The organism is Nonomuraea dietziae (assembly GCF_014195505.1).
GTDB lineage: Bacteria > Actinomycetota > Actinomycetes > Streptosporangiales > Streptosporangiaceae > Nonomuraea > Nonomuraea roseola.
The window spans coordinates 8,199,621-8,951,867 of sequence record NZ_JACIBV010000001.1; the positions used below are offsets into that span (position 1 = coordinate 8,199,621).

The window sequence follows — 752,247 nt, forward strand, 5'->3', positions numbered from 1 at the left end:
CGCCCGCCGCCTTGGCCATCTGGGCCGCCTCCAGTGTCTGCTGCGGGGTCTCCACCGCGCACGGCCCCGCGATCAGCGTCACGGTGTCGGGACCGATCGGCACCCCGCCGACGTGCACCGTCGAGCGATCGGGGTGGTTCTCCCTGCTCACAAGCTTGTAGGGGGCGGTTATGCGCATGACATCGCGCACCCCGCCCATCCCGCGCAGATTGACGGCGCTGAGCTGGGTCACATCGCCCACCAGCCCGACGATCGTGCGCTGCACGCCACGGCTGACGAACGCCTCCACCCCTGCCGCCTGCACGAGGCCGACGACCGCCTCGATGTCGCCCTGCGTCGCCTCGGGGCCCATCACGATGACCATGTTCTCTCCTTGAAAATGACGAAGGCCCCGGGTCCAGTGGACCCGGGGCCTTCGATTCGCCTGTGTGTGCTAGCGCATCACCAGATGGCGAACGGTCCGACCGGGTCCGTCGCCATACCAAAACAGGAACGTGATGCGCATAGTGCGCCAATAGTAGCGCATGCCTGAGGCGCGGCAACCGGGCACCGGGTCCCGGCCGCCGTGGTGGTGATGGGAGGATGGTCATGAACACCGTCGGCGAGGGAGTGATCGTGGAGGAGTCGCGCCTGCCCCCAGGCCAGTACGTTCCACGCGGCCGACCCGTCATCCACTACGGCAGGGTTCCGCGCTTCAAACAGGACACCTGGGACTTCCGCGTCTTCGGCGCGACGGCCTCGGGTGAGGAGCACCGCTTCACCTGGCCCGACTTCGGCGGCCTGCCGAGGACGTCGGTCATCGCCGACTTCCACTGCGTCACGAAGTTCTCCCTCATGGGGAACGAGTGGGCGGGGGTGAGCGCGCAGGCCCTCATGGCCGCGGCCCCGCCCGCGGACGGGGTCGGCCACGTGATGATCTGGGCCGAGTACGGCTACAGCGCCAACATCAGGATGTCTGACTTCTCGGCCCCCGAGACCCTGTTCGCCACGGACCTGGACGAGAAGCCCCTCTCGCCCGAGCGCGGCTTCCCGCTGCGCATCGTGGTCCCGCACCTGTACGCGTGGAAGAGCGTCAAGTGGGTGCGCGCGGTGGAGTACCTGGTGGAGGACAGGCGGGGCTTCTGGGAGGAGCGCGGCTACCACAACGTGGCCGATCCGTGGAGGGAACAGCGCTACTCCTACCAGGAGGAGCCAGGCGAGGGGCCACCTTAGCGTTCTCGCCCGGACACGGTGCGTCATTGGCTACCGTTGCGCGCATGTCGACCACCGCCTGCGTGGTGCTGGCCGCTCTGGCGTTCGCCGCGGGGTTCGTCCTGGCCAGACGGCGTCCCGCGCTACCCGAGGGTGGCTGGAAGGACGAGGCCACCTTCACGACCCTGCACATCGCGGCGATGGCGGCGCCGTCGCTGCGCGCGGGGCTGACCAAGGAGTCGGCGCGCAGGGCCGTACGGCATCTGCGCGCCCTGCTCGGCACCTCGGCGCTGGCGATCACCTCCACCGACGCGGCGCTGGCGTGGGACGGCGCCTGCACCGACGAGGTGCTGACGCACGCGCGCGCCGCCCTGGCCTCCGGCCGCCCGCACGTGTTCGCCGGTGAGCCGTACGGCGCGGTGGTGGTGCCGCTAACCGTCGAGGGCACGGTGGTCGGCGCGCTGGCCGCCTACGACGAGGAGCTGAGCGCCGCGCTGGTGCGCACGGTCACCGAGGTGGCCAGATGGGTGTCGGGGCAGCTGGAGCTGGCCGAGCTCGACTCCTCGAGGAAGCGGGCCATGGAGGCGGAGATGCGGGCGCTGCGCGCGCAGATCTCGCCGCACTTCGTCTACAACGCGCTCACCACGATCGCCTCGTTCGTCAGGACCGACCCCGACAGGGCGCGCGAGCTGATCCTCGACTTCGCCGACTTCTCCCGCTACGCGCTGCGCAAGGCCCGCGACTTCACCACCCTGGCCGACGAGCTCACCTGTGTCGACCGCTACCTGCTGCTCGAGCGGGCCCCGCTTCGGCGACAGGCTGCGCTTCAGCGTGCAGGTCGCGCCGGAGGTGCTGCCGGTGCCCGTGCCGTTCCTGTGCCTGCAGCCGCTGGTGGAGAACGCCATCAAGCACGGCATGCGCGGCCACGACGGCAAGGGCGAGGTCAGGGTGGTGGTCCGCGACGCCGGCCCCGAGGCGCACATCTCGGTCGAGGACGACGGCATGGGCATGGAGCCCGAGCGCGCGCGCCAGGTGCTCGACGACGACCCGCGCAACCAGGGCAACGGCATCGGGCTGGCCAACGTGGACGTCAGGATGCGCCAGATCTACGGCGAGGCCTACGGGCTGGTGGTCGAGACGGCGGTGGGCGCGGGCACCAAGGTGCGGCTGCGGGTTCCGAAGGCCCGCCATAGCTCTTTGTAGTCAAATCTTTACTGTCTGCTGGCGTGTCGCTTGTGACCTGGGGCGTCATGAGGCAGCGTGGGGGGATGCTACGCGTTCTGGCTGTCGACGACGAGGTGCCCGCCTTGGAGGAGCTGGCCTACCTGCTCCGCCAGGACACCAGGGTCGAGCACGTGGCGACCGCCTCCGACGGCGTCTCGGCCCTGCAGGACATGGTCCAGATGATCGGCGCGGGAGAGCGCCTCGACGGCGTCTTCCTCGACATCCGCATGCCAGGTCTCGACGGTCTCGACCTGGCCAGGCTGATCGGCGGCTTCCCCAGCCCGCCGAAGCTGGTGTTCGTGACCGCGCACGACGACTGCGCGGTGCAGGCCTTCGACCTCCAGGCGGTCGACTACCTTCTCAAGCCGGTGCGCGCCGAACGGCTGGCCGAGGCGGTGCGCAGGCTCAGCGCCGTGACCACGCCGACGGGTGAGCAGGGCCCCGACGACGTCATCCCGGTGGAGCTGGGCGGGGTCACCAGGTTCGTGCCGCAGCAGGCGGTCTGGTTCGCCGAGGCCAAGGGCGACTACGTCCGCCTGCACACCGTCGACGGCAGCTACCTCGTGCGCATGTCGCTGGCCGCGCTGGAGCGGCGCTGGTCGAGCGCGGGCTTCATCCGCGTGCACCGCAGCACGCTGGTCTCGGCCCGCCACGTCAGCGAGCTGCGCTTCGACGGCGGCAGGGTGCTGCTCACCGTCGGCACCGAGACGCTGCCGGTCAGCCGCCGCCACACCAGACAGGTAAGGGAGCAGCTGGTGCGCCAGTTCAAGGCGTTCGCGTGAACGGCAGGCGGGTGGTCGTGACCAGGAGGCCCGTCGCCGTCCACCGGGCGGCCAGGGCGTTGGGCCTCGACGTCGACGACGACGCCGACGACGCGGACGAGACCCGCAGGCTCATGGCCAGGCAGGCCAGGATCGCGCTGTCCACGGTCGCGATGGTGGTGGCCCTGCTCGTGGGGCTGCCGCTGCTGACCGCCCCCGGCGACTGGCTGTGGGTGACGCTGGCGCTCCAGCCGGTGTGGGTGGCGCTGGCCGTGATCCAGCTGAGACGGGCGGAACGCGCGGAACGCCGGCCGTGAACGCCACCGTCGGCGCGTCCGCCGCGGGCATCGCCTTCGTGATCATCCTCGCCGTGACGGTCGGCACGGTCAGGCCCCGCCGGTACGTCACGGTGGCCGAGTTCTACGTGGCGGCCAGGGCGGTGCGGCCGTGGTGGAACGGCGCGGCGATCAGCTCGGAGTTCACCTCGGCCGCGGCCTGCCTGGGCCTGGCGGGGCTGATCGCCACGCACGGTGCGCCGATGCTGTGGTATCCGGTGGGATCGGCCGCCGGGTATGTCGTGATCCTGGCGCTCGTGGTGGCGCCGCTGCGCCGCTCGGGCACCTACACGCTGCCCGACTTCGCGCAGTGGAGGCTCGGCTCGGCCGCCCTGCGGCGCTACGCGACCTGCCACGTCCTGGCGATCGGGCTGCTCTACCTCGTCTCGCAGTTGCACGCGGCGGGGGTGGTGCTCCACCTGCTCACCGGGCTGCCGCCGTGGACCGGCTGGCTGACCGTGTCGCTCGTCTCCGTGGTGGTCGCCCTCGCCGGCGGCATGTGCAGCGTGACGAGCGTGCAGGCGGTGCAGTACTGGCTCAAGCTCATCGTCTTCGCCGGGGTCGGGCTCGTGCTGTGGTACGCGTGGCGGTACGGGGCCGTCGGCGGGCCGCCGGAGGTGGCGGGGGCCGCCGCGCCCGCCGCGGGCGCCAGCCTCGCGGGAGCGGGCGACCCGTCGCTGCCCGGCGTGCTGACCGTGCTGCTGGCGTGCGCGCTCGGCACGATGGGGCTGCCGCACATCGTCGTGCGTGTCTACACCAACCCCGACGGGCGCAGCGCGCGCCACTCGATCGTGGCCAGCCAGGTCCTGCTCGGCCTGTTCTTCCTACTGCCGCCGCTGTACGGGATCCTGGGCCGCGTGCACGTGCCCGGCGCGCACGAGGACCAGGTCGTGCTCCTGCTGCCGGGAAAGATGCTGCCGGGCCCGGCAGGCGACGTGCTGACGGGGCTGCTGGCCGCCGGGGCCTTCGCCGCCTTCCTCGCGACCTCCTGCGGGGTGCTGGCGGCCGTCGGAGGCGCGGTGTCGGCCTGCGTGACGCGGCCGAGCGTGGCGTCCTTCAGGATCGCCCTGGCGGCGACGGCGGGGGCGGCGCTGACGCTGACCTCGCTCACCACGGCGGGCAGCTCCGTGCTGCTGGTGCTGCTCGGGTTCAGCCTGTCGGCGGCCACCTTCTGCCCGCTGCTGCTGCTCGGCATCTGGTGGCGCCGGCTCACCTCGGCGGGCGTCGCGGCCGGCTTCGCCGTGGGAGGCGGCCTGACGGTCGCGCTCGTCGCGGGCGATCTGGTGGGCGTGAAAGTAGGGGTCGTGTCGCAGTATCCCGCCCCGTTCGCCGTCCCGCTCTCCTTCGCGGTGATGGTGGTGATTTCTCTGCTCACGCCAGGTCGGGTGCCCTTGGAGGTGGATCGGATGATGGCCATGATGCACCTGCCCGACGATCTCGCGAGCCCCTCGGAAGACCGCTCGTCGCCCGTGGACGACCGCTCATAGTTTGAACACGCTCCGTATAGCGATGACTACTGACCGTTCGGCGAGCTGTTCGTCAACGGGGTTTCACGTCCAAGATCGCAACCGTAGTGTTTCCGCATCGGAGAGCCACTCCGTCGCATCGGGGGGGACGAGCCGCCAGGCTCACAGGCCTGATGCGCGGATCCTCCGGTGACCATCTGGTCACCGAACGGTGGTCGGGCCCTTTACCGGGGGGTAGGGCCCGCCCACCGACGACGTGAAGGGGCGCCCGCTGTGGCCGCGAGCTGGACCGCGATCCGGCCCTACGGGGGCGGCCGGATCGCGCGAGCGGCGCCCCTTTGCGTCTCCTGTCACGGGATGCGTCTACGTCGTGGCCAACAGGGCGGCCGACAGCCGGGGCGGCCGCCACCGGGCCGCCGCCAGGCCCTCTGACCGGTAGCGGCGGCTCAGCTGTCGCGCAGCTTCTTCAGCAGCTCGATGTCGGCCCTGTTCTGCTCGGCCTTGCCGGGGGTCTCGATGCAGATCGGCACGCCCGCCACGGCCGGGTGCCGCATCAGCTCACCGAACGGCTGCGCCCCGATGTGACCCGCGCCGATGTTCTCGTGCCTGTCCTTCTTGGACCCGCACACGTCCTTGGAGTCGTTGGCGTGCACGAGCTTCAGCCGCCCGGGGGCGATGGCGTGCAGCGCGTCGAAGGTCTCGCGCACCCCGTCGGGCGAGGCGAGGTCGTGGCCGGCGGCGAAGGCGTGGCAGGTGTCGAGGCAGACGCCGGCCTTGGGGTGCCAGTCGAGGGCGGCCAGGTAGGGCTCGAGGTCCTGGACGGTGGCGCACAGCATCGCGCCCTGCCCCGCCATCGGCTCGAGCAGCAGGTCGGGGCCGTCGTCGGGGATCTCCTCCAACAGGGGGAGCAGATGCTCGTGCAACTGGCGGAGGGCGTCGTCGCGGGACTGGCTGACGGCGGAGCCGGTGTGGACGACCACGCCCTTGCTGCCGGTGGCCACTCCGCGCAGCAGCGTGTGGCGCGTGATGGCGATCGAGTTGGCGAGCGTCTCGGGGTTGGGCGAGCCGAAGTTCACCAGGTAGGGCGTGTGGATGAAGGAGACGACGCCCGACTCGGCGAGCTTGGCGTCCTCTTCGGGCCTGCCCGCGGCCAGTGCCCAGCCCCTGGGGTTGGTGACGAAGACCTGCGCCATCTCGGCGCCGATCTCGGCCATGTACTTCAGGCCGCCCGTCGCCAGGCCGCCGGTGACGGAGACGTGTCCGCCGATGAGAGAGGTAGGGCTCATGATGCCGCCAGTGTAGGCCGATGGACCGACAGTCCGCGCCGGATGCCCCCGGGGTGGGGCCTTCCGGCGCGGGAGGGCCGTTCACCAGGGAGTTCGGCGCCTCACTTCCACGGGATCTCCGGCGAGCGGTAGAAGGTCACCGAGCGCGCGCTCCATCGAGGACCGTGGGCGGCGAGCCTGGCCCTGTAGCCCTCCCACGAGCGGGCGGCGGCGGGCGACCAGCCGATCTCGGCGATACCGGGCAGGCGCGGATAGGCCATGAACTCCAGCGCGTCCGAGGTCGCCAGCGTCTCCGTCCACAGCGGGGCCTCGACGCCGAGGATGTCCTGCTCGCCGACGCCCTCGACGACGGTGGCCGGGTCCCACTCGTAGCTGTCGCTGACCTCGACCAGGCCGGCCCAGTCCAGGCCGTACTCGGTGGAGTCGGTGTACTTCATGTCGAGGTAGGCGTGGTCGGCGGGCGACATGACGAGCTTGGCCCCGCGCGCCACGGCGGCGCGGGCGCGGTCGGGCTCGCGGGGGTTCCAGTGCTGGGCGACCGAGCCTGAGGTGATCTCCGCCCAGCCCATGAGCCGCTTGCCATGGGTGTCGACGATCTGCTGGGCGCGGGCGACGAACTTCTCGTAGTCCTCTGGGTCGGTGCTGTGCGCCTCGTCCCCGCCCAGGTTGAGGTACGGCCCGGGCGTGAGCGCGGCCACCTCCCGCACCACGTCGTCGAGGAAGCGGTAGGTGACCTCCTTGTCCACGCACAGGGAGCTGAACCCCACCTCGGTCCCCTCGTACGGCTCGCGCGCCACCCCGTCGCAGTTCAGCTCGGCGTAGGCGGCGAGCGCGGCGTTGGTGTGGCCAGGGGTGTCGATCTCGGGCACCACGGTGACGAAGCGCTCGGCGGCGTAGCGGACGATCTCGCGGTAGTCGTCCTGGGTGTAGGAGTCGTCGCCCGCCAGCTCGGGCCAGCTCCTGATCTCGATGCGCCAGCCCTGGTCGTCGGTCAGGTGCAGGTGCAGCACGTTGACCTTGTAGGAGGCGGCCAGGTCGATGTAGCGCTTGACCTGCTCGACGGTGAAGAAGTGGCGCGCCACGTCGAGCATCACGCCACGGTAGGAGAAGCGCGGCCTGTCCTCGATGCTCACCCCGCCGATGGTCCACGGGCCCGGCTGCGGCGCGGGGCTCTCGATCGCGGCGGGCAGGAGCTGGCGCAGCGTCTGCACCCCGCGGAAGACGCCTTCGGCGGTGCCCGCCGCCAGCCGTACGCCGCCGGGGGTGACGTCGAGGGTGTAGCCCTCGCGGCCGAGCTCCTGGTCGCCGGAGACCTCCAGGGTGATCTCCGCGGGCTCGCGCACGACGGGCAGCGCGTAGCCGGTGGAGCGGCGCAGCAGCCTGGCCAGTTCCTCGGCCACCGGCGCGCCCTCGGCCGAGCGCACGCCGATCCTGGCGTCCGAGGCCAGGGTGAAGGAGCCCTCCGTCACGCGCAGCGAGGCGGGAACAGGCACCAGGGCGGGGCCGTCCGAATCGGGGGAGGAGGGGGCGCACGAGGTGGCGAGGGCGGAGGCCGTCATGAGCGCGGCAAGGCGGCGGTGCGGCAACGGACGCTCCCAATAGTAAGGTTTCTTTACATATATCACAGGCCCCTCAGCCCAGGCGCAGCGCCAGGAAGAAGTCCACCCTGTCCTCCAGCCGCGACAGGTCCCTGCCCGTGAGGTCCTGGATGCGCTGGATGCGGTAGCGCAGGGTGTTGACGTGGACGTGGAGCAGCTCCGAGCACTTCGTCCACGACCCCGAACACTGCAGGAAGGCCTCCAGGGTGCGGACCAGGTCGGCCTTGTGCACCTGGTCGTAGGAGCGCAGCGGGTCGAGCAGGCGCACCTTGAAGACGTGCCGCACGTCGTCGGGCACCGAGGCCAGCAGCAGCACGTGCGTGGCCAGCTCCTCGTGGCCGACCACCGCGCCCTGGCCCGGCCTGCCCTCGGCCAGGCGCCTGGCGAAGCGCGCCTCCTCGACCGCGCCGCGCAGCCCCTCGACGGGCGCCGCGCCGCTGACGCCGACGGTCAGGCGGGTGTCGGTGAGCGCGGGGGACAGGTGCTGGACGGCGGCGCGCACCCGGGCGGTCAGGTCGCTGTCGTCGGCGGGCACCAGGGCGATCGCCTCGTCGTCGACGACCCCCACGGCGGGGGCGGCCGGCCCCTGCAGGAGCTCCTTGATGACGCTGCGCAGCTCGGCGGGGCGCAGGGCGCCGTGGGCCGCGGCGGCGAGCGCGACGTAGCCGGGCGCTCCCGCCAGGCCCGTGACCTCCAGCCTGGGCAGGATGTCGCTGGCCTTGCCCTCGGTGACGACCAGGCGGACGAGCTCCTGGGCGATGCGCCCCTCGGGGCTGAGCCTGTCGTCGAGCCGTACGCGCTCGACCGCGGCCACGGCCGCGAGCTCGCCCGCCAGCGCGCGCCGCTCCTCCGGCCAGTCGGAGTAGCGGCCCTCGAAGGCGACGAACCAGTCGGCCACCCTGGAGGTGGTCTGCTCGTCCACGGGGAAGACCGAGTAGCCCGCACGCGTGCACGGCAGCCGCCTGGCGGTCAGGAAGGTCGTGGCCAGGGCGGTGGCCGTGCCGGGGTCGAGCGGGCTGGAGCCCGACACCAGGCGGCCCGAGGGCGTGAGCACCCAGCAGCGCATGCCGAGGTCGCGTCCGATCATCTCCAGCACAGGATCGAGCCCCGCGCCCGCGACGAGCTGGCGGTGCCGGTCGAGCACGGCGGTCACGTCGGAGGCGCGAGCCGTCGACAGGTGCCGCACGATGTGCTCGGTGACCTCGGCGAACGACAGCTCGGGCGGCACGTGGAACAGCGGCACCCGGTGCCTGCGGCAGGCCTCGACCAGGTCGGGCGGCAGGTCGCCGCTGCGCGCCTCGCAGGCGCCGAGCCCCGACACCCCCGCCCTGGCCAGCGCTCTGACGAAGGTCTCGCTGTCGTCGGCCGAGCGCCGCCAGATCAGCCCGGTCAGGACGAGCTCGCCGCCGGTGAGGTAGCGGCCGGGATCGAGCAGGTCGGTGGTGACGACCCACCGGACCGTCCGCTCGAGCTCGTCGTGCCCGGTGACGACCGACAGCCCCAGCTCCGGCATGCCCGCCAACGCGTTGAGTCGCATGCACTCGGAGGGTAACCGAAGTGCGAACAGCCCGAGCATTGGAGGTTGACACGAAAAGACCTGGCCAACCCCCCTCCCACTTCGGAGTTCTTGCTGCTGGACCGGGGACATCAGCGCTGTGTGTACTCATGACATGGTGAACCTCAACGCCCTCAGCCCCGAAGAGGCGGAGAAGGAGCTGCTGGCCTGTTGCGCCTCCCGCGCCTTCGCCCGCGAGGTGGCGGCGGGCAGGCCGTACGCGGGGCAGGCCGAGCTGGGCGCGGCGGCCGAGGCCGCGGTGCGCGCCCTGGCCTGGCCCGACGTCGAGGAGGCGCTGGCCGCCCACCCGAGGATCGGGGAGCGCGCCGCGGGCGCAGGACGCGAGTCGGAGTGGAGCAGGCAGGAGCAGTCGGGCGTGGAGGACCACGTGCGCGCGGAGCTGGCCGAGGGCAACCGCGTCTACGAGCAGCGCTTCGGCCACGTCTACCTGATCTGCGCCACCGGGCTGTCGGGCGAGGAGATGCTCGCCCGGCTGAAGGAGCGCCTGGACCACGACGAGGCCACCGAGCGCGCGGTGGTGCGCGACGAACTGGCCAAGATCACGAAACTGAGGCTGGCGAGGATATGAGCTTCTCGACGCACGTGCTGGACGCGGTCACCGGCAGGCCCGCCGCGGGAGTCGCGGTACGGCTTGAGCACGAGGGACAGGTCGTGGCGCAGGGCCGTACCGACGACGACGGCAGGATCAAGGGCTGGAACCCGGGCGCGGGCGTGCACAGAGTGGTCTTCGACACCGGCGCCTACCTGGAGCAGACCTTCTATCCCGAGGTCGTCATCACCTTCACCGTCGCCGACCCGGCCGAGCACTACCACGTTCCCCTGCTGCTCAGCCCGTTCGCCTACTCCACCTACAGAGGGAGCTAGATGTCAGTCATCCTCGGACCCAACCGCTACGGCAAGGCGGAGACGAGACTCGTCCGCGTCGTGCGGGACGGCGGGGTCCACCACCTCAAGGACATCAACGTCAGCAGCTCCCTGTCGGGCGAGATGGCGGCGGTCCACCTCACGGGGAGCAACGCCGCCGTGCTGCCGACCGACACCCAGAAGAACACCGCCTACGCCTTCGCGCGCAAGCACGGCGTCGACCAGATCGAGGACTTCGCGCTCCTGCTGGCCAGGCACTTCGTGCGGTCCCAGCCCACGATCCACCACGCGAGGGTGGAGATCGACGAGTACGGCTGGGAGCGCATCGGCGGCGGGCACTCCTTCGTGCGCGGTGGCAGGGAGGTGCGCACCTGCGTGGTCCACCACGACCGCGACGGGCGGACCAGCGTGGTCTCGGGCCTGAAGGACCTGGTCGTGCTCAACTCCACCGACTCGGAGTTCCACGGCTACATCGTCGACGAGTACACGACGCTCAGGCCCACCACCGACCGCATCCTGGCCACGGCCGTGACCGCCCACTGGAGGCACGCCTCGCCGGAGGCCGACTTCGGCAAGTCGTACGCCGAGGTGCGCCAGAGCCTGCTCGACGCCTTCGCGGGCACCTACAGCCTGTCGCTGCAGCAGACGCTCTACGCCATGGGCACACGGGTGCTGGAGAGCAGGCCCGAGGTGTGCGAGGTTCGCATGCGGATGCCGAACAAGCACCACTTCCTGGTGGATCTGGAACCGTTCGGCCTGGACAACGACAACGAGGTCTTCTACGCCGCCGACCGGCCCTACGGCCTGATCGAGGGCAGTGTGCTGCGCGAGGACGCGCCCGACGCGGCGTTCGCTTGGGAGTGACGATGGACTTTCTTCGGCCCACGACGTGGGAGGAGGCGCTGGCCGCCAAGGCGGACCAGCCCGAGGCGGTGCCCATCCAGGGCGGCACCGACGTGATGGTGGAGATCAACTTCGACGTACGCAGGCCCGTCGCGCTGCTCGACCTCAACCAGGTGCGCGAGCTTCACGACGTGGAACTGGTCGACGGGGTGCAGCGGGTCGGGGCGGGCGTGCCGTACGTGCGGGTCATCGAGGAGCTCGGCGGCGCGCTGCCCGGCCTCGCCCAGGCGTCGAGGACGGTCGGCTCGCCGCAGATCCGCAACCGCGCCTCGGTGGGCGGCAACCTCGGCGCGGCCTCGCCCGCAGGCGACAGCCACCCGCCGCTGCTGGCCGGTGACGCGGTCATCGAGGTGGAGTCGCGGGACAGGGGCGTGCGGCTGATCCCCGCCGCCGACTTCTACCTGGGCGTGAAGCGCAGCGCGCTGGAGCCCGACGAGCTGATCAGGGCCTTCCGCATGAAGCCCGCCGAGGGCCCGCAGTACTTCTCCAAGGTCGGCACCCGCAACGCGATGGTGATCGCCGTGTGCTCGTTCGCGGTCGCGCTGCATCCGTCCGAGCGCAGGGTCGGCACAGGGATCGGCTCCGCCGCCCCCACGCCGCGCAGGGCGCTGGAGGCCGAGGCGTTCATGGCCGCCGAGCTCGACTGGGACGCGCGGCTCGACCCCGCGGTTCTGAAACGGTTCGGGGAGCTGTGCGCGCAGGCGGCCTCGCCGATCGACGACGTGCGCGGCACGGCCGACTACCGCAGGCACGCGCTCGCGGTCATGGCCCGCAGGACCCTGACCTGGGCCTGGAACGACTACAGGAAGGCGAGGGCCGCGTGATGCGGGTCAACTTCACCGTCAACGGCAGGAGCGAGGCCGTCGACGACGTGTGGGAGGGCGAGAGCCTGCTGTACGTGCTGCGCGAGCGGGTGGGCCTGCCGGGCTCGAAGAACGCCTGCGAGCAGGGCGAGTGCGGCTCCTGCACGGTCTACCTGGACGGCACGCCGGTCTGCTCGTGCCTGGTGGCGGCGGGCCAGGTCGAGGGACGCGAGGTCCGCACGGTCGAGGGACTGGCCGACGGCGAGCGGCTCGACCCCGTGCAGGAGGCCTTCGTCGAGGCGGGCGCCGTGCAGTGCGGGTTCTGCACGCCCGGTCTGATCGTGCAGGCGCACGACCTCATCCAGCGCAACGAGCACCCCTCCGACGTGGAGATCCGTGAGGCGCTTGCGGGCAACCTGTGCCGGTGCACCGGTTACGAGAAGATCCTCGACGCCGTACGGCTGGCGGCCACCCGCAAGGCGGCCCTGAAGTGATCATCGAGAACGTCCACATCGCTCCGGTCGTGGGCCCCGAGATCGACTCCGGATACATCCGGATCGAAGGGGACCGGATCGTCTCGCTGGGAGCGGGGCCCGCGCCCGAGGGCGGCGGCGACAGGATCGACGGCACCGGCTGCCTGGCCACGCCAGGACTGGTCAACACCCACCACCACCTCTACCAGTGGGCCTCCCAGGGCCTGGCCCAGGACGCCACGCTGTTCGAGTGGCTGGTGTCGCTCTACGAGGTGTGGGCGGCGATGGACGCCGAGGTGGTGCACGGCGCGGCCTCGGCAGGGCTCGGCTGGCTGGCCCTGTCGGGCTGCACGACCTCCTCCGACCACCACTACGTCTTCCCGAAGGGCCGCGGCGACCTGTTCGCCGCCGAGATCGAGGCGGCCCGCGAGATCGGCCTCAGGTTCCACCCCGCGCGCGGGTCGATGGACAGGGGCGAGTCGCAGGGCGGGCTGCCGCCTGACGTGGTGGTAGAGCCGCTGGAGGAGATCCTCACCGCCACCCACGAGGCCATCCGCGCCTACCACGACCCCTCCTTCTCCTCCAAGCTGCGCGTCGCGGTCGCGCCGTGCTCGCCGTTCTCGGTGAGCGCCGAGCTCATGACCGAGGCCGCCGCGCTGGCCAGGGCGGAGAACGTGCGCCTGCACACCCACCTGGCCGAGACTCTGGACGAGAACGAGCACTGCGTCGAGCAGTTCGGCATGCGGCCCGTCGACTACATGGAGAAGCTCGGCTGGCTAGGGCCCGACGTGTGGTTCGCGCACGCCGTGCACCTGAGCGACGGCGACATCGCGAAGTTCGCGGCCACCGGCACGGGCTCGGCGCACTGCCCCTCCTCCAACGGGCGGCTGGGCGCCGGCATCGCCAGGGTGTCGGAGATGCTGGAGCGCGGCGCCAACGTCGGGCTCGGCGTCGACGGCAACGCCTCCTCCGAGCTCACCACGATGGCCGGCGAGATGCGGCAGGCGCTGCTGTTCCAGCGCGCCCGCTACGGCCCCACCGCGCTCACCGCCAGGCAGGCGCTGGAGATCGCCACGCTCGGCGGGGCGCGCAACCTCGGCAGGCAGGAGGAGCTCGGCTCGATCGAGCCGGGCAAGCTGGCCGACCTCGCGTTGTGGCGGGTGGACGGAGCCTTCGGCTCGGCCGTCGCCGACCCGGTGTGCCAGCTGGTGTTCGGCACCAGGCAGCCGCCGCTGGCCAGGCTGCTGGTCGGCGGCGAGACGGTCGTCGAGGACGACGAGCTGCGCACGGTGTCGCAGGACGCCGTGGGCAGGGCGGGCGCGCGCGCCCGCGACCGTCTGCTGCGCAGGGCGGCGGACCGGGGATTCAGCGCGGCGAAGGAGGTTCACTCATGAGGGGGACACCCGAGGTCATCACGGCGCCAGGAGTCGGAGGGGTGGGCGACAGCCCGCCGCGGCCCGACGGCACCCTGAAGGTGACGGGGGAGTTCGCCTACGCCTCCGACCTGTGGATCGACGGCATGCTGTGGGGCGCCACGCTGCGCAGCCCACACCCCAGGGCGCGCATCGTCTCCATCGACACCACCGAGGCGCTCGCCCAGCCGGGCGTGCACGCCGTCCTGACCCACGAGGACGTGCCAGGACGCAGGCACTACGGGCTCGACCACACATGGGATCAGCCGGTGCTGGCCATCGGCGAGGTCCGCCACCAGGGCGAGCCGATCGCGCTGGTCGCCGCCGACCACCCGGAGACGGCCCGCAGGGCGCTGGCGAGGATCGCGATCGAGTGGGAGGTGCTCGAGCCCCTGACCGACGCCCGCCGCGCCGCCTTCGACCCCTCCTACCCGCAGGTGCAGGAGCGGCCGAATCCGGCCAGGCACCAGCCCGTCCGCGTGGGGGACGTCGAGGCGGCCAGGCGGCTGGCCGAGGTCGTGGTCAGCGGCACCTTCGAGGTCGGCATCCAGGACCAGGCCTTCCTCGGCCCGGAGTCGGGGTTGGCCGTACCGGCCGAGGACGGCGGCGTGGACCTCTACGTCGCCACCCAGTGGATGCACAACGACCTCAAGCAGATCGGTCCCTGCCTCGGGCTGACCGAGGAGAAGATCAGGATGACGCTGTCGGGCGTCGGCGGCGCCTTCGGCGGGCGCGAGGACCTGTCGATGCAGATCCACGCGGCGATGCTGGCCATGCGCACGGGCAGGCCGGTCAAGATGGTCTACGACCGGCGCGAGTCGTTCTTCGGCCACGTGCACAGGCACCCCGCCGAGATGCGCTACGAGTACGGCGCGCTGAGCACCGGCGAGATCCTCTACGCCGACGTCGAGATCCTGCTCGACGGCGGCGCCTACACCTCCGCGACGCTCAACGTGGTCGGCAACGCCGCCTCGCTCGGCGTCGGACCCTACGAGATCCCCAACGTCAGCATCGACGCCTACGGCGTCTACACCAACAACCCGCCGTGCGGCGCGATGCGCGGCTTCGGCGCGGTGCAGGCGTGCTTCGCCTACGAGTCGATGATGGACAAGCTGGCCGCCGCCTGCGGGATCGACCCGGTGGAGATCCGCCAGATCAACGCCGCCTCCCAGGGCACCAGGCTCGCGACGGGCCAGGTGCTGTGGGCCCCGCTGCCGATGGCCGAGATGCTGGAGCAGGCCCGCACGCTGCCGCTTCCCGCCCCACTCGACGCCACCGACATCAGGAACCTGCCCGGTGGCGCGTCGCAGACCACGCACGGCGAGGGCGTCAGGCGAGGTGTCGGCTACGGCGTGGGGCTGAAGAACATCTGCTTCTCCGAGGGGTACGACGACTACTCCACCGCCAGGGTCAGCCTGGAGGTCATCGGGGGAGAGGCCACCGCGCTGGTCCACACCGCGGCGGCCGAGGTCGGCCAGGGGCTGGTGACCGTCGAGGCCCAGATCGCTCGCACCGAGCTGGGCATCGAGCGCGTGGTCATCCACCCCGCCGACAACCAGGTGGGAGACGCGGGGTCGAGCTCGGCCTCCCGTCAGACGTACATGACGGGAGGCGCGGTCAAGGCGGCCTGCGAGGCCGTCAGGGAGCGGCTGTTCGAGCGCCTCGACCACGACGACCTCGCGCTCGCCGGCGGCAAGATCGTCTCTGCCTCCGCGGGCGTGATCGCCTCGATCGAGGAGGTCCTCGGCGACGACGTCATCGAGGAGACGAGGGAGTACCACCACGAGCCGACCACCGGCATGGACAAGGAGAGCGGGCAGGGCGACTCGCACACCCAGCTCGCCCTGTGCGTCCACCGTGCGGTCGTGGACGTGGACGTCGAGCTCGGCCTGGTGAAGGTCGTCGAGCTCGCGGCGGTGCAGGACGTCGGGCGGATCATCAACAGGCTCTCGCTGGAGGGCCAGATCCACGGCGGCAGCGCGCAGGGGCTTGGCCTGGCGGTGATGGAGGAGATCGTGGTGCGCGACGGCGTGGTGCGCAACCCGTCGTTCACCGACTACCTCATCCCCACCATCCAGGACATGCCGCCGATGCGGCTGGAGATCCTCGAGAACGCCGACCCGCGCGCGCCGTACGGGCTGCGCGGGGCGGGAGAGCCACCCACGCTCTCCTCCACGCCCGCGATCGTCGCGGCCATCCGCGACGCCACGGGCCTGGCACTGACCAGGGTGCCGGTACGGCCGGAGCACATCACCGGCCGGTAAGGGACGAGCACACACCCCCCGCGACGGGTCCGTCATGCCCCGCCGCAGGTCGATCACGCCCTGAGGAGGGCCCGACCATGACCCAGCTGAAGCCCAGACCCACCACCGGCGACCTCTTCGACATCGCGGGAAGGGGGAGCACGGTGGGCAGGGAGGTGCGCGGCGGCATCACGACCTTCGTCGCGGTCGCCTACATCATCCTGCTCATCCCGATCATCCTGAGCGGCGCCAAGGACGTCACGGGCGCCCAGTTGAGCATCCCGCAGCTCACCACCGCCGTGACCCTGTCGGCGGCGCTGACCACGATCCTGATGGGCCTGGTGGGCAACGCGCCCTTCGCGCTCGCCTCCGGCCTCGGGGTCGCGCCCGTCGTCGCCTTCCAGGCCGCGCCCTACATGACCTGGGCGCAGGCCATGGGCCTGGTCGTGCTGGAGGGCGTGGTCATCGTGATCTTCGCCCTGACCGGCATCAGGCAGCTCATCATGGACGCCATCCCGACACCGATCAAACACGCCATCGGGGTCGGGATCGGCATGTTCATCGCGCTGATCGGCCTGGTGGACGCCGGGTTCGTCGGCAAGGGCGCGGGCACGCCCGTGACCCTCGGCGTCGGCGGGCACCTGGCGGGCTGGCCGATCGTGGTGTTCTGCGCCGGGCTGCTGCTCACCTTCGCGCTGTTCGTCAGGAAGGTGCCAGGGGCGCTGCTCATCGGCATCGTCGCGGCGACCGTCCTGGCCGTCGTGGTCAACGCGATGGTGCCGGGCCTGAAGTGGGGCGTCGTGACCCCCGAGCTGCCCTCGCAGATCATCGCCACGCCCGACTTCGGGCTGCTGTTCGACGTGGACCTGTTCGGCGGCTTCGCCTCGGCGGGCTTCCTCACCGCGACCGTGGTGCTGTTCACGCTGGTGCTGTCCGGCTTCTTCGACGCGATGGGCACCATCCTCGGCGTCGGCGAGGAGGCGGGCATGACCGACCCCGACGGACGCATCCAGGGCATCGGCAGGATCCTGACCATCGACGGCCTCGGCGCGGTCATCGGCGGCGGCGCGGGGGCCTCGGCGAACACCGTCGTCGTCGAGTCGGCCGCGGGGGTGGGGGAGGGCGCTCGCACCGGCCTCGCCAGCCTGGTCACCGGAGGACTGTTCGCCGCCGCGATGTTCCTCACCCCGCTGGCGGCCGTCGTGCCCGCACAGGCGGCCGCGCCCGCGCTGGTGCTGGTGGGCGCGCTGATGATGACCGCGGTCCGCAAGATCGAATGGGACTCGCTCGACCTGGCGATCCCGGCCTTCCTGACCATCTCGCTGATGCCGTTCACCTACTCCATCACCAACGGCGTGGGGGCCGGCATCATCGCCTACACGGTGATCAAGGCGGCCAGGGGCCGGCTCGAGGAGATCCACTGGCTGCTCTGGGTCATCAGCGCGATCTTCGTCGGGTACTTCGGCATCGGCTTCATCGAGGGCCTGGTCGGCTGATGTTCGACCTTCTGGAGGAGGTGAGCGCCTGGGCCGCCGAGGGCAGGCGGTTCGCCGTCGCCTCCGTCATCTCGACCACCGGCAGCGCCCCCCGCCAGGCGGGCGCGGCGCTGGCCGTGTCGGCCGAAGGAGAGGCCGTCGGCAGCGTGTCGGGCGGCTGCGTCGAGGGCGCGGTCTACGAGCTGTGCATGGAGGTCATCAAGACCGGCGTGCCCGCGCGCCGCACCTTCGGCTACAGCGACGACGACGCGTTCGCCGTGGGCCTCACCTGCGGCGGCGTCATCGAGGTGCTGGTCTGGCCCGGCCCGGGTCTCCTCCGGTCCGTACGGCCCGGCGAGCCCGTGGCCCTCGCCAGGGGGCTCGGGCCCTCGGCGGGCGCCGTCCTCGTGTGGCCCGACCGGCACGAGGGCGGCATGGGGGACGACGCGCTCGACGCGGTCGTGGTGGCGGAGACCAGGGCGATGCTCGAATCGGGGACGACGGGGCTGCGGGAGCTGTGCGGCGTCGAGGTGTTCGTCGAGTCGCACGCCCCCGCACCGCGTATGCTCGTCTTCGGCGCCGTCGACTTCGCGGCGGCGCTCACCAGGGCGGGCCGCCTGCTCGGCTACCACGTCACCGTGTGCGACGCCCGCCCGGTCTTCGCCACCCGCCGGCGCTTCCCCGACGCCCACGAGGTGGTCGTGGACTGGCCGCACCGCTACCTCTCACGCGTCGAGGTGGACTCCCGCACGGTCGTGGCGGTCCTCACCCACGACGCCAAGTTCGACGTGCCGCTGCTGGAGGTGGCGCTGCGGACCGGCGCGGGCTACGTGGGGGCGATGGGCTCCCGCCGTACGCACGAGGACAGGACGCGGCGGCTGCGGGAGGCGGGGCTCACCGAGGAGGAGCTGAGCAGGCTCCGCTCGCCCATCGGGCTGGACCTGGGAGCCCGCACGCCCGAGGAGACCGCCGTGTCGATCGTCGCGGAGGTCATCGCCTCCCGGCGGGGGGCCGGCGGGCTGCCGCTGTCGGAGACGCGCGGCCCCATCCACCACGAGATCCACCACGAGATCCACCCCGAGATCCACCCCGAGATCCACCACGAGATCCACCACGAGGCGGTGGGTCGCTAGCGGAGTGAGCGTTCCAGCGGGGTGCGGAAGCGGGGGGTCACCGTCACGCCGTCCAGCCACGCCGTGAGCCAGGCGGCCTCGCGCTCCACCGCCGCGACCGCGTCGGCACCCACGTCCTCCAGCAGCCGCCACACCACCTCGCCGTCGGCGCGCTGTCCCCAGCCGCCCACTACCGCGCCGTTCCACCAGACCGTGGGGCCGACGTTGCCCGACCTGTCGAACAGCTCGGCCCTGTGCGCCTGCGGGAGGTACCAGTCGCGCTGCTGCCAGCCCATCGGCGTCGGGTCGAGCGCGGGCAGCAGCGCCGCCCACGGCTCGGCGGGCTCGGCGGGCTCGACGTCGGAGGGCAGCACGTAGCCGGGCGCGCTCTCCTCCAGCTCGACCGTCACCGCCTTCACCGCCCGCAGGGCCCTGCGGACCTCGCCGAGGGTCCAGCCCGTCCACCACTTCAGGTCGGCCTCGGTGCCGGGGCCGTAGGCGGCCAGCCACCTGCGCACCAGCTCGGCCTGCGCCTCGCCCGCCGTCAGCACCGGCATCGCGGGCGCCGGCGCCCACCGGTGCTGCCCGCTGACCCACGAGCCGGACGGGCGGCCCTGCCTGACGATCAGCCCCTCGGCCGCCATGACGAACAGCAGCCTGGTGCTCACGCCCTGCTTGACCTCGTGGGCGGTGCCCGGCGCGTAGACGATCTGCCTGCGCAGGTCGGGGACCACCTCGCCGAGCCGCGTCGCGGTGAGCTCGCCGTGCTCGCGCAGCGCGGCCAGCACCTCACCCTCGACCCTGGAGATCCACCGCTCGTCGAAGCCCCCGCCGTCCATGAAGTGCTGGGTGAGCCGCTTGCGCTCGCGCACCGCGATGGCCAGCGCGCTGGAATGGTGGATGACGGGGGCCAGCTCGCGCGGCACCACGAAGATCGTGCGGCGCATCGCCGTCATCCTGACGAGGGTCCTGTCCTCGTACAGCGCCTTCTCGACAGGCTCGGGCCCCGGCGTGCCGGTGCGCGCGCCCGCCGACAGGAACACCGTGGCGGGGTCGGTGCCGTGCAGCGCGACGACCGACTCGACGGCCTCCTCGACGCTGCCCGCGCGGACGGCGAGCGCCTGGCGCAGGCCGAGCCTGGCCCGCCGCTCGGCCGTGGTGACCAGGCGGGACCCGCTCATCGGCGACCGCCTTCGGGTCGCGGTGTCATGGGGCGCGGGGGAAGAGGGGACCGGCTCACAGGGTGAGGCTAACCGCTCCCACCGACGGAAATCACTTTGGACCAACCCACAACCGTTCGCTCCGGCCGGGTCGGCAGCTTCGGACTTCCTGCCGGTAGACCGGGCGGGCGGCGGCTGTGTGTACTGGGTGGCACACCAGGTACCGCGCTGCCTCCGGCAGACCTACGGGCCTCTCCCACGAGAGGAGCCTGCGATGGCCCTGATGTTCCTCAACGGCGGCGCGATGCGAGGCGGGCCGCTGCACCACCTGCTCGGCGGAGCGCCGCTCATGGCCGAGACGCGGACCGCGCCGAAATACCGCTTCTACTCCGTCGGCGGGCGCTGCCCCGCGCTGGCGCCCGTCGCCCACGGCGGCGCCGCCATCGCGGGCGAGCTCTACGACCTCGACCTCGACCTCCTGCGGGACAGCCTGCTGCCGGCCGAGCCGCCCGAGCTGGAGCTCGGGGTGATCGAACTGGCCGACGGCGGGTCGTCGCTGGCCATGCTGCTGCGCAGGCCGCTCACCTCGCACGTGCCGCTGGTCGACATCACCGCGCAAGGAAGGTGGCTCCCGTGAGATTCGACGTGAACTGCTCGATCCTGTTCACCCGGCTCCCGCTGCTCGAACGTCCCGCCGCGGCCAGGGCCGTGGGCTTCGACGCGGTGGAGTTCTGGTGGCCCTTCGACACGGCCGTTCCCGGAGACAGGGAGGTGGACGCCTTCGTCGACGCGATCGGGAACGCCGGCGTACGGCTCGTCGGTCTCAACCTCGTCGACGACATCCCCGAAGGAGGGCGCGGGCTCGTCGGGCGCCCTGGCGACGTGCAGCGGTTCAGGGACGGCCTCGACGTCGCGGTGGGGATCGCAGGACGGCTCGGCTGCCAGGCGCTCAACGCCCTCTACGGCAACAACGGCGAGCCGGAGCTCGCCCTGGAGAACCTCGCTCTCGCGGCGCGCAAGGCCGCGGCGATCGACGCGGTCGTGCTCGTCGAGGCGCTCAACGCCTACGAGTCGCCGTCCTACCCGCTGGTGTCGGTCAAGGCGGCCACGGACGTGATCGAGGCGGTGGGCGAGCCGAACGTGCGCTTCCTGTGCGATCTCTACCACCTGGCGCGGATGGGGGAGGACCTGCCCGCCGCGCTCGCGCATCCGCTGACGGGACACGTGCAGATCGCCGACAACCCAGGCCGAGGCCGTCCGGGAACCGGCTCGCTGCCGCTGGCCGGACTGCTCGACGGCTACGAGGGGTGGGTGGGGCTGGAGTACAAGGACCCGGAGCTCGACTTCGACTGGATCAAGGAGTTTGTTACGTGAGGATCGGTTTCATCGGGCTCGGGATCATGGGGTTGCCCATGGCCGAGCACCTGGTCAGGGCGGGGCACGAGGTCGTCGGCCACGACGTGGTCGACAGACCCTTCCGCACCGCGGCGAGCGTCGCGGAGGCGGTGCGCGAGGCGGAGGTCGTCATCACGATGCTGCCGGCCGACCCGCAGGTGGAGGCCGTGTTCCCGGAGATCACGGCCAACGCGCCCCAGGACGCGCTCTACATCGACTTCTCCACCATCACCCCCCAGACCTCCCGCAGGCTGGCCGAGCAGTGGAAGCGGACGCTCGACGCGCCCGTCTCCGGCGGCGAGAAGGGGGCGGTCGACGGGGTCCTCTCCCTCATGGTCGGCGGTTCGGAGGCCGACTTCGAGGCCGCCAGGCCGATCTTCGAGGCGGTCGGGAAGACCTTCAGGCTCGTCGGCGGGCCCGGCTCGGGACAGTTCGTCAAGGCCGCCAACCAACTGGTCGTCGGCGGCACCTACGCGCTGGTGGCCGAGGCCATCGTGCTGATGGAGGCCGCGGGCGTGGACGCCGCCGCGGGGCTCGACGTGCTGGCCGGCGGGCTGGCCGCCAGCAGGATCCTCGACCTCAAGAGGGAGTCGATGCTGGCCAGGAGCTTCCAGCCGGGCTTCCGCATCGACCTGCACCACAAGGACATGGGCATCATCCTCGACGCCGCTCGCACCGCCGAGGTCGCGCTGCCCATGTCCGCGCTCACCGCGCAGCTCGTCGCCGCCGCCCGCGCCCAGGGGCACGGCTCGCTCGACCACTCCGCGCTCCTGCTGGTGGTCGAGGGGCTCTCCGCCAACGAAAGGGTCAGCCGATGAAGATGCCGGCGATGAACGCGGTCGTGGAGGTCCTCAGGTCCGAGGGCGTCGACGTGGCCTTCGGCTGTCCGGGCGCCGCGATCCTGCCCCTCTACAAGGCGATGGAGGAGCTCGGTGGCATCGAGCACCTCGTCGTCAGGCACGAGGAGGGCGCCACCCACATGGCCGACGGCTGGGCCCGCACCAACGGCAGGGTCGGCCTGGCCATCGGGACGAGCGGCCCCGCGGGAACCAACATGATCACCGGCCTCTACACCGCCTTCGCCGACTCGATCCCGATCGTCTGCGTCACCGGCCAGGCCGCCTCCACCAAGCTGCACCAGGAGGCCTTCCAGGCGGTCGACATCGTCGAGATCGCCAAACCGGTCACCAAGTGGGCCGTGCAGGTGAAGGAGGCCGCGCAGGCGCCGTGGATCTTCCGCGAGGCGTTCAGGACCGCCAGGAGCGGCCGTCCCGGTCCCGTCCTCATCGACATCCCCGTCGACATCGCCAGGCAGGTCATCGAGTACGACCCCTCGATCGACGTCCCGCTGCCCGTGGCCAGGGTCGAGCCGCACCTGCCGCGCGTCGAGCGCGCGCTCGACCTGCTCCTGGCCGCCGAGCGCCCGCTGCTGCTGTCGGGCGGCGGGGTCGTCATCGCCGACGCCTCGGCCGAGCTGGTCGAGCTGGCCGAACTCCTGCACATCCCCGTGCAGGTCACGCTCATGGGCAAGGGCTCCATCGACGAGAACCACCCGCTGTTCTCCGGCATGACCGGCATCCAGACCTCCCAGCGGTACGGCAACGCCTCCTTCCTGGAGTCGGACCTCGTGCTGGCCCTCGGCGCCCGCTTCGGCGACCGCCACACCGGCGCGCTCGACGTCTACAGGGGCGAGCGCACCTTCATCCACGTCGACATCGAGCCCACCCAGCTCGGCAGGGTCTTCGAGCCCGACCTCGGCATCGTCTCCGACACCAGGCTCTTCCTGCGGGCGATGCTGGAGCTGGCCAGGGCGCGTGGCATCAGCCGTACGGCGGGGGCGTGGCCGGCCCGCGTGGCGCAGCTGCGCAGCACGCTCACCAGGCGCGAGGACTTCGACGACATCCCCGTCAAGGCGCCCCGCGTCTACAAGGAGATCAACGACTTCTTCGACGAGGACACCTACTTCGTCACCGCCATCGGGCTCTACCAGATCTGGGGCGGGCAGCACCAGAAGGCCTTCAAGCCGCGCCGCTACCAGGTGTGCGGCCAGGCCGGGCCGCTCGGGTGGGAGATCCCCGCCGCGATCGGGGTGAAGAAGGCCGCGCCCGAGGCGCAGGTGGTGGGGGTGGTCGGCGACTACGGCTTCCAGTACCTGGTCGAGGAGCTGGCCGTCGCCGCGCAGTACGACGTGCCGTTCGTGCTCGTCATGCTCAACAACGAGTATTTGGGGCTGATCAGGCAGGCGTCGCTGCCGTACGAGATGAACTACCAGGTGGACATCCACTTCGACGAGTACGGCACCGACAACGTCAAGATCATGGAGGCGTACGGCTGCGCGGGCGTGCGCGTCTTCGATCCCGCCGAGATCCGCCCCTCGCTGGAGTGGGCGACCAAGGAGGCGGCGCGCACGTCGAGGCCGGTGCTGGTGGAGATCATGATCGAGCGCGAGGCCAACACCCCGCACGGGCTGTCCATCGACGCGGTACGCGAGTTCGAGCCGCTTCCCACCGAGGTGTGATGATGGGTCATCGCAGGCACGCCTTCCTGCCCGCTCGCACCGGGCAGGAAGGCGTGTCCGCCCATTCTTCATCATCGGCTGGGGAGTTTCGCAGTGGTTGAACATGTTCTCGTGGCGCCGGACAAGTTCAAGGGGTCGTTGTCCGCGGCCGAGGTCGCGGGCAGGGTGTCGGCGGGCCTCGGTGTCCCGACCGTCGAGCTGCCTGTCGCCGACGGCGGCGACGGCACCGTGGACGCCGCTGTGGCCTGCGGCTTCACCCGCGTCACCCTGGAGGTGACGGGGCCGACGGGCCTGCCGGTCACGGCCTCCTACGCCTGGCTCGACGAGCAGCGCACCGCCGTCGTCGAGCTGGCCGAGGCCTCGGGTCTGCGCCGCCTTCCAGGCGCCCCCGAGCCGCTGACCGCCACCAGCCACGGCACGGGCGAGCTCATCGCCCACGCCGTACGGCGCGGCGCCCGCCGGGTCGTCCTCGGCCTCGGCGGCAGCGCCTGCACCGACGGAGGGGCCGGCATGGTCCAGGCGCTCGGCGCGCGGCTGCTGACCGCCACCGGCGAGGAGCTGTCCAGGGGAGGGGCGGCCCTGCGCGAGCTCGCCAAGATCGATATCTCAGGATTCATCGACATCTCAGGGGTCGAGGTGGCCGTCGCGAGCGACGTCGACAACCCGCTGCTGGGCCCGCACGGCGCCGCGGCCGTCTACGGCCCGCAGAAGGGCGCCACCCCCGAGGACGTCGTCCTCCTCGACGCCGCGCTCGGCCGTCTGGCCGCCGTCGCCACCCAGACCCATGGCCTGCTGGGCGCCGTCGAGCACGACGGGACCCCGCGCCCCATGGGTGTGGCGGGAGCCCCCGGCGCGGGCGCGGCGGGAGGAGTCGGCTTCGCCGCCCTCGCCTTCCTGCACGCCGACATCCGCCCTGGCATCGACTACCTGCTCGACCTGCTCGGCTTCGACGAGCAGGTCAAGGGGGCGCGCCTGGTCGTCACCGGCGAGGGCTCGCTCGACGAGCAGTCGCTGCGCGGCAAGGCCCCCGTCGGCGTCGCCCAGGCCGCGGCCAGGGCGGGCGTCCCCGTGGTCGCGGTCTGCGGACGCCGCACGCTGTCGGACGAGGAGCTGCGCGCGGTCGGCATCGAGGCCGCCTACGCCCTCACCGACCTCGAACCCGACCCCGAGCGCTGCATGGCAGAGGCGGGGCCGCTGCTCGAACGCCTCGCCGCCCGCGTCGCCGCGGAACGCCTCTGACCGTCACCGATCGTCCACCGTGAGAAGGCAGGAGATGACCGAGTACGACCTCGTGGTCCGGTCCCGCAGGGCCGTCACCCCCGACGGCGAGCGTCCGGCGGCGGTCGCCGTGCGGGACGGCAGGATCGCCGCGATCCACCCCCACGACGCCCCTCTCGACGCCGCGCTCGACACCGACCTCGGCGACCTGGCGCTGCTGCCCGGCCTGGTCGACACCCACGTGCACGTCAACGAACCCGGCCGTACGCACTGGGAGGGCTTCGCCTCGGCCACCCGGGCCGCCGCGGCGGGCGGCGTGACGACCATCGTCGACATGCCGCTCAACTCCCTGCCTCCCACGGTCGATCCAGGAGCCCTCACCGTCAAGCAGGAGGCCGCGCGCGGCCAGTGCCACGTGGACGTCGGCTTCTGGGGCGGCGCGATCCCCGGCAACCTGGCCGAGCTGCGCCCCCTGCACGAGCGCGGCGTCTACGGTTTCAAGTGCTTCCTGTCCCCTTCGGGCGTGGAGGAGTTCCCCCCGCTGACCCCCGACGAGGTACGGCAGGCGCTCGAGGTCATCGCCGAGTTCGACGGGCTGATGGTCGTCCACGCGGAGGACCCCTCGCTGCTGCTCGACCCCACGGGCCCGACCTACCCCGAGTTCCTGGAGTCGAGGCCGGGCGCCTCCGAACGGCGCGCGGTCGAGCAGGTGATCGAGCTGGCGAGGCAGACCGGCGCCCGCGTCCACATCCTGCACGTCTCCAGCGCCGACTGCCTGGAGCCTCTCGCCGCCGCCCGGCGCGACGGCCTGCGCGTCTCCGCGGAGACCTGCCCGCACTACCTCACGCTCGCCGCCGAGCAGGTGCCCGAGGGCGACACCGCCTTCAAGTGCTGCCCGCCGATCCGCTCGGAGGCCAACCGCGACCTGCTCTGGGAGGGTCTGGCCGGCGGGGTGCTGAGCTGCGTCGTCTCCGACCACTCGCCCTCCCCCTCCGACCTCAAGATCCCCGACTTCGCCGCCGCGTGGGGCGGCATCGCCTCGCTCCAGCTCGGCCTGCCGGCGATCTGGACCGAGGCGTCCAAGCGCGGGCACGGCCTGCCCGACGTCGTGCGCTGGATGTCGGCCAACCCCGCGGCCCTGGCGGGGATCCCGCGCAAGGGCGGCCTGGCCCCCGGCAACGACGCCGACCTCGTCGCCTTCGACCCGGACGCCGCCAACCCCGTGGACGCCGCGGGACTGCACCACAAGAACCCCGTCACGCCCTACCACGGCCGCGTGCTCAGGGGTGTCGTGCGCACCACCTGGCTGCGCGGCGCGACCGTCGACCTCACCGCCCCGCCTCGCGGCACCTTCCTCTGACAGGAGAGAGCACACCGAATGCCCAGCTTCATCACCCTTCCCGATCTGGCCCTCCGCACGCTCGGCGGCTCGGTCGTCGCCGCCAACGACGAGTCCTTCGCCGAGAAGGAGAGCCTGATCCGCCCTGGCCGTCCCGGCTTCCAGGCCGAGACGTTCGGCAACAAGGGCCAGGTCTACGACGGCTGGGAGACGCGCCGCCGCCGTGAGCCCGGCCACGACTGGGCGATCGTCAGGCTCGGCCTGCCCGGTGTGGTCCGCGGCGTCGTGATCGACACCGCCTGGTTCAAGGGCAACTACCCGCCGCACGCCTCCGTCGAGGCCTGCGCCGTGGAGGGCCACCCGAGCGTCGCCGAGCTGGAGGCGGCCGAGTGGGTGGAGATCGTGCCGAAGAGCGAGCTCAAGGGCGACGCCGAGCACCACTTCGAGGTGGCCGACGAACGCCGCTACACCCACGTGCGCCTCAACATGTTCCCCGACGGCGGCATCGCCCGCCTGCGCGTGCACGGGGAGGTGCGCACCGACCTGTCGGTCTACGAGGGGCTCAGCCTCGACCTGGCGGCGCTGGCCAACGGCGCGGTCGTCACCTCCTGCTCCAACGAGTTCTACTCCTCGCCCAACAACGTGCTCGCGCCAGGGCTGGCCAGGCACCAGGCGGAGGGCTGGGAGACCGCGCGCCGCCGCGACGGGGGCAACGACTGGCTGGTGATCCGCCTCGCCGCGCTCGGGGTGATCAGGCTGATCGAGGTCGACACCACCAACCTGCTGTTCAACGCGCCGGGCGCGCTCTCCATGCGGGCGAGCGCGGACGGCGAGACGTGGTTCGAGCTGCTGCCGAAGACCCGCCTGCAGCCCGACACCCCGCACCGCTTCCGCGTGGACGACGACAGGCCCGCCGCCTACGTCCGCGTCGACATCTACCCCGACGGGGGGCTGGCCCGCGTCCGCCTGTTCGGCACGCCGGCCTAGAAGGGGCGTCCGGCCGGGCGCGCGCCTCGGCCGGTGTCCACCGGGGTCCGCGCGGCTCACGGGCTGAGCGTGGCCAGGGCGCCGGGTGGCAGCTCGATCCTCCTCAGCGAGAGCTCGCTCTCGCCCGGACGCCACGACACCACGTGAGCGGCGTAGTCCGGCTCCGCCGGCAGCACACCGCTTGTGGTGACGAAGCGGCCGGCGAAGACGAGCCGTCCGTCGCCGGTCCACGCCATCGAGGTGGTCTTGAGCGAGGCGGGCACCGGCATCGACGGCAGCCTGGTCCACGCCCGCGTGGCCAGGTCGAGCACCTGCACGTCGAGATACTGGCGCGGCCCTGGCCAGGCGGGGTCGGCGAACCACATCGCGATCCGCCGCCCGTCGGGGCTGACCGCCGTCCTGGACGGCTGTCCCTCGGTCGGGGGCCAGTCCAGGTGGACGGAGCTTCCCGAGCCGACGTCCACCAGAGCGGGGCCTTCCGCGTCGGAGACGAGTGCCAGGTACCGCGTCACGGCGTGCAGGTCACGTGCGCCGAACACCTCCTTGCCGGTGACCCGGTCGAGCAGCCTGGTCAGCCCCGCACCGTCGTCCCGTGCCAGCAGGCCGCGCGGCGTGTCCTGGGAGGGCGCGGCCGAGCAGGCGAAGGGCAGCGCGGGACGGAGCGCTTCACCCTCGAAGTCGAGCAGCCGCAGGCGGCACCGCTCGCCCTTCACCCGCTGCAGCGCCCACACGCCCCTGCCGTCGGCCGCGGCGAAGGCGAACAGCGCGTCGCCGAGCCGCCGCGCGGTCGCGCCACGCAGCACGTAGAGGTCGCCTGCGGCTGAGGAGTCGGGCCGGGTCGTCACGAGCAGCTCGCGCGAGCCCGCGCGCATGCCCCACACGAGCGGCTCGCCCGGCAGACCGGTCACGGGGGTGCGGGCGCCGGTGCCGACGTCGAGCCTGAACGCGCCGCCGTCACCGGTGACCAGCAGCCGCAGCCCGCTCCCAGGGGCGAGCGGCCGTCCCGAGATCGGCGTCATGGGCTGATCGCGGCCCGCGGGTCGCGAGCCCTGCCCGCTCACAGTGCCAGGGACGCTCGTGACGGGAGCGGGAGCGGGAGCGGTGGCAGGTTCCGCCGAGGCGCAGGCCGAGGCGGCCAGCAGGGCCGCGACCGCCGGGAAGAGTCTCACACCCGTACTACCGCGCCGGGCGCTGTCACGTTCCTGGCGGTCAGCGCCAGATCGTCACCATGGTGTTCGCGGGCCGCTCCTCGCCGCCACGTGGGCTCTGGAACCGAACCTGCGCCCCGTTCGAGATGTTGCGCACCTTCACCTTGTAGCCCTGCTGCTGCAGCTCGGTCGTGGCGTCCTGCACGCTCTTGAACACCACGTTGGGGACGATCCTGAAGTCCGACTGGTCATCGGCGTCCTGGCCGTTGTTCCTGCCGAACCAGTCGTCCCAGCCGCCGCCGCAGCGGGACACCGTGATGCTGGTCATCGTGCCGGGATCGACCTCGGCCTTGGCCCTGGGGTTCTGCGCGATGACCGAGCACGGCTCGGCGTCGTCGTCGACCTCGTTGACCTGCACCTGGAAGCCCTGCTCGGTCAGGAACTGCGCGGCCTCGTCCTTGGACATGCCGCTGACGTCGGGCATCACCAGGCCCGCGCTCAGCACCAGGTTGACGCTGGTGCCCTCCTTGACCTTGTCGCCGATGCTCGGCCTGGTCTGCGTCACCAGGCCGCGCGGCACCTTCGGGTTGGCGACCTTGCTCACCTTGCCCAGCTCGAGGCCCGCCTCCGACAGCTTGATCGCCGCGTCGTTCTGGTCGAGGCCCTCGACGTTGGGGACCGTCACCCGCTTGGCGCCCAGCGAGGGCACGATCGTGATCGTCGCGCCCGCCTCCACCTCGCTCCGGCTCACGGGGTCGGTGCTCAGCACCTTGCCCTGCCCGACCTTCTCGTCGTACTGGCCCTCGGCCACCTTCACGACGAGTCCGATCTTGGCCGCCTCGGTCTTGGCGCTCGCGACGTTCTTGCCGACCAGCTCGGGCACCAGGACGTACTGGGTCTGAGAGAAGTACCAGCCGGTCAGGCCGACCGCCACCACCATGAGCGCGGCCAGCGTCACCAGGAACCAGTTGGGCCTGAAGCCGCGCCTGCGCGCGGGCGGCTCACCCGAGCTCGCGGGAGCGGTCAGCACCTCGGTGCGCGGCGCGATCAGCGTCGGGTTGGCCGGCGCGACGCGGGAGCGCGGATGCTCGCCCGAGGGGACGTAGTGCTGGCCCGTGGTGTAGGGCGGGCTGGACTCCCTCGGCAGCATCCTGTGCGCGTCGACCGCGGCCACCAGCATCGCCGTGGCGTCGGCAGGACGGTCGTCGGGCTCGCGCGCGGTGGCCTGCGCCACCAGCGTGTCGATGAGGGGTGGGGCGTCCACCAGCGACGAGGGCGGCGGCACCCTGTCGTGGACGTGCCGGTAGGCGACCGACATCGGCGTCTCGCCGTCGTACGGCTGCTGCCCTGTGACCAGCTCGAACAGCATGATGCCCGCGGCGTAGACGTCGCTGCGCACGTCGGCGCCGCCGGTCATGACCTGCTCGGGCGACATGTAGCCGATCGTGCCGATCATCACGCCGGTGCGGGTCTGGTTGGTCGCCTCGATCGCCCTGGCCAGGCCGAAGTCGACGACCTTGACCCTGCCGTCGTCGGTCAGCAGGACGTTCTCGGGCTTCATGTCGCGGTGGACCATGCCCTGCTGGTGGGCGGCGCCGAGCGCGGCCAGCACCGGGATCATGATCTCGAGAGCCTCGCGGGCGGGCAGCCTGCCCCGCGCGCGCAGCACGTCGCGCAGCGTCTTGCCCGGCACGTACTCCATCGACAGGTACACCACGTCGCCGTCGGTGCCCTGGTCGAAGACGTGCACCACGTTGGGGTGTGACAGGCTGGCCACCGACTTCGCCTCGCCGATGAACCTGCGCACGAACGCGGGATCCTCGGCGAGGGAGCGGTGCATCACCTTGAGCGCGACCGTGCGGTCGAGCCTGATGTCGAGTGCCAGGTAGACCGTCGCCATCCCGCCCCGGGCGATCCGGGACTCGATGCGATAGCGCCCGTCGAGGAGTCTCCCGACCAGGGGGTCCGCAATCGTCGTGTCCACCTGGCCGAGTTTACGGGCGATTTGCCACCGGCAGGGCCGCACAATCCGAAACCGATGCCCGTTTGTTCCATGATCTTGAAGGGCGGCCCCCGCTCGGCAAGCGGACCGGCGCCCCAGAAGGTCTCGCCGTGAACCACGGCCACTTCAGGCCCGCGCTCACCAAGGCGGGGAAAAGGCTCCCATGGCGTGCGGGGGCCTCACGGGGTCATCGGCGAGGAGGCCTCCGCGTAGCGCCGCCTGGGGATGCGGCCCGCCTGGCGTGCCAGCCGTCCGGCCTGGACCGCGAGGCGCATCGCCGAGGCCATCTGGTCGGGGCGCTGCGCCCTGGTCACCGCCGTGGCCAGCAGGACGGCGTCGCACCCCAGCTCCATCGCCAGCGCCGCGTCGCTCGCGGTGCCGATGCCGGCGTCGAGGATCACCGGCACCGAGGCCGACTCCACGATCAGCTCGATGTTGTGCGGGTTGCGGATGCCGAGGCCCGAGCCGATCGGCGCGCCGAGCGGCATCACCGCCGCGCACCCGGCCTGCTCCAGGCGGCGCGCTAGCGCAGGGTCGTCGCCGATGTACGGCAGGACCACGAACCCCTCGGCGACCAGCCGCTCGGCCGCGTCGAAGGTCTCGATCGGGTCGGGCAGCAGGGTCCGCTCATCGTTGATGACCTCGAGCTTCACCCATGCGGTGCCGAGCGCCTCACGGGCCAGCCTGGCGGTCAGCACCGCCTCGCCCGCGGTGAAGCAGCCCGCGGTGTTGGGCAGCACCTTGATCCGCCGCTCGCGCAGCACGTCGAGCACGCTGCCGCGCGCGGCGGGGTCGAGGCGGCGCATCGCCACCGTGGTCAGCTCGGTGCCCGAGGCGACCAGCGCCTGGTCGAGCACCTCCAGCGAGGGCGCGCCCCCTGTGCCCATGATGAGCCGCGAGGAGAACTTCTCTCCCGCGATGATCAGTTCATCCACCCTGCACCGCCGTGAGAATCTCGATCCTGTCGCGGTCGGCCAGTGCCGTGGTCGCCCACGTGCCCCTGGTGACCACCTCGTCGTTGACCGCGACGGCCACGCCCGTCGTCTGCTCGGTCAGCCGCTGGACGGCTTGCGCCACCGTGGTGCCGTCGGGCACCTCGTGCGCGGCACCGTTGATCGTCACTTCCATCAGCACTTCCTTGTCTAGAACCGCTGTGGCGAGCACAGGGCGGCCAGTTCGGGCTCCTCGCCCTGGAGCAGGGCGGTGGTGAGCGGAGCCAGCAGGACTCCGCCTCTGTGATGTCCGGTCGCCAGCGCGAGCCCCCGGCGCACTTCGCCCACCAGCGGCAGGTTGTCGGGGGTGCAGGGGCGCAGGCCCGCCACCACGTCGGCCAGCTCCAGCTCGGTGACGCCCGGCACCAGCTCCCTGGCGTCGCGCAGCAGCTCGTACAGGCCTCCCGCGGTCACCCTGGTGTCGAAGCCCAACTCCTCCTGCGTCGCGCCGACCACCACCTCGCCGTCGCCGCGCGGAACGAGGTACACGGGCGAGCCGTGCACCATGCCGCGCACGCACCTGCCGAGCAGCGGGTGGGGGGAGCGCAGGCGCATGATCTGGCCCTTCACCGGGCGCACGGGCACGTCGGCGAGCTCGCCGCTCCACGCCCCCGCCGCCAGGACGACGCGCTCGCCGGTCAGGATCTCGCCGTCGGCCAGCCGTACCGCGCCGTCGAGCAGGTCGGTGGCGCGGCGAGGGACGACGGGGACCCTCATCGTCTCCAGCGCGGCCAGCAGGGCCGCGGTGACGCGGCGGGGATCCACCCACGCGTCGCCGCCCGCCAGCACCCCGCCCCGCACGGACGGCGAGAGCATCGGCTCCAGGCGACGGCACTCGCGCCCCGTCAGCCGCTCGACGGGCAGCCCCAGCTTGTCCATGAAGGCCGCGAGCTCCTCGAGCGCCGCCAGGTCGTCGGCGCCGAAGGCCACGTCGAGCGTGCCGTGGGCGCGGTAGTCGACGGACAGGCCGCTGTCGGCCTCCAGTTCGGCGGCGAAGGCGGGCCAGCGCTCCAGCGCGGCCAAGCCCAGCCTGAGCAGCGGCTCCTCGGTGTAGGCGACCTCGCTGACGGGGGCCAGCATGCCCGCGGCCGCATGGGAGGCGCCGGAGGCGGGGGCCGGGTCGATCACGGTGACGTCCTGGCCGGCGCGGGCCAGGCGCCAGGCGATGGACAGGCCCACCACGCCGCCGCCCACGATCAGGTCCATCTCGCTCCCTTCGCCGGCATGATCCGGATCAGGTGTCTTGCGGTCGAAGGCCCGTCAAGCCTTCCTCTCAGCCCGGTGTGGCCGGACTCCCGCGCGTCTTCCACCGACCAGCCTACTCACGCCGGACCTCCCCCTTGAACCATTGGTTATGGTCTTGACCGTGAATCATGTCGTGGTGGTAGGTGCGGGACTGGCCGGTGTACGCAGCGCCGAAGCTCTCAGGGCGCGCGGATTCGGCGGCACGATCACGTTGCTGGGGGAGGAGCGGCACCGGCCCTACGATCGGCCACCCCTGTCGAAGGCGGTGTTGCTGGGTGACGCCGACTCCAGCTTCGTCGACTCCGACCTCGAGGGCATGGGGGTGGAGCACAGGGCGGGGGTGTCGGCCAAGGGCCTGGCTGAGGGCGTGGTGGAGACCACCGAGGGCGAGATGGCCTACGACGGCCTGGTGATCGCCACCGGCGCGGAGCCGATCAGGCTGCCCGGCGAGGGCCGCCAGCACGTCCTGCGCACCCTCGACGACGCGCTGGCGTTGCGCGCCGAGCTCGTCCATGGGGCCAGGGTGGTGATCATCGGCGCGGGCTGGATCGGCGCGGAGGTGGCCACGGCCGCCATGAGGGCGGGCTGCGCGGTCACGGTGCTCGAGGCGGGCCCCGCTCCGCTCGCGCACGTGGTGGGCGCCGAGGTGGGCGCGCACACGATCCCCTGGTACGACGGCATCGACCTGCGGCTGAACACCATGGTCGGCTCCGTGGACCCCGGCGGGGTGAGCCTGGTCGGCGGCGGGAGCCTGGAGGCCGACGTGGTGGTGACCGGCATCGGCGTGCGGCCCACGGTCGAGTGGCTGGCCGGCTCCGACATCGACCTGCACAACGGCGTCGTCACCGACGAGCACCTGCGCGCCTCCCTGCCGAACGTCGTCGCCGTCGGCGACTGCGCGGCCTGGTGGTCGCGCCGCTTCCACACCAGGCTGCGCGTGGAGCACTGGGACACCGCGCTCAACGCCCCCGAGGTCGCCGTGGCCAGCCTGCTGGGCGACGAGTCCGTGTACGATCCCGTTCCGTACTTCTGGTCGGAGCAGTTCGGCCACATGGTGCAGTACGCGGGTCACCACCCCGGGGCCCGCCTGGTGCGCCGCGGCGACCCGTCGGCCGCGGCTCCCGTGAGCAGGTGGTCGGTCTGCTGGCTGCACGACGACGACAGGCTGGCCGCCGTGCTGACCGTCAACAGGCCTCGAGACCTCGTCCAGGGCCGTAGGCTCATCGAGGCCGGCCAGCGGCTGGACCCAGGGCGCCTGGCCGATCCCGAGGTGGCTCTCCGTGATTGTGTTGTTTGAGCAAGGACGCGATGTGGTAGTGGTGGATTCGTGACGCTTTCTGTTGCACAGATAGATCGGGAGACCGACCAGCTCGTCGGCGAGTGGCTCACTCTCCCCCAGGTGGCCGAGCGCCTCGATCTGACGATCGGCAGGGCCAAGCAGCTCCTCAAGGACCGCAAGCTCGTCGGCGTACGGCGAGGCGGCGGGGGCCCGCAGGTGCCCGCGGCCTTCCTCGAGGGCAAGGACGTCGTGAAGGGCCTGCCGGGCACGCTCACGCTCCTGCTCGACGCCGGCTACGACGACGTCGAGTCGTTGCGCTGGCTGTTCACTCCTGACGAGTCCCTGCCAGGCTCGCCCATCGACGCGATCAAGGCAGGTCGCCACACCGAGGTCAAGCGGCGTGCCCAAGCGCTCGGTTTCTGAGGCCCGCCTCTACCTCTGCACCGACGGCCGTCGTGCCAGGGGAGACCTGGCCGACTTCCTCGACGCGGTGCTCGGCAACGGCGTCGACATCGTCCAGCTGAGGGAGAAGGGCCTGGAGGCGCGCGAGGAGCTCGCGCTGCTCGAGGTCTTCCGCGACGCCTGCGACCGCCACGGCGCGCTGCTGGCGGTCAACGACAGGGCGGACATCGCCTTCGCGGCCCGTCCCGACGTGCTCCACCTCGGCCAGGACGATCTGCCTGTGCGCGTCGCGCGAGAGATGCTCGGCGACGACATCCTCATCGGCAGGTCCACCCACTCGGCGGCGGAGGCCTCGGCGGCCGCCGTGGAGGAGGGTGTCGACTACTTCTGCTGCGGCCCGATCTGGCCGACCCCGACCAAGCCGGGACGGCACGCGCCGGGCCCCGACCTGCTCAGGCACGCGGCGGGGCTCCCAGGAGCCAGGCCGTGGTTCGGCATCGGCGGCATCGACCTCGGCAACCTCGACGAGGTCAGGTCGTACGGCGTGAGCCGCGTCGTGGTCGTCAGGGCGATCACCGAGGCGGAGGATCCGGGCGCGGCGGCGGCGGAGTTCGCCAAGCGCCTGGCCGGCTGACGCCCGTCACGGGGCGTGCGGGTCGCACCGGCGATCACGCGTGGGCGGCCGGAGAACTCACGGCCGGCATGCGCCGCCGACCCGCGTCGAGCGAGCCGCGTCCGGGGGAGGGGCCCGGGCGGCGGTCGTGTCCAGGGGAGGGGCCGAGGACTCAGCCGCGGGTCAGGTCTTGCGGGAGGTGGCGGCCACCGCGAGGTCGGCCAGCGCGGAGCGCGCCTCGGTGGTGATCGGGGCGTCGTCCAGCGAGGCGAGCGACTCCTCCAGATACCTGGCGATCATCTCCTCGCACTCGTCCAGCGCGCCGCTCGCCTCGATGACGCCGCGCAGCTTGTCCACCCCCTCCGCGTCGAGGTCGGGGTCGCCGAGCAGCCGCCGCACGGTCGCCGCGTCCTCGGGGGTGGCCGCGGCCAGGGTGCGGGCGATGAGCATCGTGCGCTTGCCCTCGCGCAGGTCGTCGCCCGCGGGCTTGCCGGTCTCCACCGGGTCGCCGAACACCCCGAGGATGTCGTCGCGCAGCTGGAAGGCGATGCCGACGCGGTTGCCGTACTCGACGCACAGCTCCTCGATCCACGGCGCGCCGCCGCCTGCGGCCAGCGTGAGGCCGAGCCTGAGGGGCTGCTCCACGGAGTACTTGCCGCTCTTGTAGAGCGCCACCCGCAGCGCGGACTCGAAGGTGTTCTCGCCGTGGGCCTGCTCCAGCAGGTCGAGGTACTGCCCGCACATCAGCTCGGTGCGCATGTGGTCGTGGAAGGGCTGGGTGGCCTCCAGGTTCGGCAGGCCGCTCGAGCGCCACATCTCACCGGACCAGATCAGCAGCAGGTTGCCCAGCAGGACCGCCGCGCCCTCGCCGAACTGCTCGGCCGAGCCGTACCAGTCGCTCTTCTCGTGCAGGCGCTGGAAGCGGCGGTGCGCGGAGGGCATGCCCCTGCGCAGGTCGCTCTTGTCCATCACGTCGTCGTGCACCAGCGCGCTGGCCTGCAGCAGCTCGAGCGAGGCCGCGGCCACGAAGATGCCGGGCTCGTCGCCGCCTCCCGCCGCTCGCCAGCCCCAGTAGCAGAAGGCGGGACGCAGTCGCTTGCCACCCGAGAGCAGTTCCCTGGCCGCGTTGAGCAACGGTGCTAGATCCGGGCCGCTGACGATGGGACGTTGCCGGTCGAGGAACTCACCGAGGGACCGATCCACCTCGGTGCGGAGGGTGTCCATGCTCATGTCAATGAGAGTAACGGGCTGTAGCTGGGGTTTCGATCTCGCGCCTCCGTCATATGGACGTGGCCGCACCGCCCGCCTTCGTACCGGTAGCCTTGGATTATGGCTCTGGGTCGACCCTCCGTCCTTCCCGATCGCGTCCCCACCGTCCGCGATCTGCTCGCCTCCGGCGGCCGCTCCTTCTCCTTCGAGTTCTTCCCTCCGAAGAACGAGGAGGGCGAGCGCCAGCTCTGGCGATCCATCAGGGAGCTCGAGGCGCTGCGCCCGACCTTCGTCTCCGTCACCTACGGTGCGGGCGGATCCACCCGTGACCGCACCGTCGACATCGTCGAGCGGATCGCGCACGAGACCACGCTCACGCCCGTGGCCCACTTCACCGCGGTCAACCACTCCATCCGCGAGCTGCGCCACCTGGTCGGCCGCTTCGCCGACGCGGGCGTGCGCAACATCCTGGCCGTGCGCGGCGACCCGCCAGGCGACCCCAACGGCGAGTGGGTCAAGCACCCCGAGGGCGTCCTCTACGCCGAGGACCTGGTCAGGCTGATCAGGCAGGCGGGCGACTTCTGCGTCGGCGTCGCCGCCTTCCCCTACAAGCACCCGCGCTCGCCCTCCATCGAGGCCGACACCGACTACTTCGTCAGGAAGTGCAGGGCGGGCGCCGACTACGCGATCACCCAGATGTTCTTCCAGGCCGACGACTACCTCCGCCTGCGCGACAGGGTGGCCGCCCAGGGCTGCGAGACGCCGATCATCCCGTGCATCATGCCGGTCACCAGGATGAGCACGATCGCCAGGTCGGAGCAGCTGTCGGGGGCGCCGTTCCCTCCCGACGTCGCCGCCCGCTTCGAGGCCGTCGCCGACGACCCCGCCGCGGTGCGCCGCCTGGGCATCGACCACGGCGCCGAGCTGTGCCAGCGGCTGCTCGACGAGGGCGCGCCCGGCATCCACTTCATCACCTTCAACCGCTCCAGCGCGACGCGCGAGGTCTTCCAGCTCCTGCACCCCGCCGCGCTGACCGTCTGACCGCGAGAGCGTGCCGTACGGCACGCACGCCCGCCGACAAACCCCGGCGTGCGTCCCGTACGGCACGCACGCCGGCAGGCGGAGCCCGGCAGGCCTGCCGGGCGGCCCTCAGCGGAGCGGCAGGACCGCGCCCGCGATCGCGTAGTGCTCGTAGCCGCCGGGGAAGACGAACTGCGTGAGCAGGTCGGTGAAGCCGAGGCTGCGGTAGAGGTGGCGGGCGGCGGTCGGGTGGTCGTGGGTCGACAGCACCGCCGAGCGCTCGGGACGTCCCTCGCACAGTGCGAGGACCAGCGCCCTGCCGATGCCCTTGCCCTGGTAGTCGGGGTGCACGTGGACCTCGGCCAGCTCCAGTGAGTCGCCCAGCCACGCCTCGGCCACCTCGGTGCCCGACCTCTCCTGGAGCGCCTGGTAGACCACGTCGTGCCACCACTGCCCCGGCAGGCCGTGGAAGCCGTAGGCGAAGCCCGCCGTCGTGCCGTCGGGCAGCTCGGCGAACAGGCAGCGGAAGTCCGGATGGGCTCCGTGCCCACGCATGATCGCCTGCCGCCCGGTGATCTGCTCCGCAGGAGGGTGCATGGCGGCGGTGTAGATGCTCATCACCGTCTCCAGACGGTCGGTGAACTCCGCAGGTCCCGTGCCGCGGATCTCGATCACTCGACCTCGACCACCGTGCCGCCGGTGATGCGCAGCAGTTCGTCGAAGGTGGTCGGGAAGACCGCGTGCGGGTGGCCGCCCGCGGCCCAGATCGCCTCGTGCTTGCCCAGCCAGCTGTCGACCAGCGTGCGGATGGGCGCGGGGTGGCCGACGGGGCCGACGCCGCCGATGGGCTGCCCGGTGGCCGCGCGGACGAACTCGGGCGCCGCCCTGCGCACCTTCTCGGCGCCGACCGTGCGGGCGATCAGGTTCACGTCCACGTTGTGCGCGCCGCTGGTCAGCACCAGCAGGGGAGCGTCGTCGGCCTCGAAGAGCATGCTCTTGACGATGGCGCCGACGTCCACGCCCACCGCGGCGGCCGCCTCGGCGGCGGTGCGCGCCGAGTCGGGCAGGACCACGATCTCACCTGTGGCACCCAGCTCACGCAGTGCCGATGCGACGCGGACGGCGTTGGGGTGCAACTTTTCGGGCATGCGCCCACTCTAAACAGATTGACCAACGGATTGCCGAGGCATGGTGGTGCGCTAGGGTCCGTTGATTCAATTGTTAATGATATGAGGGGATGGTTGGCATGTGGGCACGACGTCAGCTCGGTCTGGCCGCGCTCATGACGGCTGGGACCGTCATTCTCTCAACGGGCGGCCCTGCGGCCGCCGCCGTGGACGTGCGGCCCGTGGCGGGGGCCACGCAGGTCGCGTCCGTGAAGGCGGGCATGCCTGTGAAGGCGGGCGCGGCGGTGATGGCCGGCGCGGTCACCGCGCCTGACAAGCCGCTCAAGCTCGGCTCCAAGGGCTCGGCGGTCAAGTGGCTCCAGCAGCGCCTCAAGGACCTGCGTTACCTGCCAGGCAGGGTCGACGGCAGGTACGGCGGCAGCACGCTCGCCGCGGTGTGGGCCTTCCAGAAGGTCAACGGCATCAAGCCGAGCAGCACCGTCGGCAAGCGGACGTGGGCGGCGCTGGAGAGCCCGAAGAGCCCGAAGATCCTGGTGCCAGGCGGCAAGCCCACCAGGGCGGAGGTCAACCTGGCCAAGCAGGTGATGGTCCTCTACGTCGACGGCCAGGTGAAGCTCATCACCCACATCTCCTCGGGCAGCGGCGTGCCGTACTGCGAGACGGCCGTGTGGCAGGGCAAGTCGCAGCGCTTCTGCGGCTCGGCGACCACGCCGACGGGCAACTTCAAGACGACGTGGCGCGCCTCCGGGTGGCACAGGTCCTACCTGGGTCAGCTCTACAACCCGATCTTCTTCAACGGCGGCATCGCCTTCCACGGCGCGCTGTCGGTGCCGCTGTACCCCGCCTCGCACGGGTGCGTGCGGCTGCCGATGAACGTGGCGGGGGTGCTCCCCGGGCTCCTCGGCAAGGGCGTTCCCGTGCACGTCCGCGGCCGTTTCCAGCGCTAGCTCCGCGGTGAGGCAGGCCCTCCGGGTCACGCCACGCCGCCTCGGGCGCCCCGCCGCCAGGCGATCGTGGAAGCCGGCGAGGGCCGGAGGTGACCCGGCCGGGCGTGCGGGCACCGACGAGACGCACCGGCGGGCGCCCGAAGGGCACGGCCCTGCGAGCGCCCGCCGAGGTGGAGCAGGCCGGTGCTCCTACGCGAGGACGTCCGCCTCCTTCGCGGCCCGGTCGAGCGCGGCCAGCTCGTCCTCGGTGAAGTCGAGCCTGTCGACGGCCGCGACGTTCGACTCCAGCTGGGCGGCGCTGGAGGCGCCCACCAGCACGGAGGTGACGCGCGGGTCGCGCAGCGCCCACGCCAGCGACATCTGCGCCACCGTCTGCCCCCGCTCGGCGGCGATGGAGCCGATCGCGCGGACGAAGCCGACCACCTCGGGCGTGACGTCGCTCCTGCCGAGGAAGCGGCCCTCGGCGGCGCGCGAGTCGTCGGGGATGCCGTCGAGGTAGCGGTCGGTCAGCAGGCCCTGCGCCAGCGGCGAGTAGACGACGCAGCCGATCCCCTCGCGCTCCAGCACGGGCAGCAGCTCCGCCTCGATGCCGCGCCTGATCATCGAGTAGCGGGGCTGGTGGACCAGAAGCGGCGTGCCCATCCCGCGCAGCAGGGCGGCGATCTCGGTCGTGGCCTCGGGGCTGAAGTTGGAGACGCCGACGTAGAGCGTCCTGCCGGTGCGGACCATGTGGTCGAGCGTGGCCGCCTGCTCCTCCAGCGGTGTCTCGGGGTCCTGCCTGTGCAGGTAGAAGATGTCGACGAAGTCGAGGCCGAGCCTGTCGAGGGAGCGGTCGAGCGTGGCCAGCAGGTGCTTGCGGGAGTTGCCCTTGCCGTACGGGCCGTCCCACATGGGGTTGCTGCCCTTGGTCGTGACCACGATGTGGTCGCGCAGCGAGCGCAGGTCACGCCGGTAGATCGCGCCGAAGGTGTGCTCGGCCGCGCCGAACGGCGGGCCGTAGCGGTCGGCCAGGTCGAAGTGGGTGATGCCGAGGTCGAGCGCCTTGTGCAGGATCTCCCGCTGGCTCTCCAGAGTTCTGCCGTCGCCGAAGTTGTGCCACAGCCCGAGGGAGATCGCGGGCAGCAGCAGCCCGCTGCGGCCACATCTGCGGTACGGCTGGCGATCGTGGTTCACATCGTTCCTATACGGGTCGGTTGCCTTCCGCGATGCCGGTCAGGAGTGACATCACGGACAAAGGGTGTCTTACACCACGGAGGAGAGGATCACGATCGGCGGCATGGGCCGGTGCCCCTGTCGCCAGCCGGGGGCGCGGCGGGCGTCTGGATCGGCCTGACCGCTCGAGGGTCGCCGTCCTTCTCCAGGGAAGGCCGGGGCGCGGTCGCGCCGGCTGCTGTCGTGGGTCCAGTGGGCCTTCACGTCCACGCAGGGCAGTCGACAGGCGGCCAGGCCATTCCAGTGGCCGGGGGCCGTATCGGGAGCTCCAGGGAGCTCTGAGGGCTTCTGGCCGGGTCTGTCAGGGCGTGCGGCCGAGCGACTGGAGACCTCCCGCGGCGATCTCCGCCGCCCTGCGCGCCGCCGTCCACGCCTGTTCGGGAGTCTCGCCCCTCGTCAGGCTCATGACGGCCGCCAGCTTCGCCGCTCCTACCAAGGAGCCGACGGCGGCCGCGGCCGTCACGGGGTCCACCTCGTCGGGGTAGGCCGAGCACAACGCCTCGGCCAGCCGCCGCTGGCTGTCGAACAGCAGGTGGAGCGCCCTGGCCTGGAGTGCGGGCACGGCCATCATCAGGTGGAAGCGCTCGGTGGCGAGCCTGCCCGTGAGGTCGTCCTCCCACCGTGCGCCCGCCTCCACCACCCGCGCCAGCAGGGCGGCGACCGACTCGCCCGGCAGCCGTCCGCCGATCATGGCCAGGGCCTCGCGCAGGCGGTCGTCGGCGTCGAAGAAGACCACGTCCTCCTTGCCCGCGAAGTAGCTGAAGAACGTGCGTGTCGAGACGTCCGCCGAGGCGGCGATCTCGGCCAGCGTGGTCTGCTCGTAGCCCTTCTGCGTGAACAGCCGCAGCGCGCCCTCCACCAGCGCGCGTCTGGTGCGGGCCTTCTTACGCGCTCGAAGTCCCGTTTCGACCTTCATGCAACCAAGATACTGCACTGATTGAAACTTTGCATCCGATGATGTTTTCTGGGAGGGAGTCGATCCCACGAAGGAGTGCGGTATGACCTACCCGATGAGCCGGCAGCGCAGGCTCGATCCGCCGGACGAGTTGTTCGACGATCCTGCGCCCGTGCGGCCGCTGACGTTCGCGGACGGGCACGTCGGCTGGCTGGTGCGCGGGCACGCGGCCGGCCGTGCCGTACTGTCCGACCCGAGGTTCAGCACCGAGCCCGATCTCCAACATCCGCTCGTCGCCTCCAGGCACCTGCCGAAGGGGCGCGTGCCGCCGGGCTTCTTCCTCCGCATGGACGCGCCCGATCACACGCGCTACCGGCGGCTGCTCACCGGGCATTTCACCGTGCGCAGGATGAACCAGCTCCAGCCTCGCATCGAGGAGATCGCTGCGACCTGCCTCGACGACATGGAGCGCGCGGGGCCGCCCGCCGACCTGGTGCGCGACTTCGCGCTGCCGATCCCTTCGCTGGTCATCTGCGAGCTGCTCGGCGTGCCGTACGAGGACAGGGAGAACTTCCAGAACGAGTCGGCCAGGCTGCTGCGGCTGGACAGCTCTCCCGGAGAGATGGAGTCGGCGGTCGACGACCTGGTCAAGTACTTCTACACGCTCATCGCCCGCAAGCGCGTCGAGCCCGCCAACGACCTGCTCACCGGGCTGATCGGCGGCGGGGAGCTGGAGGACGACGAGATCGCGGGAATGGGCTTCCTGCTGCTGGTGGCGGGGCACGAGACGACCGCCAACATGCTCGCGCTCGGCACGTTCGCGCTGCTGGAACACCCCGAGCAGCTCGCGCTCGTCCGCGACGACCCCGCCGTGATCGACAACGCGGTGGAGGAGCTGCTCCGCTACCTGTCGATCATCCATGTCGGCCCCACCAGGACCGCCGTCGAGGACGTCGTCATCGAGGGCACGACCATCAGGGCAGGGGAGTGCGTCGCGCTGTCCATCCCGGCCGCCAACCGCGATCCCTCCCGCTTCGCCGACCCCTGCGCGCTGGACGTACGGCAGCCGGCGGGCAGCCACCTGTCCTTCGGCCACGGGATCCACCAGTGCCTCGGCCAGCAGCTGGCCAGGATCGAGATGCGGGTCGCCTACCCCGCGCTGCTGCGGCGCTTCCCCTCGTTGCGGCTGGCGGTCCCCGCCGAGGAGGTGCCGATGCGGGCGGACATGAGCATCTACGGCGTGCACAGCCTGCGGGTGACCTGGTGAGGGTCACTGTCGACACGGGGGTGTGCGTCGGGGCCGGCATGTGCGCGCTGACCGTGCCGGCCGTGTTCGACCAGAGCGAGGAGGAGGGCCTGGTCGTGGTGCTCAGGAGCGAGGTGCCCGCAGGTCTGGAGCAGGCGGTCAGGCGGGCGCTCACCCTCTGCCCCTCGGGCGCGCTGGCGGCTGTTTGATCGAACCTGTGTTCGCGGAATCGGTTGACATCCTCGGTCATCGAAATTATGTTCGATGACGACGTGAGGCTCGCGGCTCACGTCGAAGGACCTGGTCGCGGGCGTCGCCACCCCCAGGCGGAGCCCGCGGTCGGGTCCCCCGGGCGAAGGGTGCGTCCTCGTCGTCGGCGGAGACGAGTGGGCGTGCCCTGGCCGGACGGGGAGAGGGGAAGCTCCTCGTCCGGCCGCCCGGCGGAAATGTCGGTGGGGTCTGCGACTGTTGACTTCATCGGCGCGAACGCCGGGAGCCGCCAAGACCCCTCAAAGGAGGCTGGCATGACGACACGGCTCAGTGACACGCACGGGCCCAGGCTGTCGCCTGCGGTCAGGGCACATCTCACCGATTCACGCGGCTGCCTGGCCGAGGCCGCGACGGCCCGCACCCCCGCGTCCCGATATGTGGCCGCCCACCTGGCGGCACTGCGCGCGGCGGCGGCGATCCTCGCCGCCCGTCCCCGTCCGATGGAGGGCCGCAGGCGGCGCCTGCGCAGCGCGTGGGAGCTGCTGCCCGAGGCCGAGCCCGAGCTCGCCGAGTGGGCGGGCTACTTCTCGATCAGCGCCGCCAAGCGTGCCGCCGCGGAGGCCGGCATGGTGCGCGGCGTGACCCTCGCCGACGCCGACGAGCTGCTGGCCGAGGCCGAGACGTTCGTCTCCACGGTCGAGCAGATCCTCGGCGTCCCCGGCCAGCCCGTGCTGCCGGTCACCATCCCCCTCGCCGGCTGACCCCGCACCCGTCGGCCCCGCCAGGGAGGCCAGCGTTCAGAGTTCCGCTCGCACCGGGGCGATGATCTCGTCGGTGAGCCGACGGGGCCACGCCTCCGGGTGCGGCGTGGGCAGGCTCAGCACGATGTGCCCCATCCCCGCCTCCACCGACTCCCACACCGTCTTCCGGCACCGCGCCGCGTCGTCGTACGACACGATCGTCTGGACCGACCTGACGATCTCGCGCGGATCACGCCCGATCGCCGCACAGTGATCGTCCGGCACCCTGCCGCGCTCGGCGATCCACGCGACCAAGTTGTGCGGCGGCCCCGGGACGTACCAGATGTCGGCCTGCTCGGCCACCAGCCTGTGCATCCTGTCGCCCCATCCGCCGATCAGGATCGGCGGGCCGGGCCGCTGCACGAGTTCACGGTCCCCGTGCAGTGTGTAGTGCCGCCCGTCGAGTCGAAGAGTACGACGGCCACGAGCACCACGCCTCTGCCGCCGACCGCCGCCGCGATCTCGGCCGTCGCGCCGCCCGGCTCAGCCCGTAGGCCGCGTACTCCTCGGCGGCAGGGTTGCGGCCGCCCTCCGGCTGCCGAGTGCCGCCGACGCCGAGGCCCATCACCAGCCGCCCTGCGAGATCACGTCCACGGTGGTGGCGATCTTCCCGAGGACGGCGGGCTCGCGGATCCTGTCGCCGGTCACGAACAGCCCGAGACGCAGGCGCCGGGTCTGGGCGGCCAGAGCGCCCAGCAGCGTCCAGCCCTCGTGGACGGGGCCCCACTGGGGGAGCAGGGCGCGCGGAGCCCCACCCGCACCCTGCGGGCCCTGGCGACGGCCCCGGAGGACGCGACGGCCCGCACCCTGCGGGCCCTGGCGACGGCCCCGGAGGACGCGACGCCGGAGGCCTGACGCCGGAGGGTGGTCAGGCAGGAGGGGCGGCTGGGAAGGAAAGGCCTCCGAAAGAGGTCAGTCAGCTCGCGGAGTCGGGGGTCTCGCCGCGCACGACCTGTTTGAACTCGGGGCAGGACACCAGCGGGTCGTGGGTGCAGGAGGCCGCGTGGCGCAGGCTGTCGCGCATGCGGGTGAGCTGGGCGATGCGCCCGTCGAGCTCGTCGGCCTTCTGCGCCACGCGCTCGCGCAGCGCCTCGTCGGACGGCCTGGCGTGCAGCAGGGCGGCGATCTCGGTCAGGGTGAACCCCGCGCTCCTGGCGCAGGCGATCAGCGCCAGGCGGCTGAGCGTCTCAGGCTCGTAGGCCCTTCTGATCCCGTTGCGGCCGACGGGGCTGATCAACCCCTTGCGCTCGTAGAACCGCAGCGCGGAGGCGGCCAGCCCGGACCGCTGCGCCACCTCCCCGATGTCGAGCAGGCTCCCGGGAGCCTCCTTGACTTGAACCGCGCTTCAAGTAGCAGTGTAGGCCGCATGACAAGAGTTCACCATTTGAACCTGGGGTCCATGCGCGTCCTCGACCCCACCTACGAAGGCCTCGAGTCCGCGGCCGCTGTGTGCCACGCGCTGCTGGTCGAGACCGACGCGCACGGGCTGGTGCTGGTCGAGAGCGGGCTGGGCCTCGACTCCGTGGACAGGCCGGCAGAGGTCCTCGACCCCGAGTGGGTGGAGCTGGTCTCGCCGCGGCTCGACAGGGGCGAGACCGCGCTGAGCCGGGTGGCCGAGCTGGGCTACGACCCCGCCGACGTCCGGCACATCGTGCTGACCCATCTCGACGTCGATCACGCGGGCGGGCTTCCCGACTTCCCCGAGGCGCGGGTGCACGTCATGGCGGCGGAGTACGAGGCGGCGATGGCCGAGGGGCCGAGCCGCCGCTACCGTCCCGCGCACTGGGCGCACGGGCCGCGCTGGGAGACGTACGGCACGGGCCATGGCCAGGAGTGGTACGGCTTCGCGGGCGTCCAGGCGCTGCGCGGGCTGCCTGAGGAGTTCCTGCTGGTGCCGCTGGGCGGGCACACGGCCGGCCACGCGGCGGTCGCCGTACGGGCGGGGAAGGAGTGGCTCGTGCACGCGGGCGACGCCTACTTCTACCACCGGGAGCTGGACACGGGCAGCCCCGAGTCGCACCCGCTGCTGGACATCGTGCAGCTCGACTCGCAGGTCGACGCCGAGCTGCGGATCGCCAACCAGGGCAGGCTGCGGGAGCTGGCGAGCGGGCACGCGGACGAGGTGAGCGTCTTCTCCGCGCACGACCCGTGGGAGTTCGCCCGATTCACCCAGCGGTCCTGACCCCTGGGCAGGTCCGCTGGGTGAATAGGGCGCCGGGCCTGAAGTCTGGGGCAGGCCCCTTGCAGAGGCGGGCCTGAGGTGCGGGGCGGACGGCGAAGGGCGGACGGCGAAGGGGCGCCTCCGGAGATTCCGGAGGCGCCCCTTCGTCCGGGCGTGAGGGGGTCAGAAGGACTCGACGGCGCGGCGGGCCTCCGCGTCGAGCACGCCCCAGCTGATCAGCTCCTCGGTCAGCTCACTGGGCGACTTGTCGTAGATGACGGCAAGCGAGCGCAGGTCCTCCTGGCGGATGGACAGCACCTTGCCGTTGTAGTCGCCACGCTGGCTCTGGATGGTGGCCGCGTAGCGCGCCAGCGCCCCGGCCTTCTCCTTGGGGAGCGTCGCCAGGCGCTCAAGGTCGATCACAAGCTTCGGCGTCGGCCCGAGCGGGCTGGGCGCCGCGCCACCGGGCAGCAGCTCGGAGACCGGCACGCCGTAGAAGTCGGCAAGCTCGGCAAGCTTCTGCACCGTGACCGCTCTGTCGCCCCGTTCGTAGGAACCCACGACGACCGCCTTCCAGCGTCCGCGCGACTTCTCTTCGACTCCGTGCAGGGACAGCCCCTGCTGGGTGCGGATGGCGCGGAGTCGTGCACCCAGCGACTTGGCGTACTCAGACGGCATCGTGTGGCCCCCCGGCTCGTTATGTACAGCTCTCAGTAGATTGTGCTCCCTTGCGGCTTGTGCCTGGACCACCGGGGGGTTGACGCCCGAACGGGCACCTTCGGTAGCCGTGGCTTTGGGGTTTTACCCCAGAACGCCGCGAGGTGTGGTTACGGACAGTGACGGTAAAGCTGTGGGAGCCGAAGGTCAAGCTGATTGGAAAAAAGATGCCGAATCCGGTCCGGGAGGGTCCGCCTCAAAGGTCACCGTTGTCCCTTGAGTAACACTACTTCGTCAGTGTTTGCCGAGAACCGAACGGCTCTCGGGTGAGGACGAGCACCGGACGCGGTGCCGCCCGTATGATCTTGACCGATGTGTCCCCGAGGAAGACCCGGCGTAGCGGCCCCGACTCGCTGGAGGCGAGGATGATCAGTTCGCCCTTCCGCCATTCGGTCTCCGCCAACGCGGTCGTGACGTTCCTGCCCTCGAGCGTCTCCACCTCGACCTCACGGCGGCGGCCCTCGACGGCCCGTTCGAGGTCGGCCGTGGCCTGCTCGCGCAGGTTCCCGAGCATCTGCTGCTCGATCCTGGCCCTGTTCGCGCCCACCACCAGCGTGACCAGGCGCAGCGGCACGTCCAGAGCGGCGGCCACGCCGACCGCGACGCTGACCGCGGAGTCGCAGCCGGGTCCTCGCCGGTAGGCGACGGTCAGCCTGTCGACGCGCGAGGGCAGGTCCTCGGCGTAGCCCTTGGGCGTCAGGAGCACCGGCACGGGCGAGGCGTGCAGGAGCTGGTCGGCCGTGCTGCCGAGCGAGATGCGCCCCTTCGACCCGCGCGGGCCCGAGCCGATCACCACGGAGTCGACGTCGGAGGTGCGGGCCAGCTCCACGAGACCGCGTCCGCTGCCCCTGTTGAAGCGGGTGATGTAGTCCGCCTGCTCGCCCGCGACCTGGCGCGCCTGGTCGAACCCCGCTGTGGCCTGCTCCTTGAGATAGGCCCGCCACGCGCTCTCGTCGGCCCTGCCGGGGCCGGGCGAGGCCCACGGAGGGGGCTGGATGGTCGCGACCGTCAGCTTCGCCTCCGCCTGACGTGCCAGCAGGACGGCGAGCGCCAGTCCGTCATGGCCGCGGGAGTCGGGCAGGAAGCCGGCGAGGACATGCTCGATCTTCATCGGACGCTCCCTTCGTTGAGGCGCGAGTGGCCGAAGCCGTACAGGAAGTAGGCCACCAGGCCCACGCCGGTCCACAGCAGGAAGGCCACCCAGGTGACCCAGGCCAGCTCGTACATGAGGAGCACACAGAAGATCACGCCGAGGATCGGTGTGATCGGGAACAGCGGCGTGCGGAAGGTGCGCGGCAGGTCCGGCCTGGTACGGCGGAGCACGAGCACCCCGATGTTGACGATGGTGAAGGCGAACAGCGTGCCGATGCTGGTGGCCTCGGCCAGCTGCCCGAGCGGCACGAGCCCGGCCAGCACGGCGACGAACACGCACACGATGAGGGTGTTGGCGACCGGCACCTGGCGGCGCGGGTCGACGCGCTGGAAGACCTTGGGGATCAGCCCGTCGCGCGACATCGCGAACAGGATGCGGGTCTGGCCGTACAGGACGGTGATGACCACGCTGGCGATCGCGATGACCGCGCCGAAGGAGACGATGAGCCCAGGCCAGGTGGCGCCGGTGGCCAGGTCGACGATGAGCGCGAGGCTGGCCTCGGTGGAGTCGGGGTCGAAGTCGGTCCACGGCATGGCGCCGATGGCCGCCAGCGCGACCAGGACGTAGATCACCGTGACGACGGCCAGCGAGAGGATGATCGCCAGCGGCAGGTCGCGCCTGGGGTTCTTGGCCTCCTCGCCCGCCGTGGACGCGGCGTCGAAGCCGATGTAGGAGAAGAAGACCTGGGCGGCGGCGGCGGTGATGCCGGCGGCGCCCATGGGAGCGAAGTTGGCGAAGTTGCCCGACTGGAAGGCGGTGAAGGCCACCACGCAGAAGAAGGCGAGCACCGCGACCTTGATCAGCACGAAGATCGAGTTGGCCGTGGCCGACTCCGAGGCGCCGCGCAGCAGCAGCCAGGTGGCCAGCACCACGATCAGGATGGCGGTCAGGTTGACCACGCCGCCCTGGTCGCCGGGGGAGTGGGTGATCGCCGCCGGCAGCGTCCAGCCGAAGGCGCCCTGGAGGAAGGTGTTGAGGTACTCGCCCCAGCCCACGGCGACGGCCGCCACCGAGACCGCGTACTCCAGCATGAGGCACCACCCGCACACCCACGCGACGATCTCGCCGAGCGTGGCGTAGGCGTAGGAGTAGGACGAGCCGGACACCGGGATCGTCCCCGCGAGCTCGGCGTAGGACAGCGCGGAGAACAGCGCGGTGATGGCGGCCAGCACGAAGGCCAGCACGACCGCGGGCCCCGCCTTCGGGACGGCCTGGCCGAGGATGACGAAGATCCCCGTGCCCAGTGTGGCGCCGACGCTGAACAGCGTCAGCTGCCACAGGGACATGGTGCGGCGCAGTTCGCCGCCCTCTCCGTGTCCGCCCTCCGCCACGATCTGGTCGGTGGGCTTGGTGCGGAACAGCCGCTCGACGAGCGCCACGCGGAGCCTCCTTACAGGGTGCTGGACAACGGCCAGGTGGCGTTCGGAGTGATGATCGTCCCCGCCGTGCCCTCCAGGATCGACATGGCCTCGTCGAGCTTGCCGATCGCGGCCATGTCGCCCGTGGTCTCCACGAACCTGCAGACCGCCTCCACCTTCGGCCCCATGGAGCCCTCGGGGAAGTCGATCGAGCGCAGTTCGTGCGGAGTGGTGTGACTGATGTCGCTCTGCCGGGGCGTGCCGAAGTCCCTCATGACGCGCGGGACGTCGGTGAGGATCAGGAACGCGTCGCACTCCAGCGACTCGGCCAGCAACGACCCGGTCAGGTCCTTGTCGATGACGGCCTCCACGCCCGACAGCCGGCCGTTCTCGTCACGGATGACGGGGATGCCGCCGCCTCCCGCGCACACCACCGTGACGCCGTCGCGCACCAGCTTGCGGATCAGCCTGGTCTCGACCACGCGCTGCGGCTTGGGCGAGGGGACGACGCGGCGCCAGTACTGGCCGTCGGGCTTGACCGTCCAGCCGTACTCCTCGGCCAGCTTCCGCGCCTCCTCCTCGTCGTAGACCTCGCCGACGAACTTGGTCGGGTCGTCGAAGGCGGGGTCGACCGCCGACACCAGGGTCTGGGAGACGATCGAGATCACCTGACGGCCAGGCAGAGCGTTCTGCAGCGCCTGCAGCATCCAGTAGCCGATCATGCCCTGCGTCTCGGCGACCAGGGTGTCGAACGGGTAGGGCCTGGTCAGGTGGGGGTCTGACGTGCTCTCCAGCGCCAGCACGCCCACCTGCGGGCCGTTCCCGTGCGTGATGATCAGCTCGTGCCGCTCGGCGACCTTCGACAGCGTCTTGAGCGCCACGGCCACGTTCGCCCGCTGCGTGTCGGCGTCCGGCTTCTCGCCGCGCTTCATGAGCGCGTTGCCCCCGAGGGCGACCAGTACCCGCATCGCTCAGTCTCCGAGGGTGGCGAGGTGTGCGGGTGCCTTGATGGTGTTCGCCCGGAGGGCGCGGAATGTGCGCATGTCAGTCTCCGAGGGTGGCGACCATGATGGCCTTGATCGTGTGCAGGCGGTTCTCGGCCTCGTCGAAGACGATGGAGCGTGGCGACTCGAAGACGCTCTCGGTGATCTCCAGGGCGTCCAGCCCGGTCTTCTCGTAGATGTCCTCGCCGACCTTCGTCTCCCTGTTGTGGAAGGCGGGCAGGCAGTGCATCACCTTGACCTTGGCGTTCCCCGTCGCCTTCACGACCTTGTCGTTGATCTGGTACGGCTTCAGCAGCGTGATCCGCTCGTCCCAGACCTCCTTCGGCTCGCCCATCGACACCCACACGTCGGTGTAGAGGTAGTCGACGCCCCTGACCCCCTTGCCCACGTCGTCGGTGATCGTCACCGTCGCGCCGGTCTGCTTGGCCAGGTCCTTGGCGGGCTTGACGACCAGCTTGGGGTCGGGCTGCAGCGCCTTGGGCGCCACCAGGCGCACGTCCATGCCGAACATCGCCCCGGTGACCAGCAGCGAGTTGCCCATGTTGTTGCGGGCGTCGCCGAGGTAGGCGAAGGAGATCTCGTGCAGCGGCTTGTCGCTGTGCTCCTGCATGGTGAGCATGTCGGCCAGCATCTGCGTCGGGTGCCACTCGTCGGTCAGGCCGTTCCACACCGGCACGCCCGAGTAGGCGGCCAGCTCCTCGACGTACTCCTGCCTGGAGCCGCGGTACTCGATGCCGTCGAACATCCTGCCGAGCACGCGCGCGGTGTCCTTGACCGACTCCTTGTGGCCCATCTGTGAGCCGCTCGGGTCGAGGTAGGTGACGTGCGCGCCCTGGTCGTGGGCGGCGACCTCGAAGGCGCAGCGGGTGCGCGTGGAGGTCTTCTCGAAGATGAGCGCGATGTTCTTGCCCCTGAGCCGCTGCCGCTCGACGCCGGCGTACTTGGCCTGCTTGAGGTCGGCCGACAGCCTGAGCAGGAAGGCGAACTCCTCGGGCGTGAAGTCGAGCTCCTTCAGGAAGCTCCTGTTGCGGAGGTTGAAGCCCATGGTCAGATGCCCTCCCTCTCGAGCGGGCAGCTCATGCAGCGAGGGCCGCCCCTGCCGCGGCCGAGCTCGCTGCCGCGGATGGTGATGACCTCGATGCCGTTGTCGCGCAGGAAGTTGTTCGTGGTGGTGTTGCGCTCGTAGGCGACGACGACGCCGGGCTCGACGGCCAGGACGTTGCAGCCGTCGTCCCACTGCTCCCGCTCGGCGGCGTAGACGTCCTGCGTGGCGGTCAGCACCTTGATGTCGTCGAGGTCGAGTGACCTGGCGATCGCCTTGTGCATGTCCTCGGCGGGGTGGTCGGTGACCTTGAGCTCCTTCTCGTTGTCACCGGGCTCGATGGTGTACGAGGGCAGCATGCCGAGGCCGGCGTACTTGGTGAACACGCCGACGTCGACCATGGTCATGACGGTGTCGAGGTGCATGAAGGCGCGCGCCTTCGGCATGTTGAGCGCCACGATCTTCTTGGCCGCGCCCTTGGCGAACAGGTTGCGCGCGAGCATCTCCACCGCCTGCGGCTGGGTGCGCTCGCTCATGCCGATCAGCACCGAGCCGCGCCCGATGACCAGGACGTCGCCGCCCTCCATGGTGGCGGGCGCGACCTTGGTGCCGGGCATCCACACCTCGAACCTGCCGGCCTCGGCCGCGAAGATCGGGTGGTAGGTGTAGATCGCCTCGAAGTTGACGGTCTCGGCCTGCCTGGCCTTCTTCTTCATCGCGTTGATGGACACCCCGCCGTAGATCCAGCAGGAGGTGTCGCGGGTGAACAGGTGGTTGGGCAGCGGCGGCAGGACGAAGTCGTGGTCGTCGAGCACGTGGAAGGCGACGCTCTTGGGGTCGGCGCCCCGCTCCATGATCTCGGCCTTGGTGATGCCGCCGGTGAGGAACTGCTGCAGGTCCCTGGAAGGGAGCGCGTCGAGCGTGTTGCGGACGGCGTCGGTGGCCAGCGGGCCGTGCCAGCGCTCGTCGACGACGTGGTCGAGGATGTGCTTGCGCGCCTCGGGGATGTCGAGCGTCTCCCGCAGCAGGTCGGCCAGCATGTAGACGGTGATGCCCCGGTCCCTGAGGGTCTGCTGCCACTCCTCGTGCTCCTCGACCGCGCGCTGCACCCACAGCACGTCGTCGAAGAGGAAGGCGTCCTTGTTGGTCGGCGTGAGCCGCTTCAGCGCCAGTTCTGGCTTGTGCAGCAGGACCTTGGAGAGCTTGCCCACTTCGGAATCGACATGAAAGGTCATAACCAGTCTTCCTTTCCTAGACCTGCGGGCCGTACTCGCCTCGCTTGGCCTTCACCCAGATGTAGACGGGCACACCCACCAGGAGCATCAGCGTGCCGCCGAGCACCGCGTCGGAGCCGGAGCCGTATGCCATCCAGAACGCGAACACCAGCGCGATCACGCTGATGACGATGTCGCGCGTCAGCCGCCTCTTGTCGACCACGCGAGCCCCCGTGACCAGCCAGTACAGCTGGGCGGCGGCGGAGAAGAAGTAGGGGATGACGGTGGTGAAGGAGGCCAGCAGCACGATCGTGTTGAAGGCGTTCTCCGAGGCGTAGGCCACCAGCAGCATCACCGAGGTGAGGATCGTCCCCGCGAGGATGCCCGCGAGGGGCGCGCCGCGCCGCGACTCCCTGGCGAACATCGCGGGGAACATCCCGTCCCTGGCCGCGGCCATGGGCATCTCCGCCACCAGCATGGTCCAGCCGTTGAGCGCGCCGATGCCGGAGATGATGGCGCAGGCGGCCATGAGCACGCCCCCCGCCGAGCCGCCGAACATGTTGTTGAGCGCGTCGGCGAACGGCGCCGAGGACTCCAGCAGCCGCGCGTGCGGGACGGTGCCCATGACCGCGACGGTGCTCAGCATGTACAGGGCCGCGCAGGCGAGGACGCCGATGATGCTGGCCCTGCCGATGTTGCGGGCCGGGTCCTTGATCTTCTCGGCGGCGATGGAGACGCTCTCCACGCCGGAGTAGATGAACAGCGCGACCGCGCCGGCCATGGACAGCGCCCCGACCCAGTTGCCGTCGGTGGCGTTGAAGGGGCCGAAGTTGGCGCCCTGGACGAAGAACAGGCCCACCACGGCGACGAACAGCAGCGGCGCGAACTTCAGGATCGTGGTGACCAGCTGGAAGGCCGCCATGTTCCTGGCGCCGAGCATGTTGACCACCGCGGGGATCCAGAGGCCGATCAGCGCGATCACGATCGCGGCGGCCGTGCCGCTCCAGTCGAGGCCGACGACCTGCTGGGCGAAATACTGGACGTAGCCGACCCACGCCACCGCGATGGCGGCGTTGCCGATCCACGCCGTCAGCCAGAACGACCAGGCGTTCCAGAAGCCGGCGAACTCGCCGAAGGCGTTGCGCGCGTAGGCGTAGGGTCCGCCGCCGGCGGGAATCCTGGCGCCCAGCTTGCCGAAGACCATCGCCATCGCGATGGCGCCGACGGTCACCGCCGCCATCGCGACCAGGCTGACCGTGCCGAATGCGGCGAGGGAGGCGGGCAGCAGGAAGATGCCCGTGCCGACGACGTTGCCGATGACGAGCGCGACGGCCGCGCCGAGGCCGAGGCTGCGGCCATGGACGGGGACGATCCCCGCGATCTCGGATTCGGCGCTGTCGAGGCCGACGTCAGCCGGCCGTCGCGGTTCCCCCATAGCGCCCCCCGACGCAGAAATCCCCCGAGTCATACGACATCGGGTGACCTCCCCTACGCGGAGAGTGCCAAAACGCCGTTCAGGCCTGTGGCGAGCCGGAGAGGATCAGCACGACGGCGAACAGCGCGAGGCAGACCGCGATCAGGGCCGCGGGCCACGCGTCCCATCGACCAGCGATGCGCTCGGCCGTCACAGGGCCCTTGCCGTGCTCGGAGAAGCTGCGCGCGAGCGCCGGATCGTCCGCGGCGAACTGGCGCGCGATGCCGTCGAGGACCTGGCGCTCGCGCTCGGACAGGGCCATGCTGCAAACCTCCCCAAGAAAGACTTGGAGGAGTTTTTATCTCTTTTGTCCGCTTTTGCAAAATCGCTCAGCCGTGCTTCAGCGCACTCGGTGATCCCAGGGGTGAGCCCCGACCGTCTCGCGTCGTCGGCCTGCCGGTCAGCCGCTCCACGAGCTCGTGGGCGTTCTCCGTGGCCGACCTCATCGCCGTACGACGGGCGGCGTGACGCAGGAGTGGCCCCGGCGTATCGCTGCTGGTAGCTGCTGGTAATGTGACTGCGACCCAACACCCTTTAAGACCCGTCCTGTGAGGCGGGAAAGGTGGTGAGCTACACCCATGTCCGAACCAAGGGCCGTTCTCGAAGGCCCGGACATCCACCGGGCGCTGACCCGCATCGCGCACGAGATCCTCGAGCGCACCAAGGGCGCCGACGGCGTCGTCCTCCTCGGCATCCCGACCCGTGGCGCCACTCTCGCCGCCAGGCTCGCCGAGCGCATCGAGCAGTTCGAAGACGTGAAGGTCCCCGTCGGCTCGATCGACATCACGATGTACCGCGACGACCTCAGGCTGCGCCCCGCGCGCCCGCTCGGCCGTACCGACCTGCCCGCCGACGGCATCGACGGCAGGACCGTCGTCCTCGTCGACGACGTGCTCTTCTCGGGACGCTCGGTCCGCGCCGCGCTCGACGCGCTCAACGACCTCGGCAGGCCCACGGCCGTGCAACTGGCCATCCTGGTCGACAGGGGCCACCGCGAGCTGCCCATCAGGGCCGACTACGTGGGCAAGAACCTCCCGACCTCCAAGAGCGAGAAGGTCAAGGTCTACCTGGAGGAGACCGACGGGCGCGACGCAGTGGAGCTGATCAAGTGAACAGGCATCTCATCTCGGCGGCCGACCTCACCAAGGACGACGCGCTGCTGATCCTCGACACCGCCGAGGAACTGGCCCGCGTCTCGGAACGCTCCATCAAGAAGCTGCCGACGCTGCGCGGCCGTACGGTGGTCAACCTGTTCTTCGAGGACTCCACCCGCACCCGCATCTCCTTCGAGGCGGCGGCCAAGCGCCTGTCGGCCGACGTCATCAACTTCTCCGCCAAGGGCTCGAGCGTCTCCAAGGGCGAGTCGCTCAAGGACACCGCGCTGACCCTCGAGGCGATGGGCGCCGACGCCGTCGTCATCCGCCACGGCGCCTCGGGCGCTCCGCACCGCCTGGCCAACTGGGTGCGCGGCAGCGTCGTCAACGCGGGCGACGGCACCCACGAGCACCCCACGCAGGCGCTGCTCGACGCCTTCTCCATGCGCCGCCGCCTGGGCAACCTCGAGGGGCGCAAGGTCACCATCGTCGGCGACGTGCTGCACAGCCGCGTCGCCCGCTCCAACGTGCTGCTGCTGGCCACACTCGGCGCCGACGTGACCCTGGTCGCGCCGCCGACGCTGCTGCCGGTCTCGATCGGCACCTGGCCGTGCGAGGTCTCCTACGACCTCGACTCGGTGCTGCCCAAGTCCGACGTCGTGATGATGCTGCGGGTGCAGAAGGAGCGGATGAACGCCGCCTACTTCCCCAGCGAGCGCGAGTACTCCCGCCGCTACGGCCTCGACCGCGACAGGTTCGCCAAGATGCCCGACGACGCCATCGTCATGCACCCGGGCCCGATGAACAGGGGCATGGAGATCGCCGCCGAGGTGGCGGACTCGCCGCGCTCGACGATCGTCGAGCAGGTCGCCAACGGCGTGACCATCCGCATGGCCGTCCTGTACCTGCTGCTCGGGGGAGAGATCTGATGCTGATCAAGAACGTTCGCATCCTGGGCGGCGAGCCCGTCGACATCGCCGTGGTCAACGGCCTCATCGCGGAGATCCGGCCCGCCGGGTCCGCGGGCACCCGGCACGACGGCGACGACACGGCCGAGGCAGGGCTTCCCGAGGTCGTCGAAGGGCGGGGCGCGATCGCCCTGCCCGGCCTGGTCGACCTGCACACCCACCTGCGCGAGCCGGGCCGCGAAGACGCCGAGACCGTGCAGACCGGCACCCAGTCGGCCGCCCGCGGCGGCTACACCGCCGTCCACGCCATGGCCAACACCATGCCGGTCGCCGACACCGCGGGCGTCGTCGAGCAGGTCTGGCGGCTCGGCCAGGAGTTCGGCCACTGCGACGTGCAGCCGGTCGGCGCCGTCACCGTCGGGCTGGAGGGCAAACAGCTGGCCGAGCTCGGCGCGATGGCTGACTCGGCCGCCCGCGTGCGCGTCTTCTCCGACGACGGCAGGTGCGTCGACGACGCCGTGCTCATGCGCAGGGCGCTCGAGTACGTCAAGGCCTTCGACGGCGTCGTCGCCCAGCACGCCCAGGAGCCCAAGCTCACCAAGGACGCCCAGATGAACGAGGGCGTCATCTCCGGCAGGCTCGGCCTGTCCGGCTGGCCCGCGGTGGCCGAGGAGGCGATCATCGCCCGCGACTGCCTGCTGGCCGCGCACGTCGGCTCGCGCCTGCACGTCTGCCACGTCTCCACGGCGGGCTCGGTGGAGATCATCCGCTGGGCCAAGTCCAAGGGCTGGAACGTCACCGCCGAGGTGACCCCGCACCACCTGCTGCTCACCGACGAACTGGTCGAGGAGTCGCCCAACGGCTCCTACAACCCGATCTACAAGGTCAACCCGCCGTTGCGTACCCGCGCCGACGTCGAGGCGCTGCGCTCGGCCCTGGCCGACGGCACGATCGACGTGGTGGCCACCGACCACGCGCCGCACCCGGTCGAGGACAAGGAGACCGAGTGGGCCGCGGCGGCCATGGGCATGGTCGGCCTCGAGACCGCGCTCAGCGTCGTCCAGGAGGCCATGGTCGACACCGGCCTGCTCGACTGGGCGGGCGTCGCCGAGCGCATGTCCGCCGCCCCCGCGCGCATCGGCCGCCTGCCCGGGCACGGCCGGCCGCTCGAGGTCGGCGCCCCCGCCAACATCGTGCTCTACGACCCCACCGCGCGCGCCGAGGTGGATCCCTCCTCCTTCGCCTCCAAGAGCCGCAACACCCCCTACGAGGGCATGACCCTCCCCGGCAGGGTGCTGGCGACGTTCCTGCGTGGCAGGCCAACCGTTCTCGAAGGGAAGCTCGCTTGAGTAACGCCGTCCTTGTCTTGGAAGACGGCCGTGTCTTCCACGGAATCCCGTACGGCGCCGAGGGCGAGACGTTCGGTGAGATGGTCTTCAACACCGGCATGACCGGCTACCAGGAGACCCTCACCGACCCGTCCTACCATCGCCAGATCGTCGCCATGACCGCCCCGCACATCGGCAACACCGGCGTCAACGACGAGGACCCCGAGTCCTCGAAGGTCTGGGTCGCCGGATACGTCGTGCGCGAGCCGTCCAGGGTGGTCTCCAACTGGCGGGCCAACCGCTCCCTCGACGACTACCTCAAGGAGCAGGGGGTCGTCGGCATCGCGATCACCGGCACCCGCGCGCTGACCCGCCACCTGCGCGAGCGTGGCGCCATGCGCGCGGGCATCTTCACCGCTCCCTCCGAGCCGGTGGAGGCCCTCGTCGAGCGCGTGCGGCGCTCACCGGCCATGGAGGGCGCCGACCTGGCCGCCGAGGTGGCCACGCGGGAGCCCTACGTGGTGCCCGCCATCGGCGAGAAGCGCTTCACCGTCGCCGCCGTCGACCTGGGCATCAAGGGCATGACCCCGCACCGCATGGCCGAGCGCGGCTGCGAGGTGCACGTCCTGCCGGCCACCGCGAGCTTCGAGGACGTCATGGCCGTCGCGCCCGACGGCGTCTTCTTCTCCAACGGCCCGGGCGACCCCGCCACCGCAGACGTCACGACGCTGCGCGAGGTGCTCGGGGCGGGGATCCCGTTCTTCGGCATCTGCTTCGGCAACCAGCTGTTCGGCCGCGCCCTCGGCCTGCCGACCTACAAGCTGCGCTACGGCCACCGCGGCGTCAACCAGCCCGTCCAGGACGTCCGCACGGGCAAGGTCGAGATCTCGGCGCACAACCACGGCTTCGCCGTCCAGGCGCCGCTCGGCGAGCCCTTCGACACGCCGTACGGCCGCGCGGAGGTCAGCCACGTCAACCTCAACGACCAGTGCGTCGAGGGGCTGCGGCTGCTCGACGGGCGCGCCTTCAGCGTGCAGTACCACCCCGAGGCGGCCGCCGGCCCGCACGACGCCGCCTACCTTTTTGACGAGTTCTGTGAGGTCATGAGCCGTGCCCAAGCGTGAGGACATCAGGTCGATCCTGGTCATCGGCTCAGGACCGATCGTCATCGGGCAGGCGTGCGAGTTCGACTACTCGGGCACCCAGGCCTGCCGCGTGCTGCGCGCCGAGGGCTTCAGGGTGATCCTGGTCAACAGCAACCCTGCCACGATCATGACCGACCCCGAGTTCGCCGACGCCACCTACGTCGAGCCGATCACCCCCGAGTTCGTCGAGAAGATCATCGCCAAGGAGCGCCCCGACGCGCTGCTGCCCACCCTGGGCGGGCAGACCGCGCTCAACACCGCGGTCGCCCTGCACGAGGCTGGCGTGCTCGAGCGCTACGACGTCGAGCTGATCGGCGCCGACTTCGACGCCATCCAGGCGGGCGAGAACCGCGAGCGCTTCAAAGAGATCGTCGCCAAGGTCGCGCGCGAGCAGGGTCTCAACGCCGAGTCGGCCAGGTCCGTGGTGTGCCACACCATGGACGAGTGCGTGGCGGCGGCCGGCGAGCTGGGCTACCCGCTGGTCGTGCGCCCCTCCTTCACCATGGGCGGCGTCGGCTCGGGCTTCGCCTACGACGAGGACGACCTGCGCCGCATCGCGGGCGCGGGCCTCGACGCCTCGCCGACCACCGAGGTGCTCCTCGAGGAGTCGATCCTCGGCTGGAAGGAGTACGAGCTCGAGGTCATGCGCGACAAGGCCGACAACGTCGTCATCGTCTGCTCCATCGAGAACATCGACCCGATGGGCGTGCACACCGGCGACAGCGTGACCGTGGCCCCCGCGCTCACCCTGACCGACCGCGAGTACCAGAACATGCGCGACGTGGCCATCGCGGTCATCCGCGAGGTCGGCGTCGACACCGGCGGCTGCAACATCCAGTTCGCGGTCAACCCGAGCTCGGGCCGCATGATCGTCATCGAGATGAACCCGCGCGTGTCGCGCTCCTCGGCGCTGGCCTCCAAGGCGACGGGCTTCCCCATCGCCAAGATCGCGGCCAAGCTGGCGATCGGCTACACGCTCGACGAGATCCCGAACGACATCACTAAGGAGACCCCCGCCTCCTTCGAGCCGACCCTCGACTACATCGTGGTCAAGGTGCCGAGGTTCGCCTTCGAGAAGTTCCGCGGCGCCGACCAGACGCTCACCACGCACATGAAGTCGGTGGGCGAGGCCATGGCGATCGGCCGCTCCTTCCCCGAGGCGCTGCAGAAGGCGCTGCGGTCGCTGGAGAAGAAGGGCTCGTCCTTCTCGTGGGCGGGGCACGTCGCGCCCAAGCAGGAGCTGCTCGACGACTGCCGCACCCCTCACGACGGCAGGCTGCGCACCATGCAGCAGGCCATCAGGGCGGGCGCCACGGCCGAGGAGCTGTTCGACTCGACCAACATCGACCCGTGGTTCATCGACCAGCTCATGCTGCTCGACGAGGAGGCCCGCGCGCTCGGCGAGGCGCCCGAGTTGACCCGCGAGGCGCTGGAGCGGGCCAAGCACCTCGGCTTCTCCGACGCCCAGATCGGCGAGATCCGCAGCATGGACGAGACGCGGGTGCGCGACCTGCGCCACGCGCTCGGCCTGCGCCCGGTCTACAACACCGTCGACACCTGCGCGGCGGAGTTCGCGGCCAAGACGCCCTACCTCTACTCCACCTACGACGAGGAGAGCGAGGTCCCCCACGGCGACAGGCCCAAGGTCCTCATCCTCGGCAGCGGGCCCAACCGCATCGGCCAGGGCATCGAGTTCGACTACGCCTGCGTGCACGCCTCCTTCGAGCTGTCCAGGGCCGGGTTCGAGACCGTCATGGTCAACTGCAACCCCGAGACGGTCTCGACCGACTACGACACCTCCGACCGGCTCTACTTCGAGCCGCTCACGCTCGAGGACGTCCTCGAGGTCGTCCACGCCGAGCAGCAGACCGGGCCCGTCGTGGGCGTCATCGTGCAGCTCGGCGGCCAGACACCCCTCGGCCTGGCCCAGGCGTTGAAGGACGCGGGCGTGCCCGTGGTCGGCACCTCGCCCGAGTCCATCCACCTCGCGGAGGAGCGCGGCGCGTTCGGCCGCGTGCTGGCGGAGGCCGGGCTGCCCGCGCCCAAGCACGGCACGGCCCTGACCGTCGCCGAGGCGCTGGCCATCGCCGACGAGATCGGCTACCCGGTCCTGGTGCGCCCCTCCTACGTCCTCGGCGGCGCCGGCATGGCCATCGTCTACGACGACGAGACGCTGACCACCTACATGGCGGCCCAGGAGGGCGGGCACCCCGTCCTGGTCGACAAGTTCCTCGACGAGGCCATCGAGATCGACGTCGACGCCCTGTTCGACGGCGAGGAGCTCTACCTCGGCGGCGTGATGGAGCACATCGAGGAGGCGGGCATCCACTCGGGCGACTCGGCCTGCGCGCTGCCGCCGATCACCCTCGGCGGCAACGACATCAAGCGCATCCGCGCCGCCACCGAGGGCATCGCCAGGGGCGTCGGCGTCCGCGGCCTGCTCAACGTGCAGTACGCGATGGCGGCGGGCGTGCTCTACGTCCTGGAGGCCAACCCGAGGGCCAGCCGTACGGTGCCCTTCGTCTCCAAGGCGACGGCGGTGCCGCTGGCGAAGGCCGCGGCCCGCGTCATGATGGGGGCCACGGTCGCCGAGCTGAGGGCCGAGGGCATGCTGCCCGCGACGGGCGACGGCGGCACGCTGCCGCTCGACGCCTCGATCGCGGTCAAGGAGGCGGTGCTGCCGTTCAACCGCTTCCGCGGCGTCGACATCGTGCTCGGCCCCGAGATGCGCTCGACGGGCGAGGTCATGGGCATCGACGAGTTCTTCGGCATCGCCTACGCCAAGTCCCAGGCGGGCGCCTACGGCGAACTGCCCACCAAGGGCAGGGCCTTCGTCTCGGTGGCCAACAGGGACAAGCGCTCGATGATCTTCCCGGTGCGCGCGCTCGCCGATCTCGGCTTCGAGATTCTCGCCACGGAGGGCACCGCGGAGGTGCTGCGCCGCAACGGAGTCCATGCCAAGATCGTGCGAAAGCAGAGCGAGGGAACGGGACCCGACGGTGAGCCGACGATCGTGCAGCGCATCCTGGACGGCGAGGTGGACCTGATCGTCAACACGCCGTTCGGCAGCCCGGGCCAGTCCGGGCCCCGCCTCGACGGCTACGACATCCGCACCGCGGCCGTGCTGCGCGGCATCCCGTGCATCACGACGGTCCAGGGACTCGCCGCGGCGGCGGCGGGCATCCAGGCCATCGTGCGGGGCGATGTGGGCGTACGGTCCCTTCAGGAGCACGCACGAGCCCTGCGGGGGTGATCGAGTCTGGCCGGGACTCCGGTGCAGGTGACGGGCACGGTGCTGACGACGCGCCGGGTCGACGCCTACCATGCGCTGACCGTCGTGGCGCCCGGCGTCGCCGAGAGGTTCAGGCCAGGCCACTTCGTCTCGGTCGCCGTCGGGGGCCCGCGCACCTCGATGGTGACCAGGCGCGCCCTGTCCATCCATGACGTCAAGCCCGACTACGGCGGCACGGTGGAGCTGGTCTTCACCGCCAAGGGCCCCGGCACGTCATGGCTGGCCGAGCGGCGCGCCCGCGACACCCTCGACCTGGTGGGGCCGCTGGGGCGGCCCTTCCCGCTGCCCCGCGACCCGGCCAGCTGCGTCCTGGTCGGCGCCGAGTACGGCGCGGCCGCCCTGTTCCCTCTCGCCGACGCGCTGATGGAACGCGGCTGTCGCATCGACTTCGCGCTCGGCGCGGCCTCGGCCGACAGGGTCTTCGGCGCGATGCGGGCCCGCAGGATGGCCGAGACGACCACGCTCACCACCGAGGACGGCTCGCTCGGCCTGCGCGGCAGCGTGACCGACGTGCTGCCCTCCGTCATCGCCGACACGCGCGCCGACGTCATCTACGCCTGCGGGCCGATGGAGACGCTGCGCGCGGTCACCGCGGTGGCGATCGAGTTCGACATCCCCGTCCAGGTGGCGGTGGAGGAGTCGATGGCCTGCGGCATCGGGGTCTGCATGACCTGCGTGCTGCCCGTCATCGGCGACGACGGCGTGACCAGGATGGTGCGCGCCTGCGTGGAGGGTCCTGTCTTCAGGGGGGAACGAGTGCGGTTCGAGGACGTCGGAACGATCCCGTTCGACGCGCTCGGGGCCCCGGGCGGCGGAGCGCGCAATGTCGGTTGACATGCGCACCTTCCTCGCCCATGTCGAGCTGGCCAACCCCGTCACCACGGCGGCCGGGTGCGCGGGCTCGGGACGCGAGCTGGCCCAGTTCTTCGACCTGCACCGCCTCGGCGCGCTGGTGACCAGGTCGATCACCATGGCCCCGCGCGCGGGCAGGCCGACGCCCAGGATGGCCGAGACACCCTCCGGGATGCTCAACGCGGTCGGACTGCAGGGCCCCGGCATCGACGCCTTCCTCGAGCGCGAGCTGCCGTGGCTGGCCCAGCGCGGCATCAGGACCGTCGTCTCCGTCGGCGGCGGCACCGTCGCCGAGTACTCCGCGCTGGCCCGCCGCCTGACCGACGCGCCGGGCGTGACCGCCGTCGAGGTCAACCTCGCCTGCCCCAACATCGAGGACAGAGGCCGCGTCTTCGCCCGCGACGGGGGAGCGGCGGCCGAGGTGATCGCCTCGGTCCGCTCGGTCATGCGCTACGACGTGCCTGTCGTCGCCAAGCTCTCACCCGACGTGGCCGACGTCGTGGCCGTCGCCCGCGCCTGCGTGGACGCGGGAGCCGACGCCCTATCCATGATCAACAATCCGCTCGGCATGAGCATCGACGTGGACGCGCTCAGGCCCACGCTCGCCGCGGGCACCGGCGGCCTGTCAGGGCCCGCGATCCTGCCGCTGGCGGTCAGGTGCGTCTGGCAGGTCCACGCCGCCATCCCCGGCGTGCCCATCGTGGGCGTCGGCGGCGTGACGAGCGGGCACGACGCCCTCCAGCTCATCCTGGCGGGCGCATGCGTCGTCGGGGTGGGCACCGCGCTCTTCCACGACCCCTACGCCTGCCTGCGCATCGAGCGCGAGCTCGAGGAGCTGCTGCAGGCCAAGGGCTTCCACCGCCTGGCCGACGCCGTCGGCCTGGCCCACCGGCCCACCGCAAGACATCTGCTCGTCGACTCGGAGGAGAGTTCCCTGTGACGCCCGCACCCATCGCCGTCGCCCTGGACGCACCTGATCTGGAGACCGCGGCCCGCTGGGCTTCGCTGGTGACCCCGCACGTGAGCACCGTCAAGGTCGGCCTGGAGCTGTACCTGCGCTACGGACCCGACGTGATCGCCTCCGTGCGCGGCGCCAGCGGGGTGCGGGTCTTCCTCGACCTCAAGCTGCACGACATCCCGAACACCGTCGCAGGGGCCACAAGGGCCGTAGCGCGCCTGCGGCCCGCCATCCTGACCGTGCACGCGGCGGGGGGCCCCGCGATGATCCAGGCGGCCGTGGAGGCCGCTCCACACACCAAGATCGCGGCGGTGACCGTCCTCACGTCGCTGTCGGCGGCCGATCTGGCCGCCATCGGCGTCGAGGGCACCCCCGAGGACGCCGTGCGGCGGATGGCGGTGATGTCGGTGGAGGCGGGCGCGACGGCTCTGGTGTGCTCGCCCCACGAGGTCGCCGCGGTGCGGGCGGCGGTGGGGCCCTCCATCACGCTGATCACTCCGGGAGTGCGCCCCGCGGGGGCCGACAGCCAGGACCAGGCGCGGGTGGCCACACCCGAGCAGGCGCTGGCCGACGGCGCGGACCTGCTCGTCATCGGCCGCCCCATCACGGCCTCTCCCGACCCCGGTGCGACCGCTGCCTCCATTGCGGCCTCTCTACGGCGTTCATGACCGTTCGTCCGGTACGGCGGGCGCGCTCGAAGCCCCTCTCCAGCAGGCTTTCGGCCGCCCGTTTCCACCTCTCCGGACGGGGTTCTGTGATCATGATCGCATTCCGGTGATCTCGCTTGACGAACGGCGAGAACCGGGAAGTGAGGGCGATTTGATCTACACAGCGTGGTTTCGTGATCACGGAAAGTGCTGAACTGGACTTTGTCACCACAGAAACTGCTCTTGACGTTGCTAAGGACGCGTTGACCAGCTAGTTTCCCTTCCCGTCCGAGTACATCGACAGAAATTCGAGGTGACCCGGCGTGGCTCTTCCTCCCCTGACCCCTGAGCAGCGCGCCGCAGCCCTGGAGAAGGCTGCCAAGGCCCGTAAGGAGCGTGCCGAGGTCAAGAACCGGCTCAAGCACGGCGCGGTTTCTCTGGCTGAGGTGCTCAAGGATGGGCAGACAGACGACGTCATCGGCAAGATGAAGGTGTCGGCTCTGTTGGAGTCGCTCCCCGGCGTGGGCAAGGTCCGCGCCAAGCAGCTGATGGAGCGGCACGCTATTGCCGAGTCCCGCCGCGTGCGGGGTCTCGGTGCGAACCAGAGGGCTGCCCTCGAGCGCGAGTTCGGTGGCAACGAGGGCTAACCTCGGTACCACAGAAAAGCGCAGGTTCGACGGGGGTAACGAAGTGACCGACAGGTCCTGGTCCGATGGTGATGGCACGGATCGCGGTGGTTTCGTTCCCCCGGGTGGTGGCTCTCACGAGCGCGCCACCCGGCGGCTGACGGTCCTTTCCGGGCCGTCGGGCGTCGGCAAGTCCACGGTCGTCGCCGAGCTCCGGCGGGCACACCCAGAGGTGTGGCTGTCGGTCTCGGTGACCACCAGGAAGCCCCGTCCGGGCGAGACCCACGGCGTGGAGTACTTCTTCGTCGACGACGAGGGCTTCGACAGGCTCATCGCCTCCGGCGAGCTGCTGGAGTGGGCCGAGTTCGCGGGAAACAGGTACGGCACGCCACGGCAGGCCGTCATCGACAAGCTCGCCCAGAACGTGCCCACGGTGCTGGAGATCGACCTCCAGGGCGCCAGGCAGGTGCGGGAGAGCATGCCAGAGGCGTTGCTGGTCTTCCTCGCCCCTCCCTCGTGGGAGGAGCTGGAGAAGCGGCTGCGAGGCCGCGGCACCGAACCCGAGGACGTCATCGCCCGCCGCCTCGAGGCGGGCAGGGTCGAGATGGCGGCCGAGAAGGAGTTCGATACCACGCTGGTCAACACGAACGTCCAGGACGTATGCCACAGGCTGATAGCCTTGATGACTGCATAGCATTCCGACGAGAGGTCTGACAACGTGGCAGGCATCGCCCCCACGACCGAGGGCATCACCAACCCCTCGATCGACTCGCTGCTCGACATCGTCGACAGCAAGTACTCACTGGTGATCATGGGCGCCAAGCGGGCCCGCCAGATCAACGCCTACTACTCCCAGCTCGGCGAGGGCCTGCTGGAGTACGTCGGTCCCCTGGTCGAGACCCACGCCCAGGAGAAGCCCCTGTCCATCGCGCTTCGCGAGGTCTCCGAGGGCCTGCTCAACGCCGAGCCCATCGAAGGCGCGGTCTGACCCTTCCATGAGGGTCGTCCTGGGCGTCAGCGCGGGCATCGCCGCCTACAAGGCCTGCGAGCTCCTGCGCCTGTTCACCGAGTCGGGTCACGAGGTGCGGGTCGTTCCGACCCGCGACGCGCTGCGCTTCGTGGGCGAGCCCACGTGGGCGGCGCTGTCGGGCCACCCGGTGACCGTCGACGTCTGGGACGGCGTGCACGAGGTGCCCCATGTGCGGCTCGGCCAGCAGGCCGATCTCGTCGTGGTGGCGCCAGCGACCGCCGACGTGCTGGCCAAGGCGGCCCACGGGCTCGCCGGCGACCTGCTGACCACCACCCTGCTCACCGCTCGGTGCCCCGTGGTGTTCGCGCCCGCGATGCACACCGAGATGTGGGAGCACCCCGCGACCGTGGCCAACGTGGCCACCCTCCGCGAGCGGGGCTCCATCGTCATCGACCCCGCCGTCGGGCGCCTCACGGGCGTCGACACGGGGCCAGGACGGCTGCCCGACCCCGCGGAGATCTTCGAGATCTGCCGCACCGTCATGGCGGGCCGTCCGCGCGACCTCGAGGGGCGCAAGGTCGTCGTCTCGGCCGGCGGCACCCGCGAGGCCCTCGACCCGGTCCGCTTCCTCGGCAACCGCTCCTCGGGGCTGCAGGGCTACGCCCTCGCCCGTACGGCCGTCGCGCGGGGGGCCGAGGTCACCCTCGTCGCCGCCAACGTGTCACTGCCCGATCCTGCGGGCGCCAAGGTGGTCAGGGTCGAGTCCGCGCTCGAACTGCGCGAGGCCGTGCTGACCGCCTCGGCCGACGCCGACGCCGTCGTCATGGCGGCGGCCGTGGCCGACTTCAGGCCCGCGGTGCGGCGCGAGTCCAAGATCAAGAAGCGCGACGGCGAGCCCGAGCCGATCGAGCTGGTCAAGAACCCCGACATCCTCGCCGAGCTCGGCGAGCGCAGGCGCGCGGCCAGGCAGGCGGCGGGCGTGGGCTCCGTCCCGGGCCCTGGCGCCTCCTCGGGCGTGGGGGCGCCGCCGTACGTGATCGTGGGGTTCGCGGCCGAGACCGACGACGTGCTGGCCAACGGCCAGGCCAAGCTGGCCCGCAAGGGATGCGACCTGCTGGTCGTCAACCAGGTCGGCGAGGGGCTCGCGTTCGGCACCCCCGACAACGCCGCCACCGTGCTCGTCGCGGGCGGCTCCCCTGTGGAGGTGCCGCGCGGTCCCAAGGAGGACCTCGCCGACACCGTGTGGGGCCTGGTGGCCGCCCGCCTCGTCTGAGGCGCCCGCCGCGACCGTTCAGGCAAGCGCGCTTTCGGCATGGGCGGTTACCTGATCAACCGTTGCGGCACCCCGTCTGCCTGCGGATACTGAGGGTCGGCGAGGGGGGATGCGATGCCGGTGACGTCGGCTGTCAGAGATCGCTGCCGGGCTCTGTTGCGTCAGGGGGAGGAGATCCGCTATGTCTTTCCCGCGCTGTCCATAGGCCCGCCCGGCGTGGCCAACTTTTTGATCGTCGTGACCGACAGGTCCGTCTCCGTCCTGGCCACCAGGATGCTGAGGAGCGACCGTCCCGTCTCGCTCTACGCCGCCTTTCCCCGAGCGACCAGGCTGGGCCCCATCACCATGGCGCCGAGCCCCGTCATCCAGGTGGGGGAGATGTTCTTCGAGTTCGACGAGGAGTACGCCGCCGTCGTGGCCGCGGCCGACGCGGAGGTGTTCGACCCCGAGTTGCTGCCCCTGGATCCGCTCCCTGAGCTCTGACAAGGGGCACAATGAGAGCAGTTTCGCGGCGCGCAGGCATGTAGGGCTACACTTCGGCGATGGCCCTGGCGTGTCCTACCCGCCCGAGCCGCACATCCGTCAGCAGCCGCTGCATGAGGAGCCACTGAGTTGTCACGTCGCCTGTTCACCTCCGAGTCGGTCACAGAAGGCCACCCGGACAAGATCGCCGACCAGATCAGTGACGCGATTCTCGACGCCATGCTCAAGGACGACCCCAAGAGCAGGGTCGCCGTCGAGACGCTGATCACTACCGGCCAGGTCCACGTCGCAGGCGAGGTGACGACCGAGACCTACGTCGACATCGCCGGCGTCATCCGCGAGAAGATCCTTGAGATCGGCTACGACGCCTCCCACAAGGGGTTCGACGGCGCCTCCTGCGGCGTGTCGGCCTCCATCGGCGCGCAGTCGCCCGACATCGCCCAGGGCGTCGACGACGCCTACGAGCACCGCGTCGACGGTGACATCGACGAGCTCGACCGTCAGGGCGCGGGCGACCAGGGCCTGATGTTCGGCTACGCCTGCCGCGAGACGCCCGAGCTGATGCCGCTGCCGATCACGCTGGCGCACCGGCTGGCCCGCCGCCTGTCCGAGGTGCGCAAGTCGGGCCTGGTGCCCTACCTGCGTCCCGACGGCAAGACCCAGGTCACCATCGAGTACGACGGCGACAAGCCCGTCCGCCTCGACACGGTCGTCGTCTCCACGCAACACGCCGCGGAGATCGACCTCAAGGAGATGCTGACCCCCGACATCAAGGAGCACGTGGTCGACCACGTGCTCGCCGGGCTCGACATCGACACCGACGGCTACCGCCTGCTGGTCAACCCGACGGGCCGCTTCGAGATCGGCGGCCCCATGGGCGACGCCGGCCTCACCGGACGCAAGATCATCGTCGACACCTACGGCGGCATGGCCCGTCACGGTGGCGGCGCCTTCTCCGGCAAGGACCCGTCCAAGGTCGACCGCTCGGCCGCCTACGCGATGCGCTGGGTCGCCAAGAACATCGTCGCCGCCGGTCTGGCCGACCGCGCCGAGGTCCAGGTCGCCTACGCCATCGGCAAGGCGCACCCGGTCGGCGTGTTCGTCGAGACCTTCGGCACCGAGAAGGTCGCCGTGGAGAAGATCCAGGAGGCCGTGACCCAGGTGTTCGACCTGCGTCCCGCCGCGATCATCCGCGACCTCGACCTGCTGCGCCCGATCTACTCCGAGACCGCCGCCTACGGCCACTTCGGCCGTGAGGGCTTCTCATGGGAGTCGACCGACCGCGCCGAGGCGCTGCGCACCGCCGCCGGTCTCTGACCCCTTCGCGTCAACGACAATGCCGCACTCCTGTGGAGTGCGGCATTGTCGCGTTCGGCGGGAGGAATCACGGTGATCTCTATAACGTGGCCTCCAGGCGGCCTCCAGCCGGCCGGGGAGGCCGCCCGTAGGTGAGATCGCGGATAGGCAGCTCGCCGGATGGGCAAGATCTTTGACCGTGAGCCTTTTACTCGTCGGCGGCACGGGCGTGCCGTCGTCACGCCGAGCGGGGACGGGTCCGTGACGTTCAGGCCCGCCCTGCCGCAGGAGACCACCAGCCTCGTCGGACGCAGGGCGGAGGTCGGGGCCGTACGGCGCGCCCTGCAGCGCGGCAGGCTCGTCACGCTGACGGGCGTCGCGGGCGGGGGCAAGACCAGGGTGGCGATCAGGGCGGCCAGGCTGACGCGCAGGGCCTTCGCCGACGGCGTCGTCTTCGTCAGCCTGTCGGGCCTCACCTCGGCCGAGAGCCTGGAGCACGCGCTCGCCCAGGCGATGGGGATCCACGAGATGGTCTCGCACAGCGGGGTGCGCCTGCTGGCGGGCCATCTGCGGCCGCGCAGGACACTGCTGGTGCTCGACGGCTGCGAGCACCTGCCGGAGGAGGTGTCCGCGCTGGCCCAGTCGCTGCTGGCGGCGGCGCCAGGGCTGCACATGCTGCTCACCAGCAGGCAGGTGCTGCGCGCGCCGGGCGAGCACACCGTGGAGGTGCGCCCGATGAGCGTGCCCTGCGCGGGCGCCTCGCTGGCGGAGGTGGCGGCCACCGAGTCGTACGCGCTGCTCGTCGAGCGGATGGCCGATCCCTCCTTCAGGCTGACCGAGCAGAACACGGCGCTGGTCTCGGGGCTGTGCCGCAGGCTGGAGGGCGTTCCGCTGGCCATCGAGCTGGCCGCGGTGCGGGCGCGGGTCATGCCGCTGGAGGAGATCCTGCGCACGATGGGAGGGCAGCCTGGCGGCTCGGTCATGGAGTCGGCCGCCGGCTGGAGCCACGATCTGTGCGGACCCGAGGAGCGGCTGCTGTGGCGGCGGCTCGCCGTCTTCGCCGGGCCCTTCGACCTCGCGGCGGCGGAGGCGGTGTGCTCGGGCGAGGGGCTGGCCGAGGAGGAGGTCTATCCCGCGCTCGCGGCGCTGGTCGACAGGTCGGTCGTCATCACCGAGCGGGACGAGGGCCGCGTCGCCTACAGGATGCTGGGCGGCGTCAGGCAGTTCGCGCTGGCCAGGATGTCGGCCGGCGAGCTCGGCGAGCTGCGGCGCCGGCACAGGGAGCACTACCTGGCCGTGGCCGTCAGGCTCGGGTGCGAGCAGAACTCCGTCAGCCGTCTGGCGACCTGGAGCACGGCCCGCGGGGAGTGGCCCAACTTCCGCGCGGCGATCGAGTCGTACGCCGCCGCCGAAGGACAGGTGGACAGCTGCGCGCGGATGCTGGTGGGGCTGTGGTTCCTCTGGCTGTACGCGGGGATGTCGAGGGAGGGCAGGAGCTATCTCGAACGCTTCCTGGCCACCAGCGGCATCGAGGGCTTCCCCCGGCTCGCGGCCCTGATGACGCTCACCCATATCAGGGTCGGGCAGGGCGACCTCGAAGCCGCGCGGCTCAGCCTGGCCGAGGCCGACCACCTGGTCGCCGCCCTCGAGGCAGCCGACGAGCAAGGGGAGCACCACGGCAGCCGCCGCCTGGAGATCGTGCGAGGGATGTACCACTTCGGGATGGGCGAGCTCGACGCGGCGGAGCAGGGGCTGAGGCGGGCGCTGAAGGCCATGACGGGCAGCCGCGACGTCGCCGCGGTCGAGGGGATCGTCACCCTCGGGCTGGTCCACGTGGCGCAGCTGCGCTTCGACGAGGCCGTGGACGTGCTGCGCAGGGCCCGCCGGCTCTGCGCCGAGCAGCGCGAGGACGTCATCGGCGCCTGGGCCGACCTCATCCTGGCGCTCGCGCTGCGTGGCAGGGGCGAGTACGCCGAGGCCATGCGCCTGGCCACCTCCGCGGTGCGCGCCCACGCGCGCATGCGCACCAACCATGCCACCGCCTTCGCCGTCGAGGTGGTGGGCTGGCTGGCCACCGACCTCGACGAGCACACCCGCGCCGCCATGCTGCTGAGCGCCACGGGCGGCCTGTGGAAGATCGAGGTGAGCGCCTTCTTCGGCTCGCGGCAGCTGGCCAGGGAGCACTCGGCCTGTGAGGATCGGCTGCGCGCCGCGCTCGGACCGCATTACGTCAGGGCGGCGGCCGCTGGGAAGGCCATGTCGGCGGCGGAGGTGGTCGCGTGCGCTCTGACGCTGTGCCCAGGCTCCTCCCGGCAGGAGGAGGACCATGGGCTGGCGCTGCTCACGCCGAGGGAGATCGACGTGGCCAGGCTGGTGGCCGACGGGCTGACCAACCGCGTCATCTCCCAGCGCCTGGTGATCGCCACCAGGACCGTCGACACCCACGTGGAGAACATCCTCAAGAAGCTCGGCTTCGCCGGGCGCAGCCAGATCGCCGCCTGGGTGATCAAGGAGCGCGGGCGCTCATGAGCCCGAACATCGTGATGGGAATAGGCACTTCTCCCGATGTTGCCAAGCGTGATGCCCTGAATACTCGTCGTGTCCGCACCTCGGGGGCCGCGGGGGCGGTTCGCGTCGATCGCGAACCAGGACGTTCGCGAGACGGACGGCCCGGCGGGCGGCTACGGGGGTGCCGGCCCGCCGGGCTCCAGGGTTCGCCGAAGGAGTGACCGAGATGACCACAGCGGGGAAGGGGAACCTGCCTGTCGAGTACACCAGCCTCGCAGGGCGGGCGGAGGAGATCGCCGAGGGGTTGCTCGGCCTGTCGGAGTCGCGTCTGGTCACCGTGACGGGGCCAGGAGGGGTGGGCAAGAGCAGGGTGGCGACCAGGGTCGCCCACGGGGCTCGCAGGCGCTTTCCCGACGGGGTGTGGTACGCCGAGCTCTCCCACGTGGCCGACGAACGCTCCCTGGTCGCCGCGGTGGCGGCGACCATGGGCAGGCCGGAGCTGACGACGGCGGAGGAGGTGGCCGACGCCTTCGCGGGATGGCGGGCCCTGCTGGTCCTCGACACCTGCGAGCACCTGATGGGCCCGGTGTCGAGGCTGGTCGAGGCGGTGCTGCGGGGGACGGGCAGGACGAAGGTGCTGGCCGTCAGCCGCGTGCTGCTGACCGTGCCGGGTCAGCGGGTGCTGACCGTCGGCCCGCTGCCCGAACAGCAGGCGCTCGCGCTGTTCGTCGAGCGGGCACGCGCCGTCGACCAGGGGTTCGAACTGATCGAGGCCACCCGCCCCTTCGCGGAGGAGATCTGCAGAAGCCTGGAAGGGGTCCCCCTGGCCATCGAGCTGGCCGCCGGCTGCCTGCGCTCGCTGCCGCTGGCCGAACTGCTGGAGCGGATGGACGACCGCTGGCCCGACCTGGCGGGCTCCAGCACGAACGTCCTGGCCCGCCAGCGCGACCTGCGCTCGCTGGTGGAGTGGAGCCACGCCCTGTGCGGCGCGGAGCAGCGGGTGCTGTGGGAGGCGCTGTCCGTGCTCAGCGGGAGCTTCCCCCTGGAGGTCGCCGAGGCGGCGGGCGCGGCGGCAGGCCTGCCGGAGGCGGACGTCGCCGCCGTGCTGTGCGACCTGGTCGACCACTCGGTCGTGCTCAGGGAGCCCACGGCCGACGGCATGCGCTACCGGCTGCTCGGCCTCTACCGGCGCGTGGGCCTGGCCCGCCTCGACGGCAGGGAGCGAGCCCCCCTCGACCGGACGCCTCCGCCGCCGCCACCCCCGCGCACGCCTCCCGCGCCGCGCGTGGCCCCGCTCAGCCCGAGGGAGGCGCAGGTCGCCACCCTCATCGCCGAGGGGCTGACCAATCTGCAGATCGCCAACAGGCTCGTGATCTCCAAGCGCACGGTGGACGCCCATGTTCGCAACATCCTCGCCAAGAGCAACCTGGCCTCCCGCACCCACGTGGCCGCCTGGGTGACCACCGAGGACACCTCGGTGCGGCTCTAGGCACTTCTCCCGATGCGGCGCCCGCCGACACTGTCCATGCTGGTGATGCCGGCGGGCGGCCGGGCGGTCCGCGGCGGCAATTCCTGCGTCGCCCCGCAGGCCGAAGCGCTTGCCGGGCGTCCCGCCGCTCGAGGCCGCCCGCTGGTCCACCGTGGAGGGAGAGGAGCTCCACACCTGGCGGAGGTCCACGTCAGCGGGCCGCGTGACACGGCCGGCGGCACCACGCGCCGGCTGCCCTTCGAAGAACGTGCCCTGGCGGCTCCGGCCTGACCGGCCGGTGCCCGGCATCTGGTAGACGTAGTCTGTGACCGACTCCGACGATGCCCTGCTGCCACTGGAGGCCGTACGGCCCGCGGAGAAGGCCAAGACCCTCGGCGCCCCCGTGGCCGCCGCCGACCTGCCGGTGGCCAGGGTCGTCGTCGACAACCCCCTCCCGCACCTCGACAGGCCCTTCGACTATCTGGTGCCCGAGCGGATGGACGCCGAGGCGCGTCCTGGCGTGCGGGTGAGGGTCCGCTTCGCCGGCAAGCTCGTCGACGGCTTCCTGCTGGAGCGGGTGGCGGGCAGCGACCACGGCGGCAGGCTGGCGGCGCTGGAGCGGGTGGTCTCGCCCGAGCCCGTGCTCACCCCCGAGATCGCGGGGCTGACCCGCGCGGTCGCCGACCGCTACGCGGGGACCATGGCCGACGTGCTGCGGCTGGCGGTTCCCCCCAGGCACGCCCGCGCCGAGTCCGACAAGAGCGCCCCCGCCCAGACCGAGCCCGCCCAGACCGAGCCCGGCATTACGGCGCCCGGCAGTACGGCGCCCGGCAGTACGGCGCCCGGTGGGACGGAGCAGGGCGGCGGGGAGCAGGGTGGCGCGGTGGCGGACGAGGGCCGGCCAGGGCGGACCGGCGAGGGCTCCGGCGCGTGGGAGGCCTACCCCATGGGGCCCTCCTTCCTCGATGCGCTGAGGGACGGCAGGCACCCCAGAGCCGTGTGGAGCGCGCTGCCGGGCAACACCGGCTGGGCGGTCCCCGTCGCCGAGGCCGTGCGCGCGACGCTCGAGGGCGGCAGGGCGGCGGTGGTCGTCGTCCCGGACGGCAAGGACGTCGTCATGGTGGACGAGGCGCTGACCGGGGCGCTGGGCGAGGGCAGGCACGTGGCCATCACCGCCGACCTCGGGCCCGCCGAGCGCTACCGCAGGTGGCTGCGGGCGCTGCGCGGTCAGGTGCGGGCGGTCGTGGGCACGAGGGCGGCGATGTTCGCCCCCGTCGAGAAGCTGGGCCTGGTCGTCATCTGGGACGACGGCGACGACCTGCACGCCGAACGCCTGTCCCCCTACCCGCACGCCAGGGAGGTGCTGGCGCTGCGCGCGCACAGGGCGGGCGCGGGCATGCTGATCGGCGGCTACTCCCGCACGGCCGAGGCCACGCAGCTGCTGGCCTCCGGCTGGGCGGGCCCGATCGTGGCCGACAGGGCCACCGTCAGAGCCGTCGCGCCGAGGGTGAAGCCCGCGGGAGAGGACGGCGAACTCGCCAAGGACCAGGCGGCCCGCGCCGCGCGGCTGCCCAGTGTGGCCTGGCGGGCGCTGAGGCTGGGCCTGGAGGACGGGCCGGTGCTCGTGCAGGTCCCGCGTCGCGGGTACCTGCCCTCGCTCGCCTGCCGTACGTGCAGGGCTCCGGCGCGGTGTGCGCACCCGCCGACCCGCGCGACGCTCACCGAGCAGCTGCTGTGCCACGGGCCGCTGGCGCTGAGGGGCGGGCACGCCGCCCCCTACTGCCGGTGGTGCGGGCGCATCGCGGGCGACTGGCGCTGCCCGTCCTGCGGCGACGGAAGGATCCGCGCCTCCGTGGTGGGCGCCCGCCGTACGGCGGAGGAGCTGGGGCGCGCCTTTCCCTCGGTGCCCGTGAAGACCTCGGGCCGCGACGGCGTGCTGGCCACGGTAGGGGAGGGGCGGGCGCTGGTGGTGGCCACGCCCGGCGCCGAGCCTGTCGCGGCGGGAGGCTACACGGCGGCGGTGCTGCTCGACGGGTGGGCGATGCTGGGCAGGGCCGATCTGAGGGCGGGGGAGGAGGCGGTGCGCCGCTGGATGAACGCCGCCGCCCTGCTCAGGCCCTCGGCCGAGCTGGTGGTGCTGGCCGACGCCGCGATGCCCGCCGTCCAGGCGTTGCTGCGCTGGGACCCGATCACGCACGCCGAGCGCGAGCTGGCCGACAGGAGGGAGCTGGGCTTCCCTCCCGCGGTGCGGATGGCGACGCTGACCGGTTCGCCCTCGGCCGTCAGAGAGATGCTCGGGGAGGTCAGGCTGCCCTCGCAGGCGCAGGTGCTCGGGCCCGTCCCCGTGGAGACGAGAAGGAGCGACGGCGAGCAGGAACGTGCCATGATCCGCGTGCCCAGGTCGGTGGGGCCTGAGTTGGCTCTCGCGCTGAAAGGGGCCACGGGGGTGCGTGCGGCGCGTAAGGCGCAGGATGTCGTGAGGGTAAGTGTTGACCCTCTCGACCTGATATAGCCCCTTTCCCCGATTCGCGCGGGCGTAAGTACTCCGTTAGCGTCACCCTGTGTCGATCGAATGGGTGAACCGAGCCATCGACGATCTGCGCGCCTGGGGGCGGGCGCACGAAGTCGACGTGGACGCGGACGAGGTCCGGCTGCTCTGCGACTACGCCAGCGACTACCTGAACGTGACCGAGCTCGGCGAGTTCACCCCTGCCACCTTCGAAGAGCTGCTCCTGTCGATCTATCCCCGCAAGGTCATCGCGCCGCCCGAGAGCGCGTCCGAGACCGTCGCGGCCGCACGCACGCTGGTCGACTTCCTCCTCGACCTGGGTGAGATCTCCGAGGAGCGGGCCGCGCTGATGCGCGGCGCGCTCACCGAGATCGAGCCTGAGATGGCCACCGCCTTGGCCGACCCGGCCAACTTCGGCATGGCCAAGAGCCTGTTCAGCTCGATCGGGCCCGAGTCGCTCGAGCAGTCGATCGCCATTCCTGCGGGCGAGGTGCCCGACCTGGGGGAGGCGCCGTGCGACTGCCCCGCCTGCGCGCCGCTGCCGGCCGTACGGCTGGCTCCCGAGCACGAACTGGAGGCGGCGCTCGAGGCCGTCCCCGTCCTGGGCGAGGCGCGCGCGCTGCGCGAGTGGCTGGCCGAGCGCGGCTCCACGCCCACCGCCAAGGGGCGCCTGCGCGTCAAGGACGCGGCGGCCGCGCCGCTGCCGACCCCGAGCCTGCTGTGGGACCTCGGCCGCCTGCGCGAGCGGGGCGCGCCCATGGACGCGTGGGCCTCGATGGTCGAGTTCCTCGTCGAGAAGGACACCGCCGGTCAGGTCACCGGCTCCGCCGAGCTCGACGAGGAGCTCTACGACCTGTTCGACATGCTCTACCGCCTGCAGTCGCCCGTTCCCGTGACCGTGGTCGGCGAGTACCTCGACGAGCTGCTCGAGTACGAGCGGCCCGACGTCGACGCCGCGCTCGGCCGCCTGGCGCACTGCGGCCTGGTGTCGCGCTCGGGCGACGCCGTCACGCTGACCCCGCTGGCCTGCTACGGCCTGCGCCGCCTCTACCTCGGCCACGGTCTGGAGGCTCCGGAAGCCGAGGACCTGGCCGCCGCCGACGCCATGGGCCTGATCGAAGGGCTGCTGTCGGGCATGCCGACGGAGCTGGCCGAGGAGGACATCCAGCGCTGGCTGGAGCGCAGGAGCCCCGCCGAGGCCGCCGCCGAGCTGCTGTCGGCGGCGGGCGGCGCGCCGGCCGTGGCGCGCGGCATCGCGGTCACCATCGTCGACAGGCTCGACTCGGCCGCCGAGAGCGCGGTGCGCGCGTGCCTGGACGACCAGGAGCTGCGCCCGCACGCCATCCACTGGCTGACCTCCCGTGGGCTGCCTGCGCCTCCCCTGACGCAGGAGGAGCTGCTCTGGGTGAGCGTCGACATGCTCGCCCTCGCGATGCCGGCCGCCGAGGAGGACCCGGAGATCTTCGCCGAGAACATCGCCGCCTCGGGACCGCCCGCCTACCTGATCGAGGAGATGTGGCGCGTCGACCACCCCGACGTGGTCGACGTCCTCGAACTTCTCGGCAGGTCCATCCCTGACGGCACCCTGGCGAAGGCCGCCAGGAAGGCCGCGTTCAAGGCACGCTCCCGCGCGATCGGTACGTCCCTGTGACGCGTGTGCAGTAAGTTTCGTGGGTGGCAAACAACGTCTTCGACCTCACCGAGCTGCGTAAGCCTCCTCCGCTCGAGGACAAGCACGTCGAAGGCCTGGTCTTCCCGCCGGTCGCGCTCGCGTCCGACGCCGACCTGGCCAGGGCGGTGCCACGGGTGCCGCTGGTCGCCGACGCCATGCGTCTGACCGCGTGGACGGGCACCCGTCCGGTCACCGAGCACGGCCTGCTGCACGCGGCCGACGCCGAGGCCGCCGTCGCCGAGCTCGGCCTGGCTCCCTCGCGCCTGCGCCTGCTGTGGATCGTCGCGGTCAACACGGGGCTGCTGCAGATCATGAGGGGCACGGCCGGCCGCGGCCCGCTCTCGTCGCAGCTGCCGGTCGAGGCGACGCTGGAGTTCTGGGACGGCGTGGTGATGGACGTCCTCGACAGGGCCGACGCCAACGCCGAGGAGCCTGGCCTGACGGGGTCGAAGGTGATCGACGAGCACCTGGCCGAGACGCTGGCCACCATCTACTCCGTCCGCACGGGCGTGGCCGCCGCCACCCTGGCCAAGGGCATCCTGCACTCCCACGAGGTGGCCTGCGCCCCCGGCGTGGTGGAGCTGCGCCGCCTGGCCGCCGTGCTGCCCGCCGAGCTCTACGAGGCGCTGGCGGTGCTCGAGTACTGCGGCCTGGTCGAGCAGACCGCCACGGGCCACTTCAGGCTCACCCCGCTCGGTGTCTGGGCGGTCAGGCGCGACCTGCTGCGCGAGGGCCACGACGCGCCGACGGCCGCCGAGGTCGAGGTCTACTCCGACTACGCCGCCGCCGAGCTGGTCGAGGCGATGATCACGGGCGCGGTCACGCCCAGCGTGGTCGCCTACTGGCTGGAGCGCCGCTCTCCCGAGTCGGCCGCCCACGAGCTCGTCCAGGTCGCAGCCTCGGGCACCGCGGGGCAGCGCGGCGCGGTCGGCACCATCCTGGAGGAGCTGGGCCCCGAGGCCGAGCTGCCCGTCCGCAAGGCGCTCGACGAGCCGCTCATGTGGCGCTATGCCGCCTCCTGGCTGCACATCCGCGACCTGCCCGCGCCGCCGCTCAGCCCCGACGACCACACCTGGATCGCGATCGACTCGCTGGCCGCGCTGCTCTACTTCGCCGACGCGCCGGGCGCGATGGGCTCCTTCGACGTCCTGGAGGCAGGCGAGGAGCTGGTGCGCCTGGTCGGCGAGATGGCCTCCGTCGACCACCCCGACACCATCGCCGTGCTCGACCTGCTCGCCAACCACCACGGGGACCAGGCGGTGGCCAAGGCCGCCAGGAAGGCCGCGATGAAGGCCCGTTCGCTGGAGGCCCAGCTCACGGGGAACGCGCCCGACTGACCGCGTGAGCCAAGCGCGTCGTTTCCCATCAGTAGACTGGGTTGATCCCATCTACGCGAACGGAGTACCCCTTGTCCATTCAGTCGATCCGGCTGTTCGGTGACCCGGTGCTGCGCACCCCGGCGGCCCCCGTCGTCGACTTCGACAAGGAGCTGCGCAAGCTGGTCAAGGACCTCACCGACACGATGATGGACGCGCCGGGCGCCGGCCTCGCGGCCCCGCAGATCGGTGTCGGCCTGCGCGTGTTCACCTACTACGTCGACGACCAGCTCGGGCACCTGATCAACCCCGACCTCGACCTGTCGGCCGACCTCGACGAGGAGGGCGAGGAGGGCTGCCTGTCCTTCCCCGGCCTGTCCTTCCCGACGCCGCGGGCGATCAGGGCGGTCGCCAAGGGCTTCAACATGCACGGCGAGCCGGTCGTGCTCGAGGGCACCGACCTGATGGCCAGGTGCTTCCAGCACGAGACCGATCACCTCGACGGCATCCTGTTCATCGACAGGATGGACCCCAAGCAGCGCAAGCTGGCGATGAAGGCCATCCGCGAGGCCGAGTGGAGCGGGTTGTCCGCCCCCACGGTGAAGTTCTCACCCCACGCCACGGGCGGGAGGGCCCTCTGACGATGCGCCTGGTCTTCGCCGGCACTCCCGAGACCGCGCTGCCCTCGCTGCGCGCGCTGATCGACTCGCCGCGCCACGAGGTGGTGGCCGTGCTCACCCGTCCCGACGCCCGCGCGGGCAGGGGACGCTCCCTGCAGCCCAGCCCGGTCGCCGAGCTGGCGCGGGAGGCCGGCATCGAGGTGCTGCGTCCCGCCAAGGTGGGCGACCCCGACTTCCTCGCCCAGCTGGCCGCGCTGGAGCCCGACTGCTGCCCCGTGGTCGCCTACGGGGCCCTGCTTCCGCAGGCCGCGCTCGACATCCCCCGCCACGGGTGGATCAACCTGCACTTCTCCCTGCTGCCCGCTTGGCGCGGCGCCGCTCCTGTGCAGCACGCCGTGCTTCACGGCGACGAGATCACCGGCGCGGCCACCTTCCAGATCGTGAAGGAGCTCGACGCGGGGCCCGTCTACGGCGTGGTCACCGAGGAGATCAAGGCCACCGACACCAGCGGCGAGCTGCTGGCACGCCTGGCGATCTCGGGCGCGGGGCTGCTGGCGGCCACGCTCGACGGCGTCGAGGACGGCACGCTGGAGGCCCGCCCCCAGCCGCTCGAAGGGGTGTCCGTCGCGCCCAAGCTCACCGTCGAGGACGCCCAGGTCGACTGGAGCGCGCCCGCCATGCGGGTGGACAGGCTCGTGCGGGCCTGCACGCCCAACCCGGGGCCGTGGACGACCTTCCGCGACCAGCGGGTGAAGCTCGGCCCCGTACGGCCTGTCGCGTCGGCTGAGCGGCTGGCCCCCGGCGAGCTCTCGGTGGAGAAGAACACCGTGCGGGTCGGCACCGGCACCCACCCGGTGGAGCTGGGCGAGGTGCAGCCACAGGGCAAGCGGCTGATGACTGCGGGGGAGTGGGCGCGCGGCGTGCGCGTCACGGCTGAGGATCGGCTGGTCTGATGGCGGATCGTGGATCACAGGGCCGCCGCGGCTCTTCGGGCTCCTCGGGCGGTTCTTCTGGCTCCGCGGGGGGCCGCGGGCCTGCGGGCGGCCGCGGTTCCTCCGGAGGGCACGGATCTTCCGGAGGTCGCGGTGCCTCGGGAGGGCAGGGCTCGCCTGGCGGGCAGGGCTCTGCGGGAGGGCGCGGCGGCCCCGGAGGGCGCGGTCGTGGGCCGCGACCGCCGAAGCCGACGCGCGACGAGGCGCGCAACGCCGCCTACGACCTGCTGAGGGCCGTCGACGAGCGCGACGCCTACGCCAACCTGCTCATGCCCCGCCTGCTGCGCGAGCGCGGCCTCGCCGGCCGCGACGCCGCGCTGGCGACCGAGCTGGCCTACGGCACGCTGCGCGGCCTGGGCACCTACGACTCGATCATCGCCATGTGCGGCGACCGCGAGCCCGACCCGGCCGTGCTCGACGCGCTGCGCCTGGGCGCCCACCAACTGCTCAAGATGCGCGTCCCTCCGCACGCGGCCGTCGGCACCACCGTCGACCTGGTACGGCTGCGCATCGGCACCGGCGCCTCCCGCTTCGCCAACGCCGTCCTGCGCAAGATCGCCTCCAGGTCGTTGGAGGAGTGGATCCCGATCGTCGCGCCCTCGGAGGACACCGACCCCGTCGGCCACCTCGCGGTCGCCTACAGCCATCCCCGCTGGATCGTCAGCGCCTTCCGCGACGCGCTCGGCGGCGACCCCAAGGAGACCTCCGAGCTGCTGGCCGCCGACAACGCCAGGCCCATGGTCACGCTGGTGGTCAGGCCGGGGCGCAGCTCGATGGAGGAGCTCGAGGACTCTGGGGCCGAGCCAGGACGCTACTCGCCCTACGCCGCCTACCTTCCCGAGGGCGACCCAGGCCGGGTCCTCGCGGTGGCCGAGACCCGCGCCGCCGTCCAGGACGAGGCCAGCCAGCTCGTCGCCCTCGCGCTCACCAGGGTTCCCGTGGAGGGCCCCGACGAGTTGTGGCTGGACATGTGCGCGGGCCCCGGCGGCAAGGCGGGCCTGCTCGACGCCATCGCGACTCACGGCGACCTGGCGGGGCTCGACGCCCGCGATCCCGCCGCCTTCCCCGGAGGCGCGAGGCTGCTGGCCGCCGACGCCCAGTACCACAGGGCCAGGCTGGTCTGGCAGACCACCAGGCAGGCCGCGGTCGTCACCGCGGACGGCACCGAGCCGCCGTGGCGTCCTGGCGTCTTCGACAGGGTCATGCTCGACGCTCCCTGCACCGGGCTCGGCGCACTGCGCCGCCGTCCTGAGGCCAGGTGGCGGCGTGACCCCGCTAGCGTGGCCGAGCTCGGCGCGCTCCAGCGCCGTCTGCTGGCCGCCGCCCTCGACGCGCTGCGGCCGGGCGGCGTGGTGGCCTACGTGACCTGCTCGCCGCATCTGGCCGAGACCCAGGTCGTGGTCGCCGACGCGCTGAAGCGCAGGAACGACGCCGAACAGCTCGACGCCCGCGCCTTCCTGCCCGAGGTCGAGGGGCTCGGCGACGGGCCGCACGCGCAGTTCTGGCCCCACCGTCACGGCACCGACGCCATGTTCATCGCGCTGCTGCGCAAGACGGCCACGCCCTCATGACCCCGGCCGGGGACGTGCGTCCGCACCTCAGGTCCTGTCAGGACGGGGCCGCTGGGCCGAGCCTGGACGGCCGGGGGCGGCCGGGTGCGAGCAGCGGCTCGGCGGCCGGTGGCGGACAGCCGGAAGGCGTTCACTAAACTCTGGGCATCATGGCCGTTCAGATCTCGCCCAGCATCCTGTCCGCCGACTTCGCCAGGCTCGCCGACGAGGCCGCCCGCGTGCCGAACGCCGACTGGCTGCACGTGGATGTCATGGACAACCACTTCGTGCCCAACCTCACCATCGGCCTTCCGGTCGTCGAGGCACTCCTCAAGGCCACCTCGACGCCGATCGACTGCCACCTGATGATCGAGGACCCCGACCGGTGGGCGCCCGCCTACGCCGAGGTGGGCGCCGGCAGCGTCACCATCCACGCCGAGGCCGCCAAGGCCCCCGTGCGCACGCTGCGCCAGATCCGCGCGGTGGGGGCGCGCTCCGGGTTCGCGCTGAACCCCTCGACGGCTGTCGAGCAGTACGAGGACCTGCTGCCCGAGATCGACATGCTGCTGCTGATGACGGTGGAGCCCGGTTTCGGGGGACAGAAGTTCCTCGACGTGGTCCTGCCGAAGATCAGGCGGGCGAGGGAGCTGATCGCCAGGTACGGGGGCGAGGTGTGGCTCCAGGTCGACGGCGGGGTGGCGGCCGACACCATCGAGCGCTGCGCCGAGGCGGGCGCCGACGTGTTCGTCGCGGGCAGCGCGGTCTACGGCGCCGCCGACCCCTCGGCCGCCATCGACCACCTCCGCGAACTCGCCACCACCTGACGGCTCTCCCACCGCGAACGGCCCCCACCACCGCGGGCGTGGTCAGCGGGCGCGGGATCAGGGCAGCGGGTAGTGGCACGCGGTCAGGTGGCCGTCGCGGTCGCCCTGCAGCCGCGTCAGCGGCGGCGTGGTCAGCGCGCACTTCTCCTGCGCCCGCCAGCACCTGGTCCTGAAGCGGCAGCCCGACGGCGGGTCGATCGGCGACGGCACGTCGCCGGTGAGCCTGATCCGCTCCCTGCCGCCGCCGTCCACCGCCACCTCGGGCACCGCCGACAGCAGCGCGTGCGTGTACGGGTGCCGGGGGCTCTCGTAGAGCGAGGTCCTGTCGCCGATCTCCACGATCCTGCCCAGGTACATCACCGCCACCCGCTGCGAGAAGTGCCGCACCACGGCCAGGTCGTGCGCGATGAACAGGAAGGCGATCCCGAGCTCCCGCTGCAGCCGCCCCAGCAGGTTGACCACCTGGGCCTGGATCGAGACGTCGAGCGCGGAGACTGGCTCGTCGGCGACGATCAGCCTGGGCTCCAGCGCCAGCGCCCTCGCGATGCCGATCCGCTGCCGCTGGCCGCCGGAGAACTCGTGCGGGAAGCGGTTGACGTGCTCGGGGTTGAGCCCGACGATCTCCAGGAGCTCGCGGACCCTGGCCTCGCGCCCGCCCTTCGGGTTGAGCCCGTTGATGTCCATCGGGCCCCTGATGATCGCGCCGACCGTGTGGCGGGGGTTCAGCGACGAGTACGGGTCCTGGAAGATCATCTGGATCTCCGGCCTGATCGGTCGCAGCGCCCTGCGGCTCGCGTGGCTGATGTCGCGGCCGTCGTAGAGGACGCGTCCCGCGGTGGGCTCGAGCAGGCGGGCGGCCAGGCGTCCCGTCGTGGACTTGCCGCACCCGGACTCGCCGACCAGGCCGAGCGTCTGCCCCGCGTGGACGGTCAGGTCGACGCCGTCCACCGCGTGCACCCTGCCGATCTGACGCCTGACCGGGAAGCCGCCCCTGACGGGGAAGTGCTTCTCCAGTCCCGACAGCTCCAGCAGCGTCATGGGGCCACCTCCCGCTTCTGCTTCATGGTCAGGTAACAGGCGTCGCCGTGCCCGCGCGGCGGGGAGAGCTCGGGCCGCTCGCCCGTGCACACCCGGGGCCCCGGCAGTTCCACGAAGTCGCAGCGCGGATGGAACGGGCAGCCCTTCGGCACGTTGAGGAGGCTGGGAGGGGCGCCGCGCACAGGCCGCAGCTCCTCGGTGACGGGGCGGCGCAGCGTCGGCATCGAGCCGAGCAGCCCCCACGTGTACGGATGGCGGGGCTCGTGCAGCACCTCACGCACGGTGCCGCGCTCGACGGCCCTGCCCGCGTACATGACCAGCACGTCGTGGGCGGCGGTGGCGACCACGCCCAGGTCGTGGGTGATGAGGATGATCGCGGTGCCGCTCTGCTCCTGCAGCTCCCTCAGCAGGTCGAGGATCTGCGCCTGCACAGTCACGTCCAGCGCGGTGGTCGGTTCGTCGGCGATCAGCAGGCCCGGGTCGCACACCAGCGCCATCGCGATCGTGGCGCGCTGTCGCATGCCGCCGGAGAACTGGTGCGGGTAGTCCTCGGCGCGCGCCTTCGGCTGCGGGATGCCGACCCTGTCCAGCATCTGGATCGCCCGCTCCCATGCGGCCGACCTGGAGGTGCCCCTGTGCCTGCGGTAGACCTCCGCGATCTGCGCCCCCACCGTGTGATACGGCGACAGCGAGGTCAGCGGGTCCTGGAAGATCATGGCGATCCTGTCGCCGCGCAGCCGCTCCATCGCCGTGCGGGGCGCGCCGAGCAGCTCCTTTCCTTCGAACAGGACGCTGCCCGAGATGGTGGAGGTGCGGGGGTCGTGCAGGCCGAGCACCGCCAGGCTGGTCACCGACTTGCCCGAGCCGGACTCGCCCACGACGCCGAGCGTGCTGCCGCGCTCGACCTCGAACGACAGCTCGTCCACGGCGTGGACGACGCCGTCCTCGGTCGCGAAGTCGACGGTCAGATCGTTGACGTGAAGGAACACTAGGTCAGCCTCACCCTGGGGTCGATGACGGCGTAGAGGGCGTCGACCACGGCGTTCATGACCACGATCGCGCCCGCGGCGACCAGGACGGTCGCCATCAGCGTGGGCAGGTCGGAGTAGGTGACGGCGCGGACCGACAGGCGGCCGATGCCCTGCAGGCCGAACGTGGTCTCCGTGATGATCGCGCCGCCGATGAGGGTGCCGAGGTCCACGCCGAAGATCGTGACGATCGGGATCAGCGTGCCGCGCAGCGCGAAGCGCAGGATGACCGTACGGGCGGGCATGCCCTTGGCGCGGGCCGTGCGGACGTAGTCCTCGCTCAGGTTCTCCACCATCGTGGAGCGCGTCATCCTGGTGTAGTTGGCGGTGAAGATGATCGCCAGCACCACCCAGGGCAGCAGCAGCCCCGTCGCCCAGCCGAGCGGGTTCTCCGTGAGCGGCACGTACGAGGGGCTGGGCAGGAGCTTGCCCTGGTAGACCAGGAAGTACAGGGCGAGGGTGCCGACGAAGTAGATCTGCACCGACGCCCCGACGAGCGAGGCCACGCTCGCGACCTTGTCCAGCGGACGGCCCTGGCGCAGCGCGGCGAGGATGCCGGTGGCCACGCCGAAGGTCAGGAAGATCACCGCGGCGCCGATCGTGAGCGAGAGCGTCACGGGCAACCTGTCCATGATCGTCTCGAAGACCGGGGCGCGGTTGACGAAGGAGTAGCCGAGGCAGGGCGCGGGGCAGTAACCGAGGCCCGGGTAGTCGCGGCCCGCGAAGATCCCCGCCAACCACGCCACGAACTGGGCCATCACCGGCTGGTCGAGGCCGAGGTTACGCCTGACGAGGGCGAGCAGCTCGGGCGGGCAGACCTTGCCGCAGGCCAGCAGGGCGGGGTCCGACGGCAGCGCGAAGAACAGGAAGAACGTCACCGCCGAGATGGTCACCAGCGTGATCGCGGTGGCGATGGTACGGCGGACGGCGAAACGGAGCACGTGATCTCCCGCGGCGGAGGGGCCCCGGACGGCGACCGTCCGGGGCCGGGGTCGCTATGGCTTCACGAAGATGGTGTTGGGGGAGACGATCCACTGCTGGGGGTCGATCTCCGCCCCGCCCACCTTGGAGCCGTGCAGCATGGTCGCGATGCGGTTCTCCGCCACGACCAGCGGGGTGATGGTCTCCTGGATCTTCCTGTCGAGGCGCATCCAGGCCGCGTTCTGCTCGTCGAAGTCGGGCATCTCGGCGATCTTCTTCATCTCGGCCTTGAGCGCGGGGTCGTTCAGGTGCGAGTAGTTGGGGGCGCCGTCGGCGACAGGGCCGAAGATGACCGGCAGGACCGTCGAGCCCGAGGCCCAGTCGGCGCCCCATCCGCCCCAGTAGAGGTCGAAGGCGTTGTCCACCAGGCCGATGGAGTCGTAGTAGGTCTTGCGGTCCATGGGCTTGGTGACGACCGTGATCCCCGCCTTCTCGAGCGCGTTCTTGATCGCGACGGTGACACGTTCCTGCACGGGCGTCTGGTTGTAGGCGTAGACGATGGTCGGCGTCGGGTCGCTCGACTCCGCCAGCAGCTGCTTGGCCTTCTCGATGTCCCCGTCGGGCTTGGCGGCCTTGCCGAACAGGTCGTAGGACTCGTAGCCGATCGTGGTGTTCTCGTTCAGGATGGTCGTCGGCAGCGCGGCGGCCTGGGGCCCGCCCATGATCTGCTGGATCTGCCTGCCGGGCCAGGCGTGGTTGACGGCCTGGCGGATCTTGATGTCCTTCACCCTGTCGAGGTTGAAGTAGTAGTAGTTGCCGTAGGGCGAGGGGCTGATCATGCGCCTGGGCGCCAGGCTCTGGTCGCTGAGCACCTGCTGCAGCCGCTCGGGCGGGGTGAGGGCGTAGAAGGTGAACGCCTGCTGGTCGGCGACCGCGTCGGCGACGAGCCTGTCGGTGATCTGCAGCGCCTCCTGGCCGAACTCCAGCTTCCACACGTCGGGGTAGGCGCCGCGGATCGGGTCGGTGGCCGCGTCCCACTGCGGGTTGCGCTCCAGCTGGTACGACTTGTCCACCACGTGCGACTTGATGATGTACGGCCCGCTGGAGACCGGCTGCTTGTCGTACTGCTCCTTGGTGTCCTTGGCCTTGGGCACGATGTTGTAGCCGGCCATCGCGAACGCGTAGTTGGCGTCGGCGTGCGGCGCCTTGAACCTGAAGACGACGGTCTTGTCGTCGGGGGTCTCGATGGCGTCGAGCTCCTTGCCGCCGTAGGGCCCCTCGTAGGCCGCCCTGTGGTCCTCCTGCGTCAGCCACTGCTGGATGTAGGTGGGCCCCTGGGTGATGAAGGGCGCGAACATCCGCTCGATCGTCCATTTGACGTCCGCCGAGGTGATCGGCGTGCCGTCCTGCCACTTCACCCCGTCCTTCAGGGTGAAGGTCCACGTCCTGCCGCCGTCGGAGGCCGTTCCCGCGTCGGTGGCCAGGTCGCCGACGAGCTTGTACTCGCCCTTGGCGACCCGCTTGTAGCCGGTCAGCCCGCGATGCAGGAGCAGCGCGAAGTTGGCCTCGGTGTTGACGTAGATCTGGGCGGGGTCCAGGTGGGAGAAGTCGTCCCTGTCGATCATCGTGACGGTGCCGCCCTTGACGACGCCGTCGGGCGCGATGGCTGGACCCCTGCTGTCCTCGGCGGTGCCCACCGAGATCTTCGGCGGGCTGTACGAGGCGGCGGCCGAGGGCGTCGCCTGCGGGCTCGTGCCCTGCGGGGGAGCGCCCTGGTTGGCGGGCGCGCAGGCGCCGGTGAGCGCCAGGGCCCCGGCGGCGAGTACGGCGATGACCGTGCGGACGGACGGCATGACTCTCCTATCGTTTGATCTTCGGGTCGAAGGCGTCCCTGACGGAGTCGCCGAGCAGGTTGAACGCGATGACGAAGACCAGCAGGGCGACACCGGGGAAGACGAGGTAGGTGATGTCGTTCTGGTAGACCTCGGTGCCGCGCAGGAACATCCGCCCCCAGTCGGGGATCGGCTCGATCATGCCGACGCCGAGGAAGGACAGCGCCGCCTCCGCCGTCACCAGGGCGGGCAGCAGCAGCGTCGACTGGATGAGGATCGGGGTCCAGAGGTTCGGCAGCAGCTCCCTGAACACGACCCTGGCGGGGGAGGCGCCGGTCACCCTGGCGGCCTCGACGAACTCCCGCTCCCTCAGCGTCAGCACCTGGCCGCGCAGCAGCCTGGCCAGCCCCGCCCAGCCGAAGGCGCTCAGCACGATCACCAGCGTGACCGCGCGCAGCCACACGGGCGTCTGCTCGTCGGGCCTGACGAACAGGTTCTCCACCACGGGCATGAACGCGATCGTGAACAGCACCGCGGGGAAGGACAGCACGATGTCGATCACCCGGCCGATCAGCGAGTCGACCCGCCCTCCCGCGTAGCCGGCCACGATGCCGAGCACCACGCCGAGCAGGGAGGTGAGCACCGTGGCCACGACCGCGATCAGCAGGGAGGTCCTGATGCCGTAGACGAGTTGGGTGAACACGTCGCGGCCGAGGCCGGGCTCGATGCCGAACCAGAATTGCGAGCTCACCCCTCCGTTGGCCCCCACGGGATAGCCGAAGTCGTTCAGCAGTCCCGGATTCTCCTGGCCGTAGAGCGTGTAGGGATCTTTTCCGTAGACCATGGAAATGACCGGCGCGAGAATGGCGACGAGGAAGAAGAACAGCACGATCACGGCGGCCCCGATCCCGGCCCTGTCGCGCTTGAACCGCAGCCACATGAGCTGGCCGGGTGAGCGCCCGACGGCTTCGGGCAGCGGGGTCACGGCGGTCGCGTCCAGCGTGGAGGTCGGGATCGTCATGGGGGCTGCTCCCGTGTCTGTCGTGCCTTGCTCGCACGTTCGCAGCCGCGGGACCGTCAATTCAATGCGCGTTCCTTGCCGATTCTGTCGCGCGATTTCGACGTGTTCGTCGACTGATCCGAGTGACAATCGGCGGCGTGTGGCCTGGATCGGTCACCAGATCGCGACACGAACTCCACGAATTCCGGACATGGGTCCATGGTTGTGGGGTAATTGATTACTTATGGAGGATCACGGGCTGTTCGGGCCGCACTCGGTGACCTGGCGGGTGATGGGGGAGCCCATCCTGCTGGTGGGCGGCTTCCGAGCCCTGCTCATGCAGGGCCTGCACCCCAGGGCGATGCGCGGAGTGCTGCAGAACTCCGCGCTCATGGACCCCGCCGAGGCGTGGTCGCGCTTCCAGCGCACGACCGAGTTCGTCAGGGTGCGCACCTACGGCTCGCAGGCCGAGGTGGCCCGGGCGGGAGCCAGGGTCAGGAAGATCCACGCCACGCTGACCGCGCTCGATCCCGACACCGGCGAGCGCTTCCGTCTCGACGAGCCGGAGGCGCTGCGCTGGGTGCACGTCGGCGAGGTCGACTCCTATCTGTCGGTCGCCCGCAGGGCGGGCATCGGCCTGTCGCACGCCGACGCCGACCGGTTCGTGGCCGAGTGGCGCGCGGCGGCCGAGGTCGTCGGCCTCTCGCCGTCGGAGGTGCCGGGGTCGGTGGCCGAGATGCGCGACTACATCGAGTCGGAGCGCCCTGGGCTGCGGTTCGTGCCCGAGGCCGCCCATCCGCTGCGGCTGTCGCTCAACGCGCCGCTGCCGTTCTATCTCGCGCCGGTCAAGGCCGCGCTGCCCGCGCTCACCCTGCTCGCCTTCGCGACGCTGCCCCGGTGGGCGCGCCGCCTGTACGGGCTGCCCGCCACCCCGGTGGGCGACCTGTGGGCCACGGCGTCGCTGCGCGCGCTGCACGCGGGGCTGGGGTTCGTGCCCGCCCAGGTGCGCTACGCCCCCGACGTCCGCAGGGCGCGCCGCATCATGGCCGCCTGATCCTCCCCCCGGTACGGCACGCACGGCAGCGCCCCTCCGCCCGGCACGTGGATCCGTCCTCCGAAGGGACGCTCCTCGGGCGATGACGGCCGGCCGCCCGAACGGCGAACCCGCTCACCTGCGAAAACTTGTCAACCAAGCGCTCGTTCAAAAATTTCGCCGGGGGTGGTCGCGTCCGGCTTTTCGGGCATGGCAAACTGGTAGCGAACAGAGCTAGCGTGCTCCGGGGTCGGTGAAAGTCCGAACCGGCGGTGACAGTCCGCGACCCGGCCGATGCCATCGGCCGGTTGACTCGGTGAAATTCCGGGACCGACGGTGAAAGTCCGGATGGGAGGAAGCGCGCGGGTGTCCGGTGTCCAGCCGGGCGCCTCTGTGGTGCGTGTGCCGCACCCTGTCATCCCCGGGGCCCGCCGTAGCTGCAAGCTACTGGCGAGTAGGAGGTCCGGGGGTGGAGGAACCCAGCCCGGCCGGTGCCGTACCGGATGGCGACGCCCTGCACATGGCGAGGGCGATCAGACTGGCCGCGCTCGGCCGGGGCACCACCAGTCCCAACCCCGTCGTCGGCTGCGTCGTCGTCGACGCGGCGGGAGCGCACGCGGGCGAGGGCTTCCACGCCTACGCGGGCGGCCCGCACGCCGAGGTCGTGGCGCTGAGCGAGGCGGGCGAGCGGGCCAGAGGCGGCACCGCCTACGTCACTCTCGAGCCCTGCGACCACACCGGCCGCACGGGGCCCTGCTCGCAGGCCCTGCTGGAGGCGGGCGTCGCGAGGGTGGTGGTGGCCGTCCTCGACCCCAATCCCGAGGCCGCGGGCGGGATGAGCAGGCTGCGCGCCCACGGCGTGCGCGTCGACAGCGGCCTGATGGCCGAGGAGGCCGAGCGCGGCAACGCCGAGTGGCTCACCTTCGTCCGGCTCGGCAGGCCGCACGTGACGTGGAAGTTCGCCGCCACCCTCGACGGCAGGTCGGCGGCGCAGGACGGCACCAGCCAGTGGATCACCTCCCCCGAGGCCAGGGCCGACGTGCACAGGCTGCGCGCCGAGTCCGACGCCGTCGTCGCGGGGATCGGCACCGTCCTGGCCGACGACCCCCGGCTGACCGCCCGCCCGGACCCGCGGCAGTCCTTCCATCAGAGTCCCCACCCGGCCACCCCGCGCCGGGCGCCGTTGCGGGTGGTGGTCGACTCCGAGGCCAGGACCCCGCCCGGCGCCAGGGTGCTGTCGTCCGAGGCCCCCACCCTCATCGCCATCGCCGACGACGCAAAGACCGACCTGCAGGCGCCTCTCCTGCGCCTGCCCAGAGCCCACCCGGACGGCCTCGACCTGCGCGCGCTGCTGACCGAACTCGCCCGGCGGCAGATCGTCAGCGTGTTCGTGGAAGGCGGACCGGCCCTCGCGGGTTCCTTCCTGAGGGAAGGGCTGGTCGACCGCGTGGTCGCCTACCTGGCTCCGGCGCTCCTCGGATCGGGGGCCGCCGCGCTGGGGCCGGCGGGGGTGCGGACGATCACCGACACCCACCGGCTGGTCTTCGAGGATGTAACCCCCATCGGGACGGACCTGCGGATCACCGCCCGCCCCGCGAGTGAGGAGCACTGATGTTCACCGGAATAGTGGAAGAGCTGGGCGAGATCGTCTCGGTCGAACCCCACGGCGAGGCGGCCAGGCTGGCCGTGCGCGGCAAGGTCGTCACCTCCGACGCCAAGCACGGCGACTCGATCGCCGTCAACGGCGTCTGCCTGACCGTCGTCGACGTCGAGGACGAGGTGTTCACCGTCGACGTGATGCGGGAGACCCTGAACAGGAGCTCGCTCAAGAGCGCGCAGGCGGGCGCGCGGGTCAACCTGGAGCGGGCCGTACGGGCCGACCAGCGCCTGGGCGGGCACATCGTGCAGGGCCACGTGGACGGCACGGCGGCCCTGCTCTCGCGTGAGCCCGGCGAGCTGTGGGACGACGTGCGCTTCTCCCTGCCGCGTGAGCTGAACCGCTATGTGGCGGAGAAGGGCTCGATCGCGGTCGACGGGATCAGCCTCACCGTGACCAGCGTGGACGAGGACAGTTTCGGCGTGAGCCTGATCCCCACGACGCTCGAGCTCACCACGCTGGGCGCCAGGCGGCAGGGCGACCTGGTCAACCTCGAGGTGGACGTGATCGCGAAGTACGTGGAGAAGCTGGTGGTGACCAAGTGAACGGCGACTTCACCGTCTTCGGCACGCCGGTCTTCTGGACCGACCTGATCGGCAACGTCGCGGCGCTGGCCACGGTCGTGCTGGCGATGCGCAGGTCGATGTGGACCTGGCCGGTGCAGCTGACGGGCGCGGTACTGCTGTTCATCGCCTCGATCAACGCGCACATCACCGGCAACGCGCTCAAGCAGGTGCTCTTCGGCGCCCTGGCCGTCTACGGCTGGTACAAGTGGACGCAGGGCAGGCGCGACGACGGTGGCCTCGCCGTCAGGCCGGCGACGGGCAGGGAGCGCACCGCGCTGATCGGCGCCATGGTGGTCGGCACGGTCGTGATCGCCCTGCTGTTCACGTGGCTCAACTCCCTGGGCCTGCACATCTCGTGGGCGCCGTGGCCGGACGCCTACATCTTCGTCGGCTCGGCGGTGGCCACCTTCGCGCAGGGCAGGGCGCTGCTCGACTTCTGGTGGATCTGGGTGCTCGTCGACCTCGTGGGCGTGCCGCTGGCCTTCACCTCGGGCCTGGTGGTCTCGGGCGTCGTCTACGCCGTCTTCCTCGTGCTGGTCATCCTCGGCTTCCGCAGCTGGCTGAAGCAGTACCGCTCCACCGCGGCGGTGCCGGCATGAGCGACATCACGCTCGACTCGGTCGAACGGGCCATCCACGACATCCGCGAGGGCAGGCCCGTCGTGGTCGTCGACGACGAGAACCGCGAGAACGAGGGCGACATCATCTTCGCCGCGGCCAGGGCCACGCCCGAGCTGCTCACCTTCACCATCCGCCACACCAGCGGGGTGATCTGCGTGCCGATGGAGGGGCGCGAGCTCGACAGGCTCGGCCTGCCGCTCATGGTGTTCCAGAACAAGGAGCGCATGCGCACCGCGTACACGATCAGCGTGGACGCCCGCGACGGCGTGACCACCGGCATCTCGGCCGCCGACCGCGCCAGGACCATCCGCACGCTGGCCGACTCGGCCACCGAGCCCCAGGAGCTGGTCAGGCCGGGCCACATCTTCCCGCTGCGCTACCACGAGGGCGGGGTGCTGGCCAGGAGGGGCCACACCGAGGCCGCCGTCGACCTGGCCCGCCTGGCGGGCCTGAGCCCCGCGGGCGTGCTCGCCGAGATCGTCAACGACGACGGCACCATGGCCAGGCTGCCGGAGCTGCGGGAGTTCGCCGACAAGCACGACCTCGCGCTGATCTCCATCGAGCAGCTCGTCGACCACAGGCGGCGCACCGAGAGCATGGTCACGAGGGTCGCCGAGACCAGGCTGCCCAACATCTACGGGCTCTGGCAGGCCTACGGCTACGCCAGCGCCCTCGACGGCGGCGAGCACGTCGCGCTGGTGCTCGGCGAGCTGGGCGACGGCGAGAACGTCCTGGTGCGGGCCCACTCCGAGTGCCTGACGGGCGACGTGTTCGGCTCGTTGCGCTGCGACTGCGGCGTGCAGCTGGAGAACGCCATGGAGGCGATCGCCGAGGAGGGCCGCGGCGTGATCGTCTACCTGCGGGGCCACGAGGGCAGGGGCATCGGCCTGCTGGCCAAGCTCAAGGCCTACAGCCTGCAGGACAACGGAAGCGACACCGTCGACGCCAACCTGGAGCTCGGCCTGCCTGTGGACGCGAGAGAGTTCTCCAACGCCGGGCAGATCCTGGCCGACCTCGGCGTGAAGTCGGTCAGACTGCTCACCAACAACCCGGCCAAGCTGCGCGGCATGGACGGCTACGGCATCAAGGTGCTGGGCCGCGAGCCGATGCCGGTGGCGGCCAACCCGCACAACGAGGCCTACCTGAAGGCCAAGAGAGAGCGATTGGGGCACCAGCTGTGAGCGGAGCGGGCAGGCCCGCGGCGACGGTGGTCGACGCGACAGGGCTCAGCGTGGGGATCGTGGCGGCCAGCTGGCACGGGAAGATCACCGACCAGCTGGTGGCGAGGGCCGTCCAGGCCGCGCAGGACAGCGGCGCGGACGCCACCGTGGTGCGCGTCGCGGGCTCGCTGGAGATCCCGGTGATCGCCCAGGCCATGGCCAGGAGGCACGACGCGGTGGTGGCGCTCGGCGCGGTGATCCGCGGCGAGACCGCGCACTTCGACTACGTGTGCGACTCGGTGACTGCGGGGCTGACCAGGATCTCGCTGGACGAGGAGACCCCCGTCGGCAATGGGGTGCTCACCTGTGAAACCCTTGACCAGGCGATCGCCAGGAGCGGGCTGCCCGGCAGCGTCGAGGACAAGGGGTACGAGTCCACGGTCGCGGCGATGGAGACGGCGCTGCTCCTGCGAGGACTGCGATAGTTTTCACTTGATCAAGACAACACCCACCGACACAGCGAGAAGCCGACATGCCTGAGCCCGTGAGTCCTCCGCCCCTGCCCCTGACCTGGCGGCCGCGGAGGGGGAGATGGGTGGCCTACGGCTTCGCGGGGTTCATCGTGCTCGGCGCGATCGTGATGGCGATCTTCATCTCGGAGCCCTTCCAGCTCCCTGACAAGATCATGATCGTGGCCTTCGGGTGCGGGGTGGCGTGGGTGCTGCACCTGCTCGGCAGGGTCAGGGTCGAGGCCGACGAGCAGGGCATCACCGTGGTCAACGCGCTGCGCACCCACCGCTACACCTGGCCTGAGGTGCTCGACGTCACGCTGCTCGAGAGCGACCCGTGGCCGAAGATCGACTTCTCCGACGGGCTGACGGTGGGCGCGATGGGCATCCAGGGCAGCGAGAAGGCCCGCGCCCGCCGCGCCACCGCCGAGCTGGCGGCGTTGATCAAGGCCAAGGGCGAGGCGGGGGAGTAGGTCAGTCCAGCGCCCAGGCCCGCTCGGCCGCCAGCACCCTGGCGACCTCGGGAGGAAGCGCGTCACGCACCTCCACCACGCCGTTCTCCTCGCGCAGCACGGTCACGATCCCCGTCACGAGCCTGCGCCGCCGCAGCACGTCGAGCGCCCGCACCTCGCGCTCGGTGGTGAGGGTCTCGGGAGCGGACGCGGCCAAGGCGGGTGGCCGGGAGGCGGGTTCGTCCGGGGCGGTGTCCTGAGCGGTGGGCTCGGCGTCGATCGGGGCGCGCTCGGCGAGCGTGGCCTCCTTCGGCTCCTCGATCGGGCGCCACTGCCACAGCCGGTAGCTGAGCCCTGGAGAGGGCCGCTCGCCCAGCTCGCCCGAGGCCAGCTGGAAGGTCGGCAGCCCGTCGGGGTTGAGGCGCCTGGCGCCGGCCACCGAGCTGCGCAGCTCGTTCAGGTAGCGGCGGCGGTTGCCCTCGTCGGTGTCGAGCAGCCAGGTGGGCGGCCTGGTCAGCAGCCGGGGACGAAGGTCGCCGAGCAGCTCGGCCAGCCTGATCTCGTGCTCGTGGTCGAGCGGCCACTCCTCCTCGCCCTTGGCGGGAGAGGCGGGGGCGGGCGGCTCGCCCGAGCCGGGCACCCTGACCGAGACCCAGTCGCCGGCCGCGGAGCGGGTCTCCACGGCCTCCTGCGGCTTGGCCTCGGCCTCGACGCCGTCGGGACGCAGGTGCTGGGCGGGGTCGAAGACGTCCTTGATCGGCCAGAAGCGCAGCAGACGTTCGGCGTTGTGGGCGTACAGGTGCAGGCCGTACTCGAAGAAGGCCGGACCGATCAGCACGCTGCGGCCCGAGCCGGCGAACATGTACGGCGTGACCGCGACGACCCCCGTCTCGGCGACGCAGCTGGCGTCGGCGACGAGCTTGCCGTGTCCCTCCCACGGGGGCGGCTCGCCGTCCCACACCTCCACCCTCACGCGGCTGTGCTCGGCGCTGGCGTAGAGGTAGACCTGCCGGTCGAGCTCGGCCAGGTGGACCCGGTTGTGCACGCCTTGAAGCCCGCTCACGCCGCGAAGCAGGAACTGCCCATAGGTGATGGGGACCTCGTCGTCCAAGGTGTCCAGCAGGTGGGCCATGCGCGTACTCCGGATTTTTACAGATATGGGTCGGACGAATGTATCGGAATTCGGCCTGTTTGGTCCGGGTGGAGAGCCCCTCCCAGGGTCACAGATCGGCACGCAAGCAGTGGATCTTCCCCTGACACGCGTGTGGGCGGGGAGCCGTCACGGCTCCCCGCCCACACGCGTGATGGAACGGATCAGGCAGGCGTCGGCTCAGGCGCCCGGTTCACGCGCACCGGGGGCGCCTCGTCGAGCGGCTGCGGCGGGGCGTTGAGCACCGCCTCGTCGAGCCTGCCCTCGCCGCGGGCGACGAGCACCGGCACCACGATCTGCCCCGCCACGTTGGTCGCGGTGCGGATCATGTCGAGGATCGGGTCGATCGCCAGCAGCAGGCCGACGCCCTCGAGCGGCAGGCCCAGCGTGCTCAGCGTCAGCGTGAGCATGACGATCGCGCCCGTCAGGCCGGCGGTCGCGGCCGAGCCGACCACCGAGACGAAGGCGATCAGCAGGTACTCGCCGATGCCCAGCGGGATGTCGAAGACCTGCGCCACGAAGATCGCGGCCAGCGCCGGGTAGATCGAGGCGCAGCCGTCCATCTTGGTCGTCGCGCCGAACGGCACGGCGAAGGAGGCGTAGTCGCGGTCGACGCCCAGACGCTCGACGGTGACCTTCTGCGTCAGCGGCAGCGTGCCGACCGACGAGCGGGAGACGAAGGCCAGCTCGATCGCGGGCCACGCGTTGCGGAAGAAGGTGATCGGGTTGACCTTGGCGACCACGGCCAGCAGCGTCGGGTAGACGGCCAGCAGGACGATGAAGCAACCCACGTAGACGCCGAGGCTGAACTTGGCCAGCGGCGCGAGCAGGTCCCAGCCGTAGGTGGCCACGGACTTGCCGATCAGACCCGCGGTGCCGATGGGGGCCAGGCGGATGACCCACCACAGCGCCTTCTGGACCAGCTCGAGGATCGAACGGCTGAAGGTGAGGAACGGCTCGGCCTTCTCGCCGATCGCCATGGCCGCCGCGCCGAGGACGACTCCCAGGAAGACGATCTGGAGGACGTTGAGCTCGGTGAACGCCGTGACGATGTTGGTCGGGATGATGCCGGTGAGGAAGTCGACCCAGGTGCCGACGCTCTCGGGCGCCTTGGCGCCCTCGGTCGCCAGCGTGACGCCCCTGCCGGGGTTGAGGATCAGGCCCAGGCCGATGCCGACGATGACGGCGATCAGCCCGGTGGCCAGGAACCACAGCAGCGTCTTGCCGGCCAGCCTGGCCGCGCCGTTGACGTTGCGCAGGTTGGCCACGCTGACCACCACGGCGGTGAACACCAGCGGAGGCACGGCCAGCTTGAGCAGCTGGACGAAGATCTTTCCGACTTCGGTCAGTGTCGTCGCCAGCCAGGCGAGGTCCCAGAGGCGGGCCGCGAAGCCGAGGGCGACGCCCACGACCAGGCCCAGCAGCAACTGCAGGGAGAACGAGAATCTCTTCACGATGAGGAGGGCTCCGTACTACGGCATGCCGAAGAAGGCATGCGGAAGGGGGGTGGGTGAGGGGATGGGCGATCGAGCGCTCGTCAGAGCGCGATCAGCGACACAGGGAGCCGGTCAGACGACAGAGATCGATGTGCAGCCGCTCAACGAGCCACACAGACAGGACAGAAAACCTCACGAAATCAGTAAACCGTAGTGAAACGGACAGTATTCCGATCTTACATGTGATCTGCCTCACAGATCAACGCTCTGTCAGACCGGGCTCTCATCCTCGACAGGGGGAGGGATGACGCGCACGGAGAGCTCGTTGCCCGCCGTGTAGAACGGACGGATGAGGGCGTCCTCCACCTGCTGATGGGGGTAGCGCTCCACCCCCTTGCGCTCGGCGATGTCGTCGCAGAACCGGCCGAGTCGGATCGGCTCGCCCTCCTGGCCCTCCTCGCCGGGGCGCAGGTAGAGGTCCCACACCTCGTGGGAGTGGCTGCGCGCCTCCAACAGCCGCTGGTAGGGCATCGAGCAGCTGAAGCGTCCGTCGAGGTGGGACTGGGCCCGCAGGGCGATCCGCGCGCCAGGCACGTCGTCCTGGTCGAGTGAAGAAGCCGCCTGCTCGTCCTGGTCGAGGAGCGGAGCAGTCTCCTCGTCCTGGTCGAGGGAGGGAGCAGTCTCCTCGTCGAGGGAGGGAGCCGTCAGCTCGTCCTGGTCGAGGGATGCAGCCGCGCGACGCGCGACGCGCCGTACGGCCAGCAGGGTCAGGGCCGGGCGCCCCTCGGGCAGGTTGATCAGCAGCCCGTGGACGGTGAGCCCGGTGGAGGCGGACACCACGTCGGTCACCTCGGCGTGCATCGTCCTGGCGCGCACGGCCAGCGACAGCTCGCCGGTGTCGGTGGCGTAGGGCGTCCAGGTCTCCAGCGGCCTGCGCAGGTCGGGGAAGGCGTTGACCAGGGCGCGGCTGTCGCACAGCCCCGCGGCCAGCCGTCTGCGCCGCTTGCCGGGCCTGACCTGGTAGACGTCCCAGCGTCCCTCGGCCAGCCGGTGCGCCCCGCGGTCGAGCCGCGCCTCCATCGCCCCGTCCTCGGCCGGCACGAGCGGCAGCTCGATCGTGGTCGCCGTGCCGCGGTGCCGCAGCGCCAGCGCGTTCGTGGCGAGGGCGCCGGTGGCCCACGGCTCCCTGATGAGCCGGATGGTCAGGCCGCCGTCCTGGCGCACGAGGCAGTGCGTGGTGACGGGCGCCTGCGCCGCGAGCGGCTGGTCGGCCGCCTTCCGCGGCACCAGTGACCGCGCGCCCGCGATCGTTCTCGCGCCCAGATCCCTGAGACGGGCGAGCCCCCTCACCCGGCGCGCCGGCATGTGCTCGGCGTACAGCCGCTCGTAGCGCAGTGCGATCTCGGCGGGATCGAAGCGCTGCGCGTTGCGCAGCGCCGCGGCGCCCATCGCGTGGCGCAGCGGCTCGTCCTCGATCAACCGCAGCAGCGCGTCGGCCAGGGCGGACGGCGTGGCCTCGGGCACCAGCAGCCCGTCGTTGCCGTGACTGATGATCTCACCGGGGCCGTAGGGGCAGTCGACGCTGACGACGGGGACGCCGCAGCGCATGGCCTCCACGATGGTCATGCCGAAGGACTCGAGCTGGGACGACACCGCGGCGATGGAGCCCTTTGCCCACTCGGTCTCGATGGGGGAGCGGGGGCCCATCATCAGGGCGCGGCCGTTCAGCCCCAGATCGTCGATCACCTGCTGGAGATGAGGGGCCTCCGGGCCCTTGCCGTACAGGCGCAGCCTCCAGTCGGGGCGCTCGGCGGCCACCTTGGCGAAGGCCTCGATCAGCAGCGGGTAGCGCTTGACCGTGATCAGCCGCCCCGCGGCGACGATCGTCTTGGTGTCGAGGGTGGAAGGCCCCACCTTCGGCTGGGGGACGCTGTTGGGTATCGACACGACGGCCGTGTCCGCGAAGGGCATCTTCGTCCTGTACACCTCGGCGTCGCCCTCGGAGACGGTCACGAGCACGTCGAGGTCAGGGCAGAGCTCGCGCAGGTCCGCCCGCAGCCTCTGGCTGTGGCCGTTGTGGATCCAGTGCTCCTGGCCGACCTTCAGGTAGCGGCGGGTGCCGTACTTGGCCAGGTAGGCGAGCAGGGCCGGCCTGGTCGCGATGACCATGTCGGCGTCGCACTCGGCCAGGTAGGCCGCCATGCGCTGGTCGGTCAGCAGGGAGCAGTGGTGGTGGCCCCTGGTGTCGCCCCTGGCGGCGTCCTCCGAAGGCTGGGCCTGCCGTGGGTCGTCTCCGGCGAAGTCGGGGGAGCTCTCGCGCAGATCGACCAGGTCGCGCACCCTGACGCGGGCGTCGATGTCGAACGAAGGCTGGTCGGCGGTCCTCAGGATGCTGACGACCTCCACCTCGTGCCGCTCGGCCAGCGCCGCGGTGAGGTTGACGGTGGAACGGATCGTCCCGCCGATGCCGTACAGGTTCTGGATCAGAAAGACGATCTTCATCGGTTCTCCGTCACCACGAAGGGAATGACCTGGTGTGCTGCTAGCCGTTCCGCGCCGGACTCCGGATGATGCGACGGCTCGCCAAGCGTGCCCGCCTTCGGCGGCGGCGCGACGCGCGCCAGGCAACGCATGGGGTGTTGTTGGCGGGGATTTGACGCGCGGCGTGCCGCCGCCCGAGGGCCGCCACGCGCTGTAAGATCTTCGCAACGGAACGGAAAGTCACCAGGTCAGCGGCGAAAAGAGCGGCAATCTAGCGTCGTGAACAGAGCCGTGACCGCGCTGTTGAGTTGCTTGGGCCTGATGGGCGCCCTCGTCGTGGCGCCCGCCGCCGTGGGGAACGCGAGGGTGTCGTGCGCGCGCACGACACTCGTGTCCGTCGCGCATCAGGACGACGACCTGCTCTTCGTCAACCCCGATCTCAGCCGCGACTACGACAGGGGCGCCTGCCTGCGCGTGGTCTACCTGACCGCGGGCGACGCGGGGCAGACGGGCGACTACGTCCGCAGCAGGGAGAACGGGGTCCGCGCGGCCTACGCCGTCATGGCGGGGGCGTCGAACACGTGGAAAAGGTCCGACCTGAGAGCGGGCGGGCGCAGACTGCGCGCCTACTCCCTCGTCAAGCCCCCCAAGGGTCGCGGCGACATCCAGCTGATCTTCATGGGCCTGCCCGACGGCTTTCCCAAGGGAGGCGGAACCCCGGCGTACGGCGGGGAGAGCCTGCTCAAGCTGTTCCGCGGCGGCCACGGCCGGATGACCACCGTGGACGGCTCAGCCCGCTACGACGAAAGAGCCCTGATAGCCGCGTTGCGCGGGCTGATCGAGCGCTTCAGGCCCGACGTCATCCGCACGCTCGACCACCACAGCACCCGCCTCGGCTACAGCACCACCCAGTCGGTCGACCACAGCGACCACGCCGTGACCGCCCGCTACACGCTGCTCGCCGCGCGCCACGCCATGGCCGCCACGCCGGGTCTGCGGCCCGAGCTCGCCTTCTACCGGACGTACGGCATCTCGTCGCTGCCCGCCAATCTCACTCTCGACGAGCACACCCGCAAGAGGACGATCTTCGAGGCGTACGTGGTGCAGGTGACCTGCGGGCCCGGCGGCTGTGCGACCGCGCCGCCCAGGATGGGGGCAAGCGAGAGTGCCTGGGTGGCCAGGCAGTACCGGCGGCAGGATCCCGCGCCTGTCGAGGACACGATCGTGTCGTGGGCGGGCTCCACCAGCGCGCCGAACGACGACTCGGCCACCGCGCGCTGCCTGGCCGTCCGCGAAGGGCCCTCGGCGAGGGACGTCGTGCGGACCTACGCCTGCGACGGCACCCGCGCGCAGAGCTGGTACACCAGGGGAGCCACCCTGCGCAGCGCCATGGACGGACGCTGCCTGACGGCCGCCGGCCGTGTGCCCAGGGTGGCCGCCTGCGACGGGAGCAGGCGGCAGCGCTGGAGCCTCACCAACGCGGGCCAGGTGAGCACCGCGAGAGGCTGCCTGCGCCAGGACGACCTGCTTCGCCGGCGCGCCAGGCTCAGAGTGGCCGCCTGCGACAGGCGAGAGCCGGGGCAGCGGTGGTTCCACGCCGTGGGACGGGCTAGGCCACCAGCTCCTTGACCTTCTCCAGGAGCCTGATGCGCTCCTCGTGGGTACGGCCGAGCGGCGTGACGTTGAGCGTGGTGACGCCCGACTCCCTCATCGCCTGCACCCGGTCGCGCACGAACCCCTCGGAGCCGATGAGTGACATCTTCTCCAGCAGTTCCTGGGGAACCAGCGCCTCGGCCTCCTTCTTGCTGCCCGCGAGGTAAAGCTCCTGGATCTGCTCGGCCTCTTTCTCGTAGCCGTAGCGACAGGCCAGCTCGTTGTAGAAGTTCTGGCCCTTGGCGCCCATGCCGCCGATGTAGAGCGCGGCCATCGACCTGCCGAGCTCCAGCAGCCCCGCGCCCTCCTCGCCGATGTAGAGCGCGGCCTGCGCGATGACGTCGAGCTCGCCCAGCGACGCGTCGCGCTTGGCCTTGCCGGCCGCCAGCGAGGGGCCCCAGACGTCGGCGGCCTTCTCCGGCATGTAGAAGATCGGCTCCCAGCCCTCGGCGATCTCGGCGGTGAGCTCGACGTTCTTCGGGCCGATGGCGGCCACCACGATCGGGATGCGCGAGCGCACGGGGTGGTTGATCAGCTTGAGCGGCTTGCCGAGCCCCGTGCCCTTGTCGGCCGGCAGCGGCAGCGTGTAGTGCTTGCCCTCGTAGGTGACGCGCTCGCGCTCCCAGACCTTGCGGCAGATCTCGATGACCTCGCGCGTACGGCCCAGCGGAGCGGTGTAGGGCACGCCGTGGAAGCCCTCGATCACCTGCGGACCCGAGGCGCCGAGGCCCAGCGTGAAGCGCCCGTCGGAGACGTAGTCCATGCCCGCGGCCGTCATGGCCAGCAGGGTGGGCGTGCGCGAGTAGATCGGCAGGATGCCGGAGGCGATCTCCAGCCGTTCGGTCCTGGCCGCGATGTAGCCCATCTGGCTCACGGCGTCGAAGGAGTAGGCCTCGGCCACGAAGACGATGTCGAGCCCGGCCTTCTCGTAGTCGGCCAGCTCGGCGACCGTCTCCTTGAAGCCCCCTGAGTAGTTGAGCGCCATCCCGATCCGCATGCCGAACTCCCTAGTAACCGAACTATGTTCGGCCTCAGGTTAGCGCCTCGCGTGTCGCTCGGCGACCGCCTACCCTGGTCAACTCAGGGGGCGAGAGGAGCGGCGTGCTGAAGCGTGCGGTGATCGCGGGGGCGATCGTCCTGGCGGCGATTCTGGCGGGACACCGTCTGATTCCCGCGCTGGGTGGGTTCACCCCCATCATGGAGAGTCTGTTGCCCTGGCTGGGGCTCGCGATACCGGTGCTGCTGCTCCTGGCGCTGCTGGCGCGCTCGGCGGGGGCAGCCGTGGCGGTCCTGCTCCCCGCCCTGGTGTGGGGCGTGATGTTCGGCCCCGACGTGCTGCGCTCCTCCCCTGGAGGGGCCAGCGACCTGTCGGTGGCCACGGTCAACGTGGGCGTGCGCAACAACTCCTCGGGCTCGGCGGTGCGGGCCATCGCCGAGGGCCTCGACATGGTCGCCGCGCAGGAGCTCACACCCGGAGGGCCCGCCGCCAAGGCGCTCAACAAGATTTTCAAGTTCCACCGGAACGTCAGCACGGTCGGGCTGTGGAGCAGGTTCCCGCTGTCCGAACCCGACTACTTCGACGTCGGCCTCGGCTGGGAGCGGGCCCTGCGCACGGTGGCCAAGACTCCCGAGGGCGACGTCACCGTCTACGTGATGCACCTGGCCTCCGCCCGTCCCGGGCACACCGCGACCCGCGACAGGACACTGGCGGAGGCGCGCAAGCTCATCGAGGCCGACAAGAGCGAGCGCATCCTGCTGCTCGGCGACCTCAACACCGCCACCTACGACAGGGGCCTCAGCAACCTCACCCCGCCGCTGCTCAACGCGCAGGAGGAGGTGGGGGAGGGGTTCGGGTTCACCTGGCCGTCGAGCTTCCCGATCACCAGGCCCGACCACATCCTCTACAAGGGGCTGAAGCCCACCCGCGCCGGAGTGGCCCCCGCGACGGGCAGCGACCACCGCGCCGCGACGGCCTCCTTCCGCCTCTGACCCGGCCCGCCCCTGCCCGCCTCCGATGACCCGGCGCGCCCCGGCCCGACTCCGATGACCCGGCGCGCCCCTGACCCGGCGCGCCCCTGACCCGGCGCGCCCCTGACCCGGCGCGCCCCTGACCTGGAGCGCCCCGGTCAGCCGGGGGCCTCGCCGGTCACCAGACGGGCCAGGTCCTCGGGCGTGTCGATGTCGCGAGGATCGCCGGGCACCTCCACCTCGGTGACCAGCTCGGGGTGGGCCTTCAGGAACGGTCTGGCCCCGACGTCGCCCACCGCCAGCTCCGCCACCCGCTCGACGTGCCGCCTGGCGATCAGCACCGGGTTGCGGCGGCGCCCGCCGTACGTGGCGACGGCGAGCTCGGCCCCGCTGTCGATCAGCGCCCGCACCGCGGCGGGCTCGACGAACGGCTGGTCCACCAGCGCGACCACCACCGCCGTGGCGTCGGACGGCAGCGCGGCCAGGCCCACGCGCAGCGAGGAGCCCATGCCGTCACGCCAGGAGGGGTTGCGCACCACCACCGCGCCGCGCACCTGCACGGTCGCCGCGCCCAGCACGACGATCACCGGGTGGCAGCCGCCCTCGTGCAGCAGCCGCACGCCCCTGTCGACCAGCCGCTCGCCCTCGTACTCCAGCAGCGCCTTGGGCCTGCCGAGGCGCGCCCCGCGCCCGGCCGCCAGGAGCAGCCCCACCACCTGTGTCATCAGACCTCCCCGTGGATGCGCCCGCCGGTTTCGCTCAGCGGTCGACCGCTCCCACCCCAGCGCAGCTGGATCAGCTCCGCCATCACCGACACGGCGGTCTCCTCGGGCGTGCGCGAGCCCAGGTCGAGCCCGATGGGCGAGCGCAGCCGGCTCAGCTCCCGCTCGCTCAGGCCCGCCTCCCGGAGCCTGGCCAGTCTGTCCTCGTGCGTACGGCGCGAGCCCATCGCCCCGACGTAGCCCGCGGGGGTGCGCAGCGCCACCTCCAGCAGCGGCACGTCGAACTTCGGGTCGTGGGTGAGCACGCAGATCACCGTCCGCTCGTCGACCTGGATGGAGGCCAGGTAGTCGTGCGGCCACCTGACCACCACCTCGTCGGCCTCGGGGAAGCGCTTGGCGGTGGCGAAGACGGGCCTGGCGTCGCAGACGGTGACGTGGTAGCCGAGGAACTTGCCCATGCGCGCGACGGCGGCGGCGAAGTCGATGGCGCCGAAGACCAGCATGCGCGGCGGCGGCGCGAACGACTGCACGAAGACCGACAGCTCGTCCAGGCGGCGCTCGCCGTGCCGGCCGTAGTGCCTGATCCCGGTCAGGCCCTGGGCCAGCATGCCGCGCACGTCGTCGTCCACCGCCTCGTCCAGCCGCTCGACGCCGAGCGAGCCCGAGGCGCGGCCCGGCCAGATCACCCTGCGCGCGCCCATGACGCCGGGGCCCGCCACGACCGTCGCGACGGCCACAGGCTCGTGCGCCCTGACGGAGGCGAAGATCTCACCCATCTCGGGATAGGACTCGATCGAGATCGGCTCGACGAGGATGTCGATGGTGCCGCCGCAGGTCAGCCCCACGGAGAAGGCGTCGTCGTCGCTGACGCCGTACCTCTGGAGCACGGGGGTCTCGATCTCGGAGGCCAGCTCGAAGACCGCGCCCTCGACGCAGCCGCCCGAGACGCTGCCCACGACCTCGTCGCCGCGCACCGCCATGGCCGCCCCAGGAGGCCTGGGCGCGCTGGAGAAGGTTCGCACCACGGTCGCCAGGCCGAAGCGCAGCCCGGACTCCCACCACCGCATGATCTCAGGCAGGACGTCGCGCATCTGAAAGCCTCTCGGAGAGTTCCTCGAAGGCGGCCAGGCTGTGGCCTGCCACCAGGTCGTCGATGAACGGCAGCGCCGCGCGCATCCCCCCGGTGAGCGGCTGGTAGTCCTCGTGTCCCTTGTGCGGGTTGACCCAGATGACCCGCCGCGCCTGACGGGCCAGCCGCGCCATCTGCTCGCCGAGCAGCGCGGGGTCGCCGCGCTCCCACCCGTCGGAGGCGACGACCACGATGGCGCCGCGCACGCTGGTCCTGGTCAGCAGCTCGCGCAGCTCCTCGCCGAGCCGGGTGCCCCCACTCCAGTCGGGGATCGCCTTGGAGACCTCGGCGAGCGCGGTGCCGGGGTCGCGGTGGCGCAGCTCGACGCTGATCGGCGTGAGCCTGGTACCGATCGAGTAGACCCGCGTGGCCCTGGGCTCGGTCCTGGCCATGGCGTGCGCGAAGCGCAGCACCGTCTCGGCGTAGGGGGCCATCGAGCCGCTGACGTCCACCAGCAGCACCACCTTGCGCGGCCTGGTGGTGCGGTCGCGGTGGCGCAGGCGCGCGACGTCGCCCTTCCTGAGCGCCTCACGGACGGTCCTGCGCTGGTCGAGCCTGCCCCTGCGGGAGGGCGCGAGCCTGCGTGAGAGCCGCCGCTCCCTGCGGGCGCGCAGCAGGGCCAGCATGCGGTGCACCTCGGCGCGCTCGGCCTCGCTCAGCGCCGCCACGTCCCTCTGGCGCAGCACCTCGAGGGGGCTGGCGGTGGCGAGAACCGCCTCCTGGCCCCGCTCGCCCTCTCCCTCGCCGCCTGCCAGGTGCCTGGTGACCGTCGCGGCTCTCGTCAGGCCCCGCACGGCCCGCCTGCCGCCGAAGTAGGCGGCGAAGCAGCGGTCGTAGCGGGGCAGGTCGTCGGGCGTGGCGCACAGGGTGAGGCGGCCTGCCCAGTAGACGTCCTCGCGACGGGCCACGTCGAGGTGGCCGAGGGCCTTCAGCAGGTTCTGGGTGCGCTCGTGGTCGGCCCCCACCCCTGCGGCCCGCAGCGTGCGGGCGAACCCGGTCATGGTGGCTGCCAGGTCACGCACGGCCCAGGACCCCGCTGCCGAGCACCTTCTCCACGTCCTCCCTGTACTTCAGCGCCGCGCCGAGCGTGACGGCGGCCAGACCCGGATCGAGGTCGCGGGCGCCGAGCGTGAGCAGCGCCTCGGTCCAGTCGAGTGTCTCGGCGATGCCGGGCGGTTTGACCAGGCCGTGCTCGCGCAGCCGCGCGGCCGTACTCGCCACCTGGCGGGCCAGCGCCTCGGTGCACTCGGGCAGCCTGCGCAGCAGGATGGCCACCTCCCGCTCGAAGCTCGGATGTTCGAGCCAGTGGTAGAGGCAGCGGCGCTTGAGCGCGTCGTGGACCTCGCGGGTGCGGTTGGAGGTGACGACCACGACAGGCGGCGTGCGCGCGCTGATCGTGCCGAGCTCGGGCACGGAGATCGTGAAGTCCGACAGCACCTCGAGCAGGAACGCCTCGAACTCGTCGTCGGCCCTGTCGATCTCGTCCACCAGTAGTACCGCGGGATCGGTCTCGATCGCCCTGAGCAGCGGGCGCGCGATGAGGAAGCGGCGGTCGTAGATCTCGCCCTCCAGCCTGCCCGCGTCGGTGATCCCCGCCGCCTCCGCCGCCTTGAGGTGGAGCAGCTGGCGGGCGAAGTCCCAGTCGTAGAGCGCCTGGGCGGCGTCGAGTCCCTCGTAGCACTGCAGGCGGATCAGCGGGGCGTCGAGCATCAGGGCCATGGTCTTGGCCAGCTCGGTCTTGCCGACCCCCGCCTCGCCCTCGAGGAACAGTGGCCGTCCCATCCTGAGGGCGAGGAAGGCGGCCGTCGACAGCCCTTCGTCGGCGAGGTAGGCGTGCTGGTCGAGCAGGTCGGCCAGTTTCGCGGGCGACTCGATGTCCATTGCCTTGATTGTCCGCCGCAGCACCCCTTCAGGCTACGGCCGAGCGTGAATTCGGGACACGCGCCACGAGGACGAGCAGGTCCACGCCACGCTGAGCCCCCTGCTCGAGGCCATGCCCTCAGGCAGCTGCCCGGTCGTCTCCCACGGCGTGCGCCGACCGCGAGGTCGACCAGTACGGCGGGGCCGGCAGGAAGCGCCGACCCCGCCGTACGGGCGCGTCAGTCCCTGGCCATCAGGGTGAGCGCGTAGAGCGCGATCGCGGCGAAGTCGTCGGCGGGCTCGGAGGCCTGCCACGACCGCACGTCGTCGACGAACCTGCTGCCGCGCCCGGTGAACTCCTCGTAGCGGTCCACGCCGTCGGCGGGGCACTTGGCCATCTCCTCGAAGTGGCCGCCGAGCCCGTCGTCGAACAGCGAGGCCGCGTTGGGCCCGTTGACCACGGCGCCGGTCGCGGGCCTGCCCGTCAGGTTGGCGATCTGGTAGTGCGGGCAGGAGATCGAGTTGTCGCCGACGCCCTGGACGAAGGAGACGCCCCACGGGTTGGCGCCGAAGGCCCACCCCCGCTGCTGGGTGCCGAAGGCGTCGTAGGAGCGGTCACCCGTCACCGACCTGTAGAGCCTGGAGGTGGCGGCCAGGCCGAAGGCGTGCGGCACCGAGTCGAACTGGTCGTAGCGCGCTCCCGCCCTGAACGGGTCCTTCGCGGCGCGGGAGGCGCCGATCTCCAGCTGCGCCTTCAGGTCGGCGGCCAGGGCGTCCTTCATGGCCGCCCCCGCCCTGATCAGGTCGGCGTGGGCCAGGGCGCTCACGTCGTAGAGGTTCAGGGTGTCGCCGGTGTCGTTGGCGATGTACTCCTCCGCCCAGTGGGAGGCCTGCGCCAGCCACTGCGCCGCCCTGGGATCGCCGAGGCGCTGGGCGGCCAGCGCCAGCTCGGCGCCGCCCAGCTCCATGTCGTCGCGCCAGACGCTCTCGGGGTAGAAGGCGTGCGGCAGGGAGGTGACCAGGGGGCCGACGTCCGTGGTCTTCGCCATGGCGTAGATCTCGGCGGCCTGGTCGAGCCACGCCCGCGCCTTGCGCCTGTCGGGCTCGACCTGGGCGGCCAGCGCGAAGGCCGCCGCCGTACGGCCGGCGAGATTGGGGCTGATCGGCTCGCCGGGCGGGGCGGCCCTGAAGACAGGGCGGTTGCGGATGTACTTCTCCTTCGAGGAGTCGTCGCTCTCGGGCAGGCGCCAGATGTCGTGGTCGCCGACGAAGGTGCCCTCGGCGTTGCCCGCGCCGACGCCCACCTGGATGTACAGGGTCCTGGACTTCCCGTCCCACATCTTGTCCAGGTATTTGAGGCCGTGCTCGGCCTCGGACCGCAGACGTGGGTCGGCGACCGGCCCTCCGTCCCTTCTCGCCGCCCACATCAGCGTGTCGACGTAGGCCAGGATGTGGGTGAACTTCAGGTAGTCGCCCGCGTCGAACCAGCCGCCCTCGACGTCGACGGGGCCGCCGACCTTTGTCAGCTCGCCCTTGATCTGGTCGGTGTCGGGCCCGGTGAAGACGGGCCAGTCGTAGACGTCGGCCGCCCTGTCCGTGGAGTGTCGCCTGCCGCCGTCGCGCTGGCCGCCGAAGAACGTCACGATCTTGGAGGCGGGCAGCGCCAGCAGGGGAGAGGGGGCGATCGCGAACTCGGCGGAGGTGAGGCCGCCCGACTTGATCCGGTAGCTGCCCGGACGCTTCAGGCCGGTCAGGTCGAGGTCGTAGACGTGGGCGTAGGCGGCGTTCCACGCGCCGAGGTCGCGGCCCGCCGTGCCCTTCAGCACCGGCCTGCCCCTGCTGTCCACCACCGTGAAGGCGGCGGGCTTTCCGCTGGTCATGAGATAGGCGTGCTTGGCCTCGCCCGGCGCGAAACCGACCTGGTCGACGCGGATGTGGCCACTCGGTTGCATGGCTGGCGCTCCTGTGAGGGCGAGGGCGAGGGCTAAGACGATCCGCATCGGCTGCTCCACGAGTTAGTAAACCTTCCTAACCTTCAAGGGGACCGTAGCCGCCTGCCGCGAACGTGGTCAATACTTGGTGAAATGCCCATGGATTTCGCCCGGCGCAGGGCCGCCCTCGCCGCGTTGCCGCACGGCGTCGACGCCGTCCTCGTCACCAACCCGGTCAACGTCCGCTACCTCACCGGCCTCGACAGCTCCAACGCCGCCGTCCTGGTCAGGGCGGACGGCTCGGCGCGCCTGGCCACCGACTCCCGCTACATCGACAAGACGCGCGGGCTCGACGTCGAGGTCGTGGAGGCCACCGACGTCGCGGGCGAGCTGGCCGCGAAGGGCGTCGGCATCGAGGCGGGGCACATGACCGTGGCGGTCTACAACCGGCTGGGCGACGGCCTGGTCGCGCTGGAGCCCCTCGTCGAGCGACTGCGCATGGTCAAGGACGAGGAGGAGATCGAGCTGCTGCGCACCGCCTGCGCCATCTCCGACCAGGCCTTCGCCGACATCCAGGACAGGATCAGGCCGGGCGTGACCGAGCGCGAGGTCGCCCGCGTGCTGGAGGCCCGCATGGTCGAGCTCGGCGCCGACAGACCCGCCTTCGAGTCCATCGTGGCGGCCGGCGAGAACGGCGCCGTCCCGCACCACGCGCCGACCGACCGCGAGCTGCGCGCGGGCGATCTGGTCACCCTCGACTTCGGCGCCCTCTACAAGGGCTACCACGCCGACATGACCCGCACCGTCGCCCTCGGCCACGTCGACGGCTGGCAGCGCGAGGTCTACGACCTCGTCCGCGAGGCCCAGCGGGCCGGACGCGAGGCCGTGCGACAGGGCGCGGGGGCCGGCGACGTCGACGCCGCCTCCAGGTCGCTGATCGCCGAGGCGGGACACGCCGAGCACTTCCGCCACGGCCTGGGACACGGCGTCGGCCTGGAGATCCACGAGGAGCCGTTCCTGGGTCCTTCGCGGACCGGTAGACTAGAGGATCGAGTTCCGATCACTGTCGAGCCGGGGGTGTACCTTCCGGGCCGGGGTGGGGTCCGCATCGAGGACACGCTCGTGACGCGTGAAGGCGGATCGGAACTCCTCACGAAGACGACCAAGGAGCTGCTCGTCCTGTAGAGCGGCCGCATCCGGGAGAAGCGAGTGGCGACGACCAACGACCTCAAGAACGGCATCGTGCTGAAGCTCGACGGCGGTGAGCTCTGGTCCGTTGTGGAGTTCCAGCACGTCAAGCCGGGCAAGGGCGGCGCGTTCGTGCGCACCAAGCTCAAGAACGTCCTCTCGGGCAAGGTCGTGGACAAGACCTTCAACGCCGGCGTGAAGGTCGACGTGGCCAACGTCGACAAGCGCGAGATGCAGTTCTCCTACAAGGACGGCGACGACTTCGTCTTCATGGACACCGAGACCTACGACATGGTCAACGTGCCCGCCAAGACCGTCGGCGACGCCGCCAACTACATGCTCGAGAACACCCTGGCCACCGTCGCCTTCAACGAGGGCGCCGCGCTCTACGTCGACCTGCCCGCGGCGGTCGAGCTGCTGATCGCCAACACCGAGCCCGGCCTCCAGGGCGACCGCTCCACCGGTGGCACCAAGCCCGCCACGCTCGAGACCGGCGCCGAGATCAAGGTGCCGCTGTTCATCACCACCGGCGAGAAGGTCAAGGTCGACACTCGCAGCGGCGAATACCTCGGCCGGGCCTGAGTGTCCGCCCGAGGTAAAGCACGCAGGCGCGCCCTCGACATCCTCTTCGAGGCCGAGGCGCGTGAGGAAGACCCGCTGAAGATCCTCGCCGAGCGCGTGGAGCGGCAGGAGCCGCCGGTCAACGAGTACACCTCGGCGATCGTCGAGGGTGTGGCCAGGCACGCGGCGCGCATCGACGAGCTCATCACGACGTACGCCGAGGGGTGGACGCTGGAGCGCATGCCCGCGGTCGACCGCAACCTGCTGCGCGGCGGCACCTACGAGCTGCTGTGGATGCCCGACGTGCCCGAGGGCGTGGTGATCAGCGAGTGGGTGCACCTGGCCTCCGAGCTGTCCACCGACGAGTCGCCCCAGTTCATCAACGGCCTGCTGGCGCGCTTCAAGCAGCTCAAACCCAGCATCACCCTGTAAATCCGTTCTCCTGTACGGCCAGGCCTGGTCACGCGCCACCCTCGGCGCGTGGCCCGGGTCCGTCCAGGGGTACGCTCCTCGAGCGCACGTGGCCGGACCGGTCAACGGACCCCGGAAGCGGCTCCCCTCCCACGCGCCTCCACGAGACCGTTTCCGGCGGCTCTCCTCGCGCCCCTCGACAACGGCCTCCCCTCACCTGCCTTCTCGGTTCCTGAAGACGGAAGCCACCGCTGTCCGAAGACGGAACCGCGCGCCCGCCCGGGTGGTTCCGGTCGGGGGTGGGCGGCATGATGGGGACATGGTGACCGAGGACGACGTGCGGCGGATCGCGCTCGAACTGCCCGAGACCGCCGAGCGGCCCATGCACGGCACGCCTGCCTTCTACGTCAAGGCGAGGTGGTTCGCCAGGATCAGGGAGGAGGGCGACGTCCTCGTGCTGCCCGTGGCCTCGGAGGAGCACAAGCGCGAGCTGGTCGCCGCCGAGCCCGGCACGTTCTTCACCCTGCCGCACTACGACGGCTACGCCGCGGTGCTGGTGCGCTTCGGCGCCGTCGACGCGGAGGAGCTGGCCGAACTGCTCACCGACGCCTGGCGCCTGCGCGCGCCCAGACGCGTCCTGGCCGCCTTCGACGCGTAGGCGTGCAGGTCGGTCGCTAGGCGTGCCTGGCGCCCTCGTGGTCGGAGTGGCCGACGGGTTCGATCTGGATCGTGGAGTGCTCGACGTCGAAGCGCCCGAGCAGCGTCTCGTGCAACTCGTCGAGCAGCCGCCCCGCGTCCCTGAGACGGGAGTCCTCCACCACGACGTGCGCCGACAGCACGGGCAGCCCGCTGGTCAGCGTCCAGGCGTGCAGGTCGTGCACGTCCAGCACGCCGTGCCTGTCCATCATGTGCCTGCGGATCTCACTCAGGTCCATGCCCTTCGGCGTGGCCTCCAGCAGCACGTCCACGGCCTCGCGCAGCAGCCGCCACGCCCTCGGCAGGATCATCACCGCCACCACGACGGAGGCGATCGGGTCGATGACCCACCAGCCGGTCAGCTGGATGGCCACCGCGGCCACCACGACCGCCACCGACCCCAGCAGGTCGCCCAGGACCTCCAGGTAGGCGCCCCTCACGTTGAGCGACTCCTGCTGCCCCCTGTGCAGCAGGCCGAGGGAGAGCGCGTTGACCGCCAGGCCGAAGAGCGCGATGACCAGCACCAGCCCCGACGACACCTCGGGAGGGGCGAACAGGCGCGTCCACGCTTCGCTGAAGACCCAGATCGCGATGCCGAACAGCACGATCGCGTTCACCATCGCCGCGAGGATCTCCAGGCGGTAGTAGCCGAACGTGCGCCGTTCGGAGGCGGGCCTCGCGGCGAAGTGCGAGGCGATCAGCGCCATGAGGACGCCGGTGATGTCGGTCGCCACGTGCAGCGCGTCGGAGATGAGCGCCAGGCTGTTGGCCGCGATGCCGCCGACCACCTGCACGACGAAGACGAGCGAGGTGATCGCGACGACGACCAGCAGCCTGCCGTGGTGCCGCGCCGTGGCGCTCGCCTGCCCGTGCCCGTGTCCACCGCCCACCGTGACCTCCCCGTGATCTAGTATGCCCAGCCCGCTCCTGACGGCGTAGGCTGGCCCGTGTCGCGGTGCTCTCCCTCGCGGGGGCGGGCCGCGACAGGGGGAGCGCCCCTGTGCGGACGGCAGCCGCGCGGGGCCGATCCCTTGCGGACATCGCGTTCGGGGCCACCAGCGCGGAGGAATCGAGGAGGCGAGCCGACGTTGCGTGCTGAGAGCATCACCAAGCAGGCGACCCCGGCGGTGCGCACCGCCGTCGTCTGGGACGCGCTGCGGGCGGTGCTGGCCGCGAGGGCGCGGGAGACGGGCCGCGAGCGGCTCGACATCGTCGACGCGGGAGGCGGCACGGGCGGCTTCGCCGTCCCGCTGGCCGAACTGGGCCACGCGGTCACCGTGGTCGACCCGAGCCCCGACTCGCTGTTCGCGCTCGAGCGCAGGGCGGCCGAGCGGGGGGTGGGCGTGCGGGCCATGCAGGGCGACGCGGCAGACCTCGGTGAGCTCCTGCCCCGCGACGGCGCCGACCTGGTGCTGTGCCACAGCGTGCTGGAGTACGTCGAGGACCCGATCTCCGCGCTGAGCGCCGTGGCGGGGTTGCTGCGCACCGGAGGCGCGGTCAGCGTGCTGGCTGCCAACCCCGTCGCCAGCGCCATCCACAGGGCGCTTGCCGGGCACTTCGACGAGGCCAGAGCCGCCCTGGAGGACCCGCAGGGGCGCTGGGGCGACCGTGACCCCACCCCGCGCAGGTTCACCGCTCAGACTCTCGCTGAGCTCCTCTCGGCGACCGGTTTCCAGGTGGGGGAGGTGCACGGCGTCAGGGTCTTCGCCGACCTCGTGCCGAGCCGCCTGGTCGACGGCGAGCCGGGCGCGGCCGAGGCCCTGATCGCGTTGGAGCAGGCCGCGGCCACGCATCCCGTGCTGCGCGACATCGCCAGCCAGCTGCACGTCCTGGGCCACCGGTGAGGCCCTCGCCGGACGTCCTCCGCGCGCGGAGGTCTGTCGAACGGATGTTCGGGTAGAATCACGTCGTGTCGCGCAAGCAGATCACCGGAGTCGGCCCCGTCGCCAGGATCGGGGCCGATGACAGCGCGTGCCCGATCCTCCACGTCGACATGGACGCCTTCTTCGCCAGCGTCGAGCTGCTCGACCGTCCCGAGCTGAGGGGCCGGCCCGTGATCGTCGGCTCGCCCGCCGGCCGCGGCGTGGTGCTCAGCGCCACCTACGAGGCCAGGCAGTACGGCGTGCACTCGGCCATGCCGATGAGCAGGGCCCGCAGGATGTGCCCCCAGGCCGTGATCATCCCGCCCAGCCACGGCAAGTACTCCGAGGTCTCCAAGGGCGTGATGGAGATCTTCCACTCGATCACCCCGCTGGTGGAGCCGATCGCCTCCGACGAGGCCTTCCTCGACGTGGCGGGCGCCAGGCGCAGGCTGGGCTCGCCCGCCGACATCGCGGCCAGGATCCGCGCCGAGGTGCTCGACAGGTTCGGCATCACCTGCTCGGTCGGTGTGGCCAGCAGCAAGTTCGTCGCCAAGCTCGCCTCCAAGCAGTGCAAACCCGACGGTCTGCTCGTCGTGCCCGCCGACAAGGTGGTCGACTTCCTCCATCCGCTGCCTGTCAGCGCCCTGTGGGGCGTGGGCGAGCGCACCGAGCAGGCGCTGGTGCGCCTCGGCATCAGGAGCGTGGGCGATCTGGCCAGGGTTCCGCTGACGACGCTGCAGCGCGAGCTCGGCCACGCGGCGGGCACCCACCTGGCCGCGCTGGCGTGGGGCCGCGACGAGCGTCCCGTGACCGCGCACGTGCCTGACAAGAGCATCGGCGCGGAGGAGACGTTCGCCGCCGACGTCGACGATCCCGAGGTGATCAAGCGCGAACTTCTGCGGTTGTCCGAACGGGTGGCCGCCAGGGTGCGTGCGGGCGGCCATGTGGGCAGAACAGTAAGTGTGAAGCTGCGCCGCGCCGACTTTTCCACGATCACCAGGTCGCGGACGCTGCGTGAGCCTACCGACGTCGCGCAGGAGATCTACGCGACGGCCTGCGAGCTCTTCGCGGCGGCCGGGCTCGAGCGGGTCAGGCTCCGTCTCGTCGGGGTCCGCATGGAGAACCTCAAGCCGGCCGAGTCGGCATCTCACCAGCTCAGCCTGGGTGAGAAGGAGACCGGCTGGAGGGAGGCCGAACGAGCGATGGACAAAGCGATCAGAAGATTCGGCCCCGATGCGGTGGTCCCGGCTTCACTAGTCCGGGGACGACTTGATGAAATGGAGGCATGACGCCCGATGTCGCGACATCTCGGAGGGTGGGGGAGAATAGGCATGTCTAGAGCTATGACGTCACCTCCGGTTTGGTCTACGTTGGACGTTTTCTTTCGCCTACGTCTACAGCCTCGTATTCTGGGGATAACCGACCGCGAGGTTCGGACACCCCGTGTCGTCCGTTGCCGTCTTCCCCGAAATGGGGCCGTCCTTGGGAGGCGCCGTGCCGCTCTCTGAGCACGAGCAGCGCTTGCTCGACCAGATCGAGCAGGCCCTCTACGCCGAGGACCCGAAGTGGGCCAATACCGTTCGGATCAGCGATCCGCGCAGCCATTACAAGCGACGCCTGGTCAAAGCCTCCATCGGCTTTGCGCTGGGCATCGTCGTGATGATGGTCGGCGTCGTGATCGCCCAGATCCCGCTCGGCGTCGGCGGTTTCGTGGTCATGCTCGCCGCGTGTCTGTGGGGTCTGTCCAGCTGGAAGCGCATGAACGGATTCGGTGACTCCGGTGCGTCCGGGTCCGGCGTGCCAACGCCGGGCAAGGGCCAGCGCCGGGGCAACCGGGGAAGTTTCATGGAACGCATGGAAGAACGCTGGCGCCGTCGTCACGACGAGCGCTGATCCTTACCTGATCGTGCGGCCGCTCCGTCCGAGGAACGGCCGCACGATACGAGGGTCATGCGTTCTTTCGTGCTGCCCTGCTCCAGAGCCTGATGTTCTCCAGGCGGTCGAAGCCGTCCAGCACTCTCTCTCCCATGCCGCGCATCCGCAGCAGGGTGGAGGGCGGCAGCAGCGTCGCCCTGATCCGCCTGCCGCGTGAGGCCGTGGCCGCCAGCGCCCGCCGTACGATCCGCAGCTCCCTCTTCAGCGGCGTGATCGAGCCGGGGTCGCGCGCGAACAGCAGCCGCTCCACGGCGGAGGCGATCGCGGTGATCGATCCGGCCGCCTCGGCGTCGAACTCGTGCTGCTGGGTGAGCCGGCGGGCCAGCGCCCTCGGGGTCTCGCTCGGCGCCCGCGCCATCCCGTAGTCGCACAGCACGTCGTCGAGCTCGGCCCAGGCCGCGGCGACCGAGCGGTCCACCTTCTCCGCCCTGGCCGTCACCTCGTCGGAAGGTCCTGAGATCTTCCACGTCAGCGCCCGTACCCGCCGGTTCCTGATCACCAGTCTGACCATCGCGGGGATGAGCAGCAGAACCAGCAGCGCGGCCACCCCGAGGCCGATCGTGACCCAGAGCGGCGTGGTCTCCACCGGCGTGATCGGGCCGCTGTAGACGCCCTCGGGGTCGAGCTCCCTCAGCCTGTCGCGGCTGTTGGGCGCGCCCGAGGGGGTGTCGGAGCCCGTGGTGGGGCTCGTGCTCGGGTCGTCGGTGCTCGGCGTGGTCTCGGCGGGCCTCGGCAGCGAGTAGTCGGGGACGCGGGCGGTGCCCTGTCCCGCGCTGCCCGCGGGCGTCGGCTCGAAGGCCAGCCAGCCCACCCCTTCGAAGTACAGCTCGGGCCAGGCGTGCGAGTCGTGCGTGCGCACCTCCCAGCGGCTCTCGATCTTGGTCCCGCCCGTGTAGCCGATGGCCACCCTCGCGGGGATCCCGATCGACCTGGCCAGCACCGCCATCGCCGAGGCGAACTGCTCGCAGTAGCCCGTCCTGCTCTGGATGAGGAAGTCGGTCAGCGCCTCGGTGTTGTGCCCCTGGGTCTCCAGGCTGTAGGTGAAGCCGCCGGTCCTGGTGAAGAACTGCTGGAGCTTGACCGCCGCCTCGTACTTCGTCGGGCTGTCGGCCGCGATCTCCGTGGCCAGCTCCCTGATCCGCGTGGGCAGCTCGGGCAGCTGCACGTAGCGAGGGTCGATCTCGGGACGCTCCGAGGAGGCGTCGAGCTGGTCGGCGGTCGGCTCCGGCTCGGTGCTGACCACCTGGTACTGCAGGCCGCTGGCCAGGTCGCCCGAGGAGAAGACCATCAGCGAGTCGACGTCGGCGCGCCAGTCTCCCTCCGCCCTCACCAGCTGCGGCGGGTACGGCAGCGGCAGGAACTCCAGCGGGTCGACGTCGTCGCTGATCTGGATGTCGGTCTCGACCCTCGAGGTCTTGGTCGAGGGCGCGAGGCCTGGCGGCGGCGGGAGCGGACCCTGGTCGACCCTGTTCTCCGGCCGGCCCTTCATCTTGGTCATCGTCCAGCGCTCGCCGTCGAAGACGTCGAGGGCGTAGATCCTCAGATAGCGGGGCGCGTCGTCGCTGCTGGTGTAGGAGAGAACGGCGGTGTTCTCGGGCAGTTGCAGCCGCCCCCTGAGGTTGGCGACAGGGTCCGGCACGCTGATGGTGCCGCCCTTGCCCTTGCCGCTGCCGCCCACCCCGAACCCGAACAGCGGGTCGGGCTCGAGCGTCGGCAGCAGCGCGGGCAGCACCACCGCCAGCGCGATCGCGGTGAACCCGATGCGCTTGCCGGAAAGGCGCAGCCCGCGGGTGTCGGCCGTCTCCTGGTTGCCGCTCTCGGCGGCGCGGCTGCGCCGTACCAGGACGGCCCTGCCCCAGTGCCCCACGCGCTCGCGGCCGTCGGCGATCAGCAGGCTGGTGAAGCCGAGCGCGCCGAGGATGAAGGCGGGCCAGCCGATCGGGTCGGGCAGCACCGCGGCGGGCACCGTGAACAGCGCCAGCAGCGGAAGGCCGGCCAGCGCCGCCCTGCGCAGGCGGGTGACGAACAGGTCGACGACGATCGCGATGAGCCCGACGCCCGCGGTGGTGAGCATGGCGATCGGGGGATCGTCGGGCACGGGGGCGGCGAAGCGCTGGATGTCGGCGAAGCCCGTGGCCAGCAGGTCGAGCAGCGCCCCCGCCGACTCCTTGGTCGGCACCAGCAGCGCCCACGCCTTCTCACCCGTGTAGACGGCGGTGAGGTAGACGCCGAGCGCGACCAGGCCGAGCACCGGCGCCGCCCACCCGGGGAGGGTCAGCCTGCTGCTCACCACCCCCGCGACGGTGACGGCGAGGACCGCTCCGAGCGAGCCCCACAGCCACGCGCCGCCTTCGAACAGCGGATAGAGCGTCAGCGACACCGCCAGGGTGGCGACGCCCGACCAGATGGGCAGCCTCATGCCGCACCTCCCACGGCGAAGCGGGTCTTGACACCCGCGCTCGGCCAGACAGTGGCGAGGGAGGTGCCCGCGGGCAGGGTGACGATCCGCCAGCCCGACCCTGCCAGCACCGCCTCGACCGCCTGCCTGCGGTCGGCCGAGCCGTACTCCCTGGCCTCCCAGCCCTCCACGTCGAGCAGGACGGCCACGCCCGTCGCGCCGCCGTGCCTGACCTTGGCCAGTTCCCTGGCCTCCTCGGGGTCCATGGCGCCGAGCACGGCGACGATCAGGCCGTCGCCTCCGCCCTGGCGCAGCGCGTTGATGCCCAGCTCCAGCGACCTGGCGGGGCTGTTGCGCACCACGGCGAGCGTGTCGAGCAGCGACCAGCCGACCCCGCTCTCGCTCAGGTGCTCGGGCCCCTGGTCGGTGACCAGGCGCACGCCCAGTCCTTCACGGGCCAGGTGCAGGCCGATCGAGGCGGCGGCGGAGACGGCCACCTCGAAGGAGGAACGGGGACCCTCGCCGCGGTGGGCGTGCCTGCGGGTGTCGAGCAGCAGCGCCCCCCTGCTCTGCCACTGCTGCTCCTCGCGGCGCACCATCAGCTCGCCGTAGCGGGCGGTGGAGCGCCAGTGCACTCTGCGCAGGTCGTCGCCCTGCCGGTACTCGCGAGGGGCGACGTCGTCGTCGCCCGCCGCCGCCACACTCCTCGTACGGCTGTCGCCGCCGCCGGTCCACTCCCCGGACAGGCGCACGTGCGGCAGCGCGACCACCTGGGGCGTCACGACGAGGGTGTCGCTGATGGTGAACGCCCTCGTCAGCTCGACCAGACCGAAGGGGTCGGTGATCCGTACCGACAGGGGGCCGATGGTGTAGCGGCCACGCAGGTCGGAGCGGACGCGGTAGTCGATCTCCCTGATGCCCTTGGACTCCACTCTGTCCAGGACGAACCTGGGCCTGGTGCCGAGGGCGTAGGGAACGGTGTCCTCGATCAGCAGCAGTCCGGTCGGCAGGCGGGTGACGTTCTCCAGCCGCAACGTGACGGTCGCCTCGCCGCCCACCTCCCTCCTGGGAGGGTCGAGGCGCCTGGCGCAGCTCAGCCGGTAGCGGGTCCTGGCCACGACCAGCGCTGCGAGCAGCGGCAGCGACATGATCAGCACCCCGATCCTCAGCAGGTCGTGCTCACCGAGCAGCAGCGCCATCAACAGCGCGGCCACCCCCGAGGCCAGGAACGACCTGCCCCTGGAGGTGAGGGCGCGCAGTCCGGCCATCACGACGCTCGGGTCTCCGGCACGGGCACCCGCCGTACGAGCTCGGTGACCACCTGCTCGGGCATGCGGCGCTGACCCTGCGCCTCGATGCTCGGCAGCAGCCGGTGGGCCAGGACCGGGATGGCCAGCTCCTGCATGTCGTCGGGGATGACGTAGTCACGACCCGACAGCGCGGCGTGCGCCCTCGCGGCGCGCACCAACTGGAGCGTGGACCTCGGCGAGGCGCCCAGACGCAGGTCGGGGGAGTGGCGCGTGGCCGTCACGAGGTCGATGGCGTACTTCTTCACCGGCTGGGAGACGTAGACCCCGCGCACGGCCTCGATCAGCGCGCGCACCTCGGCGGTGGTGGCGACGGGCTGCAGCTTGTCCAGCGGGGAGGTGCCGCCGTGCACGTCGAGCATCTCCAGCTCGGCGGCGGGCTCGGGATAGCCCATCGCCACCCTGGCGGTGAACCTGTCGCGCTGCGCCTCGGGAAGGGGATAGGTGCCCTCCATCTCGATGGGGTTCTGGGTCGCGATCACCATGAAGGGGGAGTCGAGCTCATAGGTGACGCCGTCGACGGTCACCTGGTGCTCCTCCATGCACTCCAGCAGCGCCGACTGTGTCTTGGGCGAGGCTCTGTTGATCTCGTCGCCGACCACGATGTTGGCGAAGATCGGGCCGGGCTTGAACTCGAACTCCCTCGTCTGCTGGTTGTAGGCGCTCACTCCTGTGATGTCGCTGGGCAACAGGTCGGGGGTGAACTGCACACGCCTGACAGGACAGTCGATGGAGCGCGCCAACGCCTTGGCCAGCATGGTCTTGCCGACGCCCGGGACATCTTCGATGAGAAGGTGGCCCTCCGACAGCAACACGGTGAGGGTCAGCCGGACGGCGTCGCTCTTCCCCTCGATCACCGATTCGATCGCCTGCCGAATCCGGTGCGCGGTGGAGACCAGCTCGTCGAGCTGGGGAGAGACGTCATGGGTTACTGCCACCAGGCCTCCATGAGAGAAGTGCAACGACCGTCCGCTCGGGCTGCTATTGCGGGAGCCTTGCCATTCCTTTTCATTGTGTGTACGACCCTACGACGAGGAGGGTTCTTGAGCGACTTTTGTGGATATTCGGCGAACAGCCACAGTGTTCAGGCGATCCGTCCGGTTCTTGTCGCATAGTGGTGCGAATCCGGTGACACGGCTCCTCCACTTTCCTCCACGGCCGGCGCGGTCGCCCGGTATTCACCGATCATTTCGGCGTTCGACACGCCCGCGCCGCCTCAGCGCCGCCCACCGCCCCCCACTCCACTCCACCGCCCTGACCTGCGTAAACGCGTGAGAAACGGCAGCCGAAGACGGTTCGAATCAGTTGACGGTGGGGAGAAGTGGAGTATGGTGGTGCGCAGTGGAGGGCCGGTGCACCAGCGCTGAGCGCTTCATGAGGCACGGGAGGTGGGGCCGGTGTTCCTCGGCACCCATCAACCGCGTCTTGACGACAAGGGACGGCTGTTCCTGCCGGCTAAGTACCGTGAGGAGCTGGCGGAGGGTCTTGTGATCACCAAAGGCCAGGAGCGATGCCTCTACGTCTTTCCCGTGGGGGAGTTCCAGCGCATTACCGAGGCTCTCAGCACTGCCCCGGTCACCGCCAAGGCGGTCCGGGACTACAGCCGTGTCTTCTTCGCCAGCGCGTCCGACGAGACTCCCGACAAGCAGGGGCGCATCACGATTCCGCAGGCCCTCAGGCGGTACGCGGGGCTGGAGCGTGACTGCGTGGTCATCGGAGCCAACACCCGTCTGGAGATCTGGGACCAACAGGCCTGGGACACCTATCTGGTGGACCAGGAGCAGGCTTTCGCCGATCTCTCGGAGGAGGTGCTGCCAGGGATTCTCTAGTCACGGCCGATCCGTCGGTGATGTCGTTCGGCGAGGTCTCCACCCGCAACCACTCGCCCGCCAGCTGATGCACCTTCCCCGGTGTCAGATGGCAGGCGTCCACGAAGCGGGTGCGGATGGGGACCTGGCCGGACGGCTACGGGTGGGGACCCATGAGCGGGACACCGGAGGCGGGCCGTAGCGTCATCCGCGAGTACAGACGCATTCAGCAGGAGGGGGGTTTCAGTAATGCACGGAGATGGCAACACTGCGGGCACGGGTGGTCACGTTCCCGTGATGCTCGAGCGGGTGCTGGAGCTCCTGGCCCCCGCGTTGACGGGGCCCTCGCCGGTGATGGTCGACGCCAACCTCGGCCTCGGCGGTCACTCGGAGGCGCTCCTCGCCGCGCATGCCTCCCTTCACCTCATCGGCATCGACCGCGATCCTTTCGCGATCGAGTTCTCCACGCGCAGGCTCGCTCCCTTCGCCGACCGGGTCACGCTGGTCCACGCCTCCTCCGACGACATGTCCGAGGTGCTGGCGAGGGCGGGCAGGCCCGTGATCGACGGCGTCCTGTTCGATCTCGGCGTCTCCTCCCCGCAGCTGGACGAGGGCGAGCGAGGCTTCGCCTACTCCTACGACGCCAGGCTCGACATGCGCATGGACACCGAGCAGTCGCTCACGGCGGAGGAGGTGGTCAACACCTACTCCGTGGGAGAGCTGACCCGCATCCTCCGCGACTACGGGGAGGAAAGGTTCGCGCCGCGTGTCGCGGCGTTCATTGTCAAGGAAAGGGCCAAGGAGGCCATAACGTCGACTAAGCGGCTCGCCGACATCGTCCGCGCAGCGATTCCAGCCGCGACCCGACGTACCGGGGGCAACCCCGCAAAACGTACTTTCCAGGCGTTGCGTATCGAGGTCAACGCGGAGCTGACCGCTTTCGAGACGGCGCTCCCAGCCTCACTCGACGCGCTGGCGCTGGGTGGGAGAGTCGTCGTTCTCTCCTACCACTCCCTTGAGGACCGGCTGACCAAGCAGGTTCTCGCGGCGCGAACCAGGGACACCAGCCCGCCGGGGCTGCCTGTCCCGTTGCCGGCTCACCAGCCGCGGTTCCGCCTCCTGACGAGGGGAGCCGAGCTCCCGACTGACGAAGAGCTCGCCCGCAATCCGCGGGCGGCCTCGGCCCGGCTAAGGGCGGCAGAGAGGATCCGTGTTGACGAGTACTGAGCAGGAGATCAGGCGGGGAGCGCCCGCCAGGGCCGGCGCGCCCAGGACCGCTCCGGCTAGGACCGGAGCCCGCAGGCCGAGCGCGCCCGCGGCGGATCGGACGGCGACCCGTCCCTCCACTGCGCGCACGCGCCCCGCGGAGGCGAGCGCGGCCAAGCCCGCGCGCGTGCGGCGGCCGATGTCGCGCAAGCAGCGCGCGCCCTTCGTGCTGCTCGTCGTCGGCCTGCTCTGCGGCGGCCTGATCAGCCTGCTGCTGCTCAACACGGTGCTCAACCGCGACTCCTTCACCCAGAACACGCTGCGTGAGGAGACCGCCCAGCTGCAGCGGGAGAACGAGGCGCTCAGGCAGGCCAACGCCAAGAAGGAGCAGCCCGCCCAGCTCGCGCGCGACGCCGAACTGCAGGGCGAGAAGTGGGACCCGACGGTCGGCTCGATCGAGGTAGGCCAGGACAGGTGAGGGAGTCAGGCGGCCGGGGGCAGGGTCCCGGCCGTGGCGGTGCCGGCGCCGGCTCTCAGGGAGGGCCCGGCGCCGTTCGTCGTACGCCCGCGGGTCCTGGCAGGCCGGGACGGCAGGGCGGCGCGGGCCGTCCCTCGCCCGACGAGCCGCCCCGCCGCAACAGGCCGGACGACGCCGGCCGCCGCGGCGCTCCCGACGACGCGCCCCGCCCCCGCAAGGACGAGCCCGACCGCCCCGAAGGACGGCAGGCGCGCCCGGACGACCCCTTCGACCTGCCCCGAGGGCTCACGGGGGCGGCGGCGCAGGAGAGCAGGCGCGTCCGTTCCGAGGACAGCGTGCCCCAGCCGAGGGCGGGCGCCCAGCGGCGCGGCCCTCGCCAGGACTCCAGGCAGGACTCCAGGCAGGGCCCGCCCCAGGGCCCGCCGCGCTCCGACCCGCGCAGGCAGGGGCGCAGGCCTCCGCCGCCGCCCCGCCCCCCGCGCCCTCCGCTGGTGCTGCGCCTGGGCAACCCGCGCAGGCGCATCAACATCGGCCTGATCGGCATGACGTTCATCCTGTCGATCTTCGCGGGACGGCTCATCCAGCTGCAGGGCCTCGACTCCAAGGTCTACGAGGCCAGGGCCGCCCAGCAGCGGGTGGTCAGCGAGACCATCAAGGCCAAACGCGGCTCCATCACCGATGTCAACGGCCACGAGCTGGCCGTCACGGTCGAGGCGCGCGAGATCGCGATCGACCCGAGCAAGGTGCCCCAGGGCAAGCGCGCCCACGTGGCTGCGGTGCTGGCCAAGGAGCTGAACAAGCCCCCCGCCGAGATCGCGGCGAAGCTGGCCAAGACCACCTCGCGCTACGAGCTCCTGGCCCGCGACGTCGACCCCCTCGTCGCCGACAGGCTGCTGGAGCAGGAGCTGCCCACGGTCACCACCAAGAAGACCTACCGCAGGACCTACCCCGCGGGCGACCTCGCAGGCACGCTGATCGGCTTCGTCGGCGACGACGGCAACGGCCTCGAGGGCGTCGAGCAGATGCGCAACTCCGTGCTCGCCGGACGAGACGGCAAGCAGAGCATGGAGCAGGGCCGCGACGGCCAGCGCATCCCGATGACCCGCAGCCAGCGCCAGGCCCCGATCGAGGGCCGCGACGTCAGGCTGACCATCGACCGCGACATCCAGTGGGCCGCCCAGAAGGCCATCACCGAGCAGGTCGCCGCCAGCGGGGCGCTGAGCGGCACCGTGATCGTGATGGACGTCAAGACCGCCCAGATCGTCGCCATGGCCAACGCTCCCGAACTCGACCTGAACAACTGGCAGAAGGCGCCCGACAGGTCCTTCGTCAACCGCGCGGTGGCCGAGGTCTTCGAGCCCGGCAGCACCAACAAGGTCATCACCGCCGCCGCGGCGATCGAGGCGGGCGCCGTCACGCCCGAGACGACCTTCAAGGTGGCCGACCACATCAGGTGCGCCGACCAGACGCTGAAGGACTCCCACCCGCACAAGACGGAGGTGATGACGTTCAAGCAGATCGTCGAGACCTCCAGCAACGTCGGCACCATCCAGGCCGCGCGCAGGATCGGCGCCCAGGGCCTGTACACGATGCTCAAGAACTTCGGCTTCGGCGCGCGGCCCGGCCTCGGCCTGCCGGGCGAGGAGGCGGGGCTGCTGCCCCATCACACGACCTGGTCGGGCACCCAGCGCTGCACGGTGGCCTACGGTCAGGGCGTGTCGGTGACCGCGCTGCAGACCGCGAGCGTCTACCAGACCATCGCCAACGGCGGGGTCAGGGTGCAGCCGCAGATCGTGGCGGGCATGACCGACGAGAACGGCAGGTTCGTCGCCGGCAAGCCGGGCAGGCAGACCAGGGTGGTCAGTCAGAACACGGCAGATGAGATCGCCGCCATGCTCGAGGGGGCGGTCAGCGCCGAGGGCACCGGTACCCTGGCAGCCATCCCCGGATACAGGGTGGCGGGCAAGACAGGCACCGCGAACCGATACGATCAGCAATTGGGCCGCTACAACGGCTACACCGCCTCCTTCGTTGGTTTCGCCCCCGCGGACAAGCCCGAGCTCGTGGTGCTCGCGGTGGTGCAGAAGCCGGCCAAGGACATCTACGGCGGGCACATCGCGGCCCCTGTGTTCAAGGACGTGATGACGTTCGCCATCAAGAGCAGGAAGATTCCGCCCACAGGCCCGTCCGCGTCACCCGCGCGGATCGGCGCCGGACACTGAACAGGGAGGGTACGCTCTCGCCGTGCGTCCCCCGTCGTCTATGCGTCCCAAGACCAGCCCGCCGCGCCCGCTGAGCGGGTTGGCGGCCATGCTTGACGCTCCGTCAGGCAGCTCACGCTCACCGCTGGCCGCCGTCACAGGTGTGACGATCGACTCGCGCCAGGTCCTTCCTGGCGACCTCTACGTCGCCCTGCCGGGCAACACCGCCCACGGCGCCGACTTCTCCCCGCAGGCGATGGCGAGCGGCGCGGTGGCGATCCTGACCGACCCCGCGGGCCGCGAGGCCGCCGCCGCCACCGGCCTGCCCGTGCTCGTCCTCGGCGACCCCCGCCTCGTGCTCGGCCAGATCGCCTCCTGGGTGTACGGCCAGCCCGCCCACGACATCTCCGTCCTCGGCGTGACGGGCACCAGCGGCAAGTCGACCACCACCTTCCTGCTGGAGGCGGGGCTGCGCGCCGCGGGCCACACCACGGGCCTGGTCGGCGGCGTGGAGATCCACGCGGGCGACGTGGTCATCGAGCCCAAGCTGACCACGCCCGAGGCCACCGACCTGCACGGCCTGTTCGCCCTCATGCGAGAGCGCGGCGTCACGGCCGCGGCCATGGAGGTCTCCAGCCACGCGCTCGCGCTCGGCAGGGTCGACGGCGTCTTCTACGACGTGGCCCTGTTCACCAACCTCTCGCAGGACCACCTCGACTTCCACAAGGACCTCGACGACTACTTCGCCACCAAGGCGAGGCTGTTCCAGCCGGAGTTCAGCAGGACGGGCGTCACCAACCTCGACGACGCCCACGGTCGCGAGCTCCTGCACCGTGCCACGATCCCGATGACCACCTTCTCCGCCACGGGCGACCCCGGGGCCGACTGGCGCGCGCTCGACGTCAGGCTCGGCGCCGACGGCAGCGCCTTCAGGGTGGTGGGCCCAGGCGGAGTCGAGGACGACGTGGCGATCTCGCTGCCGGGCCCCTTCAACGTCGCCAACGCGCTCGGCGCGATCGTCACCCTGGTCGAGGCGGGCGTGCCGTTGCGCGCGGCCGTCCACGGGGTGGGCTCGATGACGGGCGTGCCGGGCAGGATGGAGCGCGTCACCGACGCCGGCTGCGAGTTCCAGGCCGTGGTCGACTACTCCCACAAGCCGGGGGCGGTCGAGTCCGTGCTCGAGTCGCTGCGCGCCGTCACGGCGGGCAGGCTGACCATCGTGCTCGGCTGCGGCGGCGACCGCGACAAGGGCAAGCGCCCGCTCATGGGCGAGGCGGCCGCGAGGCTGGCCGATGTGGCGATTTTCACCAGCGACAACCCCCGCTCCGAGGACCCGCTGGCGATCCTTGCCGCGATGATGGACGGAGCGCTACAGGTGCCGCCCGGTGAGCGCGCCCACGTGGTCGTCGAGCCCGACAGGGCGGCGGCCATCGGCCTGGCGATCGGCCACGCCCAGCGCGGTGACGTGGTCGTCGTGGCGGGCAAGGGCCACGAGCAGGGCCAGTACATCTCAGGTGAGGTGATCCCCTTCGACGACAGGGCCGTCGTCGCGGGGGCGATCGACGCACGCAAGGAAAGCAGGAAGAACCTATGATCCCGTTGCCACTGGCCAGGGTCGCCGAGATCACCTCGGGCGCTCTGTCGGGCATGGCCGACCCCCGCGCCGTGGTGCGCGGCCCCGTCGTGATCGACTCACGGGCGGTCGAGCCGGGATCCCTGTTCGTGGCGATCAAGGGCGATCGCGTCGACGGCCATGACTTCGCCGCCGAGGCGATCAAGGCGGGCGCCGTGGCGGTGCTGGCCACCAGGCCGGTCGAGGTGCCCGCGGTGATCGTGACCGACATCTTCGCCGCGCTGGCCGCGCTCGGTACGGCCGTGGCCGCCGCGCTGCCCGCCGCCACCGCCATCGGCATCACGGGCTCGGCGGGCAAGACGACCACCAAGGACCTGCTGGCCAGGCTGACGGCGCGGATGGGTCCCAGCATCGCGCCCGTCGGCTCGTTCAACAACGAGATCGGCCATCCGCTCACCGTGATGAAGGCCGACCACGAGACCAGGTTCCTGGTGCTGGAGCTCAGCGCGCGCTACGTGGGCGACATCGCGCACCTGGCGCGCGTCGCGCCGCCGCGCATCGGTGTGGTCCTCAACGTCGGCACCGCCCACCTCGGCGTGTTCGGCGGCAAGGAGGCCATCGCCCAGGCCAAGGGCGAGCTGGTCGAGGCGCTGCCGTCCGACGGGGTGGCGGTGCTCAACGCCGACGATCCGCTGGTGCGCCAGATGGCCTCCCGCACCACCGCCAGGGTCACCTACTTCGGCCGTGGCGAGGACGCCGCCGTCCGCGCCGAGGACGTCGTCGTCGACGAGCGCGGGCGCGCCTCCTTCACCCTGCGCACCCCCTCGGGCGCCGCCCACGTCGCGCTCAGGCTGTACGGCGAGCACGTCGTGGAGAACGCCCTCGCCGCCGCGGCCGCCGCCTATGAGCTGGGCCTGCCCGTGGCGACCATCGCGGAGGAGCTGTCGGAGGCCGAGCCGCGCAGCAAGTGGCGCATGGAGGTCACCGAGAGCCCCGACGGCGTCACCGTCGTCAACGACGCCTACAACGCCAACCCCGACTCGATGCGGGCCGCCTTCCACACCCTCGACGTGCTCGGCAAGGGCCGGCGCCGCTTCGCCGTCATCGCCGCCCTGCGCGAGCTGGGCGAGGAGAGCGACGAGCTCAACGAGGGCGTCGGCCGCCTCGCGGGCGCCTCGGGGCTGAGCGGGCTGGTCGTGGCGGGGCCGGGGGCCGAACCCTTGCTGCGCGGGGCCTTCGCCGCCGTCGAGGCCGCCGAGCAGGCCGCCGTGGAGGGCCTGGGCGCGGGCGGCGGGCCGGATCACAGGCAGGACCCGCCGATCGTGCACGTGGCCGACGCCGAGGCCGCCGCGGCGCAGGTCTCGGCCTGGCTCAGGCCGGGCGACGTGCTGCTGGTGAAGGGGCCGCGCGCCATGAACCTGCAGCGCACGGCCGAGCTGGTCCTTGGGAGGGCCACCAAGTGACCAACATCATCATCGCCGGTGCGGTGGGCCTGATCCTGTCGATGCTCGGCACCCCCCTGGCGATCAGACTCTTCTCCCGGCGAGGCTACGGACAGGAGGTCCGCGACGACGGGCCCTCGGCGCACCTCAGCAAGAAGGGCACGCCCACCATGGGCGGCACGGTCTTCGTGCTGGCCGCGCTGCTCGCCTACGCCGCCTCCCACCTGGCCACGCTCGAACCCCCGACCGTCTCGGGGCTGCTGGTGCTGTTCCTCATGGCGGGCCTCGGCGCCGTGGGCTTCCTCGACGACTTCATCAAGATCTACAAGCAGCGCAGCCTCGGCCTGCGCAGCGGCGCCAAGGCGCTCGGCCAGCTCGTCGTCGGCGCAGTCTTCGCGGTGCTCGTGATGCGCTTCCCCAACGTCTACGGCATCACCCCCGCCCAGGACAAGCTGTCCTTCCTGCGCGACTTCGGCCCGGCGATCGGCATCTTCTTCTTCACCCTCTGGGTGCTCGTCATGATCGTCGGCTTCTCCAACGCGGTGAACCTGACCGACGGCCTCGACGGCCTGGCCTCCGGCGCCACGGCCACCGTGCTGGGCGCCTACGTGCTGATCGGCAACTGGCAACTGCGCAACAACTGCATCGACAACCTCGGACCCAACTGCTACTGGGTGCGCGACCCGCTCGACCTGGCGGTGGTCGCCGCGGCCGTGCTCGGCGGGCTGATCGGCTTCCTGTGGTGGAACGCCCCTCCCGCGCGCATCTTCATGGGCGACACGGGCTCGCTGGCCCTGGGCGGAGTCCTGGCGGGGCTGGCCATCACCACCCGCACCCAGCTGCTGCTGATCATCCTGGCCGGGATGTGCGTGATCATCACCTGCTCGGTGATCATCCAGGTCGGCTTCTTCAAGATGACCGGCAAACGGGTCTTCCGCATGGCTCCGCTGCAGCACCACTTCGAGCTGAAAGGCTGGGCGGAGACCACGATCGTGATCAGGTTCTGGCTGATCGCAGGGCTGTGCGCGGCCGTGGGCCTCGGCCTGTTCTACGTGGAGTGGATGCCCAAGTCATGATCGTCGTAGCCGGACTCGGCGTCTCGGGAACCGCCGCGGCCAGGGTGCTCGCCGCGCGGGGAGAGCGCGTCGTCGTCCTCGAAGGCGTCGAGGGGGAGCGCCAGCGCGTCGTCGCGGCGGAGCTGGCCGAGCTCGGTGTCGAGGTGCGCTTCGGGGCGACCGAGCTGCCCGCGGAAGCCTCCTCGCTGGTCACCACGGGCTGGGCGCCGCACCACCCGCTGATCGCCGCCGCCCTCGAGTCGGGCGTCGAGGTGGTCGGCGAGGTGGAGCTGGCCTGGCGGCTGCGGCCCGAACGGGCCGCGCCGTGGCTGGCGCTGACCGGCACCAACGGCAAGACCACCGTCGTGCGCATGCTGACCTCGATGCTGCTGGCCGCGGGGCGCAAGGCGCTGGCGGTGGGCAACGTCGGCGTGCCCGTCGTCGAGGCCGTGGCCGGCCCCTACGACGTGCTGGCGGTCGAGCTGTCGAGCTTCCAGCTGCACTGGTCGAGCAGCCTGGCCCCGCACGCCGCCGCCATCCTCAACATCGCCCCCGACCACCTCGACTGGCACGGCACCCTCGAGGAGTACGCCAGGGCCAAGGCCCGCATCTTCGAGCGGGCGGGCACGGTGGTCTACAACGCCGACGACCCGATCGCCGCCGCGCTCGCCGAGCCGTACGCGGGGGCCGTGGGCTTCACCCTCCAGGTGCCGAGGCCCGGCCAGGTCGGCGTGGTGGAGGACCTGCTGGTCGACCGCGCCTACGTGGCCGACCCCGTACGTCAGGCGGACGAGCTCGCCACGCTCGACGACGTGCACCCCTTCGCCCCGCACAACGTCGCCAACGCCCTGGCCGCCGCCGCGCTGGCCCGCGCCTTCGGCGTCCCGACCGAGGCGGTACGGCAGGGCCTGCGAGACTTCGTCCCCGACCCGCACCGCATGACCCATGTGGGCAGGACGGGCGAGGTCGACTACATCGACGACTCCAAGGCCACCAACCCCCACGCCGCCGCCGCCTCGCTGGCCGCCTACCCCTCGATCGTGTGGATCGCGGGAGGGCAGCTCAAGGGCCTCGACGTCGACGACCTCGTCCGCCAGGCGGCGCCGAGACTGCGCGGCGTGGTGCTGATCGGCGTCGACAGGGCGAGGATCGCCGAGGCACTCGCGCGACACGCGCCGAATGTCCCTGTGGTGGACCTGGCTGATCGAGACACTGGGGTGATGGACCGTGTCGTCACCGAAGCCGCCAGGCTCGCCGCCCCCGGGGACACCGTGCTGCTGGCTCCGGCCGCCGCCTCCCTCGACATGTTCGCGAACTACCCTGCTCGGGGGGAGGCCTTCGCGCACGCCGTGAGGAAACTGAAGGAGAAGGCGTGAGCACCGCGGCCGACAGCCCGGTCGAGGGCCCCACCGGCTGGGCCAAGGAGCAGGCCGCCGCGCTCAGGGAGCTGCTCGACCGGCCGCTGACCACCTACTACCTGATCATCGGGTGCAGCGCGCTGCTGCTGGCGCTCGGGCTCATGATGGTCCTGTCGGCCTCCAGCATCGAGGCGCTGCAGAAGACGGGCGACCCGTTCTACTGGTTCGTCAAGCAGTCGATGTCGGCCGGGCTCGGCGTGCCGGTGATGTGGGTCTGCTCGCGGCTGCCGCACCGCTTCTTCAGATGGGCGGGCTACCCGCTCATGGCGCTGTCGATCATCGGCCTCGGCATCGTGATCTTCGCAGGCGAGTCGCAGCTCGGCGCGCAGCGCTGGATCGACGTCGGCCCCATCTACCTGCAGCCGTCCGAGCCGGCCAAGCTCGGCCTGGCGCTGTGGGGGGCCGACCTGTTGGCCCGCAAGGCGCGCGGCGGCCGCATCGAGTGGCGCCACCTGCTCATCCCGCTGCTGCCCGGCACCGCGATCCTGGCCGTCATGGTCATGCTCGGCCGCGACCTCGGCACCACGCTCGTGCTGATGCTGATCTTCCTGTCGCTGCTGTGGGTGGTGGGCGCGCCGATCAAGCTGTTCGGCGGCATCATCGCGATGATGACGGTGGCGGTCATCTTCATGATCACCACGGAGGGCTACAGGTCCGACCGCATCACCGGCTGGCTCGACCCGTGGGGCCACGCCCAGGGCGCCGGCTACCAGGCCGTGCAGGGGCAGATCGCGATGGGCTCGGGCGGCTGGTTCGGGCTCGGACTGGGCAGCAGCCGTCAGAAGTGGAGCTGGATCCCCCACGCCGAGAGCGACTTCATCTTCTCCATCCTCGGCGAGGAGCTCGGGCTGATGGGCACGCTGTCGGTGATCGCGCTGTTCGGCCTGCTCGGCTACGCGGGCCTGCGGGTGGCGATGCGCGTCAACGATCCCTTCATCAGGCTGGCCTCCTCGGCCGTGGTCGCGTGGGTCGCGGGGCAGGCCATCGTCAACATCGGCGCCGTCATCGGCGTGCTGCCCATCACGGGCATCCCGTTGCCGTTGGTCTCCTACGGAGGTTCGGCGCTGTTGCCGACGCTCGCCGCGCTTGGCATGTTGTTGTCATTCGCCAAACGCGAACCTGGCGCCAGGGAGGCTCTGGCCGCGCGTGGCCCCGGACCGGCCGCGCGGGCTCTAAGCTGGCTGGGCCTGGGGGGTGCGCAGCGGGGCCGACCGAGACGACCGACAAGAAACGTGCCTACTGGACGAGTCGGGCCAGATGCGGAACGTTAAGGCGCGGCACGTTTCTCATCAGTAGGGAGTAACCGACATGAGGGTGGTCCTCGCCGGTGGCGGGACGGCCGGTCACATCGAACCGGCTCTGGCCCTGGCTGACGCGCTGCGCCGGCTGGAGCCAGGCATCGGCGTGACGTGTCTCGGTACCGAGCGCGGCCTGGAGACCAGGCTGGTGCCCGCCAGGGGCTACGAGCTGCAGCTCGTGCCCGCCGTGCCGCTTCCGCGGGCGCTCACGCCGCAGTTGCTCACCGTTCCCGGGCGGCTGGCGGGGGCCATCAACGCCGCGGCGTCCATCATGGACAGGACGAGCGCCGACATCCTGGTCGGCTTCGGCGGTTACGTCGCCACCCCCGCCTACCTGGCGGCCAGGCGGCGCGGGCTGCCGATCGTCGTCCACGAGGCCAACGCCCGTCCCGGGCTGGCCAACAGGCTCGGCGCGCGTCTGACCGACCACGTCTTCACCGGGCATCCGCAGAGCACCATGGCCAAGGCCGAGCTGATCGGCATCCCGCTGCGCAGGGACATCGTCCAGCTCGACAGGCTGTCGATGGGCGACAAGGCCCGCTCGTGGTTCGGGCTGCGCACCGACCTGCCGACGCTGCTGGTCTTCGGCGGCTCGCAGGGCGCCCGCTCGCTCAACCAGGCCGCGCTGGCGGCGGGGCCGGTGCTGCGCAGGGCGGGCGTGCAGGTGCTGCACGTGCTCGGCCCGAAGAACGCCCTGGAGCAGGAGCCGCCTCCGGGCGACCCTCAGTACGTCGTGCTGCCCTACGTGGACCGCATGGACCTCGCCTACGCCGCCGCCGACTTCGCCCTGTGCCGCAGCGGGGCGATGACCTGCGCGGAGCTGACCGCCGTCGGCCTGCCCGCCGCCTACGTGCCACTGCCGCACGGCAACGGCGAGCAGCGGCTCAACGCCACGCCGATCGCCCAGCGAGGCGGTGGGCTCGTGATCGACGACTCCGACCTTTCACCTGATTGGATCATCCAGAACGTGCTGCCCATCCTGCGCGACCCCGAGCGGGTCGCGACCATGTCGGAGGCCGCCGCGGCGATGGGGCGCAGGGACGCCGACGTCGCCCTCGCCCGCAAGGTGCTCGAGATCGTGGGAGGTCGCTCATGAGCCTGGTACGGCTGGTCGCCCCCGTGGCGGCCGAGGAGCTCGGCAGGGTGCACTTCATCGGCATCGGCGGCGCCGGCATGTCGGGCATCGCGCGCATCCTGCTCAAGCGGGGCGTGAAGGTGTCCGGCAGCGACGCCCGCGGCTCCGACATGGTGACCGAGCTGCGTGAACTCGGCGCCAGCGTGCACATCGGCCACGCCGCCTCCCACATCAAGAACATCGACACGGTGGTCGTCTCCACCGCGATCCGCGACTCCAACCCCGAGCTGGGCGAGGCCATCAAGCAGGGTCTTCGCGTCATCCCGAGGGCCGCGGCGCTGGCCTCTGTCATGGCGGGCCGCACCGGCGTGGCGATCGCCGGCACCCACGGCAAGACCACCACGACCTCGATGCTGACGGTGGCGCTGCAGAAGTGCGGCTCCGACCCCTCCTACTGCGTGGGCGGCCAGCTCGTCACCACGGGGCTCGGCGCCGACGAGGGCTCGGGCGGGGTGTTCGTGGCCGAGGCCGACGAGAGCGACGGCTCCTTCCTCATGCTCGCGCCCGACATCGCGGTCGTCACCAACGTCGAGGCCGACCACCTCGACAACTACGGCGATCCGCGGGCCGTCTACGACAGCTTCGCCCGCTTCGTCGAGCGCATCGGGCGCACGCTGGTGGTGTGCGCCGACGACCCAGGCGCCGCCGCGCTGATCGAGCCCGCCCGCGGGCGCGGCCTTCGCGTGGTCACCTACGGCGAGGCCGAGGGCGCCGACTACCGGATCGCCGAGGTACGGCCCGACGGGTTCGGCGTGCTGTTCGAGGTGGTCGGCAAGGGTGAGGTCCGCCTGTCGGTCCCCGGCGCCCACAACGCGCTCAACGCCACCGCGGTCATCGCCGTGGCCGACGAGCTCGGCCTGCCGTTCGAGGTGATCAGGGAGGGCCTGACGGCCTTCACAGGGGCCAAGCGGCGCTTCGAGGCCAAGGGCGAGGCGGGCGGCGTGGCGGTCTTCGACAGCTACGCCCACCATCCGACCGAGCTGGCCGCCGACCTGCGCGCCGCCCGTGACGTGGTCGCCTCCTACTCGGGCGACGGCAGGGTGGTCGCGGTCTTCCAGCCGCATCTCTACTCCCGCACCAGGTTCTTCGCCGACGAGTTCGGCGCCGCCCTCGGCCTGGCCGACGTGGCGGTCGTGCTCGACGTCTACGGCGCGAGGGAGGACCCTGAGCCGGGCGTCTCCGGCGCCATGGTGGCTTCCAGGGTGCCGCTGCCCGAGGAGCAGGTGGCCTACGCGCCCGACAAGGCCGCGGTGCCTGCCCTGGTGGCCAAGCTGGCCAGGGCCGGCGACATCGTGCTGACCATGGGGGCGGGAGACGTGACCGAGCTCGGGCCGAAGATCGTCGCGGAGCTGTCCGCGAGGTGAAGGCCAGGCAGGCGTTCGTTGCGCTGCTCACCGCCGGCGTGGTGGGCAGCACGGTGTGGCTGGTGTTCTTCTCACCGGTCCTGGGCGTCAGGTCGGTGGAGATCGTGGGAAATCTCACAGTGCCCGCCGACCAGATCGAGAAGCAGGCGGGCGTGGCCCCGCTGCACCCGCTGGCGACCGTCGATCTGGGCGAGGTGGAGGGCAGGGTACTGGCGATCAGGCGGCTCGCCTCGGCCAGGGTCGAGCGGGCGTGGCCGAGCACGCTCAAGATCGAGGTGGTCGAGCGCCAGCCGGTCGCGGTGGTCCCCGTGGGCGACAAGGCGGCGTTGATCGATCGCAAGGGCGTGGTCACCGAGGTGCGCCCGAGCGCCCCGCCCGAGCTGCCGGTGCTGAGAGTGGATCGACCAGGACCTGGTGACCCCGCGACGGTGGCCGCGATCAAGGTCATCGGCGGGCTGCCCGAGGCGTTGCTCATGAAGATCGACGAGGTGCGCGCCACCTCGCCCGAGGGCATCTCCTTCAGGCTCACCAACGGACGAACGGTCATATGGGGCGGGGCCGACAGGGGCGAGGACAAGGCTCGCGTCCTCGAGGCGCTGCTCCCGCGCACGGCCAGGGTGTACGACGTCAGTTCGCCCGACGTCGTCTCCATGAAATGAGAAGCTGGTCGCGAATAGGACAGCGCGCGACACGCCGGACGGGCTTGCGGCGCGGTTAGTTGACCCGCCCGGTAGGGGACTCCTACTGTCCGTATCAATCCTCAGGTTGACATAAATCTAAATCTCAACTTGAGGTTGAGAGTTTTCGAGCACCATTGAAATGGCAAGTCAACGAGCGGAAAGGCCCCTCGTCGTGGCAGCACCGCAGAACTACCTCGCGGTCATCAAGGTCGTCGGCATTGGCGGCGGCGGAGTGAACGCCGTCAACCGGATGATCGAGGAGGGACTCAAGGGCGTCGAGTTCATCGCGATAAACACCGACGCCCAGGCGCTGCTGATGAGTGACGCCGACGTCAAACTGGACGTGGGCAGGGAACTCACGCGCGGCCTCGGGGCCGGCGCCAACCCCGATGTGGGTCGCAAGGCGGCCGAGGACCACCGCGAGGAGATCGAGGAGGTCCTCAAGGGGGCCGACATGGTCTTCGTCACGGCGGGCGAGGGCGGCGGCACGGGCACAGGCGGTGCCCCGGTCGTGGCCAACATCGCCCGGTCTCTCGGTGCTCTGACCATAGGAGTCGTCACCAGGCCCTTCAGCTTCGAGGGCCGCCGCCGCGCCATGCAGGCGGAGGCGGGGATCGAGACCCTGCGCGACGAGGTCGACACCCTCATCGTCATCCCCAACGACAGACTGCTGTCGATCTCCGACAGGCAGGTCAGCGTCCTCGACGCCTTCAAGGCGGCCGACCAGGTGCTGCTGTCCGGTGTCCAGGGCATCACCGATCTGATCACCACGCCCGGCCTGATCAACCTCGACTTCGCCGACGTCAAGTCGGTCATGTCGGGCGCGGGCTCGGCGCTGATGGGCATCGGCCACGCCAGGGGCGACGACCGCTCGGTCGCCGCGGCCGAGATGGCCGTTTCCAGCCCGCTGCTGGAGGCCTCCATCGACGGCGCGCACGGCGTGCTGCTGTCGATCGCGGGCGGGTCGGACCTGGGCCTGTTCGAGATCAACGAGGCGGCCCAGCTCGTCTCGAACGCGGCGGCGCCCGACGCCAACATCATCTTCGGTACGGTCATCGACGACGCCCTCGGCGACGAGGTCCGCGTCACGGTCATCGCCGCTGGCTTCGACGAGATCGCTCCCGTCGAGAAGCCCGCGATGCAGCAGCCGCGCCAGCAGCCCAGGCCCGCCGCCGCGCCGCCCGCGGCGCCTTCGGTCGCCGCGCCCGTGCGTCCCGCGCCGGCTCCCGCGCCCAGCGTGAAGCTCGAGCCGCCCAGGCCCGAGCCTCGCCCCGAGCCGCGCCTCGAGGTACGGCCCGAGCCGCGCCCCGAGCCCGTGCGGGCCGTCGAGACGCCCCCGCCCGCGCCTGCTCCCGCTCCTGCCCCCGCGCCCGCGGCCGCCGCGCCGCCGCCGGTCGAGGAGCCGCCCGCGCCGCCGGTCTCGATCCCGAGGCCCGCGCCCGAGGTGACCAACCCGCCCACCCCGATCTCCTCCCGCATGTCGGAGCCAGGCCGGCGTCGCCCGGTGGTCTTCGAGGAGCAGGAGGAGGAGCTGGACGTGCCCGACTTCCTGAAGTGAGATTCCTCACCCGGCCCGAGGGTCCGGGGGAGGGGATCACACCCCCGCTGCGAGACCTCAGGGTCGACGCGGTGGGGGTTCGGTGCGTCTCGGGGCTGCCTGGGTTCGCGGTCCCACCGCAAAGGGTGCACGATGGGTTTCTTGTGGACATAGCTCGCAAAAATCAGATCGCGGCGGGTCTGGCCGAGGTGGAGAAGCGGATCGCCGAGGCCTGCAGGGCCGCGGGGCGCCCCCGCGAGGAGGTCACGCTGATCGCGGTGACCAAGACCTACCCGGCCGAGGACGTGCGGATCCTGGCCGGGCTCGGCGTGACCGAGGTGGGCGAGAACCGTGACCAGGAGGCCGCCGACAAGGCCCACGCCTGCGCCGACCTGCCGCTCACCTGGCACTTCGTCGGTCAACTCCAGACCAACAAGGTGCGCTCGGTGGTGGGCTACGCCGACCTGGTCCACTCTGTCGACCGTTCCAGGCTGGTGGCGGCGATCGGGCGCGAGGCCGTAAGGGCGGAGCGGGAGATCGGCTGCCTCGTGCAGGTCGCGCTCGACGACGACCCCGGACGCGGCGGGGCACGCCCCGCCGACGTGCTCGGGCTGGCCGACGAGATCGCGGCCACCGAGGGCGTACGGCTCGGCGGGCTCATGGCGGTCGCGCCGCTCGGGGAGGAACCGGGCAAGGCGTTTGCGAGGCTGCGGGATCTGGCGCTGGCCGTACAGGCCGGGCATCCTGGTGCGACCATAATCTCAGCGGGGATGAGCGGCGATTTGGCCGAAGCCGTGGCGCGCGGGGCGACACACGTGCGAGTCGGTACGGCGTTGCTCGGTCGTCGCAAGCCCTTCGTCAGGTAATGTCCCCTCAAGTGGGCCTTGGGGCCCGCGGACGAAGTAGAGGTCGATCAGCGGTGAGCTCCAAGGGGGTACGGCTGCCGCCTCGAGTGTGGATCGCTCGAGCGAGTGCGACCATGAGCAGGAGGACGACTTAGCGATGGCCGGCGCGATGCGCAAGATGGCGGTCTACCTCGGTCTCGTGGAGGACGACCGCTACGAGAGGTACGAGACCTACGCCGACGACGACTACGACTACGAGGAGGAGTCGCGTCGGGCCGAGCAGGACCGCACCCCGGCGGTGCACGAGCGCGAAGACGACACCGACCCCGGCGTCCCCGCGCCCAGGCCGGCGACGACCGTGCTGGAGCGCCGCACCACAGACCTCGCTCGCATCACGACGCTGCATCCGCGCACCTACAACGAGGCGCGCACGATCGGCGAGCACTTCCGCGACGGCACCCCGGTCATCATGAACCTGACCGAGATGGTTGACAGCGATGCCAAGCGACTGGTCGATTTTGCGGCAGGTCTCGTCTTTGGCCTACACGGCAGCATCGAACGTGTTACCAACAAGGTGTTCCTGTTGTCCCCTGCCAATGTCGAGGTGACCGCCGAGGACAAGGCCCGAATCGCGGAACGCGGATTCTTCAACCAGAGCTAGAGTCTCTGTATGACTATCTACCCGACCGGGTCCTCGAGACCGGGAGGGGCACCCAGAAGTGGAGGCGCGGCCGGACTGTGGGGATCGTTGGCGAGATCTTGGTCGTTGTCCTGTCTCTCTACCTGGTGTTGCTCATCGGCAGAATGATCTTTGAGACGGTGCAGGCGTTCGCCCGGCAGTGGCGGCCTTCGGGGTTCGTTCTGGTGCTGGCCGAAGCCACATACACCGCAACAGACCCACCTCTCAAGTTTCTCCGCCGTTTCATTCCTCCCCTCCGGTTGGGTACGGTGGCCTTTGACCTAAGCTTCACAGTGCTCTTCATTGTGGTCTTGGTCATGATCCAACTCGTGTCCGCGCTGTAGTGACCGGGTACCGTCCCTCCGGACAGACTCCGAGCGCGCCAAGGAGACCAAAAAGATGCCGCTGACGCCCGCTGATGTGCGGAACAAGCAATTCAGTACCACCCGGTTGCGACCGGGTTACGACGAGGAAGAGGTGGATGCCTTCCTCGACGAAGTCGAGGCTGAGCTTGACCGCCTGATCCAAGAGAACGAGGAGCTGCGCGCCAAGCTGGCCGAGTGCCTGCGCGGCAAGGTGCCGGGTGGCATGAGCATGCCGATGGCCTCCGCCCCGGTGCAGGAGCAGCCCAAGCCGGAGATGATGGCGCCGCCGCAGCCGGAGCCCATGCAGGCCCCGCCGCAGCCGCAGCCGGTTCCCGTGGCCATGAGCATGCCTCCCGCCGAGGACAACATGGACACCGCGGCCCGCGTGCTCGCCCTCGCCCAGCAGACGGCCGACCAGGCGATCGCCGACGCCCGCCGCGAGGCGGACGAGACCGTCACCCGCGCCCGCCGCGAGGCCGACGACATCCTGACCAAGGCTCGCCGCCAGGCCGAGCAGGTCATCGGTGACGCCCGTGCCCGCGCCGAGACGCTGGAGCGCGACGCCCAGGAGCGCCACCGTCAGGCCATGGGCTCCCTCGTGCAGACCCGCGACGAGCTCGAGCGCAAGGTCGAGGAGCTTCGCAGCTTCGAGCGTGAGTACCGCAGCAGGCTCAAGCTCTACCTGGAGAACCAGCTCGCCGAGCTGAACGTCTCCGCGGAGGGTGGCAGCGGCGGCTTCCCCGTCATCCCCAGCGCTCCGATGGGCGGTGGCGCCCCCGCCATGACCCACTCGGTGCCGCAGGGCGGCCAGCAGCCTCTCGCCGGTGGGCCCAACCCCTTCGGTGGCGACCAGTCGCAGCACCAGGGTGCCTTCCAGGGCGCCGACGGCCCGCACAACGACCGCCGCTAACGCCGGTAAGGTAACGGGTCAGATTCGCTTCTGATCCGTCACTCGAAAGAGCCCCCTGTGATCCTCATCAGCGCTGGTCTGGTGCTCGCGGCGGTCATCCTGCTGATCGCGGGCTTCGTCATGGCTGAACCGTTCCTGATCATGTGGTCGATCGTGGTCAGCGTGCTGTCCGCGCTCTTCCTGGTGATCGGGGCGTTCCTGCGGCGTCACGAGCTGTTCCCCGGCGGCGGTGGTGCCGGGGCGCAGGCGCCGCGGGAGCCGTCCGCGCCCGGTGCTCCGACGGCGGTGACGCCTGCGGGCGTCGCTCCTGCGGGGACGGCGCCGCAGCCGATGGCCCCCCAGCCCAGGCCGCCGGCCCCCGCCCCCACGGGGCTGAGGCAGCAGACTGTCACCCTCCCGAACCAGGCGCCTCGTCCAAGGCCCGTCACGGCGCGCGGCATCTCGCCCGACGCGATCGTCATGGTGATCCCCGGACGCAAGCGCTACCACGTGGCGGGCTGCCGTCAGCTCAGCGGACGGGATCACGAGGAGCTCACCTACGAGGAGGCGCGCGAGGAGGGCTTCACGCCCTGCACGACGTGCCTGCCCGACGCCGCGCTCGGCGGGCGGCAGGTCCCCCCTGCCCCCGAACAGCCAGGTGTCGGCCGCGCCCCCTATCCGGCCGCCTCCGCCAGCAGGGACACCGACCCCGTCGGCCGCCCTGCCACCTCCCCCGGCCAGCCCGGCGTCCCGCAAGGCCCTTCCGGCTCGCCGTCCGGCATCTCAGGCGCCTCCGGGTCTTCCTCCTCCAGGGCCGAGTCACAGGCCTCCAGGGCCGAGTCGCCGTCTTCCGGCGTCGCGCCCGCGGCCTCCCGCGCCGAGTCCCCGGTCTCACGGGCCGAGTCTTCGTCTCCGTCCTCGCGCCCTGAGTCCTCTCCTTCCCGCGCCGAGACCTCGCCTTCGCGCGGTGACGCGCCCTCCGCCCGGCCGGGGTCGCCGGCCTCGAAGGCGGCGTCCTCCTCCGAGCGTGACGACAGCTCCCGCGAAGGGGCGGACGGACCACGCGAGAGTGCGGCCAAGCGAGCCGAGGCGACCTCGGCCGAGCCCACCCGCGAACAGCGTCCTGCCGCAGGCGCAGGGGCCCCTTCCGCCGGTGACGGTCCCAAGGGCGACCCTTCGCCCGGCGCGAGGCCCGCAGGTGCTCCCACGCCCTCTCAGCGCCCCGAGGCGCAGGCCGCTCAGCGGTCCGAGGGCGCTGCGTCCCCGCGCCCCGAGGGCGGATCCACCGAGCCCTCCCAGGGCGCGGCTGCCCGGCGTCCCGAGGCGGCGGGCGGATCGCAGCCGAAGCCCGCGCCCGGCAGGCTCGTGGCGGGTACCCCAGGCGCGGTACCGACCCCGTCCGCCGGCAGGCCTTCCCCCGAGACGACGAAGAGCAGCCCAGCGGCGGGCCCCTCGAAGACGTCCCCCGAGCGCCCTACCCGCTCGGAGGGTGGCACGCAAGGCGGCTCCCGGCCGGGCGCCGCGCAGGCCGACTCCCCGTCGGACCCCGCCCAGAGCGACTCGCGAGCCGGCGAGGGTGAGGGCGGATCTCCCGCCGGTCCCGCGCAGGGTGGGTCGTCTCCTCGCCCGGGACAGGGTGGGTCTTCTGCCGGTCCCGCGCAGGGTGGGTCGTCTCCTCGTCCGCCGCAGGGCGGATCTCCCTCCAGTCCGGCGCAGGGCGGTTCTCCTGCTCGTCCGGGGCAGGGTGGGTCTCCTGCCGGTCCCGCGCAGGGCGGGTCTCCTGTCGGTGGTGTGCGGGGCGGCGGCTCGGAGGAGGGCGGGTCCGAGGCCGCCTCGTCCGAGATGACTCAGAGGCTGCGGCCGCCCATGGCCGCCCCCGTGCCGAAGACGGACTCCAAGACTTCAACCCCCGGCCAGGAGAGCGACCCCGAGAGCCACAGCGGCGGTGCCCGGTCCGCGGAGTCCGGCGGCGGATGGTTCGACCGTCCGGAGTCTCTGGACACAGAGCCGGTGGGACCGGAGGCGACCGCACCCGGGCGCGCCGGGCCTCCGGTCGCCTCCGGTTCCACCTCCTCCACGTCCTCGGGGACGGCAGGCGCATCCGCCGACTCCGCGGAGGACACGCCTTCGGAGGCGAACGACACGGTCAGGCTCGACCGTCCCGGCGTCGTCAAGGTGATCGGCGCCACGCGCCGCTTCCACAGCTCGTCCTGTCCGCTGGTCAAGGGGGCGGAGCCGAGCAGCGTCCAGTCGATGCAGAAGGCGGAGGCGGAGGCGAAGGGGCTCACCCCGTGCGCGGTCTGTCAGCACGACCACCAGCGGGTCAGCTGACATCGGTCTCGCAGGCCAGGTCAGCCCCGCACGGCTGACCTCCGCCGCACGACTGACCCTCGTCTCACGACAGCCTCACGGTTGTCATCCTCTCCGGAAACCGCGGTCTCTGGTCGAACCGCGGTCTCTGGTCGAACCGCGGTCTCTGGCCGAACCGCGGTCTCTGGTCAGACCGCCGTCTCACGGTCAGACCGCCGTCTCACGGTCGCCCGCCGTCTCACGGGCACCCGTCTCACGGTCGCCTGTCTCACGACTGATCCCCGCCCTCTCGGGCCAGGTCTCGTCCTGGATCGCGTGGATGTGGCGGGGCCTGTCTGCTCCGGTTCCTGGGGGAGAGGCGCCGCTTCTTGGGGGAGGGGCGTCGGTTCGGGAGGAGACGCGTCGGCTGTGGAGAAGTCGAGCCGAATGATCCCGCTCAGCAGGTTCTTGGGGGATTCGCGGGGATCCCGCGTCGGGGTGGCGTGGCTCCTCGGGATGAGGGGCCACGCCACCGCCAGAGCTCCGAGAGCCGCGGGGTCAGGCGCGGCGGAGCTGGAAGGTCAGGCCCAGGTCCGTGTCGGTGTGGACGGGCAGGTCCTCGGAGGCGCCCTCGGTCAGGCTGGAGGCCAGGACCTCCTCGCCCACCAGCGAACCGTCCGAGCGCAGCGCCTGTGACAGGTCCTCGGACGAGGCCGTCCACCACAGGTCGATCCTGTCGGTGATGGACAGGCCCGTCGACTTGCGGGCGTCCTGCACCAGGCGGATGACCTCGCGGATGAGTCCGGCCCTGCGCAGCTCGTCGGTCATGGCCAGGTCGAGCGCGACCGTCTCGCCGGTGCCGGTGTCGACCGCGCCCGTCTCGACCGCCCAGCCCGACTTGGGCTGCTCGGTGACGATCACCTCGTCGGCGGTGAGCGAGACCGTGCCCAGCTCGCCCGCGTCGACGGAGACCGGCGAGCCCGAGCGCAGCGTCGCGGCCAGCGAGCCGGCGTCGGCGGCCGAGACCGCCGCCGCGACCAGCTTGGTCTGCGAGCCGAACCGCTTGCCGAGCGCCCTGAAGTTGGGCTTGACGGTGAAAGACACCAAATCCGTACTAAATCCCGACATGTCTTCCAGGGCCTGGACGTTCAGCTCGTCCGCGATGAGGTCGCGCAGCTCGGGGGAGAGCGACGCCCAGCCCGGAGCGCCCACGAGGGCGCGGCCCAGCGGCTGGCGGGTCTTGACCCCGGAGGCGGCCCTGGCCGAACGGCCCAGCTCCACCAGCCGCCGCACCAGCGCCATCTGCGCCGACAGCGACGGGTCGAGCAGCTCATCCTTGACCGCAGGCCAGGAGGTCAGGTGCACCGACGAGGGCGCGTCCACGCCGCGCAGCACGTCCCAGAGGTAGTCGGTCACGAACGGCGTCATCGGCGCCATGAGCCTGGTGACCGTCTCCAGGCACTCGTACAGCGTCGCGAACGCCTCCTGCGAGCCCTGCCAGAACCTGCGGCGCGAGCGCCTGACGTACCAGTTGGACAGGTCGTCGAGGAACTCGGCGAGCCTGCGGCCCGCGCGCACGGTGTCGAAGGAGTCGAAGGCGGCCGACACCTCCGCCACCGTCCTGTGCAGCTCGGCCAGCGCCCACCTGTCGATCAGCGGGCGCTCGGAGGCGAGCGGCGCCTCCGCCGCCATCGAGGGCGACCACGACTCGGCGTTGGCGTAGAGGGTGAAGAAGGAGGCGGTGTTCCAGTAGGTCAGCAGGACCTTGCGGACGATCTCCTCGAGCGCGTTGTGACCCACGCGGCGCGCCGCCCACGGCGAGCCCGAGGCGGCCATGAACCAGCGCAGCGCGTCGGCGCCGTGCTGGTCCATCAGCGAGATGGGCTCCAGGACGTTGCCGAGGTGCTTGCTCATCTTGCGGCCGTCCTCGGCCAGGATGAGGCCGAGGCAGAGCACGTTCTCGTAGGAGGACTGCTCGAAGACCAGCGAGCCGACCGCCATCAGCGAGTAGAACCAGCCGCGGGTCTGGTCGGTCGCCTCGCAGATGAACTGCGCGGGGTAGACGCCCTCGGGCTTGCCCTTGGCGCCCCACTGGGCGAACGGCATGGAGCCCGAGTCGTACCACGCGTCGATGACGTCGGGCACGCGCTGGGCGACGGCGCCGCACGAGGGGCAGGGGAAGGTCACGTCGTCCACGTAGGGACGGTGCGGGTCGAGGTTCGACAGCTCCTGTCCCGCCAGGGACCCGAGCTCCTCCAGCGACCCGACGCACGTGACGTGCGACTCGTCGGCCGAGCACACCCAGAGAGGCAGCGGGGTGCCCCAGTAGCGCGAGCGCGACAGCGACCAGTCGACGTTGTTGCGCAGCCACTCGCCGAAGCGGCCCCACTTGATGGTCTCGGGGAACCAGTTGGTCTTCTCGTTCTCCGCGAGCATCGTGTCCTTGACCGCGGTGGTGCGGATGTACCAGGCGGGCAGCGCGTAGTAGAGCAGCGGGGTGTGGCAGCGCCAGCAGTGCGGGTAGCTGTGGTCGAAGTGACCGCCGCGGAACAGCAGGCCGCGCCCGGCGAGGTCCTCGGTCAGGCCCTCGTCGGCGTCCTTGAAGAACTGGCCGCCCACCATCGGCACGTCGGGCAGGAAACGCCCGTCGGGGCCGATCGGGTTGACGATCGGCATGCCGTACGACTTGCAGACGGTCATGTCGTCGGCGCCGAAGGCGGGGGCCTGGTGGACCAGGCCCGTGCCGTCCTCGACGGTCACGTAGTCGCCGAGGACCACGTAGTGCGCGCCGGGGATGTCGACCAGGTCGAACGGGCGGGAGTAGGCGGTGCGCTCGAGCTCGCGCCCAGAGAAGCGGGCCACCTCGGTGGCGCCCTCGCCGAGGACCGACAGCAGCGGCTCGGCCACCACCAGCACCTCACCGTCGGCGGTGCGGGCGGCGACGTAGGTGACCTCCGGGTGTACGGCCACCGCCGTGTTGGACACCAGCGTCCACGGCGTGGTCGTCCAGATCAGCAGCGAGGCGTTCAGCTCGGCCAGCGGGCCCGAGGTCACGGGCATGCGGACGTAGACCGAGGGCGAGGTGACGGTCTCGTAGCCACCGGGCTGGCCCAGCTCGTGGTCGGACAGGCCGGTGCCGCAGCGCGGGCAGTACGGCGTGATGCGGAAGTCGCGGAACAGCAGGCCCTTGTCGAAGATGACCTTGAGCGACCACCAGACGGACTCGACGTACTCGGGGTCCATCGTGCGGTAGGCCTGGGACAGGTCGATCCAGTAGCCCATGCGCTCGGTCAGCTCTTCGAAGGCGTCGACGTGGCGCAGGACCGACTCGCGGCACTTGGCGTTGAACTCGGCGATGCCGTACGCCTCGATGTCCTTCTTGCCGGTCAGGCCGAGCTCTTTCTCGATGCCCACCTCGACGGGCAGGCCGTGGCAGTCCCAGCCGGCCTTGCGGGGCACGCTGAAGCCGCGCATGGTCTTGTAGCGGGGGAAGAGGTCCTTGAAGACGCGCGCCTCGACGTGGTGAACGCCCGGCAGGCCGTTGGCGGTGGGAGGGCCCTCGTAGAAGACCCAGGAGGGAGCGCCTTCGTTCTGCTCGACGGAGCGCTCGAAGATCTTCCCGTCCCGCCATCGGTCGAGGACCTCACGCTCGAGCGCGGGCAGGTCGACCTGCGCGGGTAGAGAGCGGAAATAGTGGGACATCTCGGGCGGGACCTCCACGGTGTCGGACGGCGACGGCGTGAAGGGACGAAGCCGTGCGGCTCCGCGGTACCACCCCTCTTGACCCCCGAAGGGACCCACTTCATTTCGTCTGCGGCCGGTTCTAGTGAGCTCTCGGCGAGCCGTTCTTCCGGCGGCTCGGGAGTGATATCCCTTGTGATCTCGATCACAGGGCTCCGTCAACGCCTTGCAGGCTAAAACCATAACGCAGAGTGGAGGGCGAAGGCTTCCCGATATCCCACTCAGCAAATCGCGACAAAGATCCGGGAATGGATGCCTATGGTGAGGAGTTGATCCGGCGAGGCGGGATAGTACGGGAGGGGTAATCCGTACGGCGGGTCGTTTGCCGAGTCGTTATCCACGGCCTAAGCTGCCCGCACCGTTTGAGCCTTGATCAGCATGGAGGCAGCCATGGCGGCAGTCACGCAGACCGCGACCCCTTCGATGTGGTCGGCAGAGGAGCTGGCCGAGGTACGCGACACCCTCGTTCAGGAAATCGCCGAGCTCGAGGCGGACATCCTTCGACACGAGACCGAGATCGCCTCTGGGGACGTCACCCAGGGAGCCGGCGACGACCAGGCCGATGCCGGGGCCAAGACCTATGAGCGGGAACGCGAGATCGCCCTTACCCTGAACACACGCGACCTGGTCGCGCAGAACGAACGTGCGATCGCCAGGATCGACGCAGGGACCTATGGAGTGTGCGAATCGTGCCACAAGCCGATCGGCAAGGAGCGTCTTCAGGCGTTCCCGAGGGCGACGCTGTGCGTGACATGCAAGCAGCGGGAGGAGCGCCGCTGAGCGCTGACGGCGAGAAAGCCGCGAGGGCCGGTCGGGCGACGCCTGATCGGCCTTCTCGCGTCGCTCGCCGTGGTGATCTACGGGCTCGACCTGTTCACCAAGACGCTGGTGCTGCGGACGCTCGAGGGCAGGGAGCCGGAGGTGGTGATCCCCGGGCTGCTCCAGTTCAGGGTGATCTTCAACTCCGGCGCCGCCTTCAGCATCGGCACGGGGATGACCTTCGTGTTCACCCTGGTGGCCGCCGGCGTGGTGATCGCGATCATCCGCACCGCGCGCAAGCTGCACAGCCTGCCGTGGGCGATCACGCTCGGCCTGATGCTGGGCGGGGCGCTGGGCAACCTCACCGACCGGCTGCTGCGCTACCCCGCGGGCTTCGGCCGTCCCGCCTCGGGGCAGTTGCAGGGGCACGTGGTCGACTTCATCGAGACCTTCCCCGGCCACTTCCCCGTCTGGAACATCGCCGACTCGGCGATCGTGTGCGGCGGCATCGTGGCGGTCTTCCTGGCCTGGCGCGGCTACCAGATCGACGGCACCAGGGAGGTGACCACCAAGAATGTCTGAACAGCGCAGCCTGCCCGTCCCCGACGGGCTCGAAGGCGAACGACTCGACGCCGCGCTGTCGCGGCTCTTCGGTTTCTCGCGCACCCGCGCGGCCGAGCTGATCAGCTCGGGCGAGGTGCTGGTGGACGGCTCACAGGCCGCCAAGTCCGACAGGGTGCACGCGGGCGCGTGGCTCGACGTCACCCTTCCCCCGCCCATCACGACGCCCATGCCGGTGGCCGAGCCGGTGCCGGGGATGGCGATCATCTACGAGGACGACGACATCGTGGTGGTCAACAAGCCCATCGGCGTCGCGGCCCACCCGACCGTCGGATGGACGGGCCCCACGGTGATCGGCGGCCTGCTCGGCACCGGTCACACGGTGGCGACCAGCGGCGCGGCCGAGCGGCAGGGCATCGTGCACCGCCTCGACGCCAACACCACCGGCGCGATGGTCGTGGCCAAGAGCGAGCACGCCTACTCCTTCCTCAAGCGCGCCTTCAAGGAGCGCACGGTCGACAAGCGCTACCACGCGCTGGTGCAGGGCCACCCCGACCCGTTCAGGGGCACGGTCGACGCGCCCATCGACCGGCACCCCTCGGGCGACGGCAGGTTCGCCGTCGTGGCGGGCGGCAAGCCGTCGGTGACCCACTACGACACGGTCGAGGCCTTCAGGGCCGCCACGCTGCTGGACATCAAGCTGGAGACCGGGCGCACGCACCAGATCCGCGTCCACATGGCCGCGCTGCGCCACCCCTGTGTGGGCGACCTGATGTACGGCGCCGACCCCACCCTCGCGGCCAGGCTCGGCATGACCAGGCAGTGGCTGCACGCGGTCTCGCTCGGCTTCGAGCACCCCTCCGGGGGCGAGTGGGTCTCCTTCAGCAGCGACTACCCCGACGACCTGCAGAAGGCGCTCGACATGGTGCGCGCGGAGTCCTGACCTCAGCTCCTCGCCTTGTCCTTCGCCTTGGCCGGCCCCTTGCTCTTGGCCTTGATCTTGCCCTTCTCGCGCTGTCCCCCCGCGGCCTCGCCCTCGTCGGGCTCGACCTGACCGGAGTCGGCGGGCGCGTCGTCGGGCGCGTCCTCGGCAGGCGGGTCCGCGGTCGGCTCCTCGGTCGGCTCCTCCGTCTCCTCCGCGGGAGGCGAGGACTGCTTCGCCTTGCCCTTGCTCCTGGTCGGCTTCGGGCTGGGCCTGTCCTGGTCGGTCCTGGCGGGCGGTCTGCTCTGCTTCGGCTGCCTGCCCACGTCGGCGGAGGTCGGGGCCTGCCGGGCCGGCTGGGTCCCGTCGTCGTCCGAGCTCACAGCGGTGGGCTCAGGCGCGGGCGCAGGCGCGGGCTTGGAGGTCTCCGTCGGCGTGCTGACCACCGAGGGCACGGAGGCCGGCTGCTTCGGCTGGGGGGTCTCCGCGCGGCCCGACATCCACGCCATCCCGCCGGTCACCAGCGCCACCACCGTCGCCGCGGCCGCGAGCGCGACCAGCGGTGGCGGCCGCTTCCCATGAGCCGCGGGCCGTACGGCCGAGCCGGGCGGCGCGGGAGGCACCACCACGGCCACGGGCGCGGTCGCCTCAGGGGCCAGGCCGAGCACGATCGGCCTGAGGCGCCGTTCGGCCTCGTCGATGTCCATCCGCTCGGCCGGGTCCTTGCGCAGCAGCCCGTGCACGACCGGCGCGAGCGGCCCCGCGGACGCCATCGGCATCGGCTCGTCGTGCATGACGGCGGCCAGCGTGGCCAGGGCGTGGCCGCGGTGGAAGGGCGAGTGGCCCTCCACGGCCGTGTAGAGCGTGACCCCCAGCGACCACAGGTCCGAGGCGGGCTCGGCGCTGCCGCCCGCCGCGCGTTCGGGCGCGATGAAGGCGGGCGTGCCGACCAGGATGCCGGTCCTGGTCACCGGGGCCTCGTCCTCCGTCGTGGCGATGCCGAAGTCGGTCAGCACCGCCCTGCCGTCCTCGGCGAGCAGCACGTTGTCCGGTTTCACGTCACGGTGCAGCACTCCCACGGCGTGGGCGGCGCGCAGCGCGGCCAGGATCTCCAGTCCGATCTCCGCCACCCTGGCCGGTTCGAGCGGTCCCCTCTCACGCACCAGCGAGCCGAGCGTCCGCGAGCGGACCAGCTCCATGATGATCCAGGGGTGTCCGCCCTCCTGGACCACGTCGTAGACGGTCGCCACCCCCGGATGCGCGACCCTCCCCGCGGCCCTGGCCTCGCGGAAGGTGCGCACGGTGAAGACCTCGCGTTCGGGACCGCTCAGGTCGGGCGGTGGCAGCACCTCCTTGACCGCGACGTCGCGGCCGAGCACTTCGTCGTATGCGTGCCATACGGTGCCCATGCCGCCACGTCCGATGGTTCTGAGCAACCTGTACCGCCCGCCGATGATCCCCGGAGATTCGGACATGAGGGACGGGCTACCCCGTAAAGACCCGAACAAGCGCGGTGACCACCGCGGCTGCTGCCAGCACCACGAGAAAGGGCGCCCGAAGCACGAGCGCGACGACCGCGGCGCCGAGTCCCGCCGTCCTGGCCGGGTCGAACTGGAGGGCTCCCTCGTGGGTGAAGGTCTGCACCGCGATCAGCGCGGCCAGCAGCGCGACGGGCACGAGCTCGGCGAACCTGCGCACCACCGGGTGGTCGAGCACCCTGCGGGGAGCGGCCAGGCCGCACAGCTTCAGCGCGTAGCAGCCCAGACTGACCAGGACGATCGCCCACCACAGCGTCATCGGAGCACCACCAGGAGCACGACGACGGCCGACAGCAGGACGGGCACGCCCGCGGGGACGAAGGGCGTCGCGAGCAGCGCCACCGCGGCGCCGCCCAGCGCCAGCCCGCGCAGGCCCGGCTCGCTCACCAGGCGGGGCCAGAGGATGGCCAGGAAGGTGGCGGGTCCGACCGCGTCCAGCCCGAGCACGCCCGGATCGCCCAGCGCGGAGGTGCCGAGCGCGCCGATCAGCGTGGTCAGGTTCCACATCAGGTACAGGCTGGCGAAGGTCACGGTGAACGCCCTGCGGGCGGTCTCGGGGGTCGGCTGGGCCAGCGCGACGGCGGTCGTCTCGTCGATCACCCCCTGGGCGGCCACCAGCCGCCTGCCGCCGCGCACCTTGAGCAGATCGGCCAGGCGCAGGCCGTACAGGGTGTTGCGCCCGCCCAGCAGGAGCGCGCCCGCCGAGGCAGCCAGCAGGTCGCCGCCTCCCGAGACCGCGCCGACCAGCGCGAACTGGGAGGCGCCCGTGAAGGCGAGAAGGCTGAGGACGCACGACTGCGCCACGTCGAGTCCTGCGGTGACGGCCGCCGCGCCGAACGCGGCGCCCGACAGGCCGACGGCGACTCCGACGCCCAGTCCGTCCCTTGTTGCGGTGTTCATACCGCCTGAGGCTATGACCTGGGAGATTAGCGAGTCTTGTACGTTCCTGCGGCGCGCTGGTAGGCGGCGGGCGGGATGCCGACGACGCGCTTGAAGTGACGGCCCAGGTGGGCCTGGTCGGTGAAGCCGACCTCGGCGGCGACCTCGGCGGGGGGCAGGCCGGTCTCCAGGAGGCGGCGGGCCTGCCGTACGCGCAGGGAGGTGAGGTAGGCGTGCGGCGGCAGGCCCGTGACGGCCTTGAACGCGCGCAGCAGCGGGAAGGGCCTGGCCTGGACGGCCTCGGCCAGGCCCTCCAGGGTGGGCGGGTCGGCCATGCGCTCGTGCAGCAGGTCGATGGCCTGCCGTACCGCGTCCTGGCCGGTCGGCGCCTCCGGCGCGGGCCGCGAACCGGCGTGCCTGGACAGCAGGCGCGCGAACAGCGCGCGCATCAGCGTGGAGGCGGCGAGCCTGTCGCCGCGCTCGGTGGCCAGGTGCGCGCTGACCAGCAGCCTGGCCAGATCGGGATCGCGCACCACCTGCTCGGGGAAGTACGGCGTGCTGCGCCCCGCCCCCAGCGCCTCGACCGACGGGTAGAGCATGCGGTAGGACCAGCCGCCAGGAACGCCCGCCTGACCGGTGTGCTCGTGCTCGGGGTTGACCAGCACCACCTCGCCCTCACCGGCCCGCAGCAGCCTGCCCTTGTAGGCGAACTCCTCCACGCCCGAGGTGATCACGCCGATCGCGTAGCCCTCGTGGACGTGCCTGGAGAAGCGGTGGGTGACGTACCGGGCCTTGAGCAGGTCGACTTCAGGCACTCCCGGGTGCCGCCAGAAGCGCGCCTGCTCGCTCACGTCGGCCTGAACGTCTCGAGGATGGTGTCGAGGGTGGCCCTGCCCTCGGCCCACAACTGTTCGGGGGTCTCCCAGTAGAGGGCGAAGGGACGGCCGTCGCGCAGCCTGAAGCCCCGGTTCAGCACGTGGATCATCTGGCCGTCCTTGTTTCTGGTGAACTCCCAGTCGGCGGCCTCGACCCCGAGGTAGGTGAGCTGGACGATGCCGAGCCTGGTGTAACCCTGGAACTGGCCCTTCGCCTGGATCTCCTGCTCCAGGCTCTCCCACTCCTGCTTGGGGGTCAGGCCGGTCTTGCCCGAGTCGGTCCACTCGATGATGAGCTCGCCCCTGGTGCCCGGCCCCTTGACGCTGATGCTGCTGCGCCCCTCCGGGTTCCTGGTCGCCTTCCACCCGCCGGGGACGGCGACGGAGAAGCCGCCCGTGGCGTTGCTGAGTCTGCGCCAGCCGGGTGGCAGGGCGGGGCTCGGGCTGCCGCCGGGCGAGGGCTTCGCCGAGGGCGTGGCGGAGGAGGAAGGCGTCGAGGAGCCGGAGGACGAGGCGTTCACGGCCGGTGAGTCCGTCTGCCCCATCGCCCACACCCCGGCGGCGGCCACCGCGGCGACCGCCAGCCCGGCAGGAAGGAGCCGGCGCAGCGGCGAGCGCCTGGCGGGCGCGGGGCCCACGACGGTCGGCGAGCTCCCTTCGGTGAGCGAGGCCAGCCTGGCCGAGGCCTCCTCCGCGCTCATCCGCGTGGCGGGGTCCCTGCGCAGCAGCCCTGAGATCACCGGGGCGAGCGCCCCGGCCAGCCGCGGGGGCTCAGGCGGGTCGCGCAGCACCGCGGCGACCGTCGCCGCCCACGAGTCCCGTTCGTACGGCGCGCGGCCCTCCACGGCCGTGTGCAGCGTCGCGCCCAGCGACCACAGGTCGGAGGCGGGCGTGGCGGGCAGGCCGTTGAGCCGTTCGGGCGGCATGTAGGCGGGCGTGCCGACCAGGTTGCCTGTGGCGGTGAGCCCCGCCTCGGCCTCCATCGCGGCGATGCCGAAGTCGGTCAGCACGACCCTGCCGTCCTCGGCCAGCAGCACGTTCTCCGGCTTGACGTCGCGGTGCAGCACCCCCGCCGCGTGGGCGGCCCGGAGCGCCGCGAGCACCGCGCCGCCGACGCGGGCCGCCTCTCCCACCGGCATCGGGCCCCGCTCCCTGACCACCGCGGCCAGCGAGCGCGAGCGCACCAGCTGCATCACGATCCAGGGCCTGCCGTCCTCCTCGATGACGTCGTGGACGACGACCACGTTGGGGTGGTCGAGGCGGCCCGCCGCCCGCGCCTCCCTGATGGTGCGCTGGTTGAGCTGGGCGCGCTTCTCCTCGCCGATGCCCGTGTAGCGGACCTCCTTGATCGCCACGGTCCTGTCGAGCAGGTCGTCGTGGGCGCGCCAGACGATGCCCATGCCACCCTCGCCGATGGGCTCCAGCAGGCGATACCTGTTTCCTACGCGCACCAGCGAAGCTTACTTGGACGGTTTGAAGGTCGCCGCGAACGTGTCGAAGAACCGCAGATCGCGCTTCCAGTTCTCCTCGAGCGTGTGCCAGTAGATCGCGTAGCCCTTGCCGTTGTCGGTGACGAAGCCGCGGTTGCGCACCTTGGACTTACCGGTGTTGGTGTTCCAGGTGAACTCCCAGTCGGCCGCGGCCTTCATGTAGTCGACCTTCTTGATGCCGATCAGCTTGTAACCGCCGAAGTTGCCCCTGGCGCTCGGCTCCTGCACCTTCCAGTCCTTGTACGGGTCGCTGCCTGGGTCGGTGGCCTGCTCGATCAGCAGGAAGGAGTTGGAGGAGGCGCCGGGGCCGCGGAAGTAGACCTGCCTGCCCCTGCGGTCGTAGACGTCCCAGCCCTTGGGCAGGCCGACGGAGAAATCCAGCTCCTTGTCCTTGTACATCCGCCAGCCGTCCGGCAGCGCCGACTCCGTCTTCGACGCCGAAGGCGAAGGACTGGGCGAGGCGGAGGGCTTGTCGGCGGGGGTGGCGGCGGTCGCCGTCGCGGTGGCGGTGACCGTGGTCGTCACCTTCTGCGTCGGGCTCCTGCTCGCCTCGGGATCGGCCTGGCCCGCCGAGCGCAGGCCGAGGATGCCCGCCACGCCGCCCACCACGACGACCCCGACGACCGCGGCGATGACGGGGAGCGCACGCCGTGAGGGAGCGGGGGAGGTGGCCGTGGGCGTGGTCGCGTCGGGCAGGCGCATGCCCGTCTGCGCCATCTCCTGGGGCTCCTCGGGCTCCTCTGGCTCCTTCGCCGGAGGCCTGGCGGGGGTCCGCGTGGGAGGCGCGGGGGGCGGAGGGGGAGGCGACGAGGACGCGGCGGGTGAGGCAGGCGGAGCCGCGATGCGGGGGAGACTGGGGTCGGTCGGGGTGTCGTCGACGTCCACCACCGGCACGACGGGGCGGCGCGGGGTGCGCACCGTCTCGCTCCTTGACGACTCCGCGGCGGCCCTGCGCAGCAGCCTGGCGGCCTCGTCGAAGCCCAGGCGCTGGTCGGGCTCCTTGGCCAGCAGGCCGGCGAGGACGGGCTTGAGCGCCCCCGCCCGCTTCGGCGGCTCGGGGTCGTCGTTGAGCACGGCCATCATGGTCGCCATCGCCATGCCGCGCTCGTGCGGCGCCCTGCCCTCGACCGCGGTGTAGAGCGTCGCGCCCAGCGACCACAGGTCCGACTCACGTCTGGCGGGCAGGCCCTTCAGCCGCTCGGGCGCGATGAAGGCGGGCGTGCCGGCCAGGCCCGTCATGGTCAGCGCGGTCTCGGTCTCCAGCGTGGCGATGCCGAAGTCGGTCAGCACGACCCTGCCGTCCTCGGCCAGCAGCACGTTCTCCGGCTTGACGTCGCGGTGCAGCACGCCGGCGTCGTGGGCGCCCCTGAGCGCGTCGAGGACGGCCAGGCCGATCTCGGCCACCTTCCCCGGCGCCAGCGGCCCGTCCGCCTTGATCACCTGTCCCAGCGAGCGGGACTGGACCAGCTGCATGACGATCCAGGGACGATCGTCCTCCTCGATGACGTCGTGCACGACGATCACGTTCGGATGGGTGAACCTGGCGGCGGCCCGCGCCTCACGCATGGTGCGGCGGTTGAGGAGCTGCACCTCGTCGCCGAGCACGGCCGCGTAGCGGACCTCCTTGACCGCGACCTCGCGGTCGAGCAGCTCGTCATGGGCCCGCCAGACGATGCCCATGCCGCCCTTGCCGATCGGCTCCTTCAGGTGGTACCGACCGGCGATGCGGCGCCCGGCATGCTGCTGTCCATCCGACATCAACGGCCTCAAACCCCCTTCTAAGCCTAGAAATACTCCCATAGGGATCGGGTGACAGCGACCCGTGTAGTCTTAGATCCATGACTCCTCGCTACACGTTTACCGAGCCGGCTCCCGGAGGGCCGGTCGAGCTGTAGCGACCACCTGGAGCCGGCGACAGGCAGAGACCCGAGGTCTCTGCCCTTTTTGTTTCCTGGAGACCCCGCCGGCTCCGCTGGGACCGGCTTGAGCAATGGGAGCCGAGATGACCTCCACTCTCGAACCGAGGACCGTCACCCGCTGGGTCAGCCTGCGTCCCCACCACGGGCGGGTGCCCGCCGAGGATCTGGTCGACGGCCCGCTGTACGTCGAGCCCTTCTCCGCCGCCGACCTGCCGGCGATCGCCGAGCGCGCGGCCGGCGTGGTGGTGGGTTCGGCGTGGATGCAGGACTTCCAGCTGGTGCGCGCCGTGGCCAGGCTGGGCCTGCCGGTGATCGTGCAGCGTGGCCATTCGGCCACCCTCGAGGAGTGGCTCGGCATCGCCGACTACTGCGTGGCCGAGGGCAACGACCAGGTGGTGCTCTGTGAGAGCGGCACCCGCACCCACCTGAGCCACGTCGCCCTCGACCTGACCCTGCTGCGCGCCGCCAAGGCCAGGTCGGGACGGCCGGTGCTCGCCGACGTCTCAGGCGACCCCTCGCTGGCGCCGGCCGCGATCGCCGCGGGCGCCGACGGCCTGCTGCTGTCGCCGTCGGCCTCCGACGCCGAGGTGGCCGTGGCCCGCGAGGCCGTGGCCCTGTTCGGGGCGCTGGCGGTGCGCGAGAGCCCCTCCACCCTGCCCGAGGCGCGCGAGGCCATCGACAGGGTCGACGCGGCCCTCGCCGTCCTGCTCGAACGGAGGGCCGAGCTCGCGGGCGTCGTGCAGTCGCTCAAGCCCGTCGGCGGGTTCGCGGGACGCGACATGGAGCGGGAGCGTCAGCTCGTGGCGGCGATGGCCGAGCGCGCGCCCAAGCTGGGCGCGGAGCGCCTGGCGCCGATCATGAACGCGGTGATCGAGGCGGGGCTGCGCCTCGCCGAGGAGCGCTGACCAGCTTCCATCCCACGGCGATCGCCGCGACCAGCGCGGGAATGAGGAAGAAGGCCACTCTCTGGTTGTCGTCGGCGAAGGCCATCAGCACCACCACGAGCGCGAGGAACCCCAGCGTGAACCAGTTGCTGTACGGCGTGCCCGGCATCGCGAACTCCGAGCGGTGCCCGGTACGGCGCAGCCGCAGCTGGCAGTAGACCAGCGTCCCCCACGTGGTGATCACGCCCAGCGAGGCGACGGCGGTGGCGATGTCGAAGGCCCGCTGGGGCACGAAGTAGAACAGCGCCACCCCAGCGAGGAAGACCGAGGCGGTCAGCATGATGCCCCCGACGGGCACGTGCCTGGAGCTGAGGCCGCCGGTGAAGCGCGGCGCCTCGCCCTTGAGCGCCATCGCTCGCAGGATGCGCCCCGTGGAGTACAGGCCCGAGTTGCACGAGGAGGTGGCGGCGGTGATGACGATGAGGTTCATCGCGTCGGCCGCCCACGGCACGCCCAGCCTGGCGAAGACCGTGACGAAGGGCGAGGTGCCGGCGCTGTAGAACGTCCACGGCAGCACCATGGTCAGCAGCAGGATCGAGCCGATGTAGAACAGCGCGATGCGCCACACCACGCCGTTGACCGCCTTGGGCATCACCTGCCTGGGGTTCTTGGTCTCGCCCGCCGCGATGCCGACCAGCTCGATCGAGGCGTAGGCGAAGACCACCGCCTGCAGGCTCATGAGCACGACGGGCAGGCCGTTGGGGAAGAACCCGCCGTGCGCGGTGAGGTTGCCCACCCCCGCCCTGGTGCCGCCGACGTCCATGCTGAACAGCACCAGGGCCAGGCCGACGACCAGGAAGGCGCAGATCGCCAGGACCTTCAGCAGCGCGAACCAGAACTCGAGCTCGCCGAAGAGCTTGACCGACACCAGGTTGACCACCAGCACGAAGACCAGAGCGATCAGCGCGGTGAGCCACTGGGGGAAGCCGGGCGCCCAGTAGGCGACGTAGGTCGCGATCGCGGTCAGCTCGGCGATGCCGGTGAAGGCCCAGTTGATCCAGTACATCCAGCCGCTGGCGAAGGCGGCCCACGGCCCGACGAACTCGCCCGCGTACTCCACGAAGGAGCCCGAGGTGGGCCGGTAGAGGACCAGTTCGCCCAGGGCGCGCATGACGAAGAAGGCGGCCAGGCCGGCGACGGCGTAGGAGAGCACCAGCGCGGGACCGGCGGCGGCGAGCCTGCCGCCCGCGCCGAGGAACAGGCCCACGCCGATGGCGCCGCCGATCGCGATCATCTGGACCTGGCGGTTGCCGAGGGCGTGGGAGTAGCCCTCGTCGGACTGTGCGCGCACCGTTTCTCCTTTGTCACGGAAACGATATATGCGCAGGTAGAGGTGGGTCTCAGGGGCTCGCCGTGCAGTCTGTAGCGGAGGCCGTACACCTCGTCAGGGGCTGGTGGCGCGGGCCGGAAAAGTCGGTGCGGCCCATTAGGCTCAGAGCCTGCACATCCGGTCTCGATGGAGGAGGCGCCGCTCCATGTCGTCCAGTGACTCGTTTGTACACCTGCACGTGCATACCGAGTACTCCATGCTGGACGGGGCCGCGCGCCTCAAGCAGATGTTCAAACAGGTCGGCGAGCTCGGCATGCCCGCCATCGCCATCACCGACCACGGCAACATGCACGGCGCCTACGACTTCTACCGGCAGGCCACCGGCGCGGGCATCAAGCCGATCATCGGCATCGAGGCCTACGTCGCGCCCGAGCTGCGGCAGAACAAGAAGCCGGTGCTGTGGGGCGAGCCGCACCAGAAGAAGGACGACGTCTCAGCCGGTGGCTACTACACCCACATGACGATCTGGGCGCGCAACAAGGCCGGCCTGCACAACCTGATGCGGCTGTCCTCCCGCGCCTACACCGAGGGCTTCGTGCGCAAGTGGGCGCGCATGGACGCCGAGATCCTCGCCGAGCACTCCGAGGGCCTCATGGCCACCACGGGCTGCCCCTCGGGCGAGGTCCAGACCAGGCTGCGCCTCGGTCAGTACGACGAGGCGGTCAAGGCCGCGGCGAGGTACCAGGAGATCTTCGGCAGGGACAACTACTTCCTCGAGATCATGGACCACGGCCTCGACATCGAGCGCAGGGTCCGCGACGGGCTGACCAGGATCAGCAAGGAGCTGGCCATCCCGCCGCTGGTCACCAACGACTCCCACTACACCTACGAGTCCGACGCGGCCTCCCACGACGCCCTGCTGTGCATCCAGACAGGCAAGCAGCTGTCCGACCCCGACCGCTTCCGCTTCGACGGCTCCGGCTACTACATCAAGGACGCCGACGAGATGCGGGCGGTCGACTCCTCCGACCTCTGGCTCGAGGGCTGCCGCAACACGCTGCTCGTGGCAGAGAAGGTCGACCCCACGGGGTTCTTCGAGTTCAAGAACCTCATGCCGACGTTCCCCGTCCCCGACGGGATGACCGAGGAGGAGTTCTTCCGCCAGGAGGTGTGGAAGGGCCTGGAGCGGCGCTTCCCCAGCGGGATCGACGAGGAGCACCGCGCCTGGGCCGAGAAGGAGCTCGGGGTCATCATCCAGATGGGCTTCCCGAGCTACTTCCTCGTGGTCGCCGACTTCATCATGTGGGCCAAGAACAACGGCATCCGCGTGGGCCCCGGCCGTGGTTCGGCGGCAGGCTCGCTGGTCGCCTACGCGCTCGGCATCACCGACCTCGACCCGATCCCGCACGGCCTGATCTTCGAGCGCTTCCTCAACCCTGAGCGCGTCTCCATGCCCGACGTCGACATCGACTTCGACGAGCGCAGGCGCGCCGACGTGATCCGCTACGTGACCGAGAAGTGGGGCGCCGACAAGGTCGCCATGATCGCCACTTTCGGCACCATCAAGGCGAAGGCGGCCATCAAGGACGCCGGTCGCGTCCTCGGCTATCCCTACGCGCTCGGCGACAAGGTCTCCAAGGCCTTCCCTCCCGCGGTGATGGGCAAGGACATCCCGCTGGCGGGCATCTTCGACAAGGACCACCCGCGCTACGCCGAGGCGGGCGAGCTGCGCAGGCTCTACGAGGAGGACGTCGACGTCAAGGCGACGATGGACCTCGGCAGGGGCCTGGAGGGTCTGATCCGGCAGACCGGCGTGCACGCCGCGGGCGTCATCATGTCCGCCGAGGTGCTCACCGACTACATCCCCATCATGCGCCGCGACTCCGACGGCGCGATCATCACGCAGTTCGACTACCCGACCTGCGAGACGCTCGGCCTGCTGAAGATGGACTTCCTGGGCCTGCGCAACCTCACGATCATCGACGACTGCCTGAAGGCCATCGAGCTCACCACCGGTGAGAAGATCGAGCTGCTCGACCTGCCCCTCGACGACACCACGACCTACGAGCTGCTGGCCCGCGGGGACACGCTGGGCATCTTCCAGCTCGACGGCGGCGGCATGCGCTCGCTGATGCGCCTGATGCGCCCCGACAACTTCGAGGACATTTCCGCGGCGCTCGCGCTCTACCGGCCAGGCCCGATGGGAGCCAACTCCCACACCAACTACGCGCTGCGCAAGAACGGCCAGCAGGAGATCACCCCGATCCATCCCGAGCTGGAAGAGCCGCTCAAGGAGATCCTCGACACGACCCACGGCCTGATCGTCTATCAGGAGCAGGTCATGGCCATCGCGCAGAAGGTGGCGGGCTACTCGCTCGGCGGCGCCGACCTGCTGCGCCGCGCGATGGGCAAGAAGAAGAAGTCCGAGCTGGACAAGCAGTACGAGTTCTTCGAGAAGGGCATGAGGGAGAACGGCTTCTCGCCCGCCGCCATCAAAGCCCTGTGGGACATCCTGCTGCCGTTCTCCGACTACGCCTTCAACAAGGCCCACACCGCGGGCTACGGCCTGGTCGCTTACTGGACCGCCTATCTCAAGGCCAACTACCCGGCCGCCTACATGGCCGCCCTGCTGTCGAGCGTCAAGGACGACAAGGACAAGTCGGCGCTCTACCTCAACGAGTGCCGCCGCATGGGCATCAAGGTCTTCCCGCCGGACGTCAACGACTCCGACTTCGACTTCACCCCGCGCGGTACCGACATCCGCTTCGGCCTGTCGGCCGTCCGCAACGTCGGTGGCAACGTCGTCGACGGCATCATCACCGCCCGCAAGGAGAAGGGCCGCTTCGCCGACTTCAAGGACTTCCTGCGCAAGGTCCCCGCGATCGTCTGCAACAAGCGGGTGATCGAGTCGCTGATCAAGGCGGGCGCCTTCGACTCGCTCGGCCACGTCCGCAAGGGCCTGGTCATGGTGCACGAGCAGGCCGTCGACGCGATCATCGACATCAAGAAGAACGAGGCCATCGGCCAGGACTCCCTGTTCGGCGCCGTCGACGGCGGCGAGGACCAGACCTTCGACGTGCAGGTCCCGGTGGGCGAGTGGGACAAGAACACCCTGCTGCAGTTCGAGCGGGAGATGCTCGGCCTCTACGTCTCCGACCACCCGCTGTTCGGCGTGGAGCACATCCTCGCCTCGGGGGCCGACTGCTCGATCGCCGCGCTGCAGGACGACAGCCGCTCCGACGGCCAGGTCGTCACGGTCGGCGGCATCCTGTCGGGCGTGCAGCGCAAGGTCACCAAGAAGGGCGACACCTGGGTGCTGACCCAGCTGGAGGACCTCGAAGGCGCGATCGAGGTGATGATCTTCCCGTCGGCCTACCAGTTGTGCTCGACGATCCTGGCCGAGGACGCCATCGTTTTCGTCAAGGGGCGCATCGACAAGCGCGAAGACGTCGCCAAGATCATCGCGATGGAGGTGACCGCTCCTGACCTGACCGTCGAGTCGGGCGGTCCGCTGCTGGTCAGCCTGCCGCTGAGTCGCTGCACCCCGCCGGTGGTCGGCAGGTTGAAGGAGATCCTGATCACCCACCCCGGCACCTCCGAGGTGCACCTCCAGGTGCACAACGGCCCCAAGACCACGGTCATGCGGGTGGAGGACCGGCTACGGGTGACGCAGTCGCCCGCCCTCATGGGCGACCTGAAGGAGCTGCTCGGCCCCGCCTGCCTCGGCGGCTAGACCTGGGCGCGCCCGGTACGGGTCAAGTCCGACGACGGGCGAACAACCTCATCCCTGCGGCTAGTGGTCGGGTCGGTGGCGTCTGCTCAGCCAGCGGTAGTACTGGCGGTAGTTGTCGCGCAGCTTCCTGAAGTGGCGCCGGTGGGAGGCCTCGCGCTGCTCGGCGCGCTTCTCCGCGGCCAGGGCCTCCGCCAGGCCGGGGGTGTGGCCGCCGCCGAAGCGCGACATGTCCGGGTGGACGAAGGAGGTGGGGCGGGTGTCGCGCAGCGCCGCCTCCATCGAGGCCACCCAGATCGGTCCGGGTAGCGACGCGCCCTGCACCTGGCCGTACGACTGGCCGCCGATCTCCACGCCGCGCAGCGGGTAGCGGTAGGAGCCGCGGATGTCGCCCAGGCTCACCGCGGCCGCCAGGTCGGGGGTGTAGCCGGCGAACCAGGCGGAGGTGTAGCCGTTGTTGGTGCCGGTCTTGCCCGCAGCGGGCCGTCCGATGCTCTGCCCCTTCATCGTGCCCTGGGAGAAGACGCCCGACAGGATGTGGTTGACCGCGTCGGCCACGTCGCGCTCCAGCGCCTGCTCGCAGGAGGGAGGCACCCGGGTGCGCAGCCCCTCCCTGTCGACGATCTCCACGATCGCGACCGGACGGCAGTAGCGCCCTCGCGCGGCGAAGGCCGCGAAGGCGCCGGCGACCGTGAGCGGGTCCATCTCGTTGACGCCGAGTGTGAAGGTGGGCACCTCCCTCAGCGGGGCGCCGTCGGCTCTGGCGACGCCCAGCGACCTGGCCGTCTCGACCACGTTGCACAGGCCGACCCTGCGCTCCAGCATCATGTAGAAGATGTTCACCGACTTCCAGGTGCCGGTGGACAGGCTGTGCGGGCCGCCCTTCCCCTCGCCGCTGGCGTTGTAGATCTTCGTGGTGGGCGCGTTGACCGGCTTGCCCGCGCAGTTCTTGTAGCCCTCGGAGGGGACGAACATCCCCGGCGTCTTGAACCCCTGGTCGAAGCGCCAGCCCTGCTTGAGCGCCGTGGCCAGCGTGAACACCTTGAACGTCGAGCCGGCCTGGAAGCCCATGCCGCCGCCGTGCCGCACGTCGGCCGCCAGGTTGAAGGTGGTGTGCGGCCCGTTGTCCCTGTCGCCGGCGTTGCGGCCGAACTTCTTGCTGGCCGCCAGCGCCCTGATGCGTCCCGAGCCGGGCTCGACCATGGCCTCGGCCGCGACCTCGGTGTCCGCGGCGCTCACCCTGGCCGCGATCGCCCGCTCGGCCGCGCGCTGGGCCACGGGGTCGAGGGTGGTCTTCAGCACCAGGCCGCCCCTGGCCATGCGGCGCTGCCGCTCTGCCCTGGTGCCGCCGAAGACGGGGTTGGACAGCAGCTCACGCTGCACGTAGAGGCAGAAGTAGGGGTAGGCGCTCTCTGCGCAGCCGCCCGGTTCCGGCCGCAGCCTGATGGCCAGCGGCGCCCGCTTGGTGGCCGTCGCGGTCGCCTGGGAGATCATGCCCAGCCCCGCCATGCGGTCGAGCACGGTGTCGCGGCGCTCGCGCAGCCGCGCCCGCTGGGCCCTGCCCAGCGAGGGATCGGTCGAGTACGGCAGGCGCACCGCCCCCGCCAGCGTCGCCGCCTGCGCCAGCGTCAGCTTGTCGGCCGTGGTGGAGAAGAAGCGCCTGGCCGCCGCCTCGACGCCGTAGGCGCCCGCCCCGAAGTAGGCGATGTTGAGATACCGCTCGAGGATGTCGTCCTTGCGGTACTTCTCCTCCATCGCCAGCGCCAGGCGCAGCTCGGTGATCTTGCGGGCGATGTTCGGGGCGCGGGCCGCCTCCCTTTCCTTCTCGCTCTCGGCGTTCTCGACCAGGATGTTCTTCACCAGTTGCTGCGTCAGCGACGAGCCGCCCTGCTTGATGCCGCCGGCCTGGGTGTTGGCGATGATCGCGCGCAGCGTGCCCTTGAAGTCCAGCCCCGCGTGCTCGTAGAAGCGGGCGTCCTCGATCGCGACGATCGCCCTGCGCATCACGGGAGCGACCCGCGAGAGCGGCACGGTGGTCCTGTTGGCCTCGTAGAACTGGGCGAATCGCTTGCCGTTCTTGTCCAGCAGCGTGGTGAGCTGTGACAACGGCTCCTCTCGAGGTGCGGGAGGCAGGTCGATGAGGGTGGACGCGGCGGTGCGTGTGGCGATCCCCGCTCCGCCGACGGCGGGAACCACCACCGCCGCCGCGAGCACGCCTCCGAGCGCGCCCGCCATCCCGAGCCCGGCGACGGATTTGATCACAGTCACTCAGATGGTCTGCGACCGGCCGAACCCGGCCAAACACCTGGTTCTCCAGCCTTTACTCTTCTCTGCGGATATTCAGACCGAGCAAGGCGAACTGCTCGAACGGCCGGTGGTAGCCCCGCTCGATGTGCTGGACGCCGCGCAGTCGTGACGTGCCGTCGGCCACCGCGGCGGCCAGCACGGCGGAGAAGCCCGCCCTGATGTCGGGCAGCATCACGTCGGCGCCGCGTAGCTTGGACACCCCGCGCACCACGGCCGAGTGCTTGGCGTTGGTGTCGTGGTAGCGGCAGGCGGGGCCGCCCAGGCACTGGTCGAACACCTCGATCTCGCAGCCCATCTCCTGCAGCGCGGGCACGTAGACCAGGCGGTTCTCGAAGACCGTCTCGTGCAGGACGGACATGCCCTGGCTCTGGGTGAACAGCACCATCAGCGGCGTCTGCCAGTCGGTCATGAACCCGGGGTGGGTGTCGGTCTGCACCGCGGCAGAGCGCAGGCCCTCGGGCGGCGCGGTCGCGCAGATGTAGTCGTCGTTGATCTCGAACTGGGCGCCCATCCTGGCCAGCGTGGTGATCGCGGTGACGAGGCGGTCCTGGGGGCAGCCGTGCACGCGCACCTCGCCCCTGGTGATGAGTCCGGCGGCCAGGTAGGAGAAGGCCTCGATGCGGTCGCCCGACAGCCAGGTCTGCGCCCCGTGCAGCTCGGGGACCCCCTCGATGACGATCCTGCGGTCGGGGGAGAGCTCGATCCTGGCGCCCATGCGCTGCAGGAACAGCGCCAGCTCCACGACCTCGGGCTCCATCGCCGCGTTCTTGATCACGGTCTTGCCCTCGGCCAGCACCGCCGACATCAGGATCGTCTCGGTGGCGCCGACACTCGGGTAGGGCAGCTCGATCCTGGCCCCCCGCAGTCTGGTGGCCTTGGCGTAGATGCCGTCCTCACCCACCTCGACCTCGGCGCCCATCGAGCGCAGCGCCTCGACGTGGAAGTTCACCGGGCGGCGGCCGATCGGGTCGCCGCCGACCAGGGGCACGAACGCCTCGCCCGCCAGGTGCAGCAGCGGGCCGAGCATGAGGATCGGGATGCGGTTCAGGCCGCTGAAGGCGTGGGGCACCTGCGGCCTGATCTCCTTCCCCTTCTCGATCCTGATCTCCTGTTCGTTGATCTTGACGTGGATGCCGAGGGCTTCGAGCATCGCCGCGGTGATGCCGACCTCGCCCACCTCGGGAGCGTTGTGGATACTGCTCTCGCCGGTGCCGAGCATGGCCGCCACCATGTGCTTCGACACGCCGTTCTTGGACCCGCGGACCTCCACGTCGCCGCGCAGCGGACCTGAGGGCTCGATCAGCCAGACCTTGTCTTCAATCACGGCACGAGCCTAACCGGGGGATACCATCGAGCAGGTTCGGACACACTTGTGAGGGGGAGTGGCCTGGTGGGGCATGTGCGGGCTTTCGCGGTGACCGTTCTCGCGCTTGCCACTCTCGGCGTCCCCGCGGGGCTGGTGTGGTCGCTGATCGCGCCGCGCGCGCCGTACGCGCTCACCGGCGAGGGGCCGGTGCTGGCCGATCCCGCGACCCAGAGCCTGATCGCCGCCGACGGCTGGTACGCGGTGATCACCGGCGCCCTCGCGCTGGTATGCGCGGTCGTGGCGTGGAACCTGGCCGGGACCCGGCGCCTGGAGGTCCTGCTCGGGCTGGCCGCGGGTGGCGGGCTCGCGGCGTTCGTCACCTACTGGGTGGGCACCACCTTCACCCTCGGCGCGGTCACCGTGGAGGCTCAGGCGCTCGGGCCCGGCGTGAAGGTGGTGGCGGGGGCGCTGGAGCTGACCGCCAAGGGCGTGCTCGTCACCTGGCCGCTGCTGGCCGTCGGAATGTTCGGGATCATGGAGGCCGTCGTGGCCTACCGCGAGTCGCCGCTGCGCAGGCCGTACGGGGAGATCGAGCGGCTATAGGGACGGGCGGCGGGTGCCGTGCCCCGTGGCCTGTTCGAAGGCGTGCGCCACGCGCAGCACGCCGGCGTCGTCGAAGGGACGGCCGACGATCTGCACGCCCACGGGCAGCCCCGTGGAGGTGAAGCCGGCGGGCACCGACGCGGCGGGCGCGTGCAGGACGCTGATCCAGTAGGCCGAGCGCATCCAGGTCAGGTAGTCGGGCAGCTTCACGCCGTTGATCTCGTCGACGTACGGCTGCTCGACGGGGAACGGCGGCACCTGGCTGACCGGCGCGACCAGCACGTCGTAGGTGTCGAAGAAGGCGGCCATCCGCTGGTAGAGGCCGCTGCGCAGCTTCTCGGCGCGGGCCAGGTCGGCCCCGGTGACCAGACGGCCCTGCTCGACGTTCCACGCGGTGTTGGCGCCCAGGCCGTTCAGCTCGCCGAACGACAGCGCGTAGTACCAGGCGCGGTAGATCCTGAAGGCGTCGTCGGCGTCGGACAGGTCGAGGTCGACCTGCTCCACGTGCGCGCCGAGCCGCTCGAACACCTTGGCGGCGGAGGCGGTCACGGCCGCGGTCTCGTGGTCCACGGGCAGCCCGCCCAGGTCGGGGCTGAAGGCCACCCGCAGGCCGCGCACCGGCGCTTCGAGGTCGGCGGCGAAGGGCTCCTTGATCGAGTACGGCGAGCGCGGGTCGAATCCCGACATCACGCTCATCATCAGGGTCAGATCCTCGACCGTCCTGGCCATCGGTCCCGAGACGGCGAGGGTGTACCAGGCCGCTGTGTCGGAGATGTCGGGCACCCGTCCAGGCGTCGGGCGCAGGCCGACCACGTTGCAGAAACTCGCGGGGTTGCGCAGGGAGCCGCCCATGTCCGAGCCGTCGGCCAGCGGCACCATCCCGGTCGCCAGCGCCGCGGCGGCGCCTCCGCTGCTGCCGCCCGCCGACCTCGACAGGTCGTACGGGTTGCGCGTGGCGCCGAAGACCTCGTTGACGGTGTGGGAGCCGGTGCCGAACTCGGGGGTGTTGGTCTTGCCGATCGCGATGGCCCCCGCGTTCCTGAGCCTTTCGACCAGGATGTCGTCGCTCTCAGGGACGTGGTCCGCGAACAGCGGCGAGCCGTACGTGGTCCTGACGCCCGCGGTGTCGACCAGGTCCTTGTGCGCGACGGGCACGCCGTGCAGGGGGCCCTTCGGCTCGCTCGCGTCGGCGGCGGCCGCCGCCTCGAGCGCCCGCTCGGCGACCAGGGTCACGATGGCGTTGACCGCGGGGTTGACCTGCTCGATGCGGGCCAGGTGGGCCCGCATCAGCTCCACGGCGCTGATCTCGCGGGCCCTGAGCAGGCGGACCATCTCGGTCGCTGTGAGGTAGTGCAGTTCGGTCACGTCTGCGATCCTGCCCCATGCCCCGCCTCGGGGCCATGGCAGCCCTTGCCGTGTTCCCCCGTCCCTCGTCGTCAGCCCGCAACCGAAGCCCGCCCACTCCCCGAAGAGCCGGGCGGAGCCCGTCGCCTCCTCATCACCGAGAGGACGGGTCCGAAGCCCGGCGCCTTCCCCTCTTCGAGAGGACGGGTCCGAAGCCCGGCGCCTTCCCCTCTTCGGAAGGACGGGGTCCGAAGTCCGGCCTTCGTTTCCGAGAGGATGGGGCCCGAAGTCCGGCCTTCGTTTCCCGGAGATCGGGGACGACGTGCGGTGGCCTGTTCGTCCCGGAGAACGGGGCTGGAGTCGGGCGGGGTCAGCCGGTCTTGGCGATCGGGGCCGTCACCGCTCTGGTGAGGTCGACCAGGTTCTTCGGCGAGGTCTCGATCTGCAGGCCCCGCTTGCCCGCCGAGAAGTACACCGTGTCGAACTCCAGCGCCGAGGAGTCGACCACCGTCGGCAGCTGCTTGCGCTGCCCGAGCGGGCTGATGCCGCCGACCACGTATCCCGTGACCCGCTCGACCTTCGCCGCGTCGGCCATCGCCGCCCGCTTGCTGCCGAGCGCCGCCGCGAACGCCTTGAGGTCGAGCTTGCCCGCCACCGGCACCACCGCCACGGCCAGCCCGCTCTCCACCTCGGCCACGAGGGTCTTGAAGATCCGGTCGTACGGCAGGCCGAGCGCGTCGGCCGCCTCCTCGCCGTAGGCCTGCGCGTTCGCGTCGTGCTCGTACGGGTGCAGGGTGAAGTCGGCCCCCGCCTTGGTCAGCGCGACCGTCGCGGGGGTGCCCTGCCCGCCCTTCTTCGCTTTGCTCACGACACCCGATCGTAACGATCAGAGAGCGGTGACGGGCCTGCCGGGCAGCGACTCGGGCAGCAGCTCGCCGTCGCGCACCACGAACTGGCCGCCCACCACGACGTGCGCGAACCCGGCCGAGGGCAGGATTGTGGACTCGTAGGTGGCGCGGTCGGCGACCGTCGAGGGGTCGAAGACGGTGAGGTCGGCGTCGCAGCCGGGCTGGACCCTGCCCTTGCGGCGCATCGCGGGCACCCCGACCACGTCGGCGGGCACGAGCGTGCACCTGCGGACGGCCTCGGCCAGGCTCAGCAGGCCCTTCTCCCGCACCAGGACCCTGAGGACGCGCCCGTAGGTGCCTGCCGTACGGGGGTGGGAGACGACGCCCTCCGGCAGCGGCCACGCCGTAGGGTCGGCCGCGCCCGAGCGCCAGAGCAGGGGCACGGCGTCGGTGGCCACGGCGGCGTCGGGGAAGGTGAGGGCGCGCTCGATGAAGGCGAACTGCGCGGGGTCGTGCTCGTCGAGCAGGTGGACGAAGACCGCGGCCCCTGGGTCGCGCCGTCTGACCTCGCGCAGCGCCGCCTCGTCGGCCAGGCGGCCCTCCGCGCCGAGCAGGCCGAGCGAGTGCGGCGTGAGGCCGCGGCGGTGCAGGATCTCGGGGGCCAGGAAGGCGGCGCCCACGCCGGTCATGCCCGCGCCGTACGGGTAGGCCTCGGTGGTGACCCGCGCGCCCTCGGCGCGCACCCGCTCGACCAGCCCGAGCACGCGGTCGACGTGCTGGATCGAGGTGCTGTTGACGTGGCAGTAGTGCATGTGCGCGCCGGTCTCCGCGGCCGCCTTGACGATCTCCTCCGCGCCGTCGATCGGCGTGGTGGCGTCGAGCTCGACCAGCTCGCGGGCGTGCGTGTAGGTGGGCAGCCCCGCGCGGGCGGCCAGCGCCGCGACGGCCAGGTACTCCGAGGGGTCGATCCTCGGCGCGTAGCCGACCAGGATGCCGATGCCCAGCGCGCCGTCGGCCAGGTCGCGCTCCAGCATCCCGACGATGCGCCCGACCGCGGCGGCAGGGGCGGGACGCTGCCACTCGGGGCGGCCGATGTTGGCCATGAAGTCGTCGATGTCGCCGCCCGGCCGCACCCCCGCCAGCACGGCCATGCGCGCGACCGCCCACGAGGTGGCGAAGCCGTAGTTGAGCGGCCTGCCCTCGGCCGCCGCCTGCCGGTAGGCCGCCGCCACCGGGTAGCTCCCCGCCTCCAGCTCCAGCACCGTGGTCACGCCGTCGAGCGCCTGCAGCCGGTGCCCGGCCTGGTCGGCGCTGTGGCTGTGCAGGTCGATGAAGCCGGGACAGACCACGAGTCCTCGTACGTCCACCACGGTGACGCCGGCCAGCGGGGTGGCCGACACCTCCCGCACCTGCCCGCCCGAGACGCCGACGTCGCGCACCGCGTCGAGGCCGGTCTCGGGGTCGATCACCCTGCCGCCGCTGAGCACCAGGTCGTAGGTCGTCACACGGTCTCCTTCGTCGCGAGAGAGAACTGCTCGGGGCGCTGCGGCACGAACACCGCGATGAGCGCGCCCAGGACGGTCGTGCCGATGAGCAGTCCGAACGCCGCGGTGTAGGAGAAGCGGTCCACCAGCCATCCCATCACCACGGGCGCGAGCACGCCCGCCATCTGCCCGCCCACGTTGACCACGCCCATGCCCGAGCCGATGATCGCGGGAGGCAGGGCCCTGAAGGGCATGCCCAGGATGCCCATCGTCGACAGGCCCGCCACCGCCAGGGCGAGCGTCTGGTAGATCGTGAAGCCCGCCGCGCTGTCGGCGCGCAGCATCAGCACCAGCAGGACGGCGGTGCACAGCAGCAGCGGGATCACGTACAGCCGCGCCCTGTCGTGGAAGAACCTGTCGAACAGCCAGCCGCCGACGAACGTGGTCAGGCACATCACCAGACCGGGGATGGCGGCGAGCACGCCGGTGTTCAGCAGGGAGATGCCGCGCTCCTCCATGAGGTAGCTGGGCACCCAGGTGATCATGCCGTAGCCGAGCATGTTGGTCGCGCAGAACAGGGCGGCGAACTTCCACACCGAGGGGGAGCGGATCACCAGGGCCAGCCCACCGCCCCCGCTCGCCGTCTGCCCCGCGATCCGGTCCGAGCCGCTGAGCCCGGCGGGCAGCGCCTTGGGCATCAGCGCCCACAGCGCGACACCGATCAGCACGCCCGCCACCGCGACCACCCAGAAGGTGTGCCGCCAGCCGAAGACCAGCAGCAGCGGCGCGACCACCAGCGGCGCCAGACCCGCGCCCAGCTGGTTGGAGGCCAGGATCGACCCCGCCGCGGTGGCTCGGCGTTCCGGTGTGGTGCGCTCGGCCAGCGCCTTGAACGACGCTCCGGGAAACAGCCCCTGACCCACTCCGAACAGCGCCCTGATCACCAGCAGCGACACCAGCCCCCACGCCAGGCCGGTCAGCGCCGTGAACGCGGTCCAGAGCACGAGGGAGACCACCAGCAGCCTGCGCGAGCCGAACCGGTCGGCGAGCACGCCGCCCGGCACCTGGCAGAGGAGATAGACCAGGGAGAAGACGGTGATGAGCCAGCCCTGCTCGGTCTTGCTGAGCGCGAACTCCTGCCCGATGTACGGCAGCGCCACGGCCATCATGACGCGGTCGACGTAGTCGATGATCCAGACGCCCATGAGCAGGCCGACGGTGACGGTGGCGGTCCTGCGTACCCGTGCGGGGGTCCATTCGTCGAGGCGGACGGCGGACGTTTCGATGGAACCCAAAGCGCGACCTCCGGATCGCTCGTTGCGTTCCCGTCACCCTCTGTCAGCGCGCGCGACGGCGCTTCGTCCCACAACACGAAAGTCCGGCCGAAGGTCGTGAAAGGGGACGAACGCCCGCCTTTCTGGCGCGAAACGCGTCCCGCATGGTGGACACGACGGGATTCCCCAGTTGGACTCCGTAGACTGAACGGGTGATTTCCCGTATCGACCTGCGCGGCTCTCTTCCCGAGAACCTGCGCGACGTGCTGCCCCGCGCCGAACTCGACGTCGAGGCCGCCCTTGAGAAGGTGCGGCCCATCTGCGAGGACGTGCGCCATCGTGGGGCGGCAGCCGTGCGCGAGCTGACCGCCAGGTTCGACGGTGTCGAGATCCAGTCCACCCGTGTCCCCGCCGAGACGGTCCTGCGGGCGCTCGACGCCCTCGACCCCAAGGTCAGGGCGGCGCTGGAGGAGTCGATCAGGCGGGCCAGGATGGTCCACCGCGACCAGCGGCGCACCGACACCACGACCCAGGTGGTCCCGGGCGGCACGGTCACCGAACGCTGGGTGCCGGTCGATCGCGTGGGCCTCTACGTGCCGGGAGGGCGCGCGGTCTACCCCTCCAGCGTGGTCATGAACGTGGTCCCCGCCCAGGAGGCGGGCGTGGAGTCGCTGGCGGTCACCAGCCCCGCGCAGAAGGAGTTCGGCGGGCTGCCGCACCCCACGATCCTGGCGGCGTGCGCGCTGCTCGGCGTCGACGAGGTCTACTCCGTCGGCGGCGCGCAGGCGGTGGCGATGTTCGCCTACGGCACCGAGGAGTGCAGGCCGGCGACGATGGTGACCGGTCCGGGCAACATCTGGGTGGCCGCCGCCAAGCGCCTGCTCAAGGGTGTCATCGGCATCGACTCCGAGGCGGGCCCCACCGAGATCGCCATCCTCGCCGACTCCACCGCCGACCCCAGGCACGTGGCCGCCGACCTGATCAGCCAGGCCGAGCACGACGTCATCGCCGCCGCGGTCCTGGTGACCGACAGCGTGGAGCTGGCCGAGGCCGTGGAGAAGGAGCTGCCTGGACAGGTGGCCGCCACCCGCCACTCCGAGCGCGTGGCCGAGGCGCTGTCCGGCAAGCAGTCGGGCATCGTGCTGGTCGACGACCTGGCCGCGGGCCTCAGAGTGGTCGACGCCTACGCCGCCGAGCACCTGGAGATCCAGACCGCGAACGCGGCCGAGCTGGCGGCGAGGGTCAGGAACGCCGGGGCGATCTTCGTCGGGCCGTACAGCCCGGTGAGCCTGGGCGACTACATGGCCGGATCCAACCACGTGCTGCCCACCGGCGGCTGCGCCTGCCACTCCAGCGGACTCTCGGTGCAGACGTTCCTGCGCGGCATCCACGTGGTCGACTACACCCGCGAGGCGCTGGCCGAAGCCGCCGCGCACACCTGCGTGCTCGCCGACGCCGAAGACCTGCCCGCGCACGGTGCGGCGATCCGCGCCCGATTCGACTGGGAGATTCCGAACCAGTGAATCTCGAAGACCTTCCCATCAGGGACGACCTCAGGGGCAGGAAGCCGTACGGCGCGCCCCAGCTCGAGGTCCCTGTGCAGCTCAACACCAACGAGAACCCCTATCCGCCCTCCAAGGCGCTGGTCGACGACCTGGCCGAGGAGATCAGGCGCGACGCGGCGGGCCTCAACCGCTACCCCGACAGGGACGCGCTGGCCCTGCGCGCCGACCTGGCCGGCTACCTCGGTCACGGGCTCACCACCGAGCAGCTGTGGGCGGCCAACGGCTCCAACGAGGTGCTCCAGCAGATCCTGCAGGCCTTCGGCGGGCACGGCCGCACCGCGCTCGGCTTCGAGCCCTCCTACTCGATGCACCCGATCATCACCACGGGCACGAACACCGAGTGGGTCTCGGGGGCGCGCGAGGACGACTTCTCCCTCGATGCGGACAAGGCGGTCGCGGCCGTCGAGGAGCACCGGCCCGACATCGTCTTCCTGACCTCGCCCAACAACCCGACGGGCACCGCGCTCCCGCTGGAGACGATCTCCAGGGTGGTCGAGGCCGCGCCCGGCATGGTCGTGGTCGACGAGGCCTACGCCGAGTTCGCCCGATCCGGCACGCCGAGCGCGCTCACGCTGCTGCCCGCGCACCCCAGGCTGATCGTCACGCGCACCATGTCGAAGGCGTTCGCGATGGCGGGCACCAGGCTCGGCTACCTGGCCGCGCATCCGGCCGTGGTCGAGGCGATGCTGCTGGTGCGCCTGCCGTACCACCTGTCGACGGTCACGCAGGCGACGGCCAGGGTGGCGCTGCGGCACAGGGCCGAGCTGCTCGGCACGGTCGACGCGCTCAGGCAGGAGCGCGACGACACGGTGGCGTGGCTGCGCGCCCTCGGCTTGACGGTGGCCGATTCGGACGCCAACTTCGTGTTGTTCGGGCGTTTCGAGAACCGGCGCACGATCTGGGAGGGACTGCTCGAGCGTGGTGTGCTGATCCGTGAGGTCGGGCCGCCCGAGTGGCTGCGGGTGTCGATCGGCACCGGCGAGGAGATGTCGGCATTCCGTGCCGCTCTGGAGGGGGTTCTGTGAGCAGAGTCGGTCGCGTCGAGCGCGCCACCAAGGAGACCTCGGTTCTGGTGGAGGTGAACCTCGACGGCACAGGGCTGGTCGACGTCGCCACCGGGGTCGGGTTCTACGACCACATGCTCGCCCAGCTCGGCAAGCACGGCCTGTTCGACCTCACCGTCAAGACCGAGGGTGACCTGCACATCGACTCCCACCACACGATCGAGGACACCGCGCTCGCGCTGGGCGCGGCCTTCCGCGAGGCGCTGGGGGACAAGTCGGGCATCAGGCGGTACGGCAACGCGTCCTGCCCCCTGGACGAGGCGCTCGCCGAGGTCACGGTCGACCTGTCGGGCCGTCCGTACCTCGTGCACGCCGAGCCCGAGGGCATGGCCCCGATGATCGGCCCCGAGTACGACACGACGATGACCAGGCACATCCTCGAGTCGTTCGTGGCGCAGGCGGCGATCTGCCTGCACGTGCGCGTCCCGTACGGGCGCAACGCCCACCACATCGTCGAGGCCCAGTTCAAGGCGCTGGCCAGGGCGCTGCGCGAGGCCAGCGAGCCCGACCCGCGCGCCACGGGCGTGCCGAGCACCAAGGGTGTGCTGTGAGTGACAACTGGACTGCCATCGCGATGGTCTTCATCGGGCTGTTCCTGGTCGGCGGGGTCGTCTCGCTGTTCAAGCAGGGCCTGAAGATCGGCGCGGTGGTCTGCGGAATCGGCGCCGCGATGGCGCTGACGGCGGGGGTGCTGTGGTGGTGAGCAAGAACGTCGTCATCCTCGACTACGGCTCCGGCAACCTGCGCTCGGCCGAACGCGCGCTGGCCAGGACCGGCGCCCAGGTGACGGTCACGTCCGACTACGACGCGGCGATGGACGCCGACGGCCTGGTCGTGCCGGGCGTGGGCGCCTTCGAGGCGTGCATGAAGGGCCTGAAGAGCGTGGCCGGCGAGCGCATCATCGGCCGCCGGCTGTCAGGGGGCCGCCCGGTGCTGGGCATCTGCGTCGGCATGCAGATCCTGTTCGAGCGCGGCGTCGAGCACGGCGTCGAGACCGAGGGCTGCGGCGAGTGGCCCGGCACGGTCGAGCGCCTGGAGGCCCCCGTGCTGCCGCACATGGGGTGGAACACCGTCAAGGCGCCCTCGGGCAGCGTGCTGTTCGCCGGCCTCGACGCCGACACCCGCTTCTACTTCGTGCACTCCTACGGCGTGCGCGAGTGGGAGCTCCAGGCGGGCGACGGCTTCGCCGTACCGCTGGTGACCTGGGCCGAGCACGGGGTGCCCTTCGTGGCCGCCGTGGAGAACGGCCCGCTCATGGCCACCCAGTTCCATCCGGAGAAGTCCGGGGACGCCGGCGCGGTGCTGCTGAAGAACTGGGTCGGCACGCTTTGAGCAAGGAGCGGGCGCGGCGCAGGGCCGTACGCGAGGCCGAGAGAGAGCGGGCGGCCAGGCTGAACGCCGAGCGGATGGCCCGCAGGTCCCGCCGCAGGGCGCTGGCCGCCAGGCTGACCCCTCGCCCCGTCCGCTTCGCCAGGCAGGGCGGCCTGCTCGCCCGCAGGCAGCGCGCCCAGAACGGCGTCGTCGCCCTGCTCTTCGTCATCGTCCAGCTCCTGACCTGGCTGCTGTGGTCGTCATGGCAGGCCAGCCTCGCCGTGTTCGTGCTCTCCTTGCTGTTCGTCCCTGTGATCGTCACGCTCGCCTTTGACCGGAGGACCTGAAGAAGATGTCGCTCGTACTGCTGCCCGCCGTGGACGTCGTCGACGGCCAGGCCGTACGCCTCGTACAGGGAGAGGCCGGAACTGAGACGGGTTACGGCGATCCGCTGACCGCGGCGATGGCCTGGCAGAAGGCTGGCGCGGAGTGGATCCACCTGGTGGACCTCGACGCGGCCTTCGGCAGGGGCTCCAACAAGGATCTGCTGGCCGAGGTGGTCGGCAAGCTGGACATCAACGTCGAACTGTCCGGCGGCATCCGCGACGACGCCTCGCTCGAGGCCGCGCTGGCCACCGGGTGCAGGCGGGTGAACATCGGCACCGCCGCCATCGAGAAGCCGGACTGGTGTCGAAGGATACTCGCTGAGTATGGTGACAAGATCGCCGTCGGGCTCGACGTTCGAGGTACTACGCTGGCGGCACGCGGCTGGACCGAGGCGGGCGGCGACCTGTGGGAGGTGCTCGACAGGCTCGACGCCGACGGCTGCCCGCGGTACGTGGTGACGGATGTGACCAAGGACGGAACACTGCGCGGCCCGAATCTGGACCTGCTGCGCCAGGTCTGCGATCGAACCGACAAGCCGGTCGTCGCGAGCGGAGGGGTCTCCTCTCTCGACGATCTCATCGCCCTCACCTCTCTCACGCCCCACGGCGTGGAGGGCGCGATCGTGGGCAAGGCACTGTACGCGCAGGCTTTCACGCTGGAAGACGCTCTCGCCGCTGTTCGCGGCTAGGGCCAAAGGGAGGGACGCGTGATGGGCCAGGCAAGCTGCGTGCGCGAGGGGATGAGGATCTTCTCGGGCGGCGTCTGGGAGGAGAAGTACGGCTACGCCAGGGCGGTGGTGGCGGGGCCGCGTGTCGTGGTCTCCGGCTGCACGGCCACGATCGAGGGCGAGGTGCGACACGTCGGCGACGCCTACCGGCAGGCCATGACGGCCTTCGACATCGCGCTCGAGGCGGTCGAGGCGGCCGGGCTGGCCAGGGAGGACGTGGTCATGGTCCGCTACTACGTGGTGGACGACAGCCACTACGACGCGGTGGGCACCGCCCTGTCCGAGGTGCTCGGGCACGTCAGGGCCCGCCTGCACGGGCGTGAAGGTCGCGGGTCTGATCGACCCGCGCATGCTGGTCGAGATCGAGATCGAGGCGTTTCGGGCATGACGGTCGCGGTTCGGGTCATCCCGTGTCTGGACGTGGACGCGGGGCGCGTGGTCAAGGGCGTCAACTTCGAGAACCTGCGCGACGCGGGCGATCCGGTCGAGCTCGCCCGCCGCTACGACGAGGAGGGCGCCGACGAGCTGACCTTCCTCGACATCACCGCCTCCTCGGGCGAGCGGGAGACGATGTTCGACGTGGTCCGCAGGACCGCCGAGCAGGTCTTCATCCCGCTCACCGTGGGCGGCGGCGTCCGCTCGGTCGAGGACGTCAACAGGCTGCTGAGGGCGGGCGCGGACAAGGTGTCGCTCAACACCGCCGCCATCGCCCGTCCTGAGCTGCTGACCGAGGCCTCCCGCAGGTACGGCGCGCAGTGCATCGTGCTGTCCGTCGACGCCCGCAGGGCCGAGGGCACGCCGTCCGGCTTCGAGGTCACCACCCACGGCGGACGCAGGGGCACCGGCATCGACGCGGTGGAGTGGGCGGCCAGGGGTGAGGAACTCGGCGTCGGTGAGATCCTGCTCAACTCGATGGACGGCGACGGCACACTCGACGGCTACGACCTCGAGATGCTGCGCGCGGTGCGAGCCGCGGTCAGCGTGCCGGTGATCGCCAGCGGCGGCGCGGGACGGCTGGAGGACTTCCCTCCCGCGGTAGCGGCGGGCGCGGACGCGGTGCTGGCGGCGTCGGTGTTCCACTTCGGCACGCTGAAGATCTCCGAGGTCAAGCAGACCCTTCACGCGGCGGGCCACCCGGTCAGGTAGCCCCCGTCAGAAGACGCGCAGGTGGTGGAAGAGCTCGAAGGCGGCGTCGCGCTCCTTGAAGGCGGCCGCCTCCGAGCGCTTCACCGCCAGGTAGGCGCCGCCGCGCAGCGGGCCGAGCGCCGTCATCAGCAGTGAGTCGGACTCCAGCGCGTCGAGCGCCTCGTCGAGGGACGACGGCAGTCTGGGGTAGGCGCCCGGCCTGGTGTCGGGGTCGACGAGCACGGGCTCGCCGGGGTCGAGCCCGCGGCGGATGCCGTCGAGGCCCGCGTGGATGACCGCGCCGAGCGACAGGTAGGGGTTGGCCGAGGAGTCGGAGGGCTTGAGCTCCAGGTTGACCGACCCGGTCTGCCCCAGGGGCGAGCAGACCCTGACGGCCGCCTCCCTGTTGTCCGGCCCGTGGACCGCGTAGGCGCTGGACCACATGCGGGGCGCCAGCCGCCTGAAGCTGTTGACGGTGCCGCAGGTCAGCGCCGTCAGGGCGGGCAGGTGGGCCAGCAGGCCGCCCACGAAGGCGTTCATCAGGCCGGGGTCGCCGTCGAAGAGGTTGGCGTGACGCTCGCGGTCCCACAGCGACAGGTGCAGGTGGGCGCCGTTGCCCGCCTGGTCGGCGATGGGCTTGGGGGCCAGCGAGGCCCACATGGACATCCGCAGCGCCACCCCCCGGACCGTCTCGCGGTAGAGGATCTGGTTGTCGGCGGCGCGGAGGGCGGGGGCGTGCCTGATCGACAGCTCCTGCTGGCCGTGGCCCAGCTCGGGGTGGTAGTGCTCGACCCGCAGCCCCTGGGCCTCGAGCGTGCGCACCAGCTTGATCGCGTAGTCGTGGGCGAGGTCGAAGCCGATGGTGGAGTAGCAGAGGCTGTCGTCGAGCGGCACGAGCGTGTCGAGACCGCCTTCGGGGCCGGCGACGCGGTGGCCGAGCGTGAACTCCGGCTCGAAGGCCGCCTCCAGGGCGTAGCCCTCGGCCTCCAGAGCGGCGACCGCCTCCTTGAGGAAGGTGCGCGGGCACGCGTCCCACGCCGACCCGTCGAGCTGGACCAGGTCGGAGACCATGGCCGCGGCGCCGGGAGAGTAGGGGAGAAGCACGAATGTCGACGGGTCCGGCATGATCCGGACCTCGCCGACGGGTCCGAAGTGCTCGACCTCCTGCAACTGGTCGAGCATGTTCATCGCCATCATCGCCACGGTGTGCCCGATGCCCGAGCTGAGGCGCTCGGCCAGGCGCGTGCGGGAGGCCGCCTTGCCGCGGATCACCCCGCCGTGGTCGGCGTAGAGAAACCGTACGAGCTCGACGCCCTCGATCTCAGCCCGTTCGATGACGCTCTGGCGGTCTCTCATAGGCACCCCACCCGACCGACTCTACGCGCTTCGATCTCAGGTGGGCGGTCAACTCGCACGACCCGCGACCAGGGCGGACCGTTGGCTCTGTCAGGTCACGACGTTGGTGAAGAAGACAGCCAACTGATTGGCTCCGTTGACGATGCCGTCGAAAACACCCCTGACCGCCGCCGCCGCGTTTTGCGGCTGGGTGAACAGGTAGAAGACGACGAAGGCCACGGCGATATACGTGACGACCTTCTTGACCTGCATGGGGGGCCTCCTGCAGTCCATTCCCAGCCGTATATACCCGGATCTGGGCGATCACTGGCATCTTCTATGAAGATGTTCTTGATCATAACCGGGGGGCGTCTTTACCTGGCCATCGTACGGCCATTGGCATGAGTTGGCGCGGGAGACGCGCGCACGAGAGACGAAAGGCTCCGGCCGGCCGGTCGAAAAGCGTTGAACGAACCCGTCCTCCTCGATGACGGGACGGCGGGCTCCTCCAGGGTGAGGGCTCAGATGCCGAGTGGGGCGTGGGTGACGCGGGCGACGGCGTCGGGGTCGCCCGTGAGGTCGACCCTGGCGTGCTCCTGCCGTCCGAAGCAGAACAGCAGCAGTTCGCTCGCCTTGCCCGTGACCTCCACCTTGGGGCCGTCCTTGGCGCCGCCGATGGCCACTCCGCCGCCCAGGCGGTGGAGCACCACGCCGACGGGCGACTTGCGCAGCATCAGCTTGGCGGCCATGTCCAGACGCTTCCAGAGCAGCCGTTCGAGGTCGTCGGGCAGCTCGCGCGGCTCCCATGACGGCTGGGCGCGGCGCACGTCCTCGTGGTGGACGAAGTACTCCAGCGTGTTGACCGCCTCGTCGAGGGGCGGCAGCAGGCCGTAGAGACCGCCGGGCGTGCGGACGAGGCCGACCAGCTCAGGGAAGGGGTGCTTGGCCTTCAGCCCACGCTGGACCGAGGCGGTGTAGCCGGCCAGCGGACGCAGGGCGATGCCCGCGCCCGCGTCGAGCCTGCGCTCGCGCAGCACGAGGTGGGCGGCCAGGTCGTAAGTGCTCCAGCCCGTGCACAGCGTGGGAGCGTCGGGGCCGAGCCTGTCGAACAGGTCGCACAGAGCGGTGCGTTCGCTGCGGGCGTGAGTCACCAGACGATTCTACTGGGGCAGGGAATATCCAGATGATCGACCATGATAGGGACTTAAGTAGAAATTTCCCCGTTGGAAGGACTCCTTCAGAGTGGCGACCAAGGTCACCTCAGCCGTCATGCGTCAAGGGCTCCGTGTCCTTGGGGTGGCCATCCGCACGGAGAAGGCCGTCTTCTCGGCCGCCGTCCTGAGCAGCAGCCTCTACGGGGGGATGACGGTCGCCTCGGCGTGGGCGCTCGGCTGGGCCACGGAGAACGTCGTGCTGCCGGCCTTCGGCCAGGGCGACATCACCGCCGCCGCGCTGTGGACGGGGGTCCTGCTCATCGTGGGCACCGCCCTGCTCAAGGCGGTCGGCGTGGCGGGCAGGCGCATCCTGGCGGGCGTCCTGCAGTACCGCATGCAGGCCAGGTCGCGTCGTGACGTCACCAAGCAGTACCTGCGGCTGCCGCTGGCCTGGCACCACCAGCACCCCACGGGCCAGCTGCTGTCCAACGCCAGCGCCGACGCCGAGGCGGCCTGGGCGCCGCTCGCGCCGCTGCCGATGGCGGTGGGCGTGGTCGTGATGCTCTTCACCGCGGCGGTCGCGATGCTGATCACCGACCCCGTCCTCGCGCTCGTCGGTTTCCTGATCTTCCCTGCCATCGCCGTGCTGAACCTGGTCTACCAGCGCAAGCTCAGCCCGCTCGCCACCCACGCGCAGCAACTGCGCGCCGAGGTCAGCGAGATCGCGCACGAGAGCTTCGACGGCGCGCTCGTCGTCAAGACCCTCGGCCGTGAGGACCTGGAGACCGAGCGCTTCAGGCGGCGCGCGCACGAGCTGCGCGACGCCAACATCGCCGTCGGCAGGGTGCGCGGCCTGTTCGACCCGATGCTGGAGGCGCTGCCCACGCTGGGCGTGCTGATCGTGCTGATGGTCGGGGCCATGCGGCTGTCGGGCGGCTCCATCAACTCCGGCGAGCTGGTCCAGGTCGCCTACCTGTTCACGCTGCTGTCCTTCCCGATCCGCGCGCTGGGCTGGGTGCTGGCCGAGCTGCCCCGCAGCGTCGTCGGCTGGCAGCGCGTGCAGGCGGTGCTGGAGGCGAAGGGCTCCATGGAGTACGGCGAGGCGGGCCTGCGTGGCGGCGCCCCCGCAGGGCTGCAGGTCTCCGGCCTGTCGTACGCCTACGGAGCGGCCGAGGTGCTGCACGACGTCAGTTTCGAGGTTCCCGCGGGCCGTACCGTCGCGCTGGTCGGGCCCACAGGATCGGGCAAGTCCACGCTCGTCCAGACGCTGGTGCGCCTGGTGGATCCGGTCAAGGGCGAGGTGCTCCTCGACGGCGTCGACCTGAGGGAGATCGCCTACGGCGGCATCCCCGACATGGTCGCGCTGGTGCCCCAGCAGACGTTCCTGTTCGACGACACGGTGCGCGGCAACATCACGCTCGGTCTGGAGGTCTCCGACGAGGAGGTCTGGGCCGCGCTGCGCCTGGCGCAGGCCGACGGCTTCGTCGCGAAACTGCCCTCCGGCCTCGACACCAGGGTGGGCGAGCGCGGCACCACGCTGTCGGGCGGCCAGCGCCAGCGCGTCGCCCTGGCGCGCGCGCTCGTCCGCCGTCCGCGCCTGCTCATCCTCGACGACGCGACCTCCAGCGTGGACCCGCAGGTCGAGGCGAGGATTCTGCACGGCCTGCGCGACGCGCTGAACGTGAGCGAGGCCGAGTCGAGGCCGGGGGAGGAGGGCTCGACGGTCGTGGTCGTCGCCTACAGGCTGGCCACGATCTCGCTGGCCGACGAGGTCGTCTACCTCGACAGGGGCAGCGTCGTCGACCGTGGCACCCACGAGGAACTGCTGGAGCGCTGCCCCGGCTATCGCAACCTGGTCACCGCCTACGAGCGCGAAGAGGCCGAGAGGGCCGCGATCGCGGCGGAAGAGGAAGAGGTCGTGGCATGAGCGTGGTGTTCCAGGGCGCCGAGAGGTCGGCGCTGGCCACCGTACGCAGGGGCCTGTCGTTCACGCCCGAGTTCCGCAAGGGGTTGGTGGGCACGCTCGTGCTGGCGATCGTCGCCACCATCGGCAAGATCATCGTCCCCATCGCCGTCCAGCAGACGATCGACACGGGGCTGAAGTCGGGCACGCCCGACCTGCCGTACATCACGAGGGCGCTCGTGCTGTGCGCGGCGGCGGTCGTGATCACCGCCCTGTGCGGCTACGTGATGAACGTGCGCCTGTACAAGGCCACCGAGTCGTCGCTGGCCACGCTCAGGGTGCGGGGCTTCCGCCACGTCCACGACCTGTCCGTGCTCACCCAGAACTCCGAACGCCGCGGCGCGCTGGTCTCCCGTGTCACCAACGACATCGACCAGATCAGCAACTTCATGCAGTGGGGCGGGTTGATGATCATCGTGGCGTGCGGCCAGGTGCTCGTCGCCACGGGGCTGATGTTCGTCTACTCCTGGCAGCTCACGCTGCTGGTGTGGATCTGCTTCATCCCGCTCCTGGTCGCTCTGCCGCGCTTCCAGCGCTGGCTGTCGTCGGCCTACACCACCGTCCGCGAGCGCACGGGTGACATGCTCGCCGCCGTCAGCGAGTCGGTCGTCGGCGCGGCCGTCATCCGCGCCTACGGCTCCGAGCGCCGCACCGCCGAGCGCATCGACACCGCGATCAACGCCAACAGGAGCGCGCAGATCCGCGCCCAGAAGATCGTGGGCATGGTCTTCCCGCTGACCGAGATCGTGGCGGCGGTCGCCATCGCGGGGATCGTGCTGCTGGGAGTCAGGCTGGGCGTCTCGGGCGACATCAGCGCGGGCAGGCTGGTGGCCTTCCTCTTCCTGGTCACGTTGTTCGTCTCCCCGCTGCAGATCGCCACCGAGGTGCTGAACGAGGCGCAGAACGCGGTCGCGGGCTGGCGGCGCGTCCTCGGTGTGCTCGACACCCCGCCCGACGTCGCCGACCCCGGCGACGAGGGCGTCGAGCTGCCGAGGGGGCCCATCTCCGTCGCCTTCGAGGACGTGCACTTCGCCTACCCCGACGGCGCTCCCGTGCTGCACGAGCTGTCGGTGGCCATCCCTCCGCGCACCCGCATCGCGGTCGTCGGCGAGACCGGCTCGGGCAAGACCACCTTCGCCAAGCTGCTCACCCGGCTGATGGACCCCGTCGAGGGGCGCGTCACCGTCGACGGGCACGACCTGCGCGACGTGCGCTTCTCCTCGCTGCGCGAGCGCATCGTCATGGTGCCGCAGGACGGGTTCCTGTTCGACGGCGCGCTGGCCGACAACATCCGCTTCGGCAAGCCCTCGGCCACCGACGAGGAGATCACGACCGCGCTGACCGAGCTGGGGCTCGCGGACTGGCTGGAGGGCCTGCCGTACGGCCTGGCCACGCCCGTCGGGCAGCGCGGCGAGTCCCTGTCGGCGGGGGAGCGGCAGCTCGTCGCCCTGGCCAGGGCCTACCTGGCCGACCCCGACCTGCTGTTGCTCGACGAGGCGACGTCGGCGGTGGACCCCGCCACGGAGGTACGGCTGGCCAGGGCGCTCGAGGGCGTCACCAGGGGAAGGACGGCGATCTCGATCGCGCACCGGCTCTCGACGGCGGAGAACGCCGACGAGGTGTTCGTCTTCGACGCCGGACGCCTGGTCCAGCGCGGCCCGCACGCGAGCCTGGTCGCCGAGCCCGGCGTCTACGCCGACCTGCACGCCTCCTGGATCTCCTCCGCGCACTCCTGACCCCGGCGACCCGGCCTTCCAGCGAAGGGGGGGCCAGGGGCGCCGACTCGGTCCCGGCAGCGGCGGCGACCCCCAGAGCTGGTTGAATGGCCGCATGTCCCTCGACCCGAAGGTCGCCTCGCGGCTCAAGCGCACGTCCGACGGGCTGGTGCCCGCCGTCGTCCAGCAGTACGACACCGGCGAGGTGCTCATGCTCGCCTGGATGGACGACGAGGCGCTGCATCGCACGCTGACCACGGGCAGGGCCACCTACTGGTCGCGCAGCCGCTCCTCCTACTGGGTGAAGGGCGACACCTCAGGCCACGTGCAGCACGTGAAGTCGGTGGCGCTCGACTGCGACGGCGACACCATCCTGCTGAAGGTCGACCAGGTCGGCGCGGCCTGCCACACGGGCGATCGCACCTGCTTCGACGCCGACCAGCTGACCGTCGCGAGCCTGCCGTCGTGAAGCGCGAGCTCGGCCTCTGGCTCCTGCTGTGCGTGGCGGGCGCCGGCCTCACGCTGCTGGCCACGGGCAGGGTCTGGGCCTCGGCACGGTACGGCGCGGCCGCCCCCGTCGAGCTGACCGGCGGCGACCTCGCCCCCGCCGTGCAGCCGCTGGCGCTGGCCGGGCTGGCGGCGACGGTCGCGCTCTTCGCCACCAAGGGCCTCTGGCGGCGCGTCATCGGCGCGGTGCTCGCACTGTGCGGCGTGGGGATCGCGCTGCTGTCGTGGCGGGGCCTGTCGGCCGGGACGGCCGAGGAACTGGCCGCGGCGCGACGGCCGCTGGCCGCTGCCACCGGCGACGTGGCGGCGGTCGCGCACACCGCGTGGCCGTACCTGGCGGCGGCGGGAGGGGCGCTGCTCATCGCCAGCGGAGTGCTGGCCGTTGCGCGCGCCACCGGGTGGGCGGGCATGTCGGGCCGCTACGATCGCCCAGGATCGGCCGCCGAACAGCGCGACGACAAGTCGCTGTGGGAGGCGATCGACAGGGGAGACGACCCGACGGAGGAGCGCTGATGACAGCCAGGCACGACCACGGCAACACCCCTGCCGCGTGGACCGCGGTGACGATCGTCTTCATCGGCTCGGTGGTGGGAGGTGTGGGGCTCGTGCAGGACTCACCTGTGGGCTTCGGCGCGGGGCTGGCGGTGATGGCCATGGGCGCGGTGATCGGCAAGCTCATGCAGATGATGGGACTCGGCAGGCAGAGAGCCTGACCGCACGGTTACAAATGGCCCACAAAACGGGCGCTTCTCCACGTGGCGGGCGGGTAGTCGCTAAGCTGCGGCGGGCAATTCGCTATGAACGAGGAGTCGTCGGTATGAGCTACGGGAACCAGGGCGGTAGCGGGGGCTACGGCGAACAGCCGCCCGGGGGTGGTTACGGCCCTCCGGCCGGCGGTCAGGGTTCAGGCGGTTACGGCCCTCCCTCGGGCGGTCAGGGCTCCGGCGGCTACGGCCCTCCGCCCGGTCAGGGCTCGGGTGGCTACGGCGCGGGTGGTTACGGCTCGGGCGGGTACGGCGCCCAGCCTCCGGGAGGCGGCTACCCGCCCCCCGGGGGCGGTTACGACCCTTACGGCGGCGGCTACGGCGGCCCTCCTCCCAGCAAGACCAACGGCATGGCGATCGCCGCGCTCATCTGCGGTCTCGTCGGCCTGATCACCTGCGGTGTGGCATCGATCGCGGGCGCGATCCTCGGTCACATCTCGCTGGGCCAGATCAAGCGGACCGGCGAGGAGGGCAAGGGCATGGCGCTGGCCGGGCTCATCCTGTCCTACGTCGGCCTCGCCGGCTGGGTGCTCTTCCTGATCCTCTGGATCGGCCTGTTCGGCTGGGCGGCGAGTGTGAGCAGTTCCTACTAGGCGCGTATCGTGGATCAGGTGGTCACGCAGCAGTCGAGCCGTCTGAGAGCCGTCCTCGCACCGCTGGGCGTCGCCCTGGCGGCGGGGGCGGCTGTCGCGTATGTGGGCGTGGTCGACCCGAACGAGCCAGGGCACTACCCGACCTGCCCCTTCTACGCCCTGACCGGTCTGCTCTGCCCCGGCTGCGGGGCGCTGAGGGCCACGCACGCCCTGGCCCATCTCGACCCGGCCGCCGCGTTCGGGCTCAACGCGCTGCTGGTGCTCGTGGCGCCCGTCGTGGCGTACGTGTGGGCCAGGTGGCTGGCCGCGGCGTGGAGCGGGCGGGCCTGGCGGCCGAGCCCGCCGAAACCGCTTCACCTGTGGGCGCTCATGGCGCTCGTGCTGCTGTTCTGGGTCGTGCGCAACCTTCCCGCAGGGGCCTTCCTGGCTCCGTAGCAGGGGGGCTGTGGCTAGGCGACCTCGGAGCGGCCGATACCATCGCAAGACAAGACGGGTGAGCGAACGCCGACGCGAACTCCCTGTCGCCCCCAGCACTGTCGACCGGAGGGACCTTGATCGCGTGAACGAGCGGAGCCTGAGCGGAACCGTTCTCGACGACATCCTTGCCGGAGTGCGAGAAGACCTTGCCGCTCGGCAGGCGGCCGTGTCGCTCGAGGACCTGAAGGAGCGAGCGGGGCGCGCCCCCGCACCCAGAGACGCCTACGCGGCGCTGGGCGGCGACAAGGTCTCGGTGATCGCCGAGGTCAAGCGGTCGAGCCCGTCCAAGGGCGCGCTGGCCGCCATCGCCGACCCCGCGGCCCTGGCCGCCGACTACGAGGAGGGCGGCGCGCACGTCATCAGCGTGCTGACCGAGCGGCGCCGCTTCGGCGGCAGCCTCGACGACCTCGCCGCGGTTCGCGCCAGGGTCGACATCCCGATCCTGCGCAAGGACTTCATCGTCACCTCCTACCAGCTGTGGGAGGCGCGGGCGCACGGCGCCGACCTGGCCCTGCTGATGGTGGTCTCGCTGGAGCAGCCCGCACTGGTCTCGCTCATCGAGCGGGCCGAGTCGATCGGGCTGACCCCGCTGGTCGAGATCCACACCGAGGAGGAGCTCGAGCGCGCCGTCGCCGCGGGCGCCCGCATCATCGGCATCAACGCGCGCAACCTCAAGACGCTCGAGGTGGACCGCGACGTCTTCGCAAAGCTCGCGCCCAAGATCCCCGATGGCATCATCAAGATCGCCGAATCCGGGGTGAGAGGCCCGCACGACCTGCTAGCGTACGCCCGGGCCGGGGCCGACGCCGTCCTGGTCGGTGAGAGCCTGGTGACAGGCAAGGACCCGCGCAAGGCGGTGGAGGCCCTCGTGACCGCGGGCGCTCACCCCGCCACTCGACCCGACCATGGATCTGAGGGATGAGATGACTGTCCTCACCGCCGCCGACCTGGCTGGCAACGGAGCCCGCGGCGACGACCCCGACAGTGGCGGCAAGTTCGGCATCTTCGGCGGCAGGTTCGTCCCCGAGGCGCTGATCCCCGCCCTCGACGAGGTGTCCTCCGTCTACAACGAGGCCAAGACCGACCCCGCCTTCGTCGCCGAGCTCGACCACCTGCTGCGCACCTACGCGGGCAGGCCGACCACGCTGACCGAGGTGCCGCGCTTCGCCGAGCACGCGGGCGGGGCCAGGATCATCCTCAAGCGCGAGGACCTCACCCACACGGGCGCACACAAGATCAACAATGTGCTCGGCCAGGCGCTGCTCACCAAGCGCCTCGGCAAGAGCAGGGTCATCGCCGAGACCGGCGCGGGCCAGCACGGCGTGGCCACGGCCACCGCCGCCGCCCTCATGGGTCTCGAGTGCGTCATCTACATGGGCGCCGTCGACTGCGAGCGCCAGGCGCTCAACGTCGCGCGGATGAAGCTGCTCGGCGCCACGGTCGTGCCCGTCACCAACGGCAGCCAGACGCTCAAGGACGCCATCAACGAGGCCTTCCGCGACTGGGTGACCAACGTCGACACCACGCACTACCTGTTCGGCACGATCGCGGGACCGCACCCGTTCCCCGAGATCGTCCGCGACTTCGCCCGCATCATCGGCGTCGAGGCCCGCCGCCAGATGCTGGAGCTGACCGGCAAGCTGCCCGACGCCATCTGCGCGGCGGTCGGCGGCGGCAGCAACGCGATCGGCATCTTCCACGCCTTCCTCGACGACCACGACGTGGTCCTGCACGGCTACGAGGCCGCGGGCAGGGGCCTGGAGACCGGCGAACACGCCCTGACGCTCACCGCGGGCTCCGTCGGCGTGCTGCACGGCTCGCGCACCTACGTGCTGCAGGACGACGAGGGTCAGACCATCGAGTCGCACTCGATCTCGGCGGGTCTCGACTACCCGGGCGTCGGCCCCGAGCACGCCTGGCTCAAGGACACCGGCCGAGCGGTCTACCACGGCGTCACCGACGCCGAGGCCATGGACGCCTTCGCCCTGCTGGCCAGGAGCGAGGGCATCATCCCCGCGATCGAGTCCTCGCACGCGCTGGCCGGCGCGATCAAGCTGGGTCAGGAGCTCGGCTCCGACGCCACGATCCTGGTCAACCTGTCCGGCCGCGGTGACAAGGACATGGGCACCGCCATGACCTACTTTGGGCTGTGAGATGACGACTCTTCAGACGGTGTTCGCCAAGGCCAAGGCCGACAACAGGGCCGCGCTCGTGGGCTACCTGCCCGCCGGCTTCCCCACCAAGCAGGGCGCGGTCGAGGCCGCCGCCGCCATGGTCGAGGCGGGCTGCGACGTCATCGAGATCGGCCTGCCGTACTCCGACCCGCTCATGGACGGCCCGACCATCCAGGACGCGGTGCACAGGTCGCTGCTGAACGGCACCCGCATCGCCGACGTCATGCGCACCGTCGAGGGCGTGGCCAAGACCGGCGCCGCGACGCTGGTCATGACGTACTGGAACCCCATCGACCGCTACGGCGTCGAGCGGTTCGCCCGCGACCTGGCCAACGCGGGCGGCGTGGGCACCATCACGCCCGACCTGACGCCCGAGGAGTCCGGGCAGTGGCGTGAGGCCTCCGCCTCCGCCGGCATCGACACGGTCTTCCTGGTGGCGCCCAGCTCCACCGAGGAGCGCATCAAGGCCGTGGTCGAGTGCTGCACGGGCTTCGTCTACGCGGCCTCCCTGATGGGCGTCACAGGCGCCAGGGAGAGCGTGAACGTGGCGGCGGAGGATCTCGTGGCCCGCACCAAGGCGCACACCTCGCTGCCCGTCTGCGTGGGGCTCGGCGTCGGCACCGGCAAGCAGGCGGCCGAGGTCGCCGGCTACGCCGACGGCGTCATCGTGGGCTCGGCGTTCATCCGCCGCCTGCTCGACGCGCCCGACTCCGCCGGCGGCCTGTCAGCGGTCCGCGAGCTGGCCGCCGAGCTGAGGGCGGGCGTCGCCTCCAGGTAGACCCCGCGCCCTTCGCGCCAACGCACATCACGTCCGGAATGCGGCTGTCATAACAAGACAGCCGCATTTCTGTTTCTGTGCGCTTTCTGGCCCCTGTGAGCACGTAAGTGCAAGGGCTGCCCATCGTTTGTCCATGGCTCCCGCCCAGGCGCGGGGGCCAAGGTAACGGGCATTGGACGCGGGCTGTGCGCCCGCGTGGCCTGGAGGGAAAGACGATGGGTAAGTCAAGGACGATCCTCGGCGCCACAGGGGCGATGGTCTGCGTGTCGCTGGTGGCCGCGTGCGGCGGCCAGCCCGGTTCCCAGAGCTCGGCGGCGCCCTCCGCCCCCGCCTCGAGCGCGGCCGCGGGTGGACCCGTCACGATCGAGTGGTGGGGATGGGCGCCCGGATACGAGGACGCCGCCAAGGCGTGGAACGCCTCCCACCCCGGCGTGCAGGTGAAGTTCACCCAGACGCAGCCAGGCTCGCAGGGCGGGTACCAGCGCATGCTGGCCGCGGTCAAGGCCGGCAACGCGCCGTGCCTGGCCCAGGTGGGCGCCGAGACGCTGCCCAGCTTCCTGGTCGAGGGTGCGCTGGAGGACATCACCGCGCACGCGCAGCCGTACAACACCAGGTTCCAGCCGTGGACGCTGAACACGGTCACCTTCGGCGGCAAGCAGTTCGGCATCCCCGTCGACTCGGGACCCATGGGCATGTTCTACCGCAAGGACATCTTCGACAAGCACGGCATCGAGGTGCCCAAGACCTGGGACGAGTACGCCGCCGCGGCCGAGAAGCTGCGCAAGGCCGACCCCGAGGTCTCCATCACCACCTTCACCCCCGACGACATGTACGGCTTCGCGGGCTTCGCCCAGCAGGCGGGGGCCAGGTGGTTCGGCATCAGCGGCGACGCCTGGCAGGTCAGGATGAACGACGAGGCCACGGTCAAGGTCGCGAACTACTGGCAGGGCCTGATCGACAAGAAGCTCGTCGACGTCATGCCGGGCTGGTCCGACGGGCTGTGGAAGAACTACACCGACGGGAAGAGCGCCACGTTCGTCGGCGCGGTCTGGATGACCAAGGTCCTGGAGGACTCCATCTCCAAGACCAGCGGCAAGTGGGCCGTGGCCCCGATGCCGGTGTGGGACGTCGCCAGCCCCTCCGTCGGCAACGTGGGCGGCTCGCCCAACGCCGTGCTCAAGGGCTGCGCGAACCCCAAGGAGGCGGTCGACTTCGCCGCCTGGCTGTCCACCGACGCCACCGCCTTCAACGACCTGATCGACAAGGGCGGGCTGTTCCCCGTCACGGTCGACGGCGGTTCGCTGCCCAACATGAGCGGCGCGCGTCCCTTCTACGGTGACCAGAAGGTCTTCCAGGTCTTCGCGGAGGCGAGCAAGAACGTCAGCCCCGACTTCAGCTGGGGCCCGACGATGCCCGCGGTCAACTCCGTCTTCGGTGAGGCCTTCGGCAAGGCGGCCAACGGCAAGGGCGGCACGCTGGCCGAGGCGATGGCGACCATCCAGGAGAAGGCCGTGGCCTCGCTGAAGGACAAGGGCCTCACCGTCGCCCCCTGACGCCTGCCAGGAGGGGCTCCGGCGTCCACGGGCGCCGGGAGCCCTCCGGCACAGGCGATCCCGATCTCCGAACGCGTGACCGTCGCGGCCCTCCAGCGGGCGGCGATGTGGAGGGTTTCAGACCAATGGCAACAATCCAGCTCGAAGCCGAACAGCGGCGTACCGCGCCGCCACCACGACGGCGCGGGCCGACCGGCAACAGGGCGGCGGGGATCTTCCTCGCGCCGTTCGCCGTGCTGTTCGTCGTGTTCTTCCTGGTGCCGATCGCCTACGCGGTGAACGAGAGCTTCTACCAGGTCAAGCGCTCGGGGCTTGGCTTCGGCACGCCGGAGAGGGTCTTCGCCGGGCTGGACAACTTCACCGCGGTCTTCGCCGACGGCTCCTTCATGAACGGCATCGGCAGGCTGCTGCTGTTCGGGCTCGTTCAGGTGCCGATCATGCTGGGCCTCGCGCTGGTGCTCGCCCTGCTGCTCGACAGCGCCTCGGCCAGGTTCAAGCGCGTGTTCAGGCTGACCTACTTCCTGCCCTACGCGGTGCCCGGCGTGATCGCGGCGATCGTGTGGTCCTTCCTCTACACCCCGCGGATCTCCCCGCTGGCCGACCTGGTGCCCTTCGACTTCCTGTCCGACAGCGTCGTGCTGTGGTCGATGGCCAACATCGTCACCTGGACCTGGGTCGGCTTCAACATGCTGGTCATCTACGCGGCCCTGCAGTCGATCCCGACCTCGCTGTACGAGGCCGCCGAGCTCGACGGCGCGGGCGGCTGGAAGACCGCCTGGTACGTCAAGGTGCCGCTGGTGCGGCCCTCCCTCGTGCTGACCGGCGTCTTCTCCATCATCGGCACCCTGCAGCTGTTCAACGAGCCGATGGTGCTGAGCAGGATCACCCCCGCCGTCGGCAAGGACTACACCCCGCTGATGCGCTCGCTGCAGGTGGCGCTCGACAACAACGACTACGGCCAGGGCACGGCGATCGCGCTCATGCTGGCGGTGTTCGCGGCGGGGCTGTCCTACCTCTTCATCCGCCTGTCGGCCTGGCTGACCGCCCGGGGAGTGAACCCATGAAGCCCACCCTGCGCTCCCGCACGCTGACCACCGCGTTCATGTTCGTGGTCGCGGTGTACGTCCTGCTTCCCGTGTGGTGGCTGCTGGTCTCGGCCACCAAGTCGGGCGGTGACCTGTTCGACACCCCCGCGCTGTGGTTCGGGGAGATCAACCTCGGAACCAACGTCGGCCGTCTGATGGAGCAGGACGGCGGGGTCTACCCGCGCTGGCTGATAAACACCGTCATCTACTCCGTCGGCGGCGCGGTGGGCGCGACGGTGGTGTCGGCGATGGCCGGCTACGCCCTGTCGAAGTACCCCTTCAGGGGCAGGGGAGCGGTGTTCGCGGTCATCATGTTCGCGGTGCTCATCCCCGTCCCGCTGCTCGGCCTGCCGCTCTACCTGTTGCTCACCCAGCTCGGCCTGCTCAACACCATGTGGGGCGTGCTGCTGCCCAGCATGGTCAGCCCCTTCGGCGTCTACCTGGCCAGGGTGTACGCCGACGCCGCCGTTCCCACCGACCTGCTGGAGGCGGGCAGGCTCGACGGCGCGGGCGAGCTGCGCATCTTCTTCACCGTCGCGGTGCGTCTGATGGCCCCCGCGCTGGTCACGCTCTTCCTGTTCCAGTTCGTGGCCATCTGGAACAACTTCTTCCTGCCGATGATCGTGCTGAACGACGAGAAGCTCTGGCCCGTCACCCTCGGCCTGGTCAAGTGGAACAGCCTGCGCACCGGCTTCTACCGCGACATGGTCATCACCGGCGCGTTCGTCTCCGTCATCCCGGTCATCCTCGCCTTCATCGGCCTCCAGCGCTTCTGGAAGGCCGACCTCGCCGCGGGCAGCGTCAAGGTCTGACGCGCGCCCGCCCCTTCGTGACACCCATCCCCCATGGAGGACCGCGTGCCCAAACGTTCGCTGGCTCTGTCCGCTGTCCTGGCGTTAGCCGCCCTCGCGGCGGCGGGCCCGGCACTGGCCGACCCCCCTGCTCCCCCTGCCGTCACCGGCGCGATCAGCGTCTCGTCCTCCTCGCTCACGGTGGAGCTCGACCCGGCCTTCCCCAGGGTGCTGCGCTACGTCGCAGGCGGGGCGGTCATGGGCGGCAGCGTGGCCCCCGTCACCCAGGTGACGCTGAACGGCAGGCCGTACGCCGTCACCAGCGCGCTGGGCGGCAACGACGGCCGCACCGCCCGCTACACCCTGACCTTCGCCGACCTGCCCGGCGTGGAGCTGGACGCCTCGATCGGCGTGGAGGACCTCGTCACCACGTTCAGGATCGACGCCGTCCGAGACATCGAGGCCTTCAGGGTCGCCACCATCGACATCCCCGGCCACGACCTGGTCTCGGTGGGCAGCGACCAGCAGGGCGCCGCCACGGCCTTCACCAAGCTCGACAGCAACCGCACCCGCACCGCCGACAGGTTCGCGCAGGTCACTTCCGCCACCCCCGCGGAGCAGGCGCCGGTGGGCGCCACCTACGCGATCGTCAACACCGGCGCCCTCGCCGCCTCGATCGAGTCGAACTCCACCTACGACAAGCCGTCGGGCCAGAGCGGCGCGGACGGCGCCCGCTTCTGGCACCAGGCGCGCAAGCTGCCCGACGGCACCACCAGGGTCGGGGTGTGGAGCGGCCAGTGGACCTACAGGGGCGAGGGCGCGCCGTTCACCAGTGAGCTGCCGTGGGCCAAGGTCGTCATCACCCCCGACGCCAACGGCGACGGCCTCGTGGACTGGCAGGACGGCGCGATCGCCTTCCGCGGCATCGGGGTCAAGGCCCTCGGCGCCGACCAGACCAAGGACCGTGTGGTCACCCACATCCCCTTCAACTTCGCCAGCCAGGCCACCCACCCGTTCCTGCGCACGCTCGACGACGTCAAGCGCATCTCGCTGGCCACCGACGGGCTCGGCCAGTTCGTGCTGCTCAAGGGCTACCAGTCGGAGGGCCACGACTCGGCCCACCCCGACTACGGCGGCAACTACAACACGCGCGCGGGCGGGCTGAAGGACCTCAACAGGCTGCTGCGCGCGGGCAAGGACTGGGGCGCCACCTTCGGGGTGCACGTCAACGCCACCGAGGCGTACGGCGAGGCCAAGACCTTCGACGAGAAGCTGGTCGACAAGAACGCGCGCGGCTGGGACTGGCTCAACCAGTCGTACTACATCGACCAGCGCCACGACCTCGCCAGCGGCAACCTCGCCAAGAGGTTCGCGCTGCTGCGCGAGGAGACCGACCGCAACCTCGCCATGCTCTACCTCGACGTCTACTACACCCACGGCTGGATAGCCGACCAGACGCTCGCCGAGCTGCGCGAGCAGGGCTGGCAGGTGAGCAGCGAGTGGGCCACCAAGCTGGAGCGCTCGTCCCTGTGGTCGCACTGGGCCACCGACGAGAGCTACGGCGGCGTCACCGACAAGGGGCTCAACTCCCAGATCATCCGCTTCATCCGCAACCAGGAGAAGGACGTCTGGAACCCCGACCCGATCCTCGGCAACGCCCGCATCGAGGAGTTCGAGGGCTGGACCGGGGAGAACGACTGGCACGCCTTCTACCGCAACATCTGGGAGCACAACCTCCCCGCCAAGTTCATGCAGCAACAGCCGATCATGAAGTGGGCGCCAGGCGAGATCAGGCTGGCGGGCGGCGTGCGCGGCACGACCACAGGCGGCAGGCGCGAGCTGTTCGTGGGCGGACGCAAGGTGCTGGACGGCGCCACCTACCTGCTGCCGTGGCAGGGCAGGTACTACCACTACAACCCCGCGGGCGGCGCCACCACCTGGGACGTGGCCGAGAGCCGGCTGCGCGTCCACAAGCTGACCGACCAGGGCCGCGTCGAGGCCGGCGAGGTCACGGCCGTCAACGGCAAGGTCACGCTGAACGCCGAGGCGGGCGTGCCGTACGTGCTCTTCCCCGGCGAGCCTGCCAAGCGGGACCGGCCGCAGTGGGGCGAGGGCTCCGGCATCGTCGATCCCGGCTTCAACGCCGACGACCTGCGCAAGTGGGAGAGCACAGGGCAGGTCTCCGTCGACAGGAGCGCCACGGGCCAGCGGGTGGCGCTGCTGGCGGCGGGCAGCCCTGCCTCGATCGAGCAGAACCTCAAGGAGCTCGTGCCCGGCAGGTCCTACACGGCCTCCGCCTGGATCGAGGTCGAGCCCGGCAGGTCGCGCAGGACGGTGCTGGAGATCGACGGGCCGAAGGGGCTGCGCGAGCAGGTGGCCTTCGACCGTTCGACGGCCATGAACCTCGTCGCCGCCGACGAGAAGCACGGCACCTACTTCCAGCGCGTCAAGCTCTCCTTCACCGCCACCAAGAGCCATGCCACGATCCGCCTGCGCGCCGGTGAGGGCGACGGCGCGGTGCGGGCCGACGACTTCAGGCTGGTCGAGATCGAGCCCACCGGCGCCGTCGAGGGCTTCGAACTCGTCGACCAGGGCTGGGGGCCGTTCATCAAGGGCGACGCGGGAGGCAGCACCGACCCCCGCACCCACCTGATCAACAAGCACGCGCCCTACACGCAGAAGGGCTGGAACGGCAAGGCCGTCGACGACGTGCTCGACGGCGAGTGGTCGCTGAAGGCGCACGAGGAGCGCAAGGGACTGGTCTACAGGACCGCCCCGTTCACCCAGCGCTTCGAGCCTGGCCACGCCTACGAGGTCTCCTTCGACTACCAGGCCGCGCTGCCGGGCACCTACGCCTGGGTCAGCGGCTACGACAAGAACGGGCAGTCGGTCGAGATCAGGCAGAGCCCGCTCGAGCAGAAGACCATCACGACCCGTTTCACCGAGCGCCTGGTGGCCGGCTGCGGCGACATGTGGGTCGGACTGCGCTCGCTGCAGCCCGAGCGCGACGGCGCCGACCTCATCCTGGACAACTTCTCCGTCAAGGACCTGGGCGCCTCGGCCGGCCAGCCGGCCTGCGCGTCGCTGACGGTCCAGCCCTCGGCCGAGGTCTTCGAGCCGGGCATCGCCAACGACCTGACCACGACCTTCACCAACCTGGAGGACGTGGCGGCCACGGACGTCAGGGTCGCGGTGACCGTCCCGCAGGGCTGGAAGCTCGAGGGCGAGAGCGTCTCGCCGTCGGTGGCGCCGGGCCAGCGGCTGGCCACCACCTGGAAGGTGACGCCTCCGATAGACGCGGCCTACCGGTCGTATCCGATCGCGGCGAAGCTGACCTACACCGCCGGCGGGGTCGCCAAGACCCTGGAGGGCAGCGCGTCGGTGCGGACGATGCCGCCGCCGCCCTCCACCGACGTCTACGCCGGCGACATCGACTGGATCTTCGCGAGCAACGGCTGGGGCCCCGTCGAGCGCGACCAGTCCAACGGCGAGCAGGGCCAGGGCGACGGCAGGCCGATCACCATCGGCGGCAGGTCCTTCGCCAAGGGCCTGGGCACGCACGCTCCGGCCACGGTCCGCTACTTCCTCGGCGGCAGATGCACCGCCCTGTCGGCCTGGGTCGGCGTGGACGACGTGCAGACCTCGCGCGGCTCGGTGCAGTTCACGGTCAAGGCCGACAGCAGGACCGTCGCGCAGAGCCCGGTGCTCAGGGCCGCCGACGCCGCTCACCAGCTGAAGGCCGACCTGACCGGCGCCCGCCACGTCGAGCTGGTGGTCGGCGACGGCGGCGACGGCAACGGCAACGACCACGCGGACTGGGGCGAGGCTCGCCTGAGCTGCCACTGATCCCACCCGCCCGCTCAGGCCTGGGGGCCCCGCGCCCCCAGGCCTGACCCGCGACCTAGCCCAGCTCGGCGGCGGGACGGATCTCCAGCGCGGGCTCGCCCACCCTGTCGAGCTCCAGGATCACGATCTCGTTCGCGCCCGCCCGCAGCAGCGGCCACGGCACGTACAGCGTGCGCTGCGGTCCCCTGTCCCAGTAGCGGCCGAGCAGGAAGCCGTTCACCCACACGTACCCCTTGCCCCAGCCGGGCAGCGCGAGGAAGCCGTCGGCGGGCCGCTCCACCGCGAGCTCGCCGCGGAAGAGCGCGGGCGCCGCAGCCGACAGGCCCTCCCCGTACGGCAGCGCGGGCAGCTCCCGCAGCGGGACCGGCCTGGCCGTCACGCCGTGGAGGTACTGCCGGTCGTGCATGATCGGAGCCATGAGCCCCTTCCGCTCGCCGAGCGCGGGCCCGTAGTTCGTCCTGCCCATCGACTCCACCAGCACCTCGAGCCGCGCAGGGCCCGCCACCTCCAGCACGGGCTCCTCGCCCCCTCGCTCGAGCACCGCCGCCTGCTCGCCGTCCACGTACAGGTGGGCGCGGTCGTGCACGCCGCGCACCCTCAGCCGGTACGGCCTGCGCGGCCCCGGCACCTCCACCTGGTAGAGCACCAGGCCGTGGGTCAGCCCGAGATCCTCGAACGAGGGCGGCAGGGCGGCGGTCACCGAGGGCCCGGCCAGCTGGTCGAGCGCGTCGCGCAGCCCTACGGAGCCGGTCAGCGGCACCCGCGTGGCAGGCAGGGTCTCGGGCAGCGGAGGAAGGTCGGGGATGTCGGAGTTGTAGCGGGACAGCACCTCGCGAAAGAGCCAGAACTTCTCGGTCGGCGCCCCACGCTCGTCGATGGGCGCGTCGTAGTCGTAGGAGGTGGTCGTGGCGCGGTACTCGCCGTCGGCCAGCTCGCCCACCCTGTTGGCGCCCGCGCTGGTGCCGAAGTTGGTGCCGCCGTGGGCCATGTACAGGTTGACCGAGGCGCCCGCGGCCAGGATCCGCTCCAGCGTGTCGGCGGCGTCGGCGGCGTCGCGGGTGACGTGGCCGTGGCCCCAGTGGTCGAACCACCCGCACCAGAACTCCATGCACATCAGCGGGCCGTCGGGACGGTGCTCGCGCAGCTTGGCGAAGGCCGCCTCGGGCCCGGAGCCGAAGTTCACGGTGGCCAGCACCCCAGGGACGGCGCCGCCGGTGAGGAAGAAGTCGTCGGCCCCGTCGGAGGTCGCCAGCGGGACCTCGATGCCGTGCGCGATGAGGTCGTCGGTCAGGTGGCGCAGGTAGAGCGCGTCGCTGCCGTAGGAGCCGTACTCGTTCTCGACCTGCACCATGATGACGTTGCCGCCCTTGGTGACCTGCCGCTCGGCGATCAGCGGGACGACCTCGTCGAAGAAGCGCTCGACGTGGGAGAGGTACTCGGCGTCGCGGGTGCGCACCCGCAGCCCCAGCTCGGCGGTCAGCCAGGAGGGCAGCCCTCCGTTGTCCCACTCGGCGCAGATGTATGGCCCCGGCCTGACGATGGCCAGCAGCCCCTCGGCCGCGGCGGCGTCGAGGAAGGCGGCCAGCTCCTCCAGCCTCTGGAACTCGCCCTTGCGGGGCTCGTGGAGGTCCCAGGGCACGTAGGTCTCCACCGTGTTGAGTCCCATGGCCCTGAGCATCCTGAGCCGGTGACTCCACTGCTCGGGGAGCACGCGGAAGTAGTGAAGGGCCCCTGACAGCACCCTGAACTCCTCGCCGTCCAGCCGGAAGGCGTCCCCATCAATCGTGAAATTTTGCATCTTGCCCCTTGAGATAGGATTCCGCGCATAGCAGCTTGCCGACTTCCCAGCTCAGAGGCCATGGACAAAGGCGGGGAAATGTTGGACGGAAGGCAGCGGATGGCCGAGGACTTCAGGCGGTGGATGCACTATCTGACACCGGGGCCCGCCCACCGCCGGCTCGGCCTGGTCTGCCTCGGCGTGGGCCACCTGGAGGGCAGGCTGCCCACCGTGGGGCCGCGCGCCCTCGACCACCACGTCGCGGTCGTCGTCACCCAGGGCAAGGGCTGGTTCTCCCATGCGGGCGAGGAGCCCGTCGAGGTCGTGGCCCCCTCCGTCCTGTGGCTGCTGCCGGGGGTCAGGCACCACTACGCCCCGCACGACGACACCGGCTGGACCGAGTGGTTCGTCGACTTCACAGGACCCGCCGCCACGGCCTACCAGGACCTCGGCTTCGTCGACGCCGTCTCGCCGGTCACCCCGCTCACCACGGCCGAGCCCGCGGCCCACGGCATCGGCCGCATCGCCCAGGCCATCCGCAGGGGCAGCCCGTACCTGGAGGTCGAGACATCGGCGCTGGTGCACGAGGTGCTGGTGGCGCTGCGCCACGCGCGGGTGGACGAGGACGCGGCGGGCGACCCCGTGCTGACGGGCCTGGCAAGGGACGCCTGCCTGCCGATCTCCGTGGCCGAGCACGCGAGACGGCTCGGCATGACCGTCGCCGACCTGCGCGTGGTCGTGCGGCGCCTGGCCGGCTGCAGCCCGAAGGACTACCTGCTGTCGATCAGGCTCACCAGGGCCAAGGACCTGCTGGCAGGCTCCGAGCTTTCGATCGCCTCGATCGCCAGGCGCGTCGGCTACGACGATCCCGCCTATTTCACCAGGATCTTCACCCGCAGGGCGGGGCTGCCTCCGAGCGAGTTCCGCGCGCAGCAACACGGCGGCCTGGCATCTGCCGGCCTTAGTTGATTCTTATTCGGCGCGTGATCAGATGACTCCAGTACTGTGCGCATGCCAATCGCGACGACAGAGGAGTAGCCGTTGACCGCGTTGCTGCCGCCACGCGTAGCCAGTGTGGCGATACCCTGGGTGACGACCGTCGCCCGGCTGATCCTGGGCGCAGTGCTGATCGTGGCCGGTGGGCTGAAGATCGGCAGCATCCAGCAGTCGGTCATGGCGGTCAGGGCGTACCGGTTGCTGCCCGACTCGCTGGCCACGACCGTCGGCTACGGCCTGCCCATCCTGGAGGTCGTCGTCGGCGTCCTGCTGGTGGTCGGGCTGCTCACCAGGGTGGCCGCTGTGGTGGGCGGGCTGCTCATGCTGGCCTTCGTCTTCGGCATCGCCTGGGCGTGGGCGCGCGGGCTGCGCATCGACTGCGGCTGCTTCGGCGGCGGCGGGCAACTGGAGGCGTGGGAGGAGCCGAGCTACCTGCTCGACATCGTCCGCGACTTCGGCCTGGTGCTGCTGGCCGCCTGGACCGTCCGCTTCCCGCCGGGGCGCTTCGCTCTCGATGCCGCCCTGGGACTGAGCGGCGGACGCGGGGACACAGAGATCGAGGGGGACGACAATGAGTAAGGCCCAGCGGGGGCAGTCCGTGCGCGACAGGATCAAGTCGCAGCGCGAGGCGGAGAAGAAGCAGGAACAGCGCAAGCGCGTGGTCACCTACGCCACGGTCGGCGTCGTCGCCCTCGCCGCGATCGGCGCGGGCTGGCTGTTCGCCGCCAACCAGAGCAAGCCCGAGGAGACGGCGCAGGGGCTCGCGCCCGTCACCATCCAGGGCGACGGCTCGGCGGCGATGGGCAACGCGGGGGTCGAGGCCCCTGTCATCGACATCTACGAGGACTTCCAGTGCCCGGCCTGTAAGCAGCTCGAGGAGACCAGCGGCGCGACGTTCAAGAACCTCGCGGCCGAGGGCAAGGCCAAGGTCGTCTTCCACCCCGTCACGATCTTCCCGCAGCAGATGAACAACGGCATCACCCGCGCCAACTCCACCCGCGCGGCCGCCGCGGCCCGCTGCATCACCGACGGCAAGCAGTGGATGGCCTTCCACGACAAGCTCTTCGCCACCCAGCCCGAGGAGCACCTCGAGGGCTTCACCACCGATCAGCTGATCGCGCTCGGCAAGGAGGCGGGCGTCACCGCCCCCGACTTCGCCACCTGCGTCACCTCGCAGAAGAACGCCCAGGGCCACCTCGCCAACAGCGACCAGGTCATGAAGGCCGCCAAGCTGGACGGCACACCGACGGTCAAGCTCAACGGCAAGGACATGGACCAGGACGTCACCTTCACGCCGTCGCGGCTGCGCCAGACCGTTCTCGATGCCGCCAAGTAGCCGCCCGTCCGCTACTCTCCACTGACATGCCCCTTGCCTCGATTCCCAGCCCCTCCCAGGGGGTCTGGTACCTCGGCCCGATCCCGCTGAGGGCCTACGCGCTGTGCATCGTCCTGGGCGTCATCGTCGCGGTCTGGCTCAGCGAGCGCCGCTGGCGCGCCCGCGGTGGGACGCCAGGCACGATGGTCGACATCGCGGTTCCCGCGGTGATCTTCGGCCTGATCGGTGGACGCCTCTACCACGTCATCACCGACTGGCAGCTCTACTTCGGTCCCGACGCTCCCAACAAGCCGTACGAGGCGCTGTTCATCTGGAACGGCGGGCTGGGCATCTGGGGCGCGGTGGCGCTCGGCGGCGTCGGGGTGTGGCTGTCGTGCCGCAAGAGGGGGCTGTCGCTCGGCGCGGTGGCCGACACCGTCGCGCCGGGCATCGCCTTCGCGCAGGCCATCGGCAGATGGGGCAACTACTTCAACCAGGAGCTGTTCGGCGGCCCCACGACGCTGCCGTGGGGGCTGGAGATCGAGCCGGGCAGGGCGGGCACCATCGAGGGCTACACCGGCCTCTACCACCCGACGTTCCTGTACGAGTCGCTGTGGAACGTCGCGCTCGGCTTCGCCCTGATCTGGGCGGGCAGGCGCTTCACCCTGCGCCACGGACGCCTGTTCGCGCTCTACGTGGCGGGCTACACCGTGGGCAGGTTCTGGATCGAGGGGCTCAGGGTCGATCCCGTCGGCGGCGTGGACCACGCGGTCCACTTCCTCGGGCTGCGCATCAACCAGTGGACCGCGATCGCGCTGTTCGTCGGGGCGCTGGTCTATCTCTGGGTGACCAGGAACAAGGACACCGAGGAGATCGTCGTCGCGCCCTCGGAGCAGACTCCAGACGACTCCGCGGCGAGCGCCACCGTCGCGGGGGAAGAGCCCGCCGACGAGACACGTTCTTCTGAGGAGACGGACAGTCACGGCAACGCAGAGCCTTCCGGCAACGCAGAGCCTTCCGGCAACGCAGAGCCTTCCGGCAACGTAGAGCCTTCCGGCAGGACGGAGACCTCCGGGGAAGCTGCGCCCTTCGACGCGGACAGCTCCCCCGAAGGGGCGGACGAGGACGGGGCGGAGGACGACAGGGCGAAGGCCGTCTCGGAGGAGAAGAAGTCCTGATGAGTGGGCGCGCGGAGCACCACCACCAGCATCGTGACGTCAACGGCGGATGGCTGCGGCCGTCCGTGTTCGGGGCGATGGACGGGCTGGTGTCCAACTTCGCGCTCATCGCCGGTGTCGCCGGCGGCACCGACAACACCAGGGTGATCGCGCTCGCCGGCATCGCGGGGCTCGCCGCGGGCGCGTTCTCCATGGCCGGAGGCGAGTACGTCTCGGTGGCCAGCCAGCGGGAGCTGGCGCTGGCCGAGATCGCCGTCGAGCGGCGGGAGATCCTGCGCCACCCCGAGGACGAGCAGGACGAGCTCGCCCAGGTCTACATCGACAGGGGCGTCGATCCCGACCTGGCCGCCGAGGTGGCCAGGCAGATCTCCCGCGATCCCGACCAGGCGCTCGAGGTGCACGCGCGGGCTGAGCTCGGCGTCACGCCAGGCGACCTGCCCTCGCCCAAGATCGCCGCGGTGTCGTCGTTCCTGTCCTTCAGCGTGGGTGCGGTCCTGCCGCTGCTGCCGTACCTGTTCGGCGTCACCAGCCTGTGGCTGTCGGCGGTGCTGTCCTGCCTGGCCCTGTTCGGCGCGGGCGCGCTGGTCTCCACCGTCACCGCGCGCAGCTGGTGGTTCTCCGGACTGCGCCAGCTGGTGGTCGGCGTGGTGGCCGCGGGCCTGACCTTCGGCCTGGGCAACCTGATCGGCGGAGCCAGCGGGCTATGACCGTGACCAGGGGCAGCACGCGCAAGCGGAGGCGGACCCCACCGCCCGACTGGAACCTGCCCATCCTCACCGACTGGGGGCTCAAGCCCGCGCAGCAGCGCCTGCTCGTGATCATCGCTTCGGTGGCGGCCGTGCTCATCGCCGCGGTGACGCTGACCGCCGTCGTGTCGGCTCTAGGCACCGACGCGCCCGACCCGGACCTGCGGGGCGCCTCCCCCGTGATCGGCGACCTGCGCCCTGAGAAGTTCGAGGGCTGGCCCTCGCCCAAGGTGTTCGAGCCCATCGCCGACAGGGCCAAGGACGGCAAGCCGTTCACCGAGAAGGAGCTGTTCGCCCACAGGACGCTCGTGGGCCAGCGCAAGCTCACCCTCAAGCTCACCGAGAAGACGATCGACACCGACTGCGCGTCCGCGCTCTGGGGCGACAAGCTCGTCAGGCAGGTGAGCGAGGCGGGCTGCACCCAGGCCGCGCGGGCCGGCTACACCAGCGCCGACGGCCGCTACCAGGCCCAGTTCACGCTGCTCAACCTCAGCGACAGCAAGGTGGCGGGAGAGCTGGTCGAGTCGCTGAAATCGCTGCACAGGGGCGGATGGGTGCGACCCGTCACCGCCTTCCCTCCCGAGGCCTACACCGAGGGCGGAGCCTACGCGCTCGGCCACTACGTCGCGCTGGTCTGGCTCTCGCGCACCGACGGCGCGGAGCCAGGGGCGGGCGACGACTTCAGCAACCTGGCGCTGGCCGTCAGAGCGGCGGAGAAGCCTCTCTACAAGCGGGTAGTGGCGCTCACCGGCACCTCGTAGGCTAGGTCACCATGCCCAGGCGCGTTCTCATCCCTCTCCTGGCCGCCCTCGTGGCGGTCGCGGCAGTCGCGGTCTTCGTCTTCACCCGCGAGGGCGGGCCCAGGGCGGCGGTCTTCGCGGGAGAGCCGACCTCGGCCCAGTACGCGGTCATCGACACCAGCGCGCTCGACCCGCGCCCGCTCACCGAGGCCGAGGTCTTCGGGCCCTCGACCGTCCAGCTCGTGGCGGGCGGCGTCACGATGAGGCGCGACTCCACGGCCGTGCTGGCCGACTGCGCGGAGGCGGTGTGGGGCGTCGAGGCCGCCGGATGCACGCAGGCCATGAGCGCCTCCTACAGCAGCGCCGACAAGACCGTGGCGGGGCAGTTCGTCATCTTCAACCTCGCCGACGGGCGCGCGGCCGACGCCCTGGTCGCGCAGCTCGGCACAGCCGGTTTCGTACGGCAGGCGGGCGCCTTCGACGCCGCCCGCAGCAGGGCGCAGGCCAGGGCGCTCGGCCACTTCGTGACGGTGAGCTGGGTGGGCCCCGTTGGTAATGGCACCCCCGATCTGGCCTACCCGCAGATCGCCCTCGACGGGCTCGGCCGCGCGGTCGTCTCCTCCCGCGTGATCGCCGCCACCTGACCCGAGCGCTCGCGGCGCGGCGAGGCCGGTCAGCGGGGGAGGGCCGCGACGGTTCCGGCGACCTCGGAGGCCAGCGACTCCAGGCGGTGCAGCGGCATCTCCAGGACGGTGCCCGTCTCGGCCCAGGGGGCGGCCTGGCGGATGAGGGCGCGCGCGTCGTTCTTGGTCAGCGCGACCCCTCGGCTCTGCGCCACCGCGATCAGCCCCTCCCTCCAGGTGTTGGCCAGCTTGCCGTGCCCGTTGTCGAGGATGCGGCGCAGCACCCTGCCCTCCTCGTCGGCGGGCGGCGGCAGCCGTACCGCGTCGAGGACGGCGCCGTCGGCGGCGAGCTCGTAGACCGCGGACAGCGGCGGCAGCGCTCGCGGCGGGGCCGCGAGGTGGACGCGCACGTGGGCGGCGCGGGTGGCCAGCAGCAGCCGCGGGAGCGCGGCCTCCAGGCCCGCGGGCACCGCGATGGCCACCTTGGAGGGGGCGGTGGCGTGCGGCTTGGCCAGCCAGGTGGTCAGCTTGACGCGCGGCTGGGTGAGCTCCTTGGGCCAGTCTCCCACCAGCAGGTCGGCGTCGAAGGCGGCGGGCCGGTCAGGGCTCGCGACGGCGCCCGACTCGATCGACTGGGGGCCGTGGGTGTAGATCGCGGTGCTGTAGCGCTCGACGCGGGCGGCGACGGCCGGCCTGGTCTTGCTGGTGGGACGCAGAATGTAGAGATCGGCGGCCGAGCCGATGGCCTCCGCGCCGAAGTAGCGGTTGAAGTCGGGATAGACGGCCTCGTGGGCGAGGTTGAGGTCGGAGAGCGCGTTCTGCACCTTGAGCGCGAGCATGGGCGTGCGCTCGCTGGCGCCGTAGGCCAGCAGCACGCGGCCTTCGTCCTTCAGCCCCTCGACGGCGCGCGCGGTGAACAGGCCCACCCCCTCGGGCGTGTACGGCGGGTCGGTGATCGCCAGGTCGTGGTCGCGCACCGAGGAGGGCAGACCGAGCCGCAGGTCGGCCCAGCGGGTCGTGACGCCGAGATCCTGGGCGTCGATGTAGGCCAGGATGCGCTCGTCGATGTCGACGACCGTGACCTCGGCCTCGGGATGCGTCAGCCGCAGGGCCAGCGAGGTCAGGTCGTGGTCGCCCACGCACAGCACCCGCGCCCCGCGCAGCCAGAAGCGGGCGCCCAGCAGCAGCGCCCTGCGCACCACGGTCTCGGGGGTGGCCGAGACGTGGTCGAGGGCCTGCCTGGCGGCCGGGGCGTTCGCGATGAGCTCCCTCATGCGCTTGAGCACGTGCTCGTAGTGGGGGAGCAGGTGCGCCACGGGGTCGGCGGGCGGCTCGCTGACGGCGAAGAGATCCTGGTAGTCGGGGGTGTGGGCGAGCGGGACGCGGAAACGGTCGCCGTCCCTTTCGAGCTCGACCTCGCGCAGCAGGGCCTCGATCGACCGCCTGGAGGTGGCGCTCTGCCTGACCAGGTTCGCCAGCGTCCACCACTGGGTGTCGCACACGAGCATGAGCGCGTGGCGCAGCCTGCGGCTGTCGATGCCGGCGGTGTCGAGCAGGGCTTCCAGGCCGTCGCGTTCCATGCGGCAACCTTAGCCGCGAGCTCCTGCGCGGCGGGCTCTCGACGCCGCGTGGGAATGATGGTGCGATATCGATGGTTGGGACAGGAGAGTCCGCATGCCGGAACCCCGCCAATGTTCGCGATGTGGACCTGGTGGGCACCATTCCGGCAGGGTGCGGTAATCTCTACCCACTGAACCGCAGCAGGGCCAACGTCGTCCCCGCCTGCAACACCAAAGCAGACGATGACGACGGGAGGGATTCAATGCCTGCTGCCCACCTCGGGTTCCCCGAGCCCCAGGGTCTTTACCACCCCGCGAACGAGCATGACGCCTGTGGTGTCGCGATGGTCGCGGACGTGAACGGGCGACGTGGCCACGGAATCGTCGTGAAGGCTCTGACGGCCCTGTGCAATCTCGACCACCGAGGTGCCAAGGGCAGCGAGCCCGACACCGGTGACGGTGCGGGGATCCTGACACAGGTCCCCGACGGCTTCCTGCGCGCGAACGTGGACTTCACCCTGCCCGAGCCAGGACACTTCGCCGTGGGCATGGCCTTCCTGCCCGTCGACGGCGAGGCCAGGCGGATCGCCACCGCCATGATCGAGGAGATCGCGGCGGAGGAGGGCCTGACGGTCCTCGGCTGGCGCGAGGTCCCGGTCGACACCACGCACGCCGGGCCGAGCGCCCGCGCCGTCATGCCGCACTTCATGCAGCTGTTCGTGTCGAGCCCGCGCGGCGAGAGCGGCGTCGAGCTGGACCGGCTGGCCTTCTGCCTGCGCAAGCGGGCCGAGCACGAGGCGGACGTCTACTTCCCCTCGCTGTCCAGCCGCACGCTGGTCTACAAGGGCATGCTGACCCCTCTTCAGGTCGAGCCGTTCTTCCCCGACCTGACCGACGAGCGCTTCGACACCGCGATCGCGCTGGTGCACTCGCGCTTCTCGACCAACACCTTCCCGAGCTGGCCGCTGGCCCACCCCTACCGCTACGTCGCCCACAACGGCGAGATCAACACCGTCAAGGGCAACCGCAACTGGATGCGGGCGCGCGAGGCGATGCTGGCCTCGGAGCTGATCCCCGGCGACCTGTCGCGGCTGTTCCCCATCTGCGACCCCGACGGGTCGGACACCGCCTCCTTCGACGAGACGCTCGAACTGCTGCACCTGGGCGGGCGTTCGCTCCCGCACGCGGTGCTGATGATGATCCCCGAGGCGTGGGAGAACCACACCGAGATGGACCCCGCGCGGCGGGCCTTCTACGAGTTCCACTCCTCGATGATGGAGGCGTGGGACGGCCCCGCCTCGATCACCTTCACCGACGGCACGCTGGCGGGCGCCGTCCTCGACCGCAACGGGCTGCGGCCAGGGCGGTTCTGGGTGACCGCCGACGGCCTGGTCGTGCTGGCCTCCGAGGCGGGCGTGCTCGACTTCGCCCCTGAAGAGGTCGTCCGCAAGGGCCGCCTGCAGCCGGGCCGGATGTTCCTCATCGACACCGCCCGCGGCACCATCATCGAGGATGACGAGATCAAGGCCGAGCTGGCCTCCGCGCTGCCGTACGAGGACTGGCTGCACGCCGGTCTGGTGCGCTTCGAGGAGCTGCCCGCCCGCGCCCACGAGATCCCCACCCACGAGGCGCTGGTCAAGCGGCAGCAGACCTTCGGCTACACCGAGGAAGAGCTGCGGATCATCCTGTCGCCGATGGCGAAGTCGGGCATCGAGCCGATCGGCTCCATGGGCACCGACACGCCCGTGGCCGTGCTCAGCGAGAAGCCCAGGCTGCTGTTCGACTACTTCAGCCAGCTGTTCGCGCAGGTCACCAACCCGCCGCTGGACGCCATCCGCGAGGAGCTCGTCACCTCGCTTGCCAGCACGCTCGGCCCCGAGGGCAACCTGCTCGACCCGGGGCCCAGCTCGTGCCGCCAGCTGGTCCTGCCGTACCCGGTGATCGACAACGACGAGCTCGCGAAGATCATCCACATCAACGACGAGGGCGGCCTGCCAGGCTTCCACCCCTACGTCGTCTCGGGCCTGTACGAGGTCGCGGGCGGCGGTGAGGCGCTGAAGCAGCGCCTCACGGCCATCTGCGCGGAGGTCTCCGAGGCGATCGCGGGCGGCGCGCGCATCATCGTGCTGTCCGACCGCGGCTCCTCCGAGACGCTCGCGCCGATCCCCTCGCTGCTGCTGACCGGCGCGGTGCACCACCACCTCATCGCCGAGAAGACCCGCACCAAGATCGGCCTGGTCATCGAGACCGGCGAGGCCCGCGAGTGCCACCACATGGCGCTGCTCATCGGCTACGGCGCGGGCGCCGTCAACCCCTACCTCGCGATCGAGACCGTCGAGGACATGGTCGACACCGGCATGCTGCAGGTCGACAAGCACAAGGCCGTGCGCAACCTCATCAAGGCGTACGGCAAGGGCGTCATCAAGGTCATGTCCAAGATGGGCGTGTCCACGGTGGCCTCCTACACCGGCGCGCAGATCTTCGAGGCGCTCGGCCTCGGCGCCGACGTGATCGACACCTGCTTCGTCGGCACCACCTCGCGCCTGGGCGGCGTCGGCTTCGACGTCCTCGCCCAGGAGTCGGCGGCCCGTCACCGCCACGCCTACCCCCGGGTGGAGAACGCCCACCGGCGGCTCAACGTCGGCGGCGAGTACCAGTGGCGGCGCGAGGGCGAGCCGCACCTGTTCAACCCCGAGACGGTCTTCAAGCTGCAGCACGCCACGCGCAGCCGCCGCTACGAGATCTTCAAGGAGTACACCAGCCTGGTCGACTCCCAGGCCGAGAAGCTGATGACGCTTCGCGGGCTGTTCAGGTTCGCCTCGGGCCGCACCCCCGTGCCGCTGGAAGAGGTCGAGCCGGTCTCGGAGATCGTCAAGCGCTTCTCCACTGGCGCGATGTCCTACGGCTCCATCTCGATGGAGGCGCACGAGACGCTCGCCATCGCGATGAACCGCCTCGGCGGCAAGTCCAACACCGGCGAGGGCGGCGAAGACCCCTCACGCCTGTACGACGCGACCCGCCGCTCGGCCATCAAGCAGGTGGCCTCCGGCCGGTTCGGCGTCACCAGCGAGTACCTCGTCAACGCCGACGACCTGCAGATCAAGATGGCCCAGGGCGCCAAGCCCGGCGAGGGCGGCCAACTGCCCGGCCACAAGGTCTACCCGTGGATCGCCAAGACCAGGCACTCCACCCCGGGCGTCGGCCTCATCTCGCCGCCGCCGCACCACGACATCTACTCCATCGAGGACCTGGCCCAGCTCATCCACGACCTGAAGAACGCCAACCCGGCCTCCAGGGTCCACGTGAAGCTGGTGGCCGAGGTCGGCGTCGGCACGGTCGCCGCCGGAGTGTCCAAGGCCCACGCCGACGTCGTCCTGATCTCGGGTCACGACGGCGGCACCGGAGCCTCGCCGCTCACCTCGCTCAAGCACGCGGGCGCCCCCTGGGAGCTCGGCCTGGCCGAGACCCAGCAGACCCTGCTGCTCAACGGCCTGCGCGACCGCATCGTGGTCCAGGTCGACGGCCAGCTCAAGACCGGCCGCGACGTGGTCATCGCCGCCCTGCTCGGCGCCGAGGAGTACGGCTTCGCCACCGCTCCGCTGGTCGTCTCGGGCTGCGTCATGATGCGCGTGTGCCACCTCGACACCTGCCCTGTGGGCGTGGCCACCCAGAACCCCGAGCTGCGCAAGCGCTTCAGCGGCAAGCCCGAGTTCGTGGTGAACTTCTTCGAGTTCATCGCCGAGGAGATCCGCGAGTACCTCGCCGAGCTGGGCTTCCGCTCGCTCGACGAGGCGATCGGACACGTCGAGCTGCTCGACGTGTCGGCCGCGGAGAACCACTGGAAGGCCAACGGGCTCGACCTGGCGCCGATCCTGCACCAGCCGTCGCTGCCCGAGGGCACCCCGCTTCGCCGTACGGTCTCGCAGGAGCACGGACTCGAGCACGCCCTCGACAACACGCTCATCGCGCTGGCGGAGGGGGCGCTCGAGCACGGCACGCCCGTCACGCTCGACCTGCCCATCCGCAACGTCAACCGCACGGTCGGCACCATGCTCGGCTACGAGGTGACCAAGCGGTACGGCGGCGCGGGCCTGCCCGACAACACCATCGACATCAGCTTCACCGGGTCGGCGGGCAACTCCTTCGGCGCCTTCGTGCCGAGCGGGGTCACGCTGCGGCTGACCGGCGACGCCAACGACTACCTCGGCAAAGGCCTGTCGGGCGGCCGGATCACCGTCCGCCCGCACGACACCGCCCCGCTGGACGGGCACATCATCTCGGGGAACGTCAGCCTGTACGGCGCGACCTCGGGTGAGGTGTTCATCCGCGGCGTGGTCGGCGAGCGCTTCTGCGTCCGCAACTCCGGCGCCACCGCGGTCGTCGAGGGCGTGGGCGACCACGGCTGCGAGTACATGACGGGCGGCAAGGTCGTCGTCCTCGGCCAGACCGGGCGCAACTTCGCCGCCGGCATGTCGGGCGGCGTCGCCTACCTGCTCGACCTGCGCTCCGAGCGGGTCAACCGCGAGATGGTCGCCATCGAGCCGCTGACCGACAAGGACGCGGCGTTCCTGCACGAGACCGTGACCAAGCACTTCGAGGAGACGGGCTCGCCCGTCGCCAAGGAGCTGCTGGCCGACTGGCACGCCGCCCTCTCCAGGTTCGGCAAGATCATGCCGACCGACTACAAGAGGGTGCTGCAGGCCGCCGAGGCCGCCCGCATCGAAGGCCGCGACATCGACGAGGCGGTCATGACCGCCGCGGTGCAGGCATGATCCGCCGTCAGGGGCACGGTCACAGCGACCTGCCGAACTCGCCGCGAAACGTTCAGGGATAGGGGGCGCAACTCTCATGGCTGACCCGAAGGGTTTCCTCACGCACGACAGGGAGCTGCCCCAGCGCCGCCCCGTGGACGTCCGCATCCGCGACTGGAAGGAGGTCTACGAGGACTTCCCCGCGCCGAAGCTGACCAAGCAGGCGGCCAGGTGCATGGACTGCGGCATCCCGTTCTGCCACAACGGCTGCCCCCTCGGCAACCTCATCCCCGAGTGGAACGACCTGGTCTACCGCCACGACTGGCAGGAGGCCATCGAGCGGCTGCACGCGACCAACAACTTCCCCGAGTTCACCGGCAGGCTCTGCCCCGCCCCCTGCGAGGCGGCCTGCGTCCTCGGCATCAACGCCGACCCTGTGGCGATCAAGCGGGTCGAGGTCGAGATCATCGACCGCGCCTTCTCCGAGGGGTGGGTGACCCCCGTCGTCCCAGCGAAGAAGACCGGCAAGCGCGTCGCGGTCGTCGGCTCGGGCCCCGCGGGCCCTGGCCGCCGCTCAGCAGCTCACCAGGGCCGGCCACGACGTGGTCGTCTTCGAGCGGGCCGACGCCATCGGCGGACTGCTGCGCTACGGCATCCCCGAGTTCAAGATGGAGAAGCGCCACATCGACAGGCGCCTCGAGCAGATGCGCGCCGAGGGCACGCAGTTCCGCACCTCGGTGAACGTCGGTGTCGACATCACGGCCGAGCAGCTGCGCGAGCAGTTCGACGCCGTGATCCTGTCGGGCGGCGCCACGCAGTGGCGCGACCTGCCCGTCGCGGGACGCTCGCTGCGCGGCGTCTACCAGGCGATGGAGTACCTGCCTCCGGCCAACAAGGACTTCGAGAACTCCCCGATCAACGCCCGCGGCAAGCACGTGGTCGTGATCGGCGGCGGTGACACGGGCGCCGACTGCATCGGCACCGCGATCCGCCAGGGAGCCGCCTCGGTGACCCAGCTGGAGATCATGCCCCAGCCGCCCGCCTCGCGTCCCGGCGCGCAGCCCTGGCCGACCTTCCCCACGCTGTTCAAGATGGAGAGCGCCCACGAGGAGCTGGCCGACGGCGAGGGCGACAGGGTCTACGCGGTCTCCACCACGGAGTTCGTCGACGACGGCACAGGACAGGTGCGCGCGCTGCGCCTGGTCCAGGTCGAGGGGCCCCAGAGCGGCTTCAAGCCGATCCCCGGCACCGAGCGGGAGATCCCCGCCGACCTGGTCACGCTCTCGATGGGCTTCGTCGGCCCCGAGAAGGGCGCGCTGCTGGAGGACCTCGGCGTGGAGTACGACGCCAGGGGCAACGTGGCCCGCGACAAGACCTACATGACCAACGTCGACGGGGTGTTCGTCGCGGGGGACATGGGACGTGGGCAGTCGCTCATCGTCTGGGCCATCGCCGAGGGACGCGCCGCCGCCTCGGGCGTCGACCGCTTCCTGACCGGCGAGACCGCCCTGCCGTACCCGATCCTCCCCACGGCCCGCCCTCTGGTCTGACACCCCGTGGGTCTGACGGCCCGCTGGTCTGACGCCGTGGTGGGTTTGACGGTCCGTGGGTCTGACGGCCCGCTGGTCTGACGCCGTGGTGGGTCTGACGGTCCAGTGGGTCTGATGGCCCGCTGATCTGATGGCCGCTGGCGGACGGCTCGCTGCGTGAACGCCCGCCCGAGCTTCGGCTCGGGCGGGCGTTTCCGCGTGAGGGACAGCGGATGCCGAGCTCGTCTCGCATGTCGTGCGCTCGTGCCTCCCGACGGTCAGGCCCTGACGCCGTATCGCCGGACGCGACTCGGCGTCGTCAGGTCCGGTGTCCGGCCGCGGGCTTGTCTCGCCAGAGGCGCCGCCGGGTCGTCCTCTCGGAGTCGTGCCCCGATCTCTCTCGCCGACTCCGGCATCGGGGTCGTCTCCGGGTCGTGCTTTGGCTCTCGGTAGACCCGCCCTCGGGGCCCTTCCGAAGATCGCCTGGATTCGTCCCGGCAGGCCGCCTCCGAAGTGCTCGTCCTGCACCCGACCCTCACTCCTCCGACCACTCTCATGGGTACTCCCGGCAGGCCCGTTCCTGCGCCCTCCACCTGCCGCTGGTTCCTGCGGTGCGCTCGTCTTGGGTGCTCGTGGCGGGCTCGTTCGTGAGGTGCTCGCGCTGCGCCCGTCGCTCGTTTCTCCGGCCGCTTCCCTCGAGTTCGTCTGCACGCCCGTTCCTGAGGTGCTTGGCCTGCACCTGCCGCTGGTTCCTGCAGTGCGCTTGTCTTGGGTGCTCCCGGCAGGCCGCTTGTTCCTGAGGTGCTCGCGCTGCACCCGGCCCTCGTTCCTCCGACCGCTTCCTCGAGTTCCTCGGCAGGCCGTTCCTGAGGCGCCCGACCTGCACCTACCGCTGGCTCTCCGACCGCTCCCCTCGGGTTCTCGGCAGGTTCTTTCGGATGAGTGCGCTTCGTGGGGTTCCTGCAGGTCGGGGAACGGTAGTCGGCAAAGCAGGCGCGATCTTGAAGGGGAGGTCGTCAGTCCTCCAAATTTCGGCGGCTCGCCCAGCCGGAATGGGATCGCTTGACCTGGGATGCCCGTGAGCGTCGGACGGTGGGGCAGTGGGGCCTTCAGTGGTCAATATCGTGAAAAGTCGATGAAACGGGTGGATAAGTTGCAAGTGGGGAACGAGGCGTAGAAGATGCTCCCCTCGCGTGCTCGAGTGATATCTGGGGGTTTGGATGCGGCGGCTCATCTACGGTCTGACGGCTGCGGCACTGGTGACGCCGCTGGTTGTCGGCGCCTCCGTCGTGACGGCCCCCTCCGCCGTTCCCGCCGCGGAGATCATGGTCTTCTACGCCGACGGCGGCCAGCGCGCCGCCATAGCGGCGATCGAGGCCGGCGGGGGCCGGGCGGTCTCCGCTGAGCCCAAGCTCGGCTACGTGCTCGCCAAGGGGACGGGTCCCGCCTTCGTCGACGCGCTGGGCAGGAGCGAGGCCGTCGTCGGCATCTCGACCGACCGCGCGATCGGCTTCGCCTCCGCCGCCCTCGGCGCCCGAGGCCGCCTTCCCTCCGCGGGGCCGGTCGGTGGCGCCGCCACCGGCTCGCTCGGACTCGAGGGCCGGACGGCCTCGGCGGGCTCGGCTGAGCTCGCGGAGCGCAGCGTCTCCAGGGGCCGGACCGAGAAGGGAGCCCGTGGCGCCTCCAACAGCCCTCCGGCGAACGCGGACGCCCGCCGGGCACCCGCCGGCGACCCCGGACTGCCGGTCGCCGCAGGCCAGGGCTCTGCACCCGCTGGCGACCCCGGCCTCTCCGCCGGAGGGCCAGACTCGACCGCCGGTGACTTCGGTCTCTCCACCGTCGGAGGGCCAGGCTCGACCGCAGGCGGCCCCGGCTTCTCCGCCGGAGGGCCAGGCTCGACCGCAGGCGACTCCGGCGTGTCCGCTGCCGCAGAGCCGGGCTCGGCCGCCGTTGACCGTCGCGGTGATTCCGCCGGACAGGTCGGGCAGGCTCGTCAGCCGGTTCAGGCCGGGGGCGGCGCGCAGCTCGCCGAAGTCGTCGCGGACGGGCAGTTGCCCGACGGCTCGGCGGTGCGGGGAAGCGCGGCCGAGCCGCTGGCCGCGCGGCAGTGGGACATGCGGATGATCGGCGCCGACCGCGCCAACCGCATCGCACCCGGCACGAAGAAGGTGCTGGTCGGCATCATCGACACCGGCGTGGACGGCAAGCACCCCGACATCGCGCCCAACTTCAATCGTGCGCTCAGCCGCAACTTCGTCACCGACCGTCCGAACGACCCCAAGGGGCAGCCGTTCGACGGCCCCTGCGAGTACAAGGGCTGTAAGGACCCTGTGGACGTCGACGACGACGGTCACGGCACCCACGTCGCCAGCACCATCGGCTCTCCCGTCAACGGCAAGGGCATCGCGGGCGTCGCGCCGAACGTCCAACTGGTCAACCTCAGAGCCGGACACGACTCGGGCTTCTTCTTCCTCAAGCCCAGCCTCGACGCCCTCACCTACGCCGCCGACAACGGCATCGACGTGGTGAACATGAGCTTCTACATCGACCCCTGGGCGTTCAACTGCACGAGCAATCCGGCCGACAGCAAGCGGGAGCAGCTGGAGCAGCGCGGCATCATCACCGGCATGCAGCGCGCCCTCGACTACGCCCGCAGCAAGGGCGTCACCCTCATCTCCGCGCTCGGCAACGGCTCCATCGATCTCGGCAACCCGCGCACCGACACCCAGAGCCCCAACTATCCGAAGGAATCAAGCAGGACCCGGAAGATCGACAACTCCTGCCTCAACGTGCCCGCCGAGTCGAAGGGCGTCATCTCGGTCTCCGCCCTCGGCCCCTCGGGACGCAAGGCCGTCTACTCCGACTACGGCATCGAGCAGACCGACCTGGCCGCGCCGGGCGGTGACGCGCTGGACGGCACGTCTGCCTCGCCTCTCAGGTCCATCCTGGCCGCCGCGCCGAAGGGCGCGATGCTCAGGGACGGCAAGATCGACCAGAACGGCATGCCGAAGACCGCGTCGGTCGTGCGGGACTGCCACGGCAGCGAGTGCGCCTACTACCAGTACCTCGACGGCACCTCGATGGCCGCTCCGCACGCCACGGGGGTCGCGGCGATCCTCATCTCCCGGTTCGGCCGGCCAGGTGAGGGCGGGGTGGCCATGGACCCGGCGGAGGCGGAGCGCCTGCTCTACGCCAGCGCCACGCCGAAGGCCTGCCCGACGCCGCGGGCGTACGTGTACGACTACTTCGGGCAGAAGGAGACGCACACCTGCGAAGGTGACGAGGACAAGAACGGGTTCTACGGCAGAGGCGTGGTCGACGCCTACCGGGCCGCGACGCTCTCCCCGTGAGACGGGCCCTATGAGACGCGTTCCCCGTGAGAGGGGCTCCCTGTGAGAGGGGCTCCCCGTGGCACGGGCTCCCGGTGGGGCGGTCTTCCCGTCGGCGGGCTTCCGGTGAGGCGGGCGGCGTGACGGCGGTCCGCCGTCGCGCCCGAGGAGCGTCGACCGGGTGGACGCCGGCCGGTGACCACCTTGGAGCTGTCGGGGGCCTGCCGTACGGCTGAGTGGTTAGCTTGGAGCCATGATGTACCGGCTGATCGCGGACGCCGCGATGGTCGTGCACTTCCTCTTCCTCGCCTACCTGACGCTGGGCGGGTTCCTCGCCCTGCGCTGGCCGCGCGCCATCTGGGCCCACCTGGCGGTGGCAGGCTGGGGCGTGATGTCGATCGTCACGGGCGTAGAATGCCCGCTGACCCTCGTTGAGGACTGGGGACGCCGCCAGGCGGGCCTTGCCGGGCTGACGCCCTCCGGTTTCATCGACCACTACATCGAGGGCGTCATCTATCCGGAAGAACACACCAATCTGGTACGGCTCGGCGTGGCTTCACTTGTGGTCGGCTCCTGGTTCGGGTACCTGTGGAGACGTCGTCACCGGGATTTCTCCCGGGCGTGACTGCCAAGTGGTCTGTACCAATTAAGGTAGGACTCGTGACTCGTCGCGCGAAAATCGTCTGTACTCTCGGTCCTGCCACATCCTCCGTCGACCGGCTCCGCGAGCTGATCGTCGCCGGCATGGACGTAGCCCGCTTCAACCTCAGCCACGGCACTCACGAGCTGCACAAAGAGGTTCTCGGCCGGGTCCGGGAGGTGGCTGCCGACCTCGGCAGGGGCGTAGGCGTGCTCGCCGACCTACAGGGTCCGAAGATCCGCGTCGGCACCTTCGAGGAGGGCCCGGTCCGCCTCGGCTTCGGCGACGTCTTCACCGTCACTACCGAGGACGTCCCCGGCGACCGCGAGCAGGTCTCCACGACGTACAAGGGCCTGCCCGGCGACGTCAAGCCTGGTGACACCATCCTGGTCGACGACGGCCGCGTGGTACTCGAGGTCACCCGCGTCGACGGTCAGCGCGTCGCCACCCGCGTCGTCATCGGCGGCATGATCTCCGACAACAAAGGCCTCAACCTGCCCGGCGTCAACGTCAGCGCCCCCGCCCTGACCGACAAGGACGAGACCGACCTGCGCTGGGCGCTGCGCGCGGGCTTCGACATGATCGCCCTGTCGTTCGTGCGCCGTCCCTCCGACGCCGACGTGGTCCGCAACATCATGGAGCAGGAGGCCGTACGGCTCCCGCTGCTGGCCAAGATCGAGAAGCCCCAGGCCGTGGAGCGGCTGCCCGAGATCGTCGAGGCCTTCGACGGCATCATGGTCGCCCGCGGTGACCTGGGCGTCGAACTGCCCCTCGAGGACGTGCCGATCGTCCAGCGGCGCATCATCGAGCTGTGCCGCGAGAAGGCGCGCCCCGTCATCGTCGCCACCCAGATGCTCGACTCCATGATGAACGCCCCGCGCCCCACCCGCGCCGAGGCCTCCGACGTCGCCTACGCCGTCATGGACGGCGCCGACGCGGTCATGCTGTCCGGCGAGACGTCGGTCGGCAACTTCCCCATCGAGTCCGTCGCCACGATGGACCGCATCGCCTGCGCCGCCGAGAAGGCCTCCCTGCGCGCCACCCACAGCCTCGAGCGCCTGCCGGAGACCACCGGCGGCGCCATCGCGCGCGCGGCGGCCGAGGTCGGCGCGATCGTGGGCGCCAAGGCGCTGGTCGCCTTCACGATGTCGGGCGAGACGGCGCGCCGGCTGGCCCGCTACCGCTCGCCGATCCCGCTGCTGGCGTTCACCTCCGCGCCGCACGTGCGGGGCCAGCTGTCGCTGACCTGGGGCGTGGAGACCTTCCAGGTCCCCTTCGTCCACCACACCGACGACATGGTGCGGCAGGTGGAGGCGTCACTGCTGTCGCTGGGACGTCTGGAGAAGGGCGACAAGGTCGTCATCGTGGCCGGATCGCCTCCCGGAACGCCCGGCTCGACCAACGCGCTGCGCGTCCACACGATCGGATCAGCGGTCTCCCACGCCAGCTAGCGAGCATCGGGGCAGGGCCTTCGCCGGAATCGAGCCACAAAGGCATGGCCCTCGCCTACGGCTCGGACGGTGTCGTTTCAGAGGCAGGCCCCTGAAACCCCCGCGAGGGGCCTGCCGGCCCCTCGCGCTCCCCGGCCGGTCAGCGATATGGATGATGGGCAACTACCGCTGTGACACCTTCCACGCGTTGTCTTTCCAGCGGTGGTCAGCTGACTGATTCTACAAACAGAGAGTGATGTCAGTAAACTCTCTGTAATATCGCCTCGTGGGTGTCACCCTTGAACACGAGATGTGGATCGAGCTCTGCGAGAACAATCCCGAGCTCGTCCACGAGTTGCTCTTCCGGGTCTTCGGCATAGCCGGACCGGCCTTCGACGATGTGCGGATCGAGTCGGCGAACATGTCCGACTGTGTCCCTACGGAATACGAGGCCGACTCACTGGTCCTGCACCGTGCTGATGGGGCGGCGGTGCTCGCCGTCATCGTTGAGATGCAGCGCAGGAAGGACGAGAGGAAGAAGGGCAGCTGGCCTGTATACGCCGCGACGACGTGGGCGCGATACGGCTGCGAAGTCGTTGTGCTGGTCCTCGCGCCGTCCAACACGATCGCGCAGTGGGCGGCCGAACCGATCGACCTGGGGCCGGGTTCGCGGGTGACCCCGCTGGCGGTGGGGCCGGAGCTGATGCCCTTGATCACCAAACCGGCTGATGCGATAGCCATGCCCGAACTCGCGGTTCTGTCTGCCCTGGCTCATGGGGCGGGGCCGAGCGGGCGTGACGTCCTGGTGGCGCTGTTCGCGTCGCTGTGCAATCTCGATGATCACAGAGCTCGCATATATTCTGACTATGTGCAAGCGGCACTGCCGGAGGCCGCCCGCAAGCATCTGGAGGAACTGATGGCCGTGGGAACCTACGAGTACCGCAGTGACTTCGCTCGCAAGCATCAAGCCGAGGCCAGGGCCGAATATGTCCTGAAGATTCTTTCGCGGCGGGAGATCACTGTCTCGGAGGAGGCGCGGGAGCGGATTCTCGCCTGCCGCGACCCCGAGCTGGCCGATGTGTGGTTCGACAGGGCCTTCGAGGTCGCCACCGTCGACGAGCTGTTCGACTGACCCGTCCACCGGCCCTGACCGGTCGACGCCCGTTCTACGAGCAACCCCGGCCGGCTGGACGCGCCGACCGGGACGGCCGGTCGGCGCGGCAGTGTGTCAGTTGGCGTGCAGGTCCGCGTTCAGCTCGATGCCCGTTCCCGTGCGCGGCACCGCCTCCACCGCTCCCGTCTGCGAGTTGCGGCGCAGCAGCAGCCCGTTCGAGCCGGACAGCTCCTTCCCCTTCACCACCCGCCCGTCGGGGAGCGCCACCTTGGTCCCCGCCGTCACGTACAGGCCCGCCTCGACCACGCAGTCGTCGCCGAGGGAGATGCCGACCCCCGCGTTCGCGCCCAGCAGGCAGCGCTCACCGATCGAGATGACCTCCTTGCCGCCGCCCGACAGGGTGCCCATGATCGAGGCGCCGCCGCCGACGTCCGAGCCGTCGCCCACGACGACGCCGGCCGAGATGCGGCCCTCCACCATGGAGGCGCCGAGGGTCCCGGCGTTGAAGTTGACGAAGCCCTCGTGCATGACGGTGGTACCGCCGGCCAGGTGGGCGCCGAGCCGTACCCTGTCGGCGTCGGCGACGCGCACGCCTGAGGGCACCACGTAGTCGACCATGCGGGGGAACTTGTCCACGCCGTAGACGGTGACGGGGCCCCTGGCGCGCAGCCGTACCCTCGTCTGTTCGAAGCTCTCCACCGCGCAGGGGCCGTGGTTGGTCCAGACGACGTTGGCGAGCTTGCCGAACAGGCCGTCGAGGCTCAGGCCATGGGGCCTGACCAGGCGGGCCGAGAGCAGGTGCAGGCGCAGGTAGGCGTCGTGGGCGTCGGAGGGCGCCTCCGACAGCTTGGCGATGCCGGTGTGGACGGCGACGACCTCGACCCCCCTGGCCTCGTCCCTGCCGATCAGCGCGGCCAGGTCACCGGCCTCCTCGGCGGACAGACGACGCGTGCCCACGGAGGGTGGGTCGCCGAGTTCGGGGGAGGGGAACCAGGTGTCGAGGACCGTGCCGTCGGCGGCGATGGTGGCGAGGCCGACGCCGTGGGCGCCGGTGCTGGTGGGATCGATAGCAGTCACACGCCAAAAATACCGGAGGCTCAGAAGGCGCCCAGATCGGAGGAGAGCCAGTGCTCGGGACGCATGTGGAAGGTCACGAGCGCGTCGAGGTCCGAGCGGGCCAGGTAGTCCGCGGCGGACTCCTCGGACAGGTACCTGGAGGCGATCCTGATCAGTTCGTCCTCCGTGGTGGGGTTGGAGGAGCTGACGGGGCCCTCGACCGAGACGTAGCGGTAGGTGGGGTGGGTGCGCTCGGCGAGCATCGAGAAGCGGCCCGCCTTCGCGACGGCCCTGGCCTTGCGCGAGTCCGCGCCGGTCAGGAACGACACCTCGCCACCCGGCGAGTAGTCGTACCAGACGGGCACGACCAGCGGCCCCCTGCCCGCCTCCTCCTGCACGGCCAGCGCGCCGATGCGCCCCTCGGCCAGGAACGCCTCACGCTCGGCGGTCGACAGCGCCATCCCACACCCCTCCAAAGATCTCGTTCGCAGGGACATCCCCATGCCGGTCGCGCCCAATCTCCCGAAAGGGTCTCGACTCGGGCAGGGGCCATCCACCACCATGAAACTCATCCGAAACACCCGTTATATACGGTAAACGTTTACAGAGGAGTGTCTCGATGGTCCGATGGGGCTGGATCGGGGCGCTCGCCGCCCTCGTCATCGCCGCGACCACAGCCCTGCCGGGGCAGGCCGTCCAGGACAGGGCGCGACCGGGCACGATCACCGCGGCCACGGCGCCCTCGCCGGCGCTCGGCGAGCCCGTCGCCTACAACCTGTACCTGCCGGGCGGCTACGCCGAAGGCAAGGGCCGCTACCCCGTGCTCTACCTCCTGCACGGCCGCGGCGACACCAAGGAGGCCTGGACAAGGGTCAAGAGCTCACTGGACGACCTGATCGCGGCCAAGCGGATCCCGCCGCTCATCGCGGTCATGCCGGACGCACCGTGGAGTGAACGGGGCAACTGGTACGTCGACTCTCGCCACACCGGCGGCAAGCCCGTCGAGACCGCCTTCACCCGCGATCTTGTCCAGCACGTCGACGCCACCTACCGCACCGCTCCGCTGCGCAACGCCCGCCTGGTCGGCGGCTACTCGATGGGCGGAGCGGGCGCGCTGCGCTACGCCCTCGCCCACCAGGACCTGTTCGCCGGGGCGATCGTGCTCAGCCCCGCCGTCTACACGCCGCTGCCGCCAGCCGACTCCTCCACCCGTGAGTACGGCGCCTTCGGCGACGGCGACGCGGCCTTCTCCGAGAAGGTCTACACCGAGCTGAACTACCCCGCCCTGCTCGGCACGGTGGATCCCGACCTGCCGAGCAGGCTGTTCATCGCCGTCGGCGACGACGAGTACGCCAACCCCGACCCCGCGGAGGCCCGCCACGACCTCGACTTCGAGTCCGCCGCGCTCTACAACGCCGTGCGGCGCGTGCCGGGACTCTCGGCCGAGTTGCGCGTCATGGACGGCGGCCACGACTGGAGCGTGTGGGCCCCCGCGTTCGAGCAGGCCATGATCGACCTGGGTGCCGGGCTCAGCGTGGTGCCGCCGACGCCGCTGCCAGGCCCGCCGTACGGCGGGGCCGGCGCGGACTGGGCGGGCGGGGTAGCCGTGCACGCCGACGGCTCGACCACCGTCGGCTACGCCGAGAGCGGCCAGGCCAGGCTCGACGCAGTGGTGAAGGGCGCGGGCTGGACCGCCCGTCTGTCCACTCCCGCGGACGAGCGCCTGTACGGCCTGGCCGCGCTGCCCGACGGCGGCGTCCTGGCCGCCGGATACACCAAGGGCGACCTCGACGGGCGTCACGCGGGCAACGCCACCGACGACGCCTTCGTGGCCAGGCTCGACGCGAGCGGCAAGGTCGCCTGGATCACCCAGTTCGGCGTCGGGGGCGCGGCCGACCGCCTGTACGGCCTGGCCGCCGCCCCCGATGGCGGCGCGTACGTCACGGGCTACACCAAGGGCGACCTCGCGGGGCCGAACCGCGGCGACAAGGACGCCGTCCTGGCGCGCCTGACCCCCGACGGACGGCTCGCCTGGACCCGGCAGCTCGGCGGGAGCGGCGAGGACAAGGCGTACGGCGTGGCGGCGGGCCCCTCGGGCGTCCACGCCGTCGGCAGCACCACCGCGGGCTTCGAGGGCGCGGCCTCGCTCGGCGGACTGGACGGCTGGGCGGCCGGCTACGCCCCTGACGGCACGCTCCAGTGGACCTCGGCGGTCGGCGGCCCTGGCGAGGACCGGCTCAACGGCGTCGCCGTCACCACGGCCGGCCTCGCGGTCGTCACCGGCGTGAGCGGGGGCGACCTGCTGGCGCAGGCCTACACCGCCACGGGCAGGCGCAGCTGGAGCGCCACGGTCGCCACCCCCGCCACGGACGAGGGCGCGGCCGTCGCGCCGCTGGCGGGCGGAGAGGTGGAGATCGTCGGCTACACCAGGGGCCGCGTGGGCGTGGTCGCGGGCGGCGCCGACATCCTGACCGTACGGCTGGACGGCAGGGGCAGGCAGCGGGCCGCCGCCCAGCTCGGCAGCGCGCGAGACGACGGCGTCGACCCGTTCGCCGAGCCGAACCTCTACGCCGCGACGGCTCCGTCGGGCAACGTCGCGATCTCCGGCCTGACCTACGGGGGAGGCGGCGACGGCGGCGTCTTCCAGGTCACCGTGGACCCCGCCACCGGGCTACCGTGATCCGAGAGCTCCATGTAGGTTAGGCTAACCTAATAAGGAGCGGTAATGATCGAGCCATTTCGTGTGTTCGACGTCCATGTGAGCGACGTCTCCCGGTTGAGCGATTCCTTCCTGCGTGTGACCTTCACGGGCGACGACCTGGATCTCTTCGCCGACAACGGCTTCGATCAGCGGATCAAACTGATCCTGCCGCTCCCGGGGCAGGGCGTCTCCGGCATGCCGAGGGGCGCCGACTGGTTCACCCGCTGGCGGGCGCTGCCCGACAGGGAGCGCAACCCCCTGCGCACCTACACCGTGCGCGCCGTACGGCCCGAGCTGCGCGAGGTCGATGTGGACATCGTGCTGCACGGAGACGGAGGGCCCGCCGCGCGCTGGGCCGACAGCGCGCGGCCCGGCGACCGGATCGCGCTGTTCGGCCCTGACGCCGGCTACGGCGAGCGGCACGGAGGGCTGGAGTTCAGGCCGCCGGCCGACGCGCGCAGGTTCCTCATGGCGGGCGACGAGACCGCGGTGCCGGCCATCACCGCCATCCTGGAGCGCCTGCCGGACGGCTGCGAGGGTGAGGCGCTGATGGAGGTGCCCTCACAGGGCGACGTGCTGCCGTGCGCCACCAGGAGCGGCGTCACCGTCACCTGGCTCCCCCGTGGTGGGGGCGGGGTCGGCAGCAGGCTGGTGCCCGAGGTGAAGGCCGCCGCTGACCGGCTCCTGCCCCCGCAGGTCCCCGTGGAGGCGCTCGAGGACGTCGACGTGGACGTCGACCTGCTGTGGGAGGTGCCGGAGGAGGCGGAGTCCGTGGCGCCGCTGTACGCGTGGCTGGCGGGGGAGGCGGCGGTGATCAGGACCCTGCGCAGGCACCTGGTGGCCGAGCGCGGCATGGACCGCCGCGCGGTGGCCTTCATGGGGTACTGGCGCATGGGCCGCGCCGAGGACTGACCTCCGTCGCCCCGCGCGTGAGGACGCGGCCGTCATGTCACGCGACCCGACGCGGTCGAACAGCGGTGGTGGTGGTGCCCCGAGTGGGATTCGAACCCACACTGAATGGATTTTGAGTCCATCGACTCTGCCGATTGGTCTATCGGGGCGGATCTTCGGAGGTGTCCGGATCCGGGCTGAAGTCTACAAGCCGCGCAGGACCAGCCCGGGGACGCCAGCGTGGATCTAATCTAGCGGACGTCGGTAGTCTTCTGCTCGTGAGTACGCAGCGGCGAGTGGTGATCGCGGAAGATGAGGCACTGATCCGCCTCGACCTCAAGGAGATGCTCCAGGAGGACGGCTACGTCGTCGTGGGGGAGGCCGGTGACGGCGAGCACGCGATCAAGCTGGCCACCGAGCTCCGTCCGGACCTGGTCATCCTTGATGTGAAGATGCCCATTCTCGACGGCATCTCGGCGGCGGAGCGGATCGTGGCCGACAGGATCGCCCCGTGCCTCATCCTCACCGCCTTCTCCCAGCGCGATCTGGTCGAGCGGGCGCGTGACGCCGGTGCCATGGCCTACCTGGTGAAGCCGTTCACCAAGGCCGACCTGGTGCCCGCTATCGAGATGGCCGTCAGCAGGCACGAGGAGATGGTCGCGCTGGCGGCCGAGGTGTCGTCGCTGTCGGGCAGGCTCGAGACGAGGAAGCTGGTCGAGCGGGCGAAGGGGCTGCTGATGGCCCAGCACGGCTGGAGCGAGCCGCAGGCCTTCCGCTGGATCCAGAAGGCGTCCATGGACAGGCGGCTGAGCATGCGGGAGGTCGCGCAGATCGTCGTGGACGACGCGGCGAAGCACGCCTGATCTTTCGGGACACGCGACCGCAGGGGGCATTTCCGGGGTTTCACTCCGTCAGGGGGTCCGTTGTGCGGAAGCGTCCAGGGTTCGTTTCGTTCTGTGGAACGTTCCTTTGTCGATTTTTGACCCTTCAAACCTGTGCGGTAGCCGTAAAGGATCGGTGTAATAACGAAACGATAACGACGCTGTTCGCTGTACCAACCCGTGACATCTCCTGGCTGTACTAACCGTCACAACCCCTGGGTCATCCCCGCACGGGCATGACTCTGTGAATCCGGTCCTGACAAAGGATCAGGCGAAAGGAAGGCAGCCTTGCGGCCAAAGATTGCTCGCTTCGGCGGCGCGCTTGCCGTTGGTATGGCTCTCACGCTCGGCCTGGCCGCCTGCAGCGGCGGTGGGTCCGAGACCCCCGGCGGGGGCGCGACCACCGGTGGAGGGGAAGCGGCGCCCACCACTGTCAAGATTGGCTTCATGGGCGACCTGACTGGTTCGAACGCCGGCATTGTCATCCCGCCCAGGAACGGCGCGAAGCTGGCCATTGACCAGTACAACGCGACCAACCCCAAGGTCAAGATCGAGATGGTGGAGTACGACAGCCAGGCTGACGCCACCAAGGCCGTCGGTCTGGCCCAGCAGGCCATCAAGACCGACAAGATCGTCGCCTTGATCGGCCCCGCGTTCTCCGGTGAGTCCGCTCAGGTCGCCCCGGTGCTCGAAGAGGCCAAGATTCCCAGCGTCTCGGCTTCGGCGACCAACGCCGCGCTTGCCCAGAACGGCTGGAAGTACTGGCACCGCGTCCTGCCGAACGACGCCGTGCAGGGTCCCGGCATCGCCGACTTCATCGCCGGTGCGGCCGCGGCCAAGAACGTCTTCGTCATCGACGACAAGTCCGAGTACGGCAAGCCGCTGGCCGACGCTGTCCGCGCGCAGCTGAAGGCCAAGGGCGTGACCGTCACCGACGACTCGCTCGACCCGGCCGAGAGCGACTTCTCCTCGGTGGTCAACAAGGTGGCGGCCGGCAAGCCCGACGCCATCTTCTTCGGCGGCTACTACGCGGCGGCCGGCCCGCTGCTCAAGCAGCTGAGGGACAAGGGCGTGAAGGACGCGAAGTTCTTCAGCGGCGACGGCTCGCTCGACAAGGGCCTCGTCGAGGGCGCCGGTGCGGCCAACGCCGAGGGCGCGCTGGTCGGCTGCCCCTGCTACGTCGCCACGCCTGACGTGACCGACGAGAAGGTCAAGAAGTTCGCCACCGACTACAAGGCCGCCTACAGCGCCGACCCGGCGATCTACGCCACCGAGGGCTTCGACGCCGCGACGGTCTTCATCGAGGCGATCAAGGCCGGCAAGGTCACCGCCGAGGACATCAACACCTTCATCTCGACGGTCGACTTCGCGGGCGTCTCCAAGCAGGTGAAGTTCGAGGCCAACGGCGAGGTCGTGGCCAAGGACATTTACATGTACCAGATCAAGGGCGGAAACATCACCCTGCTCGGGAAGGCCTCCGAGGCCAAGCTCGGGTAACGGTCTCCAGCCTGTCTCAGGTGAGATCGGGTAGTTGACGCGCGGGGAGCGGGATCGCCGCTAGCGGTCCTGCTCCCTTCGCGCATCCACTGCCAGGCAGTGCAGGAGAACCCTCGCCTAGAAGTGGTAATCGTCACGTGTTCAATGACTTCGTATCTCAGTTCTGGCCGCAGACGATCGACGGCCTAGCTTTTGGATCCATTTACGCGCTGATCGCCCTCGGCTACACGATGGTCTACGGCGTGCTGCGTCTGATCAACTTCGCCCATTCCGAAGTGTTCATGATCGGCACGTTCGGCGCGATGGTCGTGCCGTTCGTGTTCGGCATCAACACTCCGCTGACGGGCATCGCCCTCGTCGGGCTCATCCTCGCCATGATCGCCGCCGGGGCGCTCGCCTCGGCGGGCACGGCCGTGGCGCTCGAACGGGTCGCCTACCGGCCGCTGCGCAAGCGGGGCGCATCGCGCCTGGCCGCGCTCATCTCGGCCATCGGCGCCTCGATCTTCCTGCAGGAGCTGTTCGCGCTCCTGGTCATCCCTGCGGTCTTCGACCGGCCTGAGCGCGGCCGCATCCAGATGGGCCTGCCGCGCATCGCGGAGCGTCAGGAGCTGTTCTCCATCTTCGGCCACCCCGTGATGACCCACCAGGTCTTCGTGGTGGTCGCGGCGATCGGCATGATGATCATACTGGAGCGGCTGGTCAACAGGACTAAGATCGGCCGTGGCATCAGGGCGACCGCGCAGAACCCCGAAGCAGCCGTTCTCATGGGTGTCGACATCAACAGGATCGTTCAGATGACGTTCCTGATCGGCGGCGCGATGGCCGGTGTGGCCGGCGCGCTGTATCTGCTCGCCTATGAGAACACCAACTACTACATCGGTTTCCTGTTCGGCATCAAAGCATTCACGGCGGCGGTTCTGGGCGGTATCGGAAACCTTCGCGGAGCCCTGGTCGGTGGAATCGCGCTGGGCCTTGCGGAGAACTACGGCGCCATCATCTTCGGCTCCGACTGGAAACACGTGATTTCCTTCACGGTCCTCGTCTTGGTCCTGATGTTCCGGCCCACCGGTCTTCTCGGTGAATCACTTCAGCAGGCGCGCGCATGAACCAGATGAATGCACTGTCCCGTTTCCGTTCGAGTTGGAGCCACTTCAGCGACGGGGTGCGCGACAGATGGGCCGCGGCTCCGGGTTGGCAGCGCTGGGCGGTCTACATCCTGCTCATCATCGGCGCCCTCCTGCTGCCCTCCGAGTCGCTGGCGCCGATCATGTCGCCGTACTCCGACTGGGCGAGCGTGCTGTTCTTCCCGATCGGCACCTTCGTGGTGCTGGCGATCGGACTGAACGTGGTGGTCGGCCAAGCCGGCCTGCTCGACCTCGGCTTCGTCGCGTTCTACGCCGTCGGTGGCTACGCGATGGGCCTGCTGGGCACCAGGCTCGGATGGAACTTCTGGGAGATCCTGGTCGTCGGCATCCTGATCTGCGCCCTGTCGGGCGTGGTCCTGGGCGCGCCGACGCTGCGACTGCGCGGCGACTATCTGGCGATCGTCACGCTCGGCTTCGGTGAGATCATCCGCATCACCGCCCGCAACACCGACGAGATCGGTGGCCCGAACGGCATCCGCGGCATCCCGCACCCGCCGAGCATCGAGGGCTTCGAGCTGTTCGGCATCCAGGTCTTCAAGTACGGCGTGCTGGACCCGAGGCCGTACTACTACATGCTGGTCGCGCTCGCGGTCATCGTGATCATCCTGGTCAAGCGCTGGGAGAAGAGCCGCGTCGGCCGGGCCTGGGCCGCCATCCGCGAGGACGAGGACGCCGCCGAGGTCATGGGCGTGCCGACGTTCAGGTTCAAGATGCTCGCCTTCGCCATCGGCGCCTCCATCGGCGGCGCGATGGGCGTGGTCTGGGCGGCGAAGGTCATCTCGATCAACCCGAACGACTTCCTGTTCCTGCTGTCGGCGACGATCCTGGCCGCGGTGGTCATGGGCGGCGCGGGCAACCTGCCGGGTGTCATGCTGGGCGCCTTCATCGTCGCGTGGCTGCCTGAGCGCTTCCGCGGCCTGCAGGAGTACCGCATGCTGATCTTCGGCGCGGTCCTGGTCGCCCTGATGATCTTCAAGCCCGAAGGGCTGTTGCCTTCCAGACAGCGAAAGGCTGAACTGAAGGGGGGCACGGGAGGCATGGGCAGTCTGGGAGCCGATGTCCCCGGCCCGGAGACGAAGGCCGACGTCATCGAGGGGGCTGACAAATGACCGACGAGAAGAAGGCCCTGCTCGAGCTCCGCACGCTGACCATGCGCTTCGGCGGCGTGAAGGCGCTGCGCGGGGTCGACCTGACGGTGAACGAGGGCGAGATCTTCGCGCTCATCGGCCCGAACGGCGCGGGCAAGACCACGGTGTTCAACGTGGTCACCGGCGTCTACCAGCCCACCGAGGGCGAGGTGCGCTTCCAGAACGAGCGGATCAGCGGCGTCAAGCGCTTCAAGATCACCAAGAAGGGCATCGCCCGCACCTTCCAGAACATCCGGCTGTTCCACAACATGTCGGCGCTGGAGAACGTGATGGTCGGCGCCGACGTGCACCACAGGGCCGGCATGGTGAGCGTCGCGCTCGGCCTGCCCTGGCACCGCAAGGCCGAGCGCGAGGGCAAGGCCCTGGCGCTCGAGCTGCTGGAGTTCTGCGGGGTCTCGCACAGGGCAGGCGACTACGCCAAGAACCTGCCGTACGGTGACCAGCGCCGTCTGGAGATCGCCAGGGCCCTGGCGACCAACCCCAAGCTGCTGCTGCTCGACGAGCCCGCCGCGGGCATGAACCCGGCGGAGAAGGAGGCGCTGCAGCAGCTCATCAGGAAGATCAGAGACGCGGGACGCACCATCCTGCTGATCGAGCACGACATGAGCCTCGTCATGGGCATCAGCGACCGCATCGCCGTCCTCGACTTCGGCGAGAAGATCGCGGACGGGCTGCCCGACGCGGTGCGGAACGACCCTCGGGTCATCGAGGCGTACTTGGGGGCACCCGCAGATGCTTCTTGAGGTCAAGGACATCCACGTCCACTACGGCAAGATCGAGGCCATCAAGGGCATCTCGGTCGAGGTCAACGAGGGTGAGATCGTCACGCTGATCGGCGCCAACGGCGCGGGCAAGACGACGACGCTGAAGACCATCTCGGGCCTGCGCCCGCTGACGTCGGGATCGGTGATCTTCGACGGCCAGGACATCAGCAAGATGCCCGGGCACAAGCGCGTCGAGGCGGGGCTCGGTCAGGCCCCCGAAGGCCGTGGCATCTTCCCCGGCATGACGGTGCACGACAACCTGCTGATGGGCGCCTACGCGCGCAGCGGCGACGTCAGCGCCGAGCTGACCCAGGCCTACGAGCTGTTCCCGCGGCTCGCCGAGCGGCGCACCCAGTTCGCCGGCACCATGTCGGGCGGCGAGCAGCAGATGCTGGCCATCGGCAGGGCGCTGATGGCCAAGCCCAAGGTGCTGCTGCTCGACGAGCCGTCGATGGGTCTGGCTCCGCTGCTGGTCAAGCAGATCTTCGAGATCATCGAGGAGATCAACCGCAGGGGCACGACGGTCCTGCTGGTGGAGCAGAACGCCCAGCAGGCGCTGCAACTGGCGCACCGGGCGTACGTGCTGGAGACCGGGTCTATCGTCAAGAGCGCCGACGCCAGCGCGCTGCTCGACGACCCGGCCGTGCGCGCCGCCTACCTGGGCGGCGACCTGGGTGAGCCCAGCCCTAACGGCCAGCACTAGGAACGTGGGGAGCGGGCGGGGCGCCTTCATGGGCCCCGCCCCTCTCGTTTCCTGCCCCTACTTCAACGGGACCTGCACGCCTTCGGTGCTGGGGTAGCCGATGGGTGGGTCGCCGTACAGCTTGACGGCGGCGGGTTTGGCGTCCTTGGGGATGTCGAACCAGAGGTCGAGCTCGATGCGCACACCCGAGCCCACGGAGATCTCCAGGGGCTGGCGCTTGGTGATCTGCGCGGGGTCGTCGATGGGGAAGGCGCGGCCGTCCGCCGTGATCAGGCGCTGCTTGCGCGCGTCGAACCTGGATGTGGATCTTCCCGGATTTTCCACCACGACACGGACAGTGACGAACTGTCCCTTGGCGGGCCATTCGGCATGGCTGCCTGAGAGGCTGGCCTGACCGGCCTGCAGGCCGATCACCTGGAAGCGCGCGTCGCCGTCGTTGACGGGGGCGGCGTGGATCGGGGTCTCGTTGGCGCGGACCTGCCGGGCGGGCAGGTCGTAGGTGGGTTTCGCCTGCGGCTTCGCCGGTTCCGGGCTGCAGGACGCCAGAGCCGCCACGACGCAGGCGATGAGAAGGGGTCGGCGCACGTGGCAACCGTACGAGTGGGTGGGAAGCCTGTGACAGGTTTCGCCCATAAGTGATGTTGACATGATATTTGGCCTATGGCGAAAGACATACGCTTGTAGGAAGTTGTCCGATTGTGTCTGAGCGGTGATCTGCCTGGTGACAAGCTTGCGGGAGCATCTCTGCGACAAGACCCGGAACCGAAGGGGACCGTTGTGAGTATGGCTACTGTTTCCCGCCGCGCGCTGGCGGCTGGCTCGTTCGTCGTCGCGGGCGCGCTGGCGCTCACGGCCTGCGGCGGCGGTGGCGGCGAGACCGGCGCCACGCCCGCTGCCACCGGAGCCACCTCGGCCGCCCCCAGCGCGCAGAACACGCTCGCGGCGATGGTGCCCGACGCGATCAAGTCCGACGGCAAGCTCATCGTGGGCGTAGACGCCTCCTACCCGCCGAACGAGTCGGTCGACCCCGCCTCGCAGAAGATCGTGGGCTGGGACGTCGAGCTGGTGGAGGCCATCGCGGGCAAGCTCGGCCTGACCGCCGAGTTCCAGAACGCGGGCTTCGACACGATCATCCCGGGCCTGCAGTCCGGCAAGTACGAGCTCGGCGCCTCCTCCTTCACCGACAACAAGGAGCGCGAGAAGGTCGTCGACTTCGTCACCTACTACTCCGCCGGCACCGCGTGGGCCGCCCAGAAGGGCAACCCGAAGGGGGTCAACCCCGAGGACGCCTGCGGCAAGAAGATCGGCGTCCAGCAGGGCACCGTCCAGGTGGACGACATCAAGGCCAAGAGCGACGCGTGCGTCAAGGCCGGCAAGCCCGCCATCGACCAGGTCGTGCGCAAGCAGCAGACCGAGGTCAACGCCGACCTGGTGTCCGGCAAGATCGACGGCATGCTCGCCGACTCGCCCATCGTCGGCTACGCGGTGAAGCAGACCGGCGACAAGCTGGAGATCATCGGCCAGGCCTACGACACCGCGCCGTACGGCTACGCGATCGGCAAGAACTCCGGCACCTTCAAGGACGCCTGGCTGGCCGCTGTCAAGGAGGTCATCGCCGACGGCACCTACAAGTCGATCCTCGACAAGTGGGGCGTCGCCGACGGTGCCGTCACCGACCCGGTGATCAACGGCGCGCAGGGATAGCTCATGACCGACACGGAGAGGGTGCGGCCCGAGACGATCAGGGCCGTGCCCGTCCGGCATCCGGGCAGATGGGTGGCCGCCGCGGTCATCGTGGTGCTCGCCGCGATGCTGGTGAGCAACATCGTCACCAACGCCAACTACAACTGGGCCGAGCAGTGGAAGTACTTCTTCTCACCGCCCGTGCTGAACGGCGTCCGCAACACGATCTGGCTGACGATCGCCGCGATGCTCGGCGGCGTGAGCCTCGGCATCGTGCTCGCGCTCATGCGCCTTTCGCCCAACCCGCTCATGCGCGGGGCGTCGTGGCTGTACCTGTGGGTGTTCAGGGGCACGCCGCTCTACACGCAGCTGCTCATCTGGGGCAACATCGGCGCGCTGTTCCCGCAGTTCGGGATCGGCATCCCGTTCGGCCCCGAGTTCGTCACCTGGCCGACCAACGCGCTCTACAGCGCGGCGCTGATGGCCGCGCTCGGCCTGATCCTCAACGAGGCGGCCTACATGGCCGAGATCATCAGGGCGGGCATCCTGTCGGTCGACCCGGGACAGCAGGAGGCGGCGCAGGCGCTCGGCATGACGCGCATGCACACGATGCGCAGGATCGTGCTGCCGCAGGCGATGCGCGTCATCGTCCCGCCGACCGGCAACGAGGCCATCTCGATGCTGAAGAACACCTCGCTGGTGGCGGCCATCCCGTACCTGGAGCTGACCTTCACCGCACAGACGATCTACGCCTCGACCTACCAGGTCATCCCGATGCTGATCATGGCGTGCATCTGGTACCTGATCCTGTCGTCGATCATGATGATCGGACAGTTCTACATCGAGCGCTACTACGCCAAGGGGTCGCATCCAGGCGGCGGCCGCGTCAGATTCATAGGCGGTACGGCATGAGCGACGTGATGGTCAGGGCCGAGCAGGTCTGCAAGGACTTCGGTCACGTCCAGGTGCTCAAGGGCATCGACCTCGAGGTGCTCAACGGCGAGGTGATGTGCGTCATCGGCCCCTCCGGATCGGGCAAGTCGACCTTCCTGCGCTGCATCAACCACCTGGAGAAGGTCAACGCCGGCCGGCTGTACGTCGACGGCAGGCTGATCGGCTACCGCGAGCACGGCGGCAAGCTCCACGAGCTCAAGGAGCGGGAGGTCGCCGCGCAGCGCAAGGACATCGGCATGGTGTTCCAGCGCTTCAACCTCTTCCCGCACATGACGGCGCTGGAGAACGTCATGGAGGCGCCCCAGCGCGTCAAGGGTGAGCCCGCCTCCGTCGTGCGGACAAGGGCCGAGGAGCTGATGGAGCGCGTGGGGCTGGCGGCGAAGATGCGCAGCTACCCCGCCCAGCTCTCCGGAGGACAGCAGCAGCGCGTCGCGATCGCGCGGGCGCTGGCCATGCAGCCCAAGTTGATGCTCTTCGACGAGCCGACCTCGGCGCTCGACCCCGAGCTGGTCGGCGAGGTGCTGGACGTCATGCGCGACCTGGCCCGCGAGGGGATGACCATGATCGTGGTGACCCACGAGATGGGATTCGCCCGTGAGGTCGGCGACTCGCTGGTGTTCATGGACGACGGCATCGTCGTGGAGAAGGGATCGCCTCGCGAGGTGCTGACCAATCCGCAGCACGAGCGGACGAAGCTCTTCCTGTCGAAGGTGCTCTGAGACGAGACGAACCCGGGGGAGGCTTTTGGGGCCGTGTAGGGCTTCCCCGGCCCTACACGTTATCTACTGGGCCTCCCCGCGGGCTCTGATGGGCTCAACGGTAGCGACCCGCGGGGTCCCCGCGCAAAGAGAGCGCCCAAGTCGCGCGTGTCACTCAGGCGTCTCGCAGCATGCAGGTGATGCGGGAGGTGCACACCCTGCGGCCCTGCTCATCGGTGATCTCCACCTCGTAGCTGGCCAGCGACCTGCCGCCGTGCAGCCTGGTCGCCACGCCCGTGACGTAGCCCTCGGAGGCCGAGCGGTGGTGGGTGGCGTTGATCTCGATGCCGACCGCGATCCTGCCCTCGCCCGCGTGGATGGCCGCGCCGATGGAGCCGAGCGACTCTGCCAGCACCACCGAGGCGCCCCCGTGCAGCAGGCCGTACGGCTGGGTGTTGCCCTTCACCGGCATCCTGGCCACCACCCGCTCGGCGGAGACCTCGACGAACTCGATGCCCACGCGCTCGCCCAGCGTGCCCTTGTTCATCTCTTCGATGACGGCGATGTCGAACGTCAAGGGGAAGCCTCCTGTACCTAGTGCCCAGGCATTCTGTCGCACCTGGAGACTAGGCTGCGGTTGTGCCGAAGAGTGAAGCGACCCCCGCCCGTCCGTGCCTGCTGCTCCTGGATGGGCATTCCCTTGCCTATCGCGCGTTCTACGCCCTGAAGGACGCCAACCTGATGACCAGCGACGGTCAGCACACCGAGGCGGTCTACGGGTTCACCTCGATGTTGACCAACATCCTGCGTGACGAGCAGCCGACCAACGTGGCAGTCTGCTTCGACAGGTCCGAGCCGACCTTCAGGCATGTCGAGTACACCGAGTACAAGGCCAACCGCAGCGAGACCCCCGAAGACTTCCGCGGGCAGATGCAGCTGATCTACGAGCTGCTCGACACCATGCGCATCCCGCACCTGTCCCTGCCCGGCTACGAGGCCGACGACCTGATCGCGACGCTGGCCACCCGCGCCGCCGCCGAGGGCATGAACGTGCTGATCGTCACCGGCGACCGCGACGCGCTGCAACTGGTCAGCTCCGAGATCACGGTGCTGATGACCAGGCGCGGCATCAGCGACATGACCAGGTTCACGCCCGAGGCGGTCGTCGAGAAGTACGACCTGACCCCGCAGCAGTACCCCGACTTCGCCGCGCTGCGCGGCGACCCCAGCGACAACCTGCTGAGCATCCCCGGCGTGGGGGAGAAGACCGCGGCCAAGTGGGTGCGCGAGTTCGGCTCGCTGACGGCGCTGGTCGACAGGGTCGACGAGGTCAAGGGCAAGGTCGGCGACAAGCTGCGCGAGCACGTCGCCCAGGTGCTCATGAACCGCCGCCTCACCGAGCTGATGCGCGACGTCCCGCTCGACGTCGACCTGACCGACCTGCAGCAGGGCGCGTGGGACCGCGAGGAGATCAACAAGCTCTTCGACACCCTCCAGATCCGCGGCGAGCTGCGCGAGCGCGTCTTCAAGGTGCTCGGCACCGGCGAGGCGGAGCCCGAGCAGGGCTTCGAGGTCGAGACCGTGATCCTCGGCCCCGACAGGGTCACGGGGTGGCTGTCGGCGCTGCCCGAGGGCCGCGCCGGGCTGGCCTTCAAGGGCGCGTACGGCAGCGGCACCGGCCGCATCGACGGCATCGCGATCGCCTCGCCCGACGGCACCGCCGCCCACATCGATCCCACAAGGCTCACAGAAGCGGACGAAACGGCCCTCAGGGCGTGGCTGGGCGATCCGGCGAGGCCCAAGGCCGTCCACGACGCCAAGGGCCCCATGCTGGCTCTGTGGGCCCAGGGGATGGAGCTCAGAGGTCTCACGTGCGACACGGCGCTCGCCGCCTACCTGGCGATGCCGGGGCAGCGCACCTTCGCCCTGGAGGACCTGGCCCGCCGCTACCTCAACCGCGACCTCAAGGTCGAGGAGGAGTCGGGCGGGCAGGCCGCGCTGTTCGGCGACGACGACGACGCGCCCGCCAAGGACCTCGCGCTGCGCGCCCACGCGGTGCGCGAGCTGGCCCAGTCGCTGGAGACGTTCCTTGCGGGGCGCGGCGGCACCCAGCTGCTCGAGGAGGTCGAGCTGCCGCTGCTGACCGTCCTGGCCCAGATGGAGCGGGCCGGCATCGCCGCCGACCGCCAGTACCTCGCGGGGCTCGAGGCGGAGTTCGGCGCGGCGGTCAAACAGGCCGTCGAGGAGGCGCACCGCGTGGTCGGCGAGCCGTTCAACCTGGGTTCGCCCAAGCAGCTGCAGGAGATCTTCTTCGTCAGGCTCAACCTGCCCAAGACGAAGAAGACCAAGACCGGCTACACCACCGACGCCGACGCGCTCACCTGGCTCGCCACCCAGACCGACCACGAGCTGCCGATCATCATGCTGCGCCACCGCGACCAGCAGAAGCTGCGCACCACGGTCGAGGGCCTGATCAAGGAGATCACCGACGACGGGCGCATCCACACGACCTTCAACCAGATCGTCGCGGCCACGGGGCGCCTGTCGAGCGAGAAGCCCAACCTGCAGAACATCCCGATCCGCACCGCCGAGGGCCGCCGCATCAGGCAGGGCTTCGTCGTGGGCGAGGGCTACGAGACGCTCCTCACCGCCGACTACAGCCAGATCGAGCTGCGCATCATGGCCCACCTGTCGGGCGACGAGGCGCTGATCGCCGCCTTCGAGTCGGGCCACGACTTCCACCAGGCCACCGCCGCGCGCGTCTTCGACCTGCCGCCCGAGCAGGTCGACGGCGAGCTGCGCGCCCGCATCAAGGCGATGAACTACGGCCTGGCCTACGGGCTGTCCGACTTCGGCCTGTCGGGGCAGCTCAACATCCCCGTCGCCGAGGCGCGGGCGCTCAAGGAGGAGTACTTCGAGGAGTTCGGCGGCGTGCGCGACTTCCTCCACGAGATCGTCACCCAGGCCCGCAAGGACGGCTACACCGAGACGATCATGGGACGCCGCCGCTACCTGCCCGACCTGACCAGCGACAACCGGCAGCGACGCGAGATGGCCGAACGCATGGCGCTCAACGCCCCGATCCAGGGGTCGGCGGCCGACATCATCAAGGTCGCGATGCTCAACGTGCACCAGGCGCTGCGCGAGGAGGGGCTGCGGTCGCGCATGCTGCTGCAGGTGCACGACGAGCTGGTCTTCGAGGTCGCGCCGGGCGAGCTGGAGATGCTGCGCCAGGTGGTGACCGACCAGATGAACTCCGCCTACAGCCTCCGCGTGCCGCTGGAGGTCTCCGTCGGCATCGGCCGCACCTGGGAGGACGCCGGCCACTGACCGCCCGCCGCAGACCCCCACCCTCATCCGGGAGTTTCTGTCTCTCGTATGGCGCGTCCGGGCGTTCCCGTCTCTCGTACGGCGCGCGTCCGGGCGTTCCCGTCTCTCGTACGGCGCGCGTTCTGGCCTCTCCTGTACGGCACAGCACGGGAGAGGCCACTGTGGGCGCGTGGTCGGCGTCCGTCCATCACGCCACTCCAGCCCTACGGGGCGGGGCTCGGAGACGTCGGGGTCGCTTCCTGGGCAGCCGCGAGTCGCCGTGTCCGAACGGCGTGAGGCACCCCGCCGCCAACCCCGCTGCCAGACGACCACCAATCGGACCGCCGACCGGGCCGCTCCGACTCGGTGGGGGGCGAGATGGGGTGCCCGCGTCTGTCGCGCCCTCGCGCCCCGAAGGCCGACCGCCTGACAGACGACGACCCTCCGCCGCCTCCACCCCGCCTCATGGGGCGCTCGACCTTGGTAGGTCGTGGGGGATGCCGGTCTGTGGGTCCTCGACTCTCCCGGGCGTCGGCTCATGGATCGCTTGACCTCGTTGGGGTCGTGGCGGTGGATGCTGGTTCATGGGTAGCTGGGCCTTGGTGGGTTCGTGGGGGGATGCGGTCTGTGGGTCCTCGACTCTCGCAGGTGTCAGCCGATGGACCGCTCGACCTCCATGGCGTAGCGAACGCATGCTGCCCCACGGATCCCGGACTCCTCGACCCGTCGGGTCTGCGATGTTCGCCCACGGGCCGCTTGACGTCGATGGGTTCGTGAGGGGGCGAACTTCGGCCGTGGACCTCGGATCCCTCGACCCGTTGGCCCTGCGATGTTCGCCCACGGGGTGCTCGACGCCCACGGGTCCGTGAGGGGGTGAACTCCGGCCATGGACTCCAGGACCCACGGGATCGTGAAAGGAGGGGTTTGCGGGGGAGGGCGGGGGTAGCCGGGGATGAAATGCACATGCCGGGCCCGGTGATCGTGAGAGCCCTTGGGGTGATCTGGTCTAGGGTGGTCTGGTTGGTCTGGCCTCGATGAGCACGGGAGTTCTGTGCGGAATTCAGCATCCCTGACGCGCGTCATCGGGATAGCCAACATCGTGATCGTCACTGTCGCGGTCATCGCCCTGCTGGTGCTTCCCACCGCGGGCGAACCTGTCCCGGGGAAGGCAGCGGCGGTCGGCACCGTGCAGCCGTCCGCGCCGTCCTCCACACAGCCCGAGGCCGCGCCGGAGACCGCGCCGGATCTGCCCAGCGGCGAGCCGCCGCAGCCGGTCACGGCGACCCCCGAGTTCGCCAAGCAGGTCAAGGCCAACGAGCTCGGACTCATCCCGGTGATCATGTACCACCGGATCATGAAGAAGCGGCTGGCCTCGATCGACCGCACGCCCTCCCAGCTCCGGCAGGAGCTGGAAAAGCTGGCCAGGCAGGGGTACGTGCCGATCACCGCCAGGGAGTTCGCGACCGGCGACATCAGAGTGCCCGCTGGCAAGTTCCCCGTCGTGCTGACCTTCGACGACGGGCACGCCAGCCACTTCGCGCTGGACGCCCAGGGCGCGCCGAAGAAGGACACCGCGGTCGCGATCATCTACGACGTGGCGAGGAAGTATCCGGACTTCAGGCCCGTCGCGACCTTCTGGATCAACAGCTACCCCTTCGGTCTGCAGAGCCAGTCCGACCAGGCCAAGGCCGTGCAGTGGCTGAACGAGCACGGGTTCGAGGTGGCCAACCACACCTGGGGCCATCCGAACCTGGGTGTCCTGCCCAAGAAGAAGGTCAGGGAGCAGATCGTCCGGCTCGAACGGCTGCTGAAGAAGCTCGGCGCGCCGCTCAGCGACACGCTGGCGCTGCCGTTCGGCTCGATGCCGCACCCGAAGAAGGTCGCCAGAACGGGATCATGGGGCGGCATGTCCTACGATTTCGCCGGCGTCTTCCTCGCGGGGGCCGAACCCTCGCTTTCGCCATACGCGAAAAAATTTGACCGAAACGCGATCCAGCGGATTCAGAGCAACGGCAAGCGAGGCGAGTGCCGCAAGTGGTGCTCGCAGTATTGGCTGGAGTGGCTGAACAAACACCCTGGTGAGCGCTTTGTCTCCGACGGAGACCCCCAACGGATCTCCATCCCGCGGAAATCTCGGGGTAATATCACTGCCAAGCGGATCGGGCAGGTCAACCCCTACTAGGTGGCCTCGCACGCCTTTGCGTCTCTTGCCGTCCCGTGTCCTCGGATTGACCCCGGTCGCCAGGTCTCATATGCTGATCGCTGCGCTGTGGGCTCGCGCGCGCCTCAGACGGAGCGGGCTCGCGCTCGGTCTCGTCGATGACGTCATCCTCGGCTTGATGCGGAAGAGAGCCTGCTGCGCGTCCGCCACATCGACATCTGTCCGCGTTCGGAGCAATTCCACACATGACGAGCAGCACCGAGGCCACCTCGAGCACCCCGCAGGTAGCGGTCAACGACATCGGTTCCGAAGAGGCCTTCCTCGCCGCGATCGACGAGACCATCAAGTACTTCAACGACGGCGACATCGTCGAGGGCACCGTCGTCAAGGTCGATCGAGACGAGGTCTTGCTCGACATCGGTTACAAGACCGAGGGTGTCATTCCCTCGCGTGAGCTCTCGATCAAGCACGATGTCGACCCGGCTGATGTTGTCGAGGTCGGCGAGCACGTCGAGGCCCTGGTTCTCCAGAAGGAGGACAAGGAGGGTCGCCTGATCCTGTCCAAGAAGCGCGCCCAGTACGAGCGCGCCTGGGGCACGATCGAGAAGATCAAGGACGAGGACGGCATCGTCACCGGCACCGTCATCGAGGTCGTCAAGGGTGGTCTCATCCTCGACATCGGCCTCCGTGGCTTCCTGCCGGCGTCCCTGGTCGAGATGCGCCGTGTTCGCGACCTGCAGCCCTACGTCGGCCGCGAGCTCGAAGCCAAGATCATCGAGCTGGACAAGAACCGCAACAACGTGGTCCTGTCCCGCCGTGCCTGGCTCGAGCAGACGCAGTCCGAGGTCCGCCAGACCTTCCTCAACACCCTGCAGAAGGGCCAGGTCCGCAAGGGCGTCGTGTCCTCGATCGTCAACTTCGGTGCGTTCGTGGACCTCGGCGGCGTTGACGGTCTGGTTCACGTCTCCGAGCTGTCCTGGAAGCACATCGACCACCCCTCCGAGGTTGTCGAGGTCGGCCAGGAGGTCACCGTCGAGGTTCTCGACGTCGACATGGAGCGCGAGCGCGTCTCCCTCTCGCTCAAGGCGACGCAGGAAGACCCGTGGCAGCAGTTCGCCCGTACCCACCAGATCGGCCAGGTCGTCCCCGGCCGCGTCACCAAGCTGGTGCCGTTCGGTGCGTTCGTCCGGGTCGAGGAGGGCATCGAGGGCCTGGTCCACATCTCCGAGCTGGCCGAGCGCCACGTGGAGATCCCGGAGCAGGTCGTCCAGGTCGGCGACGAGATCTTCGTGAAGATCATCGACATCGACCTCGACCGTCGCCGCATCAGCCTCTCGCTGAAGCAGGCCAACGAGGGCGTCGGCGCCGAGGTCGAGTTCGACCCGACGCTGTACGGCATGGCGGCCACCTACGACGACCAGGGCAACTACATCTACCCCGAGGGCTTCGACCCCGAGACGGGTGAGTGGCTCGAGGGCTTCGACAAGCAGCGTGAGGAGTGGGAGCGCCAGTACGCCGAGGCGCAGACCCGCTTCGAGGCTCACAAGAAGCAGATCGAGGAGGCCCGCAAGGCCGAGGCCGAGGCGGGCGAGGTCCCCTCGACCTACACCGGCGAGACCCCGGCCCCGTCCAGCAGCAGCAGCACCTCCTCGGCTCCGGCCGCCGGTGCGCTCGCTTCGGACGAGGCTCTCGCGGCCCTTCGCGAGAAGCTCGCGGGCGGCCAGAGCTGACCGCGTGAGCTGAGCTAGACGAAAAGGTCGAGCCCCGCACGGACCTCCGTGCGGGGCTCGACCTTTTCGCCGTCCCACAACTTGGCGTCATACGGCACGCCTGTTCCCGTTCGGGTGTTGTACGGCGGGCCGGTGCCGTTCGGGCGTCGTACGGCGAGCCGGTTCGGCTGTCGTACGGCAGGCCCGTTCCCGTTCTGGCGTCGTACGGCGGGCCGGTTCACGTTCGGGGGTTGTACGGCAGACCCTTTCCCGCTCGGGTGTTGTACGGCGATCCCGTAGCTACTCGGGTGTTGTACGGCATGCCCCCTCACGCGCCACCCTGGGCGCGGGGCGGGCGTCTGTCCAGGGATACGCATCACCGAGCGCTCATGGCCCGCACCCCAACGAACGGCCCGCCCTCGAGAGCACCTCGGCACCTCGGCACCCGGCACCTCGGTCGTGAGTGTGATGGAGGCGCGAGGTGTGTGCGGGGCAGTCGGCTTGGTGGGTGTGGTGAGTGGAGGGATACGCATCACCGAGCGCTCTCGGCCGGTATCTCAAAGGACGGCCCGCCCTCGATGGCCTCGGCACCTCGGCAAGCCCGGCAGCTTGGCACCTCGGCAGGCTCGGAAGCTCCGTGGGAGTGCGATGGAGGCGTGAGGTGTGAGCGGGTCAGTCGGCTTGGTGGGTGTGGTGAGTTCAGGGATACGCATCACCGAGCGCTCTCGGCCGGTATCTCAAAGGACGGCCCGCCCTCGATGGCCTCGGCACCTCGGCAAGCCCGGCACCTCGGCACCTCGGCAGGCTCGGAAGCTCCGTGGGAGTGCGATGGAGGCGCGAGGTGTGTGCGGGGCAGTCGACTTGGTGGATGTGGTGAGTGGAGGGATACGCATCACCGAACGCTCTCGGCCGGTATCTCAACGGACGGCCCGCTCGGCACCTCGGCAGGCTTGGCGACTCGGCACCTCGGCAGCTTGGCAGGCTCGGCGCCTCGGTCGCGAGTGTGGCGGAGGCGGGAGGTGTGGGCGGGGCAGTCGGCTCGGTGGGTGCGTGAGTGCCAGGGAAGCGTGGTGTGCGGCGGGGTCGGAGGTCGGCTCGTGGGCCACGGTGGTGAGGGCGGGGGAAGTGCGAGGTGTGGGGCGGGTCAGGTTCGGCGGGTGGCGAGGTGGCGGCCCAGGCGTTGCATGGGGATCTCGACGAAGCGGTAGGTCAGCCAGCTGGCCGCCAGCACCAGCCCCACGAACAGCGTGCCCATCAGCGCCTGGATCGCCAGCGGCGACCTGCGCAGGTCGCCGGTCAGGCTCACGAAGTAGCGCAGCAGCGGGTGATGCAGCAGGTAGAGCGAGTAGCTGATCATGCCGAGCCACGCCAGGAACCGGAAGGTCTCACGGCTTCGCAGCGCCATCGCCAGGGCGAACGTCGCGCCGGCCAGGACGAGAGTGGTGATCCACACGCCCGGACGCACCCACCACCAGCCCGCGTGGATCGCCCACGCGGGGGCCAGCGCGACCAACACGGCGGTGACGGCCACCGGCCACAGCGGGCCCTCGCGGCGCTCCCACCGCTGGATCGCCGTTCCCGCGAACATCACCGCGAGGATCGCCAGCCCGAACCACGGCACCCTGCTGCTCAGCACCAGCAGGGCGAGCGCGCCGGCGCCCATGACGTAGGCGGCGACCGTACGGAACCTGCCGGAGATCAGGCAGGCGAGGCCCGCGAAGAAGATCGCGAAGGCCAGCCAGGACGGCCACGGGCCGGGCGCGATCGGGGCGGCGGCCATCAGCAGGCCGCTGACCACGGCGGCGGCGCCGAATCCGATCGCGATGGGGCCGCTGCGGCGGTGCACGCCGATGACGAACAGGGTGGTGACGAGGAGGTAGAAGACCATCTCGTAGGCCAGGGTCCACATGGTGTCGACGGCGGCGCCGGTGCCGAGGACGTCCTGGAGCATCGTGGCGTGCGCGGCGATCGAGGAGGAGTCGCGCGGGACCTCCCTGCGGATCGGCATCCACCACGAGGTGGCCATGACCAGGGCGATCACAGTGAGGTAGAGCGGGTAGAGGCGGAAGACCCTGCCGATCCAGAAGCCGCCGACGTCGCCGCGACGCTCCAGTGAGGTGGGGATGATGTAGCCGCTGACCAGGAAGAACACCAGGACGCCGTACATGCCGAGGTTGAACCAGTACGGACGCAGGGACGGGATCACCCAGGGCAGCATGTGCTCGGCCACCACGGCGACGGCTCCGATGCCGCGCAACGCGTCGAGCCACGCCAGGCGCGACAAAGCGGAGGATTCGCTCTGTCGTGCGGATGTGCGGGCAATCGACATCTAGCCAACCTATCGAACCCTGATCGCCTACTTCCCCCAAGCCCGGACGTTCTCTCTCGAACGCCACCACAACAACACCCGCGCCGCCCACCCGCGCAGCCCACCCGCGCAGCCAACCCACGGCTTCGCCTCGAACGCCTTCCGACTTCTGGGCACTCCGCCAACTCCTCGATCCGATACGCCCCCAAGTTGGCCGTGGGGCGGGCGCTCGGTGATACGCCTCCCTGGACAGGCGCCGGCCCCATGCCCAGGGAGGCGCTTGGGCTTGCCGTACCACAGGGATATCGGAGAGGCGCCCGGCTAGGGTGGGGGGATGATCGCGCGGGCGGTGGGCACGGACGCCGGAGAGATTCTGACCGTACAGAGGGCGGCCTACGTCAGCGAGGCCCAGCTGTACGGTGACCCGTTCATCCCCCCGCTGGTGGAGTCCGTGGAGCAGGTGCGCAGGGCGATCGAGAACGGCGTGGTCCTCAAGGCCCGCCAGGGCGAGCGGATCGTGGGCGCGGTCAGGGGGCAGCTGGCGGGCACCACCTGCCTGGTCGGGCGGCTCGTGGTGGCGCCCGACGCCCAGGGGCGCGGCATCGGCAGGGCGCTGCTGGAGGCCCTCCACGAGCAGGTGCCGCAGGCCCAGGCGTTCGACCTGTTCACCGGGCACCTGTCGGAGGGGAATCTGCGGCTGTATCGGCGACTTGGCTACAAAGAGACCCACAGGGAACGGATGGATGACCATATGACCCTGGTGCACCTTCGGCGCGGCTAGGCTGCGCTCATGCTGAGAGTGGGTCTGACCGGAGGCATCGGGTCGGGGAAGAGCGAGGTCTCCAGGAGGCTCGCTGAGCGGGGCGCCGTGGTGATCGACGCCGACAAGATCGCCCGTGAGGTGGTCGAGGCGGGCTCCGAGGGGCTGGCCAGGGTGGTGGCCGCCTTCGGCGAGGAGATCCTGCGCGAGGACGGCTCGCTGAACAGGGAGAAGCTCGGCGCGATCGTGTTCGCCGACTCCGACAGGCTGGCCGCCCTCAACGGCATCGTCCATCCCCTGGTGGGTGAGCGGGTGGAGGAGCTGCAGCGGCAGGCGCCCGACGACGCCGTGGTGGTCTACGACGTCCCGCTGCTGGTGGAGAACAAGCTGGCCCCCATGTACGAGGTCGTGATCGTGGTCGACGCCTCTGACGAGGTGCGCCTCGACCGGCTGACGAGGGTCAGGGGCATGTCCGAGCAGGACGCCAGGGCCCGTATCGCCGCCCAGGCCTCGAGGGAGGAGCGGCTGGGCGTCGCCGATGTCGTGATCCCGAACGAGGGCACGCTGGAGGAGCTCGACGCCAGGGTCGCGCAGGTGTGGAAGCGCCTCAGAGGTTGAGCGTCGGGATCTTGTCCCGGTAGGGGTCGAGGTGGTCGAGGGCGATGCGCGCGATCTCCCGCAGATCGTCCGGGTCGAGATCGACGGTCAGCCCGATGGCCGTGAACAGCCGCTGCGCCTCCTCGGCCGTGGGCTGCTCGCTGAGCGGCGTCGCCAGCTCCAGGGGGAGCCTGGTGGCCTGGCTGAGGCTGTTCTCCAGCTCGGTGGCCCACAGGTTGTAGTGGGGGCTGCCGCGAGGGATGGCCACGGCGGGGAAGGCGGGGCCGCGCTGGGTGATGATCAGGCGGCTCCACGACAGGTCCCAGCGGAACAGCGAGAGGGTTCGCGAGAGCCGTACCTCGATGTCGAGCAGCTGGCGGTTGCGCTGGCGGTACCAGCAGGCGGCCAGGATCGTGGCGTAGAGGTCCCTGCGGGTGCCGAGCTCGGTCCAGTCCTTCTCCTCCGAGCCGCTGGGCGCCAGGTCCTGGTGCAGGCGGGTGTAGGCGGCGCACAGGTCGAGGTCGGAGGGGTCGAGGATCTCCAGCCTGAAGGTGATTCTCCGGCGCTGGCGCTGGGCCTGCTCAAGGCATTCGGGCAGCGTGACCGCACGGGTGAAGGTGCCGGTGCTGCCCTTGAACAGCCACCTGTCGGTCTCCGCGCGCGCCTCGGTGAGCTCGCGGCTGATGGCGGGGCCCGTGAGGGTCATGACCGACTGGCCGCTGGTGAGCAGCGACCACATGCCGTCCGTCGTGGTGGCGACCCTGGCCAGCTGGTCGGCTACCTTGCGTTGCCTGGAGCGGTCCCTGATCCAGACGAAGGCGAGCGCGGCGAGCACCGGGAGGATGACGCCGTCGGCCTCGCCGTCCTTGATGACGTTGAGCAGGTCGAGGACGCCCACCACGAGGGCCACCACGAAGACCACGACGATGTCGAGGTTGCCGGCGATGTCGCGCAGGCGCGCGAAGACAGTCATATCACGCGAGTACCACGATCAGAACTCCGCGTCCAGAGCGACCGAGCGTACGGCGGGCAGATGCGGGTCGAGCTCGCCCAGCTCGAATCTGGCCATGCCGATGACGTGCCAGAACTGCCCTGCCACCTCGCCCTGGCACTTGTAGCGGCCGTCGGGCGCCAGCGCGGCCCAGCCCTCGGGCAGACCGAGGAGGGTGGCGCGGCGCACGCCGTCCTCCCAGAGGATCACCACGCCGTCGTCTCCCGCGCTGGCCAGCAGTGAGGGAGAGGAGGGGCTGAAGGCCACCGACAGGACGCGCCTGGAGTGCCCGGTCAGGGTGTGGACGAGGCGTCCCGTGGCGACCTCCCACACCCGCACGGTGAGGTCGTCGCCGCCGGTGGCCACCAGCGTGCCCGAGGCGTTGAACGCGATGCTCCACAGCCGTCCCGCGTGCCCCGAGAGGGTGTGGCGCAGGCGCGGCTCCCACGGCCTGCCGGGGCGCAGCTCCCAGATCATGGCGCGGCCGTCGTTGCTCGCGCTGGCCAGCAGCTCGCCCGAGGGGGAGAAGACGACGGAGTAGACCCGGTCGGTGTGACCTTCGAGCGTCGCCACCCTGCCGCCCGACTCGGAGTGCCAGATCCTGATCAGCTTGTCGTCGCAGCCGGTGGCCACGAAGGTGCCGTCGGGGCTGAAGGCGATGGAGCGGACCCTGCCCCTGTGCTCGGTGAGGTCGCTGACCAGGCGGGCGGTGGGGCGGTACCAGATGCGGACGCTGTCGTCGTCGTTGGCCGTGGCGATGTGCCAGCCGTCGGGGCTGAACGCCTCGGCCCACACGTGGTCGGTCTCGACGTGCAGCTCGCGTTCGTGGTCGCCGGTGACCGCGTTCCAGAAGTGGACGCCGCCGTCGTTGCTGGCGGTGGCCAGGACGGGCCCGGCCGGGGAGAAGACGGCCGAGATGAGCCGGTCGGCGGCGCCGGTGAACTCCCGCAGGCGACGGCCCGTGCGCGGCTCCCAGATCCTGACGACGCCGTCGTTGCCGCTGGTGGCCAGCATGGAGCCGTCCGCGCTGAAGGCCACGGAGGAGATGCGGCGGCCGTGACCGCGCAGGACGCGCGTGCACTGTCCGGTGACGGGGTCCCACAGCCTGGTGGTGCCGTCGTTGCTGCTGGTGGCGAGCTGGGCGCCGTCGGGGCGGAAGGAGAAGGGCCACACCGAGCTGCGGTGCCCCGCCAGCTCGGTCCTGGCGGAGCCGCCGACCTGCTGCACGCGGACGGTGCCGTCGGAGTCGCCGGTGGCCAGCAACTCGCCCGAGGGCGAGAACGTCACCTGGTAGACGGCGGCCCTGTGGGTGGTGTGCGGGCCCCTGGACTCGCCCGAGCGCGGGTCCCAGAGCAGGACCGCGCCCTCGATGTCGCCGGTGGCCAGCAGGTCGCCGCCAGGGGAGAAGGCGACGCAGTAGACGCGTCCCCTGTGCCCCGACAGCGTGTGCAGGAGCTCGCCGTCCCTCCAGACGCGCACCGTGCCGTCCTCGTGGCCGGTGGCGAGCAGGTCGCCCGAGAAGGCGGTGCGGTAGACCGCGCCCTGACCGGAGAAGAGCGTGCGGGTCAGCCTGCCGGAGCTCCAGACGCGGACGGTGCCCGCCGAGTCTCCTGTGACCAGCCCCCACGGGGTGAAGACGGCGGTGAAGATGGGCGCGGTGTGGCCGCTCAGCCGGTGCAGGAGCTCGCCCGTCGCGGTGGACCAGATGCGGACGACGCCGTCGCCGCCGCCCGCCATGACCAGGTCGCCCCCAGGGCTGAACCTGACGGGCCACACCCCTTCGGCGTGGCCGCGCAGCGTGTGCAGGCGCTCGCCGGTGAGAGGGTCCCACAGCACGACGGCGCCGTCGCTGGCGCCGGTGGCCAGCAGGTCGTCGCTGAAGGTGACGGCGTAGACGCGGCCCCTGTGCCCCTGCAGCGTGCGGACGGGCACACCGCCCGCGCACAGCAGCACGCCGCCGTCCTCGTTGCCCACCGCGAGCAGCGCGCCCGAGGGGCTGTAGGCGATCGGCTCGGGCAGGCGGCTGGTCTGGAAGTGATAGCCGTACGGCACGCCGACGGCGGCGGGTGCCAGCTCGATCTCGACGCGATCTCTCGGCACGACCGCCGCGCCAGGCAGCGAGGGGACGGTGCCGGTGACGTTGATCAGGGCGGCTCTGTGCCAGCGGCTGCCCTCCACGGCCGCGTCGCTGAGGTCGGCGCCGAACAGCCTGGCCCCCGACAGGTCGGCGCCGCGCAGGTCGGCCCCGACCAGCGAGGCGCCGTCCATGCGCGCTCCGGTCAGCCGAGCGTTTCTCAGGATCGCCCTGGACAGGTTGGTGCCCGCGAGCGTCGCTCCGTCCAGCCGCGCGCCCGTGAGGTCCACCTCCTGCAGATCACGCCCCGACAGGTCCTCGCCCTGCAGGTTCGCCCCGCGCAGGTCGGCCTTGGCGGGCGTGCGCAGCCTGGCAAGGATCTTGACGGCGTTGGCCCGCACCACGTCGTCGGTGGCGGGGTCGGCCAGCACGGAGGTCACCCAGCTCTGAGTGGCCCTGACGTCGGCCAGGTCGCAGAGGAACTCCACGGTCAGCGCCGACAGGGGTCGCCTGGCCAGCAGCGAGGAGTCGGGGAGCGAGGCGGCGATATGCCTGGCGATCAGCCACTCCATCACCGAGGCGTGGATGAAGCCGAACAGTCCCTCGTCGGTGCGGACCATCAGGCTGCCTGTGCCCATCGCGTGGGCCGCCTGCACGCTGGTGAGCTGGCCGTCGGCCAGGTCGGTGAGGGTCTCGGCGATCTCGGTCAGCTCGGCCAGGCCGAGGAAGGACTCGCCGGAGTCCCACAGGCGCAGCGCCAGCGCCGTCACCGCCCGCCAGAGCTCCTCGGTGGTGAGCGTCGCGGGCGCACCCGGCACGCTGGTGCGCCGCTCCTCGAAGGCCAGCCAGGAGCTGAGGATCTCCTCGTACAGCAGGGCTGGGCTGATGGTGTGACGGGCCGTGGCGACCGTGTGGAGGCGCTCGGCGTCGAGGTCGGCGATGAAGCTCAGCATGCGGGGGTTGCGCCCGAGATCGAGCAGGTCCTTGATGCCCTCGAGCAGGGACATCCTGGCCTCGGCCTCGCCGCTGTCGGTGAAGCGGTTGGCCAGGTAGGAGCGGATCTGCCCGTGGGTGAAGTCCTCGACGCTGAAGACCCGCCGCTGGGGCAGCACGCCGACCATCTCGCCGAGCGTGGTCAGCACCTGTCCGTGCGACTTGAAGTGCTGTGTGCGGCTGGCCACGACGATCTTCGCCTTGTCCTCGGCCGCGGCCAGCAGCGTGGTGAGATGGTCGGCGGCCCTGTCGTAGGTGACGCGGGTGACCAGCTCGTCGAAGCCGTCGAACAGCAGCACGATGCGCCCCTGCCGCAGCAGGTAGTGGAAGGCCTTGAGGTCGATCAGCTCCTCGCCGTGGTTGGCCAGGTGCGCGGCGACCAGCCCGTCGACGGAGTGCGCCTTGTCGAGCGCGCGCAGCTCGATGAGGATCGGCGTGAGGTGCGGCAGCTCGGAGGGGATGCGTCTGGCCAGCTCGCGCAGGGCGAAGGTCTTGCCGTGCCCGAAGTCGCCCAGCACGAGCAGGAACCTGCCGTGGTCGGCCCCGAGCAGCCGCATCAGCTCGTCGGTCAGGCCCTGCCTGATCTCGGGGGCGGGCCTGTCGAGCTCGCGGTAGCGCTGGGGGACGTACAGGTCGGGAGGGTAGCGGCGGTCGGTGCGCAGGCGCACGGACTGCTCGGCGACGTACTCCGACAGGTCGAGCAGGCCCTGGAACTCGGTGAAGCTGCGCACCCTCATGCCCCTGCGCATGAGGTCGTCGCGCAGCGCCCTCGCGGGCGGCGGGCCCTGGTAGACGAGCTCCAGCGCGAGGCTGGTGGCGTGGGCCTGCCGTACGAGGGAGTCGGCGTGGTCGGCGGTGAGCTCGCCGACGTGGGCGGCGATCATCTGCTGGCGGACGAAGCCGTCCTCCGGGTAGGTCATCACCAGATGGGCGTCGAACCTGCGGATCTTGATGCGTTCATGCCTGGCCTCGCACACCTCGGTGATGCGGTCGAGCAGCAGCTCGGTCGGGCTGGATTCGCGCCCGACGACCTCGGGCGCGGCCTTGGGCGGCTCGGGAGGGTTCTCGCCGGTGAAGGTGGCCGACGCCGAGCGCCACTGGTACGGCGTGCGCTCGGGCTCGGCGTCGGGCACCCAGGTGCGGATGCCCGTAGGGGTGAACTCGACGACCTGGTGGCGGCGCGGCGCTCCCACCGTGCCGTCGGCGGACTGCCCCGGGCCGTGGAAGAGCAGGTTGAGCCGGTGCCCGATCAGCCGCTCGACCGAGGCGATGTCACGCAGCCCGCCGGGCGCGTGGCCGACCGCGCCCAGGCGCAGCCACGACCGCTCCTCGTAGCCGCGCAGCCGCTCGGCGAACCAGGCCGCCTGCGCCTCGCCGACCAGGCCGTAGGCGTCCTTCTCCAGGTGGCTCATCGCCATCGTGGAGTTGAGCCCGGCCACGACCAGGCGCAGCTCGGGCACCTCGAACAGGCTCCACGGCTGGCTGCCGTCGAAGATAGGCCCCTCGTGGTACAGCTCGCCGAACATGCCGGCGAAGTGCCGCCACTTCGGCCAGTACGGCGGCTGCGGCCGCACGTCGTCGGCCTCGCAGGTGGCGAAGTACGCCTTGGAGGCCGCCTTCGTCACATCGCGCGGCCCGGGGACCACGACCAGGCGCTGCGGCTCCAGGCCGAGCAGCACGCGCAGGCTCGTCAGGAACTGTGTCGCGTGCCCGAACTGGGTGAGCGTGCCCGACTCCGTCAGGTCTCCGGTGACCAGCATCAGGTCGGGCTTGGGCATCCCCTGGTCCTGCATCCTGGTCAGGTCGGCCCAGATGCGCGCCTGCAGATCCTCGGGCGTGAACGGCTCGCCCGGCTCGGGCAGCGCCCTGCCGAACCTGGTGCCGCCGAGGTGGAGCACGCTGAGCGAGTCGCGCGTGCGCGCCTCGGCCCTGCCCAGCGGGAACGCTGGAGCGGACATGGGTGTCCTCCTGCCCCTGCCGATGCTCTCCGCGGAGGGCGGCGGCTCCTGCTCGGCCCGCGGCTCGGCGGGGCCGTGCGGGAAGGCGGGCGGCAGGTGCGGCTTGGCCCGCCCGGCCACCGCCTCGGCGATGCGGTTGAGCAGCATGCCGCGCGCCTTCGCAGGATCGGTGACGCCGACCAGGTCCACCCAGGTGATCGTGGACAGCAGCCCTTCGAGCGGCACGTCCTCGAGCCTGACGGTGATCAGCTTGCTGGAGGGGTTGTCGGGGGCGGCTCTGAGCGCGGCCTGCCACTCCATGCGGCCGTAGCGGGAGGTCAGGTAGTTGCGCGACAGCACCGCGACGACGACCTGCGCCTCGCTGACGCCCCTGTCCATGAAGTCGATGAAGTTGGTGCCCGGCACGAAGTCCCACGCCTGGATCATCGTGCGGTAGCCCGCGGACTCCAGTTCCCAAGCGATCCAGGTGGCCCAGGCCGTGTCGGCGGGGGAGTAGCTGACGAAGATGTCGGTGGGCCTGCCGTCACGCGCCATTGCGCCAGTATCCCCGCTGGGGCCGCGGTTGTGGAGCCTGATGGTCATGGACAACGGAGGCTGTCGCCATGGGTGGCGCCTTCCACCTCGAACGCCTGTAGGGGTGTGTGCGAAGATCGACCCGTGCTGAGCCGACTGGGCGTCCTCGACTGGGTCAGGATCGGGCTGCTCGTCCTCGGGTTGGTCTTCGTGGCCACGGGTCTGCTGCCGCTGGAGCGGGCGGTCGAGGAGTTCGACGGCATCTGGCCACTGATGATCTTCCTGGTGGGCGTCATCGTGCTGGCGGAGCTCACCAAGGAGGCCCAGGTCTTCGACGTGATCGCCGACAGGATGGCGGTCGCGGCGAGGGGCAGCAACGTCGCCCTGTTCCTGCTGTGCGTGCTCTTCGCCTCGCTGGTGACGATCTTCCTCAACCTCGACACCACCGCGGTCCTGCTCACCCCCGTGATGCTCGCGCTGGCGCCCAGGGCGGGCATCGCCGCGCTGCCGCTGGCGATGACGACGATCTGGCTGGCCAACACCGCCAGCCTCTTACTGCCGGTCTCCAACCTGACCAACCTGCTGGGCATGGAGAAGATCAACCTGTCCACCAGGGAGTTCGCCGGCCACATGTGGGCCGCGCAGCTTGCGGCGATCGCCGTGACGATGGTGTTCCTGTGGGTGTTCTACTGGCGGGGCCACCGCGGCCACAGCCCTCCCGAGACGCGGCCGGTCGCCGACCGGGTGCTGTTCACCTCGGCCTCGGCGGCCTGCGCGCTGTTCATCGCGGCCCTGCTGATCGAGGTGCCGGTCTCGGTGGCGGCGCCGACGGCCGCGGCCGTCGTGGTGGTCGCCTTCTTCGTCAGGGACAGGGGGAAGCTCACCTGGAGCCTGGTCCCGTGGCAGCTGCTGATCTTCGTCACGGGGCTCTTCCTCGTCGTGCCGACGCTGAGCGCGCACGGGCTGTCGGCGGTCATGTCGTGGCTGGTCGGCGAGGCCCACGACCCCTTCCGCACCGCCTTCGTGGCGGCCGGCCTGGCCAACGTGATCAACAACCTGCCCGCCTACCAGGCGCTGGAGGGGGTCGTGGCCAACCCGCTGGTCCTGCTCGTCGGCGTCAACGTCGGCCCCGTCATCACGCCGTGGGCCTCGCTGGCGACGCTGCTGTGGTTCGAGTCGTGCGCCAGGCACGGGGTGAAGGTGCCGATGCGCCGCTTCGTGCTCACCGGCGCGGGTCTGGCCGTCGTCGGCATCGCGGCGAGCGCCGCCGCCCTGGTGGCCAACTCAGGCTGAGCCGACCAGCGCGAGCAGCGAGGGAATCGCCTCGGGCGGTCCCGCGACGAAGCTGCGGTCCTGCGGCGGGCCCTCGAACCCCTCGGGGAAGGGGCCGCCGTCCAGCGCCCTGATCTCCATGCCCGCCTCCTGGGCCAGCAGCGCGCCGGCGGGCAGGTCCACCGCCTCGGCGCAGTAGCCGACGAAGCCATCGATGTCGCCCCTGGCGAGCATCGCCCACGACAGCAGCGGCGCCCACAGCTGCAGCATCCGGCGTACCCCCAGGTCGAGGCGCATCTTCAGCGGGTGCGCCTCGGCGCGCGAGACCCCGTGACCCTGCGTCCAGGCCACCACGGGCCCGTGCCGCCACGGCCGGTACGGTGGCGCCAGCCGTACCCCCGAGGGACCGCACGCCCCGCGCCCGCGCACCGCCGACCAGGTGTGGCCGGGCACGGGTTCGTGCACCACACCGAGCACGGGACGCCCCTCGTGGCAGAGCGCGAGCCCGATCACGTAGGCGGGCAGGCCGATGGCCACGTTGTTGGTGCCGTCGAGAGGATCGACGAGCCAGGTCCACTCCGCGCCCGCCGAGCCGAGCAGCCCCGACTCCTCGGCGATCACCGAGTGCGTGGGGAAGGCGGTGAGCAGGCGTTCGAGGATCAGCTTCTCCGAGGCCAGGTCGAGATCGGTGACCACGTCGCCCTTCTCGCCCTTGGGCCGGGCGCCGGGCGAGCCCTTGACACCGTCGCGTAGCAGCAGCCCCGCCGCCTGCGCGGCCTGCGCGGCCACCTGCCGAGCGTGCTCGAGGTCCACGGGGTCCTCCCTAGGTGAGGTGCTCGGCTATCAGTCTCGCCGCTCTCGCGGTCTGCGCGGCGTCGAGGTGGCCGCGGGTGATGCGGTGCGCGGGGGTGTCGAGCGGGCCCAGCGACAGGTCGTGGCTGCCCGCCCTGCCTCTGCCCAGCGCGATCGTGGCGGCCTCGCCGTGCTCGGGCACGACGCTGGAGTGGAAGCGGCCCGCCGACAGGGTGTAGGTCTCGCCCCTGCCGAACGTCTCGACCAGGCCGGTGCGGTGCCGTACGGTCCTGGCTGTCGGCTCGATGCGGTCGCCGCCCGCGTCGCTGATCACCTCGAAGACCCGGTGCGTGGCGTCGCCGTCGGCGTCCTCGACCACCGCGTGCACGTTGCGCACCTGGCCGTAGAGCACGTGGCTGACCAGATCCCAGCTGTGGCAGTGGATCTGCGAGGTGGTGGTGTCCGCGGCAGGGAAGGCCGACGACCACAGGTGCAGGCAGACGCCCTCGCCGCCGTCGCGTTCGAGCGGCAGGCAGACGAAGCCCAGCGGGTGCCGTACGGCCCGCAGCCCGCCGAGGTCGGCCAGCACCTTCAGCGCCCACTGCCTGGCCCCGCCGCGCAGGATCTCCTCGTGCACCGCCCTGTGACTCATGGGCCGTAGGGATCCTTCGCCTGCAGCGCCTTGCGGGTGACGTCGACGATGTCGTGCTCGGTGTAGGCCTTCGGCAGCGGCAGCTCGATGCGCCTGAACAACTCCTCGACCTCCTCGACCGTGGGCTCGTCGCTCAGCGGCACCGCCTTGTAGCGTTCGATCGGCACCCTGCGCGCCTGCTCCAGGCTGAGCCTCAGCTCCGAGTCGCAGTTCTCGTAGTAGAAGGTGCCCGCCAGCGCGCTCATCGCCCTGTTCGGATCCTCGACCGTCATGATCAGCCTGGTGGCCGACAGGTCCCAGCGGAAGGTCGTCATCGTGTGCGAGAGGCCGACGCTGATGTCGAGCAGGCCGTAGCGCTGCCGGTGCCAGAAGGCGGCCAGGATCGTCGCGTAGGACTCCTTCCTGGCCCTGTCGGTCGTCCAGCGCTCGCCCGTGCCGTCGGGCAGATCCGACAGGGAGCGGCGGTAGTGCGCGTAGGCCTCGCACACCTCCTCGTTGGTCGGGTCGACGATCTCGACCGTGATCGTGAGGTGGCGTCTGACCTTGCGGGAGGCGGCGACGCACTCGGGCAGCGTGACCGCGCGCAGGTAGGTGCCCGTGCCGCCCTTGAAGCTCCACCTGGTGGTGTCCTTGCGGGCGGCGGCGAGCGCCTCGCCGATCTCCTGCCTGTTGCCCAGCACCCTGACGAGCTGCAGCTCGTCGAGCGCCTTGCGGGTGCCCTCGACCAGCGACTCCAGCTGGTCGAGCCGCTGCAGCCGCTCGGGCAGCTGGGCCAGCGCGCCCGAGGTGATGGTGCGCTCGACGGGGGCCTGCCGTACGCGGTCTCTGAGCAGGGCCGTGGCGACCAGGGCCAGGATGACCAGGGTCGCGGCGCTGATCACCTGCCGCTGGACGTCGTCGCCCTTGGGGCCGAACATCTCGCCCGGCATGATGCCCATCACGCCCACGACGATCGCGAGCGTCAGCGCGATGGCGCCGTCGGCGTTCTGCGCCGCCCAGGGCGCGGCCCGCTTCACCGCCGTGACGAGCCGCTTCATGGTGTGCCCCGCACCTCCTCCGAACCCCCACGCCATGGTAACGAGGGCACCAGGCGATCACCAGCGCATGACGACACCTGATCGCGGAACGGCGGAGCGACGGGCTCCCGCCTGTGCACAAGAAGGAGGCGCGAGGGGCCCCGCAGCCCCTCGCGCCGGTGCGGGAACGACTAGAACCAGCCGCGCCTGCGGGCCATCTGCTCCAGGCCCGCCTGCAGCGCCTGCTCGGCGGCGCCGGGGTTGTCGCCGTAGCGGACGGTGAAGCGGTTGTAGGAGTCGTGGCTGGAGCTGAGGAAGCCGCCGCGCTTGTCGGCCTCCAGGATGACGTCCATCTGGGTGGGGCCGGCGATGAACGTCAGCTCCAGCTCGTTGAAGTGGCCACGCCACTGACCGCCCGCGTAGTACTCGATCTCCTGGAAGAACGGCATCGTCGAGCCGTAGAGCGTGCCACGCTCCAGGTCGGCCTTCTTGAAGCGGAAGCCCATCCGGTCGAGCGCGCCGATGACGTGCTCCTGCGCGGGCAGCGGCGCGACGTGCAACGGGTCGAGATCGCCCTTGTCCAGCGCGCCCGCCAGCGCGAGCTCGGTCTGCACGCCGAGCCGCATGCCGTGCAGGGGGTGACCGCCGATCGCGCTGATCGGCGTCTCCCACGGCACGGGGATCTCGAACGGCTGTGCGTGCGCGGCCCCCGCGGCCAGCTGGAAGGAGCCCGCCACCTGCTGGCGCAGGAAGCTGTAGGTGGTCTTGTACTCGTTGTCGCCGCTCTCCACCTCGACGACGGCGGTCAGGTCGATGGTGATGCCGTCGACCTTGTAGTCGGAGCCGCCGCTCTTGAAGTTGACCACGCCGCGCAGGGGCTCACCAGGGCGGACGGTGGGGGTGCTCAGAACCGTGTCGACCTCGACGCCCGCACCGAAGGCGGCCATCAGCTTGCGGAACACCATGGGGTTCTCCTCGGAGGTTTTTACTGGCCAACGGGCGGCTTGGCCTGGCCGTTCCCTGCGATCCTGGGCAAGAGCTGAGCCAGGAGCAAGGTGGAGAGCGCCGAGTCGCCCTGACCGCTCGCCGTACGCACGACGAGGGGCTGTGGGGCGCTCTCGGCCAGCTTGGCACCGACGTCCAGACGGCGGCGGGCCAGCTCGTACTGCAGGACCGCGCGGTTGTCGCGGTAGGAGTGTGCCAGGTGGCGCAGCGCCTTCGCCTCGTTCTCCGCGGAGGTGAGGTCGGCCTTGCCGCGCGCCTCGATCTCCCAGCGCACGCGCTGGGCCTCGGTCTCCTGCTCCTCCAGCATGCGGGCGACGTCCTTGCGGGCGGTGTTGGCCGCGGCCCTGACCTCCACGACGCGGGCGTCGCGGGTCTTCTTCGACCGCTCGATCTCCATCAGCAGCGTGTCGATGCGGCGCTTGCGGGTCAGCTCCCACTCACGCTCGTAGGCCGACAGCTCCTTGGCGATCTTCTCTCTGGTGGCCAGGTGCTGCTGGTACTGGTCGGGCAGCTGCACGTCGGGGATGTTGGCGCCGGTGATGCGCACGCCGTACCTGCCGAGCTGGCGGTTGAGGGCGTCCTGCACGTCGCCGACGTCGGAGCCGCGCAGGTCGTAGGCGCGCTCGGTGTTGACCTTGCGGCTGCGCTGCCTGATCGCGTCCTGCACGGCGCTCGAGAGCACCAGGTCGAAGTTGCCCGCGCCGATCGTGCGGACGAACGCCACGGGATCGACGATGCGGAACTTCAGGAAGAACTCGATCGACTTCAGCGGCACGTTCTCGGCCGTGGGGGAGGAGGAGATGGGCGCGGAGTAGGGGATCTCGGTGGAGGTGTCGACGACCGCGTCGACCCTGTCCCAGGGCAGCCACAGGTAGTGGCGGCCAGGAGGCAGGACCCCCGTGATGGCGCCCCACCTGCTGCGCACGCCCGTGGTGCCCTCCTCGATCTCGATGATGGCGCGCCGCCACATCCAGAAGAGGCCGACGAGCAGGACGAGGACGGCGGCCAGCGCCGCGAGTATGAGCCCGGCGACGACGGCCATGCCGGCGAAGTAGATGGCCAGGAACACCAGCGTCACCCAGGCGAAGCCGCGCCGGTCCTTGGGGATGACCACGGGGACGAGCTGGCCCTGCTCGCCACCGCGCAGCAGCTGGCGGATGTCGGACCAGGAGGCCAGCGACTCCTTGATCTTGGAGAAGTCCCTGTTCATCGGGCGTCACCCTCCTGCGCGTCGTTGGTGGCCCGCGGCTGCTGCGCCGGCCAGACCGGGGTGCCCGGCGGGCGGGCGCCCTGCGCGTCGGGCGGGGTGGGCCACCCCGAGGGCGGCGTCTGTGCGGCGGGGCCCCTGCTCACGGGCGGAGCGGGTGGCGCCTCCGGCGCGGGCGCCGGAGGCGTCGCCTGGGCGGGACGCTCGTAGGCGGGCAGCGACCTGGGCACCGGCGGCGGACCAGGGTTCTGGCCCTGGCTCCTGCCCTGGTCGGGCAGGCGCATCGGGCGCTCGATGGTGGTCTCGGCGTCGGCGGTCGCCCACTCGGGCTCGGCCGCGGCCGGAACGGCGGGCTGCTCGGCGATCGCCGGCTCGGCGGTCTCGGTGGCGCCCCTGAGCAGGGCGGCGATCTCCTCGCCCCGGTCATCGACGCGCTGGCCGATCTCGTCCAGCCTCGACCTGATGGCCGCCATGTCCTCGGCGGAGAACAGCGCCGCGCCCCTGCCACCGACCAGCTGCTGGGCCAGGGCCAGGAAGTCGATGTCGCTCTCCTCGCCGACCTGCACGACCTGCGGCAGCCGTCCAGCGACCGACTCCAGCTTGTCCAGCAGGTCCTGCTGGAAGCGGTACTCGAGGATCTCGGGCGCCTCGGCGGCCGACAGCGCGCGGATGTCGAGCGCCTGGGCCTCCAGCAGCGCGGCGTTGGCGTTGGCGGTCGACTCCGCCTCCACCAGCCGCTGCCTGGCCTGGGCCTTGGCCTGATGCGAGGCCCGCTCGAGAGCGGTGTCCATCCGTGCCTGGTAGGCGGCGATCTCGGCCTGGATGGCGCTCAGCGTCTCCTGCAGCCCGGCGAGCTCCTTGACCAGGTCGCCCTCGTTCTGCTCCTTGCGCAGCTGCAGCTCGTACTCGTAGGTGTAGGCCTCCTTGGCCACCCTGACCATCTCGGGGGCCGCCAGGTCCATCCGGTACTCCTGGCTGGACGGCTCGGCGTGCGTGATGTTCACGTCCGTCAGCCGTACGGCCGGCAGGAACTGCTGGTTGAGGTTGTCGAGCATGCCGAGCGTGCTCTCACCCACGAGGTCGTAGATGTCCTCGGCGCGCTGGGCGTAGATGAGCGAGCGGGTGACCTCGCTGATGGCGTTCTGCAGCTTGGACTGGAAGCCGCTGACCGAGCCCAGCACGAAGATGAACTCCGCCGGGTTCTCGATCCTGAACTGCAGGAACAGGTCGACGCTCGCCTTGACGCCCTGCTGGGTCGGAGCCTCGCGGATGGGCGCGTTGAACGGGTACTCGCGGGTGGTGTTGACGATGTAGCTGACGCGCTTCCACGGGTTGAACAGCGTCACCCTGCCGGGGTCGGCGATGTGCACCAGCTTGCCGAACTTGGTGATCAGAGCCTTGCAGCCCTCGGGCACCATGACGACGCTGCGCCGCCACCACAGGAAGGCGGCGGCCAGCACCAGCACCACCCAGTAGTGCGGGCCGAACAGCACGTCGATGCCGGGCACCACGTTCCCGAGCGCGCCGACCAGGCCGAGCACCACGAGGACTACCAGTGGGATGACCACCTTCGCCGTGCTCCCCTTGGGGATCACGACGGGGGAGATGACGTGCAGCGGCTCGCCGTTCTTGCCGCGCTCGCTGAAACTGCGGCTGATGATCTCGCCGGCCTCGTTCAGCGACGCCGTGCGGGCCTCGATGATCGTGCCGACGGAGGAGCCGCCGTCGCGGGCGGCGAGAAAGTCGTGCGCGTTGAGCTGGAACCCAGGTGCCTGCCCGGCCAGCTGCCCTGCCTGGCCCACGGCCTGCCCGACGGCCTGGCCCACGGCCTGCCGGACGTCTCCGCCTTGGGCCACGGCCTGAGCTAGGCCCTGACCGGCCTGGATCAGGGCCTCTCTTGGTCGAGACATCGCACCTCTCTCATCGAATCACGGGGGATTCGTACCGTATCGGGCGAGCCTTGATGATCGCTTGCAAAAGGATTTCGGCATGGTCAGCGTCCCGCGACGGTGAGGTCGACGAGGATCTGCCTACCGTCCAGCTCGTAGGCGAGCAGACCTGGGGCGCGGTAGTCAAGGGGCGGCGCGGCCATCGTGTCGCCGACCGGCCTGATGCCGAGATCGCCCGCCTTGCCCGTGGCCAGGTCCACCAGCGCCACGCCCTTCGGCCGGGCTCCTTCCGTCATGGCGACGGTCACGAACCTGTCGAGCGCGGGCAGGTCATGGGTGAACCCGGGTAGTTCGCGCTCGCGCGAGCCGTCGCGGGTGGCGGCCCTGTCCCCGCGTACGCACCAGGTGACCGCGCAGTCCCACGGCAGACGAGGGTCGTCCACGGGCAGGCTGACACCCCTGCGCTCGCCGGTCAGGACGTTCAACAGGTCGCCGAAGGGCGGCCTTTGGAAGTCCTTCTTCCTGCGCGGGTGCTGGAAGGAGGCCGCCCACGGCCAGCGCAGCAGGTGGCGTCCCGTGCTTCCCTCGACCTTCGAGGGCCTGCCGCCCGACAGCGGGGCCTGGAACAGCCCGCCGTCACGCCCCAAGGACCAGACGACCTTCCCCTCCGCCACGGCCAGGTTGCCGATCTCGGCCCTGCCCGGTCTGTCCTCGAAGGAGGTGACCTTTCGCTGCGCGCCACCCTTCTCCGGCGCCGCCCAGATGTCGACGACCCTGCGCTCGCCGTCCTTGCGGAGGGTCCACCACACGAGTTGGCCGTCGCCGAGAGCGGTGAAGCTCCAGGACACCACCGTGCCCTTCGGCACCCGCACCGCCACGAGTCGCTCCGCCCTGCGGGTGTCGAGATGGTAGGCCCACAGGCCGTCCGACCTGTCGGCGTTGCCGTCCCGCAGCGTGCGGACCAGCACGGTGTCCTTGTCCAGGAATCTCTCCGGGGTGTACGGCCTGCCGTTCGGGAGCGTGCGGGAGGCCGTGTGGACCGCGCCTGGCCACGCCTTCCTGATCGGCACGACCTCGGCGGTGCCCGACGCGGGTGCGGCGGGCACGGGACGCGCGTGCGAGATCGCGTTCGTCGCGACGAATCCGGCCACCGTGACCAGGGCCACGGCCGCCGCCCCCGCCGCGGCCGTGCCCCTGCGACGGCGGCGGCGGGTGGCGTCGACCCGGTGGAGGAGGTCGGAGGGCGCGGTGGGTGCCCGCTCCACGGAACGGGACAGAGACGCGGACAGCAGCTTTTCCATGTCGTTCATCGGAGGCTCTCCCATGCGAGTGTCCGGGCGGCGGTGGCAGCGGCGGCGGGGGTTGCAGAGGCGCCGGCAGCGGCGGGGACGCGGGCGGTGGCGCCGGTGTCCGCGCCAGTGCGGGGCAGGGCGCGGCTCATCTCGTCCGCTCCGGCTGGAGGGCCAGGTGGAGGCCCGCTCTCAGCTTGTCGAGGGCGCGGGAGGCCTGGCTGCGGACGGTGCCGAGAGAGACGCCCAGCATGGCGGCGATCTCCGCGTCCGGGCGGTCCTCGTAGTAGCGCAGGACGATCACTGCCCGCTGGCGGCGGGGGAGCAGTGACAGCTGCCGCCACAGGTCGGAGTCGAAGTCGGCCCACTGGGACGGCGTGTCGGCCGTCTGCCTGTCGGGGGGCTCCCACGTGAGGTGCTCGCGCCGCCTTCTCCGCCACACCGCGATGTGCAGGCGCGTCATCGTCACCCTGACGTAGCTCTCGGGGTCGTGCTTGCTGCGCACGCGCGACCAGGAGCCTCGCAACCGCACCAGCGCCTCCTGCACCAGGTCCGCCGCGTCGTGCGGATTGCCGGTGAGCGCGTAGGCGTACCTCATCAGCGCGTCGGCCCGGTCGGCGACGAACGTCTCGAACAGCAGGTCGTCGGTCATCTGGTCCCTTCCATCCCGATATAGACGGGCGGGAGGAGCCTGGCGTTGCACGGAGGCGGCTCGCCGTCAGAAATGTCGGTGCCACCGCCTACAGTGAGAAACATGCGGCCGGTAACAGATTTGCAGCGGAAGGTGGCGCCCTTCGAGGTCGTCACCGAGATGACCCCTTCCGGCGACCAGCCCACGGCCATCGCCGAGCTGGAGCGCAGGGTCCTGGGCGGGGAGAAGGACAACGTGCTGCTCGGCGCCACCGGCACCGGCAAGACCGCCACGGTCGCCTGGCTGATCGAGCGGTTGCAGCGACCCGCCCTGGTCATGCAGCCCAACAAGACGCTGGCCGCGCAGTTCGCCAACGAGCTGCGGGAGATGCTGCCCAACAACGCCGTCGAATACTTCGTCTCCTACTACGACTACTACCAGCCCGAGGCCTACGTCCCGCAGAGCGACACCTACATCGAGAAGGACTCCTCGATCAACGACGAGGTCGAGCGGCTGCGCCACTCGGCCACCAACTCGTTGCTGACCAGGCGCGACACCATCGTGGTCGCCTCCGTCTCGTGCATCTACGGCCTGGGCACCCCGCAGGAGTACGTCGACCGCATGGCCAGGCTCCGCGTCGGCATGGAGGTCGACCGCGACCAGCTGCTGCGCCGCCTGGTCGACATGCAGTACACCCGCAACGACCTGGCCTTCACCAGGGGCACGTTCAGGGTGCGCGGCGACACGATCGAGATCATCCCCAAGTACGAAGAGCTGGCCGTCCGCATCGAGATGTTCGGCGACGAGGTCGAGAAGCTCTCCACGATGCACCCGCTGACCGGCGACGTCATCACCGAGGACGAAGAGCTCTACATCTTCCCCGCCTCCCACTACGTGGCGGGCGAGGAGCGCATGGCCAGGGCCGTCCAGAGCATCGAGGCCGAGCTGGTCGAGCGGCTGGCCGAGCTCGAGCGGCAGGGCAAGCTGCTCGAGGCGCAGCGCCTTCGCATGCGCACCACCTACGACATCGAGATGATGCGCCAGGTCGGCACCTGCTCGGGCATCGAGAACTACTCGCGTCACATGGACGGCCGTGAGGCGGGCAGCGCGCCCAACACGCTGCTCGACTACTTCCCCGAAGACTTCCTGCTCGTCCTCGACGAGTCGCACCAGACCGTGCCGCAGATCGGCGCCATGTACGAGGGTGACGCCTCCCGCAAGCGCACCCTCGTCGACCACGGCTTCCGCCTGCCGTCCGCGATGGACAACAGGCCGCTGAAGTGGGAGGAGTTCCTCGAGCGGATCGGCCAGACGGTCTACCTGTCGGCCACCCCCGGCGCCTACGAGCTGGGCAGGGTCAAGGGCGAGGTCGTCGAGCAGGTCATCCGCCCGACCGGCCTGGTCGACCCCGAGGTCGTCATCAAGCCCACCAAGGGGCAGATCGACGACCTGGTGCACGAGATCCGCGAGCGCGCCGACAGGGACGAGCGGGTCCTGGTCACCACGCTGACCAAGAAGATGTCCGAAGACCTCACCGACTACCTGCTCGAGCTCGGCATCAGGGTGCGCTACCTGCACAGCGAGGTCGACACGCTGCGCCGCATCGAGCTGCTGCGCGAGTTGCGGATGGGCGAGTACGACGTGCTGGTCGGCATCAACCTGCTGCGTGAGGGCCTCGACCTGCCCGAGGTGTCGCTGGTGGCCATCCTCGACGCCGACAAGGAGGGCTTCCTGCGCTCGGAGACCTCGCTGATCCAGACGATCGGCCGTGCGGCGCGAAACGTCTCCGGCCAGGTCCACATGTACGCCGACAAGATCACCCCCTCGATGGAGCGGGCGATCGAGGAGACCTCACGGCGGCGGGCCAAGCAGATCGCCTACAACGAGGCCAACGGCGTCGACCCGCAGCCGCTGCGCAAGAAGATCGCCGACATCCTCGACTCGCTGCAGCGCGAGGACGCCGACACCGAGCAGCTGATGGGCAGCGGCAGGCAGCAGTCGCGCGGCAAGGCCCCCGTGCCGGGCTTCGCCGCTCGCCAGGCGGGACAGCACGCCAAGGCGATCGCGGGCGAGATGCCGCGGGCGCAGATGGAGTCGTTGATCGAGTCGCTGACCGAGCAGATGCACCAGTCGGCGGCGGACCTGCAGTTCGAGGTGGCGGCCCGGCTCCGCGACGAGATCAAGGAGCTCAAGCGGGAGCTGAGGGACATGCGTGAGGCAGGGGTGAAGTAGCCCGTCGGTACGGCAGGCCCGGTCACGGCCATCGGGGGACCGGTGGCCGTCCGTCCATCACGCGTACTCCGTCAGGAGGCGGGGATGCGCGACATCATCCGCTCCATGCCGTTGACCCAGTTGACGCGCAGGGCCTCGGCGGCCTGAGGCAGGTCGCCGGCCATGAGGAGCTCGGCCACGCGGCAGTGCTCGGCCTGCTCGCGCTCCAGGGGCGTCTCGTCGCCCGCGAGCAGGTGGGCGTAGCGGCGCATCCCGGCCTTGACGCTGGTGATGAGATCCAGCAGGCGCTCGTTGCGGCAGCCGCTCAGCAGCAGGTCGTGCCACTCGTCGTCGTGGCGTTCTATCACCTGCTGCTCGGCGACGCTGTCGGGGAAGTCGCGGGCCAGCGTGAGTAGCTTGGGCGCGATCTCGCGGAGGTAGGCGGGGTCGGAGCGCTCGAGCGCCAGCGACTCCAGCGCGGCGACGATCTCGCAGAGCTCCCTGAACTCCTTTCGGCTCACCGGTGCGAACCGGAACCCCTTGCCCTGGTTGCTTTCCAGCACGCCTTCGCCCGCCAAGGTGATCAGGGCCTCGCGCAGGGGAGTGCGGCTGACGCCGAGCTCGGTCGCCAGCGCGACCTCGTTGATGTCCGTCCCCGCGGCGAAGTCACCCCTATCGATCCTGCTCAGCAGCTCTTCCCTGATCTGCTCGCGTAGCGGTCGCCGCTCGATCGGCATGAGGCTCCTTAGGTCTTGGCCCTGATCTGCTTAGCGCTTGACGTAGTACAAAATACTACACTATGAATTCTGAATACAGATTTATGGACAGCCAGAAAGGATCATTGGAGTGCGCCTGACCCGAGTGCCGGGGCTGCTGTTCGGCGGTGACTACAACCCCGAGCAATGGCCGGAGGAGGTCTGGGCCGAGGACGTCCGGCTCATGGCCGAGGCCGGGGTCACCATGGCCACCGTCGCGGTCTTCTCCTGGTCGCGGCTCGAGCCCGCGCAGGGCGTGTACGACTTCGGGTGGCTGGACCGCGTCCTCGACCTGCTCCACGAGCACGGGGTGTCCGCCGACCTGGCCACCGCGACCGCCACCCCGCCGCCCTGGCTGGTTCGGGCGCACCCGGAGGTCATGCCGGTCGACGCCCATGGAGTGCGGCTGGAGTTCGGCTCCCGGCAGGGATACTGCCCCAGCTCGCCGATCTTCCGCGAGCACACCGTGCGCCTCGCGACGGCGATCGCCACCCGGTACGCCGAGCATCCGGCGCTGGCGATGTGGCACGTCGGCAACGAGTACGCCGACCACACGCTCGAATGCTTCTGCCCCGAGTCCGCCCGCCACTTCCGCGCCTGGCTCCAGGCCCGCTACGGCACGGTCGGCGCGCTGAACGCCGCCTGGGGCACCTCCTGCTGGGGTCAGCACTACACGGGTTTCGAGCAGATCGAGCCGCCCCGCAAGGCGCCGGGCCCCGTCAACCCGGCCCAACTTCTCGACTGGCGCCGCTTCTGCAGCGACACCCTGCTGGAGCTGTTCACCGCCGAGCGGGACGCGCTGCGCGAGGTCACGCCGGCCGTTCCGGTCACCACGAACTTCATGAGCATCCTGCACGGTCTCGACTACTGGTCGTGGGCGGCGGCCGAGGATCTGGTGAGCGACGACGCCTACCCCGACCCTGCCGACCCCGAGTCGCACGTGGCGGTCGCCCTCAGCTATGACCTCATGCGCTCGCTCAAGCGACGCCCCTGGCTGCTGCTGGAGTCGGCGCCGTCGGCGGTGTCGTGGCGCGAGGTCAACGTGCCCAAGCCGCCCGGCATGATGCGCCTGCACAGCCTCCAGGCGGTGGCCCACGGCGCCGACGGAGTGATGTTCTTCCAGTGGCGACAGGCGAAGTACGGTCCGGAGAAGTTCCACTCGGCCCTGCTCCCGCACGGGGGTACCGCGACGCGCGGCTGGCAGGACACGCTGCGGCTCGGCGCGGACCTCCGGCGGCTTGCCGAGGTCGCGGGCACCGCCACGCGCGCCGAGGTGGCGCTCGTCCTGGGCTGGGACAGCTGGTGGGGCCTGGAGGCGCCGGAGTCGATGCCGTCGAACCGCCTCAAGCTCAAGGACCTGCTGCTGGCCTGGTACGCGCCGCTGCACGCCCGCGGGATCGCCGTCGACCTGGCGCCCCCTGACCGCGACCTGTCGGCCTACCGCGTGGTGATCGTGCCCAACCTCTACCTGTGCACGGCCGAGCAGGCCAAGGCGCTGGCGTCGGTCACGGGCGAGCTGGTCGTCGGCCCGTTCAGCGGCGTGGTCGACGAGTCGGACCAGGTCCACGACGGCGGCGCCCCCGGCCCGCTCCGCGAGCTGCTGGGGGTCGCGATCGACGAGTTCTGGCCGCTCGCCGACGGCGTCACCCAGCGGGTACGGCACGCCGGTGGCGACGTCGGCCTCGCCAGGACGTGGGCGGAGTGGCCGCGCGTGGTCGGCGACGCCGTGGAGGTCCTGGCCCGCTACGAGGGCGGAGACCTGGACGGCCTGCCCGCCATCACCCGCAACGGCCACGCCACCTACCTCAGCTGCCTCCTCGACGACCTCAGGCCCGTCCTCGACCGCGTGCTGCACGACGTCCCGGCTCTGGACGTCCCCCTCGGCGTCGAGGCCACCCGGCGGGAGAACCACCTCTTCCTGCTCAACCACACCAGCACCCCGCAGCAGGTCGCCCTTCCGCAGCCAGGCAGGGACCTGCTCAGCGAAACCGACCTGCGAGGGGTCATCACCCTCGCCGCGCGCGACGCCGTCGTGCTCAGGATCGAAGGAGACACGTGACGCACCCGTACATTCCGAACGCCGAGCCAGGCGTGCGGGCCGAGATGCTCGCCGCCATCGGCGCGTCGAGCGTCGAGGAGTTCTACGCCGACATCCCGGCGGACCTGCGCCTGGCCCGGCCACTCGACCTCCCGGAGCCCCTCACGGCCGAGCACGACCTCGTGCGCCACATGAAGGGCCTGTTCGACCGCGTCACCGACACCGAGGAGGCACTGAGCTTCCTCGGGCACGGCTGCTACCCCCATTACGTGCCGGCCGTCTGCGACGAGGTGAACTCCCGGAGCGAGTTCCTGACCGCCTACGCCGGTGAGCCGTACGAGGACCACGGACGGTTCCAGGCCCTGTTCGAGTACGTCAGCATGATGGGCGAACTGCTCGAGATGGACGTGGTCAACGTCCCCACCTACGACGGCTTCCAGGCGGCGGGCACGGCCCTGCGCATGGCCTGCCGCTACACCAGTCGCTCGAAGGTGCTCGTCAGCGGGGCCGTCAGCGCCGACAAGCTGAGCAAGCTGCGCGACTTCCTCAGCCCGGACATCGAGATCGCCCTCGCCCCTGCGGGCGAGAGCGGCGAGATCTCCGTGGCGGAGTTCGACGACTCCTACGCGGCGATCTACCTGGAGACCCCCAACGTCTACGGCGTCGTCGAGACGCGCGGACGGGAGCTGGCCGACCTCGCCCACGCGCACGGCGCGCTGCTCGTGGTCAGCGCCGATCCCATCTCGCTGGGAGTCCTCGCCCCGCCCTCCTCCTACGGCGCCGACATCGCCTGCGGAGACATCCAGTCGCTCGGCATGCACCAGAGCTACGGCGGCGGCCACGCCGGGTACATCGCCACGGCCGACCATGAGCCCCTGGTGGCCGAGTTCCCCTCGCGGCTGTTCGGCATCGCCCCCACCAAGGTGCCCGGCGAGTACGGCTTCGGCGACGTCTTCTACGACCGCACCTCCTTCGCCCTGCGCGAGGAGGGCAAGGAATGGGTGGGAACCGCCGCGGCCCTCTGGGGCATCACGGCCGGCGTCTACCTGGCTCTCATGGGGCCGCAGGGCATGCGGGACCTGGGCGAGACCATCCTGGCCCGCACCCGCTACGCCATGGACGCCCTCGCCGGGTCCGTCACGGTGCTGCACCGGGAGGCGATCCACTTCCGCGAATTCGCCATCGAGGTGCCCTCGAGCGCGGCCCTGCTCGACGGGTTGCGCGCCCGCGGCATCTACGGCGGCGTCGCCCTCGACGACCGCACGGTGCTGGTCTGCGTGACCGAACGCCATTCCATCACTGACATCGACCGTCTCGCCGCTGCCGTCCAGGAGGTGCTGTGAACACCGCGGAATCCTTCGCCGAGCTCCCAGTCGCGCCGAAGCCACCGCTACGCCGCTTCCACCAGGCCCGCTGGGACGAGCCGATCATCTTCGAGCTGTCCGCCCCCGGCCGCCGCGGCCTCGCCGTGCCGGAGGCGGGCGCCCCGCCGGTGGAACTCCCCGAGACCGTCCGCCGCGCCGAGCCCCCGAAACTGCCCGAGATGTCGCAGCTGCACGTGCTGCGGCACTACCTGCGCCTGTCGCAGGAGAACCTCGGTGTCGACCTCAACATCGACGTCGGTCAGGGCACCTGCACGATGAAGTACAGCCCCAAGGTCAACGACCGGTTCGCCGCCGCGATCGCCGAGCTGCACCCGCTCCAGCACGAGGAGACCGTGCAGGGCGTGCTGGAAATCTACTGGCGGCTCGAACGGATGCTGGCGGAGATCTCCGGCATGTCCAGGGTCTCCCTCCAGCCCGGATCCGGGTCGGCCGCCATCTACGCGAACATCGCCATGATCCGCGCCTACCACGCCGCCAACGGCGAGGGCCACCGCGACCAGGTCATCACCACGATGTTCTCCCACCCGTCGAACGCCGCCTGCGCCAAGACCGCCGGCTACGAAGTGATCACGCTGATGCCGGACGCCGACGGCTACCCGGACATCGAGGCGCTGCGCGCGGCCGTCGGCCCCCGTACCGCCGCGCTGATGATCACCAATCCGGAGGACACCGGCATCTTCAACCCCCGGATCAGGGAGTTCGTCGAGCTGGTGCACTCGGTGGGCGGCCTGGCCTGCTACGACCAGGCCAACGCCAACGGCATCCTCGGCATCACCAGGGCCCGCGACGCCGGGTTCGACCTGTGCCACTTCAACCTGCACAAGACGTTCTCCACCCCGCACGCCTGCGGCGGCCCCGCGGCGGGCGCGTGCGGCGTCTCGGCGGCGCTGGAGCCGTTCCTGCCCGGCCCGGTCGTCACCTTCGACGGCGCCACGTACGGGATGGAGACCCCGCCCAGCTCGATCGGCAAGGTGCGCCCGTTCCTCGGCGTCACCCCCAACATCGTCCGCGCCTACGCGTGGATCATGGCCATGGGCGCCGAGGGACTGCGGCAGGTGGCCGAGACGGCCGTGCTCAACAACAACTATCTGATGCACAAGATCCTGCAGATCCCCGGCGCGTCGGCGCCGTGGGACAAGCGGCGCGTCGAACAGGTGCGCTACTCCTGGCAGGAGCTCTCGGAGGAGACAGGGGTCCACTCCGAGGAGATCGGCGTCCGGGCGGCCGACTTCGGCGTGCACTACTGGACCAGCCACCACCCGTACCTGGTGCCTGAGCCTTTCACGCTGGAGCCGACGGAGTCGTACTCGAAGGAGGACCTCGACGAGTACGCCGCCATCCTGGCCCACGTGGCCTCCGAGGCGCGCACGGATCCCGAGTTCGTCAAGGGCGCGCCGTACAACCAGAGCGTGCACAAGATCGACACGACATCGCTCGACGACCCCAAGGCGTGGGCGCCCACCTGGCGCGCCTACGTTCGTAAGCACCTGTCATGACCTCCGACGTCGCCGCCCCGCGGAATCCCGTCCCCTTTCCTGACCGCGAAGTGGTGGTCGGGCTGGTCGTCAACCCGGTGGCCGGGCTGGGCGGGGCGGCGGGCCTCAAAGGCAGCGACGGCGAGCAGGTGCAGCGCGAGGCCCTGGCCAGGGGTGCGACGCCCCGGGCGGGGGAGCGGGCGGCGCGCGCCGTCCGCGCTCTCCTGGCCCGCCGCCCCGGCACCCGCGTGGTCACGGTGCCGGGCTCGATGGGCGAGCACAGCGCTCGCGACGCCGGAGCGCCCTGCGTCCTGGTGCGACCGTCACCCTCGTCCTCGGCCGATCCCGGATCGGCCGGCGCCACCACGGCACGGGACACGCGCCGGGCGGTCCTCGCGCTCGCCGACGTCGATCTGCTGCTGTTCGCGGGGGGTGACGGGACCGCGCGGGACGTCCTCGACGCGGTCCGCGAGCTCGGCGACCAGGCGCCGCCCGTGCTGGGGATCCCGGCAGGGGTGAAGGTCTACTCGGGGTGCTTCGCCGTCAGCCCTGCCGCGGCGGGGTTCCTCGCCGCGGGGTACGCCTCCGGCCTGCGGCACGGGCCGGGGACGGCGGGCGCCGGCACGGTGGAGGCCGAGGTGGTGGATCTCGACGAGGATCGCTACCGGCAGGGGCTGGTCAGCCCACGCCTCTACGGGAGCCTGCGGGTGCCCGCCGCCAGGGCGGCCCTGTCGGGACGGAAGTCCGGCTCCTCCGGAGTCGTCCCCGCCTCCGTCGAGGGCATCGCGCGGGAGGTCGTGGCCCGCATGCGGCCAGGTGTCCGCTACGTCCTTGGCCCCGGCGCCACCACGCAGGCGGTCGGCCGCGAGCTCGGGCTCACGACCACGCTGCTCGGGGTGGACGTGGTCGAGGCCGACGACGGGGGCGTGCTGGTCGCGGGCGACGTCTCCGAGGCGGAGCTGTTCGCTCTCGTCACCGGCAGGGAGGCGGTCGTCGTGCTGTCGGTGATCGGCGGGCAGGGGTTCGTCCTCGGCCGCGGGAACCAGCAGGTGTCCCCCAGAGTGATCGACGCGGTCATCGGGTGCGGGGACGCCACAGGCCGGCGGCTGCTCGTGCTGGCCACCCCGCAGAAGCTGGCCGCGTTGCGGGGACGGCCGCTGCTGGCCGACAGCGGCGACGAGGGCCTCGACCGGAAGCTCACCGGGCACGTCCAGGTGATCACCGGGTACCGCGAGAGCACGATTTACCAGATCTGTACGGCAAGTGAGGAGTTTCAGGGATGAACACGCTCGAGGGCAAGATCGCGATCGTCACGGGCGGTGCCTCGGGCATCGGGCGGGCCACGGCGCTGACCTTCGCCCGCGCAGGCGCCAGGGTGGTGGTCGCCGACATCGACGGCCCCGGCGCGGAGGCGACGGTCGAGCAGATCGCCGCCGTGGCCGGCGACAAGGCCGCCGTGGCCGTGCGGGCCGACGTGTCGGACTCCGACGACTGCCGCAGGATCGTCCAGACCGCCCTCGACGCGTTCGGCGCTCTGCACGTGCTGTTCAACAACGCGGGCATCATCCGCCGTACCACGGCCCTGGATCTCGACGTCGAGGAGTGGGACCGCGTCATGGCGGTCAACGTCAGGTCCGTCTTCCTCATGTGCAAGCACGCCATCCCCGCCATGACCGAGGGCGGTTCCATCGTCAACACCGGCTCCGGATGGGGCCTGAAGGGCGGTGGGAACGCCATCTCCTACTGCGCGTCCAAGGCCGCGGTGGTCAACATGACCCGGGCCCTCGCCATCGACCACGCCAGGGCCGGCATCCGGGTCAACTCCGTGAACCCCGGCGACACCGACACACCGATGCTGCGCGACGAGGCCCGTCAGCTCGGAGAGGACTGGGCCGCGTTCCAGACCGACGCGGCCGACCGGCCGATGGGCAGGTCCGGCACTCCGGACGAGATCGCCCAGGCCGTGCTCTTCCTGGCGAGCGACGCCGCCAGCTACATCACCGGATCCGCCCTCGTCGTCGACGGCGGCGGCCTCGCCTGACACCCGGGGCCCGGCCTCGGCCTGCCCCCGCCGTGCCTGACCCCCACTCGCCTCGACACCCCCCTGAACACAAGCCTGAAGGAGCCACCATGAAGCGTGCGCTAGCCATCCTGGGCGTCCTCGCCCTCGCCACCACCGCGTGCAGCGGCAGCGGCGGCGGGAACGTTCCCGGCACGAGCGGCGGCCAAGGACAGGTCACCGTCCGCTGGTCCACCTGGGGATCGGCCGAGGACCTCAAGCTCTACGAGAAGTTCACCGACGACTTCCACAAGCGGCACCCCGGCATCCGGCTCAAGCTGGAGTCGGTCGCCGACTACGAGGACTACCACCCCAAGCTGCTCGCCCAGCTCACCAGCAAGACGGCGCCCGACGTGTTCTTCGTGGGCGACGACAACATCGGCAAGTTCGTCTCCGCAGGGGTGGTCACCCCGCTCAACGACCAGCTGTCCGGGCCGGAGTCCAAGAGCAAGCCGGAGGACTTCTTCGAGGGCATCTACGGCGGCGCCAAGCTCGACGGCAAGATCTACGGCGTCCCCAACGACACCAACCCCGAGGTCCTCTGGTTCGACAAGCAGGCCCTGAAGGACGCGGGGATCACCGAGGACCCCGCCGCCCTCCACGAGGCCAAGCAGTGGACCATGGCGAAGTACCTGGAGATGAACGCCAAGCTCAAGGCGGCGGGCAAGGCCGGCTCGATCTTCTGGAACTGGTACGGCTCCACGTACTCCATGATCAACGGCTTCGGCGGCAAGGTGTGGGACGGCGGCAAGTTCGTCGCCACCACGGACGCCAAGTCCCGCCAGGCGCTGCAGATGCTGGCCAAGGGCTACCAGGACAAGACCTTCCTCAGCGCCGACACCCTGCCCGACAGCAACGGGCCCAGCACCCAGTTCCTCAAGCACAAGGTCGGCTTCTACGCGGGCGGTCGCTGGGTGATCGACTCGTTGAAGAAGGGCGGCGAGCTGGACAACTACGACATCGTGCCGTTCCCCTCGCAGACCGGCGAGCCCATGCCCGGCGCCGTCGCCGCCTCCTACCTGTCCATCAACAAGGACACCAAGCTGCCGAAGGAGGCCTTCACGTTCCTCACCGAGTTCGTCGGCAAGGACGGCCAGCTCCTGCGGCTCAAGGGCGGCGGCGCGGTGCCGTCCGTCAAGGGCGCCGAGCAGGTCGTGCTGGAGGACAAGTACCCCGCCCACGCCCAGACCTTCCTCGACGTGCGCGACACCGGCTTCGCCAACTACGCCGAGGAGGTCTCCGTGCCAGGCCTGACCGCCGACATCAACGAGCACCTGATGAAGGTGTGGACCGGCAAGGTCGGCTTCGACGAGGGCATGACCGAGTTGCAGAAGCTCGTCGAGAGCAAGCTGGGCTAGCCGTGGCCATCCTCACCGAGGCCCGCCCTCAGGTGGCCCGCCGGGCGAAGGGCGTCAGGAACAGGGACGGCTGGTGGGCCGCGTTCTTCCTCGGGCCACAGCTCACCCTGCTGGCCGTGTTCCTGGTCTTCCCGCTCGGGTTCGCCGTCGTGCTGGCCTTCATGCGGTGGGACGGGCTGGGCCAGAAGGAGTGGGTGGGCCTGGACAACTTCGCCGCCCAGCTCTCCGATCCTGAGTTCGGGCTGGCCGTGTGGAACACGGTCAAGCTCGCGCTGCTGACCGCGCCGTTCGGGCTCGCACTGGCGCTGCTCATCGCGGTCGCGCTGAACAGCGTCAAGGGCGGCGGCTTCTACCGCGTGCTGTACTTCATGCCGGTGGTCACCAGCTCGGTCGCCGTCGCGCTGATGTGGCAGATCATCCTGGCCGGCGACGAGTACGGCGTGCTCAACGCCTCGCTGGAGCGCTGGTTCGGCATCACCGGCCCTGACTGGCTGGGCGATCCCGGCTGGGTGATCGTGGCCATCGCGGTGGTGACGATCTGGTCGTCGCTCGGGCTCAACGTGGTGATCTTCCTGGCCGGGCTGCAGACCATCCCGCCGCAGATCGTCGAGGCGGCCAGGATGGACGGCGCGGGCAGCCTGCGCATCTTCCGCTCGGTCACGCTGCCGCTTCTCTCGCCCACGATCTTCTTCTCGACCGTGGTCGCGGTGATCAGCTCGTTCCAGGCGTTCGACCAGATCTACGTGCTGGTCAACCCGAAGTACAACGATGGCGCGCGCACGATCGTCTACCAGGTCTACGAGCTCGGCTTCCAGGACTTCCAGTTCGGCATGAGCAGCGCCGCCGCGCTGATCCTGCTGGTCCTGACGCTGCTGGTGACCCTCGTCCAGTTCGCCGCGCAGAAGCGCCTCGTCCACTACGACACGTGAGGGGGCGCGGATGCGACCCAGGCAGGTAGCCCTGCACGCCGTGCTCACCATCGGCGGGCTGGCGATGCTGTTCCCGTTCGTCTGGATGCTGCTGACCTCGTTCAAGAGCGTGCGGCAGATGCTGAACAACCCGCTCGACTGGCTGCCCGACCCGTGGCGCTGGGAGAACTATCCCGACGCGCTCGCGGCGATGCCGTTCGGCACCGCGTACTGGAACAGCTTCTACATCGCCGCCATCAACGTCACTCTCACCCTGCTGACCTCGGCCATGGCCGCCTACGCCTTCGCCAGGATCAGGTTCAGGGGCTCGGAAGTGCTGTTCGTGGTGTTCCTGGCCACCCAGATGGTGCCCGCGCAGGTGACGATCGTGCCGCTCTACCTGATGCTGGCGCAGTTCGGGTGGATCGACTCGCACCTGTCGCTGATCGTGCCGTCCATCGCGAACCCGTTCGCGGTGTTCCTGCTCCGCCAGTTCATCAGGGCGGTGCCGGTGGAGCTGGAGGAGGCCGCCAGGATCGACGGCGCGGGCCGCTGGCGGTGCTTCTGGAACGTCGTGCTGCCGAACATCCGCCCCGGCCTGGGCGCGCTCGGCATCATCGCCTTCCTCGCCTCGTGGAACTCGTTCCTCTTCCCGCTGATCTTCCTGAACTCGCCTGAGCTGGCCACCGTGCCGCTGCTGCTGAGCCAGTTCTCCGGCGGGCGCACGGCGGTCGACTACGGGCTCATCCTGGCGGGCTCCGCGATCGCGGTGGTGCCCATGCTGATCGCCTTCCTGATCGGCCAGAGAAAAATCATCAACTCGATGGCGGCTTCGGGACTGGGTGGGCGCTGATGCTGGATCTGAGAGAACGACCGTTCACCGACCGGGGCTCCCGGCTGCTGGTGATGGCGGCCGACGACGGCTCGCTCTGGATCGCCAGAGCCCTGTACGAGACCCCGCTGCGCGACACGACCGTCCTGACGGGACTGCGGGTCCTCGCGGGAGACCGGGAGCTGCCGGTACGGCAGGCGCTGCCCGACCGGGTGGAGTTCGAGGGCGGCGTGGCGATGGCCTTCGCAGGTCCCGACACGATCGTGCTGAGCGGCAGGGACGCGCGGGCGGTGTGGGACGGCGGAGAGGCCGACATCGACGGCTGTCTCACGCTGGTCGGCCCTCCTGCCGGCGACGGCGCGGCGGTGCTCGCGGCGGCCGCCACGCGATGGCGTGACTGGTTCGCCGCCATGCCGTCCGTGTCCGAGGCGCTGCGCGAGCGCGCGCAGCAGGCGTGGTGGACGCTCGGGGTGAACCTGGTGCCGATCCGGGGAAGGGAGTCGCTGATCCCCTCCAAGTACGGCTACGTCGGCCTGTGGAACTGGGACTCCTACTTTCACGCTGTCGCTCTCAGGCACGCCGACCCGGCGCTGGCCAGGGAGCAGATCCGCATCCTGCTCGACAACCAGAGGCCGGACGGCCTGATCCCCGACGTGGTGCACGACCACGGGGTGCTCACCGAGACCACCGATCTGCCCCGCTCGGACCTGGCCCGCCTGGCCCAGCACGTGGGAGGCGAGCCGCTTCGGGAGGTGGTGCCGGTCACCAAGCCGCCGCTCACCGCCTGGGCCGTGTGGAAGATCCACGAGGTGGATCCCGACCTGGACTTCCTGGCCGAGGTCTACGAGCCGCTGGTTCGCTCGCAGGAATGGTGGTTCGCCCGCTCGGATCCCGACGGCGACGGCCTGGCCGAATACCTCCACCCGTACTCGTCCGGCCTGGACGACAGCCCCATCTGGGATCACGGGCCGCGCGCCGAGCCTCCCGACCTCAACGCCTACCTGGCGTTGCAGTACGACCGGCTCGGCGACATCGCCGCCGCGCTCGGCCGCGACCCCTCCGGGTGGCGGGCCAAGGCTCAGGCGCTCGTCGACCTCATGGTGGCGCGCCGATGGAGCGGCACCCGCTTCGTCACCAGGGTCGCGGGGCGGGAGGCGACCGTCCGCACCCCGCTGGACCTCATGCCGCTGGTGACCGGGCGGCTGCCCGCCGCGATCGCCACCCGGCTCGTCGAGGACCTGCGCTCGCCGAGCTTCTGGGGGGAGCGTCCGGTGCCCACCGTGGCGTTCGACGACCCCGGATTCGACCCCGATGCCATGTGGCGCGGCCCGGTCTGGCTGAACGTCAACTACCTGCTGATCGACGGCCTGCGCCGGTCCGGCCACCCGGAGACGGCTCGTGAGCTGAGGGAACGCACGCTGGCGATGGTCCGCGACGGCGGCGGTCTCTACGAGTACTGGAACCCGCTGACGGGCCGCAGGGCGGGCAGGGCGACCAGCGGGTTCGGCTGGTCGGCCGCGCTCTTCCTGGACCTGGCCCAGGAGGACCCTGCCGGGCACGCGTAGTGACCGCCGTCCGGGGCGCGATCCCGAGTGGACGCGCCCCGGGGAGGTCAGGCGAGGCCGGCTTCGGCACGGAGGAGGGCGGAAAGGCGCTCGCCCGAGACGGGCAGGCCTTTGTGTGCGAACCACGTGGCGACGTTGCGGGCGTCGCGGTCGAGGAAGTCGGGGCCGGTCGGGTGGGCGATGACGTCGACGATCTGGGGCAGGTCGATGATCACCAGGCGCCCTTCGTCGACCAGCAGGTTGTACGGCGACAGGTCGCCGTGCGCGAGACCCTCCCTGGAGAGGACGACCATGGCCTCGACCAGCTGCTCCCAGAGGTCGTCCAGCCCCTCGTCCACGGTCGCCAGGCGCGGGGGCCGCGTAGCCGTCGGGGGTGCCGACGAACTCCTGGAGGATCTCCGTGCCGAGGATCTGCACCGGGTAGGGCACCGGCAGCCCCAGCTCCCACAGGCGCACGAGCGCGGAGAACTCCGCCTGCGCCCACTGTCCCGCGATGACCTGCTTGCCGAACGCGGTGCGCGAGGACATCGCCCTGGCGGCGCGCGAGTCGCGCATGCGGCGGCCCTCCAGGTAGCCGGAGTCGCGGTGGAAGAGCCGGTGGTCGCTGGAGCGGTAGCGCTTGGCGGCCAGCAGGCAGACCCTGTCGGTGTCGGGCACGCCGCGCGAGATGAGATGGACGTCGGCTTCCTTGCCGGTCTTGAGGATGCCGAGCTCGGTGTCGACGGCGGCCAGCTCGGTGACCAGCCAGCCGGGACGGGGCTCGGGGCCACGCTCGGTCGGGGTGCTGAGGTCCCAGGTGGACCAGCGGTCACCTGAGGGAGGGCCGTCGAGGTCGACGGGGTTGCTGTCGAGCCAGTCGAGGTCGTCGGCGTCGAGGCGGTGCTTCTTCGGCACGGTGGTGATCTCCTGATGAGGATGCCCACCGGCGCGGCGATCAGGTCAGCGGCTGACCGATGGGAGAGCAAACGGACGCGGAAAAGGGCACGCGAACACTCGTCGTCACGGTCACCCCTCCCTTCGTCCGGCGCCTCGACGCTCCGGTCGAGGACTCCCACGTGTCGAAGCCGCTGCCGAGGCGCGGCGACACCTCGACGAGTATGCAGGGCCGGAAACCGGCGGCGCAACGCAATATCGACCGCCTACGATCACGGGCATGGAACGGTGCGTGGAATGCGGACGCTGGCCCTACGCAGGGGCGCCAGGCTGCCGCCGCTGCCTGGCGCTGGTGGATCGCATCATCGAGGACGGCTACCAGGCGTTCCTGAAGGAGCTCGACCTGGAGGACGACGTCGCCGTCGCCGAGATGATCGTCGAGGAGATCAAGGGCTACGACTGGCGGGTGGTCGACGGCGCCTTCGAGCGTCTGACCTGCGGGGCATGCGGCAGCAGGCGGGGAAGGGGTCCGAAGGACTGCCCGCCGTGCGAGCTCGACGAGGGCTTTCGCTACTCCGCCCGCGAGGTCGACAGGCCCGGTGTGATGCCCCGTAACGAGCACGCGATCAGAGTCGGCGCGGCCGTGCTGCGCAACGGGCACAGGCACTCGCCGAGGGCGCTGCTCAGCTGGCAGATCGGCTTCCCGCTGGTCCTGAGCGGCTACCTGCCCTCCACACCGGAGGCGCAGGCCCTACGTGCCCGCGTCAACAGGGGCGCCACCTACGAGGACCTGGCCGCCGTCCACGTGCCCGACCTGACCGGCTGGCCCACCACTGCCTGACGGGCGGCTCAGGACGGGTCGCGGCGCTCCTGCATGGTCTTGCGGTACAGCTCGTCGATCTCGTCGAGCGGGTCGACGGTCCTGCGCCTGGACTCGATCTCCAGCTCGGTGCGGGCGTGCAGCTCCTCGATGCCGGTGGAGGCGTGGTGCACCTGGCTGTCGAGCAGATCGGCCCTGATCCTTGCGCACATGGCGGTCAGCTTGGCCTGGTGCTCGCGCAGCCGGTCGAGCGTGACGTGGTCGACATAGGGGGAGACGCGGCGCTGCTGGGCGTACATGCCGAGCTGGGTGTCGTGCACGTCCGCCTGCTGGGACAGCTCTCTCATCAGCTGCGGCAGATCTCCGAGGCCCCAGCCCTGCTGCAGGGCGGCGTCGACGTGCTGCCTGGTCATGGAGACCTCGCGGCGCAGGTCGAGACGTAGCCGCTCGACCTCGGCCGCGTCGCCGTTGCCCATGGCGTTGACGTGGGTGGCCAGGCGCGCTGTGGCCTGTCGCGCCGACTGACTGGCCCTCTTGCCCACCTTGACCAGGGCGTAGACGGCCACCCCCGCCAGGGCGAGGAAGATCACGACGACCGCGAGCAGGATCAGAAGGAAAGTGCTGATCGGAGGGACCTCCAGTCCGGCCTTTATCTCAGAGGATAGTTGATTCGACGTGCCTGGAGGCGGCCGGTCAGGAGACGACGTGCGGGCGCAGGGGCGGGGGCCACTGGGCGCCCGCACGCGTCTGGCCGAACGCTAGCGCCTTCGCGCTCTCCCGGGAGTCATCCGCCGGAAGGATCCGCCCTCACTCCCTCGAAGGACTGCGGACTCTTCTGATCGCCCACCAGGCGAAGACGGCCAGCGCGGCCAGCAGGACCAGCACCAGGACCGGCAGGAAGATCGCGACCAGGCTGACGCCGAGCGAGCCGGCGTCCTCCACGGTGCTGACCACGGGGGCGCCGAGGCCGCCGGTGGTGGCGTTCACGACCGGCCTGGCCGTGGACTTCAGCACATGGACGGCCAGCGCGGTCACGATCCCGATGAGCCACCCCGCCCAGGGGTTCTCCGTCATCCAGGTGGAGCTGTCGATCTCGGCGGCGGCCGCGGTGGCGCTGAAGACCACGCCGCCTGACGCCGGCCGTACGGCGGTCTGGATGGCGTCGTTGACGCTGTCGACCACGGGCACCTTGTCCAGCACGAACTCGGCCAGCAGGAGCACCGCGATGATCGCGAGCACGCCCCAGTTGGACAGCCACCCGTAGCCGTCGGGCAGCTTCACCGCGTCGGTCAGGTTGGCCAGCACCCCGACCACCAGGAGCGGAATGTAGGCGTTCAACCCGGCGGCGGTGCTCAGTCCGAGGCCGGTCAGTGCAGCGAGCATCCCTTGTCCCATCCTGTACGGCAGGCCTCCCACAGCCCACCGCGGTCACCGGGTGACCCTCCGTCCATCACGCGATGCGGGCGGGACTTCGGCGCCCGCCGTGACGTCGCCCCCGCCTCCTTCGACCGTAGCTCCTGACCCGTCCGCGCGGTCGTCCCGTCGATCACCTGGCCGGGATTTCGTCGTCCCCCGGATCCCCCGCCGGCGGGGCCCGGGTCCTCGGGGGAGGCGGCGCCCGGAGGCCCGTCACCCCAAGGCGAACTCATTCGGTGAGCCGGGAGAGCCGCTCGATCGCGTCGCCGAACTCCTCGATCATCTCGTAGACCACCTGGCGGGCCGGCTTCACCTGGTCGAGCTGGCCCACCACCTGCCCGACGAAGTAGTTCGCCAGCTCCACCGCGCCCGGCTCGCCCCGTTCCGCCGCCTGCACCACGCGGGCCATCGCCGACTCCGCGAGCACCATCTGCAGCGGCATCCCGAGCGGGCCGGGGCTGTCCTCGCCAGAGTCCCACGCTGCGGTCCAGGCCGAGGCGAGCTGCCTGGCCGGCTTGCCCGTGCGCGAGCGTGAGCGGACCGTGTCGAGCGAGGAGGCGGCCAGCATCTTCCTCTTGACCGATCGCGGCGTCTCGGCCTCCTCGGTCGTCAGCCACACCGACCCGCACCACACGCCCTCGGCGCCCAAAGCCATGGCCGCGGCCATCTGCCGTCCCGACGCGATTCCGCCGGCGGCCAGCACGGGCACGGGCGCGACGGCGTCGACGACCTGCGGCACCAGCACCATCGTGGCGATCTCACCGGTGTGGCCGCCGGCCTCCGTGCCCTGCGCCACGATGATGTCGGCGCCGGCCGCCACCTGTCTGCGCGCGTGCTCCACCGTCCCCACCAGCGCCGCGACGGGCACGCCCGCCTCGCGGGCCATGGAGACCATCTGCGGAGGCGGCGGGCCGAGCGCGCTGGCGATCAGGCCGACAGGGTGCCTGAGCGCCACCTCGATGAGCTCGGTCGCGCCCCTGGCACTGACCCTGTCGCCGAACCCGGCGGGCGAGGCGGCGAACGGCACGCCGTAGCGCTGGAGGAGGCCGGTGGTGAAGGACAGGTGCGACTCGGGCACGGTCGCCCTCGGGCCCTCGGTCCTGCCGGGCACCAGCACGTCCACCCCGTACGGCCTGCCGCCCACCTGCGCGTCGATCCAGTTCAGCTCGGTGTCGAGCTGCTCGGCCGAGTAGGCGACGGCGCCGAGCACGCCGAAGCCGCCCGCGTTGGTGACCGCGGCGACCACGTCGCGGCAGTGGCTGAAGGCGAACAGAGGGAACTCGACGCCCAGACGCTCACAGATCGCGCTCCGCATGGGCTGACGCTAACCCCTAGGAGTCGTCCTCGTCATCGTCCTGCTCGACGGTCCACGACACCGAGGTGATCGCGGGTTCGAGGCTCAGCCGGCTGGTGGCGCCCTCGAACAGGTTCTCGTCACGGCGCAGGCTGTCGACGAGTGCGTGCACCTCGACCTGTCCGCGCAGGTCGGAGTCATGGCTGTGGAGGCTGCGCAGACGCAGTTCGGGACGGGTGAGGGCGTTGACGATCAGCTTCCTGACATGGGCCTGGTCGTCGTCCCAGCACCTGACCTCGAAGCGGTAGCGGGTGCGCCGCCGGGCCCTTCGCCGGTCGAGGAAGCGGCCGATGGGCCGCATCGCGGTGTTCGCGCCGACGATCAGGAGGGTGCCCGCGACGGACAGGAAGTACATGCCCGCTCCGGCCAGGGATCCCACGGCGGCGGCGCACCACAGGGTGGCGGCGGTGTTGAGCCCCCTGATGTTGAAGCCCTCGCGCAGGATCACACCCGCGCCGAGGAAGCCGATGCCCGAGACGATCTGCGCGGCCACCCTGGTCGGATCGGCGGTGCCGGGGTCGCCGACGAAGCCGTAGGCGCTCAGCAGCACGAACAGCGCGGACCCCACGGCGACGAGCAGGTTGGTGCGCAGGCCCGCCATCCGGGCCCGCCACTGCCGCTCCATGCCGATCACCGCGCCCAGCACGGCCGCGGTGACCAGCCGCAGCAGGAGATCGACGTCGGCCATACCGGAGGGGTTCCCTCAGCCGGGGGTGTGAGGCGTTCCGATGCCGATCCATGGCCGGGTGATTTACAGCATTTGTCCAGACTGCTGGTGATACGCGTACCTCAGGCCCCCGGCGTTTTCAGCCGGTGGCCTGACGGTCGAAGGGGGTGACGCCCGGCGCGTGCCAGCCCAGGTCGGCGGAGTAGCTGCGGACCACCTTGGCGGGCACCCCCGCGATCACACTGTGGTCGGGGAACTCGCCGCGCACCACCGCGCCGCCCGCCACCACGCACTGCCTGCCGATCCTGGTGCCGGGCAGGATGATCGCCCCGGCGCCCAGCCAGGACCCGTCGCCGATCGAGACCGGATTGTTGCGCGGCCACTGCCTGCCGATCGGCAGGTCGGGGTCGTCGTAGACGTGGTTCTGGTCGGTGATGTACACGTAGGGGCCGGTGAAGACGTCGTCGCCGATGTCGATCGACTGGTGGGCGACGATGTGGCTGCCCCTGCCGATCGAACAGCTTCCCCCGATGCGCAGAATGGAGTTCGGGCCCAGGTCGACGCCTGGTCCCATGCCGCACGACAGCGAGACGCGCTCGCCGATCAGGGTGTGCCCGCCGATCTCGATCCAGCGCTCTCCGAAGATCGCGCCGACGGGGAAGGCGATGCTGACGCCCTCGCCCATGTGGCGGAAGCGGTAGCCGGCCTGACTGGCAGGGGTGAGCGCGCCCGCTCTCCTGACCGCGTCGTAAAGGCGGTGAACCAGGGCGCCGACCGCCCGCCGTACTAGTGACATAAGGCCCAAAGTTACTCTGTGGACCTGCCGTTCGGGCATGTCGAGGGCGTTGTTTGATATCCTGAGAGCCCGTGGACGTCAACGCCACACCTCGAGCCACGGGAGACTTCTTGCGCAGCGCATCGCAAACCAAGCATCTGTTCGTCACCGGCGGTGTCGCCTCCAGTCTCGGCAAGGGGCTCACTGCGTCCAGCCTGGGCCGCCTGCTGAAGGCCCGCGGTCTGCGGGTCACCATGCAGAAGCTCGACCCCTACCTCAACGTCGACCCAGGAACGATGAACCCGTTCCAGCACGGTGAGGTCTTCGTCACAGACGACGGCTCCGAGACCGACCTCGACGTCGGCCACTACGAGCGCTTCCTCGACACCGACCTGCACGGCTCGGCCAACGTCACGACGGGCCAGGTCTACTCCAACGTCATCGCCAAGGAGCGGCGCGGGGAGTACCTCGGCGACACCGTCCAGGTGATCCCGCACATCACCAACGAGATCAAGGAGCGCATCCGCGGCATGGCCGGTCCCGACGTGGACGTGGTCATCACCGAGGTGGGCGGCACGGTCGGCGACATCGAGTCGCTGCCCTTCCTCGAGTCGGTGCGCCAGATCAGGCACGAGGTCGGCCGCGACAACGTCTTCTTCCTGCACGTGTCGCTGCTGCCGTACATCGGGCCGAGCGGTGAGCTGAAGACCAAGCCGACCCAGCACAGCGTGGCCGCCCTGCGCAGCATCGGCATCCAGCCCGACGCCATCGTGCTGCGCTCCGACCGTCCTGTCCACACCTCGATCAAGCGCAAGATCAGCCTGATGTGCGACGTCGACGAGGACGCCGTGGTCAGCGCCGTCGACGCGGCCTCCATCTACGACATCCCCAAGGTGCTCCACACCGAGGGCCTCGACGCCTACGTCGTCCGCCGCCTCGGCCTGCCCTTCCGCGACGTCGACTGGAAGGAGTGGGAGCAGCTCCTGCGCAGGGTCCACCGCCCGGCCAAGGAGGTCACGGTCGCGCTGGTCGGCAAGTACATCGACCTGCCCGACGCCTACCTCAGCGTCACCGAGGCGCTGCGCGCGGGCGGCTTCGCCAACGACGCCCGCGTCAACATCCGCTGGGTCAAGTCCGACGACTGCGAGAGCGAGGAGGGCGCGGCCCGCGAGCTCGACGGCGTCGACGGCGTGCTGATCCCCGGCGGGTTCGGCGTGCGCGGCATCGAGGGCAAGATCGGCGCGATCCGCCACGCCCGCGAGAACAAGATCCCGCTGCTCGGCATCTGCCTCGGCATGCAGGGCATGGTCATCGAGGCCGCCCGCAACCTGGCGGGCATCGCCGACGCCAACAGCGCGGAGTTCGACCCCGACAGCAAGCATCCGGTGATCTCGACCATGGCCGACCAGGAGGACGTCGTCTCCGGCGAGCGCGACATGGGCGGCACCATGCGCCTCGGCCTCTACACCGCCAAGCTCGGCGAGGGCACGCTGGCCCGCCAGCTCTACGGCGGCAAGGCCAAGGCCGACGAGCGCCACCGCCACAGGTACGAGGTCAACAACGCCTACCGCGAGCAGCTGGAGAAGGTCGGCCTGGTCTTCTCGGGCCTGTCGCCCGACGGCCGCCTGGTGGAGTACACCGAGCTGCCCGCCGAGACGCACCCGTTCTTCATCGGCACCCAGGCCCACCCCGAGTTCCGCTCCCGTCCGACCCGCTCGCACCCGCTGTTCAAGGGCCTCATCGGCGCCTCGCTGGTCTACGCCGACGGCCGCTCGCCCAAGGCGGCCAAGAAGTGAGGATCGAGGATCTGCCCGAACAGTGGCCGGTCGTCGAGTCCAGGGAGCACTTCAAGGGGTACGTGATCGGCGTGCGCACCGACACCGTGCGCATGCCGCGCGACGAGGTCGCCGACCGCGACTACGTCGTCCACCCCGGCTCCGTGGCGGTCCTCGCGCTCGACGAGGACGACCGCGTGCTGCTGATCAGGCAGTACCGCCATCCGACGCGGCACCTGCTGTGGGAGCTTCCCGCCGGGATCCGCGACGTCGAGGGCGAGCCGCTGGCCGCCACCGCCGCCCGCGAGCTGGCCGAGGAGGCGGGCTACCAGGCAGGCACCTGGCACACCCTCGTCGACCTCTACCTCTCCCCTGGCATGTCGGACGAGCGCATCCGCGTCTTCCTGGCCCGTGACCTGTCGAAGGTCGAGATCGACTTCGACCGGCGCCACGAGGAGTTCGACATGCCGGTGGAGTGGGTGCCCCTGGGTGACGCCGTGGAGAGGGCGCTCATGGGAATGATCCACAATTCCCCGACCGTGGCCGGTATCCTCGCCGCGTATGCGGCTTCGGTCGAGGGATTCGCCCTGTTGCGGCCCGCCGACGCCCCGGAGGCGTGACAGGAGGACTCTTCGTGGAGGCAGTGCTCTCCAGCTACCTCGCCCATCTGGCGGTGGAGCGAGGCCTGGCTGCCAACACGCTGGCCTCCTACCGCAGAGACCTGCGCCGCTACGTCGAGCACCTGAGGACGCGCGGCAGGGTCACCTTCGGTGAGGTGGGCGAGGCCGACGTCCTCGCCTTCCTCACCGTGCTGCGCGAGGGCGACGGCGACCACCCCGCCCTGGTCGCCAGCTCGGCGGCCCGGGCGGTCTCGGCGGTCAGGGGATTGCACAGGTTCGCCCTGCGCGAGGGCGTCGCCGCCCACGACCCCGCCCACGAGGTCCGCCCTCCGCGCCAGCTGCGCCGCCTCCCGAAGGCCATCGGCGTCGCCGAGGTCGAGCGGCTCATCGCCGCCTCAGGTCCCGACGGCGCGCCGCTGACCCTCCGCAACAGGGCCCTGCTCGAGCTGCTGTACGGCACGGGCGCGCGCATCTCCGAAGCCGTCGGCCTGGCCCTCGACGACCTCGAACAGGAGCAGGTACGGCTGCGCGGCAAGGGAGGGCGCACCAGGGTCGTGCCCGTCGGCCGCTTCGCCAGGCAGGCGCTCGACGCCTACCTCGTGCGGGCCAGGCCGTCCCTGCTGGCACACGGCCGCGGCACCCCCGCCGTCTTCCTCAACGCCCGAGGCGGCCGCCTCACCCGGCAGGGGGCGTGGGAGGTGCTCCAGGCCGCCGCCGAGAGGGCGGGGCTCGAAGGGATCTCTCCGCACGTCTTGCGGCATTCGTTCGCAACTCACCTCCTTGACGGCGGTGCGGACGTTAGGGTGGTCCAGGAACTCCTCGGCCACGCCTCGGTGACGACCACCCAGGTCTACACCTTGGTGACGGTTGACAAGCTCCGCGAGGTCTACGCCGCGGCGCACCCTCGCGCTCGACAGTGATCTATAGTCTTTGCGTCACGCGGCGTGCCGTCTTGCCGCCTAAGTGCTGACGCCATAGTGTCCGTCCGGACGGTCCGGTTCGGGACCGTCAGGGAGGTTCGAGCTGGTGACTGTGACCGCCAACGGTTCGACTCCGGGGACCCCCGAGAATCCCTGGGGTGACACGAAGACCAACACGCCCGCCACGGGCGTGAATCTGGGCCCCACCAGGCGACCGCGCCCGGTGTTCCCTGAGCCGCTGCCGCGCGAGACGCACGGCCCGGCCAGGGTGGTCGCCATGGTCAACCAGAAGGGCGGGGTCGGCAAGACGACCACCACCATCAACCTGGGCGCCGCGCTCGTCGAGTGCGGGCTGAAGGTCCTGCTCGTCGACTTCGACCCGCAGGGCGCGCTGTCGGTGGGCCTGGGCATCAACCCGCTCCAGCTCGACCTGACGGTCTACAACCTGCTGATGGACCGCAGCGTCACCGCCGAGGACGTCCTGCTGGAGACCGGCGTCGAGGGCCTCGACCTGTTGCCGAGCAACATCGACCTGTCCGCGGCCGAGGTCCAGCTCGTCACCGAGGTGGCCCGCGAGCAGGTGCTCGGGCGGGTGCTCAAGCCGCTGCTGCCCTACTACGACGTGTGCCTGATCGACTGCCAGCCCTCACTGGGCCTGCTCACGATCAACGCGCTCACCTGCGCCCACGGCGTCATGGTGCCGCTGGAGTGCGAGTTCTTCGCGCTGCGCGGCGTCGCGCTGCTCATGGACACCATCACCAAGGTGCAGGAGCGGCTCAACGACGAGCTCGAGATCGAGGGCCTGCTGGCCACCATGTACGACGCCCGCACCCTGCACGGCCGCGAGGTGCTGGCCCGCGTCGTGGAGGCCTTCGGCGACAAGGTGTTCCACACGGTCATCAACAGGACCGTGCGCTTCCCCGACGCGACCGTCGCGGGCGAGCCCATCACCACCTTCGACCCCTCCTCCCTCGGCGCGAACGCCTACAGGGAGCTGGCCCGCGAGGTGCTCTCGCGCTGGCCGCAGCCTGCCACAATGGCCAGGTGACTTCCACCGAGCAGCAGGGCTTCCAGGTTCATCTGGACGTCTTCGAGGGACCTTTCGACCTGCTGCTCGGCCTGATCTCCAAGCACAAGCTCGACATCACCGAGGTCTCCCTCTCCCAGGTCACCGACGAGTTCATCGCCTACATCAAGTCGCGTGGGCCCGAATGGGACCTCGACCAGACCAGCCACTTCCTGCTCGTCGCAGCCACGCTGCTCGACCTGAAGGCGGCAAGGCTGCTGCCCACGGGCGAGGTCGAGGACGAAGAGGACCTCGCGCTGCTGGAGGCGCGTGACCTGCTGTTCGCCAGGCTGCTGCAGTACCGGGCCTACAAGGAGGTCGCCAAGGTCTTCTCAGGGCTGATGGCGGAGGAGGCTCTGAGGTTCCCCAGGTCGGTGCCCATGGAGGCGCAGTTCGCCAACCTGCTGCCCGAACTGGTCCTCGGCATCGGCCCCGACCAGCTGGCGCGCATCGCGGCCAAGGCGTTCACCCCCAAACTGCCGCCGACCGTCGGCGTCGGGCACATCTACCAACCTCTGGCCAGCGTCAGGGAGCAAGCCGCTATCCTTGTCCAGCGGTTGCGGCGCATGCGAACAGCCACCTTCAGGGCCCTGGTCGCCGACTGCGAGGGCACCTTCGAGGTGATCGCCCGCTTTCTGGCCGTACTCGAGCTGTTCAGAGAGTCGGCCGTCACCTTCGAGCAGGTCGAACCGCTGGGCGATCTGCACGTGACCTGGACCGGCGCCGACGACGGAGACGTGTCGGTGGGCGACGACTACGAAGAGAGCGCGGAGAAGGCTGCAGATGAGTGAGTTCCCGGCTCCCAGGAACCCGTCGCCGTCGGAGCATCTGGCGGGGGATGGGGGTGGCGCGGGAGACGACGTGCCCGCCTGGGCCCGCCTGCCAGGCTCGGCCATCTTCGGCACCCCGCCCCCACCCTCGAAGAACGGCGACCGCTCACCCTCGACGGACGGCGACCTCCCGCCTTCGGGGGGCGCCGACCGCTCTTCGGCGGACGGTGACCGTTCTCCTGCCGAGGGCGCCGACCGGTCACCTTCGGTGGACGGCCAGCCGCAGGAAGACCTCACCCGCGAGACCGCGGCCTCCGAGGCTGCCCAGGAACTGGAATCCGAGACCTTCGAGACCGCGCCCTTCGACGGCCCCACGACCCCCCAGCCGGCGACCACCGACACTGACCGCGCCTCGGAAGTTCCGGCTTCCGAGACCCAGGCTTCCGAGACCCAGGCTTCTGGGACGTCGGTTCCCGAGACGTCGGCATCTGGGACGTCGCCTTCCGGGGTGTCGTCTTCTGGGACGTCGTCTTCCCGGACCTCGCCTTCTGGGGCCTCGGCTTCCGAAACCTCGGCTTCCGGGGCCTCGGCTCGCGAGAGGGTGGACTCCGCGGGTGGGGCGGGTCGTGCGGCGGCGGCTTCCGACGGGCGGCGGTCTGCCGCCTTCGAGGTTCCCTCGGCGGGTCGCCCTCGCTCCGGCGACGGTCAGAGGGAGGGGGCCGCCGTCCTGGGGGATTTCTCCTGGGACGAGAGAGGCGCCTCCACCGGCCGTCCAGAGGAGAGCATGGGGTTCGACGACGGCACCCAGGAGCCCTCCGACGACGGGGCGCGACCCGAGCGAGGGCCCGAGCTGCGGGCGGCGCTGGAGGCGATCCTGATCGTCGTGGACGAACCCGTGGCCGCCATCACGCTGGCCCAGGTGCTCGAACATCCCACACACGAGATCGAGACGGCGCTCCGCGCGCTCGCGGCGGAATACTCCGACGCCGGACGGGGTTTCGATCTGAGAGAGGTGGCAGGCGGCTGGCGGTTCTACACGCGCGCCGACTGCGCCCCGCTGGTCGAGCGGTTCGTCCGCGACGGCCAGCAGGCACGGCTGACCCAGGCCGCGCTGGAGACCCTCGCGGTCGTGGCCTACCGGCAACCGGTCAGCCGCGCCAGAGTCGCCGCCGTGCGCGGCGTCAACAGCGACGGCGTCATGCGGACGCTGGTCGCCAGGGGGCTGGTCGAAGAGGCCGGCTCCGACCCGGAGAGCCAGGCAGTGCTCTACCGGACAAGCTCCTACTTCTTGGAGCGGTTGGGCCTGAAGAGCATCGACGAGCTACCTGAGCTCGCGCCCTTCCTGCCCGACGACGTGGAAAACCTTGAGGAGACAACGAAGTGATCAACAGGCGCAGCACCCCGTCCGGTGATGGACGCGGTCGTGGACGCACCGGCGGCTCACGGGGCGGAAACCCCAGGGGCGGCGCGAGCGGGCGTCCCGCCTTCCGCTCCGATGACAGGCGCGACTCCCGTCGCGACGACAACCGCGGCGGACCCCGTCGCGACGACTTCGGCGGCGCCCCCCGCCGTGACGACACCGGCGGGGCCCCCCGCCGTGACGACTTCGGCGGGTCTTCCCGCCGTGACGACTTCGGCGGCGGCGCGCGCAGGGAGGGGTCCGGCGGCGGTGCTCGCCGGGACGACTTCCGTGGTGGCGCCCGCCGCGACGACAGCAGGGGCGACTTCGGCCCCGGCCGCGACTCCCTGCGCGCCGACCGCAGCGGCTCGCGCGCCAGGTACGGCAAGCCCGCGGGCCCCGGTCGCGACGACCGTGGCGGCCAGGGCGGCGGCTTCCGCGGTGACCGCGATGGCCAGGGCGGCGGCTTCCGAGGTGGAGCCGAGCGCGGTGGCGCGGGCGGCGGCTTCCGTGAGGAGCGCGGCGGCCAGGGTGGTTTCCAGCGCGGAGCCGGCCAGGGCGGCGGCTTCCGCGACGACCGTGGATCAGGGCAGGGCGGCTACCGCGGCGGCCAGGGTGAGCGCGGTGGCCAGGGCGGTTTCCGTGGTGGCCAGGGTGAGCGCGGTGGCCAGGGCGGCTACCGTGGTGGCCAGGGTGAGCATGGTGGCCAGGGCGGTTTCCGTGGCGGCCAGGGTGAGCGCGGCGGCTACGGCAGGAGCGGTGACGAGCGCGGCGGCTACCGTGGCGCGAGTGACCGCCCGGGCGGCGGCCGTGGAGCCGGTGAGCGCGGCGGCGACCGTGGCGGGTTCAGGGAGCGGCGCGACTTCGGTGGCGCGCGCCAGGACCGCGGCGGTTACGGCGACAGCCGCGGCTTCCGCGACGACCGCGCGACGTCCGGCGACGACCGTGGAGGCTTCCGCGACGACCGCGGGGGCTACCGCGGCCCCCAGAGCGGACGCGACGACCGCGGCGGTCAGCCGCAGCGCGACGACCGCGGCGCCCCCGCCTACCGTGACGACCGTGGTGGTCAGGGTTCCCGCGACGACCGTGGTGGTCAGGCGCGGCGTGACGACAGGAGCGGGCTGAAGGCCGACAGGGGCGGCAGGCGCGACGACGGTTCCAGGGCCCGCTACGGCAGGCGCGAGGAGCCGCAGACGATCGGCCGTCCCGCGCCCAAGCGGAGCGAGCCCGCCGGCCGTACCGGCAGGGTGCAGACGATCGGCAGTGGCGCGAAGGGCAAGAAGGACGTCTTCAAGACCTCCCGCCAGCCCATGCGCGACCGTGACTTCTTCCCCGACGGCTACACCGACGAGCGCGACACCACCGAGGTGCCCGGCGGCGTGCGGCTGCAGAAGGTGCTCGCCCAGGCGGGCGTGGCCAGCAGGCGCGCGTGCGAGGAGATGATCGGCGACGGTCGCGTCACCGTGAACGGCCAGGTCGTCAGGAGGTTCGGCGCCAAGGTCGACCCCGCGGCGCAGGTCATCCACGTGGACGGCAAGCGCATCCCGACCGCTCCCGACCTGGTCTACTACGCGCTGAACAAGCCCATCGGCGTCGTCTCGACGATGGAGGACCCGCAGGGCCGTCCGTGCCTGGCCGACTTCACGCAGGAGCTGGCGCCCCGCCTGTTCCACGTGGGCAGGCTCGACACCGAGACCGAGGGTCTGCTGCTGCTCACCAACGACGGCGAGCTGGCCAACAGACTGACGCACCCGAGCTACGGCGTGCAGAAGAAGTACTGGGCGAAGGTGCCCGGCCCGATCCCGCGTGACCTGGCCCGCAGGCTCAGGAAGGGCATCGAGCTCGAGGACGGCCTGGCCAAGGCCGACCACTTCGAGATCGTGCAGGAGCACGGGCAGCAGGCGCTGGTGGAGATCGTGCTGCACGAGGGCCGCAACCACATCGTCAGGCGCATGCTGGAAGAGGCGGGTCACCGCGTGATCGACCTGGCCAGGATCGAGTTCGGTCCGGTCAAGCTCGGCCGTACGAAGCCGGGAACGATCAGGGCGTTGAGCCTCAAGGAGGTCGGCGACCTCTACGCGGCGGTCAAGCTGTAATCTGGCCGGACGGAGGAGCCCGCGCACACCGTGCGCGGGCTCCGAACCATATGAAGGGGATGTGACATGGTGCGGGCGATCCGCGGGGCGATCCAGGTCGAGGCCAACGACCGCGACGCCATCATCAGTGGGACCACCGAGCTGGTGGCGGCGGTCATGGAGCGCAACCAGCTGACCACCGACGATGTGATCAGCGTGCTGTTCACCGCGACGCCCGACCTGACGGCGGAGTTCCCCGCCCTCGCCGCGCGCAAGCTCGGCTTCCACGAGGTGCCGTTGATCTGCTGCACCGAGATCGGCGTGCCGGGCGCGCTGCCCCGTGTGGTGCGGCTGATGGCGCACGTGGAGACCGACCGTCCGCGCGCGGAGATCCAGCACGTCTACCTGCGCGGCGCGACCGTGCTACGCCAGGACATCGCGCAGTGACCATCGATCCGGTGAAGCTCGACACCGTTCTCGTTCTCGGCACCGGCCTGGTCGGCACGTCGATCGGGTTGGCGCTGCGCCAGCGCGGCGTGACCGTGCTCCTGGCCGACCGCGATCTGGGCGCCGTACGGCTGGCCAGGGAGATGGGCGCGGGCCAGGAGTGGCGCCTTGGCGACCCCGTCGACCTCGCGGTCGTCGCGGTTCCGCCCGACCACGTGGCCAGCGAGCTGCGCGGTCTGCAACAGCTCGGCGCCGCCCGCTTCTACACCGACGTGGCCAGCGTCAAGGCCAGGCCGATCGCCGCGGCCGCCGCGCTCGGCTGCGACCTGAGCACCTACGTCGCCTCCCACCCCATGGCGGGCAGGGAGAAGGCGGGCCCGGGCGCCGCAAGGGGCGATCTGTTCCTCGGCAGGCCGTGGGCGCTGTGCCCGACGGACGAGGCGTCCGCCGCGGCCAGGGAGGCGGTGCTGCGGCTGATCGAGCTGTGCGGCGCCAACGCGGTCGAGGTGGCCGCCGAAGACCACGACAGGGCCGTCGCCGTCGTCTCCCACGCCCCGCACGTGGCCGCCTCCGCGGTGGCCGCGCGCCTGGCCGACGCCTCCGACGTGGCGCTGGGCCTGGCCGGGCAGGGCGTGCGCGACGTGACGAGGATCGCGGGCGGCGACCCCGGCCTCTGGCTCGGCATCCTGTCGGGCAACGCCGCTCCCGTGGCCGAGGTGCTGGAAGCCGTCTCGCGCGACCTGTCCGAGGCCGCCACCGCGCTGCGCGCGCTGGCGCAGGGCGACGAGAGCGCGGGCCCCGAGGTCACCGAGCTGCTCAAGCGCGGTGTCGCGGGGCACGGCAGGATTCCAGGCAAGCACGGGGGTCCGGCCGCGGCCTACGCCGTCGTGCAGGTCGTCATCGGCGACCGTCCAGGCCAGCTGGCACGGCTCTTCCAGATCTGTGACGAGGTGGGGGTCAACGTCGAGGACGTGCGCCTCGAACACGCCCCCGGCCTGCCGCTCGGCCTGGCGGAGCTGTCGGTGCAGCCCGACGCCGTGGCCGTGCTCAACCAGGCTCTGCGCGACCGCGGATGGCAGCTGCCCTAGGGGCGATGTCACAACGGGCGTCGCTCGATACGTCTGGATGGCATGACGAGAATCGTGGTTCTAGGGGCGGGCTACACCGGCATGGCGGCGGCGATCAGGGCGGCGCGGAAGTCGCGCCGCCACGGCGGCAGGGTGACGCTGGTCAGCGCGTCGCCGAGGTTCACCGAGCGGCTGCGGCTGCACCAGACGGCGGCGGGCCAGCGGCTCGCCGACCACTCCATCGAGGACGTGCTCGCCGGGTCAGGCGTCGCCTTCGTCCAGGGCTGGGTCGAGGGCATCGATCCTCAGGCCCATGAGGTACGGCTCGGCGGCGGGCGCGTGCTCGCCTACGACAAACTCGTCTACGCGCTGGGCACCGTCACCGACGTGTCGGTGCCGGGCGTCGGCGAGCACGCCTTCCGCTACGACGACCACGCGGGCGCCGTGGCGCTGGCCGAGCGCCTGCGCTCCACGCGGCGGGGCACGGTCGTGGTCGCAGGAGGCGGGCTGACCGGCGTCGAGTCGGCGACCGAGCTGGCCGAGGCGTACCCGCGGCTGCGCGTGGTGCTGCTCAGCAGGGGGCGTCCCTGCTCGATGATGGGGCCGAGGGCCCGCGCCCACGCCGAGCGCGCCATGCGCCGCCTCGGCGTCGAGGTCCGCCAGGACACCCAGGTGGTGAAGGTGCTGCCCGACGCCGTCGAGCTGGAAGGCGGCGAGCTGATCGACTCGGTCGCGACTCTCTGGACGGCGGGGACCCGCGGCCTCGCGCTGGCCCGCGAGGCCGGCTTCACCGTCGACGCCCGCGACAGGATCGTCGTGGACGCCGCGCTGCGCTCGGTCTCCCACCCCGACGTCTACTCGGTCGGCGACGCCGCCGCGGTGAGCCAGCCCTTCGGGGTGATGCACGGCACCTGCCAGGGCGGCATCCCCACCGGGCTGCACGCGGGCGGCGCGCTCGCTGACGAGGTGCGCGGCAGGACGCCCAAGCCGTTCAGGTTCGGCTACTTCCACCAGCCCGTGAGCCTGGGCCGCAGGGACGCGGTCATCCAGTTCGTCAGGGCCGACGACACCCCCAGGAAGGGCTGGCTCAGGGGCCGCTGGGCGATCATGTACAAGGAGATGGTCAGCGGCAGCCCGATCCACTCCTTCAAGCTGCTCAAGCGGGGGCTCATTCCCGCCGCCGCGCTCAAGCTCAGCTCTGGCTGACCGCCTGGGTGACCGCGTTGGGTCCGTCGTACTCGCGGTCGGGAATGGACTGCAACGCTTTGATCATCTCCTGGTCGGCCCCCTGTTCCTTGGCCGTCTTGACCAGGTCGTCCCTGCTGGCGGGGTAGTCCACGCCGGACAGGTGCTTCTGCAGTTCGATCGGATTCGGTGAGTTGCTCATGGCCTCTCGCCTACCCAGACTCGCGCGGCGGCTAAACACCTACGACGTGCGTTCCAGCAGCTCACGGGCGTTCTCGACGGCTCGGGGCAGGGTGCGGCGGCGCGCGAGGGCCCGCGGCAGCCGCGGGACGGCGTCGCGCAGCCCCTGCCGTCCTGGACTTCCGCTTCTGGCGGTCCGCAGGACCGTGCGCGTGACCACCGGCCACGGACGGCGCAGCACCGCGGTGAGCACCGCGTTGCGCGCCGCCAGGGCCAGCCTGGCGCGGGGGTCGCGGGCGGGGGAGGGGTGGTGGTGGGCGACGACCTCCTCGACGTAGGCCAGCTCCCAGCCGCGCGCGGCCAGGTCCACGGCCAGGCGCTCCTCCTCGCCGAAGAAGAAGATCACGTCGTCGAAGCCGCCCGCTTCGAGGAACGCCGTCCTGCGCACCACCGCGCCGCAGGCCAGGAAGCCCAGGACGCCGGGTCCCGCCGAGCCTGGCAGCGGCGAGCGGGCCATCAGGGTGCTGACGGGGTCGGTGCGTTCCTCCGGCCCGACCAGTACCTTTCCCGCCAGTACGGCGAGGCGGGGATGGGCGTCCATCACGTCGGCGGCCCTGTTGAGCGCGCCCTTCGCCCACCAGGAGTCGTCGTCGGCGAAGGCCACGTACGGCGTGCGCGCCAGCTTCACCCCGACGTTGCGGGCGGGGGCGCCCAGATTGCGGCCCGCCTCGACGACCCGCACGTGCGGGAAGCGGCTGCGCACGAGATCGGGGGTGCCGTCGGTGGAGCCGTTGTCGACGAGGATGACGGGCCCGGCGTGCAGAGGCAGCGTCCGCTCCAGCGTCTCGCGCCTGTTCCTGGTGGCGACCACGATCGTCGTCCTCGCTTCTTCCATTCGCGGTCCTTACCCCTTGACCTGGGCGGGAGAACGGCGTAGACAGGTGGTAACGGCGTTACCACGTAGAAACGGTGTTACCTCGATGACGGCTTACCAGCGGGCGCAAGAGGCGGGACAGGAGGCCGTGCGGGCCGCCATCCTGGACGCGGCCACCCACCTGCTCGTCACCGAGGGAGCGAGCGCGCTGACGGTTCGGGGCATCTCGGCCGCCGTCGGCTGCTCGACCAAGGTGATCTACACCCTGTTCGGCGGCAAGGACGGCCTGGTACAGGCGCTCTGGCTGGAGGGTTTCGCCAGGTTCGAACGCAGGCTCCTGGCCGCGAGCGACGACCCCGACCCTCTGGTCAGGCTGATGGAGTGCGGCACCGCCTACCGCGCCTACGCGCTGGCCGAACCCGACTACTACCGCGTGATGTTCGAGGGCGCCCTGCAGGGCTTCGTGCCGAGCAGCGAGGCCTTGGAGTGCTCGCGCAGGACCTTCGACATCCTCACCGCCCACGTCGCCGCCTGCCTCGAAGCGGGACGGCTGCGCGGCGGCACCGCCGAGGAGATCGCCGACCTGCTGTGGATGGCCTCGCACGGCGCCACCAGCCTCGAACTGTCGGGCCATCTCACTGGGGAGCAGGCCGAGCAGCGCCACAAGCTGCTCTGCCGCTCCCTCATCCGAGCCTTCCAGACCTCCGAGGAGAGGACACCCCCATGACCACGCCCTACCGCGACGGGTTCGCCCCGGTCACCGAGGAGATCACCGCCTTCGACCTGCCCGTCACAGGACGGATCCCCGCCGAGCTCAACGGCCGCTACCTGCGCAACGGCCCCAACCCCTTCGACCTCGACGACCCGAACGCCGCCCACCTGTTCCTCGGCGAGGGCATGGTCCACGGCGTACGGCTGCGCGACGGCAGAGCCGAGTGGTACCGCAACAGGTGGGTCCGCAACGCCGCGACGGCCCGCAGGCTGGGCGAGGAGCCGAGGAAGGGCGCCGTCCACGCCGACTTCGACTTCGCCCCCAACACGCACGTCATCGGCCACGCGGGCCGGACGTTCGCCACCGTGGAGGCGGGGGCCAGGCCGTACGAGCTGACCTACGAGCTCGACACGGTGGGCCCGTGCGACTTCGGCGGCACGCTGCCCGGAGGCTACGCCGCCCACACCAAGCTCGACCCGCGCACCGGCGAGCTGCACGCCGTCGCCTACTACTTCGGCTGGGACCACCACCAGCACGTCGTGCTCGACCCGCAGGGCAGGGTCAGCAGGACCACCGACATCCCGATCGCCGACGCCCCCATGGTGCACGACTTCGCGCTGACCCAGCGCTACGTGGTGATCTACGACCTGCCCGTCACCTTCAGCATGGACCACGCGGCCAAGGGGGCGCCGCTGCCGTACAGCTGGAACGACGAGCACCCCGCGCGCATAGGGCTGCTGCCCAGGGACGGCGGGCAGGTGCGCTGGCTGGAGGTGGAGCCGTGCTGGATCTTCCACACGCTCAACGCCTACGACGACGGCGACCAGGTGGTGATCGACGCCGTGCGCTATCCCAAGCGGTTCGTCGACGCCCGGCTCGACCTGGGCGGCCAGCCGACGCTCGACAGGTTCACCCTCGACACCGTCTCGGGCAAGGTCAGCGAGACCAGGCTCGACGACAGGGCGCAGGAGTTCCCGAGGGCCGACGAGCGGCTCACCTCGCTGCCCCACCGCTACGGCTACGCCGCCGCCTCCCACGACTACGTCGACGTCGCCTACCCCGGCGACACCGGCATCGAGGACCTGCCCGACGAGGCGTTCGGCAACGCGCTCATCAAGCACGACCTGCCACGCGGAGCCCAGGAGACCCGGACGTTCGGCAGAGGCTCGGCGGTGGGCGAGCCGGTGTTCGTCCCCTCGGAGGGCAGCGCGGCCGAGGACGACGGCTACGTGATGGCCTTCGTCAACGACCCGCGCAGGGGAGCGACCGACCTGGTGATCCTGTCCGCCCAGGACTTCAGGGGCGAGCCCGTCGCCACCGTCCACCTGCCCGCGCGGGTGCCGCTCGGCTTCCACGGCAGCTGGATCCCCGACACCGAAGGACAGTGAGAGACGCCCTCGGAGCTTCCCGACCGGCTCACGCCGGAGACCGGACGTCCGGCCGAGGGCAGGCCGGGCGTCCAATCCCGTGGTCCCAAGGCGGTAGCCTCTTGAGGTTGGGAAAACGTGAAAAGGGAGAAGGCCGTGAGCGGTCTGGTCGTCGCCATGGACGGTCCTTCGGGGTCGGGTAAGTCGAGCGCGTCGCGCGGGGTGGCCCGTGCGCTCGGTCTGCGCTACCTGGACACAGGGGCGATGTACCGCGCGATCACGTGGTGGATGCTCCAGCGGGGCGTCGACCTGTCCGACCAGGCGGCGATCGCCTCACGTGCGGGCGAGCCCGCGCTCGACTCGGGCACCGACCCCGACGCGCCCACCATCCACGTCGACGGCGTCGACGTGGCGGCCCCGATCAGGAGCCAGGAGGTGACCGCCGCAGTCTCGCTGGTGGCGGCCGTGCCCGAGGTGCGGGTCAGGCTCGTGGCGCTGCAGCGCGAGATCATCGGCTCGGGCGACATCGTGGTCGAAGGCCGCGACATCGGCACCGTGGTCGCCCCCGGCGCGACGCTCAAGGTCTACCTGACCGCGAGCGCCGAGGCCAGGGCCAGCCGCCGTACGGCGGAGCTGAACGGCACCGCGGAGCCGAACGGCACCACGGTCGAGGCGCAGCAGGCCGCGATGGCCAGGCGTGACACCCTCGACTCCACACGCAAGACCGACCCTCTCTCGATGGCGGATGGCGCCGTCGAGCTCGACACCACCGCGCTGAACCTGGAAGAGGTCATCGCGGAGGTGCTGAGGTTGATCACGGAGCGAAGGAGCTCGGCGGGAGAGAGCGAGGCTCGATCCGATGCCAACGAGCGCCGAAGCGGTCGCGACCATATACACGAGCGCGCCTGACGATCAGGTGCGGTACTCAAAGGAACGAAGAGAACAGTGACTACGGGGGAGTACGACGACGCCGGCTGGATCGAGGCCGAGCTCGCCGACATGGAGATCTCCACTGACGAGGAGGAGCACGAGGCGGTAGCCCTGCCCGTGCTCGCCGTCGTGGGGCGGCCGAACGTCGGCAAGTCGACGCTGGTCAATCGCATCATCGGCCGTCGCGAGGCGGTCGTCGAGGACGTGCCGGGCGTGACCCGCGACCGCGTCACCTACGACGCGACCTGGCGCGGGCGGCGCTTCACCGTCGTCGACACCGGCGGCTGGGACCCCGACGCGACGGGCATGAACCTGCGCATCGCCGAGCAGGCCCAGATCGCGGTCGAGCTGGCCGATGTGATCCTGTTCGTGGTCGACGCCGTCGTGGGCGCCACCGACGCCGACGAGATCGTCGGCGGCGTGCTGCGCTCCTCGGGCAAGCCGGTCATCCTGGCCGCCAACAAGGTCGACAACCAGCAGATGGAGCTCGAGGCGACGTCGCTGTGGTCGCTCGGCCTCGGCGAGCCCTACCCGGTCTCCGCGCTGCACGGCCGCTCCTCCGGGGACCTGCTCGACGTGGTCCTCGAGGCGCTGCCCGAGACACCCAAGCAGACCTTCGGCGAGGCCAAGGGCCCGCACAGGGTGGCGCTGCTCGGCAAGCCCAACGTCGGCAAGTCCTCCCTGCTGAACAAGCTGGCGGGCGAGGAGCGGGTGCTGGTCGACCCCATGGCGGGCACCACCCGCGACCCGGTCGACGAGCTGATCGACCTGGGCGGCACCACCTGGCGCTTCGTCGACACCGCGGGCATCCGCAGGCGCGACCGCGAGCTGCAGGGCGCCGACTTCTACGCCGCGATGCGCACCCGCGCCGCGCTGGAGAAGGCGGAGGTGGCGATCGTGCTGATCGACGCCAGCGAGCCGCTCACCGAACAGGACCTGCGCATCATCGGCCTGGTCATCGAGTCGGGCAGGGCGATGGTCGTCGCCTTCAACAAGTGGGACCTGGTCGACGAGGACCGGCGCTACTACCTGGAGAGGGAGATCGACAGGCAGCTCGTCCGCACCCCGTGGGCGCTGCGCGTCAACATCTCCGCCAAGACGGGCCGCCACATGGACCGTCTGGTGCCGGCGATCGAGAAGGCCCTCGACTCCTGGTCCACCCGGGTGCCGACGGCCAGGCTCAACGCCTTCCTCACCGAGCTGGTGCAGCAGACGCCGCCCCCCGTGCGCGGCGGCAAGCAGCCGAAGATCCTCTTCGCCACCCAGGCCTCGACCGAGCCGCCGAAGTTCGTGCTGTTCACCTCGGGCTGGCTGGAGGACACCTACCGGCGCTTCATCGAGCGCAGGATCCGCGAGGAGTTCGGGTTCGCGGGCTCGCCGATCGAGGTCACGATGAAGATCCGCGAGAAGCGGAAGGGCGGACAGGCGCCGAAGAAGTAGCCCTCACTCCGGGTGGTTGTGGCCGTCGAGGGCGAAGGGGCTGCGCACGCCGTCATAGGCGAGGTGCAGCGTCATTCCCTCGGCGGCGTGGGTGAGCTCGTGGCAGTGCGCCAGCCACACGCCGGGGTTGCCGGCTCTGAGCGCCACCTCCCACACCTCGCCGGGGCCGACGTCGAAGCTGTCCATCCAGATCGGCGCGGCCTTCACCCCGTCGCGTGAGAGCACCAGCACGTGGTGGCCGTGCGGGTGCATCGGGTGCGGCTCGCCGCCGCGGTTCACCACGGTGAAGCGGATCCACTCGCCCTGCTTCACCAGGGCGGGCGCCACCCTGGGCCAAACCTGTCCGTTGACGGTGTGTGACAGCCTGGGGACGCCGCCGCGCAGCGCGATCAGCCGGTCCAGCACCCAGGTGTAGGAGCGGTCGAAGCGCCGGGGCGCCTCGGTGCCGCCCGAGCCGTACCGGGTGATGTCGATCAGCGGACCAGCGGAGGGCGCGGGGGCGGCGCCCACACCCGGGGTCAGGAGCAGTCCCGCCGCGCCCGCCGACATCAGCACGGGGCGCGACGGCATGGTGAAGACCAGGTCGTAGCGGCCGCCCGCGGCCAGCTGGGCGCGCTCGTCCCGCAGGATGCGGCCGGTCACGGGCAGGCCGTCCACCGCCGCGATCCGGTACGGCACGCCGCTGACGCCCAGCGTGTGCGGGGCGTTGTCGGTGTTGGCCACCCGCAGCCGCACCGGCGTGCCGGGGGAGAGGGTCCTGGTGGCCAGGCCGTCGGCGGGAGGCGCGTCCGCGAGCGCCACCGTGAGGGCGCCGCCGAAGGTGTGCAGCGCGACGGGCTCGTCGAACCCCTCGGGGGTCACGGGGTCCACGGTGAACATGCCGAACAGCCCCGCCTGCAGGGCCCTGTTGGGCGTCTCGTGGGTGTGGTACCAGTAGCTGCCAGGCTGGTCGGCGCGGAAGCGGTAGACGAACTCGCCTCCCTCGCGCACCGCGTTCTGGGTGAGGCCGGGCACACCGTCCTCGCCGTTGGGCACGTGGTAGCCGTGCCAGTGCAGGGTGACACCCCTGTCGGGAAGCAGGCTGCGCAGGCGTACCTCGACCGTCTCGCCCTGCCGTACACGCAGGGGCGGGCCGGGGGAGCGGCCGTCGAAGGTCAGCGCCTCGACGCCGCGCCCGGAGGCGAGCTTGATCACGGCGGGCCTGGCGGTCAGCGTGAAGCGGCGCACGCGGGCGGCGTCGGCGGGCCCGCGTAGCGCGGTGACGTCCACGGAGCCGGCCGAGGCCAGCCGCAGCGACGAGGGAAGGCGGGCGTTCCACATCGACAGCCCGCTCCAGGCCAGCGCGGACAGCGCCACCACGGCTCCCGCCACGCGCCAGGCGCGCCCGGGAGGTCCTGTGCGGGTGAGCATCCGCCAGGTGGCCAGCGCTCCGCCGAGCACGGCCAGCGCCAGGACCACCGACAGGTACGGCGAGAGCGGATAGCCCATCCCCAGCGCGACGACCACCCCTGCCGCCGCCGCGTAGGCCGAGGTGAGCGGGAAGATCAGAGTGAGCGGGCCGAAGTGGCCGCGCAGCAGTCGCGGCAGCGAGAGCACGGCGGCGGCCAGCGCGGGCGGCAACAGCAGCGGCAGTGCCAGCAGCGCCTTCTCCGCGGCGAACCACCAGCCGTGCCCGGCGAGCGCCACGGTCGTGGCCAGCCTGCCCGCCGTCGCGAGCAGGGCGAGGGCCACCAGCGCCGCCGACCACCCGGCCGCGCGGCGGGCCGCGCCACGGCCTTCCCTGACGGCTGCGCGGAAGACCAGCAGGTGGCCTCCCGCAAAGCCCCACGAAACGGCGACCAGAATGACCAGGATCCGGTCGAGCGCGATCAGCGCTGCCGCGCTCACACCGTTTCGGTGGCCTGGTAGCCCGCCGCGTTCCTGGCGTGCGCCTGCGCGCCCCGCCACGCGGAGATGGCCGCGCCCAGCATCAGCACGCCGACGATGGCGTGGAAGCCCAGCACGTACAGGCTGCCGGGTGTGGTCCTCTCCATCGTCGCCCCAGCCAGCTCGGCCAGCGGGAACAGCACGAACATCTGGATCGCGACCAGCACGATCGGCGCCACGCACAGGCCGATCAGCCTGCCGGGCGCGCGGGCGACGGCCGCGACGATCGTGGCGATGAGCGAGACGGCGGGGATGACCATGAAGCCGTTCATGACGTGCCAGCCGATCGCCGCGGTCTCCGGGTCGGCCGGCTCGGGCGTCTCGAACGCGCCGTAGGTGGCCAGGTAGAACTGCAGCACCACGAGGGCGAGCTGGATCACGGTGAAGACGACCAGGACCTTGCGCATGTCGTGCTCCTCAGGGATCGGTGCTCCCCATGCTGAGCGCGGACCGGTCCTCGCGCATGAGTAGCCCCATACTCACCCGCTCTGTAACGCGTGTATGATCTGCGCCAACACGTCGAGGGAGACGAGTAACCCGGGCCTCGGAGGGCCGAGAGAGCCGCCGGAAGCTGTGAAGGCGGACCCGACGACCCGGGCGAAGACACTCCTGAGTGCGGGGAGGAAATGCCCCGCCGGTCTGACCTCCGTCACAGGGTCGTGTGAGGCCGTCCGCGAGGGCGGCGAAGGCGCGGTGGCACCGGGAGTCCCCTTCTCCCCCGCGTCCCCAAGGGATCATACGGCTCAAGGAGTTGTGATGATCTCTCGTGTCCTCTCGGCGGAGCTCGCGGAGCACGCCGGACAACGAGTGAAGGTCGCGGGGTGGGTTCACCGCCGTCGGCTGCTGAAATCGGTTTCCTTCCTCATCGTGCGCGACCGCACGGGCCTGACCCAGGCCGTCTGCTCGGGGGAACTTCCCGTCGAGGAGAGCGTGGTCGAGGTGACGGGCACCGTCACGCTCAGCCCGCAGGCGCCGGGCGGCGTCGAGCTGACCTCGCCCGAACTCGCCGTGCTGGCCGAGCCCGCGAAGGCGCCGCCCTTCGACCTCTACAGGCCCACGGTCCCCGCCGCGCTGCCCACGATCCTCGACCACGCGCCCGTGGCGCTGCGCCATCCCGCGCTGCGCGCGCCGTTCGAGATCGCCGCGGCGAGCGTCGCGGGGTTCAGGTCGGCGCTCGACGGCCTGGGCTTCACCGAGATCCACACGCCGAAGATCGTCGCCTCGGCCACGGAGTCGGGCGCCGACGTCTTCGGCATCGACTACTTCGGCAGGCCCGCCTATCTCGCGCAGTCGCCCCAGTTCTACAAGCAGGCGATGGTCGGGGTGTTCGAGCGGGTCTACGAGGTCGGCCCCGTCTTCCGCGCCGAGCCGCACGACACCGCCCGCCACCTGGCGCAGTACACCTCGCTCGACGCCGAACTGGGGTTCGTGCGCGACCACCGCGACGTCATGTCCGTGCTGAGGGAGACGCTCGCGGGAATGACCGAGGAGGTACGGCGCCGCGCGGCCCCCGCCCTCACCACCCTCGGCCTCACGCCGCCCGAGGTGCCGGAGGAGATCCCCTCGATCCACTTCACCGAGGCCCAGGAGATGACCGGCGAGGACGAGCTGGACCTGTCGCCCGCGCAGGAGCGGTGGCTGTCGGAGTGGGCGCGCAGGGAGCACGGCTCGGAGTTCCTGTTCGTCACGGGATACCCGATGGCCAAGCGCCCCTTCTACACCAGCCCCGACCCCGGAAGGCCAGGTCACTCCAACGGCTTCGACCTGCTGTTCAGAGGGCTGGAGCTGGTCACCGGCGGCCAGCGGCTGCATCGGTACGAGGACTACCTGGCGGTGCTGGGCGAGCGGACGGAGCCCTACGAGGGGTACCTGTCGGCCTTCGCGCACGGCATGCCGCCGCACGGCGGCTTCGCGATCGGCCTGGAGCGATGGACCTCCAGGCTGACCGGGGCCGCCAACGTCAGGTCGGCGACGCTGTTCCCTCGCGACCTGCACCGCCTGGCGCCCTGACCAGGAGGGCGACCGCCGCGCCGAGCGCGCACAGCGCGGCGGTCGCCACGAACATCTCGGTGTACTCCACCCGCAGCGCCGCCCGCACCTGCTCGGTGTAGGCGGCCAGCTGCCTGGCGTAGGTGGCCGCGTCGACGCCGACGGGCAGCGGGGTGTCGAGGTCGGCGGTGAGCGACTGGAAGCGGTAGAAGCCCCACGCCGACACCGCCGCGATGCCGATCAGCATGCCCATCATCCTGGCCACCACGACCGCCGCCGAGGCGACGCCGTGCTGGGCGGCGGGCATGACGCGCAGCGCGGCCGAGGAGACGGGCGCGATCACCAGGCCGAGCCCGGCCCCCGCGACCACCAGGTCGAGCGGGCCCGTCAGCGAACCCGACAGCAGCCAGAAGCCCGCCGTGGCCACAGCGAAGCCCGCCACCATGACGGGCGGCTCGCCGTACCGGCTGGTGAGCGGGCCGCCCAGCAGCGCGCCGGCGACGAGCGCGCCGAGGAACCAGGCCAGGGTGAGCGCGCCGCCCAGCGCGTCGGCGCCGAACAACGTCTGCGCGGACAGCTGCACGAAGACCATCGTGACCAGCAGCGCGGCGCCCGACAGGAAGCTGACGCCGAGCGTGGCCAGCAGCGGCCTCTTGGGCAGGCCCGTGAGGTCGAGCAGGCGGACGGGCGAGCGGATCTCCCACCACACGAACGCCGCCGCCACGACCAGCCCCGCGCCGACCAGCGGCAAGCCCCACGGGGGCAGCACGGCCTTGGCGGGATCGGGGTTGTACAGGCCGACGACCAGCAGGCCGAGCGAGAGGGCCAGCAGCGCGCCGCCTGTCACGCCGACCCTGCCCTCTCTGACGGGGGAGGAGGGGACGGTCCGCTGCACGGCGTACGCCGCGAGGGCCGCCAGCGGCACGTTGAGCCAGAAGATGGCGTGCCAGCCGCCCAGCTCCACACCGGCCAGCTGGAAGGCGGGCAACAGCGCCACGACGGCGCCGTACAGCGGGCCGAGGGCGCTGCCGAGCTCCTGGGCGGCTCCCACCGCGCCCAGCGCGACGGGCCGCTCGCGGTCCTGCCACAGGTCGCCGACCAGCGCCATCGTGATCGGCAGCAGCGCGCCGCCCGCGACGCCCTGCACGGTACGGCCGGCCACGACCATGGGCAGGGAGACGGCCAGCGCGGTCAGGACCGAGCCGAGAGCGAACAGGGCGAGGCAGACGTGGATGAGGGGACGCCTGCCGTACCGGTCGGACAGCTGGCCGAGCAGGGGCATCGCGGCCACGTAGCCCAGGAGGAACCCGGTGACCACGGGCGTGACGCGCTCCAGGCGGTTGACGGGGACGCCGACGTCCTGGGCGATGCCGATCAGGACGGTGACGACCACGTAGGCGTCGAGCGCGGCCAGCAGGACGGCGGTGCCGCCCACCCCGAGCGCGACGCTGCGGCGCAGGCTCATCCGGCGGGAGGGGTGACGGTGACGGGCGCGTCGTAGTCGGTCAGCGTCACGGTGACCGAGCCGCCCTCGAGCGGGAGGGTGATCCTGTTGAGCCGGTGGGAGGCCGCGTCGACCCAGAGCTTGCCGTTGATGTCGGTGGTGACACCGGGGATGAGCGTGCCCATCGTCTTGCCGGGGAAGGTGGCCGCGACCCGGTAGGAGCCGTCCTCCTCAGCCTCGGTGACCGGCTTGACCAGCCCGCGCAGCAGGGTCGAGACGCCCTTGTCCGGATGCAGGAGCGTGGAGGGGTCGTAGCCGACCCCCGCCATGAGCGCCTGCTTGGGCAGCGTCTGGAAGCCGCCCGTCAAGCCCTTGAAGTGGACGGTTTCGCCGATCATGGCGAAGCTGAACTCCTGGAGGCTGCCGAAGATCGAGATCTGGAGGGTCCCGTCGGCGTCGCCCTTGGCGGTGAGCCTGCCGTCGGCCTTCTTGAGCTGGAGCTTCGGCGCGCCGTCCGTCGTGATCGCGAACGACGCGCTCGTGACCGCCTTCATCGCCTCGGCGGACTTGGTGACCAGCTCGGGGCCCTGTGGCAGGGCCTTCTGGCTGGAGCAGGCCGTCACCGCCAGCGCGAGGACGACGGGGAGGAGCTTTCGCGGCATGCCCGGATCGTAGCGCTCAGCGGACGCTCTTGAGGTGTTCGAGTATGGGAGTGTAGGCCCGCTCCAGCGCTTCGAGCTGGTCGTCGGTCAGCAGATCCACGAAATGGTCGCGGACGCTGGCCACATGATGCGGGGCGACCCGCTGCATCGTCGCCCACCCCTCGTCGGTCAGCACGGCGAAGGTGCCGCGCCGGTCGTCGGCGCAGTCCTCCCTGGACACCAGCCCCGCCGCCTCCATGCGGGAGATCTGGTGAGACAGGCGGCTGCGCGACTGGATCGTGGCGTCGGCCAGGTCGCTCATCCTCATGCGCTTGTCGGGGCTCTCCGACAGGTTCACGAGAATCTCGTAGTCGTTCAGGGACAGACCGAACTCGTGCAGCTCCCTGTCGAGGCGGTGCGACAGGAGCTTGTGCACGGCGAGGTGGGCACGCCAGGCGCGCTGCTCTGTCGTGGTAAGCCAGCGGGGCGTGCTCATGATCTCAACTTACCTCTCAAGCGACCTGGACGACCTCGTCGAAGTCCGGACGGCGCCGGCGGGGGAGGTGCGCGTGCTGCTCGGCGCGCCTGCCGACGTCCGCCACGGCGACGGCCACATGGTCGCCCTCCGGCAAGAACTCCTCGCCGGTTTCCCCTATTCCGCCACGTAGAGTGATCTGTCATGGCGGAGGAGTCCATGGGGACGGTCGTCGTCGCCGGTCTCGCCAACCTGGCCATCGCGGCGGCCAAGCTGGTGGCGGGCCTGGTCGGCGGCTCGGCCGCGATGCTCTCCGAGGCGGCGCACTCGGCCGCCGACACCGTGACAGAGGTGCTGCTGCTGGTGGCCGTACGGCGCGGCGGAAAACCTGCCGACCGCCGCCACCCCTTCGGCTACGGCAAGGCGGGGTTCGTCTGGGCGCTGATGGCCGCCGGCGCCACCCTGGTGGGCGGGGCGGGCTTCTCCATCACCCACGGCTTCCACACGATCTCCCACGGGGAGAACCTGTCCGACCTCACGCTGTCCTACCTCGTGCTGGCCGTCTCGTTCGTCATCGAGGCCGTCTCGTGGCGCAAGGCGATGTCGCAGGTGCGCGCCGAGGCGGGGTGGCTGGGGGTCAGCCGGCGCGCCTACGTCGCGCGCACGTCGGACACCGCGCTGAAGGCGGTGCTGTTCGAGGACTCCGCGGCGCTGGCGGGGCTGGTGATCGCGGCCCTCGGGCTGCTCGGCGCGCAGCTGACGGGCAACCCTGCGTGGGACGGCGTGGCCTCGGTGGTGATCGGCGTGCTGCTGCTGGCGATCGCGCTCAACCTGATCGCGGCCAACGTGTCGCTGCTGATCGGGCAGGCCGCCCCGCGCGGGATGGAGACGCGGATCAGGGCGACGCTGCTGGCTCAGCCCGAGGTCGAGGACGTGGTGGAGCTGCTGACCATGATGCTAGGGCCGGGGCGGCTCATGGTGGCCGCGAAGATCGACTCTAGGGACGAGGCGAGCGCGGCCGGCCTGGAGATCGCCTGCGACGAGGTGGACAGGCGCCTGCGCGAACGCTACCCCGGCATCGTCCAGGTCTTCCTGGACCCGACGCCCACGCGCGCCGACAGGAGAGGCGAGTGACGGCGGAACGGGCCTTCTAGGCGTAGAAGTGCATGACGACCGCCAACCCCACGAAGTGCATCAGCACCACGGCGGCGATCAGGAAGACGAAGACGAACTTGGCCGGACCGTGTTCGAAGTGCTTGCCCTCTTCGAGAGGCTTGCGCTGGGCCACGCGGTCGGCGATGCGCTCCTCGAGCGGCTTCTTGTAGAACACGCCTTTATCCTACCGTCGCCCACCTGGCAAAACGGTCGGTGACAATCGTCACAAGCACCCCCTCGGCGGTCGTCAGCTCCAGGAAGTGACGGCCCTGCCACTCGAACCTGGGCCCCTCTCCCACCTGCGCGAGGTCCACCTCGCGCAGCCGGTCGAGGGTCAGCTCGCCGCGCTTGATCAGCGCCTCCTTGCGCGCCCACAGCCTGATCAGCCCGGCGTTGTCCGTGACCGTGGCCCGCTCGCCCGCGGTCAGCGCCTGACCCGCCAGGCCCTCGTCCAGCGGCCCGGGGGGCACCAGCTCGGCGTCCACGCCGACCCTGCCGTGGCCGACGGCCGCGCACACGTAGCCGCGCGTGTGGCTGAGGCTGACGCCCAGCTCGGGCGCCTGCTCCAGGTACGGCCTGCCGTGCCCCTGGCCATGCACCTCGCAGTGCTGCAGCAGTGTGACCTTCTCGGGTGGCAGGCCGAGGTAGGCGGCGGCGCAGTGCCGTACGAGCAGGTGGGCGGCGACGAACGCCGCGCGGTCGGCCTCGCGCAGGAACCTGGCGGCCCGCTCCCGCTCGACGCCGGTCAGCCACTCCTGCGAGCCGCCGACCTCGTCAACCTTGCCCCCCATAGCGACTGGATCATGCATTTGCCCAGATTAGAGGTCATCATCGAACTTGTCAGGGCATGGGCGGATCATGAGTGTCTTGGGGAAAGCGGTGCCGCTGGGCGCGGCTCTCGCTGTGCTCTGCGCGGGGCCCGCACTGGCCGAGCTGAAGGCGGGCGACTCGGGCGCCGGGGTACGGCAGATGCAGGACAGGCTGCACGAGCTCGGCTACTTCGTGGGCGCGAGGGGAGGGACCTACGGCCCGCTCACCGTCCAGGCCGTCTACGCGCTGCAGAAGGCGGCGGGCATCGAGCGCACGGGCGTCTTCGACCGGCGCACCAGGCAGGCGGCGAGCAAGGGCGTCCTCCCCAGGCCGCGCACCCTGCCAGGACGTCAGGTGCAGGTCGACCTCAGGCGCCAGCTGCTCATGGTCACCCGCGACGGTCAGGTGCAGCTGGTGGTCAACGCCTCCACCGGCTCCTCCGCCACCCCCACCCCTGCGGGCGCGTTCAGGGTCACCAGGCAGATCGACGGGATCCGCAGGGCCGAGCTCGGCTCGCTCTACCGGCCCAAGTACTTCGTCGGCGGCATCGCCGTCCACGGATCGGCCTCGATCCCGCCCTATCCCGCCTCGCACGGTTGCGTCAGGGTGAGCAACGCGGCCATGGACCACCTGTGGCGCGACAGGCGGATGCCGGTCGGCGGCAGGGTCGTGGTGTTCTAGTCGTCCTTGCCGAGCTTGGTCTCGGTCTCCTTGGCGGCGCCGAGCACGGTCACGTCGCTGACCTTCCAGACGCCCTTCTGCTTGATCATGACGAGCTTGAGGTGGGTGCCGAGGACGTTGCGCACCGCCTCCTTGCTGGTGACCTGCTGGTCGACCGAGATCAGCGCCTTGGCGCTCACCTCGTCGACCTCCGACAGGTAGACCTCGCGGACCGTCGCCTTGGAGACCGCCTCCAGCTTGATGATCACCTGCTCCATCGGGCCGCCGAACGCCTCGTCGTAGGTGGCGAGGAAGTCGCCCGCCGTCATCGCGATGACCTGGCCGCGGGTGGTCTGCAGGTCCTTGTAGTCGTAGCTGAGCAGGGTGGTGGCGAAGGCGCCTGCCGCGCCTGACACCTCCAGACGCAGCTGACGGTCGTGCTCCAGCGGGGCGAGCTGCCCCTGCAGGCGGTCGGCGGTGAGCCACTGCACGACGGCCGCGCCGCCGGTGGCGGCCAGGACCAGCGCCAGCACCGCCCCCACCGCCACCCCCCGCCAGCGCGCCCCCTTCGCCCCGACGGTACGGCCGGCGCCGCCCTCGGCCTCGGACGCCTCGGCCTGCTCCTCCGCTCGAGCCTGCGCCTGCTCCTCCGCTCGAGCCTGAGCCTCGGCCCGCTCCTCCGCTCGAGCCTGCGCCTGGTCCTTCGCCGGTTCCTCGGCGCGCTCGTCCGCCCGCTCCTTCGCCCGAGCTTCGGCCTGCTCCTCGGCCCGGGTCTCAGGCACGGACTCGGTCTCGGCCCGGGTCTCGGGCTCGGGCTCGGTCTCGGCCCGGGTCTCGGGCTCGGGCTCGGGTTTGGTGTCGGGCTTCGGCTCGGCTGCGAGGGTGGTGTCCTCGACGAGGCCCTGTTCGGTGGTCATGTGTTACTCCGTTCCACGGCGGCGGGAGGAGCGCCCCACCGCGATCCAGCCCAGCACGCCGCCGCTGACGACGACGGCCAGGAGGATGGCGATGACGAGCGGCGTGAGGTCTTGGGGCGTGCCCGAGGCCGAGGCGGACGTCGTGGCGTCGGCGCCCGGCGTGGCCGCCTGCGCCTCCTTGTCGGAGGAGGCGTCGTCGGGCTCAGCGGCCGCCTCGGGATCCTCGCGGTCGGCGGTGGCCGCGGGGTCATCGGGGTCGGGCGCGTCCGCGGGGTGCGGGCCCCTGTCGGCCTCGAAGTCGACCGTGCGCACAGGGGCGTGCTTCGGGCACTCCAGCAGCGGCGCCATCTTCGGCGGCCCGATCGGGCCCTCGTACTCCTCAGCCGGCTGAGGGCCGCCTGGCACGCTGAAGACGAAGGTGGTCCTGCCGTACACCGTGCCGTCGGGCCGCTTGTCGCTGATGTCGTCGGCCAGGCTGAGCGCGGTCGGCACCACGCTGAGCAGGTGGTGGGTGTTCCGCTCGGTCTCGGACGAGAAGGCGGGCCTGTGCGGAAGTCCCGCGGCCGTCAGCGCGCAGGACAGCCCCGGTCTCGCCGTCCTGATCAGCGTGTCGATCTGTCCGAAGACCCCGGGTCCGTGGTCGAGGAAGGCGTTGAGCTCCTTGCGCGACTCACGCAGCGAGCCCGTCACCGACGACAGGTCGGTGATGCCCGCCGCCAGCTTGTCCCTGCGCCCCGCCAGCGTGCCGGTGAGCCGGGTCAGCTGCACCGCCAGCTCGTCGAGGGTCCTGGAGTTGTCGGCGAGGGTGTCGGTGAGGTCGTGCGCGTCGTCGATGATGCCCCTGATCGAGGGCGCGCGGCCGTCGAGCGCGACCGCCAGCTCGTGGGTGATCGTCTTGGCGTCCTTGGGCGGCACCGCGTTGAGCAGCTTGCCCACGCCCTCGAACAGCTTCTTGTAGTCGAGCGGCACCGTGGTGCTGGTCAGCGGGATTATGTCGCCGGGGGCGAGGAAGGGCCCGTTCACGCCCTTCTCGGGCGGGGAGAGCTCCACGTACGGCTCGCCGATGGCCGACTTGCGGCGCACCTCGGCCGTGCTGGCCTTGGGCAACCTGACCTCCCTGTCGAGGTCGAGCCCGACGACGACCTTGCCAGGCGCCAGCCGTACGTCGCCGATCCTGCCGACGCGGACGCCCAGGTAGGCGACGTCGAAGCCGCGCACCAGACCGGGGGAGGAGGCGAACTCGGCCGAGACCCGGTAGGGCTGGGAGATCACGTCGAGCTTGATGATCGTGGTGAACGCCCAGATCGTCATCACGACGCCGAGCAGGGCGAAGAAGACGAGGTTGAGATAGATGCGGGGCCTCATCGCGGCGGCTCCCAGAGCAGGCGGAAGTCGTCCCTGCGGTTGGGCTGCGGACCTGGATCGACGTCAGGCCTGTTCGGGATGAGGCCCCTGTTCTCCGGCAGCAGCAGGCCCTTCAGCCAGATGTAGATGAGCACCTGGCCGTTGACCGTGATCGGGGGGAGGTCGATGTAGGCCTGCATTCTGGTGACCAGCGTCTTCAGGTCCTCCTTGCCGCGCAGCATCGACACGCTGATGGCGTCCAGCTCACGCAGCAGCGTACGCAGCCTGGCCGCGTGACGGGGGTAGACCGTGACATTCGCCTCCTTGGCCAGCTTCGTGAGCGCGACGATCGCCTTCTTGATGTGCTTGCGGCCGTGCTTCACCCGCTCCGTCGCGGCGACGAGCGTGCCGGGCAGCCTGTCGAGGTCCTTGCTGCCCTTGGCGAGCCGGTCGCCGAGCTTGGCCAGGCCGTCTATGGTGCCCGCGATCTCCGCCCTGGCGGCCGCGTAGCTGTCGGTGACCTGCGCGGTCTGCCTGATCAGCGTGTTGACGTCGCCGCCCTTGCCCGCGAAGGCGGTGGAGGCGGCCTCCAGGATGGCGTTGACGTCCTGCGCGCCGAGCGCCTCGATCAGCGGGCCCGCCTTCGCGGTGACCTGCTCGATGTCGGGTTCGACGCTGGTGTCGGTGATCGTCGCGCCGTCCGGCAGGAACGGCCCCGTGGCCAGGTCCTTGCCCTTGGGCAGGGTGAGCAGGACGTAGTTCTCGCCCAGGATCGAGGTCTTGGCCACCGTCGCGCTGGTGCCGGCGGGGACGCGCTTGTCCTGCTGGATGGCCATCGTCACCCTGGCCCTGTAGCCCTCGAGCCGCACGTCGGTCACGCTGCCCACCCGCACGTCGGAGATCTGCACGCTGTGGCCCACCACCAGGCTCTGCACGTCGGAGAAGGTCGCCGACAGCGTCAGCTCGCCCTGTGTCGCGCCCACCGTCTGCAGCGTGCAGCCCGAGGTGGCCATGACCAGGGCGAGGGCGGCGTGTGCGGCTCTCATCGCCGCTCCCGCTCGTAGGGGCAGTTGCTCAGGCCGCCGCCCAGGCACTTCAGCCTGGGCAGGTTGAGCGAGTCGAACAGCGGGGCCAGCCACGCGCGGGTCATCGCGTTGAGCACCACCCTGATCTTGAGCACGTGCTGCTCCTTGTCCCAGGCGTCGATGATCACATCGGCGAAGTCGGCGGCACCCTTGATCGTCTGGGCCATCTGCTCGCTGTTGGCGCGCACGGTGAGGACCATCTCCGACAGCGTGGCCACGCCTTGGGGGAGGCGCTCCTGGTAGGCCTCGATGAGCACGTCGCCGCGCCGTACGAACTGGGCCATGCCGGAGATGAACCCGCGCAGCCGCCGGCGCTCCTCCGCCAGCGTGGCGCTGGCCTCGGCGAAGGCGTCGATCGTCTTGGTGACCTGGCCCTCGCGCCTGTTGAGGCTGGTGGCGAGCCTGTTGAGACCCTTGGCCAGGTCGATGAGCTGCTGGTCCTGGGCGGCGAGGGTGTCGGTGAGCCTGGCGGTGTCGGCGAGCGCGTTGTTGATCGTCTTGCCCCTGCCTCTCACCCCGTCGGCGAGGTCGCCGGCCACGTCGCCGAGCTGGTCGGAGTCGAGGGCGTCGGTCAGCCTGGTGAAGGCGTCGAGGGCGTCGTCGATCTCGACGGGCAGGTCGGTGCGTCCCAGGGGGATGACGGCGCCGGGGGCGATCTTCGGCTGGCCCGGCTTCCACGGCGGGTAGAGGACGACGTTGCGCTCACCGAGGGTGTTCTGCGGGGCGACGACGGCCTTGACGTCGGCGGGCAGGGGGATCTCCGGGTAGACGGCCAGGTCGACGCGGACCCTGTCGCCTTCGATGGTGATCTTCTCGACGGTGCCCGCGTCGAGGCCCATGACCTTGATCTTGGCCTGCTCGTAGAGGCTGGGCGCCTTGGTGAAGATCGCGGTGAGGCGGTAGGGGGCGGGGCCGAGCAGCGAGCACCCGCCGGTGGCGGCGAGCACGGCGATCACGAGCAGCACCCCCACCGCCCGCCGCACCGCCCCACCCCGCGCTCGTGTGGCCCCTCTGAGCCACGCGGTCGTCCGGCGGGACGGGGCGCAGGGAGGGTCGGTGGCGTCGGGTCGCGGAGGGGTCATCGGTCGTTCTTCCTGTCCTTGGCGATCGCGGCCAGCACCTCAGGGTTGATCGGCCCGAGCCCCGTGGCGATGGCCTCGATCCACGGCCCCTGGCCGCCCATCGTGGCAAGCCCCGCGAACGTGGGCCCCGCCCAGCCCAGGACCGCGTTGAACTCCTCCCTGCTGCCCGTCAGCTTCGTGGTGATCGCGCTGGTGTTGTCGAGCGTGTCCACCAGGCTCTTCTCGTGCTCCACGATGAGTTCGGTGGTGCTGGAGACCAGGTCGCTGCCCGATCCGAGGAGGGTGCGCAGCTCGTTGCGGCGCGAGCGCAGCTCGTCCAGCATGATCTCGATGGCGTCGATGAGCCGCCCGATCTGCTTGTCCTTCTTCTCCAGGACGTCCATGATCCTGGAGCCGTTGTCGAGCAGCTTCTGCAGGTCGGGCTCGCTCTTGCTGATCGTGTCGGACAGTTCGCCGATGTTCTTCAGCAGCCGCGTCACGCGCCCCCGCTTGCCCAGGTCCACCTTCCCCAGCTCGGTGAGCAGCTTGTCGACCGCCTTGGTGTCGAGCTTGTTCACCAGCCGGGTCGCGTCCTTGAGCGCGTCGTTGATCAGGACGGGGGTCCCCGTGCGCTCGACGGGGATCATCCGCTGCCCCTCGGGGAGCTGGTCGATGTACGGCGCCGCCACCGGCCCCGTCAGCTTGACGTAGCGGCCGCCCAGCAGGTTGGAGAGGGTGATGTCGGCCCTGGTCTGACGGCCCAGCCGTACCTCGCTCTCGACCTTCCACGTGACGACCACGTGGCCCTGCGCGTAGTCGGGCCGTACCTCGGTCACCTCGCCCACGCGCACGCCCGCCACCCGCACGTCGTTGCCCGTCCTCAGCCCGCCGGAGTCGACGAAGATCCCCGACATGTGGTAGCCGCCCTCGAACAGGCCGAGGGTGCCGATCAGGAACGTGCCCACGAACAGCGAGCCGAGGACGCCGAGGGAGACGAGGCCCACGACGATCCTGTTGCGGTCGCGAAAGGACTTCAGCGGCATCATTCACCCACCATGAGCCTGCGCAGGTCCTTGGAGCTCTGGACCTTCAGGCTCTCGCGCAACGGCGGCGGCGACTCCATGGGGTAGGGGCACGGCGAGGGTCCCAGCGCCAGGCACGGGACGGCCGAGATGAAGTAGTGGCCGCGGTTGACGCTGGAGTAGGCCCTGCTGAACAGCGGCCGGATCGTGTTCACCGTCTTGTCGATCCTGTCGACGTTGCGCCTGACGCCGCCGGTGAGCCTGGCCAGGCCGTCGGTGACCCTGCCGAGCTCGTCGGCGTTCCTGCCGAGCACCTGGTCGGCGACGTCGAAGGTGGCCGACAGCTCCACGAGCGAGTCGTCGACGAGTTTGCGGTTGTCGGCGAACGACTCCGACAGCGTGACGAGGTTGTCCACCAGCTGGGCGATCTGCTTGTCGCGCCTGGCGACCACCTCCGTCACCGTGCCGTAGTCCTTGAGCAGCTGCCTGATGAGCTCCTTGCGCTGGTTGACCGTGCCGGTGATGTCGTTGACGTTGTCGAGCAGGCGCGGGATGTTCTTGTCGTTGCCCTCCAGCGCCCTGCCCGCCGCCGTGAGCAGCTGGTTGATCTGTTCGGGGTCGAGGCTCCTGGTCAGCGGCCCCAGATCGCTCACTAGCTCGCCGATGTCGACGACGGAGGCCGTCCTGGCGATGCGGGCGCCCGGCGCGAGCTTGTCGGGGGCGCTTCCCGGCAGCAGGTAGACCACGCGCTGGCCGACGGCGTTGCGCCACCTGATCGCGGCCTCGCTGTCGGAGGGGATCCGCACCGCCTCCTGGACCTCCAGCGTCACCTCCGCCCTGCCGTTCACGACCTCGATGGAGCGCACCTGGCCGACGGGAGCACCGGCGATCTTGACCTGGTCGCCCTCCATCAGCCCCGAGACGTCGTCGAAGGTGGCCACGAGGGCGTATCCGGCGCCGGTGCTGACCCTGGCGATCTGCAGGCCGAGGAAGACGATCAGCGAGGCGGTGACGGCGAAGAACAGGCCGAAGCGCAGCAGCGTCCAGCGGCGCGCCACGCGCTCCCTGGAGACGGCCATCTCATCTCCTCCCGTCGGTGGGGCCGCAGGCGCCGACGATGAGCTCGCAGATGTCGGTCGCGACGAACGCCTCCACCTGCAACTGGCGGCTGCCGTCGGGTCCTGGGGTCTCGATGAGCTTGTTGAGCAGGTCGACCAGCTTGGTCACCCCGCGCACGCCGTCGCCCGCCAGGCCCAGCTGCGCGTAGATGAGCGCGGCCACCCGCTCGGCCGAGTGGACGCCCTCCCGCAGGTTGTGGCGGTGCTTGCGCAGGCCGTGGGCGCTCAGCTCGGAGATGTCGGTGATCTGGTCGAGCAGGACGCGCACCTTCTCGGCCCGTTCGAGCAGGTCGGGGGTGATGGTGTTGACGTCGGAGGCGATCGAGACGATCTCGTCGCCCTTGTCGGCGAGGCTGGCCGACAGGGCGGCGGCGTCGCCGAGGAAGCGCCTGGCGCGCTCGCGGTGCCTGTGCGCGACTCCGACCACGGTGCCGGCGTCGTCGATCAGCTCCCGCATCGTGGCGCCCCTGCCCTCCAGCCCCTTGGCGATCGTGTGCACGATGACGGTGACCTCGCGCGGGTCCACCGCGTCCAGGCCCCTGTAGGCGGCGCCGAGCGAGTCGGACAGGTCCAGCGCCTCCTCGGTGTCGGTGATGATCGCGCCCGCCCCGAGGTAGGGGCCGCGCGCCTCGCCCGAGCCCGGCCGCAGGTCGATGAACTTGGGCCCGAACACCGAGGTCGGCTCGATGGAGGCGACCGTCGTCTGCGGCAGCCGCACACCCGGCTGGATGTGCATGGTGATGACCGCTCTGCCCCGGGGGTCGAGGCCCACCTCCGACACGTCGCCCACGGTGATGCCGCGGATCTTGACGGGGGAGTTGGTGTCCAGACCCTGGCCCGCCCTGTCGAACACCGCCTGGATCCTGGTGCCGCTCACCTCGGTGACGCTGCGCACGAGGAAGAAGCCGGTGGCGACCAGCAGCAGCACGACGGCCAGCGCGACGGCCATGCGGACAGGAAGGGACAGCTCGTTACGGCCCACGCCTCACCCCGTCAGCTTCACGCCGCTGCCGTCCCCCCAGAACAGGAACGACAGCAGCAGGTTGAGCAGGACGATCGTGACGATCGACTGGCGGATCGCGCGCCCCGCGGCCACGCCCACGCCGACGGGACCGCCGGTGGCGTAGAAGCCGTAGTAGCAGTGGATGACGATGACCACGAAGGCGAAGACCGCGACCTTGATCACGCTGTAGACGATGTCGCTGACCGGCAGGCCGATGTAGAAGTAGTAGTCGTAGACGCCCGGCGCCATCCCGAACAGCATCGTGCACATCAGCCTGGTGGCGAAGAAGCTGGCGAACAGCGCGATCAGGTAGATCGGCAGCAGCGCGATGAGCGCGGCCACCACCCGGGTGCAGATGAGGTAGGTGAAGGCGTTGATGCCCATCACCTCCAGCGCGTCGATCTCCTCCGAGATGCGCATCGCGCCGAGCTCGGCGGTGAAGGACGAGCCGACCTGCGCCGCCAGCGCGACGGCGGCGATGATCGGGGTGATCTCGCGGACGTTGGCGAAGCTGCCGACCAGGCCCATGAACGATTCGGCGCCGATCGCCTGCAGGCCCTGGTAACCCTGCAGGCCCACGGTCGCGCCCACGACGAAGGCCATCGTGAACACCACGAAGATCATGCCGCCGCCCACGACGGTCGCGCCCACGCCGACGACGACGTCGCTGACCTGCCGCATGACGACCTTGAAGTACTTCAGGCGCAGGATGACGTCGCGGACGGAGTAGAACAGCACCTTCCAGATGAACAGCGGCCAGTCGGCGAGGCCCGCGAAGCGCTCGCCCCACTCCCTGCCCGCCCCCGCCAGCCTGAGGCCCGCCGTACGGGTGGCCATCACAGCACCTTCGGCGGGAAGGCGAGGAAGTAGATCGCGGTGATCACGTAGTTCATCGCGAAGACCAGCATGAACGTCACGACGGTGGCCTTGTTCACCGCGCGGCCCACGCCCACGGGGCTGGTGGCGCAGGTCATGCCCATGTAGCAGGAGACGGCCGCGGCGATGAAGCCGAAGATCCACGCCTTGAACAGCGTCACGATGAGGTCCGTGGTCACCACCAGCGACAGCGCGCCGTCGAAGTAGGCCCCGGGGGTGACGCCCTGGATGATCACGTTGAAGAAGTAGCCGCCCGCCGCGCCCGCCACGATCACCAGCGGGGCCAGGCACACCGCCACCGTGCTGGCCGCCCACATGCGCGGGGTGACCAGGCGGTGGATCGGGTTGACCGCCATGACCTCCATCGCGGCCAGTTCGTCGCGGATGTGGCGGGCGCCGATGTCGGAGGTCATGGCGCTGCCGCCCGCGCCCGCGATGAGCAGCGCGCTGGCCATCGGCGCGACCTCGCGCACCAGGCCCACGAAGACCGCGCTGCCTGTCGCCGAGGAGGCGCCGAGCTGCCAGGCCAGCTCGCCCACCTGGAGGGCCACGGTGGCGCCGAGAGGCAGGGAGACCAGGAGCACGGGGACGCTGGTCACGCGGGCCAGGAACCAGCACTGGGCGACGAACTCCCACCACCAGGTCCTGATGTCCCAGGTACGGCGCAGGCCCTCGAGGACGATCACGAACAGCTCGCCCACCTGGCCCAGCACGCCTCCGGCCTTACGGCCCACGTACCCGGTCAGCGCCATGACCACCTCGTAAGGCTCGACTATGGATCAGTCACCTTACTGACGGGTAGTCCAGTAAGTCGATGCTTCCCAGCGAATTTGAGGAAAAGGTATGAGACGCAGCTCACAGGTTGTCAGCCCGCCACGAAATGTGACGGGCCTGTGACCTGCTGGTGGGAGCTTGGCGATCATGGGAGAGGTTCTTGTGACAGGGGCGACCGGCGGAATCGGCGGGCCGCTGGTCGAGGCGCTGGTCAAGGCGGGTCGTCGGGTCGTGGCCGCGGGGCGCGGTCCGGCGGGGAGCACGGGCGGCGTGCGGACGGTCGAGATGGATCTCGCCCGGCCGGGAACGCTGGCGGCCGCGCTGGGCGAGGTGGCGGAGCTGGACGCGCTGATCCACTGCGCCGGGATCTCGCCGATCGCCGCCGTCGCGGACGCCGGTCCCGAGACGTGGGAGCGGACCTTCGCGGTGAACGTGGCCTCCGCGGCCGAGCTGATCAGGCTGACCCTCCCGGCGCTGCGGCGCTCGCGCGGGCACGTGATCCTGGTCAACGCCTCGCCGGGGATGCGGGCCGTCCCCAGGTGGTCGGCCTTCGTGGGCAGCAAGGCGGCGCTGCGCGAGCTGGCGGACTCGCTGCGGCAGGAGGAGGCGGCCAACGGGGTGCGGGTGACGACGGTCTATCCGGCGGGCACGGCGACCGAGAGGCTGCGAAAGACCAGGGCGGGCCTCGGCAGGCCGCACGAGCCCGAGGCCTGCATCCAGCCCGAGACGCTCGCGTCGATGATCACCTGGGTGCTGGCGGCGCCGCCGGACTCCTACGCCTGCGAGCTGGCCGTCCTGCCCACCCCGCGCTGACCCCGGAGAAACCAGAAGCCCGGCCGTCCAGATGGACGGCCGGGCTTCGCGAGTAGCGGGGACAGGATTTGAACCTGCGACCTTTGGGTTATGAGCCCAACGAGCTACCGAGCTGCTCTACCCCGCGTCGTGAAACAAACTCTACCGTACGCGGGGAGTGCTCGTGTCAGCTCGACAGCAGCGCGGCCATCCACCCCTCGACCTCGTCGGGGTGGCGGGGCAGGCCCGCCGACATGAGCCTGGCGCCGTCGGAGGTGATGACCAGGTCGTCCTCGATCCGCACGCCGATGCCGCGGAACTCCCCGGGCAGCGTGAGGTCGTCGGACTGCAGGTAGAGGCCGGGCTCGACGGTCAGCACCTGGCCCTCCTCGAGCACGCCGTCCAGGTAGCTCTCCGCCCTGGCCTTGGCGCAGTCGTGCACGTCGAGGCCGAGCATGTGGCCGCTGCTGCAGACGGTGTAGCGGCGGTAGAGGCCGCTGTCCATCAGCGACGAGGGGGAGTCCTTGAGCACGCCCCACGCGTGCAGCCCCTCGCAGATCACCCGCATCGCCGCGAGGTGGAAGTCGCGGAAGCGGGCGCCGGGCCTCAGCGTCTCGATGGCCGCGCTCTGCGCCTCGTAGACCAGCTCGTACACCTGCCGCTGCACAGGGCTGAACCGGCCCGACAGCGGCAGCGTCCTGGTGATGTCGGCGGTGTAGAGCGAGTCGGTCTCGATGCCGGCGTCCAGGAGCAGCAGGTCGCGCGAGGACAGGCGGCCGTCGTTGCGGATCCAGTGCAGCACGTTGGCGTGCGCGCCGGAGGCGACGATGCTGTCGTAGCCGACCGCGTTGCCCTCGAGCCGCGCCCGCAGCCCGAAGACGCCCTCCAGGTAGCGCTCGCCGCGTACCTGGCCCAGCGCCTCCGGCACGGCGCGCACCACGTCCTCGAAGCCCCTGCTGGTCGCGTCGACGGCGAACTGCAGCTCGGCGATCTCCCATTCGTCCTTGAGCAGCCGCATCTCCGACAGGAACGTCTCCAGCTCCGCGTCTCCCTGACCGCGCTCGACCGCGGCGTCGACGGAGGCGTCCACCCCGCGCAGCACCCTCGCGGGCCCGTCGAGCGAGAGCCTGCCGATGTGCGCGCACTCGATCCGGTAGAGCTGCTGCGCCTCGTCCAGGTCCGGACGGCGGCCCACCCAGAACTCGCCGTAGCGCCTGTCGCGGTAGAACTCCTGGCTGCCCGCGCGCGGCGAGCGCGGGCGCAGGTAGAGCACCGCCTCCCCGCTCGGCTCGATCACCAGCACGTCGTCGGGCTCGGTGTCGCCCGTCAGGTAGGCGAAGGCGCTGTGCGTCCTGAAGCGGTAGTCGCTGTCGTTGCTGCGCGCCTTCAGCGAGCCCGAGGGGATCACCAGCCGCTCGCCGGGGAAGCGGGCGGCCAGCGCCGCGCGCCGCTTGGCCGTCCAGGGCGCGACGGACAGCGCTTCCAGGCCGGTGTGCCTGGTGTCGGCCCAGCCGGTCTCCATGAAGGCGGCCAGCGCGTCGGTGATGGGCAGGTCGTGGCTGCCGGTGTTCAGCTTCTCGGACATGCGGATCCCTGGACTAGGTAGTGGTATTTCACATGGTACGGCTCTCGCGTCCTCCAGCACCCTAACCGGAAAATCAGTGCCGCTCGTGATTGGGCCCCGCATGAGAAGGGCAGGTCACATGTACCTACAGCCAAGGTGGTGGTCCATGCTGATCGGGACGATCCTGCGGAACAAGGGATCGGAAGTGGCGACGGTTCGCCCTGACGCCACCGTGCGGGAGCTGCTGGCCAGTCTCGCCGAGCACAACATCGGCGCGGTCGTCGTCTCCGACGACGGCTCGACGATCGCCGGCATCGTGTCGGAGCGCGACGTGGTGCGCAAGCTCAACGACAGGGGCGCGGGCGTCCTCGACGCCACGGTCGCGGAGATCATGACGTCCGAGGTGCGCACCTGCGCGCCCGACGCCAACGTCGACGACCTGCGCAGGACGATGACGACGCACCGCATCAGGCACGTGCCCGTGATCGACTCCGGCCGCCTGGTGGGCATCGTCAGCATCGGGGACGTGGTGAAGAGCGCCATCGAGGAGCTCGAGACCGAGAAGGCGTCACTCGTCGACTATCTGCACCGCTGACCGGAGGCGGGGGACATGGCACGCTTGTCCCCGTGACGTACGGCCACCCCCCGCCACCGCGCGCGTCGAGCAGCCCCACGCTGATCCTGCTGGCCTCGGGGCTTGCGGCGATCGTGGGCTTCCTCATCGGCTTCCTCACCGGCCTGGGCTCGGCGGAGCCGACGACGGCTTCGCCGTACTCGCCGCCCGAGATGACGGTGACCATGGAGAGCCCCACGGAGAGCGCGCCGGAGGCGGGCGCCCCCACGGGGCAGGCGAGCCAGCCGTCCGACGCGAGCCAGCCGCCGCTCGGCAGCGCGACTCCTGCGACGACTCCTCCCGCGGGTGAGCCTTCGGCCGGGCAACCTTCAGCTGGGCAGCCTACCGGCGGGCAGCCGCCCGAGGGCGGGCTGCCTCCCGGCATCGGCATCCAGGTGGTGGGCGCCGACATCCAACCCGGCACCTACAGGACCGACGGCCCCTCTCCGGGCATGCCGCTGTGCTACTGGGCCAGACTGAAGGGCACGGGTGGCGACCCGAGCGAGGTGATCACCAGCGGCCTGCCCTCAGGACCCGCCACGGTCACGATCGAGGCAACCGACAAGGCCTTCCAGAGCGGGGGCTGCAAACCATGGGTGAGACAGTGAAACTCAAGCTCGACCTGCACGACATCTACAACAAGGGCGACCAGATCGACCGCGCGCTTCGCGGCATCATCGACGAGGCGATCAGGACGAAGGCCACCGAGGTGGAGATCATCCCGGGGAAGGGCAGCGGGCAGCTGAAGAAGAAGGTGCTGCGCTTCCTCGACCAGAAGGAGATCAAGGCGCTCTACCACCGCATCGACAAGGACGCCAAGAACCACGGCCGCCTGTTCGTCTACTTCAAGCACAAGTAGCAGTTCCTACCCTCGGCCTGCGCCGGTGTACTTCGTGATCTTCATTGGGGCACAGGTGGGGCACACCCACCGTCAGCGAAGAACACATCCATTGCACGTCGAGCGCGCTCAGTGGCGTTGGGTATGAGATGGGTGCAGGTCCGGAGGGAGAAGCCGGGATCGTCGTGCCCGAGGCACCTCGGATACTGGACCTCCGACCTCGCCGCCGGCACCACCAGGCTCACCGGCAGCGGCTTCCCCGAAACCTTCTCCGGGTGCCCCTACGGCCGCTCGTTCGCCTACCACCACCTCGACTCCATCGGTGCCCACATCGAACTGGTGGATCTGAGCCGCCAGCCATCCTTCCTGGAGACCTGGCAGCCCGACGGGACACCGATGCCGGCGATCATCGAGGGAAGCAAGTGAGCTCCACACTTGCGCTTGATCACTTCTGGCGCAAGCAGCTCCTGGCGGGCGGGGTCAGGAGATCGCCGCGCCCACCAGGGTGCCGATGCCGTAGGTGACGGCCGCCGCCGCGGCGCCGAGCGCCAGCTGGCGGGCGCCGCCGAACAGCGGCGACCTGGTGGTCAGCCGGGCGACCAGCGCTCCCGTGCCGAACAGCGCCAGCCCGGTCAGCACGATCGCCACCACCACCGAGGAGAAGCCGAGCAGGAACGGCAGGACGGGGATCAGCGCCCCGACGGCGAAGGCCAGGAACGACGAGCCCGCCGCCACCCAAGGGGAGGGCAGGTCGTCGGGGTCGACGCCGAGCTCCTCGCGGGCGTGCACCCGCCAGGCCACCTCGCCGTCCCTGTGGAGCTGGCCCGCCACCTGCCTGGCCAGCTCCGGGGTGAGCCCTCGCGACTCGTAGACGAGGGCGAGCTCGCGCTCCTCCGCCTCCGGGTTGCGGGCGATCTCCTTGCGCTCCACGGCGATCTCGGCCAAGGTCAGCTCGCGTTGGGAGGCGACGGAGGTGTACTCGCCCGTCGCCATCGAGAAGGCCCCCGCGGCCAGCCCCGCGAGGCCCGTGACCGCGACGGCCGTGGGGGAGGCGCCGCCGCCCACCACGCCTGCCAGCAGCGCGGCGTTGGAGACCAGCCCGTCCATCACGCCGAAGACGGCGGGGCGCAGCCAGCCCCCGGTGACGTCACGGTGATGCTTGTGCAGTTCGGCCGGCACGTGCTACGTCCTCACGCCGCATGTCGCACTCGTCACGTTCGACCCCCATACGTCACATCTGTCGCGAAACACCAGATGCTTCATCAAGGAGTCTCGCGATGTCAATGCGATGATGCGTCCATGTCGATCCTGAGAAGTCTCCTGGCAAGCGTCCGCGCCGGCGCCGTCGAGATCATCGACCTGACCGCGCCGCTGTCCGACCGGACGCCGATCCTCCAGCTGCCCGAGCCGTTCGGGAACGCCTCCCCCTTCCGCCTGGAGGAGATCAGCCGCTACGACGACCGCGGCCCCGCGTGGTACTGGAACGACATCCACACCTCCGAGCACACGGGCACCCACTTCGACGCGCCGGTCCACTGGGTGACCGCCCGCGAGGGCCAGGACGTCTCCCAGGTCCCCCTGCGGAGCCTGATCGCCCCCGCCGTCGTGCTCGACTACTCCGCCGAGGCGGCCGAGGACCCCGACTTCCTGCTCCAGATCGAGCACGTACGCGAGTGGGAGCGGGTCAACGGGGCGCTGCCCGAGGGCGGCTGGCTGCTCTACCGCACCGGCTGGGACGCCAGGTCGGACGACGCCGCCGACTTCCTCAACCAGGGCCACTCGCCGGGAATCTCCGTCGAGTGCGCGCGCTGGCTGGCCGAGGAGAGGCCCATCATGGGCGTCGGCGTGGAGACCGTCGGCACGGACGCGGGCGCGGCGCACTCCTTCGACCCGGCCTTCCCCTGCCACTCCTTCCTGCTGGGAGCTGGCAAGTACGGCCTGACCCAGCTGCGCAACCTCGCCCAGCTGCCACCCACGGGCGCGGTCGTGCTCGCCCCTCCGCTGCCCATCGTGGGCGGCTCGGGCAGTCCGGTGAGGGTGCTGGCCCTGGTCGAACGGTGAACGTCGCCACGCTGGTCGGGCGGGTGCTGGCAGAGCTCGGCGTCGAGACGGTCTTCGGCGTGGTGGGCAGCGGCAACTTCCACGTCACCAACGCCCTCGTGGCGAACGGCGCGCGCTACGTCGCCGCCCGCCACGAGGGCGGCGCCGCCACCATGGCCGACGCCTACGCCCGCATGAGCGGCAAGGTCGGCGTCGTGTCCGTGCACCAGGGCCCCGGGCTGACCAACGCGATGACCGGCCTGGCCGAGGCCGCCAAGAGCCGCACGCCGCTGATCGTGCTGGCGGGGGAGGCGACGCAGGCGCGCTCCAACTTCCACATCGACCAGGACGCGATGGCGCGGGCCGTGGGCGCGGTCGCGCTCAGGGTCGGCTCGGCCGCGACCGCCGTCGAGGACGCCGTCGGGGCCTTCCGCGCCGCCCGCGCCGGCGCGACCGTGCTGCTCAACCTGCCTCTCGACGTGCAGAACGAGGTCGCGGGCGAGGGCGAGGTGTGGAGCGAGGCGTGGCGGCTGGTCGTCGAGAGCGCCCGCCTCGCCTCGTCCGTCCCCGTGGAGGGGCCCGCGCCCGGCGCCGACGCCGTACGGCTGGCGCGGCTGCTCGAAGGCGCGCGGCGGCCGGTGTTCGTGGCCGGACGCGGTGCCAGGCACGCGGGCGACGAGCTCCGCGCCCTCGCCGACAGGGCAGGAGCGCTGCTGGCCACCTCGGCGGTCGCCAAGGGCCTGTTCAGAGGCAGCCCATGGGACCTCGACGTCAGCGGAGGCTTCTCCTCCCCGCTGGCCGCCGAGCTGATCGCCGGCGCGGACGTGCTGGTCGGCTGGGGCTGCGCGCTCAACATGTGGACGACCAGACACGGCAGGCTGATCGGTCGGCACACCAGGCTCGTCCAGGTGGATCTCGACCCCGCTGCCATCGGCGCGCACCGGCCGGTCGAGCTGGGCGTCGTCGGAGACACCGCGTGGGTGGCGCGAGCGGTCGAGGCCGCCCTCGAAGGCCCGCCCGCCCAGGGGTACCGCACGCCCGAGCTGGCCGGGCGCATCGCGGCGCAGGTGCGATGGCGCGACGTGCCGTACGAGGAGGAGACGGGGGAGGGCAGGATCGACCCCAGGACGCTCACCATCGCCCTGGACGACCTGCTGCCGCCCGCCCGCGTCGTCGCCACCGACTCGGGCAACTTCATGGGCTATCCGGCGATGTTCCTGGACGTGCCCGACGAGCGCGGCTTCTGCTTCACGCAGGCCTTCCAGTCGGTCGGGCTCGGCCTGGCCAGCGCGATCGGCGCGGCCGTGGCGCTGCCCGACAGGCTGCCCGTCGCGGCGCTCGGCGACGGCGGCGCGCTGATGGGGATCGCCGAGCTGGAGACCGTGGTGCGGCTCGGCCTGCCGATGGTGATCGTCGTCTACGACGACGAGGCCTACGGGGCGGAGGTGCACCACTTCGGGCCCTCGGGGCACCCGATGGACACCGTCACCTTCCCTCCCGCGGATCTGGCGCGGATCGCCCGCGGGTACGGCTGCGCCGCGGTGACGGTGACGCAGCGGGCCGACCTGGACGCGGTGGCCTCGTGGCTGGCGGGGCCGAGGGACAGGCCGCTGCTGGTGCACGCCAAGGTGGGAGGCGGGCGCGGCTCCTGGTGGCTGGAGGAGGCCTTCAGGGGTCACTGACGTGGCGCGAGCCGCCTACACCTTTGCGATAGCCGCGTGCCTCCTCCGCGGAGGCCAGCACCCGCTCCAGCGGCGCGCCCGTGGCGGCGGTGACGGCGGCCGCGACCGCGCCCTCGACGAACGGCACGTCGGCGAGCACCACCTGCCCTGGCTCCTCCAGCAGGCGGGCGGTCAGCACGGAGCTGCCCAGGTCGGGGATGAGGATCACGCCCGCGCCCTGGTCCACCTCCGCGATCGCCCGCTCGACGAGGTCGACGCTGGTGCCGAGGGCGCCGTCCTCGGTGCCGCCCGCCGCCGCCACCCTGGCGCCGGCCCCGGCGATCCCGAGCGCGAGGCGGGCCGCCTCACCAGCGAGGGCGGCGCTGTGCGACACCAGCACGACCCCCACCACCCCGCTTCCTCCTGCCCCGCCGGGCGTCGTGGTCATGGGTGCAGGGCCGACAGGATGAGCGCGGCGGAGGCGGCGCCCGGGTCCTCGTGCCCGACACTGCGCGGGCCGAGATAGCTTGCCCTGCCCTTGCGGGCCTGCAGCGGGATCGTCGCCTTGGCGCCCTCGGCCGCGGCGGCCGCCGCCCTGCCGAACGCCTCGCCTGGCTTGAGTCCCTCGCGGGCGGCCGACGACAGCGTGCGCGCCGCGGGGGCGAGCGCGTCGACCATCGTCTTGTCCCCCTCGGCGGCCTTGCCCAGGCGCGTCACCGACTCCAGCCCGGTGGCGAAAGCGGCGGCCAGGTCGTCGAGCGACACCTCTGGGGCGTCGCCGAGGGACTTGCCGAGCTGGCGGAACAGCGAGCCGTACAGCGGGCCCGAAGCGCCGCCGACCCTGCGGATCAGCGTGTTGCCCACGAGCGTGAGCAGCTGTCCGGGGGTGTCGGGCGGGGTGTCGGAGAGCGCCTGCCGCACCGAGGTGAAGCCGCGGTCGAGGTTGGTGCCGTGGTCGGCGTCGCCGATCGCGGCGTCGAGCCTGGTCAGCAGGTCGCGGTTGATCGACAGCACGCGGATGATCTCCTGGATCCACGCGGTGAAGAACGTGACGTCCATTCACCGCCCCCAGCGCAGCGAGGGGGTCTGCACGGGCGCGTCCCAGAGCTCGGTGAGCTCGTCGTCGAGCTGGCACACGGTGACGGAGAAGCCCTGCATGTCCAGGCTCGTCACATAGTTGCCGACCAGCGACCTGGCCACGCGCGCTCCCTTCCCCCTGATGTAGGCCTCGACCTCGGCGAAGGCGATGTACAGCTCGATGAGCGGGGTGCCGCCCATGCCGTTCACCATGACCAGCAGATCACCGGCCAGCGGCAGGTCCCCGTGGACGGCGTCCATGGCGACGGCCGCCAGGTCGCGGGCGGAGGCGAGGGGCGCGCGGGTGCGGCCTGGCTCGCCGTGGATGCCGATGCCCAGCTCGACCTCCGTCTCGGGAAGGTCGAACGTGGGCTTGCCCGCGGCGGGCACGGCGCAGGAGGTCAGCGCGATGCCGAACGAACGGCTGCGCGCCACCACCGCCCCCGCCACCCTGGTCGCCTCCGCCAGCGGCGCGCCCGCCTCCGCCACCGCTCCGGCGATCTTCTCCACGAACAGCGTCGCGCCGGTGCCCCTGCGCCCCGCCGTGTAGAGGGAGTCCTGGACGGCCACGTCGTCGTCGACCAGCACGCTCGCCACCGCCATGCCCTGTTGGGCGCACAGCTCGGCGGCCAGCTCGAAGTTCATGACGTCGCCGGTGTAGTTCTTGATGACGTGGAGCACGCCCGCTCCTCCGTCGACCCGTTCGGTCGCCGCCACGACCTGGTCGGGCACGGGGGAGGTGAAGATCTCTCCAGGGCAGGCGGCGTCGAGCATGCCGTACCCCACGAAACCCGCGTGCAGCGGCTCGTGACCGGAGCCGCCCCCCGACACCAGTGCCACCTTGCCCACGCGGGGCGCGTCGGCGCGCCAGACCACTCGCGCCTCCACGTCCACCCGCAGGGCGGGATGGGCCGCGGCCAGACCTGTCAGCGCATCGGCGACCACGGACTCGGCGTCGTTGATGAGCTTCTTCATGCGCATGCTCCTGCCCGTTTTCCCATCGGAACAAGCGATCTGGGCTTCCAGGCCCGCGATCGACGCCGACCCCTTCCCTGTCTACGCCCTCATGCGCGCGCAAGCGCCCCGAATACCGCAATCCTGACCTGGACATCTCGGCATTGTCCAGACATGCGGATGTCCGCCCGCTGCGGTGGACGGCCGGCAGGCTCGCCGACGCCGGCGCGGGGCCGGTGGAGATCTCCGGCGGCCTTCCGTGGTCAGGGCCGAGCCCGAGGGCGAGGAGTTCCTCCTGTTCTGAGCGCTCGACGAGTGCGTTACCTTCTGCACATGGCTGAGATCGTGTACCCGCCGGTGATCGCCACCGCACGGACCCTCTTCCGGATCATGGACTACCGCTTCCATATGGAAGGGACCGAGCACATTCCGCGCTCAGGCGGAGCCGTGCTGGTCAGCAATCACATCAGCTATCTCGACTTCATCTTCGCCGGTCTGGGCGCGCTGCCGTCCAAGCGGCTGGTGCGCTTCATGGCGAAGGAGGAGGTCTTCAAGCACCGGATCTCCGGTCCGCTCATGCGCGGCATGCACCACATCCCCGTCGACCGCGGCGCCGGCGCAGGCTCCTACGCCACCGCCCTGCGCATGCTGAAGGCGGGCGAGGTCATCGGCGTGTTCGCCGAGGCGACGATCAGCAGGTCGTTCACGGTCAAGGACATCAAGAACGGCGCCATCCGCATGGCGCAGGCCACCAAGGTGCCGCTGATCCCCATGGCGCTGTGGGGCAGCCAGCGGCTGTGGACCAAGGGCAGGCCCAAGCAGCTCACCCAGCGGCACGTGCCGATCACGATCCTGGTGGGCGAGCCGCTCTACCCCAAGCGCGGCGACGACATGGGCGAGCTGACCAGCGAGCTGCACACCAGGGTGTCCGGCCTGCTCGACAGGGCGCAGCGCACCTATCCCGAGATCCCGCAGGGCGTGTGGTGGCAGCCGGCCCATCTCGGCGGCACCGCCCCCACGCCTGAGGAGGCCGCCGCCATGGACGCCGCCGAGGCCGAGCGCCGTAAGGACTAGAGCGCGGTGTTCGGAATCGTCAGGCCGTGCCGTCACGCGCTGTGCGGCGGGCTGTTCGGCGAGTGGATGGCCCATCTGTGCGGCCTGTGCCTGGCGCTGCGCGACGAGCACGGCCACCTGTCCAGGCTCGTCACCAACTACGACGGTCTGCTGGTCTCGGTCCTGACCGAGGCGCAGACCCCCTCCGCCGCGCCCCGCAGGCGCGCGGCCCGCGTGCGCGCTGCGCGGTTTCAGGGGCGCCGACGTCGTCCAGGACCAGGGCGCACGGCTGGCCGCGTCGGTCTCGCTGGTCCTGGCAGCGGGCAAGGCGCGAGACCACGTCGCGGACGGCGACGGCCTCTACCGCCGGCGCCTGGTCGCGGCGGCGGCCGAGCGCGTGGCCACGCGATGGTCGAGCGCCGGCGGCCGTACGGCGCAGGAGCTCGGCTTCGACCCCGCCCCGCTCACCCGCGCGGTGGAGGAGCAGGCCAGGCTGGAACGCCTGCCCGGCTTAGGCCTGCTGGAGCTGACCGCGCCCACCGAGGAGGCGGTCGCCGCCGCGTTCGGGTACACCGCGACGCTTGCGTGCAAGCCTCACAACCGGCCGGCGCTGGAGGAGGCGGGCCGCTTCTTCGGCCGCCTGGCCCACCTGCTCGACGCGGTGGAGGATCTGCCCCGCGACCGGGCGGCGGGCGCCTACAACCCTCTCACGGCCACCGGGACCGACCTGGCGACCGCCAGGCGCCGCTGCGACGACGCGCTGCTCGGGCTGCGCATGGCCGTGGACGAACTGGACCTGGAGCGGCGCGCCCTGACCAGGGCGCTGCTGGTGCGAGAGCTCGGCCATGCCGTCAGCCGGGCCTTCGCGCAGAGCGAGCAGGAAAGCCCCGAGCGCACCACGAAGCGGCCCGCCGATCCCGGAGGGCTCCTGTCGCTGGCGTGCACGTCGCTGAGCTGCTGCACCTGCGGCATCTACCGCCCGGAATGGGACGAGGAGCACGACAAGAGCTGCTGCTCGCGCTTCGACTGCAGCGGCTGCGACGCCTGCGGCAACTGCAGCAACTGCGGTGAGTGCTGCTCGTGCTGCGGTGACGGCTGCTGCTGCGAGGGCTGCGGGTGCGACTGCTAGCCGCGCCTCAGATGGCCTCCTGGTAGGTGCCGGCCGAGCGGACGCTGGCCAGCATCCCCGCCGCCTGCTGCGGCGAGGGACGGCGCGCGGGGTCGTGGTGCAGCAGCCCCTCGATGATCGGCCGCAGCATCCCCGCCCTGCGCGGCCTGGGGAAGCCGCCCTGGCGGTACAGGTCGAGCACGCTCGCCGCGTCCTTGCCGGGGTAGGGCGGGCGCCCCTCGACCGCGCTGTAGAGCGTCGCGCCGAAGGACCACATGTCGCCCTCCTTGGTCGCGATGCCGCCCGACAGGCGTTCGGGCGCCATGAAGGCGGGGGTGCCGCGCAGCCCGCCCGAGCGGGTGGAGGTCAGGTCGGCCTCGGCGGTGGCGATGCCGAAGTCGGTCAGCACCACCCTGTCGCCGGTCAGCATCACGTTGGCGGGCTTGACGTCGCGGTGCAGCACGCCCGACTTGTGGGCGTGGCGCAGGGCGCCGAGGAGGTGGCGGCCGAGGCCGGCGACCGAGGTGTCGGGCAGGGTGCCGACCTGGGAGAGCAGGTCGTGCAGGGACAGGCCCTCCAGGAACTCCATGACGATCCAGAGCCGCCCCTGCTCCTCGACGAGGTCGTGGACGGTGACGATGCTGGGATGGGTCAGCCGTGCCGCCAGCCTGGCCTCGCGCAGCACGCGCCTGCGCACCGCCTCGGCCTCGCCGACCAGCGTCAGCTCCTTCAACGCCACCTCACGGTGGAGAAGCTGGTCGAACGCGCGCCAGACCACGCCCATCCCGCCCCGGCCGGCCTGCTCGCCCAGCCGGTACCGTCCGCCGATCTCCCGCATGTCATCCCCTCGTCGCTAGGGGTAATCATGTCAAATGATCGCGAAGGATATGCCGCCTCGGCTGATCTAGATATGGGCGTGTTTATGGGGATGCAGGTCAGAGCGGTAGAAAGACCGAGTCGGAGTCCCAGATCACTTTTCCCGACGGGTCGAGCAGGACGGCGTTGCCGTCGTCGCGCAGGATGAGCTCGCTTCCCTGGCCGCCTGCCGTACCGGATCTGAAGGAGACCAGGTGGCGTCTGCGGTCACGGGCGCTGCGGTAGACCACCAGCGCGCCCTCGGGCTGGAGCAGGCAGACGCTGCCGGGCCGAGGGGTGGTCATCCTGGCCCTGCGCCTGGGGACGCCCTGCTCGGAGATGGTCAGCACGCCCTTGTCGGTGATCTCCATGGTGTGCACGCCGTTGGGGGAGCGGATCGGGAAGCCGTGCTCGATGGACTCGAAGCTTCTGATCCTGTTGTAGGAGGCCTGCCTGATCTCCGTGCCGGTGCACGGCGACCAGACGGGCCTGCCGTCGGGGCCGTAGACGACCAGGTTGCCGTCGTCGTGCAGGACCAGGCTGGAACCTTCGGGGTGGCGGAAGGCCGGCTCGGGCCAGACCACGCCCTGGGCGTTGGCCACCCTGAGTGAGCGCTTGCGGTCCATGGTGAGCTTGCCGCCCTGCACCCAGTGGTCGGTGGCCCACAGCGGCGTGCCGTTCTTGTCGCTGGGCAGCGTGCCCTGGTCGTACAGGACGAGGTTGCCGTCCTTCTGGTACTCCAGCTTGAACTCGCGCCAGCCCTGCGCGCTCTTGCGCGACAGGAGCCTGTCGCCCGGGTTCATCGACTCGCCTGACTTCAGTAAGCGGGTTCGCTCGGCCATGTCACTCAGACAGCCACAGGTACGGCCTTGCGGGCAAGGGCCCTGGAGACAAGGGGCATGACCGCCAGGCACATCACCACGGCGCCGACGAAGACGACCTGCAGCCCCGCCAGGCCGCCGACGACGCCGCCGAGCGCCGCGCCGACCGGCTGGCCGCCCATCCCGATCAGGCGGTAGGCGGCGTTGACGCGGCCGAGCAGTTCCCCGGGGATGATGCGCTGGCGCAGCGAGACGATCAGCACGTTGGTCGCCGCGCCGGAGACGCCGAGCAGGGCCGCCGTCACGTAGACGGCGGGGACCACGGGGACCAGGACGGGCACCAGGAGCGTCAGGCTGTTGAGCGTGCAGACCGTGAGAAGCGTCCTGTTCTCGCCGAACAGGTCCGCGAGCCGGTTGGCGAGCAGGGAGCCGGTGACGGCGCCTGCCGCCAGGACCGCCATGACGACGCCGTACTGTCCCGAGGTCATGCCGATCGCGGACTCCTCGCCGACCGCCCACAGCACGAACACCGCGAAGTAGGCGGCGTTGCACAGGTTCAGCACGCCGGCTCCGATGGCCAGGTCGCGGACCGTCCGGTGGCGCATCAGGTACCGCAAGCCGGTGGCGATGTCGGCGCGCAGGGGCGCGGTGGAGACCTTCGCAGGGGTGAAGGCGCCGCGCATGCCCAGCAGGAGCAGCCCGGCGGCGGTGTAGAGCAGGGCGGGCGCGCCGAAGACGGCCATCGGCGCGACGCCCACCAGGAGCGCGGCGGCAGGGCCCCCGACGAAGTTGTTGCCGACCGTCTGCGCGGCGACGATGCGGCCGTTGGCCCTGCCGAGGGACTCCTTGCCGACGGTCATCGGCACGATGCTCTGCGCCGAGGTGTCGTTGAACACCTCGCACGCCCCCGCCACCAGCAGGATCGCCACCAGCAGCGGCATGCTCAGCGCGTCCATGGCCACGGCGGCGGCCGTGGCGGCCAGGGCCGCGGCCCGGACGAAGGAGGTGAGCACCATGATCCGCCGGCGGTCCGACCGGTCGGCGATCGCCCCCGCGTGCAGCGCCAGCAGCAGCCACGGCAGCGTGGTGGCGACGCCCACCAGCGAGACGAGCGCGGGGTCGCGGGTCAGCGTGATGGCCAGCAGCGGAGCCCCTGCCAGCAGCATGCCGTCGGCGAGATTGGCGGAGGTGGCGGCGGCGAGCAGGTATCGGAAGGAGCGGCCCACGGACTATCCTCTTTGCATAGGAAGTTGTGCATAGATTTCTTTGCAAAGATAAGGCTGCACACAGTGGAACGCAAGACCACGAGGGAACTCGACGCCCAGGCGCTGAAGGCGTTCACCCATCCGGTGCGGATGCGGATGTACGAGCTGCTCGAGGAGCACGGCGCGGCCACCGCGACGATGCTGGCCGCGCGGATCGACGAGAACACCGGCGTGACCAGCTACCACCTGCGGCAGTTGGCCAAGCACGGTCTCATCGTCGAGGTGCCGGAGAAGTCGAGGGGCAAGGAGCGGTGGTGGCGCGCCGCGGGCTTCAGCACCGACACCGACAGGTTCAGAAAGGACCCCGCGACGGCCGAGGCGGCGGAGGTGCTCATGGCGGGCATCGTCCGACAGCGCAACACCGAGCTGCTGCGCTGGGTCGAGCAGTCGCGCGAGGCCTCACGGGACTGGATCGAGGCCACCACGCACACCAGGCGGTCGATGCGGCTCAACCGCGAGCACCTGGCCGAGCTGGGCAGGCGTGTGCAGGAGCTGATCGACGCGCTGGACGACGACGAGGAGGGAGAGCACGTCGTCATCCACTTCGACGCCTTCCCGCTTCGGCGCGATCACGACGGTTAGCGCGGCGACCGGCCCAGAACCTCCGCCAGGCAGGCGCGCAGCCGGGCGAGGGCCTCGTCGAGCCGGTCGGTGGGGATGGCGCCGAAGCCCAGGATCAGGCCGGGCCGTACCGCCTCGGTCTGGTAGTGGCCGGCCAGCGTCCACACCGCGACCTCCTTGTCCAGGGCCAGCGCCGCCACGTCCAGCAGGTCATGGACGCCGCCGGTTCGGGCGAAGGCGCTGACGTGCAGGCCCGCCGCGGCGGGGACCGGCTCCAGCCACGGGGCCAAATCCGTGGCCAGCGCGGCCAGCACCCTGTCGCGGCGCACGTGGTACTCACGGCGGGCCCTGCGCACATGGCGGGCCAGCGCCCCTTCGTCGATGAAGCGGGCCAGCGCCGCCTGACTCGGCAGCGCGGTGTGCCAGTCGGACAGATGCTTGGCCGCCCGTACGGCACGCCGCAGCGAAGGCGGCACGACCAGGAAGCCCATCCGCAGCGTCGGCAGCATGGTCTTGGAGAACGAGCCGAGGTACAGCACCCGGCCCGCGCGGTCGAGACCGTGCAGCGACTCGACGGGACGTCCCGTGTAGCGGAACTCGCTGTCGTAGTCGTCCTCGATCACCGCGGCTCCCTCGGCCTCGGCGCGGGCCAGCAGCTCCATCCGGCGGGCCAGCGTCATCGGCATGCCGAGCGGGCACTGGTGCGAAGGGGTCACGTAGATCATCCGCACGCCGCGGGGGACGGCCTCGACGACCAGGCCGTCGCGGTCGACCGGCACCGGCACGACCCGGGCGCCGAGCGAGGCGAACAGCCTCCTGGCCATGCCGTACCCCGGTTCCTCCACCGCGACCCGCTCGCCAGGCTCGACCAGCACCCTGGTCACGAGGTCGAGGGACTGCTGGGTCCCCGTGGTGACGACGACGTGGCCCGCGTCGGTGCGCACGCCGCGGGACAGGCCGATGTGCCTGGCGATCGCCTCGCGCAGAGCGGGCAGCCCGAGCGGGTCCCCGTGCGTCGCGGGGCCGACCGCCGAGGCGCGCAGCTCCGCGGTGAGGACCCTGCGCCAGGTCTGGTACGGGAACAGTCGGGCGTCGACGGAGCCCGGCCGCAGGTCGAACCTGGCCCGTACCGCGCTGAGGTCGGGAGGGTCGGCTGCCCGCTCCCACAGGGGTCTGGCCCGCAGTGCCTGACCGGCAGGGCCGCCGTCTGCCGCGCTCTGGCGCACCGCCGCGCTGACGTAGGTGCCCGCCCCCGTGCGGGTGACGAGGAAGCCCTCTCCCGTCAGCCGCTCGTAGGCCGTGCACACCGTGTTGCGGGAGACCTGCAGGCGCCGGTGCAGCTCCCTGCTGGAGGGCAGCGGGTCGCCCGGCCTTAATCGCCCGTCCAGGACGGCCTGCCTGATCTGCCGGTAGATCTGCCCGGACAGGTCGCTCCTGTCCAGGCTGACGTGCAACTCCATGGCGGCGAGCCTACGGCGTCGAGATCGCGGCGTGACCGGCCCTGGCCAGGTGGGAGCGGATCGGCCCTGTCCCCGCGCCGCCGGCCCTCCTAGCGTCGGTGTCGTTTCCGACATCATCGAGGGGCGTGATGGACTCACTGTCGCGAAGGACAATGATCACGGGCGGAGCCGTGGCGGTCGGGAGTTCGGCCACGGCGTGGGCGGCGGGACGCGCCGCCGCCGAGGAGAGCCGGGGATGGGAGGCGCAGGCGAGCACCGTGCGTCCTGACGACCCTCGCTACGCCGACCTGCGCACGGGGTCGAACCAGCGCTGGATGGGCAGGCCCGAGTACATCAGGGTGGCCGGCACGACCGCGCACGTGGTGCAGGCCGTGACCGAAGCGGTCAAGGCGGGCAGGCGCGTGGTGGCGCGCAGCGGAGGCAACTGCTTCGAGGACTTCGTCACCAGTCCCGACGTCCAGGTCGTCGTCGACCTGTCGCAGATGAGGGCGATCTCCTACGACCGCGCCATGCGGGCGATCGCGGTGGAGGCCGGGGCGCTGGTCGGCGACGTCTACAGGACGCTGTTCACCCGCTGGGGTGTGGTGATCCCCGCGGGCATCTGCCAGAACGTCGGTATGGGCGGGCACGTGGTGGGCGGCGCGTACGGCGCGTTGAACCGCCTGCACGGGCTGGCGGTCGACCACCTGTACGCCGTGGAGGTGGTGGTCGTCGGCAGGTCGGGCGCGGCCAGGGCGGTCGTCGCCACGAGGGAGCCCGACGATCCCCACCGCGAGCTGTGGTGGGCGCACACAGGGGGAGGCGGGGGCAACTTCGGCATCGTCACCCGTTACTGGTTCCGCACGCCGGGGGCGAAGGGCGACGATCCTGCCGCGCTGCTGCCGAAGCCGCCTCCTGAGCTGCTGCTCCACGTGCAGAACTGGCCGTGGGCGGGCCTGACCCAGGAGGGATTCACCAGGCTCGTGCGCAACGCGGGCACGTGGTTCGAGGCCAACAGCGCGCCGGACTCGCCGTACAACAGCCTCTTCAGCCACCTGAGGCTGACGCACCAGGCGCACGGGACCGTCACCCTGGCCGCTCAGCTGGACGCCACCAGGCCGGACGCCGAGAAGCTGATGAGCGACTTCACCGCGGCGATCGGCGAGGGCGTCGGCGTCGCCGCGCGGCAGACCCAGCACCGCACGGTGCCGTGGGTGCACGGCGTGTGGTGGAACGGCTTCGCGGGGACCAATCCGAACGACAGGGCGAAGTACAAGTCGGCCTACCTGCGCAGGGGTTTCACCGACGATCAGATCGCGGGCATCTACCGGAACCTGACCCGCGCCGACTACCAGCCGCACCTCGGCTCCATGGTCCAGCTTGCCGCCTACGGAGGCAGGGTGAACACGGTCGGGCCCGAGGCCACGGCGGTGCCCCAGCGCGACTCGGTGGTGAAGGTGATGTTCGCCTCGGTGTGGCAGCCCCCCGCCGACGACGCCAAGCACCTGCAGTGGATCAGGGAGTGCTATCGCGACACCTTCGCCGCCACGGGCGGCGTCCCCGCGCGCGGCGGGACGACGGACGGCTGCTTCGTCAACTACGCCGACGTCGACCTCAACGACCCGCGGTGGAACAGCTCGGACCAGCCGTGGCACGAGCTGTACTACGGCGGGAACTACGCCAGGCTGCGGCAGGTGAAGACGCGCTGGGACCCGCGCGACGTCTTCCGTCACGCGCAGTCGGTCCAGCCGCTGTCCTGACCCTGCGCCCGTCCGCGAGGGTCCTCAGCCTGCCCGGCCCGAGCCCCTCGCGCCCGTGGCAGGAGGTTCGGGGGCGCGCGCCCAGCGTTCGGTGAAGAGCCCGCCGCTGGGCGCGCCGCCGGGCAGGGGCTCGGTGTGGACGGCGCGCAGGCCGTCCACGGCGATGGTCACGAGCCGCGCGCGAGCTTCCATGGCCGCCCCGACGAGGTCGTCGCGGCCCTGCTTGCGCAGCTGGTCGAGCAGGGGAGAGGTGCCGAGCTGCTCGATCAGCAGGGAGATGTCGACGGCGGTGACGTCCGCCCGCAGGACCCCCGCCTCGTGCGCCCTGGCGACCAGCGCGGCCAGCAGCTCATCGCCCCTGGCGCTGCTCGCCGCCATCTGCTCGGTGACCTCGATGGTGCCGGCGACCGGCGACAGCGATCCCTGGCCGAACTCCACGCACGCCGTGATGAAGCCCTTCAGTCCGCGCCAGGGGTCGTCGTCGGCCAGGCCCCGCTCGGCGGCCTCGTTCCAGTGCTCGAGCGAGAGCGCGGACAGCCGCTGGAAGAGCTCCTCCTTGGTGCGGTAACGGCGGTAGAGGCTGCCGATCCCGACGCCTGCCCTGGCGGCGATCGAGGCGACCGAGGCATGGGCGCCGTCGGCGGCGAGCACCTCGCGCGCGGCCTGCAGAAGGGCGCGGTCGTTGCGTTCGGCCTCGGCCTGACGCCTGCCGCGGTTCCCGGGTGCGCTCATGTCGCTCATCCTATCGATCGCGGAGTGGATTGCTCCGCTCGTGCTCAAGGGCGAGCGCTCTTCGGAGCCGTTACGCCGCCGTGTCGGTCGGCGTCTCGTAGCGGACGCCGGTGAGCCGCTCCGACAGCTCCCACAGGCGGCGCGCGGTGACGGTGTCGTGGATCGCCCTGTGCCCCTGACGGATCGTGGGCGCTCCCCTCAGCTCCAGGAGGCCGTCGGGGGCGACGTAGCTGCCGCCCGGCAGGTCCCGGGCGGTGGCCGCGTGCAGCGAGGTGCGCGCGCCGCCCTCGGTGGGCTGGAAGGTCAGGCGGACCAGCAGCCGGATGAGGCGCTGGTACACCGCGCCGCGACCGGCGTTGGCGCCTCCTGTCAGGACGTTGGTGCGGGTGAGGCCCGGCGCGACCGCCATGCTGCGCAGCGGCAGGCCCGCCGCCGTCATCCTGCGCTGCAGCTCGACGGCGAAGTAGAGGTTGGCCCTCTTGGACTGCACGTAGGCGAAGGGCGCGCTGTAGCCGCGCTCGGCGTTGAGATCGCTCAGGTCGAACCTGGCGAAGCGCTGTCCCTCGCTGCTGACCGTCACCACCCTGGCCTCCCCGCCGGCCAGAAGGTACGGCATCAGCAGCCCCGTCAGCGCGAACGTGCCCAGATGGTTGACGCCGAAGTGCGTCTCGAACCCGTCGGCCGTCCTGGAGAAGGGGACCATCGCCACGCCCGCGTTGTTGATCAGCAGGTCGAGCCGTCCCAGATCCCACCCGGCGGCGAAGGAGCGGACCGATTCCAGGCTGGACAGGTCGAGCCGGCGCAGCTCGGCCCGCGAGCCCGGCGCTTCGACGAGCAGGCGGTCGAGCGCGTCGCGCCCGCGTTCGGGGCTGCGGCAGGCCAGTACGACGTGGGCGCCGCGGCGGGCCAGCTCGCGGGCCGTGACGTAGCCGATGCCGCTGTTGGCGCCGGTCACCACGGCGATCCGCCCTGACTGGTCGGGAATGTGTGCGTGCACGAGAAAGCCCTCCTTTTGCAACTCCAAGTTGCGATAGCCTGATGGTGGCATTCTGTCCGGCTGTAACGCAACTTGGAGTTGCAATGGATTCTGAGTCCCACCGTCCCCGGCAGGTCGGGCGCGGCGCGAAAGTGCGTGACGCCGTGCACGCGGCGACGCTGGCCGAGCTGGTGGAGAAGGGTTACGCCGCGCTCACCGTCGAGGGCGTCGCGCTGCGGGCCGGGGTGCACAAGACGACGCTCTACCGGCGGTGGGCGGACAGGGAGAGCCTGGTCGCCGACGCCCTGGCCGATCTGTCGGCGATGGACGTGCCCATCCCCGACACCGGGTCGATCGAAAGCGATCTGCGGGAGCTCGCTCGCTCGCTGGTGCGTATGATGACGGCGCCGAAGGGGCGGGCCCTGCTGGCCGCGATGTTCTCGGGAGCCGCGGACGTCCCCGGTGTCGCCGAGGCGAGGCGGCAGGTCTTCGACGACAGGTTCAGGAGGGCCGAGCCGGTGGTCGCCCGCGCGGTCGAGCGGGGCGAGCTGCCCGAGGGGACCGACCCCTCCGAATTGCTCAAGGCCCTCGCCGCGCCCGTGTACTTCCGGCTGCTGGTCACCGGCGACCCCGTCGACGAGATCACCGCCGAGCGGGCGGCCCTGCTCGCCCTGGCGGCGGCGCGCGCGGGTGCGCTGCGCCGCCGCTGACGGGTGCCCTGGCCGCCGGGCTGTGCTTCGGTTCTCAGTCGCGCGGGTTCCAGTCGTCGGTGTCCACGTCGAGGTCGAGCTCTTCGGCGATGTCACCCCAGCCGGTGAACTTGAAGTTCGTGTTCTCCCTGTCGGGCACGGCCGGCGTGTTGGCGCCGTCGTGCGCGACGAACAGGCCCTCGTCGAAGTCGCCCATGGGGACGTTCAGCACAGTCGATCCGTCGCTGTTCTCGACGCCGTCGATGCCGTCGTCCTGTCCGATCCTGAACTGCCTGAGATGCGCGTTGGTGCCCTCCCTGCGGTAGACGGCGAAGGTGCTGTCACCCTGGCTGGAGGCGATCAGGTAGCCCTTGCCGTCCTCCCGGTAGTAGATCGTGAGGCCCTCGGCGTCCGCGCTCAGGTGCCGGCCTCCGTAGCCGGGGTCGGCGCCGGGGGTGCACTCCTCGGTCTCTGGGTCGTAGCTACCGGGGACGCCGTACTCCCGCACCTTGTCCATCAGCACCGGGGTTCCGGTGAGGTCCGCCCGCATGCGCCAGATGCCGACGTCCTCCTGCGCCGCGTAGAGGACGTCCCTCTCCTGGTCCACGACCATGCCCTCGACCTGCGCCAGCTCGTCGGGCTCCATGCAGGGGGTCCAGGTCTGCCCGTTCGGGAGAGTGAACGACGCGGGCAGGTCCAGCGTCCTGACCAGCTGGTAGCCGACCGTGCCGCCTGGCCCCGGCAGGAGCTTGACCAGGCCGACCGAGGTCCTGTGGCGACGGCTGACCAGCGCGTAGGTGCCGGTGGAGTCCTTCCACGTGGTCAGGCCGTACGCCGTCTGCGCCTCGTTGACCTCCTGCTGGGTGGCGTTGAACACGAACGGCGCCGCGGGGTCGGTCACGTCGGTAAGGCGGCCGTCCGAGATGGCGTAGATCCGGAGGATGTCCCGCCCGCGATCGGAGACGACCGCGAGGTCTCGCCCGCCGAAGCCGTAGGTGACGTCGACGTTGTTGAACCGTCCCGGCTCGTCGTCGGGGCCGGGGGCCGCGGGGGCGGGGAAGTGCTGGAGCTGCCGACCGTCGAGGTCGTAGACGAACAGGCCGCCCTCCTTCGCTGTGGTGATCACCACGCTCTTGCCGGACTGTGACGGGTGCAGCCAGATCGCCGGGTCGTCGCCGTTGGCGTTGTGCCCCGCCTCGTCGTCGAACAGGGCGGGGGTCTCCACCTCCGGGTCCACGGAGGGGAGGTCGTGACTCATGGCGGGGGTCGCCATCCCTCCGATCAGCGAGAACGTCACGACCGTCAGGACGAGTCTGGACAGGGGACGCATGGCGCCTCCTCGTATGGGGGGTGGACCTTCTCAACGAACGTAACCGCGGATTTTCCCCGATGCAATAGGACATCCTTATGTCAGGACATCTTCTCAAAGTCTGGCGAGAGCCAGCGCCACCACCTCGGCGACGGCTCCTTCCGAGCAGGCTCCGACCACGACGTCGGCCGCCTTCCTGACCTCCGGGTGACCGTCACCGACCGCGACCCCGAGCCCGGCTGTCGTGATCATGTCGATGTCGTTGGGGTTGTCACCGATCGCCGCGATCTCCTCCAGCGGGACGCCGCGGGCCGCGGCCAGCTCGCGAAGCGCGCTTCCCTTGGACGCGCCCTCGGGCAGCACCTCCAGATAGGTCGGCTCGGACCGGACCGTGACGGTTCCCGGGATGTCGGGAGCGGGAAACGGATCGCCGATCAGCATGCACTTGGTGATCTCTGCGGGCGGCAGCGCCGCCCAGTCGCCGGGATCGCGCAGCGCGATCCCGTCGCGCCGGGCGTAGTCTCGCAGTCCGGCCACGTCGTGCACGGCCAGGGCCTCGCCGCCGCAGAACACCACCGGGTGGACGCCCTCGGGGAGCGCGCCGAACAGGTCGAGCAGCGCCTTCCACGCGTCCACCGGCAGGTGGCGGGCGCGCAGCACATCTCCCGTGGCGAGGTTCACCGTCCTGGCGCCGTTGTAGAGGATCGTCGCCCCGTCGAGACCCAGCTCGTCGTAGTAGCGGCGGGCCGAGCGCTCCATCCGCCCGGTGGCGATGACCACCTCTCCGCCCGTGGCTCGGAAGCGGCGCAGCGCCTGCCTGCTGGCGGGCACCATGGCCAGGTCACGCCCCACGAGCGTGCCGTCCAGGTCGGTGACGATCCAGCGGATCACGCGGTCCTCCTCTCCGCGTGGACCTCGGCCATCACGGAGCCGTCGAGGTCGAAGCCGCCGACGCAGGCGAGGTAGCCGCCCGCTGTGAAGAGGCTGCCGGACAGCGGGATGTAGACGCCTCCCGCCTGCTCCACCAGGAGTGAGCCTGCTGCCACGTCCCAGGCGTTGACGTATGTCCCGTAGGCGACATCCGACCAGCCTGCGGCGACGTGCGCCAGCTTCAGTGCCGCGCTTCCAGGGCGGCGGGTCGTGGCGAAGGCGTTGACCATCCGGGCGAAGCGGTGCAGCGCCGCCTCGCCCTCCGCCGCCAGGTCGCGAGGGGTGGGATAGCTCGACAGCAGCACCGCCTCCCGGTCCGTGCGCGCACCGGTGCTGCGCAGCGGCTCGCCGTTGCAGAACGCGCCGCCCAGCGAGGCGGTGAACTCGTCGTCGCGAACCGGGTCGTAGACGACGCCGGCCACGACCGCGCCGTCCACCGCCGCCGCGATGGAGGTGCAGAAGAACGGCAGACCGGCGGCGAAGTTCGCCGTGCCGTCGATGGGGTCGACGTACCAGCTGATGTCGCCCTCGCCCTTGCTGCCCTCCTCCTCTCCCACGACGACGCTGCCCGGGCAGCGGGCGGTCAGGACCTCCCTGATGCGCTCCTCGGCGGCCAGGTCGTGCTTGGTCACCGGGTCGTGGAAGTCGCGCTTGGTGCGGATGTCCGGCCTGGAGCGGAAGGCGGTTCGCAACTCCTGGCCGACCGCTCGTGCCGCCTCGACCGCGATGGCGGTCAGCTCGCGTGAGGTGGTCAGGTCCATCTCTCCTCCAGGAGGCTCAGCAGGCCATGGGGATCCTCGACGGTCGCCTGAGGGCTCTGGCGCACCTTGTAAGGGATCTTCTCGGTGCTCCGGGAGACCATCAGGACGGTGGCTCCCACCCGGGCGCGGGCGCCGCACACCACGTCGCGGTCGTAGGTGTCGCCGACGTACCAGACCTGGGCGGGATCGACGCCGAGCGCTCGGCAGGCGATCCAGATCATCTCCGGGTTGGGCTTGCGAACGCCGACCTCGTCGCTGTAGACCTGCACCGCCACCTGGCGGTCGAGCCCGGTGCCGGCCAGGTAGTCCCTGTGCACCGTGCCGCACAGCGCGTTGCTGACGACCGCGGGCGTGACGCCGTGCGCCCAGCAGGCGGCAAGGAGATCCTCCGTCCCCGCCCTGAGCTTGCGTTCGCTGCGCAGTTCGCCCATCCGCCTGCAGAGCGCTGTCGCCTCGGCGCTCACCAGCCAGCGGGCCTGGTCCGGCCAGTCGGCTGCCACGAAGTCGGCCCAGAACCTGCGGTGCGTCATCTCCTCTGGGGCGGGCTGACGGGACGTGGAGTCCTTCCAGTAGCCGTCGGCGCGGGCGCCGGCCCGGATGTCGCTCTCGATCTCCTCGAGCGCGAGGCCGTCGAATCCGGCCCTGCCGAGGAGGTCGCGCACCTCCGCGGCGAGCTCGGCCGCCCACGTCTGGCGCTTGACAGCATCCACGATCACGCCGCCGAAGTCCAGGAGCAGCGCCTTGGGCCCGATCACGCGCCCACCCCCCGCGTGTCCCAGGCCGAGATCCTGCCGCCGTCCTCGCCGAACAGGTGCATGTGCTCGGTCCAGCAGGTCAGCATGTCGCCGGGGGCGGCGAGGACCGGCGTGTAGGAGAGCGCGTACAGCTCCGTCTCGAGGACGCGCAGCCGTACGGTCCAGGAGGAGCCGGCGGGCAGCACGGCCTCGACCGTGGCCTCCTCGCGCCACGCGGATGCATGCGGGGCGCCGAGATGGAGCGCTTCGGGCCTGATGCCGACGGCGGCGGGGGCGCACCCCTCGGCGCGGGATTTCACGAAGTGCAGCAGGGAGGCGGCCAGGCCGGTGGGAGCGGGACCGACGTCGACGATCGCCATCGGCGGGCTGCCGACGAACGCGGCGACGAACCTGTTGGCGGGTCTGGCGTACAGGTCCATCGGGGCGGCCACCTGCTGCAGCTCGCCGTCCTTCATGACCGCGACGTCGGTGGCCATGGTGAGGGCTTCCAGCTGGTCGTGCGTGACGAAGACGATCGTCGCTCCCGACTCCTCGTGGATGCGCTTGAGCTCGGCCCGCATCTCCAGCCGCAGCTGGGCGTCGAGGTTGGACAGCGGCTCGTCGAGCAGGAGCACGCCGGGGTTGATCGCCAGCATCCTGGCCAGTGCCACCCGCTGCTGCTGGCCGCCGGACAGCTGGGAGGGGTAGCGGTCTATGGCGTCGTCGACGTGGACCATCTTCAGCGCGGCTTCGGCCCTCGACCGCCTGTCAGGCGCGGGGACCTTGCGCATGCGCAGGCCGAACTCGACGTTGTCGCGGACCGACAGGTGCGGCCAGAGCGCGTAGTTCTGGAAGACCAGCCCCATCCCGCGCCTCTCCGGCGGGACGTAGAGGCCCTGCTCGACGGAGTCGAGGACCCTGTCCGCGACGGCGATGGTGCCGGCGGTCGGCTGCTCGAGACCGGCGATCATCCGTAACGTGGTGGTCTTGCCGCAGCCGGAGGGGCCGAGCAGGCACATGAACGCGCCGTCGGGGACGGTGAGATCGAGGTCTTTCACCGCGTAGTCGCCTCCGCCGTAGCTCTTGGCGACTGCGCTGAGGGTGATGGTCGGCATCTATCCTCCTAGGCCGGACGCCAGGCTGCTCTTGGTCAGACGCTGGGTCAGGTAGGTCATGGTGAAGGAGATCAACGCGATCATGAGCACGACCGCGTTGGCGAGCTGGGTGTAGCCGTAGTCCACGAGACCGATCGACAGGGTGGTGAGCAGCTGTGTCCCGGTCGTGGTCAGCATGATCACGATGCTGAGCTCCTTGAGCCCGGAGACGAACGGCAGCACGATCCCGGTGACGAGAGCGCCCTTCTGGATCGGGAAGATGATCCGCCGCATCCGCTGCCACCAGGAGGCGCCGGCGATCTGCGCGGCCTCCTCAGGTTCGCGGCCGAGTTGCATCATCGCCGCGATGCCCGAGCGTGAGCTGTAGGGCAGGTGCGTCACGGCCATCACCAGGATCAGCAGGAACGTCGTTCCGTACAGGGCGGGCATGGGCCCCCTGGCGACGGCGAACAGTGACAGCGAGGCGGCCGCGAAGGCGATGCCGGGGATGAGGTAGGGCAGGAAGGAGACCTGGCGCAGGAAGGCGGCCACACGTGGAGCCGTTCCCCGCACCACGACGTAGCCGATCAGCAGGCCCGCGATCGCGCAGATCAGCGAGGCCAGGCCGACGATGCGCAGCGAGTTCCACGCCGCCTCCCACAGCTCAGGACCGCGCAGGACACCGTGGGGGAAGCCGACCGCGCCGGGCAGCCGCTCGGCGATCCAGTAGTCGAGGGTGAAGGTGGAAAGGTCGAGAGGAGTACGGGTGACGGTGGACAGCAGCAGCGTGAGCACCGGCACCACGACGCTCACCGCGAAGGCGAGCAGACCGAACGCGAAGGCGGGCCAGCGCCAGCGGCGCAGGTCGCCCAGCCGGTCCATCGCGCCCCTGCCGCCCACCGTGACGAACCGGCGATGCTCGCGCATCATCCGGGTGTCGGCGAGGACGATCAGTACTCCGATGACCACGATGACGGTGGTGAGCACGGAGGCCACGCCCGTGCTGCGGTCGCGGATCGCTTGGAAGAGCCCGGTGGACAGCACCCGGTAGTCCGCAGGAAGGCCGAGGACGTACGGCGTGCCGAACGTGCCGAGTACCCGGCCGACCACCAGCAGCACGGCGGAGGACAGCGCGGGAAGCATCAGCGGTATCACGATCCGCCGGATGACGGTGCGCTGCGGGGCGCCGAGAATGCGCGCGGAGTCCTCCAGCTGCGCGTCGATGCGGCGCAGCGCGTTGCCCACGAGGAGCAGCACGAACGGGTAGTAGTGCAGTCCCAGGGTGATGATGATCGGCAGCGCCCCGTAGGCGAGCCAGTCGGGCGTCCGGATGCCCTGGGCCTGGAGGAAGCCGACCTGTCCGCCCGCGCGCTCGTTCTTGAACAGCGAGAGCCAGGCCAGGGAGAAGGTCCACGACGGCAGCATGTAGGGGACCACCAGCGCGCCGGCCAGCCACCGGCGCCCGGGCATGTTGGTCCTGGTCACCAGCCACGCCGTACCGCCGCCGAGCACCAGCGCGAACAGCGTGGTGCCGACCGCGATCACCAACGTGTTGAGCAGCGGCTCCCAGAACAGCAGGCCGCTGATCTGGGAGCGGAAGACGCGCCACAGGTAGTAGCCGGTCCATTCGCCGGGCTGCTGCCCGGCGTGCACGCCGTCGCCGTACTGCAGGCGGAAGGCGTCGGACAGGACCGCGACCAGCGGCGCCACGACGAGGTAGGCGAGCAGGACGAGGAGGATCAGTCCGAGCGCCGCGGTCGGATCGTGGCGCAGCACGCGCAGCCGGTAGACCAGCCGGCGCCGTCTGGGCGGGGCAGGTGGCCGCTCCGCCGGTCGCCTGGTGTTGACAGCCATGAGGACTTCCTTCGGGGGGTTGACGAGGACCGCCGCAGTGCGAGGCCCGTCGGCATCGGATGGCTTCGTGCGAACATTCGGTGGCTCTCCCGGCGCTCAGTGGCTTCGTTTGAGCATCGCGTCGGCGAGCACGTCGGCGGCCTCCCCCAGCCGGCGCCCCACGGCGTCGAGGCGCGACAGCAGCTCCCTTTCGCGCAGGGTGTCCATCTCCAGCGAGCCGGCGAACAGCTCGGTGAGCCGCGCCTGGTAGAGCTGCCGGACCCGGCTGCAGGACTTGCGCGTGGCCAGGACGGCCACGGTGACCGAGCCTGGATCGTCGAGCATCTTCGCCACCGCGCTCTCCAGCTCGTCGAGGCCGTCGATCACGGCCAGCAGCGGCTCGACTGCGAAGGTGAGGTCCCGCGGTCCGAACAGGTCGCTCTCGCGCACGTAGTCGCGCAGGTGGTCCAGGACGTCGTCGATCGAGCGGGAGAGCCTGAACAGGTCCTCCCTGTCGATGGGGGTGGCCAGTACCCGCCGCAGAGCTCGCACGAGTTCGGCCCGCGCGGCGTCGCCCTCGTGCTCGACCACCGTCATCCGGGTGCGCGCGGCCGAGCGCCCGGTGGCGCCGAACGCCGTCGAGTGGGCCAGGACGGCTCCCGCCCTCGCGACGGCGACCTGGCCGCGCACCAGGTCGACCACCCGCCGTCCCGACCGGCCCCGCAGATCGTCCCAGGCTCGCACCAACCGCCGGCCGCGGCGGCCCGTGCGGCTCACAGCAGCCTCAGCCCGAGGCCGGCCAGACAGCCCAGCGCCATCGACGACGGCAGTGTGAGCAGCCATGCCGCGCCCATGTTCAGCACGCCCTGCCAACGCACCTTCCTCGCTCCTTCACTGGTCGCCACGCCGACGACTCCGGCGGTGATGGACTGGGTCATGCTCACCGGACTGCCCAGCGCCGAACTGCTCAGGACGGCGGCGGTGGCCGCCGTCTCCGCCGAGACCACGTGCAGCGGCCTGGTGAGGACCAGGCCACGGCCCAGCCGCTCCCCGACGCGGTTCAGGCTGGTCATGGAGCCGGACAGGAACAGCAGGGTGAGAGCGGCCATCCACGCCGGCGGGACCTCGACAGGCCCGACCGCCCCCAGCCCGTCGCGGCCCACGCCGACCGCGACGCTCACCACCGCGACCATCTTCTGGCCGTCGTTCAGCGCGTAGGCCACGCACTGCGCGGTGTAGGCCAGTAGATGGGCGGCGAGCACGAGCCCCGGCATCCGGCGGCAGGACGGCACCCGCCGCGACATGACCCCCAGCAGGTAGCCCAGGACCAGCCCGACCAGGGGCGCCCCGGCTCCGACGGCCAGGACCGCGCCCACGCTCGACCACGACACCGGCAGCCCCGCGCCGAGCCCCGCGCCGGTGATGCCGCCGATCACGGCGAGGGTCAGGCTGGTGGGCAGTCCTCTGCCGGTCAGGGCAGCGACCACGGCCACCGCGACCAGCACACCGGCCAGGAACGCCATCGCGCCGCCGCTGGTGCCCAGCCCCGCGAGCCGCGCGGTGAAGGTCCGCGCCACCGAGACCCCCAGCACGTACGGGCCGGCGAGGAGCGTCGCCATGAGGATGGCGGTGACGGCCCACCCCGGTGAGTGGGGGAACCTCAGCCCGAGACCGATGAGGGTGGCTCCGTCGTTGGCTCCACTGATCAGCACGAAGAGGACCGCCACGGCGGCGAACGCCAGCGTCCACTCCATCAGCGGGAGAGCCGCCGGTCGGGCATGGTGTGCTCGGGGGCAGGGGGTGAGCGGCGGGGATGAAGGGCGTCGATGTGACCGAGGCCGAGTAAGCCCACAGGCATGATGTCTCCTCGTCCTGAGGCCTTCAGTTCTAGATGAACGAATGATGAACAGTCAATGGTTTGTCCTGACATAAGGACGATATGCAGCCTGCTATTTCAGTAGGTAAGTATGTCTTGACAAATCGTTCATCTGGCGTTCATCGTTGAGCGCACTGCGGTGCCGGATCCGGGGCTCTGGGCGGCGCAGACGACCCCGAGAGGCAAGAGGAGTGACGCCATCGTGAGGCGTACCCGGAAACTCATCCCTGCGGCGCTGCTGGCGCTGGCCGCCGCAGCGTGCGCACCCTCCACCGGCGCCGACGTGACGGCGGGAACGAAGGCGGCCGCGCCGCTGCCCGGCGCCTCGATCGACGCGAACTTCAGCCTGGACGCGCTGGTGGCCGCCGCGAAGAAGGAGGGCAGCCTCACCGTCTACGACTCCAGCGGAGACATCGAGGAGGTCGCCAAGGCCTTCACCGAGAAGTACGGCATCGCGATGGAGGGGGTGAAGTCCGACACCCCGCAGACCGCCGAGAAGATGCTCAGGGAGCACGCCGCCGACAACGTCACCATCGACGCGGCGATGTACGAGGACGGCGGCGTCCTGGTGGGCCAGCTGATCCCGCAGGGCGTGGCGAAGACGTGGGTGCCCGCCGACCTGAAGGAGCAGATCCCGGCCGAGAACCACAATCCGCTGCTCGCCCTGTCGAAGGCGACGATCTTCGCCTACAACACCAAGCTCTCACCCGACGGCTGCCCGGTGAAGAACGTGTGGGACCTGACCGAGCCGGAGTGGGCCGGCAAGCTGGTGATGCAGGACCCGCTGGGCAAACCCACCGTGCTGTCGTTCCTCACCCAGCTGGACGCCCACGGCAACCAGGCGCTGGAGCAGGCCTATCAGACCAAGTACGGAAAGGCCCTGGAGACCAAGGAGAAGAGCGCCGCCTACGAGTGGATCAAGCGGCTCTCGGGCAACAAGCCGGTGCTGACCGGGTCCGACGAGGACATCTCGGGTGCCGTCGGCGCGCCGAGCGCCACCGAGAAGAAGATCGGCTTCATGTCGATCTCGAAGTTCCGCAACAACGAGGACAAGGGGTACGCCCAGTCGGCGTGCGAGGGGATGCAGCCGTTCGTCGGCTTCAGCTACCCGAAGTACGTCGCGATCGCGGCCAAGAGCAGGCATCCCAACGCCGCCAAGCTGTACGTGCACTTCATCATGACCGAGGAGGGCGTCAAGCACGAGATCGGCGAGGGCGGCATCTCGGGCAACGCCACCGTCAAGCCGCTGGTCACCCCGCCAGGCCTGTCCGACTGGAAGGGCCAGCTCTTCCACACCGATCCCAAGGGCCTGCTCGGAGACCTGCAGAACCGCCAGACCGTCTCCGACTTCTGGCGCCTCAACCACGGCTGAGCGCCGAGGGCGAAGCAGGCGCGCGGCCAGGTCGGCGGCCGCGCGCCCAGACGTGGAGGGGCGAGATCAGTCGGCGATCAGACGGTGACCTCCGCCGCCCCTGAGCGTGAGGCGGTGGTCGAACTCGCGCTGGCGGCGCACCACGTACGCGCCGGGCGTGAACCCCGTCGCGCCGTGCTCGGGGTGCAGGAGGTAGACGGGCGTGCTGTTGTGGAAGACGCCGAGCGCGAGCCGGAAGGTGTCGCGCACGTCGGTCGTCCACGTGCAGGTCCCAGGGTCGGCGACCAGGCTGTGCGGATTGCCTCCCGCCGCGCCGCGCAACAGTTCGAGCCCGGTGGCGGGCACGTCCTGCCAGCGCGCCAGGTCCCTGACGGTGACGGCGGCGCCGACCAGCCGCAGCGGGACGACGAGGAGGTCACCCTGGGCCTGGATCCCTTCGATGACGGGGATGGCGACCTGCCGCTCCAGATGCTCCAGTACGGCCAGGCCGGTGCGGTCGGACAGGGTGGCGAGGTTGACGGTCATGGGTTCTCCTTCCGGGTGCGTCGGGTTCGGGTGCGCGGGTTCCGTGTGCGTCGGGTTCGGGTGCGTTCGGTTCGGGTGCGCGGGTTCCGTGTGCGTCGGGTTCATGTGCGCCGGGCCAGCTGGGCGTAGTGGTCGGTGGACAGGCCGTAGGTCCATGCGGCGGCCGCGACGGGGTCGTCCAGGTGGCCGGGGACCCCGAGGCCGTAGCGCCGCCGCCGGCCGTCCCGCTCCACCGAGCCGTTGGTGGCGAGCAGGACACGGGCGCGGCGGCCCCACACCGTGCCGGGTAGGTCGTACAGCAGCAGGTCGAAGCCGGGATTGCCGGGGTCGCGCGCGGTCGCGACCAGGCGCAGCCCCGCCTGCTCGATGTAGGCCTCCCAGCCGAGGCGCTCGATCGCGCAGCGCCGTACCTCGATGTTCGGCTCCTGGGCGATCCTGTCGGGGGTCGGGTCGGCGATCACCCACCACGGCACCCTGGTGCCGCGCCAGGCGTGCACGCTCCAGCCGTCGGCGTACGCCACGGCAGGGCCCTGCTCGCTGTGCAGGCGCTGTTCCTCGGTTCTCACCGAGACCGGCCGCAGGGAGACCACGCACAGCTCCTCCATGGGCCACCACCAGCCGCAGGAGCGGGCCAGCGTCGCCCACAGGTCGAGCTGCCCGTTCAGGCCCCTGAAGGTGCGGCCGCCGATCCGCCGCCAGGCGTCGTAGTGGGCGATCCAGTACGCGTCGTGCTGGCCGTACCAGGTCAGCCTTTCGGCCAGCGGGAGCGCCAGCCGCAGGGGCGTGCAGACGCCGTCCCTGACGAAGTCGCGCAGCGGGTCGCGCACCTCGGCGTCGAGGGGGTCGGGCTCTCCCTGCCCCCACGCCAGCGCCCACGGATGGCCCACCCGCCGGTCGAGCGCCTCGCGCAGCTCGGAGCCGAGCGTGGCCAGGCGTGACGCGATCGAGAGGGTCTTGACGAACTCGCGCATCGGGATGCCGGCGGGAACGAACTCCATCGCGGCGTTCGGGGAGCCGACCCAGAGGAAGCGCGGCGCGGGCCGTCCGGCTCGTTCGTACAGTTCGGAGATCGCGGCCTCGGCGGCCGTCTGGTCGGCGGGCAGCGTCGACAACGCCCAGCCCAGCCATTCGTCACGGATGTCGGCGGCCTCCAGCCGCCGGGGGACGCTCACAGAGCGCGGGCGACATCGCCCCTTTCAGTGATCATGCCTAAGAGGATGACAGCTCCCGCGCCCTCGCCGCAAGAGGCCCCCGCCGTGCGCCGGCGACACGGGTCGCGGTCCTCCATGGGTGAGGAGACGTCAGGCGAGCACGCCGTTGATCGCGAGGGCGAGCAGGCGGTCGGCCTCGGCCGCGCCGCCAGGCTCCTGCTCGGTGGCCAGCGAGATGGCGCTGACGAGCTTGAGCAGATCGACGATCGCGACGCCTTCGCGTACGGCGTGCGCCCGGCGCGCGCGCTCCAGCAGCTCGCCGCCGGCGTTCACGATCATCGTGTGGCAGTTGGCGCCCATCGCCGGGTCGCTTCCCAGCAGTGACGCGGCCAGCCCGCGGTTGGCCGCCGCATGCGTGCCCACGGCTCGCAGCCACGCGACCAGCGCGGGAGCCGGGTCCAGCTGCGCGCCCAGCTCGCCCGCCTTCGCGCAGAGGGCCTCCACCCTGCCGCTGAAGACGGCCTCCAGCAGCGACTGGCGGGAGGGGAAGTGCCTGTGCAGGGTGGCCGAGCCGACCCCCGCGTGCCGGGCGATCTCCTCGAGGGACGCCTCCGCTCCGTGCTCGGCGATCGCCGTCTCGGCCGCGGCGAGGATCCGGTCGCGGTTGCGGCGCGCGTCCGCGCGCATCGGCCGTCCGGCCTGCGCGGCTGTGGCATCTGGGGACATCGGCTCTCCACTGGGCTTGCTAAACGGGGTGGCCCTCCATATCTTAGCGAAGGCACAAATGGGGGCCCACCCCGTTTACGAGAAGGGCGTGATCATGGAGAAGACCATCGTCGTCGTCGGCGCGACCGGGCTGCAGGGCGGCGTCGTGGCGAGGCAGCTGCTGGCGGACGGCCGGCGGGTACGGGCGGTGACCCGCGACCCCGCGGGCGCCCCTGCGCGGGCCCTGGCCGAGGCGGGAGCGGAGGTCGTACGCGCCGAGATGGGCGACCTCGCCTCCCTGGTCGCAGCGGCCGAAGGCGCCTACGGCCTGTTCAGCGTCCAGCCCACCGTCGGCTCGCCGGGCACCCCGCCAGGCTTCACCGCCGAGGACGAGGTCCGATGGGGCGTCAACGTGGCCGAGGCGGCGCGCACCGCCGGCGTCAGGCACCTCGTCTACGCCTCGGTGGCGGGTGCGGGCCGCCACGCCGACGAGGTGCTGCCGCGCAACGTGCTGAGCAAGGCGCGCATCGAGCGGCGCATCGCCGAGCTCGGCCTACCTGCGACGATCCTGCGCCCCGTCTCCTTCATGGAGAACTACGCCGGCGGGTACCACCTGCGCGACGGCGCCGTGGCGACCGCGTTCGCGCCCGACGTCCCTCAGCAGATCATGGCGGTCGACGACGTCGGCGTGTTCGCCGCTCTGGCCTTCGCCCGCCCGGCGGAGTGGATCGGCAGGGCCGTCGACCTGGCGGGGGACGAGCTGACCCCACGGCGGATCGCCGAGGCGATCGGGGAGGCGATCGGGCGGCCGGTGCCGTACGTGCGGGTGCCGATCGAGGCGATCAGGCAGTACGGCGAGGACTTCGCCTTCGCCTACGAGTGGCTCAACGAGCGAGGATGGAGAGCCGACATCGCGGCCGCTCGGCGGCTCCACCCCGGCCTGACGGACCTGCGCGCGTGGCTCGCCGGGGGAGGCGCGGCCGAGATCGAGGCGTTCTTCGCCGCCGAGCGCGCGACGAGGCAGCACGCGTGAGAGGCGAAGGGCCCGCTCTCGGGTGCGCGGGAATCTGGGCGGGCGACCTGGACAGCTGCTCCGTGGCGGATGTACGCGAGGCGGCGGCGGCGATCGAGGACGCCGGCTACGGAGCGCTGTGGTTCCCCGAGACGACAGGGCGCGAGGCCATGGCGCAGGCGGGGATCCTGCTGTCCGCCACCCGGCGGATCGTGGTGGCGGCGGGCGCCGCCGACATCTACGCGCGCGACGCGGTGACCACCGCGGCCGGGCAGCGCACCCACGACGAGGCCTTTCCCGGACGCTTCCTGCTCGGGCTCTGGGAGAGCCACCCCAGCCTCGCCGAAGACGTCCGCGGCCATCGCTTCGGCTCGCCGTGCGAGACCATGCGCGCCTACCTGGACGCGATGGACGCGGCCTCCGCCGGGCCGCCGCCGACCGGGGCCCTGCCGCGCCGCGTGCTCGCCGCGCTGGGCCCCGACCTGCTCGCTCTCGCCCGCGAGAGGGCGTGGGGCGCGCATCCGCTGGGCATGCCGGTGGAGCACACCAGGAACGCCAGGGCCGTCCTCGGGCCCGACGCGCTGCTGGCGGTCACCCAGCTCGTCATCCTGGATCCCGGCCGCTCCGGCTCCGCCGACCTGGCCAGGTCGTACGCCGCCGCACTCCTGCCCAACCGGCGCGACCTGCTGGAAGGTCTCGGCTTCGAGGACGTCGACGCCCTCGGCGACCGGCTGGTCGACGCGCTGGTGGTGCGAGGGCCCGCCGGCGACATCGCTCATCGCGTGCAGGAGCACCTCGACGCGGGGGCCGACCACGTGGCGCTCTTCGTCCTCACGGACACCCCGGCGATCCCGCCCGTCCGGCAGTGGCGCGCGCTCGCGCCGGCCGTCCTGGGCTGAGGCCCCGGATATTCGGTCGCCGTCGCCGCGCGGGCTCGTCAGACTGGCCGGATGGATCGGACGGTGACGGCATGGGTGACCTCGGGTGACGACTACCTCGGCGTCGTCGGGCCCTTCGCGGTGGACGTGGCGTGGTGGTCGGAGGTCGAGCCGGTCGTCACGCACGTGCGAGGGGTGCTCGGGGTCGAGGTGGCGGTGCTGCGCCTGCTCCGCGTCGACGGCGGGGGAGGCGGCCGCGACGGTCATGTGACCTACCACGTCGAGGCGCTCCAGCGGCCAGCGCCAGGGCTGCTGGAGCCGGTCCCCGTCGACGGGTCCGCGTTGACGGGGCAGGAGGAGCTGCGTTCGCCATGGGCCAGGGCGTTGGGGCTGCGGGAGGCGCTCGGCTGGGCCTCGGACACGCTGGCCGCCGCGGGCCGTCCGGTGACGGGGCCGATCAGGCAGCGCAAGACCTGGAACCTGGCGGGGCTGTTCCGCCTGCCCACCGATCAGGGCCAGGTCTGGCTGAAGACCACCCCTCACTTCGCCGCCGACGAGGCCATGGTCATCGGCGCCTTCTCGCGGCTCGACCCCGGCCTGGCGCCCGGAGTCGTGGCGTCAGGGCCGAACAGGCTCCTGCTCGAACACCTGCCGGGCCAGGACTGCTGGGACGCGCCTGCCCCGATCATCAGCAGTGCGGTGACCCGCCTGGTCGCCGCGCAGGCCGCACTCGCCCGTCAGGCGGACGGCCTGGCGCCCCGCCTGCGGGACCTGCGCGGGCCCGTCATCGCCGACCGGGTCCTCGACCTCCTCGACGGCGCGGCCGGTCGCGAGCTGACCGGCGAGGAGGTGGCGGCCGCGCGGCGGCTGGCGGGACGGTGGCCCCTCCTCGAGGGATGCGGCCTGCCCGACACGGTCGTGCACGGCGACTTCCACCCGGGCAACTGGCGCAGCGACGGCGGCCCGCCGGTCGTGCTCGACTTCGCCGACGCGCACCTCGGCAACCCGGTGCTGGACGGGCTGAGAGTCCGTGACTTCCTGCCCGCGGCCGAAGGGGCCCGCGCCGCGAAGGCGTGGGCCGAGGCCTGGAGGTCCCACGTGCCTGGCTGCGAGCCCGAGTCGGCGCTGAGCATCGCCGAGCCGCTGGCCCACCTGGCCTACGCGGTGCGCTACCAGGAGTTCCTCGACGGCATCGAACCCTCCGAGCGGATCTACCACCGCGGCGACCCCGCCGCAGCCATCCGCGCCGCCCTGCGCTGCGCGGCCGGATGACCGGGACCCGCCACCGCTGATCGCTGCACGGTCGGCGGCGGTCGCCGCCACGACGAGGGCGCCACGGTCGCGGCTGCAACCGCGCCCTCATCAAAAAGCCAAAGAGTTCTTTGACACCTCCATATGTCAAAGCTATCTTTGGCATATGGAGATCACCGATCCACGGGCCATGCGCGCACTGGCCCATCCCCTGCGGCTGGACCTCATCGACCTGCTCGGCCGCATCGGGCCGGCCACGGCGGCGGTCTGCGCCAGGCACCTCGGCTCGACCCAGGCCTCGTGCTCCTTCCACCTGCGCCAGCTCGCCAAGTACGGCTACGTCGTCCAGGCCGAGAGCGAGGACCAGCGCGAACGGCCATGGCGGGTCGCGGACCTGCGGCAGTCCTGGTCGGCGAGCGAGGGCGGCATCGCGGCGGCTGAGCTGGAGCGGGTCTTCGTCGAGCGCGAGGCCGTCAGGCTCCTCGACTGGTCCCAAGCCCGTCCCGAGGCTCCCGAGGAGTGGCGCTCGGCGGCGTTCCTGAGCGGCGTCACCGCGCCTCTGACCGCCAGGGAGCTCGACGAGGTCGGTGAGCGGCTTCTCGAGGTGCTGGCGCCGTACATCGCGCGCACCACCGGTCAGGCGTCCGTCCCAGAGGACGCCAGATTCGTCCGGATCCTGTTGACCGGCACCCCCCTGCCCGAAGACTCGTGAGAGGCCGGACGTGACAGCGCTCCGCAACCCGCTCTGCCGAAGGCTCCTGGCCGGCGACGCCGTCTCCAGCTTCGGCAGCAGCGCGCTCTACCTCTCCCTCGGCATCTGGGCCAAGGACCTGACCGGCTCCGACTCCGCCGCGGGGCTGGTCTTCCTCTGCCTCGCCTTACCCGGACTGTTCTCTCCGCTGTACGGCCACGCCGTGGACCGCGTCCGCCGCAAGCCGCTGCTCATCGCGATGAACGCGGTGACGGCCCTCCTCGTGCTGCCCCTGACCCTGATCGACTCCGGCGCCGAGCTCTGGATCCTCTACGCCGTGGCCCTCGCCTACGGGGTCGCGTTCTCGGTCCCCGCCTACGGCGCCCTGCTGAAGGACATCCTTCCCTCGGCCGAGGCCGCGAGCGCCCGCGCCGCTCTGATCACGGTACGGCAGGGCGTCCGCATCGCCTCCCCCATCGTCGGCGCCGCCGTCTACCAGGGCTACGGCGGAGGAACGCTCGCCGTCGTGACAGCGGCGACCATCGTGGCGGGGATCGCGTTCCTCCTGACGATCAAGGTCGTGGAGTCCGAGCCCGAGCCCGCAGGCCGGCCCTTCCTCGCCGCCGTCACCGCGGGATTCAGGTACCTGTGGAGCGTGCCGCTCCTGCTCAGGCTGACGCTCGCCGAGACGATCTTCATGGCGACGGCGGGCCTGATGGACACCGCGGTGTTCGCGGCCATCGACCGCGGCCTCGGACAGCCCGCCGCCTTCTTCGGAGTCCTCACCACCGTCCAGGGCGCGGGCTCGGTCGTCGGCGGCGCGCTGGCGGGCCTGCTGGTCAACCGGCTCGGCGAGGCTCGTGGCTCGAGTGTCGGCTACGCGGTCTTCGCCGTGGGCGCCATGGCCTTCCTGGTGCCGTCTCTCCCTCTCTTCCTCGCCGGGGCCATGATCTACGGCCTGGCCATCCCCCTCTTCAGCGTCGCCCTCGGTACCGCCCAGCACCTGTACGTCCCCGCCAGGCTCCAGGGGCGCGTCGGCGCGGCCTGCGGCATGCTCTCCAACCTGACCCAATCCGTCTCCATCACCACCGGCGCGGCCCTGGCCGGCGTCGTCGACTACCGCGTGATGTACGGGGTCATCGTCGTGACGGGGCTGGCGTGCGCCGCGTTCATCGTCCTGCGCCCCGCGCCGACGCCCGATGTCACCCCTTCCGTCGCCGACGCGGCCCTCGCTGCTGCATGATCCTGTCCATGACCGAACAGGACCTCCTCGCCGCGACCCGCACCGCCTACGACGCCGTCGCCGCGCGATACGCCGAGTCCATCCCTGAGCGTTACCGTTCCAGCCCGCTGCACCACGGGATGATCGGCGTCTTCGCCGAGCTGGTCACGGCCTTCGGCGACGGCGACGGTCTGGTGGCGGACGTGGGGTGCGGCCCCGGCCACGTCACCGCGCACCTGCGCTCCCTCGGCGTCACCGCGTTCGGTGTCGACCTGTCGCCCGAGATGATCGCGATCGCCCGCGACGCCCACCCCGAGCTGCGTTTCGAGGTCGGGCTGATGGAGGCGCTCCAGGTGGAGGACGCCTCCCTGGCGGGGGTGCTCGCCAACTACTCGATCATCCACACCCCGCCCGAGCGGCTCCCGGTCATGCTCGCCGAGTTCGGCCGCGTACTGTCGCCCGGTGCCCACCTGCTGCTCGGCTTCCCCGCCTACGACGGCCCGGTCGAGCCGGCCGAGGCGTACGATCACGCCACATTCCCCGCCTACCGGTACTCACCCGACCGCGTCGCCGAGCTGCTTCTCGCGGCCGGGCTCACCGAGGTGGCCCGGCTGGTCGTCGCGCCGGGGGAGGACCCCAAGCGGGGCTTTCCCGGGGCCTTTCTCCTCGCCCGCAGGGTGTGAAGGGCGGCTGGTGCCGGGCGCCGTCAGATGCGGGGCCGAAGGGTGCGCCGGACGGCGACGCCGCCGAGCGCGAAGGCGGGAAGCAGCAGGATTCCCGCTTCCATCCATTGGAAGCGCCAGAACCTGCTCGCGGGATGGAACAGCTGAACCTGCCGATAGCCGTGGTCGAAGGAGCACGCGGCGTACGCCTTGGTCGTCTCGTCTATGCCACAGGGGACGGCGAGCGCGAGCTGCCGATCGTCGGAGGTGCGCTTCATGCCGTTCCTGTCAGTCCAGTAGCTCTCCACCACCATGGCGGTGTCCGGTACGAGATCACTTCCGGCGGCGGTGGTCTGCACGAACCGCTCAGGCGTCGCGTAGAGGCGCGGGGCCGAGAGGAGCCCGAAGAACGCCAGCGCGCACACCGCCAGGGTCACCGCCATCGCCGGCAGCGTCCGCCTGATCAGCGCGCCCGCGGCCACGCCGAGCACGAATGCCGACAGCCACCACGCCGCGGGGCCGATGCCGACCAGGCGGAACCAGTTGGTGTTGAAGAAGTTGACGGGAAAGGCGGAGCTGTCGAAAACGGCCAGCCACGCGCCGACGATGGCGCCCAGCGCCAGCCCGCCCAGCGTGACCGCGGCGCCGAGCCCGCCCACCTTGGCGATCAGCCAGCGCCGCCGCGTCACCGACTGGGTCCAGGTCAGCTGATCCGTACCGTGCTCGAACTCCCTGGCCAGCAGGGGAGCGCCCCAGAAGGCGCCGATCATCGCCGGAGCCAGCAGCGGAAGCCACCCGACGACATCACCCACCGCCCACATCCACTCCATCATCCCCGCGGTGTAACCAGCGCAGGCGGCGCGATAGTCCGACGCGCAGTCGGCCGGGGGAGGGTTCCTGGCGTCGAATCCGGCCGCGCCCAGACCGTTCACCAGCAGGAGCGCGCCGAGTACGGCCAGCAGTGCCACGGTGACCAGCAATTGCATGCGATGCTGCCGCCAGGTGAGCCACAACACGTCGATGTCTCCTCAGTGATCAGGAACGGGTCAGGGTCGGGCGGGGCAGCACGGCGGCGTCGGGGCGGCGCAGATAGGCCAGCACCAGTTCCTCCAGACCCACGCCGCGGGCCTCCCAACGCGGGTCGAGCAGCGGCGCTCCCGTACCGGTGCGGGCCAGCAGGGCCGCGTGCCGTTCGGTACGGCTGTCGCTGATCACCGGCGTCCTGGCCGCCATCCCGTCGGCGAGCCCGACGGGACCGGACAGCAGGTGGTGGGTGGAGAGCAACTCGTCGATCTCGCCGCTGACCTGCACCTGACCGCGATTGAGCACCACCAGCCAGTCGCAGGTGTCGTTCAGGTCGGACACCACGTGGGAGGAGAGCACGACGGTCATCCGGGTCTCGGCGACCGCCGTCATCAAGGAGCGCATGATGTCGTGTCTGGCCACCGGGTCGAGGTTGGCCAGGGGCTCGTCCATGACCAGCAGGTCAGGTCGCTTGGCCACGGCGACGGTCAGCGCGACCTGCGCCTGCTGGCCTCCCGATAGCCTGCCGACCTTGCGGCGCAACGGAATGTCGAGCTCCGCCAGCCGCTGCCGGGCCAGGGCGTCGTCCCACCCGGGGTTGAGCCGCCGTCCGAAGCGGAGCATCTCGGCGACGGTGAAGCCGTCGTAGAGGGGTTTGTCCTGAGCGAGGAACGCCACCCGCGCGAGGGCGGCCGCCCGTTGCCCGACCGGTTCGCCGAAGACGCGCACGCTCCCTTGAGTGGCCTCGATCAGGCCGACGGCCAGGCGCAGGAACGTGGACTTGCCCGCGCCGTTCGGTCCGACCAGCGCGACCACCCGGCCCGCGGGGATGGACAGCGAGCAGTCGCGTAACGCCCAGGTGCCCCGGTACCGCTTGGCCAGCCCCGTGGCCTCCAGGGCCGTCCCGCCCTGCAGGGGCGCGGTGAACTCACCTGTCATGCGATGTCCTCCCGGAGGGAATCGGTGAGAACGGAGGTGAACAGCGCCTGCATGTCCTCGTGGTCGAGGCCCGCCTCGCGGCAGCCGCGCACCCATCGAGCGAGATCGCGGCGGTGCGCGGTGTGGTCGGCCGTGACCCCGCCGCCCAGGGACCGCTGCACGAACGTGCCGAGCCCGGGCCGGCCGGCGACCAGGCCCTCACGCTCCAGCTCGCGGTAGGCCTTGGCCACCGTGTTCGGATTGATCGCGAGGTCGGCGACGACCTCTTTGATCGTCGGAAGCTGATCGCCCGGCATGAGCACACCCAGCCGCAGCGCCTGTTTGACCTGATGCACGAGCTGGAGGTAGGTCGCCACACCAGAGCCAGGATCGAGGCGGAGGTTGATCACCACCATACCCTTTCACTATTGGAATAGTAAAAGGGTATGGACGTGAGCGATCTTCGTCAACCTGGCGCGGATGATCGACCGTGGTGCGGGCCGCCGGTGGATCACCGTCGACAGGGCGGACGGCACGGCCTGCCCCTCCTTCAGGCAGGTGGCCTCATCTGCACGCCGTACTTGCCGGCTGCCGCGACGAGCCTGTCCACATCGGGCGGCGAGTCGGACGGAGGCGGCAGTTCCCGTGACGGCGCCCGCTCGCCCACCTCGGCGAAGAACTCGTCGAGCCCGCCTGGCAGGTACACGAACAGCACGCGGGCCGTGCTGGTGGGCTCGAAGGTCTCCAACGTCCCTTCGGGAATGTAGACGAAGGAGTCAGGGCCTGCCTCCACCGACTCCTCGCCGATCTGCAGGCGCACCGTCCCCTCCAGGACGTAGGCGATCTCGCCGCCCGCGTGCGTGTGCGGGGGCGGGCCCGACCCCGGAGGGAGGGTCATGTGCATGACCGTGACGCTGCCGTTCGTTTCGCTGCTTGCCGCTTTGACCTCGTAAAGGCCGCCGAGCACCCAGAAGGCGTCCCCTTCGCCCGGCTTGCGCACGACTACCTTGTTCGCCATCGCCGGCCCCCTTTGTCCAGCTATCCCCTCTCTCCACCTGACCAGGCACAACGCGTCCCCGTCAAGGTGTGGACCCCTCACTTTGCCCGAGCGCCTGCCTTCCAGGTGAGAGGGGTTACTCATGCCTGGGGGGCGAGCAAGAGGGGCTTCAGTCCCTCGGCAGCAGGGTCCCGAGCGGTCCGAGGTCGAGGTTCAGGTCGGCTGGAGACAGGTCGAACCGCTCACACAACTCGGTCATGGCCTCTTCCAGCCGCATCAGCGTCAGGCCGAGCGTCTCGATCTGCTCGTCGGTCAGGTCTCCCTGCTCCATCCGCCGCACGCACTGGCGCTCCACCAGCTGGCGGACGAGCTCGACGAGGGTGAGCACCAGCCGGGAGAGATCACGCTCCATGGCCTCGGTGTCGGTCTCGATGCGCAGCCTGCTCGGCCGCGTGCTTCTCGGTGGTTCGAGGGCGTCCATGGCGTCTCACCTCCTGATGCCGTCGCCGATCGTGTCGCCGTCCCGCACGGACGTGATCAACGCCCGTACGGAGATCCGTACGAGGTCGATGTCCGCGATCGACAGCACGAGATCGCCGCTCACGACGACCCCGCCCGCCAGCAGCCGATCCAGGAGGTCGACGAGGGCCACCCGTTCCGAGGGAAGGCGGCCCTCCCTGGCCAGTGCGGCGCCGCGCGGTTCCTCAATCGTCATCGGCCACCCCCGGTTCGTCGGGCTCTGCCAGCTCCGCGAAGGAATAGGGCGCCCAAGGGCCGGTGAGCTCGATGTCGACACCCTCTCCACGCAGACCCTCGGCCAGGCGGGCGAACTCCTCGGCGCGGGACAGGTCGACGAGGTAGGCGCCGTTGAGGATCATGAGCTCCTTCCTGCCCGACAGCTCGGGGTCCTGCGCTCGGTGACGGTGGCTCGCGGTCGCGAAGGACGAGAGGACGTCATGGATCTGCTCCGCACGTGAGGCGGCCTCACGCCATGCCTCCTCGCGTCCGCGCAGGCTCGCCTGACGTCGCCTGAGGTATGCCGCTCCTGGGCCGCCCCCTTCGGCGCGCTCCTCGACCGGAGGCGCGCCGGCGAGGTCCATGTAGACCTTGACCCCCCATTCCTGGCGATCGGTGATGCGGGAGAGCACCTCGACGAAGTCGTCACGTCTCCGGCTCAGCAGGTTCCTGACCTGATCGTCATCGGTGTAGACGGTGACGAGCCGGACCGGCGCGGTAGGGCTCCCCTCGGCGACCGCTTCCACGACGGCGTGGTGGGCCCTGGCCGTGTCACCGAGCCAGTCGAGATCTTCCATCGACCTCTGCAGCGGCTGGGAGCCGAACTGATCCAGGGGGACGGTGCTCACATAGGCGACGAGACCGGCATGGGTGATCGTCCGCACGGGCGTGCCGCCGACACCCGCGAGGCTCTCGGCTCGATTGCGGCCGGCGCCGCGCGTGACCGCGTACAGGTAGGTCCCCGTGTCATTCATTGCTCGTCCGATCGTTCCGCCTCCAGAGATTGGCGCTCCTCCATCGCCGACAGCCGGGCGCGAAGCCTGCGGTTCTCCTCCAGCAGGCCACGGTTGTCGCCCGTGAGCCACGGATCGTGCTCCCACCAGTCGATGCCCATCTCCCTGGCGGTGTCGACCGAGGCGATCACCAGCCGCAGCTTGATCGTCAGCAGTTCGATGTCGAGGAGGTTCACCCGGATGTCTCCCGCGATCACCACTCCTCTGTCGAGAACCCTCTCCAGGATGTCGCCGAGGTTGGCGGGCTCACGGCCTGCCGTCGCGGGCGACGATGACTGGCGTACGGCAGGCAGAGGGCGTGAGGCGTCGGTCATCTCACGACCTCTCGTAGGGATTGTCGCTGCTGCTACGCCTGTAACGGCCCTTCCTGCGGTAGGACATCAGGTTGCCCTCCATGTCGAGATCGGCCTCGTACAGCGCCAGGACGTCCCCGGAGGAGGGGATGCGACGGTCCTCGACCACCTCGACCACCACCACCCATCCGTCTTCCGTGGGTTCCACGAGCGTGACGCCCTCCGCCTCCCTGGCGGTCAGGTCGATGACGTGGCGCAGTCCCACCTCGCCGGCGGTGGCGGCGGTGAGAGCGCGGGGGCGACGCTCGCGAGGTCTGTCGCCCTGCTCCTCCGGACGTACGACCCTGCGCTTGGCGGGCACGAGGTCACCTCCTTTCCGTGTCACCCATGGGGCCGGCGGGTTGGCCGGTCATCCGCTGAAGAATCAGATTCATGGCCTCCTCCGCCTCCTCCTCGGACATCACGCCTGTCGCTCTCGCCGTCTCGATCTCTTCCAGCTCCCGCCTCACCACGGCCGGATCCCGCAACTGACGCTCGGCCTCGTCCTGTATCAACTCCGCCAGCCTGATCAGGCCCTTGAGGGGAGCGAGCGGCAGGCCCAGGAGGGAAGTGATCAGTCCCATCCCTCATCACCCTGTCTCGTCATGACGAAGTCGTACGCCGCCAGCGGTCCGAGCAGGCGCAGCGTGATCCGGTCGGCCCATCGTCGGCCGAGTTCCTCCATCACCTGCTCCAGCTCGGCCTGCCGGCTCGTCTCGATGAGCAGGGCCACATGGACGGCGTCCTGCTCGTGCGAAGGCTGGCGCACGACCGACAGCACGCTGAGCTCATCGACCTGTTCGATCAGCTCAGCGGTGTCTGCTTCTCTCTTGGCCGCGATCGCCTCGTGGATCATCTCGCCGAGCTGGATGCGCTCGTTCCTGGTGGCGTCCTCGGGCAGATCGCGGATCTCGTCACGCAGCCGGGCGGCCTCGGGGTTCTCCTCGAGAATCTCCGTGAACACCGCGTCCTCGACGTATCGCCCCTTGACCACGTACTGGGCGCGCCCTTCCAGCTCCTCGAGCGCGGCGACGAATTCGTCGTGGTTCGGCCGGAGAAACTCCTCGACCACCGCCTCGTCGTCCGTGATCACCGCCCCGAAGCGGAGGGGCAGCACGGGCACCTCCGCCGCGGCCGCGTCGAGCAGCTCTTCGTGCGCGAGCAGATCGTGGGGCGTGCCGAGCGGGCGATCGAGACTGACGTCGCTCACCAGCGCGGCGATTCTGCCGTGCTGCAGCGACCGCACCGGGGTGGGCGGATCACCCACACCACGAGCCTCCGCGTCGACCTCGATCTCGGCCGGCACGACGCCGTAGACATAGCACCCGGTGGTCTGTTCCTCCGGCACGCTCTCCGAGGTGGCGGAGGTCTCCGTTGATCGGACCATGTCAGCCCTCCTCCGGTCGCTCCGTTCGGCGGAGTTTCTTTCGGCGCCCGTCGTCGCGTTCGTCGGTGAGGTCGCCGAGCCTCTCGCCGGCGCTCTCCAGCGAACCCTGGATGACGGTCTTGGGCTTCTGCAGCTTCTGGGGCTCGGGGGGCTCGGGGGGCGCCTGGTCGCCGCCCTTCACGCTCTGCACGAGCTCCGGCAGCCCCGGCTTGCTCTTGTCCGTAAGATCCAACCGGTTCACCGCCTCGGCGAAGCGCAGATAGGTGTCCACGCTGGCCACGGTGATCCGCGCGTCGATGCTCAGGAGCTCGATGCCGACCAGTGAGATCCCGACGTAGGCGTCGATGACGAGCCCCTTGTCGAGGATCGAGTCGATGACATCCGCCAGACCGGACCCGGTGCGACGTTCAGCCGCCCCGCCTCCCGCGGGCTGTACCGTCATGCCTTGCCTCTCCTTGGTGTTGACTCTCGGCTCGTCACTTGCGCGTAGCGCTCGCCCTCCTCCGGGTGGGGCGGGCAGGCTCCTCCTCGGTCTCCTCCACGTCCTCCGTGCGCCGCCGTCGTACTGGGCGGGCCGTACCCGGCCTCCGCGGACGCTCCCTGGCGACCACGGGCTGGGGCTCCTCTTCTTCCTCCTCCTCGGGCTCCTCCTCCTCTTCCTCTACGGCCTGGGGCTCTTCTTCCTCTTCCTCCTCCTCTTCCTCCTCTTCTTCGTCTACGGCCCGGGGCTCTTCCTCCTCTTCCTCTTCTTCTTCCTCCGGCTCCTCCTCCTCTTCGCCCTCCTCCATGTCCTGGGGCTCCTCCTCCTCGGTCAGCTGGTCCTCCTCCTCGGCAGGCTGTTCGGTCTCCTCCTCCTGCTCCTCCGCGAGGGCCGTCTCGTGATCCTTGGTGACCTTGCCTTCGTGTATCTCTCCGCGCCAGCCGTCGGCGGTCGCCTCGTCGAGGTTCAGCAACGTCTGCGTCATGACATGACGCGCGAAGTGCTTGAGCTCGAGACGGGCTCGCCTCCCCTGCAGACGCCCGAGGTTGCCGACCCGCTCGAACAGACCCTGCGGGTGGTACTCCAGCACGAGCACCACGCGGGTGAGGTCGGGGGTGAGGGCATGGAAGGTCACCGCGCCGTCGACGTGCCCCTTGGGTGCCTTGGAGCGCCAGACGATCCGTTGGTCCGGCACCTGTTCCAGGATCGTGGACTCCCAGGTGCGATGGGACCAGACGATCTGCGCCTTCCACGTGAGCTTCTCGTCGGATTGCTGGTCGACGTTCTCCACCTTCTTCATGAAGGAGGGGAAGTCCCTGAACTGGGTCCACTGGTTGTAGACGGCCCGCACGGGAGCGCCGACATCGATCACTTCGACGATGTTGGTCACACGCAGCTTGGCGCCCTTCTTCCCGCTCTGTCCTCCGCCCTTCTTGCCGAAAAGGCCGCCCACCACGCTGCCGGCAAGGCCGGCCACGCCCTTGACGGTGTCCGCCACCTTCCCGAGCCCTGAGCCGCCGGACTGGTCGTCCGACTGATCCGCCCCCGTGATGGCGCTCAGCAGGCCTGTGCCGCCGCCTTCAGCGACGTCGGTCAGCCGCCCTGTCATCGCCTCGACCCTGTTCGTCGCCGAGAGCAGCGCGCGCTCGGCGACGGCCTGGAGAAGACCCTGCAGTTCCCGGGTGAGCCCTTCCGTCGGCAGGTCCTTCGTGACCTTGTCAGCGGCCGGGGCCTTGGGCATGTTCATCGCGATCCCCTCGTCGTCCGTGCGACGGGTCGCGCAGGACGCTCACGCCGGGTTCTCGCCGCCGCCTTGGGCGGCTCCTTCTTCGGCGGATCCTTCTTCGGCGGCGCCTTCTTCGGTGGTGGTGCCTTGGGAGGCTCCTCCTCGTAGGCCTCGTCCTCGAACACGTCTTCTTCGTAGGCCTCCTCGTCCTCCGGGGAGGAGGCGGCGCCTGGCTGGCGGAGGGACTCGGTGCGATCGAGAAGTCGCGAGCTCAGAGCCTGAATCTGCCTACTGGTCGCGGCCACAGCGGCCGCCTTCCCCGCCTCCATCAACTCGCCGCGCAGGCTCTTGGTCAGCTGCTGCAACTCCGGTGAGGAACCGATCAGCTTGGTTCCCTGCTGCAGGAGACCACCTTCGCCTCGTTTGATACGGCTCGCCAGTCCGGCGGCCGCCAGCGCTGTCGCCATCCGCAGCTTGTGACGCCGTCCTAGGTAGTACCCGGCTGCGACAGCCATTGCTATCCGCGCTCGATCGTTCATGATGCGCCCTCGCCGTTCCTGTGCCGACCTCGACCACCACTCCGGCCTTCGCCGGGAGCCGCGATCCGTCCCGCGAGTCCTTGAACCCGCTCACCCCTTCCCCTTAAAACGGATAAAGAAGCGCGTATCGGAAAAACGGGCACAAACTTGACGTTGTGGACTTGGGGAGGGCCCGCCGCGGCGAGCGGCGCTCTCGCCTCGCGTCCACCGGGGAAGAACAACCCTTCGGGTTCGTGAGCGCATCGCGGGGTAGCAGGGCAGGAGGAGACTCAAGGGCTGAGGCGACGCCGTCTTTCGCGGCGCCTGCCGCGTGTGGCGAGGGGGACGCGTGCTTGGACACCCGGCGACCGTACTGAGCGCCGGGCTCGCGGCGGCCTTCGGCGCGGCGGCGTGGGTACGTCGCGGGCGACCGCTGCACCCCGACGGGCTGGTCCTCAACGCCGCCCTCAGCCTGCACGGGGCGCCCCAGCCCAGAGGGGTCGCCTTCCTGGACGAGCCGGCGGAACTGCGAGGAGTCGCACGGCTGTCCCGCTCCCTCGGCCTGCCCGCTCCGCTCCCTGATGTCCTGGGCCTGGCCCTGCGATGGCCGCAGCCCGTGGCCGGCGCCACCGTCGCCCGCATCACCTCGGATCTGCTGCTGGCCACCACCGGTCACACCGTGGCCGGCCGCCGCCTGCTGCGGCCCGCGACGAGGTGGGCGCCCGGCATGTACGGCTCCCTGTTCGCGTTCGCGACCGGCAGCGGCACGGTCCTGCTCGGCGCGGTCGCCCGGCGATCCTGGTCGTTGCCCGCGAACTTCGACGCACTCGCCCGCGCCGTCGAGCAGCGACCGCTGCTGTTCGATCTCGTGGTGGCATCGCCGTCCGGCCCATGGGAGCGCTTCGGCGTACTCCGACTCGAAGGCCCGGCTCAGCAGGACCTCGCCGAGCCCATGCGGTTCAATCCGATCCGGCGTCCGATCCCCGGCCTGAACCCCGCCGCCTGGCACCGCCGGCTGCGCGAACCGGCCTATGTGGCCGCGCAGCGAACACCCCACCGCACCGGCGTCCAACTCCACACCCGGGCAGGGGGGCGCTGAGCGGGTCGCTGCCCCGATCGTGGCACCCCACCTGGCATCTCCTCCAGAGCCTCTGGCGGGACGTGCGTTCCCCCTCGCGAGGTGGGCGACGGCCGTACTGCGGGTGATCCCATGGGGGGAGCGGCGGGACGGCTCGTCCGTGCGGCCTCCGCATCCGGCAACAAACCATGACTTTCCGTGCCGGGTAGGCAACTTTCTGTGCCGATCGGGTGGCAGAGGCCGGCACAGGCGGATGAGATGAGCGGACGTGTCCGGCCAAGGAAGGACCCCCGGAATGCCCCGACTCATCGGCGCGGCAGCGCTTCTCGTCGCGGTCGCGCTGACCGCCTCGTGCGGCCCTGCCGGCTCGACCGCCTCCACCGGTGCGACGCTCTCGCCCACCTCTGCCCCGTTCGGGACGGCCTCGCCGTCCCCCACCTCGACCGCGCTGACCTCGACGGTCAGCCCGACCCCGACCCCGACCCCGACCGTCTCCACCCCGGCGGTGCGCAAGCCTCGGCTGCCCCGAGTGAAACCCCCACAGCGTCCCGAGCCGAAGCCCACCGCGACCAAGCGCCGTCCGCCTCCCGCTCCCGCACGCACGCGCCGGCCGCCGGCTCCGGCACGGATCGTGCACCCAGGCTCGTTCTGCTCACCGCCCGGCGCCGTCGGCCGGACGAGAAGCGGCACCCGCATGGTGTGCGGCTCGCGCGGCGGCGACAGGGCCCGGTGGCGCAGCGGGTGACCCCGCGTGAGCCCGGCACACGATGGTGGGCTGCCGGGCCACCGCCGCGCGGGCCGGGGCGTCGCCGATTGTGAGCTGCCGTCGGCGGGGTTCCGCCGTCCTACAGCTCCCAGTAGTCGCCGACGGTGCCGCACTCTCCCGACCAGATCACCCAGTTGAACTTGACCGCCCGCTGCAAGGCCCCTTTGTGCCCAAGGTGGATGCAGCCGGTGGTGTAAGTGTTGGAGCCCACCATGTAGCCGGAGACGTAGGCATGGTCATGGCCCGGGTCCTCCCAGCCCCTGTTGTAGATGGCCCAGATGTGCGCGCCGTCGCACTTGGGGCTGCCGTTGGACGGTGTCTGGCAGGCGAGCTTGGTGCCCGCCCCGTCGTAGTAGAAGCAGACGCTCCCCTTGGGGCAGACCCAGGCCAACGCCGCGCCGGCCGGGCTGGACGACACGCCCAACGTGGCGACGAACATCATCGCGAACACCACCGCGAGCCGGCGGACGAAGGCCGATCTTGATCTCATGCCCGCAATGATGACAATCGGCTATATCGAGGCGATATTGATCCGCTTGATGCCAGAGCGCGATATTTCTCCGCGACCACTCGTGGACGATCACGACCAGGCCGTGCAACGGGTTGGATCTGGACGACGCCTGCCATGCGTGGATCGAAGGGAGCCGGGGGCTGGCGCGCACGCTCGGGCTGGTGCTCGGGCCGGGCGAGGATGCGTGGGAGCCGGCGCTGTCACGGGCGGGGGCGGGCGGGCAGGTACCGGCTGGATGCCGACGGCCGAGCGGCGTGGGTCGGGGCGAGGCCATGGCTTCGAAACGCAGTACGGACCCGCCCACCGCCGGCCTGCCGGCCCCTGTCTCCATACCAGCGAGGGGAGCACCACGGACGCCACCGTCACCCGGTGACGCAGCGAGGGGCCGACCACTTCGGGTCCTTCGTACGGCAGCGGCGGCACGAGCGTGAGCGCGAAGCTTTCTACTTACCGTGCGGTCTGCGTACCATCTCGGTGATCCAGATGGGCGCGAACGGAGACGTGCAGCCCGGGGGAGTCGGGTAGTCCTTGAGAACCTGCAGGCGCTCACCGATGTCGATCGCGCGGGCGCGGTGCTCGGCGTGCTCGATCCCGATCTGGGCCAGGCAGTGGTTCATCGCCCACTGCAGGCGAGCCGGGGCGTCTTTCATCTCCGCCTCGACGACGTCGAGCAGTCCCGCGAGGTCGAGGCCCTCGGGCTTCTTCGCCACGCGTTCGGTGGTCAGCGCCCAGCCGGCGCTCGCGACCACTGGATCCGGATCGGCGGACCATGTCAGGCGCAGCTCTTCGGCGTGCGGGCTCTTCTTCACCACGTAGTTCACGAGCCAGTCATGCACCTTGGGTGTGCCCGCCTCACGCAACATGACGTCCAACTCGTCACGCTCGAACGCCTTCGGGCGGCAGATCAGGATCGCCAGCAGCCTCGCCGCGGTGTCATCCGTTCCCCAGAGCCGGCATGCGAGTTCCTGCTGGGTCTTCAGCCGTTTGGCGAGCGCGCGGAGCTTACTGAGGTTCACACCGTGATCGTCACCGTGTCGCTCGTTCACCTCGCGTATCTTCTGGTCCTCGAGCTCGGCCAGCTCGGCCATCACCTCGGCCACCGTCGTCTCGGTCGGCGTCGTCTCGGCCACCCCAGCCTCCTGTCCATCACGTAGGAGACTCAGCCTAGGACGCAAGCCGGCCTCCTGCCATGCACGCCGGTTCGGCGGCAGCCACCGACGCGAGATCTCGCGCCTTCACCCCGTGCAGCAGTTCACCGGCCCTTGGTGACGGAAGTCGACAGCTGGTCGCCGGAGCGCTGTCGCGAAAACGGAACCGGTCAGTCCGGACTCGCAGGCGGCAACGCCGCAGGAGCGGCGCTATCAGGTCGGGGTTCTGCAATGGCCTTAAGGTGTCGTGCTCACCATGCCGGTCCAGGCCACCGTCACGGCTTGCAGCGTCTGCGGTGATCAGCCCGTCGAACATGGCGCTCACCGCGGCCCGCCGTGCCGTAGCCCGGCTGACGCTCCCCGAGATCGACTACGGCCGGTTGGTGGCGTCCCCGGCCTCTGCCGTGATCAATGAGATAGATCGGCGGGCGGCCACCCGCGCCGAGATCCAGATCTTGTCGGTGGAGCTCGACGACGTGCGCGCCGAGCTGACGCAGGGCATGGCCGCCTGTGTGAAGGCCGGCTGCCGCTTCGCTCAGACCCTGTATCGCAGGTTGAGGATGCCGATGGTCGCGTGGTCTATGAGACGACGTCTCGTTCGACCGTTGATGCGGTCGCCCAGCGTCATCCGGACGGCCGTGTCATCACCGGCGGGCCGAAGCCCTTGGCAGAACGGACAGCGTGATGGCCCCGACGGCTTGGTGATGTCAGCTTGGAGGGGCTCTGCAAATCGGCGTGCAGAGCTCGCAACCTCCCTTTATGCCATCGATCCTTTCAGATATGGCTCATGATTGCGTGCATAGTCCAAATCTCGTGCACGAGCAGCGCCGCTTCAGTAAGGCCGTTGTTCACGGCACTTACGCTCGCCGCATGAGTACTCCTTCTGCCGCGAACGCGGGCATGCTGAGGCTGTCCATCACGCCCGGTGAGCTCATCACAGCGGGAACCGTCGTGACGCTGCTCGCGGAACGCCCGATCGGCCCCTGCTCCGCGGGATCAGTGCGCGTGTGCATGGCGTCGAGCAGAGGTGGCAGCATCGACGGTTGCTACCCGGCGGTCGTGACCAAGAACTCGACAATCGAGGTTTTCACCGACGGCCTCCATGTCGGCGCATACAAGATCTTCGTCGAAGAGCTTCTCGACACCGAAGGCGAGCGTCTGGTCTATCGCCAGGTCGTGCCGTTTGTCATCACTTCGCTGGTCGGCGAGGTTCCGGCTGAGGTACGCGTCGTGCACGCGGTACATCTACGGGTGGGCGAGTTTCAAGTGGTGCGTTGCGCCCCGGGCCAGCGTGATGGCGAGGGGCAGTACATCGAAGTTCTTAAAGTGGTTGAAAGAAAATCCGGCCAGAGGAGAATTCTCGGCTTCAACGAGCGCGGCGAACAGGTCGACGTCGAGGCGGTGCTCCGGGATGTGCAGCAGCGTAGGTTTGAGCGCTACGGGCTGATACATGAAACCCTCTGGGACCACATGGAACAGCTGCAGCCGGACGACGAGGTAAGCGTGATCGTTTGGCCACCGGTCTCCTCGGACGAAGCTGGTTTCGATAAGCCGACGGATCGCCCCGCGGAGGGTCCGTCGAGAGCCGAGACGGAAGCGGCTCGCCTGTGGCGCCAGGCACAAGACGTCCTAGTTGACACGCTGCATGAGCTTGGCGTGCAGCCCCGAAGGGCGCTGGCTGACCGGGTGCCCCTTCTGCAGGCCACGCTGTCCGCGGATCAGATCCGCGCCCTGGCACAGGCCGACACTGTGGGCGCCATCTTCCTGGACAATCCGACAGGGGTCGAAGATGATCTTGGCGACTCCATCGCTGTCGCCCGCACGGATAAGGCTCACAGCCTCGGATACATCGGTACCGATGTGACTGTCGCTGTATGGGAGGGGGCGCCCAAGAGTGAAACAGATCTCGCCATCTCTGCCAGGTTCACGTCCACCCCGACGGACCAAAACGACCACGCGACCAACGTCACGGCCATTATCAAGAATACAACTCCTGATGCACCTAAGGGGCACGCGCCCGGCTGCCGCCTGGTGTCGGCAAATGACAAATCAATAAACGCGCTTCAGTGGGCGGTATACACAGAAGGGGCCACGGTGGTCAACCAGAGCTTCCACCGAAGTCGCGACGAAGCTGTGTTTGGAACGTTGAGCGCCGATGATGTGCTCGAGGACTGGATGGCACTCACCTTCCCCTATCCGACGATTGTGACGGCTGCTGGCAACACCAACACGCCGTCGGGCGCATCTGAAGCGAATCCGCCGCACGCCGAATTCGTCAACCATAAGGGTTACAACACGCTGACGGTAGGCAACCACAACGACGGTGCAACTGCGATGGTGCCGACCTCGGTATTCCGCAATCCCATCTCTCCGTATGGAGACCGAGAGCTCCCCGAACTTGCTGCCAACGGGCTTGGGGTCACTGCGGCTGGTCTGACATTCAGTGGGACCAGTCAGGCTGCTCCAGCAGTAGCTAGTGCGGCAGCGTTGATTCAGGACGTCGATGCGACGTTGAAGTCGTGGCCCGAAGGCTGCAGAGCAATCCTGCTGGCCAGTGCAGATCGCAATCTCGAGGGCAGCACCTGGGACGCGCATGTGGCAACCAGGACGGACGCCAGGGATGGCGCGGGCGCGTTGAACACCGACGAAGCAGTCTGGATCGCCGAGCGACGATGCAAGCCTAACCAGCCGCGCCGGCGCGGCTGGGACGTCGGACGCCTCCAGGCGGCCGCTTTCCAGTTCACTCCGGAGCTGCCAGGACTCAAGGAGTTCTCCTATCAGATTCGGCTGGGCGACACCCCTCTATTTTTGCCTAAACGAATCAAAATTGCATTGGCGTGGGACAGTACCCTTTCCTACTTTTTCTGGGGCGCGCCGCCAAATTATAAGCTTTACCCATTTGACTCACGACTTAAGATCGATCTAGATCTGGAGGTGGCGTGGCCCGACGGCACCCCCATCGCTACCTCGAATGGTTTTGACAACAGCTATGTGGTAGTCGAATTCGAGCAGCCGACTGGTTATTTTTACGATGAGATTCACGTATTCATTCGCGCCATGCCGCGCCCCAAGCCGTGGAAGGCGTATTTCGGTATCGCATGGACATTCTTCGCCTGAGCGCCGCGCGAGCTGCTTCGAACCGGGCGGCGGCGGAGTGCCGACGTCGTCGGTCATGGCACCGCCGTCGGATAGGTGTTCTTGCAAGACGGTGAACCCAGTCGACGCCGAGCAGCTCATGCTCGTCCTCCACGTCGATCATGGCGGTGTAGCCGCCGAGCAGGCCGTTCGGCAGCGGAATGCGGGAGATGGTGGCTACACGCCGCGTCATGCCGGGGTGCGTCATGTGGCCACCTCCTCACCAGGCCGAGGCCGCGCCCACGTTATGCGGACGCCGAGCGTGGTGGCGGCGTGGGTCGGGGCGACGCCCTGGCTTCGAAACGAATGGCGACCCTCGAATCAGAAACTACAAGGCGATGCCCCGGGATTTCGTGTGCGAATCCCGGGGCATCGGCTGTTGTTCGTGCTGCTCGTTCAGTACCGAGCTTCTTCAGGTCGGCTGCTTCCGACCATTCTGCGGGCTGTCAGCCCATGTGCGGGTAGCGGTGGTCCGTCGGCGGCTCGATCGTCAAACCACCATATAGGTGCGACGTGCCCGTACGCTGGCGTGGGACCGGGGGCGGGCGGTGTTGTCCGGTGTGGGGACATTGCCCGACTGGCCTCCTCTGGCTGTGGTCGTATTCTCGGCGCCAGGTCGGCGGGAATGTCTTCCCTATATGAGGTGCTGATAGTCGAGTCACCGAATATCCCGCCGTCGTATAAGTGGGGGGCGCTCGGGTGCCCGGGTGCGCGGCCCGGGCGCCTGGACCATCGGCTCGATGGTGTAGTAAGGCTCGCCTTCGCCTTCGGGGCAGTCGATGCCATAGGCGCCGCGATTGCCGATCTGGCCGGCAAGGGTCACCGAGGGCTGGTTGCTCCAGGTCAGACTAGACATCTGCCAGTAGCTGTTGACGCGCCGGGCGACGATGCCGGCAGTGGCTGTGTCGCTGCAGTCGTTGGTGTCGTAGTTCCACAACCGGAGGTCCGCGTTCTCGACCGTGCCACACGGGACCCGCTTCCCGACCAAGAGCAACTCGACGATTAGCGGCGAAGACGACCTGGACGAGCTGCGCAGGATCGGCGTGTCCGAGCAGAGCGCCCGACCCCTGGCCGGCTGTGACCTCGACCGGTTCGGCGAGCCGGACGATCAGCCAGAACAAGACTGAGCAGCGGAAGCCGGTGAAGAGGGGGCGGGCCTGGGACCTGACGGACGGGATGCGTCCCAGGCTCACTTCGTCCCGCCGTCCGGCTGCACCGCGGGGATCTCGGCAGTCGGCTCCGACCTGGAGAGGACGGTTCGCGAGTTGATGTTCCCTGAGCCGTCGCTTGCTAGCGCAGAAGGCGCTCAGGCAGTTGCTTCCGCACGCCCACGCAAGCGGGCGTCAAGCACCGTGCAATCAGCCGCACATAGAAACGCTCCTGACAAGAAACGGAATCACACGCCAGGAGCCCCAATGTTCGGCCTCATCATCAGCGTCGCCGTCACCGCCATCGTCTTAGTCGTGACGGGCGTCGTCTTCCTGCCTGTCCTCAAGAACATGCAGGCGGGCAAGCGCATCCTGCAAACCGGAGTGCCCGCCCAGGCCATGATCGAGCACCTGGGCGAGACCGGCATCACGGTCAACGGCCAGCCCATGGTCGAGTTCGGCCTCCGCGTCCGGCACGCGGACGGCCGCGAGTACGGCGTCACCCACCGGCAGATCCTGCCGCGCCTGATGATGGGCATGGTCTCCATCGGCGTCGTGGTCCCCGTCAAGGTGGACGTGGCCCAGCCGGAGAAGGTCGTCATCGACTGGTCGGCCGCGCGCCCCGCCCACTCTCCCGTCTGGCCGAAGGGCTGATCGGTCCTGCGACCGGAGAGCCCGCTGACGCCACCGGCTCGGGCGGGAAACCACCCTTCTGGCCGCGTTCCGGCTGCCATCCTGGTGCAGTGCTGATCTCCCCGATGCCCGGGGCGGACCGCAGAAACGTCCGTCAGGCGCTCAACTACGTATGGACCGAGGCAGTCAACGCCCGGACCACCAGTGAGCCGGACGAGCTGTGCCTGAAGTATCTGTCGTAGGGGGTCGAAGCCGCCACGCACCTGCGCAGCCAGGTCAGCAGTCGCGACATCGACCGGCTCGTCCTCACCCGCCGGTACTGGGCGCTGCAGCACGTGATCTCCACGGCACCGCACCTCCATGGGAAGCAGGCAGTCCAACGTGCGCAACTGGTTCGGATGGAACTCGAGGAGCGCGCGGCGGACCTGAAGCGGGCCATCGACAACGTCGAGGACCGCGTCCAACGGTGGAGCGACCTGGCGGTCTACGTGGTCGCCGACACCAGCTTCTACATCCGTCCGCGTCGACGGCGGATGCTGGCCCGACTGCGAGGATCTGACGGCGCCGCTCGACGACGTCGACGGGCACGCCTTCGCCGTCACCTACACGCGCGGCCTGCCGCTGGACGAGGCGGCGATGCACGCCTACTCCACCTACGCGTGCGAGCTGCTGAACGCCTGCAACGGCGCCGACTGCTGCCGCCTGCCCGAGCGGGTGACCACCGTCACCCGGCAGGGCGTGAGCGTGGGCTTCGTCGACCCGATGACGTTCCTGGAGGAGGGCCGGACCGAGATCACTGAAGTCGACCAGTGGCTCGCCGCCGTCAACCCGTACCGGCTGCGGCAGCTCTCGCGCGTCCTGTCGCCTGACCGGCCGCGCCTGCGGAGGACGTCGTGGCCGTGAACATCGACCGGACCGCCTACGACCTGGCGGAGGAGCTGCTCGCCTGCTTCTGCGCCGCGCTCGAGGAGACGACCGCGGGCGCGCCCTGCCGCTGCAGCCTCCTGCCGGGCGCCAAGGTCGCCGTTGACTTGTGCTGCGACTGCGGCGACGGAGACGACCAGGCGTGGGTTCGGGTGGACAGCATGTGGCCGACGACCGCCAGATGGCCGCAACGGCTGGGCGAGTCGGCGGCCGGCGACGCAGCAGCACCACCGTGATCCGCGTGGGATAGCCGACGACCCGCGGGCGATCATGAACTGCCCGTGCAACGAGCTGGACCTGGACGACGCCTGCCATGCGTGGATCGAGGGGAGCCGGCTGCTGGCGGGGAAGCTGGCATTGCTGCTCGGGTCGGGTGAGGATCCGTGCGCGGCGTACGGGCCGGGCTGGTACCGGCTGGACGTCGACGGCGAAGCGGCGTGGGTCGGGGCGACACCCTGGCTGTGAACGGGAAAGGCCGAAGCCCCGGGATTCGTATTCGAATCCCGGGGCTTTTCGTTTTGTGTGGCCGCTATTCGCGCAGCTCGATTAGTGGCCGAGCGTCTTCAGGTCGGGCTGCTTCCGACCGTTCTGCGGGCTGTCAGCCCATGTGCGGGTAGCGGTGGTCCGTCGGCGGAACGAACGTCTCCTTGATCGTGCGGGCGTTCACCCACCGGATCAGGTTGAAGATCGAGCCGGCCTTGTCGTTGGTGCCCGACGCCCGGGCCCCCGCCGAACGGCTGCTGCCCCACGACCGCGCCCGTCGGCTTGTCGTTGACGTAGAAGTTGCCCGCGGCGAACCGCAGCCGCTCCGACGCCGAGGAGATCGCGTAGCGGTCCTGCGCGATGATCGAACCGGTCAGCGCGTACGGCGAGGCCGACTCCATCTGGTCGAGCACCGTGTCGTAGCGCGAGTCGTCGTAGACGTGCACGCCGAGGATCGGCCCGAAGTACTCCTTGACGAAGATCTCGTCGGTCGGGTCGTCCGACACCACGATGGTCGGCTTCACGAAGTAGCCGACGCTGTCGTCGTAGGAGCCGGTCAGCAGGTCGAGCGAGCCGTGCGAGGAGGCCCTGTCGATCGCCGCCTTGTGCTTGGCGAAGGCCCTGTCGTCGATGACCGCGCCCATGAAGGTCGACAGGTCGGCGGCCACGTCGCCGATGGTCAGCGACTCGGCCGTGGCGACCACGTCGTCCCTGATGAGCGACCAGATCGAGCGCGGGATGTAGGCGCGCGAGGCCGCCGAGCACTTCTGCCCCTGGTACTCGAAGGCGCCGCGGATCAGCGCGGTCGAGAGCACCGCGGGGTCGGCCGACGGGTGGGCCAGGATGAAGTCCTTGCCGCCCGTCTCGCCGACCAGGCGCGGGTAGCCGTGGTAGCGGGAGATGTTGGCGCCGACCGTGGCCCACAGGTGCTGGAAGGTAGCAGTGGAGCCGGTGAAGTGGATGCCGGCGAGCGCGGGGTGCGACAGCGCCACCTCCGACACGCCCTGGCCGTTGCCGGTGACCAGGTTGATGACGCCAGGCGGCAGGCCCGCCGCCTCCAGCAGCCGCATCGTGAAGTGCGCGGCGAACTGCTGGGTGGGCGACGGCTTCCACACCACGACGTTGCCCATGAGGGCGGCCGAGGTGGGCAGGTTGCCGGCGATGGCGGTGAAGTTGAACGGCGTGATCGCCAGCACGAAGCCCTCGAGCGGGCGGTACTCCATGCGGTTCCACACCCCGGGCGAGGACACCGGCTGGTCGGAGTAGAGCTGGCGGGCGTAGGCGACGTTGAAGCGCAGGAAGTCGATCAGCTCGCAGGCCGCGTCGATCTCGGCCTGCTGCGCCGACTTGGACTGCCCGAGCATCGTGGCCGCGTTCAGCGTGGCCCGCCAGGGTCCGGCCAGCAGGTCGGCGGCCTTGAGGAAGATCGCCGCCCGCTCGTCGAAGGAGAGCGCGCGCCACATGGGCGCCGCCTCCAGCGCGGAGGAGATCGCGTCCTGCACGTCCTGAGCCGTAGCGTCGTTGGTACGGCCCAGGACGGAGGCCTTGTTGTGCGGCTGCACGACGTTGATCGCCGCGCCGCCGCCCATCTTCTCCACGCCGCCGATCGTCATGGTCAGGTCGATGGAGGACCCGGCCAGCTCCTTGATCCGGTTCTCCAGCGTGGCGCGCTCAGCGCTGCCGGGCGCGTAGCCGTACACCGGCTCGTTGGCCGGGGTCGGGACGTTGCTGATCGCATCCATGATCACTTACCCCCAAGGGCACGAAGGAAGAAGGCGACGTTGGCGGGGCGCTCGGCCAGGCGTCGCATGAAGTAGCCGTACCAGTCGTCGCCGTAGGGCACGTAGACGCGGACCGTGTGACCGGCGCCCGCGAGGGCTTCCTGCTTGTCGGTCCTGATGCCGTAGAGCATCTGGTACTCGTAGTCGCCGATCGAGCGAGAGAATCGGTCGGCGAGAAGTTCGGTGATCGCGATGAGGCGGTCGTCGTGCGTGGCCACCATGGGGTAACCCTTCCCCGCCATGAGGATCCTCAGGCATCGCACGTAGGCCCTGTCGACCTCGGCCTTGGACTGGTGGGCCACCGAGGCCGGCTCGCGGTAGGCGCCCTTGACCAGGCGCACCCTGCTGCCGGAGGTGGACAGGTCCCTGCAGTCGGCCTCGCTGCGGAACAGGTAGGACTGGATCGCGACGCCGGTGGAGGGGAAGTCCTCGCGCAGCGAGCACAGGATCCCGAGCGTGGAGTCGACCGTGGTGTGGTCCTCCATGTCGAGGGTGACCGTGGAGCCGTTGAGCGCGGCGGCCCTCGCAGATCTCGCGGGCGTGGTCGAGCGCCATCGAGTCGCTCAGCTCCTGCCCGACCGCCGACAGCTTCACCGACACCTCGGCGCGCGTGCCGAGGCTCAGCGAGCGCAGCTCCTCCAGCAGGGTGATGTAGGCCTTCGCGGTCGCGGCGGCGGCGCCCGCGTCGCGCGTCTCCTCGCCCAGATGGTCGATGGTGACGGTCAGGCCGCCGTCGACCAGCCGCTGGACGGCCGCGCCTGCCTCGGAGACGGTCTCGCCGGCGACGAACCGGTCGACGACCTTTCTGGTGAGCGGCAGCCCGGACACCGAGCGGCGCACGAGCCTGCTCCGTGATCCGGCGAGGAGAAGTTGACCCAGCATGCTTACAGGCTAAAACCCCTGCTCAGGCTGGACCCATTGACGTCCGTAACGCGCGATGTGGCAGGCTGTCATACACATGCACAAGACCGATGACCTACAGGACATCGTCGACGAGACCGCCCGCCTGCTCGGGGTCTCCGCGACGCTGGAGGACCGCTCCTTCCGGCTGCTCGCCTACGGCGCGCAGCACGGCGACATCGACACGGTCCGCCAGGAGTCCATCCTGCGCAGGCGCGCCAGCAGCGAGGTACGCGACTACTTCGAGCGCTTCGGCATCGCCAGGGCGGAGGGCCCGGTCCACATCCCGGCCAGCGAGACGCTCATGGCCAGGGTATGCGTGCCGCTCAGGCACACCGGGGTGACCTACGGCTACCTGTGGCTGCTGGGCGAACTGGCCGACGCCGCGCTCGAACGCATCCGCCCGTTGATCGCCAGGGCCGCCTCGCTGCTGGCCCAGGAGGCGCGCAGCCGCCACGACCTGGGCAGGGAGCTGGCCGTGCTGTTGTCGGCCGACCCCGAGGAGCGGGCGGGAGCGGCGCTCGACCTCACGGGGCCCGTGACGGCGATAGCCGTACGGGAGTCGGCCGAGCGGGTGGCCGCGCTCTGGACACTGCCGCGCGGGGTGCTGGCCCGCGCGGGCCAGCCCGTCGCGGTGCTGGCCCCCGCGCACCTGGCCGGCGAGATCGCCGGCCAGCTCCAGACCACGTACGGCACCGCGGCCGGCCTCGGCGCCCCCAGGCAGGAGCCCGCCGACGCCTGGCAGAGCTGGCGCGAGGCGCGGCACGCGCTGAGGATCGCCGAGCACTTCCCCCGCTTCCACCCGGTCGCCAGATGGGCCGAGCTCGGCGTGCACCGGCTGCTGGCCAGGCTCGGCACGGCCGACCTGCGCGAGCTGGCCGAGGAGACGGCGCCGCTCGACGGCGAGCTGGCGCACACGGTGGAGACCTACCTCGACCTCGGGGGTCACGCCCAGAAGGCGGCGGCGGAGCTGGGCATCCACCGCCAGACCCTCTACTACCGCCTCGGCAAGGCCGAGCGCCTGACCGGCCTCGACCTGTCCGACGGCGACGACAGGCTCGCCGCCCACCTCGGGCTCAAGGCGGTCAGGTTGCTCCCGTGAAGCGGTAGACCTTCACCCAGTCGACGTACATCGACACGGTGTCGGGCGTGGAGGAGTTCCTGCACGGCGACCACTCGTTGCAGACGACGTCGTTCTGCAGCGCCAGGCCCATCCTGCGGCCGTCGGGCACGTGCGGGCCCCTGTAGTCCCACACCTTCTCCCCGTCGAGCCAGAACGTCAGCCGTCCGGGCAGCCAGTCGACGGCCACCGTGTGCCACTGGGTGAAGTCGGCGCGCAGCTGCTTCTGCGCCCGCTGCCTGCCCGCGTGGACGAAGATGCCGCCGCCCTGGCGTTTCGGGTCGATGATCTCGGCGAAGTCGATCTCGGCGTACTCGCCGTCGCTCTGCCGGTCGGGCCACAGCAGCGCCACCGGCGTGTAGCCGGCGCCGCGCTCGGCCTTGAACCTGACCTCCCAGCGGCCGTACTCCTGCGACGTGCGGGTGGCGATGCCGCCGGACAGGTCCTTGCCGCCGTAGAAGCCGCCCTTCAGCCTGAGCACGCCCCCGGAGACCGAGGTGGCCTTGCGCGTGCGGGGGTTCGTCTCGGCGCCGGGGGAGTCGTAGACCATCCACCTGCTGGTGCTGAGCGAGTCGAAGCTCTCGGTGAAGACCGGTTGGAAGGGCCCTGACGGGGCGGGGGTCACGAGGAGCGATGCCGCCACGAGATAACCAGGAATCGACATGGGTCTCAGGAAAGCACAGATTTCGCTTTGGTAACGGCCCTTTGGACCCTCTCGCGGTGTTCTTCGCTCTTGTGCCCGTCGTACTTGAACTTCCCGCGCACCTCGTCGACCGCGAGCCGCAGGCCCCTGATGCCCGACAGCAGCCTGGGCATCTGCGAGGGGTCGCCCTGGGTGGGCTCGAGGTCGGCCAGCTGGCGTCTCAGCACGTCCAGCTTGCCCTCGTCGTCGGTGACGATCTCCGCCGTGCAGATCAGCTGCACGGCGGAGTAGTAGGTCGTCGGCACCCCCAGCGCCGGATCCGTGCCCGGCTCGGCTCGCCACTCGCCCCTGATGTAGGTCCACGGCCCCGTGACCGACAGCACGACTCTCGGGTTCTCTTCGATGGCCTTCCAGACCGGGTTGGGTCTGGCCAGGTGCAGAAGTACCGTGCTGTCGTCGGCGAGGAGGAACTGGGTGGGAACCACCACCGGCACGTCCCTGTCGCGGCCTGCCGCGATCAGGGTGCCGAACTGGTGGTCACGAACGAAGGCGAGGGAGTCCTCGTGCGAGCCTGCATCCCAGGGGTGGATAAGCATGCACTAGACCTTATAGAGATTCGTAAACCCTCAGCAACTCCTGGCTGACGCGCTCCCACGAGTAGCGGGACCTGGCCCTGTCGGCGCCCGCGTAGCCGATGGCGGTGCGCCTGGTCGGGTCGGCGAGCAGTTCGCGGACGAGCCTGGCGGTCTGGGCGGGACGGTCCGGCGGGACCAGCAGCCCGGTCACGCCGTCGACCACCGAGTCGAGGTGCGCGCCGACGGCCGAGGCGATGACCGGCACGCCGCAGGCCATGGCCTCCAGCGCGACCGTGCCGGCGGGGGCCTCGCGCGGCAGTGACATCACCAGGTCGGCGCTGCGCATGAGCTTGGCCACCGACGCCTTCGGCACCTGGCCGAGCACGGTGATCCGGTCGGCCACCCCCGCCTGCTCGGCGAGGTTCAGCAGGCGCCTGGCGTCGCGGTCGTCGGACAGCCCGTCGGCGGGCGGCCCTCCGGCCACGACCAGTTCGGCGTCGGGGACGGCCGCGAGGGCGCGGACCACCGTGGGCGCGCCCCTGTCGACGGAGAGCGGGCCGACGTGCAGCAGCCGCTTGCGGGTGCCGCGCGCGGCCGCCGCGCCCTGACGGCGGAAGCGCTCGACGTCCACCCCGTACGGCACGACCGCGATGTGGTTGCGCGGCACGCCCATCCTGATCAGCTCGGACTCCTCGTCGCCGCACCCCGCGACGACGGCGTCGGCCCTGCGGCCGAGCACCTGCTCCAGCTTGAGCGTCTTGGCCGACTGGACCGTGCCGAAGCTGTGGTGGAAGGTCTGGATGACCGGCACGCCCAGACCCTTGGCGCCGGCCACGGCCGCGAGGCCGCCGGTCCACGAGTGGGCGTGGATGACATCGGGTCTGTCCTGCTGCCAGCGGCTCATGAGATAGGCGCCGACGTCGGGCAGGAACGGCGCGACCTGGTCCGCAGAGAGGTCTTCAGCGGGGCCTGCGTCTATGGTCTCGACGGTGACGCCCTGGCTCAGCTTGGTCCTGGCCTTCAGGTCGGCGCCGTCGCGGCGGCTGTAGATGGTGACTCGGTGCTCGCGGCCCAGCTCACGGGCGACGGCGAGGATATGAGTGCGGCGCTTGTCGGAAGCGACGATAGCAATATGCATGGCACACCCCTGGGAGGGAAAACATCCTTCAGGTGTGCCTGCGTCTTAGGCACTCGAACTACCCCATAGGAATACCCCAGAGCCGCGAGAAAGTAAACCTCGCGCGCTCAGGCAACCTTCAGGGCGAGCACCACGATCTCGTCCCAGATCCGTCCCCCGGCAAAGCCGTGCCTGTCCTCCTCGATGGTCTTGACGACCGTCGCGGGCGTCTGTTCGACGCTGCGCGCCAGCACGTCGGCCAGCCGTTCCTCCCCGTAGGGCTCGCCGTGCTCGCCCCGTGAGGAGATGAGCCCCTCCGAGTAGAAGACCAGTGTCTGGCCGGGTGCCAGCTCGATCTCCTCCACCGCGGTCTCCGCCCCGTCCGCGATGCCCAGCGGCACTCCGCCTCCGGAGGCGAAGCGCACGCTCCCGTCCTGCTGCACGAGCGCGGCCGGATGGTGTCCTGCCGAGCTCAAGCGGATGCGCCTGCCCCTCACGTACCCGGCGACGGCCATCACGAACATGCCCGAGCGCTGCGCGACCAGAGCCTCGTTGACCTTGCGCATCGCCTGGTCGGGATCGTCCTCCCAGACGCTCAGCACGCGCAGACCTCCGCGCACCATGGCGCTCACCGAGGCCGCCTCCTCGCCCGAGCCGACGGCGCCGCCCAGAGAGAACCCCCATCCGCCCTTCACGGGGAAGACGTCGTAGAACTCCGCGCCCACCGAGGCGCCCTGGTGGTAGATCGCCGCGGCCTCGAAGCCAGGGATGTTGGGCAGGGCGCGCGGCACCACGCTGGCCGTCAGCGCCTCCGCCGCCTGCGAGCGGTCATGGAAGCGGTCCTGTGCCGACAGCGCCAGCCCGAGGTGCGCCCCGATCTCCTGGAGCAGCCCCAGATCGGCCAGCGTGTACGGCGGGCGGTCGTGTGAGCGCACCAGCGTCAGCGCCCCCCTGATCGACCCCTCGGCCCCGATGGGCACGCACACCAGCGACCCGGCGCCCATCGCGGTCAGCAGCGGCCCCTCGAGGGAGGAGCCGAGCAGCGACTCGTCCTCGACCATCTCGTGCACGACGCCCGAGCCCTGGTCGAGCACCTGCGCGACCACGGGGCCCGCGGCGGGATCGGCCCGCTCCACCAGCCTGACCAGCTCGCCGATCGGCTGGTCCTTGGGCCCCACCACCACCGACCTGCGCGGCAGCCCGTCGCGCACCACGTCGCCGATCACCCAGTCGGCCCACTCGCCGGCCAGCAGCCTGGCCGTCCTGGGCAGCGCCACGGGTCTGCGCAGGCTCTCCTCGTCGAGCAGCAGCGCAGCCATGCGCGACAGCAGCTCCTGCCGCTTGGCCGCCATCATCAGCAGCGACGCGTCGGACAGCTCGGGACGGCTGGAGCCGGGCTCGGGCAGCTGCACCTGCATCGGCAGCACCACCGCGGCCACCATGTGCTGGGCCTCGCCCGGCATCGTCAGCCTGGTCAGCGACAGCTGCGCCACGTGCGTGCGGCCCTGGTGGGTCAGCCTGGTCTCGAAGGCGGCGTTCTGCCCGGTCTGCAGCACCCGGGTCAGGTGCGAACGGAAGGCGGCCCGCCTCGGCACGTCCACCAGCAGCGGGAACGAACGCCCGACCAGGAAGCCGTCGGGGCTGCCCAGCAGCCTGGAGGTCTCGCTGTTGATCCGCCTGATGACGCCGCCGCCGTCGAGCACGATCACGGGGACGGGGAACATCCTGAACACCTGGCGCAGCAGCTTCAGCTCGCGCTGGGAGCCGCCGCCCTGCTTGCCGCCCTGGCGGCGCTGCCCCCTGCTCAGCTCGGCCTTGGCGGCGGCCAGCAGGTCGATGGCGGTGTCGAGCTCGGCCAGCGCGGCGTCGAGTGTCTGCGCCAGCTCACCGGGGTAGGCGGTTCTGGCGGCGCGCAGAGATGACACGCGCTCGATCAGGTCGTCGAGGGCGTGTTCGAGCGCGGTCAGGCCGATGGGTTCGGTCACCTGTTTAATCTAGGCTCATCGGGAAGGGATTCGCCATGGCTAGAATGATCACCTCTGTGTTGGCGCGAGATCTTGCGACGCTCGGGCGGGTGGGTGAGGACACTTCGAGTGAAAGCGTACTTCGGGGCCTCACAACCACCCTGGCCAGGGGCGTTCCTGGCTGCTCCGGCGGCTCGGCCGAGCTGTGGCGCGACGACAGAGTACTGGTGTCCGGCTCGCACAGCGAGCTGATCATGCTGGTCGAGGGTGAGCGCGAGATCGGCGAGGGCCCCTCCATCGAGGCGCGCAACACGCGGCAGCGCGTCGTGATCGGAGACGTGCTGCGCGACCGGCGCTGGGCCCGCTACTCCGGCCTGGCGACCAGGTGGGGTGTGCGCTCGGTGCTCCTGCTGCCGATAGAGGTCGCCCCTGTGCTGCTGGTGGTCGGCCTGTACGGCGTGCGCCCTGGAGCCTTCACCGCCCAGGCGGCCGCACCGCTGGCGGAGATGCTGAGCGAGCAGGTCGGGGTGGCCATGGCCAACATGTGGGACTTCGACGAGGTCCGCACCGACGCCGCCCAGATGCAGGAGGCGCTCGCCGGCAGGGCGATCATCGACCAGGCCAAGGGCATCATCATGAAGTCGAGCGGATGCAGCTCGGAGGCGGCCTTCGAGGAGCTGCGCCGTGTCTCCCAGCACCACCAGGTCAAGGTCGCCGACCTCGCCCGTCTGCTCGTCGAGGAGCACCAGCGCAAGCAGCGCTGAGGGCCTGCTTCAGCCCAGCGCGGCCTTGGCCTCGTCGAGGGTCTCGTAGAGCGGCAGACGCTGCGCGAGCCCCGTGATCCACATGACCTTGGAGGGGGAGTAGCGCACCCCCACGAGCGCGAATCTGGCGCCGGCCGACGTGCTGGTCTGCCAGTGGTGCACGATCAGGCCCAGCGCTCTGGAGTCCATGAACGTCACGGCCGACAGGTCGAGGACCAGGTCGGGCCCGTGCGAGGCCACGACCTCCGAGAGGAAGTCGGCGAACTGCTCCCTCGTTGTCGCGTCGAGAATCCCGTCCACCTCGACCACCGCGAGCCCACCCGCGGTCGACGACGTCAGGTTCAGGGCGGCCACCGGCCACTCACCGTTCTCCGACACCGTCACGAACGCCTCCCATTGATCCAACCCCGGCAGAGCAACCTTACTGTCAGAAGACAGGGGTTGAATACTCCACCCTAATGTGGGAAAAATAGAAGCGAAGTCCAGCAGAGGGCTTCTGAGCGACCTCGATAGAGGCGCGCCTCTGCCTGGGCTTTTTCGCTGTGCAGGGGCGGCCGGCGACATATATAGGAGCACCCAGCGATGGCTGTTCAGCAACTCGCCCTCGAAGAGATGACCGCCGAAGAGCTTCTGGCCGAGATGGTCAGCGAACAGACTCCTGACTCCGTCAAGGAACGACTGCGCGAGCGCGTGGTCGAGATGCACAGGCCGCTGGCCACCGAGATCGCAAGGCGCTACCGCTACCGAGGCGAGCCGATGGAGGACCTGCTCCAGGCCGCCTACGTCGGGCTCATGAAGGCCATCAACGGCTTCGACGCCAGCCTCGGTCACGCCTTCAGGGGCTACGCCGTCGTCACGATGACCGGCGAGGTGAAGCGGCACTTCAGGGACCGCACCTGGGCGATCAGGGTGCCGAGGCTCTACCAGGAGCGTCGCTCCGAGCTCAACCGCCTGGTCTCCGACCTCAGCCAGGACCTCGGCCGCTCGCCGACCGTGGCCGAGCTGGCGGCGAAGATGAACATATCGGAGGAGGACGTGCTGCTCACGCTCGACGCGTCCGCCGCCTACAGCACGCTCTCGCTCGACGCGCCGCTCGGCGCCGACGACGACGCCGCCTCACTCGGGGACGTCATCCCCGAGGACGACGACACGCTCAACAACCTGGTCGACCAGCAGGCCGTCAAGCCCCTCATCGACGCCCTGCCCACGAGGGAGAAGAACATCCTGTTGCTGCGCTTCTTCGGCAACATGACGCAGGCCGAGATCGCCGCCGAGTTCGGCATCTCGCAGATGCACGTCTCCCGTATCCTTCGCAAGGTCCTCGACCAGCTCAGGACCGAGCTGATCTCGGAACGCTAGGCGGTTTCACAGGTGAACGAGGACGCAGGGCCTCCGGTCAAGGAACTGGCCTTCCGCCTCCCCGATCTTCCTGAGGTCCGTCACTTCGCGGCGATCCACGCGCGTGACGCGGGCCTGACCGAGGAGAGCGTCGGCGATCTGCTGATCGCCGTCAACGAGGTGGCCACCAACGCGGTGACCCACGGAACCTCGGGCAAGGCCCGCCTGCGCGTGTGGAACGAGCCGGGCGACCTCGTCGTGGAGATCCACGACGAGGGACGATGGAACGTGGTGGGGCGCCCGGGCAGCGCGGCGCCCACCCCGTACGCCACCCACGGCATGGGGCTGTGGGTGGCGCGCAAGCTGACCAACGGCATCACCTTCCGCACCGGCCACGAAGGCAGCACGGTGACGATGAGGTTCGCGCGCAGACGCCCTCGATGACGGCGCTTCTGCCCCTCTGAACCGCTTTTGGATACCCCGCCTGGGACCCGCTCCCGGCTACCCTGGGCCCCGCTCCCGCCCACGCCGCCTGAGGCTTCCCGGCTACCCCGTCTCGGGACCTGCTCCCGGCTACGCCGTCTGGACTCCGGGCTACCCCGTCTCGGGACCTGCTCCCGGCTACGCCGTCTGGACTCCGGGCTACCCCGTCTCGGGACCTGCTCCCGGCTACGCCGTCTGGACTCCGGGGCTACGCCGTCTTGGGATCCGCTTTCGGTCTTGGGATCCGCTTTCGGCTACCTCGTCTTGGGGCCTGCTTGCGGGTGCGCCCTCCTGCCACTTCCGGGTGCGCCGTCCTGGATTCCGCTCCCGCCTGGCCGTCCCACCCGCGACCTGTCACGTCGTCAGGGACCGCGGACACGAGGACCCCATGGTGTCACCCATGGGGGAGGACCGGCCAGGCGTCTCACTGGACCCCGGCAGACAGCCGAGCCGGGCGGGCGTACAGCAGGCCGGGCGCGCTCCTCGCGCGCGAAGGGGCGCCCCCGCTCGGGGGCGCCCCTTCCACGTTGACGCGCTAGCGGCGCGTACGGCGCCAGCCGCCGCCTCTGTAGCTGCTGACGCTGGCAGTGCCGATTCCCGCCTGATGAAGGGCGAGCAGGCACAGGCCGAGCAGCGCGAAGGCCATACCGCTGATCCCCGCGATCCTCGTGTTGAGCAGATCGAGCAGGAAGCCCAGCCCGAAAATGATCGCGGCCACGATGGCGAGCATGTCAGATCACCTCTCTCCCGAACCGAGCGTGAGCAGCCGTTCGAGCATCTCGCGGTATTCGCGCAGGGCCAGGCGCAGCTGCTCGGTCTCGCCCTCACCTGCGTTCTTCCATCTGTCGCGCATCTCCGTCGTGCGGGCGGTCAGGGTGGAGACCAGCTCCTCCACCAGGAGGTCGGCTCGCTCGACCGACTCTCGAGGGTCGTCGACGAACGAGGCCTGCAGTTCGCGCCAGCGGGTGCGGACCTGCTCCGGGTCCTGGTCGAGCAGGTGCCCCGAGCGGACGGGCGCGCGCTGCCCTTCAGGCTGCTCCCCGGCCGGCGTCGCCGTCCCGGCGGGCTCGGTCGTGGACGGGGTGGCGGGCTCGATGGTGGCATCGGCGGCGGACCCTGTCGTGGATCCCGCCTCGGGCCCCGCCATGGGCTGAGTGCCGGCGTCGGTGGTCCCCGCGACCAGGACGTCACCCGTCCTGTCGTAGGGGTCCCTGTAGCGAGGGTCCGGCGTCTGGTCGTCCTGGCTCAGGTCGTCCCTGGCCACGTCGTCCCTGGTCACGTCGTCCCTGGTCAGGTCGTTCTGGGCCAGGTCGTTCCGGGCGGGGGCGTCCCTCAGCCGGTCGTCCTGGATCCGGTCGTCCCTGGTCTGGCCCTCCCAGGTCTGGCCGTGCGCGGACCTGGTGTCGGCCGTCGCCTGGAAGTCACGATCGGCCGGGTCGTCCACGGCGTCGGGGTCGTCCCGCCTATCGTCGACGCGCTGTTGTGGCACCTGGAGCTCATCCTCTATGTGCCGGCGCTCATCCATATCGTCACCGTCCTCCGGGTTCGTGACGGGTGTGGTGGGGGGAATCGTTCTGCAGCAACTCTTCGAACAGCGCGCGGTAGTGCACCATCGCCTGGCGGAGCTCCTCGGTGGAGGCCTCCTTCCTGGCGGCGCGCCCGCTGATCTCGTGAGCCTGCCGGTAGCGGTCGAGCGTGGCGCTGTGGCCCACCGACAGGGTGGAGACCTTCTCCTCGAAGTCATTGGTCGGATAGCCGCGGTCGCTCATGACCGAGGTCACCAGCTGGTCGGCCTCCGTCACCGCGAAACCCGGCGCGTCGACGAAGCGCTCCTGCACTTCGAGCCAGCGCTTGGCGTAGTTGTCCCTGGCGTCGGAGTCGAGGGGGCGGATGTCGAGCTCGGCGAAGCGCTGCTCGCGGGCCAGCATCTCCTGTTCGGCCTCACGCCTGCTCTCGTGTTCGGAGACCATGCGTTCGTACTCTGGGCCGAATCGGTCGCGGAGGCGAGCCCGGCGTTGCTGTTGCAGGACGACGTAGCCGATCGCGGCGATGGCTGCCACCACCACCACGACGACGGCCACCCAGATCAGAGTTTCCGTGGTCATCAGACGCCTCCGGGTCTGTCGTGATGGACCGTGATTGGCCATGCGACTGCCCCGCAGACAAGTGTCGAAACGCCGCGATCAGCCTGGTTCGACGGCCTTCAAGGCGCTTTCCAACATCCGGGCGACATGTGAGCCCGATGGGGAGGCAGGGATCTCCGTGAATCCGTTCGCGGGGTCGTAGGCCACGTCGAGACCCTGTTCGGCCAGCCTGCGCGCCCACCGCACGGCGGTGTTGAGCCGCTCGGGAGCCACCCGCCCGCCCTGCGCGGCGACGGAGAGATTGCGCAGGTTCGTCGCGGGCCCCGACTGGGCATGCGCGCGGCTGAGAGTCCACGGCAGCGCCGCGCCGTGGTCCATCTGCGGCTTGGCCAGGCCCGCGGCCCGCTTGGCCTGCAGGACCCCCGACTCGCTGACGCCGAAGTGCGCCGCCAGCGCCTGCACGCTCATCCCCGCCTCGACCAGCCGGGCCAGCTCGGCTCTGTCGATCGTCGGCCTTCGACCCACCACGCCCTCCACGCTCGCTGTGCCGTCCATTCTCACAGGTCGATGTGGTGGCGGTACATCCACGCGAGGGACTCGTCGCCCGCCGACCTTCTGAGGAAGACGGGGAGCATCAGATCCCTGAGGACCCTGGCGACGGGTCCCGCCGCCTTGCGGTCGCTGATCTTCCTCGACCAGGCCACCACCCGCTCGACGCGGGCGCGCCGCCGGCGCTCGTAGCTCTCGAAGGCAGCGGTGTGGCCGGGCTCCGCGCGCAGGCAGGCGGCCAGCACTATCGCGTCCTCGATCGCCATCGAGGCGCCCTGTCCCGAGCTGGGTGAGGTGGCGTGCGCGGCGTCGCCGGTGAGCAGCACCCTGCCACGGTGCCAGGTCGGCACAGGGGGCAGGTCGTGGATCGGCAGGCCGGGATCCACGCTGCCGCGGCGGACGAGGTCGGCGAAGCGGTCGTCGTCGCCCGCGAGCGCCTCGGCGAGCGCGGCCCGCCAGTCGGCGGGCTCGTCGCCGAGCCGGCGCGGCAGGTTGGCGAACCACCAGGTCTTGCCCGAGGCGGCCACGGTGTAGCCGAAGAAGGCCTTCCTGCCGAAGACCATGTTGTAGACGCCCGGCTCGCCGGTGACGCCGGCGTCCTCGACGATGCCGCCGAGGTTGTACAGGCCGCTGTAGCGGGGCGCGGGCGCGGCCTGGTCGAGGAGGGTACGGGTGCGCGAGTGCAGGCCGTCGGCGGCGACGATGATGTCGCCGGTGGCCTCGGCGCCGTTCTCGAAGCGGGCGGTGACGCCCTTCTCGCTCTCCTCGTAGGAGACCAGGCGCCTGCCGTACGTGATCGGTATCCCCCGGCCGAGGGCCTCGTCGCGCACGACGCGGTAGAGGTCGGAGCGCTGGATGGTGTGGCTGACGGTGCCGTCGTCCAGGGCCAGGCCGTTGGCGACCTCGCCGAGCCGCCTGCCCGTGCCGCTCCACATGACCATGCGAGGCGTGGGGATCCCCGCCGCCATGACCGCCTTGTGGGCGTCGAGGGTACGCAGGGCGTCCAGGCCGTTGGAGGCGACGTTCAGGAACGAGCCGACGTCGTCGGCGGTCTGGTCGTAGGCCTCGAAGATCTCCGCGTCGATGCCCACCTGCCGGAGCGCCATCGCCGTTGCCGGACCGCCGATGCCGCAGCCGATGATCAGAGCCTTCATCGTGATATCCTCTCCATATTATTTAGTTCGGCCGAACGAAATATATGCGGGAGAGGGCAGGGCGTGTCAACGGATATTTCGGATAACCGAAAGAAACTTCTCGAGTCGCTCTTCCTGGCAGGGCGGGAGAACAGCAACGCCGCGGTCATGTTCCACACCGCCGTGGGGGCGCGCATGGGGCTTGGCATGACGGAGGAGAAGGCGCTCGACCTGCTCCAGCGGCACGGGCCGCTGACCGCGGGAGAGCTGTGTGAGTACACGGGACTCGCGCCCGCCTCCGTCAGCGGGCTGATCGACCGGCTGGAGGCCAAGGGGCTGGTGCGCCGCATCCGCGACGCCCGCGACCGGCGGAAGGTCATCGTGGAGGTGGACCACGAGAAGCTCGCCGGATTCGGCGAGCTCTTCGACGAGCTGGTGGCGGGGCTGACCGAGCTCTACCTCGGTTACAGCGACGAGCAGCTGGAGCTGATCCTCGACTTCCTGACCCGCGCCACGGCCGTCCAGCGCGCCGCCACATCGAGCCTCGACGCCGCTCTCTGAGAGTTCGTTGACAAATTATTTTTTCGGTGGGAGGCTCGGGGCACCGACCTTGAGGAGCGCATCGTGAACTTCACCGCCGAACTCATCGGAACAGGCAGGACCACGACCGGCCTTCAGGTGCCGGAGGAGGTCGTCAAAGGTCTGGGTGGCGACGGTCGTCCCAAGGTCACCGTCACGCTCAACGGGTTCGTCTTCCGCTCCTCGATCGCCAGGATGGGCGGGGACTACTGGCTGGGTGTCAGCGCGGAACGGCGTGAGGCGGCGGGCGTCGCCGCCGGCGACGTCCTCGACGTCCAGGTCGAGCTGGACGTCGAGGAGCGCACGGTCGACGTCCCCGCCGACCTCGCCGGGGAGCTGGAGGCCGACGCCGGGGCCAAGGCGTTCTGGGACACGCTCTCCTACAGCAGGCGCCGCTGGTTCGTGCTCTCGGTCGAGGGCGCGAAGCAGCCCGAGACCCGCCGCCGCAGGGTCGCCAGGGCGATGGAGCTGCTGGGGCAGCGCCGTAGCGGCTGAGCCCTTATCCGCCGGTCAGAGGGAAGCCCGCCGCGTGGAGAGCGTCGGCCAGCAGTCCCACCTGCTCGAGCCCTGACGAGGTGGGATAGAGCACCACGTCGGTGACTCCCGCGGCCCGCAGGGCCGTCAGCTCGGCCCGCAGGTGCTCGCTGGTGGTCAGCGTGTCGGCGCGGACCATGGAGAAGAAGGCGTCCCCGTAGTAGTGACGGAGGTACTCGTCGGCGACGGGGTCCGCGCCGTGACCGAGGCCGAAGTACCGCCCGGTCATGACACGCGGACGCCCAGGCCGTCCGGCCCCTTCCCAGACGCCGCGTACGGCGGCCGCCCCCTCCTGGAGCACGGAGAGCCCGAACAGCGGGGCCACCCAGCCCTCACCGTGCGTGGCCGCCCGGGCGAAGGCCGCCGGCACCAGCCCGCCGAACAGGAGCGCGGGCCGTCCTTCGGGAAGCTCGGGCATCGGACCGCCCTGGCCGCCCAGCTTGCCCGCCCACACCTGCGCCAGCGTCTCCAGCGTCGAAGCCCACAGCGCCGCCCCGCCCTTCTGCGAGACCTGGCCGGCGGCGAAGTCCTCCGGCCACCCGCCGAGCCCGAGCCCCGCGGTGAGGCGTCCGCCCGAGATCCGCTCCACCGAGGCCAGCTGCTTGGCCAGCAGGACCGGGTTGTTGCGCCAGCCGACGTTGAGCACCGTGGTGACCAGCTCGACCCGCGAGGTACGGGCAGCGGCGGCGGCCAGCGCCGTCAACGGTTCCAGATTGTCGTAGACGAGCCTGTCGATCACGCCGACGGCGTCGAAACCGGCGCGTTCACTGTCGGCCGCCCACTGTCCCAGCGTGGTCATGTCGGTACCGGGCACCGCGGCGGGCAGGCCCACGCCGATCCTCATGCGGTCTGTCGTGCCGCGCTCCCCGAACCCCGATCTGCCAGACTCGGAGGCGCCGGCCCTCATGTCGTCCCTGTCAGTCATGCGGCCGAACGTACGCACCATAACCCCTGCGGCTCTTGTACGAATCAGCCGCGCCCGCAGCGGCGGGTGGCGGCACGATCCCGAGGAGAGGCCTCATGTCGTTCACCGACGAGGAGATCGCCTACCTGCGGTCCCAGCCGCTCGCGCGCCTGGCGACCTGTTCCGCCGACGGGCAGCCCGACGTGGTCCCGACCGCGTTCGAGTTCGACGGCGCCCACTTCTGGATCGGCGGAGGTCCGACCGTCGTGGCCACCCGCAAGTTCCGCAACGTCGAGGCGGGCGGCCACCAGGTCGCCCTGGTCATCGACGACCTGGTCTCCCTCGACCCCTTCGTCGCGCGGGGCATCAGGATCTACGGCCATGCCGAGCAGCCGTTCGAACGGGTGGGAATGGTTGGGCCCGGCATCTTCATCCGCATCACCCCGACCGTCTCGTGGAGCTGGAACCTGGAGGGCGAGCCCGTCGGCGACACCTGGTACGAGTCGCGCAAGACCGTCCACAAGAGCGTCTAGGCGGCCTCGGCGGCCCTGGAACGCCCTGCCGATGTGCGCGGAGGCGTTGTCCGGCACGACACGCGCGCCATGACCGGTTCGCACTCCAGCAGGTTGACGACGTGCGGCGCACTCAGGCCGGCACCATCGGCCCCGGCCCGGCAGCCGAAGGCGCTCCAAGCGCCGCCGTCCGGTACGCGGCAGAGCACGCTGCCGCGGCTCGACCTGCTGCTCGGTGTCAACTCCGCCGTCGTCGGCAGCGACCACCCCAATGGGGAGTGGACCTCAGCGGGACCGTCAGCGTGAGACAAGGAAGTGGACCTCGCGGGGCCTGACCTCCAGGTCGCTCAGGCCGTCGGGGGTCGCGTCCATCTCGCGGGCGAGTTCGGCCGTCGCCAAGAAGGCCTCCTCGGACTCGAACGCGCCCGTGGTGACGACGGCGTCGCCGTCCGGGGTGACCCAGACCCCGACGGACTCGAAGCCAGGCTGCCGTCGCATCGCCTCGGCGACCTGGTGGCACTCGGCGAGGAACGCGTCGACGTGCTCGGGGGCGGGGTAGTGGAAGGCGACGAAACCGAAGGACATGATGGGTCCCCTCTCGGGTTATACGATACCGTACAACGTGAGGCTAGACCTGTTATACGGCGTCGTACAACACGGGACAGAGTGAGGTGGGCCACAGATGGGCGCGTTGCGCACACGCCGGGAGCAGTGGATCGAGGAGGGGCTGCGGGCGCTGGCCGCAGGCGGTGTGGACGCGGTGCGGGTCGAGGCGCTCGCCAAGGCGCTGGGGGTGACCAAGGGAGGCTTCTACGGCTACTTCGCCGACCGTGACGCACTGCTGACCCAGATGCTGGACACCTGGGAGCGCGAGAGCATCGACGACGTGATCGAGCGAGTCGAGCGGGAGGGCGGCAACCCCCGCGACAAGGTCCGCCTGGCCGGGCAGCTCACCTTCTCCAGCGACCGCCTGCTGCCCATCGACCTGGCCATCCGCGAATGGGCCCGCCGCGACCGCACCGTCGCTGACCGCCTGCGCCGCGTGGACAACAAGCGCATGCAGTTGGCGCGCGACGCGATCAGCACCTTCTGCGCCGACCCCGACGAGGTCGAGGCGCGCGCCCTGCTCGCCTTCTGCACGGCCATCGGCAGCCACTTCCTCGCCGCCGACCACCCCGGCCACACCCGCGCTCCGGTCATCGCCCGCGCCGCCGACATCATCCTCGACGTCCCGCACGGCCACCCTGGTGCGGAATCCCTCACCGGTTCCCAGGCCCCGGGCCCTGGCCACGCCGGCAACGCCGCGGGCTCATGACGCGCCAGCCAGGCCGAGGCGGTGCGGCGCGCTTCTGATCCCTAGAAGGCGCCCATGAGGAGGTTCGCCGCCGACACCAGCGCTGAACCGGCCATCGCCACGATCAGGACCGCGCAGACGATCTTCACCCAAGGTCGCATGCCTTCATTCTGCTGCGCGACCCCGTCAGGAACCAAGTCGGCCCTGGACCGGCCCAAGCGCTCGACCCCATGACCGACTGAAGCATTCTTCGACCCCCGGACAAGCCTCTTCCGGCCACACCGGGCCGGTCGACCTCCTGATCCAATCTACTAGAGTGCTTAGTGAGTAAATAGCCGTCGCAGGGGGAGTGATGAGGGGATCGCGTGCCGCGCCGCGGGTGTCGCGCTGCGTCCTGCTCGTCCTGCTCGCCGTCGGCGTCTGCGGCATGCACACTCTCGGTCACCTGGGCCACCGGAGCGCCGCTTCGACGGGCGCGGCCGGGATGCACGCCATGGCGCACGGGCCGGCGGAGCCCGAAGGGGGAGAGGCGGGGGCGGCTCCCATGGGCGCTCCGATGCCCGGTCTCGATCCCACGTCCATCTGCGTGGCCGTCCTCACCTCGCTTCTGATCCTCCTCCTCGTCGCGCGGCGGGCCCGGGCGCGGCGGACGGCCGGGGCCGCGGCCCGCCCGGCCTGGCCGGGGCGTGGAGTCGCCAGGCCGCCGCCCGAGCCCACGGCCGTCCGGCTGGCGCGTCTCTCGGTGCTGCGCCTGTAGGCCGATCCCGTCCGTGGGTGGCTCCAGAGTCGTCCCGCACGGTGAATCGGCAGGTCAACCCATCGAGAGAGTCACAGTCATGCACACCAACCCAACGATCATCCGCAGGTTCTCGCTCGGCGTCGTGGCAGGCGTAGGGGCGCTCGCCCTTCTCACCGCCTGTGGTGGCGACGGCGGGACGATGGCGGGGCACGATCGGATGTCCGGCTCCGCCGCTCCCGCCACCACTCCGGCGGGGACGCCGTCCTTCAACGCCGCGGACGTGATGTTCGCGCAGATGATGATCCCGCACCACGAACAGGCCGTGGAGATGGCCGAGCTGGCCGGGCCGCGCGCGGCCGACGTCGAGATCAAGGAGCTCGCCGCCAAGATCAAGGCCGCTCAGGACCCGGAGATCCAGACCATGAAGGGCTGGCTCACCGCCTGGGGCGCGTCCGCGCCCACCGGCGGGATGCATCACGACATGCCCGGCATCATGTCCGAGCAGGACATGAAGCAGCTCAAGGCGGCCAAGGGCGCGGCCTTCGACCGGCGCTTCGCCGAGCTGATGATCGCCCACCACAGAGGCGCGATCGAGATGGCCCGCACCGAGCGGGCGCAGGGCGCCGATCCGGGCGCGAAGGAGCTGGCCAGGCTGATCGAGAGCGCCCAGCAGGCCGAGATCGCGCAGATGGAGAGGATCCTCGACCGGCTCTGAACGGGAGGACCTGGCGCCCGGGTCGTCAGGGCCCGGGCGCGCTGCTCCACTATTCTGAATAGTCGGAGCAGTCGCGGTGGACGCTAGACGACGGAGCCGTAGACGGGCTTGCCCGCCCACTCGTAGGTGAGGTACGCGACGCCGGCGTCGGTGGCGGTCGCGCCGGTGAGCTTCAGCCCCGCAGGGGTGGCCCCCTCGGCGAACAGCCGCTTGCCCTGGCCGAGGACGACGGGGAAGACCAGCAGGCGGTACTCGTCGACCAGCTCGGCCTCCTGCAGCGAGCGAATGAGGTCGCCGCTGCCCTGGACGAGGATCTCGCCGTCGGTGCTCCGCTTGAGCTCGGCGACCGTCTGGGCGGCCTCGCCCACCAGGACCTGCGTGTTGCGCCACTCGGCGTTCATCGGCTTCCTGGTGGCGACGTACTTCGCCATGCTGTTGATCTTGGCGCCGCCCTCCTCGTCGGGCACGTGGGGCCAGTGGGAGGCGAGGATGTCATACGACCTGCGGCCCAGCAGCAGGCCGTCCGCGCGCTCGAACTGCTCGCCCATGATGCGGCCGAACCCCTCGTCCACGTGCGGGGGCAGCCATCCGCCGTGCGGGAAGCCGTTGGAGTCGTCCTCGCCCGGCCCGCCGGGGCCCTGCATGACGCCGTCCAACGACACGAAGGTCGAAACCACCAGCCTGCTCGCCATCTTGTTGTCCTTCTCGCGCTATGGGTGGAGCGGATCCGTGGGACCCCGCCGTTGCTGTGCCTTCAGCCTGGCAGAGCCCGCTTAAGGATTCCTTACGCCATCCCTTCAGCCTGGTGAAGCCCGCTTAAGGGTTCTCACGGCCGCCCCCGCGGCCCTGACGGCCGCGTGCCTCCTGCCGCACCGGGCGGGACGGAGGCGAGCGCTCACCCCAGGACGCGGTCGATGAACGCCGTGACCTCGCCCAGCACCTCGTCCCTGTTGGTCTCGTTGAAGACCTCGTGCCGCGCCCCGTGATAGATCACCTCGGTGAGGTTCTCGCCCCTGATCATCTCGATGCCCGTACGGCTGGCCGACAGCGGCACGAGCTGGTCGTCGGCGCCGTGGATCCACAGGGTCGGCAGCCGCCCGAGGTCACCGCCCTTGGCGATCGTCTCCAAGGCCCTGGAGAACGCCTCCAGCGTCGGCCGCTTGAACGGGCCGTGCCAGACCAGCGGGTCCTCGGCGTACGCCGCCCCCACGGAGGGGTCACGCGACAGCGTGGCGGGGTCGATGGGGATGTCGGGGATCTCCTCCAGCGCGAGCAGCGCGGGGATCACCTCCCACTCGCCGATCACCGGCCCCGACAGGACCAGGGCGGCCAGCCCGCTGCCGTGGCGCTGGGCGTGGCGGGTGGCGATCAGGCCGCCCATGGAGTGGCCGATGACCACGACGGGCACTCCCGGGTGCTCGGCCCTGGCGTGCTCCTCCACCGTGCGGACGTCGGTGACGACGTCCTCGAAGTCCTCGATCAGGACGCGCTCGCCGTCCGACCTGCCGTGCCCGAGGTGGTCGGGGCCGTAGACCGCGGCGCCGTGCCGTACCAGGACGTCGGCCACGTGCTCGTAGCGGCCGATGTGCTCGCCGTATCCGTGGACCAGCACCACCAGACAGCGCGGCCGCTCGTGTGGCCAGACCCGGGTGGTGATCGTGCCCCGGGTGCCGGTGAAGGAGAGTTCCGTCATGCCCGGAGCGTACGATCTCTCACGGTGTTCGGCAATCCCGAACACGGCTATCGTTGCCCGAGTGGGAGAGACGATTCAATCTGTCGAGAGGGCCGCGGCGATCCTGAGGCTGCTCGCCTCCGGCTCGCGGCAGCTGGGCGTGGCCGAGCTGGCCAGGGCCATGGGCCTGCCCAAGGGAACGCTGCACGGCATCCTGCGCACGCTGGTCCACGTGGGCTTCGTGGAGCAGGACGGCGTGACGGGCAAGTACCGGCTCGGCGCCACACTGCTGCACCTGGGCAGCAGCTACCTCGACGTCAACGAGCTGCGCGCCCGCTCGCTGAACTGGGCCGACGGCCTGGCCGGCCGCAGCAGGGAGAGCGTCTGGATCGGCACCTTCCACGAGGGCCAGGTCCTGGTGATCCATCACGTCTTCAGGCCCGACGACAGCATGCAGGTCCTGCAGGTCGGCGCCCACCTGCCGGCCCACGCCACGGCGCTGGGCAAGGTCCTGCTCGCCTTCGACCCCTATGGCGAGGCCCCCCTCCCGCTCGCCGCCTGCACCAAGAAGACGATCCTCGCAAGGGAGGCGCTCCACCAGGAGCTCGACCTGGCCAGAGCCAGGGGATGGGCCGCCGACATGGAGGAGTTCGAGGAGGGCGAGGTGTCCGTCGCCGCCCCGATCAAGGACGGCAGGGGCGTGGCCGTGGGCGCGATCGGCATCAGGGGGGCGGTCGAGCGCCTGGCGGCCGACGGGCGGCTGGACATGGACGTCGTCTCCTACGTCCGCGACGCCGCCAGGGCCATCAGCAGGGACCTGGCGCGATGAGGCGCGCCACCCCTGTTGACACCAGTCGGCGACCGAATACCATTCCCTTCAGCGTTCGGCATTGTCGAACACTTTGAGAGACATGCGAGGAACCCCGTGCCTCGACAGCACTATGTCGCAGCCATCGACCAGGGCACCACGTCCAGCCGATGCATCGTGTTCGACCAGGGCGGCAACATCATCTCCGTCGCCCAACGCGAGCATCGGCAGATCTTCCCCCGCCCCGGCTGGGTGGAGCACGACGCCGCCGAGATCTGGGAGGCGGTGCGGGCCGTACTGGACGACGCGGTGGGCGGGCTCGACATCGCCGCGCTCGGCATCACCAACCAGCGTGAGACCACCGTCGTCTGGGACCGGCTCACCGGCGAGCCGGTGAGCCCCGCGATCGTCTGGCAGGACACCAGGACCGATGGCCTGATCCGCTCGCTCGCAGGCTCCGAGGAGCTGTTCCGCGAACGGGCGGGGCTACCGCTGACCACCTACTTCTCAGGCCCCAAGCTGCGCTGGCTGCTGGAGGAGACGCCAGGGCTGCGCGGGCGGGCCGAGCGCGGCGAGGTCCTGTTCGGCACCGTCGACAGCTGGCTGATCTGGAAGCTCACCGGCAGGCACGTCACGGACGTGACCAACGCCAGCCGTACGCTCATGATGAACATCCACACGCTGGCCTGGGACGACGACCTTCTGGCCGTGCTGGACGTGCCGCGGGCGATGCTGCCGGAGATCCGTCCCTCGGTGGAGGTCTACGGCCACCACAGGGGCATCCCCGTGGCCTCCGCCCTCGGCGACCAGCAGGCCGCGCTGTTCGGCCAGACCTGCTTCGCGCCGGGTGAGACCAAGAGCACGTACGGCTCGGGCAGCTTCCTGCTGATGAACACCGGCCACGAGCCGGTCACCTCCAAGCACGGGCTGCTCACCACGGTCGGCTACCAGATCGGCGACGCGCCCGCCACGTACGCGCTGGAGGGCGCGATCGCGGTGACAGGGTCGCTGGTGCAGTGGCTGCGCGACAACCTCGGCCTGATCTCCAGCGCCGCCGAGATCGAGACCCTGGCCAAGACCGTGGACGACAACGGCGGCTGCTACTTCGTGCCCGCCTTCTCCGGCCTGTTCGCCCCGCACTGGCGCTCGGACGCCCGCGGCGTGATCGCCGGGCTGACGGCGTTCGTGACCAAGGGGCACATCGCGCGGGCGGTGCTGGAGGCGACCGCCTTCCAGACCAGGGAGGTGGTCGACGCGATGGACGCCGACGCGGGCCTCGCGCTGACCTCTCTGCGGGTCGACGGCGGCATGACGGCCGACAACCTGCTCATGCAGACCCTGGCCGACGTGCTGGCGGTGCCGGTGATCCGCCCGGTGGTCGCCGAGACGACGGCGCTGGGCGCCGCCTACGCGGCAGGTCTGGCCACGGGTTACTGGCCCGACCTCGACAGTCTGCGCGCCAACTGGCACAGGGCCGCCGAGTGGCGCCCCGTGGCGGGCGGCCCCTCGAGGGAGCGCGACTACCACTACTGGAAGAAGGCCGTGGCCCGCACGCTCGACTGGGTCGAGCAGTGACCGGCCCCCCGCCTGCCCCGCGTTCCCCGAAGGAGACACGTCCATGACCATCGCCACGCGCGGCACCAGAGCCGAGACCCGCGCGGAACTGTCCAGGACCACCTATGACCTGCTGGTCATCGGCGGCGGCATCCTGGGCACCTCCGTGACCTGGATGGCCGCCCAGGCGGGGCTGCGGGTGGCGATGGTGGACGCGGGCGACTTCGCCGGCGCCACCTCCAGCGCCTCCTCCAAGCTGGTTCACGGCGGACTGCGCTACCTGCAGACCGGCAACCTCAAACTCGTCGCCGAGAACCATCGCGAGCGCAGGGCGCTGGCCGCAGACGTGGCTCCGCACCTGGTCACGCCGCTCAGCTTCGTGGTCCCGATCTACAGGGGCGGCCCGCACGGGGCGGCCAAGCTGGGCGCGGGCGTGTTCCTGTACTCGGCGCTGTCTGCCTTCGGCGACGGCCTCGGCAGGGTCGTCACCCCGCAGCAGGCCCTGGCCAGGGTTCCCGCGCTGCGCGCGGAGGGGCTGCGTGCCGCCGCCGTCTACGGCGACCACCAGATGAACGACAGCCGCGTCGCGGTGATGACCGTGCGGGCGGCCGTCGAGGCGGGCGCGGTCGTGCTCAACCACGCCGAGGTGGTCGGCCTGCGTACGGCCCGCGGCACCGTCTCGGGCGCCGAACTGCGCGACCGCCTCGACGGCGGCGAGTTCGGCGTCGACGCCCACCTGGTGCTGAACGCGACGGGGCCGTGGGTGGACCACCTGCGCAGGATGGAGGACCCGGCGGCCGCGCCGAGCATCCGGCTGTCCAAGGGCGCCCATCTGGTCATGCGCCGCCACGAGCCGTGGAAGGCGGCGCTGACCACGCCGATCGACAAGTACCGGGTCTCGTTCGCCATCCCATGGGAGGACCACCTGCTGCTGGGCACCACCGACGAGGAGTACGAAGGCGACCCCGCCGGCGTGCGGGCCACCGACACCGACATCGCGCAGATCCTCTCCGAGGCGGGGCACGCCGTACAGGACTCACAGCTGCGGCGGGAGGACATCACCTACGCCTTCGCCGGGCTGCGGGTGCTGCCTGGCGGGCCCGGCCGGGTGGCCGCCGCCAAGCGGGAGACCGTCGTCACCCGCGGCAGGCGCGGCATGCTCTCGGTGGCGGGCGGCAAATGGACCACCTACCGCCACATCGGCAGGCTCGTCCTCGACATCCTCGCCCATCTGCCCGGCCGCCCCCTCGGCGACGACCTCGCCGCCATCCTGCCCGCCATGCCGCTGCCCGGCCTGGCCAGCCCCGACGCGGTGGCCATGCGCCTGTTCACCGAGCGGGAGCCGGGCGCGAGGATGGACCCGCTGGTGGCCCGCCACCTGGCCGCCCACTACGGCTCGATCGCCTTCGACGTGGCCAGGCTCATCCGCGAGGACCCGAGCCTGGGCGAGCGCATCCACCCGGACGGCCCCGACATCTGGGCCCAGGCGGTCTACGCCCGCGAGCACGAGTGGGCCGCCACCGTCGACGACGTCGTACGGCGCCGCACCACGCTCACCATCCGTGGCCTGGACACCGCCGACGTCCGCGCCCGCGTCGCGGGGCTGCTGACGAAGTAGGCGCGCGAGCCGGCCTCCCAGGAAGTGAGGCGTTGTCATTTACGTCACTCTCGGCTAGAACCAGATTTTAGAACTTGCTTCTAGCTTTGTCCGATGGCGCAGCGGAGGAGAGTGCGATGGCCGAGGTCGTTGCGGAGAAGCGTCGGCGCATGGGAGCGCCGCCCGCCCGTGGGATCAGCGCGAACGATCCGGCCCCCTACGGGTGGGCGCCCCTGGTGGTCCTGTTCCTGGTCGGCCTGGTCGACAGGGTCGAGCACAGCCTGCTGTCCGGCGTCCTGCCGCTGCTCCAGCGGGAGTGGGGGATCAGCGACACCGCCGCGGGGTCCATCCCGACCGCCGCCGCCATCGCGGCGGCCGCCGTCGCGCTGCCCGCCGGCTACCTGGCTGACCGCTACAGCCGTACCCGCATCATCGCCATCGTCGTCTTCTGCTGGGGGCTGGCGACGCTCGGCTCCGGGCTGGCCGTCGGGTTCGCGATGTTCTTCGCCATGCGGGTCTTCCTCGCGGCCGCCGAGAACATCGACAACCCCGCCTCGGGCAGCCTGCTGGCCGACTACTACCCCCCGCTCACCCGCGCCAAGGCCTACGGCCTGGTACGCATCACCACCTACCTCGGTGGCCTCGGCACCGCGCTCGGCGGCGTGCTGGGCCAGGCGATGGGCTGGCGTGCCACCTTCATGATCATGGCGATCCCCGGGGTGCTGACGGCGCTGCTGGTCTGGTGGCTCAGGGAGCCCTCGCGCGGCTTCCTGGACCGGGTGATCGCCCGCGACTCCGCCCAGCCGCAGCCCGTGCCCGACGCGGTCGGTCCGCGTCCCGAGGAGGTGGAGGGCGTCGCCGCCAGGCTGACCGGCCGCCTGCGCTTCGGCAGGCAGTTCCGCGACGTGCTGAAGATCCCCACCCTCACCATGGTCTGCGTCGGGCTGATGGTGCTCACCCTCGGCCTTGCGGGCATCGCGTTCTGGATGCCGAGCCTGATGGTCAGGGGCTACGGCGTCAGCCCCGGCGCCGCGGCGTCGCTGGCCGGCCTGATCAGCGTGGCGGGCGTCGTGGGCGGCACGCTCATCGGGGCCTGGCTCGGCAGGCGCATGCACGCCACCCGCAAGGGCGGCAGGCTGCTGGTCGGCGGCACCGGCATCACGCTGGGCTCGCTGACGCAGGCCGCGGCCATCTCCATGGACTCCCTGACCATGCTCGTGCTCCTGCTGCTGGCCTCCTCGCTGCTGTCGGCGATGGCCATCCCCAACATGACCGCCTCGCTGGCCGACGTGGTCGGCGCCGACTCTCGAGGGCTCGCCTTCGCCGTGCTCCAGCTCTTCATCGCGGCGGGCGCGGCGTTCGGGCCGCTGGTGGTGGGCATCTCCTCCGACAGCAGCGGCTCGCTGGTGACCGCGATGTACATCCTGGTCGTGCCGATGGTGCTGGGCGGGCTGCTCTGCCTCGCGGCGCGCGGCTTCTTCGAACGCGACGCCCAGAGGGTCCTCGACGCCGCTCGTGAGGAGGCGGGCCGATGACCGGGATCGCGCGGGACCGCGTGGTGATCGTCACGGGCGCGGCGAGGAGAGGTTCGACGCCCATTAGATTCTAGAAGCGAGCTCTAAGAATCGCCAGGCGCTTCCACCGTCTCGATGACCACCTCCGACGTGAGCGTGCGATGCACGGGGCACTTGTCGGCGATCTCGAGGAGCCTGCGGCGCTGCTCCTCGTCCAGCGGGCCTTCCAGCAGGATCTCCCGCTCGATCTTGTCCAGCGTTCCGGCCTCGGTCTCGCAGTCGGCGCAGTCCTTGGCGTGGATGCGCCTGTGGCGCAGCCGTACCGTCACCCCCTGCAGCGGCAGCCGCTTGCGGTCGGCGTACATGCGGATGGTCATGGACGTGCACCCGCCCAGCGCGGCGAGCAGCAGGTCGTACGGCGTGGGCCCGGCGTCGGCGCCGCCCACCGAGAGCGGCTCGTCCGCGGTGAGCCGGTGGCGGCCCGCGGTGATCTCCTGGGCGTAGCGGCCGACCTCCCTGACCTCCACGACCCCGTCAGGCTGCTCGGACGGCGGCGCGGCGGGCGCGTCCACGTAGCGGCTCGCCCAGGCGGCGATCACGGTGGCCGCGTAGGCCGAGTCGGCGTCGGCGCTCAGGAGATGGTCGGCGCCGTCGAGCGAGACGAACGACTTGGGGTGGCGGGCGGCCTCGAAGATCGTCCGGGCGTGGTCGACGCCCACGATCGCGTCCGTGGGCGCGTGCATGACGAGCAGCGCCCTGCGCAGGTTCGCGATGCGCTCGCGCTGCGGCTGGGAGGCGATGTCGTCAAGGAAGGCGCGGCTGACGCGGAACCTCCTGCCCGCCAGGCTCACCTCCGCCGCCCCTGTGGCCTCGACCTCCAGGGGAGCGTCGGGGAACAGCCCCGCCACATGGGAGGGATCGGCGGGCGCGCCGATGGTCACCACCGCCCGCGACTCCTGGATCCTCTCCGCTGCGGCCAGGATCGCCGCCCCGCCCAGCGAGTGCCCGATGAGCAGGGCAGGCGGCGCGAGGGTGGCCCGCAGGTGGTCGGCGGCCCTGACGAGGTCCTCGATGGTGGAGGTGAAGTCCGTGTTGCCGAAGTCGCCGCCGGAATGGCCGAGCCCGGTGAAGTCGAAGCGGAGCACGGCGATGCCGAGCCCGGCCAGTCCGCGGGCGATGCGGGAGGCGGCGTGCACGTCCTTCCCGCAGGTGAAGCAGTGCGCGAACAGCGCGACCGCTCTGGGCGGGCCTTCGGGCAGCTCCAGCCTGCCCGCCAGCGGGGTACCGGCTGATCCGGTAAAGGTCACGCGTTCGCTGCGGATCTGTCCGCCCTGTCCCATCACAGGGGAGAGCCTAGGCAATGGTGCGCGACAGGGCGTCGCTCGCCTCGTCCGCCGTAGGCCGCGGCCGATCTCGGGGCGTGGGGCCTCGGTAGACTCGCGGGCCATGACGACGATCGACGATCTGGTCGCTCTCGTCCCGCCGCCGACCGAACCGGTCGACGCGCGAGGCGACTGGCATGAGGTCGAAGCGGCTCTCGGGCTCGCGCTGCCCACCGACTTCAAGGCGCTCATCGAGCGATACGGGCTCGGCCAGTTCGTCGACCACATCACGCCGCTCACCCCGTTCGGCGCCCACGGCCCTGCTGATCGAGCGCGCTCAGGGACTGCTCGGCAGAGAGCGGCCCTTCCGTGAGAAGTATCCGGCCGAATGTCCTTACCCCTTCTATCCCGAGCCCGGCGGGCTGCTGGAATGGGCCGGCACGGACAACGGCGACGCGCTGTGCTGGCTGACCGAGGGAGAGCCCGACGACTGGCGCGTCGTGGTCTGGAATCCACGCGCCGTCGCCTACCACGAGCACGAGGCAGGCGCGGCGCGCTTCCTCCACGGCTGGTTGGGCGGGCGGATCTCCACGCGGATCCTGTCCGACGAGTTCAGGCAGGCGGGGCTGTGGTTCGAGCCGTTCCGCGTCCGCGAGCACGTCACCCTGACACTGTCGGACAGCGCGCTGCCGTACGACGAGCGGCTGCGGATCCTGCGCGAGGCGCTCGCGCCCACGGAGCACAGAGGCGGCTACGAGGACGAGGACGGCGACAGGCAGGACCACTTCGCCGCCACGCACCTCGGGTGGCGCCTGACCTACGCGTCGGACTTCGACCACCAGATCCTGGCCGCCTTCCCGCCCGAGGACGAGCAGCGGGCCAGGGTCACGCTGTACGACACCGCTCGCCGTATGGGCTGCAGGGTACTGTCGGCCACCACGCGCCTCGGAGAGCCCGTCTGGACCTAGCGGCGCCTGCTTGGCGTCATGGCGGCCGATCCAGAACCTCGGGCGTAGCGGCCGCCCGGCCAGCGAGATGATGACTTGCAGCAAGCGCGGAGAGTCGCTCCACGTGGGTGACAGGGGTTACGCGCGAAGCCGCTCGACACGCACGACGTCGCCCCTGACCTCGACCCGCACCTTCGCCGACCCGTCGGTGAAGACCTCGCCCGAGCCGTAGGCGCCGTCGTCGAGGGCGTGGCAACCGGCCGAGGGGATGGCGTCGGGCTTGGCGTCCATCACGTGGATGGACCCCTCGCCCGTGGCTACCGCCGAGTCGATCTTGTAGATCACCATCCCGCCCGAGCACGCGCTTCCCTTTCGCGACTCGATCGCGTAAGCGCTCGTCTCGCCCGTCTTGACCACGACGAGCTTGCGCCCGCCAGGCCGCTCGACGGGGGTGAGCCGGTAGCTTCCGCCAGAAGCGGGCACGCACGCCACCTGGCCGTCGGAGATCCAGCCGAGCTTCCACGCGTGCCACGCGAAGGGCTGCGGCGACGGGCCGCTGATCAGCCCCATCACGTCCCAGCCGCCGACGAAGCGGTGGTGGTCGGGTCCGGCGAAGGAGTAGAGGTCGGGCAGGCCGAAGATGTGGCCGGTCTCGTGCGCGAGCACCTTGTGCCCCCAGCGCCACATGTCCTGGCCGAACGTGACGCCCCACTTCACCTCGGCGCCGTCGGCGACCACGCCGCTCTGGGCCGGGTCCCACAGGTAGGTCGGTGAGAAGGTCACCGCCGCGGCGTTCCGCGAAGGGACGATGTAGACGATGTCGTAGAGAGAGAAGTCCACGTCGGCGTCGGCCGCGGCCACCGCCTGCCGGACGTAGAGCCGGTGCTGTTCGTAGCTGATGCCCCTCTCGAAGCCGTAGGTGGTGCTGTCCTGCGGCATTCTGAACCACTTGCGCACGGGGGTGATGCTCAGCCGCGCCTTGCCGTACGACGCGGCGGCGAGCCACTGCTGGGCGGGCGCGAAGTGATCGGCGTACTGCGCGGTGCCGCCCTCGGCGGCCGCGTCGGGGAAGTCGACGAACAGCATGACGGACCTGATCCGGCCGGTCGCGGCGCGGAACTGCCGGTGGTCGGTGTCGTGGCCCTCGTCGGTCCAGCCGGTACGGCCGGGCAGAGCGCAGTCTGCGGCGCGGGCCTTGGTGGCGTGGGGCTCGGCGGCGTGGGGCTCGGCGGCGTGGGCGGCCGCGGGGAGAGCGAGGACGGACGCGGCGAGCGCGGTCGCCAGCACTAATGGACGCAACATCGTCGGAGGCCTTTCAGATCGCTAGTTCCATGAGACGGGCGAGCACCCGCTCGCCCGAGGCGGTGACCCCGTCGTGCTCCCACTCGTTGGTGACCCAGGCGCGCACGTTGCCGACGGCCTGAACGGTCTCCAGTGACAGGCCGGCGTCGACGTACATATCGTCGTGGTAGACCACGGCTGCGACCGGCACCTGGTTGGTGGCCAAACGGTCGAGGTCGTAGAGCGCGGGCCAGTCCTCCACACGGGCGAGCCGGTCGGCGGCCTCGGCGAAGGGGCGCAGCGCCGCCACCTCCTCGAACATCCAGGGGTAGATCATCTCTCCGGTGAACAGCAGGGAGTCGGCGGCACGGCCGAAGTGGGGGAAGTCGGCCAGGGCCCGCTCGGCCGCCCAGGCGGTGGGCTTGGCGCCCTGGCCGTAGATGCTCTCCTGCAGCACCGCGAAGAGCGGGTTGCCGGTGAAGCCGGTGAGCTGCATGACCTGGTAGAGGAAGTCGTGCGACAGCTCGTCGCCGTCGAAGGCGTCCTCGACCAGCCAGTGCACCCGTTCGAACCCGTTCCCCATGCCGAAGGCCAGGCCGAGCGTCCTGAACCTGTGCGGGGTGAGCAGGTCGCCGTCGGGCAACCTGACCCCGCCCTCGTGCAGCCGGTCGAGGATGCGCCTGACCCGGCCGGTGTCGGCGGGATAGCGGGAGTAGTACTGCCTGACCTTGGCCGCGACCCTCGGGTAGGTACAGGCGTAGACCTCGTCGGCGGTAGCGGTCAGGCCGGGCAGCCCGCCTGTGACGTAGCAGGCCTTCAGCGCCTCGGGCGCCGTCGACAGGTATGTCATCGTCAGGAAGCCGCCGTAGCTCTGGCCCAGCGTCTCCCACCGCTCGACGCCGAGCCGCCGGCGGATCAGCTCGCAGTCGGCCACGATCGAGTCGGCCCTGAAGTGTCGCAGGTACCCGGCCAGGTCGCCGACCCGCTCGGGGGTGCGCGGGGTGGCAGGGGTACTGCGGCCCGTGCCGCGCTGGTCGAGCAGCAGCACCCGGTGCGTCCTGAGGGCGTGACCGAGCCAGCCGTCCGCGCCCAGCGGCCTGGGCGAGCGACCACCGGGACCGCCCTGCAGGTAAAGCAGCCATGGCAGGTTCTCCCTGGCCCGCGCGGCGTCGGCCACCTCGCGGGCGAACACCTCGATCGAAGGGCCGCAGGGATCGGCGTGGTCGAGCGGGACGGGGAAGACGTGGTCGGCCAGGTGAAGCCTGGTCACGGGGCTCCTTTCGCCGGGCGCGGACCCGCTCGTCGGGCTCCGTCGCGGGAGAGACCGAGAGAGGTGTCGAGGGGGAAATGACAGGCGACCCGATGGCCGGGCGCGCCTTCTGCCAGCGTGGGCCGCTCCAGCGCGCATCTCTCGGCCGCTCTCGGGCACCGGGTGCGGAAAGGGCAGCCGCTGGGCGGGTTCGCAGGGCTGGGCAGGTCACCGGAGAGCACGACGCGGGGCCTGGCCCGCTCGATCCTCGGGTCGGGGATCGGTACCGCGGCCAGCAGCGCGGCCGTGTACGGGTGCGCTGGATGAGCGAACAGCTCGTCACGGTCGGCGATCTCCACGACCGTGCCGAGGTACATCACCGCGATCCTGCCGCACACCTGGCGCACGGCGCCGAGGTCGTGGGCGATGAACACGTAGCTGAGCTCGAACTCCTCCTGCAGGTCGCGCAGCAGGTTGAGGATCTGCGCCTGTACGGAGACGTCGAGTGCGGACACCGGCTCGTCGCAGACGACCAGCTTCGGGTGAAGGGCCAGCGCGCGGGCGATGCCGATCCGCTGGGCCTGGCCGCCGGAGAACTGGTGCGGCAGCCGTTCGGCGTGCTCCGGGCGCAGTCCCACCCGTCGCAGCAGCTCGGCGATCTGGCCTGGCTCGGGCTTGAGGCCCTGGTAGCGGAAGGGCGCCGACAGGATCGCCTCGACGGTCATGCGGGGGTTCAGCGAGGAGAACGGATCCTGAAAGATCATCTGTAGGTCGCGGCGGACCGGACGCAGGGTGGCCTCGCCCATCGTGGTGATGTCGCGCCCGTCGAAGCGGATCGTGCCCCCGGTCGGCTCGGCCAGCCGGGTGATCAGCCTGGCCGTGCTCGACTTGCCGCAGCCCGACTCGCCGACCAGGCCGAGCGTCTCGCCCCGCCGTACGGTCAGGGAGACGCCGTCGACCGCGGTCAGGTGGCCGGTGACGCGGCGGGTCAGTGGGTGGCGCATGGGGAAGCGCTTGACCAGGCCTTCGGCTTCCAGCAGGGGGGTCACAGGGTCTCCAGACGGTCGGGCACGGGCCGGTCGATCCTGGGGACGGCGGCCAGCAGGCGGCGGGTGTACGGCTCACGCGGGTCCTCGAACAGCGCGTGCACCTCGCCGCGTTCGACGGCCCGCCCGCCGTACATGACGACGACCTCGTCGGCCGTCCCCGCGACCACGCCGAGGTCGTGCGTGATCAGCAGGACGGCGGTGCCGTACTCCGCGCGCAGCGTGTCGAGCAGGGCGAGGATCTGCGCCTGCACGGTCACGTCGAGCGCGGTCGTCGGCTCGTCGGCGATGATCAGCTCGGGCTCCAGGCACAGTGCCATCGCGATCATCACGCGCTGCCGCATGCCCCCGGAGAACTGGTGCGGGTAGTCGCGGGCGCGCCGCTCCGCTTCGGGGATCCCGACGCGATCCAGCATCCGGACCACGATCGCCCGCGCCTGCTTCCTGCTGGTACGGCGGTGCGCCCGGTAGGCCTCGGCGATCTGGAAGCCGACCGGGTAGTAGGGGTTGAGCGACGACAGCGGATCCTGGAAGATCATCGCTAGCCGGTCGCCGCGCAGCCTGCGGACGGCCCGCCGGTCGCTCCCGAGTAGTTCCTGGCCGTCGAACCAGATCTCACCGCTGGTCGTGGCGCCGTTGAGCAGCCCCATGACGGCGAGGCTGGTCACCGACTTGCCGCAGCCGGACTCGCCGACCAGGCCGAGCACGCGTCCTCGTTCCAGGCTGAAGGACAGGCCGTCCACGGCCCTGGTCTCGCCGAAGGAGACCCTGAGGTCCTTGACGTCGAGCAGTGTCATGAGGCCCCCAGCCTGATCCGCGGGTCGAGCACCGCGTAGAGCAGGTCCACGACCACGTTCGCGAAGACGATGAAGGCCGCGGCGAACAGCGTCACGCCGAGGATCACCGGCTGGTCCGAGCTGTTGATCGCGTCGGCGGCCAGCTTGCCCACACCGGGCAGGCCGAACACCGACTCGGTGATCAGCGCGCCACCGAGCAGCGCGCCGAGGTCCATGCCGAAGACGGTCACGATCGGGGTGAGCGTGGGCCGCAGCGCGTGGCGCCGTACGACGGTGCGTTCGGGCAGGCCCTTGGCCCGGGCGGTGCGGACGAAGTTCTGGCTCAGCACGCCGATCAGCTCCGTGCGCGTCAGCCGGGCGTACATGCCCGCGTAGAGCGCGGCCAGCGCGATCCACGGCATCAACATCGAGGCGAACCAGCCGGCCGGATCCTCCAGCAGGCCGACCGCCCTCGGATACGGCAGGACTTCGAACACCACGACGAGGAGGTACTGCAGGACGAGCGCGGTGAGGTAGATCGGCAGCGAGATGCCGCCGAGCGCCGCGCCCATCGCGGTCCTGTCCCACCACGAGCCTTTGCGCAGCGCGGCGAGCACCCCTGCGCCGACGCCGACGAGCAGCCACAGCACGGCGGCGCCGACCGCGATGGACGCGCTCACCGGCAGTCTGCTGACCAGGAGTTCCTGCACGGGCACGTTGGTCTGGAAGCTGAAGCCGAGACAGGGAAAGGGACACTCGACCGCGGTCGATCCCGTGCCGTAGGTGCGCCCGGCGAAGATACCCCGCACATACGAGGCGAACTGCTCGGGGATCGGCGTGTCGAGGCCGAGCTGGTCGCGGATCTGCTCGATCCGCTCGGGGGTGCAGGCCTTGCCGCACGCCTTCTGCGCGGGGTCGTCCGGCGCGATATAGAAGATCGTGAAGGTGAGCGCGCAGATGACCAGCAGGATCGCGGCGGCCGCGCCGAGTCGTTTGAGAAGATAGACGATCATCGGAGGTCTCCGAGCGCGTCGCCGACCACGTTGAACGCCAGCACGGTGACCAGCAAGAACAGGCCGGGGACGAGGAAGTAGACAGGATCGGCCGCGTACCAGGGCACGGCCGAGGCGATCATCTGGCCCCACGAGGGCGTCGGCGGGCGCACCCCGACCCCCAGGAAGGACAGGCCCGCCTCGGTGGCGATGTAACCGGGGATCGACAGCGTCGCCACGACCAGGATCGGCCCGGTGAGGTTGGGCAGGACCTCCCTGAACAGGATCGCCCTCCGGGTCGCGCCCAGCACCCTCGCGGCCTCGACGAATTCCCTGCCCGCCAGCGCCATGGCCTGGCCGCGGACGATCCTGCCGATGTACGGCCAGCCGAACAGGCCGAGCACGGCGACCAGCATCAGCTCCCTGTTGCCGTCGGGGGCGACGGACATGAGCGCGATCATGAAGATCAGGCTCGGAAAGGACATCAGCAGGTCCATGAGGCGGCCGATCACCATGTCGGCCCAACCGCCCTGGAATCCGGCGACGAGGCCGAGCACGGTGCCGATCGTGGTGGCCAGCAGGGTGGCCAGCAGGGAGATCAGCAGGGAGAGGCGGGCGCCCCAGACGACGCGGGCGAGCACGTCGCGGCCCGTGGCGGGTTCGACGCCGAGCGGGTGTTCGGCGCTGATACCGCCCCACGGACCCTTCGGCAGGCCACCCAAGGCGGGGTCGATCGCCTCGGGGTGGAACTCGGTGGGCGACTGACCGGTGAGGGCGGTGATCAGGGGAGCGCCGAGGGCCATGAGCACGAGGAGCGCGATGACCGTGACACCGGCGGTGGCGGCGCGGTCGGCCAGGATGCGCCGGGCGAGCTGGCGGGGCCGGTGAGACGGCGACGGCGGGTTCGGCCACCGGTATGTCGCCCGCCCGGATGAGCGTCATCGGGCACTCTTGAGGCCGACCGTGGCGAGGTCGACCCGCCCGACGAAGGCGACGTGCCCGTAGGCGCCGGTCACGTTCCCCCCGGTGAGGAAGGCCGACTTGTCCCACAGGAACGGCACGACCGGCGCGTCCCGCATGATCCGGGTGGCCAGTTCGCCGTAGGCGGTCGCGGCGGCGGCGGCGTCCGTCATCGCGGCGATCTCGTCGAAGCGCTTGTTGACCTCGGTCGAGTCGTAGTGCGCCCGATTCTGGTTGCCCTGCTTCACGATGAACCGTCCGTCGAGGACGTTCGGCAGGTATGTCGAGGCTCCCGTCCAGTCCGGCGTCCAGCCGTCGATGACCAGGTCATGCTGCTGACTGGCGTTGCCGACCGTGCTCCAGAACGCCGACGAGCTGATCTCATTGATCTTCACCCGAATGCCGGCCCGGCCGAGCGAGGCCTGGATCGCCTCACCTTGCGCCTTGCCGCCGGGCGTGGCAGGGGCGTCGAGGACGAGGTCGATGCCGGAGGCGAACCCCGCCTCGGCGAGCAGCGCCTTGGCCTTGGCCACGTCGGCAGGGTACGGATCCTCCTTGCGGTGGCCAGGGATCGCCGGCGGCAGGAGGGCGGTCGCGATGTCACCCGCGATGGGCCCGCCGCGCACGGTGCGCAGCGCCTCCTTGTCCAGCGCGTAGGCGATCGCCTGCCGTACCTTCACCTGGTCGAGCGGCTTCCTGCTGGTGTTGAGCGAGAGGAACCTCGTGTTGATCGACTCGCCGGTGACCAGGCGTTCCTTGAGCGCCGGGTTGGTGAGCACCTGGGCGACGGAGGCGGCGCCGATCGGCTCGAACTGCACGGCGTTGGCGTCCTCGCCCTGTCCCGCGATCATCCGCTGGTCGATCACGGCGGGATCGAGGTTGAGGTCGATGACGATGCGGTCGGGAAGTCCCTTGCGCACGGTGTCGGTCGAACGGTCCCAGTGCTCGTTGCGGACGAGTTCGATCCGCTTCTTCGGTTCGAACTTCTCGATCTTGTATGGTCCCGAGGAGAAGGGACGGTTGTCGTAGGCGACGCCGGCCTCCTTGTCCTTGGGCACGGGCGCGAAGAACGGCATCGAGACGGCCGAGCCGAAGTCGGCGACCGGCCTGTTCAGCCGGAACACGATCGTCCGGTCGTCGGGTGTCTCGATCGACTTCAGCCCCTCTCCGTTGAGCGGGCCCTTGTACGTGTCGCCGCCCCGCAGCCACATCCGCGCGTACGGCGGGCCCTCGGGGAACTCGGGGGCGAAGGTGCGCTCGACGCCGTACTTGATGTCCTTGCTGGTGATCGGGCGCCCGTCTTCGAACTTCACGCCCTCCTTGAGGGTGAAGGTCCAGGTCCTGGCCCCATCGGTGGGAGTGCCGAGATCCGTCGCCAGGTCGGGGACGATTTCGCCCCCCGCGGGACCGGGCGCCGCGGCGTTGGTGGTGAGCGTGCGGTAGATCAGCCTGCCGACGTCCATCGAGGAGGTGACGTAGTTGCGGGCCGGGTCCAGATGCTCGAGGTCAATGCTGGCCAAGACGTGCAGCACGCCGGCCTTCGCGCCAGCCGTGCCCTGCGGAGCCGCAGCCGTACCACCGCCCTGACCGCAGCCGCTCGCGACACCGGCGAGACCGATCATGAGCGCGACCAGGACACGTTTTCCTGACATGTCGCTCCACCTTCCGTTGCGCATCACTGCCATATGAAATGGCACACATCGTTATGGGCCTCCCGAGTGGGTCGATAGTCATCCATCCGTTCACCAGGACGAAAGCTCCTATTTCCCCATAACATTGGGTTATGGACTTGGAGATTCGGCACCTGCGCGTCATCTGCGCCATCGCCGAGTCCGGCAGCCTGACGCGAGCCGCCAAGACGTTGCGGCTGTCCCAGCCCGGCCTCACCGCGCAGCTCCGCCGCATCGAGACCATGCTCGGCGGCACGTTGTTCGAGCGGGCCCCGCAGGGCGTGCGGCCCACCGCGTTCGGCGAACTTGTGCTTGCCAGAGCGCGAGCCGTCCTGCCCGCCATCGACGACCTGGTCTTCGGGCTCCGCGCGCCCGCCCCGAACAGGGCGCTGCGGATCGGCACGGTGAACGCGCCGCTGCTGGCCGGGCTCCTGGCGTGGCTCGACGCCGCCCAGCCCGAAGCTGTGGTCACCACCGTCACCCGCGGAGCGTCGACCCGGCTCGTCGAACTGGTCGAGGCCGCCCAGCTCGAGCTCGCGGTCGTGGGCGACTGCCCCGGCTTCGAGCTCGCGGCCCGCCCCAGCGTCGTCATGCAGCCGGTGGCCACCGAACCGGTCTTCGCGATGATGGCCGTCGGCCACACGCTCGCGGAGAAGACCGAGGTCACCCTCGCGGAGCTGGCCGCCGAAGACTGGATCGCGCCACCGCCCGACGACGACCGGATCAGGGAGTACTGGGCGACGATCTTCCATGACGCGGGGCTCACCATGCGGGTTCGGCACGAGGTGGAGGGGCCGGTCCTGCTCGACCTCGTGCTCGCGGGGCGGGGAGTCAGCCTGTGCCAGGCGACCTCCCGCCAGTTGCCCGGTCTTGCGATCAGGCCGATCGCCGGCAACCCCCTCTGGTACCGGCACCTGCTCGCGTGGCACCGCGACGGACCTTTCACCGCGGAAGCCGCCGAGGTCATCGAGCACGCCCGGCGCGCCTACGACGAGGCGAGCAGGCGCAACGACGCCTACCCTGCGTGGCGGTGGCCCCGTTCCTGATCAGGTCCTGCGGTGGTTGCGGCTGCGGTCGGCATCTGGATGTCGGGGAAGGCCTGTCCTGTCGACAGCCGTTCGATGAGGGTTCGTACGGCCTCCTTCCTACCGTTCGTCCCTGCCCAACGACTCACCTGGCAGGCGGCTTCGGCGTACAGCTGAGGATCCGCTGACGCCGCGCGCAGCCAGTCCTCGAGCATGACAGGCAAGGGCCGTCGGGAGTCGAGCAGGCAGCGGTCGCCGGTCGGGGCGAGGTAGCGGGGGTCGTCGCTCACCAGGACGGCCAAACCCTCATCGAACCACTGCGGAACTTCGGCGCCACTGAGACGGGCGTGAAGTTCCACGTGGGCCAGTTCGTGCGCGGCGATCACGGGATGGACGCCGCGTGGAGACAGCATCACTGACCGGTTGAGCACGGCGATGCCGCGTTCGCCGCCGCCGCCGATCCTGCGGTAGCAGTTGTCGGACAGGCATACGAGGATGTCCGGAGAGCTTTTCCGCCCGCGGAAGAAGTCACCTACCCGCTTGTTCGCCTGTTCGATGGCCTCAGTCACGTGCCGGCGTTGGGCCGGCACGAGGCTGGGTTCGGCGTACAGGCCGGGCTGGAGCCGCTCCAGGCCGTAACAGCCGGGGCAGGTGGTGGCCGCGACGGACGGAAAGGCGGTCGCGGTTAGCGCCACTGCGGCGGTGAGGAGGACCGCGGTGACCGTGCCCGCGATCCACCAGCCTTTCCGGCGGCGGCTTGTCTCCCGTTGGATCAAGGGCATGTGAACCTCCTTGAAGGTCAGGTGTCTGAGTAGCGCGGGGCTAGGCCGTGCTCGTAGGCATAGATCACGGCATGCACCCGCGTGGGCAGTCCGAGTTTCCGAAGGAGATTCGCGACGTGTGTCTTGACCGTGCCTTCCTCGATGGTCAGCGCTTCGGCTATGTCCGCGTTGCTCAGCCCGCGAGCCAAGTGACGGAGCACCTCGAGCTCACGAGTAGTGAGCCGCTGTTGCGCGCTGGTGGCGGACGCGGGCGACAGTCTTGCGAAGCGGTGGATCAGCCGGGTGGTGACCTGAGGGTCCACCAGCCCGTGTCCGCGGTGCAGCGCTCGCACCGCCTCCAGGAGCAGTTCGGGGTCGCTGTCTTTGAGCAGGAACCCCGAGGCCCCCGCCTGGAGTGCGCCAAAGAGGTACTCATCGGTGTCGAACGTCGTCAGCGCGAGCATCCTCGGCGGAGCTTCCACGTCGGCCAGCTGCCGGATCGCGGAGATCCCGTCGACGTACGGCATCCGCAGGTCCAGCACCACCACGTCGGGGCGTCGCCACAGCACCTGGTGCACGGCCTCGGCTCCGCGGCGGCGAGGCCGGCGCCCGCCAGGAGGGGGAGCCCGGGCTGCGGCGGCTTGCCGTCGAGCATGGCGAATACGGTGAGCGTGGCCGTGGCCGCGAGCACGAGTAGGCCCTCTCTTGCGTACACAGCGGCAACGCTACTTCGCCGGTCCGCAGGCGGCGCCGCGCGGCGGCATCTGGCCTGTGGCCAGGTAGCGGTGCACACGCTCGCGTACGCACGGGTGGCCGGAGAGGTACAGCGCATGCCCGCCGACGGCCGGCAGGAAGCGGGCCCCGTTAAGCTGGGCGGCCAGCCGGCGGCCGTCCGCGGTGGGGGTGTTGTCGTCGTACTCGCCGCCCGCGATGAGCACGGGCGGCAGGCCAGGCGCCTTGATGGGGTGAGGCGCGTACGTCCTGGTCGGTGGGAGGCCGGCGCAGTGGTTGGCCATCAGCCACACGGCCCGCCACCCGATGTGGGGCGTATCGCGACGCAGGACGTCCTCCAGCTTCTTAGCCTTTCCGTAGCCGGGATAAGGCAGATCCGCGCAAAGGATGACGCGCGACAGGTCGGGGTCCGGAGCCCCTTCCACCTTGGCGAAGAACGAGGCGTCACCGGCCTGCGCCCGCGCGAGCCCGGCGGCCAGACGCTCCCAGGTGGCCTCGTAAGTGAAGCCGGCGCGGGAGGCGATCTGAGTGTCGCTGACGCCTACGCCGGGACCAGCTTCGGGGGCGGGGATGGGCTCGCGGCGGGCCTTGGCCATCACCTCGTCCCAGACGGCCACCGGATCCTTGTCGTGCAGCGCGCAGGCGGCGGTGCTCTGACACCAGGCGGCGAAGCGCTTGAAGTTGGCCTCCAGTGCCTTGGCCCGTGGCTGGAGCCAGGTGCGTAGGTCGGGGGTGGTGTGGTCGAAGACGCTGTCGAGGTACATCCGGCCGACCTTGCGGGGGAACAACTCGGCGTAGGCCTGCCCGAGTACGGTGCCGTGCGAGTTGCCCAGGTAGGTCAACTTGGCCTGTCCCAGGGCCCTTCTCATCGCCTCCATGTCGTGCGCGATCTGCCAGGAGTTGAGGCTTCCCGACAGCGGCCCGGCCTCATTGGCGCATGCTTGCCCGAAAGCACGGTTCTTCGCAGCGTACGCGTCGTATGCGTCCTTGTTCGGAAACACCCACTCGGTGGCGAACGGTGCAGGGATAGGGCAGTTGATCACGCTGGACTTGCCGAACCCTCGCGGGTCGAAAATCACCACATCGAACCATTTGGTCAGATCCGCGAAGGACTCCTTCGCCTGACGGAGAAGCGCGATCTGCTCGCCAGGCCCACCGGTGTTGACCAGCAGCACGCCCTTCTTGACGGCCTGATTCTGGGCGGGCAGCTTGGCGAGACCGATCGTGACTTTCTGCCCTGATCGGCGGGACCAGTCGGCCGGCACCTGGATCTGTGCGCACTGCAGACCGTCTCCGCAGTCCTGCCATGACAGCGGCGTGGTCGTGACCGGGGCGACGGCGGTGACCGCGCCGATGACGAGTGAGGCAACGATGTTCATGCCGGAAGGATGGACGTGGCCGTCCCGTCCACGCGTCCCCCTTTCTGCATATCTTTTGCCGGGGAGCGACAGGGGGTGTCAGAAGCTGTCTTTGATCCTCGTAAGGATCTTGGATCACGCTCGGAGCAAGCCCGAAGACATCACCTCCGTCGCGAGAAGGGCCGATGGAGGCACCGAGGACAAGTCGACCGTCAGCGCGTCAGCGCGGTGCCCAGCAGGCGGATCACCTCGGCCTCGTAGGGGTTGACGTCGTCGTTGGATGGCGCGTGTTCGGTGATGGCTGCCCCGATGATGTCGTCCACGTGGGAGATGAGGTCGATCAGTCGCTGCGGCTGCACGCCGTTCGGCTCCGGATAGCAGGTCGCGCCAAAGGCGGTGGGCTCCAGGACGTCGAGGTCGATGTGGACGTACACGGGGCCGCGCAGACCGTCGAGTGCGCGCTCCAGGTCGTCGACGCCATACCTGCGCAGGCCGGTCTTCGTGAGGTACTCGTGCTCGGACGCGTCACCCGCTCGCTCACCAGTGATGATCACCTGATGTGGTGCCAGTGGATGCTCCAGGGTGAGGCCGGTCGGCCCGTCTCCGAGCAGGGCGCGCACCACCATCCCGTGGAAGGCGCCCGATGGCAACGTCTGCGGGCTGTAGACGTCCGGGTGGGCATCGATCCACAGCACCGTCAAGGCGTCCCCATAGCGGGTATGGGCAGCGGCGATCGGCGGGATGTCGACCGCGCAATCGCCGCCGATAGTGATCACCCGGTCGTCGATGCCGACCAGTGCCCTCTGCGTCAGCCGCTGGTTCTCCACGAGCACGTCGTACGCGCGGACCCCGGCGGCCTTGTCCCCGCCCGTTTCGAGCACCGGCACGGTCACCACCGTGTCGGCCGGAACGAGCTCGGCGGCGCGGCGAGCGCCGGCCATCAGCTGCGGCGCCTTGCTCGACGCCGATCCTTGCCATTGGGGTACGCAGAGTACAGCCGTCATGCGGCGACACTACGAGATGCAGGAATACAGGGTCTAGATCGATCTCCTGCTCCATCACGATGGCAGGAATCCATCCAGAACCGAGGGGGTCGGCGCCGGTCCCGACGACGGACACATAAGCGTTGTAGCGGTCGGGGTTGCCGCCTCGCGCGCGTCGATCTTGCCGAGCAGCCAGGTGCCCGGGTCCTGGCCACGCATGCGCCGCGCCAGTTGGGGGTGGAGGTGTCGGTCAGGCGTCTGGTCATCACGTCGCTCATCGGCCCGGTACACGCGCCATTCGGAACTGGTGGGGCGATGCCCGTAGTCGCGCCCGCGACATCCTCATGCGCCGAGGAGGCCAGCGCCACCACCGGCGATGACCAGGCCGACCACATCCACGGCCAGTCCGCGCTTGCGGTCGGGCACCTTCTTGCCCGCGTCCCTGCCAGTCGTGCCGGCGGGAACCCCGGCCGCCGCACGCAGCTCTGTGTGTCCGGCACGGCTGGTTGCGGCCGCACATGGGAGTACGGGCGCCAGTTCGCGCCATGCGCCGAGCTCGCCACCCACCGCGTGATCGACTCAGAGGCGAGCGCCTGACGTGCGCCGGGCATGCCGTCGACGCCCGCAACCGCGGTGCCCGCATGGGCCGGTCACGCCCTGACTTACTCCTCTGACGCCCCATCCGGCACGTGTAGCCATGTGAACCCCATCGATCTCGGTCAGACGGGCCACGGGTAGGTCGGAGTTCTCGAACGGGGGAGTCGAATAGGTACCCAAATGGGGGTTTTTCCCGCTCCCCTCGCGCCATGCCTGCGCGCATGCTGACGTTGAGGTCATAGTCCAGCCGATAGACGAGGATCGAGAATGGCATCCCAGTTCTCAGCACCGGCGATCACGCCCGCCTGCGGACGCCGGCAGTCCCAGGCGGACGGCCTCGGCCGGCTCATCCGAGACGGCCTCGCCGCCGTCGCCCGCGCCCTCGCCTGGCGCGCGTCAGCGGGCGGTCGCGCCCATACGGCTTCGTGGAGACTGGCGCCGGAGCTGGTCTCGGTGCCCAGGAGCCGGCGCCTGACCCGCGCCAGGGTGGCGCGTTGGGGACTGCGCGACCAGACCGCCGAGCTACTGGTCAGCGAGCTCGTAGCCAACGCGGTGCGTCACGGGAGAGGCCCGGTCCTGCTCACTCTTTCTGCCCAGGACGGCCTGCTGCGCTGCGAGGTCGAGGACGCCGGAGACACGTTGCCCGAGATGCGCCCGGCTCTCGAGGGCGATGAGAACGGGCGCGGGCTCTTCCTGCTGGACCTGCTGTCTTGCTGCTGGGGCGCCAACCGCACGCCCGCGGGCAAGGTCGTCTGGTTCGAACTATCGGTCATGGAGCCCGCATGATGCGCAGGACCCAGGTGCGCAAACCCCACAACCCGGACGCCGCCTCTGATCTGCGGATGCCGTCAGGACAGCCGCTGCCGTACTGACATCCTCGTCATCTTCCTCCTGCCCACTTGGCAAGAGTGGGCAACGGATTCCCCGTTAAGGGCTGGACGGGGTCGCTGCAGTGGATCTCGTCCAGCTCCGGCCACGATGCCGCCCGCCGCCCGCCGCTCGCGTCCCGTCGCTTCGCAGTCACGTCCGGCAGTTCGTGCGGCACTCGGTGGGGTTGACTCCGTGGAAGCGCTTGAAGGCCGTGCTGAATCCGAACGCGTCGGCGTACCCGACCTGGTGGGCGACCGCGGCGACGGTCGAGGTCGACTCGGCCAGCAGATCGGCGGCCAACGTCATCCGCCAGTCCTTCAGATACGTCAGCGGCGGCGTGCCGACCACCTTGACGAACCGTTCGGCGAGCGTGGTCCGCGACACGCCCGCCGTGTCGGCCAGCGCGGCCAGCGTCCACGGCCTGCCGGGCGCCGCGTGCATCGCACGCAGCACCGGGCCCAGCGTCTCGTCGTGCCATCCGACGGGGGCTGCGGGCTGCTGGTCGAACCAGGCACGCAGCGTGCACACCAGCAGCCAATCGAGCAGCCGGTCCAGCACGACCTGCTGACCGGACGCGCACGAGGCGGATTGCGACGCCAGGAAGTCTCGCATCGCCGTGCAGTCGTCGCCGTCCGGCAGCACCAGCATCGGCGGCAGTATGTCCAGCAGCCGGTGTGCCACGGCCCCGCGCACGTTGTACGCCGCGACGAGTAGGACAGTGTGTTCGTGCGAGTGGGCGGTGAACGGTCCGCGCACGATCACCGTCTCACCGACGCGCACGCATCGAAGAACGATAGATCGTCTAGCCGGACTGTCACCCACCTCCCCGGGCCGGATCTGTCACGGAGGTCCTGAGGCCTGACGAAGAGCTTCGGAGTCTGGTCTCGTGACCCATGTGACAGACCGTTGCGCAACGTCTTCTGCCGTCAGGACGGCACCCCGCTCGACCGGTGGCAGGTGCGCCGGGAGTTCCAGAAGATCGCTATGTTGGCGGAACTCGGTGAGGACTGGAGTCCCCGCGAGCTGCGCCACAGCTTCGTGTCCATCCTGAGCGCGCATGATGTTCCCGTGGAGGACATCAGCGATCTCGTCGGGCACGTCAGTACGCACGTGACGGAGACGGTCTACCGGCACGAGATCCGGCCCGCGCTCACCAAGGGCGTACAGGCCATGGACAAGATCCTGAAGAGGCGGAGCCGGTCCGTGTGACCGGGTGGCTCCCCGTTTGGCTCCCGAAGATCGAAAAAGGGGCTCCGGAGAATCTCCGAAACCCCTGCCGACCAGCGATAATCTGGTCGGGACGACAGGTTTTGAACCTGCGACCCCTTGACCCCCAGGCAATGCAGGCGGGGGCGGAATCATGGGCTCCACCTGCTCCCACCTGCGCCTACGGTCCCGAGTGATCCACTGTCGTCCGTTACCGTCTGAGGCGGTTGTCACTCAGTTCGTCACTCAGAAGTCCACGCACGGCGGGCTTGTCAAAGTCTTTCTCTGATCGCTCAGCATCGTCCACCTACCACAGATTCTTCTCGAAGGTGTACACGGACCAGCCGTTCCCCGACCGGACCACACCCTGCTCGGCATAGTCGTCCACGTCCTACCCGTCCCCGTCCTGCCCCTCCGGGACGCACTGCATCGCAGCCCCGGGAGTCTACGTGTGTTCTTTCGCCCCTTGCGCGTCCCGCTCTGAAGACCTCTGGGCCGAACCTCGTACATAGACCCGCTCGATACGCCACGGGGCCTCCTCGACACTCGGTGAGGCCCGTGGCCATGATCAGGAGGTCTTCTGATGGTCCCGCTCGCGGTGACACTTTGGGTGTTATGTTGGTTCTACGGCGATACCGGTCGGCGGTCTGTGCTGAACTTCCCGGCCAAGGCACTCAGCGGGCAGGCAAAGATCCGGTTGGCAGGCAACGCATTTGCAGGTAGCAGCTCGCACGCCGTTAAGAACTAGGCCGGGTGGTTCGCGATTGGGAATGCGATGCTCCCTCACATGCCTCTCCAGGCCCTAGCCAACGCTGGAACCTCGACGCCACGAGTTATTGCCGTGGTGCTTGCCCACGTTCCATTGCTGCTCGTAACGCTCGTGCTCACACCCATGCTCCTGATCTACGCATTTATTCCTTCGCAGAGACGCGCCCTGCTCTGCTGGGTACAGCAGCTCCGCAGGTGGAGTTCCGACATCCTGAATCGCTGCCTGAGCGAAACAAGATCATGAAGCGGCAGCCGAGCAACGAGAAGCGTCGCGCCGCTGCGCGTGCCCTGTTCACCGGAGAGCCCTACAGTCGTGCCCTAGCCGAGGTTCGTCTGCTGGACCTAGAGGAACCTCCTATTCCTGGGGCTATCAACCCCAACCAAGAGCTCCTCGAGGCACTCGTGCTGCTGGCGATTCGCGAGGGAAGGACCAGCTACCTCTACACCGGCAGACTCGGGGACGGTCCGGCAGGCGGTCGCGATCGACTGATGATGATCTCCTATGTGGTGCCGCGAAGCAGCTCCATCGAGCTTCACGTAGACCCTCTGTATGCACGCGCCCTCTGTTCGGCGCTGCTGCCCAACGTGTACAACAACGAGGTCAGAGGCATCCCTGGGCTGCGGGCAGAAGGTCTTGAGCGACGGGTGCGCCTCTACTGGCCTGACCGCCCTGGCGAGATCATTCTTGGTGGTGTTCCCAAGTCGGTGTGGCGGAAGGCGCTGGAAGAGGAGCTTCACAGCTATGACGACGGGGCTGCTTTCCCGTGGGAGACGCATCCCAAGTCGCTGACTCCCAGCGAGGTGCTGGAGCGCGAGCGCGCACATGAATGGCAAGCATCCAGTGCGTGGCTCCCGAGCGGACTTCTGAGGCGACTTGGGATCTTCTTGCTGGGAGAGCAGTGCCCCGTCTGGGTGGATGCCTGGGATAGTGGGCGATCGGCTGGGGACGGGATCTACCTCATGCTCGAATGGCCCAAAGGTCCAACTGTCGAGGACATTCGTGAAGCGCTGCTTGACGAGTTGTGCGGACTCCCTCTAGTGCAAAACAAAAGGGATACCCGCCGGACTCTCCTAAGGCATCGGTCCAGAAAAGCACTCGGACGATTGGTCTTGCGGGGGATTCAAGCGGTGGACGGTGAGATTAATCCGAAGCTCACGCGGATGAAGAGCAGATCAGCGTCAGCCGAAGTGACGTGACCCCCGAGCAAGTCCTGGACGGACGTACGCCAAGATCAACGTGAATGCGGCGATGCACTGTGCCGTGATCCAGGGCAACGGTCAAGCGATGGCGCGGCCTGGTCCACTTCCACGCGATCATCCGCCTTGACGGCGCTGACGGCCCGGATCAGTCACCGCCGGACTGGGCTGATCACCACCTACTGGCGCGAGCGGTCCCTGTCGCCGCCCGATCCGTGAAGCTGCTGTCGCCTGCCAGCGAGCTGGGCCGGTGGACGCTCGCGTGGGGTGAGCAGCTCGACATCCGCCCGATCCTGCTCGACCCGTGTGCCGAGGGGTTGAGCGAGCGGGCGGTGGCGGGCTACATCGCCAAGTACGCCACCAAGGGTGCCGAAGCCTCCGGCACCATCGACCACCGCTTGTCCTGCTCGGCCTGCCGTGGGCGGGGCCGGATGAGCCTTATGGCCGCCTGCGGGTTATGCCACGGGACCGGTCTCAAGCCCGGCCTGCACCTGGAGGCGCTCCCGGTCAGCGAGCATGCCCGCCGTATGATCCGGACCTGCTGGGACCTCGGCGCACGCCCTGAATACAGGGCGCTGCGGCTACGGCCATGGGCGCACATGCTCGGCTTCCGCGGCCACTTCTCCAGCAAGAGCCGCGCCTACTCCCTCACCCTCGGCGACCTCCGCACCGCACGCGCCCGCCATCGCTCCGACCAAGCCCGCCAGCAGCACGGCTTGCCCCCGCTCGACGACGCCACCACCCTCGTCCTCGGTCACTGGCGCTTCGCCGGAATCGGCTACACCCCCGGCGAAGCGATCATCGCCGAGCACATCCGCCAGCGCGTCCAGACCGCTCGCCAGATCGCCGCAGAGCGGGAGGAGTCATGACCGCGCCCGCCCTGATCCACTCGCGGCGGCTCTACCGCGTGTGCGAGGCCATGCGACTGCTCAGTCTGAGCCGCAGCGTGATCTACGAACTCATTCGATCGGGCCGTCTGCGCTCGGTCACCCAGGGCCGGACCCGGCTGATCCCGGCCTCGGCCATCGACGACTACATCGCCCTACTCGAACGGGAGGCGTCATGACCGCACGACGTAGCAGGGGAGACGGCGGCCTGCACTGGGACGAGCAACGGCAGCGCTGGATCGCCTCGGTGACGGTTGGCTACACCCCGGCCGGAAAGCGCATCGTCAAGAAGGTCAGCGGCAAGACCAAGACCGAAGCCAAGGCCAAACTGAAGGAGATCATCCGCGATCATGATGACGGTCTGGCCAGCGGTCCTGCTCACTACACGGTCGCCGAGGCCGTGACGAGCTGGCTCACCTACGGTCTCCACGGCCGTGATCCCAACACGGTGGCCAACTACCGCACGCTCTGCGAGAAGCACGTCATCCCCGATCTGGGCGCGCGAAAGCTGCGGGAGCTGAGTGCTGAGGATGTCGACAGGTGGCTGATCGGCAAGGCCAAGGTGTTGAGCACGCGCACGGTTCGGCTCCTGCATTCCTGCCTCAATCGGGCGGTGAAGTTCGCCCAGGCGCGTGACAAGGTCAAGCGCAACGTCGTCGGCCTGTCCGAGATCCCCGAAGGGAAGGAGGGACGGCCGTCCAAGTCGCTCACTCTGGACCAGGCGGTGGCCGTCGTGCAGGCGGCCGAGGGAGCCAGGATGTATGCCTACGTCGTCCTCTCGCTGCTGATCGGCGCTCGGACGGAGGAACTGCGAGCGCTGGTCTGGGAGGAGGTGCATCTCGTCGGTGCCCCGGACAAGGACATCCCGCCGTGGATCGCCGTGTGGCGGTCGGTGCGTGCGGGTGGTGACACCAAGACCCGGCGCTCACGACGCTCTCTGGCGCTGCCCAAGCGGTGCGTGGAGGCGCTCGAAGCGCACCGGGCGCAGCAGCAGAGGGACAAGGCTGAGGCGGGCAAGAAGTGGAAAGATCACGACCTCGTCTTCGCCTCACTCGTCGGTACTCCACTCGACGCGCACAACGTGCGGCGGGCGTTCCGGAAGATCGCCAAGGACGCGGGCCTACGCGCCTACTACTGGACGCCGCGCGAGATGCGGCACAGCTTCGTCTCGCTGCTCTCGGACTCGGGCGTCCCGTTGGAGGAGATCGCGCGGCTCGTCGGCCACAGCGGGACGGCCGTCACCGAGGCGGTCTACCGCAAGCAGATTCGCCCGGTCCTGCTCGGTGGAGCTGGGGTGATGGACGAGATCTTCACCCGATAGTCACTCAGTTAGTCACTCAGGAATGCGAAAAGGTGCCACCCTTACGAGTGACACCCTCATCGACCAGCGAATATCTGGTCGGGACGACAGGATTTGAACCTGCGACCCCTTGACCCCCAGTCAAGTGCGCTACCAAGCTGCGCTACGTCCCGCCAAGCTTCCGTGGAACCTTTGTGGAGGTGTTCCGCGGCGGCCTTGCGTGGAAAACACTATCACGGTCGGCGGGTCGCTCTGTGCCATCTCGTGCCGGGGCAGCGGGAGATGCTCCGCTGCCCCGGCCGCCCTCGCCGGTCCCCGTCGCTGTTGGGGCGGGATGACGAGCCGCGCCTCCCCAAGGCGCCCCGTGTCACTGCCGGCTCGCGCTCCCGCCCGGTTTCCAGCATTCCCCTCCCCGGTTGTCAGGACCTTGCATTCATTCGCAAGCGGTCTATAAGTCGCATGCGGTGAGATCACCCCCAACGCGGGAGGTATGGCGATGGGGACTCTCACGATCGTGCTGCGCGGCGGCAGCGTCAGGCCGGATGCCAGGCTGTCGGTGCGTAGCGGTCTCGACGGCTGGCAGGAGGATGTTCCCTGCGAGTACGTCAGCGGCGCCGACGAGTGGCGGGTGCAGCTCCAGGGCGAGGGCCCTGTGGAGTTCAAGTTCCGCTGCGACGGCTCATGGGAGCGCGGCCCCAACAGGGTCGTCGAGAACGAGCACGTGGCCACCATGGTGGGCAGGCGGTACGAGCTGTTCGAGGAGCCCGACGACATCCCCGTGGCCGACTCGCTGGCCGCCCGCGCGCACTTCCCTCCGGTCGGCACCGACCAGGACTTCGACTACATCGTGGTCGGCAGCGGCGTCGGCGGCGGCACGCTGGCGCACAGGCTGATGGTCGAGAGCGGCGGCGCCGCCAGGGTCCTGGTGCTGGAGGCGGGCGGCTACCTGTTCCCCACGCACGTGGGCAACCTGCCCAGGCGGCACGGCCCGTACGTCAACCGCAGCGTGTGGGAGCTGTGGAACCAGTTCAAGGTCAGGCGTTACAGCTCCGAGCAGCCGCTCGACCTGGCCCAGGCGTTCTGTCTCGGCGGCAGGTCGGTGTTCTGGGGAGCGCTGGTGCCGCGGATGGCGCCCGCCGAGTTCGCGGGGTGGCCGCAGGAGGTCAGGCAGGACCTCGAGGGCGGCTGGTACGACATGGCCGAGGACCTGCTCAACGGCAGTGCCATGCCGAAGGACACCCTCTGCGGAACAGTGGGGGCCATGCTCGGGCAGGAACTGCCCGACCTGGCCGGCGACCAGGCGATGCTGGCCGCCGAGCACGCCTCGGGCAACGGCCTCGGCATTCCCTCCGGCATCTTCTCCACTGCCGCGCTGCTCATGGAGGACAGGCTGCGGGCGGGCTGGGACGAGCGCCTGCACGTCAACCTGCACCACCAGGTCTGCGGCTTCGCCTTCGACGGTGACGCGGTGACCGCCGTCGACGCCTTCGACCTGGTGGCCGGCGTGCAGCGCAGGTTCAGGCTGGCCGAGGGCGGCAGGGTGATCCTGTCCGCCGGCACGATGGGCACCCCCGTGCTGGCCCGCGCCGCGGGCCTCTCGCACGAGCTGGCCGGGCGCGGCATCACCGACCACCCCACCTACTACTGGAAGTTCTCCGTCAAGGACGGATCTCCCGGCTACAGCGCCGAGGACGCCGCCAAGGTCCTGCTCAGGGGTAAGGCAGGCGACATCCCCTTCAACGCCGTGGTCGAGATGGGCGTGAACCTCAACCAGTACCACGTGGACGAGGACCTCGCCCTGGACGAGGCCGACATGCCGTGCGAGGTGGTCTTCTTCACCGCCGTGCCCCTGGAGGAGCGCAACAGGGTGGAGGTGCGCGGCGAGGGCAGGCGCGCCCGCCCGCACGTCGTCATGGCGCACGTCGAGGTCGAGGGCCTGGCCGAGGCCTTGGAGCGGATCGGGGCCGCGGTGATGGACGCCGTCGGCGGCACCCCGCTGCACCCGCTGCCGGTGCGCTCGGAGCTCGGCGCGGTCGGCCACGAGGTCGGCACCATGCGGATGGGGGCCGACGCCGCCACCGGCGTCGTCGACCCCGACCTCAGGGTGTACGGCAGGCGCAACCTCTACGTCTGCGACCTGTCGGTCTTCCCGACCTCGCCCGCCGCCAACCCCTCGCTCACGCTCGCCGCCCTCGCGATGCGCCTGGCCGCCGGGCTGGTCAACGGTTGACGGCCACCAGCACCGACAGCGGCGGCAGGTCCTGGATCTCCACGTAGCGGGCGCCGTCCGGCGAGGGCAGCACCGGCACCGTCGAACCCACGGGGTGCTTGGTGACCCCGCCCACCTCGGCGGTGTTGACCACCACGGTGAAAGCCGTCGCGGTCGCGTTGAGGCCGGCGTCGACGTGCAGCCTCGCCGTGCGTGACTCGGCGGCGCTGGGGTTGACCACGCACAGGGCCTCGTCGCCCGCCAGGATGCGCGACCAGCCGACCACCTCGCCTGCGGCCGGCGCGGTGAAGGAGCCGTCGGCCCTGCCGAGCGCGCGCAGGTACTGGCGTCCCGCCGACAGCACCGGATGCGCCGCGCGGGCCCTCAGCAGCATGCGCACCCGCTGGTAGACCTCGTTGTCCTGGTCGAAGACGTGGTGGCCCGAGGTGCCGAAGGGCCCGAAGCCCGGCGTCGAGGGGTCGGGCGCGTGCCCGCCGAGCTCGCGCGGATGCTCGGGCCCGAACATCGCCTCTCGCAGGTAGATGTCGCCGGCCAGGTCCCTGACGCCCCACCCCGGCAGCCACCCGCGCTCCTCCGGCTCGGGCCCGGTGAGGCCCTGCTCCATGCCGTAGTAGAGGCAGGGGATGCCGAGCAGGAACAGCAGGAGCCCCGCCCCCACGACGGTCCGCTCGGGCGAGGACTCGGCCATGCCGAAGCGCAGCTGGGGGGCGATGGCGAGGTTGTCATGGTCGTCGAGCATGGAGACGTACCTGCTGCCGAGCGCCCTGTGGCTGAGGTCGAGCGGCAGCGTGAAGCGGCCGAACAGCTCCTCGGGCGCGGCCCTGCCCTCCGCCACGGCACGCAGCGTCGCCCTGGTCTCACCGGTCTCCAGCACGGCTGACAGGTCCTGCCCCACCAGCTTCAGGTACTTCTCCTGGATGGTGTCGCCGCCGCCGACCTCGCCGACGATGAGGAAGTTCTTCTTGCCCAGGCGCTCGGCGTACTCCCTGATCGCCCCGCAGAAGGCGCGGGCGTGCTCCAGGGGGACGTGCTTGAGCGTGTCCACGCGCAGCCCGTCGAGGTCGGCGAGGGCGATCCAGTAGCTGTAGATCTCGATCATGGTCTGCAGGCGCGTCCCCATGTCGAGGTCGCGGCTGAACCAGTCGGCGCGGCGGTAGGGCGCGTCGGGGTCCTCGTCCCCGCCGGGCCCGAAGCTGCCGCCGTCGCCGCCCGCCCTGGTGTAGGACTCGGGGCTCTGTAACTCCTCGGGCCACACGCCGTGGTCGGGGCCTGTCGGGACGATCCCGCGCGGCAGCCTGCCGCCCTTCCCGTCGCGCCAGACCCCGAAGTCGTACGGCGGGCCCGCCCTGTACGGCGGGCGCACCACGTCCTGCCCGTCGAGGTCGTAGTCCCAGTTCTCGCCCGAGTGGTTGAGCAGCACGTCGAGGATGACCCTGATGCCGCGCCGGTGCGCCTGCCGTACGAGCGCGACCAGGTCGGCGCGGGTGCCGAGGCGCGGATCCACCTCCATGAAGTCCTGGACGGCGTAGCCGTGGTAGTCGTCGGGCTCGGCGGGCCCGCCCTCGACGCCGGCCACGGGACGCTGCTTCCACACCGGGCCGATCCACAGGGCCGTCACGCCCAGATCGTCCAGATATTCCAGTCTCGAAGCGACCCCTGACAGCGTGCCGCCCTGGTAGCGTTCCCGTCCTGATCTGGCCCACCGGTCCCAGCGCCAGCCCTGCGGCCTGGCGGCCCACAGGTCGGACCTGTCCAGGAGCGGGCGCTCGCCTTCCCTGCCGTCGCTGAACCTGTCAGGGAGCAGGAAGTAGATCACCTCGTCCCGCCAGTCCGAGGGGGAGGGGTGGTAGCCCTGCCGCTCCGGCCACGGAGCCCCCTGGACACGGCGCGGCGCGGGTTGGCCGACGATCTCCTCGACGGTCGCCATGAGGGGCGCACCTCCAGATTCGCTTGGTTTGAGCCCAATGTGTGACGCGTTACAGTCGCTTGCAAGCATGTAGAAGGGAAGCGCAGCATGGAAGCCCGCGTGGAGATCGGGATCCTCGGCACACTCGAGGTCCTGGTCGACGGCGCGCCTGCCGCGTTAGGCGGGCACCAGAGGGCCGCCATCCTCGCGGTGCTGCTGCTCAACCATGGCGACGTGCTGAGCGCCGACCAGCTCATCGACCAGATCTGGGCGGGCAGGCCGCCGCGCAGCGCGACCAACACCCTGCACGCGCACGTTTCGCGGCTGCGCAGGACGCTCGGCGGCAACGCGTTGCTGCAGTCGCACGGGCCCGGCTACCGGCTGGTCATCGATCCCGAGCTGGTCGACGCCCACAGGTTCGAGCGCCTGGTCACCAGGGGCAGGGACGAACTGGCCAAGCAGGACTGGAGCGAGGCGGTCGCCGTCCTCGACAGCGCGCTGTCGCTGTGGCGAGGCCCCGCGCTCGCCGACTTCAGCGCCGACCCGTGGGCGCAGTTCGACGCGATCAGGCTGGAGGAGCTGCGCTACGCCGCCGAGGAGGGCCGCACCGACGCCGAACTGGCCCTCGGCAGGCACGCCGAGGTGCTGCCCAGGCTGGAGCAGCGGGTGGCCCGCCATCCGCTGCGCGAGCGCTCGGCCGCCCAGCTGATCACCGCGCTCTACCGGTGCGGACGGCAGGGCGACGCACTCAACGTCTACGACAGGGTGCGCAAGGTCCTGGCCGAGGAGCTCGGCGTCGACCCCGCGCCCACCTTGCAGGCCCTGCACCAGGCGGTGCTCACTCACGACCCCTCGCTGATGGCCGAGACGGCCAGCGCGAGGCCCGCCAGGCCCGCGCCCCGAAGGAGGGTCAGCAACCTGCCCGCCCGCAACCGCGTCTTCTGCGGGCGCGAGGAGCTGCTGGCCGAGCTGGGCGAGGCGCTGTCGTCAGGCCACCCTGTCGCCCTGTACGGCATGGCGGGCGTCGGCAAGACGCAGGTCGCCGTCGAGTACGCGCACCGGCACGCCGCCGACTACGACGTGGTGTGGCGCGCCTCGGCCGCCGAGCCGCTGGCTCTCGCGGGCACGATGGAGGACCTCGCGCTGCGCCTGGGCGTGCGCGAGCGGGCCGACAGGGCAGAGCTGGCCGGCGCGCTGCGCGACAGGCTCGCGGGGATGGACAGGTGGCTGCTCATCCTCGACGACGCCGAGGACGCCTCCTCGCTGCAGGCGCTGGTGCCCGACGGCGGCGAGGGGCACGTGATCGTCACCTCGCGCAACCCCGCGTGGGGCCAGCACGCCGTACCGCTGCGCATCGATCCGTTCTCCCGCGAGGAGTCCGTCGCCTTCCTCGAGCGCCGTCTCGGCCCGCAGGCCGGCTCGAGCGGCGCGCCCGAGCTGGCCGACCAGCTGGGCGACCTGCCGTTCGCGCTGGAGCAGGCCGCCGCCTACAGCGAGCAGACCGGCATGACCTTCGAGGAGTACACCGACCTGTTCAGGCGCAGGGCCGACAGGCTCCTGACCCGCGCCGCCGAGCGGGACGAGACCTTCGCCACCTCCTGGCAGCTGGCCTTCGAGCGGGTGCGCTCGGCCTCGCCCGCCGCCACCGAGCTGCTCTACCTGTGCGCGTCGCTGGGCGGCGACGGGCTGTCGCTGCACCTGCTGCGCGGCCTGACCGGCGTGCTGCCGCCCGCGCTCGAGGCGGCCGTGGCCGACGAGGTGGGCCTGCAGGACGCCATCGCCCATCTGCTGCGCCACTCCCTCGTCGATCGCGACAGGGGACGGCTGCGCATGCACAAGATGGTCGGCGCCGCCGCCGTCGCCACCCTGTCGCCCGAGGCGCGCAGGCAGTGGCTGATGAGCGGCATCCGCCTGGTCGAGGCCACCGCCCCCGCCGACCCCGACAACCCGACGCACTGGCCGCACTGGGACGAGGTGCTGCCCAGCCTCATCCACCTGGCCGCGCAGTCCGAGAGCGTCGGCACCGTGCCGCTGGCGCTGCCGCAGCTGCTGTGCGGGGCCGGCCGCTACCTGACCACCAGGGCCTCCTTCGAACGGGCGGCCAGGCTGTTCGAGACGTCGCTGACGCTGCTGCGCCGCGCGGGCGGCTCCGACGCCGACCTGGCGGCCGTCCTGACCGAGCAGGGCAAGCTGCTGGAGGTGGTCGGCGATCTCGAGGGCGCCATAGCGGCCCAGGAACAGGCGCTCACGCTGGCGGAGGGGGCCTTCGGCCCCGACCACCCCGGCGTCGCCTACGTGCTCAAGCGCCTCGGCGACGTGCTGGTCTGCCAGCGCCGCCTGCCTGAGGCCAGGCGGATACTCGAGCGCGGCCACGGCATCCTGGCCTCCCGCGACGACGCCGACGGCAGGGAGCTGGCCAGGATCGGCCGCGACCTGGGCTTCGCCGCCTGGCTCGCCGGTGACCTGACCTCGGCCCAGCAGTGGCTGACCCGCTCGCTGACGGCCTCGCGCAGCCTGCTCGACCCCGGCCACCCCGACGTCGCGCACTCCCTGTCGGGCCTCGGCCTGGTGCTGCAGGACGCGGGACGCCGCGAGGAGGCCATCAAGCTGCAGGAGCAGGCGCTGTCGCTGCTGGTGGCCGTCTACGGCGAGGAGCACCCCGAGGTGGCCCACACCCTCGACAAGCTGGGCTACGCGCTGCGCCTGGTGGGTCGCTACGACGAGGCGCGGCTGAGCCACGAGCGGGCGCTGGCCATCCTGGAGGCCTGCTACGGCCCTGGCCACGGCGAGGTCGGCATGCCGCTCACCAACCTGGGCCTGGTCTACCAGGAGATCGGCGACCACGACCTGGCCCAGGAGCACCAGGAGCGCGCCATGGGCGTCTTCTCCGCCGTCTTCGGCCCCGACCACCCGCACGCCCAGCTCGGCGCGCGCAGGCTCGGCATGGCCAGGCTCCTCGGCGGGCGCGTGGTCGAGGCCAGGGAGCTGCTGGAGAGCGCCGTGACCGGCACCGAGCGGGCGCTCGGGCCCGGCCATCCCGACGTCGGGCGGGCCCTGCTCGACCTGGCCGCCGTACACGAGCGGCTGGCCGACATGCAGGCGGCGAGGGAGTGCCGCTCGCGCGCCGAGCGCATCCTGAGCGCCGCCTACGGCCCCGGCGCCCTGCGCGGCGGCGGCTCCCCCTCCCTGCCTGCCGGAGCCGGTTGACGCCTGCCTGCTGGGTAGGGGAGCGGCATGGCGACGCACGTGGGGACCTCCGGCTGGCAGTACAAGGACTGGCGCGGTGTGCTGTACCCCGAAGGGGTGCCCCAGCGGCTCTGGCTCGAGACCTACGCCGAGACCTTCCCCACCGTGGAGAGCAACAACGCCTTCTACCGCCTGCCCTCGCGGGAGACCTTCGAGGGCTGGGCCGAGCGCACCCCCGGCGACTTCGTGATGGCGGTCAAGGCCAGCAGGTTCCTCACCCACATCAAGCGCATGAGCGATCCGGAGGAGCCGGTCGAGCGGCTGATGAACGCCGTGGCCGGGCTCAAGGACAAGCTCGGCCCGATCCTGCTGCAGCTGCCTCCGACGCTGCGCGCCGACCCCGCCAAACTGGAGCGCTGTCTCGCCTGCTTCCCCGACGGCACGAGGGTGGCGGTGGAGTTCAGGCACGTCTCGTGGTGGACAGGCGAGGTCAGGACGGTGCTGGAGAAGCGGGGCGCGGCGCTGTGCTGGGCCGACCGCCTCGGCCGCGCCCAGAACCCGCTGTGGCGCACGACCACGTGGGGGTACGTGCGCCTGCACGAGGGCAGGGCGACGCCGAGACCTGGCTACGGCGAGGCCGCGCTCCGCTCGTGGGCCCGCCGGGTACGCGAGGCCGGATGGGGCGAGAGCTACGTGTACTTCAACAACGATCCGGGAGGGGCCGCCGTCAGGAACGCCCAGCGATTCGCCGCCCTTGTTTAGGGTTGGCGTTCACGGTGCGCACCCGTTTGTACCGCGATGGGTCCTGGTGAACGAGGGGTTCCCCATCGCGGACGTCTCCGACCACGTCTCCGATCCCGGCAACGTCGTCTGGTTCGACCTGTGCTCGCCCACCACGGGCGACCTGGAGACGATCGCGGAGGAGCTCGGCGCCCTACTACCAGGACCTCTAGACCACGTGCTGCGGGTGGCCGAGTGGACCGACACTCTGCGCGACCTGCTCAGCAACCTGTGCGAGACCCACATGTGCCAGCAGGGCTTCAGGCTCAACGAGATCATGAAGTCGCTGACCAGCTGGGCGGCGATCATCGCCGTGCCGACGATGATCACCGGCTACTACGGGCAGAACGTGCCGTACCCGGGGTTCGGCACGAGCCTGGGCTTCTGGTCCTCGACGATCGTCATCCTCACCGCCTCAGGGCTGCTCTCTCTGGCCTTCAAAAGGAGGGGCTGGCTCTAGCCGCCATCCAGGCCAGCACCTGGGCGATCGGCCTGGCCTCCTGCCTGCCCTCGTCGCTCGAGCGCAGCGCCGCCTCGCCGTTGGCGGCCTCGGCGGGGCCGACGACCAGTTGGAAGGGCACCAGCCTGTTCGCCCTGATCCTGGCGCCGAGGGTGCCCTGGTGCGGAGCGGCCATCGAGGCCCGCAGCCCGGCCGCCACGCACCGCCGCAGCAGCCGCTCGGCGGCGGGCGCCTCGGCGTCGGTGAGCGGCAGCACCACCGCCTGGACGGGGGCCAACCAGGAGGGGAAGGCGCCCCCGTAGAGCTCCACCAGGTGCGCGACCAGGCGTTCGAGGCTGCCGACCAGGCTGCGGTGCACCATGACAGGACGGTGCTCGCGCTGGTCGGAGCCGACGAAGGCCAGCTCGAAACGGCCCGGCTGGAACAGGTCGACCTGCACGGTGGACAGGGTGGACTCGCGGCCCTGCGGATCGGCGATCTGGATGTCGATCTTCGGCCCGTAGAAGGAGCCCTCGCCGCGCTCCTCGTCGTAGGCGCGGCTCCTCGCGTGCAGGGCCTCGCGCAGCACCGACTCGGCGCCGGCCCACATGGCCGGGTCGTCGACGTACTTGGCGCCCTCGCCGCGCAGCGACAGGCGGTAGCGGACGGGCACGACGCCGAGCCGGTCGTGGGCGGCCTCGATCAGGTCGAGCACGGCGCCCACCTCGTCGGCCGCCCTGTCGGGAGGGCAGAAGACGTGGCCGTCGTTGAGCTGGATGGCCCGCACTCTGGACAGGCCGCCGAGCACGCCGGACAGCTCGCCCCTGTACATGCCGCCGAGCTCGGCCAGCCGTAGCGGGAGCTCCCGATAGCTGTGCGGGCGGGAGGCGAACATCAGCGCGTGGTGCGGGCACAGGCTCGGCCGCAGCACGAACCGCTCACCGCCGACCTCCATCGCCGGGAACATGTCGTCGCTGTAGTGCGCCCAGTGGCCCGATCTCTCGTACAGCTCCTGCTTGCCGAGCACCGGCGAGTTGACGTGCTGGTAGCCGTTGCGGCGTTCGAGCTCGCGCACGTAGTCCTCGATCGCCCCGCGCATGGCGGCGCCCGCGGGCAGCCAGAAGGGCAGACCCGAGCCGATCATGGGGTGGGTGTCGAACAGGTCGAGCTCGCGGCCGAGCCTGCGGTGGTCGTTCATGGAAACCCTCCGGAAGACGAGGGCGAACGGCCAGTGACCCCGGGCGTTCGCCCGGGGAGCATGGATCAGCGCGCCGGGAACGTGTCCGGCGTCGTCGTCACGAAAGCGCGCTGCATGACGGTCATCCTAGCCCGGCGTTGACGATCCGTGTCGTCGAACGGCCCGGGATCATCTCCAGCTCCCAGCACTGCGCGCCCAGCAGCGCGGCGGCCGCGCACCTGCCGCCCGCGTGCGGGTCACCCGCGGTGTGGGCCAGCGCGCCCGGCCGCATCGGCGCGAGCAGGTCGATGTAGTCCTCGGGGCCGTGCGCCTCGGGCGGGCCGCTGACGATGAAGACCCCCGACACGCAGCGCAGCGCCGCCAGCACCTCCGCCCGCTCGGCGGCCGTGTTCAGCGGCCTGCTCGGTCCCTTCCACGCGCGCACGCGCGGATCGTCCTCGACGCCGATCACGAGCGGCAGGCCGCGCGCGGCCACCGAGCTCAGGTAGCGGACATGCCCCACGTGCAGGATGTCGAAGACCCCCGTCACGACCGCCGTTCCCGGCTGTTCGCACGGCTTCACCCAGACGGCCTCCAGGCTGCTCACGCCCAGGTTCCCCTTCCAGTCGCCTCATCCGATCGCAGCGTACTCGGTCGCCCGCGCTGGTTTACGACCCGCCTGCCGGTGCAGAGAGGTCTCCATGATTCTTACCAGGCTGGGGTACGCGGCCAGGGGCGTGCTGTATCTACTGATCGGGATCGTGGCCCTGCAGGTGGCCTTCGGAGAGGGCGGCGAGGCCGACAAGAGCGGCGCGATCCGCATCGTCGCCGCGCAGCCCTTCGGCACCGTGGTGCTGTGGATCATGACCTTGGGGCTGGCGGCGCTGACCGTGTGGCAGACCCGCGAGACCTTCTCCAGCAGGGGCAGGGCGCGCGACAGGATCGAGTCGGGCCTTCGTGCGGCCTTCTACGCGCTGCTCGTGGTCTCCCTGCTCGGCCTGCTGCTGCGCGGCAAGCCGGCCGCCTCCACCGACTCGCAGTCGCAGGACGCCACCAAGGCCCTGCTCGACCTGCCAGGCGGGCAGGTGCTCGTCGCGATCGCCGCCCTCGGGCTGATCGCACTCGGGGTCCACTGGATCCACGAGGGCTGGACGAAGAAGTTCATGAAGGACATGACAGGCGGCGGCGAGACGGTCCGCAGGCTCGGCCAGGCAGGGTACATCGCGCGCGGCGTCGTCGCCATCGCCGCGGGGATCCTCGTGGGGCAGGCCGCGATCACCTACGACTCCGACAAGGCGGTCGGCATCGACGGCGCGCTCAAGTCGCTCGCCGACACCCCGGCGGGTCCGTGGCTGCTGGTGGCGGTGGCCCTGGGGCTGGTGTTGTTCGCGGCGTACTGCGTGGCGGAGGCGCGATGGCACAGGGTCTGATCTGGTTCCATCGGAAAGGGCATTCCTACCTTTTCGTGACCCCTCCTCCTCCCCTGGTGCCGCGTCCTTAGAAGGTCGCCGGAATCGGGGAGGTCGCCGTGGAGCCGCCGGAATACGACAGTTGGACCCTTCAAGGAGCACCCGACCAGGTCGCCAGGGCCCGCCGCCTGGTGACAGCCGCACTCGGACCCAGCCACCCCCTTCACGACGACAGCGTGCTGCTGACCAGCGAGCTGGCCACCAACGCGGTCGTGCACTCCGCCGCCCGCGACGGCGGGACCTTCACCGTGAGCGTCCTGTCGTCGCAGTCGAGGGTGCGCGTGTGCGTCACCGACGGCGGCTCGGAGGCGCCGCCGTGCGCCTGCCGTACCTCGCTGACCTCGCAGAGCGGGCGGGGCCTGCCGCTGCTGGAGGCGCTCAGCCACCGCTGGGGTTTCACCAGGCAGAACGGGGTGAACACCGTCTGGTTCGAGCTGGTGCTCGTCACCGTGCCCGCAGGGTGGGCGGCGGCGGGCGTCTAGAGGCCGATCCTGCACAGGCCCTCGGCGAGGGCCTTCGTGGTCACCCTGGTGCGGCTGTCGCAGCCCAGCTTGGCGAAGATGTGCTCGAGGTGGGTGGTGACCGTACGGACGCTCAGCACCAGGGCGGCGGCGATCTGCGGGTTGGAGTCGCCCGCCGCCACCCTGGTCAGGACGTCCACCTCCCTGCCGGTCAGCTCGTACGGCAGGCAGCAGGCCCGCTCGGCCACCACCGCCCCCTGCAGCGCGCCGTGCGAGCCGACGCCCGCGCGCAGCATCCGCACCTCCCGCCACCTGCCGTTCCCGTCCTGCCACAGCCCGCGCCTGCTGAGCTCGCGGGAGTCGAGGAAGTCTCTGGCGCAGGCGGCCATGGAGCGGTCCTCGGCCAGCACCCGCGACCTCTCGGCGCCCGCGACGTCGCGCACCACACCCGCGCGGTCGAAGGCCACGGCGGCGAACCCCTTCGGCAGCCCAACGGGGTCGATCACGCACCTGGTCAGGTCGGTGACGTGGGCCAGCGTCGGTGAGAGCGCGGCCATGAGCGCCGGCGCGTGCGGGGGGAAGTCGGCGGCCGACAGGTGCAGCAGCCCCGTGTAGCGGCCCTCGGCCAGCCGCAGCGGCGTGGTCAGCCCCCGCCGCCATCCGTAGGAGGCCAGCAGCGCCCCCTCCATCGCGTACGGCCCGCGGCCCGCCTCCAGCGGCGGTTCGCTCGGCGCGGGCGCGACCGTCAGCCCGTCGGAGACCAGGCTCGTGTGCCGCCCCGTGACCGGGTCGAAGGCGACGAACTCGTAGGCGTCCAGGGGGATCACCCGGCGCAGGGCGCGCATCGCGCCGTGCGCCCCCTTGCGACCCGCCACCTGGAAGCCGACCTCGGCGCAGGCGCTCAACGTGATCTGGTCCACCGCGACATCATCTCGCATCGGCGCGCCGGCCCAAGGCTCCCGGCGTCCCCGGGTGGAAGAAGATCGTCTGGCCCGATTGCCTCCCGCGCCGGACTCGTGGCAGGTTGGTGACCCATGAGCCGAGACGCGGCGGTCCGCCGGTGAGGAACAGGGTGGCGGGGTGGCTGACCGAGGTGTTCGCCCCCCAGGTGCTGGTGATCGCCATGCCGCCGGTGGTCGGGCTGCTCGCCCAGGGCTGGAGGGGCGCGGCATGGGGCCTGCTGGCCTCGGCGCTGTGCGGCGGCGTCCCCGCCACCGTCATCGCGCTGGGCGTGCGCTCGGGACGGCTCGACTCCCGTCACCTGGTCGACAGGGCCCGCCGTACGGGGCCGCTGCTCGCGGCGGTCGGCGCGGTGATCGTCGCACTGGTCCTGCTGGTCGCGCTCGGCGCGCCCACGCTGCTCGTCGCCACCGTCACCGCGATGCTGGCCGCGCTCGCGGTGACCGTCCCCGTGACCCTGCGATGGAAGATCTCCTTCCACGCCGCGGTGTCGGCGGGGACCGTGGTGGTGCTCGCGCACGTGCTGCCGCCCGTGGCGACCGTCCTGACGGGTGGGGCGCTGGTGGCGCTGGTCTGCTGGGCCCGCGTCCGCCTCACCCACCACACGGCCGCCCAGGTCGCCGCGGGCGCCCTGGTGGGCGTGGCGACGACCTGGGGAACGCTGGCGGCCTTCGGGGTGTAGGAGCCCGGACGCCCGCTCACGTGACAGCGGCCGTACGCTCCTCGCGCGCCTCCTCCTCGACCAGCCGGTAGCGGGAGCGCAGCCCCGCCTTGTCGGGCTTGCCGCCGGGCGTGCGGGGCAGCTCGTCGACCAGCCACAGGCGCCGCGGCTCGCACGGCGCGCCGAGCTCGCGGCGGACCAGCGCGCGCAGTGCCTCGAGGTCCACCTCGTGGCCGTCCCTGCGCACCACCACGCCGGCCGGCACCTGCCCGCTCCCGTCAGGCAGGGCGAAGACGGCCGCGTCCGCCACGGCGGGATGGCCGGTCAGGACGTTCTCGATCGGGCGGGCGTAGACGCCCGGCGCCAGCCGTTCCTCCACCCGGTCGACCAGGAACAGGTAGCTCTCGGCGTCGAGGCGGCCGAGGTCGCCGGTGCGCAGCCAGCCGTCGCGCAGCGCCCTGGCGGTACGCACCGCGTCGCCCACGTATCCGGTCATGAGCTGCGGCGAGCGCACCCAGACCTCCCCGACCTCGCCCGTGGGCAGGTCGGCGCCGTCCTGGTCACGCACGCGCACCTCCACGCCCCGCACCGGTCTTCCCACGGAGGACAGCAGCTCGGGACGCAGGTGGGCGTCGGGCTGAAGGGCGGAGACGAAGCCGCCCTCGGTCAGCCCGTAGCACTGCAGCGCCATGGGCCCGATCGCCTCGATCGCCTCCGCGCTTCTCGCCGCCACGGCAGGCGCCCCGCCGTAGATCACCAGGCGAAGCTGGTCCGCCCCCGAGGCCCTCGCCGTGGCGAGCGCCCCGGCGAGGGCGTAGAGCTCGAACGGCCTGCCGGACATCATGTGGGTGACGCGCTCCCTGACGGCCACCTCGGCCTCGCGGCCGAGCTCGGAGTCGCTCAGCAGCACGGCGGTGCCGCCCGTGCTCAGCGTCCACAGCGCCATCTGGTTGGGCAGGAAGTGGCCTGGCGGCACCTGGAAGCGCCAGGGCGCGGGGCCGAACATCGACCTGGCCGCGGCCAGCTGCGCCGCCTCGGCGCGCTCGCTGTAGGCGACGGGCTTGCACTCGCCGGTGGTGCCGTTGGTGAACGTCACCGACGACAGCGCGTCTGGCGCTCTGCCCCGCGCCTCGACCAGGCCGCAGTGCGGCGTGCCGAACAGGTCGGCGTCGAGCCGGTACTCGATGGGCAGATGGCAGGCGTCGAGCAGCTCGTCGGCGTCGTCCTGGCGGCACGGCTCGTGCAGCAGGACCGAGCAGCCGAGCGCGCGCAGGGTCTCGGCCGCCACCCGCGTGGGAAGCCCCGGCAGCAGCTTGACGACGGGACAGCCGAGCGCGAGCGTCACGAGCCTGGCGACGGTCGACTCGGGCTGCCTGCCGTACATGACGGCGATCGGGTCGCCCTGCCGCACGCCCCTGGCGTGCAGCGCGGACACCGCGCCCGACACCATCGCCAGCACGTCGTCGCCGGTCAGGCGGCGAGGCCCGCACACCAGCACCTCGCGAGGTCCCGCCGCGCGCACCCCTTGGAGCAGGCTCGATCCGAGGCTCATCCCGCTCTCCTTCCGAGCAGCACGGGCAGGCTCCTGGCGCTGTTGCCCAGCACCGTGCCGAGCGGCCGCCGGCTCTCGCCCCTGTCGGCGAGCGCCAGGTCGGGGAAGGCCTCGAACAGCGTGGCCAGCGCCACCTCCGCCTCCAGCCTGGCCAGCGGCGCGCCCAGGCAGAAGTGCGGGCCGTGCCCGAAGGACAGGTGGCTGGGCGGGGGAGCGGTCACGTCGAACCGCTCGGCCCGCTCGCCGTACTCGTCGGGGTCGCGGCCAGCCGAGGCGAAGCAGCCCAGCACCGCCTCGCCCTTGCGCAGCGTGACCCCTTCGATCTCGAGGTCCCTGACGGCGTAGCGCATCGGGAAGTGCGCGATCGGGGAGTCCCATCGCAGGGTCTCCTCGACCGCGGTGCTCCACGGCCGCGCCCCCGAGCGGACCATGGCGAGCTGGTCGGGATGGGTCAGCAGGACGCGCGCCCCGTTGGTGATGAGGTTGACCGTCGTCACGTGCCCGGCGATGAACAGCAGCTCGACGGTGTCGAGGAGCTCGTACTCGGTGAGCCGCTCGCCGTCCTGCTCCCTGGTCACGATCAGATCGGTGATCAGGTCCTCGCCGGGGGTGCGCCGCCGCACCTCGATGACCTCCTCCAGCAGGTCGTACAGCTCGGCGCGTGAGGAGCTGACGTCGTCGGGCCCGTCGCCGACCCTGGCCGCCACGTCGGTGAGCTCGTGGAGCCTGTCGCGCAGCGACTCGGGAACGCCCATCAGCTCGGAGATGACGTCGCGCGGCAGCGGGTAGGCGTACTCGAGCCGCAGGTCGACAGGTCCGGGCGGCAGCGTCGCCAGGTGGTCGACCAGCCCCGCCGCGAGCTCGGCGATCCTGGACCGCAGCCCCTGCACCCGCCTTGCGGTGAACGACCTGGACAGCGGAGAGCGCAACCTGAGGTGCTCCTCGCCCTCCGCGTTCAGCATCGACCGGTCCGAGGCGATCTTGCTGATCGCGGTGTTCGGCGGGGCGGCGGCCCTCGCCTCCGGATCCCAGTGGCGGACGTCCCTGGACAGGTCGGGGTGGGCCAGCACGGCCGCCAGCGTGGCGTGCCTGGTGGCCGCCCACGCGCGCACCCCCTCCACCTCGACGGGGACCAGCGCTCCCGCCTCCCGTAGCCGCGCGCTGTCGGCGTGCACGTCATGACTGGCGGGATCGAGCACGAACGCGGTGCGTTCGGTCTCCATGCTCACCTCACCCTCTCCGGCGTGGCCGACAGCGCGGCCGCGTCGAGTCCTGGATCCTTGCCGAGGTAGAGGTCACGGACCAGCTCACCGGCCGCGGGAGCGTTGCACAGGCCGTGCCCGGAGAAGCCCGCCGCGTACAGGAACGCGGGAGGGCCCGGGCGGTGGCCGATGAACGCGGTGCGGTCGGGGCTGGCGTCGCGGACGCCCGTGACCGCCGTGTGCAGCTCCACCCCGGCCATGCTCGGATAGACGGCGGCGAGCCTGGCGGCCACGCGGGCGCGCCAGGCCTGCCGGTCGGCGTCCGGATAGCCCATGCCGATCAGCAGCCGGTCCCCGCGCAGCCTGACCAGCAGGCCGCTGGCGGCGTGCAGCGTGACGGGGATGTCGGGCGCGGTCGGCAGCCTGTCGGTCGTCAGCAGCTCCTGGACGACGGGCTCGGTGAGCGGCAGGTCGACGCCCGCCGAGCGGGTCAGCTCCGCCGACCATGCGCCCGCGGCGCACACGAGGGCCTCCGCCGTGAACACGCCGTCGGCGGTCCGCACCGTGCCGGTCTCCGCGTCGACGGCCGTGACGGGCGTGCCGGTGCGAAGGTCCGCGCCGGCCCGCCTGGCCGCCTGCGCGTACCCGCCGACGATCGCGGCGGTGTCGGAGATGTAGGCCTCCGGCGACCAGGCAGCGGCCAGCAGCGGCAGGTCGGCGCCGACGAGCGGGTTGAGCGCCCGTGCCTCGTCGGCGCCGACCAGTTCGACCTCGACCCCCGCGGCCCGCTGCGCGGGCAGGTCGGCCTCGAAGGCCGCGACCTGCTCGCGCTCGGTGAACAGCACCAGGTAACCGACCTGCCGCAGCGGCAGGTCGAGGCCGGGCCGTTCGGGAAAGTCGTGGTAGGCCGCGAGGCTGCGCACGGCCAGCGCCGAGCTCACCGGGTTGCCCGCGAAGTAGGAGCGCACCACGTCGGCCGTGGCCCGCGACGCGCCCGATCCGAGCGCGTCGCGTTCCAGCAGCAGGGTCTCGACCCCCGCCTCCGCGAGGTGGAAGGCGATCGACAGGCCGATCACCCCGCCGCCGACGACCACGACCTGCGCGTCCGCGCTCATGCGGGTGCGCTCACGCGGCGCAGGTGGTCGCCCAGTTGCCAGGGGAACAGGTGGAGGTTCCACCCGCCCAGGCAGTTGAGATAGAGCGTCATGTGCGCCATGAGCGCGGCGAAGTCGTCCCTGTTGTCGATCCTGTCGATGCAGTCGAGGGTCCTCCTGGTGAAGTACCAGACCTTCTCCAGACCGCAGTAGGCGAGGAACTCGGCGGGTGTCGAGGTGAGGATACGGGCCATCTGGCGCAGCGACTCCAGCGGCACGTCCTCGTAGGCGGCCCGCACCAGCCCGCCGTAGGCGGCGTAGCCCAGCGGACGGGTCTCGCCGTTGACGAACAGCAGGGTGGTCAGGACCGTCTCGTAGCTGCCCGCGCACGAGGGGATGCGTCCCTCGTGCAGGTCGACGAGCTCCTGTGGCGCCTCCAGCCAGATCCGCTCGGTCTCGGCGTGCAGATCACCGATCAGCGCGTCGGCCTCGGGATCCGTCACGGTCAGGCGCGGCAGGCTGTGGCCGTTGTTCTCGCCCGCGCGGCGCACTTCGGCGATGACGGGCTTCTTGGTCGTGTACACCGCCTCCCACACCGCCCTTCCGGCCTCCGCGAGCGAGTCCACGTCGTCGGGGACGACGCGGCCGATCGGGATGGCCGGCATGGGTTCGGTGAGCTCCCCGTACTTGATGCCGAGGTGCTGGAGGCGGGAGGCGAATATGGTGCCGTCCGGCTCGTAGCGCCTGTCCTCCACCTTGTAGGTGGCTGCCTGGTACAGCAGGCTGTGGACAGGGGCCACATGGTAGAGGTGATGGCCCGCCACGAGGGCGTGCCCCTGAAGGCTGCGGTACGGCATGGCGTCCCACAGGCTCTGCGCCAGAGCGGCGTTGCGGTCATCCAGCTCGGCGGTCACGGCGATGCCCAGTGCGGGCCAGCCGATCTCTACACGTTTTGGAGTAGTCACAGTATGTGATGCTATCACCACGTTCTGTATTCAATTGGGCGAGATGTCCGATTTTCCGTGGAGTAGGGCAGCTCGTTACGGATGGGTGAGCAGCCGGGTCAGCACCCTGGTGCCGAACTCCAGGCCCTCCACCGGCACGCGCTCGTCCTTGCCGTGGAACATGCCGAAGTAGTCGAGGTCGGGCCTCAGCATCAGCGGCGCGAAGCCGTACCCCTCGATCCCGATCCTGGCGAACGACTTGGCGTCCGTGCCGCCGCTCATCACGTACGGCACCGGCCTGGCCAGCGGGTCCTCGGCCACGAGCGCCGCGCCGAGCTCGTCGAAGAAGGAGGAGGGGTAGGGCGCGGAGGGCGCGTCCTCGAGGTTGACGAACTCCCGGGTGATCTTGGGGCCGAGCAGCTCGTCGACGGTCGACAGGAACTCCTCCTGCAGGCCGGGCAGGTAACGCCCGTCCACGTGCGCCTCGGCGCTGGAGGGCACGACGTTGACCTTGTAGCCCGCCGACAGCATCGTCGGGTTGGCCGAGTTGCGGATCTGCCCCTTGAACAGGGTGCCGAGCGCGCCGAGCCTGTCGGCCTCGTCGTCGAGCCGCTCCAGGTCGATCGGCTGGCCGGTGATCTCCGACAGGCTGCGCAGGAGCGCGGCGACCGACGGCGTCAGCCGTACCGGCCACTGGTGGGAGGCCACCCGCGACAGCGCGTGCGCCAGCGTGGCGACCGGGTTGTCGACGGCGGGCCTGGAGCCGTGACCCGCCACGCCGTGGGCGGTGAGTTTCATCCACGAGGTGCCGCGCTCGCCCACCGCGATCGGGTAGACGCGCGAGGGGCCCGAGGTGACGCTGAACCCGCCCGACTCGCTGATCGCCTGGGTGACGCCGTCGAACAGGTCGCGGTGCTCGGTGACGGCGTGACGCGAGCCGTAGTCGCCGGTCGCCTCCTCGTCGGCCAGGAAGGCCAGCACCAGGTCACGCCTGGGCCGCAGCCCCCTGGCCCGCATGCCGAGCACGGTGGCGAGGGTCATCGCGCACGAGCCCTTCATGTCGACCGCGCCCCTGCCGTACACGCAGTCGTCGACGATCTCACCGGAGAAGGGGTGCAGCTCCCACTCGGCGGGGTCGGCGGGCACCACGTCGAGGTGGCCGTGGATGAGCAGGGCGTCGGAGGAGTCGCCCTCGAACCTGGCCACGACCGTGGTGCGGTGCGGCGCGGACTCGAAGACCTCGGGCTGAAGCCCCGCGTCGGCCAGCAGCGTGGCGACGTACTCGGCGGCGGGACGCTCGCCCGAGCCCGGGTTGGTGGTGTCGAATCTGATCAGGTCGGAGCAGATCTCGGCAACGCTCTTCACATCATCCCCAGAAAATTTTCTCGTAGAAGGCCAATTCGGCTTCGAGGACCGCGACGATAGTCTCCTGCCTTCGCCAGCCGTGCTGCTCGCCGGGAAACGTCAGCAACGCGCACTCTTTGCCGTGTCTGTCCAGCTCGCTGACGAAACGCTCCGCCTGGCCGACGTCGACGATCGCGTCCTCCAGGCCGTGCAGCATCAGGCAGGGGCCCGAGGCCCGGTGGGCGTGCAGCAGCGGCGACCTGTCGAGGTAGCGCCGCCGCGTCTCGGGGAGCGGCCCGACAAGTCCTTCGAGGTAGTGCGACTCGAAGTCGTGCGTCTCCGCGGCCCAGCTCTCCGGGTCGGTGATCGCGTAATGGGCCACCCCGGCGGCGAAGACGTCGCTGGAGGTCAGGGCGGCGACCGTGGTCCAGCCGCCCGCGCTGCCACCCCTGATCGCCAGCCGGGCGGCGTCGGCGGCGCCCGTGGCGACCAGCCCGCGCGCGACCCTGGCGCAGTCCTGCACGTCCACGACGCCCCACTGGTGGCGCAGGCGCTCGCGGTAGGCCCTGCCGTACCCCGTGGAGCCGCCGTAGTTGACCTGGGCGACCCCGATGCCCCTGCTGGTGAAGTAGGCGATCTCGAGGTCGAGCGCCAGCGGGTAGGAGCCGGTCGGCCCGCCGTGCGCGAACATCACGTAGGGCGCGGGCCCCGCCTGCCCCGCGGGCGGCCACACCAGGGCGTGGACGCCCTCGATCGTCACCGCCTCGGGCGTGGGCAGCAGGTGCGCGGGCGGCAGCGTCCTCGGCTCCGACAGCGGTGTGCGCGCACCGCTGTCCAGATCGACCAGCGTCACCTCGAACGGCGTGTACGGCGAGGCGGACACCCCCGCCACCCTGCCGCCCGCGCACGACAGCGACGCCAGCCACGCCGTCGCCTCGCCGCCCAGGTCTCTGAGCTCCCCGCCCTCCAGCACGCCGAGCCTGCGCTCGCCCGGCGGCCCGTGCACCAGCGCGACGCGGGAGCCGCTCACCGCGAACCACGTCTGGCCCGGCTTCCACGGCGCGTCGCCGAACTCCCGGTCCAGCGGGGTGAGGTTGCGCGCGGGCGAGCCGTCGAGCGGCACGAGATGGAGGTTCCACCAGCCGGTCGGGTCGGTGAGCGCGTAGAGCGCTCCGTCGTCGCGCCACTCGGCCTGGATGACCGACTCGGCGGGCCCGCCGGCCACGACCCGGTACGGCCCCGCGCTCCCGGACGGCAGGAGCGGGGCCACGCACAGCTCCGTGCCGTCCCACGGCATGTTCGGGTGGTCCCAGCCGATCCAGGCCACCTGGTCACCGCCGGGGGACAGGCGCGGGTTGACCAGGAAGCGCTGGGCTTCGACGATCACCCGCACGTCGCCGCCCGACAGCGGGACGGCCACCAGCTCTCTGCGACGGCCGCTCTGGCGGACCGCCCAGACCTCCTCGCGCCCCGGCGGCAGGTACAGGTCGCCGTAGGCGCACTCGCTCTCGAGGGTGAGGGCGCGCGGCCCTTCCGCGCCGAGCAGGTAGACGCGCCGGTCGGACCACTCGGTGAACACCAGGCCGCCGTCCGGCAGCGGGCGCCAGGCCCGCCCGCCGTACTCCACGAGCCTGTTGCGCGCGTTCCACCCCGCGGGCAGCGCGTCGGCGCGCGAGCCGTCGGGGAGCCTGCGCACCACGCACCTGCGCCCGCCCTCGGCGGGGCGCGGCTCGTCCCACCACACCTCGACCCCCGCGGGGGTCCGCACCGCCTCGACCCAGCCGGGCCGCTCGTCCACCCGCGCCACATCGGCCGGTTCAACGCTCATGACTCACCAGTTGCCGTCGGACTCGGGGAGGGGGACCTCCGGAGGATGAAGGACGTAGACGATCCCTCCGCTTCCCGCGGCCCGCAGCCAGACGTTCTCGAACGCCGCTCTCGGATAGATCCGCCGGACCCCTTCGGTCGCAGGGTCGTTGGCGATCACGTCGCCCTGCGCGGTGAACCCGGCCACGACCATGATGTGACCGGTCGTGGAGTAGCCGGCCCCCGGCAGCTCGTGCTCCCTGAACGACTGCGAGGTGATGACGGGGATCCCCGCGGCGACGAAGCACTCCAGCTCCGCCAGGGAGCGCAGGCGCGTCACGAAGCCGGTCAGGCCGTAGCGCCCGGCGTAGGCGACACCGAACGGCCAGTTGCCGCACCCCTGGTAGCTGTGGTCGTAGGTGTCGCGGGCGGCGTGGTCGACGGCGGGGCACGGATCGGCGGGCTCGACCCACGCCAGCTCCGCGGCCGAGGGGCCCCTGCCCCAGAAGCCGAGCACCATCGTCACAGACGAGGGGCTGCACCAGGAACCGCCGCCGCCGTCCCACTGCGGGTAGTGGCCCGCGTGCACGCGCTGCGACAGCGGCGGCACGGCCAGCTCGACGCCGCTCGCCTTGCCGGGAGGCGTGGAGCGCACGGGGCCTGGCGGGGCCGAGGCCATCACGCTGACCGAGCCGACGCTCGCGCCGACGCCGTACAGGGTGATCCTCATCTGGAAGGCGAGCAGGGGACGCCTGGCGAGCAGGGTGTCGACGGCGACGTCGCCGTCCTCGTCGCCCTGGCCCGGCAGCGACGTGCGGTGGATGTCGGCGCAGGTCTCCGCCCACCTGCCCATGACGTACCAGCGGGTGCGGCGGCCGTCGGCGGTCCTGCCCCGCAGCTCGACCTCCAGCCAGCTGCCCGGCGGCGTGCGCGCCGTCCACGAGGGCACCAGCTCGGCCGCGGGGAAGCCGATCTCGATCTCCTCGCTGGTCCATCTGGTGTAGTCCCAGACGGCCGCGCCATGGCCGAAGGGGTCGTGATAGCCGCGGGAGCCGCGCTCGCCCGGCGTGATCGGCTTGAGGGCGACACGGGATATCACTCGGCCGATTGTGGTGGAGGCCTGACGCAGGCGCATCGGATGGTTTACGTACTCGGTTCTGTCGGAGTCGATCTCTATCGTCGCCGCCATGACGAACGCGGTGCCCCCCACTCCTGCCCTTGAACGCTTACCGCTCCCCGCCTCGGGGGGCACGCCCCATCACCCGCGCTCCGCCGCCCGCGCGGCCGTCGAGGCGACCGCGTGAGCGCGTGGGAGTCGGTGCGGGCCGCGCTCGCCACCGACGACGTCACCCGCCTCGCCGCCCGCGTGGCGGCGCTCGACGACGCGGGCCGCCGCGAGGTGGCCGCCGCGCTGCCCGGCCACATCTCCGCAGCCCGCGCACAGGCGGAGGCCAGGCTTCAGGCCAAAGAGCGGACCCGCCGCGACTCCGCCGAACGGCGCTCGCAGGAGCGCTGGGCGCTGTTCCAGCGCGAGGCCGACAGGCGAGGCTGGACACAGGAGCGCCGCGACCACGAGTGGGAGGCGCACTGGCAGCCCGGCCTGCGGCTCTGGCACGAGGAAGAGGAATGGGACGACGAGGTCGCCTGGATGGAGCTCATGCGGGTCGCAGGAGCCGGCACGCTCGGCGGGCCCGCCGCGGTCGTGGCCTGGCTCAACAGGCGCGACCTCGAACCGTGGACCGAACAGGCCGACGACCTCGAACCCCTGCTGCGGGTGCTGTCGGTCAGGCCCGCCGCGTGGCAGGCCGACCTCGCCGCCAGGCTGGTCAGGCGCGCCCGCAACGCCCGCAACCGCAACCTGCGCCTGGCGCTGGAGCTGCTGCGCGCCAACGGCGTCACCCCACCCGAGCACGACCCCCTGGTCGTCGCCTGGGCCTCGGGCGCCCCGACCGCGCGGGCGCTGCGCGATGACCCTCTGCTTCCCGTCCTGCTGCCACGTCTCTTCGAGGCCGAGGGTGTGGGCAGGGCGCTGCGGCACGAGAAGGCCGCACCCCTTGCCGCGGGCACCTGGCTGGCCACGCTCCGCGTGCTGGAGAGCGAGGGCACGGTCAGCCGCGAGATGCTGCTCGACGGCTGCCTCCGCCGTTTCCTGCGCGGCGGCACCGCCACCGACCTGCGCTTCTTCGCCCGCCTGCACGACCTGATCGAACCCGCCTACGACGAGGTGGCCGCCCGCGCCCGCGACTACGTGCGCCTGCTGCCCTCGGCGCCAGGCCCTGTCGCCGAGCTGGCGCTCAGGCACCTGCGCCGCCTCGGCGACCTGCCCGAGGCCGACGTCGCCGAGGCGCTGGGCGCCCTGCTGTCCCGGCCCGAGCGCAAGCTGGCCACGGCGGGGCTGCGGTGGCTGGACGAGGCCGCCGACGAGCTCGACGACCTCGACGCTCTCGCGCCCGCGCTGGGGCTGGCGTTCGCGTGCGGCTCGTGGGACGTGCAGTGCAGGGCGGCCAGGACGGCGGTCAGGCACAGCGACCGCTTCTCTCCCATGGGCGCCGAGGCCGTCCGCGAGGCGCTCCCGCTGCTGCCCGCCTCGGTGGCGGGGTCCGTGGCGGCGGCCTTCGGCGACCAGGCCCTCGCCACGGCGGGCAGCTGACGCCTCAGCTCCTGCGCAGGTCGCCGCTCTGCTCGACGAGGCCGAGCCCGGGCACGTCGCGCCACAGGTAGCGCAGCACACCGTCGCCGAGCGTCAGCTCGATCGTGCCCGCCACGCAACCGCTGTCCTGCGTGAGCGCGAAGGTCAGCTTGCTCTTCTCGACCTTGGTGAGCCTGATCTCCTCCTCGCAGTCGACCTGCGCGTCCTTCTCCGTCCACGACGCCGAGGCGGCGCCCGCCCTGATCTCGACGGTGTTCTCGGCTCCGTCGGGATCCATGGGATTGGTGGTGGTCGTGTGGCCCGACCACCGGCCGGCGAACGCCGCGGGAATCTTCAGCTCACCCGCGGGCGAAGAAGAGGCGGAGGCGGCAGAGGTGGCGGTGGCGGTGGCGGTGGCGGTCGGACTCTTCGTGGACGGCGGCGCGGTGACCGAGCCGGTGGAGCTCGTGGGGGTGGGCCGCTCGTCCTGGCCCGGCCGGAGGCCGGGCAGGTTCACCACCCCCACAGCGTCGGCCGCCAGCGCCGCCACGGCGAGGGCCGAGCCCACCACCAGCGTGCGCCTGCCGCGCCGCCCGCCGCCCCTGGTGGTCATCGCCGCCCGCCCAGGGTCGGTGTCGCCGGGGCCGGGGGAGGCCGGGGCGCTTCCGCCCCGGAAAAGGGGCGCCGGTGACACGGGGCCCGCCTGCGGGTCCACCAGGGCGACCATCAGCGTGCGCGCCGTGGGCCGCACCGACGGGTCCTTGGCCAGGGCGGCCGCGACCACGTCACGCAGCCTCGGCGGCAGCACCGACAGGTCGGGCTCGGCGTGCAGCACCCTGTGCAGCACCGCGGGCACGGTGTCGGCGCCGAAGGGCGCCCTGGCGCTCGCGGCGAACACCATCGTCGCCGCCCACGCGAACACGTCGGAGGCGAACGAGGCCGCCGAGCCGCCGATCTGCTCGGGAGAGAGATAGGCGGGCGTCCCCACCAGGCCCGAGGTCATCGTGGAGGTCCCCTCGGCCCTGGCGATGCCGAAGTCGACCACGCGCGGCCCGTCAGGGCCGAGCAGCACGTTCGACGGCTTGAAGTCGCGGTGCACGACACCGGCCGCGTGGATGGCGGCAAGAGCGGTGGCCGTGCCCACGAACAGGCGCTCCAGCTCACCCCCTGACAGCGGGCCGCGATCGCGCACCCGCTCGTGCAGAGAGGGCCCCTCGATGTACTCGCTGACCACGTACGGCCTGCGCCCCTCGGCCGAAGCGCTCAGCACGGCCGCGGTGCAGAAGGAGGCCACGCTCTCCATCGCCGACAGCTCGCGCGCCAGCCTGGCGCGGGTCTCGGGGTCGCCGCTGCTGAGCAGCTTGACCGCGACGGGACGGCCCATGCGGTCGTGGGCGAGGTAGACGACGCCCTGACTCCCCTCGCCCAGGCGTCCCGCAAGCCGGAACTCGCCCAGCTCCAGCGGATCGTCAGGGGTGAGGGGGATCAACACATCGCCACATTAGCGAGCCCTGCGCCGGGAATGCGTGGCTTGGACGGGGTCGATGTCCTCCACCGACCAGCCGCGCGCCACGGCCAGGGAGTCCTGCCTGCCGTCGGCGACGTGCCGCAGCGCGTGCTCGGCCGCCCTGCCGGGGTCGCCCGCCGCGATGGCCTCGTACAGCTCGGCGTGCTCCTCGCTCTGCCGTCCGGGGTCGCGGTCGGAGGTGAGCCTGAAGAGCCGGTGCAGGCGCGCGTCCAGCGGACGCATCAGGTCGGCCAGCAGCGCGTTGCCCGAGATGGCCACCAGCTCGTGGTGGAAGTCGGCGTTGGCGGCGGCGATCGCCGCCCTGTCGTCGCGCGCGATCGCCTCACGGGCACGTTCCATGCACGCGCGCAGCCTGGCAAGACCGTCGGCGTCGGCGCGCTCGGCGGCCAGGCGCGCGGCCAGCGCCTCGAGGCTCTCGCGGACGTCGAACAGATCGCGCACGTCGTCGGGGGTGAACGGGCTGACCAGCGCGCCCCTGCCGGGCACCAGCACCACCAGTCCCTCGGCGGCCAGCAGGCGCAGCGCCTCTCGCAGCGGGATGCGCGAGACCTCGAGCTCGGCCGCCAGATCGCGCTCGATCAGCCGTTCGCCAGGACGCAGCTCCACCTCGACGATGCGGCGCTTGAGCCTCTCGTAGGCCAGGTTCGCGGTGGTCACGGAACAAGGGTACGGGCGCCCGTCACAATGATTTTTCGTCACCAGAAAGCACCTGTACCTTTTGCCGTTGGCCGAGGTTCATTCACGGGGAGGTAAGCGTGTCTCTGCGCGAGCGCATGCGTTACTGGTTCGACAACACGATGTCCAGAGGAACCGCCTCGCTCATAGGGTGGCTCGCACTGGTCTCGGTGGGTTTAGTGCTGGTGGTGGCGGGCCTGACCGCCTGGCTGACCGACGAGCCCGAGGGGGCGGGGTTCGGTGAGGTGCTCTGGCTGTCGCTGATGCACGCGATGACCCCGAGCAAGGTCGCCAGCGACAAGGGCAGCACCGCCTTCCTCGCCGTGATGTTCGTCGGCTCGCTGGCAGGCATCTTCATCGTCAGCATCCTGGTCGGCCTGCTGTCCAACGGTCTCAAGCAGAAGATCGACCGGCTGCGCCGGGGCAGGTCGAGGATCGCCGAGAGCGGTCACACCGTCGTGCTCGGCTGGTCCGACCAGGTCTTCACCATCATCGGGGAGCTGGTGAAGGCGCACGCCAGCCAGCGAGGCTCGGTCATCGCCGTGCTGGCCGACCGCGACAAGCTCGACATGGAGGAGGAGATCAGGGAGCGCATCGGCGACACCGGCAGGACCAGGCTGGTCTGCCGCACGGGACGGCCCACCGAGCCAGGCGACCTGAGGCTGATGAACCTCGACAAGGCGCGCTCCATCGTCGTGCTCTCTCCTGACGGCGAGGACCCCGACGCGCACGTCATCAAGATCCTGCTGGCCCTCGCCAAGCGCGCGGGCGACCACCCGCCCGTCGTCGCCTCGCTCACCTCCAGCCGCAACCTGGCCGCCGCCCGCCTCGCGGGAGGCAGCCAGGTCCACCTCGTCGACTCCGACGACACCGCCTCCAGGCTGATCGTGCAGTCCTCCAGGCAGTCGGGCATGTCCGTGGTCTGCATGGACCTGCTCAACTTCGACGACGGCGAGATCTACCTGCGCTCCGACGCCGCCCTGACGGGCCGCTCGTACGGCGAAGCGCTGCACGCCTACCAGACGGCCACCGTCATCGGCCTGCGAAGGGCGGGGGGCGTGGTGCTCAACCCACCCATGGACACCGTCATCACCGCCGAGGACGAGGTCGTCGTCATCGCCCACGACGACTCCCTCATCCACCTCGCCCAGGGGGAGGCCTCCTTCTCCGAGAAGGACATCACGGTCGCGCCCGCCACGCCCCTGGAACCCGAGCGCACGCTGGTCCTCAACTGGAACGCCCGCGCCGAGCACATCGTCCGCTACCTGGACGGCTACGTCGCGCCGGGCTCGATGCTGGAGATCGCGGCAGGCCACCCCAAGGCGGGCACCGGCCTCGACGGCCTGCGCAACCTCACCGTGAACGTCAAGGAGTGCGACACCACCGACAGATACGCGCTCGAGGCGCTCGGCGTCGGCCTCTACCAGCACGTGATCGTCCTGTCCGACGACAGGTTCAAGCCCCAGCACGCCGACACCCGCACGCTCATGACCCTCCTGCAGTTGCGCGACATGCAGACGGTGGCGGGCGAGCGCTACTCGATCGTCAGCGAGATGCACGACGAGAACAACCGCTCGCTGGCCGAGGTCACCGAGGCCGACGACATCGTCATCAGCGACACCGTGATCGGCCTGCTGCTGGCCCAGCTCGCCGAGAACAGGCACCTGGCCGACGTCTTCAGCTACCTGTTCGACTCGCGCGGATCGGAGATCTACCCCAGGCCCGCCTCGTCCTACGTCACGAAGGACGTTCCCGTCTCCTTCTCGACGGTCATCGAGTCGGCCAGGCGCAGGGGCGAGACGGCGATCGGCTACCGCCTTGCCTCGGGCGTCAACCAGCCGCCGCACTACGGGGTCGTGCTGAACCCGAGCAAGTCGCAGCCCCTGACGCTCGGCGAGGGCGACTCGGTGATCGTGCTGTCCGAGCGCTGACGGCCGGGCGACTCCGGGCGCGACCGTCGCGGGACCACGGGCGCGCTGACCGTCGCGGCACGGTCGGCGCGCTGACCGCCTAGGCACTTCCGGCGCGCCGGCCGCCGGGGTCAGGTCCCCAGCGTGCTGACCGTCGCCGTACGCCGCGCGCGCTGACCGCGGCGGGACGAGGGGGTAGCGTGCGCGGTGTGAGGACGATCGACTGGGTCGACGGAGCCATCGAGCTCATCGACCAGACGCTGTTGCCGGACGAGCTGGTCATGCTGCGCATCACCACCGTGGACGCGCTCATCGAGGCCATCCAGCGCCTCGCCGTACGGGGGGCTCCCGCCCTGGGCGTGGCGGGAGCGTTCGGCGTCGCGCTGGCCGACGGAGACAGGAAGGCGATCGCGCGCCTGCGCGAGGCCAGGCCCACCGCCGTCAACCTCGCGTGGGGCGTCGACCAGGCCGCCGCACACCTGGAGGAGGGCAGGCAGGCGGTGCTGGCCAGGGCCGAGCGGCTGCGCGACGAGGACATCGCCGCCTGCGTGGCCATGGGCGGGCGCGGCGCCGACCTGATCGAGGGCGACAGCCTGCGCGTCATGACCATCTGCAACACCGGCGCGCTCGCGGCCGTGGAACGCGGCACGGCGCTGGGCGTCATCCAGACCCTGCACGAGCGCGGCAGGCTGGCCGAGGTGCTGGCGCTGGAGACCAGGCCGCTGCTGCAGGGCGCGCGGCTCACCGCATGGGAGCTGGACAGGATGGGCGCGCCGTACCGGCTGATCGCCGACTCCGCGGGCCCCTCCCTGCTGGCCAGGGGAGGGATCGACGCGGTGCTGATCGGGGCGGACAGGATCGCCGCCAACGGCGACACGGCCAACAAGGTCGGCTCCTATTCCCTCGCGCTGGGCGCGGAGCGCGCGGGCGTGCCGTTCTTCGTGGTCGCCCCCGAGACGACCATCGACCTCTCCACCCCCTCGGGCGAGCACATCGAGATCGAGGACAGGGCGGAGGAGGAGATCGTGAGCGTGCGAGGCGTACGGCTCGCTCCTGCGGGCACCCGGGCCCTGAACCCCGCGTTCGACGTGACGCCCCACGACCTGATCACCGCGATCGTCACCGACCGGCGAGTGTTCCGGCCGTAACCAGACCAATAATCAATAATTCCGGGATCTGTCCGTACACTCCGCGTTACGCTCGGTCGTCACCATCCCCGTCCTGGAGTTCGCCGTGGCCATCGATCTCGTCTCGCGCCGCACCTGGCGTGCCCGTCCCCCCGGCGGCAGCTACACCCAGCTCGACTCCACCAGGGGAGTCAAGGTCCACTACACAGGCGGCAGGGTCGACCCCGCCATCGTGCGCGACCACGCCAAGTGCGTCGCCCTGGTGCAGTCGATCCAGAACTTCCACATGGACGGCAACGGCTGGATCGACGTCGGCTACTGCGTGGATGAGGAGACGGAGATCCTCACCCAGCAGGGCTGGAAGTCCTACCGTGAGCTCCAGGTGGGCGATCTCACGCTCACGCTCAACCATGAGCTGGGCGTCTCGCAGTGGCAGCCGGTCCTAGAGGTGTGCGTCTTCCCGAGCAGGGAGCGGGAGATGGTGAGGATGGAAGGCGTCAGCCACTCCTCGCTCACCACGCCGCAACACCGCTGGCCGGTGGAGCGTTTCCGCAGGCGTACAGGGACCACGCGGCAGAAGGGGCCCGACGGTAGGTGGCTCCCCACGGGCGCGGCTCCCCGCTCGGTCACCGCACGTGAGCGTCTCTGGGTGACAACGGAGACACTCGGTTACTGGGATCGCATCCCGATCGCGGCTCCCTGTGCGGATCTACCGGTCGAGGCCAAGTGGTCCGACGCGTTCGTCGAGCTCGTCGCCTGGTTCTGGACCGAAGGGCACATCAAGCCCCTTCGCGGCGCGCGCCCGTCCACCAGCGTGGCGGTCTATCAGTCGATGTCCTCCAATCCAGGCCATGTCGCGCGGATCAGGGCGGCGCTGAGTGCGGTGTTCGGCCCACCGGTCGAGGCGTTTCCTCGTCTTGGCGTCCAGACCGACGGCGTGCCCAGGTGGCGTGAATGCCGCAACCGTCATCTGGCGGAGTTCCACCTCTCGGCGGACGCGGGGCGGCTTCTGCTCGAGGTCGCGCCTGACCGGGTCCCGGCCCAGGAGTTCCTGCTCTCGCTGACCAGGGCGCAGTTGTCCCTGTTCATCGAGGTCTCTCTGGCCGCCGACAACGCGGGCCAGGACGCGCTGGCGCAGAAGAGCAGGGCCGCCGCCGAGGCCTTCATGTTCGCCGTGCTCCTGTCGGGTAGCGGGGCCTCCCTTCGGATGCGTCCACCGACCGACAGCTGTCCCAGCGAGATGTGGCAGGTCAACATACGGCGCAAGCAGCACTTCGCCCCTCGTTCCGCGGCGCTGCGGGGCTCGACGTTCTCCATCACGCGGGAGATTTACACCGGCGAGATCTGGTGTCCGCGTACTGAGAACCAGAGCTGGCTGGCCCGCCGTCAGGGCAGCGTGTACTTCACCGGCAACACGTATATCGCCTGTCCGCATCGGAAGGTGTTCGAGGGGCGGGGACTGCATCATCTGCCCGCCGCCAACGGCGCGGGCCTCAACTCCGGCCACTACGCGGTGCTCGGGCTGGTCGGCAACGCGGGGCTGACGGTGCCGCCCGACGGCGTGCTGCACGCCGTCCTCGACGCCATCCAGCACCTGCGCGACAAGGGCGGGGCGGGGCGTGAGATCAAGGGGCACCGCGACGGGTTCAACACCGACTGCCCGGGTGACCGTCTCTACGCCTGGATCAGGCGCGGCGCGCCCAACCCTGGCGGGCAGGAGCCGCCGACGCCGCCGCAGCCGCAGGCCCCCGCCTTCCCCGGCAGGCTGCTGAAGTTCCCTCCCGTGATGCACGGACAGGACGTCCGCACGTGGCAGAAGCAGATGAAGAAGCGGGGCTGGAGCCTCGGCGTCGACGGCGCCTACGGGGCCGACTCGCGCGACGTGTGCCGCAGGTTCCAGCGCAACCAGGGCATCCCCGACGACGGGATCGTGGGCCCCACCACCTGGCGCCTGAGCTGGGAGGCGCCGCTGCCCTGAGCCGCGGCCGCGCGCGAGACACCCCCCGGAGCAATGTTCTGGTACGGCTCCGCTTACCATCCAAGGCATGAGACTGGCCGCGGACTTTCCGTCGACTACCCGCGACGACTGGCGGGCTCTGGCGCTCGGCGTGCTGCGCAGGTCCGGCGTGGACGCCGATCCCGAGGCCGCGCTGGCCACCGACACCTACGACGGCGTGCGCCTCGCCCCCCTCTACGACGCTGGCGACCTGCCCGAGCTGCGCGGCCCCAGGCCCGCTCACCGGGGCTGGGACGTGCGGCAGCGCCATGCCGTCCCCGACAACGAGGCGGTGCTCGCCGACCTGGAGAACGGCGTCACCTCGCTGTGGCTGGCGCTCGCCCCGCGAGATCTCGAGCGGACGCTGCGCGGCGTCCACCTCGACCTGGCGCCTGTGGTGCTGGAGGCGGGGGAGCGCACCGCGGAGGCCGCCGCCGTGCTGCTCAGCCTCGGCGCCGGCGTGAGGGGCAACCTGGGCGCGGGGCTCGGCGACCACGCCGTGGCGCTGGCCAGGCGGTGCGCGGCCGAGCACGAGGGGCTGAGGGCCATCGTCGTGGACGGCCTGCCCTACCACGACGCGGGCGGCGCCGACGCGCAGGAGCTCGGCTGCACCCTCGCCGTCGGGGTGGCCCATCTGCGGGCGCTGACCGCGGCTGGGCTGTCGGTGGAGCAGGCGCTCGGCCAGCTGGAGTTCCGCTATGCCGCCACCGCCGACCAGTTCGCCACCATCGCCAAGCTGCGCGCGGCGCGGCTGCTGTGGGCGCGGGTGGCGGAGGTCTGCGGGGGAGCCGGCGAGCAGGTGCAGCACGCGGTGACCAGCTCGGCGATGATGACGGCGCGCGATCCCCACGTGAACCTGCTGAGGACCACCCTCGCCTGCTTCGCGGCGGGCGTGGGAGGGGCCGACGCGGTGACGGTCCAGCCCTTCGACGCCGCGCTGGGCGCGCCGGACGGCCTCGCGCGGCGGCTGGCCCGCAACACCCAGGCGCTGCTGCTGGAGGAGGCGGGCGTGGGGCAGGTCGCCGATCCCGCGGGCGGCTCCTGGTACGTCGAGCGGCTGACGGCCGAGCTGGCCGAGCGGGCCTGGTCGTGGTTCCAGGAGATCGAGGCGGCGGGCGGCATCCTGGCGGCCTCGGGGCTGGTGTCGGCGCGCATCGCGGCGACGCGGGCCAGGCGTGAGGACGACATCGCCCACCGGCGCCTGCCGATCACGGGTGTGAGCGAGTTCCCCAACCCCGGCGAGCGCCCGGTGCGCCGCCCGGCCGGCGGCAGGGTGGAGCGCTACGCCAGGCCGTACGAGGAGCTGCGCGACCTCGCCGACGCACAGCCCGAACGGCCGGCGGTGTTCCTGGCCACCATCGGGCCGGTCGCCGCGCACACCGCGAGGGCGGCCTTCGCGGCCAACCTCTTCCACGCGGGCGGCCTGCGCACCCTCACCTCGGGCCCCGGCACCGACCCCGAGGCGATCGCGAGCGCCTTCGCCGCCAGCGGCGCGGCCGTGGCCTGCCTGTGCTCCAGCGACCAGCTGTACGCCGAGCACGCCACCCCCGTGGCGCAGGCGCTCAGACGCGCAGGAGCGAGAAAGGTCTGGCTGGCGGGGAAGGGAACCCACGAGGGCGTCGACGCGCGCCTGTACGCGGGCTGCGACGCGCTGGAAGTCCTCCGCACGACCTTCGACGACCTGGGAGTGGCTCGATGATCCCGGACTTCACGAACATCCCCCTGTCCTCGCCCTCCGCATCCACGGGCGCCCAGGACGGCGAGCCGTGGGAGACGCCCGAGGGCATCGCGGTCAAGCCGGTCTACACGGCCGCCGACCTCGAAGGTCTCGACTTCCTCGGCACCTATCCGGGGGCGGTGCCGTATCTGCGCGGGCCGTACCCGACGATGTACGTCAATCAGCCGTGGACGATCAGGCAGTACGCGGGCTTCTCCACCGCCGAGGAGTCGAACGCCTTCTACCGGCGCAACCTCGCGGCCGGTCAGAAGGGCCTGTCGGTCGCCTTCGACCTGGCCACGCACCGCGGCTACGACTCCGACCATCCGCGTGTGGCGGGCGACGTCGGCATGGCGGGGGTGGCGATCGACTCCATCTACGACATGCGGCAGCTGTTCGACGGCATCCCCCTCGACCGCATGTCGGTGTCGATGACCATGAACGGCGCGGTGCTGCCCATCCTCGCGCTCTACATCGTGGCCGCCGAGGAGCAGGGCGTCTCCTCCGAGCAGCTGACGGGGACCATCCAGAACGACATCCTCAAGGAGTTCATGGTCCGCAACACCTACATCTACCCGCCAGGGCCCTCGATGCGGATCATCTCCGACATCTTCGCCTACACCAGCGAGCACATGCCGAAGTTCAACTCCATCTCGATCTCCGGGTACCACATCCAGGAGGCGGGGGCCACGTGCGACCTGGAGCTGGCCTACACGCTGGCCGACGGCGTGGAGTACCTGCGGGCGGGCGTGAACGCCGGGCTCGACCTCGACAGGTTCGCCCCCAGGCTGTCGTTCTTCTGGTGCATCGGGATGAACTTCTTCATGGAGGTCGCCAAGCTGCGCGCCGCCCGCCTGCTGTGGTCGCGGCTGGTGTCGGGGTTCGGCGCGAAGAACCCCAAGTCGCTGTCGCTGCGCACCCACTCGCAGACCTCGGGCTGGTCGCTGACGGCCCAGGACGTCTACAACAACGTCGTGCGCACCTGCGTCGAGGCGATGGCGGCCACCCAGGGCCACACCCAGTCGCTGCACACCAACGCCCTCGACGAGGCGCTGGCGCTGCCCACCGACTTCTCCGCCCGCATCGCCCGCAACACCCAGCTGCTGCTGCAGCAGGAGTCGGGCACCACGCGCGTCATCGACCCGTGGGGAGGCTCCTACTACGTCGAGCGTCTCACCCACGACCTGGCCGAGAAGGCGTGGCAGCACATCGAGGAGGTCGAGGCGGCCGGCGGCATGGCCCGCGCGATCGACGCGGGGCTGCCCAAGCTGCGCATCGAGGAGGCCGCCGCCCGCACCCAGGCGCGCATCGACTCGGGCAGGCAGCCGGTCATCGGGGTCAACAAGTACCGGCCGGTCGCCGACGAGCCCATCGAGGTGCTCAAGGTCGACAACAGCGCGGTGCGGGCCCAGCAGCTCGACAAGCTGCGCCGCCTGCGCGACGACAGGGATCCGCAGGCCGTACGGCAGGCGTTGGAGAACCTCACCAAGGGCGCGGCGGGCGGCGACAACCTCCTCGCGCTCGCCGTGGAGGCGGCCCGCGCCAAGGCCACGGTGGGCGAGATCTCCGACGCGCTGGAGAAGGTGTTCGGCCGGCACGCGGGGCAGATCCGTACCATCTCCGGGGTGTATCGCGAGGAGGCCGGCCCGGTGAAGGGCATCGAGCAGGTACGGCAGGCGTGCACGGCCTTCGCCGAGGCCGAGGGCAGGCGCCCGCGCATCCTGGTGGCCAAGATGGGCCAGGACGGGCACGACCGCGGCCAGAAGGTGATCGCCACCGCCTTCGCCGACCTCGGCTTCGACGTGGACGTCGGCCCGCTGTTCCAGACGCCAGAAGAGGTGGCGCGGCAGGCGGTGGAGGCCGACGTGCACATCGTCGGAGTCTCCTCGCTGGCAGCGGGTCACCTGACGCTCGTTCCCTCGCTGCGCGAGGCGCTGGCCGAGCTGGGCGCGGACGACGTCATGATCGTGGTCGGCGGCGTGATCCCGCCCGGCGACTTCGAGGAGCTGCGCGCGGCGGGCGCCTCCGCGATCTTCCCGCCGGGCACGGTGATCGCCGACGCTGCCCTCGACCTGGTGCGCGAGCTGTCCTCGCGGTTGGGCCATTGAGAGCGCTCGACGACTACGTCAGCGGCGTCAAGTCGGGCTCCCGCGCCTGGATCGCCCGCGCGATCACCCTGGTCGAGTCGACCAGGGCCGACCACGCCGAGCTGGCCCAGCGGCTGCTCGTCGAGCTCACCCCGCTGGCGGGCCAGGCCCGCAGGGCGGGGATCTCGGGCGTGCCCGGGGTGGGCAAGTCCACCTTCATCGACGCGCTCGGCACCCTGCTGACCGATCGCGGCCACCGGGTGGCGGTGCTGGCCGTCGACCCGTCCTCGACGCGCACGGGCGGCAGCATCCTCGGCGACAAGACGCGCATGTCGCGCCTGGCGGCCGACCCGAACGCCTTCATCCGCCCCTCGCCCACCTCGGGCACGCTGGGCGGCGTCGCCAAGGCCACCAGGGAGGCGATGGTCGTCGTCGAGGCCGCCGGCTACGACACCGTGCTCGTCGAGACCGTCGGCGTCGGCCAGTCGGAGGTCGCGGTGGCCGACATGGTCGACACCTTCCTGCTGCTCAGCCTGGCTCGCACCGGTGACCAGCTGCAGGGCATCAAGAAGGGCGTGCTGGAGCTCGCCGACGTCATCGCGGTCAACAAGGCCGACGGCGAGTTCGAGCTGGCCGCGAGGAAGGCGGCGAGAGAGCTGGCCGGCGCGCTGCGCATGCTGCGCTCCGAAGGCCCTCCGCCGCCCGTGCTGACCTGCAGCGGGCTGACGGGGGCAGGCATCGAGCAGGTGTGGGCGCAGGTGCTGGCTCACCAGGACAGGATCGACCTGGCCGACAGGCGCCGCCGCCAGCAGGTGGGATGGACCTGGACGCTGGTGCGCGACCGGCTGCTGGACGAGCTGCGAGGCGACCCCGACGTGGCGGCGATCGCAGGGGAGGTCGAGCGCGAGGTGCTGGACGGCTCCCTCACCCCTTCCCTGGCGGCCGACCGCCTGCTGTCGGCCTTCAAACGCCGCTGAGCCTGGCGCGGTAGACCTCGCGGGCCCGCTCGAGGAGCGCGAGATGGTCGTCGAGCTGGCCGGGGGCGTGCAGGACCGCGTGCCCGCGCACCAGGTCCTCCAGCGCCTCCAGCCATTCCAGGCACCACAGCACGTCCTCGCGCCGCGCCACCCGCCGCCCCTCCACGTCGAGGTGGACCGGGCTGGTCAGCGCGTAGGTCAGGCCCGTCATCGACTCGGGCGAAGGCCCGCCCACCGCCTCCGCCAGGACGTAGGTGGCCTCGCCAGGCTCCAGCGAGGCGCTCACCACGGGTCCCTCGGAGACCGCGACGACGCCGTCGGCCGTCCGCAGGCGCAGCTCTTCCACCGCCGGCCCCTCGGTGCGCGCGGTGACCTCCACCCTGGCGCCGCGCTCCAGATCGAGCACGGCTCCCGGCCCGTGCCCCTCGACCGACAGCTCCAGCCACGGGCCGGTGGTGGCGAAGGTCCTGCCTCGCCGTACGGCCTCGGCGAAGGAGGCGGCGCTCAGCGGGCCGTCCACGCGGGCGTAGACGCGCGCCCACCCTGGCGGGCTGGACTGGCGGTCGAGGCGGGTGAAGGAGAGCATCGTGTCCGTCCCCGCGGTGACGGCCAGGCGGTTGCCCGCGCCGAGCAGGCGACGGTAGACGACGGCGGTGGCGGCGATGTCGGCGTGGGTGAGCACGTCGAGGCTGTCGACGAGGCCGAGCGCGGCGTCGGCGACAAGCTCGCGCGCCGCGCAGTTGCGGGCGACGGGGCGCATGAGCCGCTTGGGCGGGTCGCTCTCGGCCACGGGCTGGCCGAAGGGGTGGCTGTAGCCGAGCAGCGCCCCCGACCGGCGCAGCTCGCGCAGCGCCTCGGCGTTGGGCGGCCAGTCGGCCTCGCCCGCGAACCCGGTGTGGAAGCGCTCGGGCGGCTTGGCCTGGCCGAAGGCGTAGACGTGGCCGAGCAGGTCGTTGCGGTACTCCAGGCCCATCCGCGCCACGTGCGTGGCGTCCGACCACGGCAGGTCGGCGCCCATCCACTGCTCGAGCGCGTCGCGGTCGTAGACGCGCGAGCCCGAGACGTTGCCGGCCAGCAGGTTGAGCACGTGCAGGTCCTCGCCGAGCTGGACGGCCGCCGCCTCGGCGGGGGTGGCGACGTGGTCGCCTGCCCAGTTCAGGTGGACGTGGAGGTCGCCGCCGTACCAGCCGCGCGCGGCCGCGTCGTAGCGGCGGCGCGGCGTCAGCCGTACGGTGTGCTCCTGGCCGGGGGAGAGCGTGACGGCCGTCAGCGCCTCGCCGTACTCCATGCCCCTGGTGGCGGTGACGGTGAGGGTGTCGGCAGGGACGTCGAGGACGAGGTCGTCGCCGTGGAAGTACGGCAGGCCGTGGAAGTCGTGGCGGCGCGGCGCGCCCTCGGGGAACCAGCCCTGCCCGTCGGCGCCGAAGACGCTCCAGCGGCAGGGCAGGCCCGCGCTCAGCCTGAGCCTGGCCGAGGGCACGGTCCTGACCAGGCGGCGCAGGCAGACGGGAACGCCGTCGACGGTCAGCTCGCTGTCGGGGCGCACCTCGACCAGCCACGCCCCCGCCGCCCTGAGCTCCCGCCGCCGTCCGGCCGCCTCCACCCTGACGGGACCGTCGCGCCAGGAGTCGACCAGCAACGACACCGTGGGCGCCTGGCCCAGCGTGGTGCGGGGAGCGCCTTCCAAGCGCACCCCCTCGTCGGTGATCCGCAGCGCGGCCAGCGAGCCGGGCAGCCTGCCCTCCAACGTGTCGCGCAGCAGCTCGTCGTAGTCGGGCTCGCCCAGCCGCGCGCCGAGCTCCATGACCGAAGCGCCCGGATGGCGGTCGGCGAGCCTGGTGAAGGCCAGCCCCCAGAACCTGTCCAGGAGCTGGGGCGGCAGCACCCCTCGCACCCCGAAGAGCTTGACGTAGTGGATCTCCGGCTCACCCCAGGTGATGCCGTGCCGGTCGAGCAGCCTGCCGTAGTCGCGCAGCGCGCCCGCGACCGATTCGGGCAGCATCGGATCCTCGCACATGAGCCTCTCCCGCCTCGCGTGCCGACATCCTGGCACGGTACGGCGGAGCTCCAGGCAGGCCGGGGCGCGAATTGTCACCCGTGGGGTTCGGAATACTCCACCCCGTGTGACCTGGCTTCCTCCCAGAGGTCAGGCGCTCCGCTCGTCCAGGTGGCCGAGACGAGCTCGCCCCTGCCCCGGTAGGCACGCATGATCGCGACATGGGCGGGCAGCCGCACGAAGGCCCTGAGGTCGGCCTCGGAGCGCCACACCGACACCGACCCGATGCGGCGCGCGCCGGGTTCGGCCCACAGCCACAGGCCGACCGCGCCCTCCAGCCCCGGCCACAGGCGGCTGAGCCGCCAGCCCGCCAGGCAGGCGCGCGGCAGGTGCGCGCCGCGGTGGAGGCGGAAGGCGGTGAGGGCGACCACGACGGGATCGGCGCCTCTCGGCTCGGGCCCGGCGATCCACCGGGTTCTCCTCACGCGGGCGCCCGTCGCGGCGCCTGCCGCCCCGCGGCCGCTCGGCCCGCCGTTCCTCCTCACGCCGCCAGGACCTGTGCGGCGTCGCGGATCTCCGGGCTGAAGGGGGTGGGGCGCAGCGTCGAGGGGTCGATGTTGACGTTGACCCTGCGGCCCTCGGCGTGGACGGTCTCGCCGTCGGGCGACAGGACGCGGAAGCCGTACACGCCGCTGGTGTTGCCCATGCGCTCGATCCAGAAGTGCACCAGCGGCTCGCCCACGCCCATGATCGGCACGTGGTAGGTGATCGTGAACTCGCGGACGGCGAAGAAGACGTCCTTGAAGCGGGAGCGGGCGGGGTCGAAGTGCCAGCCCTGCTCGGTCCAGAAGGCCGTGATGGCGCGCTCGACCAGGACGGAGTAGTGGGCGTTGTGCAGCAGGCCCATGGCGTCGAGGTCGTCGAAGTGCACCTGGACGGGGCGGGTGTGGGACAAGGTCAGTCCTCCGGAAGGAGTTCGGGTGTCGGTGAGAGCGCCCGCAGCCGGTCGAGGACGGCCCTGCGGGCGTGGGCGAAGGCCGTGGGGCCGTCGCGCAGGCGGGAGTGGGTGACGGCGGCCTCGCCCAGCGCCTCGATCTCGTAGGCCAGCTGGGCCGGATCGGCGCGCAGCTCGCCCCTGTCGACGGCCTCCCTGACGGTGTGCTCCAGGTAGCCGAGCCAGTCGTTCATCGCCTGCGCGACCCGGTCCTTGACCGGGCCCGGCTTGTCGTCGAACTCGACCTGGGCGACGAAGAAGAAGCAGCCGCCCGGCAGGACGCCGTCCCTGTAGAAGGCGAGCCTGGCCTCGTGCAGCGCGAAGACCCTGCGCACGCCCTTCGGCGCGGCGGAGGCGGGGACGATGACGTGCTCCACCCACTGTCGCGCGGCCCACTCGACCGCGTCGAGCTGCAGTTCCTGCTTGTCGCGCCAGTGCGCGAAGAAACCTGACTTGCTGACCCCCGCGGCCTCGGCGAGCCTGCCCAGGCTGAGGCCGCCCAGGCCGTCGACCGAGGCCAACGCCACCGCGCTGCCGAGAATCGCCTCGCGGCTGCGCTGCCCGCGCACCCTTCGCCCATCTGCCATGCGTCCACGCTAACACAATATGACCGATCGGTCGTTTTTATTCTTTTCTGGCCAAGTGTGCTAATTTTTGGCCATGCGGTCAGAAAATGAGGCGAGCGGCCAGAAGCCGCGATCCTTCATCGAGCAGGCGCGCCGCGCCCAGATCATGGCCTCCGCCATCGAGGTCATCGCCGAGGTGGGCTTCGCCAAGGCCTCTCTCGCCCTCATCGCCAAGCACGCGGGCATCAGCAAGGGCGTCATCTCCTACCACTTCGCGGGAAAGGACGAGCTCATGGAGCAGGTCGTCGACCACGTCTACTCCGGCATCGCCGACTTCGTCCTGGCCAGGATGGAGGGGGAGAGCACGGCCACGGGGCTGCTGCGCACCCATCTGCTCACCGTCGCCGAGCACATGCGCGACCACCGCGTCCAGCTCATGGCGCTGGGGGAGATCTTCCACAACCTCCGGCTGCCCGACGGCTCACCCCGCTACGGCATCACCGCCAACGAGGAGCTCTACGAGTCGCTGGAGCGCATCTACCGCTTCGGCCAGAGCACCGGCGAGTTCCGGCGGTTCGACACCCGCGTCATGGCGATCACCCACTCCTCGGCGGTGGACAACATGTTCGCCTACTGGGCGGCCTACCCCGAGCACGACCTCGACGCCCACGCCAGGGAACTGGTCGAGATCTTCCTCAGGGCGGTGCGATGAAGCGCCTGGCCTACGTCGACAACCTGCGCGTGGTTCTCACCGTGCTGGTCGTCCTGCACCACGTCGCCCTCACCTACGGCAACATCCCCGTCTGGTACCACGTCGAGCCCGCCCAGGACCCCTCCGGGCTCGCCCTCGACGTCCTGGTCATGTTCGACCAGGCCTTCTTCATGGGCTTGTTCTTCCTGCTGTCCGGCTTCTTCACCCCCGGCTCCCACGACCGCAAGGGCGCCCGCCCGTTCCTCAGGGACCGGCTGGTACGGCTCGGCATCCCCCTGCTCGTCTTCCTCCTGCTGCTGCGGCCGCTGGTCACCTTCGGCATCTACAGGGAGACGGACCTGCCGTACTGGCAGTTCTACCTCGCCTCCTGGGACCCGGGCCCGATGTGGTTCGTGGAGGTGCTGCTCGTCCTCGTCGCCGGCTACGCCCTCGTCCGCCGCTACGGCAGGGCCCCTCGCCCCGTGCCCCAGGGCGCGCCGGGGCTCGCGGCGATCGCCGGGTACACGCTCGCGCTGGCTGCCTCCACCTTCCTGTGGCGGCTGGTCGTGCCCACCGGCCTGTACGTGCCGGTGCTCGGCCTGCCCACGCCCTCGCACCTGCCCCAGTACGTCAGTATGTTCGTCCTCGGCACGCTGGCCTTCAGGCACGGCTGGTTCGACGCGCTGTCGAGGAGGGCGGGCAGGCTCGGCTTCGCGGTGGCGGCGGCCTGCTCGCTGGTGCTGCTGCCCGTCCGGTTCGCGACCCAGGGCGTGCCGTCGGAGCTGGCGGCGGCGACGTGGGAGGCGGTGTTCGCGGTGGGCATCACCATCGGCCTGCTGGTGACCTTCCGCGAGCGCCTCAACCGGCAGGGGCCGCGCGGCAGGTTCCTGTCCGACCAGGCCTACACCGTCTACTTCATCCACCCCGTCGTGCTGGTGGGCCTGTCCTACGCCTTCAGCGCGCTGCACGCCGCCGCGATCGTCAAGTTCGCCGTCGTCGCGGTTCTGGCCCTGCCGCTGTGCTGGGGCCTGGCCTACCTGGTGCGGTCCCTGCCGGGAGCCAAACGCGTCCTGTAAACGTCGACGAAGCTGGGCAAGAGATACACATGCGACTCCGATCACGCCTGCACCGGTTCGACAAGCACCTGTACGCCTCCGTCGCGCAGGCCAGGCTGCCCGGCTTCGAGCGCGTCCTGCCACCGCTGTCGCGGGCCGCCGACAACGCCCTGCTCTGGGCGGGCATCGCGGGCGGGTTCGCCCTCAGCGGCAGGCGGCGCCTGCGCAGGGCGGCCACCAGAGGGCTGCTGGCGGTCAGCCTCGCCAGCCCTCTGGTCAACCTGGCGGGCAAGCAGGCCTTCGCCCGCAAACGCCCCGTCGCCGACTCGCTGCCCATGACCAGGCTGCTCAGGATGCCGCTGTCGGCCTCCTTCCCCTCCGGACACTCCGCCTCGGCGGCGGCCTTCGCCACCGCCGTCGCGTTGGAGGCCCCCGCCGTCGTCGCCGCGCCCGTCGCGCTGCTCGCCGGCGCGGTGTGCTTCTCCCGCGTCTACACCGGTGTCCACTACCCGGGCGACGTGCTGGCCGGCGTGGCCATCGGCGTGGCCACCGGCCTGCTCACCCGCCGCATCTGGCCGGAGGCGGGGGAGGCGGGCAGGGCCAGAGCCTCGGCCACGGCCCCCTCCTTCGACCTCGACCCCCTCGGCGACGGCCTCGCCGTCGTGGTCAGCCAGGAGGAGAGCGAGGCGGCACGCACCCTGCGCGAGGCCTTCCCCCGCGCGCGGTTCGTCCCGCTGGAATCCATGGACAAGGCCGAGGGCAAGGCGCTGGCCGTCGCGGGTGGCGACGGGACCGTCAACAGGGGCGCGCTGGCCGCCCTCGAGCACGGACGCCCCCTGCTGGTCGTCCCCGCCGGCACGCTCAACCACTTCGCCACCGAGCTGGGCATCGAGGACGCCGACGAGGCCGTCGCCGCCTACAGGGGAGGCGACCTGGTCGCGGTCGACGTGGGCGAGGTGGCGGGAGGCGTCTTCGTCAACAACGCCAGCGTCGGCATCTACCCCGAGCTCGTCGACCGGCGCGAGGCCAGGCAGAAACGCGTCGGCAAGTGGCCCGCGCTGCTGTGGGCGCTGGCCGAGGTGCTGGGCCGCGACGCGGCGCCCTTCGACGTGGTCGTGGACGGCGTGCCGTACAGGGCGTGGCTGCTGTTCGTGGGCAACTGCAGGTACGGCTCGCGCGGCGCCGCCCCGGGACGGCGGGTCCGGCTGGAGGACGGGGTGCTGGACATCAGGCTGATGACCGCCGCCCGCACCCTGCCCAGGGTGCGCGCCTTCGGCAGCGTGGTGGCCGGACGGCTCGGCCTGTCGCGCCACTACCGCCAGTGGCAGGCCGACACGGTGCGGGTCGAGACGCCGTCGGGGGAGATTCGGCTGGCCCGCGACGGCGAGACGCTCACCGCCCACGGCCCCCTCGTCTTCACCAAACGCCCCCGCTCCCTCCACGTCTTCCGATGACCTCCCACGACCCCATCCCACGGGGCGCGGGCCGGGCTTGCTGTTGAAGAACCCCGGCCCGCGTCCGGAGGAGGGCGCGGGCTCAGGCATCTCAGATGAGGTTGGCGTCCTTGTAGAAGGCGTCCAGCGTGTCGCCGAAGTGCTGCTCCACGACCTTGCGCTTCACCTTCAGGCTCGGCGTCAGCTCCCCGGTCTCCACCGAGAAGTCCGTCCCCAGGATCGCGAACTCCTTGACCGTCTCGTAGCTGGCCAGCGTCTGGTTGACCTGCTTCACCGCCTTCGCGACCTCTTCCCTCATCCGGGGATGCTCGCGCAGCTTCTCCGCCTCGTCGGGCAGGCCCTCGGCCGCCGCCCACGGCCTGACGACCTCCATGTCCAGCGTCACGAGCGCGGTGCAGAAGTTGCGCCTGTCACCGTGGACGAAGACGTGCGACAGGTACGGGCACGCCGCCTTGATGCGACCCTCGATGTAGGTAGGCGCGACGTACTTCCCGCCCGAGGTCTTGATCAGCTCTTTCTTGCGGTCGGTGATGAGCAGCCGCCCAGCCTCGTCCAGTTCGCCGATGTCGCCGGTGCGCAGCCACCCGTCGTCGAGCGTCGCGGCCGTCTCCTCGGGCAGGCCGTGGTAGCCCCGCATGACGCCGCGCCCGCCGATGAGGACCTCGCCGTCCTCGGCGATGCGCACCTCGGTGCCGGGCAGCGGGGGCCCCACCGTGCCGAACCTCACGCTGTCGGGCCTGTTGAGGAAGCTGCCCGCCGACGACTCCGTGAGGCCGTACCCCTCGAGGATCGTCAGCCCCGCGCCGTCGAAGAACTCGGCGATGTCCTGCGACAGGGGCGCCGAGCCCGAGATGAAGTAGCGGATACGCCCTCCGAAGCGGGCCCGCAGCTTGCCGAAGACCAGCCGGTCGGCGAGGGCGTACTCCAGCCTGGTGGTCAGCGGGATCGCCGCCCCTCGCTGGCGGGCCTTGCTGACCCTGATGCCCGTCTGCTTGGCCCACTCGAAGATGCGCAGCTTGGCGCCGCCCTCACGGCGCACGGTCGCGGCCACTGTGTTGTGGATCTTCTCGAAGATGCGCGGCGCGGCGGCCATGAAGGTGGGCCGCAGCTCGCCCAGGTTCTCGGCGATCTTGTCGAGACGACCGTCGATCGCGGTCGGCACGCCGATGTCGATCATCACGACCTGCAGCAGCTTGCCGAACGAGTGCGACAGCGGCAGCCACAGGTAGTGCAGGTCGTCGGGGCCGATGAGGTCGATCCTGCGGACCGCCTCCGCGGCGTAGAGCCAGTTGTCGTGGGTCAGCTCGACGCCCTTGGGCCTGCCGGTGGTGCCCGAGGTGTAGATGAGCGTCGCCAGGTCCTCTTCCTTGATCGCGTCGACCATGGCGTCGAAGTCGCCCTCGCCGCTGACCTGGTCGAGCGGGATGACCCAACCGTCCTCGCTCGCGGTGCCGTCGACGACCAGCACGTGGCGCAGGTCCGGCATCTCGTCGCGGACCGAGACCAGCTTGGCGACCTGGTCGTCGTTCTCGGCGACCACCAGCGTGCTGCCCGAGTCGTTGATCACGAACGCGCACTCGGCGGCGGTGTTGGAGGGGTAGATCGTCGTGGTGGCCGCGCCCGTGGCGAGCACCGCCAGATCGGTGAGGACCCATTCGAGCCTGGTCGAGCAGAGGATGGAGACACGCGACCCGGCGCTCGCGCCGAGAGCGGCCAGGCCGAGGGCCAGTGGGCGGACCCGCTCGCCCACCTCGGCCCACGTCAGCGAGGCCCAGCCTGATCCCGCTGGATGGCGATAGGCCTCGGCGTCGGGCGTGGCCTTGATCCGGTCGCGCAGCAGAGAGGGAATGCTGGACATTCCTGACCTCCGGTGAGGGGTGACGGCTTGGTGCGCACTCTAGGCCGAACGCAGTGTGTCAGTCGATGGCCCTGATCGGTTACGTTGTGCCGACTGTTCGGTGAACGCCTCCGTCTTCACTCTTGGCGACAACACCAACAGGAAGGCGCACCCCCCATGCCTCGCACCGCCGCACTGCGCGCCCTGCAGCGCATCGCCGCCGATCACCACGCCGCCCGCCGCCTGGGCATGCCCGTCGAGGAGGTACGCGGGCTCGGCCGCCGCGAGCTGCTCAGGCGCGCCGCCCTCGCCGGTCTGGGCGCGACCGCCTTCGCCGCCACCCCTGCCGCGGCCCTCGCCGACGTCGTCGCGGACGCTCCCAAGCCGCCGCTCAGGCCCGCCAGGATCGCCGTCGTCGGCGCGGGGATCGCGGGCCTGACCGCCGCGCTCACCCTGCGCGACGCGGGGGCCGAGCCCGTCGTCTACGAGTCGAACACCCGGGTGGGCGGCCGGATGTACACCCAGCGCTCGCTCTGGCTGAACGGCCAGACCTCCGAGATCGGCGGCGAGCTCATCGACGTCGAGCACAAGAAGATGCTCCAGCTGTGCCGCCGCTTCGGCCTCGGCACCGTCAACTTCGCGGGTTCGGGACCCAACGGCGCCGAGGAGGTCCTGCACGTCAACGGCCACTACTATCCGCGCTCACAGGCCGACGCCGACTTCAAGGAGATGTATCAGGACCTCCACGCCGACCTCATGGCCGCGGGCGAGGTCATGTGGAACAACGCCACGCCTGAGGGCATCGCACTGGACAACATGTCCATCCGCGAGTGGATCGACTCGCGCGTGCCGGGCGGATACGCCTCCGACCTGGGCAGGTTCCTCGACGTCGCCTACAACGTGGAGTACGGGGCCGAGACCACCGACCAGTCGTCCCTCGCGCTGGTCCTGCTGCTCGGCTACCAGCCCAACCCCGGCCACTTCAACGTCTGGGGCCTGTCGGACGAGCGTTACCACATCGTCGGGGGCAACGACCAGCTCCCTCAGGCCATCGCCGCCTCGCTCCCCTCCGGCAGCGTGCGGACCGGATGGCGGCTGCTGGCCGTACGGGCCAATGCCGACGGCACGCAGACGCTCACCTTCGAGGGCGGCAGGACGGTCACCGCCGACCACACCGTCCTCACCGTGCCGCTGCCGATCCTGCAGGGCCTCGACCTGTCGAGGGCGGGCTTCGACGCCAGGATGACCAACCTGCTGCGTGACGCCCGCATGGGCCACGTCACCAAGCTCAACATGCAGTTCTCCACCCGCCCCTGGCTCGGCACGGGACCGTGGGACGGGGTGTCGGCCGGCGACTGTTTCACCGACCAGCCGTGGCAGCAGTGCTGGGACACCACCAAGGCGCAGGCCGGCGCCACCGGCGTCCTCATCCAGTACGGCGGAGGCGCCGCCGCCCGCGCGCTCGACCCCTCCACGGCCTTCCCCACGCAGACCGACCCCTACGTCCGCACCCTCGCCGGCTCGGTGCTCGACGGCATCGACACCGTCTTCCCCGGCACCAAGGCGCAGTGGAACGGCAGGGCCCAGCTGTCGGCCTGGCACAAGAACCCGCACGCGCTCGGCGCCTACTCCTACTGGCCCGTCGGCTACCTGCACAGGTACGCCGGGTACGAAGGCGTGCCCCAGGGCAACGTGCACATCGCGGGCGAGCACACCTCCTACGACTTCCAGGGCTTCATGAACGGCGGCGCCACCGAGGGGGAGCGCGCGGCCAACGAGGTGATCGCGAAACTCCGGTGATCACCCTTGCCTGCGGATTTCCGGTCGCGTAACCTACCTGGGTCGTATCACCGAGCCGTGGAGGCTGTTGACGTGAGGTTCTGAGGTCGCGGGCACCGCGCCGTTCCGCCCTGTCTCTGGGCACGTGCGCACCTGGACCTCGGGCGTCTTCGCGGTGGTTCCCGCCATGTCACAAAGTTTCGACTTTTCTGACGGGAGCCTTTCCATGTCATTCTCCGTGGTGATCGACCATGTCTCGTACGGCTGGCCCGACGGGACCCAGGTGCTCAACGGCCTCGACGCCGCCTTCCCCGCCGGCCGTACCGGCCTGATCGGAGCCAACGGCTCGGGCAAGTCCACCCTGCTCAAACTCGTGGCGGGGGAGCTCACCCCCGCCAGCGGCACGGTCAGCGTTGCCGGCAGGGTGGGCTACCTGCCGCAGAACCTGCCCATGCGCGCCGAGCTCACCGTCTCCGACCTGCTCGGCATCAGCGCGACCAGGGCCGCGCTGCACGCGATCGAGTCGGGCGACGTGCGCGAGGAGCACTTCACCACCGTCGGCGACGACTGGGACGTGGAGGAGCGCGCCCTCGGCGCGCTGTCCTCGCTCGGGCTCGACGGCATCGGTTTGGACCGCACGGTGGCGACCCTGTCGGGCGGCGAGGCCGTCATGACGGGGCTGGCCGCGCAGTTCCTGCGCAGGCCCGACGTGCTGCTGCTCGACGAGCCCACCAACAACCTCGACCTGTCGGCCAGGCGGCGCCTCCACGCCGCCGTCGGCGCGTGGCAGGGCGTGCTGTTGGTGGTCAGTCACGACAGGGCGCTGCTCGAACAGGTCGACCAGATCGCCGAGCTGCGCGAGGGGAGCGTGCGCGTGTACGGCGGCAACCTGTCCGACTACGAGCGCATGCTCGAAGCCGAACAGCAGACGGCCGAGCGCCTGGTCAGGACGGCGGAGGCGGACGTGCGCCGCCAGCGCCGCGAGCTGATGGACGCCCGCACCAAGCTGGATCGCCGGGTGCGCTACGGCGCGAAGATGTACGCCAACAAGCGCGAACCGAAGATCATCATGCAGGCGCGCAAGCGCGAGGCCCAGGTGTCGGCGGGCAAGCACCGCATCATGCACACCGAGAAACTGGAGGAGGCGCGTGAGCGGCTGAGCGAGGCCGAACAGGCCGTGCGGGACGACGCGGAGATCCGCATCTCGCTGCCCGAGACCGAGGTGCCCGCGGGACGGATGGTCCTGTCGTTCAACCTGCGGGGCCGTACCGGCATGGAGCGCCTCGAGGTGCGAGGACCTGAGCGGATCGCCCTGCTCGGGCCCAACGGCTCGGGCAAGACCACGCTGCTCAGGGCCATCGTCGAGGCGGGCGCGCAGGTGCCGGTCGGCTACCTGCCGCAGCGGCTCGACCTGCTGGACGAGTCGCTGAGCGTGGTGGGCAACGTGCGGGCGCACGCCCCCACCGCCTCGCCCAACCAGGTGCGCGCCCGCCTGGCGCGCTTCCTGTTCAGGGGCGCGAGGGCCGAGCAGCCGGTGGGCACGCTGTCGGGCGGCGAGCGGTTCAGGGCGACGCTGGCGGCGCTGTTGTCGGCCGAGCCGCCGCCCCAGCTGCTCCTGCTGGACGAGCCGACCAACAACCTCGACCTGGCCAGTGTCAGACAGCTGTCGCAGGCGCTGGCCGCCTACCGGGGCGCGTTGATCGTGGCCAGCCACGATCTGCCGTTCCTCGAGGGGCTCGGGATCACCCGATGGCTCCAGCAGGATCGCGACAGTGGACTGACCGAACCGTAAATTGACGGCAGGGGATCAGCCGGGCGATAGTGTGGCAGATGGTTGCCCCCCGGTTGATCTCCTGCACGCTCGCCGTGGCGATGCTGGCGTTGACGGCCTGCACCTCCACGGTCCAGGGCCAGGGGGAGCCGACGCCATCGGGCGCCTCCCCCTCGACCGGCGAGGCCACCCCTGCCGCGCTCACCGCCGACGCCTACAGGCAAGCGCTGGGCGAGCATCGCGACGGCGTCCGCGAGGCGCTCTCCCAGGTGGCCTCGGCCAAGAGCATCAAGACGCTCGACGCCCGTGTGGAACGTGCCGAAGAGACCCTCCGCGGCGCTTCGGAGAGCCTGTCGGCTCTCGCGCCCCCCGTGGAGGCCAGGGTCCAGCACGAGGCGTACGTCGCCAGCCTGCGCGCTTTCACCACCGAGCTCGGCACCACCCTGGGCAGAGTGGGATCCATGACGGTCTGCACGGCGGGCGGCGTGTTCGCCGACCTGTCGGGCAAGCTGCAGATGCTCGACCAGACGGGAAAGGCGCTGCGGGCGCTCGGCGACTACCCGGCCGACGTCGTGCCGGTGAAGGTGGCGAAGAAGCAGAACAGGCGCCTGGCCAACGGCACGTTCCTGCGCAGCGGGCGGCGCGACGGGCGAGGCTCCCTGCAGATCGACAACGGCGCCTCCCGCGACGCGGTGGTCACCGTGCTGCGCGGCAAGGCCAAGGCGTTCAGCGTCTACGTGCGCAGGAAGTCGTCGTTCAAGGTGCGAGGGGTTCGCGACGGGACCTACGAGGTCTTCTTCACCCACGGGGCCGACTGGGACGGCCGCGCCTTCTCCCGCACCTGCAGTTTCGAGCGGTTCGAGAAGTCGGTGCGGTTCAGGACGACCTACACCTCCACCCAGATCAGATGGCACGACTGGCGCGTCACCCTCCACACGGTGAGCGGCGGCAACGCCCCCACCAAGACGGTCGACCCAGGAGCCTTCCCCGGCTGACCCTCAGGCGCGTGACATGGGAAGGGCCGCGGCCTCTGTCGAGGTCGCGGCCCTTTCACCAGGTCCTAGGAGGAGAACAGCATCCCGAGGAAGCTGTCCTTCTTGCGCCGGTGACCGTAGTGCCCGCCACCGTAGTGCGGAGCGGGCGCGCCCCAGGCGGGAGCCCCGTGCGCGGGAGCTCCGTGCGCGGGAGGCGCGGCGGGCGGGGTGTGGTACTGGGACTCCATGCGAGTCAGGGTCTCCAGCTCGCCGTAGTCCAGGAAGATCCCTCGGCAGTTCTCGCACTGCTCGATGTGGACCCCGTTGCGCTCATAAGTCCGCATGCTTCCGCGGCACTTGGGGCACTGCATCAGGTTGATCTCCTTGCCCTTGGGCGGGATTTTCCTCGGTCGTGCGTGCGCCACTATGTCAGCCCTGCCTGAGGCCGACAATCCTGCCGCACGACTGGATCAACGATTGCTCCACCTCGTCCAGTTCCCGCTCCTCGGCTTCGGCATGGCCGATTGCCACGGCGGCGAGCTGGACGGTCAGCGCCCTGGCGGGAAGGTCGAGCCGCGCCCACGGGTCGGCCGGATCGAGCGCGGGACCGCCCGAGGCCAGGTAGGAGTCGAGGAAGCGGCTCCAGAGCTCGGGTTCGAGCAGCCCGGCCGCGAACCAGGCGGCCGGTCTTGCCAGGTCCCAGGCGGGATCGCCGGTGCCCAGGTCGTCCACGTCGATCAGGAGCCACCTGTCGCCCCTTCTCACCAGCTGCCCCAGGTGCCAGTCGCCGTGGGTGAGCAGCCGGGGGACGGGCTCGGGGTCGGGGAGGGCGGCGTACGCCCGCCGTACCGTCCGCTGGGCGGCGCCGTGCCCCGGCATCGCCTCCACCGCCCGCGCCATGCGCGCGGGCCCGGCGGCCTCGGGCAGCGGCGGCATCATCGTCAGCGGTACGGCGTGCAGGCGCGCCAGCAGCCGCGCGCCCTCCTCCCACGGAGCGGCGTCGGGATCGTCACGGCCGACGGGCACGCCGGTGGGCCAGACGGTCACCGCCCTGTCGCCCACCGTGCGTACCTCGGGATCGAGCGAGGTCAGCAGCAGGCCGGTCAGCGCCGGAGCGTTCGCTGCCCTCAACCGCATCCGCAGGAGGTCGGGATCGTCGCGGACCGAGTGCGCCTTGACGACCACCTCGCCGCGGCGGACGACCACCACGTCGCTTCTGGTGGGATGGGTGACGGGCTCGCCTGTCCCGCCGTACGCGCCGGCCATGCGCGCCAGCTCTGCCTCGAGATCCACCCGCAAAGACTATGAGGTGATTCGGTGCCCATCTCCCCGAGTGCACAGGACGATCCGGCTTCGGGAGGGTGCACTGCGGGCGGCTCCGCTGCGGGAGGGTGCGCTTCGGGAGACCGCGCTGCGGGTGGCTCTGCTTCGGGAGGCTCTGCTTCGGGAGGCTCTGCTTCGGGAGGCTCTGCTTCGGGAGGCTCCGTTCGGCTGGTTCTGCTGTGTGGGTTGCCGGGCTCGGGTAAGACCACCTTGGCCAGGCGGTTGGCCGAGGAACTGCCCGCCGTACGGCTGTGCCCCGACGAGTGGCTGACGGAGCTGGGAATCGACCTGTTCGACGAGGAGGCGCGCGACCTTCTGGAGCGGCAGCTGTGGCGGCACGCTCTCGAGCTGCTCGCGCTCGGGACGAGCGTGATCCTCGAATACGGATTCTGGGGCAGGGCGGAGAGGGACGAGAAACGGCTCGGCGCGCGAGCACTCGGCGTCCCCGTCGAACTTCGCTACCTGGACGTGCCGATGGAGGAGCTGTGCCGCAGAGTCGAGGAGAGATCCGCGGCAGGGGTCCGGGGCACGGTGGCGATCACCGAGGCCATGATGGCGGGGTACGCGGCCCTCTTCCATGCTCCCGACGCGGACGAACTGTCCCTCTTCGACACCTGTGACCGGAATGGCGGACGTTGATTTGACGGGTGGCGGAGGCGTACATAGAGTTCACCAGTCCCAACCAGCCGGCGTTGGCCGTCGGCTGCCCTCCTCGGGCCGGTTCGACAGAAATCAAATGTCGAAGTAAGTTTGAGGGGTTGCCCCGGAAACGGGGCGTCGGAATTCCCGATGATTTCTCGGAAAGAGTCAATTTGACTCCGACCGGGGGAGCTGAAAGAATAAGGGCATAATGAAGCGAGTGCCACCGGGCAGGTGACGGTGAATGCGTCCGTTTCTTGAGAACTCAACAGTGTGTTAAAAGCCAGTGCATGATGCACAACCCCGTCCATTGGACGGATTCCTTTGGTTGGAACATTCATGTTTCAGCCGGGAGAAATTCTCAAACATTGTTTGGAGAGTTTGATCCTGGCTCAGGACGAACGCTGGCGGCGTGCTTAACACATGCAAGTCGAGCGGAAAGGCCCTTCGGGGTACTCGAGCGGCGAACGGGTGAGTAACACGTGAGCAACCTGCCCCTGACTCTGGGATAAGCCCGGGAAACTGGGTCTAATACCGGATACGACCGCCCCCGGCATCGGGTGGTGGTGGAAAGTCTTTTCGGTTGGGGATGGGCTCGCGGCCTATCAGCTTGTTGGTGGGGTAGTGGCCTACCAAGGCGACGACGGGTAGCCGGCCTGAGAGGGCGACCGGCCACACTGGGACTGAGACACGGCCCAGACTCCTACGGGAGGCAGCAGTGGGGAATATTGCGCAATGGGCGAAAGCCTGACGCAGCGACGCCGCGTGGGGGATGACGGCCTTCGGGTTGTAAACCTCTTTCAGCAGGGACGAAGTTGACGTGTACCTGCAGAAGAAGCGCCGGCTAACTACGTGCCAGCAGCCGCGGTAATACGTAGGGCGCAAGCGTTGTCCGGAATTATTGGGCGTAAAGAGCTCGTAGGTGGCTTGTCGCGTCTGCCGTGAAAGCTCGCAGCTTAACTGCGGGTCTGCGGTGGATACGGGCTGGCTAGAGGTAGGTAGGGGAGAACGGAATTCCTGGTGTAGCGGTGAAATGCGCAGATATCAGGAGGAACACCGGTGGCGAAGGCGGTTCTCTGGGCCTTACCTGACGCTGAGGAGCGAAAGCGTGGGGAGCGAACAGGATTAGATACCCTGGTAGTCCACGCTGTAAACGTTGGGCGCTAGGTGTGGGGATCTTCCACGATCTCCGTGCCGGAGCTAACGCATTAAGCGCCCCGCCTGGGGAGTACGGCCGCAAGGCTAAAACTCAAAGGAATTGACGGGGGCCCGCACAAGCGGCGGAGCATGTTGCTTAATTCGACGCAACGCGAAGAACCTTACCAAGGCTTGACATCGCCCGGAAAGCTGCAGAGATGTGGCCCTCTTCGGACTGGGTGACAGGTGGTGCATGGCTGTCGTCAGCTCGTGTCGTGAGATGTTGGGTTAAGTCCCGCAACGAGCGCAACCCTTGCTCCATGTTGCCAGCAGGCGCTTCGGCGTGCTGGGGACTCATGGGGGACTGCCGGGGTCAACTCGGAGGAAGGTGGGGATGACGTCAAGTCATCATGCCCCTTATGTCTTGGGCTGCAAACATGCTACAATGGCCGGTACAGAGGGTTGCGATACCGTGAGGTGGAGCGAATCCCTAAAAGCCGGTCTCAGTTCGGATTGGGGTCTGCAACTCGACCCCATGAAGTCGGAGTCGCTAGTAATCGCAGATCAGCAACGCTGCGGTGAATACGTTCCCGGGCCTTGTACACACCGCCCGTCACGTCACGAAAGTCGGCAACACCCGAAGCCCGTGGCCCAACCAGCTTGCTGGGGGGAGCGGTCGAAGGTGGGGCTGGCGATTGGGACGAAGTCGTAACAAGGTAGCCGTACCGGAAGGTGCGGCTGGATCACCTCCTTTCTAAGGAGCAGCTGGTCGAAGGCGCGAGTCTTCGGTCTACGTCGAGGTCATCAGCGAACGTCTGATGCTCGGCAGCTCATTAGTGGAGCACTGGCTACTCAACCAGGTCTGGTTGCCTGCGGGTTAGTACCGCCTTCTTCGGAGGGAGTGGGAACGGCCGCGAGGGGGCTGGAACTGGTTGGACACACTGTTGGGTCCTGAGGAAACGGACCGGATCATGGGGCCACCCGCTGCGGGTTTCGCATGGTGGTCTGATCCTTCTGTTCCGCCTCATACAGGGCTAGCGAAGAACCATCTTGGTGTGGTTTGGAGCTGGTTGCTGTTTGTTGTTTGAGATTTGCATAGTGGACGCGAGCATCTTTGTGGCCAAGTTTTTTAGGGCACACGGTGGATGCCTTGGCATCAGGAGCCGATGAAGGACGTGGGAGGCTGCGTTAAGCCTCGGGGAGTCGCCAACCAGACGTTGATCCGGGGATGTCCGAATGGGGAAACCTAGCACCAGTCATGTGGTGTTGCCTCCGCCTGAATGTATAGGGCGGTTGGTGGTAACGCGGGGAAGTGAAACATCTCAGTACCCGTAGGAAGAGAAAACAACAGTGATTCCGTGAGTAGTGGTGAGCGAAAGCGGATGAGGCTAAACCGTTTGCGTGTGATAGCCGGCAGGCGTTGCGCAAGCGGGGTCGTGGGACCCTCTGGTGGTTTCTGCCGAGACCACAAACAGTGAGAAACCTGTCTGATAGTTGAAGCCTCTGGGAAGGGGCGCCGTAGACCGTGAGAGCCGGGTAGGCGAAATCGGATGGGCTGTTTGAGGGGATCCCAAGTAGCACGGGGCCCGAGAAATCCTGTGTGAATCTGCCAGGACCACCTGGTAAGCCTAAATACTCCCTGATGACCGATAGTGCACTAGTACCGTGAGGGAAAGGTGAAAAGTGCCCCGGTGAGGGGTCGTGAAATAGTACCTGAAACCGTGTGCCTACAAGCCGTAGGAGCTTACATCAGCTTGCTGGTGTGTGATGTGACTGCGTGCCTTTTGAAGAATGAGCCTGCGAGTTATGGTGTGTGGCGAGGTTAACCCGTGTGGGGGAGCCGTAGCGAAAGCGAGTCTGAATAGGGCGTTTGAGTCGCATGCTGTAGACCCGAAGCGGAGTGATCTACGCATGGGCAGGTTGAAGCGAGGGTAAGACCTCGTGGAGGACCGAACCCACCAGGGTTGAAAACCTGGGGGATGACCTGTGTGTAGGGGTGAAAGGCCAATCAAACTCCGTGATAGCTGGTTCTCCCCGAAATGCATTTAGGTGCAGCGTCACGTGTTTCTTGCCGGAGGTAGAGCACTGGATGGCCGATGGGCCCGACAAGGTTACTGACGTCAGCCAAACTCCGAATGCCGGTAAGTGAGAGCGTGGCAGTGAGACTGCGGGGGATAAGCTCCGTAGTCGAGAGGGAAACAGCCCAGATCACCGACTAAGGCCCCTAAGCGTGTGCTAAGTGGGAAAGGATGTGGAGTCGCAGAGACAACCAGGAGGTTGGCTTAGAAGCAGCCACCCTTGAAAGAGTGCGTAATAGCTCACTGGTCAAGTGATTCCGCGCCGACAATGTAGCGGGGCTCAAGTACACCGCCGAAGTCGTGGCATTGACCCCTTTGCGGGGTTGATGGGTAGGGGAGCGTCGTGCAGCCGGCGAAGCAGCAGAGTGATCTAGTTGTGGAGGCTGTGCGAGTGAGAATGCAGGCATGAGTAGCGAATGCAGGGTGAGAAACCCTGCCGCCGAATGACCAAGGGTTCCTGGGCCAGGCTAATCCGCCCAGGGTAAGTCGGGACCTAAGGCGAGGCCGACAGGCGTAGTCGATGGACAACGGGTTGATATTCCCGTACCCGCTTTAACACGCCCATATCGAACCTCGTGATGCTAAGAGTCCTTAAGCCCCGCAGCGTCCTTCGGGACAAGTGGTGAGGCTGAACGCTCGATCCGATCGGGTAGTAGGTAAGCGATGGGGTGACGCAGGAAGGTAGTCCAACCCAGGCGATGGTTGTTCCTGGGGTAAGCATGTAGGGAGTGTCGTAGGCAAATCCGCGACGCATGTATCCTGAGATGTGATGCCGAGCCGATTGTGGCGAAGTGGATGATCCTATGCTGCCGAGAAAAGCCTCTAGCGAGTGTTGTGGCGGCCCGTACCCTAAACCGACTCAGGTGGTCAGGTAGAGAATACCGAGGCGATCGGGTGAACTGTGGTTAAGGAACTCGGCAAATTGCCCCCGTAACTTCGGGAGAAGGGGGACCTCTGCTGGTGACGAAACTAGCTTTCTGAGCTGGTGGGGGTCGCAGTGGCCAGGGGGAAGCGACTGTTTACTAAAAACACAGGTCCGTGCGAAGTCGTAAGACGATGTATACGGACTGACGCCTGCCCGGTGCCGGAACGTTAAGGGGACCGCTTAGCGCAGCAATGCGCGAAGGTGAGAACTTAAGCGCCGGTAAACGGCGGTGGTAACTATAACCATCCTAAGGTAGCGAAATTCCTTGTCGGGTAAGTTCCGACCTGCACGAATGGCGTAACGACTTCCCCGCTGTCTCAACCGCAGACCCGGCGAAATTGCACTACGAGTAAAGATGCTCGTTACGCGCAGCAGGACGGAAAGACCCCGGGACCTTCACTACAGCTTGACATTGGCGTTTGGAACGTCTTGTGTAGGATAGGTGGGAGACTGTGAAGCTCGGACGCTAGTTCGGGTGGAGTCATTGGTGAAATACCACTCTGGTCGTTTTGAACGTCTAACTCTGGTCCGTGATCCGGATCGGGGACAGTGTCTGGTGGGTAGTTTAACTGGGGCGGTTGCCTCCTAAAGAGTAACGGAGGCGCCCAAAGGTTCCCTCAGCCTGGTTGGCAATCAGGTGTCGAGTGTAAGTGCACAAGGGAGCTTGACTGTGAGACTGACGGGTCGAGCAGGAGCGAAAGCTGGGACTAGTGATCCGGCGGTGGCATGTGGAAGCGCCGTCGCTCAACGGCTAAAAGGTACCCCGGGGATAACAGGCTGATCTTCCCCAAGAGTCCATATCGACGGGATGGTTTGGCACCTCGATGTCGGCTCGTCGCATCCTGGGGCTGGAGTAGGTCCCAAGGGTTGGGCTGTTCGCCCATTAAAGCGGTACGCGAGCTGGGTTTAGAACGTCGCGAGACAGTTCGGTCCCTATCCGCTGCGCGCGCAGGAGACTTGAAAGGGGCTGTCCCTAGTACGAGAGGACCGGGACGGACGAACCTCTGGTGTGCCAGTTGTACCGCCAGGTGCACGGCTGGTTGGCTACGTTCGGAAGGGATAACCGCTGAAAGCATCTAAGCGGGAAGCTCGCCTTGAGATGAGGTCTCCCACCACGTGAGTGGGTAAGGCTCCCGGTAGACGACCGGGTTGATAGGCCGGAGGTGGAAGCACGGTAACGTGTGGAGCTGACCGGTACTAATAGGCCGAGGACTTGACCACAAAGCACGCTTTTCATTAAGCACTGTTGCTCGCGTCCACTAGGCAATTCTGAAACAACAAGCACGTCTGTGTTTGACAGTTTCATAGGGTTGCGGCGGTTATAGCGCAGAGGAAACACCCGGTTACATTCCGAACCCGGAAGTTAAGCTCTGCAGCGCCGATGGTACTGCACTCGGGAGGGTGTGGGAGAGTAGGTCGCCGCCGCGCAATCTTTGTATGGAAGGGTCTCGCCTTATGGTGGGGCCCTTTCTGCATGTTCGGGGTCTTTTCTGTTGCCCGGGCCGGGGAGGCAGCAATGGGCCGGATACGCGGATGCTGGCCTCGCGCCTCTAATCGCCTCGCCCCACGCGAAATCCTGTTTCCAGTACGCCAGCCGCTTCGCGTACTGCCAGGTCTCGGGGCGTGCAGGACCATGGCCCGGTAGGACAAAGGCGTGCGGGGCCGTAGCCCGGCAAGACAAGGGGGTGCGGGGCCGTAGCCCGGTAAGACAAAAGGATGCAGGGCCATAGTCGGGTAAGACAAAGGGGGTACGGGGCCATAACGGTAGGACAAAGGCGTGCAGGGCCATAACGGAGTAGGACACGGGGCAAGCCTGAAATCCGGTCGACATGGTTGTTGCCGGCCACCTATGGTGCAGCCATGCCAGACAGTCCCCTCATCGGTCAGTGCGACTGCGGTGCGACCGCCGGCCCGCTGGGCGTGTGCGCAGATTACTACCACGCGATCCTGGCCGAAGAGCAGGCCGATCCTGAGATGTACAGATGGCACGCGCCTGTGGTCTGCGCGTATCTCCTGCAGCATCCCTCCAGAGGGCATGAGAAGTACCTCGACAGTCAGTTCCGCTACCTGCAGTTCTACGTGGACAAGGGCCTTGACGCGCTGCTTCGCGTGGCCGCTCATCAGGTGGCGCGGAACAATCACAGGGCGCGGTCGGGCTACGACATGACGCCAGTGGCAACGTACGCGCCGCTGCCGCTGGGTCGAACACCCCGGTATTTCCGCGCCACGTTCTGCGAGCTGCCGTGCAGCGACGGCAGCTTTGTCTCCGATGGGCATCTGGCATACGGGCGCCGTATCGAAACCATCGCCGAAGCGACGCTGGAGGCATGGCGATCCCTCCAGGCCTGAAACTCCAAGGCCTGCGTCTGGTGATTCGTCGAGGCTGGACACATCAAGGCTTGCGCATGGCGATCCGTCCAGGCCTGTGACTCCAAGGCTTGCGTCTGGTGATTCGTCGAGGCTGGACACTTCAAGGCTTGCGCATGGCGATCCGTCCAGGCCTGTGACTCCAAGGCTTGCGTCTGGTGATTCGTCGAGGCTGGACACTTCAAGGCTTGCGCATGGCGATCCGTCCAGGCCTGAGACTTCAAGGCCTGCGCGCTGCTATTCGGGTAGGCCTGTTTGGTTGGAGCCTCACGACCGGACGGCGGCCAGGTCGTGGTGCATCACCGAAGTCGTGGCGTACTGAAGCTGTCGCGTCGGCGGACACCTCCGCCGAACCCGATTACCCGGTGTCCAGGGGAGGAGCAGGAACGGTTCGTCAGCGGCGGTGCCGTGGTTGACGACAGGCCGTAGCACGGCGGCGCGCCCGCACCACGCGTGAGATGTCAGGCCCGGATACCGCGGTATCCGGGCCTGACATGTCATCGGCCCGGCTCCTGCCATCGGGTGTCGAGCCGGCCGTGTCGCAGGCGGCCTACCAGGCGGACGTGCAGCGTCTCCGGTGTGTGGTCGCCCGCGTCCCTGCTGATTCCCAGACTGCTGTGCCGCACCGACAGCTCGTTGGCGTCCACCACTATGCCCGGTGCGAGGACCAGCTCCACGGTGCCGCCGCGCACCTGTAGCTCGATGACCAGTTCGGGGGCGCTGCGCACCGCGCTGGTCAGGTCCAGCATCACGTCGCACCACGCGGTGCGCAGCGCCAGCCGGTGCGGCAGCGTCCACCGGCCCTCACGGCGCACCGAGCCGTGACGCTCGTGGATGGTGAGCAGTTCGGCGGCCGGCTCGGCCGGTGTCCCGGCGAACGGCAGCGTGAGTGCGCCGTCGCCGCCTGGCACCGCGACCAGGTCGGTGATGAGCGGGGCCAGCGCGTCGATGGTGCGGGCGGTCAGCGCCGCGTCCAGTCGCTCGTCGAACTCCACCGGGTCGAGCCGGCCGTCGGCGACGGCGGCGCGCAGCTGTTCGATGACCAGGTCGCGGTCCGTGTCGGACGCGCGCAGCGCGGGTGAGCTGGGCGGATCTGCCGGCATCCGGCCTCCTCCGTGGCGAGGTGGCGGCAACGCGCCACCGAAATTGTTGGCTGATCGGTCAAGGGAGACAGCTACCTAGTGCGGTGTCCACGAACCTTCGCCGGGTCGGTGTGGGTCGTCAACCTCGGCGCTCGCCAAACCCCGAGCCGGTGCACGTTGATGGACACTAGGCGATCTTGCGGCGGTAGGTGTTCATGGCGAAGACGTACGCGACGACGAGGAGGCCGACACACCAGCCGAGGGCGATCCAGATGTCGGTGCCGACCGGCTGCTGGGTGAACAGGTCGCGGATGGCGTTGACGATGGACGTGACCGGCTGGTTCTCGGCGAAGACGCGTACAGGGCCTGGCATGGTGTCGGTGGGCACGAATGCCGAGCTGATGAACGGCAGGAAGATGAGCGGGTAGGAGAACGCGCTCGCGCCGTCCGGGGTCTTGGCGGTGAGACCGGGGATCACGGCCAGCCACGTCAGCGCCAGGGTGAACAGGATCAGGATGCCGGCGACCGCGAGCCACGCCGCCACGCCCGCCCCCGAGTGGAAGCCCATGAGCAGGGCGACGAGCACGACCACCACGAGCGAGATCAGATTGGCGACCAGCGAGGTCAGCACGTGCGCCCACAGCACGGACGACCGCGCGATCGGCATGGACTGGAATCGCTCGAAGATGCCGCTCTTCATGTCCAGGAAGAGCCGGAACGCGGTGTAGGCGATGCCCGAGGCGACCGTGATGAGCAGGATGCCGGGCAGCAGGTAGTTCACATACGAAGTCCCCGTCTTGATCGCGCCGCCGAACACGTAGACGAACAGCAGCAGAAACGCGATCGGCATGATCGTGGTCGTGATGATGGTGTCCATGCTGCGCGTGATGTGACGCAGGGATCGTCCCAGCAGGACTGTGGTGTCGCCGAAGAAATGCTTGGTCATCGGTGTTCCTTACTCGTTCGTGCCGACGTCGCGTCCTTGCTGTTGGCGCCGACGAGGGTGAGAAAGACGTCCTCGAGGGTCGGCTGCTTCTCGACGTATTCGACCTGGGCGGGCGGCAGCAGCTGCTTGAGCTCGGCCAGGGTGCCGTGGACGAGGATCCGGCCCTCGTGCAGGATCGCGATCCGGTCGGCGAGCTGCTCGGCCTCGTCCAGGTACTGCGTGGTGAGCAGCACCGTCGTGCCGTTCGTGGCGAGCTCCTTGACGGCCTGCCACACCTCGATGCGCGCTTGGGGGTCGAGCCCGGTCGTGGGCTCGTCGAGGAAGATGACCGGCGGGTCGCCGATGAGACTCATCGCGATGTCGAGGCGGCGGCGCATGCCACCCGAATACGTCGAGACCTTCCGCGCGCCCGCGCCGGTCAGTGAGAAACGGGCGAGCAGGTGATCGGCGATCTTGTCAGGATCCTTGAGATGCCGCAGCCGGGCGACCAGCACGAGGTTCTCCCGCCCGCTGAGGATCTCGTCCACTGCCGCGAACTGTCCCGTCAGGCTGATCGACTCCCGCACCTCCGCCGGGTGCGTGGCGACGTCGAAGCCGTGGACGCTCGCCGTGCCCGCGTCGGCTTTGAGCAGCGTGGACAGGATCTTCACGACCGTGGTCTTGCCGGCCCCGTTCGAGCCGAGCAGGGCGAAGATGCTGCCCCGCGCCACGTCGAAGTCCACGCCGCGCAGCACCTGCAACTCCTTGTACGACTTCTCCAGGCCCTGCACGTGGATCACAGGCCCTCGGATCTTGTTGGCTGTCATTCAGATGTCCGTTCTCTGTTTCGTCACGACTTGTCGCTTGTGGCGTGATCGATGGTGTTCCTGACCCTGCGGGTGGTTCGTGAGAAACGCTTCGGTGAACTCGACCGGGCCTGCCCGGCGACTTCGCGGATCGGGGGTTCCGTTCGTCGCGCTCTGCTCGAACAGAGCGGCGAGATCCTCCAGCGTCGACAGCAGGCTGTCCGCCTTGTCCGGCGGGCCGAGGAACCGCAGGTACCGCCGCAGCGCATCGGTCGCCGTGTGAGAGGTGGTGGGGAAGCCGCTGCTCGCGCGCCTTGCATGGCCGATCGCACCGCTTGTCCTCGATCGGCCCGGCGACCGTCTCCAGGTATCGGCAGTAGCGCTGCTCCGGCTCGCTCGGCCCTGCGGCCATGTCTGCTCACCTCGTTCGCGGAGCTGTTCGAGCCGTTCGGTGAAGCTCCAGGTCCTGCGGAACTCGTCGAGATACTCCCGCCCGCGTGGGTTCAGGGAGTACACCTCGCTACGCATGACCTCTCCTCCCCGGATGGAGCCCGAGGTGGTGGTCGCGGTGAGCGTGCCGTGCGCGGGGTCGACGAGGATGGTGAGCGTGCCGTGCGCGTGGTCAACGAGGATGTCGCCGCCGGCCGAGTTCGCCCGCAGGTCGCCGGTGGCCTCGCCAGTTCGGGGACGTCCGCCGAAGTTCTTGATCGGCCCGCAGGCGCCGATCGTGCGGACACGGAGCCGCTGCCGGTGGGGAGGTCGACCGGGCGGCGCCGCTGAGCGGCTGAAGTTCAGGTTGGCAGTTCAATCGCGCTCTGCTGTAGCGGGCGCGGCCTCGGGGGGTGTTCCAGCACCCTCCCGGGGGTCCGTCCGACTGGACGGCCTACTCGCAGAAGACACGCAGGTGGCCATCGGGCTGCTCGAGCTCCACGACCGTCTCGTCGAGGTGCTCCACGAGCGCCTCGAGGTGTTCGGGCTTGAGCTGCGTGAGGTCGAACGGCACGCCCGACTTGCTCAGCTCGGCGTTGGCCCGGTCCAGTGCCTGCGGCGGGATCAGGGCCGCGAGCTGTACGCCGGCCCGCAGCAGTTGCAGCGGCACCCGCACGTTGAGCCGCCCCGACTCGCCCTCATCGAGGAACTCCATCATCACCCGCAGGTACTTCGCCCTGCCTTTCGGCCGGGCGGCGGGACTGGCCGAAGTCGGCGGCTGGGCTCGTTCGAGCGCGGCGATGAGCTGCTCCGCCTCCTCTGCGGTGATCTTGCCCTCGGCCAGCATGTCGAGGATGTTCTTACGCTCTTCGTTCATCGGAACCTCTCCTATCGGATGGCTACGAGTACGGCCGTACGGCTGAACTCGAGGTCGACCCGGGTGCCGGGCAACGCGGAGACGATGCGCCAGCCGGTGCCGAGTGCCCGCACCACATCGATGCGGAACACGTGGCAGGCCACGGCCGCTCCCAGGACGGCCAGGACCACGAACGGTGAGAACACGAGCACCACGGGGAGCAGCGGGACCCAGATCCGGATGGGGCGACGGTCGGGGCGTTTGACCCGTACGGTCAGCAACTGCGGCATCACGTGCGCCCCTCCAGTTCGGACAAGGCCTGCTGTGCGGTGATCTCGCCGCGGCGCAACCGATCGATGACGTCGGCCCGCGACGGCGCCGGATCGGTCTCGACGAAGTCGAGCATCTGCGTGATCCGCTTCAGCCGCGATTTGATCGTCGGGTAGCTCACCCCGAAGATCCGCTCCATCTCCTTGATGGAGCCGTGGCAGCGTACGAACGCCGTGACGAAGACCTGATCCTCGACGTTGAGCTGAGCCAGTTGCGGTAGCTCGAACTCACCCTCGATCGCGACGCCGCTGCCAGTCAGACGCACCCGCTCGACGACGAACGGCTGACCCCGGGTCAGGTTCGTGAGTTCCTGCCAGTCCATCGCCTGATCTCTCATATCTCAAGTTATACCCGTCCTACTCTTAACTTTCAATAAGACGATCTTGATTTTTTTAAGTCAGCACTTCCACTGTGAACGAGAAGTCGCGTGAGCGAGCTGACGGAAGCGGTGTCGCAGGCCGGGAACTCCCACTGCGGAGCGGAGGTGCCGTCGTCGGACGTCCACCGCAGTGGTTCCTGTGCCTCGGCACTCCCGCATCACCGCCTTCCACCGCGGCGGCCTCTCCTCGGCGAAGCATCTCGCTGCGCCCTGTCCCGCCCGTCCGCCCGTCCGCCCGTCCGCGGGACCGGAGGGCGGTGGGGAGGGTGTTCTAGGGTGGCGGTCTATGAGGATCGGATTTGCCGCCCCCGTGTCCGGGCCCTGGGCCACTCGCGACAACCTGCGCAGGATCGCCACGCGCGCCGAGGAGCTGGGGTACCACGAGCTCTGGACCTTCCAGCGTCTTCTCTACCCGGAGAACCATCCGATGGGGCCGACCTATCGCAGCGTGCACGATCCCCTCGTCACCCTGGCCTATCTGGCCGGCGTCACCGAGAGCATCAGGCTCGGCGTGGCCGTGGTGAACATCTTCGAACCGCCCGTGCTGGTGGCCAAGCAGGTCGCGACTCTGCAGGAGGTCTCGGGTGGGCGGGTGACGTTCGGGCTGGGGCTCGGATGGTTGCCCGAGGAGTTCGAGGCGATGGGGGTCGACTTCGCCAAGCGCGGCCGGAGGGGCGAGGAGTTCGTCGAGGTGCTGCGCGCGTGCTGGGGTGAGGAGGTCGTCCGGCATGAGGGGGAGTTCTACCGGGTCCCTGCCTCGCATCTGGACCCCAAGCCGTCGCCGGTGCCGCCGCTGCTGCTGGGCGGTGGAGCCGAGGTGGCGCTCAGGAGGGCGGGACGGCTGGGCGACGGCTGGGTGAGCGCCAGCAGGGAGGATCTCTCTGGCATCGCCGAGAAAATCTACACCGTAAAGGCGGCGGCCAGTGAGGCGGGACGCGATCCCGAGGCGTTGAGGTTCGTGTGCAGAGGCGTCACCAGGGTGAGTGAGGCCAACGATGGGCCGCCGCTGAGCGGGCCGTACGAGAAGATCAGGCAGGATGTGGCGGCGCTGGCCGAGCAGGGGGTGACGGAGGTGTTCCACGATCTGAACTTCGACCCCGCGATCGTGACCGCCGATCCCGACGAGGCCATGCGCAGGGCTGAGGAGGCGCTCGAAGCGCTGGCTCCCTGACGCCGTGGCGAGCGCCGCGATTCGCGGGCGTTCATGAGCGGGCGTTCATGAGCGGGCGTTCATGAGCGGGCGTTCATGAGAGGCCCGCGAGGCTCCGGCATGGCCGCCACGTCCGGACGCGCCTCGCGCACCATGGTCATGGGTGGCCATCGCAGGCCGCGTGGAGTGCGTGCTCGCCGGCGCAGGCGAGCATGCGTTCACTGGGGTGGCGCCCGTCCCGGACGGGCGCCGAGGGGTTACGTCGTGGGGAGGTGGCGGTTCCACCAGTCGAGGATGGCCTCGAAGCGGGCCACCCGGTGGCTGGGCAGGCCTGAGCGGGACATCTCGTGTCCCTCACCGGGGAACAGCAGCAGCTCCGTCTCGACCCCTCGCAGCTTCAGCGCGACGAAGAGCCGCTGGGCCTGCTCCACAGGGCAGCGCCAGTCGTTCTCCGAGTGGATGATCAGGAACGGCATCTCGATCCGGTGCGCGTGGCTGAGCGGGCTCAGGTCGCGCCAGCGCTCGGGGTCGGGGCCGTAGAGGTCGTGGGCGAAGGACCAGCCGATGTCGCTGGAGCCGTGGAAGCTGTCGATCGCGTTGACGGCCCGCTCGCTGATCGCCGCCTTGAACCGGTCGCCGTGATGGGCGGCCAGCCAGGTGGTCATGTAGCCGCCGTGCGAGCCGCCCAGGACGCCCACGCGGTCGGCGTCCAGGCCGCCGCTGGCCAGGGCGGCGTCGAGGAGGGCGAGCAGGTCGATGGCCGAGACGTTGCCGACGTCGCCGATGACGGCGGCGCCGTGGGCCTGGCCGTACCCGGAGGAGCCACGCGGGTTGCCCATGACGACGGCGTATCCGGCGGCGGCGTAGACCTGGGCCTCGTCGAACAGGTGCCAGCCGTACTGGGTGAAGGGGCCGCCGTGGATCATCAGCAGCGTGGGGTGCGGGCCCTCGCCCGTGGGGCGGACCACCCAGCCGTGGACGGGGTGGCCGTCGGGGGCGGTGGTGGTGATCTCCTCCAGGGGGAGGGGGGTGAGGGCGGAGAAGGCGGTGGGGGCGCTCTCCTTGCCGTCGCGCAGCACGACGAGCTCGCCTGGGCTGTTCTGGTCGGCGACGGTGGCCACGGTGGTGCCCCCGGCGTGGGCGGGCGCGAAGACCTCGCGCCGGCCCGCGATGAGGACCGTGGGCTCGTCCCCGTCGTACGGCACGAGCAGCAGGTCGGAGGCCCCGCGGTTCTCCGAGGGGAACAGCACGCCGTCCGCCGTGGGGACGATGGTGCCTTTGCCGGCCAGATGGTACGGCTCGGCGGCGGTGAGCCGGCGGGGGGCGGCGGAGCCGTCGGCGGGCACGGAGAAGACGCCGCGGTGCCTGGCGATCAGGGTGCGGCCTTCCGGTCCTGGCTGGGCGGCGACGAAGCAGATGGTCTCGCCGTCGGGGGTGAAGCGGGGCAGGCCGACCGAGAGGGTGGTGTCGGTGACCCTGTGCAGGCCGGTGCCGTCAGGCGCGCACGTCCACACGTCGGAGTAGTGGTCGAACCCGCGGCTGTCGTGGCGGGCCGCGGCGAAGGTCAGCCGCGCGCCGTCGGGGCTCCACGCGGGCTCGTCGTGGTCGTAGTCTCCCTCGGTCACCTGGACGGCGGGCGAGGGGGAGGTGCGGGAGGCGAACGGGTCGACGACGAAGACGTGGGACCTGCGGTCGGTGTAGAAGCCGAGGTTGTCCAGGCGGTACTTCAGCCCGGTGATGCGGCGGGGGCGCTCCTTTTCCGGCTTGGTGTCGCCGTACCTGCCCTCCTCGGGCACGCGGGCGACGAAGGCGAGCTGCCGCGAGTCGGGGCTCCACGTGGGCTTGCCCGCGCCGAGGGGCTGGTCGGTGACGCGCCAAGGCTCGCCGCCCGCGGTGGGCATGACGTGCAGCTGAGGCTTGCCGCCGTTCTCCGCGCGGGTGAAGGCGAGCCACCTGCCGTCGGGGGAGTAGGCGGGCTCGGCGTCGCGGCGGCCGCCGGTGAGCTGGCGGGGCTCGCCCGAGCCGTCGGTGGGGACCAGCCAGAGCTCGCCGCGGTACTCGTCGGCGTCGAGGTCGGGCCGGGTCACGGCGACGACCGCCTGCGTGCCCTCGGGGGACACGCTCGGGGTGCCGAGAGTGTGCAAAAGGGAAATATCGCGGGGTTTCATGGCCGAAACACTATCTGTAGCGCCTCGGCGGCGACGGCATGGCGAAGTTCTCTGATGCCCGGACGTCCGCGGACCGGGTGGACGGCGTTGGTCAGCAGGACGACGGTCAGCCGGCGGGCGCGGTCGACGAGCAGGGAGGTGCCGGTGAAGCCGGAGTGCCCGAAGGCGTCGGTGAGCGGGCCGACGACGGCGGGGTCGCCGATGCGGACGCCGAGGCCGTGGCGGAAGGGCGCGTTCTTGACGTCGTGGTCGCGGGTCATCTCGTCGGTGAGGGGCAGGTGGCCGAGGCGGAGGGCCTCGCCGTAGCGGAGCACGTCGTCGGCGGTGGAGAAGACGCCCGCGTGGCCGGCGACGCCGCCGAGGGAGTGGGCGGTCTCGTCGTGCACCTCGCCGATGGCCCTGTGGCACTCGGTCTTGGCGATGCGGGAGACGTCCGCGGGCGCGTGTCCCTGCCCTGTGGAAGCCAGGGGGTCTCGGGAAGGGCCCGCGTCTCCCGAAGGGGGCAGCGGGGAGGTGTCCTCCCGGAACGGGAGGCGGCGGTAGGCGGTGTCGGTGAGGCCGAGCGGTTCCGTCACGCGGGCGCGGACCAGTTCGTCCAGTGGCGCCGCTCCCGCGATCTCCGCGATCCGTCCCACCGTCACCATGCCGACGTCGGTGTACAGGTAGGGACCGCCGACGGGCGAGGTGATCGGGGTGGCGAGGATGGTGTCCATACGCGCTGCGGGCGACACGTGGTCCACCCGGTGGGTCGGCTGCAGGCCGGCCGTGTGGGTGAGCAGGTGGCGCAGGGTGATGTGCGGGCGGTCGGCGTAGAAGGCGGGCAGCCAGGTGGCCACCGGCGCGTCCAGGTCGAGCCTGCCCTCGGCCACCAGTGACAGGATCACCGAGGTGGTGAACAGCTTGCTGATGGAGGCCAGGTCGAAGACGGAGTCGCGGCGGGCGGGTGGGCGCACGGGCGCGAGCGTCCCGTCGGGGTCGGTGTAGCGGACCAGCTCGCCTGCGGCCTCGGCGGCCACGACCTCGCCGTCCACGGCGATCACCGCGACGGCGGCGGGCACGATCGTGGGGACGGTGGCGGACAGGACGTCAGCGAGCATGCCGTACCTCGCCGAGCCGGGAGCCGTGCGACTCCAGCAGGGTTCGCGCCCCGTCGGCGTCGACGCCGTGCTCGATCATCACCACCGCGATCTTCGCCTGGCCGTCCGCCGCCTCCAGCGTCTCGCGGGCGGTCTCGGCGGAGACGCCGGTGATGTCGCTGACCATGCGGGCGGCGCGCCCTGCGAGCTTCGCGTTCATCGCCGACATCTCGATCATGTTGTTCCCGTAGGTGCGGCCCAGCCTGATCATCGAGATCGTGGAGATCATGTTCAGCACCAGCTTCTGCGCGGTGCCCGCCTTGAGCCTGGTCGAGCCGGTCACCACCTCGGGCCCGACGACCACCTCGATGGCGTGGCCCGCCGCTGCCGACAGCGGTGTCCTGTGGTTGCACGACAGCGCCACGGTCAGCGCGCCCCGCCTGCCGGCCTCGGCGAGCGCGCCCAGCACGAAGGGCGCCCTGCCGCTGGCCGAGATGCCCACGACGGAGTCGAGCGCGCCGACGCCGCGCTCGGCGAGGGCCTCCTCGCCCGCGGAGGTGTCGTCCTCCGCGCCCTCCACCGACCTGGTCAGCGCGGGCAGTCCGCCGGCGATCACGCCCTGCACGAGGGAGGGGTCGGTGCCGAAGGTGGGCGGGCACTCCGAGGCGTCGAGGACGGCCAGGCGGCCCGAGGTGCCCGCGCCGACGTAGAGCAGCCGTCCTCCCGCCGCCATGCGGGCCGAGATCGCGTCGATCGCCGCGGTGATGGCGGGCAGGACGGCGCCGACCGCGGTGGGAACCGTGGCGTCGGCCTGGTTCATCAACTGGGCGATCTCCGAGGTCGGCAGCCGGTCGATCTGGCTGTAGCGCGGATCGCTCTGCTCCGTGGACAGCTCGGGGAGTGGATCAATCATGACGCTAATTTCCACCTTTGGCATCTCGTATGCAAATAAGCTTCAGCTATGTCTTACGTACGCACCGGAGCCGAACGGCTGGCCGCGGATCCCGGTCTGGTCAAGGGCGGCAGAATCGGCCTGATCACCAATCAGACGGGAGTCCTGAGAGACCTGACCCCCACGCCCATGGCGCTGCGGAACCTCGCCGCGCTCTTCAGCCCCGAGCACGGCGTGCGCGGCACCGTCCAGGACGGCGCCAGCGAGGGCTCGGGCGAGAGCTTCGGCCTGCCCGTCCACGACACCTACCTCAAGGAGGGCGCCGAGCTCGACGGGCTGGTGGCCGCCTCGGGGGTGGACACGCTGGTGTTCGACCTGTTCGACGTGGGAGCCAGGTTCTACACCTACGTCTGGACGATGAAGGACCTGATGGGGTCGGCCAAGCGGCTCGGCCTGCCCTTCGTCGTTCTGGACAGGCCCAACCCGATCGGCGGGACGGTCGCCGAGGGGCCGCTGCTCGACCCGGCCTTCGCCAGCTTCGTGGGCGGGGCGCCGATCCCCAACAGGCATGGGCTGACGGTGGGCGAGCTGGCGCTCTCCCTCGACCCCGGCGTCGAGGTGATCAGGGCGGAGGGATGGCGCAGGGATCTGCCGTTCGCCGCGACCGGGCTGCCGTGGGTGATGCCCTCGGTCAACATGCCCACGCTCGACACGGCGCTCGTCTATCCGGGCACAGGTTTGTTCGAGGGCACCAACCTGTCGGAGGGGCGCGGCACCACCAGGCCGTTCGAGCTGGTCGGAGCGCCCTATCTGGACGACAGGTTCGCCCCCTCGCTCAACGCCCTCGACCTGCCAGGGGTGCGCTTCCGCGACCTGTGGTTCATGCCGATGTTCAGCAAGCACGCGGGCACGGCCGTCCGGGGGGTGCAGTTGCACGTCACCGACGCGCGGACGTTCAGGCCCGTGCTGACGGCGGTGTCGATGATGTATCTGGCCCGTACGCAGCATCCCGAGGAGTTCGCGACCACCCCGTTCCTCGACAAGCTCTGGGGCTCCGACACGCTCGCACGCTGCCTGGAGGCCGGAGGGGACCCGCGCGAACTGTGCCCGGAGCCCGCCACCCCCGAGGGCGGGCTCCTGTACGCGTGACCTCAACGCAGATCGCGCCGGTAGAGCCAGAAGACCCGCTCGGCTCGCGCGCCCACGGCGCGCGAGTAGAAGCGGAGCGGGCCCACCCAGCCGATCTGCGCCTCGGACAGCCCCGCGGCGTGCTGCTCGGCCAGGCAGCGGCGCAGCAGCACGCCGCCGAGGCCGAGCCCGCGCGCCGCGGGCGAGGTGCCCATCGGGCCGAACCAGCCGGGCCTGGCGCCCCAGGCGGCGAACGCGACGATCTGGCCGTCGAGCCTGGCGTAGTGCAGTCCTGTGGCGGTGCTCGCCTCCCATGCCCAGCGCTCGTTCCACTCCTTCTCGACGAAGGCGGCGACCTCCCTGCGGTCCTGGTCGCCGGCCTTGTGGAGCGTGACGCCCTGCCGTACGGGCGGCTCCTCGGCGGGGGGCGGCAGCGGGGCCGTCATGTTCCACGCGACGTGGTAGCGCTCGTATCCCGCGCTCTCGGCCAGGCATGCGGCGGCGGTGTATCGCACGTCGATGCCCGGCCACGCGTAGGCGGGCGGGTTGCCCGCGAAGCGCGCCTGCGTCGCCCCCTCGGCACGCAGCCACTCCTCCGCGGCGCGCAGCAGCTCGCGTCCGCGCCCCTTGCCCTGATGGGCGGGGTGTACGGCCAGCAGGTCGATGTGCCCGACCGTGGGATCGCGCTCGGCCAGCGAGGCCATGACGAAGCCGCCCTCGGTGGCCAGCGCCGTCCACCGCCGGGTCTGCGGCGGCGCGGCCAGCCGTGCGACCAGCGCGGGGGCCTCGTCCGCGTCGAGGGTGAGGGCCGCTCTGGCGATCTCGCCCAGCGCGGGCAGCTGGGCCGCGGTGATCACACGCGCCCCAGGTGGGTGGCGACGACGTCGCGCGACTTGGGATGGAAGCAGGCGTGCTCCTGCGGGACGCCCTCGGTCAGCCCGAGCACGGGACGGCCCGTCTCGCACTCCTCGGTCCTGAACGGGCAGCGCCTGGCGAACAGGCAGCCGGCGTCCTCGTGGCCGGCGTCCAGCGCCTCGGTCGGCACCACAGGCTCGGGTCCCGGCTCCTCCAGGCCGTGCAGCACGGGGATGGCCGACAGCAGCGACTGGGTGTAGGGGTGCACGGGGTCGGAGATGATCGTGTCGACCGAGCCGCGCTCGATGACCTGGCCGCGGTAGATGACGTACAGCTCGCCGTCGTCGCCGATGTAGCGCGCGGTGGCCACGTCGTGGGTGATGAACAGCACGCTCACGCCGAGGCGTTCGCGCAGGTCCTTCAGCAGCGCCAGGATGCCGAGCCGGAGCGAGACGTCGATCATGGAGGTGGCCTCGTCGGCGACGAGCATCTCGGGGTCGACCGTGAGGGCGCGGGCGATGACCACCCGCTGGCGCATGCCGCCGGACAGCTGGTGCGGGTAGCGGCCGATCACGCTGGCGGGGTCGAGGCCGACCAGGCCGAGGACCTCGTGCGCGCGCTCGTCGATCCACGACTTGGGCCTGCGCGTCTGCTTGGCGCGCAGCTCCAGCGGGGCCCGCAGCGTCTGGTGGATGGTGCGGGTGGGGTTCAGGGCCGAGTAGGGGTCCTGGTGGATCATCTGGACCTTGCGGAAGAGCCGGTCCTTCGGCGAGGTCACGCTGACGCCGTCGATGGTGATCTCGCCGGTGTCGTAGGTCTCCAGGCCGGCGATGATCCTGCCGAGCGTGGTCTTGCCGCACCCCGACTCGCCGATGAAGGAGGCGGCCCCGCCCTTGGGGATCTGGAAGTCCACCCCGCGCAGCGCCTGCACCGTACGGCCCGCCAGCACGCTTCCGCGCTGCTTGAAGGTCTTGGTGATGCCCTTGCCGCTGATCATGCGTGCTCCTTCACCTTGACCGCGTGGCAGGCGATGATCCGGTCTCCGTGGGGGATGGCCTCGGGGTCGACGGTGTCGCACACGTCCATGCGCAGCGAGCAGCGCTCCCTGAACACGCACCCCTCCTTCGGCACGGTGGTCAGCGTCGGCGGCCTTCCCGGCAGCGCCTGCGCCTGGTTGATGTCACCCGTCAGGCGCGGGATGGCCCTGATCAGGCCGCGCGTGTAGGGGTGCTGCGGGTCGGCGAGGACCTCGCGGGTGGGGCCCTGCTCGACGATGCGGCCGCCGTACATGACCGCGAGGCGGTCGGCGACCTCGGCGACCACGCCGATGTCATGGGTGATGATCATGGTGGTCAGCCCGCGCTCGGCGTGCACCTCGCGGATGATCCGCAGGATCGTCGCCTGGGTGATCATGTCGAGCGCGGTCGTCGGCTCGTCGAGGACGACCAGGTGGGCGTTGAGCACCAGCGCCAGCATGATGCCGACGCGCTGGCGCATGCCGCCAGACAGCTCGTGCTGATGGGAGTCGAGCACCCGCGCGCCGTCCAGGCCCATGCGGCCCAGCAGCTCCTTGGCCTCCCTCACCAGTCCGCGCAGGTCCTCGACGCCGTGCGAGCGGCCCAGGTCGAGCAGCTGCTTGCCGACGGTCTTGAGCGGGTTGAGCGAGTTCTGGGCGGCCTGGAAGACGTAGCCGATGTGGGCGCCCCTGGCCTTGCGCAGCTGCTCGCCCTGGAAGGACACCACGTTGCCGAGGTCGTCGATCTCGACGCTGCCGGCGCTGATGCGTCCGGGCGGTTGCACCGCGTTGAGCAGCGAGAAGGCCAGCGTGGACTTGCCCGAGCCCGACTCGCCGACGATGCCGGTGATCGTGCCCGCCGCCAGCTCCATGCTGACATCCCGTACGGCGGGCAGCTCGCCCGCCGGGGTCTTGTAGACGACCGTGAGGCCGTCGATGCGCACTCCCGGCGCTTGTTTCGCCACTTCCTACTCCTCGCGCAGCCGGGGGTTGAAGATCTCGTCCATGGCGTCCACCACCAGCACGATCCCCAGCGTGAGCAGCAGGATCGCCAGCAGCGGCGCCAGCAGGTAGCCGAGAGCGGTCGGTGTGATCATGGCGCCGGCCTGGAAGACGGCGAGGTTCAGCATCACGCCCCAGTTGTCCGACTCGTAGGGGAGCACACCCAGGAAGAACAGGCCGACCTGCGCGTAGACGGCGCCGGTCACCGCGATGAGCATGTTCATCGCGATGTAGGGCGCCATGCTGGGCAGCAGTTCCTTGCCGATGATGTGCGTCGTGGACAGGCCGAGCCCGCGCGCCGCCTCGATGAAGCCGCGCTCGCGCAGGGAAAGCGTCTGCGCGCGGACGGCTCGGGCCACCCCGCCCCAGCCGAGCAGGCCGAGCACCAGCCCCATCTGGATGGGGTTGCCGAACTTCCACACCGTCGCCAGCACCAGCAGCAGCGGCAGGCCGGGGATGGTGAGCTTCATGTCGGTGATCCGCATGAGCACCGTGTCCCAGCGACCGCGCTTGAAGCCCGAGTACAGGCCGATCGCGGTGCCGAGGACCACCGTGATGAGGGCGGTCACCGCGGCGCTGAGCAGCACGTAGCGCGAGCCGGTGATGACCAGCGCGAGCACGTCCCTGCCCTGCGGGTCGGTGCCGAACCAGTGCTCCCAGCTGGGCGGTTGGGTGATGGCGTCGGGGTTGTCGGGCAACTGGGCGGGGAAGAACATCGGCCCGAAGACGCCCATGAACGCGAAGCCGAGAATGATGACGACCCCGACCATGCGGCTGGGCTTGCGCTTCATGACGCGCCAGACGCCGTTCCAGAAGTTGCGGCGAATGGTCGCCGAGGTGCTCTCCAGCACGATGCTCATGGGACCTCCTTCGTCGGCCCCATGAGCGAGCTGCTGTGTCTCATTGTTCGTTCGCTTCGCTCACTCACGAGGCCTCCTCCCCGCTGCGGACCCGTGGGTCGATCACGGTGTAGAACAGGTCGGCCACGATGTTGGCCACGATGACCGACACGGTGATCAGCAGGAACGCGCCGCCCATGAGGGCGTAGTCGCGCAGGGTGATGCTGTCGATGAGCAGCAGGCCGAGCCCCGGGTAGTTGAAGATCTTCTCGATGAAGACGGCGCCGCCGAGCAGGAGCCCCAGCGAGAGCGCGAGGATCGTGAACAGCGGCAGGATCGCGTTGCGGGCGATGTAGCGGAAGATGATCGAGCGCTTCATCCCGCGCAGTTCGGCGGCCAGGATGAAGTCGTCACCGAGGACCGTCACGACGCTCGACTTCATGGCCAGGATCCAGCCGCCGTAGGCCGACAGCGCGTACGTCGCTACCGGTAGGACGGCGTGTTCGGCCAGAGAGCCGAGGTATCCGGCGTTGAAGCCCGGCTCGAACAGGATGTCCACCGGCCCGTCGTGAGGCAGGATCGGGATCAGCGTCGCGAAGATGACGACCAGCAGCATCGCCAGCACGTACTGCGGAATGCCGTGCAGCAGCGAGCCGGAGATGGCCAGGGCGTCGCCCAGCTTGCCGGTGCGCTTGATCGCGGCGTACACGCCCAGGATCACACCCACCAGGAAGCTGAGCAGGGTGCCGAGCAGCACCGGTAGAACGGTCCACTTGGCCGCGTCGGTGAGGACGTCGAGGACGGGCGTGCCAGGCCTGGTGACCGAGACGCCGAGGTCGAAGCGGAGCAGGCCGCTCATGTAGTCGACGTACTGCTCGCCCATGGATCCCGACGGCAGGAACCCGTACATCACCTTGGTGGCCTGCATCGCCGCCTCCGGCGACATGCCGCCCTCGACGAGCTTCTCGTAACGGGCGGCGACCGGGTCGCCGGGGATGTTGTTGACGATGAAGAAGCTGATCGTGGCGACCACGAGGATCATGACGAACCCGCGGGCCAGGTGGCCCGCGAGTCGGCGTGCGATAACCGTCATGGGCGCTACTGCTTCGCCTTGACCAGACCCTGCTGGATCCAGACACCCGAGGGAAGGACGCCGGTTCCCAGACGCAGGACCTCGTCGTCGTGGGGCCAGCCGGTGAAGCGGCTGTTGTTGACGAACTGGTTGTTGATGTAGTCCCACAGCTGGATGACCGGGAGGTCCTGGTTGGCGGCCATGGCCAGCTGGCTCATGATCGGCTTGGCCTCGTCGGGGCCCACCGAGTTCAGCTTGGCGGTGAGCTCGCCGGGGTTGATCTTGGCGCCGTCGACCTCGATCTCCTCGGGGCTGCCCATCCAGTTGCCGGACTTGCCCGCGGGGGAGTGCTTGATCTTGCCGCCGACGTTGGCCCAGCCGTTGGAGGCGCCGTAGAGGCGCTGGAAGATGTCGTAGGGCGCGGGGCCGAGCGCGATCAGCCAGAAGCCGACGTCGTACTTACCCGCCGCGAGCTCCTCGAGGTAGACCGGGTAGTCGGCGGTGGTCACGACCTCCGCGTCGATGCCGGCCTTGATGAGCTGGCTCTTGATGTTCTCCTGGGCCGACAGCCAGTCGGAGAAGCCGGCCGGCGCGTGCATGGAGACCTTCCACGGCGTGCCGTCGGCCAGGGTCCACTTGCCGTCCTTCTTGGTCAGGCCGGCGGTCTTGAACTCCTCCTCGGCCTTGGCCAGGTCGGCCTTGTACGGCTCCAGCTTGGGCAGCGTGTCGGGGATCCAGGCGGCGGCGGCCTTCTGGTGGATGCCGCTCGTGGTGGTCGCAGGGGTGCCGCCCTCGGGCGAGGCGACCTTCGTGACCTGCTCGCGGTCGATGAGGTAGGCCAGGCCGCGGCGCACGTGGACGTTGTCGTACGGCTTCTTGCTCTGGTTGAAGGCCATGCTCACGGCCACGGGGGAGTAGCCCTTGATGACCTCGCTGCCCGGCGCGGCCTTGATCCGGTTCATCACGTCGGTCGGAGCGGCGACGAAGCCGGAGTGGTCGAGCTTGCCCTGGGTGAGGTAGTTCCAGATCTGCTCGTTGCCGGTGTAGTTGAGGAACTTCACCTGGGAGGGGGCCACGTTGGCGGCGTTGAAGAAGTGCTTGTTCTTGACCAGCAGCGCCTCGCCGGGGTTGACCCTCTCCAGCACGAAGGGGCCGCCGGCGACGTCCTTCGGCGGCGCGAAGGCGATCACCTTCTGGCCGAGCGCGGTGATCTCCTCGCGGGCCTTCTCCGCCTCGGGACCGTCACCGCGGGCGGTCTTGATCGTGTCCCAGATGGTGGCCGGCACCGCGCTGCTCCACACGTGGGAGGGCAGCACCGTGGTGTCGAGCACGCCGCGCGCGAACTTGGGGCTGGGGTTGGCGGGGTCCTGCGTGATCTTGATGGTCTTGTCGTCGACGACCGTGACCTCGGCCGCCGCGCCCGCCGCGCCGGGGGTGACCGCGAAGGCGGTGCTGCCCTGGGTGTAGGCGAGGGCGATGGAGAGCTTCACGTCCTCGGCGGTCACCGGCTTGCCGTCGGACCACTTGGCGTTCGGCTGCAGCTTGAGCGTGATGGCGGAGTTGTCCGGCTCGATCTCCCAGCTGGCCGCCATGCCCGGCAGCGCCTTGTTGGGGTCGGTCAGGTGGTTGACGACCCACCCGATCTTCATCGTCGTGTAGCCGGGGAAGGCGTTGCCCTTGGGGTTGTAAGGGTTGGCCGGCGCGCTCGCGTCGATGCCGGGCCTGTTCACGTCGATCGTGGTGAAGAGGCCGCCACTGGCGCTCCCACCGCCCGCGGGCTTGTTGTCGGTGCTGCTGCACGCTGTCGCCGTGGCGAGACCGAGCAGCGCCACTACGGCTGCTAGTCGCTTCATGTACCGCTCCGTGGGGGGCTTATCGATGGGTCCGGATAGATCGGGGATTGTCCGGACCCTATGGTCAGCCCGCGGATGCGTCAATAATCTCCAGAGGTTGTGAGGTGAATGTAACTTTCCTTCATCGCACGTCACGCTGGAGAAAGGCTGTCACAGGGGGGTGGGGTCGGACGGCGTGCCGGGGCGCGCAGGGACCTGCGTAGTGTATCCGCTGGTCAGCCGGTGCCGAAGAGCGCGTTGACCCGCGTGTTGGCGGCTTTCGGCGCCGCTGTGATGGTGCCGGTGCAGACGAGGAAGTGCGCTGTCGGGTGGCCTGGCGCTAGATCGTCTCCCATGGCTCGTCGGCGTAGAGCCCGAGCAGGCGGGCGGCGAAGGCGCCGTCGAGCGGGAGCGGCGCGTCCTCCAGTCCGCCCACCATGACCACGCCGTGGGAGCTGGTGAGGAAGACCGACTCGAAGGAGGGCAGGTCGCCGATCGCGACGGGGCGGCGCTCCTGCGGGATGCCTGCGGCCCGCAGGCGCCGCTCCATCACCTGCATGGTGATGCCGTGCAGCATGGGCGCGTCCGGCCATATCACCGCGGCGCCGTCGAAGCAGCCCACGTTGGTGATCGTGCCCTCGGACACCAGCCCCTCCGCCGTGGTGAACAGCGCCTCGTCGAAGCCCCGTGCCTGGGCGCGCGCGCCGTAGTAGCCCTGGGCGAAGCCGCCGGTGTGCTTGATGTGCGGCAGGAAGCGCTGGTGGACGACGGACGTGACGGTCCTGGGCGAGGAGGCGGCCTCCTGGGGCGGCCGCACGGTGACGAACAGGTGCAGCCTGTCGGCCTCCAGCACGTGGACCCGCACGCTGGCGTCGTCGATGTCGTCGCCGAGCGCGGTCCTGATCGAGTCGAGGACCGACCCGGTGTCGAGCTCGGCGTCGTAGAGCTCGCGGTTGGCCGCTTGGAGACGGGCCAGGTGCAGCTCGAGCCCTCTGGCGCGGCGACCGCGCACCTGCATGGCGGTGAAGTGCCCGTTGCGGGCGAGCATGGGCAGGGTGGCGTCGGGCCCGGCGATCCTGCCGTCGATGACCGTGATCACGTGTCCAGGCTACGTTCGCCAGGGGATGCGAAGCTAGCAAGCGTTTGGTTTGATCTGGCCATGGACGAACGTGAGGTGGCCGACCGGCTCGAGATCACCGGGCTGCTGGCCCGCTACGCCAGGGCGATCGACACGGGCCGGTGGGAGGTTCTCTCGGAGGTGTTCACCGCCGACGCGGTGATCGACTACCGGGCGGCGGGCGGGATCGCCGGAGGGCTCGAGGAGGTGCGGGCCTGGCTGGCCGAGGTGCTGGCGCACTGGCCTGGAAGGCTCCACCTGGTCGGCGCGCCGGTGATCGACTTCGCGGACGGCGAGGCCGTGGTCGTCGCGCCGTTCACCGACACGCTCTCGCCCTCCAGGGAGATGGTCGGCGTGGACGCCAAGGGGCTGTGCCAGGGCGGCGGGTGGTACCGCCATCGCATGGTCCGCACACCGTCGGGATGGCGCAGCAGGGAGCTGGTCGAGGAGCAGGCCTGGCGGACCCTCGGGTGAGGCGGCCTCCGCGTGACCAGGCCCGCCCCGCGCGCCCGGGTGGCGTGATGGACGGGCCTTGGCCGGTGACCTCGGTGGGCTATCGGGGGCCTGCCGTACCCGCGGAGAGCCTGGACAGCGCGAGAGAGGCGTAGAGGGCGGCGCCGTCCGGCAGGACGGCGTCGTCGAACTGGGCCTCCGGCGAGTGGTTGTACGGCGCGTCGGCGGGGTCGCGGTCGCTCGGGCACGCGCCGAGGAAGATGAAGGCCCCTGGGACGTCCTCCAGCACGTAGGAGAAGTCCTCCGAGCCCGTGACCGGCTGGGGGGCGACGAAGAAGCGGCCGGGGCCGAACAGTTCGTCGATGGTCCTGCCGGCGAAGGCGGCCTCGTCAGGGGTGTTGACCGTGACCGGGTAGCCCATGCCGAACGAGGCCTCCACGCTCAGGCCGTGGGCCGCCGCGATGCCCTCGACCAGCTGCACGGCGCGCTGCTTGACGCGGGCCCTGTTGTCCTTGCTGAAGGTCCTGATCGTGGCGGAGAAGCGGGCGTCGTCGGGGATGACGTTGTCGACGGTCCCGGCGTGGAAGCTGCCCACGGTCACCACGACGGGGTCGAACACGTCGAAGGTCCTGGTCACCATCGTCTGCAGGGCGGTGACCATCTCGCAGGCGGCGGGGACGGGGTCCAGGGCGCGGTGCGGGCTGGAGCCGTGGCCGCCGCGGCCCTTCACGTGCACGTTGAGCGTGTCGGCGGCGGCCATGATCGGGCCGCCGCGCGAGGCGAACACCCCCGGCGGCAGCATGGCCGAGACGACGTGCATGCCGTAGGCGGCCACGGCGCGCGAGCCCGCGGCGTCGAGGACGCCCTCCTCGATCATGTATTTGGCGCCCTCGTAGCCCTCCTCGCCGGGCTGGAACATGAACACCACGTCCCCCGCCAGCTCCTCGCGCCGCGCCGCGAGCAGACGCGCGGCTCCCGCGAGCATCGCGGTGTGCAGGTCGTGGCCGCAGGCGTGCATCCTGCCCTCGTGCGAGGAGATGTAGGGCAGGCTGTTGCGCTCGGCCACGGGCAGCGCGTCCATGTCGCCGCGCAGCAGGACGGCGGGCCCCGGCCTGCCGCCCCGCAGCACCGCGGTGACCGAGCTGAGCGACTCTCCCGTGCTGATCTCCAGCGGCAGGCCGTCCAGCGCGGCCAGCACCTTCTCCTGCGTGATGGGCAGGTTGAGGCCGATCTCCGGGGTCGTGTGAAGCGAGTGGCGGAGCTGCACGAGCTCGTCCCGCATGTCCTGCGCGGATTCAAGAAGCGACATGCACCACATTCTTCATGTGTCCGCTACGAGCAGGACAAGTAGCTCTTTGTAGGATCGGGAGGATGACTGAGCGTAAGCCCATCCAGAGCTGGCTGTCGGACATGGACGGCGTCCTCGTGCACGAGGGGCACCCCGTCGCCGGGGCCGACGTGTTCATCAAGCGCCTGCGCGACTCGGGCAAGAGCTTCAGGGTGCTCACGAACAACTCGATCTACACCCCTCGCGACCTCGCCGTACGGCTGCGCGCCGCGGGCCTGGAGGTGCCGGAGGAGTCCATCTTCACCTCCGCCCTCGCCACCGCCCGCTTCCTCGACGACCAGCGCCCCGGCGGCTCGGCCTACGTGATCGGCGAGGCCGGGCTGACGACCGCGCTGCACGAGGTCGGCTACGTGCTCACCGACCTCGACCCCGACTACGTGGTGCTCGGCGAGACCAGGACCTACAGCTTCACCCAGATCACCAGGGCGATCAGGCTCATCGAGGGCGGCGCGCGGTTCATCGCCACCAATCCCGACCCCGTGGGTCCCTCGAACGAGGGCTCGCTGCCCGCCTGCGGCGCCGTGGCCGCGATGATCACCAAGGCGACGGGCGTCGAGCCGTACTTCGTCGGCAAGCCCAACCCCATGATGATGCGCCACGCGATCAACGCCATCGACGGACACAGCGAGAGCACCGCGATGATCGGCGACCGCATGGACACCGACATCGTCTGCGGCATGGAGGCCGGCCTCTACACGATCCTGGTGCTCACCGGCGTGACCCAGCGGGGCCAGATCGACCGTTTCCCCTTCAGGCCCTCGCGGGTGGTCGAGTCCGTCGCCGACCTGATCGACCTGGTCTGACGCCGTGCACAGGATCTATCTGGAGCTGGGGCCGAAGAAGGTCTTCGCCTGCTCCCTCGACTGGCCCGGCTGGTGCCGGGTGGACAAGTCGGAGGAACTGGCCATCGACCGGCTCACCGGCTACGCGCCCCGCTACCGGGTGATCGCCGAGCGGGCCGGCCTCGACTTCGAGCCCGGCGAGCCGATGGTCGTCGAGCGGGTCAAGGGCAGCTCCACCACCGACTTCGGGGCTCCCGACGCCGAGCCCGCCGCCGACTCCGAGCCCTTCGACGCCGCGACCGCGGCCCGCGACGTGGCGCTGCTGCGCGCGGCGTGGGCGCTGTTCGACGAGTGCGCCGCCGTCACTCCCGAGGAGCTGCGCAAGGGGCCGCGCGGCGGCGGGCGCGACCGCTCCAAGATGGTCGCCCACGTGACGGAGGCCGAGCGCTCCTACGCCCGCCAGCTGGGCGTGAGGTATCCGCCCTTCAAGTCGGAGGCCGACCTCGAGGCCATGCGCGAGGAGCTGGCGGCGGTCCTGCTGGCGGGTGGCTCGGGCGCCTGGTCGAGCCGCTACGCGGCCCGCCGCATCGCCTGGCACGTCATCGACCACCTCTGGGAGATGGAGGACCGCAGGTCGCCCTCGTAGGCGGGCGCCTTACCGCTTCGCCAGACGAATGAGGCGGGGCAGTGAGGCGATGTGACCGGCCAGGTAATCGCCCAGCACCTCGGGCACCAGGTGCCGGGAGGCGATCTCGGAGGGGTCGAGTCTCAGCCGCTCGACCTCGTAGACGCCGCGGGTGGGGTCGTCCCACTCGGGGCCGTGGCGCAGGGCGGGGTCCATGGAGACCAGGCGGCAGCCGTACACGTGCTGAGTCTTCACCGCGCCCTTGTAGGGATAGGACAGCGTGGTCAGCGGGGTGACGGCGGAGACCACCGCGCCCAGCTCCTCCAGCAGCTCCCTGCGCAGGGTGTGCTCCAGGCTCGCGTCACCGGGTTCGACGTGCCCGCCGGGAACCGACCAGTAGAGCGGCCTGCCGGGGACCGTCCGCCGGAAGAGGACCAGGCGCTCATCGTCGTCGAGTAGGACACCTCGGACACTCGGTTGCATAATGACCCTCCATCTCCCTGAGGTAGCCTAACTTACGGTTGCGTAGCTTGAAGGAGATGATCTTTATGGTGATGAGTCAGACCGAACTCCTGCACGAGCTGGAGCCCGTGGTGGCGGGCGAGCTCGACCGCCACCTCAAGGTGGCCAAGGAGTGGTTCCCCCACGAGTACATCCCGTGGAGCGAGGGCCGCAACTACGACGGCGTCTTCGGCGGCGACGCCTGGCAGGAGTCCGACTCGACCCTCCCCGAGGCGGCCCGCGTCTCGCTGATCGTCAACCTGCTCACCGAGGACAACCTGCCCAGCTACCACCACGAGATCGCGACGACGTTCGGCCGCGACGGGGCGTGGGGCACCTGGGTCGGCCGCTGGACCGCGGAGGAGGGCAGGCACGGCGTCGCCATCCGCGACTACCTGACCGTCTCGCGCGCGGTGGACCCGATCGCGCTCGAACGCGCCCGCATGGTCCACATGGAGGGCGGCTTCCAGACCGAGTACGGCACCATGCTCCAGCAGCTGGCCTACGTCTCCTTCCAGGAGCTGGCCACCCGCATCTCGCACCGCAACACCGGCAGGGCCTCGGGCGACCCCACCTGCGAGCGCCTGCTCGCCAAGATCGCCGCCGACGAGAACCTCCACATGCTCTTCTACCGCAACCTGCTCAAAGCGGCCTTCGACCTCGACCCGAACCAGACGATGCGCGCGATCACCGACGTCGTGACGACCTTCCAGATGCCGGGCTCGACCATCGAGGGCTTCACCCGCAAGGCCATGATCATCGCCCACGAGGGCATCTACGACCTGCGCCTGCACCTCGACGACGTGCTCATGCCCGTCCTGCGCCAGTGGGCGGTCTTCGACAAGAGCGACCTCGACGGCGACGGCGCCAAGGCCCGCGACGAGCTGGCCGCCTTCCTGGAGAAGACCGACGCGACGGCCGCCAGGTTCGTCGAGCGCAGGGAGGAGCGCAGGGCGCGCGCCGCCGCCATGCGATGATCTCCGAATGGCTTTGATGATTGCCATTCCCCTCGCGATCACGTTGATCCTGCTGGCCACGGCGGCGCAGCGCCTGCTCGGCGTCAGATTCGGCGCGGTCCGCACGGCGCTGGCCGCGCTGCTGGCACTCGTGCTCGCCGGGCCGTTCCTGTCGCCCGTCCTCGAGTCCTTCCAAAGTATCGACGTCGGCAAGGACCCCGGCATCGGGCCGATGTGGGTGCTGATCCTCGTCTCGATGTGCGTGGTGCTGATCCCCATGGTCATCCTGGTGATCGGTGAGGCGCTCGTGCCGCCGGGCTCGGTCCCGGGGCCGATCGAGCTGGTCAGGTCGTTGCGCGGGCGCCTGTCCCGCGCCCGCCGTTACTCCCAGATCACCAGGATCGCCTTCAGGCACGGCCTCGGCCCCTATCTGAGGGGCAGGGGCGGCGACCCCGGCGACAGGAGCGGCAGGGCGCGGCTGGCCCGCTCGCTGCGCGAGGCGCTCGACGACGGCGGCGTCACCTTCGTCAAGCTCGGCCAGGTGCTGTCCACCAGGCGCGACCTGCTCCCGCCCGAGTTCATCGACGAGCTCGGGCGGCTGCAGGACCACGTCAACCCCGCGCCGTGGGAGCAGATCTCTCAGGTCGTGGACCTCGACGCGTTCGCCTCCTTCGACCGCACCCCGCTGGCCGCCGCCTCGATCGCCCAGGTCCACGCCGCCCGCCTGCACAGCGGCGAGGAGGTCGTCGTCAAGGTCCAGCGCCCCGGCATCGGGGCGGTCGTCGCCAGGGACCTCGACATCGTCGCCAGGCTGGCCGCCACGCTGGAGACCAGGACCAGGTGGGGCCGCTCGCTCGGCCTCAAGGAGCTGGCGGCCGGCTTCTCCGTCGCCCTGCGCGAGGAGCTCGACTTCCGCGTCGAGGCGGCCAACATGGCCGCGGTCGCGGCCTCGGGCGGCGGCGCGGTGATCTATCCGGCGCCGCACACCCCGCTCTGCACCGAGAAGGTGCTGGTCATGCAGCGCCTGTCGGGCAAGCCGCTGAGCACCGCCCAGGACTCCGAGGGCCCCGCGCTGGCCCGCACGCTGCTCGACTGCCTGCTGCGGCAGATCCTGCTCGACGGCGTTTTCCACGCCGACCCCCATCCCGGCAACATCATGCTGCTGTCCGACGGCTCGGTCGGCCTGCTCGACTTCGGCTCGGTCGGACGCCTCGACGCCTCCCTGCGCGCGGCGCTGCAGCGCTTCCTGATGGCCATGGACAGGCAGGACCCCCTCGGCGTGACCGACGCGCTGCTCGAGGTCGTGCCCAGGCCAGAGGAGATCGACGAGGCGGCGCTGGAGCGGGCGCTCGGCCAGTTCATGGCCAGGCACATGGGGCCGGGGACGGACAGCGCCGTGATGTTCACCGACCTGTTCAAGATCGTCTCCGAGTACGGCCTGTCGATCCCGCCCGAGGTCGCGGCGGTCTTCAGGGCGCTGGCCACGCTCGAGGGCACGCTGGTGCGGCTCTCGCCCGGCTTCAACCTGATCGGCGAGGCCAGGGAGTTCGCCGCCCGCTACCTGGCCGAGCAGATCGGGCCCACCACGGTGAAGGAGGCGGTGGCCCAGGAGGTCACCGCGCTGCTGCCGATGCTGCGCCGCCTGCCCAGGCGGGTGGAGCGCATCGCCAGCGCGGCCGAGCACGGCCGCTTCACGATGAACGTGCGGCTGCTCGGCGACGAGCGCGACCGCCGCTTCCTGACCGGCCTGCTGCACCAGGCGCTGCTGACGGTGCTCGGGGCGACGGCGGGGCTGATGGCGGTGATGCTGCTGGGCACCGAGGGCGGACCCACCGTGATCACGGGACGGATGTCGCTGTACGAGCTGATCGGCTACAACCTGCTGGTGATCAGCTCGATCCTGGTCCTGCGCGTGCTCATCCTCGTCTTCCGCCCGCGCGAGTGAGCGTCAGATCTCGCGGCGCAGGCGCTTGACGTCGGCGCGCTGCTTCTTGGCCGACAGGCGGCGCTCGACCGAGCCCCTGCTCGGCTTGGTGGGACGGCGCCGCTTGGGCGGCGGCGCGATGGCCTCCCTCACCCGCTGGGCCAGGCGCTGAGCGGCGGCCTCACGGTTGCGCAGCTGGGAGCGGTACTCCGACGCCGCCACGGTGATCACCGGGGACGGCAGCCGCTCCAGCGCCCTGGCCTTCAGCGCCTCGGGCAGCGCCGAGGTGGCCGAGAGGTCGAACAGCAGCTCCACCCGGCTGTCGGTGGTGTTCACCCCCTGGCCACCCGGCCCCGACGAACGGGAGAAACGCCACACGAGCTCGTCGCCTGGAATGGCGATCGAGTCGTTGACGATCAACGGGCCTGTCATGCGGAACACCTCCTCTTCCGGAACCGTACCCGGGTGACATATGCCCGCGGCAACGCAATTTTCCCCTGCAACCATTCCGCAAGCCGCCGATGGCACCATTTCCCGAAACGTGGGGAGTGATCATGGCGGGGATCGTCGGTGTGCACGGCATCGGCAAGTACAACTACTACCTCCAGTCCGGCAGGTCCGTGGAGGGCGCGGCGGAGGCGATGCGGGTCAAGTGGAACCGCTATCTCGGGGCAGGCCTCGGGGGCGAGCCTGGCGCCTGCTTCGCCGAGGTGGCCTACTACGCCCATCACCTCAACGACCACGGCAAGGTCAGGCGGGTGGAGGAGATGCGCGCCGCCGAGGAGCGGGTCTTCGTCGAGTGGGCCAGGCAGCTCGGGGTGGGGGAGAGCTTCACCGGCGCGCTGAAGGCGCTCACCGGATGGCTGCTGGCCAGGCTCGACACCAGGGCGGCGGCCTTCGCCGCGCTGTTCTGCCCCGAGGTGGCGGCCTACCTCACCGACGAGGCCAGGCGCGAGCGCTGCCGCCAGGACGTGGCCGAGGTGCTGAGGCGGCGCGCCCCGCGCGTGGTGGTCGCGCACTCCCTGGGCAGCGTCGTCGCCTACGAGACCCTGCACGCCAACCCCGACATCGAGGTGGACCTGCTGATCACCCTCGGCAGCCCGCTCGGCATGCGCAACGTGGTCTTCGAGCGGCTCTATCCCGCTCCCGCGGACGGCAGGGGCGAGCGACCCAAGGGCGTGAAGCGCTGGGTCAACATCGCCGACAGACACGACATCGCGGCCATCCCTCCCGGGCTCGGCGGCTGCTTCACTGGCGTGGACGCCGAGGCGCTGGTCGACCTCGACTGGCTCGACTTCCACACCGTGGAGAAGTACCTCGGCTGCGGCGCACTGAACGCGCACCTACGGCCATTCCTGGCATAGTGACGCGGGTGGAAAATGCCTTTCAAGTGGATCTGCGTGGTGTCGTCGACCTGCTGAGCCGCCACCTCTACTCCAGTCCCCGCGTCTACGTGCGAGAACTGCTGCAGAACGCGGCCGACGCCATCACCGCACGCGGGGAGGGCGAGGGCCGGATCGCGATCGAGGTGGGCGAGGGCGGCCCCGCGGGTCTCGTGCGCGTGCACGACAACGGGATCGGCCTGACCGAGGCCGAGGTGCACACGCTGCTGGCCACGATCGGCCGCTCCTCCAAGCGCGACGAGCTCGGCTTCGCCAGGCACGAGTTCCTCGGCCAGTTCGGCATCGGGCTGCTGTCGGGCTTCCTGGTGGCCGACGAGATCCACGTCGAGACCAGGTCGGTGACCGGCACCCCCACCGTGAGCTGGATCGGCAGGTCCGACGGCACCTACTCGGTGGCAGCCGCGGCCACCGAGCGCGAGGAGCCGGGCACGACCGTCACGCTGAAGGCACGCAGGGACGCCGCAGAATGGGTCGACGAGCGCACCGTCACGGAGCTGGCCGCGCTGTACGGCTCGCTGCTGCCCGGCAGGGTGAGCGTGAACGGCGTCGCCACCACCGTCGAGGGCCCGCCGTGGCTGGCCGCGCACGAGACCCCCGACGCGCGCAGGGCCGCGCTGCTGGAGTACGGCAGGCAGCTGTTCGGGTTCACCCCCTTCGACGTCATCGACCTGGACGTGGCGGAGGCCGGGCTCACCGGCGTGGCGTTCGTCCTGCCCAGCCCCGCCAACCCGACCGCGCGCGCCACCCACCGCGTCTACCTCAAGCGCATGCTGCTCACCGAGCGCGCCGAGGGCGTGCTGCCCGACTGGGCCTTCTTCGCCCGCTGCGTGCTGGACGCGGGAGAGCTGCGCCCGACCGCGAGCCGCGAGGCGCTCTACGAGGACGACCTGCTGGAGCACACCCGCGACCAGCTCGGCCGCCAGCTGCGCGAGTGGCTGGTCAGGCTGGCCGAGACCGACCCCGCCAGGCTGCGCGCCTTCCTGCGCCTGCACCACCTCGGCGTCAAGGCCCTGGCTCTGCACGACGACGACATGCTGCGCCTGGTCGACAGGTGGCTGGAGTTCGAGACCAGCGACGGCCCCATGACGCTCGCCCAGTTCAGGACCCGCCACCCGAAGGGCCGCTTCACCTCGAGCGTGGACGAGTTCCGCCAGCTGTCGGCCGTGTCGGGCGCGCAGGGCGTCGGCCTGGTCAACGGCGGCTACGTCTACGACAGCGACATCTTGCAGCGCCTGCGCCGAATCGACCCCGACGCGGGTCTCGAGCGCCTCGACCCGGGCGAGCTGGCCACCCACCTCGGCCCCGTGGACCCCGGCGCCGACCTGGCGGCCAGGCCGTTCATCACGGCGGCGGCCCGCGTGCTCGACCCGCTCGGCTGCGAGCTGGTCCTGCGCGACTTCGACCCCGCCTCGCTGCCCGCCCTCTACCTGACCAGCCGCGCCGCCGAGCACCAGGCCGAGCTGCGCGAGGCCCGCGAGGGCCGCCGACGACCTGTGGGCCGACGTGCTGGGCGCGATGGAGCGCACGGTCGCCGCCGAGCGCCCCCGCCTGGTGCTCAACCACCGCAACCCGCTGGTGCGGCGCGTGGTCCTGCTCAAGGACCTGTCGCTGGCCGCCACCGCCGTGGAGGCGCTGTACGGCATGGCGCTCCTGCACGGCCACCACCCCCTGCGCGCCGCCGACACCGCCGCCCTGAACCGTTCGTTCCTCGGCCTGCTCGACTGGGCCGTCCTCGGCAAGGAGTGACCATGGCCGACGTGGAAGAGATGCTGGACCAGGCCCGTGAGATGCCGTACGGCGAGGCCAGGTCGATCCTGCTCGAACAGGCGCTCAAGGCCGCCGCCCACGACAGGGAGCTGGCCTTCGAGGTGCGGCTGGAGCTGACCGAGGCCTACCAGTACGGCGCCGAGCCCGCCAAGTCCTTCGCCACCTTCTCCCGCAGCGTCGCCGAGTACGACGCCGACCCGGGGCGCTGGTCGGACTGGCACACCTACAGCCTGCTGTGGCAGTTCAAGTGGATCGCCAGCGACATGCGCCGCTTCCCCGAGATCCCGCTCCAGCGCGCCTACGACGCGCTGGAGGAGATGGAGCGCCGCTACACCCAGGCGGGCTACGGCTCGCACGCCGTCCACACCCAGCGCACCTACGTCGCCGAGCACGTCGGCGACAGGGCCGCCGCCGACGAGTGGTTCCACAGGTGGCAGACCACCCCGCGCGACGACATGTCCGACTGCGAGGGCTGCGACCCCAGCGGCAAGGTCTGGCACCTGGCCTGGATGGGCCGCGACGAGGAGGCCATCGAACTGGCCGCGCCCGTCGTCGCGGGGCACCTGACCTGTCACGTCCAGCCGCAGGGCATCCTGAGCAACCTGCTGCTGCCGTACGTGCGGACCGGCAGGCTCGAGGCAGCGGCGGCGGCGCACCTGCGCGCCTACCGGCTGGTCCAGGGCGACGCCAACTACGTCGACGACTTCGGCGACCACATGGAGTTCTGCGCGCTCACCGGCAACGAGACTCGCGGCCTGGAGATCCTCCAGCGCGAGCTGCCGCTGCTCGACCGCTCGCCCACGCCCAGCGACCGCATGCACTTCGCCGGCTGCGCCGCGCTGCTGCTGCGCCGCCTCGAGCACCTCGGGCACGGCGGGCTGACCGTCCGCCGTGACGGCAACGACGTGCCGCTGGACCGGCTGCGGGCCGAGCTGGAGAGCGACGCGCGCGACCTGGCCGCCCGCTTCGACGCCCGCAACGGCACCGGCGAGCAGACCCGCAGGCTGGAGGCGCGCCTGGCGGCCGAGCCGCTGGTGGAGCACCTGCCGCTGACCCCGCACGCCCGCAGGGTGGCCATCCCCGTCACCCAGCCGGTCGCTCCGCCCCCAGCCGCCGGCCCCGCCGAGCTGCTCGACCTGGCCGAGGAGGCCTGGCGGCGCAGCGACCTCGACGCCGCCTTCGCCGCGTGGGAGCGTTACGACGCCGTCGGCGGCGAGGCGAACGGGCGGCGCACGGACGCGCTCGGGCTGGCGGCCGTCCTGGAGGGCGAGCCGGAGGAGGCCGTGCGGTTGTGGGAGCGCGCGGCCGAGCTGCACGGGCAGGCGGGCGACGAGGTGCGGCGGCAGATCACGCTCGGCAGGATCGGCCTGCTCACCCAGGACGTGGCTCTGGTGGAGGAGACCCACCGGTGGCTGCTCGCGCACGGCGACGAGAGCAGGCGCAGCGGCTCGCTGTCCCGCCTGGCCCAGGCCTACGCGGGGGCCGGCAGGACCGAGGAAGCGGTCGCCGCGCTCCAGGGCGCGAAGGAGGGCACGCTGCTGTCCCTGCTGGCCCAGCTGCAGGCCGACGAGCCCGTCGCGGTGGAGACGGCCCGCGCGGCCCGGCAGGCGCTGAGGGCCGAGGGCGACGTGCTGACCCTCGCCAAGACCGCGCTGCTGCACGGCCGGCTCATCCAGCGGCACGGCGGCGACCTGGAGGAACTGCTCGGCGCCTTCGGCGAGGTGCTGGCCGTGGCGCCCCGCTCGGAGGCGGAGCTGCGCGCCGTCGCGCACGCCTCCAGGGGCGAGGTGCTGGTCATGGTGGACCGCGCCGCCGAGGCGGCCGAGGACCTCATCGAGGCCGTGGCCCTGTTCACCGCGCTCGGCAGCCCTGACAGCGCCGCGCTCGCCAGGGTGGACCTGGCCACCGCCTACCTCGCCACCGGCAGGCCGATGGACGCCGCGGTCACCGCCGAGGAGGCCATGGCGCTGCTCGACCCCGACGACCTGGACAACAGGACGGCCGTCCAGTGGGCCCGCGCCAACGCGCTCGGCCTGCTCGACGACCACGAGGGCGCGCTGGCCGACTTCACCGCCCTGATCCCGCTCTACAAGGAGCCGATGCAGGCCGCCAGGGCCGCCGACTCGGCCGCCAGGGTCCTGGACAGGCTCGACCGCGACGCCGAGGCCGCCGAGGCGTTCGCCACCGCCGCCGGGTACTACGAGGCGGCGGGCAGCTCGGGGGACAGGGGCCGCATGCTGCGCCGCCGCGCCCTCTCGCTGCACTGGGCGGGGGAGAGCGAGCGGGCGCTGGAGGCGGGCGAGCAGGCTCGCCCGCTGCTGGAGGACGAGCCCTTCGAACTGGCCACGCTCGCCTACGACCAGGCTCGCGTGCTGCAGGCGCTCGACCGCAATCCCGAGGCGGTGGCCCGCGCCCGCGAGGCGCTGGAGCAGTTCACCGCGCTCGGCGACTCCGACGCCGCTGAGACCGCGAAGGAACTGCTGGGCTGGCTGGAGGACTGATGTTCATCTCCGCTTGACTCGGCTGTCATGGCCGGGTCAGCGGAGCAGGACATACCTGGGGCGTGGAACGCAGAACCTTCCTCGCCGCGACGGCCGCCTCCTTCCTCCTTCCGCCCTCCCGATCCCTGGCAGGCGACCCCTTCACGCTCGGGGTCGCCTCCGGGGACCCCTCCACGGACGGCTTCGTGCTGTGGACCCGCCTCGCGCTCGACCCGCTCAGCGGCGACGGCAGGGGCGGCATGCCCTCCCGCTCCCTCGACGTCGACTGGCAGATCTCCACCGACGAGCGCTTCTCCAAGGTCGTCAGGTCCGGCACGGCCACCGCCTCGCCCGGCGCCGCGCACAGCGTGCACGTCGAGGCCAAGGGGCTGGAGCCCGGCAGGGAGTACTTCTACCGCTTCAGGAGCGAGGGCCGGCTGTCGCGCACCGGCCGTACCAGGACCACACCCGTCGGCGCGCAGCCGCTCACCTTCGCCGTGGCCGCCTGCGCCCACTACGAGCACGGCTACTACACCGCCTACCGCCGCCTCGCCGAGCAGGAGCCAGACCTCGTCGTACACCTGGGCGACTACATGTACGAGTACGGCCCTAGCGGCTACACCGCGCTGGCGGGCAAGGTCCGCACGCACACCCCGGGCAAGTGCGCCACGCTGGCCGACTACCGGCTGCGCCACGCGCAGTACAAGAGCGACCGCGACCTGCAGAAGGCGCACGCCGTCGCCCCCTGGCTCGTCGCCTTCGACGACCACGAGCTGGAGAACAACTGGGCGGGCCCGGTCTCGAGCACCGGCGCCCCCGGCTTCGCCCGCCGCCGCGCGGCCGCCTTCCGCGCCTACTACGAGAACATGCCGCTGCGCAGGGCCAGCCTCCAGGGCGCGGTGCTGCGGGTGAACAGGCGCGTCTCCTGGGGCACGCTGGCCCGTTTCCACCTGCTCGACACCCGCCAGTTCCGCGACGACCAGGCCTGCATGGACGGCGTGCGCGCCTCCTGCGACGAGCGCCTGTCGGCCCGCCGCACGCTTCTCGGCGACGACCAGCGGCGCTGGCTGTCGGAGGGTCTGCGCTCCTCCACCACCCGGTGGAACCTGCTCGGCCAGCAGATCATGATGGCCCAGCGCGACTACAAGGTCGGCCCGGGACGCGAGGTCAACCTCGACTCGTGGGACGGCTACGCCCCCGAGCGGACCAGGCTGCTCGGCTGGCTCCAGGGGACCTCCAACCCCGTCGTCCTGACCGGCGACGCCCACATGCACCACGACGCCGAGCTCAAGCTCGACTTCGACGACCCCTCCTCGCCCGTGGTCGCCCGCGAGCTGGTCGCCTCGTCCATCGCCAGCGACGGCGACGGCTACCGCGACAAGGCCTGGATCGCCGAGGCACTGGCGGAGAACCCGCACATCTCCTACATCGACCAGCGCCGCGGCTACCTGGCCGCCAGGCTCACCTCCACCGAGCTGTCCGTCGACTTCCGCACTCTCGACTACATCTCCCGCAAGGGCGCCCCCGCGAAGACCACCAAGACCGTCACCATCCACGCCGCCGCCTCGGCCGGATAGACACGTTGGTGGCCTTTCCCCCTCTCTGACGCCGAAGAGCGGCCTGGTCCATGCGGATGCCGCCCGAGTCCGAGGCCACCACCCTGGACGATCTCGCGCACGACTGGTGGGATTGATCCCCATGAACTGGGTGCTGTTCGACTACGGAAACGTCCTGTCCCTCCCTCAGCCGCACTCCGACGTCGAGGCCATGGCCCAGGCCGCGGGCCTCGACCTGCCCGCCTTCAGGCAGGGTTACTGGAAGCATCGCCTCGAGTTCGACAGGGGCACGCTCAGCCCCCAGGAGTACTGGTCGCTGGCGCTCGGACGGCAGGCGGGCGAGCAGGAGGTCGACGGGCTCGTCGAGCTCGACGTGGCCAGCTGGTCGCACGCCAACGAGGGCACGGTCGCGGTCATGCGGCGGCTGCCGCGCGTGGCGCTGCTGTCCAACGCGCCTGTCTGCATCGCCGACGGCATCGACCGCCTGCCGTGGATGGCCGGGATCGAGCCGCGCTTCTACAGCGGCAGGATGGGCATGGTGAAGCCCGACAGGGAGATCTATCTCGCCGTCCTGGAGGGGCTCGGGGCCGAGCCAGGCGAGGTGACGTTCGTCGACGACCGGCTGGAGAACATCGAGGCCGCCGAGCACGCGGGCCTGGTCGGCGTCCACTTCCGCGACCCCTCTGACCTGGAGCCGCTGCTGCGCTGACCCCGCTCAGCCGAAGGCGTAGCCGTACAGGCCGTGGCCGCTGGCGAGCCTGCGCGCCTTGGCGGGGCGCAGGCCCGCCGACGAGCCGGGCACCAGCGTGACCACTCCTCGCCCCGGCGCGGCCACGACCAGGCCGTGGACGGGGCGGCGCACCGACAGCGTGCGGTAGCGGCCGACCGAGGGCAGCGCGGCCAGCGAGGCGCCGAAGTCGCGGCCGCTGCCCTTGATCAGCAGGTCGCGGTGCCTGCTCAGCCCGCCTCGCCTGCCGCCCGCCAGCACCTGCACCGCGTTCTCGCCCGGGACGCCCACCGCCAGCTCGGCGTCGCCGTCGCCGTTGAAGTCGCCGGCGGCCAGCGCCGCGCCGAACCTGTCGGAGTAGCGCGGCGTCCCCTTGAGCAGCCGCTGCGTCCACGCCTCCCAGCGTCCGGTTCCGTAGCGGACGTGCACCATGCCGTCGCCGTAGTCCATGGCGCGCTGGTTGGCGCTCAGCCCCTCACCGGGCACGCCGATCGCCAGGTCGTCGCGGCCGTCGGCGTCGAAGTCGGCGGCGGCCAGCGAGCCGCCGAAGGCGTCCCACTTCTCCGCGGCGCCCTTCACCCCCTGGCTCGACTGCGTGTACTGGACGTTCCTGCGGGTGCGCGGGTTCACCACCGTCACCGAGCCCTGACCGTCGAAGCGGACGCTGTCGGCGGGCGCGCCGATCGCGATCTCGTCCTTGCCGTCGCCGTCGAAGTCGCCGGTGGCCAGCGCCGCGCCGAACTGGTCGGTGACCGCGCCCCGCTGGCGCAGGCCCTTCTGGGTGAGCTGGTAGCGCGCGCGGCCCTGGAAGCCGTGGACGACGACCGCGCCGCCCCCGCCCGTGGCGGGAGCGCCGATGACCAGCTCGTCGGCGGCGTCGCCGTCGAGGTCGCCTGCCGCCAGCGCCGCGCCGTACCGGTCGGAGCCGCGCCTGGAGGGCGACAGCTGCCTGCCCGCGGTGAGCCCGCCCGTCGAGCCGTGGAAGAGCTGGACGGCGCCGTTGCCGTCGGCGCCGGGAACCGGCGCGCCGAAGAACTCCTCCGACACCCCGACCGCGAGGTCGCCGCAGCCGTCGCCGTCGAAGTCGCCCGCGGCGAGCGCCGAGCCGAAGGAGTCGCCGTTCTCTGGGTCACCTGGAACGCCGGGCGTGGCCTGGGAGAGGCGCTCCTTGCGGCCCGAGCCGTACATGATCGTGACCGCGCCCGCGCGGGCGTGACCGTCCACGGTGTCGTACGGCGCGGCGATCGCCAGGTCGGCCAGTCCGTCGCCGTCGAAGTCGGAGGGGCGCCCCGCGCACTCCTTCACCGAGGCGGCGGCGGGAGAGGTCGAGGGCAGCGGCAGCAGGGGCAGGGCGAGGCAGGCGGCGGCGAGCAGGGCGGTACGAGAGACGTCCATGCTGGGATGGTCCCCAGGCCCGTAGAACCCGGCCTTAACGCCCAGGGAACGTGCCAGGATAGACGGGTGGACATCGACCTCGCGGACCTGGACTTCTGGCGCAGACCACTCAAGGAACGGCACGAGGCGTTCGCCAGGCTCAGGCAGGCCGACCTGCCCGTCTTCTTCCCCGAGAAAAAGGTCCCGCTGCTGCGTTCGGGCACCGGCTTCTACGCCCTGGTCCGCCACGCCGACGTCGTCGAGGCCAGCCGCAACGCCAAGGTCTTCTCCAGCGAGCCCGCCGTCACCAACCCCGAGCCGCCCGGCTGGGTCAAGCACGTGTTCGGCGAGTCGATGGTCAACATGGACGACCCCCGCCACGCCAGGCTGCGGCGCATCGTCTCGCGCGCCTTCAGCCCCAAGATGCTGCAGGGCCTGCAGGCCGACATCCAGAAGGCCTGCGCGCGCATCGTCGACGACGTGATCGCCAAGGGTCCTGGCGACTTCGTCTCCCAGGTGGCCGCGCGCCTGCCCATCCACGTCATCTGCGACATGATGGGCATCCCCGAGAGCATGCGGGCCAAGGTGCACGAGCACGTCGACGCCTCCACCGCCTACAGCGGCGTACGGCCCAGCCTGCTGCAGAGCGCCAGGCTGGCGGGCAAGAACGTGGTGGCGCTGCTGGCCCTGCAGCGCATGGTCATCCAGCTGGGCCACGAACGGGTCGCCGAGCCGGGCAAGGACCTCGTCTCCGCCCTGGTCACCGCCAACCCCGACGGGGAGAAGCTGACCGACAAGGAGCTGGGCTCCTTCTTCGCGCTGCTGCTGGTGGCGGGCAACGAGACCGCGCGCAACACGATGGCCCACGGCATCAAGCTGCTCACCGACCACCCCGCCCAGCGCGAGCTGCTGATGTCCGACTTCGACGGCCACGTCAACGGCGCCATCGAGGAGATGGTCAGGCACGTCTCGCCGATCATCCAGTTCCGCAGAACCGTCACCGAGGACTACGCGCTGCGCGGCCTGGAGCTGAAGAAGGGCGACCGCGTGGTCCTCTTCTACGGCTCGGCCAACCGCGACGAGGAGGTCTTCCCCGACGCCGACGCCTTCGACATCACCCGCGACACCAAGCCGCACGTCGGCTTCGGCGGCCCCGGCCCGCACTTCTGCCTCGGGGCCAACCTGGCCAGGCAGGAGATGCGGACGATGTTCCGCGAGCTGCTGACCAGGCTGCCCGACATCAGGTCCGTGGGCGAGCCCGAACTGCTGGTGTCCAACTTCGACAACAGCGTGCGCAGTCAGTCCTTCACCTTCTGAGGGGCCAGCACGTTCGTGGTGATGGTGACGAAGGTGATCAGCGCCGCCACGGCCATCATGCCGGCGCTGATCAGCATGGCCTTGGTGAATCCCCCGTCGAAGCGCGCGGGGTCCTTGAGCGCGTCGCCGACCAGGCCGACGAAGGGCGGGATCGCCGCCACCGCCAGCAGGCTGCCGGTGCGGGCGACGGCGTTGTTGACGCCGCTGGCCGTACCGGCGTAACGCTCCTGGGCGGTGGCCAGCACGGTCGCGGTCAGCGGCGCGACGGCCGCGGCCAGACCGAGGCCGAAGACCGTGACGGCCGGCAGCACCTGCAGCCAGTAGCTTGACCCCTCGCCGATCGTGCTCATGAGCAGGAACCCGGCGCCCGCCACGAGGATGCCGATCGTCATCGGCAGGCGCGGGCCGTACCGCCTGGCCGTCTCGCCCGCCCGCGCCGACAGCAGCATCATCAGCGCCGTCACCGGCAGCAGCGCCGCGCCCGCGGCCAACTCGGAGAAGCCCGCGACCACGATCAGCTGCAGGGTCAGCAGGAAGAAGACCACGCCCATGGCCGCGTACATGATCAGCGTCACCACGTTCACGGCGGTGAACACGTGGTTGTTGAACAGGCTCACAGGCACCAGCGCATCCGGCGACCTGCGGATCTGCACCGCCACGAAGGCGACGGCCAGCACCACGCCCACGACCAGCGGAATCGGCTGGCCGCTCTCGATCAGCCCGTAGGTGATGCCGGCCAGCGCGAGCGCGGCCAGCACCGAGCCGAGCACGTCGAAGCGGCCCGCCGCCTGCTCGTCCTTCGACTCGGGCACGTGCCTGAGCGTGGTCAGGACGACGATCGCGGCGAACGGCAGGTTGATCAGGAAGGCCCAGCGCCAGCCCGCGGTCTGCACCAGCCAGCCGCCCAGCAGCGGGCCGATCGCGCTGGCCACACCGCCGAGCCCGGACCAGGCGCCCACCGCCCTCGGCCGGTCCTCGCGCACGAAGCTCGCCTGGATGAGCGCCAGCGAGCCCGGCGTGAGCAGCGCGCCGCCCACTCCCTGGAGGGCGCGGGCCAGCACCAGCGTCTCGACGTTGGGCGCGGCGCCGCACAGCGCCGAGGCCAGCGCGAACCACACGGTGCCGATCAGGAAGATCTTGCGACGGCCGAAGCGGTCGCCGAGGGAGCCGCCGAGCAGGATGAGCCCCGCGAGAGTGAGGGTGTAGGCGTTGATCGTCCACTGGGCCCCCGCCATGTCGGCGCCGAGCTCCCTGCTCAGGGCGGGCAGCGCGACGTTGACGATCGTGCTGTCGAGCATGGCCAGGCCTGAGCCGAGCACGGTGGCGGCCAGGATCCACCGGCCCTGGGGGGATTTGAGCTGGACTTCCATGACGGCAATCTTGTCGTAGCCCTCTGACAGGACTGGACACCCCCCTCCCAGGCGGGCCCCTTGTGACCATGCACGAGCACCTCCGGTGTGTCCGGCCTCCAGGTGGCGTCGAGCATGTGGCGCCCATCGGCCTTGGCGCCGGTGAGGGTGAACGTCGCCGACTAGACTCGCAGCGTGTTCGACTCGCCTGACTTCGATCTGGCGTCCTATGCCGGCTTCGATACGCCGGTGTACGTGCGACACACGTACAACAGCTGGGACGCCGGTTGGCGATCACTGCTCGTCCAAGGCTTCGACCACGCGTGCGAGGTCGAGGACCTTGCGCTCCCCGCGGTGTCCGACCTGCATCTTGTGCTCTGCGTAGCCGGAAGTGCGGACATGTGGACACATGCCGGTGGCAGGCCCGTCCGGCGCCGCTGGGTTCCCGGCCATCTGGAACTCATGGTCCCCGGTCGCGCGAGTTCACTCAGCTACCGGGCGACGTCAGGGTTGAGCACCATCCAGGTCCACCTTCCCTCGCCGACCGTGCAGCAGGTCGCCGGAGCGCTGGGCGGTCGTGAGCCCGACTTCGAGGCGCTGTCGGCCGTCCTGCGAGGGGGAGATCCGGTTGTCGAACAGCTCCTCCGCTCGCTGCCGGGCGCCGGCGGCGTCAGTGACCTGTACGCGGAGTCCGCCGCGGCGTTCCTCGCCACGCACCTGCTGACCCTCGGCAGGAACGAACGCCTGCCCGGGCCCGAGCACGCCGCCGTCCGGGCGGGCGTCGCCATCATGCGGGAGCGCCTGGCAGAGCCTCTGACGCTGGCCACCATCGCCGCCGAGGTTCATCTGAGCGTGTACCACTTCGTCCGCGTTTTTCGGGAGGCCACCGGCCAGACACCCCACCGCTACCTCACCCGGTTGCGGATCGAGCAGGCGCAGCGGCTGCTGTCCACCAGCTCCCTCAGCATCGAGCAGATCGCCCGGCGGTGCGGGTTCGCCAGTCCGGGCGCGTTGTCGTCGGCCTTCCTGCGCCAGACCGGTGTCCGGCCCTCGGCGTACCGCAAGAACTGATCGATCCTCGGCAATCGCGCGCATGTCCCCGGAAGGCGGCGGAGCTTACGTTGGGGCTCATGCCGTATTCCTATGCCGTGACCGCACGCTCGCAAGCCGATCCTGACGCCGTCTTCGCGGCGCTCACTCATGCGGCCACCTGGCCGGTGTGGTCGCCGATCGGCTCGGCCGACGTCGAGGGCGGCGACCCCATGGGACGGCAAGAGGTCGGCGACACCAGGATCTTCCGCACCGGCCGTCACGTCGCGCGGGAGCGGATCGTCGAGCTGATCACCGACCGGCGGTTCGTCTACGACAACGTGGGCGGGCCCTTCCGGTCCTACCGTGGGACCGTCGATCTCACCCCGGTACCCACAGGCGGCACCGACATCGCCTGGTCCGCCACCTTCGAGCCCAACCTGCCGCTCTCGGGTGGCTTCTGGCGGTGGTACCTGACCCGCTTCATGCAACGCATGGCGGACGGTCTCGCCGCATACGCCGATGGCCGAATCGTGGACGGAGGCGTCGAGTGACCGTCAGGCGGCTCGCGGCTGTCTCTGCCCCTCCTCGACCCCCGACACCCCCTCCTAAGCTCCTTGGGGATGCCGCCGGTACAGCAGGCAGAACTCGTTGCCCTCAGGGTCGGCCAGCACGACGAACCCCTCGTCGCCCTTCTGGCCGACGTCGACGCGCGTGGCGCCCAGCCCGACCAGCCGCTTCACCTCGGCGTCCACATCGCCTCCGTCGGGGACGTGGAGGTCGGGATGGTTGCGGTTCTTGTCGCGCTTGGGGGAGTCCGTCGGCTGAAGCCAGACCGTCAACGAGCCTCGCGGCGCGTCCGCCGGCGGCCACAGGTGCGGGCCCTCGCCGTCGTGCTCGATCTCGTAGCCCAGCGCCGCCGACCAGAACGCCGCCATCTTCCGGCTGTCGTGGACGTCGAGCGTCCACTGCGCGAACCGGCTCGTCATGATGTCTCCCCTCTTCGCGATTCTGGCCTCGCCCTCTATCTGTTTCACCGATCGGCCTCGCCATTCAACCCGGCACCCTCCCACCGACGCAGCCGCCCGTCCAGGTGTGAAGGCCCCATATGGTGACTGAGGTCACATTCGGGCGGAACGCGCCGGGCGGCGAGTGATCGTTAGGGTGGTGGCTGACCGCACCCCCGGGAGACACGGCATTGTTCACCTTCGTCATCCCCGCGCACAACGAAGAGGCCACCGTCGCCGCCATCGTCGGGCAGGCGCGCGCCGCCGCAGGGCCGGGCGACAGGATCCTGGTCGTCGACAGCGCCTCGACCGACGCCACCGCGCGGCGTGCCGCCGAGGCGGGGGCGGAGGTCCTGAGCGGGCCGAAGGGCAAGGGCGCCGCGATGAACGCCGCGATCGACGTGGCCAGCACCGAGTGGGTGTGCTTCCTCGACGCCGACCTGGTCTCCTCGGAGCTCAACGTCGCCGCCGAACTCCGCGCGGCAGCCGCCTCCGGCACCGCAGGACACGTGGTGGGCGACTACGAATACGATCACCCCGGCACGATCCTCAGCTCGACGTTCACCATCTACGAGCCGCTGACCGAGAGGTTCTTCCCTGAGACGGGGTTCATGGGGGCGAACGCGCTGACCGGCTACCGGGCGGTGCGCCGGTCGCTGCTCACCGAGCCGCTTCCTGCGGACTTCGGAGTGGAGTCCTTCCTCAACATCACGCTCGCGCTGGCCGGTGCGCGGGTGCAGGTTCGCCATCTGGGTGTCATCGGCAGCCGGTTCCGTCCCACGGGCGGGACGATGGCCCGCGAGATCGGCACGGCCATCCTCGACCTGGCCGAGGCGCACGGCCGTCTCGACAGCGGCGAGCGTGGGGCGTGGGAGGCGTGGCTGGAGGAAGGCGTCGCCGCCATCGCACCGCAGGCGGCCGACGGCGGCAGGTCGGCTACGCTGGCGCGCCTGTTCGCCGCGGTCCGTCGGCCGATGCCGTCCACTCCCGCAGCCCGGCAACCCCGAGAGCGCACCACGGACGGACGCCACAGCCCGGGCGTGCTCACCCGGACGTGCCCCAACTCGATCCGCGTGCACGGCGGCTGACCCGGCCCCGGTGATCGCACGCTGTCCGGCGGCTCCGACGGTTTCGACGGCTCCGACGGTTCGGCGCAGCCCGCGCGACGCCGACTGGTGCTCGGCCTGGTGACCTGGGGTGGCTGGCCGGCCGGCCTGATCAGGATCACCGGTGTCGACCGATCGCTGGGGGGACCGAGCGTCTTTCCTGGCTGCCCGTGGTCGCCCTGCTCCCGCTGTTCATGACATGGTGTCGTCATCGACTTGACGTGAGCCGCCGGTTTTGGTGACACTGTGTCATGACCTTCTCCGAGACCCTTCGCGCGGCCACCTGGAGCGACCACGAGTCGGCCGAGGGCGAGAGCTATCTCACCGAGCTGATGGCGGGACGGCTCAGCGCCGAGGAGTACGGCGAGATGGTCGCCCAGCACTACTTCGCCTACCTCGCGCTCGACGGCGCGGCCGAGCGGCTGGCCGAGCACCCCGTCGCAGGGCGCTTCGTCTTCCCCTCGCTGTACCGTCAGCGGGCGCTGGAGCGGGACCTGACGACGATCTACGGCCCCACGTGGGAGTCGCGCATCGCGCCGTCCAAGGCGACCAGGACCCTGGTGGCCCGCATCGAGCAGGTCTCCGACTGGCCGGGCGGCTACATCGCCCACCACTACACCCGCTACATGGGAGACCTGTCGGGCGGCCAGTTCATCAGGATGGAGCTGCAGAAGATCTACGGCTACGGCAAGGGCGGCGGCGTCGACTTCTACGTCTTCGACGAGATCGGCTCGCTGCCGCGCTTCAAGAACGAGTATCGCGCCCGCCTCGACGCCCTGGCGCTCGACGAGGCGGAGGGGCAGCGGATCATCCGCGAGGTGCGGCTGGCCTACCAGCTCAACACCGAGGTGCTGGCCGAGCTGCTGCACACGGTCAGGTCGGCGGCCTAGCATAGGCCCATGCCCAGGATCAGCGCCGCCACGATCGGCGAGCACCGCGCCCAGACGCAGGACCGCATCCTGCAGGCGGTCTCGCGGCTGTCGCGCGTCCAGGGCATCGACGCGATCTCGATGACGGACGTGGCGCACGAGGCCGGCATCACCCGCACCGTGCTCTACAACTACTACCCCGACAAGGCGGCGCTGCTGCTCGCCTTCACCGAGCGCGTGACGCACTACTTCATCGAGGCCTACACCGCGCAGCTGCCGCCGTCGGCCTCGCCCTCGGAGCGGTTGCGCGCCTTCGTCAGGCTGCAGCTGGCCGGGCTCGTGGCGCATCCGCATCCCGGCGCCGCGGGGCTCAGCGCCTCCCTCGGCCCCGACGCCTACCAGCAGCTGGCCGACCACGTGGCGCCGATGCAGCGCATCCTGGTCGAGATCCTCGACAACGGCGCCGCCTCGGCGGACTTCCACCTGCAGGACGTCGAGGCCACGGCACGCATGATCATGGCCGTCATCGGAGCCGAGCGGGAGCCGCTGATCAGCGGGCGGGTGAGCGTGGAGGCGGCCGAGGAGATCGTGTCCGGCTTCGTGCTCCGCGCGCTCGGCAGCGCCTGCTGATCAGGTCGCGCCGCCTCGCTCACTCGCCGGGGCGCACCAGCCCCGTCTCGTAGGCGTAGACGATCGCCTGAGCCCTGTCGCGCAGGTCGAGCTTGGTCAGCACCCTGCCCACGTGCGTCTTCACCGTCTGCTCCGCCACCACGAGCCTGGAGGCGATCTCCTGGTTCGACAGTCCCTGCGCGATCAGCGTCATCACCTCGGTCTCCCGCTCGGTCAGCTCGGCCAGCCGCTTCACCGTGGGCGCCCTCGGCCCGCCCAGCCTGGCGAACTCGTGGATCAGCCGCTTGGTGACGGCGGGCGCGATCAGCGCGTCGCCGGCCGCCACCACCCGCACCGCCTCGGCCAGCTGCGCGGCAGAGGCGTCCTTCAGCAGGAACCCGCTGGCCCCCGCCCGCAACGCCTCGTAGACGTAGTCGTCCAGGTCGAACGTGGTGAGGATGAGCACCCTCGTCCGGGCGGAGGCCATCAGCCGCCTGGTGGCCTCCAGCCCGTCCATCACCGGCATCCTGACGTCCATCAGCACCACGTCGGGCGCCAGCTCGGCGACCCTTTCCAGCGCCTCGGCGCCGTTGGCGGCCTCGCCGACCACCTCGATGTCGGGTTGGCTGCTCAGGAAGACGGTGAACCCGGTGCGCACCATGCCCTGGTCGTCGGCGATCAGCACCCTGATCATGACGCTCCCTCCAGCGGCAGCACGGCTTTCACCTCGAACCCGCCCCCTTCCACGGGACCCGTCTCCAGCGACCCGCCCAGCAGCGAGGCCCGCTCCCTCATGCCCAGCAGCCCGTGCCCCGCGCCGGGCGCGCCGCCCGGCCTGCTCGCGGGGCCGTTCGTGACCCGGATGCGCAGCTCGTCGTCCCTGACGAGCTCCACGGCCACGGTCGAGCCCGGCGCGTGGCGCATGGCGTTGCTGAGGGACTCCTGCACGATCCTGTACGCCGAGACCTCCACGGCCTTCGGCAGCCGGTCGAGCTCGCCGGAGCGTTTCACGAGGACGGCCAGGCCCGCCGTCCGGGCGTTGGCCACGAGCTCGTCCATCCTGTCGAGACCGGGAGCGGGCGCGGTGTCGGTGCGGCCGTCCTCGTCGCGCAGCACGCCCAGCACCTGGCGCAACTCCTTGATCGCCTCCAGTGACAGCCCGCGGATCTGCGCGAGCCCCGCATCCAGGCGCGCGGGGTCGCCCCCCGCCTCCAGCGGTACGGCCTCGGCCTGGATCGCGATCACCGACAGGTGATGGGCGACGACGTCGTGCAGCTCGCGGGCTATGCGCGCCCTCTCGGCCAGGACCGAGCGCTCCTCGACGGCCGTGTCCCTGCTCAGGGTGGCGCTGCGCCGCACCCTGACGTTGTAGCCGAACAGGACGACCACGCTCAGCGCGATGCCCGCAGGCACCACCGACTCCCCGAGGACGAACCACGCGGCCACGAGCGAGATCGCCCACACCGCCGGCGTGATCCGTCTGTCGCACCTGACGGCTACGGAGTAGAGGACCAGCAGGCCCATGATGGCGCCCTGCATCATGAACGAGCGGATCCCGTCGAGCAGGTAGCTCATCCACAGCGCCGGCGGAAGGAGCGCGAGAGCCAGCCGCCACGCCGCCAGCGGCCAGCGCTCGCGCAGCGCGACAGGCAGCGAGAGGCCGGTCGCGGTCAGACAGAGCAGCCATATCGGCTGCGGTGCGGCTTCGGTCAGGTTCGTCAGGTCGTTGAGGACGGTGCCGAACAGCGCCCAGGCCAGCAGGAGATCGGCCACCTGCACCAGATCGAGGTGGCCGAAGGGCAGCAGCCCGCGCAGCAGGCCGGGCATCGGAGGGCGCAACCTGCGCGAACGCGGGGGCGCGGGGTCGGCCTCGCCCCTGAAGAGCGCGAGCCTGAAGGGCTGGACGACGGCCGAGATCACCGCAACAGCCTACGAGCCTCTGACCAGGCCCGCATCACCCCTGAGAGTGATCCCTCGGAGGTATCACTTACATCATTACGATCGCTGTGAGCGAACATCAGCAACTTCGGGAACATTGGAGGGCTCTCGTTAATTGAGTCGGTATAACTCAACCCTTTGGAGTTCAGATGAGTGAGAGCTTGATCCTCCCGGTCCTGCCACTCGACGACGAGGTGGTCCTGCCGGGCATGGTGGTCCCTCTGGACCTGTCCGACTCCGAGGTCCGGGCTGCGATCGACGCGGCTCAGGCTTCTGGTCTCAACAAGCCGCGGGTGCTCCTCGTTCCCAGGATCGACGGCCGATACGGCGCCGTCGGCGTCCAGGCCGTGGTGGAGCAGGTCGGAAGGCTCCCCGGGGGTGAGCCCGCCGCCGTCGTCCGTGGCGTCAACAGGGCCAGGGTCGGCAAGGGCACGACAGGCCCGGGCGCGGCCCTGTGGGTGGAGGTGCTCACGGTCGACCCCGTCCAGGTCGGTGAGCGGGCGCAGGAACTGGCCAAGGAGTACAAGGCCCTGGCCACGACCATCTTGCAGAAGCGCGGCGCGTGGCAGGTGGTCGACCAGGTCAACCAGATCGACGATCCCTCCGTGCTGGCCGACAGCTCCGGCTACACCCCTTGGCTGAGCACCGCGCAGAAGGTGGAGCTGCTGGAGGCCCCCGACCCCGCCGACCGGCTGGCCAAGCTGGTCGAGTGGTCGCGTGAGCACCTGGCCGAGCTGGACGTGGCCGAGACGATCCGCAAGGACGTCCAGGAGGGCATGGAGAAGCAGCAGCGGGAGTTCCTGCTGCGCCAGCAGCTTGCCGCGGTCCGCAAGGAGCTCAAGGAGCTCAACGGCGACACCGAGACCGAGGAGGAGGACTACCGCGCCCGTGTGGAGGCGGCCGACCTCCCCGAGAAGGTGCGTGAGGCCGCGCTCAAGGAGGTCGACAAGCTGGAGCGGACCTCCGACCAGTCGCCCGAGACCGGCTGGATCCGCACGTGGCTCGACACCGTCCTCGACATCCCGTGGAACGAGACGAGCGACGACAACTACGACATCGCGGGCGCCCGTGAGGTGCTCGACGCCGACCACACCGGCCTCGACGACGTGAAGGACCGCGTCATCGAGTACCTGGCCGTGCGCAAGCGCCGCCAGGACAAGGGCCTCGGCGTGGTGGGCGGCCGCCGCAGCGGCGCCGTCCTCGCTCTGGCGGGCCCTCCGGGAGTCGGCAAGACGTCGCTGGGTGAGTCCGTGGCGCGCGCCATGGGCAGGAAGTTCGTCCGCGTCGCCCTCGGCGGCGTGCGCGACGAGGCGGAGATCCGCGGACACCGGCGCACCTACGTCGGCGCGCAGTCCGGTCGCATCGTCAGGGCGATCCGCGAGGCGGGCTCGATGAACCCGGTCGTGCTGCTCGACGAGATCGACAAGGTCGGCGCCGACTACCGGGGCGACCCGACGGCCGCCCTGCTCGAGGTCCTCGACCCCGCGCAGAACCACACCTTCCGCGACCACTACCTGGAGGTCGAGCTCGACCTGTCGGACGTGCTCTTCCTCGCGACGGCCAACGTCCTGGAGGCCATCCCGGGGCCGCTGCTCGACCGTATGGAGGTCGTCACCCTCGACGGTTACACCGAGGACGAGAAGGTGGCCATCGCCCGCGACCACCTGCTGCCCAAGCAGCTGGAGCTGGCGGGCCCTGACCGCCGAGGAGGTCACGGTGGAGGAGGCGGCGCTGCGCAAGCTGGCCGCCGAGTACACCCGCGAGGCGGGCGTGCGCTCCCTCGAGCGCTCGATCGCCAGGATCCTGCGCAAGGTCACGGCCAAGGACGCGCTGCCGTCCGTCATCGGCGAGGACAGCCTGGTCGACTACCTGGGCAGGCCGCGCTTCGTTCCCGAGGCGTCGCTTCCCGAGTCCAAGCAGCGCACCTCGGTGCCCGGCGTGGCCACCGGCCTCGCGGTGACCGGGGCGGGCGGAGACGTCCTGTACGTCGAGGCGTCGCTGGCCGACCCCGAGACGGGCGAGACGGGGCTGACCCTCACCGGCCAGCTGGGCGACGTGATGAAGGAGTCGGCGCGGATCGCGCTGTCCTACCTGCGCTCGCACGGCGCGGAGCTGGAGCTGCCCGTCACCGCGCTGAAGGACCGCTCGGTGCACGTGCACTTCCCCGCGGGCGCCGTCCCCAAGGACGGCCCCTCGGCGGGTGTCACGCTCACCACGGCCCTGGCCTCGCTGCTGTCGGGACGGCTGGTCCGCAACGACGTGGCGATGACCGGCGAGATCTCCCTCACCGGCAGGGTGCTGCCCATCGGCGGCGTCAAGCAGAAGCTGCTGGCGGCGCACAGGGCGGGCATCACCACCGTGCTCATCCCCGCCCGCAACGAGCCCGACCTGGACGACCTGCCCAAGGAGGTCCGCGACGAGCTGACCGTCCACGCGGTGAGCGACGTGCGCGAGGTCCTCGACATCGCGCTCGCCCCCGCGAAGGTGGCGCAGACGGCCGCCGCGTGACCGCGGCCGTCTGACCGTCACCCCTGAGCCGCCCCGCCGTCACCGTACGGCGGGGCGGCTTTCTCACGCGCGACGGCCTCGATCAGGCGATCCGCGTCCTCTTGCGGGCCTCGGCGAGCGCGCTGACCACGGCCTCGAGGTCGGCGGGGCCGGTTCGATGGCTGGTCACGCACAGGCGGATCGCGGGACGGCCCGCGAGGCGGACCGTGCTGAGCCACGCGGCGCCGCTCCTGACCACCTGATCGGCGACGGCGGCGTGCCAGGCGGCGCTGCGCTCATGGCCTTCCGCCTCGGCCTCGGGAGCCGTCACGCAGACGACGGGCAGAGGGGTGTCGTTGATGCGCGACCAGCCGTCCTCGGCGAGGCGGCGCGCGAGCACCTCTCCGAGCCGCACGTCCCGCTCGAGCTGCGCGGCGTAGGCATGCCTGCCTGCCACGGCGAGGGCCAGGAAGACCTTCAGGCCGGCGAAGCGGCGTGACCACTGCACGCTGGTGGCGTAGGGGTCGGGAGCGTCCTCGCTCTCGGCGGGCATGTACGAGGTCGTCGCGTGGAAGCTCTGCGAGAGAGCCGCCGGATGCGGGGTGAGGAACATGCCCGCGCCCATCGGCGCCGACAGCCATTTGTGCGCGTCCACCGTGACGCTGTCGGCCAGCTCCACCCCTGCCAGCAGCGGGCGCAGCGTGTCGGACAGCGCGACCGCGCCCGCCCACGCGGCGTCGACGTGGAAGTGCAGGTTCCACTCCCGCGCCAGGGCGGCAAGCTCGCGCAGCGGGTCGAGCGCGCCTCCCGCCGTCGTGCCCGCCGTACCGGCCAGGAGGAAGGGCTGCAGGCCTGCCACCACGTCGGCCGCGCGCATCTCGCGCAGCCTGGCCGTGTCCATGCGGTGCGCCGCGTCGGCGGGCACCAGCCGTACGGCGTCGCGGCCCAACCCCGTCATGTGCGCGATCTTGAGCCAGGCCAGGTGGCTCTCGGCGGAGGCGTACAGCACGGGCCGCCCGGGCAGGCCGGAGAGTCCCGACCTCGGATAGGTGGCGAACCGGCGGGTCATGGCGACGACGACCGCCGTCAGGTTGGCCTCGGCGCCGCCCACCGTGAAGGCACCCTCCGTGGTGGCGGGCAGGCCGAGCCTTCCCGCCATGAAGCGCAGCACGTGCCGCTCCATCTCGACGGCGGCGGGCGCGTGGCTGTAGGCGGCCAGCTGGGGATTGACCCCGGCGGCGACGAGCTCGCCCGCCACGCCCCACCAGGTGGGGGTGGGGTTGAACAGGCCGAAGTAGCGGGGGTGCGTCGTGTGCACCCCCCAGCGGCGCAGCGCCTCCATCACCTCGGGCAGCGTTTCGGCGGCTGGCCTCGCCACCTCGAAGTCCTGGCCGGCCAGCCATTCGCGCAGCCGCGCGGTTCCGGGCTCCGGCGGCGCCACCGGCCCCTCGGCCACCTCCTTCGCGTGCCGTACGACCAGGTCCACGGCGGCTGTCAGCAGCCTGGCCCCTTCTTCCTCGCCCACGTTGAGCGGTCCCGCATGGTTCATGACACCACTGTCGCCGGGCGGGCCTCCCGGCTACCAGTGGCGAAAATGTCGTGTTCCACAAGATTCGAGCCACTAGATTGGCGGCATGGCCAGGATCCGCGTGGTCGTCCCCGTGCTGGACGAGTGCCCGCTGTTCGAGCTCGCCGTCCCCTGTGAGGTCTTCGGCAGGGACCGCCGCGACCTGACCCCCGACTGGTACGACCTCGCGCTCTGCCAGAGCGCCGACCAGGAGCAGAAGTCGCTCAACGGGCTGTCGTTGCGCGCGCCCCACGGGCTGGAGGCGATGCGCTCGGCCGACCTCGTCGTGGTGCCCGCATGCGCGGACGCCTCCTACCGCCCGCCCGAGGCGCTGCTGAGCGCGCTGGTCGAGGCGTACGAGAGAGGCGCGCGGATCGCCGCCGTGTGCTCGGGCGCCTTCATCCTGGCCGCCGCCGGCCTGCTCGACGGCCGTGAAGCCGCCACGCACTGGATGCACGCCGACGAACTGCGGCGGCGCTACCCGAGGGTCGAGGTCAATCCGCGTGCCCTGTTCGTCGACGAGGGCGACGTCCTCACCAGCGCGGGCACCGCGGCGGGCATCGACCTGTGCCTGCACATCGTCCGCCGTGACTTCGGCGCGGCCGTGGCGGCGGAGGTCGGCCGCAGGATGGTCGTCGCGCCGCAGCGGGAGGGCGACCAGGCGCAGTACGTGTCGCCCGGCCTGCCGGTCCCGGCCCAGGACAGAGGGCTCGGCCCGGTGCTGGGGTGGGCGATCGAGCGGCTGCACGAGCCCGTCACCATCCCGCAGCTGGCCGAGCAGGCCAGGATGAGCACCAGGACCTTCACCCGCCGCTTCCGCCATGAGACGGGCCTGACCCCCATCGGGTGGCTCACACGGCAGCGCCTGGACAGGGCGCGCGAGCTCCTGGAGACCACGCGCCTGCCGGTCGACGCCGTGGCCGAGCGCTCGGGCTTCAGCACGGGCAACGGCCTGCGCCAGCACTTCACGAAGGTGCTCGGCACCACGCCCTCCGCCTACCGCCGCGCCTTCCGGAGTGTCGGCGACACGGAGTGAGGAGACCTTCGGGGGGGCGGCCTGCAGTGAGCCACTTCACATCGTGGCCGGGGAATACCCCCTCGCACGAGGTCGTTGGCCTCGGTGTGAACGAGATGCGAATGCGCATGTGTACGGGCTGTCAGGCCCGCCGGTAGCGCACCCTTCCCGCCCTCTCGTTCAAAGGCACTCCGATGATCCGACCCAGCTTCGTGCTGCGCCGCCTGAGTCACCTGCCGTTTCATCCAGGCACCCGCTGACGCTTCCCCCGCGTTGACTGTCCATTACCGACTCCGTTGTGGGGAATTTCGTGATTCAGGCTTCTGGCCTGCGCAAGTCGTACGGGAGCACCGTCGCGCTGGACGGTGTCGACCTGGACGTGCGTCAGGGTGAGATCTTCGGCGTGCTCGGGCAGAGCGGCGCCGGCAAGAGCACGCTGCTGCGCTGCGTCAACCTTCTGGAGCGCCCCGACCAGGGCACCGTGACGGTGGCGGGCCAGGAGATGACCGCGCTCGGCGAGCGGGAGCTGCGCGCCGCCAGGCAGCGGATCGGCATGATCCACCAGCACTTCGCCCTGCTGTCGTCGCGCACGGTCGCGGGCAACGTGGCCTTCCCCCTCGAAGTCATGGGCGTGGCCAGGAGCGAGCGCGCGGCCAGGGTGGCCGAGCTTCTCGACCTGGTCGGCATCGCCGACAAGGCCGACGCCCACCCCGGGCAGCTGTCAGGCGGCCAGAAGCAGCGGGTCGGCATCGCCAGGGCGCTGGCGGGCAACCCCTCGGTGCTGCTCGCCGACGAGGCCACCTCGGCGCTCGACCCCGGTACGACCGCCTCGATCCTCGCCCTGCTCAAGCGGCTCAACACCGAGCTCGGGCTGACCATCCTGCTGATCACGCACGAGATGAACGTCGTCAAGAGCGTGTGCGACTCGGTGGCCATCATGACCGGAGGGCGCATCGAGGAGTCGGGCCCGATCAGGCAGCTCCTGACGACGCCCGGCTCGCGCCTGGCGGCCGAGCTGTTCCCCCTTCCGGCACCGGCCAGGGGCGACGTCACGATCACCTTCACCGGCGCGGCGGAGGAGCCGGTCATCTCCCAGCTCGTGCGGAAGTTCGACGTGGACGTCAACATCCTCGGCGGCGCGCTGGAGGAGGTGGCCGGCGGCTCGGTCGGCCGCCTGCGGGTCTCGCTGGACGGCGCCGAGTCCGCGACAGCCCTCACCTACCTGCGCGAGCGCGGCCTGATCGTGGAGGTGGCGGCATGACCTGGCAGGAGATGGTCCCGCTGCTGGGACAGGCGACGTGGGAGACGGTCCTGATGGTCGTCTGGTCCACGCTGTTCACCGTCCTGTTCGGGCTGCCGCTGGGCGTCGCGCTGGTCGGCACCTCGCGTGACGGCCTGTTCCCCTCGCGGGCGGCCAACCAGCTGCTCAGCCTCATCGTCAACATCGGCAGGTCGCTGCCGTTCATCATCCTGATGATCGCGGTGATCCCCTTCACCCGCCTGCTCGTGGGCACCACGATCGGGCTCTACGCCGCCATCGTGCCACTGACCATCGGCGCGGTGCCGTTCTTCGCCAGGCTGGTGGAGATCGCGCTGCGCGGGGTCAGCCCCGACGTGGTCCAGGCCGCGCACGCCATGGGCGTCAGCCGGCTGTCCATCGTGACCAAGGTGCTGCTGCCCGAGGCCAGGGCGGCGCTGGTCGCGGGGGTCACCGTCACCGTCATCACGCTGGTCTCGTACTCCGCCATGGCAGGGGTGATCGGCGCGGGCGGCCTGGGCGACCTGGCCATCCGCTACGGCTACCAGCGGTTCGAGACGCCGCTCATGATCGCGACCTGCGTGGTCATCATCATCCTCGTCCAACTGGCGCAGACCCTCGGCGACGCCTTCGCCGACCGTCTGGCCAAGCGATAACTGGAGAATCACTGTGCGTACGTTGTTTGGTGCTGTCATCGCAGCCTTCCTAGCGCTTGTTCTGACGGCCTGCGGATCGTCCTCGGCGGGTACGGCCGACGACACGCTCAAGGTGGGCGCCACCCCGACCCCCCATGGCGAGATCCTGAAGTACATCTCGGACAACCTGGCCGCCAAGGAGGGACTGAAGCTGGAGATCGTCGAGTTCAGCGACTACGTGCCGCTGAACCCGCAGCTCCAGGAGGGCCAGCTGGACGCCAACTACTTCCAGCACCAGCCCTACCTCGGTGACTACAACAAGGAGAAGGGCGCCAAGCTCACCTGGGTGGAGAGCGTGCACCTGGAGCCGCTGGGCCTCTACTCCAGCAAGGTGAAGGACGTCGCCTCGATCGCCTCCGGCGCCAGCGTGGCCGTGCCCAACGACGCCACCAACCTCGGCCGCGCGCTGAAGCTGCTGGCCGACAACGGCGTGATCACCCTCAAGGAGGGCGTCGGCACCGCCGCCACCGAGCGTGACGTCACCGCCAACCCGAAGAACATCGCCTTCAAGCCGCTCGACGCCGCCCAGCTGCCCCGCTCGCTCGAGGACGTGGACGCCGCCGTCATCAACGGCAACTACGCGCTGGAGGCCAAGCTCAACCCGGCCACCGACGCGCTCGTGGTCGAGAAGGCCGAGGGCAACCCGTACGCCAACGGCCTGGTCGTCCAGGACGGCAAGCAGAACGACCCGCTGGTGCAGAAGCTGGCCAAGCTGCTCAAGTCCCCGGAGGTCAAGAAGTACATTGAGGACACCTATAAGGGTGCCGTCATCCCAGCCTGAATTTTTCCTGTGAAAGATCGGGAATATCCACTTATCTGATATTTAGGGCCCGGCCAGGCGTTTCAAGTGGATTGTAAGCATTCGGCAATCGCCCAGGCGTAGGAAGAGCGTGACAGAAACTCTCTTCCCGAGGAGAACCCGAATGCGATTCGTTTCACGAATCCTGACCGGCGCCGCCATCGCCACAGCAGTGGCTGTCGGCGCCCCGGTGGCCGCCAGTGCCGCGACCACCGGCGCGGCGACCACCGGCACGTCCTGGGGCGCGTACCACTCCAGCGACCACAAGGCGCAGGCCCTCCGGTCAGGTCGACGTGGCCAAGAAGTCCTACAAGACCTGGCACTGGGAGACCTTCTACAAGAAGGTCCAGGTGTGCTGGAAGGACAAGCACGGCAACAAGCACTGCGTCTGGAAGAAGAAGCCCTACAAGAAGAAGGTCTGGACCTGGAAGCACGACTTCTTCTTCACGGTCGACAGCACCCTCACCAACCACAAGTGGTGGGGCAAGAAGAAGTACGTCTGCGCCTGGGAGACCTTCAAGGTCATCAACCACGACGGCTCCGCCTACCTCAAGAGCTTCAAGAACTGCGGTAAGGGCGACGCCGACTACTCCTTCTCCGGCAAGAACGCCAAGCACATCTACGTCGATGTGAGCCGGGGCAGCTACAACGGCCCGAAGGGCTTCCACTCCGGTTGGAAGGCCGTGTACCACGCCTGACAACTCGCCATAAAGGGCCGTGATCTCCTTGAGAGATCACGGCCTTTTGCTGGGATTGCCGGGGGGCCCCCGGCGGGCAGCTGTCAGGATATGCAACTTGTGATCGCTGTATTGCTGGCGATTTATGGGCACGGTGTGCCGGGAGAGGCGCAGGCCGCCTATCGCAGGGAGGCGATCGGCGCCTTCAGCCCCTTCGCCAGGTCGGGCGCGTGGGAGATCTCGCGGTGGACGGGGCCCCAGCGGGAGATCGGCTTCGCGGCGGACGAGCTGGTGCCCTCCTGGACCGCCGACACCCCTGAGGGGAGCTGGCTGCGGGTCGAGGTCAGGGTGCCGGGCTCGGGCTGGTACGTCATGGGCAGATGGGCATACGGCGAGAGCGGCATCAGGCGCACCACGGTGAAGGGTCAGGCCGACGCGACGGGCACGGTCGCGGCCGACGTGCTCAGGCTCAGCGGGCCGGTCACCTCCTATCAGCTGAGGGCCACCCTTCTGCGCAGGCCGGGCTCCGCCGTACGGCCGGTTCTGCGCAGCCTGGGCGCGGTGGCCTCGGCGCGCGGGGTCCCCGCCAAGGGGAGCGCGGGGGCGGCGTGGGGACGCGAGCTCGGGGTGCCGCGCAAGTCGCAACTCGCGCACGCGGACCACGGAGGGCGCGCCTGGTGCAGCCCCACCTCCACGGCCATGGTGGTCGGCTACTGGGGCAGGGGCCCGCGCCCCGCGGAGATCGCCTGGGTGCGCAGGAGCGACCCCGATCCCGCCGTCGACCACGCCGCCAGGCACACCTCCGACAGGGCGTACGGCGGCAGCGGCAACTGGGCGTTCAACACCGCCTACGCGGGCGCGTTCGGGCTCGAGGCCTTCGTGACCAGGTTCCCCTCTCTGGCCGCGGCCGAGCCGCTGATCGCGTCGGGCGTCCCCTTCGTGGCCTCGCTCTCGTTCACCGCCGAGGAGCTGGGGCGCGACAGCGATGGTCACCTGGTCGTGGTGACCGGCTTCACCGCCGAGGGCGACGTGATCGCCAACGACCCCGCCGCGCGCGGCGTGCGGGTGGTCCTGCCCCGCGACGCCTTCGAGCGGGCCTGGGTACGCTCCAGCTCGGGCACCGCCTACGTGATCCACCCGCAGGGCAGGGGCCTTCCTGCCGGCGTGGTAACCGAATAGTGTTCTGGTCATGCATCCGGGAGCCATCGCAGCAGTCACCCCCGACAAGCCCGCTGTGATCATGGCGGGCTCCGGGCAGGTCGTCACCTACCGCGAACTGGAGGAGGAGTCGAACAGGCTCGCGCACCTCTTCCGCTCGGCCGGGCTCAAACCGGGCGACCATATCGCTTTCATGCTGGAGAACCACCCGCTCTTCCTGGTCATCGCCTGGGCCGCGCAGCGCTCGGGGCTCTACTACACCGCGATCAGCTCGCGCCTGCGGAGCGAGGAGCTGAACTACATCGTCGAGAACTGCGAGGCCAGGATCTTCATCTCCTCGGCCGGGCTGGCCGAGGTGGCCACCACCGTCTCCGCGCCGGGCGTGGAGCGCCGCCTGATGCTCGACGGCGTGGCCGAGGGCTTCGAGTCCTACGAGAAGGCGGTCGAGGGGCTGCCCGCGACGCCGATCGAGGACGAGTGCCAGGGCTCGGACATGCTCTACTCCTCGGGGACCACGGGACGGCCCAAGGGCGTCAAACCGACCCTCTCCCAGGCGCCCCTCGACACCCCCGGGCCGCTGCTGCAGCTCATCCAGTTCCTCTTCGCGCCGTCGGACGACAGCGTCTACCTCTCGCCCGCGCCGCTCTACCACGCCGCGCCGCTGCGCTACTGCCTGCAGTTCCAGCGGCTCGGGGCGACGGTGGTGGTGATGGAGCGCTTCGATGCCGCCGAGTACCTCGCGCTGGTCGAGCGGTACAGGGTGACGCACTCGCAGCTGGTGCCGACCATGTTCATCAAGATGCTCAAGCTGCCCTCCAGGAACGACTACGACCTGTCGTCCCTGAAGTGCGCGATCCACGCCGCCGCTCCGTGCCCCGTCCCCGTCAAGGAGCAGATGCTCGACTGGTGGGGGCCGATCATCCACGAGTACTACGCGGGAACCGAGGGCAACGGCTTCCTCTACGCGGGCCCCCGCCGACTGGCTGGCCCACAAGGGCACGGTCGGCCGCCCCCTTCTGGGTGTGGTGCACATCCTGGACGAGGAGGGCGACGAGCTGCCGCCAGGCGAGCGCGGCACGGTTTACTTCTCCGACGGCCCGCGCTTCGAGTACCACGGCGACCCCGACAAGACCCGCTCCGCGCAGGACCCGCGGGGCAGGGGCTGGACCACGCTCGGCGACATCGGCTACCTCGACGAGGACGGCTTCCTCTACCTGACCGACCGCCGCTCCTACATGATCATCTCAGGCGGGGTGAACATCTACCCCCAGGAGGCGGAGAACGTGCTGTCCGTTCACCCGAAGGTGGCCGACGTGGCCGTCTTCGGCGTACCCGACGAGGAGATGGGTGAGCAGGTCAAGGCCGTCGTCCAGCCCGCCGACCCCGCCGAGGCGGGACCCGCGCTGGAGGCCGAGCTGATCGAGTACTGCAGGGAGCGCCTGGCCGCTTACAAGTGCCCGAAGAGCGTCGACTTCCGCGACGAGCTGCCCCGCCACCCGACGGGCAAGCTCTACAAGCGCCTGCTGCGCGAGGAGTACCTCGACAAGCGCTGAGCCGTCCATGCCGAACCCGCATGTAACAGCGGTGACGCCAACAACGGGAGCCTCAGGAACGTCACAACCGGTGTTCTCACCGACACGGAGGCTCCCATGGCGCACCCTTCTTCCGACCCGAGCCGGCACACCCAGCCCGGGCACACGCACCCGCAGTACGGCGGCCCGCCCCGCCGCAAGAGCAACGCGCCGCTGATCCTCATCGTCATCGCCTCCGTCCTGCTCCTCGTCGGCGGCGGCTGTGCAGCCCTCATCGCCGTGGCCGCCGGCAGCGGCGAGCCCGGCACGACGGCCGCCGTCGAAACGGGGAAGGCGGGCGGAGGCAGGGCCGAGAGGTCGAAGCGGCCCGCCGAGCCGAAGGCGGCCGGGATCGGCGCGGCCGTGCGCGACGGCAAGTTCACGTTCACGGTCACCGAGCTGGAACGACGCGAGCGGATCGGCAGCGACGTGATCGGCGCCGATGCTCAGGGCGTGTTCCTCCTCGTCCACGTCAAGGTCGAGAACATCGGCGACGAGGCGCAGACGTTCATGGCCGCGGCCCAGAGGCTCCACGCGGGAGGCAAGCAGTACGAGGCCGATTCCGGCGCCTCCATCTACCTGGACGACGCCAAGTCGCTCTACGAGACGATCAACCCCGGCAACGTGGTGAAGGGCGTCGTCCTCTTCGACGTCCCCAAGACGCTGAAGCCGGAGACGATCGAACTCCACGACTCCCTCTTCTCGGGCGGCGTCCGGGTGTCGCTGTCATGACCGGCTGGGGACCGCCCCTCGCTGGATGAGTTTTCTCTGCGAGATTCGGGGCGCCACCCCCCGCTCGACCTGCGGTGATAAGCGCGGCGTCAGGGCGTGCCGGGACTGCGGATCACCGGCTTAACCGGCGTTTACAGCTGGGTTGACACCCTGGGTGTACGGCACGCCACGGTGGCGGGCCTCAGTGGCCTCTTGGGGATGGAAATGAACACGAACGAGCCTCGTGAGCAGGGCGAAGGCAACGTGGGTGGGGGATGGACCCAGTTCGGTTCCCAGCCCCCCGTTGCTGGGCGGTTCCCGCAGGGCGCTCCCTCGGGCGCACCGCAGGGCGCCCCTTCCGACCAGGCACAGGGCGCCACCCCGCACAGCGCGCAGGGCGCTCCTGCGAGCAGCGCTCAGAGTGTGACGGACGGCGGTGCGCCGGGGGCGCCCGCGGCCGAGGACAGGGTGTTCGCGCACGGGGCGCCCTCCTCTGACGACACGACGATCATGGCGGCGCCGGCCGTACCGAAGCAGCGGTCGCGGTTCACGGCGGGGCAGAAGGCGATCGCGGGGCTCGCGCTGGCGGCCACCGCGCTGGTGGGCGGCGCCGCGGGGGCGGTGACCGCCAACGTCTTCGGCGGCGGCGGGGGCACCGCCGTGGCCGCCTCGCCCAACCCCACGTTCAAGCAGGTGTCGAACCCGCTGACCGTGGCCGACGTCGCCCAGAACGTGCAGCCGTCGGTCGTGCGGATCCAGGGACAGACAGGGGAGGGCTCAGGCGTCGTCCTGTCGGCAGACGGCCTGATCCTCACCAACAACCACGTGGTCGTCGGCGCGGGGCAGGGCGGCGGCTCGATGACGGTGAAGTTCAGCGACGGCAAGACCGCCAAGGCCACGGTCGTGGGCACCGACCCCGCCACCGACCTGGCGGTCATCAGGGCCGAGGGCGTCTCGGGGCTGACCAAGGCCTCCCTCGGCGACAGCGACGCGCTGCGGGTCGGCGACGCGGTGCTGGCCATCGGCAGCCCGCTCGGCCTGGACGGCTCGGTCACCGCGGGCATCATCAGCGCGCTGGACAGGACCCTCACCGTCGGCAACGAGGACGAGGGACGGCAGCAGCTGCCGCCGGGATGGGGCAACCAGCGCAGCCAGTCGCAGGGCTCCACCACCACGATCGGCGGCGCCATCCAGACCGACGCCGCCATCAACCCCGGCAACTCGGGCGGCGCGCTGGTCAACGCCTCGGGCGAGGTGATCGGCATCAACACCGCCATCGCCACGGGCGGCACGGGCAGCGGCAACATCGGCGTCGGCTTCGCCATCCCGATCAACACCGCCAACCAGGTGGCCCAGCAGCTCATCGAGAGCGGCAAGGTGAGCCACGCCTACCTCGGCGTCAGCGTCACCGACGCGACGGGCGACGTCCCCGGCGCGCTGGTGCGGCAGGTGCAGCAGGGCAGCCCCGCGGCGAAGGCGGGGCTGAAGGAGGGGGACCTCATTACCAGGATCGGCGACAAGCCGGTCGATGGGGGAGATACCGTAGTGGGACAGGTCAGAGGTTTCAAAGTCGGCCAGCAGGTCAAGATCACATATATGAGGAACGGTCAGACCCAGGAAGCGACCGTGACCCTCGAGGAGAAGAAGACCACCGAGTAGAACCCCCCTCGCTAACGGAGGTACCGTCGAGATCGCTGCGGACTCGGCGGTACCTCCCCCCTTTTCTGTCGTGACTACTGGAACCTGCGCCCCTCGTCGCGGCGGTAGGCCCACACCGCCGCCGCTCCTGCCACGATCGTCCAGACCGCCAGCATGACCAGCGCCAGCGGCGTGGCGGGCAGGTCCGTGGTCGCGGCCCAGACCAGCTCCATCGCCCCCCTGCTCGGCAGGTACGGCGCGATGGCGCCGATGAAGGCGGGCGGGTCCAGCGGGTTGCCGAGCAACCCGCCGCCGATGGCGATCGGGAAGAACAGCACCTGCGAGACCGCCACCGCCGCCTTGGCCGGCAGCGAGTAGCCGACGAGCAGCCCCAGCATCATGAACGGCAGCGCCCCCACGAGCAGCGCGCCGAGGCCGAGCAGCAGCTGCAGGGGGGTGGCGGTGGCCTCGGTCAGCAGCGCGGCGACCAGCACCACGGGAACGACCGCGATCAGGGTGATGGCCAGCGAGGTGAGCATCCGCCCCGCGAAGCGGGGGAAGGGCCCCGCAGGCAGGGTGCGAAGGTAGGGGTCCCACGGCTTGCCCCTGTCGTCGGCGACACCGATGCCGAGGCCCATGAGGCTGCTGGACATGACGGCGAACATGGTCATCGAGGCCGTGCCGACCGTGGCGGCCAGCGGGTGGTCCCCCGCGAACGGCACGACGAAGGCGAGCATCGCGACAGTGGGGAAGAAGACGCTGGCCACGATGGCGATCGGGACCCGCAGGTGCTCGAGGAACTGGTAGCGGGTGTGGAGAAGGACCAGGCTAGACATCGACGGTCTCCTTCGAGGTGATGGCGAGGAAGGCGTCCTCGAGCGTGGCGGGGCTGATCTCCAGATCGGCGAACGCGACGCCGCTGGCCACCAGGTCGAGCACCAGCCGGTCGGAGTCGGGGGTGAGCAGGTGGTGGCGGCCCTCCACCCGCTCGGCGCTGACCACGCCCGGCAGCTCGGGCAGTTCGGCGACCGACAGGCTGACCCTGCGCACGCCGACCATGCCGCGCACGGCCTGGATGGTGTCGTCGGCCAGCACCTTGCCGCGGCCGATCACCACCACCCGTTCGGCCAGCGCCTCGACCTCCTCGAGGTAGTGGCTGGTGAGCACGACGGTGCCGCCTTCGGCGTGGAAGGCCCTGATGCCCTCCCACAGCGCCCTGCGCGCCTCGACGTCGAGCCCGGTGGTGGGCTCGTCGAGGAAGACGATGCGGGGACGGCCCGCGAAGGCCAGCGCCACCGCGAGACGGCGCTTCTGGCCGCCCGACAGCCCGCCCACCTGACGCCTGGCCAGGTCTCTCAGGCCGAAGCGGTCCAGCAACTCCCACTTGTCCAGCTTTTTCGGGAAGTGGGAGGAGACGAAGTCGACGATCTCGCCGACCTTGAGCGCCTCGGGCAGACCGGTCTCCTGGGGCGTCACGCCGATGCCCTGCCGTACGCGGGGGTCGGAGGGGTTGCCGCCCAGCAGTTCCACCAGGCCCTTGGTCGGCTTGCGCAGGCCCACGAAGAGGTTGACGAGCGTGGACTTGCCCGCGCCGTTCGGGCCGAGCAGGCCGACGAGCCTGCCCGCCTCGATCTCCAGCGACACGCCGTCGAGGGCGTTCACCTCGCCGTAGCGCTTGCTGACTTCCACGGTCCTGGCCAGGGTGGTCATTGCTCTCCTCCAAGAAGGGCGCGGATCGCGACGGTGTATTCCTCGAAGGCCAGCCGTCCGCGCCTGGTGAGTGCGACGTAGGTGACGGGGGTGCGGCCCTTGTGCGTCTTGGTGATCTCGACGTAACCCGCGTCCTCGAGCTTCGTCAGGTGCACCGAGAGGTTGCCCGCGGTCATGCCGAGCAGGTCCTTCAGCCCGGGGAAGGCGATCTGGTCGCCCTCGCACAGGGCGTTGAGCGTGGCCACCACGCGCAGCCTGGCCTGGGCGTGGATGACGGGATCGAGGTCGGGAACGCTCACCCGCGCCGCCTGAGCACGATTCCCGTCACGAAGAAGCCGCCGCCCACGAGCAGGGAGACGAGCAGGGAGTGCCAGCCCGGGCCGAGCATGGCGCCGACCGCGTTGACGACGGCCACCCAGACCCCGATCAGGAACATCGGCCACTCGCGCCAGACCGCGCCGCCCGCCATGTAGAGGACGGCGACGACCAGCAGCGAGACCGAGGCGTAGAGCAGGCCGACCTGCTCCCGAGGGAGCAGCGGGGCGAAGTGGCTCATGATCAGGCTCATCGACATCATTCCGACGAACCATGAGTAGCCATACATCATCCCGCGCTGGGCCGACTCCCCGCGGACCTGGACGCCGCCGGACCTCGCGGTCCAGAACAGGAAGGCTCCGGCCAGCAGCTGGCCGCCGAACAGGATGGACAGAGCGAGCTGCCAGCTGATCGGGGCCAGCGGGCGGCCGTCGAGGCCGTAGGACAGGAAGAACGCGCCGAACCCGACCATCCAGGCGATGCCCCACGGGGCGTACAGGAGCAGGGGGTCGGGTTGGAGCCTGCGCGCGGTGGCGGCGCTCTGTTCCTCGATGAGCCGCATCATCTCGGCGGGGCTGAGGTCTTCCTCGTCCACGTCGCTCCCCACGGGTCCATTTTGTCAACTAGTTTGTACTGTAAACCTGCTTGCGCTGCAAACGCAAGAGCGGCCCCTTCCCGTGGAGGGAAGGGGCCGCAACGAGGCGGGGTCAGGTCAGCTCCCGCCTCCCGGCAGGGACAGACCGATCAGCAGCGGGTCGTGGTCGGAGGAGCGGAAGGCGTCGGGCCGGTACAGCGCCGGCGGGTTGTACTCGGTGTTGTAGTCGAGGATGCGCGGCTCGTCGGAGTTGACGTGCCAGATCGTCGCCCCGGTCACCCGCCTGAGCAGCTGCTTGCCGACCAGCGCGTGGTCCAGCTCGCCCGCGAGACCGTTGAACAGGTGGCTGTAGCGCATCGGCGCGGGCACGAACCGCTTGGTCACGCTGGTCAGGCCACCGGCCTCCAGCTTGTCGATCGGGTCCTCCTCGCCGTAGGCGTTGAGGTCGCCGAGTACCAGCGGGTTGGGCAGGTCGAGGGAGGAGATCAGCCCGAGAACGGCCTCGGACTGCCTGACCCGCAGCGGGTTCCAGCACGACTGCCCGTCACCCTGGTCGGCCTCGGGACCGCTGGGCGGACAGGACCCCTTCGACTTGAAGTGGTTGACGATCATCGTGAACGGCTGGCCGCCACCTGCGCGCCTGAAGGTCTGGATCAGCGGCGGCCTGCTGAAGACCGCGTCCTCGGAGGAGCGCGCCACGCCGACGGGCGAGACCCTGGCGGGCTTGTAGATCATCGCGACCTGGATCTCGTCCGTGCCGGGGAAGGGGTGCGCGAGGGCGGCGTAGGTGCCCGCGCCCACCTTGGCGTTCAGCGCGTCCGTCAGCGCCTGCAACGCGGTCTGCCCGTTGTTCTCGACCTCCATGAGGCCGACCACGTCGGCGTCGAGGCCCTGCAGCGTCGCCACCAGCTTGTCCAGCTGCCGCTGCTGCTCCACGGCGGTGCTCGCGCCGCGCGAGCCGAGCGTGGTGAACCAGTTCAGCGTGTTCAGGCTGGCCACCTTGACGTTGCCGCCGACGGGCAGCGGCCTGGGCAGGCGGGGGTTGGTCGGCAGGAAGGTGATCGGCTTGGTGGGCTGCAGCCGGTAGGCGCCGAAGCCGTAACCGAGCACGCCGGTCACTCCGAGGGCGGTGTCGCCGGTGCGCACCACGCGCGGGCTGGTGTACGGGATCGTGGCGGGGTTCTCCCTGCTGGATCCGTCGTCGATCAGCAGCGAACGGCGGGCGTCGAGCGCCGCGTCCACACCCGGCCTGTCGGTCGGCTGGTAGAGCCGTCCCTCGGAGGAGACGGTGACCTCGCCGAAGCGGCCGAGGTTGTAGTGCTCGGTGACGGTCAGCGGCTCGGCGAAGCGGACCAGCATGTTCTCGACGGGCTCGAAGGTGGTTCCCTCCGGCCTCGGCAGCTGCTGGGGCTGCGCGGGGACCGTTCCCGTGCCGCAGACGTCGATCGCGGTGACGGGCGACAGCTCGGTCCAGCCGTTGAACTCGACCACCTTGCCGGTGACCAGGACCCTGTCGCCTGCCTTGACGTCCTTGAAGGTGTCGCGGGCGAAGGCGAACAGGCCCTCGGAGGTCTTCGGGTCGGAGTCGGGCGTGGCGTCCTGGAGGAAGAAGCCGCTCAGCTCCGTGCTCTTCTGGAAGTCGCCGGTCACGACGCCCTCCACCCGCACGGTCTGACCGGCCAGCGGGCTGGCCTCGCCCGCGCCCTGGACGGCGGCGATCTGGTGGGTCGCGGCCGTGTCGCAGGGCTCGCCCGTGGGCGACGGCGTCGGCGTCACCGTGGGGGACGGCGTGGGAGTCGGCGTGGGGGTCGGCTCCCCGGTGCCTCCGCACGGCGTCGCGGGAGAGGCGGTGTTGCGCGGGGCGGGCGCGCCGGCCTCGAGGTCGGCGGCGTTGTCGTCGGTGTCGGCGCATCCGCTCGCCTTGCGCAGGGCCGCCGTGCCGTTCGTCAGGCCGGGGGCCGCTGCCGAGCCCTCGAAGAAGTTCGCGGTGCCGAAGCCGACCAGGTCGGCGATCTGCGCCGTCTGCTCGGGCGTACAGGCGGTGGGGCTGCCGTTGCAGGCCAGACCCGTGGCCGAGCGGACCAGCGCCACCTTGCCCGCGCTGCCGCTGACGTTGATGGAGCCGGTCGCGTCGGGTGCGGGCAGCGCCGTGCCGGGGTTGGCGCCCGCGGCGAGCTGCACCAGGTAGTACTGGCCGGCCGCCAGCGTGCCGGAGAGCCTGGCCACGTTGGCGGCGAAGTGGCCGGTGCCGGTGGCGCTGGTGTACTGCACCGACCAGCCGTCGATGGCCACAGGGGCGGAGCTCCTGTTGAAGAGCTCCACGAAGTCGTTGGCCAGCGGCGCGCCGGTGTTGCCGCCGCCGCCGTAGACCTGGCTGATGACGACCGGCCCCGGCGCCGCGGAGGCGGGGGCGGTCGAGAGGGTCGCCACGCCCGCGGCGGCGAGGCCGAGAGCGACAAGGGCGGTTAAAGCTCGCATGACCGGCACTTTAGATGGTGATAACCGAACGTAACGCCACAAAGGGATGAAATCATCTACCCTTGCCAGACGTCGGCCCCCGACATGTCGTCTCATGACCTAGCAACGCGGGTATGACCAAGGACATGGACTGGGCCACGTGTTCACACTCCCCGTCATGCACAGGAGTCGCGCGTCAGCCGTACGGTCGCTGTCTGTCACATCTGTCACCCGAGCAACTGGCCGGCGCGCTCGAGGGCCTGCGCCCCGGGGGGCAGCTCGACCTCCGCGGGACCACCGTCGACGGCGAGCTGCTGGTCAAGGTCCTGGCCGCCACGGAGGGCAGGCCGGGCAGGTCCCGCATGGACCTGGCCCGCTTCACCGGCGAGGCGCGCTTCACCGAGGTCCGCTTCCAGGGCGACGTGTCGCTCGACGGCGCCAGGTTCGACCGGCTCGCCTCCTTCTTCGGCGCGACGTTCATGGGCAACGTCTCGTTCACCGGGGCCAGGTTCGCCCGCCAGCTGTCCTTCCACGGCGCCACCGTGCGCGGCCACGCCTGTTTCGACAGGGCGGTGGTGGCCAGCGACGCCCTGTTCGGCGAGGCCGTCTTCGCACGCGGGCTGTCGTGCGAGCGAGCCAGGTTCGACGGCTACGCCACCTTCGACGGCGCCTGGTTCGGCGAGCTGGCCGCCTTCAGAGGCGCCAGGTTCGGCAGGACGCTGTCGTTCAGGAAGGTGCGGGGGAGGGCAGGCTTCGAGTCGGCGCACTTCGCGTCGTCGGCCTACCTGTCGGCCACCGGACGGCTGGCCGCGACGGGCGCCCGCGCCGACGGCGCGCTGGACCTGGCCGTCGAGGACTGCTCGCTCGACCTGCGCAGGGTGGAGGTGCGGGGCACGACGGCGATCAGGCTCACCGGCTCGCACGCCGACCTGGAGTCAGTCGTGCTGCGCGGCCCCGCGACCGTGACAGGGCGGGGGTTCTGCACGATCAGCTCCCTGCGCGGGGCCGCCGCCCCCGACCTGTCGCTGTTCGGTCTCGACCTGTCGGCCTGCAGGTTCGCGGGGCTCGCGCACCCGTCGGGCCTGCGGCTGACCGGCTGCACCTTCGCCTTCACCTCCAGGGGCGTACGGCTGAGCCTGCGCTGGCCCCCGCTGCGCTGGTTCTCCCGCCGCAGGGCCCGGCCCGACCAGCACCGATGGCGCGGCTGGACCCAGGGCCCCGACGGCCCCCCGCCCCCCGACGGCCTGGCCGAGATCCACGGCGAGCAGCGCTGAGCTACCCCATCTCGGCCAGCACCTTCTCGATGGCCCTCATGTGCATGGAGCGCCACCCGCCTCCCATGATCTTGCGGGAGACCTGCTGCCTCGGGTCGTCGGGGTCGAAGCCCTCGTGGTCGAGGAAGAGCCTGGTTCCCCTGCCCTCGGGCTCGAGCCGCCAGGTGACCGTCCAGCCGAGCCGGCTGCCGTCGTCCCAGCTCAGCTTGATCAGCCTCTCCTTCTCGATCTCGAGGACCTCGCAGTAGACCGTCCCCGAGAACTCCGCCGCCTCGACGGGCGTGCCCTGGAAGGTGAACGTGTGACCCACCTCGGGCCGGAAGTCACCCGGCATCAGCCACTTGTTCAGGTGCTCGGGCTCGGTCAGGGCTCGCCACACCTTGGCGGGCGGGTGGGCCAGGAACTGGTCCACGTGGATCGCGCGCAGGTCTTCAGCGGTTGTCATCGTCTCTGTCCTCCATGTCGTCGAGCACCGTGCCGAGGTCGGCGAGCCGTTCCCGCCAGAACCGTTCGTAGGGGGTGAGCCAGTCGCGTATCTCCATGAGAGGCGCCGCCTCCAGGCGGTAGTGCCGCTCCCTGCCGTGGCGGCTCTCGGCGACCAGCCCGGCGTCCTTGAGCACCTTGAGGTGCTCGGAGACGCTCGGTCTCGCCATGTCGAACCGTTCGGCGAGCCTGCCCACCGGCTGGGAGCCGCCGTCGAGGAGCAGGTGGAGAAGCTGCCTCCTGACCGGGCTGGCGAGCGCCGCGAACACGTCTTCGCGCATGTCGCCGACTATAGGTCGGAAATTTCCTACCAGTCAATCTCGGGGATCTCCCCGATGTTGACCCTCGGAGGGCCTTCGTACACTGGAGACCATGCTCATCGACGACTACGTGGCGGGACTCGCGCGGGCTCTCGACGGTCCGGCCGGCCCCAAGCGTGACCTGGTCGTCGAGGCCCGCGACAGCCTGGTCGACACCGCCGAGGCCTACCAGGAAGAGGGCATGGCCAGGGTTGAGGCCGAGCTCCTGGCCGTCGAGGAGTTCGGCGAGCTGCGCGAGATCGCGCCCGCCTACCAGCGCGAGCTGACCGCGACAGCGGGGCGCAGGCTCGGCGCGCTGCTGTTCGTCAGCGTGCCGCTGACGACGCTGCTGTGGAGCCTCATCTGGGCCTTCTTCCCCGTGGACGCCGATGCCTGGGCGCACAGGCCCGACTGGTTCCTGCTCGCGGCCCGCACGCTCGACCTGTTCCACATGGCCACCGGTGTGCTCGGCGGGCTGACCCTGCTCGTGCTCACCTGGGGCTCGCGCTGGGTCCGCAGGCCCGAACGGGTGACCCGCCTGCTCGCGGTATGGGTGTGGACGATGCTGCCGGTGACGCTGCTGCTCAGCGCCGCCCTGCAGTACGGCTCCCAGGGCCCGGCCGGCTTCTCCGCCTTCCTGCCCGGCATGATCCTCTCGCTGACCACGCCTCTGCTGAACGGCCTGCAGCTGTACGCCGCCGCCCGCTGCCTGCGCCTCACCCGCCGGCTCCGGGCAGCCTGACCCTCAAGCCCGCGCTTGGGGCCTGGCCGTCACGCCTGGCTCTGGCTTCGGGCGTGGCCCTGGCTCACCCGGTCGTCTTCGTCCGCCCCACGCCGGGCTCCAGCACGCTCGCGATCACCTCGGCGAACTCCCTCCAGGCCGACCGCTCGCCCGCCAGCTGCTTGGCCCCCGAGGAGGTCAGCCGGTAGGTGCGCCGCTTGCGCCCGCCCACCGTCGCCCACTCGCTGGCCAGATAGCCGACCCTCTCGAGCCTGCGCAGCGCCGGATAGACGGTCCCCGTGGGGACGGCGAGCGCGCCGCCACTGCGCTCCTGCAGCGCCTCGATGATCGCGTAGCCGTGCAACGGCTCGTGCTCGAGCACGGAGAGCAGCAGGGCGTCCATGTGCCCGCGAAGCGCGTCGGGATTCACATCGCCCATCCTAGATCCGCGTTCGTCATGTAGGCAGTCTACATGTAGCCTCTCTATATGTAGGCAGACACAACGACGGAGTTTGATGCGATGGACGTCCTGGACCTGGCCCGCCTGCAGTTCGCGCTGACAGGCAGCCTGCACTTCCTCTTCGTGGCCCTCACGCTGGGCCTGGCGCCACTCGTGGCGATCATGCACACCCGCTGGGTGCGCTCGGGCAACCCCCTCCACGAGCACATGACCCGCTTCTGGGGCCAGATCTACGTGATCAACTACGCCCTGGGCATCGTCACGGGCCTGGTGATGGAGTTCCAGTTCGGACTGAGCTGGAGCGGCCTGTCGCACTACGCGGGCGACGTCTTCGGCGCGCCGCTGGCCATGGAGACGCTGGTCGCCTTCTTCCTGGAGTCGACCTTCCTCGGCCTGTGGATCTTCGGCTGGCACCGGCTGCCCAAGGCCCTGCACCTGGCCTGTATCTGGATCGTCACCCTCACCGCCTACGGCAGCGCCTTCTACATCATGATCGGCAACGCCTTCCTGCAGAACCCGGTCGGCTCCGTCGTCAGGGGCGACCACATGGAGCTCACCGACTTCGGCGCGCTGATGTCCAACAGCGCCCTGGTCGGGGCCTTCCCGCACGTCATCGGCGCGGGTCTCGCGGCAGGTGGCTTCGTCATGATGGGCGCCAGCGCCTACCAGCTCCTGCGCCGCACCGCCTACCTGGAGTTCTTCACCAAGTCGCTGCGCACGGGGGTCGTGGTCGCGGCCATCGGGGTCGTGGTCGCCGTGGGCAGCGGTTACGCCCAGTTCGGCCTGGTGCAGGAGGACAAGTTCGAGGCCAACACCGGGGCCGCGGTCGGGCTCGGCTTCATGATGCTGATCGGCGAGCTGCTCCAGCTGGTGGTGGTCTTCCTGCTGCTGCCGACCGTCTACTGGCTGCCACGCTGGCGCTGGACGCACCCCATCCTGATCATCATGACGCCGCTGCCGTTCCTGGCCGCCGTCTTCGGCTGGATGGCCAGGGAGATCGGCAGGCAGCCATGGATGATCTGGGAGCGGCTCACCGTCGCCGACGCCATGTCGCCAGGCCTGACCTCGGGCATGGTCACCACGTCGCTGATCGGCTTCACCGGCGTGCTCGGCCTGCTCGCCGTCGTCGACTACGTCCTCATCGCCCGCGCCGTGCGGCGCGGGCCCGAAGACCTCGCCCTCGGAGCCTGGCCCCGAACCCCCGCCCCTGCGCCCGTCCGCCTGGAGGTCTGACATGGAAGTCGTCTGGCTGCTCGCCTTCGCCGTCCTGCTGGCGGGCTACTTCGCCCTCGAGGGCTTCGACCTGGGAGTCGGGCTGCTGATGGCCGGCCGTCCCCAGGAGCGCAGGGACCGCATGGTCGCGGCGATGGCGCCGTACGTGCTGGCCAACGAGGTGTGGCTGGTGGCCGTCGCCGGGGTGCTGTTCGGCGCGTTCCCCGTGCTGGAAGGCGAGGTGATCTTCGCGCTCTACCCGTTCGTCGTGTCCATGCTGCTGGGCTGGATCGTGCGCGACGCGGGCCTGTGGTTCCGCCGCAGGATCGAGGGGCGCGCGTGGCGCGGCTTCTGGGACCTGATGATCTCGCTCGGCTCGTTCGTGCTGGCCTTCGGCTGGGGGATGGTCATCGGCTCGGTCGCAGGGCTGCCGTGGATCGCCGGGCTCGGCCTCGGCGCGCTCACCACCGCGCTGTTCGCCTTCCACGGCAGGACTTTCCTGGCCTGGAGGGAGGGGCGGGGCGGCGGCAGGGTCCTCGCGCTGTCGGGGCTCGCGGCCGCCGCGCCCGTCGTCGTGCTGCTGGCGGCCGTCGCGCCGCACCTGCTCGACCACGCCGCACCCGCCGCGACGCTGAATGTGCTCAGTCTCATGGTGGCCCCGTTCGCACCCCTCATGGTGGGCGCGCAAGTATGGGTGTGGCGCACCTTCCGTCCAGGCAAGGGCTCCGACCGCATCCCGTCGTTCTTCTAGAGGGCTCGTGCACAAGGATCTCCTGCGGCTCATGCGAGCCGAGCGCTCGGTACGCGCGCATCTGACCGTCACCCTGGCCGCCGCCGTGATCGCGGGGCTGCTCGTGCTCGTCCAGGCCGAGCTGCTCGCGGGGGTGCTGTCGGGCAGGTTCGCCACCGGCGCGCTGCTGTTCCTGGCGGCCGTCGTCGGGCTGCGCGCGCTGCTCGGCTGGGGGCAGGGGATCTTCGCGGCGCGCACCTCCACGGGAGTGAAGTCCGCGCTGCGCCACAGGCTGCTGGCCAGGCTCCAGGAGCTCGGGCCCGCCAGGCTGTCGGGACACCGCTCGGGCGAGCTGGTGACGCTCACGGGGCGCGGCCTCGACGCGCTCGACCCCTACCTGACCGGCTACCTGCCCGCCATGGCCGTGGCGGGCGTGGTGCCGGTGGCCGTCCTCGTCAGGCTGTTCGCGGCCGACCTCACCAGCGCGGTCATCGTGCTGATCACGCTGCCGCTCATCCCGATCTTCGGGGCCCTTGTCGGCATGCACACCAAGGCGGTCACCGAACGGCAGTGGCGCGCGCTGTCCCTGCTCGGCGGGCACTTCCTCGACGTGGTGCGCGGCCTGCCCACCCTGCGCGCCTTCGGCAGGGCCCGCTACCAGGCGAGCGTCATCCAGCGGGTGGCCGACTCGCACAGGTCGGCGACCATGCGGACGCTGCGGGTGGCCTTCCTGTCCTCGCTCGTGCTCGAGCTGTGCGCCTCGCTGTCGCTCGCGCTGGTCGCGGTGCCGATCGGGCTGCGGCTGCTCGGCGGGTCGCTCGACCTGACGACCGCGCTGCTGGTGCTCCTGCTCGCGCCCGAGGCGTACCTGCCGCTGCGGATGATGGGCACCCGTTTCCACGCCTCGATGGAGGGCGTCGCGGCGGCCGACGCGGCCTTCGCCGTCCTCGACGACGCCGCCGCCCCCGAGCAGGCCAGGGCCGCCGCCGTCCCCGCCGCCGGCGGTCCTCCCGAGATCCGCCTGGAGAACGTCACCGTCCGCTATCCCGGCCGCGACGACCCCGCCCTGCGCGAGGTCTCCCTGGTGATCACTCCAGGGGAACGGGTGGCGCTGGTGGGGGAGAGCGGCGGCGGCAAGAGCACCCTGCTGCATCTGCTGCTCGGCTTCGTCGCCCCCACCGAGGGACGCGTGCTGGTCGACGGCGCCGACCTGGCCGAGCTCGACCTGACCGCATGGCGCGACCGGCTGGCGTTCGTGCCCCAGCGCCCGCACCTGTTCGCCACCTCGGTCGCCGACAACATCAGGCTCGGCGCCCCCTCGGCCTCACCCGAGCTCGTACGGCGGGCCGCCGTCGCCGCGCACGCCGACGAGTTCGTCGACGTCCTGCCCGACGGCTACGACACGCTGGTGGGGGAGCGCGGCGCCAACCTGTCGGCGGGCCAGCGGCAGCGCCTGGCCCTGGCCCGCGCGTTCTGCCGTCCTGACGCCTCGCTGCTGCTGCTGGACGAGCCCACCGCGCGCCTCGACGGCCGCAGCGAGGCCGCCGTCGTCACCGCCACCGCCGAGCTGAGCAGGGGGCGCACCTCGGTGATCGTCGCGCACCGGCCAGCGATGATCGACCTGGCCGACCGCGTGATCCGCATCCAGGAGGGGCGGATCGTCTCCGACGTCCTCGCCGAAAAGAGCCTGGTCCCAGGCGCGGGCGCCGCGCAGGCGGGAGACGAACGATGACCACCACCACTCACCCGGGTATCGAGGTGACGGAGCCGATGTCCGGCCGCCGCATGGGCCTCCGCCTGCTGTGGGCCGTGCTCGCAGGGGCGGCGGCCGAGCTGACCGGCCTCGGCCTGATCGCCTCGGCCGCCTGGCTCATCACCAGGGCGGCCGAGCAGCCGCCGCTCGCCGCGCTGAGCGTGGCGATCGTCGCGGTGCGGGCGTTCGCCACCAGCAGGGGCGTCTTCCGCTACGCCGAGCGCCTGACGGGTCACGACGTCGCCCTGCGCGCCCAGGCAGCCACGCGTGAGCGCCTCTACCACTCGCTCATCCCGCCGAGAGCTCCCCGGCACGGCGGCGCCGACCTGCTCAGCCGCATGGTGGACGACACCGACGCCGTCCAGGACCTGCTGGTGCGCTGCCTGCTGCCCGCCACCTCCGCGCTCATCACCGGGCTCACGGCCGTCGTCATCGCCGTCGCCGTGCACCCCGCGGCCGCGCTGGTGCTGCTGGCGGGGCTGGTCGCCGCGGGCGTGCTGCTGCCCGCCGGCACGGCGGCCGCCGCCCGCCGCTGGTCGGCCCGCATCGCCCCCGCCAGGGCCGCGCTCGCCGAGAGGGTGGCCGACCTCGTGCACGGCTCGGCCGACCTGACCGCCTACGGCGCGGGCGAGCGAGCCCTGTCAGGCGCGCTGGACGCCGACGCCGCGCTGGCCGCGCTCGAACGCCGCCAGTCCCGCGTCCACGCGGCGGCGCTGGCCGTCGGGGTGCTGGTGCAGGGGCTGACCGTGGCCGCCATCGTGCTGCTGGCCCAGGGCTCGGGCGCGGGCACCGTCGCGACGGCCGTCCTGGCCCTCACGGCGCTGGTCTCCTTCGAGCCCGTGCTGCCGCTGGCCGCGGCGGGGGAGCGCTTCGCGGGGATCTCAGCGGCGCTGAAGCGGCTGAAGGAGGTCCGCTCGGTGCCGCCCGCCGTCACCGAGCCCGGCACCCCCGCGCCCCTGCCTGGAGCGCCGCTGACCGTCGAGATCGACGACCTCGTCGTACGGCACGCGCCCCACGCCCCCGCGGCCGTCGACGGGGTGAGCCTCACGCTGACGCCGGGCAAGCGCGTCGCCCTGGTCGGCCCCAGCGGCGCGGGCAAGAGCACGCTGCTGGCCGCCCTGATGCGCCTGGTCGAACCAGGGTCGGGAACGATCACCGTCAACGGCGCCGATCTCAGCTCCCTCGACTCCGACGACGTCAGGACGCTCATGACGGGCCTGACCCAGGACCCCTACATCTTCCAGACCACCCTGCGCGACAACCTGCGCCTGGCCGGCCCCGACGGCACGGACGAGGACCTGGAGCGGGCCGTGCGGCGGGCCCGCCTGGAGCGCTGGGTGTCGCGCACCGGCTGGGACGCCCAGCTCGGCGAGGACGGGCGGACGGTCTCGGGCGGGCAGCTGCAGCGCCTGGCCCTCGCCAGGGCGCTCCTGTACGACCCGCCCGTGCTGCTGCTCGACGAGCCCGCCGAGGCGCTGGACGAGGCCACGGCCGACGAGCTCATGGCCGACCTGCTCGACGTGACGCACGGCCGTACGACGCTCATCGTCACCCACAGGCTCAGGGGCCTGGAGGAGGTGGACGAGATCGTGGTGATGGAGCACGGCAGGGTCATCCAGCGAGGACGCCACGACGAGCTGGTGGCAACGCCCGGCTACTACCGTGATCTCTGGCAGTCGGAGGCGCTGGTCTCGGGATGATCTCAACTATGTGATGAAATCAAGGCAATCGTTGCGTATGTGAGTTTTGTCCCGCGAATGTTCTCCCGTACCTGATCAGAGGGGGAACCGGATGCGGGGCCGGACGACGTGGGTGCTCAAGCGTGCCGTCAGCGAGCCGCTTCTGCCCCTCACCGCCTTCGCGGCGATCCTCCTGGCGACCACCACGCTCGTGTCGTTGTCGATCTACATCTCCTCCGTGGTCGACGTCGGCGTCCGCTGGAGCGTGACACACGCCGACGGGGCCGACACCTCGGCGGAGGTCTCCACCTGGATCAAGGGCGCCACCTTCCCCCAGGCCGACGCGGCCGTACGCGCTCAGGCCGCCGAGTCCTTCGGCAGGTTCAGGCCGGAGACCGTCTCGTCCGTCACCTCGAGCGCCTTCCACGGCGAGGACGGCGCGCAGCTCTTCTTCGCCACCCGCTCCGACCTGGAAAGGCGCGCGAAGCTGGTGCAGGGCAGGTGGGCCGGTCCTGGCGCAGGACCGCTCCAGGCGACCCTGGCCCAGGACAGCGCCCAGCGCCTCGGCGTGCGCGCGGGCCAGGAGCTCACCGTACGGCGCGGCGAGACAGGCCCTCCCACCACGGTGCTGGTCACCGGCGTGTTCGCCACCCCCGACGACCTCTATCCCCGTCTGGACCCCGCCAGAAGCTCGCTCATGCTCTCCCAGGAGAGCTTCATGGAGCGCTTCACCGACCAGATGCTCGGCTCCTGGTACGTCATGCCCGACCTGAGCGGCGTCAGCACCGGCGACCTGGCCGGCCTCGCCGCGGCGGCCGCGCGCCTGCCCGACCAGCTCAAGGCTCGCCCGGCCTGCGCCGACTGCACGGTCAGGGAGGAGCTGTCGGCCTACCTCGGCCAGCTCGACCGCAGCGCCCTCGTCGGCCAGTCGACGATGCTGGTGCCGGTGCTGCAGCTGCTCATCCTGGCCGGCTACTCCCTCATGCTGACGGCCAGGATGCTGGCCGACCGCCGCCGCATGGAGGTCGCGCTGCTGCGGGCCAGAGGCGCGGGCATGGGAGGGCTGGTGTCGCTCAGCCTGACGGAGGCGCTGCTGATCGCGCTGCCGAGCGTGCTGATCGCCCCCTTCGTCGCGCCGCACGTGCTCAACGGGGTGAGCGGCCTGCTGTGGGCGCGGGCGGGGGCGGTCAGGGTGCCGGCCGCCCCCGAGCCCGTCACGTTCGCGATCGCCGCCCTCGCCGCGCTGGCCGGAGCGGCGCTGCTGGCCGCGTCGGCGGTCAGGAGCGCCCGCCGTACCTACGTGGAGGAGCAGGCTGCGCGCGGGCGCGGCGACCGCAGGGGCGTGCTGGCCAGGGCGGGCGGCGACCTCGCCCTGCTCGTCGTGGCGGCGCTCGCCGTCTGGCAGCTCACCAGGTACGGCTCGCCCGTCACCGCGACCACCGGCGGCGTGCTCGGCATCGACCCCATGCTGGTCACCGGGCCCGCCCTCGCCCTGCTGAGCGGCGGGATGCTGGGCATGCGCCTGGTGCCGTGGACCTCCAGGATCGTCTCCGCCCTGACCTCGCGGCGCACGACGCTGGCCCCCGCGCTCGGCGCGTGGCAGGTCAGCCGCCGCCCCCTGCGCTACGTCGGCCCCGCGCTGCTGCTGACGATGGCCGTGGCCATCGGGGTGCTGTCGATCACCACCACGACCACGTGGGAGTCGTCCCAGCGCGACCAGGCCGGCCACAGGGTCGGCGCGGACCTGCGGATCTCTCCCGTCCTCGACCAGGGCGAGGTGGGCGGGCTCGGCGCGGGCAGGGTCTACGCGCGGCTGCCAGGCGTGCGCGCCGTCAGCCCCGCCTTCCGCGACTCGGTGGCGATCGGCGCGGGCTCGGCCCAGCTGCTCGCGCTCGACGCCGACCGCCTCGCCGAGGTCATGAACCTGCGCGAGGACCTGTCGGCCACCCCGCTCGCCGACCTGGCGAGCGCGCTCAAGGCGGGCAGGCCCTCGCTCGGCTCCGTGCCGATCCCCGGCACGCCGTCCGTGCTCAGCCTGCCGCTGCGCACCCAGGCGCCCGCGCCGCTCGACGCCGCGATCCTGCTCACCGACGCCGACGGGGTGCGCTGGCGGCTCGGCCTGACCGACAGGGGCGCGGGCGACGAGCGCCATCTGGTCGCCGACCTGGCCTCCCCCGCGGGCCGGGCGGGGAAGATCGCCTACCCGCTGGCGCTGCGCGGCTTCTCCTTCGGCGAGACGGGTGCGCCCGTCGTGCTCGGCGCGCTGACCGCGGACCAGGCCGAGGTGCCGCTGCCGGCCGACGTGGTGTGGACCGGCTTCGAGCAGTCGAGCCTGCAGGGGGCCGCGGGAGTCGGCGAGGGCAGGGCCAAGGAGGTCCAGGCCGGCGAGGGCGCGCTGTTCGGCCTCGACGCGATCCCCGCCAGGGGCAAGGCGGTGGTTCTGGCCTTGCCGCCTGACACGCCGCCCGAGCGGGTGTTCGGCGGGACCGTGGACGGCAGGGCGACCCTGCCCCAGCCGCTGCCCGTCGTGATCACCGACGAGCTGGCCGCCCAGGAGAAGCTCTCCGCGGGCACGAAGCTCTTCCTGCCCTTCGACGCGACCACCTCCCACCTGGTCGTGGCCGCCGTCGTCGACAGCCTGCCCGGCACGGAGGTCGGCGAGCCCGCCGTCCTGGTGGACCTGCCTACCATCGCCGACAGGGACGTGCTCACCGTCAACGCCCCGCCCAGGGTCACCGAGTGGTGGGCCGCGACGGCGGACGGCGACCCGTCCGCCGCCACCGCGGTCCTGGCCGCCCACCCTGGCTGGAGCGCCCGCGTGCTCGACAGGCAGACCGTCTTCACCGAGCTTCGCGACGACCCGCTGGCCGGCGGCCTGCAGGGCGCGCTGCTGGTCGGCTTCGCCGCGGCGGTGATCTTCGCAGGGCTCGGTTTCGCGGTCAACGCCGCCGTCGCCGCCCGCGAACGCTCGGCCGAACTGGGACTGCTGCACGCGCTCGGGGTGAGCTTCCGCCAGGTGCTCGGCCTGCTCGCGGTGGAGCAGACGTTCCTGATCGGCCTCGGCCTGGTGGGCGGCACCCTGCTGGCGGGCGGCATGGCGACCGTGGTGGTGCCGCACCTCGTGCTGTCCGGCCAGGTCACCGCGGTGACGCCGCCGGTCAGACTGGACATCCCGTGGATCCAGACCGCGATCCTGCTCACGGTCATCGCGGCGGCCCTGTTCGCGATCGTCGCCGCGCTGGCGGGCTCGCTGCGCCGCCGCGGCCTGGTGCGGGCCAGGCACGCGGGGGAGGACGCATGACCATACTCAGGCTGGCAGCGCGGCTGGCGCTGCTGCACAGAGGCATCACCGCGCTGCTGGCGCTGCTGGTTCTCACCGTCACGTTCCTGGGCGGCGCGCTTCCCCGGGTCTTCGAGGACTCCTACGAGCGCTCGCTGCGGCAGGCCGTCCAGGAGACCAGGCCCGAGCTGCTCGAGATCGCCGTGGGCGCTCGCTCGGCGTTGCCGTCGCGGCGGCCGGACAGCGCCGCCGACCTCGACGCGGTCACCAGGAAGCTGCGCGCCGCCATGCCGCAGGCCCTCGCCCCGTTGATCGGCGAGGTGACGTACGGCGTGAGCACGAACCGCGTCAGGCTCGTCGGCCACGTGGGGCATGAACCCCGCCGCAACAACTTCGTCGACCTGGCATGGAACAGCGGGGCGGCCGAGCGGGTCCGCTACGTCAGGGGCGAGGCGCCGTCGGCGGTCACCACCGGGGCCAATCCGCTCACCGCGCGATCGACGCCCAACCCCTACCAGGACTCCGCGCTGAGCATCGTGCTGGCCAAGCCGACGCTGACCACCGTCGAGGCCGGGCTGCCCAGCGACGTCACCGGGCAGATGGGGATCGAGGTCGGCGACACGATCGTCTCCGGAGCCGGGGTCCTGATCAAGGTCACCGGGCTCTACGAGCCGATCGACCCCTCCGACCCCTTCTGGTCGGCGTACCCCTCGATGTCGCACGTGTACATCCCCGACCCCGCCGCCAACTCGGCCGCCTTCGTGGTCACCGGCCTGGTCGGCGAGCAGGGCGTCGCCGTGATGGCGGGCGTCAGCGCGCCCATGCACTACCGGTGGGGGTTCGCGCCCGTTCCCTCCGCCTTCGGCATCAAGCAGGCGCCTGGCACCGCGTCGGCCTTCGACGCGTTCACCGCAGCGGCGCGCAAGCTGTCGACCCCGGTCATGCCGTACAAGGTGACCAGCCAGTTGCCGAAGATCCTGGAGGACTTCCTCGGCAAGCTCGGCGTCACGCAGACACTCATGGGCCTGCTGCTGGCCGGGCTGTTCGCGGTCGCGTTCGGCGTGGTGGCGCTCGTTGTCGGCCTGCTGCTCGGCCGCGTCGCCGCCGGCCTGGTCGCGGCCAGGGCCAGGGCTGCCTCGACGAGCCAGTTCGCGGCCGTCGGCGCCACGGTGATCCTCCTCGCGGTCCTTCCCGGCTCGCTGCTGGGCTTCGCGCTCTCCCGCCTGGTGCCGGGGCTGGACACCACCGTCTCCCTGCTGTCCGCGCCGCTGCCGGCCCTGGCCACCCTCCTGTACGGCATGGCGCGCCTCCTGCTGACCCACCGGCAGCCGCTCGTGGAGCAGCGCGACGACCTGGTCGCCAGGCCGTTCACGCCGCGCAGGCTGGTGATCGACCTCCTGGTCGTCCTCCTCGCCGCGGTGGCGGCCTACCTCGCCGTCACGCGCGGCGTGACGACCGCCCAGTCCGCCTCGGGCGGCGACCCGCTCCTGGTGGCCGCGCCCACCGCGGTCGCCGTCGCCTTCGCGCTGGTCGTGCTGTGGGGCTACCCGTACCTGCTGCGCCTGCTGTCCTTCGGCGCGGCCAGGAGCAGGACGGCGGTGCTGTTCCTGGCGGTCGCCTCGGCGGCCCGCTCCAGGACCGCCGCCACGCTGCCCGCGCTGATCCTCGTCCCCGCCCTCACCCTGTCGGTCTACAGCGCGCTCACCCTCGACGCGCTGGACGCGGGGCAGCGCGCCGCGGCCTGGCAGCGGACGGGGGCCGACGCCAAGGTCGGCGTCGGCGAGGGCGTGATCTCGCCCGCCGCCGTCGAGAAGGTCCGCGCCCTGCCAGGTGTGCGGGAGGTCCTGCCCGTGGAGCTGCGAGAGGGCCGCCTGTCGGGCGGCACGCTGTCCTTCTCCTACCTGCGCATGGACACCGCCGCCTACGCGCGGCGGCTCGGCTCGGCCCCCTCCGTGGTCGGCGCGCCCGTGGCGGCCGTCAACAGGGCCGCCACCGCGGCCAAGGGAGCCTCCGTGCCCGTCCTGGTCACCGGCGGTCTCGGCAAGGCGCGCAGCAGGCCGATCGTGCTGGAGGGCGGCGAGAGCCCGCCCGTCGTGGTCGACCACGTGGGCCACATCGAGCGCTTCCCAGGGACCGACCCGCTGGGCGAGCTTCTCGTGCTGCCCACCTCCGTGCTGCCCGAGCAGAAGGTCGCGATGCGGCCGAACGGCCTGCTCGTCTTCGGCGACGCGCTGTCGGCCGCCGACCTGGAGCGGGCGGCGGGGCCAGGCGCCTCCGCGAGCACCCGTGAAGGGGACCTGGCCTCGATCGTCTCGACGCCGCTCACCAGGACGATCAAGCTGGCCTTCCAGCTGACGGCCATCGTGCTGGCCCTCTACTCCCTGCTGGCGGTGTGGGTGAGCGTGGTCGCCGGCGCGGCGGAACGCGACCGCAGCATCTCCTTCCTGTCCACCATGGGCATGTCGGGCGCGCAGGCGCGGGCCATCACGCTCGGCGAGATCTCACCGCTGGTGGTCATGGCGGCGGTGGCAGGCATCGCGCTGGGCACGCTCTTCCCCGCGCTCTTCGGCGGGGGCGTCGACCTGAGCGGCTACGCGGGCGGGCTGCCCGTCGGCTACACCGTCACCTGGAGCACCCCGTTGCTCCTGGGCGCGGGGGTGACCCTGGCCGCGCTCCTGGGCGCCGTGGGACACGTCGCGCTGTCGGGCAGGAGGAAGGCCGGTGTGGCGCTGCGGGCCGGGGAATCAGCGTGAAATGCTGACGGTTCTAAGGAAAGCAAGCGAGACGACGATATGAGGAGCCACTTGTGGCGACTATCGAAGTAACCGACCAGAACTTCAACGACATCGCCGACAAGGGGATCGTCCTCCTGGACTTCTGGGCGGCCTGGTGCGGGCCGTGCAGGACGTTCGGGCCGATTTTCGAGCAGGCGTCGGAGAAGCACGCCGACGTCACCTTCGGCAAGATCGACACTGAGGCGCAGCGAGGGCTGTCGGAGGGGTTCGAGATCACCTCGATCCCGACGATCATGGCGATCCGCGACGGCATCGTCGTCTTCGCCCAGCCAGGCGCTCTTCCCGCCCCCGCGCTCGAGGACCTGATCGGCCAGGTCAAGGCTCTCGACATGGAGGCCATCAAGGCCGAACTCGCGCAGGAGATGGGCACGGCTCCCGAGCAGCAGTGACGCCATGACGCGACGAGCCCTCACCCCGCGGGGTGAGGGCTCGCGTCACGTGTGGCCAGGCCCGCCCCCGAAGCGGGGGAGCGGGCCGTCCCGTGGGTCGAACGGCGGCGTTCCTCGGCCGGACCGGCCGTTGCGCGGCAGACCCCTGGCGGGCTCGGGGTCAGACCGAGCGGTAGAGCTCGGCCACCCTGAAGGCCAGGTCGAGCGACTGGCCCCGGTTGAGCCTGGGGTCGCAGGCCGTCTCGTAGCGCAGCGCGAGGTCGCCCTCGACGATCTCCTGGCCGCCGCCCACGCACTCCGTCACGTCGTCGCCGGTGAACTCGATGTGGATGCCGCCGGGGTGCGTGCCGAGCGCGCGGTGCACCTCGAAGAAGCCGGCAACCTCGTCGAGGACGTCGTCGAGGCGGCGCGTCTTGTGCCCGCTCGGCGCCTCCCAGGTGTTGCCGTGCATCGGGTCGCAGATCCAGGCCACTTTCGCCCCCGAGGCGGTCACCTTCTCCACCAGCGTGGGAAGGTGCTGGCGGATCTTGGAGGCGCCCATCCGCGTGATGAACGTCAGCCGGCCCGCCTCGTTGTCGGGGTTGAGCTTGTCGACCAGCGCGAGGGCCTCCTCGGGCGAGGTCGTGGGGCCGAGCTTGACGCCGATCGGGTTGCGGATGCGCGAGAAGAACTCCACGTGCGCTCCGTCGAGCTGCCTGGTGCGCTCGCCGATCCAGACCATGTGCGCCGACACGTCGTACGGCAGGCCGGTGCGTGAGTCGACCCGGGTGAGCGCCCTGTCGTAGTCGAGGATCAGCGCCTCGTGCGAGGAGTAGAACTCCACCGTGTGGAACTCCTCGGGATCGGCCCCGCAGGCGCGCATGAACGCCAGTGCCTGGTCGATCTCGCGGGCCAGCTGCTCGTAGCGGCGGCCTGCGGGCGACTCGGCCACGAAGTCCTGGTTCCAGGCGTGGACCTGCCGCAGGTCGGCGTAGCCGCCCTTGGTGAAGGCCCGCGCGAGGTTCAGCGTGACGGCGGAGGAGTGGTAGGCCCTCAGCAGCCGCCACGGGTCGGGCCTGCGCGACTCGGGGGTGAACTCGAACCCGTTGACCATGTCGCCGCGGTATGCGGGCAGCTCGACGCCGTCGCGCACCTCGGTGCCCTTGGAGCGCGGCTTGGCGAACTGGCCGGCCACTCGCCCGATCTTGACCACCGGCACCTTGGCGGCGTAGGTGAGCACGATCGCCATCTGCAGGAGCGTCTTGAGCTTGTTGCGCACGTTGTCGGCGGTCGCGCCCGCGAACGTCTCGGCGCAGTCGCCGCCCTGCAGGACGAACGCCTCGCCCCTGGCCACGGCGGCCAGCTGGTCCTTCAGCTGGTCGCACTCGCCGGCGAAGACCAGCGGGGGCAGGCCGCCGAGCTCGGCGACGACCTTCTCGAGCTCGCTGCGGTCGGGCCAGTCGGGCTGCTGGGCCGCGGTCATGGTTCGCCACGAATCAAGGTTGCTCACGGCATACGAGGGTATTCCACTCGCTCCCGCGCGTGGACACCGATGTCCACGTAGTGAGAACGCCGTCCGCGGGCGATCGCCGCCTCGGCGAGGCGGCATGGCGGCCCGTCCGGCCCCGCAGCGCCTACGTTGCAGGTGAGGACGGCCCTGCCGGACCGTACGAGCGGGATCTTCGGCGCGGGCCCGCCGCCACCGAAGCGCAAGCCAGACTCGACGCAGTCTTTGCCCTGCTTTCAGGGTGGCGTGCCGCTCGTAACCTTCAGCGCGCCTTTCGAGTCACTTCGCGCTCACGTGCTCGGGGCGGACGCCATGGCCGATGAAGCGCGCGAGCAGCCGCCCCACCAGCCTGCCGACGACGGGAAGGGCCGCGAGGTCGGGCAGGCCCGTCGGTCTCACCGATCCGCTCAGCGCGGGCTGGATCAGCCGCCGCTGCGCCACCTGCTGGGCGAGCTGCGTGGCCTTCGTCGGGAACATCCGCCGCCGCTGCACCTTGGGCAGCGCGGAGGGGCCTTCGCTGAGCAGGATGTTGGCCGTGGCCACCGCGTCCTGCACCGCCAGGTTGATCCCGACCCCGAACACCGGGGACATGGCGTGGGCCGCGTCGCCGATGCACAGGAAGCCAGGCCGGTACCACCGCTCGAGCCGGTTCAGCGCCACGGTGAGCACGCTGACGTCCTCGAAGCCCGCGATCGCCTCCGTGCGGTCGCCGAGGAAGGGCAGCAGCCGCCCGACCTGGCGGCGCAGCTCGCCGACGCCGGCCGCGCGCAGCCTCTCGGCCCCGCCCTTCGGGATGACGTAGCCGAGCTGCCAGTAGGTCTCCCTGTTGATCGCGACCATCATGTGCCCCGCCGAGACGCGCAGGAAGGCCTCGCCCGGGTCGCCGTCCTCGCGCGGCATCCTGAACCAGACGACGTCCATCGGCGCGCCCAGCTCCTTCGGCACCAGCCCCGCGGCCGCCCTCAGGGTGGATCCCCGCCCGTCGGCGGCGATCGTCACCTCGGCCCTGAGCTCGTGCTCGCCCTCGGCGTCGCGGTAGCGCAGCCCGCGCACCGCGTCGCCCTCGCGGATCAGGCCGACGGCCTCGGCGTTCATGAGCAACCGGAAGTTCGGGTACGTCGCTGCTTCGGTGGTGATGAGGGTGAGGAAGTCCCACTGCGGGACGAAGGCGATGTAGTTGTAGGGGCCGGGCAGGTCGCGCAGGCTCGAGATCCTGGTCCTGCCGGTGTCGGTGACCAGGTCGAATCCGTACGCCTTGCGGTGCGGGATCCGGTGGAAGGCCTCCGCGAGCCCCAGCTCGTCGAGCACCTGGAGGGTCGAGGGGTGGATCGTGTCACCCCGGAAGTCGCGCAGGAAGTCGGCGTGCTTCTCCAGCAGGGTCACCTCGACGCCCGCCCTGGCCAGCAGGAGAGCCAGCACGGCGCCCGCCGGGCCGCCGCCCGCTATCACACAGCGCATAATTCATCATGCGCTGAAAACCAGCCGCCGCGCAAGCGTCACCCGTCGAGCCGGTCCAGCACCTTGACCAGCGAGGACATCGCCCGATCGCGCAGCGGGGCGTACTCCTCCTCCGGGTACTGCCTGGGGCCGTTCTCCACCAGCAGGATCAGGTAGAGGTAGGCCCGGTAGAGGTCGAGCCGCCGGTGCGCGCCGGGGGTCAGCTCCAGCGGGCGCACCGCGCGGTAGCCGGCCAGCAGCGGGTCGTCCTCCTCGATCTCGTTGAAGATCGTCGGGGTGATCAGCTCGGCGAGCGGGTCACCCCAGAAGGCGCGCTCGTGGTCGATGATCGCCTGGATGCTGGGCGCGGCGTTCAGGTCGAGGAAGACGTTGCCCGCCCAGACGTCGAAGTGCACCAGGTGCGGCGTGGTCACCTCGTCCAGCGCCTCGGAGGCGCCCTCCAGTAATGCCCTCAGCTCGGCGACGGGCCGGGGGAGCGGCGTCCCCTGATAGCGCACGGCGTCGTCGAGCAGCGCGCCCGTCATCCGCAGGTAGGCCTCGCGCCAGGTCGCGCCGGTCAGGCCGTTGTGCGGGTAGCCGTAGACGTCGCCCGTCACCCCGTTGAGCCGTGCCAGATGGCCGCCGAGCTCGTACCTGAGCGCGGCCTGGGCGGCGTCGTCGAGCTCCGCCTGGTTCCACGGCGTGCCGTCCAGCACCGTCATGACGAGGTAGTCGCCGCCGAGCACGGGGTCGTCGAAGCCCGCCTTCAGCAGATTCGCGACCGGCACGCCCGCATCCGCCGCGTGGGCGTAGGCGGCGGCCTCCATGCGCAGCAGGTCTCGTTCGTAGGTGAGCTGGTCGAGGTCGGGAGGAGGGGACAGCTTCAGCACGACATGGCGGCCGTCGTCGAGGACGAGCTTCCACACGGCGTTGGCGAAGCCGTCGGCCAGCTCGACCGCCTCGCGCACGTGCGAGCCGAGAGCCCTGTGGGCGAGAGAGGAGAGGGCGTCGGCGCTGATGCGGCGCTTGGTTCTGCTGTCCACGCTCGGATGATCCCTCCATGCGGCATTTCAGATCAAACTGTTGCGTTATGGGCTTTCTGAAAAGCCGACCTGTGGAAACGCTCCCACGCTATCGTGTTTCTAGGATTTTTCGGCATATCTCGGATACGTCACGCGTACCGCAGCGCTATTGACATCGGGATTCGTCAATTTTACGGTCGCGTTACCTGTCCGGCGCGGCGGAAGGCTTTGCGAGTGGGAGCGCTCCCATGTCATGAGGCGCGTCAATCCGGTTCAGGCCATCGGGGGGATGGTGCTCGAGGAGAACTCCGCGAGGGCGAGATCCCTGCGCGGGGACAAAGGAGATTCCATGCGAAACCGATGGCGCGTGCTCACGCCCCTGCTCGCGACCTGCCTGGTCGTGACAGCCTGCACGTCGGGGCAGACGCCCACGCCCGCCGTACAGTCGAGCGCCCCTGGCGCGGCGGCGAGCCAGGCGCCCGCCCAGGGCGGCGAGGGCGCGTTCCCGCGCAACCAGACGCTGTACACCGGCGGCACCCAGTGGGGAGCGCCCGCCAACTTCAACCCCATCAGGAACTGGGACCACGCCACGGGCACGAACGGCCTGGTCTACGAGCCGCTGTTCCTGTTCGACCCCAACACGGGCCAGTTCACCCCGTGGCTGGCCGAGAGCGGAGCCTGGAGCGACGACACCACCTACGAGCTCAAGCTGCGCCAGGGCGTCACCTGGTCGGACGGCAAGCCGCTGACCGCTGACGACGTGGTGTTCACCTTCGAGCTCGGCAAGATGAAGACGGTGCCCTACGCCAACCTCTGGACCTTCCTCAAGAGCGCGGAGGCGGTCGACGGCCAGACGGTGAAGTTCACCTTCACCAAGCCCAACTACCAGCAGTGGGCGAACGCGCTCTACAGCAGGGTGATGCTGCCCAAGCACGTCTGGGAGGCCCGCTCGGAGGAGGACGTCGTCAACGGCGTCAACGACAAGCCCGTCGGCACGGGCCCCTACAGCTACCACAGCCACGACCAGGACCGCGTGGCCTGGGTCAAGCGTGACGGCTGGTGGGCCACCAAGGCGCTGAACAAGGACGTCAAGCCCAAGTACATCGTCGACATCGTCAACTCCAGCAACGAGGTCGCCATGGGCCTGCTGCTGCAGAACGGCCTCGACCTGAGCAACAACTTCCTGCCCGGCATCGCCAACCTGGTCAAGGGCAACTTCGGGGTGAAGACCTACTACCCCGAGCCGCCGTACATGCTGTCGGCCAACACCGCGTGGCTGGTGCTCAACACCCAGAAGAAGCCGATGGACGACCCGGCCTTCCGCAAGGCCGTCGCCAGCGCCGTCGACACCAAGAAGATCGTCGAGGGCGTCTACGGCAACCTGGTGCGTCCGGCCAACCCGACGGGCCTGCTGCCGCAGTGGGACAAGTACGTCGACCAGAGCGTGGTGAGCGAGCTCGGGTTCTCCTTCGACCAGGCCAAGGCCAAGAAGATGCTGGCCGACGCGGGCTACAAGGACACCGACGGCGACGGCTTCGTCGAGAACAAGGACGGCTCCAAGATCCAGCTGAAGATCGAGGTCCCGGCCGGCTGGTCGGACTGGATGGAGTCGATCAGGGTCATCGCCGAGAGCGCCAAGGCGGTGGGCGTCAACCTCACCCCCGAGTTCCCCGACTACAACGCGCTGGTCGACAAGCGCTCGTCGGGCAAGTTCGACATGATGATCAACAATGAGCGGCAGCTGTCGAACACGCCGTGGATGTACTACGACTACCTCTTCCAGCTGCCGATCCAGAAGGCCCAGAACACGGTCAACTTCGGCCGCTACGAGAACAAGAAGGTCTGGGACCTGGTCCAGGAGCTCGACGGCAAGAAGCCCGAGGACGAGGCGGGAATGAAGGAGGTCCTGTCCAAGATCCAGCGCATCCAGCTGGAGGAGATGCCGGCCATCCCGCTCTGGTACAACGGCCTGTGGTCGCAGACCACCAGCTCGGTGTGGACGAACTGGCCATCCTCGGCCCCCGACGCGCCCAAGTCCGCGCCGACCATGTGGCGCAACTGGCTGGAGCTGGGCGGCATCCTGACGCTCACCGAGATCCAGCCTGCGAAGGGCTGACCTCTGGCCGCCGCCCCCTCCCCTCGCCGGAGGGGGCGGCTCTCCGCCCTTCGCCGTCCTACCTGGAGTCATCGCGTGCGACGCTATTTCGGCAGGAAGCTGCTCATATACGGACTGACGTTCTTCGCGGCGGTCACGATCAACTGGCTGATCCCCCGGCTCATGCCGGGTGACCCCGTCGCCTCGATGGTGTCGAGGGCCAACCTCGCCCAGCCCGAGGCGGTGGCGGCCATGCAGGCCTACTACACCGGCCTGTTCGGCCTGGACCTGCCCGCCTGGCAGCAGTACCTCAACTTCTGGGGCGCGCTGCTGCGCGGGGACCTCGGGATCAGCATCTGGCTGTTCCCCACGCCCGTGGCCGACGTGATCACGCGCGCCGTGCCGTACACCCTGGGCCTGCTCGTGCCCGCCATCCTGCTGAGCTGGTGGGCAGGCAACAGGTTCGGCGCCTTCGCGGCCAGGCGCAGGCTGCTGGACAACACCGTGCTGCCCGTCGGATACATCCTGACGGCCACGCCGTACATGTGGCTGGCCATCCTGCTGGCCTGGGGGCTCGGCATCGTGGCAGGCGTCTTCCCCGTCGCGGGCGGCTACAGCTACGCGATGCGGCCCAACCTGTCGTGGGAGTTCGTCGGCAGCCTGGCCCTGCACTGGTTCCTGCCGTTCCTGTCGCTCTTCCTCGTCGCCTTCGGCGGCTGGGCCATCGGCATGCGCAACATGATCATCTACGAGCTGGAGGCCGACTACTCCTCCTACCTGTCGGCGCTGGGCGCTCCCCAGCGGCTGATCCGCCGCTACGCCTTCAGGAACGCGGTGCTGCCGCAGATCACAGGGCTGGCTCTGCAACTCGGCGTGCTCGTGGCGGGCGCGCTGGTCACCGAGGTCGTCTTCTCCTATCCGGGCCTCGGCAGCCTGATCCTCAAGGCCATCCAGAACCAGGACTTCTTCCTGTTGCAGGGCGTCTTCCTGTTCATCGTGATCGGCGTGCTGGTCGCCAACTTCGTCATCGACATCGTCTACGTCCTGGTCGATCCGCGTACCAGGGCGGGGATGGGGGCTGAGGCATGAGCGTCGTTCCCGACGAGAAGGCCGCCGTCGCCACCACGGGGGTGCGCGCCGAGGCGCTGCACTTCGCGCTGCGCAACGGCAAGCTGCTGGCCGGCCTCACCGTCCTGGTGGTGCTGCTGGTCCTCGGGCTGTTCGGGCCGATGGTCGCCGCCGCCGACCCCAACGCCTACGTCGGGCCGCAGTTCGCCCCGCCGTCAGGTGAGCACTGGTTCGGCACCACGATCTTCGGACAGGACATCTTCACCCAGTTCATCCACGGCCTGCGGGCGACCTTCCTGGTCGGCCTGCTCGGCGGCGGCATCGCCGCGGTCATCGGCATGGCGATCGGGTTCACCGCCGGGTACAGAGGCGGCATCGTGGACGAGATCCTCAACATGCTCACCAACATCGTCCTGGTGCTCCCCGCGCTGGCGGTGCTGCTGGTGATCAACGCCTACCTCGGCATCCGCAGCATCCCCGTGCAGGCTGTCTTCATCGGGCTCACCTCATGGCCGTGGGTGGCCAGGGCGATCAGGGCCCAGACGTTCTCGCTGCGCAGCCGCGAGTTCGTGGACCTGGCCAGGCTCAGCGGCGTGCGCCCCTGGCGGATCATGACCAGGGAGATCGCTCCCAACATGAGCTCCTACCTGTTCATGGCCTTCATCCTGCTGTTCGGCGGCTCCGTGCTGATCGGCGCCTCCCTCGACTTCATCGGCCTGGGCCCGACCGACTCGATCTCGCTGGGTCTGATGCTCAACAACGCCGCCCGCTACAACGCGCTGCACCTCGGCATGTGGTGGTGGTTCATCCCGCCCGGTCTCGGCATCACGGCCGTCGTCGGCTCGCTCTACGTGATGAACGTCGGACTCGACGAGGTGTTCAACCCCAAGCTGAGGGAGATGTGACATGACCTTGAAGGTGGAGGACCTCAGGGTCTACTACCGGACGCTCAAGGGGGACGTGAAGGCCCTCGACGGCGTCACCTTCTCCCTGGCCGACGGGGAGATCATGGGTTTGGCCGGCGAGTCAGGCTCGGGCAAGTCGACGCTCGGCAAAAGCCTCATCAGGCTCGACGGCAGGATGCGCCACATCGGCGGCTCCGCCGAGCTCGACGGCAAGGACCTGCCGGTCGGCGACACCCACGCCATGAACCCCTTCAGGTTCCACGAGGTGTCGCTCATCCCGCAGTACGCCATGAGCGCCATGAACCCGACGAGGAAGATCGGCCGGATGGTCGACGAACTGCTCAGGTCGAGGGGCGTGGCGCCCATGCGGCAGGAGCTCGAACGGCGCGTCGGGCTGGTCGGCCTCTCCGCCGACGTGCTCGACCGCTACCCGATCGAGCTGTCGGGCGGGATGAAGCAGCGCATGGTGATGGTCATCTCCACGCTGCTCAACCCCTCGCTGCTGATCGCCGACGAGGTCACCTCGGCCCTCGACGTCTCCTCGCAGAAGGCCGTGGCCAAGACGCTCCTGGAGTTCAGGGACCGCGACCTCGTCAAGAGCATGATCGTGGTCACCCACGACATCTCACTCGTCTACCAGATCGCCGACACGATCATGGTGATGTACGCGGGCAAGCTGGCGGAGAAGGCGACCGCCGACGTCATCGTCTCCGCGCCGCGCCACCCCTACACCCAGGCGCTGATCTCCTCGCTGCCAGAGGTCGGCGTCCGCTACGAGGAGCGCAGGCTCCAGGGCATCCCAGGACGCCCGCCCTCACTGCTCGACCCGCCGAAGGGCTGCAGGTTCAGGAGCCGCTGCCCGCTGGCCTTCGAGCGCTGCGCGGAGGAGCCGCCCTTCGCCGAGGTCGCGCCCGGACACTCCGTCGCCTGCTGGAAGGCCGTGTGATGCTGAGACTGGACAGGGTCTCCAAGACCTTCAGGACGGGCTCGTTCGGCGGGCGGGAGCTGCACGCCGTACGGGAGGTGGGCTTCGAGGTCGCGCAGGGCGAGGTCGTCTCCCTGATCGGGGAGAGCGGCAGCGGCAAGACCACGCTGGGCAGGATGATCCTGCGCCTGGCCGCGGTCTCGGAGGGCTCCATCACCCTGGACGGCGTCGACATCGCCAGGCAGAAGGACTACTACAGGTCGGTGCAGGGCGTCTTCCAGGACCCCTTCAGCTCCTACAACCCCATCTTCAAGGCCGACAGGGTGCTGGAGATGATCAGACAGAGGTTCTTCCCCAGCATGGGCGCGGCCGACTGGCGCGCCAGGGTGGAGAGCTCGCTCGCGGCGGTACGGCTGGACCCCGGCGGCGTCCTCGGCAAGTACCCCCACCAGCTCAGCGGAGGGCAGCTGCAACGCCTGCTGATCGCCCGCGCCCTGCTGCTCGACATCAGGATGCTGGTCGCCGACGAGATCATCAGCATGCTGGACGCCTCGACCAGGATCGACGTGCTCAACCTGCTCGGCGAGCTCAAGGGGAGAGGGCTCGGCATCCTGTTCATCACCCACGACCTGTCGCTGGGCAACTACGTCAGCGAGAAGACCGTCGTGCTGCGCAGCGGCAGGGTCGTCGAGATGGGCAGGACCGAGCTGGTCTTCGGCAACCCCCTGCACCCCTACACCAGGAACCTGCTGGGCTCGGTCCCGCGGCTGCACCGCAGGTGGTCGGAGGAGGAGGACGCGCCCGAGGAGGAGGCGACCTGCTTCTACCACGGCGCCGCGGGGCGCGACGCCACGTGGCCCGGCCTCGTGGAGGCCGAGCCAGGCCACTTCGTCGGCTGCGCCACCTCGGGCACGTGCGCGCCCGCCCTGGAGCTGGTGCGCTGACAAGGAGCCGTCGCGGTCAGGCGAGCTGCTCGGGTGAGCGAAGGAGCTCCCTGGCCGCGACGAGGAAAGCCACCGCGTCGCGGCCGTTGAGCACCCTGTGGTCGTAGGCGACGCCCAGGTTCACCACCTGCCTGGCTACGGGCGCTCCTTCGCCGTCGAGCTCGAGCTCGGTCCTGACGGCCGGCAGCGACAGGGCGCTGGTGTGGCCGGGGAAGACCACGGGCACGGCGAACGCGACGCCCGGATCGGTGTGCAGCGTCACCACCGTCGAGGGGTCGCGCAGGTCGCGCTCCCTGAAGCCGTCGCCCATCGAGGCCCTGCGGAACTCCATGAGATCCTTCGACACCTCGGCCAGCGACCTGGTGCCCGCGTCGCGTACGACGGGGACGGCCAGGCCCTTGCCCGTGTCGAAGGTGACGCCCACGTGGGCGGCGGGGGCCAGGCGCACGACGCCGTCCGGCTCGGCTTCCGCGAAGAACAGCGGGAACCTGTCGCGCAGCAGCCCTGCGGCTCTGACGAGCAGCTCGGGAAGGCCGACCAGCGTGCGGTACGACCTGGTCGCCGTCCTCGCCATGGCGAGCGCGGCGTCCACCTCGACGGTCAGCGCGGTGAAGGCGGCGGGCACCGTCCTGTGCGACTCGGCCACCAACTCGGCGGTGCGCCGCTGCGCCCTTCCGAGGGTCACTCTCTCGTGCTGCGGGTACGGCGGCGCGGGAGGCTCCGGAGTCTGCGGCCCGGCGGCCAGCCGCTCGATGTCGGCCCTGCGGACCAGCCGGACGCCGAGGGCGCGCACCCTCTCCTCCGACACGCCCGCCGAGGCCATGAGCGCCCGCGCGGGCTCGGTGATGACGACCCCGTCATCCTGTGGCCGGTGGCCGGGCGCGACGTCCTGGCGAGAATCTTCCAGACCGACGAGGGGTTCGGAGCCGGGCAGCAGGTGGGCCACCGTCTGGCCCGGCTCGATCTCGGCCCCCTCGGGAAGCAGGCGTCGCACCACCCCTTCCCCCTCGGCCGCGATCTCCTCGGTCGCCTTGGAGGTCTCCACCACCACGAGCGGATCGCCCTCCGCGACCCGCGCCCCCTCCTCGGCCACCCACTCCACCACGACGTAGTGGGTGTCGTTGCTGTTCAGCCTCGGGACCCTGACCTCGATCACGAGAGGGCCCCGAGCACGGCCGAGCGGATCGTGCTGTCCTGCACCATGATCTCCCGTTCCAGGTGAAGCGCCGTGGGAAGGATGCTGTCGGCCGCGTTGACCAGGCCGATCGGCTGCCGAAGGGTCGGCCAGAGCGGGCCGTACAGCCGCCTGGCGACCTCGGCGCTCCAGGTGCCGCCCTCGCTGCCGTCGTCGGCCACGCAGACGTGTCCTGCCGCCGACAGCCTCTCGAGCACCGCCTCCTCCAGCGCGAGCGGGTACAGCGTGGCCGGGACCAGCAGCTCGCAGGCCACCTCGTCGTTCAGCAGCAGCTCGCGCATGGCCGAGAGCGCCCTGTGCGCCATGCCCCCGGGCGTGACCAGCACGCAGTCGGGGGCGCCCACCTCCGTCAGGAACACCCGCGCCCATCCGGGCCGCTCGCCGAGCAGTTCGAAGCGGAAGAGGTCGTCGACGACGCCGTTCTCGAACGCCTGGCGGGTGTAGAGGATCTTGTCCTCGAACAGCACGGACGGCTCGCCCGTCGACAGCAGATGGGTGAGCAGCACACCGGGGTCGTGGAAGGGGGACAGCTCGTGGACGCCGAGCCCGGGCACGCCGATGAGGTGCTTCTGGGGGCTCTGGCTGTGCGTGGGCCCGTAGCCCCTTCCGCCTCCCGAAGGGCAGCGGACGACCAGGGGCATGGGCACGCGCCTGCCGTACATTGTGGTGGACTTCGCCGCGAAGTTGACCAGCTGGTCGAAGGCCAGCGTGACGAAGTCGGCGAACATGATCTCGACGATCGCCTTGTCGCCCGCCAGCGCCAGCCCCGCGCCGACGCCGACGATGGCGCTCTCGCTGAGCGGGGTCGAGCGGACCCGGTCGCCGAACGCCGTGGACAGCCCCTTGGTGATCTTGAAGGCTCCGCCGTACGGGTCGGAGAGATCCTCGCCCAGGAGGTGCACGCTCGGGTCGGACTTCAGCAGCTCGTGCAGGGCGAGGTTGAGCTGCTCGGCGACCCTCACGCCCTGTCCCAGACCGACGGCGGCCTGGCCGCGACCTCGTCGGCGAGCCGTTCGACCCGCTCGCGCTGGGCGAGGTCGACGCGGAGGAAGCGCTCGGGGTCCGCCCGCCGGTAGCTGGTGTACCAGTCGGCTTCGCGCGCGCGGAGGAGGTCGGATTCAGGACGGGAGTCGTCGCCCTTGCTGTGGGGGCCCAGCCGGTGCGTGGCGAACTCCACGACGAGCGGCCCTGCCGCGCTCGCGGACCGCGGCGACGGCGGGGCGCAGCGCGTTCCTGATCGCGGCGACGTCGGTGGAGTCGATGGGGAGATGGTCGACGTCGAAGGCGGCCGCCCTCGCCGCGACGGAGCCGGCGAGCTGGAGGCGGGTCGGCGTGGACTGGGCGATGCCGTTGTTCTCCACGACGAGCAGGAGGGGGACCTGCCAGAGGCTCGCGAGGTTCAGCGCCTCGTAGACCGAGCCCTCGCCCCAGGTGCCGTCGCCGACGTAGACGCATGTGAGCGTGCCGGTCCCGGCCATGCGCAGGGCCACGCCGACGGCCACGGGCAGGCTCTCGCCCTGGACGCCCGTCGACAGGAAGCGGCGGTGGTAGATGTGCTGGCTGCCGCCGACGCCGCCGCAGAGCGCGCCCTCGCGGCCCATGATCTCGGCCAGCAGGCCGTGGGGGTCGAGGTGGCGGGCCAGGAAGTGCCCGTGGCCTCGGTGGTTGCTGAACACGAAGTCGTCGGGACGCAGCAGGGGAGAGAGGGCGACGGGAATGTGCTCCTGGCCGAGGCACGTGTGGGTGGTGCCGTGCAACAGGCCGCGCTCGAAGAGGCGGAGCAGGGCGAGCTCGAAGTGCCTGATGAGCAGCAGCCTTTCGAGGTCGTCGTCCTCGATGGTGGCCGGCGGACTCATGTGATCACCTGTCCTCCTCGGAGGGTACGGCCTTGGGAGCGCTCCCAAACGGTAAGAGCCACCGGCACGGCGCGTCAAGGAGGCCGGAGACTCCGGGCCGGGATCGGCATCCCCCGGCCCGGTCTGCGAGAGCTAGAGGGCCGCGATGGTCCAGGAGGCCTCGTGCTTGTCGCCAGGGGACAGCACCACCAGGTCGGTCCTCGAATTGAACGCGTCGGGCGGACAGGTCATCGGCTCCACGGCCAGCCCGGCGTGGCCGAGGCCCGTGCCCGTGCACACCTGGACCCATGGGAGCTCCGCCGCCTGCCAGCTCATCTCCACCCCGCCGCCCGGCCCGCGCACCCGCACCCGCACGAGCCCGTCCAGGCCGTCCGTCCGTCCGGCGTCCGCCGCACTCTCACCGTGAAGCCCCGCAGCCTCGTGCCCCGTGGAGCTCGCGCGCCCTGGGTCATGGGCGCCCTCTGATCCCGACCCTCGGCTCCCCGCTTCCAGGTCTCCATGTGCCAGGGCGGTGAACGCGTGGTCGATGGCCGTGTCGCCGATCACCCGGGGCGTCCTGAAGTCGTACGGCGTGGACGCGACGTCCTCCAGCGCGACCGGGAGCAGCGCCTCGTCCACCATCGCCACGAGGGAGGCGGGCAGGTGCAGTTCGTAGGACGCGACGTCGTCGCCTGCCAGCAGCCACGGATGCGGACCGCACCCGTAGGGGGCGGGCCTGTCACCCACGTTCTGGACGGTCAGCGTGGTGGTCAGTCCGTCGCCGTCGAGCCGGTGCACGACCTGGAACGACAGGGCGAACGGGTATCCAGGCGACGGCGCGAGGTCGAGGGTCAGCCTGGCGAAGCCGTGCTCGTCCTCAACGGTGAACAGCTCGGCGACGCTCCAGCGGGCCTCGGCGACCAGCCCGTGGAGGGCGTGACCCCTGTCGGGCTCGTTGACGGGCAACCGGTGGACGTCGCCGTCGAAGGCGTAGCCGGCGCCGCCGACCCTGTTCGGCCATGGGGCCAGCAGGGCGCCGCTGTAGTAGGGGATGGGACCTTCGGCCGGCCAGCCGGTGATCAGGTCGCGGTCGCCGTGACGCAGCATCCGTACGGCCGCGCCGCACTCGGCGACGGCCGCCGTGTAGCCGCCGCCGTGAAGGAGGAGGTCGGTCAAGGGAGGTCCTTTCACGGGGCGAACCTGGAGCGGCTCGAACGGGTCAGCGGGGGTGGGGCGATCGAGGGGATGGCGCGGCTCTTTGGGGGCCGGGGATGAGACCGCCGATCGGGCGGACCGGGGGAGGGGGTGGACGGGGTTTTTTCCTTGGGCGACCTGAGCGACCCAGGGCCTTACTGGAGGTCGGAGCGGCACAGGTTGCACGGCGGAGGGGCGGCCGGCGGGAGTCCTCATCGGGGGGTTGGGCTGCCGGCCTGGGCGTCGATCGGGGGCAGGGAGGACGGGCGGAAGGATATCGCCTGGCGCATATCACCAGACACGAGCCCGCAGCCGGCGACCTCAGGACCATCCCAGCGAAGAGGACCGAAACGCGCCACTCCGATCACCCCTTGGACTGCACCAGACAACTCACCGTCCCCTCCGGACCACCCCTCCGGCCGACGCCGGACAAGACGGGACCACCCCTCCGGCCGACGCCGGACAAGACGGGACCGCCTATCCGGCGACGCCGGACGCTTCGCTCGGCATCTCGGGATCGCCACGAGCAACCTCGGGACCGTCGGTCCGGTGGTGCCGGACACGTCGCCCGGTGTCGCCGGATCGCCGCGCCGGACAACCCAGATCGTCCGTCCGGTGCTGGACGATCCGGGGTCGCCGATCCCGTGGTGCTGGACATTTCGCTCGGCATCTCGGGATCGCCACGAGCAACCTCGGGACCGTCGGTCCGGTGGTGCCGGACACGTCGCCCGGTGTCGCCGGATCGCCGCGCTGGACAACCCCGGATCGTCCGTCCGGTGCTGGACGATCCGGGGTTGCCGATCCCGTGGTGCTGGACATTTCGCTCGGCATCTCGGGATCGCCACGAACAACTCCGGGACCGTCGGTCCGGTGGTGCCGGATCGCCGCGCTGGACAACCCCGGAACGTCGATTTCGGTGGTGGCGGACAACTCATCCGGCATCTCCGAAATCGCCCATCCGACGGCGCAATACCGCTTCGTGGATCCCGCTGAGGGGGTCAGGCCGCCCTCCTGTGATGGGAGCGCTCCCAGTTCAAGGTAAGGATTAGTGGAGATCGGTGTCAACGTCTGCATGTCTTCGCAGGCGAACCCGTGTCATCGACGTGCATAAAGAGCCATAAATCGGGATATGTCACGGGAATTTCGGCCGAGAGCTTGACGTGATCTGCTGCACACTCCTAGCCTCCCATCCGTGGGAGCGTTCCCACTCAGAACGAATTCCGCCGCCGTCCAGACGGTTCCGACCGTACGGCGCAGGAGCGCAGCCCGGACGCCGGGCGCAGAACAGACACCGCACCACCAGGGCACTCTGCCGCACCGAACCATCAGGGCGCCCAGGACACCGCACCACACGCCGATGCAACGTCTGTCTCACAAAGGGCATTCATGTCGACAGTCGTGGACCACCCGAGGGGCTCTCCCGGCCCCACCACCGTGCCTGACCTCCTCCGCGCCCGCGCGGCGCTCGAACCCGACCGGGTGGCGTTAGCCGTCGCCGGTCATGGCGAGCTGACCATGCGGGAGTGGCACCTGCGCGCCGACTCCGCCGCCCATGGCCTGCTCGCCCGAGGGCTCCGGCGCGGCGAGCGCGTGGGGTTGCTGTTCGCCGCGAAGGACTGGATCGCCTTCGCGGTCGCCTACTGCGCCGTCCAGCGGGCCGGAGCGGTGGCCGTCCCCCTGTCGGACCGTCTGGCACCGGCCGAACTCGCCTACATGTTGGACGACTGCGCGGCCGTGGGGGTGCTCCACGGGGAAGGCACTCTTCCTCCGCCGGGCGCGTACTGGTCCTGCCAGGCGACAGATCTGGAAGCCGGGCCCGAGAACCTGCCCCGTCCCCCGGGCGTCGAGTCCGGCCACCGTACGGCCGGCGAGCAGGCCCGGGGACACCTGCTCCAGAACGGTATCCACGGCGTCGTGGCCGGTCAGGGTCAGCACCACCAGGCCGCTGACGGGCCCGCGCTCCTGCCTCGTGCGCCGGGCGGGCAGCCTGAGCTCGTCACGAGCCCGCCGAAAGGCGGCCCTGCGCCCCTTCCTCGCATCCCTGGCGACGAGTTCGTCACGAGCGCCCCTGAAGGCGGGTCTGAAGTCGCGGGCGGCTTGGAGGTGGGGGCTGGGCTCGCGGACGGCTTACAAGGCGGGGGTGGGCTCGTGCACGGCTTGGAAGGCGGCCTTGCACCTCTTCCTCGCATCCCTGGCGACGAGTTCGTCACGAGCGCCCCTGAAGGCGGGTCTGAAGTCGCGGGCAGCTTGGGGGGCGGGGCTGGGCTCGCGGACGGCTTACAACACGGGGCTGGGCTTGTGCATGGCTTACAAGGCGGGGCTGGGCTTGTGCATGGCTTACAAGGCGGGGCTGGGCTTGTGCACGGCGTGGAAGGCGGGGCTGCGGACGGGCGGGGTTCGGGTGCCGGGGTGGCGCGGTGGCGGGTGTCTCAGGGTGGTGTCGGGGTCGAGGTGAACCCGGGCGACTTGGCCCAGATTCTCTACACCTCCGGCACCACCGGCAGGCCCAAGGCGGTGGGGGCCAGCCACGCCAACCTGACCCACGACAGGGCCGTACGGCCGAACCGGCGCAGGTTCGCCCACTCCACCCGCCTGCTGCATGCCTTCCCCATCGGCACGAACGCCGCCCAGGCCATGCTGATGAACGCGCTCGACGCCCACCCCACTGTCATGACGCTGCCGACGTTCACCGCGGCGAGGTTCGCCAGGCTGATCGAGTCGCACGCGGTGGGGACGGTCTTCGTCGTCCCCTCCATGGCCAGCGAGCTGCTCAACCACGGCGCGCACGAGCGGCACGACCTGTCGAGCGTGGTCCTGCTCGGGTCGGCGGCGGCGGCGCTGCCGCCCGCGCTCTCCCTACGGCTGTCGGCCGCCTTCCCCAACGCGACGCTCGTCAACTACTACACCTCGACCGAGGCGGCGCCGGCGCAGACCGTGATGGTCTTCGACAAGGACAGACCCGCGGCACTGGGGCGCGCGGGGTTCGGCAGCGCGCTGCGGGTGACCGGCGAGGACGGCAGGCGCCTGCCCCCCGGCGAGGTGGGTGAGATCTGGCTCCGCTCCGCCGCCGCACCCCGGGCATACATCGGCGGCCGGACGGCTGGCGGCAGCGGTGAGGAGAGCGGGGGCGGGGTGTTCAGGGAGGGGTGGGTGCGGATGGGGGACCTCGGCTACCTCGACCGTGACGGCTACCTCTACCTCGTGGACAGGGAAAGCGACGTGGTCAAGTCGGGCGCCTTCAAGGTGTCCACTCTCCAGGTCGAGGCCGCGCTGTACGAGCATCCCGGCGTCGCCGAGGCCGCGGTGGTCGGAGTGGAGCACCCCGTGCTGGGGACCGCGCTCGCCGCCGCCGTCGTGCCGCGCGGACCTGACCTCTCCGTGACCGCGCTGCGCGCGTTCCTGGCCGACCGGCTGGCCAGGCACGAGATCCCGCACCGGGTGCTGGTCGTGGCCGACCTGCCGAGGAACCGGTCGGGAAAGGTCGTCAAAGAGGAGCTTCGAGCCATGATCGGGAAGGCGTGACATGACGAGACCCCTGGTGGGCGGTCCTGACCTGGCGTCCCTCGCCCAGCACGGCATGTGGGTGACCGAGCGCTCAGGCGCGGCGGGCCCCACACCCCGGACGACCCCGCTGCAGGGGCATCCGGCGGTCTACCGCATGCCGTTGGCCGTCTGGTTCGACGGTCCGATGGAGGTCGGCAGGATGCTGGCCGCCTGCGGCGAGGTCGTGCGGCGGCACCCGGTCCTCACCTCCACGCTCGCCGAGCGCGACGGCGTCCTGCGCCTGCTGACCGGCACCGCCGAGGTGCCCGTCACGCTGGCCGAGGCGCCGGCCGACCCGCTCGACCTGGCGGGCGAAGGCCACCTCGACCTCGCCACCGGCCCCCTGGCCCGCTTCACGCTGGCGAGGACCGGGCCGGACCGGCACCTGCTGGTGTTCGCCGCCCACCACATCGTCTTCGACGGGATGTCCAAGGAGATCCTGGTGCGCGACCTGGCCGCCGCCTACGCGGGCGAGCCGCTGCCACCGCTGCCCGTGCCGTACGGCGAGGCCGTCGAGGACGAGAACGCCCGCGTGCGTGACAGGCTCCCTGGCGCGGCGGAGTTCTGGCGGGCCCGCTGGCACGACTCCAGGGAGCTCGTCCTGCCGGGCCTGGGCACGCCCACCCTGCACGCCGCGCCTGGAGACGCCGTCGACTTCGTCCTCGGCGACGAGGTGGGGAGGACGGCCGCCCCGCTGGGACTGACCCGCTTCGAGGTGGTGCTGTCGGCGCTGCGGCTGCTGCTGCACGCGTACGGCAACGCCCGCGCCGCAGTGGCAGTCGACCTGTCCACCAGGACGGAGGCGACCAGGGAGCACGTCGGGCTGTTCGTCAACGAGCTGCCTTTCGAGGTCGTGCCGTCGGGCACGTTCGCCGAGTTCGCCGCCGACGTGCGGGCGGAGCTGCGCCGGATGTACGCCTACAGGCACGTGCCGCTGGCCAGGGCGCTGGGCGGGGTGAGCCCACGCGCGGCGCTCACCCCTGTGTCGCTCAGCTATCGCTCCAGGAGCGAAACCGAGCCCGTCTTCCCAGGGCTGGCCGCCTCGGTGGAGTGGATGATGTTCAACGGAGCCGTGCGCAACACCCTGCATCTGCAGGTCGTGGACGGTCCGAGGGGGACGGCGGCCAGGCTGCAGTACAACCCCCGCCACCTCGGGAGGGCCGGCTGCGAGAGCGTGGCCGCGGACCTGACGGCGCTGCTGCGCGGCGTCGCCGAACGGCCGCACGCGCCGATCGACGACCTCCCGCTGCCTTCGAGGGTCGCGGGCGCGGGCGGCGGAACCGGTCTCCAGCGGCCGAGAGCCGCAGGGACGGACGCCGACCTGGTCGTGGCCGTGGGCGAGATCTGGCGCCAGGTGCTCGACCTCGATCATGTCGACCCCGGCGACGACCTGTTCGACCTGGGCGGCCACTCCCTGTCCATCACGCAAATCATCGCGAAGGTCAGGGACACGATGGCCGTCGATCTGCCGTTCGAGGTGTTCATCGACGATCCGACCGTCGAAGGCGTTGCCGCCGAGGTCGCCAGGCAGAGGAGCCTCGCATGAGGCCGCTGGAGGAGCTTCGCGTGAGCCAGGCGGAGGAGCCTCGCCTGAGGCCTGTGGAGGAGCCTCGCGTGAGGCCGGTGGAGGAGCCTCGCGTGAGGCCGGTGGAGGAGTCTCGTGTCAGGCGGCGGGTGGCGGAGCTGGTCTCACGTTCGACCGACGGTGAGCTGGAGGTCGAGGAGATCATGGCCGCCGACTGCTCGCTGACCGCCCTCGGTGTCGGCTCGCTCGCCTTCCTGCGCCTGATCGACGCGCTGGAGGAGGAGTACGGCGTGCAGATCGACCTGGCGGCGCCCGCCGGCGCGCTCGACAGCCTGGACGAGATCGTCGCCCACCTCGGGGCGACGCGATGATCACAGAGGTCGGCGGCGAGAGCGTGGAGTTCACCGGCGAGCGGGTGGCCGGCGCCCCGCTCACCTGGGGCCAGCAGTCCATCTGGCACTCCACCCGCTGGCTCGAGGACGGCGACCCGTACTTCAACCTGCCATGGGTGCTGCCCGTCCACGGCAGGCGCGATCTGAAGACCGTCCTTTCGGCGCTGGGCGCGCTGCTCGACAGGCACGAGAGCCTCCGCACCACCTGGGAGGACACCCCTCGCGGGCCGGTCCAGCAGGTGACGGGCCACGGCGAGCTGAGGGTCGAGGTGGTCGAGGCCGCGGAGGTGAAGCCCAGGCAGGCCGCCGCGACCGTGGCGGCCGAGCTGGCGGCCACCGGCTTCGACTACGCCCGCGAGCTGCCGCTGCGCTGCTCGGTGGTCTGCGACAGCGCCGGCCGTCCTGGCGCGCTCGCCCTCGCCCTGACGCACTTCGCGGTGGACGGCTGGGCGCTGGACCTGCTGGCCGCCGAGTGGCGAGCGCTGCTGACGGGCAGGCCGCTGCCCGCCCCCCTCTGGCATCCGCTCGACCAGGCCGCCTTCGAGCAGGGAGAGGGCGCGGCGCGGGGCGCGCGCTCGCTGCGCTACTGGCGCGAAGCCATGGACAGGGCACCCGCCACGCTGTTCGGCGAGCGGAAGCAGGAGCCCGAGCGGCCGAGGTTCGTCAAGGTCGGCATGGAGTCGGCCGCGTTGGCGGCCGCCGCCGAGATCCTCGCGGCGCGCTGGGCGGTCAGCACCACCAGCGTCCTGGTCGCGGCCACCGCCGTCCTGCTCGGTGAGATGACGGGACAGCGTGACATCGCGCTGCAGTTCATCGTGGGCAACAGGCACGATCCGCGGATGCGCGCCATGGTCGGCACCGCCGTACAGGACGGGCTGTTCGTGCTCGCCATCCCCGACGGGCACGTCGCGGACGCGGCCAGGGCCGCGCACGCCTCCGCCATGGCCGCCTACCGGCACGCCCACTACGACCCCGCCGAGCAGCGGGCGCTGCGCGACGAGCCGGGCAGGCCCGACCTGTCGGCCTACTTCAACGACGTGCGGTCCTTCCCCGGCTGGCCGAACCGGCCGAGGGGACATCCCGCCGAACTCACCGGCAGGACCAGGACCTTCGACGCGGGCGCGTGGGACGAGGTGGACGCCTCGTTCTTCCTGTCCACGGGCCCCGCGACCGACACCTGCCAGCTCTACCTGCTGACCGACACGGCCAGGCTGTCACGGGCGGCGGCCGAGGCGATGCTGCGGGCGATCGAGACGCTGCTCGTCACGAGCGTCACGCGGGACGTGCCGCTCGCCGGGATCGGCGAGCTCGGGATCTACGAGGAGACGCGATGAGCGACGACATGATGCTGGTGGTCGTCAACCACGAGGAGCAGTACTCCGTGTGGTGGGCCGACCGCGACCCGCCCTCGGGCTGGACTCCGACAGGTTTCGCCGGCACCAGGCAGGAGTGCCTGGACCACATCGCGACCGTCTGGACCGACCTGCGCCCGCTCAGCGCGCGGGGGACGGAACGTTGATCTCAGCCGACCGGCGTCAGGAGCTGCTGGGCCGTCTGGCCGCGCTGCCGCCCGAGCGCCGGGCAGCCATGCGCAGGTCGCTCGGCTCGTCGAGGCCCGAGGGCAGGGTGTGGCCGCTGTCGTTCGGGCAGGAGCGGCTGTGGTTCCTCAGCAGGTTCGACCCCACCGACACCAGCTACCACGTGCCGTGGACCGTGCGGCTGCGCGGCCCCGCCGACGGGGGAGCGCTGGAGGCGGCGCTGGGCCGCATCGTCGAACGGCACGAGGTGCTGCGCACCAGGTTCGTGATGGAAGGGGACAGACCTGGACAGGTCGTGCTGCCGCCCCGCCCTTTCGCGCTCGAACGCCTGGATCCGCGGCCCGATCCTGACGCCGCGGTGGCCGCGTACACGGGCAGGCCGTTCGACCTGCGCCACGACCCGCCGATCAGGGCGGCGCTGCTCCGCCTCGGTCATGACGACCACCTGCTGTCCATCGTGGTCCACCACGTCGCCGTCGACGGCTGGTCGCTGGACGTCCTGATGAGGGAGCTGGCCGCCTGCTACGAGGCGGCCAGGCGAGGCGGGGAGCCCGAGCTGGCCGAGCTGCCCCTGCAGTACAAGGACTACGCGGTGTGGAGCAGGGAGCGCGCGGACGGCGAGGGCGGCGGGCACCTCGGCCATTGGAGGGAGAGGCTGGCGGGAGCGCCCGTGCTCGACCTGCCCACCGATCATCCCCGCCCCGCCCGGTGGACGGGCAGGGGCGGACGGTGCGCGCTCGCCCTGCCCGACGCGAGGACGGCCAGGCTGGAGGCGTTCCTCAAGGGCGAGCGGTGCACGCTGTTCATGGGCCTGCTGGCCGTCTTCCATGCCGTGCTCGCAAGGGCGGCGGGCCAGGACGACGTCTGCGTAGGGGTGCCCGTCGCGGGCCGCGACCGCACCAAGTTCGCGCCGCTGATCGGCTACTTCTCCAACACGCTGGTGCTCCGAGGCGACCTGTCGGGCGATCCCTCCCTCCGTGAGCTGTTGCGCCGAACCAGGGTCGCGACCCTGACCGCGCTCCAGCACGCCGAGGCGCCGTTCGAGCGGGTGCTCGCGGCGGCCGGGACGCCGCGTGACCTCAGCAGGCCGCCGCTGTGCCAGGCGATGTTCAACCTGTCGCACCACCTGCCCAAGGCCGACCTGCTGCGCGCCACGATGGCCGACCTGTCCGTGGCCGTGTGGCCGCCGCCGCCGGGGGGCCGTACCAAGAGCGAGATCTCGGCCGACCTGTACAGAGGGCCCGAAGGACTGGGCGGGTGGCTGGAGTTCAACAGCGACCTGTTCTCCACGCGGCGGGCGGAGGGGCTCGCGGCGGACTTCGCCGCACTGGCCGGACGGCTGGCCGACGAGCCCGACCTGCGGCTGTCAGAGCTGAAAGGACGATCGTGACGACGCTGGAACTGCTCAGGCGCAGGCGGGCGTCGGCCCCTCGGGCCGTCGCCGTCAGCGGCGTGGACGGCGAGCTGACCTACGAGGAGCTGCTCGGCCGCGCCGACGCCCTGGCCGGGCTGCTGCGCGAGCACGGCGTGCGGCCGGGGGTGCCCGTCGGGCTGTGCATGCCGCGCACCACCGGCATGGTCGTGGCGCTGCTGGCCGTATGGGTGGCCGGCGGCGCGTACGTGCCGCTCGACCCCGGCTTTCCCGCAGGACGGCTGCGGCTGATGCGCGAGGACGCGGGCGCCGGCCTGGTGCTGACGCAGGAGAGCGTGGACCCGAGCCTGCTGGCGGGCGCGTCCACGACGCTGATCCTCACCCCGGGTGGAGAGGCGGCCACCGCGGGGCGCCTCCCCCTGGTGGAGGAGCACGGAGACCTCGCCTACCTGATCTACACCTCCGGCTCGACCGGCAGGCCCAAGGGTGTGGCGGTCACGCACCGCGCGGTGACGAACCTGATCGAATCCTTCACCGGCCTGCTCGGGCTCAGCTCACGCGACGTCTGGCTGGCCGTCACCACGCTGTCGTTCGACATCTCCGTCCTGGAGCTGCTGCTGCCGCTCGCGTGCGGCGCGCGGGTCGCCCTCGCCTCCGCGGCGGAGGCCGCCGACGGCAGAGCGCTGCGCGCCCGCGCCCTCGCCGAGGGCGCCACGGTCATGCAGGCCACCCCCTCGGGCTGGCGGATCCTGTTGGAGGCGGGCGTGCCCGAGGGTGTCGGCCTGCGCCTGAGCGGCGGCGAGGCGCTGCCGAGAGACCTGGCCGACCGGCTGCTGGAGGGCGGCGCCCGGCTGCTCAACGTGTACGGCCCGACCGAGACCACGGTCTGGTCCACCGCGGGCGACGTCGCGCAGGGCGCGGGCCCCGTCGACCTCGGCCTGCCGATCGCCCGCACCCGGCTGCACATCCTCGGCCCCGACGGCACAGCCGTGCCTCCCGGAGAGCAGGGCGAGCTGCACATCGGTGGCGACGGCCTCGCCAGGGGCTACCACGGCATGCCCGCGCTGACCGCCGCCCGCTTCCTGCCCGACCCGTTCTCGAGCGAGCCAGGCGCCCGCATGTACGCCACCGGCGACCTGGCCACGCGCACCCCCGACGGCAGGCTGCACTACCTCGGCAGGGCCGACCAGCAGGTCAAGATCCGCGGCTTCCGCATCGAGCTCGGCGAGGTCGAGAGCGCCCTGCGGGCCGCCCCCGAGGTACGGCAGGCCGCGGCCCGCGTGCACGAGGGCCCCGACGGGCAGCTCAGGCTGGTCGCCCACGTGGTCCCGAACGAGCCGTGCGAGGCGGAGGAGCTGTGGCCCGCGCTGCGCGAGCGCCTGCGCGCGGCCCTTCCCGAGTACATGGTCCCCGGCCGCCTGGTCGTCATGGCCGCGCTGCCGCTCACCCCCGGCGGCAAGCTCGACAGGAACGCGCTGCCGCCCCCCGACTGGTCCCGCGCGGTCGCCGCCGCCTACCGGGCGCCCACCACCCCCGTCGAGGCCGAGCTGGCCGAGCTGTGGGGCGAGGTGCTCGGCCTCGGCGAACCCGTCGGCGTGGACGACGACTTCTTCGACCTCGGAGGGCACTCGCTGGCCGCGGGCCGCATCATCGCCAGGATCCAGTCGAGGTTCGCCGTCGAGGCGCCGATCCTCGCCCTCTTCGAGAACCCGACCGTCGCGGGCCTCGCCCGCGAGCTGGACCGCCTCGACGACAGCGGGCTCGACCTGACCGCCGTCGCCGCGCTGCACGACCAGCTCGACGGGCTCAGCGCCGAGGACCTGGACGTGCTCTTCGACGAACTGGCGCAGGGCTCGTGAAGGCGCCCCTGTCGCCCGCGCAGGAGCGGCTCTGGCTCCTGCAGCGACTCGACCCCGACGACGCCGCGTACACGATGTACCTGGTGCGCCGTCTGCGAGGTGCCCTCGACAGGGCCGCGCTGACCAGGGCGTTCGGGCAGGTCGTGGCGCGCCACGAGAGCCTGAGGACCTCCTTCGCAGAGCAGGACGGCGTGCCATGGGCGATGGCCGAGCCGCAGGGAGCGTCCGCGCCGCCCGTCGAGTGGCTGCCCGCGGCAGGCGAGCGTGCGGCCGCCGAGCTGGTCGCCGAGCGCGTCAACGCGCCGTTCGACCTGTCGGAGGGTGTCCCGCTCAGGATCGCGGTCGTCAGGCTCGCCGCCGACGACCACGTCCTGTGCCTGACGCTGCACCACATCATCGCCGACGGCACCTCGCTCAACCTCCTGCTGGACGAGCTGGGCGAGTGCTACGGCGCCGCCGTCGAGGGCCGCGCGCCGGTCCTGGCGAAGCTGGGGGTACGGCCGAGCGACTACGCGCGCTGGCAGCGGCACAGGGCCGAGCGGGCGGCGCCGTACTGGCTGGAGCGGCTGGCCCGCCCGCCCGTCACCGAGCTGCCCTTCGCCCGCGCCCGCCCGTCGGGAACGGGCGCCTTCCACACGGTCCGCGTCGACCCCGGCCTCGCGGGGCGCGTCGAGCGGCTCGCGGGACGGCACCGCGCCACGCCCTTCATGGTGCTGACCGCCGCCTACCAGGCGCTGCTCTCGCGGCACAGCGGGCAGCGGGACCTGCTGGTCGGCGCGGTCTTCGCCGGGCGCGACAGGGTCGAGCTCGAACCGGTGGTCGGCTACCTCGCCCAGACCGTCGTCCTGAGAGCCGACCTCGGCGGCGACCCCTCCTTCGCCGAGCTCCTGACCAGGACGAGAGCGGACGCGCTGGCCGCCATGGGCAGGCCGGGCCCGCCGTTCGAGCGGCTCGGCCTGCCCGTGGACACGCTGCTGCCGACCATGCTCGTCCTCCACGACCGCGTCTCGCCGCCCGCCTCGTTCGGCGGGCTGGAGGTGTCGGACTTCGCGGCGGGATACCGGCAGGCGAAGGTCGGGCTGCTGGTGGAGGGGGCGTGGGACGACGACGGCGGTCTCGCGCTCACCTTCTGCCATGACACCGGGCTGCTGGACAGGGCCGAGGTGGAGCTGCTGGCCGCCAGGTTCGTGCGGCTGCTGGAGTCCGCGATGGACCGGCCGCACGAGGCCGTGTCCGACCTGCGGATCTGGACGGACCAGGACGAGAGCGCCATCAGGGCCCTCGCCTCCCCGCGCCCCGTCGCCCGCGAGGACGCGCGCGGCGTTCCCGAGCTGATCGAGGCGTCGGCGCACGGACGGCCGGAGGCTCCCGCCGTCCTCTGCGGCGAGCGGACCGTCACCTACGGCGAGCTGTGGGCGTGGGCGGGAGAGCTGGCCGCGGCGCTGCGCGGGCACGGGGTGGGCGAAGGCGACGTGGTGGGGGTGTGCCTGCCCCGCTCCATCGAGGCGATCGTTGCCCTGCTGGCCGTCTGGCGGGCGGGCGCCGCCTACCTGCCGCTCGATCCTGACGATCCGCCCGAACGGCACGCGCCGGCCCTGGAGACGGCGGGGGCCGCCCGCGTGGTCTCCAGGACCGGACTGCCCGGCGACATCCAGGTGATCGACCCCGCGGCCCCGCACCCGAAGGCCCCGCACGTGGAGTCGCCGCAGGGGCCGCCGCCCGCGCCACCCGGTCCCTCGTCGGCGGCTTACGCGATCGCCACCTCGGGCTCCACGGGTCGTCCCAAGACCGTCCTGGTCGAGCACGGCGCCCTCGCCGCGCGCGTGCGCTGGATGCGCGAGGAGTACGGCATGACACCGGCCGACCGCGTCGTCCAGTTCGCCTCGCTGAGCTTCGACGCCCACGTCGAGGAGATCTTCCCCGCGCTCGCCGCAGGAGCCTGCCTCGTGCTGCTGCCCGAGGGCGCCACCGGCCTGCCCGATGTGCTCGGCAGCCCGGCGGGCCGCGGCGTCACCGTGCTCGACCTGCCCACCGCCTACTGGCACGGGCTGACCGAGACCGCAGACGAGGTCGCCTGGCCGCCCGGCCTGCGGCTGGTGATCATCGGCGGCGAGCAGGCCGACGCCGCCGCCGTGGCCCGTTGGCGCGCAGGTCCCTGCCGGGACGTACGGCTGGTCAACACCTACGGGCCGACGGAGACCACCGTGATCGCCACCGCCGCCGACCTGGGCGCGGACGACGCGGCGCGCAGGCCGCCGATCGGGCGGCCCATCGCGGCGACGTCGGCGCTCGTGCTCGACGGGCGCGGCCGTCCGCTCCCCGCGGGAGCGGCGGGCGAGCTGGTCGTCGGCGGAGCGGGCGTGGCGCGCGGCTACCTCGGCCGCCCCGATCTGACGGCCGACCGTTTCGTCCCCGACCCTTCGGGACACGGCGCGCGACGCTACCGCACAGGCGACAGGGCCCGCCTGCGCTCCGACGGCTCGCTGGAGTTTCTCGGCAGGCTCGACGACCAGCTCAAGGTGCGCGGCGTGCGCGTCGAGCCCGGCGAGGTCGAGGCCAGGCTGACCGAACATCCAGGGGTCGGCGCGGTGGCCGTCACCGCCAGGGGTGACGACCTGGTGGCCTACTACGCGGGCGCGGCCGAACCCGCCGAGCTGCGCGCCCACGCCGCCCGCGCGCTGCCGCGCGGCCTGGTGCCCACCCAGTGGGTACGGCTGGACGCGCTGCCGCTGACGACCGGCGGCAAGCTCGACAGGGCCGCGCTGCCCGAGCCGTCACGCGCGCGGACGGTGGGCGGCGTCGCTCCACGCACCGAGACCGAGCAGCTGGTCGCGGACGTCTGGGCGGGGCTGCTCGGACTCGACGAGCTGGGCGTCTTCGACGACCTCTTCGAGCTGGGCGCCCACTCGCTGCTGGCCACCCGCCTCGCGGCCAGGCTGCGCTCGATGCTCGGCGTCGAGGTGCCGATCCGCGCCGTGTTCGAGCGGACGACGGTCGCCGCGCTGGCCGAGGTCGTGGAGGAGCTGTTGCTCGAGGAGATCGCGGGCCTGACCGAGGAGGAGGCGCTCGACGTGCTGACCGGACAAGTGGGAGCGCTCCCGTGCGGAGAGGGAGGGTCCTGATGGGAGAGAGCGTGACGATCGTCGGCGCGGGACTGTCGGGGTCGCTCCTGGCGATCCTGCTGGCCAGGCGCGGCCACCGGGTGGAGGTCTTCGAACGGCGCGGCGACCCGCGCGTGGGCGCCCACGACGCGGGACGGTCGATCAACCTCGGGCTCTCGGCCCGCGGCATCATGGCGCTGCGCAGGGCGGGGCTATGGGAGGAGGTCAGGCCGCTCACCGTGCCGATGCGCGGACGACTCGTCCACCGGCGGGGCAGGCCGCCCGCCTTCCACCCCTACGGCAGGGACCCCGCCCAGATCCTCTACTCGATCAGGCGCGACGCCCTGGCCACGCTGCTCGTCTCCAGGGCCGAGAAGGAGCAGGACGTGCGCTTCTTCTTCGACACCCGCTGCGTCGCCGTCGACAGGGAGCGGGCGGCGGTCACCGTCGAGGGGCAGGCGGGGCCGCGCGAGGTGCGCGCCGACTTCGTGGTGGGCGCCGACGGCGCGTTCTCCGTGGTGCGCGCCGAGACGCACAGGGGACTGCCCGCCGACTTCCGCCAGGAGTTCCTCGACTGGGGGTACAAGGAGCTGACCATCCCGCCCGCACCCGGCGGCGGCCCGCGCGTGCCGATCGAGGCGCTGCACGTGTGGCCCGGCAGCGAGGGCCTGGTCGTCGGCCACCCCAACCTCGACGACTCCCTCACCTGCACGCTGTTCATGGCCCACGACAGGCTCACCGCGCTGACCGGCGAGGACGAGGCGGAGGCGCTGTTCCTCGAGCACTTCCCCGGACTGCTCGATCTGGTCCCCGACCTGGCCGGCCAGGTGACGGCAGGGCCCGTCGGCCACCTGGTCACCGTCCGCACCTCGCCGTGGCGCCATCGTGACCGCGTCGTCCTGGTCGGCGACGCCTGCCACGCCGTCTATCCCTTCTACGGCCAGGGCATGAACTCCTCCTTCGAGGACTGCGTCGTCCTGGACGAGCGCATGGCCGCCCACCCCGGCGACCGCGCCGCGGCCTTCGCCGCCTACCAGGAGCTGCGCAGACCGCACACCGACGTGCTGGCCGAGCTGTCGGCGCAGAACTTCCTCGAACTGCGCGACGGGCTGCGCTCGCCGCTCCATCTGGCCAGGAAGAAGGCCGACCACGCGCTGCACAGACTCTTCCCCCGCGCGTGGGTGCCGCTCTACACGCTGGTCTCGCACACCACCACGCCCTACGGCGACGCGCTGCGCAGAGCCCGTGTCCAGGACCGCGTCGCGGGGGCGGCGGTCCTGGCGGGCACCGCGCTGCTGGCGGCGGCCGCCCTCCGTGGCGTACGGCGGGCTCGCGGCGACAGGAAGGGTCCTTCGTGATCACCCATCCCGAGGACGAGTCGATGATCCTCTTCGAGGCGGCGGACCTGGTCCCCGCCGGGACCACCGGCGACGGCCGGGCGGGCGAGCTGCTGCGCCTCCACGGCGACGAGCTCAGGGCCGTCGTCACGTGGGCGCGCGAGTACCTGTGCAGGCCGCATCCCGAGCTGGGGCGCAGGGGGGCCGTCTGCCCGTACACGCAGGCCTCGCTCGACAGGGGGGCCTTCCTGCTGGCCGTACTGCCGGGCAGGCCCGCAGGGGTCGCCGAGCTCACACAGGTGATCGAGCGGCACAGGGACTGGTTCGCCGAGCTCGCGCCGAGGGAGCGGCCCGAGTCCCTGCACAGCACCATCCTGGTCCTCCTGCCGGGCATGGCCGACGACCTGGCGGCCATCGACGCGGCCCAGGCCGAGCTGAAGGACGAGTTCGTGCCACACGGACTGATGATCGGAGAGTTCCACGACGGCCCCCCCGACAAGCAGGGGTTGTGGAACGCGGCGTTCAGGCCGCTGCGCAGCCCGGTCCCGATGCTGGTGATCCGGCACATGGTCGCCACCGACCTGCCGTTCCTCATGACCGACGCCGCACACCTGTCGGCCTACAGGCGGGTCTTCGGCGACCACGTTCCCGCGCACCTGCGGGAGCTGGCCGAGAGCGTGGTGAGCGAGCCGTGACAGAAGCGTCGCCGAAACCCCCCGGACGCCCCGGCGGACTGCCCGAGGGGGCTCTGGCCAGGCTGATCGAGCGCAGAAAGGGGGTCGGCATCCCCAGGCGCGAGCCTGGCCTGGCCGTACCGCTGACAGGGACGCAGGAGCGGCTGTGGTTCCTCGACCAGGCGGGACAGGACGCCGCAGCCTACCTGTGCTGGGCGGGCAACAGGCTCAGGGGGCCGCTGGAGACGGCGGCGCTGCGCGCGGCGCTGGCGGCGGTCGTGGCCAGGCACGAGGCGTTGCGCACCGCCATCGTCGAGGGGCCTTCCGGACGACCTGTCCAGGTCGTGCGCGACCTCGCCGAGCTCGATCTCGACGCGCTCCTCGAGCTCGCCTCCGTCCCGCCGCCCTCCGGCGAGCAGGCGGCGCGACGCCTCGCCGACGCCTTCGTGGCCAGGCCGTTCGCGCTGGACAGGCCGCCGCTCATGCGGGCGCTGCTCGTCGAGCTCGCTCCCGACGACCACATCCTGCTGCTCTGCCTGCACCACATCGTCTGCGACGGCCCCTCCCTCGAGGTGATCCTCGACGAGGTCCACGCCGCGCTCGCGGGGGAGCGGCTGGACCCGGCTCCTCCCGCGCAGTTCCCCGACTACGCGGCCTGGCTGGCGAGCAGGGGAGGCAAGCGGCTCGAAGCCGACCTGCGCTACTGGCGGCGGCAGCTGGCAGGGGCTCCCGCCCTCCTCGACCTGCCCGCCGACAGGCCGAGGCCTCCGGCGCCCAGCGGGCGCGGCGCCAGGCACTCCCTCCCACTGCCCCGCGAGCTCGCCCTGCGGCTGGCCGAGTTCGCCGGACGGCGCAGGTCGACGCCGTTCATGCTGGTGACGGCCGCGCTCGCGGTCACGCTCGCGCGCCACGCCGACCAGGACGACATCGTGATCGGCACGCCCGCCGACAACAGGGACCTGCAGGAGCTCGAACGCTCGGTCGGCATGTACGCCAACACCGTCGCGCTGCGCTTCGGACTCGACGGCAACCCGACGCTGGCTGAGGTGCTCGACCAGGTCAGGAGGGTGGCCACCGAGGGGCTCGACCACAGGAGGGCGCCGTTCGAGGAGGTCGTCGGGCTCGTCGGCGGACGCCGCGACCTCAGCCACAACCCGCTCTTCCAGGTCATGCTGGTGGTCGAGCGGGCGGCTCGCCGGCGGGCCTCCACGGCGGCCGGGCTCACGGTGGACGGCTGGGCGCCGCCCGTCCCCGCGGCGCGATTCGACCTGACCGTCGTCGCGGTGACCGGCCCCGAGACCTTCGAGCTGCACCTGGACTACGCCAAGGACCTGTTCGACGAGGGCACGGCGGCGGCGATGGCCGAACGGCTCGCGGCGGTGCTGGAGGCGCTGGTCACCGACGAGGACCAGCGCATGTGGCACGTCCCGCTCCCTTCCCCCGAACCACCCGCTCAGCCACCTCGGACGGAGGACGCGCCCTGGGAGTCGGTGGTGGACAGGATCGCCGGCTGGGCGGCCAGGGCCCCCGAGGCGCCCGCCGTCGTCGGCGAGGAGGGCACGCTCGGCTACGGCGAGCTCCTCGCGCGCGCGGACCTGCTCGCCGACCGGTTACGCACGGTCGTGGCCAGGGGCGCGCGCGACCAGATCGTCGGCATCGTGCTGCCCGCCGGAGCGGAGGCGGTCGTCGCCGTCCTGGCCGTGCTGCGGGCCGGGGCCGCCTACCTCCCCTTGGACCCCGGGCATCCGCCCGCCAGGCTCGCGGCCCTGCTCGGCGAGGCATCGGCGGCCGCGGTGATCGTGGCCCCCGGCCTGGAGCCGGCGGTAGGCGACTACGACGGCCCCATCCTGCGCTCGGACTCCGCTTCGGCCGAGACCGCTTCGGCCGAGACCGCATCAACCGATGTTTCATCGGCCGCAACCGCTTCGGCCGTGACCTCTTCGTCCAGGACGGGGAGCTCTTCGGCCGGGTCGGGGACCTCGTTCGCCGGAGAGGGCGGCCCACAGGAGGCGGGTCCTGATGACCTGGCGTATGTGATCTACACCTCCGGATCCACCGGCGCGCCCAAGGGCGTGATGGTCACCCATGGCACGCTCGACAGGCTCACCCGCTCCTTCGCCGACCTCCACGGGTTCGGGCCGGGACAGCGGCTGCTGATGCTGCCCCCGCTGACCTTTGACGCCTCGGTAGGGGACCTGTTCCCCGCCCTCACCACCGGCGCCGCCGTCGTGCCGCACCCCGAGCCCGCCCGTCTCGACGGCGCCGAACTCGTCAGGTTCTGCCGCGAGCACGGCGTCACCGCGGTCGACACGGCCGCCTCGCTGTGGCGACGCTGGGTCGGCGACCTGGCGGCCACGGACGTCCCCGACGACTGGCCGGTGCGGATCATGATGATCGGGGGAGAGGAGGCCAGGGCAGAGGACGTCCGCGCCTGGCAGCGGATCACCGCGGGCCGCTGCGACCTCTACAACCACTACGGACCCACCGAGGCCACGGTCTGCGCCACCGTCCACAGGCTCGGGGGCGGCGACGACCTCGGCGCGCTGTGGCGGGTGCCCATCGGGACCCCGCTGCCCCACGTGACCGCTCGGGTCCTCGACCGACACGGCGGTCTGGCGCCCGTGGGCGTGGTGGGCGAGCTGCACCTCGGGGGCGACTGCCTGGCCCGTGGCTATCTCGGCCGCCAGGACCTGACCGCCGACCGCTTCGTCCCCGACCCGTACGGCCCGGCGGGCAGCCGCCTCTACCGCACGGGCGACCTGGCCCGCATGAGGCGAGACGGAAGCCTCGAGTTCTGCGGGCGGCGCGACCGGCAGGTGAAGATCCGCGGCCACCGGGTGGAGCCGGCCGAGGTGGAGGCCGCCATCGCCGCCCACCCGGGCATCGCCGACGCCGCCGTGATAGCGAAGGACGACCGCCTGATCGCCTACCTCACCCTCACACCGACAACCCCGACTTCCCCGACCTCCGCCACCACTTCCCCGACCTCCGCCACGCCGATCTCCGCGAACGCGGCGGATGCCGTCGGGAGAGCCGGTGGGGCGGGGGAGCGGGAGGGCGGTGTGCTCGAAGGGCTGCGACGGCGGCTCAGGGGCCGGTTGCCTGGACACCTGCTGCCCTCCCAGTTCATCGTCGTGCCCGCCATCCCGCGGACGGCGCACGGCAAGGTGGACCAGGCCGCGCTCCCGCCCCCCGACCGGCGGACCGGCGAGCACGTGCCGCCCGTGGGCGCCGTCGAGACGGCTCTCGCGCGGGTGTGGGCGCAGGCGCTCCGCGTGCCCGAGGTGGGAAGGACCGACAACTTCTTCGAGCTCGGCGGGCACTCCCTGCTGGCCGCGAGCGTCGTCGCGCAGACGCGTCGCGTCCTCGGCGTGGAGGTCCCGCTGCGCGCCCTGCTGGAGAGCGCCGACCTGTCCGACCTCGCCGCCCTGATCGAAGGCCACCGCGTGACGGAGGACGACCCCGACCTCGCGGCCGAGGCCGCTCTCCCCGCAGACCTCGTAACCCTCGCGAAGACCCGTGAGGTCCTCGCGACGCCGGCGACGAGCCCGTCTGCCGTGCTCGTCACGGGCGCGACCGGCTTCCTCGGCGCGCACCTGGTCGCCCAGCTCGCCGCCCGCACCGAGGCCGACATCCTCTGCCTCGTCAGGGCCTCCGACGAGCGCGAAGCCGCGGCGCGGGTGCTGGACAACCTCCGCTCCCACGGCCTGGAAGCCGATCCGGCGAGGATCGTCGGGGTGCCGGGAGATCTGGCCCAGGAGCGGTACGGCATGACGCCGGACGCCTTCGCGGCGCTGGCCCGCCGTACCGGCGTGATCTGTCACAACGGCGGCAGGGTGAACTTCGCGGAGAGCTACGCCAGGCTGCGGCCGGTCAACGTCGCCGGCACGCTGGAGGCGATGCGGCTGGCCGCGCTCGGAGGATCCCGTCTGCACCTGGTCTCCACGCTCGGCGTCTTCCTCGGCGACGCCCACAGGGGCAGGCCGGTCACCGAGCTGGACCCTCCCGACGATCCCGAGGGGCTGGGCAGCGGCTACGACCAGAGCAAATGGGTCGCCGACAGGCTCGCCCGCGAGGGCAGGACGGCGGGCCTGCGGGTGTCGGTGCACAGGCCCGCCAGGGTGAGCGGCGACAGCCGTACGGGAAGGGGCAACGCGGGCGACTACTTCAGCCGCCTGCTGGCCACCTGCGCCGCCCTCGGCGCGGTGCCCGACCTGCCGTTCGAGGAGGATCTCGCGCCCGTCGACTACGTCGCGGCCGGGATCGCGCACCTGGTGGTCACGAGCGACGCCGACGGCGAGCACCACTACTTCAACGGCGCGACCATCTCCTACGCGGGCATCGCGCGGGCGATGGGCGCCGACCTGATGCCGTGGGGCCGGTGGAGGTCGGCCGTCCTGGAAGGGGGCGAGCGGCTGCCGCTGGCGCCGTTCGCGGCGACGCTGCCGGAGCAGACGCCGCGCTTCGAGCGCCCGCTGTTCGACTGCGGACGCACCGAGAAGCTCCTTTCTGCGGCGGGCATCACCTGTCCGCCCGCCGACACCGCCCTGCTGGACAGGTATCTGGGCCACCTGGCGGCCGGTCGTGAGTGAGCGCGCGGACATGATCCGCTTCGCGGGCATCTGGACCGCCTCCCTGCTCTCGGGCGTCGGCTCCAGCCTGACCGCCTTCGTGCTCGGCGTGTGGGTGTACCAGACGACGGGCTCGCCGACCCAGTTCGCGCTGGTCATGCTCTGCGGGCTGCTGCCCGGCATCCTGATCGGCCCGTTCGCGGGGATGGTGGCCGACAGGTTCGACAGGCGGTGGGTGCTGATCGTCACCGACTGTCTCGCCGCGCTGCCCACCGCCGCGGTGGCCGCGCTGGTGAGCGCGGACCTGCTGGAGGTCTGGCACCTGTGCCTCGCGACGGCGATCAGCGCGGCGTGCGGGACCTTCCACGTGACGACCTACCAGGCGATGACCCCGCTGCTGATCCCCGCGAAGCACCTCGGCAGGGCCAACGGCCTCATGCAGCTCACGGCGGCCTCGCAGATCGCCGCGCCGGTGCTGGCCGGAGGGCTCATGGTGGCCATCGGCATGGCGGGGGTGCTGGTCGTGGACCTGGGCACCTTCAGCGTGGCCGTCCTGACGCTGCTGCTGGTCAGGCTGCCCGCGGCCGTCCTGCGGCCCAACCAGGGCAGGGACAGGCCCGCCGTCGGGGCCGACCTCGCGTGGGGGTGGCGGCACCTGCGGGCCAGGCCCGCGCTGATGGGCCTGGTGCTCGTCCAGACCGGGTTCAACTTCGTGTTCGCGGTCGCGGGGGTGCTCGTCCAGCCCCTGATCATGTCGTTCGCCTCGCCCGGCGTGCTCGGCGTGCTGATGTTCGCCGGGGGCGCGGGCATGTTCGCCGGCGGCCTGTTCATGGCGGCGTGGGGCGGGGCCCCGCCCGGCGGGTCGGCGGGATGGCGCTGTTCATGGCGCTCGGCAGCCTCTTCCTGATGGCCCACGCCCTGCGGCCCTCGCCGCTGCTCGTGGGGGTGGCCGCCGCCGCCTTCCTGTTCACGCTGCCTGTCGTCAACGGGTGCGCGCACACCGTCATGCAGGCCAAGGTCGAGCGGGACGTGCTCGGCAGGGTCCTCGGCACCGCGCACTCGCTGGGCGCGGCGGCCACGCCCATCGCCTACCTGCTGGCCGCCCCACTCGCCGAGTACCTGGCCGACCCCCTGCTACGGCGGGACGGCGCGCTCGCCGGCAGTCTCGGCGCGGTCGTCGGTGTGGGCGAAGGCAGGGGCATCGCCCTGGTCCTGCTCGCCGACGGGGTGCTGCTGGCCGCGCTGGCCGCCGCCGTCGTCCTCGCCCCCCGGCTTCGCACGCTGGAGAGCGCTCTGCCCGACGCCGCGCCTCAGAGCGTCACCACTGGCTGACCGCACCGCAGAAAGGACCCGTATGCCGCTCGCCCTGCCGCCCGACGAGGCCCGCGCCTTCCTCCAGGGACAGGCGCCCGCGCCGATGCTCGACCTGGTCGGCATGATGGCCTGCCACGCCGTCACCGCCGGGCTGCGCCTGGGCCTGTTCGACGCGCTGGCCGAGGGAGCGCGCGACCTCCCCTGGCTGTCCGCCGAGCTGAAGGCCGACCCCGAGGCGCTGACCCTGCTGCTCGACCTGCTCGTCCGCACCGGATACCTGGAGCGGGAGGAGCACGGCTACGCCAACAGCGCGGCCTCCGCCGCCTCGCTGTGCACGGGCTCTCCCACCTACTACGGCCACGTCCTGCCGGTGTGGCACGCCATCGTCGGCGAGCTCTGGGACGGCCTGGCCGATGCCGTACGGACGGGCCGCCCGCCCGGCGGCTTCTACCCCTGGCTCGAACAGCGGCCCCGGCTCTCCGCGGCCTTCCACACCCTGCAGGGCGGCCTGGCCTCCTGGCTGGCCGAGGAGGTCGTCGAGCTGGCCGGACCCCTGGAGGGCGCGACCTGCCTGCTCGACCTCGGCGGCGGCCACGGACTGTACAGCGAGGCGTTCTGCCGCGCCCACCCCCGGCTGACGGCCACCGTGGTGGACCTGCCCGGCGCGCTCGAGGACGGCACGACGCACGAGCGCGTCACCCGCCACGCCGCCGACCTCGCCAAGGAGGGCGTCGACGGGGAGTACGACGTGGTCCTGCTGTTCAACGTCCTGCACGGCTTCCCCGAGGACGAGGCGAGGGGCCTGCTGGCTCGGGCGGCGGGCGCCGTACGGCAGGGCGGCCGGTTGCTGGTGCTGGAGACCGTGCTCGAACCCACGGACGAGCACAGGGGAGGGCAGGCGGAGGCGGCCTTCACGGCGGGCTTCTCGCTCAGCCTCTGGCACACGCAGGGCGGCGCGGTCCGCCCCGCGCGGACGATCGAGGACTGGCTCGGTGAGGCCGGCTGTGTCGCGCTCGCCCGTCACGAGCTGAGCCGCTCGGCCACGCACACGCTCTTCATCGCCGCCCCCGCCGGACGGGAGGCGCTCCGATGACGCTCGGATGGAACGACTCCGTGGGGCTCGTCGTCGCCGACGTGGACGACACTCTCGCCCCGCCCTTCCACGACCTCGGCGACGAGCTGGCCGACGAGCTGACCGCCCTGCTCGCCTCGGGGGTCAGGGTGCTGCTGGCCAGCGGGGCGGGGCTGGAGGGGATCAGGGAGAGGGTGGTCTCCCGCCTGCCCGCCGAGCTGCGGGCAGGCGTCCTGGTCGCGCACTGCAACGGCGCCGAGGTGTACGGCTTCGACGAGCGCGGCGAGCAGCGCGAGCAGGTCATGTTCTCGGTCGTCGACGCGGCTCATCGCGCGACTCTGCGCGGCGCGGTCCACATGGCCGAGCTGCTCATGAAGGAGTTCGATCTCGCCCACGCCGAGGGCCGGCCGAGCCGGGGCGCCGCGCTGCTCGACGACAGGGGCGTGCAGGTCACCCTCGACCTGAGCGGGCCCGCCGAGCGCGACCCGGTGCTCGCCAGGGCCCGCGAGCTGCTGGAGGAGAGCGGCCTCGACGTGGAGGCCCGTCCCGGCGGCGCCTCCGCCGTCGACCTCGTGCTGCCCCACGTGGACAAGGGCCACGCCGTACGCGCGCTGATCGGCTGCGGCCTCGCGGGGCCCGGCGAGGTCGAGGTCTGGGGCGACCAGTTCTCCGTGCGCGGGGGCGGCGCCGACGTGGCCATGGCCATGGCGGTGCCTCAGGGGAGCCGAGTGATCAGCTTCAGGGCCGTGCCGCCGTGCGACGTGCCCGCCGTACCCGGCATGCGGATCTGGCCAGGTCCGCGCCATCTCGACGAAGGCGTCCTCGATCACCTGAGAACAAGGAGAAACCGATGAAGATGGCGCGGTTGTTCGACGACCATGCCCGCGAACCTTTCACGCTCCTCGGCGTGGGACCGATGAGCCCTACCGTGGTGGACGCCTCCATCGAGTGCGCGGCCGAGCACGACGCGCCCATCGTGTTCATCGCCAGCCGCAACCAGGTCGAGGCGCGCGACCTCGGCGGCGGGTACGTCGCGGGATGGACCTCGAGAGATCTTCGGGAGTACGTGCGGGAGCGGGCAGAGGCCCACGGCCACGCGGGACCCCTCTACGTGGGTCGCGACCACGGCGGCCCGTGGCAGCGCGACGACGACCACCGGGCGGGCCTCGGCTGGGAGGAGGCGATGGACAGCGCGATGCGCTCCTACCGCGAGGACATCGAGGCCGGCTTCGACTACCTGCACATCGACACCGCCAAGGACCCCGCCTTCCCCCGCGGCGTGCCGCTCGACCTGGCCGCCGACCGCGCCGTCCACGTGCTGCGCGAGGTCGAGGCCTTCCGCGCGGGTGGCGGCCATCCCGAGGTGGCCTACGAGGTCAGCCTGGAGGAGGCCAACGGCACCAGCTCCACCCCCGCCGACTTCGCCTACTTCATGGACACGCTGCTGAAGCGCGTCGAGCACCACGGGCTGCCCAGGCCGCTGTTCATGGTCGGCAACACCGGCACACTCACCGGGTTGAGCCAGGCCGGCCGCGTCGACTTCGAGACGGTCGGCGCGCTGGCCGAGACCGCCGCGCGGCACGGGGTCGTGCTGAAGGAGCACAACGCCGACTACCTCCCCTTCGACGACCTGGCCAGGCATCCCGCCGCGGGCATCGGCATGGCCAACGTCGCACCGGAGTTCGGCCGGCTGCAGACCGAGGCGCTGCTGCGCCTGGCGGCGCTGGAGGGCGCCGCCTGCCGCCGCCGCGGGCTGCCGGGCTCGGCCTTCGGCGAGATCCTGACCGACCTCGTCTTCCGCTCCGACCGCTGGCGCAAGTGGGTCCGCTCGGGTGCGGACCTGGCCACCAGCGACGCGGTCGTACTGGCCAACGGCCACTACTTCGACAGCCACCCGTCCGTACGGCAGGCGCGCGCGGTCCTGATGCGCAACTGCGCCACCATGGGCATCTGCGCCGACCCCGCGGGCTTCGTCCGCCATTCGATCAAGGAGGGGCTGCGCCGCTACCTGTTCGCCTTCGAGCTGACCGGACGCAACCAGGAGCTGTGCGTTGCCTAGCCCCGCCGCCTTCGTCATCCCCTTCTGGTCGGACGGCCGGCCGCACCGGCTGCGCTACCTGCGGGAGGCGCTCGACAGCGTCGCCGCGCAGACCGACCCCGATGTGCTCGCCATCGTCGTCGACGACGGCTCGGACAGCGAGCGCGACCTGGCCGAGCTGACCGGATGGGCCGAGCGCGACGACCGGCTCCTGCTGGTCAGAGCCGCCGACAACAGGGGCCCCGGCCGCTGCCGCAACCTCGGCGTCGCCGCCGCCCGGCGCGCAGGCGCCGAGCTGATCTGCTTCCTCGACTCCGACGACCTCGCCCACCCCGCAAGGGTCGCGACCGCCCGCGCGATGCTGGCCGCCGACCCCGAGGCGGACGTGGTCTACTCGGGCTTCACGGTGATCGGCGACGACGGGGCCCCGGTGCCGAAGGAGCGCCTGATCAGCGGCATCCGGATCATCATGGACGACATCGACCGGCGCCCGCTGGAGGGCCACGACTGCTGGATCCCCATCGCCGTCGAACGCGACAACCTGACCATCCCCTCCGCGCTCAGCGCCCGCACGACGCTGGCGGCCGCCGTGCCCTTCCCCGAGCACTGCCGCTTCTTCGAGGACACCCACACGTGGCTGCGCTACTCCGCCCACGGCGCCAAGATCCTGTTCGCGCCCGGCACGCCGTCCCGTTACCGCGTGCCCGACGACACCAAGGGCAGCGAGTCGCGGCTCAGGGCGGGCGGCATCGAGGCGTTCAACAGGCTGAGGGTGGAGGTCACCGCGCCGGGCCTGGCCGAGGCGGTGCGGCTGGCCGTACGGCGGGGCGTCATCGACGAGGCGCGCGGGCTGGCCGTCCGCACCAGATACCTGCTCAACGTGGCGGCGATGCTGAGGCTCGAGGGCAGCCACGAGACCGCCGACGATCTCGTACGGCAGGCGCGCGAGCTGTCGCCCGCCGACTACGCCGCCTACCGCGGGCGCTACGAGGTGGACGCGTGAAGGCCTTCGTCTCGCTGTGGTCGGCCGACCCGCTCGACATCGGAGGCGACATCGACCGCGTGGCGGGCCATGCCGACGGCTTCCACATCGACGTCACCGACGGGCATCTCACCCCGCAGCTGCTGTTCGGTCCCGACTTCGTCGCCGCCGTGCGCAAGCGGACCGAGCTGGCGATCGAGGTCCATCTCATGGTCACGAACGCCGACGTCTGGATCGGCCCCTTCCTCGAGGCGGGGGCCGACATCGTGACCGTGCACAGGCGAAGCACCCGCGACCTGCCCGCCACACTCGCCCGCGTGGCCGACGGCGGCGCCACGCCCGGGCTGGCCGTGGAGACGCACGAGCCGGTGGGCGACGTCAGCGCCCTCGCGGGCGCCTTCGACCGGCTGCTGCTCATGGGCACCGAGATCGGCGTCAAAGGGGTGGAGGTCGACCCCCTCGTGTACGGCAGGATCGGCGAGGCCGTCGCGCTGCGGGAGGGCATGGGCGGCTTCGACCTCTTCGTGGACGGCGGGATCAGGCAGCACACGGTCGGGCTCATGGCGGCGGCGGGCGCCGACGGCGTGATCCCCGGCAGCCTCGTCTACGGCGCCCCCGACCCCGCCGCCCGTCTGTCCTGGCTGCACGGCCTCCGCTGAGCCGCGTCCCTGCAGTCCGCTCTGGGCTCAGGCCGAGTCGCGGATCACGAGGTGGGTGTCGAGGATCACCACCGGCTGCTCGAGCCGTTCGCCGTTGATGCGGGAGACGAGGAGATGGGCCATCTGGCGGCCCATCGCCTCCGAGGGGTTGTGGACGGTGGTGAGCGCGGGCGAGGAGTGCGCCCCCGCGGGAGAGTCGTCGAAGCCGATCACCGCCACGTCTCCCGGCACGTCCTTGCCGCTCTCCTTGAGCACCCTGATCGCGCCCAGCGCCATGGGGTCGGAGGCGGTGAAGACGGCGTCGAGCTCGGGATGCTCGGCCAGCAGCGTGCGCATGGCCGTCATGCCGCTCTCCTCGCTGAAGTCGCTGCCGTAGATCACGATCTCCTGCAGCCCCGTGGCCAGCAGCGCGTCGCGGTAGCCGGCGAGGCGGTCCACGCCTACGCCCATGTCCTGAGGGCCCGCGATCGTGGCGATCCTGCTGCGCCCTTTGGAGACGAGGTACTTCACCGCCTGCCTGGCCCCGCCCCTGTTGTCCATGTCGACGTAGCTGTAGGGAGCCAGGCCGACAGGCCGGCCGCCGAGCACGGTCGGCACGCCCAGCGCCTCGAGCCTGCCGGGCAGCGGATCGGCGCCGTGCAGCGAGATCAGCAGCGCCCCGTCGACGTGCTGCCCGGTGAGGTACTGCTCCAGACGCTGGTGCTCCTCCTGGGTCTGGGCCATCGCCAGGATGAGCTGCAGCCCCGTCTCGGCCAGCGCCGAGCCGATGCCGCGGATGGTGCCGGCGAAGAACGGCTCGTCGAACAGCCGCTGCTGGGTCTCGGAGACCACCAGCGCGACGGTGTCGGTGCGGCGCGTCACCAGCGTGCGCGCCGCCCTGTTCGGCACGTAGCCCAGCTCCTCGATGGCCTGCAGGACGGCCGTCCTGGCCCTGTCGCTGACCTTCGGCGAGCCGTTGATCACCCGTGATACCGTGCCGCGGCCGACTCCTGCGAGTGCGGCGACCGCCTCCAGCGTTGGGCGCACTGCGGCGTGGCGGTCCCCGTTCATGGATGTCTTCCCCTGTCCCTGAGTGTCAGCGCCTATTCTGCCGGAACGCGCAAGCCACCGGCCTTGATGGTCTCGGCATACCAGAGAGCGCTGTCCTTGGGAATCCTCCGTAGCGTCTCCCTGTCGACGTAGACCAGGCCGAAGCGCTTGCCGTAGCCCCACGCCCACTCGAAGTTGTCCATGAGCGACCAGGCGAAGTAGCCGCGCAGCGGCACCCCCGCCATGATCGCGGCATGGCAGGCGCCCAGGTGGGCGTCGAAGTAGGCCAGCCGGTCCCCGTCGTGGACGGCGTCCTCGGCGGTGAGCTCGTCGTCGAAGGCGGCACCGTTCTCCGAGATCACCATCGGGATGGCAGGGTACTCACGGGCCACCCAGGTGAGGATCTCCAGCAGGCCCGAGTCGTCGATCTCCCATCCCATCGAGGTGACAGGGCGTCCTGCGTTGACGAAGGAGACGTGCTCGCTGCCCACCCACGGCGAGCCGGAGTCGGTCGGCGCCGCGGCCGCCGAGGCCGCGCCGCCCGGCGTGCCCGACACGGTGAAGCGGCTGTAGTAGTTGACCAGCAGCAGGTCGAGCGGCGCCGAGATGGTCTCCATGTCGCCGTCCCTGATGAAGTCGAGCTCACCCACCGCGCGCAGGTCCTCCAGGACGTCCTGCGGGTAGCGGCCCTTGAGCAGCGCGTCCAGGAAGAAGCGGTTCTGCAGGCCGTCGATGCGGCGGGCGGCGTCCAGGTCGGCGGGCGAGCCGGTCTCCGGCGTGATCGCGTACAGGTTGACGCAGCCGCCGATCTGCGTGTCCTTGCCCTGCGCCCGCATCGCCCTCACGGCAAGGCCGTGCGCGAGGTTCAGGTGGTGCGCGGCGCGAACGGCCTGCGCGGGCTCGCGTCGCCCCGGCGCGTGCTCGCCCGAGGCGTACCCCAGGAACGCCGCGCACCACGGCTCGTTGACCGTGCTCCAGTGCCGTACGCGGTCGCCCAGCGCGTCGTGCATGGTGGCCGCGTAGTCAGCGAAGCGCAGCGCGGTGTCGCGGGAGGGCCAGCCGCCCGCGTCCTCCAGCGTCTGGGGCAGGTCCCAGTGGTAGAGCGTCAGCCACGGGTCGACGCCGTGGTCGAGCAGCTCGTCGGTCAGGCGGCGGTAGAAGTCGAGGCCAGACTGGTTGATCCGGCCCTTGCCGTCCGGCTGGATCCTCGGCCACGAGACGGAGAACCTGTAGGCCTTGAGCCCGAGCTCGGCCATCAGCTTCACGTCGTCGCGGTAGCGGTGGTAGTGGTCGACCGCCAGGTCGGCGTGCTCGCCGTTCAGCACCCGCCCCGGCCTGGAGACGAAGGTGTCCCAGATCGACCTGCCCCTGCCGTCGGCCGAGACCGCGCCCTCGATCTGGTAGGCCGAGGTGGCGGCTCCCCAGACGAAACCGGTGGGGAAGTCCAGGATGGCCGGTCCGGCCGAGGTCTGAGTCTCCTGCGTGGTCACGCAGCCTCCTCCTTCGTCGGTCGCATGACCGAGCTTCTGTTCTGGTGTCGGACCGCGAGGCGCGGGTTCGGGCGCGCAGCCACGGTGCCTGCCCTGCTCACGACTTGACCGCGCCGTCCATGAGGCCGCCGATGATCTGCCGGCCGAAGAAGACGAACACGAGCAGCAGCGGGATGATCGACAGGGCGGTGCCCGCGAAGACGAGCACGTAGTTGGTCGAGTACTTCTCGTTCAGCGCCCTGATCGCGACCTGCACGGTCGGGTTGTCGGCGCGCAGTATGATCAACGGCCACAGGAACTCGTTCCAGATCAGCATGAACGTCTGGATCGACAGGACGGCCATGCCGGGCCTCACGGCCGGCACGACGACGTTCCACCAGATGCGCAGCGTGCTCGCGCCGTCGACCCTGGCCGCCTCGATCAGCTCGCGCGGTACGGCCTGGCGGGTGTACTGGGTCATCAGGAAGACACCGAACCCGTTGACCAGGAAGGGCAGGATCACCGCCTGCAGGGTGTTCGTCCAGCCCAGCGTGACCATCATCTGGTAGAGCGGCACGACGCCCATCTGCTGCAGCGGCACCATCATGGTCAGCACCACCGACAGCAGCAGCACGTTGCGCCCGCGGAACTGCAGCGACGCGAACGCGAACCCGGCCAGCGTGGAGATGAGCACCACGGCCGCCGTCACGCTCGCCGTGACGATCACGGAGTTGATGATGCCGGTCATGAAGTGGGCGTTCTCCGCCGCGAAGACCGCCCTGACGTTCTCCCCGAGATTGCCGCCGGGCAGCAGCGGCGGCGGGATGCTGTGCACGTCGGCGTTCGACCGCGTCGCGATGATGATCATCCAGTAGATCGGGAAGATCGACAGGATCGCGGTGAAGCCGAGCATGACCTTGGTGAGCACCGTGGCCTTGAACACGTCGCCGGCCGCGGGCGTGGACGCCCTGCGGCGTCGTGCTCCCTGCCTGCTGTGCTGGAGCGTGGTCATCGTGATCTCCCAAGGCCCCGGGTGATGGCGAAGTTGATGAGCGCGGCGATGAGGATCAGCAGGAAGAGGATCCAGGCGGCCGCGGCGGCGTAGCCGTAGTCGAAGTCGCGGAAGGCCTCCTTGACGATGAACATCGCCACCGTCTGGAACTGGCCGACGGTGCCTCCCGTCATGCCGCCGCCACCGAAGATCACCGGCTCGGCGAAGAGCGTGAACCCGCCGATGGTCGACACGATCACGGTGAAGATGATCGTCGGCTTGAGCAGCGGCACCGTGATCGTCCAGAACTGGCGGCGGGGCGTGGCCCCGTCGATCGAGGCCGCCTCGTAGATGTCCTTGGAGATGGTCTGCATCCCGGCGAGGTAGATGATCGCGTTGTAGCCGGTCCAGCGCCAGTCGACCATGGTGGCGATGGCGATCCACGACGACCACTTCTGGTTCTGCCAGTGGATGGGCTCCACGCCCAGCGTGCCGAGCAGCCAGTTCACCAGGCCGTAGTCCCTGGCGTACAGCTGGGTGAAGATGACGCCCACCGCGACCACCGAGGTGACCAGCGGGATCAGCACGCTCAGTCGCAGCACCAGCCGGCCGCGCAGCCGCTTGTTCAGCGCGTTGGCCAGCAGGAGGGCGATCAGCAGCTGCGGCACGGTCGCCAGCACGAAGATGCCCACCGTGTTGCCCACGGAGTTCCAGAACTTGGTGTCGGCGAGCAGCTGGGTGTAGTTCTCCATGCCGATGAAGTCCCTGTCGCCGGCCAGCTGCCACTCGTGCAGCGACACCCACAGGGTGAAGACCAGCGGGAACAGTCCGAACAGGGCGAACAGCACGAAGTACGGCGAGACGAACAGGTAGGGGGTGGCCCGCATGTCCAGCCACGACAGCAGGTGTCGCCTGCCGGACTGGCGGTGCCGATGCGGGCCTGGAGGCACCGGACGGAGCCTGGTGCGGCCCGCGTCAACGTCGAGGCTCATCGCTGTCCCTTTCGTGGGATGGCGGCTGTGATGGTTCGTGAATGGCTTGTGGTGGGGTCGCGGCTTCGGTGGACGGCTTCTCGTGGGATGTGGCGGCCTTCGGGGGAAGCCCGCTTCCGCGGGCTAACCGAGTCCGCGGCTCCGATCAGGGACACGCCCTGGCCGGGCGAGCGCTTCCGGGAAGCTCGCCTCCCGCGAGAGGTGGGCTTCTGCGGCGGCCGCAGGAGGTCGGCTGTGGAAAGACGTTTCGGGAGAGGACTCCGCGAGGAGGCCGGTGCCTTTGAGAAAGGGCGTCTTCCATAGGGGTGATCTCCGGGGGAGGGCACCTCGTCTTGCGTGGATGGCTGGTTGCCGTGGGAAGGGTCCGTAGGCGGGTGATCTCCGTGGGAAGGCCGGCTCGTCTTGTGTGGATGGCTGGTTGCCGTGGGAAGGGTCCGTAGGCGGGTGATCTCCGTGGGAAGGCCGGCTCGTCTTGTGTGGATGGCTGGTTGCGTGGGAAGGGTCCGTAGGCGGATGACCTCCGTGGGAACGCCGCCTCGCCCTCCACCGACGGCCGATTCCCATGGGAAGGGTCTCCGTTCGCGGGCGATCTCCGTAAGACGGGTGCCTCGCCCTCCACGGACGGCAGGTTCCCTTGTGGGCGCCTTCCGCAGGCAGGTGGGCCCGTGCGTGGGAGGAGCGCCTTCGCCTTCATGGACGGCGGTTCCCGTGGGAAGGGTCTTCTCAGGAAGTCGCCTGTCAGGGATGGCTTCCCCGGGGGCTCTTCGTGGGAGGGCGGCCGGAGGCGGTGACCATGCCCGCTCCGGCCGCCCCGATCGGGGGGCGTGGGCTGCCGGGTCAGCCGGCCGCCATCTGACCCTCAGCCACGAACTTCGCCCAGGCCTCGCCCCACTTCACCGAGCCCTGGTCGGCGCCCAGCAGCACCTGCTCGACGGCCGCGCGGACCTGGGTGTGCTTCTCTCCGAAGAAGATCGGGCTCACCGACTGCGTCGACTCGGCGAAGATCTTGCCGCTCGGCGCCTTGCTGAAGTAGTCGTTGACCGCGTCGGCGACCACGGGGTCCTTCTGACCGGCCAGGGTGCTCGGCACGCCGCCCGCCTCCTTGAACGCGTGCAGCTGACCCTCCTTGCCCGTGAGGTAGTTCAGGACCTCAGCGGCCTCCTTGGGGTGCTTGCTCTGCGCGGGGATCGCCAGCCAGGAGCCGCCCCAGTTGCCCGCACCGCCGGGCACGGCCGCGACGTCCCACTTGCCGGCGTTCTCCTCGCCGGCGTTGCCCGAGATCACGCCCAGCATCCAGCTCGGGCAGGCCATGGTGGCGAAGGAGCCGTTCTTCTGGCCCGCCGCCCACTCGTCGGTCCAGGCGGCGAGCTTGGCGCTCAGCCCAGCCTCGCTCAGCTTCTTGGTGAATTCGAAGGCCGTCTTGACCGCGGGGTTCGACTCGACGACGAGGTTCTGCTCCTTGTCGAAGTAGGTCAGGTTGCCGGCCTTGCCCGCCTCCTGGACCATCAGCGTGTTGAAGATGGTGACGGGGCCGTCGACGAAGCTGGTCTTCGGCAGCTTGGCCTTGAGCTGCTGGCCGACCTTCAGGTAGGAGTCCCAGTCGGGCCAGAGCTTGGCGACCTCCTCACGGTCGGTCGGCAGCCCCGCCTTCTTGAACAGGTCGCTGCGGTAGCACATGGCCATGCCGCCGACGTCGGTGCCGAGGGCGAACAGCTTGCCGTCCTTGTTGACGCCGGTGTTCCACTTCCACTCGGGGAAGTCGGCCTTGCGGCTGTCGAGGCCGTACTGCGCGAGGTCGACGAAGTGCTGCGGACGGGCGGCCATCTGGCCCATGCCGCTCTCGTCGATGCCGATGATGTCGCCCGCGCCGCTTCCCGCCTCCAGCCACTGGTTGACCTGCGGAAGGTACTCGGACTCGAAGTTGCCCGCGAGGTTGTCGTACTTGATCTGGATGTTCGGGTGGCTCTTGTTCCACTCCGCGACCGCGGAGTCGTAGCCGAAGTTCTCGCCGCTGCCGAAGGTCTGCACGGTGATGGTGACCTTCTCGGCGGGAGCGGACGCCGAGGACGTGGTGGCGGCGGTGCCGTCCCCCGTGGAGCCCGAGCCGCACGCGGCCGCGGTGACGGTCAGCACGCTCACGACGGCTGCGGCCGCGAGCGGCCTGCCGCGGTTCTTGCTGTTCAACATTCCGAACCCCTCATCCGAGTCATGGAAGGCGCGCCGCGATCGGTCCCCGATGCCACGATCAGGCCGCACTGTGTATTTGGGAGCGCTCCCACGAAGATTGGCGGAACTGTGCGAGAACGTCAATGTCCCGAGATGTAACCGTTACTGTTTCGGCGAGTTGTCGCCCCAAATCGCCACTGCCAGTAACAATCGGCGACCCGAATTATTGGGAGCGCTCCCAGATCATGACTGGTCGGTGGACGGTCTCACGAGGCCCTGCCTGCGGTTTCACGGCGGGACGGCGGCAGCGCGCTGTTCGTCTCCACGCGGGCCGCCCGTCGCCGGTGGCCTTCGGGTGGCGCGGGTGCGGCGAATCGGGGCCCGGGCATCGCCGACGGGGGCCTATGACGGGCTGCGTTCGGTTGGGTCGGTCTGGGCGGGCCGTCAGATGGCGTGGCAGACCCGGTGAGGGTGCACCGGGTCGCGGTCGGTGCCGGTGGCACGTGGATGGCGGCTGGGTGCTGGGGTGGTCAGCCGGTTCGTGGTGGGTCGGGTTGGGCGGGCGTCGGTCGTGGTGGGTCGGGTTGGGCGGGCCTTCGGTGGGGTGGCAGGCCCGGTGAGGGGGTGCGCGGGGGTCGCGGTCGGTTCGGGTGGCACGTGGATGGCGGTTGGGTGCTGGGGTGGTCAGCCGGTCGTGGTGGGTCGGGCTGGGCGGATTGTCGGTGGTGTGGCAGGCCCGGTGAGGTGTGCACCGGGTCTGCGTCGATTCCTGGCGGTACCTCAATCACCGCCGGGTGCCGGGCCTGCTCAGCCGGGGTAGCCGTTGCGCTGGTTGGCCTTCACGGCGCCCTGGTAGGCGTCGATCAGTCCCCAGATCCACAAGCCGAAGGCGACGGGCAGCAGCAGGAATCCGACGATGACGAACGTGAGCAGGAAGCCGAAGAACAGCGTCGCGAAGGAGCCCAGCAGGATGCCGACACCCTTGCCCGTGTCGCCGTTGATCATCGAGCCGACGCCGGGGAAGAAGAACGACAGCAGCAAGGAGATCGCGGGCTCCTTGCGGGCGGCGCGTGGGACGGGCATCCCCTGGTGGCCGTAGGGGACGGCAGGGTGTCCGAACGGGCCGGGGATCTGCTGGCCATAGGGCACGGGCGCGCCGGACTGCGCCCCGTAGGCACCGGACGCCTGCGAGCCGTATCCACTCGAGGGCTGGGGGCTGTAACCGCCTGAGGACTGGGCTCCGTAACCCCCTGAAGGGGTCGCGCCGTAGCCCGCTGAGGGCGGCGATCCGTAGCCGCCTGAGGGTTGGGCTCCATGACCGCTCGAGGGCTGGGCTCCGTAAGCACCCGAGGGTTGGGCTCCATGACTGCTCGAGGGCTGGGCTCCGTAACCGCCTGAAGGTTGGCCGTAGCCGTCCGCGGGGGGTGCGCTGTAGCCGCTGGCAGGCTGGGAGCCGTAACCGGATGACGAGGTCGCGCCGTATCCTCCGGAGGATTGCGCCCCGTAGGCACCGGACGCCTGCGAGCCGTATCCACTCGAGGGCTGCGCGCCGTATCCTCCCGGTGCGGGGGAGCCGTAGCCGCTCGACGGCTGCGCGCCGTAGCCAACCGGAGGTTGGGCGCTCCCGGATTGCGCGCCGTAACCGGATGCGGGCTGGGCTCCGTAACCTCCTGCGGGCGATGTGCCGTAGCTCCCTGCGGGCTGGAAGCCGTAGGCGACCGGGGCCTGCGCGTCGTAGCCGCCGGCGGGCTGCTGGCCGTAGCCGCTGGGAGGCTGCGCGCCGTATCCGCCCGGCTGGGAGGCGCCGTACGACCCGGAGGGCGCTTGCGTGCCGTACGGCTCCGCGGAGGCGCCCTGGGGATCAGGCGTGTGCGAAGGCGGTTCGCCGTACGGGTAGGACTGCTGGTCGGACAAGACGACCCCCGATAAGGAGACGGATTTTTGTCCCAGACTATGCCCCCCTCCAGCGAATCCACGGGAATTCCTGATCACTCTGGCCCTGTCCGTGGACTTCTGCCGCGGCTGTCGACGCTCGACGCGGGCGCCGAGAACGCGGTCAGCGGAGGAAGGCGCGGCGCAGGGCGGTGATGCGGGCCGCTCCCGCCGCGCGGCTCACCTCCACGTCGGGAACCATCAGGTCGAACCCGTGGAAGGCCCCGGGGTAGAGGTGGAACTCGGTGGAGACGCCCGCCTGGGCCAGGCGCTGTGCGTAGGTGAGGCACTCGTCGCGGAACACCTCCAGCTCCCCGACGTCGATGAACGACGGCGGCAGCCCCGACAGGTCGTCGGCCCTGGCGGGAGCCGCGTAGGGCGAGACGTCGTCGCCGCCCCGCCTGTCGCCGAGCAGTGAGGTCCATCCGAAGACGTTGGCCGCCCTGTTCCACACCACGGCCGTCTCGAACTGCACCGTCGAGGGCGTGTTGTCGCGGTCGTCGAGCATGGGGCAGACCAGCAGCTGGAAGGCGAGGTCGGGGCCGCCCCTGTCCCTGGCCAGCAGCACCGTGCCCGCCGCCAGCCCGCCGCCCGCGCTGGCCCCGCCGACCGCTATGCGTGTGGAGTCGATGCCCAGCTCGGCGGCGTTCTTGGCGGTCCAGAGCAGGCCCGCGTAGCAGTCCTCGATCGGCGCGGGGTCGGGGTGTTCAGGCGCGAGGCGGTAGTCGACCGACACCACCGCGCAGCCGACCTCCTTCACGAAGCGCCCGACGAAGGCGTCGTCGTGTTCGGGGCTGCCGATGACCATGCCGCCGCCGTGGATCCAGTACAGGCAGGGCAGGGCGCTCCGGTCGGACCCGGCGGGACGGTAGACGCGCAGCCGTACGTCGGGGGCGCCCTCGGGACCGGGCACCCTCACATCCTCGACGGTGACGAGCGGGTCGTCCACCGCGGACGCGGCGACCATGGCGGCGGCCTGGGCCCGCAGTGAGGGCAGGTCGGCGGGCGTCAGCGAGGCCGCGTCGGGCATCACCAGCTCCCCGATGGCGGCGGCGAGCTCGGGGTCGAGGTTGGGGTGGTGGGTCATCGGCGTGCAGCCTTCCGGTCGGGGACGTGCATCTCGATCGTGCGTGGCGGGGGTGGTTCCTCACAACCGCAAGGCGGAGATGAACCGCCATCCGCCCCGCCGAATGGCGGGAAACCGGCAGGGAGCCGCCATAGAACCGGCAGGGAACCGGCCGCGGAACTGGCATGGAGCTGGCCGCGAGCCGGCCGCGGAGCGGCCCGAATGACCCGCACGGCCAGGCGTCGAAGGCCGGCGGGGATCGGGTGGCGGTGAGCCGCCGGGGCTCTGCCGGAGGTCAGGGGGAGCTGGTGATCACGGAGAACCTGGCGCCGAACGGGTCGGCGAGGGTGGCGAACCTGCCCACCCCCTGAACCGACTCCGCCGGCACCACGACCGTGCCGCCCAGCTGCTGGGTCATGGATACCGTGCCGTCGCACTCGGAGACCTCGAAGTACGGCCTCCAGTGCGGCCCCTCGCCCTCCATCAGCTCGACGAGCCCGCCGAAGCTCGTGTCCTCGCTCTCACCCGTCGACAGCACCGTGTATGTCGCGGGACCCATCGGCACCGCCTCGGCCCTCCATCCGAAAACCGCCTGGTAGAACGGCAGGACCGCCTTGGGATCCGCGACGTGGAGCTCGAGCCAGCCCAGCGAGCCCGGCTCGGTGACCAGGTCGAGGCCCACCAGGTCGCCGGCCTGCCACACCCCGAACTCCGCGCCCGCGGGGTCGGTGAAGAGGGCCAGCCGCCCTCTGGTGAAGACGTCGGACGGCGCGGCGCGCACCCTGCCGTCGTGCCGCACGACCAGCTGCGCCGTGGCGTCGGCGTCGGGCGTGGCGAAGTAGGTGGTCCAGGCCGGCCTGGCGCCCTCCTCGGTGAGGGGCCCCATGGCCGCGACCGTCTTGCCCTCGTGTCGCAGGAAGCCGTAGTCGCCGCTGTAGGGGCCGGCGGGCTCGAACGACCAGCCGAAGACCCCCGAGTAGAAGGCGGCGGCCGCCTTCACGTCAGGCGCGCCGAGATCGAGCCAGTTCGGCGCTCCTGGAACGAACCGTGTGGTGAGCATGCCCCCAGCTTGACATCGCGCTCCGACAGATCGCGGGAGCGGCTAGGGACGCAGCGGGTCGTGCCCCACCGACATCAGGGCGTGGCGCCTGCGGTCGTCCTCGGCGGGTCCTTCGGCGTGGTCCTCGACGAACTCGATCGTGGCCCGCATGGTCGCAAGATCGTCGTCGGTGAGGTCGACCTTGCGCTTGCCCAGCACGTGCAGCACCTTCCTGCCGAGCTCGGCCGCCCCGAGCGACGGGCCGGGCCGGAAAGCCTCCTCGTCGGAGGCATCCGTCAGCAGCCAGACCCTCAGCTCCTCCGAGGTCATGTTGACGACCCGATGGAACTCCTCCCACAGCAGTTCACCGTCCGGGTCCACGCGTTCGCTCGTCATGTCCACCCCGCTACCCGCGTTTTCCCGCCGAAACCGGGTAGGTGGTCGCGGTCAACGCCACCGCGAGCGGGGAGGATGACGATGCCGCTCATCGACAGTGAGTGCGTCAGGAAGCTTCTGGAGTCGGGAGACCCGGACGCCACGCTGGTGTTCGTACGAGGCGACTGCGTCGTCATGCCAGGCGGCGAGGTCGACGACGCCCACCGGGGCCTGGTCATCGCCAGGCGCTCCGATCTGAGGGAGTTCGTCCCCGGTGAGCACGCCACCGAGCAGGAGCTCCAGACGCTCGCCGATCGTCTCGACAACGTGGTGAGAGATCTGGGTGCATAGTCACCGCTGAATGTGGAACTTGCATGCGTAATACGCCATAGTATTGCGCATGTTGCAAGTGAAGATCGAGCGAGTGGACACCTTCGTGGTGAAGCTCGTGCCCCCTGAGGCGTACCTGGGAGCCCATCCAGGGGAGGCGGAAGGGGGCTACTTCCTGCGCCCGCCATGGCGCAGCCTCTACTCCTCCCGCTTCGAGACCGTGCTGACGAGGATCACCTGCTCCGACGGCTCGTACGGCTGGGGCGAGGGGCTGGCCCCCGTCGCGCCCGAGGTGCTCAAGGAGATCATCGACAGGCTGCTCGCGCCCGCCCTGCTCGGGCAGGACCCTCGCAGGGTGCGTCCGCTGTGGACCAGGCTCGGCGGCCTCATGCGCGAGCGCGGCCACCTCGTCGGGCACCAGGCCGACGCCATGGCCGCCGTCGACATCGCGCTGTGGGACCTGGCGGGCAAGCTGCACGGCGCGCCCGTGCACGCCCTGCTCGGCGGCGCCTTCCGCGACGAGGTGCCGACCTACGTCTCGGGACTGCCGCGCCCCACCGACGCCGAGCGCGCCGCGCTGGCCGCCGAATGGGCGGGCCGCGGGGTCAGGGCCGTCAAGCTGCACCTGGGCAACGGCGTGGAGGAGGATCTGGCGACCTACGACGCGGTGGCGGCCGCGCACCCCGGCCTCAGGATCGCCATCGACGCGCACTGGGCCTACGACCTGTCGCAGGCGCTGCGCCTCGGCAGGGCGCTCGACGAACGTGGCGCCTGGTTCCTCGAGGCGCCGCTCGTCCCTGAGGACCTCGCCGCGCACCGCGAGCTCGCCGCCGCGCTGGCCACCCCCGTCGCCGTCGGCGAGGCGATGCGCAACCGCTACGAGTTCCGCGCCTGGCTGGAGGCCAGGGCCGTGGACCTGTGCCAGCCCGACGTCGGCCGCACCGGCATCACGGAGGCCATGGCCATCGCCGAGGTCGCCGCCGCCCACCACGTCCCCGTGGCCCCGCACCACTCAGTGGGGCTCGGCGTCATGGTCGCGGCGGGCGTGCACCTCGCCGCCGCCATCGAGGCGATGCCCGCCCTGGAGTACCAGCCGGGCACGATGGCCGTGGCCGACCGCGTCCTGACCGCCCCGATCGCCGGCGGCCCCCGTCAGCTACGCCCTGTCCGACACCCCTGGCCTCGGCGTCGAGGTCGACCTCTCCCAGATCGAGGAGCACCAGTGAGCCGCGGACTGATCCCCGTCCTCGCCACCCCCTTCCACCCCGACGGCACGCTCGACCTGCCCTCGCTGCGCCGCCTGGTGGACTTCCAGCTCGAGTCGGGCGTGGACGGCATGGCGGTCTTCGGCTTCGCCAGCGAGGGTTTCGCCCTCACCGCGGCCGAGCGCGCCGAGATCCTCGGCGTCGTCGCGGGCAACGGCGTCCCGGTGGTCGCCGGCGTCGGCTCCACCGGCACGCTCGACGCGATCGAGCAGGTCAGGGCCGCGGCCGAGCACGGCGCCGACGTGGTGATGCTGCTCCCGCCGTACCTGGTCAAGCCCAGCGGCTCTCAGGTGATCGACTTCTTCGGCGCGGTGGCCGCGGAGGGCGGCCTGCCGGTGATGATCCAGGACGCGCCCGCGCAGACAGGCGTGCCGATGCCGGTCTCGCTGCTGGTGGAGCTGCTGAAGCTCGAGGGCGTCGAGTCGGTCAAGATCGAGACCCAGCCGACCGCGCCCAAGGTTGGCGCGCTCGCCGCCGACTTCGCCGTCCTCGGCGGGCAGAACGCCCTGTTCGTCCTGGAGGAGTACGCGCGCGGCGCCGTCGGCACCATGCCCGCCTGCGAATTCCCCGACCTGCTCGCCCCCGTCCTGAGCACCTGGTCGGAGGGTGACCGCGCGGGGGCGCGCGCGGCCTTCACCCGGCTGCTGCCACTCATCAGGTACGGCCTGCAGCCAGGCATCGCCTGGTCGATCCACAAGCACGTGCTGGTCCGCAGGGGCATCATCGCCTCGGCCACGGTCAGACCGCCCGCGCTCGACGCCGACGCCGCCACCCTGGCCTGGCTCGACGACATCCTGGACGACCTGGCATGAGAGGCGTGCTGGTGATCGGCTCCAGCTCGCCGATCGGCCGCGCCATCGGCAGGGCCTTCGCCGCCGACGGCGACACGGTCGTCGGCGTGGCGCTCGAGGAGGTCGACGAGCCCGCCTTCACCAGGAGCCTGGTGCTCGACTGCGCGAGCGCGGAAGGGGCCGAGGCGGCCGTCGAGGCCGTGGCCGACGTCGCCGGCCGCCTGGACGTCGTCGTGCTCGCCGCCGCCGTCATGCCGGTCGCGCCGATCACCGAGACCACCGACGCGCAGTGGCGCGCCGCGCTCGACGCCGTGCTCGGCACCGCCTTCGCGGTCAGCCGCGCCGCCCTGCCCCGGCTGGCCGCCGGCCGCCAGGCTGACGGCGGCGCGATCGTCGCCGTCAGCTCGGTCAACGCCTTCCTCGCCGCGCCAGGACTGCCCGCCTACGCGGCGGCCAAGGCCGGGCTCGAAGGGCTGGTCAGGCAGCTGGCCCTGGAGTACGGTCCGCACGGCGTCAGGGTCAACGCGGTGGCTCCCGGCATGATCGGCGGCGAGGGCGTCCCCGACGCGGCGGCAGGCTATCCGCTGGGCCGTGCCGGCACCGCCGAGGAGGTGGCGCAGGCCGTGCGCTTCCTCGCCGGCGCCGGATTCGTCACGGGGACGGTCCTGCCCGTCGACGGCGGGCTGTCCATCGCCTCGCCCGCCGCCTTCCTGCGCGAGGACCTGCGCGGACGCTGGATCTGACGGCGGAGCGTCCCCGTCCCCCTTCACCCGGGGGACGGGACAGGATCCGATGTATCATCCGTCATCTGGATGACTTTCCTACGCATGAGATCGGAGGCCGATGCCCAGGCCCAGCACCCGCGAGGTCGGCGGCGGCACCCAGAGCGTCGAGCGCGCGCTGTCGCTGCTGCAAGCGTTCACGGCAGAGAGCCCCGAACGGAGGATCTCCGAGCTGGCCCAGCTCTCCGGCCTGGGCCAGTCCACGGTCTCGCGCCTGGTCGGCACCCTGGAGGCGCTCGGCTTCGTCACCCACGACGAGCGCAGCGGCCTCTACCGCCTCGGACCCACCGTCGTCGGGCTGGCAGGCGTCGCGCTCAACCAGTCGCCCGTGCACCGGCAGGCGCGCAGCCTCGCCCAGGAGCTGGCGGGGGAGCTGGGCCTCGGCGCCAACGTGGCCGAACGGCACGGCGACGCGCTGTTCTACCTGTGCCACTTCGAGGGCAGGCTGGCCCCCAGGGCGTACACGATGATCGGCAGCAAGGGGCCGCTGCACGCCACCGCGATGGGCAAGGCGCTGCTGTCCGACCTCGGCACGGACGACATCGAGGCCCTGATCGGCGCCGCCTACCCCGCCTACACCCCCAGGACCATCCGCGACTTGCAGGCCCTGACGGCCGAGCTGGACGAGGTCAGGACCCGCGGCTACGCCACCGAGGTGGAGGAGCTGGCCTTCGGGAGGGCGTGCCTGGCGGCTCCGCTGCGCGACCGCTCGGGCAGGGTGGTCGCGGCGCTGTCGGTGTCGGGGCCGCTGTCGGCCGTGGACCTGCCCAACCGCCAGGACGAGCTGGCGCTGAAGGTGATCGAGCGGGCCGACCAGATCTCCACGGGGCTCGGTTACTCGGCCGTCTCGCCGATGCTCACCCGCTGAGCGCGCGTTCGAAGGCGGCCAGCGCGTCCGCGCCGAACAGGACGAACCGCACCTCTTCCACCGAGGTGCTCGCCGCCCTGACCGTGGTGACGGCGACGCGGGCGGCGTCGTCCATCGGCCATCCGTAGATGCCTGCCGAGATCGCGGGGAAGGCCACGGTCGCCGCGCCCAGGGAGTCGGCGACCTTGAGCGACTCGCGGTAACAGGAGGCCAGCAGCGCGCTCCGGTCCTCCTCGCGCGAGTGGACCGGGCCGACCGTGTGGATCACCCAGCGGGCCGGCAGGTTCCCCGCGGTCGTGGCGACGGCCTGGCCCGTCGGCAGGCCGTCGCCGTACCTGGAGGCCCTGAGAGCGCGGCACTCGTCGAGGATGGCAGGACCGCCGCGCCGGTGGATGGCGCCGTCGACCCCGCCGCCGCCCATCAGCGAGGAGTTGGCGGCGTTGACGACGGCGTCCACCTCCTGCTCGGTGATGTCCCCCTGCACCGTCGTGATCCTCATACGGCGACACTATCCCCCGCGGCGAACGGGCGACCGGCTGCCACGGGCGGGAGATCCCGCCGCCACGGCCGAGCAGATCACGGCCGAGCAGATCACGGCCGAGCAGATGCGGGCGAGGCGACGCGTCAGAGCCCGTACTCCTCCAGCAGGCGCAGCCAGATCTCGCTGACGGCGGGGAAGGCGGGAACGGCGTGCCACAGCGTCTCCAGCGGCACCTCGGCCGTGACCGCGATGGTGGCCGCGTGCAGCAGCTCGGCGACCGCGGGCCCCGCGAAGGTGACGCCGAGCAGCACCCTGCGGCGCTCGTCGACGACCGCCTTCGCGCGGCCCTTGTACCCCTCGCCCATCAGCGAGGCGCCCGCCACGTTGCCCAGGTCGTACTCCACCACCCGTACCTCGAAGCCCTCGGCGCGGGCCGCCTCCTCCGTACGGCCGACCGCGCACACCTGCGGATCGGTGAACACGATCTGAGGAGCGCCGCGCCCGTCGGCGCTGTCGCGCAGCGAGGGGGCGTCGTCGGGGCGGCCGGCGGCGCGGGCGGCGATGACGTCACCGCACACCCGCGCCTGGTACTTGCCCATGTGGGTGAGCAGGTTGCGGCCGTTGACGTCGCCCACGGCGTACAGCCAGTCGGAGCCGGGGACCCGCATGCTGTCGTCCACCTCGACGGCACCGTCGAGGTCCAGGCCGAGGCCGTCGGTGGCGGGACGGCGGCCGGTGGCCACCAGCAGCTCGTCGGCCTCCACCTGCTCCCCGCCCGCCAGATGGACCGTGACGGGCCCGCCGTCCGACGCGCGCTCGACCCCCGTGACCTTCGCGCCCATGCGCACGTCGATGCCCGCCTCGCGCATCGAGTCGGCCAGCAGCTCCCCGGCGAAGCGCTCCATCCGCCCGAGCAGCCGGTCGCCGCGCACCAGCAGCGTCGTCTCGGTGGCGCCGAGGGCGTGCAGGGCCTGGGCCATCTCGCAGGCCACCACCCCGCCGCCGAGGACCACCAGCCTGCCCGGCACCTCGCTCACCGTCGTGGCGTCCCTGCTGAACCAGGGCCGCGCCGCCGCCAGCCCGGGAACGTCGGGGACGACGGGGACGCTGCCGGTCGCCAGGACCACCGCGTGCCTGGCCCGCAGCCGCGTCACCGTGCCGTCGGGGCCGGTCACCTCCACGAGCCGCTCGCCCGCCACGCGTCCCCTGCCGCGCACGAGGGTGGCCGGCAGGCCGGCGATCCAGCCGGCCTGGCCGCTGTCGTCGAGGCCGGCGACCGCCTTGTCCCTGGCGGCCAGGACGGCGGGCACGTCGATCGGGCCCTCCAGCCTCAGCCCGCGCACCCTGCCCACCTCGGCGGCCAGCTCCACGGGGCGCAGCAGCGCCTTGCTGGGGATGCAGGCGTAGTAGGAGCACTCACCACCCGCCAGATGATCCTCCACGACGGCGCACGACAGCCCGCCACGCACCACCCGCCCTGCCACGTTCTCACCCGCGGGACCGGCGCCGATGACGACGACGTCCACGTCCGTGCTCTGTTCCGTCATGCCTTCGAAGGTACGGCCTCAGCAGCCGGAGGGTCAGACGAGGGTCCGTGGCCGTCGAGGTCCGACCCCCGCGGGACAGCAGAAAGCCCCAGGTCGCTGACCTGGGGCTGCTCTGGTGGACGATACTGGGATTGAACCAGTGACCTCTTCCGTGTCAGGGAAGCGCTCTCCCGCTGAGCTAATCGTCCGAGGTGGAGACGGGATTTGAACCCGTGTGGACGGCTTTGCAGGCCGCTGCCTCGCCTCTCGGCCACTCCACCGAGCGAGGCCTACGATGTGGCCTCTCCGAGCGGAAGACGGGATTCGAACCCGCGACCCTCACCTTGGCAAGGTGATGCTCTACCACTGAGCCACTTCCGCGTTGCCGCACGTTCGCGGCGACAGAGAAAACTCTAGCGGAGTTTCCGAGCGGATGCGTCATCACTCGCCCCTGCGGAGCTGCCGTGCCACCATGCGCTCGGTCGACGGCAGGGTCAGGAAGATCTCCAGGATCCTGGTCAGGCGGTGCACCTCCATGCGGTGGAAGGCGGGCCCCTCCGAGCGGGCCAGCATGAGGGTGAGCGCCAGCGGGGGCAGGGGAGCGGCGATGATGTGCAGGCCCGACTCGAGCGTGGAGGCCACGGGCCTGGGCGGGGCGGCCTCGGGCAGCGGCACGTCGGCAGGGGCGCGCCAGCTGGAGTAGACCAGGGAGCGGGGCTCCTTGTCGGTGCCCGCCGCCGCCCAGTCGGCGCTGAAAAGGACGGGCATGGAGTCGATCAGCGTGGACAGCGCCCTGTCGCCCGCGGTGGTGATGTACTTGAGGATCTCCAGCTCGGGATAGGTGCCGGGGGCCTCGCGGGTGGTCCACACGCCCTCGACGGTCACACCGGGCACGCTCAGCAGGCTCTTGGCCAGCGCCTCCTTCGAGGTGCCGTCGGGGCAGAAGAGCGTGAAGTCGTCGAGCGCCCTGCCACCACCGCGTTCGAGCACGGTGACCTGGGTGATGTCGGTGCCTGCGACGCCCAGCACGCGGGTGATCTGACCGAGGGCCCCTGGCCTGTCGGGCAGCGCGATGCGCAGTCGCAGAAGCATCCATGGCCTCCGAATGTCGCTGGACGATCCCTGGCCACACCCTATCCGCGAATAACACTCACGGCTCGACGTGCGCTAGAACTTAACAGGTGAAGATTGGGCCCTTTGAGGTGTGGCCGCCGGTGGTACTCGCGCCCATGGCGGGCATCACGAACGCGCCGTTCAGGGTGCTCTGCCGCGAGCAGGGCGCCGGGCTGTTCGTGTGCGAGATGATCACGACCAGGGCCCTGGTCGAGCGCAACCCCAAGACCATGCGCATGATCCGGTTCGCCGACTCCGAGCGCCCGAGGAGCATCCAGCTCTACGGCGTCGACCCCGACATCGTCGGCAGGGCGGCCAGGATGATCGCCGAAGAGGACCTCGCCGACCACATCGACCTCAACTTCGGCTGCCCGGTGCCCAAGGTGACGCGCAGGGGCGGCGGGTCGGCGCTGCCGTACAAGCGCAACCTGCTGCGGCGCATCCTGCGCGCGGCCGTCGCCAACGCGGGCGCGCTGCCCGTCACGATGAAGATGCGCAAGGGCATCGACGACGACCACCTCACCTACCTCGACGCGGGACGCATCGCGGTGGAGGAGGGCGTGGCGGCCATCGCGCTGCACGGCCGTACGGCCAGGCAGCACTACGGCGGCGTCGCCGACTGGGAGGCGATCAGGCGCCTGAAGGAGGCCGTCACCGAGATCCCCGTGCTCGGCAACGGCGACATCTGGAGCGCCGACGACGCGCTGCGCATGGTGGCCGAGACCGGCTGCGACGGCGTGGTGGTCGGGCGCGGCTGCCTGGGCAGGCCGTGGCTGTTCAGGGATCTGGAGAACGCCTTCAACGGCAGCGACGAGCGGGCCAGGCCCACCCTGGGCGAGGTGGCCGACACGATGGCCAGGCACGCCGAGGGCCTCACCGAGTGCTTCGACATCGAGCGCTACGCCATCGCCGACTTCCGCAAGCACGTCGGCTGGTACCTGAAGGGCTTCACCGTAGGCGCCGACCTGCGGCGCGAGCTGGCGACGGCCGAGTCGCTCGAAGGACTGCGCTCGAGCTTGGCCAAGCTCGAGCGCGACCAGCCGTGGCCGCCCAACACCGACACCCCTCGCGGCAAGTCCGGCGAGCGCGACAGGGTGCACCTGCCCGACGGCTGGCTCGACGATCCCTACGACTGCGTCGTGCCCGAGGACGCCGAGTCCGACATCTCAGGCGGCTGAGCGCCCGGCGTGCCCGCCGGCAGACGATCTCTTGACTTACTGTCGGTTCACGTGGGTAACTTGCCCACCGTGAGCGCCTCTTCCACCGAGGACCTGATCGCCGAATACGACGCCGAACGGCCCGTGCGCAAGCTCGGCGGCCGGGTCTCCGCGCTCGTCACCGTCATCTCGCTCGGCCTGGCCCTCTACGTGCTGTGGTGGACGTTCTTCCCCGGCGCGATCCAGCCGTACAGGATCGGCTTCCTCGCCGTCGTGCTGCCGCTGGTGTTCGTGTGCTTCGGACGCGACAAGGAGCGGCCCTCGGTCCTCGACTGGCTGCTGGCGGCGCTGGCGCTGGCGGCCTGCCTCTATCCGCTCGTCGTCTTCGACGAGTTCATCAGGCGCGCCTTCGACCCGACCACGCTCGACATCGCGGCGGGGCTGGCGATCACCGTGCTGGTGCTCGAGGCGGCGCGCAGGACCGTCGGCTGGATCCTGCCCGCGGTCTGCCTGGCCTTCGTCGCCTACGCCTACTGGGGAGGCTGGATCCCCGTCGGCTGGTCGATCGGGCACAAGGGCTACGACCTCGACCGCATCGTCGTCGCCTTCACCATGGGCACCGAGGGCGTCTACGGCGTGCCGCTCGACGTGGCGGCCACCTACATCATCCTGTTCACCATCTACGGCGCGGTGCTCGACCACTCCGGCGCGGGCAAGTTCTTCGTGGACGTGTCGATGGCCGCCTTCCGCAGGTCGCGCTCCGCCCCCGGCCGTACGGTCACCATGGCCGGCTTCCTGCTCGGCACGGTCAGCGGCTCGGGCGTGGCCACCACGGTGAGCGTCGGCAGCGTGGCCTGGCCGATTCTCAAGCGCGCCGGCTACCCGAGGGAGCAGGGCGGCGGCGTGCTGGCCGCCTCGGGCATCGGCGCGATCCTGTCGCCGCCCACACTGGGCGCTGCGGCGTTCATCATCGCCGAGTACCTCAGGGTCAGCTACCTGCAGGTGCTGCTCTACGCCACGATCCCGACCGTGCTCTACTACCTGGGCATCTTCCTGGCCATCGAGATGGACGCGAGGAAGTACGGCACGCGGGCCGTCCAGGTCGACGCGCCCCGGCTGTGGCCCCTGGTCAGGCGGTTCGGCTACCACTTCAGCTCGCTGTTCGTGATCGTCATCCTGATGGCGATGGGCCAGTCGCCCTTCCGCGCGGTGGTCTACGCGACGTTGCTGGCCTTCGCGCTGTCCTTCCTCGACCGCGAGCACGCGCTCACCCCGCGCAGGGCCGCCGAGGCCCTGGCCGCGGGGGTCAAGGGCGTGCTGCCCGTGGCGGCGACCTGCGCGGCGGCCGGCACGATCGTCGCGGTCGTCACGCTGACGGGGCTCGGCCTGAAGGTCAGCTCGCTCATCGTCGGCCTGTCGGGCGGCAACCTGATCGCCACGGCCGTGATGTGCGCGGTGGCGGTGCTGCTGCTCGGCCTCGCCGTGCCGGTGACCGCGTCGTTCGTCATCGCGGCCGTCATCATCGGGCCCGCGCTGACCAAGCTCGGGGTCAGCTTCCCCGAGGCGTACATGTTCATCTTCTACTACGCGGTGCTGTCGGAGGTGAGCCCGCCGACCGCGCTGTCGGCGTTCGCCGCCTCGGCGCTGACCGGTGGCAACGCCTACCGGACGATGATCGCGACGTGGAAGTACGCCCTGCCCGCCTTCCTGGTGCCCTTCGCGTTCGTGCTGACGCCGGCTGGAGGGGCGCTGCTGGGGCAGGGGACACCCTGGCAGATCGCCTGGACGTTCGCGGCCTCCGCGCTGGCGGTCGTGGTGCTCGCCGTGGCCACCGGCGGGCTCGCGGGCCCTGTCGAGCGGGTGCTGTGCGGGGTGGCCGCGCTGCTGCTGCTGGTCCTGTCGCCGGTGCCGATCGCGATCGGGTCGGGTCTCGCCCTGCTGGCGCTGGCCGTCCATCTAGTGAGGAGACGCACATGAGGGTTCTGTCCATCGTGGTGGCGGCGGCGCTGGCCGCCGCCCTGACCGGCTGCGGCGGCGACCGAGGCGCCGAGAGGGCCGAGCAGAGCACCACCGGAGCGGGGAAGCGGCTGTCGATCGCCACCGGCAACACCACAGGCGTCTACTACATCCTCGGCGGCGGCCTGGCCGACCTGATCTCCAAGCACCTGCCCGGCTACGAGGCCACCGCGGAGGCGACGGGCGCCTCGGTGGAGAACATCCAGCGCGTGGTGAAGGGCGACTCCGACATCGGCTTCTCCCTCGCCGACTCGGCCGCCGACGCCGTGCAGGGCAAGGGCGCCTTCACCTCGCCGCAGCCGATCAGGGCGATCGCCAGGCTCTACAACAACTACACGCAGGTCGTGGCCACCGCCGACTCGGGGATCAAGAGCATCGCCGACCTCAAGGGCAAGCGCGTCTCCACCGGCTCGCCCAACTCGGGCACCGAGGTGATCGCGCTGCGCCTGCTCAAGGCGGCGGGCCTCGACCCCGACAAGGACGTCACCAGGCAGGCGCTCGGCCTGCCCGAGAGCGTCGACGCCATGAAGTCGGGCGGCCTCGACGCGCTCATCTGGTCGGGTGGTCTGCCCACGCCGGGCATCACCGACCTGACCACCAGCCTGAAGGCCGAGGCGGTCTTCGTGCCGCTCGACGACGTGCTGCCCAAGCTCCAGGCCGAGCACGGTCAGGTCTACGCGGCCGGCAGCATCGGCAAGGACGTCTACCAGGCGCCCGCCGACGTGGCCACGATCGTGGTGCCCAACCTGCTGGTGGTCAACGAGTCGATGGACGCCGCGCTGGCCGAGAGCATCACCAAGCTCATCTTCGACCACCACGCCGACCTGGTCGCCGTCTCCAAGGCGGCCTCGGAGATCACCAAGGAGACCGCGGTCAAGACCGATCCCGTGCAGCTGCACGACGGCGCCAAGAAGTACCTCGGCGGCTAGGCGACAGGCGGCGGCCGGGCCCGCTACAGGTCCACGGGGCCGCCGCTGCGCCAGTAGACGTTGGCCTCCCTGGACAGCAGCTCCGACTCGACGAGGTAGCGGCGCAGGGCGGCGTGGTCGTCGTGGAAGGCGCGCAGCAGCACGTTGACGTCCTTCTCGGGGTAGCGGACGCCGGGCTCGAAGACCCTGGAGATGTGGCGCAGCACGACCATCCGCTTCTCCCACCTGGCGGGGATCTCCTTCAGCCGCCCGTCGACGAGGAAGGCCTCCAGCACCCGCTCCTCGCCGGTCAGCCTGCGCGCCGGCGGGGCGGCGGCCTTGAGCAGCTCGCGGAAGCGCTCGGGCCGAGCCCGCCAGCCGCCGTCCTCGTCCCTGACGGCGAGCCCGCCGCGGCCCAGCCGCTCCAGGCACTCCTCACCCTGCTCAGGGGGCTGGCCGAGCACCAGCGAGGCGAACGCCCTGAGCGTGTCGTCCTGGTGGAGGAGCCCGAGGACTCGCCGGATCTCTTCGTCGTTCATACCGCCATTTTGAACCATTCGACGACCTTGAACGTCTGACCCTGCGTGATGACCAACCTCCTGCTCGCCGGGGCGCTCGCGCTCACCGCCACTGCCTCGGCCACCATCCCCCAGGGCTTCCTGCTGTGGGAGAAGGCCGCGGCCACGAAGGACGACAACCCGGAGACCAACTGGGCCGTCAGCGGCCGCACGTCGGCGCGGCTGACCGTGAACCCCTGCGACAAGGCGAAGCTCGCCTCGGCGGGCAGGGTCGCGGCGCGGACGATCGTCTACACCTCCGTGCCCGACTTCCAGAAGTCCGAGCAGGTGATCCTCTTCTCCTCCGCCGACCTCGCCACGCAGGCGATGGCGGGGCTGCGCTCGGCGCTGCGGACGTGCGCCACGGTCAAGTCTCCAGGACCCGACTACCGGTACGTGGGCAAGAAGGCGGCGCTCGGGGACGAAGGGCTCGCGGTGACGGGCCAGAGCTACGACGGGCGCAGGGCGGCGATCGGCGGTGAGCGGGCGATCGTGGCGCGCAGGGGGAACGCCCTGGTGCTCTACTCGCAGGCGGGGGAGTGGGGCAAGCCGGCGGCGAGCGACTTCGCGGCCCAGACCAAGGACGCCAGGACGATGCTGGCGAAGATCTGCTCGATCGCCTCGTGCTGATTGTCACGACCTTGAGACGTGATCATGACACGAACGCGAGGTCTTGACGGCGACCCTTGAGGGAGACGTGTGCCGGAACGTCCTTGCCAGTCCGTTCCGGCACACGTTCACCACCCTCTGAACCCCGCCGACGCCGCAGTCACAGCCGGTTCAGGCCCATGACGTGCAGGACGGCGCGGCCCTCCTCGTCGGAGGCGGCCAGGTCGACCTGCGCGTCGATGCCCCAGTCGCCGTCGCCCGCGGGGTCCTTGACGACCTGCCGCACCTTCCAGAGCTCCTTCTCCTCCGTGATGCGCAGCAGGCCGGGCCCGCGCGCGTCGGCGTCGGTGAGGATCTCCTCGTGCTCGTCGTAGTAGGCGTCGAGCGCGGCGCTCCAGTCGACATCGGGGGCGAGCTCGGCCAGCTCGGCCTCCTTCTCCACGGCGCACAGCTCGACCAGGCGGAACATCGCGTTCCTGACCAGGACCCTGAAGGCGCGGGGATTGCCGGTGACCGGCCTGACCTTGGTCTCCAGCGCCTGCGACTCCTCCAGCGCGCTCTCGGGGTTGCTGAGCTTCTCCCACTCGTCGATCAGCGACGAGTCGACCTGACGCACCAGCTCGCCGAGCCACTCGATGAGGTCGACGAGGTCTTCGGTCTTCAGGTGCTCGGGGATCGTACGGCTCAGCGTGCGGTAGGCGTCGGCCAGGTAGCGCAGCACCGCCCCCTCCGACCTGGACAGGTCGTAGACCTGGATGTACTCGGTGAAGGTCATCGCCCGCTCGTACATGTCGCGCACCACCGACTTGGGGCTGACGGTGTAATCGCCCACCCACGGGTGACCGCGCCTGTAGGTCTCGTAGGCGCCGAGCAGGAGCGTCTCGAGCGGCATCGGGTACATGACCTCCTGCAGCGCCTCCATCCGCTCCTCGTACTCGATGCCGTCGGCCTTCATCTCCGCGACGGCCTCACCCCTGGCCTTCTTGAGCTGGGCGGCGAGCACCTGGCGCGGGTCGTCGAGGATGGACTCCACGATCGAGACCATGTCGAGGGCGTAGCTGGGCGAGCCGGTGTCGAGCAGGTCGAAGGCGGCGAGGGCGAAGGTGGACAGCGCCTGGTTGAGCGCGAAGTCCTCCTGCAGGTCGATGGTGAGCCTCGCCCTCCTGCCCTGCTCGTCGGGCTCGGCCAGCTGCTCGACCACGCCGCCCGCCAGCAGCGAGCGGTAGATCGCGATGGCCTGGCTGATGTGCCGCCGCTGCCACTTGCGGTCCTCGTGGTTGTCGGTCAGCAGGTGCTTCATCGCGGCGAAGCAGTCGCCCGGCCTGTTGATGACGGCCAGCAGCATGGCGTTGCTGACCTTGAAGCGCGAGGCGAGCGGCTCGGGCTCGGCGGTCTGCAGCTTCTCGAAGGTCTCCTCGCTCCAGCCGACGAAGCCCTCCGGCGGCTTCTTGCGGGCGTAGCCGCGGCGGCGCTTGGGATCGTCGCCGATCTTGGCGAGCGCCTTGGCGTTCTCGATGTCGTGCTCGGGGGCCTGGCAGGCGACATAGCCGATCGTGTCGAAGCCCGCGCGGCCCGCCCTGCCCGCGATCTGGTGGAACTCGCGGGCGCGCAGGCGGCGCACCTTGTTGCCGTCGTACTTCGACAGCGCGGTGAACAGTACGGTCCTGATCGGCACGTTGACGCCGACGCCGAGGGTGTCGGTGCCGCAGATGACCTTCAGCAGCCCGGCCTGCGCCAGGCGTTCGACCAGGCGGCGGTACTTCGGCAGCATGCCGGCGTGGTGGACGCCGATGCCGTGGCGCACCAGCCGCGACAGGGCCTTGCCGAACCTGGTGGTGAAGCGGAAGCCGCCGATCATCGCGGCGATGGCCTCCTTCTCGGCCTTGGAGCACATGTTGATGGACATGAGCGCCTGGGCCCGCTCCATGGCGGAGGCCTGGGTGAAGTGCACCACGTAGACGGGGCCCTGCCCGGTGCTGAGCATCTCCTCGAGAGACTCGTGAAGAGGCGTCATCCGGTAGGAGTAGACGAGGGGGACGGGACGCTCGGTGTGCTTGACGACCGAGGTCTCCCTGCCGGTGCGGCGGGTGAGGTCGTCCTTGAACATCGTGACGTCGCCGAGCGTGGCCGACATCAGGACGAACTGCACATTGGGTAGCTCCAGCAGCGGCACCTGCCACGCCCAGCCCCTGTCGGGCTCGGCGTAGAAGTGGAACTCGTCCATGACGACCTGACCGATGTCGGCCGCCGCGCCGTCGCGGAGTGCGACGTTGGCGAGGATCTCGGCGGTGCAGCAGATGATCGGGGCGCCGGGGTTGACGCTGGCGTCGCCCGTCATCATGCCGACGTTCTCGGTGCCGAACAGCGACACCAGGTCGAAGAACTTCTCCGACACCAGCGCCTTGATCGGCGCGGTGTAGAAGGTGCGCTGGTCGCGGGTGAGCGCGGCGAAGTGGGCGCCGGCCGCCACCAGGCTCTTGCCCGACCCCGTCGGGGTGGAGAGGATCAGGTTGTTGCCGGAGACCACCTCGATGAGCGCCTCCTCCTGGGCGGGGTAGAGAGTGAGCCCCCGTTCGGAGTTCCACGCGACGAACGCGTCGAAGATGGCATCGGGATCGGCGTCGATCTCTTCGGGAAGGCGGTCTATGAGGCTCACCCTCTCCATCTTGCCAAGTTCAGCGGGCAACCGGTTAACGAGATCTTGTCAAGGGACACCCGGTGGACAGCCCAACGTAACGATTTGATTCCATGGTGTGATGAGACCTCGACCGCTCGTGGCCGTCGTGCTGGCCGTCGTGCTCGCCGGGTGTGGAACCACGCAGCCCACGCGGGAGACCCCGGTCACCCCCACCGTCACGACCGCCGCGCCCGCCACGCCCACGCCGACGCCCACGCCCAGTGCGACGGGCACGTTCGCGTTCGTCCCCTCGTACGAGACGCCGCGGGACAAGGCGCTGCTCCCGACGGAGAAGAAGATGCGGCAGAACCATCTGGTCGAGGGGTGGGCCGAGGCGGCCAACGACGGGTTCGTCCCGCCGCAGAACATCCCGGTGATCGCCAAACAGTGCGACACGGTCAACGCCTTCTACGACGAGGAGGAGCGGACGATCACCATGTGCTACGAGATGGCCGACTACCTGGCGGAGCTGTTCGCCAAGCCGGCGGAGGGGGAGGAGAAGCCGACCGCGCAGGAGGTCGGCGAGCACGTGGTGGGCGCGCTCAACGGCATCTACTTCCACGAGCTCGGGCACGCCCTGATCGACCTCTACGACCTGCCGACCACGGGCAAGGAGGAGGACGCCGTCGACCAGCTGTCGGCGCTGGTGCTCATCACCGAGGCCGAGGACGACAAGGACTACGGCTCCATCATCAGCACGATCGAGGCGTGGGGCAGGATGTCGAAGGAGACGGAGACGGGGCCGCTGGAACAGGGCGACTTCGCCGACGACCACTCGCTGAGCGGTCAGCGCTACTACAACGTCATGTGCTATCTGTACGGCTCGAACCACAACGCCTTCCTGCCCCTGGTCGCCGACGGCTCCCTGCCGGTGGACAGGGCGATGCGCTGCGAGCAGGAGTACGCCAAGATGGCCAGGGCCTGGGCCACCCTCCTCGGGCCGCACCTGCGAGAGGAGCCGCCGTCCCTCACCCCCTCGGCGGTGCCCACCTCCACCCCCTCGGCGAGGCCCCCCGGTGAGGCTCAGAGCCGGGCGCGGGGAGCGGTGAGCAGCAGGCCGCCCGCGATGGCCAGCGTCGACAGGACGGGCGCGCCCCCCGGCGCGAAGCCGTAGACGGTCAGGCCCAGCAGACCGCCGCCCACCAGCGCCGCCGCCGCCAGCGACGTGCCCCACGTGGCCCTGCCGTACGGCAGGGCGGGCGGCTCCTCGAATCGCGCGAAGCCGCGCAGCAGCGGCCAGAGCACCAGGCAGAGCGCGCCGAACCACACCGGCCAGCCGAGCAGCCAGCCCACGCTCCCCGGCGAGGGGGTGTCGGCGCCCAGCGCCACGACCACCACGCCGGTCACCGCGAACAGCGCCGGCATGTGCCAGAGGTAGACGGTCATCATCCTCGGCCCCGCCCACGCCACCAGCCGGTCGGTGCGCAGCCGGGTGATCCACGGCCGCAGCAGCGTGGCGAGACCCACCTGGCCGAGGGCGACGGCCAGCATGGCGAGCGTGGGCGGCGCCATGTTCGACATCTCGGCCCCCGGCAGGCCGATCATGCTGCCCGGGTAGGGGCCGAAGGCCACAAGGAGGGCCGCCGCGCCGTACCCCGCCACGGCCAGCAGCCCCGGGCGCGTGATGCGGCGGTCGGCGTAGAGGAAGCCGAGCTGGTGGACGGCGAGCCAGACGAACAGGATGTTGAGGTAGCCGATCGCGTCGAGGCCCGAGGTGAACCTGACCAGGTCGGTGACGACCGCGCCGCCGGCAAGGGCCAGGGGGGCGAGCAGGCCGTACCTGTCGTGGAGCCTCAGCATCAGCGGTGTCGCGGTGACGGCGATCACGTAGACGGCGAGGAACCACAGCAGCTGACCGGTCAGCCGCGAGCCCACCTCGAGCGGCTGCTCGGGCACCCCGAGCGTGGCCAGCACCTGAGGGAAGGGGATCCACACCGCCGCCAGCGGCAGCACGGGCCAGGCCAGCCGCCGCAGCCGTACCGCCAGCCACGCGGGCGCCGTGCCGTGGGCGCGGCGGAAGCTGATCGCGTTGGCCGCGCCGCCGGCGAAGAACACCAGGGGCATGACCTGACTGATCCAGGTGATCACCCACACGCCCGGCGTGGACAGCGCGTTGCCCGTGGTCAGGCGGACACCGTCGTAGGCCAGTACGGGGATCGTCCAGTGCTGGAACACCACCAGGGCCATCCCGGCGATCCTCAGGACGTCGATGAAGGTGTCCCTGGTCTTGACCGGTGTCGCCGGCCGTTCGAGCAGGACGGTCATGAGGGCCTCGATTCGGAAGGTGATGCCCCAAGGCTTCCGTCTCGCGGCCGCGCGCACAGTGACGCCGTCCGCCCTCTTCACGTCAAGATCGCACTACCGGGGATGGTAGGGCTGGCCCTACCCCCTGACGCCTGCCCGCAGGGTCGAGTCCACACCTGCGAGACTCGTAGCGTGATGCCATGCGCTCCCTGACGAGGCGTGTCCTGCTGGACACCCGCTACCTCCTGGTCGGCTTCCCCGCGGCCGTCATCGCCTTCATCCTGCTCGTGACGGGTTTCGCGGCCGGGCTCGGCACCGTGGTGGTGTGGCTCGGCGTGCCGATCCTGAGCGGCACGCTGCTCATCGCGAGGGGCTTCGCCGACGTGGAGCGCGGCTGGCTGTCCGACGTGCTCAACCGCCCCGCCGTACGGCCCCGCTACAAGGGCGCTCCCGAGGGCGCGGGACGCTTCCGCCGCTTCGTGCACCCGCTGACCATCGGCCAGTCGTGGCTGGACCTGCTGCACGGGATCGTCAACTTCCCCGTCGCCGTCGTGACCTTCGTGGTGACCGTGGTGTTCTGGGCGATCACGATCGCCGGCCTCACCTCTCCGCTGTGGGTCGCGTTCACCTCGCAGATCCCCGGCAACATGGAGCTGCCCGAGCTCCTCGGCCTGGGCGACACCTATCTGATCAACGCCACCTTCTACCTCGCCATCGGCCTGCTCGGGCTGCTGCTCCTGCCGATCATGGTCAGGGGAGCCGCGCTGCTGCGCTCGGGCCTCGGCAGGGCGCTGCTGACCACCGTGGCCGAGCTGCAGGAGCGCATCGACGACCTGGCCCAGGGCCGCGCCGCCGCGGTCTCGGCCGAGGCCGACGCGCTGCGCAGGCTGGAGCGCGACATCCACGACGGTCCCCAGCAGCGCCTGGTCTCCCTCGCGATGGAGCTCTCCCGCGCCCAGCGGCAGCTGAGGAAGGACCCCGCCGCCGCGCACGACACGATCGCCGAGGCCATCGCCGCCACCCGCGAGACGCTCGACGAGCTGCGCGCGCTCTCGCGCGGCATCGCCCCTCCGATCCTGGCCGACCGCGGGCTGCCGTCCGCGCTGGCCGCGCTGGCGGGCCGCTGCACCGTCCCCGTCGAGCTCGACGTGCAGATCGCCGAGCGCTACACCGCCGCGGTGGAGAACACGGTCTACTACGTGGTGGCCGAGTCGCTGACCAACATCGCCAAGCACAGCCGCGCCACGACCTGCTCGGTCCAGCTCAGCCGTACGGGGAACGTGCTCATGCTGACGATCGGGGATGATGGTGTCGGCGGCGCACACGTCGCCAAGGGACACGGTCTGGCCGGGCTGGCCGACCGGCTGCGCGCGGTCGACGGCGAGCTGGTCGTGAACTCACCCATGGGCGGGCCGACAGTGATCGTGGCGGAGGTGCCGTGCGGGTAGTCGTGGCCGATGACGCGGTCCTGATCAGGGAAGGCCTGATCAGGCTGCTGGAGGAGTTCGGCTGCGAGGTGGTGGCGGCGGTCGGCGACGGCGACGCGCTCGTCGAAGCCGTGGCCTCGTTGAAGCCGGACGTGTCGGTGGTCGACGTGCGGATGCCGCCGTCCTTCACCGACGAGGGCCTGCGCGCCGCCGTGACGGCGCGCGGCAGGGTGCCGGGGGCGCCGGTGCTGATCCTGTCGCAGTACGTGGAGGTCTCCTACGCCGACGACCTGCTCGCCGACGCCCGTGGCGCGGTCGGCTACCTGCTGAAGGACAGGGTCGTCGATGTCGAGGAGTTCATGGAGGGGCTGCGGCGCGTCGCCTCCGGCGGCACGGTCTTCGATCCGCAGGTGGTGGCCCAGCTCATGGTGCGCAGGCGCAAGGATGATCCGCTGGCCCAGCTGACCCCGCGCGAACGGGAGGTGCTGGAGCTGATGGCCGAGGGGAAGTCGAATCCCGCCATCGGCAGGCAGCTCGTGGTGAGCGACGGCGCGGTGGAGAAGCACATCCGCAGCATCTTCTCCAAGCTCGGCCTCTACGCCGACGACGGTGACCAGCACCGCAGGGTGCTGGCCGTACTCGCCTACCTGCGAAGCTGAGGCGCTGAGGCGCGCGGCCGGTCCGCGAGGACCGGCCGCGAGGGGATCAAGCCCCGAGCGCGTCCACCAGCTTCTTGCGCTGCTGGGCGCCCAGGCCGCCGAGACGGCGCTTCTCGTCGACGCCCGCCTCCTCCATGAGCGCGGTGGCCTTGGCCGGGCCGACGCCCTTGACGGCGCGGAGCGCCTGCGACACCTTGATCTTCTTGGCGATGTCGTCGTCACGCTCCAGCAGGTCGGCGAAGGTCAGCTCGCCGGCCTTGACCTTGGCGAGCAGTGCGGTGCGGGCGGCGCGGGCCTCGGCGGCCTTCTCCAGCGCCGCCTTGCGCTGCTCCGGGGTCAGAGTGGGAAGTGCCATCTCAATCTCTCCTCGGGGAGTAATGCTTCGGGACTTTGTTACCCGTGGTGTCGCGGCTAATCATGGCGGATGCCAGCGGCTTGTGTTGCGGAAAGCCGCCGCTCAACCGGTGCGCCAGACGGAAGCGGCCGCCTCGGCGCACGCGACGTCCTGTGCGACGGTGCCTCCGCTGACCCCCACACCGCCGACCACGCGTTCTCCCTCACCGTAGCCCGCCCACAAGGGGATGCCACCTCCGAAGCACACGAAGCGGTCGCCCGCGAGGCCGTAGAGCTCCCCTCCTGGAGCGGCCAGCGGGGCCAGGTCGGCGGTCGTCATGCGGTGGGCCACCGAGGTGTAGGCCTTGCCGGGAGCCAGGACGGGACCTGCGATCTCGGCTCCTTCCATGCGCTGGAAGGTCACCAGGTGTCCACCTGCGTCGACGACCGCGACAGAGACGAGCGCGCCCTCTCTGGCCGCCTGCCTGATCGCGGCCTCGCACATGCGAAGCGCGATCTCCAACCCCACCGCGTCCCGAAATTTCATGAACTCATGGGTATCGTCCGAAGTGTCCCCGTTGCAAGATCATCGTGGTTTCTGTCACATTTCGTTCTTCGGGCGTGTCGCACGCCAGAATTCGACCCCCTCGCGGGTCAGGAAGGCGTCAAACACCGACTCCATCGCCCCGACGAGGGGGCCTCTGTCGCCCAGCGCCGAGGGCAGGATCGGCGGAGGACGATCTCTGCGCATCGCCATGAGCGCGCCGTGGCAGGCTCGCTGGAGCGTGTCGCCGGTCAGCGCGACGCCGAGCCCGGACAGCGTGACGGCCGCGGGGTCGAGGGCGTTGATCAGAGCGCCGATGCCCTTGCCGAGAGCTCCTGCGTTGCTCTCGACGGCCTTGACGGCCTCGGGCTCCCCTCCTGCCGCGGCCTCGATGATGCGCTCGGCCTCGTGACGGCCCCGCCCTCGCCCCGCGGGCAGGCCCAGGTGGCGCAGGAGCGCGTTGCGGCCCACCGCGAGGCTCAGGCACCCTCGCGCGCCGCAGGGGCAGGGGTCGTCGCCGCCGGTGAGAGGCATGTGGCCGAACTCGCCCGCCGTACCGCCCGCCCCTGTCAGCGGGGTGCCGCCGATCAGCAGCGTGCCGCCGGGATCGAAGTCGACGTGCAGGTGCAGGCCCACGCTGACCCCTCGCAGATGGCCCCTGCGCGCCTCGGCCAGTCCCGCGAGCCTGGCGTCGTTGCCGATCCGCAGCGGGACGCCGCCCAGGTCGAGCGCCTCGGCCACGGGGACCTCGCGCCAGCCCAGGTGTGAGATGTCCAGCAGGCCGTCCTCGCGCACGGGACCGGAGGCCGACAGGCCCACGCCGACCACGCGCGGCCCCAGATGCGCCCGCAGAGCCGCGCCCAGGTCGTTCAGCGCGGCGGGCGTGCCGTCGTGCCCGCTGGCGGCCAGGACGGTCGACCCGCCGCCCAGCTCGCACGCGGCGATCGTCCAGGAGTCCTCGCGCAGGTCGGCGGCGAGGGCGAGAGGGCCGCGCGGATGCGGGCCGGGGATCTGCGTCGGGCGGCCCCTGGCGTGCTCCCCGGCCGGCTTCTCCTGGAGCAGTTCGTCCTCGACCAGCCCTGCCACCAGCACCGAGGTCGTGCCGCGAGCCAGTTCGAGATCGCGCGTCAGCTGCGAACGCGTACGGCTGGCGCCGCCGTCGTGGACCTCGCGCAGCAGTCGCAGCCTGTTGAGCGCCCGCAGGTCTCCCACATCCATGGAAGACAGTTTATGCTCTAGCCGTGAACAAAAGAGCGCGTATCGGTGTATTCGGCTTCTTCTTCCTCAACGGCTTCGTCATGGGCATGTGGGCCGCGGGACTGCCGGGCCTCAACGAGCGGCTCGACCTCGGGCCCGCCAAGCTCGGCGTCGCGCTGCTGCTCGTCTCCTTCGGAGCGCTGGTGTCGATGCTGGTCGCCGGGCCCCTCGTGGACCGGTGGACGAGCCGCAGGGTGTGCTGGATCGCGGGGCCCGCGTCGGGTGTGGTGCTGCTCGGCCCCGCGCTGGCGCCGAACTACGCGACGCTGTGCGTCATGGCCGTCGTGTTCGGACTGGGGCTCGGCTGCGTCGAGGTGGCGATGAACGTCCACTCGGTCGAGGTGGAACACGCCTACGGCAGGCCGATCATCTCGGCCTTCCACGGCACGTGGAGCCTGGGCGGCGCGTGCGCGGGCGCGCTGACCGCCCTCGGGCTGCGGCTGGGAGCCGACGGGCAGGTCCTGCTGGTGGTGGCGGCGGTGACGGTCCCGTTGCTGTTCCTGCCCGCCGCGCGGCTGCTGCTGCCCGGAAGGCCCGCCGCCGCGTCGGAGCAGGGCTCGGGCGGCGGTGGCATGGGGGCGATGAAGTGGGGGCTCGTCGCGCTCCTCGGCGTGGTCGCCTTCGCGGGGCACCTGAGCGAGGGCGCGGCGATCGACTGGGCCGCCCTGCACGCGCGGTTGGTGCTCGACGCCGATCCCGCGGCGGCGCCGCTGGCGTACACGGTCTTCGCCGTGGCGATGACCTCGATCAGGCTGCTCGGCGACCCGATCAGGGCGCGCCTTGGAGCCGTCAGGACGATCCAGCTGGCGGGCGGGTTCGCGACGGTGGGCTATCTGCTGGTGCTCCTCGTGCCGAACATCGTCGGGGCCTGGATCGGGTGGGCGCTCGCGGGCGTCGGCCTGGCCACCGTCGTGCCCGTGGTGTTCAGCGCGGTGGGGGCGGCGGGCGGCTCCGTCGGCAGGGCGCTGTCGGTGGTGACCGCCTTCGGGTATTCGGGGCTGCTGGTGGGGCCCGCGGTGCTGGGGTTCGTGGCCGACAGCGCCTCGCTGCCGGTGGCGCTGATCATCCCCGCGGTGATGGCGGCCGTGGTCGGCCTGACAGGCACCCCCGCGATCCGCGCGATCACCACCGCCGCCCCCGAGAAGGTCCCGGTCTCGTCCTGACCGCCGCGGGTCACGGGACAATGGGCCGGTGGAGCTACATGATCTGTCCGCAGGCGGCGGCGTCCTCGACCAGGTGGGCGACGCGGCGCGCGCGGCCCTTGCCCGTTACGCCGTCTCGCAGGCCGCCACCGTCACCCTGATCAATGTCTCGGAGAACGCGACGTTCCTGGTGGACGACTCCGGCACGGGGCGGCGGTCGATCCTTCGGGTGCACAGGCTCGGCTACCACTCGGCGGAGGCGATCGACTCGGAGCTGGCCTGGCTGACGGCCCTGCGCGCGCAGGCGGGCGTCAGGACCCCGGAAGTGATCCCCGCGAGGGACGGAGCAGGGGTCGTCCACGTCGCGGGCCGGCACGCGGTGATGTTCGAGTTCCTGCCAGGTGTCGAACCCCCCGAAGAGCGCCTGGTCGACGGCTTCAAGCAGCTCGGCGCGGTCACCGCCCGCATGCACAGGCACGCCAGGCGGTGGCGGCGGCCGCCCGGCTTCACCCGGTTCGCCTGGGACTGGGACGCGGCCTTCGGCAGGCAGGCGCGCTGGGGACGCTGGCAGGACGGCGTGGGCGTCGACGCGGAGGCCATAGCGCTGCTGGGGCGGCTCGAGAGCCGCCTGCGCGAGCGTATCGGGCGCTACGGCGAGGGGCCGGAGCGCTTCGGGCTGATCCACGCCGACATGCGCCTGGCCAACCTGCTGGACGACGGCGGACCCGAACCGAGCGTGATCGACTTCGACGACTGCGGGTTCGGCTGGCACGTCTACGACCTCGCCGCGGCGCTGAGCTTCATCGAGCACGAGCCGGTGGTGCCCGAGCTGATCGACTCCTGGCTGGACGGCTACCGCGGCGAGGAGCCGTTCGGACGGGAGGACGAACGGGAGATCTGGACGTTCATCCTGTTCAGGCGGTTGCTGCTGACGGCGTGGATCGGATCGCACCAGGGCGTGGAGATCGCCAGGGAGCTCGGCGCCGGCTACACCCTGGGCACCTGCGACCTCGCCGAGCGCTACCTCACCCGCTGACCCCCGGTCCGCCTCGTCGCACCCGCCGGCCTGTGGCAGCGTCAGGCGCGCGTGGGGGTCAGACCTCCTCTGAAGATCACCCACGGTGACGTGATGGCGTTCGTTTCGGCGCGAGCAGGGCTCTGACCTGGAGTTATGTGATCGTGACTTGACCGCCACGTTACGTGCATGTTTCATGTGGCCAGCACCGTAAACGTTTACAGCGAAAGTGCTGTAAACGTTTTCATCCGAGTGGGGGGACTGCCTTGGCCGAAGGACCCACGATCAACACGATCGCAGAGCGGGCCGGGGTGTCCATCGCCTCCGTCTCGCGGGTGCTCAACGGCCTGCCCACCAGGCAGGAGACCGTGCGCAAGGTGCTGGCCGCCGCCGAGGAGCTCGGCTACGTGCGCAACGCCGTCGCCAGGAGCCTCAAGTCGCGCCGTACCCACCAGGTGGCCTTCGCCATGGCCGACATCGGCAACCCCGTCTATCTGGCCATGGTCAGGCAGATCCAGCCGGTGCTCAAGGCGGCCGGATACCGGCTGGTGCTCCACTCCACCGACGCCATCGTCGCCGACGAGATCGACGTGCTGCACAGCCTCGGGGAGCGCTACGTCGACGGGCTGATCATGAGCCCGCTGCGCGTCACGAACGAGCACCTCAAGATGATCGCGACCGCGCGGGCGCCCGTCGTGATCATCGGTTCGGTGCCGGAGGGCACGCGGGTCGACAACGTCAGGGCAGACTCCCGCACAGGTGTCAGGCTGGCCATCGACCACCTGTACGAGCTGGGCCGCCGCCGCATCGGTTTCGTCAACGGCCCGCTCGACACCGTGCCGGGCGCCGCCCGAGCCGCCGCCTACGGCGAGGCGCTGAAGGAGCGGGGCCTGCCGTACGACGAGGAGATCGTCGAGGTGGGCGACTTCTACCGGGCCGAGGGAGCGCGCGCGGCTCGCGCGCTGCTTGACCGGGCGCCCGGCGTGGACGCGCTGATGTGCGCCAACGACCTGATCGCGCTGGGCGCGCTCGACGTGCTGCGCGCGGCGGGCCTTCGAGTCCCCGAGGACGTGGCCGTGGTCGGCATGGACGACACCGACCTGGCCGCCGCCTCGTGGCCGTCCCTGACGAGCGTGTCGCTCGGCTCGGCCGAGCGCGGCAAGGCCGCGGCCGAGCTGCTGCTCGACCGGCTCAACGACATGGACAGCCAGCCGCGCGTGGTCACGGTCGCCCCCCGGCTGGTGATCAGGGCCTCCACGGCGGGCGAAGCCGCGGTCCTCGGCGTCCGCGGCGAAACCTCGGGCGAAACCGTGAACATCCCACTCCAGTCGAAGGGAGGCACGCCATGACGGCGGTCGCGACCAGACCCCCGCGGACCTCTCCGCACAAGCGCCGCAAGCCCCGCTCGCGGCAGGGCCGCGAGACCCTGCTGCTGATGCTCCCGGCGCTGGTGCCGGTCCTGCTGTTCAGCGTCGGCCCACTGCTGTACGGCATCGGCCTGGCCTTCACCGACGCGCGCGCCGGCCGCAACGCGGTCTACGAGTTCGTGGGCCCCCAGAACTTCATCGACCTGCTGTCCGACGCCGACTTCTGGGCCTCCTTCAGGATCGGCCTGATCTGGGCGGTCTCGGTCACGGGCCTGCAGTTCCTGCTCTCGCTCGGCCTCGCGATCCTGCTGAACCAGAACCTGCGGTTCAGAGGGGTGGCCAGGGTGCTCGCCGTCGTGCCGTGGGCGATGCCGCCCGTGGTGATCGGCCTGATGTGGCGCCTGGTCTACCACCCCGACGCGGGCATCCTCAACAGCATGCTCGGCACCGACATCGACTGGCTCGCCGACTTCTCGCTGGCGCTGCCCGCCGTCATCGTGATGGGCATCTGGAGCGGCATGCCGCAGACCACCGTGGTCCTGCTGGCCGGGCTCCAGGGCGTGCCGAAGGAGCTGTACGAGGCGGTCGAGGTCGACGGCGCGGGCACCTGGCGCAGGTTCTGGAACATCACGCTGCCGCAGCTGCGCCCCGTGATCGTGGCCATCACCTCGCTCGACTTCGTGTGGAACATCAACCAGTTCAGCCTCGTCTACGTGCTGACCCAGGGCGGCCCCGGCGGCCAGACGCGGCTGCCGATGCTCTTCGCCTACGAGCAGGCCTTCCGCTACGGCTTCTTCGGCTACGCGGCGGCCCTCGGAGTGGCGACCATGATCGTCGTGCTGGCGGTGCTCGGCATCTATCTCTGGCGGCAGATGAGGGAGGCGTCATGAAGCAGATCCCGAAGTACGCGGCGCTGCTGGCCTACATGATCTTCCTGGTGTTCCCGCTGGTCTGGCTGGTCTCGACGGCGTTCAAGACGCCGCAGGAGATGGCCAACCTGAACCCCTCGTGGATCCCGCGCGAGCCGACCCTGAGCAACTTCGAGGCCGCCTTCACCGAGCAGGACCTGGTGGGCGCGGGCGTGCGCAGCCTCATCGTGGCGCTGTGCAGCGCGGTGCTCACCGTGGTCGTCGCCCTGCCCGCCGCCTACGCCATCGCGCGCCACCGCAGCCTGGTCAGCAAGATCGCGGTCGGGTGGGTGCTGGTCAGCCAGGTCTTCCCGTTCATCCTGATCATCATCCCGCTCTTCATGGTGCTGCGGAACCTCGATCTGGTGAGCACGCTGCCCGGTCTGATCATCGTGCACGTGACCTTCACGCTGCCGTTCGCCCTGTGGATGCTGCAGGGCTACGTGCGGGCGGTGCCTCCTGAGCTGGAGGAGGCCGCCTCCGTCGACGGCGCGGGACGCGTGCGCTCGATCGTGAGCGTGGTGGCGCCGCTGCTGGCCCCCGGCGTGGTGGCCACCTTGTTGTTCTCGTTCATCTCCTCGTGGAACGAGTTCCTCTTCGCGCTCGTGGTCCTGAAGGACCCCGACGTGATGACACTGCCGCTCACTCTGGTCCGCTTCACCGGGCCCGAGGGAGTGTCCAGGCTGGGTCCGCTGGCCGCCGCGTCGGTCGTGGCGACGATCCCCAGCCTGATCTTCTTCGCAATCATCCAGCGACGGCTGAGGTCCGGCCTCATGGCCGGAGCGGTCAAGGGCTAGGAGGCTCTTATGCGTATCAAATCCGCTTTGGCGGCCGCGGCGATCGTCGCGATGGCGGCCGCGTGCGGCTCCGGTGGTGGCGGCGGCGACGCCGCCGAGCCCGCCAAGTCGGGCGGCGAGCCCGTGAAGCTGAATTTCCTCAGCCTGGCCTGGCAGAAGGAGTCCGTGGCGGCCAACAAGGAGATCGTGGAGGCCTGGAACAAGGCCAACCCGAACATCCAGGTCACCTACGTCCAGGGCAGCTGGGACAACGTCAACGACCAGCTCGTCACCTCCTTCGAGGGCGGCGACGCCCCTGACGTGATCCACGACGACTCGCCCGCGCTGTCCGGCTTCGCCTCGCGCGGCTACCTGCTGGACCTGAAGGACAAGCTGCCGGCCGAGCTGAAGAGCGACATCCCGCAGTCGGCGTGGGACACCGTCACCTTCGACGACGGCAAGGGCAACCAGGGCGTCTACGGCGTGCCGTTCCTGCAGGAGTCGCAGGTCATCATCGCCAACAAGAAGCTGCTCGACGCCGCGAAGGTGCGCGTCCCCACCGCGGACGCCCCCTGGACGTGGGACGAGTTCGCCGAGGTCAGCAAGAAGCTGACCAAGGGCGAGACGTTCGGCGTGGCCTGGCCGATGAAGTCGCCCGTCAACAAGACGCTCAACCTGGCGCTCAACTTCAACGGCACCTTCTTCCAGACCGGCGCGGACGGCAAGACCACGGTCAAGGTCGGCCCGGAGGAGAAGCAGGTCCTCCAGCGCATCCACGACCAGCTCTACAAGGACAAGTCGGCCGACCCCTCGGCGCTCGGCATGGGCACCGCCGACCCGCTGCCCGGCTTCTTCGCCGGCAAGTACGCCCTGCTGCCCGTCGGCGTCTACCTGCGCCAGCAGGTCGTCGAGCAGGCGCCCGACGGCTTCGAGTGGGTCACCCTTCCCCCGCTGAAGGGCGAGACCACCAACCAGGGCGCGGTCTCCCAGACCCTGTCGGTCTCGGCCGACAGCAAGCACCCCGACGAGTCCATCAAGTTCATGTCGTTCTTCCTGAACGGCCCGAACCAGGCCAAGCTCGCCAAGGGCGACTGGCTGCTGCCGACCTCGCAGAAGGCCGCCGCCGACCCGTCGATGACCACCAAGGAGAACGGCTGGGACATCGCCACCGCCTCCGCCAAGGACCTCGTCGTCGCGCCGTTCCTGAAGGTCAACGGCTTCGACGAGTGGAAGAGCAAGGTCGCCACCCCGACCCTGCAGCAGTACTTCGCCAACAAGATCTCCCTTGACGACGCGGCCAAGCAGCTCGTCGAAGAGGGGAACAAGGTGCTGGAGCGGTACTCCCGGTGAGTCTGCTCAAGGATCGCGCCCGGGGGTGTCTGCTCGGCCTGGCGGCCGGCGACGCCCTCGGGGCACCTGCCGAGAACATGGAGCCCGCCCAGATCCGCGAGAAGTGGGGCAGGCTCACCGAGATCGAGGGCGGCGGCACCGACGACACGGAGTACGCGATCTTCGCCGCCTCCCTGCTCGTGCGGCACGGCCACGACCTCACCAGTGACGACGTCGCCGACGCCTACCGCAGGGAGATCATCCCCGCGGTGCTCGGCCCCATGAAGGGCGCGGGCTTCTCCGAGCTCGGCACCGTGTCGGCACTGCGGCGCGGGCTCGAACCGCCCATGACCGGGATGATCCACGCGCACGGCTGGTCCGACGGGCTGGCGATGCGGGCGGCGCCGTACGGCATCTTCTGCCCAGGCGATCCCGCGGAGGCGGCCCGGCTGATCGAGCAGGACGGCCTGGTCAGCGGCGAGGGCGAGGGCATCAACGGCGGCAGGGCGGTCGCGGCTGCCGTCGCGGTCGCCATGAGCGGCGCAGCCCCCGGCGAGGTGGTGAGAGCAGGGCTCTCAGCGATCCCCCAGGACTCGTGGACGGCCAGGACCATCTCCAGGGCGCTGCCCCTCAAGGACTCGCCCGAAGGGCTGCACGAGGCCGTGGTGATCAGGCACTACCCGTGGACCGACCTCGCGCCCGAGGCCGTGGCGCTGGCCTTCGCCGCCTACCTGCACGGCGACGGCGAGGTGGAGGAGTCGGTGACCTACGCGGTGAGCCTGGGCAGGGACGCCGACACCATCGGCGCCATCGCGGGCGCCATGGCGGGGGCAGGACGCGGCGAGGCGGGCGTGCCCGGCAGGTGGGCCGAGCGCATCGGCCCCGCCACCGGCAAGTGCCTGCCCGTCGTGGCGGGCAAGCACGTGCTCGACGTCGCGGATGAGCTCGCGAGACGACTGTAAGGACAGCACATGTCGGGGGACAGGATCACAGGAGCCTTCGTCGGGCTGGCCGTGGGCGACGCCGCCGGCTGGCCCGCGGCACGGCACCGCGCGGCGCTGCACGCGCCATGGAGCAGACGGCTGCACCGCGAGCTCGACGCCTTCGCCGAGGAGCACAGGGTCACGACGCTGCCCGTGCCTTTCGCGCTCAACCAGCCGACCGCGCCGCTGGCCGTCGGCCCTTCCGACGACGCCGAGTGGCTGGCGTGGACGGCGCTGACGCTCTCGCAGGACAGGGTGCGGGCCTTTGTCGACCTGTCGGGGCGAGACGACCTGCGGGCGCGGATCTCGGTGACCACCGCGCTCGGCAACCTGCGCGGCGGCCTCGAGCCGCCCGCCAGCGGGCACGACAACCCGCACTTCTTCGACGACGCCGCGGCCGTCAGGGCCGTGGCCTTCGGCGCCGTGGGACAGGACCCCACGCGCGACGCGCAGATCACCAACGCGGGTGACGGCGTGCTCGGCGCGAGGGCGATGGCCGCGGCGGTGGCCGAGGCGGTGTCGGGCGGCTCGGCCGCGCTCGCCGTCGAGGCGGCGCTGGCCCAGCTGCCCGAGGACAGCGCGATCGGCGTCAACGCCAGGGCGGCGCTGCGGGTGACGCGCAAGGCGGGAGGGGCCTTCGCCGCCGTGCCCGCGCTCGACGCCGAACTGATCGACCATGTCTACAGCTACGCCGTCTCCGCGGCGGTGACCGTGCCCGTGGCGCTCGCGCTGGCGGAGGTCTCGGGCGGGTCGCTGGTCGAGGCCGTGCCCGCCGCCGCGTGCCTGGCGGCGGTGGCCGACTCGGCGCCCGCGCTCACCGGGGCGCTCACGGGCGCCTGCGGCGGATACAGAGTGATACCTGAGGGGTGGGCCGCCTCCGCACGGAGGCTGGCCGGGTGCTGCCTGCCTGAACTGGCCGGCAGGGATCTACTGGATATTTCGGAGGGAATCGCATGACGCCGCTGGAGGACAGGGCCACTGGTTGCGTGGCGGGAGCGGCGGTGGGTGACGCGCTCGGCGGCGCCACCGAGGGCTGGACTCCCGAGCAGATCACGCAGCGCTACGGTGGGACGGTCGAGGGGGTCGTCCCGCCCTTCAACGCCGACTGGCGCAACGCCCGGCCCATCGCGCCGTACCACAAGGGCGACGGCCACATCACCGACGACACCCTGATGACGCACGCGCTCATCCGCGTCTACCAGAAGGCAGGCGCTCACCTCGACGCCTACTCCATGGCCGAGCACATGGTGCCCGAGATGATGGGCGAGAAGCAGTGGATCCCCGAGCTGGAGGCCGACGCGCTGCCGCTGCAGCGGGTGTTCCTGGCCGAGAAGTGGATCGTCGCGCGGCTGCACTACGGGCACAACGACCCGCGTGAGGCGGGCGTCGGCAACATCGTCAACTGCGGCGCGGCGATGTACGTCGCGCCCGTCGGCATCGTCAACGCCGGCGACCCCGACGCCGCCTACGCCGAGGCGATCGACCTGACGGGCGCCCATCAGTCCTCCTACGGCCGCGAGGCCGCGGGCGTGATGGCAGCCGCCGTCGCGGAGGCGATGCGACCCGGCGCGAGCGCCGACTCGGTCGTGGCGACCGCCATCAGGCTGGCCAAGGACGGCACCAGGGCCGCGATCGAGGCCGTGTGCTCCAGAGCGCGCGACTTCGGCCACTGGGAGGGGTCGTTCGAGGGGTTGCGCGCGGCCATGCGTCCCTACGACACCGTCGCCGACACCTACCGCGACCAGGGGCTCGGCGCCCGGCGGCCCTCGCGGGTGCACAGCATCGAGGAGCTTCCCCTCGCGCTGGCGTTCCTGCTCATCGCCAAGGGCGACGTCAGGGACACGGTCCTGGGCGGGGTCAACTACGGGCGCGACGCCGACTCGATCGCCTCCATGGGCGGGGCGATCGCGGGCGCTCTCGGCGGGCTGTCGGCCGTGCCGTCCGACTGGGTCGAGCAGATCGGCACCGCCAGCCGTACGGACCTGGTCGCCCCCGGGCGCGCCATCGCCGAGGTCGCGCTGCGGATCCATCGCGACGACCTGGCCAGGCGCAGGGCCCACGAGGACGCCTTCGCCGAGCTGGCCGGCCAGTGATCAGGCTCACCTGGGTGCAGCCGGAGGACCTGGTGGGGCACGAGCTGCGCCAGGCCGCCGAGGACGGGCGCGACGTGCGGGAGATCACCGCCCGCTGGCACGCGGCGGGCGGCCACGACGCGCCGCCGAGGGCGGGGGCCTCCGAGGCCGGCGCCCTGCGGCTGCGCGGGCTGGCCGAGGAGCTGCTGGACGAGCTGGCCACGCTGAGGTCGCCGCTGGAGGAGCCCACGGAGCTGGCCGACATCATCGCCGTCTGCCCGGGCTGGCCCGCCCGTCAGGCGGATCTCCTCCAGGAGGGGAGGCGGGCGGCCAGGCCCGAGCACGCCCGCGTGCTCGGGGCGTGGCTCGGCAGGGCGGCGGGCTGCGTGCTCGGCAAGCCGGTGGAGAAGATCCCGCGCGAGGGCATCAGGCAGATCGCCGAGGCCACGGGCAACTGGCCCATCCAGGGGTGGTTCACCGGGGTCGGGCTGCCCGACGAGATCGCCCGGCGGTGGCCGTGGAACCGGCGCAGCGCGGTCAACTCTCTCGCGGAGAACATCGACGGCGTCCCCGAGGACGACGACCTCAACTACCCGCTGCTGGCCCTGACGGTGCTCGAGCGGCACGGGCGCGGCTTCACCACCGACGACGTCGCCAAGCTGTGGCTCGACGAGCTGCCTGCGGGCCGTACGTTCACCGCCGAGCGGGTCGCCTACCGCAACCTGCTGGCCGGGATCGAGCCGCCGCTGACCGCGACCTATCGCAACCCCTTCCGCGAGTGGATCGGCGCGCTGATCAGGACCGACCTCTACGGGTGGGTCAACCCGGGCGACCCCGCGACCGCGGCGGAGTACGCCTGGCGCGACGCCCGCCTCACCCACACCGCCAACGGCGTCTACGGCGCGATGTTCGTGGCCGCCATGTGCGCCCAGTCGCTGGTCGCCACCTCGGTGAAGGAGGTGGTCGAGGCGGGCCTGTCCGTCGTCCCTCCGCGCTCCCGGCTGGCAGGCGCCGTACGGCAGGCGGTCGAGGACGCCTCGGCCGCCGCCGACTTCGAGCAGGTCCTCGACCGCCTGCACGAGCGGCACGGCGACCTGCACTGGGTGCACACGATCAACAACGCCGCCCTCGTCGCCGCCACCCTCGTGCACGCCCAGGGCGACTTCACCGCCTCGATCGCGGGCGCGGTCGCGGGCGGCTGGGACACCGACTCGGCGGGCGCGACGGTCGGCTCGATCGCCGGAGCGCTGAACGGAGGCGTGCCCGAGCGGTGGAGGATGCGTGACAGCCTGGCCTCCAGCCTGACCGGGTTCGACGGCATCGCGCTGGGTGAGCTCGCCGAGCGCACGGAGAGGATGATAGAGCCATGATCTCGGTCTTCGGCAGCGCGAACATGGATCTGGTCGCCTACGTCCCCTCGGCGCCCAAACTCGGAGAGACGGTCACGGGGCGCGCCTTCCGTACCATCCCCGGCGGCAAGGGGGCCAACCAGGCGATCGCCGCCGCCCGAGCGGGCGGCGAGGTCGCCTTCCTCGGCGCGGTGGGCGACGACTCCTTCGGCGCCGCGCTGCGCGCCACCCTGGAGGAGGCGGGGGTCGACGTCGCCGCGCTGCGGCGGGTCGAGGGCCCGAGCGGCATCGCGCACATCGTGGTGGAGGACGCGGGAGGCAACTCGATCATCGTCGTGCCCGGCGCGAACGGCAGGGTCACCGAACCCTCCGGCGACGACCTGAGCGTGATCGCCGGCTCCTCCGCGCTGCTGCTCCAGCTGGAGCTGCCCATGGAGGCCGTCATCGGCGCGGCCCAGGCCGCCCAGGTGTCGGGCGTCGCGGTCATCCTCACCCCCGCGCCCGCCCAGCCGCTGCCGGAGAAGCTGCTCGACGCGGTCAGCCTCATCGTCCCGAACGAGCACGAGGCCGCGGCGATCACCGGGCTGACCGACCAGGACAAGGCGCTGGACGCGCTGCTCGAGCGGGTCCCCGAGGCGGTGATCACCCTGGGCTCCGAGGGCGCCCTGTACGGCTCTCGCGAAGGCGCGCGCCTGCGCGTTCCCGCGGTCAGGGTGAAGGCCGTCGACACGACCGCCGCGGGTGACACCTTCGTCGGCGCGCTGTCGGTGGCCCGCTCGGAGGGCATGGCGCCCGCCGACGCCCTCCACTTCGCCTCGGTCGCCGCGTCGATCTCGGTCCAGCGCGAGGGCGCGAGCACCTCGATGCCCACCCGCGCCGAGATCGACGCGTCGCTGAACACCGGCTGAGCCTTCAGGGAAGGAGCGCGCCGTGGACGCCCCCAGGGAGATCGACCTGCCGACCACGCGTTGTTCCTGAGGGGGCCAGGCCCCGTCGCCGAGGGCTCGGAGTGGTACTACCGTGCGCCTGGTAGTACGGGCCCGAGTGGAGGGCCGTCATCGTGTGATCATCACTCTTAGGAGTGATGATTTCGACCACTCTGAGGTATAACGCCACCTGCGCCGCAATCGCCTAAGATAGGTAAGTGATCTTGCGCGACGGCCTCAGGCAGCTGACCCGGCCGATCATCCTGGCCCTGGTCAAGGGAGAAGCCGGACCGTCGTTCCCCCGATCACGCCGTCTGGGGCCACCCATGCCCGCCTTCTTGGGCCTGCTGCCGTTCCGGACCATCGATCTGGTCCTGCTGGCCGACATCCTGCTCGCCTGGGGCCTGTTCAGCACCGGGCTCTCGGACCTCCTGGAGGGGCAGAGGCGCTCTCCCGGCGGCCCGGCGAGCGGGTTCCCCGAGGCGTTCCTGTGGTTCGCGGCGGCGGCGTCCTCCGTGCCCCTGCTGTTGCGCACCTGGTGGCCGCTGGCGGCCTGGCGGCTGTCCACGGTGAGCATGCTCCTGAGCGTCCCGATCGTGCAGACGTTGCTCTCCACCCCCTACTCCGTGGCGGCGGTCATCACCTACCCGCTGGTCGTCTACTCCGTCGCCACTCGCTGCGAACGGGAGACCACCCTGGGCGTGTGGGTCCTCTCCGTCCTGGCCGCGGGGGTGCTCGACCCCTCCCATGCCCCTGATCTGCTGTGGAGCCCTGAGATCCTGGGCGGTGCGGCCCTGCTGGCCGTCGCCGCGATCCTGGGCTACAACGTACGCGCCCGGCGGCTGGCCGCCACGCGCCTGGCCGAGGAGGAGCGGCGCAGCGAGCGGGCGCTGGCCGGGCAGGCCGCGCTGGAGGAACGGGCCAGGATCGCCAGGGAACTGCACGACGTCGTGGCGCACCACATGTCGGTGATCGCCATCCAGGCGGAGGCCATCCCGCTGAAGGCGGGCGGGGAGCCCCGGCAGTTGGAGGAGGGTATGGCGGAGATCCGCACGCTCTCGCTCGCGGCCATGACCGAGATGCGCCGCGTGCTGGGCGTGCTTCGAGACGAGGACGGGCGCACGGACACCGCGCCGCAGCCCGGCCTCGGCCGCCTGGAGGAGCTTGTCGGCACCGCGCGCTCCGCCGGGCTCACCGTGACGCTCAAGCTGGTGGGCGACCTGCTCGGGCTGCCCACGGCGGTGAGCCTGTCCGCCTACCGGATCGCGCAGGAGTCGCTCAGCAACGCCATGCGGCACGCGCCCGGATCGGCCGTCTCGATGAGAATCGCCCGTTCCAGAGCCGAGCTGCACATCCAGGTGACGAACGGCGCCGGGCGCGGCTCCCCGGCGAAACCGGGACACGCAGGACACGCGGGACACGGCCTGATCGGGATGCGGGAGCGGGTGTCCATGCTCGGCGGAAGCCTGTGGGTGGGGCCTGCCGGGACGGGGTTCGCGGTCACCGCCATACTCCCGATCGTGGAGAACGCGTGACGATCCGGGTGCCCTCTCCCCCCGTGGAGGGACACGGAGGTGGGCACCCCGGTGTGATGTGATCGACGATCATGAATTCTAGCGTTCTGACTGGTTCTTCCATCCAGTCAGAAAGGCTCGCATGTTCCGCCGCGCACGCACAGTGGCCGCCGCCGCAGCGTTGACCTACCTCATCGTCCCCGCTCCCCAAGGTGACCGGATCGTCAAGGTCTATGGGGATCTGGGCGCGGCGGAGCACGTCGCCGTCATCGTCCCGGGTTCCGACACCACGGCCGCCACCTTCGACGGCGGCAGGGCCAAACCGTACAGCACGCCGGGGGGAGGTGCCCGCGCGCTGCTGGCCGAGGCGCGGGCGCTGGACCCCGGCTCCAGACTGGCCGTGGTCGCCTGGCTCGGCTACGACAGCCCGGCGACCGTCAGCCTCGCGGTGGCGACGGACACGTCCGCCGTCGCAGGGGGCGGGGAGCTGCGGCGCTACGTCACCGAGACGCTCAGGGGCAAGCGGGTCAGCCTGCTGTGCCACAGCTACGGATCGGTCGTGTGCGCCAAGGCCGCTCCGGGGTCGGGCGCCGCCGAGCTGGCCGTCTTCGGCAGCCCAGGCCTCGGCGTCTCGGCCCCCGGCGACCTGGGCGGGCCCCGGCTGTGGGCGGGAAGCGGCGCCCAGGACTGGATGCGCGGCGTGCCCAAGCTCCGGCTCGGACCCCTCGGCTTCGGTCCCGATCCGGCTGGCCCCGCCTTCGGCGCCCACCTGTTCGCGACGGGTGAGGCCGGACACAGCGACTATCTCAAGCCGGGCAGTGAATCGCTGCGCAACCTCACCCTGATCGCCCTCGGCCGGACCGGCGAGGTGTCCCGTGGCTAGCGTCGCGACCCGGATCGCGACGGCCACCCCGGCGGACAGGGACCGGGGGGTGGACGCGCTGCGCGCGCTGGCGATCCTGGGGGTGGTCCTGGGGCACTGGATGGTCACGGCGTGGGCGCGCGGGCCCGGCGGAACGATACGCGTCTCCAGCCCACTCATCCACCTGCCGGAGTTCACGCCGGCGTCATGGGTGCTGCAGACCCTGGCGGTGTTCTTCTTCGTGGGCGGCTACGCGGCGGCGCGGAGCCTGCGCGCGGCGAAGGGGCGTCCGGCCTGGGTGCGGGCCAAGATGGGGCGGCTTGTGCGGCCGGTCGGGCCGCCTGCGCTGATCTGGGCGGGGATCGCGGCCGGGCTGATGCTGAACGGCATGCCGCCCGGTTCGATCAGGGCGCTGCTGCTGCCGGCGGCCGCGCCGGTCTGGTTCCTGGCGGTCTTCGCCGCGCTCACGTCAGCCACTCCTCTGCTGGTGCGTGAGCGGCCGGGCGTTCTGATCGTCTCGGCGGCCGGGGTCGTGCTCGCGGTGGACGTGGGCAGGTTCGCCCTCGGCGGGCCGGCCTGGCTGGGGTGGGTGAACCTGGCGGCCGGCTGGCTGGTGCCGTACGCGCTGGGCATCGCCTGGGGCCAGGGCGCGTTCACCTCCCGCCGGGCGGCGGTGGGCTTGCTGGCGGGAGGTACGGCCGGGGCCGTGGCGCTGGTCGCCGGGTTCGGCTATCCGGCCAGCATGGTGGGGGTGACCGGCGCGAAGGTCTCCAACCTCAGCCCGCCCACGCTCGCCGCGGTCTGCTTCGGGATCGCCCAGGTGGGGCTGGCGCTGTTGCTGCGCGGGCCGCTCACCCGCCTGATGCGGCGGCCCCCGCTGTGGGCGGCGGTGGCGATGGTCAACCTGTCCGCGATGGCGATCTTCCTGTGGCATCAGACCGCGCTGCTGGTGACCGTCCTGGTGGCGCTGCGCTTCGGCGACCTTCCCGGCCTGCTGACATCTCCCGCCGAGCCCGTCTGGCTGCTGCAGCGGCTGGCCTGGCTCCCGGTCCTCGCCCTGCTGCTGGTCCTCGGACTGCTGCCGGGCATGCTCCGAGCCTCCTTCAACGACCGGGCCTCGTCATCGAGCTGAGGACAGGTTCCATCCGCAGGGGGTCGAGAAACAACGAGCGGTTGTCCGAGGTTGGGGGAAGCGCGCCATGTGCCCTTCGGCCGGCGGTCGCTGAGGCGGCATTGGTTTCGCATGGTGAGGTCCAGCCTCGGATGGCGGCGCTTCGAGTCAGAGCCCGGCCGTGAGGTCCGATGGCGGTTCTGCGCTGCCGGTGTGAAACGCAAGACCGCCACCGTTCGCGGGCCGGAACCCCAGTTCATGGAGTTCGGGAACGTCGATCGCGGTGAGCACGCGCAGGGCACCGGCCTCGGCTGCCTCGCAGACCGCGAGACGCACCAGCGCATCGCGTACCGCCGATGGGACGCCGGGCTGGATGTGCACCACGTCGAGACGGGCGGTGGTGTGCTGCTCGTCCTCCCAGGACGCGGCTGCTTGACCGACGAAAGGTCTCCCGCGGGCGTTGTCGACGTGGGCCTGAAGCCAGCAGACAAGCTTTGCCTCGGCGATCAGCTGTCTGGGAATGGTGATGTCCATCCCCGCCTTGGCCAGCCAGTAGCCGGCCTCGGACGCAGGCGGGGGCACCGATGCCGACGGCGATCCCAGACTGAAAGTGAAGTAGCCCCTCTTCAGAACACCCCTCGGCGGCGGCACAGGGGGGAGCACGACGCCGTCGGCGCGTGGAACCGAACCGATGAAGAAACCGGCGGGGCAGACGTCTGAGCATCGTGGGTGTCCAGCACGACGTACCCGTCTCGAGTCACCCGGCGGCTTCGACGAACGAATCCAGTCTGGAGTTCCTCCGCGAGGCGAGATGCGACGTCTGCGGCCCACTCGTCTGCCGAGGTCACCGGCAGGCCGGTCCACGAACTCTCCGGCGCCGTCGGAAACTCGACCTTGATGGCGTACATGTTCGGATCTCGCCGCCAGCGGAAGATCACTGACATGCTGTCGGGCTCCGCCAGGACATCGACGGGGGAGTATCCGTCCGTCACGGCGCCCGCACGTAGCAGGCACGTCCTGACCGCCCTGAGGACCTCCTGCCGGGACCACTCAATCGCCACATGTCCAGGCTCCCACACCCTTCCCCATCGGATCGGGACTTGTCGCTGAAGATCGTTCTAGCCTCTTAGATGCTCCACGCACTCGTCGCGGTAGCGCTCGACCTGGCTCCTGACGCGCGAGGGGTCGATGAGCACCGCCCTCGACACCGAGGGCAGCACCGCGTGCCGTACGCCGGAGAAGAGCCTGGCCACCGCGGAGGGAGAGCCGCCCTGGGCGCCGAGACCAGGCGACAGGATGGGCCCGCCCAGGCGGTCGAGGGGGTGGCCGACCTTGTCCAGCGTCGCGCCCACGACCACCCCGACCGAGCCGAGGCCGTCCTCGCCCTCGTTGGCCGCAGCCACCCCTTCGAAGATCTGGTCGGCCACGGCCGACTGCAGGGTGAGCGCCTCGGGGTTGGAGGTGCGGGCCAGCACGAACACGCCGGCGTCGTTGGCGCGCGCGGTGGTGATCGCGCCCGCCAGCGAGCCGAACCCCAGGTACGGGCTGACGGTCATCGCGTCGGCGGCCATGGGGCTGCCCTGCTCCAGGTACGCCTCGGCGTAGCCGGCCATCGTGGAGTCGATGTCGCCCCGCTTGACGTCGAGGATCACCAGCGCCCCCGCCTCGCGCAGGGAGGGGATCATCCGCTCGAGCACCGCCACGCCCCTGCTGCCCCACCGCTCGAAGAAGGCCGACTGCGGCTTGACCGCCGCGGCCACGCCGGACACCGCCTCGGCGACGGTGAAGGTGAAGCGTTCGAGCCCCGCGGGGGAGTCGTCGAGGCCCCACGCGGTCAGCAGCGCGGGGCTCGGGTCGATGCCCACGCACAGCGGCCCTCGCCGCTCCATCTGCGCGCGCAACCGCACGCCGAACGGCTCGCTCATGCCCGCGACTCTACTGGACGGTTCCCTCGGCGAGCTCGGCCTCGACGCTGTCAGCCGCCTTGACCAGGGCGGCAAGGGCTCGCGCCACCGTGGTGGTCTCCATGCTCGGCCGTCCGGACTCGGTGACCTGGTGCGGCGCGTACGGCACGTGCACGAAGCCGCCCCGCAGGCCGGGCCGCTCGGTCGCGATCAGGTGCGCCAGGCCGTAGGCCACCTGGTTGCAGACGAACGTGCCCGCGGTGTAGGAGACCTCGGCGGGGATCCCCTCCTCGCGCACGGCGCGCGCCATCGCCTTGACCGGCAGCGTGGACAGGTAGGCGTCGGGGCCGCCCTCCACCACCGGCACGCCGTACGGCCTGCGTCCCTCGTTGTCGGGGATGCGCGCCTCGATGAGGTTGATCGCGACCTTCTCCACCGAGATCGCCGTCCGCCCTCCCGCCTGCCCTGTGCAGAGCACCAGCTCGGGATCGTGCAGGTCGACGGCCTCGCGCAGCGCCGTCAGCGCGCCCGAGAACGTGCAGGGCAGCTGGGCCACGTTCACCCCGGGGACCAGCACGACGGCGTCGTAGGACGGGTTCGTCGTCTCCCCGCCGAAGGGCTCGAACCCGGTCAGCAGCACACGCGTCATGTCATCCATCCTCGAGGTGGTCTCGTCGCCTTCGAGGTACGAGTGTCGGGCATGGCGGTCATCGGACGAAACGGTGCGGACCGCCTCATGGTGATCACTTTCGCCAGGGGGCCGACTGGGTAGATCACCTGACATGTACGAGATCGCCCAGCGTGTTCTCACGCTGCTGACCGAGCCGCAGCGCGAGGTCACGGTGACCGTCGGCCTGCCGTACGAGGAGCCGACGGGGGAGTGGTCGTGTCCCTACCGCATCGACGGGCTGGCCGGATGGGAGCACGAGAGGAAGGTCTCTGGCGTGGACTCGATCCAGGCCCTGGAGATCGTGCTGACCGTCGTGCGCAGCGCGCTGGAGGGCTCGCCCGAGGCGCGCGACGGGCTGCTGGTCTGGGAGGAGTTCACCTGAGCAGGCGGCGCCAGCGGGGCAGCTCGGTCACGACGGTCGCGGCGGCGAGGAGCGACACGACGACCGCGACCGCGGGGGCCCACGCCAACCATGACGACGCCACGGCGGCGACCAGCTGGAGCAGCACGAGCAGGATCGTGACGACACCGGGTACGGCGACGATCACGTGACGCTTGTCCCCGGGCGTGGAGAACAGGGTCGGGAGCCCGATCAACACGATCACCGACAGTACGGCCAGCGGCACAGAATGTGGCGCCAGGGCCCACGGCGTGGCGATCCAGGCCAGCAACTCGGTGGCGAATCGAAGTGCAGAGCCGATTCCGGCTTTTTCAGGCACCCGGAAACCCTACTATGTGCCGTTATGTCTGACACAAGACTGCTGGAGCTCAGGGCGCGTACCCCTCAACGCCCACCGGGACCGGAGCTGGCCCAGGTTCTCGACCTGACCAGCCCCTCAGGGCTGCGCCTGCGCCGCTACCGTCCCGCCGAGCGTCCCCGCCCGCTGATGGTGTACCTGCACGGCGGCGGCTGGGTGATCGGCGATCTGGACTCCCACGACAGGACCTGCCGCAGGATCGCGCTGGAGTGCGACGTCGAGGTGCTGGCGGTGGACTACAGGCTCGCCCCCGAGCACCCGTGCCCCGCGGCGCTCGACGACGCCGTGGAGGTGCTGCGCTGGGCCAGGCCCGTCGCCGTCGCGGGCGACAGCTCCGGCGGCTACCTGGCGACGATGGCCTGCCTGCGCCTGCGCGACGAGGGCTGCGCGGTGCCCGCTCTCCAGGTGCTGCTCTGCCCCAACACCGACCTCACGCTCTCCTGCGCCAGCGTCGCCTCGGGCTCAGGGCTCGACGCCGACACGCTCGCCTGGTTCGTCGCCCAGTGGGTGCCGGAGCCCGCCGCTCGCGCCGCCGCCAGCCCGCTGCTGTCGCCCAACCTGTACGGCCTGCCGACCACGCTCCTGGTCACCGCCGAGAACGACGCCCTGCGCGACGAGGGCGACGCCTACGCCGCCAGGCTCGCGGCGGCCGGTGTGAAGGTGGTGCACAGGCAGGAGCCGGGGCTGCAGCACGGCTTCATCCAGGACGCCTCCCCTGAGGCGGCCGCGGCCCACGACAGGGTCTTCTCCGACATCAAAGCGCTGATCCCGCGCTGAGCCTCATGCCGGATCATGCCCGGCATGAGCCTTCCCCGCCTGATCGCGACCGACCTGGACGGCACGCTCCTCGACGCCGAAGGCGCCCTCTCCCCGCTCACCCGCCGCGCCCTGCGGCTGGTCAGCGAGGCGGGGGCCGTCACGTCCTGAAGCCGTCCTGGGCGGCCATGACCTCCTCGGCGTGCTCGAAGGCCCACACGCCGAACGCCTCGATCGGCTCGAGCATGCTGAGGCCCAGCTCGGTCAGCGCGTACTCCACCCTCGGCGGCGCCTCGGCGTAGGCCGTGCGGGAGACGATCCCGTTGAACTCCAGGCGGCGCAGCGTCTCGTTCAGAACCTTGGGACTGATCCCGCCGATGGTGGTCCGCAGGTCGGCAGGACGGCTCGGCCCGTGCCGCAGCGCCCACACCACCACCGCGTTCCAGGTGTTGGCGAGCAGGTCGAAGGCCAGCCTGGCCTGGCAGTCAGCGAGGAACATCCCGGCACACACCAATCGGTATCTATTGGTTTTTCTATCTTCGTCCTTACCTACACCCTTGAGGAGGACGGATGCGTATCGGCATTCTCGGCGCAGGCGGCATGGCCGACGCCCTCGGCACCCAGTGGACGCGCGCGGGCCACCAGGTGATGACCAGCGGCAGGAGCTCGGGCTCCTTCGCCCAGGCGATGGCGTACGGCGACGCCGTGCTGCTCGCCGTGCCCGCCCACGCCGCGCTCGGCGTGGTAGACGAGTCGCTGCGCGGCAAGGTGCTCATCGACTGCACGAACCCGATCGAGGACGGCGAGCTGACGGCCGACCACCCCATGGCCGAGCGGCTCGCCGCCGCCACGGGGGCGCACGTGGTTAAGGCGTTCAACCTGTGCCACGTGGACGTCTGGCGGATGACGCCGCCGGTGTTCGGCGGTCGCCCGCTGGCCGTGCCACTGTGCGGGGACGACGAGGGGGCGCTGGCGGTGGTGCGGCGGCTGGTCGAGGATCTGGGCTGCACGCCGTACGACGGGGGAGGGCTGGCCAGGGCCGCACTGTTGGAGGCGACGGCCGCCTTCATGATCGGGCTGTGGTTCAAGGGCCTGGACGCCCAGGCCATCGCGCCGCCGCTGTGACAGGACTACACCCGCCGATGTAGTCGCGATGACGACCGGTGGCGGATGCCCGGGTCCGCCGCCCGCCCGATCCTGGTCCACATGGTCAGATTCTTCACCCCCTTCAAGATCTTCACCGCGGTCAACGTGGTGGCGGTCCTCCTGCAGGCCTTCACCGCCGGCCAGCTGCTCGGTGGCGCGGGCAGCGCGATGCACGGCACGGGCGCCGGGGCCGTCCATGTCGCAGGGCTGCTCCTGCTCGTCACCGGCGTGCTCGTGTGGCGCCCCGGCAGGGGCCCGGGCTGGCCCGCACTGGCCAGCCTGGCGATCCTCCTGCTGGGCTTCGTTCAGTCGGCGACAGGCGGCTCGGGCGCCGTCGCCCTGCACGTGCCCCTCGGCATGGCGATCATGGGCCTCAGCGTGTGGCTGGCGGTCTGGGCGTTCACACCCTCCCGTTCGGCACGCAGTGTGTCATCGTGAGCCCCGCGACGTCGCGCGGGCCGTTCTTGCCGAGCTGTGAGAGCCTCTTGGTCTCCTCCTCGTTCAGCTCCTGCTGGGCAGGGGCTCCAGGTGGGCGACGTCCGCGGGCGTGATGCCCAGCCCCTGGCCGACGCGCAGGCCGAGGTCGTCCTCCACCATGAGGAAGTGCCAACCATGCGCTCCTGGATCGGCCGGTCGCACTGCTTGAGGTTGGCGACGAGAGTGGGCACCAGGTCGTCGCGCTCCCACTCCTGCATGAGCAGGTAGCGCTGGCCCGCCTGCAGGTAGTCGGTGGTGCGCGGGATGTGCTTGCGGGTGAGCCGTCCCGTCAGCACGGAACCCTGCTCGTCGTGCGTCGGGTACTCCGCCTCCCGCAGCCCGCCGGTGATCGACGGCTCGTAGTTGACGTGCGGGTTCTCGCCCTCGCCGTCGACGTGGTAGGTCATCAGGCCGTCGCGCTGGTTGGTCCGCACGTCGGCGTGCTTGGCCTGGGTCACCGGTAGCTGCAGGTAGTTGGGCCCCACCCGGTAACGCTGCGTGTCGCTGTAGGAGAACGTCCTGCCGACCAGCATCTTGTCGTCGGAGAAGTCGAGCCCGTCCACCAGCACACCGGTGCCGAAGGAGATCTGCTCGTTCTCCGCGAAGTTGTTGGCCACGTTGCGGTTGAGCACCATCGTGCCGACGGGCATCGGAGGGAACTCGAGCGCCGTCTCCCTCCTCGTGGGTGCGTGCCACCCCTCCATATCCGGAAGAAAGGTCGATAAAAGTCCATATGGGCTTTGACTCCAGCGGGTCCATCAGCATGCTTGCCTCATGACGGACGTACGGGTGATCGTCGGCCCCGGACTGCGGGCGGACAGGGCGCTGGTGGGGGAGGTCGCCGAACGCGAGTTCGCGGCCCTGGGAGTGCGCGGCGTGCTCACACACGCCCGCGACGCCACCGAGACCCACACTCTTCTCCGCGGTAGGGCCGGTGCGGCCGAGGACGGGGCCGTCGTGGTCGTTCCCGGCCCTTCGCGGGAGACGCGCGCGCTCATGGAGCAGGGCGGCGAGATCGTCTGGTGCGACTTCGGCAAGGTCCGTAGGGTGGACGGCGCCGCGCACATCCACGGCAGGGGGATCGAGGGGCTCGCGTGGGCGATCAGGCACGCCGTCCACCGGTTGAGGCACCGCCCGCTGCGCGTCCCGTACGGCCCGCACCCCGAGCAGTGGGGCGACCTGCACCTGCCGGACGCGCCGGACGCCGCGAGGGGAGCGGTGCCGGTCGTGACGCTCGTGCACGGCGGATACTGGCGCTCGATCTGGGCGGCCGACCTGATGGAGGCGCTCTGCGCCGACCTGACGGCCCGTGGATTCGCCGCGTGGAACCTGGAGTACCGCCGCCCCGACCTGCACGGCTGGGACGCCACCACCGCTGACATCGCCGCCGGCCTCGCCGCCCTCCCCGCCATGGCCGCCTCCGAGACCACGACTCTGCCCGGAGCCGTTTCGGGGGAGGGGGTGCTGCTCGACCTCGATCGGGTGGCGGTCGTCGGGCACTCGGCCGGGGGCCAGCTGGCCCTCAGAGCCGCGGCCGACGGCGCGGGCGTGGCGCTCGCCGTGTCCCTCGCCGGGGTGCTCGACCTGGAGGAGGGCGACCGCCGCCACCTCAGCTCGGGCGCGGTCGCGGCGGCGCTCGGCGGTCACGCCTCAGGGGAGAGTGAGGTGCCGCACGAGCGGTACACCTCCTCCAGTCCCCTCCTCCGCCTCCCCCTGGGAGTGCCGCAGCTCATCGTCCAGGGCTCGGGCGACGACCTCGATCTGGTCGACTTCAGCCGCAGGTACGCCAGGGCAGCCGAGGAGGCGGGGGACGAGGTCACCTACATGGAGATGTCAGGCGACCACTTCGCGGTGATCGCCCCCCGCACGCCCATCTGGCGCACCACCGCCCTGGCCATCGCCGACCACCTCTCCCGCAGGGTCCCGCCCAAGAAACCTGGCCTCTCCTGACCCCCTGCGCTCGAGAAGCGACATGCCGTCGCCCCCGGCGGGCTGGGTCGTCGGGCGGTGGCGTTTTCGTTCGCCGGGCCGTACGAAGGAAAAGGAGAGAAAGGAGCCACTGTGGAGGTCACCATCGTCGGAGCCGGTCTGGTCGGCTGCCTGCTCGCCTGCTACCTCTCACGCCGCGGCCACGAGGTCACCCTCTACGAGCGCCGCCCTGACCCGAGGACGGCGGGCGCCGAACGCGGCAGGTCGATCAACCTGGCGATCTCCGAGCGCGGCATCGACGCGCTGCGCAGGCTCGGCCTGGCCGAAGAGGTGCTGGCCGAGGCGCTGCCGATGCCGGGCAGGATGATGCACGCCACCGACGGCGCGCTCACCTTCCAGCCCTACTCGGCCGACGGCTCGCACGCGATCAACTCCATCAGCAGGGCCGCTCTGAACCGCAAGCTCCTCGACGCCGCCGAGGCGCACCCGAACGTCACGGCCAGGTTCGGCCACCGGCTGGCCGGCATCGGCAACGGCACGCTGGAGTTCGAGACCGACGGCGGGCCGGTCACCGAGAAGGGGCAGCAGGTCGTCATCGGCGCCGACGGCGCCTACAGCGCGGTCAGGGCCAGGCTGCAGGCCCTGCAGGGGACCGATTTCAGCCAGGAGTACCTCGACTACGGCTACAAGGAGCTGACGATCCCGCCCAAGCTCGGCGAGTTCGCCTTCGACCCTGGAGCGCTGCACATCTGGCCGCGCGGCAGGTCGATGATGATCGCGCTGCCGAACCCCGACAGGTCGTTCACCTGCACGCTGTTCTGGCCGCATGAGGCGCTGGCCGGGCTGGACACTCCCGAGCGGGTCCGCGCCCACTTCACGCAGGAGTATCCCGACGCCGCCGAGGTGATGCCGCACCTGGCCTCCGACTACGCCCGCAACCCCGTCGGCCACCTGGTCACGATGCGCTGCGACCCGTGGCACGGCGAGGTCGGCGGCATGCTGATCGGGCTGGTCGGCGACGCGGCCCACGCGATCGTCCCCTTCTACGGCCAGGGCGCCAACTGCGGCTTCCAGGACTGCGTCGAGCTCGACCGGTGCCTGGAGGAGACGGGCGACGACTTCGCGGGGGCGCTGGAGCTGTTCCAGCGGCGCAAGGCCGACACCGACGTCATCGCCAGGCTCGCGCTGGACAATTTCGTGGAGATGCGCGACAAGGTGGGCTCCAGGGTGTTCCTCGCGCAGAAGAGGATCGAGCACGCGCTGGAGCGGATGCTGCCCGGGCGTTACGTCTCCCGCTACGAGCTGGTCTCCTTCACCACCACCCCGTACGCCGAGGTGGAGCGGCGGATCGCCCGCCAGCGGCGGTGGGCGGGGACGTCCGCGGCCGCGCTGCTGATCGCCGGGGCGGTCACCTGGAAGAAATGGCGATAAGTCATGACTTAGATCGTGGTTGGCGCGCTTGATCACCGCCGATATGGCCATCTCTCTTCGCCACCTCCCGGCGCTCGGCGGCGGCCTGCCTGCGCTGTGCGTCCGGATGCCGAGGAGGGGTGCTGTCGCAGCCCTCGCCAGGGAAGGAACTTCGTGGGTCGCTGTCGTCGGCCAGCCCGTGGATGGGGGGCTCTGTGAGGGGAGTCCCCCATCGAGCGTCGGTGTTGGGTCAGGCGGCTGGTTCAAAGGTCCATTGGCTGGTCCAGTAGGTGGTGGGCACGGTGCCGTACTGGGCGTAGCCGGTGGCGTTCTCGGTGTGGATGTAGCTGCCTTGCCAGCGGTTCTTGATGCGGGTGTAGCCGCTGACGGCCTCTTCCTTCCATTGGCTGCTCCAGTAGGTGGCCGGGAGGGTGCCGTACTGGATGCTGCCGGTGAGGTCTTCGATGTGCATGTACTGGCCGGTGGCGCGGTTCTTGTAGCGGACGTAGCCGTCGGAGGTTGTCTCCCGGGTCCACTGGGAGCTCAGCGCGGTGGCCGGCACGTTGCCGTACTGGACCTTGCCGGTAGCGGCCTCGGTGTGCAGGTACTGGCTGGTCTGATGGTTCTTGATGCGCACGTACGGCTCGGGGTAGCCGCCGTTCTTCTTGAACACGCGCACGTAGTCGACGTTCCAGGTCTTGGGCCAGACGTCGTTGTGCTGGCCGGAGCCGGCGTCGGTGTAGATGCCCATGATCATGCCCATCGGCATGTTGGGGGCGTCGTTGATGGTTTTGTAGAGCTGGTTGTCGTAGTAGAACTTCAGCTCGGTGGGCGTCCACTCCATGCCGTAGACGTGGTATTCCTGGGTGGGGTTACCGCTGGGGACGGGGTCTTCGTGCAGCGTCCAGGAGCTGAGGAAGTGGGGGTCGCCCCAGCCGTAGGCGGCGATGCGCCAGGTGTCGGGCTTGCTGAAGAACGTCTCGATGAAGTCGATCTCGGGGTTGGCCGAGGCGCTGCTGGTGTCGTCGGTGCCGACCAGCCAGAGGGCCTGGTGGCCGCCGCCGCCGACGTTCGCGAGCTTGGCGCGGACCTCGAAGTAGCCGTACTTGGTGGTGTAGCCGTTGAAGTCGGGCTCGTGATGGTCGTTGGGCATCGAGGAGTTGAAGCGGTGCCACCAGTCCTTGTTGTAGGTCTGGATGCTGGAGATCTTCACCGTGCTGTCGTAGGCGGGGTTCCAGGCGGGGGTGTCGGCGTCCAGGCGCTGGGTGAGCACGCCGTCTGCGACGGTGTAGCGGGCCTTGGCGTTCTCGCGGTTACTCGTCCAGTGCGGCAGGTAGTACGGCAGCCACTTGTTCGTGTCGAGCGAGGTGCCGTCGAACTCCTCCTGGAAGTCCAGGGTGTAGCCGGTCTTGGACGGGGGGTTGGGTGGGAAGTCGGAGGTCGCGCCGGTGGCAGCGTGGGTAGGGGGTGCGGCGGCGTGCGCGGCGGAGGGTGCCTGCCCGAGTAGGGCGGGGAACAGCAGGACCGCGAGCGCGGCCCCGAGGTGGCGGGTCATGCGGGCTCCTCCACAGGGGTTCCGTAAGAAAGTTTCGTTCGGAACTGTGGCCGCGGAACGCCGCGACGTCAAGAGTCCGTGAACAACTCTGCTCGTACCCGGTCGCGGGCCACCTCGATGGCGCCGATGGTCACCGCGTCCTCGCCGAGGGTGGAGATCTGCAGGTCCGGCACCTCGTAGCAGATGGAGGCCAGGTGTCGGGCGATGGGGTCGAGCACTGTCGTGCCCGCCTTGGCCACGCCGCCACCGATCACGATGAGCCGCGGGTCCATCGCCAGGACCATGGCGCCGATGCCGTTGGCGAGCGCTCGGGCGAAGCCGTCCACGGCGCTCAGCGCCCTCTGCTCGCCCTGCCGGGCGCGGGCGAAGACCGCTTCGACGGCGCCTGCGCCCGCCTCGGCCAGAAGTCGCGAGGGCGCCTCCTCCCAGCCGAGGACGGGATGGCGGCCGATCTCGCCTGCCGCGCCGGTGCCGCCGGTGAAGGGGTGGCCGTCGATGAGCAGGCCGACGCCGAGCCGGTGGCCCACGTGCACGTACAGGACATGAGAGACGTCGCGGCCGGTGCCATGACGGTGTTCGGCCAGGACGGCCAGGTTGGCGTCCTTCATGGCCGCGACCGGGCAGTCCAGCCGCCGGCCGATCTCCTCGGCCAGACGCACCCCGGTCCAGCCGGGAACGGCCACGCTGAGCCGTACCGCCCCGCCGGAGTCGACGATGCCGGGAGTCCCCACGCCGGCTGCCCACAGCCGTGCCGTCTGGTGCGGCAGGGCCTGATCGAGCAGGGTGAGCGCGGTCTGGAGGCGCTCACCTGCCGGCAGGTCGGCGGGGACGGCGCGGCGCACGCCTGTCTGCAGGACGCCGTTGAGGTCGGCGATCCGCACCGCGACCGCGTGAGCCCCGATGTCGATGCCGGCCAGCAGGCCCGCCGCGGCGTTGAAGCGGTAGCGCTGGGCGGGGCGGCCGCCGGTCTTGATCATGTCGTGCCCGTCAGGGCGCAGCAGGCCGGAGTCGGTCAACGAGGCGAGAATGGCCTGGGCCGTCGGCCGGGACAGGCCGGTAACCCGGGCAACCCCGCTGATCGTCAGCGGAGGGCCGTCATAGAGGGCCTCGAGCACCCGTCGGGTGTTCAGGTGCCGCAGAGCGCTCTGGTCTCCGCCGGGCAGGGTCGATCTGATCGTCATCGTCACCTCTTGACGAATGGCTGAGGACGCCTCCACCATACCGAAAGAAAGTTTCTTTCGTATCCTGCTATCCCAGCCATTCGGCGTGCGGGCACAGCGGCCTGCCACCCTATCGAAAGACCTCCATGAAGATCGACAAGATGCTCGCCATCGTGGCCGTGTCCGCGCTGGCCGTCGCCTGCGCGCCAGGCAGTTCAGAAGCGCCCGCCGCGCAGCCCACCGGCCCGGTGCGGACCGGCGCTCCCGCCGAGAAGGTGACGCTGTCACTGGTCTCCACGCCGGAGTCCGGCGCCGCGATCAAGGCGGTCATCGCCGCCTTCCAGGCCAAGCATCCCAACATCACGATCAACTACACCGACACCAACTACGACGACTACAACAAGAGCCTCAATCTGTCGCTGACCTCCGACCAGGCGCCGGACATCGCGCTGCTCAACTCGGTGGGCACCACGGTCAAGGACGGGCTGGTGCGAAGCCTGGCCGCCTACGAGAAGGCCTACGGCTGGGACAAGACCTACCCCAGCACCCAGCTGGCCCAGTGGCGCGTCGCCGCCGACGGCAGCACCCTGGGCAGCGGCGACCTGTACGCCGCCCCGGCCGGGTTCTCGCTGGTGGGCGTCTACTACAACAAGGCCAAGGCCGCCAAGCTCGGCATCACCGCCCCGCCGGCCACGCTGGCCGACTTCGAGTCCGCCCTCGCCAAGGCCAAGGCCGCAGGCGAACTGCCGCTGCAGCTCGGCAACGCCCAAGGCCACGCCGCCTTCACCGTCCAGCTCATCGGCCAGTCGCAGGACGGCGCCGAGAACGCCGCGAAGTGGACCTTCGGCCACAAGGGCGCCAGCTTCGACACCGCGGGCAATCGCTCGGGCGCACAGAAGCTGCTCGACTGGGCCCAGAAGGGCTACCTGCCCAAGGACGCCAACGGCGTCGACCTGCAGGGCGCGGTGACCAAGTTCACCCAGGGCGAAGGCGTGTTCTTCATCGACGGCAACTGGGACGCCGCCAAGATCGGCGACGGTCTGAAGGCCGAGGCCGGCTTCTTCGCCTTCCCCGGCGCCAAGGCCACCGCGATCGGCACCTCCGTGGCGTACGCGATCTCCGCCAAGAGCGAGAGCCCTGATGCCGCCGCGGCGTTCCTGGACTTCCTGCACTCGCCCGAGGCCTCGGCCGAGGAGTTCAAGGCCGGTTTCATGCCCGCCGACCCGGCCGCCGCCGAGCCCGAGACCGACACCGTGATGGCCGACATCGTGGCCGCCTGGACCAAGGTCAACACCGACGACGGGCTGGTCGGCTTCAACAACAACGCCACCGCCACCATGAACGACAAGCTGACCGCCGCCACCCAGGAGCTGATCGGCGGCAAGAGCGACCCGGCCGGCTTCATCACCGCCATCCAGGACGAGTGGGCCAAGACCCATGGCTGACACCGCCGTGCTGCCGGCGCGCCGGGTCGGAAGGGAAACCGCCGCGCCGCCGCGCCGGCGCCGCAGGGGCAGACTGACGCCCCTGCTGTACGTGCTGCCCGCCCTGATCTTCTACGCCGCCTTCGTCATCGTGCCCTGGGTGCACAGCCTCTGGATCTCCCTGTGGGAGTGGAACGGCATCGGCGTGGCCACCTGGGCAGGCCTGGCCAACTACATCGAGGTCTTCACCGACTCCGCCCTGCGCAGCTCGCTGGTGCACGCCTTCGGCTTCATCGTCTTCTACTCGGTCCTGCCGATCGGGATCGGCCTGGTGCTGGCCGCCCTGGTGGCCGCGACCCCGTGGAAGGCCATGCCGCTCATCCGCACGATCTTGTTTCTGCCGCAGATCCTGCCCCTGGTCGCAGTCGGCGTCATCTGGAAATGGATCTACAGCGCCGACGGGCCGCTTGGGCTGGACAGCTCCTGGCTCGGCGACTTCGCCCTCGCCTACCCCGCCGTGGGCCTGGTCGGCACCTGGGTCAGCACCGGACTGTGCTTCCTGCTGCTGCTGTCGGGCATCGGCAAAATCGAACCGTCGCTGTACGAGGCCGCCAAGGTCGAAGGCTGCGGCCCGATCCGCGAGTTCTGGCACGTCACCGTGCCCGGGCTGCGCAAGGAGATCGCCGTGGCCGCGACCGTCACCATCATCGCCGCCCTGGCCAGCTTCGACGTGGTCTACGTGATGACCGGCGGCGGACCCGGCTACACCACCATGGTCCCAGGCGTGCAGATCTACCAGCTCGTCTTCACCGCCGGCCGGGTCGGCGCCGCGTGCGCGCTGGCCACTGTGCTGAGCCTGCTCACCTGCGCGGTCATGTACGGGCTCAACCGCCTGACCAGGGAGCGATGAGGCATGAGCCGACACCTGACCCGGCTGGCGCTGCTCACGGCCGCCGCCAGCGTCGTGCTGCCGTTCCTGGCCATCCTCAGCGCCGCTTTGCAGCCCGAGTCGAACCTCACCCCGCGCCTGGAGTGGCCGAGCGACCCGCATTGGGAGAACTTCGCCACCGCCTGGAGCAGCGCTGGGTTCGCCTCGCTGCTCAAATCCAGCGCCGTCATCGCCCTCGGCGTCGTGCCGCTCTCCCTCGTCCTGGCCACCCTCGCCGGATACGGCATGGCCACCATGGAACTGCGCGTCAAGGGCCCGCTGTTCGCGCTGCTCATGATCGGCCTGGCGCTGCCGTACGAGGCGATCGTCATCCCGCTCTACTACGACCTGCGCTCGATCGGCCTGCTCAACAGCTACTGGTCGGTCATCCTGCCGCTGATCGGCGCGTTCATGCCGTTCGGCGTGTTCTGGATGCGCAGCCACTTCGAATCGCTGCCCAAGGAGCTCACCGAGGCCGCCCAGATGGATGGCGCCTCCGGCCGTCGGGTGCTCACCCGGGTGCTGCTACCCACCGCCTGGCCCGCGCTGACCACGCTCGGCCTGCTGTACTTCATGTGGGCTTGGAACCACTTCCTGCTGGCGCTGATCCTCATCCAGGACCCCGCCATGCGCACCGCGCCGTCCGGGCTGGGCAAGTTCGTCCAGCAGTTCGGCAAGAACATCCCGCTGCTGTCCGCCGGGACGATCATCGTCATCACGCCGATCGTCTTGCTCTATCTGTTCTTCCAGCGCCACTTCGTCAAGGGCATCCTCGCCGGCGCCGTCAAATAGGGGGAAATTTTCATGACTGTCACTCTGGCGATCGTGGGCGCCGGAGCACGCGGGGCCGCGTACGCGCGCATCGCCGCCGCCGAAGGCACCGGCAAGGTGGTGGCCGTCGTCGACCCGGATCCGGCCCGCCGCGCCGCCGTGGCCACCGAGTTCGCCGTCCCGGCCGAGCACGTCTACGCCGGCTGGGAAGATCTGGTCGCCCGGCCGCGCCTGGCCGACGCCGCCATCATCGCCACCCCGGACCGGCTGCATGCCGACCCGGCCGTGGCGCTGGCCGAACGCGGCTACGCCCTGCTGCTGGAGAAGCCCATGGCGCCCACCCCGGCCGACGCCGAACGCATCGTGGCCGCCGCCGTGGACAACGATGTGCTGCTGGCCGTCTGCCACGTGCTGCGCTACACCCCCTACTCCCGCCGCCTCAAGGCCATCGTCGACTCCGGCCGTATCGGCCAGATCGTCAGCATCGAACACCTCGAACCGGTCGGCTGGTGGCACCAGGCCCACTCCTACGTACGAGGCCAGTGGGCCGTCGAGGCCGAATCGTCGGCGATGCTGCTGGCCAAGTCCAGCCACGACATCGACTGGCTGGGCCACATCATCGGCCGACCGGTCACCCGCGTCTCCTCCTTCGGCGGCCTGTTCCACTTCCGGCCGGAGAACCGCCCGCCCGGCGCGACCACCCGCTGCCTCGACTGCCCCGTGGAAGCCTCCTGCGCCTACTCCGCCGTCCGCATCTACGAACGATTCCTCGACGACCCGGTCTACCGTCAGTGGCCGCTCGGCGTCCTCACCGAGGATCCCACCCCCGCGGGCCTACGCAAGGCACTCCAGGACGGCCCGTACGGCACCTGCGTCTACGCCGGCCGCAACGACGTCGTCGATCATCAGGTCGTCAACCTCGAATACCAGGGCGGTGTCACCGCCTCCTTCACCATGACCGCCTTCACCGCCCTCGACTTCCGCAAGACCCGGATCTTCGGCACCCTGGGCAGCATCGACGGCGATGGCCGCACCCTCGCCGTCCACGACTTCCTCAGCGACATCCGGGAGATCATCGACTTCGATCCCGACGGCGGCGCCTCGGCCGCCGACGGCCACGGCGGCGCGGACACCGAACTGGTCCGCGCCTTCCTGGCCGCCGTCGCCACCGGCGACCACGCCCTCATCACCTCCGGCCCACAGGAGTCGATCGCCTCCCACCACGTCGTCTGGGCCGCTGAACATGCCCGCCACACCGGCACCGTCGTCGAGGTCTCTGCGCCCGCCACCGCGGCCCCGCCCCGGCACCTGCCCGCGTAACAAGGGCGGCCAGGTGACTGCCGAGGTTGCGCGCTCCGGCCCCGCACAAGTGCCCGGATCCGCTTCCGAGCTTACGAAGCGCCGTCCGGGCACCCGCGCCACCCGGCTGCCGCCCGCCTTCGACACCGTGCTCGGCGACTACGCCGGAGCGCCGGCTCTGCAGTGGTCACGAGCTCCCGAGCGGGCCCGGCCAGCCGCATTCGCAGTGACCACGCCAGCCGATCGCGGTCCGGCCGTCCACGACGCCCCCCGGGGCCGGTACTCGCGCGGCCGTCCGGCCCGACCTGGTACACCTTGGCCCGGCCGTTCGCCGATCCGGAAAGCTCGTCCGGCTGCTCGCCCGCCAGCTGTCACCTTGCGGTCCACTGTGCTGTCAGCCAGGTCAGCGGCACGCAGACCAGGCACATCAGCAGGCCGACGATGACGACCGCCGACAGGCCGCTGCCGGTCAGGGCCCAGCCGCCGAGCAGCGCGCCCACCGCGATGCCGGCGTTGACCGCGGAGGCCGGCAGGCTGGCGGCCAGGTCACGTGCCGGACCGGCCAGGGTGGCCACCTGATACTGCAGCGCCGGCACCAGCCCGAACCCGACCAGCCCCCACACCAGCAGCGCCACGGCGGCCAGGACAGGGATGGTCCCGGTCAGGTAGAGCAGCCCGAGCGCCAGCACCAGCACGATGTTGGCCGCCAGCAGCGTGCGGGAGGCGTTCCGGTCGGCGGCCCAGCCGCCGGCGAAGGTGCCGATCGCGGTGGCCACGCCGTAGGCGAGCAGGAAGCCGCTCACCTGGGCGTCGGAGATGCCGGTCACCTCCAGCAGGAACGGGGTGATGTAGGTGAAGACGGTGAACTGCCCGCCCAGCAACAGCACGCCGACCGCCAGCATGACCAGCACGCGGGGCGCGAACGCCGAGCGGGCCTGCGAGCGCAGCCCCGCCGCCTCGCCGCCGGCACTGGCGTGGATGGCCGGCATCAGCAGCAGCAGGCCGGCCAGGACCACCGCGCCGACGGCGACGATCACCATGAATGCGCCGCGCCAGCCGAGCGTCCGGCCGATCAGGGTGCCGAGGGGGACGCCCATGGCGGTGGAGACGGCGATCCCGCCGAGCACGACCGCGATGCCCCGGCCCAGCCGCTCGGCGGGCAGGATCGCGCCGACCGCGGCGAAGGCCGCCCCGACGAACGCGCCGTGCAGAGCGCCGGCCACGGCCCGGGCGAGGAGCAGGAGTGCGAAGCTGGTGGTGACGGTCATGGCCAGGGTGGCCAGGAGGAAGGCCAGCATGCAGGCCCACAGCAGCGTTCGCCGAGGCAGGCGGATGGTCGCCGCGGTCAGCGCGGGCCCGCCGAGGCACAGGCCCAGGGCGTAGGCGGTGACCAGGGTGCCGGCGGAGCTGACGGTCACGGCGGTGTCGGTGGCGATGAGGTCAAGGACTCCGACGATCACCAGTTCGGTGCTGCCGAGAACGAACGTGGCCAGGAACAGCGCGAGCAGGGCCAGGTTGCCACGGGTCCGGCTGAGAGTCGGTGAGGGGTGCATGGTCGAACTCCGGAGGGACGTCGTTGTGGTGTTTGCGCGATGGCGGATGCCGGACTGTCCGCCGGTGACGGGCCGGCGTCGCCACGCCCGTCACCGCGATCATGGGCGTCTTGCGTCGTCGAGGGGTTTCACGCGGCTCGGATGAGCCCGGCCGCCAGGGCGATGAGCGCGACGGCCAGGAGCAGGGCCCCGATCCGCGTGAGCAGCGTGCCGAGCGAGCGGCGGCCCTCCTGCCCGACGCCCAGGTGCAGGAAGAACCCGCCCGACTGGGCCAGCACCCCGGCCAGCAGCATTCCGCCGCAGGCCCATTCCAGGCCGTCGCCGAATCCGGCGCGAGGCAGGTACAGCAGATAGACGAGGGAAAGGACCAACAGCACGCCGGCGTGGGCGTGGCCGGCCCGGAAGAAGCGTTCGCGAAAGGCTCCCAACCGGTCCGGGTCGGTGGTGATGAAGCGCAGCAGCGCGTGCCCGCCGAACTCGACCGTGACGATCGAGAGGATCGCCACGATCGGCAGGATCTCCGTGGGCTCCATCAGCGTCCCCTGGCGCCCGCGGGGCGTCGGTCGCCCGCCCGTCCCACCACATCTCCTGGCCAGAGAGGACGGCCGCGTCCGACGGCGCGCGGGAGTCCGCTCTCGCAGCCGACGCCGTTGTCCCGGTGCCTGACGGTGGCCAGGCCGCGCCGCACCACGTCGTCCCGCCTCAGCCGGACGGACTCATCGACGACCACCACCTCAGGAAGGCCCGGGCGCGAGGCGGGCGGCCTGGCGCCGGCCGGCATCCCTCCAAGGACGCCCGGCAGCGCACGGTCCACGACGTTCATGCCGCCGGTCCAGCTTTCGTGTGAGCGGCACAGGGCGCACACAGGTACATGTCGCAATTCCTTCCACACATGCCACTTGTCGCGGTCTCGCCGCGATCAGGTCGAGCATCCCGGCACGGCCGGAGGCGATCAACGGCCGTTTCCGCAACGCCGGTTAACACTCAGGTTCACAATCGGAAGGGCGTGGTCCACGCTCACCGGCGGGATCCCGGGGGACTACGGCCCGGAGCCCGGCGAGCACCCCGCCCTGATGGACGAGCTCGACCAGAGCGTCGGCGAGGCCGAGTCCCTGCCTGCCGATCTTCCCCACGTCGGAGCTACGAGATGCGCGAGTAGAGCTCACTGATCGCGGCCGACGACACTTTCGTGTCCAGCCGGTCGGCGGCCTGCCGGATCACCGAATGAAGTTCATCGGGTCTGCTCTCCACCCGGGCAATATCGGCCATTCTTTCGGCGAATGTGACACAGGAGAGCCGTATGGCGGATCCTGGGCATCCCGGCACGGCTCGGAGGCGATCACCGGCCGTTTCCGCAACGCCGGTCAACACTCAGGTTCACGATCGGAAGGGCGTGATGGAGCTACGCGACATCGAGATCTTCCTGACACTCGCCGAAGAACTGCACTTCACCAGGACCGCCGACCGGCTACGTGTGAGTCCGGCGCGGATCAGCCAGGCGATCAGGAAACAGGAGCGCGCGGTCGGCGCCAAGCTGTTCGAGCGCACCAGCCGCAGCGTCCGCCTCACCGCGATCGGCGAACGGCTGTACGACGATCTGCGACCCGCCTTCCGCGAGCTGCGCGAGGGCATGCAGCGAGCCAAGCTGGCCGCGCAGGGGGGCTCCGAGGCGCTGCGCGTCGGCATGCTGCCCGGTAACGCCTACGACCTGCGCCCTTACTGGGAGGCGTTCCGCGTCCGCCACCCGCAGTGGACGCTGCGCATACGCCACAACCCTTTCATCGGCCCGTTCGCGCCCCTGCGCAATGGCGACGTCGATGTCCTGGTCTCCTGGCTTCCGGTGGAGGAGCCCGACCTCACCGTCGGCCCGGTCGTCTTCACCGAGCCCCGGGTCCTGCTCGCCGCGCTCGGTCACGAGCTGTCCGAACACGCCTCCGTCTCGATCGAGGCCCTGGGCGACTTCGGCGTCCTGGGCCCCTCGGCGCCCCTGCCCGACTACTGGGAAGACGCCTTCATCCCGTTCCAGACCCCCAGCGGCCGCCCCGTCGCACGCGGCCCGGCCGTCCAGCAGATGGACGACATCCTCACCATCGTCGGCACCGGGGAGTCCGTCCACCACCTGGGCGCTCACGCCACGCGGTACTTCACCCGCCCAGGCATCAAGTTCCTGCCCATCCGCGATGCCCCCAGCCTGCGGTGGGGCCTCGTCTGGCGCAGCGACGCCGAGTCAGCGCAGATCCGCGCCCTGGCTCAGGTGATCCGCGACCTCGGCCCCGCCGACCTCTGAACCGGACCGGCTGTGGGCCGACCGAGGGCGGTTCGTCCGATCACCGTCGCCGGCGAGGCCGAGCCCCTGCCTGCCGATCTTTACCCACGCGCCTCACCTCCAGGCGCCTTCGGCGGTGGCCTGCTTCGCGTAGGCGGTGAAGGTGCGAGGGGGGCGGCCGAGCGCTCGTTCGACCCCGTCGCTGATGTGGGCGCCTTCGTCCTGCGACACCCAGGTCAGCAGCCGCGCCTGCAGTCGGGCGAACGGGACGCTCTCGCCGGTGGCGATCAGTTCGGAGACGTACGCGTCGGCGGTGATGGGCCGGTAGAGGACGACGCGGCCGGAGACCTCGGAGATCACCGCGGCCGCCTCGGCGAACGACAGCGGCTGCGGTCCGGACAGCTCGTAGACGCGTTCGTGGTGGCCGTCCTCGGTCAGCGCCGCGACCGCCGCCTGTGCGACGTCCTCGGCGTCGACGAACGCCTCGTGCCCGGTCCCGGCGGGCAGCCGCAGCTCCCCCGAGCGTACGGCGCGGGCGAACATGCCCTCGCTGAAGTTCTGGAAGTACCAGGTGGGGCGGAGAATCGTCCAAACGGCACCGGAGTGCTGGACGATGCGTTCGCGCGGCCGGTCCAGTTCCGGTCCGCCGGCGCGGGCCGACAGCAGCACCAGCCGCTCGGCGCCGCGGGCCACGGCCCGTGCGGTGAAGGCGCGCAGGACGTCGTTGGGCTGCAGCTCGGGCCGCACGAGGTAGACACCACGCACACCGTCGAGAGTGGCGTCCCAGGTGCGCGGATCGTTCCAGTCGAAAGGGGCGGCGCCGGTGCGTGAGGCGGCCCTGTGCGGCACGCCCAGCTCGCGCAGCCGCGCCGTGACGCGCCGCCCGGTCTTGCCACCGGCGCCCAGGACGAGGATCTTGCTCATGCCGCCGTGCAACCTCCGGCCACGCTGATCTGTTCCCTTGCGGGCATCGGACCCGCCGGTCGACGCGAAGGACCGCCTGCGCCGGCGTCCGCCCCTCCGCAGGGTCGTCACGGGTCGCTGTGCTGCGACGCCTCCCTGGTGGTGATGGCGGCCAGGCGGCGTAGCGCGGTTTGCGACGGCGAGCCAGGGGCGGCGCTGAAGACGTTCGCATGGCGGGGCTGCCACCGGCTACGGCCGACGATTTGATCGCCGGTTTCACCGAACTGGCCCGGCGCGTCCACGAGGCGGGGTTGAGAATTCTGGTGGCGACCATCGGGCCGCCATGGCCGCGACCGTGAACCTCGCCGACTTGACCCTGTGAACGCGGCAGGCAGGAGAGCTGATGCGCCTCGACGGCGCCTACGCCTCCCTCTCCTGACCTCTGCCGCGCGGCGATCTGTTGGCTCTCACGCATCGGGGGTAGCGGCAGGGATCGACCCGATTCAGGAGGACGCGAACAATGACGTTCAATCCACTGCGCGAGCGGGGCATCCCGCTGGACAAGCAGCTGCGCAACTGGCGCGAGCTGAACGTGACACCGATCGACCCCGACCACGCCGATCCCTACACCCGCTGCCGCATCATCGCGATGAACGGCATCGAGGTCGAAGCGGTGATGTTCAGCCACCAGATGGCCAGGCACTGCCCGGACACCGAGATCAAGCAGCAGCTCGCGCGGGTGCGCTACATCGAGGCGCAGCAGCAGAAGGCGGTCAACTGGCTGCTGCCGGGGCTGGCCTCGGTGCTGGAGACCACGCTCGCCTACGAGCAGGTGGCGGTGGACCTCACCGCCTGGGTGGCCAGGATGGAGCCGGACCCGTATCTCCAGCAGGCCTACCAGTTCGGCGTGCTGGAGGACTTCGACCATCTCTACCGCTACGCCAACCTGTACGAGATGATCGAGCACCGCAAGGCCGAGAAGGTCGTCGACCAGCTCACCGAGGTCATGCCGGGCCGTCCGACGATCATGCATCACCGCGATCCCGTCGACAACGTACGCGAGCCGTACGACAGGGCGACGGTGGACCCGCTCTCCAAGCTGCACGCGCTGACGATCATGTCGGCCGAGCAGCAGACGATGAACTTCTACATGAACGTGGGCCCCGAGTACATGGAGCCGATCGCCCGCCAGCTCTACCAGGAGATCGGGCTGATCGAGGAGGAGCACGTCACCCACTACGAGTCGCTCGTCGACCCCGGCGAGAGCTGGTGGGAGATGCTGCTCAACCACGAGTACAACGAGTGCTACCTCTACCACTCCTTCATGGAGACGGAGACGGACCCGAAGGTGAAGGCGATCTGGGAGCTCCACCTCAACATGGAGCTGGAGCACCTGCGCCTGGCGGCCGAGATGTTCAACAAGCACGACACCCGCGACGTCGCCGAGGTCGTCTCGCCGAAGCTGCCGAAGCCGGTCACCTTCGAGCCGAACAAGGAGTACGTCAGGGACCTCATCGCCACGCAGATCGACTACACCACGATCGGCACGGGCTACGTGCAGGAGGCCCACGAGCGCTTCGAGAAGTTCCAGGAGCAGATCCACGGCGGCGAGCAGCCGCCGAGCGAGGCCGTCATCGAGGAGAACAAGGCCAAGTCGGGGGAGGAGTACCGGCTGGAGACGGAGGGCCCGCACCCCGTCGAACGGCTGCGGCTCAGCTGAGAGGGCGCAGGACCGGCCGGACCACCCGGCCGGTCCTGCCTTCTCCCCTGATCAGCTCTGCTTGCCCATCGCCTTCCTGACGACGTCGCGGATCCTGTCGGCCATCGCGACCGGCGTGCCGATCAGCATGTTCGCCGTCGCGGTCTCCACACCGGCGTGCGGATGCGTGGGCGCCAGCGCCTCGGCCGCCTTGACCCCTGCCGCCATCGCCCTGCGCTCGGCCTGGCTGGTCTCGGCGCGCAGGTGGGTGAACTCGTAGCGCTCCTCCGCCCTCGCGTGGGCCAGGACGGCGGTGCGCAGCAGGTCCAGGTTGGCCAGGAACCTCGGGTCGTCCACACCCGCCTTCTCGATCTGGGTGAGCATGTCCTTGGCCGCGTTCTCCTCGGCCAGCCGTTCGTCCACGACCTCGTCACCGCCGGCCAGCTTGCGCCGGGCGTAGGGGTGGACGACCTCCTCCTCGGCCGTCTCGTGGACGGCGAGCAGCCGCACCAGCCTCTGGAACGGCTCGCCCCTCGCGTCCGGTGGCGCGCTCTCGACCTCGGCGAACAGGTCCCTGATCATGGCGTGCTGCCGTAGGAGCAGATCGACGACGTCGTTCTCGTCCATCAGCTCAGGCACCGTGTGACGGTCACCCATGAGTGTCCTCCTCTCGAGAGAAGTCCGCGCCTACCCCTCACACGAGCACGAACACCTCCCACCCCTCGCCGTGGACCGCTCCCGCGAGAGGGTCGGCGGTGAGACGGGGCAGCTCGCCCAGGTCGATCGGGCACCTTCCCTCGCCCAGCCGCGCCAGCCCGTCGCTCACCTCCACCCCGGCCAGCTCCCGCAACCGGTCCCTGTAGGCGACCAGGTCGTCCAGCGAGACGGCGCGGCGGCGGAAGCGCTTCTTCGGGTACTCCGCCGCCAGCCTCGCCAGCTCCTCGGCCGCCTCCGGGGTGGGCTCGAGGACTGTGAGCACCAGCACGTCGCCGCGGTGCCGTACGGCGTACCAGTCGCGGTCGGGCAGCCGGGTGCTCGCCAGGTAGCCGTAGTCGACGCAGAGCACGAGCAGCGGACCCTTCAGCCCGTAGTACCTGAGCGCCCTGAACGGCTCGGCCCCCGGGCCTCGGCGCACGCCGTGGTGGCGGAAGGCCGCCGCGATCAACTCGTCGTAGCCGCAGGGCCAGTGCTCGTCGGCCTCTCGGTCCGCGGCCTCGTACGGCTGGGGCGCGCCGAGGGTGTCCAGGATCAGGACCCTGGCGGACTCGGGCAGGTCGAAGGGGTGGTCGGTGAGAGCGGCCAGATCCGAAGGCCGCACCGGACAGCACCCTTCGCCGAAAGTGGTCCTGTCCTGTTCGCAGTCCACGCCCAGCAGCTCCCGCAGCCCGTCGCGGTAGTCGGCGAGCTGGTCGATCGTCGGCCGCGCGAGGCCGGATCCGGCGTAGCGCTCGCGCAGCCGCCGCATCCCCTCCTCGGCCTGGGGCGTCGGCCGCAGGACGGTCAGGACGAGCTGCTCGCCGTGGTCGACCGCCAGCCACTCCCGCCCGGCGGGGAGCCGCCCGGGCAGCCGGCCGGCGCCGAAGGCCACCACCAACGCGGGCAGGTCGATCCCGCAGGAGCTCAGCGGCTCGTAGGGAACCCTGATCTCGCCGGGGGCGACGCGGTGGCGCACGCCCATGGCCTCCAGCTCGGCGAGATGGCCGCGCACCCCTTCGATCCACTCCACGTCGGTCACCGGGCGATCATGCCAGGTGCAGGCGTGAGGCTTCCACGGCAGGGACCCCTTGCCACCGGCCCGCGCGGCGATCAGGATCGTCGAGGGAGCGGCGGGATGGACCAGGCAATGATCGTGAAGACGTCCTCGGGTCGGGTCTCCGGCATCCGGGTGGAGAACGTGCACGCCTTCCTCGGCGTGCCCTTCGCCGCGCCGCCGTTCGGTGAGCACCGCTTCAGACCCCCCGCGCCGCCCGAGCCGTGGGAGGGCGTGCGGCCCGCCGTCGTGCACGGCCCCGCCGCGCCGCAACGTCCCGCCCAGGACATCGGGCTGTTCGCGCCCGACGTCTTCCGCTACGGAGCCGACTGCCTGAACCTCGACGTCCACACCCCCGACCCGGGTGCGGCGGGGCTGCCGGTGATGGTCTGGTTCCACGGAGGGGCCTTCTCCGTCGGCGCGAACTCCGCCGCGTGGCAGCGCGGGCACCGCTTCGCCCGCGACGGCGTGGTGTGCGTGGCCGTCAACTACCGGCTCGGCTTCGAGGGCTTCCTCGCGCTCGACGACGTCCCTGCCAACCTGGGCGTGCTCGACTGGCTGGCCGCCCTGCGCTGGGTACGGGCCAACATCGCCGCCTTCGGCGGCAACCCGGCCGACGTGACGATCGCGGGCCAGTCGGCGGGAGGGGCCGCGGTGGCCACGCTCATGACCATGCCCGACGCCGCGGGCCTGTTCCGCAGGGCGATCGTCATGAGCGGCTCGGCCACCCTCGTCACCTCCCTGGCCGAGGCCAGGGCCCAGGCCAAGGAGCTGGCGGCCGTGCTCGGCGTCAGACCGGTGCGCGAGGACTTCGCCGCGCTGCCGCCCGAACGCCTGCTGGCCGAGCAGCCGCCGCCGACGACGGGACAGCTCGGTTCGCTGGGCGAGTCGGTGGCGATCAAGCCCGTCGTCGACGGCCAGGTGGTGCCGGGGGTCCCGCTCGAGGCGATCGCCGCAGGCATCGGCGGCCACCTGCGGCTGCTGGCGGGCAACACCTCGCAGGAGGCCGACGTCTTCGTCAGGCGCATGGTCGAGGGTATCGACCAGGGCACCGCGCGTGAAGCGGCCGAGGCGCTCGGCTTCTCCTCCGACCCCGAACCGCCGCCCGCCGAGCTGGTGGCGAGGGCGGTCACCCACCGCCTGTTCATCAGGGAGACGCGCCTGCTCCTGCGGGCGCGCTCGGCGGCCATCGCGCCCACCTACGCCTACGAGTTCCGCTGGGAGTCGCCGCTCGAGAGCCCCGCGGGCGGCGGCAGGGTCGGCGCGGTGCACAACCTCGACCTGCCGTTCGTCTTCGACGTGCTCGACGCCCCCGGCGTGGCGCGCACCGCGGGACACCACGCGCCCCAGGCGCTGGCGCACGAGATGCACGGGGCGTGGGTGCGCTTCGTCAGGGACGGCGATCCCGGCTGGCCCGCGGGGGTGAAGCGGATCCTCAGGTAGGGGCCTCCCCGCGGAAGGGGTGGTGCGGGGCGGCGGCCGGTCGCAGACTGTGAGCATGCAGTCCTATTCCAGCGCCGTCGCGGACGTCGCGCTGCTCGGCGAGACGATCGGGGAGAACTTCGAGCGCGCGGTCCGGCGCTTCGGAGACCGGGAGGCGCTGGTCGAGGTGGCGACGGGCCGCCGGTGGACCTACGCCCAGCTGAACGACGAGGTGGACCGCCTGGCGCGCGCCCTGACCGCCAGGGGCATCGCCAAGGGCGACAGGGTGGGCATCTGGGCCCCCAACTGCGCCGAGTGGGTCTTCGTGCAGTACGCCACCGCCAAGATCGGCGCGATCCTCGTCAACGTCAACCCCGCCTATCGCGGCCACGAGCTGGAGTACGTGGTCAGGCAGTCGGGCATGAGCCTGCTGATCAGCGCCGTGGCCCACAAGGGCAGCGACTACCGCGCGATGGTCGAGGAGATCGGCTTCGGCGAGGTCGTCTACCTCGGGCAGGACACCTGGCAGGCGCTGCTGGCCGAGCAGGCCCCGCTGAAGGAGGTCGCGCTCTCCTTCGACGACCCGATCAACATCCAGTACACCTCGGGCACGACGGGTTTCCCCAAGGGCGCGACCCTGTCGCACCACAACATCCTGAACAACGGCTTCTTCGTCGGCGAGCTGATCCACTACACCGAGCACGACCGCGTCTGCCTGCCGGTGCCGTTCTACCACTGCTTCGGCATGGTGATGGGAAACCTCGGCGCCACCTCGCACGGCGCGTGCATCGTCATCCCCTCGGAGGGCTTCGACCCCGAGGCGGCCCTGCGCGCGGTCGAGCAGGAGCGCTGCACCAGCCTGTACGGCGTGCCGACGATGTTCATCGCCGAGCTGGCCCTGCTGGAGAACCCGGCCACCGGCTACGACCTGTCCAGCCTGCGCACCGGCATCATGGCGGGCTCGCCCTGCCCCGTCGAGGTCATGAAGCGCGTCGTCGGCGAGATGAACATGACCGAGGTCGCCATCTGCTACGGCATGACGGAGACCTCGCCCGTCTCCACGATGACCAGGACCGACGACAGCCTGGAGCGTCGCACCGAGACGGTGGGCCGCGTGATGCCGCACGTCGAGGTCAAGATCGTGCACCCCGAGACGGGCCTGACCGTCCCGCGCGGCGAGCCAGGCGAGCTGTGCACGCGCGGCTACTCGGTGATGCTCGGCTACTGGGAGGAGCCTGCCAAGACCGCCGAGGCGATCGACAGGGCCCGCTGGATGCACACCGGCGACCTGGCGACCATGGACGACGACGGGTACGTCAACGTGGTCGGCCGGATCAAGGACATGGTGATCAGGGGAGGCGAGAACATCTATCCCAGGGAGATCGAGGAGTACCTCTACCGCCATCCCGACATCGCCGACGTGCAGGTGATCGGCGTGCCCGACGACAAGTACGGCGAGGAGCTCATGGCCTGGATCGTCGTGCGCGAAGGGGCCGAGCCGCCCACCGCCGAGGCGATCAGGGAGTTCTGCGCGGGGGAGATCGCCCACTACAAGATCCCGCGCTACGTCCACGTCGTCGAGGCGTTCCCGATGACCGTGACCGGCAAGATCAGGAAGGTGGAGATGCGCGAGCGCTCGATCGGCCTGCTCGGGCGGGGCTGAGGCGCGCCGTCCTGTCGCTCGCGTCAGGTCCTGTCGGTGCTGGTCTCCTTGATGAAGCGGCGCAGCTCCGCGCACAGGCCACCGGGATTGTCGAGCGGAATGAGCGTCCGCGAGTCCGGGATCTCCACGTACTCGCCCCTCGGCAGCAGGGCGGCCAGCCGCCGCCCCGTCCGCGGCGGCATCATGCGGTCCTCGGCTCCCCACGCGACCAGCGCGGGCCCGCGGAAGCCCCGTAGCCGCTCGGCCGCCTTCAGATAGGTGTCCTTGTCGACACTCCTGCAGAACTTCGCGAAGTCCCTGCGCACCTCGGCGTCGGTGAGCAGGGGGCCGTACCACCGGCGCACCAGCTCGTAGGGGATGGGGCGCTTGGCCATCCCGCCGAGCGAGGTCCTCATCCGTACGAGGAAGGGGACCCTGAAGGACTGCAGCAGGAGGAAGAGCCCGCCGGGGACCCTGCTCGCCGCGTGCAGGGTCCTGCCCTGGACCCCGGGCGGATAGTTCTCCAGCGCCTCGCACGAGGTGAGCACCAGCCTGCCGATGCGCGCGTCGCGCACACCCACGAGCAGCTGGGCCGTGCCGGCGTCGTTCTGGACGAGAGTGACGTCACGCAGGTCCAGCCGCTCCATGAACTCGGCGAGAACGTCGGCGACCCCCTGCGCCGACAGGTCGGCCTCCGGCCGCATCGGCCGGCGATGGCTCCCGATCGGCAGGACGGGGACGACGACCCTGTAGTCGGTGCGCAGGTCCTCCACCACCGCCTGCCACACCGACTCGTCGAAGGCGAGGCCCGGCACGAGCACCACGGTCTCGCCCGGGCCGCCGGTGTCGGTGTAGTCGATCCGGCCGGCGGACAGGTCGATGTCAGGCATGGTTCCACCTTCTAGATAGATCGATCTAGTGAGAGACTATCCGCCATGAGAACGACAGGCGATACCAGGGCCCGCATCCTGACGGCGGCGACCGAGCTCTTCAGGCGTCAGGGATACGCCGCCACCGGGATGAAGCAGATCGTCGCGGAAGCCGGGGCCCCCTACGGCTCGGCCTACCACTTCTTCCCCGGCGGCAAGGCGCAGCTCGGCGAGGAGGTGATCAGGACCTCCGGCGCGGCCTACCTGGACCTCATCGCCCAGCTCTTCCCCGAGCCAGGCCCGCGTGCCGACCCCGCCCTCGCCACCGCCGAGGCCTTCACCGCCGCCGCCGTGACCCTGCGGGAACTCGACTACGCCGACCCCTGCCCGGTCGCCACCATCGCCCTGGAGGTGGCCAGCACCAACGAGACGCTGCGCGGGGCCGCCGCGGAGGTCTTCGACAGCTGGATCGACGGCCTGGCCGCCTACTACTACTCCTGCGGCATCGCGAGGCCCGCCGCCCGCGACATCGCCACGTCCGTCATCGGCCTGCTGGAAGGCGCCTTCATGCTCGGCAGGACGGCGCGCTCCCCCCAGCCCGTGCTGGCGGCGGCCACGGCCGCGGCCGCCGTCGTCCGCGCGATGCGGGCGCCGTCCACCGAGGCGTGAGGAGCTTGTCTGCGTCCTGTGTGGTAACTGTCACGTTGCCTTATTGGCAAACAGTCCAAAAAATGGGCTGCATGGCCGACCTTCCCCGTCTGGCGGTGACGCGAACCGCCAAGCTCGCCACGCTCCCTCTCGGTTACGCCGGACGTACCGCGTTGGGGCTCGGCAAGCGCGTCCTCGGCAGGCCCGCCGAGCACGTCGCCACCGAGGTCCAGCTGCGTACCGCCGAACAGATCTTCAAGGTGCTCGGCGAACTCAAGGGCGGCGCGATGAAGATCGGCCAGCTGCTCTCCGTGCTGGAGTCGGCGCTGCCTCCGGCCGTCGTCGAGCCGTACAGGGCGGCGCTGACCAGGCTGCAGGACTCCGCGCCCCCCATGCCCGCCGCCACCGTCCACAGGGTGCTCGCCGAGGACTTCGGCGAGGACTGGCGCGCGCACTTCGCCTCCTTCGACGACCTGCCCGCCGCCTCCGCCTCGATCGGACAGGTGCACAGGGCGGTGTGGGCCGACGGCAGGAGCGTCGCGGTCAAGGTGCAGTACCCCGGCGCGGCCAAGGCGCTGCGCAGCGACCTCAGGCAGGTCGGAAGGGTCGCCAAGCTGTTCGGCGTGCTGCTTCCCGGCCTCGACGTGCGGGCGTTCGTGGAGGAGTTGCAGGAGCGGGTCGCCGAGGAGCTCGACTACGGCCTGGAGGCCGAGGCCTGGCACGCCTTCGCCCAGGAGTACGCCGACGACCCCGACTTCGCGGTGCCCCTCGTCGTGGCCGCCTCCGAGCACGTGATCGTCACCGAGTGGCTGGACGGCACGCCGCTGTCGAAGGTCATCGAGGACGGCCCGCAGGCCGAGCGCGACAGGGCGGCCCTGCTGCTGGTGCGCTTCTCCTTCTCCTCGCCCACCCGCTGCGGCCTGCTGCACGGCGACCCGCACCCGGGCAACTTCAAGATCACCGAGGACGGCAGGCTCGGCGTGCTCGACTTCGGCGCGGTCAAGCGGCTGCCCGACGGCCATCCGCCCGCCATCGGCCCGCTGCTGCGCTGCGGAGCGGCGGGCGACATCGAGGGCGTGGCGCAGGTGTTCAGGCAGGAGGGCGTCATCCGCGAGGGCGTCGAGGTGGACCTCGACGCGCTGGCCTCCTTCGTCGCCCCCTACGCCGAGCCGATCACCTCGGCCGAGTTCTCCTTCACCCGCGACTGGATGCGCGAGCGCGGCCTGTACATGTTCAGCGACGGGTCGAGCATCTTCAGGATGCTGAACGTGCCGCCCGACTACGTCGTGAGCTTCCGCGTGCTGACCGCCGGCTACGGCATCCTGTCGCAGCTGGCCGCCACAGGCCGCTTCCGCGCCGAGGCCGAACGCTGGATCCCCGGCTTCGCCCCCGACCCTGCCTGAAGCCGGTCGTCGGCCACGTCCTAGCATGTCGGGATGCTCGAACTCCTCGGCCTGCTCGCGGTGGGTGTCGTGGCCGGGGTGGTCAGCGCCGTCGTCAGCCTGGCCTCGATCATCTCCTACCCCGCGCTGCTGGCCTTCGGCCTGTCACCGCTGGCCGCCAACGTCACCAACACCGTCTCTCTGGTGTTCACCGGCATCGGGGCGGCGGCGGGGTCGAGGCCGGAGCTGAAGGGGCAGGGCGGCACGGTGCTGCGCCTGGGCTGGATCAGCGCGCTGGGCGGCGCGACGGGCGCGCTCCTGCTGCTGATCACCCCGTCGAGGACGTTCGAGCTCATCGCGCCCTTCCTGATCGCGATCGCGTCGCTGCTGCTGATCCGCCCGCCGGGGGTCAGGCCGGGAGGCAACCACAGCGTGCTGGCCAGGGTGGCGCTGTTCGCGGTGGCGATCTACGTCGGCTACTTCGGCGCGGCGGGCGGGATCCTCATGCTCGCCGTGCTCACCGCCATCCTCGACCAGGCGCCCGCCAGGGTGAACGCGGTCAAGAACGTCATCTCGGGCCTGGCCAACTTCGTCGCGGCGGCCGGGTTCGCGCTCTTCGGCCCCGTGGTGTGGTGGGCCGTCGCGCCGCTGGCCGCGGGGTTCCTCATCGGCGGGTGGCTCGGGCCGTCGATCGCCCGCCGCCTGCCCGGCCGCTCGCTGCGCTACCTGGCGGCGGCGTGCGGGCTGGCCGTGGCGGTCAAGCTGGGTGTCGACGCCCTCACCTGACCAGCCTCTGACAGGCCGAGGCCGGTACGGCAGGCGCGCCCGCCGTACCGGCCCGGGGGGTTACTTCGTGTGCCTCAGCAGCTCGTGCACCGCCTTGATCTTGGCGACCGAGGCGGGCTCACCTCCCGTTGCCTTGGCCGTCGCCGCCGCCGTGCCGTTCGGCGAGGTGGCGGGCTTGCCCACGGTGAACAGCCACGTGTCGAAGACCGCGTCCAGCTGCTTGCCGGAGATCCGCTCGGCCAGCGCGATGAACTCGGACGTCTCGGCGTTGCCGTGCCGCTTGACGGTCGGCCAGGTCTTGACGATGTTCCAGAACGCCGCGTCGCCCACCTCGACCCTCAGCGCCTGCAGCGCCATCGCGCCCCTGTAGTAGGTGGCGTTGTGGAACAGGTCGGCCGCGCCCGGGTCGCCCGGCTTGACCTGCCAGAACTCGTCCTCAGCCGGCCACAGGCCGTAGAAGTAGTCGGCGACCTCCGCCGCCGTGCCCTCGCCCAGCTTCTCCGACCACATCCACTCGGCGTAGGTCGCGAAGCCCTCGTTGAGCCAGATGTGCTTCCAGCCCTTGACCGCGACACTGTCGCCGAACCACTGGTGGGCGTTCTCGTGCACGACCACGTAGGTGTCGGGGCCCGCCCTGAAGAAGCGGGGGTCGTAGACCGGCTGCGTCTGGGTCTCCAGCGCGAAGCCTGGCAGTGCGCTGGTGACCGAGCCGCCCATCGAGCGGAACGGATAGCGGCCGAAGCTGCCCGCCAGCCACTCGACGATCTGCGGCGTCTGCTCGATCGACTCCTTGGCCGCCGCCTCGTACTGGCCGAGGTCCTTGCTGTAGGCGGTCACCACGGGCAGGCCGTTGGACTGTCCCGTGCGCACCTCCAGCTGGCCGATGAAGAGCGTGGCCAGGTAGGTGGCCATCGGCTTGTCCATCACCCAGGTCGAGGTGGTCTTCTCGCCCGAGGTGCGCTCCTTGACCTTGATGCCGTTGGTGATGGCCTGGGTGCCCTTCGGCACGCTGACCGTGATGTCGTAGGTGGCCTTGTCGAGCGGGTGGTCGTTGCTCGGGAACCACCACCACGCCACCTGCGGCTGGCCCAGGGCGAGCGCGCCGTCGGCGGTGGCGATCCAGGGCTGGAAGCCGCCCGTCTCGTCGGGAACCGGCGCCTTGGACGGCGTGTCGGCGTAGCTCACCTCGACGAGGAACGGCTTGCCCCTGGTCAGCGCGCGGGCCGGGGTGATCTCCAGCTCGTGCAGTCCGGTCCTGGCGAACGTGGCGGACCTGCCGTCGACCTTCACGCTGTCGACCTTGAGCAGGAAGTCGAGGTTGAAGCGGGTCAAGTGCTGGGTCGCCGTCGCCAGGATCCTCGCCCTGCCACGCAACAGGTCGGCCCCCGGCTGGTAGTCGAGGTTGAGGCTGTAGTGCTTGGCGTCGTAGCCGCCGTTGCCGTGGTTGGGGAAGTAGGAGTCTCCGATGCCCGGCGCCCCCGGGCCCCTGTCGGTAGCGGCCGCGGGGGTCGCCAGGACGAGCCCGGCCGCCGCGGTCATGGCGATAAGGGTGCGTGCTCGGATTAATCGCATCATCGCAAGGTAACCGAGGGTCGCCGCGTCGTCTACGAGTTTCGGCTGACCCCGGAGAAGCGCCTGGCGACCTCCCGCCACACGGGTGTGGCGGAGGGCTCGTCGAGCAGCGCCCGCCTGTGCAGCTCGGCCAGGTCGAAGCCGCGGTCGTCCCACTCCAGGATCCGCTCGGGCCACACCTCGGGATGGAACTGCACGCCCCATGCCGCCGCGCCGACCCTGAAGGCCTGGTAGGGGCAGGCCTCGGTCTCGGCGAGCCAGACCGCGTCCGGCGGCAGCTCCACGACCGCGTCCTTGTGGTGCTCGATCGCGGTGACGACCTCCGGCAGGCCGTGGAAGAGCGCGTCCCCGGCCGCCTCGGGGCGCAGGGTGATCGCCGTGCTGCCGTTCTCCGGCTCGCCCGCGTCGCCCTTCACCAGCCCGCCCGCCACCTCGGCGAGCATCTGCCCGCCCAGGCACACCCCCAGGTACGGCCGGCCCTCGTCGAGCGCCTCCCGCACCAGCGTCCTGGTCGCGGCCAGCCACGGCGCCCTGCCGTCCTCGGAGGGCAGGTAGCCGCCGCCCAGCACGACCAGCGCGCGTTCACCCAGTTCCTCGGGCACGGCGGCGCCCTCGAAGGCCCGCACGACCTCCAGCTCCAGGCCGTCGTCCGTCAGCCATTCGCCGAGCCTGCGAGGGCCGCCGCTGGCGGCGTTCTGCACGATCAGGACATCACGCATCGGAGGCCTCCCGCAGCCAGTCGATGATCTGCTCGTCCACGTCCTCGGGGGAGTGGAGGGCGAAGACGTGCGCGCTCTCCACCCACGCGTTCCGGATCTTGTCGCGCACGGTCCCGCATTCTTCCGCATCACCACTCGAAGGCCGAGCACGGGGGAGCGGCCGGGGGTGTCAGCGGCAGGGGGCCACAGCCGGGCGCGGGGCGCGGACGGGCGGGCGCGCGTCAGCGGGGCATCGGGCGGGTCCGGTCGTCCTCGCCGGGGCCGGCCGGCGGGAAGGAGGCGGGCTGGAAGGGGTCGAACGCCGGCGGGTACTGCTGCTGCTGTTGCGGCTGCGGCGGGCCGTACGAGGAGGCCGGCGGCGCGGGCCTGGCCGCGCGCCACCTGGAGGGGAAGGCGGAGGCGGTCAGCAGCAGGATGCCGGCGATGAAGAGCACGCCGGTCGGGCCGAGCATGTCGAAACCCCAGCGGAGTGGAGCGGGCAGCAGGTCGGCCAGGCCGCTGGGGTAGAGCATGGGGATCAGCAGCACCGTGCCCATGCCGGTGAAGCCGAGCCCGGTCACCAGCGAGGCGAGGGGCGACAGCCGCGAGCCGGCCAGGAAGCCCAGCGCGACGGCGCACGCCGCCAGCACGGTGGCCCCAAGCCACGAAGGTGAGAAGTCGGTCCTGAAGGCGTACGCGACCTGGCCGGAGCCGTACATCAGGCCGAGCATCAGCAAAGGGGTCAGGAGCAGTCCAGCGACCACTCCGAGGATATGGCGGGCAGCTTTGGACATAGGGGGCAGTCTAAAGCGTCAGCGGCTGGACTCCCTGACCACGAGCTCGGGTTGGAACATGATCTGCTGGTGGGCGTGGGTGTCGGGATTGTCACACTCGTCGAGGAGCAGCTCGGTGGCGACCCTGCCGAGCTGGTAGGTCGGCTGGCGGACCGAGCTGAGCGACACGGTGGAGGCCGAGGCGAAGTCGATGTCGTCGTAGCCGATCAGCGAGACCTGCTCGGGCACCCGTACGCCCGCCTGCAGCAGCCCGCGCAGCAGGCCGAGCGCCAGCAGGTCGTTGGCGCAGAACACCGCGTCGGGCAGGTCGGCGAGCAGCAACTCGGCGGCCTGCTGCCCGGCCTTGGCGGTCATCGCGGTCATCTCCAGCACGCGCAGCCGCCCTGGATCGAGCCCCGCCGCCGCGAGCGCCCGCTCGGCGCCGATCCTGCGCTCCCTGCACTGGCGCATGGTCGCCGGCCCCGCCACGTAGGCCAGCCGCTCGGCGCCGCCCTCCAGCAGGTGGGCGGCGGCCATGGTGCCGCCCGTCACGTCGTTGACGGAGACCGCGCACTGGTCGGCGCGATCGGCGGGGTGGTCGACGAGCACGACGGCGATGCCGCGTGCCCTCAGCCGCTCCAGGCGGTGCGGATCGTCGTCGGAGGGGGTGATGAGCACGCCGCGCACCCGCTGCTCGGCGAAGACGAGCAGGTTGCGCTCCTCCTTGGACCTGCTGCCCGCCGAGTTGCCGAGGATCACCGCGTAGCCGCGGTCGCTGGCGAGATCCTCCACGCCCGCGGCGACGTCGGTGAAGAACGGGTTGCCGATGTCGATCACCGACAGGCCGATCGTGCGGCTGTGGCCGGCGCGCAGCGTGGAGGCCGATCCGTGGCGGACGAAGCCCAGCTCGCGGATGACCTGCTCGACCCTGCTGCGTGTGGCGCCCGCGACCTTCTCCGGCCTGTTGAGCACGTTCGACACCGTGCCGGGCGAGACGCCCGCCCTTGCGGCGACCTCCTTGATGCTGACCGTTTCAGACAAGCCCGCCCCCGGGGTGGTAGGTGCGCAGCGGCTGGCTGCGCCGTACGAACTCGCGCAGGTCGCCCGCCAGCCCCCTGGCGCGGGCCTGGACCAGCACGTTGCCCAGAGCCGCCGCCTCGACAGGGCCCGCGACCACGGGCAGGCCCGTGGCGTCGGCCGTCAGCTGGCACAGCAGCGCGTTGCGCGCGCCGCCTCCGACCAGGTGCACGACGTCGATCTCCCGTCCGCTCAGCCGCGCGGCGTCGCTGATTGCTCGCTGGTAGGCGAGGGCCAGGCTTTCCAGGATGCATCGTACGGCCTGCGGCCTGTCGGCAGGGGCGGGCTGACCTGTGCGCTCGCAGTAGGCGGCGATCCGCGAGGGCATGTCGCCAGGCGGCAGGAAGGCGGGATCGTCGGGGTCGATGGTCATCTGTCCAGGCTTGGCGTGGGCGGCGGCCTGGAGCAGGCCCTCGAGGTCGCTCTCGCCCCACGCGCGCAGGCATTCCTGCAGGATCCACAGGCCCATGACGTTGCGCAGGTAGCGGATCGTGCCGTCGATGCCTGCCTCGTTGGTGAAGTTGGCCGCCCTGCTCTCCTCGCTCAGCACGGGGGAGTCGAGCTCGACGCCCACCAGCGACCAGGTGCCGCACGAGATGTAGGCGAAGTCGGGGGTGCGGGCGGGCACGGCCGCCACGGCCGAGGCGGTGTCGTGCGAGGCGACACGGGTGACGACGGTGTCGAAGCCGAGCTCGGCCGTCACGGGACCGACGACGCTCCCGGGCTCGGAGATCTCGGGGAAGATGCGCGCAGGCAGCCCGAGACGGTCGATGAGGGGCCGCGCCCAGTCCCTCCGCGCGACGTCGAACAGGCCTGTCGTGGAGGCGTTCGTCAGCTCCGCGCCCCTGACGCCCGTCAGCCAGTAGGCGAACAGGTCGGGGATCATGAGCAGCGTCTCCGCCCGGTCGAGGCGCTCCTCCAGCAGCTGGTAGAGGGTGTTGAACGGCAGGAACTGCAGGCCGTTCACCTCGTAGCGGTCGGCGTCGAGGCGCTCGGTGTACCCCGAGGTGCGGGCGTCCCTGTAGTGGACGGGGTTGCCGATCAGCCTGCCGTCGCCGTCCAGCAGGCCGTAGTCGACGGCCCACGAGTCGATGCCGATCGACTCGACGGGCCCGGCCTGCCGCAGGCCTTCCAGCATCTGGGAGTAGAGGCCGAGGACGTCCCAGTGCAGGGTGCCCGCCACGCTGACGGGACGGTTGGGGAAGCGGTGCGCCTCGACGAGGTCCACCCGTCCCCCGGAGATCTCGGCCCGCATCACCCGTCCGCTGGAGGCGCCCAGATCGACAGCTGTGAATCGCATCCCATGATTAAAACGTACAAACCTCGTTGGCGAAACCTGGCATTGACGTTGCGGTGAGACCCGCCTAGATTCCATTAAAACGTTTTGGTAGATTCCTTGGAGGTTCCGTGCAGCGCGTGTGTTTCCTTCTCAAGGTCAAGCCGGATCGCCTGGAGGAGTACCGCGAACGTCACAGGAACGTGTGGCCGGAGATGCTCGAGGCGCTCAGCAGGACGGGATGGCGCAACTACTCGCTCTTCCTGCGCGACGACGGCCTGCTGGTCGGCTACCTGGAGACCGACGACTACGAGGCCGCACGCTCGGCCATGGCCGAGACCGACGTCGACGCGCGCTGGCAGGCCGAGATGGCGCCCTTCTTCGAGGGGGACGACCGAGGGTTCCTCCTGCTGGACGAAGTCTTCCACCTGGATTGAGATCGGGGACTACAAGTGATCAAGGATTTGCTCCGGGGGCAACGCATCGAGACGCCGTCGTGGGCCTACGGCAACTCGGGCACCAGGTTCAAGGTGTTCGCCCAGCAGGGGGTGCCGCGCGACCCCTATGAGAAACTGGCCGACGCCGCGCAGGTCCACGCCTTCACGGGGATCGCGCCCACCGTGGCGCTGCACATCCCGTGGGACAGGGTGGACGACTACGCGGCGCTGGCCCGGCACGCACGCGACCTCGGCGTGGCCGTCGGGGCCATCAACTCCAACGTGTTCCAGGACGACGACTACAAGCTGGGCAGCGTCACCCACCCCGACCCCGTCGTGCGCCGCAAGGCACTCGGCCACCTGCTCGAATGCGTCGACATCATGGACGCCACCGGCTCCGACACGCTCAAGCTCTGGTTCTCCGACGGCACCAACTACCCGGGCCAGGACGACATCAGGGCGCGCCAGGACCGGCTCGCCGAGGCGCTCGCCGCCGTCTACGAGCGGCTCGGGGACGACCAGCGCTTCCTGCTGGAGTACAAGCTGTTCGAGCCCGCCTTCTACGTCACCGACGTGCCCGACTGGGGCACCGCCTACGCCCACTGCCTCAAGCTGGGCGACAAGGCGCAGGTCGTGGTCGACACCGGACACCACGCGCCCGGCACCAACATCGAGTTCATCGTCGCGTTCCTGCTGCGCGAGGGGAAGCTCGGCGGCTTCGACTTCAACTCCCGCTTCTACGCCGACGACGACCTCATGGTCGGCGCGGCCGACCCCTTCCAGCTGTTCCGGATCATGTTCGAGGTCATCGGCGGCGGCGGGTACGGCCCGCATGTCGCCTTCATGCTCGACCAGTGCCACAACATCGAGCCCAAGATCCCCGGTCAGATCCGCTCGGTGATGAACGTCCAGGAGGCGACCGCCAAGGCGCTCCTGGTGGACCGCGAGGCGCTCGCCGCCGCGCAGCGGGCAGGTGACGTGCTCGGCGCCAACGCCGTGCTGATGGACGCCTACAACACCGACGTCAGGCCGCTGCTCGGTGAGCTGCGCGAGGAGATGGGGCTCGACCCCGACCCCATGGCCGCCTACGCCAGGTCCGGCTACTTCGAGAAGATCGCGGCCGAGCGGGTCGGCGGCGCCCAGGCGGGCTGGGGCGCCTGACCGCGCCCGCCGTACGGACAGCACCTCGATCACGCAATCCAAGGGAGAGATTCTGATGACGGTTACCGAGCTGCTCGACCGGGCCCACGCCCTCGGCTCGGACCCGCGCAACACCAACTTCGCGGGCGGCAACGCCTCCGCCAAGGGGGTGGAGCGCGACCCCGTGACAGGCGGCGACGTCGAGCTCATGTGGGTGAAGGGCTCGGGCGGCGACCTGGGCACGCTCAGCGCCGAAGGGCTGGCGGTCCTGCGCCTCGACCGGCTGCGCGCCATGGTCGACGGCTACCCGGGCGTCGAGCGCGAGGACGAGATGGTCGCCGCGTTCGACTTCTGCCTGCACGGCAAGGGCGGCGCGGCGCCGTCCATCGACACCGCCATGCACGGACTCGTCGACGCCGCCCACGTCGACCACCTGCACCCCGACTCCGGCATCGCGATCGCCACCGCGCAGGACGGCCCCGAGCTGACCGCGCGGATCTTCGGCGACAGGGTGCTGTGGGTGCCGTGGCGGCGCCCCGGCTTCCAGCTCGGCCTCGACATCGCCGCGCTGCAGGCGGCCAACCCCCAGGCGATCGGGTGCGTCCTCGGCGGACACGGGATCACCGCGTGGGGCGAGACGAGCCAGGAGTGCCAGGCCAACTCCCTGGAGATCATCCGTACGGCCGCGCGGTACATCGAGGAGCACGGCAGGCCCGAGCCCTTCGGCCCGGTCATCCACGAGCCGCTCGACGAGGCGGTCCGCAGGGAGCGCGCGGCGGCGCTGTTCCCGCTGGTCAGGGGGCTGTGCTCGACCGACTCCCGCCAGGTCGGCCACTACACCGACAGCCCCGAGGTCCTCGACTTCCTCTCGCGGGCCGAGCACCCGCGCCTGGCCGCCCTCGGCACCTCCTGCCCCGACCACTTCCTGCGCACCAAGGTCGCCCCCCTGGTCGTGGACCTGCCGCCCGAGGCGTCGCTGGAGGAGGTCACGGAGCGGCTGCGCGTCCTGCACACCGCCTACCGGGCGGAGTACGCCGCCTACTACGCGCGGCACGCCGTGGACACCTCACCGGCGATGCGCGGCGCCGACCCCGCCATCGTGCTCGTGCCCGGCGTGGGCATGTTCTCCTTCGGCAAGGACAAGCAGACCGCTCGCGTCGCGGGGGAGTTCTACGTCAACGCCATCAACGTGATGCGCGGCGCCGAGGCCGTCTCCGTCTACGCCCCGATCCCCGAGTCGGAGAAGTTCCGCATCGAGTACTGGGAGCTGGAGGAGGCCAAGCTCCGCCGCCTCCCCAAGCCTAAGCCGCTGGCCGGGCGCGTGGCCCTGGTCACCGGCGGCGGGTCGGGCATCGGCGCGGCCACGGCCCGCCGCCTCGCCGCCGAGGGCGCCTGCGTCGTCGTCGCCGACCGTGATCTCGGTTCCGCCGAGAAGGTCGCCGCCGAGCTCGGCGCCCGCGCCCACCGGCCTTCCGACGTCGCCGTCGCCGCGGCCGTCGACGTCACCTCCGAGGAGCAGGTCGTCGAGGCCGTACGGCAGGCCGTCCTGGCCTTCGGCGGTCTCGACCTGGTCGTCAACAACGCCGGCCTGTCCCTGTCGCGGGCGCTGCTGGAGACCACGCTCGACGACTGGAACCTCCAGCACGACGTCATGGCCCGCGGCTCCTTCCTCGTCTCGCGCGAGGCGGCCAGGGTGCTGCTGCTGCAGGAGATGGGGGGCGACATCGTCTACATCTCCTCCAAGAACGCCGTCTTCGCCGGGCCCAACAACGTCGCCTACGGAGCCGCCAAGGCCGACCAGGCCCACCAGGTGCGGCTGCTGGCGGCCGAGCTCGGCGCGCACGGCGTCCGCGTCAACGGCGTCAACCCCGACGGGGTGGTGCGGGGCTCGGGCATCTTCGCGTCCGGGTGGGGCGCCAACAGGGCGGCGGTGTACGGGGTCGAGGAGGAGAAGCTCGGCGAGTTCTACGCCCAGCGGACGCTGCTGAAGCGCGAGGTGCTGCCCGAGCACATCGCCGCGGCGGTCTTCGCCCTGACCGGCGGTGACCTGTCGCTCACGACCGGCCTCCACATCCCGGTGGACGCAGGCGTCGCCGCCGCCTTCCTACGCTGACCCCTTCAGGGCCGGACTTGAAACTCGCGCGTCCGGTCCCACGGGCCCGCTTCAACGGCCCTGGTTGCGCTGGTGCGGTCCCGCACGTCCGGTCCCGGGCGTGCGGGTCGCGGGCGATCGGCCTCGCGTGGCCGGTCTGCGCGTGCCGCCTGGGGTGGGCCGTCCTGAAGGGCCGGCCTCGCGTGGGCCGCGCAGGGGCGACACGGGGTCTGCGGCGATCGTGGCGTGGTCGCAAGGGGCGGCAGGGGAGGCCGCCTCTAGCATGGCCTTGTGAACGAGATCGATCTACGGCATCTACGACGTTGTGTGGAACTGGCGGCAGAGGCCGTCGAGGCGGGCGACGACCCGTTCGGCTCGGTCCTTGTCGCCGCCGACGGCACCGTCCTCGGAGAGGGACGCAACCACGAGACCACCTCCGGAGACCCGACCAGGCACCCCGAGATCGACCTGGCCAGGTGGGCGGCCACCCACCTGCCCGCCGAGGAGCGCGCGGCCACGACCCTCTACACCTCGGGCGAGCACTGCCCGATGTGTTCGGCCGCCCACGGCTGGGCGGGCCTGGGCCGCATCGTCTACGCGACCTCCGCCGCCCAGCTCACCGCATGGCGGGCCGAGCTCGGCACGCCCGCCTCGCCGGTCAGGCCGATTCCGATCCAGGAGGTCGTCCCCGGCGTTCAGGTCGAGGGTCCCGTCCCCGAGCTTGAGAAAGACGTGCGCGCCCTCGTGCGCCGCTCCTTCCCCAAGTGATATGCCGGAAGGCATGGCAGAGAAAGAGCCCACGACCGAGCTCGACTCCCGGTTCAGCAGCGACAAGGCGACCCCGGTCAGCTGGTCCGAGGCGCGCGGCCTGCTGGAGCGCGCGGAGATCTACTGGCTGTCGACCGTGCGCCCTGACGGGAGGCCGCACGTCACGCCGCTGATCGGCATCTGGCTGGACGGCGCGCTGCACTTCTGCACGGGCCCGGCCGAGCGCAAGGCCAGGAACCTGGAGACCAACACCCGCTGCGTCCTCACCACCGGCGGCAACTCTCTCACCGAGGGGACCGACGTGGTGGTCGAGGGCGAGGCGGTCCAGGTGCGCGACGAGCAGGCGCTGCGGCGTCTGGCCGCCGCCTACGAGGAGAAGTACGGCCCAAGCTGGCACTTCGACGTGGCTGACGGCGCCTTCGCGGGCGAGGGCGGCAGGGCGCTGGTCTTCGCGGTCACGCCCCAGCAGGCTTTCGGATTCGCCAGAGAGGGTGAGTACGGCCAGACCCGCTGGCGGTTCTGACCGGGCGATCAGCGGGTGAGTCCGGGGAAGCCGATCCGCCACGACGGGTGGGCGGGCCGCCAGCCGAGCGCGCGGGCCTTGGCGTTCGAGGCCCCGCGCTCCCACCCCTCTCGCTCCACCGTGAGCGGGGGAGCGGGAAGGTCCAGGGCGGCGGCCAGCGCGGGGACCCACTCCCAGGCCGCGGCGGGCTCGTCGTCCACCACGTTGACCACTCCGTCGGGCCAGTCGAGCGCCAGAAGCGCCGCCCGCGCCGCGTCCACGACGTGCACGAACGAGCTGACCGCGGCCCCCGCGGCCAGCCGCCCCTCGCGCAGCTCGCCCTCGGCCCACCCGCCGGGGGAGTACCAGGTGCCCGGCCCGTAGAGCAGGCCGTAGCGGAGCACGACGTGCCGCTCCATCGAGGCGGCGGCCTCCTCCAGCGCCCTCGCGGGGCCGACCAGTCCCTCCCTTGAGGCGTCGAGCGGCTCGTCCTCCGTGGCGGGAGCGGCGCCGGGCCCGTACACCCACGAGATCGACTGCGCGACGATCTGTCCTGTGCCCGCCTTCACCGCCGCCTCGACCAGGTTGCGGGTGCCCTCGCGCCGGATGCGGGCGTTCTCCTCGAAGCGCCGCTCGCCCAGCGCGGTCAGCTGGTGGATCACCGCGTCGGGTCTGGCGTCGGCGAGCGCCCGGAAGGTGGCGTCGCGGTCGAAGACGTCCAGCCGTACGGCATCGGCGCCCGCCGCCCTGATCGCGGCCACCCCCGAGGCGGACCTGGAGGTGCCGACGACGGTGTGCCCCGCCGACAGGAGCAGGGGCAGCATTTGGCGGCCGATGGCGCCGGTCGCCCCGGCGAGCAGAACACGCATGGCCCGGAATACTAGGACACGGCAATGTCAGGGCAGCGGCCGGTAGAGGCCCGCGAGACGGTCCATCTCGCCAGCGCCGAGGCGGATGGCCGCCCCGAGAGCCGGCGGGATGAGCCGCCCCGAGCGCGGTGGTCTGGCCCCGCGGTCTAGTGAGGCCCCACCGCCGTCTCGGTCCCGCACGGGCCGCCGCCGGTCGAGGCGGCGATCCCCACGCGCTCGCCCGCCATGGTGAGCGTCGGGTACCAGGAGGAGATCCGCTCGGTGGAGCGTCCGACGTAGTGGCAGATGAAGCTGCGCCTGAACCGGTCGGCCGTCGAGTTGGGCTCAGAGCCGTGCACCAGGCTGCCGTTGAAGAACAGCACGTCACCGGGGTTCATGTCGACGGGCACGCGCTCCAGGCCGGGCGGCGGCGGGACGTACTCACGGGTGAAGGAGACCTCGGTGTCGGCCTCCTCGGGGCAGAACAGGTCCATCAGGTGCGTGCCGGGCACCACCTCGAGCCCGCCGTTGGCCCTGTCGACCCTGTCGATCGCGATCCAGGCGGCGACACAGGTGCCAGGCTCGACCCGCAGGTAGAAGTTGTCCTGATGCAACGCCTGCCCCCTCGCACCCGGCGGCTTGAAGTAGAACATGCTCTGCGCTGCTATCGGCTCCTCGCCGAGCAGCTCGCGCAGGATGGCGGCGATCCTGGGGTCGAGCAGGTAGCGCAGAGCGACGTCGTTCACCTGGTGCGGGTGCATCACCCTGGGGAACTCGCGGAGGATGTCGTACGGCCCGCCGGGCTCCTGCGGCGTCGGCGTGAAGTGCCCGGGGATCGGGCCGCGCTCGTGCATCCGCATGAACTCGTCGCGCAGCTCGGCCACCTCCTCCGTGCCGAGCAGTCCGGGCACGACGACGTACCCCTGGTCGTGGAAGTCTGCGGTCCTCATGCCTCTCACGCTAGGCAGCGCGGCCGTGCGATGGTATGCCCGTGACGGTTGAGGACATGTCCGTTCCTGCTGCCGAGCTGGTGATCGTCGGCCACTTCGACCAGCACTCCGGATACGCGACGCGCCGTACCGGCGGCTCGCCCAGCTGGCTGCTGATGTGGACGCAGGCAGGGGCGGGGCTGGTCGAGCAGGCGGGCGTGCGCACCACGGCAGGCCCGGGTGACCTGGTCGTGCTCGGGCCTGGGGCGGCCCAGTACTACAGGACCGCGCCGGATCAGCAGCGGTGGCGGTTCTGGTGGGTGCACTTCCAGCCGAGGCCCGCCTGGCTGCCGTGGCTGGCGCCGTACGCGCTGGCGCCTGGCTGCCACGTGATCCACGGCGCCGGTCACGACCGGGTGGAGCAGGCGCTTCTTCGCGCGGGCGCCGACGCCAGGTGGTCGGGGCACGGCGCGCCCGCCTCTCCTTCCCAGCCGGTCCAGCCGGTCGTGGCGGCCGCCGCCGAGGCCCGCGAGCTGGTCATGGGGGCGGTCGAGGAGGTGCTGCTGCTGGCCACGGCGGCGGCTCGCCGGCCTGGGGGCGGCGATCCGCGCGTCAGACAGGTCCAGGCGCTGATCGCGGCCGAGCCCTCGGCCCCGCACACGGTCGCCTCCCTGGCCCGCGTCGTCGCGCTGTCGCCGTCGAGGCTGGCGCACCTGTTCTCCGAGCAGACGGGCCGCACCCCCATGCAGGCGGTCAGGGAGGCGAGGGTCCGGCACGCCGCCAGGCTCCTCGAGGTCACCGACATGGACGTGGGCCAGGTCGCCGACGCGTCGGGATTCGTCAGCCCCTTCCACTTCAGCCGCGTCTTCAGCAGGGCGTTCGGGCTGTCGCCGAGGGAGTACCGCCGCCGCCTGCGTCACAGCATGGAGTCGGGCTGACGCCGGTACTCGGTCGGTGTCCTGCCGAGCGCGTCGCGGAAGGCGCGGTAGAAGCTCGACCGCGTCTGGAACCCGCTCTCGTGCGCGACCCTGTCGACGCCCCAGCCGGTGACCGACAACAGGCGGCGCGCGTGGGCGACGCGCAGCCTGGTGACGTACTGCCACACCGGCATGCCCAGCGTCTGCTTGAAGGCCAGCGCGGCGTAGGTCGGGTGCACACCGGCGTCGGCGGCGATGCCGTCCACCGTGAGGTCCTCGGTGTAGCGGCGGGCGACGACGGCCAGCATGCGCTCGGCCGCCCTGGCCTCGCTCTCGCCGGCCGTCCTCGCGGGGCGCTGCCCTCGCGCCAGACGGGCCAGGCGGGCGTGCATCTCCAGCAGGCACAACTCGGCCACGTCGGGCCGCGGGCCGGGCCTGAGGTCGGTGTCCCACCGGGCCATCAGGAAGGCGTCGTGCGGGCCCTCCTCGGCGGTGCCGTACAGGAACTCGCCCTGGAGCAGCCGGTCCAGCGGGCCGCGCAGTGCGGGCGTGCCCGTGAGGTCGGCCAGCGGAATGGTGGCCCAGAGGAAGTCGACGTCGTGCTCGGAGACCAGGCGGTGCGGATAGCCGCCCCAGAAGGCGGCCAGCCGTCCCGGCGGCAGGTCGAGCGTGCCCGAGACGGTCGCGTAGCGGGCGCCGCCTGACAGCACGAGGTTGAGCTCCACCTCGGGGTGGATGTGCGAGGTGGGCATCGGCCCCGAGGTCACGTGGAACGTCTGCAAGCCGACCACCTGCACCAGCGATCGCACACCTTGAGGATATGCGACAGGTCGGTGATCCGGGCCGGATGACCTCATGGGGTGCGGCACCGCAGAGTGGGGGCATCCCCACCTCGCCTGGAGGCACGCACCATGTCGGAACTCGACGACTTCCTGTTCGACCTCAACGGCTACCTCATTCTCGAGAACGCGGTCGACGGCGACCTGCTCGCACGGCTCGACGCGGAGTTCGACGCCTTCCCCCGCGACCTGGCGCGCGGCGACTGGTACCGGGGCGCGCAGCGTCGCGACTACACCCCGGAGACCGGCTTCGAGCTGCACCAGGCCGTGGCCGCAGGCCGGCCGTTCGAGGAACTGGTCGACCACCCGAGCTGGTTCGCCCTCGTGAAGCACTTCGCGGGGGAGGAGGGCAGCTACGTGCCCGGCGTGTTCATCGACGAGACCATCGCCTCGATCCGCGAGTCGGGTGGCCACCACCCGGTGCACTCGGGCGGCTACCGCGGCGCGCTGCGCGGCAGCTACGGCTATTCCCACGGCGTCTTCCGGTGCGCCCAGGTCAACATCATCCTGGCCCTCACCGACATCGGAGAGGGCGACGGCGCGACGATGGTCGTGCCCGGCTCCCACAAGTCGAACCTCCCGCACCCGCTGGCCGGTGACTACGCCAGGGGCGACCGCATGGACACCCTGCCGGGCGCGGTGCCCGTCCACCTGGCCAAGGGCGACGCGCTGCTGTTCGTCGACGGGCTCATGCACGGCGGCTCCACCCGCACCAACCCCGGCGAGCGCAGGGTCGTCATCTACAGGTACGGGCCGGTCTGGACGAGCAGCAGGTACGGCTACGCCTACGACGAGGCCTGGCTGAAGGAGCTGACCGACCAGCGGCGCCGGGTGCTGCGGCCGGTCCCGCCCGTCCACATCGGCGACCCGTGCCCCGCCGAGCCGGGCGACCGCGACGACTGACCGGGCCCAGGGGCGCGGGACGCCCGCCGTCCCGCGCCCCTGCCCGTCAGGCCGGCGCCCCTGCCGGTCAGTCGTCGCGTCGGCGACCCGTGAGGGCACGTCGGGTCGGCGACTCCGCCGGGGCGGCCGGGTCAGCGGCTCGTCACGGCCGCCTGCGGCGGGACGGGGCCGGCGTCGGCCGTGAAGTGCTGGCGGTCGAGGTGGTCGACGGCGTAGTCGATCGCGCCGAGCACCACGCACTCCTCGCCCAGTGTCGAGGCCAGCACCTCGGGCATCCGCATGCAGGAGCGCTCGAGCCGCTCCCGCAGCGGTTCCAGCAGCACGTCGGCCGCGCGGGAGAAGCCGCCGCCCAGCACCACGACCTCCGGATCCAGCAGCAACGCCATCGCGGCGGCCCCCACAGCCAGGTCGTCCAGGTAGCGGCCGACCGCGTCGAGAGCCACGGGATCGCCGCTCCTGGCCGCGGCCAGCGTGTAGCCCGCCGCGTCCTCGGGCGCGGTCTCCTCGGGCACGATGGCGCACCCGTTCAGATGGTCGGTGGCCTGCAGCCAGCGCATCTCCGGCAGCATGCCGATCTCGCCCGCCGCCGTGCCGAAGCCGCGGTGCAGCCGCCCGTCGATGATCAACGCCGCTCCCATGCGCCTGGCCACGTGCAGGAAGACCACGTCGCGCGAGCCCCGGGCCACCCCGCGCCTGCTCTCGGCCAGGGCGGCCAGCCTGCTGTCGTTCTCCACCAGCACCTCGCAGGGGAACATCTCGCGCAGCCGTCCTGCCAGGTCGAGGCCGGTCCAGGACGGCACCGACGCGGAGTAGGCGACCCTGCCGTCGGGGGTGACGATGCCCGTGGTGCCGACGGCCACCGTCCAGAGGTCGGCCACCGTCTTCCCGCTCAGCGTCAGGCATCCGGACACCGCCCTCTCGATCGCCGCGAGCCGGTCGTCGAGCGGGGCGCCGGGCAGCGCCGGCTGCCTGGTCTCTGCCAGGACCTGGCCGTCGAGGTCGGCGAGCGCGGCCCGCACGTTGTGCGCCCCTATGTCGATGCCGACCAGGTAGCCGCAGTTGGCCCTGAAGCGGTAGCGTCGCGCGGGCCTGCCCATCGTGCCGGGGCTCGGCGGCACCTCCTCCACCCAGCCCACCTGCGCCAGCTCGTCCACGACCTCCTTCGTGGAGGGCCTGGACAGGCCGGTGCGCTCGGCCAGCGCCGACAGCGTGAGCGGTCCCGCGCCGCGAAGTGCCCTGATCGCCGACAGCGAGTTCAGCTGCCGTAGCCGGGACAGATCGCCGCCACGCAGGTTCGCCATCGCCACCTCCTAATGTAGGTCTCCTCATTAAGTGTGCACCAGACGGAGACCTCTCCGGGCTGCGCCAGGCGCTTTTCCCCAATGGTGTCCATTGACCCTCGGATAAGCGCGATGCTACTAATGAAGCGCTCCTTCGTAACTAGGCGACAGGAAGGGCTTCTCATGCCGTTTGAAGACGTCGGCGAGGTCGGTTGCGATCCCAGGACAGCGCTGGTGTTCGAGCACGGCTGGCAGTCGTGGAGCCCGACGGGCGCCTACCGCCTGGACGAACGGCCGCCCAGAGCGGCCGACCCCACCATCCAGACGCTCTGCTACCGCCCTGAGACCCCCGTCCCCGACGGGCTGTTCCAGGGCGAGGGTCTGCTCGCCCTCGACCCGGGCGACGGGGGCCCCGTGGAGGTCTGGTCGGCACCGGGGCCCGCTCGAGGTGCCCTCCATCCGCGCCCGCCTCGAAGGCGGCCGCGTGGTCGTCTCCTCCGACGGCCCCGTACGGCACTGGCGGGCCGAAGGCGGGCTGGATGGGGCGCTGCGCGGCTGGGCCGACACCATGGCCACCGGCTTCGCCCCCGCGAGCTTTCCCGCGGTCGCGCCCATGTGGTGCACCTGGTACGGCTACTGGGACAAGGTCACCGAGGACGACGTCGTGGAGAACCTGCGCCTGTCCGAGCGGCACGGCCTCGGCGCCGACATGTTCCTCATCGACGACGGCTACGAGGCGGAGATCGGCGACTGGCTGGAGCCGCGTCCCGGATTCGGCTCACTGGAGCGGGCGAGCGCCGCCGTCGTCGAAGCCGGCAGGCGGGCCGGCATCTGGACCGCGCCCTTCCTGGTGGGCGAGCGCAGCCGCGTCTTCCGCGAGCATCCCGAGTGGCTGGTGGGCGGGGCGGACGCAGGACGCATGTGGGACCAGGGCCTGGCCGTCCTCGATGTCACCCACCCCGAGGCCGCCGCCCACCTGGTGAACGTCTTCAGGTCGTTCGGAGGGCTCGGCATCACGCACTTCAAGCTGGACTTCGTCTACGCGGGAGCCCTCCGCGGCCGCCGCCACCGGGACATCGACCCCATCGCGGCCTACCGCCTCGGCCTGGAGCTGATCCGCGAGGGCGCGGGCGCCGACGCCACCCTGCACGGGTGCGGCGCGCCGATGCTGCCCAGCATCGGCCTGGTGGACATCATGCGGGTCAGCCCCGACATCGCCCCCACGCTCCAGCCCAAGGCGGGCGACATCAGCCAGCCGTCCCAGCTCGGCGCCAGGCTCACCGGCGCGGCAAGGGAGTTCCTGCACGCGCGCTGGTGGGTCAACGACCCCGACTGCATCATGGCCCGTCCGGGGGTGGAGGCGCGCGAGGAGTGGGCCGCGCACATCGACGCCACCGGCGGCCTGCGCGGCTCGAGCGACCCCATCGCGGCGCTCGACGACTGGGGCATGGAGACGACCAGACGCCTGATGATCCCCACCCGCACGGAGCCGTCGTGATGGCGACGCTCCTGGCCCGCGACCGAGGCAAGGCCGAGCCAGGAGCCGCCCGTCCGGGAGCGGGTCCCAGGCGGCGCCGCTCCGGCGAGTGGTACGCCTACCTGTTCATCGGCCCCAGCCTGTTCGGCGTCTTCGCCTTCCTGCTGCTGCCCGTCGTCATCGTCTTCGGGCTGAGCTTCTTCGACTGGGAACTGCTCTCCGAGCCGGCCTTCGTGGGCCTGGACAACTACCGCCGCCTGGCGGGCGACGGCGAGGCCTGGCACTCGCTGCTCGTGACCCTGCTGTACGTGCTGCTGTGCGTGCCGCTGCAGACGCTCCTCGCGCTCGGCCTCGCGCTCCTGCTCAACCAGCGCGCGAAAGGCGTGAAGATCTACCGCGCGCTGTTCGTCGTGCCGTGGATGGCCACGCCGATCGTGATCGGCCTGGTCTGGAACTGGGTCTTCGACCCCCGTGACGGCGCGATCAACAGCGCGCTGGCCCTGGTGGGGATCACCGGGCCCGACTGGTTGTCCGACCCCGCATGGGCGCTGCCCGCGATCGCCCTGGTGACCGTCTGGCAGAACACCGGCTACAACATGCTGTTCTTCCTGGCCGGCCTGCAGGGCATCCCGCGCGAGCTCCACCAGGCCGCCGCCACCGACGGCGCCACCCCCCGGCAGCGCTTCTTCAGGATCACGCTGCCGCTGCTCAACCCCACGATGTTCTTCGTCATGGTGACCAACCTGATCGGCGCCTTCCAGGTCTTCGACACCGTCTTCGTGATGACGGACGGCGGGCCCAGCCAGAGCACCGAGGTGCTCAACTTCCGGATCTACGGCACCGCCTTCAGGGAGTTCGACTTCGGCTACGCCTCGACGCTCTCGATGCTGCTCTTCCTGATCATCCTGGCCGTGACGCTGGCGCAGGTCCGCTTCTTCGGCAGGCGCACCACCTACGACGTGAGCTGAGGAGCCATGAAGCGATTCCTTCTCTACGCCGCCCTGGTGACCGGCGCCTTCGTCTCGGTCTTCCCCTACCTGCTCGTCGTGCTCACCGCCTTCAAGACGCAGGGGCAGCTCAACTCCACCGACCCGTGGCTGCCCGGTCTGCCGCCGACCCTGGCCAACATCACCAGGCTGCTCGGCGGCGACTTCCCCCGCTACCTCGGCAACACCGTGCTGATGACCGCCGTGCTGACGATCGGCCAGCTCGTCTTCACCACGTTCGCCGCCTACGCCTTCGCCAGGCTGCGCTTCCGCGGCAGGGACGCGCTGTTCTGGCTGTACGTGGCGACCATGATGGTGCCCAGCGCGGTGACCATGATCCCGCTGTTCCTCATCATGCGCGAGCTCGACGTCATCAACACCTGGTACGGCCTGCTCGCGCCGTACATCCTCGGCACGCCGTACGGGATCTTCCTGATGCGGCAGTTCTTCCGCGCTCTGCCCGGCGGCCTCGAAGAGGCGGCCAGGATCGACGGGGCGGGGCCGATGACGATCCTGGTGCGCATCCTGCTGCCGCTGTGCAGGCCCGCCCTCGGCACTCTTGCGATCATCACGGTGATCTCGTCGTGGAACAGCTTCCTGTGGCCCCTGATCATCACCAGCGGCGACGACACCAAGGTCATGACCGTGGCGCTCGCCGGCCTCAAGGTCGGCATCGGCGTCGACTACAACCTCATGATGGCCGGCGGCCTCATCGCCCTGGTCCCCATGATCGCCATCTTCGTCTTCTTCCAGCGCTACATCGTCCGGTCGGTGGTCCTCACCGGTCTGAAGTGAAAGGCGAATCATGATCACCCCCCGATTCCGCATGGCGGGAGCGCTGCTCGGCGCCGCCATGCTCACCCTGACCGCCTGCGGCTCCGGAGACTCGGGCGCAGGTGAGGGCGACAAGGTCGCGCTCACCTACCGCATCTGGGACGAGCAGCAGAGGGTCGGCTACGACAAGATCATGGCGGCCTTCGAGAAGGCCAATCCGGCCATCGACGTCACCATCGAGGTCCTGCCATGGGACCAGTACTGGACCAAGCTGACCGCCGACGCGGTCGCGGGCACCGCGCCCGACCTGTTCTGGATGAACACCGGCCAGTTCCCCGAGTACGTCACCAAGGGCGTGCTCGCCGACCTGTCCGCGCTCAAGCTCGACACCGCCGCCTACGACAAGAACGTCGTCGAGTCCTACACCCATGAGGGCAAGCTGTACGGCGTCCCCAAGGACCTGGGCATCGTCGGCCTGCTGTACAACAAGGACCTGTTCGAGCGCGCGGGCGTCGAGATGCCCGAGACCCTCACCTGGAAGGCCGACGGCAGCGGCACCTTCCTCGACCTGGCCCGCAAGCTCACCGTGGACGAGGGCGGCAAGCATCCGGGCGAGGACGGCTTCGACCCCGCCAAGGTCAAGACGTACGGCTTCGCCTCGTGGAACCACTACCAGACCCAGTGGATGAACTGGGTCGTCTCCAACGGCGGCAAGCTGCTCGACAAGCCCTTCGGCGCCTACGCCTTCAACGACGCCGCCTCTGTCCAGGCCCTGCAGTTCGGGGTGGACCTGGTCAACAAGCACCACGTCTCGCCGCCGGCCACCCGGACCAATCCGCCGACGGGCAAGGCCACGGAGATGTTCCAGGCCGGCGAGGTGGCGATGTTCCCCGCCAACAACGCGCTGCTCCCGTTCGTGGCGCCCGAGTCCACCTTCGAGATCGGCGTCGCGATGATGCCCGAAGGCCCCGCGGGTCGCGCGGTCAACATCAACGGCCTGTCCGAGGCCGTCTACGCCAAGACCGAGCACCCTGACGAGGCGATGAAGCTCGCGGCCTACCTGTCCACCAGGGAGCCGCAGAAGCTGATGGCCGACGAGGGGTTCGTCATCCCCGCCCTCGGCGGTCTCTCCCAGGGCTATGTCGACTACTGGAAGGCCAAGAAGATCGACGTCGCGCCGTACCTGAAGCAGACCGAGGGCACCACCTTCAACCTGCCGGTCACCACCGGCTTCCCCGGCTTCGAGCCGAAGCTCAACCAGATCTTCAACGAGATGTACCTCGGCAAGATCACCCCCCAGCAGGCCGCCGACCAGGCTGTGACCGAGGGGAACGCGACCATCAAATGATCACTCGGCGTTCGCTCCTCGCCGGGGGCCTGGGCCTCGTCGCCGCGCCGGGTGTCTCACCCGCGCGCCCGGCGGCGGCGGCCCGGCGCGCCCCGTTGTCCGATCCCTTCCAGCTCGGCGTCGCCTCGGGCGAGCCCGACCCGCGCGGGGTGGTCCTGTGGACCCGCCTCGCCATGGACCCGACCGCCCTCGACGGCCTCGGCGGCATGCCGGGCCGTCCGGTGCCCGTGCGGTGGCAGGTCGCCAAGGACGAGAACTTCAGGCAGGTCGTACGGCAGGGCGCCGAGATCGCCAGGCCGGAGGCGGCGCACAGCGTGCACGTCGAGCTCGACGGCCTGGACTCGGGCGCCGAGTACTTCTACCGCTTCCGCGCGGGCGACGAGATCTCGCCCGTGGGCCGCACGCTGACCGCCCCCGCGCCCGGCGCGCGCAGCCGAGAGCTGAACCTCGCCTTCACCTCCTGTGCCGACTACCAGGTCGGCTGGTTCACCGCCTACCGCAGGATGGCCGAGGACCACCCCGACCTCGTCGCCTTCCTCGGCGACTACTTCTACGAGTACGGCGACTACAAGTACCCCGTGCGCGACCAGGCCGGGGGAGAGTGCCTCGACCTGGCCGGATACCGATTACGGCACGCCCAGCACAAGAGCGATCCCGACCTGCAGCAGGCGCACGCCATCGCGCCATGGGTGGTCGTGTGGGACGACCACGACATCGAGAACGGCTGGGCGGCGGACGTCCCCGAGCAGCCGGAGCCGCCGTTCCTGCCGCGCAGGGCCGCCGCCTTCCAGGCCTACTACGAGAACATGCCGCTGCGCAGGGCGCAGCGCCCCGACGGCCACAAGCTCCACCTCTACCGCAGCATCCGCTGGGGCGCGGTGGCCAACCTGCACCTGCTCGACACCCGGCAGTACCGCGACCTGTACGCCTGCGTGGTCCCGGCGGGAACGGTCGGCCCCGAGTGCGTGGAGCGCTTCGACGCCGACCGCACGATTCTGGGCCGAGAGCAGGAGGCCTGGCTGGAGGGCGAGCTGCGCTCGTCGTCGGCCACCTGGGACCTGTTCGGCCAGCAGGTCTTCATGATGGAGATGGACTGGGTCCTCGGCGAGCAGAGGGGCTGGTCCAACGAGGGCTGGGACGGCTACGTCGCCTCCCGCAACCGCCTGGCCGCCGCCATCGACGACCATGACCGCAACGGCGTCGTGCTCACCGGCGACGTGCACTCGCACTGGGCGGGCGAGCTCAAGCGCGACCACCAGGACCCCGGCTCGAAGTCGGTGGCCGTCGAGCTGGTCACCACGTCGGTCAGCAGCGCGGGCGACGGCGTGGACGAGTACGGGAACACCGAGGCGCTCCTGCGGGAGAACCCGCACGTCAAGTTCTTCAACGGCCGCCGCGGCTACGTCAGGAGCCGCATCTCGCAGACCGAGATGAGGGTGGACTTCCGATCCCTGTCCCGCGTGACCGAGCCGCACGCCCCCGCCTACACCTCGGGCTCGTTCGTCATCGAGCCCGGCAGCCCGAGCCTCAACCCAGTCTGACGGGAACCCCCATGCGCACATCCGCGGCCGCCCTCGCGGCGGCTCTCCTCGGCGTGCTCGCCTTACCGCTGTCGGGCGCGCAGGCCCGTACGGCCGCGCCACCCGCGGTCGAGGCCCCTCCGATGGGCTGGAACAGCCGCACGCTGGGCTGCTCGGTCTCCGAGACCTCGGTACGGCAGGCGGCCGACGCCATGGCCGGGCTCAGCCAGGCCGGCTACCGCTACGTGATCATCGACGACTGCTGGCTGGCCCCGCAGCGCACCTCGGGAGCGCTGGCCGCCCATCCCACGCGCTTTCCCTCCGGCATCAAGGCCCTGGCCGACCACCTGCACGGCAGGGGACTCAAGCTCGGGCTCGCCCTGTCGGCCGGCACCAAGGCGTGCGCGGGAGGCGGCCCCGGCTCCTACGGCAACGAGGCGGCGGACGGCGCGCTGCTCGCCACCTGGGGCGTCGACTACCTCAAGTACGACTGGTGCAACATCCCCACGGCCGACTTCCCCGGCAAGACCTCCCGCGACATCGCCGAGACGCTCTACCCGCGCATGCGGCAGGCGATCGGTGACTCGATGGTCTTCGCCATGAACAACGAGGACGGCAACAGCGTCCCGTGGCTCTGGGGCGGTCAGTTGGCCACCACCTGGCGCATCAACGTCGTCAACCGGCCGATCGCCGACAGCTACTCCACGATGCTCGGCATTTGGGAGACAAACTCCCTGCGCGCGGACCACGCCCGCGCGGGCAGCTGGGCCGATCCCGACCTCATCCAGGCCGGGCGCGGCGGCATGACGGAGGCGGAGTACCGCAGCCAGTTCACGCTCTGGGCCGTCGGCGCCGCCCCGCTGATCCTCCAGGCCGACCCTGGCAGGGCCCCGGCCTCGATCGTGGCCAACCCCAAGGTGATCGCCGTCGACCAGGACAGGCTCGGCGCGATGGGCCGCCTCGTGCAGAGCGACGGCTGGTACCACGTCATCTCCAAGCCGCTGGAGAACGGCGACCGCGCGATCGTGCTGTTCAACGAGAGCGACAGGCAGGCGACGATCTCCGTGAAGGGCAGCAGGCTGAAGCTGCCTGCCGCTCCCCGCTACCGGGTCGAGGACCTGTGGACAGGGGCCGTCTCCTCGACCACGGGTGACCTGGCCGCCTCGGTGCCCGCGCACGGCTCGGTCATGTACAGGGTGGGCCCCGGCGGGCAGAAGGACCCCTCGCTGGCGCTGTTCGAGCTGGACCCCGCGGCGGTCCTGGGCGACGACAGGCCCTCCGTCTTCGAGCCTGGCCTGGAGCGGGAGGTCGTCGCCAGGGTCGTCGACGTGGGCCGCACGGGACGGCTCGGCGAGGCCAGGATGACGCTCGCCGTACCGGAAGGGTGGCAGGCCAGGAGGACGGGCGAGGCGAGCTGGGCCGTCACCGCTCCCGCGGGAGCGCAGCAGGCGGAGCACACGCTCACCGCGACCGCCGTCCTGGCCACGCGCACCCTCGAGGCCACGTCCGTCGCCAGGGTCGCGCACGCGCCAGGCCCGGGCAGAAGCTACCTGAGCGACCTGCAGTGGCTGAGGTCCACGAGCCACTGGGGACCGGTCGAGCGGGACCAGAACGTCGGCGGGCAGGGACAGGGCGACGGCACACCGCTCACCATCGAGGGCGTCGTCCACGCCAAGGGGCTCGGCACGCACGCGCGCGCCGACATCGAGTTCTACACGGCGGGGCGCTGCACGACCGTCGAGTTCCAGGCCGGGATCGATGACAGCGCAGGGGCGGCCGGCTCGGTCGACTTCGAGGTCTGGGCGGACGGCGGGCGCGTCGCCCACTCCGGCGTGCTCACCGGAGCCCAGCCCGCCAAGAAGGTCACCGCCCCGGTCGAGGGCGCCATGTTCGTACGGCTGGTCGCGGCCAACGGCGGAGACAACGTCTTCTCCGACCACGCCGACTTCGCCGACGCCACCATCACCTGCGCCTAGGAGGTCGCACTTAATGATCATTCCCAAGCCTGTCCTGTACGAGACCAGGCCGGGGCGGTTCGTCCTCGGCAGGCGGACCGCGCTCGTCGCCGATCCCGCGCTGAGCGAGGTGGCCGCGTGGCTGCGCGGCGAACTCGGCGCCGTCACCGGCGGCGAGCTGCTCCCGGGAGGGCAGGGCCAGGGAGCGATCACGCTCGGACTCGGCGACCTGGCGCCGGAGGCCTACCGGCTCACGGTCGGGGCCGAGGGCGTGCGGATCGTGGCGGGCGGTCCCGCGGGGGCCTTCTACGGGGCCCAGACGCTGCGGCAGCTGCTGCCGTCAGAGGCCTTCAGGAAGGCGGGCATCGGCGGGACACTGGCGCTGCCCGCCGTGCACGTGGAGGACGAGCCGCGCTTCGGCTATCGCGGCTGCCTCCTCGACGTCGCCCGCCATTTCATGACAAAAGCGGATGTGCTGCGGTTCATCGACCTCATGGCGATGCACAAGCTCAACGTCCTGCACCTGCACCTGACAGACGACCAGGGATGGCGGCTGGAGATCAGGCGCTATCCCAGGCTCACCGAGGTGGGCGCGTGGCGCAGGGAGAGCCAGACCGGCTGGAACGGCGCCATGGACGGCCGCCCGCACGGCGGCTACTACACGCAGGACGACATCCGCGAGATCGTCGCCTACGCGGCGCGCCGTCACATCATGGTCGTGCCCGAGATCGACCTGCCGGGCCACACCCAGGCCGCGATCGCCGCCTACCCCGAGCTCGGCAACCTCGACGAGCCGCTCGAGGTGCGCACCACCTGGGGCGTCGGCGTCAACGTGCTGAACGTCGAGGACGCGACGATCACCTTCTTCGAGAACGTCTTCGAGGAGGTGCTCGACCTGTTCCCCAGCCCCTTCATCTGCGTGGGCGGCGACGAGTGCAGAAAGGACCAGTGGCGCGAGAGCCCCTCCGCCCAGGCCAGGATGAGCGAGCTCGGGCTGCGCGACGAGGACGCGCTCCAGAGCTGGTTCATCCACCGGTTCGACGAGTTCCTCACCGCTCGTGGCCGGCGGCTCGTCGGGTGGGACGAGATCCTGGAGGGCGGGCTGGCCCCCGGCGCCGTCGTGGCCTCCTGGCGCGGCGACCTGGGCGCCGTGGCGGCGGCCCGCGCGGGCCACGACGTGATCACGTGTCCGAGCACGTCCGTCTACCTCGACTACCGGCAGGCCCCCGGCGAGGAGGAGCCCGTCCCGTTCGGCACCGTGCTGGGGCTCGAGGACGTCTACGCCTTCGAGCCGCTGCCCAAGGAGCTGCGTGACGACCCCGCGGGCGCGCACGTCGTCGGGTCGCAGTGCGCCGTGTGGACCGAGTTGATCGACTCCAACCGGCGTGTGGACTACATGGCCTTCCCCCGCCTGTCGGCCTTCGCCGAGACCGTCTGGAGCACGCAGGAGCGGGACCTCGGCGACTTCAGGGACCGGCTGGCCGCGCACCTGCCACGCCTGGCGGCCGTCGGCGTGGAGTACCGCCACGAGGACGGACCGCTGCCCTGGCAGACCAGGCCGGGCATCCCCGGCAGGCCGGAGGACCCCGAGCAGTGGCAGGCCAAGATCGACGCCTGGACGAGCAACCTCAGGCCGGCACCCTGACGGCTCCGGTGTCTTCCCGCGCCGGCGACAGGGCTGGACCGCCTTCGCCGTCGGCGCCACCGGGGAAGCGTCCCTGAAAGGCTCCGGAAACAGCGAACCCCCAGGTCAAGCGACCTGGGGGAACTGTGGGTGGACGATACTGGGATTGAACCAGTGACCTCTTCCGTGTCAGGGAAGCGCTCTCCCGCTGAGCTAATCGTCCTCGGGTGGATCTCAGAGCGGAAGACGGGATTCGAACCCGCGACCCTCACCTTGGCAAGGTGATGCTCTACCACTGAGCCACTTCCGCGTTGCCGCGTGTTCGCGGCGACGTAGAGAACTGTAGCGAATCCTGGCCGAGTCCCCAAACCGTTCGAGGTAAGCCCCTTACTCGAAGGTGCGTACTTACCTGGAGTTAGCTCAGTGCCTAGGGTAAGTCGTATGAGCACACTCATCGTGGACATCTGGTCCGACATCGTCTGCCCCTGGTGCTACCTGGGGAAGCGCAGGTTCGAGAGCGCGCTGGACGGGTTCGCGCGGCGTGACGCCGTACAGGTGCGCTGGCGCAGCTTCGAGCTCGACCCGCACGGGAGCAGGCGGGCGAACCTCACCCTCCCCGAGCGGCACAGACGCGACGTGGGAGGCACGCCCGAGCAGGCCAGGCGGCGCATCGGCGCGCTGAGCGACCTGGCCGCGCAGTCCGGCCTCACCTACCGGCTCGACCTGGCCAGGCCGGTCAACAGCTTCGACGCCCACCGGCTCATGCACTACGCCGACCAGGTGGGCGTGGGGGAGCGGGTGCGCGAGCGGCTGCTGCTGGCCTACACCGGCGAGGGCGCCGTGCTCTCCGACCACGAGACCCTGGCACGGCTCGGCGCCGAGGCCGGGCTGGACCCCGCCGCCACGCTGGCGATGCTCGGGAGCGCCGACTTCACCGAGTCGGTCAGGAAGGACGAGGCGCTGGGGCGGCGGCTCGGCGTCTCGGGGGTGCCGACGTTCGTCTTCGCCGAGAAGTACGCCGTCTCGGGGGCGCAGCCGGTCGAGGTCTTCGCCGACCTGCTCGACCGGTCATGGCGCGAGATCGCCCCCGCCGAGCCCCTGGGCGGCGAAGGGGTCTGCACGGCCGGCGGCTCCTGCTGAGGCGGCGCGCCGCCCTGGGGTGGCGGAGGGATCTGCACGGCGGCACCCGATGAGGCGGCGCCGCCCTGGGTGGGCGGAGGGATCTGTACGGTTGGCGGCTCCTGCCGACGTCGCGCGGCCCAGGGGAGGGGTTTGTGCGTTCGGCGGCCGCTGCCGGCGTCGCGCCGCCTGGCCCGCGTCAGGCGGTTTTCGTGCGGGCGCGGAAGGCGGCCGTCTTGACCCGGTTCTGGCAGGGGGTGGAGCAGAAGCGGCGGGTGCCGTTGCGGGAGACGTCCACGTAGACGCGGTCGCAGTGCGGCGCCGTGCATACCCCGAGGCGATCGTGGAACTCGCTGCCCAGCACGATCGCCAGCCCCGTCGCGCAGCTGGCGGCCCAGTCTCCCGCCATTGTGCCGCCGGGGCCGTGGAAGTGCAGGTGCCATGGCTCCCCGTCGTGACGGTCGAGGCGCGGCCTGGCGCGGCTCTCGTCGAGCAGGCGGTTGACCTGCCCTGCCGCCGTGTCGACGTCGCCCGAGGCGACCGCCTCGAACACCACGCGCAGCCGCTCGGCGACCTCGGCCAGCTCGCCCGCGTCGCCCTCGCCGACCTCCCGGTGGTTCGGGTAGCCGTTGCGCAGTCCCTCGGTGGCGGCGGCGGGCAGGTCGGCGGGCACGGGGAAGGGGCGCCCGCGCCGCTCACCGGGCGTGAGCGCGTTGACCAAGCCGACGGCCACCAGGACCACTCCGTCGTTGTGACTGTTGAAATCCACTTGACCGGTCACACCCTCACGTTCTACGTTGTGACTGTCGAAAGTATAGACGACGGTCACAAGGAGGCTTTCTGTGCTCACCAACGATGCCGCACTCGAATGGATCGCGCGCTGGGACCGCCAGCAGGAGGGTTACCTGCCCGACCGCGAGGAGCGCTTCACCGCCTTGATCGACGCCGTCGAGGCCTTGGGACGTCCCGACCCGCTCGTGGTCGACCTGGGCTGCGGGCCGGGGTCGCTGTCCGCCAGGCTGCTGGAGAGGCTGCCGAAGGCCACCGTGATCGCGGTCGACGCCGACCCGCTCCTGCTCGGCCTCGGGCGCGCCGCCTATCCGCACCTGACCTTCTTCTCGCGTGACCTCCGCACGCCCGGCTGGAGCGAGGGGCTGGGCCTGGACCGTCCGGTGGACGCGGCGGTGAGCACGACCGCGCTGCACTGGATCTCCAGCCCCGAGCTGACCGCCATGTACGCCGAGGTCGCCTCGATCCTTCGTCCTGGCGGGCTGCTGCTGAACGGCGACCACTTCGAGTCCGACGACGCCACGCCGTCCATCGCGGAGCTGGAGCGGGCCGTCCACGACAAGCAGACCGCGCGCGCCTTCGCCGACGGGCAGCCGGAGGGCTGGCGGGACTGGTGGGACGCGGTCGCCGCCGACCCCGACCTGGCCGCGTTCAACACCGCCCGCGCCACCGCCGGGGCGGCACACCACGGCTCGGAGTCCCACCTGCTGTCCATGCACGCGCAGGCGCTGACGGCGGCGGGGTTCGCCGAGGTCGGCACGCTGTGGCAGCGCGGCAACAACCGCCTGCTGTGCGCGGTCGCGAACTCCTGACCCAAGGCCGTGGCGGCGCCGCTCTCTGTGGAGCGGCGCCCTCACGGCAGGGCGGCTCCTGGTGAATCCCGCCTGACGGGGGCAGGGGAGGCGGGACGACGGTGTTGTCCTGTAAGGAGCTAACATCACATACGCCGGTTACCTGAGCGAGAGAGTGGCAACATGCGCGACAACGAGGTCGTGAACGTAGGACCCGAGCCGTTGAGCTTCGGCGACGTGATCAGGGTGGCCCGACACGGCGCGCCCGTCCACCTGACCGACGACGCCATGGCGGCGATCTCCGCCGCGCGCCAGCGGATCGACGAGCTGGCCGAGAGCCCGATCCCCGCCTACGGCGTCTCGACCGGGTTCGGCGCGCTGGCCACCAGGCACATCGACCCCGCCCTGCGCGCCCAGCTCCAGCGCTCGCTGGTGCGCTCGCACGCGGCGGGCAGCGGGCCCGAGGTGGAGACTGAGGTGGTGCGCGCGCTCATGCTGCTGCGCCTGCACACCCTGGCCACCGGGCACACCGGCATCCGCCCGACGACGGCCAAGGCCATGGCAGGGCTGCTGAACGCGCACATCACCCCTGTCGTCCACGAATACGGCAGCCTGGGCTGCTCTGGAGACCTCGCCCCGCTCGCGCACGTCGCCCTGACGCTGATGGGCGAAGGCGTCGTGCGGGATGGAGCGGGGAACGTCGGGCCGTCGGCCGAGGCGCTCAAGCAGGCGGGACTCGAGCCCGTCGAGCTGGCCGCCAAGGAGGGCCTGGCCCTCATCAACGGCACCGACGGCATGCTCGGCATGCTCATCCTCGCCATCGACGACCTGACCAGGCTGCTCAAGACCGCCGACATCAGCGCGGCGATGAGCGTGGAGGCGCTGCTCGGCACCGACCGCGTCTTCGCCCCCGAACTGCAGGCCCTGCGCCCCCAGCCGGGCCAGTCGCTGGCCGCCTCGAACATGGTCAGGATCCTTCAGGACTCCGGCATCATGGAGAGCCACCGCGACCCCAACGCCTGCACGCGCGTCCAGGACGCCTACTCACTGCGCTGCGCGCCCCAGGTGGCGGGCGCCGCCCGTGACACCGTCGCCCACGCGGCCAACGTCGCCACCTGGGAGCTGGCCTCCGCCGTCGACAACCCGGCCGTGCTGGCCGACGGACGCGTCGAGTCCAACGGCAACTTCCACGGCGCCCCCGTCGCCTACGTCCTCGACTTCCTCGCCATCGTCGCCGCCGACGTGGCCTCGATGTCCGAGCGCAGGACCGACCGCTTCCTGGACGTGGCGCGCAACCACGGCCTGCCGGCCTTCCTCGCCGACGACCCTGGCGTCGACTCGGGACACATGATCGCCCAGTACACCCAGGCGGCCATCGTCTCGGAGATGAAGCGCCTGGCGGCCCCCGCCAGCGTCGACTCGATCCCGAGCTCGGCCATGCAGGAGGACCACGTCTCCATGGGCTGGTCGGCCGCGCGCAAGCTGCGCCGCTCGGTGGACGGCCTGACCAGGGTGCTGGCCATCGAGGTCCTCACCGCCGCCCGCGCCATCGACCTGCGAGCCCCGCTGCGCCCCGCCCCCGCGACGGGCGCGGTGGTCGGCGCCCTGAGGGAGAGCGTGGCCGGCCCCGGCCCCGACCGCTTCCTCGCCCCCGAGATCGAGTCGGTGGTCCGGCTGGTCGCCGACGGCAGCGTGGTCTCCACCGTCGAGTCGGTGACAGGCCCGCTCGCCTGAGCATGCCGGCTCGTAGGGGCAGGAGCAGCGACGCGCCGCGCCACGCGGCCCGTCGCCGCCCTGTCACGGCAGGGCGACGATCAGGTCCACCTCCAGCAGCAGCCCCGGCATGAACAGCTTCGACACCTCCACGGTCGTGCTGGCAGGCGGGGTGCCCGTGAGGTACTTCCTGCGCACCGCGCCGTACTCCATGCGCATGTCCAGGTCCGTCATGTAGGTCCTGATGAAGGCGATGTCGGAGAAGTCCGCGCCCTGGTCGGCCAGGATCTTGCCGATGTTCTGGAAGATCACCTCGGCCTGCGTGGTCATGTCGCCCTCGCCGACCAGCTGTCCCCGCTCGTCGAAGGCGGCCTGCCCAGAGACGTAGAGCATGTCCCCGACCCGGACGGCGTGCGAGTACATCCCGTTGGTGGCCGCCACGCTGCCCGGGTTGACGCGCACCGCCCTGCCGCCCGCGTCACCCGAAGGGGGCGCGGCGCCGACGAAGGTGGCGATCGAGGTCACGTCGCGGTCGGCGTAGCCTGCGGCCTCGGCCGCGGCCAGACGGGCGCCGGCCGCGCGGGCCATCGTCGTCCCCTCCCATGCCCCCAGCCGCACGTCCTTCGCCGCCAGCCCCAGCGCGTACCGGGTCTCCCTCGCGGGCTCCGCCACCCGTGCGGCCAGGGCCCCGAGGGGGGTCTCCGCCAGCACCTCCGCCAACGCCTGCCTGCCGACGCCGTGCGCCTCGCCGTAGGCGAAGGTCTCGGCCAGCAGCACCTGCGCGGGCACCAGCGCGCCCATCACCGCCACCTTCATCGCCGCGCCCGCCCCGAGCGGCCCGAGCGCGCGCACCGTCCCGAAGACCGACAGAACCGGCCGGCACGCCGAGAGGTCGCCGCCCGCCAGCACCGTCAGCGTGCCGTCGGCGGCGGGGCCGACGCTGCCCAGCACCGGCGCGTCCACGAGGTTCACCGAGGAAGGCAGCAGCTCCCGCAACGACAGGACGGCCTCGGGCCCGATCGTGGACATCTCCACCACCGTCGCCCCCTCCCGCAGCCCCGGCAGCGCCTGCGTCAGCACCTCCTCGACCGCGGGTCCGTCACGCAGCATGGTGATGACGATGTCCGCGTCCGCCACCGCCGCGCTGACGGGGCCGAGGCCGCGCCGCCACACCTTCACCTGGTGCCCGGCCTCCACGAGTCGCCGGGCCATGGGGACACCCATGCGTCCCTGTCCGAGAAATGCAATCACGTTCTGATTCAAGCCGGATGCGAGGCATTCCACCACCGACTAGATTGCATGACAGCCATGCTTGATGCGAATGACTTGCGACTGTTCCACGAGGTCGCCCGCGAAGGATCCTTCACCGGCGCCGCTGAGCTGCTCGGCTACACACAGTCGGCGGTGTCCAGGCGCATCGCCGCGCTGGAGAGACAGGCGGGAGGGCCGCTGTTCGTGCGGCTGGCCAGAGGCGTCAGGCTCACGCCCGCGGGCGCCGCCCTGCGCAGGCACGCCGAGGCCGTCCTCGACCGCCTCGGCAAGGCGGAGGAGGAGCTCGCCGCCATCCACAGAGGCGGTGGAGGGACGCTGCGGATCGGCGCGTTCGCCACCGCGAACGTGTGGCTGGTTCCCCAGGCGCTGAAGATGTTCACGGCGCGGTGGCCCGAGGTCGAGCTTCGCCTGGTCGAGGGGCTGAGCGGACGCCTGCTCGACCGGCTGGAGGCGGGAGCCCTCGACGTGGCCGTGGTCAGCGACTACCCGGCGGGCCTTCCCGCCGAGGCGGAGACGGTGCCGTTGCTGGAGGAGCGGCTGCTGGTGGCGCTCCCTCTGGGGCACAGGCTCGCCGACCGCGAGGTGATCGACCTGCGCGACCTGGCGGAGGAGACCTGGATCGAGGCGGCGCCGCCGGGTCAGACGACGATCCTGCAGGCGGCCTGCGCCCGGGCCGGGTTCACGCCGCGCGGCGGGCTGCGCGTGGCCGAGTGGACAGGGAAGTTCGGCTACGTCGCCGCGGGCCTCGGGGTGACGCTGGTTCCCGAACTCGCCGCACGCGCCGTCCCCGACGGCCTGGTGCTGCGGCCGATCTCCGAGGAGGGGCCGCGCAGGAAGGTCTACGCGGCGCTGCCCGAGGTGCCGCTGCCTTCCGCGCTCGCGTTCGTCGAACTCCTGGGACAATAGGGGCGTGCACGACAGTTTCGCCCATGTCGGTGGGCTCCTGGCCACCAGGCTCCGTGATCTCACCACCGATCTGGCCGCGCTCGACAGCGCGGGCTGGTGGGCCGTCGTGGTCGACTACGAGGGCAAGGTGACGTGCGCCCGCTTCGACGACGTACGGCCCGCGCCGCTGCCCCAGGCCGGGCCGTGGATCGGGCCCGGCGCATGGCACAGCTCGCTCGACCAGGCCGCCTACGAACGCGGCGTCCAGCGCATCCGCGACTACATCGAGCAGGGCGAGGTCTACCAGGCCAACCTCTGCCGGGTGCTGTCCGCGCCGCTGCCGGCCTCGGCCGACCCGCTGGCCCTGGCGCACCGGCTCAGGCGCGGCAACCCCGCCGCCTACGCCGCCGTGATCGACGTGCCGGGCACGAGCGTGGTGTCGGCCTCGCCCGAGCTCTACCTCTCACGCGACGGCGACGTGGTGGAGTCCAGGCCGATCAAGGGCACCGGCGTCACCGCCGACGACCTGCTCGACAAGGACTACGCCGAGAACGTGATGATCGTCGACCTGGTCCGCAACGACCTGGGCAGGGTCGCCGAGGTCGGCTCGGTCACCGTCCCCGCGCTCTACCACGTGGAGGACTACCCGGGCTCGGTGCACCTGGTCTCGACCGTCAGGGCCAGGCTGGCCGAGGGGATGGGATGGCCCGAGCTGTTCGCCGCCACCTTCCCTCCCGGCTCGGTCACCGGCGCCCCGAAATCTTCGGCCCTGCGCATCATCAATGAGCTCGAACCCGAGCCGCGCGGGCCGTACTGTGGGGCCGTGGGCTGGGTCGACGCCGACCGGCGCACGGCGGCGCTGGCCGTCGGGATCCGCACCTTCTGGATCACCGCAGGCGAGATCCGCTTCGGCACAGGAGCGGGCATCACCTGGGGCAGCGACCCTCGCCGCGAGTGGCGCGAGACCGAGTTGAAGGCGTCGCGGCTCATCACTTTGGCATCCTCAGGAGGAAATCGATGAACGTTCCCGTCTGGGTCAACGGGGAGCTGCTGGATCCGGCTCAGGCCACCGTCTCGGTGTTCGACCACGGGCTGATGGTCGGCGACGGCGTGTTCGAGACCGTCAAGTGCGTCGGCGGCGAGTCGTTCGCGCTCACCAGGCACCTCGACAGGCTCAAGTTGTCGGCCCAGCGCATGGACCTGCCCGAGCCCGACGTCGACGCCATCGCCGACGGCGTGCGCCGCTGTCTGGCCGAGGCGCCCGCCTGGCCGCTCGGCCGCATCCGCATCACCTACACCAGCGGACCTGGCCCGCTCGGCTCCGACCGCGGCGACCAGGGCACCACCGCGATCGTCATCGTCGGCGAGCAGGCCGCCTTCCCGCTCACCGCGGACGTCACCGTGGTCCCGTGGCCGCGCAACGAGCGCGGCGCGCTGGCGGGGGTCAAGTCGACCTCGTACGGCGACAACGCCAAGGCGCTGGCCTTCGCCAAGGCCCGCGGCGGCGGCGAGGCCATCTTCGAGAACCTGGCGGGCAACCTCTGCGAGGGCACGGGGTCGAACATCTTCCTGGTGCAGGGCGGCAGGCTGATCACCCCGACCCTCGAGTCGGGCTGCCTGGCGGGCGTCACGCGCGCGCTGACGCTGGAGTGGTGCGGCGGCGAGGAGGTCGACGTGCCGATCTCGGCGCTCTACGAGGCCGACGAGGCCTTCCTCACCTCCACGACCAGGGACATCCAGCCGATCCGCCTGGTCGACGGCACCGTGCTGCCGTCCGCTCCCGGCCCCGTCACCGCCAAGGCTCAGGAGATCTTCGCCGCCCGCGCGGCCGCCGACGTCGACCCGCGCTAGAGATCGTTCACGGGGCCGGGCGCCGGCGGATCCTCACGGGCGATGTGACGGGCCCGCCCGCGCGCCCGAGCGGCGTCGAGCGGGCAGGCGGGTGTGGTGACCACGGACGGGAGAGCTCAGGGAGGCCTGCCGTACGGGCGGGGCCTCCCGCGGCCAGGAGGCCGCGGTCACCACCGCCCCGCGGTCAGTAGGCCTTCTGGGTCTGCACGTTGAAGTCGGCCATCCGCACCGACTTGGCCGGATCGGTCAGCGGGTCGGTGATCTCGATGACGTCCAGGCCGCGCAGCATGTCGCTGGAGTAGATGTAGCCGTTGTAGTAGTACGCCGACCAGGAGCCGGCGATCACCCCGTCCTGCGGCTCGGGACCGCGCTCGAAGAAGCCGATCTCCTTCGGCGCCTCGGAGTCGGTGAAGTCCCAGATCGACACCCCGCCCTGGTACCACGCCTGGACCATGATGTCCTTGCCCTTGACCGGGATCAGCGAGCCGTTGTGCGCGACGCAGTTCTCCGCGGGCGTCTGCTCGCGGGGCATCTTGAAGTACCCGCGCCGCTCCAGCTTGCCGTCCACGATGTCGTAGACGGCGTTGGCGCCCTTCGTCACGGGGGTCTTGGCGTCACAGGTCGGCATCCCGCCGCCGCCGAGCTCGTCGCCGAAGACCACCTTCGTGGCGTCGTTGTTGAACGTCGCCGAGTGCCAGATCTGGAAGTTCTCCCTGTCCTTGATCTGCTGGAGCACCTTCGGCTGCACGGGGTCGGAGATGTCGAGCAGCACCCCGTCGCCGAAGCAGGCGGCCGCGGCCAGGTTCTTCTCCGGGTAGGCGGTGATGTCGTGGCAGCCAGCCGCGAACGAGTCTCCGCCCTGCCCCTCGGGGAAGATGTTGGGCGAGGCGACCACCTTGGCCTGCTTCGGGTCCTTCACCGGCACCTCGACGATCTGGATCAGCTCGTGCGGCGAGCGGCAGGTCGGGGAGCCGGAGTCGGGGCCCGCCGAGCCGGGCGAGGAGACGTAGATGTAGAGGGTGTCGGGGTTCTTGCCCGGCACCATCGTGTGCGTGTGCGAGCCGCATTCGGTCGCCACCGAGCTCACGTACTTCGGCGCGCTCTTGTCGCTGATGTCGAAGACCCGGATGCCCTCCCACGGTCTGACGCCCTCGCCGGTCTCCATGCCGAGCGGCTTGGACTGGCAGGTCTCGTCCGAGCGCGGCTCGTCCACGGACAGGAACAGCAGGTTGCCGTAGACCGAGACGTCGTTCTGCTGCGACTCGCAGGCGACCGTGCTGACCGTCTTCGGCTTGGTCGGGTCGCTGATGTCGTAGACGGTGAAACCGCCGAAGTTGCCCACGAACACGTAGTTGCCCTGGAAGGCCAGGTCGGAGTTCAGGTTCGAGTCGCCGTCGAGCGGCGCCTCACGCGGCATGTTCGCGACCAGCTTGACGTTGTCGCTGGTCACCACGTCGCCGGGCGCGGCGGTGGCCGACTGGGAGGCCGAGGACGCCGGGGGTGGTGAGGAGGCGGCCGCCTGCGGGGACTGCGAGGGCGGTGGAGACGACGCGCACGCCGACAACACCAGCGCCAACGCCGCCACGCCACCAAACCTGGAAAAGATCACATGCGCCCCCTTCGGAATTATGGCCCAGTATGGAAGCTATGTCAGCCAAGGTCCAAGCGGGCGCAGTTGTCGTCACGGTTATCGTGACGCTCGCGGGATGCTCGGCTCCGTCCGCCGGGCCCTCGCCCGTGGGCTCGGGTCCGCCGGTGATCGTTCCAGGCGCGCCGGGAGAGGCGGGCCGTACGGCCAGGCCGGGGGAGAGCCTGCCGGCCAGGGACTGGACGGCCGTGGCGGCGGACGTGCGCTTCGCCGAGGGCATGATCCCCCACCACCGGCAGGCGCTGGAGATGGCGGGGCTGGTCGACTCGCGCACCACCACCAAGGGCGTGCGCGACGTGGCGCGACAGATCACGCTCACCCAGCAGCCGGAGATCACGCTGATGTCCGACTGGCTGAGCGGCCTCGGCAGGGCGGCGCCCGGCCACGACTCGCACGGCGCCGACGGCTACGGCATGGCCTCGCTGGAGGAGATGAACAGGCTGCGCGCGGCGCGCGGCCCCCGCCTTCGACCGGCTCTTCCTGCAGCTGATGATCAGACATCACGAGGGCGCCAGGCGTATGGCGAGCGAGGAGCTGAAAGGCGGCCAGGACCAGAGGATGCGCCTGATGGCCGACGACGTCTACGCGGGCCAGGGCATCGAGATCGCCCGCATGAAGGAGATCCTGACCCCGTAGATCACAATGCCCATGCCGGGGGCGGCATGGGCATCGTGGAGCGCCTTGGGGGTGTGGGCTCTCCAGGCTTTCAGAGGGCGGAGGAGGTCAGGACGGCCAGAGCATGTTGGTCAGCTCGGCGTCCAGATCCATGAAATCGGTCTCCCGGCCTGCGGGCACGAGATCATACGTGCGGTGCAGGAACTCGGTGAGAGGAGCCAGCGGGACTTCGAAGAGCGCCTGTCCGAACGGTGACGTCAGGCTGATGTGAAGCGTGCGCTCGCCGTCGGCGCGTGCGGGCCAAACCTGCACGTCGCCGTCGCCGACACGCCTCACGATGCCAACTGTCAGCAGTTCTCGGGCGAAGATCCACTCGACCGGTTCGTCGTTCCCTACGTGGAAGGCCATGCGTATGGCGTACGGGTCGTCGGCTGTGTAGCTCAGTCCGGCGAGCAGGGGGACGGTGGTACGGTCGGGGACCACAAGCCGAAGGCCAAGCTCGGCGGAGACGGTGGTGCTGTTCATCGTCAGCCAAACCTTTTCGTCGTACGGTCCCCTCTTCGGGGCTTTCACTGCTCTGACGGACTTCGTCCTGAGCTATGACGCGGAACGAAGAAACCTGTAGGAAAGATTCCGCCTCCAGGCCCTTCTGTAACGCAACTCACAGCTGGACATTTGGGCATCTACCTGGCTAAACATCATCAACTGGGCGATGTTTGCGAGGGTTTTGCGCGGTGGTGGCGTCGTCCCGGCGCGCCCCACCACGACCTTTCGGGCGATCGAGGCCTTCCGGAACAGCTTGATGGTATGCCAACGAGCCACCATGCTGACGGGCAACCGGCCCCATTGCCCCGAAACCCGCCCAGCGCCGCCCTCCGCGCCGCTGCTGAGGGCGTCGTGGAGCGTCGTCGGGCGTCACGGGGCTTCGCTTCGCGAGTGGGCCGGAAGTGCGGTATGGTTTTCCCCGTCGGCGCCGCAAGGGGCCGGACAGGGCGGGCGATTAGCTCAGGGGGAGAGCGCTTCGTTCACACCGAAGAGGTCACTGGTTCGATCCCAGTATCGCCCACAGGAAAAGTAGCAGGTGGCAAGGGGTTCCGGAGTTGATTCGGGACCCCTTCTCGCTGTCTGAAGGCCGATGGGGAGCCACCGCAGGCGAACTCCTGCTCCCTTCTCTTACTGTCGCCGAAGAGCCACATCACCGCGTCCGGCCCGAGACCCGCCATCGACTGCTGGAGCCGGATCCTGTACGGGTCCGGTCCGTCGACGAAGCCAACCTCCTCGGCAGAGGAGAACATAAGGGCAACCCACCCCCCGAACAGCGCGACACTCGCACCCAGCCCGGCAAGGACGATGACCACGACGCGTAGCCACATCCGCCGCAGCCCAACGGCGGCCAACGCCATCAGGAGGCAGGCCAGCACCCTGAGCGCGAACGGATGGTTCAGATGTTCCCTCAAGACCACCAGATCGGAGTCGTAGAAGTACACCAGAGCCGTGAGGCCGCCCGCACAGAGCGAGGCGACGTCGTAGATCCCATCGGTGAGGCGCCACCGAGATCATGACATCCCCGCAGCACCCAACTGTGCCCGCACAGCCTGCGCCACAACTTCGCCACCCTGGTCCTGGACGCCGGCACCGCGCTGCGCGACATCCAGGACGCGATGAACTACGCCGACCCGTGCTCCAACCGCCGCCCCGCCCAGCGCATCCTGGCCTACTGCGGTATCGAGCCCTGCCGACCTCTGCGGAGCGGTGCCAGCGCTACGGGGGTGACGTGTCCCACCGCGGTCCACATCCGATGTGGCGGCCAAGGTTGGCCAGAGAGCTCTGATGATGCCTGTTCTTTCAGACTGGCAGGCCGCTTGGGTTGGCGTCAGCGACGAGGCCGAGAACGATGTTGTGCTCCAGCAGCGCCTTGAGGGCGCTGATCAGGAATGTGAAGCCGCCGGTGGAGTCGGTTACGTAGTGGACGAGCTCGTCGCCGGTGCCGGTGAACCCGGTTTCGGTGACTTGGACGTAGGTGGTGTCGTCGGGCATGGGGATGAAACGGAACTCGACTGTGGTGGGGCTGTCCGGAGTGTAGTTTCCCCACGTGAAACGGATCCGACTGTTTTCGTCCACCTCTTCAACCGAGGCTTGAGTCGACGCCCCGTACATTTCCCATTCCCAGGTGAGCTCGGCGCCGGGGGTCATCTTCCCGCTGCTTGTGGTGTACCAGATCTTGCTCGTGACAGCGGGGTCCACGATGGCCTGGAACACCTCGCGGGCGGGGCGGCGGATGAGCATGCCGACCTTTACCGAGGGAATCGTGGTGAGCTCGAGCGTGTGTGCGGACATGCGCTGGTTCTCCTTTCGCGGTCCGGCGGTAAGGAACTCGCCGGTCTCCAGCAGGGGCTTGAGGCTGGCCGGCGTCAGCGTGACGCGTCGTGACCTCGCGGATCCTGTGCGGTCAACCGGGCAGCGCCGCGCAGGCCGAGGCAGACGAAGTCCACGTGTGCGCGGTCAACGCGCCGCTGTGCAACAGCACCGGGGATCCTGTTCCACCCCAGTCGAATCCGCAACCGGCAGCCCGCCCGGGAGAAGTGGATCTCGCGGGGCGGCGCCGGATCCTGGATCGTGACGCTCAGTGCCGCCGCCAGCTCGGTCATCGCCGGAATCGTGAAGTGTCCCTGCACGCGCCACCATCCTTACCTTGAGCATCCAAGGTAAGAGGCGTTGCCTTGAGTAGTCAAGGTAAGGTGGGCGCGTGGCCACCCGAGTACGACGCCAGCCCGATGATGCCAAGCGGCTGATCCTCGAAGCGGCGAGCAAGCTGCTCGCCGCGGGCGGCCCTGCCGCCGTTCAGGTGCGCGCCGTCGCCGCGGAGGTCGGTGTGTCCGATGCCGCGGTCAACCACCACTTCGGCACGCGTGAACGACTACTGGAGTCGCTGCTGCGGTTCGGCGGGGCCAAACTGAAAGCCGAACTGCACACCGTGCTGGGCACGTGGGCTGACGGTCCGATCGATCCCGCCGAGCTGGTGCGCACGTTGTCCGCGCTGTACGCGGGTGGTTACGCCGAACTGGCGCTCGCGCTGCACCGTTCCGGCTGGCGGGACACCGGCAGCGGAATGCTGGATGAGGTGGTGGACCGGCTGCACGCCCAGGCGCGGCAGCACTGCGCGGCCACCGGGCGAACGCCGCCGTCACGCGAGGCGATCCAGCTGACCGTGTGTGCACTGCACCAAGCCGTCGCGACGGAGCCGCTGTTCGGCGACGAATTCCGCCGGAGCGTCGGACTGGACGACACCGCCCGGGATCCTCTGCTCGACTGGTGGATCGAGACCCTGCGCGCGACTGTCGCCGGACAGGGCTGAAAGTTGGTGCAGCAACCCGCGTGTGGGGCAGGTCAGAGCAGCCCTGCGGCTGTCGTTCTCATGCCGTGAGGGCGAGGTTGTGCATGTGAGCGACGGCCTGGACGGCGTGGTGGGGTGCCACCGGAATACGGCAGAAACGGGCCGCGGGGCGGACCGCTGCCTCTCGCTCCGGACCTCGATTCGGGCCACGGTGTAGGCGTGCCACCCGTCTCGATAGTGGTGACTGCGGTCGATGTGGCGTTGGTGGCGGGGACCGTCAGGGTGCTGGGCCCGGGGGCGGGCTGGGTGCTGGAGCGCCGAGCCCGCCGGGCCGCCCGCCGCCGACAGCGGCGGCTCCTCGCCGGCGGGCCGAGACCCTCACGCTGGCGAACACACTTGGACAGCGACGGGGTTGACGCAGGACGCAGGACGCAGGACCGCTGTTCGCCTTCAGGCGCATTTGTTCGAGGAGCTCAGCAGTCTGTTCCGTAGCCAGCCCCTAAGGTTCTCACATGTCTGAAAGTCTCCGCCTTGCACCTATTACGCCCGCCAACATCGAGATGGCTCTCGCCGTGAAGGTCCGCCCCGACCAAGAGCGCTTCGTCTCACCAGTGGCGAAGTCGCTGGCCGAGGCATACGTGCATCCAGAGGTGGCCTGGCCACGCCTCATCCTCGACGGTGACCATCCCATGGGCTTCCTCATGGCCTTCCTCGACATCGACTGGAACGGCAAGGGGATCGACTTCCGATCCGGCTTGTGGCGGCTCAATGTGACCCCCGAAGCGCAGGGACGTGGGGTCGGTCGCTTCGCCGTCGAATCAGTGGCCGCAGAAGTCAGGCGGCGGGGTGGCACGCGGATGTATGTCACGTGGGAGCCAGGGGAGGATGGGCCTGCCGGGTTCTACCGGAAACTCGGATTCCAGCTCACAGGGGAAGAGAGCGGAGGTCAGACGGTCGGGGTGCTGGATCTGGCGAATCCCTCGTAACGGCGAGCGGCGCGCGAGGACACTGCAGACCGACTCCCATGGAACGCGGCTGGCGCCCGCAGCCAGCCCGGGAACCGGGCGCTCGGGAGAGATCAGGTACGTGGAACTCCGCTACCGGGTGATGTCGCGCATGTACGTCGAGGCCGCCCCGGAGAGGCAGGGCCCGGGTTCGGCCGCTGTGCGGGCGGCGTTGCAGACCGGCGCGCTGGTTCGCCCCCGGGCTCGGCCCGTAGCCGGGGATGACGGAGGCGTCGATCCGGTCCGGCGACAGCGGGTCGGTCGGTATGCCGGGCAACCCCAAGGCGTCCTACGTTTTCAACGTCACGAAGAACAGGGTTCTCGCCGTCATCCTCGTGTCGAACAGTCAGGACTGCCTCCAGTAGTTGCGGTGACCGTGAACGATCGCCGGATCGGGTGATCCTGTGACGTGGCGAGCGGGACCGCTCGCCACGGATGCGGGTCGCCCGCGGGGACCCGCCGTGTTCCTCCACACCGACGTCGGCGACGGCCTGGGAGCGGGCAGGAAGCTCGCCGGTCAGGCGAAGAAGATGACGAAGAAGGTATGCGACCTTCCAGGGGCGTGCGGGTAGGGCCTGCCGAGGACCGGTAGCCGGAACCTCACTTGTTCAGGGCGCGTCGATCACGGGCTCCCAGGGGGCCTGATCTGCTCGGGCGAGTCGGCGGCTCAGTACGACGCTCGGTGGGTGTGGGCGGTCTCGCGATATGCGCGCCTGTTCCCGCTTCGAGGAATGCCACCGCGTCCACATAGGGGCCGCTTCGCGCGTTCATCGGACCCGCTCGACGTGAGCGCCGCGCGGCCGGGCACGAGGCCGCCTTGTCGGAGAGTCGGCGATGCTGGACTCCATCTCGGTCCCGGCCTGCGAAAGTGGCTCTGGAGCGCGCGCGTTCCCGCAGGCTGGGAGCGCGGCGACAGACCGACGCGCGGGGGAGCATGGATGGATGAGCTGATCGCGTTCCTGAGGGAGAGGCTGGACGAGGACGAGCGGGCTGCGCAAGCCGGGCACCCCACTCGCCGCAGCGCCGGCCGCGAACTGCGCGAGGTGGAGGCCAAGCGGCGCATCCTCGACGAGCTGGAGAGTTTCGTCGCCGATGCCGAGTACCTTCCCCAGGACGAGCGCAACGCCGACACGGCGACGGCCTTCGGGATCGTTCGCCTGCTCGCCATGCCGTACGACGATCACGACGACTTCCGCGAAGAGTGGAAGCCATGACCCGCCGGTGATGTCGTGACGGGGAGGACGGCTCCGACGTCTGGGTGAAGGCGCCGAAGAGACAGGAGCAGGAAGATGGCCACTCTCACCGTCACCGGCCGAAGGACCGACCACGTGGTCAGGGCGCTGCGGATCCTCGTGGCACTCGCGTTCCTGATGGCCGCGGGCACCAAGTTCGCGGCGCAGGCCGAGCCGCGAGGTCGTTCGACGAGATCGGGTTCGGCCGCTGGTTCAGGTACGTCATCGCCTGCGTCGAGCTCGCCGGGGCGATCGGGATCCTGATCCCGCGACTGGCGGGTCCGGCGGCGCTCGGTCTGACGGCCCTGCTGACGGGCGCGGTCGTGACCCAGCTCGTCGTGTTCGACCCGGTGACGGCGCTGATCCCGCTGGCCCACCTCGTGCCGGTGGTGATCGTGGCCTGGGCCAGGCGTGCCTGCTCCGGCCGCGTCACGACGTCGTGACCCGCGACTCTCCGCGAAGTCTCCGGGGCCGTCGAGACACGTTTCGACGGAGAGCTTCGACCTGCGCGGGTACCGCCATGCCGACCGGCGGCGGCAACCGGCATGCGCGGGGAGGCTTCTCTGACTCGACGTTCTGGCCGATCCCGCCGCCGGGGGCGGACGGGAACGCCGACCGGGCGTCCTGGGGGAGATGGGTTCGGTCTGGAGATATCGGTTCGCCAGAACGGGTAGCCATCCCCTATGCGCTTCGGGAACTGGGAGGTACGACCGCTCGGCGGCGGGATGGGCTGCCTGACCATGATCGTCGTGTCGATCCTGCTGTCGGTGCTGCTGACGCTCGTGCTCAACCTGATCTTCTGAGCACGCCGTACGCGGCCGGGTGCCGCGGCGGAACAGGGCCGTCCAGAGGACGGGCTCGCCGAAGTTGGAGGACCCGGGGCGGTTCGTCACGCATGCGAGGTGCCGGAGAGGTCGACTCGGCAACGCCCAGGCCCCGGTCCGCCTGGCCGGCCTGTACTCGATGTACGCGGGCAGCAAGTCGCCCGTCGAGCACTGCACCCGTGCGCTGTCGAAGGAGCTGTTCGGCCGCAACATCTCGGTCAACAACATCGTGCCCAGACCGATGTCAACGGCGGCTACGCCACCCGCTGAGCGCCGACGCGCCCCCGTCAGCGCTCGCGTCAGCGCTCGTCGGCGGCCGAGGCGGGGTCTGAGGCGGCGCGTAGGAGCAGGTCGCGCAGACTGTCCTGCTCCTGCGGCGACAGCCCCGCCAAGGGCGAGCGCGCGGTCAGGAGCTCGAGCAGGCGTCCCCGCAGCTCCACCCCCTCCGCCGTGAGCACCAGATGCTTGGCCCGCCGGTCCTGCGGGTGGGCGTGCCGCTCGACCAGCCCCCGCTTCTCCAGCTTGTCGACGATGAACGTCGCGTTGGACGGCTCGCAGCTCATCCGCTCCGCGAGGTCCCTCATGGTCATCGGCCCGGTCAGCTCGCGCAGCGCAACGGCCTGAGGTCCGGTCAGGCCGAGTGCGGTGGCCCGCTGCCTGACCTGCTCCTCGATCTGCCGAGCCAGCCCGCTCACCAGCCCGCACAGGTTGCGCTCGGCGACCGCGCGCCGCTCCAGCTCACTGAGCTCGCTCATGTCTTCACCCTACCAATATGCATCTAGCTTTAATACTTGCAGCTTGAACCTTTCTAGCTATAAGTTTCTGTCCGCAGAACTCGACCACCGCGATGAGGACAGCCATGACCAGCACCACCATCGACCACCGCCTGACCCGCCCGGCCGGTATCCGCACGATCCAGCTCGGCCGGCTCACGGTCAGCTACGTGCCCGACGGGCACGTGCAGCTGCCCGGCCGCTCCTGGCTGCCGACCACGACCGACGAGTTCTGGGCCGAGCATCCCGAATACCTCGACGACGCGGGCAACCTGATCGCGAGCATCGGCGGTCTGCTGGTCGAGTACGGCGAGCGGGCGATGCTGATCGACGCCGGCTTCGGCCCGCTGTCGACCCCCGCCGAGCCCGGCAACGCGCATGGCGCCATCCAGGGTGGGGCGCTCCTCGACAACCTCGCCGCGCTCGGCCGTACCCCGCAGGAGATCGAGGCGGTGGCCGTCACCCACCTGCACGTCGACCACCTCGGCTGGCTCTGGCAGCCCACTGCCGACCGGCTCCCCTTCGCGGGCGCGCGGATCCACATCGCCGAGGCCGAATGGGCACGCCCCGACCTCGCCATCGCGGAGGGCACCGGCCAGGAGATCCTCGACATCATGGCGCCCCAGGTCCGGACGGTCACCGACGGCGAGGGGATCTTCCCCGGCGTCCACGTGCGGATCGCCGCCGGGCACACCGTCGGGCACACCACCTACGTGCTCAGCTCAGGCGGGCAGCGGCTCATCGCCTTCGGCGACGCGCTGCACTCGCCGGTACAGATCGGGCATCCCGAGCTGCACGCCGCCCCTGACCACGATGTCGCCGAGTCCACCGAGGCGCGCCGCCGCCTGATCGCCGAACTGGCCGGTCCGGACACGCTCGGCTTCGGCAACCACTTCGCGGACGTGCAGTTCGGCCGCGTGCAGGATGACGCGTGGCTGCCGGCCTGAGGCCGGAGCCGATCGGACGGCATAACCGGCAGGCCGGTCCCGTTGTGACAGGAGCTCGTCCTGCCGATCACTCACGCTGAGGAGAAGATCCCATGACCCTTTCCCAGGACGCCGACAACGGGAAGCCGCCGGCCGTCCGCCAGCTCCGGCTGGTGGTCGAGGCGGAGGACTACGAGGCCGCCCTCGCCTTCTACCGGGACGCCCTGGGCCTGCCGGAGCAGGCCGCCTTCTCCGGTGGAGACGGCGCGCACGTGGCGATCCTCGATGCTGGGCGGGCCACGCTCGAGATCGCGAATCCCGCGCAGAAGAGGATGATCGACGATGTCGAGGTGGGCCGCCAGGTGGCCCCCAAGATCCGGGTCGCGTTCGAGGTCGACGACGCCCGGGCCGCCACCGACCGGCTGCTCTCGGCCGGCGCCGAGGAGATCGCGCCGCCCACGGTCACGCCGTGGCAGTCGCTGAACGCGAGGTTCGACGCGCCCGCCGGCCTGCACATCTCGGTGTTCCAGGAACTACGCAGCCTCGAGGAGCGCGAGTCGCTCGACGGCTTCGGAACCGAGGAGGGCCGGCGAGCGGACTCCTCCTGACGAAAATCCGCCGCATCTGACGCGAACCTCTGGCTTCTTGATCGCATCAAAGGGGATGTTGCACACCCACTGATCAAGAAAGCGGTAATCCCCCCATGATCAAGCTGGTCCTCTCCGGTGTCGCCGGTGCCGTGCTCGTCTTCGGCGCCACCGCCCCCGCCTTCGCGGCCGCCCCGCGCGAGGTCCCCAAGGGTTTTCTGAAGTACGAGCACAAGAAGGCCCAGGACAAGTACATGAGCTGGGAGGTCTCCGACAAGGCCCAGCCCCTCGCCCTGCTGACCGACTGCCCGGCGAAGCGGCCGAGCGTGCAGAAGGCCGAGGACTCCCGTACGGTCATCGCCAGCGGCGACAGCGACTACCGCTATGCCGAGCAGGTGGTCATCATGTCCAGCCCCGCGGCGGCGCAGCAGGTCATGAGGGGGTTGAGGGCCGGGGCCGCGTCGTGCGCCACGAAGCGGCTGGCCGTCAAGACGGCGCCGGCCGGGAAGCTGGGTGACGAGGCCTTCACCTTCAGCGCCCAGAACGTCTCGAAGCACAGCCTCGGCGGCGCCGAGCGGGCCGTGGTGGTCAGGAAGGGCAGTGCCGTGCTCGTGTACAGCGAGTTCACGGCGTACGGCAAGATCGGCAAGCACGACTTCACGAAGCCGCTGGCCGACGCCCGGGCGATGGCCCCCCGGCTGTGCCAGGCCGCCGGGGAGTGCTGAGGCGCAGTGTTCTTCCGGTGAGAAACGTCGGTGGCGTCCACCAGATTGATCGTCTGCGGAGTCTCGGCCGCGCCGATGGATGGAGCGGGGGCCGGTCGGCGGGCCGCTGCTGACCGCCGCGAGCCTCCGGCCGTTGCTGCTCCTGACCATGGTGCCTGCCGAGTGGCTGGGCCGGGCCGTCTCCGCCATGCTCGACGGCAGCGCGGCGGCTGGCGAGGCCAGGCGACGGGTGGCCCTCGTTCGAGGGCGACCGTCAGGCGAGGGCGGCGGTGAAGCGGTCGCGGAGTTCGGTCAGGCGCTTGACCGGCTCGTTGCTGTAGACCAGCCGGACGTACCGGCCCGCCACGGCCTCGCCCCAGGCGGTCATCGGGGTGGCGGCGATACGCCCACGCGCCAGCAGCCGCGCCGACAGCTCCGGCGCGCCCAGCCCCAGAGCCTCCGCGTCCACCAGGCACGACCAGCCGCCCGCCGCCCGCACCACCGGCAGCCCGTCCAACTCCCTGATGACGGTGTGGTGGCGGAGCTGGTACTCGGCCACCGCCTCCTGGACGCCACTCGGCCCGCCGAGCGCCGCGGCGGCGCCGAGCTGCGCGAACCCGCTGGAGACCGTCGTGTTGTAGGTGACCGCCACGATGACGCGGGCCATGATGTCCGGCGGCCCGGCCACCCAGCCGATCCGCCAGCCGATCATCCGGTACTCCTTGGACATCGACCCGATCACGATGGTCCGCTCGGCCAGCCCGTCGACCCGGCACGGGTTGATGCGCGGGTGCCCGTCGAAGACGATGCGCTCCATGGCCGCGTCGTAGATCAGGTACGCGCCGGTCCGCTCGCAGACCTGGGCGACCGCCGCCCAGTCCTCCTGGTCGAGGACGACGCCCGACGGCATCGACGGGCTCATCAAGAGCAGCGCCGCCGCGTCGGACACCCGTAGCAGCGCGTCCCTGTCGAGCCGCCACAATCCGTCGCGGACCCGGAGGGGCACGAGGGACGGCTGCGCGCCCGCCAGCCGTACGCGCTGGAAGAGACCGGCGTACGTGGGGTCGGTGAGCACCACGCGCTCGCCCGGCTCGGTGGTGGCGAGCAGCACCGGCATGACCGCCGAGGTGCCGCCGGAGGTGACGACGATCTGCCGGACAGGGTCGAAGTCGAGGCCGGTCCGCAGGCGCAGGTCGGCGGCGATCGCCTCGCGCAGCACAGGCAGTCCGCTGAACGGCAGCCAGCTGTTGCCCTGCCCGGTGGTCAGCGCCTGGACGGTCGCCTCCACGGCGGCGGGCGGCGGCGGCACGTCGGTGTCGAGGTTCTCCATCCGCAGGACGTCGGGGTCGGAACCGGCGGCCGCGGCGACCCGGTCGATGTCGAACGACAGCACCTGGGCGAAGCGTGAGTTGTTCCGCATACGGAACACGCTTGCTCGCCGAAGACTCGGTGTCAATGACGCCTGGTCCAGATGTCGTCGGTCCGGTTCCAGGGCGACGGGTCGCCGAACGTCCAAGATCCGGCCGTCGAGCCACCCGGCATCCGCTTCGGCGCGCAGGCCGAACAGGTCGGCCGGTCGAAGACCAAGTCGTCTCCCCAGAGCCCACGCTCCGCTTCTCCCGCGGCAGGTGCCGGAGCAGGGCGGCGGGCTCCGAGGGAAGAGCGCCCAGCGACGAGACCGCCCGTGCCCCCGCGGCGGGTCCTGCGCGTCCTGCGGCGGCCCAGCGCGGCGCCCGCGTCCAGGAAGTCGCGTTCGAAGCCGGCCAGGGTGAGGGCGATCCCAGCTCGGGCGGACGGCTTGGGGGAGCGGGGAGAAGGCCCATGACCCATTCCACCCCGCCGTACCGCTGTTGCCGAGGCGAATGCCCCAAGTCGTGATCAGAGCGCTTGCGGCGCTGCGGTAACGCCTCTACTTTGGGGCTCATCGCGCCGACCCGAGTGGCGGGGCCGCCAGGGAGGAGCACCCCCTTGACCGTCGACCGTCACCGGCCCGGCTACCTCTTCCGCCGCGTCGGCAGGGCACTTCTCGGGTACGGCGTCGCCCTGGTCGTCGCCGCCGTCGTGGTGGCGCTGTGGTGGCTGACGCGCTGACAGGCGACGCCCAGGCCCCGCCGTCCAGCAGAAGGGCCTCCTGCTGGAGACGTTCCGGCAGGAGGCCCTTCGACAGGAGGCCATTCGTCAGGAGAGCGGAGCGGCGGTGTCAGGTCAGCAGAGGTTCGCGCCGTCGAACGAGCGGACGCCGCGAGGCACCTGCGTGCTGATGCTCTGCCCTGGCCGTACGGTGCGGCAGGGCCCGTCGGTGCCTCGTGCCCATACGATCTTGAGGTTCAGCGTGTGGGGACAGTCGTTCCTGGCGTAACCGGTCTTGGTGATGCGGCCGGTGTGCTCCCAGACCGTGACGCAGGACGGGGCGTTGCCCGCGGGAATCGCCGCAGTGGAGGCGACGGCCTGGCCGGGGAGGGCGAGCAGGCTCGATGTGAGGACGAGACCTGCGGCCGTGAGAGTCCCGAGAGCGGTGCGCATGATGGGGTGGGTCCTTTCGCTGGGAGATTGACCCTCCGATTAGTAATCGCATGACTACGCAGAGTCAAGCGAAACACTTCAGGATGGCCCCCGGCGGCGCAGCTCCTCGTAGGCCGCGAGGGCCCGGCGGCGCGCCGTCTCCTGCCGGGGCTCGCGCGGCGCCGGTGCCGGAGCCTGCTTGTCGGGGGCGGTCTGCTCGCGCGTCACGCTCTGTGGCGTGTCGTCGTCCATGGGCTGCAGGATCGCGCCTGATGCGGGGCGCGGCCACCGGTTCGGCCTATTGCCCCGATATGTGCGCCGCCTACCAGCCCTCGCCGAAGTCGCAGATCTCGACCGTGACGCTCCGCCGTACGCTCGAGGGGGTGAACACCTCGAAGACGACGCGATACGAGCCCGCCTCCTTCCAGGTGATGGAGGGGAGCACCACCTTGTCTCCCGGGGCGGCCTCGTGCCTGCCCCTGGTCTCCCCGTTGACCAGCCACCGGTAGCCGAACCTGCCCGAGGCCTTCACATCGGCGTAGATGTTCAGGTCGTAGCGCCAGCAGCCGCTCATCCTGATGCCCTCGGGGCGCAGACTCACCGAGCTCACGCCCCCGGTGCCCTGGGACGGCTCGGCGGAACGGCTGCCCGTGGGGCGCGGGGTGGGCCGCGACGTGGGGGAGGACGCGGGGGACGACGTGGGCCGCGAGGTAGGACGCCCGGTGGCCACGGAGGTGCGCGACACGGTGGGAGTGGAGCGGGGCTTCGCGCTGGTTCTGCTCTTGCCAGGCCGAGGCGTCGTGCGCTTCCCCGTGGCCGCGGGGGACTTCCCCGTCGCGGGCAGGGCGGCGGAGCCGGTGGAAGCGGTGGTCGTGGGGGCGGACGCGTGCGTGCCGGAGCCGCCCAAGAGCGCCGCCGCTCCCCACGTCGCGCCGGCGACGCAGGTCACGGCCAGCGCGGCCGCCCCCGCCACGAGCGCGGGCCTGCGGCGGCGCCCGGCCGGCGCGCCGCGCGCGGGCGGCTGGGCGCCGATGAGCTGGAAGAGCACGTCCTGCATGGTCGGACGGCGGGCGGGGTCCTTGTCGAGGCAGCCGGCCACGATCGGGCGCAGCGCGTCGGGCACCTGATCCAGCAGCGGCTCGCCGTACTGGACCCTTCTGATCACCTCGGGCAGCGACCCCCTGCCGAAGGGCGGCGTGCCCGTGGCGGCGAACACCATCACCCCCGCCCAGGCGAACACGTCCGCCGCGGGCCCCACCTCCGCGCCCGCCACCTGCTCGGGGGCCATGTAGGACGGCGTGCCGACGATGCTGCTCGTGACCGTGAGGGCCGAGCCCGTCGCGCGGGCGATGCCGAAGTCGATGACGCGGGGACCGTCCCTGCCGAGCAGGACGTTGGCGGGCTTGAAGTCCCTGTGCACCACGCCCGCCCGGTGGATGGCGGCGAGCGCGGTGGCGGTGCTGATCGCCAGCCGCTGCAGGTCGGCGCCGAGGTGGCGCCCTGCCTCCTGCAGGGAGGGGCCCTCGACGTACTCGGTGACGATGTACGGCCTGCCGCTCAGCGACGCGTCGAGCACCTGGGCGATGCAGAACGGTTCCACCCTGCGCGCGGCGGCGATCTCCTTGGCGAAGCGGTCGTCGCCCGCGAAACCCTCACGGAGCGTCTTGACCGCCACGGGCCGTCCGTCGGGCGCGGTGGCGAGGTAGACCACGCCCTGGCCGCCTTCGCCGAGCGGTCTGACGACCCGGTAGGGGCCGATGAAGGAGGGCGTCATCAGTAGTCCACGGAGCAGACGTCGATCGAGATGCTCCTGGTGACGGTGACAGGCGAGGTCACCCGCAGGGTGACGGTGTGCGGGCCTGCCTTCAGCATGTACTGGTCAGCGGTCACGAACGCGGTGTAGTCGTCCTCCGGGACCCAGCTTCTCCCGCTGCGCTTCGTCATGCCGTCCACGAGCCACCGGTAGGAGATCCATATCCCCTTCCTGCTCGACGCCACCGTGGTCTGGAAGTGCACGGGCGGCATGTAGCAGCCCTCCGCCTCGACCTGGCCAGGGCCGCCGGACAGCTGGATGGGCTGGATGTCGAGGTCGACGCGCGCGGCTGGCTTCCGCGTGGGGCGCGTGGTGGTGGGGGAGAGGCTGGGCGTGGGAGTGCGCGTGGCGGGCGTGTCCGAGGGCGTGGGCCTGGGCGAGCGGGTGGTCCTGCTGGACGGCGAGGCCTTGGGCGTCCGCTTCGGGCGAGGGGTGCCCCGCTTGGACGTGACGGCCGTGCTCGCGGCCGGCGATTCGGAGGGCGTGGTGACGGCGGCGAGCGCGGGGGAGCCGGAGCCGTCCGGCGAGGTGGTGCGCCAGACGACCGCGGCCACCAGCGCCGCGGACATCACCACGGCGACGCCCGCGGCCACAGGGACGACGGCGCGGCGCCGCCTGACGCGGACGGTTCCGCCACCGCGCACGGGCGTCGTGGACTGCCCGTCGCCGCCGAGGAGACGCAGCAGCACGTCCTGCATGGTGGGCCTGCGGGCGGGATCCTTGGCCAGGCAGTCGTAGACGATCGAGCGCAGCGGATGCGGCAGGTCGCCCATCTGGGGCTCGTTGTGCAGGATGCGGTTGATGATCGCGGGCAGCGTGTCCTCGCCGAACGGCGGCGCGCCCGTGCCGGCCCAGACCATCACCGACGCCCACGCGAACACGTCCGTCGCGGGACCGACCTGCGCGCCCGCCAGCTGCTCCGGAGCCATGTAGGCGGGCGTGCCGACGATGCTGCTCGTGACCGTGGCGCCCGCGTCCGTGGCGCGGGCGATGCCGAAGTCGATGACGCGCGGGCCGCCGGGGCCCAGCAGCACGTTCGCCGGCTTGAAGTCCCTGTGGACGACCCCCGCCTGGTGGATCGCCGCCAGCGCGGTGGCCGTGGCCACGGCCAGCCGCTGGAGCTCGGCCCCGCCGTGGCGTCCTGCCTGCTGCAGGGTGGGGCCCTCGATGTACTCGGTGACGATGTACGGCCTGCCGCTCAGCGACGCGTCGAGCACCTGGGCGACGCAGAAGGGCTCGACCCTGCGGGCCGCGGCGATCTCCTTGGCGAAGCGGTCGTCGGCGGCGACGCCGTCCCGCAGGACCTTGACGGCCACGGGCCTGCCGTCGGGGGCCCTGCCGAGGTACACGATGCCCTGGCCACCCTCCCCGAGCCTGCCGACGATCAGGTAGGCGCCTATCGCGGCGGGATCACCTTCACGCAGTGGTGCGGCTTGCGGCATGAGGGGTGACTCCTGAGGCGGGAGAGATCAACCCCATGCACCTTAGCGGGATAAGTCAGGATTTGTAGGCGTCTCCGGTTGATCACTGACACCAAAACGCCCACCGCCCCGAGCCGCTCACCCCCGCCCGTCCGGCACCCTCGCCGACCGGTACTCCTGGCCCAGCCGGTACGCCGACCCGACCGGTACGCCGACCCGACCGGCACGCCGACCCGACCGGCACCCCCGTTCGACCGGCACCTCCGTTCGACCGGCATCGCCTTGGCCGGCGCCCCCTCTGACATCGACGATCCTGCGTTGGGCAGCGGACCCGCGTTGGGCGGCGGACCCGCGTTGGGCGGCGGACCCCGTGGTGGACGGTTGGCCCGTGTTGGGTGGCGGCGGGCGAACAGTGGGCCGCTCGTGGAAGAATCCCAGGTCAGCGTGGTGAGCGGTAAGGGCTCGGGCCAGGGAAAAGGGGCCGCGCGTTCCTCCCCTGCCGGGATAGATTGCGGCGATATGGAGATCTTGACGCGCAATCCGAGTGAGGGCGTCTACCCCGCCACCGACGACTACGTCCACGCCCTCGAGGTCAAGGGCGCGCAGCGGTTGCTGTTCGTCGCCGGAACCATGGGACTCGACGCGCAGGGCGTCCCAGGAGTGACGCTCGACGACCAGCTGGAGCTGATCTGGTCGAACATCAGGGCCATCCTCGCCTCGGCCGGTATGACCGTCGACAACATCGTGCGGCTGACCAGCTACCTCCGTGACCCCTCCTACGCCGACGCCAACGCCAAGGCGAGGGTGGCCGCGCTCGGCGGACGTCCGGTGCCCACGACCGCGCTCGTGGCCCAGACGCTGGTCAGCGAGTGGCTGGTCGAGATCGAGGTGATCGCGGCCGGCTGAGGACGGGCCGCCGGGTCAGCGGTCGAACCAGGCCCTCGCCGACGAGGGAACCAGGAGAAGGCCGGCCACCACGACGGGCCCGACGAGGTTCGGGCTGATCAGGCTGAAAAGGTCGAAGTCGGACTCATCGAGTGCGGTGACCACCCCTGCGGCGAACAGCGCGGCCTCCCATGCGACGAGCAGGACGAGGACGCGTCGCCGTCGGGTGGCCACTCTGTCGGCCAGCAGCCAGCCGGAGACCCCCGCCGCCAGCATCAGAGCGACCAGCGCCCACGCCACCGGTGGCGCGCCGCCTCCACCCGCGGTCACCGCACCCATGAACACCGCGCCGACGGCGGCGAACGCCGCCTGGATCGTCACGAGCAGCCGGCCGATGTCGACGGGGCGCGGCATCCGGAGCGTCTGGTTCACAGCAAGATCGTCGTGCATCCCGCGAGGAAGGGCAAGAGCGGGGAACAAACCATAGGGGGGTATGGTTTACGCCGACTGATCCGAGGAGGAGACATGAGACGTCTGGACCGGCTGGAGCCCGAGCATGCCCCCGAGAAGTCGAGAGAGCTGCTCGGCGGCATCGTCGAGCGTCATGGGAGCGCGGGGGAGATGGTCTCGACGATGGCCCACTCACCCGCGCTCCTCCAGGGCTACCTCGACTTCTCGCGTGCCATGAAGCGGGTCAAGATGCCGCGCCCGCTCAGCGAGAAGGTGTCGCTGGCGCTGCAGGAGTGGATCGGATGCGGTCTGTGCATGGCTGCGCACACCCAGGCCGCGCGTACGGCGGGCCTGAGCGAGGCCGACATCGCGCTGGCCAGGCAGGGCACCTCGACCGACGCCAGAGAGGCGGCGCTGATCGCGGTGGCCGTACGGGCGCTGGCCGAGCCCGCCTCGATCAGCGACGCGGACGTCGCGGAGCTGCGGGCCCTCGGGTGGAGCGACCGGGTGATCGCGGAGATCGTCGGCCTGGTCACGCTCAACCTGATGACGGGCGCCTTCAACCTCCTGGCGGGGCTGGAGGCGAAGGAGGAGGTCGCCTGAGCCCTACTGTCCCGCGGCGGCCTGCCGCTCGGCGAGGGCCTGGCGGCGCTCCTCGGCCTTGGCGGCCTTCTCGTGCTTGAGCAGGGCGCGTACGCCGAGCAGGAAGGCGGTGGCCACGAGCGCGGGCGGCGCGAGGGCCGAGAAGACCTCGAACATGAAGATCACCGTTTGGGTCGGCGGACATGGGCCACTCCAGGATATGACGCCGCACCCCCGCTTCCCCTCCCGCCCAGCCCCCAAACCTCTCCCTGCCCGCCGCCGCCCCCAACCGCGACCCGGAAGAACCGCTGGACCAGGGAAAGCCCTCCCCGAACGGTGAGGACTCCTGGACCCGACGAGGTCTCGTCCGGGCGAGGAGAACCACGGCCCCGCCTGAACCGAACGGGCGCGAGAGGCTATGGCTTCGCCTGGGCGGAGGGACCCACGGCCTCGACGGGCGGAGGGAACCATGCCCTCGCCCAGGGATGGGAGGACCGGGCGGACGGGGGGAACCGTAGGGCCGCTCGGGCGACGGGAACCGCTGTCCGAACGTCCTCAAATGTTCAGGCGGGCGGCGATGCCATCGAGGAGGCAGTTGAGGCCGAGGTCGAACTGCCATTGCCTGTCGTCCTTGCGGGTGGCGGTGCGCAGGTAGTGCTCGTAGGTGGGGTAATGGCCGGTGCGCATGTGCCAGGCCATGAGGGGGGCGAGCTCGGTGCGCAGTTCGTCGCCGCTGGACAAGCTCTGCTCGCTCATGAACTCATCGACGGCGCTGTCGTAACTCATGGCGCCCTGCACGTAGGCGTCCACGCTGCGGAAGATGCCCATCATCATGTCGGGGTCCAGGCCAAGGCCGTCGAGCGCTATCAGGGACTGCTCGGCCACGGCCATTCGGCTGGGCGTCAGGGCGAGCTTGGCTTGCGGCGGGAGCTGAGCCAGCCACCGGTGCTTCAGCATCAGCTCGCGGGTGCCCACGGCCAGGGCGTGCAGGCTCTCCCGCCAGCCGAGACCGCTGGGCAGGCGCATGCCTGCGTAGACGTGGTCGACCATGAGTTCCAGCAGGTCGTCCTTGCCTGACACGTAGCGGTAAGGCGCCATGGGAGCGACGCCCAGTTCTGTGGCCAGGCGGCGCATGGTGATGGCCTCCAGGCCCTCGGCGTCGGCGACCGCAACGGCGGCCATGGCGATGCGCTGGGGAGACAACGTCTGGCGGGGGGCCGGTGCGGGCCGTTCCAGCCGCTCCCACAGCGGTGCGCTCTTGTCGGTGGCCATGCCGTTGTCCCCTTCTCCTCGCCTGCCAATACAACGTACCGACAGTAGACAATGTACACATGCGTGTGTACGTTGTATTTCGCTCAAGACAGTGTACGCAAAGGAAGATAAGTGCTCAAGATCGCCGTCATTCTCGGCAGCATCCGTGAGGGACGCTTTGGCCCCGCCGTGGCGAACTGGCTGCTGGACCACCTCCATGAGCGCGACGACATGAGCGCCGACCTGATCGACTTGGCCGAAACCCCGCTGCCGACCGTCTTGCCGGTGCTCGGCCAGCCACCGGCCTCTCAAGAGGACAGGGATCTGCTGGCGGCCGTCTCGCCGCGCCTGGCGGCGGCCGACGCCTTCGTCATCGTGACACCCGAGTACAACCACAGCTTCCCGGCCGCGCTGAAGAACGCCATTGACTGGCACGGCGTCGAATGGCAGGCCAAGCCCGTCGCGTTCGTCTCATACGGCGCCTTCTCCGCCGGGCTGCGCGCGGTCGAGCAGCTCCGGCTCGTCCTGGCTGAGCTGCACGCCGTCACCCTGCGTGACAGCGTCGGCCTGCAGCATCCGTGGGCGCAGTTCGACGGCGACGGCAAGGCCCTCGACCCGGCCGTCGACGCCGCCTCCAAGGTCATGCTGGACCGGCTCGCCTGGTGGGCGCACGCGCTGCGCGAGGCCAGGACCGCCCGCCCCTACACCGTCTGAGGCGCCATGACACGCCTGGGTGTCTTCGGGCTGCTGACCGGCATGTTCCTGGCGATGCTCGACGGCCTGATCGTGGGCACCGCGCTGCCCACCATCGCCGGCGACCTCGGTGGCCTGGACCAGCTGCCGGGGGTGGTGACCGCGTACATGCTCGCCGCAGCGGCGAGCACCCCGATCTGGGGCAAGCTCGGCGACCTGCTCGGCCGCAAGGCCACCTTCATCTGCTCCATCGCGCTGTTCCTGGCCGGGTCCGCGCTCTGCGGCCTGGCCCAGACCATGCCGCAGCTCATCGCCTTCCGCGCCGTGCAGGGGCTCGGCGCGGGCGGACTCATGGTCGGCGCGCTGGCCATCATCGGCGTGCTGGTCCCACCCCGCGACAGCGGCCGGCTGCAGTCGATGATCGGCGCCATCATGCCCGTCGCCTACGTCGGCGGGCCGCTGCTGGGCGGGCTGCTCACCGACCAACTCAGCTGGCGCTGGACCTTCTACGTCAACCTGCCCATCGGCGTCCTCGCGCTGCTGCTCATCGCCACCCGGATCCACCTGCCACCCGTGAAACGGGGCCAGCCGCGCATCGATTACATCGGAGCCGTGCTGCTGACCGTCGCCATCGGGGCCCTGACCCTGCTGGCGGGCGGCACCCCCTGGCCCTGGGCGCTCGGCGCGATCGGCGTGTTCGCCCTGGCCACGTTCGTGGCCGTCGAACACCGCACCGCCGAGCCGATCATCCCGCCCCGGCTGTTCGCCGACCGGAACTTCACCCTCGCCCAGGTCCTGAGCTTCCTGATCGGCGCGGTGATGCTCACCGTCACCAACTACCTGCCGCAGTACCTGCAGCTCGTGCAGGGCTCCTCCCCGGCGGCCAGCGGCATGCTGCTGCTCCCACTGATGTTCGGCATGCTCGGCGCCCAGTTGCTCACCGGCCGCCTCATCAGCGCAAACGGCCGCTACCGCAGCTACCCGATCCTCGGCGCAGCCCTCATGGCGGGCGGCGCGCTGGCACTGTTCCCACTTGACGGAGACACCCCCGTTGCGCTCGCCTCGGCCCTGACCCTCCCCATCGGAGCAGGCCTGGGCCTGATGCTGCAGAGCACCACCCTGATCACCATGAACAGCGCCGACCCGCGCGACATGGGCGCGGCCAGCGGCACCCTCACGCTGCTGCGCACCATCGGCGGCTCGCTCGGCATCGCCCTGCTGGGCACCCTGTATGCCGCCCATGTACGCGGCGGCCTGGCCGCCCACCTGGGACCGGCCGCCGCCGACCGGCTGACCACGCAAGGCGACCTCACCCCCGCCCTGCTGCCGGACCTGCCCGCCCAGGTGGCCGACGCGGTCCGGCTGGCCGTCACCGGAGGCCTGCACGTCATCCTCATCGGCGCCGCCGCACTGTCCGTCGCCGCCTTCACCATCGCCTGGCTGATCCGCGAAACCCCGCTGCGCACCGGCCCCGCCGACGACACCGACACACCCGCCCCTGCCGCAACCCGTGATAGATAGGCTCGACATGCAATTCTTCTGTTACCACCGTGACCGGCCCGGCTCCGCGGCACTGCGCGAGAAGCTGGTGGAAGAGCACTGGTCCTACATGGACCGCTACGCGGCGCAGCTGATCGCCCGCGGCCCGACCCTCGACGGCGACACGGCCACCGGCAGCGTGCATATCGTCGACCTGCCTGACCTGGCCGCCGCGCGGGCGTTCGCCTTCGACGAGCCCAACTTTCAGGCCGGCGTGTACCGGGACGTGATGCTGCGCCGGTGGCGCAACGTGCTGGGGCGCACCATGTGGGACTTTCCCGGTGGCCGCGAAGGCGGCAACCGCTATCTGGTGCTGGGCCTCGGCACGGGCCAGGCCGCCGACCTCGTTCCACCGTCCGACCGGCGGGACGACTTGATCGCCTACGGCCCGCTGTTGTCCGACGACGGCGTCACCTGGGTGGGCACGGCAGCCCTGATCCGGGCGACGGATCGGGACACGGCCCGCACAGTCCTGGCCCCGGACCGGTATGCCGGTATCGAAGTTCACGATTGGGAGTTCGGCGGACGACGCTGATCAGCATGCGGTCATCGCTTGCAGCCGCACCACATCGCTGCCCGCCTGACCGCACGCACAAGGACAGCGGCGCGAGCCGATCCCTACCCAGCTGACCGTGATCACCCGGCAGGCGGTTCAAACCCGTCCTCACCCACGACACCCATGGCGGCACGGTCATGCGGCGGTGTCGCGCCCAGCGGCCGTAGGCCCTTGTCCAGGGCGGAGGAAGCGATCGCGTAGCGGCCCAGGCCTCGACCATGCGCGAATCCGCCAGCCGTACAGCGAAGTGATCACGGACGGGGTGGCGTGGCGGTGCTTAGTCCGTACGACTTCATGCTGCCGGCGATCGCCGCCATGGTCGCCGTCGGAACGCAGAAGATGGTCGCCAGCCCTGCGGCGACGCCGTTGATCTTGTCGAAGCCGAAGAGGAACTTGAGCTGAGCCCCGAAGGGCGTGCCCCACACCAGCGGCGCCACCACGAGGTTCGCCACCACGTAGAGCACGCAGAGCGCGCACAGTGCCCACGCGCCGAAAATCCTGCGGGCGAACGTGAACGCCGCCGCGACCAACAGCGCCCCGGCGCTGATGACGCCGGCGAGCACGTTCACCAACACCAGGCTGGACCAGCGACCGGCCGGCCCGATGACGTAGACGACTTCGTTAAGCGCGAACCAGACGAGGATGCCGGCGGTGAGCAGCGCCAGGATGCCGGCGATCACCGCCGCCGCGGCGTTTGCCCTCGGCCTGGGCGGCGCCGCCAACGGGCTCGGCCCGCCACCCCACGGGTTCGGCCCGCCACCCCACGGCGCGGGTCCGCCCGCCATCGGCGGCTGACCATACTGAGGAAACCTGGACTGCGATGGATCCGGCTGCATCCGTACTCCTCGCGTGTTTCGGCGACACGAACCTGCCACTCGTCATCGTCCGCGATCATCGTAGCGAAAGGTCGCGAATGTGGTGGTTGGTGACAGCAGCGGGCTTCGCGGCGTTCGTCGAGGCGTGTGCCGAGGTCGAGGGCGGCGGGATTCCGTAGCGGCCCAGGCACTTGAGGTGGGCGTGGACGAGGGGGCTGAGCCGGCCGACGTCCTCGTCCCTGACTGGGACCCCTGGGCGCGTAGCTCGTCGACGGCGGTCGAGAGGTAGCGGCTGTTCCACAGCGCGACGGACTGGGATCAGGCGAGCAACCGGTCGACCAACCCGTCAAGGTAGTCAGGGGTGAGCGGGGCCCCGCGCCGAACAGGACGCGCATGTAGATCGGCGCCAGGAGATGGTCCAGCACCTCCAGTGCGTCGGGCGGGTCCTCGCCGCGGTCGCGGGCGCGGTCGAGCATGGCCTGCAACTGCCTGGAGCGGTCGGCCAGGAGCTCGTCGCGCGCCTGAAGGCCCTGCTGACCCTCGCCTGACAGCGCGATGGTCAGCCGCACCAGGGCCAGGCCGTCGGGTCCGGTGACCTCGCGGGCCACGATGGCGGCGTAGGTCCGCAGGTCGCCGGCCAGGCTGCCGGTGTCGGGCATCGGCGCCTGCGCGTTGAGCCGGGTCAGCAGCACATCGCTGAGCAGGGCGTGGAGGTTGCCCCAGCGGCGGTAGAGGCTGGTGTCGGCCACGCCCGCGCGGGCCGCGATGTCGCCGACGGTGAAGTTTCCGTAGCCGCGCTCGCTGACCAGGTCGGTAACGGCCTGGTGCACGGCCGCGCGGACCCGGGCGCTGCGGCCACCGGGCCGCCTGGCCCGCCCCTGCTCATCCATACCTCCATCTTAACGCAGTCGAGACTTGCGTTAGCGTTTCTTAACGCAGTCATCAACTGCTTTAGGAGGGATGTGCGTGAAAGCGTTGCTCACCCTGACCTGCGCAGGTCAGTTCATGGTGCTGCTCGACAACACGATCGTCGGCGCCGCCCTGCCCGACATGCAGCAGCGGCTCCACACCGGGCTGACCGGCCTGCAGTGGATCGTCGACGCCTACGTGCTGCTGGTGGCCATGCTGCTACTGTCGGGCGGCGTCTTCGCCGACCGGTTCGGCCGCAGGCGGGTGTTCCTGGCCGGGGTGGTGGTGTTCACGGCCGCGTCGGTGGTGTGTTCGCTCGCGCCCTCGATCGGCTGGCTGATCGCCGGGCGGGTGCTGCAGGGCGTCGGGGCAGCGGCGCTGAGCCCCGCCTCACTGGCGCTGCTCGCCGCCGCGTATCCCGCCCCGAGGGAGCGCGTCAGAGCGATCGGGTTGTGGGCAGGGTTCAGCGGCGTCGGCCTGGCCGCCGGACCGCTGGCGGGCGGGATCCTGGTGGAGTCCTTCGGCTGGCCCGCCATCTTCCTGGTCAACGTGCCCATCGGGGCGGTCCTGCTGCTGGCCGGGCTGCGCGTGCTGGGGGAGTCCCGCAACCCGAGCGCGCCGCCGATCGACGTCCCCGGCACGGTCCTGTCCGTCGCGGGCGTGGGCGCTGTGACCTACGGCCTGATCGAGGGCGGTTCCCGCGGCTGGACCTCGCCCGTGATCCTGGCCAGCTTCGTCGCCGGACTGGCGCTCCTGGCCGCGTTCGTCGTGGTCGAGGGTCGTGTGTCGACGCCGATGCTGCCGCTCCGGCTGTTCCGTCAGCGGCTGTTCACGGTGTCCAACACAGCGATGGTCGTGGTCGGGTTCGCGCTGATGGGGTCGTCGTTCTTCTTCTCCCAGTTCTTCGTCTACGTCCAGGGCACTTCGATCCTGGTCGCCGGGCTGCGGACCCTGCCCGTCTCGCTGGCCATGGTGATCGTCAGCCCGTACGCGGGCCGGTTCGCGGCCAGGTACGGCTTCCGCGTCGTCGTCAGCATCGGCCTGGCGCTGGCCGGGCTGGGGCTGGTGGCGCTGGGCTTCGTCCACGCCGATACCGGCTACGGGAACGTGTGGTGGCGGCTGGCGGTCGTCGGCGTCGGGTTCGCTCTCACCATGTCGCCGCTGACAGGGGCCGCCATCCAGGCGGTCAGCCCGCAGGAGGGCGGCCTCGCCTCGGGCGTCAGCAGCACCACCCGGCAGATCGGCGCGGTGCTCGGCGTAGCGGTGCTCGGGGCGATCGTCCACACGCGGGGGTCCGGCGGCGCCTCCTTCGAATCAGGCCTCAACAGCGCGTTCCTCGCGGCGGGTGCCGTGACACTGGCCTGCGCCGCTTTCACCGGCCTGTGGCTGACCGCGGCCCGGACGCCGAGGGGCGTCCGGGCCGAACAGTCAGGAGGCCGAGCAGTCAGTGAGCCGCCGCAGACAGCTCCTCCCAGTCGGCCCACGTCTTGAGCCGCTCGGCGTAGGCCTGCTGGGTCATCCGCAGCCCTTCGGTGAACACCCGCAGCGGCCAGTGAGCCGCCGGTTATGGGGCGAAGAGGACGTGGGACTCGCGGTCGAGTCGGGTGGTGAGGTTGGCGGCCGGCGGGGTCAGGTTGAGGATCCAGTTGCCGAAGTGTGGAAGGACTCGTTGCGGTTGGTGACCTGGGTGATCTGCTCGCGAAGGTCTGGATCCGACAAATACCGCGAGAGCGTGATCGTCCTGACCGCGCGGCCGAGCTCGCGAAAGGCTCGGTAGAGCCGGTTCTTGCGAGAGTGGTTGCCCAGGCGGCGCAGCAGAGTCACGGAGGACAACCGGTTCTCCCGGATCGAGATCGCGGTACGGAGTAGGTCCGTCCAGTGCGTCCCGGTGCAACTTTTTGCCGTTGATTTCTGCACTCAGCCTCCTCGAAGACCGGTTGGCGTCCTCCTCCAACAGCCCTCCGCACTTCCACTGGACGGCCGCTACTTCCTGCTGAATCAGGCCATCTCCACGGCAGAGCCGCGCGTCTCCGCCGCCACCTTGGTGAAGGCGAGGGCCTTGGCGGAGACGCTCGCCGTACGCCACATCAGCGCGTACTCGAACGGCGCGACGTCGTGGAATGGGACGTAGACCAGGTTGGGACGCGGGTAGTAGCGGGCGCCCTGGGCGGCGGCGATCGTGACGCCCTCACCCGCCGCGACGAGCGCGAGCAGCTCCTGCCAGTACTTCGTCGTGGTCGAGTGGGGGATGGGCCGCCCTGCCGGGGTGCGATCGGGCATGTGCCGCGCCCTGAAATAGCCGGGCAAGTCGTGGGTGACCAGCAGGTTCTCACCCCCTAGGTCCTCGATGGAGATAGACCTGCGGCCGGCCAGGCGGTGCGAGGCGGAGACGGCGAGCACGGTCCGGTCGCGCAGGAGCACCGGGCCCACGGTCAGATCGGGCTCCTCCACGGGCAGTTCGACCACCTGGAGGTCGAGCTCGCCCCGGCGCAGAGCGCCGAACCGGTCGGACAGGTGGACCTCGCGGATCTGTACCTCGCACCTGGGATGCAACGCGCGGAACGCCTCGACAACCCTCATGACCCGCTCGCTGGCCGCCGGACTGGAGAACCCCACGCGCAGGACGCCACCGCCGCCCTGCGCGCTGTCGGCGGCGTTGGCCAGGGCTTCGAGGACGCCCTGGTAGTGGAGATCGAGGTCCTCGCGCAGCTGGGTGCCCAGCGGGGTCAGCGCCACCCGGCGGCTGGTGCGCTCGAACAGCGTGCCGCCGACCCGGCGTTCCAGGGCCTGGGTCATCTGGCTGACCCGGGCGCGGGAGACGTGCAATCGGTCGGCCGCGCGGCCGAAATGCAGCTCTTCGGCCAGCGTCAAAAACGTCTCCAGCTCCTGCCAGTTCACCGGCACCCCCCATCGGTAAGGGCACCTTACCGAACGGTGAGAACTTCGCCATTGTTCGTGGCCATCTGTCGGATTCACACTGATTTCCGGCGGAGGACGAACGACGAGCAAGGAGCTGACATACACGATGACCAGGCAGCGCATCGAACTGGCGGCAGTGTCGCCACGAGCCGTTGGCCTGATCACCGAATTGGAGGACGCGCTGCGGCGCGAGGGGCTGAGCGACGACCGGCTGCGCGAACTGGCGCGCATCCGGGTCGCCCAGCTCAACGGCTGCGCGTACTTCCTGGCCCAGCGCTCGGCGGAAGCCCTCCGCCTGGGTGAGAAGCAGGACCGGCTCAACGAGCTGGCGGGCTGGCGCGACTCACGCCGGTTCACCGACTCCGAACGGGCCGCCCTGGCTCTCACCGAAATGATGACCAGGCTCCCCGCCGACGGCGTGCCCGACGACGTGTACGGCGCGGCGGAGAACCTGCTCGGCCCCTACAACCTCGCGAACCTGATCATGGCCGTGTCCGTCGCGAACGCGCTCGACCGCATGTGCCTGACCGCGAGGATCTCCCCTCCGCACTAGGCCTCACGAGGCTCGACCCCCCATGGGGTGGCTTTGCGCTGCCCTGATATATCAAGAAAAGAAGGAAAGATCATGATGCCCCGTATGTCTCGGGAAGAAGCCCCCGATTCACGGAGATGGCTGGCGCTGACCCTCTTGGTGGCGGCCTTCTTCATGGTCATCGTCGACTCCCAGATCGTCATGCTGGCCCTGCCCTCCATCGAGAGCGAACTCGGGTTCTCCCCGGGCGGCGTCCAGTGGGTGATGAGCGCGTACCTGCTGAGCTTCGGCGGCCTGCTGATGTTCGGCGGGCGCACCGCCGATCTGCTCGGCGGGCGCCGGATGTTCCTGTTCGGCACGGCCCTGTTCGGCGTCGCCTCGGTGCTGTGCGGCCTGGCCTGGAACGACGAGGTGCTGGTCGCGGCCCGCGTCGTGCAGGGCGCAGCTGCCGCGATCATGACCCCGACCGCGATGGCGGTGCTCATGCACACCTTCGCCGAGGGACCCGAACGCAACAAGGCGCTGGGCATCTGGACCGGCATCGGCGCGTTCGGCGCCACCGCCGCGCTGCTCATCGGCGGCCCGATCACCGACGGCCTCGGCTGGCAGTGGATCTTCTACATCAACGTCCCGGTGGTCGCCGCCGTACTGCTGTTCGGCCGGCGCCTGCTGAAGCAGACGCCCGTCCAGCCGGGCCGCCGCCACTTCGACCCGGCCGGCGCGCTGACCATCACCGCCGCCATCGCGCTGCTCGTCTACGCTGTCTCCGAGGCCCCGCTCGTCGGCTGGGGCAGCGGCCAGACGATCGGCATGCTGGCCGCCGCCGCCGTGCTGCTCGTGATCTTCACGCTGATCGAGAACAGGTCAGAGGTGCCGCTGGTCCCGCTGCGGATCTTCCGCTCGCCGACCGTGGTCGGCGGCAACATCCTGATGATCATCGTCGCCATGGCCGTGTACGGCGGGGCGCTCATCACCTCGCTCTACGCCCAGCAGGTGCTCGGCTACAGCGCGATCAAGTTCGGCCTCAGCACCGCGGTCTACGCCATCATGTCGATCATCGGCGCGAACCTCAGCGCCCGCCTGGTCGCCAGGGTCGGCTACAAGCCCATCGCGATCGTAGGCATGACGCTGCTGTCCGGCGGCCTGCTGCTGCTGACCCAGATCGACCCGAACGGCGGTTACTGGAGCGACCTGTTCTTCGGCCTGGTCATCTTCGGCTCCGGCATCGGCAGCACCAACGTCGCCGCCTCCATCGCGTCGCTGACCGGCGCCAAGCCCGAGGAGTCCGGCCTGGTCTCGGGCATCAACAACGCCGTCTTCCAGATCGGCGCCGCGCTCGGCATCGCGATCGCCTCCTCGGTGGCCTTCGCCTACACCACAGGGACGAACGTCGAGGGCCTGAACGACGGCTTCCAGGCCGGGTTCTGGGCCACCGCGATCTTCGCGCTGACCGGCCTGGCCACCGCGCTGCTTCTGCTGCTGCACCGCAAGCCCGCTCAGCCCGCTCCGAGCACCGGCACGGAAGCCGGCAAGCCTTCGGTGGCCGTTCACCACTGACCGGCCACCATGCATCACCAAGGGAACAAACAATGACAGACGACAAGGTGACCGTCATCGGGCTGGGCTCGATGGGTACGGCCATCGCCGAAGCGTTCATCGGGGCAGGACACCCCACGACGGTGTGGAACCGTACCCCGTACAAGGCCGCGCCTCTCACCGCCAAAGGCGCGATCCACGCGGAGGCGATCGAGGACGCCGTGGCCGCGAGCCCGTTGATCATCACCTGCCTGACCACCTACGAAGACACCCACCGGATCCTGGAGCCGGCCGCCGCCGTCCTGCCTGGGCGTACCCTGGTCACCCTGAACAGCGGATCCCCGGCCGGGGCCCGGGAGATGGCCGCCTGGGCCGTCACTCACGCGGCCCGTTACCTCGATGGGGCGGTCAAGAACGTGCCCTCAGCGGTGGGCGCGTCGGACACCCTGATTTACTACAGCGGGGATAAGGCCGTCTTCGACGCATACGAGCCGATCCTGAAAGCGCTGGGCGGCGACACCGTCCACCTGGGCGACGAGATCGACCTTGCCGCCCTGTACGAGATGGCGGTGGGCGCCCTCCTGCTGCCCACGCTCGCCGGCTTCTTCCAAGGTGCCGCCGCCATCCGGGCACGCGGACTGGAGGCGGCCAGCATGGTGCGCTTCACCGGCAAGTGGCTGGACATGATCAAGTCCCTGCTTCCGGTCTACGCCAGGGAGATCGACAGCGGCGACTACAGCGACGCCGCCTCCTCGGTGAACCTCTTCCTGGCCGGAGCGGCCCATGACCAGGACTTGGCCCGGGAGACGAACGTCGACGTGGCCTGGCTCGGCCCTCTGAACGACCTGGTGAGACGAGCCGCCGAGGCCGGCCACGGCGACCACAGTATCTCCGCTCTCACCGAGGTGCTCAGCAAGCCGTACCAGCCGACCTCGCCCTCCGGCTGACAACGGCAGGACGAGCCGGTGGACACCGCTCCCGCAGGGATGATCCTGAAGGTCACCGGTCATGCCCGTCGTGGGCGGCCAAGACCGCGTTGCCGTTCCGCTCGGCCCAACGGCACAGCACGTCGACCGGCTTCAGCGCCGACTGCCCCAGGTCGGTGAGCACGTGCTCGACGCGCGCAGGCACCCCGGCGAACGCCTGGCGCCGCACCAGGCCTGATGCTGCAGCTTGCGCAACGTGTGAGTGAGCATCTTGGCCCTGATGCCGCCGATGAGGGCTTTGAGCTCACCGCGCCGTCGCGGACGACCACCCGGACCGGACTTCCACCGGCAAGCGACGACGAGCCCTTCGCCATCGATCGTCACCACTCATTCGATCAACCACCCATCGCTAACAGACGCACAGGAGAACAAGCTATGACCATCCTCATCGCCTACGACGGATCGGCCGACTCGAAGAGCGCGATCGAGTTCGCCGCCAAGCATCTCGCAGCCGAGTCCACTGTGGTGGTCACGGTGTGGGAGCCGCTGCTGGTACAGCTCAGGCGGCACGCGATCGCCGGTTTCGCGCTCATTTCCGACCAGGGGGAGGAGTGGAAGGAGCTGGCGGAGCAGCAGGCCACGGAGGGCGCCGCGCTGGCCAGGGCAGCGGGCCTGCTGGACGTGACCCACCGGGCCGTCGCCGACAACGAATCGATCTGGCAGACCATCGTGGACGTGGCCGACGAGCTCGACGCCTCGCTGATCGTGACCGGGTCGCGTGGCCTGGCCGAGGTGCGTTCAGTGTTGCTGGGCAGCGTGTCGAACCACGTGCTGCACCACGCGCACCGGCCGATGCTGATCGTGCCGCCGGTGAAGAACTAGTGTGTCCTGCGCCTGAGACTCGTCGGCAATAGCGGACGAGGGCGTCGAGGATCTCCGCGGCGGTCTTCTCCCAGACGAAGGGCCGTGGGTGGTCGTTCCATCGGGCGATCCAGGCGGGCGCACCTCAGCGAGGTCGTAGCAGACCTCGTCCCCGGCGCGCCCACCTGGTCACGGCCTTCAGCCCCCTCACGGCCGCAGACCTCGGCGCCGGACCGCACACCTCCGCCGGACGCCGCGTCATCTTCCTGCCCGGCGACCACGCCGGCGCCAACGACCGCATCACCCGCCTCATCGAGGGTGCCGGCTGGGCCGCCATCGACCTCGGCCTGCTCGCCTTGGGCGGCCTCCTCCAGTAGTTCCCCTGCGGCTGTCACGACCGCCGGTGTGGTGCGAATCCGAATTCGTTGAGCGATGATACGACTACTAATTGTGACTAAAGGGAAAGCGGCAACGCTCACGCAACACCACATATACGGCGCAGACCATCCGAAGGCAGCGGGAACCACCGGACCGAGAAAACTGGCCAGGCGGATCGCCGCGGCTGGGTCCGTCGGCGTCCTCATGGCGGGGATGATCGCCTCGTCCGGGATTGCCGACGCCAGGACGCGACCACCGACGTGCTTCGGCGTGCCGGCCACGATCATCGCCGCGCCCAACTCACCTACCAACGGGACCTCGGCCCGGGATGTGATCGTCGGAACCGCCGGCCCGGACGTCATCGACGGCCGGCAGGGCAACGACCTGATCTGCGGCCTGGCCGGAGACGACATCCTCGCCGGCGGGCCCGGCAACGACCAGATCGACGGCGGCACCGGCGAGGACGGCCTGCACGGCGACATCTTCAGCCCGAGGGGACACGCCTCCGGCGGCGGAAATGACCGCCTGTTCGGCGGCGACGGCAATGACCTCATGACCGGCGACAGCTTCGCCCCCAACGGCACCGCCAGCGGTGGCGGCAACGACCAGATGTTCGGCGGCGACGGCAATGACCTCATGACCGGCGACAGCCGGGGACTCAGCGCATCCGGTGGCGGGAACGACCGCATGGACGGCGGCGCCGACGGTGGCACCGGCGAGGAACACCTGGTCGGCGACTCCGGCTCAACCGCCGGCGACGCCTCGGGCGCAGGGGACGACCTGCTCCTGGGTGGGCCCGGCAGCGAACTGCTCATCGGTGACAGCAACGCCGCCCGGAACGCGAGCGGAAACGGCGGGAACGACCTCCTGGACGTGGGCACTGACGGCGGATTCGCCGCGATCGGGGACCACAACATCAATGACCCGGCAGGCGGGAGGGCCACCGGCTCCGGCGGAGACAGGATCATCGGCGGTAGCGCGGACGACTTTCTCGTTGGCGACAGCACCGTGGTGGATGCCACCGTCACCAGCGCCGGCCACGATGTGATCTCCGGCCGTGGGGGCAACGACGCACTGTTCGGCGACAACACAGACTTCGATGTCACCAGGAGTGTCGGCACGGCAGGCGGCAACGACCTCCTCGACGGCGGCGACGGCGGCGACACGCTCAGGGCGGGCCCCCGCAACGACCTCCTCGACGGCGGCCCCGGTACCCCTGACGACTGCGATGGGGAGGCAGGGATCGACGCCGCAGCCCGCTGCGAGATCGTCTCGAACGTGCCGTAGGCGCGGTAGGCCGGGCCTGCGGATCGCTGCCATTCGGGCGCCGGGGAAACGTCGATCGCCCGACGCCCACGTGCTTGTTGATCGCGGGGACCGAAAACGCCCGTGTGGCCCGTTCCTGCCGTATTCCGGTGGCGCCCCGACGAGGCTCGCCTGGGCGGCGGAGACCGCACCAGCGGGGGCACGTCCGCCTTGGGCGACAGGGAACGCGAGAACAGCCGCCTGTGCGGCACCCGGACATCCGGCCCCGCCGTGGCGGAACGCGCGGGTGCGGCCGAATCGTCACGCGGGTCTGGCGAGGGCGCGGCGGCGGGGACGATGGGAGCGCGGGCGTCAGGCGGTGGTGAGTTCGCCGAACAGTTCGAGGGCGGCCCGCCGTACCTCCACGGGGTCGAGGCCGTCCAGGACGCTCCTGGCGTGGTCGGTGTCCCTGGTGGTCGCGAGCGTGATCGCCACCGAGTGGGCGGCCGTACGGCTGAGCGATCCGGCAGGGGCGTTGTCGGCGAGTTCCTGGGCGCGGGCGGCGAGCTCGAGATTGTCGGTCATAGTCCGCACGTTATAGACGAACACGCCCTGTGACGTCCAGCTCCGCGAGATCGGAGATGACCACGTGCGCGCCGAGCTCCTTGAAGGCGAGCCCGGCCCTGTCGACCGCGACGATCAGTCCGAACCCGCCCTGACCCGCGGCCTCGATGCCCGGCAGCGTGTCACCCACCACCGCGGTCTCGGCGGGCGGGACGTCCAGCAGCCTGGCGCCCTCCTCGAAGGAGGCGGGCCCCGGCTGGTCGTGGCGGCCGGCGACGACGACGTCGAACAGGTGCATGAGGCCGGCCGCCGTCACCACCCTGTGGCAGTGCGTGCTGGCGGAGACCGCGGCCGTACGGCTGCCGCGGTGCCGCAGCTCGTGCAGGAGCCGGACGGCGGCGGGGAAGGCGGCCACGCCGTACCGCTCGATCTGGGCGAGGAAGACGCGGTCCTTGGCCTCGCCGAGAGCGGCCACCTCCTCCTCGGAGAGGTCGAGCCCCCGAGAGGCGAGGAAGGTGCGCGCCCCGTCGAGGCGCGTGCGGCCGTCGACGTGGCAGAGGTAGTCCTCACGCACGTCGAAGGGGGCCGAACGCCCGCGCAGGAAGGGGTCGAGGGCGCTCTTCCACGCTGCCGCGTGGACACGGGCCGTGTCCGTGACGACGCCGTCGGTGTCGAACACGACGGCCCTGATCCCGCTCAGGTCGATTGCTGGCACACCATAGACGCTACGCCTTGACATGCCGCGCGGGGAGTGGCCATGTCTTGAAGGTGCGCGTGCTGCTGGCCACCGTGGTCGTGATGACGCTCGGCGTGGTCGCGGTAGCCGTGCTGACCCTGCTCATCCTGACCTAGGGCCGCCTGAATGACCGCCGGCGTCCGCAGCGTGGTGAGGATGAACGTTCCGGCGCCGCCCACTGCGTCACCGTTGAGGTGTCCACGAGGTCTCCGGTATCCGGTTCGTCTCGGTCGACCGACCATCTACCGGAGACCTCCTGGAACACCCAGCCCAGTCAGGACGTCCGGCAGACGTCACTGCGGGCCGTGGCCCCTACCTGTTGTTGTTCCCGCACCAGTCGACCCAGATGTGGCCGCTGCCGTTGTCGTGGACACGCCTGCCCAAGGGGCTGCGCTGCCAGGCGTCGGCGCCGTCGTTGACCCACGAGAAGACGTAGTCGCCGCGGCGCAGGTCCCAGTAGTCGCCGTTGCCGACGCAGGCGTAGGCGCTGCCCGACCACGTGGCGTAGTCGTAGACGTTCACGTCGTCGTAGCGGCCAGGGAAGCCGTTGTTCCAGATCACGTCGACCCTGTTGTTCCAGCCTTCGGGCCAGCCGTCGTAGGCGTCACCGGGGTACAACAGGGCCTTGTTCCTGTCGTCGGACCAGACATAGAAGTTGCCGTCCGCGTTGAGGGTTCGCACGGGCAGCCCCGACTGGATCTTCGCCACGCCGTCCGGGCGCTCCGGCTTCGCCGCAGTGCTGACGGGCTTTTCCGCTTCACTGGTGGGCACGGGTGCGGGGTCGGCATATGCGGCCGCCTGCGTGCCGGTTATCACGGCGGTGGCGGTCATGACGCCGAGCAGGACATCTCTCAGAATCTTCACGTCAAGTTTCCCTTTTTCTGTTCACTGACGAGGGCACGCGCCTTGGGCAGCGCCGATTCACGCAGCCGCGCCGCGTTCTCGAATTCCTCCGGATAGCGCTTTTTCAGCGCCTCCGCGTTCGCGGCGTCCAGGTCGCGTGCCGTCTTGGACAATCCGGTTTCCATCGCGCAGCGCGCTTCGGCCGTCGCGGCCTTCTTGTCATTGCTCTCCGCGTCGGCTCCCTGCTGGGCGAGGAGCTGTTTGCGGAGGGCGAGCGGAGTGGCGGCGGAGAATCCCGTTCGGCTCATGCACTCCGACCAGCGTTTCAGCGCGGCCCTGTAGGCAGGGTCCGCCTGGGTCTGGCCGATGCGCATGTTGCCGAGCGTCTGGATGACTCTGCTGGCCTTGAACCACCGGCCCTTGTCGCCGTAGAGCTCCTGCCAGGCCTGTGCCGCGCATCCGTTGGCGCTGTGGCCCACCGTGCCGCCGATGGGCAGCTCCGCCTCCAGGGCGGCGGCGCGGTCGCCGTGGAAGGTGGTGAGCCAGGCTCGCCGCCGGTCCTCGGGCAGAGCGCGGAAGTACTTCTCCGACGGGGCGGCGGTCTTGCCGAGCTCCTGCCTCCGAGTCCTTCCGTACCCGTTCTCCCGCGCCCATTCCACGTCGTCGACGACGTAGGGGAACAAATCCATGTCCGGCGTCCAGCTTTTCGGCTGAGGCCAGTACTTCAAATTCTGCCGCGCCATGCAGGAGCCGATGAGAATCTGCTCCGCACGGTGCAGAACATCCGTTTCCACCGGCGCGCCCGCACATCCCGACAGTGCGGCCGCGCCTAAGAGGACACAGAATGCCCGTGACATGGACATGTGGAATCCCCCCGAGTTCCCGTTGCTGTGGGAAAGCCTAAACAGGGGGGCGGAGTTTATTAAGCGGAAAAACTGCCAACCATCAGCGGATTGGCGCCATGCCGTGCGCCGCCGGACGCCGGTCCGCTGCCGGCGGCGTCACCCGTCCCCGGCGTCGGCCTCCCAGCGCAGCAGGTCTCCCGGCTGACACTCGAGCACCTGGCAGAGCGCGGCGAGCGTCGTGAAGCGCACCGCCTTGGCGCGGCCGTTCTTGAGCACCGCCAGGTTGGCGGGCGTGATCCCGACGCGGTCGGCGAGCTCGCCCACGGACATCTTCCGCTTGGCCAACATCACGTCGATGTCGACGGCGATCGGCATCAGATCACCTCTTCGAGCTCGGCCTGCATCTGCGCCGCCTCGACGTCGCGGGCGACGGCCTGGGCGAGCAGCATCCGCAGCACGAGCACGACCAGCGCGACCCCCAGGATCGCCAGGGCGGCCCCGCAGATCAGCAGGACGATGCCGGGGGCGACGGGCTCGCCCGGCGCCAGGAGCACCGCGAGCGCGAACATCAGGAGGGCGGCCGCCACCACCGCGCCGATCACGATGTGCACGTACCGGAAGGCGGCCTGGGAGAAGACGGTTCCGCGCCGCACCATCGTCACCAGCCGCCACACGCACACCAGGACGACCTGGGCCGTCACGACGCCCAGGACCACGATCACGAGGAACGGGGTGCGCAGGTAGGCGTAGTCCGCGTTGAGCTCCTCCATGTCGGTGGCGAGCAGCGGCACCATCACCGTCTGTACGAATACCGAGCCGGCCAGCAGCGCCACGAGCACGGCTCGCAGCGCGAGCACTGTCAGCTTTCCCATCGTCTCTCCTTCGATCGAGCAGCGATGGAAATGTATCGAATTTCGATAGGTGCGGCAAGCCGCCACCCGACGCGACAAGACCGCCACCTCCTGCGAGGCGGCGGTCCGAGATTCGTGCGCGGGGAAACCCTAGAAGGCGACCGGGAGCTCCTTCACGCCGTAGACGATCGCCAGCTCCCTGAAGGGCACCTCGTCGTACGGCACGGCCAGCCGCAGCGAGGGGAAGCGCCGCAGCAGCGCGGGGTAGGCGATCCGCATCTCCATCTGCGCGAGCGGAGCGCCGATGCAGCGGTGGATGCCGTGCCCGAAGGCCAGGTGGGAGGGGGCGTCACGAAGGGGGTCGACGCGGTCCATGTCGGCGCCGAGCGAGGGGTCGCGGTTGGCCGCGGTCAGCGAGCACAGCACCATCTCGCCCTTGGCGATCCGCTGGCCGCCCAGCTCCAGGTCCTCGCGGGCGAAGCGGGGGAAGGCCACCTGCACCACGGTCATGTAGCGCAGCAGTTCCTCCACCACCTTTGAGACGTGCTCGCCGCCCTCGCGGACCTTCGCCAGCTCGTCGGGGTTCTCCAGCAGCCACAGCGTGCCGAGGGCGAGCATGCTGGTGCTGGTGTCGTGCCCGCCGGTCAGCAGCCCGTCGGCGAACCCGGCCAGCTCCTTGTCGGAGATCTCGTCGCCGTGGTCGCGCACCAGCTGGCCGAGCAGGCCCTCGCCGGGGTTCTTGCGCTCCCTGACGGCCAGCTCGGTCAGGAAGGCCATCGACTCGTTCACCGCGTCCAGCGAGGCCTCGGGCCCCGCGGAGAAGTCGAACCTGTCGGTGCTGAGGCGCAGGAAGTCCGAGCGCTCGTCGTACGGCACGCCGAGCAGTTCGCACACCACGAGCGAGGGGATCGGCAGCGCGAACATCTCGACCAGGTCGACGGGGGAGCCCTTGCGCTCCATCGCGTCGAGGTGCTCCTCCACGATCGCCTCGATGCGCGGCTCCAGCCTGCGCAGCCGCCGCATCGTGAACTCGGGTGTCAGGTAGCGCCGCAGCCTGGTGTGCTCGGGCGGGTCACGGAAGCCGAGCCCGCCTGGGTCGTCCTGCGTGGCGCCCATGCCGATCACGTTGCCGAAGTCGTTACTGAAGCGTCCCGCGTCGCCGAGGACGGCCCGCACGTCCTCGTAACGGGTGGCCAGCCACACGGTCTGCCCGCCGGGGATCTGCATGGGGAAGACCGGCTGCTCCGTGCGGATGCGGGCAAGCTCGGCGACCGGGTCGAAGCCCTCGCGCATGAACTGCACGAGCGGAAACTCGTTTTCAGACACGAGTGTCAGCGTAGGGGGAGGGGGTGCCGGTTATGAGAGTCGGTGGGATGAGATGTGCCTCATCCTGAGGGCGGAAGATCAGTCGGCCTGTCGAATCCCTCGGAGGCTCCGTACACCTCCTCGTCGTCAGGATCCTGCTCCGGCTGGTTGGCCGGGTCGGACGCGGAGGGTGTGAACTCCTCCGCGAAGTCGGGCTCTTCCTCTGGCTCTTGTTGCGACATGGCAGGCCCCTACCCCCCGGACGCGGGCTCTCCCCATCCGTCCCATGGTTTTGCCCGCCTTTGGCGTCCGGCCTGTCACGGTGGAGTATGGACACGCCGGGTGAGGAACGGTGGCTCAGCGCGCTGCGCGACCGCGCGGCCGGGCTGGCCTTCCCCGAGTGGCAGCCGCGCGACGACGACTGGACGAGCCTCCACACCTCCTTCGACGAGGAGGGCGCCCCTCTGACGGAGGTGGCCGTCTACCGCGGCCACGAGCGCATCCACTTCCGTCGCTACACCGGCGAGGATCTGACCGCCTTCTGGATCAGGCTGGTCAACCAGATCTCCGAGTGAACGGGTCGGCTGGATGCCTTATGGCAAAAGGGATATCGGCGGCGCGGCGGGGCGGTCACCTGCCCTGCTCATCCCCCGTCTTAGGATCGGCTCATCACCGCGCCGACCTGGGGGAACGATGGCTGACTTCGACCCGCCGACCGATCTGCTCGAGCTCAAGAGAGCCTTCAACGTCATAGACGCCCGCTGCGAGGAGATCTCCGCCGCCCTGCCGTCCAACGTCGCCGTCCTCGAGGGGAAGGCCGAGTTCGACGTGGAGCGGCAGGCCGAACTGGTGGAGGCCAGGTCCGACCGCCTGCGCCTCGTGGAGGAGATCAACCGCCATCCGTGGTGGTCGGCCGTGGACGACAGGCACGCGGCGTGGAGGGCGCTGCACCAGGCCGCCCAGTCCTGACGAGCACCGCGCCGTCCGGCCGATTTCTCCGGCCATGACTTTGATGATCCGACCAAAGGGAGGTATGCCCGACTGATAATCTCAACGATCTCGTTGATATACAGTCGGACATCAAGACTGACGGAAAGTGACTGATGCCTCTCTTCGAGCAAGCCGCCACTTTCGCGTCGGAGCACCCGGTCGGCACGGCGTTCATCTGTCTGCTGGCCCTGATCGCCCTGGCGCTTGCCTTCTTCATCCTTCGCGTCGCCCTTCGCGTCTGCACGCGCTTCTACCTGCAGGTCGTGGCTCCTCGTCCGATCGAGGACATCCTCACGATCGTCGCCGCCTCGATCGCCACCGGCGTCTCCGCACAGGGCATGTGGCGTTTCTCCGGCGACGTGCTGGGTCTCGACGGGCCGCTGCGGCTGCTGCTGTTCGCCTTCATCGAGGTCGCGATCGTGACCTCGGCCGTACGGGCGCGGCGCAACATGAGGGAGAACTTCTCGGCGGGCATCGACGGCATCGCCGTCTGGGCGCTGACCTGCCTGACGGCCGTGCTGTCGAGCATGGACGCGCGCAGCCTCGCCGAGGCGATCTTCAGGCTGGCCGCGCCGCTGGTGGCCGCCTGGCTGTGGGAGCGGGGCATGGCGATCGAACGGCACCGCATCCGCGGCACCGGCCGCATCAACTGGCGCTTCACGCCCGAGCGGGTGCTGGTGCGGATGGGGCTCGCCGAGGTGTCGGACCGTACGGCCAGCGAGGTCGACGCGCACCGCAGGCTCACCCGCGTGGCGCTGGCCGCCAAGAAGGCCAGGTCGCTGCGCGAGCAGGGCGCCTCGGAGCGCAAGCTGCGCGTGGCCATGGCGCGCCTCGACCGGGCGATGGACCAGGCCGTCGAGCACACGGGCCTGGCCGTCGACCCGGCCCGCCAGGAGGCGCTGCTGCAGCAGATCGGCGCGCTCTACAACACCGCCAAGCTGATCGACGCCGACCCGCGCGTGCCGTGGGAGAGCGAGGACCAGCTGGCGACCGACCACCACCACGTGCCCGCCAGGCCCGCGCTGCCGCCCGCGCTGGCCCGCCTGGTGGAGGACGAGGACGAGGACATCGAGGTCCTCGACACCACCCCGCAGGTCATGGACACCGCCCAGCGCGCGGCGCTGATGCGGGCCGCCCGCGAGTACTGGGACAGGCAGATCGCCAAGCGGATCGTGCCCCGCACCGTCGACATCGCGCAGGAGATCGGCATCTCGCTGGCGACGGCGAGGGAGTACCGCGCGCTGTGGAAGCTCGAACCGCAGGCGCACGCGCTGATCGAGGCCCTCTACCAGGAACACGGCATCGTCGACACCGGCACCTTCCCCATCATCGCGGACGGCGACCGTATCCTCACCGGGTGAGCGACCCGGGGATGAGCCGCACCCTCGACAGGGTGCGGAAGCTGCTGGCCAAGGCCGAGGGCACCGACAACGAGCACGAGCGCGAGACGTTCATGGCGGCGGCCACGGCGCTGATGGCCAAGTACGGCATCTCGGCCGTCGCCGAGCCGTCGCCCAGGGGGCCCGGCAACAGGGTCGTCACGGTCGGAGATCCGTGGGCGAGAGAGAAAGCCCGCCTGGTGTACCTGGTGGCCGAGGCGTTGCGCTGCCGTCCGGTCCTCATCGGCAAGGGGGAGGGCGGGCAGCGGGTGCACGTCTTCGGCTTCGCCGCCGACCTGGAGCGCGCCGACCTGCTGGCGACCTCGCTGCTGCTGCAGATGGCCTCGGGCCTGGCCAGGGTGCCCGCACCGCCCGAAGGGGTGCGGGCCTACCGGCGTTCGTGGATGCTCGGCTTCACCGACGAGGTCTACCGGCTGCTGTCGGCGGCCGAGTCGAAGGCGGCGGCCACCGGGACGCCCGGCACCGCGCTGGTGCTGGCCGATCGCAGGGCCGAGGTGGAGCAGGCGGTGGCCGAGGTCTACCCGAAGATCCGGCGCAGCGTGCCGAGGATGAGCGGCGACGGCTACCGCGACGGGGTCTCGGCCGCCCGCCGCGCCGACCTGGCCCGCCCCGCGGTGCGCTAGCCCCTGCTCCGGCCGTCGGCTCGGCTTCCCCCGCCTGTCAGCTCAGCGCGGCCGAGACGACCGCCCTTGCCTCCTCCTGGACCTGGGCCAGGTGGTCGGCGCCCTTGAACGACTCGGCGTAGATCTTGTAGACGTCCTCGGTTCCCGAGGGCCTGGCCGCGAACCAGGCGCTCTCGGTGCACACCTTCACCCCGCCCAGGGCCGCCCCGTTGCCTGGAGCGCTGGTCAGCACGTCCGTGATGGGCTCGCCCGCGAGGGTGTCGGCCGTCACCTGCGAGGCCGACAGCTTGGCCAGCACCGCCTTCTCCTCCCGCGTGGCGGGCGCGTCGACGCGCGCGTAGGCGGGGGCGCCGAAGCGCGAGGTCAGCTCCTGGTAGCGGGCGCTGGGCGAGGCGCCGGTGACAGCGAGGATCTCCGAGGCCAGCAGCGCCAGGATGATGCCGTCCTTGTCGGTGCTCCACGCCGAGCCGTCGCGGCGCAGGAACGAGGCGCCGGCGCTCTCCTCACCGCCGAACCCGAGAGAGCCGTCGAGCAGGCCGGAGACGAACCACTTGAACCCGACGGGCACCTCGTACAGCGGGCGGCCGAGGTCGGCGGCCACCCTGTCGATCATGCCGCTGCTGACCAGCGTCTTGCCGACGCCCGCTCCCGCGGGCCACGAGGGACGGTGGCCGTAGAGGTAGGAGATGGCCACGGCCAGGTAGTGGTTGGGGTTCATCAGCCCGCCGTCGGGCGTGACGACGCCGTGCCTGTCGGAGTCAGCGTCGTTGCCGGTGGAGATGTCGAAGCGGGCCTTGTTGTCGATCAGCGAGGCCATCGCGTAGGGGGAGGAGCAGTCCATGCGGATCTTGCCGTCCCAGTCGAGCGTCATGAAGCGCCAGGTGGGGTCCACAAGCGGGTTCACCACCGTGAGGTCGAGGCGGTGGCGGTCGGCGATCTCGCCCCAGTAGGCCACGCTGGCCCCGCCGAGCGGGTCGGCGCCGATGCGCACGCCCGCCGACCTGATCGCGTCGAGGTCGACCACGCTGGGCAGGTCGTCGACGTAGTGGCCGAGGAAGTCGTAGCGCTCACCCATGGCCGGCGTGTAGGGGGCCCTGCGCACCTCCTTGAGCCCGCCCGCGATCAGCGCGTTGGCGCGGTCCTGGATCCAGGAGGTGGCGTCGGTGTCGGCAGGGCCGCCGTTGGGCGGGTTGTACTTGAAGCCGCCGTCGCCGGGCGGGTTGTGCGACGGGGTGACCACGACGCCGTCGGAGCCCGGGTGGGTGAGGATCGCGTGCGAGACGGCCGGCGTGGGGGTGTAGCCGTCGCGGCTGTCGACCAGCACGGTCACGTCGTTGGCGGCGAACACCTCCAGCGCGGAGATCTTCGCGGGCTCCGACAGCGCGTGCGTGTCGGCGCCGAGGAACAGCGGCCCGGTGATGCCCTGCGCGGCGCGGTACTCCACGATCGCCTGGCTCGTGGCCAGGATGTGGTCCTCGTTGAAGGCGGTGTTGAAGGACGAGCCTCGGTGCCCCGAGGTGCCGAACGCCACGCGCTGCGACACCTCGGAGGGGTCGGGGTGCAGCGCGTAGTACGCGGTCACCAGGCGGGCCACGTCGACCAGGTCGGATGGCTGGGCAGGCTGCCCGGCGCGCTCATGCGTCATGAGATCCACTCTACAGATCCGGCTTGACACAGACTAAACCTACCTGAATTATAGGGAATATGAGTCCTCGCCTGGCGATCCTCGCGGTCGCGACGCTGTGCGCCCTGTCCGCCTGCTCCTCGCCCACCGCGACAGCGCAGGCGGGGGCCGTACTGAAGATCAAGGATCCGGGAAACGCCGGCCCCCTGGCGTACGCGAAGAAGAACGGAATCCTGGAGAAACGGCTGGCCCAGGTCGGTGCGAAGGTCGAGTGGGGCGGCACCTACGCCTCCTTCACCGCCACCATCGACGCGGTCCGCTCCGGCTCGGTCAACGTGCTGGAGGGGGCGATCTCGCCCGCCCTCGGCTACCTGGCCAACGGCAGGGACATCAAGATCTTCTCCATCACCGACAGGGTCGTCGACCCGGCCGCGCCGAAGACCGACGGCCTGGTCGTTCCGGCCGACAGCCCCGTCAAGGACGTCAAGGAGCTGGTGGGCAAGCGGATCGCCGTCAACAAGGGCGGGCGAGGGGAGTACCTGCTGCTGCTGGCGCTGGAGCGGGCCGGCGTCAGGCCCGACCAGGTGACGCGGGTCTACCTCAACCCCGACCAGGCCGCCTCCGCCTTCGCCACAGGCAAGGTCGACGCCTGGTGGGCCATCGTGCGGGCCTACCCCGAGGCGGTCGCCAAGGGCGCCCGCGTGCTGGTCCACAGCAACGACCTGCCCGACCAGGACCTCAGCATCCAGGCCGCCAGGGTCGAACTGCTCGAGAAGCACCCTGAGGCGGTGCGGGTCTACCTCGACGTACTGAGGGAGCTCACCGCGCAGGCCAAGACCGAGCCGGACGCGTTCCAGAACGTCTTCCTCGCCCAGGGGCCCACCGCCCTGTCGGGGGCGCGGCTGAAGGAGGAGCTGGACAAGTCGAGGTACGCGCTGCCCCCACGACCCGCCACCGCCGCCGACCTGACCTACGTGAAGGACGTGGCGGGCGTCTTCCACAGGTACGGCGTGCTGCCCGCCTCGGTGAACCCCTCCGACGTCATCTTCGACCTGCGAGCGTCGTCGTGACGACCCTCACCTCGGCCGAGCCGGTGACGGGCCTGGAGGAGCCGAGGTTCCTCGGTGTCAGGCACCGGCCCGCTGCCCTCAGTGTGGCGATCAGGGCGTCGGTGCCGCTGCTCCTGCTGGCCGCCTGGTGGTACGGCTCGGCGAGCGGGGCCATCCCCTCCGACGTGCTGGCAGCCCCCTCCCAGGTCGTGGGGGCGCTCGGCGAGCTGGCCGCGACGGGACAGCTCGCCGACTACCTGCTGGCATCGGCCCACCGAGCGGGTCTCGGGGTCCTGCTCGGCGGCGGGGCCGGCCTGCTCCTCGGCGTGGTCGCGGGGCTGTCCGCGCTCGGCGAGGAGCTGGTCGACCCGACCATGCAGATGAAGCGGGCCGTGCCCTTCCTCGCGCTGGTGCCGCTGTTCATCTCGTGGTTCGGCGTCGAGGAGAGCTTCAAGGTGGTGCTCATCGCGGTGGCCGCGGCAGGCCCGATGTACGCCTACACCTACCTGGGCGTCCGCGGCGTGGACCGCAAGCTGGTCGAGGCAGCCAGGGGCTTCGGGCTCAAGGGGCCCAGGCTCGCGCTCGGCGTCATCATCCCCACCGCGCTGCCGAGCATCCTCATGGCGCTGCGCGTCTCCCTGTCGGTCGCGCTGACCGGCCTCATCGCCGCCGAGCAGATCGGCGCCACCGAGGGGATCGGCTACCTCGTCACGCTCGCCCAGCAGTACTACCGCAGCGACTACATGGTCCTGTGCGTGGTCGTCTACGCCGTGCTCGGCCTGGTCATCGACCTGGCCATCCGCGGCGCGGAGAAGGCGAGCATGCCATGGCGGCGGTAAGTCTCAGCGGCCTGACCAAGTCCTACGGCGCCAAGACCGTGCTGAGGGAGCTCGACCTCGACATCGCCAGGGGAGAGTTCTTCGCCCTGCTCGGGCCGAGCGGCACCGGCAAGACGACGCTGCTGAGGGTCCTGGCGGGGCTGGAGCTGCCCGACGCGGGCACCGTGCTGGCGCCGCCGCGCCGTACGACCGTCTACCAGGAGCCGCGCCTCGTGCAGGCCCGCAGGGTGCTGGCGAACGTGACGCTCGGACTGCCGCGCTCGGCCCGCGAGTCGGGCAGGGCGGCGCTGGCCGAGGTGGGCCTCGAAGGCTACGACGAGGCCTGGCCCTCGACGCTGTCGGGCGGCGAGGCGCAGCGGGTCGCGCTGGCCAGGGCGCTGGTCAGGCAGCCTGAGCTGCTCCTGCTCGACGAGCCCTTCGCCGCGCTCGACGCGCTGACCAGGCTCCAGATGCAGGAGCTGGTCGCCGAGCTGTGCGCCCGCCACAGGCCCGCCGTCGTGCTCGTCACCCACGACGTGGACGAGGC

At 70.7% G+C, this 752,247-nt stretch carries 694 protein-coding genes, 9 tRNA genes, 3 rRNA genes, 16 pseudogenes and 2 riboswitches (1 of these 724 cut by a window edge); of the genes and pseudogenes, 408 read left to right on the forward strand and 314 right to left on the reverse strand.

Annotation, left to right across the window (positions count from 1 at the left end; all coding sequences use genetic code 11):
• Window positions 1-364 carry the 5' end (the start) of a 3-deoxy-7-phosphoheptulonate synthase gene (aroF, locus tag FHR33_RS39070; RefSeq protein WP_183658864.1) on the reverse strand. The gene continues 671 nt to the left of window position 1, outside the view, so the window shows 364 of its 1,035 coding nt (coding positions 1-364); it begins with the start codon at window positions 362-364; the stop codon falls past the left edge of the window.
• Between the two features lie 224 nt (window positions 365-588).
• Between aroF and FHR33_RS39075 the strand changes: the two genes are divergently transcribed.
• From FHR33_RS39075 to FHR33_RS39095, 6 genes and pseudogenes are all read left to right on the forward strand, one after another.
• Window positions 589-1,212: a molybdopterin-dependent oxidoreductase gene (locus FHR33_RS39075; RefSeq protein ID WP_183658866.1), complete on the forward strand. Its 624-nt coding sequence runs from the start codon at window positions 589-591 to the stop codon at window positions 1,210-1,212.
• 569 nt (window positions 1,213-1,781) lie between these two features.
• Window positions 1,782-1,934, forward strand: a pseudogene (locus tag FHR33_RS52960) (histidine kinase); the annotation flags it as partial.
• A gap of 172 nt (window positions 1,935-2,106) precedes the next feature.
• Window positions 2,107-2,394, forward strand: a complete 288-nt coding sequence (locus FHR33_RS52965; protein WP_312895925.1) for a sensor histidine kinase — start codon at window positions 2,107-2,109, stop codon at window positions 2,392-2,394.
• Window positions 2,395-2,459: 65 nt separating this feature from the next.
• Window positions 2,460-3,197 (forward strand): LytR/AlgR family response regulator transcription factor, encoded by a 738-nt coding sequence (locus tag FHR33_RS39085; RefSeq protein WP_183658869.1) that lies wholly within the window; start codon window positions 2,460-2,462, stop codon window positions 3,195-3,197.
• Window positions 3,194-3,493 (forward strand): hypothetical protein, encoded by a 300-nt coding sequence (locus tag FHR33_RS39090; protein ID WP_183658871.1) that lies wholly within the window; start codon window positions 3,194-3,196, stop codon window positions 3,491-3,493. Before FHR33_RS39085 ends, FHR33_RS39090 begins: the two co-directional genes overlap by 4 nt.
• Entirely contained in the window at window positions 3,490-4,998 is a 1,509-nt protein-coding gene (locus FHR33_RS39095) for a sodium:solute symporter family transporter (RefSeq protein ID WP_183658873.1), read from the forward strand. Before FHR33_RS39090 ends, FHR33_RS39095 begins: the two co-directional genes overlap by 4 nt.
• Window positions 4,999-5,423: 425 nt before the next feature.
• Here FHR33_RS39095 and FHR33_RS39100 read toward each other — a convergent pair whose 3' ends face one another.
• The 3 genes from FHR33_RS39100 to FHR33_RS39110 all read right to left on the reverse strand — a co-directional run bounded on the left by FHR33_RS39100 (window position 5,424) and on the right by FHR33_RS39110 (window position 9,398).
• Window positions 5,424-6,263 (reverse strand): deoxyribonuclease IV, encoded by an 840-nt coding sequence (locus tag FHR33_RS39100; protein ID WP_183658875.1) that lies wholly within the window; start codon window positions 6,261-6,263, stop codon window positions 5,424-5,426.
• Between the two features lie 101 nt (window positions 6,264-6,364).
• Entirely contained in the window at window positions 6,365-7,849 is a 1,485-nt protein-coding gene (locus FHR33_RS39105; RefSeq protein WP_221241425.1) for a beta-N-acetylhexosaminidase, read from the reverse strand.
• A gap of 46 nt (window positions 7,850-7,895) precedes the next feature.
• Entirely contained in the window at window positions 7,896-9,398 is a 1,503-nt protein-coding gene (locus FHR33_RS39110) for a PucR family transcriptional regulator (protein ID WP_183658877.1), read from the reverse strand.
• Window positions 9,399-9,531: 133 nt separating this feature from the next.
• Between FHR33_RS39110 and uraD the strand changes: the two genes are divergently transcribed.
• From uraD to FHR33_RS39155, 9 genes are all read left to right on the forward strand, one after another.
• Window positions 9,532-10,005 carry a 2-oxo-4-hydroxy-4-carboxy-5-ureidoimidazoline decarboxylase gene (gene uraD / locus FHR33_RS39115; protein WP_183658879.1) on the forward strand — a complete coding sequence of 158 codons (474 nt, stop codon included), beginning with the start codon at window positions 9,532-9,534 and terminating at the stop codon, window positions 10,003-10,005.
• Window positions 10,002-10,301, forward strand: coding sequence for a hydroxyisourate hydrolase (uraH, locus tag FHR33_RS39120; RefSeq protein ID WP_183658881.1), 300 nt, complete (start codon window positions 10,002-10,004; stop codon window positions 10,299-10,301). Before uraD ends, uraH begins: the two co-directional genes overlap by 4 nt.
• Window positions 10,302-11,165, forward strand: coding sequence for a factor-independent urate hydroxylase (gene pucL, locus FHR33_RS39125; protein WP_183658883.1), 864 nt, complete (start codon window positions 10,302-10,304; stop codon window positions 11,163-11,165). It begins immediately after the preceding gene.
• 2 nt (window positions 11,166-11,167) lie between these two features.
• The gene (locus tag FHR33_RS39130) at window positions 11,168-12,028 is read left to right on the forward strand and encodes an FAD binding domain-containing protein (protein WP_183658884.1); all 861 of its coding nucleotides are present in this window, start codon (window positions 11,168-11,170) and stop codon (window positions 12,026-12,028) included.
• Window positions 12,028-12,501 (forward strand): (2Fe-2S)-binding protein, encoded by a 474-nt coding sequence (locus FHR33_RS39135; protein WP_183660558.1) that lies wholly within the window; start codon window positions 12,028-12,030, stop codon window positions 12,499-12,501. The genes FHR33_RS39130 and FHR33_RS39135 overlap by 1 nt, the downstream gene beginning before the upstream one ends.
• Window positions 12,502-12,503: 2 nt before the next feature.
• Complete coding sequence (locus FHR33_RS39140) at window positions 12,504-13,874, forward strand: 8-oxoguanine deaminase (protein ID WP_312896030.1); 1,371 nt, start codon at window positions 12,504-12,506, stop codon at window positions 13,872-13,874.
• Window positions 13,871-16,156, forward strand: a complete 2,286-nt coding sequence (locus FHR33_RS39145; protein WP_183658886.1) for a xanthine dehydrogenase family protein molybdopterin-binding subunit — start codon at window positions 13,871-13,873, stop codon at window positions 16,154-16,156. The genes FHR33_RS39140 and FHR33_RS39145 overlap by 4 nt, the downstream gene beginning before the upstream one ends.
• Window positions 16,157-16,233: 77 nt before the next feature.
• Window positions 16,234-17,631, forward strand: a complete 1,398-nt coding sequence (locus tag FHR33_RS39150) for an NCS2 family permease (RefSeq protein ID WP_183658888.1) — start codon at window positions 16,234-16,236, stop codon at window positions 17,629-17,631.
• The gene (locus tag FHR33_RS39155) at window positions 17,631-18,743 is read left to right on the forward strand and encodes an XdhC family protein (RefSeq protein WP_183658890.1); all 1,113 of its coding nucleotides are present in this window, start codon (window positions 17,631-17,633) and stop codon (window positions 18,741-18,743) included. The genes FHR33_RS39150 and FHR33_RS39155 overlap by 1 nt, the downstream gene beginning before the upstream one ends.
• Here the strand turns inward: FHR33_RS39155 and FHR33_RS39160 are convergent.
• Window positions 18,740-19,903 carry a winged helix DNA-binding domain-containing protein gene (locus FHR33_RS39160; RefSeq protein ID WP_183658892.1) on the reverse strand — a complete coding sequence of 388 codons (1,164 nt, stop codon included), beginning with the start codon at window positions 19,901-19,903 and terminating at the stop codon, window positions 18,740-18,742. The two genes, FHR33_RS39155 and FHR33_RS39160, sit on opposite strands and share 4 nt — an antisense overlap.
• Before the next feature lie 253 nt (window positions 19,904-20,156).
• Between FHR33_RS39160 and FHR33_RS39165 the strand changes: the two genes are divergently transcribed.
• The 7 genes from FHR33_RS39165 (at window position 20,157) to alc (ending at window position 27,339) form a co-directional block, all read left to right on the forward strand.
• Window positions 20,157-20,519 (forward strand): allophanate hydrolase-related protein, encoded by a 363-nt coding sequence (locus tag FHR33_RS39165; protein ID WP_183658894.1) that lies wholly within the window; start codon window positions 20,157-20,159, stop codon window positions 20,517-20,519.
• Window positions 20,516-21,256, forward strand: a complete 741-nt coding sequence (locus tag FHR33_RS39170) for a hydroxypyruvate isomerase family protein (protein WP_312895926.1) — start codon at window positions 20,516-20,518, stop codon at window positions 21,254-21,256. Before FHR33_RS39165 ends, FHR33_RS39170 begins: the two co-directional genes overlap by 4 nt.
• Window positions 21,253-22,095, forward strand: a complete 843-nt coding sequence (locus FHR33_RS39175) for an NAD(P)-dependent oxidoreductase (protein ID WP_183658898.1) — start codon at window positions 21,253-21,255, stop codon at window positions 22,093-22,095. The genes FHR33_RS39170 and FHR33_RS39175 overlap by 4 nt, the downstream gene beginning before the upstream one ends.
• 2 nt (window positions 22,096-22,097) lie before the next feature.
• Window positions 22,098-23,795 carry a glyoxylate carboligase gene (gene gcl / locus FHR33_RS39180; RefSeq protein ID WP_183660559.1) on the forward strand — a complete coding sequence of 566 codons (1,698 nt, stop codon included), beginning with the start codon at window positions 22,098-22,100 and terminating at the stop codon, window positions 23,793-23,795.
• Window positions 23,796-23,888: 93 nt separating this feature from the next.
• Window positions 23,889-25,034 (forward strand): glycerate kinase, encoded by a 1,146-nt coding sequence (locus FHR33_RS39185; RefSeq protein ID WP_312895927.1) that lies wholly within the window; start codon window positions 23,889-23,891, stop codon window positions 25,032-25,034.
• A gap of 34 nt (window positions 25,035-25,068) precedes the next feature.
• The gene (allB, locus tag FHR33_RS39190; protein ID WP_183658900.1) at window positions 25,069-26,373 is read left to right on the forward strand and encodes an allantoinase AllB; all 1,305 of its coding nucleotides are present in this window, start codon (window positions 25,069-25,071) and stop codon (window positions 26,371-26,373) included.
• An 18-nt stretch (window positions 26,374-26,391) separates the two neighbouring features.
• Complete coding sequence (gene alc / locus FHR33_RS39195) at window positions 26,392-27,339, forward strand: allantoicase (RefSeq protein ID WP_183658902.1); 948 nt, start codon at window positions 26,392-26,394, stop codon at window positions 27,337-27,339.
• 56 nt (window positions 27,340-27,395) lie between these two features.
• On the opposite strand, the gene FHR33_RS39200 is transcribed toward alc, so the two are convergent.
• From FHR33_RS39200 to thiO, 5 genes are all read right to left on the reverse strand, one after another.
• Window positions 27,396-28,508 (reverse strand): hypothetical protein, encoded by a 1,113-nt coding sequence (locus FHR33_RS39200; RefSeq protein WP_183658904.1) that lies wholly within the window; start codon window positions 28,506-28,508, stop codon window positions 27,396-27,398.
• Between the two features lie 40 nt (window positions 28,509-28,548).
• Window positions 28,549-30,471, reverse strand: coding sequence for a Stk1 family PASTA domain-containing Ser/Thr kinase (pknB, locus tag FHR33_RS39205; protein ID WP_183658906.1), 1,923 nt, complete (start codon window positions 30,469-30,471; stop codon window positions 28,549-28,551).
• Between the two features lie 197 nt (window positions 30,472-30,668).
• Complete coding sequence (locus FHR33_RS39210) at window positions 30,669-31,424, reverse strand: thiazole synthase (protein WP_183658908.1); 756 nt, start codon at window positions 31,422-31,424, stop codon at window positions 30,669-30,671.
• Window positions 31,417-31,617 carry a sulfur carrier protein ThiS gene (thiS, locus tag FHR33_RS39215; RefSeq protein WP_183658910.1) on the reverse strand — a complete coding sequence of 67 codons (201 nt, stop codon included), beginning with the start codon at window positions 31,615-31,617 and terminating at the stop codon, window positions 31,417-31,419. Before thiS ends, FHR33_RS39210 begins: the two co-directional genes overlap by 8 nt.
• A gap of 14 nt (window positions 31,618-31,631) precedes the next feature.
• Window positions 31,632-32,687, reverse strand: a complete 1,056-nt coding sequence (gene thiO / locus FHR33_RS39220) for a glycine oxidase ThiO (protein ID WP_183658912.1) — start codon at window positions 32,685-32,687, stop codon at window positions 31,632-31,634.
• Window positions 32,676-32,790: riboswitch (TPP riboswitch) on the reverse strand. It overlaps the preceding gene by 12 nt.
• Before the next feature lie 57 nt (window positions 32,791-32,847).
• Between thiO and FHR33_RS39225 the strand changes: the two genes are divergently transcribed.
• From FHR33_RS39225 to thiE, 3 genes are read left to right on the forward strand one after another with little or no spacing between them, the layout of a single operon-like run.
• Complete coding sequence (locus FHR33_RS39225; protein WP_312895928.1) at window positions 32,848-34,023, forward strand: NAD(P)/FAD-dependent oxidoreductase; 1,176 nt, start codon at window positions 32,848-32,850, stop codon at window positions 34,021-34,023.
• Window positions 34,024-34,053: 30 nt separating this feature from the next.
• A complete protein-coding gene (locus FHR33_RS39230; protein WP_183658916.1) occupies window positions 34,054-34,428 on the forward strand; it encodes an Rv2175c family DNA-binding protein in 375 nt (124 codons plus the stop codon).
• Complete coding sequence (gene thiE / locus FHR33_RS39235; RefSeq protein ID WP_183658918.1) at window positions 34,406-35,041, forward strand: thiamine phosphate synthase; 636 nt, start codon at window positions 34,406-34,408, stop codon at window positions 35,039-35,041. Before FHR33_RS39230 ends, thiE begins: the two co-directional genes overlap by 23 nt.
• Before the next feature lie 162 nt (window positions 35,042-35,203).
• Here thiE and FHR33_RS39240 read toward each other — a convergent pair whose 3' ends face one another.
• Window positions 35,204-36,250: a polyprenyl synthetase family protein gene (locus FHR33_RS39240; RefSeq protein WP_183658920.1), complete on the reverse strand. Its 1,047-nt coding sequence runs from the start codon at window positions 36,248-36,250 to the stop codon at window positions 35,204-35,206.
• Window positions 36,251-36,349: 99 nt separating this feature from the next.
• Between FHR33_RS39240 and metF the strand changes: the two genes are divergently transcribed.
• Complete coding sequence (gene metF / locus FHR33_RS39245; protein WP_183658922.1) at window positions 36,350-37,270, forward strand: methylenetetrahydrofolate reductase [NAD(P)H]; 921 nt, start codon at window positions 36,350-36,352, stop codon at window positions 37,268-37,270.
• Window positions 37,271-37,378: 108 nt separating this feature from the next.
• Here metF and FHR33_RS39250 read toward each other — a convergent pair whose 3' ends face one another.
• The gene (locus tag FHR33_RS39250; RefSeq protein WP_183658924.1) at window positions 37,379-37,924 is read right to left on the reverse strand and encodes a GNAT family N-acetyltransferase; all 546 of its coding nucleotides are present in this window, start codon (window positions 37,922-37,924) and stop codon (window positions 37,379-37,381) included.
• On the reverse strand, window positions 37,921-38,397 hold the full coding sequence (locus FHR33_RS39255; protein WP_183658926.1) for a YbaK/EbsC family protein: 477 nt from the start codon (window positions 38,395-38,397) through the stop codon (window positions 37,921-37,923). Before FHR33_RS39255 ends, FHR33_RS39250 begins: the two co-directional genes overlap by 4 nt.
• A gap of 98 nt (window positions 38,398-38,495) precedes the next feature.
• Between FHR33_RS39255 and FHR33_RS39260 the strand changes: the two genes are divergently transcribed.
• A complete protein-coding gene (locus FHR33_RS39260) occupies window positions 38,496-39,323 on the forward strand; it encodes a L,D-transpeptidase family protein (RefSeq protein WP_183658928.1) in 828 nt (275 codons plus the stop codon).
• Window positions 39,324-39,512: 189 nt separating this feature from the next.
• On the opposite strand, the gene FHR33_RS39265 is transcribed toward FHR33_RS39260, so the two are convergent.
• The gene (locus FHR33_RS39265; protein ID WP_183658930.1) at window positions 39,513-40,496 is read right to left on the reverse strand and encodes an aldo/keto reductase; all 984 of its coding nucleotides are present in this window, start codon (window positions 40,494-40,496) and stop codon (window positions 39,513-39,515) included.
• A gap of 340 nt (window positions 40,497-40,836) precedes the next feature.
• Window positions 40,837-41,451 (reverse strand): TetR/AcrR family transcriptional regulator, encoded by a 615-nt coding sequence (locus tag FHR33_RS39270; protein WP_183658933.1) that lies wholly within the window; start codon window positions 41,449-41,451, stop codon window positions 40,837-40,839.
• Between the two features lie 82 nt (window positions 41,452-41,533).
• Here FHR33_RS39270 and FHR33_RS39275 point away from each other — a divergent pair, with 82 nt between their 5' ends.
• From FHR33_RS39275 to FHR33_RS39285, 3 genes are all read left to right on the forward strand, one after another.
• Window positions 41,534-42,697, forward strand: a complete 1,164-nt coding sequence (locus tag FHR33_RS39275; RefSeq protein ID WP_183658935.1) for a cytochrome P450 — start codon at window positions 41,534-41,536, stop codon at window positions 42,695-42,697.
• Window positions 42,694-42,885, forward strand: coding sequence for a ferredoxin (locus FHR33_RS39280; protein WP_183658937.1), 192 nt, complete (start codon window positions 42,694-42,696; stop codon window positions 42,883-42,885). The genes FHR33_RS39275 and FHR33_RS39280 overlap by 4 nt, the downstream gene beginning before the upstream one ends.
• Before the next feature lie 315 nt (window positions 42,886-43,200).
• A complete protein-coding gene (locus tag FHR33_RS39285; protein WP_183658939.1) occupies window positions 43,201-43,647 on the forward strand; it encodes an SAV_6107 family HEPN domain-containing protein in 447 nt (148 codons plus the stop codon).
• Window positions 43,648-43,683: 36 nt separating this feature from the next.
• Here FHR33_RS39285 and FHR33_RS51050 read toward each other — a convergent pair.
• A pseudogene (locus FHR33_RS51050) lies at window positions 43,684-44,424 on the reverse strand (LLM class flavin-dependent oxidoreductase).
• Here FHR33_RS51050 and FHR33_RS51055 point away from each other — a divergent pair.
• Entirely contained in the window at window positions 44,398-44,541 is a 144-nt protein-coding gene (locus FHR33_RS51055) for a hypothetical protein (protein WP_246452319.1), read from the forward strand. The pseudogene FHR33_RS51050 and the gene FHR33_RS51055 sit on opposite strands and share 27 nt — an antisense overlap.
• Window positions 44,542-44,602: 61 nt before the next feature.
• On the opposite strand, the gene FHR33_RS39295 is transcribed toward FHR33_RS51055, so the two are convergent.
• The gene (locus FHR33_RS39295; protein ID WP_312895929.1) at window positions 44,603-44,980 is read right to left on the reverse strand and encodes a MerR family DNA-binding protein; all 378 of its coding nucleotides are present in this window, start codon (window positions 44,978-44,980) and stop codon (window positions 44,603-44,605) included.
• A gap of 105 nt (window positions 44,981-45,085) precedes the next feature.
• On the opposite strand from FHR33_RS39295, the gene FHR33_RS39300 reads away from it, so the two are divergent.
• Window positions 45,086-45,868, forward strand: coding sequence for an MBL fold metallo-hydrolase (locus FHR33_RS39300; RefSeq protein ID WP_246452320.1), 783 nt, complete (start codon window positions 45,086-45,088; stop codon window positions 45,866-45,868).
• Window positions 45,869-46,030: 162 nt separating this feature from the next.
• Here the strand turns inward: FHR33_RS39300 and bldD are convergent, their stop codons facing one another.
• The 8 genes from bldD to FHR33_RS39340 all read right to left on the reverse strand — a co-directional run bounded on the left by bldD (window position 46,031) and on the right by FHR33_RS39340 (window position 54,071).
• Window positions 46,031-46,525, reverse strand: coding sequence for a transcriptional regulator BldD (gene bldD, locus FHR33_RS39305; RefSeq protein WP_026214021.1), 495 nt, complete (start codon window positions 46,523-46,525; stop codon window positions 46,031-46,033).
• A 265-nt stretch (window positions 46,526-46,790) separates the two neighbouring features.
• Window positions 46,791-47,675 (reverse strand): universal stress protein, encoded by an 885-nt coding sequence (locus FHR33_RS39310; protein WP_183658943.1) that lies wholly within the window; start codon window positions 47,673-47,675, stop codon window positions 46,791-46,793.
• Window positions 47,672-49,096: an amino acid permease gene (locus FHR33_RS39315; protein WP_183658945.1), complete on the reverse strand. Its 1,425-nt coding sequence runs from the start codon at window positions 49,094-49,096 to the stop codon at window positions 47,672-47,674. Before FHR33_RS39315 ends, FHR33_RS39310 begins: the two co-directional genes overlap by 4 nt.
• A gap of 11 nt (window positions 49,097-49,107) precedes the next feature.
• Window positions 49,108-50,043, reverse strand: a complete 936-nt coding sequence (gene arcC, locus FHR33_RS39320) for a carbamate kinase (RefSeq protein ID WP_183658947.1) — start codon at window positions 50,041-50,043, stop codon at window positions 49,108-49,110.
• 76 nt (window positions 50,044-50,119) lie between these two features.
• The gene (gene argF, locus FHR33_RS39325) at window positions 50,120-51,124 is read right to left on the reverse strand and encodes an ornithine carbamoyltransferase (RefSeq protein ID WP_183658949.1); all 1,005 of its coding nucleotides are present in this window, start codon (window positions 51,122-51,124) and stop codon (window positions 50,120-50,122) included.
• Window positions 51,125-51,126: 2 nt separating this feature from the next.
• Entirely contained in the window at window positions 51,127-52,356 is a 1,230-nt protein-coding gene (locus FHR33_RS39330; RefSeq protein ID WP_183658951.1) for an arginine deiminase, read from the reverse strand.
• A 16-nt stretch (window positions 52,357-52,372) separates the two neighbouring features.
• The gene (locus FHR33_RS39335; protein WP_183658953.1) at window positions 52,373-53,770 is read right to left on the reverse strand and encodes an amino acid permease; all 1,398 of its coding nucleotides are present in this window, start codon (window positions 53,768-53,770) and stop codon (window positions 52,373-52,375) included.
• Window positions 53,771-53,849: 79 nt separating this feature from the next.
• A complete protein-coding gene (locus tag FHR33_RS39340; RefSeq protein WP_183658955.1) occupies window positions 53,850-54,071 on the reverse strand; it encodes a DUF3040 domain-containing protein in 222 nt (73 codons plus the stop codon).
• A 316-nt stretch (window positions 54,072-54,387) separates the two neighbouring features.
• Here FHR33_RS39340 and pyrR point away from each other — a divergent pair, with 316 nt between their 5' ends.
• The 23 genes from pyrR to rpe all read left to right on the forward strand — a co-directional run bounded on the left by pyrR (window position 54,388) and on the right by rpe (window position 82,140).
• Entirely contained in the window at window positions 54,388-54,921 is a 534-nt protein-coding gene (gene pyrR / locus FHR33_RS39345; protein WP_183658957.1) for a bifunctional pyr operon transcriptional regulator/uracil phosphoribosyltransferase PyrR, read from the forward strand.
• Complete coding sequence (locus FHR33_RS39350) at window positions 54,918-55,832, forward strand: aspartate carbamoyltransferase catalytic subunit (protein ID WP_183658959.1); 915 nt, start codon at window positions 54,918-54,920, stop codon at window positions 55,830-55,832. Before pyrR ends, FHR33_RS39350 begins: the two co-directional genes overlap by 4 nt.
• On the forward strand, window positions 55,832-57,160 hold the full coding sequence (locus tag FHR33_RS39355) for a dihydroorotase (RefSeq protein ID WP_183658961.1): 1,329 nt from the start codon (window positions 55,832-55,834) through the stop codon (window positions 57,158-57,160). The genes FHR33_RS39350 and FHR33_RS39355 overlap by 1 nt, the downstream gene beginning before the upstream one ends.
• A complete protein-coding gene (carA, locus tag FHR33_RS39360; protein ID WP_183658963.1) occupies window positions 57,157-58,263 on the forward strand; it encodes a glutamine-hydrolyzing carbamoyl-phosphate synthase small subunit in 1,107 nt (368 codons plus the stop codon). The genes FHR33_RS39355 and carA overlap by 4 nt, the downstream gene beginning before the upstream one ends.
• Complete coding sequence (gene carB, locus FHR33_RS39365; RefSeq protein WP_183658965.1) at window positions 58,250-61,537, forward strand: carbamoyl-phosphate synthase large subunit; 3,288 nt, start codon at window positions 58,250-58,252, stop codon at window positions 61,535-61,537. The genes carA and carB overlap by 14 nt, the downstream gene beginning before the upstream one ends.
• Window positions 61,538-61,543: 6 nt before the next feature.
• A complete protein-coding gene (locus FHR33_RS39370) occupies window positions 61,544-62,410 on the forward strand; it encodes a dihydroorotate dehydrogenase electron transfer subunit (RefSeq protein WP_221242423.1) in 867 nt (288 codons plus the stop codon).
• A complete protein-coding gene (locus tag FHR33_RS39375; RefSeq protein ID WP_183658969.1) occupies window positions 62,400-63,368 on the forward strand; it encodes a dihydroorotate dehydrogenase in 969 nt (322 codons plus the stop codon). Before FHR33_RS39370 ends, FHR33_RS39375 begins: the two co-directional genes overlap by 11 nt.
• Window positions 63,365-64,054 (forward strand): orotidine-5'-phosphate decarboxylase, encoded by a 690-nt coding sequence (gene pyrF / locus FHR33_RS39380; protein WP_183658971.1) that lies wholly within the window; start codon window positions 63,365-63,367, stop codon window positions 64,052-64,054. The genes FHR33_RS39375 and pyrF (FHR33_RS39380) overlap by 4 nt, the downstream gene beginning before the upstream one ends.
• Before the next feature lie 302 nt (window positions 64,055-64,356).
• Window positions 64,357-64,680, forward strand: coding sequence for an integration host factor, actinobacterial type (gene mihF, locus FHR33_RS39385; RefSeq protein ID WP_183658973.1), 324 nt, complete (start codon window positions 64,357-64,359; stop codon window positions 64,678-64,680).
• 136 nt (window positions 64,681-64,816) lie between these two features.
• The gene (gene gmk / locus FHR33_RS39390) at window positions 64,817-65,353 is read left to right on the forward strand and encodes a guanylate kinase (RefSeq protein WP_183660562.1); all 537 of its coding nucleotides are present in this window, start codon (window positions 64,817-64,819) and stop codon (window positions 65,351-65,353) included.
• Window positions 65,354-65,377: 24 nt separating this feature from the next.
• Window positions 65,378-65,647, forward strand: a complete 270-nt coding sequence (gene rpoZ, locus FHR33_RS39395) for a DNA-directed RNA polymerase subunit omega (RefSeq protein ID WP_183658975.1) — start codon at window positions 65,378-65,380, stop codon at window positions 65,645-65,647.
• Window positions 65,648-65,654: 7 nt separating this feature from the next.
• Window positions 65,655-66,902: a bifunctional phosphopantothenoylcysteine decarboxylase/phosphopantothenate--cysteine ligase CoaBC gene (gene coaBC, locus FHR33_RS39400; protein WP_183658977.1), complete on the forward strand. Its 1,248-nt coding sequence runs from the start codon at window positions 65,655-65,657 to the stop codon at window positions 66,900-66,902.
• 216 nt (window positions 66,903-67,118) lie between these two features.
• Window positions 67,119-67,385: a hypothetical protein gene (locus FHR33_RS51060; RefSeq protein WP_312895930.1), complete on the forward strand. Its 267-nt coding sequence runs from the start codon at window positions 67,119-67,121 to the stop codon at window positions 67,383-67,385.
• A 129-nt stretch (window positions 67,386-67,514) separates the two neighbouring features.
• Window positions 67,515-68,702, forward strand: coding sequence for a methionine adenosyltransferase (gene metK, locus FHR33_RS39410; RefSeq protein ID WP_183658981.1), 1,188 nt, complete (start codon window positions 67,515-67,517; stop codon window positions 68,700-68,702).
• A gap of 240 nt (window positions 68,703-68,942) precedes the next feature.
• Window positions 68,943-71,210 carry an ATP-binding protein gene (locus tag FHR33_RS52970; protein ID WP_183658983.1) on the forward strand — a complete coding sequence of 756 codons (2,268 nt, stop codon included), beginning with the start codon at window positions 68,943-68,945 and terminating at the stop codon, window positions 71,208-71,210.
• A 205-nt stretch (window positions 71,211-71,415) separates the two neighbouring features.
• Window positions 71,416-72,678, forward strand: a complete 1,263-nt coding sequence (locus tag FHR33_RS39420) for an ATP-binding protein (RefSeq protein WP_183658984.1) — start codon at window positions 71,416-71,418, stop codon at window positions 72,676-72,678.
• Window positions 72,679-72,982: 304 nt separating this feature from the next.
• Entirely contained in the window at window positions 72,983-75,169 is a 2,187-nt protein-coding gene (locus FHR33_RS39425; RefSeq protein ID WP_183658986.1) for a primosomal protein N', read from the forward strand.
• Window positions 75,170-75,218: 49 nt separating this feature from the next.
• Window positions 75,219-76,817 carry a hypothetical protein gene (locus FHR33_RS39430; protein WP_183658988.1) on the forward strand — a complete coding sequence of 533 codons (1,599 nt, stop codon included), beginning with the start codon at window positions 75,219-75,221 and terminating at the stop codon, window positions 76,815-76,817.
• 23 nt (window positions 76,818-76,840) lie between these two features.
• A complete protein-coding gene (locus tag FHR33_RS39435) occupies window positions 76,841-78,175 on the forward strand; it encodes a hypothetical protein (protein WP_312895931.1) in 1,335 nt (444 codons plus the stop codon).
• A 71-nt stretch (window positions 78,176-78,246) separates the two neighbouring features.
• Window positions 78,247-78,795: a peptide deformylase gene (gene def / locus FHR33_RS39440; RefSeq protein WP_183658990.1), complete on the forward strand. Its 549-nt coding sequence runs from the start codon at window positions 78,247-78,249 to the stop codon at window positions 78,793-78,795.
• Between the two features lie 2 nt (window positions 78,796-78,797).
• On the forward strand, window positions 78,798-79,727 hold the full coding sequence (fmt, locus tag FHR33_RS39445) for a methionyl-tRNA formyltransferase (RefSeq protein WP_183658992.1): 930 nt from the start codon (window positions 78,798-78,800) through the stop codon (window positions 79,725-79,727).
• The gene (locus tag FHR33_RS39450) at window positions 79,727-81,337 is read left to right on the forward strand and encodes an RsmB/NOP family class I SAM-dependent RNA methyltransferase (RefSeq protein ID WP_183658994.1); all 1,611 of its coding nucleotides are present in this window, start codon (window positions 79,727-79,729) and stop codon (window positions 81,335-81,337) included. The genes fmt and FHR33_RS39450 overlap by 1 nt, the downstream gene beginning before the upstream one ends.
• Window positions 81,338-81,486: 149 nt before the next feature.
• The gene (gene rpe, locus FHR33_RS39455) at window positions 81,487-82,140 is read left to right on the forward strand and encodes a ribulose-phosphate 3-epimerase (RefSeq protein ID WP_183658996.1); all 654 of its coding nucleotides are present in this window, start codon (window positions 81,487-81,489) and stop codon (window positions 82,138-82,140) included.
• A gap of 57 nt (window positions 82,141-82,197) precedes the next feature.
• Here the strand turns inward: rpe and FHR33_RS39460 are convergent, their stop codons facing one another.
• From FHR33_RS39460 to FHR33_RS39480, 5 genes are read right to left on the reverse strand one after another with little or no spacing between them, the layout of a single operon-like run.
• On the reverse strand, window positions 82,198-83,178 hold the full coding sequence (locus tag FHR33_RS39460) for an ABC transporter ATP-binding protein (protein ID WP_183658998.1): 981 nt from the start codon (window positions 83,176-83,178) through the stop codon (window positions 82,198-82,200).
• Window positions 83,175-84,167, reverse strand: a complete 993-nt coding sequence (locus FHR33_RS39465; RefSeq protein WP_183659000.1) for an ABC transporter ATP-binding protein — start codon at window positions 84,165-84,167, stop codon at window positions 83,175-83,177. Before FHR33_RS39465 ends, FHR33_RS39460 begins: the two co-directional genes overlap by 4 nt.
• Window positions 84,167-85,147: an ABC transporter permease gene (locus tag FHR33_RS39470; protein WP_183659002.1), complete on the reverse strand. Its 981-nt coding sequence runs from the start codon at window positions 85,145-85,147 to the stop codon at window positions 84,167-84,169. The genes FHR33_RS39465 and FHR33_RS39470 overlap by 1 nt, the downstream gene beginning before the upstream one ends.
• A gap of 54 nt (window positions 85,148-85,201) precedes the next feature.
• Entirely contained in the window at window positions 85,202-86,980 is a 1,779-nt protein-coding gene (locus FHR33_RS39475) for an ABC transporter substrate-binding protein (RefSeq protein ID WP_183659004.1), read from the reverse strand.
• Between the two features lie 7 nt (window positions 86,981-86,987).
• On the reverse strand, window positions 86,988-87,980 hold the full coding sequence (locus tag FHR33_RS39480; protein ID WP_183659006.1) for an ABC transporter permease: 993 nt from the start codon (window positions 87,978-87,980) through the stop codon (window positions 86,988-86,990).
• A 223-nt stretch (window positions 87,981-88,203) separates the two neighbouring features.
• Between FHR33_RS39480 and FHR33_RS39485 the strand changes: the two genes are divergently transcribed.
• From FHR33_RS39485 to FHR33_RS39515, 7 genes are all read left to right on the forward strand, one after another.
• On the forward strand, window positions 88,204-89,013 hold the full coding sequence (locus FHR33_RS39485) for an oxygenase MpaB family protein (RefSeq protein ID WP_183659008.1): 810 nt from the start codon (window positions 88,204-88,206) through the stop codon (window positions 89,011-89,013).
• Between the two features lie 214 nt (window positions 89,014-89,227).
• Window positions 89,228-89,358: riboswitch (FMN riboswitch) on the forward strand.
• A 103-nt stretch (window positions 89,359-89,461) separates the two neighbouring features.
• The gene (ribD, locus tag FHR33_RS39490) at window positions 89,462-90,604 is read left to right on the forward strand and encodes a bifunctional diaminohydroxyphosphoribosylaminopyrimidine deaminase/5-amino-6-(5-phosphoribosylamino)uracil reductase RibD (protein ID WP_312895932.1); all 1,143 of its coding nucleotides are present in this window, start codon (window positions 89,462-89,464) and stop codon (window positions 90,602-90,604) included.
• Window positions 90,604-91,194 (forward strand): riboflavin synthase, encoded by a 591-nt coding sequence (locus FHR33_RS39495; RefSeq protein ID WP_183659010.1) that lies wholly within the window; start codon window positions 90,604-90,606, stop codon window positions 91,192-91,194. Before ribD ends, FHR33_RS39495 begins: the two co-directional genes overlap by 1 nt.
• A complete protein-coding gene (gene pnuC / locus FHR33_RS39500) occupies window positions 91,191-91,814 on the forward strand; it encodes a nicotinamide riboside transporter PnuC (RefSeq protein ID WP_183659012.1) in 624 nt (207 codons plus the stop codon). Before FHR33_RS39495 ends, pnuC begins: the two co-directional genes overlap by 4 nt.
• A complete protein-coding gene (locus FHR33_RS39505) occupies window positions 91,811-93,016 on the forward strand; it encodes a bifunctional 3,4-dihydroxy-2-butanone-4-phosphate synthase/GTP cyclohydrolase II (RefSeq protein ID WP_183659014.1) in 1,206 nt (401 codons plus the stop codon). Before pnuC ends, FHR33_RS39505 begins: the two co-directional genes overlap by 4 nt.
• Window positions 93,013-93,480: a 6,7-dimethyl-8-ribityllumazine synthase gene (gene ribH / locus FHR33_RS39510; RefSeq protein WP_183659016.1), complete on the forward strand. Its 468-nt coding sequence runs from the start codon at window positions 93,013-93,015 to the stop codon at window positions 93,478-93,480. Before FHR33_RS39505 ends, ribH begins: the two co-directional genes overlap by 4 nt.
• Window positions 93,481-93,527: 47 nt before the next feature.
• Window positions 93,528-93,977 (forward strand): PH domain-containing protein, encoded by a 450-nt coding sequence (locus FHR33_RS39515; RefSeq protein WP_183659018.1) that lies wholly within the window; start codon window positions 93,528-93,530, stop codon window positions 93,975-93,977.
• Between the two features lies 1 nt (window position 93,978).
• Here FHR33_RS39515 and FHR33_RS39520 read toward each other — a convergent pair whose 3' ends face one another.
• From FHR33_RS39520 to FHR33_RS39530, 4 genes are all read right to left on the reverse strand, one after another.
• Window positions 93,979-95,088 carry a hypothetical protein gene (locus tag FHR33_RS39520; protein WP_183659020.1) on the reverse strand — a complete coding sequence of 370 codons (1,110 nt, stop codon included), beginning with the start codon at window positions 95,086-95,088 and terminating at the stop codon, window positions 93,979-93,981.
• Between the two features lie 182 nt (window positions 95,089-95,270).
• Window positions 95,271-96,560 carry a dicarboxylate/amino acid:cation symporter gene (locus FHR33_RS39525; RefSeq protein WP_183659022.1) on the reverse strand — a complete coding sequence of 430 codons (1,290 nt, stop codon included), beginning with the start codon at window positions 96,558-96,560 and terminating at the stop codon, window positions 95,271-95,273.
• Window positions 96,561-96,654: 94 nt separating this feature from the next.
• Window positions 96,655-96,798: a putative leader peptide gene (locus tag FHR33_RS53475; protein ID WP_357601586.1), complete on the reverse strand. Its 144-nt coding sequence runs from the start codon at window positions 96,796-96,798 to the stop codon at window positions 96,655-96,657.
• A gap of 14 nt (window positions 96,799-96,812) precedes the next feature.
• The gene (locus FHR33_RS39530) at window positions 96,813-99,044 is read right to left on the reverse strand and encodes a glycosyltransferase family 4 protein (RefSeq protein WP_183659024.1); all 2,232 of its coding nucleotides are present in this window, start codon (window positions 99,042-99,044) and stop codon (window positions 96,813-96,815) included.
• A 258-nt stretch (window positions 99,045-99,302) separates the two neighbouring features.
• On the opposite strand from FHR33_RS39530, the gene FHR33_RS39535 reads away from it, so the two are divergent.
• On the forward strand, window positions 99,303-100,652 hold the full coding sequence (locus tag FHR33_RS39535; protein ID WP_183659026.1) for a PIG-L family deacetylase: 1,350 nt from the start codon (window positions 99,303-99,305) through the stop codon (window positions 100,650-100,652).
• Here FHR33_RS39535 and FHR33_RS39540 read toward each other — a convergent pair.
• A complete protein-coding gene (locus FHR33_RS39540; RefSeq protein WP_183659028.1) occupies window positions 100,633-101,673 on the reverse strand; it encodes an LLM class F420-dependent oxidoreductase in 1,041 nt (346 codons plus the stop codon). The two genes, FHR33_RS39535 and FHR33_RS39540, sit on opposite strands and share 20 nt — an antisense overlap.
• A gap of 104 nt (window positions 101,674-101,777) precedes the next feature.
• Between FHR33_RS39540 and FHR33_RS39545 the strand changes: the two genes are divergently transcribed.
• The gene (locus FHR33_RS39545) at window positions 101,778-102,665 is read left to right on the forward strand and encodes an endonuclease/exonuclease/phosphatase family protein (protein ID WP_312895933.1); all 888 of its coding nucleotides are present in this window, start codon (window positions 101,778-101,780) and stop codon (window positions 102,663-102,665) included.
• A gap of 137 nt (window positions 102,666-102,802) precedes the next feature.
• Here the strand turns inward: FHR33_RS39545 and FHR33_RS39550 are convergent, their stop codons facing one another.
• The 5 genes from FHR33_RS39550 to FHR33_RS39570 all read right to left on the reverse strand — a co-directional run bounded on the left by FHR33_RS39550 (window position 102,803) and on the right by FHR33_RS39570 (window position 108,307).
• Window positions 102,803-103,369, reverse strand: a complete 567-nt coding sequence (locus FHR33_RS39550) for a nucleotidyltransferase family protein (protein ID WP_183659030.1) — start codon at window positions 103,367-103,369, stop codon at window positions 102,803-102,805.
• A complete protein-coding gene (locus FHR33_RS39555; RefSeq protein ID WP_183659032.1) occupies window positions 103,369-104,457 on the reverse strand; it encodes an XdhC family protein in 1,089 nt (362 codons plus the stop codon). Before FHR33_RS39555 ends, FHR33_RS39550 begins: the two co-directional genes overlap by 1 nt.
• On the reverse strand, window positions 104,438-105,517 hold the full coding sequence (locus FHR33_RS39560; RefSeq protein WP_312895934.1) for a vWA domain-containing protein: 1,080 nt from the start codon (window positions 105,515-105,517) through the stop codon (window positions 104,438-104,440). Before FHR33_RS39560 ends, FHR33_RS39555 begins: the two co-directional genes overlap by 20 nt.
• A complete protein-coding gene (locus FHR33_RS39565; protein WP_183659034.1) occupies window positions 105,510-106,376 on the reverse strand; it encodes an AAA family ATPase in 867 nt (288 codons plus the stop codon). The genes FHR33_RS39560 and FHR33_RS39565 overlap by 8 nt, the downstream gene beginning before the upstream one ends.
• A 218-nt stretch (window positions 106,377-106,594) precedes the next feature.
• On the reverse strand, window positions 106,595-108,307 hold the full coding sequence (locus FHR33_RS39570; RefSeq protein WP_246452321.1) for a glycoside hydrolase family 9 protein: 1,713 nt from the start codon (window positions 108,305-108,307) through the stop codon (window positions 106,595-106,597).
• 138 nt (window positions 108,308-108,445) lie between these two features.
• On the opposite strand from FHR33_RS39570, the gene FHR33_RS39575 reads away from it, so the two are divergent.
• The 4 genes from FHR33_RS39575 to FHR33_RS39590 all read left to right on the forward strand — a co-directional run bounded on the left by FHR33_RS39575 (window position 108,446) and on the right by FHR33_RS39590 (window position 111,104).
• On the forward strand, window positions 108,446-109,471 hold the full coding sequence (locus FHR33_RS39575) for a M24 family metallopeptidase (protein ID WP_312895935.1): 1,026 nt from the start codon (window positions 108,446-108,448) through the stop codon (window positions 109,469-109,471).
• Between the two features lie 24 nt (window positions 109,472-109,495).
• Complete coding sequence (gene efp / locus FHR33_RS39580) at window positions 109,496-110,056, forward strand: elongation factor P (protein WP_183659040.1); 561 nt, start codon at window positions 109,496-109,498, stop codon at window positions 110,054-110,056.
• Window positions 110,057-110,467: a transcription antitermination factor NusB gene (gene nusB / locus FHR33_RS39585; protein ID WP_183659042.1), complete on the forward strand. Its 411-nt coding sequence runs from the start codon at window positions 110,057-110,059 to the stop codon at window positions 110,465-110,467.
• A gap of 298 nt (window positions 110,468-110,765) precedes the next feature.
• Complete coding sequence (locus FHR33_RS39590; RefSeq protein WP_183659044.1) at window positions 110,766-111,104, forward strand: MmcQ/YjbR family DNA-binding protein; 339 nt, start codon at window positions 110,766-110,768, stop codon at window positions 111,102-111,104.
• 16 nt (window positions 111,105-111,120) lie between these two features.
• Here the strand turns inward: FHR33_RS39590 and FHR33_RS39595 are convergent, their stop codons facing one another.
• A complete protein-coding gene (locus tag FHR33_RS39595; RefSeq protein ID WP_183659046.1) occupies window positions 111,121-112,032 on the reverse strand; it encodes a cation diffusion facilitator family transporter in 912 nt (303 codons plus the stop codon).
• Between the two features lie 198 nt (window positions 112,033-112,230).
• Between FHR33_RS39595 and FHR33_RS39600 the strand changes: the two genes are divergently transcribed.
• From FHR33_RS39600 to FHR33_RS39610, 3 genes are all read left to right on the forward strand, one after another.
• On the forward strand, window positions 112,231-112,986 hold the full coding sequence (locus FHR33_RS39600) for a methyltransferase (RefSeq protein ID WP_183659048.1): 756 nt from the start codon (window positions 112,231-112,233) through the stop codon (window positions 112,984-112,986).
• A gap of 65 nt (window positions 112,987-113,051) precedes the next feature.
• The gene (locus FHR33_RS39605; RefSeq protein ID WP_183659050.1) at window positions 113,052-114,293 is read left to right on the forward strand and encodes a DNA polymerase IV; all 1,242 of its coding nucleotides are present in this window, start codon (window positions 113,052-113,054) and stop codon (window positions 114,291-114,293) included.
• A gap of 205 nt (window positions 114,294-114,498) precedes the next feature.
• Window positions 114,499-114,897, forward strand: coding sequence for an SCO2097 family morphological protein (locus tag FHR33_RS39610; RefSeq protein ID WP_183659052.1), 399 nt, complete (start codon window positions 114,499-114,501; stop codon window positions 114,895-114,897).
• Between the two features lie 55 nt (window positions 114,898-114,952).
• On the opposite strand, the gene FHR33_RS39615 is transcribed toward FHR33_RS39610, so the two are convergent.
• Genes FHR33_RS39615 through FHR33_RS39625 form a run of 3 tightly spaced genes read right to left on the reverse strand, consistent with a single transcriptional unit; the run spans window position 114,953 to window position 119,582 of the window.
• Window positions 114,953-117,358, reverse strand: coding sequence for a transglutaminase TgpA family protein (locus FHR33_RS39615; RefSeq protein ID WP_183659054.1), 2,406 nt, complete (start codon window positions 117,356-117,358; stop codon window positions 114,953-114,955).
• Complete coding sequence (locus FHR33_RS39620) at window positions 117,355-118,605, reverse strand: DUF58 domain-containing protein (RefSeq protein WP_221242437.1); 1,251 nt, start codon at window positions 118,603-118,605, stop codon at window positions 117,355-117,357. Before FHR33_RS39620 ends, FHR33_RS39615 begins: the two co-directional genes overlap by 4 nt.
• A complete protein-coding gene (locus FHR33_RS39625) occupies window positions 118,605-119,582 on the reverse strand; it encodes an AAA family ATPase (RefSeq protein ID WP_183659058.1) in 978 nt (325 codons plus the stop codon). The genes FHR33_RS39620 and FHR33_RS39625 overlap by 1 nt, the downstream gene beginning before the upstream one ends.
• A gap of 459 nt (window positions 119,583-120,041) precedes the next feature.
• Here FHR33_RS39625 and mraZ point away from each other — a divergent pair, with 459 nt between their 5' ends.
• The 18 genes from mraZ (at window position 120,042) to FHR33_RS39715 (ending at window position 140,948) form a co-directional block, all read left to right on the forward strand.
• Window positions 120,042-120,473 (forward strand): division/cell wall cluster transcriptional repressor MraZ, encoded by a 432-nt coding sequence (gene mraZ, locus FHR33_RS39630; protein ID WP_183659059.1) that lies wholly within the window; start codon window positions 120,042-120,044, stop codon window positions 120,471-120,473.
• A 276-nt stretch (window positions 120,474-120,749) separates the two neighbouring features.
• Entirely contained in the window at window positions 120,750-121,679 is a 930-nt protein-coding gene (gene rsmH, locus FHR33_RS39635; RefSeq protein WP_246452322.1) for a 16S rRNA (cytosine(1402)-N(4))-methyltransferase RsmH, read from the forward strand.
• Window positions 121,663-122,136, forward strand: coding sequence for a cell division protein FtsL (gene ftsL / locus FHR33_RS39640; protein ID WP_183659063.1), 474 nt, complete (start codon window positions 121,663-121,665; stop codon window positions 122,134-122,136). The genes rsmH and ftsL overlap by 17 nt, the downstream gene beginning before the upstream one ends.
• A 491-nt stretch (window positions 122,137-122,627) precedes the next feature.
• On the forward strand, window positions 122,628-124,358 hold the full coding sequence (locus FHR33_RS39645; RefSeq protein ID WP_378594106.1) for a peptidoglycan D,D-transpeptidase FtsI family protein: 1,731 nt from the start codon (window positions 122,628-122,630) through the stop codon (window positions 124,356-124,358).
• A gap of 40 nt (window positions 124,359-124,398) precedes the next feature.
• On the forward strand, window positions 124,399-125,931 hold the full coding sequence (locus tag FHR33_RS39650) for a UDP-N-acetylmuramoyl-L-alanyl-D-glutamate--2,6-diaminopimelate ligase (RefSeq protein ID WP_183659065.1): 1,533 nt from the start codon (window positions 124,399-124,401) through the stop codon (window positions 125,929-125,931).
• Entirely contained in the window at window positions 125,928-127,373 is a 1,446-nt protein-coding gene (locus tag FHR33_RS39655) for a UDP-N-acetylmuramoyl-tripeptide--D-alanyl-D-alanine ligase (RefSeq protein ID WP_183659067.1), read from the forward strand. Before FHR33_RS39650 ends, FHR33_RS39655 begins: the two co-directional genes overlap by 4 nt.
• Window positions 127,370-128,428, forward strand: coding sequence for a phospho-N-acetylmuramoyl-pentapeptide-transferase (mraY, locus tag FHR33_RS39660; RefSeq protein WP_183659069.1), 1,059 nt, complete (start codon window positions 127,370-127,372; stop codon window positions 128,426-128,428). The genes FHR33_RS39655 and mraY overlap by 4 nt, the downstream gene beginning before the upstream one ends.
• On the forward strand, window positions 128,425-129,783 hold the full coding sequence (gene murD / locus FHR33_RS39665; RefSeq protein ID WP_183659071.1) for a UDP-N-acetylmuramoyl-L-alanine--D-glutamate ligase: 1,359 nt from the start codon (window positions 128,425-128,427) through the stop codon (window positions 129,781-129,783). The genes mraY and murD overlap by 4 nt, the downstream gene beginning before the upstream one ends.
• Complete coding sequence (ftsW, locus tag FHR33_RS39670) at window positions 129,780-131,096, forward strand: putative lipid II flippase FtsW (RefSeq protein ID WP_183659072.1); 1,317 nt, start codon at window positions 129,780-129,782, stop codon at window positions 131,094-131,096. Before murD ends, ftsW begins: the two co-directional genes overlap by 4 nt.
• Before the next feature lie 37 nt (window positions 131,097-131,133).
• Entirely contained in the window at window positions 131,134-132,219 is a 1,086-nt protein-coding gene (gene murG, locus FHR33_RS39675) for an undecaprenyldiphospho-muramoylpentapeptide beta-N-acetylglucosaminyltransferase (RefSeq protein ID WP_183659074.1), read from the forward strand.
• Window positions 132,216-133,622 (forward strand): UDP-N-acetylmuramate--L-alanine ligase, encoded by a 1,407-nt coding sequence (gene murC / locus FHR33_RS39680; protein ID WP_183659076.1) that lies wholly within the window; start codon window positions 132,216-132,218, stop codon window positions 133,620-133,622. The genes murG and murC overlap by 4 nt, the downstream gene beginning before the upstream one ends.
• Window positions 133,619-134,281, forward strand: coding sequence for a cell division protein FtsQ/DivIB (locus FHR33_RS39685; protein ID WP_183659078.1), 663 nt, complete (start codon window positions 133,619-133,621; stop codon window positions 134,279-134,281). Before murC ends, FHR33_RS39685 begins: the two co-directional genes overlap by 4 nt.
• A gap of 193 nt (window positions 134,282-134,474) precedes the next feature.
• On the forward strand, window positions 134,475-135,860 hold the full coding sequence (ftsZ, locus tag FHR33_RS39690) for a cell division protein FtsZ (protein WP_183659080.1): 1,386 nt from the start codon (window positions 134,475-134,477) through the stop codon (window positions 135,858-135,860).
• A gap of 143 nt (window positions 135,861-136,003) precedes the next feature.
• Window positions 136,004-136,705 carry a YggS family pyridoxal phosphate-dependent enzyme gene (locus tag FHR33_RS39695; RefSeq protein WP_183659082.1) on the forward strand — a complete coding sequence of 234 codons (702 nt, stop codon included), beginning with the start codon at window positions 136,004-136,006 and terminating at the stop codon, window positions 136,703-136,705.
• Window positions 136,706-136,841: 136 nt separating this feature from the next.
• Window positions 136,842-137,345, forward strand: a complete 504-nt coding sequence (locus FHR33_RS39700) for a cell division protein SepF (RefSeq protein WP_183659084.1) — start codon at window positions 136,842-136,844, stop codon at window positions 137,343-137,345.
• A 77-nt stretch (window positions 137,346-137,422) separates the two neighbouring features.
• On the forward strand, window positions 137,423-137,707 hold the full coding sequence (locus FHR33_RS39705; protein ID WP_183659086.1) for a YggT family protein: 285 nt from the start codon (window positions 137,423-137,425) through the stop codon (window positions 137,705-137,707).
• A 55-nt stretch (window positions 137,708-137,762) separates the two neighbouring features.
• On the forward strand, window positions 137,763-138,638 hold the full coding sequence (locus FHR33_RS39710) for a DivIVA domain-containing protein (protein ID WP_183659088.1): 876 nt from the start codon (window positions 137,763-137,765) through the stop codon (window positions 138,636-138,638).
• 57 nt (window positions 138,639-138,695) lie between these two features.
• Window positions 138,696-140,948, forward strand: a complete 2,253-nt coding sequence (locus tag FHR33_RS39715; protein WP_183659090.1) for a hypothetical protein — start codon at window positions 138,696-138,698, stop codon at window positions 140,946-140,948.
• A gap of 516 nt (window positions 140,949-141,464) precedes the next feature.
• Here the strand turns inward: FHR33_RS39715 and ileS are convergent.
• A complete protein-coding gene (ileS, locus tag FHR33_RS39720) occupies window positions 141,465-144,608 on the reverse strand; it encodes an isoleucine--tRNA ligase (RefSeq protein WP_183659092.1) in 3,144 nt (1,047 codons plus the stop codon).
• 429 nt (window positions 144,609-145,037) lie between these two features.
• On the opposite strand from ileS, the gene FHR33_RS39725 reads away from it, so the two are divergent.
• The 3 genes from FHR33_RS39725 to FHR33_RS39735 all read left to right on the forward strand — a co-directional run bounded on the left by FHR33_RS39725 (window position 145,038) and on the right by FHR33_RS39735 (window position 146,910).
• A complete protein-coding gene (locus tag FHR33_RS39725) occupies window positions 145,038-145,427 on the forward strand; it encodes a TraR/DksA family transcriptional regulator (protein WP_183659094.1) in 390 nt (129 codons plus the stop codon).
• A gap of 69 nt (window positions 145,428-145,496) precedes the next feature.
• Complete coding sequence (locus FHR33_RS39730; protein ID WP_312895938.1) at window positions 145,497-145,988, forward strand: signal peptidase II; 492 nt, start codon at window positions 145,497-145,499, stop codon at window positions 145,986-145,988.
• Window positions 145,981-146,910, forward strand: coding sequence for an RluA family pseudouridine synthase (locus FHR33_RS39735; RefSeq protein WP_183659096.1), 930 nt, complete (start codon window positions 145,981-145,983; stop codon window positions 146,908-146,910). Before FHR33_RS39730 ends, FHR33_RS39735 begins: the two co-directional genes overlap by 8 nt.
• Before the next feature lie 2 nt (window positions 146,911-146,912).
• On the opposite strand, the gene FHR33_RS39740 is transcribed toward FHR33_RS39735, so the two are convergent.
• Genes FHR33_RS39740 through FHR33_RS39765 form a run of 6 tightly spaced genes read right to left on the reverse strand, consistent with a single transcriptional unit; the run spans window position 146,913 to window position 153,429 of the window.
• Window positions 146,913-148,364 carry a serine/threonine-protein kinase gene (locus FHR33_RS39740; protein WP_183659097.1) on the reverse strand — a complete coding sequence of 484 codons (1,452 nt, stop codon included), beginning with the start codon at window positions 148,362-148,364 and terminating at the stop codon, window positions 146,913-146,915.
• 10 nt (window positions 148,365-148,374) lie between these two features.
• Window positions 148,375-148,686 carry a branched-chain amino acid transport AzlD family protein gene (locus FHR33_RS39745; protein ID WP_183659099.1) on the reverse strand — a complete coding sequence of 104 codons (312 nt, stop codon included), beginning with the start codon at window positions 148,684-148,686 and terminating at the stop codon, window positions 148,375-148,377.
• A complete protein-coding gene (locus FHR33_RS39750; RefSeq protein ID WP_183659101.1) occupies window positions 148,683-149,327 on the reverse strand; it encodes an AzlC family ABC transporter permease in 645 nt (214 codons plus the stop codon). The genes FHR33_RS39745 and FHR33_RS39750 overlap by 4 nt, the downstream gene beginning before the upstream one ends.
• A gap of 26 nt (window positions 149,328-149,353) precedes the next feature.
• The gene (locus FHR33_RS39755; RefSeq protein ID WP_312895939.1) at window positions 149,354-150,157 is read right to left on the reverse strand and encodes an AraC family transcriptional regulator; all 804 of its coding nucleotides are present in this window, start codon (window positions 150,155-150,157) and stop codon (window positions 149,354-149,356) included.
• Window positions 150,154-151,632 (reverse strand): serine/threonine-protein kinase, encoded by a 1,479-nt coding sequence (locus FHR33_RS39760; protein WP_221241427.1) that lies wholly within the window; start codon window positions 151,630-151,632, stop codon window positions 150,154-150,156. The genes FHR33_RS39755 and FHR33_RS39760 overlap by 4 nt, the downstream gene beginning before the upstream one ends.
• 9 nt (window positions 151,633-151,641) lie before the next feature.
• Window positions 151,642-153,429 (reverse strand): serine/threonine-protein kinase, encoded by a 1,788-nt coding sequence (locus tag FHR33_RS39765; protein ID WP_183659103.1) that lies wholly within the window; start codon window positions 153,427-153,429, stop codon window positions 151,642-151,644.
• 244 nt (window positions 153,430-153,673) lie between these two features.
• Here FHR33_RS39765 and FHR33_RS39770 point away from each other — a divergent pair, with 244 nt between their 5' ends.
• Window positions 153,674-154,495, forward strand: a complete 822-nt coding sequence (locus FHR33_RS39770) for a chorismate mutase (protein ID WP_183659105.1) — start codon at window positions 153,674-153,676, stop codon at window positions 154,493-154,495.
• On the opposite strand, the gene FHR33_RS39775 is transcribed toward FHR33_RS39770, so the two are convergent.
• Window positions 154,446-155,825 carry an amino acid permease gene (locus tag FHR33_RS39775; RefSeq protein ID WP_312895940.1) on the reverse strand — a complete coding sequence of 460 codons (1,380 nt, stop codon included), beginning with the start codon at window positions 155,823-155,825 and terminating at the stop codon, window positions 154,446-154,448. The genes FHR33_RS39770 and FHR33_RS39775 overlap by 50 nt on opposite strands.
• A 184-nt stretch (window positions 155,826-156,009) precedes the next feature.
• Between FHR33_RS39775 and dnaE the strand changes: the two genes are divergently transcribed.
• Window positions 156,010-159,537 carry a DNA polymerase III subunit alpha gene (gene dnaE / locus FHR33_RS39780; RefSeq protein WP_183659107.1) on the forward strand — a complete coding sequence of 1,176 codons (3,528 nt, stop codon included), beginning with the start codon at window positions 156,010-156,012 and terminating at the stop codon, window positions 159,535-159,537.
• A 60-nt stretch (window positions 159,538-159,597) separates the two neighbouring features.
• On the opposite strand, the gene FHR33_RS39785 is transcribed toward dnaE, so the two are convergent.
• Window positions 159,598-161,802 carry a transglycosylase domain-containing protein gene (locus FHR33_RS39785; protein WP_312895941.1) on the reverse strand — a complete coding sequence of 735 codons (2,205 nt, stop codon included), beginning with the start codon at window positions 161,800-161,802 and terminating at the stop codon, window positions 159,598-159,600.
• A 52-nt stretch (window positions 161,803-161,854) separates the two neighbouring features.
• On the reverse strand, window positions 161,855-163,165 hold the full coding sequence (gene murA, locus FHR33_RS39790) for a UDP-N-acetylglucosamine 1-carboxyvinyltransferase (protein ID WP_312895942.1): 1,311 nt from the start codon (window positions 163,163-163,165) through the stop codon (window positions 161,855-161,857).
• Between the two features lie 66 nt (window positions 163,166-163,231).
• Here murA and FHR33_RS39795 point away from each other — a divergent pair, with 66 nt between their 5' ends.
• Window positions 163,232-163,750 (forward strand): hypothetical protein, encoded by a 519-nt coding sequence (locus FHR33_RS39795; protein ID WP_183659109.1) that lies wholly within the window; start codon window positions 163,232-163,234, stop codon window positions 163,748-163,750.
• On the opposite strand, the gene FHR33_RS39800 is transcribed toward FHR33_RS39795, so the two are convergent.
• The 4 genes from FHR33_RS39800 to FHR33_RS39815 all read right to left on the reverse strand — a co-directional run bounded on the left by FHR33_RS39800 (window position 163,745) and on the right by FHR33_RS39815 (window position 168,721).
• Complete coding sequence (locus tag FHR33_RS39800; protein ID WP_183659111.1) at window positions 163,745-165,115, reverse strand: amidase; 1,371 nt, start codon at window positions 165,113-165,115, stop codon at window positions 163,745-163,747. The two genes, FHR33_RS39795 and FHR33_RS39800, sit on opposite strands and share 6 nt — an antisense overlap.
• Before the next feature lie 349 nt (window positions 165,116-165,464).
• The gene (gene ybaK, locus FHR33_RS39805) at window positions 165,465-165,962 is read right to left on the reverse strand and encodes a Cys-tRNA(Pro) deacylase (RefSeq protein ID WP_183659112.1); all 498 of its coding nucleotides are present in this window, start codon (window positions 165,960-165,962) and stop codon (window positions 165,465-165,467) included.
• 18 nt (window positions 165,963-165,980) lie between these two features.
• Complete coding sequence (locus FHR33_RS39810) at window positions 165,981-167,447, reverse strand: amidohydrolase family protein (RefSeq protein ID WP_183659114.1); 1,467 nt, start codon at window positions 167,445-167,447, stop codon at window positions 165,981-165,983.
• Window positions 167,444-168,721: an MFS transporter gene (locus FHR33_RS39815; RefSeq protein WP_246452324.1), complete on the reverse strand. Its 1,278-nt coding sequence runs from the start codon at window positions 168,719-168,721 to the stop codon at window positions 167,444-167,446. The genes FHR33_RS39810 and FHR33_RS39815 overlap by 4 nt, the downstream gene beginning before the upstream one ends.
• A gap of 191 nt (window positions 168,722-168,912) precedes the next feature.
• Between FHR33_RS39815 and hisD the strand changes: the two genes are divergently transcribed.
• The 9 genes and pseudogenes from hisD to hisF all read left to right on the forward strand — a co-directional run bounded on the left by hisD (window position 168,913) and on the right by hisF (window position 174,900).
• On the forward strand, window positions 168,913-170,223 hold the full coding sequence (gene hisD / locus FHR33_RS39820; protein ID WP_183659116.1) for a histidinol dehydrogenase: 1,311 nt from the start codon (window positions 168,913-168,915) through the stop codon (window positions 170,221-170,223).
• A complete protein-coding gene (locus FHR33_RS39825; protein ID WP_183659118.1) occupies window positions 170,220-171,290 on the forward strand; it encodes a histidinol-phosphate transaminase in 1,071 nt (356 codons plus the stop codon). Before hisD ends, FHR33_RS39825 begins: the two co-directional genes overlap by 4 nt.
• Entirely contained in the window at window positions 171,287-171,880 is a 594-nt protein-coding gene (hisB, locus tag FHR33_RS39830; RefSeq protein WP_183659120.1) for an imidazoleglycerol-phosphate dehydratase HisB, read from the forward strand. The genes FHR33_RS39825 and hisB overlap by 4 nt, the downstream gene beginning before the upstream one ends.
• Window positions 171,877-172,032, forward strand: a complete 156-nt coding sequence (locus FHR33_RS39835; RefSeq protein WP_183660656.1) for a CG2302 family histidine operon protein — start codon at window positions 171,877-171,879, stop codon at window positions 172,030-172,032. Before hisB ends, FHR33_RS39835 begins: the two co-directional genes overlap by 4 nt.
• Window positions 172,029-172,661: an imidazole glycerol phosphate synthase subunit HisH gene (gene hisH / locus FHR33_RS39840; protein WP_312895943.1), complete on the forward strand. Its 633-nt coding sequence runs from the start codon at window positions 172,029-172,031 to the stop codon at window positions 172,659-172,661. The genes FHR33_RS39835 and hisH overlap by 4 nt, the downstream gene beginning before the upstream one ends.
• Complete coding sequence (locus FHR33_RS39845; RefSeq protein WP_183659124.1) at window positions 172,658-172,987, forward strand: hypothetical protein; 330 nt, start codon at window positions 172,658-172,660, stop codon at window positions 172,985-172,987. The genes hisH and FHR33_RS39845 overlap by 4 nt, the downstream gene beginning before the upstream one ends.
• Before the next feature lie 5 nt (window positions 172,988-172,992).
• Window positions 172,993-173,715 carry a bifunctional 1-(5-phosphoribosyl)-5-((5-phosphoribosylamino)methylideneamino)imidazole-4-carboxamide isomerase/phosphoribosylanthranilate isomerase PriA gene (priA, locus tag FHR33_RS39850; RefSeq protein WP_183659126.1) on the forward strand — a complete coding sequence of 241 codons (723 nt, stop codon included), beginning with the start codon at window positions 172,993-172,995 and terminating at the stop codon, window positions 173,713-173,715.
• A 51-nt stretch (window positions 173,716-173,766) separates the two neighbouring features.
• A pseudogene (locus FHR33_RS51070) lies at window positions 173,767-173,997 on the forward strand (Rid family hydrolase); the annotation flags it as partial.
• A gap of 141 nt (window positions 173,998-174,138) precedes the next feature.
• Window positions 174,139-174,900 (forward strand): imidazole glycerol phosphate synthase subunit HisF, encoded by a 762-nt coding sequence (gene hisF / locus FHR33_RS39860; protein WP_183659128.1) that lies wholly within the window; start codon window positions 174,139-174,141, stop codon window positions 174,898-174,900.
• Window positions 174,901-174,906: 6 nt separating this feature from the next.
• Here the strand turns inward: hisF and FHR33_RS39865 are convergent, their stop codons facing one another.
• The 3 genes from FHR33_RS39865 to FHR33_RS39875 all read right to left on the reverse strand — a co-directional run bounded on the left by FHR33_RS39865 (window position 174,907) and on the right by FHR33_RS39875 (window position 177,365).
• On the reverse strand, window positions 174,907-176,235 hold the full coding sequence (locus tag FHR33_RS39865) for a glutamine synthetase family protein (protein ID WP_183659130.1): 1,329 nt from the start codon (window positions 176,233-176,235) through the stop codon (window positions 174,907-174,909).
• Between the two features lie 90 nt (window positions 176,236-176,325).
• Window positions 176,326-176,487 carry a hypothetical protein gene (locus tag FHR33_RS39870; protein WP_183659132.1) on the reverse strand — a complete coding sequence of 54 codons (162 nt, stop codon included), beginning with the start codon at window positions 176,485-176,487 and terminating at the stop codon, window positions 176,326-176,328.
• A gap of 248 nt (window positions 176,488-176,735) precedes the next feature.
• The gene (locus FHR33_RS39875; protein ID WP_183659133.1) at window positions 176,736-177,365 is read right to left on the reverse strand and encodes a TIGR03085 family metal-binding protein; all 630 of its coding nucleotides are present in this window, start codon (window positions 177,363-177,365) and stop codon (window positions 176,736-176,738) included.
• 118 nt (window positions 177,366-177,483) lie between these two features.
• Between FHR33_RS39875 and FHR33_RS39880 the strand changes: the two genes are divergently transcribed.
• The 14 genes from FHR33_RS39880 to FHR33_RS39945 all read left to right on the forward strand — a co-directional run bounded on the left by FHR33_RS39880 (window position 177,484) and on the right by FHR33_RS39945 (window position 193,614).
• A complete protein-coding gene (locus FHR33_RS39880; protein ID WP_183660575.1) occupies window positions 177,484-179,295 on the forward strand; it encodes an ABC transporter ATP-binding protein in 1,812 nt (603 codons plus the stop codon).
• Entirely contained in the window at window positions 179,292-181,067 is a 1,776-nt protein-coding gene (locus FHR33_RS39885) for an ABC transporter ATP-binding protein (protein WP_183659135.1), read from the forward strand. The genes FHR33_RS39880 and FHR33_RS39885 overlap by 4 nt, the downstream gene beginning before the upstream one ends.
• A 94-nt stretch (window positions 181,068-181,161) precedes the next feature.
• Entirely contained in the window at window positions 181,162-181,515 is a 354-nt protein-coding gene (hisI, locus tag FHR33_RS39890) for a phosphoribosyl-AMP cyclohydrolase (RefSeq protein WP_183659137.1), read from the forward strand.
• Window positions 181,512-182,066, forward strand: a complete 555-nt coding sequence (locus FHR33_RS39895) for a Trp biosynthesis-associated membrane protein (RefSeq protein WP_183659139.1) — start codon at window positions 181,512-181,514, stop codon at window positions 182,064-182,066. The genes hisI and FHR33_RS39895 overlap by 4 nt, the downstream gene beginning before the upstream one ends.
• The gene (locus tag FHR33_RS39900) at window positions 182,066-182,266 is read left to right on the forward strand and encodes an HGxxPAAW family protein (RefSeq protein ID WP_183659141.1); all 201 of its coding nucleotides are present in this window, start codon (window positions 182,066-182,068) and stop codon (window positions 182,264-182,266) included. The genes FHR33_RS39895 and FHR33_RS39900 overlap by 1 nt, the downstream gene beginning before the upstream one ends.
• A 104-nt stretch (window positions 182,267-182,370) precedes the next feature.
• A complete protein-coding gene (locus FHR33_RS39905; protein WP_183659143.1) occupies window positions 182,371-182,910 on the forward strand; it encodes a DUF4190 domain-containing protein in 540 nt (179 codons plus the stop codon).
• 9 nt (window positions 182,911-182,919) lie between these two features.
• Window positions 182,920-183,345, forward strand: a complete 426-nt coding sequence (locus FHR33_RS39910; RefSeq protein WP_312895944.1) for a DUF2752 domain-containing protein — start codon at window positions 182,920-182,922, stop codon at window positions 183,343-183,345.
• Between the two features lie 124 nt (window positions 183,346-183,469).
• Window positions 183,470-184,309, forward strand: a complete 840-nt coding sequence (trpC, locus tag FHR33_RS39915; protein WP_312895945.1) for an indole-3-glycerol phosphate synthase TrpC — start codon at window positions 183,470-183,472, stop codon at window positions 184,307-184,309.
• A 1-nt stretch (window position 184,310) separates the two neighbouring features.
• A complete protein-coding gene (trpB, locus tag FHR33_RS39920) occupies window positions 184,311-185,540 on the forward strand; it encodes a tryptophan synthase subunit beta (protein ID WP_246452325.1) in 1,230 nt (409 codons plus the stop codon).
• A gap of 1 nt (window position 185,541) precedes the next feature.
• Window positions 185,542-186,339, forward strand: a complete 798-nt coding sequence (trpA, locus tag FHR33_RS39925) for a tryptophan synthase subunit alpha (RefSeq protein WP_183659146.1) — start codon at window positions 185,542-185,544, stop codon at window positions 186,337-186,339.
• Window positions 186,340-186,554: 215 nt separating this feature from the next.
• Window positions 186,555-187,892 carry an ABC transporter substrate-binding protein gene (locus tag FHR33_RS39930; protein ID WP_221241428.1) on the forward strand — a complete coding sequence of 446 codons (1,338 nt, stop codon included), beginning with the start codon at window positions 186,555-186,557 and terminating at the stop codon, window positions 187,890-187,892.
• A gap of 125 nt (window positions 187,893-188,017) precedes the next feature.
• Complete coding sequence (locus FHR33_RS39935) at window positions 188,018-188,956, forward strand: carbohydrate ABC transporter permease (protein WP_183659148.1); 939 nt, start codon at window positions 188,018-188,020, stop codon at window positions 188,954-188,956.
• Window positions 188,953-189,789, forward strand: coding sequence for a carbohydrate ABC transporter permease (locus FHR33_RS39940; RefSeq protein ID WP_183659150.1), 837 nt, complete (start codon window positions 188,953-188,955; stop codon window positions 189,787-189,789). Before FHR33_RS39935 ends, FHR33_RS39940 begins: the two co-directional genes overlap by 4 nt.
• 45 nt (window positions 189,790-189,834) lie before the next feature.
• Window positions 189,835-193,614 carry an endo-alpha-N-acetylgalactosaminidase family protein gene (locus FHR33_RS39945; protein WP_221241429.1) on the forward strand — a complete coding sequence of 1,260 codons (3,780 nt, stop codon included), beginning with the start codon at window positions 189,835-189,837 and terminating at the stop codon, window positions 193,612-193,614.
• A gap of 55 nt (window positions 193,615-193,669) precedes the next feature.
• On the opposite strand, the gene FHR33_RS52165 is transcribed toward FHR33_RS39945, so the two are convergent.
• Complete coding sequence (locus FHR33_RS52165; protein WP_183659154.1) at window positions 193,670-195,412, reverse strand: glycoside hydrolase family 35 protein; 1,743 nt, start codon at window positions 195,410-195,412, stop codon at window positions 193,670-193,672.
• Window positions 195,413-195,490: 78 nt separating this feature from the next.
• Between FHR33_RS52165 and FHR33_RS39955 the strand changes: the two genes are divergently transcribed.
• The 7 genes from FHR33_RS39955 (at window position 195,491) to FHR33_RS39985 (ending at window position 201,010) form a co-directional block, all read left to right on the forward strand.
• Complete coding sequence (locus FHR33_RS39955; RefSeq protein ID WP_221241430.1) at window positions 195,491-196,360, forward strand: helix-turn-helix transcriptional regulator; 870 nt, start codon at window positions 195,491-195,493, stop codon at window positions 196,358-196,360.
• A 120-nt stretch (window positions 196,361-196,480) separates the two neighbouring features.
• Window positions 196,481-196,966, forward strand: a complete 486-nt coding sequence (locus tag FHR33_RS39960; RefSeq protein WP_183659156.1) for a MauE/DoxX family redox-associated membrane protein — start codon at window positions 196,481-196,483, stop codon at window positions 196,964-196,966.
• Window positions 196,959-197,723 carry a DsbA family protein gene (locus FHR33_RS39965; protein WP_183659158.1) on the forward strand — a complete coding sequence of 255 codons (765 nt, stop codon included), beginning with the start codon at window positions 196,959-196,961 and terminating at the stop codon, window positions 197,721-197,723. Before FHR33_RS39960 ends, FHR33_RS39965 begins: the two co-directional genes overlap by 8 nt.
• 26 nt (window positions 197,724-197,749) lie before the next feature.
• On the forward strand, window positions 197,750-198,880 hold the full coding sequence (lgt, locus tag FHR33_RS39970) for a prolipoprotein diacylglyceryl transferase (RefSeq protein WP_183659160.1): 1,131 nt from the start codon (window positions 197,750-197,752) through the stop codon (window positions 198,878-198,880).
• Window positions 198,880-199,587: a VIT1/CCC1 transporter family protein gene (locus FHR33_RS39975; RefSeq protein WP_183659162.1), complete on the forward strand. Its 708-nt coding sequence runs from the start codon at window positions 198,880-198,882 to the stop codon at window positions 199,585-199,587. The genes lgt and FHR33_RS39975 overlap by 1 nt, the downstream gene beginning before the upstream one ends.
• The gene (locus FHR33_RS39980) at window positions 199,584-200,387 is read left to right on the forward strand and encodes a hypothetical protein (RefSeq protein ID WP_183659164.1); all 804 of its coding nucleotides are present in this window, start codon (window positions 199,584-199,586) and stop codon (window positions 200,385-200,387) included. Before FHR33_RS39975 ends, FHR33_RS39980 begins: the two co-directional genes overlap by 4 nt.
• Before the next feature lie 11 nt (window positions 200,388-200,398).
• A complete protein-coding gene (locus tag FHR33_RS39985) occupies window positions 200,399-201,010 on the forward strand; it encodes a hypothetical protein (protein ID WP_183659166.1) in 612 nt (203 codons plus the stop codon).
• A gap of 29 nt (window positions 201,011-201,039) precedes the next feature.
• Here FHR33_RS39985 and FHR33_RS39990 read toward each other — a convergent pair whose 3' ends face one another.
• Window positions 201,040-202,569: a bis-aminopropyl spermidine synthase family protein gene (locus FHR33_RS39990; protein WP_246452326.1), complete on the reverse strand. Its 1,530-nt coding sequence runs from the start codon at window positions 202,567-202,569 to the stop codon at window positions 201,040-201,042.
• 242 nt (window positions 202,570-202,811) lie between these two features.
• On the opposite strand from FHR33_RS39990, the gene gltB reads away from it, so the two are divergent.
• From gltB to FHR33_RS40020, 6 genes and pseudogenes are all read left to right on the forward strand, one after another.
• Complete coding sequence (gene gltB, locus FHR33_RS39995; RefSeq protein WP_183659168.1) at window positions 202,812-207,320, forward strand: glutamate synthase large subunit; 4,509 nt, start codon at window positions 202,812-202,814, stop codon at window positions 207,318-207,320.
• Window positions 207,321-207,396: 76 nt separating this feature from the next.
• A pseudogene (locus FHR33_RS40000) lies at window positions 207,397-208,849 on the forward strand (glutamate synthase subunit beta).
• A 1,199-nt stretch (window positions 208,850-210,048) separates the two neighbouring features.
• Window positions 210,049-212,178: a S8 family serine peptidase gene (locus FHR33_RS51080; protein ID WP_246452327.1), complete on the forward strand. Its 2,130-nt coding sequence runs from the start codon at window positions 210,049-210,051 to the stop codon at window positions 212,176-212,178.
• A gap of 235 nt (window positions 212,179-212,413) precedes the next feature.
• Window positions 212,414-212,782 (forward strand): DUF2784 domain-containing protein, encoded by a 369-nt coding sequence (locus FHR33_RS40010; RefSeq protein WP_312895947.1) that lies wholly within the window; start codon window positions 212,414-212,416, stop codon window positions 212,780-212,782.
• Window positions 212,783-212,817: 35 nt separating this feature from the next.
• Complete coding sequence (gene pyk, locus FHR33_RS40015) at window positions 212,818-214,248, forward strand: pyruvate kinase (protein ID WP_183659172.1); 1,431 nt, start codon at window positions 212,818-212,820, stop codon at window positions 214,246-214,248.
• Between the two features lie 265 nt (window positions 214,249-214,513).
• The gene (locus FHR33_RS40020) at window positions 214,514-215,359 is read left to right on the forward strand and encodes a hypothetical protein (RefSeq protein ID WP_183659173.1); all 846 of its coding nucleotides are present in this window, start codon (window positions 214,514-214,516) and stop codon (window positions 215,357-215,359) included.
• A 96-nt stretch (window positions 215,360-215,455) separates the two neighbouring features.
• Here FHR33_RS40020 and dapD read toward each other — a convergent pair whose 3' ends face one another.
• Window positions 215,456-216,418, reverse strand: coding sequence for a 2,3,4,5-tetrahydropyridine-2,6-dicarboxylate N-succinyltransferase (dapD, locus tag FHR33_RS40025; RefSeq protein ID WP_183659176.1), 963 nt, complete (start codon window positions 216,416-216,418; stop codon window positions 215,456-215,458).
• A 20-nt stretch (window positions 216,419-216,438) separates the two neighbouring features.
• Window positions 216,439-216,858, reverse strand: coding sequence for a pyridoxamine 5'-phosphate oxidase family protein (locus FHR33_RS40030; protein WP_183659178.1), 420 nt, complete (start codon window positions 216,856-216,858; stop codon window positions 216,439-216,441).
• Between the two features lie 158 nt (window positions 216,859-217,016).
• On the opposite strand from FHR33_RS40030, the gene FHR33_RS40035 reads away from it, so the two are divergent.
• A complete protein-coding gene (locus tag FHR33_RS40035; protein ID WP_183659180.1) occupies window positions 217,017-219,077 on the forward strand; it encodes an alpha/beta hydrolase-fold protein in 2,061 nt (686 codons plus the stop codon).
• Between the two features lie 45 nt (window positions 219,078-219,122).
• Window positions 219,123-220,010: a siderophore-interacting protein gene (locus tag FHR33_RS40040; RefSeq protein WP_183659182.1), complete on the forward strand. Its 888-nt coding sequence runs from the start codon at window positions 219,123-219,125 to the stop codon at window positions 220,008-220,010.
• Between the two features lie 72 nt (window positions 220,011-220,082).
• Here the strand turns inward: FHR33_RS40040 and FHR33_RS40045 are convergent.
• Window positions 220,083-220,159: transfer RNA gene (locus FHR33_RS40045), tRNA-Leu, on the reverse strand.
• 108 nt (window positions 220,160-220,267) lie between these two features.
• Here FHR33_RS40045 and FHR33_RS40050 point away from each other — a divergent pair.
• The 6 genes from FHR33_RS40050 (at window position 220,268) to FHR33_RS40075 (ending at window position 226,127) form a co-directional block, all read left to right on the forward strand.
• A complete protein-coding gene (locus FHR33_RS40050; RefSeq protein WP_312895948.1) occupies window positions 220,268-220,852 on the forward strand; it encodes an ANTAR domain-containing response regulator in 585 nt (194 codons plus the stop codon).
• A 351-nt stretch (window positions 220,853-221,203) separates the two neighbouring features.
• Window positions 221,204-222,367 carry an ABC transporter substrate-binding protein gene (locus FHR33_RS40055; RefSeq protein WP_183659184.1) on the forward strand — a complete coding sequence of 388 codons (1,164 nt, stop codon included), beginning with the start codon at window positions 221,204-221,206 and terminating at the stop codon, window positions 222,365-222,367.
• Between the two features lie 137 nt (window positions 222,368-222,504).
• Complete coding sequence (locus FHR33_RS40060; protein ID WP_183659186.1) at window positions 222,505-223,473, forward strand: branched-chain amino acid ABC transporter permease; 969 nt, start codon at window positions 222,505-222,507, stop codon at window positions 223,471-223,473.
• Window positions 223,470-224,621, forward strand: a complete 1,152-nt coding sequence (locus tag FHR33_RS40065) for a branched-chain amino acid ABC transporter permease (RefSeq protein WP_183659188.1) — start codon at window positions 223,470-223,472, stop codon at window positions 224,619-224,621. The genes FHR33_RS40060 and FHR33_RS40065 overlap by 4 nt, the downstream gene beginning before the upstream one ends.
• Complete coding sequence (locus tag FHR33_RS40070; protein WP_183659190.1) at window positions 224,618-225,403, forward strand: ABC transporter ATP-binding protein; 786 nt, start codon at window positions 224,618-224,620, stop codon at window positions 225,401-225,403. Before FHR33_RS40065 ends, FHR33_RS40070 begins: the two co-directional genes overlap by 4 nt.
• Window positions 225,393-226,127: an ABC transporter ATP-binding protein gene (locus tag FHR33_RS40075; RefSeq protein WP_183659192.1), complete on the forward strand. Its 735-nt coding sequence runs from the start codon at window positions 225,393-225,395 to the stop codon at window positions 226,125-226,127. Before FHR33_RS40070 ends, FHR33_RS40075 begins: the two co-directional genes overlap by 11 nt.
• Window positions 226,128-226,184: 57 nt before the next feature.
• On the opposite strand, the gene FHR33_RS40080 is transcribed toward FHR33_RS40075, so the two are convergent.
• Window positions 226,185-226,712: a DUF4352 domain-containing protein gene (locus FHR33_RS40080; protein WP_312895949.1), complete on the reverse strand. Its 528-nt coding sequence runs from the start codon at window positions 226,710-226,712 to the stop codon at window positions 226,185-226,187.
• A gap of 198 nt (window positions 226,713-226,910) precedes the next feature.
• On the opposite strand from FHR33_RS40080, the gene FHR33_RS40085 reads away from it, so the two are divergent.
• The 3 genes from FHR33_RS40085 to FHR33_RS40095 are packed head-to-tail and all read left to right on the forward strand — an operon-like array spanning window position 226,911 to window position 229,483.
• Window positions 226,911-227,831 carry an ABC transporter substrate-binding protein gene (locus FHR33_RS40085; RefSeq protein WP_183659194.1) on the forward strand — a complete coding sequence of 307 codons (921 nt, stop codon included), beginning with the start codon at window positions 226,911-226,913 and terminating at the stop codon, window positions 227,829-227,831.
• Window positions 227,832-227,834: 3 nt separating this feature from the next.
• Complete coding sequence (locus tag FHR33_RS40090) at window positions 227,835-228,722, forward strand: amino acid ABC transporter permease (RefSeq protein ID WP_183659196.1); 888 nt, start codon at window positions 227,835-227,837, stop codon at window positions 228,720-228,722.
• Complete coding sequence (locus FHR33_RS40095; RefSeq protein ID WP_281388224.1) at window positions 228,719-229,483, forward strand: amino acid ABC transporter ATP-binding protein; 765 nt, start codon at window positions 228,719-228,721, stop codon at window positions 229,481-229,483. Before FHR33_RS40090 ends, FHR33_RS40095 begins: the two co-directional genes overlap by 4 nt.
• Window positions 229,484-229,637: 154 nt before the next feature.
• On the opposite strand, the gene FHR33_RS40100 is transcribed toward FHR33_RS40095, so the two are convergent.
• Window positions 229,638-230,009, reverse strand: coding sequence for a PaaI family thioesterase (locus FHR33_RS40100; protein WP_183660585.1), 372 nt, complete (start codon window positions 230,007-230,009; stop codon window positions 229,638-229,640).
• Between the two features lie 92 nt (window positions 230,010-230,101).
• Between FHR33_RS40100 and polA the strand changes: the two genes are divergently transcribed.
• The 3 genes from polA to rpsA all read left to right on the forward strand — a co-directional run bounded on the left by polA (window position 230,102) and on the right by rpsA (window position 236,662).
• A complete protein-coding gene (polA, locus tag FHR33_RS40105; protein WP_183659198.1) occupies window positions 230,102-232,792 on the forward strand; it encodes a DNA polymerase I in 2,691 nt (896 codons plus the stop codon).
• 1,078 nt (window positions 232,793-233,870) lie between these two features.
• Window positions 233,871-234,953, forward strand: coding sequence for a polysaccharide deacetylase family protein (locus FHR33_RS40110; protein WP_312895950.1), 1,083 nt, complete (start codon window positions 233,871-233,873; stop codon window positions 234,951-234,953).
• A gap of 224 nt (window positions 234,954-235,177) precedes the next feature.
• Window positions 235,178-236,662, forward strand: a complete 1,485-nt coding sequence (rpsA, locus tag FHR33_RS40115) for a 30S ribosomal protein S1 (RefSeq protein ID WP_183659202.1) — start codon at window positions 235,178-235,180, stop codon at window positions 236,660-236,662.
• Between the two features lie 1,123 nt (window positions 236,663-237,785).
• Here the strand turns inward: rpsA and FHR33_RS40120 are convergent.
• A complete protein-coding gene (locus FHR33_RS40120) occupies window positions 237,786-238,925 on the reverse strand; it encodes an acyltransferase family protein (RefSeq protein ID WP_246452329.1) in 1,140 nt (379 codons plus the stop codon).
• Window positions 238,926-239,283: 358 nt separating this feature from the next.
• On the opposite strand from FHR33_RS40120, the gene FHR33_RS40125 reads away from it, so the two are divergent.
• Together FHR33_RS40125 and coaE are read left to right on the forward strand one after the other, a co-directional pair.
• Window positions 239,284-239,730 (forward strand): GNAT family N-acetyltransferase, encoded by a 447-nt coding sequence (locus FHR33_RS40125; RefSeq protein WP_183659206.1) that lies wholly within the window; start codon window positions 239,284-239,286, stop codon window positions 239,728-239,730.
• Window positions 239,731-239,739: 9 nt separating this feature from the next.
• Entirely contained in the window at window positions 239,740-240,327 is a 588-nt protein-coding gene (gene coaE, locus FHR33_RS40130) for a dephospho-CoA kinase (protein WP_183659208.1), read from the forward strand.
• On the opposite strand, the gene FHR33_RS40135 is transcribed toward coaE, so the two are convergent.
• Window positions 240,317-241,279 (reverse strand): hypothetical protein, encoded by a 963-nt coding sequence (locus tag FHR33_RS40135; RefSeq protein ID WP_183659210.1) that lies wholly within the window; start codon window positions 241,277-241,279, stop codon window positions 240,317-240,319. The genes coaE and FHR33_RS40135 overlap by 11 nt on opposite strands.
• A gap of 18 nt (window positions 241,280-241,297) precedes the next feature.
• Window positions 241,298-246,856 (reverse strand): WD40 domain-containing protein, encoded by a 5,559-nt coding sequence (locus FHR33_RS40140; protein ID WP_183659212.1) that lies wholly within the window; start codon window positions 246,854-246,856, stop codon window positions 241,298-241,300.
• Window positions 246,857-246,979: 123 nt separating this feature from the next.
• Between FHR33_RS40140 and FHR33_RS40145 the strand changes: the two genes are divergently transcribed.
• A complete protein-coding gene (locus FHR33_RS40145) occupies window positions 246,980-248,128 on the forward strand; it encodes an ArsB/NhaD family transporter (RefSeq protein ID WP_312895951.1) in 1,149 nt (382 codons plus the stop codon).
• On the opposite strand, the gene FHR33_RS40150 is transcribed toward FHR33_RS40145, so the two are convergent.
• The 8 genes from FHR33_RS40150 to FHR33_RS40185 all read right to left on the reverse strand — a co-directional run bounded on the left by FHR33_RS40150 (window position 248,120) and on the right by FHR33_RS40185 (window position 256,609).
• Complete coding sequence (locus tag FHR33_RS40150; RefSeq protein WP_183659214.1) at window positions 248,120-248,920, reverse strand: inositol monophosphatase family protein; 801 nt, start codon at window positions 248,918-248,920, stop codon at window positions 248,120-248,122. The genes FHR33_RS40145 and FHR33_RS40150 overlap by 9 nt on opposite strands.
• Before the next feature lie 10 nt (window positions 248,921-248,930).
• Entirely contained in the window at window positions 248,931-249,551 is a 621-nt protein-coding gene (locus FHR33_RS40155; RefSeq protein WP_183659216.1) for a hypothetical protein, read from the reverse strand.
• Window positions 249,548-250,588, reverse strand: coding sequence for a hypothetical protein (locus FHR33_RS40160; RefSeq protein ID WP_221241433.1), 1,041 nt, complete (start codon window positions 250,586-250,588; stop codon window positions 249,548-249,550). Before FHR33_RS40160 ends, FHR33_RS40155 begins: the two co-directional genes overlap by 4 nt.
• Window positions 250,589-250,758: 170 nt before the next feature.
• The gene (locus FHR33_RS40165) at window positions 250,759-251,532 is read right to left on the reverse strand and encodes a sporulation protein (RefSeq protein WP_183659217.1); all 774 of its coding nucleotides are present in this window, start codon (window positions 251,530-251,532) and stop codon (window positions 250,759-250,761) included.
• A 20-nt stretch (window positions 251,533-251,552) separates the two neighbouring features.
• Window positions 251,553-252,782, reverse strand: coding sequence for an SPFH domain-containing protein (locus tag FHR33_RS40170; protein ID WP_183659219.1), 1,230 nt, complete (start codon window positions 252,780-252,782; stop codon window positions 251,553-251,555).
• Window positions 252,779-254,689: an SPFH domain-containing protein gene (locus FHR33_RS40175; RefSeq protein ID WP_183659221.1), complete on the reverse strand. Its 1,911-nt coding sequence runs from the start codon at window positions 254,687-254,689 to the stop codon at window positions 252,779-252,781. The genes FHR33_RS40170 and FHR33_RS40175 overlap by 4 nt, the downstream gene beginning before the upstream one ends.
• An 83-nt stretch (window positions 254,690-254,772) precedes the next feature.
• Window positions 254,773-255,978: a hypothetical protein gene (locus FHR33_RS40180; RefSeq protein WP_183659223.1), complete on the reverse strand. Its 1,206-nt coding sequence runs from the start codon at window positions 255,976-255,978 to the stop codon at window positions 254,773-254,775.
• A gap of 127 nt (window positions 255,979-256,105) precedes the next feature.
• Window positions 256,106-256,609 (reverse strand): SigE family RNA polymerase sigma factor, encoded by a 504-nt coding sequence (locus tag FHR33_RS40185; RefSeq protein ID WP_183659225.1) that lies wholly within the window; start codon window positions 256,607-256,609, stop codon window positions 256,106-256,108.
• Between the two features lie 102 nt (window positions 256,610-256,711).
• Here FHR33_RS40185 and uvrB point away from each other — a divergent pair, with 102 nt between their 5' ends.
• Complete coding sequence (uvrB, locus tag FHR33_RS40190; RefSeq protein WP_183659227.1) at window positions 256,712-258,820, forward strand: excinuclease ABC subunit UvrB; 2,109 nt, start codon at window positions 256,712-256,714, stop codon at window positions 258,818-258,820.
• Between the two features lie 71 nt (window positions 258,821-258,891).
• Here uvrB and FHR33_RS40195 read toward each other — a convergent pair whose 3' ends face one another.
• On the reverse strand, window positions 258,892-259,536 hold the full coding sequence (locus tag FHR33_RS40195; protein ID WP_183659229.1) for a GntR family transcriptional regulator: 645 nt from the start codon (window positions 259,534-259,536) through the stop codon (window positions 258,892-258,894).
• 109 nt (window positions 259,537-259,645) lie between these two features.
• Here FHR33_RS40195 and FHR33_RS40200 point away from each other — a divergent pair, with 109 nt between their 5' ends.
• From FHR33_RS40200 to FHR33_RS40240, 9 genes are all read left to right on the forward strand, one after another.
• Complete coding sequence (locus FHR33_RS40200) at window positions 259,646-261,613, forward strand: beta-galactosidase (RefSeq protein WP_312895952.1); 1,968 nt, start codon at window positions 259,646-259,648, stop codon at window positions 261,611-261,613.
• Entirely contained in the window at window positions 261,610-262,935 is a 1,326-nt protein-coding gene (gene gcvPA, locus FHR33_RS40205) for an aminomethyl-transferring glycine dehydrogenase subunit GcvPA (protein WP_183659231.1), read from the forward strand. The genes FHR33_RS40200 and gcvPA overlap by 4 nt, the downstream gene beginning before the upstream one ends.
• Window positions 262,932-264,473, forward strand: a complete 1,542-nt coding sequence (gcvPB, locus tag FHR33_RS40210) for an aminomethyl-transferring glycine dehydrogenase subunit GcvPB (RefSeq protein ID WP_183659233.1) — start codon at window positions 262,932-262,934, stop codon at window positions 264,471-264,473. The genes gcvPA and gcvPB overlap by 4 nt, the downstream gene beginning before the upstream one ends.
• A complete protein-coding gene (locus tag FHR33_RS40215; RefSeq protein ID WP_183659235.1) occupies window positions 264,470-265,735 on the forward strand; it encodes an ATP-NAD kinase family protein in 1,266 nt (421 codons plus the stop codon). Before gcvPB ends, FHR33_RS40215 begins: the two co-directional genes overlap by 4 nt.
• On the forward strand, window positions 265,732-266,493 hold the full coding sequence (locus FHR33_RS40220) for an SDR family NAD(P)-dependent oxidoreductase (RefSeq protein WP_183659237.1): 762 nt from the start codon (window positions 265,732-265,734) through the stop codon (window positions 266,491-266,493). The genes FHR33_RS40215 and FHR33_RS40220 overlap by 4 nt, the downstream gene beginning before the upstream one ends.
• Window positions 266,494-266,582: 89 nt before the next feature.
• Window positions 266,583-267,869, forward strand: coding sequence for an ABC transporter substrate-binding protein (locus tag FHR33_RS40225; RefSeq protein ID WP_183659240.1), 1,287 nt, complete (start codon window positions 266,583-266,585; stop codon window positions 267,867-267,869).
• A gap of 2 nt (window positions 267,870-267,871) precedes the next feature.
• The gene (locus FHR33_RS40230) at window positions 267,872-268,798 is read left to right on the forward strand and encodes a carbohydrate ABC transporter permease (protein WP_183659242.1); all 927 of its coding nucleotides are present in this window, start codon (window positions 267,872-267,874) and stop codon (window positions 268,796-268,798) included.
• A 10-nt stretch (window positions 268,799-268,808) separates the two neighbouring features.
• Window positions 268,809-269,630 carry a carbohydrate ABC transporter permease gene (locus tag FHR33_RS40235; RefSeq protein ID WP_183659244.1) on the forward strand — a complete coding sequence of 274 codons (822 nt, stop codon included), beginning with the start codon at window positions 268,809-268,811 and terminating at the stop codon, window positions 269,628-269,630.
• Window positions 269,630-271,174 carry an amylo-alpha-1,6-glucosidase gene (locus tag FHR33_RS40240; protein ID WP_183659246.1) on the forward strand — a complete coding sequence of 515 codons (1,545 nt, stop codon included), beginning with the start codon at window positions 269,630-269,632 and terminating at the stop codon, window positions 271,172-271,174. The genes FHR33_RS40235 and FHR33_RS40240 overlap by 1 nt, the downstream gene beginning before the upstream one ends.
• A 47-nt stretch (window positions 271,175-271,221) precedes the next feature.
• Here FHR33_RS40240 and FHR33_RS51085 read toward each other — a convergent pair whose 3' ends face one another.
• Window positions 271,222-271,512, reverse strand: a complete 291-nt coding sequence (locus FHR33_RS51085; protein ID WP_312895953.1) for an RIO1 family regulatory kinase/ATPase domain-containing protein — start codon at window positions 271,510-271,512, stop codon at window positions 271,222-271,224.
• A 73-nt stretch (window positions 271,513-271,585) separates the two neighbouring features.
• Window positions 271,586-271,729 (reverse strand): annotated as a pseudogene (locus tag FHR33_RS51090) (RIO1 family regulatory kinase/ATPase domain-containing protein); the annotation flags it as partial.
• A 598-nt stretch (window positions 271,730-272,327) separates the two neighbouring features.
• On the opposite strand from FHR33_RS51090, the gene FHR33_RS40250 reads away from it, so the two are divergent.
• On the forward strand, window positions 272,328-272,888 hold the full coding sequence (locus FHR33_RS40250) for a hypothetical protein (RefSeq protein ID WP_183659247.1): 561 nt from the start codon (window positions 272,328-272,330) through the stop codon (window positions 272,886-272,888).
• Between the two features lie 8 nt (window positions 272,889-272,896).
• Here the strand turns inward: FHR33_RS40250 and FHR33_RS40255 are convergent, their stop codons facing one another.
• The 5 genes from FHR33_RS40255 to FHR33_RS40275 all read right to left on the reverse strand — a co-directional run bounded on the left by FHR33_RS40255 (window position 272,897) and on the right by FHR33_RS40275 (window position 277,100).
• Window positions 272,897-273,457, reverse strand: a complete 561-nt coding sequence (locus FHR33_RS40255; RefSeq protein ID WP_312895954.1) for a hypothetical protein — start codon at window positions 273,455-273,457, stop codon at window positions 272,897-272,899.
• A 217-nt stretch (window positions 273,458-273,674) separates the two neighbouring features.
• Window positions 273,675-274,250, reverse strand: a complete 576-nt coding sequence (locus FHR33_RS40260) for a DUF4126 domain-containing protein (RefSeq protein ID WP_183659249.1) — start codon at window positions 274,248-274,250, stop codon at window positions 273,675-273,677.
• 262 nt (window positions 274,251-274,512) lie between these two features.
• Window positions 274,513-275,598, reverse strand: a complete 1,086-nt coding sequence (locus tag FHR33_RS40265) for a nitronate monooxygenase (protein WP_183659251.1) — start codon at window positions 275,596-275,598, stop codon at window positions 274,513-274,515.
• Between the two features lie 16 nt (window positions 275,599-275,614).
• A complete protein-coding gene (locus FHR33_RS40270; RefSeq protein ID WP_183659252.1) occupies window positions 275,615-276,325 on the reverse strand; it encodes an MgtC/SapB family protein in 711 nt (236 codons plus the stop codon).
• Window positions 276,326-276,443: 118 nt separating this feature from the next.
• Window positions 276,444-277,100 (reverse strand): acyltransferase, encoded by a 657-nt coding sequence (locus FHR33_RS40275; protein ID WP_183659254.1) that lies wholly within the window; start codon window positions 277,098-277,100, stop codon window positions 276,444-276,446.
• Window positions 277,101-277,210: 110 nt separating this feature from the next.
• Between FHR33_RS40275 and pyrG the strand changes: the two genes are divergently transcribed.
• From pyrG to FHR33_RS40325, 10 genes are all read left to right on the forward strand, one after another.
• The gene (gene pyrG, locus FHR33_RS40280) at window positions 277,211-278,875 is read left to right on the forward strand and encodes a CTP synthase (RefSeq protein WP_183659255.1); all 1,665 of its coding nucleotides are present in this window, start codon (window positions 277,211-277,213) and stop codon (window positions 278,873-278,875) included.
• Complete coding sequence (locus tag FHR33_RS40285; protein ID WP_183659257.1) at window positions 278,872-279,474, forward strand: NUDIX domain-containing protein; 603 nt, start codon at window positions 278,872-278,874, stop codon at window positions 279,472-279,474. The genes pyrG and FHR33_RS40285 overlap by 4 nt, the downstream gene beginning before the upstream one ends.
• Window positions 279,475-279,488: 14 nt before the next feature.
• Window positions 279,489-280,394: a site-specific tyrosine recombinase XerD gene (locus FHR33_RS40290; protein ID WP_183659259.1), complete on the forward strand. Its 906-nt coding sequence runs from the start codon at window positions 279,489-279,491 to the stop codon at window positions 280,392-280,394.
• A gap of 106 nt (window positions 280,395-280,500) precedes the next feature.
• Window positions 280,501-281,442, forward strand: coding sequence for a ParA family protein (locus FHR33_RS40295; RefSeq protein ID WP_183659261.1), 942 nt, complete (start codon window positions 280,501-280,503; stop codon window positions 281,440-281,442).
• Window positions 281,439-282,251, forward strand: coding sequence for a segregation and condensation protein A (locus FHR33_RS40300; RefSeq protein WP_312895955.1), 813 nt, complete (start codon window positions 281,439-281,441; stop codon window positions 282,249-282,251). The genes FHR33_RS40295 and FHR33_RS40300 overlap by 4 nt, the downstream gene beginning before the upstream one ends.
• 763 nt (window positions 282,252-283,014) lie before the next feature.
• Window positions 283,015-283,614, forward strand: a complete 600-nt coding sequence (gene scpB / locus FHR33_RS40305; protein ID WP_183659263.1) for an SMC-Scp complex subunit ScpB — start codon at window positions 283,015-283,017, stop codon at window positions 283,612-283,614.
• The gene (locus FHR33_RS52975; protein ID WP_312895956.1) at window positions 283,611-285,725 is read left to right on the forward strand and encodes a pseudouridine synthase; all 2,115 of its coding nucleotides are present in this window, start codon (window positions 283,611-283,613) and stop codon (window positions 285,723-285,725) included. Before scpB ends, FHR33_RS52975 begins: the two co-directional genes overlap by 4 nt.
• A gap of 66 nt (window positions 285,726-285,791) precedes the next feature.
• Window positions 285,792-286,151: a chorismate mutase gene (gene aroH, locus FHR33_RS40315; protein WP_183659265.1), complete on the forward strand. Its 360-nt coding sequence runs from the start codon at window positions 285,792-285,794 to the stop codon at window positions 286,149-286,151.
• A complete protein-coding gene (locus FHR33_RS40320; RefSeq protein ID WP_312895957.1) occupies window positions 286,148-287,239 on the forward strand; it encodes a prephenate dehydrogenase in 1,092 nt (363 codons plus the stop codon). Before aroH ends, FHR33_RS40320 begins: the two co-directional genes overlap by 4 nt.
• Window positions 287,240-287,281: 42 nt before the next feature.
• Entirely contained in the window at window positions 287,282-288,424 is a 1,143-nt protein-coding gene (locus tag FHR33_RS40325) for an NAD(P)/FAD-dependent oxidoreductase (protein ID WP_183659267.1), read from the forward strand.
• Here the strand turns inward: FHR33_RS40325 and FHR33_RS40330 are convergent.
• Together FHR33_RS40330 and FHR33_RS40335 are read right to left on the reverse strand one after the other, a co-directional pair.
• Window positions 288,411-288,605 (reverse strand): DUF2795 domain-containing protein, encoded by a 195-nt coding sequence (locus FHR33_RS40330; protein ID WP_183659269.1) that lies wholly within the window; start codon window positions 288,603-288,605, stop codon window positions 288,411-288,413. The genes FHR33_RS40325 and FHR33_RS40330 overlap by 14 nt on opposite strands.
• 39 nt (window positions 288,606-288,644) lie before the next feature.
• Window positions 288,645-289,478, reverse strand: coding sequence for a glycosyltransferase family 2 protein (locus FHR33_RS40335; RefSeq protein ID WP_183659271.1), 834 nt, complete (start codon window positions 289,476-289,478; stop codon window positions 288,645-288,647).
• A gap of 85 nt (window positions 289,479-289,563) precedes the next feature.
• On the opposite strand from FHR33_RS40335, the gene FHR33_RS40340 reads away from it, so the two are divergent.
• The 4 genes from FHR33_RS40340 (at window position 289,564) to der (ending at window position 293,906) form a co-directional block, all read left to right on the forward strand.
• The gene (locus FHR33_RS40340) at window positions 289,564-290,184 is read left to right on the forward strand and encodes a TetR/AcrR family transcriptional regulator (RefSeq protein WP_183659273.1); all 621 of its coding nucleotides are present in this window, start codon (window positions 289,564-289,566) and stop codon (window positions 290,182-290,184) included.
• Entirely contained in the window at window positions 290,181-291,557 is a 1,377-nt protein-coding gene (locus tag FHR33_RS40345) for a carotenoid oxygenase family protein (RefSeq protein WP_183659275.1), read from the forward strand. The genes FHR33_RS40340 and FHR33_RS40345 overlap by 4 nt, the downstream gene beginning before the upstream one ends.
• 135 nt (window positions 291,558-291,692) lie before the next feature.
• The gene (cmk, locus tag FHR33_RS40350) at window positions 291,693-292,445 is read left to right on the forward strand and encodes a (d)CMP kinase (protein ID WP_312895958.1); all 753 of its coding nucleotides are present in this window, start codon (window positions 291,693-291,695) and stop codon (window positions 292,443-292,445) included.
• Between the two features lie 36 nt (window positions 292,446-292,481).
• Window positions 292,482-293,906 (forward strand): ribosome biogenesis GTPase Der, encoded by a 1,425-nt coding sequence (gene der / locus FHR33_RS40355; protein ID WP_183659277.1) that lies wholly within the window; start codon window positions 292,482-292,484, stop codon window positions 293,904-293,906.
• A 3-nt stretch (window positions 293,907-293,909) separates the two neighbouring features.
• On the opposite strand, the gene FHR33_RS40360 is transcribed toward der, so the two are convergent.
• Both FHR33_RS40360 and FHR33_RS40365 read right to left on the reverse strand, forming a co-directional pair.
• A complete protein-coding gene (locus FHR33_RS40360; RefSeq protein WP_183659279.1) occupies window positions 293,910-295,793 on the reverse strand; it encodes a multicopper oxidase family protein in 1,884 nt (627 codons plus the stop codon).
• Window positions 295,790-296,239, reverse strand: a complete 450-nt coding sequence (locus FHR33_RS40365; protein ID WP_183659281.1) for a DUF6220 domain-containing protein — start codon at window positions 296,237-296,239, stop codon at window positions 295,790-295,792. The genes FHR33_RS40360 and FHR33_RS40365 overlap by 4 nt, the downstream gene beginning before the upstream one ends.
• 349 nt (window positions 296,240-296,588) lie before the next feature.
• Between FHR33_RS40365 and aspS the strand changes: the two genes are divergently transcribed.
• A complete protein-coding gene (gene aspS / locus FHR33_RS40370) occupies window positions 296,589-297,842 on the forward strand; it encodes an aspartate--tRNA(Asn) ligase (RefSeq protein ID WP_183659283.1) in 1,254 nt (417 codons plus the stop codon).
• Here the strand turns inward: aspS and FHR33_RS40375 are convergent.
• Genes FHR33_RS40375 through FHR33_RS40385 form a run of 3 tightly spaced genes read right to left on the reverse strand, consistent with a single transcriptional unit; the run spans window position 297,793 to window position 300,402 of the window.
• Window positions 297,793-299,286 carry an MFS transporter gene (locus FHR33_RS40375; RefSeq protein ID WP_183659285.1) on the reverse strand — a complete coding sequence of 498 codons (1,494 nt, stop codon included), beginning with the start codon at window positions 299,284-299,286 and terminating at the stop codon, window positions 297,793-297,795. The genes aspS and FHR33_RS40375 overlap by 50 nt on opposite strands.
• Window positions 299,283-299,927: an LppX_LprAFG lipoprotein gene (locus FHR33_RS40380; protein ID WP_183659287.1), complete on the reverse strand. Its 645-nt coding sequence runs from the start codon at window positions 299,925-299,927 to the stop codon at window positions 299,283-299,285. The genes FHR33_RS40375 and FHR33_RS40380 overlap by 4 nt, the downstream gene beginning before the upstream one ends.
• Window positions 299,928-299,943: 16 nt before the next feature.
• Entirely contained in the window at window positions 299,944-300,402 is a 459-nt protein-coding gene (locus tag FHR33_RS40385) for a MarR family winged helix-turn-helix transcriptional regulator (protein WP_183659289.1), read from the reverse strand.
• Here FHR33_RS40385 and FHR33_RS40390 point away from each other — a divergent pair.
• Both FHR33_RS40390 and FHR33_RS40395 read left to right on the forward strand, forming a co-directional pair.
• Entirely contained in the window at window positions 300,401-300,574 is a 174-nt protein-coding gene (locus FHR33_RS40390) for a hypothetical protein (RefSeq protein WP_183659291.1), read from the forward strand. The two genes, FHR33_RS40385 and FHR33_RS40390, sit on opposite strands and share 2 nt — an antisense overlap.
• An 11-nt stretch (window positions 300,575-300,585) precedes the next feature.
• The gene (locus FHR33_RS40395; RefSeq protein WP_183659293.1) at window positions 300,586-301,515 is read left to right on the forward strand and encodes a cation diffusion facilitator family transporter; all 930 of its coding nucleotides are present in this window, start codon (window positions 300,586-300,588) and stop codon (window positions 301,513-301,515) included.
• Window positions 301,516-301,531: 16 nt separating this feature from the next.
• On the opposite strand, the gene FHR33_RS40400 is transcribed toward FHR33_RS40395, so the two are convergent.
• Entirely contained in the window at window positions 301,532-301,711 is a 180-nt protein-coding gene (locus FHR33_RS40400; protein ID WP_183659295.1) for a hypothetical protein, read from the reverse strand.
• 4 nt (window positions 301,712-301,715) lie between these two features.
• Entirely contained in the window at window positions 301,716-302,327 is a 612-nt protein-coding gene (locus FHR33_RS40405) for a 4'-phosphopantetheinyl transferase family protein (RefSeq protein ID WP_183659297.1), read from the reverse strand.
• A 67-nt stretch (window positions 302,328-302,394) separates the two neighbouring features.
• Between FHR33_RS40405 and FHR33_RS40410 the strand changes: the two genes are divergently transcribed.
• A complete protein-coding gene (locus FHR33_RS40410; RefSeq protein WP_183659299.1) occupies window positions 302,395-303,027 on the forward strand; it encodes a L,D-transpeptidase family protein in 633 nt (210 codons plus the stop codon).
• On the opposite strand, the gene FHR33_RS40415 is transcribed toward FHR33_RS40410, so the two are convergent.
• From FHR33_RS40415 to FHR33_RS40455, 9 genes are all read right to left on the reverse strand, one after another.
• Window positions 303,024-303,923, reverse strand: coding sequence for a hypothetical protein (locus FHR33_RS40415; protein WP_183659301.1), 900 nt, complete (start codon window positions 303,921-303,923; stop codon window positions 303,024-303,026). The two genes, FHR33_RS40410 and FHR33_RS40415, sit on opposite strands and share 4 nt — an antisense overlap.
• A 3-nt stretch (window positions 303,924-303,926) precedes the next feature.
• Window positions 303,927-305,288 (reverse strand): MlaD family protein, encoded by a 1,362-nt coding sequence (locus FHR33_RS40420; protein WP_183659303.1) that lies wholly within the window; start codon window positions 305,286-305,288, stop codon window positions 303,927-303,929.
• Window positions 305,285-306,313: an MCE family protein gene (locus tag FHR33_RS40425; RefSeq protein WP_183659305.1), complete on the reverse strand. Its 1,029-nt coding sequence runs from the start codon at window positions 306,311-306,313 to the stop codon at window positions 305,285-305,287. The genes FHR33_RS40420 and FHR33_RS40425 overlap by 4 nt, the downstream gene beginning before the upstream one ends.
• The gene (locus FHR33_RS40430) at window positions 306,310-307,335 is read right to left on the reverse strand and encodes an MCE family protein (protein WP_312895959.1); all 1,026 of its coding nucleotides are present in this window, start codon (window positions 307,333-307,335) and stop codon (window positions 306,310-306,312) included. The genes FHR33_RS40425 and FHR33_RS40430 overlap by 4 nt, the downstream gene beginning before the upstream one ends.
• Before the next feature lie 95 nt (window positions 307,336-307,430).
• Window positions 307,431-308,459, reverse strand: coding sequence for an MCE family protein (locus tag FHR33_RS40435; protein ID WP_246452330.1), 1,029 nt, complete (start codon window positions 308,457-308,459; stop codon window positions 307,431-307,433).
• Window positions 308,456-309,514 carry an MCE family protein gene (locus FHR33_RS40440; protein WP_183659309.1) on the reverse strand — a complete coding sequence of 353 codons (1,059 nt, stop codon included), beginning with the start codon at window positions 309,512-309,514 and terminating at the stop codon, window positions 308,456-308,458. Before FHR33_RS40440 ends, FHR33_RS40435 begins: the two co-directional genes overlap by 4 nt.
• 1 nt (window position 309,515) lies before the next feature.
• Window positions 309,516-310,535: an MlaD family protein gene (locus tag FHR33_RS40445; protein ID WP_183659311.1), complete on the reverse strand. Its 1,020-nt coding sequence runs from the start codon at window positions 310,533-310,535 to the stop codon at window positions 309,516-309,518.
• Window positions 310,536-310,538: 3 nt separating this feature from the next.
• On the reverse strand, window positions 310,539-311,393 hold the full coding sequence (locus tag FHR33_RS40450; protein WP_183659313.1) for an ABC transporter permease: 855 nt from the start codon (window positions 311,391-311,393) through the stop codon (window positions 310,539-310,541).
• On the reverse strand, window positions 311,393-312,184 hold the full coding sequence (locus FHR33_RS40455; RefSeq protein ID WP_183659315.1) for an MlaE family ABC transporter permease: 792 nt from the start codon (window positions 312,182-312,184) through the stop codon (window positions 311,393-311,395). The genes FHR33_RS40450 and FHR33_RS40455 overlap by 1 nt, the downstream gene beginning before the upstream one ends.
• A 169-nt stretch (window positions 312,185-312,353) precedes the next feature.
• Here FHR33_RS40455 and FHR33_RS40460 point away from each other — a divergent pair, with 169 nt between their 5' ends.
• Window positions 312,354-313,019: an SDR family NAD(P)-dependent oxidoreductase gene (locus FHR33_RS40460; protein WP_183659317.1), complete on the forward strand. Its 666-nt coding sequence runs from the start codon at window positions 312,354-312,356 to the stop codon at window positions 313,017-313,019.
• A 53-nt stretch (window positions 313,020-313,072) separates the two neighbouring features.
• Here the strand turns inward: FHR33_RS40460 and FHR33_RS40465 are convergent.
• Both FHR33_RS40465 and FHR33_RS40470 read right to left on the reverse strand, forming a co-directional pair.
• A tRNA-Met gene (locus FHR33_RS40465) sits at window positions 313,073-313,146 on the reverse strand.
• Window positions 313,147-313,185: 39 nt separating this feature from the next.
• Entirely contained in the window at window positions 313,186-314,583 is a 1,398-nt protein-coding gene (locus FHR33_RS40470; RefSeq protein ID WP_183659319.1) for an aminopeptidase P family protein, read from the reverse strand.
• Between the two features lie 145 nt (window positions 314,584-314,728).
• Here FHR33_RS40470 and FHR33_RS40475 point away from each other — a divergent pair, with 145 nt between their 5' ends.
• From FHR33_RS40475 to FHR33_RS40490, 4 genes are all read left to right on the forward strand, one after another.
• Complete coding sequence (locus tag FHR33_RS40475; RefSeq protein WP_183659321.1) at window positions 314,729-315,157, forward strand: CBS domain-containing protein; 429 nt, start codon at window positions 314,729-314,731, stop codon at window positions 315,155-315,157.
• A 32-nt stretch (window positions 315,158-315,189) separates the two neighbouring features.
• Window positions 315,190-315,783 carry an Rv1352/Rv1906c domain-containing protein gene (locus tag FHR33_RS40480; protein ID WP_183659323.1) on the forward strand — a complete coding sequence of 198 codons (594 nt, stop codon included), beginning with the start codon at window positions 315,190-315,192 and terminating at the stop codon, window positions 315,781-315,783.
• Window positions 315,780-316,034 (forward strand): Smr/MutS family protein, encoded by a 255-nt coding sequence (locus tag FHR33_RS40485; protein ID WP_183659324.1) that lies wholly within the window; start codon window positions 315,780-315,782, stop codon window positions 316,032-316,034. Before FHR33_RS40480 ends, FHR33_RS40485 begins: the two co-directional genes overlap by 4 nt.
• Window positions 316,035-316,157: 123 nt before the next feature.
• The gene (locus tag FHR33_RS40490; protein WP_183659326.1) at window positions 316,158-316,439 is read left to right on the forward strand and encodes a hypothetical protein; all 282 of its coding nucleotides are present in this window, start codon (window positions 316,158-316,160) and stop codon (window positions 316,437-316,439) included.
• 54 nt (window positions 316,440-316,493) lie between these two features.
• Here the strand turns inward: FHR33_RS40490 and FHR33_RS40495 are convergent, their stop codons facing one another.
• On the reverse strand, window positions 316,494-317,192 hold the full coding sequence (locus FHR33_RS40495) for a VIT1/CCC1 transporter family protein (RefSeq protein WP_312895960.1): 699 nt from the start codon (window positions 317,190-317,192) through the stop codon (window positions 316,494-316,496).
• 120 nt (window positions 317,193-317,312) lie between these two features.
• Between FHR33_RS40495 and FHR33_RS40500 the strand changes: the two genes are divergently transcribed.
• Window positions 317,313-318,074 (forward strand): cyclase family protein, encoded by a 762-nt coding sequence (locus FHR33_RS40500; RefSeq protein WP_183659328.1) that lies wholly within the window; start codon window positions 317,313-317,315, stop codon window positions 318,072-318,074.
• Window positions 318,071-319,735, forward strand: a complete 1,665-nt coding sequence (locus tag FHR33_RS40505; protein ID WP_183659330.1) for a thiamine pyrophosphate-binding protein — start codon at window positions 318,071-318,073, stop codon at window positions 319,733-319,735. The genes FHR33_RS40500 and FHR33_RS40505 overlap by 4 nt, the downstream gene beginning before the upstream one ends.
• Here FHR33_RS40505 and FHR33_RS40510 read toward each other — a convergent pair.
• From FHR33_RS40510 to dhaK, 3 genes are read right to left on the reverse strand one after another with little or no spacing between them, the layout of a single operon-like run.
• A complete protein-coding gene (locus FHR33_RS40510) occupies window positions 319,722-320,162 on the reverse strand; it encodes a PTS-dependent dihydroxyacetone kinase phosphotransferase subunit DhaM (protein ID WP_183659332.1) in 441 nt (146 codons plus the stop codon). The two genes, FHR33_RS40505 and FHR33_RS40510, sit on opposite strands and share 14 nt — an antisense overlap.
• Window positions 320,159-320,773, reverse strand: coding sequence for a dihydroxyacetone kinase subunit DhaL (gene dhaL / locus FHR33_RS40515; protein WP_183659334.1), 615 nt, complete (start codon window positions 320,771-320,773; stop codon window positions 320,159-320,161). The genes FHR33_RS40510 and dhaL overlap by 4 nt, the downstream gene beginning before the upstream one ends.
• Window positions 320,774-321,766 (reverse strand): dihydroxyacetone kinase subunit DhaK, encoded by a 993-nt coding sequence (dhaK, locus tag FHR33_RS40520; protein WP_183659336.1) that lies wholly within the window; start codon window positions 321,764-321,766, stop codon window positions 320,774-320,776.
• A 312-nt stretch (window positions 321,767-322,078) separates the two neighbouring features.
• Here dhaK and FHR33_RS40525 point away from each other — a divergent pair, with 312 nt between their 5' ends.
• The 3 genes and pseudogenes from FHR33_RS40525 (at window position 322,079) to FHR33_RS40530 (ending at window position 323,927) form a co-directional block, all read left to right on the forward strand.
• A complete protein-coding gene (locus FHR33_RS40525) occupies window positions 322,079-322,819 on the forward strand; it encodes a lysophospholipid acyltransferase family protein (RefSeq protein ID WP_183659338.1) in 741 nt (246 codons plus the stop codon).
• Between the two features lie 66 nt (window positions 322,820-322,885).
• Window positions 322,886-322,933 (forward strand): annotated as a pseudogene (locus FHR33_RS52170) (hypothetical protein); the annotation flags it as partial.
• Between the two features lie 154 nt (window positions 322,934-323,087).
• On the forward strand, window positions 323,088-323,927 hold the full coding sequence (locus FHR33_RS40530; protein ID WP_281388522.1) for a DUF5685 family protein: 840 nt from the start codon (window positions 323,088-323,090) through the stop codon (window positions 323,925-323,927).
• 7 nt (window positions 323,928-323,934) lie between these two features.
• Here FHR33_RS40530 and FHR33_RS40535 read toward each other — a convergent pair whose 3' ends face one another.
• The 3 genes from FHR33_RS40535 to FHR33_RS40545 all read right to left on the reverse strand — a co-directional run bounded on the left by FHR33_RS40535 (window position 323,935) and on the right by FHR33_RS40545 (window position 326,808).
• Window positions 323,935-324,744, reverse strand: coding sequence for a serine/threonine-protein kinase (locus FHR33_RS40535; protein ID WP_183659340.1), 810 nt, complete (start codon window positions 324,742-324,744; stop codon window positions 323,935-323,937).
• A gap of 97 nt (window positions 324,745-324,841) precedes the next feature.
• On the reverse strand, window positions 324,842-325,603 hold the full coding sequence (locus FHR33_RS40540) for a hypothetical protein (RefSeq protein WP_183659342.1): 762 nt from the start codon (window positions 325,601-325,603) through the stop codon (window positions 324,842-324,844).
• 5 nt (window positions 325,604-325,608) lie between these two features.
• Window positions 325,609-326,808, reverse strand: coding sequence for an MFS transporter (locus tag FHR33_RS40545; RefSeq protein WP_183659344.1), 1,200 nt, complete (start codon window positions 326,806-326,808; stop codon window positions 325,609-325,611).
• Window positions 326,809-326,871: 63 nt separating this feature from the next.
• Here FHR33_RS40545 and FHR33_RS40550 point away from each other — a divergent pair, with 63 nt between their 5' ends.
• Window positions 326,872-327,429, forward strand: a complete 558-nt coding sequence (locus FHR33_RS40550) for a winged helix-turn-helix domain-containing protein (protein ID WP_183659346.1) — start codon at window positions 326,872-326,874, stop codon at window positions 327,427-327,429.
• On the opposite strand, the gene pdxR is transcribed toward FHR33_RS40550, so the two are convergent.
• Complete coding sequence (pdxR, locus tag FHR33_RS40555) at window positions 327,426-328,868, reverse strand: MocR-like pyridoxine biosynthesis transcription factor PdxR (protein ID WP_183659348.1); 1,443 nt, start codon at window positions 328,866-328,868, stop codon at window positions 327,426-327,428. The genes FHR33_RS40550 and pdxR overlap by 4 nt on opposite strands.
• 128 nt (window positions 328,869-328,996) lie before the next feature.
• Here pdxR and FHR33_RS40560 point away from each other — a divergent pair, with 128 nt between their 5' ends.
• Window positions 328,997-330,607 carry an FAD-binding oxidoreductase gene (locus FHR33_RS40560; protein ID WP_183660596.1) on the forward strand — a complete coding sequence of 537 codons (1,611 nt, stop codon included), beginning with the start codon at window positions 328,997-328,999 and terminating at the stop codon, window positions 330,605-330,607.
• Window positions 330,608-330,631: 24 nt separating this feature from the next.
• On the opposite strand, the gene FHR33_RS40565 is transcribed toward FHR33_RS40560, so the two are convergent.
• Entirely contained in the window at window positions 330,632-331,339 is a 708-nt protein-coding gene (locus FHR33_RS40565; protein WP_221241435.1) for a TetR/AcrR family transcriptional regulator, read from the reverse strand.
• A 70-nt stretch (window positions 331,340-331,409) separates the two neighbouring features.
• Window positions 331,410-332,336, reverse strand: coding sequence for an oxidoreductase (locus FHR33_RS40570; RefSeq protein WP_312895961.1), 927 nt, complete (start codon window positions 332,334-332,336; stop codon window positions 331,410-331,412).
• Window positions 332,337-332,419: 83 nt separating this feature from the next.
• On the opposite strand from FHR33_RS40570, the gene FHR33_RS40575 reads away from it, so the two are divergent.
• Entirely contained in the window at window positions 332,420-333,025 is a 606-nt protein-coding gene (locus FHR33_RS40575) for a TetR/AcrR family transcriptional regulator (protein ID WP_221241436.1), read from the forward strand.
• A gap of 34 nt (window positions 333,026-333,059) precedes the next feature.
• Here the strand turns inward: FHR33_RS40575 and FHR33_RS40580 are convergent, their stop codons facing one another.
• The 8 genes from FHR33_RS40580 to FHR33_RS40615 all read right to left on the reverse strand — a co-directional run bounded on the left by FHR33_RS40580 (window position 333,060) and on the right by FHR33_RS40615 (window position 341,419).
• A complete protein-coding gene (locus FHR33_RS40580; protein WP_183659353.1) occupies window positions 333,060-334,334 on the reverse strand; it encodes a phytase in 1,275 nt (424 codons plus the stop codon).
• A 93-nt stretch (window positions 334,335-334,427) separates the two neighbouring features.
• Window positions 334,428-335,204, reverse strand: coding sequence for a Cof-type HAD-IIB family hydrolase (locus tag FHR33_RS40585; RefSeq protein ID WP_183659355.1), 777 nt, complete (start codon window positions 335,202-335,204; stop codon window positions 334,428-334,430).
• Window positions 335,201-336,004: an inositol monophosphatase family protein gene (locus FHR33_RS40590; protein ID WP_183659356.1), complete on the reverse strand. Its 804-nt coding sequence runs from the start codon at window positions 336,002-336,004 to the stop codon at window positions 335,201-335,203. The genes FHR33_RS40585 and FHR33_RS40590 overlap by 4 nt, the downstream gene beginning before the upstream one ends.
• Complete coding sequence (locus tag FHR33_RS40595) at window positions 335,995-336,759, reverse strand: HAD family hydrolase (RefSeq protein WP_183659358.1); 765 nt, start codon at window positions 336,757-336,759, stop codon at window positions 335,995-335,997. The genes FHR33_RS40590 and FHR33_RS40595 overlap by 10 nt, the downstream gene beginning before the upstream one ends.
• Entirely contained in the window at window positions 336,756-337,853 is a 1,098-nt protein-coding gene (locus tag FHR33_RS40600; protein WP_183659360.1) for an ABC transporter ATP-binding protein, read from the reverse strand. Before FHR33_RS40600 ends, FHR33_RS40595 begins: the two co-directional genes overlap by 4 nt.
• A complete protein-coding gene (locus FHR33_RS40605) occupies window positions 337,854-339,686 on the reverse strand; it encodes an ABC transporter permease (protein WP_183659362.1) in 1,833 nt (610 codons plus the stop codon). It lies immediately after the preceding gene.
• Between the two features lie 96 nt (window positions 339,687-339,782).
• Window positions 339,783-340,442 (reverse strand): DUF47 domain-containing protein, encoded by a 660-nt coding sequence (locus tag FHR33_RS40610; RefSeq protein ID WP_221241437.1) that lies wholly within the window; start codon window positions 340,440-340,442, stop codon window positions 339,783-339,785.
• Complete coding sequence (locus FHR33_RS40615) at window positions 340,439-341,419, reverse strand: inorganic phosphate transporter (protein ID WP_183659365.1); 981 nt, start codon at window positions 341,417-341,419, stop codon at window positions 340,439-340,441. The genes FHR33_RS40610 and FHR33_RS40615 overlap by 4 nt, the downstream gene beginning before the upstream one ends.
• Before the next feature lie 324 nt (window positions 341,420-341,743).
• On the opposite strand from FHR33_RS40615, the gene FHR33_RS40620 reads away from it, so the two are divergent.
• On the forward strand, window positions 341,744-342,913 hold the full coding sequence (locus tag FHR33_RS40620) for an ABC transporter substrate-binding protein (RefSeq protein ID WP_183659367.1): 1,170 nt from the start codon (window positions 341,744-341,746) through the stop codon (window positions 342,911-342,913).
• 66 nt (window positions 342,914-342,979) lie between these two features.
• Here FHR33_RS40620 and FHR33_RS40625 read toward each other — a convergent pair whose 3' ends face one another.
• The 3 genes from FHR33_RS40625 to FHR33_RS40635 all read right to left on the reverse strand — a co-directional run bounded on the left by FHR33_RS40625 (window position 342,980) and on the right by FHR33_RS40635 (window position 345,315).
• A complete protein-coding gene (locus FHR33_RS40625) occupies window positions 342,980-343,438 on the reverse strand; it encodes a DUF8820 family protein (RefSeq protein ID WP_183659369.1) in 459 nt (152 codons plus the stop codon).
• 101 nt (window positions 343,439-343,539) lie between these two features.
• Entirely contained in the window at window positions 343,540-344,610 is a 1,071-nt protein-coding gene (locus tag FHR33_RS40630; RefSeq protein ID WP_183659371.1) for a DUF6745 domain-containing protein, read from the reverse strand.
• Window positions 344,611-344,739: 129 nt separating this feature from the next.
• Window positions 344,740-345,315 (reverse strand): TetR/AcrR family transcriptional regulator, encoded by a 576-nt coding sequence (locus FHR33_RS40635; RefSeq protein ID WP_246452331.1) that lies wholly within the window; start codon window positions 345,313-345,315, stop codon window positions 344,740-344,742.
• 94 nt (window positions 345,316-345,409) lie between these two features.
• Between FHR33_RS40635 and FHR33_RS40640 the strand changes: the two genes are divergently transcribed.
• The 6 genes from FHR33_RS40640 to FHR33_RS40665 all read left to right on the forward strand — a co-directional run bounded on the left by FHR33_RS40640 (window position 345,410) and on the right by FHR33_RS40665 (window position 351,031).
• The gene (locus tag FHR33_RS40640) at window positions 345,410-346,327 is read left to right on the forward strand and encodes an NmrA/HSCARG family protein (protein ID WP_183659373.1); all 918 of its coding nucleotides are present in this window, start codon (window positions 345,410-345,412) and stop codon (window positions 346,325-346,327) included.
• A complete protein-coding gene (locus FHR33_RS40645; protein ID WP_312895962.1) occupies window positions 346,324-347,205 on the forward strand; it encodes a TIGR03620 family F420-dependent LLM class oxidoreductase in 882 nt (293 codons plus the stop codon). Before FHR33_RS40640 ends, FHR33_RS40645 begins: the two co-directional genes overlap by 4 nt.
• A gap of 51 nt (window positions 347,206-347,256) precedes the next feature.
• Complete coding sequence (locus FHR33_RS40650; RefSeq protein WP_183659375.1) at window positions 347,257-348,456, forward strand: phosphotransferase; 1,200 nt, start codon at window positions 347,257-347,259, stop codon at window positions 348,454-348,456.
• A 145-nt stretch (window positions 348,457-348,601) separates the two neighbouring features.
• Window positions 348,602-349,147, forward strand: a complete 546-nt coding sequence (locus tag FHR33_RS40655) for an ArsR/SmtB family transcription factor (protein WP_183659377.1) — start codon at window positions 348,602-348,604, stop codon at window positions 349,145-349,147.
• A 10-nt stretch (window positions 349,148-349,157) separates the two neighbouring features.
• A complete protein-coding gene (locus tag FHR33_RS40660) occupies window positions 349,158-350,369 on the forward strand; it encodes an MFS transporter (protein WP_183659379.1) in 1,212 nt (403 codons plus the stop codon).
• 8 nt (window positions 350,370-350,377) lie between these two features.
• Window positions 350,378-351,031: a class I SAM-dependent DNA methyltransferase gene (locus FHR33_RS40665; protein ID WP_183659382.1), complete on the forward strand. Its 654-nt coding sequence runs from the start codon at window positions 350,378-350,380 to the stop codon at window positions 351,029-351,031.
• 23 nt (window positions 351,032-351,054) lie between these two features.
• On the opposite strand, the gene FHR33_RS40670 is transcribed toward FHR33_RS40665, so the two are convergent.
• From FHR33_RS40670 to FHR33_RS40735, 14 genes are all read right to left on the reverse strand, one after another.
• Entirely contained in the window at window positions 351,055-352,026 is a 972-nt protein-coding gene (locus tag FHR33_RS40670) for an ABC transporter permease (protein ID WP_183659384.1), read from the reverse strand.
• Between the two features lie 19 nt (window positions 352,027-352,045).
• Window positions 352,046-352,972, reverse strand: coding sequence for an ABC transporter ATP-binding protein (locus FHR33_RS40675; protein ID WP_183659385.1), 927 nt, complete (start codon window positions 352,970-352,972; stop codon window positions 352,046-352,048).
• Window positions 352,969-353,328, reverse strand: a complete 360-nt coding sequence (locus FHR33_RS40680) for a GntR family transcriptional regulator (protein ID WP_312895963.1) — start codon at window positions 353,326-353,328, stop codon at window positions 352,969-352,971. Before FHR33_RS40680 ends, FHR33_RS40675 begins: the two co-directional genes overlap by 4 nt.
• Window positions 353,329-353,501: 173 nt before the next feature.
• Window positions 353,502-353,969 carry a cupin domain-containing protein gene (locus FHR33_RS40685; protein WP_183659388.1) on the reverse strand — a complete coding sequence of 156 codons (468 nt, stop codon included), beginning with the start codon at window positions 353,967-353,969 and terminating at the stop codon, window positions 353,502-353,504.
• 148 nt (window positions 353,970-354,117) lie between these two features.
• Window positions 354,118-354,429, reverse strand: a complete 312-nt coding sequence (locus FHR33_RS40690) for a gas vesicle protein K (RefSeq protein ID WP_183659390.1) — start codon at window positions 354,427-354,429, stop codon at window positions 354,118-354,120.
• Window positions 354,430-354,435: 6 nt separating this feature from the next.
• Complete coding sequence (locus FHR33_RS40695; RefSeq protein WP_183659392.1) at window positions 354,436-354,663, reverse strand: gas vesicle protein; 228 nt, start codon at window positions 354,661-354,663, stop codon at window positions 354,436-354,438.
• Complete coding sequence (locus FHR33_RS40700; RefSeq protein ID WP_183659394.1) at window positions 354,653-355,438, reverse strand: GvpL/GvpF family gas vesicle protein; 786 nt, start codon at window positions 355,436-355,438, stop codon at window positions 354,653-354,655. Before FHR33_RS40700 ends, FHR33_RS40695 begins: the two co-directional genes overlap by 11 nt.
• Window positions 355,435-355,791, reverse strand: a complete 357-nt coding sequence (gene gvpJ / locus FHR33_RS40705) for a gas vesicle protein GvpJ (protein ID WP_183659396.1) — start codon at window positions 355,789-355,791, stop codon at window positions 355,435-355,437. The genes FHR33_RS40700 and gvpJ (FHR33_RS40705) overlap by 4 nt, the downstream gene beginning before the upstream one ends.
• 1 nt (window position 355,792) lies before the next feature.
• Window positions 355,793-356,131: a gas vesicle protein GvpO gene (gene gvpO, locus FHR33_RS40710; RefSeq protein WP_183659398.1), complete on the reverse strand. Its 339-nt coding sequence runs from the start codon at window positions 356,129-356,131 to the stop codon at window positions 355,793-355,795.
• A 4-nt stretch (window positions 356,132-356,135) separates the two neighbouring features.
• Window positions 356,136-356,393: a gas vesicle protein GvpG gene (locus FHR33_RS40715; protein ID WP_183659399.1), complete on the reverse strand. Its 258-nt coding sequence runs from the start codon at window positions 356,391-356,393 to the stop codon at window positions 356,136-356,138.
• Window positions 356,384-357,196, reverse strand: a complete 813-nt coding sequence (locus tag FHR33_RS40720) for a GvpL/GvpF family gas vesicle protein (protein WP_183659401.1) — start codon at window positions 357,194-357,196, stop codon at window positions 356,384-356,386. The genes FHR33_RS40715 and FHR33_RS40720 overlap by 10 nt, the downstream gene beginning before the upstream one ends.
• Before the next feature lies 1 nt (window position 357,197).
• Window positions 357,198-357,638 carry a gas vesicle protein GvpJ gene (gene gvpJ, locus FHR33_RS53685; RefSeq protein ID WP_183659403.1) on the reverse strand — a complete coding sequence of 147 codons (441 nt, stop codon included), beginning with the start codon at window positions 357,636-357,638 and terminating at the stop codon, window positions 357,198-357,200.
• A 34-nt stretch (window positions 357,639-357,672) separates the two neighbouring features.
• Window positions 357,673-358,923 carry an SRPBCC family protein gene (locus tag FHR33_RS40730; protein WP_183659405.1) on the reverse strand — a complete coding sequence of 417 codons (1,251 nt, stop codon included), beginning with the start codon at window positions 358,921-358,923 and terminating at the stop codon, window positions 357,673-357,675.
• Window positions 358,920-359,369: a hypothetical protein gene (locus FHR33_RS40735; RefSeq protein ID WP_183659407.1), complete on the reverse strand. Its 450-nt coding sequence runs from the start codon at window positions 359,367-359,369 to the stop codon at window positions 358,920-358,922. Before FHR33_RS40735 ends, FHR33_RS40730 begins: the two co-directional genes overlap by 4 nt.
• 400 nt (window positions 359,370-359,769) lie before the next feature.
• On the opposite strand from FHR33_RS40735, the gene FHR33_RS40740 reads away from it, so the two are divergent.
• Window positions 359,770-360,519, forward strand: coding sequence for a hypothetical protein (locus FHR33_RS40740; protein ID WP_183659409.1), 750 nt, complete (start codon window positions 359,770-359,772; stop codon window positions 360,517-360,519).
• Window positions 360,520-360,793: 274 nt separating this feature from the next.
• The gene (locus FHR33_RS40745; protein ID WP_183659411.1) at window positions 360,794-361,243 is read left to right on the forward strand and encodes a hypothetical protein; all 450 of its coding nucleotides are present in this window, start codon (window positions 360,794-360,796) and stop codon (window positions 361,241-361,243) included.
• 100 nt (window positions 361,244-361,343) lie between these two features.
• Here FHR33_RS40745 and FHR33_RS40750 read toward each other — a convergent pair whose 3' ends face one another.
• Together FHR33_RS40750 and FHR33_RS40755 are read right to left on the reverse strand one after the other, a co-directional pair.
• Complete coding sequence (locus FHR33_RS40750) at window positions 361,344-361,754, reverse strand: hypothetical protein (RefSeq protein WP_183659413.1); 411 nt, start codon at window positions 361,752-361,754, stop codon at window positions 361,344-361,346.
• A gap of 464 nt (window positions 361,755-362,218) precedes the next feature.
• On the reverse strand, window positions 362,219-362,863 hold the full coding sequence (locus tag FHR33_RS40755) for a DNA alkylation repair protein (protein ID WP_221242478.1): 645 nt from the start codon (window positions 362,861-362,863) through the stop codon (window positions 362,219-362,221).
• A gap of 873 nt (window positions 362,864-363,736) precedes the next feature.
• On the opposite strand from FHR33_RS40755, the gene FHR33_RS40760 reads away from it, so the two are divergent.
• Window positions 363,737-366,040: a S8 family serine peptidase gene (locus FHR33_RS40760; protein WP_183659418.1), complete on the forward strand. Its 2,304-nt coding sequence runs from the start codon at window positions 363,737-363,739 to the stop codon at window positions 366,038-366,040.
• Window positions 366,041-366,716: 676 nt separating this feature from the next.
• Here the strand turns inward: FHR33_RS40760 and FHR33_RS40765 are convergent.
• A complete protein-coding gene (locus FHR33_RS40765; protein WP_183659420.1) occupies window positions 366,717-366,995 on the reverse strand; it encodes a hypothetical protein in 279 nt (92 codons plus the stop codon).
• A gap of 22 nt (window positions 366,996-367,017) precedes the next feature.
• Here FHR33_RS40765 and FHR33_RS40770 point away from each other — a divergent pair, with 22 nt between their 5' ends.
• The 5 genes from FHR33_RS40770 to FHR33_RS40790 all read left to right on the forward strand — a co-directional run bounded on the left by FHR33_RS40770 (window position 367,018) and on the right by FHR33_RS40790 (window position 369,228).
• Entirely contained in the window at window positions 367,018-367,185 is a 168-nt protein-coding gene (locus FHR33_RS40770; protein ID WP_183659421.1) for a hypothetical protein, read from the forward strand.
• Between the two features lie 288 nt (window positions 367,186-367,473).
• Window positions 367,474-367,860 carry a hypothetical protein gene (locus FHR33_RS40775; protein ID WP_183659423.1) on the forward strand — a complete coding sequence of 129 codons (387 nt, stop codon included), beginning with the start codon at window positions 367,474-367,476 and terminating at the stop codon, window positions 367,858-367,860.
• A 615-nt stretch (window positions 367,861-368,475) separates the two neighbouring features.
• A complete protein-coding gene (locus tag FHR33_RS40780; RefSeq protein WP_183659425.1) occupies window positions 368,476-368,742 on the forward strand; it encodes a hypothetical protein in 267 nt (88 codons plus the stop codon).
• Complete coding sequence (locus FHR33_RS40785; protein ID WP_183659427.1) at window positions 368,739-368,999, forward strand: hypothetical protein; 261 nt, start codon at window positions 368,739-368,741, stop codon at window positions 368,997-368,999. Before FHR33_RS40780 ends, FHR33_RS40785 begins: the two co-directional genes overlap by 4 nt.
• A gap of 34 nt (window positions 369,000-369,033) precedes the next feature.
• Complete coding sequence (locus FHR33_RS40790) at window positions 369,034-369,228, forward strand: hypothetical protein (protein WP_183659429.1); 195 nt, start codon at window positions 369,034-369,036, stop codon at window positions 369,226-369,228.
• A 133-nt stretch (window positions 369,229-369,361) separates the two neighbouring features.
• Here the strand turns inward: FHR33_RS40790 and pruA are convergent.
• Together pruA and FHR33_RS40800 are read right to left on the reverse strand one after the other, a co-directional pair.
• Window positions 369,362-370,988 (reverse strand): annotated as a pseudogene (pruA, locus tag FHR33_RS40795) (L-glutamate gamma-semialdehyde dehydrogenase).
• 2 nt (window positions 370,989-370,990) lie between these two features.
• Window positions 370,991-371,909: pseudogene (locus tag FHR33_RS40800) on the reverse strand (proline dehydrogenase family protein).
• Between the two features lie 76 nt (window positions 371,910-371,985).
• On the opposite strand from FHR33_RS40800, the gene FHR33_RS40805 reads away from it, so the two are divergent.
• Window positions 371,986-373,029: a PucR family transcriptional regulator gene (locus FHR33_RS40805; protein WP_183659431.1), complete on the forward strand. Its 1,044-nt coding sequence runs from the start codon at window positions 371,986-371,988 to the stop codon at window positions 373,027-373,029.
• Here the strand turns inward: FHR33_RS40805 and FHR33_RS40810 are convergent.
• The 4 genes from FHR33_RS40810 to FHR33_RS40825 form a co-directional block, all read right to left on the reverse strand.
• Window positions 373,013-373,711, reverse strand: coding sequence for a glycoside hydrolase family 16 protein (locus tag FHR33_RS40810; protein ID WP_183659433.1), 699 nt, complete (start codon window positions 373,709-373,711; stop codon window positions 373,013-373,015). The genes FHR33_RS40805 and FHR33_RS40810 overlap by 17 nt on opposite strands.
• 5 nt (window positions 373,712-373,716) lie before the next feature.
• A complete protein-coding gene (locus tag FHR33_RS40815; RefSeq protein ID WP_183659435.1) occupies window positions 373,717-374,286 on the reverse strand; it encodes an FMN-binding negative transcriptional regulator in 570 nt (189 codons plus the stop codon).
• Between the two features lie 10 nt (window positions 374,287-374,296).
• A complete protein-coding gene (locus FHR33_RS40820; protein WP_183659437.1) occupies window positions 374,297-375,403 on the reverse strand; it encodes a glycosyltransferase in 1,107 nt (368 codons plus the stop codon).
• Window positions 375,404-375,510: 107 nt separating this feature from the next.
• On the reverse strand, window positions 375,511-377,367 hold the full coding sequence (locus FHR33_RS40825; RefSeq protein ID WP_312895964.1) for a SpoIIE family protein phosphatase: 1,857 nt from the start codon (window positions 377,365-377,367) through the stop codon (window positions 375,511-375,513).
• A 44-nt stretch (window positions 377,368-377,411) separates the two neighbouring features.
• Between FHR33_RS40825 and FHR33_RS40830 the strand changes: the two genes are divergently transcribed.
• Complete coding sequence (locus tag FHR33_RS40830; protein ID WP_246453577.1) at window positions 377,412-378,110, forward strand: GAF and ANTAR domain-containing protein; 699 nt, start codon at window positions 377,412-377,414, stop codon at window positions 378,108-378,110.
• Between the two features lie 9 nt (window positions 378,111-378,119).
• On the opposite strand, the gene FHR33_RS51100 is transcribed toward FHR33_RS40830, so the two are convergent.
• Window positions 378,120-378,494, reverse strand: coding sequence for an STAS domain-containing protein (locus tag FHR33_RS51100; RefSeq protein ID WP_312895965.1), 375 nt, complete (start codon window positions 378,492-378,494; stop codon window positions 378,120-378,122).
• A gap of 198 nt (window positions 378,495-378,692) precedes the next feature.
• On the opposite strand from FHR33_RS51100, the gene FHR33_RS40840 reads away from it, so the two are divergent.
• Window positions 378,693-379,469, forward strand: a complete 777-nt coding sequence (locus FHR33_RS40840; protein WP_183659443.1) for a SigB/SigF/SigG family RNA polymerase sigma factor — start codon at window positions 378,693-378,695, stop codon at window positions 379,467-379,469.
• Between the two features lie 12 nt (window positions 379,470-379,481).
• Window positions 379,482-379,892, forward strand: a complete 411-nt coding sequence (locus FHR33_RS40845; protein ID WP_183659445.1) for an ATP-binding protein — start codon at window positions 379,482-379,484, stop codon at window positions 379,890-379,892.
• 574 nt (window positions 379,893-380,466) lie between these two features.
• Here the strand turns inward: FHR33_RS40845 and FHR33_RS40850 are convergent.
• From FHR33_RS40850 to FHR33_RS40870, 5 genes are all read right to left on the reverse strand, one after another.
• A complete protein-coding gene (locus tag FHR33_RS40850; protein ID WP_183659447.1) occupies window positions 380,467-380,661 on the reverse strand; it encodes a hypothetical protein in 195 nt (64 codons plus the stop codon).
• Between the two features lie 6 nt (window positions 380,662-380,667).
• Window positions 380,668-381,420, reverse strand: coding sequence for a hypothetical protein (locus tag FHR33_RS40855; RefSeq protein WP_183659449.1), 753 nt, complete (start codon window positions 381,418-381,420; stop codon window positions 380,668-380,670).
• A 40-nt stretch (window positions 381,421-381,460) separates the two neighbouring features.
• A complete protein-coding gene (locus tag FHR33_RS40860) occupies window positions 381,461-382,036 on the reverse strand; it encodes a hypothetical protein (protein WP_183659451.1) in 576 nt (191 codons plus the stop codon).
• 78 nt (window positions 382,037-382,114) lie between these two features.
• Window positions 382,115-382,570, reverse strand: coding sequence for a helix-turn-helix domain-containing protein (locus FHR33_RS40865; protein WP_221241439.1), 456 nt, complete (start codon window positions 382,568-382,570; stop codon window positions 382,115-382,117).
• A 2-nt stretch (window positions 382,571-382,572) separates the two neighbouring features.
• Window positions 382,573-383,718 carry an FAD-dependent oxidoreductase gene (locus FHR33_RS40870; RefSeq protein WP_183659453.1) on the reverse strand — a complete coding sequence of 382 codons (1,146 nt, stop codon included), beginning with the start codon at window positions 383,716-383,718 and terminating at the stop codon, window positions 382,573-382,575.
• A 63-nt stretch (window positions 383,719-383,781) separates the two neighbouring features.
• Between FHR33_RS40870 and FHR33_RS40875 the strand changes: the two genes are divergently transcribed.
• Both FHR33_RS40875 and FHR33_RS52980 read left to right on the forward strand, forming a co-directional pair.
• Window positions 383,782-384,258: a MarR family winged helix-turn-helix transcriptional regulator gene (locus tag FHR33_RS40875; RefSeq protein ID WP_312895966.1), complete on the forward strand. Its 477-nt coding sequence runs from the start codon at window positions 383,782-383,784 to the stop codon at window positions 384,256-384,258.
• Window positions 384,259-384,321: 63 nt separating this feature from the next.
• Window positions 384,322-384,771: a YdeI/OmpD-associated family protein gene (locus FHR33_RS52980; RefSeq protein ID WP_183659455.1), complete on the forward strand. Its 450-nt coding sequence runs from the start codon at window positions 384,322-384,324 to the stop codon at window positions 384,769-384,771.
• 4 nt (window positions 384,772-384,775) lie between these two features.
• Here FHR33_RS52980 and FHR33_RS40885 read toward each other — a convergent pair whose 3' ends face one another.
• On the reverse strand, window positions 384,776-385,735 hold the full coding sequence (locus FHR33_RS40885; RefSeq protein ID WP_183659456.1) for an LLM class flavin-dependent oxidoreductase: 960 nt from the start codon (window positions 385,733-385,735) through the stop codon (window positions 384,776-384,778).
• A 95-nt stretch (window positions 385,736-385,830) separates the two neighbouring features.
• Here FHR33_RS40885 and FHR33_RS40890 point away from each other — a divergent pair, with 95 nt between their 5' ends.
• Complete coding sequence (locus FHR33_RS40890) at window positions 385,831-386,247, forward strand: PPOX class F420-dependent oxidoreductase (RefSeq protein ID WP_183659458.1); 417 nt, start codon at window positions 385,831-385,833, stop codon at window positions 386,245-386,247.
• Between the two features lie 276 nt (window positions 386,248-386,523).
• On the opposite strand, the gene FHR33_RS40895 is transcribed toward FHR33_RS40890, so the two are convergent.
• Complete coding sequence (locus FHR33_RS40895; RefSeq protein ID WP_183659460.1) at window positions 386,524-386,811, reverse strand: antibiotic biosynthesis monooxygenase; 288 nt, start codon at window positions 386,809-386,811, stop codon at window positions 386,524-386,526.
• A gap of 97 nt (window positions 386,812-386,908) precedes the next feature.
• Here FHR33_RS40895 and FHR33_RS40900 point away from each other — a divergent pair, with 97 nt between their 5' ends.
• The 3 genes from FHR33_RS40900 (at window position 386,909) to FHR33_RS40910 (ending at window position 388,974) form a co-directional block, all read left to right on the forward strand.
• Entirely contained in the window at window positions 386,909-387,541 is a 633-nt protein-coding gene (locus FHR33_RS40900; protein WP_183659462.1) for a TetR/AcrR family transcriptional regulator, read from the forward strand.
• 331 nt (window positions 387,542-387,872) lie between these two features.
• Window positions 387,873-388,277, forward strand: a complete 405-nt coding sequence (locus FHR33_RS40905; RefSeq protein WP_183659464.1) for a DUF6153 family protein — start codon at window positions 387,873-387,875, stop codon at window positions 388,275-388,277.
• A 79-nt stretch (window positions 388,278-388,356) separates the two neighbouring features.
• On the forward strand, window positions 388,357-388,974 hold the full coding sequence (locus FHR33_RS40910; RefSeq protein ID WP_183659466.1) for a DUF305 domain-containing protein: 618 nt from the start codon (window positions 388,357-388,359) through the stop codon (window positions 388,972-388,974).
• Between the two features lie 83 nt (window positions 388,975-389,057).
• Here the strand turns inward: FHR33_RS40910 and FHR33_RS40915 are convergent, their stop codons facing one another.
• Both FHR33_RS40915 and FHR33_RS40920 read right to left on the reverse strand, forming a co-directional pair.
• Entirely contained in the window at window positions 389,058-389,666 is a 609-nt protein-coding gene (locus FHR33_RS40915; RefSeq protein ID WP_183659469.1) for a dihydrofolate reductase family protein, read from the reverse strand.
• Window positions 389,667-389,869: 203 nt separating this feature from the next.
• Window positions 389,870-390,667, reverse strand: coding sequence for an alpha/beta hydrolase (locus tag FHR33_RS40920; RefSeq protein WP_183659471.1), 798 nt, complete (start codon window positions 390,665-390,667; stop codon window positions 389,870-389,872).
• Between the two features lie 61 nt (window positions 390,668-390,728).
• Between FHR33_RS40920 and FHR33_RS40925 the strand changes: the two genes are divergently transcribed.
• The 4 genes from FHR33_RS40925 (at window position 390,729) to FHR33_RS40940 (ending at window position 396,140) form a co-directional block, all read left to right on the forward strand.
• Window positions 390,729-391,475, forward strand: a complete 747-nt coding sequence (locus FHR33_RS40925) for an IclR family transcriptional regulator (RefSeq protein ID WP_183659473.1) — start codon at window positions 390,729-390,731, stop codon at window positions 391,473-391,475.
• Between the two features lie 96 nt (window positions 391,476-391,571).
• A complete protein-coding gene (gene glpK, locus FHR33_RS40930; protein WP_183659475.1) occupies window positions 391,572-393,029 on the forward strand; it encodes a glycerol kinase GlpK in 1,458 nt (485 codons plus the stop codon).
• A gap of 43 nt (window positions 393,030-393,072) precedes the next feature.
• The gene (locus tag FHR33_RS40935) at window positions 393,073-394,626 is read left to right on the forward strand and encodes a glycerol-3-phosphate dehydrogenase/oxidase (RefSeq protein WP_183659477.1); all 1,554 of its coding nucleotides are present in this window, start codon (window positions 393,073-393,075) and stop codon (window positions 394,624-394,626) included.
• Window positions 394,627-394,742: 116 nt separating this feature from the next.
• The gene (locus FHR33_RS40940) at window positions 394,743-396,140 is read left to right on the forward strand and encodes an MFS transporter (protein WP_183659479.1); all 1,398 of its coding nucleotides are present in this window, start codon (window positions 394,743-394,745) and stop codon (window positions 396,138-396,140) included.
• An 83-nt stretch (window positions 396,141-396,223) separates the two neighbouring features.
• On the opposite strand, the gene FHR33_RS40945 is transcribed toward FHR33_RS40940, so the two are convergent.
• Complete coding sequence (locus tag FHR33_RS40945) at window positions 396,224-397,459, reverse strand: bifunctional alpha/beta hydrolase/OsmC family protein (protein WP_183660603.1); 1,236 nt, start codon at window positions 397,457-397,459, stop codon at window positions 396,224-396,226.
• A gap of 106 nt (window positions 397,460-397,565) precedes the next feature.
• Between FHR33_RS40945 and FHR33_RS49385 the strand changes: the two genes are divergently transcribed.
• A complete protein-coding gene (locus FHR33_RS49385) occupies window positions 397,566-397,814 on the forward strand; it encodes an SMI1/KNR4 family protein (protein WP_221241442.1) in 249 nt (82 codons plus the stop codon).
• A gap of 127 nt (window positions 397,815-397,941) precedes the next feature.
• Window positions 397,942-398,409, forward strand: coding sequence for a hypothetical protein (locus FHR33_RS49390; RefSeq protein WP_221241443.1), 468 nt, complete (start codon window positions 397,942-397,944; stop codon window positions 398,407-398,409).
• Window positions 398,410-398,526: 117 nt separating this feature from the next.
• On the opposite strand, the gene FHR33_RS40955 is transcribed toward FHR33_RS49390, so the two are convergent.
• The 7 genes from FHR33_RS40955 to FHR33_RS40985 all read right to left on the reverse strand — a co-directional run bounded on the left by FHR33_RS40955 (window position 398,527) and on the right by FHR33_RS40985 (window position 406,344).
• On the reverse strand, window positions 398,527-399,690 hold the full coding sequence (locus FHR33_RS40955; protein WP_183659481.1) for a M6 family metalloprotease domain-containing protein: 1,164 nt from the start codon (window positions 399,688-399,690) through the stop codon (window positions 398,527-398,529).
• A 13-nt stretch (window positions 399,691-399,703) separates the two neighbouring features.
• Entirely contained in the window at window positions 399,704-400,939 is a 1,236-nt protein-coding gene (locus FHR33_RS40960) for an alpha/beta fold hydrolase (protein WP_183660658.1), read from the reverse strand.
• On the reverse strand, window positions 400,936-401,967 hold the full coding sequence (locus FHR33_RS40965; RefSeq protein ID WP_312895967.1) for an ABC transporter ATP-binding protein: 1,032 nt from the start codon (window positions 401,965-401,967) through the stop codon (window positions 400,936-400,938). Before FHR33_RS40965 ends, FHR33_RS40960 begins: the two co-directional genes overlap by 4 nt.
• Window positions 401,964-402,761 (reverse strand): ABC transporter ATP-binding protein, encoded by a 798-nt coding sequence (locus FHR33_RS40970; RefSeq protein WP_183659483.1) that lies wholly within the window; start codon window positions 402,759-402,761, stop codon window positions 401,964-401,966. Before FHR33_RS40970 ends, FHR33_RS40965 begins: the two co-directional genes overlap by 4 nt.
• A complete protein-coding gene (locus FHR33_RS40975; RefSeq protein ID WP_183659485.1) occupies window positions 402,758-403,753 on the reverse strand; it encodes an ABC transporter permease in 996 nt (331 codons plus the stop codon). Before FHR33_RS40975 ends, FHR33_RS40970 begins: the two co-directional genes overlap by 4 nt.
• Complete coding sequence (locus tag FHR33_RS40980) at window positions 403,750-404,535, reverse strand: ABC transporter permease (protein ID WP_183660605.1); 786 nt, start codon at window positions 404,533-404,535, stop codon at window positions 403,750-403,752. The genes FHR33_RS40975 and FHR33_RS40980 overlap by 4 nt, the downstream gene beginning before the upstream one ends.
• 135 nt (window positions 404,536-404,670) lie before the next feature.
• Window positions 404,671-406,344 carry an ABC transporter substrate-binding protein gene (locus FHR33_RS40985; protein ID WP_183659487.1) on the reverse strand — a complete coding sequence of 558 codons (1,674 nt, stop codon included), beginning with the start codon at window positions 406,342-406,344 and terminating at the stop codon, window positions 404,671-404,673.
• Window positions 406,345-406,475: 131 nt separating this feature from the next.
• Between FHR33_RS40985 and FHR33_RS40990 the strand changes: the two genes are divergently transcribed.
• The gene (locus FHR33_RS40990) at window positions 406,476-407,408 is read left to right on the forward strand and encodes a LysR family transcriptional regulator (protein ID WP_183659489.1); all 933 of its coding nucleotides are present in this window, start codon (window positions 406,476-406,478) and stop codon (window positions 407,406-407,408) included.
• Here the strand turns inward: FHR33_RS40990 and FHR33_RS40995 are convergent.
• The 4 genes from FHR33_RS40995 to FHR33_RS41010 all read right to left on the reverse strand — a co-directional run bounded on the left by FHR33_RS40995 (window position 407,378) and on the right by FHR33_RS41010 (window position 411,242).
• Complete coding sequence (locus tag FHR33_RS40995; RefSeq protein WP_183659491.1) at window positions 407,378-408,169, reverse strand: hypothetical protein; 792 nt, start codon at window positions 408,167-408,169, stop codon at window positions 407,378-407,380. The genes FHR33_RS40990 and FHR33_RS40995 overlap by 31 nt on opposite strands.
• 17 nt (window positions 408,170-408,186) lie before the next feature.
• Window positions 408,187-408,810 (reverse strand): LuxR C-terminal-related transcriptional regulator, encoded by a 624-nt coding sequence (locus FHR33_RS41000; RefSeq protein WP_376773306.1) that lies wholly within the window; start codon window positions 408,808-408,810, stop codon window positions 408,187-408,189.
• A 63-nt stretch (window positions 408,811-408,873) separates the two neighbouring features.
• Window positions 408,874-410,259, reverse strand: a complete 1,386-nt coding sequence (locus tag FHR33_RS41005) for an alpha/beta hydrolase (protein ID WP_183659493.1) — start codon at window positions 410,257-410,259, stop codon at window positions 408,874-408,876.
• Between the two features lie 191 nt (window positions 410,260-410,450).
• Window positions 410,451-411,242, reverse strand: coding sequence for an arginase family protein (locus tag FHR33_RS41010; protein ID WP_221241444.1), 792 nt, complete (start codon window positions 411,240-411,242; stop codon window positions 410,451-410,453).
• A gap of 843 nt (window positions 411,243-412,085) precedes the next feature.
• On the opposite strand from FHR33_RS41010, the gene FHR33_RS41015 reads away from it, so the two are divergent.
• Window positions 412,086-412,604 carry an ATP-binding protein gene (locus FHR33_RS41015; RefSeq protein WP_183659495.1) on the forward strand — a complete coding sequence of 173 codons (519 nt, stop codon included), beginning with the start codon at window positions 412,086-412,088 and terminating at the stop codon, window positions 412,602-412,604.
• A 234-nt stretch (window positions 412,605-412,838) separates the two neighbouring features.
• Here FHR33_RS41015 and FHR33_RS52985 read toward each other — a convergent pair whose 3' ends face one another.
• Window positions 412,839-413,468, reverse strand: a complete 630-nt coding sequence (locus tag FHR33_RS52985) for an AraC family transcriptional regulator (protein ID WP_312895969.1) — start codon at window positions 413,466-413,468, stop codon at window positions 412,839-412,841.
• A gap of 126 nt (window positions 413,469-413,594) precedes the next feature.
• Between FHR33_RS52985 and FHR33_RS41025 the strand changes: the two genes are divergently transcribed.
• The 5 genes from FHR33_RS41025 (at window position 413,595) to FHR33_RS41045 (ending at window position 418,067) form a co-directional block, all read left to right on the forward strand.
• Window positions 413,595-413,897 carry a tyrosine-type recombinase/integrase gene (locus FHR33_RS41025; protein WP_183659497.1) on the forward strand — a complete coding sequence of 101 codons (303 nt, stop codon included), beginning with the start codon at window positions 413,595-413,597 and terminating at the stop codon, window positions 413,895-413,897.
• Window positions 413,898-414,857: 960 nt separating this feature from the next.
• Window positions 414,858-415,859 carry a hypothetical protein gene (locus FHR33_RS41030; protein ID WP_183659499.1) on the forward strand — a complete coding sequence of 334 codons (1,002 nt, stop codon included), beginning with the start codon at window positions 414,858-414,860 and terminating at the stop codon, window positions 415,857-415,859.
• 98 nt (window positions 415,860-415,957) lie between these two features.
• A complete protein-coding gene (locus FHR33_RS41035; RefSeq protein ID WP_312896032.1) occupies window positions 415,958-416,728 on the forward strand; it encodes a replication initiator in 771 nt (256 codons plus the stop codon).
• Complete coding sequence (locus tag FHR33_RS41040; RefSeq protein WP_183659503.1) at window positions 416,725-416,925, forward strand: helix-turn-helix domain-containing protein; 201 nt, start codon at window positions 416,725-416,727, stop codon at window positions 416,923-416,925. The genes FHR33_RS41035 and FHR33_RS41040 overlap by 4 nt, the downstream gene beginning before the upstream one ends.
• The gene (locus tag FHR33_RS41045; protein ID WP_183659505.1) at window positions 416,922-418,067 is read left to right on the forward strand and encodes a tyrosine-type recombinase/integrase; all 1,146 of its coding nucleotides are present in this window, start codon (window positions 416,922-416,924) and stop codon (window positions 418,065-418,067) included. The genes FHR33_RS41040 and FHR33_RS41045 overlap by 4 nt, the downstream gene beginning before the upstream one ends.
• 75 nt (window positions 418,068-418,142) lie before the next feature.
• On the opposite strand, the gene FHR33_RS41050 is transcribed toward FHR33_RS41045, so the two are convergent.
• Window positions 418,143-418,219 (reverse strand) — tRNA-Pro (locus FHR33_RS41050).
• A gap of 323 nt (window positions 418,220-418,542) precedes the next feature.
• On the opposite strand from FHR33_RS41050, the gene FHR33_RS41055 reads away from it, so the two are divergent.
• A complete protein-coding gene (locus tag FHR33_RS41055) occupies window positions 418,543-420,276 on the forward strand; it encodes a GMC oxidoreductase (RefSeq protein ID WP_183659508.1) in 1,734 nt (577 codons plus the stop codon).
• Here FHR33_RS41055 and FHR33_RS41060 read toward each other — a convergent pair.
• Entirely contained in the window at window positions 420,266-422,203 is a 1,938-nt protein-coding gene (locus FHR33_RS41060; protein ID WP_183659510.1) for an alpha-amylase family glycosyl hydrolase, read from the reverse strand. The two genes, FHR33_RS41055 and FHR33_RS41060, sit on opposite strands and share 11 nt — an antisense overlap.
• 87 nt (window positions 422,204-422,290) lie before the next feature.
• Between FHR33_RS41060 and fxsT the strand changes: the two genes are divergently transcribed.
• The 3 genes from fxsT to FHR33_RS41075 are packed head-to-tail and all read left to right on the forward strand — an operon-like array spanning window position 422,291 to window position 426,608.
• Window positions 422,291-425,389, forward strand: a complete 3,099-nt coding sequence (gene fxsT, locus FHR33_RS41065; RefSeq protein ID WP_183659512.1) for an FxSxx-COOH system tetratricopeptide repeat protein — start codon at window positions 422,291-422,293, stop codon at window positions 425,387-425,389.
• Window positions 425,390-425,416: 27 nt separating this feature from the next.
• Window positions 425,417-426,130, forward strand: a complete 714-nt coding sequence (locus FHR33_RS41070) for a DUF72 domain-containing protein (protein WP_183659514.1) — start codon at window positions 425,417-425,419, stop codon at window positions 426,128-426,130.
• Between the two features lie 46 nt (window positions 426,131-426,176).
• Window positions 426,177-426,608, forward strand: a complete 432-nt coding sequence (locus tag FHR33_RS41075) for a CorA family divalent cation transporter (RefSeq protein WP_312895970.1) — start codon at window positions 426,177-426,179, stop codon at window positions 426,606-426,608.
• On the opposite strand, the gene thrS is transcribed toward FHR33_RS41075, so the two are convergent.
• Entirely contained in the window at window positions 426,586-427,785 is a 1,200-nt protein-coding gene (gene thrS, locus FHR33_RS41080; protein ID WP_183659516.1) for a threonine--tRNA ligase, read from the reverse strand. The two genes, FHR33_RS41075 and thrS, sit on opposite strands and share 23 nt — an antisense overlap.
• A gap of 121 nt (window positions 427,786-427,906) precedes the next feature.
• Complete coding sequence (locus FHR33_RS41085) at window positions 427,907-428,371, reverse strand: adenylyltransferase/cytidyltransferase family protein (RefSeq protein WP_183659518.1); 465 nt, start codon at window positions 428,369-428,371, stop codon at window positions 427,907-427,909.
• 94 nt (window positions 428,372-428,465) lie between these two features.
• Between FHR33_RS41085 and FHR33_RS41090 the strand changes: the two genes are divergently transcribed.
• Window positions 428,466-429,194 carry a DUF1206 domain-containing protein gene (locus FHR33_RS41090; protein ID WP_183659520.1) on the forward strand — a complete coding sequence of 243 codons (729 nt, stop codon included), beginning with the start codon at window positions 428,466-428,468 and terminating at the stop codon, window positions 429,192-429,194.
• 98 nt (window positions 429,195-429,292) lie between these two features.
• Window positions 429,293-429,715: an ATP-binding protein gene (locus FHR33_RS41095; protein ID WP_183659522.1), complete on the forward strand. Its 423-nt coding sequence runs from the start codon at window positions 429,293-429,295 to the stop codon at window positions 429,713-429,715.
• Here FHR33_RS41095 and FHR33_RS41100 read toward each other — a convergent pair.
• Window positions 429,712-430,614, reverse strand: a complete 903-nt coding sequence (locus FHR33_RS41100; protein ID WP_312895971.1) for a helix-turn-helix transcriptional regulator — start codon at window positions 430,612-430,614, stop codon at window positions 429,712-429,714. The genes FHR33_RS41095 and FHR33_RS41100 overlap by 4 nt on opposite strands.
• Before the next feature lie 140 nt (window positions 430,615-430,754).
• On the opposite strand from FHR33_RS41100, the gene FHR33_RS41105 reads away from it, so the two are divergent.
• Window positions 430,755-431,336, forward strand: a complete 582-nt coding sequence (locus FHR33_RS41105) for a hypothetical protein (RefSeq protein WP_183659526.1) — start codon at window positions 430,755-430,757, stop codon at window positions 431,334-431,336.
• A gap of 16 nt (window positions 431,337-431,352) precedes the next feature.
• On the opposite strand, the gene FHR33_RS41110 is transcribed toward FHR33_RS41105, so the two are convergent.
• The 7 genes from FHR33_RS41110 to FHR33_RS41140 all read right to left on the reverse strand — a co-directional run bounded on the left by FHR33_RS41110 (window position 431,353) and on the right by FHR33_RS41140 (window position 440,356).
• Complete coding sequence (locus tag FHR33_RS41110; protein ID WP_183659528.1) at window positions 431,353-432,867, reverse strand: class I adenylate-forming enzyme family protein; 1,515 nt, start codon at window positions 432,865-432,867, stop codon at window positions 431,353-431,355.
• Window positions 432,864-434,090: a cytochrome P450 family protein gene (locus tag FHR33_RS41115; RefSeq protein ID WP_183659530.1), complete on the reverse strand. Its 1,227-nt coding sequence runs from the start codon at window positions 434,088-434,090 to the stop codon at window positions 432,864-432,866. Before FHR33_RS41115 ends, FHR33_RS41110 begins: the two co-directional genes overlap by 4 nt.
• Before the next feature lie 2 nt (window positions 434,091-434,092).
• The gene (locus FHR33_RS41120) at window positions 434,093-435,184 is read right to left on the reverse strand and encodes an NAD(P)/FAD-dependent oxidoreductase (RefSeq protein WP_183659532.1); all 1,092 of its coding nucleotides are present in this window, start codon (window positions 435,182-435,184) and stop codon (window positions 434,093-434,095) included.
• Window positions 435,181-436,128 (reverse strand): cucumopine synthase-related protein, encoded by a 948-nt coding sequence (locus tag FHR33_RS41125; protein ID WP_183659534.1) that lies wholly within the window; start codon window positions 436,126-436,128, stop codon window positions 435,181-435,183. The genes FHR33_RS41120 and FHR33_RS41125 overlap by 4 nt, the downstream gene beginning before the upstream one ends.
• A gap of 75 nt (window positions 436,129-436,203) precedes the next feature.
• On the reverse strand, window positions 436,204-437,472 hold the full coding sequence (locus tag FHR33_RS41130) for a M20/M25/M40 family metallo-hydrolase (protein WP_183659536.1): 1,269 nt from the start codon (window positions 437,470-437,472) through the stop codon (window positions 436,204-436,206).
• 1 nt (window position 437,473) lies between these two features.
• A complete protein-coding gene (locus FHR33_RS41135; protein ID WP_183659538.1) occupies window positions 437,474-439,279 on the reverse strand; it encodes a S9 family peptidase in 1,806 nt (601 codons plus the stop codon).
• A gap of 3 nt (window positions 439,280-439,282) precedes the next feature.
• Window positions 439,283-440,356, reverse strand: coding sequence for a C39 family peptidase (locus FHR33_RS41140; protein ID WP_312895972.1), 1,074 nt, complete (start codon window positions 440,354-440,356; stop codon window positions 439,283-439,285).
• A gap of 201 nt (window positions 440,357-440,557) precedes the next feature.
• Between FHR33_RS41140 and FHR33_RS41145 the strand changes: the two genes are divergently transcribed.
• Complete coding sequence (locus FHR33_RS41145; protein ID WP_183659540.1) at window positions 440,558-441,907, forward strand: DUF6493 family protein; 1,350 nt, start codon at window positions 440,558-440,560, stop codon at window positions 441,905-441,907.
• A gap of 4 nt (window positions 441,908-441,911) precedes the next feature.
• On the opposite strand, the gene FHR33_RS41150 is transcribed toward FHR33_RS41145, so the two are convergent.
• Both FHR33_RS41150 and FHR33_RS41155 read right to left on the reverse strand, forming a co-directional pair.
• Window positions 441,912-443,378, reverse strand: coding sequence for a serine/threonine-protein kinase (locus tag FHR33_RS41150; protein ID WP_183659542.1), 1,467 nt, complete (start codon window positions 443,376-443,378; stop codon window positions 441,912-441,914).
• 9 nt (window positions 443,379-443,387) lie between these two features.
• Entirely contained in the window at window positions 443,388-444,071 is a 684-nt protein-coding gene (locus FHR33_RS41155; RefSeq protein WP_183659544.1) for a GntR family transcriptional regulator, read from the reverse strand.
• A 116-nt stretch (window positions 444,072-444,187) separates the two neighbouring features.
• On the opposite strand from FHR33_RS41155, the gene FHR33_RS41160 reads away from it, so the two are divergent.
• The 6 genes from FHR33_RS41160 (at window position 444,188) to meaB (ending at window position 453,903) form a co-directional block, all read left to right on the forward strand.
• Window positions 444,188-446,020 carry a CASTOR/POLLUX-related putative ion channel gene (locus FHR33_RS41160; protein WP_183660611.1) on the forward strand — a complete coding sequence of 611 codons (1,833 nt, stop codon included), beginning with the start codon at window positions 444,188-444,190 and terminating at the stop codon, window positions 446,018-446,020.
• Window positions 446,021-446,208: 188 nt separating this feature from the next.
• A complete protein-coding gene (mtnA, locus tag FHR33_RS41165) occupies window positions 446,209-447,147 on the forward strand; it encodes an S-methyl-5-thioribose-1-phosphate isomerase (protein ID WP_183659546.1) in 939 nt (312 codons plus the stop codon).
• Between the two features lie 85 nt (window positions 447,148-447,232).
• A complete protein-coding gene (locus FHR33_RS52990; RefSeq protein WP_312895974.1) occupies window positions 447,233-449,104 on the forward strand; it encodes a peptidoglycan-binding protein in 1,872 nt (623 codons plus the stop codon).
• A gap of 67 nt (window positions 449,105-449,171) precedes the next feature.
• Complete coding sequence (locus FHR33_RS41180) at window positions 449,172-450,821, forward strand: methylmalonyl-CoA mutase subunit beta (RefSeq protein WP_183659548.1); 1,650 nt, start codon at window positions 449,172-449,174, stop codon at window positions 450,819-450,821.
• Entirely contained in the window at window positions 450,818-452,947 is a 2,130-nt protein-coding gene (gene scpA / locus FHR33_RS41185; protein ID WP_183659550.1) for a methylmalonyl-CoA mutase, read from the forward strand. Before FHR33_RS41180 ends, scpA begins: the two co-directional genes overlap by 4 nt.
• A complete protein-coding gene (gene meaB, locus FHR33_RS41190) occupies window positions 452,944-453,903 on the forward strand; it encodes a methylmalonyl Co-A mutase-associated GTPase MeaB (protein ID WP_183659551.1) in 960 nt (319 codons plus the stop codon). Before scpA ends, meaB begins: the two co-directional genes overlap by 4 nt.
• Here meaB and FHR33_RS41195 read toward each other — a convergent pair.
• The 4 genes from FHR33_RS41195 to FHR33_RS41210 all read right to left on the reverse strand — a co-directional run bounded on the left by FHR33_RS41195 (window position 453,890) and on the right by FHR33_RS41210 (window position 457,480).
• Window positions 453,890-455,920, reverse strand: a complete 2,031-nt coding sequence (locus FHR33_RS41195; protein ID WP_183659553.1) for a CehA/McbA family metallohydrolase — start codon at window positions 455,918-455,920, stop codon at window positions 453,890-453,892. The genes meaB and FHR33_RS41195 overlap by 14 nt on opposite strands.
• 74 nt (window positions 455,921-455,994) lie before the next feature.
• Complete coding sequence (locus tag FHR33_RS41200) at window positions 455,995-456,384, reverse strand: hypothetical protein (protein ID WP_221241447.1); 390 nt, start codon at window positions 456,382-456,384, stop codon at window positions 455,995-455,997.
• Between the two features lie 56 nt (window positions 456,385-456,440).
• Window positions 456,441-456,854, reverse strand: a complete 414-nt coding sequence (locus FHR33_RS41205) for an acyl-CoA thioesterase (protein WP_221241448.1) — start codon at window positions 456,852-456,854, stop codon at window positions 456,441-456,443.
• Between the two features lie 2 nt (window positions 456,855-456,856).
• Window positions 456,857-457,480, reverse strand: coding sequence for a TetR/AcrR family transcriptional regulator (locus FHR33_RS41210; RefSeq protein ID WP_183659557.1), 624 nt, complete (start codon window positions 457,478-457,480; stop codon window positions 456,857-456,859).
• Between the two features lie 73 nt (window positions 457,481-457,553).
• Here FHR33_RS41210 and FHR33_RS41215 point away from each other — a divergent pair, with 73 nt between their 5' ends.
• The 3 genes from FHR33_RS41215 to FHR33_RS41225 are packed head-to-tail and all read left to right on the forward strand — an operon-like array spanning window position 457,554 to window position 460,659.
• Window positions 457,554-458,171, forward strand: a complete 618-nt coding sequence (locus tag FHR33_RS41215) for a TetR/AcrR family transcriptional regulator (RefSeq protein WP_183659558.1) — start codon at window positions 457,554-457,556, stop codon at window positions 458,169-458,171.
• The gene (locus tag FHR33_RS41220) at window positions 458,168-459,226 is read left to right on the forward strand and encodes an acyltransferase family protein (protein ID WP_183659559.1); all 1,059 of its coding nucleotides are present in this window, start codon (window positions 458,168-458,170) and stop codon (window positions 459,224-459,226) included. Before FHR33_RS41215 ends, FHR33_RS41220 begins: the two co-directional genes overlap by 4 nt.
• Before the next feature lie 29 nt (window positions 459,227-459,255).
• A complete protein-coding gene (locus tag FHR33_RS41225) occupies window positions 459,256-460,659 on the forward strand; it encodes a bifunctional phosphatase PAP2/diacylglycerol kinase family protein (protein WP_183659560.1) in 1,404 nt (467 codons plus the stop codon).
• 91 nt (window positions 460,660-460,750) lie between these two features.
• Here the strand turns inward: FHR33_RS41225 and FHR33_RS41230 are convergent, their stop codons facing one another.
• Window positions 460,751-462,517 carry an AMP-dependent synthetase/ligase gene (locus FHR33_RS41230; protein WP_183659561.1) on the reverse strand — a complete coding sequence of 589 codons (1,767 nt, stop codon included), beginning with the start codon at window positions 462,515-462,517 and terminating at the stop codon, window positions 460,751-460,753.
• 156 nt (window positions 462,518-462,673) lie between these two features.
• On the opposite strand from FHR33_RS41230, the gene FHR33_RS41235 reads away from it, so the two are divergent.
• The 3 genes from FHR33_RS41235 (at window position 462,674) to FHR33_RS41245 (ending at window position 467,041) form a co-directional block, all read left to right on the forward strand.
• Window positions 462,674-464,296, forward strand: a complete 1,623-nt coding sequence (locus FHR33_RS41235) for a flavin monoamine oxidase family protein (RefSeq protein ID WP_183659562.1) — start codon at window positions 462,674-462,676, stop codon at window positions 464,294-464,296.
• Between the two features lie 205 nt (window positions 464,297-464,501).
• Window positions 464,502-466,067, forward strand: a complete 1,566-nt coding sequence (locus FHR33_RS41240; protein ID WP_183659563.1) for an ABC-F family ATP-binding cassette domain-containing protein — start codon at window positions 464,502-464,504, stop codon at window positions 466,065-466,067.
• Between the two features lie 38 nt (window positions 466,068-466,105).
• A complete protein-coding gene (locus FHR33_RS41245) occupies window positions 466,106-467,041 on the forward strand; it encodes a hypothetical protein (RefSeq protein ID WP_183659564.1) in 936 nt (311 codons plus the stop codon).
• A gap of 65 nt (window positions 467,042-467,106) precedes the next feature.
• On the opposite strand, the gene FHR33_RS41250 is transcribed toward FHR33_RS41245, so the two are convergent.
• Window positions 467,107-467,391, reverse strand: a complete 285-nt coding sequence (locus FHR33_RS41250; RefSeq protein WP_183659565.1) for a TFIIB-type zinc ribbon-containing protein — start codon at window positions 467,389-467,391, stop codon at window positions 467,107-467,109.
• Between the two features lie 58 nt (window positions 467,392-467,449).
• Complete coding sequence (locus FHR33_RS41255) at window positions 467,450-468,313, reverse strand: phosphotransferase (RefSeq protein WP_312895975.1); 864 nt, start codon at window positions 468,311-468,313, stop codon at window positions 467,450-467,452.
• Window positions 468,314-468,337: 24 nt separating this feature from the next.
• Here FHR33_RS41255 and FHR33_RS41260 point away from each other — a divergent pair, with 24 nt between their 5' ends.
• The 5 genes from FHR33_RS41260 to FHR33_RS41280 all read left to right on the forward strand — a co-directional run bounded on the left by FHR33_RS41260 (window position 468,338) and on the right by FHR33_RS41280 (window position 475,471).
• Window positions 468,338-468,982, forward strand: coding sequence for a P-loop nucleotide/nucleoside kinase family protein (locus FHR33_RS41260; RefSeq protein ID WP_312895976.1), 645 nt, complete (start codon window positions 468,338-468,340; stop codon window positions 468,980-468,982).
• Window positions 468,983-469,351: 369 nt separating this feature from the next.
• A 16S ribosomal RNA gene (locus FHR33_RS41265) occupies window positions 469,352-470,873 on the forward strand.
• A 364-nt stretch (window positions 470,874-471,237) separates the two neighbouring features.
• Window positions 471,238-474,343, forward strand: a 23S ribosomal RNA gene (locus FHR33_RS41270).
• Between the two features lie 90 nt (window positions 474,344-474,433).
• Window positions 474,434-474,550 (forward strand): 5S ribosomal RNA (gene rrf, locus FHR33_RS41275).
• Together the 16S, 23S and 5S rRNA genes form the textbook arrangement of a ribosomal RNA operon.
• Before the next feature lie 432 nt (window positions 474,551-474,982).
• A complete protein-coding gene (locus tag FHR33_RS41280; RefSeq protein WP_183659566.1) occupies window positions 474,983-475,471 on the forward strand; it encodes a DUF5946 family protein in 489 nt (162 codons plus the stop codon).
• 515 nt (window positions 475,472-475,986) lie between these two features.
• Here FHR33_RS41280 and FHR33_RS41285 read toward each other — a convergent pair.
• The 7 genes from FHR33_RS41285 to FHR33_RS41315 all read right to left on the reverse strand — a co-directional run bounded on the left by FHR33_RS41285 (window position 475,987) and on the right by FHR33_RS41315 (window position 480,254).
• On the reverse strand, window positions 475,987-476,592 hold the full coding sequence (locus FHR33_RS41285) for a DUF1707 SHOCT-like domain-containing protein (RefSeq protein ID WP_183659567.1): 606 nt from the start codon (window positions 476,590-476,592) through the stop codon (window positions 475,987-475,989).
• Window positions 476,593-476,758: 166 nt separating this feature from the next.
• On the reverse strand, window positions 476,759-477,517 hold the full coding sequence (locus tag FHR33_RS41290) for an ABC transporter permease (RefSeq protein ID WP_183659568.1): 759 nt from the start codon (window positions 477,515-477,517) through the stop codon (window positions 476,759-476,761).
• Entirely contained in the window at window positions 477,514-478,323 is an 810-nt protein-coding gene (locus tag FHR33_RS41295) for an ABC transporter ATP-binding protein (RefSeq protein WP_183659569.1), read from the reverse strand. Before FHR33_RS41295 ends, FHR33_RS41290 begins: the two co-directional genes overlap by 4 nt.
• The gene (locus FHR33_RS49395; RefSeq protein WP_221241450.1) at window positions 478,324-478,830 is read right to left on the reverse strand and encodes a hypothetical protein; all 507 of its coding nucleotides are present in this window, start codon (window positions 478,828-478,830) and stop codon (window positions 478,324-478,326) included. It lies immediately after the preceding gene.
• Window positions 478,831-479,185: 355 nt separating this feature from the next.
• Window positions 479,186-479,608 (reverse strand): SHOCT-like domain-containing protein, encoded by a 423-nt coding sequence (locus FHR33_RS41305; RefSeq protein ID WP_183659570.1) that lies wholly within the window; start codon window positions 479,606-479,608, stop codon window positions 479,186-479,188.
• Window positions 479,609-479,619: 11 nt separating this feature from the next.
• A complete protein-coding gene (locus tag FHR33_RS41310; protein WP_221241451.1) occupies window positions 479,620-479,877 on the reverse strand; it encodes a hypothetical protein in 258 nt (85 codons plus the stop codon).
• The gene (locus FHR33_RS41315) at window positions 479,877-480,254 is read right to left on the reverse strand and encodes a DUF2089 domain-containing protein (protein WP_221241452.1); all 378 of its coding nucleotides are present in this window, start codon (window positions 480,252-480,254) and stop codon (window positions 479,877-479,879) included. Before FHR33_RS41315 ends, FHR33_RS41310 begins: the two co-directional genes overlap by 1 nt.
• Window positions 480,255-480,582: 328 nt before the next feature.
• Between FHR33_RS41315 and FHR33_RS41320 the strand changes: the two genes are divergently transcribed.
• Window positions 480,583-481,467: a TIGR03619 family F420-dependent LLM class oxidoreductase gene (locus FHR33_RS41320; RefSeq protein WP_183659572.1), complete on the forward strand. Its 885-nt coding sequence runs from the start codon at window positions 480,583-480,585 to the stop codon at window positions 481,465-481,467.
• 236 nt (window positions 481,468-481,703) lie between these two features.
• On the opposite strand, the gene FHR33_RS41325 is transcribed toward FHR33_RS41320, so the two are convergent.
• Genes FHR33_RS41325 through murQ form a run of 3 tightly spaced genes read right to left on the reverse strand, consistent with a single transcriptional unit; the run spans window position 481,704 to window position 485,603 of the window.
• The gene (locus tag FHR33_RS41325; protein WP_183659573.1) at window positions 481,704-483,614 is read right to left on the reverse strand and encodes a S9 family peptidase; all 1,911 of its coding nucleotides are present in this window, start codon (window positions 483,612-483,614) and stop codon (window positions 481,704-481,706) included.
• Window positions 483,611-484,711, reverse strand: coding sequence for a serine hydrolase domain-containing protein (locus FHR33_RS41330; RefSeq protein WP_183659574.1), 1,101 nt, complete (start codon window positions 484,709-484,711; stop codon window positions 483,611-483,613). The genes FHR33_RS41325 and FHR33_RS41330 overlap by 4 nt, the downstream gene beginning before the upstream one ends.
• Complete coding sequence (murQ, locus tag FHR33_RS41335; protein ID WP_183659575.1) at window positions 484,701-485,603, reverse strand: N-acetylmuramic acid 6-phosphate etherase; 903 nt, start codon at window positions 485,601-485,603, stop codon at window positions 484,701-484,703. Before murQ ends, FHR33_RS41330 begins: the two co-directional genes overlap by 11 nt.
• A 48-nt stretch (window positions 485,604-485,651) precedes the next feature.
• On the opposite strand from murQ, the gene FHR33_RS41340 reads away from it, so the two are divergent.
• Window positions 485,652-486,731: an exo-beta-N-acetylmuramidase NamZ family protein gene (locus FHR33_RS41340; RefSeq protein WP_183659576.1), complete on the forward strand. Its 1,080-nt coding sequence runs from the start codon at window positions 485,652-485,654 to the stop codon at window positions 486,729-486,731.
• Window positions 486,732-486,733: 2 nt separating this feature from the next.
• Here FHR33_RS41340 and FHR33_RS41345 read toward each other — a convergent pair whose 3' ends face one another.
• From FHR33_RS41345 to FHR33_RS41375, 7 genes are all read right to left on the reverse strand, one after another.
• Window positions 486,734-487,567 carry a GNAT family N-acetyltransferase gene (locus FHR33_RS41345; RefSeq protein WP_183659577.1) on the reverse strand — a complete coding sequence of 278 codons (834 nt, stop codon included), beginning with the start codon at window positions 487,565-487,567 and terminating at the stop codon, window positions 486,734-486,736.
• Window positions 487,564-488,562 carry an ABC transporter ATP-binding protein gene (locus FHR33_RS41350; protein ID WP_183659578.1) on the reverse strand — a complete coding sequence of 333 codons (999 nt, stop codon included), beginning with the start codon at window positions 488,560-488,562 and terminating at the stop codon, window positions 487,564-487,566. The genes FHR33_RS41345 and FHR33_RS41350 overlap by 4 nt, the downstream gene beginning before the upstream one ends.
• Window positions 488,559-489,545, reverse strand: coding sequence for an ABC transporter ATP-binding protein (locus tag FHR33_RS41355; protein ID WP_312895977.1), 987 nt, complete (start codon window positions 489,543-489,545; stop codon window positions 488,559-488,561). The genes FHR33_RS41350 and FHR33_RS41355 overlap by 4 nt, the downstream gene beginning before the upstream one ends.
• Before the next feature lie 3 nt (window positions 489,546-489,548).
• Window positions 489,549-490,442 carry an ABC transporter permease gene (locus FHR33_RS41360; protein ID WP_183659579.1) on the reverse strand — a complete coding sequence of 298 codons (894 nt, stop codon included), beginning with the start codon at window positions 490,440-490,442 and terminating at the stop codon, window positions 489,549-489,551.
• Window positions 490,443-490,506: 64 nt separating this feature from the next.
• Complete coding sequence (locus tag FHR33_RS41365) at window positions 490,507-491,514, reverse strand: ABC transporter permease (RefSeq protein ID WP_183659580.1); 1,008 nt, start codon at window positions 491,512-491,514, stop codon at window positions 490,507-490,509.
• A 5-nt stretch (window positions 491,515-491,519) separates the two neighbouring features.
• Entirely contained in the window at window positions 491,520-493,346 is a 1,827-nt protein-coding gene (locus FHR33_RS41370; RefSeq protein WP_183659581.1) for an ABC transporter substrate-binding protein, read from the reverse strand.
• 319 nt (window positions 493,347-493,665) lie between these two features.
• A complete protein-coding gene (locus FHR33_RS41375; RefSeq protein WP_183659582.1) occupies window positions 493,666-494,424 on the reverse strand; it encodes an aminotransferase class IV in 759 nt (252 codons plus the stop codon).
• A 60-nt stretch (window positions 494,425-494,484) separates the two neighbouring features.
• Here FHR33_RS41375 and FHR33_RS41380 point away from each other — a divergent pair, with 60 nt between their 5' ends.
• Entirely contained in the window at window positions 494,485-494,916 is a 432-nt protein-coding gene (locus FHR33_RS41380; RefSeq protein WP_183659583.1) for a nuclear transport factor 2 family protein, read from the forward strand.
• 79 nt (window positions 494,917-494,995) lie between these two features.
• On the opposite strand, the gene FHR33_RS41385 is transcribed toward FHR33_RS41380, so the two are convergent.
• Complete coding sequence (locus tag FHR33_RS41385; RefSeq protein ID WP_183659584.1) at window positions 494,996-496,204, reverse strand: M20 metallopeptidase family protein; 1,209 nt, start codon at window positions 496,202-496,204, stop codon at window positions 494,996-494,998.
• Between the two features lie 62 nt (window positions 496,205-496,266).
• On the opposite strand from FHR33_RS41385, the gene FHR33_RS41390 reads away from it, so the two are divergent.
• Window positions 496,267-497,046: an HAD-IIA family hydrolase gene (locus FHR33_RS41390; RefSeq protein WP_183659585.1), complete on the forward strand. Its 780-nt coding sequence runs from the start codon at window positions 496,267-496,269 to the stop codon at window positions 497,044-497,046.
• A gap of 4 nt (window positions 497,047-497,050) precedes the next feature.
• Window positions 497,051-497,671, forward strand: a complete 621-nt coding sequence (locus FHR33_RS41395; RefSeq protein ID WP_183659586.1) for a hypothetical protein — start codon at window positions 497,051-497,053, stop codon at window positions 497,669-497,671.
• 9 nt (window positions 497,672-497,680) lie between these two features.
• Here FHR33_RS41395 and FHR33_RS41400 read toward each other — a convergent pair whose 3' ends face one another.
• The gene (locus FHR33_RS41400; RefSeq protein ID WP_221241453.1) at window positions 497,681-498,133 is read right to left on the reverse strand and encodes an NUDIX domain-containing protein; all 453 of its coding nucleotides are present in this window, start codon (window positions 498,131-498,133) and stop codon (window positions 497,681-497,683) included.
• Window positions 498,134-498,198: 65 nt separating this feature from the next.
• Here FHR33_RS41400 and FHR33_RS41405 point away from each other — a divergent pair, with 65 nt between their 5' ends.
• Window positions 498,199-499,128, forward strand: coding sequence for an acyl-ACP desaturase (locus FHR33_RS41405; protein ID WP_183659587.1), 930 nt, complete (start codon window positions 498,199-498,201; stop codon window positions 499,126-499,128).
• Window positions 499,129-499,135: 7 nt separating this feature from the next.
• On the forward strand, window positions 499,136-501,052 hold the full coding sequence (locus FHR33_RS41410) for an ABC1 kinase family protein (protein ID WP_183659588.1): 1,917 nt from the start codon (window positions 499,136-499,138) through the stop codon (window positions 501,050-501,052).
• 3 nt (window positions 501,053-501,055) lie between these two features.
• Here the strand turns inward: FHR33_RS41410 and arfB are convergent, their stop codons facing one another.
• Entirely contained in the window at window positions 501,056-501,463 is a 408-nt protein-coding gene (gene arfB, locus FHR33_RS41415; protein ID WP_183659589.1) for an alternative ribosome rescue aminoacyl-tRNA hydrolase ArfB, read from the reverse strand.
• A gap of 122 nt (window positions 501,464-501,585) precedes the next feature.
• On the opposite strand from arfB, the gene FHR33_RS41420 reads away from it, so the two are divergent.
• From FHR33_RS41420 to FHR33_RS41440, 4 genes are all read left to right on the forward strand, one after another.
• A complete protein-coding gene (locus FHR33_RS41420) occupies window positions 501,586-502,395 on the forward strand; it encodes a hypothetical protein (RefSeq protein ID WP_183659590.1) in 810 nt (269 codons plus the stop codon).
• 26 nt (window positions 502,396-502,421) lie between these two features.
• Window positions 502,422-506,702: an HSP90 family protein gene (locus FHR33_RS52995; RefSeq protein WP_312895979.1), complete on the forward strand. Its 4,281-nt coding sequence runs from the start codon at window positions 502,422-502,424 to the stop codon at window positions 506,700-506,702.
• A gap of 62 nt (window positions 506,703-506,764) precedes the next feature.
• A complete protein-coding gene (locus FHR33_RS41435; RefSeq protein WP_183659592.1) occupies window positions 506,765-508,258 on the forward strand; it encodes an alkaline phosphatase D family protein in 1,494 nt (497 codons plus the stop codon).
• A gap of 121 nt (window positions 508,259-508,379) precedes the next feature.
• Entirely contained in the window at window positions 508,380-508,946 is a 567-nt protein-coding gene (locus tag FHR33_RS41440; RefSeq protein WP_183659593.1) for an HAD family hydrolase, read from the forward strand.
• Between the two features lie 6 nt (window positions 508,947-508,952).
• Here FHR33_RS41440 and FHR33_RS41445 read toward each other — a convergent pair whose 3' ends face one another.
• Window positions 508,953-510,359, reverse strand: a complete 1,407-nt coding sequence (locus tag FHR33_RS41445) for an FG-GAP-like repeat-containing protein (protein WP_183659594.1) — start codon at window positions 510,357-510,359, stop codon at window positions 508,953-508,955.
• Window positions 510,360-510,425: 66 nt separating this feature from the next.
• Between FHR33_RS41445 and FHR33_RS41450 the strand changes: the two genes are divergently transcribed.
• Window positions 510,426-511,655 carry a cytochrome P450 gene (locus tag FHR33_RS41450; protein ID WP_312895980.1) on the forward strand — a complete coding sequence of 410 codons (1,230 nt, stop codon included), beginning with the start codon at window positions 510,426-510,428 and terminating at the stop codon, window positions 511,653-511,655.
• On the opposite strand, the gene FHR33_RS41455 is transcribed toward FHR33_RS41450, so the two are convergent.
• Entirely contained in the window at window positions 511,637-513,025 is a 1,389-nt protein-coding gene (locus FHR33_RS41455; RefSeq protein ID WP_183659596.1) for an MFS transporter, read from the reverse strand. The genes FHR33_RS41450 and FHR33_RS41455 overlap by 19 nt on opposite strands.
• Before the next feature lie 489 nt (window positions 513,026-513,514).
• On the opposite strand from FHR33_RS41455, the gene FHR33_RS41460 reads away from it, so the two are divergent.
• Entirely contained in the window at window positions 513,515-514,075 is a 561-nt protein-coding gene (locus FHR33_RS41460; RefSeq protein WP_246452333.1) for a helix-turn-helix domain-containing protein, read from the forward strand.
• A gap of 59 nt (window positions 514,076-514,134) precedes the next feature.
• Window positions 514,135-514,587, forward strand: coding sequence for an SRPBCC family protein (locus tag FHR33_RS41465; protein WP_183659598.1), 453 nt, complete (start codon window positions 514,135-514,137; stop codon window positions 514,585-514,587).
• A gap of 54 nt (window positions 514,588-514,641) precedes the next feature.
• Here the strand turns inward: FHR33_RS41465 and FHR33_RS41470 are convergent, their stop codons facing one another.
• Window positions 514,642-515,022 carry a VOC family protein gene (locus tag FHR33_RS41470; protein ID WP_183659599.1) on the reverse strand — a complete coding sequence of 127 codons (381 nt, stop codon included), beginning with the start codon at window positions 515,020-515,022 and terminating at the stop codon, window positions 514,642-514,644.
• Window positions 515,023-515,231: 209 nt separating this feature from the next.
• Here FHR33_RS41470 and FHR33_RS41475 point away from each other — a divergent pair, with 209 nt between their 5' ends.
• From FHR33_RS41475 to FHR33_RS41485, 3 genes are all read left to right on the forward strand, one after another.
• A complete protein-coding gene (locus FHR33_RS41475; protein ID WP_221241454.1) occupies window positions 515,232-516,128 on the forward strand; it encodes a glycosyltransferase family 2 protein in 897 nt (298 codons plus the stop codon).
• Window positions 516,129-516,397: 269 nt separating this feature from the next.
• Complete coding sequence (locus FHR33_RS41480) at window positions 516,398-517,036, forward strand: biliverdin-producing heme oxygenase (protein WP_183659600.1); 639 nt, start codon at window positions 516,398-516,400, stop codon at window positions 517,034-517,036.
• Between the two features lie 9 nt (window positions 517,037-517,045).
• Entirely contained in the window at window positions 517,046-517,645 is a 600-nt protein-coding gene (locus tag FHR33_RS41485; RefSeq protein WP_183659601.1) for a TetR/AcrR family transcriptional regulator, read from the forward strand.
• 19 nt (window positions 517,646-517,664) lie between these two features.
• Here FHR33_RS41485 and FHR33_RS41490 read toward each other — a convergent pair whose 3' ends face one another.
• Both FHR33_RS41490 and FHR33_RS41495 read right to left on the reverse strand, forming a co-directional pair.
• A complete protein-coding gene (locus FHR33_RS41490) occupies window positions 517,665-518,318 on the reverse strand; it encodes a response regulator (RefSeq protein WP_183659602.1) in 654 nt (217 codons plus the stop codon).
• A complete protein-coding gene (locus tag FHR33_RS41495) occupies window positions 518,315-519,544 on the reverse strand; it encodes a sensor histidine kinase (protein ID WP_183659603.1) in 1,230 nt (409 codons plus the stop codon). The genes FHR33_RS41490 and FHR33_RS41495 overlap by 4 nt, the downstream gene beginning before the upstream one ends.
• A gap of 167 nt (window positions 519,545-519,711) precedes the next feature.
• On the opposite strand from FHR33_RS41495, the pseudogene lon reads away from it, so the two are divergent.
• Window positions 519,712-522,070, forward strand: a pseudogene (gene lon, locus FHR33_RS41500) (endopeptidase La).
• Between the two features lie 82 nt (window positions 522,071-522,152).
• Here the strand turns inward: lon and FHR33_RS41505 are convergent.
• Window positions 522,153-523,598: a pyridoxal phosphate-dependent decarboxylase family protein gene (locus FHR33_RS41505; protein WP_183659604.1), complete on the reverse strand. Its 1,446-nt coding sequence runs from the start codon at window positions 523,596-523,598 to the stop codon at window positions 522,153-522,155.
• 85 nt (window positions 523,599-523,683) lie between these two features.
• Between FHR33_RS41505 and FHR33_RS41510 the strand changes: the two genes are divergently transcribed.
• The 10 genes from FHR33_RS41510 (at window position 523,684) to FHR33_RS41550 (ending at window position 533,159) form a co-directional block, all read left to right on the forward strand.
• A complete protein-coding gene (locus FHR33_RS41510; RefSeq protein WP_183659605.1) occupies window positions 523,684-524,652 on the forward strand; it encodes a GlxA family transcriptional regulator in 969 nt (322 codons plus the stop codon).
• A 289-nt stretch (window positions 524,653-524,941) separates the two neighbouring features.
• Window positions 524,942-525,892: a methionine ABC transporter ATP-binding protein gene (locus tag FHR33_RS41515; protein WP_183659606.1), complete on the forward strand. Its 951-nt coding sequence runs from the start codon at window positions 524,942-524,944 to the stop codon at window positions 525,890-525,892.
• On the forward strand, window positions 525,889-526,545 hold the full coding sequence (locus FHR33_RS41520; protein WP_183659607.1) for a methionine ABC transporter permease: 657 nt from the start codon (window positions 525,889-525,891) through the stop codon (window positions 526,543-526,545). The genes FHR33_RS41515 and FHR33_RS41520 overlap by 4 nt, the downstream gene beginning before the upstream one ends.
• A 13-nt stretch (window positions 526,546-526,558) precedes the next feature.
• Entirely contained in the window at window positions 526,559-527,365 is an 807-nt protein-coding gene (locus FHR33_RS41525) for a MetQ/NlpA family ABC transporter substrate-binding protein (RefSeq protein ID WP_183659608.1), read from the forward strand.
• 311 nt (window positions 527,366-527,676) lie between these two features.
• Window positions 527,677-528,081 (forward strand): hypothetical protein, encoded by a 405-nt coding sequence (locus FHR33_RS41530; protein ID WP_183659609.1) that lies wholly within the window; start codon window positions 527,677-527,679, stop codon window positions 528,079-528,081.
• 99 nt (window positions 528,082-528,180) lie between these two features.
• Window positions 528,181-529,239: a C39 family peptidase gene (locus tag FHR33_RS41535; RefSeq protein WP_183659610.1), complete on the forward strand. Its 1,059-nt coding sequence runs from the start codon at window positions 528,181-528,183 to the stop codon at window positions 529,237-529,239.
• Window positions 529,240-529,249: 10 nt separating this feature from the next.
• The gene (locus FHR33_RS53485; protein ID WP_376773272.1) at window positions 529,250-530,569 is read left to right on the forward strand and encodes an AMP-binding protein; all 1,320 of its coding nucleotides are present in this window, start codon (window positions 529,250-529,252) and stop codon (window positions 530,567-530,569) included.
• A complete protein-coding gene (locus FHR33_RS53005) occupies window positions 530,532-530,771 on the forward strand; it encodes an AMP-binding enzyme (RefSeq protein ID WP_312896033.1) in 240 nt (79 codons plus the stop codon). Before FHR33_RS53485 ends, FHR33_RS53005 begins: the two co-directional genes overlap by 38 nt.
• A 96-nt stretch (window positions 530,772-530,867) precedes the next feature.
• A complete protein-coding gene (locus tag FHR33_RS41545) occupies window positions 530,868-531,521 on the forward strand; it encodes a DUF4352 domain-containing protein (RefSeq protein WP_183659611.1) in 654 nt (217 codons plus the stop codon).
• 204 nt (window positions 531,522-531,725) lie between these two features.
• Window positions 531,726-533,159 (forward strand): trypsin-like peptidase domain-containing protein, encoded by a 1,434-nt coding sequence (locus FHR33_RS41550; protein WP_246452334.1) that lies wholly within the window; start codon window positions 531,726-531,728, stop codon window positions 533,157-533,159.
• A gap of 74 nt (window positions 533,160-533,233) precedes the next feature.
• On the opposite strand, the gene FHR33_RS41555 is transcribed toward FHR33_RS41550, so the two are convergent.
• The 5 genes from FHR33_RS41555 to FHR33_RS41575 all read right to left on the reverse strand — a co-directional run bounded on the left by FHR33_RS41555 (window position 533,234) and on the right by FHR33_RS41575 (window position 538,236).
• On the reverse strand, window positions 533,234-533,974 hold the full coding sequence (locus tag FHR33_RS41555) for an ABC transporter permease (RefSeq protein WP_183659613.1): 741 nt from the start codon (window positions 533,972-533,974) through the stop codon (window positions 533,234-533,236).
• On the reverse strand, window positions 533,967-534,848 hold the full coding sequence (locus FHR33_RS41560) for an ABC transporter ATP-binding protein (protein ID WP_183659614.1): 882 nt from the start codon (window positions 534,846-534,848) through the stop codon (window positions 533,967-533,969). Before FHR33_RS41560 ends, FHR33_RS41555 begins: the two co-directional genes overlap by 8 nt.
• A complete protein-coding gene (locus FHR33_RS41565; protein WP_183659615.1) occupies window positions 534,845-535,147 on the reverse strand; it encodes a transcriptional regulator in 303 nt (100 codons plus the stop codon). Before FHR33_RS41565 ends, FHR33_RS41560 begins: the two co-directional genes overlap by 4 nt.
• Window positions 535,144-535,770: a transporter gene (locus FHR33_RS41570; RefSeq protein WP_183659616.1), complete on the reverse strand. Its 627-nt coding sequence runs from the start codon at window positions 535,768-535,770 to the stop codon at window positions 535,144-535,146. The genes FHR33_RS41565 and FHR33_RS41570 overlap by 4 nt, the downstream gene beginning before the upstream one ends.
• Window positions 535,771-535,875: 105 nt before the next feature.
• Window positions 535,876-538,236 (reverse strand): ExeM/NucH family extracellular endonuclease, encoded by a 2,361-nt coding sequence (locus FHR33_RS41575; RefSeq protein WP_183659617.1) that lies wholly within the window; start codon window positions 538,234-538,236, stop codon window positions 535,876-535,878.
• Between the two features lie 113 nt (window positions 538,237-538,349).
• Here FHR33_RS41575 and FHR33_RS41580 point away from each other — a divergent pair, with 113 nt between their 5' ends.
• Window positions 538,350-539,489 carry a pentapeptide repeat-containing protein gene (locus tag FHR33_RS41580; protein ID WP_183659618.1) on the forward strand — a complete coding sequence of 380 codons (1,140 nt, stop codon included), beginning with the start codon at window positions 538,350-538,352 and terminating at the stop codon, window positions 539,487-539,489.
• Between the two features lies 1 nt (window position 539,490).
• Here the strand turns inward: FHR33_RS41580 and FHR33_RS41585 are convergent, their stop codons facing one another.
• Both FHR33_RS41585 and FHR33_RS41590 read right to left on the reverse strand, forming a co-directional pair.
• Complete coding sequence (locus FHR33_RS41585) at window positions 539,491-539,934, reverse strand: SRPBCC family protein (protein WP_183659619.1); 444 nt, start codon at window positions 539,932-539,934, stop codon at window positions 539,491-539,493.
• Window positions 539,921-540,253: an ArsR/SmtB family transcription factor gene (locus FHR33_RS41590; RefSeq protein WP_183659620.1), complete on the reverse strand. Its 333-nt coding sequence runs from the start codon at window positions 540,251-540,253 to the stop codon at window positions 539,921-539,923. Before FHR33_RS41590 ends, FHR33_RS41585 begins: the two co-directional genes overlap by 14 nt.
• 91 nt (window positions 540,254-540,344) lie before the next feature.
• Between FHR33_RS41590 and FHR33_RS41595 the strand changes: the two genes are divergently transcribed.
• Window positions 540,345-541,013: a permease prefix domain 1-containing protein gene (locus tag FHR33_RS41595; RefSeq protein ID WP_183659621.1), complete on the forward strand. Its 669-nt coding sequence runs from the start codon at window positions 540,345-540,347 to the stop codon at window positions 541,011-541,013.
• A gap of 64 nt (window positions 541,014-541,077) precedes the next feature.
• Here FHR33_RS41595 and FHR33_RS41600 read toward each other — a convergent pair whose 3' ends face one another.
• Complete coding sequence (locus tag FHR33_RS41600; protein WP_183659622.1) at window positions 541,078-541,422, reverse strand: helix-turn-helix transcriptional regulator; 345 nt, start codon at window positions 541,420-541,422, stop codon at window positions 541,078-541,080.
• Window positions 541,423-541,512: 90 nt separating this feature from the next.
• Between FHR33_RS41600 and FHR33_RS41605 the strand changes: the two genes are divergently transcribed.
• The 7 genes from FHR33_RS41605 (at window position 541,513) to FHR33_RS41635 (ending at window position 553,290) form a co-directional block, all read left to right on the forward strand.
• Window positions 541,513-542,685 carry a cytochrome ubiquinol oxidase subunit I gene (locus FHR33_RS41605; RefSeq protein ID WP_183659623.1) on the forward strand — a complete coding sequence of 391 codons (1,173 nt, stop codon included), beginning with the start codon at window positions 541,513-541,515 and terminating at the stop codon, window positions 542,683-542,685.
• 1 nt (window position 542,686) lies between these two features.
• Window positions 542,687-543,415 carry a cytochrome d ubiquinol oxidase subunit II gene (locus tag FHR33_RS41610; protein ID WP_183659624.1) on the forward strand — a complete coding sequence of 243 codons (729 nt, stop codon included), beginning with the start codon at window positions 542,687-542,689 and terminating at the stop codon, window positions 543,413-543,415.
• 7 nt (window positions 543,416-543,422) lie between these two features.
• On the forward strand, window positions 543,423-545,126 hold the full coding sequence (cydD, locus tag FHR33_RS41615; protein WP_312895981.1) for a thiol reductant ABC exporter subunit CydD: 1,704 nt from the start codon (window positions 543,423-543,425) through the stop codon (window positions 545,124-545,126).
• Window positions 545,123-546,847 (forward strand): thiol reductant ABC exporter subunit CydC, encoded by a 1,725-nt coding sequence (cydC, locus tag FHR33_RS41620; protein WP_246452335.1) that lies wholly within the window; start codon window positions 545,123-545,125, stop codon window positions 546,845-546,847. The genes cydD and cydC overlap by 4 nt, the downstream gene beginning before the upstream one ends.
• A gap of 91 nt (window positions 546,848-546,938) precedes the next feature.
• Window positions 546,939-550,127 (forward strand): FtsX-like permease family protein, encoded by a 3,189-nt coding sequence (locus FHR33_RS41625; protein ID WP_183659625.1) that lies wholly within the window; start codon window positions 546,939-546,941, stop codon window positions 550,125-550,127.
• Window positions 550,124-552,859 carry an FtsX-like permease family protein gene (locus FHR33_RS41630; protein WP_183659626.1) on the forward strand — a complete coding sequence of 912 codons (2,736 nt, stop codon included), beginning with the start codon at window positions 550,124-550,126 and terminating at the stop codon, window positions 552,857-552,859. Before FHR33_RS41625 ends, FHR33_RS41630 begins: the two co-directional genes overlap by 4 nt.
• 53 nt (window positions 552,860-552,912) lie before the next feature.
• Window positions 552,913-553,290, forward strand: coding sequence for a thioredoxin domain-containing protein (locus FHR33_RS41635; RefSeq protein WP_183659627.1), 378 nt, complete (start codon window positions 552,913-552,915; stop codon window positions 553,288-553,290).
• A 160-nt stretch (window positions 553,291-553,450) separates the two neighbouring features.
• Here FHR33_RS41635 and FHR33_RS41640 read toward each other — a convergent pair whose 3' ends face one another.
• From FHR33_RS41640 to FHR33_RS41650, 3 genes are all read right to left on the reverse strand, one after another.
• Window positions 553,451-554,779 (reverse strand): class II 3-deoxy-7-phosphoheptulonate synthase, encoded by a 1,329-nt coding sequence (locus FHR33_RS41640; protein ID WP_312895982.1) that lies wholly within the window; start codon window positions 554,777-554,779, stop codon window positions 553,451-553,453.
• Window positions 554,780-555,055: 276 nt separating this feature from the next.
• On the reverse strand, window positions 555,056-556,234 hold the full coding sequence (locus FHR33_RS41645; protein ID WP_183659628.1) for an FAD-dependent oxidoreductase: 1,179 nt from the start codon (window positions 556,232-556,234) through the stop codon (window positions 555,056-555,058).
• Window positions 556,235-556,272: 38 nt separating this feature from the next.
• Window positions 556,273-557,256, reverse strand: a complete 984-nt coding sequence (locus FHR33_RS41650; protein ID WP_183659629.1) for a phosphotransferase family protein — start codon at window positions 557,254-557,256, stop codon at window positions 556,273-556,275.
• A 328-nt stretch (window positions 557,257-557,584) separates the two neighbouring features.
• Between FHR33_RS41650 and FHR33_RS41655 the strand changes: the two genes are divergently transcribed.
• The 5 genes from FHR33_RS41655 to FHR33_RS41675 all read left to right on the forward strand — a co-directional run bounded on the left by FHR33_RS41655 (window position 557,585) and on the right by FHR33_RS41675 (window position 563,172).
• Window positions 557,585-559,351: an ABC transporter substrate-binding protein gene (locus tag FHR33_RS41655; protein ID WP_183659630.1), complete on the forward strand. Its 1,767-nt coding sequence runs from the start codon at window positions 557,585-557,587 to the stop codon at window positions 559,349-559,351.
• A 75-nt stretch (window positions 559,352-559,426) separates the two neighbouring features.
• A complete protein-coding gene (locus FHR33_RS41660) occupies window positions 559,427-560,419 on the forward strand; it encodes an ABC transporter permease (RefSeq protein ID WP_183659631.1) in 993 nt (330 codons plus the stop codon).
• Complete coding sequence (locus FHR33_RS41665; RefSeq protein WP_183659632.1) at window positions 560,416-561,303, forward strand: ABC transporter permease; 888 nt, start codon at window positions 560,416-560,418, stop codon at window positions 561,301-561,303. The genes FHR33_RS41660 and FHR33_RS41665 overlap by 4 nt, the downstream gene beginning before the upstream one ends.
• Window position 561,304: 1 nt before the next feature.
• A complete protein-coding gene (locus tag FHR33_RS41670) occupies window positions 561,305-562,249 on the forward strand; it encodes an ABC transporter ATP-binding protein (protein WP_183659633.1) in 945 nt (314 codons plus the stop codon).
• Complete coding sequence (locus tag FHR33_RS41675) at window positions 562,249-563,172, forward strand: ATP-binding cassette domain-containing protein (protein ID WP_183660623.1); 924 nt, start codon at window positions 562,249-562,251, stop codon at window positions 563,170-563,172. The genes FHR33_RS41670 and FHR33_RS41675 overlap by 1 nt, the downstream gene beginning before the upstream one ends.
• 16 nt (window positions 563,173-563,188) lie before the next feature.
• Here the strand turns inward: FHR33_RS41675 and FHR33_RS41680 are convergent, their stop codons facing one another.
• From FHR33_RS41680 to FHR33_RS51145, 5 genes are all read right to left on the reverse strand, one after another.
• Window positions 563,189-564,328, reverse strand: coding sequence for a 2-oxo acid dehydrogenase subunit E2 (locus FHR33_RS41680; protein ID WP_183659634.1), 1,140 nt, complete (start codon window positions 564,326-564,328; stop codon window positions 563,189-563,191).
• The gene (locus tag FHR33_RS41685) at window positions 564,325-565,329 is read right to left on the reverse strand and encodes an alpha-ketoacid dehydrogenase subunit beta (protein ID WP_183659635.1); all 1,005 of its coding nucleotides are present in this window, start codon (window positions 565,327-565,329) and stop codon (window positions 564,325-564,327) included. Before FHR33_RS41685 ends, FHR33_RS41680 begins: the two co-directional genes overlap by 4 nt.
• Window positions 565,326-565,544, reverse strand: coding sequence for a thiamine pyrophosphate-dependent enzyme (locus FHR33_RS51140; protein ID WP_246452336.1), 219 nt, complete (start codon window positions 565,542-565,544; stop codon window positions 565,326-565,328). Before FHR33_RS51140 ends, FHR33_RS41685 begins: the two co-directional genes overlap by 4 nt.
• Complete coding sequence (locus tag FHR33_RS41690; RefSeq protein WP_246452337.1) at window positions 565,486-566,223, reverse strand: thiamine pyrophosphate-dependent dehydrogenase E1 component subunit alpha; 738 nt, start codon at window positions 566,221-566,223, stop codon at window positions 565,486-565,488. The genes FHR33_RS51140 and FHR33_RS41690 overlap by 59 nt, the downstream gene beginning before the upstream one ends.
• A gap of 132 nt (window positions 566,224-566,355) precedes the next feature.
• Window positions 566,356-567,378: an aldose 1-epimerase family protein gene (locus tag FHR33_RS51145; protein ID WP_246452338.1), complete on the reverse strand. Its 1,023-nt coding sequence runs from the start codon at window positions 567,376-567,378 to the stop codon at window positions 566,356-566,358.
• A gap of 1,404 nt (window positions 567,379-568,782) precedes the next feature.
• On the opposite strand from FHR33_RS51145, the gene FHR33_RS41705 reads away from it, so the two are divergent.
• The 20 genes and pseudogenes from FHR33_RS41705 to FHR33_RS41785 all read left to right on the forward strand — a co-directional run bounded on the left by FHR33_RS41705 (window position 568,783) and on the right by FHR33_RS41785 (window position 593,373).
• Window positions 568,783-570,918, forward strand: a complete 2,136-nt coding sequence (locus FHR33_RS41705) for an AMP-binding protein (protein WP_246452339.1) — start codon at window positions 568,783-568,785, stop codon at window positions 570,916-570,918.
• A gap of 1 nt (window position 570,919) precedes the next feature.
• Window positions 570,920-572,485 (forward strand): condensation domain-containing protein, encoded by a 1,566-nt coding sequence (locus FHR33_RS41710; protein ID WP_183659636.1) that lies wholly within the window; start codon window positions 570,920-570,922, stop codon window positions 572,483-572,485.
• Window positions 572,486-572,577: 92 nt separating this feature from the next.
• Window positions 572,578-572,835, forward strand: a complete 258-nt coding sequence (locus tag FHR33_RS52195) for an acyl carrier protein (protein WP_221241456.1) — start codon at window positions 572,578-572,580, stop codon at window positions 572,833-572,835.
• A complete protein-coding gene (locus tag FHR33_RS41720) occupies window positions 572,832-574,190 on the forward strand; it encodes a condensation domain-containing protein (protein ID WP_183659638.1) in 1,359 nt (452 codons plus the stop codon). The genes FHR33_RS52195 and FHR33_RS41720 overlap by 4 nt, the downstream gene beginning before the upstream one ends.
• Window positions 574,187-574,375 (forward strand): MbtH family protein, encoded by a 189-nt coding sequence (locus FHR33_RS41725; protein WP_183659639.1) that lies wholly within the window; start codon window positions 574,187-574,189, stop codon window positions 574,373-574,375. The genes FHR33_RS41720 and FHR33_RS41725 overlap by 4 nt, the downstream gene beginning before the upstream one ends.
• On the forward strand, window positions 574,372-575,784 hold the full coding sequence (locus FHR33_RS41730) for a condensation domain-containing protein (RefSeq protein WP_183659640.1): 1,413 nt from the start codon (window positions 574,372-574,374) through the stop codon (window positions 575,782-575,784). Before FHR33_RS41725 ends, FHR33_RS41730 begins: the two co-directional genes overlap by 4 nt.
• Window positions 575,781-577,625 (forward strand): non-ribosomal peptide synthetase, encoded by a 1,845-nt coding sequence (locus tag FHR33_RS41735; protein ID WP_183659641.1) that lies wholly within the window; start codon window positions 575,781-575,783, stop codon window positions 577,623-577,625. Before FHR33_RS41730 ends, FHR33_RS41735 begins: the two co-directional genes overlap by 4 nt.
• Entirely contained in the window at window positions 577,622-580,747 is a 3,126-nt protein-coding gene (locus tag FHR33_RS41740) for a non-ribosomal peptide synthetase (RefSeq protein ID WP_183659642.1), read from the forward strand. Before FHR33_RS41735 ends, FHR33_RS41740 begins: the two co-directional genes overlap by 4 nt.
• Entirely contained in the window at window positions 580,747-582,084 is a 1,338-nt protein-coding gene (locus FHR33_RS41745) for an FAD-dependent oxidoreductase (protein ID WP_183659643.1), read from the forward strand. Before FHR33_RS41740 ends, FHR33_RS41745 begins: the two co-directional genes overlap by 1 nt.
• Complete coding sequence (locus FHR33_RS41750; protein ID WP_183659644.1) at window positions 582,081-582,758, forward strand: DUF6875 domain-containing protein; 678 nt, start codon at window positions 582,081-582,083, stop codon at window positions 582,756-582,758. Before FHR33_RS41745 ends, FHR33_RS41750 begins: the two co-directional genes overlap by 4 nt.
• Window positions 582,755-584,167, forward strand: a pseudogene (locus tag FHR33_RS53690) (condensation domain-containing protein); the annotation flags it as partial. The gene FHR33_RS41750 and the pseudogene FHR33_RS53690, both read left to right, overlap by 4 nt.
• Window positions 584,153-585,577 (forward strand): annotated as a pseudogene (locus tag FHR33_RS53695) (amino acid adenylation domain-containing protein); the annotation flags it as partial. The pseudogenes FHR33_RS53690 and FHR33_RS53695, both read left to right, overlap by 15 nt.
• 12 nt (window positions 585,578-585,589) lie before the next feature.
• Entirely contained in the window at window positions 585,590-587,329 is a 1,740-nt protein-coding gene (locus FHR33_RS53700) for an SDR family oxidoreductase (RefSeq protein ID WP_446685814.1), read from the forward strand.
• Window positions 587,322-588,215, forward strand: a complete 894-nt coding sequence (locus tag FHR33_RS49400; RefSeq protein WP_221241457.1) for an MFS transporter — start codon at window positions 587,322-587,324, stop codon at window positions 588,213-588,215. The genes FHR33_RS53700 and FHR33_RS49400 overlap by 8 nt, the downstream gene beginning before the upstream one ends.
• Window positions 588,191-588,640, forward strand: coding sequence for an MFS transporter (locus FHR33_RS49405; protein ID WP_221241458.1), 450 nt, complete (start codon window positions 588,191-588,193; stop codon window positions 588,638-588,640). Before FHR33_RS49400 ends, FHR33_RS49405 begins: the two co-directional genes overlap by 25 nt.
• 22 nt (window positions 588,641-588,662) lie before the next feature.
• On the forward strand, window positions 588,663-589,715 hold the full coding sequence (locus tag FHR33_RS41765) for a methyltransferase (protein ID WP_183659646.1): 1,053 nt from the start codon (window positions 588,663-588,665) through the stop codon (window positions 589,713-589,715).
• Window positions 589,712-590,548, forward strand: coding sequence for a Cof-type HAD-IIB family hydrolase (locus tag FHR33_RS41770; RefSeq protein WP_183659647.1), 837 nt, complete (start codon window positions 589,712-589,714; stop codon window positions 590,546-590,548). Before FHR33_RS41765 ends, FHR33_RS41770 begins: the two co-directional genes overlap by 4 nt.
• Window positions 590,545-591,753 carry a class II D-tagatose-bisphosphate aldolase non-catalytic subunit gene (locus tag FHR33_RS41775; protein ID WP_183659648.1) on the forward strand — a complete coding sequence of 403 codons (1,209 nt, stop codon included), beginning with the start codon at window positions 590,545-590,547 and terminating at the stop codon, window positions 591,751-591,753. The genes FHR33_RS41770 and FHR33_RS41775 overlap by 4 nt, the downstream gene beginning before the upstream one ends.
• Entirely contained in the window at window positions 591,746-592,735 is a 990-nt protein-coding gene (locus FHR33_RS41780) for a glycosyltransferase family 2 protein (RefSeq protein WP_183659649.1), read from the forward strand. Before FHR33_RS41775 ends, FHR33_RS41780 begins: the two co-directional genes overlap by 8 nt.
• Window positions 592,732-593,373 carry a ribulose-phosphate 3-epimerase gene (locus FHR33_RS41785; protein WP_183659650.1) on the forward strand — a complete coding sequence of 214 codons (642 nt, stop codon included), beginning with the start codon at window positions 592,732-592,734 and terminating at the stop codon, window positions 593,371-593,373. Before FHR33_RS41780 ends, FHR33_RS41785 begins: the two co-directional genes overlap by 4 nt.
• Before the next feature lie 27 nt (window positions 593,374-593,400).
• Here the strand turns inward: FHR33_RS41785 and FHR33_RS41790 are convergent, their stop codons facing one another.
• The 9 genes from FHR33_RS41790 to FHR33_RS41830 all read right to left on the reverse strand — a co-directional run bounded on the left by FHR33_RS41790 (window position 593,401) and on the right by FHR33_RS41830 (window position 604,453).
• A complete protein-coding gene (locus FHR33_RS41790) occupies window positions 593,401-594,423 on the reverse strand; it encodes a LacI family DNA-binding transcriptional regulator (protein WP_183659651.1) in 1,023 nt (340 codons plus the stop codon).
• A gap of 32 nt (window positions 594,424-594,455) precedes the next feature.
• Window positions 594,456-595,892 carry a GH1 family beta-glucosidase gene (locus FHR33_RS41795; RefSeq protein ID WP_183659652.1) on the reverse strand — a complete coding sequence of 479 codons (1,437 nt, stop codon included), beginning with the start codon at window positions 595,890-595,892 and terminating at the stop codon, window positions 594,456-594,458.
• Window positions 595,893-595,989: 97 nt separating this feature from the next.
• Window positions 595,990-596,883, reverse strand: coding sequence for a carbohydrate ABC transporter permease (locus FHR33_RS41800; protein ID WP_183659653.1), 894 nt, complete (start codon window positions 596,881-596,883; stop codon window positions 595,990-595,992).
• Window positions 596,880-597,854, reverse strand: coding sequence for a carbohydrate ABC transporter permease (locus FHR33_RS41805; RefSeq protein ID WP_183659654.1), 975 nt, complete (start codon window positions 597,852-597,854; stop codon window positions 596,880-596,882). Before FHR33_RS41805 ends, FHR33_RS41800 begins: the two co-directional genes overlap by 4 nt.
• Window positions 597,855-598,691: 837 nt before the next feature.
• Complete coding sequence (locus FHR33_RS41810) at window positions 598,692-600,041, reverse strand: ABC transporter substrate-binding protein (protein WP_183659655.1); 1,350 nt, start codon at window positions 600,039-600,041, stop codon at window positions 598,692-598,694.
• A gap of 786 nt (window positions 600,042-600,827) precedes the next feature.
• Window positions 600,828-601,169: a hypothetical protein gene (locus tag FHR33_RS41815; RefSeq protein WP_183659656.1), complete on the reverse strand. Its 342-nt coding sequence runs from the start codon at window positions 601,167-601,169 to the stop codon at window positions 600,828-600,830.
• 907 nt (window positions 601,170-602,076) lie between these two features.
• The gene (locus FHR33_RS41820; protein WP_183659657.1) at window positions 602,077-603,039 is read right to left on the reverse strand and encodes an alpha/beta hydrolase; all 963 of its coding nucleotides are present in this window, start codon (window positions 603,037-603,039) and stop codon (window positions 602,077-602,079) included.
• Between the two features lie 274 nt (window positions 603,040-603,313).
• Window positions 603,314-604,078, reverse strand: coding sequence for a VOC family protein (locus FHR33_RS41825; protein WP_183659658.1), 765 nt, complete (start codon window positions 604,076-604,078; stop codon window positions 603,314-603,316).
• Between the two features lie 42 nt (window positions 604,079-604,120).
• Window positions 604,121-604,453 (reverse strand): DUF3140 domain-containing protein, encoded by a 333-nt coding sequence (locus tag FHR33_RS41830; RefSeq protein WP_183659659.1) that lies wholly within the window; start codon window positions 604,451-604,453, stop codon window positions 604,121-604,123.
• An 81-nt stretch (window positions 604,454-604,534) separates the two neighbouring features.
• Between FHR33_RS41830 and FHR33_RS41835 the strand changes: the two genes are divergently transcribed.
• From FHR33_RS41835 to FHR33_RS41855, 4 genes are all read left to right on the forward strand, one after another.
• Window positions 604,535-604,783 carry a hypothetical protein gene (locus FHR33_RS41835; protein ID WP_183659660.1) on the forward strand — a complete coding sequence of 83 codons (249 nt, stop codon included), beginning with the start codon at window positions 604,535-604,537 and terminating at the stop codon, window positions 604,781-604,783.
• A 49-nt stretch (window positions 604,784-604,832) separates the two neighbouring features.
• On the forward strand, window positions 604,833-606,839 hold the full coding sequence (locus FHR33_RS49410; RefSeq protein ID WP_221241459.1) for a dihydrodipicolinate synthase family protein: 2,007 nt from the start codon (window positions 604,833-604,835) through the stop codon (window positions 606,837-606,839).
• Window positions 606,836-607,561 (forward strand): SDR family NAD(P)-dependent oxidoreductase, encoded by a 726-nt coding sequence (locus FHR33_RS41850; protein WP_183659662.1) that lies wholly within the window; start codon window positions 606,836-606,838, stop codon window positions 607,559-607,561. Before FHR33_RS49410 ends, FHR33_RS41850 begins: the two co-directional genes overlap by 4 nt.
• A gap of 100 nt (window positions 607,562-607,661) precedes the next feature.
• Window positions 607,662-608,468 (forward strand): IclR family transcriptional regulator, encoded by an 807-nt coding sequence (locus tag FHR33_RS41855; RefSeq protein ID WP_183659663.1) that lies wholly within the window; start codon window positions 607,662-607,664, stop codon window positions 608,466-608,468.
• On the opposite strand, the gene FHR33_RS41860 is transcribed toward FHR33_RS41855, so the two are convergent.
• From FHR33_RS41860 to FHR33_RS41885, 6 genes are all read right to left on the reverse strand, one after another.
• Window positions 608,458-608,967 (reverse strand): O-acetyl-ADP-ribose deacetylase, encoded by a 510-nt coding sequence (locus FHR33_RS41860; RefSeq protein WP_183659664.1) that lies wholly within the window; start codon window positions 608,965-608,967, stop codon window positions 608,458-608,460. The two genes, FHR33_RS41855 and FHR33_RS41860, sit on opposite strands and share 11 nt — an antisense overlap.
• Window positions 608,968-609,092: 125 nt before the next feature.
• Window positions 609,093-610,496: a dihydrolipoyl dehydrogenase family protein gene (locus FHR33_RS41865; protein WP_183659665.1), complete on the reverse strand. Its 1,404-nt coding sequence runs from the start codon at window positions 610,494-610,496 to the stop codon at window positions 609,093-609,095.
• A gap of 113 nt (window positions 610,497-610,609) precedes the next feature.
• A tRNA-Val gene (locus FHR33_RS41870) sits at window positions 610,610-610,684 on the reverse strand.
• Between the two features lies 1 nt (window position 610,685).
• Window positions 610,686-610,756, reverse strand: a tRNA-Cys gene (locus FHR33_RS41875).
• A 28-nt stretch (window positions 610,757-610,784) separates the two neighbouring features.
• Window positions 610,785-610,856, reverse strand: a tRNA-Gly gene (locus tag FHR33_RS41880).
• A gap of 60 nt (window positions 610,857-610,916) precedes the next feature.
• Window positions 610,917-611,567: an ACT domain-containing protein gene (locus FHR33_RS41885; protein WP_183659666.1), complete on the reverse strand. Its 651-nt coding sequence runs from the start codon at window positions 611,565-611,567 to the stop codon at window positions 610,917-610,919.
• Window positions 611,568-611,656: 89 nt separating this feature from the next.
• On the opposite strand from FHR33_RS41885, the gene dusB reads away from it, so the two are divergent.
• From dusB to FHR33_RS41900, 3 genes are all read left to right on the forward strand, one after another.
• Complete coding sequence (dusB, locus tag FHR33_RS41890; protein WP_312895983.1) at window positions 611,657-612,766, forward strand: tRNA dihydrouridine synthase DusB; 1,110 nt, start codon at window positions 611,657-611,659, stop codon at window positions 612,764-612,766.
• A 69-nt stretch (window positions 612,767-612,835) separates the two neighbouring features.
• Complete coding sequence (locus FHR33_RS41895; protein WP_221241460.1) at window positions 612,836-614,722, forward strand: TRAP transporter permease; 1,887 nt, start codon at window positions 612,836-612,838, stop codon at window positions 614,720-614,722.
• Window positions 614,719-615,690: a TAXI family TRAP transporter solute-binding subunit gene (locus tag FHR33_RS41900; RefSeq protein ID WP_183659668.1), complete on the forward strand. Its 972-nt coding sequence runs from the start codon at window positions 614,719-614,721 to the stop codon at window positions 615,688-615,690. The genes FHR33_RS41895 and FHR33_RS41900 overlap by 4 nt, the downstream gene beginning before the upstream one ends.
• Before the next feature lie 23 nt (window positions 615,691-615,713).
• On the opposite strand, the gene FHR33_RS41905 is transcribed toward FHR33_RS41900, so the two are convergent.
• A complete protein-coding gene (locus FHR33_RS41905; RefSeq protein WP_183659669.1) occupies window positions 615,714-616,208 on the reverse strand; it encodes a DUF2087 domain-containing protein in 495 nt (164 codons plus the stop codon).
• A 45-nt stretch (window positions 616,209-616,253) separates the two neighbouring features.
• Between FHR33_RS41905 and FHR33_RS41910 the strand changes: the two genes are divergently transcribed.
• The gene (locus tag FHR33_RS41910) at window positions 616,254-616,856 is read left to right on the forward strand and encodes a hypothetical protein (RefSeq protein WP_183659670.1); all 603 of its coding nucleotides are present in this window, start codon (window positions 616,254-616,256) and stop codon (window positions 616,854-616,856) included.
• Window positions 616,857-616,995: 139 nt separating this feature from the next.
• On the opposite strand, the gene FHR33_RS41915 is transcribed toward FHR33_RS41910, so the two are convergent.
• Complete coding sequence (locus tag FHR33_RS41915; RefSeq protein ID WP_183659671.1) at window positions 616,996-619,500, reverse strand: DEAD/DEAH box helicase; 2,505 nt, start codon at window positions 619,498-619,500, stop codon at window positions 616,996-616,998.
• Window positions 619,501-619,591: 91 nt separating this feature from the next.
• Between FHR33_RS41915 and FHR33_RS41920 the strand changes: the two genes are divergently transcribed.
• Window positions 619,592-620,626, forward strand: coding sequence for a DUF4344 domain-containing metallopeptidase (locus FHR33_RS41920; protein ID WP_183659672.1), 1,035 nt, complete (start codon window positions 619,592-619,594; stop codon window positions 620,624-620,626).
• On the opposite strand, the gene FHR33_RS41925 is transcribed toward FHR33_RS41920, so the two are convergent.
• The gene (locus FHR33_RS41925) at window positions 620,536-621,777 is read right to left on the reverse strand and encodes an acyltransferase family protein (RefSeq protein WP_183659673.1); all 1,242 of its coding nucleotides are present in this window, start codon (window positions 621,775-621,777) and stop codon (window positions 620,536-620,538) included. The two genes, FHR33_RS41920 and FHR33_RS41925, sit on opposite strands and share 91 nt — an antisense overlap.
• A 179-nt stretch (window positions 621,778-621,956) precedes the next feature.
• Here FHR33_RS41925 and FHR33_RS41930 point away from each other — a divergent pair, with 179 nt between their 5' ends.
• Both FHR33_RS41930 and FHR33_RS41935 read left to right on the forward strand, forming a co-directional pair.
• Window positions 621,957-623,204 carry a sensor histidine kinase gene (locus FHR33_RS41930; RefSeq protein ID WP_183659674.1) on the forward strand — a complete coding sequence of 416 codons (1,248 nt, stop codon included), beginning with the start codon at window positions 621,957-621,959 and terminating at the stop codon, window positions 623,202-623,204.
• Window positions 623,195-623,842, forward strand: a complete 648-nt coding sequence (locus FHR33_RS41935) for a response regulator (protein ID WP_183659675.1) — start codon at window positions 623,195-623,197, stop codon at window positions 623,840-623,842. Before FHR33_RS41930 ends, FHR33_RS41935 begins: the two co-directional genes overlap by 10 nt.
• Window positions 623,843-623,888: 46 nt before the next feature.
• Here FHR33_RS41935 and mihF (FHR33_RS41940) read toward each other — a convergent pair whose 3' ends face one another.
• The 3 genes from mihF (FHR33_RS41940) to FHR33_RS41950 all read right to left on the reverse strand — a co-directional run bounded on the left by mihF (FHR33_RS41940) (window position 623,889) and on the right by FHR33_RS41950 (window position 625,937).
• Window positions 623,889-624,197, reverse strand: a complete 309-nt coding sequence (gene mihF / locus FHR33_RS41940) for an integration host factor, actinobacterial type (RefSeq protein WP_183659676.1) — start codon at window positions 624,195-624,197, stop codon at window positions 623,889-623,891.
• A 102-nt stretch (window positions 624,198-624,299) separates the two neighbouring features.
• Window positions 624,300-624,722 (reverse strand): GlcG/HbpS family heme-binding protein, encoded by a 423-nt coding sequence (locus FHR33_RS41945; protein ID WP_183659677.1) that lies wholly within the window; start codon window positions 624,720-624,722, stop codon window positions 624,300-624,302.
• A 54-nt stretch (window positions 624,723-624,776) separates the two neighbouring features.
• Entirely contained in the window at window positions 624,777-625,937 is a 1,161-nt protein-coding gene (locus tag FHR33_RS41950) for an ROK family protein (RefSeq protein ID WP_183659678.1), read from the reverse strand.
• 23 nt (window positions 625,938-625,960) lie between these two features.
• Between FHR33_RS41950 and FHR33_RS41955 the strand changes: the two genes are divergently transcribed.
• The 14 genes from FHR33_RS41955 (at window position 625,961) to FHR33_RS42020 (ending at window position 641,351) form a co-directional block, all read left to right on the forward strand.
• Window positions 625,961-627,139 carry an MFS transporter gene (locus tag FHR33_RS41955; protein WP_312895984.1) on the forward strand — a complete coding sequence of 393 codons (1,179 nt, stop codon included), beginning with the start codon at window positions 625,961-625,963 and terminating at the stop codon, window positions 627,137-627,139.
• A gap of 28 nt (window positions 627,140-627,167) precedes the next feature.
• Window positions 627,168-628,154, forward strand: coding sequence for a phosphotransferase enzyme family protein (locus FHR33_RS41960; RefSeq protein ID WP_183659679.1), 987 nt, complete (start codon window positions 627,168-627,170; stop codon window positions 628,152-628,154).
• Between the two features lie 245 nt (window positions 628,155-628,399).
• Window positions 628,400-629,482 (forward strand): LacI family DNA-binding transcriptional regulator, encoded by a 1,083-nt coding sequence (locus FHR33_RS41965; RefSeq protein ID WP_183659680.1) that lies wholly within the window; start codon window positions 628,400-628,402, stop codon window positions 629,480-629,482.
• On the forward strand, window positions 629,479-630,390 hold the full coding sequence (locus tag FHR33_RS41970) for a carbohydrate ABC transporter permease (protein WP_183659681.1): 912 nt from the start codon (window positions 629,479-629,481) through the stop codon (window positions 630,388-630,390). Before FHR33_RS41965 ends, FHR33_RS41970 begins: the two co-directional genes overlap by 4 nt.
• A complete protein-coding gene (locus tag FHR33_RS41975; RefSeq protein WP_183659682.1) occupies window positions 630,387-631,205 on the forward strand; it encodes a carbohydrate ABC transporter permease in 819 nt (272 codons plus the stop codon). Before FHR33_RS41970 ends, FHR33_RS41975 begins: the two co-directional genes overlap by 4 nt.
• A gap of 9 nt (window positions 631,206-631,214) precedes the next feature.
• Entirely contained in the window at window positions 631,215-632,534 is a 1,320-nt protein-coding gene (locus FHR33_RS41980) for an ABC transporter substrate-binding protein (RefSeq protein WP_183659683.1), read from the forward strand.
• The gene (locus FHR33_RS41985) at window positions 632,531-633,475 is read left to right on the forward strand and encodes an ADP-ribosylglycohydrolase family protein (RefSeq protein ID WP_183659684.1); all 945 of its coding nucleotides are present in this window, start codon (window positions 632,531-632,533) and stop codon (window positions 633,473-633,475) included. Before FHR33_RS41980 ends, FHR33_RS41985 begins: the two co-directional genes overlap by 4 nt.
• 9 nt (window positions 633,476-633,484) lie before the next feature.
• Window positions 633,485-634,453, forward strand: a complete 969-nt coding sequence (locus tag FHR33_RS41990) for an ADP-ribosylglycohydrolase family protein (protein WP_183659685.1) — start codon at window positions 633,485-633,487, stop codon at window positions 634,451-634,453.
• Complete coding sequence (locus FHR33_RS41995) at window positions 634,450-635,589, forward strand: ADP-ribosylglycohydrolase family protein (RefSeq protein ID WP_183659686.1); 1,140 nt, start codon at window positions 634,450-634,452, stop codon at window positions 635,587-635,589. Before FHR33_RS41990 ends, FHR33_RS41995 begins: the two co-directional genes overlap by 4 nt.
• The gene (locus FHR33_RS42000; RefSeq protein ID WP_183659687.1) at window positions 635,586-636,938 is read left to right on the forward strand and encodes an ADP-ribosylglycohydrolase family protein; all 1,353 of its coding nucleotides are present in this window, start codon (window positions 635,586-635,588) and stop codon (window positions 636,936-636,938) included. Before FHR33_RS41995 ends, FHR33_RS42000 begins: the two co-directional genes overlap by 4 nt.
• Complete coding sequence (gene rbsK, locus FHR33_RS42005) at window positions 636,935-637,825, forward strand: ribokinase (protein WP_183659688.1); 891 nt, start codon at window positions 636,935-636,937, stop codon at window positions 637,823-637,825. Before FHR33_RS42000 ends, rbsK begins: the two co-directional genes overlap by 4 nt.
• A gap of 236 nt (window positions 637,826-638,061) precedes the next feature.
• The gene (locus FHR33_RS42010; RefSeq protein WP_183659689.1) at window positions 638,062-639,378 is read left to right on the forward strand and encodes a sensor histidine kinase; all 1,317 of its coding nucleotides are present in this window, start codon (window positions 638,062-638,064) and stop codon (window positions 639,376-639,378) included.
• Window positions 639,379-639,499: 121 nt separating this feature from the next.
• Window positions 639,500-640,240 carry an alpha/beta hydrolase gene (locus FHR33_RS42015; RefSeq protein WP_183659690.1) on the forward strand — a complete coding sequence of 247 codons (741 nt, stop codon included), beginning with the start codon at window positions 639,500-639,502 and terminating at the stop codon, window positions 640,238-640,240.
• Complete coding sequence (locus FHR33_RS42020) at window positions 640,233-641,351, forward strand: acyltransferase family protein (RefSeq protein WP_183659691.1); 1,119 nt, start codon at window positions 640,233-640,235, stop codon at window positions 641,349-641,351. The genes FHR33_RS42015 and FHR33_RS42020 overlap by 8 nt, the downstream gene beginning before the upstream one ends.
• Window positions 641,352-641,498: 147 nt before the next feature.
• Here the strand turns inward: FHR33_RS42020 and FHR33_RS42025 are convergent, their stop codons facing one another.
• The 3 genes from FHR33_RS42025 to pcp form a co-directional block, all read right to left on the reverse strand.
• Window positions 641,499-641,864 (reverse strand): hypothetical protein, encoded by a 366-nt coding sequence (locus FHR33_RS42025; protein ID WP_183659692.1) that lies wholly within the window; start codon window positions 641,862-641,864, stop codon window positions 641,499-641,501.
• Between the two features lie 584 nt (window positions 641,865-642,448).
• On the reverse strand, window positions 642,449-643,255 hold the full coding sequence (gene pyrF, locus FHR33_RS42030) for an orotidine-5'-phosphate decarboxylase (protein ID WP_183659693.1): 807 nt from the start codon (window positions 643,253-643,255) through the stop codon (window positions 642,449-642,451).
• Window positions 643,256-643,265: 10 nt separating this feature from the next.
• A complete protein-coding gene (gene pcp, locus FHR33_RS42035) occupies window positions 643,266-643,883 on the reverse strand; it encodes a pyroglutamyl-peptidase I (protein ID WP_183659694.1) in 618 nt (205 codons plus the stop codon).
• 133 nt (window positions 643,884-644,016) lie between these two features.
• On the opposite strand from pcp, the gene FHR33_RS42040 reads away from it, so the two are divergent.
• Entirely contained in the window at window positions 644,017-644,286 is a 270-nt protein-coding gene (locus FHR33_RS42040) for a DUF6968 family protein (RefSeq protein WP_183659695.1), read from the forward strand.
• On the opposite strand, the gene FHR33_RS42045 is transcribed toward FHR33_RS42040, so the two are convergent.
• The gene (locus FHR33_RS42045) at window positions 644,279-644,623 is read right to left on the reverse strand and encodes a hypothetical protein (protein WP_183659696.1); all 345 of its coding nucleotides are present in this window, start codon (window positions 644,621-644,623) and stop codon (window positions 644,279-644,281) included. The genes FHR33_RS42040 and FHR33_RS42045 overlap by 8 nt on opposite strands.
• A gap of 24 nt (window positions 644,624-644,647) precedes the next feature.
• Between FHR33_RS42045 and FHR33_RS42050 the strand changes: the two genes are divergently transcribed.
• Together FHR33_RS42050 and FHR33_RS42055 are read left to right on the forward strand one after the other, a co-directional pair.
• A complete protein-coding gene (locus tag FHR33_RS42050) occupies window positions 644,648-645,439 on the forward strand; it encodes an alpha/beta hydrolase (protein WP_183659697.1) in 792 nt (263 codons plus the stop codon).
• A gap of 24 nt (window positions 645,440-645,463) precedes the next feature.
• Window positions 645,464-645,574, forward strand: a pseudogene (locus FHR33_RS42055) (HAD family hydrolase); the annotation flags it as partial.
• Window positions 645,575-645,578: 4 nt separating this feature from the next.
• Here the strand turns inward: FHR33_RS42055 and FHR33_RS42060 are convergent.
• Complete coding sequence (locus FHR33_RS42060; protein WP_183659699.1) at window positions 645,579-645,917, reverse strand: winged helix-turn-helix transcriptional regulator; 339 nt, start codon at window positions 645,915-645,917, stop codon at window positions 645,579-645,581.
• Window positions 645,918-645,988: 71 nt separating this feature from the next.
• On the opposite strand from FHR33_RS42060, the gene FHR33_RS42065 reads away from it, so the two are divergent.
• Together FHR33_RS42065 and FHR33_RS42070 are read left to right on the forward strand one after the other, a co-directional pair.
• Window positions 645,989-646,543 (forward strand): NADPH-dependent F420 reductase, encoded by a 555-nt coding sequence (locus FHR33_RS42065; RefSeq protein ID WP_183659700.1) that lies wholly within the window; start codon window positions 645,989-645,991, stop codon window positions 646,541-646,543.
• Between the two features lie 81 nt (window positions 646,544-646,624).
• Window positions 646,625-647,002 (forward strand): hypothetical protein, encoded by a 378-nt coding sequence (locus FHR33_RS42070; protein ID WP_183659701.1) that lies wholly within the window; start codon window positions 646,625-646,627, stop codon window positions 647,000-647,002.
• Here FHR33_RS42070 and FHR33_RS42075 read toward each other — a convergent pair.
• A pseudogene (locus tag FHR33_RS42075) lies at window positions 646,965-647,703 on the reverse strand (catalase); the annotation flags it as partial. The gene FHR33_RS42070 and the pseudogene FHR33_RS42075 overlap by 38 nt on opposite strands.
• A 112-nt stretch (window positions 647,704-647,815) precedes the next feature.
• Here FHR33_RS42075 and FHR33_RS42080 point away from each other — a divergent pair.
• Together FHR33_RS42080 and FHR33_RS42085 are read left to right on the forward strand one after the other, a co-directional pair.
• A complete protein-coding gene (locus FHR33_RS42080) occupies window positions 647,816-648,991 on the forward strand; it encodes an alpha/beta hydrolase (protein ID WP_183659702.1) in 1,176 nt (391 codons plus the stop codon).
• Window positions 648,992-649,102: 111 nt separating this feature from the next.
• Window positions 649,103-650,401 carry an FAD-dependent oxidoreductase gene (locus tag FHR33_RS42085; protein ID WP_183659703.1) on the forward strand — a complete coding sequence of 433 codons (1,299 nt, stop codon included), beginning with the start codon at window positions 649,103-649,105 and terminating at the stop codon, window positions 650,399-650,401.
• 229 nt (window positions 650,402-650,630) lie between these two features.
• Here FHR33_RS42085 and FHR33_RS42090 read toward each other — a convergent pair whose 3' ends face one another.
• Together FHR33_RS42090 and FHR33_RS42095 are read right to left on the reverse strand one after the other, a co-directional pair.
• A complete protein-coding gene (locus FHR33_RS42090; RefSeq protein ID WP_183659704.1) occupies window positions 650,631-651,935 on the reverse strand; it encodes a family 16 glycosylhydrolase in 1,305 nt (434 codons plus the stop codon).
• A 68-nt stretch (window positions 651,936-652,003) separates the two neighbouring features.
• Window positions 652,004-653,116, reverse strand: a complete 1,113-nt coding sequence (locus FHR33_RS42095) for an ROK family transcriptional regulator (RefSeq protein WP_183659705.1) — start codon at window positions 653,114-653,116, stop codon at window positions 652,004-652,006.
• A 125-nt stretch (window positions 653,117-653,241) separates the two neighbouring features.
• Here FHR33_RS42095 and FHR33_RS42100 point away from each other — a divergent pair, with 125 nt between their 5' ends.
• The 4 genes from FHR33_RS42100 to FHR33_RS42115 are packed head-to-tail and all read left to right on the forward strand — an operon-like array spanning window position 653,242 to window position 657,538.
• Window positions 653,242-654,540, forward strand: a complete 1,299-nt coding sequence (locus FHR33_RS42100; RefSeq protein ID WP_183659706.1) for an ABC transporter substrate-binding protein — start codon at window positions 653,242-653,244, stop codon at window positions 654,538-654,540.
• Entirely contained in the window at window positions 654,533-655,429 is an 897-nt protein-coding gene (locus FHR33_RS42105) for a carbohydrate ABC transporter permease (RefSeq protein WP_183659707.1), read from the forward strand. Before FHR33_RS42100 ends, FHR33_RS42105 begins: the two co-directional genes overlap by 8 nt.
• 3 nt (window positions 655,430-655,432) lie before the next feature.
• Window positions 655,433-656,239, forward strand: a complete 807-nt coding sequence (locus FHR33_RS42110; RefSeq protein ID WP_183659708.1) for a carbohydrate ABC transporter permease — start codon at window positions 655,433-655,435, stop codon at window positions 656,237-656,239.
• Between the two features lie 12 nt (window positions 656,240-656,251).
• On the forward strand, window positions 656,252-657,538 hold the full coding sequence (locus FHR33_RS42115; RefSeq protein WP_183659709.1) for a Gfo/Idh/MocA family protein: 1,287 nt from the start codon (window positions 656,252-656,254) through the stop codon (window positions 657,536-657,538).
• 350 nt (window positions 657,539-657,888) lie between these two features.
• On the opposite strand, the gene FHR33_RS42120 is transcribed toward FHR33_RS42115, so the two are convergent.
• From FHR33_RS42120 to FHR33_RS52200, 4 genes are all read right to left on the reverse strand, one after another.
• Window positions 657,889-659,070 carry an MFS transporter gene (locus tag FHR33_RS42120; RefSeq protein ID WP_183659710.1) on the reverse strand — a complete coding sequence of 394 codons (1,182 nt, stop codon included), beginning with the start codon at window positions 659,068-659,070 and terminating at the stop codon, window positions 657,889-657,891.
• A 128-nt stretch (window positions 659,071-659,198) separates the two neighbouring features.
• On the reverse strand, window positions 659,199-659,603 hold the full coding sequence (locus FHR33_RS42125) for a hypothetical protein (RefSeq protein ID WP_183659711.1): 405 nt from the start codon (window positions 659,601-659,603) through the stop codon (window positions 659,199-659,201).
• Window positions 659,603-659,893, reverse strand: a complete 291-nt coding sequence (locus FHR33_RS42130) for a hypothetical protein (RefSeq protein ID WP_183659712.1) — start codon at window positions 659,891-659,893, stop codon at window positions 659,603-659,605. The genes FHR33_RS42125 and FHR33_RS42130 overlap by 1 nt, the downstream gene beginning before the upstream one ends.
• A 317-nt stretch (window positions 659,894-660,210) precedes the next feature.
• Window positions 660,211-660,339 (reverse strand): hypothetical protein, encoded by a 129-nt coding sequence (locus FHR33_RS52200; RefSeq protein WP_281388246.1) that lies wholly within the window; start codon window positions 660,337-660,339, stop codon window positions 660,211-660,213.
• A gap of 127 nt (window positions 660,340-660,466) precedes the next feature.
• Here FHR33_RS52200 and FHR33_RS42135 point away from each other — a divergent pair, with 127 nt between their 5' ends.
• Entirely contained in the window at window positions 660,467-661,357 is an 891-nt protein-coding gene (locus FHR33_RS42135; protein WP_183660627.1) for a LysR family transcriptional regulator, read from the forward strand.
• A 93-nt stretch (window positions 661,358-661,450) separates the two neighbouring features.
• Here the strand turns inward: FHR33_RS42135 and FHR33_RS42140 are convergent, their stop codons facing one another.
• A complete protein-coding gene (locus FHR33_RS42140; protein ID WP_183659713.1) occupies window positions 661,451-662,260 on the reverse strand; it encodes a Rossmann-fold NAD(P)-binding domain-containing protein in 810 nt (269 codons plus the stop codon).
• A gap of 499 nt (window positions 662,261-662,759) precedes the next feature.
• Between FHR33_RS42140 and FHR33_RS42145 the strand changes: the two genes are divergently transcribed.
• On the forward strand, window positions 662,760-663,959 hold the full coding sequence (locus FHR33_RS42145) for a hypothetical protein (protein WP_183659714.1): 1,200 nt from the start codon (window positions 662,760-662,762) through the stop codon (window positions 663,957-663,959).
• 51 nt (window positions 663,960-664,010) lie between these two features.
• On the opposite strand, the gene FHR33_RS42150 is transcribed toward FHR33_RS42145, so the two are convergent.
• Both FHR33_RS42150 and FHR33_RS42155 read right to left on the reverse strand, forming a co-directional pair.
• Entirely contained in the window at window positions 664,011-664,595 is a 585-nt protein-coding gene (locus tag FHR33_RS42150; protein ID WP_246452340.1) for a hemerythrin domain-containing protein, read from the reverse strand.
• Window positions 664,596-664,632: 37 nt separating this feature from the next.
• A complete protein-coding gene (locus FHR33_RS42155) occupies window positions 664,633-665,673 on the reverse strand; it encodes a hypothetical protein (RefSeq protein ID WP_183659715.1) in 1,041 nt (346 codons plus the stop codon).
• A gap of 108 nt (window positions 665,674-665,781) precedes the next feature.
• Between FHR33_RS42155 and FHR33_RS42160 the strand changes: the two genes are divergently transcribed.
• A complete protein-coding gene (locus FHR33_RS42160) occupies window positions 665,782-667,131 on the forward strand; it encodes a carboxylesterase/lipase family protein (protein ID WP_183659716.1) in 1,350 nt (449 codons plus the stop codon).
• A 55-nt stretch (window positions 667,132-667,186) separates the two neighbouring features.
• Window positions 667,187-668,773 carry an AMP-binding protein gene (locus FHR33_RS42165; protein ID WP_183659717.1) on the forward strand — a complete coding sequence of 529 codons (1,587 nt, stop codon included), beginning with the start codon at window positions 667,187-667,189 and terminating at the stop codon, window positions 668,771-668,773.
• Between the two features lie 23 nt (window positions 668,774-668,796).
• Here the strand turns inward: FHR33_RS42165 and FHR33_RS42170 are convergent, their stop codons facing one another.
• Window positions 668,797-669,642, reverse strand: a complete 846-nt coding sequence (locus tag FHR33_RS42170; RefSeq protein ID WP_183659718.1) for an alpha/beta fold hydrolase — start codon at window positions 669,640-669,642, stop codon at window positions 668,797-668,799.
• A 45-nt stretch (window positions 669,643-669,687) separates the two neighbouring features.
• Between FHR33_RS42170 and FHR33_RS52205 the strand changes: the two genes are divergently transcribed.
• From FHR33_RS52205 to FHR33_RS42185, 3 genes are all read left to right on the forward strand, one after another.
• Window positions 669,688-670,290 (forward strand): TetR/AcrR family transcriptional regulator, encoded by a 603-nt coding sequence (locus FHR33_RS52205; RefSeq protein ID WP_183659719.1) that lies wholly within the window; start codon window positions 669,688-669,690, stop codon window positions 670,288-670,290.
• A gap of 71 nt (window positions 670,291-670,361) precedes the next feature.
• Window positions 670,362-671,672: an ABC1 kinase family protein gene (locus FHR33_RS42180; RefSeq protein ID WP_183659720.1), complete on the forward strand. Its 1,311-nt coding sequence runs from the start codon at window positions 670,362-670,364 to the stop codon at window positions 671,670-671,672.
• A gap of 33 nt (window positions 671,673-671,705) precedes the next feature.
• Window positions 671,706-672,437: a sulfite exporter TauE/SafE family protein gene (locus tag FHR33_RS42185; RefSeq protein WP_183659721.1), complete on the forward strand. Its 732-nt coding sequence runs from the start codon at window positions 671,706-671,708 to the stop codon at window positions 672,435-672,437.
• A gap of 60 nt (window positions 672,438-672,497) precedes the next feature.
• Here FHR33_RS42185 and FHR33_RS42190 read toward each other — a convergent pair whose 3' ends face one another.
• From FHR33_RS42190 to FHR33_RS42210, 5 genes are all read right to left on the reverse strand, one after another.
• A complete protein-coding gene (locus FHR33_RS42190; RefSeq protein WP_221241461.1) occupies window positions 672,498-673,976 on the reverse strand; it encodes a M1 family metallopeptidase in 1,479 nt (492 codons plus the stop codon).
• 65 nt (window positions 673,977-674,041) lie between these two features.
• On the reverse strand, window positions 674,042-674,728 hold the full coding sequence (locus FHR33_RS42195; RefSeq protein WP_183659723.1) for a type 1 glutamine amidotransferase: 687 nt from the start codon (window positions 674,726-674,728) through the stop codon (window positions 674,042-674,044).
• 221 nt (window positions 674,729-674,949) lie between these two features.
• A complete protein-coding gene (locus FHR33_RS42200) occupies window positions 674,950-675,501 on the reverse strand; it encodes a hypothetical protein (protein ID WP_183659724.1) in 552 nt (183 codons plus the stop codon).
• Between the two features lie 18 nt (window positions 675,502-675,519).
• A complete protein-coding gene (locus FHR33_RS42205; protein WP_183659725.1) occupies window positions 675,520-676,521 on the reverse strand; it encodes a LacI family DNA-binding transcriptional regulator in 1,002 nt (333 codons plus the stop codon).
• A complete protein-coding gene (locus FHR33_RS42210) occupies window positions 676,514-677,857 on the reverse strand; it encodes a rhamnulokinase (RefSeq protein WP_183659726.1) in 1,344 nt (447 codons plus the stop codon). The genes FHR33_RS42205 and FHR33_RS42210 overlap by 8 nt, the downstream gene beginning before the upstream one ends.
• Window positions 677,858-677,964: 107 nt before the next feature.
• On the opposite strand from FHR33_RS42210, the gene FHR33_RS42215 reads away from it, so the two are divergent.
• From FHR33_RS42215 to FHR33_RS42235, 5 genes are all read left to right on the forward strand, one after another.
• Window positions 677,965-678,270, forward strand: a complete 306-nt coding sequence (locus FHR33_RS42215) for an L-rhamnose mutarotase (RefSeq protein ID WP_183659727.1) — start codon at window positions 677,965-677,967, stop codon at window positions 678,268-678,270.
• 15 nt (window positions 678,271-678,285) lie between these two features.
• Window positions 678,286-679,431 (forward strand): L-rhamnose isomerase, encoded by a 1,146-nt coding sequence (rhaI, locus tag FHR33_RS42220; protein WP_183659728.1) that lies wholly within the window; start codon window positions 678,286-678,288, stop codon window positions 679,429-679,431.
• 55 nt (window positions 679,432-679,486) lie between these two features.
• On the forward strand, window positions 679,487-681,523 hold the full coding sequence (locus FHR33_RS42225) for a bifunctional aldolase/short-chain dehydrogenase (protein ID WP_183659729.1): 2,037 nt from the start codon (window positions 679,487-679,489) through the stop codon (window positions 681,521-681,523).
• A gap of 270 nt (window positions 681,524-681,793) precedes the next feature.
• Window positions 681,794-682,270 (forward strand): nucleoside deaminase, encoded by a 477-nt coding sequence (locus FHR33_RS42230; RefSeq protein ID WP_183659730.1) that lies wholly within the window; start codon window positions 681,794-681,796, stop codon window positions 682,268-682,270.
• Between the two features lie 13 nt (window positions 682,271-682,283).
• Entirely contained in the window at window positions 682,284-682,793 is a 510-nt protein-coding gene (locus tag FHR33_RS42235; protein WP_221241462.1) for a pyridoxamine 5'-phosphate oxidase family protein, read from the forward strand.
• Window positions 682,794-682,801: 8 nt separating this feature from the next.
• Here the strand turns inward: FHR33_RS42235 and FHR33_RS42240 are convergent, their stop codons facing one another.
• Together FHR33_RS42240 and FHR33_RS42245 are read right to left on the reverse strand one after the other, a co-directional pair.
• Window positions 682,802-683,641 (reverse strand): NAD-dependent epimerase/dehydratase family protein, encoded by an 840-nt coding sequence (locus tag FHR33_RS42240; protein ID WP_183659732.1) that lies wholly within the window; start codon window positions 683,639-683,641, stop codon window positions 682,802-682,804.
• Window positions 683,642-683,787: 146 nt separating this feature from the next.
• The gene (locus FHR33_RS42245; RefSeq protein WP_183659733.1) at window positions 683,788-684,570 is read right to left on the reverse strand and encodes a phytanoyl-CoA dioxygenase family protein; all 783 of its coding nucleotides are present in this window, start codon (window positions 684,568-684,570) and stop codon (window positions 683,788-683,790) included.
• 56 nt (window positions 684,571-684,626) lie between these two features.
• On the opposite strand from FHR33_RS42245, the gene FHR33_RS42250 reads away from it, so the two are divergent.
• On the forward strand, window positions 684,627-685,487 hold the full coding sequence (locus tag FHR33_RS42250) for a helix-turn-helix domain-containing protein (RefSeq protein ID WP_221241463.1): 861 nt from the start codon (window positions 684,627-684,629) through the stop codon (window positions 685,485-685,487).
• Here the strand turns inward: FHR33_RS42250 and FHR33_RS42255 are convergent.
• Window positions 685,466-686,275, reverse strand: coding sequence for a helix-turn-helix domain-containing protein (locus tag FHR33_RS42255; RefSeq protein WP_183659735.1), 810 nt, complete (start codon window positions 686,273-686,275; stop codon window positions 685,466-685,468). The two genes, FHR33_RS42250 and FHR33_RS42255, sit on opposite strands and share 22 nt — an antisense overlap.
• A 102-nt stretch (window positions 686,276-686,377) precedes the next feature.
• Between FHR33_RS42255 and FHR33_RS42260 the strand changes: the two genes are divergently transcribed.
• Window positions 686,378-687,208 (forward strand): phytanoyl-CoA dioxygenase family protein, encoded by an 831-nt coding sequence (locus FHR33_RS42260; protein WP_183659736.1) that lies wholly within the window; start codon window positions 686,378-686,380, stop codon window positions 687,206-687,208.
• Window positions 687,209-687,339: 131 nt separating this feature from the next.
• Here the strand turns inward: FHR33_RS42260 and FHR33_RS42265 are convergent, their stop codons facing one another.
• Window positions 687,340-688,509 carry an ROK family transcriptional regulator gene (locus tag FHR33_RS42265; protein ID WP_183659737.1) on the reverse strand — a complete coding sequence of 390 codons (1,170 nt, stop codon included), beginning with the start codon at window positions 688,507-688,509 and terminating at the stop codon, window positions 687,340-687,342.
• A gap of 427 nt (window positions 688,510-688,936) precedes the next feature.
• Here FHR33_RS42265 and FHR33_RS42270 point away from each other — a divergent pair, with 427 nt between their 5' ends.
• Genes FHR33_RS42270 through FHR33_RS42300 form a run of 7 tightly spaced genes read left to right on the forward strand, consistent with a single transcriptional unit; the run spans window position 688,937 to window position 698,193 of the window.
• Window positions 688,937-689,986 (forward strand): glycoside hydrolase family 36 protein, encoded by a 1,050-nt coding sequence (locus FHR33_RS42270; protein ID WP_221241464.1) that lies wholly within the window; start codon window positions 688,937-688,939, stop codon window positions 689,984-689,986.
• Window positions 689,986-690,933: a carbohydrate ABC transporter permease gene (locus tag FHR33_RS42275; protein ID WP_183660629.1), complete on the forward strand. Its 948-nt coding sequence runs from the start codon at window positions 689,986-689,988 to the stop codon at window positions 690,931-690,933. Before FHR33_RS42270 ends, FHR33_RS42275 begins: the two co-directional genes overlap by 1 nt.
• Before the next feature lie 6 nt (window positions 690,934-690,939).
• Window positions 690,940-691,746: a carbohydrate ABC transporter permease gene (locus tag FHR33_RS42280; protein WP_183659738.1), complete on the forward strand. Its 807-nt coding sequence runs from the start codon at window positions 690,940-690,942 to the stop codon at window positions 691,744-691,746.
• A gap of 10 nt (window positions 691,747-691,756) precedes the next feature.
• On the forward strand, window positions 691,757-693,073 hold the full coding sequence (locus FHR33_RS42285) for an ABC transporter substrate-binding protein (RefSeq protein ID WP_221241466.1): 1,317 nt from the start codon (window positions 691,757-691,759) through the stop codon (window positions 693,071-693,073).
• Window positions 693,070-694,614, forward strand: a complete 1,545-nt coding sequence (locus FHR33_RS42290; protein ID WP_183659739.1) for an alkaline phosphatase D family protein — start codon at window positions 693,070-693,072, stop codon at window positions 694,612-694,614. The genes FHR33_RS42285 and FHR33_RS42290 overlap by 4 nt, the downstream gene beginning before the upstream one ends.
• Before the next feature lie 11 nt (window positions 694,615-694,625).
• Window positions 694,626-696,569 (forward strand): NPCBM/NEW2 domain-containing protein, encoded by a 1,944-nt coding sequence (locus tag FHR33_RS42295; RefSeq protein ID WP_183659740.1) that lies wholly within the window; start codon window positions 694,626-694,628, stop codon window positions 696,567-696,569.
• 13 nt (window positions 696,570-696,582) lie between these two features.
• Window positions 696,583-698,193 carry a beta-N-acetylhexosaminidase gene (locus FHR33_RS42300; RefSeq protein ID WP_183659741.1) on the forward strand — a complete coding sequence of 537 codons (1,611 nt, stop codon included), beginning with the start codon at window positions 696,583-696,585 and terminating at the stop codon, window positions 698,191-698,193.
• Window positions 698,194-698,323: 130 nt separating this feature from the next.
• On the opposite strand, the gene FHR33_RS42305 is transcribed toward FHR33_RS42300, so the two are convergent.
• Window positions 698,324-698,395: transfer RNA gene (locus FHR33_RS42305), tRNA-Val, on the reverse strand.
• A 15-nt stretch (window positions 698,396-698,410) separates the two neighbouring features.
• Window positions 698,411-698,482: transfer RNA gene (locus FHR33_RS42310), tRNA-Gly, on the reverse strand.
• Between the two features lie 131 nt (window positions 698,483-698,613).
• On the opposite strand from FHR33_RS42310, the gene FHR33_RS42315 reads away from it, so the two are divergent.
• A complete protein-coding gene (locus FHR33_RS42315) occupies window positions 698,614-699,312 on the forward strand; it encodes a DsbA family oxidoreductase (RefSeq protein WP_183659742.1) in 699 nt (232 codons plus the stop codon).
• A 178-nt stretch (window positions 699,313-699,490) separates the two neighbouring features.
• Here FHR33_RS42315 and FHR33_RS42320 read toward each other — a convergent pair whose 3' ends face one another.
• Window positions 699,491-700,060 (reverse strand): CGNR zinc finger domain-containing protein, encoded by a 570-nt coding sequence (locus FHR33_RS42320; RefSeq protein ID WP_183659743.1) that lies wholly within the window; start codon window positions 700,058-700,060, stop codon window positions 699,491-699,493.
• Between the two features lie 73 nt (window positions 700,061-700,133).
• On the opposite strand from FHR33_RS42320, the gene FHR33_RS42325 reads away from it, so the two are divergent.
• Window positions 700,134-700,892, forward strand: a complete 759-nt coding sequence (locus FHR33_RS42325) for a class I SAM-dependent methyltransferase (RefSeq protein WP_183659744.1) — start codon at window positions 700,134-700,136, stop codon at window positions 700,890-700,892.
• Window positions 700,893-701,054: 162 nt separating this feature from the next.
• Window positions 701,055-702,605 carry a histidine ammonia-lyase gene (hutH, locus tag FHR33_RS42330; protein ID WP_183659745.1) on the forward strand — a complete coding sequence of 517 codons (1,551 nt, stop codon included), beginning with the start codon at window positions 701,055-701,057 and terminating at the stop codon, window positions 702,603-702,605.
• Between the two features lie 63 nt (window positions 702,606-702,668).
• On the opposite strand, the gene FHR33_RS42335 is transcribed toward hutH, so the two are convergent.
• Window positions 702,669-703,871, reverse strand: coding sequence for an NAD(P)-binding domain-containing protein (locus FHR33_RS42335; protein ID WP_312895985.1), 1,203 nt, complete (start codon window positions 703,869-703,871; stop codon window positions 702,669-702,671).
• Between the two features lie 21 nt (window positions 703,872-703,892).
• Between FHR33_RS42335 and FHR33_RS42340 the strand changes: the two genes are divergently transcribed.
• From FHR33_RS42340 to FHR33_RS42350, 3 genes are read left to right on the forward strand one after another with little or no spacing between them, the layout of a single operon-like run.
• Window positions 703,893-704,762: a LysR family transcriptional regulator gene (locus tag FHR33_RS42340; protein ID WP_183659747.1), complete on the forward strand. Its 870-nt coding sequence runs from the start codon at window positions 703,893-703,895 to the stop codon at window positions 704,760-704,762.
• 4 nt (window positions 704,763-704,766) lie between these two features.
• Window positions 704,767-705,762, forward strand: a complete 996-nt coding sequence (locus FHR33_RS42345) for a chorismate-binding protein (RefSeq protein ID WP_183659748.1) — start codon at window positions 704,767-704,769, stop codon at window positions 705,760-705,762.
• Complete coding sequence (locus FHR33_RS42350) at window positions 705,759-706,592, forward strand: aminotransferase class IV (protein WP_183659749.1); 834 nt, start codon at window positions 705,759-705,761, stop codon at window positions 706,590-706,592. The genes FHR33_RS42345 and FHR33_RS42350 overlap by 4 nt, the downstream gene beginning before the upstream one ends.
• Window positions 706,593-706,776: 184 nt before the next feature.
• On the opposite strand, the gene FHR33_RS42355 is transcribed toward FHR33_RS42350, so the two are convergent.
• Window positions 706,777-708,177, reverse strand: a complete 1,401-nt coding sequence (locus FHR33_RS42355; RefSeq protein ID WP_312895986.1) for an LVIVD repeat-containing protein — start codon at window positions 708,175-708,177, stop codon at window positions 706,777-706,779.
• Window positions 708,178-708,488: 311 nt separating this feature from the next.
• On the opposite strand from FHR33_RS42355, the pseudogene FHR33_RS52210 reads away from it, so the two are divergent.
• Together FHR33_RS52210 and FHR33_RS52215 are read left to right on the forward strand one after the other, a co-directional pair.
• Window positions 708,489-708,635 (forward strand): annotated as a pseudogene (locus tag FHR33_RS52210) (DUF305 domain-containing protein); the annotation flags it as partial.
• 94 nt (window positions 708,636-708,729) lie between these two features.
• On the forward strand, window positions 708,730-708,876 hold the full coding sequence (locus FHR33_RS52215; RefSeq protein WP_281388254.1) for a DUF305 domain-containing protein: 147 nt from the start codon (window positions 708,730-708,732) through the stop codon (window positions 708,874-708,876).
• 87 nt (window positions 708,877-708,963) lie between these two features.
• Here FHR33_RS52215 and FHR33_RS42365 read toward each other — a convergent pair whose 3' ends face one another.
• The gene (locus FHR33_RS42365) at window positions 708,964-709,380 is read right to left on the reverse strand and encodes an SsgA family sporulation/cell division regulator (RefSeq protein ID WP_183659751.1); all 417 of its coding nucleotides are present in this window, start codon (window positions 709,378-709,380) and stop codon (window positions 708,964-708,966) included.
• A 469-nt stretch (window positions 709,381-709,849) separates the two neighbouring features.
• On the opposite strand from FHR33_RS42365, the gene FHR33_RS42370 reads away from it, so the two are divergent.
• A tRNA-Val gene (locus FHR33_RS42370) sits at window positions 709,850-709,921 on the forward strand.
• 779 nt (window positions 709,922-710,700) lie between these two features.
• Here FHR33_RS42370 and FHR33_RS42375 read toward each other — a convergent pair.
• Entirely contained in the window at window positions 710,701-711,192 is a 492-nt protein-coding gene (locus FHR33_RS42375; protein ID WP_221241468.1) for an SRPBCC family protein, read from the reverse strand.
• 74 nt (window positions 711,193-711,266) lie between these two features.
• Window positions 711,267-711,530 carry a hypothetical protein gene (locus FHR33_RS42380; protein ID WP_183659752.1) on the reverse strand — a complete coding sequence of 88 codons (264 nt, stop codon included), beginning with the start codon at window positions 711,528-711,530 and terminating at the stop codon, window positions 711,267-711,269.
• Between the two features lie 71 nt (window positions 711,531-711,601).
• Here FHR33_RS42380 and FHR33_RS42385 point away from each other — a divergent pair, with 71 nt between their 5' ends.
• The 5 genes and pseudogenes from FHR33_RS42385 to FHR33_RS52220 all read left to right on the forward strand — a co-directional run.
• Complete coding sequence (locus FHR33_RS42385) at window positions 711,602-712,210, forward strand: TetR family transcriptional regulator (RefSeq protein WP_183659753.1); 609 nt, start codon at window positions 711,602-711,604, stop codon at window positions 712,208-712,210.
• 539 nt (window positions 712,211-712,749) lie between these two features.
• Complete coding sequence (locus tag FHR33_RS42390; RefSeq protein WP_246452342.1) at window positions 712,750-713,175, forward strand: GNAT family N-acetyltransferase; 426 nt, start codon at window positions 712,750-712,752, stop codon at window positions 713,173-713,175.
• A gap of 956 nt (window positions 713,176-714,131) precedes the next feature.
• Window positions 714,132-714,407, forward strand: coding sequence for a DUF6221 family protein (locus FHR33_RS42395; protein ID WP_183659755.1), 276 nt, complete (start codon window positions 714,132-714,134; stop codon window positions 714,405-714,407).
• 44 nt (window positions 714,408-714,451) lie between these two features.
• Window positions 714,452-714,868: a DoxX family protein gene (locus FHR33_RS53010; RefSeq protein WP_183659756.1), complete on the forward strand. Its 417-nt coding sequence runs from the start codon at window positions 714,452-714,454 to the stop codon at window positions 714,866-714,868.
• Between the two features lie 520 nt (window positions 714,869-715,388).
• Window positions 715,389-715,511 (forward strand): annotated as a pseudogene (locus FHR33_RS52220) (SDR family oxidoreductase); the annotation flags it as partial.
• Between the two features lie 37 nt (window positions 715,512-715,548).
• Here the strand turns inward: FHR33_RS52220 and FHR33_RS51170 are convergent.
• Window positions 715,549-716,004: a MarR family winged helix-turn-helix transcriptional regulator gene (locus FHR33_RS51170; protein ID WP_183659757.1), complete on the reverse strand. Its 456-nt coding sequence runs from the start codon at window positions 716,002-716,004 to the stop codon at window positions 715,549-715,551.
• Between the two features lie 104 nt (window positions 716,005-716,108).
• Between FHR33_RS51170 and FHR33_RS42415 the strand changes: the two genes are divergently transcribed.
• From FHR33_RS42415 to FHR33_RS42425, 3 genes are all read left to right on the forward strand, one after another.
• Window positions 716,109-716,969 (forward strand): MBL fold metallo-hydrolase, encoded by an 861-nt coding sequence (locus FHR33_RS42415; RefSeq protein ID WP_183659758.1) that lies wholly within the window; start codon window positions 716,109-716,111, stop codon window positions 716,967-716,969.
• Between the two features lie 92 nt (window positions 716,970-717,061).
• Entirely contained in the window at window positions 717,062-717,556 is a 495-nt protein-coding gene (locus FHR33_RS42420) for a VOC family protein (protein ID WP_183659759.1), read from the forward strand.
• A gap of 95 nt (window positions 717,557-717,651) precedes the next feature.
• On the forward strand, window positions 717,652-718,260 hold the full coding sequence (locus FHR33_RS42425) for a hypothetical protein (protein ID WP_183659760.1): 609 nt from the start codon (window positions 717,652-717,654) through the stop codon (window positions 718,258-718,260).
• A 253-nt stretch (window positions 718,261-718,513) separates the two neighbouring features.
• Here FHR33_RS42425 and FHR33_RS42430 read toward each other — a convergent pair whose 3' ends face one another.
• Window positions 718,514-719,659 (reverse strand): pyridoxal phosphate-dependent aminotransferase, encoded by a 1,146-nt coding sequence (locus FHR33_RS42430; protein WP_183659761.1) that lies wholly within the window; start codon window positions 719,657-719,659, stop codon window positions 718,514-718,516.
• 548 nt (window positions 719,660-720,207) lie between these two features.
• Here FHR33_RS42430 and FHR33_RS52225 point away from each other — a divergent pair.
• On the forward strand, window positions 720,208-720,330 hold the full coding sequence (locus FHR33_RS52225) for a hypothetical protein (protein ID WP_281388255.1): 123 nt from the start codon (window positions 720,208-720,210) through the stop codon (window positions 720,328-720,330).
• A 114-nt stretch (window positions 720,331-720,444) separates the two neighbouring features.
• On the opposite strand, the gene FHR33_RS42435 is transcribed toward FHR33_RS52225, so the two are convergent.
• The 4 genes from FHR33_RS42435 to FHR33_RS42450 all read right to left on the reverse strand — a co-directional run bounded on the left by FHR33_RS42435 (window position 720,445) and on the right by FHR33_RS42450 (window position 723,996).
• Complete coding sequence (locus FHR33_RS42435; RefSeq protein WP_183659762.1) at window positions 720,445-720,762, reverse strand: alpha-amylase inhibitor; 318 nt, start codon at window positions 720,760-720,762, stop codon at window positions 720,445-720,447.
• Between the two features lie 78 nt (window positions 720,763-720,840).
• Entirely contained in the window at window positions 720,841-720,993 is a 153-nt protein-coding gene (locus FHR33_RS42440; protein ID WP_183659763.1) for a hypothetical protein, read from the reverse strand.
• Between the two features lie 70 nt (window positions 720,994-721,063).
• Window positions 721,064-722,515 carry a serine/threonine-protein kinase gene (locus FHR33_RS42445; protein ID WP_183659764.1) on the reverse strand — a complete coding sequence of 484 codons (1,452 nt, stop codon included), beginning with the start codon at window positions 722,513-722,515 and terminating at the stop codon, window positions 721,064-721,066.
• Window positions 722,515-723,996 (reverse strand): serine/threonine protein kinase, encoded by a 1,482-nt coding sequence (locus FHR33_RS42450; RefSeq protein ID WP_183659765.1) that lies wholly within the window; start codon window positions 723,994-723,996, stop codon window positions 722,515-722,517. Before FHR33_RS42450 ends, FHR33_RS42445 begins: the two co-directional genes overlap by 1 nt.
• Before the next feature lie 498 nt (window positions 723,997-724,494).
• On the opposite strand from FHR33_RS42450, the gene FHR33_RS42455 reads away from it, so the two are divergent.
• Window positions 724,495-724,881 carry a RidA family protein gene (locus FHR33_RS42455; protein ID WP_183659766.1) on the forward strand — a complete coding sequence of 129 codons (387 nt, stop codon included), beginning with the start codon at window positions 724,495-724,497 and terminating at the stop codon, window positions 724,879-724,881.
• A gap of 15 nt (window positions 724,882-724,896) precedes the next feature.
• On the opposite strand, the gene FHR33_RS42460 is transcribed toward FHR33_RS42455, so the two are convergent.
• The gene (locus FHR33_RS42460) at window positions 724,897-725,292 is read right to left on the reverse strand and encodes a hypothetical protein (protein ID WP_183659767.1); all 396 of its coding nucleotides are present in this window, start codon (window positions 725,290-725,292) and stop codon (window positions 724,897-724,899) included.
• 93 nt (window positions 725,293-725,385) lie between these two features.
• Between FHR33_RS42460 and FHR33_RS42465 the strand changes: the two genes are divergently transcribed.
• On the forward strand, window positions 725,386-725,913 hold the full coding sequence (locus FHR33_RS42465) for a carboxymuconolactone decarboxylase family protein (RefSeq protein WP_183659768.1): 528 nt from the start codon (window positions 725,386-725,388) through the stop codon (window positions 725,911-725,913).
• Between the two features lie 3 nt (window positions 725,914-725,916).
• Here FHR33_RS42465 and FHR33_RS42470 read toward each other — a convergent pair whose 3' ends face one another.
• Window positions 725,917-726,069 (reverse strand): hypothetical protein, encoded by a 153-nt coding sequence (locus tag FHR33_RS42470; protein WP_183659769.1) that lies wholly within the window; start codon window positions 726,067-726,069, stop codon window positions 725,917-725,919.
• Between the two features lie 378 nt (window positions 726,070-726,447).
• The gene (locus FHR33_RS42475; RefSeq protein ID WP_183659770.1) at window positions 726,448-727,164 is read right to left on the reverse strand and encodes a TetR/AcrR family transcriptional regulator C-terminal domain-containing protein; all 717 of its coding nucleotides are present in this window, start codon (window positions 727,162-727,164) and stop codon (window positions 726,448-726,450) included.
• Window positions 727,165-727,275: 111 nt separating this feature from the next.
• Here FHR33_RS42475 and FHR33_RS42480 point away from each other — a divergent pair, with 111 nt between their 5' ends.
• From FHR33_RS42480 to FHR33_RS42490, 3 genes are read left to right on the forward strand one after another with little or no spacing between them, the layout of a single operon-like run.
• Window positions 727,276-727,857 carry an NADPH-dependent FMN reductase gene (locus FHR33_RS42480; RefSeq protein WP_183659771.1) on the forward strand — a complete coding sequence of 194 codons (582 nt, stop codon included), beginning with the start codon at window positions 727,276-727,278 and terminating at the stop codon, window positions 727,855-727,857.
• Window positions 727,858-727,863: 6 nt separating this feature from the next.
• The gene (locus FHR33_RS42485) at window positions 727,864-729,357 is read left to right on the forward strand and encodes an MDR family MFS transporter (protein WP_183659772.1); all 1,494 of its coding nucleotides are present in this window, start codon (window positions 727,864-727,866) and stop codon (window positions 729,355-729,357) included.
• Window positions 729,358-729,364: 7 nt separating this feature from the next.
• Window positions 729,365-729,910: a YciI family protein gene (locus tag FHR33_RS42490; protein WP_183659773.1), complete on the forward strand. Its 546-nt coding sequence runs from the start codon at window positions 729,365-729,367 to the stop codon at window positions 729,908-729,910.
• A gap of 272 nt (window positions 729,911-730,182) precedes the next feature.
• Here the strand turns inward: FHR33_RS42490 and FHR33_RS42495 are convergent, their stop codons facing one another.
• Both FHR33_RS42495 and FHR33_RS49420 read right to left on the reverse strand, forming a co-directional pair.
• Entirely contained in the window at window positions 730,183-730,611 is a 429-nt protein-coding gene (locus FHR33_RS42495) for a hypothetical protein (protein WP_221241470.1), read from the reverse strand.
• Window positions 730,608-731,636, reverse strand: coding sequence for a TetR/AcrR family transcriptional regulator (locus FHR33_RS49420; protein ID WP_221241471.1), 1,029 nt, complete (start codon window positions 731,634-731,636; stop codon window positions 730,608-730,610). The genes FHR33_RS42495 and FHR33_RS49420 overlap by 4 nt, the downstream gene beginning before the upstream one ends.
• Before the next feature lie 76 nt (window positions 731,637-731,712).
• Here FHR33_RS49420 and FHR33_RS42505 point away from each other — a divergent pair, with 76 nt between their 5' ends.
• Complete coding sequence (locus tag FHR33_RS42505) at window positions 731,713-733,146, forward strand: DHA2 family efflux MFS transporter permease subunit (RefSeq protein ID WP_221241472.1); 1,434 nt, start codon at window positions 731,713-731,715, stop codon at window positions 733,144-733,146.
• A gap of 138 nt (window positions 733,147-733,284) precedes the next feature.
• Here the strand turns inward: FHR33_RS42505 and FHR33_RS42510 are convergent, their stop codons facing one another.
• Both FHR33_RS42510 and FHR33_RS42515 read right to left on the reverse strand, forming a co-directional pair.
• Window positions 733,285-733,572 carry a Tn3 family transposase gene (locus FHR33_RS42510; RefSeq protein WP_221241473.1) on the reverse strand — a complete coding sequence of 96 codons (288 nt, stop codon included), beginning with the start codon at window positions 733,570-733,572 and terminating at the stop codon, window positions 733,285-733,287.
• A gap of 81 nt (window positions 733,573-733,653) precedes the next feature.
• Window positions 733,654-734,553, reverse strand: a complete 900-nt coding sequence (locus tag FHR33_RS42515) for a LysR family transcriptional regulator (RefSeq protein WP_183659776.1) — start codon at window positions 734,551-734,553, stop codon at window positions 733,654-733,656.
• 127 nt (window positions 734,554-734,680) lie between these two features.
• Here FHR33_RS42515 and FHR33_RS42520 point away from each other — a divergent pair, with 127 nt between their 5' ends.
• The 3 genes from FHR33_RS42520 (at window position 734,681) to FHR33_RS42530 (ending at window position 737,589) form a co-directional block, all read left to right on the forward strand.
• A complete protein-coding gene (locus FHR33_RS42520) occupies window positions 734,681-735,127 on the forward strand; it encodes a carboxymuconolactone decarboxylase family protein (protein WP_183659777.1) in 447 nt (148 codons plus the stop codon).
• A gap of 84 nt (window positions 735,128-735,211) precedes the next feature.
• Window positions 735,212-736,663, forward strand: a complete 1,452-nt coding sequence (locus FHR33_RS42525) for an MFS transporter (RefSeq protein ID WP_221241475.1) — start codon at window positions 735,212-735,214, stop codon at window positions 736,661-736,663.
• Window positions 736,660-737,589: an NAD(P)-dependent oxidoreductase gene (locus tag FHR33_RS42530; RefSeq protein ID WP_350655594.1), complete on the forward strand. Its 930-nt coding sequence runs from the start codon at window positions 736,660-736,662 to the stop codon at window positions 737,587-737,589. The genes FHR33_RS42525 and FHR33_RS42530 overlap by 4 nt, the downstream gene beginning before the upstream one ends.
• Window positions 737,590-737,641: 52 nt before the next feature.
• On the opposite strand, the pseudogene FHR33_RS42535 reads toward FHR33_RS42530, so the two are convergent.
• A pseudogene (locus FHR33_RS42535) lies at window positions 737,642-737,838 on the reverse strand (winged helix-turn-helix transcriptional regulator).
• 165 nt (window positions 737,839-738,003) lie between these two features.
• On the opposite strand from FHR33_RS42535, the gene FHR33_RS42540 reads away from it, so the two are divergent.
• Both FHR33_RS42540 and FHR33_RS42545 read left to right on the forward strand, forming a co-directional pair.
• Complete coding sequence (locus FHR33_RS42540) at window positions 738,004-738,450, forward strand: universal stress protein (protein ID WP_183659779.1); 447 nt, start codon at window positions 738,004-738,006, stop codon at window positions 738,448-738,450.
• A gap of 411 nt (window positions 738,451-738,861) precedes the next feature.
• Window positions 738,862-740,094, forward strand: coding sequence for a calcium-binding protein (locus FHR33_RS42545; RefSeq protein ID WP_183659780.1), 1,233 nt, complete (start codon window positions 738,862-738,864; stop codon window positions 740,092-740,094).
• Between the two features lie 330 nt (window positions 740,095-740,424).
• Here FHR33_RS42545 and FHR33_RS42550 read toward each other — a convergent pair whose 3' ends face one another.
• The 8 genes from FHR33_RS42550 to FHR33_RS42585 all read right to left on the reverse strand — a co-directional run bounded on the left by FHR33_RS42550 (window position 740,425) and on the right by FHR33_RS42585 (window position 745,438).
• Window positions 740,425-740,637 carry a hypothetical protein gene (locus tag FHR33_RS42550; protein WP_183659781.1) on the reverse strand — a complete coding sequence of 71 codons (213 nt, stop codon included), beginning with the start codon at window positions 740,635-740,637 and terminating at the stop codon, window positions 740,425-740,427.
• Between the two features lie 10 nt (window positions 740,638-740,647).
• On the reverse strand, window positions 740,648-741,331 hold the full coding sequence (locus FHR33_RS42555) for an HAD family hydrolase (RefSeq protein WP_344832350.1): 684 nt from the start codon (window positions 741,329-741,331) through the stop codon (window positions 740,648-740,650).
• A gap of 333 nt (window positions 741,332-741,664) precedes the next feature.
• The gene (locus FHR33_RS42560) at window positions 741,665-742,216 is read right to left on the reverse strand and encodes a hypothetical protein (RefSeq protein WP_183659783.1); all 552 of its coding nucleotides are present in this window, start codon (window positions 742,214-742,216) and stop codon (window positions 741,665-741,667) included.
• The gene (locus tag FHR33_RS42565; protein ID WP_183659784.1) at window positions 742,213-743,058 is read right to left on the reverse strand and encodes a hypothetical protein; all 846 of its coding nucleotides are present in this window, start codon (window positions 743,056-743,058) and stop codon (window positions 742,213-742,215) included. Before FHR33_RS42565 ends, FHR33_RS42560 begins: the two co-directional genes overlap by 4 nt.
• 138 nt (window positions 743,059-743,196) lie before the next feature.
• Window positions 743,197-743,415 (reverse strand): helix-turn-helix domain-containing protein, encoded by a 219-nt coding sequence (locus FHR33_RS42570; protein ID WP_183659785.1) that lies wholly within the window; start codon window positions 743,413-743,415, stop codon window positions 743,197-743,199.
• A complete protein-coding gene (locus tag FHR33_RS42575; RefSeq protein WP_183659786.1) occupies window positions 743,415-743,912 on the reverse strand; it encodes a DUF2975 domain-containing protein in 498 nt (165 codons plus the stop codon). Before FHR33_RS42575 ends, FHR33_RS42570 begins: the two co-directional genes overlap by 1 nt.
• Before the next feature lie 129 nt (window positions 743,913-744,041).
• Window positions 744,042-745,217: a cytochrome P450 gene (locus tag FHR33_RS42580; protein WP_312895988.1), complete on the reverse strand. Its 1,176-nt coding sequence runs from the start codon at window positions 745,215-745,217 to the stop codon at window positions 744,042-744,044.
• A 59-nt stretch (window positions 745,218-745,276) separates the two neighbouring features.
• Window positions 745,277-745,438, reverse strand: a complete 162-nt coding sequence (locus FHR33_RS42585) for a hypothetical protein (protein WP_183659787.1) — start codon at window positions 745,436-745,438, stop codon at window positions 745,277-745,279.
• Window positions 745,439-745,525: 87 nt separating this feature from the next.
• Here FHR33_RS42585 and FHR33_RS42590 point away from each other — a divergent pair, with 87 nt between their 5' ends.
• The 4 genes from FHR33_RS42590 (at window position 745,526) to FHR33_RS42605 (ending at window position 748,209) form a co-directional block, all read left to right on the forward strand.
• Complete coding sequence (locus FHR33_RS42590) at window positions 745,526-745,771, forward strand: protein kinase family protein (RefSeq protein WP_183659788.1); 246 nt, start codon at window positions 745,526-745,528, stop codon at window positions 745,769-745,771.
• 118 nt (window positions 745,772-745,889) lie between these two features.
• Window positions 745,890-746,165: a DUF8825 domain-containing protein gene (locus FHR33_RS42595; protein ID WP_183659789.1), complete on the forward strand. Its 276-nt coding sequence runs from the start codon at window positions 745,890-745,892 to the stop codon at window positions 746,163-746,165.
• Window positions 746,166-746,299: 134 nt separating this feature from the next.
• The gene (locus FHR33_RS42600; protein ID WP_183659790.1) at window positions 746,300-747,547 is read left to right on the forward strand and encodes a hypothetical protein; all 1,248 of its coding nucleotides are present in this window, start codon (window positions 746,300-746,302) and stop codon (window positions 747,545-747,547) included.
• Window positions 747,544-748,209 (forward strand): DUF2786 domain-containing protein, encoded by a 666-nt coding sequence (locus FHR33_RS42605; RefSeq protein WP_221241476.1) that lies wholly within the window; start codon window positions 747,544-747,546, stop codon window positions 748,207-748,209. The genes FHR33_RS42600 and FHR33_RS42605 overlap by 4 nt, the downstream gene beginning before the upstream one ends.
• Window positions 748,210-748,246: 37 nt before the next feature.
• Here the strand turns inward: FHR33_RS42605 and pgm are convergent, their stop codons facing one another.
• Window positions 748,247-749,854, reverse strand: coding sequence for a phosphoglucomutase (alpha-D-glucose-1,6-bisphosphate-dependent) (gene pgm, locus FHR33_RS42610; protein WP_183659791.1), 1,608 nt, complete (start codon window positions 749,852-749,854; stop codon window positions 748,247-748,249).
• A 59-nt stretch (window positions 749,855-749,913) separates the two neighbouring features.
• Here pgm and FHR33_RS42615 point away from each other — a divergent pair, with 59 nt between their 5' ends.
• From FHR33_RS42615 to FHR33_RS42625, 3 genes are all read left to right on the forward strand, one after another.
• A complete protein-coding gene (locus FHR33_RS42615; protein WP_183659792.1) occupies window positions 749,914-750,903 on the forward strand; it encodes an ABC transporter substrate-binding protein in 990 nt (329 codons plus the stop codon).
• Window positions 750,900-751,721 carry an ABC transporter permease gene (locus tag FHR33_RS42620; protein WP_183659793.1) on the forward strand — a complete coding sequence of 274 codons (822 nt, stop codon included), beginning with the start codon at window positions 750,900-750,902 and terminating at the stop codon, window positions 751,719-751,721. The genes FHR33_RS42615 and FHR33_RS42620 overlap by 4 nt, the downstream gene beginning before the upstream one ends.
• The coding region (locus FHR33_RS42625) for an ABC transporter ATP-binding protein (protein WP_183659794.1) at window positions 751,709-752,247 on the forward strand (539 nt) is incomplete at its 3' end. The genes FHR33_RS42620 and FHR33_RS42625, both read left to right, overlap by 13 nt.

Coding starts and splice junctions, on each gene's coding strand:
- FHR33_RS40345 (WP_183659275.1), top strand. CDS start 290,181: ATGACCACGCCCTACCGCGACGGGTTCGCCCCGGTCACCGAGGAGATC.
- FHR33_RS39940 (WP_183659150.1), top strand. CDS start 188,953: ATGAAGCCCACCCTGCGCTCCCGCACGCTGACCACCGCGTTCATGTTC.
- FHR33_RS40970 (WP_183659483.1), bottom strand. CDS start 402,761: ATGACACTGCTCGACGTCAAGGACCTCAGGGTCTCCTTCGGCGAGACC.
- FHR33_RS39130 (WP_183658884.1), top strand. CDS start 11,168: ATGGACTTTCTTCGGCCCACGACGTGGGAGGAGGCGCTGGCCGCCAAG.
- FHR33_RS42300 (WP_183659741.1), top strand. CDS start 696,583: ATGATCATTCCCAAGCCTGTCCTGTACGAGACCAGGCCGGGGCGGTTC.
- rbsK (WP_183659688.1), top strand. CDS start 636,935: ATGATCTCGGTCTTCGGCAGCGCGAACATGGATCTGGTCGCCTACGTC.
- FHR33_RS41645 (WP_183659628.1), bottom strand. CDS start 556,234: ATGCGCTGTGTGATAGCGGGCGGCGGCCCGGCGGGCGCCGTGCTGGCT.
- FHR33_RS42415 (WP_183659758.1), top strand. CDS start 716,109: ATGACCAGCACCACCATCGACCACCGCCTGACCCGCCCGGCCGGTATC.
- FHR33_RS41850 (WP_183659662.1), top strand. CDS start 606,836: ATGAGAGGCGTGCTGGTGATCGGCTCCAGCTCGCCGATCGGCCGCGCC.
- FHR33_RS39700 (WP_183659084.1), top strand. CDS start 136,842: ATGGCCGGCGCGATGCGCAAGATGGCGGTCTACCTCGGTCTCGTGGAG.
- FHR33_RS41445 (WP_183659594.1), bottom strand. CDS start 510,359: ATGGACGTCTCTCGTACCGCCCTGCTCGCCGCCGCCTGCCTCGCCCTG.
- FHR33_RS42340 (WP_183659747.1), top strand. CDS start 703,893: ATGCTTGATGCGAATGACTTGCGACTGTTCCACGAGGTCGCCCGCGAA.
- rpsA (WP_183659202.1), top strand. CDS start 235,178: ATGACGAGCAGCACCGAGGCCACCTCGAGCACCCCGCAGGTAGCGGTC.
- FHR33_RS42050 (WP_183659697.1), top strand. CDS start 644,648: ATGTCTGACACAAGACTGCTGGAGCTCAGGGCGCGTACCCCTCAACGC.
- FHR33_RS41675 (WP_183660623.1), top strand. CDS start 562,249: ATGCTGAGACTGGACAGGGTCTCCAAGACCTTCAGGACGGGCTCGTTC.
- FHR33_RS41505 (WP_183659604.1), bottom strand. CDS start 523,598: ATGAACCATGCGGGACCGCTCAACGTGGGCGAGGAAGAAGGGGCCAGG.
- FHR33_RS41605 (WP_183659623.1), top strand. CDS start 541,513: ATGGACGTCCTGGACCTGGCCCGCCTGCAGTTCGCGCTGACAGGCAGC.
- FHR33_RS40405 (WP_183659297.1), bottom strand. CDS start 302,327: ATGGGGGGCAAGGTTGACGAGGTCGGCGGCTCGCAGGAGTGGCTGACC.
- FHR33_RS42060 (WP_183659699.1), bottom strand. CDS start 645,917: ATGTTCCTCGCTGACTGCCAGGCCAGGCTGGCCTTCGACCTGCTCGCC.
- FHR33_RS39980 (WP_183659164.1), top strand. CDS start 199,584: ATGACCGTGACCAGGGGCAGCACGCGCAAGCGGAGGCGGACCCCACCG.
- FHR33_RS41630 (WP_183659626.1), top strand. CDS start 550,124: ATGACCATACTCAGGCTGGCAGCGCGGCTGGCGCTGCTGCACAGAGGC.
- FHR33_RS49420 (WP_221241471.1), bottom strand. CDS start 731,636: ATGGATGAGCAGGGGCGGGCCAGGCGGCCCGGTGGCCGCAGCGCCCGG.
- FHR33_RS41580 (WP_183659618.1), top strand. CDS start 538,350: ATGACCAAGGACATGGACTGGGCCACGTGTTCACACTCCCCGTCATGC.
- FHR33_RS39750 (WP_183659101.1), bottom strand. CDS start 149,327: ATGAACACCGCAACAAGGGACGGACTGGGCGTCGGAGTCGCCGTCGGC.
- FHR33_RS40895 (WP_183659460.1), bottom strand. CDS start 386,811: ATGTCCTTCGGTTTCGTCGCCTTCCACTACCCCGCCCCCGAGCACGTC.
- FHR33_RS39975 (WP_183659162.1), top strand. CDS start 198,880: ATGAGTGGGCGCGCGGAGCACCACCACCAGCATCGTGACGTCAACGGC.
- FHR33_RS40715 (WP_183659399.1), bottom strand. CDS start 356,393: ATGGGACTGATCACTTCCCTCCTGGGCCTGCCGCTCGCTCCCCTCAAG.
- FHR33_RS42540 (WP_183659779.1), top strand. CDS start 738,004: ATGACCATCCTCATCGCCTACGACGGATCGGCCGACTCGAAGAGCGCG.
- FHR33_RS41625 (WP_183659625.1), top strand. CDS start 546,939: ATGCGGGGCCGGACGACGTGGGTGCTCAAGCGTGCCGTCAGCGAGCCG.
- FHR33_RS39285 (WP_183658939.1), top strand. CDS start 43,201: ATGACGACACGGCTCAGTGACACGCACGGGCCCAGGCTGTCGCCTGCG.
- alc (WP_183658902.1), top strand. CDS start 26,392: ATGCCCAGCTTCATCACCCTTCCCGATCTGGCCCTCCGCACGCTCGGC.
- FHR33_RS40860 (WP_183659451.1), bottom strand. CDS start 382,036: ATGACCACGGAAACTCTGATCTGGGTGGCCGTCGTCGTGGTGGTGGTG.
- FHR33_RS41340 (WP_183659576.1), top strand. CDS start 485,652: ATGTCTTACGTACGCACCGGAGCCGAACGGCTGGCCGCGGATCCCGGT.
- FHR33_RS40605 (WP_183659362.1), bottom strand. CDS start 339,686: ATGGCTGTCAACACCAGGCGACCGGCGGAGCGGCCACCTGCCCCGCCC.
- FHR33_RS41995 (WP_183659686.1), top strand. CDS start 634,450: ATGACGCCGCTGGAGGACAGGGCCACTGGTTGCGTGGCGGGAGCGGCG.
- FHR33_RS42210 (WP_183659726.1), bottom strand. CDS start 677,857: ATGCGATTCACAGCTGTCGATCTGGGCGCCTCCAGCGGACGGGTGATG.
- pucL (WP_183658883.1), top strand. CDS start 10,302: ATGTCAGTCATCCTCGGACCCAACCGCTACGGCAAGGCGGAGACGAGA.
- hisI (WP_183659137.1), top strand. CDS start 181,162: ATGTCCCTCGACCCGAAGGTCGCCTCGCGGCTCAAGCGCACGTCCGAC.
- FHR33_RS42080 (WP_183659702.1), top strand. CDS start 647,816: ATGACGGACGTACGGGTGATCGTCGGCCCCGGACTGCGGGCGGACAGG.
- FHR33_RS40040 (WP_183659182.1), top strand. CDS start 219,123: ATGATCGAGCCATTTCGTGTGTTCGACGTCCATGTGAGCGACGTCTCC.
- FHR33_RS40810 (WP_183659433.1), bottom strand. CDS start 373,711: ATGTCGATTCCTGGTTATCTCGTGGCGGCATCGCTCCTCGTGACCCCC.
- FHR33_RS41920 (WP_183659672.1), top strand. CDS start 619,592: ATGAGACCTCGACCGCTCGTGGCCGTCGTGCTGGCCGTCGTGCTCGCC.
- FHR33_RS41790 (WP_183659651.1), bottom strand. CDS start 594,423: ATGAACGGGGACCGCCACGCCGCAGTGCGCCCAACGCTGGAGGCGGTC.
- FHR33_RS42140 (WP_183659713.1), bottom strand. CDS start 662,260: ATGAGCAAGATCCTCGTCCTGGGCGCCGGTGGCAAGACCGGGCGGCGC.
- FHR33_RS39145 (WP_183658886.1), top strand. CDS start 13,871: ATGAGGGGGACACCCGAGGTCATCACGGCGCCAGGAGTCGGAGGGGTG.
- FHR33_RS39505 (WP_183659014.1), top strand. CDS start 91,811: ATGAGCGACATCACGCTCGACTCGGTCGAACGGGCCATCCACGACATC.
- FHR33_RS42145 (WP_183659714.1), top strand. CDS start 662,760: ATGACGTTCAATCCACTGCGCGAGCGGGGCATCCCGCTGGACAAGCAG.
- FHR33_RS40395 (WP_183659293.1), top strand. CDS start 300,586: ATGGCGGAGGAGTCCATGGGGACGGTCGTCGTCGCCGGTCTCGCCAAC.
- FHR33_RS39590 (WP_183659044.1), top strand. CDS start 110,766: ATGGTGACCGAGGACGACGTGCGGCGGATCGCGCTCGAACTGCCCGAG.
- FHR33_RS52215 (WP_281388254.1), top strand. CDS start 708,730: ATGATCAGACATCACGAGGGCGCCAGGCGTATGGCGAGCGAGGAGCTG.
- FHR33_RS41915 (WP_183659671.1), bottom strand. CDS start 619,500: ATGGAGAGGGTGAGCCTCATAGACCGCCTTCCCGAAGAGATCGACGCC.
- FHR33_RS40865 (WP_221241439.1), bottom strand. CDS start 382,570: ATGGACGGCACAGCGAGCGTGGAGGGCGTGGTGGGTCGAAGGCCGACG.
- FHR33_RS40155 (WP_183659216.1), bottom strand. CDS start 249,551: ATGAGTCACAGGGCGGTGCACGAGGAGATCCTGCGCGGCGGGGCCAGG.
- FHR33_RS39955 (WP_221241430.1), top strand. CDS start 195,491: ATGTTGGACGGAAGGCAGCGGATGGCCGAGGACTTCAGGCGGTGGATG.
- FHR33_RS40460 (WP_183659317.1), top strand. CDS start 312,354: ATGGGAGAGGTTCTTGTGACAGGGGCGACCGGCGGAATCGGCGGGCCG.
- FHR33_RS42440 (WP_183659763.1), bottom strand. CDS start 720,993: ATGGACGACGACACGCCACAGAGCGTGACGCGCGAGCAGACCGCCCCC.
- coaE (WP_183659208.1), top strand. CDS start 239,740: ATGCTGAGAGTGGGTCTGACCGGAGGCATCGGGTCGGGGAAGAGCGAG.
- FHR33_RS41835 (WP_183659660.1), top strand. CDS start 604,535: ATGCCGCTCATCGACAGTGAGTGCGTCAGGAAGCTTCTGGAGTCGGGA.
- FHR33_RS41070 (WP_183659514.1), top strand. CDS start 425,417: ATGGCGACGCACGTGGGGACCTCCGGCTGGCAGTACAAGGACTGGCGC.
- FHR33_RS41410 (WP_183659588.1), top strand. CDS start 499,136: ATGGCTTTGATGATTGCCATTCCCCTCGCGATCACGTTGATCCTGCTG.
- FHR33_RS40985 (WP_183659487.1), bottom strand. CDS start 406,344: ATGTCAGGAAAACGTGTCCTGGTCGCGCTCATGATCGGTCTCGCCGGT.
- FHR33_RS41765 (WP_183659646.1), top strand. CDS start 588,663: ATGCCGCTCGCCCTGCCGCCCGACGAGGCCCGCGCCTTCCTCCAGGGA.
- FHR33_RS40750 (WP_183659413.1), bottom strand. CDS start 361,754: ATGAGATCAAGATCGGCCTTCGTCCGCCGGCTCGCGGTGGTGTTCGCG.
- allB (WP_183658900.1), top strand. CDS start 25,069: ATGACCGAGTACGACCTCGTGGTCCGGTCCCGCAGGGCCGTCACCCCC.
- FHR33_RS39355 (WP_183658961.1), top strand. CDS start 55,832: ATGCTGATCAAGAACGTTCGCATCCTGGGCGGCGAGCCCGTCGACATC.
- FHR33_RS40685 (WP_183659388.1), bottom strand. CDS start 353,969: ATGGCGAACAAGGTAGTCGTGCGCAAGCCGGGCGAAGGGGACGCCTTC.
- FHR33_RS52205 (WP_183659719.1), top strand. CDS start 669,688: ATGAGAACGACAGGCGATACCAGGGCCCGCATCCTGACGGCGGCGACC.
- FHR33_RS41810 (WP_183659655.1), bottom strand. CDS start 600,041: ATGTTGAACAGCAAGAACCGCGGCAGGCCGCTCGCGGCCGCAGCCGTC.
- FHR33_RS39620 (WP_221242437.1), bottom strand. CDS start 118,605: ATGGCCGGACTGCGCGCCCTCACCTCCAGGGGCAGGTCGTTCCTGGCC.
- FHR33_RS42275 (WP_183660629.1), top strand. CDS start 689,986: ATGGCGACGCTCCTGGCCCGCGACCGAGGCAAGGCCGAGCCAGGAGCC.
- FHR33_RS42040 (WP_183659695.1), top strand. CDS start 644,017: ATGTACGAGATCGCCCAGCGTGTTCTCACGCTGCTGACCGAGCCGCAG.
- FHR33_RS41830 (WP_183659659.1), bottom strand. CDS start 604,453: ATGACGAGCGAACGCGTGGACCCGGACGGTGAACTGCTGTGGGAGGAG.
- FHR33_RS42160 (WP_183659716.1), top strand. CDS start 665,782: ATGATCGTGAAGACGTCCTCGGGTCGGGTCTCCGGCATCCGGGTGGAG.
- FHR33_RS40990 (WP_183659489.1), top strand. CDS start 406,476: ATGGACTTGGAGATTCGGCACCTGCGCGTCATCTGCGCCATCGCCGAG.
- FHR33_RS41240 (WP_183659563.1), top strand. CDS start 464,502: ATGTCATTCTCCGTGGTGATCGACCATGTCTCGTACGGCTGGCCCGAC.
- FHR33_RS51170 (WP_183659757.1), bottom strand. CDS start 716,004: ATGAGCGAGCTCAGTGAGCTGGAGCGGCGCGCGGTCGCCGAGCGCAAC.
- FHR33_RS39985 (WP_183659166.1), top strand. CDS start 200,399: ATGCCCAGGCGCGTTCTCATCCCTCTCCTGGCCGCCCTCGTGGCGGTC.
- FHR33_RS41350 (WP_183659578.1), bottom strand. CDS start 488,562: ATGATCAGCGGCAAGGGCATCACCAAGACCTTCAAGCAGCGCGGAAGC.
- FHR33_RS40070 (WP_183659190.1), top strand. CDS start 224,618: ATGACCGACGAGAAGAAGGCCCTGCTCGAGCTCCGCACGCTGACCATG.
- FHR33_RS39275 (WP_183658935.1), top strand. CDS start 41,534: ATGACCTACCCGATGAGCCGGCAGCGCAGGCTCGATCCGCCGGACGAG.
- FHR33_RS41990 (WP_183659685.1), top strand. CDS start 633,485: ATGTCGGGGGACAGGATCACAGGAGCCTTCGTCGGGCTGGCCGTGGGC.
- murD (WP_183659071.1), top strand. CDS start 128,425: ATGATCGTCGTAGCCGGACTCGGCGTCTCGGGAACCGCCGCGGCCAGG.
- FHR33_RS41925 (WP_183659673.1), bottom strand. CDS start 621,777: ATGACCGTCCTGCTCGAACGGCCGGCGACACCGGTCAAGACCAGGGAC.
- dnaE (WP_183659107.1), top strand. CDS start 156,010: ATGTCGTCCAGTGACTCGTTTGTACACCTGCACGTGCATACCGAGTAC.
- FHR33_RS40095 (WP_281388224.1), top strand. CDS start 228,719: ATGAGCGACGTGATGGTCAGGGCCGAGCAGGTCTGCAAGGACTTCGGT.
- FHR33_RS41440 (WP_183659593.1), top strand. CDS start 508,380: ATGAACTGGGTGCTGTTCGACTACGGAAACGTCCTGTCCCTCCCTCAG.
- FHR33_RS40600 (WP_183659360.1), bottom strand. CDS start 337,853: ATGCCGACCATCACCCTCAGCGCAGTCGCCAAGAGCTACGGCGGAGGC.
- FHR33_RS53485 (WP_376773272.1), top strand. CDS start 529,250: ATGCATCCGGGAGCCATCGCAGCAGTCACCCCCGACAAGCCCGCTGTG.
- FHR33_RS41745 (WP_183659643.1), top strand. CDS start 580,747: ATGGGAGAGAGCGTGACGATCGTCGGCGCGGGACTGTCGGGGTCGCTC.
- FHR33_RS40720 (WP_183659401.1), bottom strand. CDS start 357,196: ATGGTCCGATCAACGGAGACCTCCGCCACCTCGGAGAGCGTGCCGGAG.
- FHR33_RS39135 (WP_183660558.1), top strand. CDS start 12,028: ATGCGGGTCAACTTCACCGTCAACGGCAGGAGCGAGGCCGTCGACGAC.
- FHR33_RS41930 (WP_183659674.1), top strand. CDS start 621,957: ATGCGCTCCCTGACGAGGCGTGTCCTGCTGGACACCCGCTACCTCCTG.
- FHR33_RS42090 (WP_183659704.1), bottom strand. CDS start 651,935: ATGACCCGCCACCTCGGGGCCGCGCTCGCGGTCCTGCTGTTCCCCGCC.
- FHR33_RS40175 (WP_183659221.1), bottom strand. CDS start 254,689: ATGTCTCGACCAAGAGAGGCCCTGATCCAGGCCGGTCAGGGCCTAGCT.
- FHR33_RS41805 (WP_183659654.1), bottom strand. CDS start 597,854: ATGAGCCTCGACGTTGACGCGGGCCGCACCAGGCTCCGTCCGGTGCCT.
- FHR33_RS40435 (WP_246452330.1), bottom strand. CDS start 308,459: ATGATGCCGCTGAAGTCCTTTCGCGACCGCAACAGGATCGTCGTGGGC.
- FHR33_RS42095 (WP_183659705.1), bottom strand. CDS start 653,116: ATGACGATCAGATCGACCCTGCCCGGCGGAGACCAGAGCGCTCTGCGG.
- FHR33_RS42465 (WP_183659768.1), top strand. CDS start 725,386: ATGAGACGTCTGGACCGGCTGGAGCCCGAGCATGCCCCCGAGAAGTCG.
- FHR33_RS39110 (WP_183658877.1), bottom strand. CDS start 9,398: ATGCGACTCAACGCGTTGGCGGGCATGCCGGAGCTGGGGCTGTCGGTC.
- FHR33_RS42250 (WP_221241463.1), top strand. CDS start 684,627: ATGTCCGTTCCTGCTGCCGAGCTGGTGATCGTCGGCCACTTCGACCAG.
- FHR33_RS41060 (WP_183659510.1), bottom strand. CDS start 422,203: ATGGCGACCGTCGAGGAGATCGTCGGCCAACCCGCGCCGCGCCGTGTC.
- FHR33_RS39475 (WP_183659004.1), bottom strand. CDS start 86,980: ATGCCGTCCGTCCGCACGGTCATCGCCGTACTCGCCGCCGGGGCCCTG.
- FHR33_RS41670 (WP_183659633.1), top strand. CDS start 561,305: ATGACCTTGAAGGTGGAGGACCTCAGGGTCTACTACCGGACGCTCAAG.
- FHR33_RS49405 (WP_221241458.1), top strand. CDS start 588,191: ATGGCGCTCGGCAGCCTCTTCCTGATGGCCCACGCCCTGCGGCCCTCG.
- FHR33_RS41285 (WP_183659567.1), bottom strand. CDS start 476,592: ATGCCGGCAGATCCGCCCAGCTCACCCGCGCTGCGCGCGTCCGACACG.
- FHR33_RS39335 (WP_183658953.1), bottom strand. CDS start 53,770: ATGGGGGAACCGCGACGGCCGGCTGACGTCGGCCTCGACAGCGCCGAA.
- FHR33_RS40335 (WP_183659271.1), bottom strand. CDS start 289,478: ATGGAAGAAGCGAGGACGACGATCGTGGTCGCCACCAGGAACAGGCGC.
- FHR33_RS39930 (WP_221241428.1), top strand. CDS start 186,555: ATGGGTAAGTCAAGGACGATCCTCGGCGCCACAGGGGCGATGGTCTGC.
- FHR33_RS42350 (WP_183659749.1), top strand. CDS start 705,759: ATGAACGTTCCCGTCTGGGTCAACGGGGAGCTGCTGGATCCGGCTCAG.
- FHR33_RS40805 (WP_183659431.1), top strand. CDS start 371,986: ATGCACAAGACCGATGACCTACAGGACATCGTCGACGAGACCGCCCGC.
- FHR33_RS39870 (WP_183659132.1), bottom strand. CDS start 176,487: ATGCAGGTCAAGAAGGTCGTCACGTATATCGCCGTGGCCTTCGTCGTC.
- FHR33_RS39085 (WP_183658869.1), top strand. CDS start 2,460: ATGCTACGCGTTCTGGCTGTCGACGACGAGGTGCCCGCCTTGGAGGAG.
- FHR33_RS42110 (WP_183659708.1), top strand. CDS start 655,433: ATGAGCCGACACCTGACCCGGCTGGCGCTGCTCACGGCCGCCGCCAGC.
- FHR33_RS41885 (WP_183659666.1), bottom strand. CDS start 611,567: ATGCTTCTGCGACTGCGCATCGCGCTGCCCGACAGGCCAGGGGCCCTC.
- FHR33_RS39520 (WP_183659020.1), bottom strand. CDS start 95,088: ATGGCCCACCTGCTGGACACCTTGGACGACGAGGTCCCCATCACCTAT.
- FHR33_RS40510 (WP_183659332.1), bottom strand. CDS start 320,162: ATGACCACGACGCCCGGCGGGGCAGGAGGAAGCGGGGTGGTGGGGGTC.
- FHR33_RS39765 (WP_183659103.1), bottom strand. CDS start 153,429: ATGTCGGATGGACAGCAGCATGCCGGGCGCCGCATCGCCGGTCGGTAC.
- cydC (WP_246452335.1), top strand. CDS start 545,123: ATGACCACCACCACTCACCCGGGTATCGAGGTGACGGAGCCGATGTCC.
- FHR33_RS40390 (WP_183659291.1), top strand. CDS start 300,401: ATGATCTCAACTTACCTCTCAAGCGACCTGGACGACCTCGTCGAAGTC.
- FHR33_RS40180 (WP_183659223.1), bottom strand. CDS start 255,978: ATGAACGACATGGAAAAGCTGCTGTCCGCGTCTCTGTCCCGTTCCGTG.
- FHR33_RS42615 (WP_183659792.1), top strand. CDS start 749,914: ATGAGTCCTCGCCTGGCGATCCTCGCGGTCGCGACGCTGTGCGCCCTG.
- FHR33_RS41210 (WP_183659557.1), bottom strand. CDS start 457,480: ATGGCAGATGGGCGAAGGGTGCGCGGGCAGCGCAGCCGCGAGGCGATT.
- FHR33_RS40365 (WP_183659281.1), bottom strand. CDS start 296,239: ATGCGCAAGGTCCTGGTCGTCTTCACCGTGATCCAGCTCGCCCTCGTG.
- FHR33_RS41390 (WP_183659585.1), top strand. CDS start 496,267: ATGACTGAGCGTAAGCCCATCCAGAGCTGGCTGTCGGACATGGACGGC.
- FHR33_RS42390 (WP_246452342.1), top strand. CDS start 712,750: ATGGCTCTCGCCGTGAAGGTCCGCCCCGACCAAGAGCGCTTCGTCTCA.
- hisF (WP_183659128.1), top strand. CDS start 174,139: ATGACGGTCGCGGTTCGGGTCATCCCGTGTCTGGACGTGGACGCGGGG.
- FHR33_RS40900 (WP_183659462.1), top strand. CDS start 386,909: ATGGGCGCGTTGCGCACACGCCGGGAGCAGTGGATCGAGGAGGGGCTG.
- FHR33_RS41900 (WP_183659668.1), top strand. CDS start 614,719: ATGAGGGTTCTGTCCATCGTGGTGGCGGCGGCGCTGGCCGCCGCCCTG.
- FHR33_RS41120 (WP_183659532.1), bottom strand. CDS start 435,184: ATGAGCGCGGACGCGCAGGTCGTGGTCGTCGGCGGCGGGGTGATCGGC.
- FHR33_RS40055 (WP_183659184.1), top strand. CDS start 221,204: ATGGCTCTCACGCTCGGCCTGGCCGCCTGCAGCGGCGGTGGGTCCGAG.
- FHR33_RS40325 (WP_183659267.1), top strand. CDS start 287,282: ATGACGAGAATCGTGGTTCTAGGGGCGGGCTACACCGGCATGGCGGCG.
- FHR33_RS40690 (WP_183659390.1), bottom strand. CDS start 354,429: ATGGACGCCCTCGAACCACCGAGAAGCACGCGGCCGAGCAGGCTGCGC.
- priA (WP_183659126.1), top strand. CDS start 172,993: ATGTCGCTCGTACTGCTGCCCGCCGTGGACGTCGTCGACGGCCAGGCC.
- FHR33_RS39495 (WP_183659010.1), top strand. CDS start 90,604: ATGTTCACCGGAATAGTGGAAGAGCTGGGCGAGATCGTCTCGGTCGAA.
- FHR33_RS39255 (WP_183658926.1), bottom strand. CDS start 38,397: ATGCCCGAAAAGTTGCACCCCAACGCCGTCCGCGTCGCATCGGCACTG.
- FHR33_RS40775 (WP_183659423.1), top strand. CDS start 367,474: ATGTTCGGCCTCATCATCAGCGTCGCCGTCACCGCCATCGTCTTAGTC.
- FHR33_RS40540 (WP_183659342.1), bottom strand. CDS start 325,603: ATGGCCGAGCGAACCCGCTTACTGAAGTCAGGCGAGTCGATGAACCCG.
- FHR33_RS41610 (WP_183659624.1), top strand. CDS start 542,687: ATGGAAGTCGTCTGGCTGCTCGCCTTCGCCGTCCTGCTGGCGGGCTAC.
- FHR33_RS42285 (WP_221241466.1), top strand. CDS start 691,757: ATGATCACCCCCCGATTCCGCATGGCGGGAGCGCTGCTCGGCGCCGCC.
- FHR33_RS40250 (WP_183659247.1), top strand. CDS start 272,328: ATGGAACGGTGCGTGGAATGCGGACGCTGGCCCTACGCAGGGGCGCCA.
- FHR33_RS39550 (WP_183659030.1), bottom strand. CDS start 103,369: ATGACACAGGTGGTGGGGCTGCTCCTGGCGGCCGGGCGCGGGGCGCGC.
- FHR33_RS42130 (WP_183659712.1), bottom strand. CDS start 659,893: ATGAACGTCGTGGACCGTGCGCTGCCGGGCGTCCTTGGAGGGATGCCG.
- trpB (WP_246452325.1), top strand. CDS start 184,311: ATGACTGTCCTCACCGCCGCCGACCTGGCTGGCAACGGAGCCCGCGGC.
- FHR33_RS41510 (WP_183659605.1), top strand. CDS start 523,684: ATGGCCAGGATCCGCGTGGTCGTCCCCGTGCTGGACGAGTGCCCGCTG.
- FHR33_RS40410 (WP_183659299.1), top strand. CDS start 302,395: ATGAGTGTCTTGGGGAAAGCGGTGCCGCTGGGCGCGGCTCTCGCTGTG.
- FHR33_RS42170 (WP_183659718.1), bottom strand. CDS start 669,642: ATGCCTGACATCGACCTGTCCGCCGGCCGGATCGACTACACCGACACC.
- FHR33_RS41545 (WP_183659611.1), top strand. CDS start 530,868: ATGGCGCACCCTTCTTCCGACCCGAGCCGGCACACCCAGCCCGGGCAC.
- FHR33_RS41040 (WP_183659503.1), top strand. CDS start 416,725: ATGACCGCGCCCGCCCTGATCCACTCGCGGCGGCTCTACCGCGTGTGC.
- FHR33_RS39375 (WP_183658969.1), top strand. CDS start 62,400: ATGTCGGTTGACATGCGCACCTTCCTCGCCCATGTCGAGCTGGCCAAC.
- FHR33_RS40940 (WP_183659479.1), top strand. CDS start 394,743: ATGGCCGAGGTCGTTGCGGAGAAGCGTCGGCGCATGGGAGCGCCGCCC.
- FHR33_RS42125 (WP_183659711.1), bottom strand. CDS start 659,603: ATGGAGCCCACGGAGATCCTGCCGATCGTGGCGATCCTCTCGATCGTC.
- uraH (WP_183658881.1), top strand. CDS start 10,002: ATGAGCTTCTCGACGCACGTGCTGGACGCGGTCACCGGCAGGCCCGCC.
- FHR33_RS39740 (WP_183659097.1), bottom strand. CDS start 148,364: ATGTCCGAATCTCCGGGGATCATCGGCGGGCGGTACAGGTTGCTCAGA.
- FHR33_RS39770 (WP_183659105.1), top strand. CDS start 153,674: ATGACCTCCACTCTCGAACCGAGGACCGTCACCCGCTGGGTCAGCCTG.
- FHR33_RS40185 (WP_183659225.1), bottom strand. CDS start 256,609: ATGACCGACGACCTGCTGTTCGAGACGTTCGTCGCCGACCGGGCCGAC.
- FHR33_RS41400 (WP_221241453.1), bottom strand. CDS start 498,133: ATGCAACCGAGTGTCCGAGGTGTCCTACTCGACGACGATGAGCGCCTG.
- FHR33_RS42425 (WP_183659760.1), top strand. CDS start 717,652: ATGATCAAGCTGGTCCTCTCCGGTGTCGCCGGTGCCGTGCTCGTCTTC.
- FHR33_RS39615 (WP_183659054.1), bottom strand. CDS start 117,358: ATGAGGCTGCCCATCTGGTCGGGCGTCGCCACCCTGGCGGTGTCGCTG.
- FHR33_RS40910 (WP_183659466.1), top strand. CDS start 388,357: ATGCACACCAACCCAACGATCATCCGCAGGTTCTCGCTCGGCGTCGTG.
- FHR33_RS49410 (WP_221241459.1), top strand. CDS start 604,833: ATGTTGCAAGTGAAGATCGAGCGAGTGGACACCTTCGTGGTGAAGCTC.
- FHR33_RS39900 (WP_183659141.1), top strand. CDS start 182,066: ATGACAGCCAGGCACGACCACGGCAACACCCCTGCCGCGTGGACCGCG.
- FHR33_RS41405 (WP_183659587.1), top strand. CDS start 498,199: ATGGTGATGAGTCAGACCGAACTCCTGCACGAGCTGGAGCCCGTGGTG.
- FHR33_RS40215 (WP_183659235.1), top strand. CDS start 264,470: ATGACCTCCGACGTCGCCGCCCCGCGGAATCCCGTCCCCTTTCCTGAC.
- FHR33_RS40170 (WP_183659219.1), bottom strand. CDS start 252,782: ATGAACAGGGACTTCTCCAAGATCAAGGAGTCGCTGGCCTCCTGGTCC.
- FHR33_RS40905 (WP_183659464.1), top strand. CDS start 387,873: ATGAGGGGATCGCGTGCCGCGCCGCGGGTGTCGCGCTGCGTCCTGCTC.
- FHR33_RS39710 (WP_183659088.1), top strand. CDS start 137,763: ATGCCGCTGACGCCCGCTGATGTGCGGAACAAGCAATTCAGTACCACC.
- FHR33_RS41465 (WP_183659598.1), top strand. CDS start 514,135: ATGCCGTATTCCTATGCCGTGACCGCACGCTCGCAAGCCGATCCTGAC.
- FHR33_RS40935 (WP_183659477.1), top strand. CDS start 393,073: ATGACCATCGCCACGCGCGGCACCAGAGCCGAGACCCGCGCGGAACTG.
- FHR33_RS40375 (WP_183659285.1), bottom strand. CDS start 299,286: ATGAGCCTGCGCCGCAGCGTCGCGCTCGGGGTGGGCGGCACCGCCGTC.
- FHR33_RS40840 (WP_183659443.1), top strand. CDS start 378,693: ATGGCTGTTCAGCAACTCGCCCTCGAAGAGATGACCGCCGAAGAGCTT.
- FHR33_RS39885 (WP_183659135.1), top strand. CDS start 179,292: ATGAGCGTGGTGTTCCAGGGCGCCGAGAGGTCGGCGCTGGCCACCGTA.
- FHR33_RS41485 (WP_183659601.1), top strand. CDS start 517,046: ATGCCCAGGATCAGCGCCGCCACGATCGGCGAGCACCGCGCCCAGACG.
- FHR33_RS40885 (WP_183659456.1), bottom strand. CDS start 385,735: ATGACTGACAGGGACGACATGAGGGCCGGCGCCTCCGAGTCTGGCAGA.
- FHR33_RS41865 (WP_183659665.1), bottom strand. CDS start 610,496: ATGACGGAACAGAGCACGGACGTGGACGTCGTCGTCATCGGCGCCGGT.
- FHR33_RS41420 (WP_183659590.1), top strand. CDS start 501,586: ATGGCGGGGATCGTCGGTGTGCACGGCATCGGCAAGTACAACTACTAC.
- FHR33_RS39865 (WP_183659130.1), bottom strand. CDS start 176,235: ATGAGAGACCGCCAGAGCGTCATCGAACGGGCTGAGATCGAGGGCGTC.
- FHR33_RS41230 (WP_183659561.1), bottom strand. CDS start 462,517: ATGTCCAGCATTCCCTCTCTGCTGCGCGACCGGATCAAGGCCACGCCC.
- FHR33_RS41665 (WP_183659632.1), top strand. CDS start 560,416: ATGAGCGTCGTTCCCGACGAGAAGGCCGCCGTCGCCACCACGGGGGTG.
- FHR33_RS41320 (WP_183659572.1), top strand. CDS start 480,583: ATGAGGATCGGATTTGCCGCCCCCGTGTCCGGGCCCTGGGCCACTCGC.
- FHR33_RS42105 (WP_183659707.1), top strand. CDS start 654,533: ATGGCTGACACCGCCGTGCTGCCGGCGCGCCGGGTCGGAAGGGAAACC.
- FHR33_RS41310 (WP_221241451.1), bottom strand. CDS start 479,877: ATGCCGCAGTTGCTGACCGTACGGGTCAAACGCCCCGACCGTCGCCCC.
- FHR33_RS42525 (WP_221241475.1), top strand. CDS start 735,212: ATGTCTCGGGAAGAAGCCCCCGATTCACGGAGATGGCTGGCGCTGACC.
- FHR33_RS41245 (WP_183659564.1), top strand. CDS start 466,106: ATGGTTGCCCCCCGGTTGATCTCCTGCACGCTCGCCGTGGCGATGCTG.
- trpA (WP_183659146.1), top strand. CDS start 185,542: ATGACGACTCTTCAGACGGTGTTCGCCAAGGCCAAGGCCGACAACAGG.
- FHR33_RS41560 (WP_183659614.1), bottom strand. CDS start 534,848: ATGACCACCCTGGCCAGGACCGTGGAAGTCAGCAAGCGCTACGGCGAG.
- FHR33_RS41590 (WP_183659620.1), bottom strand. CDS start 540,253: ATGCGCGAAGACGTGTTCGCGGCGCTCGCCAGCCCGGTCAGGAGGCAG.
- FHR33_RS41290 (WP_183659568.1), bottom strand. CDS start 477,517: ATGACCAAGCATTTCTTCGGCGACACCACAGTCCTGCTGGGACGATCC.
- FHR33_RS41980 (WP_183659683.1), top strand. CDS start 631,215: ATGCGTATCAAATCCGCTTTGGCGGCCGCGGCGATCGTCGCGATGGCG.
- FHR33_RS42200 (WP_183659724.1), bottom strand. CDS start 675,501: ATGTCCAAAGCTGCCCGCCATATCCTCGGAGTGGTCGCTGGACTGCTC.
- scpA (WP_183659550.1), top strand. CDS start 450,818: ATGATCCCGGACTTCACGAACATCCCCCTGTCCTCGCCCTCCGCATCC.
- FHR33_RS41370 (WP_183659581.1), bottom strand. CDS start 493,346: ATGAAGCGACTAGCAGCCGTAGTGGCGCTGCTCGGTCTCGCCACGGCG.
- FHR33_RS40565 (WP_221241435.1), bottom strand. CDS start 331,339: ATGAGCGCACCCGGGAACCGCGGCAGGCGTCAGGCCGAGGCCGAACGC.
- FHR33_RS40815 (WP_183659435.1), bottom strand. CDS start 374,286: ATGCTTATCCACCCCTGGGATGCAGGCTCGCACGAGGACTCCCTCGCC.
- FHR33_RS40425 (WP_183659305.1), bottom strand. CDS start 306,313: ATGAGAGCCGCACACGCCGCCCTCGCCCTGGTCATGGCCACCTCGGGC.
- FHR33_RS41490 (WP_183659602.1), bottom strand. CDS start 518,318: ATGATCAGGGTGCTGATCGCCGACGACCAGGGCATGGTGCGCACCGGG.
- FHR33_RS39260 (WP_183658928.1), top strand. CDS start 38,496: ATGTGGGCACGACGTCAGCTCGGTCTGGCCGCGCTCATGACGGCTGGG.
- FHR33_RS41215 (WP_183659558.1), top strand. CDS start 457,554: ATGCGGTCAGAAAATGAGGCGAGCGGCCAGAAGCCGCGATCCTTCATC.
- FHR33_RS42485 (WP_183659772.1), top strand. CDS start 727,864: ATGACACGCCTGGGTGTCTTCGGGCTGCTGACCGGCATGTTCCTGGCG.
- FHR33_RS39880 (WP_183660575.1), top strand. CDS start 177,484: ATGCGTCAAGGGCTCCGTGTCCTTGGGGTGGCCATCCGCACGGAGAAG.
- FHR33_RS40470 (WP_183659319.1), bottom strand. CDS start 314,583: ATGTCCGAGAAGCTGAACACCGGCAGCCACGACCTGCCCATCACCGAC.
- ileS (WP_183659092.1), bottom strand. CDS start 144,608: ATGTCCCACTATTTCCGCTCTCTACCCGCGCAGGTCGACCTGCCCGCG.
- FHR33_RS41975 (WP_183659682.1), top strand. CDS start 630,387: ATGAAGCAGATCCCGAAGTACGCGGCGCTGCTGGCCTACATGATCTTC.
- FHR33_RS40220 (WP_183659237.1), top strand. CDS start 265,732: ATGAACACGCTCGAGGGCAAGATCGCGATCGTCACGGGCGGTGCCTCG.
- FHR33_RS39575 (WP_312895935.1), top strand. CDS start 108,446: ATGGATTTCGCCCGGCGCAGGGCCGCCCTCGCCGCGTTGCCGCACGGC.
- hutH (WP_183659745.1), top strand. CDS start 701,055: ATGCGCGACAACGAGGTCGTGAACGTAGGACCCGAGCCGTTGAGCTTC.
- FHR33_RS41330 (WP_183659574.1), bottom strand. CDS start 484,711: ATGCTCGCTGACGTCCTGTCCGCCACCGTCCCCACGATCGTGCCCGCC.
- FHR33_RS42455 (WP_183659766.1), top strand. CDS start 724,495: ATGGAGATCTTGACGCGCAATCCGAGTGAGGGCGTCTACCCCGCCACC.
- FHR33_RS42470 (WP_183659769.1), bottom strand. CDS start 726,069: ATGTTCGAGGTCTTCTCGGCCCTCGCGCCGCCCGCGCTCGTGGCCACC.
- FHR33_RS52965 (WP_312895925.1), top strand. CDS start 2,107: ATGCGCGGCCACGACGGCAAGGGCGAGGTCAGGGTGGTGGTCCGCGAC.
- FHR33_RS42025 (WP_183659692.1), bottom strand. CDS start 641,864: ATGGACATCACCATTCCCAGACAGCTGATCGCCGAGGCAAAGCTTGTC.
- thrS (WP_183659516.1), bottom strand. CDS start 427,785: ATGAACGACCACCGCAGGCTCGGCCGCGAGCTCGACCTGTTCGACACC.
- FHR33_RS40675 (WP_183659385.1), bottom strand. CDS start 352,972: ATGACAGGTGAGTTCACCGCGCCCCTGCAGGGCGGGACGGCCCTGGAG.
- FHR33_RS39725 (WP_183659094.1), top strand. CDS start 145,038: ATGGCGGCAGTCACGCAGACCGCGACCCCTTCGATGTGGTCGGCAGAG.
- FHR33_RS40700 (WP_183659394.1), bottom strand. CDS start 355,438: ATGAATGACACGGGGACCTACCTGTACGCGGTCACGCGCGGCGCCGGC.
- FHR33_RS42240 (WP_183659732.1), bottom strand. CDS start 683,641: ATGCGTGTTCTGCTCGCCGGGGCGACCGGCGCCATCGGCCGCCAAATG.
- FHR33_RS39655 (WP_183659067.1), top strand. CDS start 125,928: ATGATCCCGTTGCCACTGGCCAGGGTCGCCGAGATCACCTCGGGCGCT.
- FHR33_RS40945 (WP_183660603.1), bottom strand. CDS start 397,459: ATGGGACAGGGCGGACAGATCCGCAGCGAACGCGTGACCTTTACCGGA.
- FHR33_RS41180 (WP_183659548.1), top strand. CDS start 449,172: ATGAGACTGGCCGCGGACTTTCCGTCGACTACCCGCGACGACTGGCGG.
- FHR33_RS41950 (WP_183659678.1), bottom strand. CDS start 625,937: ATGGATGTGGGAGACCTGCGGGCGCTCAACAGGCTGCGACTGCTGCGC.
- FHR33_RS40560 (WP_183660596.1), top strand. CDS start 328,997: ATGGACTCACTGTCGCGAAGGACAATGATCACGGGCGGAGCCGTGGCG.
- FHR33_RS42135 (WP_183660627.1), top strand. CDS start 660,467: ATGGAGCTACGCGACATCGAGATCTTCCTGACACTCGCCGAAGAACTG.
- FHR33_RS42575 (WP_183659786.1), bottom strand. CDS start 743,912: ATGGGAAAGCTGACAGTGCTCGCGCTGCGAGCCGTGCTCGTGGCGCTG.
- FHR33_RS40730 (WP_183659405.1), bottom strand. CDS start 358,923: ATGAACATGCCCAAGGCCCCGGCCGCTGACAAGGTCACGAAGGACCTG.
- FHR33_RS41005 (WP_183659493.1), bottom strand. CDS start 410,259: ATGAACATCGTTGCCTCACTCGTCATCGGCGCGGTCACCGCCGTCGCC.
- FHR33_RS42190 (WP_221241461.1), bottom strand. CDS start 673,976: ATGACCGCGGCGGCCGGGCTCGTCCTGGCGACCCCCGCGGCCGCTACC.
- FHR33_RS42375 (WP_221241468.1), bottom strand. CDS start 711,192: ATGTCCGCACACACGCTCGAGCTCACCACGATTCCCTCGGTAAAGGTC.
- FHR33_RS41360 (WP_183659579.1), bottom strand. CDS start 490,442: ATGAGCATCGTGCTGGAGAGCACCTCGGCGACCATTCGCCGCAACTTC.
- FHR33_RS39330 (WP_183658951.1), bottom strand. CDS start 52,356: ATGACCTTTCATGTCGATTCCGAAGTGGGCAAGCTCTCCAAGGTCCTG.
- FHR33_RS41195 (WP_183659553.1), bottom strand. CDS start 455,920: ATGTGCGAGGATCCGATGCTGCCCGAATCGGTCGCGGGCGCGCTGCGC.
- FHR33_RS42445 (WP_183659764.1), bottom strand. CDS start 722,515: ATGACGCCCTCCTTCATCGGCCCCTACCGGGTCGTCAGACCGCTCGGC.
- FHR33_RS52200 (WP_281388246.1), bottom strand. CDS start 660,339: ATGGCCGATATTGCCCGGGTGGAGAGCAGACCCGATGAACTTCATTCG.
- FHR33_RS42590 (WP_183659788.1), top strand. CDS start 745,526: ATGGACACGCCGGGTGAGGAACGGTGGCTCAGCGCGCTGCGCGACCGC.
- FHR33_RS42100 (WP_183659706.1), top strand. CDS start 653,242: ATGAAGATCGACAAGATGCTCGCCATCGTGGCCGTGTCCGCGCTGGCC.
- FHR33_RS42565 (WP_183659784.1), bottom strand. CDS start 743,058: ATGTCCATGTCACGGGCATTCTGTGTCCTCTTAGGCGCGGCCGCACTG.
- FHR33_RS42365 (WP_183659751.1), bottom strand. CDS start 709,380: ATGAACAGCACCACCGTCTCCGCCGAGCTTGGCCTTCGGCTTGTGGTC.
- FHR33_RS39420 (WP_183658984.1), top strand. CDS start 71,416: ATGACCACAGCGGGGAAGGGGAACCTGCCTGTCGAGTACACCAGCCTC.
- FHR33_RS40450 (WP_183659313.1), bottom strand. CDS start 311,393: ATGGCCACCCGTACGGCGGGCCTCAGGCTGGCGGGGGCGGGCAGGGAG.
- FHR33_RS41455 (WP_183659596.1), bottom strand. CDS start 513,025: ATGGAAGTCCAGCTCAAATCCCCCCAGGGCCGGTGGATCCTGGCCGCC.
- FHR33_RS40135 (WP_183659210.1), bottom strand. CDS start 241,279: ATGACTGTCTTCGCGCGCCTGCGCGACATCGCCGGCAACCTCGACATC.
- FHR33_RS40615 (WP_183659365.1), bottom strand. CDS start 341,419: ATGGAGTGGACGCTGGCGTTCGCCGCCGTGGCGGTCCTCTTCGTGCTG.
- metF (WP_183658922.1), top strand. CDS start 36,350: ATGGCTCTGGGTCGACCCTCCGTCCTTCCCGATCGCGTCCCCACCGTC.
- murQ (WP_183659575.1), bottom strand. CDS start 485,603: ATGATTGATCCACTCCCCGAGCTGTCCACGGAGCAGAGCGATCCGCGC.
- uraD (WP_183658879.1), top strand. CDS start 9,532: ATGGTGAACCTCAACGCCCTCAGCCCCGAAGAGGCGGAGAAGGAGCTG.
- rsmH (WP_246452322.1), top strand. CDS start 120,750: ATGCTCGAGCGGGTGCTGGAGCTCCTGGCCCCCGCGTTGACGGGGCCC.
- pcp (WP_183659694.1), bottom strand. CDS start 643,883: ATGACGCGTGTGCTGCTGACCGGGTTCGAGCCCTTCGGCGGGGAGACG.
- FHR33_RS42115 (WP_183659709.1), top strand. CDS start 656,252: ATGACTGTCACTCTGGCGATCGTGGGCGCCGGAGCACGCGGGGCCGCG.
- FHR33_RS41135 (WP_183659538.1), bottom strand. CDS start 439,279: ATGAGCGTTGAACCGGCCGATGTGGCGCGGGTGGACGAGCGGCCCGGC.
- FHR33_RS40125 (WP_183659206.1), top strand. CDS start 239,284: ATGATCGCGCGGGCGGTGGGCACGGACGCCGGAGAGATTCTGACCGTA.
- FHR33_RS41160 (WP_183660611.1), top strand. CDS start 444,188: ATGCGTTACTGGTTCGACAACACGATGTCCAGAGGAACCGCCTCGCTC.
- FHR33_RS40665 (WP_183659382.1), top strand. CDS start 350,378: ATGACCGAACAGGACCTCCTCGCCGCGACCCGCACCGCCTACGACGCC.
- thiS (WP_183658910.1), bottom strand. CDS start 31,617: ATGGAAGTGACGATCAACGGTGCCGCGCACGAGGTGCCCGACGGCACC.
- FHR33_RS41315 (WP_221241452.1), bottom strand. CDS start 480,254: ATGAGAGATCAGGCGATGGACTGGCAGGAACTCACGAACCTGACCCGG.
- fxsT (WP_183659512.1), top strand. CDS start 422,291: ATGGAAGCCCGCGTGGAGATCGGGATCCTCGGCACACTCGAGGTCCTG.
- FHR33_RS42245 (WP_183659733.1), bottom strand. CDS start 684,570: ATGAGGACCGCAGACTTCCACGACCAGGGGTACGTCGTCGTGCCCGGA.
- FHR33_RS39565 (WP_183659034.1), bottom strand. CDS start 106,376: ATGGACATCGAGTCGCCCGCGAAACTGGCCGACCTGCTCGACCAGCAC.
- scpB (WP_183659263.1), top strand. CDS start 283,015: ATGGGGTTCGACGACGGCACCCAGGAGCCCTCCGACGACGGGGCGCGA.
- FHR33_RS40385 (WP_183659289.1), bottom strand. CDS start 300,402: ATGAGCACGCCCCGCTGGCTTACCACGACAGAGCAGCGCGCCTGGCGT.
- FHR33_RS40440 (WP_183659309.1), bottom strand. CDS start 309,514: ATGGCCGTCTCCAGGGAGCGCGTGGCGCGCCGCTGGACGCTGCTGCGC.
- FHR33_RS42165 (WP_183659717.1), top strand. CDS start 667,187: ATGCAGTCCTATTCCAGCGCCGTCGCGGACGTCGCGCTGCTCGGCGAG.
- FHR33_RS40995 (WP_183659491.1), bottom strand. CDS start 408,169: ATGCCCTTGATCCAACGGGAGACAAGCCGCCGCCGGAAAGGCTGGTGG.
- FHR33_RS41945 (WP_183659677.1), bottom strand. CDS start 624,722: ATGAAATTTCGGGACGCGGTGGGGTTGGAGATCGCGCTTCGCATGTGC.
- murG (WP_183659074.1), top strand. CDS start 131,134: ATGAGGGTGGTCCTCGCCGGTGGCGGGACGGCCGGTCACATCGAACCG.
- FHR33_RS39075 (WP_183658866.1), top strand. CDS start 589: ATGAACACCGTCGGCGAGGGAGTGATCGTGGAGGAGTCGCGCCTGCCC.
- FHR33_RS41820 (WP_183659657.1), bottom strand. CDS start 603,039: ATGACCCACCACCCCAACCTCGACCCCGAGCTCGCCGCCGCCATCGGG.
- FHR33_RS40195 (WP_183659229.1), bottom strand. CDS start 259,536: ATGCCGATCGAGCGGCGACCGCTACGCGAGCAGATCAGGGAAGAGCTG.
- pyrR (WP_183658957.1), top strand. CDS start 54,388: ATGTCCGAACCAAGGGCCGTTCTCGAAGGCCCGGACATCCACCGGGCG.
- FHR33_RS40755 (WP_221242478.1), bottom strand. CDS start 362,863: ATGGCCGAGCTGGCCGAGCTCGAGGACCAGAAGATACGCGAGGTGAAC.
- arfB (WP_183659589.1), bottom strand. CDS start 501,463: ATGACAGGCCCGTTGATCGTCAACGACTCGATCGCCATTCCAGGCGAC.
- FHR33_RS41010 (WP_221241444.1), bottom strand. CDS start 411,242: ATGACGGCTGTACTCTGCGTACCCCAATGGCAAGGATCGGCGTCGAGC.
- FHR33_RS42290 (WP_183659739.1), top strand. CDS start 693,070: ATGATCACTCGGCGTTCGCTCCTCGCCGGGGGCCTGGGCCTCGTCGCC.
- FHR33_RS40830 (WP_246453577.1), top strand. CDS start 377,412: ATGATCACCTCTGTGTTGGCGCGAGATCTTGCGACGCTCGGGCGGGTG.
- FHR33_RS39990 (WP_246452326.1), bottom strand. CDS start 202,569: ATGGAACGCGACGGCCTGGAAGCCCTGCTCGACACCGCCGGCATCGAC.
- FHR33_RS39150 (WP_183658888.1), top strand. CDS start 16,234: ATGACCCAGCTGAAGCCCAGACCCACCACCGGCGACCTCTTCGACATC.
- FHR33_RS40225 (WP_183659240.1), top strand. CDS start 266,583: ATGAAGCGTGCGCTAGCCATCCTGGGCGTCCTCGCCCTCGCCACCACC.
- murC (WP_183659076.1), top strand. CDS start 132,216: ATGAGCCTGGTACGGCTGGTCGCCCCCGTGGCGGCCGAGGAGCTCGGC.
- FHR33_RS39155 (WP_183658890.1), top strand. CDS start 17,631: ATGTTCGACCTTCTGGAGGAGGTGAGCGCCTGGGCCGCCGAGGGCAGG.
- FHR33_RS40275 (WP_183659254.1), bottom strand. CDS start 277,100: ATGTCACTAGTACGGCGGGCGGTCGGCGCCCTGGTTCACCGCCTTTAC.
- FHR33_RS39480 (WP_183659006.1), bottom strand. CDS start 87,980: ATGACGATCCCGACCTCCACGCTGGACGCGACCGCCGTGACCCCGCTG.
- FHR33_RS41090 (WP_183659520.1), top strand. CDS start 428,466: ATGATTCTTACCAGGCTGGGGTACGCGGCCAGGGGCGTGCTGTATCTA.
- FHR33_RS41725 (WP_183659639.1), top strand. CDS start 574,187: ATGAGCGACGACATGATGCTGGTGGTCGTCAACCACGAGGAGCAGTAC.
- FHR33_RS41770 (WP_183659647.1), top strand. CDS start 589,712: ATGACGCTCGGATGGAACGACTCCGTGGGGCTCGTCGTCGCCGACGTG.
- argF (WP_183658949.1), bottom strand. CDS start 51,124: ATGGGCTTCAACCTCCGCAACAGGAGCTTCCTGAAGGAGCTCGACTTC.
- pdxR (WP_183659348.1), bottom strand. CDS start 328,868: ATGGAGTTGCACGTCAGCCTGGACAGGAGCGACCTGTCCGGGCAGATC.
- FHR33_RS39100 (WP_183658875.1), bottom strand. CDS start 6,263: ATGAGCCCTACCTCTCTCATCGGCGGACACGTCTCCGTCACCGGCGGC.
- FHR33_RS42585 (WP_183659787.1), bottom strand. CDS start 745,438: ATGTCGCAACAAGAGCCAGAGGAAGAGCCCGACTTCGCGGAGGAGTTC.
- thiO (WP_183658912.1), bottom strand. CDS start 32,687: ATGGACCTGATCGTGGGCGGCGGCGTGGTGGGCCTGTCCATCGCCTGG.
- FHR33_RS40735 (WP_183659407.1), bottom strand. CDS start 359,369: ATGGCGACAGCGCTGGCGGCCGCCGGACTGGCGAGCCGTATCAAACGA.
- FHR33_RS39905 (WP_183659143.1), top strand. CDS start 182,371: ATGAGCTACGGGAACCAGGGCGGTAGCGGGGGCTACGGCGAACAGCCG.
- FHR33_RS42520 (WP_183659777.1), top strand. CDS start 734,681: ATGACCAGGCAGCGCATCGAACTGGCGGCAGTGTCGCCACGAGCCGTT.
- FHR33_RS40980 (WP_183660605.1), bottom strand. CDS start 404,535: ATGGCCCTCGGCGCTCCCCTGATCACCGCCCTCACCGGTCAGTCGCCC.
- FHR33_RS40915 (WP_183659469.1), bottom strand. CDS start 389,666: ATGGCGAGCAGGCTGGTGGTTTCGACCTTCGTGTCGTTGGACGGCGTC.
- dhaL (WP_183659334.1), bottom strand. CDS start 320,773: ATGGACGTCACGTTCTTCACCGCGTGGATCCAGGAGATCATCCGCGTG.
- FHR33_RS39965 (WP_183659158.1), top strand. CDS start 196,959: ATGAGTAAGGCCCAGCGGGGGCAGTCCGTGCGCGACAGGATCAAGTCG.
- gvpJ (WP_183659396.1), bottom strand. CDS start 355,791: ATGACCGACGCCTCACGCCCTCTGCCTGCCGTACGCCAGTCATCGTCG.
- FHR33_RS42430 (WP_183659761.1), bottom strand. CDS start 719,659: ATGCGGAACAACTCACGCTTCGCCCAGGTGCTGTCGTTCGACATCGAC.
- FHR33_RS40695 (WP_183659392.1), bottom strand. CDS start 354,663: ATGACGATTGAGGAACCGCGCGGCGCCGCACTGGCCAGGGAGGGCCGC.
- arcC (WP_183658947.1), bottom strand. CDS start 50,043: ATGCGGGTACTGGTCGCCCTCGGGGGCAACGCGCTCATGAAGCGCGGC.
- FHR33_RS42600 (WP_183659790.1), top strand. CDS start 746,300: ATGCCTCTCTTCGAGCAAGCCGCCACTTTCGCGTCGGAGCACCCGGTC.
- FHR33_RS42235 (WP_221241462.1), top strand. CDS start 682,284: ATGGCAGAGAAAGAGCCCACGACCGAGCTCGACTCCCGGTTCAGCAGC.
- FHR33_RS39240 (WP_183658920.1), bottom strand. CDS start 36,250: ATGAGCATGGACACCCTCCGCACCGAGGTGGATCGGTCCCTCGGTGAG.
- FHR33_RS41710 (WP_183659636.1), top strand. CDS start 570,920: ATGACGAGACCCCTGGTGGGCGGTCCTGACCTGGCGTCCCTCGCCCAG.
- FHR33_RS40085 (WP_183659194.1), top strand. CDS start 226,911: ATGGCTACTGTTTCCCGCCGCGCGCTGGCGGCTGGCTCGTTCGTCGTC.
- FHR33_RS39450 (WP_183658994.1), top strand. CDS start 79,727: ATGGCGGATCGTGGATCACAGGGCCGCCGCGGCTCTTCGGGCTCCTCG.
- gltB (WP_183659168.1), top strand. CDS start 202,812: ATGCCTGCTGCCCACCTCGGGTTCCCCGAGCCCCAGGGTCTTTACCAC.
- FHR33_RS40780 (WP_183659425.1), top strand. CDS start 368,476: ATGCACGCCTACTCCACCTACGCGTGCGAGCTGCTGAACGCCTGCAAC.
- FHR33_RS40625 (WP_183659369.1), bottom strand. CDS start 343,438: ATGACCGTCAACCTCGCCACCCTGTCCGACCGCACCGGCCTGGCCGTA.
- FHR33_RS40640 (WP_183659373.1), top strand. CDS start 345,410: ATGGAGAAGACCATCGTCGTCGTCGGCGCGACCGGGCTGCAGGGCGGC.
- FHR33_RS42180 (WP_183659720.1), top strand. CDS start 670,362: ATGGCCGACCTTCCCCGTCTGGCGGTGACGCGAACCGCCAAGCTCGCC.
- FHR33_RS42295 (WP_183659740.1), top strand. CDS start 694,626: ATGCGCACATCCGCGGCCGCCCTCGCGGCGGCTCTCCTCGGCGTGCTC.
- FHR33_RS41970 (WP_183659681.1), top strand. CDS start 629,479: ATGACGGCGGTCGCGACCAGACCCCCGCGGACCTCTCCGCACAAGCGC.
- FHR33_RS39570 (WP_246452321.1), bottom strand. CDS start 108,307: ATGCAACCGAGTGGCCACATCCGCGTCGACCAGGTCGGTTTCGCGCCG.
- pyrF (WP_183659693.1), bottom strand. CDS start 643,255: ATGAGCGAGCCGTTCGGCGTGCGGTTGCGCGCGCAGATGGAGCGGCGA.
- FHR33_RS40030 (WP_183659178.1), bottom strand. CDS start 216,858: ATGGCGCTGTCGACCGCCGAGCGTGAGGCGTTCCTGGCCGAGGGGCGC.
- FHR33_RS39735 (WP_183659096.1), top strand. CDS start 145,981: ATGTCTGAACAGCGCAGCCTGCCCGTCCCCGACGGGCTCGAAGGCGAA.
- FHR33_RS49395 (WP_221241450.1), bottom strand. CDS start 478,830: ATGCGTAGCGAGGTGTACTCCCTGAACCCACGCGGGCGGGAGTATCTC.
- FHR33_RS40140 (WP_183659212.1), bottom strand. CDS start 246,856: ATGGCGCGTGACGGCAGGCCCACCGACATCTTCGTCAGCTACTCCCCC.
- FHR33_RS40035 (WP_183659180.1), top strand. CDS start 217,017: ATGGTCCGATGGGGCTGGATCGGGGCGCTCGCCGCCCTCGTCATCGCC.
- FHR33_RS40420 (WP_183659303.1), bottom strand. CDS start 305,288: ATGAGGCCCCGCATCTATCTCAACCTCGTCTTCTTCGCCCTGCTCGGC.
- FHR33_RS39530 (WP_183659024.1), bottom strand. CDS start 99,044: ATGAAGATCGTCTTTCTGATCCAGAACCTGTACGGCATCGGCGGGACG.
- FHR33_RS42475 (WP_183659770.1), bottom strand. CDS start 727,164: ATGGCCACCGACAAGAGCGCACCGCTGTGGGAGCGGCTGGAACGGCCC.
- FHR33_RS39745 (WP_183659099.1), bottom strand. CDS start 148,686: ATGACGCTGTGGTGGGCGATCGTCCTGGTCAGTCTGGGCTGCTACGCG.
- FHR33_RS40850 (WP_183659447.1), bottom strand. CDS start 380,661: ATGCTCGCCATCGTGGCCGCGATCATTTTCGGGCTGGGCTTCCTGCTC.
- aspS (WP_183659283.1), top strand. CDS start 296,589: ATGATCTCTCGTGTCCTCTCGGCGGAGCTCGCGGAGCACGCCGGACAA.
- FHR33_RS42150 (WP_246452340.1), bottom strand. CDS start 664,595: ATGGGTGACCGTCACACGGTGCCTGAGCTGATGGACGAGAACGACGTC.
- FHR33_RS40590 (WP_183659356.1), bottom strand. CDS start 336,004: ATGGACCTGACCACCTCACGCGAGCTGACCGCCATCGCGGTCGAGGCG.
- FHR33_RS41550 (WP_246452334.1), top strand. CDS start 531,726: ATGAACACGAACGAGCCTCGTGAGCAGGGCGAAGGCAACGTGGGTGGG.
- FHR33_RS41110 (WP_183659528.1), bottom strand. CDS start 432,867: ATGAGCCTCGGATCGAGCCTGCTCCAAGGGGTGCGCGCGGCGGGACCT.
- FHR33_RS40525 (WP_183659338.1), top strand. CDS start 322,079: ATGGCTGAGATCGTGTACCCGCCGGTGATCGCCACCGCACGGACCCTC.
- mihF (WP_183659676.1), bottom strand. CDS start 624,197: ATGGCACTTCCCACTCTGACCCCGGAGCAGCGCAAGGCGGCGCTGGAG.
- fmt (WP_183658992.1), top strand. CDS start 78,798: ATGCGCCTGGTCTTCGCCGGCACTCCCGAGACCGCGCTGCCCTCGCTG.
- FHR33_RS39485 (WP_183659008.1), top strand. CDS start 88,204: ATGGAGGATCACGGGCTGTTCGGGCCGCACTCGGTGACCTGGCGGGTG.
- FHR33_RS40090 (WP_183659196.1), top strand. CDS start 227,835: ATGACCGACACGGAGAGGGTGCGGCCCGAGACGATCAGGGCCGTGCCC.
- FHR33_RS40635 (WP_246452331.1), bottom strand. CDS start 345,315: ATGTCCCCAGATGCCACAGCCGCGCAGGCCGGACGGCCGATGCGCGCG.
- FHR33_RS40330 (WP_183659269.1), bottom strand. CDS start 288,605: ATGAGCAACTCACCGAATCCGATCGAACTGCAGAAGCACCTGTCCGGC.
- FHR33_RS40920 (WP_183659471.1), bottom strand. CDS start 390,667: ATGACGGAACTCTCCTTCACCGGCACCCGGGGCACGATCACCACCCGG.
- FHR33_RS51080 (WP_246452327.1), top strand. CDS start 210,049: ATGCGGCGGCTCATCTACGGTCTGACGGCTGCGGCACTGGTGACGCCG.
- FHR33_RS41595 (WP_183659621.1), top strand. CDS start 540,345: ATGCTCATCGACGACTACGTGGCGGGACTCGCGCGGGCTCTCGACGGT.
- FHR33_RS41825 (WP_183659658.1), bottom strand. CDS start 604,078: ATGCTCACCACACGGTTCGTTCCAGGAGCGCCGAACTGGCTCGATCTC.
- FHR33_RS40655 (WP_183659377.1), top strand. CDS start 348,602: ATGGAGATCACCGATCCACGGGCCATGCGCGCACTGGCCCATCCCCTG.
- FHR33_RS41045 (WP_183659505.1), top strand. CDS start 416,922: ATGACCGCACGACGTAGCAGGGGAGACGGCGGCCTGCACTGGGACGAG.
- FHR33_RS42315 (WP_183659742.1), top strand. CDS start 698,614: ATGAGCACACTCATCGTGGACATCTGGTCCGACATCGTCTGCCCCTGG.
- FHR33_RS49385 (WP_221241442.1), top strand. CDS start 397,566: ATGACGACGATCGACGATCTGGTCGCTCTCGTCCCGCCGCCGACCGAA.
- FHR33_RS41800 (WP_183659653.1), bottom strand. CDS start 596,883: ATGACCACGCTCCAGCACAGCAGGCAGGGAGCACGACGCCGCAGGGCG.
- FHR33_RS42595 (WP_183659789.1), top strand. CDS start 745,890: ATGGCTGACTTCGACCCGCCGACCGATCTGCTCGAGCTCAAGAGAGCC.
- FHR33_RS40380 (WP_183659287.1), bottom strand. CDS start 299,927: ATGCCGCGAAAGCTCCTCCCCGTCGTCCTCGCGCTGGCGGTGACGGCC.
- FHR33_RS39310 (WP_183658943.1), bottom strand. CDS start 47,675: ATGAAGATCGAGCATGTCCTCGCCGGCTTCCTGCCCGACTCCCGCGGC.
- FHR33_RS41250 (WP_183659565.1), bottom strand. CDS start 467,391: ATGCAGTGCCCCAAGTGCCGCGGAAGCATGCGGACTTATGAGCGCAAC.
- FHR33_RS42120 (WP_183659710.1), bottom strand. CDS start 659,070: ATGCACCCCTCACCGACTCTCAGCCGGACCCGTGGCAACCTGGCCCTG.
- FHR33_RS41720 (WP_183659638.1), top strand. CDS start 572,832: ATGATCACAGAGGTCGGCGGCGAGAGCGTGGAGTTCACCGGCGAGCGG.
- FHR33_RS42225 (WP_183659729.1), top strand. CDS start 679,487: ATGACGGTTACCGAGCTGCTCGACCGGGCCCACGCCCTCGGCTCGGAC.
- FHR33_RS39460 (WP_183658998.1), bottom strand. CDS start 83,178: ATGACGCTGCTGGAGCTGTCGGGACTGGAGAAGCACTTCCCCGTCAGG.
- FHR33_RS39300 (WP_246452320.1), top strand. CDS start 45,086: ATGCGCGTCCTCGACCCCACCTACGAAGGCCTCGAGTCCGCGGCCGCT.
- FHR33_RS40010 (WP_312895947.1), top strand. CDS start 212,414: ATGTACCGGCTGATCGCGGACGCCGCGATGGTCGTGCACTTCCTCTTC.
- FHR33_RS40790 (WP_183659429.1), top strand. CDS start 369,034: ATGAACTGCCCGTGCAACGAGCTGGACCTGGACGACGCCTGCCATGCG.
- FHR33_RS39165 (WP_183658894.1), top strand. CDS start 20,157: ATGGCCCTGATGTTCCTCAACGGCGGCGCGATGCGAGGCGGGCCGCTG.
- lgt (WP_183659160.1), top strand. CDS start 197,750: ATGCCCCTTGCCTCGATTCCCAGCCCCTCCCAGGGGGTCTGGTACCTC.
- FHR33_RS42420 (WP_183659759.1), top strand. CDS start 717,062: ATGACCCTTTCCCAGGACGCCGACAACGGGAAGCCGCCGGCCGTCCGC.
- FHR33_RS42450 (WP_183659765.1), bottom strand. CDS start 723,996: ATGCCGCAAGCCGCACCACTGCGTGAAGGTGATCCCGCCGCGATAGGC.
- FHR33_RS41280 (WP_183659566.1), top strand. CDS start 474,983: ATGCCAGACAGTCCCCTCATCGGTCAGTGCGACTGCGGTGCGACCGCC.
- FHR33_RS39650 (WP_183659065.1), top strand. CDS start 124,399: ATGCGTCCCAAGACCAGCCCGCCGCGCCCGCTGAGCGGGTTGGCGGCC.
- FHR33_RS40890 (WP_183659458.1), top strand. CDS start 385,831: ATGTCGTTCACCGACGAGGAGATCGCCTACCTGCGGTCCCAGCCGCTC.
- FHR33_RS42395 (WP_183659755.1), top strand. CDS start 714,132: ATGGATGAGCTGATCGCGTTCCTGAGGGAGAGGCTGGACGAGGACGAG.
- FHR33_RS40340 (WP_183659273.1), top strand. CDS start 289,564: ATGACGGCTTACCAGCGGGCGCAAGAGGCGGGACAGGAGGCCGTGCGG.
- FHR33_RS42070 (WP_183659701.1), top strand. CDS start 646,625: ATGGTCAGATTCTTCACCCCCTTCAAGATCTTCACCGCGGTCAACGTG.
- FHR33_RS41305 (WP_183659570.1), bottom strand. CDS start 479,608: ATGAACGAAGAGCGTAAGAACATCCTCGACATGCTGGCCGAGGGCAAG.
- FHR33_RS42570 (WP_183659785.1), bottom strand. CDS start 743,415: ATGCCGATCGCCGTCGACATCGACGTGATGTTGGCCAAGCGGAAGATG.
- FHR33_RS40455 (WP_183659315.1), bottom strand. CDS start 312,184: ATGGCGCTGACCGGGTACGTGGGCCGTAAGGCCGGAGGCGTGCTGGGC.
- FHR33_RS40745 (WP_183659411.1), top strand. CDS start 360,794: ATGCCCCGACTCATCGGCGCGGCAGCGCTTCTCGTCGCGGTCGCGCTG.
- gvpJ (WP_183659403.1), bottom strand. CDS start 357,638: ATGACGGTACAGCCCGCGGGAGGCGGGGCGGCTGAACGTCGCACCGGG.
- gcl (WP_183660559.1), top strand. CDS start 22,098: ATGCCGGCGATGAACGCGGTCGTGGAGGTCCTCAGGTCCGAGGGCGTC.
- FHR33_RS40075 (WP_183659192.1), top strand. CDS start 225,393: ATGCTTCTTGAGGTCAAGGACATCCACGTCCACTACGGCAAGATCGAG.
- FHR33_RS42065 (WP_183659700.1), top strand. CDS start 645,989: ATGCGTATCGGCATTCTCGGCGCAGGCGGCATGGCCGACGCCCTCGGC.
- FHR33_RS40975 (WP_183659485.1), bottom strand. CDS start 403,753: ATGATCGTCTATCTTCTCAAACGACTCGGCGCGGCCGCCGCGATCCTG.
- FHR33_RS40500 (WP_183659328.1), top strand. CDS start 317,313: ATGTCGATCCTGAGAAGTCTCCTGGCAAGCGTCCGCGCCGGCGCCGTC.
- FHR33_RS42260 (WP_183659736.1), top strand. CDS start 686,378: ATGTCGGAACTCGACGACTTCCTGTTCGACCTCAACGGCTACCTCATT.
- FHR33_RS41585 (WP_183659619.1), bottom strand. CDS start 539,934: ATGACAACCGCTGAAGACCTGCGCGCGATCCACGTGGACCAGTTCCTG.
- FHR33_RS41555 (WP_183659613.1), bottom strand. CDS start 533,974: ATGTCTAGCCTGGTCCTTCTCCACACCCGCTACCAGTTCCTCGAGCAC.
- FHR33_RS42490 (WP_183659773.1), top strand. CDS start 729,365: ATGCAATTCTTCTGTTACCACCGTGACCGGCCCGGCTCCGCGGCACTG.
- FHR33_RS42550 (WP_183659781.1), bottom strand. CDS start 740,637: ATGACCGACAATCTCGAGCTCGCCGCCCGCGCCCAGGAACTCGCCGAC.
- FHR33_RS40270 (WP_183659252.1), bottom strand. CDS start 276,325: ATGGCCGACGTCGATCTCCTGCTGCGGCTGGTCACCGCGGCCGTGCTG.
- FHR33_RS42280 (WP_183659738.1), top strand. CDS start 690,940: ATGAAGCGATTCCTTCTCTACGCCGCCCTGGTGACCGGCGCCTTCGTC.
- FHR33_RS42195 (WP_183659723.1), bottom strand. CDS start 674,728: ATGCGTGATGTCCTGATCGTGCAGAACGCCGCCAGCGGCGGCCCTCGC.
- FHR33_RS52165 (WP_183659154.1), bottom strand. CDS start 195,412: ATGCAAAATTTCACGATTGATGGGGACGCCTTCCGGCTGGACGGCGAG.
- FHR33_RS41225 (WP_183659560.1), top strand. CDS start 459,256: ATGCGACTCCGATCACGCCTGCACCGGTTCGACAAGCACCTGTACGCC.
- FHR33_RS42265 (WP_183659737.1), bottom strand. CDS start 688,509: ATGGCGAACCTGCGTGGCGGCGATCTGTCCCGGCTACGGCAGCTGAAC.
- FHR33_RS40575 (WP_221241436.1), top strand. CDS start 332,420: ATGGATTCTGAGTCCCACCGTCCCCGGCAGGTCGGGCGCGGCGCGAAA.
- FHR33_RS40650 (WP_183659375.1), top strand. CDS start 347,257: ATGGATCGGACGGTGACGGCATGGGTGACCTCGGGTGACGACTACCTC.
- FHR33_RS42015 (WP_183659690.1), top strand. CDS start 639,500: ATGTTCCGCCGCGCACGCACAGTGGCCGCCGCCGCAGCGTTGACCTAC.
- FHR33_RS40820 (WP_183659437.1), bottom strand. CDS start 375,403: ATGCATATTGCTATCGTCGCTTCCGACAAGCGCCGCACTCATATCCTC.
- FHR33_RS39555 (WP_183659032.1), bottom strand. CDS start 104,457: ATGCGCGACGTCCTGCCTGAGATCATGCGGTGGTGGGAGTCCGGGCTG.
- FHR33_RS40870 (WP_183659453.1), bottom strand. CDS start 383,718: ATGAAGGCTCTGATCATCGGCTGCGGCATCGGCGGTCCGGCAACGGCG.
- FHR33_RS39515 (WP_183659018.1), top strand. CDS start 93,528: ATGCCTGAGCCCGTGAGTCCTCCGCCCCTGCCCCTGACCTGGCGGCCG.
- FHR33_RS40955 (WP_183659481.1), bottom strand. CDS start 399,690: ATGTTGCGTCCATTAGTGCTGGCGACCGCGCTCGCCGCGTCCGTCCTC.
- FHR33_RS40490 (WP_183659326.1), top strand. CDS start 316,158: ATGAGATGGGTGCAGGTCCGGAGGGAGAAGCCGGGATCGTCGTGCCCG.
- FHR33_RS41380 (WP_183659583.1), top strand. CDS start 494,485: ATGGACGAACGTGAGGTGGCCGACCGGCTCGAGATCACCGGGCTGCTG.
- uvrB (WP_183659227.1), top strand. CDS start 256,712: ATGCGGCCGGTAACAGATTTGCAGCGGAAGGTGGCGCCCTTCGAGGTC.
- FHR33_RS41905 (WP_183659669.1), bottom strand. CDS start 616,208: ATGAACGACGAAGAGATCCGGCGAGTCCTCGGGCTCCTCCACCAGGAC.
- FHR33_RS41015 (WP_183659495.1), top strand. CDS start 412,086: ATGGCATCCCAGTTCTCAGCACCGGCGATCACGCCCGCCTGCGGACGC.
- FHR33_RS41860 (WP_183659664.1), bottom strand. CDS start 608,967: ATGAGGATCACGACGGTGCAGGGGGACATCACCGAGCAGGAGGTGGAC.
- FHR33_RS41220 (WP_183659559.1), top strand. CDS start 458,168: ATGAAGCGCCTGGCCTACGTCGACAACCTGCGCGTGGTTCTCACCGTG.
- FHR33_RS40240 (WP_183659246.1), top strand. CDS start 269,630: ATGCTGGATCTGAGAGAACGACCGTTCACCGACCGGGGCTCCCGGCTG.
- FHR33_RS41365 (WP_183659580.1), bottom strand. CDS start 491,514: ATGACGGTTATCGCACGCCGACTCGCGGGCCACCTGGCCCGCGGGTTC.
- FHR33_RS41520 (WP_183659607.1), top strand. CDS start 525,889: ATGACCTGGCAGGAGATGGTCCCGCTGCTGGGACAGGCGACGTGGGAG.
- FHR33_RS39160 (WP_183658892.1), bottom strand. CDS start 19,903: ATGAGCGGGTCCCGCCTGGTCACCACGGCCGAGCGGCGGGCCAGGCTC.
- FHR33_RS41055 (WP_183659508.1), top strand. CDS start 418,543: ATGGGGACTCTCACGATCGTGCTGCGCGGCGGCAGCGTCAGGCCGGAT.
- FHR33_RS40475 (WP_183659321.1), top strand. CDS start 314,729: ATGCTGATCGGGACGATCCTGCGGAACAAGGGATCGGAAGTGGCGACG.
- FHR33_RS40235 (WP_183659244.1), top strand. CDS start 268,809: ATGCGACCCAGGCAGGTAGCCCTGCACGCCGTGCTCACCATCGGCGGG.
- FHR33_RS40580 (WP_183659353.1), bottom strand. CDS start 334,334: ATGCGTCCCCTGTCCAGACTCGTCCTGACGGTCGTGACGTTCTCGCTG.
- FHR33_RS41235 (WP_183659562.1), top strand. CDS start 462,674: ATGCCTCGCACCGCCGCACTGCGCGCCCTGCAGCGCATCGCCGCCGAT.
- coaBC (WP_183658977.1), top strand. CDS start 65,655: ATGAGGGTCGTCCTGGGCGTCAGCGCGGGCATCGCCGCCTACAAGGCC.
- FHR33_RS41855 (WP_183659663.1), top strand. CDS start 607,662: ATGCCCAGGCCCAGCACCCGCGAGGTCGGCGGCGGCACCCAGAGCGTC.
- FHR33_RS41115 (WP_183659530.1), bottom strand. CDS start 434,090: ATGGAGACCGAACGCACCGCGTTCGTGCTCGATCCCGCCAGTCATGAC.
- pgm (WP_183659791.1), bottom strand. CDS start 749,854: ATGACGCATGAGCGCGCCGGGCAGCCTGCCCAGCCATCCGACCTGGTC.
- FHR33_RS41775 (WP_183659648.1), top strand. CDS start 590,545: ATGAAGATGGCGCGGTTGTTCGACGACCATGCCCGCGAACCTTTCACG.
- FHR33_RS41385 (WP_183659584.1), bottom strand. CDS start 496,204: ATGTCGCTTCTTGAATCCGCGCAGGACATGCGGGACGAGCTCGTGCAG.
- FHR33_RS40165 (WP_183659217.1), bottom strand. CDS start 251,532: ATGGTGTTCCGCAAGCTGATGGCCGCCTTCGGTGCGGGCGTCGAGGTC.
- FHR33_RS41575 (WP_183659617.1), bottom strand. CDS start 538,236: ATGCGAGCTTTAACCGCCCTTGTCGCTCTCGGCCTCGCCGCCGCGGGC.
- FHR33_RS40265 (WP_183659251.1), bottom strand. CDS start 275,598: ATGCGGAGCGCGATCTGTGAGCGTCTGGGCGTCGAGTTCCCTCTGTTC.
- FHR33_RS40160 (WP_221241433.1), bottom strand. CDS start 250,588: ATGAAGCGGCTCGTCACGGCGGTGAAGCGGGCCGCGCCCTGGGCGGCG.
- FHR33_RS39935 (WP_183659148.1), top strand. CDS start 188,018: ATGGCAACAATCCAGCTCGAAGCCGAACAGCGGCGTACCGCGCCGCCA.
- rpe (WP_183658996.1), top strand. CDS start 81,487: ATGGCCGTTCAGATCTCGCCCAGCATCCTGTCCGCCGACTTCGCCAGG.
- dhaK (WP_183659336.1), bottom strand. CDS start 321,766: ATGAAGAAGCTCATCAACGACGCCGAGTCCGTGGTCGCCGATGCGCTG.
- FHR33_RS41325 (WP_183659573.1), bottom strand. CDS start 483,614: ATGAAACCCCGCGATATTTCCCTTTTGCACACTCTCGGCACCCCGAGC.
- FHR33_RS42185 (WP_183659721.1), top strand. CDS start 671,706: ATGCTCGAACTCCTCGGCCTGCTCGCGGTGGGTGTCGTGGCCGGGGTG.
- FHR33_RS41470 (WP_183659599.1), bottom strand. CDS start 515,022: ATGACGAGCCGGTTCGCGCAGTGGACGCTCGACGTCCACGACAGCCGG.
- FHR33_RS41480 (WP_183659600.1), top strand. CDS start 516,398: ATGACCTTCTCCGAGACCCTTCGCGCGGCCACCTGGAGCGACCACGAG.
- FHR33_RS42545 (WP_183659780.1), top strand. CDS start 738,862: ATGATACGACTACTAATTGTGACTAAAGGGAAAGCGGCAACGCTCACG.
- FHR33_RS40415 (WP_183659301.1), bottom strand. CDS start 303,923: ATGACCACCGAACAGGGCCTCGTCGAGGACACCACCCTCGCAGCCGAG.
- FHR33_RS42435 (WP_183659762.1), bottom strand. CDS start 720,762: ATGCGCACCGCTCTCGGGACTCTCACGGCCGCAGGTCTCGTCCTCACA.
- FHR33_RS40260 (WP_183659249.1), bottom strand. CDS start 274,250: ATGCTCGCTGCACTGACCGGCCTCGGACTGAGCACCGCCGCCGGGTTG.
- bldD (WP_026214021.1), bottom strand. CDS start 46,525: ATGCCGTCTGAGTACGCCAAGTCGCTGGGTGCACGACTCCGCGCCATC.
- FHR33_RS41295 (WP_183659569.1), bottom strand. CDS start 478,323: ATGACAGCCAACAAGATCCGAGGGCCTGTGATCCACGTGCAGGGCCTG.
- FHR33_RS39270 (WP_183658933.1), bottom strand. CDS start 41,451: ATGAAGGTCGAAACGGGACTTCGAGCGCGTAAGAAGGCCCGCACCAGA.
- FHR33_RS41705 (WP_246452339.1), top strand. CDS start 568,783: ATGTCGACAGTCGTGGACCACCCGAGGGGCTCTCCCGGCCCCACCACC.
- FHR33_RS40065 (WP_183659188.1), top strand. CDS start 223,470: ATGAACCAGATGAATGCACTGTCCCGTTTCCGTTCGAGTTGGAGCCAC.
- FHR33_RS41690 (WP_246452337.1), bottom strand. CDS start 566,223: ATGAGTCCGCCGGCCACCATCGAGGACGACGACCTCGAAAGGCTGCTG.
- FHR33_RS39540 (WP_183659028.1), bottom strand. CDS start 101,673: ATGCGGATCGGGATGGCGCTCAACTACTCAGGGGGCTTCAAGGAGACG.
- FHR33_RS40535 (WP_183659340.1), bottom strand. CDS start 324,744: ATGCGGGAGATCGGCGGACGGTACCGGCTGGGCGAGCAGGCCGGCCGG.
- FHR33_RS41655 (WP_183659630.1), top strand. CDS start 557,585: ATGCGAAACCGATGGCGCGTGCTCACGCCCCTGCTCGCGACCTGCCTG.
- FHR33_RS40100 (WP_183660585.1), bottom strand. CDS start 230,009: ATGAACAAGGGCACGCTGGGCGAGCGCGTGGGCATCGAGTTCGTCGAG.
- aroH (WP_183659265.1), top strand. CDS start 285,792: ATGGTGCGGGCGATCCGCGGGGCGATCCAGGTCGAGGCCAACGACCGC.
- FHR33_RS39340 (WP_183658955.1), bottom strand. CDS start 54,071: ATGGCCCTGTCCGAGCGCGAGCGCCAGGTCCTCGACGGCATCGCGCGC.